Annotated in this window: 614 protein-coding genes, 5 tRNA genes and 2 riboswitches (1 of these 621 only partly in view); of the genes, 263 read left to right on the top strand and 356 right to left on the bottom strand. The window is 68.6% G+C overall.

Going from position 1 to position 721,637, the window contains the following annotated elements:
- Window positions 1–51 carry the 3' end of an MATE family efflux transporter gene (locus AC07SQ_RS03395; RefSeq protein ID WP_495270729.1) on the top strand. Its footprint begins 1,308 nt before the window's first position, so the window shows 51 of its 1,359 coding nt (coding positions 1,309–1,359); its start codon lies off the left edge, out of view; its stop codon occupies window positions 49–51.
- Between the two features lie 16 nt (window positions 52–67).
- On the opposite strand, the gene phoR is transcribed toward AC07SQ_RS03395, so the two are convergent.
- Genes phoR through pstS form a run of 7 tightly spaced genes read right to left on the bottom strand, consistent with a single transcriptional unit; the run spans window position 68 to window position 6,734 of the window.
- Window positions 68–1,405: a phosphate regulon sensor histidine kinase PhoR gene (phoR, locus tag AC07SQ_RS03400; RefSeq protein WP_174254361.1), complete on the bottom strand. Its 1,338-nt coding sequence runs from the start codon at window positions 1,403–1,405 to the stop codon at window positions 68–70.
- Between the two features lie 44 nt (window positions 1,406–1,449).
- Window positions 1,450–2,142: a phosphate regulon transcriptional regulator PhoB gene (gene phoB / locus AC07SQ_RS03405; protein ID WP_007836652.1), complete on the bottom strand. Its 693-nt coding sequence runs from the start codon at window positions 2,140–2,142 to the stop codon at window positions 1,450–1,452.
- A gap of 31 nt (window positions 2,143–2,173) precedes the next feature.
- Window positions 2,174–2,875, bottom strand: coding sequence for a phosphate signaling complex protein PhoU (gene phoU / locus AC07SQ_RS03410; RefSeq protein WP_062473142.1), 702 nt, complete (start codon window positions 2,873–2,875; stop codon window positions 2,174–2,176).
- Between the two features lie 16 nt (window positions 2,876–2,891).
- Entirely contained in the window at window positions 2,892–3,677 is a 786-nt protein-coding gene (gene pstB / locus AC07SQ_RS03415; RefSeq protein ID WP_056580144.1) for a phosphate ABC transporter ATP-binding protein PstB, read from the bottom strand.
- 17 nt (window positions 3,678–3,694) lie between these two features.
- Window positions 3,695–4,579, bottom strand: a complete 885-nt coding sequence (gene pstA / locus AC07SQ_RS03420; RefSeq protein WP_095950235.1) for a phosphate ABC transporter permease PstA — start codon at window positions 4,577–4,579, stop codon at window positions 3,695–3,697.
- Window positions 4,576–5,661, bottom strand: coding sequence for a phosphate ABC transporter permease subunit PstC (pstC, locus tag AC07SQ_RS03425; protein WP_095745556.1), 1,086 nt, complete (start codon window positions 5,659–5,661; stop codon window positions 4,576–4,578). The genes pstA and pstC overlap by 4 nt, the downstream gene beginning before the upstream one ends.
- Window positions 5,662–5,699: 38 nt before the next feature.
- Window positions 5,700–6,734, bottom strand: a complete 1,035-nt coding sequence (gene pstS, locus AC07SQ_RS03430) for a phosphate ABC transporter substrate-binding protein PstS (RefSeq protein WP_062473144.1) — start codon at window positions 6,732–6,734, stop codon at window positions 5,700–5,702.
- Between the two features lie 250 nt (window positions 6,735–6,984).
- On the opposite strand from pstS, the gene AC07SQ_RS03435 reads away from it, so the two are divergent.
- Window positions 6,985–8,505 (top strand): Ppx/GppA phosphatase family protein, encoded by a 1,521-nt coding sequence (locus AC07SQ_RS03435; RefSeq protein ID WP_095745557.1) that lies wholly within the window; start codon window positions 6,985–6,987, stop codon window positions 8,503–8,505.
- Window positions 8,506–8,511: 6 nt separating this feature from the next.
- Here AC07SQ_RS03435 and AC07SQ_RS03440 read toward each other — a convergent pair whose 3' ends face one another.
- The 4 genes from AC07SQ_RS03440 to AC07SQ_RS03455 all read right to left on the bottom strand — a co-directional run bounded on the left by AC07SQ_RS03440 (window position 8,512) and on the right by AC07SQ_RS03455 (window position 13,326).
- Entirely contained in the window at window positions 8,512–9,363 is an 852-nt protein-coding gene (locus AC07SQ_RS03440; RefSeq protein ID WP_495270728.1) for a hypothetical protein, read from the bottom strand.
- Window positions 9,364–9,591: 228 nt separating this feature from the next.
- Window positions 9,592–10,053 (bottom strand): SixA phosphatase family protein, encoded by a 462-nt coding sequence (locus AC07SQ_RS03445; protein ID WP_062473174.1) that lies wholly within the window; start codon window positions 10,051–10,053, stop codon window positions 9,592–9,594.
- Between the two features lie 31 nt (window positions 10,054–10,084).
- Entirely contained in the window at window positions 10,085–12,412 is a 2,328-nt protein-coding gene (gene ppk1, locus AC07SQ_RS03450) for a polyphosphate kinase 1 (RefSeq protein ID WP_495270727.1), read from the bottom strand.
- Entirely contained in the window at window positions 12,409–13,326 is a 918-nt protein-coding gene (locus AC07SQ_RS03455) for a GNAT family N-acetyltransferase (RefSeq protein ID WP_495270726.1), read from the bottom strand. The genes ppk1 and AC07SQ_RS03455 overlap by 4 nt, the downstream gene beginning before the upstream one ends.
- Window positions 13,327–13,484: 158 nt before the next feature.
- Between AC07SQ_RS03455 and AC07SQ_RS03460 the strand changes: the two genes are divergently transcribed.
- The 7 genes from AC07SQ_RS03460 (at window position 13,485) to AC07SQ_RS03490 (ending at window position 19,324) form a co-directional block, all read left to right on the top strand.
- Window positions 13,485–15,161, top strand: a complete 1,677-nt coding sequence (locus AC07SQ_RS03460) for an FAD-dependent oxidoreductase (RefSeq protein ID WP_495270725.1) — start codon at window positions 13,485–13,487, stop codon at window positions 15,159–15,161.
- Between the two features lie 23 nt (window positions 15,162–15,184).
- Window positions 15,185–15,448: a UBP-type zinc finger domain-containing protein gene (locus AC07SQ_RS03465; protein ID WP_495270724.1), complete on the top strand. Its 264-nt coding sequence runs from the start codon at window positions 15,185–15,187 to the stop codon at window positions 15,446–15,448.
- A 101-nt stretch (window positions 15,449–15,549) separates the two neighbouring features.
- Window positions 15,550–16,254 carry a glutathione binding-like protein gene (locus AC07SQ_RS03470; protein WP_095745562.1) on the top strand — a complete coding sequence of 235 codons (705 nt, stop codon included), beginning with the start codon at window positions 15,550–15,552 and terminating at the stop codon, window positions 16,252–16,254.
- Between the two features lie 35 nt (window positions 16,255–16,289).
- Window positions 16,290–16,366 (top strand) — tRNA-Pro (locus AC07SQ_RS03475).
- Between the two features lie 330 nt (window positions 16,367–16,696).
- The gene (locus AC07SQ_RS03480) at window positions 16,697–16,882 is read left to right on the top strand and encodes a hypothetical protein (protein ID WP_139140528.1); all 186 of its coding nucleotides are present in this window, start codon (window positions 16,697–16,699) and stop codon (window positions 16,880–16,882) included.
- Between the two features lie 559 nt (window positions 16,883–17,441).
- Window positions 17,442–17,518 (top strand) — tRNA-Arg (locus AC07SQ_RS03485).
- A gap of 195 nt (window positions 17,519–17,713) precedes the next feature.
- The gene (locus AC07SQ_RS03490) at window positions 17,714–19,324 is read left to right on the top strand and encodes an MORN repeat-containing protein (RefSeq protein WP_495270723.1); all 1,611 of its coding nucleotides are present in this window, start codon (window positions 17,714–17,716) and stop codon (window positions 19,322–19,324) included.
- 52 nt (window positions 19,325–19,376) lie between these two features.
- Here AC07SQ_RS03490 and AC07SQ_RS03495 read toward each other — a convergent pair whose 3' ends face one another.
- Complete coding sequence (locus tag AC07SQ_RS03495; RefSeq protein WP_492734803.1) at window positions 19,377–19,916, bottom strand: hypothetical protein; 540 nt, start codon at window positions 19,914–19,916, stop codon at window positions 19,377–19,379.
- A gap of 89 nt (window positions 19,917–20,005) precedes the next feature.
- On the bottom strand, window positions 20,006–20,452 hold the full coding sequence (locus tag AC07SQ_RS03500) for a hypothetical protein (protein WP_495270722.1): 447 nt from the start codon (window positions 20,450–20,452) through the stop codon (window positions 20,006–20,008).
- 225 nt (window positions 20,453–20,677) lie between these two features.
- Here AC07SQ_RS03500 and AC07SQ_RS03505 point away from each other — a divergent pair, with 225 nt between their 5' ends.
- The 3 genes from AC07SQ_RS03505 (at window position 20,678) to AC07SQ_RS03515 (ending at window position 24,615) form a co-directional block, all read left to right on the top strand.
- A complete protein-coding gene (locus AC07SQ_RS03505; protein ID WP_492734805.1) occupies window positions 20,678–21,079 on the top strand; it encodes a hypothetical protein in 402 nt (133 codons plus the stop codon).
- A gap of 180 nt (window positions 21,080–21,259) precedes the next feature.
- Window positions 21,260–23,197: a YadA family autotransporter adhesin gene (locus AC07SQ_RS03510; RefSeq protein ID WP_495270721.1), complete on the top strand. Its 1,938-nt coding sequence runs from the start codon at window positions 21,260–21,262 to the stop codon at window positions 23,195–23,197.
- A 134-nt stretch (window positions 23,198–23,331) separates the two neighbouring features.
- Window positions 23,332–24,615: an acyl-CoA dehydrogenase family protein gene (locus AC07SQ_RS03515; protein WP_495270720.1), complete on the top strand. Its 1,284-nt coding sequence runs from the start codon at window positions 23,332–23,334 to the stop codon at window positions 24,613–24,615.
- A 36-nt stretch (window positions 24,616–24,651) separates the two neighbouring features.
- Here the strand turns inward: AC07SQ_RS03515 and AC07SQ_RS03520 are convergent, their stop codons facing one another.
- A complete protein-coding gene (locus AC07SQ_RS03520) occupies window positions 24,652–24,966 on the bottom strand; it encodes a hypothetical protein (RefSeq protein WP_070060970.1) in 315 nt (104 codons plus the stop codon).
- A 315-nt stretch (window positions 24,967–25,281) separates the two neighbouring features.
- On the bottom strand, window positions 25,282–26,109 hold the full coding sequence (locus tag AC07SQ_RS03525) for a crotonase/enoyl-CoA hydratase family protein (RefSeq protein WP_495270719.1): 828 nt from the start codon (window positions 26,107–26,109) through the stop codon (window positions 25,282–25,284).
- 104 nt (window positions 26,110–26,213) lie between these two features.
- On the opposite strand from AC07SQ_RS03525, the gene AC07SQ_RS03530 reads away from it, so the two are divergent.
- Both AC07SQ_RS03530 and AC07SQ_RS03535 read left to right on the top strand, forming a co-directional pair.
- Entirely contained in the window at window positions 26,214–28,091 is a 1,878-nt protein-coding gene (locus AC07SQ_RS03530) for a PhoX family protein (RefSeq protein ID WP_495270718.1), read from the top strand.
- 42 nt (window positions 28,092–28,133) lie between these two features.
- Complete coding sequence (locus AC07SQ_RS03535) at window positions 28,134–28,523, top strand: DUF488 domain-containing protein (protein WP_095947243.1); 390 nt, start codon at window positions 28,134–28,136, stop codon at window positions 28,521–28,523.
- 10 nt (window positions 28,524–28,533) lie between these two features.
- Here the strand turns inward: AC07SQ_RS03535 and AC07SQ_RS03540 are convergent, their stop codons facing one another.
- Window positions 28,534–29,145: a glutathione S-transferase gene (locus AC07SQ_RS03540; RefSeq protein ID WP_495264833.1), complete on the bottom strand. Its 612-nt coding sequence runs from the start codon at window positions 29,143–29,145 to the stop codon at window positions 28,534–28,536.
- 125 nt (window positions 29,146–29,270) lie between these two features.
- Between AC07SQ_RS03540 and AC07SQ_RS03545 the strand changes: the two genes are divergently transcribed.
- Window positions 29,271–29,729, top strand: coding sequence for an Lrp/AsnC family transcriptional regulator (locus tag AC07SQ_RS03545; RefSeq protein ID WP_062481605.1), 459 nt, complete (start codon window positions 29,271–29,273; stop codon window positions 29,727–29,729).
- 3 nt (window positions 29,730–29,732) lie between these two features.
- Here AC07SQ_RS03545 and AC07SQ_RS03550 read toward each other — a convergent pair whose 3' ends face one another.
- The gene (locus AC07SQ_RS03550) at window positions 29,733–30,635 is read right to left on the bottom strand and encodes an SDR family oxidoreductase (protein ID WP_495270717.1); all 903 of its coding nucleotides are present in this window, start codon (window positions 30,633–30,635) and stop codon (window positions 29,733–29,735) included.
- Between the two features lie 163 nt (window positions 30,636–30,798).
- Here AC07SQ_RS03550 and AC07SQ_RS03555 point away from each other — a divergent pair, with 163 nt between their 5' ends.
- Window positions 30,799–31,671 carry a CoA transferase gene (locus tag AC07SQ_RS03555; protein ID WP_495270716.1) on the top strand — a complete coding sequence of 291 codons (873 nt, stop codon included), beginning with the start codon at window positions 30,799–30,801 and terminating at the stop codon, window positions 31,669–31,671.
- 6 nt (window positions 31,672–31,677) lie between these two features.
- On the opposite strand, the gene AC07SQ_RS03560 is transcribed toward AC07SQ_RS03555, so the two are convergent.
- From AC07SQ_RS03560 to AC07SQ_RS03570, 3 genes are all read right to left on the bottom strand, one after another.
- Window positions 31,678–33,759 carry an esterase-like activity of phytase family protein gene (locus AC07SQ_RS03560; protein WP_495270715.1) on the bottom strand — a complete coding sequence of 694 codons (2,082 nt, stop codon included), beginning with the start codon at window positions 33,757–33,759 and terminating at the stop codon, window positions 31,678–31,680.
- A gap of 131 nt (window positions 33,760–33,890) precedes the next feature.
- A complete protein-coding gene (locus tag AC07SQ_RS03565; RefSeq protein WP_495270714.1) occupies window positions 33,891–34,802 on the bottom strand; it encodes a hypothetical protein in 912 nt (303 codons plus the stop codon).
- A gap of 7 nt (window positions 34,803–34,809) precedes the next feature.
- A complete protein-coding gene (locus tag AC07SQ_RS03570; RefSeq protein ID WP_307586851.1) occupies window positions 34,810–35,730 on the bottom strand; it encodes a DMT family transporter in 921 nt (306 codons plus the stop codon).
- A 291-nt stretch (window positions 35,731–36,021) separates the two neighbouring features.
- Between AC07SQ_RS03570 and AC07SQ_RS03575 the strand changes: the two genes are divergently transcribed.
- Window positions 36,022–36,663 carry a DUF1294 domain-containing protein gene (locus tag AC07SQ_RS03575; RefSeq protein ID WP_495270713.1) on the top strand — a complete coding sequence of 214 codons (642 nt, stop codon included), beginning with the start codon at window positions 36,022–36,024 and terminating at the stop codon, window positions 36,661–36,663.
- Window positions 36,664–36,682: 19 nt separating this feature from the next.
- Here the strand turns inward: AC07SQ_RS03575 and AC07SQ_RS03580 are convergent, their stop codons facing one another.
- Window positions 36,683–39,070, bottom strand: a complete 2,388-nt coding sequence (locus AC07SQ_RS03580) for a YgiQ family radical SAM protein (RefSeq protein ID WP_495259792.1) — start codon at window positions 39,068–39,070, stop codon at window positions 36,683–36,685.
- 156 nt (window positions 39,071–39,226) lie between these two features.
- Here AC07SQ_RS03580 and AC07SQ_RS03585 point away from each other — a divergent pair, with 156 nt between their 5' ends.
- The gene (locus AC07SQ_RS03585) at window positions 39,227–40,168 is read left to right on the top strand and encodes a bifunctional helix-turn-helix transcriptional regulator/GNAT family N-acetyltransferase (RefSeq protein WP_495270712.1); all 942 of its coding nucleotides are present in this window, start codon (window positions 39,227–39,229) and stop codon (window positions 40,166–40,168) included.
- 3 nt (window positions 40,169–40,171) lie between these two features.
- Here the strand turns inward: AC07SQ_RS03585 and AC07SQ_RS03590 are convergent, their stop codons facing one another.
- The 3 genes from AC07SQ_RS03590 to AC07SQ_RS03600 form a co-directional block, all read right to left on the bottom strand.
- Window positions 40,172–40,954 (bottom strand): 3-hydroxybutyrate dehydrogenase, encoded by a 783-nt coding sequence (locus AC07SQ_RS03590; protein WP_495270711.1) that lies wholly within the window; start codon window positions 40,952–40,954, stop codon window positions 40,172–40,174.
- A 73-nt stretch (window positions 40,955–41,027) separates the two neighbouring features.
- A complete protein-coding gene (locus tag AC07SQ_RS03595; protein WP_447744858.1) occupies window positions 41,028–42,254 on the bottom strand; it encodes a patatin-like phospholipase family protein in 1,227 nt (408 codons plus the stop codon).
- 73 nt (window positions 42,255–42,327) lie between these two features.
- Complete coding sequence (locus tag AC07SQ_RS03600) at window positions 42,328–42,777, bottom strand: CHRD domain-containing protein (RefSeq protein WP_495270710.1); 450 nt, start codon at window positions 42,775–42,777, stop codon at window positions 42,328–42,330.
- 105 nt (window positions 42,778–42,882) lie between these two features.
- Here AC07SQ_RS03600 and AC07SQ_RS03605 point away from each other — a divergent pair, with 105 nt between their 5' ends.
- Entirely contained in the window at window positions 42,883–43,437 is a 555-nt protein-coding gene (locus AC07SQ_RS03605) for a DUF924 family protein (RefSeq protein ID WP_495270709.1), read from the top strand.
- A 5-nt stretch (window positions 43,438–43,442) separates the two neighbouring features.
- Here the strand turns inward: AC07SQ_RS03605 and AC07SQ_RS03610 are convergent, their stop codons facing one another.
- Window positions 43,443–44,372, bottom strand: a complete 930-nt coding sequence (locus AC07SQ_RS03610) for a YihY/virulence factor BrkB family protein (protein WP_495270708.1) — start codon at window positions 44,370–44,372, stop codon at window positions 43,443–43,445.
- Between the two features lie 46 nt (window positions 44,373–44,418).
- On the opposite strand from AC07SQ_RS03610, the gene AC07SQ_RS03615 reads away from it, so the two are divergent.
- From AC07SQ_RS03615 to AC07SQ_RS03625, 3 genes are read left to right on the top strand one after another with little or no spacing between them, the layout of a single operon-like run.
- A complete protein-coding gene (locus AC07SQ_RS03615) occupies window positions 44,419–45,009 on the top strand; it encodes a chromate transporter (protein ID WP_062481071.1) in 591 nt (196 codons plus the stop codon).
- Window positions 45,006–45,605 carry a chromate transporter gene (locus AC07SQ_RS03620; protein WP_139704537.1) on the top strand — a complete coding sequence of 200 codons (600 nt, stop codon included), beginning with the start codon at window positions 45,006–45,008 and terminating at the stop codon, window positions 45,603–45,605. Before AC07SQ_RS03615 ends, AC07SQ_RS03620 begins: the two co-directional genes overlap by 4 nt.
- 45 nt (window positions 45,606–45,650) lie before the next feature.
- The gene (locus AC07SQ_RS03625) at window positions 45,651–46,616 is read left to right on the top strand and encodes an aldo/keto reductase (protein WP_139704534.1); all 966 of its coding nucleotides are present in this window, start codon (window positions 45,651–45,653) and stop codon (window positions 46,614–46,616) included.
- 10 nt (window positions 46,617–46,626) lie between these two features.
- Here the strand turns inward: AC07SQ_RS03625 and AC07SQ_RS03630 are convergent, their stop codons facing one another.
- Entirely contained in the window at window positions 46,627–47,148 is a 522-nt protein-coding gene (locus AC07SQ_RS03630; protein ID WP_495270707.1) for a GNAT family N-acetyltransferase, read from the bottom strand.
- A 42-nt stretch (window positions 47,149–47,190) separates the two neighbouring features.
- Between AC07SQ_RS03630 and AC07SQ_RS03635 the strand changes: the two genes are divergently transcribed.
- The 3 genes from AC07SQ_RS03635 to AC07SQ_RS03645 all read left to right on the top strand — a co-directional run bounded on the left by AC07SQ_RS03635 (window position 47,191) and on the right by AC07SQ_RS03645 (window position 49,402).
- On the top strand, window positions 47,191–47,790 hold the full coding sequence (locus tag AC07SQ_RS03635; RefSeq protein ID WP_495270706.1) for a helix-turn-helix domain-containing protein: 600 nt from the start codon (window positions 47,191–47,193) through the stop codon (window positions 47,788–47,790).
- Between the two features lie 120 nt (window positions 47,791–47,910).
- Window positions 47,911–48,081 (top strand): hypothetical protein, encoded by a 171-nt coding sequence (locus tag AC07SQ_RS03640; RefSeq protein ID WP_167395039.1) that lies wholly within the window; start codon window positions 47,911–47,913, stop codon window positions 48,079–48,081.
- 115 nt (window positions 48,082–48,196) lie between these two features.
- Complete coding sequence (locus AC07SQ_RS03645; RefSeq protein ID WP_495270705.1) at window positions 48,197–49,402, top strand: NAD(P)/FAD-dependent oxidoreductase; 1,206 nt, start codon at window positions 48,197–48,199, stop codon at window positions 49,400–49,402.
- Between the two features lie 7 nt (window positions 49,403–49,409).
- On the opposite strand, the gene rlmB is transcribed toward AC07SQ_RS03645, so the two are convergent.
- From rlmB to AC07SQ_RS03665, 4 genes are all read right to left on the bottom strand, one after another.
- Window positions 49,410–50,156: a 23S rRNA (guanosine(2251)-2'-O)-methyltransferase RlmB gene (gene rlmB / locus AC07SQ_RS03650; protein ID WP_062481059.1), complete on the bottom strand. Its 747-nt coding sequence runs from the start codon at window positions 50,154–50,156 to the stop codon at window positions 49,410–49,412.
- A 33-nt stretch (window positions 50,157–50,189) separates the two neighbouring features.
- The gene (locus tag AC07SQ_RS03655) at window positions 50,190–51,179 is read right to left on the bottom strand and encodes a hypothetical protein (protein ID WP_495270704.1); all 990 of its coding nucleotides are present in this window, start codon (window positions 51,177–51,179) and stop codon (window positions 50,190–50,192) included.
- Between the two features lie 4 nt (window positions 51,180–51,183).
- A complete protein-coding gene (locus AC07SQ_RS03660; protein WP_492734824.1) occupies window positions 51,184–51,702 on the bottom strand; it encodes a ribosomal protein L7/L12 in 519 nt (172 codons plus the stop codon).
- A 62-nt stretch (window positions 51,703–51,764) separates the two neighbouring features.
- Window positions 51,765–52,487, bottom strand: a complete 723-nt coding sequence (locus tag AC07SQ_RS03665; protein WP_390343429.1) for an ABC transporter ATP-binding protein — start codon at window positions 52,485–52,487, stop codon at window positions 51,765–51,767.
- A gap of 36 nt (window positions 52,488–52,523) precedes the next feature.
- Between AC07SQ_RS03665 and AC07SQ_RS03670 the strand changes: the two genes are divergently transcribed.
- Window positions 52,524–53,159, top strand: coding sequence for an arylesterase (locus AC07SQ_RS03670; RefSeq protein ID WP_495270703.1), 636 nt, complete (start codon window positions 52,524–52,526; stop codon window positions 53,157–53,159).
- Between the two features lie 93 nt (window positions 53,160–53,252).
- Here the strand turns inward: AC07SQ_RS03670 and AC07SQ_RS03675 are convergent, their stop codons facing one another.
- From AC07SQ_RS03675 to AC07SQ_RS03685, 3 genes are all read right to left on the bottom strand, one after another.
- Window positions 53,253–53,456 (bottom strand): hypothetical protein, encoded by a 204-nt coding sequence (locus AC07SQ_RS03675; protein ID WP_062480739.1) that lies wholly within the window; start codon window positions 53,454–53,456, stop codon window positions 53,253–53,255.
- Between the two features lie 70 nt (window positions 53,457–53,526).
- Entirely contained in the window at window positions 53,527–54,492 is a 966-nt protein-coding gene (locus tag AC07SQ_RS03680; RefSeq protein ID WP_495270702.1) for a hypothetical protein, read from the bottom strand.
- A gap of 6 nt (window positions 54,493–54,498) precedes the next feature.
- Window positions 54,499–55,692, bottom strand: coding sequence for a PLP-dependent transferase (locus AC07SQ_RS03685; protein WP_070060997.1), 1,194 nt, complete (start codon window positions 55,690–55,692; stop codon window positions 54,499–54,501).
- A 134-nt stretch (window positions 55,693–55,826) separates the two neighbouring features.
- Between AC07SQ_RS03685 and AC07SQ_RS03690 the strand changes: the two genes are divergently transcribed.
- The 3 genes from AC07SQ_RS03690 (at window position 55,827) to AC07SQ_RS03700 (ending at window position 58,089) form a co-directional block, all read left to right on the top strand.
- A complete protein-coding gene (locus AC07SQ_RS03690; RefSeq protein ID WP_495270701.1) occupies window positions 55,827–56,582 on the top strand; it encodes a M48 family metallopeptidase in 756 nt (251 codons plus the stop codon).
- Window positions 56,583–56,661: 79 nt separating this feature from the next.
- A complete protein-coding gene (locus AC07SQ_RS03695) occupies window positions 56,662–57,543 on the top strand; it encodes a helix-turn-helix domain-containing protein (RefSeq protein WP_495270700.1) in 882 nt (293 codons plus the stop codon).
- 75 nt (window positions 57,544–57,618) lie between these two features.
- Complete coding sequence (locus AC07SQ_RS03700; RefSeq protein ID WP_062480749.1) at window positions 57,619–58,089, top strand: VOC family protein; 471 nt, start codon at window positions 57,619–57,621, stop codon at window positions 58,087–58,089.
- Between the two features lie 31 nt (window positions 58,090–58,120).
- On the opposite strand, the gene AC07SQ_RS03705 is transcribed toward AC07SQ_RS03700, so the two are convergent.
- The 20 genes from AC07SQ_RS03705 to AC07SQ_RS03800 all read right to left on the bottom strand — a co-directional run bounded on the left by AC07SQ_RS03705 (window position 58,121) and on the right by AC07SQ_RS03800 (window position 78,795).
- Window positions 58,121–58,645: a phosphoribosyltransferase gene (locus tag AC07SQ_RS03705; RefSeq protein ID WP_062480750.1), complete on the bottom strand. Its 525-nt coding sequence runs from the start codon at window positions 58,643–58,645 to the stop codon at window positions 58,121–58,123.
- 18 nt (window positions 58,646–58,663) lie between these two features.
- Window positions 58,664–59,995 (bottom strand): adenylosuccinate synthase, encoded by a 1,332-nt coding sequence (locus AC07SQ_RS03710; RefSeq protein ID WP_062480752.1) that lies wholly within the window; start codon window positions 59,993–59,995, stop codon window positions 58,664–58,666.
- A gap of 23 nt (window positions 59,996–60,018) precedes the next feature.
- Window positions 60,019–61,179: an ATP phosphoribosyltransferase regulatory subunit gene (locus tag AC07SQ_RS03715; RefSeq protein ID WP_159271540.1), complete on the bottom strand. Its 1,161-nt coding sequence runs from the start codon at window positions 61,177–61,179 to the stop codon at window positions 60,019–60,021.
- Between the two features lie 44 nt (window positions 61,180–61,223).
- A complete protein-coding gene (locus AC07SQ_RS03720; protein WP_062480756.1) occupies window positions 61,224–61,412 on the bottom strand; it encodes a DUF2065 domain-containing protein in 189 nt (62 codons plus the stop codon).
- Between the two features lie 37 nt (window positions 61,413–61,449).
- A complete protein-coding gene (hflC, locus tag AC07SQ_RS03725) occupies window positions 61,450–62,337 on the bottom strand; it encodes a protease modulator HflC (RefSeq protein ID WP_062480758.1) in 888 nt (295 codons plus the stop codon).
- Between the two features lie 17 nt (window positions 62,338–62,354).
- A complete protein-coding gene (gene hflK, locus AC07SQ_RS03730) occupies window positions 62,355–63,731 on the bottom strand; it encodes an FtsH protease activity modulator HflK (protein WP_070061003.1) in 1,377 nt (458 codons plus the stop codon).
- 74 nt (window positions 63,732–63,805) lie between these two features.
- Complete coding sequence (gene hflX / locus AC07SQ_RS03735) at window positions 63,806–64,975, bottom strand: GTPase HflX (RefSeq protein WP_495270699.1); 1,170 nt, start codon at window positions 64,973–64,975, stop codon at window positions 63,806–63,808.
- Between the two features lie 53 nt (window positions 64,976–65,028).
- A complete protein-coding gene (gene hfq, locus AC07SQ_RS03740; RefSeq protein WP_056582504.1) occupies window positions 65,029–65,274 on the bottom strand; it encodes an RNA chaperone Hfq in 246 nt (81 codons plus the stop codon).
- Window positions 65,275–65,438: 164 nt separating this feature from the next.
- Window positions 65,439–66,782 (bottom strand): ribosome biogenesis GTPase Der, encoded by a 1,344-nt coding sequence (gene der / locus AC07SQ_RS03745; RefSeq protein WP_062480763.1) that lies wholly within the window; start codon window positions 66,780–66,782, stop codon window positions 65,439–65,441.
- Window positions 66,783–66,848: 66 nt separating this feature from the next.
- Complete coding sequence (gene bamB / locus AC07SQ_RS03750) at window positions 66,849–67,991, bottom strand: outer membrane protein assembly factor BamB (RefSeq protein ID WP_062480765.1); 1,143 nt, start codon at window positions 67,989–67,991, stop codon at window positions 66,849–66,851.
- A gap of 12 nt (window positions 67,992–68,003) precedes the next feature.
- The gene (locus tag AC07SQ_RS03755; RefSeq protein ID WP_062480767.1) at window positions 68,004–68,696 is read right to left on the bottom strand and encodes a YfgM family protein; all 693 of its coding nucleotides are present in this window, start codon (window positions 68,694–68,696) and stop codon (window positions 68,004–68,006) included.
- A 6-nt stretch (window positions 68,697–68,702) separates the two neighbouring features.
- Window positions 68,703–70,013, bottom strand: coding sequence for a histidine--tRNA ligase (gene hisS, locus AC07SQ_RS03760; RefSeq protein ID WP_495270698.1), 1,311 nt, complete (start codon window positions 70,011–70,013; stop codon window positions 68,703–68,705).
- Between the two features lie 15 nt (window positions 70,014–70,028).
- The gene (ispG, locus tag AC07SQ_RS03765; protein ID WP_070061008.1) at window positions 70,029–71,309 is read right to left on the bottom strand and encodes a flavodoxin-dependent (E)-4-hydroxy-3-methylbut-2-enyl-diphosphate synthase; all 1,281 of its coding nucleotides are present in this window, start codon (window positions 71,307–71,309) and stop codon (window positions 70,029–70,031) included.
- A complete protein-coding gene (locus tag AC07SQ_RS03770; RefSeq protein ID WP_495270697.1) occupies window positions 71,306–72,241 on the bottom strand; it encodes a RodZ domain-containing protein in 936 nt (311 codons plus the stop codon). The genes ispG and AC07SQ_RS03770 overlap by 4 nt, the downstream gene beginning before the upstream one ends.
- Window positions 72,234–73,085 (bottom strand): type IV pilus biogenesis/stability protein PilW, encoded by an 852-nt coding sequence (gene pilW / locus AC07SQ_RS03775; RefSeq protein WP_307586902.1) that lies wholly within the window; start codon window positions 73,083–73,085, stop codon window positions 72,234–72,236. Before pilW ends, AC07SQ_RS03770 begins: the two co-directional genes overlap by 8 nt.
- Before the next feature lie 4 nt (window positions 73,086–73,089).
- On the bottom strand, window positions 73,090–74,259 hold the full coding sequence (gene rlmN / locus AC07SQ_RS03780) for a dual-specificity RNA methyltransferase RlmN (protein ID WP_492727346.1): 1,170 nt from the start codon (window positions 74,257–74,259) through the stop codon (window positions 73,090–73,092).
- A 21-nt stretch (window positions 74,260–74,280) separates the two neighbouring features.
- Entirely contained in the window at window positions 74,281–74,706 is a 426-nt protein-coding gene (ndk, locus tag AC07SQ_RS03785) for a nucleoside-diphosphate kinase (RefSeq protein ID WP_013542117.1), read from the bottom strand.
- Between the two features lie 152 nt (window positions 74,707–74,858).
- Entirely contained in the window at window positions 74,859–76,718 is a 1,860-nt protein-coding gene (locus AC07SQ_RS03790; RefSeq protein WP_495270696.1) for a pseudouridine synthase, read from the bottom strand.
- A complete protein-coding gene (gene scpB / locus AC07SQ_RS03795) occupies window positions 76,715–77,650 on the bottom strand; it encodes an SMC-Scp complex subunit ScpB (RefSeq protein WP_495270695.1) in 936 nt (311 codons plus the stop codon). Before scpB ends, AC07SQ_RS03790 begins: the two co-directional genes overlap by 4 nt.
- 128 nt (window positions 77,651–77,778) lie before the next feature.
- On the bottom strand, window positions 77,779–78,795 hold the full coding sequence (locus tag AC07SQ_RS03800) for an RluA family pseudouridine synthase (RefSeq protein ID WP_495270840.1): 1,017 nt from the start codon (window positions 78,793–78,795) through the stop codon (window positions 77,779–77,781).
- Window positions 78,796–78,818: 23 nt separating this feature from the next.
- Between AC07SQ_RS03800 and AC07SQ_RS03805 the strand changes: the two genes are divergently transcribed.
- A complete protein-coding gene (locus AC07SQ_RS03805) occupies window positions 78,819–79,628 on the top strand; it encodes an outer membrane protein assembly factor BamD (protein ID WP_070061014.1) in 810 nt (269 codons plus the stop codon).
- Between the two features lie 24 nt (window positions 79,629–79,652).
- Here AC07SQ_RS03805 and yoaA read toward each other — a convergent pair whose 3' ends face one another.
- Both yoaA and AC07SQ_RS03815 read right to left on the bottom strand, forming a co-directional pair.
- Complete coding sequence (gene yoaA / locus AC07SQ_RS03810; RefSeq protein ID WP_495270694.1) at window positions 79,653–81,734, bottom strand: DNA repair helicase YoaA; 2,082 nt, start codon at window positions 81,732–81,734, stop codon at window positions 79,653–79,655.
- The gene (locus tag AC07SQ_RS03815; protein ID WP_062481953.1) at window positions 81,731–81,937 is read right to left on the bottom strand and encodes an HP1242/YdcH family protein; all 207 of its coding nucleotides are present in this window, start codon (window positions 81,935–81,937) and stop codon (window positions 81,731–81,733) included. Before AC07SQ_RS03815 ends, yoaA begins: the two co-directional genes overlap by 4 nt.
- 107 nt (window positions 81,938–82,044) lie before the next feature.
- Between AC07SQ_RS03815 and AC07SQ_RS03820 the strand changes: the two genes are divergently transcribed.
- Window positions 82,045–82,815, top strand: a complete 771-nt coding sequence (locus AC07SQ_RS03820; protein ID WP_095745659.1) for a PP2C family protein-serine/threonine phosphatase — start codon at window positions 82,045–82,047, stop codon at window positions 82,813–82,815.
- A gap of 21 nt (window positions 82,816–82,836) precedes the next feature.
- Here the strand turns inward: AC07SQ_RS03820 and AC07SQ_RS03825 are convergent, their stop codons facing one another.
- From AC07SQ_RS03825 to AC07SQ_RS03860, 8 genes are all read right to left on the bottom strand, one after another.
- Window positions 82,837–83,496 (bottom strand): hypothetical protein, encoded by a 660-nt coding sequence (locus tag AC07SQ_RS03825; RefSeq protein WP_495270693.1) that lies wholly within the window; start codon window positions 83,494–83,496, stop codon window positions 82,837–82,839.
- A complete protein-coding gene (gene zapE / locus AC07SQ_RS03830) occupies window positions 83,493–84,590 on the bottom strand; it encodes a cell division protein ZapE (protein WP_062480826.1) in 1,098 nt (365 codons plus the stop codon). Before zapE ends, AC07SQ_RS03825 begins: the two co-directional genes overlap by 4 nt.
- An 82-nt stretch (window positions 84,591–84,672) precedes the next feature.
- Window positions 84,673–86,103 (bottom strand): dihydrolipoyl dehydrogenase, encoded by a 1,431-nt coding sequence (gene lpdA / locus AC07SQ_RS03835; protein WP_056580084.1) that lies wholly within the window; start codon window positions 86,101–86,103, stop codon window positions 84,673–84,675.
- Window positions 86,104–86,122: 19 nt separating this feature from the next.
- A complete protein-coding gene (odhB, locus tag AC07SQ_RS03840) occupies window positions 86,123–87,379 on the bottom strand; it encodes a 2-oxoglutarate dehydrogenase complex dihydrolipoyllysine-residue succinyltransferase (protein WP_070061019.1) in 1,257 nt (418 codons plus the stop codon).
- A 54-nt stretch (window positions 87,380–87,433) separates the two neighbouring features.
- Window positions 87,434–90,310, bottom strand: coding sequence for a 2-oxoglutarate dehydrogenase E1 component (locus AC07SQ_RS03845; RefSeq protein ID WP_062480820.1), 2,877 nt, complete (start codon window positions 90,308–90,310; stop codon window positions 87,434–87,436).
- A 195-nt stretch (window positions 90,311–90,505) separates the two neighbouring features.
- Window positions 90,506–92,419, bottom strand: a complete 1,914-nt coding sequence (locus AC07SQ_RS03850) for a propionate--CoA ligase (RefSeq protein ID WP_495270692.1) — start codon at window positions 92,417–92,419, stop codon at window positions 90,506–90,508.
- A 150-nt stretch (window positions 92,420–92,569) separates the two neighbouring features.
- Window positions 92,570–93,175, bottom strand: a complete 606-nt coding sequence (locus AC07SQ_RS03855; protein WP_495270691.1) for an isochorismatase family protein — start codon at window positions 93,173–93,175, stop codon at window positions 92,570–92,572.
- 12 nt (window positions 93,176–93,187) lie between these two features.
- A complete protein-coding gene (locus AC07SQ_RS03860) occupies window positions 93,188–93,874 on the bottom strand; it encodes a TetR/AcrR family transcriptional regulator (protein ID WP_495270690.1) in 687 nt (228 codons plus the stop codon).
- 127 nt (window positions 93,875–94,001) lie between these two features.
- Between AC07SQ_RS03860 and AC07SQ_RS03865 the strand changes: the two genes are divergently transcribed.
- On the top strand, window positions 94,002–95,627 hold the full coding sequence (locus AC07SQ_RS03865; protein WP_495270689.1) for a 4-hydroxyphenylacetate 3-hydroxylase family protein: 1,626 nt from the start codon (window positions 94,002–94,004) through the stop codon (window positions 95,625–95,627).
- A 10-nt stretch (window positions 95,628–95,637) separates the two neighbouring features.
- On the top strand, window positions 95,638–96,438 hold the full coding sequence (locus AC07SQ_RS03870; protein WP_495270688.1) for an alpha/beta hydrolase: 801 nt from the start codon (window positions 95,638–95,640) through the stop codon (window positions 96,436–96,438).
- 4 nt (window positions 96,439–96,442) lie between these two features.
- On the opposite strand, the gene AC07SQ_RS03875 is transcribed toward AC07SQ_RS03870, so the two are convergent.
- Complete coding sequence (locus AC07SQ_RS03875) at window positions 96,443–97,495, bottom strand: PQQ-dependent sugar dehydrogenase (RefSeq protein WP_495270839.1); 1,053 nt, start codon at window positions 97,493–97,495, stop codon at window positions 96,443–96,445.
- A gap of 322 nt (window positions 97,496–97,817) precedes the next feature.
- Here AC07SQ_RS03875 and AC07SQ_RS03880 point away from each other — a divergent pair, with 322 nt between their 5' ends.
- Window positions 97,818–98,393 (top strand): C40 family peptidase, encoded by a 576-nt coding sequence (locus AC07SQ_RS03880; protein ID WP_489058409.1) that lies wholly within the window; start codon window positions 97,818–97,820, stop codon window positions 98,391–98,393.
- A gap of 88 nt (window positions 98,394–98,481) precedes the next feature.
- Here AC07SQ_RS03880 and lpdA (AC07SQ_RS03885) read toward each other — a convergent pair whose 3' ends face one another.
- From lpdA (AC07SQ_RS03885) to aceE, 4 genes are read right to left on the bottom strand one after another with little or no spacing between them, the layout of a single operon-like run.
- Window positions 98,482–100,305: a dihydrolipoyl dehydrogenase gene (gene lpdA / locus AC07SQ_RS03885; RefSeq protein ID WP_495270687.1), complete on the bottom strand. Its 1,824-nt coding sequence runs from the start codon at window positions 100,303–100,305 to the stop codon at window positions 98,482–98,484.
- Entirely contained in the window at window positions 100,302–100,895 is a 594-nt protein-coding gene (locus AC07SQ_RS03890; protein ID WP_369629139.1) for an Ntn hydrolase family protein, read from the bottom strand. Before AC07SQ_RS03890 ends, lpdA (AC07SQ_RS03885) begins: the two co-directional genes overlap by 4 nt.
- Window positions 100,892–102,553, bottom strand: a complete 1,662-nt coding sequence (gene aceF, locus AC07SQ_RS03895; RefSeq protein WP_495270686.1) for a dihydrolipoyllysine-residue acetyltransferase — start codon at window positions 102,551–102,553, stop codon at window positions 100,892–100,894. Before aceF ends, AC07SQ_RS03890 begins: the two co-directional genes overlap by 4 nt.
- A 49-nt stretch (window positions 102,554–102,602) precedes the next feature.
- Complete coding sequence (gene aceE / locus AC07SQ_RS03900) at window positions 102,603–105,332, bottom strand: pyruvate dehydrogenase (acetyl-transferring), homodimeric type (protein ID WP_062479935.1); 2,730 nt, start codon at window positions 105,330–105,332, stop codon at window positions 102,603–102,605.
- Between the two features lie 183 nt (window positions 105,333–105,515).
- Here aceE and AC07SQ_RS03905 point away from each other — a divergent pair, with 183 nt between their 5' ends.
- From AC07SQ_RS03905 to AC07SQ_RS03925, 5 genes are all read left to right on the top strand, one after another.
- Entirely contained in the window at window positions 105,516–108,056 is a 2,541-nt protein-coding gene (locus tag AC07SQ_RS03905; RefSeq protein WP_062479933.1) for a PAS domain-containing sensor histidine kinase, read from the top strand.
- Window positions 108,053–108,688 carry a response regulator transcription factor gene (locus AC07SQ_RS03910; protein WP_056580071.1) on the top strand — a complete coding sequence of 212 codons (636 nt, stop codon included), beginning with the start codon at window positions 108,053–108,055 and terminating at the stop codon, window positions 108,686–108,688. Before AC07SQ_RS03905 ends, AC07SQ_RS03910 begins: the two co-directional genes overlap by 4 nt.
- 80 nt (window positions 108,689–108,768) lie before the next feature.
- On the top strand, window positions 108,769–109,620 hold the full coding sequence (folD, locus tag AC07SQ_RS03915; RefSeq protein WP_159276479.1) for a bifunctional methylenetetrahydrofolate dehydrogenase/methenyltetrahydrofolate cyclohydrolase FolD: 852 nt from the start codon (window positions 108,769–108,771) through the stop codon (window positions 109,618–109,620).
- Between the two features lie 129 nt (window positions 109,621–109,749).
- Entirely contained in the window at window positions 109,750–111,798 is a 2,049-nt protein-coding gene (locus AC07SQ_RS03920) for a M3 family metallopeptidase (RefSeq protein ID WP_495270685.1), read from the top strand.
- Window positions 111,799–111,857: 59 nt separating this feature from the next.
- Window positions 111,858–112,487, top strand: a complete 630-nt coding sequence (locus AC07SQ_RS03925; protein WP_492727377.1) for a glutaredoxin family protein — start codon at window positions 111,858–111,860, stop codon at window positions 112,485–112,487.
- Between the two features lie 40 nt (window positions 112,488–112,527).
- On the opposite strand, the gene rpiA is transcribed toward AC07SQ_RS03925, so the two are convergent.
- Entirely contained in the window at window positions 112,528–113,232 is a 705-nt protein-coding gene (gene rpiA / locus AC07SQ_RS03930; RefSeq protein WP_095745673.1) for a ribose-5-phosphate isomerase RpiA, read from the bottom strand.
- Window positions 113,233–113,272: 40 nt separating this feature from the next.
- Between rpiA and AC07SQ_RS03935 the strand changes: the two genes are divergently transcribed.
- A complete protein-coding gene (locus AC07SQ_RS03935) occupies window positions 113,273–114,352 on the top strand; it encodes a quinone-dependent dihydroorotate dehydrogenase (protein ID WP_492684050.1) in 1,080 nt (359 codons plus the stop codon).
- A gap of 29 nt (window positions 114,353–114,381) precedes the next feature.
- Here the strand turns inward: AC07SQ_RS03935 and AC07SQ_RS03940 are convergent, their stop codons facing one another.
- The 4 genes from AC07SQ_RS03940 to AC07SQ_RS03955 all read right to left on the bottom strand — a co-directional run bounded on the left by AC07SQ_RS03940 (window position 114,382) and on the right by AC07SQ_RS03955 (window position 116,859).
- Entirely contained in the window at window positions 114,382–115,083 is a 702-nt protein-coding gene (locus AC07SQ_RS03940) for a phage holin family protein (RefSeq protein ID WP_062479920.1), read from the bottom strand.
- Window positions 115,084–115,167: 84 nt separating this feature from the next.
- Window positions 115,168–115,464 (bottom strand): glycine zipper domain-containing protein, encoded by a 297-nt coding sequence (locus tag AC07SQ_RS03945; RefSeq protein ID WP_056580064.1) that lies wholly within the window; start codon window positions 115,462–115,464, stop codon window positions 115,168–115,170.
- Window positions 115,465–115,597: 133 nt separating this feature from the next.
- Window positions 115,598–116,701 (bottom strand): NAD(P)/FAD-dependent oxidoreductase, encoded by a 1,104-nt coding sequence (locus tag AC07SQ_RS03950; RefSeq protein ID WP_495270684.1) that lies wholly within the window; start codon window positions 116,699–116,701, stop codon window positions 115,598–115,600.
- Window positions 116,702–116,736: 35 nt separating this feature from the next.
- Window positions 116,737–116,859: a hypothetical protein gene (locus AC07SQ_RS03955; protein ID WP_062479916.1), complete on the bottom strand. Its 123-nt coding sequence runs from the start codon at window positions 116,857–116,859 to the stop codon at window positions 116,737–116,739.
- A 1,249-nt stretch (window positions 116,860–118,108) separates the two neighbouring features.
- Here AC07SQ_RS03955 and AC07SQ_RS03960 point away from each other — a divergent pair.
- Genes AC07SQ_RS03960 through gmd form a run of 19 tightly spaced genes read left to right on the top strand, consistent with a single transcriptional unit; the run spans window position 118,109 to window position 149,471 of the window.
- Window positions 118,109–125,317, top strand: a complete 7,209-nt coding sequence (locus tag AC07SQ_RS03960) for an amino acid adenylation domain-containing protein (protein ID WP_495270683.1) — start codon at window positions 118,109–118,111, stop codon at window positions 125,315–125,317.
- On the top strand, window positions 125,314–130,311 hold the full coding sequence (locus AC07SQ_RS03965) for an amino acid adenylation domain-containing protein (RefSeq protein ID WP_495270682.1): 4,998 nt from the start codon (window positions 125,314–125,316) through the stop codon (window positions 130,309–130,311). Before AC07SQ_RS03960 ends, AC07SQ_RS03965 begins: the two co-directional genes overlap by 4 nt.
- A gap of 2 nt (window positions 130,312–130,313) precedes the next feature.
- Window positions 130,314–131,087, top strand: coding sequence for a 4'-phosphopantetheinyl transferase family protein (locus tag AC07SQ_RS03970; RefSeq protein WP_062473277.1), 774 nt, complete (start codon window positions 130,314–130,316; stop codon window positions 131,085–131,087).
- Window positions 131,084–131,905: a serine aminopeptidase domain-containing protein gene (locus AC07SQ_RS03975; RefSeq protein ID WP_070061036.1), complete on the top strand. Its 822-nt coding sequence runs from the start codon at window positions 131,084–131,086 to the stop codon at window positions 131,903–131,905. Before AC07SQ_RS03970 ends, AC07SQ_RS03975 begins: the two co-directional genes overlap by 4 nt.
- Window positions 131,898–132,821 (top strand): hypothetical protein, encoded by a 924-nt coding sequence (locus tag AC07SQ_RS03980; RefSeq protein ID WP_495270681.1) that lies wholly within the window; start codon window positions 131,898–131,900, stop codon window positions 132,819–132,821. Before AC07SQ_RS03975 ends, AC07SQ_RS03980 begins: the two co-directional genes overlap by 8 nt.
- Window positions 132,822–132,849: 28 nt before the next feature.
- Complete coding sequence (locus tag AC07SQ_RS03985) at window positions 132,850–134,028, top strand: polysaccharide biosynthesis/export family protein (protein ID WP_062473261.1); 1,179 nt, start codon at window positions 132,850–132,852, stop codon at window positions 134,026–134,028.
- A 43-nt stretch (window positions 134,029–134,071) separates the two neighbouring features.
- Entirely contained in the window at window positions 134,072–136,351 is a 2,280-nt protein-coding gene (locus AC07SQ_RS03990; RefSeq protein ID WP_495270680.1) for a polysaccharide biosynthesis tyrosine autokinase, read from the top strand.
- Window positions 136,348–137,028: a sugar transferase gene (locus AC07SQ_RS03995; RefSeq protein WP_159276456.1), complete on the top strand. Its 681-nt coding sequence runs from the start codon at window positions 136,348–136,350 to the stop codon at window positions 137,026–137,028. The genes AC07SQ_RS03990 and AC07SQ_RS03995 overlap by 4 nt, the downstream gene beginning before the upstream one ends.
- A 37-nt stretch (window positions 137,029–137,065) precedes the next feature.
- The gene (locus AC07SQ_RS04000) at window positions 137,066–138,043 is read left to right on the top strand and encodes a GDP-L-fucose synthase family protein (protein ID WP_495270679.1); all 978 of its coding nucleotides are present in this window, start codon (window positions 137,066–137,068) and stop codon (window positions 138,041–138,043) included.
- 19 nt (window positions 138,044–138,062) lie between these two features.
- Window positions 138,063–139,376: a hypothetical protein gene (locus AC07SQ_RS04005; RefSeq protein WP_495270678.1), complete on the top strand. Its 1,314-nt coding sequence runs from the start codon at window positions 138,063–138,065 to the stop codon at window positions 139,374–139,376.
- A 24-nt stretch (window positions 139,377–139,400) separates the two neighbouring features.
- A complete protein-coding gene (locus AC07SQ_RS04010) occupies window positions 139,401–140,492 on the top strand; it encodes a glycosyltransferase (protein ID WP_495270677.1) in 1,092 nt (363 codons plus the stop codon).
- Window positions 140,489–141,442: a hypothetical protein gene (locus AC07SQ_RS04015; protein WP_495270676.1), complete on the top strand. Its 954-nt coding sequence runs from the start codon at window positions 140,489–140,491 to the stop codon at window positions 141,440–141,442. The genes AC07SQ_RS04010 and AC07SQ_RS04015 overlap by 4 nt, the downstream gene beginning before the upstream one ends.
- 25 nt (window positions 141,443–141,467) lie before the next feature.
- Window positions 141,468–142,424 (top strand): hypothetical protein, encoded by a 957-nt coding sequence (locus tag AC07SQ_RS04020; protein ID WP_495270675.1) that lies wholly within the window; start codon window positions 141,468–141,470, stop codon window positions 142,422–142,424.
- On the top strand, window positions 142,421–143,689 hold the full coding sequence (locus tag AC07SQ_RS04025; protein WP_495270674.1) for a polysaccharide biosynthesis protein: 1,269 nt from the start codon (window positions 142,421–142,423) through the stop codon (window positions 143,687–143,689). The genes AC07SQ_RS04020 and AC07SQ_RS04025 overlap by 4 nt, the downstream gene beginning before the upstream one ends.
- On the top strand, window positions 143,686–144,957 hold the full coding sequence (locus AC07SQ_RS04030; RefSeq protein ID WP_495270673.1) for a glycosyltransferase WbuB: 1,272 nt from the start codon (window positions 143,686–143,688) through the stop codon (window positions 144,955–144,957). Before AC07SQ_RS04025 ends, AC07SQ_RS04030 begins: the two co-directional genes overlap by 4 nt.
- The gene (gene galE, locus AC07SQ_RS04035) at window positions 144,954–146,063 is read left to right on the top strand and encodes a UDP-glucose 4-epimerase GalE (RefSeq protein ID WP_492727403.1); all 1,110 of its coding nucleotides are present in this window, start codon (window positions 144,954–144,956) and stop codon (window positions 146,061–146,063) included. The genes AC07SQ_RS04030 and galE overlap by 4 nt, the downstream gene beginning before the upstream one ends.
- A 40-nt stretch (window positions 146,064–146,103) precedes the next feature.
- Window positions 146,104–146,850 (top strand): LuxR C-terminal-related transcriptional regulator, encoded by a 747-nt coding sequence (locus tag AC07SQ_RS04040; protein WP_495270838.1) that lies wholly within the window; start codon window positions 146,104–146,106, stop codon window positions 146,848–146,850.
- Between the two features lie 60 nt (window positions 146,851–146,910).
- Window positions 146,911–148,398: a mannose-1-phosphate guanylyltransferase/mannose-6-phosphate isomerase gene (locus AC07SQ_RS04045; protein ID WP_495270672.1), complete on the top strand. Its 1,488-nt coding sequence runs from the start codon at window positions 146,911–146,913 to the stop codon at window positions 148,396–148,398.
- A 35-nt stretch (window positions 148,399–148,433) separates the two neighbouring features.
- Window positions 148,434–149,471, top strand: coding sequence for a GDP-mannose 4,6-dehydratase (gene gmd / locus AC07SQ_RS04050; protein WP_495270671.1), 1,038 nt, complete (start codon window positions 148,434–148,436; stop codon window positions 149,469–149,471).
- Between the two features lie 120 nt (window positions 149,472–149,591).
- On the opposite strand, the gene AC07SQ_RS04055 is transcribed toward gmd, so the two are convergent.
- From AC07SQ_RS04055 to uvrB, 10 genes are all read right to left on the bottom strand, one after another.
- Window positions 149,592–149,666: transfer RNA gene (locus AC07SQ_RS04055), tRNA-Val, on the bottom strand.
- Window positions 149,667–149,741: 75 nt separating this feature from the next.
- Window positions 149,742–150,449 carry a DNA polymerase III subunit epsilon gene (gene dnaQ / locus AC07SQ_RS04060; protein WP_070061050.1) on the bottom strand — a complete coding sequence of 236 codons (708 nt, stop codon included), beginning with the start codon at window positions 150,447–150,449 and terminating at the stop codon, window positions 149,742–149,744.
- Window positions 150,449–150,787, bottom strand: coding sequence for an ISC system 2Fe-2S type ferredoxin (fdx, locus tag AC07SQ_RS04065; protein ID WP_070061051.1), 339 nt, complete (start codon window positions 150,785–150,787; stop codon window positions 150,449–150,451). Before fdx ends, dnaQ begins: the two co-directional genes overlap by 1 nt.
- A gap of 13 nt (window positions 150,788–150,800) precedes the next feature.
- A complete protein-coding gene (gene hscA / locus AC07SQ_RS04070; RefSeq protein WP_495270670.1) occupies window positions 150,801–152,663 on the bottom strand; it encodes a Fe-S protein assembly chaperone HscA in 1,863 nt (620 codons plus the stop codon).
- A gap of 6 nt (window positions 152,664–152,669) precedes the next feature.
- Complete coding sequence (hscB, locus tag AC07SQ_RS04075; RefSeq protein WP_095947180.1) at window positions 152,670–153,188, bottom strand: Fe-S protein assembly co-chaperone HscB; 519 nt, start codon at window positions 153,186–153,188, stop codon at window positions 152,670–152,672.
- A gap of 63 nt (window positions 153,189–153,251) precedes the next feature.
- The gene (iscA, locus tag AC07SQ_RS04080; RefSeq protein WP_007828190.1) at window positions 153,252–153,575 is read right to left on the bottom strand and encodes an iron-sulfur cluster assembly protein IscA; all 324 of its coding nucleotides are present in this window, start codon (window positions 153,573–153,575) and stop codon (window positions 153,252–153,254) included.
- A gap of 1 nt (window position 153,576) precedes the next feature.
- A complete protein-coding gene (iscU, locus tag AC07SQ_RS04085) occupies window positions 153,577–153,999 on the bottom strand; it encodes a Fe-S cluster assembly scaffold IscU (RefSeq protein WP_062473231.1) in 423 nt (140 codons plus the stop codon).
- A 50-nt stretch (window positions 154,000–154,049) separates the two neighbouring features.
- Complete coding sequence (locus AC07SQ_RS04090; RefSeq protein WP_062473230.1) at window positions 154,050–155,270, bottom strand: IscS subfamily cysteine desulfurase; 1,221 nt, start codon at window positions 155,268–155,270, stop codon at window positions 154,050–154,052.
- Window positions 155,271–155,359: 89 nt separating this feature from the next.
- Window positions 155,360–155,896 carry a Fe-S cluster assembly transcriptional regulator IscR gene (gene iscR / locus AC07SQ_RS04095; protein ID WP_056580055.1) on the bottom strand — a complete coding sequence of 179 codons (537 nt, stop codon included), beginning with the start codon at window positions 155,894–155,896 and terminating at the stop codon, window positions 155,360–155,362.
- A gap of 238 nt (window positions 155,897–156,134) precedes the next feature.
- A complete protein-coding gene (uvrB, locus tag AC07SQ_RS04100) occupies window positions 156,135–158,252 on the bottom strand; it encodes an excinuclease ABC subunit UvrB (protein WP_307693153.1) in 2,118 nt (705 codons plus the stop codon).
- A gap of 105 nt (window positions 158,253–158,357) precedes the next feature.
- On the opposite strand from uvrB, the gene AC07SQ_RS04105 reads away from it, so the two are divergent.
- The 4 genes from AC07SQ_RS04105 (at window position 158,358) to AC07SQ_RS04120 (ending at window position 162,457) form a co-directional block, all read left to right on the top strand.
- Window positions 158,358–159,554, top strand: coding sequence for an amino acid aminotransferase (locus tag AC07SQ_RS04105; protein WP_495270669.1), 1,197 nt, complete (start codon window positions 158,358–158,360; stop codon window positions 159,552–159,554).
- Window positions 159,555–159,709: 155 nt separating this feature from the next.
- Window positions 159,710–161,170, top strand: coding sequence for a polyhydroxyalkanoate depolymerase (locus tag AC07SQ_RS04110; RefSeq protein ID WP_492727417.1), 1,461 nt, complete (start codon window positions 159,710–159,712; stop codon window positions 161,168–161,170).
- Window positions 161,171–161,189: 19 nt separating this feature from the next.
- Complete coding sequence (locus AC07SQ_RS04115; RefSeq protein WP_495270668.1) at window positions 161,190–161,825, top strand: RnfABCDGE type electron transport complex subunit B; 636 nt, start codon at window positions 161,190–161,192, stop codon at window positions 161,823–161,825.
- Window positions 161,822–162,457, top strand: a complete 636-nt coding sequence (locus AC07SQ_RS04120; RefSeq protein ID WP_495270667.1) for a LysE family translocator — start codon at window positions 161,822–161,824, stop codon at window positions 162,455–162,457. The genes AC07SQ_RS04115 and AC07SQ_RS04120 overlap by 4 nt, the downstream gene beginning before the upstream one ends.
- 9 nt (window positions 162,458–162,466) lie before the next feature.
- On the opposite strand, the gene yedA is transcribed toward AC07SQ_RS04120, so the two are convergent.
- Entirely contained in the window at window positions 162,467–163,384 is a 918-nt protein-coding gene (yedA, locus tag AC07SQ_RS04125; protein ID WP_495270666.1) for a drug/metabolite exporter YedA, read from the bottom strand.
- A gap of 116 nt (window positions 163,385–163,500) precedes the next feature.
- Between yedA and AC07SQ_RS04130 the strand changes: the two genes are divergently transcribed.
- Window positions 163,501–163,998, top strand: coding sequence for an Lrp/AsnC family transcriptional regulator (locus tag AC07SQ_RS04130; protein WP_062473217.1), 498 nt, complete (start codon window positions 163,501–163,503; stop codon window positions 163,996–163,998).
- Here the strand turns inward: AC07SQ_RS04130 and AC07SQ_RS04135 are convergent.
- Genes AC07SQ_RS04135 through scpA form a run of 7 tightly spaced genes read right to left on the bottom strand, consistent with a single transcriptional unit; the run spans window position 163,988 to window position 172,873 of the window.
- Window positions 163,988–164,473 carry a VOC family protein gene (locus AC07SQ_RS04135; RefSeq protein WP_056580047.1) on the bottom strand — a complete coding sequence of 162 codons (486 nt, stop codon included), beginning with the start codon at window positions 164,471–164,473 and terminating at the stop codon, window positions 163,988–163,990. The genes AC07SQ_RS04130 and AC07SQ_RS04135 overlap by 11 nt on opposite strands.
- The gene (gene bioB / locus AC07SQ_RS04140) at window positions 164,470–165,507 is read right to left on the bottom strand and encodes a biotin synthase BioB (protein WP_062473215.1); all 1,038 of its coding nucleotides are present in this window, start codon (window positions 165,505–165,507) and stop codon (window positions 164,470–164,472) included. Before bioB ends, AC07SQ_RS04135 begins: the two co-directional genes overlap by 4 nt.
- Window positions 165,507–167,555: an acetyl-CoA carboxylase biotin carboxylase subunit gene (accC, locus tag AC07SQ_RS04145; RefSeq protein ID WP_095745698.1), complete on the bottom strand. Its 2,049-nt coding sequence runs from the start codon at window positions 167,553–167,555 to the stop codon at window positions 165,507–165,509. Before accC ends, bioB begins: the two co-directional genes overlap by 1 nt.
- A gap of 21 nt (window positions 167,556–167,576) precedes the next feature.
- Entirely contained in the window at window positions 167,577–169,121 is a 1,545-nt protein-coding gene (locus AC07SQ_RS04150) for an acyl-CoA carboxylase subunit beta (protein WP_062473211.1), read from the bottom strand.
- Window positions 169,122–169,179: 58 nt separating this feature from the next.
- Window positions 169,180–170,229 carry a methylmalonyl Co-A mutase-associated GTPase MeaB gene (gene meaB / locus AC07SQ_RS04155; protein ID WP_495270665.1) on the bottom strand — a complete coding sequence of 350 codons (1,050 nt, stop codon included), beginning with the start codon at window positions 170,227–170,229 and terminating at the stop codon, window positions 169,180–169,182.
- Complete coding sequence (locus AC07SQ_RS04160) at window positions 170,223–170,696, bottom strand: GNAT family N-acetyltransferase (RefSeq protein WP_062473207.1); 474 nt, start codon at window positions 170,694–170,696, stop codon at window positions 170,223–170,225. Before AC07SQ_RS04160 ends, meaB begins: the two co-directional genes overlap by 7 nt.
- Before the next feature lie 11 nt (window positions 170,697–170,707).
- Window positions 170,708–172,873, bottom strand: coding sequence for a methylmalonyl-CoA mutase (gene scpA, locus AC07SQ_RS04165; RefSeq protein ID WP_495270664.1), 2,166 nt, complete (start codon window positions 172,871–172,873; stop codon window positions 170,708–170,710).
- 130 nt (window positions 172,874–173,003) lie between these two features.
- Between scpA and AC07SQ_RS04170 the strand changes: the two genes are divergently transcribed.
- On the top strand, window positions 173,004–173,651 hold the full coding sequence (locus AC07SQ_RS04170) for a GntR family transcriptional regulator (protein WP_062473203.1): 648 nt from the start codon (window positions 173,004–173,006) through the stop codon (window positions 173,649–173,651).
- A gap of 139 nt (window positions 173,652–173,790) precedes the next feature.
- On the opposite strand, the gene AC07SQ_RS04175 is transcribed toward AC07SQ_RS04170, so the two are convergent.
- The 4 genes from AC07SQ_RS04175 to AC07SQ_RS04190 all read right to left on the bottom strand — a co-directional run bounded on the left by AC07SQ_RS04175 (window position 173,791) and on the right by AC07SQ_RS04190 (window position 177,427).
- Complete coding sequence (locus AC07SQ_RS04175; protein ID WP_062473201.1) at window positions 173,791–174,576, bottom strand: IclR family transcriptional regulator; 786 nt, start codon at window positions 174,574–174,576, stop codon at window positions 173,791–173,793.
- 164 nt (window positions 174,577–174,740) lie between these two features.
- Window positions 174,741–175,736 (bottom strand): tRNA dihydrouridine(20/20a) synthase DusA, encoded by a 996-nt coding sequence (gene dusA / locus AC07SQ_RS04180; RefSeq protein ID WP_447745016.1) that lies wholly within the window; start codon window positions 175,734–175,736, stop codon window positions 174,741–174,743.
- Between the two features lie 31 nt (window positions 175,737–175,767).
- A complete protein-coding gene (locus AC07SQ_RS04185) occupies window positions 175,768–176,583 on the bottom strand; it encodes a helix-turn-helix transcriptional regulator (protein ID WP_495270663.1) in 816 nt (271 codons plus the stop codon).
- Between the two features lie 46 nt (window positions 176,584–176,629).
- The gene (locus AC07SQ_RS04190) at window positions 176,630–177,427 is read right to left on the bottom strand and encodes an acetoacetate decarboxylase family protein (RefSeq protein WP_495270662.1); all 798 of its coding nucleotides are present in this window, start codon (window positions 177,425–177,427) and stop codon (window positions 176,630–176,632) included.
- A 236-nt stretch (window positions 177,428–177,663) separates the two neighbouring features.
- On the opposite strand from AC07SQ_RS04190, the gene AC07SQ_RS04195 reads away from it, so the two are divergent.
- Entirely contained in the window at window positions 177,664–178,047 is a 384-nt protein-coding gene (locus AC07SQ_RS04195; protein ID WP_062473196.1) for a response regulator, read from the top strand.
- A 4-nt stretch (window positions 178,048–178,051) separates the two neighbouring features.
- On the opposite strand, the gene gabT is transcribed toward AC07SQ_RS04195, so the two are convergent.
- Genes gabT through AC07SQ_RS04210 form a run of 3 tightly spaced genes read right to left on the bottom strand, consistent with a single transcriptional unit; the run spans window position 178,052 to window position 181,583 of the window.
- Window positions 178,052–179,341, bottom strand: a complete 1,290-nt coding sequence (gene gabT, locus AC07SQ_RS04200) for a 4-aminobutyrate--2-oxoglutarate transaminase (protein ID WP_495270661.1) — start codon at window positions 179,339–179,341, stop codon at window positions 178,052–178,054.
- A gap of 35 nt (window positions 179,342–179,376) precedes the next feature.
- Complete coding sequence (locus AC07SQ_RS04205) at window positions 179,377–180,615, bottom strand: serine hydrolase domain-containing protein (RefSeq protein ID WP_495270660.1); 1,239 nt, start codon at window positions 180,613–180,615, stop codon at window positions 179,377–179,379.
- Window positions 180,616–180,629: 14 nt separating this feature from the next.
- Complete coding sequence (locus AC07SQ_RS04210) at window positions 180,630–181,583, bottom strand: GntR family transcriptional regulator (RefSeq protein ID WP_495270659.1); 954 nt, start codon at window positions 181,581–181,583, stop codon at window positions 180,630–180,632.
- A 164-nt stretch (window positions 181,584–181,747) separates the two neighbouring features.
- On the opposite strand from AC07SQ_RS04210, the gene aptA reads away from it, so the two are divergent.
- From aptA to AC07SQ_RS04260, 10 genes are all read left to right on the top strand, one after another.
- Complete coding sequence (gene aptA, locus AC07SQ_RS04215; protein WP_495270658.1) at window positions 181,748–183,106, top strand: omega-aminotransferase AptA; 1,359 nt, start codon at window positions 181,748–181,750, stop codon at window positions 183,104–183,106.
- A 48-nt stretch (window positions 183,107–183,154) separates the two neighbouring features.
- Window positions 183,155–184,252 (top strand): C45 family autoproteolytic acyltransferase/hydrolase, encoded by a 1,098-nt coding sequence (locus AC07SQ_RS04220; protein ID WP_062473189.1) that lies wholly within the window; start codon window positions 183,155–183,157, stop codon window positions 184,250–184,252.
- 38 nt (window positions 184,253–184,290) lie between these two features.
- Window positions 184,291–185,889: an ABC transporter substrate-binding protein gene (locus tag AC07SQ_RS04225; protein ID WP_495270657.1), complete on the top strand. Its 1,599-nt coding sequence runs from the start codon at window positions 184,291–184,293 to the stop codon at window positions 185,887–185,889.
- A 15-nt stretch (window positions 185,890–185,904) separates the two neighbouring features.
- Window positions 185,905–186,849 (top strand): ABC transporter permease, encoded by a 945-nt coding sequence (locus tag AC07SQ_RS04230; protein ID WP_495270656.1) that lies wholly within the window; start codon window positions 185,905–185,907, stop codon window positions 186,847–186,849.
- Window positions 186,846–187,661, top strand: coding sequence for an ABC transporter permease (locus tag AC07SQ_RS04235; protein WP_062473185.1), 816 nt, complete (start codon window positions 186,846–186,848; stop codon window positions 187,659–187,661). The genes AC07SQ_RS04230 and AC07SQ_RS04235 overlap by 4 nt, the downstream gene beginning before the upstream one ends.
- The gene (locus tag AC07SQ_RS04240) at window positions 187,658–189,319 is read left to right on the top strand and encodes an ABC transporter ATP-binding protein (RefSeq protein ID WP_495270655.1); all 1,662 of its coding nucleotides are present in this window, start codon (window positions 187,658–187,660) and stop codon (window positions 189,317–189,319) included. The genes AC07SQ_RS04235 and AC07SQ_RS04240 overlap by 4 nt, the downstream gene beginning before the upstream one ends.
- Window positions 189,316–190,305: an alpha/beta hydrolase fold domain-containing protein gene (locus AC07SQ_RS04245; RefSeq protein ID WP_495270654.1), complete on the top strand. Its 990-nt coding sequence runs from the start codon at window positions 189,316–189,318 to the stop codon at window positions 190,303–190,305. The genes AC07SQ_RS04240 and AC07SQ_RS04245 overlap by 4 nt, the downstream gene beginning before the upstream one ends.
- A gap of 10 nt (window positions 190,306–190,315) precedes the next feature.
- Window positions 190,316–190,954: an FMN-binding negative transcriptional regulator gene (locus tag AC07SQ_RS04250; protein ID WP_495270653.1), complete on the top strand. Its 639-nt coding sequence runs from the start codon at window positions 190,316–190,318 to the stop codon at window positions 190,952–190,954.
- 23 nt (window positions 190,955–190,977) lie between these two features.
- Entirely contained in the window at window positions 190,978–192,699 is a 1,722-nt protein-coding gene (locus tag AC07SQ_RS04255; RefSeq protein ID WP_495270652.1) for a hypothetical protein, read from the top strand.
- 441 nt (window positions 192,700–193,140) lie between these two features.
- Complete coding sequence (locus AC07SQ_RS04260; RefSeq protein ID WP_495270651.1) at window positions 193,141–194,346, top strand: NHL domain-containing protein; 1,206 nt, start codon at window positions 193,141–193,143, stop codon at window positions 194,344–194,346.
- Window positions 194,347–194,447: 101 nt separating this feature from the next.
- Here AC07SQ_RS04260 and ilvB read toward each other — a convergent pair whose 3' ends face one another.
- On the bottom strand, window positions 194,448–196,235 hold the full coding sequence (gene ilvB, locus AC07SQ_RS04265; protein WP_495270650.1) for a biosynthetic-type acetolactate synthase large subunit: 1,788 nt from the start codon (window positions 196,233–196,235) through the stop codon (window positions 194,448–194,450).
- Window positions 196,236–196,300: 65 nt separating this feature from the next.
- Here ilvB and AC07SQ_RS04270 point away from each other — a divergent pair, with 65 nt between their 5' ends.
- From AC07SQ_RS04270 to AC07SQ_RS04350, 17 genes are all read left to right on the top strand, one after another.
- Window positions 196,301–196,795, top strand: coding sequence for an Lrp/AsnC family transcriptional regulator (locus AC07SQ_RS04270; RefSeq protein WP_495263571.1), 495 nt, complete (start codon window positions 196,301–196,303; stop codon window positions 196,793–196,795).
- A 77-nt stretch (window positions 196,796–196,872) separates the two neighbouring features.
- Window positions 196,873–197,400 carry a P-loop nucleotide/nucleoside kinase family protein gene (locus AC07SQ_RS04275; RefSeq protein ID WP_495270649.1) on the top strand — a complete coding sequence of 176 codons (528 nt, stop codon included), beginning with the start codon at window positions 196,873–196,875 and terminating at the stop codon, window positions 197,398–197,400.
- Window positions 197,401–197,404: 4 nt separating this feature from the next.
- Window positions 197,405–197,728 carry a hypothetical protein gene (locus AC07SQ_RS04280; protein WP_495270648.1) on the top strand — a complete coding sequence of 108 codons (324 nt, stop codon included), beginning with the start codon at window positions 197,405–197,407 and terminating at the stop codon, window positions 197,726–197,728.
- Window positions 197,729–197,750: 22 nt separating this feature from the next.
- Entirely contained in the window at window positions 197,751–198,284 is a 534-nt protein-coding gene (locus tag AC07SQ_RS04285) for a GNAT family N-acetyltransferase (protein ID WP_495270647.1), read from the top strand.
- A gap of 66 nt (window positions 198,285–198,350) precedes the next feature.
- Window positions 198,351–198,599, top strand: coding sequence for a DUF1272 domain-containing protein (locus AC07SQ_RS04290; RefSeq protein ID WP_495270646.1), 249 nt, complete (start codon window positions 198,351–198,353; stop codon window positions 198,597–198,599).
- A gap of 150 nt (window positions 198,600–198,749) precedes the next feature.
- Window positions 198,750–199,052 carry a hypothetical protein gene (locus tag AC07SQ_RS04295; RefSeq protein WP_495270645.1) on the top strand — a complete coding sequence of 101 codons (303 nt, stop codon included), beginning with the start codon at window positions 198,750–198,752 and terminating at the stop codon, window positions 199,050–199,052.
- Window positions 199,053–199,122: 70 nt separating this feature from the next.
- Window positions 199,123–199,824: a DUF2711 family protein gene (locus tag AC07SQ_RS04300; RefSeq protein WP_307693179.1), complete on the top strand. Its 702-nt coding sequence runs from the start codon at window positions 199,123–199,125 to the stop codon at window positions 199,822–199,824.
- Between the two features lie 78 nt (window positions 199,825–199,902).
- Window positions 199,903–200,250: a hypothetical protein gene (locus AC07SQ_RS04305; RefSeq protein WP_495270644.1), complete on the top strand. Its 348-nt coding sequence runs from the start codon at window positions 199,903–199,905 to the stop codon at window positions 200,248–200,250.
- A 92-nt stretch (window positions 200,251–200,342) separates the two neighbouring features.
- Complete coding sequence (locus AC07SQ_RS04310; protein WP_495270643.1) at window positions 200,343–201,095, top strand: class I SAM-dependent methyltransferase; 753 nt, start codon at window positions 200,343–200,345, stop codon at window positions 201,093–201,095.
- Between the two features lie 653 nt (window positions 201,096–201,748).
- On the top strand, window positions 201,749–202,165 hold the full coding sequence (locus AC07SQ_RS04315) for a VOC family protein (protein ID WP_070061082.1): 417 nt from the start codon (window positions 201,749–201,751) through the stop codon (window positions 202,163–202,165).
- A gap of 55 nt (window positions 202,166–202,220) precedes the next feature.
- Window positions 202,221–202,430 (top strand): DUF4287 domain-containing protein, encoded by a 210-nt coding sequence (locus tag AC07SQ_RS04320; RefSeq protein ID WP_139703055.1) that lies wholly within the window; start codon window positions 202,221–202,223, stop codon window positions 202,428–202,430.
- 101 nt (window positions 202,431–202,531) lie between these two features.
- Window positions 202,532–202,903 carry a VOC family protein gene (locus AC07SQ_RS04325; protein ID WP_495270642.1) on the top strand — a complete coding sequence of 124 codons (372 nt, stop codon included), beginning with the start codon at window positions 202,532–202,534 and terminating at the stop codon, window positions 202,901–202,903.
- Between the two features lie 73 nt (window positions 202,904–202,976).
- Complete coding sequence (locus AC07SQ_RS04330) at window positions 202,977–203,501, top strand: sigma-70 family RNA polymerase sigma factor (RefSeq protein ID WP_070061085.1); 525 nt, start codon at window positions 202,977–202,979, stop codon at window positions 203,499–203,501.
- On the top strand, window positions 203,498–204,493 hold the full coding sequence (locus AC07SQ_RS04335; RefSeq protein ID WP_495270641.1) for a FecR domain-containing protein: 996 nt from the start codon (window positions 203,498–203,500) through the stop codon (window positions 204,491–204,493). Before AC07SQ_RS04330 ends, AC07SQ_RS04335 begins: the two co-directional genes overlap by 4 nt.
- A gap of 129 nt (window positions 204,494–204,622) precedes the next feature.
- Window positions 204,623–207,136, top strand: a complete 2,514-nt coding sequence (locus AC07SQ_RS04340) for a TonB-dependent siderophore receptor (protein WP_495270640.1) — start codon at window positions 204,623–204,625, stop codon at window positions 207,134–207,136.
- A gap of 77 nt (window positions 207,137–207,213) precedes the next feature.
- Window positions 207,214–207,636: a GNAT family N-acetyltransferase gene (locus AC07SQ_RS04345; protein WP_495270639.1), complete on the top strand. Its 423-nt coding sequence runs from the start codon at window positions 207,214–207,216 to the stop codon at window positions 207,634–207,636.
- A 102-nt stretch (window positions 207,637–207,738) separates the two neighbouring features.
- Window positions 207,739–207,930, top strand: a complete 192-nt coding sequence (locus AC07SQ_RS04350; RefSeq protein ID WP_495270638.1) for a hypothetical protein — start codon at window positions 207,739–207,741, stop codon at window positions 207,928–207,930.
- 37 nt (window positions 207,931–207,967) lie between these two features.
- On the opposite strand, the gene AC07SQ_RS04355 is transcribed toward AC07SQ_RS04350, so the two are convergent.
- The 3 genes from AC07SQ_RS04355 to AC07SQ_RS04365 form a co-directional block, all read right to left on the bottom strand.
- Window positions 207,968–208,399, bottom strand: coding sequence for a VOC family protein (locus AC07SQ_RS04355; protein WP_139703062.1), 432 nt, complete (start codon window positions 208,397–208,399; stop codon window positions 207,968–207,970).
- A gap of 80 nt (window positions 208,400–208,479) precedes the next feature.
- Window positions 208,480–209,961, bottom strand: a complete 1,482-nt coding sequence (locus AC07SQ_RS04360; RefSeq protein ID WP_495270637.1) for an ankyrin repeat domain-containing protein — start codon at window positions 209,959–209,961, stop codon at window positions 208,480–208,482.
- Window positions 209,962–210,020: 59 nt separating this feature from the next.
- A complete protein-coding gene (locus tag AC07SQ_RS04365) occupies window positions 210,021–210,530 on the bottom strand; it encodes a hypothetical protein (protein ID WP_495270636.1) in 510 nt (169 codons plus the stop codon).
- 123 nt (window positions 210,531–210,653) lie between these two features.
- Between AC07SQ_RS04365 and AC07SQ_RS04370 the strand changes: the two genes are divergently transcribed.
- Both AC07SQ_RS04370 and AC07SQ_RS04375 read left to right on the top strand, forming a co-directional pair.
- Window positions 210,654–211,355 carry a phytanoyl-CoA dioxygenase family protein gene (locus AC07SQ_RS04370; protein WP_495270635.1) on the top strand — a complete coding sequence of 234 codons (702 nt, stop codon included), beginning with the start codon at window positions 210,654–210,656 and terminating at the stop codon, window positions 211,353–211,355.
- Window positions 211,356–211,507: 152 nt separating this feature from the next.
- Window positions 211,508–211,894 carry a VOC family protein gene (locus AC07SQ_RS04375; RefSeq protein ID WP_495270634.1) on the top strand — a complete coding sequence of 129 codons (387 nt, stop codon included), beginning with the start codon at window positions 211,508–211,510 and terminating at the stop codon, window positions 211,892–211,894.
- A gap of 18 nt (window positions 211,895–211,912) precedes the next feature.
- Here AC07SQ_RS04375 and AC07SQ_RS04380 read toward each other — a convergent pair whose 3' ends face one another.
- Window positions 211,913–212,629, bottom strand: coding sequence for a winged helix-turn-helix transcriptional regulator (locus AC07SQ_RS04380; protein ID WP_492740838.1), 717 nt, complete (start codon window positions 212,627–212,629; stop codon window positions 211,913–211,915).
- A 103-nt stretch (window positions 212,630–212,732) separates the two neighbouring features.
- Here AC07SQ_RS04380 and AC07SQ_RS04385 point away from each other — a divergent pair, with 103 nt between their 5' ends.
- Window positions 212,733–214,154: an FAD-binding oxidoreductase gene (locus tag AC07SQ_RS04385; RefSeq protein ID WP_495270633.1), complete on the top strand. Its 1,422-nt coding sequence runs from the start codon at window positions 212,733–212,735 to the stop codon at window positions 214,152–214,154.
- Window positions 214,155–214,217: 63 nt separating this feature from the next.
- On the opposite strand, the gene AC07SQ_RS04390 is transcribed toward AC07SQ_RS04385, so the two are convergent.
- Together AC07SQ_RS04390 and AC07SQ_RS04395 are read right to left on the bottom strand one after the other, a co-directional pair.
- Window positions 214,218–214,529, bottom strand: a complete 312-nt coding sequence (locus tag AC07SQ_RS04390) for a hypothetical protein (RefSeq protein WP_095747647.1) — start codon at window positions 214,527–214,529, stop codon at window positions 214,218–214,220.
- 121 nt (window positions 214,530–214,650) lie between these two features.
- Window positions 214,651–215,544: a LysR family transcriptional regulator gene (locus AC07SQ_RS04395; RefSeq protein ID WP_495270632.1), complete on the bottom strand. Its 894-nt coding sequence runs from the start codon at window positions 215,542–215,544 to the stop codon at window positions 214,651–214,653.
- Between the two features lie 88 nt (window positions 215,545–215,632).
- On the opposite strand from AC07SQ_RS04395, the gene AC07SQ_RS04400 reads away from it, so the two are divergent.
- Entirely contained in the window at window positions 215,633–216,451 is an 819-nt protein-coding gene (locus AC07SQ_RS04400) for an NAD(P)H-dependent oxidoreductase (protein WP_495270631.1), read from the top strand.
- Window positions 216,452–216,546: 95 nt separating this feature from the next.
- Window positions 216,547–216,936, top strand: a complete 390-nt coding sequence (locus AC07SQ_RS04405) for a DUF427 domain-containing protein (RefSeq protein WP_062481469.1) — start codon at window positions 216,547–216,549, stop codon at window positions 216,934–216,936.
- Window positions 216,937–217,062: 126 nt separating this feature from the next.
- On the opposite strand, the gene AC07SQ_RS04410 is transcribed toward AC07SQ_RS04405, so the two are convergent.
- The 5 genes from AC07SQ_RS04410 to AC07SQ_RS04430 form a co-directional block, all read right to left on the bottom strand.
- Window positions 217,063–217,443, bottom strand: a complete 381-nt coding sequence (locus tag AC07SQ_RS04410) for a helicase SNF2 (RefSeq protein WP_095947133.1) — start codon at window positions 217,441–217,443, stop codon at window positions 217,063–217,065.
- Between the two features lie 246 nt (window positions 217,444–217,689).
- Window positions 217,690–218,499 carry an APH(3'') family aminoglycoside O-phosphotransferase gene (locus AC07SQ_RS04415; RefSeq protein WP_495270630.1) on the bottom strand — a complete coding sequence of 270 codons (810 nt, stop codon included), beginning with the start codon at window positions 218,497–218,499 and terminating at the stop codon, window positions 217,690–217,692.
- 3 nt (window positions 218,500–218,502) lie between these two features.
- Window positions 218,503–218,838: an SMR family transporter gene (locus AC07SQ_RS04420; protein WP_062481473.1), complete on the bottom strand. Its 336-nt coding sequence runs from the start codon at window positions 218,836–218,838 to the stop codon at window positions 218,503–218,505.
- Between the two features lie 114 nt (window positions 218,839–218,952).
- Complete coding sequence (locus tag AC07SQ_RS04425) at window positions 218,953–219,486, bottom strand: cupin domain-containing protein (RefSeq protein ID WP_495270629.1); 534 nt, start codon at window positions 219,484–219,486, stop codon at window positions 218,953–218,955.
- Window positions 219,483–220,226: an NAD-dependent epimerase/dehydratase family protein gene (locus tag AC07SQ_RS04430; RefSeq protein ID WP_495270628.1), complete on the bottom strand. Its 744-nt coding sequence runs from the start codon at window positions 220,224–220,226 to the stop codon at window positions 219,483–219,485. Before AC07SQ_RS04430 ends, AC07SQ_RS04425 begins: the two co-directional genes overlap by 4 nt.
- A 96-nt stretch (window positions 220,227–220,322) precedes the next feature.
- Here AC07SQ_RS04430 and pdxR point away from each other — a divergent pair, with 96 nt between their 5' ends.
- Window positions 220,323–221,744, top strand: coding sequence for a MocR-like pyridoxine biosynthesis transcription factor PdxR (gene pdxR / locus AC07SQ_RS04435; RefSeq protein WP_495270627.1), 1,422 nt, complete (start codon window positions 220,323–220,325; stop codon window positions 221,742–221,744).
- Between the two features lie 3 nt (window positions 221,745–221,747).
- Here the strand turns inward: pdxR and AC07SQ_RS04440 are convergent, their stop codons facing one another.
- The gene (locus tag AC07SQ_RS04440; protein ID WP_495270626.1) at window positions 221,748–222,560 is read right to left on the bottom strand and encodes an ankyrin repeat domain-containing protein; all 813 of its coding nucleotides are present in this window, start codon (window positions 222,558–222,560) and stop codon (window positions 221,748–221,750) included.
- A 338-nt stretch (window positions 222,561–222,898) separates the two neighbouring features.
- On the opposite strand from AC07SQ_RS04440, the gene AC07SQ_RS04445 reads away from it, so the two are divergent.
- The 5 genes from AC07SQ_RS04445 to AC07SQ_RS04465 are packed head-to-tail and all read left to right on the top strand — an operon-like array spanning window position 222,899 to window position 227,227.
- Entirely contained in the window at window positions 222,899–223,999 is a 1,101-nt protein-coding gene (locus tag AC07SQ_RS04445; RefSeq protein ID WP_495270625.1) for a GNAT family N-acetyltransferase, read from the top strand.
- Complete coding sequence (locus tag AC07SQ_RS04450) at window positions 223,996–224,847, top strand: PA4780 family RIO1-like protein kinase (RefSeq protein ID WP_062481482.1); 852 nt, start codon at window positions 223,996–223,998, stop codon at window positions 224,845–224,847. The genes AC07SQ_RS04445 and AC07SQ_RS04450 overlap by 4 nt, the downstream gene beginning before the upstream one ends.
- A gap of 22 nt (window positions 224,848–224,869) precedes the next feature.
- Entirely contained in the window at window positions 224,870–225,796 is a 927-nt protein-coding gene (locus tag AC07SQ_RS04455; RefSeq protein ID WP_495270624.1) for an ABC transporter substrate-binding protein, read from the top strand.
- Between the two features lie 13 nt (window positions 225,797–225,809).
- Window positions 225,810–226,676 (top strand): GNAT family N-acetyltransferase, encoded by an 867-nt coding sequence (locus AC07SQ_RS04460; RefSeq protein WP_495270623.1) that lies wholly within the window; start codon window positions 225,810–225,812, stop codon window positions 226,674–226,676.
- The gene (locus tag AC07SQ_RS04465) at window positions 226,673–227,227 is read left to right on the top strand and encodes an SET domain-containing protein (RefSeq protein WP_495270622.1); all 555 of its coding nucleotides are present in this window, start codon (window positions 226,673–226,675) and stop codon (window positions 227,225–227,227) included. Before AC07SQ_RS04460 ends, AC07SQ_RS04465 begins: the two co-directional genes overlap by 4 nt.
- Window positions 227,228–227,249: 22 nt before the next feature.
- Here AC07SQ_RS04465 and AC07SQ_RS04470 read toward each other — a convergent pair whose 3' ends face one another.
- The 10 genes from AC07SQ_RS04470 to AC07SQ_RS04515 all read right to left on the bottom strand — a co-directional run bounded on the left by AC07SQ_RS04470 (window position 227,250) and on the right by AC07SQ_RS04515 (window position 240,066).
- On the bottom strand, window positions 227,250–227,546 hold the full coding sequence (locus tag AC07SQ_RS04470) for a DUF1090 family protein (protein ID WP_487863337.1): 297 nt from the start codon (window positions 227,544–227,546) through the stop codon (window positions 227,250–227,252).
- A 90-nt stretch (window positions 227,547–227,636) separates the two neighbouring features.
- Window positions 227,637–228,044, bottom strand: a complete 408-nt coding sequence (locus tag AC07SQ_RS04475; protein WP_492727503.1) for a RidA family protein — start codon at window positions 228,042–228,044, stop codon at window positions 227,637–227,639.
- A 129-nt stretch (window positions 228,045–228,173) separates the two neighbouring features.
- Window positions 228,174–228,620, bottom strand: a complete 447-nt coding sequence (locus AC07SQ_RS04480) for a vWA domain-containing protein (protein ID WP_492727504.1) — start codon at window positions 228,618–228,620, stop codon at window positions 228,174–228,176.
- 191 nt (window positions 228,621–228,811) lie between these two features.
- Window positions 228,812–229,870, bottom strand: a complete 1,059-nt coding sequence (locus AC07SQ_RS04485) for a magnesium chelatase ATPase subunit I (RefSeq protein WP_495270621.1) — start codon at window positions 229,868–229,870, stop codon at window positions 228,812–228,814.
- Window positions 229,867–233,679, bottom strand: coding sequence for a cobaltochelatase subunit CobN (gene cobN / locus AC07SQ_RS04490; RefSeq protein WP_495270620.1), 3,813 nt, complete (start codon window positions 233,677–233,679; stop codon window positions 229,867–229,869). Before cobN ends, AC07SQ_RS04485 begins: the two co-directional genes overlap by 4 nt.
- Window positions 233,680–233,683: 4 nt before the next feature.
- Window positions 233,684–234,748: a cobalamin biosynthesis protein CobW gene (cobW, locus tag AC07SQ_RS04495; RefSeq protein WP_070061111.1), complete on the bottom strand. Its 1,065-nt coding sequence runs from the start codon at window positions 234,746–234,748 to the stop codon at window positions 233,684–233,686.
- A 114-nt stretch (window positions 234,749–234,862) separates the two neighbouring features.
- Window positions 234,863–235,540 (bottom strand): energy-coupling factor ABC transporter permease, encoded by a 678-nt coding sequence (locus tag AC07SQ_RS04500; RefSeq protein WP_062480892.1) that lies wholly within the window; start codon window positions 235,538–235,540, stop codon window positions 234,863–234,865.
- A 73-nt stretch (window positions 235,541–235,613) separates the two neighbouring features.
- The gene (locus AC07SQ_RS04505) at window positions 235,614–237,152 is read right to left on the bottom strand and encodes a PepSY domain-containing protein (RefSeq protein ID WP_495270619.1); all 1,539 of its coding nucleotides are present in this window, start codon (window positions 237,150–237,152) and stop codon (window positions 235,614–235,616) included.
- Between the two features lie 14 nt (window positions 237,153–237,166).
- A complete protein-coding gene (locus AC07SQ_RS04510) occupies window positions 237,167–239,350 on the bottom strand; it encodes a TonB-dependent receptor (protein ID WP_495270618.1) in 2,184 nt (727 codons plus the stop codon).
- A gap of 131 nt (window positions 239,351–239,481) precedes the next feature.
- A riboswitch (cobalamin riboswitch) is annotated at window positions 239,482–239,763 on the bottom strand.
- 81 nt (window positions 239,764–239,844) lie between these two features.
- A complete protein-coding gene (locus AC07SQ_RS04515; RefSeq protein ID WP_062480886.1) occupies window positions 239,845–240,066 on the bottom strand; it encodes a hypothetical protein in 222 nt (73 codons plus the stop codon).
- A gap of 149 nt (window positions 240,067–240,215) precedes the next feature.
- Between AC07SQ_RS04515 and AC07SQ_RS04520 the strand changes: the two genes are divergently transcribed.
- A complete protein-coding gene (locus AC07SQ_RS04520; protein WP_070061115.1) occupies window positions 240,216–240,623 on the top strand; it encodes a hypothetical protein in 408 nt (135 codons plus the stop codon).
- Between the two features lie 4 nt (window positions 240,624–240,627).
- On the opposite strand, the gene AC07SQ_RS04525 is transcribed toward AC07SQ_RS04520, so the two are convergent.
- Window positions 240,628–242,331: a cation:proton antiporter domain-containing protein gene (locus AC07SQ_RS04525; protein ID WP_495270617.1), complete on the bottom strand. Its 1,704-nt coding sequence runs from the start codon at window positions 242,329–242,331 to the stop codon at window positions 240,628–240,630.
- Between the two features lie 183 nt (window positions 242,332–242,514).
- Here AC07SQ_RS04525 and katG point away from each other — a divergent pair, with 183 nt between their 5' ends.
- Together katG and AC07SQ_RS04535 are read left to right on the top strand one after the other, a co-directional pair.
- Window positions 242,515–244,773 carry a catalase/peroxidase HPI gene (gene katG / locus AC07SQ_RS04530; protein ID WP_495270616.1) on the top strand — a complete coding sequence of 753 codons (2,259 nt, stop codon included), beginning with the start codon at window positions 242,515–242,517 and terminating at the stop codon, window positions 244,771–244,773.
- 104 nt (window positions 244,774–244,877) lie between these two features.
- The gene (locus AC07SQ_RS04535) at window positions 244,878–245,477 is read left to right on the top strand and encodes a tetratricopeptide repeat protein (RefSeq protein WP_495270615.1); all 600 of its coding nucleotides are present in this window, start codon (window positions 244,878–244,880) and stop codon (window positions 245,475–245,477) included.
- A 57-nt stretch (window positions 245,478–245,534) separates the two neighbouring features.
- On the opposite strand, the gene AC07SQ_RS04540 is transcribed toward AC07SQ_RS04535, so the two are convergent.
- The gene (locus tag AC07SQ_RS04540; protein WP_062480874.1) at window positions 245,535–246,878 is read right to left on the bottom strand and encodes a dicarboxylate/amino acid:cation symporter; all 1,344 of its coding nucleotides are present in this window, start codon (window positions 246,876–246,878) and stop codon (window positions 245,535–245,537) included.
- Window positions 246,879–247,034: 156 nt separating this feature from the next.
- Window positions 247,035–247,772, bottom strand: a complete 738-nt coding sequence (gene phbB / locus AC07SQ_RS04545; protein WP_062480872.1) for an acetoacetyl-CoA reductase — start codon at window positions 247,770–247,772, stop codon at window positions 247,035–247,037.
- A gap of 204 nt (window positions 247,773–247,976) precedes the next feature.
- Between phbB and AC07SQ_RS04550 the strand changes: the two genes are divergently transcribed.
- The 3 genes from AC07SQ_RS04550 (at window position 247,977) to AC07SQ_RS04560 (ending at window position 249,640) form a co-directional block, all read left to right on the top strand.
- Window positions 247,977–248,624 carry a DJ-1/PfpI family protein gene (locus AC07SQ_RS04550; protein WP_159276321.1) on the top strand — a complete coding sequence of 216 codons (648 nt, stop codon included), beginning with the start codon at window positions 247,977–247,979 and terminating at the stop codon, window positions 248,622–248,624.
- A gap of 72 nt (window positions 248,625–248,696) precedes the next feature.
- Window positions 248,697–249,221, top strand: a complete 525-nt coding sequence (locus AC07SQ_RS04555; RefSeq protein WP_062480868.1) for a CinA family protein — start codon at window positions 248,697–248,699, stop codon at window positions 249,219–249,221.
- Window positions 249,218–249,640, top strand: coding sequence for a GNAT family N-acetyltransferase (locus AC07SQ_RS04560; RefSeq protein WP_095947110.1), 423 nt, complete (start codon window positions 249,218–249,220; stop codon window positions 249,638–249,640). The genes AC07SQ_RS04555 and AC07SQ_RS04560 overlap by 4 nt, the downstream gene beginning before the upstream one ends.
- Before the next feature lie 48 nt (window positions 249,641–249,688).
- Here the strand turns inward: AC07SQ_RS04560 and AC07SQ_RS04565 are convergent, their stop codons facing one another.
- From AC07SQ_RS04565 to AC07SQ_RS04585, 5 genes are read right to left on the bottom strand one after another with little or no spacing between them, the layout of a single operon-like run.
- On the bottom strand, window positions 249,689–250,693 hold the full coding sequence (locus AC07SQ_RS04565) for a tripartite tricarboxylate transporter substrate binding protein BugD (protein WP_139703091.1): 1,005 nt from the start codon (window positions 250,691–250,693) through the stop codon (window positions 249,689–249,691).
- A 30-nt stretch (window positions 250,694–250,723) separates the two neighbouring features.
- Window positions 250,724–251,614, bottom strand: coding sequence for an HpcH/HpaI aldolase/citrate lyase family protein (locus AC07SQ_RS04570; RefSeq protein WP_495270614.1), 891 nt, complete (start codon window positions 251,612–251,614; stop codon window positions 250,724–250,726).
- Window positions 251,611–252,792 (bottom strand): CaiB/BaiF CoA transferase family protein, encoded by a 1,182-nt coding sequence (locus tag AC07SQ_RS04575; protein ID WP_070061123.1) that lies wholly within the window; start codon window positions 252,790–252,792, stop codon window positions 251,611–251,613. The genes AC07SQ_RS04570 and AC07SQ_RS04575 overlap by 4 nt, the downstream gene beginning before the upstream one ends.
- 24 nt (window positions 252,793–252,816) lie before the next feature.
- Window positions 252,817–253,707: an HTD2 family dehydratase gene (locus tag AC07SQ_RS04580; protein WP_495270613.1), complete on the bottom strand. Its 891-nt coding sequence runs from the start codon at window positions 253,705–253,707 to the stop codon at window positions 252,817–252,819.
- A 35-nt stretch (window positions 253,708–253,742) separates the two neighbouring features.
- A complete protein-coding gene (locus AC07SQ_RS04585; protein WP_495270612.1) occupies window positions 253,743–254,753 on the bottom strand; it encodes a Bug family tripartite tricarboxylate transporter substrate binding protein in 1,011 nt (336 codons plus the stop codon).
- Between the two features lie 92 nt (window positions 254,754–254,845).
- Here AC07SQ_RS04585 and AC07SQ_RS04590 point away from each other — a divergent pair, with 92 nt between their 5' ends.
- Window positions 254,846–255,757, top strand: a complete 912-nt coding sequence (locus AC07SQ_RS04590; RefSeq protein WP_495270611.1) for a LysR family transcriptional regulator — start codon at window positions 254,846–254,848, stop codon at window positions 255,755–255,757.
- A 532-nt stretch (window positions 255,758–256,289) separates the two neighbouring features.
- Window positions 256,290–256,475 (top strand): hypothetical protein, encoded by a 186-nt coding sequence (locus AC07SQ_RS04595; RefSeq protein ID WP_495270610.1) that lies wholly within the window; start codon window positions 256,290–256,292, stop codon window positions 256,473–256,475.
- A 107-nt stretch (window positions 256,476–256,582) separates the two neighbouring features.
- On the opposite strand, the gene AC07SQ_RS04600 is transcribed toward AC07SQ_RS04595, so the two are convergent.
- Together AC07SQ_RS04600 and phaC are read right to left on the bottom strand one after the other, a co-directional pair.
- Window positions 256,583–257,761, bottom strand: a complete 1,179-nt coding sequence (locus tag AC07SQ_RS04600; protein ID WP_095745805.1) for an acetyl-CoA C-acetyltransferase — start codon at window positions 257,759–257,761, stop codon at window positions 256,583–256,585.
- 61 nt (window positions 257,762–257,822) lie between these two features.
- A complete protein-coding gene (gene phaC / locus AC07SQ_RS04605; RefSeq protein ID WP_495270609.1) occupies window positions 257,823–259,595 on the bottom strand; it encodes a class I poly(R)-hydroxyalkanoic acid synthase in 1,773 nt (590 codons plus the stop codon).
- A 126-nt stretch (window positions 259,596–259,721) separates the two neighbouring features.
- On the opposite strand from phaC, the gene AC07SQ_RS04610 reads away from it, so the two are divergent.
- On the top strand, window positions 259,722–260,030 hold the full coding sequence (locus tag AC07SQ_RS04610; RefSeq protein WP_307693228.1) for a hypothetical protein: 309 nt from the start codon (window positions 259,722–259,724) through the stop codon (window positions 260,028–260,030).
- Here the strand turns inward: AC07SQ_RS04610 and pgeF are convergent.
- Genes pgeF through AC07SQ_RS04625 form a run of 3 tightly spaced genes read right to left on the bottom strand, consistent with a single transcriptional unit; the run spans window position 259,962 to window position 262,310 of the window.
- A complete protein-coding gene (gene pgeF, locus AC07SQ_RS04615) occupies window positions 259,962–260,714 on the bottom strand; it encodes a peptidoglycan editing factor PgeF (RefSeq protein WP_495270608.1) in 753 nt (250 codons plus the stop codon). The two genes, AC07SQ_RS04610 and pgeF, sit on opposite strands and share 69 nt — an antisense overlap.
- Before the next feature lie 14 nt (window positions 260,715–260,728).
- The gene (maiA, locus tag AC07SQ_RS04620; RefSeq protein WP_062480269.1) at window positions 260,729–261,367 is read right to left on the bottom strand and encodes a maleylacetoacetate isomerase; all 639 of its coding nucleotides are present in this window, start codon (window positions 261,365–261,367) and stop codon (window positions 260,729–260,731) included.
- A 34-nt stretch (window positions 261,368–261,401) separates the two neighbouring features.
- Complete coding sequence (locus AC07SQ_RS04625) at window positions 261,402–262,310, bottom strand: tetratricopeptide repeat protein (RefSeq protein WP_495270607.1); 909 nt, start codon at window positions 262,308–262,310, stop codon at window positions 261,402–261,404.
- 154 nt (window positions 262,311–262,464) lie between these two features.
- Between AC07SQ_RS04625 and AC07SQ_RS04630 the strand changes: the two genes are divergently transcribed.
- From AC07SQ_RS04630 to AC07SQ_RS04645, 4 genes are all read left to right on the top strand, one after another.
- Window positions 262,465–263,166: a fumarylacetoacetate hydrolase family protein gene (locus AC07SQ_RS04630; RefSeq protein WP_159271432.1), complete on the top strand. Its 702-nt coding sequence runs from the start codon at window positions 262,465–262,467 to the stop codon at window positions 263,164–263,166.
- Between the two features lie 20 nt (window positions 263,167–263,186).
- Entirely contained in the window at window positions 263,187–263,738 is a 552-nt protein-coding gene (locus tag AC07SQ_RS04635) for an NUDIX hydrolase (RefSeq protein ID WP_062480276.1), read from the top strand.
- 11 nt (window positions 263,739–263,749) lie between these two features.
- Window positions 263,750–264,238: a CreA family protein gene (locus AC07SQ_RS04640; protein WP_062480278.1), complete on the top strand. Its 489-nt coding sequence runs from the start codon at window positions 263,750–263,752 to the stop codon at window positions 264,236–264,238.
- Between the two features lie 113 nt (window positions 264,239–264,351).
- Complete coding sequence (locus tag AC07SQ_RS04645) at window positions 264,352–264,858, top strand: murein hydrolase activator EnvC family protein (RefSeq protein WP_062480281.1); 507 nt, start codon at window positions 264,352–264,354, stop codon at window positions 264,856–264,858.
- Window positions 264,859–264,870: 12 nt separating this feature from the next.
- On the opposite strand, the gene AC07SQ_RS04650 is transcribed toward AC07SQ_RS04645, so the two are convergent.
- The 14 genes from AC07SQ_RS04650 to AC07SQ_RS04715 form a co-directional block, all read right to left on the bottom strand.
- Window positions 264,871–266,496, bottom strand: a complete 1,626-nt coding sequence (locus tag AC07SQ_RS04650; RefSeq protein WP_495270606.1) for a phospholipase D family protein — start codon at window positions 266,494–266,496, stop codon at window positions 264,871–264,873.
- Window positions 266,497–266,634: 138 nt separating this feature from the next.
- Complete coding sequence (locus AC07SQ_RS04655) at window positions 266,635–266,862, bottom strand: hypothetical protein (protein WP_070061133.1); 228 nt, start codon at window positions 266,860–266,862, stop codon at window positions 266,635–266,637.
- A 60-nt stretch (window positions 266,863–266,922) separates the two neighbouring features.
- Complete coding sequence (locus tag AC07SQ_RS04660; protein ID WP_495270605.1) at window positions 266,923–267,480, bottom strand: RNA polymerase sigma factor; 558 nt, start codon at window positions 267,478–267,480, stop codon at window positions 266,923–266,925.
- Between the two features lie 13 nt (window positions 267,481–267,493).
- The gene (locus AC07SQ_RS04665) at window positions 267,494–280,105 is read right to left on the bottom strand and encodes a filamentous hemagglutinin family protein (protein WP_495270604.1); all 12,612 of its coding nucleotides are present in this window, start codon (window positions 280,103–280,105) and stop codon (window positions 267,494–267,496) included.
- Between the two features lie 139 nt (window positions 280,106–280,244).
- Window positions 280,245–281,210, bottom strand: a complete 966-nt coding sequence (locus tag AC07SQ_RS04670) for a FecR family protein (protein WP_495270603.1) — start codon at window positions 281,208–281,210, stop codon at window positions 280,245–280,247.
- A gap of 73 nt (window positions 281,211–281,283) precedes the next feature.
- The gene (locus AC07SQ_RS04675; protein WP_492684144.1) at window positions 281,284–281,820 is read right to left on the bottom strand and encodes an RNA polymerase sigma factor; all 537 of its coding nucleotides are present in this window, start codon (window positions 281,818–281,820) and stop codon (window positions 281,284–281,286) included.
- 10 nt (window positions 281,821–281,830) lie between these two features.
- Entirely contained in the window at window positions 281,831–282,475 is a 645-nt protein-coding gene (locus AC07SQ_RS04680) for a TonB C-terminal domain-containing protein (protein ID WP_495270602.1), read from the bottom strand.
- Between the two features lie 186 nt (window positions 282,476–282,661).
- Window positions 282,662–284,035 carry a trypsin-like peptidase domain-containing protein gene (locus AC07SQ_RS04685; protein WP_495276194.1) on the bottom strand — a complete coding sequence of 458 codons (1,374 nt, stop codon included), beginning with the start codon at window positions 284,033–284,035 and terminating at the stop codon, window positions 282,662–282,664.
- Window positions 284,019–284,483, bottom strand: coding sequence for a hypothetical protein (locus tag AC07SQ_RS04690; protein ID WP_185993525.1), 465 nt, complete (start codon window positions 284,481–284,483; stop codon window positions 284,019–284,021). Before AC07SQ_RS04690 ends, AC07SQ_RS04685 begins: the two co-directional genes overlap by 17 nt.
- A gap of 32 nt (window positions 284,484–284,515) precedes the next feature.
- On the bottom strand, window positions 284,516–285,268 hold the full coding sequence (locus tag AC07SQ_RS04695) for a S1 family peptidase (RefSeq protein ID WP_495270600.1): 753 nt from the start codon (window positions 285,266–285,268) through the stop codon (window positions 284,516–284,518).
- Window positions 285,269–285,358: 90 nt separating this feature from the next.
- Window positions 285,359–297,868: a filamentous hemagglutinin family protein gene (locus tag AC07SQ_RS04700; protein ID WP_495270599.1), complete on the bottom strand. Its 12,510-nt coding sequence runs from the start codon at window positions 297,866–297,868 to the stop codon at window positions 285,359–285,361.
- A gap of 140 nt (window positions 297,869–298,008) precedes the next feature.
- On the bottom strand, window positions 298,009–299,019 hold the full coding sequence (locus tag AC07SQ_RS04705) for a FecR family protein (RefSeq protein ID WP_495270598.1): 1,011 nt from the start codon (window positions 299,017–299,019) through the stop codon (window positions 298,009–298,011).
- Window positions 299,019–299,573 (bottom strand): RNA polymerase sigma factor, encoded by a 555-nt coding sequence (locus tag AC07SQ_RS04710; protein WP_070061142.1) that lies wholly within the window; start codon window positions 299,571–299,573, stop codon window positions 299,019–299,021. The genes AC07SQ_RS04705 and AC07SQ_RS04710 overlap by 1 nt, the downstream gene beginning before the upstream one ends.
- Before the next feature lie 7 nt (window positions 299,574–299,580).
- Complete coding sequence (locus AC07SQ_RS04715) at window positions 299,581–300,249, bottom strand: STN domain-containing protein (RefSeq protein WP_495270597.1); 669 nt, start codon at window positions 300,247–300,249, stop codon at window positions 299,581–299,583.
- Between the two features lie 191 nt (window positions 300,250–300,440).
- Between AC07SQ_RS04715 and alkB the strand changes: the two genes are divergently transcribed.
- The 6 genes from alkB (at window position 300,441) to AC07SQ_RS04745 (ending at window position 305,964) form a co-directional block, all read left to right on the top strand.
- Window positions 300,441–301,097, top strand: a complete 657-nt coding sequence (gene alkB / locus AC07SQ_RS04720) for a DNA oxidative demethylase AlkB (RefSeq protein WP_495270596.1) — start codon at window positions 300,441–300,443, stop codon at window positions 301,095–301,097.
- Between the two features lie 7 nt (window positions 301,098–301,104).
- The gene (locus AC07SQ_RS04725; protein WP_495270595.1) at window positions 301,105–302,922 is read left to right on the top strand and encodes an ABC transporter ATP-binding protein; all 1,818 of its coding nucleotides are present in this window, start codon (window positions 301,105–301,107) and stop codon (window positions 302,920–302,922) included.
- Window positions 302,923–303,087: 165 nt separating this feature from the next.
- On the top strand, window positions 303,088–304,770 hold the full coding sequence (locus AC07SQ_RS04730; protein WP_495270594.1) for an alpha/beta fold hydrolase: 1,683 nt from the start codon (window positions 303,088–303,090) through the stop codon (window positions 304,768–304,770).
- A gap of 28 nt (window positions 304,771–304,798) precedes the next feature.
- Entirely contained in the window at window positions 304,799–305,134 is a 336-nt protein-coding gene (locus AC07SQ_RS04735; protein WP_062474197.1) for a YnfA family protein, read from the top strand.
- 14 nt (window positions 305,135–305,148) lie between these two features.
- Window positions 305,149–305,526 (top strand): YkvA family protein, encoded by a 378-nt coding sequence (locus tag AC07SQ_RS04740; RefSeq protein ID WP_307635819.1) that lies wholly within the window; start codon window positions 305,149–305,151, stop codon window positions 305,524–305,526.
- Window positions 305,527–305,568: 42 nt separating this feature from the next.
- Window positions 305,569–305,964, top strand: a complete 396-nt coding sequence (locus tag AC07SQ_RS04745; protein ID WP_307585192.1) for a VOC family protein — start codon at window positions 305,569–305,571, stop codon at window positions 305,962–305,964.
- Window positions 305,965–305,968: 4 nt separating this feature from the next.
- Here AC07SQ_RS04745 and AC07SQ_RS04750 read toward each other — a convergent pair whose 3' ends face one another.
- Genes AC07SQ_RS04750 through AC07SQ_RS04765 form a run of 4 tightly spaced genes read right to left on the bottom strand, consistent with a single transcriptional unit; the run spans window position 305,969 to window position 310,833 of the window.
- Window positions 305,969–306,625 (bottom strand): DUF2894 domain-containing protein, encoded by a 657-nt coding sequence (locus AC07SQ_RS04750; RefSeq protein ID WP_495270593.1) that lies wholly within the window; start codon window positions 306,623–306,625, stop codon window positions 305,969–305,971.
- Window positions 306,618–307,280 (bottom strand): OmpA family protein, encoded by a 663-nt coding sequence (locus AC07SQ_RS04755; RefSeq protein WP_139706701.1) that lies wholly within the window; start codon window positions 307,278–307,280, stop codon window positions 306,618–306,620. Before AC07SQ_RS04755 ends, AC07SQ_RS04750 begins: the two co-directional genes overlap by 8 nt.
- Before the next feature lies 1 nt (window position 307,281).
- A complete protein-coding gene (locus tag AC07SQ_RS04760; RefSeq protein WP_495270592.1) occupies window positions 307,282–310,104 on the bottom strand; it encodes a DUF802 domain-containing protein in 2,823 nt (940 codons plus the stop codon).
- Between the two features lie 24 nt (window positions 310,105–310,128).
- The gene (locus AC07SQ_RS04765) at window positions 310,129–310,833 is read right to left on the bottom strand and encodes a DUF3348 domain-containing protein (protein WP_095745831.1); all 705 of its coding nucleotides are present in this window, start codon (window positions 310,831–310,833) and stop codon (window positions 310,129–310,131) included.
- Between the two features lie 596 nt (window positions 310,834–311,429).
- Between AC07SQ_RS04765 and AC07SQ_RS04770 the strand changes: the two genes are divergently transcribed.
- From AC07SQ_RS04770 to AC07SQ_RS04790, 5 genes are all read left to right on the top strand, one after another.
- Entirely contained in the window at window positions 311,430–311,633 is a 204-nt protein-coding gene (locus AC07SQ_RS04770) for a hypothetical protein (RefSeq protein WP_495270591.1), read from the top strand.
- Window positions 311,630–311,812: a hypothetical protein gene (locus tag AC07SQ_RS04775; RefSeq protein WP_495270590.1), complete on the top strand. Its 183-nt coding sequence runs from the start codon at window positions 311,630–311,632 to the stop codon at window positions 311,810–311,812. Before AC07SQ_RS04770 ends, AC07SQ_RS04775 begins: the two co-directional genes overlap by 4 nt.
- An 8-nt stretch (window positions 311,813–311,820) precedes the next feature.
- The gene (locus AC07SQ_RS04780) at window positions 311,821–312,972 is read left to right on the top strand and encodes a calcium:cation antiporter (RefSeq protein WP_495270589.1); all 1,152 of its coding nucleotides are present in this window, start codon (window positions 311,821–311,823) and stop codon (window positions 312,970–312,972) included.
- Window positions 312,973–313,320: 348 nt separating this feature from the next.
- A complete protein-coding gene (locus tag AC07SQ_RS04785) occupies window positions 313,321–315,009 on the top strand; it encodes a sensor histidine kinase (protein WP_495270588.1) in 1,689 nt (562 codons plus the stop codon).
- 32 nt (window positions 315,010–315,041) lie between these two features.
- On the top strand, window positions 315,042–315,737 hold the full coding sequence (locus tag AC07SQ_RS04790) for a response regulator (RefSeq protein ID WP_495270587.1): 696 nt from the start codon (window positions 315,042–315,044) through the stop codon (window positions 315,735–315,737).
- A gap of 45 nt (window positions 315,738–315,782) precedes the next feature.
- Here AC07SQ_RS04790 and AC07SQ_RS04795 read toward each other — a convergent pair whose 3' ends face one another.
- The 18 genes from AC07SQ_RS04795 to AC07SQ_RS04880 all read right to left on the bottom strand — a co-directional run bounded on the left by AC07SQ_RS04795 (window position 315,783) and on the right by AC07SQ_RS04880 (window position 331,334).
- Window positions 315,783–316,697 carry a type II secretion system F family protein gene (locus tag AC07SQ_RS04795; protein WP_495270586.1) on the bottom strand — a complete coding sequence of 305 codons (915 nt, stop codon included), beginning with the start codon at window positions 316,695–316,697 and terminating at the stop codon, window positions 315,783–315,785.
- A gap of 12 nt (window positions 316,698–316,709) precedes the next feature.
- Window positions 316,710–317,699, bottom strand: a complete 990-nt coding sequence (locus tag AC07SQ_RS04800) for a type II secretion system F family protein (protein ID WP_495270585.1) — start codon at window positions 317,697–317,699, stop codon at window positions 316,710–316,712.
- Between the two features lie 9 nt (window positions 317,700–317,708).
- On the bottom strand, window positions 317,709–319,088 hold the full coding sequence (locus tag AC07SQ_RS04805) for a TadA family conjugal transfer-associated ATPase (protein WP_495270584.1): 1,380 nt from the start codon (window positions 319,086–319,088) through the stop codon (window positions 317,709–317,711).
- Window positions 319,089–319,130: 42 nt separating this feature from the next.
- Complete coding sequence (locus AC07SQ_RS04810) at window positions 319,131–320,288, bottom strand: CpaE/TadZ family protein (RefSeq protein ID WP_495270583.1); 1,158 nt, start codon at window positions 320,286–320,288, stop codon at window positions 319,131–319,133.
- A gap of 19 nt (window positions 320,289–320,307) precedes the next feature.
- Window positions 320,308–320,757 carry a TadE/TadG family type IV pilus assembly protein gene (locus AC07SQ_RS04815; protein ID WP_062474161.1) on the bottom strand — a complete coding sequence of 150 codons (450 nt, stop codon included), beginning with the start codon at window positions 320,755–320,757 and terminating at the stop codon, window positions 320,308–320,310.
- Entirely contained in the window at window positions 320,754–321,212 is a 459-nt protein-coding gene (locus AC07SQ_RS04820; protein ID WP_495270582.1) for a TadE/TadG family type IV pilus assembly protein, read from the bottom strand. The genes AC07SQ_RS04815 and AC07SQ_RS04820 overlap by 4 nt, the downstream gene beginning before the upstream one ends.
- A gap of 8 nt (window positions 321,213–321,220) precedes the next feature.
- Window positions 321,221–322,450 carry a pilus assembly protein TadG-related protein gene (locus AC07SQ_RS04825; RefSeq protein ID WP_495270581.1) on the bottom strand — a complete coding sequence of 410 codons (1,230 nt, stop codon included), beginning with the start codon at window positions 322,448–322,450 and terminating at the stop codon, window positions 321,221–321,223.
- A 46-nt stretch (window positions 322,451–322,496) separates the two neighbouring features.
- Complete coding sequence (locus AC07SQ_RS04830; protein WP_495270580.1) at window positions 322,497–322,673, bottom strand: Flp family type IVb pilin; 177 nt, start codon at window positions 322,671–322,673, stop codon at window positions 322,497–322,499.
- A gap of 109 nt (window positions 322,674–322,782) precedes the next feature.
- The gene (locus AC07SQ_RS04835; protein ID WP_139702492.1) at window positions 322,783–322,998 is read right to left on the bottom strand and encodes a Flp family type IVb pilin; all 216 of its coding nucleotides are present in this window, start codon (window positions 322,996–322,998) and stop codon (window positions 322,783–322,785) included.
- 124 nt (window positions 322,999–323,122) lie between these two features.
- Window positions 323,123–323,419, bottom strand: a complete 297-nt coding sequence (locus AC07SQ_RS04840) for a hypothetical protein (RefSeq protein ID WP_062474152.1) — start codon at window positions 323,417–323,419, stop codon at window positions 323,123–323,125.
- 11 nt (window positions 323,420–323,430) lie between these two features.
- Window positions 323,431–324,900 carry a type II and III secretion system protein family protein gene (locus AC07SQ_RS04845; protein ID WP_495270837.1) on the bottom strand — a complete coding sequence of 490 codons (1,470 nt, stop codon included), beginning with the start codon at window positions 324,898–324,900 and terminating at the stop codon, window positions 323,431–323,433.
- Window positions 324,901–324,989: 89 nt separating this feature from the next.
- Window positions 324,990–325,829: a Flp pilus assembly protein CpaB gene (cpaB, locus tag AC07SQ_RS04850; protein ID WP_139702494.1), complete on the bottom strand. Its 840-nt coding sequence runs from the start codon at window positions 325,827–325,829 to the stop codon at window positions 324,990–324,992.
- A 33-nt stretch (window positions 325,830–325,862) separates the two neighbouring features.
- Window positions 325,863–326,447: an A24 family peptidase gene (locus AC07SQ_RS04855; protein WP_495270579.1), complete on the bottom strand. Its 585-nt coding sequence runs from the start codon at window positions 326,445–326,447 to the stop codon at window positions 325,863–325,865.
- A 16-nt stretch (window positions 326,448–326,463) separates the two neighbouring features.
- The gene (locus tag AC07SQ_RS04860; RefSeq protein WP_167395048.1) at window positions 326,464–326,610 is read right to left on the bottom strand and encodes a hypothetical protein; all 147 of its coding nucleotides are present in this window, start codon (window positions 326,608–326,610) and stop codon (window positions 326,464–326,466) included.
- Window positions 326,611–326,820: 210 nt separating this feature from the next.
- Window positions 326,821–328,038, bottom strand: coding sequence for a CaiB/BaiF CoA transferase family protein (locus AC07SQ_RS04865; RefSeq protein WP_495270578.1), 1,218 nt, complete (start codon window positions 328,036–328,038; stop codon window positions 326,821–326,823).
- Window positions 328,038–329,006: a Bug family tripartite tricarboxylate transporter substrate binding protein gene (locus tag AC07SQ_RS04870; protein ID WP_495270577.1), complete on the bottom strand. Its 969-nt coding sequence runs from the start codon at window positions 329,004–329,006 to the stop codon at window positions 328,038–328,040. Before AC07SQ_RS04870 ends, AC07SQ_RS04865 begins: the two co-directional genes overlap by 1 nt.
- Before the next feature lie 34 nt (window positions 329,007–329,040).
- Window positions 329,041–330,180, bottom strand: a complete 1,140-nt coding sequence (locus AC07SQ_RS04875) for an acyl-CoA dehydrogenase family protein (RefSeq protein WP_495270576.1) — start codon at window positions 330,178–330,180, stop codon at window positions 329,041–329,043.
- Window positions 330,177–331,334, bottom strand: coding sequence for an acyl-CoA dehydrogenase family protein (locus tag AC07SQ_RS04880; protein ID WP_495270575.1), 1,158 nt, complete (start codon window positions 331,332–331,334; stop codon window positions 330,177–330,179). Before AC07SQ_RS04880 ends, AC07SQ_RS04875 begins: the two co-directional genes overlap by 4 nt.
- A gap of 109 nt (window positions 331,335–331,443) precedes the next feature.
- Here AC07SQ_RS04880 and AC07SQ_RS04885 point away from each other — a divergent pair, with 109 nt between their 5' ends.
- The 3 genes from AC07SQ_RS04885 to AC07SQ_RS04895 are packed head-to-tail and all read left to right on the top strand — an operon-like array spanning window position 331,444 to window position 332,881.
- Window positions 331,444–332,241, top strand: coding sequence for an IclR family transcriptional regulator (locus AC07SQ_RS04885; protein ID WP_240531139.1), 798 nt, complete (start codon window positions 331,444–331,446; stop codon window positions 332,239–332,241).
- 58 nt (window positions 332,242–332,299) lie between these two features.
- Complete coding sequence (locus AC07SQ_RS04890) at window positions 332,300–332,575, top strand: hypothetical protein (protein WP_495270574.1); 276 nt, start codon at window positions 332,300–332,302, stop codon at window positions 332,573–332,575.
- Window positions 332,576–332,599: 24 nt separating this feature from the next.
- Window positions 332,600–332,881 (top strand): hypothetical protein, encoded by a 282-nt coding sequence (locus AC07SQ_RS04895; protein ID WP_495270573.1) that lies wholly within the window; start codon window positions 332,600–332,602, stop codon window positions 332,879–332,881.
- Between the two features lie 123 nt (window positions 332,882–333,004).
- Here the strand turns inward: AC07SQ_RS04895 and AC07SQ_RS04900 are convergent, their stop codons facing one another.
- From AC07SQ_RS04900 to AC07SQ_RS04920, 5 genes are all read right to left on the bottom strand, one after another.
- The gene (locus AC07SQ_RS04900) at window positions 333,005–334,471 is read right to left on the bottom strand and encodes a hypothetical protein (protein WP_495270572.1); all 1,467 of its coding nucleotides are present in this window, start codon (window positions 334,469–334,471) and stop codon (window positions 333,005–333,007) included.
- Between the two features lie 315 nt (window positions 334,472–334,786).
- Window positions 334,787–335,182, bottom strand: coding sequence for a hypothetical protein (locus AC07SQ_RS04905; RefSeq protein ID WP_495270571.1), 396 nt, complete (start codon window positions 335,180–335,182; stop codon window positions 334,787–334,789).
- Window positions 335,183–335,214: 32 nt separating this feature from the next.
- Entirely contained in the window at window positions 335,215–336,267 is a 1,053-nt protein-coding gene (locus tag AC07SQ_RS04910) for an Lcl C-terminal domain-containing protein (protein WP_495270570.1), read from the bottom strand.
- A gap of 374 nt (window positions 336,268–336,641) precedes the next feature.
- Window positions 336,642–336,998: a hypothetical protein gene (locus AC07SQ_RS04915; protein ID WP_495270569.1), complete on the bottom strand. Its 357-nt coding sequence runs from the start codon at window positions 336,996–336,998 to the stop codon at window positions 336,642–336,644.
- Window positions 336,999–337,084: 86 nt separating this feature from the next.
- Entirely contained in the window at window positions 337,085–340,693 is a 3,609-nt protein-coding gene (locus AC07SQ_RS04920) for an indolepyruvate ferredoxin oxidoreductase family protein (protein ID WP_495270568.1), read from the bottom strand.
- 92 nt (window positions 340,694–340,785) lie between these two features.
- Here AC07SQ_RS04920 and AC07SQ_RS04925 point away from each other — a divergent pair, with 92 nt between their 5' ends.
- The gene (locus AC07SQ_RS04925) at window positions 340,786–341,310 is read left to right on the top strand and encodes an Lrp/AsnC family transcriptional regulator (RefSeq protein ID WP_495270567.1); all 525 of its coding nucleotides are present in this window, start codon (window positions 340,786–340,788) and stop codon (window positions 341,308–341,310) included.
- A gap of 19 nt (window positions 341,311–341,329) precedes the next feature.
- Here AC07SQ_RS04925 and AC07SQ_RS04930 read toward each other — a convergent pair whose 3' ends face one another.
- Together AC07SQ_RS04930 and AC07SQ_RS04935 are read right to left on the bottom strand one after the other, a co-directional pair.
- Window positions 341,330–341,737 carry a GNAT family N-acetyltransferase gene (locus AC07SQ_RS04930; RefSeq protein WP_492740922.1) on the bottom strand — a complete coding sequence of 136 codons (408 nt, stop codon included), beginning with the start codon at window positions 341,735–341,737 and terminating at the stop codon, window positions 341,330–341,332.
- Between the two features lie 29 nt (window positions 341,738–341,766).
- Complete coding sequence (locus AC07SQ_RS04935) at window positions 341,767–343,176, bottom strand: DUF2130 domain-containing protein (protein ID WP_495270566.1); 1,410 nt, start codon at window positions 343,174–343,176, stop codon at window positions 341,767–341,769.
- Window positions 343,177–343,589: 413 nt separating this feature from the next.
- Between AC07SQ_RS04935 and AC07SQ_RS04940 the strand changes: the two genes are divergently transcribed.
- Window positions 343,590–344,789, top strand: a complete 1,200-nt coding sequence (locus AC07SQ_RS04940) for an MFS transporter (RefSeq protein ID WP_495270565.1) — start codon at window positions 343,590–343,592, stop codon at window positions 344,787–344,789.
- A gap of 49 nt (window positions 344,790–344,838) precedes the next feature.
- Here AC07SQ_RS04940 and AC07SQ_RS04945 read toward each other — a convergent pair whose 3' ends face one another.
- Window positions 344,839–345,375 carry a shikimate kinase gene (locus AC07SQ_RS04945; protein WP_495270564.1) on the bottom strand — a complete coding sequence of 179 codons (537 nt, stop codon included), beginning with the start codon at window positions 345,373–345,375 and terminating at the stop codon, window positions 344,839–344,841.
- A 19-nt stretch (window positions 345,376–345,394) separates the two neighbouring features.
- Window positions 345,395–345,850, bottom strand: a complete 456-nt coding sequence (locus AC07SQ_RS04950) for a GNAT family N-acetyltransferase (protein WP_495270563.1) — start codon at window positions 345,848–345,850, stop codon at window positions 345,395–345,397.
- 110 nt (window positions 345,851–345,960) lie between these two features.
- On the opposite strand from AC07SQ_RS04950, the gene AC07SQ_RS04955 reads away from it, so the two are divergent.
- Window positions 345,961–346,644 (top strand): class I SAM-dependent methyltransferase, encoded by a 684-nt coding sequence (locus tag AC07SQ_RS04955; protein WP_495270562.1) that lies wholly within the window; start codon window positions 345,961–345,963, stop codon window positions 346,642–346,644.
- Window positions 346,645–346,653: 9 nt separating this feature from the next.
- Here AC07SQ_RS04955 and AC07SQ_RS04960 read toward each other — a convergent pair whose 3' ends face one another.
- The 14 genes from AC07SQ_RS04960 to AC07SQ_RS05025 form a co-directional block, all read right to left on the bottom strand.
- The gene (locus AC07SQ_RS04960; protein WP_495270561.1) at window positions 346,654–347,670 is read right to left on the bottom strand and encodes a phosphotransferase enzyme family protein; all 1,017 of its coding nucleotides are present in this window, start codon (window positions 347,668–347,670) and stop codon (window positions 346,654–346,656) included.
- 68 nt (window positions 347,671–347,738) lie between these two features.
- A complete protein-coding gene (locus AC07SQ_RS04965) occupies window positions 347,739–348,023 on the bottom strand; it encodes a hypothetical protein (protein WP_495270560.1) in 285 nt (94 codons plus the stop codon).
- A gap of 11 nt (window positions 348,024–348,034) precedes the next feature.
- A complete protein-coding gene (locus tag AC07SQ_RS04970; protein WP_495270559.1) occupies window positions 348,035–348,586 on the bottom strand; it encodes a YbjN domain-containing protein in 552 nt (183 codons plus the stop codon).
- 37 nt (window positions 348,587–348,623) lie between these two features.
- The gene (locus tag AC07SQ_RS04975) at window positions 348,624–349,571 is read right to left on the bottom strand and encodes a peptidylprolyl isomerase (protein ID WP_447745378.1); all 948 of its coding nucleotides are present in this window, start codon (window positions 349,569–349,571) and stop codon (window positions 348,624–348,626) included.
- A complete protein-coding gene (locus AC07SQ_RS04980; protein WP_495270558.1) occupies window positions 349,568–350,293 on the bottom strand; it encodes a hypothetical protein in 726 nt (241 codons plus the stop codon). Before AC07SQ_RS04980 ends, AC07SQ_RS04975 begins: the two co-directional genes overlap by 4 nt.
- Window positions 350,294–350,306: 13 nt before the next feature.
- Entirely contained in the window at window positions 350,307–352,166 is a 1,860-nt protein-coding gene (locus AC07SQ_RS04985) for a putative porin (protein WP_495270557.1), read from the bottom strand.
- Window positions 352,163–352,906 (bottom strand): energy transducer TonB, encoded by a 744-nt coding sequence (locus tag AC07SQ_RS04990; protein ID WP_260684867.1) that lies wholly within the window; start codon window positions 352,904–352,906, stop codon window positions 352,163–352,165. The genes AC07SQ_RS04985 and AC07SQ_RS04990 overlap by 4 nt, the downstream gene beginning before the upstream one ends.
- 10 nt (window positions 352,907–352,916) lie before the next feature.
- Window positions 352,917–353,330: an ExbD/TolR family protein gene (locus AC07SQ_RS04995; RefSeq protein WP_062474100.1), complete on the bottom strand. Its 414-nt coding sequence runs from the start codon at window positions 353,328–353,330 to the stop codon at window positions 352,917–352,919.
- Between the two features lie 12 nt (window positions 353,331–353,342).
- A complete protein-coding gene (locus AC07SQ_RS05000) occupies window positions 353,343–355,151 on the bottom strand; it encodes a DUF2341 domain-containing protein (protein ID WP_495270556.1) in 1,809 nt (602 codons plus the stop codon).
- An 80-nt stretch (window positions 355,152–355,231) separates the two neighbouring features.
- Window positions 355,232–356,884: a ShlB/FhaC/HecB family hemolysin secretion/activation protein gene (locus AC07SQ_RS05005; protein WP_495263469.1), complete on the bottom strand. Its 1,653-nt coding sequence runs from the start codon at window positions 356,882–356,884 to the stop codon at window positions 355,232–355,234.
- Window positions 356,885–357,142: 258 nt separating this feature from the next.
- On the bottom strand, window positions 357,143–370,798 hold the full coding sequence (locus AC07SQ_RS05010) for a filamentous hemagglutinin family protein (protein WP_495270555.1): 13,656 nt from the start codon (window positions 370,796–370,798) through the stop codon (window positions 357,143–357,145).
- A 153-nt stretch (window positions 370,799–370,951) separates the two neighbouring features.
- Window positions 370,952–371,953, bottom strand: coding sequence for a FecR family protein (locus tag AC07SQ_RS05015; protein ID WP_495270554.1), 1,002 nt, complete (start codon window positions 371,951–371,953; stop codon window positions 370,952–370,954).
- Window positions 371,940–372,500, bottom strand: coding sequence for an RNA polymerase sigma factor (locus AC07SQ_RS05020; RefSeq protein ID WP_095745876.1), 561 nt, complete (start codon window positions 372,498–372,500; stop codon window positions 371,940–371,942). The genes AC07SQ_RS05015 and AC07SQ_RS05020 overlap by 14 nt, the downstream gene beginning before the upstream one ends.
- 5 nt (window positions 372,501–372,505) lie before the next feature.
- Complete coding sequence (locus AC07SQ_RS05025; protein WP_495270553.1) at window positions 372,506–373,228, bottom strand: secretin and TonB N-terminal domain-containing protein; 723 nt, start codon at window positions 373,226–373,228, stop codon at window positions 372,506–372,508.
- A 234-nt stretch (window positions 373,229–373,462) separates the two neighbouring features.
- On the opposite strand from AC07SQ_RS05025, the gene AC07SQ_RS05030 reads away from it, so the two are divergent.
- The gene (locus AC07SQ_RS05030; protein WP_307635531.1) at window positions 373,463–373,834 is read left to right on the top strand and encodes a hypothetical protein; all 372 of its coding nucleotides are present in this window, start codon (window positions 373,463–373,465) and stop codon (window positions 373,832–373,834) included.
- Between the two features lie 235 nt (window positions 373,835–374,069).
- Here the strand turns inward: AC07SQ_RS05030 and AC07SQ_RS05035 are convergent, their stop codons facing one another.
- Window positions 374,070–374,327 (bottom strand): hypothetical protein, encoded by a 258-nt coding sequence (locus tag AC07SQ_RS05035; RefSeq protein WP_062482654.1) that lies wholly within the window; start codon window positions 374,325–374,327, stop codon window positions 374,070–374,072.
- Window positions 374,328–374,593: 266 nt separating this feature from the next.
- Here AC07SQ_RS05035 and AC07SQ_RS05040 point away from each other — a divergent pair, with 266 nt between their 5' ends.
- Window positions 374,594–374,914: a hypothetical protein gene (locus tag AC07SQ_RS05040; RefSeq protein ID WP_062482657.1), complete on the top strand. Its 321-nt coding sequence runs from the start codon at window positions 374,594–374,596 to the stop codon at window positions 374,912–374,914.
- 6 nt (window positions 374,915–374,920) lie between these two features.
- On the opposite strand, the gene AC07SQ_RS05045 is transcribed toward AC07SQ_RS05040, so the two are convergent.
- The gene (locus tag AC07SQ_RS05045; protein ID WP_354348103.1) at window positions 374,921–375,418 is read right to left on the bottom strand and encodes an arsenate reductase/protein-tyrosine-phosphatase family protein; all 498 of its coding nucleotides are present in this window, start codon (window positions 375,416–375,418) and stop codon (window positions 374,921–374,923) included.
- Between the two features lie 149 nt (window positions 375,419–375,567).
- Between AC07SQ_RS05045 and AC07SQ_RS05050 the strand changes: the two genes are divergently transcribed.
- A complete protein-coding gene (locus AC07SQ_RS05050) occupies window positions 375,568–375,702 on the top strand; it encodes a hypothetical protein (RefSeq protein ID WP_260684871.1) in 135 nt (44 codons plus the stop codon).
- A 60-nt stretch (window positions 375,703–375,762) separates the two neighbouring features.
- On the opposite strand, the gene AC07SQ_RS05055 is transcribed toward AC07SQ_RS05050, so the two are convergent.
- Genes AC07SQ_RS05055 through AC07SQ_RS05075 form a run of 5 tightly spaced genes read right to left on the bottom strand, consistent with a single transcriptional unit; the run spans window position 375,763 to window position 394,290 of the window.
- Window positions 375,763–377,886, bottom strand: a complete 2,124-nt coding sequence (locus AC07SQ_RS05055; protein WP_495270552.1) for a site-2 protease family protein — start codon at window positions 377,884–377,886, stop codon at window positions 375,763–375,765.
- A complete protein-coding gene (locus tag AC07SQ_RS05060; protein WP_495270551.1) occupies window positions 377,880–379,232 on the bottom strand; it encodes an efflux RND transporter periplasmic adaptor subunit in 1,353 nt (450 codons plus the stop codon). The genes AC07SQ_RS05055 and AC07SQ_RS05060 overlap by 7 nt, the downstream gene beginning before the upstream one ends.
- Window positions 379,233–379,260: 28 nt before the next feature.
- Window positions 379,261–380,058 carry an efflux RND transporter periplasmic adaptor subunit gene (locus AC07SQ_RS05065; protein ID WP_369646535.1) on the bottom strand — a complete coding sequence of 266 codons (798 nt, stop codon included), beginning with the start codon at window positions 380,056–380,058 and terminating at the stop codon, window positions 379,261–379,263.
- A 14-nt stretch (window positions 380,059–380,072) separates the two neighbouring features.
- Complete coding sequence (locus AC07SQ_RS05070; protein ID WP_495276197.1) at window positions 380,073–381,998, bottom strand: TolC family protein; 1,926 nt, start codon at window positions 381,996–381,998, stop codon at window positions 380,073–380,075.
- Between the two features lie 34 nt (window positions 381,999–382,032).
- Window positions 382,033–394,290 (bottom strand): cadherin-like domain-containing protein, encoded by a 12,258-nt coding sequence (locus AC07SQ_RS05075; RefSeq protein ID WP_495270549.1) that lies wholly within the window; start codon window positions 394,288–394,290, stop codon window positions 382,033–382,035.
- Between the two features lie 1,071 nt (window positions 394,291–395,361).
- Here AC07SQ_RS05075 and AC07SQ_RS05080 point away from each other — a divergent pair.
- Entirely contained in the window at window positions 395,362–395,760 is a 399-nt protein-coding gene (locus tag AC07SQ_RS05080; RefSeq protein ID WP_062472018.1) for a hypothetical protein, read from the top strand.
- A 139-nt stretch (window positions 395,761–395,899) separates the two neighbouring features.
- Complete coding sequence (locus AC07SQ_RS05085; RefSeq protein WP_495270548.1) at window positions 395,900–396,580, top strand: GNAT family N-acetyltransferase; 681 nt, start codon at window positions 395,900–395,902, stop codon at window positions 396,578–396,580.
- Window positions 396,581–396,589: 9 nt separating this feature from the next.
- On the opposite strand, the gene ltaE is transcribed toward AC07SQ_RS05085, so the two are convergent.
- The 4 genes from ltaE to AC07SQ_RS05105 form a co-directional block, all read right to left on the bottom strand.
- Complete coding sequence (ltaE, locus tag AC07SQ_RS05090) at window positions 396,590–397,630, bottom strand: low-specificity L-threonine aldolase (RefSeq protein WP_495270547.1); 1,041 nt, start codon at window positions 397,628–397,630, stop codon at window positions 396,590–396,592.
- Window positions 397,627–398,826: an amidohydrolase gene (locus AC07SQ_RS05095; protein WP_495270546.1), complete on the bottom strand. Its 1,200-nt coding sequence runs from the start codon at window positions 398,824–398,826 to the stop codon at window positions 397,627–397,629. The genes ltaE and AC07SQ_RS05095 overlap by 4 nt, the downstream gene beginning before the upstream one ends.
- Window positions 398,823–399,815 (bottom strand): tripartite tricarboxylate transporter substrate binding protein, encoded by a 993-nt coding sequence (locus AC07SQ_RS05100; RefSeq protein ID WP_492727573.1) that lies wholly within the window; start codon window positions 399,813–399,815, stop codon window positions 398,823–398,825. The genes AC07SQ_RS05095 and AC07SQ_RS05100 overlap by 4 nt, the downstream gene beginning before the upstream one ends.
- A 106-nt stretch (window positions 399,816–399,921) precedes the next feature.
- The gene (locus AC07SQ_RS05105) at window positions 399,922–400,863 is read right to left on the bottom strand and encodes a LysR family transcriptional regulator (protein ID WP_095947022.1); all 942 of its coding nucleotides are present in this window, start codon (window positions 400,861–400,863) and stop codon (window positions 399,922–399,924) included.
- Window positions 400,864–401,077: 214 nt separating this feature from the next.
- On the opposite strand from AC07SQ_RS05105, the gene AC07SQ_RS05110 reads away from it, so the two are divergent.
- Window positions 401,078–402,238, top strand: a complete 1,161-nt coding sequence (locus AC07SQ_RS05110; RefSeq protein WP_487848510.1) for a porin — start codon at window positions 401,078–401,080, stop codon at window positions 402,236–402,238.
- A gap of 8 nt (window positions 402,239–402,246) precedes the next feature.
- Here the strand turns inward: AC07SQ_RS05110 and AC07SQ_RS05115 are convergent, their stop codons facing one another.
- Window positions 402,247–402,651 carry an OsmC family protein gene (locus AC07SQ_RS05115; RefSeq protein WP_495270545.1) on the bottom strand — a complete coding sequence of 135 codons (405 nt, stop codon included), beginning with the start codon at window positions 402,649–402,651 and terminating at the stop codon, window positions 402,247–402,249.
- A gap of 178 nt (window positions 402,652–402,829) precedes the next feature.
- Between AC07SQ_RS05115 and AC07SQ_RS05120 the strand changes: the two genes are divergently transcribed.
- The 4 genes from AC07SQ_RS05120 (at window position 402,830) to AC07SQ_RS05135 (ending at window position 406,629) form a co-directional block, all read left to right on the top strand.
- Window positions 402,830–403,039: a hypothetical protein gene (locus AC07SQ_RS05120; protein WP_495270544.1), complete on the top strand. Its 210-nt coding sequence runs from the start codon at window positions 402,830–402,832 to the stop codon at window positions 403,037–403,039.
- Window positions 403,040–403,332: 293 nt separating this feature from the next.
- Window positions 403,333–403,797 carry a hypothetical protein gene (locus tag AC07SQ_RS05125; RefSeq protein ID WP_062471967.1) on the top strand — a complete coding sequence of 155 codons (465 nt, stop codon included), beginning with the start codon at window positions 403,333–403,335 and terminating at the stop codon, window positions 403,795–403,797.
- 134 nt (window positions 403,798–403,931) lie between these two features.
- Complete coding sequence (fusA, locus tag AC07SQ_RS05130) at window positions 403,932–405,992, top strand: elongation factor G (protein ID WP_495270543.1); 2,061 nt, start codon at window positions 403,932–403,934, stop codon at window positions 405,990–405,992.
- Window positions 405,993–406,065: 73 nt separating this feature from the next.
- Entirely contained in the window at window positions 406,066–406,629 is a 564-nt protein-coding gene (locus tag AC07SQ_RS05135) for a hypothetical protein (RefSeq protein ID WP_495270542.1), read from the top strand.
- Window positions 406,630–406,642: 13 nt separating this feature from the next.
- On the opposite strand, the gene AC07SQ_RS05140 is transcribed toward AC07SQ_RS05135, so the two are convergent.
- From AC07SQ_RS05140 to AC07SQ_RS05175, 8 genes are all read right to left on the bottom strand, one after another.
- Entirely contained in the window at window positions 406,643–409,030 is a 2,388-nt protein-coding gene (locus AC07SQ_RS05140; protein ID WP_495270541.1) for a DNA polymerase II, read from the bottom strand.
- 233 nt (window positions 409,031–409,263) lie between these two features.
- Window positions 409,264–410,439, bottom strand: a complete 1,176-nt coding sequence (locus AC07SQ_RS05145) for a class I SAM-dependent methyltransferase (RefSeq protein WP_495270540.1) — start codon at window positions 410,437–410,439, stop codon at window positions 409,264–409,266.
- Between the two features lie 137 nt (window positions 410,440–410,576).
- On the bottom strand, window positions 410,577–412,553 hold the full coding sequence (gene mrdA / locus AC07SQ_RS05150; RefSeq protein WP_495270539.1) for a penicillin-binding protein 2: 1,977 nt from the start codon (window positions 412,551–412,553) through the stop codon (window positions 410,577–410,579).
- Between the two features lie 96 nt (window positions 412,554–412,649).
- The gene (locus tag AC07SQ_RS05155) at window positions 412,650–413,759 is read right to left on the bottom strand and encodes a DUF3800 domain-containing protein (RefSeq protein ID WP_495270538.1); all 1,110 of its coding nucleotides are present in this window, start codon (window positions 413,757–413,759) and stop codon (window positions 412,650–412,652) included.
- 34 nt (window positions 413,760–413,793) lie between these two features.
- Window positions 413,794–415,002 (bottom strand): branched-chain amino acid ABC transporter substrate-binding protein, encoded by a 1,209-nt coding sequence (locus tag AC07SQ_RS05160; protein WP_495270836.1) that lies wholly within the window; start codon window positions 415,000–415,002, stop codon window positions 413,794–413,796.
- Window positions 415,003–415,069: 67 nt separating this feature from the next.
- Window positions 415,070–415,831 carry an SDR family NAD(P)-dependent oxidoreductase gene (locus AC07SQ_RS05165; protein WP_495270537.1) on the bottom strand — a complete coding sequence of 254 codons (762 nt, stop codon included), beginning with the start codon at window positions 415,829–415,831 and terminating at the stop codon, window positions 415,070–415,072.
- On the bottom strand, window positions 415,828–417,393 hold the full coding sequence (locus AC07SQ_RS05170) for a class I adenylate-forming enzyme family protein (RefSeq protein WP_495270536.1): 1,566 nt from the start codon (window positions 417,391–417,393) through the stop codon (window positions 415,828–415,830). Before AC07SQ_RS05170 ends, AC07SQ_RS05165 begins: the two co-directional genes overlap by 4 nt.
- Window positions 417,394–417,492: 99 nt before the next feature.
- Window positions 417,493–419,256: an acyl-CoA dehydrogenase family protein gene (locus AC07SQ_RS05175; RefSeq protein WP_495270535.1), complete on the bottom strand. Its 1,764-nt coding sequence runs from the start codon at window positions 419,254–419,256 to the stop codon at window positions 417,493–417,495.
- Between the two features lie 236 nt (window positions 419,257–419,492).
- Here AC07SQ_RS05175 and AC07SQ_RS05180 point away from each other — a divergent pair, with 236 nt between their 5' ends.
- Window positions 419,493–420,143: a TetR/AcrR family transcriptional regulator gene (locus AC07SQ_RS05180; RefSeq protein ID WP_493224331.1), complete on the top strand. Its 651-nt coding sequence runs from the start codon at window positions 419,493–419,495 to the stop codon at window positions 420,141–420,143.
- 134 nt (window positions 420,144–420,277) lie between these two features.
- Here AC07SQ_RS05180 and AC07SQ_RS05185 read toward each other — a convergent pair whose 3' ends face one another.
- Both AC07SQ_RS05185 and AC07SQ_RS05190 read right to left on the bottom strand, forming a co-directional pair.
- Window positions 420,278–421,300 (bottom strand): hypothetical protein, encoded by a 1,023-nt coding sequence (locus AC07SQ_RS05185; RefSeq protein ID WP_495270534.1) that lies wholly within the window; start codon window positions 421,298–421,300, stop codon window positions 420,278–420,280.
- Between the two features lie 61 nt (window positions 421,301–421,361).
- A complete protein-coding gene (locus tag AC07SQ_RS05190; RefSeq protein ID WP_495270533.1) occupies window positions 421,362–422,702 on the bottom strand; it encodes a UDP-glucose dehydrogenase family protein in 1,341 nt (446 codons plus the stop codon).
- 96 nt (window positions 422,703–422,798) lie between these two features.
- On the opposite strand from AC07SQ_RS05190, the gene AC07SQ_RS05195 reads away from it, so the two are divergent.
- Genes AC07SQ_RS05195 through AC07SQ_RS05210 form a run of 4 tightly spaced genes read left to right on the top strand, consistent with a single transcriptional unit; the run spans window position 422,799 to window position 426,718 of the window.
- Entirely contained in the window at window positions 422,799–423,830 is a 1,032-nt protein-coding gene (locus AC07SQ_RS05195) for a glycosyltransferase family 2 protein (RefSeq protein ID WP_495270532.1), read from the top strand.
- The gene (locus tag AC07SQ_RS05200; protein ID WP_495270531.1) at window positions 423,827–424,825 is read left to right on the top strand and encodes a hypothetical protein; all 999 of its coding nucleotides are present in this window, start codon (window positions 423,827–423,829) and stop codon (window positions 424,823–424,825) included. The genes AC07SQ_RS05195 and AC07SQ_RS05200 overlap by 4 nt, the downstream gene beginning before the upstream one ends.
- Entirely contained in the window at window positions 424,815–425,576 is a 762-nt protein-coding gene (locus AC07SQ_RS05205; protein ID WP_495270530.1) for a hypothetical protein, read from the top strand. Before AC07SQ_RS05200 ends, AC07SQ_RS05205 begins: the two co-directional genes overlap by 11 nt.
- Window positions 425,577–425,584: 8 nt before the next feature.
- Window positions 425,585–426,718 (top strand): glycosyltransferase family protein, encoded by a 1,134-nt coding sequence (locus AC07SQ_RS05210; protein ID WP_495270529.1) that lies wholly within the window; start codon window positions 425,585–425,587, stop codon window positions 426,716–426,718.
- Window positions 426,719–426,787: 69 nt separating this feature from the next.
- Here the strand turns inward: AC07SQ_RS05210 and AC07SQ_RS05215 are convergent, their stop codons facing one another.
- A complete protein-coding gene (locus tag AC07SQ_RS05215; protein WP_495270528.1) occupies window positions 426,788–427,729 on the bottom strand; it encodes a DMT family transporter in 942 nt (313 codons plus the stop codon).
- A gap of 136 nt (window positions 427,730–427,865) precedes the next feature.
- Here AC07SQ_RS05215 and AC07SQ_RS05220 point away from each other — a divergent pair, with 136 nt between their 5' ends.
- The 7 genes from AC07SQ_RS05220 (at window position 427,866) to AC07SQ_RS05250 (ending at window position 433,125) form a co-directional block, all read left to right on the top strand.
- A complete protein-coding gene (locus tag AC07SQ_RS05220; RefSeq protein ID WP_492696694.1) occupies window positions 427,866–428,462 on the top strand; it encodes a TetR/AcrR family transcriptional regulator in 597 nt (198 codons plus the stop codon).
- A gap of 137 nt (window positions 428,463–428,599) precedes the next feature.
- The gene (locus AC07SQ_RS05225; protein ID WP_495270527.1) at window positions 428,600–428,719 is read left to right on the top strand and encodes a LuxR C-terminal-related transcriptional regulator; all 120 of its coding nucleotides are present in this window, start codon (window positions 428,600–428,602) and stop codon (window positions 428,717–428,719) included.
- A 192-nt stretch (window positions 428,720–428,911) separates the two neighbouring features.
- Window positions 428,912–429,874 carry a homocysteine S-methyltransferase family protein gene (locus AC07SQ_RS05230; protein WP_495270526.1) on the top strand — a complete coding sequence of 321 codons (963 nt, stop codon included), beginning with the start codon at window positions 428,912–428,914 and terminating at the stop codon, window positions 429,872–429,874.
- Between the two features lie 365 nt (window positions 429,875–430,239).
- Entirely contained in the window at window positions 430,240–431,289 is a 1,050-nt protein-coding gene (locus AC07SQ_RS05235; RefSeq protein ID WP_495270525.1) for an SAM-dependent methyltransferase, read from the top strand.
- Window positions 431,256–432,080: a DUF1295 domain-containing protein gene (locus tag AC07SQ_RS05240; RefSeq protein ID WP_495270524.1), complete on the top strand. Its 825-nt coding sequence runs from the start codon at window positions 431,256–431,258 to the stop codon at window positions 432,078–432,080. The genes AC07SQ_RS05235 and AC07SQ_RS05240 overlap by 34 nt, the downstream gene beginning before the upstream one ends.
- The gene (locus tag AC07SQ_RS05245; RefSeq protein ID WP_495270523.1) at window positions 432,077–432,697 is read left to right on the top strand and encodes a DUF6134 family protein; all 621 of its coding nucleotides are present in this window, start codon (window positions 432,077–432,079) and stop codon (window positions 432,695–432,697) included. The genes AC07SQ_RS05240 and AC07SQ_RS05245 overlap by 4 nt, the downstream gene beginning before the upstream one ends.
- On the top strand, window positions 432,694–433,125 hold the full coding sequence (locus AC07SQ_RS05250) for a DUF2177 family protein (RefSeq protein ID WP_369646504.1): 432 nt from the start codon (window positions 432,694–432,696) through the stop codon (window positions 433,123–433,125). The genes AC07SQ_RS05245 and AC07SQ_RS05250 overlap by 4 nt, the downstream gene beginning before the upstream one ends.
- Here AC07SQ_RS05250 and AC07SQ_RS05255 read toward each other — a convergent pair.
- Both AC07SQ_RS05255 and AC07SQ_RS05260 read right to left on the bottom strand, forming a co-directional pair.
- A complete protein-coding gene (locus tag AC07SQ_RS05255; RefSeq protein WP_495270522.1) occupies window positions 433,088–433,744 on the bottom strand; it encodes a ChrR family anti-sigma-E factor in 657 nt (218 codons plus the stop codon). The two genes, AC07SQ_RS05250 and AC07SQ_RS05255, sit on opposite strands and share 38 nt — an antisense overlap.
- 2 nt (window positions 433,745–433,746) lie before the next feature.
- Window positions 433,747–434,325: a sigma-70 family RNA polymerase sigma factor gene (locus AC07SQ_RS05260; protein ID WP_495270835.1), complete on the bottom strand. Its 579-nt coding sequence runs from the start codon at window positions 434,323–434,325 to the stop codon at window positions 433,747–433,749.
- 186 nt (window positions 434,326–434,511) lie between these two features.
- Here AC07SQ_RS05260 and AC07SQ_RS05265 point away from each other — a divergent pair, with 186 nt between their 5' ends.
- Genes AC07SQ_RS05265 through AC07SQ_RS05275 form a run of 3 tightly spaced genes read left to right on the top strand, consistent with a single transcriptional unit; the run spans window position 434,512 to window position 437,905 of the window.
- Window positions 434,512–435,897 (top strand): NAD(P)/FAD-dependent oxidoreductase, encoded by a 1,386-nt coding sequence (locus tag AC07SQ_RS05265; protein WP_495270521.1) that lies wholly within the window; start codon window positions 434,512–434,514, stop codon window positions 435,895–435,897.
- Window positions 435,894–436,682 (top strand): DUF1365 domain-containing protein, encoded by a 789-nt coding sequence (locus tag AC07SQ_RS05270; RefSeq protein WP_495270520.1) that lies wholly within the window; start codon window positions 435,894–435,896, stop codon window positions 436,680–436,682. The genes AC07SQ_RS05265 and AC07SQ_RS05270 overlap by 4 nt, the downstream gene beginning before the upstream one ends.
- A complete protein-coding gene (locus AC07SQ_RS05275) occupies window positions 436,679–437,905 on the top strand; it encodes a class I SAM-dependent methyltransferase (protein ID WP_495270519.1) in 1,227 nt (408 codons plus the stop codon). Before AC07SQ_RS05270 ends, AC07SQ_RS05275 begins: the two co-directional genes overlap by 4 nt.
- Window positions 437,906–438,336: 431 nt before the next feature.
- Here the strand turns inward: AC07SQ_RS05275 and AC07SQ_RS05280 are convergent, their stop codons facing one another.
- A complete protein-coding gene (locus AC07SQ_RS05280) occupies window positions 438,337–439,278 on the bottom strand; it encodes a LysR family transcriptional regulator (protein ID WP_495270518.1) in 942 nt (313 codons plus the stop codon).
- Between the two features lie 136 nt (window positions 439,279–439,414).
- On the opposite strand from AC07SQ_RS05280, the gene AC07SQ_RS05285 reads away from it, so the two are divergent.
- Genes AC07SQ_RS05285 through lhpI form a run of 3 tightly spaced genes read left to right on the top strand, consistent with a single transcriptional unit; the run spans window position 439,415 to window position 445,362 of the window.
- Entirely contained in the window at window positions 439,415–440,893 is a 1,479-nt protein-coding gene (locus tag AC07SQ_RS05285; RefSeq protein WP_495270517.1) for a short-chain fatty acid transporter, read from the top strand.
- 16 nt (window positions 440,894–440,909) lie between these two features.
- A complete protein-coding gene (locus AC07SQ_RS05290) occupies window positions 440,910–444,377 on the top strand; it encodes a molybdopterin-dependent oxidoreductase (protein ID WP_495270516.1) in 3,468 nt (1,155 codons plus the stop codon).
- A gap of 40 nt (window positions 444,378–444,417) precedes the next feature.
- The gene (gene lhpI / locus AC07SQ_RS05295) at window positions 444,418–445,362 is read left to right on the top strand and encodes a bifunctional Delta(1)-pyrroline-2-carboxylate/Delta(1)-piperideine-2-carboxylate reductase (protein WP_495270515.1); all 945 of its coding nucleotides are present in this window, start codon (window positions 444,418–444,420) and stop codon (window positions 445,360–445,362) included.
- 21 nt (window positions 445,363–445,383) lie between these two features.
- On the opposite strand, the gene AC07SQ_RS05300 is transcribed toward lhpI, so the two are convergent.
- Entirely contained in the window at window positions 445,384–446,352 is a 969-nt protein-coding gene (locus tag AC07SQ_RS05300; protein WP_070059860.1) for a LysR family transcriptional regulator, read from the bottom strand.
- A gap of 104 nt (window positions 446,353–446,456) precedes the next feature.
- Between AC07SQ_RS05300 and AC07SQ_RS05305 the strand changes: the two genes are divergently transcribed.
- The 3 genes from AC07SQ_RS05305 (at window position 446,457) to AC07SQ_RS05315 (ending at window position 450,621) form a co-directional block, all read left to right on the top strand.
- Entirely contained in the window at window positions 446,457–447,443 is a 987-nt protein-coding gene (locus AC07SQ_RS05305) for a Bug family tripartite tricarboxylate transporter substrate binding protein (protein ID WP_492684993.1), read from the top strand.
- Between the two features lie 89 nt (window positions 447,444–447,532).
- Window positions 447,533–449,164, top strand: coding sequence for a gamma-glutamyltransferase (gene ggt / locus AC07SQ_RS05310; RefSeq protein WP_495270514.1), 1,632 nt, complete (start codon window positions 447,533–447,535; stop codon window positions 449,162–449,164).
- 338 nt (window positions 449,165–449,502) lie between these two features.
- Complete coding sequence (locus AC07SQ_RS05315; protein ID WP_495313000.1) at window positions 449,503–450,621, top strand: hypothetical protein; 1,119 nt, start codon at window positions 449,503–449,505, stop codon at window positions 450,619–450,621.
- Window positions 450,622–450,829: 208 nt separating this feature from the next.
- Here the strand turns inward: AC07SQ_RS05315 and AC07SQ_RS05320 are convergent, their stop codons facing one another.
- On the bottom strand, window positions 450,830–451,516 hold the full coding sequence (locus tag AC07SQ_RS05320; RefSeq protein WP_495270512.1) for a TetR/AcrR family transcriptional regulator: 687 nt from the start codon (window positions 451,514–451,516) through the stop codon (window positions 450,830–450,832).
- 95 nt (window positions 451,517–451,611) lie between these two features.
- Here AC07SQ_RS05320 and AC07SQ_RS05325 point away from each other — a divergent pair, with 95 nt between their 5' ends.
- From AC07SQ_RS05325 to AC07SQ_RS05350, 6 genes are all read left to right on the top strand, one after another.
- Window positions 451,612–452,412 (top strand): cyclase family protein, encoded by an 801-nt coding sequence (locus AC07SQ_RS05325; RefSeq protein WP_070061241.1) that lies wholly within the window; start codon window positions 451,612–451,614, stop codon window positions 452,410–452,412.
- Window positions 452,413–452,424: 12 nt separating this feature from the next.
- Window positions 452,425–453,411, top strand: a complete 987-nt coding sequence (locus AC07SQ_RS05330; RefSeq protein WP_495270511.1) for a fumarylacetoacetate hydrolase family protein — start codon at window positions 452,425–452,427, stop codon at window positions 453,409–453,411.
- Between the two features lies 1 nt (window position 453,412).
- Complete coding sequence (locus AC07SQ_RS05335) at window positions 453,413–454,654, top strand: thiolase family protein (RefSeq protein ID WP_495270510.1); 1,242 nt, start codon at window positions 453,413–453,415, stop codon at window positions 454,652–454,654.
- The gene (locus AC07SQ_RS05340; protein WP_495270509.1) at window positions 454,651–455,649 is read left to right on the top strand and encodes a Bug family tripartite tricarboxylate transporter substrate binding protein; all 999 of its coding nucleotides are present in this window, start codon (window positions 454,651–454,653) and stop codon (window positions 455,647–455,649) included. The genes AC07SQ_RS05335 and AC07SQ_RS05340 overlap by 4 nt, the downstream gene beginning before the upstream one ends.
- Window position 455,650: 1 nt before the next feature.
- A complete protein-coding gene (locus tag AC07SQ_RS05345) occupies window positions 455,651–457,264 on the top strand; it encodes an AMP-binding protein (RefSeq protein ID WP_495270508.1) in 1,614 nt (537 codons plus the stop codon).
- A 73-nt stretch (window positions 457,265–457,337) separates the two neighbouring features.
- Window positions 457,338–458,633 (top strand): porin, encoded by a 1,296-nt coding sequence (locus AC07SQ_RS05350; protein WP_495270507.1) that lies wholly within the window; start codon window positions 457,338–457,340, stop codon window positions 458,631–458,633.
- Between the two features lie 195 nt (window positions 458,634–458,828).
- On the opposite strand, the gene AC07SQ_RS05355 is transcribed toward AC07SQ_RS05350, so the two are convergent.
- Window positions 458,829–460,079, bottom strand: a complete 1,251-nt coding sequence (locus tag AC07SQ_RS05355; RefSeq protein WP_495270506.1) for an MFS transporter — start codon at window positions 460,077–460,079, stop codon at window positions 458,829–458,831.
- Between the two features lie 403 nt (window positions 460,080–460,482).
- On the opposite strand from AC07SQ_RS05355, the gene AC07SQ_RS05360 reads away from it, so the two are divergent.
- Window positions 460,483–461,421, top strand: a complete 939-nt coding sequence (locus tag AC07SQ_RS05360; RefSeq protein WP_495270505.1) for a cyclase family protein — start codon at window positions 460,483–460,485, stop codon at window positions 461,419–461,421.
- 49 nt (window positions 461,422–461,470) lie between these two features.
- Window positions 461,471–462,391 carry a LysR family transcriptional regulator gene (locus AC07SQ_RS05365; protein ID WP_492696679.1) on the top strand — a complete coding sequence of 307 codons (921 nt, stop codon included), beginning with the start codon at window positions 461,471–461,473 and terminating at the stop codon, window positions 462,389–462,391.
- Here AC07SQ_RS05365 and AC07SQ_RS05370 read toward each other — a convergent pair.
- Window positions 462,357–463,016: a GntR family transcriptional regulator gene (locus tag AC07SQ_RS05370; protein ID WP_062469590.1), complete on the bottom strand. Its 660-nt coding sequence runs from the start codon at window positions 463,014–463,016 to the stop codon at window positions 462,357–462,359. The genes AC07SQ_RS05365 and AC07SQ_RS05370 overlap by 35 nt on opposite strands.
- Before the next feature lie 126 nt (window positions 463,017–463,142).
- On the opposite strand from AC07SQ_RS05370, the gene AC07SQ_RS05375 reads away from it, so the two are divergent.
- The 7 genes from AC07SQ_RS05375 (at window position 463,143) to AC07SQ_RS05405 (ending at window position 470,350) form a co-directional block, all read left to right on the top strand.
- Window positions 463,143–463,337 carry a hypothetical protein gene (locus AC07SQ_RS05375; RefSeq protein ID WP_070061249.1) on the top strand — a complete coding sequence of 65 codons (195 nt, stop codon included), beginning with the start codon at window positions 463,143–463,145 and terminating at the stop codon, window positions 463,335–463,337.
- Window positions 463,330–464,724, top strand: coding sequence for an amidase (locus AC07SQ_RS05380; RefSeq protein WP_495270504.1), 1,395 nt, complete (start codon window positions 463,330–463,332; stop codon window positions 464,722–464,724). The genes AC07SQ_RS05375 and AC07SQ_RS05380 overlap by 8 nt, the downstream gene beginning before the upstream one ends.
- 17 nt (window positions 464,725–464,741) lie before the next feature.
- Window positions 464,742–465,938 carry a CaiB/BaiF CoA transferase family protein gene (locus tag AC07SQ_RS05385; protein WP_095745974.1) on the top strand — a complete coding sequence of 399 codons (1,197 nt, stop codon included), beginning with the start codon at window positions 464,742–464,744 and terminating at the stop codon, window positions 465,936–465,938.
- Window positions 465,935–466,723, top strand: a complete 789-nt coding sequence (locus AC07SQ_RS05390) for an enoyl-CoA hydratase (protein WP_495268443.1) — start codon at window positions 465,935–465,937, stop codon at window positions 466,721–466,723. The genes AC07SQ_RS05385 and AC07SQ_RS05390 overlap by 4 nt, the downstream gene beginning before the upstream one ends.
- Window positions 466,724–466,756: 33 nt before the next feature.
- Window positions 466,757–467,692 (top strand): polysaccharide deacetylase family protein, encoded by a 936-nt coding sequence (locus AC07SQ_RS05395; RefSeq protein ID WP_070061253.1) that lies wholly within the window; start codon window positions 466,757–466,759, stop codon window positions 467,690–467,692.
- Entirely contained in the window at window positions 467,689–469,056 is a 1,368-nt protein-coding gene (locus tag AC07SQ_RS05400) for an MmgE/PrpD family protein (protein WP_495270503.1), read from the top strand. Before AC07SQ_RS05395 ends, AC07SQ_RS05400 begins: the two co-directional genes overlap by 4 nt.
- A 133-nt stretch (window positions 469,057–469,189) precedes the next feature.
- On the top strand, window positions 469,190–470,350 hold the full coding sequence (locus AC07SQ_RS05405; protein WP_495270502.1) for an acyl-CoA dehydrogenase family protein: 1,161 nt from the start codon (window positions 469,190–469,192) through the stop codon (window positions 470,348–470,350).
- Window positions 470,351–470,532: 182 nt separating this feature from the next.
- Here AC07SQ_RS05405 and AC07SQ_RS05410 read toward each other — a convergent pair whose 3' ends face one another.
- Window positions 470,533–471,510 (bottom strand): AraC family transcriptional regulator, encoded by a 978-nt coding sequence (locus AC07SQ_RS05410; RefSeq protein WP_255221086.1) that lies wholly within the window; start codon window positions 471,508–471,510, stop codon window positions 470,533–470,535.
- A 122-nt stretch (window positions 471,511–471,632) separates the two neighbouring features.
- Here AC07SQ_RS05410 and AC07SQ_RS05415 point away from each other — a divergent pair, with 122 nt between their 5' ends.
- The 5 genes from AC07SQ_RS05415 (at window position 471,633) to AC07SQ_RS05435 (ending at window position 476,885) form a co-directional block, all read left to right on the top strand.
- On the top strand, window positions 471,633–472,364 hold the full coding sequence (locus AC07SQ_RS05415; RefSeq protein ID WP_495270501.1) for a fumarylacetoacetate hydrolase family protein: 732 nt from the start codon (window positions 471,633–471,635) through the stop codon (window positions 472,362–472,364).
- Window positions 472,365–472,389: 25 nt separating this feature from the next.
- Window positions 472,390–473,268 carry a polysaccharide deacetylase family protein gene (locus AC07SQ_RS05420; protein WP_495270500.1) on the top strand — a complete coding sequence of 293 codons (879 nt, stop codon included), beginning with the start codon at window positions 472,390–472,392 and terminating at the stop codon, window positions 473,266–473,268.
- An 83-nt stretch (window positions 473,269–473,351) separates the two neighbouring features.
- Window positions 473,352–474,602 (top strand): MFS transporter, encoded by a 1,251-nt coding sequence (locus AC07SQ_RS05425; RefSeq protein ID WP_495270499.1) that lies wholly within the window; start codon window positions 473,352–473,354, stop codon window positions 474,600–474,602.
- A gap of 2 nt (window positions 474,603–474,604) precedes the next feature.
- Complete coding sequence (locus tag AC07SQ_RS05430) at window positions 474,605–475,366, top strand: sulfite exporter TauE/SafE family protein (protein WP_495270834.1); 762 nt, start codon at window positions 474,605–474,607, stop codon at window positions 475,364–475,366.
- A gap of 52 nt (window positions 475,367–475,418) precedes the next feature.
- On the top strand, window positions 475,419–476,885 hold the full coding sequence (locus AC07SQ_RS05435; protein ID WP_495270498.1) for an amidohydrolase family protein: 1,467 nt from the start codon (window positions 475,419–475,421) through the stop codon (window positions 476,883–476,885).
- 34 nt (window positions 476,886–476,919) lie between these two features.
- On the opposite strand, the gene AC07SQ_RS05440 is transcribed toward AC07SQ_RS05435, so the two are convergent.
- From AC07SQ_RS05440 to AC07SQ_RS05485, 10 genes are read right to left on the bottom strand one after another with little or no spacing between them, the layout of a single operon-like run.
- Complete coding sequence (locus AC07SQ_RS05440) at window positions 476,920–478,149, bottom strand: SDR family NAD(P)-dependent oxidoreductase (RefSeq protein ID WP_495270497.1); 1,230 nt, start codon at window positions 478,147–478,149, stop codon at window positions 476,920–476,922.
- Entirely contained in the window at window positions 478,149–478,694 is a 546-nt protein-coding gene (locus tag AC07SQ_RS05445) for a nuclear transport factor 2 family protein (RefSeq protein WP_495270496.1), read from the bottom strand. Before AC07SQ_RS05445 ends, AC07SQ_RS05440 begins: the two co-directional genes overlap by 1 nt.
- Entirely contained in the window at window positions 478,691–479,071 is a 381-nt protein-coding gene (locus AC07SQ_RS05450; RefSeq protein WP_062473411.1) for a VOC family protein, read from the bottom strand. The genes AC07SQ_RS05445 and AC07SQ_RS05450 overlap by 4 nt, the downstream gene beginning before the upstream one ends.
- Entirely contained in the window at window positions 479,068–479,826 is a 759-nt protein-coding gene (locus AC07SQ_RS05455; RefSeq protein ID WP_495270495.1) for an SDR family NAD(P)-dependent oxidoreductase, read from the bottom strand. Before AC07SQ_RS05455 ends, AC07SQ_RS05450 begins: the two co-directional genes overlap by 4 nt.
- A complete protein-coding gene (locus tag AC07SQ_RS05460) occupies window positions 479,823–481,955 on the bottom strand; it encodes an acetate--CoA ligase family protein (protein WP_495270494.1) in 2,133 nt (710 codons plus the stop codon). Before AC07SQ_RS05460 ends, AC07SQ_RS05455 begins: the two co-directional genes overlap by 4 nt.
- Window position 481,956: 1 nt before the next feature.
- The gene (locus AC07SQ_RS05465) at window positions 481,957–482,718 is read right to left on the bottom strand and encodes an enoyl-CoA hydratase/isomerase family protein (protein WP_495270493.1); all 762 of its coding nucleotides are present in this window, start codon (window positions 482,716–482,718) and stop codon (window positions 481,957–481,959) included.
- Entirely contained in the window at window positions 482,715–483,824 is a 1,110-nt protein-coding gene (locus tag AC07SQ_RS05470; protein ID WP_495270492.1) for an acyl-CoA dehydrogenase family protein, read from the bottom strand. The genes AC07SQ_RS05465 and AC07SQ_RS05470 overlap by 4 nt, the downstream gene beginning before the upstream one ends.
- 3 nt (window positions 483,825–483,827) lie before the next feature.
- Window positions 483,828–484,988 carry an acyl-CoA dehydrogenase family protein gene (locus AC07SQ_RS05475; protein ID WP_495270491.1) on the bottom strand — a complete coding sequence of 387 codons (1,161 nt, stop codon included), beginning with the start codon at window positions 484,986–484,988 and terminating at the stop codon, window positions 483,828–483,830.
- Between the two features lie 28 nt (window positions 484,989–485,016).
- Window positions 485,017–485,958 carry a flavin reductase gene (locus AC07SQ_RS05480; protein ID WP_495270490.1) on the bottom strand — a complete coding sequence of 314 codons (942 nt, stop codon included), beginning with the start codon at window positions 485,956–485,958 and terminating at the stop codon, window positions 485,017–485,019.
- A 21-nt stretch (window positions 485,959–485,979) separates the two neighbouring features.
- Window positions 485,980–487,071, bottom strand: coding sequence for an LLM class flavin-dependent oxidoreductase (locus tag AC07SQ_RS05485; RefSeq protein WP_095745991.1), 1,092 nt, complete (start codon window positions 487,069–487,071; stop codon window positions 485,980–485,982).
- A 102-nt stretch (window positions 487,072–487,173) separates the two neighbouring features.
- On the opposite strand from AC07SQ_RS05485, the gene AC07SQ_RS05490 reads away from it, so the two are divergent.
- Window positions 487,174–488,082: a LysR family transcriptional regulator gene (locus AC07SQ_RS05490; RefSeq protein ID WP_062473426.1), complete on the top strand. Its 909-nt coding sequence runs from the start codon at window positions 487,174–487,176 to the stop codon at window positions 488,080–488,082.
- On the opposite strand, the gene AC07SQ_RS05495 is transcribed toward AC07SQ_RS05490, so the two are convergent.
- Window positions 488,079–488,960 (bottom strand): SMP-30/gluconolactonase/LRE family protein, encoded by an 882-nt coding sequence (locus AC07SQ_RS05495; protein ID WP_495270489.1) that lies wholly within the window; start codon window positions 488,958–488,960, stop codon window positions 488,079–488,081. The two genes, AC07SQ_RS05490 and AC07SQ_RS05495, sit on opposite strands and share 4 nt — an antisense overlap.
- A gap of 137 nt (window positions 488,961–489,097) precedes the next feature.
- On the opposite strand from AC07SQ_RS05495, the gene AC07SQ_RS05500 reads away from it, so the two are divergent.
- Entirely contained in the window at window positions 489,098–490,060 is a 963-nt protein-coding gene (locus AC07SQ_RS05500) for a Bug family tripartite tricarboxylate transporter substrate binding protein (protein ID WP_369646485.1), read from the top strand.
- A 105-nt stretch (window positions 490,061–490,165) separates the two neighbouring features.
- Here the strand turns inward: AC07SQ_RS05500 and AC07SQ_RS05505 are convergent, their stop codons facing one another.
- From AC07SQ_RS05505 to AC07SQ_RS05520, 4 genes are all read right to left on the bottom strand, one after another.
- Complete coding sequence (locus tag AC07SQ_RS05505; RefSeq protein WP_495270488.1) at window positions 490,166–491,185, bottom strand: Bug family tripartite tricarboxylate transporter substrate binding protein; 1,020 nt, start codon at window positions 491,183–491,185, stop codon at window positions 490,166–490,168.
- A complete protein-coding gene (locus AC07SQ_RS05510; protein ID WP_495270487.1) occupies window positions 491,182–492,375 on the bottom strand; it encodes a CaiB/BaiF CoA transferase family protein in 1,194 nt (397 codons plus the stop codon). Before AC07SQ_RS05510 ends, AC07SQ_RS05505 begins: the two co-directional genes overlap by 4 nt.
- A gap of 108 nt (window positions 492,376–492,483) precedes the next feature.
- Window positions 492,484–493,242 carry an SDR family NAD(P)-dependent oxidoreductase gene (locus AC07SQ_RS05515; RefSeq protein ID WP_495270486.1) on the bottom strand — a complete coding sequence of 253 codons (759 nt, stop codon included), beginning with the start codon at window positions 493,240–493,242 and terminating at the stop codon, window positions 492,484–492,486.
- Entirely contained in the window at window positions 493,243–494,202 is a 960-nt protein-coding gene (locus AC07SQ_RS05520) for a Bug family tripartite tricarboxylate transporter substrate binding protein (protein WP_495270485.1), read from the bottom strand.
- 237 nt (window positions 494,203–494,439) lie between these two features.
- Between AC07SQ_RS05520 and AC07SQ_RS05525 the strand changes: the two genes are divergently transcribed.
- The gene (locus AC07SQ_RS05525) at window positions 494,440–495,780 is read left to right on the top strand and encodes a M20 metallopeptidase family protein (RefSeq protein WP_495270484.1); all 1,341 of its coding nucleotides are present in this window, start codon (window positions 494,440–494,442) and stop codon (window positions 495,778–495,780) included.
- A gap of 361 nt (window positions 495,781–496,141) precedes the next feature.
- Here AC07SQ_RS05525 and AC07SQ_RS05530 read toward each other — a convergent pair.
- The 11 genes from AC07SQ_RS05530 to AC07SQ_RS05580 all read right to left on the bottom strand — a co-directional run bounded on the left by AC07SQ_RS05530 (window position 496,142) and on the right by AC07SQ_RS05580 (window position 505,540).
- Window positions 496,142–496,218, bottom strand: a tRNA-Pro gene (locus AC07SQ_RS05530).
- 26 nt (window positions 496,219–496,244) lie between these two features.
- Window positions 496,245–496,703: a MerR family transcriptional regulator gene (locus AC07SQ_RS05535; RefSeq protein ID WP_495270483.1), complete on the bottom strand. Its 459-nt coding sequence runs from the start codon at window positions 496,701–496,703 to the stop codon at window positions 496,245–496,247.
- 64 nt (window positions 496,704–496,767) lie between these two features.
- Entirely contained in the window at window positions 496,768–497,142 is a 375-nt protein-coding gene (locus AC07SQ_RS05540; RefSeq protein WP_095747662.1) for an integration host factor subunit alpha, read from the bottom strand.
- 2 nt (window positions 497,143–497,144) lie between these two features.
- Window positions 497,145–499,586 carry a phenylalanine--tRNA ligase subunit beta gene (gene pheT, locus AC07SQ_RS05545; RefSeq protein WP_495270482.1) on the bottom strand — a complete coding sequence of 814 codons (2,442 nt, stop codon included), beginning with the start codon at window positions 499,584–499,586 and terminating at the stop codon, window positions 497,145–497,147.
- 45 nt (window positions 499,587–499,631) lie between these two features.
- Complete coding sequence (gene pheS, locus AC07SQ_RS05550; RefSeq protein WP_056579739.1) at window positions 499,632–500,708, bottom strand: phenylalanine--tRNA ligase subunit alpha; 1,077 nt, start codon at window positions 500,706–500,708, stop codon at window positions 499,632–499,634.
- 112 nt (window positions 500,709–500,820) lie between these two features.
- Entirely contained in the window at window positions 500,821–501,180 is a 360-nt protein-coding gene (rplT, locus tag AC07SQ_RS05555) for a 50S ribosomal protein L20 (RefSeq protein WP_007832499.1), read from the bottom strand.
- A 24-nt stretch (window positions 501,181–501,204) separates the two neighbouring features.
- Window positions 501,205–501,408: a 50S ribosomal protein L35 gene (gene rpmI, locus AC07SQ_RS05560; RefSeq protein WP_007832497.1), complete on the bottom strand. Its 204-nt coding sequence runs from the start codon at window positions 501,406–501,408 to the stop codon at window positions 501,205–501,207.
- Window positions 501,409–501,561: 153 nt separating this feature from the next.
- Window positions 501,562–502,185 carry a translation initiation factor IF-3 gene (gene infC, locus AC07SQ_RS05565; protein WP_082818065.1) on the bottom strand — a complete coding sequence of 208 codons (624 nt, stop codon included), beginning with the start codon at window positions 502,183–502,185 and terminating at the stop codon, window positions 501,562–501,564.
- Window positions 502,186–502,286: 101 nt separating this feature from the next.
- Entirely contained in the window at window positions 502,287–504,194 is a 1,908-nt protein-coding gene (gene thrS / locus AC07SQ_RS05570) for a threonine--tRNA ligase (RefSeq protein WP_062473452.1), read from the bottom strand.
- 216 nt (window positions 504,195–504,410) lie between these two features.
- A complete protein-coding gene (locus AC07SQ_RS05575; RefSeq protein WP_495270481.1) occupies window positions 504,411–505,208 on the bottom strand; it encodes a thioesterase family protein in 798 nt (265 codons plus the stop codon).
- Between the two features lie 17 nt (window positions 505,209–505,225).
- Window positions 505,226–505,540, bottom strand: a complete 315-nt coding sequence (locus AC07SQ_RS05580) for a putative quinol monooxygenase (protein WP_070061263.1) — start codon at window positions 505,538–505,540, stop codon at window positions 505,226–505,228.
- 121 nt (window positions 505,541–505,661) lie between these two features.
- Here AC07SQ_RS05580 and AC07SQ_RS05585 point away from each other — a divergent pair, with 121 nt between their 5' ends.
- Complete coding sequence (locus AC07SQ_RS05585; protein ID WP_495270480.1) at window positions 505,662–506,630, top strand: GlxA family transcriptional regulator; 969 nt, start codon at window positions 505,662–505,664, stop codon at window positions 506,628–506,630.
- Window positions 506,631–506,728: 98 nt separating this feature from the next.
- Here AC07SQ_RS05585 and aceA read toward each other — a convergent pair whose 3' ends face one another.
- Both aceA and AC07SQ_RS05595 read right to left on the bottom strand, forming a co-directional pair.
- Window positions 506,729–508,060 carry an isocitrate lyase gene (gene aceA, locus AC07SQ_RS05590; protein ID WP_159271177.1) on the bottom strand — a complete coding sequence of 444 codons (1,332 nt, stop codon included), beginning with the start codon at window positions 508,058–508,060 and terminating at the stop codon, window positions 506,729–506,731.
- A 232-nt stretch (window positions 508,061–508,292) separates the two neighbouring features.
- Complete coding sequence (locus AC07SQ_RS05595; protein ID WP_495270479.1) at window positions 508,293–508,685, bottom strand: gamma-glutamylcyclotransferase family protein; 393 nt, start codon at window positions 508,683–508,685, stop codon at window positions 508,293–508,295.
- A gap of 95 nt (window positions 508,686–508,780) precedes the next feature.
- On the opposite strand from AC07SQ_RS05595, the gene AC07SQ_RS05600 reads away from it, so the two are divergent.
- Both AC07SQ_RS05600 and AC07SQ_RS05605 read left to right on the top strand, forming a co-directional pair.
- Window positions 508,781–509,650, top strand: a complete 870-nt coding sequence (locus AC07SQ_RS05600) for a DMT family transporter (RefSeq protein WP_495313002.1) — start codon at window positions 508,781–508,783, stop codon at window positions 509,648–509,650.
- 155 nt (window positions 509,651–509,805) lie between these two features.
- Window positions 509,806–510,249 carry an SWIB/MDM2 domain-containing protein gene (locus AC07SQ_RS05605; RefSeq protein WP_495270477.1) on the top strand — a complete coding sequence of 148 codons (444 nt, stop codon included), beginning with the start codon at window positions 509,806–509,808 and terminating at the stop codon, window positions 510,247–510,249.
- Window positions 510,250–510,289: 40 nt separating this feature from the next.
- Here the strand turns inward: AC07SQ_RS05605 and AC07SQ_RS05610 are convergent, their stop codons facing one another.
- Window positions 510,290–511,069: a helix-turn-helix domain-containing protein gene (locus tag AC07SQ_RS05610; RefSeq protein WP_495270476.1), complete on the bottom strand. Its 780-nt coding sequence runs from the start codon at window positions 511,067–511,069 to the stop codon at window positions 510,290–510,292.
- A gap of 94 nt (window positions 511,070–511,163) precedes the next feature.
- Here AC07SQ_RS05610 and AC07SQ_RS05615 point away from each other — a divergent pair, with 94 nt between their 5' ends.
- Window positions 511,164–511,457 carry a hypothetical protein gene (locus AC07SQ_RS05615; RefSeq protein ID WP_487848437.1) on the top strand — a complete coding sequence of 98 codons (294 nt, stop codon included), beginning with the start codon at window positions 511,164–511,166 and terminating at the stop codon, window positions 511,455–511,457.
- On the opposite strand, the gene AC07SQ_RS05620 is transcribed toward AC07SQ_RS05615, so the two are convergent.
- The gene (locus AC07SQ_RS05620) at window positions 511,423–513,147 is read right to left on the bottom strand and encodes a thiamine pyrophosphate-binding protein (protein WP_495270475.1); all 1,725 of its coding nucleotides are present in this window, start codon (window positions 513,145–513,147) and stop codon (window positions 511,423–511,425) included. The genes AC07SQ_RS05615 and AC07SQ_RS05620 overlap by 35 nt on opposite strands.
- A 95-nt stretch (window positions 513,148–513,242) precedes the next feature.
- On the opposite strand from AC07SQ_RS05620, the gene AC07SQ_RS05625 reads away from it, so the two are divergent.
- The 14 genes from AC07SQ_RS05625 to arsC all read left to right on the top strand — a co-directional run bounded on the left by AC07SQ_RS05625 (window position 513,243) and on the right by arsC (window position 528,130).
- Window positions 513,243–513,899, top strand: a complete 657-nt coding sequence (locus AC07SQ_RS05625) for a TetR/AcrR family transcriptional regulator (protein WP_095946946.1) — start codon at window positions 513,243–513,245, stop codon at window positions 513,897–513,899.
- A 155-nt stretch (window positions 513,900–514,054) separates the two neighbouring features.
- Complete coding sequence (locus AC07SQ_RS05630; protein ID WP_495270474.1) at window positions 514,055–515,038, top strand: tripartite tricarboxylate transporter substrate binding protein; 984 nt, start codon at window positions 514,055–514,057, stop codon at window positions 515,036–515,038.
- 32 nt (window positions 515,039–515,070) lie between these two features.
- A complete protein-coding gene (locus tag AC07SQ_RS05635) occupies window positions 515,071–515,844 on the top strand; it encodes an ABC transporter permease (protein ID WP_495270473.1) in 774 nt (257 codons plus the stop codon).
- A gap of 40 nt (window positions 515,845–515,884) precedes the next feature.
- The gene (locus AC07SQ_RS05640) at window positions 515,885–516,889 is read left to right on the top strand and encodes an ABC transporter substrate-binding protein (protein ID WP_492683738.1); all 1,005 of its coding nucleotides are present in this window, start codon (window positions 515,885–515,887) and stop codon (window positions 516,887–516,889) included.
- Window positions 516,890–516,933: 44 nt separating this feature from the next.
- Window positions 516,934–517,713 (top strand): ABC transporter ATP-binding protein, encoded by a 780-nt coding sequence (locus tag AC07SQ_RS05645; protein WP_495270472.1) that lies wholly within the window; start codon window positions 516,934–516,936, stop codon window positions 517,711–517,713.
- Window positions 517,714–517,720: 7 nt separating this feature from the next.
- Window positions 517,721–519,154 carry an enolase C-terminal domain-like protein gene (locus AC07SQ_RS05650; RefSeq protein WP_495270471.1) on the top strand — a complete coding sequence of 478 codons (1,434 nt, stop codon included), beginning with the start codon at window positions 517,721–517,723 and terminating at the stop codon, window positions 519,152–519,154.
- A gap of 31 nt (window positions 519,155–519,185) precedes the next feature.
- A complete protein-coding gene (locus AC07SQ_RS05655; RefSeq protein ID WP_489058688.1) occupies window positions 519,186–520,361 on the top strand; it encodes a Gfo/Idh/MocA family protein in 1,176 nt (391 codons plus the stop codon).
- Window positions 520,362–520,380: 19 nt separating this feature from the next.
- On the top strand, window positions 520,381–521,568 hold the full coding sequence (locus AC07SQ_RS05660) for a dihydrodipicolinate synthase family protein (RefSeq protein WP_495270470.1): 1,188 nt from the start codon (window positions 520,381–520,383) through the stop codon (window positions 521,566–521,568).
- A gap of 8 nt (window positions 521,569–521,576) precedes the next feature.
- The gene (locus AC07SQ_RS05665) at window positions 521,577–522,455 is read left to right on the top strand and encodes a sugar phosphate isomerase/epimerase family protein (protein WP_495270469.1); all 879 of its coding nucleotides are present in this window, start codon (window positions 521,577–521,579) and stop codon (window positions 522,453–522,455) included.
- A 48-nt stretch (window positions 522,456–522,503) separates the two neighbouring features.
- The gene (locus tag AC07SQ_RS05670) at window positions 522,504–523,598 is read left to right on the top strand and encodes a DNA glycosylase AlkZ-like family protein (RefSeq protein WP_495270468.1); all 1,095 of its coding nucleotides are present in this window, start codon (window positions 522,504–522,506) and stop codon (window positions 523,596–523,598) included.
- 314 nt (window positions 523,599–523,912) lie between these two features.
- A complete protein-coding gene (locus AC07SQ_RS05675) occupies window positions 523,913–526,093 on the top strand; it encodes a TonB-dependent siderophore receptor (RefSeq protein WP_495270467.1) in 2,181 nt (726 codons plus the stop codon).
- Window positions 526,094–526,190: 97 nt separating this feature from the next.
- A riboswitch (FMN riboswitch) is annotated at window positions 526,191–526,349 on the top strand.
- A gap of 113 nt (window positions 526,350–526,462) precedes the next feature.
- Window positions 526,463–526,975: a 6,7-dimethyl-8-ribityllumazine synthase gene (locus AC07SQ_RS05680; protein WP_062473480.1), complete on the top strand. Its 513-nt coding sequence runs from the start codon at window positions 526,463–526,465 to the stop codon at window positions 526,973–526,975.
- Between the two features lie 41 nt (window positions 526,976–527,016).
- Window positions 527,017–527,718 carry a glutathione S-transferase family protein gene (locus AC07SQ_RS05685; protein ID WP_495270466.1) on the top strand — a complete coding sequence of 234 codons (702 nt, stop codon included), beginning with the start codon at window positions 527,017–527,019 and terminating at the stop codon, window positions 527,716–527,718.
- Between the two features lie 31 nt (window positions 527,719–527,749).
- Window positions 527,750–528,130: an arsenate reductase (glutaredoxin) gene (arsC, locus tag AC07SQ_RS05690; protein WP_062473487.1), complete on the top strand. Its 381-nt coding sequence runs from the start codon at window positions 527,750–527,752 to the stop codon at window positions 528,128–528,130.
- Here the strand turns inward: arsC and queG are convergent.
- A complete protein-coding gene (queG, locus tag AC07SQ_RS05695) occupies window positions 528,127–529,209 on the bottom strand; it encodes a tRNA epoxyqueuosine(34) reductase QueG (RefSeq protein WP_495270465.1) in 1,083 nt (360 codons plus the stop codon). The genes arsC and queG overlap by 4 nt on opposite strands.
- On the opposite strand from queG, the gene tsaE reads away from it, so the two are divergent.
- Both tsaE and AC07SQ_RS05705 read left to right on the top strand, forming a co-directional pair.
- Complete coding sequence (tsaE, locus tag AC07SQ_RS05700) at window positions 529,195–529,689, top strand: tRNA (adenosine(37)-N6)-threonylcarbamoyltransferase complex ATPase subunit type 1 TsaE (RefSeq protein WP_056579690.1); 495 nt, start codon at window positions 529,195–529,197, stop codon at window positions 529,687–529,689. The two genes, queG and tsaE, sit on opposite strands and share 15 nt — an antisense overlap.
- The gene (locus tag AC07SQ_RS05705; protein ID WP_495270464.1) at window positions 529,686–531,191 is read left to right on the top strand and encodes an N-acetylmuramoyl-L-alanine amidase; all 1,506 of its coding nucleotides are present in this window, start codon (window positions 529,686–529,688) and stop codon (window positions 531,189–531,191) included. Before tsaE ends, AC07SQ_RS05705 begins: the two co-directional genes overlap by 4 nt.
- Window position 531,192: 1 nt before the next feature.
- On the opposite strand, the gene AC07SQ_RS05710 is transcribed toward AC07SQ_RS05705, so the two are convergent.
- Both AC07SQ_RS05710 and AC07SQ_RS05715 read right to left on the bottom strand, forming a co-directional pair.
- Window positions 531,193–531,693 carry a DUF2938 domain-containing protein gene (locus AC07SQ_RS05710; RefSeq protein ID WP_495270463.1) on the bottom strand — a complete coding sequence of 167 codons (501 nt, stop codon included), beginning with the start codon at window positions 531,691–531,693 and terminating at the stop codon, window positions 531,193–531,195.
- Window positions 531,686–532,555: a class I SAM-dependent methyltransferase gene (locus tag AC07SQ_RS05715; protein WP_495270462.1), complete on the bottom strand. Its 870-nt coding sequence runs from the start codon at window positions 532,553–532,555 to the stop codon at window positions 531,686–531,688. The genes AC07SQ_RS05710 and AC07SQ_RS05715 overlap by 8 nt, the downstream gene beginning before the upstream one ends.
- An 85-nt stretch (window positions 532,556–532,640) precedes the next feature.
- On the opposite strand from AC07SQ_RS05715, the gene AC07SQ_RS05720 reads away from it, so the two are divergent.
- Together AC07SQ_RS05720 and AC07SQ_RS05725 are read left to right on the top strand one after the other, a co-directional pair.
- Window positions 532,641–533,069 (top strand): helix-turn-helix domain-containing protein, encoded by a 429-nt coding sequence (locus AC07SQ_RS05720; RefSeq protein ID WP_159276157.1) that lies wholly within the window; start codon window positions 532,641–532,643, stop codon window positions 533,067–533,069.
- 139 nt (window positions 533,070–533,208) lie between these two features.
- Window positions 533,209–533,499, top strand: a complete 291-nt coding sequence (locus AC07SQ_RS05725) for a YMGG-like glycine zipper-containing protein (RefSeq protein WP_223301444.1) — start codon at window positions 533,209–533,211, stop codon at window positions 533,497–533,499.
- Window positions 533,500–533,572: 73 nt separating this feature from the next.
- Here AC07SQ_RS05725 and AC07SQ_RS05730 read toward each other — a convergent pair whose 3' ends face one another.
- The gene (locus AC07SQ_RS05730) at window positions 533,573–534,238 is read right to left on the bottom strand and encodes a DedA family protein (protein WP_062478522.1); all 666 of its coding nucleotides are present in this window, start codon (window positions 534,236–534,238) and stop codon (window positions 533,573–533,575) included.
- A 49-nt stretch (window positions 534,239–534,287) separates the two neighbouring features.
- Here AC07SQ_RS05730 and AC07SQ_RS05735 point away from each other — a divergent pair, with 49 nt between their 5' ends.
- Both AC07SQ_RS05735 and AC07SQ_RS05740 read left to right on the top strand, forming a co-directional pair.
- A complete protein-coding gene (locus tag AC07SQ_RS05735) occupies window positions 534,288–534,797 on the top strand; it encodes a GNAT family N-acetyltransferase (protein ID WP_495270461.1) in 510 nt (169 codons plus the stop codon).
- Complete coding sequence (locus AC07SQ_RS05740; RefSeq protein WP_062478516.1) at window positions 534,794–535,732, top strand: LysR family transcriptional regulator; 939 nt, start codon at window positions 534,794–534,796, stop codon at window positions 535,730–535,732. Before AC07SQ_RS05735 ends, AC07SQ_RS05740 begins: the two co-directional genes overlap by 4 nt.
- Window positions 535,733–535,736: 4 nt before the next feature.
- On the opposite strand, the gene AC07SQ_RS05745 is transcribed toward AC07SQ_RS05740, so the two are convergent.
- The 3 genes from AC07SQ_RS05745 to AC07SQ_RS05755 all read right to left on the bottom strand — a co-directional run bounded on the left by AC07SQ_RS05745 (window position 535,737) and on the right by AC07SQ_RS05755 (window position 540,065).
- On the bottom strand, window positions 535,737–537,089 hold the full coding sequence (locus AC07SQ_RS05745) for an MFS transporter (RefSeq protein ID WP_492736243.1): 1,353 nt from the start codon (window positions 537,087–537,089) through the stop codon (window positions 535,737–535,739).
- A 46-nt stretch (window positions 537,090–537,135) separates the two neighbouring features.
- On the bottom strand, window positions 537,136–537,957 hold the full coding sequence (locus AC07SQ_RS05750; protein ID WP_495270460.1) for a fumarylacetoacetate hydrolase family protein: 822 nt from the start codon (window positions 537,955–537,957) through the stop codon (window positions 537,136–537,138).
- Window positions 537,958–538,274: 317 nt separating this feature from the next.
- Window positions 538,275–540,065 carry an IlvD/Edd family dehydratase gene (locus AC07SQ_RS05755; protein ID WP_495270459.1) on the bottom strand — a complete coding sequence of 597 codons (1,791 nt, stop codon included), beginning with the start codon at window positions 540,063–540,065 and terminating at the stop codon, window positions 538,275–538,277.
- A gap of 238 nt (window positions 540,066–540,303) precedes the next feature.
- Here AC07SQ_RS05755 and mutL point away from each other — a divergent pair, with 238 nt between their 5' ends.
- Window positions 540,304–542,199 carry a DNA mismatch repair endonuclease MutL gene (gene mutL, locus AC07SQ_RS05760; protein ID WP_495270458.1) on the top strand — a complete coding sequence of 632 codons (1,896 nt, stop codon included), beginning with the start codon at window positions 540,304–540,306 and terminating at the stop codon, window positions 542,197–542,199.
- On the opposite strand, the gene AC07SQ_RS05765 is transcribed toward mutL, so the two are convergent.
- Window positions 542,183–543,757, bottom strand: coding sequence for an MFS transporter (locus AC07SQ_RS05765; protein ID WP_495270457.1), 1,575 nt, complete (start codon window positions 543,755–543,757; stop codon window positions 542,183–542,185). The genes mutL and AC07SQ_RS05765 overlap by 17 nt on opposite strands.
- A 103-nt stretch (window positions 543,758–543,860) precedes the next feature.
- Between AC07SQ_RS05765 and AC07SQ_RS05770 the strand changes: the two genes are divergently transcribed.
- On the top strand, window positions 543,861–544,664 hold the full coding sequence (locus tag AC07SQ_RS05770; RefSeq protein WP_495270456.1) for a helix-turn-helix transcriptional regulator: 804 nt from the start codon (window positions 543,861–543,863) through the stop codon (window positions 544,662–544,664).
- Window positions 544,665–544,879: 215 nt separating this feature from the next.
- A complete protein-coding gene (locus tag AC07SQ_RS05775) occupies window positions 544,880–545,872 on the top strand; it encodes an alpha/beta hydrolase (protein ID WP_447745695.1) in 993 nt (330 codons plus the stop codon).
- A gap of 31 nt (window positions 545,873–545,903) precedes the next feature.
- Here AC07SQ_RS05775 and AC07SQ_RS05780 read toward each other — a convergent pair whose 3' ends face one another.
- From AC07SQ_RS05780 to AC07SQ_RS05790, 3 genes are read right to left on the bottom strand one after another with little or no spacing between them, the layout of a single operon-like run.
- A complete protein-coding gene (locus AC07SQ_RS05780) occupies window positions 545,904–548,168 on the bottom strand; it encodes a xanthine dehydrogenase family protein molybdopterin-binding subunit (protein ID WP_495270455.1) in 2,265 nt (754 codons plus the stop codon).
- A 9-nt stretch (window positions 548,169–548,177) separates the two neighbouring features.
- A complete protein-coding gene (locus AC07SQ_RS05785; RefSeq protein ID WP_062478499.1) occupies window positions 548,178–548,651 on the bottom strand; it encodes a (2Fe-2S)-binding protein in 474 nt (157 codons plus the stop codon).
- A gap of 37 nt (window positions 548,652–548,688) precedes the next feature.
- Window positions 548,689–549,036 carry a c-type cytochrome gene (locus AC07SQ_RS05790; RefSeq protein WP_390342786.1) on the bottom strand — a complete coding sequence of 116 codons (348 nt, stop codon included), beginning with the start codon at window positions 549,034–549,036 and terminating at the stop codon, window positions 548,689–548,691.
- 204 nt (window positions 549,037–549,240) lie between these two features.
- Between AC07SQ_RS05790 and AC07SQ_RS05795 the strand changes: the two genes are divergently transcribed.
- The 3 genes from AC07SQ_RS05795 to AC07SQ_RS05805 all read left to right on the top strand — a co-directional run bounded on the left by AC07SQ_RS05795 (window position 549,241) and on the right by AC07SQ_RS05805 (window position 551,877).
- Window positions 549,241–550,170 carry an AraC family transcriptional regulator gene (locus AC07SQ_RS05795; RefSeq protein ID WP_070063076.1) on the top strand — a complete coding sequence of 310 codons (930 nt, stop codon included), beginning with the start codon at window positions 549,241–549,243 and terminating at the stop codon, window positions 550,168–550,170.
- Between the two features lie 64 nt (window positions 550,171–550,234).
- The gene (miaA, locus tag AC07SQ_RS05800; protein ID WP_495270454.1) at window positions 550,235–551,230 is read left to right on the top strand and encodes a tRNA (adenosine(37)-N6)-dimethylallyltransferase MiaA; all 996 of its coding nucleotides are present in this window, start codon (window positions 550,235–550,237) and stop codon (window positions 551,228–551,230) included.
- Window positions 551,227–551,877, top strand: coding sequence for an ABC transporter ATP-binding protein (locus tag AC07SQ_RS05805; protein WP_095746026.1), 651 nt, complete (start codon window positions 551,227–551,229; stop codon window positions 551,875–551,877). Before miaA ends, AC07SQ_RS05805 begins: the two co-directional genes overlap by 4 nt.
- Window positions 551,878–551,883: 6 nt before the next feature.
- Here the strand turns inward: AC07SQ_RS05805 and AC07SQ_RS05810 are convergent, their stop codons facing one another.
- A complete protein-coding gene (locus tag AC07SQ_RS05810; protein ID WP_495270453.1) occupies window positions 551,884–552,840 on the bottom strand; it encodes a threo-3-hydroxy-L-aspartate ammonia-lyase in 957 nt (318 codons plus the stop codon).
- Between the two features lie 115 nt (window positions 552,841–552,955).
- On the opposite strand from AC07SQ_RS05810, the gene AC07SQ_RS05815 reads away from it, so the two are divergent.
- From AC07SQ_RS05815 to AC07SQ_RS05835, 5 genes are all read left to right on the top strand, one after another.
- On the top strand, window positions 552,956–553,666 hold the full coding sequence (locus tag AC07SQ_RS05815) for a GntR family transcriptional regulator (protein WP_159276143.1): 711 nt from the start codon (window positions 552,956–552,958) through the stop codon (window positions 553,664–553,666).
- A complete protein-coding gene (locus AC07SQ_RS05820) occupies window positions 553,663–554,538 on the top strand; it encodes a phytanoyl-CoA dioxygenase family protein (RefSeq protein ID WP_495270452.1) in 876 nt (291 codons plus the stop codon). Before AC07SQ_RS05815 ends, AC07SQ_RS05820 begins: the two co-directional genes overlap by 4 nt.
- A 5-nt stretch (window positions 554,539–554,543) precedes the next feature.
- Window positions 554,544–555,905 carry an NAD(P)H-dependent oxidoreductase gene (locus AC07SQ_RS05825; protein ID WP_307635470.1) on the top strand — a complete coding sequence of 454 codons (1,362 nt, stop codon included), beginning with the start codon at window positions 554,544–554,546 and terminating at the stop codon, window positions 555,903–555,905.
- A 149-nt stretch (window positions 555,906–556,054) separates the two neighbouring features.
- Window positions 556,055–556,429 (top strand): YciI family protein, encoded by a 375-nt coding sequence (locus AC07SQ_RS05830; protein ID WP_062478473.1) that lies wholly within the window; start codon window positions 556,055–556,057, stop codon window positions 556,427–556,429.
- Window positions 556,426–557,658 carry an RNA polymerase sigma factor gene (locus AC07SQ_RS05835; protein ID WP_095949052.1) on the top strand — a complete coding sequence of 411 codons (1,233 nt, stop codon included), beginning with the start codon at window positions 556,426–556,428 and terminating at the stop codon, window positions 557,656–557,658. Before AC07SQ_RS05830 ends, AC07SQ_RS05835 begins: the two co-directional genes overlap by 4 nt.
- A gap of 12 nt (window positions 557,659–557,670) precedes the next feature.
- Here AC07SQ_RS05835 and AC07SQ_RS05840 read toward each other — a convergent pair whose 3' ends face one another.
- On the bottom strand, window positions 557,671–558,387 hold the full coding sequence (locus AC07SQ_RS05840; protein WP_492697088.1) for an NUDIX hydrolase: 717 nt from the start codon (window positions 558,385–558,387) through the stop codon (window positions 557,671–557,673).
- 115 nt (window positions 558,388–558,502) lie between these two features.
- On the opposite strand from AC07SQ_RS05840, the gene AC07SQ_RS05845 reads away from it, so the two are divergent.
- The 3 genes from AC07SQ_RS05845 to AC07SQ_RS05855 are packed head-to-tail and all read left to right on the top strand — an operon-like array spanning window position 558,503 to window position 560,607.
- Window positions 558,503–559,123: a DUF4291 domain-containing protein gene (locus tag AC07SQ_RS05845; RefSeq protein ID WP_062478465.1), complete on the top strand. Its 621-nt coding sequence runs from the start codon at window positions 558,503–558,505 to the stop codon at window positions 559,121–559,123.
- Between the two features lie 12 nt (window positions 559,124–559,135).
- Window positions 559,136–559,711 (top strand): riboflavin biosynthesis intermediates N-glycosidase, encoded by a 576-nt coding sequence (ybiA, locus tag AC07SQ_RS05850; protein WP_495270451.1) that lies wholly within the window; start codon window positions 559,136–559,138, stop codon window positions 559,709–559,711.
- Complete coding sequence (locus tag AC07SQ_RS05855) at window positions 559,708–560,607, top strand: ADP-ribosylglycohydrolase family protein (protein WP_495270450.1); 900 nt, start codon at window positions 559,708–559,710, stop codon at window positions 560,605–560,607. Before ybiA ends, AC07SQ_RS05855 begins: the two co-directional genes overlap by 4 nt.
- Before the next feature lie 12 nt (window positions 560,608–560,619).
- Here the strand turns inward: AC07SQ_RS05855 and AC07SQ_RS05860 are convergent, their stop codons facing one another.
- Window positions 560,620–562,059 carry a serine hydrolase domain-containing protein gene (locus AC07SQ_RS05860; RefSeq protein ID WP_495270449.1) on the bottom strand — a complete coding sequence of 480 codons (1,440 nt, stop codon included), beginning with the start codon at window positions 562,057–562,059 and terminating at the stop codon, window positions 560,620–560,622.
- A gap of 74 nt (window positions 562,060–562,133) precedes the next feature.
- Here AC07SQ_RS05860 and AC07SQ_RS05865 point away from each other — a divergent pair, with 74 nt between their 5' ends.
- The 4 genes from AC07SQ_RS05865 (at window position 562,134) to AC07SQ_RS05880 (ending at window position 567,061) form a co-directional block, all read left to right on the top strand.
- A complete protein-coding gene (locus tag AC07SQ_RS05865; RefSeq protein WP_495270448.1) occupies window positions 562,134–564,719 on the top strand; it encodes an FtsX-like permease family protein in 2,586 nt (861 codons plus the stop codon).
- A 293-nt stretch (window positions 564,720–565,012) separates the two neighbouring features.
- Complete coding sequence (locus AC07SQ_RS05870) at window positions 565,013–566,152, top strand: acyl-CoA dehydrogenase family protein (RefSeq protein WP_495270447.1); 1,140 nt, start codon at window positions 565,013–565,015, stop codon at window positions 566,150–566,152.
- Window positions 566,153–566,188: 36 nt separating this feature from the next.
- On the top strand, window positions 566,189–566,629 hold the full coding sequence (locus tag AC07SQ_RS05875; protein ID WP_354345040.1) for a MaoC family dehydratase N-terminal domain-containing protein: 441 nt from the start codon (window positions 566,189–566,191) through the stop codon (window positions 566,627–566,629).
- A 15-nt stretch (window positions 566,630–566,644) separates the two neighbouring features.
- Window positions 566,645–567,061, top strand: a complete 417-nt coding sequence (locus tag AC07SQ_RS05880; protein ID WP_495270446.1) for a MaoC family dehydratase — start codon at window positions 566,645–566,647, stop codon at window positions 567,059–567,061.
- 52 nt (window positions 567,062–567,113) lie between these two features.
- Here the strand turns inward: AC07SQ_RS05880 and AC07SQ_RS05885 are convergent, their stop codons facing one another.
- From AC07SQ_RS05885 to AC07SQ_RS05965, 17 genes are all read right to left on the bottom strand, one after another.
- Window positions 567,114–568,088: a tripartite tricarboxylate transporter substrate binding protein gene (locus tag AC07SQ_RS05885; protein ID WP_159276136.1), complete on the bottom strand. Its 975-nt coding sequence runs from the start codon at window positions 568,086–568,088 to the stop codon at window positions 567,114–567,116.
- A 22-nt stretch (window positions 568,089–568,110) separates the two neighbouring features.
- On the bottom strand, window positions 568,111–569,820 hold the full coding sequence (locus AC07SQ_RS05890) for an AMP-binding protein (RefSeq protein ID WP_495270445.1): 1,710 nt from the start codon (window positions 569,818–569,820) through the stop codon (window positions 568,111–568,113).
- A gap of 25 nt (window positions 569,821–569,845) precedes the next feature.
- Window positions 569,846–570,676, bottom strand: coding sequence for an SDR family NAD(P)-dependent oxidoreductase (locus AC07SQ_RS05895; RefSeq protein WP_492727698.1), 831 nt, complete (start codon window positions 570,674–570,676; stop codon window positions 569,846–569,848).
- A gap of 25 nt (window positions 570,677–570,701) precedes the next feature.
- Complete coding sequence (locus AC07SQ_RS05900) at window positions 570,702–571,121, bottom strand: MaoC family dehydratase (protein WP_062474016.1); 420 nt, start codon at window positions 571,119–571,121, stop codon at window positions 570,702–570,704.
- A 4-nt stretch (window positions 571,122–571,125) separates the two neighbouring features.
- Complete coding sequence (locus AC07SQ_RS05905) at window positions 571,126–571,578, bottom strand: MaoC family dehydratase N-terminal domain-containing protein (RefSeq protein WP_495270444.1); 453 nt, start codon at window positions 571,576–571,578, stop codon at window positions 571,126–571,128.
- Between the two features lie 13 nt (window positions 571,579–571,591).
- A complete protein-coding gene (locus AC07SQ_RS05910; RefSeq protein WP_495270443.1) occupies window positions 571,592–572,779 on the bottom strand; it encodes a lipid-transfer protein in 1,188 nt (395 codons plus the stop codon).
- A 57-nt stretch (window positions 572,780–572,836) separates the two neighbouring features.
- The gene (locus AC07SQ_RS05915) at window positions 572,837–573,976 is read right to left on the bottom strand and encodes an acyl-CoA dehydrogenase family protein (protein WP_492736280.1); all 1,140 of its coding nucleotides are present in this window, start codon (window positions 573,974–573,976) and stop codon (window positions 572,837–572,839) included.
- A 126-nt stretch (window positions 573,977–574,102) separates the two neighbouring features.
- The gene (locus AC07SQ_RS05920; RefSeq protein ID WP_492727702.1) at window positions 574,103–575,074 is read right to left on the bottom strand and encodes a Bug family tripartite tricarboxylate transporter substrate binding protein; all 972 of its coding nucleotides are present in this window, start codon (window positions 575,072–575,074) and stop codon (window positions 574,103–574,105) included.
- Window positions 575,075–575,151: 77 nt separating this feature from the next.
- Window positions 575,152–576,153, bottom strand: a complete 1,002-nt coding sequence (locus AC07SQ_RS05925; protein WP_495270442.1) for a Bug family tripartite tricarboxylate transporter substrate binding protein — start codon at window positions 576,151–576,153, stop codon at window positions 575,152–575,154.
- A 57-nt stretch (window positions 576,154–576,210) separates the two neighbouring features.
- Entirely contained in the window at window positions 576,211–577,398 is a 1,188-nt protein-coding gene (locus AC07SQ_RS05930; RefSeq protein ID WP_495270441.1) for a lipid-transfer protein, read from the bottom strand.
- 19 nt (window positions 577,399–577,417) lie between these two features.
- Entirely contained in the window at window positions 577,418–578,260 is an 843-nt protein-coding gene (locus AC07SQ_RS05935) for an enoyl-CoA hydratase/isomerase family protein (protein WP_495270440.1), read from the bottom strand.
- Window positions 578,257–579,828 (bottom strand): acyl-CoA synthetase, encoded by a 1,572-nt coding sequence (locus AC07SQ_RS05940; protein WP_495270439.1) that lies wholly within the window; start codon window positions 579,826–579,828, stop codon window positions 578,257–578,259. Before AC07SQ_RS05940 ends, AC07SQ_RS05935 begins: the two co-directional genes overlap by 4 nt.
- A gap of 45 nt (window positions 579,829–579,873) precedes the next feature.
- Window positions 579,874–580,812: an SDR family oxidoreductase gene (locus tag AC07SQ_RS05945; RefSeq protein ID WP_062474091.1), complete on the bottom strand. Its 939-nt coding sequence runs from the start codon at window positions 580,810–580,812 to the stop codon at window positions 579,874–579,876.
- A gap of 140 nt (window positions 580,813–580,952) precedes the next feature.
- A complete protein-coding gene (locus tag AC07SQ_RS05950; RefSeq protein WP_495270438.1) occupies window positions 580,953–583,715 on the bottom strand; it encodes a winged helix-turn-helix domain-containing protein in 2,763 nt (920 codons plus the stop codon).
- 60 nt (window positions 583,716–583,775) lie between these two features.
- Window positions 583,776–584,885: a CaiB/BaiF CoA transferase family protein gene (locus AC07SQ_RS05955; protein ID WP_495270437.1), complete on the bottom strand. Its 1,110-nt coding sequence runs from the start codon at window positions 584,883–584,885 to the stop codon at window positions 583,776–583,778.
- Between the two features lie 54 nt (window positions 584,886–584,939).
- Complete coding sequence (locus AC07SQ_RS05960) at window positions 584,940–585,956, bottom strand: acyl-CoA dehydrogenase family protein (RefSeq protein ID WP_495270436.1); 1,017 nt, start codon at window positions 585,954–585,956, stop codon at window positions 584,940–584,942.
- A gap of 24 nt (window positions 585,957–585,980) precedes the next feature.
- A complete protein-coding gene (locus AC07SQ_RS05965; protein ID WP_495270435.1) occupies window positions 585,981–587,138 on the bottom strand; it encodes an acyl-CoA dehydrogenase family protein in 1,158 nt (385 codons plus the stop codon).
- A gap of 144 nt (window positions 587,139–587,282) precedes the next feature.
- On the opposite strand from AC07SQ_RS05965, the gene AC07SQ_RS05970 reads away from it, so the two are divergent.
- Window positions 587,283–588,206, top strand: a complete 924-nt coding sequence (locus AC07SQ_RS05970) for a LysR family transcriptional regulator (RefSeq protein ID WP_062474040.1) — start codon at window positions 587,283–587,285, stop codon at window positions 588,204–588,206.
- Here the strand turns inward: AC07SQ_RS05970 and AC07SQ_RS05975 are convergent.
- The 11 genes from AC07SQ_RS05975 to AC07SQ_RS06025 all read right to left on the bottom strand — a co-directional run bounded on the left by AC07SQ_RS05975 (window position 588,194) and on the right by AC07SQ_RS06025 (window position 610,816).
- Window positions 588,194–589,165 carry a Bug family tripartite tricarboxylate transporter substrate binding protein gene (locus AC07SQ_RS05975; RefSeq protein ID WP_159276120.1) on the bottom strand — a complete coding sequence of 324 codons (972 nt, stop codon included), beginning with the start codon at window positions 589,163–589,165 and terminating at the stop codon, window positions 588,194–588,196. The genes AC07SQ_RS05970 and AC07SQ_RS05975 overlap by 13 nt on opposite strands.
- Before the next feature lie 60 nt (window positions 589,166–589,225).
- A complete protein-coding gene (locus AC07SQ_RS05980; RefSeq protein WP_495270434.1) occupies window positions 589,226–590,206 on the bottom strand; it encodes a tripartite tricarboxylate transporter substrate binding protein in 981 nt (326 codons plus the stop codon).
- A gap of 15 nt (window positions 590,207–590,221) precedes the next feature.
- Entirely contained in the window at window positions 590,222–591,025 is an 804-nt protein-coding gene (locus tag AC07SQ_RS05985) for a crotonase/enoyl-CoA hydratase family protein (RefSeq protein ID WP_062474043.1), read from the bottom strand.
- A gap of 1 nt (window position 591,026) precedes the next feature.
- Window positions 591,027–591,449, bottom strand: coding sequence for a hotdog family protein (locus tag AC07SQ_RS05990; protein WP_354345135.1), 423 nt, complete (start codon window positions 591,447–591,449; stop codon window positions 591,027–591,029).
- A gap of 82 nt (window positions 591,450–591,531) precedes the next feature.
- Window positions 591,532–592,755, bottom strand: a complete 1,224-nt coding sequence (locus AC07SQ_RS05995; protein ID WP_495270433.1) for a CaiB/BaiF CoA transferase family protein — start codon at window positions 592,753–592,755, stop codon at window positions 591,532–591,534.
- Window positions 592,756–593,031: 276 nt separating this feature from the next.
- Window positions 593,032–593,712, bottom strand: coding sequence for an RNA polymerase sigma factor (locus AC07SQ_RS06000; RefSeq protein ID WP_495270432.1), 681 nt, complete (start codon window positions 593,710–593,712; stop codon window positions 593,032–593,034).
- Complete coding sequence (locus AC07SQ_RS06005) at window positions 593,699–605,377, bottom strand: filamentous hemagglutinin family protein (protein ID WP_495270431.1); 11,679 nt, start codon at window positions 605,375–605,377, stop codon at window positions 593,699–593,701. Before AC07SQ_RS06005 ends, AC07SQ_RS06000 begins: the two co-directional genes overlap by 14 nt.
- 404 nt (window positions 605,378–605,781) lie before the next feature.
- Window positions 605,782–606,774 (bottom strand): FecR family protein, encoded by a 993-nt coding sequence (locus AC07SQ_RS06010; RefSeq protein ID WP_495270430.1) that lies wholly within the window; start codon window positions 606,772–606,774, stop codon window positions 605,782–605,784.
- A gap of 72 nt (window positions 606,775–606,846) precedes the next feature.
- Window positions 606,847–607,374, bottom strand: a complete 528-nt coding sequence (locus tag AC07SQ_RS06015) for an RNA polymerase sigma factor (protein ID WP_495270429.1) — start codon at window positions 607,372–607,374, stop codon at window positions 606,847–606,849.
- 3 nt (window positions 607,375–607,377) lie between these two features.
- Window positions 607,378–608,085, bottom strand: a complete 708-nt coding sequence (locus AC07SQ_RS06020; RefSeq protein ID WP_495270428.1) for an STN domain-containing protein — start codon at window positions 608,083–608,085, stop codon at window positions 607,378–607,380.
- A gap of 223 nt (window positions 608,086–608,308) precedes the next feature.
- Entirely contained in the window at window positions 608,309–610,816 is a 2,508-nt protein-coding gene (locus AC07SQ_RS06025) for a penicillin acylase family protein (RefSeq protein ID WP_495270427.1), read from the bottom strand.
- 96 nt (window positions 610,817–610,912) lie between these two features.
- On the opposite strand from AC07SQ_RS06025, the gene AC07SQ_RS06030 reads away from it, so the two are divergent.
- Entirely contained in the window at window positions 610,913–611,992 is a 1,080-nt protein-coding gene (locus AC07SQ_RS06030) for a PLP-dependent cysteine synthase family protein (protein ID WP_070063094.1), read from the top strand.
- Window positions 611,993–612,000: 8 nt separating this feature from the next.
- Window positions 612,001–613,092: a lipocalin-like domain-containing protein gene (locus tag AC07SQ_RS06035; protein WP_495270833.1), complete on the top strand. Its 1,092-nt coding sequence runs from the start codon at window positions 612,001–612,003 to the stop codon at window positions 613,090–613,092.
- Between the two features lie 21 nt (window positions 613,093–613,113).
- On the opposite strand, the gene AC07SQ_RS06040 is transcribed toward AC07SQ_RS06035, so the two are convergent.
- From AC07SQ_RS06040 to AC07SQ_RS06075, 8 genes are all read right to left on the bottom strand, one after another.
- On the bottom strand, window positions 613,114–613,872 hold the full coding sequence (locus AC07SQ_RS06040; protein WP_495270426.1) for a hypothetical protein: 759 nt from the start codon (window positions 613,870–613,872) through the stop codon (window positions 613,114–613,116).
- Window positions 613,873–614,013: 141 nt separating this feature from the next.
- Window positions 614,014–614,463, bottom strand: coding sequence for a cupin domain-containing protein (locus AC07SQ_RS06045; protein ID WP_495270425.1), 450 nt, complete (start codon window positions 614,461–614,463; stop codon window positions 614,014–614,016).
- 107 nt (window positions 614,464–614,570) lie between these two features.
- Window positions 614,571–615,557: a branched-chain amino acid ABC transporter permease gene (locus AC07SQ_RS06050; RefSeq protein ID WP_172438368.1), complete on the bottom strand. Its 987-nt coding sequence runs from the start codon at window positions 615,555–615,557 to the stop codon at window positions 614,571–614,573.
- A gap of 10 nt (window positions 615,558–615,567) precedes the next feature.
- Complete coding sequence (locus AC07SQ_RS06055; protein WP_062474069.1) at window positions 615,568–616,443, bottom strand: branched-chain amino acid ABC transporter permease; 876 nt, start codon at window positions 616,441–616,443, stop codon at window positions 615,568–615,570.
- 45 nt (window positions 616,444–616,488) lie between these two features.
- Complete coding sequence (locus AC07SQ_RS06060) at window positions 616,489–617,685, bottom strand: ABC transporter substrate-binding protein (RefSeq protein ID WP_495270424.1); 1,197 nt, start codon at window positions 617,683–617,685, stop codon at window positions 616,489–616,491.
- A 31-nt stretch (window positions 617,686–617,716) separates the two neighbouring features.
- A complete protein-coding gene (locus tag AC07SQ_RS06065) occupies window positions 617,717–618,916 on the bottom strand; it encodes an ABC transporter substrate-binding protein (RefSeq protein WP_062474073.1) in 1,200 nt (399 codons plus the stop codon).
- Window positions 618,917–618,953: 37 nt separating this feature from the next.
- The gene (locus AC07SQ_RS06070; RefSeq protein ID WP_062474075.1) at window positions 618,954–619,661 is read right to left on the bottom strand and encodes an ABC transporter ATP-binding protein; all 708 of its coding nucleotides are present in this window, start codon (window positions 619,659–619,661) and stop codon (window positions 618,954–618,956) included.
- Window positions 619,661–620,431, bottom strand: a complete 771-nt coding sequence (locus AC07SQ_RS06075) for an ABC transporter ATP-binding protein (RefSeq protein ID WP_062474077.1) — start codon at window positions 620,429–620,431, stop codon at window positions 619,661–619,663. Before AC07SQ_RS06075 ends, AC07SQ_RS06070 begins: the two co-directional genes overlap by 1 nt.
- Before the next feature lie 340 nt (window positions 620,432–620,771).
- Here AC07SQ_RS06075 and AC07SQ_RS06080 point away from each other — a divergent pair, with 340 nt between their 5' ends.
- The 3 genes from AC07SQ_RS06080 (at window position 620,772) to AC07SQ_RS06090 (ending at window position 623,200) form a co-directional block, all read left to right on the top strand.
- A complete protein-coding gene (locus AC07SQ_RS06080; RefSeq protein ID WP_495270423.1) occupies window positions 620,772–621,980 on the top strand; it encodes an AGE family epimerase/isomerase in 1,209 nt (402 codons plus the stop codon).
- 107 nt (window positions 621,981–622,087) lie between these two features.
- Entirely contained in the window at window positions 622,088–622,705 is a 618-nt protein-coding gene (locus AC07SQ_RS06085; RefSeq protein ID WP_495270422.1) for a cysteine hydrolase family protein, read from the top strand.
- Window positions 622,706–622,756: 51 nt separating this feature from the next.
- Entirely contained in the window at window positions 622,757–623,200 is a 444-nt protein-coding gene (locus AC07SQ_RS06090) for a cupin domain-containing protein (RefSeq protein ID WP_495270421.1), read from the top strand.
- Between the two features lie 16 nt (window positions 623,201–623,216).
- Here the strand turns inward: AC07SQ_RS06090 and AC07SQ_RS06095 are convergent, their stop codons facing one another.
- From AC07SQ_RS06095 to AC07SQ_RS06115, 5 genes are read right to left on the bottom strand one after another with little or no spacing between them, the layout of a single operon-like run.
- Complete coding sequence (locus AC07SQ_RS06095; protein WP_495270420.1) at window positions 623,217–624,125, bottom strand: LysR family transcriptional regulator; 909 nt, start codon at window positions 624,123–624,125, stop codon at window positions 623,217–623,219.
- A gap of 19 nt (window positions 624,126–624,144) precedes the next feature.
- The gene (locus AC07SQ_RS06100; protein WP_062474087.1) at window positions 624,145–625,707 is read right to left on the bottom strand and encodes a DHA2 family efflux MFS transporter permease subunit; all 1,563 of its coding nucleotides are present in this window, start codon (window positions 625,705–625,707) and stop codon (window positions 624,145–624,147) included.
- A gap of 35 nt (window positions 625,708–625,742) precedes the next feature.
- The gene (locus AC07SQ_RS06105) at window positions 625,743–627,068 is read right to left on the bottom strand and encodes an HlyD family secretion protein (protein WP_495270419.1); all 1,326 of its coding nucleotides are present in this window, start codon (window positions 627,066–627,068) and stop codon (window positions 625,743–625,745) included.
- A 35-nt stretch (window positions 627,069–627,103) separates the two neighbouring features.
- Window positions 627,104–628,582, bottom strand: coding sequence for an efflux transporter outer membrane subunit (locus AC07SQ_RS06110; protein WP_495270418.1), 1,479 nt, complete (start codon window positions 628,580–628,582; stop codon window positions 627,104–627,106).
- The gene (locus tag AC07SQ_RS06115; RefSeq protein WP_159271080.1) at window positions 628,575–629,111 is read right to left on the bottom strand and encodes a MarR family winged helix-turn-helix transcriptional regulator; all 537 of its coding nucleotides are present in this window, start codon (window positions 629,109–629,111) and stop codon (window positions 628,575–628,577) included. Before AC07SQ_RS06115 ends, AC07SQ_RS06110 begins: the two co-directional genes overlap by 8 nt.
- A gap of 78 nt (window positions 629,112–629,189) precedes the next feature.
- Here AC07SQ_RS06115 and AC07SQ_RS06120 point away from each other — a divergent pair, with 78 nt between their 5' ends.
- On the top strand, window positions 629,190–630,977 hold the full coding sequence (locus AC07SQ_RS06120) for an ABC transporter transmembrane domain-containing protein (protein WP_495270417.1): 1,788 nt from the start codon (window positions 629,190–629,192) through the stop codon (window positions 630,975–630,977).
- 39 nt (window positions 630,978–631,016) lie between these two features.
- Here AC07SQ_RS06120 and AC07SQ_RS06125 read toward each other — a convergent pair whose 3' ends face one another.
- The 27 genes from AC07SQ_RS06125 to AC07SQ_RS06255 all read right to left on the bottom strand — a co-directional run bounded on the left by AC07SQ_RS06125 (window position 631,017) and on the right by AC07SQ_RS06255 (window position 656,745).
- Entirely contained in the window at window positions 631,017–631,499 is a 483-nt protein-coding gene (locus tag AC07SQ_RS06125) for a DUF1178 family protein (protein WP_495270416.1), read from the bottom strand.
- 7 nt (window positions 631,500–631,506) lie between these two features.
- Window positions 631,507–632,112: an NUDIX domain-containing protein gene (locus tag AC07SQ_RS06130; RefSeq protein ID WP_495270415.1), complete on the bottom strand. Its 606-nt coding sequence runs from the start codon at window positions 632,110–632,112 to the stop codon at window positions 631,507–631,509.
- Window positions 632,113–632,117: 5 nt separating this feature from the next.
- Window positions 632,118–632,423, bottom strand: a complete 306-nt coding sequence (locus AC07SQ_RS06135; RefSeq protein ID WP_495270414.1) for a DUF2818 family protein — start codon at window positions 632,421–632,423, stop codon at window positions 632,118–632,120.
- A 16-nt stretch (window positions 632,424–632,439) separates the two neighbouring features.
- The gene (gene nuoN / locus AC07SQ_RS06140) at window positions 632,440–633,927 is read right to left on the bottom strand and encodes an NADH-quinone oxidoreductase subunit NuoN (RefSeq protein ID WP_062475383.1); all 1,488 of its coding nucleotides are present in this window, start codon (window positions 633,925–633,927) and stop codon (window positions 632,440–632,442) included.
- A 24-nt stretch (window positions 633,928–633,951) separates the two neighbouring features.
- Window positions 633,952–635,430 carry an NADH-quinone oxidoreductase subunit M gene (locus AC07SQ_RS06145; RefSeq protein WP_495270413.1) on the bottom strand — a complete coding sequence of 493 codons (1,479 nt, stop codon included), beginning with the start codon at window positions 635,428–635,430 and terminating at the stop codon, window positions 633,952–633,954.
- A gap of 25 nt (window positions 635,431–635,455) precedes the next feature.
- Window positions 635,456–637,507, bottom strand: a complete 2,052-nt coding sequence (gene nuoL / locus AC07SQ_RS06150; protein ID WP_495270412.1) for an NADH-quinone oxidoreductase subunit L — start codon at window positions 637,505–637,507, stop codon at window positions 635,456–635,458.
- 7 nt (window positions 637,508–637,514) lie between these two features.
- Window positions 637,515–637,823: an NADH-quinone oxidoreductase subunit NuoK gene (nuoK, locus tag AC07SQ_RS06155; RefSeq protein ID WP_007837741.1), complete on the bottom strand. Its 309-nt coding sequence runs from the start codon at window positions 637,821–637,823 to the stop codon at window positions 637,515–637,517.
- Window positions 637,820–638,479 (bottom strand): NADH-quinone oxidoreductase subunit J, encoded by a 660-nt coding sequence (locus AC07SQ_RS06160; protein ID WP_062475392.1) that lies wholly within the window; start codon window positions 638,477–638,479, stop codon window positions 637,820–637,822. Before AC07SQ_RS06160 ends, nuoK begins: the two co-directional genes overlap by 4 nt.
- Window positions 638,480–638,516: 37 nt before the next feature.
- Window positions 638,517–639,062, bottom strand: a complete 546-nt coding sequence (nuoI, locus tag AC07SQ_RS06165) for an NADH-quinone oxidoreductase subunit NuoI (protein ID WP_062475395.1) — start codon at window positions 639,060–639,062, stop codon at window positions 638,517–638,519.
- 18 nt (window positions 639,063–639,080) lie between these two features.
- On the bottom strand, window positions 639,081–640,157 hold the full coding sequence (gene nuoH / locus AC07SQ_RS06170; RefSeq protein WP_095949076.1) for an NADH-quinone oxidoreductase subunit NuoH: 1,077 nt from the start codon (window positions 640,155–640,157) through the stop codon (window positions 639,081–639,083).
- Entirely contained in the window at window positions 640,154–642,319 is a 2,166-nt protein-coding gene (nuoG, locus tag AC07SQ_RS06175; RefSeq protein ID WP_495270411.1) for an NADH-quinone oxidoreductase subunit NuoG, read from the bottom strand. Before nuoG ends, nuoH begins: the two co-directional genes overlap by 4 nt.
- Before the next feature lie 20 nt (window positions 642,320–642,339).
- On the bottom strand, window positions 642,340–643,680 hold the full coding sequence (gene nuoF / locus AC07SQ_RS06180; RefSeq protein ID WP_495270410.1) for an NADH-quinone oxidoreductase subunit NuoF: 1,341 nt from the start codon (window positions 643,678–643,680) through the stop codon (window positions 642,340–642,342).
- Window positions 643,680–644,222 carry an NADH-quinone oxidoreductase subunit NuoE family protein gene (locus AC07SQ_RS06185; protein WP_062475406.1) on the bottom strand — a complete coding sequence of 181 codons (543 nt, stop codon included), beginning with the start codon at window positions 644,220–644,222 and terminating at the stop codon, window positions 643,680–643,682. The genes nuoF and AC07SQ_RS06185 overlap by 1 nt, the downstream gene beginning before the upstream one ends.
- A gap of 10 nt (window positions 644,223–644,232) precedes the next feature.
- Window positions 644,233–645,486 carry an NADH-quinone oxidoreductase subunit D gene (locus AC07SQ_RS06190; RefSeq protein ID WP_070063113.1) on the bottom strand — a complete coding sequence of 418 codons (1,254 nt, stop codon included), beginning with the start codon at window positions 645,484–645,486 and terminating at the stop codon, window positions 644,233–644,235.
- A gap of 5 nt (window positions 645,487–645,491) precedes the next feature.
- Window positions 645,492–646,103 (bottom strand): NADH-quinone oxidoreductase subunit C, encoded by a 612-nt coding sequence (locus AC07SQ_RS06195; protein ID WP_495270409.1) that lies wholly within the window; start codon window positions 646,101–646,103, stop codon window positions 645,492–645,494.
- A gap of 13 nt (window positions 646,104–646,116) precedes the next feature.
- Window positions 646,117–646,596, bottom strand: coding sequence for a NuoB/complex I 20 kDa subunit family protein (locus AC07SQ_RS06200; RefSeq protein WP_007837763.1), 480 nt, complete (start codon window positions 646,594–646,596; stop codon window positions 646,117–646,119).
- Between the two features lie 15 nt (window positions 646,597–646,611).
- Window positions 646,612–646,971, bottom strand: a complete 360-nt coding sequence (locus AC07SQ_RS06205) for an NADH-quinone oxidoreductase subunit A (RefSeq protein ID WP_055805154.1) — start codon at window positions 646,969–646,971, stop codon at window positions 646,612–646,614.
- Between the two features lie 67 nt (window positions 646,972–647,038).
- Window positions 647,039–647,123: transfer RNA gene (locus AC07SQ_RS06210), tRNA-Leu, on the bottom strand.
- A gap of 119 nt (window positions 647,124–647,242) precedes the next feature.
- Window positions 647,243–647,653, bottom strand: a complete 411-nt coding sequence (gene secG / locus AC07SQ_RS06215) for a preprotein translocase subunit SecG (protein ID WP_159271069.1) — start codon at window positions 647,651–647,653, stop codon at window positions 647,243–647,245.
- 38 nt (window positions 647,654–647,691) lie between these two features.
- A complete protein-coding gene (gene tpiA, locus AC07SQ_RS06220) occupies window positions 647,692–648,456 on the bottom strand; it encodes a triose-phosphate isomerase (protein WP_495270408.1) in 765 nt (254 codons plus the stop codon).
- Between the two features lie 13 nt (window positions 648,457–648,469).
- Window positions 648,470–649,468, bottom strand: coding sequence for an NAD(P)H-quinone oxidoreductase (locus tag AC07SQ_RS06225; protein ID WP_159276094.1), 999 nt, complete (start codon window positions 649,466–649,468; stop codon window positions 648,470–648,472).
- 90 nt (window positions 649,469–649,558) lie between these two features.
- Entirely contained in the window at window positions 649,559–651,895 is a 2,337-nt protein-coding gene (gene pnp / locus AC07SQ_RS06230; protein ID WP_307635449.1) for a polyribonucleotide nucleotidyltransferase, read from the bottom strand.
- 204 nt (window positions 651,896–652,099) lie between these two features.
- On the bottom strand, window positions 652,100–652,366 hold the full coding sequence (gene rpsO, locus AC07SQ_RS06235; RefSeq protein WP_056579564.1) for a 30S ribosomal protein S15: 267 nt from the start codon (window positions 652,364–652,366) through the stop codon (window positions 652,100–652,102).
- Window positions 652,363–653,373, bottom strand: a complete 1,011-nt coding sequence (locus AC07SQ_RS06240; protein ID WP_495270407.1) for a DMT family transporter — start codon at window positions 653,371–653,373, stop codon at window positions 652,363–652,365. The genes rpsO and AC07SQ_RS06240 overlap by 4 nt, the downstream gene beginning before the upstream one ends.
- Before the next feature lie 83 nt (window positions 653,374–653,456).
- Complete coding sequence (locus tag AC07SQ_RS06245) at window positions 653,457–654,251, bottom strand: AraC family transcriptional regulator (RefSeq protein WP_495270406.1); 795 nt, start codon at window positions 654,249–654,251, stop codon at window positions 653,457–653,459.
- An 11-nt stretch (window positions 654,252–654,262) separates the two neighbouring features.
- Complete coding sequence (locus AC07SQ_RS06250) at window positions 654,263–655,456, bottom strand: pyridoxal phosphate-dependent aminotransferase (RefSeq protein WP_495270405.1); 1,194 nt, start codon at window positions 655,454–655,456, stop codon at window positions 654,263–654,265.
- A gap of 5 nt (window positions 655,457–655,461) precedes the next feature.
- A complete protein-coding gene (locus AC07SQ_RS06255) occupies window positions 655,462–656,745 on the bottom strand; it encodes a branched-chain amino acid ABC transporter substrate-binding protein (protein WP_095949085.1) in 1,284 nt (427 codons plus the stop codon).
- Window positions 656,746–656,872: 127 nt separating this feature from the next.
- Between AC07SQ_RS06255 and AC07SQ_RS06260 the strand changes: the two genes are divergently transcribed.
- Window positions 656,873–657,241 carry an Hsp20/alpha crystallin family protein gene (locus AC07SQ_RS06260; RefSeq protein ID WP_159276089.1) on the top strand — a complete coding sequence of 123 codons (369 nt, stop codon included), beginning with the start codon at window positions 656,873–656,875 and terminating at the stop codon, window positions 657,239–657,241.
- A 190-nt stretch (window positions 657,242–657,431) separates the two neighbouring features.
- On the top strand, window positions 657,432–658,190 hold the full coding sequence (locus AC07SQ_RS06265) for an alpha/beta hydrolase (protein WP_495270404.1): 759 nt from the start codon (window positions 657,432–657,434) through the stop codon (window positions 658,188–658,190).
- On the opposite strand, the gene tsaD is transcribed toward AC07SQ_RS06265, so the two are convergent.
- Window positions 658,126–659,187 (bottom strand): tRNA (adenosine(37)-N6)-threonylcarbamoyltransferase complex transferase subunit TsaD, encoded by a 1,062-nt coding sequence (tsaD, locus tag AC07SQ_RS06270; protein ID WP_095949088.1) that lies wholly within the window; start codon window positions 659,185–659,187, stop codon window positions 658,126–658,128. The two genes, AC07SQ_RS06265 and tsaD, sit on opposite strands and share 65 nt — an antisense overlap.
- A gap of 100 nt (window positions 659,188–659,287) precedes the next feature.
- Here tsaD and AC07SQ_RS06275 point away from each other — a divergent pair, with 100 nt between their 5' ends.
- The 4 genes from AC07SQ_RS06275 to AC07SQ_RS06290 all read left to right on the top strand — a co-directional run bounded on the left by AC07SQ_RS06275 (window position 659,288) and on the right by AC07SQ_RS06290 (window position 663,864).
- Window positions 659,288–660,553, top strand: coding sequence for a nitrate- and nitrite sensing domain-containing protein (locus AC07SQ_RS06275; protein ID WP_495270403.1), 1,266 nt, complete (start codon window positions 659,288–659,290; stop codon window positions 660,551–660,553).
- 320 nt (window positions 660,554–660,873) lie between these two features.
- Window positions 660,874–662,121 (top strand): CmpA/NrtA family ABC transporter substrate-binding protein, encoded by a 1,248-nt coding sequence (locus AC07SQ_RS06280; RefSeq protein WP_062475451.1) that lies wholly within the window; start codon window positions 660,874–660,876, stop codon window positions 662,119–662,121.
- A gap of 13 nt (window positions 662,122–662,134) precedes the next feature.
- Window positions 662,135–663,058 (top strand): nitrate ABC transporter permease, encoded by a 924-nt coding sequence (ntrB, locus tag AC07SQ_RS06285; protein WP_492742444.1) that lies wholly within the window; start codon window positions 662,135–662,137, stop codon window positions 663,056–663,058.
- Window positions 663,055–663,864, top strand: a complete 810-nt coding sequence (locus AC07SQ_RS06290) for an ABC transporter ATP-binding protein (protein ID WP_070063125.1) — start codon at window positions 663,055–663,057, stop codon at window positions 663,862–663,864. Before ntrB ends, AC07SQ_RS06290 begins: the two co-directional genes overlap by 4 nt.
- Before the next feature lie 25 nt (window positions 663,865–663,889).
- On the opposite strand, the gene AC07SQ_RS06295 is transcribed toward AC07SQ_RS06290, so the two are convergent.
- A complete protein-coding gene (locus AC07SQ_RS06295) occupies window positions 663,890–665,173 on the bottom strand; it encodes an ANTAR domain-containing protein (protein WP_495270402.1) in 1,284 nt (427 codons plus the stop codon).
- 260 nt (window positions 665,174–665,433) lie between these two features.
- On the opposite strand from AC07SQ_RS06295, the gene AC07SQ_RS06300 reads away from it, so the two are divergent.
- Window positions 665,434–666,699 carry an MFS transporter gene (locus AC07SQ_RS06300; RefSeq protein ID WP_062475477.1) on the top strand — a complete coding sequence of 422 codons (1,266 nt, stop codon included), beginning with the start codon at window positions 665,434–665,436 and terminating at the stop codon, window positions 666,697–666,699.
- Window positions 666,700–666,719: 20 nt separating this feature from the next.
- Here the strand turns inward: AC07SQ_RS06300 and AC07SQ_RS06305 are convergent, their stop codons facing one another.
- Entirely contained in the window at window positions 666,720–668,438 is a 1,719-nt protein-coding gene (locus AC07SQ_RS06305) for a bifunctional protein-serine/threonine kinase/phosphatase (RefSeq protein ID WP_307638594.1), read from the bottom strand.
- A gap of 64 nt (window positions 668,439–668,502) precedes the next feature.
- Here AC07SQ_RS06305 and nirB point away from each other — a divergent pair, with 64 nt between their 5' ends.
- The 6 genes from nirB to cobA are packed head-to-tail and all read left to right on the top strand — an operon-like array spanning window position 668,503 to window position 676,741.
- Window positions 668,503–670,935, top strand: a complete 2,433-nt coding sequence (gene nirB / locus AC07SQ_RS06310) for a nitrite reductase large subunit NirB (RefSeq protein WP_495270401.1) — start codon at window positions 668,503–668,505, stop codon at window positions 670,933–670,935.
- A 13-nt stretch (window positions 670,936–670,948) separates the two neighbouring features.
- Window positions 670,949–671,737 (top strand): type IV pili methyl-accepting chemotaxis transducer N-terminal domain-containing protein, encoded by a 789-nt coding sequence (locus tag AC07SQ_RS06315; RefSeq protein WP_495270400.1) that lies wholly within the window; start codon window positions 670,949–670,951, stop codon window positions 671,735–671,737.
- A gap of 34 nt (window positions 671,738–671,771) precedes the next feature.
- Window positions 671,772–672,176: a nitrite reductase small subunit NirD gene (gene nirD / locus AC07SQ_RS06320; protein WP_495270399.1), complete on the top strand. Its 405-nt coding sequence runs from the start codon at window positions 671,772–671,774 to the stop codon at window positions 672,174–672,176.
- A gap of 7 nt (window positions 672,177–672,183) precedes the next feature.
- Window positions 672,184–674,985 (top strand): nitrate reductase, encoded by a 2,802-nt coding sequence (locus AC07SQ_RS06325; RefSeq protein WP_495270398.1) that lies wholly within the window; start codon window positions 672,184–672,186, stop codon window positions 674,983–674,985.
- A gap of 47 nt (window positions 674,986–675,032) precedes the next feature.
- Window positions 675,033–675,938: a DNA-binding protein YbiB gene (gene ybiB / locus AC07SQ_RS06330; RefSeq protein ID WP_062476543.1), complete on the top strand. Its 906-nt coding sequence runs from the start codon at window positions 675,033–675,035 to the stop codon at window positions 675,936–675,938.
- A complete protein-coding gene (gene cobA / locus AC07SQ_RS06335) occupies window positions 675,935–676,741 on the top strand; it encodes a uroporphyrinogen-III C-methyltransferase (protein ID WP_495270397.1) in 807 nt (268 codons plus the stop codon). Before ybiB ends, cobA begins: the two co-directional genes overlap by 4 nt.
- On the opposite strand, the gene AC07SQ_RS06340 is transcribed toward cobA, so the two are convergent.
- From AC07SQ_RS06340 to AC07SQ_RS06360, 5 genes are all read right to left on the bottom strand, one after another.
- Complete coding sequence (locus AC07SQ_RS06340) at window positions 676,738–677,070, bottom strand: copper-binding protein (protein WP_062476537.1); 333 nt, start codon at window positions 677,068–677,070, stop codon at window positions 676,738–676,740. The two genes, cobA and AC07SQ_RS06340, sit on opposite strands and share 4 nt — an antisense overlap.
- Window positions 677,067–680,234 (bottom strand): efflux RND transporter permease subunit, encoded by a 3,168-nt coding sequence (locus AC07SQ_RS06345; protein ID WP_495270396.1) that lies wholly within the window; start codon window positions 680,232–680,234, stop codon window positions 677,067–677,069. Before AC07SQ_RS06345 ends, AC07SQ_RS06340 begins: the two co-directional genes overlap by 4 nt.
- Complete coding sequence (locus tag AC07SQ_RS06350; RefSeq protein WP_495270395.1) at window positions 680,231–681,724, bottom strand: efflux RND transporter periplasmic adaptor subunit; 1,494 nt, start codon at window positions 681,722–681,724, stop codon at window positions 680,231–680,233. The genes AC07SQ_RS06345 and AC07SQ_RS06350 overlap by 4 nt, the downstream gene beginning before the upstream one ends.
- Window positions 681,721–682,953, bottom strand: a complete 1,233-nt coding sequence (locus tag AC07SQ_RS06355; RefSeq protein WP_495270394.1) for a TolC family protein — start codon at window positions 682,951–682,953, stop codon at window positions 681,721–681,723. Before AC07SQ_RS06355 ends, AC07SQ_RS06350 begins: the two co-directional genes overlap by 4 nt.
- 76 nt (window positions 682,954–683,029) lie before the next feature.
- Window positions 683,030–683,416, bottom strand: coding sequence for a hypothetical protein (locus tag AC07SQ_RS06360; protein WP_495270393.1), 387 nt, complete (start codon window positions 683,414–683,416; stop codon window positions 683,030–683,032).
- An 81-nt stretch (window positions 683,417–683,497) separates the two neighbouring features.
- Between AC07SQ_RS06360 and AC07SQ_RS06365 the strand changes: the two genes are divergently transcribed.
- The 6 genes from AC07SQ_RS06365 to AC07SQ_RS06390 all read left to right on the top strand — a co-directional run bounded on the left by AC07SQ_RS06365 (window position 683,498) and on the right by AC07SQ_RS06390 (window position 688,141).
- The gene (locus AC07SQ_RS06365; protein ID WP_070063138.1) at window positions 683,498–684,622 is read left to right on the top strand and encodes a sterol desaturase family protein; all 1,125 of its coding nucleotides are present in this window, start codon (window positions 683,498–683,500) and stop codon (window positions 684,620–684,622) included.
- A gap of 2 nt (window positions 684,623–684,624) precedes the next feature.
- Window positions 684,625–685,410 carry a YaeF family permuted papain-like enzyme gene (locus AC07SQ_RS06370; RefSeq protein ID WP_495267586.1) on the top strand — a complete coding sequence of 262 codons (786 nt, stop codon included), beginning with the start codon at window positions 684,625–684,627 and terminating at the stop codon, window positions 685,408–685,410.
- Window positions 685,407–686,627, top strand: coding sequence for a BaiN/RdsA family NAD(P)/FAD-dependent oxidoreductase (locus tag AC07SQ_RS06375; protein ID WP_495270392.1), 1,221 nt, complete (start codon window positions 685,407–685,409; stop codon window positions 686,625–686,627). The genes AC07SQ_RS06370 and AC07SQ_RS06375 overlap by 4 nt, the downstream gene beginning before the upstream one ends.
- A 235-nt stretch (window positions 686,628–686,862) precedes the next feature.
- Window positions 686,863–687,075 (top strand): 30S ribosomal protein S21, encoded by a 213-nt coding sequence (gene rpsU / locus AC07SQ_RS06380; RefSeq protein ID WP_007833691.1) that lies wholly within the window; start codon window positions 686,863–686,865, stop codon window positions 687,073–687,075.
- A gap of 111 nt (window positions 687,076–687,186) precedes the next feature.
- Window positions 687,187–687,636 carry a GatB/YqeY domain-containing protein gene (locus tag AC07SQ_RS06385; protein ID WP_062476513.1) on the top strand — a complete coding sequence of 150 codons (450 nt, stop codon included), beginning with the start codon at window positions 687,187–687,189 and terminating at the stop codon, window positions 687,634–687,636.
- A gap of 13 nt (window positions 687,637–687,649) precedes the next feature.
- A complete protein-coding gene (locus AC07SQ_RS06390) occupies window positions 687,650–688,141 on the top strand; it encodes an NUDIX domain-containing protein (RefSeq protein ID WP_095949101.1) in 492 nt (163 codons plus the stop codon).
- Between the two features lie 12 nt (window positions 688,142–688,153).
- On the opposite strand, the gene AC07SQ_RS06395 is transcribed toward AC07SQ_RS06390, so the two are convergent.
- Entirely contained in the window at window positions 688,154–688,915 is a 762-nt protein-coding gene (locus tag AC07SQ_RS06395; RefSeq protein ID WP_495270391.1) for a sulfite exporter TauE/SafE family protein, read from the bottom strand.
- 101 nt (window positions 688,916–689,016) lie between these two features.
- On the opposite strand from AC07SQ_RS06395, the gene AC07SQ_RS06400 reads away from it, so the two are divergent.
- A complete protein-coding gene (locus tag AC07SQ_RS06400; protein ID WP_495270390.1) occupies window positions 689,017–689,928 on the top strand; it encodes a LysR family transcriptional regulator in 912 nt (303 codons plus the stop codon).
- Here the strand turns inward: AC07SQ_RS06400 and AC07SQ_RS06405 are convergent.
- The 11 genes from AC07SQ_RS06405 to pmbA form a co-directional block, all read right to left on the bottom strand.
- Window positions 689,915–690,913 (bottom strand): SDR family oxidoreductase, encoded by a 999-nt coding sequence (locus AC07SQ_RS06405; RefSeq protein ID WP_495270389.1) that lies wholly within the window; start codon window positions 690,911–690,913, stop codon window positions 689,915–689,917. The genes AC07SQ_RS06400 and AC07SQ_RS06405 overlap by 14 nt on opposite strands.
- Window positions 690,910–691,812, bottom strand: a complete 903-nt coding sequence (locus tag AC07SQ_RS06410) for a bile acid:sodium symporter family protein (protein WP_492684319.1) — start codon at window positions 691,810–691,812, stop codon at window positions 690,910–690,912. Before AC07SQ_RS06410 ends, AC07SQ_RS06405 begins: the two co-directional genes overlap by 4 nt.
- Before the next feature lie 26 nt (window positions 691,813–691,838).
- Window positions 691,839–693,173 (bottom strand): flavin-containing monooxygenase, encoded by a 1,335-nt coding sequence (locus AC07SQ_RS06415; protein WP_495270388.1) that lies wholly within the window; start codon window positions 693,171–693,173, stop codon window positions 691,839–691,841.
- Entirely contained in the window at window positions 693,170–693,997 is an 828-nt protein-coding gene (locus AC07SQ_RS06420) for an SDR family oxidoreductase (RefSeq protein WP_495270387.1), read from the bottom strand. Before AC07SQ_RS06420 ends, AC07SQ_RS06415 begins: the two co-directional genes overlap by 4 nt.
- A 108-nt stretch (window positions 693,998–694,105) precedes the next feature.
- Window positions 694,106–695,155, bottom strand: a complete 1,050-nt coding sequence (locus AC07SQ_RS06425) for an NAD(P)-dependent alcohol dehydrogenase (RefSeq protein ID WP_495270386.1) — start codon at window positions 695,153–695,155, stop codon at window positions 694,106–694,108.
- A gap of 36 nt (window positions 695,156–695,191) precedes the next feature.
- Complete coding sequence (locus tag AC07SQ_RS06430; RefSeq protein WP_495270385.1) at window positions 695,192–696,298, bottom strand: ABC transporter ATP-binding protein; 1,107 nt, start codon at window positions 696,296–696,298, stop codon at window positions 695,192–695,194.
- A gap of 32 nt (window positions 696,299–696,330) precedes the next feature.
- A complete protein-coding gene (locus AC07SQ_RS06435; protein ID WP_492697087.1) occupies window positions 696,331–697,143 on the bottom strand; it encodes a carbohydrate ABC transporter permease in 813 nt (270 codons plus the stop codon).
- Between the two features lie 11 nt (window positions 697,144–697,154).
- A complete protein-coding gene (locus AC07SQ_RS06440; protein ID WP_095949108.1) occupies window positions 697,155–698,024 on the bottom strand; it encodes a carbohydrate ABC transporter permease in 870 nt (289 codons plus the stop codon).
- 2 nt (window positions 698,025–698,026) lie between these two features.
- Window positions 698,027–699,298, bottom strand: coding sequence for an ABC transporter substrate-binding protein (locus AC07SQ_RS06445; RefSeq protein ID WP_495270384.1), 1,272 nt, complete (start codon window positions 699,296–699,298; stop codon window positions 698,027–698,029).
- A gap of 174 nt (window positions 699,299–699,472) precedes the next feature.
- Complete coding sequence (locus AC07SQ_RS06450) at window positions 699,473–700,417, bottom strand: cupin domain-containing protein (protein ID WP_495270383.1); 945 nt, start codon at window positions 700,415–700,417, stop codon at window positions 699,473–699,475.
- 66 nt (window positions 700,418–700,483) lie between these two features.
- A complete protein-coding gene (gene pmbA, locus AC07SQ_RS06455) occupies window positions 700,484–701,854 on the bottom strand; it encodes a metalloprotease PmbA (RefSeq protein WP_070063150.1) in 1,371 nt (456 codons plus the stop codon).
- A 98-nt stretch (window positions 701,855–701,952) separates the two neighbouring features.
- Here pmbA and yjgA point away from each other — a divergent pair, with 98 nt between their 5' ends.
- The 6 genes from yjgA to AC07SQ_RS06485 form a co-directional block, all read left to right on the top strand.
- Window positions 701,953–702,612 (top strand): ribosome biogenesis factor YjgA, encoded by a 660-nt coding sequence (yjgA, locus tag AC07SQ_RS06460; RefSeq protein WP_062476481.1) that lies wholly within the window; start codon window positions 701,953–701,955, stop codon window positions 702,610–702,612.
- Window positions 702,609–703,205, top strand: coding sequence for a molybdopterin adenylyltransferase (mog, locus tag AC07SQ_RS06465; RefSeq protein ID WP_495270382.1), 597 nt, complete (start codon window positions 702,609–702,611; stop codon window positions 703,203–703,205). Before yjgA ends, mog begins: the two co-directional genes overlap by 4 nt.
- A gap of 345 nt (window positions 703,206–703,550) precedes the next feature.
- Window positions 703,551–706,478 (top strand): Ig-like domain-containing protein, encoded by a 2,928-nt coding sequence (locus tag AC07SQ_RS06470; protein WP_495270381.1) that lies wholly within the window; start codon window positions 703,551–703,553, stop codon window positions 706,476–706,478.
- 299 nt (window positions 706,479–706,777) lie between these two features.
- Window positions 706,778–712,267, top strand: coding sequence for an Ig-like domain-containing protein (locus AC07SQ_RS06475; protein ID WP_495270380.1), 5,490 nt, complete (start codon window positions 706,778–706,780; stop codon window positions 712,265–712,267).
- A gap of 293 nt (window positions 712,268–712,560) precedes the next feature.
- A complete protein-coding gene (locus AC07SQ_RS06480; protein WP_495270379.1) occupies window positions 712,561–717,714 on the top strand; it encodes an Ig-like domain-containing protein in 5,154 nt (1,717 codons plus the stop codon).
- A 319-nt stretch (window positions 717,715–718,033) separates the two neighbouring features.
- Window positions 718,034–721,637 (top strand): Ig-like domain-containing protein (locus tag AC07SQ_RS06485; RefSeq protein WP_495313001.1); only part of this gene is annotated, 3,604 nt, incomplete at its 3' end.

The following is a 721,637-nucleotide window of genomic DNA, read 5'->3' on the forward strand; positions in this document are numbered from 1 at the left end:
CTGTTGTTCGTGGCGCTGCTGCGCTGGACGATGAAGGCGCGGGCCCGCTGAGGGCCACGCGGCTTGCTTACTTGCTCATCACGCGTGCTTCGCGCACGCGCGTCGCCGGGAACAGCAGCGCGAAGCGGCTGCCCTTGCCCACCGTGCTTTCGATGCGCAGCTCGGTGCCGTGGCGCTGCGCGATGTGCTTCACGATCGCCAGCCCCAGCCCCGTGCCGCCGGTCTCGCGTGAGCGGCTGCGGTCGATGCGATAGAAGCGCTCGGTGAGCCGCGGAATGTGTTCGGCGGCAATGCCCGGGCCCGTGTCGCGCACAGCGTATTCACCGCGCCCGTCAGGCAGCACCCGCCAGGTCACCACCACCTCGCCGCCACCGGGCGTGTAACGGATGGCGTTGCTCACGAGGTTCGACATCGCGCTCTGCAACTCAGTCGGCGCGCCCGACAGCTCGGACTCGGCCTCCGACGTGAACGTGAGCCGGTGCCCCTGCGGCGTGAGCCGGCCCGACAGGCCGCGTCCTTCGTCTTCGCACTGCGCCAGCAGCGCGCGCATACGCACCCACTGGTTGCCCGACGGCGCCGCGCTGCCTTCCAGCCGCGACAGCGTGAGCAGGTCGTTCACCAGCGTTTCCATGCGGTGCGACTGCTGCCCCATCAGCGACAGATAGCGCGTGCGCTCGTCGGCATCCAGCGGCAGGTTCTGCAGCGTCTCAACGAAGCCCGCCAGCACCGTGAGCGGCGTGCGGATCTCGTGCGACACGTTGGCCACGAAGTCGCGCCGCATCGCCTCGGCCTGCTCGAGCGCCGTGATGTCGCGCGTGAGCAGCATGCGCCGATTGCCGGCGTAGGGATGCACCTGCACCGACAGCCGCACCGGATGGCCGCGATGCTGTGCATGCACGAGGCCGGGTGCATCGATGACGACGTCGCGGCTGTAGTTCCACGAGGCCAGGTAGGCCACGAACGCCGGGTCGCGCACGAGGTTCGCCAGGTGCTGCAGCAGGTCGCGCTCGGCATCGATGCCGAACTGGCCCGCCGCCGTCTGGTTGCACCACTCGATGCGGCCCTGCTCGTCGAGCAGCACCACGCCGTTGGGCGACGCCTGGATGGCGGCCAGGAACTCCTGCAGCCGGTCTTCGGCCTGCCGGGTCTGTTGTTCGCGCTCGCGCAGCAGCTTGCGGATGCGCTCCGAGAGCTCACCCCACACGCCCGGTCCGCGCGACGGCAGCCCGGCCGCGTCGTTGCGCAGCACGCGCAGCAGGCGTTCGGCGCGCCAGGCATCGAAGCCCAGCCAGAGCACCGCGCCCAGCCAGGCACCCAGCCAGCCGTACTTCCAGCCAAAAAGGCCGACAGCGCCCGCCGCAATTACGAGGGACGCTATCAAAAAAGTAGCAATACGGAAAGGCATGGCGGGCGATTATCCGCGCCCGCCGCCGAGGCTCACGGCGCTGCTCACACCGTGACTTGGGCCGTCAGCCGGTAACCCGCTCCGCGAACGGTTTCCACCATCGGCGCAGCCGCACCCAGCGACTCGCGCAGGCGCTTGACGTGCACGTCGACCGTGCGTTCCTCGATGTAGACGTGGTCGCCCCACACCTTGTCCAGCAGCTGCGCACGGCTGTGCACGCGCTCGGCATGCTGCATCAGGTAGGCCAGCAGCTTGAACTCCGTCGGGCCGACCTTCAGCGCCCCGCCCTGCCAAGTGACGCGGTGGGTGGAGGTGTCGAGGGCCAGTTCACCGATCTCGACGCGCTCGGTCACCACCTCGGGCGCGCGGCGGCGCAGCACGGCGCGGATGCGCGCCAGCATTTCCTGGGTGGAGAACGGCTTGGTGATGTAGTCGTCGGCACCGGCATCGAGGCCGGCCACCTTGTCGGGCTCGTCGCCGCGCGCCGTGAGCATCAGGATCGGGATGGCCTTGGTGCGCGGGTCTTTGCGCCACTGGCGCGCGAGCTGCAGGCCGCTCTGGCCCGGCAGCATCCAGTCGAGCAGGATCAGGTCCGGCAGGAAGGCGTCGATTTCACGCTGGGCGGCGGCACCGTCTTCGGACCAGATCGGCTCGAAGCCGTTGTGGCGCAGGTTGACGGCGATCAGCTCGGCGATCGAGGATTCGTCTTCGACGATCAGGACTCTTGGTTTCTTCATGCGTTATGGGGAGTCTTTGCGGCGACGGTCGTCACTGCAATGCCGACTCGATTTCCTCCATCGAAGTGTGCCGCACATCGGCGCCCTTGACGATGTAGATGATGAACTCGGCGATGTTCTTGGCGTGGTCGCCGATGCGTTCGATGGCCTTGGCCAGGAACAGCAGGTCCAGGCTGGCGGAGATGGTGCGCGGGTCTTCCATCATGTAGGTGACCAGCTTGCGCACGAAGCCGTCGAACTCCTTGTCGATGAGGTCGTCGTCCTTGAGGATCGACAGCGCGGCGGCCGTGTCCAGGCGCGCGAAGGCGTCCAGCGCGGTGCGTAGCAGGTTCGAGGCCAGGTCGGCGGCAATGCGCAGCTCGGTGGTGGGCAGCTGGCGGGCCGATCCGCTTTCGATGATCGACTTGACCATGCGCGCGATCTTGTTGGCCTCGTCGCCCACGCGCTCCAGGTTGGCGGTGGTCTTGCTGATGGCGATCAAGAGGCGCAGGTCGCGTGCCGTGGGCTGGCGACGGGCGATGATCGACGACAGCTCGCGGTCGATCTCGATCTCCATCGCGTTGACGCGATGCTCGGTCTCCATCACGCGGTCGGCGGCTTCGGCGTCGAACTGCAGCAGGGCGTACACGGCCTGGTGGATCTGCGACTCGACCATGCCGCCGAGCTCCATCACGCGCGACGAGACGCCGTTGAGTTCGCTGTCGAACTGGCTGGAAAGGTGTTTCTCGGTCATGGTGTTTCCTTTGACTTCAACCGAAGCGGCCGGTGATGTAGTCCTCGGTCTCCTTGCGCTGCGGCTTGAAGAACATCTGTTCGGTGGCACCGAACTCGATCAGGTCGCCGAGGTACATGTAGGCGGTGTAGTCGCTGCAGCGGGCGGCCTGCTGCATGTTGTGGGTCACGATGACCACGGTGTACTCGTTTTTCAGCTCGGCGATCAACTCTTCGATCTTCGCGGTCGAGATCGGGTCGAGTGCCGAACACGGTTCGTCGAGCAGCAGTACTTCGGGCTTGATCGCGATGCCGCGTGCGATGCACAGGCGCTGCTGCTGGCCGCCGGAGAGACCCGAGCCGCTTTGCTGCAGCTTGTCGCGCACTTCGGTCCACAGCGCGGCCTTCTTCAGGGCCCACTCGACGCGGTCGTCCATTTCGCTGGCCGAGAGATTTTCGAACAGCTTCACGCCGAAGGCGATGTTGTCGTAGATCGACATCGGGAACGGCGTGGGTTTCTGGAACACCATGCCGACCTTGGCGCGGATCAGCGCCACGTCCTGCTTGGACGTGAGCAGGTTCTCGCCGTCCAGCGCGATGGTGCCTTCGGCGCGCTGCTCGGGGTACAGCTCGAACATGCGGTTGAAGGTGCGCAGCAGGGTCGACTTGCCGCAGCCCGACGGGCCGATGAAGGCCGTGACCTTGTTCTCGGGGATCTCGAGGTTGATGCCCTTGAGCGCGTGGAACTTGCCGTAGTAGAAGTTCAGGTCCTTGACCGAGATCTTCGAGCGCGACGGTTGTTGTTGTGCGACGGTGTTTGGCATGTTGGCGCCTTCTTGATTTAGTGTTTGTTGCGCGTCAGCACGCGCGCCAGGATGTTGAGGGCAAGCACGGCGACGGTGATCAGGAACACACCGGCCCAGGCCAGTTGTTGCCAGTTCTCGTACGGGCTCATGGCGAACTTGAAGATCGTGACCGGCAGGCTGGCCATCGGCTGGCTCACGTCGGCGGTCCAGAACTGGTTGTTCAGCGCGGTGAAGAGCAGCGGCGCGGTTTCGCCGGCGATGCGGGCCACGGCCAGCAGCACGCCCGTGACCACACCCGCGCGCGCGGCGCGCAGCGTGATGCTGAGAATGACCTTCCACTTCGGCGTGCCCAGTGCGTAGGCCGCTTCGCGCAGGCCCGGCGGCACCAGCTGCAGCATGTTCTCGGTGGTGCGGATCACCACCGGAATCACGATGAGCGCCAGCGACAGCGCGCCGGCCAGACCCGAGAAGGTCTTGAAGTAGGCCACCACCACGGCGTAGACGAACAGGCCGATCACGATCGAGGGCGCCGACAGCAGGATGTCGTTGACGAAGCGTGTGATCGAGGCCAGCAGGCCCTTGGGGTTGTACTCGGCCAGGTAGATGCCGGCCATGATGCCGATGGGCGTGCCCACGAAGGTCGCCAGCATCACCATCACGAACGAACCGAAGATGGCGTTGGCGATGCCGCCCGCCTCGTTCGGCGGCGGCGTCATCTCGGTGAAGGTGGCGAGCGCCAGGCCGCCCACGCCCTGGCGCAGCGTTTCCCAGAGGATCCACACGAGCCAGAACACGCCGAACGCCATCGCGGCGAGCGACAGCGTGAGCGCGATCTTGTTGACGCGATTGCGCGCGGCGAACTTCGCCTGGCGCGTCTCTGCCAGGGTCTTGGCGTTGATCAGGTTTTGCGCGGTGCTCACGACTTGGTTCCTTCGCTCTTCTTCATCTGGGCCAGCAGCATCTTCGAGAGCGACAGCACGACGAAGGTGATGAAGAACAGCACGAGGCCGAGGTACATCAGCGCGGCCTGGTGCAGGCCCGCGCCGGCTTCGGCGAATTCATTGGCGAGGGCCGAGGTGATGCTGTTGGCAGCCTCGAACACCGACAGGGAGTTGAGCTGGTTCATGTTGCCGATCACGAACGTGACGGCCATGGTCTCGCCCAGTGCGCGGCCGAGGCCGAGCATGATGCCGCCGATCACGCCGGCCTTGGTGTAGGGCAGCACGACCTTGGAGACGACTTCCCAGGTGGTGGAGCCCAGGCCGTAGGCCGACTCCTTGAGCAGCGCGGGCGTCACTTCGAACACATCGCGCATCACCGAGGCGATGAACGGAATGATCATGATCGCCAGGATGATGCCGGCCGACAGAATGCCGATGCCCACGGGCGGGCCGGACACCAGGGCACCGAGGTACGGCACGCCGGCCAGCAGCTTCTGCAGCGGCTGCTGCACCCAGGTGGAAAGAATGGGGCCGAAGACCAGCAGGCCCCACATGCCGTACACGATGGACGGCACGGCAGCCAGCAGTTCAATGGCGGTGCCCAGCGGGCGTTTGAGCCAGTTGGGCGAGAGTTCGGTCAGGAACAGCGCGATGCCGAAGCTCACCGGCACGGCGATCACCAGTGCGATGAACGAGGTGGCCAGCGTGCCGTAGATCATCACGAGGCCGCCGTACTCGTCCTTCACCGGGTCCCACACGCTGCTCGTGAGGAAGCCGAGGCCGTACTTCGAAATGGCGGGCCAGGCGCCGGCAACGAGCGACAGCAGGATACCGATCAGCATCGCGAGCGTCAGCAGCGCGGCGCCTTTGGCGGCCCAGCCGAAGAGGCGGTCGGCCATGGGGCCGGAACGGGCCGCCTTGACGGGCGGCGGAGGAGCGGCGGAGGTGCGCGCGCGCTCGGCCGCGAGGTCGAGGGAGGCGGCAGCAGCGGGGAAGGTGGATGACACGGGTCGCTCCGGCAAAGACGAAAGCGGCGCGTCCTGGAGCGAAGAGTTGCTCATGGGCGCGCCGTCCTGGAGGGTGGATGAAGGGTTGCTTCTTACTTGAACGCGACCGGCTTGCCCGATGCGTCCTTCACTTCACCCCATGCCTTGGCAATGGTGGCCTTCACGGCGTCGGGCATCGGCACGTAGTCCAGCTCGTCGGCCGTCTTGTCGCCGCCCTTGTAGGCCCAGTCGAAGAACTTCAGCACGGTGGTGGCGCTGGCGGGCTTGTCCTGCACCTTGTGCATCAGGATGAAGGTGGCGCCGGTGATGGGCCACGAATCCTTGCCGGCCTGGTTGGTCAGCACCTGGTAGAAGCTCTTGTTCCAGTCGGCACCGGCGGCGGCGGCCTTGAAGGCGCTGTCGTCAGGCGACACGAACGTGCCCGCTGCGTTCTGCAGTTGAGCGTAGGTCATCTTGTTCTGCTTGACGTAGGCGTACTCGACGTAGCCGATCGAATTGGGCAGGCGGTTCACGAAAGCGGCGACGCCTTCGTTGCCCTTGCCGCCCGCGCCGGTGGGCCAGTTCACGGCCGTGCCTTCGCCGACCTTCGACTTCCACTCGGCGTTGACCTTGCTCAGGTAGTTGGTGAACAGGAAGCTGGTGCCCGAACCGTCGGCGCGGCGAACCGGGGCGATGGCGGCGTCAGGCAGGGCCAGCGACGCGTTCAGTGCCTTGATGGCGGGGTCGTTCCACTTGGTGATCTTGCCCAGGTAGATGTCGCCCAGCACCTGGCCGTTGAGCTTCAGCTCGCCCGGCTTGATGCCGGGGATGTTGACCACGGGGATCACGCCGCCGATGACGGTGGGGAACTGCATCAGGCCCTTGGCTTGCAGCTCGTCGTCCTTCAGGGGAGCATCCGAAGCGCCGAAGTCGACGGTCTTGGCTTCGATCTGCTTGAGGCCGGCACCCGAGCCGACCGACTGGTAGTTGATCTTGACGCCGGTGGCCTTGTTGAAGTCGGAAGCCCACTTGGCGTACAGCGGTGCGGGGAAGCTGGCGCCGGCGCCGGTCACGTCTTGTGCGAAGGCGGAAATGGAGAACAGCGCGGTCACGAGGCCGGCGGTTGCAAATTTGAACGTCGTTTTCATAAAGCTTCCTTGAGAAGTAAGAAGTAGTCCCTTTGGGGGCTCGAACGGACTCTAAAAAGCTTTTGTGACATCGATGTGACACCCCTTCTGTCGAGGGAAAATGCCGCTGCGCCACCCCTGCGGTGTGTGACGCTGTCACACAACCGTCATTCACCCCGCCTAACCTCCAGCCCTCGCCGTGACGCGATCCAGGGAGGCGGCGCCTGCTGTCACGGCGCTACGATCAGAGAACCGCCCTCTTCACTACAACATGCAAAACGGCACCCGCCTCGCAGCGGTCGATCTCGGCTCGAACAGCTTCAGGCTGGAAATCGGCCAGGTCGACCACGGACAGATCCACCGCACCGAGTACCTCAAGGAAACCGTGCGCCAAGGCAACGGCCTGGACAGCGCCCGCAACCTCACGACCGAGGCCATGCAGCGCGGCTGGGACGCCCTCGCCCGCTTCGGCGAGCGGCTGGCCGGCTTCAAGCGCTCGCAGGTGCGCGCCGTGGCCACCCAGACCCTGCGCGAAGCGCGCAACCGCGAAGAGTTCCTGTTGCGCGCGCGCACCATCCTGGGCTTCGGCATCGACGTGATCCCGGGCCGGGAAGAAGCCCGACTGATCTACCAGGGCGTGGCGCACCACCTGCCGCACACCGACGCCTCCGACCAGGAACGCCGGCTCGTCATCGACATCGGCGGGCGCTCCACCGAAATGATCATCGGCCACGCGCTCGAGGCCGAGCGCATGGAGTCGTACCGCGTGGGCAGCGTCGCCTGGTCGATGAAGCATTTTGGCGAAGGCCAGTTCACCGCCCCCGCCTTCCGCGCCGCCGAAGTGGCGGCCAAGGCCGTGTTGGACGACGCGCTCTCCAGCTACACCCGCGACCAGTGGGACGTGGCCTACGGCGCCTCCGGCACCATCGGCGCGGTGGGCGACGTGCTCGCTGCCGCCGGCGGCGAGGCTGGCCTCGTCACGCGCGAGGGCCTCGACTGGCTGCTCGACCGCCTGCTCAAGGCCGGCAGCATCGACAAGCTGCGCATCGACGGCATGCGCGAAGACCGCAAGGCCGTGATCGGCGGCGGCCTTAGCGTGCTGCGCGCGGTGTTCGACCTGCTCGACATCCAGGAAATGAAAGTCGCCCAGGGCGCCCTGCGCCACGGCGTGCTCTACGAGTTGCTCGAACGCGACGAGAGCGTGGCCGACATGCGCAGCGCCACCGTGGCGCGGCTCGCCACCCGCTTCGCGGTCGACCCGGCGCAGGCCAAGCGCGTGAGCGACACCGCCGCCGCACTGTTCGTGCAGCTCGCCCCCGCCGCGCGCGGCGGCAGCACCTCGAGCCGCGCCGGGCGCGCACTGCGCAAGCTCGGCTGGGCCGCGCAGTTGCACGAGATCGGCGCGCTGGTGTCGCACAGCGACTATCACAAGCACGGCGCCTACATCCTCGACAACACCGACGCGCCCGGCTTTGCAGTGAACGAACTGCACGCCCTCGGCCAGCTGGTGCTGGGCCAGCGCGGCAAGCTGCGCAAGCTCGAAGCCTCGCTGGACGACGAGACCTTCGTGATGCAGCTGCTGGCGCTGCGCCTGGCCGTGATCCTGTGCCACGCGCGCCGCGACCCCGAGCCGCAGGCGCTGAACCTCGCGGCACTCGGCGCCAGGGCCTTCACGATCGCCTGCGCGCCCGACTGGGCCGAGATGTACCCGCAGTCGGCGCACCTCCTGCGCGAGGAAGTGCTGGCCTGGCAAAAGACCGGCAACTGGCGCGTGGAACTCAGCGGCGCTTGAGCCGTTTCACTTCGTGTCGATGCCGGCCGTCTGCGTGACTGCCGCAGCGCTGGCCTTGCGCGGCTCGTCTTCCCCGAACAGGCTGACATAGGCCGGCTGCACGATCTGGTCAAGCCCGCGCTTCAACCCTTCGCGAGCGCCTGCGGTGTCCTTGAGCAGGCCGTCGTACAGCAGATAGGTCGGCTCGCTCACGTCGGCGACCTGCAACGTCTGGCCCACGACGGATTGCTTCTCGTCCCTCAGCAACTGTTCCACCCAGACGTACGGCTTGAAGCTCGATGTCGCATCGGCCGCGCCATAGGACGTCGTGATCCGCAAGATCAAGGTGCTGTAGCCGGGCGTCGGCTGGAGTTCCTGCACCTGCATCTGCGCGTGCTCTCCGGTCGCGCGGAAGAAAGGCGTCAGCTTCACCTCGCGGCCACTGTCCCGCAGGCGCGCCGCCAGTCGCTCTGCGAACTGCCTGTTGAGCCCCATGGTCACTCCGCTGTTCTTCACTGCGGCCGTGAACTCCTTGCTGCGCTGGTCGGTCCGGGCGGCCATCGTCAGTCGGCTGTTGGTATCGACGGAGATGGCCACCAGCGCAGCGAGGGGTCCCAGAAACCCTGCGAAGCCCGTCAGCCCCGACCCGCCGCCATCCGTGACGATCAGTTGGTCTTCCTGGTTGTAGATGAGCTCGACCTTCTCGATCGACCGGGCGACATCGTGACGGGTCGGCGGCACAGGCGCGGCGGTGTTCATCGCGCACCCCGACAGCAGGGCTGCGGCAACAAGCAGAAAAATCAGCGCCTTCAACCGCACGTCCGCGTCTGCACGCAGCATGTTCATGAAGCTTCCTGGCAGTGTGTTGAGCGGTTTCATGCGTCTTCCCCAGTGATGTGGTCGACCGGCACCGCTTCTTTCCCGCATCGGCGTCAAAAGCACGCTGCCGTGGAGTCACACTGTAGAAATTACGCCGCGCTCGCGCATGAGTGCTTCGCCCCTTTTTCCGGGAGACAAGCGCCCTGCCAGCTCTGCCCTCGACCGTGACAAAGCGCCTGTCCGCAAGCGCCAGGCAGGGGTATTCGCAGCGGAGGACCGCTGTAGCAGCTAGAGAAGCTCGGGCGCCTGCACCGTCACCACGACGGTCTGCACGTCGCCGTCGCGCTCGCGGGTGCGGATCCACCACAGCGAGCCCTTGCGCACCGGGCAGCTGTCCTGCTTCAGGCCGAGCAGCATCGAGATGGCCTGGCCCAACGAGGGCTGGTGGCCGATCACCAGCACCACCGACTTGCCGTTGGGCCAGCCCGTGGCGGCCAGCAGTGCGTCGGGGGTGGTGTCGGGCGACAGCTCGGAGCGCAGCTTGTACTTGCGGCCCAGTGCCAGCGCGGTCTGCTCGCAGCGGCGCGCCGGGCTGCACACGATGCGCGTGCCATCGGGCAGCTGCCGGTCGAGCCAGGTGGCCATGCGCTTGGCCTGCTTTTCGCCGCGCGGGGTGAGCGAGCGCTGCATGTCGTCACACCCTTCGGTCCAGTCCTCGGCTTCGGCGTGACGCCAGAAGATCAAGTCCATGCTCATCGTCTTTCGAACTTCTTCTTCAATTTCAATTGCCGGACGCATCACGGTGGTTTCCTCGTGATGCATAGCGGCCCATCAAGGCGGCCTGGGCGCCATGCGCTTCGATCGCGGGGGACGCACCCGCCTCGCCGGGGTGCGTGTCATGGTCGACACGCCGGTAGATGCCGTCGCCGCCCAGGTCCCAGGCGTCGCGCCCATCGTGCAGGTAAGCCACCAGGCACTCGTCGATGAGGCGCTGGCGCAGGTTCGGGTCGGTCACGGGCCAGGCCAGCTCGATGCGCCGCATCATGTTGCGGTTCATCCAGTCGGCGCTCGACAGGTAGAGCGACTCGTCCTCGCCATGGCGGAAATAGAACACCCGCGAATGCTCGAGGAAGCGACCGATCACCGAGCGCACGCGCACGTTGTCGGTCAGCCCCGGCACCTGCGCCGGCAGCGTGCAGGCGCCGCGCACGATGAGGTCGATCTTCACGCCCTTCTGCCCCGCGCGGATGAGCGCGCCGATGATCTCTTCGTCGGTCAGCGCGTTCATCTTGGCGACGATGCGCGTGGGCTCGCCGCTGGCGGCGGCCTGCCCGAGCGCATCGATGCGCGCGACCAGGTTCTTGTGCAGGTCGAAGGGCGCGAGCCACATGCGGTTGAGCTTGGGCAGGCGGCTCTGGCTGGCCATGTGGACGAACACGGCCTCCATGTCGGCCGTGAGCGCCGGGTCGGCCGTGAGGTGGCTGATGTCGGTGTACAGCCGCGCCGTGCGCGGGTTGTAGTTGCCGGTCGACAGATGGCCGTAGCGGCGCAGCTGCTTGCCCTCGCGACGCGTGACCAGCAGCATCTTGGCGTGGGTCTTCAGGCCCACCACGCCGTACACCACCTGCGCGCCGATCGACTCGAGCATCTCGGCCCAGTTGATGTTGGCCTCTTCGTCGAAACGCGCCTTCAGTTCGACCACCACCGTGACCTCTTTGCCGCGGCGCACGGCTTCACGCAACAGGTCCATCAGCTCCGAATCGGCGCCGGTGCGGTAGATGGTCTGCTTGATGGCAAGCACCTGCGGGTCGAGCACGGCGTCGCGCAAGAAGGCCAGCACGCCGTCGAAGCTCTCGAAGGGCTGGTGGATCAGCACGTCGCCGCGCTGCAGCCGGTCGAAGAACGACTGCGCAGGCGACAGCGTGACGGGGAACGACGCCGCATACGGCGGAAAGCGCAGCTGCGGCTCGCCGATCAGGTCGATGAACTGCGTGAGCCGCGCCAGGTTCACCGGGCCGTGCACGCGGTACAGCGCCTGCGGCGGCAGGTTGAACTGCGCCAGCAGGAAGCTCGCGAGCGATTCGGCGCAGCTGGCCGACACCTCGAGCCGCACAGCCTGGCCGTAGTGGCGGTGCTGCAGGCCCTGGCGCAGCGCGGTGCGCAGGTTCTTGACGTCTTCCTCGTCGACCGCGAGATCGGAATGGCGCGTCACGCGGAACTGCGAGAAGTCGCCCACCTCGCGCCCCGGGAACATGCTCGACAGGTGCGCACGCACCACGCTCGACAGCGCCACGAACAGCGTCTTGCCGTCCGACACCTTGGCCGGCATCTTGATGAGGCGCGGCAGCACGCGCGGCAGCTTGACGATCTGGATCGGGTTCTCGCGGCCGAAGGCGTCCTTGCCGCCCAGGCGCACGATGAAGTTCAGCGACTTGTTCGCCACCTGCGGGAACGGGTGCGCCGGGTCGAGCCCCACGGGGATCAGCAGCGGGCGCACTTCGCGCTCGAAATACTCGCTGACCCACTTGCGCTGGGCCGGGTTGCGTTCGCCGTGCGACACGATGTGGATGCCGTGCGTGGCAAACGCCGGCATCAGCTCGTCGTTGTACAGCGCGTACTGGCGCGCCACCAGCGCATGGGCGGCCTCGGCCAGCCGCTCGAAGGATTCGACGGTGTAGGTGCCCTTGTTGTCACCGGCGCTGCCGGCAATCAGGTGTGGCGCGGCGCGGACTTCGAAGAACTCGTCGAGGTTCGACGACACGATGCACAGATAGCGCAGCCGCTCGATCAGCGGCACCTCGGGGCGGCGCGCCCAGTCGAGCACGCGTTCGTTGAACGAGAGGATGCTGTGGTCGCGGTCCAGCAACGCGAACGGAGGCGCCTCGCCAGCGCGCGACGGGTCAGCGGAGAGGGAAGGCATGGGCACTGATTCTGGAGCAAGCGGCACGGGAGAACACGTCGGCTGAAATATGACAGTGTCAACGTCGTCCGTGACAGTTCCATGACATTCGCGTGACGCACCATCCCCCGCAGAGAGCGAACCTGACACATTCGACGACAGCGAAGCAGCGTGCGGCCCGGCGTCGGGCCGGATGGCCGCCGGCTTCATGCGCCGAGGAAGTGCTTGCGGTAGCGCGCCGGCAGGTCGTCGATGCGCATCAGCATCGGCAGGTCGGCGGTGTTGAAGTCCGGGTCCCAGGCCGGTGCGCCGAGCACCTTGGCGCCCAGGCGCAGGTAACCCTTGATGAGCGCGGGCGGTTCCACGTCGAGCGCGCTGTCGAGCCGCTCGACCGGCAGCGGCAGGCGCGGCTGCACCTGGTACTGGATCGGCGCGAGGTGGCTGGCCGAGAGCTGGCGCCAGATGCTGGCCGCCGCGTCGCCGCTGGTCACGCCGTTGTGCGACATCGGGATGCTTGCGCAGCCGATCATGGTGTCGAGCTTGTTGCGGTGCATGAAGCCGGCCAGCGCGCCCCACAGCGCGAGGATCACGCCGCCCTGGCGGTGCTCAGCGTGCACGCAGCTGCGGCCCAGCTCGACCATGCGCTCGCGCAGGTCGCGCAGGCGGGTCAGGTCGAATTCGGTGTCGCTGTAGGTGCTGCCGACGCGGCGCGCTTGCGCGGGGGTCAGCACGCGGTAGGTGCCGATGACCTGGCCGGTGAGCTCGTCGCGCACCAGCAGGTGTTCGCAAAAGTCGTCGAACAGGTCTATGTCGTGGCCGGCCAGCGGCGTGCTCAGGCGCGCACCCATCTCGCCGACGAACACATCGTGACGCAGGCGTTGCGCGGCGCGCACGTCATCCAGATGACGCGCCCAGCTCACTGTGATGCCCGGCTTGGCTTCGGTGGCCGGCGGCACGATGACGGCCAGGGGCGCCTCGGGGATCGACGTGCGGGTGGCCAGTGCGGCGACGGTGGCGGCGGCAGCAGCAGCAACGGCGGGGGTTCCGGCAGCGGGTGCGGGCCACAAGGCTGCGCGCAGTCCGAGCTGCGAGAGCGGAAACGTCGGGTTCGGCAGTTCTTTCATGGGAAATCCCTTTCTGCTGACCGAGTCTGGACACGCGCAATGAAACCGGCATGTCAGCGGCGTGGCAGACACATGACGTTGTTACATCGCGCGTCAGCGTCGCTTTGGCGCCGCTTCGGCGTCTAATGCGGGGCATTCGCGACACGGAGTTCAACCCCATGGCCACCGACGCACCAGGCGCCAACAGCCGCCTGCACCAGACTTTCCCCGTCCTCAGTGACGCCGAGATGGCACGCATCGCCAGCTTCGGCAGCGTGCAGCGCTTTGCGCGCGGCGAGCGCCTGTTCACCGCCGGCGAGACCGGCGCCGGCATGTTCGTGCTGCTCAAGGGCGTGGTCGCCGTCACGCAGCGCGACGGCCTGGGCCACGTGGTGCCGATCGCGCGCCAGGGGCCGGGCGAATTCCTCGCCGAGGTCGGCCAGCTGAGCGGGCGCCCTGCCCTGGTCGACGGGCATGCCGACGAAGAGGTCGAGGCGCTGGTCGTGCCGCCGGACCGCTTGCGCGCGCTGCTGGTGGCCGAGGCCGATCTAGGCGAACGCATCACCCGCGCGCTGATCCTGCGGCGTGTGGCGCTGATCGAATCGGGCGCGGCCGGGCCGGTGCTGATCGGGCGGCCCGATTCGCCCGAGATGGCCCGGCTGGAAAACTTCCTGCGCCGCAACGGTCATCCCTATCACCTGGTCGATGCAGCCGCCGACGCCGATGCCGCCGCGCTGCTCGCCCAATATGGCTCCGACCAGTTGCTGGCCGTGTGCCCCGACGGCTCGGTGCTCGTCAACCCGAGCGACGAGGGCCTGGCGCGCTGCCTCGGCATGGTCGACACCGCGGCGCGCGACGAGCTCTACGACGTGGCCGTGGTCGGCGCCGGGCCGGCGGGCCTCGCGACCGCGGTGTATGCGGCCTCCGAAGGACTGCGCGTGATCGTGCTCGACTGCCGTGCCTTTGGCGGCCAGGCCGGCGCCAGCGCGCGCATCGAGAACTACCTGGGCTTTCCGACCGGCATCTCGGGGCAGGCCCTGGCGGGCCGCGCGTTCGTGCAGGCGCAGAAGTTCGGCGTCGAGATGCTGATCCCGGCGCAGGTCGCGGCGCTCGACTGCTCGCGCGAGAACGCGCTGGGCAGTCTCGCGCTGAAACTCACCGATGGCCGCACGATCAGCGCGCGCACGGTGGTCATCGCGAGCGGCGCGCGCTACCGCCGCCCCGGCGTGCCGCGCCTGGCCGAGTTCGAAGGCCGCGGCATCTGGTACTGGGCCTCGGCCATCGAAGCCAAGATCTGCGCGCAGCAGGAAGTGGCGCTGGTGGGCGGCGGCAACTCGGCGGGCCAGGCGGCGGTGTTCCTGTCGCGCCATGCGGCCAAGGTCAACGTGCTGGTGCGCGGGCCGTCGCTGGCGGCCAGCATGTCGCGCTACCTCATCGACCGCATCGAGGCCACACCCAACATCTCGCTGCAACCGCACACCGAACTCGTGCGGCTGCACGGCGCGCCCGAAGAGGGCCTGACCGGCGCCACCTGGCGCTGCCACACCTCGGGCCAGGAGCACGACTGCCCGGCGCGCAACATCTTCCTGTTCGTCGGCGCGGAGCCCGAGACGTCGTGGCTCGACGGCTGCGGCGTGTCGGTCGACAAGCACGGCTTCGTGCTGACCGGAGCGGCCGCCAGCAGCGGCTTTCCGGCGCGCCCGGCCACGGCGCTCGAATCGAGCGTGTCGGGCGTGTTCGCGGTGGGCGATGTGCGCTCGGGCTCGGTCAAACGCGTGGGCGGCGCGATCGGCGAAGGCGCCGCGGTGGTGGCGCTCATTCACCAGCATTTGTCGTCGGCCTCGGCCGTGGCCTGAACCCTTCCTGTCCTGAAACACCCATGCCCATCCAAGCCTGCGAACACGTTCCCGCCGACCTCGCCCAACCACACGCGTCCCATGGCTGCGAAGACTGCCTGAAGACCGGCGACACCTGGGTGCACCTGCGCCTGTGCGTGCACTGCGGCCACGTGGGCTGCTGCGACTCGTCGAAGAACCGCCATGCCACGAAGCATGCGCGGGCCGAAGGGCATCCGGTGATCCAGTCGATCGAGCCCGGCGAGCATTGGATGTGGTGCAACGCGCACGAGCGGCAGGTGGGGTGACCAGCGGCTGAACGGCCAATGCCCGCACCCGCACGCGTCCGGATGCGCGTGTATATGCTGCCGTTCTCCCGTCACAACCCTCTCACTCCGGAGCCCGCGACATGCCCGCATCGCCCATCGAGGTCTATTCCTGGCCCACGCCGAACGGCCACAAGATTCACATCATGCTCGAGGAGTGCGGCCTGCCGTACCACGCGCACCCGGTGAACATCGGCACCGGCGACCAGTTCGCGCCCGAGTTCCTGAAGATCAGCCCGAACAACAAGATCCCCGCCATCACCGATCCCGACGGACCGGACGGCCAGCCGATCTCGCTGTTCGAATCGGGCGCCATCCTCGTGTACCTCGCGGGCAAGACCGGCAAGTTCCTGCCCACGGGCGACCGCGAACGCTACGACGTGCTGCAGTGGCTCATGTTCCAGATGGGCGGCGTCGGCCCGATGCTCGGCCAAGCGCACCACTTCCGCATCTACGCGCCCGAGAAGATCGCCTATGCCGTCGACCGCTACACCAACGAGGCCCGGCGCCTGTACGGCGTGATCGACCGGCAGCTGTCCAAGCACAAGTTCATCGCCGGCACGAGCTATTCGATTGCCGACATCGCCATCTTCCCGTGGCTGCGCAGCTGGGAAAACCAGGGCATCACCCTCACCGACTACCCGCACCTGAAGGCCTGGTTCGACGGCATCGCCGCGCGCCCCGCCGTGCAGCGCGGCGTGAAAGTGCTGGCCGACCTGCGCCGCCCGATCACCGATGACAAGGCGCGCGAGATCCTTTTTGGCAAGACACAGTACGAGAAGCGCTGAGCGGCTTCATATTCGGGCTAGAATGGAAGGCTTGGCGGGGTGTAGCGCAGCCTGGTAGCGCATCTGGTTTGGGACCAGAGGGTCGAAGGTTCGAATCCTTTCGCCCCGACCAAAAGAAAAGTGAAAGCCTGCAACGATGAAAGTCGTTGCAGGCTTTTTTCTTTTCCGGGCCGCTCGCGATCACCGCGAATCTCACCGCCCTTTAGACGTTTCGTAGCACGACCCACGGCTTTCCGTACATCGGGCAACGCCGCTGCCTTGTTGTTACACCGTCAAGACAACCTTTTTCTTAAGGAACTACCCGCGAGGCCCTCGGCGCTCACGCAGAATCAAGCCAATCGTGATCGTGTTTACAAAGTAAGCGGAATCGCGTTTACAAAGCCGAAGAGCTGAGTCAGGGATGGACGTCGCAACAGAACCCTCACCCCTGGACCCTTTTCCGATGCTGAATTACTTTTCCCGCTGTTCTTGCGGCCTCAGGCATCTCGCACGCATCGAGCGCCGGCCATGGATGCGACTCTTCTCGAGCCTGCGCTTCTACCAATGCAGCGCCTGCGGAAAGAAGCAACTGGCGTCCGAACGCGCGGTGAACGACGCGGTCTGGAAGTACCGTTCGGAAAACGTCTGACGCCCCTTCGGCCCAAGCGGTCCACAGAGGCATCAGACGGTCGAAACGCCGTCCTTAGCAATCTGTTGCGCGTGCAGCCCTTTCGCTGCATGCCCTGCGCCCCCACAGAATCGAACGCGGGTGCTTCACGGTTGCGCAAACCGCGAAGCAGCGTCGGGGAAAGAGTGTCGACACCTTCCCGGTTTGAACTCTTCTGTGATGCTGCTGAATCTGTTTCTCCGATGTTCCTGCGGCCTGGCCGGCCTTCGCCGCATCGAGCGGCGAACCTGGATGAGGATGCTGCCGGCCCTCAGGTTCTACCGGTGCAGCACCTGCGGCAAGAAGCAGCTCGCGTCGAAGCAGGCCGCCGAGACCGCCAGGGTGTCGTCCCGCGCCAGCCCCGCCCTTTCGCCCTCTCAACGACCGCCGCCGAAGGCATCGTGCATGGAGGGATGTAGGTAGAATCCGCGCTTCCCCGGTCAGAGGCAGAAGCGTCCAGACCGTTGATTTTTCGGGTCTGTTGCCGCCTCGCCGGCGGCCCGAGGACCGAAGGCTCCGGCCCTCGCTTCTCGACCGGAATCTGCCCGTAGCTCAGTTGGATAGAGCACCTGCCTTCTAAGCAGGTTGTCGGGGGTTCGATCCCCTCCGGGCAGGCCACCATTTCTCACCTGTCGTCTGCGTCCTGATCGCATGTCGGGAAGCCCTGCCTCGCATCTGCAAGACCGGCACGCGCCTCTCGCATAACCCCCATACGACACGACCCACCGGTTCCCGTGGCCTCCCACAAAAGCGGTATTTGGTTTGCAGATCGCTCCGCTAGATTCCGCTGATCACAAGACCGAGGAGAACGTCATGACGATGGCGACCACCGCACGAGAACCAGCGCCCGTTTCCAATTCCATGCACAGAGGGCACCAGCGCCCCAGGCAGGCGATCCGGCTTCCGCACCCTTTCCTGTCGGCACTCATCCTCAGCGCCTGTGTGCTCGCCGCCCCGATGGCAGCGCGGGCCCAGGTCAATCCCGAGATCGCGAATTGCCTCGAGCTCAAGGACGAAGCCACGGTCACCCAGGCCGACCTTTGCTCGGCCCACATCGGTTGCCGTTTCGTGCTGAGCGCACAGAAGACCTGCGCGCGCGCCAAGGGCTACCTCGAGCGGCTACAGACGGCCATCGGCGAAGGCACGCGCAACTTCTTCGGCTTCTACCGCAAGGAGGTCACGCCCGATGCGATGTTCACTGCGGTGCTCGGCGGCGATGACCGCGAGAACGAGCGCAAGCTCGGCGGCCTGGCGCAGCCACAGCGCCTGTCGCAGGAGATCGGGGCGCGCGTGCGCGAGGTGGGCACTGGCGACATGCTGTCGGGCAAGAGCAACGGTGACACGACCTGGGTCTACTACGGGCAAGTCAAGGACGGCAAGGCAGACGGCGCCGGCACACGCATCTTTTCCGATGGCGAGATCCAGCGCGGACAGTTCAACGCAAATCGCGTGCATGGCTCCGCCGACATGCTGTACGCCCCCAATGGCAATCGCTACGTGGGAGAGGTGGCCAGCGACAACCGCGAAGGACAAGGCGTGCAGGCGCTCAGGGACGGATCGACGCGGTCAGGCACCTGGAGCAAGAACGCGTCCTTCCAGGGTACTTTCTCGCGCGCCGACGGCACACGTTTCGAAGGAAGCATGAGCACCAACTGGCGCACACAAGGGCGTGAGTACCGCGCCGATGGCACGCTGGCCGAAGAAGGCCGCTACGAGAACGGCAAGCTGTCGGTGGGCACGCAGTACGACGTGGCCGGTGTCCGCACCGAGGTCAATCTGCCGGCCGCACGCGAGGCCGCCACCCGCGAGGCCGCCGAGAAGACCAGGCTCGCAGCAGAGGCCGAGAAGCAACGCAAGCGCGAAGAGGCCGCACGCGCCGAGCAGCAGTTCCAGGCCAGCCTGCAGACCATGAACCCCGGCCAGCTGTTCGCTCGCGCCGACGAGTTGAACGCACAGGGCGACCGCGCCCGCGCGCGCGAAGTGCAGCGCACCTTGATGAGCCGCTTCCCAGACCATCCGCTGGCGGCCACGACGGCGCGGCAGATGACGGGTGAGTCGGGTGGCAACACGAACGCGGGTGGCGGTTCGTCGCCAGGGGGCACCACCAACGCGGCCAGCCGCCCTGCCGGAACGCGCCTTTCCAGCCAGAGCTGCGAGGCCATGAAGCAGTCGGTCATCGCGACGAAGGTCGCACCCAATGCCTCGATCACCGCCAGCCAGGAAACGGTGATGTTCATGACGAAGACGGTGCTGGACATGATCGCCGCCAACTGCCCCACCGAGCCCGGCGTGACACCCGCCCAGATCGCCGCGGAACGCCAGACGCGCCAGCAGCAATACGCTGCCGCCGAGAACGCCTGCAATGCCGTGCAATCCGGGGGGCGCCGGTGCGTTGCGCAGAATCATTTCGGCCCCGGCCGTTGACGCCTGCGAGCGCAGGCCTCACGGCCTCACGCGCAGCCGCTTTTCGCGGGCCTCAGCACCTTGCCCTGAACTGCTGATCCCGGGCCTCCTTGCGTTGCTCCGCAATCCAGGATTGCGTCGCGCCACTCTGCGGTTGCCGCGCCAAACGGTCGTAGTGGGCCACCCGCTCGTTGAAGTGCGCACAGCGCGACGTGTCGCCACTGGTGCCCGTCACGCCCGGTGACGTCGCACCGCGTTGTTGCGCGGCCTGTTGCTGGACCGCATAGCCCTGCCGGGTTTGCCGGTCGGCCATCTCCACCTGCTGCTCCCACGGCAATCCTGCCGGGACCGGCTCAATGCGCTCGACCAGCGCGCCCCGCTCGCGGCAGTGATTCGGCGACCAGAAACGCCCTCCGCTGTTGCTGACGCAGAGAAACACCTGGGACGCACCTGCGGCCTCGAGATTGCGCACCGGCGGCGACACGTCGACCACGCGGCCGCCGCTGCCGCCACACGGCTCACCGCTGTACTGGTTGCCGCATCGATAGACCTGCTGGGCATGGGCCATGCCGCTGGCGATCAGGAGAAGGCTGGCGAGGAAGGTGAGGCGCATGGACGCGATGGTAGTAGCGATGCCTCGCAGTGCACAGGTCATCGACGCCAGCCGCGCCGATGCCCCGCACGAACCCGTCACGCCCCGGCCTAGGCGCCCGCTGGCCGCAACGCCTCCCGCGCACGGGCGGAGAGCGGCACGCTCTCGGGCAGCAGCGCCAGCGCCTGTGCCCCGCGCGCCGCAGTGCCCACATTGGCCACGAAGGTCCGCCGCGCGTCGTGGAACTCGAAGATCAGGTTGAAGGTGCCATAGGCCTCGCGCACGTCGACCTGGCGGATGTCCGCAAAGGGCCGCTCGCGCTGGCGCAGCACGCGGTACACGAGTTGCTCGCTGTCGATGCGCAAGACAGGGTTCAGGCTGTTGGTCGCCAGCGCCACCCACGGCAGTCCGCGCAGGCCGGTGAAGGTGGCCACGACGGGCACCGCGCCGCCCTTGATTGCAAGGGGCGCAGCGCCCGCCCGGGGCGCCTTGGGCGTACGGAGCTTCTTCCAGAGCCAGTAGAGGAACCAGAACGACAGCCCTTGAAGGACGATCACTCCGACGGTCCCCAGGACGGTCATCCAATCCATCTGCACGTCGCCTTCCTCTGTGACACAAGCCTGGGCCCTCCCCGGCAAGGCGCCATTAAAGCAGAGGGTTCCATGCGCCAGATGCACGCCGCCTGTCATTTGAATTTTGGATTCAATACTGTACATTTAAACAGTATTCTCAAGGAATCCACATGCCGAAGAACGCATCCCAGTCCAACGCGTGGGTGAACCATGACCCAAGCTGAACTCTTCTTCCCCCGGCCGGCAACGCCGCCCTCGCCCCTCTTCAACTTCCACGAGCCCTCTGCCGTTGCGGCCGCGCTCGAAGACACCGAGGACGAACCGCGTGACGCCTTTTCCGCCAAGCTGATCGACTACCCCCACTCGTCGGCCGACGCGGTCAGGGTCGCGGAGCAACGCTTTCGGCGCGAACTCGAAAAGCAACTGGGCGCCGACGTGCTGCCGGCGATGCGCGCCTTTCAGAACGCCAGCGAATCGAGCGACACCGACCTCACCAAGCGTGAGATCGCGCTGGCCGCGCGCTGGGTCAAGGCCTACGACGCTGCGCGCACGGCGGGCTTTCGCGACCTGGGCGACACCGACGAGGCGTACTTCGAAGTCAAGGCGATCTAGCCCCCTGGCGAGGGCTCGTACCAGTTTTCGGTGATGGCTCCCTCGAGGGCAAAAAGACACACTTCGACGCGTTTGTCTTGTTTGCTTTCACGGGGGGAAGAGTCCATGCCGATCCACGTCCACATCCATGGTGTCCATGGACAACCGCCGCGCGTCCGCGCCCTTCGGCACTTGGCCGCCGTGGCCTTGCTGGTTGCCGGCAGTGTCCATGCGGCCGGCCTGGTCCACGGCAACGTGGGCAATGCGGGCGCGTGGGATTCGGGTGCATCCGGCGGTGTCGGCGGAAGTGCCGCCTCGGCCTCTGGCGACGGTGCCACAGCGCTGGGTGCGGGCGGCGATGGCGGTGTGGGAACGTCCGGCGGAGCCGGCGGCACGGGAGGGTCCGGCGCCAGCACCACCGCAAGCGGCACGACGGCCATCGGAGGCGGAGGCACCGGTGGACAGGGCGACGCAGGCGGCACAGGCGGCACCGGAGGACGTGGCGCCCAGGCATCGGCCAGCGGGGCGATCGCGCTCGGCGCGGGAGGCACCGGCGGTAACGGTTGCTGCGGCTTTGGCGGCCAGCCGGGCGGCAGCGGCGCACAGGCATCGGGCGACGCCGCCGTCGCCATCGGCAGCGCCTTGGGCACCCGACAGGGCGCCCAGGCCTCCGGCAACGGCAGCACGGCCATCGGCGGCGCGAGCGACACAGCCTCGGGTGCGGCAGCGCAGGCCACTGGCAGCGTGGCGATCGGCTCGGGCAGCCGGGTCGCGAACGGTGCGAACGGCGGCGTGGCCATCGGCGCGAACTCGGTCGCCACATCGGCCAACACCGTGTCTTTCGGCAGCGCGGGACAGACGCGCGGCCTGGTCAACGTGAGCGCCGGCGCGGTGAACGCCACCAGCACCGATGCCGTCAACGGCGGCCAGCTGTACACCGTGCGGCAGGCCGCGGACACCGCACAGGCCGCGGCCTCCGCGGCCAATGGCACGGCCGTCCTCGCCAGGGACGCCGCGCAAACCGCGCAGGCGGGCGTCGCCACCGCGCAGGCCGCAGCGGCGGCCGCCCAGGGCACGGCCAACACCGCGACCACAGCCGCAGCCACGGCCCAGGGCACCGCCAACACGGCCCTCGGTGCGGCGCAGGGCGCGCAAGCCAGCGCCACGGATGCCAAGGCCACCGCCGTCGCCGCGCAAGGCACTGCCAACACGGCGCTGGGCGTGGCGAACAACTCCGTGCAATACGGCGCGGGCGGTGCCCAGGTCGCGCTGAACGCCAACGGCGGCGCCGGCACCACGTTGAGCAACGTGCGCGCGGGCGTCGCCGCCACCGATGCCGCCAACGTCGGCCAGCTGCAGCAGGTGCAGCAAGGCGCGCTGACCACCGCCAACACCTTCACGATGCAGCAGATCGCCGCCTTGCAGGGCGTCATGAACCAGGCGCTGTCCAATGGCCTGTGCAGCTTCAGCGGCGGCAACGTGACCTGCGGCACCGGCACCCAGGCCACCGGCACGGGCGCCACGGCGCTGGGCACCAATGCCACCGCCAACGGTGACAACACCACGGCGATCGGCAACGGGGCGCAGGCGCGCTTCGTGGGCTCGGTGGCGATCGGTGCGGGCGCGAAGGCGCTGGCCGATCCGACGACCGCCGTCGGCAACGACGCCATCGCCACCGGCAACAACGCGGTGGCACTGGGCGCCAACACGCTGGCCGCGGGATCGAACTCGGTCGCCCTCGGCCAGGGCTCGGTGGCCACGCGCGACAACTCGGTGTCGGTGGGCAATGCCGCCACCGGCCAGACGCGCAGCATCGCCAACGTGGCGCCCGGCGTGCTGCCCACCGACGCGGTCAACCTGCAGCAGGCACAGCAGCTGACGGCGGCCGCCGTGTCCGAGGCGCGCAGCTTCGCGGCCAAGGGCGTGGCCGCGGCGATGGCGATGGGCGACGCGCCGATGCCGTCCGCACCGGGCAAGACCAGCTGGGCCGCGCAGCTGGCGAACTACAAGGGCCACTCCGCGATGGGTGCCAGCGTCGTGCACCGCCTCGCGACGGACATGCCGCTAGCGCTCTCCGCCGGGGTCAGCGGGTCGAACGGATCGGTGGGCGTGCGCGTGGGGCTCAAGGGCGAGTTCTGACGCGACGGCGCAGCCCGCCCGCCGCGCATAAGAAAACACGAAAAGCGTATTTCCCAGCGACGGCATGGCGCGGGCACAGTCCCACGCCTGTATCGCTCTTTTTCCGGCGCGCCCTCGGGGCCGCCCGGCTCTCCATGGCATCCATCCACGACACGCCGACGCGCCCCGCCGCGCCCACGGCCCCCGCCCGCCCTTCCACGCTCGCCCCCTCTTCCCAGCAACTCGCCGAGCGCTTCCGCCCCGTCTTCGCGCGCATCGCCGAGCACGCGGCGCAGCGCGAGAACGACCGCGAACTGGCCTACGCGCCGGTGGCCTGGCTCAAGGCCGCCCGCTTCGGCGCACTGCGCGTGCCGCTCGCGCACGGCGGGCTGGGCGCATCGGTCGAGCAGCTGTACGACCTGCTGATCGAACTCGGCGAAGCCGACTCCAACCTGCCACAGATCCTTCGCGCGCACTTCGGCTTCATCGAACGCCTGTTCGCCGAGATCGATCCTGCGCTGCACGGCCCCTGGATGCGCCTGGCGGCCGACGGCGTGATCTTCGGCAACGCCACCACCGAGCTCGGCGAAGGCGCGCTCGGCGCGCTGCAGACCACGCTCACGCGCGACGCGCAGAGCGCCGACACGTGGCGCCTCGACGGCGACAAGTTCTACAGCACCGGCACGCTCTACGCCGACTGGATCTCGGTCGCGGCCCAGCGCCTGAACGACGACGGCAGCAGCGACCGCGTGATCGCGCTCGTGCCGGCGGAAGCGGCGGGCGTCGAGCGTGTCGACGACTGGCGCGGCTTCGGCCAGCGCCTGAGTGCCTCGGGCTCGACGCGCTTTCGCCAGGTGCGCGTGAAGCCCGAGCACGTGCTGCTGTACGTGCGCGACCAGCCCACGCCGCTCACCGCGCATTTCCAGCTCACGCACCTGGCGACGCTGGCGGGCATCGCACGCGCCATCGTGCGCGATGCCGTGGCCTTCGTGCAGCCGCGCAAGCGCGTCTACAGCCACGGCAGCGGCGCCACGCCGCGCGAAGACCCGTTGGTGCAGCAGGTGATCGGCCAGCTCGCGAGCACGGCCTTCGTGGCCGCGTCGACCGTGCAGGCGGTGGCGCGCGGGCTGGGCGAGGTCGATCGGCACCTGCAGCGCGGCGAAGCCGTGCCCGAACAGTTGCTGTTCGAGGTGGAACTGAACACCGCCAAGGCACAGGCCGGCATCGTCGATGCGGTGCTGCAGGCGGGCACGCGGCTGTTCGACATCGGCGGCGCCTCGGCGCTGCAGGAAGACCGGCGGCTCGACCGGCATTGGCGCAATGCGCGCACGCTGGCGTCGCACAACCCGACGATCTACAAGGGGCGCCTGGTGGGCGACCACCTGCTCAACGGTGCGCGGCCGACCTTCTACTGGGCGGTCGGCGCCATCGCGAGCTGAGACGGGAAGAAAAAGGAAGACGCCGCGAGGCGGTGTTCAGACCCGCGGCAGCGCCGCGAGAAAGGTCGACACCACGATGGCAGCAGCGCGATCGAGCTGCAGGATGTCGGCGACATCGAAGGCGTTCGGCGCCGTGTGCCCGCTGGTGCCGAGCGGCTTGCGGATTTCGACCAGCACTTCGGCGGCGAGTTCGCGATCGCTGCGCGGACGGCCGTCGGGGTGCATCACCCACTCGTCGACCTGCTCGATGGGGATGCTGCGAAACACCCCCACGATCGGGACGTACTTGTAGCGGTCCTCGCCCACGAGGATGGGCACGCTGAGATTGCAAAAAAACGTATTCGTCGACATGCGGAACGCCGTCGCTAGCCAAAGCAAAAGTTGATTAATTGTTTTCGAGTGTGACTCCGATAGTCATTTTCCCGACCGAGGGCATACGGCAAGACGTGACCTTCTGCACACAAAGTGCGGTCAATTCCGCCGAATTACTCGGGAAAACAACTACTTAATTCTTACACAAAGACACGGATGGCGCGCTTTGTGTACGATTTTTGGCATACGAAATGTTGCGACCACCGCTTCGGCCGGCCGAAACGGGCGCGCAAACAGCTGCGCCTCGCGGTGACTGCACCGCGAGGAACGCAGGAAAAAACGAGAAGAAGAAACTCAGGCCGGCGCGCTGAACTGCGGCGCCCGCCGCTCGATGTTGGCCTTCACGGCCTCGAGCTGGTTGGGGCTGCCGATCAGCGCCTGCTGCTCCACCGACTCGGCGATCAGCAACTCGGCCGCGCTGTGCGCGAGCGACGCGTTCAGCAGCCGCTTGCCGGCGCGGATCGCGTCGGGGCTCTTGGCGGCGATCTCGTGCGCCATCTGCAGCGCCTCGGCCAGCGGGTCGGCGGCCACGCGCGTGGCCAGGCCCAGGCGCACGGCCTCTTCGCCCGAGAAGATGCGGCCGGTGAAGGTGAGTTCGCGCACGACGTCGGTGCGCGCCAGTTCGCGCATCAGCACCATGCCGGCCATGTCGGGCACGAGGCCCCATTTGATCTCCATCACCGACAGCTTCGTGTCGGCGGCCACGAGCCGGATGTCGGCGCCCAGCGCCACCTGCAGCCCGCCGCCGAAAGCCACGCCGTGCACGGCCGCGATGACCGGCACCGGCACTTCGCGCCACACCATCGCCACCTGCTGCGCGGCGTTCGAGAGGCCATGCGTGCGCGCGACCAGGTCGGTGCCGCCGGCCGCGGCGCCCAGCACGTCGCTGGCGGCGCCCTGCCCCATGCGTTCGAACGACGCCATGTCGAGCCCCGCGCAGAAGGCCTTGCCGCGGCCCGCGATGACGACGGCGCGCACGCTCTTGTCGTCGCGCAGCGCCTCGCCCGCCTGGACCAGCGCGTCGAACATCGCGGGGTCGAGCGCGTTCATCTTGTCGGCGCGCGCCAACTGCAGTTCCGCCACGCCGTCGGCGTGGCGGGTCCATTCGATACGGTCGCTCATTGCATGTCTCCTGTCGGTGTCTGGGTATCGGCTCAGTATCGCGCGACCGGGCCGCTGGGCGATGATGCGCACTGTCGCCGACCCAACACCTCCGCCGCCTCGCCATGCCCCTGGACCGCCGTCACTTTCTCCTGCAATCGGGCGCCACCGCCGCCGTCGTCGCGCTGTTCGGCCAGGGCTGCGCGCGCTCGCAACTGCCGCCTTCCACGGGCGCGACGAGCCCGGCGGGCTTCTTCACCAGCGTGCCCATTTCGCAACGCGACGCGGTGGTGGTGCCGCCGGAGTACGAGTGGCAGATGCTCTACCCCTGGGGCGCGCCCACGGGCGTTGCGGGCCGCATGCCGGCCTTCGCGCCCGACGCCGGCAACAGCGCCGACGAACAGGCCCTGCAGGCGGGCATGCACCACGACGGCATGCACTTCTTCGCGCTCGATGCGCGCGGCGAACGCGGCCTGCTCGTGATGAACCACGAGTACACCGACGAGCAACTGCTGCACCCCGACGGCGTGAAGGCCTGGAACGCCGACAAGGTCCGCAAGTCGCTGCATGCGATGGGCGTGTCGGTGATCGAGGTCCGCCGCACACAAGAAGGCTGGCGCCAGGTGCTGCCCTCGCCCTACGCGCGCCGCGTGCATGGCCGCACGCCGATGCGCATCGCCGGCCCCGCCGCGGGCACGCCGCTGATGCGCACCGCCGCCGACCCGACGGGCACCGGCGTCTTCGGCACCTTCGCCAACTGTGCGATGGGCGTCACGCCCTGGGGCACCTACCTGACCTGCGAGGAGAACTTTCATGGCTACTTCGGCGGCCCGAAGGAGGCAGCCAAGAACGCGACACCCGCGCAGCGCCGCTATGGCACGGTGCCGGGCGCGCAGTGGGTGGAGTACTGGCGCTTCGACGAACGCTTCGACCTGAGCCGCCATCCGAACGAGCCGCACCGCTTCGGCTGGGTGGTCGAGATCGATCCCTTCGACCCCGAGTCGGTGCCCGTCAAGCGCACCGCGCTCGGCCGCAAGCGCCAGGAAAGCGCAACCTGCACCGTGGCCAAGGACGGCCGCGTGGTGGTCTACATGGGCGACGACGCGCGCTTCGAATACATCTACAAGTTCGTGAGCCGCGACCCCGTGCGCCCCGGCACCGATGCCGCCGCGCGCGCCGCCAACCGGCACCTGCTCGACGAAGGCACGCTGCACGTCGCGCGCTTCGACGCCGACGGCCGCGGGCGTTGGCTCGAGCTGGTGCACGGCCGCCACGGCATCGACGCGGCCAGCGGCTTCGCCAACCAAGCCGAAGTGCTGATCCACGCGCGGCTGGCGGGCGACATCGTCGGCGGCACGAAGATGGACCGCCCCGAATGGATCGCCGTGCATCCGCACAGCGGCGAGGTGTACGTCACGCTCACCAACAACACGCAGCGCGGCGACCTCGGCAAGCCCGGCGCCGACGCCGCCAACCCGCGCGCGCCCAACTTCTTCGGCGGCATCCTGCGCTGGCGCGAGGACGGCGGCGACGCGGCCAGCACCGCCTTCGCCTGGGACCACTACGCGCTCGCGGGCGACCCCGCGCAGCCCGGCGCCGGCACGCGCTACCCCGGCGACCACGCCGATGTCTTCGGCTGCCCCGATGGCCTGCACTTCGACAGCGGCGGGCTGCTGTGGATCCAGACCGACATGAGCGGGCAGTCCATGGGCAAGCCGCCCTATGCCGCGCTCGGCAACAACCAGATGCTGTGCGCCGACCCGGCCACGGGCCGCATCCAGCGCTTCCTCACGGGGCCCAACGGCTGCGAGATCACGGGCTGCGTGGTCACGCCCGACCGGCGCACGCTGTTCGTCAACATCCAGCACCCGGGCGAGTCGCGCGACGACGGCGACGCGAAGCACAACAGCGCCTGGCCCGACGGCACGCAGCCCGGCAGCGCGCGACCGCGCTCGGCCACGCTGGCGATCCGCCGGCGCGACGGCGGTATCGTCGGCACCTGACAGTCGAACACATCACAACAACAGCCCCAGGAGATCCCCGTCATGAGCATCCGCATCGTCCGCCTCGGCACCCCGCGCGCACCCGGCGAGGGCCTGCGCATCGGCACCGTGCGCCGCCCGCCGCGCGGCGTGCCGAAGACCGAGTTCGCCTCGCAGAACTGGTACGACGTGTGGTACCCCAACCTCGCGCCGTCGGCCGAGACGATGAAGCTGGGCCAGGAAGCCGAGACCCCGGCGCAATGGAACGCCTTCATGCGCAAGTACAAGGCCGAGATGGCCGAGGCCGACGCGAGCCGCAGCCTCGACCTGCTCGCGGCGCTCTCGCACACCGCCGCGCTCGCGGTCGGCTGCTACTGCGAGGATGAATCGCGCTGCCACCGCTCGCTGCTGCGCGGCCTGCTGGCCGAGCGCGGAGCGGACATCGCAGCCTGAGCGAAGTCGTTCAGACCAGCGGCGCGCCGACGAACACCGGCAGCTGCTCGGCCTGCGCCGTGTAGGCGGCGAGCAGTGGAAAGTCCGACGGGCGCACCGCGTCGGGCAGGATGAATTGGGTGAAGGTCCAGGCCACCGCCGCCGAAATGCCGCCCTGCGTGATCGTGTTTTCTGCGGGTGCCGCCAGCGGCGCAGCCGCCAGTTCGCGCTCCACCTCGGCATAGGCCGTATTCAGCTGGCCCTGCACGCGATCGACCCACGGCTGGTGCTGCTTCTCACTGGGCCGCAGGTTGCGCTCGTAGACGATCTGCACCGTCTTCTCGCAGGCCGCGAGCGCGAGCCCCGTGAGGCGCAGGTCGCGCAGCCGACCGGCCGGGTCGGCAGGCCACAGGCTGCGGCCGGTGACCGCTTGCGCATGGTCGATGATGAGCGCCGAATCCATCAGCACCGTGCCGTCGTCGCACACCAAGGTCGGGGCCTTGACCACCGGGTTGATCGCGCGGAACTGCTCGAAGGTGCTGAAGACCGAGATCGAGCGGTGCTCGAAACCAAGGCCGAGCAGGCGCAGCGAGATCGCGGCGCGGCGAACGAAGGGCGAGTCGAGCATGCCGACGAGTTGCATGGGGTCTCCTGGAAAAAGATGACTGCCACCATAGCGGCTGCGCCGCGCGCGCAGAAGGGCAACCCATCGAAAATCGGCGCCGCCTACCGATCGATCATCGGTCCCCTCTTCTTTCGCCGCACGCCATGACCCTCGACAAGAAAGACCGCCTCATCCTCGAAGCCCTGCAGACTGACGCGCGCCAGAGCCTGGCCGCGATCGGCAAGCGCATCGGCCTGTCGCAGCCGGCGATGAGCGAGCGCGTGCGCAAGCTGGAGCATGCGGGCGTGATCGAAGGCTACGGTGCGCGCGTGAACCTGCGCGCGCTGGGCGTGGGGCTGGAAGCCATCATCCGCATCGACACCACGCACGCGGCCATTGCGCGCTACCTCGCGCTCTTCGAGGCCATGCCCGAGGTGCTCGCGGTGGACCGCGTGACTGGCGCCGACTGTTTCTTCGTGCGCTGCGCCATCGCCGAGCCGACCGACCTGGAGCGCGTGGTGGATGCACTCGCGGTCGATGGTTCGGTGACCACCTCGCTCGTGCTGTCGAGCCCCGTGCGCAAGCAGGTCACCGTGGGTGCGGCAAAGGCGCCGCGCAAGTAAGCGTCAGCGCTGCGCCTTGTCCTTCTGGTTCTGCGCCTCGATGCGTTCGCGCGCGGCCAGCCAGTCGGCGTCGCTCCACTCGCGCAGCTCGTAGAAGTTGCCGCCGGTGGCCAACGCATTGCCGCCGTCCATCATGATGCTCTGGCCCGTGAGCCAGTCGCACTGGCCCGGCGCCATCAGGAAGGAGGCGAGGTTCTGCAGCTCGCTCATGCGGCCCACGCGCGCCATCGGATTGGTCTTGATGCTGCGCGCGCCGGGTTCCTCGCCGGGGTTCAGGCGCTTGCTCATGCCTTCGGTCGGGATCTCGCCGGGGCCCACGGCGTTCAGGCGGATGCCGTGGCGCGCCCACTCCACCGCGAGCGACTTGGTCATGACCTCGATGCCCGCCTTGCTCATGGCCGAAGGCACGACGTACGGGCTGCCGTTGTCGACCCAGGTGACGATGATGCTCATCACGCTGCGAAAGGCATCGCCCGGCTTCCACGCGCCCGACTTGGCCTGCGCCACCCAGCGCTTGCCCACCGCCTGCGTCACGTAGAAGCTGCCGTGGAACACGATGTTGGCCACGGCGTCGAAGGCGCGCGGCGAGAGGTTCTCGGTCGGCGAGACGAAGTTGCCCGCCGCGTTGTTCACGAGGCCGGTGAGCCCGCCGCTCTGGAACAGGCTCTCGACCATCTCGTCGACCTGCTGCGCGATGCGAATGTCGACGCCGAAGGCATCGATGCGCCGATCGGGAAACTGCTGGCGCCAGGCGGTGGCGGTTTCTTCACAGACCGCCTGGCGCCGGCCGCAGATGGCGACGTCGGCGCCCAAGCTCAGAAAGCGCTCGGCCATGGCACGGCCGAGGCCGGTGCCGCCACCGGTGACGAGGATGCGCTGGCCGCGCATCAGGGATGCTTCGAACATGAGGGGTCTCCTTGGCGTTGCGGCAGCGGCAGGAGCGCGTGCTGCCATCGGCCGCATGCTACGACTGCCAGGGCGCCATGGCTTGCGGAATCTGGCTCTGCCGGCGGGTGAAAATGGCCGCGCCCCTTCCCTTTCACCCCTGGACCTTCCGGACACACGACCCATGCCCCGTTCCTCCGATGCTTCCTTCCTGCCGCTCGACGGCGTGCGCGTGCTGAGCCTGGCGCTCAACCTGCCGGGCCCCGCCGCGCTGCTGCGCTGCCGCACGATGGGCGCGGCCTGCCTCAAGCTGGAGCCGCCCGGCGGCGATCCGATGGGGGTGTACAACCGGCCCGCGTACACGGCGCTGCACGAGGGCGTGGAGGTCCGCACGGTCGACCTGAAGACCGAGGCCGGCCAGGCGCAGCTGCACGCCGAGCTGGCCCGCACCGACGTGCTGCTGACCTCGTTCCGCCCGTCGGCGCTGCAGAAGCTGAAGCTCGACTGGGCCTCGCTGCAGGCGCGGCACCCCGCGCTGTCGCAGGTCGCCATCGTCGGCGCCCCGGGCGAACGCGCCGAGGAGCCGGGCCACGACCTGACCTACCTGGCCGAGAGCGGCCTCGTCACCGGCACCGCGCTGCCGCCCACGCTGTACGCCGACATGGGCGGCGCACTGCTCGCGAGCGAGGCGGTGCTGAAGGCCGTGCTGCAGCAGACCCGCCAGCGCGGCGGCGTGTACCTCGAGGTGGCGCTGAACGCCTCGGCCGACTGGCTCGCCATGCCCCGCACCTGGGGCCTGACGAAGCCTGACGGCGCGGTGGGCGGCGCGCACGCCGGCTACCGCGTCTACCCCTGCGCCGACGGCCGCGTGGCGGTGGCGGCGCTGGAGCCGCATTTCGCGGCGCGCCTGTGCGACGTGGCCGGCGTGGCGCCGCCGGACATGATGGCGCCGGCCACGCACGCGGCGCTGGCCGCCTGGCTCGCGACGCGCACGCGCGCCGAGCTGGAGGCCATGGGCCGTGAGCGCGACGTGCCGCTGCTCACGCTGGCCGACTGACGGCGCTCAGGACGCCGGCAGGCGCAGTTCGCTCAGCTTGCGGTCCAGCTTGATGAGCCAGATGCGCGTCGGCCGCTCCAGGTCGGAGCCGCGCGTGATGCGCGCGCTGGTGGCGCCCGCGGGGCAGCCGCTGAAGAGCTTGCCGGTGGCATCGACCGTGCAGTCTTCGACGCTGCCGGCCACGGTCTTTCCATCGGCGCCGAGCAGCACGGTGCCCAGGCCGAAGTCGTTGTCGTTCACCAGCGCCAGGGTCTGGTCGTCGACGATGGTCAGGCCCTCGGCCTTCTCGGCCAGCCAGCCCAGCACGTTGAGGTCGAGCAGCTCGGTCTTGCGCATCGTCACCACGGTCGAATAGTCGGCACCGTTCGACGCAGCCTGCGTGATGCTGCTGATTTCCAGGTTGTGGTCGAAGGCCTTGATGTCGGTCGCGTTGGCCGGCAGCTCCACCAGCATCAGCTTGTTGAACACCTTGCCGTCGCCCTTGCGCGCGCCCTGCTCGATGACGATGAAGCGGCCGTTGCCCAGGCTCACCATGTCGCCGAGCTTGGCGTTGCCGGTGCGGTCCTTGTCGTACTGGCTGCCGTCGATCGGGTAGGCGTAGAGCTTCGAGGTCTCGGTGGCCGGATCGAACGCGAGCCAGCGCGTGAACTTCGCGATGTGGCGCACGTCGGTGTTGCTGCCGCCCGGCGGCTTGGCCTTGATCGACTTGCCGTTGGCGTCGCGCGGGTCGATGGGGCTTTGCAGGAAGCCGTGCAGCACGCCGCTGGCCGCGTCGAGCGTCAGGCCTTCCATGCCGCGGTTGGGGCGGCGCTGGGCCAGCACGGCCGGCAGGTCGGTGGCGCCGGGGCCGGGCGCGTACTTCTTCTCGACCACACCGCTGGCGATGTTCAGGCGCGCGATGAAGGGACCGTACTCGTCGCTGGTCCACAGCACGTTGCGCGCCTTGTCGAGCACCAGCGTCTCGGGGTCGAGGCCGTTGGCGTCGTAGCCGGCCTTGGCTTCGTCGAACTTGTACTGGTCGGTCAGCGGGGTCTCGCCGGTCGAGCCCACGCCCGAGCGCGGCGGCAGGCCGGTGATCTTGGTGTTGGCGTCGCGCGTGAGCGGCACGCTGGTGCTGAGCACCGCGCCGGTCTTGCCCACGCGCACGACGCCGAAGCTCGGCGCGAACGATGGCGCCGGGAACACCTTGCTGATGCTGGTGACACCGTCGCCGCCGCCGGGCACGGGCGCGGTCGGGCCGTCGCCGTTGGGGCCGCGGTCGGTGATGGCGTAGAACTCGAGCGCGCCGTCGTCGGCCTTGCCCTTGAACGCCAGGCCCGAGCCGTAGGCCGGCAGGAAGCCCTGCGGAAAGTCGGCCTTGATGTCCGGGTTGTCGCCCTCGTAGGGCACGTGGAAGCGGGTGTCGGCCTGCAGCTGGTAACGCGTGACGGCGATGCCGATGGCGCCGAGCTGGTTCGTCTGCGTCGACGCCTCGGTGACCGGTGCGGCCAGGCGCGAGGCCAGCGTGTCCTCGAAGTGTTCGCGGGCCAGCATGCGGCGGTTCGAGTCGACCATGCGGGCATTGTAGGGAGCGGGCAACGCGGCCAGCACCGCGTTGAGCGCGGTGTGGAAGGCCTCGGGCGAGGCGTTGAAATCGAGCGCGCCGGCCGTCAACGCAGCCTTGAGCGCGGGCGTCAGGCGGATGCCGTTGGCGGGGTCGCGGTCCTCGTCGAAGCTCTGCAGCGCGAGCAGGCGATTGACCACGGCATCGGCCTTCACGTCGCTGCCGCCAGCCAGGGTGAGCGGCGTGATCGCTTCGCCGCACGCGGCGCTGCCCAGGGCCAGCGCGCCGGCGCTGAAGGTGACGGTCTCGCCGTCCTTGCAGATGAACTCGCCCTTGGCGTTGGTGGCGGCCTTGGCGGCGCTGCCGGCCACGTAGTCGAGGCCTTCGACTGCGGCATCCAGGAAGGTGCCCGTCTTCGACTGTGCCGCCGGTGGGTTGGTGGTGCCGCCACCGCCCACCGGGAACGACCAGCCGCCCCCGCCGCCGTTGCCGCCGCCGCAGGCGGTCAGCACCGCGCCAGCGCCCACCAGCGCCAGCCATCCCATCCTCGATCCTCTTGTTGTCTTGCGCATTGCCTGTTGTCCTTGTGATGCGCCCGCGCAAAGGCGCAAGCCCCGGCGATTAATGCCGAGGCAGATGACAAGCCCGTGAAACTGCAACCGAAAGGTTGCGGTGCTTAGCGACCGCTGCCGTCGCGCTGGCGGTCTTCGCGCTTCACCGCGAGGTAGGTATCCAGGTCAACCTCGTGCAGCTGGCGCGGGTAGCGCTCGGCCGCCGCGAACCAGTAGCGCTGCCGGCGCTCGGCCGGGTCGTTGGCGCTGGTGGCCAGGTAGGCGTCGAGCGTGAGGAAGTAGCGCATCGCATTGCGCTCCACCAGCCCGCGCAGGCCGCGGATGTACTCGGGCTGGCCGTCGGCGCCCTTGCCCACCACGGTGAAGCCCACCTTGGAACTGCCGAAGGTGGCGAGGTAGGCCTGCGTGGCCAACCGCACCATCGTGTTGTGGTTGTAGCCGTAGCTGAAGTGCAGGAAGGTCTTGCGCTCGTCGAGCGCCACCGCCTCCAGGCGCACGCGGTAGTTGCTGGTGCCGAACGGGCCGGTGTCGGCCGACATCTCGACCTGCAGGTGCTCGGGCGTGGCGCTGGCAACGCGGTAGGCAAAAGGCAGCTCGAAGGCCTGGTCGACCGGCTTGTCGTAGCGGCGCACCACGAACAGCGTGAGCGTCTCCTTGCCCTGCGGCGAGGTGCTGATGCGGCAGCGCCGGTTGTTGATGTGCAGCGTGAGCAGTTCGCACCAGTGGTCCGAGCCCTTGAGCGCCGCGCTGACCTTCGACAGCGGGTGTTCGACCACGGCATAGATGTCGCCCTCGAGGCCGCCGGGCGTCTCGGTGGAATCGAGCTGCACGGGACGCCCGAAGCGGCTCTGGTCGAGCTTGTCGCTGAGCTTCTGGTGCTCGGCGCGCAGGGCCTGGGCCCCCGCGGGCGCGGAGGCCTCGGGGGCCGCCGCCTGCGCCAGCAGCGACACGCCGCAGCAGGCGGCCACCGCCAGGATGCGCTTCCACGAAACCGGCACGGGGGGCGAACTGCTCATCATGGGGCTACACGATACCCCGGTTCCGCCGCACCAGCAGCAGCATCGCCCCCGCCAGCAGCGCCGCCCCCAGCCATTGGCGCGGCGCCATCGGCTGGGCCAGCCACAGCGCCGCCAGCCAGGCCGCCACCAGCGGTTCGATCAGCGTACCGACCACCGCCGCCGTCGGCGAGAGCCGACGCGCGCCCCAGGCGAAGGCCAGGTAGGCGACCGAGGTGGTCGCGACGCCGGTGTAGGCCGCGCCCGTCCATTGCGCCGTGCCCTCGGGCCAGGTGATGCCGTTCGCCACGGCGACGCCGAGCATGCACAGCGCCGCGGCGCTCATGCCCCAGGCGGACGCGGTCACGGCCGGCACCCGCGCCGGCATGCGCGCGTTGCCCAGCACCACCAGCGCATAGCAGACGGCCGAGCCGAAGGACCACGCCAACCCTGCGCCGTAGCCCGTCGGCAAGGCGCCCCAGCCAGCGGCCGGCATCACCAGCAGCAGCACGCCCGCCAGCGCCAGCACGAGGCCGCCGAGCAGGCGCGCGCCGAAGGGTTCGTAGCCGCGCAGCACCGACACGCAGGCCACGATCAGCGGCGCGCAGCAGATCGAGATCACCGTCGGCAGCGCGGCACCCAGGTGCGCGATGCCGGCGAACCAGCAGCTCACGTTCAGCGCCATCGCGGCGCCGGTGCCGACGACGTGGCCCTGCTCGCGCCGCGTCAGATGGCGCCAGCCGGCATCGGCGACCGATGAACGCCGCGTCGCCTGCCAGTGCAGCCACCACAGCAGCGGCATGCCCAGCGCGAAGCGCGCCAGCGACAGGCTGTGCGGCGCGATGCCGCCGTCGATCAGGAATTGCGCCACCAGGGCGCCGCCGCCCCAGAGCACGCCGGCCAGCAGCACGCCGCCCCAGGCCAGGGCGGCCGTTGTTCTTGCATTCATGTTGAATCTCTCCGTGAGGCCCGTCGCCTCGGCGTCGCGTCGACGCATTGCCGGGGGCGGGCATGACCATCCGGCCGCCGCCCGGCCTGTCTTCGCTCAGAGGAAGAAGGCGGACGGCAGCGACCACTTGCGGGCATGACGGGCGCGGCGCGAGGCGCGCGCGAACGTCAGCGGCAGGTCGACGAAGGGGGAGAGTGATGCAGGTGCATGAGCGGCCGATGATAGGAGCGGCGCCCCGTGCCCACAAGAGAGAATCGCCCGCATGTGCCCTGCCCTCTTTCACCGCAATCCATGAAGCGCCAAGGTCGACTCGTTCGTTGGGAGGCCGAGCGCGGCTTCGGTTTCATCCGCAGCCCGGAGGTGTCGGCCGACGTGTTCGTGCACCTGCGCGACTTTCGCGACCGCCAGCTGAAGCCGCAGGTCGGCATGGCGGTGCACTTCGAAGAGATCCATGTCGGCGGCAAGGGGCCGCGTGCGGTGGCCGTGGAAGCGGCTGCGGCCTCGGCGGCTGCCGTGCCTCGTGCAGCGTCACGCGCGCAGCCGTGCCGGCCTTCGGGGCGCAGCACAGCCGGCACGCCGTGGGGCGCTTGGCTGATCGTGGTCTACGCCGTCGGCCTGGGCGCCGCCGTCTGGCTCGGCCACCTGCCGCTGCTCGCGCTGGCGGTCGTCGCGGGGCTGAGCCTGCTCACCTTCGGGGCCTACGCCTTCGACAAGCGCGCGGCGCAGGCCGGGCGCTGGCGCACGCAGGAAAGCACGCTGCACCTGCTCGCGCTCGCGGGTGGCTGGCCGGGCGCGTGGTGCGCGCAGCAGCTGCTGCGGCACAAGTCGAGCAAGGCGAGTTTCCTGTGGAGGTTCTACGTCACGGTCGCGCTGCATTGCGCGGCGCTGGGGGCGTGGGTGTTCTGGCTGTCAAAGCACGCGGCCGTCGGCTGACCGCGTCTTCGACCAGGCCTCAACGCACCTTGCGTGAAGGCTTGTTGAGCGGCTTGCCGCCGCTGCCGTTGTCGCGTGGCGGCAGGCCCGTGTGCTGCGTGAGGATGCGGCCCTTGGAGGGCTTCACCGGCGCGAGCCTGACCGGCGCCGCGGCCTTGGCGGCCACCGGCGCAGAGGTCGAGTTCTTGCGACGCGCGCTCGTGTAGCCGCCATCGGTCAGCGGCTGCCACGTCGGGATCAGGTGGTGCTTGCCGTTGCCGATGAGGTCGGCGCGGCCCATGCTCTTGAGGGCCTCGCGCAGCAGCGGCCAGTTGTTGGCATCGTGGTAGCGCAGGAAGGCCTTGTGCAGGCGGCGGCGCTTGTCGCCGCGCACGATGTCCACCGTCTCGCTCTCGCGCGTGATCTTGCGCAGCGGGTTCTTGTTGGTGTGGTACATCGTCGTCGCCGTGGCCATCGGGCTCGGGTAGAACGTTTGCACCTGGTCGGCGCGGAAGCCGTTCTTCTTGAGCCAGATCGCGAGGTTCATCATGTCCTCGTCGCTGGTGCCCGGGTGCGCGGCGATGAAGTACGGAATGAGGTACTGCTTCTTGCCCGCCTCGGCCGAGTACTTCTCGAACATCTGCTTGAACTTGTCGTAGCTGCCGATGCCGGGCTTCATCATCTTCGTGAGCGGGCCCTGCTCGGTGTGCTCGGGCGCGATCTTCAGGTAGCCGCCGACGTGGTGCTGCACCAGCTCCTTCACGTACTCGGGCGACTGCACGGCCAGGTCGTAGCGCAGGCCGGAACCGATGAGGATCTTCTTGATGCCCTTGAGCGCCCGCGCGCGGCGGTAGATCTTGATGAGCGGGTCGTGGTTGGTGCCCAGGTTCGGGCAGATGCCCGGATACACGCAGCTGGGCTTGCGGCACGCCGCCTCGATCGCGGGGCTCTTGCAGCCCAGGCGGTACATGTTGGCCGTGGGGCCGCCCAGGTCGGAGATGGTGCCGGTGAAGCCGCTGACCGAATCGCGGATGGCCTCGACCTCCTTGATGATCGAGTCTTCCGAGCGGCTCTGGATGATGCGGCCCTCGTGCTCGGTGATCGAGCAGAAGGTGCAGCCGCCGAAGCAGCCGCGCATGATGTTCACGCTGAAGCGGATCATCTCCCACGCGGGGATCTTGGTCGCCCCGTCGTGGCTGCCGTTCTCGTCGGCGTAGCGCGGGTGCGGGCTGCGCGCGTACGGCAGGTCGAACACGTGGTCCATCTCGGCCGTGGTGAGCGGAATGGGCGGCGGGTTGATCCACACGTCGCGCGCGGTGGCGCCCTCGCCGTGCGCCTGCACGAGTGCGCGGGCGTTGCCGGGGTTGGTTTCCAGGTGCAGCACGCGGTTGGCGTGGGCATAGAGCACCGGGTCGCTGCGCACCTGCTCGTACGAAGGCAGGCGGATCACCGAGCGGTCGCGCGGCGGCACGGCGATCTTGCCGCGGCCTTGCAGCGCCGGGTTGGGCACGAAGTTCAGCGGCTTGATGGCGGGGTTGACGACCGAACCGGCGGCAGAGCCCGCGGCTTCGGCGGCCTTGGCGACAGCTTGCGCCTCGTCTTCCTTCGCGCAGGTGGCGCCGTTGGCCTTGGCCTGGTCGGACACCATCAGGTACGGGTTGACGTGCGCCTCGACGCGACCGGGTTCGTCGACGCTGGTGGAGTTGATCTCGAACCAGGCGTCGGGCGTTTCGCGCCGCACATAGGCGGTGCCGCGCACGTCGGTGATCTGCTGCACCGGCTCCTTGGCGGCCAGGCGGTGCGCGATCTCGACGATGGCGCGCTCGGCGTTGCCGTACAGCAGCAGGTCGCACTTGGCGTCGACCACGATGGAGCGGCGCACCTTGTCCGACCAGTAGTCGTAGTGCGCGATGCGGCGCAGGCTGCCTTCGATGCCGCCCAGGATGATCGGCACGTCGTTCCAGGCTTCCTTGCAGCGCTGCGAATACACGATGGCCGCGCGATCGGGGCGCGAGCCGCCGACGTCGCCGGGGGTGTAGGCGTCGTCGCTGCGGATCTTCCGGTCGGCCGTGTAGCGGTTGATCATCGAATCCATGTTGCCGGCCGTAACGCCGAAGAACAGGTTCGGCTTGCCCAGCACCTTGAAGGGCTCAGCGCTTTGCCAGTCGGGCTGCGCGATGATGCCCACGCGAAAGCCCTGCGCCTCGAGCATGCGGCCGATGACCGACATGCCGAAGCTGGGGTGGTCGACGTAGGCGTCGCCCGTGACCACGATGATGTCGCAGCTGTCCCAGCCGAGCGCGTCCATCTCCTTGCGCGAGGTCGGCAGGAACTTGGCCGTGCCGAAACGGGCCGCCCAGTACTTGCGGTAGCTGGTCAGCGGCTTGGCGGCACGCGCAAAAAAGGAGACGTCGACGGGGGCGTTCATCGGTGGGAGCGGACAGCGCCGGGGCGCCGCCTGTGTGGGCAACCCTCGATTTTAGGGTTTTCCAGCATTTCTGTCGCCCTGAAGATCCCTTGCCCCGGAACGAGAGGGCTCTTATTTGATTGCCAAAGTCAATCAATTTGAATGACAATGGCAACCATGCCCACGCCAACGCCCCCCGTCGACCCGTCCGCCGTCAAGGCCATCCGCCGGTTCAACCGCTTCTACACGCGCCGCATCGGTGCCCTCGACCCCTACCTGGGCAGCGACCTGTCGCTGACCGACGTGCGCGTGCTCTACGAGCTGGCGCACCGCGAAACCCCCGTCGCCAGCGAGATCGGGCGCGACCTGGGCTTCGACGCCGGCTACCTCAGCCGCATCCTGCGCCGCTTCGAAACCCACGGCTGGCTCACGCGCGAGCCGCACCCGCGCGACGCCCGCCAGAGCGTGCTGCGCCTGACCGAGTCCGGCCATGCCGCGTTTGCGCCGCTGCAACAGAAATCGCGCGACGAGGCCGCCGCCCTGCTCGCCGCGCTGCCGCCGGCGCAGCAGAACCAGCTGGTGCAGGCCATGGACACGGTGCAGGCGCTGCTCGAACCGGCCGCATCGCCGGCCCGGCCCCAGGCGGCCGTGCTGCGCGACCCGGCGCCCGGCGACATCGGCTGGGTGGTGCAGCAGCACGGCGAGCTGTATGCGCGCGAATACGGATGGGACCACCGCTTCGAAGCGCTCGTGGCGGGCATTGCGGGCGAGTTCCTGCTCAAGTTCCAGCCCGAATGGGAGCGCTGCTGGATCGCCGAGCTCAACGGCGAGCGCGTCGGCGCGATCTTCGTAGTGCGCAAGTCGGCCACCGTGGCGCAGCTGCGCATGCTGATCCTCACGCCGGCCGCGCGCGGGCTGGGCCTGGGCGGGCGCCTCGTGGACGAGTGCATCGCCTTCGCGCGCCGCAAGGGCTACAAGAAGATGACGCTGTGGACCAACAGCTGCCTCACGACCGCGCGCAGCATCTACGCCAAGCGCGGCTTCCAGCTCGTGCACTCGGAGCCGCACGAGGGCTACGGCCAGCCGCAGGTGGGCGAGACGTGGGAGTTGAAGCTGTAGCGCCTACTGCATGTACCAGCCGTGGCTCACGACGAGCGACTGGCCGGTGAGTGCATTCGTTGGGAACGCCGCAAACAGCAGCGCCACGCGCGCCACATCGTCGGTGGTGGTGAACTCGCCATCCACCGTTTCCTTGAGCATCACGTTCTTGACAACCTGCTCCTCGGTGATGCCCAGCGTCTTCGCCTGTTCGGGAATCTGCTTCTCGACCAGTGGCGTGCGCACGAAGCCCGGGCAGATCACATTGGCGCGCACGCCATGCTTGGCACCTTCCTTGGCGACCGTCTTGGCCAGGCCGATGAGGCCATGCTTGGCCGTGACGTACGGCGCCTTCAGCAGCGACGCTTCCTTGGAGTGCACCGAGCCCATGTAGATCACGCTGCCGCCGCGGCCTTGCGCGTACATGTGCTTCAGGCAGGCCTTGGTGGTGAGGAACGCACCGTCCAGGTGAATGGCGAGCATCTTCTTCCAGTCGGCGAAGCTGAACTCTTCGACCGGATGCACGATCTGGATGCCGGCGTTGCTGATGAGGATGTCGATGCCGCCGAAGGCCTTCGCGCCCTCTTCCACCGAGGCGTTGACCTGGTCTTCGTTCGTCACGTCGACCGCCACGCCGATGGCCTGCGCGCCCGTGGCCTTCAGTTCGGCGGCGGTGGCGTCGGCCGCTTCCTTGTTCAGGTCGGCAATGATGATCTTCGCGCCTTCCTGCGCGAACAGGATGGCGATTTCCTTGCCGATGCCGCTGGCCGAGCCGGTGATGTAGGCGACCTTGTCCTTGAGTTGCATGGTGAAGCGTCCTTGGAAGTGGTGGATAGGAAAAAAACGAGCAAGAACCGGGCACGCGCCCGGCTGACGTCCCTCAGCGCGACAGTCCCGGCCGCTTGATGCGCCCGGTGCCCGGCTCGCCGAGGTCGAAGGTGGTCACGCCATTCACCGTGGCGTCGGCGCGCAGCGTCTCGGGATGCGCGAGCGTCTTGCCCATGTCGCGCACGCCCGATTCCCAATGCTCCTCGACCGCGGCGCGCGAGAACTCGTAGTCCTTCGACTCGAGCTCGTACGTCTTGTCGCGGTAGATCAGGTGAAAGATGTCGATCGGCTCGTGCGTGAGCTGCGCCTGCACCTCGACCACGCTCGGGTCGTTGCGCAGGCCGGGCGGCAGCTTGGCGATCAGGTCGGCAATGGCCTGCTGCAGGTTCATGTTGGCCGCCAGCGCGTCGGTGTTCAGGCGCGTGCGGCTCGAATAGGTGATGTCCTTCTGGCGCTCCATCACGCCCGACAGCGTGTGCGGCATCTCGCCGCGCGCATTGAACAGGTCGACCTGCAGCACCACCAGTGCCTCGGAACGCGGGTGCGTGTCGAGCACGTACTGCAGCGGCGTGTTCGAGACGATGCCGCCGTCCCAGTAGTCGTCGCCGTCGATGTGCACCGGCGCAAAGCCCGGCGGCAGCGCGCCGCTGGCCATGATGTGCTCGGGGCCGATGCGCTGGCGCGTGTTGTCGAAGTACACCGAGTTGCCGGTGCGCACATTGACGGCGCCCACGCTGAAGCGCGCCTCGCAGGCGTTGATGCGGTCGAAGTCGATGAGCCGCTCCAGCGTGGCCTTCAGCGGCGAGGTGTCGTAGTAGCTCAGGAGCGGCGCGGCACCGCCCAGCAGCAGGGCCGGCGAGTAGCGCGGCTCGAAGAAACCGGGGATGCCGACCAGCGAGGCCATGGTGGCGCTCCACTGGTTCTGCGTGGCGCGGTCGCCGAGCCACGACGGCAGGCGCTGCGCCGGCCCCGAAGACACCAGGTGCCAGAACTCGCGCAGCCGGTCGACCCGCTGCGCGGGCGCATTGCCGGCGATGAGCGCGGCGTTGATGGCGCCGATCGACACGCCCGCGATCCAGTGCGGCTGCAGGTCGGTCTCGCTGAGCGCGGCGTACACGCCCGCCTGGTAGGCGCCGAGCGCACCGCCGCCCTGCAGCACCAGCGCCTTGCGGGCGGTGCGCATGCCTTCGCGGCGGGCGATGAAGGGATGGGGTGGTGCGTGCGAAGAAGAGGAAGCAGCGGTGGCGGCGCGAGGCTTTTTCTTGGGTGTCGTCGTCATGCGGTCATTGGACACCAGCCCCGCGACAGCCACCTGACCAGGGGCCTTTTCGCGGCTTCAGCCCGGACGAATCTCACATCTTCGGCAGCATCTGCCCGCGGATCTCGCCGCCCGGGTTGGCGGCTGTGTGGATGTTGGCGTACCACTTGCCGGCCACGAGGTCGGCCGCCTGCGCCGGCGTGAGCATGGCCTGGCCCTCGATCGGGCTGGCCGGACTCGCGAAGGGCAACACCACGCCGGCATTCGCGCCCGCGGCGGCGGGCCCGTGGAAGTGGGCCGCCGTGGCCGGGCCGCTCAGGCCTTCGTAAGTGATCTTGTACTTGAGCACGTTGGTGTCGCGGTTGAGCCAGGCCTCGGCCATTCCGCTGCCGCGCGTCATGTTGGGCGGCACCTGGCTGGCCGCGTTCATCGCGCCGCTGAAGCTCGCGACGTTCGACTTGGACATCATTCCGCAGCCGGCCAGTGCGACGGCGGCCAGGCCCGCGACGAGGGTGCTGCGCCAGAGTGTGCGAGTGTTGTTCATGGTCGGGGTCTCCTGTGGATGAAAGCATTCAGCATAGGCAGACGCCGCCTGCGGCCTTGTCGGCCAGCACCCCTTCTTCGCACGCCTGTGCAAGAGAATGCAACGATGATTTCCGACGACACACTCCCCTCCGCACACGACGTGGTCGCCTTCTGGCGCGATGCCGGCCCCGAGCGCTGGTTCGCGAAAAGCGATGCCTTCGATGCCGCCTGCATCGACCAGTTGGCCGCCGCCCACCAGGCCGCGGCCAGCGGCCGGCTCGACCACTGGGCCGACACCGGCGAAGGCGCCCTGGCCCTGCTCGTGCTGCTCGACCAGTTCCCGCGCAACGCCTGGCGCCAGAACCCGCACATGCTCGCCACCGACGGCCTCGCGCTGGCCGTGGCGCGCCGCGCCGTCGAGGCCGGCTTCGACCGGCAGGCCGAGGCGCTGATGCAGCGCTTCTTCTACCTGCCCTTCATGCACGCGGAAGTACTGGCCGAGCAGGAGCGTTCGGTGGAACTCAACGCCACGCAGGACGCCAGCACGCAGCACTTTGCCGTGCTGCACCGCGACATCGTGGCGCGCTTCGGGCGCTTTCCGCACCGCAACCGGATGCTCGGGCGCACGTCCACGCCCGAGGAGCAGAAGTTTCTCGACGAAGGCGGCTTCGCCGGTTAGGGCGGTTAGGCCGTGTCGGCGTGCGCGGGCAGCGGCACGTCGCGCGTCGGCGACGCCTGCCCCGTCGGTTCGCCGATGGCGTCCTTCATCGAGCCGTAGGTGCGCGCATAGACCCAGGTGAACTCGGCGCCCAGCAGGAAGATCTGCGCCGAGTAGTACACCCACACCAGCACCACCACCAGCGAGCCGGCCGCGCCGTAGCCCGAGGCCACGCTGCTCTTGCCGATGTACAGGCCGATGAGGTGCTTGCCCACGGTGAACAGCAGCGCCGTCACCGCCGCGCCCACCCACACGTCGCGCCACTGCACCTTGGCGCGCGGCATGATCTTGTAGATCATCGCGAAGATCACCGTGACCATCGCGAAGCTGAAGACGAAGTTCACCACCTGCGCCAGCGTGGCCCAGGCACCGAACACCGGCGACCACCACTTGCCCAGCGCGGCCAGCGCCGCGCTCGCCACCAGCGACACCATCAGCAGGAAGCCGATGCCCATGATCATGCTGAACGACAGCAGCCGCACGCGCAGCATGTTGAAGATGCCCTTGTTGCGGGTGCGCGCGGGGGCACGCCAGATGCGGTCGAGCGCGTCCTGCAGCTCACCGAAGACGGTGGTCGCGCCCACGATCAGCAACGCGATGCCGACCACCGTGGCCACGATGCCCTCGGTCGGCTTGTTGACCGCCTGCAGCATGCCCTGCACCGCCGCCGCGCCCTGCTCGCCCATCAGGCCCGAGAGCTGCGCGAAGATCTCGCCGCGCGCGGCCTCCTGCCCGAAGACCAGGCCCGCCACCGCGATCACGATCAGCAGCAGCGGCGCAATGGAGAACACCGTGTAGTAGGCCAGCGCCGCGCCCATGCTCGGGGCGTAGTCGTTGGACCAGGAAGCGAAAGCGCGCCGGCAGAGATCGAAGAGTGCGCGAAGTCGAATGAGCATGGCGTCGGGTCCCGGTGAAGCAGTGCGCCTACGATAATCGTTCCACATGCATCCGTCCGCCCCCGCCGCGGCATCGCCGCCCGACCACCCGCAGCCCGCGTCGCCACGCGACCTTTTCGTTTCGTTCACCTGGCTCGCGCTGCAGGGCTTCGGCGGCGTCCTCGCCATCGTCCAGCGCGAGATGGTCGAGAAGAAGAAATGGCTCACGCCCGACCAGTTCCTCGAGGACTGGGCCGTGGCGCAGGTGATGCCGGGGCCGAACGTGATCAACCTCGCGCTGATGATCGGCGACCGCTACTTCGGCCTGCGCGGCGCCGTGGCCGCGGTGGCGGGCATGCTCACCGTGCCGCTGTTCGTGATCCTCGCGCTGGCCGTGCTCTACGCGCACTACGCCGCCAACCCGCAGGTGGCCGCCGCATTGCGCGGCATGGGCGCGGTGTCGGGCGGACTCATCGCGGCCACGGGCATCAAGCTGATCCCGCAACTGCGCAAGCACCCGCTGGGCTTCGCGACCTGCCTCGCGTTCGTGGCACTGGTGTTCGCGGCCATCGCGCTGCTGAAGATTCCGCTGGGATGGGTGCTGCTCGCGGTGGGCGGCGTGGCCTGCGTGTGGACCTGGAAGAAGATCGCGCCATGAATATCGTCATGCAATGGCACGACTGGCTGGCCCTCTTCGGGCAGTACCTGCTGCTGTCGCTGCTGTCGATCAGCGGCGCGATCACCACGGTGCCCGACATGCACCGCTACCTCGTGGCGCAGCACGGCTGGCTCACCGAGGCGCAGTTCACCTCCTCGGTCGCCATCGCCCAGGCCGCGCCCGGGCCCAACGTGCTGTTCGTGGCGCTGATGGGCTGGAACGTCGGGCTCAACGCGGGCGGCGGCATCGGCGCCGGGCCCATGGCCTGGCTGCTGGGCTTCTTCGGCCTGATGGTCACCATGGTCGGCATCATGCTGCCGAGCACCACCCTCACCTACGTCGCCACGCGCTGGGGCCACCGCAACCGCACGCGCCGCGAAGTGCGCGCCTTCAAGCAGGGCATGGCGCCGGTGGTGGTCGGGCTGCTCATCGCCACCGGCTGGGTGCTGGCCGGCGGCAACCAGTCGAGCGGCGTGCCGGCCTGGCACCTGTGGCTGCTCAGCGGCGTGGCCGCGCTGGTGGTCTGGCGCACGCGCATCCACCTGCTGTGGCTGCTGGGCTGCGGCGCGGCGCTGGGCGCGGTAGGCTTCGTTTGAGCCTTTTTCCTTTCTGCATACTTTTTCTTTCAGGAGCCCTCTGCCATGTCGCAACTTCGTCCGCTCGGCCGTTCCAGCCTTCGGGTGTCTCCCCTCGCCTTCGGTGGCAACGTGTTCGGCTGGACCGTCGACGAGGCGGCCTCGTTCAAGCTGCTCGACGCCTGGCTCGACGCCGGCTTCAACTTCGTCGACACCGCCGACGTCTACTCGGCCTGGGTGCCGGGCCATGTGGGCGGCGAGTCGGAAACGATCATCGGCAAGTGGCTCAAGCACAGCGGCAAGCGCAACCGCTTGGTGCTCGCCACCAAGGTCGGCAAGCCGATGGGCGAAGGCAAGGTGGGCCTGTCGCCCAAGTACATTCGCGAAGCCGTCGAGGCCTCGCTCAAGCGCCTGCAGACCGACTACATCGACCTGTACCAGTCGCACGACGACGATGCCAACACGCCGCTCGAAGACACGCTGGGCACCTTCGACGCGCTCATCAAGGAGGGCAAGGTGCGCGCCATCGGCGCCTCGAACTACACGGCGCCGCGGCTGGCCGAGGCGCTCGATGTGTCGGAGCGCCTGGGCATCGCGCGCTACGAGAGCCTGCAGCCGCTGTACAACCTGTACGACCGCGCGGTGTTCGAAGACGCCCTGGAGCCGCTGTGCCTCAAGCGCGAAGTGGGCGTGATCAACTTCTACGCGCTGGCGGCGGGCTTTCTCACCGGCAAGTACCGCACCGAGGCCGATGCGGCCAAGAGCGCACGCGGTGCCAACACCACCAAGAAGTACCTGAACCCGCGCGGCCTGCGCATCCTCGATGCGCTGGACAAGGTGGCCCAGCAGTACAACGCCAAGCCCGGCCAGGTCGCCATTGCCTGGCAGATCGCACGGCCCGGCGTGACCGCGCCGATCGCCAGCGCCACCTCGCTGGCGCAACTCGAAGAGCTGGTGGTGGCCACGCAACTCAAGCTGGACGCGGGCACCATCGACATGCTCGACCGGGCCAGCGCCGAGACGCCGGCCTGACGAGCCCCGGCTAGCCGTCGACCGGGTTCAGCGGCGTCGCCAGGATGCGCTGGTAGAACGCCACGTCGAGCCAGCGCCCGAACTTGAAGCCGGCCTGCCGCACGGTGCCTGAATGCGTGAAGCCCAGGCGCTCGTGCAGCGCGATGCTGCCGGCGTTCGAGGCGTCGATGGCGCCGACCATCACATGCACCTCGCGCGCGATCGCCTCGGCCACGATCGCCTCCATCAGCGTGCGGCCCAGGCCCTCGCCGCGGTGCGCGGCATCGACGTACACCGAGTGCTCGACCGTGTACTTGTAGGCCGGAAAGGCGCGGAACGTGCCGTAGCTGGCGAAGCCCAGCAGCTTGCCGTTGTCGTTCACCGCACCGATCACGGGAAAGCCGCCGGCGCGCTTGGTGGCGAACCACGTCACCATGTTCTCGGGCGTGCGCGGCTTGTAGTCGTACAGCGCGGTGGAGTTGACGATGGCCTCGTTCAGGATCGCCAGGATGGCGCCTGAATGGGCTTCTTCGGTGCAGGCGATGAGACGCATGGTGTTTCTCTGTCGTTCAATATAAGAGAATAATAATCTCATATGGGAAACACTTCACCTTCCACCCCCTCGCCAGCGCCGGCCGATGGCCACATCGACGCGCTCATCGCCACCCGGCTGCTGGCGCTGCGCCAGACGCAGGGGCTCAGCCTCGCGGACCTGGCCGGGTTGTCGGGCGTGAGCAAGGCGATGATCTCCAAGGTCGAGCGCGCGCAGAGCAGCCCCACCGCCGTGCTGCTGGGCAAGCTGGCCGCCGGCCTCGGGGTTTCGCTGGCGCAGCTTCTCACCGAGGACAAGGCCCAACCGCAACGCCTGCGCAAACGGGCCGCGCAGGAGGTCTGGCGCGACCCCGAAGCCGGCTATGTGCGCCGCCAGGTTGCCGAGCGCGGCGCGGGCAGCGGCGTGGAGCTGGTCGAGGTCGAACTGCCGCGCGCCGCGCAGGTCGGCTATCCGCGATGGAGCGGCACGCCGTACCGGCAGAGCCTGTGGATGCTCGAAGGCGCGCTGCAGGTCGACTACGGCGACGAGCGCTTCGAGCTCGCCCCGGGCGACTGCCTCGACTTCGGCGTGGACCGGCCGCTGGTCTTCAAGGCGCTGGGGCCCACCGCCTGCCGCTACCTGCTGGTCGCCGTTCCCGATTGATTGAACGATTGCCTGACCGATGCGGTAGGCAAGCTCCCACACGCAGAAACGACTCAGGCCGGTCCGGGCCACGGGGTGCGTCGGGATACTGCAAGGCATCTCAGCTACCGGAGCCGCACGATGTCCTTTGCGCTTTACATGATCGGCTTTCTGATCTTCCTGGCCGGGGTCGCCTGGGGCGCCTCGGTGGCCGGCGTGCCCACGCTCTACATCGGCATCGGCGCGCTGATCCTGCTGGGCATCGGCGTCTTCAGCGCCGTGGCCCGCACGCGCAGCAAAGACCCGTCCTGAGCGAGCCTGATCGCTTCACAGTTCAGTTCACACAGGCTTCACGCCCGGCGCACATGGCGTCGCTAACTTCGCAGGCGCACCACACCCCGTGGTGCGCTTTGCAAGTCAGCCTCCCATGCACGCCTCTTCTTCCTGTCTCTTTTCTCCCCACGCGCCTTCCTCGTCGGTCGCGCCCTGCCCCGCGCCGGCCTTCGTGAGCGACCCGGGTACGGCCTGCATCCAGGTCGACCTGCTCGTCATCGGCGCGAGCTTTGCCGGACTGGCCTGCGCCCGCGCCGCCGCCAAGGCCGGCCTGCGCGTGATGGTGCTCGAGAAGAAAGCCGCCGCCGGCGCCAAGCTGCACACCACCGGGATCATCGTCAAGGACGCGGTCGACAGCGTGCCGTGGCTGGCTGAAGTGCCGCCCGCGCTGGTGCGCCGCATCGAGGGCGTGCGGCTGTACGCGCCCGACATGCACCACGTCGACCTGCACGCACCCGGCTACTGGTTCTGGGCCACCGACGCGCCCGCGCTGCTGGACTGGATGGTGGAGTCCACCCGGGCCTGCGGCGTCGAGGTGCGCCTGGGCACGCTGTTCGAGCAGGCGCTGTGGGCGAACGGCCGCTGGGAGGTGCCGGTGGCGCAGGGCCCCTGCATCCGCGCGACCTACCTCGTGGGCGCCGACGGCCCGCATTCGCGCGTGGCCAAGGCGCTGGGCCTGTCGCGCAACACGCGCTTTCTCTACGGCGTGGAGCACGAGTACCAGGGCGCGCGCATGGCGCCCGACCTGCTGCATTGCTTCATCGATCGCCGGCTCGCGCCGGGCTACATCGGCTGGGCGCTCGACGGCGTCGGCGTGAGCCAGATCGGCCTGGCGCGCCGCATGGGCCGCCACGACACGGGCGCGCTGCGCCTGGACCCGCTGCTGCGCAAGATCGCCTCGGTGGTGTCGCCCGGCGAGGCGCCGCCGGTCGCCGTGCGCGCCGGGATGATCCCCTGCGGCGGCGTGCTGCCGGTGGTGGCCCGCGAACGGGCCTTGCTGGTGGGCGATGCGGCGGGCATGGTGTCGCCCGTGACGGCCGGCGGCATCCACACGGCGCTGCAGCACGGCGAGCGCGCCGGTGAGGCCGTGGCGCGCTTCGTGCGCGGCGAGGCGGACAACCCCGCGACGTGGTTCGTGCGCGGCTACCCGCGTTTTCTGATGAAGCGCACGCTGCGCTGGGCCTTCGACCACTTCCAGAGCGACTGGATGTTCAACCGCCTGCTCGGCACGGCGCCGATGCGGCGTGCGGCGGAGCTGGTGTACTTCCACCGCAAGGGCAGCGGGCCGGTGGCCCGCTAGGCCCCGCTCAGGCGCTGCGCTGGCGCATCGCCTCGTAGAGGCACACGCCGCTGGCCACCGAGACGTTCAGGCTCTCGACCGCGCCGGCCATGGGAATGCTCACCAGCTCGTCGCAGGTCTTGCGCGTGAGCTGGCGCATGCCCTCGCCCTCGGCGCCCAGCACCAGCGCCAGCGGGCGCTTGAAGTCGCTCTGGTAGATGGTGCCCGGCGCGTCGTCGCTGGTGCCCACGCACCAGATGCTGCGCTCCTTGAGCTCGTTGAGCGTGCGCGCGAGGTTGGTCACCATGAAGTACGGCACGGTCTCGGCCGCGCCGCTCGCCACCTTGGCGACGGTGGCGTTGATGCCGGCCGCATGGTCCTTGGGCGCGATCACCGCATGGGCGCCGGCGCCGTCGGCCACGCGCAGGCAGGCGCCGAGGTTGTGCGGATCGGTCACGCCGTCGAGCACCAGCAGCAGCGGCACGGTGCCGGCCTCCTCGAGGCCTTCGAGCAGCTCGTCGAGCGAGCGGACCTGGGCCACGGGCTCGACCCGCGCGACCACGCCCTGGTGGCCGTGGCTGCCGCTGAGCTTGGACAGCCGCAGGCCGTCGGCCTCGACCAGCCGCACGCCGGCTTCTTGCGCACGCGCAATGAACTGTTTCATGCGCGCATCGCGCCGGCTGGCGTCGAACATCACTTCGAGCACCGATTTCGGCGCGGTCTTGATGCGCACGCCCACGGCATGGAAGCCGAAGATCACTTTAGGGGAAGACATCCCCTGATTATCGAGGGCGCGGCGCCCTCGCCCTCAGGCCAGCGGCAAACCGCTGTTCGCGCGGGTGCGGTCGTCGTGCAGTTCCTGCACCACCAGGGCGTTCATGTGCACCTTCAGCGTGTTGCCCACGCTGCCCAGGTACTGGCAGGCGGCATACCCCTCGGCCGCCTTTTCGTAGCGCGCCACCCAGGCGTCGCGCGCAGGCAGCCGGTCGGGCGACACGGGCCAGACGCCCGGGCGCGGCCGCAGGTGTTCGGCGATGCCCACGCGCCAGGGCTTGGCGCTCAGGCGGGCGCGAAAGCAGTTCTGGTTGCGGCACATGCGCGCGTAGACCTTGTCGGCGCCCAACGTCTGGAACACGTCGGTCACGGCGGCGTCGGACGGTGCGAAGACATCGTGCATGGCCAGCACGCGCAGCCCGGCCGGCGTGCGGTACAGCCGCAGGTGCCAGTCGGGATGCTGGTGAATGAAGCGCTCGACACGCGCCCGTGCGCCCTCCAGCGGATCGCTCTTGTCCTCGGTGAGGCGCAGCCCCTCGTAGCGGGCGCGCCAGAAGCCGAAGGCTGCCACCAGCATGAAGGCAGCCACGCCCGCCATCGCCGAACGCGTGCCGTAACCCGCAACCAGCGCCCCAATGAACGCCATGCCGATCACCGTCAATCCGCGCGTGCTGTCGCGCAAATCCTGGACCTCGAAGTCGACGTCGACGAACAGCACGTCGGGCGTGTTGAGGCAGCGCGCGCCGTAGCCGTTGCGGGTGACGATGCTGTCGCCCTGGCGTTCGACGATCTCCTCACGGATCGGCACGCCGTTGGCGCCGTTGTAGGCCAGCTTGCGTTCGCGGCGCTCCAGCTTTTCGCCGTCGACCACGATGCGGTCATAGGCCTCGCGCGTGCGCTGGTCGGCATGGGCCTGCGCGGCGAGCGGGCTGTCGTCGGACCAGCCGAAGCGGCGCACCGTGACCTGCCGGCCGGCCACCCGCTCCTGGATGCGGCCTTCGGCCCAGAACTGGGGAACGATCACGGCCTCAGGCGCCCTTGAAATACGACCACGCCGCGGCCGCGATCAGCAGCACGACGATCACCGGCAGCCACTTGAAGCCGCCGCCCGTCACGCGGCCCGGCTCGGCCATCGGGTTCGCTGCCGGGCTCGACGGCAGGTGCCCGAAGTCGCCGGCGGCGGGGTTCTGGTGCGCCTCGACCAGCTGCTTGGCCTCGGCCAGGCCCAGGCCGGTGGCCTCGCGCGTGAGGCGCACGGCCTCGACCTTCTGGCCCCGCGCCAGGGCTGCGAGCGCGGCGGCCGGCACCGCGGCGGGGCCGTTGCCCTGCATGCCGCCCGTCTCGGCCCCGGCGTCGCCCCGGCCCCAGTCGCCTTCCTGCCAGTCGGCCGGCGCGCCCGAAGCGACCGCGCCGCTGTTGGCATAGCGCTCGACGGCCTCCTTGGACGACTTGAGGTCCATGCCGGTGCGCTCGCGCACGATCTTGATGGCCTCGATCAGGTTGCCGCGCTCGAGGGCGGCGATGGCCTCGGGGGGAAGCTGGGTCATGAACTCTCCTCTGTGTTCGGGGAGCGCCGCGGAAGCCGGGCGCTGTCTGTCTTCTTGCGGGCTCAGGCCGCCTGCGCGACCGTCGATACGGGTGTTGTCTCGTTGAGCGCCACGCGCCCGGCCTCGATGGTGATGCGCCGCTCGCACTGCGAGGCGATGCTGCGGTCGTGCGTGACCAGCACCAGCGTGGTTCCCAGCTCGCGGTTCAGGTCGAACATGAGCTTCATGACCTGCTCACCGGTGGCGAAGTCGAGGCTGCCGGTGGGCTCGTCGGCCAGCAGCAGGGCCGGCTGCACCACGAAGGCCCGCGCCAGCGCCACGCGCTGCTGCTCGCCGCCCGACAGCACCTTGGGGTAGTGGCCCAGGCGCTGGCCCAGGCCGACGCGGCCCAGCATCTCGGTGGCGGCCTTGCGCGCGTCCTTGCGGTTGGCCAGCTCCAGCGGCAGCATCACGTTCTCGAGCGCGCTCAGGTTGCCCAGCAGCTGGAAGCTCTGGAACACGAAGCCCACGCGCTGGGCGCGCAGCGCGGCGCGCTCGTCCTCGTCGATGGCGAAGATGTCGTCGCCCGCCAGCTTCACAGTGCCGCGCGTGGGCGTGTCCAGCCCGGCAATGATCGACAGCAAGGTGCTCTTGCCGGAGCCCGAGGCGCCGACGATGGCGGCGGTTTCCCGCGCGCCCAGGGTGAAATGGATGTCCTGCAGAATGTCCAGCGTGCCGGCCGAGTCGGTGACGGACTTGAAGACATGCTCGACGGCGACAATGGCATCAGACGGGGGTTGGGACATGAAAGGCTTTTCGTTTTGAATCGACGTGACTTTATCTTGACCACCGCCGCGCTCGGCAGCGCGGGGGCATGGACGGCTGCTGTGGCCCAGGCCCCGGCAGCACCGGCCGGCAAGCCGGTGATCCTCGTGCTCGGTGATTCGCTGAGCGCAGAGTACGGCCTCAAGCGCGGCGAAGGCTGGGTACCCTTGCTGGAAAAAAGGCTTGCGCAGCAGAAGATCGCAGCCTCGGTGGTCAACGCCAGCATCAGCGGCGACACCAGCTCCGGCGGTCGCGCCCGCTTCCCCGCCCTGCTCGCGCAGCACAAGCCCAGCCACGTGGTGCTGGAGCTGGGCGCCAACGACGCCCTGCGCGGCCTGCCGCTGTCGAACACCGAAGACAACCTGCTGCAGATCACCAAGGCCGCACAGGCCGCGGGCGCGCGGGTGCTGATCGTCGGCATCCAGGTGCCGCCGAACTACGGCGGCGACTACACGCGGCGCTTCGAGGCCGTGTTCGCGAAGGTGGCGGGCGCGACGAAGTCGGCGCTGGTGCCGTTCCTGCTCAAGGGCGTGGCCGATGCGCCCGACGCCATGACGCTGTTCCAGTCCGACCGCATCCACCCGACCGCCGCGGCGCAGCCGCAGATCCTGGACAACGTCTGGCCGGAGCTGCGCAAGCTGCTGCCCAAGTAGCCTCGCCTCCTTGCGCGCGCCCCAAAGAAAAAGCCGCCGCAGGCCTGCGCCTGCAGCGGCTTTTCTGTTTTCAGGGGTGCCAGGAACGAGGGGTCATCCGTTCTTGGTCGGCAACTCGGGCGCCGTGGGGGGATCGCGTTCGAGCGATGCCACGTCGGTCTCCGGGTCTCCGGGGGCCAGCCCGTCGCTGCTCGGATTGAGCTTGCGGTTCGCCTTCTCCCGGAGCTTTTCTTCCTTCTTTTTCTTCTTGGCCAGCTCTTTCTGGCGCTTCTCGTAGCCGTAATTGGGTGTTGCCACTGCTTCTCCTTCAGGCGAGGCAGTCAGGGTGACTGCGCTTCAGCCTACTGTAAGCGATAACGGTGCAGTCTCAAGACGCGGCGCCGGCGGCCGTTTCGAACTCGAACACACCTTGCAAACCCGGGTAACGCTGGTGCATGAACCAGCCCATGGCCCCCGCACCGGCCACCAGGGCCAGGACCGACGTGGCCACCATCCATCCCAAATGTTCGCCCATCGGCCAGAGGACGATCACGGCCAGCACCGGCAACAGCCCGGCGAGCGATGACAGCCACATCCAGCGCCTCGGGGCGGGCATGGGCGCCCAGGTCTGCGGGTCGATGCCGGCGTCGATGAACACCTCGGCGTCGAAGCGCAGGCGTGGCTTCGGCTGGGTGGCCAGGTGCAGCAACAGCGCACGCAGCAGCACGGCCCGGTTGCGAAAGCGAAGGACACGGCCGGTGTCGACGGTCAGCGCCAGGGGCAGCCGGATTTCCCTGGGTTCGCCACCCCGTGCCGCCTGCTGGAACACCAGCCGCTTGACGATGGCTTCGCTCGATACGAACTCGGTCTTCACGTCAGGGAAACCCGCGCGCGCACGGCACACCTCGCGCCAATGCACCACCTGGGGCGATGCCGGATCGCCCCAGCACATGCCGTTCGAATCGATCCGCAGCATCCCCTCGCCCACGCGCGGAAACTGGCGCAGCAAGTACCAGATGCCGCCGCCCAGCGCCCCGAAGAGCAACAGTCCGAGCAGCAGCAGGATCGCTTCGTTGCCGCGCGCGTTGGACCAGTCCTCCTCGAGCATCACGGCGGCGGCGAGTCCTGCCGCGATCAACGCGAAAAACGCCACGAAGCCACCGATGAAGAGTCGCGTGCCGCGCAGGTCGGGCACGCCTTCCAGCGGGCCGGACTGTGCGAGCGCCTCCAGCACCTGCGCGGGCACGGCCAGCACCCGCGACGCGACGGCCCGTGACGCGGGTGGCACCGCATCGCGCGCAGCCGGCGGCCCGACGCGCTGGCTCTTGCGGTGTTTCCTGCCCACTGCGCGCAACAGCGCCTACATCTGCAGCAGCGCCTGCTGCAGGTCGGCACGCAGGTCGTCCACGTCCTCCAGGCCGACCGAGAAACGCACCAGCGTGCCCTTGTAGGGCCAGCGGGCGACGCTGGCGTCGCGCATCAGGCCGATGTCGTAGGGCACGACGAGGCTGATCGGGCCACCCCACGAATAGCCGAGGCGGAAGAGCTTCAGGCTGTCGCAGAAGCGATCGACCTGCTCGGTGCTGAAGCGCTCGTCGAACACCACCGAGAACAGGCCCGCGGCCAGGTCGGTGGCGCCGCACAGCGCGCGCCAGTTGGCGTGGCCCGGCGAATCCTCGAGCGCGGGGTGCAGCACCTGCGCGATCTCTTCGCAGCCGTTGAGCCAGCCGGCCAGCTCGCGCGCGGCGCGGTCGTGCGCGGCGTAGCGCAGCGCCATGCTCGGCAGCGAGCGCAGCAGGGTTTCGACGTCGCCCACGCCGATGCCGAAGCCGGTGCGCATGTGGGTGAGCTTGAGCGCGCGATGCAAGCGCTCGTCGCGCGTGACCACGCTGCCCATGAGCACGTCGCCGCCGCCGCTGGGGTACTTGGTGAGCGCGTGCACCGACACGTCGACGCCCTGCCCCGTGCCGTTGAAATCGAAGGGCGCGAAGGCCAGGCCCGCGCCCCAGGTGTTGTCGAGCGCGGTCATCACGCCGCGTTCGCGGCAGACCTCGGCCAGCGCCGGCAGGTTGGGGAATTCCATCGTCACCGAGCCGGCCGCTTCGAGCCACACCAGCCGCGTGCGGTGCGAGAGCTTGGCTTCCAGGTCGGACGGATTCATCGCGTCGTACAGGCGGTGCGTGATGCCGAAGTTGGCGAGCTCGCCGGTGGCCAGCGCCTTGGTGGGGCCGTAGGCGTTGTCGGGAATCAGCACCTCGTCGCCGGTCTTGAGGAACGCGAACGAGACCAGCGAGATCGCGGCCAGCCCGCTGGGCACGAGCAGGCACTCGGTGCCGCCTTCGAGCGTGGCCAGGCGTTCTTCGAGCGTGAAGGTGGTGGGCGTGCCGTGCAGGCCGTAGGTGTAGCCGGCCTTGGTCTTCCAGTCGCGCGCGCGCATGGCGGCGACGTCGGCGAAGAACACGGTCGAGGCCTTGAACACGCCGGGCTGCGGCGCAGCGAAGGTGGCCGGCGGCGTGTAGGGATGGTGGATCAGGGTCGTGGAAGGCTTGCTCATGTGCCGATGCTAGCGCCCCGCGAGGAACCCTCGACGGCCGTGACATTCTCCGTTCGATGTCGACGGCCTTGGCCGGATCGCACGCGCATTGCGGATAGAGTTGCCCCTCCGAAAATAAAGGGAGGATTTTCTCGATGCGTCATCTGCTCATCACCATCACGGCCGCTGCGGCCCTGTCCGCCTGCGGCGGCATGAAGAACCTGGATTCGAACGCGCTCGCGGGCGCCGGCGGCAGCGCCTTCAAGGCCATGTCGCTCACCGACGGCGACGTGCAGGCCCTGGCCAACCAGTCCTGCGCCGAACTCGACAAGAGCTCCAAGGTCGCGGCCCCCGCCGATGCCTACAGCAAGCGCCTGGAGCGCGTGCGCCAGGGCCTGCCGACCACCATCGGTGGCCAGCCCGCCAGCTACAAGGTCTACCTCACGAAGGACGTGAACGCCTGGGCCATGGGCAACGGCTGCATCCGCGTCTACAGCGGCCTCATGGACCTCATGAACGACGACGAGCTGCGCGGCATCATCGGCCACGAGATCGGCCACGTCGCCCTGGGTCACAGCAAGAAGGCCATGCAGACCGCCTACGCCGTGTCGGCCGCGCGCGGCCTGGCCGGCGCCACCGGCAATGCGGCGATCACGCAGCTGTCGTCCTCGCAGATCGGTGACTTCGCCGAGAAGCTGGTCAACGCGCAGTTCTCGCAGTCGCAGGAAACCGACTCGGACAACTACGCCTTCGACCTGCTGACCGCGCAGAAGCTCAAGCGCGAAGGCCTCGTCACCGCGTTCCAGAAGCTGGCCAAGCTCGACGGCGGCAAGAGCTCGATGCTCAGCTCGCACCCGGCTTCCGGCGACCGCGCCGCCAACATCCAGAAGCGCCTCGCAACGAGCAAGTAAGCAGCCTGGGCCCGGGCGGCTGCTCGGCGCACAATGCGCCGATGCTCACCCGCTCGCCCTTGCCGGGGCCCGTCGCGCCATGCAGCTGACGCGGCCCCCGTCCCCTCATTTGCGGCCCTTCCTGCGGCTGCTGTGGGCCTCGGCGCCCGAGGGCACACCCGACACACGCACCGGCGCCCGCGAGCACGTGCTGCCCACGGGCGGCATGCACCTGGTGTTCCGGCTGTCGGGGCCGCCGCTGCGGCTCTTCGACGACACACGCGACCTGCGCGGCCACACGGTCGGCCATGCCATCGTCGGCGGTGCGCGGGCCGCTTTCTACCTGCGCGATGTGTCGGTGGCGACGCGCTCGGTCGGTGCGCAATTGCACCCCGGTGCCGCCCGGCTGCTGCTCGGCGCACCTGAAGACGCCTTGGGCGGGCGCCACACGCCGCTCGACGCGCTGTGGGGCGAACGGCAGACCGCCGACGCACTCGAACAGCTGCATGCATCGTCCGACGACCCGGCCCGGCAACTGGACGTGTTCGAGGCCCTGCTGACCCGACGCCTGGCCGCCGCCGCCCTGCCCCGCACCAGCCCGCGCGGCCTGCACCCTGCCGTGGCCGCCTCGCTGGGGCAGATGACGCGCGACACGCCCGCGTCGATCGCCGCGCTGGTGGCGCGCAGCGGCTACAGCCACCGACGCTTCATCGCGCTGTTCCGCGCGGCGGTTGGGCTCGCGCCCAAGGAATACGCCCGCGTGATGCGCTTCGACCGCGTGCTGGCACTGGCCGCGGACGATCCCGCGCGCGCCTGGGCCGACATCGCGCTCGCCGCGGGCTACAGCGACCAGGCGCACCTGAGCCGCGAGTTCTCGGCGCTGGCCGGCCTGTCGCCGCAGGCCTGGCGGCAGACGGGTGCGACGTCGCCGCGTCATGTGCCGGCTGTCAGTGCGGCAGGTCAAATTCCTTCAAGACGCTAGCGCCGGGGCTGCGCAGAATCGGCGCCACGGTCCCCGTTTCAACACGCTATTCCAGAAAGAAAGGCAGGTCCCGCCATGGCCATCCACGAGCTGTTTCCGTACCTCTGCGTCGACAACGCCGCCGCCGCCGTCGACTTCTATTGCCACGTGTTCGAGGTGAAGGAAATCTTTCGCCTGACCGAGCCCAGCGGCCGCATCGGGCACGTCGAGCTGGACTTTCACAACGGCGCGATCCTGATGATCTCGGACGAGTTCGCCGAGTTCAACATCCGCTCGCCCAAGGCGCTCGGCGGCAGCGCGGTCTCGCTGCACCTGCATGTGGACGATGCCGACGCGCTGGTCGCGCGCGCGGTCGCCGCGGGGGCCACGCTGGACATGGCACCGCAGGATCAGTTCTATGGGGAGCGTTCCGGCGTGTTCCGCGACCCCTTCGGTCACCGGTGGAACGTGGGGCACAGCATCGAGAAGCTGACGCCGGAGGAAATGCAGCGGCGCTACACCGCGATGTTCGACACCCCCGGCGGCGGCAGCTGCAGCAGCAGTTGAGTGCGCCGGCCGGCGGTGCCAGGGCCGGTCGTCAGACCGACCACTTCTCGATCAGCTTCTCGGCGCCGAGCGAGTCGTAGCCCTCGAAGGGCTGGTGGATCCACGGGTTGGTGGCCAGGAACTCGACCGAGTAGTCGGGCGTGAAGGTCGACAGTGCCTTGGTCCAGATGACCGCGCTGCGCAGCTCGGTGATCGGCTGGTAGTTGTTGCGCAGCATGTCCATCACGGCGTGCAGCGTGTGGCCCGAATCGGCCAGGTCGTCCACCAGCAGCACCTTGCCGGCGATCTCGCCCTTGGGGGTCGTGATGTAGCGGGCGATGTCGAGATGGCCCTGGATCGTGCCGGCGTCGGCGCGGTAGGAGCTGGTCGACATGATCGCCAGCGGCTTGTCGAAGATGCGCGAGAGCACATCGCCCGGGCGCATGCCGCCACGCGCCAGGCACAGGATGGTGTCGAACTCCCAGCCCGACTGGTGCACCTTGATCGCGAGCTTCTCGATCAGGTTGTGGTACTCGTCGTAGCTGACGTAGAGATGTTTGCCGTCTTCGGTCAACATGGTCTGGTTCGTTCCTGTTCAGTCTGCGAGGTAGGGGTGGCGCATCATGATCGTGTGGTCGCGATCAGGGCTCGTGGACACCATGTGGATCGGCACGCCGGTGACCTGCTCGATGCGCTGCAGGTACAGCCGCGCATTGACCGGCAGCTTGTCGTACTGCGTGACGCCCACGGTGCTTTCGGTCCAGCCTTCGAGCGTTTCGTAGATCGGCGTGCAGCGCTCGATCTCGTCCGCGCCCATCGGCAGGATGTCGGTGGTTTCGCCGTCGAGTTCGTAGCCCGTGCACAGCTCGAGCTTCTCGAGGCCGTCGAGCACGTCCAGCTTGGTGATGCACAGGCCCGACAGACCGTTGACCTGCGCCGAGCGCTTGAGCAGCGCGGCGTCGAACCAGCCGCAACGGCGGCTGCGGCCGGTGGTCACGCCCTTTTCGGCGCCCACGGTGCTCATGTGGTAACCGGGGGTGCCCGGCGTGGCCCAGTCGAGCTCGGTGGGGAACGGACCGCCGCCCACGCGGGTGCAGTAGGCCTTGGTGATGCCCAGCACGTAGTGCAGCATGCCCGGGCCCACGCCCGAGCCGGCGGCGGCATTGCCGGCGACGCAGTTGCTCGAGGTGACGTACGGGTAGGTGCCGTGGTCGACGTCGAGCAGCGTGCCTTGCGCGCCTTCGAACAGCAGGTTGGCGCCGGCCTTGTGGGCGTCATTCAGCTCGCGCGACACGTCGGCCATCATGGGCTTGAGCAGCGCAGCGTGGCGCATCGCCTCGTCGAACACGGTGTCGTAGTCGATGGCGGGCGCGCCCAGCACCTGGGTCAGCACGTGGTTGTGCAGCTCGAGCAGCACGCGCAGCTTGGCGGCGAAACGCTCGGGGTGCTTCAAATCTTGCACGCGCAGCGCACGGCGGGCGATCTTGTCTTCGTACGCCGGGCCGATGCCGCGGCCGGTGGTACCGATCTTCTCGATGCCGCCCTTTTCGCGGTAGGCCTCGCGCGCAATGTCCAGCGCGGCGTGGAACGGCAGGATCAGCGGGCAGGCCTCGCTGATGCGCAGGCGCGAACGCACTTCGACGCCGGCTTTCTCCAGGCCTTCGATTTCCTCGAAGAGCTTGGCGGCCGACAGCACCACGCCGTTGCCGATGTAGCACTTGACGCCGGGGCGCATGATGCCGCTCGGGATCAGGTGCAGCGCGGTCTTCACGCCGTTGATGACCAGCGTGTGGCCCGCGTTGTGGCCGCCCTGGAAACGGACCACGCCCTGGGCGCTTTCCGTCAGCCAGTCAACCAGCTTGCCCTTGCCTTCGTCGCCCCACTGGGTACCGACGACGACCACGTTTCTTCCGGTGGTTACGCTCATGCTCGTTCCATTACTTCAAAAATTCAGATCGCTCGGACATTCCATTGGCCGGCCTGCTCGACGAGCTCGCGGTCGCAATGGAATTCATCGATTTCGCTGCCGTGGCCGGGCAGCACGCAGACTACCGTTTCGCCGGCCTTGCGCAATTGGGCAATCGCCTGACGCAGGCCGGCCGCATCGCTCCAGGGCGCACGGATGGCGGCGCGCAGCGGACGGGCCGGCAACACGCCGACGAGTTCGCGCACATCGAGGCTGAAGCCGACGGCCGGACGGTTGCGGCCGAACACGGCGCCCACCTCGTCGTAGCGACCACCGCGCACCAGCGAGTCGGCCGCGCCCGGCACGTAGATGCCGAAACGCATGCCGCTGTAGTAGGCGTAGCCACGCAGGTCGGCCAGGTCGAAGCTGATCTGGCGCCCTGCCGTGCCGTTCAGGCCGGCGGCGAGTTGCTTCAGGTCGGCCAGCGCCGCGGCCACGGTGGGCGTGCCCTTCAGGGCCTTGGCGGCCTCGTCGAGCACGGCCACATCGCCGTACAGGCCCACGAGGGCCCGCAGGCCGTCGCGTGATGCGGCTGGGAAATCCTTGGTGAGCGCCTGCAGCTCGCTCGCGTCCTTGGCGGCCAGCGCGGCGTGCACGCGGGCGATCGCGGCGGCATCGACCGGCACGCCGGCGAACAGCGCGCGCACGATGCGGGCGTCGGCCAGGTCGACGATCACGCCGTCGCGCAGGCCGGCGGCGTCGAGGCAGTCGAGCGCCAGCAGCAGGGTTTCGGTGTCGGCTTCCAGGCCGGCGTGGCCGTAGATCTCGGCGCCGAACTGCAGCGGCTCGCGGGTGGCGTGCGGGCGGTCGGGCCGGGTGTGGACCACCGGGCCGCAGTAGCACAGGCGCGCCACACCGTCGCGGTTCAGCAGGTGGGCATCGATGCGCGCCACCTGGGGAGTGGTGTCGGCACGCAGGCCCATGCTGCGACCGGAGAGCTGGTCGACGAGCTTGAAGGTTTGGAGGTCGAGCGCCTCGCCGGTGCCCGAAAGCAGCGACTCCAGGTGCTCGAGCAGCGGCGGCATCACCAGCTCGTAGCCATAGCCACGGGCGGTATCGAGCAGCTGGCGTCGAAGTTCTTCGATGTGGCGCGCCTCGGAGGGCAGCACATCGGCAATGTGATCCGGGAGGACCCAGGCGGACATGGGGATCGGGGGCGTGGTTAAACCGGGATTCTACCGGGCCCGAGCTACCCCAGAACCCAGAGCAGTACCAAACCCAGCAGGATGCTGCAAAGACCGAAGAAACGCAGCTGGCCGTCGCGCAGCTGCAGCAGTTGGCTGAAGCCGCGCCGCCACCCGCCCGGCGAGACGAAAGGCAGGATGCCTTCGATCACCAGGACCAGCGCCAACGCGCTCCAGAAGGTGTCGGCGCTCACGGCTCCAGGCAGGACAGCGGAAACGGACGGCCTGTTGTTACTTGCGCGCCGAGCCGGAGCTCTGCATGGCGCGGAAGAAGTCCGAGGACGGGTCGAGCACCATCACGTCGCTCTTCTTGTTGAAGCTCTGCTTGTAGGCCTCGAGGCTGCGATAGAACTGGGCGAACTGCGGATCGCGGCCGAAGGCCTCGCTGTAGGTCGCGGCAGCCTGGGCATCGCCCTCGCCCTTGATCTTCTGGGCGTCGCGATAGGCGTTGGCCACGATCACTTCGCGCTGACGGTCGGCGTCGGCGCGGATCTTCTCGCCTTCGGCCGTGCCGGTGGAACGCAGCTCGTTGGCCACGCGCTTGCGTTCGGCTTCCATGCGGCGGTAGACCGATTCGGTGATGGCTTCCACGTAGTCGACGCGGGTGATGCGCACGTCGACCACGTCGACGCCCCAGGGCTTGGCGCCCTTCACCACGGCCAGCACTTCGCGCTGCACGTCGGCCATCAGGGCCTCGCGGCGCACCGAGATCAGGTCGCGCACGGTGCGCTTGTTGATGTTTTCCTGGAAGGCGTTGCGCACCACGCGGTTGAGCTGCATGGCGCCCGCGTTCTCGTCGAGGCCGACGTTGCGGATGTAGGCCTGCGGGTCGGAGATGCGCCAGCGCACGTACCAGTCGATCACCACGCGCTGCTTTTCAGCGGTGAGCATGGGCTCGGTGTCCAGGCTCGAGAGCGTCAGCAGGCGCTTGTCGATGTACGACACGTTCTGGAACGGCGGCGGCAGCTTGAAGTTGAGGCCGGGCTCGGTGATGACCTGCTTGATCTGGCCGAGGGCATAGACCACGCCGAACTGGCGCTGGTCGACCACGAAGAGGGTCGAGCTCAGCAGCACGAGCAGGACGAGGACCGAGGTGGCGATGAAACCGATTCTGTTCATGTTGTTCCGGGCCTTTCTCAGCGCACGTCGCGGTCACGCGAGCGGCCGTCACGGGCGCGCACGTCGGTGGTGGCGGGCGCCACCGGGATCACCGACGACTGGGTCGGTGCGGTGCCGGCCACGCTGGGGCTGGCGGCATCCACGGGCGTGGCTGTGTTGCCACCGCCTTGCTGCATCAGCTTGTCGAGCGGCAGGTACAGCAGGTTGGAGCCCTGCTTGCTGTCGACCAGCACCTTGGTCGTGCTGGCGTAGATCTGCTGCATGGCGTCGGTGTACATGCGGTCGCGCGTCACCTGCGGCGCCTTCTGGTATTCGGTCAGCACCGAGCTGAAGCGACCGGCGTCACCCTGTGCCTGCGCCACGATGCGGGCCTTGTAGGCCTCGGATTCTTCCTTCAGGCGCGACGAGGTACCGGTGGCCAGTGGCACGACGTTGTTGGCATAGGCCTCGGCGTCGTTCTTGGCGCGTTCGCGTTCCTGGCCGGCCTTGAGCACGTCGTCGAAGGCGGCCTGCACCTGCTCGGGCGGACGCACGCCGCCCTGCTGCAGGTTGATGCCGACGACTTCGACACCGACCTTGTAGCGGTCGAGGATGGTCTGCATCAGCGCGCGCACGCGGGGCGCGATCTGGTCGCGCTCTTCGGCGAGCGCCGCGTCCATCTTCATCTTGCCGACCACTTCGCGCACGGAGCTTTCGGCCACCTGCACGATGGTTTCAGCGGGCGACTTGCTCTCGTAGAGCCAGGCGCGCGCATCGCTCAGGCGGTACTGCACGGCGAACTTGATTTCGACGATGTTCTCGTCTTCGGTCAACATGGCCGATTCGCGCAGGCCGGTGGAACGCACGATGGCGTCGCGGCCCACGTCGGTGGAGCGGATCTGCGTGGTCACCACCACTTCGTGGCGTTGAATGGGGTACGGCAGGCGCCAGTTGAAGCCGGCGTTCACCGTCGACTTGTAGCGACCGAACTGCGTGACCACGGCCTGCTGGCCTTCGTTCACGATGAAGAAGCCGGTGCCGAGCCAGATCAGGACCGCCACGGCGGCCACGAGGCCGATGCCGAAGCCGGCGTTCTTCATGTCGGGCTTGTAGCCGTTGCCGCCACCGCCGCCGGTGCCGTTGGGGCGATTGCCGCCACCCTTGCCGCCGCCGAAGAAACCGCCGAGCTTGCGATTGAGGTCACGCCAGAGTTCGTCGAGGTCGGGCGGGCCCTGGTTCGGGCCCTGGCCGCGCGGGCGATTGCCGTTGCCGTTGTTGTTCTGGTTGCCGCTCGAAGGCGGCGGGATCGGGGCGCCGGGGGGATCGGCATCGGGCGGCCGGTTGCCGGCCGGGCGGTCGCCGTTGGAGGACGGCTCGTCGCCGCGACCCCATCGGCCATCGTTCAGGTTGAACATGCCCAGAAACCCTCTCCGCGCTGGCTTTGCATTCATTCGCTTCGTTCTCGTGTCAGTGGCGGGATTGTGCCCAATCAAGGGGCCGCATCGTGCAATTCAGCGTCCGCCTCAGGGGTCATCGTATCGGCGACGGAACCCGACTGCCGGGCCAGCTCGGCCCGCAGCAACGGCAGGCCTTCACCGGTCCTGGCGCTGAGGAAGATCCGGGGAACCTGCACGCCGTCGATTTCCATCTCGTCCTGCAGATGCAGCGGATGTTGCGCACTTTCAAGGGCGTCGAGCTTGTTGAACACCAGCAGCTGCGGCACGTCGCCCGCGCCGATGTCCTGCAGCACCGACTGGACCTCGGCCATCTGCTCCGGATAGTGCGGGTTGGAGGCATCGATCACGTGCAGCAGCAGGTCGGCGTCGACCGCTTCCTGCAAGGTGGCCTTGAACGCGTCGACCAGGCCGTGCGGCAGGTCGCGGATGAAACCCACCGTGTCGGAGATCGACACCTGCCGGCGCGCATCGCCCAGGTAGAGGTTGCGCGTGGTGGTGTCGAGCGTGGCGAACAGCTGGTCGGCCGCATAGGCGCGGGCCTTGACCATCGCATTGAAGATCGACGATTTGCCCGCGTTGGTGTAGCCGACGAGCGAGATGTTGAAGGTCTCGCGGCGCTCGCGCTGGCGGCGCTGCGTGCTGCGCTGCTTCTGCACCTTGGCCAGGCGCTCGCGCGTGCGCTTGATCGACTCGTTGATCATGCGGCGGTCGAGCTCGATCTGCTTCTCACCCGGGCCGCCGCGCACACCTGCACCGCCGGTCTGGCGCTCCAGGTGGGACCAGCGGCGGACCAGCCGCGTGCTCAGGTACTGCAGCCGAGCCAGCTCGACCTGCAGCTTGCCTTCGTGCGAACGGGCGCGCTGGGCAAAGATCTCGAGGATGAGGAAGGTGCGGTCGTAGACCGCGACATCGAGCTGGCGTTCGAGGTTGCGCTGCTGCGCAGGGCTCAAGGACTGGTCGAAGATGACCTCGCTCGCCCGGTGCATGGCGGCGAGCTCCTTGATCTCTTCGGCCTTGCCGCTGCCGACGAACAGCGCCGCATCGGGCGCCCTGCGCTTGCAGGCCAGGCGGGCAACGGGCGTCAGGCCCGCGGTTTGTGCGAGCAGGCCGAGTTCTTCGAGCTCGCTGTCGAAATGGGGCAGCCCGAAATCGACACCGACGAGAACGGCGGCGCCTTCCTGGCGGGGGATCGAATCAGACAAGCGGAATCAGATATGGAAAAAGCGCGGCGGGGTTGCCGCCGCGCTCCGCGCGATCAGGCGGCGGCGTCGTCGTTCTCGTTGGCCGAGAAGTTGACGGCACGACCCGGCACGATGGTGGAAATGGCGTGCTTGTAGACCATTTGCGTCACTGTATTGCGAAGCAACACGACGTATTGATCGAAGGACTCGATCTGGCCTTGCAGCTTGATGCCGTTCACCAAATAAATGGAAACCGGCACATGCTCGCGACGCAAGGTGTTCAGAAACGGGTCTTGCAGAAGTTGCCCTTTATTGCTCACGATATTCTCCGTGTTCAAGAGTAGTTGTTGGAGAGATGACCTTAACACAGGGTTTCTGCGCCGCAGCAATCGGGGTCAAAAGCCTTGAGAAAATAACGGTTCTCAAAAGACGGAACTTCCGCTCCTGCTGCGGCTCAACGGCTGCCATCGGCAGCCAAGCGCCCTCAGTTGTCCTTGTCCACGAACGGATTCTGCGAGCTTTTGAACTGGATCCGCAAGGGCGTGCCCACGAGGTCGAATTCCTTGCGGAAACGCCCTTCCAGGAAACGCTTGTAGGCGTCGGTCACATGCTCCAGCGAATTGCCGTGAATGATGATCACAGGCGGATTCATGCCGCCCTGGTGCGCATAGCGCAGCTTGGGCCGGAACATGCCGCCGCGCTGGGGTGCCTGGAATTGCACCGCCTCGAGCAGCAGGCGCGTCAGCACCGGCGTCGACATCTTGCGCGTGGCCGACTTGTGGGCCTGCGCAATGGCCTGCCACACCGGGCCCAGGCCCTGGCGCTTGATGGCCGAGATGAAATGCAATGACGCGAACTTGAGGAACGGCAGGCGGGTTTCGATCTGCCGCTGGATCTGCTCGCGCTGGTAGCTGTCGACCGCGTCCCATTTGTTGATGGCGATCACCACGGCACGTCCGCTTTCGAGGATGTAGCCGGCGATGTGCGCGTCCTGGTCGGTCACGCCCTGCGTGGCGTCGAGCAGCAGCAGCACGACGTTGGCCGACTCGATGGCCTGCAGCGTCTTGACCACCGAGAACTTCTCGATCGCCTCGAAGACCCTGCCCTTGCGGCGCAGGCCGGCGGTGTCGATCAGCTCGAAGCGCTGGCCGTTGCGCTCGAACGGCACCGAGATGGCGTCGCGCGTCGTGCCGGGCATGTCGAAGGCCACCAGGCGCTCTTCGCCCAGCCAGGTGTTGATCAGCGTCGACTTGCCGACGTTGGGCCGGCCGGCCACGGCCAGCTTGATCGGCTTGTTGACGTCGTCTTCGTCTTCCTCGTCGTCCGGGTCGGCCAGGTTCAGCGGCGCAAGCGCCAGCTCGACCAGGTCGCGCATGCCCTGCCCGTGCGCCGCGGACACGCCGTGCACGTCGCCGAAACCCAGCTCGTAGAAGTCGACCAGCTTGGTGCCGTCGTGCATGCCTTCGGCCTTGTTGGCCGCCAGCACGCAGGGCTTGCCCAGCCGGCGCAGCTCGTTGGCGATGTCGTGGTCTTGCGCCGACAGGCCTTCGCGGGCATCGACCACGAAGATGACGACGTCGGCCTCGGCCACGGCCTGCCGCGTCTGCTTGGCCATTTCCTTGTAGATGCCGCTGCCGGCATCGGGCTCGAAGCCGCCGGTGTCGATCACGATGAACTCGTGCTTGCCCAGGCGGCCGTTGCCATAGTGGCGGTCGCGCGTGAGGCCGGCGAAGTCGGCGACGATGGCGTCGCGCGTCTGGGTCAGGCGGTTGAAGAGCGTCGACTTGCCGACGTTGGGACGGCCGACCAGGGCCACGACCGGCTTCATGGCCGGCCTTTCGATGGCGCGGTTTTCATGGTCGGGCCTTGGAAGTAAGAGAAAGACAAAAAATGATTATTCAGGACGGTAGCCGAACACGCCACCCTTGGCGGTCACGACGACCACCGTGTTGCCGGCCAGCACCGGCGTCACGGTGATGGCCGAGCCATCGGGCGTGACGCGGTTCAGCAGCGCACCATCTTCGCGCGACACGAAGTGCAACGTGCCGGTGCTCTCGCCGATGATCAGCGAGCGGCCCACGGCCAGCGGCGCGGTCAGTTCGCGGTTCTTCAGGCGGCTCATCTGCCAGGCGCGCTCGCCGTCGGCGCGACGCCAGGCGGTGACGCTGCCATCCGATTCGGTGCCGTAGAGAAAGCGCTCGTCGCCGCTCACGCCGTCGGCACCCGAGGCCGGCTTGCTCCACAGCAGCTGGCCGCGCAGCGTGTCGACGCAGCCGACGCTGGCGTAGTAGGCGCGTGCGCAGACCGTGTCGCCGTAGCGGCTCACGCTGCCGGTCAGGTCGACCAGGCGTTCCACGTCGTTGGTGCCGCGCGGGGCGGCGATGGGGGCTTCCCAGCGCGAGCTGCCGTTGCCGGGGTTCATGCCGACGAGTCGGCCGCCCAGACCGGCGACCAGCGTGTCGCCGACCGCGATCAGCACGCCCGACTTGCGCAGCACCAGGTTTTCGCCCGGGCGCTGCTGCTGCCACAGGCGACGGCCGCTCTGGCCGTCCCAGGCGCTGACGCTGCGGTCGGCGGTCTGCACGAAGACGCGGCGGCCGGCCACCAGCGGTGCGGTGAAGGCCTGGGCCGACAGGCGCTGCTTCCACAGCACCTTGCCGTTCTCGATGGCGACCACTTCGTTGTTGGTGGTGACCACGGCCGTCAGCGAACCGTCGCTGCCGACGCCGGCCGCCAGCGGCGCACCGGCGCTGGCGCGCCAGGTCTCGCGACCGGCGCGGGCATCGATGGCGACGACCGTGCCGTCGCTGCCGGCCACGGTCACGATGTCACCGCTGACATCGGCGGTGAGTGGGAATTCGACGCCCGGAATCCGCACGTTCCAGGCCTGGCGCACACCCATCAGGGACGGGTTGGCCGGCAGTTCGGCGGGCTTGGGCTTGCCGGAGCCCGAACAGGCGGCCAGGAGCGCTACCAGAACAAGAGCAGAACCCGCGCGCAGGGCGGTCGATTCAGGCATGAAACGCTTGAAATTCATGAGGGTGTGCGATCAGGAGTTCTTGGGGACGGCGGGCGTCACGGTGACGGTCGGCGCCAGGGTCTTCGGGTCGACACCGACCGCGTTGAGCTTGATCTCGACCAGCCGGCGGTAGTCCGAGCCGGCGCCCAGGCCGGTCCAGGCCTTGCGGTACTCGGCCTGCGCCTCGTCGCGCTTGCCTTGCGCCATGTAGATGTCGCCCTTGCGGTCGGCCACCAGCGGTTCGAATTCGGTCGGCACCTTGCCGTCGAGTTGCTTGAGCGCGTCGTCGTAAGACTTGGCATCGAGCAGTTCGGCTGCGAGACGCAGCTTGGCGATGGCCTGGTAGCCCGGGTCGACGGCGTTCTGCGCCACCCAGCCCAGCGCCGCGCGCGAGCCATCGGCATTGCCCTTGTCGAACAGCGTCTTGGCGACCAGCAGGCCGGCTTGCTGCGCGTAGGCGGTGCCTGCGAAGCGGTCCTTCATGTCGGTCATCACGCGCTGGATGCGCTCGACGTCGCCCGACTGCGTGCTGCGCTCGACCTCGTCATAAAGGGCCGCGGCCTGGGCAGCCTTGGTGCGCTGGTAGTACTGCCAGCCGTTCCAGGCCACGAAGGCGCCGGCGACGAGCAGCACGGCCCAGGTGATCAGGGTGCCGTAGGTGTTCCAGAAATGCTTGAGCTGGTCGAGCTGTTCCTGTTCTTCGAGGTCGAGATGGGTGGCCATGCGCTGTCAGAGGTTGGGAGCCGGCGATTGTAGGGTGGCGGCCCAGGTGGTCACTTCAGCAAGTGAACGGGCGGACTGCGCAACGCTGGCGTCGCGCAAGGCCTTGAGAGTCACTTCACCGCGTGCAAGTTCATCGGCGCCGAAGATCAGGGCGTAGGCGGCGCCGCTGGCGTCCGCCTTGCGCATCTGCGCCTTGAAGCTCGCAAGGCCTTCGGCGGTGCTGGCGTGCATCTGCACGCGCACGCCGGTTTCGCGCAACTGCTGCAAGGCGCGCAGCACGACGGGCATCGAAGCGGCATCAGGCACGATGGCATAGACATCGGGCACCGGTGCCGGCACTTCGGCGCCCTGCTCTTTCAGCAGGTCGAGCACGCGCTCGACGCCGATGGCCCAGCCTACGGCGGGCGCCGGCTTGCCGCCGATCTGCGCGATCAGGTCGTCGTAACGGCCGCCGGCGCACACCGTGCCCTGCGCGCCAAGGCGGTCGGTCACGAACTCGAACACCGTGAGGTTGTAGTAGTCGAGCCCGCGCACGAGGCGCGGGTTGATCGTGAAGGGGATGTCGTTGGCCTTGAGGATGGCCTGCAGCCCCTCGAAGTGCGCCAGCGATTCGGCGCCGAGAAAGTCGATCAGCTTCGGCGCCGACTCGACCACCTCTTTCATCGCCGGATTCTTCGTGTCGAGGATGCGCAGCGGGTTGCTGTGCAGGCGGCGCTTGCCGTCCTCGTCGAGCTTGTCGGCGTGCTGCTCGAAGTGGGCGATGAGCTGGGCGCGATGCAGCGCGCGCTCGGCCGGCTGGCCCAGGCTATTGAGTTCCAGGCGCACGTCGGTCAGGCCGATGGCCTTCCACAGCGCGGTGGCCAGCAGGATCAGTTCGGCGTCGACATCGGGTCCGGCAAAACCGAGCGCCTCGGCGCCGATCTGGTGGAACTGGCGGAAGCGCCCGCGCTGCGGCTTTTCGCGGCGAAACATCGGGCCCGTGTACCAGAGGCGCTTGGGGCCTTCGTAGAGCATGTTGTGCTCGATCACGGCGCGCACGAGGCCGGCCGTGTTCTCCGGGCGCATCGCCAGGTGCTCCGACTGCCCATGCTTGTCCGAACGGTCTTCGAAGGCGTACATCTCCTTCTCGACGATGTCCGTCACCTCGCCGATGCCGCGCACGAACAGCGCCGTGTGCTCCAGGATCGGGGTGCGGACGTTGCGGTACGCATAGCGCCCCATCAGGTCGCGCACGGTGGCTTCGAGCCACTCCCAGCGCGCCGATTCGGGCGGCAATATGTCGTTCATGCCTTTGACGGCATTCAGTTTTTCAGCCATGAGTCTGCGGAGGTGTCAGGCCAGGACAGCGTGTTCGCTGCCGAAGCGCTTTTCGATGTAGGTTTCGACGAGCTGGTGGAACTCGTTGGCGATATTGTCGCCGCGCAGCGTGAGGGCCTTTTCGCCGTCGATGAAGACCGGCGCAGCCGGTGCTTCGCCCGTGCCGGGCAGGCTGATGCCGATGTCGGCGTGCTTGCTCTCGCCAGGGCCGTTGACGATGCAGCCCATGACGGCCACCTTCAGCGTCTCGACACCGGGGTACTTCTTGCGCCAGACCGGCATCTGCAGGCGCAGGTAGTCGTCGATCTGCTTGGCGAGTTCCTGGAACGTGGTGCTGGTGGTGCGGCCACAGCCCGGGCAGGCCGTGACGCTCGGCACGAACACGCGCAGGCCCAGGGCCTGGAGGATTTCATTGGCGATCAGCACTTCCTGCGTGCGCGACTCGCCCGGCTGCGGCGTGAGCGACACGCGGATCGTGTCGCCGATGCCCTCTTGCAGCAGGATCGACAGCGCCGTGGCCGAGGCCACCGTGCCCTTGGTGCCCATGCCGGCTTCGGTCAGGCCCAGGTGCAGCGGGTTGTCGCAGCGCTTCGCGAGCTCGCGGTAGACCGAGATCAGGTCCTGCACGCCGCTCACCTTGCACGACAGGATGACCTGGTTGCCGGCCATGCCCATCGATTCGGCCAGCTTGGCGGACTCGATGGCCGAGGTGATCAGCGCCTCGTACATCACCTGCTTGGCATCCCAGGGCTCGGCGCGCTGGCTGTTGGTGTCCATCAGGCTGGCGAGCAGTTCCTGGTCGAGGCTACCCCAGTTCACACCGATGCGCACCGGCTTGTTCCAACGCATGGCCGCGTCGATCATCTGGCCGAACTGCTTGTCCTTCTTGTCGCCCTTGCCCACGTTTCCGGGGTTGATGCGGTACTTGCTCAGCGCCTCGGCGCAGGCCGGATAGTCGGTGAGCAGGCGGTGGCCGTTGTAGTGGAAGTCGCCGATCAGCGGCACGTCGATGCCCATGCGGTCGAGCTGCTCGCGGATGTAGGGCACCTGAGCGGCGGCTTCGGGCGTGTTGACGGTGATGCGGACCATCTCGGAGCCCGCAATGGCGAGTTCCTTGACCTGGATCGCGGTGCCGATGGCATCGACCGTGTCGGTGTTGGTCATCGACTGCACGCGCGTGGGCGCGTCGCCCCCCACCGTGACGATGCGCGGGCCCCAGACCACGCTGGCCTGGCGCGAGCGGCGCGCCTTGGGCGCCGCCGATTCGATGGGTTGGGGAGTGCAGTCGGTTGTCACGATTTCACCTCGAAACGCGCCACGCCGCCGCCGCGGGTGACAGGCTTCAGATCGTAGGGCTTTCCGTTCACCTGCACATCGACGGCCGATGCACGCCCCACCACCACGGACAACGGCAGCGTGCCCGACAGCCCGACGGTCTCGCCGACCTGCAGGCTGCGACGCAGCAACTGCTTGCCGCCGGCTTCGGTGACGGTGATCCAGCATTCCTCGCGCGCCACGAAGACGAGCTGCTGGCTGCTGGCGGTGCTGGCGCTGGTGTTGGCGACGGCCGCGATGGGCGCGGAGGCCGGGGCGGCTGGCGCGGCAGCCGCCACGCCGGCGGCCGGGGCGGCGCCCACCGGGCCGGTCGGCGCCACGGCCTGCGTCGGCACGGGCTCCGAGACATCGGCCGGATCGGCGGGCGGCGGCATGGTCTCGCCCTCATTCTTTGCGGTCAGCCGCGCGACGGAGGCGCCGATCTGGTCGAACGCCGATTGCGGCATCCAGAACAGCACGCCGGCGCCGATCAAGAGCAGCACCACGACCGTCAGCAGTGCGCGCGACGGCAGGCCGCCGGAGCGTCCACCGTTCCAGCGCGGCGTATCGGAGACCACGCGGGCATTCAACGTGCGGTTGGTTTCGGCCAGCGGTGCACGTTGCGCGCCCGGCAGCTTGGCAAGCACAGGCGCCGGATCGATGCGCAGTGCGCGACACACGCTGCTGGCCAGGGCCCGGGCGAACACCGGGTCGGGCAGCGAGGCGATGTCGTCGGCCTCGAGTGCGATCAGCTTTTGCGGCGGCACCTTGAGCGCCGCGGCCACCATCTCGATGTGCAGGCCATGCGCTTCGCGCGCCTCGCGCAGCATGTCGCCGGCCGTCTTGTGCGTGACGTCGCCTTCTGCCAACGGCAGCGCCGCGGACGTCCCGAACTCCGAAACCCGTTCAGTCATTGAAATTCCCGCGCTCGTACGCCATTGCCTCCCGCGATTGAGGGAAACGTCGTTGCAATTGACCGCCCAGCTGCGCGACAGCCTCGCGGTTGTTGAGCTTCCGTTCGATCTTGATGCCGAGCCAGAGCGTCTCGGCATTGGCCGAGGGGCTGTTGTTGACACGGCGGACGTAGAACTGCGCGCGCGACCATTCTTCGCGCTGCGCCAGCACCGAGGCTAGGTTGAAGCCGACCACCGGATTGCCGGCGTCGAGCTCGTAGGCCTGCAGGAGGCTGCGCTCGGCCTGCGGCCGCTGACCGGCCTTGAGCTCGCAGACCCCCTGGGTCATGAGCGTCTTGGCACGGTCGGCATAGCTGGGCACGGCCAGTGCCGCGGCGAACTGCTGCGCGGCGTCGCCATAGCGGTTCTGCTGGCACAGCAGCCAGCCGTAGTTGTGGCGCGTGTTGGCGTCGCGCGGATTGATCGCGACCGCGCGGCGGAAGCTGTCTTCGGCCTGGCCGGCGTCGTCCAGTCGCATGTAGACCAGGCCCCGCAGGTTGTAGGCGTCGGCGTAGTTCGGGTCGATGGCCAGCACCTGCTTGAGCTCTTCGAGGGCGACCGAGGGCTGGCCGTGTTCGAAGTAGCCGGCCGCCAGCTCCATCCGCAGGCGGGCACGGCGACGGTTGTTTTCGTCGACGTCGGTCACGACACTGGTGCCGCTGTCAGCCCCACTGCCGACAAGCCCGGTGGTGGTGGTTCGCGTGTTGACGCAGCCCGCGAGAAGAAGCGCCACGGCGACGCTCGCGATTCCTGCGCTCAGCACTCGCTGCACGCTCGCGGTCGTCGTCGGAAAGGCCATGCTCATTGCGTCAATGCTCCTGGGGAACGGTGGTCTTGGGGGTCTTGGCGCGGGGCGGGTGCAGAACGACGGGGCGCTCGGCCACCGCCGCACGGCGCTGGGCCATGCGTTCGGCCGCGCGGGTGCGGTCTTTCACGTCGCCGGCGAGCTGTCCGCAGGCGGCGTCGATGTCGTCACCGCGCGTCTTGCGCACGGTGGTCACGAGGCCCGCTTCGCTCAGCGTGCGGGCAAAGGCCAGCACACGCGGTTGCGGCGAGCGCAGCAGGCCCGACGCCGGGAACGGGTTGAACGGAATCAGGTTGAACTTGCACGAAACGTCGTGCTTGCGCACGAGCTCGATCAGCTGGCGCGCATGTTCGGGCTGGTCGTTGACGCCGTCGAGCATGCAGTATTCGAAGGTGATGAAATCGCGCGGCGCATGCACGAGGTAGCGCTTGCAGGCCTCGAGCAGTTCGGCGATCGGGTATTTGCGATTGAGCGGCACGAGGTCGTCGCGCAGCGCATCGTTGGGCGCATGCAGCGAGACAGCCATGGCCACGGCGCAATCGGTGCCCAGGCGGTCGATCATCGGCACCACGCCGGAGGTCGACACCGTGACACGGCGGCGCGACAGCCCGTAGGCGTTGTCGTCGAGCATGGTGCGCAAGGCGGGCACCAGCGCAGAGTAGTTCTGCAGCGGCTCGCCCATGCCCATCATCACCACGTTGGAGATGACGCGCTCGCTGCGATTCAGGTGCTTGCGCAGGAAATGCTCGGCGAACCAGAGCTGGGCGACGATTTCGCCCGTGGTGAGATTGCGGCTGAAGCCCTGATGCCCGGTCGAGCAAAAGCGGCAGCCCACGGCGCAACCGGCCTGCGACGACACGCACAGCGTGCCGCGATCGTCTTCGGGGATGAACACGGCCTCGACCGCATCGCCGCCGCCGACGTCGAACAGCCACTTGATCGTGCCGTCCTTGGATTCATGCTGCGTGAGGACCGACAGGGCCTCCACGCGCGCGGTGGTCGCGAGTTTCTCGCGCAGCGACTTCGCCAGATCGGTCATCTGGGTGAAGTCGCTGGCGCCACGCTGGTGGATCCAGCGGAACAGCTGCGTGGCGCGGAATTTTTTCTCGCCGAGTTTTTCGCAGAACGCAGCCAGCCCGTCGAGATCGAATTCGAGCAGATTGGCTGTGGTCATGAATTCAGGCGAGCAACGGCTTCAGCGTGCGTAGACGTTGAGGCCGGCGAAGAAGAACGACACTTCGTTGGCAGCCGTTTCGGGCGCGTCCGAGCCGTGAACGGCGTTGGCGTCGATGCTGTCGGCGAAGTCGGCGCGGATGGTGCCGGCGGCTGCCTTCTTGGGGTCCGTGGCGCCCATCAGGTCACGGTTCTTGGCGATGGCGTTCTCGCCTTCGAGCACTTGCACGAACACGGGGCCCGAGATCATGAACTCGACGAGGTCCTTGAAGAAGGGACGCTCCTTGTGCACCGAGTAGAACTGCTCGGCTTCGTTGCGCGACAGGTGAACCAGCTTGGCGGCGACGATCTTGAGGCCGGCAGCCTCGAAGCGGGAAACGATCTTGCCGATGACGTTCTTGGCGACGGCGTCGGGCTTGATGATGGAAAGGGTACGTTCGATAGCCATTGAAATGCTTCCTGAGCTTTGATTTTGAAGTGTTTTGTCACAACTGCAACGAGTTTGTTTCGTGGCACGTCGACAAAGCCTCTGATTTTAACCGGCGCGACCTGCGGGATTGGTGAAAACCCCGCGAAAGGCCGCGCTCCGACGGCTGGCTTTCAGCGTCCGCGGCGGCGTCCGCCGCCACCACCGCCAAAGCCACCACCGCCGCCTTGCGAGCCGCCACCACCGCCGCGACGTCCCGGGCCGCCGCGCTGTTCCTTGCGCTGGCGCGAGAAGCTGTCGGCACCGATGTAGCCGAGCGAGGTCTTCATCGGATCGGGCTGGTTCGCACCGCCGCCACCGCCAGCACCCGCCGACCGGTTGCCACCGCCGCCCTGCCCTTGCCCCTGGCCGCCCTGACGGTTGCCCGGACCGGCGTTGCCGCGGCGTCCCTGCTGTGGCGGACCGCCGTTGCCGCCGCCCCGGTTGGGACCACCGCGTCCGCCGCGCTCGCCGCGCGGCGGACGACCGTCGCCCAGCGGGCTCGGGATCGGCGCCTCGCGGCCTTCGCCGCGCGCTTCACGCGGCTGGCCGCCGCCCATGCCGCCGTTGCGGTTGTTGTTGTTGTTGCCGCGGCGCTTCTTGTTCCGGCCATTGCGACCGCCGCCCTCCGGCCCGCCGGGACCGCGTTGCGACGGACCCGCCGGTCGCGCCTGCGCACCGCCCGAAGCCTGGAACAGCGCCTGGATGTCGCGCTCGTCGAGCTCCATCCAGGCACCGCGCTTGAGACCGCGCGGCAGCACCATCGCGCCGTAGCGGATGCGGATCAGCCGGCTGACCGCATGGCCCACCGACTCGAACAGGCGGCGCACCTCGCGATTGCGGCCTTCGGAAATGGTCACGCGGTACCAGCAGTTGGAGCCTTCGCCGCCACCGTCTTCGATGGTGCCGAACTGCGCCATGCCGTCGTCCAGGCGCACGCCCTCGAGCAGCTTCTTCTTTTCTTCGCTGGTGAGCGCGCCCAGCACGCGCACCGCGTACTCGCGCTCCAGGCCGAAGCGCGGGTGCATGAGCTGGTTGGCCAGGTCGCCGGAGCTGCTGAACAGCAGCAGGCCTTCGGTGTTCAGGTCGAGCCGGCCGACCGACTGCCACTTGCCCTGCTGCAGACGCGGCAGCTTGCGGAACACCGTCGGGCGGTTCTGCGGGTCGTCGTGCGTGACGACCTCGCCCACGGGCTTGTGGTACGCGATCACGCGTGGCGGCGGCGGTGCGATGCGGTAGCGGATCGGCTTGCCGTTGATCTTGACCTGGTCGCCGTACTGGATGCGCTGGCCGATGTGGGCCGGCTCGTTGTTGACCGAGATGCGGCCCTGCAAGATGAGTTGCTCCATCTCGAGGCGCGAACCGAGACCGGCCTGCGCCAGCACCTTGTGCAGCTTGGGCGAATCGGCCTCGGGCAGCAGCACGCGCTTGAGCGGCGGCACCTCGGGGCTTTCCTCGTCGGCGTCGAACTGGCCGGAAATGACGTCGGCAAAACGGATCGGCTCGGTCGGCGGCGCATTGCGCTGCTCGCGCTCGGCGGCGCGACGGGCGCGGTCGAGGTCGTCTTCCTCTTCGTCGGGCTCGTCTTCCTCGTCGTCTTCGTCGTCCCCGCGGTCGTCGTCCTGGTCTTCGTCGGACGCCTGGAGACGCTGTGCTTCGACCGGCGCCGGCTCGTCTGCCTCGGCTGCCACCACTTCCGCGGCCACGGGCGCCACATCGGGCTGGACCGTCGCGGGAGCTTCCGCAGCAGGAGCGACTTCCGCCGCGCTCACCAATTGCTCATCGGCAGCCGGCGCCTCGACCACCTTCTTCTTGCGGGGTGCACGCGGCTTCTTCGGCGCTTCCCCGGCCTCGGCCCCTGCCGGCTCTGCGGGCGCAGTGACGGATTCGACAGCAACTTCCGTCACCTTCTTGGGCGTGGCGGCCCGCTTCCGCTTCTTGACTTCGGGTTCGACCGGCAGCATCGCTGCGTCGTCGGTGTCGGATGAGCTCATGGGGTTTTTCCGGGAGAAACAGCGTGGGGGTCGTCGGGGTCGGTCTCGTCCGCTGCGGGGGACGGGACCTCAGATTCGGGTTCTTCGGGCGCGGCGGCCACTTCGGGTTCGGCGGGCGGCTCGCCGGTTTCTGGCTCGGACACAGGCAACGCCTCATCGACGGGCTCGGCGGCCTCGGCGATCGCCACCACCTCTTCGGCAAACTCCGCCGCATCGGTCGAGACGACCTCTGCCAGCTCAGCCGACTCAGGCGGCGCATCGATCATGGCGAGTTCGGGCTGCACACCTTCTTCTCCATCCACCAGCGCTGCGGGCTCTGCAGATTCCGCAACGGCCTCTTCCGCCGCATCGCCGTCGATCGGCAGCCCCGGCTGGTCGCCCGCGGCCTGCTGCAGTGCGTCAACCAGCGCCGCCTGCTGCGCGGGCGTTTCCACCAGCGGCAGCTGGTCCAGCGAGGCCAGCCCCAGGTCGTCGAGGAACTGGCGGGTGGTCGCGTAGAGCGCGGGCCGGCCAACGGTTTCGCGGTGGCCGATCACCTCGACCCAGCCGCGGTCTTCGAGCTGCTTCAGGATCAGGGAGTTGATCGTGACGCCGCGGATGTCTTCCATGTCGCCGCGCGTGGCCGGCTGCCGGTAGGCAATGATGGCCAGCGTCTCGAGCGCGGCGCGCGTGTAGCGCGGCGGCTTCTCGGGATGCAGGCGATCGAGGGCATCGCGCATCTCGGGCCGGCTCTGGAAACGCCAGCCGCTGCCGACGCTCACCAGCTCCAGGCCGCGTTGCGCCCAGTCTTCCTGCAGTTCGAGCAACAGCACCTTGATCGTGTCCACGCCCAGCTCGTCGTCGAACAGCACGCGCATGTCGCGCACCGGCAGCGGCTGGCTCGAACAGATCAAGGCGGTTTCGAGAATGCGCTTGGCATCCGCCGTATTCATGGTTCGCGTTATCCGGAAAAAGGCGCCTGGCGACGCTTGTTCAGATGGATGGAAGGGGTAGGCGTTGCCGGCACGCGGCGAGTGCAACGCAAGGCCGGCATCGGGTGGCCGGCGCGGCCCTCGGGCCGTCAGGCGCGATTGTAATCCAGCCCCCAGGTCTGCAAAGCCTGGGCCAGATCGGGCGGCGGCGGCGAGCGGAACTCCATCGCCTGCTGTGTGACGGGATGCACGAACGCCAGCCGGAACGCATGCAGCGCCTGCCGCGACAGCCCCGCCGCGGGCGCGCCGCCATACAGCGCGTCGCCGACCAGCGGATGGCCGATCGACGCCATGTGCACGCGGATCTGGTGGGTGCGACCGGTTTCGAGCGTGCAGCGCACCGCGCAGCCGTCGGTGTGGCTGTCGAGCCGCTCGATCAGCGTGCGCGCGGTCTTGCCCGCGTGGCGCTCCAGGTCGACCACGGCCATGCGCAGGCGGTTGCGCGGATCGCGGCCGATCGGCGCATCGACCTGCCGGGCCGCCGCACCTTCCCAGGCCTTGTGCCCCATCGCCAGGTACTGGCGCTTCACATCGCGCGCGGCGATCAGCGCCACCATGGCGTCCATTGCAGCCCGCGTGCGCGCCACCACCATCAGGCCGCTGGTGTCGCGGTCGAGGCGGTGCACGATGCCCGCGCGCGGCAGCAGCACGGCCTTCGGGTCGAGCGCCAGCAGCCCGTTCAGCAGCGTGCCGCTCCAGTGGCCCGGCGCCGGATGCACCACCAGGCCGGCCGGCTTGTCGATGATCCGCAGGTGCTCGTCCTCGTGGACCGTGACCAGGTCCATCGCCTCGGGCCGGAAGGCCTGGCTCTGGGGCGTGGGCCGCAGTTCGATGCGCCCCGACTGGCCGACGCGCACCGTGGCAGAAACCTTGGTGAGCGTGCGCCCTTGCAGCTCGACGGCGCCGGCCTCAATGAGTTGCTGAAGGTAACTGCGCGAAAACTCGGGCACCAGCGCCGCCAGGGCGCGGTCGAGCCGCTGCCCGTGCTGCGCGGCGTCGATGGCGAAGGGCCGCAGCTCGCTGGGCTCCGCGAGATCGGCACCCTCTTCAGGTTCAGGCCCTTCCGGGGGATCGGTCAGGGGGGCGGTCGATATAATTGAGGGCAACTGTTTCACGAAAGCCGTATGTGATGTTTCGCGCCAAATTATCGGTCCCTGCCTGGATCGCGCTCAGCGCGGCGGCCCTTCTCGTCGCCGGTTGCGGTTCCACCACCAAGGAAGACAAGACCGCGAACTGGAGCCCCAACCGCATCTACTCGGAAGCCAAGGACGAAGTCGGCTCCGGCGCCTACGACAAGGCAGTGCCGCTGTACGAGAAGCTCGAAGGCCGTGCCGCCGGCACGCCGCTGGCCCAGCAGGCCCAGCTCGAAAAGGCCTACGCCCAGCACAAGGCCGGCGAAAAGGCCAACGCCATCGCCACGCTCGACCGCTTCATGAAGCTGCACCCGGCCAGCCCGGCGTTCGATTACGCGCTCTACCTGAAGGGCGTGATCAACTTCAACGACGACCTGGGCATGTTCGCGTTCCTGACGCGCCAGGACCTGTCCGAGCGCGACCAGAAGGCCGCCAAGGAATCGTTCGAATCCTTCCGCGACCTCGTGACGCGCTTCCCCGAGTCGCGCTACGCGCCCGACGCGCGCCAGCGCATGAACTACATCGTGAACTCGCTCGCGCAGTATGAAGTTCACGTGGCCCGCTATTACTACTCGCGTGGCGCCTACCTGGCGGCCATCAACCGGGCACAGATCGCACTGTCCGACTACCGCGAAGTGCCGGCGCTCGAAGAAGCCCTGTACATCATGGTCAAGTCGTACGACGCGCTCGGCATGAAGGACCTGCGCGACGATGCACAACGCGTGCTGACCACCAACTATCCGCAGAGCACCTACCTGGCGAACGGCTTCAAGGGCAGCACCGACCCCTGGTGGAAGCTCTGGTAATCCAGCGCCCCCCCCCGATAGATATCAGTAAGGTTTCCTGAGCGCATCGATCGCGCTCTCGAAATCCGCTTCGGTTTCCAGCCGACGCATCGGCGGCAACGCCGCCAGCAGCCGCCGGCCATAGCCCATCGCCACGAGGCGCGTGTCGCAGATCGCGAGCACGCCGCTGTCGGTTTCACGGCGAATGAGGCGCCCTGCCCCTTGTTTCAATGCCACGGCCGCCTCGGGCAGCGAGTAGTCGCTGAACGAGCTGCGCCCCTGCGCTTCGAGCCGCTGCGAGCGGGCCTCCACCAGCGGATCGTTGGGCGGCGGAAACGGCAGCTTGTCGATCACCACGAACTGCAGCGCGTCGCCCGGCGCATCGAAGCCTTCCCAGAACGACGCCGACGCGACCAGCACGCAGCCCGCGCGCCCGTTGCTCGCGCCTTCGCGGAAGCGGTCCATGAGCACGCGCTTGGGCAGCTCGCCCTGCACCAGCACCTCGGGCCGCGCCTCCGTCTGAAGCAGTTCGAACTGCTGGCGCATCGCGTCGCCGATGGTGCGCAGCGCGCGCAGCGTGGTGGTCAGCACGAGCGTGCGCCCGCCGAGTTCGGCGGCTCCGTGCGCGGCCAGCTTGGCCACCTGCTGGCTGTGCGTGGGATCGTTGGGCTTCGGAAAGGACCGCGGCACATAGATCGCCGCCTGCGAGGCGTAGTCGAAGGGGCTTTGCACACGCAGCACTTCGGCATCGCGCAGGCCGCAGGGTTCGGTGAACCAGCGCAGCGTCGGGTCGTCGCCCAGCGTGGCGGAGGTGAAGACCCAGGCGCGGCGGCTGTCTTCCTGCGGTGGTGGCGGGACAGCGCCGTGCTCGGGGTCTTCCTCGTCGTCTCCGTAGGGCAAATCGGACTCCACGGGCTCGTCGGCCAGCTTGAGCACCCGCTTGCGCATCGCATCGGCGATGTCGAGCGGCGACTCGATCAGCCGCAGCTGCGTGCCCACGTCGACCCAGCGCACAGAGTCGAGCTCGCACGGCTGCGCGAAGCGTGCCGTGCGCTTGGCGAGCTGACGCGCGCGCTCGTGCAGGCGCACGAAGTCGGGCGAGATCTCGCTCACCGTGTCCAGCCCATCAGCGGCCAGCACGAAGGCGCCCTGCAGGTCGTCGAGCGCGCCCTGCCAGGCTTCGGCATTCACGCCCTCGGGGGCAGGGCCGATCCAGCGCAGCTTGGCGCCCGGCCATTGCTTGCCGACCACCAGGCGCAGTTCGCGCGCCGCACGTTCGACGCCCGCCACCAGCTGCTGCCAGTCGACCAGCCCGCGCGCATGCTGCAGGCCCGCGCCGAGCATGTCGCGCGCGAAGTCGAGCGCCTGCCCGCTGCCGAGCTGCGCGCCCAGGAACTGCACGCCGGTCTCGTTGAGCTGGTGCGCCTCGTCGAACACCACGACGCTCACGGTCGGCAGCAGCTCGGCCATGCCGGTCTCGCGCACCGCGAGGTCGGCAAAGAACAGGTGGTGGTTGATGACCACGATGTCGGCCGCCAGCGCCTCGCGCCGCGCCAGGTTGACGTGGCAGGCCTTGAACTGCGGGCATTGCGCGCCCAGGCAGTTCTCGCGCGTGGAGGTGATCAGCGGAATCAGCGGCGAGCGTTCGTCGAGCCCCGGCAGTTCGGCGAGGTCGCCGGTGCGCGTGGCTTTCGACCACTGCTCGATCTTCGCCAGCGTGCGCAGGCTGCCGCGCTCAGGCAGCGAGGCGTCGTGGCGCGCCATGTCGAGGCGGTGCAGGCACAGGTAACTGCCCCGCCCTTTCAGCAGCGCCGTGCGTATCGGCAGTGCGAAGGCTTCAACGAGCCGCGGCAGGTCGCGGCCGAACAGCTGGTCCTGCAGGGTCTTGGTGGCGGTCGAGAGCAGCACGCGCTCGCCGCTCAGCAATGCCGGCACGAGGTACGAGAAGGTCTTGCCCACGCCGGTGCCGGCCTCGACCACGAGCATGCCGCCGTCGGAGATGGTGCGGGCCACGGCCATCGCCATCTCGGTCTGGCCGCCGCGTTCGCGGAACTGCTCGGCGGCCTGCGACAGCACCCCGTCCTGCGCGAACGCGTCGCGCACCTGGTTTTCGAGCGGCGACGTCACGCCGGCTCTTTCGGGTCGAGCGCGTTCTCGAGCTGGGCGATCTGGTCGCGCAGGGCGAGACGGCGCTTTTTCAGGCGGCGCATCAGCAGTTCGTCCTGCGGCGTGCCGTCTTCCGAGAGCCGGTCGATGGTGGCGTCGAGGTCGGCATGCGCAATGCGCAGCTCGATCAGCTGACGGGAAAGGGAATGAAGATTGGAGTCCAACGGTGGGGGTGCGCGTGCCGCATGGGGCCGCGCGTGTTCATTCGATAATACGTCCTGACACGAACCCCAGAGAAGACAGAAAGCGCGCCTCTGGCGCCCCAGCGCTCATGACCCAAGGCTTTCGACTCGCCGCCGCCACCGGCCTCCACAAGGGGGATCGCCCCTACCAGCAGGACCAGGTGCTGTTGATGAGCCACCCCCGCACGCCGGGCTGCGTGCTCGGCGTCATCGCCGACGGCATGGGCGGGCGCAGCGGCGGGCGCAAGGCGTCCGACCAGGTGCTCATGACCGCGCGCCAGCTCTTCACCCGCTACAGCCCCGAACGCGACGACCCCGCCGTCGTGCTGCGCCAGTTGCTCGAAGACGCCCACACCGTGATCAAGCTCACGGCGCTGTCGAGCGAGCAGGAACCGCACAGCACGCTGGCCGCCTTCCTGATGAACCCCAAGGGCGACTGCGCCTGGATTCATGCGGGCGACTCGCGCATCTATCACTTCAACGACGGCGCGCTGGTCAAGCGCACGCGCGACCATTCGTACGTGCAGGCGCTGGTCGATCGCGGCCAGATCAGCGAGGCCGAGGCCAACATCCACCCGCAGGGCAACATCCTGTTGGGCTGCCTGGGCATGACGACCACGCCGCCGCCCGTCGATCCGCACCACATCGCCAAGCTGCAGCCGGGCGACCTGCTGATGGCCTGCAGCGACGGCCTGTGGCACTACTTCTCACCCGAGGAACTGGCCAGCGTGCTGTACGCGCAGCCGCCGCGCGACGCAGTGGAAATCCTGGTGGGAGAAGCGCGGCGCCGTGCGCGCGGCACGGGCGACAACATCTCGATCGCGGTGCTCAAGCTCGACCGGCTGCCCGCGGCGGCCTGAGCGCCCGCCCTCTTTCAAGGATCAGGGCGAGGAAGCCGCCGGTGCCGGTGGCAACGGTGCGCCGCGCGGCTTGGTGCGCTCGGCGTTCTGGCGTTCGCGGTTGGCGCGGTGTTCCGCCGCCCGCTTCTGCTTGTCCTCGAAGCGCGTGGTCGCGGCCGGCGCTTCGGCGCGGCGCTGCGCCGCCTTGGCCTGCTCGTCGGCATGGGCCTTCTGCTTGTTCTCGAACTGGCGCTGGCGCTCGGCCGCGTCGGCCGCGGTCGCGGCCCGGCTCGCGGCGTGGTCGGCGGCGCGCTGCTCGCGCGCCTTCTGGTCTTCCTGCGCCTTCTCGCGCTGTTCGCGCGAATCCTGCGGGCGCTGGGTGGTGGCCTTCTGGTCGAGCTTCTGCAGCTCGGCCGCGCCGCTGCGCTGGCGCTGGATGTCGTTGATCGCGGTTTCCTGCCGCTTGATGTGGTCGGTTTCCTTGCGACGGCGGCTGCGGCTTTCTCGCAGGCAGTCTTCGACCGCGAACTTCTTGTAGCAGGCCGCGCGCTCCTTCGCGTAGCGCGACTCGATGACCTCGCGCTCGGCCGCCAGGCGGCTACGTTCGGCTTCGAGGTCGGCGTTGCCCGCCGCCGCATTGGACTGGGCCCACAGCGGCAGGCTGGCCAGGGCCAGGAACAGGGCAAGAGCGGTTTTTTTCATGTGAGTCGGGTGTCGACGATGCGGCGTTCCAGGGCGAGGAATTCGCTCGACTGCATTTCGGTGAGCCGGGACACCGTGCGCGGAAACTCGTGCGCCAGCGGCCCCTCGGTGTACAACGCCTCGGGCGGAACCTCGGCCGACATGATGAGCTTGCAGCGCCGGTCGTACAAGACGTCGACCAGCCAGGTGAAACGGCGTGCTTCCGAGGCCATGCGCACCGGCATGTGCGGCACGTCGGACAGCAGCACGGTGTGGAACTGGCTCGCGATCTCGAGGTAGTCGTTCTGCGAACGCGGGCCGCCGCACAGCGTCTTGAAGTCGAACCACACCACGCCGCCGGCCTTGCGCAGCGCGCGGATCTCGCGCTGCTCGATGTGCAGAATCGGGTTTTCGTCGGCCGTCTCGGCCAGCTTGTCGAAGGCGTGGCGCATTTCCTTCTCGGCCGCCGCATCGTTCGGCGTGAGGTACATGCGCAACTGTTCCAGCGTGCGGCGCCGGTAGTCGGTGCCGTTGTCCACGCTCAGCACCTCGAGCTTCTGGTTGAGCAGTGCAATGGCGGGCAGGATGCGGTCGCGGTGCAGGCCGCCGGGGTACAGGTCGTCGGGCTTGAAGTTCGAGGTGGTGACAAAGCCCACGCCGTTGTCGAACAGCGCCACGAGCAGGCGGTGCAGGATCATCGCGTCGGTGATGTCCGCGACATGGAACTCGTCGAAGCAGATCAGCTTGTAGCGCTTGGAGATGCGCAGTCCCAGCTCGTCGAGCGGGTTCACGGTGCCCTGCAGGTCGCGCAGCTCGCGGTGCACTTCGCGCATGAACTCGTGGAAGTGCAGGCGTGTCTTGCGCCGCAGCGGCACGGCGTTGAAGAACAGGTCCATCAGGAAGCTCTTGCCGCGCCCCACGCCGCCGTACATGTAGACGCCACGCGGCAGCTCCGGACGGTTGATGAGCTTCTTCAGCGCATTGGAGCGCCGGGCCTTGTACTCGCCCCACTCGGTGGCGCAGCGGTCGAGCGCCTCGACGGCCGCCAGTTGTGCGGGATCGCTCTTGAACCCGCGTGCCGCGAGTTCCGCTTCGTAAGCCTGTTTGACGCTCAAGGGATCGGATCGCTTCAAAAATGGAGAGCCCCGACCGCCCCGCGAGGGTCGATCGGGGCCGGGTTCGCTCAAGAACCGGAGATCAGAAGTTGAGCGTGCGCTTGTCCACGGCCAGGGCCGCTTCCTTGGTGGCTTCCGACAGCGACGGGTGCGCATGGCAGATGCGCGCGATGTCTTCGGCACTGGCCTTGAACTCCATCGCCACCACGGCTTCGGAGATCAGCTCGCTGGCCTGCGGGCCCACGATGTGCACGCCCAGGATCTCGTCGGTGGCGGCGTCGGCCAGGAACTTGACCATGCCGGTCGTGTCGCCCAACGCGCGTGCGCGGCCGTTCGCCAGGAACGGGAAGGTGCCGGCCTTGTAGGCGCGGCCCGCGGCTTTGAGCTGCTGCTCGGTCTGGCCGACCCATGCGATCTCGGGGCTGGTGTAGATCACCCACGGCACGGTGTTGAAGTTCACGTGGCCATGCTGGCCCGCGATGCGCTCCGCCACCGCCACGCCTTCTTCCTCGGCCTTGTGCGCCAGCATCGGGCCGCGCACCACGTCGCCGATGGCCCACACGTTGGGCAGGCTGGTCTTGCAGTCGTCGTCCACGGCGATGGCGCCGCGCTCGTCGAGCTTCAGGCCCACGGCTTCGGCGTTCAGGCCGATGGTGTTGGGCACGCGGCCGATCGAGACGATCAGCTTGTCGACTTCCAGCGTCTGGGCTTCGCCCTTGGCGTTGGTCCAGGCGACGCTCACGCCCTTCTTCGACGACTTGATCTCACCGACCTTCACGCCGAGTTCGATCTTGAGCTTCTGCTTGTCGAAGGCCTTCTTGGCTTCCTTGGCGATCTGCTCGTCCACGGCGCCCAGGAAGGTCGGCAGTGCTTCGAGCACCGTGACCTCGGCACCGAGGCGGCGCCACACCGAACCCATTTCGAGGCCGATGACGCCCGAGCCGATCAGGCCCAGCTTCTTGGGCACCGCGCCGATGCGCAGCGCGCCGTCGTTCGAGAGGATGTTTTCCTCGTCGAACGGCGTGCCCGGCAGCGCGCGGGCGTTGGAGCCCGTGGCGACGATGATGTGCTTGCCGCTGATCGATTCTTCAGCGGCGCCCGCCACCTTGATCTCGTAGCCGGCATCGTCCGCCTTCACGAACGAACCGCGGCCGTGGAAGAAGCTGATCTTGTTCTTCTTGAACAGGTACAGGATGCCGTCGTTGTTCTGCTTCACGACCTGGTCCTTGCGGGCCAGCATCTTGTCGATGTCCAGGCCGAGACCTTCGACCTTGATGCCGTGGTCCGCGAAGTGGTGACCGGCCTGCTCGAAGTGCTCCGACGATTGCAGCAGCGCCTTCGAGGGAATGCAGCCGACGTTGGTGCAGGTGCCGCCCGGTGCGGGGCCGCCCTTGCCGTTCTTCCACTCGTCGATGCAGGCCACGTTGAAGCCGAGCTGCGCAGCGCGGATCGCCGCGATGTAGCCGCCAGGACCGCCGCCGATGACGACGACGTCGAATTGCTTGTTTGCCATCTGTGTCTTGCTCCCCGGATCAGATGTCGAACAGCAGGCGCGACGGATCTTCCAGCGCTTCCTTCATGGCGACCAGGCCCAGCACGGCTTCGCGGCCGTCGATGATGCGGTGGTCGTAGCTCATGGCGAGGTAGTTCATCGGGCGAACGACGATCTGGCCGTTTTCGACCACGGCGCGGTCCTTGGTGGCGTGCACGCCCAGGATGGCCGACTGGGGCGGGTTGATGATCGGGGTCGAGAGCATCGAGCCGAAGGTGCCGCCGTTGGAGATCGAGAACGTGCCGCCGGTCATTTCTTCAATGCCCAGCTTGCCGTCCTGTGCCTTCTTGCCGTACTCGGCGATCTTCTTCTCGATGTCGGCGAAGCTCATCTGGTCTGCATTGCGCAGGATGGGCACCACCAGGCCGCGCGGCGAACCGACGGCGATGCCGATGTCGAAGTAGCCGTGGTACAGGATGTCGTTGCCGTCGACCGAGGCGTTGAGCACCGGGTACTTCTTCAGGGCGTGCACGGCGGCCTTCACGAAGAAGCTCATGAAGCCGAGCTTCACGCCGTGTTCCTTGGTGAACGCGTCCTGGAACTTCTTGCGCAGGTCCATGACCGGGGCCATGTTCACTTCGTTGAAGGTGGTCAGGATGGCGTTGGTCGATTGCGACTGGATCAGGCGCTCGGCGATGCGCGCGCGCAGGCGGCTCATCGGCACGCGCTGTTCCGGACGCTCACCCAGGTCGGGTGCGGCAGGCGCTGCGACCTGTTGCAGCGCGGGCTTGGCAGCCGGTGCGGCGATGGTGGCGGCAGGCTTGGCGCCGGCAGCCACGGCGCCGAGCACGTCGCCCTTGGTCACGCGGCCGTCCTTGCCCGTGCCGGCCACGTCGCTGGTCTTCAGGTTGTTGTCGGCCAGCAGCTTGGCGGCGGCGGGCATGGCCACGTCGGCCTTCGAACCGCCGGTGGCGGCGGCTGCCGCTGCGGGGGCAGCAGCGGCCGGTGCGGCGGCGGGGGCAGCTGCAGCAGCAGGCGCTGCCGCGGCGGCCTTGCCGTCGGTGTCGATCTTGGCGATCAGCTGCTCGGCCACCACGGTGGCGCCATCGGGCTGAACGATCTCGACCAGCACGCCGGCCGAGGGGGCCGGCACTTCGAGCACGACCTTGTCGGTTTCGATCTCGATCAGGATTTCATCGACGGCGACGGCTTCGCCGGCTTTCTTCTTCCACGTGAGCATGGTGGCCTCGGCCACGGATTCGGAAAGCTGGGGGACTTTGACTTCTACGATAGACATTTGGAGTGAGCTCCGTTTTGTTCTTGAGGGTGTTCGTGTGAAAAGGGTCGGTTCTTACTTGGTCAGCACGAAGCCCTTGAGCTTGCCAAATGCGCCATCGACCAGCGCCTTCTGCTGTTCCTGGTGCAGGTGCGAGTAGCCAACTGCAGGCGATGCCGAGGCGGCACGGCCGGAGTAGCCGAGCTTCTGGCCTTCCTGCATGTTTTCGTGGATGTAGTGCTGCACGAAGAACCAGGCGCCCTGGTTCTGCGGCTCGTCCTGGCACCACACGATGTCCACGAGGTTGGGGTACTTCTTGACCTCGGCGGCGAAGGCCTTGTGCGGGAACGGATAGAGCTGCTCGACGCGGATGATCGCCACGTCGTCGCTGCCCTGCTCTTCGCGCTTCTTGGCCAGGTCGTAGTAGACCTTGCCCGAGCAGGCGATCAGGCGCTTGACCTTCTCGGCCTTCAGGCCCTTGCTGTCGGGAATGACGGTCTGGAAGCTGCCCTTGGTGAACTCGGACAGCGGCGAGGTCGCGTCCTTGTTGCGCAGCAGCGACTTGGGCGTGAGGATGATCAGCGGCTTGCGCAGGTTGCGCACCATCTGGCGGCGCAGGATGTGGAAGATCTGGCTGGCCGTGGTGGGCTGCACCACCTGCATGTTGGTGTCGGCGCTCAGCTGCATGAAGCGCTCCAGGCGGGCCGAGCTGTGCTCGGGGCCCTGGCCTTCGTAGCCGTGCGGCAGCATCATCGTGATGCCGTTGACACGACCCCACTTCACTTCGCCCGAAGCGATGAACTGGTCGATCACCACTTGCGCGCCGTTCACGAAGTCGCCGAACTGGGCTTCCCAGATGACGAGCGTGTTGGGGTCGTTCGAGGCGTAGCCGTACTCGAAGGCCAGCACGGCTTCTTCGGACAGGATCGAGTCGATGACGACGAACGGGGCCTGGTTCTCGGCCACGTTCTGCAGCGGCGTGTAGGTGCCGGTGTCGAACTTCTCGCGGTTCTGGTCGTGCAGCACGGCGTGGCGGTGCGTGAACGTGCCGCGGCCCGAGTCTTCACCCGACAGGCGCACCGGGTAGCCGCTGGCCACCAGCGAGGCGAAGGCCATGTGCTCGCCCATGCCCCAGTCGACGTTGACGTCGCCACGGCCCATGGCTGCGCGGTCGTCCAGCACCTTCTTCACGAGCGGGTGCACGGTGAAGTTCTCGGGTGCCTTGGTGATGCGTTCGGCCAGGCGCTTCCACTCGGCGGAGGGAATGGCGGTGTCGCCGGCGTCGGTCCACTTCTTGTTGAGGTACGGGCTCCAGTCGACGGCGTACTTGCTCTTGAAGTTGGTGAGCACGGGGTCGACGGTGTTCTTGCCTTCGTCGAAGGCGGCGCGCTGCGCCTTGACCATGTCGTCGCCGAGCGTGTCGCCCAGGCCTTGCGCGGCCAGCTTGTCGGCGTACAGCTTGCGCGTGCCGGGGTGGGCCGCGATCTTCTTGTACATGAGCGGCTGGGTGAGCGAAGGCGTGTCCTGCTCGTTGTGGCCCAGCTTGCGGAAGCAGATGATGTCGACGACCACGTCCTTCTGGAATTCCATGCGGAAATCAAGAGCGAACTGGGTGGCGAGCACCACGGCTTCGGGATCGTCGCCGTTCACGTGCAGCACCGGCGCCTCGATCATCTTGACGATGTCCGAGCAGTACAGCGTCGAGCGGCTGTCGCGCGGGTCGCTGGTGGTGAAGCCGATCTGGTTGTTGATGACGATGTGCACCGTGCCGCCGGTGGAGTAACCACGGGTCTCGGCCAGTGCCAGCGTTTCCATCACGACGCCCTGGCCTGCGAAGGCGGCGTCGCCGTGCACGATCACGGGCAGCACCTGCTTGCCCAACGGGTCGCCGCGGCGGTCCATGCGGGCGCGCACCGAGCCTTCGACCACGGGGTTCACGATTTCCAGGTGCGAGGGGTTGAACGCCAGGCTCAGGTGGACCGGGCCGCCGGGGGTGGTCACGTCCGAGCTGAAGCCCTGGTGGTACTTGACGTCGCCGGAGGGCAGGTCTTCGGGGGCGGTGTGGTCGAACTCGGCGAACAGGTCGGCGGGCATCTTGCCCAGCGAGTTCACCAGCACGTTCAGGCGGCCGCGGTGGGCCATGCCGATCACGATTTCCTGCACGCCCTTGACGCCGGCCTGGTTGATCAATTCGTCCATCGCGACGATGAAGCTTTCGCCGCCTTCGAGCGAGAAGCGCTTCTGGCCGACGTACTTGGTGTGCAGAAAACGCTCGAGGCCTTCGGCGGCCGTCAGGCGGTTGAGCACGTGCTTCTTCTGCTCGGCGCTGAGCTTGGGATTGGTGCGGGCGCTTTCGAGCTTCTGCTGCCACCAGCGCTTGTGGTTCTGGTCGGTGGTGTACATGTACTCGGCACCCATCGTGCCGCAGTACGTTTCACGCAGGGCATTGAGCAGGTCGCGCAGCGACATGGTCTCTTTGCCGAAGAAGGTGTTGCTGGTGTTGAACACCGTCTCGAGGTCGGCGTCGGCAAAACCGTAGAACGAGGGCTCGAGTTCCGGAATGGCGGGACGCTCGGCGCGCTTGAGCGGGTCGAGGTCGGCCCAGCGGGCGCCGACGTTGCGGTAGGCGGCGATCAGCTGCTGGACTGCCGTGCGCTTGCGGCCGAGTTCGGAGTCGGCGCCGCTGGCCTGCACGACACGGGTCGTGCCCTGCTTGGCCAGTTCGGCAAAGGCGTTGATGACCGGCAGGTGGGGGACGTCGCGGGCGCTGGTGCCGTCGGCGGCGGGAACGTTCTGCAGGGCGTCGAAATACGTGCGCCAGTTGTCGGGAACGCTGCCGGGGTTGGCGAGGTAGTTTTCGTACATCTCCTCGACATAGGGCGCATTGCCGCCGAAGAGGTAGGTGTTGCCTTGATAGGCGGTGTACGCCGTGGGCGTAGAGGAATCGCTCATGATCCGCTGACCTTCGCTTCCCTGGAGGAAGCACGAGTTGGTTAAGAAACCTTCCGCGACACGGCTGGACCGATTGGCGGATGCGACTGTGGCTGGGGAAGGGCCTGAGTACCTTGGCATTGTGCCACGTCAACCATATGACGGCTGAACGCGGCTGCGCAAGGCCCGCAACCCTACCCCGATTCGCGCCTGCGGTCAGGTGGCGGACAGTAACTGTTTGATCTGCTGCAGCGTGGCCGGATCGTCGATGGTGGTCAGGTCGCCCGGGTCGCGCTGCTCGCAGACGGCCTGGATCGCCCGGCGCAGCAGCTTGCCGCTGCGGGTCTTGGGCAGGCCGCTCACGAAGCGCACGCGCGCGGGCCGCGCCAGGGCGCCGAGCTGGTCGGCCACTACCTTCATGATCTCGCCCTCGAGCTTGAGGGCCGCGTCGGCATCGGTCACGGCCAGGCCGTCCTTCGGCACGACGAAGGCCATCGCCACCTGCCCCTTGAGCGTGTCGGCCACGCCGACCACCGCCACCTCGGCCACGTTGGCATGGCCCGAGATGCTCTCCTCGATCTCGCGCGTGCCCAACCGGTGGCCGGCGACGTTGATCACGTCATCGGTGCGGCCCAGGATATAAAAGTAGCCGTCGGCGTCGCGGATGCCCCAGTCGAAGGTCGAATAGACCATCTTGCCCGGCACGCTCTTCCAGTAGGTGTTGACGAAGCGGGCGTCGTCCTTCCACACGGTCTGCATGAAGCCGGGCGGCGTCGGGCCCTCGACCACGACCACGCCCTTCTCGTTCGCGCCGGTGAGCTCCTCGCCGGTCGACTCGTGCAGGATCTTGATGCGGTAGCCATACATCGGCACGCCGGGGCTGCCGAACTTGCTGGGCTTGGCTTCCACGCCGTTGGCGATGGTGATCATCGGCCAGCCCGATTCGGTCTGCCAGTAGTTGTCGATGATCGGCACGCCCAGGCCGTCGCTGATCCAGCGCGCGGTCGGCTCGTCGAGCGGTTCACCGGCCAGGAACAGCGCGCGCAAGGTCGACAGGTCGTACTTCTTGAGCAGCGCCGGGTCTTGTTTCTTGAGCACGCGCACCGCGGTGGGCGCGCTGAACATCACCGTCACCTTGTACTTCTCGACCAGGCGCCACCAGATGCCGCCGTCGGGCTGCTGGTCGAGGCCCTGCGTGGGCAGGCCCTCGTACATGATGGTGGCCATGCCCGCGATCAGCGGGCCGTAGACGATGTAGCTGTGGCCCACGACCCAGCCGATGTCACTGGTCGAGAAGTAGGTTTCGCCGGGCCGGCCGTCGAAGATGTGCTTCATGCTCGCGGCCAGCGCCACGGCGTAGCCGCCCACATCGCGCTGCACGCCCTTGGGCTTGCCGGTGGTGCCGCTCGTGTAGATGGTGTAGCTGATGTCGGTCGAGGCCAGCCAGGTGCAGGGCACCTGCGCATTCAGGTGCTTGTGTCTCAGCTCGCTCGCCAGATGGTCGCGGCCGGCCACCCGCGTCATCGGCGCCAGGCCGCGGTCGGTCAGCAGCACGGCCTCGGGCTTGTGCTTCGACAGGCGGATGGCTTCGTCGAGCAGCGGCTTGTACGCGATGACCTTGCCGCCGCGCGAACCCGCGTCGGCGCTCACGACCACCTTGGGTTCGGCGTCCTCGATGCGCGTGGCCAGCGAGCCGCTGGCGAAACCCCCGAACACCACGCAATGGATGGCGCCGATGCGCGCGCAGGCCAGCATCGCGAAGGCGGCCTCGGGAATCATCGGCATGTAGATGAGCACGCGATCGCCCTTGCCCACGCCCAGCTCGACGAGGCTGGCGGCGGTGCGCTGCACCTCGGCATGCAGTTCGGCGAAGCTGTAGCTTTTCTCGGTGCCCGTCTCGGTCGACACGAAGATCAGCGCCGGCTGGTCGCCCCGATCGGCCAGGTGCCGGTCGACGGCGTTGTGGCACAGGTTGGTGGTGCCGCCGACGAACCAGCGCGCGAACGGCGGCTGGCTGGCGTCGAGGATCTGCTGCGCGGGCGTGTGCCAGTCGATCAGCTTGGCCTGCTCGGCCCAGAAGGCCTCGGGCGCATCGACGGACTGGCGGTAGAACTCTTCATAGCGGCTCATCGGGATCTGTCTCCTGTTTTATGGATGCCGTTCCGGACTCGCGCCGAAACTGAATTCATAATTATGGGGACCGATCTTGCGGGAAGCTGACAGCCGCGGCAATCCGGGCGACCCCCTTGCCGGGCCGCCCCTCAACAGCAACTCAGTAGATCAGCGGATCAGCGCCTGCAGGTCGCGGAACGCCGGATGCTCGGCGGTGCGCAGCCACTCGAAGCCGACCATCTCGGTGGTCACGAGCTCCGCGCCGGCGCCGGCCAGGCGGTCGAAGGCCGCATCGCGGTTGCGCTCGGTGCGCGAGCTGCAGGCGTCGGTGACGACCCACACGTCGAACTCGTCCTCGAGCAGGTCGAGCGCGGTCTGCAGCAGGCAGACATGGGCTTCGCAACCGGCGATGACGATGGTGTTGCGCTCTTCGGCCGCGGCCGGGGGCTTCTGCAGGTGCTTGGGCAGGCTGCGGGCGTTGCCCTGCGGTGCCGCCTTGGCGGGCGGACGCAGCCATTCGCCGAGCCCCTCTTCCACGCCGCTGAAATGCATCTTGGCCAGCGTCTTGCGGCAGAAGGCGCGGATCTCGGGCAGGTTCTCGCCCAGCTTGGACGGGTTCTGCTCGGTGCCCCAGGCCGGCACGTCGACCCACTGCGCCATCTGGCCCAGGCGCGCCGCGTTGCGCGCCGCCGCCTCGCCTTCGAAGATCGCCGGCATCAGCCGCGCCTGGTAATCGACCAGGACGAGTTGGGATTGCGTGGCGTCGAGCAGCATGGACTTCTTCTTTCAGGTATCGGTTGAACTGGGCTGAACCGTACCACCGAAAAGCGCGGGTTTTGCACCGTCTTCCGCCGTTGCGGCAGGGGTCGATCGCTGCACCAGCTGCGCGAGGTAGGCCCTGAACAGCGCATCGGCCGACTGCCTGAACATGCGGATGCGTCCCGTGTGCTGCATCAGCAGCAGCCCGACGCCGTGCGCGAACAGCGCCGTGTTCTCCTGCTGAGCGAGGTCGGCATCGAGGCCCAGGGCGAGCAGTGCTTCTTCGCAGGGGCGCAGGGCGTCGTAGAGGCGGTCGTTCAGTTCGTGGTCGAGCGCATGCGTGAGCCCTCGAGGCCGCATGCCGTGCACCAGGTAGAAGCCGAGGTCGAGGTCGCGCGGGTTCGCCGCGTAGAAGTCGAACCAGGCCTGGGCCTTGGCGGCCAGGGTCTGGTCGGGCCGGACCTCGGACACCGCCACCTCGGCCACCGCGGCCTGCAGGCGCAGCAGCGACTCGTCGAGCAAGGCCGCGTAGATCGCCTCCTTGCTCTCGAAGTACGAATAGATGGCGCCCGGCGTGTAGCCGGCTTTCTTCGCGATTTCACGGATGCTCGCGCCCTCGATGCCCGCCTCGGCGAACACCGTTCGGGCGGCGTCGAGCACCAGGGCGCGGCGGGCGTCGGTGAGGGTCTGGCGGCGTTGGAGCTTGGCGTGCATGGGCGGGACTATAGCCCTCGACCTGGTCGCCGATCAATTTTTCGAACGTTGATCTAAAAATTGAACAGTGTTTAAATCTTTGTGCCAACGATCCCAAAATCCCCACGAGCCCCTGGAGACAACACGCATGAATGCCCCGCCTTCCGACGCCCTCCTCATGTCCGGCGCCGACTACCGTGAATCGCTGCGCCGCTACACGCCCACCGTGTTCGTCGACGGCCGCCGCGTCGCCAGCGTGGCCGACGAGCCGGCCTTCCAGCCCGGCATCAATGCCATCGCCCTCACCTACGACCACGCGCTCAAGTCCGAGTACGCGCCGCTCATGACCGCCCTGCAGCACACCAGCGGCAAGCGCGTGAACCGGCTCTCGCACATCAACACGAGTTCGGGCGACCTGCTCAACAAGCTCGAGGCCGTGCGGCTGGTGTGCCAGGAAACCGGCTGCGCCCAGCGCTACCTGACGCACGACGCGCTCAACGCCATCGCCCAAGTGTCGGCGCGCATCGACGACGCGCGCGGCAGCACCGAGCACACCGCGCGCTTCCACCATTACCTGCACCGCATCCAGGACCAGGACCTGACCCTGGGCGTCGCCATGACCGACGCCAAGGGCGACCGCAGCCGCCGGCCGCACGAGCAGGCGAACGTCGACAGCTACCTGCACGTGGTCGAGCGCAACGCGCGCGGCATCGTCATCTCGGGTACCAAGGCCATCGTGACCGGCGCGCCGTACGTGCACGAACTGCTGGTCATGCCCTGCCGGAACATGGCCAAGGAAGACGCCGACTTCGCCGTCTGCTGCGCCGTGCCGCTCGATGCGCCCGGGCTCACCATCGTCGCGCGGCCGGCCGGTCGGCCCGGCGAGAAGCTCGAGCACGGGGACGCCCTGTTCAGCCGCAAGTACGGCCAGAGCACCGGCGTGTGCATGTTCGACCGCGTGTTCGTGCCGTGGGAGCGCGTGTTCTACGCCGGCGAATGGGAGCACTCGGGCCACCTCACCTACAGCTACGCCACGCACCACCGCCACAGCTGCATCGCGGCCCGCGCCGGCTTCGGCGACCTGCTGATCGGCGCCGGTGCGCTGATGTGCGAGGCCAACGGCTTCGACCCCGGCAAGGAGAGCCACCTGCGCGAGCAGATGGTCGAGCTCATCACCATCACCGAGAGCTTCTTCGCCTGCGGCGTGGCGGCCAGCGTCTACGGCAAGGCCGACGACCACTGCGAGGTCTTCATGCCCGACCCGGTGTTCAGCAACATCGGCAAGCTGCTGCTGGCCACGAAGATCTACGACATGCACCGCATCGCGCACTACGTGAGCGGCGGCCTCATCGTCACCCTGCCCGGCCCGGACGAAGACCACAACCCCGAGACGGCGGCGCGGCTGTCCGACGTGCTGCGCGCCAACCCCGCCATTCCCTACGAACAGCGCATCGAGACGGCGCGCTTCATCGAAGACCTCACGGCCGGCTACCAGGGCGGCTGGTACAGCGTGATCAGCTTGCATGGCGGCGGCTCGCCGGCGGCGATGAAGCAGGAGATCTGGCGCAACTACCCGGTCGGCTCGAAGGTCGAGCTGGTCGAGCGGTTGCTCGAGCGCGGCATCGCGGCCGACGGCACGCCGGCCGCCGCGCCGCACGACCCGCGCCGCGCCATCACGAAGAACCGCCAGCCCGGCAAGTGCTGCGACACCGGCTGCACCGTGCCGGGACAGCCTGTGATGGTCGACCTGCCAATTCCGGTGTCGCGCACCTAGACTCCGGCGGATGCAGACCCTGTCGCTCCTGCGCCACCGCCTCGCCCTACTCCTCGGCGCCGCCTCGCTGCTGCTGCTCGCCGGCTGCGGCGGGTTGCGCACCGCCGAGGCACCGCTGGCCAGCACACTGGAAAAGAGCAGCTGCACCCGCAGCGCCGACACGCTGGTCGTGCTGCTGCCCGGCGCCTACTCGGCACCCGAGGAGTTCGTGCGCGAAGGCTTCATCGACGCACTGAACGAGAACCGGCTCGCGGTCGACACCCTGCGCGTCGATGCCCACATGGGCTACTACCGGAACAAGACCATCCTCGAGCGTCTGGAGCGGGAGGTGATCGCACCGGCGCGCCGCCAGGGCTACAAATCCATCTGGATCGCAGGCATCTCGGTCGGTGGTTTCGGCGGGCTGCTCTACGCCCAGACGCACCCCGGCGACCTTGCCGGCTTGGTCGTGCTGGCGCCCTACCTGGGCGAACGCGTGCTGAGCCAGGACATCGCCAACGCGGGCGGCCTGGCGCGCTGGCGCGGCCCGCTCGAAGCACCACCCGGCAGCGACCCACGCACGCCCAGCGACACGCAGCTGTGGCAATGGCTGCGCGGCTATGTCGGCCACACCCGCACCTTCGGCGACCGACCGCCGCTGTACCTGGGCTACGCGCTCGACGACCGCTTTGCGTTCAGCCACCGGTTGCTGGCTGGCGCATTGCCAGCGGAACGCGTCGTCACGACCGAGGGCGGGCACGACTGGCCCGAGTGGCGGCGGCTCTGGCGCCGCCTGCTGCCGACGCTGCCGCTGCCGGGCTGCCCCGGCTGATCCTTTAATTCGGCCGCAGGCGCAGCAGCTTGCCGTCGGACTCGTCGGTGAGCGCGTAGAGCAGACCGTCCGGCCCCTGCTTCACGTCCCGGATGCGGGCCCGGCCGTCGGCCAGCAGCTTGTGCTCGGCGACGACCTTGTCGTCCTTGAGCTCGATTCGGTCGAGATAGCCGAACTTCAGCGAGCCCACGAACAGGTTGCCCTTCCAGCCCGCGCCGTAGCGGTCGCTGGTGAGGAAGGCCATGCCCGAGGGCGCGATCGACGGCACCCAGTAATGCAGCGGCTGTTCCATGCCGTCCTTGCGGGTGATGCCCTCGCCGATCTTGCCGCCACCGTAGTTCTCGCCGTAGGTGATCACCGGCCAGCCGTGGTTGACGCCGGCGCGCGGGATGTTGACTTCGTCGCCGCCCTGCGGGCCGTGCTCGGTCATCCAGAAGCGACCATCGGGCGCAAGCGTCGCGCCCTGGCTGTTGCGATGGCCGTAGCTCCAGATCTCGGGCAGCGCACCCGGCTTGCCGACGAAGGGGTTGTCTTTCGGCACGCTGCCGTCCTTGGCGATGCGCACCACCTTGCCGTGGTGGTTGTCGAGCGTCTGCGCATCGTCCTTGCGGCTGAAGCGGTCGCCGAGCGTGAGGAACAGGTTGCCGTCACGGGCTTCGACGATGCGGCAGCCGAAGTGCGCGCGGCTCGCGACCTTCGGCTTCTGGCTGAAGATGACTTTCAGCGCCTCCAGCTTCGTGCCGTCGGCCGACAGGCGGGCGCGTGCGAGCGCGGTGCTGTTGGCCGATCCGCCGGAAGCCTCGGGTTCCGAATAGCAGAAGTACAGGGTGCGGTTCTGCGCGAAGCCGCTGTCGGCCAGCACGTCGAGCAGCCCGCCCTGCCCGCCCGCCGCGATGGGCGGCAGGCCCTGGATCGGCGCGCCCAGCTTGCCATCGGCCGCCACCAGCCGCAGGCGGCCGGGCTTCTCGGTGACCACGAAACGGCCCTCCGGCAGGAAGGCGACGCCCCAGGGGTTTTCAAGACCGGAAGCGACGGTTTCGGTACGCACCTGCGCCATGGCCGCGCCAGCCAGGCCACACCCCGCGAGCACCAAGAGGCTTCCCAGGGAGCGAAGAAAGGAGTGATTTCGCAAGTTCATGAAGATTTCCTGAATTTGAGGACACCTTGGCAACAAATGGAATGCACATGTCGACTTTTAAGACTTCGAAGTCATATCAGCCGAGGTGTTTACATTCGAATCCTTATGCCGCATAAACGTTCACCGTTACATTTTTTCTTCCGCCGGATCGAAAAAACACATGTAAATCAATGGTTTACGCACGCATTCAACAATTCAGATTAAATTGACATAACTGCGCGTCATCAATATCCTACGCGCCATGCGTTTTTTCGTCCTACCCGTATCCCTCCTGTTCGCCGTGGCCGTCCACGCCGCCCCCCCTCAACAGGATCGATCGGATGAGATGGACCGAATCCTTGCCGAACGCGGCCTGGTCGGCCAGTTCCATCAGGTTCGCCAGACCGTCGCAGAGCGCACGTCCGACCTCGTCGTGACCGCCATCGGTTTCCTCGGTGTCCCCTACCGCCGCGGCGGCAACACCGCCGAATCCGGTTTCGACTGCAGCGGCTTCGTCCGCGCCATGTACAACCAGACGGTGGGCCACGTGCTCCCGCGCCGCGCCGAAGAGCAAGCCGCTGCCACCGAGAAGATCGACCGCAGCCAGCTCAAGCCCGGCGACCTCGTGTTCTTCAACACCATGCGCCGCACCTTCAGCCATGTAGGCATCTACGTCGGCGAAGGCAAGTTCATCCACTCCCCCCGCTCCGGCGCCCAGGTCCGTGTCGAAGACATGAACGGCAGCTACTGGCAGCGTCGCTTCGACGGCGCCCGCCGCGTGCTCAGCGGCCAGGGCGACGAGGTCAAGGCTGCAGCCATGGCCAACGCCAGCGACTGATTCGACTCCCCCGAATCCAGGACGAAAAAAAATCCCGCCGCGGCGGGATTTTTTGTGGGCGCTCGACAGGCGCCGTAGCGCCTCCAGATCAGGCCGCCTTCTTCGCCGGCGGCAGGTCGGTACACGTCCCGTGCGCCACTTCCGCTGCCATGCCGATGCTTTCGCCCAGCGTCGGGTGCGGGTGGATGGTCTTGCCGATGTCGATCTCGTCCGCGCCCATCTCGATGGCCAGCGCGATCTCGCCGATCATGTCGCCGGCATGCGTGCCGACGATGCCGCCACCCAGGATGCGGTGGGTCTCGGCGTCGAACAGCAGCTTGGTGAAGCCTTCGTCGCGGCCGTTGGCGATGGCGCGGCCCGACGCAGTCCACGGGAAGTGGCCCTTCTTGACCTTGATGCCTTCGGCCTTGGCCTGGTCTTCCGTGAGGCCAACCCATGCCACCTCGGGGTCGGTGTAGGCCACGCTGGGGATCACGCGGGCGTTGAAGGCGGCGCTGGACAGCTCCTTGTCGCCCTTCTGCTCGCCGGCAATGACTTCAGCCGCCACGTGCGCCTCGTGCACCGCCTTGTGCGCCAGCATGGGCTGGCCCACGATGTCGCCGATCGCGAAGATGTGCGGCACGTTGGTGCGCATCTGGATGTCGACCGGAATGAAGCCGCGGTCGCTCACCGCGATGCCGGCCTTCTCGGCGCCGATCTTCTTGCCGTTCGGGCTGCGGCCCACGGCCTGCAGCACGAGGTCGTACACCTGCGGTTCCTTCGGCGCGTTCTCGCCCTCGAAGGTGACCTTGATGCCTTCTTTCGTGGCTTCGGCGCCGACCGTCTTGGTCTTGAGCATGATGTTGTCGAAGCGCGGCGCGTTCATCTTCTGCCAGACCTTCACGAGGTCGCGGTCGGCGCCCTGCATGAGGCCGTCGAGCATCTCGACCACATCGAGGCGCGCGCCCAGCGTCGAATACACGGTGCCCATCTCGAGGCCGATGATGCCGCCGCCCAGCACCAGCATGCGCTTGGGGTCGGTGCCCATTTCGAGCGCACCGGTCGAGTCGACCACGCGCGGGTCCTTCGGCATGAAGGGCAGGCTCACCGACTGCGAGCCGGCCGCGATGATCGCGTTGCGGAACTTGACGGTCTGCTTCTTGCCGGTGGTGTCCCAGCTCGTGCCCGACGTCTCTTCGACTTCCAGGTGGTACGGGTCGATGAAGTTGCCCACGCCGCGCAGCACGGTCACCTTACGCATCTTGGCCATGGCCGTGAGGCCGCCGGTGAGCTTGCCCACCACCTTGTTCTTGTGGCCGAGCAGCTTGGCGCGGTCGACCGTGGGCGCGGCGAAGCTCACGCCCAGGTCGGCGAAATGCTTCACCTCGTCCATGACGGAAGCCACGTGCAGCAGCGCCTTCGAAGGAATGCAGCCGACGTTCAGGCACACGCCGCCGAGGGTGGCGTAGCGTTCGATCAGCACGACCTTCAGGCCGAGGTCGGCCGCACGGAAGGCGGCCGAGTAGCCGCCGGGGCCGGCGCCCAGCACGACCACGTCGCACTCGACATCGACCTTGCCGCCGTAGCTGGACACCACCACGGACGCTGCCACGGCAGGGGCCGGTGCGGCCGCCTTGGGCGCAGGCGCAGCTGCCGCCGGTGCGGGTGCAGCAGCCGGCGCGGGCGCAGCGGCCCCGTCGACTTCGAGCGTCAGCACGACCGAGCCTTCCTTGACCTTGTCGCCCACCTTCACGGCCAGCGACTTCACCACGCCGGCGGCCGACGAGGGAATCTCCATCGAGGCCTTGTCCGATTCGACCGTGATGAGCGACTGCTCGGCCTTGACCGTGTCGCCGACGTTGACCAGCACCTCGATCACCGCGACTTCGTCGAAGTCGCCGATGTCCGGCACCTTGATGTGTTGTTCGCTCATTTGGACACTTTCAGTTTGAGTGTGAGAACGTCGGCCGGCAGGGCCGAATTGCGATCGAATTCGCAGGCGGCGGCGATGCCCGCCTCCGCCACGTCGCGCGCTGTGCGCGACTTGTTGTCATAGGCCGCGTGCATGGCGCCGAGCGCAAAGCTGCGTCCCGAGCCGATGGCCCAGTACTGCTTGAACTCGAACACCTCGCGGTAGCTGTAGATGCCGTAGATGCCGCTCGGGTTGGCCAGCAGCATGGTGAACTGGCTCGACTCGTAGGGCTCGTGCTCGTCTTCCTTGGTCTGCATGAAGAACGAGTCCTTCAGCACCGGATGCAGCAGCGTGAAGGTGTGGAACACCTCGTGCTTGCTGCCGAACTGCAGCGCCTCGCGCGGCTGGGCCGCCAGCGCATGCTGGAGCACCAGCTGGTGCGCGGCGGCGCCCGCCACCGCGAACAGACTCTGGCCCGCGGCATCCTCGACGGTGAAGATCTTCTGGTTCGCTTCGGCGTTGTGCGACATGCGCGTGTCACCGAAGGTCACCAGCGAATCGGCCGCCATCGTGACCTGGCCACCCTTTCGGACGGCCACAACCGTGGTCATAGCAGGATGCGACGGTAGTCCGCGAGCACCTGGCCCAGGTAGGCGTTGAAACGCGCAGCCAGAGCGCCATCGATCACGCGGTGGTCATACGACAGCGACAGCGGCAGCGTGAGACGCGGCACGAACTGCTTGCCGTCCCACACCGGCTTCATCTGGCCCTTGGAGAGGCCCAGGATGGCCACTTCGGGGGCGTTGATGATGGGCGTGAAGTGCGTGCCGCCGATGCCGCCGAGCGAGCTGATCGAGAAGCAGCCGCCCTGCATGTCGGCCGAGCCGAGCTTGCCGTCGCGCGCCTTCTTGGCGAGTTCGCCCATCTCGGCGCTGATCTGCAGGATGCCCTTCTTGTCGGCATCCTTCAGCACCGGCACCACGAGCCCGTTGGGCGTGTCGGCCGCGAAGCCGATGTTGTAGTACTGCTTGTAGACGAGCTGGTCGCCGTCCAGGCTGGTGTTGAAGTCGGGGAATTTCTTCAGCGCCGCGACCACCGCCTTGATCACGAAGGCGAGCATCGTGACCTTGATGCCCGACTTCTCGTTCTCCTTGTTGGTGGAGACGCGGAAGGCCTCGAGCTCGGTAATGTCGGCTTCGTCGTTGTTGGTGACGTGCGGGATCATCACCCAGTTGCGGTGCAGGTTCGCGCCGCTGAGCTTCTTGATGCGCGACAGGTCCTTGCGCTCGACAGTGCCGAACTTCGTGAAGTCGACCTTGGGCCACGGGATGAGGCCCAGCGCCGCGCCGTCGCCACCACCGCCGGCCGGCGCCTTGGCCGCCGAGGCCTTGGTGCTGGCCTGGCCGCTCATCACGGCCTTGGTGAAGTTCTGGACGTCTTCCTGCGTGATGCGGCCCTTGAGGCCGGAACCCTTGACCTCTTCGAGCGGCACGCCGAGTTCGCGTGCGAACTTGCGCACCGAGGGCGAGGCGTGCGGCAGGCTGCCGGTGGGAGCCGACGTCGGCTGGTGGGCCGGCGCGGCGGCTGCCGGTGCGGCGGCGGCCGGCGCAGGAGCGCTGGCGGTTGCGGCGGCGGGCGCGGCAGCTGCGGCCTGTGCCGGCGCGGGCGCCGATGCAGGTGCGGCAGCCCCTGCGGCGCCTTCGAGCACCGCGATCAGGTCGCCGATGTTGACGGTGTCGCCGACCTTGACCTTGAGTTCCTTCAACACGCCGGCGGCCGACGACGGGATTTCCATCGAGGCCTTGTCCGACTCCACCGTGATCAGCGACTGCTCGGCGGCGATGGTGTCACCCACCTTCACCAGCAGCTCGATGACCGCGACGTCCTTGAAGTCGCCGATGTCCGGCACCTTGACGTCGACCGGGCCCGAAGCAACCGGTGCGGCTGCGGCGGGCGCAGGCGCTGCAGCAACCGGAGCGGGTGCCGCGGCAGCAGGCGCAGCGGCCGGCGCCGGGGCGGCGGCAGCCGCGCCCTCGGCCTCGACCACCAGCACCACCGAGCCTTCCTTGACCTTGTCGCCCACGGCGACCTTGATTTCCTTGACCACACCGGCCGTGGACGACGGGATTTCCATCGACGCCTTGTCCGATTCGACCGTGATGAGCGACTGTTCGGCCTTGACCGTGTCGCCCACCTTCACGAGCACCTCGATCACCGCGACTTCATCGAAATCGCCGATGTCCGGCACCTTCACTTCCACTGCTGCCATATCGTTGTCTCCCGCCGTCAGGCGCCGTTCGTTCGTTGGTTGTTGATGTTCAAGCGTAAAGCGGGTTGACCTTGTCGACATTGATGCCGTACTTCTTGATCGCTTCCACCACCTTGGCCACCGGCACGGTGCCATCTTCGCTCAGCGCCTTGAGCGCGGCCACGACGATGTAGTGACGATTGATCTCAAAGTGTTCGCGCAGCTTGGCGCGGAAGTCGCTGCGACCGAAACCGTCGGTGCCCAGCACCTTGTAGTTGCGGCCCTTGGGCACGAAGGGGCGGATCTGCTCGGCGTAGGCCTTCATGTAGTCGGTCGACGCGATCACCGGGCCGGTCGATGCACCGAGCTGCTCGGCCACGAAGGGCACGCGCGGTGTCTGGTCGGGGTGCAGCAGGTTCCAGCGGTCGGCGTCCTGGCCGTCGCGGGTCAGCTCGTTGAAGCTCGGGCAGCTCCACACCGAAGCCGACACGCCCCACTCCTTCTCGAGCAGTTCTTGCGCGGCGAAGCTCTCGCGCAGGATGGTGCCGCTGCCCAGCAGTTGCACGGTCGGTGCTTCCTTGGCGCCCTTGGCGGCCTTGACCACCGGGCCCTGCTTGGACAGGTACATGCCCTTGATGATCTGCTCTTCGGTGCCGGGCTGCAGGCCGGGCATCGCGTAGTTTTCGTTCAGCAGCGTCAAGTAGTAGTAGACGTTGTCCTGCTTCTCGACCATGCGCTTCAAGCCGTGGTGCAGGATCACGCCGACTTCGTGCGCGAAGGTCGGGTCGTAGCTCACGCAGTTCGGGATGGTGTTGGCCAGGATGTGGCTGTGACCGTCTTCGTGCTGCAGGCCTTCGCCGTTCAGCGTGGTGCGTCCCGAGGTGCCGCCCAGCAGGAATCCGCGGGCCTGCATGTCGCCAGCCGCCCAGGCCAGGTCGCCGATGCGCTGGAAGCCGAACATCGAGTAGTACACGTAGAACGGCACCATGATGCGGTTGTTCGTGCTGTACGACGTGGCCGCCGCGATCCAGCTGGACATGCCGCCGGCTTCGTTGATGCCCTCTTGCAGGATCTGGCCGGCCTTGTCTTCCTTGTAGTACATGACCTGGTCCTTGTCGACCGGGGTGTACTGCTGACCGTGCGGGTTGTAGATGCCGATCTGGCGGAACAGGCCTTCCATGCCGAAGGTGCGGGCCTCGTCCACCAGGATGGGCACGACGCGCGGGCCCAGGGCCTTGTCGCGCAGCAGCTGCGTGAGGAAGCGCACGTAGGCTTGCGTGGTCGAGATCTCGCGGCCTTCGGCCGTGGGCTCCATCACCGCCTTGAAGGTGTCGAGCGAGGGCACCGTGAAGCTCTCGTCGGCCTTGACGCGGCGGTGCGGCAGGTAGCCGCCCAGGGCCTTGCGGCGCTCGTGCAGGTAGCGCATTTCCGGCGTGTCGTCGGCCGGCTTGTAGAACGGCAGCTCGGCGATCTGGCTGTCGGGAATCGGGATGTTGAAGCGGTCGCGGAAGGCCTTGATGTCCTCGTCGCCGAGCTTCTTGGTCTGGTGGACCGTGTTCTTGCCTTCGCCGATCTTGCCCATGCCGAAGCCCTTGACGGTCTTGACGAGCAGCACCGAGGGCTGGCCCTTGTGGTTCTGGGCGGCGTGGAAGGCGGCGTAGACCTTCTGCGAGTCGTGACCGCCGCGCTGCAGGTTCCAGACCTCGTCGTCGGTCAGGTGCTCGACCATCTTCAGCGTGCGCGGGTCGCGACCGAAGAAGTTCTTGCGCACATAGGCGCCGTCGTTGGCCTTGAACGACTGGTAGTCGCCGTCGTTGCACTCCATCATGATCTTGCGCAGCGCGCCGTCATGGTCCTTCTCGAGCAGGGCGTCCCAGCCCTTGCCCCAGATCAGCTTGATGACGTTCCAGTTGGCGCCGCGGAACTCGCCTTCGAGCTCCTGGATGATCTTGCCGTTGCCGCGCACCGGGCCGTCCAGGCGCTGCAGGTTGCAGTTGATGACGAAGATCAGGTTGTCGAGGTTCTCGCGCGCGGCCAGGCCGATGGCGCCCAGCGATTCGACTTCGTCCATTTCGCCGTCGCCGCAGAACACCCAGACCTTGCGGTTCTCTGTGTTGGCGATGCCGCGGGCGTGCAGGTACTTCAGGAAGCGCGCCTGGTAGATCGCCATCAGCGGGCCCAGGCCCATCGACACCGTGGGGAACTGCCAGAACTCGGGCATCAGCTTGGGGTGCGGGTAGCTCGACAGGCCCTTGCCGTCCACTTCCTGGCGGAAGTTGAGCAGCTGGTCTTCGGAGAGGCGGCCTTCGAGGTAGGCGCGGGCATAGATGCCGGGCGACACGTGGCCCTGGATGTACAGCAGGTCGCCGCCGTGGTTTTCGCTCTCGGCGTGCCAGAAGTGGTTGAAGCCGGCGCCGAACATGCTGGCCAGCGAGGCGAAGGAGCCGATGTGGCCGCCCAGGTCACCGCCTTCGGGCGGGTGGATGCGGTTGGCCTTGACCACCATGGCCATGGCGTTCCAGCGCATGTAGGCGCGCAGGCGCTGTTCGATCTCGAGGTTGCCGGGGCTGCGGGCTTCCACGCCCGGCTCGATGGTGTTCACGTAGCCGGTGTTGGCCGAGAACGGCATGTCGACGCTGTTCTGGCGCGCATGTTCGAGCAGTTGTTCGAGCAGGAAGTGCGCCCGCTCGGGCCCTTCGCTCTGGATGACGGAAGACAGTGCATCCATCCATTCACGCGTCTCCTGGGCGTCCGCATCGTTTGCGGCCGAGCCGAACAGGTTCTCGGGATTTGCCGACATGCTTGTCTCTCCTTTTAGGGCTGTGGCTGTAATTTAGTGCGCTGGGCACCGAGCGCGCCGGAGTTTCGCATAGAAGTTTCCCTATTTCAAATAGTGCTTGTTGATTTCTTATTATGAAATACCAAGGAGGCACGTCCTCGGCAGGGCCTCTTGCCCGGGAGGGCCATCACCTAAACTCCGCCCATGCCCCTTTCCTCCCCGCTCGCGGTCGCCCGCAGTGCCGTCAAAGCCTCGCCGCTGTCCTGGTGGCGCACGTGGTGGCGCAAGCAGACACCCGTGCTGCAGGACGCCGTCGCAATGCTCGCGCCGATGGCGGCCGTGCTGCTGTTTCTCGCGGCCATCGTGTCGGCGTTCTGGTACCTGCGCTCCGAAGAAGTCGAGCGTGAGCAGGAGTCGGTGCGGCGCGATGTCGAGTACGCGCAACAGCGCATGCGCCTGCGTTTGCTGGAGCGGCAGGAACAGCTGATGCGCATCGCGCGCGACGCCTCCAACCGCGAGATCGATCCGGTCGAGTTCACGAGCCGCGCCGAGTCGCTGGTGAGCCAGTTCCCCGAGCTGCAGACCATCAGCTGGATCGACGACCGCCGCCGCTTCAAGGCCGGCTATGCCGCGCCCAGCGTGCATCCGGCGCAACAGCACCTGATCGGCGACGTGCTGCGTCCCGGCGACATCGAAAGCAACTACGCATTGGCGCGCGAGCTGCGCCAGCCGGTGTACTCGCAGCCCGTGGCCGGCGGCGAACCAGCCGCGATGCTGCAGCTTCACATCCCGCTGTTCGACCAGGGCCTGTTCGCGGGCGTCGTGCTCGGCGAGTTCTCCATCGACGGCCTGCTGCGCTACGGCATGCCTTCCGAGGTGCAGGCGCGCTATGCCGTCTCGCTGCTCGACGCCAAGGGCAACGTCATCGCCGGCAACACCACGCCGCTGAAGAACAGCGGCACCCGCCTGCTGCCCTGGACCGAAGCCACCAACGAATACGAAGTGCCGGTGTCGCCCGTAGGCAATGCGCTGATGCTGCGCGCGCAGGCCTACCGCACCTCGCAGGGCGTGGTGGGCAACGGCCTCTTCTGGCTCGTGTGCGCGCTCAGCGTGATGACCAGCTGGATGCTGATCGGCACCTGGCGCCACACGCGGCGACGCCTGCAGGCGCAGCAGCGGCTGGTCGCCGAGACCAACTTCCGCCGCGCGATGGAAAACTCCATGCTGACCGGCATGCGCGTACTCGACCTGCAAGGCCGCATCACCTACGTGAACGCCGCGTTCTGCGCCATGACGGGCTGGAGTGAAGACGAACTGGTCGGCCAGACGCCGCCCTTCCCCTACTGGCTCGAATCCGACCGCGAGGTGATGAACGAGCGCCTCGAAGAAGAACTGCACGGTCGCGCCCTGCCCGGCGGCTTCCAGGTGCGCGTGAAGCGCAAGAACGGCAGCGTGTTCAACGCCCGCCTGTACGTGTCGCCGCTGATCGATGCGCGCGGCCACCAGACCGGCTGGATGACGTCGATGACCGACATCACCGAGCCGACGCGCATCCGCGAGCAGCTGTCCGCCTCGTACGAACGCTTCACCACCGTGCTCGAAGCACTCGACGCCGCCGTGTCGGTGGCGCCCATCGGCAGCGAAGAACTGCTGTTCGCCAACAAGCTGTACCGCCTGTGGTTCGGCTCCGATACCGTGGGCCACCTGGGCATGGTGGCGCAGGCCGGCGTGCCGCCGTCGAACGCGCACGACGAAGGCCTGGACGACGTCGACCCCTACGCCGGCCTGCCGATTGACACGCTCACCGCCGCCCAGACCGCGAACAACGAGATCTTCGTGCCGCACCTGGGCAAGTGGCTCGAGGTGCGCTCGCGCTACCTGACCTGGGTCGACGGCCGCCTGGCGCAGCTGGTGATCGCCACCGACATCACGCCGCGCCGCGACGCCGAAGAGCAGGCCGCCGCGCAGGCCGACAAGGCCCAGGCCGCGAGCCGCCTGATCACCATGGGCGAAATGGCCTCCAGCGTGGCGCACGAACTCAACCAGCCGCTCACAGCCATCGCCAACTACTGCAACGGGATGATGTCGCGCATCAAGGGCCAGACGATCGACAACGACGCCCTGCTCGCCGCGCTCGAGAAAACCTCGAAGCAGGCGCAGCGCGCGGGCCAGATCATCCAGCGCATCCGCTCCTTCGTGAAGCGCAGCGAGCCCAACCGCACTCCGGCCGACGTCGCCACCATGGTGAGCGAGGCGGTCGAACTCGCGGGCATCGAGCTGCGCCGGCGCAACGTGCGCCTGAACCACTACGTGGCCGCGCGGCTGCCGGTGGTGCGCGTCGACCCGATCCTCATCGAGCAGGTGATGGTCAATCTGCTGAAGAACGCGGCCGAATCCATCGACATCGCCGACCGCCCGCTGGCGCGCCGCAGCGTCGAGTTGCGCGTACTGCCCAAGGTGATCGAGGGGCACAATGCCATCGAGTTCTCGGTGCAGGACACGGGCAAGGGCCTCTCGCCCGAGGTCATGGACCGGCTCTACGAGGCCTTCTTCTCCACCAAGCCCGAGGGCATGGGCATCGGGCTCAACCTGTGCCGCACCATCGTCGAGTCGCACCGCGGCCGGATGCAGGCGGAGAACATCTACAATGGCCCGGATGTGATCGGATGCCGTTTTTCCTTCTGGATTCCGGTGTTGGACGCTATCAGTTCCGTAGCAAGCGACGAGGCAAAGGTACCTGCATGAGTTTGATTCCGAAGAAGGGCACGGTCTATGTCGTCGATGACGACGAAGCCGTACGCGATTCGCTGCAATGGCTGCTCGAAGGCAAGGACTACAGAGTCCGCTGTTTCGAGTCCGCCGAATCCTTTCTCTCCCGATACGACCCGCGCGAAGTCGCCTGTCTGATCGTCGATATCCGCATGGCCGGCATGACCGGCCTCGAATTGCAGGATCGGCTGATCGAACGGCGTTCTCCGTTGCCGATCGTGGTCATCACCGGCCACGGCGACGTGCCGATGGCGGTCGACAGCATGAAGAAGGGCGCGATGGATTTCATCCAGAAGCCCTTCAACGACGAAGAGCTGGTGTCGCTGGTCGAGCGCATGCTCGAACACGCACGCGGCGCCTTCACGCAGCACCAGCAGTCGGCCAGCCGCGACGCGCTGCTGTCCAAGCTCACCGGCCGCGAGGCGCAGGTGCTCGAGCGCATCGTCGCCGGCCGCCTGAACAAGCAGATCGCCGACGACCTGGGCATCAGCATCAAGACGGTGGAGGCGCACCGCGCCAACATCATGGAAAAGCTCAACGCCAACACCGTGGCCGATCTGCTCAAGATCGCGCTCGGGCAAGCGGCCCCAGCCGCCAAGGCCTCCTGAGCTGCAGCTATCCCTGCGATAGCCACGCACCTTCCCCACGCCTGCGCAAGCGGGCGTTTTTACTTGGAAAATCAAAACCGATGACCGCCCAACTGATCGACGGCAACGCCCTCGCCAAAACCATCCGCGCCGAGGTGTCCGGCCGCACCGCTGCGCTGAAGGCCCGCGGCGTGAACCCGGCCCTGTCCATCATCCTGGTGGGCAGCGATCCGGCGAGCCAGGTCTATACCAAGCACAAGGTCAACGACAGCACCGAGACCGGCCTCTCGGCCACCCTCGAGACCTATCCCGCCGACCTGAGCGAGGCCGACCTGCTGGCGCGCATCCGCGCCCTCAACGACGACCCGAAGGTGCACGGCATCCTCGTTCAGTTGCCGTTGCCCAAGCACATGGACAGCCAGAAGGTCATCGAGACCATCTCGCCCGCCAAGGACGTCGACGGCTTCCACGTGGCCAGCGCCGGCGCGCTGATGACCGGTGCCCCGGGCTTCTGGCCCTGCACGCCGCACGGTTGCATGAAGATGCTCGAATCGATCGGCTACGACCTGCGCGGCAAGCACGCCGTGGTCATCGGCCGCAGCAACATCGTCGGCAAGCCGATGGCCATGATGCTGCTCGCCAAGAGCGCCACCGTGACCATCTGCCACAGCGCCACCCAGGACCTGGGTGCGATCACGCGCCAGGCCGACGTGATCGTCGCCGCCGTCGGCAAGCTGGACCTGCTGACCGCCGACATGGTGAAGCCCGGCGCCGTCGTCATCGACGTGGGCATGAACCGCAAGGCGGACGGCAAGCTGGCCGGCGACGTCGATTTCGACGGCGTGAAGGAAGTGGCCGGCTGGATCACCCCCGTGCCCGGCGGCGTCGGCCCCATGACGCGCGCCATGCTTCTGGTCAACACCCTTGAAGCGGCCGAACGCGCCGCAAGATAAGAACCACCCCGTTGTTGGCTCACTGCGTGTAGCCGCCTCCCCCTCAAGGGGCACCACCGGCGGCCCGGCAAAGCCGGTTCCGCGGTGGTTCCCGAAATGGCTTCGCTACGCTCGCCCAGGATCTTTCACATGACCAATCCGCTCCTCGACTTCACCGACCTCCCCCTGTTCGACCGCATCAAGCCCGAACACGTGTCGCCCGCGGTCGACGCGCTGCTGGCCGATGCCGAGGCCGCGCTGCAGACGGTGACGGCGCCCGAATTCCCGGCCGACTGGATCGCGATCTCCAAGGTGCTCGACGTGGCCTCCGAACGCTTCAGCCGCGCCTGGGGCGCTGTCGGCCACCTCAACGCCGTGGCCGACACGCCCGAGCTGCGCGCCGCCTACAACGAGGCCATGCCGCGCGTCACCGCCTTCTGGACCCGCCTGGGTTCCGACGAACGCCTGTACGCCAAGTACAAGGCCATCGACCCGGCCACGCTCAACCCCGAACAGCGCCAGGCGCACAAGAACGCCGTGCGCAACTTCGTGCTCGGCGGCGCCGAGCTGCAGGGCGAGGCCAAGCAGCGCTTTGCCGACATCCAGGAACGCCAGGCCGAACTGAGCCAGAAGTTCAGCGAAAACGCCCTCGACGCCACCGACGCCTTCGCGCACTACGCGCAGCTCGGTGAACTCGACGGTGTGCCCGAAGACGTGGTGAGCGCCGCGCGCGCGGCCGCCGAGGCCGAAGGCAAGAAAGGCTACAAGCTCACGCTCAAGATGCCGTGCTACCTGCCGGTGATGCAGTTCGCCAAGAGCAGCGCGCTGCGCGAAACCCTGTACCGCGCCTACGTCACGCGCGCCAGCGAACTCGGCGATCCGAAGTTCGACAACACCGCGCTCATCACCGAGATCCTCGCGCTGCGCGAGGAAGAATCGAAGCTGCTGGGCTACAAGAATTTCGGCGAACTCTCGGTCGTGCCCAAGATGGCCGAATCGCCCGAGCAGGTCGTCAAGTTCCTGCGCGACCTCGCCGCCAAGGCCAAGCCCTACGGCGAGCGCGACCTGGCCGACCTGCGCGCCTTCGCGGCCGAACAGCTGAACCTCGTCGATCCGCAGGCCTGGGACTGGACCTACGTCGGCGAAAAGCTCAAGGAAGCGCGCTACGCCTTCAGCGAGCAGGAGGTGAAGCAGTACTTCCCGGCGCCGAAGGTGATGGCGGGCCTGTTCAAGATCGTCGAGACGCTGTTCGAGGTGTCGATTCGCCGCGACAGCGCGCCCACCTGGCACCCGAGCGTCGAGTTCTACCGCATCGAGCGCGCCGGCCAGAAGGTCGGCCAGTTCTACCTCGACCCCTCCGCCCGCGCCGCCAAGCGCGGCGGTGCCTGGATGGACGACGTGCGCGCCCGCTGGCTGCGCCCCGACGACGGCGTGCTGCAGACGCCGGTCGCGCAGCTGGTGTGCAACTTCGCCAGCGGTGTCGACGGCAAACCGCCGCTGCTCACGCACGACGACGTGACCACCCTCTTCCACGAGTTCGGCCACGGCCTGCACCACATGCTCACGCAGGTGAACGAGCGCGACGTGTCGGGCATCAGCGGCGTCGAGTGGGACGCGGTCGAGCTGCCGAGCCAGTTCATGGAGAACTTCTGCTGGGAGTGGGACGTGCTCGCCCACATGACGGCCCACGTCGACACCGGCGAGCCGCTGCCGCGCGCGCTGTTCGACAAGATGACCGCCGCCAAGAACTTCCAGAGCGGGCTGCAGACGCTGCGCCAGATCGAGTTCTCGCTGTTCGACATGCTGCTGCACACCGAGCACCAGGCCGCCGCCGCCCAGCCGGGCGCCGTGATGGCGCTGCTCGGCCAGGTGCGCGCCGAAGTGGCCGTGATGCCCTCGCCGCCCTTCAGCCGCACGCCGAACACCTTCAGCCACATCTTCTCGGGCGGCTACGCGGCCGGCTACTACAGCTACAAGTGGGCCGAGGTGCTGAGCGCCGACGCCTACGCGGCCTTCGAGGAAACCGTGGGCGCTGACGGCGAACCCAACATCGAGACCGGCCGCCGATACCGCCAGGCCATCCTGGAGGCCGGCGGCAGCCGCAGCGCCATGGATTCGTTCAAGGCCTTCCGGGGCCGCGAGCCGCAGCTTGATGCGCTGCTGCGACATCAGGGCATGGCTCAGGCCCAGCCCGCTTGATACGGCGCTGAAGCTTGCGATACTCGGGAGATATGTATCCGACTTTTTACAAACTCCCGATGCGCGGCCTGATCGGCCTGGTCCTCGTGCTGTCGACCGCCAGCGTGCTGGCACAGGCGGTCTACCGCCAGGTCGACAAGAACGGCAAGGTCACGTTCTCGGACCAGCCCCCCGTCGTCACCAACGCGCCGACGGGCGGGCCCCAGCCGGCCGGCGTCAACGCGCCGACGAACAGCGGGCTTCCCTACGAACTTCGCCAAGTGGCACAGCGCTACCCCGTCACGCTGTACAGCGGCGAGGGCTGCAGCCCCTGCAACGAGGCGCGCACGCTGCTCACCACGCGCGGCATTCCCTTCGAAGAACGCACCATCAAGAGCAACGAGGACGTCGACGCCCTGCAGCGCCTGAGCGGACAGAACGCGCTGCCGCTGCTGACCGTCGGGTCGCAGCAGCTCAAAGGCTTCTCGGACGTGGAATGGTCGCGCTACCTCGACGCGGCCGGCTATCCCAAGAGCAACAGCCTGCCCGCAGGCTACCGCCCGCCCGCCGCGCGCCCGCTCGTCGCGCAGCAGGCACCGGCAGCGGCAGCGCCCCGTGCGACCGACACGCCCCTGCAGCCGCCGAACCCCGCGCCGGCACCGCCCTCGAACGCACCGGGCCCGAACAACCCGGCCGGCATCAAGTTCTAGAGGCGGACGGGGCCTCGCCCCCGCCCCGCGTCGCCGCCGTTCAGCCGGCGAACTGCAACGTCTTCACGCCCGACGCCGTGCCCAGCAGGCACACGTCGGCCTTCTGGTGGGCGAAGACCCCCACCGTCACTACGCCGGGCCACTGGCTCACTTCGGATTCAAAGGCGCGCGGGTCGGTGATCCGCAGGCCGGTCACGTCGACGATGTGCTGGCCGTTGTCGGTCACCAGCGGCAGGCCGTCTTTCTCGCGCACCTGGGCGATGCCGCCCAGGCCGGCGAACTGGCGCATCACGCGGCGCACGGCCATCGGGATCACCTCCACCGGCAGCGGAAAGGCGCCGAGCGTCTCGACCAGCTTGGAGGCGTCGGCGATGCAGACGAAGCGCTTGGACTGCGCCGCGACGATCTTCTCGCGCGTGAGCGCCGCGCCGCCACCCTTCACCATGAAGCCCCGGTGGTCGATCTCGTCGGCGCCGTCGATGTAGACGGCCAGTTCTTCCACCTCGTTGCTGTCGAACACCGGAATGCCCAGTGCGCGCAGGCGCTCGGTGGACGCGACCGAACTGGAGACGGCGCCCTTGATCTCGTCCTTGATCGTGGCCAGCGCGTCGATGAACTTGTTGACCGTGGAGCCGGTGCCCACGCCGACGATCTCGCCCTTGACCACGTAGGCCAGCGCGGCAAGGCCGACCTGGGCCTTGAGTTCATCCTGGGAAAGAGGGGTTGGGGAGGCGGGTGCGGTCATCGCGGAGAATCCTTGGCTCATTGAAGTCGAGAATTATCTGATGCCCTTGCTGCTGCCCTCTTCGCTCTATGGCCTGGCCCGCCCTTTTCTGTTCGGTTTCGACCCCGAGCACGCCCATGAAATCACCCTCGACGGGCTGGCCCGCACCCAGAACACGCCATTGGCCTGCGCCTACGCGGCGACGCGCGTCGAAGACCCGATCCAGCTGGCGGGCCTGAATTTCCCCAACCGCGTCGGCCTGGCCGCCGGGCTGGACAAGAACGCACGCTGCATCGACGCCTTCGCGGCCATGGGCTTCGGTTTCGTCGAAGTCGGCACGGTCACGCCCAAGGGCCAGCCCGGCAACCCGAAGCCGCGCATGTTCCGCCTGCCGCAGCGCGACGCACTGATCAACCGCCTGGGCTTCAACAACGAAGGGCTCGACGCCTTCCTGGCCAACGTGCAGAAGGCCCGTTTCCGCAAGCAGGCCGGTGGCAGCAAGTCGCCCATGCTGCTGGGCCTGAACATCGGCAAGAACGCAGCCACGCCGATCGAGCGCGCGGTGGACGACTACCTGGCCTGCCTGGACGGCGTCTACCCGCACGCGGACTACGTGACGATCAACATCTCCAGCCCCAACACGGCCAACCTGCGCTCGCTGCAGAGCGACGAAGCGCTCGATGCGCTGCTGGGCGCCGTGGCCGAGCGGCGCGAAGCGCTGGCCACGCGCCACGGCAAGCGCGCGCCGCTGTTCGTGAAGATTGCACCCGACCTCGACGACGCGCAGGTCGCGGTGATCGCCGCCACGCTGCAGCGCCACGGCATGGACGGCGTGATCGCCACCAACACCACGCTCGCACGCGACGCAGTGGCCGGCCTGCCCCATGCCCAGGAAGCCGGTGGCCTCTCGGGCGCACCGGTGCGCGAAGCCAGCAACCGCGTGATCGCGCAACTGCGCGCGGCACTGGGCAAGGACTTTCCGATCATCGGGGTGGGCGGCATCCTGAGTGCGGCCGATGCCAAGGCCAAGATCGCCGCAGGCGCGGACGTGGTGCAGATCTACACCGGCCTGATTTATCGCGGCCCCGGGCTGGTCCGCGAAACGGCCCAGGCGCTGCAGCAGGATCGCCGCAAGGCCTGAGCCGGTTCTTCTTTTTTGCTGCCGGTGGCTCAGCGCATGCGCCAGAGCACCGGCGCAATGACCGTGGCCCAGCGCAGCAGCCGCTTCGGGCGGATCACCGCCACAGCAGCGGCAGCGACCACCCCGGCGGCCACCGGGTGTTCGCGCGCAATGCGCAACGCGGTTGCCGCGGCCGATTCATTGACGGGCTCGCCCGAGGCCGGCTGCGTCTCGCGACCGCCCTGCAAGGTGGCGATGCGTTCACGCTGGCGGTCCATGCGGGCCAGCAGCTCCTCGCGCGTGGCGGGGCGCGGCGGGCGCGGCGCTTCGTCGTCCAGCTCCGGGTCCTTGCCGAGGTTGAAGCGGTCCTGGACCCAGGCCCAGTCGCGCTCGAACTCCTGAAAGGTCGGAACGAAGCTGTTGGAGGCATTGCTCAGGCTGCGCATCAGGCCGATGACGGCCGCCAGCCACAGCACCGCCCAGACACCGGCCACCACCCAGGCGGCGGTGACGCGGTACGGCGTGTCCCAGTAATGCACGACCACCGCCATCGAGAGCAGCGCCACCGCGACGGTGGTCAGCCCCAGCACGGCGACGACCAGGACGAGGGTCAGCTTCAGGCGCTGCTTCTCGTCCTCCCAGGCCATGCGCAGCAACTGCACCCGGTCCTCGGCCGCCAGCGCACCTTCGGCGGCGGCGATGCGCAACCGGCGGATGCGGGCATCGAGCCCGAACAGGGACAGCAGTCTCATGCGCCGCCTCCGCCCTCACCGGCCACAGCGTGGCGACGGCGAACGAAGGGACGGCGGTGTGCGCTCAGGCCGGTGCAGTGACGCTCAGCGGCGGCCAAGCAACAGACCCACCAGCACGCCGACGGCCAGTGCGGCACCGGCAACCTGCCAAGGTTCGTCGTGGGCGTAGGTGTTGGTGGCGGTGGCCGCCTGGCGCGCCTTCTTGGCGGCCAGCTTGCTCTTTTCGGAAGCCAGCTCGCGCGCGATGGCGAGCTTGGTGTCGATGCGTTGGCGCAGCGCCTTGATGTGGGGAACCGAATCCAGGTCCTTGCTGGCCAGCACGCCGCGCACGTCGCTTGCGATGTCTTCGGCTGCTGCTTCAAGATTGTTGGATGCACTCATTGGAATCTTTCCTCCGTGATGACACCGGCACCGCGCCGGCGGCTTCACGCCAGCATATGGCGTGCTGTCATGTTACAGGCTCGAAAGCCCCTCATGCGCGACAGATGTGCTCAGTTGTGCCCGAGTGCATGCATCAGGCCTCGGCGAGCAGGTCCGCAACGTGCCGTCCGATGGCCAGGCAACTGGTGAGTCCGGGCGACTCGATGCCGAAGAGATGGACCAGCCCCGGCACCCCATGCGACGCGGGCCCCGCGATCACGAAATCGGCCGCGGGCTCCTCCGGCCCCGAGATCTTCGGACGCATGCCGGCATAGCCCGGGATCAACGCGCCGTCGGGCAACGCCGGCCAGTACCTGCGCACCTCGTCGTAGAAACGCTCGCCGCGCGCGGGATCGACCACGAGATCGTCGGCCGCCTCGACCCACTGCACGTCGGGCCCGAACTTGGCCTGTCCGCCGAGGTCGAGCGTCAGGTGCACGCCGAGCCCGCCCGGCTCCGGCACGGGATAGATGAGCCGGCCGAACGGCGCGCGGCCCGCGAGCGTGAAGTAGCTGCCCTTGGCGAAGTACTCGCGCGGCACCATCGACGCCGGCATGCCTTCGAACCGACGCGCCAACGCCGGTGCGCCCAGCCCCGCGGCATTGACCACGGTGCGGCAACGCAGCGCCGTGCCATCGGCGGCGATCAGCACGACGGCCCCATCCACGCATTCGGCGCGTTCGATGGGCGACTTGAGCGCCAGCATGCCGCCTGCGTTCTCGAGATCGCCGAGCAGGCCCAGCATCAGCGCGTGGCTGTCGACGATGCCCGTGCTCGGCGAATGCAGCGCCGCCACGCAATGCAGCTGCGGCTCCATCGCGTTGGCTTGCTGTGCGGTGAGCAGCACCAGGTCGTCCACGCCGTTGGCCGCGGCCTTGGCGCGGATCGCGTCGAGCGGCCCCACCTGTTCGGCCGAGGTCGCCACGATGAGCTTGCCGCAGCGGCTGTGCGGCACGCCGCGTGCCTGCGCGTAGCTGTAGAGCGCGTCGCGTCCTTCCACGCACAGCGTCGCCTTCAGCGAGCCCTGCGGGTAATAGATGCCCGCGTGGATCACCTCGCTGTTGCGCGAACTCGTTCCCGTGCCGATGGCCCCTTCGGACTCCAGCACCAGCACCTCCCGGCCCGCGAGCGCCAATGCGCGCGCCACGGCCAGACCCACCACGCCGGCACCGATGACGGCGCAATCAATTTCATCCATCGCGCGAGCTTAGCGCGGCGCGACGGGCGTTCTGCCTACCTCGCGCTCGGTGGCGGCTCGGGGTCGGTGGGCTCGTCGGGCGCGTGCTCCGGCCCTTCGTCGGGCTCGACCGGCAGGTCGGGCGTGATCGGAGACGGAAGATCGGGTTGGGTGGCCATGGCTGCACTCCTTCGTTCCATCTCGTCGTTCTAGCGCGTTCTCACGCGCCTGCAAGCGGCCCGTGGCGGAAGGCGTCGTCGGTGCGCACCGACAACAGGCCTTCGCCCAGGCGTTCCAGCAACAGGGCCACGCACGCTGCTGTGTCCTCGCCCCTCCCACACCACACAGGGAGGATCACAGTGGACGATGCATGGCAGGGCCAGTCTAGGCATCGCCGTGCCTTCGCACATGAGCGAAGCGCCCTTTGGTGAGGGAGCCATGCGCCCTGCCCGGCGTGCATGCGAGCGTGACAAAGCGCCTGCCTGGGACCGCGTGCCCGGCGCGGCCCCCACGACCCGCTGGTCGCGTCGAAAAAAACGCCGTCCGTCCGGCCTGAAAAAACCCGTGCCCGCAAAGCATTCGCGCCGCGGTCCGACGGTGAATTGCGGACGAAATGACGGGCCCGCTGCGTCGATGCCCCGACCCGGCTCAGGCCTTCCCGCCGGCGCGACGGAAATCAACCGGGATCAATGCCGGTACCCATGGCGCGACCGCCTTTCCGAAATTCGCCGGCGATTGTCGCAATGCATCCCCGCGCTCCGTGCGCTGACAGAGGGGAAAGTACCTCGATCCCCATTGCTCTCTATTTCATTAAAACAATGGACATCATTTGAATTTCAATGATCGCCAAGAATCACGAAAAAATTGCATCTCCGGCACCAAAAATCAGATGATAAGTAACATTTTTCATTAGATCTTTTAGGCCTTTTGAGGATTTCCAAATTCACCCTCGAATTAACCAAGAGACGAAAAAACCATTCCACAGAAGAAAAATATCTACCCCATTTTGAGTGCTCAACGCTCGAATGCCGATTCCTTCCAACTGTCTCAATTCGCGAAAAGTTTCTTGTCAACCGTCAAAACTTGTCTGATTTTAGAAACCTTCATCTAAGTGATACCGAAATTCAGACCCTCAGGTCTGCAGACATGGCGAAGAAGAATGGCCATTTTTTTGAATCGACGTTCCATCATGGCTTCCTACAGGGGTGACAAAACGCCCACCACAAATGGCCTTGGTACCTCAAATGTCATGGCTTAGGTAGTTCGATTCGGAAATATTTATATCCAAATGTAAACATGGAGAAAAGAGCCAAACAGAAGGCTCACCAAGTTCATAGGATCGCGACAAACCAAGAACCAAATCCAATTGAAATCAATTCGATTCCTTCAATTGAATTTTCCATTCACAGTCTGCAGCCGGGTAATTGCATGGAAACCCACATTGCTTCGTCGCCGGAGGCCGCCGTGGCCTCGCTGGCCGCGCTGGGCGATCTGTTCGTGTCGCCGCCCGCGCGCACGGCGGCAGGCGAACGGCTCGGCGTCTCGCTGGTCCTCGAAGCCGGGTTCGCGCAGCGCTGGCTCGCCTCGCTGGGCACCACGGGGTACCTGCCGGACACGCTCTTCGTGGGTGCCTGGCTGCTGCTGCAATCGCGCTGGCTGGGCGCGGCCCTGCCGGGGTCTCACGGCATGCCGACGTCGCTGCCCGGCACCGCGAGCGCGTGGCTGACCCAGCTCGACCTCGACCGACGGACCACGCCGCACACCGCCGACGCCCTGCCGCCCCTGCGGCTCGAAGCCCGGACAGAACTCCCCGCCAGCCTGCACCTGGACGTCGACGCGAGCCTGATGGACGCGCCCTGCGCCAGCCGCCTGCTCGCAGCCATCGCCGACACCGCCGCCGATCTGCTGGTGCATCCCGGTGCGGCGCTCCACAACATCCGCGCCCTGCCCGACACCGACCGCCGCGACCAGCTCGCAGCCTGGGCCACGCCGCCCGCCGCGCCCGACCTGTCGCTCACCGTGCCCGCCGTGTTCGGCCGCCGGGCCGCGGCCACGCCCGACGCCGTGGCGCTTGTGGAAGGCGACGAAACGATGACCTACGCCGAGCTCGACGCGCGCAGCGACCGGCTCGCACAGCGCCTGCAACAGTCGGGCGTGCGGGCAGGCGACCCCGTCGGGATGGTGTTCGAGCGGTCGATGGCCGCCGTCGTCGCCATGCTCGGCATCCTCAAGGCGGGCGCGGCCTACGTACCGGTACCGACCGACTTTCCGCCCGAACGGGTCGCTTCCATGTTCGACCAGGCCGGCGTGACCCGGGTCGTGACGACCGAGGCACTGGCCTCTCTCGTGCCGGCCCACTGCACCGCCGTGCGGATCGACGCGCCTGAAGACGGCGCGGACCCCGCGCCGTGGACGCCGCCGGCCTTCGACGGCGAATCGCTGGCGTACCTCATGTACACCTCGGGCTCGACCGGCGTACCCAAGGGCATCGAGATCGGCCATCGCGCCATCCTGCGGCTGGTCGTCGATGTCGACTACATCGAGCTCGCACCCGGGCGCGCGATGCTGCATGCGGCGCCGCTCGCCTTCGACGCCTCGACGCTCGAGGTCTGGGGGCCGTTGCTCAACGGCGGGCGCTGCGTGATCCACGACGAACGGGTACCCACCGGCGCCGGCCTCGCACGCACCATCGCCCGCCACGAGGTCCACACCGCCTGGCTCACGGCCTCGCTCTTCAACGCCGTGGTCGACGGCGATCCGCAGCACCTCGCGGGCCTGGCACACCTGTTCACCGGCGGCGAGGCGCTGTCGGTACCCCATGTGCGGCGCGCGCTCGACGCGCTCCCCGGGCTCACGCTCAGCAACGGCTACGGGCCGACCGAGTGCACGACCTTCGCGACCACCCACCGCATCGAACGCGCCGCGATCGCAGCGGGCCCGCGCTCGGTGCCGCTCGGGCGCCCGATCAAGGACACCGTGCTGCGCGTGCTGAGCCCGACGCTCGAGCTGCTGCCCAGCGGACTCGTGGGCGAGCTGTGCATCGGCGGACACGGCCTGGCGCGCGGCTATTTGGGCCAGCCCGAACTCACGGCCGCGCGCTTCGTGCCCGACCCCTTTAGCGCGTCCGGCGACCGGCTCTACCGCACCGGCGACCTCGCCCGCTGGCTGCCCGACGGCACCCTCGAATTCATCGGCCGCATCGACGGCCAGGTCAAGATCCACGGCCACCGCATCGAGACCGGCGAGGTCGAGGCGGCGATCCTCGCGCACCCCGCGGTGCAGTCCTGCGCGGTGGTCGCGCGGCCCGGTCGCGACGGCCAGCTGCGCCTGGTCGCCTACCTGGTCGCCCGCACGCAGAAGCTGGCGTGGGACACGCTGCGCGCGCACCTGGCGGCCCGCCTGCCCGCGGTGATGCTTCCGTCGGCGCAGGTGTGGCTCGCGCAACTCCCCGTCACGCCCAACGGCAAGCTCGACCGCAACGCCCTGCCCGAGCCAGCCGCCGAGCGCCCCGAACTCGCGCAGCCTTTCGAGGCCGCGCGCGACGCGCTCGAGCAGCAGGTGTGCGACGCCTTCGCGCGCGCCCTGGGCATCGACAAGGCCGGTCGCCACGACAACTTCTTCGACCTGGGCGGCAGCTCGCTGCTGGTGCTGCAGGTGCTGGCGGACCTGCAGCGCGAGGGCGCACCGCCGCTGTCGACCAACCTCTTCTTCCGCCACCCGACGCCAGGCGCCATCGCGGCGCAGTTGCAGTCGGCTGGCGAGGCGCCGCAGGCGCCGCAACCCGTGCCCGTGCGCGAGGACGCCGCCAGCGTCCCCGAGCCCATCGCTCTCATCGCCACCGCCGGTCGCTTCCCCGGCGCGGGCGATGTGGAGCAGTTCTGGGACAACCTCGTCGCCGGGCGCGACACCATCAGCTTCTTCGACGACGCCAGCCTGGACGCCGGCGTCAGCGAGTCGCTGCGCCGCGACCCGGCCTACGTGCGGGCGCGCGGCGTGATCGACGGCATCGAGGGCTTCGATGCCGCCTTCTTCGGTATCGGCCCGAAGGAAGCCGCGCTGATGGACCCGCAGCACCGCGTGTTCCTCGAGATCTGCTGGGAGTGCCTGGAGCGCGCGGGCTACGTGCCCGACGAAGCGCCGGGCCCGGTGGGCGTGTACGCGGGCACGTACAACGCGACCTACTTCCAGCGCCACGTCGCCTCGCGCCCCGACCTCGTGGAGGCCGTCGGCGAGTTCCAGGTGATGCTGGCCAACGAGAAGGACTACATCACCACCCGCGTGGCCAACCGGCTCAACCTGCGCGGGCCGGCGGTGAGCGTCAACACCGCGTGCTCGACCTCGCTGGTCGCGGTGGCCCAGGCCTTCCATGCGCTGCGCACGGGCCAGTGCTACATGGCGCTGGCGGGCGGCGCTTCGGTCACCTGCCCGCCGCGCAGCGGCTACCTCTACAACGAGGGCTCGATGCTCTCGCCCGACGGCCACACGCGCAGCTTCGACGCGCAGGCCAAGGGCACCGTGTTCAGCGACGGCGCCGCCGTGGTGCTGCTCAAGCGGCTGTCCGATGCGCAGGCCGACGGCGACACCGTCTATGCCGTGCTGCGCAGCGCCTGCGTCAACAACGACGGCGGCGCCAAGGCCAGCTTCACCGCGCCCAGCGTGGACGGCCAGGCGGCGGTGATCCGCGCCGCGCTGGCCGCGGCGGACGTGGACGCGCGCAGCATTTCCTACGTGGAAGCGCACGGCACCGCCACGCCGATGGGCGACCCGGTCGAGGTCGAGGCGCTGGCCGTCGCGTACGCCGAGCACACCGACGCGCGGGGCTACTGCACGCTGGGCTCGCTCAAGAGCAACGTGGGCCACATGGTCACGGCCGCGGGCGCCGCCGGCCTCATCAAGACGGCGCTGTCGCTGCACCACGAACTGATTCCGCCCACCGCGCACTTCACGGCGCCGAACCCGGCGATCGACTTCGCGCGCACGCCGTTCCACGTCAGCAACCAGCTGCAGCCGTGGCCGCGGGCCGCGCTGCCGCGCCGCGCGGGCGTCAGCTCCTTCGGTGTCGGGGGCACCAACGCGCACGTCGTGCTCGAGGAAGCGCCGGCGCGGCAGGCACGCACCACGCAGCCGGGCGTCCATGTGCTGGCGCTGTCGGCCCGCTCGGAGGCCGCGCTGGCGGTCGCGACGCAGCAACTGGCAACGCACCTGGAGGAACAGCCCGGGCTCTGTCTGGGCGACGCGGCGTTCACCCTGTGCGTCGGCCGCAAGGCCCATGCCTTCCGCCGCGCCGTGGTGGCCGGCGATGCGGCGCAGGCCATCGAGGCCTTGCGCTCGGAGAACACGGCGTGGCGCGTGAGCGACCGGATCGCCGAGCGCGCGCCGCAGCCCGTGCTGATGTTCCCGGGCCAGGGCGCGCAGTACCCGGGCATGGGCCGCGCGCTGCATGCGGGCGACCCGGTGTTCGCGGCCGCGTTCGACAACTGCCTGCGTGCCTTCGAGGGCTCACTGGACTTCGACCTGCGCGAACGCATGTTCGCAGACGACCCGCAGGCGCTCGCGCCGACGGCCGTCACGCAGCCCGCGCTCTTCACGCTCGAGTACGCGCTTGCGCGGCGGCTGCTGTCGCTGGGCCTGCGCCCGCACGCGCTGATCGGCCACAGCGTCGGCGAATTCGTCGCGGCCGTGATCGCCGGCGTGATGCGACTGGAAGACGCGGCCCGGCTCATTGCCCGCCGCGGCGCGCTCATGCAGGCACAGCCCGCGGGGACGATGCTGTCGGTGCGCCTGGGCGCGGACGCATTGGCCTCGCGGCTCGCGTCCTCGCCCCAGGTCTCACTCGCCGCGGAGAACGCACCCGGCGCCTGCGTGGCCGCCGGCCCCAGCGAGGCCATCGCCGAACTCCAGGCCGCGCTCGAAGCCGAGGGCGTCGCCTGCCGGCTGCTGCAGACCTCGCACGCCTTTCACTCCGCCATGATGGACGCCGCGGTGGCGCCCTTCGAGGCGCTCGTGAGCCAGGTCACGCTGCACGCACCGCAGATCCCCCTCTACTCCACGTTCACCGGTCGCCTGCTCGAAGACGCGCAGGCCACGAGCCCGGCCTACTGGGCGCAGCACCTGCGCGGCACCGTGCGCTTCTCACCCGCGTTGCAGAGCGCGGCGGACGACGCCACCCATCCGGTGTTCGTGGAAGTCGGCCCCCGCAACACGCTGGCCGCGCTGGTGCGACAGCACCGCCTGCCAGGCCTGGCCCCGGCGTCGAAGGCCGGCGCGGTGGCGGTGTCGCTGCTGCACGGCGAGCCGGCCGACGAGACCCGGACCTTGCGCCTGGCCGCCGCGCGCCTGTGGACCTGCGGCGCCGAGGTCGATCTCGCCCTGCTGGCACCGCGCGCCGGCGCCCGGCGCGTGTGCCTGCCCACCTACCCGTTCGAACGCAAGCGTCTCTGGGTCGACATCGCGCCCACCGCGCCGGTGTCGCCCGCCCTTGCGCCCGTCCTGCCTGTTTCATTGGAGCCGATCGTGACCGCTGCAGCGCCCTCGCCTGACCTTCCTCCGCCTTCTTCCCCGCCGCCCGAGGCGTCGCGCGCGGCGTCGGTCGACAGCCGATTGCGGGCCCTGTTCGAAGACATCTCGGGCATCGACATGGCCCAGGCCGAGGGCCAGGCCCCGTTCGGCGAGATCGGGATGGACTCGCTCACGCTGACCCAGGCCGCCACGCAGATCAAGAAGCGCTTCAAGGTCGAGCTGAGCTTTCGCCAGCTGATGGAGAACTACCGCAGCTTCGACGCACTGGCCGCGTACCTGCTGCAGAGCCTGCCGCCCGAGGCCGAGCCGGTGGCTGTGCCCGTCACGCCCACCATGCCTGCGACATCCGTTGTGCAGGTGTCGATGCCAACGCCGCCGCAAGGGCTTGCGCAGCCCACCGGCCTGCTGAACCAGGTGATCGCGCAGCAGATGGAGCTGATGCGCCAGCAGCTTGCACTCCTGTCCGGCGCCGCCGCGCCGGTGGCGGTCGCAGCGATGCCCGTGTCGGCCGAGGCCGCACCCGCCGCGCAGCCGCAGCCGCCCGCCGAAGCCCCGCTTCGCTACGACGTCAACAAGGCCTTCGGCGCCATTGCCCGCATCCACACCCAGCGCACCGCCGAACCCAGCGCGCGGCAGAAGGCACGGCTCGCCACCTTCGTGCGGCGCTATGTCGAACGCACGCCAAAGAGCAAGCGCTTCACCGAGGACAACCGCGCGCACATGGCGGACCCGCGCGTGGTCAACGGTTTCCGTCCGCTGACCAAGGAGATCACCTACCAGATCGTGATCGAACGTTCGAAGGGTTCCAGGCTGTGGGACCTCGACGGCAACGAGTACGTCGACGCGCTCAACGGCTTCGGGCTGAACCTGTTCGGCTGGCAACCCGACTTCGTGCAGGACGCCGTGCGGGCCCAGCTCGACGCGGGCTACGAGATCGGGCCGCAGCATCCGCTCGCGGCCGACGTGACGCGCCTCATCTGCGAACTCACGGGCAGCGAGCGCGCCGGCCTGTGCAACACCGGCTCCGAGGCCGTGATGGCGGCGCTGCGCATCGCGCGCACCGTCACCGGCCGCAGCACGGTGGTCGCCTTCACCGGCTCCTATCACGGCACCTTCGACGAAGTGCTGGTGCGCGCCGGCAAGGGCGGCAAGGGCCTGTCGGCCGCACCGGGCGTGATGAGCGGCATGTTCGGCGACATCCGCGTGCTCGACTACGGCACGCCCGAGGCGCTGGCCTTCATCCGCGACAACGCCGCAGACCTGGCGGCCGTACTGGTCGAGCCGGTGCAAAGCCGCCGCCCCGACTTCCAGCCGCGCGAGTTCCTGCACGACGTGCGCGACGTCACCGCGAAGAACGGCTGCTGCCTCATCTTCGACGAGGTCATCACCGGCTTTCGCAGCGCGCTGGGCGGCGCGCAGGAACTGTTCGGCGTGCGCGCCGACCTCGCCACCTACGGCAAGGTGATCGGCGGCGGCTTTCCGGTCGGCGTGATCGCCGGCAAGCGCGAGTTCATGGACGCGCTCGACGGCGGCGCCTGGCAGTACGGCGACGACTCGATCCCGGGCGTGGGCGTGACCTACTTCGCCGGCACCTTCGTGCGCCATCCGCTGGCGCTCGCCGCGGCCAAGGCCTCGCTCACGCACCTGAAGGAGGCCGGGCCCGCGCTGCAGGCCGGGCTCACCGCGAGCACGACCGCCATGGCCACGGAGCTCTCGGGCTGGTGCCAGGAGGTCGGCGCGCCGATCGAGATCCGCCATTTCGCCTCGCTGTGGCGCGTGAGCTGGCTCGAAGACCAGCCGCTGCAGGACCTGCTGTTCGCCATGATGCGCAGCCGCGGCGTGCACATCCTGGACAACTTCCCGTGCTTCCTCACGAGCGCGCACAGCGCCGAGGACATCGCCTTCCTGCAGCGCGCCTTCAAGGAGTCGGTCGCCGAGATGCAGGAATCCGGCTTCCTTCCGCGCCGCGCTCCCGCCCCCACCCGCTTCGACGCGCGCAAGCCCGTCGAGGACGGCAGCGTGCTGGCCCGCGACAGCGACGGCCAGCCGTACTGGTACGTACCCGAAGACGCCGCCTTGCACGAGCGCCTCCTCATCAACGGAAAGGCCGCAGCATGAACGCCGCACTCAAGCCCACCGCGAGCGGTGGCCTCGTCGAATGCATCATTGCGACCACCGAGTCGCAGCGCGAAATCTGGCTCGGCGCCACGCTGAGCCCCGAGGCCTCGATGGCCTACAACGAGTCGGTCGTGCTGCGCCTGCGCGGCGCGCTGGACGGCGACGCCTTGGCGCGCGCCACCGACCGGCTGCTCGAACGCCACCAGGCGCTGCGCGCCACCATCTCGCCGGACGGCACCTTCATGCTGGTCAGCCCGCCGGCCGGGAACCAGCTGGTGCGCCACGACCTGGGCGGGCTCGCGCCCGAAGCCCTCGCGCAGGCGCTGCACGCGGCCCATGACGAGGCGGTGTGCACGCCGTTCTCGCTCGAGCACGGGCCGCTGTTCCGGGCGGTGCTGTACCGCCTGGGCGATGACGAGCACGAGCTCGTGATGTCGGCGCACCACGTGGTCTGCGACGGCTGGTCGTGGGCGGTCATCACCGAGCAGCTGGGCCACCTCTATGCCGAGGAAACCGGCATCGGGCTGAAGCTCAAGGCCGCGCCGCTCTTCGCGGACTTCGCCGCCGAGGAAGCCGTCGCGGCCGCGAGCCCCAACATGCAGGCGCACATCGACTACTGGCTGGAGCGCTTTGCCGGCAACACGCAGCCCGTGCTCGACCTGCCGCTGGACCGCCCCCGCCCGGCCGCCCGCACCTTCAATTCGCGCCGCGCCGAGCGCCTGCTCGACCGGCGCGTGGTCGGCGCCGTGCGCATCGCGAGCACCAAGGCCGGCGTCAGCCTGTTCACGGGCCTGCTCAGCGGCTTCGTCGCGACGCTGCACCGCCTCACGGGACAGGAAGACATCGTCGTCGGCATCCCGACCTCGGGCCAGCTCGCGCACGACGTGCCCGGCCTGGTCGGCCATTGCGTGAACCTGCTGCCGCTGCGCATCGCCGCGCATCCGGCCATGCGCTTCGACGCGCTGATGGACGAATGCAGCACCGCCGTACTCGACGCCTTCGATCACCAGGCACTGACCTACGGCGCGCTGCTGGGCCAGCTGTCGCTCGAGCGCGACCCGAGCCGGCTGCCGCTGGTGAGCGTGACCTTCAACGTCGACCCCGACGTGGCGAGCAGCGCGCAGGCCTTCACCACGCTCGACGTGGTGCAGGACACCATCGCCCGCCGCTACGAGAACTTCGAACTCTTCGTGAACCTGCGCCCGCACGCCGGCAGCCTGCAGGTCGAGGCGCAATACAACACCGACCTGTTCGACGACGTGAGCGTGCAGCGCTGGCTCGACATGTTCGAGTGCGTGCTGCAGTCGGCCGCGCACAAGCCCGACGACACCATCGGCGGGCTCGACGTGCTGTCCGCCGGCGCCGCGCGTGCGCTGCTGGCGCTGCAGCCGGCGCGCGTGCCGCTGCGCGGCGCGCCGCTGGCGCACGCCGGCTTCGTGGCGCGCGTGCCGCAGCAGCCGCACCGCCCGGCGGTGCGCGACGGCGCGCGCAGCTGCAGCTACGGCGAACTCGATGCGCTGTCCAACCGCCTGGCGCGTGCGTTGCGCGCGCGCGGCGTGGGCCGCGGCCAGCGCGTGGGGCTGTGCCTGGAACGCAGCCTGGAAATGGTCGTCGCCATGCTGGGCATCCTCAAGGCGGGGGCGTCCTACGTGCCGATGGACACCTCATTTCCGCAGGCGCGGCTGGACCACTACGCCAGCGACGCCACCCTCAGCCTGATGCTGACCTCGTCCGACATCGCGGTGGCGCCGCGCGACTGGCGCGCCGACGCCGACCAGCGCGTCTTCGAGATCGATCGCGACACCGCCTGGCGCCAGCTCTCGGGCGAAGCACTGCCGCCGAGCAGCGACGACCCGGGCTCCGAAGACGCCGCCTACGTGATCTACACCTCCGGCTCGACCGGCCTGCCCAAGGGCGTCATCGCGCACCATCGGGGCGTGGCACACCTGCTGCAATGGATGCAGCGCGAATCGGGCATCGGCCCGTCCGACCGCATCGCCGCCGTCACCACGCTGTCGTTCGACATGGCCGTGCCCGACCTGCTGCTGCCGCTGGCGGCGGGCGCCGAACTCGTGATGGTGCAGCGCGAGGTCGCCATGGACGGCAACCGCCTGTCGCAGGCGCTCGACGACGAACAGATCACGCTGCTGCAGGCCACGCCCGGCATGTGGCAGCTGCTGCTCGATGCCCAGTGGGCCGGCGGCACGCCCGGCTTTCGCGGCTGGACCGGCGGCGAGGCGCTGCGCCCGAGCATGGCGCTGGCGCTGTGCGAGCGCATGGAAGGCCTGTGGAACGGCTACGGCCCGACCGAGACGACGGTGTATTCCACGGCCTGGCATGTGCGTCCCGAAGAGATCGCCTCGCGCGGCATCTCGATCGGCAGGCCCGTCGACAACACCGAGATCTGGATCCTCGATGCCGACCTGCAGCCCTGCCCGATCGGCGTGCCTGGCGAAATCTGCATCGCGGGCGAAGGCGTCTCGCTGGGCTACCTCGACCGCCCCGCGCTGACCGCCGAGCGCTTCGTCACGGTGCGCATCTTCGGCGCCACGAAGAAGGTCTACCGCTCCGGCGACCGCGGCCGCTGGCGCAACGACGGGCTGCTCGACCACCTCGGCCGGCTCGACTTCCAGGTCAAGGTGCGCGGCTACCGCATCGAGCCCGGCGAGATCGAGGTGCGCTGCTGCGAAGTGGCCGGTGTCTCGCGCAGCGTGGTCGTGGCCCGCGAGGACAACCCCGGCGACGTGCGCCTGGTGGCCTACCTGGCGCTGGCGCCCGAGGGCGGTTTCGACCTCGATGCGCTGATGGTGCACCTGCGCAAGCACCTGCCGGCCTTCATGCTGCCGCAGCACGTGGTGACGCTCGATGCCCTGCCCACGCTGGCCAACGGCAAGGTCGACCGCGTCTCGCTGCCGCCGCCGCAGGCGGTGGCGCGCGACGAAGTGCGGCGCGGCGCCGGTCCGCGCAATGCGCACGAGCGCAAGGTGCTCGCGGTCATGGAGAAGGTGCTGAGCCTGCCGGGCCTGGACATGCACGACAACTTCTTCACCATGGGCGGCCACTCGCTGCTGGCCGCGCGGCTCACCACGCTGCTGAGCCGCGAGTTCCAGGTCACGCTGCCGCTGCGCGCGCTGTTCGAGGCGCCCACGGCCGAGAAGCTGACCGCGGTCATCGAGGCGCTGCAGGGCGCGGGCGTCGGCCTGCAGGCGCCGATTGCCTGCCACCCCGATCGCCGCAGCGCGCCGCTCACGCCTTCGCAGGAACGCATCCGCTTCATGGAGCAGCTGTACACGGGCCGTTCGGTCTACAACGCGCCCTCGGCCCAGCGGCTCACCGGCAAGCTCGACGCCGCGCGCTTCGAAGGCGCGCTGCGCGAAATGATCCGCCGCCAGCCGTCGCTGCGCACAAGCATCGGCTTCGACGAGGACACAGGACGGCCGATCCAGTCGATCGCAGCGTCGGTGGAGTTCGCCCTGCCGCTGGTCGACCTGCGCGGCCTGCCCGCTGACCAGCGCGAGGCCGAGCTGGTCGAGCAGATGCAGGAGCTGGCAGACCGGCCGATCGACATCCACAGCGCGCCGATGATGCGCGCGACCCTGTTCCAGCTCGACGACAACGAGCACGTCTTCCTGTTCGTGCCGCATCACCTGATCTGGGACGGCTGGTCCTTCGACCTGATGCAGCGCGAGCTGGGCGCGTTCTACGACGCCGCCGAACGCGGCCGCCCGCACAACCTGCCCGCGCTCGCCACCACCCACGGCGACTACGCCGAGTGGCTGGAGACCTGGCTGACCGAGCCTGCCTGCGAGGAGCAGCTCGCGTTCTGGCGCGGCCGGCTCGCCAGCGCCAGGGCCGTGCGCCCGCCCCGCACCGACATGCCGCGCCGCGCGGGCAAGAGCGGCCAGGGCGGCGCGCACTGGATCCACATCGATCTGCAGAGCACGCAGCGGCTGCGCGAGGTGGCGCGCGACATGGACGTGACGCTCAGCATGCTGACCTTCGGCATCTACGCGCTGACCATGGCCCAGGCGACCGGCAACGACGCCATCGTCATCGCGAACCCGGTGCGTGGGCGCCAGCAGGCCGAGACGGAAGACGTCATGGGCTTCTTCAACAACGTGCTGCCGGTCTCGCTCGCGGTCGACATGGCGCTGCCGCTGCCCGACTTCATGCGCTACGTGAAGCAGGAGCTGCTGTCGATGATGAACCACCAGCAGGTGCCCTTCGAGCGCCTGATGGCCGAGCCCGGCTATGCGGGACAGATCAAGGCCTCGGGGCCCTACCAGGCGATGTTCTCGTTCCAGGACGCCCGCGAGCGCGCGCGCACCGTCGGCAGCCTGCAGACCCGCCAGGTGCACGTGATGCAGCACGGCGCCACCGACGACGTCGGCGTGTGGCTGATGGACAAGCCGCACGGCCTGGAAGGCGCGCTGCTCTACAACGCCGACGTCTACCTGCGCGAGACCGGCGCCCAGCTGCGCGAGCGCTACCTCGAGGTGCTGGGCCGCGTCGCCGACCACCCCAATGCCACGCTCGCCGAGATCGCCAGCGCCGAAGGCTCGGCCAGCGCGCGCTATCTGCGCAAGCTGGTGGCCGACGAGGCGGATAAGAGTGCGCCGGCCGAGCCCCTCAACGGCGACGCGCGCGAGGCGAAGCGGGGCCTGCTCAGCCCCGAGCACGCCCAGCTGGCCCAGATCTGGGCCGACGTGATCGGCATCGACGTCGACGAGATCCGCGCCAGCGACAACTTCTTCGACCTCGGCGGCGACTCGCTGCTGGTGCTGCGCGCCGTGCAGCAGGCGGCGCAGACGCTCGGGCACCGCGTGGAGCCGCGCCGCTACCTGTTCGAGAACCTCGGGCAGATCGCGTCCTCGGCGCACGGCACGCCGCACGGCGTGCCTTCGGACCTCGCCGACCTGGCCGCCGGCACGGCCGCGCATGCACAGCGCGGCGGGCTGCTCGGCGCACTCGGCAGCTGGCTGCGCAAGGGGTGACCATGACCGGCGCCGCCAACGCACTGTCCATCGACGCACCGGTCTGCCGGTACGTCGAGCTGGACAGCTTCACCGACACCCTGCCCGCCCAGGTGCTGTCGGAAGAAGAGCGCGCACGCGCCGAGAACCTGCGCTTTCCCGTCGACCGGCAGCGCTTCGTGGCGGCCCATGTCGCGCTGCGCCAGGCGCTGTGCGCGTACACGGGCCTGGCCCCCGACGCACTGACGCTGGCCATCGGCGCCTTCGGCAAGCCGTCGCTGGCGGGGCATCCGCGCACCCAGTTCTCGCTGAGCCACAGCCAGGGCCTGGCACTGATCGCCATCGGTGGGCGCGGCCCGCTGGGCGCCGACGTCGAGCTGCTGCGCCCGATGCCAGACGCGGCCGACCTGGCGGCGGCGCATTTCACGCGGCGCGAACAGGAGGCGCTGGCCGCCCTGCCCGCCGACGAACGCGACCGCGCCTTCCTGACCTGCTGGACCCGCAAGGAAGCCTGCCTGAAGGCCATCGGCGTGGGCCTGCTGGTGTCGCCGCAGAGTTTCGACGTGGGCCTGGCACCGGACAGCCGCAGCGTCGAGCTGCCGGTGGCCGGACGCATCCTGGTGCTGGCACTGGGGCCGGCGCCCGCGCGGGCGGACAGCGTGGGCTCGCTCGCCGAATGGCGCCATACCGAAGCCCGCGCGCGGCCCTCGCAGGCCGACCCCGAAGGCCGCCGCATGCGCCCCCTGAATCCGCGCAAGGGCATGAGCGAGGCGCGATGCGCAGGGGGTGTCGCATGACCCTCTTCACGCCCCTCATGTTCGGGCCGGCCTCGCGCCAGGTCTTCGGCGCGTTCCACGCCGCCGACGAGGACCGGGGCGAGCCCACCGCGGTGCTGCTATGCCCGCCTTTCGGGCAGGAGGGCCTGCGCACCCACCGCTTCTTCAAGGTGCTGGCCGAACGCCTCGCGCGCGCCGGCATCGCCACGCTGCGCTTCGACTTCTACGGCTCCGGCGACTCGCCGGGCGACGAGAGCGAGGGCGAGCTCGACGGCTGGCGCCGCGACCTGTGCGCGGCGCACGAGGAGCTGCGGCGGCACGCACCCCATGCCGCCATCGTGTGGATCGGCGCGCGGCTGGGCGCCACCCTGGCCGTGCTGGCCGCGCGCAACGGGCGCTGCGACCCGGCGCGGCTGGTGCTCTGGGAGCCGGTGATCGACGGGCCGGGCTACGCGCGCCTGCTGCGCGAGCGCCACGTCGAGGCGATCGACACGACCTTCTGCATTCCCGACCTGTCCTGGCGCCGCAACCTCGCGCGGGAACCGGACGCGCTGCCCGAGGAGGCGCTGGGCGTGCGTCTCTCGCCGGCGCTGCAGGCGCAGCTGCGCGCCCTCACGCCGCAGTCGCTGCCGCTCACGGCCCTGCACGACACCCTGGTGCTGGCCCCGCCCGACGACACGTCCACCGCGCAATGGGCGGCCGAGCAGCAGTCGCGCCACATGCCGGTGCGCCTGGCCTACCTGAGCCACCCGCTGGACTGGACGTCCGACCCCTTTCCCCACAGCGCGATGGTGCCGGCCGATGCGCTCAACCGCCTGCAGGGAGCCATCCATGAATGACCTGACGCAGACCCCGGTGTGCTTCGGCCCCGGCAACGCACTGATGGGCATGCTCACCGTGCCCGCGCAGCGCGCGGCGGCGCCGGTTGCCTGCCTGATGTTCAACATGGGCGCGAACCACCGCGTCGGGCCGCGCCGCATCAACGTGAAGCTGGCGCACCTCCTGGCCGCGCGCGGCGTGGGCAGCCTGCGTTTCGACCTGGGCGGCATCGGCGACAGCGAAGCGCTGGACACCGGGCCCGACCTGCAGACGCGCGCGGTGCACAGCCTGCAGGCCGCCATGGACCTCGTGCAACGCATGCAGGGCATCGGCCAGTTCGCGACCGTGGCCATGTGCTCGGGCGTGGAGCACGCCATGTCGGCGGCCGCGGTGGACACGCGCATGGTGGCGCTCTCGCTGTTCGATGGCTTTGCCTTCCCCCAGCGGCGCACGCGCTGGGAGCTCACGGTGCGCCGCGCGCTCGCGGCGCCGCTGCACCCGTCGTTCCCCGGCAAGGCGCGGCGCTGGGTGCTGCGCCATCTGCCGGGCAGCACGGTGGGCAAGCCGCTGCCGGGCTACTTCGTGGACCGGCGGCCGCCCAACGTCAACGCGATCTGGTTCGAAGCCACGATGAAGCGGCTGGTCGAACGCGAGGTGGCAGTGCAGCTGCTGTATTCGGGATCGCTGCATGTCTGCGACCGCGACCGCGACCAGCTCGGCGCCCTGCGCCGCGAACCGTTCATGCAGGGCCTGCAGTACGAGTTCATGCGGGACGTGGACCACACCGTCTGCACGGTGAAGGGCCAGCAGCTCTTCCTGCAGTCCGTCGGCGACTGGGTCGTCGAGCACTGTCTGGCCACCGGCAGCCCGCAGCGGCAGGACCGCCCGGCGACAGGCACCCCGCGCGCGATCCCGGCCACGCTCGCCGCGCCCTGAAACAACAACCGAAGCCAAGGAGATTGCCATGACATCCGCAACCCCAGCGAACCCGCGCGGCGAGCGCCTCCTCGCCACCGAGGGCGCCCGCGCCCTTCCCGGTGGCCGCTTCCGGTCGCGCGCCATGGCGCTGCTGCTGTCGCTCGGCTTGTGCGGCTGCGCACCCGGCTTCGGCACACCGGGCCCGCTGCAATCGGCCGACGGCACGGCCGGCGGCAGGATCGCGGCCATCACGCCGGAGCTGGTCCGCGCGCAGCTCGCCGGGAACACGGGCATCCCGCCCGACGTGAAGGCGCTGTTCGGCCGGCCCGCGCCCTACACCATCGGGCCGGGGGACGTGGTGGGCATCACCGTCTACAACAACCCCGAGCTGCAGCCCAACCTGGGCGCGGTGATCGCGCAGCAAAGCGACCCGACCGGTGTCACCGTGGCGCCGGGCTTCATCGTCGACGCCGCGGGCGAGATCAGCTTTCCCTACATCGGCCGCACCCGGCTGCAGGGCCTGACGGAAAGCGGTGCGTCCGAGCTGATCGCCAAGCGCATCGGCAGCATCATCAAGGCACCGCTGGTGAGCGTGCGCATCCAGTCGTTCCGCAGTCAGCGCGCCTATGTCGAGGGCGAGGTCCGCACGCCGGGGCTGCAGATCTTCACGGACATCCCGATGACGCTGTCCGAGGCGCTCAACCGCGCGGGCAGCATCACCGCCGGGGGCGACCGTTCGCATGTGACGCTCACGCGCGGCGACCGCACGGTGGTCATCGACCTGATGCAGCTCAAGCGCTTCGGCGCCGACGCCAACAACATTCCGCTGCGCAACGGCGACATCGTGTACGTCGGCAGCCGGGACGACAGCCGCATCTACGTGATGGGCGAGATCCTGCGGCCCTCGGCGCTGCTGATGCGCAACGGCCGCATGAGCCTGAACGAGGCCCTGGGCGATGCGGGCGGGCCCGACCTGCTCACGGCCGACCCCGGGCAGATCTACGTGATCCGCAACTCGCCGCAGACGCCCGACACGCCGCAGATCTTCAGCCTGAACGCGAAGAACCCGGCCGCGCTCGCGCTGGCCGACCGCTTCGAGCTGCGGCCGCGCGATGTGGTCTATGTCGACCGCGTGCCGCTGGTCTCGTGGAACCGGGTCGCCAACCTGATCCTTCCCGCCGCCCAGGTGATCAACCTCGCGCGCGACACCGCCCGCAGCAGGTAGGCCGCGCAGCCCCGGCCCGAACACGACAAAGAAGGTGAAGCCCATGAATGCGCGTTGGTACCCCCCGCTTCCCGCACCGTACAACCCGGAACCCGAGCGCCCGCACTCGAGGTTCAAGGAATACGTCGACCTGATGCTGGACAACCGATGGCTGATCGCCTCGGTCACCGCCGCGGTGTTGGTGCTGGGCGCGGGCTACGCGCTCTTCGGGCCGCGCGTGTACGAAGCGAACGTGCTGATCCAGCTCGAGGATGCCGAACGCTCGCCCGGCGGCGCGGGCGATGCCGCGGTCAACGGCGTGGGCGTGAAGACGCCGACCTCGGGCGAGGCCGAGATCCTGAAGTCGCGCATGGTGCTCGGCCAGGCGATCGAGAACACCAAGCTGTTCATCAAGACCCGCCCGCACTACATCCCGGTCGTGGGCGCCTTCATGGCGCGGCATTCGAAGACGCTGTCCAGGCCGGGCTTTCTCGGCATGCGCGGCTATGTGTCGGGCACCGAGCGGATCGCGGTCGCGCAGATGGACGTGCCCCCGGCCCTCGAGGGCAAGAAGTTCCTGCTGACCGCGGGCAAGGACGGCACCTACACCCTGACGCACCCCGACCTCGACACCCCGCTGCACGGCCGGGTCGGCGAGCCGCAGGACAGCTCGGTGCCGGGCGGCACGGTCCACCTGCTCGTGGCCTCGATCGACGCCCGGCCCGGCGGCGCCTTCGAGCTGACGCGGCATTCCACGCAGCTCACCATGCTCGAGCTGCAGCGCGAGCTGCGCGTGATCGAGAAGGGCAAGCAGTCCAGCGTGATCGACGTGAGCTGGCAGACCGACGATCGCGAGCACCTGGCGAACCTGCTCAACGAAGTGGCGCGCCTGTACATGCGCCAGAACATCGACCAGAAGACCGCGCAGGCCGAGCGCACGCTGAACTTCCTGGGCACCGAGCTGCCCAAGTTCAAGCAGCAGCTGGAACAGTCGGAAGAGGCCTACAACCAGTACCGCAACCAGAACGGAACCATCAGCCTGGACGACGAGGCGCGCAACGCGCTGTCGCAGAACGTCGACCTGCAGGCCAAGCTGCTCGACGCGCGCCAGAAGCGCCTGGACCTGGCGAGCCGCTTCACCAGCCAGCACCCGATGCTGATCACGCTCGACGCGCAGATCGCCTCGTTGCGCAAGGAGCTGGGCGGCGTGGACAACCGCATCCGCCGCATGCCGATGCTGCAGCAGAACTCGCTGCGCATGCAGCGCGACATCAAGGTCAACACCGAGCTCTATTCGTCGCTCCTGAACAGCTCGCTGCAGATGCGCCTGGCCCGCGAAGGCCGCATCGGCAACGTGCGCGTGCTCGACCAGGCGCTGTCGCCCGAGAAGCCGGTGCGGCCCAAGGCGGTGATCGTGATGGCGCTGGCGCTGGTCGTGGGGCTGTTCCTGGGCGCGGTCACATCGGTGCTTCGCAAGGTGCTCAAGAACACGGTCGCCACCCCCGACGAGATCGAGATGCGCACCGGCCTGAACGTCTACAGCACGATCGCACTCAGCACGCGGCAGGGCACGCTCGACCGCGCCATCCGCCAGGGCAAGCCCGGCGTGAAGCTGCTGGCGGCCTCGCACCCGGACGACCCGGCGCTCGAAGGCGTGCGCAGGCTGCGCACCGCGCTGGGCTTCCTGATGGCGGGCGCGCAGAACAACCGCATCCTGCTGACCAGCGCCACGCCGGGCGCGGGCAAGACCTTCCTGTCGGCGAACTTCTCGGCCGTGCTGGCGGCCTCCGGCAGGCGCGTGCTGCTGATCGACGCCGACATGCGCCGCGGCAAGCTGGCGAGCCAGTTCGGGCTCAAGGCGACCACCGGCCTGTCGGAGCTGATCGCCGGCACCGCCACGCTCGCGCAAGCGGTGCATGCGCAGGTGCTGCCGCACCTGGACGTGATCACCACCGGCAAGCTGCCGCTCGATCCGGCCACGATGATGGGTTCCAGTGCGTTCACGCGGTTGCTGGAGACCCTCTCGGCGCTGTACGACGCCGTGGTCATCGATGCCCCGCCGATCCTGCTGGCGACCGAGACCGTGGCGATGTCACCGGACGTGGGCACCCTGATGCTCGTGGCCCGCGCCGGCGACAGCGAACTGGGCGACCTGGTGGAGAGTGCCAAGCGGCTGGCGCACGTGGGCGCGGCGTTCCACGGCGTGGTGCTCAACGCGCAGGACGCGCGGCAACGCCACAACGCCTACGGCTACGACTACGGGCCCTACGGCCTGCCGCCGAACATCTATCCGCCCGCGCTGGGGCACACCCCCCGCGCCGAACCGGAGCGCGCGACATCATGAGCACGCACCTTTCACGCACGCCGCACCGCACCGCCGCGCGCCCCGTGCCGGTGGGCGGCTCGCGGCTCCTGCAGGCCGCCAAGCGCGCCATGGACATCCTCCTGGCGGGCGCCTTCTTCCTGTTCCTGGGCTGGGCCTACGCGCTGATCGCCCTCGGCGTGCTGCTGACCTCGGGCGGCCCGGCCATCTACGTGCAGCCGCGCTACGGCCGGGACGGGCGGATCTTCCGCTTCTACAAGTTCCGCACCATGGCGCCCGACGCCGATGCCCTGCTGGCCCGGCACCTGCGCGAGAACGACGCAGCGCGGCGCGAATGGGAGAAGTTCCAGAAGCTCGAGCACGACCCGCGGATCACCCGCTTCGGCGCCTTCCTGCGTCGCTACAGCATCGACGAGTTCCCGCAGTTCTGGAACGTGCTCAAGGGCGACATGAGCATGGTCGGCCCGCGCCCCTGCATGTTTGCGCAGAAGGAGCTCTACGGCCCGTACTGGGCGTACTACTGCGCGGTGCGCCCGGGCATCACGGGCCTGTGGCAGATCAGCGGACGCAACGAGGTGAGCTACCGCCGCCGCGCGGCCATGGACGCCGAGTACGTCGCCACGCTGTCCCTGCTGCGGGATGTCGTGATCCTGCTGAAGACCTTCCGCGTCGTGCTCGGGGCGCGCGGTTCGCGCTGAGACCCGAAGCCCCCTCTTCCTTCACTGAAAGAACGCCATGCGAATCTATGTTGCAGGTCATCGCGGAATGGTCGGCCAGGCGCTCACGAGGCGCCTGGGCGAACTCGGCCACGAGGTCGTGACGCGCAGCCACGCCGAGCTCGACCTGCTCGACCAGGCGGCGGTCGCGCGCTTCTTCGCGACCGAGCGCGTCGACCAGGTCTACGTGGCGGCGGCCAAGGTCGGCGGCATCCACGCCAACATGACCTACCCCGCGCAGTTCATCTACGAGAACCTGCTGATCGCGGCCAACCTCACGCACCAGGCCTTTCTCGCCGGCGTCAAGCGGCTGCTGTTCCTCGGCTCGAGCTGCATCTACCCGCGGCTGGCCGAGCAACCGATCCGCGAAGAGGCCCTGCTCACCGGCAAGCTCGAGCCCACCAACGAGCCCTACGCGATCGCCAAGATCGCGGGCATCAAGCTGTGCGAAAGCTACAACCGGCAGTACGGCGCCACGCACGGCGTCGACTTCCGCAGCGTGATGCCGAGCAACCTCTACGGGCCCGGCGACAACTACCACCTGGAGAACAGCCACGTGGTGCCCGCGCTGATCCAGCGCTTTCACCTGGCCAAGATCAGCCGCACGCCGAGCGTGCTGATCTGGGGCAGCGGCCGGGCACGGCGCGAATTCCTCTACGTGGACGACATGGTCGAAGGCTGCCTGGACGTGATGAACCTGTCGCGCGCCGCCTACGACCAGCACACCGATCCGATGCGCGGCCACATCAACCTCGGCACGGGCGAGGACGTCTCGATCGCCGAGCTGGTGGAGCACATCCGCGAGGTCGTGGGCTACGAAGGCAGCATCCACTACGACCTGGCCCAGCCCGACGGCGCACCGCGAAAGCTGCTGGACGTGTCGCGCGCGGCCAGCTTCGGGTGGCACGCCACCGTGCCGCTGGCCGAAGGGCTGCGCCGCACCTATGCGGACTACCAGACGGCGCGCCGGACCGCCGCAGAGGCCGAGCACGCCTGAAGCAGAAACGGACCTCGCCATGAGAACCCTCGTCTTCTGGTCCGGCATCGTCTGCGCCGCACTGTGCGGGCTGATCGATCCTGTCTGGGGCTACGGGGTGGTGTTCGTGCTGACGGTGGTGCAGCTGTCGATGCTGGGCACCGCCAGCGACAGCGTGTTCCTGCTGATCCACTACACGGCGGTTCTCATCTACTTCTCACTGGCGCCGGCGATGCAGATCGCGACCGACACCGACTTCTGGGAGGTCGGCATCGTCGGCCAGGCCGCGCACACGCAGGCGCTGATGCTCGTGCTGTTGTACATGGCCGGCGTGGAAGCCGCACGGCTGGGGCTGCCCGAGCCGCCCGCCGCGCCCCGGCCGGCGCAGCGCGCGCTCAGTGCCGGCGTCGCCCACCCCTTCCTGCTGCTGGCCTGCCTGGAGGTGGCGTTCGCCATGCTCTTCCTGCGCCCCGACATGAACTTCACGGCGCGCGGCGTGATTTCCGAAGAGGAGGCCGCGCCGGTCCAGTACATCGTCTATTCCACGCTGCCCAAGCTCATGGTGCTGCTGTGCTGCGTGGCGCTCGCGATCCACGCCACGCGCCAGCGCACGCTGTGGGCCTGGTGCGTCGCGGGCCTCGCCTTCGCACTGGCCGCCATCGCCGCGAACCCGGTCAACACGGCGCGCCAGGTCATCCTGATCGGGCTGCTTCCGCTGCTCATCCATGCCCTGGGGCGGCGCCACCGGTGGACGCTCGCCGCCGTGATCTTCGGCGCCATCGCGGGCCTGGGGCCGGTGCTGAACCTGATCTCGCGGGACGCCATGTGGGGCGCGGAGCTGGCGTCGTACCCCTTCAGCCAGGACTTCGACGCGATGTTCGTCGTCGCGGGCATCCTGGAGCGCGCGCCCTCGCCCGACCTCGGCTACGGGCGCTACCTGCTCTCGGCCTTCTCCTTCATCCTGCCGCGCGAACTGAAGATGTTCCCTGGCTACGACCCGCTCGGCTGGCCGGCCGTGCTGGGCAACTTCTCGCAGAGCAACCTGTCGCTGCCGCCCTTCACCACCGCCTACTTCGACTTCGGTCTGGCGGGCCCGGCCCTGCTGGGCTTCGCGGTCTCGGCGCTCTTTCGCCTCGTCGACAAGGCCATCGATCCGCAACGCACGCTGACGGCCGGCTACCTGTGCGCGCTGGTGCTGCTGGCGGCCTACGTGCCGTTCCTGCGCGGGCCGATCCTGGGCTGGGGACCGTTCGCCGTCTCGGGGCTGGTCGCGGCCGTCGTCGCCGGCAGCCTCGCGGCGTGGTTCCGCAGGCCGGCCCCCCGCCCGGCGCGCGCCAGCCTGCCGACCGCATGAGAACGCACGCACGCAGGAGCGACCATGGCCACCTACCTCTTCTACGACACGATCCGGCTCAACGCGTCGGCGGGCGGGGTGCTGAACGTGTCCGAGGTGTTGCTCGAGAGCATGCGCGACGCGCCGGGCCACGAGGTGCAGCCGGTCAGCGAGCGCCATCCGCACCTGTACGCGGCCGCACGGCGGCTGAAGATCAGCCGCTTCATCCTCGACACGCTGCTCTACAACGTCCACCTGGTGCGCGGGTGGCTGCGCGGGGAGCGCGTGTACTCGCTGTTCCCGAACTACTTCCTGCCGTTCTCGCTGCTGGCGCCCTTCGGCCGCCACCGGGATTCGATCGTGGTGGTGCACGACGTGCAGTACAAGTCGTACCCGCAGTACTTCAGCGCGCGCAAGCGCCTCTGGCTCGACTGGAACCTGCACCGCGTCGCACGCAGCGCCGCCGACGTGGTCTTCATCAGCCGCAGCAGCCAGGAAGATTTCGAGCGGCACTTCAGGCGCTGCGAGCACCCGGCGGTGATCTTCAATCCCGTGGATGCGGGCGCCGTCGCCGCTCACGCCGACAGCACGGCAGCGCCTGACGGGCGCTACCTGATCGCGGCCTACCACTACTACCCGCACAAGAACTTCGAAGGCATCCTGAAGCTCTTCGTGCGCATGAAGCGCCAGGGCCTGGTCGACTACCTCGACATCACCGGCAACGGCGCCAAGGAGGTCGAACGCATGATCTCGGCCATGGCGCCCGCGTTCCGCGGCTGCGTGCGACACCGCGGGCTGGTGTCGCGGGACGAACTCCTGCGGCTGTACCGAGGGGCGACGGCCTTCATCTCGCTGTCCACCTTCGAGGGCTTCAACCTGTCGGCCGCCGAGGCGGCCACGCTGGGCGTGCCGCTGCTGCTCTCGGACCTTCCGGTGCACCGGGAGCTCTTCGCGGGCTACGCGTTCTTCATCGGCAATGAATTCGTCGGCCTCGGCAGCATCGAGCGCTACCTGGCCGCGCACCAGCGCACGCGCCCCGCATGGTCGCTCTCGCGGGTCTGCACGCCGGGCGCGGTGGCCGCAAGTTACCTCAGGCTGAAGCGCGGCGACGCGTCGCTGGCGAGGGCCACGCCATGACGAACCGCGCACGCTCCCTGCTTCGCGCGCTCGCGGTGCTGGCGCTCGGGCTGACCGGCTGGGCACAGCCCGCCGCCGCCGCACTGCCGGAAACGCAGAGCGCCCCGGGCTTCGGCGTGATGGTGCATTACCTGCCCGACAAGCAGTCCATCGCCGGCATCGGGCGCTTCGACGTCGAGGCCTTCGCCGCCGAACTCGCCGGGATGCGCGCCAGCCATCTCATCCTCACGCTCGGGCAGAACAACGGCCAGTTCATCGCGCCGAACGCCGCCCTCGAAGCGCTGTGCCCACGCAGCGCCGCGCACCGCTCACCACGCGACCTGCCGATGGAGATCGGCCGCGCGCTGCGGCGCCACGGCATCGCGCTGATCCTCTACCTGCCGTTCCGCGCGCCGCAAGGGGACCCCTACCTGATGGAGTGCCTGGGCGATGTCTCCGAACAGCAGCCGCCGCCGCAGCGCTTCATCGCCGCCTGGTCGGCCGTGATCGACAGCTGGTCGCAGCACTACGGCCCACTCGCCACGGGCTGGTGGTTCGACGGTGTCTACAACACGACGGGCATGACGACGCGCGACTGGGACCGGTTCTGCGCGGCCGCGCGCAGCGGCGCACCCACCCGGTGGCTGGCCTTCAATGCCGGCGAGGGGGCGGCACGCTTCAGCCTCAAGAGCGCGCCGTGCCAGAACCTCATGGCGGGCGAGTACCTGCAGCCCACCGCACGCCTGGCCTCTCCGCCCTCCGAACTCCGGCTGCATGTGCTGACGCCGCTGGGCGCCTCCTGGGCCCAACCGAGCGCGCCGCGCTTCTCGGCCGCGCAGCTGCGCAGCTGGATCGGCGACGCGAGCGCCCGGGGCGGAATGCTCACGCTCGACATGCCGCTGGACGCCGACTTCCACTTTCTTCCCGCCCACGTCGCGCTGGTACGCAGCGCCACCGCGGCGCGGCCCTGACCCGTACCAACCCGCTTGCCCGACCATGGACCACGCCCTCCCCTTCATCGTTGTGGAAGACCGCCAGAACACGGCCCTGCGCCTGTGCTGCGAATCCGCGGCCATGGCGCAGGAGCAGCTGGTCGTCCTGTCGGACACCGACGCCGGGCCGGCATACGAACGCTTCTGCCAGGCCTACGTGCACCTGTCGAGCAACACGCCAGCGTTCGAGAAGATCTGCTTCCGGCGCTACTTCCTCCTGGCGAACCATCTCGCAGCGCACCCCGATTGCCGTGCCTTCGTGCTGATCGACAGCGACGTGCTGCTGTTCAACGGCGTCGGCGCCCACATTGCGCGCCTGGTGGGCAGCGCCGACTTCTCCGGCTCCAGCATCCTGCCCACCGACGGCTGGAACCCCTGCCAGATCTCGCCGCACGTGAGCTACTGGACGGCGGCTGGCCTGCAGGACTTCGTCGCCTGTCTCCTGCGCATGTACAGCACGCCCGCGGGCCTGCACCAGCTGCGCGAGATCGCCGAGCGCTTCGCGGCCCGCAGCGTGCGCGGCGGGGTGTCCGACATGACGCTGCTGTACCTGTGGGCGCAGGCCAGCGGCAACACCGTGCCGATCAACCGGGTGTTCGACGGCCAGGTGATCGACCACAACGTCAACGGTGGCACCAACCACTTCGTGCGCGAGTTCCGCGTGCGCGGCGGCGCCAAGCGCCTGGCCTTCGTCGACGGACAGCCCTGCCTGCAGACGCCGGCGGGCGACACGGTGCGCGTGCTCGCGCTGCACTTCCAGGGCGCCGCCAAGCTGGCGATGCAGCCCGCGCTGCATCGCCGCGTGTACACGGTCGCAGCGCTGACCTGGGCACTGCAGATGGCGCGCCGGGCCAAGAACAACGCGCACCGGATCGCCTCGCGCGCGCGCCGCATGGCCGACACCCTGGGCTTTGCAGACGCGCCAACGCCGAAGCACCCCGCGGACGGGAGCACGCCATGAAGCCAGCCGCCGGCACCTCGTTCGCCCTGCCCGGCATCCGCCTGGCACAGCGCCTGGGCCTGGGGGCGCTCGCGTCGCGGCTGTATGTGTACCTGTCGGGCTTCCTGGCGATCTTCCTGATCGCGGCGCAGGTGGCGCCCGCGCGCTTCGGCGAGTACTCCGTCTACCAGTCGGTGCTCGAAGTGGCGCTGGTCGTGGGCACGCTGGGCAGTTCGCTGCTGTTCTCGCGCAATGCCGCGAGCGTGCCGCCCCGGGTGACGCGCGGCGACCTGATGCGCACGCTGGCGATCGGGCTGCCGCTGGCCGCGCTGCTCGCGGCCGGCGTCGTGGGCGCGCAGCGCCTGCCGGTGGCCGGCGCGCCCTTCGTGCTGATCGTGCTGTCGCTCGCGGTCTTCGCCTTCAACAGCCTGCGCCTGTCGTACAGCCGGGGCCTGGGCCATGCGGGCCTGCTCAACCTGGAGTCGGGCGTGCGCGCGACCGTGCTGGTGCTGGGCGTGGCGACGCTCGCTGCGCTCGGCCTGGAGATCGGCGTGGCGCACCTGCTCGCCATCAATCTGCTGGCCTTGGTGCTCGTGGGCGCGGCCATCTTCCTGCCGGCGAACGGCGCAGCGCCGCCGGCCGGGCCGCCCGTGCTGGCGCTCGCGTCGCAGGCCAGCGCCACGGTGTATGCGCTGCTGACCTTCCTGCTGCGCAAGTCGGACCTGCTGCTGGTGGCGCTCTTCATGCCGCTGGGCTACGTGGGCGCGTTCAAGCTGGCCTTTCTTCTCGCGGAGGCGCCCTCGCAGTTCGTGCAGGCCTTTCTCGTCACGAAGACGCCGGCGATGCTGGACGCCAACGCGGCCAACCTGACGATCGAGAAGCTGCGGCTGGCGCGGCATTCGTTCCTGCTCGGCTGCGTGCTCTTCGTGGGGCTGGCCGGGCTGATGGCGGTGGCCGCGCCGCTGCTGAAGCTCGGGCCCGAGGCGCGCGACATCTTCGTGTGCATCGCGCCGTACTTCCTGCTGAGGACCTACACGGTCCACCACGAAACGATGCTCTCGCTCAACGCCACGATGGGCTCGCTCGGATGGTGGACGCTGCTGGAGTTCGCGCTGCGGCTGGCCTCGTACGGCGTCGTGATCTCGCTCTTTCCGGACAAGCCGCACTACGTCTTCTTCATCGCCTTCGTCACCGACTTCGTGCTGTACGAGCTGCGCATGCGCGCGCTGTTCGGCTTCTTTCCGATCGTGCGCCTGCTGCGCCCGGCCCTGGGGAGATCGCCGTGAAGATCCTGCTGTACTCGATGAACTTCGCGCCCGAGCTGGCCGGCATCGGCAAGTACTCGGGCGAGATGGCCGACTGGCTCCAGGCCCGGGGCCACGACGTGCGCGTGATCGCGGCACCGCCCTTCTTCCCGCATTGGGCGGTGTTCGAAGGGCATTCGGCCTGGGCCTATCGCAAGACCACCGGGCGCAACGGCCTCACGGTCTGGCGCGCGCCCACCTGGGTGCCTTCGCAGCCGCGTGCGCTGGCGCGCGTGGCCCACCTGTGCTCGTTCATGCTGTCGAGCATGCCGCTGCTGCTGGCGCAGGCGCGCTGGAAGCCCGACCTCGTGTTCGTCGTGGAGCCGCCGCTTTTCTGCGCGCCCGCGGTGCTCTGCTTCTCGAAGCTGTTCGGCATCAGGTCGTGGCTGCACATCCAGGACTTCGAAGTCGATGCGGCGTTCGGCCTGGGCCTCGTGCGCGGCGCGGGCGTGCGGCGCGTCGCGCTGTCGCTCGAGCGATGGCTGCTGACGAGGTTCGACCGCGTGTCGACCATTTCGGCGGCCATGGTCGACAAAGCCAGGAGCAAGGGCATCGGTGAAGGTCGCTTGGTGCTCTTCCCGAACTGGGTAGACGTCTCGGCGATTCGCCCCGCCCCCCATGCGGACGGCGGCTACCGGGCCGAGCTGGGCATTGCGCCCGATGCCGTGGTCGTGCTCTATGCGGGGAGCCTGGGCGCCAAGCAGGGCATCGAACTGCTGGCCGAGGCGGCGGGCCTGCTGGCCGACCAGCGGAACATTCACTTCGTCATCTGCGGCAACGGCCCGAGCCGCGCCTCGCTGAAGTCGGCCTGCGCCGGCCTGGACCGCGTGCACTTTCTCGACCTGCAGCCCGCCGAGCGGCTCAACGAATTGCTGGGCATGGCCGACATCCACGTGCTGCCGCAGCGTGCCGATGCCGCCGACCTCGTGATGCCCTCGAAGCTGGCCGGCATGTTCGCGAGCGGCAAGGCCGTGATCGCCACGGCGCACCCCGGCACCGAACTCGCACGCGTGGTCGCAGACCGTGGCTTCGTGGTGCCCCCGGGCGATGCGGCCGTGCTGGCCGACGCGATCGCGCAGCTCGCGTGCTCGCCGGGCCTGCGCCAGGCGCTCGGTGCGGCGGGCCGCACGTTCGCGCTGGCGGAGCTCGACCAGGACGCCATCCTGTCGCGCTTCGAGCAGGCGCTGCTTCGCTGCGTGGCAGACCAAGGCACGGCCACGCCAACCCCACTGCGCGAGTCCCAACCATGACCCACTCAAAGATTCTGGTGACGGGTGGTGCCGGCTTCGTCGGAAGCCACGCCTGCGTGGCGTTGATCGCGGCCGGCTACCTGCCGGTGGTGCTGGACACGCTGGTCAACAGCGACCCGCGTTCGCTGGAGCGCGTGGCACGCATCTGCGGCGTGCAGCCGCAGCTGGTGCGCGGCGACGTGCGCGACGCGGCGGTGCTCGACCGCGTGTTCGCCGAGCATGGGGTCGACGCGGTGCTGCATCTGGCGGGGCTGAAGGCGGTCAGCCGCTCGGTGAGCGACCCGCTCGGCTACTACGACGTCAACGTGGCGGGCAGCCTCGCGCTGGCGCGTGCCATGGAGCGCGCCGGCGTGCGCACGCTGATCTTCTCGTCCTCGGCCACGGTCTACGGCGACATCCCGCGCTCGCCGATACGGGAAAGCGCGTCGTACGCGGCCGTCAACCCCTACGGGCGCTCCAAGGTGATGGTGGAGCGCATGCTCGCGGACCTCGCCCGCTCCGATCCGCGCTGGGGCATCGCGTGCCTGCGTTTCTTCAACCCCATCGGCGCGCACGAGAGCGGCCTGCTGGGCGAACACCCGCAGGGACCGCCCGACAACCTGGTGCCGTATGTCTCGCAGGTCGCGGTGGGCGAGCGCGGGCACGTCGTCGTGCACGGCAACGACTACGAGACGCACGACGGCACCGGTGTGCGCGACTACGTGCACGTGATGGACGTGGCCGAAGGCCATGTGGCGGCCCTGCGGTACGCGACGCTCCATCGGGGCCTGCTCACGGTGAACCTGGGCACGGGGCACGGCGCGTCGGTGCTCGACGTGATCGCGGCCTTCGAACGCGCGTGCGGGCACCGCATCGCGGTGCACATCGGTCCGCGCCGTCCCGGCGATGCCCCGGCCTACTGGGCGGACGTGCAGCACGCCCAGGACCGGCTCGGCTGGCGCGCGCAGCGCAGCCTGGACCAGATGTGCGCCGACAGCTGGCGCTGGCAGCTGGCGAACCCGCGCGGCTTCGACGAACCGATGCCGGGCTTCCCGGTCCGCGCCGCCGACGGCGCCGCACCGACCGCCGTTCCTCACTCACTTCAACCGGGGCAAGAACATGGCTGAAAACACGCTCACACCCTCTGGCGACCCCACCCCCGCCGTGATGGCGCCGCGCCGCCCGGGCCCGTCCGCCCCCGTGTGCGCGCCCGCCGCGAGGCTGTGGCCGGACTTCATGACAGGCCAGGAAAAATCGCCGGTGCGCGTGCTGCTCATCGACGACGACGAGTACATGCGCCGGGTGATCGCGCAGGAGTTGCTGTCGGACCTGCGCATCCAGCTCGAAGGCCAGGCCGACAGCATCCGCGAGGGGCGCAAGCTCTTGGCCACGCATGCGTTCGACGTGCTGATGGTCGACCTGCGCCTCAGCGACGGCATGGGCTTCGAGCTGATCGCCGAGGCGCGCCGTCACCATGGCAACGGCGAGATCATCGTGATCTCCGCGCTCGAGGACGATGCCCACGTGCTGCGCGCCTTCGAGCTGGGCGCCACGGGCTATCTGCTGAAGAACGCCTGGCTGCAGAGCTTTGCCGATGCCGTGCTGCACGTGGTGAACGGCGGCGCCGTCATCACGCCGCGGCTCGCGCGGCGCCTGCTGCACCGCCTGAACCACCAGCCCCGCGAGCCGCAGCCCACCGACGACACGTCGCCGCCGCGCGACACGACGCTGACACCGCGCGAGAGCCAGGTCCTTCGCCACGTGGCGTCGGGCTACGTCTCGGCGGAGATCGGCGCCAAGCTCGGCATCACGGGCCAGACGGTCAACGTGCACATCAAGAGCATCTACAAGAAGCTGCATGTGCATTCGCGCGCCCAGGCGGTGAACCTCGCTGTTCACACGGGCCTGATCTGAGCGGCACGCCCTCGAAGCGATCCGGTTCATCACCCACTGCACACACAAAGGCTGGTCACCATGAACACCCCCACCATTCATCCCGTGGTCCTGTGCGGCGGCAGCGGCACGCGGTTGTGGCCGCTGTCGCGCAAGGCCTTTCCCAAGCAGTTCGCACCGATCGTGGGCAACAAGAGCCTGCTGCACCTCACGCTCGAACGGCTCGCCACGCTGAACCGGACGATCACCTGCGTCGCGTCGGAGGAGCATCGCTTCCTGGTGCGCGAGGCGATCGAGAACGCGCACGCGCAGGGCCGCCAGATCCTCGAGCCCGTGCCCCGCAACACGGCCGCCGCGATGGCCGCGGCAGCGCTGCTGGCCGAGCCCGACGACCTGCTGCTCTTTGCGCCCGCGGATCACCACATTCCCGACGTGGCGCTGTTCGAAGCCACGATGCGCAGCGGCGTCGACGCAGCCCTGGCGGGCAAGATCGTCACCTTCGGCATCGCGCCCAGCTTTCCGAGCACGGCCTACGGGTACATCGAGGCGGCCGGGGCCACAGGCCATGGCCCCAGCCACGCGGTGGCGCGCTTCGTCGAGAAGCCGACGGCGGCGGTGGCCGCCGCGCTGATCCTGCAAGGCAACTACTGCTGGAACGCGGGCATCTTCCTGGTCCAGGCGCGCACGCTGGTCGCGGCACTGCGCACGCATGCGCCCGACATCCTCGCCACCTGCGAACGCGCGACCGCCGCGGTGTCGGTCGACGGCAGCTTCGTGCGGCTGGACCGCGAGGCCTTCGAAGGCTGCCGCAGCGACAGCATCGATTACGCGGTGCTCGAAAAGCACGCCGACGTCGCGGTGGTGCGCTTCGAGGGCGCCTGGAGCGACGTGGGCAGCTGGAACGCGGTGGCCCAGCTGCACCCGGCCGACGAGGCGGGCAACCGCGTGAGCGGCGCGGGCAGCGTGCTGAACTCGCGCAACACCTTCGTGCATGCGCCGCACCGGCCCGTGGTAGCGCTCGGCACCGAGGACCTGATCATCGTGGACACGCCGGACGCGGTGCTGGTCGCGGGCGCGGACTGCGCCGAACAGGTGGCCGAGGTGGTGCGCATGCTGGCGCGCGAGGGGACGGTCGAAGCCACCGAGCATCGCCGCGTGGTGCGGCCCTGGGGCGCCTACGACAGCATCGACACCGGCGAGCGCTTCCAGGTGAAGCACCTGACCGTCAAGCCCGGCGGCAAGCTGTCGCTGCAGATGCACCACCACCGCGCCGAGCACTGGATCGTCGTCAAGGGCACGGCCAAGGCCACGCGTGGCGGCGAAGTGCTGCTGGTACGGGAGAACGAGTCGATCTACCTGCCCTCGGGCACCATCCACCGGCTGGAGAACCCCGGTAAGACGATGCTGGAAGTGATCGAGGTGCAGACCGGCAGCTACCTCGGCGAAGACGACATCGTGCGCTTCGACGACACCTACGGCCGCTGCCCCGCGGCCGAGAAGCGCGAGGCACTCGCGTTGCAAGCGGCCCTGCAGCCCGCGGCTGAACGCGGCGTCGATGCGCCGGCCTGACCCGCCCCTTCCCTTCCTCTCACCTCATTGAAGCCATGAAAAAACGTGCTGTCGTCACTGGCATTACCGGACAGGACGGGGCGTACCTGGCCGAGCTGCTGCTGGGCAAGGGCTACACCGTCTACGGAACCTTCCGCCGAACCAGTTCGGTGAACTTCTGGCGCATCGAGTCGCTCGGCATCCAGGGCCATCCGGAGCTTCATCTGGTGGAGTACGACCTGACGGACCTGGGCAGTTCGATCACGCTCATTCGCGATGCGCAGCCCGACGAGGTCTACAACCTGGCGGCGCAGAGCTACGTGGGCGCGAGTTTCAACCAGCCCGAAGCCACCACGAACATCAACGGACTGGGCACCCTCCACCTGCTCGACGCGATCCGCCTGACGGACCGCGGCATCAGGTACTACCAGGCCTCGACGTCGGAGATGTTCGGCAACGTCCAGGCCATTCCGCAGAAGGAAGACACGCCCTTCTATCCCCGCAGCCCGTACGGCGTCTCCAAGCTCTTCGCCCACTGGATGACGATGAACTACCGCGAGAGCTACGGGCTCTTCGCTTGCTGCGGCATCCTCTTCAACCACGAGAGCCCGTTGCGCGGCCGCGAATTCGTGACGCGCAAGGTCACCGACGCGGCGGCCAAAATCAGGCTCGGCAAGCTCGATGTGCTCACGCTGGGCAACATGGACGCCAAGCGCGACTGGGGCTATGCGAAGGAATACGTCGATGGCATGTGGCGCATGCTGCAGGCCGACAAACCGGACAACTACGTGCTCGCCACCAACCGCACGGAAACCGTGCGGGATTTCGTCGACATGGCGTTCAGGGCCGCGGGCTACGAGCTCCGGTTCGAAGGGTCGGCGCAGGAAGAGGTCGCCATCGACCGCGAGACCGGCAAGGTCCTCGTGAGGATCGATCCGAAGTTCTATCGCCCGGCGGAGGTGGAACTGCTCATCGGCGATGCGTCGCATGCCAGGAAGACGCTGGGCTGGGAGCCCCGGACGACGCTGGAGGAGCTGTGCGCGATGATGGTGGAGGCCGACCTGCGGCGCAACCGCGAAGGCCGCTCCTTCTGAGCGCGGCAGACCCGTCCTGAATGGCATCGGGATTTGCGCGGGACCAACAAAAACGGCACCCGAAGGTGCCGCCTGAAACGAAAACGGCACCTGATGGTGCCGTCTGTCGTAGGTCTGAAATGGTGGGCGGTGGAGGCTTCGAACCTCCGACCCCAGCAGTGTGAATGCTGTGCTCTACCCCTGAGCTAACCGCCCTGAGACACTGCTTTTGAGTTCAGTGTCTTGAACACGTATCGCGTTGTGCGAAGCCTCAGATTATGCCATAGCTTTTCAGCCGTTTTGGCGAAATAAAGTTTTTCCGCCGCTGGATTTGTCGAGTTGCGACAACACGGCCTCGTGCGCGCTGAGTTCATGCTCGGCCGCCGCGATCACCGGCAGCTCGAACTGGCTCAGGTCGATGGCCACGACCGTCGTGCCCTGCGCGGGTTCGTTCGAGGCCACGTCGATCAGCAGTGCATCCTGCCCGCGCGTGAGGTTGATGTAGACGTCGGCCAGCAGCTGCGCGTCGAGCTTGGCGCCGTGGAAGGTGCGGTTCGAGCGGTCGACACCGAAGCGGTCGCACAGCGCGTCGAGCGAATTGCGCTTGCCCGGATAGACCAGCTTGGCCATGGCCAGCGTGTCGGTCACTTCGCTCACGAAGGTCTTGAGCGGCGGCAGGCCGGCGCGCTCGAATTCCTTGTTGAGGAAGCCGACGTCGAAGGCCGCGTTGTGGATGATGAGCTCGGCGTCGCGCAGGTACTCGATGATGTCCTTGCCCAGCGTGGCGAACTTCGGCTTGTCGCGCAGGAAGTCGGTGGTCAGGCCGTGGACCTTGAGCGCGTCCTCGTGGCTCTCGCGCTCCGGGTTGAAGTAGATGTGCAGGTCGTTGCCCGTGAGCTTGCGCGCGAACAGCTCCACGCAGCCCAGCTCGATGATGCGGTCGCCGTTCTCCGCAGAGAGCCCGGTGGTTTCGGTATCGAGAACGATCTGGCGCGACATCAGTGGTTTTCCTTGGCGTGGTTGATCGAGTACTTCGGAATCTCGATCGTCACATTCTCCTGCGCCAGGATCGACTGGCAACTCAGGCGCGATTGCGGCTCCAGGCCCCAGGCGCGGTCGAGCAAATCTTCTTCGCCCTCTTCCGCTTCGTTCAGCGAGTCGAAGCCCGCGCGCACGATCACGTGGCAGGTGGTGCAGGCGCAGCTCATCTCGCAGGCATGCTCGATGTTGATGTCGTGGTCGAGCAGGGCCTCGCAGATCGAGGTGCCGGCCGGCGCGGTGATCTCGGCGCCTTGCGGGCAGTACTCGGGATGCGGGTAGATCTTGATCGTGGGCATGAAATGGTTCTGTCTACAGGGATTCGACCTTGCGGCCCGCGAGCGCGCGTGCAATGCCCGCGTTCATGCGCTGGGCGGCGAAGGCTTCGGTGTCGTTGGCCAACGCCTTCGTGGCGGCTTCGATCGCGGCGGCTTCGTTGCTGCTCTTGGCGGTTTCGCGCAGCCGCGCCATCGAGGCGTCGATGGCGGCGCGTTCTTCGGCGCTCAGCAGGTCACCGTCGGCATCGAGCGCGCTCTGCGTGGCCAGCAGCATGCGGTCAGCATCGACGCGCGATTCCACCAGCGCACGGGCCTGCATGTCCTGCTGGGCGGTGGAGAAGCTTTCCTGCAGCATGGTCGCGATCTGGTCGTCCGACAGGCCGTACGAGGGCTTGACCGCCACGCTGGCCTCGACGCCGCTGCCCTGCTCCTTGGCGCTCACGCTCAGCAGGCCGTCGGCGTCGACGGTGAAGGTCACGCGGATGCGCGCCGCGCCGGCCGCCATCGGCGGGATGCCGCGCAGCGTGAAGCGCGCGAGGCTGCGGCAGTCGGACACGAGGTCGCGCTCGCCCTGCACCACGTGCAGCGCCAGCGCCGTCTGGCCGTCCTGGTAGGTCGTGAAGTCCTGCGCCATCGCGGTGGGGATGGTCTGGTTGCGCGGCACGATGCGCTCGACCAGGCCGCCCATGGTCTCGATGCCGAGGGACAGCGGGATCACGTCGAGCAGCAGCAGTTCGCCCGCGCCGTTGTTGCCGGCCAGCTGGTTGGCCTGGATCGCGGCGCCGAGCGCCACGACCTCGTCGGGGTTCAGGTTGATCAGCGGCTCGCGGCCGAAATAGGCGGCCACCGCGCTGCGGATCTGCGGCATGCGCGTGGAGCCGCCGACGAGCACGATGCCCTGCAATTCCTCGGGCTTGAGCTTCGCGTCGCGCAGCGCCTTGCGCACGGCCGCGAGGGTGCAGTCGGTGAGCGCCTGCGTGGCGGCAAAGAACTGCGCGCGCGTCAGCGTGAACTCGGCATGGCCGCCCGCCAGCGCGGCGCTGAAGAGGGTCGAGTCGGCATCGGTCAATGCTTCCTTGGCGGCGCGTGCGGCCACGAGCAGCGCGGCGCGGTCGTTGTCGCTGCCGGCCTCGCGGCCGGTCTGCGCGAGCACGAAGTCGGCAATGGCGTGGTCGTAGTCGTCGCCGCCCAGGGCCGAATCACCACCCGTGGCGATCACTTCGAACACGCCCTGCGTGAGCCGCAGGATCGAGATGTCGAAGGTGCCGCCGCCCAGGTCGTAGACCGCGTAGACGCCTTCGCTGGCATTGTCCAGGCCGTAGGCAATGGCGGCCGCCGTCGGCTCGCTGATGAGGCGCAGCACGTTCAGGCCCGCGAGCTGCGCCGCGTCCTTGGTTGCCTGGCGCTGGCCTTCGTCGAAGTAGGCCGGCACGGTGATGACGGCGCCGTAGAGCTCGTCGTCGAAGGTGTCTTCGGCGCGGTAGCGCAGCGTGGCCAGGATCTCGGCGCTGATCTCGACGGGCGACTTCTCGCCGGCCGAGGTCTGCACCTTGACCATGCCGCCGTCGTCACCGCCGATGCGGTACGACATGGCATCGCGGTTCGCGATGTCGGCCAGGCCGCGGCCCATGAGCCGCTTGACCGAGGTGATGGTGTTGGCGGGGTCCTGCGCGCGCGCGGCCACGGCGTCGAAGCCGATCTGGCGGCGGTCGCCGTCGAGGTAGCGCACGGCCGAGGGCAGCAGCACGCGGCCCTGATCGTCGGGCAGGCATTCGGCCACGCCGTTGCGCACCGAGGCCACCAGCGAATGCGTGGTGCCCAGGTCGATGCCCACGGCGATGCGGCGCTGGTGCGGGTCAGGCGCCTGGCCGGGTTCGGAAATCTGAAGAAGAGCCATAAGGGCTTATTGTCCCAACTGATCGAGTTTTGTTTCGACGTCCTGGCTGAAGCGCTCAATGAACATGAGGGCTCTCACCTGCTGCACGGCGCCGGGGTAGTCGCCTTTCTCGTCGATCAGCCAGTCGAGCGACGAGAGTGCGCGGGCGCGCGTGGTTTCGACATCCTCCTGCAGCACCTCGACGGCGGCGATGTCGCGGGCGTCGTCGAGCGCTTCGCGCCATTCCATCTGCTGCATGAGAAAGGCGCCGGGCATCGCCGTGTTGTTCTCCGCATTCAGCGGCGCGCCGTTGAGTTCGCAGATGTAGCTCGCGCGACGGATCGGGTCCTTGAGCCGCTGATAGGCCTCGTTGATGCGCACCGACCACTGCATGGCCACGCGCTGCGCCGCGGCGCCCTGCGCGGCGAAGCGGTCCGGGTGCGCCTCGCGCTGCAGTTCCTTCCAGCGCGCGTCGAGCACGGCGCGGTCCTGCGCGAAGGTCGCCGGGACGGCGAACAGTTGGAAGTCGGTGTCGTTCAGATTCATGGCAAGAAAAAACCGCCAGCACATGACATGGTGGCGGCTGTGGTCGCGGTCAGCGACGACGCATCAGATGCGAAAACTTTCGCCGCAGCCGCAGCGGTCGCGTTCGTTCGGGTTGATGAACTTGAAGCCCTCGTTCAGGCCTTCGCGCACGAAGTCGAGCTGCGTGCCGTCGATGTAGGCCAGGCTCTTCGGGTCGACCAGCACCTTCACGCCGTGGTCTTCGAACACCACGTCTTCAGGCGTGAACTCGTCGACGTACTCGAGCTTGTAGGCCAGGCCTGAGCAGCCGGTGGTCTTCACGCCCAGCCGCACGCCCACGCCCTTGCCCCGTTTGCCGAGGTAGCGGGTAACGTGGCGCGCAGCGGCTTCGGTCAGCGTGACGGCCATCTCAGTGAACAGCAGCTTCGGCGGTCGACTCGGGGGTCTTGGCGCCGTGCTTGGCCTTGTAGTCGCTCACGGCCGCCTTGATGGCGTCTTCCGCGAGGATCGAGCAGTGGATCTTGACCGGCGGCAGTGCCAGTTCTTCGGCAATTTGCGCGTTCTTGAGGGCCGCCGCTTCGTCGAGCGTCTTGCCCTTGACCCATTCGGTCACGAGCGACGACGAGGCGATGGCCGAGCCGCAGCCGTAGGTCTTGAAGCGCGCGTCTTCGATCACGCCGGTTTCGGGGTTGACCTTGATCTGCAGCTTCATCACGTCGCCGCAAGCCGGTGCGCCGACCATGCCGGTGCCCACCGAGTCGTCGCCCTTTTCGAAGGAGCCGACGTTGCGGGGATTTTCGTAGTGGTCGATGACCTTGGAAGAATATGCCATGGTGTACCTCTCAAACTTTGTTCAATCGTGGAGCCTTGGGCTGGCCTGGGTCAGTGGGCCGACCACTGGATCGTGCTGATGTCGACGCCGTCCTGGAACATCTCCCACAGGGGGCTCAGCTCGCGCAGCTTGGCGACGTTGTGCTTGATGGTCGAGATGGCGTAGTCGATTTCTTCTTCGGTCGTGAAACGGCCGATGGTCATGCGCAGGCTGCTGTGGGCCAGCTCGTCGCTGCGGCCCAGGGCGCGCAGCACATAGCTGGGCTCCAGGCTGGCCGAGGTGCAGGCCGAACCCGACGACACCGCCAGGCCCTTGATGCCCATGATCAGCGACTCGCCTTCGACGTAGTTGAAGCTCATGTTCAGGTTGTGCGGCACGCGGCGCTCGAGGTCGCCGTTGATGAAGACCTGTTCGACATCCTTCAGGCCGTCGAGCAGGCGCTTCTGCAGACGCGCCGCATGGGCGATGTCGTCCTTCATCTCGAGCTTGGCGATGCGGTAGGCCTCGCCCATGCCGACGATCTGGTGCGTGGGCAGCGTGCCCGAGCGCATGCCGCGCTCATGGCCACCACCGTGCATCTGCGCTTCGAGGCGGATGCGCGGCTTGCGGCGCACGTACAGCGCGCCGATGCCCTTGGGGCCGTAGGTCTTGTGCGAGGCCAGGCTCATCAGGTCGATGGGCAGCTTCGTGATGTCGATGTCGATCTTGCCGGTGGCCTGGGCCGAGTCGACGTGGAAGATCACGCCCTTTTCGCGGCAGGCATTGCCCAGCGCGACCACGTCCTGGATCACGCCGATTTCGTTGTTCACGAACAGCACGCTGGCCAGGATGGTGTCGGGGCGGATGGCCGCCTTGAACTTCTCGAGATCGACGAGGCCGTTTTCCTCGACGTCGAGGTAGGTCACTTCGAAGCCCTGGCGCTCGAGTTCGCGCATGGTGTCGAGCACGGCCTTGTGCTCGGTCTTCAGGGTGATCAGGTGCTTGCCCTTGCCCTTGTAGAAGTGGGCCGCGCCCTTGAGCGCCAGGTTGATCGACTCGGTGGCGCCCGACGACCAGACGATCTCACGCGGGTCGGCGTTGATCAGGTCGGCCACCTGGCCGCGCGCCTTTTCGACCGCTTCTTCGGCTTCCCAGCCCCAGGCGTGGCTGCGCGATGCCGGGTTGCCGAAATGTTCGCGCAACCAGGGAATCATGGCGTCGACCACACGCGGGTCGACCGGCGTGGTGGCGCCGTAATCGAGATAGATCGGGAAATGAGGAGTGACGTCCATGGCTGGCTCGGGCTGGCGTGGGGGGTTGTGTTCTGGGATCAGGGCAAACTCAGGGCGATGCCCGCAGGCATCGCCGGACTCATCGGGGGTCAGGACTTCGCGAAGACGTTGCCGAGGGCGAAGACCGAATTCGGTGCGTTCACGCGGATGGGCTTGACCACCGGCTGGGCCGAGATGGCGCGCTTGACGACCGGCTTGTTCTCGATCTGCACGCCCTTGGCGATCTGGTCGTCGACCAGCTTCTGCAGCGTGACGGAGTCGAGGAACTCGACCATGCGCTGGTTCAGCGAGGCCCAGAGTTCGTGGGTCATGCAGCGACCCTGCTCACCGAGGCAGTTTTCCTTGCCGCCGCACTGGGTGGCATCGATCGGCTCGTCGACGGACACGATGATGTCGGCGACCGTGATGTCCGCCGCCTTGCGTCCGAGGCTGTAGCCGCCGCCTGGGCCGCGGGTCGACTCGACCAGCTCGTGGCGGCGCAGTTTGCCGAACAGCTGTTCGAGGTACGACAACGAAATCTGCTGCCGCTGGCTGATCGCAGCCAGCGTGACCGGACCGGTGTTCTGACGCAACGCCAGATCGATCATTGCTGTGACCGCAAAACGGCCTTTGGTAGTGAGACGCATCGCAAGCTCCTTCAAGTGCTTACCGTTGAAATGACACCACAGCCTTGGGCCGCGGTGACTTCGTCTCCGCCCTGCCCGACCCCGACGCTGGTGAACCAGCCGGTAGGAGTCGGTCCTTCATCGCGAAGTTCTTTGTTGTTGAGTATTTCGGTCAAGTATAGCAGAAGCCCCTGAGATCTGCTCGGGTAAACCCCAGCGCGGCTCGCTTGAAGAAAGCGAACTTATGGCCTAGCCAAAATCAGGACGCCAAACCGGGGATGTTGTCGCCACCCGACGCCCCGAATGCCTGCTCGCGCAGCAGCGCCAGCTGGTCGCGCACCCGGGCCGCCTTCTCGAACTCGAGGTTGCGGGCGTGCTCCAGCATCTGCTTCTCGAGCCGCTTGATTTCCCGGGCGATGTCTTTCTCGCTCATGTCCTCGACCTTGGCGCGTTCCAGGTCGAGCTTGGCCATTTCCTTGCCGGTCTTCTCGCTGTAGACGCCGTCGATCAGGTCGCGCACCTGCTTCACGATGCTGCGCGGCGTGATGCCGTTCGCCTCGTTGTGGGCAATCTGCCGGGTGCGGCGGCGCTCAGTTTCACCGATGGCCTTCTTCATCGACTCGGTCATCCGGTCGGCATAAAGAATGGCCTTGCCGTTCAGGTTGCGCGCCGCACGGCCGATGGTCTGGATCAGCGAGCGCTCGGCGCGCAGAAAGCCTTCCTTGTCGGCATCGAGGATCGCCACCAGCGACACCTCGGGAATGTCCAGCCCTTCGCGCAGCAGGTTGATGCCCACCAGCACATCGAACGAACCCAGGCGCAGGTCGCGCAAAATTTCCACCCGCTCGACCGTGTCGACGTCGCTGTGCAGGTAGCGCACCTTCACGCCGTTGTCGCTCAGGTAGTCGGTGAGCTGCTCGGCCATGCGCTTGGTCAGCGTGGTGATCAGCACGCGTTCGTTCTTCTCGACGCGGATGCGGATCTCGCCCAGCACGTCGTCCACCTGGTGCGTGGCGGGACGCACCTCGACCTCGGGGTCGATCAGTCCGGTCGGCCGCACCAGCTGCTCGACGACGTTGCCGGCGTGGTCCTTCTCGTACTGCGCCGGCGTGGCCGACACGAAGATGCACTGGCGCACCCGCTTTTCGAACTCCTCGAGCTTGAGCGGCCGGTTGTCCAGTGCGCTCGGCAGGCGAAAGCCGTACTCGACCAGCGTGACCTTGCGCGCCCGGTCGCCGTTGTACATGGCGCTGAGCTGGCCCATCATCTGGTGGCTCTCGTCGAGGAACATCAACGAGTCCTTCGGCATGTAGTCGGTGAGCGTCGCCGGCGGGTCGCCAGGCTCCGCGCCCGAAAGGTGCCGCGTGTAGTTCTCGATGCCCTTGCAGTGGCCGATCTCGGCCAGCATTTCGAGGTCGAAGCGCGTGCGCTGCTCCAGCCGCTGCGCCTCGACCAGCTTGCCCGAGCCGGTCAGTTCCTTGAGCCGGCCGGCCAGCTCGATCTTGATGGTTTCGACCGCCGCCAGCACCTTGTCGCGCGGCGTCACGTAGTGGCTCGACGGGTACACAGTGAAGCGCGGCACCTTCTGTCGGATGCGTCCGGTGAGCGGGTCGAACAGCTGCAGCGACTCGATCTCGTCGTCGAACAGCTCGAAACGGATCGCCAGCTCGCTGTGCTCGGCCGGGAACACGTCGATGGTGTCGCCGCGCACCCGGAACGTGCCGCGCGCGAAGTCCTGCTCGTTGCGCGTGTACTGCATGCGGATGAGCCGCGAGATCAGGTCGCGCTGGCCGACCTTGTCGCCCACGCGGGCGATCAGCCGCATCTCCATGTAGTCCTCGGGCGTGCCGATGCCGTAGATGGCGCTCACCGTGGCCACGATGACCGTGTCGCGCCGCTCCAGCACGCTCTTGGTGGCCGACAGGCGCATCTGCTCGATGTGCTCGTTGATCGAGGAGTCTTTCTCGATGAACAGGTCGCGCTGCGGCACGTAGGCCTCGGGCTGGTAGTAGTCGTAGTAGCTCACGAAGTACTCGACGGCGTTCTTCGGGAAGAACTCGCGGAACTCGCTGTAGAGCTGCGCCGCCAGCGTCTTGTTGGGTGCGAACACGATGGCCGGACGGCCCAGCCGGGCGATCACGTTGGCCATGGTGAAAGTCTTGCCCGAGCCCGTAACGCCCAACAGCGTCTGGTACACCTCGCCGTCGAGCACCCCGGCCACCAGGCCGTCGATGGCCGTGGGCTGGTCGCCTGCCGGCGGATAAGGCTGGAACAGCTCGAACGGCGAGTCGGGATAGCGGATGAATTCGCCCTGTTTCGCCGGCCCGATCGGGTCGACTTTCTTCAGGTCTGCTATGGCTTCGGTGTTCTCTGGCATGGCTGTTCCCGACAGGTGGCGTGGCGCCGGTAAAATTCAAGGCAACCGGAAAGGATAAAGCCTCCTCCGGTTGCCAGCGAAGCTTTCATCCCAAAGGACCTTTCCATGTCTATGTTCACCGCGGTCGAAATGGCGCCGCGCGACCCGATCCTCGGCCTCAACGAGCAATTTGCAGCCGACACCAACCCCAACAAGGTCAATCTCGGCGTCGGCGTGTATTACGACGACAACGGCAAGCTGCCCCTGCTGCAGTGCGTGCAGGCCGCAGAGCAGAACATGATGAAGGCCCCCTCGGCCCGCGGCTACCTGCCGATCGACGGCATCGTGGCCTACGACAACGCCGTCAAGGGCCTGGTCTTCGGCCCCGAGAGCGAGCCCGTCACCTCGGGCCGCGTGGCCACCATCCAGGCCATCGGCGGCACCGGCGGCCTGAAGGTCGGCGCCGACTTCCTCAAGAAGCTCAACCCCAACGCCACCGTGCTGATCAGCGACCCGAGCTGGGAAAACCACCGCGCGCTGTTCACCAACGCCGGCTTCACGGTCGAAAGCTACCCCTACTACGACGCCGCCCAGCGCGGCATCAACTTCGACGGCATGCTGGCCGCCCTGAACGCGGCACCGGCCGGCACCATCGTCGTGCTGCACGCCTGCTGCCACAACCCGACCGGCTACGACATCACGCCCGCGCAGTGGGACCAGGTGGTCGCCGCCGTCAGGGCCAAGGGCCTCGTGCCCTTCCTCGACATGGCCTACCAGGGCTTCGGCTACGGCCTGAAGGAAGACGGCGCGGCCGTCGCCAAGTTCGTCGACGCCGGCCTGACCTTCTTCGTGTCGACCTCGTTCTCCAAGAGCTTCAGCCTGTACGGCGAGCGCGTCGGCGCCCTGTCGGTGCTGTGCGAGAACAAGGAAGAAGCCGGCCGCGTGCTGTCGCAACTCAAGATCGCCATCCGCACCAACTACAGCAACCCGCCGATCCACGGCGGCGCCGTGGTGGCCGCGGTGCTCGGCACCCCCGAGTTGCGCGCCCTGTGGGAAAAGGAACTGGGCGAGATGCGCGTGCGCATCAAGGCCATGCGCCAGAAGCTGGTCGACGGCCTGAAGGCCGCCGGCGTGAAGGAAGACATGAGCTTCATCACCACCCAGATCGGCATGTTCAGCTACTCGGGCCTGACCAAGGACCAGATGGTGCGCCTGCGCAACGAGTTCGGCGTGTACGGCACCGACACCGGCCGCATGTGCGTCGCCGCGCTCAACAGCAAGAACATCGACTACGTCTGCGCGTCGATTGCGAAGGTCATCTAGGTGACAACCGGGTGTGAGTGAATCGACTTTTTGACGATTCGTTCACATTCGGCCACAGAAGCCGAATCCAGCCCGCTGCGGGCTAGGGTTCGGCCCCCTGCGCCGCGGCAAATGCACTGATATATTGCACTGCAACATCCACTCAAAGACCCGCGATGCTCTATCAACTCTACGAAGCCCAGCGTTCCCTGATGGAGCCCTTCTCGGACTTCGCCCAGGCCGCCTCCAAACTCTACGGTCCCGGCGCCGTCTGGAGCCAACTGCCGATGGCACAGCGCATGGCCGCCGGCTATGACCTGCTGTACCGGCTGGGCAAGGACTACGAGAAGCCCGAGTTCAACATCAAGTCCGTCAAGGTCGACGGCGAAGAGGTCGTGATCCAGGAGGCCGTCGAGCTCGACAAGCCCTTCTGCGAACTGCGCCGCTTCAAGCGCTTCACCGACGAACCGCACATCCTCAAGACGCTCAAGAGCCAGCCCGTGGTGCTGATCGTGGCGCCGCTGTCGGGCCACTACGCCACGCTCTTGCGCGACACCGTGCGCACCATGCTGCAGGACCACAAGGTCTACATCACCGACTGGAAGAACGCGCGCCTGGTGCCGCTGTCGGACGGCGAGTTCCACCTGGACGACTACATCAACTACGTGCAGGAATTCATCCGCCGCCTGCAGGCCGAGTACGGCAACTGCCACGTGGTGAGCGTGTGCCAGCCCACCGTGCCGGTGCTGGCAGCCGTGTCGCTCATGGCCAGCCGCGGCGAGCCGCTGCCCCTCACGATGACCATGATGGGCGGCCCGATCGACGCGCGCAAATCGCCCACGGCCGTGAACAACCTCGCGACCAACAAGAGCTTCGAGTGGTTCGAGAACAACGTGATCTACCGCGTGCCGCAAGGCTTCCCGGGCGCGGGCCGCAAGGTCTACCCGGGCTTCCTGCAGCACACGGGCTTCGTGGCCATGAACCCCGACCGCCACGCCAGCAGCCACTACGACTACTTCAAGGACCTGATCAAGGGTGACGACGCCAGCGCCGAAGCCCATCGCAAGTTCTACGACGAGTACAACGCCGTGCTCGACATGGACGCGGACTACTACCTCGAGACCATCCGCACCGTGTTCCAGGACTTCGACCTGGTCAACGGCACCTGGGACGTGAAGAGCCCCGCCGGCCAGGTGGAGCGCGTGCGTCCGCAGGACATCCACGCCACCGCCCTGCTCACCGTCGAAGGCGAGCTCGACGACATCTCCGGCTCGGGCCAGACCCAGGCCGCGCACAGCCTGTGCACCGGCATCGCCGACGCCAAGCGCGAGCACTACGAGGTCAAGGGCGCGGGCCATTACGGCATCTTCAGCGGCCGCCGCTGGCGCGATCTGGTCTACCCGAAGGTGCGCAACTTCATCGCGGCCAGCGACGAGCCCCAGCGCCGCGCCGGTGCGCGCGAAGAGCTGCCGGCCGAAGACCGCATCAAGCCGGGCCAGAAGCTGAAGGCCGTGGCCACCGCCGCGGCCCGCAAGACGCCGGTCGCCGCCAAGAAGGCCGTCGCCGTGAAGGCCGCGCCGGCTGCCAAGAAGCCGGCCGCAGCGGCAAAGAAGCCCCGCGCCAGCGCCGCGCGCTGAGCCGCGCGCATCACCCACCGTGAACGGGCTGGCCGCACGCATCAACGACGCACTGCCTCAAACGCAGTGCACACGGTGCGGCTACCCCGATTGCGCGGGCTACGCGCAGGCCATCGCCGACGGCGAGGCCGGCATCAACCAGTGCCCGCCGGGCGGCGTCGAAGGCATCGAGCGCCTCGCGCTGCTCACCGGCCGCCCCGCGCTGCCGCTCGATCCGCAGTTCGGCACCGAAGGCCCGCGCGCCATGGCGGTCATCGACGAGGCCTGGTGCATCGGCTGCACGCTGTGCCTCGACGCTTGCCCGACCGACGCGATCATCGGCATCCACAAGCGCATGCACACGGTGATCGAGGCGCACTGCACGGGGTGCGAGCTGTGCATTCCGGTCTGCCCGGTCGATTGCATCTCGCTCGAGGCTGAAACACCCGGCCGCAGCGGCTGGCAGGCGTGGTCGCAGGCACAGGCCGAGGCCGCATTGCAGCGCTACAAGCTGCACGCCCAACATCGTGACACCGCGAAGCGCGAGGCTGAGCCGCCCCCCGCCGCCGCCGCCGAACCGCAGGCCGCCGACACGCGCAAGCGCTCCATCGTCGAAGCCGCCCTGGCGCGCGCCCGCGCTGCCGCGGAACAACGCCAGGCCGCCACCAAACCATGACCCTCGACACCCTGCTGATCTATGCCGTCGCCTCACTCGCCCTGGCGGTGATCCCCGGCCCGACCATGCTGTTGGCGCTGTCCAACGGCATCGACGGCGGCATGCGCCGCGCCAGTTGGGGCATCGCGGGCGCGTCGCTGGGCAGCGTCTCGCTGATCGCGGTCGTGGCGCTCGGGCTGGGCTCGCTGCTCGCGGCCTCGGAATGGCTCTTCAACGCGATCCGCGTCGCGGGCGTGGCCTACCTGGTGTGGCTCGGCATCAAGCTGTGGCGCAGCGAGGCGACCGACCTGGGCACCGCGCTGGCCAAGTCGGCCATCGAGGTCCGTCCGCACGGTCGCATCGCGCTCGTGCGCAGCCTGATGGTGGCGCTGTCCAACCCGAAGACGGTGCTGTTCTTCGCCGCCTTCCTGCCCCAGTTCGTCGACACCGCCAAGCCCCAGGGCATGCAGTACCTGGTGCTGGGCGCAATCTTCGTGGTGCTCGACACCTGCGTGATGCTGGCCTATGCCGGCGCCGGCACGCAGGCCGTGCGCTGGCTCTCGCGCCGCGGCCTCACGGTGCTCAACCGCAGCTGTGCGGTCGGCATGTGGCTGCTGGCCGCCACCCTTGCCTTCTGGCGCCGCCCGGCCTGAACTGCCCGATCAGCCCTTCTGCGGGCGCTTGAAGAGCAACAGCAGCACGCCCGCCAGCACCACGCCCACGGCGTACCACTCGAAGCGCGTGACCGTCTCGTGGGCGATCCACACGCCCAGCAGCATCGCGATCACCGGATTGACGAAGGTGTAGCTCGCCGCCAGCCCGGCCGGCGCCTGCGCGAGCAGCACCATGTAGGCGTTGAACGCGATCAGCGAGCCGAACACCACGAGATAGACCCACGCCCCCAGCGCCACCGGCTGCGGCGGCCAACTCATCGTTTCGCCCGACACCGCGGCCAGCACCATCAGCACCACGCCGCCGCACAGCATCTCGCTCGCGAAGCCCATCGCGCCGGGCGCCAGCGGCAGCTTGCGCTGGCTCAGCACGCTGCCGAGCGACCAGCAGATGCAGGCCACGCAGATCGCCACCAGCCCCTCGGGCGAGGCCTTGAAGCCGCTGCCCTGCGTGAGCATCAGCACGCCGACGAGCCCGAGCGCAATGCCCGCCGCTTCGAGCCGTGCCGGCTTCACGCCCCAGATCAGGTTCAAGAGCGCAATCAGCAACGGAATGACGGCAATGAACGCCACCACCAGCCCCGAGCCGATCGACACCTCCGCCAGCGCCGTGCCGCCCATGCCGCCGCCGAGCATCAGCGCGCCGACGACCAGCGCATTGCGCCACTGCAGGCGCGTGGGCCAGGGCGTGCCGCGCCAGCGCATCCACGCCGCCAGCAGCACGCCCGCGACCAGGAAGCGCGAGCCCATCTGCAGGAACGGCGGAAAGCTGATCAGCGCGTACTTGATCGCCAGGTAGGTCGAGCCCCAGACCACCCAGGTGGCGGCCAGGCACAGCCACAGCAGCGGCGTCAGCCGGGAGCGCGAAGAAGCAGGCGCGGCCTGCGCAGTTGGTGCGAGTGTCGACATGGCGAGGGTGTCTCTTATTGGTATCAGGTGTCCGTCATGGTATGAAAGCCACCCGCCGGCAGCCATGCGAATTTCATGGTTCTGCTCGCACCGCACCGTCGAATTAAAGGACTTCCATGGACTTCACCTTGACCCCCACGCTGGACGCCCACGACACCCGCATCCTGGCCGAACTGCAGGCCGACGCCCGCCTGAGCATGGCCGAGCTGGGCCGCCGCGTGCACCTGAGCCAGCCGGCCGTGACCGAGCGCGTGAAAAAGCTGGAAGCCGCCGGCGTCATCACCGGCTACCGCGCCACCGTGAACCTCACGCGGCTGGGCTATGGCATCCGCGGGATCATCCGCGTCGGGCGCGCCGACTACGACCTCGTGGTGAAGCTGGTGCAGGAGACGCCCGAGTGCGTCAATGCCTACAACGTGACCGGCGAGGACAGCTGGATCCTCGAGATCGCGGTGATCGACGTGCCGCACCTCGATGCGGTGCTCGCCAAGTTCTGCATCCTGACCGAGACCGCGACCTCGATCATCCTGAACCCGGCGCGCGAGCACCAGCCGATGCTGCCGCCGCAGCGCGCCGACGTGAAGCCGCCGGTGCGCAAGGCGCTCAGCGCGTAGCGGCGAGCGCGTTGAAGGCCGTCACCACCTCGGGCGGCGCCTGCACCATCTCGACCAGCACGCCCTCACCCGAAATCGGGAACTCGTCGTTGGCCTTCGGGTGCAGGAAGCAGATGTCGAAGCCCGCCGCGCCCTTGCGGATGCCGCCCGGCGCAAAGCGCACGCCCTGCGCCGTGAGCCATTCGACGGCCTTGGGCAGGTCGTCGATCCACAGGCCGACGTGGTTCAGCGGCGTGGTGTGCACGGCAGGCTTCTTCTCGGGGTCCAGCGGCTGCATCAGGTCGACCTCGACCTTGAACGGGCCGCTGCCCATCGAACAGATGTCTTCGTCGACGTTCTCGCGCTCGCTGCGGAAGGTGCCCGTCACCTCGAGCCCCAGCATGTCGACCCACAGCTTCTGCAGGCGCAGCTTGTCGGGGCCGCCGATGGCGATCTGCTGGATGCCCAGCACCTTGAAGGGACGCGGCGTGGTCATGCGCAGCCGCCTTCTTCCGCCTGCTCCTGCGTGCGGTGCGAGCGCAGGCCGAGCTTGCGCAGCAGCTGCACGTCGGCGTCGACGTCGGGGTTGCCGGTGACCAGCAGCTTGTCGCCGTAGAAGATCGAGTTGGCGCCGGCCATGAAACACAGGGCCTGCACCGCCTCGCCCATCTGCTGGCGGCCGGCCGACAGGCGCACGCGCGCGGTCGGCATCGTGATGCGCGCCACGGCGATCATGCGCACGAAGTCGAAGGGATCGACCGGCTCCGAGTCGGCCAGTGGCGTGCCGGGCACGCGCACCAGGCTGTTGATCGGCACCGACTCGGGGTACGGGTCCATGTTGGCGAGCTGCGCGATCAGCCCGGCGCGGTGCACCGGCTGCTCGCCCATGCCCACGATGCCGCCGCAGCACACGCTGATGCCGGCGCTGCGCACAGCCGCCAGCGTGTCCAGGCGGTCCTGGTAGGTGCGCGTGTCGACCACGTCGGTGTAGTACTCGGGCGCGGTGTCCAGGTTGTGGTTGTAGTAATCGAGGCCCGCGGCCTTGAGCTGCTGCGCGTGGTGCGGCTCCAGCATGCCCAGCGTGGCGCAGGTCTGCAGGCCCAGGCCCTTCACGGCCTCGACCAGCACCGCCACCTTCTCGACGTCGCGGTCCTTGGGCGCGCGCCAGGCGGCGCCCATGCAAAAGCGCGTGGCGCCGGCATCCTTGGCGGCCTGTGCGGCGCGCACCACCTCGTCGACCTCCATGAGCTTCTGCGCCTTCACGCCGGTGTCGAACTCGGCCGACTGCGGGCAATAGCCGCAGTTCTCGGGGCAGCCGCCGGTCTTCACCGACAGCAGCGTGGCCAGCTCGATGTCGCCCTCGGGGAAATGCCGGCGGTGCACGGTCTGCGCCTCGAACAGCAGTTCCATGAAAGGCTTGTCGAGCAGCGCCTGGATGGCCTCCACGGACCAGGGGCCCTGGGGCGTCGCCACGGCCTTGGCCGGGCGGTGCAGCGTGATTGCCGCTTGTTGCAGGTCGTTGGCACCCATCAGTTGAACTCCAGAATGATTTGGTCGACGGCGAGCGATTCGCCCTTGGCCGCCGAGATCTTGCCCACCACGCCGTCCTGCGTGGCGAACAGCACGTTTTCCATCTTCATGGCCTCGATCACGGCCAGCTTCTCGCCGGCCTGGACCTGCTGCCCCGGCTGCACCGACACCTCGACCAGCAGGCCCGGCATCGGCGACATCAGGAACTTGCTCAGGTCGGGCGGTGCCTTGTAGGGCATCAGCTCGAGCAGGCGCGCGCCCAGCGGCGACAGCACCATGGTCTCGATCTGCGTGCCGTCGTGCGACACGCGCAGCGCCAGCGGGTTCTTGCCCGCGCCGCGCTCCACCTGCGCCGTGAAGGGCTTGCCGTTGGCCGTGCCCTGCACGCGCACCGCGCCGAGCGCGAAGTCGCTCTCGATCTGGTAGCGCTTGTCGCCCACGGTGACGGCGCTGGCGCCGGTCTTGCCCTGGAAGTCGCTCACCGACACCGCGTGGTGCACGTGCTTGCCCTCGGGGCCCAGCTCGACCACCACGAACTGCTCGCCCACCTTCACGCCGTGGCCCGCCAGCTGCCCGCTGATGCCCGAGGCGCGCGCGCGGTAGCGGCGGTTGACGAAGGCGGCCAGCGCCACCAGGAACGCCGGATCGGCATGCGGCACGTCTTCCGCGTGGAAGCCCTTGCCGTAGTGCTCGGCGATGAAGCCGGTGTTGAAATCGCCGGCCACGAACTTCGGGTGCGCCAGCAGCGCGGCCTGGAACGGGATGTTGCTGCTGATGCCGCGGATCACGAAGCCGTTGAGCGCCTCGCGCATCAAGGCGATCGCCTCGTTGCGGTCCTTGCCGTGCACGATGAGCTTGGCGATCATCGAGTCGTAGTACATCGGGATCTCGCCGCCGTCGTACACGCCGGTGTCCACGCGCACGCCGTGCAGGTGGCCGGTGTCGCTCGCGAACATGCTCTCGGCCGGCGGCTGGAACTTCACCAGGCGGCCCGTCGAGGGCAGGAAGTTGCGGAACGGGTCTTCGGCATTGATGCGGCACTCGATGGCCCAGCCGTCGCGCTTCACGTCGGCCTGCGCCAGCGGCAGCTTCTCGCCGGCCGCCACGCGGATCATCAGCTCGACGAGGTCGAGGCCGGTGATGCACTCCGTCACCGGGTGCTCCACTTGCAGGCGCGTGTTCATCTCCAGGAAGTAGAAGCTCTGGTCCTTGCCGACCACGAACTCCACCGTGCCCGCGCTCTGGTACTTCACGGCCTTGGCCAGTGCCACGGCCTGCTCGCCCATCGCCTTGCGCGTGGCGTCGGTGATGAAGGGCGACGGCGCCTCCTCGATCACCTTCTGGTGGCGGCGCTGAATGGAGCACTCGCGCTCGTTCAGGTAGATGACATTGCCGTGCGAATCGCCCAGCACCTGGATCTCGATGTGGCGCGGCTCCTCGACGAACTTCTCGATGAACACGCGGTCGTCGCCGAAGGAATTGCGCGCTTCGTTGCGGCAAGAAGTGAATCCCTCGAAGGCTTCCTTGTCGTTGAAGGCCACGCGCAGGCCCTTGCCGCCGCCGCCGGCCGAGGCCTTGATCATCACCGGGTAGCCGATGTCCTTGGCGATCTCGACGGCGCGCTCGGCCGTCTCGATGGCGTCGTTCCAGCCGGGGATGGTGTTGACCTGGGCTTCGTTCGCCAGCTTCTTCGAGGCGATCTTGTCGCCCATGGCCGCGATCGAATAGTGCTTCGGGCCGATGAAGGCAATGCCTTCTTCCTCGACCTTGCGCGCAAAGGCTTCGTTCTCCGACAGGAAGCCGTAGCCCGGGTGTACGGCCTCGGCGCCGGTCTTCTTGCAGGCCGCGATGATGCGGTCGGCCTGCAGGTAGCTCTCACGGCTGGGCGCAGCACCGATGTGCACGGCCTCGTCGGCCAGCTCGACGTGGCGGGCTTCCTTGTCGGCGTCGGAGTAGACGGCCACCGTCAGGATGCCCATCTTCTTGGCCGTTTGAATCACGCGGCAGGCGATTTCGCCGCGGTTCGCAATCAGGATCTTCTTGAACATGTTCTTCTTTCTCCGTGCGGCTCAGAGCGGAATGTTTCCGTGCTTGCGCCACGGGTTCTCGAGCTTCTTCTCGCGCAGCATCACGAGCGAGCGGCAGATGCGCTTGCGCGTTTCGTGCGGCAGGATCACGTCGTCGATGTAGCCGCGCGCGCCGGCCACGTACGGGTTGGCGAAGCGGGCCTTGTACTCGGCTTCGCGGGCGGCGAGCTTCTCGGGGTCGTTCTTGTCTTCGCGGAAGATGATCTCCACCGCGCCCTTGGCGCCCATCACCGCGATCTCGGCGCGCGGCCAGGCCAGGTTGACGTCGCCGCGCAGGTGCTTGGAGGCCATCACGTCGTACGCGCCGCCGTAGGCCTTGCGCGTGATGACGGTGATCTTGGGCACCGTGCACTCCGCGTACGCGTACAGCAGCTTGGCGCCGTGCTTGATGATGCCGCCGTACTCCTGGCCGGTGCCGGGCATGAAGCCGGGCACGTCGACGAAGGTGATGACGGGGATGTTGAACGCATCGCAAAAGCGCACGAAGCGCGCCGCCTTGATGCTGCTCTTGATGTCCAGGCAACCCGCCAGCACCAGCGGCTGGTTGGCCACGATGCCGACCGTCTGGCCTTCCATGCGCGCGAAGCCGATCACGATGTTCTTCGCGTAGTCGGGCTGCAGCTCGAAGAAGTCGCCGTCGTCCACCACCTTCAGGATCAGTTCCTTGATGTCGTAGGGCTTGTTCGGGTTGTCGGGCACCAGCGTGTCCAGCGAGTAGTCGGGCCGGTCGGCCGGGTCGCCCTGGCCGTCGTTGCCCAGGCGCACCGGCGGCTTCTCGCGGTTGTTCAGCGGCAGGTAGTTGTACAGGCGGCGCAGCATCATCAGCGCCTCGACGTCGTTCTCGAACGCCATGTCGGCCACGCCGCTGCGCGTGGTGTGGGTGATGGCGCCGCCCAGTTCCTCGGCCGTCACGCTCTCGTGCGTCACGGTCTTCACCACTTCGGGGCCGGTGACGAACATGTAGCTGCTGTCCTTCACCATGAAGATGAAGTCGGTCATGGCGGGCGAGTACACCGCGCCGCCCGCGCACGGGCCCATGATCATGCTGATCTGCGGCACCACGCCCGAGGCCATCACGTTGCGCTGGAACACGTCGGCATAGCCGCCCAGCGAGGCCACGCCTTCCTGGATGCGCGCGCCGCCCGAGTCGTTCAGGCCGATGACCGGCGCGCCGACCTTCATGGCCTGGTCCATCACCTTGCAGATCTTTTCGGCGTGGGCTTCGCTGAGCGCGCCGCCGAAGACCGTGAAGTCCTGGCTGAACACGAACACGAGGCGGCCGTTGATCATGCCGTAGCCCGTGACCACGCCGTCGCCGGGGATCTTCTGCTCGGCCATGCCGAAGTCGACCGAGCGGTGCTCGACGAACATGTCCCACTCTTCAAACGTGCCGTCGTCGAGCAGCAGCTCGATGCGCTCGCGCGCCGTGAGCTTGCCCTTGGCGTGCTGCGCGTCGATGCGCTTCTGCCCGCCGCCGAGTCGCGCCTGGGCGCGCTTCTTTTCGAGTTGTTCGATCAGTTCTTGCATGGTGTGCTTCCGAAGCTGTGGTTCTGGATTGCTGGGAGAGTCTTGTGGGGGCCGGGTGTCACACCCGGGCGGTGATGGCTGCCGCGGCGAGCAGCTGGCGCGCCGCCGTCGAGGCCGGCAGGCTGCCCTGGGCCACCTGCTGCGTGAGTTGCGGCAGCAGCTCGCGCACCTGCGCGTGCTGGCGGAATGCCTGCTTGAGCCCGGCGTCGATGCGTTCCCACATCCACGCGGTGGCCTGTTTTTCGCGGCGCTTGGCGAGCTTGCCGTTGGCGGTCTGCAGCGCCTTGAATTCGAGCACGGCGTCCCAGAAGGCGTCGACGCCGGTGCCCGCGAGCGCGCTGAGCTGCAGCACCTTGGGCAGCCAGAAGCGGCGCTCCACGCCGCTGTGCGCGTCGTGCACAGCGTGCGCATGGTCGGGGTTGCCCTGGTGGCCGAACAGGCGCAGCGCCGAGGTGATCTGGGCCTGCGCGCGCGTGGCGGCGTCGCGGTCGATGTCGGCCTTGTTGATTGCGACCAGGTCGGCCAGCTCCATCACGCCCTTCTTGATCGCCTGCAGGTCGTCGCCCGCGTTGGGCAGTTGCAGCAGCACGAACATGTCGGTCATGCCGGCCACCGCCGTTTCGCTCTGGCCCACGCCCACTGTCTCGACGATGACGATGTCGTAGCCCGCCGCCTCGCAGACCAGCATGGCCTCGCGCGTCTTCTCGGCCACGCCGCCGAGCGTGCCGCTCGAAGGGCTGGGCCGGATGTAGGCGCGCTCGTGCACCGACAGGCGCTCCATGCGCGTCTTGTCGCCCAGGATGGAGCCGCCCGACACGGTGGACGACGGGTCGATGGTGAGCACCGCCACGCGGTGGCCCTTGCCGATCAGCAGCAGGCCCAGCGTTTCGATGAAGGTCGACTTGCCCACGCCGGGCACGCCCGAGATGCCCAGGCGGAACGACTGGCCGGTGCGCGGCAACAGCGCCGTGAGCAGTTCGTCGGCCTGCGCGCGGTGGTCGGCGCGCGTCGATTCGAGCAGCGTGATCGCCTTGGCGATGGCACGCCGCTGCGCCATGCCCGGCGCATCGGCGAGCGCGCGTTCGAGCGCGCCGACGGTGTTCAGCACGCGGCCTCCGACGCCACGCGCCAGCGGTAGTGCAGGTCGACGCCCTCTTCGCCTTCGAGCACGAAGCCGTGCCGCTGGTAGAAGCGGTTGGCGTCGCTCTGCACGAGCGCGGTGAGCTTGATGTCCAGCTTCTGTTCGCGCGCCTGCGCCTTGGCCCAGCGCAGCGCCCATTCGCCGATGCCGCGCCCCTGGAAGCCGGTGCGCAGGTACAGGTGATCGAGGCGCAGCGCATCCGCGTCCTCGGGCTTGAGCGTGATGAAGCCCAGGCGCTGCTCACCGTCGAGCACGATGTGGTGCATGTACGGCACCACGAAACCGGCCGACAGGCGCTCGCGCGAGCGCGTGAGGTCGAAACGGCCGACGCGCTCCAGGCTCGGACGCATCGCATCGATGCGCACGGCCAGCATGTCTTCGAAATCGCTGGAATCCACGGGCTGCAGCGACAGCCGCGACAAGAGATCGCCCACGTCGACTCGTCTCAGACTGCGACGGCCGCGCGGATCTGCTCCAGCACGTCCTTGGCGCTGGCCGGGATGGGCGTGCCCGGGCCGTAGATGCCCTTGACGCCGGCTTCGTACAGGAAGTCGTAGTCCTGGCGCGGAATCACGCCGCCGACGAAGACGATGATGTCGTCCGCGCCCTGCTTGCGCAGCTCTTCGATGATGGCCGGCACGAGCGTCTTATGGCCGGCGGCGAGCGTGCTCACGCCCACGGCATGCACGTCGTTCTCGATGGCCTGGCGCGCGCACTCTTCGGGCGTCTGGAACAGCGGGCCCATGTCGACGTCGAAGCCCAGGTCGGCGAACGCCGTGGCGACGACCTTCGCGCCGCGGTCGTGCCCGTCCTGGCCGAGCTTGGAAATCATCACGCGCGGGCGGCGGCCTTGCGCTTCGGCGAAGTCGTTGATCTCGGTCTTGAGCGCTTCCCAGCCTTCGGCCGAGTCATAAGCGGCAGCGTACACACCGGTCACCTTTTGCGTGTCGGCGCGATGGCGGCCGAAGGATTTTTCGAGGGCGTCGGAAATCTCGCCGACGGTGGCGCGCGCACGCACCGCGTCGATGCTCAGCGCCAGCAGGTTGCCGGTATTGCTTTCGGCGGCGTCGGTGAGCGCGTCGAGCGCGGCCTGCACCTTGGCGTTGTCGCGCGAAGCGCGGATGCTCTGCAGGCGCGCCACCTGCTGCTCGCGCACCTTGACGTTGTCGATCGACAGGCTGTCGATCGCGTCCTCGTTCTTGAGCTTGTACTTGTTGACGCCGACGATCACGTCCTTGCCCGAGTCGATGCGCGCCTGCTTCTCGGCGGCGGCGGCCTCGATCTTGAGCTTGGCCCAGCCGCTGTCCACGGCCTTGGTCATGCCGCCCATTGCCTCGACCTCTTCGATGATGGTCCAGGCGGCGTCGGCCATGTCCTGCGTGAGCTTCTCCATCATGTAGCTGCCGGCCCAGGGGTCGATCACGTTCGTGATGTGCGTCTCTTCCTGGATGATGAGCTGCGTGTTGCGCGCGATGCGGGCGCTGAACTCGGTGGGCAGCGCAATGGCTTCGTCGAGCGCGTTGGTGTGCAGCGACTGCGTGCCGCCGAACACCGCGGCCATCGCCTCGATGGTGGTGCGCACCACGTTGTTGTACGGGTCCTGCTCGGTGAGCGACCAGCCAGACGTTTGGCAGTGCGTGCGCAGCATCAGGCTCTTGGGGTTCTTGGGGTTGAACTCCTTCATGATGCGGCACCACAGGAGGCGCGCCGCGCGCATCTTGGCCACTTCCAGATAGAAGTTCATGCCGATGGCCCAGAAGAAGCTCAGGCGGCCGGCAAAGCCGTCCACGTCGAGGCCCTTGGCCAGCGCGGTCTTCACGTACTCCTTGCCGTCGGCCAGCGTGAAGGCGAGCTCCAGCGCCTGGTTGGCGCCGGCTTCCTGCATGTGATAGCCGCTGATCGAGATCGAGTTGAACTTCGGCATCTTCTGCGCCGTGTACTCGATGATGTCGCCAATGATCCGCATGCTCGGCGCCGGCGGAAAGATGTACGTGTTGCGGACCATGAACTCCTTGAGGATGTCGTTCTGGATGGTTCCGCTCAGCTGGTCTTGCGCCACGCCCTGCTCTTCGGCCGCGACCACGTAGCCCGCGAGCACCGGCAGCACGGCGCCGTTCATCGTCATCGAGACACTCACCTTGTCCAGCGGGATCTGGTCGAACAGGATCTTCATGTCCTCGACCGAGTCGATCGCCACGCCGGCCTTGCCGACGTCGCCGGTCACGCGCGGATGGTCGCTGTCGTAGCCGCGGTGAGTGGCCAGGTCGAAGGCCACGCTCACGCCCTGGCCGCCGGCGGCCAGCGCCTTGCGGTAGAACGCATTCGACTCTTCGGCGGTGGAGAAGCCGGCGTACTGGCGGATGGTCCAGGGGCGCACCGCGTACATGGTGGCTTGCGGGCCGCGCAGGTAGGGCTCGAAACCGGGCAGCGTGTCGGTGTACTTCAGGCCCTGCAGGTCGGCCGCGGTGTACAGCGGCTTCACGCTGATGCCGTCGGGCGTGATCCAGTTCAGCGCATTCACGTCGCCGCCGGGCGCCGACTTGGCGGCGGACTTGGCCCAGGCGTCGAGATCGGCCGGCTTGTAGGTGGGTTCGGGTGTGCTGCTGCTCATGGAAGGCGCCGCTCCAGGCGGTGGTCTGACGGGATTCGCAAGGTCGCTTGCACGGATTTGCAAGCCGTTCACAAGTCTAACCCATCTGTAATTATTAATTCAAACGCGATTTTGAAGTACAGTTCAGCCCATGTCCGCCGTCACCCTGACCCCCCGCGCCCTCTATGAAGAGGTGGCCGAGCTCCTGCGCCAGCGGATCTTCCGCCGCGAGTTGGAGCCGGGCAGCTGGATCGACGAGCTCAAGCTGGCCGAGGAATACGGCATCAGCCGCACGCCCCTGCGCGAGGCGCTGAAGGTGCTGGCCGCCGAAGGGCTGGTGACGATGAAGGTGCGGCGCGGCGCGTACGTCACCGAGGTGTCGGAACAGGATCTGGCCGATGTGTACCACCTGCTCTCGCTGCTGGAGAGCGACGCCGCCGGCGTGGTGGCCGAGCGCGCCACCGATGCCCAGCGCGCCGAGCTGAAGGCGCTGCACGCCGAGCTGGAAGCCGCCGCCGCCCCCGGCAAGGAAGACCGCGAGCACTTCTTTGCGGTGAACGAGCGCTTCCACATGAGCCTGCTGGCCATTGCCAACAACAAGTGGCGCGACCAGATGGTGGCCGACCTGCGCAAGGTGATGAAGTTGAATCGCCACAACTCGCTGCTGAAGGCGGGGCGCATTGGCGAGTCGCTCGCGGAGCACCGCGCGGTGATGGCGGCCATCGAGGCGCGCGACGCGGCCACGGCCATGGCGCGCATGCGCGAGCACTTCCTCAACGGCCTGGAAGCCGCTGTATAGGGCTCTCCCCCAGGCTTCGCGCACTTCGTGTCGCTTCGCCAACCCCCTTCCGGGGGCGACGCCTGCGGCCCGGCAGAGCCGGTTCCGCGGCGTCCCACGAAGGTGACCGGCGCCCTTCGGGCGCGGTCTATTTCCTTTTTCAGCCCAGCGTGAGGGTGCCGGCCTCTGTCGCGATGCGCTGGGCGATTTCCAGCATGCGCGGGGCGACACGGCTGAGCATGGCTTCCCTCGGCAGCAGGTAGGCGGGGCCGCCGCAGCTCACGCCGTAGCGTTCGCCGCGCGGGCCTTCGAGCGCGAAGCCCAGGGCGTGGATCTGGGGGTTCCATTCGCCGAAGGAGGTGCAGTAGCCCAGGCGGGCGTGCTCTTCGAGGCTGGCGATGAGGCGCGGCTCGATGGCGTGCCAGTTCTCACCGGTTTCGAGGCGGATCTGCTCCAGCAGTGCCGACTGCTCGGGCCCGGGCAAGGCGCCGATGTAGGCGCGGCCGGAGGCCGAGGTGGCGATGGACATGCGCGAGCCGACGTCGATGCGGGAGCTGATGAGCGCCGAGCGCGGGCGCAGCGAATCGATGACCAGCATGTCCAGGTCGTCGCGCACCGCCATGTGGATGCTGGCGCCCGACAGTTCGGCCAGGTTGCTCAGGTGGGGACGCGCCAGCGCCCTCAGGTCGAAATTGCGCAGGTAGCGGCTGCTCATGTCGAGCAACACCGGCCCCAGGCTGAAACGCTCGCTGTCTTGCGACTGCCGCAGATACCCCGCCCCCACCAACGTCGCCGTGAGGCGCGACACCGTGGCCTTCGGAATGCCGGTCGTGTCGGCCAGCTCCCGGTTTCCGACGGGCGCTGCCGCCATCCCGATGACCTTCAGCAGCGACAACCCCCTGGCAAGCGCACTGACTTCTTCCTTGCTGCCTGCAGCTTCACTCATAAGACAGAACCTTTTTCTTGTTTCCCTGACCGCCTTATTCTTGAGCAAAAACAGGTGCTTCGCTCACACTTGTTGTTGCATTGTCATGAAACTGTGTTCCATCGAGCGTCAACTTCGCTCAATTGTGTTGACTGTCTACAAAGTCGGGGCGGCGAGGCCGGAATTCAGGCGGCCTGGGCGGCAGGTTCGTGCGCCAGCGCCATCACTTCGTGCGGCGGACGGGTCTTCAGGCGATGGTCGCTCCAGACCTGGCGCCAGCGGCGCGCGCCGGGCAGGCCGTTGCGCAGGCCCAGCATGTGGCGCGCGATCGACCACCAGTTGGTGCCGTGTTCGGCCGCCTCGCGGACCATGTAGTCGCACATCTGCGCCTCGATGTCCTCGCGCGTGAGCGTCTGGGGGGCGTCGCCGTAGAACTCGGCGTCCCATTCGGCCAGCCACCAGGGGTTGTGGTACGCCTCGCGGCCGATCATGGCGCCGTCGAGCAGCCGCAGGTGCTCGTGCACCTGCGCGTTGGTGGCGATGCCGCCGTTGATCGAAAACTGCAGCGCCGGAAAGTCGTGCTTCAGGCGGTGCACCAGCGCATAGCGCAGCGGCGGAATCTCGCGGTTCTGCTTCGGGCTCAGGCCCTGCAGCCAGGCGTTGCGCGCATGCACGATGAACGTGCCGCAACCGGCCTCGCTCACCGCGCCGACGAAGTCGCGCACGAACTCGTAGCTCTCGATCTTGTCGATGCCGATGCGGTGCTTCACCGTGACCGGCACATCGACCACGTCGACCATCGCCTTCACGCAATCGGCCACCAGCTGCGGCTCGTTCATGAGGCAGGCCCCGAACGCGCCGCGCTGCACGCGCTCGCTCGGGCAGCCGCAGTTCAGGTTGATCTCGTCGTAGCCCCACTCTTCGCCGAGCTTCGCGCAATGGGCCAGGTCGTGCGGCTCGCTGCCGCCGAGCTGCAGCGCCACGGGGTGTTCTTCTTCATGAAAGCGCAGGTGGCGCGGCACGTCGCCGTGGATCAGCGCGCCGGTGGTCACCATCTCCGTGTAGAGCAGCGCGTGGCGTGTCATGAGGCGGTGGAAGACGCGGCAATGCCTGTCGGTCCAGTCCATCATGGGCGCGACGGAGATGATTTTTTCTTTCAGATTCAAGGACTTGTCGTTCATACGCGGGGCGCTCGCTCGGGGGCGTAGTTTCTCACGCGACGGTTTTTGGCGAGCCGCCCGCCCGGTAGTTCCCCGGCGTCACACCAAAGCAACGACGGAACCAGCGCGAGAAATGCGCCTGGTCGGCAAAGCCGCATTGCGCGGCAACCTCGGCGGGCGCATGGCCCTCGCGCAGCAGCACCTTGGCGCGGGCGATGCGCGCCAGCCGCGCGTACTGCGCCGGCGCCATGCCGACCGCCGCGCGGAACAGGCGATGGAAGTGCTCGCGCGACACGCCGAGCCGCTCGGCGAGCGACGTGGGTTCGATGCGGCAGGCGTCCTCGGTCGCGAGCAGGTCGCACACGGCCTCGACGCGCGCATCGCCCGCGGCCCGCGCGACCGCCACAAGCGGGTCGGTCGTCTGCGTGCGGAAGATGCCGTCGAGCAGCGCGCCGATGCGCGCACCGTCCTTCGCCGATGCCGCCTGCGCGAGCGCATCGACGCTCGCCTCGTCGCGCCAGACGTCCTGCCGCAACGACCCTCGCCGACCATTCGGCCACTCCATTCGCGCCGCCACCCAAGCGTGCGGCACATACAGCATCACCATGCGAAAGCCTTGGGCGCTCACGCCGGCCGTGTGCAGCGCGAACGGCGGCATCAGCACCAGCTCGCCCGCCTGCGCCGAGCGGGGCGCGCCGGCGCAGACGAACTCGCAGCGGCCTTCGACGATCGCGCCCACGCTCCACTCCGCATGCCAGTGCAGCGCGAAGTGCGCCTTGGGATCGCCCGCGAACATCACCTCGACCGGTGTGCCGTCGGCCAGCGGCAGGCCGATCACGTGCGAGGTCGTCGGGGCGGGAAGCATCATGACCCGCCGAGGGTAGCGCAGCTACCTGTCGGAGGCAGCGCCCGCCTCACACCGCGATCGCGCCGCGCACCGTGAGGCCCATCCAGCCCGCGCTGGCCTGCGTCGTCTGCACGGGGCCGAGCAGCGCGAGTTCCTCCACGGGATGCTCGTGAAAGCGCAGCGTGGCCTCGCCCTGCACCCAGCCCGTTTCGACGCGGTCGATGATGTCGGCGCGCAGGTAGCGCGGCACCGTCACGCTGCCTGCTTGCGTCAGGTCGGGCCAGCCGATGGCGCCGATGGTGGGTGCAGCGAGAAAGCCGAGCGGCCCGCTCGCCTCGCCCGACAGCGTGACCGTGGCGTCCATCAGCCGCCGCTCCTTCACGCTGAGGCTCGCGCCGAGCCGGCTGCCGGCCGCCATCGGCGCGGCGGCCGGATGGATCAACGGCAGGCTGCGCGTGAGCCAGGTCTGGCCGATCTTCTTGGGCCAGCCCTGCAGCCAGCCGCGCAGCATCGAGATGTCCTGGTCGACGTAGATGAGCGGGCAGTAGAAGCAGCGACGCGACGTGTCGCCGCGCGCCGGCTCGATCTCGAGCACCACGATGGTCTCGCGGTACTGCGCGTACACCGGGTCGAGCATCTCGCGCCCGTCGTCGCCGCACGATTGCCAGTCGGCGAAATGCACGCAGCCGTTGCCCGTGGCCACGCCGACCTCCGGCGGCACCAGCGCCGCGCCGCGTGCGGCATCGAACGAGAAACCCACGTTGACCAGCCACCCGGCGTAGTGCCACGGCGGCGCCTGCACGAGCGCGCTGCGGCCCGAAGCGGTGAAGGGTGGCGCGAAGGAAGACGAAGAAGAAGGCGACATCAAACAACCTGTCGTGACGGAGTCAAAGAAGCCCCGCACGATAGGCACGCCCCGCGCCCGCGTCTTGTACGCCAGTGATGCAATGCACAAACAGCGCTTTCGCGTGCGCGGGGGACGCCATGTGGCGGCGTTGTCCGACTCCGCCCCGCGCTCGCCTCGTGACAATGGACCGGCCCGGCAGACCCGCGCCACAAGCGCAGACGAGCCGACGCATTTCATTTCCAGGCTACGCACCGATGACCCGCATCTACCTCATAGAAGACAACCCCCTGATCGCCACCACCCTGACCGATGGACTGAGGGAATTCTCCGGATGCGAAGTCGTCGCCACCGCTAGCAGCAGCGACGAAGCCATCGACTGGCTCGACGCGAACCCCGACGCCTGGGACGCCGCCGTGATCGACGTGTTCCTCGCGCAAGGCAACGGCCTGACCGTGGCCAACCACCTGAGGGAACGCAAGTCGCCCGCGCAGCGCACCGTGGTGTTCATGAACCACGCGACCTCCGAGGTGCGTGAAGGCGCGCTGTCGGCGGGCGTCGATGCGGTGTTCGACAAGTCGCTGCAGCTCGAAGACTTCTACGACTTCTGCCGCACGCTCGGCATTGCGCCGCGCCGTTAGTCGTTCAGACGTTAGCCGCCCGAATCGATTCGACCAGCAACCCCAGCCCTTCTTCAAAAACCGCCTCAGGAATGGTGAGCGGGAACAGGAAGCGCACCACGTTGCCGTGCACGCCGCAGGTCAGCAGCAGCAGACCGCGCTCGAGCCCCGCCGCATGCACGCGCTTCGTGAACTCGGCATCGGGCTCGCCGCTGTGCGGATCGCGAAACTCCACCGCCACCATCGCACCCAGGCCGCGCACGTCGCAGATGCGCGGCACCTCGGTGCGCAGGGCCGCGAGGCACGCCGTCAGCCGCTCGCCGAGCATGCGGGCGCGCGCGACCAGCCCTTCGTCCTCGATCACGCGCATCGTCTCCAGCGCCGCAGCCACTGCCAGCGGATTGCCCGCGTAGGTGCCGCCCAGGCTGCCGACGCGCGTGGCGTCCATGAGTTCGGCGCGCCCCGTGAGCGCCGACAGCGGAAAGCCGCCGGCCAGGCTCTTGGCGGTCGTCACCAGGTCGGCCTCGATGCCGTAGTGCTCCAGCGCGAACAGCTTGCCGGTGCGCCCGAAACCGGTCTGGATTTCGTCGACGACCAGCAGGATGCCGTGGCGGTCGCACTCTGCACGCAGGTGCTCCATGAGTGCGGGCGGCGCCACGTAGAAGCCGCCCTCGCCCTGCACCAGTTCGATGACGATCGCGGCCACGCGCTGCGGATCGACGTCAGTCTTGAACAGCCGGTCGAGCGCCGCGATGCTGTCGTCCACCGTCACGCCCAGCGGCGCAGCGGGGAACGGCACATGCCACACGTCACCCGGCATCGGACCAAAGCCCGCCTTGTACGGCGCGACCTTGCCGGTGAGCGCCATGCCCATGAAGGTGCGGCCGTGGAACGCGCCCGAGAACGCCACCACGCCGCTGCGGCCGGTGGCGGCGCGCGCCACCTTCATCGCGTTCTCGATGGCCTCGGCGCCGGTCGTGAAGAGCGCGCTCTTCTTGGCACTCGGGCCGGGCACGACGCGGTTCAGCTGCTCGCACAACGCCACGTATTCCTCGTAGGGCGTGACGTGGAAGCAGGTGTGGTGAAAGTCGTCGAGCTGCGCGCGCACGGCCGCCACGATGCGCGGATGGCGGTGGCCGGTGGCGAGCGTGGCGATGCCGCTGGCAAAGTCGACAAAGCGCCGGCCTTCCACATCCCACAGTTCGGCGTTGTCGGCGCGGGCGGTGAAGTGCGGCGTGAGCGTGCCGATGCCCTGCGCGCAGGCGCCGTTCTTGCGGGCCTGCAGGCTCGCGTTGGTCGTGACTTGGGTAAGCATGAAGAAGAAAAAATAGAAAGGAGAAGAGCAGGAAATCAGCCGCGCATCAGGTGCTCGGCCATCGCGCGAAAGGCGTGCATCGAGGTCGGCAGGTGGGCGTTAGCGGCCAGCGGGTGGGAGGCAAAGCGCGCCACCACCATCTCGGCCTCGGGGTCGATGTGCAGCGCTTGGCCGTGAATGCCTTGCGCGGTGAAGGTGCGGCGCGCGTCGTGCGCCACCCACCACATGTTTCTGTAGCTCCAGCCGGCCAGCCGCGTGTAGCCCGCGAGCGCGAAGCGCGCCGGATCGGCGCCGCGGCGGATGTCGGCCACCACGGCCTCGGGCACGATCTGCGTGCCGTTGAAGGCGCCGCCGAGCCGCATCATTTCGCCCAGCCGCGCGAGGTCGCGCAGGCCGGTGCACAGCCCGCCACCCGCGAACTCGGCGCCCTGCCCGTCCACGGCAAAGGCCGCGTCCTGCTCGGCGCCCAGGCGCGACCAGATGCGCTCGCCCAGCACCCGCGCCAGCGGCTGGCCCGTCACGCGGCTGATGAGCCAGCCCAGCACGTCGGTGTTGACGGTGCGGTAGGCAAAGGCCTCGCCGTGCGTGCCCTGCCCCTGCACGGTCTGCAGGAACTGGCGGTAGCCCTCGGCGCCCGCGTAGCCCGCGGGGCGCGGCAGCAACTGACCGGCGCGCGCGTGCTTCCACACGCCGGCATCGGAGTCGGTGTAGTCCTCCGAGTAGTCGATGCCCGTCGTCATGTCCATCACCTGGCGCACGGTGGCGCGGCCGAAGGCGCTCGTCGCCAGTTCGGGGATGTAGTGCCGCACCTGCGCATGCTCATCGAGCGCGCCCTCAGCCGCGAGCATCGCGCCGACCGTGCCGACGACCGACTTGGTGACCGACATCGCCATGTGCTGCCCGTGTTCGTCGAGCGCGCCGAAGTAGCGCTCGTACACGATGCGCCCGCGGTGCAGCACCACCGCGCCGTCGGCGCAGATCGTTGTGAGCGCGCTGCGCCAGTCGGTGCGCGACCCATCGGCGGGCAAGGTGAAGGCCAGCGTGTCGAGCTCGGGCCGGTCGGCGCGCGGCAGCACCGACACCGGGCCGGTGCCGCGCGACACGTTGCGCGTCGGTTGCAGCTCGCGCAGGTGCGAGAAGGCCCAGCGGTTCTCGGGCGCCTGGAAGATCGGGCGTTCGCGCGGGCGCTGCACGGCGGTGCCGGCCGTGGGAAAACCATCGCGCCAGCCGTCGGCCAGCGCGGCATCGGGAGCCGACGTTTCTTGGGTGGTCATAAGGGTGCGGTGGCTCATTCGCCGAGCGCATCGAGGTCGCCCATCACGCGGCGCTCCAGGATGTCGCTGGCACGGCTCAGGTGGGCGTGCATGTGCTTCGCGGCGACTTCGAGCTTGTTCTCCTCGACCGCGTCGAGGATCTGCAGGTGCTCGCGGCACGACTTGCGCAGCAGGTCGATGTTCACGAGCGGGTAGTCCGACAAGTCGGAGATGCGGCGCAGCCGGTTCTGCTGCTTCACCGCATCGAGGATGAAGCGGTTGCCCGAGGCGCTGGCCAGCAGCTCGTGGAACTGCGCGTTGGCCTCGAAGAACTCCATCCACGAATGGCGCGAGGCATGCGTGAGCAAAGTCTGCTGCTGTTCGCGGCAGGCCAGCAGCCGCTCGTGCTCGACCTTGAAGCCCGGCTCGCGCAGCGCCGCGCATTCCACCACCAGGCGAAAGCGGTAGCTCTCGCGTTCGCTCGCGACCGAGTCAAGGGTTTCGGTGAATTCCCAGCGCTGGTAGTGGCGACCGCGCAGCACGCCGTCCTGCAGCAGCGTGGTCATCACGTTGCGCAGCAGCGGGCGCGGCACGCCGTAGGTCTGGGCCAGCTCGAGTTCGTTGACGCGCGTCGGCAGCTTGCCCGCGAGGCGGTCGCGCAGCACGCGGTAATAGAGCGTCTTCTCCTCGTCCTCCGGCATCTCGCGGCGTGCGCGGTCGAGCGCCTCGCGGTCGGCCACCAGCGTGTAGCCGCGGTTGGGCACGTGCGCCAACAGCGCACGCTCGTGCAAGAGGCGCAGCGCGGCGCGCACCGGCGTGCGCGAAATGCCGAGCCGGCCCGCGAGGTCGGTCTCGGTCATGTGGCGGCCGTTCTCGTAGCCGCCGGCCAGGGCCTGGTCGAGGATGTAGCGGCTCACGCGCTGGGTGAGCGGCGGGACCGACTTGTTGTCCATCTGCGTCTGCATCTGCATCTGCTGCTGCGGGGCCATCCATGGGTCTCCGGAAACACGGGCTGGGTGCCGATCATCGCGGGTCTTTTGTATTTTTGGCCCTAAAAAACCATGTACATCTCACACCAAAAATACAATTTGGATTTCAAGATCGGCCCCACGCCGACCCGGACGACGGGTCGTTTCCCAAGGAGAAAAACACCGTGGCTTCCGCCGATACCCTGACAACGCCACCCGGTTCGCTCGACGCGTTCTGGATGCCCTTCACGCCCAACCGCAAGTTCAAGCAGGCGCCGCGCCTCATCGTCGGCAGCGAGGGCCTGTACTACGACCTGGCCGACGGCCGCCGCGTGCTCGACGCCATCGCCGGCCTGTGGTGCGTGAACGCCGGGCACCGCAACCCGCGGGTCAGCGCGGCGATGAAAGCGCAGATCGACGTGCTCGACTACGCCTCCAACTTCCAGATCGGCCACCCCGCCGCCTTCACGCTGGCGCAGCGCCTCACGCAGATGGCGCCGGCCGGCATGGACCACGTGTTCTTCACCAACTCGGGCTCCGAGTCGGTCGACACCGCGCTGAAGATCGCGGTGGCCTACCACCGGGCGCGCGGCGACGCGGGCCGCTACCGGCTCATCGGGCGCGAGCGCTCGTACCACGGCGTGGGCTTCGGCGGCATCTCGGTGGGCGGCATCGGGCGCCAGCGCAGCACCTTCGGGCCGCTGCTCAACGGCGTGGACCACCTGCCGCACACGCTCGACCTGGCGCGCAACGCCTTCTCGCGCGGCGAGCCGCCGCACGGCATCGACAAGGCCGACGCGCTCGAGGCGCTGGTTTCATTGCACGACGCCTCGACCATCGCCGCCGTGATCGTCGAGCCCGTGGCCGGCTCCACCGGCGTGCTGCCGCCGCCGCGCGGCTACCTGAAGCGCCTGCGCGAGATCTGCGACAAGCACGGCATCCTGCTGATCTTCGACGAGGTCATCACCGGTTTCGGGCGCGTGGGCCGCAACTTCGCGTCCGACCTGTTCGGCGTGACGCCCGACCTCATCACCACCGCCAAGGGCCTGACCAACGGCGCCGTGCCGATGGGCGCGGTGCTCATGCGCGGCGCGGTGCACGACGCCTTCATGCAGGGCAGCGTGAGCGCGGTCGAGCTGTCGCATGGCTACACCTACTCGGGCCATCCGCTGGCCTGCGCCGCCGCCATGGCCACGCTCGACGCCTACACCGAAGACGGCCTGATCGCCCGCGCCGCCGAGCTGTCGCCCTACTTCGAAGACGGCCTGCACAGCCTGCGCGGCCTGCCGGGCGTGATCGACGTGCGCAACGTCGGCCTGCTGGCCGGCATCGAGCTGCAGGGCTGGGCCTCGGGCCCCGGCACGCATGCGCAGGCCGTGGCGCAACATTGCCTGGACGAAAGCGGCGTGCTGGTGCGCTCGGTGGGCGACACCATTGCGCTGTCGCCGCCGTTCACGCTGGAGCGCCGGCACATCGACCAGATCATCGACAGCCTGCGCGCCGCCATCGCGCAGACCGCACAAGCCACCGACACGGCAGCCTGAGCCCCTCACGCCGCACCGACAAGACAAGCCCCGGAGACAAGACACACCATGGACATCGAATCGTTCCCCCTGTACGACATCGAAGGCGACGCGCAGCAGCGCGGGCGCCAGTACGGCCGCGCCGCCGGCGACCGCATCGACCTGAGCCTGCGCACCTACCGCGCCGCCTTCGAGCGCGTGGGCCTGAGCTGGGAGCGCACGCGCGCGCTGGCGCGCCGCTTCATGCCGATGGTCGAGGCCTTCGACGCCGGCATGCTGCGCGAGATCGAGGGCGTGGGCGAAGGCGCGGGCGTGCCGGCCGAGGACATCGTGGCGCTCAACGCGCGCAGCGAAATGCTCTACGCCTTCCAGCAGCTCGAAGCCACCGAGCCGCCCGACGGCTGCACCGGCGTGGTCGTCATGCCCTCGGCCGCGCGCGACGGCAAGCTCATCCATGCGCAGAACTGGGACTGGCGCGTCGAGAGCCTCGAACTCGGCGTGGTGCTGCGCATCCAGCCGGACGAAGGCCCGGCCATGCTCACCTTCGCCGAGGCCGGCACGCTGGCGCGCGCGGGGCTCAACAGCGCGGGCATCGCCGTCACCGGCAACTTCATCAAGGCCGACAACGACGGCAAGCAGCAAGGCGTGCCGCTGGCGCTGATCCGCCGCGGCATCCTGCAGTCGACGCTGTACGCCAACGCACTGGGCGTGGTGTGCCGCAGCGCGCGCTCGATCTCCAACAACATGATCATCACGCACGCCGAGGGCGAGGCCGTGAGCCTGGAGACCTGCCCCGAGCAGGTGTTCTGGCAGCAACCCGAAGGCGGCATCCTGGTGCACGCCAACCACTTCAAGACCCCGGCCGCGCTGGCGCGCGTGGTCGACCGCAGCCTGGAGACCACGCCCGATTCGCTCTACCGCGACCGCCGCGTGACCGAGGCGCTGCACAACAGGCGCGCTGCAGGTTTGCTCACCGAGCAGGACGTGCTCGACGCGCTGCAGGACCGCTTCGGCGCGCCGCGCGCCGTGTGCCGCAGCCCGAGCGCAGGCCCCGGCGGTGCCTCGTCGGCCACCGTGGCGACCATCGTCATGGACCCGGCGGCACGAAAGATGCGCATCGCGCCAGCGCCCTTCAAGGCGCACCGCTTCACCGAGTATTCCCTCTGATCCGCCCGCCCCGCCCAGCCATCGCCAGGAGTGTTGCCATGAACCTGCCCACGCCCCCGTCCCTCCCTCCCGCTGCGCGCACCGCCGCCGCACTGGCCCTCGGCCTCGGCCTGGCCGCCAGCGCGGCCTTCGCCCAGGCCCCGGCCGGCCAGACGATGCGGATCCAGATCAACTCCGACATCCGCTCCACCGACCCCGGCGGCAACCGCGACGACAACACCGACAACGTGCTCATCCATGTCGTCGAAGGCCTGGTCGCGCTGCGCGAAGACACCTCGGTCGGCCCGATGCTCGCGAGCAAGGTCGACACCTCGGCCGATGGCCTGACCTACACCTTCACGCTGCGCGACGGCGTGAAGTTCCAGAACGGCGCGGTGCTCACCGCCGACGACGTGGTGTGGAGCTGGCAGCGCTACCTCAAGCCCACCAGCGGCTGGCGCTGCCTGCCCGAGTTCGACGGCAAGGGCATGACCAAGGTGCTCGCGGTGGAAGCGCCCACGCCCAAGACGGTGGTGTTCAAGATCGAGCGCCCGAGCGCGCTGTTCCTCACCATGATGGCGCGCCCCGACTGCGGCGGCGCCGCCATCCTGCACCGCAGTTCGCTGGGCGCCGACGGCCAGTGGAAGGAGCCCGTGGGCACCGGGCCCTACAAGATCAAGGAGTGGAAGCGCGGCCAGTACATCGAGCTCACGCGCTTCGACGGCTACACCTCGCGCCCCGAGGCGCGCGACGGCCTCACGGGCGGCAAGAAGGCCGAGATCGAGAACCTGCGCTTCGTCGTCATTCCCGACTCGGCCGCGGCCAAGGCGGCGCTGTACAGCGGCGGCATCGATGCCTTCATCAGCCCCAGCCCGGCCGACGTGGTCGAGATGCGCGGGCGCAGCGACGTGCGCGTCGACACCACGCCGGTGATGACCATGGTGGCGCTGCTGTTGCAGACCACCGACCCGCTGCTGAAGGACGTGCGCATCCGCCGCGCGCTGGCACTGGCACTCGACACGCCCGAGATCGCCAAGTCGGTCACCGAGGGCCTGTCGGCCGTCAACAACTCGGTCGTGCCTTCGTCCAGCCCGTTCTACAGCCCCGTGCAGGCCGGCGGCTACAAGCGCGACATCGCCGGTGCCAAGAAGCTGCTGGCCGAAGCCGGCTACCGCGGCCAGCCGATCAAGCTCGTCGCCAACAAGCGCTACGAGGCGCTGTACTCGGCCGCCGTGCTGGTGCAGGCCATGGCCTCCGAGGCCGGCATCAACATCGAACTCGAAGTGCTCGACTGGGCCACGCAGCTCGACCGCTACACCAAGGGCCAGTACCAGAGCATGGCCTTCATCTATTCGGCGCGCATCGACCCCTCGCTCAACTACGAGATGGTGTCGGGCGACAAGGCCACGCAGCCGCGCAAGGTGTGGGACAGCGCCGCCGCGCAGACGCGGCTCACCGAAAGCATGGTCTCGCGCGACAAGGCGCGCCGCCAGGTGCTGTTCGACGAGCTGCACAAGCAGATGCTGCAGGACGTGCCGATGGTCGTGCTCTTCAACGCCAGCGACGCCACCGCCATGCGCAAGAGCGTGACGGGCTTCAAGGGCTGGGCGCCGGCCAAGCCCCGGTTCTGGAACGTCCGGCTCGACGCGCGCGGCTGACGGGGCGCCGCCGCCATGCTTGCCTACCTCTTGCGCCGGATCGCCATGACGGTCCCGACGCTGCTGCTGGTGTCGATTGCCGTCTTCACGCTCATGCGGCTGATTCCGGGCGACCCGGTGCAGCTCATGCTCGGCGAAGGCGCCGACCCCGCGCAGCTCGAACTCGCACGCCAGCAGATGGGGCTGGACCAGCCCCTGGTCACCCAGTACTTCGTGTGGCTGCGCCACGCGCTCACCGGCGACCTGGGCGTGTCGACCACCAACGGCCTGGCCGTGCTGCCGCTGATCTGGGAGCGCTTTCACGTGAGCGCCGTGATCGTGCTCACCGCCGTGGCGCTGGCCTCGCTGATCGCCGTGCCCGCCGGCCTCGTCGCCGCCTGGCGCAAGGACCGGCCGACCGACCTCGCCATCATCGGCGCGGCCACGCTGATGCTGTCGGTGCCGAGCTTCTGGCTCGGCCTGCTGCTGTTGATGTTCTTCGGCCAGTACCTGCACTGGCTGCCGGTGGTGGGCTACGTGCCCATGTCGGAAGACTTCTCGCAGGGCCTGCTGTACGTCATCTTGCCGATCGTCACGCTGGTGCTGGTCGAGACCGGCGTGCTCACGCGCATGTCGCGCGCCAGCACCATCGAGGTGCTGCGGCTCGAATACGTGACGCACGCACGCGCCAAGGGCGTTCCCGAGTCGCAGGTGCTGCGCCGCCACGTGCTGCCCAACGCCTTCAACCCCACGCTCACCATGATCGGCCTCATCCTGGGCCATCTGCTGAGCGGCATCGCGGTGCTCGAAACGGTGTTCACCCTGCCCGGCCTGGGCCGCCTGATGATCGATTCGATCTTCGCGCGCGACTACCCGGTGCTGCAGGGCTGCCTGCTGTTCACGGCCTGCATCTACGTGGTCATCAACCTGATCGTGGACATGTGCTATCCCCTCTTCGATCCCCGGGTGTCGGTGCAGTGAAAAAGATCAAGACCCATACCCTCGTGGGCGGCGTGCTCATCGGCGTGCTGCTGGTCCTGGCGCTGGTGGCCGCGCTGTGGACACCCTACAACCCGCTGGGCATCGACCTGCGCGGCAAGCTGCAGCCGCCCTCGGCCGCGCACTGGCTGGGCACCGACGAGTTCGGGCGCGACGTGGCCAGCCGCGCCATGCGCGCGGCCTCCACCAGCTGCCTCATCGCGCTGCTCACGGTGGCGTTGGCCACCGCCGTCGGCCTCGTGGTGGGCGTGCTCGCCGGCTTCGTGCGCGGCTGGACCGACCGCGTGCTCATGGCCTTCAACGACACGCTGCTGGCCTTTCCGGGCCTGCTGCTGGCGCTGGGCGTGATGGTGATCGTGGGCGCCAACCAGTGGGGCATCGTGCTCGCGCTGAGCATGGCCTACGCGCCCTCGGTGGTGCGCGTGGTGCGCGGCACCGTGCTGTCGCTGCGCGAGCGCGAGTACGTCGAGGCCTCGCGCATGATCGGCAACGGCGAGATCTACACCATGTGGCGCCACATCCTGCCCAACTGCGTGGCGCCCGTCGCCGTGCTGGCCACCAGCATGTTCGGCTGGGTGCTGCTGTCGGAAAGCGCCCTGAGCTTCCTCGGCCTGGGCGTGCCGCCGCCCGCGCCCACCTGGGGCAACATGCTCTCCAGCGCCCGCCCCTACATGGCCTCGGCCGTGTGGCTGTGCCTGGTGCCGGGCCTGTGCATCGCGCTCACACTGCTGGGCATCAACCTCCTGGGCGAATCGCTGCGCGACCGGCTCGACCCGCGCACGGAGAAGTCATGACCCATCCCAACTCCTCCGCAGCGCCCGTGCTTTCCGTGCGGCACCTGAAGATCGACCTGCACGGCGGCGCCCAGACGCTGGTGCACGACCTCTCGTTCGACGTGCGCCCCGGCGAGTTCCTTGCCGTGGTGGGCGAATCGGGCAGCGGCAAGACCATGGCCGCGCGCGCCATCCTGCAGCTGCTGCCGCCCGGCATCGCGCAAAGCGGCGGGCAGATCGTGTTCGACGGCGAAGACCTGAGCACGCGGGACGTGAAGGCCATGCGCCCCATCCGCGGGCCCGGCATCGGCATGGTGTTCCAGGAGCCGATGGTCTCGCTCAACCCGGTGCACCGCATCGGCGAGCAGATGGCCGAGGGCCTGCGCATGCACACGAAGCTGTCGGCCTCGGAGATTCGCGCACGCTGTCTCGACATGCTGCGCCGCGTGCAGATCGCCGACCCCGAGCGCTGCCTGCACGCCTACCCGCACGAGTTCTCGGGCGGCATGCGCCAGCGCATCATGCTGGCCAGCGTGATGCTGCTCCAGCCGCGCCTGCTGATCGCCGACGAGCCGACCACCGCGCTCGACACGCTGAGCCAGCGCGAAGTGCTCGACCTCATGGTCGGACTCGCGAAAGACCAGGGCACGGCCGTGCTGCTCATCACGCACAACCTCGGGCTGGTCGGGCGCTATGCGCAGCGCGCCATCGTGCTGGAAAAAGGCAAGCTCGTGGAGACCGGCGACGTGCCCGCCATCCTCGTCGACCCGAAGCAGCCCTACACCCGCAAGCTGGTCGACGCCCTGCCGCGCCGCCAGGCCGCGAAGCCGGCCCCGGCCGCGCTGCAGCAGCCGCTGGTGCAGGTGCGCGGCCTGTGCGTGAGCTACCCCGGCGCGCGCGCGGGCTTCTTCAAGCGCCATGCGCCGGTGCAGGTCATCGACCGGCTCGACCTGGACATCCACCCCGGCGAAATGGTCGCGCTGGTGGGCGGCAGCGGCTCGGGCAAGACCACGCTGGGCCGCGCCATCCTGCGGCTCGCGCCGTCGCACGCGGGGCAGATCCTGTTTCGCGGCGACGACGTGCGCAACGCCGACCGCGCCGCGCTGCACCGCTTCCGGCTCGCCTGCCAGCTGGTGTTCCAGGACCCGTTCTCGTCGCTCGACCCGCGCATGCGCGTGCAGGAGATCGTGGCCGAGCCGCTGCGCCACCTGCCCGCGCTCGATGCCGCCGCGCGCGTGAAGCGCGTGCACGAAACGCTCGATGAAGTCGGCCTGGACGGCCTGGGCGCGCGCTACCCGCACGAGCTCTCGGGCGGGCAGCGCCAGCGCGTGGCGATTGCGCGCGCGCTGGTGCGCCGGCCCGCCTTCGTGGTGGCCGACGAGCCCGTGTCCGCGCTCGACATGACCATCCAGGCGCAGGTGCTGCGGCTCTTTCAAAGCCTGCAGGCGCACCACGGCTTTGCGTGCCTCTTCATCAGCCACGACCTCGCGGCCGTCGAGCAGATCGCCGACCGCGTCGTCGTGATGGAGCGCGGCCGCATCGTCGAGCAAGGCCCGCGCGACGCCGTGTTCGACCAGCCGAGCCATGCCTACACGCAGGCGCTGCTGGCGGCCACGCCCCGGCCGCTAGCGTCGCAAGCTGAACCCGTCCATCGCCCTCCCGAGAAAGTATTTGCGTGACCGCCGCACCCTTGCCCGCCACCTGGCTGAACCCCACCGCCCCGCCCCCGCTCGATCCGCAGATCGTCGAGTTCATGCGCCTCATGGCGGCCGAGGGCAGCCGCTATCCGAAGCGCCACACCATCCCGATCGCCGAAGGCCGCGCCAACGCCGAGAAGGTGCGCGCGCCGTGGACCGAAGGCGGCCCCGCGATGGCGCGCACGGTCGAACAGCAGGTGCCCACGCGCCACGGCAACGTGCGCATCCGCGTGCACTACCCGCAGCACCGCAGGCTGCAGGGCGCGTTGGTCTACATCCACGGCGGCGGCTTCGTGCTGTTCAGCCTCGACACCCACGACCGCGTGATGCGCGAGTACGCGGGCCGCGCGGGCATCGCCGTCATCGGCATCGACTACACGCGGGCACCCGAGGCGCAGTTTCCGCAGCCGCACGACGAATGCGTCGACGTGATGCGCTGGCTCGCGGCGAACGCAGGCTCGCTCGACATCGACCCCGCGCAGCTCTTCATCGGCGGCGACTCGGCGGGCGCCAACCTGTCGGTGGGCGCCTGCCTCGTGCTGCGCGACGCGGGCGAGGCGCTGCCGCTGGGCATGCTGCTGAACTACGGCGCCTACAGCACCGAGCTGTACCGCGAGTCGGTGGTGCGCTACGGCGCGGGCGAGTACGGCCTGTCGCTGCACATGATGGTGTGGTTCTACGGCCTGTACCTGCGCCGGCCCGAAGACTTTCGCGACCCGCGCCTGGCCAGCCTCACGGCGCGGCTCGAGGGCCTGCCGCCCGCGTGCCTGGCGATCACCGAGTGCGACCCGCTGCACGACGACAGCGTGCTCATGGCCGCGCGACTGCGCGAAGCCGGCGTGGCCGTGACCGATGTGCTCTACCCCGGCACCATCCACGGCTTCCTGGAAGCGGTGTCGATCGCCGACGTGGCGGGCCGCGCCTTCGACGACGCCGCCCGCTGGATGCACGCGCTGGCCGCACGCTGAAGCCCTCGCCATGTACACGCCCACCCCGTACATCGAGAACGACCTCGCGACGCTGCACGCCGGCATCCGCGCGTGGAGCTTCGGCACGCTCATCACCGTAGGGCCCTCCAGCGCCAGCGCCACGCACCTGCCCTTCCTGCTCGACGCGCAGGACGACGGCCCCGGCCTGCTCACCACGCACCTGTCGAAGAAGAACCCGCAGTTCGACGAACTGCGCGCGGGCGCCGAGGTGCTCGCCATCTTCCAGGGGCCGCATGCCTTCGTCACGCCCAGCTGGTACGTGAAGCAGAGCACCTTCCCGACCTGGAACTACACCGCGATCCACGCGCGCGGCACACCCCGCGTGATAGAGGAACGCACGGCCATCCATGCCGTGCTGCGCCGCACCGTCGCGCTGTACGACACGCCGCTGGGCGGCAACTGGGACTTCGACGCCATGCCTTTCGACTTCGTGGCGCCGCGCCTGGACATGATCGCCGCGGTCGAGATTCCCGTGCGCGTGCTCGAAGGCAAGTTCAAGCTCAACCAGGACCGGTCGGAAGACGACCGCAAGGGCGTGATTGACGCGCTGGAGCGGCTGGGCGAACCGCAGGGCGTGGCCGTGGCCGGGCTCATGCGGCAGCAGATGGCGTTGACGGTGGCGGGCTGACTCGCGGCGGCACAATCGTCCGCGTGCCACGCCTCCTTCACCTTCTGACCGCCGGCCTCGCGCTCGCATCCTCCTTCGCCCACGCAGCCGACCCGGTACTGCTCGTCACCTCGCCCGTCGCGCTGCAGGCCGCCGAGAAAGCCGGCGCCGGTTTCGGCCGCTGGTTCGACGTGCCCTCTGCCGCCAGCGGCATCGCCACCAACCAGGCGCTCGCACGCTCGCCCGCCTGGCAATCGATCGCCGACCCGCTGAAGACCAGCCTCGCCGCCCTGCAACGCCGCGACCCGCAGGCCGGCGTCGGCATTGCGCGCTACCCGCACCGGATCTTCGACGCACGCTGGCTCGCCAGCCCCGACGCTTTCTTCGAACTGGTCGGCGTGGCCAACCGCATGGACCGCCGCCCCTTCCAGCCCGGCGCCTGCGGCGAGACGCGGCTCGTGTACCGCCTGGCCTACCGGTCGGCCGCGATGCAGTCGCGCCTGCCGATGACCGTCGCCGTCGAGCTGCGCGGCGATGCGCCCGATGCCGACGGCAGCTGCGCCGGCGCCGCACGCCGCTGGCAACCACCGCAAGCGTCGATGAAAGACGAAGCGCTCGGCCGCTGGCTCGTGTCGGCCGACGGCCCGCTCGCGCCGCCACGGCTCGCGCAGGCCCGCATCGCGCAGGTGACGACCAACCTTCAGAGCGTGCGCTGGCCCTCGGCCGTGCGGCCCGACCTGGGCGGCCACGCCGAGTACCTGCTGCGTGCCTTCCGCTGGAACGCGGGCACGCAGCGCTTCGACGCAGGCCCGCTCGAGAACACGCCCGACGTCGCGAAGCTCAAGGCCGACGCCCCGCTGCGCAAGGCGCTGCTGCAATGGCTGCAGCAACCCGACACGCTGCGCGCGCTCGACAGCGCCACCGTGCGCATCCCCGATCGCTTCCTGGCGACCGAGTCGGTCTCGGTTGCGCCGCGCGGCCTCGAGCGCCTGGCGAACCGCCCCTTCGAACAACTGTTCGCGCCCCGCGACTGGCAGCCCGTGCCCGGCAGCCGCACGCTGCGGTCACCGCAGGCCGTGCTGCGCCGTCTCGACGACCTGAGCTGCGCGGGCTGTCACCAGAGCCGCGCGGTTGCGGGCTTTCATCTGCTGGGCGTGGACCGGCGCGGCGCCTCGCGCACCTTCACGACCGGCAACGCGCTCGCGCTGCCGCATTCGCCGCACCTGCAGGATGAACTGGCGCGGCGCGAACGCTATGTGAAGGCCGCGTTGACGACACCCGTGCCCGACCCGTTCCGCCCGCTGGCCTCGCCGGACGACGCGAACGCCGCGCCCGACAAAGCCACCGTCGGCGCCAGCTGCGAGCCCACGCGCATCACCGCCTCGGCCGACCCTTGGCGCGACCGCGCGCAGAAGCTGCCGCGCACCGCCACCACGACCTGCGAAGGCGCGGATTCGGTCTGCGAGAAAACCTCGGTCGGATTCCCCGGCGGCATGTGCTCAGGCCGCTGCGATCCGAAAGACCCGAACGGCACTTGCGGTGGCATCGCCATCCTCAGCGACTTCAACCAGTGCCTGGCAGCCAAGCAACCCTTCGGGGATTGCCTGAGCAAGCACACACGGCCCGGCAACCTGCGCAGCTGCTCGGCGCAACAGCCTTGCCGCGAGGACTACATCTGCGCGCAAGCCGAAGGCCAGCCCGAAGGACGCGGGGCGTGCATTCCGCCCTACTTCCTGTTCCAGATGCGGGTGGACGGGCATTCGTGAAGGGGGCTCCCGTACGGCTCCCGAATGAATGACTCCTTCTCCCGCTTGCGGGAGAGCGTTGGGGTGAAGGTGAGCGGCGATGGAGGCCGCGCGATGTTGTCAGGTCCCCCTGGCTGGCGGACCAGGGAGCCATTGCTGGCGCCAGATGAGAGGGCCGACCGGAAAAAATACCCAGTTCCAGGGATGTCATCAGACACTCTTTTTAACAATGATTGACATTTAGAAACCCCCCTGCGCGCCCGTCGGCAGGGGGCTTCTTTTTGTTGAGTCATACAACCATAAAGAGGAGTCAAGATGCTTTTCAGTCAAGCAAGTTCGGTCGCGCGAATCGGCGCCGTGGCCGGTGCGGTCATGTTGGTGGCATCGTGCGGCGGGGGTGGAGGTGGCGGTACTTTTCTGCCAATGGTCGCACCGACCCCTCCGGCGACAGTGCCGCCCGTCGTGAAGCATTCCATCGGCGGCACGGTCACCGGCCTTGAAGGCCGCCTGGTGCTGCAAAACAATGCCGGCGACGACCTCCAGCTGTCGGCCGATGGCAAGTTCACCTTTGCAACGCCCCTGGTCGAGGGCTCAGACTACAAGGTCAGCATCCGTACGCAACCCTTGTGGCAGTTCTGCACCGTCACCAAGGACACCGGCAAGGCCTCGGCCGACGTGAGCGACGTGACGGTGGCCTGCTCGGCCGCCGCCGCCAAGGTCGAGACGTTCGCCGGCGGCACCCCGGGCGCCGCCGACGGCAAGGGTACGGCCGCATCGTTCTTGCTGCCTTACGGCATCGCCCTCACCAAGGATGGTGGTCTGCTCATCGGTGACTGGGGAAACAATTTCGTGCGCAAGATTTCGCCCGAGGCCGACGTCATTACGATTGCCGGCGACGGCCCCAACCCACCGTTCGTAGACCTCGCCAGCCTCACCGTGGATGCGACCGACACTGCCTTCGTCGCGGACGCCCAAGGCCATCGAATCTTCAGGGTCACGCCGACGGGCAATGTGAGCCTGGTGGCGGGCAATGGCACGAAGACCACGACCGATGGCAACGGAGCCGGCGCCACCTTCAACGCGCCCACGTCGGTGGCCGTGGATGCTGCCGGCAATCTGTACGTTCTGGAGTATGGCAGCGGCGTCGTTCGCAAGATCAACCCGGCCGGCGATGTCATCACGCTGGCCGGCAGCAGCCCGCCGGGCTTTGCCAACGGTACGGGAACCGCCGCGAAATTCGGGCGCGGCTACAACATTGCCATCGATGCGTCAGGCAACCTCTACGTCGCCGACTCCGAGAACCATCGAATTCGCATGATCACCCCCGCCGGGGTGGTCACGACCCTTGCAGGGACGGGGACACCCGGCGCCGCCGATGGCCCCAGGGACTCCGCGACCCTCTCCGATCCCCGCGGCGTGGCTGTCGATGCGGACGGCAATGTCTACGTGGCCGATTTCGGGAGCAGCCTGTTGCGCAGGATCACACCGGCAGGGGTGGTCTCCACGCTCGCCGGCCAAGAGGGTACGCCGGGTAGCCAAGACGGCATCGGCAAGGCTGCCATGTTCAATAAGCCGCAAGGGCTCACGATCAATGCAGCGGGCACGCTGTATGTCGCCGACACCTACGGCAATGTGATCCGCAAGGTCACGCCGGTTCGGGCGCCCTGAAGCGTGCTGCGGCGACGTGCGCCGAGCGCGTCGCCGCGTCAGCCGCCGTCTGCGGCGGTGAGCGGCGATGGAGGCCGCGCGATGTTGTCAGGCCCCTGCCCTCACTCCCCCTCGTACCAACGGTCCTTCGCCAGCATCACCCGGTGGTGCCCGCACCCCGACGGCATCATCGGAAAGCAGTTCTCCTGCGCCGCCACCTGCACGTCGAGAAAGAACGGCCCTTCGCTCTCCAGGCATTCGGCCAGCGCCTCTTCCAGCTCCGCCGGATCGGACACGCGCCGCGCCCCCCAGCCGAAGGCCTTCGCCAGCGCCACGAAATCCGGCAGCGCCTCGTTCCAGCTGTGGCTCAGGCGGTTGCCGTGGTTCAGCTCCTGCCACTGGCGCACCATGCCCATGTAGCCGTTGTTGCTCAGCACCAGCTTCACCGGGGTGCGGTGCTGCATGGCAGTCGACAGCTCCTGGATGTTCATCAGCACCGAGGCGTCGCCGCTCACGCACACCGTGAGCGCGTCGGGGTGGCCGATCTGCGCGCCGATGGCCGCGGGCAACCCGTAGCCCATGGTGCCGGCGCCGCCCGAGGTGAGCCAGTGGCGCGGGCTGTCGAAGCGCAGGTACTGCGCGGCCCACATCTGGTGCTGGCCCACGTCGGTCGAGACGATCGCATCGCGGCCCGCGATGGCCCGTTGCAGCGACGACATGAGGTGCTGCGGCAAGATTTCTTCGGTCGACGGCGTGAAGGCCAGGCAGTCTTCGGCGCGCCAGCGCTCGATGCGCGCCCACCACGGCGCCAGCCGCTCGGGCGCAAACGCTTCGGGCAGCAGCCCCAGCAGCGCTTCGACGATGGCTCCGCAGTCGCCCACCATCGGCACGTCGACGTGCACCACCTTGTTGATGCTGCCGGGGTCGATGTCGATGTGGATCTTGCGGGCGTGCGGACAGAACTCGTCGAGCTTGCCCGTCACGCGGTCGTCGAAACGCGCTCCCACGCACACCACCAGGTCGGCCTCGTGCATCGCGAGGTTGGCTTCGAGCATGCCGTGCATGCCCAGCATGCCGACGAACTTCGGGTCGGACGCGGGGAACGCGCCCATCCCCATCAGCGTGAGCGTGCACGGCGCGTGCAGCCGGTGCACGAGCTGCGTGAACGCCTCGCAGGCCGCCGGCCCCGAGTTGATGAGCCCGCCGCCGCCGTAGAGCACCGGCCGGCGCGCGGTCGAGATCAGGTCGGCGGCGCGCTGCAGCATCGCCCGCGGCGGCAGCGGCGCGCGACCCGTGCGCAGCGCGCGCAGCGGGGCCGGCGCGGCGCCGTGCGAGAGGCGCATCAGCTGGATGTCCTTCGGCACGTCGAGCAGCACCGGACCGGGGCGGCCGGTGGTGGCGATGTCGAGTGCGCGGCGCACCAGCGCAGGCACGTCGTCGGCCGCGCGAACCTGCCGGTTCCACTTGGTCACCGGGCGTGACATGCCCAGCGCGTCGCTCTCCTGGAAAGCCTGCGTGCCGATCACCGCCGTCGACACCTGCCCGCTGATGCACAGCACCGGCACCGAATCGCTCATCGCGTCGAGCAGCCCCGTGATCGTGTTGCCCACGCCCGGCCCCGAGGTGACCAGCACCACGCCGACGCGGCCCGTGCTGCGCGCGTAGCCCTCGGCCGCATGCACCGCCGCCTGTTCGTGGCGCACCAGCACATGGCGCAGCCGGGGTTCGCCGTGCAGCGCGTCGTACAGCGGCAGCGCCGCGCCGCCGGGGTAGCCAAAGATCGTGTCGACGCCGCACTCGACCAGCGTGTCGAGCAGCGCTTCGGCGCCGTTGCGCACGCGGGGTGGGGTCTCGGGCATGGCCGGCGAGAGGGAGGACGAGGATGTGGGGGGAAGGTCGAGCAGTCGCATGCCGTCAATTCTTCCGCTCTTGAGGCAGAATTTGCTTCTTTCTTTTGGCTGTTTAAGCTCGAAACATGAAAACCAATCGCCAAACATCGTCAGACAACGAAGGATCTTTCGACAAGACCGATCTGGCGATCCTGCGGGTGCTGCTGCTCGACTCGCGCAAGACCCTGCAGGAGATCGGCAACGAGGTCGGCCTGTCGCCCACCAGTTGCTGGACGCGCATCAAGAAACTCGAGGCCTCGGGCGTCATCAAGCGCTACACCGTCGACGTCGACCCGGCCAAGCTCGGGTACCACGACTCGGTGATCGTGCAGGTCACCCTCGAAAGCCACACCGACGAAACCCTGTACGACTTCGGCCGCACCCTCGCGACCATTCCCGAGATCCAGGAGGCCTACCTGGTCTCGGGCGATTACGACTACTACATCCGCATCGCCGTGCGTGACACGCGCGACTACGAGCGGCTGCTGCGCGAGAAGCTCTACAAGATTCCCGGCATTCGCCACAGCAAGTCGCACTTCGTGCTGCGGGTGCTGAAGGAAGCGACCGTGCCGCTGATCTGACGGGTCGACGGGCCCGCATGAACGAATGGTGGGTACGATCGCCGACGAACGGCCCTTCGCAGACGCCATCCCCTTCCATGAGATCGACTTCGGAACATCGAACGCTGATTGTCCTGAGCGGACTGCCAGGCACAGGCAAGACCACCATCGCGCGCGAACTCGTGGCGCGTACCCCGTCGGTGTACCTGCGCATCGACGCCATCGAGCATGCGTTGAAGACTGCGAGCGGACGCGCTGACGACGTGGGCCCGGCGGGCTATGTCGTCGCGTACGCGCTGGCTCGGTCCAACCTTGCGCTCGGCATGTCCGTGATTGCTGATTGCGTCAATCCGCTGTCAGTCACGCGAGAGGCGTGGCGGGCCGTGGCGGCCGAGATGTCGGCGTATCTGGTGGAGGTTGAGGTCGTGTGCTCTGACGTCGTTGAACATCGCAGACGCGTGGAAAACCGGAAGGCTGACATTGCGGGCTTTGCGCTGCCGAGCTGGGAGGCTGTGCTTCGGCATGACTACGAGGCCTGGGGCACGAGCCGCCTGGTCATCGACTCGGCGCTGGTGAGTGCGAGCGAGGCGGCGGACCTGATCTGGCGGCGCATGCGTGAACGGTAAATCGATGCGCTCCCGTTTCATCGACGCCTTCCTGGGCGCCATCGTGCTCGGCCCCTGGGCCGCGATGTTTGCCTATCTCGGCCTTGCACCGCTGGCTGCGTACTGGCTCGACGGCACCAAGCATCGCACGGGCGCCAGCCGCGGCGCTTCCTATTGGTGGAGCTTCCCGGACGCCATGGCCGCGCAGTACCCGATGCTCACCTGGCTGCTCGAACTCAAAAGCCATGTCGTTGTGTGGAGCTGCCTGGCTGGGATGGTGCTCGGGCCGGTGGTTGCGTGGATCATGAGCAGCCGCTTGAACCGCGTGCGTCGCGGCATCCGCCAATGAATTTAGGAATGAACGATCGTCCATGAACCCGACCGCAGAGATCTCGGTGCAGCCAGCGAAACCCGATGAATGGAAGACCTATCGAGACCTGCGCCTGCGGGCGTTGCTCGATTCCCCGGACGCCTTCGGAAGCACGTACGAGGCGGAGGCCACGAGAACCGATGCGATGTGGTCCGCCCGCGTTGCCGCGGCGACTTCGTCCGGGAAAGACCGTGTGCTTTTCGCGTTCAACCGCAACGACGCCTGCGGCCTGATCTGGTGCAAGGTGTCCGGCGATGAACCGGCTGTCGCTCATCTGTTTCAGATGTGGGTCGACCCCGCCTCACGAGGACTGGGGGCCGGTCGCACTTTGCTCGAAGCGGCGGTTTCCTGGGCCGCACACGCAGGGATGAAGCGCGTGGGCCTGGGTGCCACTGCCGCAGACACGCCCGCGATGCGCCTGTACATGGCGTGCGGCTTCCGACCCGATGGTGCGTTGGAGCCGCTGCGGGAACACTCGCATCTGATGGTGCAGCCGATGAGCCTTGCACTCGGTCCCGTTGGCTCGACGGACTGAATTCCGCCATCGGCCGCCTTGCCTTCGTTTAAGCTCAACTGACAAAACGCTCTCTGAGGTTTCGCCATGCTCCAAATGCGCCCCGGGTGTGAATGCTGCGACCGAGACTTGCCGCCGGATTCGGCCGATGCCCGTATCTGTTCTTTCGAGTGCACGTTCTGCAGCGAGTGCGCAAGCGGACGCCTTGCAGGAACATGCCCGAACTGTGGTGGCGAGTTGCTTCCGCGTCCGTCGCGGCCGGCGGCCAAGCTTGAGAAGTTTCCGGGTTCGACGACGCGGGTTTTCAAGCCTGAAGGTTGTGCGGCGACAGCGTGAAGCGCCATCTTCAGGCATGTTCATCGAACTGGATGCTCGCGCAGGAGGCTCGGCGATACTTCCGGGCAACTTCGATACTTCGCTCCGACCAAACAAATGCGGTTACTTGCAACTGTCAGTGCCTCGGTAAAAAGCGATGCCTACGATGGAATGGCATACATCTACTGCCACGACCCGAAGCAGGACTATTGTTTCTCGCTAACTCGTAGAGTCGACTCCGGCGACATCGAGGTGATGGTTGTCGACCAAGTAGTGCATCGTGTCGACCGGTTGGAGGTTGCCCTTCATGCGTCGGGCCTTATCGCAACGCTGAGCACGCAGGCGGCTTCGTTGCTCGACGGCCACTCCAAATATGAGATCGAGTTTCTGCCAGGAAACTGGAGCCGACAGAATGTTGAGGAAGCACTGGCCGCAATCTTCCATGGGAAAGATGGCTTGACTGCAAATGGCTGAGCAATCCGCCGCGCCATCTCGCGGACCTGAGCACCCAACCGGGCAGGTTCGACCGCTCTAAACTGGGCCCATGAATCAACGCGTGCTTCCCGACCCGGACCGATACGCCATCTGCCCACTGGAAGGCCCTGTCTTGCCCTTCTACGACGGTGCATTTGAAGCCGCCTATGTGCTTCTTAATCCGTTCATGCGTCCCAATTCGGACACGTTTGACTTGACCGATGCCGCGCCGGAAAAACAAAGCGCGGACGAGATTTGCCGAGCATTTGAATCAGTCCGGTGGTCCCAGGTGCGTGACCTCTGTGGATTTCCTTCGATCGCGTCAATCGACGTGGCACTGAGGACAATGATCGGAGGTTTGAGAAAGGACCGTGCCGACAAGGAGCTTGCCGATGTACTAGCGAATTCGCTGAGCCAGCACAGATTGCTCCCTCCTGTTGAAGGTCTGTTTCCAGAGTTGATTCAGGAGCCAGTCCTGTCATTCATACAGTCACTCGCGCAGGAATGGCTTTGGGTGGGTGACGAGTTCTGTACTGAACGTAAGCTCTGCTGGATCGACGATCTAAAACCCGCAAGCGCCAAGGTCGCGCTCTTGAGCGGAAGTGTGTTCACCCCAGACAAGGCCAACCTCTGGACTGTCCATTGGGATAGCCACTTCACGATTTTTTGCTCGTCCAGACTGAACGTCGAACGCCTTGCTCGACACCCCACCCTGGAAGGTTTCGTGTGCGCTCCTGAAACCGAAATCTATTGGAGCTTGCAAAGCGTTTAGCGGCGACGAACGTCCGCCAGCGAAGATGAGCGCGACAGCGTAGGCCATCGCGTATCACCTGGAAGGGATCAACAAAGAGTGGCCACCACCATGTATTGCTGGCGATGCAAGATCGATCTGCCGATTCTCACGGAGGAGGAATATCGACAGGTCTTCCCTACGAGTTTCATGGAGCAGGTCCGGGAATATCGCGAAAAAACCGGGGCTGATTTACGTCAGGCACAGGCGGACGTTGGCGAGCGAGCGCTAGCGACTTATGAGCGCATCAGTGGTTTCAAAGAAACCAATCCCCTTGCTCTCTACCACCATCGCCTGAGCCTCTATGGGCCACCTTGCGCTGAATGCGGGAAACCGCTTCGGACGCCCGCCGCAAACTATTGCGCGGCTTGCAGCGCGCCACGCGGCCGTTCCAACGCTACGCGTTGACTACCACCGACCAGCCCAATTCGGCCAAGACCAGCCGCTCACTAAGCCGCTCATTTCTAAACTGGTTTCCCTTCACAGCCTGACGTCAAACGATGGACTTCTACGACGACCTCGCCCCGCTGTATCACCTGATCTTCCCCGACTGGAGCAACAGCATCCGGCGGCAGGGCGAGCAGCTCGACAGCGTCATCCAATCAGAATGGCCCGGACATCGCACGGTGCTCGACGTCTCCTGCGGCATCGGCACCCAGACTCTTGCGCTTGCCGGGCGGGGCTACTCCGTCGTCGGGTCAGACCTGTCGGCCAAAGAAATCGAACGTGCACGGCGTGAAGCGGCTCTTCGAGGTTTGGCCGTCGACTTCAAGGTCGCAGACATGCGTACGGCCCACGAGGACCACGGTACTGGATATGACCTCGTCATTTCGTGCGACAACTCGGTCCCTCACCTGCTGACCGACGAAGACCTGCTGCTTGCGTTGCGCCAGTTCCTCGCATGCTTGCGCCCCGGCGGCGGGTGCGTCATCACGGTCAGGGACTACGACAAGGAAGAGCGCGGGACGAACCTGGTCAAGCACTATGGCGCGCGGGTTGAGGACGGCAAGCGGTACGTGCTTTTCCAGGTCTGGGATTTCGACGGCGACCACTGCGACTTTTCCTTCTTCGTCGTCGAAGACGAACTGGCCACCGGACTGGTGAAGACCCATGTCATGCGCTCCAGGTACTACGCAATCTCAGTCGAACGTCTTTGCGAGCTGATGAGAGAGGCTGGCTTCGAGGACGTGAAGCGACTCGACGCCGCGTTCTATCAGCCCGTCTTGCTCGGAACAAAGCCTGTGACTGGGTAGCTTGCTTCCGCGGGCAGAATGTGGGCACTAGCAGACACCAGCCAACCATGAAGCTGCCCCGTATCTCCTGGAGATTTTTCGCACTTGCTGCGCTCGTAGGCGGTGCCCTTTTCAACGAGAAGGTTCTTTCAAGAAATCCAGATCTGGAGAGAAGGCTCGTTGGCTGTTGGGTCGGAACTTCAGGCAGTGACTCAGCTTTTCCCGGGTCGGTCGTGTTCAAGTTCGAGGCGGATGGGACATTCAAGGGGCGTGGCGTAGAGAGCCTGATCACCAACAGGAAGCTGTCTAAGGTCGTGAAGGCATCTGGCACCTGGAAAGTCCAAAGAAACAAGTGGACACTTAGGTACACCGAGTCGAACGGGACTCTGCTATTTCCTCGGCCCGGAGCGGAGTGGAACTTCAAAGTTTTCGATGTGACCGATGACGCGTTGGACGCCAGAGGCTGGGGCGCGAATGGGCGAAGTTTTGGCCTGGGTCGAATCAATCCCAACTCCAATGAATGTGTTGGCGAAGCGGGGGTGTCAGCCTAGGCTAGCTCGCACTGCCTGAGCTTCTGCTTCAGGCCCTTTGCGCCGATACCGATCGCAAGCGGGCCAGGTTCGCACATGAGCGATGCACCGCCTTACCATCCCTGATTTTTCCAATCGCGACCCATGCACCAATCACTCGGCCTCGTCTCCTTGGTGGTCCCCGACTACGACAAGGCACTCGAATTCTTCGTCGGCACACTCGGCTTCGAACTCGTCGAAGACACGCCTGTGCCTGCGCAAGGAAAGCGCTGGGTCGTGGTCAAACCTCAGGGCGGACAAGGGGCCTGCCTTCTCCTGGCGCAAGCATCGGCGCCAGAACAGCAACGCGCCATCGGCGACCAGGCCGGCGGCCGTGTGTTCCTGTTCCTGTACACGGACGACTTCTGGCGAGACTACGAAAAGTACAAGGCCGCAGGCGTCGAGTTCGTCCGCCCGCCGGAGGAGCAGCCGCACGGGGTCGTGGCTGTCTTCAAGGACCTGTGCGGAAACATGTGGGACCTGATCCAGCCCAATGCCAGCAACAGGAGCTGGCAGCTGTAAGAATGGCCTCGCTCCCTTTCACGAACCTCACTCTTCACCCGCGAAAGAACCGCCCATGACCGAGACCACCAAGGTAAAAGGACCCGCCTCGTACTTCCCCTCCATCGAGAAGACCTACGGCCAGCCGATCGCGCATTGGATGGACATTCTTCAGGCTGCGGGCCCGCTGAAGCACATGGAGCTCGTGAGCCAGCTCAAGACCCAGCACCAGATGGGTCATGGGCATGCGAATGCGTTGGTTGCAGCGTTTCTTGCGAAGAAGTAGCACGCGCCATCGGCGCCAAGAATGCAGACCTTTGGCGCACGGAGGTGCAAACGGAGAACGACGCGCTCCCTTTTCGTCGAACAGCTCACCCAGGAGACACCATGCAGCTTCACACCGCCCGCATCTTCGTCCAGGACCTCGCCCTCGCCGCCCGCTTCTATGAAGAGATCCTTGGCCTGTCCCTGAAGGCCGACGGACGCGATCAGGGCTTTTGCGTGTTCGACGCAGGACCCATGAGCCTGGTGGTCGAAAGTGTCGAAGCAGATGCCCCGCCAGAAGACCTGGCCTTGGTGGGCCGCTTCACAGGCCTGTCTTTCGACGTGGACAACATCCAGTCGAAGTACACCGAACTCTCGTCACGCGGCGTGGCCTTCAGCGGCCTCCCCGAGGCGCAGTCATGGGGCGGCATCCTCGCCACATTGCGCGACCCCGCCGGCAACGAGCTTCAACTGGTGCAGCAGCCCCGAACGTAGCCATTGGTGCACAGTCGTCATACAATGAGAATAATTCTTATTTGGATGGCCTGGCCACCGCACTACGTCCGCCATGGCCGCCGATCCCGCTCTGCACCCGCACATCCACACCCTCTATAGCGAGCACCACGGGTGGTTGCAGGGCTGGTTGCGCAGGAAGCTCGGCAATGCCTTCGATGCGGCAGACCTCGCGCAAGACACCTTCCTGCGCATCCTCACCGCGCCAGACCACACGCCCGAGAAGCAGTGCGACTGGCAATTGCGGGAGCCGCGCGCCTACCTGACGGTCGTTGCCAAGCGGCTGCTGGCCAACCTGTACCGCCGGCGTTCGCTGGAACAGGCCTACCTCGAGGCCTTGAGCGCGTTGCCCGAACCGCTGGCGCCCTCGCCCGAGCAGCAGGCGATCATTCTCGAAACCCTGCAGGAGATCGACGCGATGCTCGACGGCCTGGCGCCGCCGGTGCGCCAGGCCTTCCTGATGGCGCAACTCGAAGGGCTGGGCTATGCGGAGATCGCCGCGAAGCTGGGCGTGAGCGAGCGCACGGTCAAGCGCTACATGGCCGAGGCCATGGCCCGCTGCATCCTGCTGGTCGCGTGAAGGTGCAACGCACGATGGCGGTCGAGGTCGACAAGGCCGTCGCCCTGCAGGCGGCGCAATGGTTCGTCCTGCTGCAGTCGGGCGAGGCCACGGCGGCCGAGCGCACGCAATGGACGCGCTGGCGGGCGGCCAACCCCGCGCACGAAGCGGCCTGGCAGCGCGCCGAGCAAGTCAGCGGCAAGTTCGGCAGGCTGCCGGGCGCACTGTCGATGCCGGTGCTGGGCCGAGCGGTGCGAAGCGACCGCCGTACCGCCGTCAAGGCCCTCGCCGTGCTGCTGACCGCGGCGCCCGCCGGTTGGCTGGCGTGGCGTGCGTCGCCGGCGCGCGAATGGCTGGCCGACCACCGCACCGCCACGGGCGAACGCCGCGAACTGCGCCTGGCCGACGGCACGCGCCTGCAGCTCAACACCGCGACGGCCATCGACGTGGCCTACGGCGCGACGCAGCGCCTGGTGCGGCTGCATGCGGGCGAAATACTCATCGAGACGGCACCCGATGCCGTGCCCTCTTCCGACCCCGGCTATCGCCCCTTCATCGTCGAGACCGCGCAGGGGCGCCTGCGTGCGCTGGGCACGCGCTTCGTGGTCCGGCAGCACGAAGGCGATCGCAGCCATCTGACGGTGCTTGACGGTGCGGTCGAGGTCCGCCCCGACCACGCGCGCAGCCTGGCGACGGTGGTGCGTGCCGGCGAGCAGGCCATGTTTTCTTCGGCGGCCGTCGGCGAGATCACGGCAGCAGCGCCCGATGCCGACGATTGGTCGCGCGGTGTCCTGCGCGCCAGGAACATGCGGCTGCACGACTTCCTCGCCGAGCTGGGCCGCTACCGGCCCGGCGTGCTGCGCTGCGATCCGGCGGTGGCCGACCTGCGCGTGTCGGGCGTGTTCCAGCTGCGCGACACGGGCCCGGTGCTCGACAGCCTGCCGCAGGCCTTGCCGGTGGACGTGCTCTTTCGCACGCGCTACTGGGTCACGGTGGTGGCGCCGGGCGGTTGAGGCATCGGGTGCCGGCGGCGATTTCGGCCGTTGCGATTTTTTCCGTCGCGGCCTGTCCCCTTTTCTTTCCTCGCGTGTGAAGCCTTGAGGAACAGCAACTTCACACCCTTGCAGGAGAGAGAGAAACCCATGGCCCGTCGCCGACCGTCCCCCCTTGATTCCGACGCCGTTTCGTTGCCGTTGCGTGCACTGTCGCTCGCCGTGCATGGCGCGCTGTTCGCCATGGCGTGCGCCGCCGCCGGGACGGTCGCCGCGCAGACGCAGGGCGTACCCAACGCACCAGCCGCACAGGCCGAAGCACGCAAGGCCTACAACATCGCGCCCGGCCCGCTCGACGAGGCTCTGTCGAGCTTCGCCGCCTCTGCCGGCGTGAGCATCACGATTCCGCCTGCCCTCGCGCAGGGCAAGCGGTCGCCCGGCCTGCAGGGCCAGCACGCCGTGGGCGAAGGCTTCGCGCGGCTGCTGGCCGGCTCGGGCCTCGAGGCGGCGGGTGGCGCGGGCGGCTCGTATGCGCTGCGTCGCTCGAGCATCGGCGGCCCTGCAGACACCGGCGCCGACGGCAGCACCACGCTGGCACCGGTCACCGTCATGGCCGAAGCCGAACGCAGCGCCACCACCGAAGGCACGCGCTCGTACACGGCGCGCGCGTTGACGCTCGGCAAGGGCGAGCAGGCGCTCAAGGACATTCCCCAATCGGTGAGCGTGATCACGCGCCAGCGCATGGACCACCAGGGCCTCGTCGACCTGCGCGATGCGGTCAACAACGTCACAGGCGTGGTGGGCGTCAAGGGCGTGGGGCCGGGCATGGTCCTCACGTCGCGCGGCTTCCAGATCGACGCCTGGCAGTACGACGGCGTGCCCGTGCCGCGCAACATGTACTCGCTGGGCAACTGGGCCACCGAAGACACGGTGTTCTTCGACCGCGTGGAGGTGCTGCGCGGCGCCTCGGGCCTGTTGCAAGGCACGGGCAGCCCGGGCGGCGCGATCAACCTCGTGCGCAAGCGCGGCCAGCCCGAGAAGACGCTCACGCTCACCGGCAAGGCGGGCTCGTGGGACCACTACGGCGCGCAGCTCGACGCCGGCGGCCCGCTCAATGCCGAAGGCACGCTGCGCGGCCGCGTGGTGGTCGACGAAGACCGCAGCCACTCGTTCACCGACTACGTGTGGCGCAAGACGCGCTCGCTCTACGGCGCCATCGACTACGACATTTCGCCCGACACCACCGTCGGCTTCGGCGTGAGCCACTCGCACGCCAAGGGGCGTCCGATGCTGCGCGGTTTTCCGCGCTACCCGGACGGCACCGACATCGGCCTGCCGCGCTCCGTGTTCACGGGCGCCCTGTGGAACCACAGCGACATCGAGCAGACCACGGTGTATGTCGACGCCGAGCACCGCTTCAACGACAAGTGGAAGCTGAAGTTCTCCGCGCTCGGCATGAACGAGAAGAACAGCGCGCAGCACCAGCGCATGCACGGCGACGTGCAAGCCGACGGCAGCGGGCTGAACTTCGCCGACTGGGACACCCGCTTCGATTCGCGCAAGCTCGGCTTCGACGTCTACCTGCGCGGACGCTTCGACGCACTGTCGATGCAGCACGACCTGACCATCGGCGCCAACTACTCGAAGTTCGAGTCGACCGACCGGTACGCGCGCCGGTTCAGCGGCGGCGGCAACATCTTCGCCATCGACCACAACCGCCCGGCGCAGAACTACGACACCATCATGGCGGCGGGCGGCGGGAAGAGCCACACGCACTACGACGTGCGGCAAAAGGGCATCTACGGCAGCTGGCGGGCCCAGCTGGCCGAGCCACTCACGGCCATCGTCGGCGCGCGCCTGAGCTGGTACGACTACCTCTACTCGAGCCAGTCCGCGGGCTTCACGAGCACCGTCAGCACGTCGGGCGAAGTGACGCCCTATGTTGGCCTCGTGTTCGCGCTCAACAAGCAATGGTCGGCCTACGCGAGCTACACCGACGTGTTCGAGCCGCAGACCGAGCGCACCGTCTCGGGCGACGGACTCAAGCCCATCATCGGCAGCAACTACGAGGTGGGCCTGAAGGGCGAGCTGATGGACGGCCGCCTGAACACCTCGCTGGCCGTGTTCCGCTACAACCACACCAACCGCGCCGTGACCGACCGCGACGGCGGCTTTGCCTGCGACGGCTGGTACTGCTCCAAGTCGTCGGGCAAGGTGCGCAGCCAGGGCTTCGAGGCCGAGGTCAGCGGCGAGGTCGCGCCGCGGCTGCAGCTCACGGCGGGCTACACCTACAACACCACCCGGTTCCTCGAAGACCCGGACAACAAGGGCAAGATCTTCAGCCAGTGGACGCCCAAGCACATGCTGCGCGTGTGGACCAACTACCAGTTGCCCGGCGACTGGAGCCGGCTCAGCGTGGGCGGCGGCTTCAGCATCCAGAGCCACACGCTGGGCTACGACCGCACGTACAAGGTGCCCGGCTTCGCCGTGTGGAGCGCACGCCTGGCCTACCAGCTGACGCCGGAGGTGGCGCTGGCCGTCAACATCAACAACATCTTCGACAAGCGCTACTACATCCCGGCCTACAGCGAGGCCAACGGGAACAACAACTACGGTGATCCGCGCAATGTGCTGTTCACTGTGAAGTACACGCCGAAGCTGTGAGTTGTGGGGAAGGGGCACGTGGGTGGCGTGGCCCTTTTTCGTTCTCTCGCAGCCAAAGCGCGGAAAATCGCCTCGGCATGAACTACACGATTTCGAACGAACGAACCGTCACCTGGCAGGAGTTTGGCCATCTGATGGCGTTGGTCGGTTGGGGCAGCGGGTACGACGAAGCATCGTTCGAACGCTCCCACCGGGCCTACCCGCTCGTCGTCCACGCACGTGCAGACAGCGGTGCGCTTCTCGGCTATGCCTCAGCCTTCAGCGACGGGGCATTCACGACGATGCTCGGTGAACTGGTTGTCCACCCGGACGCCCAGGGCTCGGGCATCGGCCGGGCGCTACTGAGCGCCGTTGAAGCGGAGTTTCCTGGTGTCCCTGTCTACGTCAAGGCGCTGGGCAATGCGAAGCGATTCTTCGAGGCATGCGGCTATCGCAGCCCGAGCGAAGAAATGACAGTGCTGTTCAAAAAGGCTCGTCCTCGCTCCGGGCAGGCTCTTTGATCAGTGCATGGCCCCGATGCGAGAGACACAACGAACGCCTCCTGATGATGAGTAAACCCGAAGCGACTGCGTGGGTACGGGCGAACGCTGGACGCGTCATGCATGAGTGAAAAGCTGAACTTCGTATGGGGTGCCATCGGCCTCCTGGTCCTGCTGGGCGGCACGGTTTTCTGGCTCCAACACGACCTGAAGCGCCTGCGCAGCCTCAAGCGAAAGCTGCGACTCGGCGCCCTGCTTACGCAGGCAGAACAGGACGAGCTGGCGTCGCTGCAGGGAAAGTACCCCTGGGCCTGACGGTCGCCCTCGCCTTCACGACCGCACGTCGAACGGATCAGAACCTGATCCGCACCGAAGCCGCACTGCGGTCGGCCTCGCCATGAAATACGGCCTCGATGTTGTTGCCGTCCGGGTCCAGCACGAACGCCGCGTAGTAGCCCGGGTGGTAGGCGCGTTCACCTGGCGGGCCGTTGTCCCGGCCTCCGTGGGCCAATGCGGCCTGGTAGAAGGCGTCGACCATGGCCCGGTCCTGCGCCTGGAATGCGATGTGGTGGCGCCCGGTGAGTTCGCCCTGCACTTCGTCGCTGTCGCGCGTCGACACGAACAGTTCGTCGGCCCAGAAGTTGCGCGCGTCGGAGCCGCCCATCGGGATCTTCAGCGCTTCGAAGACGGCGCTGTAGAAGGCCTTGCTGGCCGCCAGATCGCGAACGACCAGTCCGATGTGGTCGATCAGGCGGCCGCGATGCAGTTCTTTTTGTGTACTCATGAAGCGCTCCTGTCGGTGGAGATCGGAGTGGCGGAATCTACCAAAGCCAACCTCGGATATCGAGCGACAGGGTTTGCATCTCAGGGCCGACTCAGCTTCAGCAATTTCTTCCATGCGGCCAGCGACACGCCATGCGACGGCGGGTTCGCCTGCAGCCATGCCTGCGCCGATGCATGCGGCGGGTAGTGGCTTCGCAGCGCCGGATCTGCACCGGCGGCCACCAGCAGCCGCGCGATCTCGAGGTGGTCGCGCTCCACGGCGCGCATCAGGGCGTTGTCCGTCCAGAACCCCGCTGGCGGCAAGGCGCTTTCAGCGCCGGGCGCGGATGCGAACGGCAACCGGCCGACAGGTAGCGCGGCCTGCGGCAACGTCGATGCACCTGCCTGCGGTGCGAGCGAAGCGTTGTCGCAAGGAGGCGGCAGCACATGGACCAGGCGGGGCAGCCCCGACGAGGTCTGCGGCTGCGGCACCAGTTCGCTGCGCAGCGGCGCGGGGGTCTGGTGGTTCACGTCGACGCCCAAAGCCAGCAAGGCGCGCACGGCCTCCACGTTGCCGGCATCGACCGCCGACGCCAACGGCGTCATGCGTCCGCACGCGACAGTTTCGAAGGCGCGATAGGCGGCCAGGGCCTCCTTTGGCTTCTGCTGCAGGATCAGCAGGTAGACCCGTGCCTCGGCCGGCGCATTCGCTTCGAAGGACGGCCACTGCGGCGGGTCCATGGCCCGATGCAGCAGGCGGGCGGCCTGCAGATGCCCCTGCGTCGCCGCTGCGCGCACGGCGCGCTCGGTCGCCGGCAGGCCTTGCGCCAGCAGCAGACGAACGATCCTCGCATCGCCACCCTTGGCCGCTGCATCGAGCGCGTTGTGCCCATCGGCATCGGCGCCCCTCACCGCGTCCGGCGACATGACCGCCAGGAGCTGCCGGACGCTTGCCAGGCTGCTCTTCTCCGCCGCCACCGCCAGTGCCGACACGCCCTGCGCATCGCGCACATCCGGCCGCGCGCCGGCGGCCAGCAGCAGCCGCACGCGCGCCGGGTCGTGCGCATGCTCGATCAACGGCGGGTTCGAGCTCGCGGCGTTGGGGTCGGCGCCCGCTGCCAGCAGCGCCTGGATGGCCCAGGTCGTGGGCGCGAAGAACAACGGAAGGCCGCCGTTGCGATCGGGCGTGTCGGGGTTCGCGCCCTCTTTCAACAGCAGCGCCAGGGTCTGGCGGAAGTCGATGGCGTGCGTGTCGCTGATGCCGCCGGAGCCCGCGAACTTGGCTGCGCGCAGCAGCGCCGTCTCGCCATCGTTGGCGTTGCGGTAGTTCACATCGGCATGGCGACGCAGCAGGAACTTCACCATCTGCGCGTTGCCTTGCTGCGCGGCCTTCATCAGCGGCGAGTCGCCCACATTGAAACCGTAGCCCTGCACATCGTTGGCACCGAAGCCCTGCGCAAGAAACGCCTCGACCTCGCGCAGGCGACCGCGCTCCACGGCATCGAAGAACGGAATCTGCGCTTGCGCGGACGTCGTGTCGCGAGCGGGTTCGGCCTCGGCCGGGTGCGCCGGCATGTGGAGCATGAGAGCTGATGCGAGGGCGATGCACCAAAGAAAGGATGGGTTTCGTGTGAACACTGCGGTCAGGCCTCGCTGGCCTGTCGATCGATGTCCGCCACGAGGCCTTGCAGCCACAGGCGGTGATCGCTGAAGGTACTCAATCGCTCCTCGGCCTCTTCCCTCGCAGCCAGGTGCTGATCCAGATACCGGAACCCGACCCGCCGTGCGGCCTCGTGCAGGACGCTCTCGGGCACATCGTTTTCATACAGCGCGTCGAAGCGGGTCACCCAGAAGCCTTGCTCGGTCAACGCGATCCGCTCGAACGCGCGAGGGTCTTCCACGCTGAACTCGACGAACTCCAGGCCATCCGGATGTGCGCGCAGGCCCGTGACCCGGCTGCCGCGATCCCACAGCGGAACCCATGGCGGCCCGTCGGGTGCGCGGGCGCCGTGGTACGCAAGGAACGGCGGCCCCAGGCAGACCGTGCGGAACACTTCATGGAGGCACTCGCCCATCGCCAATTGCACCAAGGGCGCGGACGCGCCGAGCTGCTGCAGCGTCGCCATCCGCAAAGTCTCTGCCACCACCGTCATCCTGCGTCCTCCTTGATCTGCTTTGGGCCGATGTTAGCCATGCCCGCCCTGTGCAGCCGCTCTTGTATTCTTGCTTCCACGCCGCGCGACGTTCATTAGCGGACTGCGCGGCCGCTTCAAGCCATGACCCCCTCTCACGCCGACTTCTTCATCGACAAGGGCTATGTGCGGTTGGAAGGCTTCCATCCGCACAAGCAGATCGCGGGCCTGCGGCAGAAGCTGCTCGATGAGATCAAGCGCCTGAAAGCCTTGTCCGGTGGAAAGAGCCTGCCCGGCGCGCTGCACAAACTCCCCGTCTTCCAGCAGATCGGCAAGCTGTCGGCGCTCGTCAAGGTGCCCGGCGTGCATGAAGCGCTGGTGACGCCGGCGCTGATCGACTGCGTCACCCGACTCGGTGGGCGCACCCCGACCGCCATCCAGGACACGCAGCTGCTGCTGTCCCCGCCCCTTCAAGGCGCCTCGACCCTCACCGGGCTGAACTGGCACGTCGACGTCTCGACCCGACCGCAAGATCCGCTGCCGGGAATCCAGGCCTTCTTCCTGATCGACGACGTGGCACCCGGCGGCGGCGCGACCTTGGCGTTGGCCGGATCGCATCGCGTCGGCACGCCGGGGCGGGTTGCGGCCTCCGAGCTGAGGCAGCTTCTGAAGACGACCGGCGACCTGGCGCAAAGCCTTCACCCACTGGGCCTCGGCCTCGTCGAGATGTCAGGACGCGCCGGTGACGTCTTCCTGATGGACCTGCGCCTCTTGCACACGCCCTCCGTCAACTCGACGAAGAACGTGCGGATGATGGCGACGACGCGCTGCTTCCTGAACACCTGAGGCGAGTTCACGAAGGGCCTCGCATCACCAAACAGGTTACCCACCGCACTGGCATCGCACCCGCCTCAGGCGTAAGCTGACCACCACCCGGCCAGCCAAGGCCATGCCGCCAAGCGGCACCCGCTGCGCCGAACTGTGCGAAAGGACCCACCATGCTGTCCGACTCGTCTGTCACGACCATGCTCCCCGTGAAGGACATGGACCGCGCGCGTGCTTTCTACGAAGGCTGCCTGGGCCTGAAGGCGGGTGGCTTGCGGCCCGACGGCAAGTTTGTCTACACGGTGGGCGGCAGCACGCTCGCGCTGTTCCCCAAACCCGAAGGCACCAAGGCCGACCACACAGCGATCAGCTTCCAGGTGCCGGACATCGCCGCCAGCATCGAGAAGCTGAAGCGCGCCGGCGTGGTGTTCGAGGACTACGACTTTCCCGACCTGAAGACGGTCGACCATGTCTGCGTACTCGGTTCGGAAAAGGCGGCGTGGTTCAAGGACACGGAAGGCAACTTCCTGTGCATCCACGAGGACCTTGCGCCGGCGTAGCTGGCTCGCCGTGAGCAGCTACGGCGCCAAAGATTGGCCGTCCGGCAACTTCCGTCCCGCAGCGCGACGTGTCGAGGCGAACACGCTGGTGCCCAGCCACCGCCACAGGTCTTGCGCGTCGCACCTCGCCCCATCGACACGGATCTCGCGCGACTGAAGCGCCTGTTCAGGCGTGCGATCGCCCGTCCACACTTCGGTCAAGGCGCGCACGGAGGCATCCACCACGAGCGTCAGCTCGCGCCCCGGGTCGTCGCGGCACAGATCGGCCACGCCGTCCTCCACCACGAGCCACCACGTGCGCTCGCGCGTCCGTGCGTCGCGCAGCTGGAAGTGGATGATCACGGGCCGGGGCGGGAACTCCTGAATGCACGCGAACCGGCGCATGTCCCACATGAGCAGGCCCGCATCCAGTTCGTCGTCGCGCAGGCGGCTGCCGATCCATTGCGCACCCCAATGGCCCAGCGCCATGACGATGGGTCGAAGTTCCTCGCCGGCCTCGGTGAGGCTGTATTCCCACACCTTGCCGACGGTGTTGCGGCGCACGACACCGAATTCCTCGAGGCGATGAAGCCGCTGCGCCAGCAGGCTGGTGGACATTCGCGGTACGCCGCGATGCAGGTCGTTGAAGCGCTTGCTGCCGCACAGCAACTCGCGCACGACCAGCGGCGTCCATCGCTCGCACAACACCTCGGCCCCCCTGGCGACGGTGCAGAACTGACCGTAGGTGTTTTCCATCGCCTCGTCTCCAGAGCGGCAACGCTTCAGATTCTGGACTTGTTCGCTCGCCGGGTCACGCGCAAGCTGCCCCCGACTTCCTCACTCTTTTCGGAGACGACTCATGACGATCCAACTCACACGCATGGACGGCGGGACCGTGGACCTTTCACCGGAGATCCTGCAGGCGTTCAAGGCCACGTTCAAAGGCCAGGTGCTGACCGCGGAGGACCCGGCCTACGAGGAGTCGCGCAAGGTCTGGAACGCGATGATCGATCGTCGCCCTGGCCTGGTGGCGCGCTGCACCGGCACGGTCGATGTCGTGCAGGCCGTCCGGTTCGCGCGCCAGCACGGGCTTCTGAGTTCCGTGCGCGGCGGCGGCCACAACATCGCAGGGCTCGCGGTCTGCGAGGGCGGCCTCATGATCGACATGTCGCTGCTCAGAGGTGTCTGGGTCGATCCAGCGCGCCGCACGGCGCGCGCACAAGCGGGCTGCACGCTGGGCGACGTCGACCGCGAGACACAGCTGCACGGGCTCGCCGCCGTGCTCGGTTTTGTGTCTGCCACCGGGATTGCAGGCCTCACCGTCGGCGGCGGATTCGGCTACCTCACGCGTCGCCACGGCTGGACCTGCGACAACGTGGTCTCGATGGAGGTCGTGACGGCCGGCGGCGAGGTCCTGCGTGCGTCTGCGGACGAGAACGAGGACCTGTTCTGGGCGCTGCGCGGTGGCAGCGGCAACTTCGGCATCGTCACCTCCTTCGAGTACCGGCTCTTTCCCGTCGGCCCCGAAATCCTGGGCGGTGCGATCGCATGGAGCGGCGACGACGCCCGGCAGGTTCTCGACGCCTACCGTGCGTTCAGCGCAGAGGCCCCGCGCGAACTGACCAGCGTGGCGGTTCTGCGGATCGCGCCGCCGGCCCCCTGGCTCCCGAAGGAGGTGCACGGCAAGCCGATCGTGGCCATCTTCGTCTGCTACACCGGCAAGGTCGAAGAGGGAGAAGCATTGATCGCACCGCTGCGCAGGCTCGGTCAGCCGGTGGCCGACATCGTGACGCGCCGGCCCTACACGCAGATGCAGAGCCTGCTCGACGCCACGCAGCCCAAGGGACGGCGCTACTACTGGAAGTCGCACTACCTGCCAGGCATCGATCAGCGGACCATCGACCTCGCCGTGACGCATGCGGGCCGGATTCAATCGCCCCATTCGGCCATCCTCCTGTTCCAGATACAGGGTGCGCTGGGCGAGCTGCCTGCCGGGCATTCGCCGGCGGGCAACCGGGACGCGGCCTATGTGCTGAACATCGCGGGCTCCTGGGAGAAGCCGGGCGACGACGACATCCACATCCAGTGGGCGCGGGACTGCTTCGAAGCGACGCGCGCCTGCTCGACAGGCGGGGCCTACATCAACTTCCTGACGGAGGAAGAGGGCCAGGACCGCATCGAAGCCGCATACGGCCGGGCCAACCTGGACAAACTCGCGGCGCTCAAGCGCAGGTACGACCCCGAGAACTTCTTCCGTCACACAAAGAGCGTCTCCGGCTGAACCGATCGTCGGCGACTTGTTGACGGCCCTTCACAGCTGCATCCAGCGCGGGCGCCCGGTGACCTAGTCCCACGCAGGAAGCTGCAGCAAGGCATCGGTGGGACGGTCCAGGATGTCGACGCCGGCGAAAGCGGTCCCGCCCGGCAAGAGCCGGGCGTCGCAAATGACTTCCCAGCCGTGGTTTTCAGTGCGCCGGGCCAGGCACACCTCCTCGCCGGCCGCAAGGAGCTTGACGCATTCGCCGACGCTGACGCGCTGTGCGGTGCCAAGGGAAAATTCCGTCGAACCGAACTCCTTCTCCACGACCGGGTGAATGGCGACGAGGTCCACCTTTCCGTCCTTGAAGTGAACCGCGGTAATTGCGTGCTGGGCCATCTTCGACCTCCATTCGTGCAGAGAGAGCCCCGACAGGCCCACGCTTCGACTGTACGCCCGCAGCGGCAAGCTCTGCGTCGTCATGGCGAAAAGCCGATGCCGGCGAAGGGGGCGGCAGACGCTACAAGCTGCGGGCGATCTGCTCGCGCAGCCACCGATGTCCCGGGTCGCGATGCCGCCGCTCGTGCCACAGCATCGCCATCTCGTAGCCCGGCACCTCCAGCGGCGCCTCCACCACGCGCAGCCCCGGTGCGCCGCGCGCCAGGCGCTCGGGCAGCATGGCGACCATGTCGGTGCTGGCGAGCACGGACATCATGAAAAGAAAGTGCGGCACCGACAGCGCCACGCGCCTTATGAGGCCCTGCGCCGCCAGCGCCTCGTCGGTCGGCCCGGCAAAGCCGCCGCCGCTGAGCGACACCACCACATGCTCCAGCGCGCAGAACTGCGCGAGCGTGGGACGGCGCTTCAGGCGCGGGTGCCCTGCCCGACCGGCCAGCACGTAGCGCTCGTGGAACAGCACGCGCCGGTGCAGGCCGGGTGGCGCACCGACGCTGGTGTGGAAGAACAGGTCGATCTCCGCCTGCTCGAGCTGGCGCGCCATGCGCGTCGGCACGGCCTCGACCACGGCCAGCCGGGTGTTGGGCGCGGCCACGCGCAGGCCGGCCAGCGCGGGCAGCAGGATGGCCGACTCGGCGTAGTCGGCCGCGGCCACGCGCCAGGTGGTGGTCGCCTTGGCCGGGTCGAAGGGCTGGCTGGGCGCCACCGCGCGGCCCAGCGATGCGAGGGCTTCGCGCAGCGGCTCGCGCAGTTCATCGGCGCGTGCGGTGGGTCGCATGCCGCGCTGCGCGGGCACGAGCAGCGGGTCGTCGAAGAGCTCGCGCAGCTTGGCCAGCTGCACGCTCACCGAGGGCTGCGAAAGGTTCAGGCGCTCGGCCGCGCGGGTCACGTTGCGCTCGGCCAGCAAGGTGTCGAGCGTGACCAGCAGGTTGAGGTCGATGCGGCTGAAATTGTTCATGGCGATACCTGGCATTCAAACTATTCATTTCCAATATAGCTTGGCAATCCCTAACCTGAGGGCATCTTCACTCGAACCCTTTGACACCGTGAACATCCTGCTGGTCCTTGCCCATCCCGAAGCCGCCTCGCTGAACGGATCGCTCCATCGCTTCATGGTCGAACGCCTCACCAGCGCCGGCCATTCCGTGCGCGTGTCCGACCTGTACGCGATGCGCTGGAAGCCGGCGCTCGACGCCGACGACTTCCCCGCGCGCGACACCGCCGCGCCCTTCGACCCCGTGCTCGACTCACTGCGCGCCTTCGAGGGTGGCACGCAGACTGCCGACATCGCCGCCGAGCAGGAGAAGCTGCTTTGGGCCGACACGGTGATCCTGCAGTTCCCGCTGTGGTGGTACTCGATGCCCGCCATCCTCAAGGGCTGGATCGAGCGCATCTACGCCTACGGCTTTGCCTACGGCGTGGGCGAACATTCCGATACACACTGGGGCGATCGCTTCGGCGAAGGCACGCTGGCCGGCAAGCGCGCGATGCTGGTGGTGACGACCGGCGGCTGGGCCTCGCACTACGCCCCGCGCGGCATCAACGGGCCGATGGACGACCTGCTGTTTCCCATCCACCACGGCATCCTCTACTACCCGGGCTTCGACGTGCTGCCGCCCTTCGTGGTGCACCGCACGGGCAAGGTCGATGCCGCAGCCTATGCGCGCATCACCGGCGAGCTGGGCGAGCGGCTAGACACGCTGTGGACCACCGACCCGATCGCGTTCCGCCGGCAGAACGGCGGCGACTACGAAATTCCGGCGCTCACGCTGCGCGAACACATCGAGCCGGGCCGCGCGGGCTTCGGTGTGCACCGCAAAAACAGCGAATCTGAAACTTTGGTTTTCGAGCCCGGCCGCCTTTAACCACGCCGGGAGCAGGTGGATTCGCGGGAGACTTCAAATCGTCGCGACAACGCAGCAAGATGCGCATCCGCCGATTCGTCCGAAGGAGCTTGTCCATGTTCGCCACGCCAGAACGCACCGTCAAGATTCCGGGCCCCGACCATGCGATCACCATCACGCCGAATCCGTTGCGCGTGGTGGTGTCGGTGGGAGGCCATGTCATTGCCAGCTCGCGCGAGGCGCTGACCTTGCGAGAGTCGCATTTCGGCACGGTGCATTACCTTCCGCGCAAGGACGTGCGCATGTCGCTGCTGGAGCGCACCACGCACGCGACCTACTGCCCGTACAAGGGCGAGTGCGCCTACTACAGCATTCCAGCCGGCGGCGAGCGCTCGGTGAATGCCGTGTGGACCTACGAGTCACCCTACGAGTCGGTCGCGCCGATCAAGGACTACGTGGCTTTCTATCCGGACCGCGTGGGCACGATCGAAGAACGCTGCTTCTGACGACCGCCCCACTCCGTTCGTGAAAAAACCGGCCCTTGCTTTCGCAAGGCCGGTTTTTCTTTCCCTGGCCCGCCGACACCCGCCCCGTAGGGCCGAGTGCGCGCGCCTGCCTGTCAGACCGATCGATTACAGCGGCAGTGCTTCGCCGCGTGCGGCGGCACGGGCCTCGGCGCGCACGCTGGCGCGGTCCAGGCCGCTGGCCAGCACCGGGGCCACGCGGGACGTCACGGCTTCGCTGTAGGGGTTCTCGCTGCGAGCGGCCACCACGGCCTGGGCGCGCACGGCGTCACGGCTCACGGTCGACACGAACACCTGGGCGGGGCCTGCCTCGGCACCGGTGGCATAGGGGTCGGCGCTGTGCGCGGCCACGACGGCTTGTGCGGCGACGTCGGCGCGGCTGGCGGCCGAGGTCAGGCGATGCACGCCTTCGTAGGTTTCAGCGTGGGCGGCACCGGCGACGGCCATCAGGGCAACAGCAACGGCGGAGAGGATCTTCGAGGCGTTCATGGCGGTTTCCTTCTTCAATTCAGTTCAGTAGTACAAGTGTTGGCTTGGATGGTTTGAACCGGTCTGGGGTGGGTCACCGTCCCTCTTCTTGAAGGGCGGCCAACTCGCTCGGAGCCTGTTCATCCGGACCGGCTTTGGAGGCCGGTCCGTGAGATGAATTGTGCGGCGGGATCTAGGTAAAAACCCGCAGCAAAAAGAACCACGGCGTTCCCGAAAAGGAAACAATGCGGCGCCCCTGCGCAGCCATCAGCCCCAGGTCAACGGGTCGAGCCGAAGATAGAAATCGAGCCGACCGTCGTCGGGCGTGTCGATGCCCAACTGCGTGAAGAGCGAGGCATGCGCGGCGCGCGCGTCGGCCGCATCGCGCCAGCTCTCGCGCGCATTGCCCAGCAGCAGCGACAGGTCGACATACCGGTCCGCCGTGCCGAGCCGCCCCACGTCGATGAGGCCCGTGCATTGCAGCGTCTGCGGGTCAACGAGGAAGTTCGGCAGGCAGGCATCGCCGTGGCACACCACGAGGTCTTGCGCTTCCTGTGCCAGCCGGTGCGGCAGGTCGGCGTGCAATCGCGCCAACAGGTGCGGCGGCGGTACCTGCTGCTGGTCGGGGTCGAGGAACTCCGGGTTCACCGCGCCGCGTGCGACCACATCGGCGGCGCGGTCGAACATCGCCGCCAGCGGGCGCGCGAAGGGGCACTCGCCCGCCGGAATCTCGTGCAGCGCGCGCAGGCACCGCGCCATCGACGGCCAGGCACGCAGCAGCTCGGCCGCCGGCAGGTCGCTGGCCGGCACGCCCGGCACCGCGGCCGTGACCAGGCAGGCGCCCTCGGGTGTCACGCGCCAGTCGAGCACGCGCGCGGAGCCGACGTTGTACGGCGCGAGCCACTCGGTGCGCCGGCGCTCCTCGTCGAGCTGCGTGGCGCCCACACCTAGCGACACCTTCGCGAAGGCCGCGCCATCGCTGCGGCGGAACACCGCATCGCCCGACTCGCCCTCGCTGGCCGGGGTCCATGTCGTGCCGGCGGGCAAGCGGGGCAGCAGCTGTTCGATCGTGCCCATGCCTCAGTGCCCCACCGACTTCGAGAACACGTTGACCACCACCACGCCGGCGATGATCAGCCCGAGCCCGACGATGGCCGGCGCATCGAGCGTCTGGCCGAACCAGAGCCAGCTCACCACCGAGATCAGCACGATGCCCACGCCCGACCAGATCGCATAGGCGATGCCGGTGGGCAGCACGCGCAGCGCGAGCGAGAGAAAGTAGAACGACACGGCGTAGCCCACCACCGTGGCCACGCTGGGCCAGAGCTGGGTGAAGCTGTCCGAGGCCTTGAGGAAGCTGGTCGCGAGCACTTCGACGACGATCGCGACAGCGAGGTATGCATAGGTCAGGGTCATCGCCGGACTCTAATCGCGCGCAGTCCGTGCGGCCTCGGTGGCCTTGCGCGATCCGGGGCCGAAGGCGCGTGCGTTTGACGCTCCCTCGAAGCTGTGCGCACAGCACCAGAAGCTTCAGGGCGGCAGCAACAACGGTCCGCAGTGGGTATCGGTGACGAACACCGCCATCAGCTTCGCGGGCTTCACGGGGTCGGGGTTCTCCGCGAACATGTGCAGCGTGTTCGGCGGCTCGAAGAAGGTCTCGCCGCTCTTGAAAGTGCCCACCGGGCCGCCGCCCAGCTGCGAGCGGATGGTGCCTTCGACAATGATCGCGGTCACCGAGCCCGGGTGCCGGTGTGCGGGCGAATAGGCCAGCGGTGGAAAGTCGACCAGCACCGTCGTCACTGACTTGCCGGGCACGTGCGGCAGCGCCTCGCACGACAGCACCTTGACCTGCGTCGCCGGCCGCGCCGTGGCCTCCGACCCCGCAGGCACGGGCGCGGACGCGAACATCGGCCGCGCCACCGCGCTGCACACATCAGCGAACCACTGCACGGCCTCCTGCTGGCCGGTGCGCGGCATCAGCGCCCAGCCGGCGGCGAGCACCAGCGACAGCCCTGCAAGGCCTGCACCGACGGAAGGCATGCGATGCCAGCGTGCGGCCTTCATGACGCGACCTCCTGCGACGACCGCAGTGCCGCATGCCACCCCAGTTCGCGCTTTGCCTTCTCGCTGCTGACCTCGGCGCCGTCTTCCGCGATGTTGAAGATGCCGCCGCGCGCATGCCGCATGGCGAGCAGCGCCGCCCAGGCCGCGGCCTCGACATGCACCGGGCTCGCGCCCTTCGGTGCCGCGTTCGCAGTGCCCGGCCCATGCAGCTGTCCATAGCGCAGCACCGTGCCCGTGAGGCCGACGGCACCCAGCACGCTGCGCTCCAGCGCCGCCACGCCGTCGATGCTGATGCGGCGACCGCCTTCGGCCCCGCGGTCGAGCGGGTCGTCCTCGGTGTGCGGCGTCGGCCCCGGCGCATAGGCCCAGGCGATGCTTTGCGCAATCAGCTGCTTCGCACCGGCCGCCAGCGTCGCCGCCACGAGGTTCCGCGTGCCCTCGATGCGCACGCGCGCATTGCGTACCACCGCCTCGGCCATGAGCGCCGGGTCCAGGTCCCGGGGCAGATCGGTGAGCTGATGGATGACGACCGTGGGCGCGATGCGCACCAGCGCGTCGCGCAAGGCCTGCGCGTCGAACACATCGACGACGACCGGCGTGGCGCCGCGTGCCTCCAGCGCCGCCGCACGATCGGCCCGGCGAGTGCCGCCATGCACCGTGTGGCCGGCCTCGATCAGCAGCGGGATCAGCGCCGAGCCCACGGCCCCGGTCGCGCCCGCCACGAATACCTTCTCGCCCATTGCGTGTCCTTCTTTCCTGCTGGCTGTTCGAAGCCACGAGCTTAGGATCGGGATGCACCAGATGAAAGAACCAAGAATCGTCAAAATGACTGGGCCATGATCGATCCAAAAGACAACGCCCTCCCCGGCATCGACCGCTCGACCGCGACCCCGCTGCATCGCCAGGTCTACGAGCGCTTTCGCACGGCGATCGAACACGGCGTGCTTCGCCCCGGCGACCGCGTGGCCTCGGCGCGCAGCCTGGCCAGCGAGCTGGGCGTGGCGCGCGGCACGGTGGAAGCGGCCTACAGCCAGCTCACGGGCGAGGGTTATTTCTGCGCGCAAGGACAGGCGGGCACGGTGGTGTCGCCGTCGCTGCCGGTGCTGCGGCCGGTGCGCGCCGGCTCACGCCCCGTCGCGGATGCGCCGGCCTTGGCCGGCCCCATCGCCCCACCGCCGCTGCAACTCGGCATCCCGGCACTCGACGCCTTTCCCCGCAAGCTCTGGGCGCGACTGATGGCCCGCCGTGCACGCGCCATGAGTGCGGCCGACCTGTTCTACGGCGACCCCGCAGGCCATGCGCCGCTGCGCGAGGCCATCGCGGCCTACCTGCGGGTGTCGCGCGGCGTGGACTGCCAGCCGGCGCAGGTCTTCGTCACCGGAGGCTACCGCGCGTCGCTGGCGCTGGTGGCGCGCACCTTGCTCGTCAGGGACGACCGCGTGTGGATCGAAGACCCTGGCTACGCCCCCACGCGCGACGTGCTGCACAGCGCCGGCCACCGCGTGGTGCCCGTGCCGGTGGACGACGAAGGCCTGGTCGTCGCGCGGGGCGTGCGCCGCTCGCCGAAGGCGCGCATGGCGGTCGTCACGCCCTCGCACCAGGCGCCGCTGGGCGTGTCGATGTCGCTGGCGCGCCGGCTGCAGCTGCTCGACTGGGCCTCGCGTGCGAAGGCCTGGATCGTCGAGGACGACTACGACGGCGAGTACCGCTACGCCGGTGCGCCGCTGCCCGCGCTCAAGAGCCTCGACGGGCACGACCGCGTGCTGTACGCGGGCAGCTTCTCGAAGGTGCTCTACCCGGGCCTCGCGCTGGGCTACCTGGTGGTGCCCGAATCGCTGCGCGAACGCTTCGAGGACGCGGCGCGCATCGCGTCCAACGGCTGCCCGCAGATCACGCAGGCCACGGTGGCCGACTTCATGCGCGACGGCCATTTCTCGCGCCACCTGAAGAAGATGCGCCTGCTCTACGCGCGCCGCCGCGCCCTGCTGGTCGAGGCCTTGCACAAGGCCTTCGGTGACCGCGTGCGCATCGACCTGCAAGCCGGCGGCATGCACCTGATCGCGCGCTTCGAAGGACACCGCGACAGCGACGTGGTGCTGGCGCGCCGCGCGCAATCGGCCGGACTGAACTGCCAGCCGCTGTCGGCCCGGGGCACCACGACCGTCGAAAGCCAGGGGCTGCTGATGGGCTTCACCAACGTCGCTTCGCCCACTCAGGCGCGACAGCTCGCGACCCGGCTGCGCGCGGCGTTGGGCTGAGGCTCAGGCGCGCAGATCGACTTCAGGCCGCATCGACGACGCGCCGTTCCAGCGCACCTCGAAGCCCGCGCCGCGGAACTGGCCGACCACCAGTTCGCCGACGCGCTGCATGTCGGCATCGCCGCCTTCGGGTGCGCCCCAGAACGCGAGCGAGAGCTGGCTGGTGCGCTTGGCGCGGTTCTGGTCCTGCCGCGTGTAGAAGCAGAAGCCGTGCACGCCGGCCTTCTTGCCGCCGCGCTCGCGAAACGCTTCGGAGCAATCGGAGAAGCCGTCGGACTGCGTGTCGCCCGCATCCTGCAGCGCGACCAGGCCTGCCTGCGTCAGCGCGGCGAACACCTCGGCAATGCGAGCCTCGGCGGCGCGCCACTGCGCGGCGCTCATCTTCACCGGGTCGGGCTCGGGCGGCGGCGGTTCGGGCAGCGCGTGGCCGGTGATGCGCGAGAGCAACTCGGCAACCTCCTCCTCCATCGCGTTCTCCGTGATGTGGTTGCCGTGGCTGTCGCGCACGTCGGGGTTGGCGCCTGCGTCGATGAGCAGTTGCACCGGCTCTGTGGTCGGCGAGAACTCGGCCGCGAGGTACAGCGCGGTGCGGCCGCCGGTGCCGGTGTATTCGAGCGGACTGCCGGCGTCGAGCAGCAGTTGCAGCACGGCGAGGATCGGTTCGAGCTTGGCTTCGTTCGTACCCGCCGCGGCACATTGCAGCGCGGTGAAGCCCTGCTTGTTCACGGCGGCCATGTCGGCACCGGCCGAGATGCAGGCACGCACCGTGTCGACATCGGCTTCGCCCGCCGCGTCGAAGATCTTCTTCGGATTCATGGCATCTCCCTGTTGGTTTTTGGATTCTGCCGCACGCGCCTTGCACTTCACAGACCGCGCGAACCTCGCTACATTCGACGCCTCGATCAACAAACCGGACTGGAGGTGCGCGATGGAAGACACTGCTATTCACTCTCCCTCCCACGTACGGTTCGTCGGGTCGCATCCGAACTGCTGCTGAAGCGCTCTTCGCGCACCCGGTGCCGCTGAAGGCACCACCAGCCAGCCCGTTCGACCCTCGCGGTGTCCTGCCGCGACACGCCGTCCGATTCAGACAACGCCACGCCGGCACACGAGTGCCGCGCGCGGTCCGTTCCCTTTTCGAATCAAGGCTCACCATGCTTGAAACCCGTGCCGCCGATGCGCGGCAGTTCACGACTTCTTCTTTCGATCCGCAGCGGGCGTCCGCTGAAGAATGGGCGCAGGCCCTGGCCTACTGGCGCCAGCGCCACGACGAAGACTTTCCGGGCGAGCCGCAGCCCGACGACGCCCACACCCAGCAGGACGTGCGCCAGCACACGCCGCTGCACGTGGTGCACCGCGCCTTCGCGCGGGACGCACAGGGGCGCATCGTCGGCAGCCTCAACATGGGCGTGCGCCGCGAAGGCTCGCCCGACTATGCGACCTTCGCGCCTTTCATCGACGTGTGGGGCGGCGTGCTGCGATCGCACCAACGCCAGGGCGTGGCCAGCACCTTGCTGCACCGGCTTCTGGCGCTGATGGAGACGCGCGCCCCCACCACCGCGACCTTCAAGGCCCACTTGCCGGAAGGCCGGGCGTTCCTCGCGGCCATCGGTGCGACCGAAAAGCACCGCAGCATCGAGAACCGCATGGCCTTCGCCGGCCTCGACTGGGCGGCGCTCGCACGCTGGCGCGCCGACGCCCTCGCGCCCACGCACGGGCTGCGCCTGGAGATCCACGCGGGCCGCGTGCCCTTCGATCGGCTGGCCACGCTGATGGCGCCGCTGTCCGCGCTGCTCGAAGACGCGCCCACCAGCGCGCTGGAGCGCGCGCCCCTGCGCTTCGAGCTCGAAGGCTTCCACGCCTGGTACGCCGAAATCGACCGGCGCGGCGGCGAGCACTTTCTCGTGCTGCTGCGCGATGCCAATGACGAGGTGGTCGCCGTGTGCGACGCCAGCTGGAACCAGCTGTACCCCGACCGGATGTTCCAGCGCCTCACAGGCGTGGCCCGCCATTGGCGCGGCAAGGGACTGGCCAAGGGCGTGAAGGCGATCATGTTGCAGCTCGTGCGCGAACGGCATCCCGAGGTGGTGATGGCCGTCACGCAGAACGCGGAAGTCAATGCGCCCATGCTCGCCATCAACCGCCAGCTGGGCTTTGCCGCGCACAGGCATGATGGCGCCTACCAGATCGGCACGGAAAGCCTGAGGGCCTTCCTCTCGACCCGCCCCCTGGCTGTGCCGGAGGCGCGCGCATGAAGACACCCCCCAGACTGCAATCCCTCGTCGACGAGGGCCTGATCGACAGCGTCGTGCGCCAGCTCATGAGCGGCAAGGAAGCCATGGTCTACGTCGTGCGCTGCGGCGACGAAACGCGCTGCGCCAAGATCTACAAGGAAGCCGACAAGCGCAGTTTTCGCCAGGCCGTCGACTACACCGAGAACCGCCGCGTCAAGAACACGCGCGAAGCGCGCGCCATGGCCAAGGGCACGAAATTCGGCCGCCAGGTGACCGAGGCCATCTGGCAGAGCGCCGAGGTCGATGCGCTCTACCGCCTGGCCGCGGCCGGCGTGCGCGTGCCCACGCCGCACAACTTCCTCGAAGGCGTGCTGCTCATGGACCTGGTGACCGACGCCAACGGCGACGCCGCCCCGCGCCTGAACGACGTGGCCTTCTCGCCCGAAGACGCGCTGCTGCACCACGCGAGCCTGCTCAAGGAAGTGATGCGCATGCTCTGCGCAGGCATCGTGCACGGCGACCTGTCGGAGTTCAACGTGCTGCTGGCCGAGGACGGTCCGGTGATCATCGACCTGCCGCAAGCGGTCGATGCGGCGGGCAACAACCACGCCAAGCGCATGCTGCTGCGCGACGTGGAGAACCTGCGCAACTTCTTCGGGCAGTACGCGCCCGCGCTGCTGCAGACGCACTACGGCGACGAGATCTGGCAGCTCTACGAGCGCGGCCTGCTGCGGCCCGAGACCGAGCTCACGGGCACCTTCGTGCGCGAGACCGGCCCGGTCGATCTCAGCAACGTGCTGCGCGAAGTGGACGACGCGCGGGCGGAAGAAGCGGCGCGCCAGCTGCGGATGCAAGCGCCGCGACAATAGCGGGCTGACTCCGCCCGCCCCGATGACTTCCAACGCCCTGCCCCAGCGCCCACCCTTTTCGACCGCCTTCCGCCACATCGCCCGGGCTGCGGCCTTCGTGGCACTGGGAATCGGCCCGGCCGCACACGCGGGTGCCATCCGGCTGGAAGACGACCGTGGCCGGGTGCTCGAACTGCAGGCGCCCGCCAAACGCATCGTGTCGCTGATGCCCTCGCTCACCGAGACGGTCTGCGCGCTCGACGCCTGCGACCGGCTCGTGGGCATCGACCGACACGCCAACTGGCCGGCGGCGGTGAAGGGCCTGCCGCAGGTGGGCGGCATGGACGACGCGAACATCGAGCGCATCGTGGCGCTCAAGCCCGACCTCGTGCTGCTGCGCCCGCGCAGCCGCGCCGCCGAAGCGCTGGAGCGCCTGGGCATCAAGGTGCTGGCGCTCGACGCCAAGACCCACGCCGACATGCGCCGCGTGATGGAAACCGTGGCCCGCGCCACCGGCAAGCCGGGCGCGGGCGAGGCCTTCTGGCGCAGCCTCGACGCCCGGCTGAACGCGGCGCGCGCCCGCGTGCCGCTGAACTGGCAGGGGCGGCGCGTGTACTTCGAGGTGCACGGCGGCGTGGCGGCGGCGAGCGAAAGCTCCTTCATCGGCGAGACCCTGGCGCGCCTGGGCCTGGCCAACGCGGTGCCGGGCTCGCTCGGCCCCTTCCCCAGGATGAACCCCGAGTTCGTGGTGCGCGCCAACCCCGACGTGCTGATGGTCTCGGCCCTCGGCGAAATCTCGGCCATGGCGGGGCGCCCCGGCTGGTCGGCCATGTCGGCCATCCAGCGCGGGCGCGTCTGCAGCTTTGCCTCGGCACGCTTCGACCTGATGATGCGGCCCGGCCCCCGGCTCGACGAGGCGGCCGACGCCATCGTGAACTGCCTCGCGTCGCTGGACGCGCCGCGCAACTGATCTTCGGCACGCCATGAACTTCGACATCGTTCCCGCCGCGAACTTCGGCACCGACGAACTCACCGCCCTGTGGAACCGCTCGTACGAAGACTACTTCGTGCCGATCGCGTTCGACCGCGCGATGTTCGAGCGGCACGTGCGGCGCGCCCAGGCCGACCTGGGCCTCTCGCGCGTGATCGTCGTCAATGGCGAGGCCTGCGGCCTCTCGCTCGTCGGCCGGCGCGGGCCGCGCGCCTACCTCGCAGGCTTCGGCATCGCGAGCGCGCAGCGCCGCCGGGGGCTGGCGAAACAGCTCATCGAGGCGCAGCTGCGCGACCTGTCGGCGGCCGGCATCGCGCAGGTGCAGCTCGAAGTCATCGAGCAGAACCCCGCGCGGCAGCTGTACCAGCAGGCGGGTTTCGTCGAAACCCGCACGCTCGAGGTGCTCGAAGGCAGCTTCGAGCCTCGTGCCGATGCTGCCTCGACGACGCCCGACACCGACACGCTCGCCACCATGCATGCGGCCTGCACCGCCCTCTCGCGCCCGACCTGGCGCCGCGAGTGGTCGACCGTGCAAGGTGCGCTGGCGCACGACGGTGCCGTGGCCCTCGGCGCGCCAACCGGCGGCTACGCCATCCTCCTGCCGCCGGCCCTGCCGCTGCACATGCTGCTCGACGCCGCCGCGCCCGACGAAGCCTCGGCCCACGCCTTGCTCGACGCGCTCGCGCAGGCACGCCCCGGCGCGCGCTGGCGGCTGGTCGACGAGCCCGAGGGCAGCCCGCTGCACCGCGCCCTGGCCGCACGCGGCGCCACCGTTGTCATACGCCAGATCGAGATGACCGCGACACTCCAGCCCCAGCCCACCTTTTCTTCCGATTCCTCGCGCCCCGTCCGTTCATGAAGTCCCCCAAGCGAACCTCGTCCACTCCCTTCATCCGCGTGGGCCCCAGCGGCGTGCATGGCCTGGGCGCCTTCGCCACGCGCGACCTGCCGGCCGAAGCCTTCCTCGGCCTGTACGAAGGACGCCGCTACACCAAGCAGGAAGTCGCCTCCAAGCTCTGGGACGACCAGCTCACCTACCTGTTCACGCTGACGACCGGCGAGACCATCGACGGCGCCAAGGGCGGCAATGCCACGCGCCACCTGAACCATTCGTGCGAGCCGAACTGCGAGGCGGTCGAGGAGTACGACGAGGCGGGCGAGATGGTGCTGCGCTTCCAGACGATGGAGGCGGTGGAGGCCGGCGACGAGCTCTTCATCGACTATTCGCTCACGGCCGACGACGGCTCGCCACCCTCGAAGTACCCCTGCCATTGCGGCTCGCCGAACTGCCGCGGGACGATGCTGGCGCCGGTGGAGGCCGTGGCGGAGAAAGACGGGCCGGCCACAGCGGTCGACGCGGCGCCGGCTGTGTCGGACCCGCGCAGGCAACTCAGCGACCTGCCCTGGTGAGGTAGCGGCGAGCCGCCAGGGCTCAGGGCGACTCGCTCTTCACGCTGCGCAGCTGCGCCTCCGCGCGTTCGAGCTCGGTGCGCAGCGCGCGGATCTCGCGTTCCAGTTTCTCGATGCGCGCTTCGCGGCTCATCGGCGCCAGCGCCTGGCAGCGCAGCTGCAGCGCGCTCAGGGTGTCGGCCAGCTCGCGCCGGCGCAGCATCTGGCCGCGCGAACGGGCCAGGGCCATGTCGCGCTCCAGCACGGCTTCCTGCGCCTTGCACTCTTCGGCACTCAAGGGCTGCGCGGCCGGCTCGGTTTGGGCAAAGGCGGCAGGCATGGCCAGGGTCAACGCAAGGGCCAGGAGACGGGGTTTCGGACGCATGCCATACGGTACCCGAACTGCCTGGCTGAACAGGCCTTCAGCCCTTCAGGCTGCAGCTGTTCTGGCGATGCACTTGATCTCGATCAGCCAGTCCGGGCTGCCCAGCCGCGCCACCTGCACCAGCGTCTGCGAGACCTGCGGCTCGCCGCCGAATATCTCGGCGCGCAAGGCGAAGAGCGCCTCGGCCTGGCCGAGGAAGCCGTCGATGTCGGTGACGAACAGGGTTTCGTCCACCACGTCGGCCATCGAGGCGCCGAAGGATGCGAGCACGCTGCGCACGTTGGCGTAGGCCTGCCGCACCTGCGCCGCGATGTCGCCGGCGCCGAGGGTGCGGCCCTCGCCGTCCACGCTCACCTGACCCGAGAGATAGATCGTGTCGCCGACCTGCACACCGTCGGCAATGATGTGCTTGAACGCGCCTTCGCGCACCACGCGGCGGGGAGTGACGGACATGGGGTTTCCTTTCGTTGAGAGCGCGGCAGTATCGAAGGCGCCGCGTGCACAGGCATGCCGTGCAGCGGATGTCCCTGCGCGCTCCAAGTCGATCGGTGGATGCCGAGGCGCGCCCCGCAATCCTGTGATTCAGGCGCTGAGGTAGCGCGCGTCCCACTGCGCGGCCAGCTGCCGCGCCCGGTGCAGCGGCGTGCGGGCGCGCTCGAAGTCCATCACGCAGGCGACGTCCGCCGCGACGGGACGCGCGGGGCTTTCGTTGCTGCGGCCGTCGGTCAGCAGCCAGAGCCAGCGCTGGCGGCTCTCGTGCTTCGCCAGCAGCTGCTGCGCGCGCTGCACGCCGAGTGCCAACGGCGTGCCGCCACCGGCCGCGATGGGCGCAACCCAGTCGTCGTTCCAGGCGCTGGCGCGGCGCGGCGGCAGGCGCAGCTCGACCACGTCGCCGGCAAAGCACAGCAGCGCCACATGGTCGCGCCGCTGGTAGGCCTCCTGCATCAGCGCGAGCAGCTGGCCCTTGGCGCGCGCGAGCTGGCCGTCGTGGCGCATCGAGGCCGAGCAGTCGAGCAGGAAGCAATGCAACGCGCCGCTGCGCGCCTCCTGTGGGCGATGGCGCAGGTGCGCGGCCTGCAGGCGGTCCGCACCGCGGGCGACGAGCGTGCGCGGCCAGTCGAATGCGGTGCCGCGCGCGGCGGCACCGTGCCAGGCGTCCCGTTGCGTGCCCTGCCTCCGGTCACCCTGGCGTGCGCCAGCGGGTGCGGCGTCCCGGAGGCTCAGGCTTTTTTTGGGGCGGCCTGGGACGCGGAGATCAGCGGGCGCAGCGGTTTCACGCGCTCGATGCCGACGGGCTCGGGCGGCATCGCGCCCCAATCGCTGTCGCCAGCATTGCGCGCGGGCGCGTCGCCTGGGTTGCGACGGGGTGCGGGTGACGCCAGCGGGGGCGCCACGGCCGCTTCGGCCTCGGGATGGCGCCGGTGCAGCAGCACCGCCTCGGCCACGCGCTGCACGTGGTCGTCGATGATCGATGCCGCGCCTTCCCACGCCGCGAGTGCACGCGCCGAGCGCAGCATCACGAGGTCGGCGCGCAGGCCGTCCACGCCGGCCGCGATGCACAGCGCACCGACGGCGTCGTGCACCGCATCGCCATACGGCAAGGCCGCCGCGTCCGCCACGCGCGCGCGCGCACGCACCAGTGCCGCCGCGAGTTCGGTCTCTTCCTTCGCATGCGCCGCACGAAAGCCCTGCGGGTCCGCATCGAAAGCCAACCGCGCACGCACGATGGCCTGGCGCTCGGCCGCGTCCTGCAGGTTGCGCAGCCGCACGCACAGGCCGAAGCGATCAAGCAACTGCGGGCGCAGCGTGCCCTCTTCCGGGTTCATGGTGCCCACGAGCACGAAGCGCGCGGCATGCCGGTGCGAGATGCCGTCGCGCTCCACCACGTTGACACCGCTGGCCGCCGCGTCGAGCAGCGAGTCGATGAGCGCATCGGGCAGCAGGTTGATCTCGTCGACGTACAGCACGCCGCCGTGCGCGCGCGCCAGCAGGCCCGGCGCGAACTTGAGTTCGTGGCCGGCGAGCGCCTGCCCGAGGTCGAGCGTGCCCACGAGGCTTTCGAGGCTCGCGCCCAGCGGCAGCGTGACGAAAGGTGCACCGGGCAGCAGCTCGGCAAGTGCGCGCGCGGCCGTGGTCTTGGCGGTGCCGCGCGGGCCTTCGATGAGCACGCCGCCCAGCGCGGGATCGACCGCGGCCAGCAAGAGCGCCTGGCGCAGCTGCGGCTGGCCGGCAATCGCGGCAAAGGGGAACGGCACCGGCATCGGGGCGGCTGTGGTCATCGGGGGCTTCCTTCCATCTGCTGCTCGTGGTCGAGCAGCAGGTTTTCCAATTGGTCCTTGTAGTCGCCGGGCGACTGCCAGAGGCCGCGCTGCATGGCTTCGAGCAGGCGGTTGAGCATGTCCTGCAGCGCGCGCGGATTGTGCGCGTTCACGAAGTCGCGGGTGGCCTCGTCGAGCACGTAGGCGTCGGCCACCATCGCGTACTGGTGGTCGCCCACCACGCGCGCGGTGGCGTCGAAGCCGAAGAGGTAATCGACCGTGGCGGCCATCTCGAAGGCGCCCTTGTAGCCGTGGCGCTTCACGCCGTCGATCCACTTGGGGTTGACCACGCGCGCACGGATCACGCGGCTGATTTCTTCCTTCAGCGTGCGCACGCGCGGCGCCTGCGGGTTGCCGTGGTCGCCGTGGTACATCGCCGGCTGCTGCCCGCTCAGGTGGCGCACGGCGGCGGCCATGCCGCCCTGGAACTGGTAGTAGTCGTTGGAGTCGAGCAGGTCGTGCTCGCGGCTGTCCTGGTTCTGGAGCACGACATTCATGGCGCGCAGCCGGCGCACCAGCGCATCGCCCGCGGGCACGCCGTCGCTGCCCTGGCCGTAGGCATGGGCGCTGCCGCCGACGTAGGCCTTCGACAGGTCGTCGTCGCTCTGCCAGTCGCCATGGTCGAACAGCGGCTGCAGGCCCGAGCCGTAGCTGCCGGGCGCGGAACCGAACACGCGCCAGCCGGCCTGCGTGCGTGCCTCGCCGGGTGCCACGCCTTGCGCTTCGAGCGCCGCAGCCTCGCGCAGGATGCGCGCGCGGATCGGGTTGCGCTCGGCGTCTTCGTCGTCCTGCGCGGCCACGGCCTGCACGGCGGCGTCGAACATCTGCACGGCATTCGGAAAGGCGTCGCGGAAGAAGCCCGAGATGCGCAGCGTGACGTCGATGCGCGGACGCCCGAGGCCCACGGTGGGCAGCACCTCGAAGTCGACCACGCGCTGGCTGCCCGGCGCCCACTTGGGCCGCACGCCGATGAGCGCGAAGGCCTGCGCCAGGTCGTCGCCGCCGGTGCGCATGGTGGCCGTGCCCCAGACCGACAGGCCCAGCGCCACCGGGTAGTCGCCGTGTTCCTGCAGGTGGCGCTCGACCAGCTGCGCGGCCGACTTGAGCCCGAGCATCCAGGCCGTGGGCGTGGGGATGGCGCGCGTGTCGACCGCGTAGAAGTTGCGCCCGGTCGGCAGCACGTCGGGCCGGCCGCGCGAGGGCGAACCGCTCGGGCCCGGTGGCACGAAGCGGCCCTGCAGTGCGCGCGACAGCTGACGCAGTTCTTCCCCGCCGCACGCATCGAGCGCGGGCGCGAGACGGTGCGCGATGCGGCCCATCACGGCAGCGGTGCGCGGCAGTCCGGCCGGGCAGGCGTCCGCTTCGAGCAATTGCTGCGCCAGCAGCTCCAGCCGCTCGCGCGTGTCGCCCTGGTGGCGCCAGGCCTCGTCGCTCACGGCCGCCAGCAGCGCGGGCCGCGCGCCCTGCCAGGGTTTCGCCGCGTCGATGTCGAGCGGGTCGAAGGCCTCGCCGGGCAGCAGGTCGGCTGCGAGCGCGCCGAGCAGCCCGGCGTTCTCGCCGGCGCCGTCGCCGGCCGGAAAGCGCGCGAGCGCGAGCAGCGTGTCGCGCCGCAGCCGATCGCGCGGCGAATCGCCGAACACATGCAGGCCGTCGCGGATCTGGGTTTCTTTCAGCTCGCACAGGTACGCATCGACGCGCGCCAGCACGGCATCGTCTTCCGCACCCGGCATGCCCAGCTCTTCGACGAGGTGCTGCGCGCGCACGGTCGCGAGGATCTGCGCGCGCAGCACCTTGGCGCGGCGCGCATCGACCAGCAGCGCGTCGTAGTACTCGTCGACCTGCCGCTCCAGGTCCTGCAGCGGGCCGTGGTTCTCCGCGCGCGTGAGCGGCGGCATCAGGTGGTCGACGATCACGGCCTGCGTGCGGCGCTTGGCCTGCGCGCCCTCGCCGGGGTCGTTGACGATGAAAGGATAGACGTTGGGCAGCGGCCCGAGGATGGCGTCAGGCCAGCAGGTGGCCGCGAGCGCGAGGCTCTTGCCCGGCAGCCATTCGAGGTTGCCGTGCTTGCCGACGTGCACGACCGCGTCGATGGCGAACACGTCGCGCAGCCAGAAATAGAACGCGAGGTAGCTGTGCGGCGGCACCAGCTCGGCGTCGTGGTAGCTCGCGTAGTCGGCCAATCCGAGCGGGCCGAGGGCGCGCGCGGGCTGGATGCCGACGAACACGCGGCCCAGCCGCAGCCCGGCGATCATGAAGCGGCCCTGGCGCAGCATCGGGTCGTGCTCGGGCGGGCCCCATTGCGCGTCGATGGCGGCGGCCATGCCCTCGGGCAGCGCCGCGAGGCGGGCGCGGTAGTCGGTGAGCGCGTAGCTCTGCCACGCGGGCCGCGCGGCCCACTGCGCGGGGTCGTTGGCGATGCCCTCCTGCAGCGTGCGCATCAGCGCGTCGCCGTCCGCGGGCAGCGTGTCGAGCGTGTAGCCATCGGCCTGCATCGTGCGCAGGATGGCCATCACCGAGGCCGGCGTGTCCAGCCCCACGCCGCTGCCGATGCGGCCTTCGCTGCCGGGGTAGTTCGCCAGGATGAGCGCCACGCGCTTCTCGTCGGCGCGCAGGCGGCGCAGGCTGCACCAGCGGCGCGCGAGCTCGGCCACGAAGGCGATGCGGTCGGGCTCGGGGCGGTAGCCGACCACCTCGGTCTGCGTGAGTTCGCAGCGGTGCGACAGGCCCTTGAAGCTCACGGCACGCGTGACGATGCGGCCGTCCATCTCGGGCAGCGCGATCTGCATCGCGATGTCGCGTGGGCGCAGGCCCTGGCTGTCGGCGAGCCAGTCTTCGCGGTTGCCGCCGCTCACGATCACCTGCAGCACGGGGGCATCGCCCGCGAGTGCCAGAGGCTCACCGCTTTCATCCGAAACGCCCTGCCCCAACGCAGCAAAGGCGGTGGTGTTGAGCACCAGCTGCACATCGTGTTCGGTGCACAGCGCGCGCAGCGCGGAGAGGCACAACGGGTCTTTGAGCGAATCGAGCGCCACGGGCAGCGGGTTCAGTCCCTCGGCATGCAGCGCGGCGGCCAGCGCATCGAAGGCCTCGGTGTTGCCCGACAGCAGGTGCGAGCGATAGAACACCAGCGCCACCACGGGCGCGTCCGCATGCCAGCCGGCGCGCAGGTCGTCGATGCCCGCGACCGTGTGTGTCGCGTCCATGCCGCCCGGCACATGCAGCGCCACCTGCGGCAGGCTGCGCGGCGGCAACGGGGCCTCGCCATGGCCCAGTCCGTGGAAGGCCACCGCGCATAGGAACTGCGCCGCGTTGCCCGCGCCGCCCGAGCGCAGGTACTGCCACAGCTGCCGGCTCACGCCGCGCGCCGCGGTGCCGCGCGCGAGCAGGTCTTCGTCTTCCTGCAGGTCGCCCGAGAACATCGCGAGCTGCTGGCCCTGGCGCTTCGCGAGCTTCTCGAGCTGCTGCAGTCCGTAGGCCCAGGCCGATTCGGCCCCCAGGTGATCGACCACCACCACGCGCGCGTGCCGCAGCACCTCGTCGACGTACAGGTCGAGCGACGCGGGCTGGCGCAGGTGCATGAGGTTGGCCAACCGCAGCGAGGGGTAGCCGGGGTCGGTGGCCGCCAGCGCCGTACGCGCGGCGGCGAGCAGCGCGAGCGTGGTGTCGGCCGAGCTGAGCACCACGATGTCGCCCGGCGTCTGGTCGAGCCGGGTGACGACGCTCGGATCGTCCTCGACGAAGCGTCCGGGCTGGGTGCTCAGCAGGTGCATGCGGTCAGGCGGGAACGGCCGCCACGCCTTCCAGTGCCTTGCGCAGCGCGCCTTCATCGAGGTCTTCGCCGATGAACACGAGCCGCGTGCGCTGCGCCTCGCCGTCGCGCCAGCGGCGGTCGAAGTGGTGGTCGAAGCGGCGGCCCACGCCCTGTACGAGCAGGCGCATCGGCTTGTGCGGCACGGCGACGAAGCCCTTCACGCGGTAGATGGTGTGCTGTTCCACCAGCGCGGTCAGCACGGCGATGAGACCGTCGCGGTCCACGGGCGGCAGCTCGATCACGAGCGAATCGAACTCGTCATGGTCGTGGTCTTCCTCGTGGTCGTGGTGGCTCTCGCGCAGGTGGATGGTGCTCTCGGCGGCGCGGCCCTGGCCCAGCAGCAGCGCGAGCGGCAGCTTGCCTTCGGTGGCGCCGACGATCTTCACCTCGGGCGGCAGCTCCTCGCGCACCAGCGCCTCGACCTGCGCGCGCGCGGCGGCGTCCATGAGGTCGGTCTTGTTGAGCACCACGAGGTCGGCGGCCGAGAGCTGGTCTTCGAACAGCTCGTGCAGCGGCGATTCGTGGTCCAGGTTGGGGTCGGCGCGGCGCTGCACGTCGACCTGCGCGGGGTTCGCGGCGAACTGGCCCGATGCGGCGGCGGGGCCGTCGACCACGGTGACCACAGAGTCGACGGTGAAGATGTTCGCGATGTCGGGCCACTGGAAGGCCTGCACCAGCGGCTTGGGCAACGCCAGGCCCGAGGTCTCGATGAGCACGGCATCGATCTGGTCACGCCGCTCGGCCAGCTGCAGCATCACGGGCAGGAACTCTTCCTGCACCGTGCAGCAGACGCAGCCGTTGGCGAGTTCGTACAGCGCGCCTTCGCGCTCGTTGCCTTCGTCGTCGCAGCCGATGCCGCAACCGCGCAGGATGTCGCCGTCGATGCCGAGTTCGCCGAACTCGTTGACCACCACCGCGATGCGGCGGCCTTCGGCATTGCCGAGGATGTGGCGCAGCAGCGTGGTCTTGCCGCTGCCGAGGAAGCCCGTGACGATGGTGACGGGGATCTTGGCGTTGCTTTGTGTCATGGAATGGGTGCTTTCAGGCGCGCAGGGCGCGCGGGGAATCGGGCGCGCGGCGCGTGCGTGGCGCACGCGCCGGCGAACGGCACGCCCTCTTCAACGAGGGGCAGCCGGCGCGAATCAGACGGCGCTGTACAGGCGGCGCTCAACGAGGGCCGTGCCCTGCAGGCGGCGCCAGGCCTTGGCCGCGGCCAGCACGCCCAGGTCGACCAGCGGCTCGACCAGCACGACCGTCATGTAGGCCGCGCCGAAGCTGGCGATCTGGCCCAGGTTCTCCAGGCCCGTGCCACGGCCGTAGAGGGCCCAGAAGCCCACCCACACCACGATGCCGCCCTGATAGGCCACCGACAGCTTGAAGGCCTGCTGGTAGCTGATGTCCACGTACGCCATGTTCGCGGGAATGATGCGGCGGGCCAGCGCGGCGGTGGCGAACAGCGGCACGAGCAAGGTCGTGACGTTCATGCCGTACTGCGGCAGGTCGGGCGGTGCGAAGAACAGGCTCTGGATGAGCAACCCGCCCGCCAGGCCGATGGCCGCGGGCGCAAGCCCGAAGAGCAGCATCAGCGTGGTGCCCAGAATCAGGTGCACCTCGGACACGCCCACGGGATGGTGCGGGAACACCTCGAAGAAGCAGAACACGAGCATCACGGTGAAGACCGAGCGCAGCAGCAGGCCGATGGGGCCGTCCTTGCGCAAGGTGTCGAAGGCGACCTTGCCTGTGTAAGCCAGTGCAGCCGCCCCCGTGGCATAGCTGAGGAAGATCTTGGATCCGTCGACGAGTCCGGGTTCGATGTGCATCGCGCACCTCCTGAAATGCACCGAAGTGCGAAAGTTGATTGTTGGGGGATGGACTGGCTTGCGCAAGTCCCCGTCATGAAACCCGGGAGCCTTGCAGCCCCCGTTGAACAGGCGAAGGCTGTGGCTTGCGCCGCAGCCGCCGCCAGCCGATCACCACGCCGCTCGCCGAAGCGACGACGCCGATGACCGACAGGAACCACACCACCAGGTCCCAGGCGGGCCGGTGCTGGATGAGCCAGGGAAAGTCGAGGCTGTGCGCGGCGTTGAAGAGCCAGCGGCGCAGCCGCGCGTTGCGGTCGTTGCTGCCGGCCACCTGGCCGCTCGTCGGGTCGATGTAGAGCCAGCTGCGCGCGGCGTCGTCGAACTCGAGCCGCCACACGGGCAGCACGCGCGTGCGGTGGTGGCCGTACCAGTGGAAGTCTTCGTGCGTCTGCAGCGTAGCCTGTGTGATGGTGGCGCCGGGGCGCAGGCGTGCGGCGGCGCGTTCGATGTCGTCGCGGGCGATGGAAGCCGGTGCGCCACTGGCCGCATCCACCACGCGCACGCGGGCCTGCGCGTCGCGCAGCTGCAGCAGCGGCTTGCCGTCGAACCCCATCAGCAGCGCCTCACGCGGTGCGGCAGCGCCCTCGCCTGCCGGCACCACGGCCGGTGGCCAGGGGAACGGCGAGGCACCGGCGCCCGTGTAGCGCGCCATCGCGGCCGCATCGGCGGGCCCGCGCTGGAACCAGCCATTGGGGTTCATCGAGAGCCAGCCGCTCACGATCCAGGTCAGCACGAAGAAGCCGCCGATCAGCCCGGCGATGTGGTGCCAGGCCATCCAGCCGGTGTACGGCGTGACCGCGCCGCTGCGAAAACGCCGCCGCAGCCGGATGCGCAGGATGCCGATGACGATGCCCGTCACGGCCGAGACGATGCAGGCGGCCGACAGCCACACGACCACGTCGTGCCACAGCGGCGGGTCGGCGCGCAGCGGCGTGAAGTAGATCCAATGCGGCACGGCGCCCAGCCAGTTCCAGAAGCGCTCGGCGCGCGTGGTGTCGCGCACCACCTCGCCGGTACGCGAGGACACGTACAGCTCGGTGCCCGCCGCGTCGCCGACTTCGATGCGGTGCAGCGGGCGCAGCGGGTTCAGGCCTTGCGGCACCGTCCACTGGTCGCGTTCCAGCGTTTCGGCCCAGCGTGCGCCAGGCTGCGCGGAGAAGTCGCGGGCGATGGCCTCGGCCTGCGCCGCATCGACCGGGCCGAGCACGCGACCGTCGCGCGCGGACACGGCATGCCGACCGCCGCGCGCATCGACGATGCGCCACACGGGCTGCGCGTCGGCGCCGGCCTGCATTTCGAGCGCCATGCGCCTGGGCGGCTGCGTGCGCACCGCTTGCGGCAGCGTCTCGAGCGCGGCAGTCGGCGTGACCACCGCCTGTTCGAAGCGCACCGGGGCGAGCCCCGCGAGCCGCTCTTCGTCCGTGAGGTTCGGGTACCCCACGTACATCATGACCACGCCCGAGACGAACCACATGACGAACAGCAGGCAGCCGCCGATGCCCAGCCATCGGTGCGTCCAGTACAGCGCCCGCCGCAGCGGGGGCCATGTGCGTTGCCATGTGGTGCTCATGGGGCCGTGCGTGTTCAGAAGGTCACGAACGCCGACAGCTCGAACGAGCGCGGACGGCCCAGCAGCCACTGGTTGCCGCCATTCGAGAACGAGACCGGGTACCTGCGGTCGGCCAGGTTGAAGGCGCGCAGCGCGAGCTTGAGCGACGGGTTCGCCTGCCAGCTCACGCCCGCGTCGGCCACGGTGTAGGAGCCGATGCGGCGCGTGTTGGCCGCGTCGACCTGCCGCGCGCCAACGTGGCGCACGCCGAACTCGGCCTCCCATTGCGGCAGGAAGCGCCAGTGCAGCCACAGGTTGGCCGCCACCTCGGGCACGCCGGCGGGCGTGTTGCCCGCGCGCGAGACCAGCGACTTGCCGACCGCCTCGTTGAAGTCGTCGTAGCGCGCACGCAGCCGCGCGGCGTTGGCTTCGAGGCGCAGCGTGGAGGTGAGCGCCAGGTCGAGCGTGGCCTCGATGCCTTCGGACGACTGCTTGCCGATCTGCTGCACGACGGTCGGGTCGTTCGCGTCGCGCGACAGCAGCTTGGTCTTCTCGATGCGGTAGGCGGCCACGCTCCACGCGCCGCGGCCCTCGGCCAGCTGGCGCTTGTAGCCCACCTCGACCTGCTTGCCGACGCTGAGCTCGAACGGCACCTGTGTGGCCGAGGTGCTGATGAGCCCGGTGAGCGGATCGGCCGCGCGCGCCACCTGCGCATAGAACGACTGCGCGGCGTCGGGCGCGTAGACCACGCCCAGGCGGCCGGTGGCGTACTCGAAGGTCTTGTCCAGGCGCGGGGCGCGGTTCTGCGGATCGGTGCGCACGATCTTCGCGTGGTCCCAGCGCAGGCTGCCGACCACCGACCAGTGTTCGTTGAAGGCCAGCTTGTCTTCGGCGAAGAAGGCGTAGGTGCTGGTCTTCGTCTTGTAGCGCGGCAGGTAGGGCGTGGGCGAGACGTAGGTGCCGGGGTTGAACACGAAGGCATCGACCACCGAGCGCCCGCCGTAGGGCGTGTCGCTCGAATTCCGGAAGTCGATGCGATTGGCGTCGAAGCCCACCAGCACCTGGTTCTTCAGGCCGAACAGCGCGTGCTTGAAGGTGGCGTCGGTGCGGTTGCCGATCTGCTCCTGGTCGTGGCCGATCTCCAGGTAGTCGCCGCGCGTCACGCGGTTCGTCGTGGCGCTGTAGGTGTAGGTTTCGCTGTCGCGCCAGTGGCGCTTGCTGTCCAGGCGGTACAGCTGGTTGCGCACGGTGACGGCGTCGTTGGGCGTCCACTGCGCATCGAGGCGGGTCCAGCGGTCGCGGTACTTGACCTCTGCGTCGTCCAGGTTGTAGTTCTGTTCGCGGTTCAGGCTGCTCAGGCGGCCGTTGACGAGCGGCACGCCGAAATAGCGCTGCGGCGTCTGGCGGCCCTCGTCGTGCGAGAGCGTGAACTGCAGCCGCGGCGACACATCGAGCCGCACCGCGCCGCCCACCGCCAGGCTCTCGGCCTCGCCGCGCCGCATGAAGCCGTCGGTTTTCCGGTGGCTGATGTCGAGGCGGTACGAGAGCATGTCGTTGATCGCCCCGCCGCTGCCGAAGGCGACCTGGCGCGTGGCGTCGGAGCCCACGGTCACGAGCGCTTCGTTGCGAATCGGGCCGCGCGTGGGCTTCTTGGGCACCACGTTGATCGCGCCGCCGATGGCGCCTTCACCGAACATCACCGAGGCGGCGCCGCGCAGCACCTCGATGCGGTCGGTCGACCAGGTGTCGAACGGGAAGGTGACGGTGCCCGCGCCCACGTACAGGCGCGTGCCGTCGTAAAGCTGCATCACCGAGCCGTGGCCGTTGAAGCCGCGTGCCGACAGCGACGAGCCACCATTGCCCGGCGCGGGCGAGCCCGTGATGCCGGTGGCGCGGCTCGCGGCCTCGACCACCGACACGTCGCCGCGCGCGCGGATCGCGTCGCCGGTGAGCACCTCGATGCTGGCCGGCGTTTCGAGCGGCGTGAGGCCCAGGCGGCTGCCGGTCTGCGTGGGCTCGTCCAGGGCCAGCGGCGTGTGGCGGCTGGCTTCGACCTGCACGGGCGTGAGGCTGGGACGGCCGGCCGTGTCGCCCGACTGGGCGAGAACGGGCCCGCAAGCGAGGCCGAGCCCCAGCGAAAGACCTGAAAGACCCGAAAGGCGCGCCCGCTGCAGGGGTGGGCTCGAGCGATCGCGCGATGGCGATGCAATGCGATTCATCCGACTTTTCCTCCGGCCCGCGTCCCCGCAGGCTCCTGACCGATCGCGGACGCCGAGGGAGAAGAGACGAGGGGCGGTGCCGTTTCGCGCGAGGGAAAAGCGGCAGGCCCGGACACGCACTCCCGCAGCATCCGAAGGCGGTTGCGAAGGCCGGTATCCGGGCTCGCGGAGTGCGTCGGGTGCAATGCATGCACCTCGGCGCCGAAGCCCTCGCCTTCCCACGCCGAAGCGCAGTGGCTGCCCGGGCGAAGAATCGCCGGGGCCTGAGGGTGTCGATGTCCGCTGACCGTTGCGGGGGCAGCGCAGGAATGGAAGGGTCGTTCGAAAAAACGACGCCTCGCACCTGCTTCCCGTTTAACCCCGCCGCCAATCCTGTGACTGGTCGTGCAGGGCACCTTCGAACCGTGGGGTGTTGGACGACACCGGTGTGAACCAATGTTTCCAACCGCCGGGATTATAGGGAGCGCCCTGCGGCGGCGCCCTTGCGGGCCCTGTCAGACGGGCTTGCCGTCGGGCCCGAACAGCCGCCGCAGCACCGCCACGCCGGCCACCAGCGCATTCGAATACGTGGCGTAGGGCTCGTGGGCGGCTTCGAGCGGCACGTACACATGGGTGGAGTCGCCGGGCGAGCCGTCCACGGCCTCCATCAGCACCCAGTAGAACTCCCCTTCTTCCAGTTCGTGGACGGTGAGTGCGATGTCTCTCGGCGAAGGCATGACGGTCAGAAATGAAACAGGGAATGAACCCGCCTTTGAACGGGCAAGGGGCTGGCGCGGTTGTCAGTACTAGGGCTTCTCCTACAGTGCATGGACGCCGCGCGGCCTAATGTTAGGGGTGGGGAGTTGCATCAGAACAAGGAGTCAGCATGAAACATTTCACGCTTGAACCCAACATGCGCGCCGCCTTCGGTGGCGCGTTCTACCCGACCGGTTACTCCCTGGTGATGTTTCCGAGCGTCGAAGACGCCAGCCGCATCGGCCACGGGCTGATCGCGAAAGGCATCGTGAGCGGCGACGAGGTCTACCTGATACCGGCCGAAACCGTCCTGGCGGAAATCGCGCCGACCGTGCATGCCTCGCACAGTCCCCTGCCCTCCGCCGGCACCGACGGCGACACGGTGCGCGCCTTCATCCAGCTGGCCCACGAAGGCCACACGGGCCTGCTGATCCGCACCAAGGACGGCGCCATCGCCGAGCGCGTGATGGAACTGGTGCGTACCGTGCCCTACTCGATCGCCGAGCGCTATCGCACGCTGGTGATCGAGGACCTTTGAATCGTCAAGCTGGCACCGCCATCGCGGCGGCGCGCTGCACCACATCGCGGGCCATGGCCTGGGCGAGTTCCTGTTCGCCCAGGAACACCTTCGCGTCGGTTTCGGCGGCCAGCAGGCGGGCTTCCTGCTCGTTGTGGCTGCGCACCACGGTCTGGATGGTGGGGTTCAGCGTGCGCGCGGTTTCGATCATCTGGCGCACGTTCATGGCGTCGGGCGTGGCCACCACGAGCACGCGGGCGCGCGCCACGTGCGCCTGGATCAGCACCGCCGGGTCGGCCGCATCGCCCCACACGGCGGGGATGCCGGCCTCGCGCAGCTTCTCGACCAGCTCACGGTTCTGCTCGGCCACCACGTAGGGGATGTCGTTCGTCTCGAGCTCGGCGGCGATGCGCCGGCCTACCCGGCCGTAGCCGACCAGCACCACCTGGCGCGACAGGTACTTGGCCTCGGTGGTCATGGGCAGCTCGGCCAGCGGGTCGCTGCGCGCGTCGAGTTCGCGTGCGAACTTCGAATGCGCGTGCAGCCATTTCTGCAGCGGCGCGATGAGGCTGAACCACAGCGGGTTGGTGGCGATGGAGATCAGCGCGCCCGCCAGCACCAGGCTCTGCCCCTCCACCGGCAGCAGGCCGAGCGACACGCCCAGCCCGGCCAGGATGAACGAGAACTCGCCGATCTGCGCCAGGCTCGCGCTCACGGTGAGCGCGGTGGCCAGCGGGTAGCGGAACACCAGCACCAGCGCACAGGCCGCGAGCGACTTGCCCAGCACGATCACCAGCACCACGGCCAGCACCTGCAGCGGGCGCTCCAGCAGCACCGAGGGGTCGAACAGCATGCCGACCGACACGAAGAACAGCACGGCGAACGCATCGCGCAGCGGCAGCGACTCCTGCGCCGCGCGGTGGCTGAACTGCGACTCGCGCATCACCATGCCGGCGAAGAACGCGCCCAGCGCGAACGACACGCCGAACAGCGCCGCCGAGGCAAAGGCGATGCTCACGGCCGCCGCCACCACGCACAGCGTGAACAGCTCGCGCGAACCGGTGCGCGTGACCTGCCAGAGGATCCACGGGAACACGCGCCGCCCCACCACCAGCATCAGCACCACGAAGCCGCCGACCTGCAGCAAGGTGAGGCCCAGCGTCTGCCAGACGGGGTCGCCGCTGGTGTCGACCTTGGTGCTGCCCAACGCGCCCGCCAGCGGCGGCAGCAGCACGAGCACCAGCACCATCGCGAGGTCTTCGACCACCAGCCAGCCGACGGCGATGCGGCCGGTGAAGGAATCGAGGATGCCCAGGCTCTCGAGCGCACGCAGCAGCACCACCGTGCTCGCCACCGACAGCGCCAGCCCGAACACCAGCGCCGCGCCCCAGCTCCAGCCCCACCACACCGCCAGGCCGCCGCCGAGCAGCGTGGCGACGACGATCTGCGCGATGGCGCCGGGCAGCGCGATCTTGCGCACCGCGAGCAGGTCGGCCAGCGAAAAATGCAGGCCCACGCCGAACATCAGCAGCATCACACCGATCTCGGCCAGCTGCGCGGCAATGCCCGCGTCGGCCACGAAGCCGGGCGTGAACGGGCCGATGATCACGCCCGCCAGGAGGTACCCCACCAGCGCCGGTAATCGCAGCCGCGCCGCGAGAAAGCCGAACACCAGCGCCAACCCCAGGCCGGCGGCAATCGTATTGATGAGGGAGACGCTATGGGGCATCGGTCCATTTTGCAGGAACGGCCCCCGACCTTTGAAGCCCGCAGGCTTCTACGGGCCTGCGTCTACACCCCTACGGAAGCGACGCGAACTATCGTAGGCATAAAGCACTTCTATTCGCATCGACACCTTTCTCATCCAGAATTTGAGCGGTCCCCCCGTCCCCCCAACAACAGGAGCCTCCCCATGAGCAACGAGAAAACCGAAGCGAAGTGCCCGTTCAGCCAGGCCACCGGCGCCGGCACCACGAACCGCGACTGGTGGCCCGAGCAGCTGCGCCTGGACCTGCTGCACCAGCACTCCTCCAAATCCGATCCCCTGGGCGCCGGTTTCGACTACGCCAAGGCCTTCCAGAGCCTGGACCTCGCCGCGGTGAAGAAAGACCTCGCCGCGCTGATGACCGACTCGCAAGACTGGTGGCCGGCCGACTTCGGCCACTACGGCCCGCTCTTCATCCGCATGGCCTGGCACAGCGCCGGCACCTACCGCATCGGCGACGGCCGCGGCGGCGCAGGCCGCGGGCAACAGCGCTTCGCGCCGCTCAACAGCTGGCCCGACAACGTGAGCCTGGACAAGGCGCGCCGCCTGCTGTGGCCGATCAAGCAGAAGTACGGCCAGAAGATTTCCTGGGCCGACCTGCTGATCCTCACCGGCAACGTCGCGCTCGAGACCATGGGCTTCAAGACCTTCGGCTTCGGCGGCGGCCGCCCCGACGTGTGGGAGCCCGACCAGGACGTGTACTGGGGCCGCGAGAAGACCTGGCTGGGTGGCGACGTGCGCTACGCACAGGGCTCGCCCGGCGTCGAGAAAGACCGCGGCGTGCTCGTGAAGGACGACGACAGCAAGGTGCCGCACAGCCGCAACCTCGAGAACCCGCTGGGCGCCGTGCAGATGGGCCTGATCTACGTGAACCCCGAAGGCCCGGACGGCAACCCCGACCCGATCGCCGCGGCCCACGACATCCGCGACACCTTCGCCCGCATGGCCATGAACGACGAGGAAACCGTGGCGCTCATCGCCGGCGGCCACACCTTCGGCAAGACCCACGGCGCGGGGCCGGCCTCGAACGTCGGCAAGGAACCCGAAGCCGCCGGCCTCGAAGACCAGGGCTTCGGCTGGAAGAACAGCTTCGGCACCGGCAAGGGCGGCGACGCCATCACCAGCGGCCTCGAAGTGACGTGGACCACCACGCCCACGAAGTGGAGCAACAACTTCTTCGAGAACCTGTTCGGCTACGAATGGGAGCTGACCAAGAGCCCCGCAGGCGCGCACCAGTGGGTGGCCAAGGGCGGCGCCGGTGCCGGCACCATCCCCGACGCGCACGACGGTTCCAAGCGCCACGCGCCGACCATGCTCACCACCGACCTGTCGCTGCGCCTGGACCCGGCCTACGAAAAGATCTCGCGCCGCTTCCTGGCCAACCCCGACCAGCTCGCCGACGCCTTCGCGCGCGCCTGGTTCAAGCTCACGCACCGCGACATGGGCCCGCGCGCCCGCTACCTCGGGCCCGAGGTGCCGGCCGAAGAGCTGATCTGGCAAGACCCGATCCCGGCCGTCGACCATCCGCTGGTCGACGCCAACGACGTCGCGGCGCTGACGAAGAAGGTGCTGGCCTCGGGCCTCACGCCTGCGCAGCTGGTGTCGACGGCGTGGGCCTCGGCCTCCACCTTCCGCGGCTCCGACATGCGCGGCGGTGCCAACGGCGCCCGCGTGCGGCTGGCGCCCCAGAAGGACTGGGCCGTCAACCAGCCCGCGCAGCTGGCCCAGGTATTGAAGGTGCTCGAAGGCATCCAGAGCGAGTTCAACGCGGCGCAGACCGGCGGCAAGAAGATCTCGCTGGCCGACCTGATCGTGCTGGCCGGCGGTGCGGGCGTGGAACAGGCCGCGCGCAATGGCGGCCGTGAAGTGAAGGTGCCCTTCTCGCCGGGCCGCGCCGACGCCTCGCAGGAACAGACCGACGTGCCCTCGTTCGAGCCGCTGGAGCCCGCAGCCGACGGCTTCCGCAACTACCTGAAGGGCCGCTACAGCGTGCCCGGCGAAGCGCTGCTGATCGACAAGGCGCAGCTGCTCACGCTCACGGCGCCCGAGATGACGGTGCTGGTCGGCGGCCTGCGCGTGCTCGACACCAACGTCGGCCAGACGCGCCACGGCGTCTTCACGAAGATGCCCGGCACGCTGAGCAACGACTACTTCGTCAACCTGCTCGACATGGGCACGGAGTGGAAGGCCGTGTCGGACGCCAAGGAAGAGTACGAAGGCCGCGACCGCAAGACCGGCACCCTCAAGTGGACCGGCACGCGCGTCGACCTGGTGTTCGGCTCCAACGCGCAGCTGCGCGCCATCGCCGAGGTCTACGGCGCTTCCGACAGCCAGCAGAAGTTCATCGACGACTTCGTGGCCGCCTGGACCAAGGTGATGAACCTGGACCGCTTCGATCTCGCCTGAGGCGGGGCGCCAGCGCCGTCCGCGCCCCGGGGCCCTGCCCCGCGGGCGCGGACTCCCATGAACGAGGTATTCGGTTTCCGGGCCGGGGCACTAGATTCGGCCCCATGAAATTCGCGAAGGCATGGCTTGCCGCCGGCGTCGTCCTGGCGGCCTCGCAGTTCTGCGCGCTGTACGCGCAGGACGGCAACCCCGAATGGCGCGCGCTGCGCCAGGAACTCGTGCAACGCATCAACGCCAACTGCTACGACGTCGGCACGCTCGAGCTGGCGCAGCAGGTGCTGCAGACGGCGCAACGCACGGGCGGGCCCGAGTCCGCCGACACGGCCCTCAGCCTCGTGCTGCTGGCCCATGTCCACCAGCGGCAGGGGCAGCTGACCCGGGCCGCGCAGTCGTACACGGCCGCGCTCGCCATCCAGGAAAAGACCGCCGGGCCGGACAGCCCGATGGTGGCGTTCACGCTGAGCGCGCTGGCCGGCCTGCACTACCGCCGCGAGGCCTTCGACCAGGCCATTGCGCTGTACGAACGCGCCCTGGCGATCCACGAGAAGCAGCGGCGCCCCGACGCACACGCGGTGCTGTACAGCCGGCAGAACCTGGCCGCGGCCCATCGCGCCCAGGGCGCCTACGCCAAGGCCGCCCCGCTGTACGAACGCGAACTCGATGCCAGGGCGCAGCCGCTGCTCGCGGTGGCCCTGGTGCACTGAAGCGCACCGAAACGCGCCGCACCGCACCGAAACGCGCGGGCCGGCGCCCTGCGCCCGCTACTGCGCCATCTTCGATTCGCGCGCGTTCACCAGCTCCTCCGGCTCCTGCGACTCGACCCAGCTCTCGTTGTTGAGCCCGGCCTGCAGCCGCTCGGTGTCCAGTTCGTTGGTCCACTTGGCGACCACGATGGTGGCCACGCCGTTGCCGATCAGGTTGGTGAGCGCACGCGCTTCCGACATGAAGCGGTCGATGCCCAGGATGAGCGCCAGCCCCGCCACCGGCACATGCCCCACCGCCGACAGCGTGGCCGCCAGCACGATGAAGCCGCTGCCCGTGACACCGGCCGCCCCCTTCGAGGTGAGCAGCAGCACGGCCAGCAGCGTGATCTCCTGCGTGAGCGTCATGGGCGTGTTGGTGGCCTGCGCGATGAACACCGCCGCCATCGTCAGGTAGATCGAGGTGCCGTCGAGGTTGAACGAGTAGCCCGTGGGAATCACCAGCCCCACGCAGGTCTTGTGGGCGCCCAGGTTCTCCATCTTCTCCATCATGCGCGGCAGCACCGACTCGCTGGACGAGGTGCCCAGCACGATCAGCAGCTCTTCCTTGATGTACTTGATGAACTTCCAGATGCTGAAGCCGTGAAAGCGCGCAATGAGCCCCAGCACCACGAAGATGAACAGCAGGCAGGTCAGGTAGAAGGTGCCCATGAGCTTGCCCAGCGACAGCAGGCTGCCCAGCCCGTACTTGCCGATGGTGAAGGCCATGGCGCCGAAGGCGCCGATGGGCGCGAGCTTCATGATGTAGTTGACGATCACGAACAGCACGTGCGAGCCCTTCTCGATCACGTCGAACACCAGCGTGCCGCGCCCGCCGAAACGGTGCAGCGCAAAGCCGAACAGCACCGCGATGAGCAGCACCTGCAGGATCTCGCCCTTGGCGAAGGCATCGACCACGGTGGAGGGAATCACGTTGAGCAGGAAGTCGACCGTGCCGGTCATCTTGCCGGGGCCGGTGTAGGCCGCGATGGCCTTGGTGTCGAGCGTGGACGCGTCGATGTTCATCCCGGCGCCGGGCTTGAGCAGGTTCACCAGCACGAGGCCGACCACCAGCGCGATGCTGCTCACGATCTCGAAGTACAAGAGCGCCAGGCCGCCGGTCTTGCCGACCTTCTTCATGTCTTCCATGCCGGCGATGCCGACCACCACCGTGCAGAAGATGATCGGCGCGATGATCATCTTGATGAGCTTGATGAAGCCGTCGCCCAAGGGCTTCATCGACTCGCCGAGCGAGGGGTAGAAGTACCCCAGGAGCACGCCGACGATCACCGCGGTGATCACCTGCACGTACAGGGAACGGTAAAGGGGGAGCTTCCTGGGTACTGTGCTTGTTGTATGTGCCATGACTGCCTCCTGAAAAGATGAGGGAAAACGCAGAAGAAAGGGTTCGTGTCGGGTTGCTTTCGATGGTTGAAGTCGTGTGTCCTGTGGGTGTGGTTCCGGCCCAAATGAAAAAACCCGCCGAAGCGGGTTTTTGTTTTCAGGGCGTGGCGCGCATGCTCAGTGCATGTGGAGGCCGCCGTTGACCGAGAAGTCGGCCCCGGTGCTGTAGCCGCCTTCGTCGGTGGCGAGCCACGCGATGATGGAAGCGATTTCGCTCGGCTCGCCCAGGCGCTTGACCGGGATCGTGGCCACGATCTTGTCGAGCACTTCCTGGCGGATGGCCTTGACCATGTCGGTGCCGATGTAGCCCGGGCTCACCGTGTTCACGGTGACGCCCTTGTTGGCCAGCTCCTGCGCCAGCGCCATCGTGAAGCCGTGCATGCCGGCCTTGGCCGCCGAGTAGTTGGTCTGGCCGGCCTGGCCCTTGGCGCCGTTGACCGAGCTGATGTTGATGATGCGGCCCCAGCCCTTTTCGACCATGTCGCCCACCACCTGCTTGGTGACGTTGAACATGCTGTTGAGGTTGGTTTCGATCACCGCGCTCCAGTCCTCGGGCGTCATCTTGAGGAACATGCGGTCCCGCGTGATGCCGGCGTTGTTGACGAGCACGTCAATCGCCCCGTGGGCCGCCTTGGCGGCGGAGAAGGCCTCGACGGTGGATTGCCAGTCGCCGACATTGCCGACCGACGCGTGGAACTCGAAGCCTTCGGCTTTCTGTTCGGCCAGCCACTTGGCGTAGTCCCGCGTGGGGCCGCAACCTGCGACCACGGTGAACCCGTCCTTGTACAGACGCTGGCAGATGGCTGTTCCGATGCCACCCATGCCTCCGGTGACATATGCAACTTTCTTGCTCATGAGATTTCCTTGATTGAAGCTAGCAAAAAGCCTGAACGGCCGCCTTCACTCTAGCCATTTTCAGGCCACACAACTCTGAGGGAGAACACTGAGCCAAGCTTGCAACCAGCTGTCACGGACATCACCTCGGCGGCACTCTATATGCTTGCGGCTTCGCGCCCGTGACAGGGCCCCTGCCGGCCACCCCACCAGGAGTTCGCACGCATGAATTTCGCAATCGTCGTCTTCCCCGAGGTCGAGGAGCTCGATTTCGTCGGTCCCTGGGAAATGCTCACCATGTGGAGCAAGCTGGCCGGCGGCCCCGCCAACTGCCTCGTGGTGGCGCAAACGCATGGCCCGGTCGTCTGCGCCAAGGGGCTGTCGATCAACCCGCATGTCTCGTTTGCCGACTGCCCGCCGCTCGATTTCGTGCTCGTGCCCGGCGGCATGGGCACGCGGCGCGAGGTCGACAACCCCGCCATGGTGCAGTTCCTGGCCGCGCAGGCGCCGGGCTGCAAGGCGCTGCTGTCGGTGTGCACCGGCGCCTTCGTGCTGCATGCGGCCGGCCTGCTCTCGGGCCGCACCGCGACCACGCACTGGGGATCGCTCGACCGCCTGCGCGCGCTCGGGGACGTGAAGGTGGTCGAGCAGCGCTTCGTGCAGGACGGTCATGTCTGGACCTCGGCCGGCGTCTCGGCCGGCACCGACCTGATGCTGGCCTTCATCGCCCATGTGGCGGGCGAGGAAGCCGCGGCCAAGGTGCAGCTGCAGGCCGAGTACTACCCGGCCGACACGGTGTACGGCCACACCTCGAGCCACGAGCGCGCGCCGTCGTATGTGCGGCGGCCGGGCTCGCGCATGGGCTCGGCCTGATCGTTCTTTCGCTTGTTTGTTTGATCGATCGAACGGTCGGTCATTTCTTCTTTCTTACTTCTTTCGACCTCCATGTCCACGCCCGACCTCACCGACCTCGAACCGCTTTCCGTGCTCGCCGCCCGCGTGGGGGCGACGCTGCGCGAGCGGCGCCAGACGGTGGCGGTCGCCGAATCGTCGGCCGGCGGCCTGGTCTCGGCCGCCCTGCTCGCCCTGCCAGGCGCCTCGGCCTACTTCCTGGGCGGCGCGGTCATCTATTCGCGGCGCGCCGGCAAGGCCCTGCTCGGCCTCACGCCCGAGGACATGGGCGACATGCGCGGCGAGACCGAGCCCTACGCGCGCTTCATCTCGGGCCGCATCCGCGATGCCCACCGCTCGAAATGGGGCATCTGCGAGAGCGGCGCGGCGGGGCCGTCGGGCAGCCCGTACGGCGATGCGCCGGGCCACGTCTGCATCGCCGTGACCGGCGCGGACGGCCTCGTGGTCAGCCGCACGATCGAGACCGGGGCAACCGACCGGCCATGGAACATGGATGTGTTCGCGCGGCTGTTGCTGAAGTTGTTCGAAGAGACCTTGCTGGCGAACGGCGACGCATGACCGAAACAGTGATTTCGACCGCTTCCGAAGAAGAGGTCCGCTCCGGCGTCCTGGGCCGCCGGTTGCGCGAGTTCAACTACGGCTTCGTCGGCGAGTACCCCGATACGCAACCCGTGTGGCTGAACGCGAAAGATGCGCAGGGCCGCCTGATGGGCGGGCTGCGTGGCTTCGTTTTCCTCGAATGGCTGCGCATCGACGTGCTGTTCGTCGAGGAGGAAGCCCGGGGCACCGGCCTGGGCCGTCGCCTGCTCGCGGAGGCGGAAGCGCGCGGCAAGGCGCTGGGCGCCGGGAATGCCGCGCTCGAAACCTTCGAGTGGCAGGCGCGAGGCTTCTACCTGAAGCAGGGCTACGAAGAGTTCGCGCGCATCGACAACTACGCGCGCGGCAACTACCTCGCCTACATGAAGAAAAAGCTCTGAGCCCGGGGCATTGCGGCCCCCGACCCCGAACCTCTCAAGCTGTCGCGCTCAATCCGCCTGCACCCCCGCAGCCCGGATCACCTTCCCCCACTTCTCGATCTCCGCCGCCAGGTGGCTGCGCAGCGCCTCGGGCGTGACCTTGTCCATCGGCACGGCCTCGGTGCTCAGCTCGGCAAAGCGCTTCTTCACGTTGTCGTCCTGCAGCGCGGCGCGCAGGGCCACGTTGAGCTTCTCGATCACGGCCGGCGGCGTGCCCTTGGGCGCGTACACGCCGTGCCACACCTTCACGTCGAAGCCCTTGAGGCCCTGCTCGTCGAGCGTGGGAATGTCCGGCATGCTCGACAGGCGCTTGGGCGTGGTCACGCCGAACACCTTCACGCGCTGGCCGTCCTTGATGACGGGCGCGGTCTGCGTGGTCTGGTCGCACAGCAGGTCGACCTGCCCGCCCATGAGGTCGTTGAGCGCCGGGCCTGCGCCCTTGTAGGGCACGGTCGTGAGTTGCACGCCGATCTGGTGCGCGAAGAGCATGCCGCACAGCTGCGAGACGGCCCCGATGCCGGCATTGGCGAGCGAGACCTTCTCCTTGTTGGCCTTCACGTAGGCCAGCAGCTCCTTGAAGTTGTTGGCCGGGAAGTCCTTGCGCGACAGCAGGGTCATCGGCACGTCCATGACCTGGCCGACGTACTCGAAGTCTTTCAGCGGGTCGTAGTTGAGCTTCTTGTACAGCGCGGGCGCGGTGGCCATGCCCATGTGGTGGATGAGGATGGTGTAGCCGTTGGGCGCGGCCTTGGCCACGCGGGTCGGCGCGATGGTGCCGCCCGCGCCCACGGTGTTCTCGACCACCACGGTCTGCCCCAGCGACTTGCCCATGGGCACGGCGAGCATGCGCGCCACCACGTCGGTGGGACCGCCGGCCGAGTACGGCACGACCATCACGATGGGCTTGTCGGGCCACGCGGCCTGCGCGGCGGCGGGCGATGCGGCGGCGAGCAGGCAGGCGCCCGCCGAGGCCGCGATGAGGGCTTTCAGTTTCCAGGTCTTCGTTGCGTTCACTTCTTTGTCTCCTTTTGGTTTGTCTGTGGATCAGTGCGTCACGGATGAATCGCCGGGGCCGTGCGAGGCGGCCAGCGCGAGCCAGCGCTCGGCCAGCCGCACCACGGGCCCGTCGACCATGCGGCCGTCGAGGCTCACGACGCCGCCGCCGGCCGCGCGCACGGCCTCGGTGACGCGGTGCGCCCAGGCCACCTCGTCGGCCGTGGGCCCGAGCGCGGCCTGCACGGGCGCGACCTGCTCGGGGTGGATGCACAGCTTGGCGCCGAAGCCGCCGCGCCGCGCGCGCGCGGTGTCGGCGGCGAGCCGCTGCGCGTCGCGCCAGTCGGGCGAGACGCCGTCGATGGGCGTGGCCAGCCCGGCGCGTCGCGAGGCCAGCACGAGCGCGAGGCGCACGGGCACCAACTCGGCCTCGTCGGCATCACAGGCCATGCCGAGGTCGGCCTGGAAATCGAGGTGGCCGAAGGCCAGCCGCAGCACCTGCGGCGCACCCGCGATGGCATCGAGCGCCGCGAGCCCCGCGGCCGATTCGATGAGCGGCACCAGCACGGCCTTCGGTCCGACGGTCGCGGCCAGCCGATGCAATTCGTCGGCGTGCTCGGCCTTGGGCAGCACGATGCCGGCGATCAGGCCCTCGGCGATCCAGCCCGCCGCGCGCGCGCAGTCGTCGTCATGCCACGGCGTGCCGCTGGCGTTCACGCGCACCAGAAGTCGCTCTCGCCCTTCGGCGGGCAGCGCCGCCAGCGAGGCGCCGAGCGCATCGCGCGACTCGGCCTTGCGCGCGGGGGCCACGGCGTCTTCGAGGTCGATGATCACGCCGCCCGCGCCCGTCGCCAGTGCGCGCGCATGGCGCTCGGGCCGGTCGGCCGGCACGAAGAGAAAGGCGCGCGCCAAGGCGAGCGCGGCGTTCGCGGGCCCGCTCATACCGCGCCGGCCGCGCGCAGCGCCGCAATCGCGTCGTCGCCACGGCCCAGGCTGCGCAGGATGGCGTCGGTGTGCTGGCCGACCGCGGGCACCGGGTCCATGCGGTAGTCGAACGCGCTCTGGCGACCGGCGGGCAGCAGCGCCGGGATGTCGCCGGCCGGCGAGCCCACCTGGCGCCAGCGCTCGCGTGCCTGCAGCTGCGGATGCGCCCACAGCCCGGCCATGTCGTTCATGCGCGCGTTGGCGATCTGCGCGGTGTCGAGCCGTTCGAGCACCTGCGCCGCACTGAGCGCGCCGAAGGTGTCGACGATGAGCGTGCGCAGCGCCTCGCGGTGTTCGTTGCGCCGGGCATTGCTGTCGAAGCGCGGGTCGCTCGCGAGCTCGGGGCGCAGCAGCACCTTGTCGCAGAAGGCGCGCCACTCGCGCTCGTTCTGCAGGCCGAGCATCACGGTGCCGCCGTCGCCGGCGGGGAACGGGCCGTAGGGATAGATGGTGGCGTGCGAGGCGGCGCTGCGCGGCGGCGGCGGTGCGCCGTCGTAGGCGTAGTACATCGGGTAGCCCATCCACTCGGCGAGCGATTCGAGCATCGACACGTCGATGTGCGAGCCCTTGCCCGTCTTGCCGCGCTGCATCAGCGCCGCGAGGATGCCGGTGTAGGCGTACATGCCCGCCGCGATGTCGGCGATGGAGTTGCCCGACTTGCACGGGTCGTCGGGCGTGCCCGTCACCGAGAGGAAACCGGCCTCGCTCTGGATCAGCAGGTCGTAGGCCTTCTTGTCGCGGTACGGGCCGTCTTCGCCGTAGCCCGAGATGTCGCAGACGATGAGCGCGGGGTGCTTCTCCTGCAGCACCTGCGCGCCCAGGCCCATGCGCGCGGCGGCGCCGGGCGCGAGGTTCTGCACCAGCACGTCGGCACCGGCCACCAGCTCCTGCAGCACGGCGAGCGCGGCGGGCTGCTTCAGGTCGAGCGTGAGGCTTTCCTTCGAGCGGTTGACCCACACGAAGTGCGAGGCCTCGCCGTTCACGCGCTCGTCGTAGGCGCGCGCAAAGTCGCCGCCGCCGGGGCGCTCGACCTTGATGACGCGCGCGCCGAGGTCGGCAAGCTGGCGGGTGCAGAACGGCGCCGCGATGGCGTGTTCGAGCGAGATGACGGTGATGCCGTCCAGGGGTCTGGTCATGGGCTTCTTCTTTCTTTCCTTGCGTCAGGCGAGCACGGCCGTGGCCTGCATCGTGAGCCAGCCGTCGGCGTCTTCGCCCCACAGGCTGAAGGTCTTGCCGTCGGTGCTGCCTTCGGCGGGCTTGCCGTGCACGCGGAACGGCGCGATGTCGAAGGTCGGTCGCACGGCGCGGAACTCGAAGCGCGCGAGCTGCGCATCGGCCGGCGCGTTGCGGCGCAGCAGGTCGACCAGCAGCGTCGCGATCAGCGGCCCGTGCACGATGAGGCCCGGGTAGCCCTCGACCTGCGTCACGTAGCGGCGGTCGTAGTGGATGCGGTGGCCGTTGAAGGTCAGCGCCGAGTAGCGGAACAGCAGCACGTCGTCGGGCACGAGGTCGCGGCTGAAGGCGGCGTCCTTCGGTGCGGGCGTAGGCGGCGGCGTGGCCTCGCCCGGTGCGGCGGCGGCGCGGTAGACGATGTCGTGCTCTTCGGTCAGCGCGAGCCCGCGCGCGTTGCGCACTTCATGGCGCACCAGCACGAACACCAGCTCGCCCGTGCGGCCGGCCTTGTGCGTGACCGAGGCGATGGTCGACGTGCGCTCGACCGCATCGCCCACCTGCAGCGGATTGCCCGGCTCCCACGTCAGCCGGCCGCCGGCCCACATGCGGCGCGGCAGCGGCACGGGCGGCAGGAAGCCGCCGCGCTTCGCGTGGCCGTCTTCGCCGATCTCCGACTGGCGGTGGTGCGGCAGGAAGTAGAGCCAGTGCCACAGCGCGGGCAGGTGCGTGCCCGCCTCGGGCAGCGGGTCGTCGCGGTCGAGCGTGGCGGACAAGCCGCGCACGGGCGCAGCCGTGAGGTCGTCGCGCAGTGTTTCGCTGCGGCCCTGCCAGGCCTGCAGGTGCGCGAGGGCTTCGGCGTCGATCAGGGGAGAAGTCATGTCGTGTTTGTCGGGAAGAAGGATGAGTGGCGGGGTCAGTCGACCGCGGCGCCCGAGGCCTTGACGATGCGCGCCCACTTGGCGAGGTCGGCATGCAGCAGCGCCGAGAACTGCTCGGGCGAGGTGGGCGCGGCGATCTCCACGCCCTGCTGGTCGAGCTTGTCGCGCAGGTCCTTGGCCGCGAGCGCCTTGCGCGTGGCGTCCTGCAGGGTCGCGAGCACGTCGGCCGGCACGCCCGCGGGCGCGAACAGGCCGATCCACAGCGTGCCGTTGTAGCCCGGCACCTGCTCGGCGATGGCGGGCACGTCGGGCAGCACGGGCGAGCGCTTCTCACCACTCACGGCCAGCGCGCGCAGCTTGCCGGCCTTGATGTGCGCCAGCGCCGAAGGCAGGCTCGCGAACACGATCGGCAGTTGCCCGCCGAGCACGTCGTTGAGCGCGGGCGCCACGCCCTTGTACGGCACGTGCTGCATCGAGATGCCGCCCATGCTGTTGAGCATTTCGCCCAGCAGGTGGTTGAGCGTGCCGTTGCCGGCCGAGGCGTACTGGTAGCTGGCGCCCTTCGCGCGCGCCAGCTTCAAAAATTCGGCGAAGTTCTTCGCGGGGAACGACGGGTTCACCAGCAGCACGTTGGGCACGGCGCCGACCAGGCCGACGGGCTTGAAGTCTTTCTCGGGGTCGAAGCCCGGGTTCTTGTACAGCGCGGGGTTGATGGCCTGGCTGCTGCTGATCGTCATGAGCAGCGTGTAGCCGTCCTTCGGACCCTTGGCGACCAGCTGCGTGCCGATGTTGCCGCCCGCGCCGGGGCGGTTGTCGACCACCACGCTGGCGTTGTTCAACACCTCGCCGAGCTTCTGGCCCACGAGACGGCCGACGATGTCGTTGGTGCCGCCGGCGGCCTGGGGCACGACGAGCGTGATGGGGCGCGAGGGGTAGGTCTGGGCAGTGGCGGCGCTGGTGGCCAGCAAGGTGGTGGCGGCGAGGCCGAAGGCGATCAGCGCCTTGGCGCGAAGCCGCAAGGCGGGGGTGGTGTCGTGTGTCTCCATGGCCGCATGGTCTTCTGCCCGCCCCGCCGGCGCAATCTGCGATTTCGGAAGCCAGGCTTCTGAAATTCCGAAGGCTTGACTACCATCGCCCCATGCTCTTCGACCTCACCGACCTGCGCCTGTTCGTGGCCACGGCCGAACTCGGCAACCTCACGCGGGCGGCCGAGCGCCAGCACCTGTCGCTGGCGGCGGCCAGCGCGCGCATCAAGGCGCTCGAGACCCAGGCCGGCCTGCAGCTGCTGCAGCGCGAGGCCCGCGGCGTGCGCCTGCTGCCGCCGGGCGAAGCCTTCCTGCACCACGCCCGCTTGGTGCTGCACCAGGCCGACCAGCTGCGCGCCGACCTGCTCGAGTACGGCGGCGGCCTGCGCGGCCACCTGCGCGTGTTCGCCAACACCACGGCGGTGACCGACTTCCTGCCCGAGATCCTGCCCGGCTTCCTGGCCGCCAACCCGCGCATCAACGTCGACCTTCAGGAAAAACCGAATGCTCAGATCCCGCGCGGCGTGCGCGACGGGCGCGCCGACATCGGCATCGTCGCGGGCCAGATGGACACGCTGGGCCTGGACACCATCCACTTCAGCACCGACCGGCTGGTGCTCGTCACCTCGCGCCAGCACCGCTTTGCGCGACGCCGCCGCATCTCGTTCGCCGAAACGCTCGACGAAGACGCCATCGGCATGCAGCAGGGCAGCACGCTGCAGGCCTTCCTGGGGCAGATCACCGACCACCTGGGCAAGCGCCAGAAGCTGCGCATCCAGCTCGGCAGCTTCGACGCCATGTGCCGGATGATCGGCAGCGGCGTGGGCATCGGCGTGGTGCCGGAGTCGGCCGCGCGGCGCAACCAGGACAGCATGCGGCTCGCGCTGGTCGAGCTCAGCGACCCGTGGTGCGTGCGCGAGCGCTACCTGCTCGTGCGCGACCGCGCCGCCCTGCCCGTGTACGCCCAGGCGCTGGTCGAGACCTTGTGCAAGCACTACGCCGACGCGCAGGCCGAAACCGGCTGACGGCTCGTTTTCCGGCCAAAAACAGGCACTTGCAGGCGGCTTGTGAGAAACCCGATGTCTTCCCCATTTTCTGTGCACAACTTTGGGGGTAAGTCAGGGGCAGCGTTGTAAAGCGAACGCAAGTTGTTGTTTTATAAAGAGAATAGTTAGTCTGCTTAAAAATTTTGCAGTGCACAAGTCAGGCCGCCGAGGGGCCTGAAAATCGCTTGAAAACAGGAAAGTCAAGCGAAAAAACAGGGGGTGGCCTGTGCTAGGCCGCCCTTTGAAACCAACGACTTGCGGCGGGTTGTGAAGAAGTCCACTGCAATCCCCACTTTCTGTGGGCAACTTTGGGGGTAACTCGGGTGGAGCTTTGTAAAACGGATGCAAGTTGTTGTTTTACAAAGGGATTCCACACTTTGCTCAATTTTTGAGCGGTGAACAAGAGCGTCAGCCAGTCGGGTGACCGTCGCCCAAATGAATCCAAAGGTTCTCAGCACGCCGAATCGGGTCGATGCGAGGCGCGAAAGAGGGTCGCTACAGTCGCCCTGACATGCTCGAAGCCCTCAGCTCCCCCTGGTCCTGCCTCGGCGCCGTTGCCGGGCTGCTGATCGCCCTGGGGGTTCATTGGCTGGCACCGACGGACATCGACACGGTGCACGCCGGCGCGTGGCTGGTGGGCATCGGCTGGCTCGCGGGCCTGGCCTGGGACCTCGTGGCTTCGGACCGGTCGAAGTAAGCCGCAGGCGAAACCCGCAAACAGCGCGCACAAAAAAGGGAGGGGAGGCAGCGGCCCTTGCGAGCCCCTGTCTCCCCTCCCCGTACCGGTTCACCCGGTGATCAGGCTCAGCGCTCGATCGTCAGCGCCACGCCCATGCCGCCGCCGATGCACAGCGAAGCGATGCCCTTCTTGGCGTTCTGGCGCTGCATTTCGTGCAGCAGCGTCACCAGGATGCGGCAGCCCGACGCGCCGATGGGGTGGCCGATGGCGATGGCGCCGCCGTTCACGTTCACCTTGTTCACGTCCCAGCCCATTTCGCGGTTCACGGCGCAGGCCTGTGCGGCGAAGGCTTCGTTGATCTCGAGCAGGTCGAGGTCGGCGGCCTTCCAGCCGGCGCGCTGCAGCGCCTTCTGCGATGCGGGCACGGGGCCCATGCCCATGATGGTCGGGTCCAGGCCGGCGGTGGCGTAGCTGGCGATGCGGCCCAGCGGCTTCAGGCCCAGGGCGGCGGCCTTCTTGGCCGTCATGACCATCACGGCAGCGGCGCCGTCGTTCAGGCCCGAGGCATTGCCCGCGGTCACGCCGCCGGCCTTGTCGAAGGCGGGACGCAGGCCGGCCAGCACTTCGGCGTTGGTCTTGCGGTTGATGAACTCGTCCTGGTTGAAGACGAGCGGGTCGCCCTTCTTCTGCGGAATGCTCACGCCGACGATTTCGTCCTTGAACTTGCCGGCGTCCTGCGCGGCGGCGGCCTTGGTCTGGCTGGCCAGGGCCAGTTCGTCCTGCGAGGCGCGGTCGATGTTGTACTTCTTGGCCACGTTCTCGGCCGTGATGCCCATGTGGTACTGGTTGTACACGTCCCACAGGCCGTCGACGATCATGGTGTCGACCAGCTTCCAGTCGCCCATGCGCTGGCCGTTGCGCGAGTTGGGCAGCACGTGGGGCGCCATGCTCATGTTTTCCTGGCCGCCGGCGATGACGATTTCGGAGTCGCCCGTGGCCACGGCCTGCGCCGCCAGCATCACGGCCTTCAGGCCCGAGCCGCACACGGCGTTGATGGTGAGCGCCGGCGTTTCCTTGGTGCCGCCGCCCTTGAGCCAGGCCTGGCGCGCGGGGTTCTGGCCGGCACCGGCCGCGAGCACCTGGCCCATGATGGCCTCGCCCACCTGGTCGGCCGTGAGGTTGGCGCGCGCGATCACTTCCTTGATCACGAGGGCGCCCAGCTCGGTGGCGGGAATGCCGGCGAGCGAGCCGCCGAATTTGCCGACCGCCGTACGCGCAGCCGAAACGATGACGATGTCTTCCATGAGGTTCTCTCCGTTGAGGTGATTTGAAATCGGTTGCGATCTTGCGGGAGCTGGCGCCCGTTCAGGCCTTGGCCTTCACGTAGCGTCCCGGCGCCGGTTCGATGGCCTTGTAGGCCTTGCCGTTGCCGTAGCCCTTGGGCGCTGGGATCTGCTTGCCCGCGTGGCCCTTGAGCCATTGTGCCCAGTCGGTCCACCAGCTGCCCGGCTGCTCCTGCGCGCCGGCCAGCCATTCGGGCTGGGTCTTGGGAAACTTGCCGTCCTCGCGCAGCCAGTGGCTGCGCTTGTTCTTGGCGGGCGGATTGATCACGCCGGCGATGTGGCCCGAGGCGCCCATCACGAAGCGCTTCTTGCCCGTGAGCAATTGCGTGGAGGTGTAGGCGCCGCCGATGGGCACGATGTGGTCTTCGCGCGAGCCGTAGATGTAGGCCGGGATGTCGATCTTGCCCAGGTCGACCTTCTCGCCGCACACCGTGAGCGCGCCGGGCTTGGCCAGCTTGTTCTCGTGGTAAGTGTTGCGCAGGTACCAGGCGTAGAACGGGCCCGGCAGGTTGGTCGCGTCGCTGTTCCAGTACAGCAGGTCGAAGGCCGGCGGCGTCTCGCCCTTGAGGTAGTTGCCGACCACGTAGTTCCACACCAGGTCGTTCGGGCGCAGGAAGCTGAAGGTCGAGGCCAGGTCGCCGCCGGGCAGCAGGCCGCCCTTGCCCAGCTGCATCTCGCGGTACTGCACCATCGGCTCGTCCACGAAGATGTCCAGGATGCCGGTGTCGCTGAAGTCGAGGAAGGTGGTCAGCAGCGTGACCGACGCGGCCGGCTTCTCGCCGCGCGCCGCGAGCACGGCCAGCGCGGTGCTCAGGATGGTGCCGCCCACGCAGAAACCCAGCGTGTTGATCTGCTTGCTGCCGCTGATCTCCTGCACGGTATGGATGGCCTTGATGGCGGCGTTCTCGATGTAGTCGTCCCAGGTGGCCTGGGCCAGCGACTCGTCGGGGTTGCGCCAACTCACCACGAACACGCGGTGGCCCTGCTCGTTCGCATAGCGGATGAGCGAGTTGTCGGGCTGCAGGTCGAGGATGTAGAACTTGTTGATGCACGGCGGCACCAGCAGGAACGGCCGCTCGTACACCTTGGCGGTGAGCGGCTTGTATTCGAGCAGCTGGAAATAGTCGTTCTCGAACACCACGGCGCCTTCGGTGGTGGCCACGTTGCGCCCCACGTCGAAGGCGCTCTCGTCGGTCATGCTGACGTGGCCCTGCTTCATGTCGTGCAGCAGGTTCTGGATGCCCTTGGCGATGCTCTCGCCCTGCGTGTCGATGGCTTTCTTCTGCGCCTCGGCATTGAAGGCCAGCGAGTTGCTGGGCGAGGCCGCGGCCATCCACTGCTCGACCGCGAAGCGCAGGCGCGCCTTGGTCTTGTCGTCGGCGTCGATGGCCTCGGCCATGCGCATCATGGTGCGGCCGTTGAGCAGGTACACCGCGGCCGAGAAGGCCGCCAGCGGGTTGCTGCCCCAGGCCTCGGCGGCAAAGCGCTTGTCGCCCTCGGGCCGGGCACCGAAGCCGCGGCGCCACAGGTCGGTGGCGTCGCTCAGGTACTGCTGCTGGATGGACTGGAGCTGCTCGGGATCGATGGAGAACTTGGGCAGCTCGGGCATGGCGGCTGCGCCCGGGAATTGCGCCATTTGTGGCAATTGCCATAGCGGCGTGCCGCCGACGTCGAAAGCGGCGGAACCTCCTGGACCTGCAGCTTTCTGGAAAGCCTCCATGGCCTGGGTCCAGCCCTGCGTGAGGGCTTTTTGAAAGGGCGCGAACGCATCGGCCCCCGTGTCTTGTTGCTTCATCATGTCTCCTGGCCGTGGCCTGGGTCGATACGAACGGATGGCTTGCGTGTTTTGAGTATGCTGCATTCGCAAGGCACTCACAACGCCGCGCTTTCACTAATCCCTTGAAACAAAACGTCTGCGCCTGTGTTCATCCATTTGATCGTGATCGGCTGGCTCTATGTGGCCGTGATGATGGCGGTGGCCGAGGCCACCAACACCACGGGCACGGTGCTGGGCGCCATCTTCACATTTCTTCTTTACGGCCTCGCGCCGGTGGCGCTGGTGATCTACCTGATGGCCACGCCGGCGCGCCGGCGGGCGATCAAGGAACGCGAGGCGCAGGCCCAGGAGGCCGCGCGCCGCGCCGCCGCAGAGGCTGCGGCTTCAGACCTTCCAGACCAGCGCAGCGAACCGCCCGCTGACGCCGTCGCGCCGGTGCGAAAAGAACCGTGACGGCTGCGCGACGGTGCACCACGCATCGCCGCTGTCGTTGCCATAGAGCGATTCGACACCCGTCGCACGCAGCCGCTGCCGCGCGAGCGCAGGCAAATCGGCCAGCCACTTGCCTTCGCCTGCCGCGGGCGTGAAGCACGACGCCGCCTCGGGCGACTGCGCCTCGAAGGCGGCCTTGACCTCGGCCCCGACCTCGAAGGCCTTCGGGCCGATGCAGGGGCCGAGCCAGGCCATCAGGCGCGGCGCGCCTTCATCCTGCGCGAAGGCGCGCACGGTCTGCTCGAGCACGCCGCCGGCCAGCCCGCGCCAGCCCGCATGCGCGGCGGCCACGCGGTGGCCGCGTTCGTCGGTGAAGAGCACGGGCAGGCAGTCGGCCACCATGACCGTGCAGGCGCGTGCGGTGGTCGTGGCCGTGCAGGCATCGGCGACGGTGCCGTCGTGCACCGCATCGTCGAGCGACACGAGCCCCGTGCCATGCACCTGCTGCAGGAACACCGGCCGCGTGCCGATCGCCTGCTGCAGCCGCCGGCGGTTCTCGGCGACGTGCGCGGCATCGTCGGCCACGTGGTCGCCGAGGTTCAGGCTCTCATAGCGCCCGGTCGACACGCCGCCGTCGCGCGTGGTGCACAGCGCGCGGACGTTCGGCGGCGCGGGCCACTCGGGCACCAGCCATTGCGGATTCATCGCGACGCGCCGGCTCAGGGTTCCGCGTCGGGCGACTGCGAGGGCTGCGCGCGCTGGAAGGCGTCGAGCTTCATGCAGGCATCGAAGGCGGCCATGGTGCGCGGCAGGCCGCTGAAGTCGCAGTCGAAGCGGCGGCCGTTGAAGATCTGCGGCACGAGGCAGCAGTCGGCGATGGTGGGCGTGTCGCCCCAGCAGTAGGTGCCGCCCGGGTGCTGCGCGAGCTGGCGCTCGAACGACAGCAGGCCGTCGCGCACCCAGTGGCGGTACCAGGTGTTCTTGGCTTCGTCGTCGACCTTCAGTTCCTTCACGAGGTACTTGAGCACGCGCAGGTTGTTCAGCGGATGGATCTCGCAGGCGATCGACTGCGCCAGCGCGCGCACGTGGGCGCGGCCCACCGGGTCGCTGGGCAGCAGCGCCGGCTCGGGGTGCGTTTCGTCCAGGTACTCGATGATGGCCATCGACTGCGAGAAGCGCTCGCCCTCGTCCTCGAGCAGCGGCACGAGCATGTCGGCCGAGATCGCCGAGTACGGGCCGGTGCGGTGTTCGCCGCGCGCGATGTGCACGGGCACGTAGTCGTAGTCCAGGCCCTTGAGGTTCAGGGCGATGCGGACACGGAACGAGGCGGAGGAGCGGAAATAGTTATGCAGCTTCATGATTTCTCGAGGATAGCGCCCTTGGATTTCACCTTCAGGAGCGTGGTGTGGCCGGCAATGCGCAGCGGAAATCGCGCAGCCGGGCTTCGGGGTTGTCTTGCTGCCACGCATCGAGCAGGCCGCGCGCCGCAGCTTCTTCGCGCGCGGCGATGCCCAGGTGCCACGGCCCCTCGGCCGCGGGCGGTTCGCCGGGCGCGTGGTTGTGCTGGTCGTCGGGGCGGCCTTCGGAGCAGGCCTTGCACAGCACCTGCATGCTGCTGGTCCAGTTCTCGGCGCTGAGGCCCGCTTCCTCGAAGCGGCGCACCAGCGCATCGATCGCTTCGGCCTGCACCTCTTCGACGAACACTTCGTAGGTCGCGTGGTCCGACGGCGCGATCAGCGCGAGCGCGTCGAACACCGGCACCTCGCGCTCGCCGCGGCGGCGGTAGCCGTTGGCGGCGCCGTCGTGCAGCACCAGGTCGCCGTAGCGGTGGCCGCTGGCGGGCGTGGGCACGTTGCGCAGGATGGCGCGCGCCGGGTCGATGCGGTCGGCCCAGACCACCTCGCTGGCCTCATCGCCGTGCACGCGAATGGGCGTGAGGCCGACGAAATAATCGACCGGCCCTTCGCCGTCCGGGATGCCGATGCCGTACTGGCGCCACGCGCGCCGCGCCGTGGGCCAGTCGCCCAGCGCGGTGGCCGCGATGCCCAGGTTCCACAGCGCGCCTTCGTTGCCCGGCTCGCACTGCACGGCGCGGGCGTTGGCCTGCAACGACGCGGCCCAGTCGCCGCGGTACTTGTGGATGAGCCCGGCGTTGTACCAGGGCGCCGACCAGTACGGATGGATCGCGCTGGCCTGCGCGTAGGCGGCCAGCGCGCCGTCCTGGTCGCCGGCCTCGTCGCGTTCGCGGCCGAGTTCGTTGAGGGCGGTGGCCTTGCCGGCTTTGCCGAGTCGGATGGGCATGGTGGAGCGAGGGAGAAAAGAGATCGGGGAAACGCGCAGAAGCGCCTATTGTGGGCCGCCGCAAAATCCCGAGTCCGGCGTGCCGGCAAGCCCGTGCCGCCTCTGGCACACTGCCGGTCTCCCCTCCCGCTTCGCTGAAAAAGGACACCTTCCCATGGCTTCCGAGTTTGTTTTCGCCCCGCCGGCCACCGTTTCGGTGCCGGTGGCCGGTCAGCCCGCACGCTTCCCGGTGCACCGCATCTACTGCGTGGGCCGCAACTACGAAGATCACGCCAAGGAAATGGGTTTCACCGGCCGCGAGCCGCCCTTCTTCTTCATGAAGCCGGCCGATGCGCTGGTGACGGTCGATGCGGGCCAGACCGGCACCATGGCCTACCCCACGCTCACGAAAAACCTGCACCACGAGATCGAGCTCGTGGTGGCCATCGGCACCGGCGGCAAGAACATCCAGGCGGCCGACGCCCACAAGCACATCTACGGCTACGCCGTGGGCCTGGACATGACGCGCCGCGACCTGCAGAACGACATGAAGAAGCAGGGCCGCCCCTGGGACATCGGCAAGAGCTTCGAGCAGAGCGCGCCCATCGGCCCGATCGTGCCCGTGGCGCAGGCCGGCAACGCCGAGCAGGCCGAAATCTCGCTGCAGGTGAACGGCGAAGACCGCCAGCGCAGCACCGTGAGCAAGCTGATCTGGAACGTGGCCGAGACCATCGAGCACCTGTCGGCGGCCTGGGAGCTGCAGCCCGGCGACCTGATCTTCACGGGCACGCCCGAAGGCGTCGCGGCCGTGGTGGCCGGCGACACGCTGGTGGGCCAGGTCGCAGGCCTGCCCGCGCTGACCGTCAAGATCGTCTGACGCCCGCGCGGTCCCGCTTCATGCTCCTTCGCGTACCCATCAAGCATTGCAAGAACTGCGGCACGGCGGTGGTCTACCGCGTGCCGGACGACGGCGACACCAAGCAGCGCGCGGTGTGCCCGGCCTGCCACACGATCCATTACGAGAACCCGCTGAACGTGGTGGGCACCATCCCCGTGCTGGGCGACAAGGTGCTGCTGTGCAAGCGCAACATCGAGCCGCGCTGGGGCAAGTGGACGCTGCCCGCGGGCTTCATGGAGCTCGAGGAAACCACCGCCGAGGGCGCGGCCCGCGAGACCGACGAGGAGGCCGGCGCGAACTTCGAGATCGAGGGCCTGTTCGCCGTGATCAGCGTGGTGCGCGTGGGCCAGGTCCACATGTTCTACCGCGCCCGCCTGCTCGACGACCGCTTCGACCCGGGCCACGAGACGATCGAGGCGCGCCTGTTCACCGAGGACGAGATTCCCTGGGACGAGATTGCCTTTCGCACCGTGCGCCAGGCGCTCGAACATTACTTCGAAGACCGCAAGCGCGGCAGCTTCGACCGCGTCCACGAACTCAGCATCGTTTGAAAAATTTCCCCATGCTCAAGACCCTGCGCGCCACCCTCCTCTGTGGCGCCAGCCTCGGCTTCGCCCTGGCGGCTTCGGCGGCCAAGGCCGACACGGTCGGCGAGGTCGACACCGCCTTCAAGCTCATCGGCCCGGACCACAAGATCGTGGTCGAGGCCTACGACGACCCCAAGGTGAGCGGTGTCACCTGCTATGTCTCGCGCGCGCGAACCGGCGGTATCGCCGGCGCCTTCGGCGTGGCCGAGGACAAGGCCGAAGCCTCCATCGCCTGCCGCCAGGTCGGCCCGGTGAGCATCACGCAGCCGCTGCCCAAGCGCGAAGAGGTCTACAGCGAACGCCTGTCGGTGCTCTTCAAGCGCCTGCGCGTGGTGCGCATGGTCGACCCCAAGCGCAACACGCTGGTCTACCTGACCTACTCCGACCTGCTGATCGACGGCTCGCCCAAGAACAGCGTGACGGCCGTGCCGGTCGATCGCGGCACGCCGATTCCGCTCAAGTGAAGGGGCTGCTGAAGGGCTCGGCGATGCGAGTTTGCTAGCATCGTCCGAGCGGCCGACACCGAGATGTCGGCCTTCGACGGAACCCTCCGCAACGAATCCGTTCCAACAGCGTCATGCACCTTCAGACTTTTGTTTTCCGAACCGCCGCCACGCTGCTCGTGGCTGGGGGCATCGCCGCCTGCACCACGCCCGGCCCCACGCCGCCGCAGCAGCCTGTTCCAGGCGCCACGCCGCCGCCACCGCGCCAGGCGCTCTTCATCCGCCCCGCCGCCGGCACCACCGTGGGCCGCTTCGACGGCGTGCGCAACAAGGGCCTGGACATCGCGGGCAACCTGGGCGACCCCATCGTGGCCTCGGCCGATGGCCGCGTGGTGTACGTGGGCGGCGAACTGCGCTCCTACGGCAACATGGTCATCGTGAAACACAACGAAACCTTCCTCACGGCCTACGCTCACGCGAAGACCATCCTCGTGAAGGAAGGCGCCGTGGTGCGCCAGGGCCAGAAGATCGCCGAAATGGGCAACAGCGAATCCGACCGCGTGAAGCTGCATTTCGAGATCCGCAAGAACGGCACCGCCGTCGATCCCGAGCCGTACCTCAACGGCCGTTTGCAGCAGTAAACGTAAAAGCCGTTACAGCAGGCTTTCGGGCACCAGGGGCGCCAGCAGCTCCAGCCGCCAGCGGGCCCAGAAATGGGTCTCGGGCTCGGTGTGCAGGATGGTGTCCGCCCCGTCGCCCGACGCCGGGTTCACCCACTCGATGCCGCCGCGCGGCCCCAGCTGCAGCTGGTAGGCGCCGTCCAGCCGCATGAAACCGATCAGGCTCGTCAGCTGCTGAGCGATCTGCGGGCTGAAGATGAACAGGCCGATCTCGGTGTTGTGCAGCGCCGAGCGCGGGTCGAAGTTCATCGAGCCGACGAACACCACCTGCCCGTCGATCACGGCCGACTTGCCGTGCAGCCGCCCGCTGGCCGAGCCGTAGATGCCGAAGCGCTTGGTCTGCTCCACGCGCTTGGGGCTCAGCTCGTACAGCTCCACGCCCAGCCGCAGCATCTGCGCGCGATAGCGCCGGTAGCCGATGTGCACCAGCGACTCGTCGGTGGCCGCCAGCGAGTTGGTGACGATGGTGTAGCCCACGCCGTTGCCGCGCACGATCTGCATCGTCTCCATGCCGCCCCGCCCGGGGATCAGGTACGGCGTGGTCAACAGCACCCCGTGCTGCGCGCCGCGCAGGTAGCGCTGCACGTTGTAGAGCACGCTGTCGGCGGCCTGGTCGGCCGGCAGCCCGCGCCCTTCGTCGGTGGGCGCCAGCGCCTTGGCGGGCGCGTCGGCGTACGCCTCGGCGCGGGCCCAGCTCAGCGCGAGCTTGCCGGCGTTGAGGTCCTTGGCCAGCGGGTTGTGGCCCAGCAGGTCGGTCGATTCGGGCTCTTCGGGGTGCAGCGTCTCGGGCCCCGTGGTGAGCCGGTCGAAGCGCTCGCGCAGCGCCTGCGCCGACTCGTTGCCACGTGGCACCAGCGACTCGATCGGGTACACGTACAGGCTGTTCCAGTACATGTCGAACAGCGACGACAGCCGGGGCACCACGGCGCCGGCCACCAGCGTGTCGATGTCGATGAAGTTGGAGCCGCCGTCGCGCAGGAAGTACTCGTTGGCGATGTTGCGCCCGCCCATGACCGCCATCGTGTTGTCGACCACGAACAGCTTGTTGTGCATGCGGCGGTGCACGCGGTCGAAGTCCAGGATCGACCAGGCCCAGCGCGTGCCGAAGCGCGAACGCCCGGCCGGGAACGGGTTGAACAGGCGCACCTCGACGTTCGGGTGCGAGGCAAAGCTGGTGAACAGCGGGTCGGCGCCCGCCGTGTACAGGTCGTCCACCAGGAGGCGCACGCGCACGCCGCGGTCGGCCGCGTCGCGCAGTGTGCGCAGCAGGTAGCGGCCGGTCTCGTCGTTCTGCACGAGGTAGTACTGCACGTCGATGGAGCGCTGCGCGCGGCGCGCCAGCTCGATGCGCGCGTGCAGCGAGAACTGCGGCATCGGCAGCAGGCGGAAGCCGCTGAGCGGCTCGCCCGGCGGCGCGGCGGCCCGCACGAGCCGGCCCAGCGCAGTGTCCGCACCGTCGGTGATGGCACTCGAGGGCTTGCGCACCACCTCGGTCGGCAGGCCGGCACAACCGGCGAGCACGAGCATCGCCAGGCTGCACAGCAGCCAGGCGAACCACCGGGCGCGCGGCACGTCAGCCCGGGGGGACAGGTTGCGCATGAACGACAGAAAAGAGGGAGGGCAAGGGCACGGGAGCGAAGGAGAAAAAACGCCGCTGCCGCGCGGCGCGGTGCACGACCGCGCCCACGGGTGGCGGTTTCTACCACGCGCGGCGCGAGCGCGCAGCCAATGCCTTCGTCAGTGCGCGCGCTCGGACCACTGCCGCACGAAGTGCTCCGCGCGCACGTTCGCGCGCGCCACGGCCGAGTCCCACGACAGCTGCTGGGTGATGACCAGCGCGCAGCGCGGAATGCCGTCCAGGCTCAGCGCCGCGATGCCGGCGTAGGTGCCCTTCGGGGTGCGCGTGAGTTCGAACCATCCCGTCCAGCCACCTGGCACGTGAAGGTCGAGTCGGGCGGAGTCCATGATGAATTCATCATAGGCCTTTAGTTTTCATTTGCAAACATTGCATACAAAAGCAACGACTCAGGCATGCATGTCCGAGCGGCGACCGGTCGGCAGCCGCTGCAGCGCCTGGCGCAGCGTGGAATCCACCCGCCGCAGCGACAGCCCGTGCCGCACCGCCACCTCGTGCCGCGTCAGCTCGTGCACGCGCAAGGCCACGAAGATGTCCTGATGGCGGTGCGGCAGCCCCTGCATCGCGCGCTCGACCGCCTTCAGGTCGGAGCGCGCCTCGGCGATCAGCTCGGGCCCCGGCGCGTGGTCGGCCAGCTGGGCGAGCGTGTCGTCCGCCTCGCCGGCGTACTGCCAGGGACGCTCGGCGCGCAGGCGGTCCATGGCGGCATTGCAGGCCACGCGGAAGATGTAGGCCACGGGGTTGTGCAAGGCATCCGTGAAGGCGGCCTCGGCCAGGCGCAGCCAGGCATCGTGCAGGCTTTCTGTGGCGGCGTCGGCACACCCCAGGTGCAGCGACAGCCGCCGGTGCAACTGCGCGTAGTGCGCCACCAGCAGTTGCTGGACGTCCGGTGGCGCAGGGGCGGTCCCCACGGCGTCGCCGCGGGGCAGCAGGCAGGCGTGCGACATGGTGCGTCGCCGCCTAGCGGCCGCGCGGCAGGCCGCGCCGTTCGGGCTCGTTCAGCCGCGTCAGTTGCGCGTCGGTGAGCGCACCGTGCCCCACCATCTGGACGAAACCCGACGGGTCGTAGCTCGCCTGCTCCGCCGGCCTGCGCCGCACCTCGGGGGCCTCGGGCGCGCCGGACGCGGGCTCGTTGCCGAAGCCCAGCACGCGCACCGAGAACACCGACGGCAGGCTCTGGCGCGCCGCCGCGCGTTCGCGCTGCATCACGTCCTGCGCCGCCGCCGTGGCCTGCGAGGCCGCGGCGCTGGCGTTGGTCAGGGCACCGACATTCACCGACGCCACCACCGGCAGCCCCGTGCTCTTTCCCTGCACCGCCATGTTGTCGGCGTTCACGATCTGCAGCGCCGCCAGGTTCACGTTGCCCGACACGCGGATGCCCGCCTCGCCCGCGTCGATGGTGCCCAGCGGCGCGATCAGGTCGATGTCGCCGGCCGGCACCTCCGGAATCGGGTTCAGCGTGGCGATGCCCGCGCCCGTGCTCGGCACGTCCGACGACAGCACCACGTTGCCCCAGCGGTCGTACACGCGCTTGGGCGGCGTGTAGACCACCGTCGTCTTCGAGCCGCGACCGGCGTTGATGTCGCCTTCGGCCGACCAGCCCAGCACGCTGCCGCCGAAGGTGGTCATGATCCGGCTCTGGCCCAGCAGGATGCTGCCCAGCGCGTACAGAGAAATGTCGCCCGCTCCCTGCGTGATGACGCCCGGAATCAGCGTGCCCACGGCCTGGGGCGCTGCGCCCTCGATGCCGAACACCTGGCGTCCGCCCGGCGTGAGCAGCGCGATGTCGCCGCCGAACAGCGTGTTGATGCCGGCCGCGCCGAACATCGTGATGTCGCCCCTGTAGCTCGTTCCCGGAAACAGCGACGCGATGGCGTTGCGCCCGCGCAGGTAGCTGCCGTAGCGCACGCCGGCCTCGTCGTTGTATTCGCGGCCGCCCTCCTTCAGTTCCGCGAAGTACACGCCGCGCAGGTAGCTGCGCTGCTGTTCCGGCGGCAGTGCGTTGAAGAAGGCGAGCGCCTCCTGTGCGCCGCCCTTGCCGCTGTAGCCCTGCGAGGCTTCCAGCCAGTTCACCAGGTACAGCTGGCTCGCCTGCCGGTAGTCGTTGGCGAGCACGCGGCGCGGCGTGCCGGTGTCCGCGTCGAGGCGGGCTTGCCGCTGCGCCATCCAGGCCGCCGCGCCGTTGTCGTCGCCGCTGTAGCCATGCTCGGCGCGCAGCCAGTCGCCCAGCGTGAGCTGGCGGTTGTAGTTCTTCACCACCTTGCCGGCCTGGTCGGCCAGCGGCTGGCCGCTCTGCATCAGGTGGGCCGGATCGAGGTAACGCTGCGCAAAGCCCGCGTAGTCGGGCCCGTGGGCGCCCACGCCGGCCAGCATGGCGATGCCGGCACCGGGCCGGCTGTCGCCCGGCACCACCGCGCCGAGGCTGCTGACCGAGGCCTTGTTCTCCATGCGGATGTCGCGCCCGGCCGTGATCTCCAGCGTGCCGGGCCCGGCCACATTGAAGGTGCTGAACAGGATGTCGCGGCCCGCCGAAACCACCGAGATGTCGCCCGGCCGTGCGTGCGCGAACAGGTTGCCGCTGCTCTCGAAGTAGGCCTGTGCCAGGCCATTCGAGGGCTCGGTCTGGCCGACGGGCGTGCCGCTCGCCACGATGTCGCGCCCGGCCCGCATCCACACCGGTTGCGCGCCCTCGTACCAGGTCTGGCCGGCACGCGTCGCGTCGTCCGGCCCGAAGCGCAGGATGCGCCCGCTGCTCACGCCGACCAGGTCGCCATGCACAGCGTAGAAGCGCGCCGGCTGCGTGCCCACCGCTTCACCCGACACCGTGTTGGGGCCGAAGGCGAACAGCGGACGCACGCCGCCGCCGGCCAGGTTGTTGCCACCCGACAGGTTGCCTAGCACCGTGCCGTCGCTGGCGGTGCCCTGGAACGCCGGACGCAACGGCGTCGCCAGCGCAGAGGCCGCCGCGCCCGACTGGCTCACGGTGTTGCCTCCCGCATAGATCGAGTCGCTGGCCAGGAACTCCAGCATGCCGTGGGCCGAGGGCGCCAGCACCAGCGGCGTGCCCGTGCCGGTGTTGTCGAAGGTCGCCGCATCGCCATAGAACAGGCTGCCGCTGGCGGCCACCGCACTCAGGATCGAGGGGTACACGAAGGCCGAGTCGGTCACGGGCACGCCCGCGCCACCCGTCACCGGCACCAGGTTGCCGCCTGCGCCGAAGAGGCGGATGGCCGTGTGCGGCGTCCACAGGGTGAACCAGCTCTGGCCCCGTCCTTCCAGGCCGTTGGCGCTGAACGGCGTGGCATTGGGGAGGTCGACGCGCGTCGGATCGATCACCCCCTTGACCACCAGGTCGCCACGCGTGGCGAGCGTGTAGTTCGCATCGCCCGGGGCCAACACGATGCCGCCTTGCGCCATGCCGCGGGTTGCCGTGTAGAGGTCGTAGGCGCGGGTCTCGCGCGGCGACTGCGTCCGTTCGGTGAGGCCGTAGACCAGGGGCAGGCTGCCGAGGGTGCCGGCCTGCAGCTGCACGTCGCCCCGGAGGTTGACGATCGCCCCGTTGAGCCCGGCGTCGGTGTCGCCACCGGCACCCTCGACGTAGGGCCTGTGGAGCGGATTGAAGGCACCGCCCACGCGCACGAGCACGTCGCCGCCGCCCGTCAGGCTCAGGCTGCCGTCGGCCAGCACACGGCCGGTGCCGCCCACCGCCAGCACCAGGCCCTGGCTGCGCCGGCTGTCGGCGTACGAATCTGTCTTGGCGCCGCGCCGTCCCTGCAGGCCCGCGTTGCCGCCCACGTCCACGCGCAGGTCGCCGCCGCCCAGCGTGCCGAAGCCGGTGAAGCCGAGCAACTTGTCGGCCGCCCCGGTCGTGCCGACATACGAGCCGAAGTTGATCCACCACGCCGTGGGCTGGTCCTGCGCGCCGCCGAAGCTGTCGCCCGTGCCCTGGCGCCACAGCCAGTTGCCGATGGCGCCGCTGCTGAAGCCCTTGTCCGCGGGATTCGGCCGCCCCGCACCGCTGCCCCCGGCGACCAGCATCGTGTCGCCGGTCAGGTCGCCGCCGGCCTTCAGCGTCAGGTTGCCGCCGGAGGCGGGGTACCAGGCGCGTGCCAGGTTCTGCGTGGCGCCATCGACGAACTTCTCGTAGCCACCGCTCGCGTCGTTGAGCACCGTGCCCTTGGCGCCCACCGCGCGCGGCAGGTTGTAGGGGTCGCCGGCACGCGTGGCCTGCGACGAGGCCCCGGCGGTGTACACGCCGAACAGTGAATCCATGCGCAGGTTGCCGGCGGCCAGCAGGTCGAGATCGGCCGCGCCGGTGCGCACCACGCTGAAACGCGTGCTGCCCGGCAGGTAGCTGTACTCCGGGGCGGCGATGACGCAATAGCTGGGAAGGTCCACGCAAAGCTCCGGGTACTGGATGTCCGCGAAATCGATGGGCTTGCCAGCCATGCTCTCGTCGCCCACGAAGTTGATGGACCCTTCCACGCTCCACAACGCGCCGCCGGGCTTCAGCTTGCCGAACATCCCGTAGTGGCTGTCCGCCAGCCGCAGGTCGCCCCGGCCCGCCGCCGGATGCACCTGCACGATGCGATTGTCCGCCGCGTTCAGGTCCGCACCCGCGGCCAGCCGCACCGACCACGACTGCGAACCCTCGGGCAGCATCGCCGCCGCGGCCCACAGCCTGCCGGCGCCGTCCGGGCGCAGGTTCACCGAAGTCACCCCGCTGGGCAGCTTGATGTTGGTCGCGGCCGGGAGCAGCGCACCCAGCGGCAGCGTGAGGGCGCCGTTGAGCACGAACTTCTTGCCGTTGCCGGGCAGCGGCACGCCCTTGGGCCACACCACGCCCGACAGCGTGGCCGCCGACGGCAGGCGCATGCCGGCCCCCAGGCGCGTGCCCACCGGCAGCGTCACGTTGGCGCCGCCCACGATGCTGCCCGCTGCGAACAGCAGCGTGCCCGAGGCGTTGCGCACGTCGGCGCTCAGCACCGTGCCCACCTTCAGTTCGAGCGCCTTGGCCAGCACGCTGGCCACCGGCATCACCTGCCCGGCCCCGAAGGCTGTCGACTTGATCGGCAGGTCGTAGTTGAGCGTGCCGGCGCCCCCCTCGAAGGTCGTGCCGTCGGCCAGCACCACGCCGCCCCGCGGCACCACGGTGTCGCCGCGCAGCAGGTTGACGCCCGGCAGCAGCAGCCAGCCGCCGTCGTCCGGCGTGGCGGGCGGCGGCGCGAAGCCGTCGTTGACGCTGCCGAAGATGTCGAGGTTGCCGCCCGCGCGCAGGGCCAGCGCGCCCACCTCGCCCGAGCCGTACACGCCGGTCTTTTGCGTGTGCGGATTGGCGCTGGCGTAGCGGTAGCCCGACAGGTCGATGTCGCCCTGCACCACCATGTCGCCGTCGGGCGTCTTGCTGACGATCTGCACGCCGGGGCGCAGATGAAAGGCGTCGGCATAGCGCGCGTTGTTCAGGCCCGCGAGCTTGCCGTTCATCAGCGCGCCGTTGGCCAGCGCGTGGTCGATGAAGGCCGTGCTCTGCAGGTGCTTGGCGTCGAGGTACGCCTGGTCGATGACTTGGTAAGGCCGGCCGGTGGCCGCGGCATCGGTGCCGAAGCGTGCATCGTCGTAGCGCCACATGCCGTTCACGGCGATGGAGCGCGCGCCCTCGATGGCGATGTTGCCGCTGGCGTCGATGCGGATGTCGCCTGCCGTCTCGCCGGTGCGGCCCGCGTTGAGCTCCAGCGTGCCGCGCGCCCTGCCATCGTTCTGGCCCGGTTCACCGCCCACCTTGGCGTCGGTGCCGTGGCGCAGGTCGATGCGCGAACCCGAGGCCAGCGTGAGCTGCCCGTCGTTCGACGTGAGCTCCACCATCGCGCGGTTCGGCGAATCGATGATCTGGCCGTGGCTGTCCACGCGCAGCGTGCGGCCGTGCGCATCGAGCACCGCGCTGCCGGCCAGCGTGAGGTTGTGCTTCGCGGCCAGGCTGATGCGGCCCACGCGTTCGCCGCTGGCGTCGATGGTGCCGTTCACGGTGAGGCTGCCGTTGTCGAGCGACACGTTCACCTCGCCGGCCTTCAAACCGTCGCCGATGACAAGGTCGCCCTGGCGCAACTGGAAGCTGCGCGCGCCGAACACGCCGCCGTCGTTCAGGCGCTGGTTGAGCGCCGCGAACTCGGCATCGCCGAGCTGCCGCGCGCGCACGTCCACGCTGCCCGCCGCGAACGGCACCCGCGTGCCGCCCGCGTCGTAGTGGCCGCTGCTCGCGCCGAGGATGCGGCCCTGCAGATCGACCTGGCCGGCGGCATCGTCGAGCGCCATCGCCTTCAGCGTGCCCGCACGGTTGTTCTGCGCCGAGATGTCGATCACCGACCCCGCCGCCTGCCGCAGATTGCCGTGCAGGCTTTCGAGCACCACGTCGCCACCGGCGCTGTACCTGCTCACGTCGTTGAACACCACCTGGCGGCCCGACAGGTCGAGCAGCGCGCGGTCGGTCAGCGTGAGGTCGCGTTCGGCGCTCAGCGTGAGCTTGCCGCTGGGCAGCGCCACGGCGGTGTCGAGCGTCACGTCGCGTCCGCGCAGGCTCAGCTCGGCGCCCAGCGCCGCATCGCCGGTGGCCGCCGCCGGCGCACCGGCCGGTGCGGCCACGCGCAGCGTGCCACCCGCCGTGATGCGGTTCACCGAGCCCGCCTCGCCCGTCAGCAGCGGCGCCACGATGTTCAGGTTGCCGCCGCTGTACGCGTAGCCCTTGCCTGCTTCGTACGTGCCCTGCGACTGGTAGACCGACAGGCTGCCCTTGTGGTTGGCGCTCACGCGCTCGGACGCCTTGAGGTTCACGTCGGCAAAGCCCAGCACCAGGCGACCCGCGTCTTCCAGGCCGCTCGGCTGGCTGTGGGGGCCGTAGCCGAACTCGATGTGCTCGGCCTCGATGTTCAGCGTGCCGCTGCCGGTGCCCGCGCCTTCGCGCACCACGGCGGAAGGCGCCGTGGTCGCGCCCTGCCACACCAGGCGGCCGGTGCGGATGGTGGCCACGTCGTCCGCGCCGCCCTGCCCATAGATGGCAGGCGTGGCCAGCACCAGCTGCGCCATCGTCGCCTTGCCGGTGGCGGGGTCGATGGTGTCCAGCGCCGCGGTGCCGAAGAAGTTGACGCCGCCGCTGGCGCTCAACTCCAGTGTTTCGAGCGCGGGCGCGCCGTACTGCCGGTCGCCGCGCAGCAGGCGGTCGAGCAAGGCCTGGCTCATGGCCAGTCCCGGCGGCAGCGTGTGGTTCTGCGCGGCGGCGGCCAGCGCGGCGCTGTCGCCCACGTTGATGCCGCGCACCGCCAGCGTGAGGTGGCGCGTGCCGTAGCGCACCGCCTCGTTCATCTCGAAGCGGTCGGGCGTCACCATGGCGATGGTGCCCTCGGAATACAGCTCGGTCTGCCCGCTGCACGACGCGCTGGCACACACGCCGATCTGCAGGCTGCGGTTGTCCGAGGTGGCCTGGGTCTGCGGCACCGGCAGCGTGCTCACCCGGCCGTTGGAGACCATCAGCATCTGGCCGGTCGCGGCGTAGACGAAGCCGTCGCCGGCATCGTAGGCGGCCTTGCCACGGCCCAGGGTGTGGATGCGCGCGCCCTGCTCGACCACCACGCTGAGCGGCGTGCCCTCGGTCGCGCCCACCGCGGCCAGGAACACCTCGGGTGCGGACAGCACCGCCCCCTGGCGCAGCACCACGCTCTGCCCGCCGTCGCCGGTCTGGATGACGTTGCCGCTCTGCCCATAGTCGGCGCCCTGCAACCCGCCGATGACCAGGCGCGACGCGCCCATGCCACTGAGCGCGCCCGCATCGAGCGTGACGCCCTGGAAGCCCGCCGTCGCCGGCGCGCCGGCCGCGACGATCTCGAGACCGAGCTGCTCCTCGCTGCTCGTGGCCACCACGGAACCGCCCCGCCCGCCCGCGCCCACCCGGAAGCGCGCCGTGCCGTCGAAGCGCAAGGCCTCGGCGCCCGCGCCGGGCGCGAGCTTCAGGTGCAGGTTGCGCGCGTCCGCCGGTAGCATGGCGCGCGGCACGCCCACGCGCAGCGCGTCGGCGCGCACGAAGTCGCCGTAGCCCATCTCGTTGTATTGCGAATGGCTGCGCAGCACCTCGCCCGAAGTCACGATGGCCTGACGGAACAGCGTGTCGCCGATGCCGGTGCGGCCCACGCCCAGCTGCGCGGCCGCGAGCCACGAGCCGTTGCGCATCGCCAGCGTGCCGGTGGACGCGCCCAGGCCGGCCGCGCCGTTCAGCTCCACGCGGAAGGCGCCTTGCTGCAGCGCATAGGTCGAGGGCATCAGCGTGTAGGTGCCCGCGGGCAGGCCCGGCACGCCGGCGCCGATGGTGATGTGCTGGCCGACCAGCGGATCGACCGCGCCCTTCTCCGCGCCGGTGGGCGCCACCGCCGGCTGCACGCCGGGCACGATGGCATACACCGGGTTGGTCGCGAGCCCCGGCAGCGTGAAGCCGCCGCGGGCGCCGACCTGCATCAGCGGGCTGAAGCGCGCGTCGGTCGAGCCGCCGCGTCCGCTCACGAAGCCCGCGCCCCGGAGGTTGCCGCCGCCCGACAGGTCGAGCGTGGCGCCTTCCTGGCCTTGCACGCTGGCCCCCATGAACGTGAGGCCGATCGTCTGGTTGCGCTTGTAGGTGTCGCCCGCGCCCACGCCGGTGAGCTTGACCTGCTTGCCGTCGTACAGGTAGTTGATGCCGTCGACCGTGCCGCCATAGGGCATGTCCAGCCCCTCGCCGCTCACCGACGTGAGGCTGCCGGGCATCAGCCTGACCTGCGTGGTGAGCGCATCGCCGAGCGTCAGCTGCCCGAGCGGCACCCGCACCACGCCGCCCTGCTCGATGACGCCGGCGCGCAGCGACAGGTCACCGAAGGCCGAGTACGGCACCTGCGGGCTCGCGCCGGTGCCCTCGATGCGCAGCGCCGTGTCGGGCCGGTAGGTGCCGTCCGGCGCCAGGCCCGCGGACACCAGCGCCACCACGCCCGTGGCCGGGTAGATCTGCGCGGCGCGCAGGGTCAGGCTGCCGGGCACGACCAGGCTCGTGGAGACGCCGACGTCCTGCCGGCCTTGCAGAAAGCGCATGTCGCCCGTGCTGGCCAGCGTGACATGGCCGAAGGCGGCCAGGTCGACCGTGGGCGACTCGCTCGCGCTGTCGAGCACGGGGACCTTGCCATTGACGCCGAAGCCCATGCCGTCGCGGATGTCGATCAGGTCGCCGGCCACATCGAGGCGGGCGCCGGACGGCACGCGCACCACACCGCCTTCGGCGAGGGGCGCCCTCAGGACTTCACGCGTGAACGACGGCATCGCGCCGGCCAGCCGCACGTGCGCGGCCGACAGCGCCACGTGCGCGTCATCGGGTGCGTCCTTGCCGAGCGCGAGGCCGCCGGCGTAGACCTGCAGGCCCTGCCGCAGGCGCAGGTCGACGCCGTCTTCGAAGGCGAGCGTGGAGCCTGCAAACAGCGAGAGGTTGTCGAAGCCGCCGCGCCGGACCGTGTCGGTGCCCAGTCGACCCTCACCGTATGCGAGCGCACCGTCGTCGACGCCGGCCTGCAGGGTGTCGGGCGCGAGCGGTGCGCCTTGTTCCACACCCAGCACCAGCACGCGGTGCCGGCGCACGCGGTCTTCCGCCTGCTGCAGCGGGTCCAGGTGCAGGCGCAGGCCCGGCGTGCCGAGCACCACGGCCAGCGTACCGCCGGCCGCGCGCTCGCCGCCCGCGACGGCGCGCAAGCTGCCGTCCAGCTGCAGCCCGTTGTACGACGCGAGCGAGATGCTGCCGCCATTGCTGCCCACATCGGTGGCGCCCATGCCGGGCACGTCGAGCACCGCATGCGTGCCGGAGGCATCGAGCAGCGCGCCCGGGCGCACGACGACGAAGTTCTGCGACGCGGTGGCCTTGCTCCCCACCGGATCGATCTCGCCGCCGACCACGATGCTGCCGCCGTCGCGCACCAGGCCGTAGCGCTTGCCGGTGGTGTCGGTGGCGGTGGCCGCATGTGCCGACGCATCGAGCACCGCCTGCCCGCCGATCCAGATCGAGCGGGCATGGGCCTTTGCATTGGCAATGTCCGATTCGAGGTCGGTGATGTCCACCGTCTTCAGCACGATGCGCCCGCTGTTCGCGCGCAGCGTGCCGTCCACCGTGAGCTGACCGGCGCTGCGCACCTCGATGGCCTGGCCCGGGTCGACGTGGATGGCCGCGCCCTTGCCCACCGCGGCCTGCACCGTCGGCAATTCCTGGGCGAGCGTGGTCGTCGTGCCGGCCTGCAGCGACAGGCTCGCGCCCTTGCGCTGCGTGAGCACGGCCTGGGTCGCGTCTTCCTGGTAGAGCGGCGGCGTCCACACCTCGAGCGCGTCGGCCGGACGGCTGCCGGTGACGATGTCCTGCGCGTGGGCGCCGAAGCGGTACACCGGCATCGTCACGTCGATCTGCGCACCGTCGGCCACCGTGAGGCCATGGTTGCCGATGAGCGCATAGCGGCTGAAGCCCTTGTCGAAGAAGCCGGCGTCGAGCATCAGCGTGTCGGCCTGCGCCGCGCCCGAGGTGTCGCCGATGGCGACGCGCATCGTCTGCACGCTCAGCGTGCCGCCGCCGTCCACGCCGTGGCCGCGCAGCACCGCGCCGTCGAGCGCGACATGGCCGCTGCCCGTGTTGAAGCCATCCGCCTCGAGCGTGACGCTGCCGCCCTTGCCGCCTTGCTGTTTGGCCTTCGACAACAGCGCCGCGCCCGACGACACGTCGATGACGCTGCCGGTACCCAGCACCACGTCGCCGGTGCTGCGCACGGACACGCTGCCGCCGTTGCGGTAGGCCACGCCGCCCGCGTCTGCGGGGTTCTTCGGCAGATTGGTCCACAGGCCGCGGGTATCGAGCGTCGCGCCGCCTGCGAGCACCACCGAGCTCGTGCCGCCGTCGGGCGCGGTGAGCGTGCTGGTGTCCTTCAGGTAGTTGAGGCTGACCTGTTCGAGCACGTTGCCCAACTGGATGCCGCCGCCGCGCGCGACGAGGTCGGCGTTGACCTTCACGTTCGGGCTGTACAGCACGAGGTGGCCGCCGTCGCCGACCTGCAGCGCCTTGTCGACCGCGATGCTGTCGGTGGCCGCGATGCGCACCGCGCCCAGGCCAAAGCCGCTGAGCTGCGCCGCATCGAGCACCAGCGTGTCGCGGCGTTCCGCGGGCAACACGGTCGCGAGGTCGAGCCCCGCGGCAATGCCGTCGGCCGCATTGCCCAGCACCACGCTTTTAATGCCGGCGCTGTCGAGCCGCCGGTGGATCGCACCGGCCGTCTTGTCGTAGTAGGCGTCGTAGCGGCCCACGACGAGCTGCCCGCGCTGCGCCACCGCGCCGGTCGACTGCTGGTAGCCGTCGAGCCCGGCCTGCCGCGCCTGCGTCTGGCGCTCGCCCTGGAAGGTCTCGCCGACGATCTCGCCCTCGAGCACCGCGGCCTGGGTGCCGACGATGAGCAGGCCGGCATCGCGGCCCACGGTGTAGCCGCTTTCCAGCCGCGTCTGCGGGCCGATCAGCGGGTTGTAGAAGAAGCCCGTCGTCTTCTTGCCCCAGCGCGCGTGTTCGTCTTCGAAGCCCTTGTAGACGCCCGTGTAGCGCAGGTCGCCCGGCGCCTTCGACACTTCGTACAGCCGCCCGTCCGCGCCCTTGAGCCAGCTCTGGTTGAGCCTGCCCGTGAGCACGTCGAGCGTGCCGCCCGAGATGTTGATGCTCGCGCCGCGCTGCGTGACGAGTTCGCCGCCGCTGAAGCCCACCACGCCGCCCTGCGCCATCCACTCGCCCACGCCGTGCGCCTGCGTGCCGAGGTAGCCGCCCACCTCGAGCAGGCCGCCGCCGGTGTACCAGCGTTCGCCCTGGTAGCCGCCGGTGCCGCCGGGCACGAAGACCAGCGAGCGCCGGTCGATCCACAGGTCGTTGTTGTTGAGGTTCTTGCTGTCGCGGTTGAGCGGCGCATCGCGCTGCTCGTTGCCCTGCACGTTGATCTTGATGTTGTTGGATTCCATCGCGAGCTTCACGCCCACCGCGCCCGACACGTCGATGCGCGCACCCTCGCGCACGAGGCTGCGCAGCTTCGCGTCGACCACCACCTGGCCGCCGGTGGCCAGCGTGAGCGAGCCGGCCTGGAACTCGACCGTGCCGCCGCTGGCGACTTCGACGCGCGACAGGTCGCGGCGGTCGTTGCCCGCCAGCACGATGCTGCCGGTGCCCAGCTGGACCGCCGGCGCCATGAGCCCGGCGCGCTGGCTGTCGAGCGCGGTCGCGCCGCCGGTGTCGAGCACGATGGCCGTGGTGCTGCCTTCGCCGAACCTGACCTGGCCCGTGGCGCCCGTCGCATTCAGGTGCACCGTGCCGCGTGTGTTGACCGAGGTGCTGGACAGGATGACGCCGCCCTGCACCACTTCGCGCCCGGCCAGCGTGACGTCGCCGGTGGTCGCCTGGATCAGCCCGGTGTTGCGCACCGTGCCCGCCGGGCTGTTCGTGTCCAGCGTCACCGCGACTTCGTTGCCGCGCGTGGTCGAGCCCAGGTTGCCGTCGGTGCCCACGCCCTTGCGGATGGTGAAGTGGTCGCCCGCCGCCAGCAGCGTCTGCCCGCCGGGCGTGGCGATCTCGCCGGCGTTGTGCACCTCGGCGCCCAGCAGCAGCACATAGCCGCCGCCCTGCGTGGCCGAAGCGGGTGCGGGCGTGGAAAGCCTGGCACCGGCCTGCACCTCGACGCGGCCTTGCGCGTTTTTGAAGTTGGGCGCGCTGCCGTTGGCGTACACGCCGTGGGCCTGGAACTGCGCATCGTCGATCTGCGCCGCCGCGGCCACGAGGTTGCGCGTGTCGACCTGACTGCTGCCGCTGAACACGATGCCGTTGCGGTTGGCGACCATCACCGTGCCGTCGGCCTTGATCTGCCCCTGGATCTGCGAAGGCCGCGCCTGCGGGTCGTTCACCTTGTTGAGCACCGCCCAGTCCTTGCGCTGCGCGAAGGCCACGGTGGTGTTGCGCCCGACGTTGAAAGTCTCCCAGTTCAGGATGGCCTTGTCGGCCGTCTGCTCGACGGTGACGACCGTGCGGCCGTCGACCTGCCGCTGCGAATCGCCGGTCAGCGCGCGCGCATTCGACCAACCCGCGGTCAGCGAATTCGTGTCGACCTTCAGGCCGCCTTCGGTCAGGCCGTCGGGCACCGAGGGGTCGTTCTGCGCGGCGCGCCGCGCGGCCGCCTGTGCCGCCTGCTGCGCCGCGATGCCGCGCGCCGCCAGGTTCAGGTTGCCGATCGACTGCTGCAGCTGCTCGCTGGCGCGCTGCTGCTGCGCGAGCGGGCTCGTGAGGTTCGCCGCCGGCAGCCCGTTGGGCATCAGGCCGGTGGCCGTGGCCGTGGCCTGCGCCGCGCCCTTGGCGTTGAACCAGGTCGGGCTGAAGGCGCGCTGCGCATGCGCCGGTGCGGCGGCCGCGCCGGCGGCCAGCGCCAGCGCCATGGCTTGTGCCAGCGGCGAAATCCGGAAGCTCCTCGCATGCACGGCAGCGCCCTGGCGGCGGCTGCGGTGTCCCTCGTGTGTGTTCATCTGACGACCCGTAAAGAATGAAATGCACAGGCACGGAATCCGTGCCCCTTACGGGACAGACCGACGGACGCAAACAAAACCGCTAAGTTTCTGGACCAATCCTGAGTGCACGCGAGGGCCAATCAGGCTGTCACATTCATCAGCTAAGCAGCAGCACGCCGCCCGGCAGCGCGCGCACCTCGAGGTCGTACGAGCGCTGGATCTGCACCAGCACCGTGTCGAGCGAAGCGATGGCGAAACGCCCGCTGACTTCGCGCCCGGCCAGGCGCTGCGCCAGCAGCACCACGCGGCCCGGCCGGTAGCGGTTGATCTCCTCGATCACGTGCGCCAGCGGCGTCTGCCGGAACACCAGCACGCCGCTGCGCCAGGCCGAGGCCTCGCGGGTGGCCACAGCCGCCACCGGCCCGAGCGAACCCGCGTCGTACAGCACCTGCTCGCCGGCCTGCAGTTCGCGCGTGCCCTTCGCGTGCGTGACGCGCACGCGCCCTTCGAGGCAGGTCACGCAGCCCCTGCCCGCGAGGTAGCGCACCTCGAAGCGGCCGGCCTGCGCCTCGCTGCGGGCCGCGCCCGCCACGATGCCGAAGGGTTGCAGCCCGGCCGCCAGATCGACCGCCGCCTCGCCCGCGATCAGGTCGATGCCGACGACGCGGCCCTCGACGCTGCGACGCTGCACGCTGGTCTGCGTGTTGAGCACCAGGTCGACGCCCTCGGCCACCTGCACCGCGCGCTGCTCGCCGGTGGCCGTGCGGTAGTCGGCGTTCCACTCGCCGAGCGACGGCCACAGGCCCAGCGGCGGAGAGACCACCGCCACGCCCGCGGCGCCGGCCGCGCCCACCGCCGCGCCGAGGAACGCGCGGCGTGCGGCCACCGGCCGCGCCGACAGCACGGGAGGTCGCTGGACCTCGGCCGGCATGCCGCCGATGGCCGGGTCGAGCGCTTGCCACAGGCGCCGGGCCTGCGCCAGCGCGGGCTGGTGCTGGGGGTTGCCATCGCGCCAACGGCGAAAGCCCTCGACGTCGTGCTGCGTGGCCGCGCCGGACGACAGCCGGCGCAGCCAGGCCTGCGCTTCGCGCAAGGCCTGTGCCTGTGCATCGGACGGGGTCATCGGGGCTTCAACCCGTGCGCGTTGAAAGATGTCGCATACCCATGAGACGGCTCTCGACGCGGTGAACCGCACTTTATTTTTCATGCGGCTCCTTTGCTTCGGGCGTTCGACCCATGCGGGCGGCGATGTGGTCATGCGCTTCCTTGAGTTCCTTCTCCACCGTGCGCAGCGAGATGCCGAGCCGCGCCGCCACCTCGCGCTGCGGCAGGTGCTGCCAGCGCACCATCACCAGCACCTGCCGGCGCCGTGGCGGCAGCCGCTCGATGAGCGCGCGCAGCGCGGCCAGCTCCGCGCGGTCCTGCGCGATCTGCGCGGGCCCCGGCGCGGGGTCGGGCGTTTCGTCGAGCAGCGCCTCGATCTCGTCGGACGTGGCCAGGCGCCCCTGCTTCGCGACCTGGTCGTAGGCCAGGTTGACGGCCACGCGCAGCAGGTAGGCGGCGGGATCGTGCACGCCGTCGATGTCGTCCCGGCTTTCCAGGCGCAGCCAGGTGTCCTGCAGCGCATCGCCGGCGCGCTCGGCATTGCCCAGCCGCCGCGCAAGCCGCTGCTTGAGCTCGTCGTAGCGCGCGACCAGGAAGTCGCGCAACGCGGGCAGCGCGTTCTCGGGCATGGCGGTGGCGTCAGTGGCGCACCGGGCACTCGAGCCCGGGCGTCTGCGAGCGCGGCAGGATCAGCATCGTGAGCGGCTGCGCCATGTCCGGCGGCGGCGCGCGGTCGATGCGCAGCTGTCGCAGCGTGTCGAGAATGGCCTCGTCGCGCGCGCGCTCGCCGCTCGTGTGCAGCAGGAAGGCATGGGCGATGCGGCCGGTGCCGTCGATCACGAAGCGCATCGCCGCGCGGTAGCCGCCCGGCGCTGCGCGCGGGTGGGCGCACAGGGCTTCCCAGACGCGGGTCTGCACCAGCCCGTCGTAGCCGCGGTGCGCGGTGGCGGGCGCGGCCTGCGCCGCGTCCAACGGCCGTGCCGGCGCGGGCACAGCCGGCGCGAGCCGGAGCACGAAGGCGGTCGCGCCCCCCACGCCGGCGTCGTCGGCGACCAGGCCCGTGCCCGCGAGCAGCGCATCAAGGGCGGCCTGCGCATCGAACAGGCCGTGCACGGGCGCGGCGTGACGTCCGGCCACGCGTTCGGCATCGAAGAACACGGGCAGGCCGGTGGCGCGGCCGTACTGCTCCAGCGCCGCGGCCAGCGGCTGGGCCGCGATGTCGAAGGCGATGCGCGCGGCCTGCGGCCGAGGCGGCGCCGCGTCGGACTGCGCGCGAGCGCTCATCCACGGCCCGGTCATGCAGGCGACCAGCGCGATGCCGACCAGGGAGACGAGAGGAAAGGAAGGAGGTGCATGCCGCATGAGTTCGATACGCCCGGCGAAAGCCGCCGCCCGGGGGGCATGTCGAAGCGGATGCTAGGTTCGCTTCGTGACGCTCGAATGACGCGGCCGGTCAGCGCGACGCCCGGTTCAGCACTTCGGCGACCCGGCCTGCGCGCAGATCGGCACGAAGATCCGCGCCCCCGCGCGCTGCACCAGCAACGCCGCCGTGCCGTCGGCCCCCTCCAGCGCCTGGGCCAGGGCTTCGGCGCTGTCGATCGGCTGGCCGTTGAGCGCCAGGATGACGTCGCCCGGCTGCACGCCCGCGCGCGACGCCGCGACGTTCACGCGCTGCACCAGCAGCCCGCCCTCGACACGCAGGAACTGCCGCTCGGCCGGCGCCAGCGGGCGCACCGCGAAGCCCAGGCGCGAAGGCACCGAGGCCGCCGTCGCCGCATCACCCTGCAGGCGCGGCGTGTCGTAGCCCTCCACCTTCACCTCGACCACGTGCTCGGCGCGGTCGCGCCACACCATGAGGCGCGCGCGCTGCCCCGGCACCTGCTCGGCGATGAAGCCCAGCGCGTCGGCCGCCTGCACCACCTCGCGGCCCTGCACCGACAGGATCACGTCGCCGGTCTTCAGCCCGCCGCGCGCCGCCGCGCCGCGCGGCTCCACGTCGGTCACCAGCGCGCCGGCCGGGCGCGGCAGGCGGAAGGTGTCGGCCAGCGCCTGCCCCACCTCCTGCACGGCCACGCCGATGCGCCCGCGCGTGACGGTGCCGGTGGCCAGCAATTGGTCCTTGATGCGCATGGCGGCGTCGATGGGAATGGCGAACGACAGCCCCTGGTAGCCGCCGCTGCGGCTGTAGATGCGCGAGTTGATGCCGATCACCTCGCCGCGCAGGTTGAACAGCGGCCCGCCCGAATTGCCGGGGTTGATCGGCACGTCGGTCTGCAAGAACTGCATCGACTCCGCCCCCGGCAGCAGCCGCCCCTTGGCGCTGACGATGCCGGCCGTCACCGAGTTGCCGAAGCCGTAGGGCGAGCCGATGGCGGCCACGCCGTCGCCGGGCTCCACGTCCGCCGGGTCGCCGATGCGCACGGTGGGCAAGCCGGTCGCGTCGATCTTCAGCAAGGCCACGTCGGCCAGTGCGTCGAGGCCGATGAGCCGCGCCCGGAACTCGCGCCGGTCGGGCAGCTTCACGCGGATCTGCGTGCCGTGCGCGACGACGTGCGCGTTGGTCAAGATGAGCCCGTCGGCGCTCACGAGGAAGCCGCTGCCCAGGCTGCTTTCATCGGCCTCGGCCGGTGGCGCGCGCAGCAGCCAGCGGTCGCTGAAGCGGCGCGCCGGCACCGACGGCCGTTCCACGCCGATGTGGACCACGGCCGGCCCGTAGGCCTTCACCAGCGCCGCGAGCCCCGGCACGGGCCACGGCATGGCGGCGTGCAGCGGCACCGCCGCAAGGCCCAGCAGCGCCACACAGATCAGGCGGCGGCGCCGCGATCGGTCAGGTGCGCGCGACAAAGCTCAGCGTGAGTTGCAGCACCATCGGCTGGCGCATGTCGCGCGGCGGCGGCTCGGCCAGCGGCTGCGCGGTGAGCAGCGCGCGCAGGTCGGTGTCGGCCTGCGCATCGCCCAGCGAGTCGAAGGCCACGCGCTCGACCTTGCCGCTGCCCGCGACCCACACGCGCACCACCACCGGCGCGGGCGGCACGGGCTGGCCTTCTTTCAGCATGCGCTCCTGCATCCACGTGTGCAGCCGCACCACGGTGTCGCTGGCCGGGTCGCTGAGCGACGACTGCAGCTGGTTGCTCGCGAGGTTGGCGTAGCTGATCCAGTGCTGCGGCACCTGCGGCTGGGCCTGCGCCGATGCGGCCAGGGGCGCGGCGGCGGCGGACAGCCCGAGGCCGAGCCCGCCGAGCGCCAGGCGCAGGCGGCGCCAGCCGCGGGTCTTGCCGGAAGAAGAGGTCATGGGAGTTCCAATGAAAAGTCGAAGAAGGACGCTCACCCGCACAGCACGCCGACCGACAGGGTCGAGGCCCGTGCGGCGGGCGACTGCTGCGGGCCGAGCTGCGGTTCGCGGCTTTGCGTGTAGGCGATGCCGTGGGCGTCCAGGAAGTCGCGCAGGCGCGCCGCCGGCACCGCGCGCACCCGCGTCACGCCGCCCGCCACGCCCGCGGCCGAGGCCGCGCGGCTGAGCACCATGCCCGACGCATGCGGCGCGGCGGCGACACGCTCGACCACCACGCCGAGCAGCAGGCCGTCGGCGCCCAGCACCGCGCTGCCGCTGGCGCCGGGTTGCACGCCCGACAGCAGCTGCAGGCCTTCCACGCCAGGCACGGTCATGGCATTGCTGAGCAACGCCGCGCGATCGGGCATGCGCTGCAGCACCGTGTAGGCCTCGGTGAACACGCCCACGCTGCCCGAAGCCGGCGTGCGCGCGTCCGCCGCGAGCGTGGCGTGCAGGTACGGCGTGAGGGTGGTGCGCAGCACCGCGACGTCGAGCTCGGTGCTCTCGGCGATCACCCGGGCCTGCGCCACCTGCGCGTCCTTGAGGGCGAACAGCGAACGGCAGTCCGCCACCGCATGGCGCGCGGTCAGCACGTCGCCGGCGGCGTTGAGGAACACGCCGCTGGCGTTGGCCTCGGGCGGCGCGCCATGCGCCGCACCGGCCAGGACGGCGAACGCCAGGGCGAACAGGAACGACGCCCACGGGCGCGGGCGGGGGCCGGCAGAAGACAACAGCAGAGGGGGCATCGGACAGTCACGAAAGCTCTGAGACAAAGACGGAACTGCGCGCCCCGGAATGTCGTTTGTCACAAAAATTTCATCTGCCGCCCTTCCCTCTCACTGCCCCAGCAAACGCCGCTCCTGCGCCGTGAGCTTGGTCTTCTGCGCATCGCCCAGCGGCCCGCGCCCCAGCACCTGCACCGGGCTGTGCGCGTCGTAGCCCACCGGACGCGCCGTGGAACGGCCCGCATCGGCCGGCGCGGCGGCGCCGTCGGGGGCCTCGTTGCCGAAGCCCAGCACGCGCACCGAAAACACCGACGGCAGCGCCTGGCGCGCCGCCGCGCGTTCGCGCTGCATCGCCTCCTGCGCCGCGCCCACGGCCTGCGAGGCCGCCGCGCTGGCGTTGGTGAGCGCGCCTACGTTCACCGAAGCCACCACCGGCAGGCCGGCCGACTCGCCCTTGACCTGGATGTTGGCCGCGTTCACCACCTGCAGGGCCGCGAGGTTCACATTGCCCGACACGCGGATGCCCGCCTCGCCCGCGTCGATGGTGCCCAGCGGCGCGATCAGGTCCATGTCGCCCGCCGGCACTTCGGCGATGGGCGCCAAGGTGGCCAGGCCGGCGCCCGAGCTGGGCACCTGCGACGACAGCTTCACGTTGCCGATGTTGTCGTACACGCGCTTGGGCGGCGTGTAGACCAGCGTGGTCTTGGAACCCCGGCCGGCGTTGATGTCGCCCTGCTCCGACCAGGCCAGCACGTCGCCGCCGAAGGTGGTCATCACGCGCGACAGGCCCAGCAGCAGGCTGCCTTCGCTGAACAACTGGATGTGGCCCATGCCCTGCGTGATCACGCCCGCGCTGCCTGGCGGCACCGCGCCCTGCACGCCCACCACGATCTGCCCGCCCGGCGCCATCATCTGGATGTCGCCGCCGAAGTCGGTGTGCACGCCCGACGGGCCGTACAGGATGATGTCGCCGGTGCGCACGATCTCCTGGCCCGCCGCGTCGAGGTCGGGGAACAGCGTGGCGATCATGCCGCGCCCGCGCAGGTAGCTGCCGTAGCGCGGGCCGTCCACGTCGTTGTACTCACGCCCGCCCGCACGCAGCTCGGCGAAGTACACGCCGCGCAGGAACACGCGCTGCTGCTCGGGTGCCAGCGCCTTGAAGTACGCGAGCGCGCTGCCCGGGTCCTTCGCGTCGGCGCTGGTGGCGACGAAGCCGTAGCGTTCCTTGAGCCATGCGGCCAGCTCGGCGTCGTAGGTCTTCACCACGCGGCCCGGCTGGCTCGCCAGCGACTGGCCGGGGCCCGACTCGGCGCGCTTCGCGGGGTCGAGGTAGCGGTCGGCGATGGCCGAGAAGTCCGGCCCGCCCACGCCCATCGGGCCCATGCCGGCCATCATCGCGATGCTCGCGCCGGGGCGCGTGTCGCCCTCGGCCAGTGCGCCGCGACTCACCACGCTGGCGCGGTCGTCCTGCGTGATGTGGCGGCCGGCCGACACCTCCAGCGTGCCGGGGCCCGCCACCTGCAGGTTCGCGTACAGGATGTCGCGCCCGGCCTGCACCAGCGACACGTCGCGCGGGTCGTTGTTCACGATCAGCGCCTCGGTGCCGACGATGTCGCGCCCGGCGCGGATGCGTGCCGGCGCGGCCGAGCGGTACCAGGTCTCGGGCGCGGGTTCGCCGCTGGCCTGCACCTTGCGCGCCGTGCCGCTGGCCAGGCCCAGGATGTCGCCGCGCACGGCATAGAACAGCGAGGGCGGCGCATCGGCTGCGTGCAGCGCGCGGGGGCCCAGCGTGTCCGGTCCGAAGGCGAACAGAGGGTGGTTGTCGACCACCCCGTAGTTCGGCACGCCGGGCGATCCGACCATCGAGCCCTCCGGGCTGGTGTTGTAGACCACCGGCTGCTGGCGCGAGTTGTAGCCCACGAAGGCGGGCGCCCAGGGCGTGGGCAGCGGCGTGACCGCGCCCGACATCCCCACCGGATAGCCGCCGCCGAACAACGAATTGCCCGCCAGGAACTCGAGCGCGCCCGAGGGCGACGGCGCGAGCACCAGCGCACGGCCGGGCGCCTCCTTGGCCGGCGTGGCCGAGAAGCCGTAGTACAGGCTGCCCGAGGCCGCCGTCGCGCGCAGGATCGACGGATAGACCGTGACGTTGTCGCTCATGTTGATGCTGCCCAGGTACCGGCCGGCGGCCTCCCGGTTCGCCAGGTCGGTGCCGGGCGTGAGGTTGCCGCCCGCGCTGAACAGGTTGATCGCGGTGCGGTCGGTCCACAGCGTGAACCAGCCCTGGCCGATGCCGTACTCGGTGCCGCCGAACTTGAATGCCGAGCTGTTCGGCACCCGCGCGCGGCCCGCGTCGGCCACGCTGGTGAGCACCAGGTCGCCCGGCGTGTCCAGGTACATCGCCGAATCGCCCGGCACGAGCACGATGCCGGCATTGCCGACGCCGATGGTCGGGGTGAAGGGGTCGATGGGGCGCGTGTCTTTCACATCGCCCTCCTGGCCCGGCAGCGAGAACGCGTACTTGCGGTAGCGCACCTCGACGCCGCCGATGGCGGAGGCCGACACGGTGGCCGCGCCGCGCAGGTTGACCAGGGCGCCGTTGAGGTCCTGGTACTGCGTATTGGTGCCAGAGCTGCCGTACTGCGCCGCGGCCAGGTTCGGATTGACCACGCCGCCGATGCGCAGCTGCAGGTCGCCGCCGCCGGTGAGCGTCAGTTGCCCGTTCGCATCGACGCGGCCCGTGCTGCCGACCGCCGCCACGATGGCCTCGCTGCGCTGCCAGACCTGGCCGTTGCCCAGTCGCGTGGTGAGGCCCGCGTCGCCGCCCGCGCGCAGCGTGAGGTTGCCGCCGCCCAGCGTGCCCATGCCGGTGAAGCCCACCAGGAAGGGCTCGGGGCTGCTGTCGGTGCTGACCTGCGCACCGGCCGGCAGCGCGTAGGTGCCGAAGTTGATCCACCACGACGTCGCGATGCGGTCGCTGCCGGGCAGGGCCGTGCCCGAGCCCTGGCGCCACAGCCAGCTGCCCACCGCGGCGCTCGGCGCCTGTCCGCGCTCGCCCCCGAAATGACCCCAGACGTCGCCGACGACGTTGCCGCCCACCGTGATGTCGAGGTTGCCGCCCTGCTCGGGGTACCAGGCCTGGTAGGCCGCGAGCGCGGCGCTGTAGTCCGCCGTCTGCGGGCCGATCACCGAGCCGCCGACGGCCTTGCCGCGTGCGAGGTTGAAGGGGTCGAGCCCGTTGGCGTCGAGCAGCGGCGCCGAGCGCGTGCCGGCCGTGTAGACGCCGAACGGCGACTCCATGACGAAGTTGCCGGCCGCCGCCAGGCCCAGGTCGCCCGTGCCGGTGCGCAGCACGCTGAACATCGGCGACAGCGGCGTGTACTTGGTGACGTCCTTGACGGGGTTGATGACCGTCGTGCAGATGCCCGGCCCCCACTCGCAGATCGTGACGTATTCGGGCAGCACCGGCGTGCCCTCGACGAAGCTCGGGTCCCAGTCGTCGCCGTTGGGGCCCCAGAAGTAGGAAAGGCGCGCCGGGTCGACCACGCAGGTGCCCTCACCACCCCAGTCGCAGTAGCCTGCCTCGAAATCCAGCGGGTCCATCGGCGTTCCCTCGTCGTGGCCCCACATGGGCCCGTTCGGACCCCACAGGAAGCCGCTGCCGCCCGGCGTGAGCTTGACGTTGTACATCGCGTGGCTGTCGGCCAGGATGAGCGCGCCGTGCTTGGCCGGATCGACCGCGCGGCGGTCGGCCGAATCCAGGTCGGCGCCGGCCGTGAGCTGCAGGCTCCAGCTCGTCGCGCCCTGCCCCAGCATCGGCGCCACGGCCCAGTTGCGGCCCTGCACGCCGTCGACTTCGGGCCGCAGGTTGACGGCCGCGTCGTTCGGCAGCTGCACATCGGTCAGCGACGGAATCACCGCGCCGCGCGCCAGCGCGATGGTGCCGTCGGCCTTCATCGCGACCGGCAGCCGCACGCCCTTGGGCCACACCATCGCCTGCACGCTGGCCTCGGCACGCAGCGCGGTGCCCGCGCCCAGCTTCATGCCGCTGTCCAGCACCACGGCCTCGCCCAGCACCGTGCCGGCCTTCAGGCGCACGCTGCCGTCGGCGTTGTAGACGTTGGCGCGCAGCACCGTGCCGGCGGGCAGCGTGTAGGCCGCGCCCAAGGTCACGGTCACGGGCAGCACCGTGCCGGCCGGCAGCGCCATGGCTTCGGCGGGCACGTCGTAGTTCAGCAGCGCGTCCTTCGGGAACACGGTGCCCTTGTCGAGCACCACGCCGTCGATCGGCACGACGATGTCGCCGCCGTCGGGCGTGAACGGCGTGCCGAACTTCGTGCGCTGCTCGGTGAGGTACCAGCCCTTGTCGTCGGGCGTGGCCGGCGGCGGCGCGAAGCCGTCGTTGATGCTGCCGTACACGTTGAGGTTGCCGCCCGCGCGGATCACCAGCACGCCGGGCTCGCCGAAGCCGCGCCGCGCCGGGTCGGTGCGGTTCGCGCCCGGACCGTAGCGGTAGCCCGAGAGGTCGATGTCGCCGACCACGCTGAGGTCGCCCTCGCCGGTGCTGCTGACGATCTCCACGCCGGGGCGCAGGTGGTAGCTGCCCAGGCCCGCCAGGCGCGCCGAGAGCGAGGTGTTGGCCAGCGCCTTGTCGATGAAGGCACTGCTGTGGCCGTCGATCTCGTCGAGGTACTTCTGCGTGATGAGCTGCGGCACATGGCCCGTGACGTCGGGCGCGCTCGCCAGCGGTGCGTCGCTGTAGGTGCGGAAGGCGTTGACCGCGATGGTCTTCGCGCCCTGGATCGCGGGCGTGCCGGCGACGTTCACCGCCACGTCGTTGTCGCCGCGCCGCGGCGCGTTCAGCGCGAGCGTGCCGCGCGCGATGCCGTCGTTGCCTTGTGCCGCGCTCACGGCCGTGCCGGCGCGCAGGTCGATGGCCGCGCCGCCGCCCAGTGTCAGCGTGCCGTGCGTGCTCGTGAGGTCGACGATGGCGCGGTTCGGGCTGTCGATGATCTTGCCGTAGCTGTCCACGCGCAGGCCGGTGGCGTGCGCGTCGAGCGTGCCGTTCACCGTGAGGTCGCCCTTGGCCGCGAGGCGGATCGCGCCCACCTGGAAGCCGCTGGCGTCGATGCGGCCGTTCACCGTGAGGCTGCCGCCATCGAGCGTGACCTCGACCACGCGCGCCTTCACTTCGTCGCCGATGGCGAGGTCGCCCTGCTTGATCTGGAAGCGCCGCGCGCCGGTCACGCCGCCTTCGTTCAGGCGCGTGTTCAGGCCTGCAAAGTCGGCCACGGTCTGGCCGCGCAGGCTGATCTCGGCCGCGTCGTAGGGCACGATGGTGCCGCCCGCGTCATACGTGCCGCTCGCGGTGCCGAGGATGCGTCCGCCCAGGTCGATGCGGCCCGCGCCGGTGCCCAGCGCCGTCGCCTGCAGCGTGCCGCCGCGGTTGTGCGTGGCCGACAGGTCGATCACCGCGCCCGCCGCCTGCGCGATGTTGCCGGCCGTGCTCGTCACCTCCAGGTCGCCGCCGCGGCTGTAGCGCGTCTGCTCGAAGAACTTCACGGCGCGGCCCGCGAGGTCGATGCGCGAATTGGCGCCCAGCGTCACGTCGCCGCTGGCCGTGAGCTGCAGCTTGCCCGAGGGCAGGCCGACCGTGCCGTCGATGGTGATGTTGCGGCCCGTGAGCGCCAGTTGCGCGCCCAGCGCCGCATCGCCGGCCGGCTGCGCGCCTGCCGGTGCGCTCACCACGATGTCGCCGCCCGCCGTGATGCGGTTGTTCGAGCCGGCCTCGCCGGTGAGCAGCGGGGTGCGCAGGTTCAGCTGGCCGCCCGTGTGGTCGTAGCCCTTGCCCGTCACGTACGCACCCTGCTGGTGGTACACGCCTAGCGTGCCCTTGCCGTTGGCGGTGATGCGCTCGCTCGCGTTCAGGTTGACCGTGCCGAAGCCCAGCGCGAGCCGGTCCGCCGAGTAGCCCGCGTCGGGTTGCGTGTTGGGCGCGTGGCCCAGCACGATGCGCGCGGCCGACACGTCGAGCGTGCCGTGGCCCAGCAGGCTGCCGATGGCGCCGCCCGGTGCGTTCCCACCGGGAAAGATCTCGTCGTTGCCGGGCGGGCGCGGCGTGAGGCCGGTCCAGATGAATTCGCCGGTCGTGATCTTCGCGGTGTCGCCCGCGCCGCCGTAGCCGTAGATGGCGGGCGTGCCCAGCACCAGCCGTTCGATGGACGACACGCCGGTGGCGGGGTCGAGCGTGTCCAGCGACACCGCGCCGTAGATGTTCACCGACTCGCGCGCGTTCAGCACCAGCGTCTCGACCGCGGGCACGCCTTCGCCCTTGTTGCCGGCCAGCAGGTTCGCCAGGATGCCCTGGTTCATCGACAGGCCCGACGGCAGCTGGCCGTTGGCGGCCGCCTGCTGCAGCGCCGCGTCGCTGCCCAGGTTGACCGCGGACACCGCCAGCAGCAGGTTCTTTGCGCCGTAGCGCACGTTGTCGGCCATCGTGAACGCGCGGTTGGTGGCCACGGCCAGCGTGCCCTCGCCGTACAGCGTGGTGTGGCCGGTGCAGGCGCCGCTGGGGCACCCGCCGATCTGGACCGTGGCGGGTATCCCCCCGGCGACGGGCGGCAGCAGGTTGATCCAGCCGTTCGACAGGCCCAGCACCCCGCCCAGGCCCGCCGAGAACACCACGCCGTCGGTGGAATCGTAGGCCGGCGCACCGGCGCCCAGCGTGTTCAGCGACGCGCCCTGCTCCACCTGGATGCCGTCGCCGTAGCCGCCGGCCACGAGGAAGATCTCGGCGCCGCGCAAGGTCGCGCCGCTGCGCACGACGACATGGCCAGTGTTCGACTTGAAGGTCGCGTAGTTGTCGGCATACGGCAGATCGATCTGGCCACCCAGGATCATCCGTGGCGCGCCGAAGGCGTTGAGCTGGTCGGCCTGCAGCGACGCGCCCGTGAACCCGGCCGTGCGCTGCGCGCCCGGCGCCGTCACCTCGATGGCGATGCCCTTCGCCGACAGCGTGCCGCCGAAGCCCGCGCTGCCGGCCGCCGGATTGAACAGCGCCGTGCCGTCGAACTGCAGCATCGACACGCCGTCCTTCGGCTTGGAATAGAAGTAGTCCAGCAGCAGGTTGCGGGCGTCGGCCGCGATCTCGCCGCGCACGCCGCCGCGGCGTGCCGCGTCGGCCACCACGAAGGTGTCGTAGCCCATTTCGTTGTAGCTGGCGTGCTGCTTCACCAGCGCCGCCGGCGTGACGACCAGCTGGCTGGCCAGCGACGACTTCACCGCCGTGTTGGCCACGCCGAGGTAGCCGCTCGCCACGTACGAGCCATAGCCGGCCGCCAGCGGCGTCGCGGGCAGCGCGCTTTGCGCCCCCACTTCCACGCGGAAGGCACCGGGCAGCAGCGCGTAGGTCGAAGGCAGCAGCGTGTAGGTGCCGGCCTTGAGCCCGCCCACGTCGTGATCGAGCGTGACCTGCCGGCCGATGGCCGGCTCGCCGGCGCCGGCATCGGGCGACACCGGCGCGTAGCCGCCCTGGAAGCCCGGCACGATGGCGTACACGCCGTTGCCCGCCTTGCTGAAGGTGTTGGCCGGATTGGCATTGGCCAGCGGCGTGCGCAGCACGTCCACCGAACCGCCGCGACCGCTCACGAAGCCCGCGCCCGTGAGCTCGCCGCCGCCCGACAGGTCGAGCAGCGCGCCCTGGTGCCCGACCACGCTGTCGCCCGTGAGCAGGATGCCGCTGCTGCCGATGGCCCGCTTGTCGATGGGCGCGCCCGCGACGCTGTAGCCGATGCCGTCGGTCGTGCCGCCATAAGGCATGAGCAGGCCGGCGCCGCTGACCGAGGTGATGCTGCCCGGCAGCAGGTCGACCACGGTGGCGCGCGCCTCGAAGGTGCTGCGCCCGTCCTGCCCCACGATCAGGTTGCCCAGCGGCGCGCGCACGATGCCGCCCTGGCGCACCGTGCCGCCGCCGAGCGCGAGCGTGCCGAATGCCGACTGCGGCATCGCCACGTCGCCCTCGACCTGGCGACGGATGTCGAGCACGCGGCCCTCGTCGTAGCCCGCACGGATCTGCGCGTTGGCGCCGGTGGCGGGGTAGATCTGCGCGGCGGTGAGCGTGAGGTCGCCCAGCGTCGCCAGCTCGGTCGTGGTCGCGCCGAGCAGGCCGAGCGTGGGCGTGCCGCCCAGCAGGCGCAGGTCACCGCGGCTGGTCATGTGCACGGCGTCGAAGCCGCGGCGGTCCACCACCTGCGCGGGGCCGGTCTTCATGGCGATCTCGCCGTGCGCGCCGAAGCCCACGCGGTCGCGGATGTCGATCAGGTCGGCCTCGGCCGTGAAGGTGGCCTCGCTCGCGCGGGTCGATGCGCCGTGGCGCCAGGTGGTGGTGTAGATCACCTCGTTGTCCTGCTTGGGCGCACCGGTCACGCCGGCCAGCCGCAGGTAGGACGAGGCGAGCCGCACGCTCGAATCGGTGGCCGCGCTGTCGGCCAGCGCGAAGCTGCCGGCGTACAGGCGCAGGCTCTGCGCGGTCGTGAGGTCGACGTGGCCGTCGAAGCTCAGCAGGCCGTTGACCAGCAGCGAGAGGTTGCCGAAGCCGCCGTCCCGCACCTGGTCCGCGCTCAGGCGCCCCTTGCCGTAGGCCAGTGCCGCATCGGCATGGCCCGGCTTGAGGGTGGCCGGCAATCCGCTGGGCTGCTGCGCCTGCGAGATCACCAGCTCGCGCGCCTGCCGCACGGCGTCGTCGACGGTGTAGATCTTCGAGAACACCGGCGCTTCGAGCGCCATCGCGAGCGTGCCGCCCGCCGCATTCGCGCCGCCCGCGTGGGCGCGCAGCGTGCCGTCCAGGTACAGGCTGTGCGCCGACTTGAGCACGATGCTGCCGCCGTCGCTGGCCACGTCGAGTTCGCGCCACAGGCCGCCCACGGCCGGCACGTCGATGCGCGCGTGGCTGCCCGAGGCATCGAGCAGCGCACCGGGGCGGATGACGATCGCCACGTCGGGTGCGTTGGCCGCGCCCTTGGCTTCCCAGTCGAGCGCGCCGCCGATGGAGATGGTGCCGCCGTTGCGCACCGTGCCGTAGCGGCGGCCGTCGTCGTCGATGCCGGTCTGCGCGCGCGCCGCCACGTCGAGCACCGCGCCCTCACCGATCCACATCGAGCGGTTGTGCGGCTGCAGCGACGTGCTCAGCGGCGAGTTGAAAGACGGTGCCTCGATGTCGATGGCGATGCGCCCGCCCCAGGCGTTGAGCCGGCCATCGACCACGAAGCTGCTCAGGCCGCCGCCGAGCAGCTGGATCGAGCGGCCCGGATCGACGGTCACCACCGCGCCCGCGCCGATGGCGATGTTGCCGCCTTCGGTGATGCGGCGCTGCGAACGCAGCACGAGGTCGGCGCCCTGGCGCTGCACGGCCTGGCGGTTCACCGTGTCCTGCTGCAGCAGCGGCGGCGTCCATAGTTGCAGCGCGATGCCGCCTTCATGGTCGGCACCGGCCCCGGGCGCGATGCGGTAGACCGGCATGAGCACGTCGAGCTGCGCGCCCGGCGCGACCGTGAGGCCCGCGTGGCCGTTGAAGTCGTAGGTGGAAAAGCCCGACTGCAGGCGCGACGCGTCGAGCACGAGCTGCGTCGCGTCCGACAGCGCCGGGTCGGGGCCGATGAGCAGCGCGTGGCCCGTTTCGATCTTCAGCGTGCCGCCGCCGGTCACGCCATGGCCGCGGATCTCGCCGCCGAGCGACAGGCGCCCCTTCGCATCGGTGGGCGACGCGGCCGAGTCGGCCACCAGCGTCACGTTGCCGCCCTTGCCGCCCTTCTGCTTGCCCTTGGCCAGCAGCGCCGCGCCCGACGACACGTCGATCAGGCTGCCCTGCCCGACCGTCACGCCGTGCGTCGATTCGAGGCGCACCGTGCCGCCGTCGATGACCGCGAGCGTGGCCGAGTCTTCAGGCGCCGTGCCGATGTCGACGCGGCGTCCGCGCAGGTCGAGCGTGACGCCGTCGCGCACGGTGAGCGACGAATCGGCGTCCTTCGCCAGCACGCGCGGCTGGGCCCCCGCCACCGGCGACATGAAGACATTGCCGGCTTCCAGCGCGCCGCCGCGCACCGTGACGTCGGCGCCGATGTCGATGAACGCGCCGAGCAGGGCCATGCGCCCGCCGTCGGCCAGCGTGAGCGCCTTCTCGACGTTGATGCTGCCGCGCGTGCCGATGTCGAGCACCGACAGGCGCTGCGCATTCAGGTGCGCCGCGTCGAGCCACAGCGTGCCGATGCGCTCGTCGGCCAGCGCGTCGGCCGCGGCCATCTGCTGCGTGACCGGTGCCACGTCGCCGAAGCGCACGTCGGTGTCGAACAGGTCGATGCGGCCGAGCGCGCCGTAGCGCCCCAACGCCAGCACGCCGCCGCGCGCCACCGCGCTCTGCGACTGGCGGTAGCCGTCGTCCAGCGCGGCGTCGCGGGCGCGCGTCTGCTGCGCGCCGTTGAACACCTCGGCCACGATGTCGCCTTCGAGCACCGCCGTGGGCGCGCTCACCACCAGCCGGCCGGCGTCGCGCCCGACCGTGTAGCCGTTCTCCAGCTTGCGCTGCGGCCCGATCAGCGGGTTGTAGAAATAGTCGGTGTTCGCCTTGCCCCAGCGCACGTGCTCGGCCTCGAAGCCCTTGTAGACACCGTCGAAGAGCATGTCCGACGGGGCCTTGTCCAGGCTGTACAGGCGCCCGTCGCTGCCCTTGAGCCAGGTCTGGTTCAGGAAGCCGGTCTGCACGTTCAGCGAGCCGCCCGACAGGTTGACGCTGGAGCCCGCCTGCGTCAGCACCTCAGCGCCGCCCAGCACCACGGTGCCGCCCTGCGCGGCCCATTCGCCGATGCCGTGGCCCTGGTTGCCCAGGTAGCCGCCGACCTCCAGCAGGCCGCCCGCCGCGTACCAACGCTCGCCCTCGTAGCCGCCCACGCCGGGCGCCACGCGCACGAGCTTGCGCCGGTCGATCCACACGTCGTTGTTGAACAGCTTGCCGCTCTCGCGGTTGCGCGGGGCGTCGCGCATCTCGTTGCCCTGCACGTTGACCTTGACGTTGTTCGATTCCATCGTCACGTTCACGCCCACCGCGCCCGACACATCGAGGCGCGCCTTGTCGGCCACGAAGCTGCGGCGCGTGGCGCTGGCCGCGATCTGCCCGCCGGTGGCCAGCGTGAGCGACTCGCCCTCGAAGCGGATGTCGCCGCCCGAGACGATCTCGATGCGCGACTGGTCGCGGCGGTCCGACAGCCGCGAGAGGTTGTCGAAGAGCGCAGGCGGCACGAGTGCGCGTGCGGCGTCCTGCGCGGCCGACTCCTTGATGAGCGCGTCGCGCTGGCTGTCGAGTGCGCTGGCCTTGCCGTCGTCCTCGATCAGCACGGCCGTGACCGCGCCCTTGCCCAGCGCCACGTTGCCGCGCGTGTCGGCGGCCGAGTTCAGCAGGTGCACCGTGCCGCGCACGGCGACGGTGGAGCTGGCCAGCGCCACGCCGTCCTGGCGCACGTCGCGGCCGACCAGCGTGATGTCGCCTTCGCGCGCCACGATGAGGCCGGTGTTGCGCACCGTGCCCGCCGTGCTGTCGGCCGCGAACTGCGGCGCGATCTCGTTGCCGCGCGTGGTCGAGAAGGCATTGGCCTCGGTGCCCATGCCCTTGCGGATCACGAAGCTGTCGCCCGCCGCGAGCTGCGCCTGGCCCTTGCGCGCGGCGATCTCGCCGGCGTTGGCCACCTCCTTGCCCAGCAGCAGCACATAACCGCCGCCCTGCGTGACGGAGCCGGGCTCCTTGGTGGTCAGCCGTGCGCCGGCTTGCACCTCGACCTTGCCCTGGTCGTCCTTCGCCGTGGTGAAGCTCGGTGCGGTGTCGTTCGAGTAGATGCCGCGCGCCTTGAACTGGTCGTCGCCGATGTGGGCAGCGGCCGCCACGAGGTTGCGCGTGTCGGTCTGGCTGGTGCCGCTGAACACGATGCCGTTGCGGTTGGCGATGAGCACCGTGCCGTCGGCCTTGATCTGGCCCTGGATCTGCGACGGCCGCGCCTTCGGGTCGTTCACGCGGTTGAGCACGGCCCAGTCGGCCTGCTGCTTGAAATCGACCGTGGTGTTGCGCCCGACGTTGAAGGTCTCCCAGTTCAGGATGGCCTTGTCTGCCGTCTGTTCCACGGTGACGACGGTGCGGCCATCGACCTGCTTCTGCGAATCGCGGTTCAGCGCGCGGGCGTTGAGCCAGCCGGCGCTGAGCGAATTCGTGTCGACCTTCAGACCGCCGTCGGCCAGGCCGTCGGGCACCGAGGGATCGTTCAGCGCGGCGGCGCGTGCGGCGGCCTGCGCGGCCTGCTGCGCGGCGATCGCCTGCGCCGCGAGGCCCAGGTTGCCGAGCGACTGGCGCAGCTGCTCGTTGGCCTTCTGCTGCTGCGCCAGCGGGTTCGTCAGCATCGAGGCCGGCGTGCCGTTGGGCAGGTAGCCCGTGACCACGGCGGTGCCCTGCGCCACGTTCTTCTGCGCCATCCACGCGGCGCTGAAGGCGCGCTGCGCCTGTGCATTGCCCGCCAGGCCGGCCATGGCCAGCGCGAGGGCGGCGGCGTGCGCGACCGGCGCGCGGCGGAATGTCTTGTTGCTCATGTCATACCCCAGAGAAAAACCGTTCTGGAGAAGAGACCGGGCTCACCGGATGCGACCGACACGCGCGCTGCAAAAGTTCGGGAGAATTTGCGAACGAAGACGACGCGCCGCTTTTTTCACAGCCGCGTCACACAGCGCGGCTACCCGAGCAGCACGATGCCGGCGGGCAGGCTCGTGAGCTTCGCGCCGTAGCTCACGGCAATCAGCGTCTCGACATGCGGCAGCTCGTCCAGCCGCAGCCGCGCCTGCACCTTGCGGCGGCCGAGTTCGGCGCGCGTGACGATGAGGCGGCCCGGCCGGTAGCGGTTGATCTCGTCGACCACGGCCGCCAGCGGCGTGTCGTCGAACACCAGCACGCGCTCGCGCCAGGCGGCCACCGCCGCGAGGTCGGGCGCGCGCGCCACCTCGGCCTCGCGCCGGCCGCCGTAGCGGATCTGCTGCGCCTCGCCCGCCACCAGCACGCGCTCGCCGTCGCGCAGCTCGACCGAGCCCGCGAAGCAGGTCACGCACACCTCGCCGCCGGTGGCGCGCACATTGAAGCGGCTGGCCGCCGCGGCCACGAGGCGCGCGCCGCCCACCGTCATGGTGAAGGGCGCGCGGCGCGCCGCGTCGAGCTGCACCTGCGCTTCGCCGCCGAGCATGTCGAGCACGGGCGGCTCGCCCTCGGCGCCGCGCGCGAGGTTGAGGCTGGTCTGCGTGTTCATTTCGACCACCGCCGCCGCATCGGCGAGCACCACGCGGCGCTGCTCACCGGTGCCGGTGCGGTAGTCGGCCGTCATGTCGGACAGCGCGGGCCACAGGCCGGCCGGCGGGCGCACCACCACGAAGGCGGCGGCACCGGCCGCGAGCGCGGCGCCGAGGAACTGGCGGCGGCCGAACATCGGCGGGCGCGACATGGCGATGGCCGCGCGCGGCGGCGTGTCCATCGCGGGCATGCGCTTCGCCACCGCCTCGGCGGCGGGCCGGGTCAGGTCCCACAGGCGCGTCGCCTCGGCCATGGCCTGCGCGTGCTGCGGGCTGCGGGCGCACCAGCGGCGGAAATCCTGCGCGTCGCCGGTGGTGGCGCGGCCGGAGGTCAGGCGCACGAGCCAGTCGTGCGCCTGCGTTTCCAGCGCGGCGCGATCGCGGTCGGTCGGGGTGGGTGCGGCCATCATGTCTTCTCAGACTGTTTTCCGGCCCCGGGACCGAACCTCTGGATCACATCGCGTCCCAAACGACCCGCGCAATGCACCAGCGCGGCCTTCACTTCACGCTCGACGATGCGCACCGACACGCCGTAGCGCCGCGCCAGGTCGGCATGCGGCGTCTCGTCCACGCGCGAGGCGATGAAGATGTCGCGGCGGCGGCGCGGCAGCTCCTCGAGCGCGCGCTCCAGCGCCTGCACCTCGCTGCGCGCCTCCGAGACGCGGGCCGGGTCGTGGCTGTCGTCCGAAAAATGCAGCAGCTCCTCGACCTCCACGAAGTCGAGCAGCCGCCCGTGGGAGATGCGCCGGTCTTCCGCCACGTTCGACGCGATGCGCAGCAGGTAGGCCATGGGGCTTTGCACCGGGCCGGGGTCGCTCATGCGCTGCACGCGCAGCCAGGTTTCGTGCAGCACGTCGTCGGCCTGCTCTTCCGAGCCCAGGCGGCGGCGCAGGCGGTTGCGGAAGTCGATGTAGCGGCTGGTCAGCAGACTGCGCAGGAAGCCGGGGGTGTCCTGTTCCACGGCGTGCTCAGGGAGAAACCGCTGCGTCGCAGACGTCGGGGCGGTCGCCGGTGCGCGGCAGCAGCAGCACCGTGAGCGGCTGGTCGGCCTCGCCTTCGGGCGGACGGTCGAGCACCAAGGTGTTCATTGCCGCTTCGAGCGCGGCGTCGCGCTGCGCCAGGCCGGTGGAACTGAGCAGCCGCGTGCGCCGCACATGGCCGCTTGGGCCCACCCACAGCTGCACGAGCGCGCGGTAGGTGCCGGGGCGCGCATGCGGCCAGCGGCACAGCGTGCGTTCCAGCGCCTGCTGCACCACGCGCGCGTCGCGCGAAGACATGGCGGGGGCGGCGGGCGCGGCCGGTGTCGTCGCAACCGCGGGCGGCGGCGCCTCGGCCTCGACCAGCGTGAAGGTGCGCGCGTCGGTGTGGCGCGCGGCCAGCCGCGTGCCGGCCAGCAGGCGCTGCAGCGCCTCGCGCGGGGTGAACAGGCCGTGCAACGCGGCGGATTCGAGGCCGGCGGTGAGCTGCCCGTCGAAGAACACGGACTGCCCCGTCGCCTGAGCGTAGACCTGCACGGCGGTGGCCAGCGGCTGGGCCGGCAGGTCGAAGGCGATGCGCCCCGCCGCATCGGGCGAAGGCGCGGGTTCGCCGGCATGCGACACGGCCGCGAGGGACAGAATTCCGAGGATCAGGGTCAAGACACACACCCACCGTGACCGAGCAACGCGAGACATGCCGGGTCCTGTGACGAAGGAGGAATCGCAGGCGCCGGGTCGGTGCCGGGTACTGCTTTGGTGCTCGGAATGCTAGTGACGCTTTGTGACAGCTTGAATGCATCGCAGCCACGGTCACGGTCCGAAGCGCCCCTGTCGCTGGCGACAATGCCCCCATGACGTTCGACCTCTTCGACGCGCCGCCGCGCGCCGCGCGCGAGCCGATCGGCCCGGCCGCCTTCGTGCTGCCGGGCTTTGCGCTGCCGCGCGCCGAGGCGCTGCTCGACGCCATCGACGACGTGGCGGCGCGCGCGCCGTTCCGCCACCTGGTCACGCCGGGCGGCTTCACCATGTCGGTCGCGCTCACCAACTGCGGTGCGCTCGGCTGGACCAGCGACCGGCGCGGCTACCGCTACAGCGCGGTCGACCCCGACAGCGGCGCGCCCTGGCCCGCGATGCCCGAAGCGTTTACGCAGCTCGCGCGCGACGCGGCGGCGCTGGCCGGTTTCGACGGCTTTGCGCCCGACGCCTGCCTGGTCAACCGCTACCAGCCGGGCAGCCGGCTCTCGCTGCACCAGGACCGCGACGAGCGCGACCACGGCGCGCCGATCGTGTCGGTGTCGCTGGGCATGCCGGCGGTGTTCCAGTTCGGCGGGCTCGCGCGCACCGACAAGACCACCCGCATTCCGCTGGTGCACGGCGACGTGGTGGTGTGGGGCGGCGTGGACCGGCTGCGCTTTCATGGCGTGCTGCCGCTCAAGGACGCACCGCATCCGCTGCAGGCACGGCTCGGCGCGCAGCGCATCAACCTCACCTTCCGCAAGGCGGGGTGAAGCGCGCATGACGGGCTCGACGACCTCCTCCACCGAATCCCCCGGCCGCGCCATCCGCGCGCTCTACGCCGCGCTGTGGCACTTTGCGGCCGGTGCGCGTGCGCAGCTGCTGGCCGCCACCGCGCTGCTCGCCAGCTCGCAGCTGATCCGCCTCACGCTGCCCTACCTCGCCGGCCAGGCCATCAACGCGCTGCAACGCGGCGACCTGCCCGCGGCGGGCCGCTGGATCGCCACGCTCGCGGCCGTGTATGTCGGCGCCTGGGCGCTGCACGGACCGGGCCGCATCCTCGAGCGCAACGTGGGCCTGAAGGTGCGCGAGACGCTGGCCGACCAGCTCTATGCGCGCATCGCCGCCGCGCCGCTCGCCTGGCACGACAGCCACCACTCGGGCGAGCTGCAGCACCGCGTGCACCAGGCCAGCCGCGCGCTCGCCGACTTCGCGCAGAACCAGTTCATCTGGCTCACCAACGCCGTCAACTTCGTCGGGCCGCTGGTGGCGCTGGCGCTGCTGTCGCGCACCAGCGGCGTGACGGCGCTCGCGGGCTATGCGCTGATCGGCGTGGTGATCGTGCGCATCGACCGCGCCCTGATGAAGCTCGCGCGCGCCGAGAACGACGCCGACCGGCGCTACGTGGCCGCGCTGCTCGACTTCCTGGGCAATGCCTCCACGGTGATCGGCCTGCGGCTGCAGGGCGCGTCGCGCCTGTTGCTGCGCCGTCGCATGGCGGCCGTGTCGCTGCCGCTGAAGCGCACCGTGGTGCTCAACGAGGGCAAGTGGTTCGCGGTCGACCTGATGGGGCTGGCGCTGACGTGGGGCCTGGTCGTCATCTATGTGTGGCAGGCACGCGCACCGGGCCAGGCCGTGATGCTGGGCGCGGTGTTCATGATCTACCAGTACGCGCAGCAGGCGGCGGGCGTGGTCACCTCGGTGGCGGCCAACTTCAGTTTCTTTGCGCGCATGCACACCGACTACAGCAGCGCCGAACCGATCTGGCATGCGCCGACGAGCCCCACGCTCGAGGCCCCGCCCGAGGAAGTGCCGGCGCATGAACGCATCGACGCGCAGGCGCCGTGGACGCAGTTGCAGGTCGCCCAGCTGCAATGGCGCTACGCCCCTCGCGGTGCCGTCGCCGACGACCCGGCCGCGCCCACGCGCAGCGGCCTGCACGACGTGGCGCTCACGCTGCGCCGGGGCCAGCGCGTGGCGCTCGTGGGCCCGAGCGGCGGCGGCAAGAGCACGCTGCTGCGCGTGCTGGCCGGCCTGTATGCACCGCATGGCGGCACACTCTCGCTCGACGGCGAGCGGACCGACTGGGCCCGGCTGCGCCAGCTCGCCACGCTGATCCCGCAGGAGACCGAGCTGTTCGAGGCCAGCGTGCGCGAGAACCTGGCCTTCGGTCGTCCCTGCGACGACGCGCGCCTGCGCGCCGCGCTGCACACGAGCACCTTCGACGAGGTGCTGCAGGCCACGCACGGCGACCTCGACAGCGCGATCTCGGAACGCGGCTTCAACCTGTCGGGCGGCCAGCGCCAGCGGCTGTGCCTGGCGCGCGGCGTGCTCGCCGCCGAAGGCAGTTCGCTGCTGCTGCTCGACGAGCCGACCAGCGCGCTCGACGCTGCCACCGAGGCGCGCGTGCTCGGGCGCATCGCGGCGGCGTTCCCGCAGGCCTGCGTGATCGCGTCGGTGCACCGGCTGAGCCTGCTCGAGCGCTTCGACACCGTGATCCTCATGGAAGCCGGCCATGTGCGCGACCACGGCCCGCGCGACGAGGTGATGGCGCGCCAGCCCCTGCTTCAGGAAGCAGCGTCCGGTCACAAGCAGTAGGAACCCTCCTGCGCCAGAACGCGGCGTTCACACCCGCCGCGCTGGCATGCCTTCTGCAACAGTATCGGCATCCATTTGTTCACGCTTGGTCCTGTGCGGTCCCTTTTTGCGCCTCGGCTGCGTTCCAATCACATGGTTCTTCATTCCGCGAGCGTTTCCCGCCCCATGCGTTCCTCCCGCGCCACCCTTCCGCTCGCCCTGCTCGGTGCCCTGCTGGGCCTGTCCGCCTGCACCACCGGCACCACCGCCGAACAGCGCCAGGCCGCCGCCAGCAAGCCGCCGCCCACCGACTGCATGGCCTGGGTCGGCGCCGACCGCAACGCGCGGGTGGGCGGCTACCTGCTGCCGCAGGCCGGTACCGCGGTGAACGCCGGCGGCCCGCGCGTGTGCGTGCCGGTGCTCATGAGCGCCTACCCCGTGCCCACCGGCTACGCGGGCGGCGACTACCACGTCGGCGCGTTCACCGACGACCAGCTCAAGGCGCGCTGGCGCACCTGCAAGGCCGAGCCGGCCTGCTTCGAACGCGTGAACGCGCAGATGCAACGCTGGCTGCCGCCCAACAAGGCCCGGGCCACGCGCGTGACGGGCGCGGTCGATCCGGCCGGACGCATCGATGCCGACAGCCCGACAGTCGATCTGAAGCAGATCCGCCGCCCCGCCTTCTTCGCCAAGGCACCCTACCGCGAAGGCATTGCCGAGGCCGACGCGCGCACCCACATCGTCGAGTTCACCGTACCGCGCGACACCTTCGAACGGCTCGACCTGAAGCTCACCGACCCGATCAAGCTGCGCGGCTGGTACCTCGAAGGCGCGGGCGTGGACGACGGGCGCGGCCGCAAGGTGCGCGCCCTCGCCGTCATGGCGGCGGGCGGTGGCGGGCAGCTCACGGCCCTCCAGCACCCGGACGAAGTGGCCTACCGCATCGAGGGCGCCAGCGGCAAGGCCGTGCCGGTGTCTTTCCCCAACGGCACCACCGAGGCCATGGGCCAGCGCTGGTGGCGCGAGAACCTGCACGCGCTGAACCAGGCCGGCTTCGACGTGCTGGCCTACGACCGGCGCGGCGAAGGCCTGTCGGGCGGCGTGAGCGACACCAACACGCTGGAGCAAGGCGAGGACGTGTTCCGCGTGCTCGCCCAGCTCGAGCACGGCCAGGGCCTGCGGCTGCTCACGCCGGCGGGCCAATTGCTCGAAGGCAACGCCGCGCGCGGCCGGCTGCTGGCGGGGCAGAAGGCCAGCGAGATTCCGCTGGTGCTGGGCGGCTACTCGCGCGGCTCGATGTCGACCGCCTGGGCCATGACGCGCAACTACGTGGCCGCCTGCAGCTTCGACATGCCGGTGCCCAACTGCACGCCGGCGCGCGGCTGGCGCAACATCCGCGGGGCCATCCTGCTGTCGTCGTTCGCCAGCGGCGCGGGCTACCTGCCCGACGCGCCCGACCTGGCCGACCGCAACCTGTTCCTGGGCGGCATGGCGGCGGAGCACCACATCCTGTTCTATCCGAACTCCGCCACACTCGCGGGCATGGACCGCTGGCCCGCCGCCTTCTTCGGCAAGGGCCTGTGGGACCGCGCCGAATCGCTCGAAGGCACCGTGGCCGCCTACAACCGCATCCGCGGCGTGAAGGAGATCGTGCTGTCGCGCGGCCCGCACGCCATCGAGACCTGGCCCGAGTCCGAGCGCCGCTACCTGCGCGAGCGCATGGTGGCCTACGCCAAGGTCGTGATCGTCGGCGGGCGCACGGTGCCGGGCGCGCGGCCATGGAAGGACTTCAAGTCGCTGGTCGCCACCACGCCCGATGTGTGGGAGCCGTCGTCGCGCCCAGGCACCGGGCCCGGACGACAGCCTTAGTCGCCAGGCGGCCGCCACAATGGCGGGCATGGACCTGCTCAAGACCCTCGGCCTCTTCATCGCGACCGCGCTCGCGGAAATCGTCGGCTGCTACCTGCCCTACCTGTGGCTCAAGCAGGGCCAGTCGGCCTGGCTGCTGCTGCCCGCCGCGCTGAGCCTGGCGCTCTTCGCGTGGCTGCTCTCGCTGCACCCGACCGCCGCGGGCCGCGTGTATGCGGCCTACGGCGGGGTCTACATCGGCGTCGCCATCCTGTGGCTCTGGGCGGTGGACAAGGTGACGCCTTCGGCCAGCGACTGGGTCGGCGTGGCCGTGTGCTTCGTCGGCATGGGCATCATCATGTTCGGTCCGCGCAGCGCGGCCTGAGGCGCGTGACCACCATGAACCTGCGCGACTGGGCGCGCCGCATCAAGCGCGATGCCCTCACCCTCTGGTTCGCCTGCCGCGACCCGGCCACGCCGTGGGGGCCGAAGGCGCTGTGCTGGTTCACCGTGGCCTATGCGCTCAGCCCCATCGATCTGATTCCCGACTTCATTCCCGTGCTCGGCTACCTCGACGACGTGCTGCTGCTGCCCGCACTGATCTGGCTCGCGGTGCGCCTGCTGCCGCCCGAGGTCGTCACGCGCAGCCGCGTGCGGGCCGAGGAATGGGTGGCGCGCACGGGCAGCAAGCCGACGAGCAAGACTGGCATGGCCCTGGTCATCGGCATCTGGGTGCTGGTGGCGGCCGGGTTGGCCTGGTGGCTCTGGCCGCGCTGACGATTTCACGCCGACCGTTCCCCCGCTTCACTAGGAGCCGAAATGTTCTCTCATGTCTTCTTCAGCGTCTCCGACTTCGACCGCGCGCTGGCCTTCTACGACGCGGTGATGGACGGCCTCGGCCTGGAGCGCCGCTTCTGCGAGCCCGAAAAGCCCTGGGCGGGCTGGCACAGCGCGGGGCGCGCGCGGCCCTTCTTCGTGATCTGCCAGCCCCACGACGGCCGGCCGCACGACGCGGGCAACGGCCAGATGGCGGCGTTCACCGCCGGCACGCGGGCGATGGTCGACGCGGTGCACCGCATCGCGCTCGCGCACGGCGGCAGCTGCGAAGGCCCGCCGGGGCTGCGCACGCACTACCACCCCGATTACTACGGCGCGTACTTCCGCGACCCGGACGGCAACAAGCTGTGCGTCGTGTGCCACGACGCGGCGGGCTGAGCTTCTAGCTCGCGCGGCTGCGCGAACTCTTGCGCGGGCTCTCGGTGCGCGCCACGCGCGCGGCCTCGGCGGCGGCGTTCACCTGCTCGATCCACAACAGCGCGTCGACGTGCGCCATGAAGCGCTGCAGGTACTGCGGCGACAGGTCGCGCATCAGCGTGAGCGCGCGCTGCACCAGGTGGTGCGTGTTGAGCGGGCCGGCGTTCTTCGGCACCTTGGCGAGCGACTGCGTCACGCGCTGGTCGGCGGCGAGCTTGGACCAGGTGCCGCGGAAGTAGCTCAGCGTCTTGAGCTCGGGCGCCGTGGACAGGCTGGGCACGGTGTCACCGTCGGTCGCCTCCGCGTCGGGCGGGGGCGGCAGCGGCGCGAGCTGGGCGATGTGGTTCATCAGCTCCGCGAGTGCGGTGTGCAGCGGCGCATCGGCCGGCGCTTCAGCCTCGGGCGCGACCTTCTCCAGATCGGCGCGATAGGTCGCCATGAGGCTGGCCAGCCGCGCATCGAGCAAGCGCCGCGCCTCGCCCTCGTGCGCCGCCGCGCGCTGCGCCATCGCCTCGATGAAGCGGAAGCGCACCGGGTCGAAGCGGTCGTCGCCGCGCGTGCGCCAGGCGTCGAGCGCCGCGATCGCGTCGACCTGATCGTCCGGTGCGCCGTCGTTACTCACGGGACTTCGCAGCGTCGGGGGCGTTCTTGGGCCGGGGCGTCGGCGCCATCTCCACGCGGCGGTTCTTTGCGCGCCCTTCGGCGTCGCTGTTCGAGGCCACGGCCTGTTCGGCACCGAAGGCGGCGGCGAACACCGACGACGAGGGCACGCCCTCTTCGATCAGCGCGCGCGTCACGGTGAGCGCGCGCTGGGCCGACAGCTCCCAGTTGTCTGCGAACAGGCGCGCGCCGTCGCGCATCTGCCGGTCGTCGGTGAAGCCGCTCACCATCAGGATCTCGTCGCGCGCCTTCAGGTAGGCGCCCAGCGGGCCGGCCAGGCTCTTGAGCAGTTGCCGGCCGCCGGGCTGCAGGTCGGCGGAATTGAAGGCGAACAGCACGCTGCCGCTGATGCCGATGCGGCCGTTGTTGAGCGTGACGCGGCCCGCCGCAAGCGGGCCGGCCAGCGCCTGCTCGAGCGCCTCGCGGCGCTGCGATTCGGCGCGGCGCTGCTGCACCTCGGTTTCGAGGCGGCTCGCCAGGTCCAGCTGCATGCCGAGCACGCACACCAGGATCAGCACGAACGCGCCCAGCATGCCCGCCATCAGGTCGCCGAACACCGCCCACACGGGGACGGTCGGCTCCAGGCCGGCGTCGAGGTCGATCTCGTCGCGCACCATCTCAGGCCTCGCTGGTCACGGCGGTCTGGCGGCTGGCGAACTGCTGCAGGTCTTCGACGATCTGCTTTTGCGACATGATGCTCAGGTCGATCACCTCGCGCGCCTGCGCCACGTAGTAGGCCAGCTGCTCGTCGCTGCGCGCGAGCGACTTGCCCAGCGCGCCTTCGATGCGCTGCAGGTGCGCCACCAGCTTGTCGTTCGATTCGCCAAAGCGCTGCACGGCAAAGCCGAAGGCCTCGCCCAGGCTCGCCACCTCGACCGCGCCGCCGGTGATCTGCGCGGCGATGCCGGCCATCTTCTCGGTCTCGCTCTCGACCTTCTCGGTGAAGCGGCTGCCCACGCGCTCCATCATGTCGGCCGAGGCCGTGACGAGCGCGTCGATGGCGCTGCGCTGTTCGGTCGAGGCATGGTTCACCGCGCCGAGCAGGGTTTCGAGCGTGCCGAGGATGCGGCCGCGTTCTTCGAGCATGTCGTTGTCGCGCGCCATGCCGTCCGACAGTTTCTGGCGCAGCTCGGCGATCACGTCGGCCGCGGCCTTCGGTGCCTCGGCCGCCACCTGCAGCAGCTGCGCGACTTCGGCCACGGTCTGCTTGGCGTTGGCCTCGGCCTGCGCCGACATGTCGCGCACGGTCTGCGCCAGCGTCTCGCTCATCTGCTGCTGCTGGCTCAGGCTGTGCGCGCCGGCCTGCTGCCATTCCTTCTGCAGCGAGGCGGCCATGGTTTCGAGCGAGCCGCTCCAGGCCGCGAGGCGCTGCGCGTCGCGCGTGGCGAGTTCGGTCTGCAGGTTGACGTGCGCCTCGCGCACGGTGTCGAGCAGCGAGGCGGCGGCGCGGGGTGCGTCCGACGCGGCCTGCAGCAGCTGCGCGACTTCGGCGACGGTCTGCTTGGCATGCGCTTCGGCCTGCGCCGACACGTCGCGCGCGGCCTGCGCCAGCGTGTCGCTCAGTTGCTGTTGCTGGCTCAGCGTGTGCGCGCCGGCCTGTTGCCATTCCTTCTGCAGCGACGCGGCCATGGCTTCGAGCGACTGGCTCCAGGCCGACAGGCGCTGCGCATCGCGCGCCGCCAGTTCGGTCTGCAGGCTGGTGTGCGCCTCGCCTACGGTGCGCAGCAGCGCGACCGAATGCTGTTCGAAAGTGGCGGCAGCGGCGGCGAGCGCCTGGTGCGAATCACCGGACAGTTTTTCGCTGACGCGCTGGTGCTGCGCGAGCGCGCTGCCCCAGGTGTCGGACACGCTGCCCACGGTGCTTTCGAGGCGGGCCGACACGCCCTCGACCAGCGCGGCCGAGCGCTGCTCGAAGGTCTCGGCAAAGCGTTCGAGCGTGCCGCGCAGGTCGCTCGACAGCGCCCCGCTCGCGCGCTCGTGTTCGGCCAGTGCGGCCTTCCAGGTGTCGGCCACGCCGGCGGTCGAGGCCTCGAAGCGGCCCGTGAGGCCTTCGAGCTGCCGTTCGACGGCCTGCGCCATGCCGCCTTGCAGCGACGCGGCTTCGCGCGCGATGCCGAGCATGGCTGCTTCGACCACGGGCTGGATCGTCGCGCCGGCGATGCGGGCGGTGTCGGTGAGGCTGTCCTTCAGCGAGCGATCGACCGAGGCGGCCAAGCCGCTGTAGGCGGCTTCAGCCTTCTGGTGGAAGCTGTTCTGGCTGGCGACGAGGCGCTCGTTCTGTGCCTGGCCCTGGCGTTCCAGCGCGGCCATCATCGTCTGCAACTGGCCGACCAGCTCGGGCATGACCTTCGCCACCGGCTGGATGGTTTCGCCGGCGATGCGGGCGCTGTCGGCCAGGCTCTCCTTCAGCGAGCGGTCGACCGAGGCGGCGAGCCCCGTGTACGCGGCTTCCGCCTTCTGGTGGAAGCTGTCCTGGCTGGCCACGAAGCGGTCGTTCTGCGTCTGGGTCTGGCGCTCCATCGCGGCCATCATGGTCTGCAGCTGGCCGACCAGCTCGGGCATCACCTTCGCCACGGGCTGGATGGTTTCACCGGCGATGCGGGCGCTGTCGGCCAGGCTGTCTTTCAGCGAGCGGTCGACCGAGGCGGCGAGCCCCGTGTAGGCGGCTTCGGTCTTCTGGTGGAAGGTGTCCTGGCTGGCGACGAGGCGTTCGTTGATCGACTGGCTCTGGCGGTCCATCGCGGCCACCATGGCCTGCAGCTGGTCGACCAGCGCGGGCATCGCGTGGGCCTGTTGCTGCATCAGCTTGAACGACTCTTCGCGGCGGTGCGCCAGCGAATGGCCGCGCAACGACGTGGCAATGAGCGTGTCGAGCGACTGCCCGGCCAGCAGGCGTTCGCGCCGGCACAGCGCCGAAGCCAGGCCCAGCATGGCCGATGCGGCCACGCCCGCCACCGAGGTGCCGAAGGCCAGGCCCAGGCCGCGCACGGGCGCCGACAGCGAGTTGCGGATGGCCTGCACGTCGGTCGCGCTTTCGAGCGCCAGCCCCGTGCCGTTGAGCGTGACCACCATGCCCAGGAAGGTGCCCAGCATGCCCAGCAGCACCAGCAGGCCCGCGAGGTACGGCGTGAGCGCCGGGCCCGGCAGACCGACGCGCTCGCCTTCGATGCGCAGGCGCACCGCGTTGCGCAGCGAGGGATGCAGGCCCGCAAGCCAGTCGCCGAGGCTGGCCGGCGGCGCCGACAGGTCGTTCACCGCATGCGACAGCGTGCCGGTGGCCTGGTGGAAGCGGTGCAGCTCCAGCGCGCCCATCAGGTAGAACGCGCCGATCAGCGCCGTGATCACCAGGGCCAGCGGGTTGTGGCCGACATAGCTGGCACCGACCCAGCACACGACGGCCAGGCCCACGAGGAAGACGGCGTAATGGAAAAATCTGTTCATGGAAGCTTGTTGTCTCTTATGGGGCTAGCGATCGCGAAGGGCTTCTAGCAGGCCTTCGACCGGTTGCATGCGAATGTCCAGCTCGGCCCGCAGCACGCTTTGCATGTCACGGCCGAACACGTCCAGCCAGCCGGCGGCGGCGGTCGCTGGCGGCTGGGGGTTGTCGGGGTTGGCGTCCTGCGCGGCCTGATGGGCCTCACGCAAACGCTTGAAGTGTTTCTCCAGCAGCGTGGGCACGCTCGCCAGCAGGCTGCGTTCGCGCGCGCCCACCACCTGTTCCAGGATGGCGTCCACCGCGGCCAGCCGGGCCAGCTCGGGCGAGCGGGTGGCGAGCCGGGCCCGCAGACGCGCGCGCAGCGGTTCGATGGCCGTTTCCATGGCCTGCTGCCGCGCGAAGTAGCGGCGGCGGTACGGCGGAAAGTCGTCGTTCGCGCCCGGCAGCACCGAGGCCACGCCGCCGTCGGCATTGCCCTTGGCCAGCGCAGCCTTCAGGCGCGCGCACTCCTGCGCCTCCTCGGCGCCCTCGGACGCCCGGACGCCGGACACGGCGACGCCCAGATCGGAATCCAAAGCTGCAGACAAGGAGATGGCGTCGGTCCAACTGAACCACTGACTCAAACGATCCGCGAGGGCTTGCCTGGATTCGGGAACGTCGATGTCGCTCAATTGAGCGAGCAAGCGAGTGAGCGCCGAGCCGGTGAAGCCTGTGCGCCGTGACACTTGCACCATACCGCGAGAGAGGGAGAAAACCGGGCAGTTTACACCGGTCAACTGGCGGCTTTCCCTCTGTGAACTGGTGCACAGGAAGCGCGGGAGAAGTGAAACGGGGTGTGACCGAAACCGAGGAAAACGGGGCGCGAATACCTAAATCAGGTGAGTGTGCTTGTTTACATTTGTCGCAAGAATGAATACTTTCAATTCCCAGTAGCCGAAGAGCCGCAGAGCTTGGTCAGGGTGGGATCTGGACAGCTTGGTCACTCTGACAAATGTCGTCGACTCATTCGGTTTCCGCCTGCCCCTGCCACCTTCAGGACATGGACCGCCAGCCGCGCAGAGGGTGGATGCGCCTGTTGCCCTGGCTGCGCCTGTACCGTTGCTCGAGCTGCAGCAGGATGCGGCTCCTGTCCAAGCAGAAGGTGGACAGCGCCCGCCTCCTGCATGCTGCCCAGGTGCGCGCACGCGGGGGCTGAGGGCGCCAGTTCCGATTTCCCTGCTATCATTTTTTCGTTCGCGCGCCCTGCGCGAACCGGGCCGAGGACGACCTCGGCCTTGCACCCTCACCTTGCAAGGGACGGCCCTTTCCTGACTTCTCGCGAAGTTTCGACATGGCCGCACTGCTCCCTTCCTGGCGCCTCGCCGCGCAACGCTTCTTCTTCCGTTTCCGCCTTCCTCGCGCTCGCGCCACCGTGCCGGATGCCTTCCGGTTGACGCTCGGCGCCGTACGCCTGCACGTGCGCACGGGCGCAACCCGGCTGTGCTACCGCGCCGAATGCCCGCGCGCGCGCACCGCATCGGGGGCCGCGCGATGAACGGTCTTGATCTGCACTGGCCCGCGCTGACCATGGCGGTGGCCCTGGCCTACGCTGCCTGGCATGCGCGCCGCGAAGGCTGCGAACCGCGCGACGTGAAGGCCCTGTGGACCGCGAGCGGGCTGAGCCTCGCCGGCAGCGGCCTCTTGGCCCTGGCTCCCCTCTTGATGTCGGAGTGACAACGCCCATGACAACAACACCCTCCCCCGCCCGCCTCGTCCCGCCCGCCACCTGGGCCCTGATCGCCGCCGCCTGGCTCGTGGTCGGGCTCTTCGTGGCCTTCGGCGACCGCTGGCTGGCTGCGCCGATCAGCCCCGTGGTGGCCGGCTGCGTCTTCCTGGCGCTGTTCGTCACCATCCTGGCCGCCTCGTTCGGCGTGGTGCGCGAGGCGGACCACCTGGCGCACCAGCTGGGCGAGCCGTATGGCACGCTGATCCTGACGCTCTCGATCGTGTCGATCGAGGTGATCCTCATCGCCTCGGTGCTGCTGGGCCCGGGCGAGTTTCCGACCATCGGGCGCGACTCGATCTTCGCCGTGATGATGATCATCCTGAACCTCGTCATCGGCATCTGCCTGATCGCGGGCGCAGCCCGCCACGGCGACCAGGAATACAACGCGCAGGGCGCCGGCGCCTACCTGTCGATGATCGTGCTGCTGACCGGCACGGCGCTGGTGCTGCCCAACCACAGCTCGGGCGCGGGCGAGTTCACGCCGGTGCAGGCGATCGGCATGTCGGTGCTCACGGCCGTGCTGTACGGCGCGTTTCTCTGGATGCAGATGCGCAGCCACCAGCGCTTCTTCATCCAGCCGGCGCCGGGGCAGATGTCGGTGCGGGCGGTCGCGCCCTCGCCTGCGGTGCAGGCCGATCACGCCCGCCTGGACAAACGCGCCGTGGTCGTTCGCTCGCTGCTGTTGCTCGCGATGATCCTGCCCATCGTGCTGCTCGCGCACTACCTCGCGGTGGTCACCGACTACGGCATTGCCGCGGCCGGCGTGCCCGCGGCCGTGGGCGGCGTGCTCATCGCCATCATCGTGTTCACGCCCGAGTCGATCACCGCCGTGCGCGCCGCGATGAACAACGAGATGCAGCGTGCCATCAACCTGTGCCTGGGCGCCTTCGTCTCCACCGTCGGGCTCACGGTGCCGGCCGTGCTGGTCATCGGGCTGGTCACGGGCAAGCAGGTGCTCATGGGCATCTCGGGCGCGGAAACCCTGCTGTTTGCGGTGACGGCGGTGCTGAGCCTGCTGAGCTTCAACGGGCAGCGCACCTCGCCGATCCAGGGGCTCATGCACCTGATGCTGTTTGCGGTGTACGGGATGTTGTTGTTCCTGCCCTGAGGCCGCGCAACGGGGTTACCCCGCGGCCTGCGCCTTCGCCAAGGCAGGCGGGACGCCCCGTTGAGGTACCTCGCCCTCTCCGGGGCCTCCCCAACCGGCACCACGCCCTCTCGCCGCCCTGTGCAGCGGCCTCATTTATCCGCATGCAATCCAATGCAAATATAGTTACCAAACGTTAATGGAACGAGATTTCAATTGCATCTGAACACCAAAGTAGTAATGTGAACTCGTCACACGTTGTGGTCTCTGGCAAGAAAAATGTATTCCAAACTGTCACTGCCGAGCGCTCCCGTCCGTACCGCGATCTCCCGCGGTGCCTGACATGGTCCATGCACCGGATGCATCCCCATGCGAGCGCACGGCTCCGCCCCCAGCATCGACGCCAGCCTGGCGGCGGATGCGCTCATGGTGGGACGCATGCGGCTCGTGCTGTCGATCTCGGCCCTGCTGGCGATCACGGTCGACGCCGCCGATAGCCGGCAGCAGGTCCCCGCAGCGGTCTGGCTGGCCTTCTTCGGTTACATCCTTCACAGCCTGCTGATCCACGTCTGCACGGCGATGGGGCGGCCCTACTTCCAGGGCCGAACCATCCACTGGTCCGACGTGCTGTGGTTCACGCTGATCATGGCGGTGACCGACGGCACCCACAGCCTGTTCTTCCTTTTCTACTTCTTCGCCATCCTCACCTCGTCGTTCCGCTGGGGCTTCGAGGAAGGCGCCCGCGTGACGATCGCTTCGGTCGCCTCCTTCGCCGCCTGCGGACTGGCCACGGGCACGGACGACACGCCGCAGCTGCTGATGCGCACCGCCTTCCTGCTGGCGCTCGGGCACATGATCGTGTACTGGGGCGGCTCCAAGCTGGCGCTGCAGCGGCGCCTGGCGCTCCTGGGCGAAGTGAGCCAGCTGTCGAACCCGCGCTTCGGTGCCGGACGCACCATCGCCCGCACGATGGAGCGCACGCTGGCCTTCTTCCGGGCCAGCCACTGCATCCTGCTGACGCGCGACCGCGCCACCGGCACCTGGCTGCTGCGCACGCTGCGCGAGGACGACACCTGCGAGCAGGTGAGCATCGAGACCATCGGCCGCCTCGCGGAATCGCCGCTCATGGCCCTGGCGCCCGACAGCGTCGTGCTGAGCAACCGCCTGCCCTGGCCGCTGAACCACCTGCGCGCGCAGCACCGTGTCTTCGAAGCGGGCGCCACCGCCTGGCGCAGCGCCGACGAAGCCGGCGCACAGCGCTGCACCACCATCGCCGCCCTGCTGGAGGCGCGGGCCTTCATCAGCGCGCCGCTGCCGATGCGCCTGGGCGAAGGCCGGGTGTTCATCTCGTCGCGCGACGGGCGGCTGGGCAAGTCCGACGCGCTGTTCCTCGCCCACCTCATGGAACAGATCTTCCCGGTCATCGAGACCATCGAGGTGCTCGACCGCATGGCCTCCGAAGCCGCGTCGACGGAGCGCCTGAAGATCGCGCTCAACCTGCACGACACCGCCATCCAACCCTACATCGGCCTGCGCATGGGCCTGTGCGCGCTGCGCAAGCGGGCCGCCGCCGACAACCCGCTGCGCGAAGACCTGGACAAGCTCGCGGACGTGGCCGACGGCGTGATCGCCGACCTGCGCCGCTACGCCGGCGAAGTCAGGCACGGTGCGAACGACGATCCCGGCGGGCTCGTGCGGCCCCACCTGGAACGCCAAGCCGCGCGGATCAAGGGCCTGTACGGCATCGACATCGACATCGTGATGGCCGTCGACGGCCCGCTGCACCTGGACGACCGCGTGACCGCGGAGCTGCTGCAGATGGTCAGCGAAGGGCTGAACAACATCTGCAAGCACACCCATGCGCGCCACGGCAGCGTGCGCATCGACTGCAAGAACGGCCAGTTGGCGTTGTGCATCGAGAACGACGCCTGCCAGGAAAGCTTCACCGCCTTCCACCCCCGCTCCCTCACCGAGCGCGCCGCGGCCCTGGGCGGCCAGGCGCATGTCGACCGATGCGCGAATGGCGGCACGGCGGTGCGGATCGAAATCCCGATCTGACCGCCCGCCGCAGACACAGGAAGGAGTCCGTCATGCAAACCCTCGACCATCCCGACCATCCCATTGCCGTGCTGCTCGTGGACGACCACAAGACCATGCTGTGGGGCCTGTCGAAGCTGATCGACGGCGAACAGCCGCGCATGAAGGTGGTCGGCACGGCCAGCTGTTGCGACGAAGCAGTGGCCACGGCGCACAGCCTCGCACCCGACGTCATCGTGCTCGACCTCGACCTGGACGGCCACAGCGCGCTGGACATCCTGCCCCGGCTGCTGACCAACGAGGTGTCGCGCGTGATGGTGCTGACGGCCGAGAAAGAACAGCGCACGCTCGACCTGGCCATACTGCGCGGCGCGCGCGGCGTGGTGGGCAAGGACGCCTCGGCGCAGCAGCTGCTCGACGCCATCGAGCGCGTGTTCCGCGGCGAGCTCTGCGTCGACGCGCAGACCATGGGCCGCGTCTTCTCCGAACTCACGTCGGCCAGGAAGCCGCCGAAGGCCGACCCCGACACGGCGCGCCAAGCCACGCTGACGCACAAGGAGCGCGAGATCATCCGCATCGTCGCGACGGGCTGCGGCGCGTCCAACAAGGCGCTTGCCGAGCGCGCCTTTGTCACCGAGCACACGCTGCGCAACCACCTGTGCGCGATCTATCAGAAGCTGGGCGTCACGAACCGGCTTGAGCTGTACATCTACGCGATCAAGCACCAGCTCGACACGCTGGCGGCCTGATCCGCTGCGGCGGCGCCTGGCCGGCCTTCCGGCCCGGTCGCCTCCTCATTGATGCCCGGTCAGCATCGGCCCGATCATCCGGATCACGCGGATCGCCGCCGGCGTGAGGATCACGAGCGAGATGCACGGGAAGATGCACAGCACCAGCGGCAGCAGCATCTTGGTCGGCACCTTCGCCGCCAGCTCCTCGGCGCGCACCTGGCGCTTGTGGCGCAGGTCGTCCGAAAACACGCGCAGCGACTCCCCGATGCTGGTGCCGAAGCGGTCCGCCTGGGTCAGCATGGTGGCGAAGGTGCCTATTTCTTCCACACCGGTGCGCAGCGCCAGGTTGCGCAGCGACTTCTCGCGCGTGCCGCCGGCGCGCATTTCCAGGTTGGTCCAGTGCAGTTCCTGCGCGAGCGCCCGGCTCTTGATCTGGATTTCCTCGGTGACCTTGGCCAGCCCGGCGTCCAGTCCGAGCCCCGCCTCCACGCACACCAGCATGAGGTCGGCGGCGTCGGGAAAGTTCTCGAAGATCTCGCGGCGCCGCGCGCGGATGCGAAGGTACAGCAGCGCGTTGGGCAAGTAACAGCCGGCCAGCGCCGCCAGCGCGAGCCACAGCAGCATCGTCATGCCGCCCGCCGACCCCGCCGCGCGCAGCATGAGGAACACGACGGCCGCGAAGCCCAGCGGCAGCAGCGTCTTCAGGCCGAAGTAGATGAGGTACGCATCCGGATGGCGGATGCCGGCATTGAGAAAGCGCACGCGCATCGGCGACAGTTCGGCGTCGCCGGTCGGCGACGACAGCTGCGCGAACGGCCCGACGAGCTTGACGGCGGTCTCGGTCCAGGCCGACTTGTCGGACGGCAGCGCCACCGCCTGCAGCCGCTGCGCGGTGCGCGATGGGGAGAACCACACCGCCAGGCCGATGACCGTCAGCGACACGGACAGAAAAACCAGGATGGGAAACAACATGGCCATGACGCTTCTCCTTCAGACGCGAATCTTCACGATCTTGCGCAGGAGCACGATGCCCACCAGCATCAGCACCAGCATGTAGCGCAGCACCGTCTGGCCGATCGGGTCGGTCCACAGCGGCGACATGAACTCGGGATTGAAGATGTTCATGAGCCCCGCCAGGGCGAACGGCATGATGCCCAGGATCCAGGCCGACAGCCGCCCTTCGGACGACAGCACCCGCACCCGCGCGAGCAACTTGAAGCGCGCGCGGATGAGCCGGCTCAGGTTGCCCAGCACCTCGGTCAGGTTGCCGCCCGAGTCACGCTGGATCAGCACCGACACCACGAAGTAGCGCAGATCGGTGAGCGGCACGCGCTCGCTGAGGTTGGTCAGCGCCTGCTGCAGCGAGACGCCGAAATTCACCTCGTCGGCCACCAGGCGGAACTCGGTCGCGATCGGGTCGGGCATTTCCTCGCCGATCATCTGCACGCCGCTGGCAAAGGAATGGCCCGCGCGCAGGGCGCGTGTCACGAGGTCCAGCGCGTCCGGCAGCTGCTTTTCGAGGCGATCCAGCCGGCGGCTGCGCTGATGCTGCAGGTACAGCACGGGAAGCACCGCCGCCACGGCCCCGGCCAGAAGCGCCAGCCACGCGGGCTGGTGCGCCAACCACACGGCGCAGAACGCGAACACGCCGAGCGCACCGCAGGCCAGCAGAAAGCTGGACACCGTCCAGTCCAGCCCTGCCTGCAGGATGAAGCGGTCCAGCCGGTGCGCCCGCGGCAGCGCCAGCAACTGGCGCTGCATCCAGGGCACGTCGCTGAGCATGCGCTCCTTCGCGAGATGGGCCTGCGGCGTGCGGTCGACCGCGGCGGACATCGCCTGCAACCGCTTCTCGATCTTGCGCGCGTCGGGCCCCTTGTAGGACCGCCACAGCAGATAGACCCCTTCGATCATGAGCAGCGCGGTCACGAAGACCAGCACCGCGACCGTGATCAGCGTGTCACCCCCCAGGTTGTCGAACATGGCGCGCTCCTATTCGTAGTGCTTTTCGGGATCGAAGATGCTGTCGGGCAGTTCCACGCCGTACGCATGCAGCCGCTCCATGAACTTCGGCCGGACACCGGTCGCGTGGAAATGGCCGCGCACCTGGCCGTCGGGACCCATGCCCGTCTGGTGGAAGGTGAAGATCTCCTGCATGGTGACGATCTCACCCTCCATGCCGGTGATCTCCTGGATGCTGGTGACCTTGCGCCGCCCGTCGATCAGCCGCAACACCTGGACCACCACCGTGATCGCCGAGGCGATCTGCTGGCGCACCGTGCGGTGGGGCAGGTTCAGGTTCGCCATGCCGATCATGTTTTCTAGCCGGGCCAGCGCATCGCGCGGCGAGTTGGCGTGGATGGTGGTGAGCGAGCCCTCGTGGCCGGTGTTCATCGCCTGCAGCATGTCGACCGCCTCGGCGCCGCGCACCTCGCCGATCACGATGCGGTCGGGCCGCATGCGCAGCGCGTTGCGCACCAGCGCACGCTGCGTGATCTCGCCCTTGCCTTCGATGTTCGTCGGCCGCGTCTCCATGCGCGCGACGTGCGGCTGCTGCAGCTGGAGTTCGGCCGCATCCTCGATGGTGATGATGCGTTCGGACTCCGGGATGAAGCCCGAGAGAATGTTCAGCAGCGTGGTCTTCCCTGCCCCGGTGCCGCCCGAGATCAGCATGTTGACCTTGGCCTGGGCCAGGCCTTCGAGCATCTGCGCCATCGGCGGCGTGAGCGACTTGAGATCGTTCACGAGGTTGTTCATGCGCAGCGGGATCTTCGCGAAACGGCGGATCGACATCATCGGCCCGTCCAGCGCCACCGGCGCAATGACGGCGTTGACCCGTGAACCGTCGGGCAGCCGCGCATCGACCATCGGGCTGGACTCGTCGATGCGGCGCCCGACCAGCGAGACGATCTTGTCGATGATGCGCAGCAGGTGCTTCTCGTCGGTGAAGCTCACGTTGGTCAACTCCAGCCGGCCCCGCCGCTCCACGTAGATGCTAGTGGGCGAGTTGACCAAGATGTCCGAGACGGTCGGGTCGGCCATCAGCAGCTCGATCGGGCCGAAGCCCAGCATCTCGTGCTGGATGTCGCGGATCAGCGTGCGCCGCTCGATGTCGTTGAGCGCCTCGGGCTCTTCCTGCAGCAGCCGCCCGACCATGGTCGAGATTTCCTGCCGCAGGGCGTCGGGCTGGAGGGTTTCGAGCGCCGCCAGGTCGAAGCGATCCAGCAGCTTCAGGTGCATGCGCTCCTTCAGCAGCTTGTAGGTGTCCGAGGCGAAAGGCGACGTGGTCAGCTCGAGGACCGGCCCTGCTGGCCCCGCCGGCCGCGCGCCCGCATCGCTGTCGATCGCATTGAGTTGGTCCCTGAATGACATGTTGGCACCTCCGCCTGGGTATTGATGGGAATCCGCCCTGTCTCAGGCACGGCGGAACAGCCGCCCCATGAAGCCGGGCGTCGCCTCCGGCCGCGGGCTGAGCGTGTGGGCGATCTCGTCGAGGCGCTTGGCGAGTGCGCTGCCGCGCGACATCTCCGCCAGCGGCACGCCGCGGTTGATGGAGGCGTCGACGTCCTTGCCGCCGTCCGGCACCGTTGTGAACGTCGCGCCGGGCAACGACCGGCGCATGTCCGACAGCCCGATCTCGCCGCCGCCGGTGCTGCGGTTCACCAGCAGCTCGACCTTGCCGGTGGCGTAGCCGAGCGACTTGAACACCTGCATCAGGCGCGTCACGTTGCGGATGTGCGGCAGGCTGGTCTGCATCACGGGAAAGATGCGCTCCGCGCGGTCGAGCACGCGCAGCGTGAGCGTGTCGATGCGCGTGCCGAGGTCGAAGATCACGAAGTCGTACTGCGCGAGCGCCACCTGCAGGATGGCGTCGATGTGCTCGGCCTTGACGTCCATTGCGCGCGCCAGGTCCTCGGGCGCGGGCAGGATGCTGTAGCTGGGCGACACGCGCACCACGCTCGCTGCGAGCAGCGAGGCATCGAGGCGCCCGATGTCGCGCGCCACGTCGGCCATCGTCGCGGTCGGGCGCAGGTCGCTCACGTACGACAACGCATCGCCGAACTGCAGGTTCAGGTCGATCAGCAGCACCGAGCGCTCGCGCGACAGCTGGTGCGCGACGTTGGTCGCGAGAAAGGTCGCGCCGCTGCCGCCCTTGCAGGGCATGAACGCCACCACCCGCCCGGGGCTGCGCGCCTGCGAACCGGCCATCTTGAGCGCGATGCGATCGACGGTGGCCTCGAGCGCGGCAGTGTCGGCGGGCGACGGCAGCACCTCGCGCACGCCTGCGCGCATCGCGTGAATCAGGAACTCGGGCGTCTGCATCGCGCACAGCAGCACCACCGCCACCGCCGGATGCCGAAGCGTCAGGGCCTCCACCAGCGAGAGCTCCTGCGGGTCGCAGCACATGCCGTCGACCAGCAGCAGGTCGGGTGCGACCTTGTCGACGACCGCCTGCATCCGGCTCTTGCCGCCTTCGAAGAGCGACACGGCATGGCCGCGCGGCTCCAGCACCTTGCGCATGTCCTGCAGGTGGTTCGGATTGGGGGAAACGATGGCGATCTTCATGGTCATGGTCGTGTCCGGTGTGTTGCTAGGAGCAGACGGCGTTGCTGTTCGGGTCCTGCCCCATGATTTCGCGCGGCAGATAGGTGGAAAAACCCGGCATCGGGATCGGAGAACGAGTTCCGAATCCGATGGGCGAAATCCATTGGTAGTCGAGATCGACGATACGGACGTTCACGCCGCTGCAATTGGCGGAAGTACAGGTCGCGCTGATGCTGCCTGCCGCGTCGTACCAGTCGACACTGACATTGGCTGCCGTCAATTGGGGCAGGAATTTCTGCATGTTGGAAAGCACGACCGTGGCGTTTCGGTCGCACACGACGGCCGCACGCGCACCCCAGCGCGTCGCTTCGGCGGCTGCATTCCACGTCCACAACATGCGCACGAAATCCATGATGCCCAGCAGGAAGGTCAGGAAGAACATCAGGACCAGCGCGAACTCCACCGCGGTCGCCCCCATCTGCCTTGTTCGATTCATGATTGACCTCGCATGGTGGCGCTGATATCCCCGAAGGGAATTTCTCCGTTCGCATCACCAAAACCAAGCCCGAACGCGCCGGTGAGCAGCGGGCGGAACTTGTATCCCGTGACCTTGATGGTCACGGTATTGATGGCCGGGCCGCTGCCCTTGAATTGCCAGGTCGGGGCGGGGACGTGAGAAGTGCTCAGGCCCAGGACCAATGGCGAGCCGTTCCCGGCCGGGTTGCCATAGACCACCAGGTTCCTGGCAGTCGTGATCTTGGAGGGATCCGTGGTTGCGATCGACGGGTCCTGGGTGGACAGATAGCGAGAGGCGTCGCGCAGCGATTTCGCGATGGTGTTGTACTGGTACAGCGCCCGCCCGAATTCGGTCGTGATGAACGTCAGAATGAGCAGCAATGGAAGAATCAGGGCGAACTCGACCAGTGCCACGCCGTTCTGTTTCTTTTTCATGCCAGCTCCTACTGAACGAGCGTCGGGACCCTGGGCCCGTTTGTGCCGCCGGCCAAACCCGCGGTGGCGCATGGACTGTCGGCGCGCGTCGCATCGCCAATGAACTCGAGCCACATCTTCGACTTCTTTCCGCTCGCATTCTTTTCCAGCGGATGCAGCATCAGCATGCATCCGAAACCCTTGAGCGTGATCGACGGGCAGTCGACCACCGCGGTCGTGACCACACGTCGATTGGCACCCTTGGTGTAGTCGGTGGCATTGAAATTTCCCTGAGTCTTGAGGTTCTTGGTGTCGGGGTTCTTGTTGTCCCCTTCGTAAGGCGCGAATGAATTGCGCTTGGCAGTAAATCCGTTCGAGCCGAGGTCGTCATACCTGCCTGGCTTCACGTCGGCAGAGCTGTCGGCATACCAGGCGTACCCGGTCTGATCGGGAATGGCAGTCGCGGGGTTGAGGCTGCCCTGATAGATGCCGAAGCGGGTATTCCACGCTGCAACCGCTCCATTGGTCTTGCCCGCCTTGCCGATGTTCGTATCCATACCGGGAAGACCGCATTGCCCACTGCTGGTCAGGAGATCCTTGATCTCACGCGCCCCGCCGCCGCTGCCGGTGAAATCCACCCAGTGGAACTGACCGGACTCCACATCGTCGTTGTCATTGGTCACGCCCTCGACCCAATCCCCCCGCGCGAACCCCCAGCCGGGGGCGGTGGATTTTTGGCAGATGCCGACGGGAATGAGGCAATTGGACTGGGACGGAGCCCTGGTGGCAACGGCGACTGCGGCCACGCTGTGCGATGCCCCATAAGTAGCACTTCCGCTGAACGCGCCCAGGGCATTGAGGATCCAAGGCGCGATGCCCGACTTCGTATGCAGGCACTTGGCGTACTTGGCCTTCTCAACGGGCGTAAAGGTATGGCTGTAGGTGCCGATAAGCGAGTCGCTGAACACGATATCGGTCTGGGCGATGCCGGTCGCCCCACCTTGAAAATTGATCTTGTTGAGATCGGCCGCAGTCTTTCCTGCGCTGGTGGCACGCGTCAACGCATCGGTGGCGCCGTCGAGCTCCTGCGCGGCAGACAGGGCACAGCTGTCCATGGCGGTCTGCAACTCCGTTTTCACGATGAAGAGGCGACCGAAGTCCAGTGCGATGCCCATGAACCCGAGGAGGAACAGCAGGACCAGAGCGACGGTGACGATTACCGCGCCGCCTTGGCTGTGGCCGGAAGTGTGGACTTTCATGATCGGCTTCCTGTGTGTGGGTGGCGGTTCGAAAAAGCCCTGTGCTTCAGCCACATGTCACGCCGCCAAGGCAGGTGCGGACGAGATCGACAACATTGCTGAGGTCGGTGTCCGTCACCACTGGCCGCAACGCGATGGCCAGCAGGATCGAGATCACGGCAATGACCAGCGCGTACTCCATCACTTGGGCGCCGCTCTCATCCCGCAAGAATGACTTGAACATGATGAGTACCTCGCTTTGTACTGGGCGGCGGCGGGCAACGGACAAGCCGGCCCCGCCACCGCCACCGCCACCGCCATAGCCATCGTTCCAATAGATGCGATTGCCGGGCTTAAGGGTTGCAGACGGCCATGTTGCCCTGGAGGCAAGCGGCCACGCGGTTAATGAAGGTTGTGAAATAACCTCCGGTGGTCAGGCCCTGCAGTGCAATGACCAGGGCGATCGACACGACTGCGATGATGAGCGCGTACTCGATCACTTGAGCACCATCCTCTTCCTTGACGAACGAGGACATGAAGTTGCCGGCACGGACAAAAAGTTGGTTCATTTTTTTCACCTTTGAATTGCAGTAAGAAAACAGAAAAATCTTGCGTTGGTTCTTGGGTTGATTGACTTCTATCTTTGCGTGGCAACTCCTTTCTGATCGAATTCAAGAATCGTTCGAGGGCCGCCTAACGACCCCCGCCGCCGTTGTCTCCACCACCAATCCCGCCACCGATGTTGATGACGTTCACCGCCGGCGGCGGCGCCTTGTAGGACTTCTGGTACTGCACCATCGACTCCCGCGCCGCCCGGCCGTCCATGCCCGCCACCGGATTGCCGTCCTTGCCGGCATCGGGATTGATCGTCATCTTCCTTTTCGCGTCGCGCACCGCGTCGCCAAAGCGCGCGTCGTAGTTGGGAGTGACGTGGGAGCATCCGGTGCCCAGGAGCAGCGTCAATGCGAGAGTCGTCGACTTGATGAACATGGTGATGCTCCTCACTGGGTATTGGTGGCCGGTGCGGCCGGTGCCGGGGTGGCGCTTTCGAGGCTGCCGTTCAGATAAACCTCCGCACGGCTGGGAACGACGTGGTTGTCGGTCGGCAGGCGAGGCGACTCGGCCAGCGGCCGGACCAGGCGGGGCGTGATCACGAACATCAGCTCGGTCTGGTCGTTCTGGAACTCCGTGCTGCGGAACAACGCACCCATCACCGGCACTTCGCCCAATCCGGGATAGCGCTTGATGGACTCCGTGACGTTGCTCTTGATGAGCCCCGCGATGACGAAGCTCTGCCCGTCGTTGAGTTGCACGGTGGTGTCGGCACGGCGCACCGTGAGCGATGGCAGCACGGCGGTCACGCCGCCGATGGTGGTGAAAGGCGAGCCGGTTTGCGACAGGTCCGACACCTCCGAGACCATCTTGAGGTTGACGCGGCCGCCGTTGAGCACGGTCGGGGTGAACTTGACTCCGATGCCGAACTCCTTTTCTTCCAGCGTGATGTTCGTGCCACTGCCGCTGGAGGAGCTCTGCGCCACCGGAATGAAGATCTTGCCGCCCGACAGGAAGCTCGCCTGCTGGCCGCTGATGGCCATGATGTTGGGCTCCGCCAGGATGCGCACCAGGCCGTCGTCCTTCTGACCGTCGATGGCGATCGACGTGCGACCGATCCTCAACGCCTCGATCAGGCCGCCACCGCCGCTCAGGAAATTGGAGATCAGCGAATAGCTGTTGAGACCACCGTTGCCGGAGCGGGCCAGCCCGACGCGTGCGCCAAGGCGGTCCAGCAAGTTCTTGCTGATCTCGGCGATCTTCACTTCGAGCATGACCTGCTGTGGCGCAGTGACACGCAGCAGGTTCACCACCTTCTTGCCGTCGGCGCCGTAGGCCGAGGCCAGACTCATCACGTCATCGAGCTTGAGCGCGTCGCTGATCTCGCCGGTGAGCACAATGGATTTTTCCGCGCTGCGCACTCGGATGCGGCTCTCTTCCGGCATCAGTTCCGCCAGCTTGGACTGCAGCGCCCCGGGGTCGACGGTAACGACCACATCCTTGATGTAGCAGGTGCCGTCGGCACTTTGCAGCACCACGTTCATCGAGCCGGCCTGGCGGCCGCGGAAGAACAGGTCGGTCGGACTCAGCAGCGTGACCTCGATGTCAGCTACGCCGTCGCCCACGTTCGCATTGGGCGCCGGCATCGCTGCTCCGGGCTGCGCCGGTGCTGCTGGCGCGGTCGCCCGGCCCTGCGGCTGTCCGCCGAACACGATGCGCACCACGCGCGCCTTCAACGGAATGACCACCGACTTGCCGAGCACGGCATAGGTCGGCTCGGAGTCCGGGATGATGGCGGTGCAGCGCCGGCTGGCCGGGGCTGCGGGTGCTGCCGCAGCAGTTGCTGCTGCAGCGGTTGCAGCAGGCGCAGGCATGGCGACGGCCGTGGCCGGGGCGGCTGCCACGACCTCCGCGGCCATGGCGGGGGTCGCCACTGTCGCGAGGGTCGCCAGCAGACGGGCGATGGTTGTTGTGAGTGGGCGCACTTGGTGTTCCTCCTGATGGACGATCAGAAACAGGTGACCGAACGGGCGGCGCTCTGGATCACCTCCACGCATTCGGTGGCTCGCGGCGTGGCGGGACCTGCCAGCCGCACCCGCGGGCGATCCGGAGCCGCCGCGGTGGAGACCGGCACGATGTCCTTCTTCTCGCCGAACAGCTGCCCCTTGGTGATGCCCAGGGTGGCGACCGTGGTCTTGTCCATCTGGTTGCGCAGCACGAGCGACAGGGTGCCCACGCTGCGCGCCAGGTCGAGCTTCTCGGAGTCTTCGAGCGAGAGCTCGAGCGTCACCGCGCTCACGACCTTCGGCTTGGTGTCGTCGCGGTTGGCCTCCTGGGCCACCGCCAGCACCAGCACCTTCTCGAGCACGGTCTTGCTGATCTGCAGCGCGTCTTCGCCGCGCCCTTTGTCCTGTTGGGCGTTGACCATCACGTCGACGTAGTTGCCCGGCAGCGCGAAGCCCGCCACGCCGACGACGTCATTGACGCGCACCGTCATGGCCCGCTTGCCGCTGGCGATCACTGCCGACAGCCCGCCCTGCGTGCCCACCGGCGCCAGCTTGCCCTCCATGAGCGCCTCGCCGCGCAGCACGCCGACCTTCACCACGCGGTCGTTCAGCGCCTTGATGTCGCTGAAGGAGCCGTTCGGCACCGAGCCGCTGGGCCAGTCGACCGTGGACAGCATCTGCGCGTTGACGCGGCTGCCCAGGTCGATGTCGACGGCGGCCACCACGACCTTGTTGGACGCGATGCCGCTTTGTCGGGAGATCCAGCCGGTCGCGTAGACCGCGGCCGCCAGCCCGAACAGCAGGGCCAGAAAGATCAGCCCGATCGCCTTGATGTTCTTCATACGAACCTCCGCCAGGGGTGAAACATGTAGGAGCTAGACAAAGCCCAGCTGGTGCGCCAGCACTTGGACCACCGTGCCCGCCGCGATGCAGACGCCGTAGGGCAACTTGCCCACGGACTGGCCCGCCTGCAGGCGCCCGTCGGGCCGCATGCCTGCGATGGTGGAAATGACCATGCCCTGCGCTGTGGCCTTGACGTTGCCAAGCATGTGGACCAGGCGGCGGCGATGGATCGCGAAGGCCAGCGCCGCGACGCCGCCCGCGATGAAAGTGAAGAGCAAGGCCATCAGCGTCTGCTGGGGCCCGAGGAAGGCCCCGGTCATGGCCATCAGCTTGACGTCGCCGGCGCCCATGATCCCGAGCGCATAGAACGGCAGCATCGCGGCGAAGCCCACGGCCAGGCCACCGAATGCACTCGCCGCGCCCGACGCCGGCGTGCGTGCCGCCATCGTTCCGTAGATAAGGGCGAAGCACGCGCCGCCGAAGGTCAGCCAGTTGGGAATGCGATAGAAGCGCCAGTCGCTCACAGCCGCCACGCCGAGCAGCGCGAAGAGCGCCAGCATGCGGATGTCGGTGGCCAGCATCGCGAGCAGTTCGAGAACAGCGTTGAATTCCTGCATGGCGGGCTCCCCGTGTTCAGGCACTGCGCCGCAGGGCGAGCACCAGCAAAATGGCCACGACCATCACCAGCGCACCGATCAGCGCAACCTCCATGAACGACATGCCGGCGTCTTCGCGCAGCAGGCTCAGGGCGGTTCTCGGCAGAACTTCGAGCGGTTCCATGCGGTGTCCCCGGTGGTCGTGGCCGGCCGAAACCGCTGGCCTTCCCGGCGTGGGAAGAAGCGTTCGGCATGGGGATGACTGTAGGAATCGCACCGCTTTCGCACATGAGCGGAGCGCCCTTTTCTGGGGGAGTCAGGTGTCCCGCGACGGCACGGGGACGGGCATGACAAAACGCCTACCCGGCCGGGCAGGCGAGAACGCGGGCGCGCTTCAGATCACCTGCGCGTCGCGCAGCGCCGCGAGCTGTGCCTCGTCCAGGCCCAGCCCGCCATACACCTCGGCGTTGTGCTGCCCCGTGCGCGGCCCCGTGGCGGCCGGGCGCACGCCTTCGCGCCCCACGAAGCGCGGCACGGCCGCCGGTGCGGGCACGGAGCCGAACTGTTCGTCGGGCACGTCGATGAAGGCGCCGCGTGCCTGCATGTGCGGGTCGGCCCGCAGGTCGGCGATCGAATACACCTTGCTGTAGGGCACGTCTTCGCGGTCCAGCCGCACGGCCAGTTCCGCGAATGGAAGGCTGCTGCACCAGTCGGCAATGATGCGGTCCAGCGCCTCGAGGTGGCGGATGCGCGCGGCGTTGTCGGCAAAGCGTGCGTCGGTGAGCAGGTCGTCGCGGTCGATGGCACGGCAGATGCGCGCAAAGATCGGCCCGCCCGTGCCCACCAGCGTGAACCACACGCCGTCGAGCGCGCGGAACACGTTGGACGGCGCGGTGTAGGTGGCGCGCGAGCCGGTTCGTTCGCGCACCACGCCGCCGATGCGATGCTCGGCCGCCAGCGGATCGAGCAGGCGCGACATCGCCTCCGTGGCCGACAGGTCGATCTCGGCGCCCCGCTGTTGATCGCGCGGCAACGCGTTGCGCTCGGCCAGCGCGGTGCTGATGGCGAAAGCGCCGAACAGGCCCGCCACCACATCGCCCAGCGGGTAGTTCATGTGCTGCGGCGGACCATCGGGCTCGCCGGTCAGGTGCGTGAACCCGCTCATCGCTTCGAAGATGCGGGCAAAGCCTGGCCGGCGCGCATACGGCCCGGTCTGGCCGAAGCCCGTGAGGCGCAGCACGATGAGGCGCGGGTTGGCCGCGTGCAGCGTGGCGATGTCCAGGCCCCAGCCGTCCAGCGTGCCGGTGCGGAAGTTTTCCACCAGCACGTCGAAGCCGGCGATGAGCCGCAGGAACAGCGCGCGGCCCTCGGGCTTGCGCACGTCGAGCGAGATGCCCTTCTTGCCACGGTTGGCCGTCTTCCAGAACAGCGGATGGCCCTCGTGCACCGGCGTGAGCCCGCGCAGCGGATCGCCGCCGCCCGGCAGCTCGAGCTTGACGACGTCGGCGCCCATGTCGCCGCACAGCGTGGCCGAGAACGGCGCCGCGAGCACGGTCGCCATGTCGAGAATGCGCACCCCGTGCAGGGGCGCGTGGTCGGCAGGCTGGCCCATCAGTTGCCCTTCAGGTCGACGCGCTTGAGCACCGGGTCCCACAGCTTGCGGTCGGCGGCAATGCGCTGGCCGTAGGCGGGCAGCGACGGGTCGAGCGCGGCCGCGCCCAGCTTGGCCAGCTTGTCCTTCACCGCGGGCAAGGCCTTGGCCAATGCCGCCCGCAGCGGACGCATGACGGCATCGGGCGTGCCCTTGGGCGCGACGATGCCCACCCACAGGCCGCTGTCGAAGCCCTGCAGGCCCAGCTCGGCGAAGGTGGGCACGTCGGGCGCCGAGGGCGAGCGCGTGCGGCCGGTCTGCGCCAGGATGCGGATCTGCCCGCTGCTCATGTAGGGCAGCGTGCCGCCGAGGTTGTTGCACATCACCGGGATGTGGCCGGCGATCAGGTCGTTCACCGCCGGCGCGTTCCCCTTGTAGGGCACGTGCTGCATCTTGATGCCGGCCTGGTGGTTGATCATTTCGCACACCAGGTGCGACGGCGTGCTCGGGCCGGCGGAGCCGAAGGCGAGTTGCCCCGGCTTGGCCTTGTCGGCGGCGATGAGCTCGGGCAGCTTCTGGTACGGCGTCTTCGCGTTGACCGCGATCACGTTGGGCAGGTCGGCCACCAGGCCCACGGGCACGAAATCGTCCACCGGGTTCCAGGCGAGGCCCTTGTGCACGTAGGGCAGGAAGATGTTGGTCAGGCCCGCCATGAGCAGTGTGTAGCCGTCCGGCGCCGACTTGGCCACGAGTTCGGAACCGATGAGGCTGCCGGCGCCGGGCTTGTTCTCCACGATGACAGGTTGGCCCAGCGCGTGCCCCAGTTCCAGCGCCACCTCGCGCGCCACCAGGTCGGTGCTGCCGCCGGCGGGGAAAGGCACGACCAGCTTCACGGGGCGGTCGGGGAAGGCGGCCATCGCCAGCGAGCCGGCCAGGCCTAGGGCAAGGCCCGCGGTCAGGTGCGAAATTTTCTTGATCAAGGACGTCATCGTCAGTCTCCAGTTTCTCGGTGTGTTCAGCGTGTCAGTGCGTGAGGAAGCGGCGCCCGAGCGTGGCGCGGTGCAGCTCGGAGGCGCCGTCGTAGATGCGAAACGGCCGCAGCTCGCGCACGATGAGGGCGACGGGCGCGTCTTCCGACATGCCCAGCGCACCGCACATCTGCGCCGCGCGGTCGGCCACGCGGTTCAGGGCCTCGGACACGAAGACCTTCGTCATCGCCGACTCGGTCTTCACCGACAGCCCCTCGTCCATGCGGCGCGCGCAGTCCAGGCTCATGAGCCGACTGGCATGCAGGTCGATGTGGCAGTCGGCCACCATCGCCTGGATCTGCTGCAGGTCGGCCAGCCGATCGCCGAAGGACGTGCGCTCGCCCACGTAGGCCTGCGCGATCTCGAGCGCGCGCTGCGCGCGGCCCATGAGCCGCAGGCAGTGCGACAGCCGCGCGGGCTCCAGCCGCTGCTGCGCCGCCACGAAGCCCGAGCCCACCTCGCCCAGCACCGCGTCGGCGCCCACGCGGCAGGCGGTGAAGCGCAGCTCGCCGTGCCCGCCGACTGCGAACGGGTCGATGGCCTTGATGGCGCGCACCAGCGAAAGGCCCGGGTGGTCCATGTCCACGATGAACTGCGTGGGCCCCTCTTCCGTCTGTGCCAGCACGATGCAGAAGGCCGCGCCCACCGCACCGGTGATGAACCACTTGTGGCCATCGATGACCCAGCCGTCACCCTCGCGCCGCGCGGTGGTCCGCAGCATCGACGGGTCGGAGCCCGCGCCGGGCGCCGGCTCGGTCATCGCGAAGCACGAGCGGATGCGACCCTCGGCCAGCGGCCGCAGGTAGCGCTGCTGTTGCGCGGGCGTGCCCTGGCGCAGCAGGCTGATCATGCTGGGCTGGTCGGGCGCCGCGCAGTTGAGCGCGGCCGGGCCCAGGTAGCTGCGGCCGGCCTCCTCGAACACCGCCGCGCGCTCGACCCACGACAGGCCCAGCCCGCCCTCCTCCACCGGCATCTGCGGCAGGTACAGGCCCCGCTCGCGCGCAACCGGGCGCAGCTGCGACAGCGCCGCGTCCATCGCCCGCGGGTCGTGCACGTGGACCGTCGATTCGAGCGGGATGCAATGCCGCTCGACGAAGTCGCGCACCCGTGCGACGAGGTCGGTGCGCACGCTCATCGCGCACCCGCCTCGCGCAGCGCCAGCTTGGCGATGTTCAGTTGGTGGATCTGGCTCGTGCCCTCGTACAGGCGGAACAGGCGCACGTCGCGGTAGTAGCGCTCGATGGGGCTGAAGTCGGCCACGTAGCCCGAGCCGCCGAACATCTGCACCGCGCGGTCGGCCACGCGGCCGCACATCTCCGATGCGAAGTACTTGCACATCGAGGCCGACATGGCCACGTCTTCGCCGCGATCGCGTGCACGCGCCGCCTCGAGGATCATCGAACGCGCCGCGTAGATCTCGGTGCGGCTGTCGGCGATCATGGCCTGCACCAGCTGGAAGTCGGCCACCGCCTGGCCGAACTGATGGCGGCTGCTGGTGTGCGCCATGGCCAGGTCCAGCATGCGGATGGCCGGGCCCGTGCACAGCGCCGCCAGGTGCAGGCGCTGCTTGTTGAGCACCTTCATCACCGTCTGGAAGCCCATGCCCTCGCGCCCGCCGATGAGCTGGTCGGCGTGCACGCGGCATTCGTCGAAATGCACGTCCGACACGAAGGAGCCGGCCTGGCCCATCATGCGGTAGGGCGCGCCTGTGGTCAGGCCCGGCCCACGCTCGACCAGGAACGCGGACACCCCCTTGCTGCCCTTCGAGCCGTCTTCGGTGCGGGCGATGACGGTGAACACATCGGCCACCGGCGCGTTGGTGATGAAGCGCTTGCTGCCGTTGAGCACGTAGTGCTCGCCCTCGCGGCGCGCGATGGTCTGCACGTTGCTGGCCTCTGATCCCGCCTCGGGCTCCGTCAGCGCCAGGCAGCCGGTGAGTTCGCCCGTGGCCATGCGCGGCAGCCAGCGCTGCTTCTGCGCCTCGGTGCCGTCGGCCACCAGCGCTTCGGAGCCGATGCCCGTGTTGGTGCCCACGCGGGCGCGCAGCGCCACCGACGACTGCGACAGCTCCATCGCGCACAGCACCAGCTCCTCGGTCGTCAGGCCCAGGCCGCCGTACGCCTCGGGAATGCTCCAGCCGAAGTAGCCCTTGCGCCGCAGTTCGTCGACCACGTCGGGCGGGATGTCGTTGTCGCGGCTGACCTGGTCTTCCAGCGGATGCCAGCGTTCGCGAACGAAGGCGCGGATGTCGGCCCGCAGGGCCTCGAAGTGGGGGGTGTCTCGGATCATGGTGGCCGCGACTGTAGGAAGCAGGTCCACAATTGCCGGCACTGAATTTCAATCATTGAAACTGCGATTCACTCCCATGCCCCGCTCTGCCCAGAATCGCCGCCAGCCCATGAAGCATTCCGACGACCTGCGCCGCGTGCGGGACGAAGACCCGTACATCGCCGGCACCCTGGCCAAGGGCCTGCTCATCCTGCAGACCTTCGTGGGGGACCCGCGCGCGCACGCCAACAGCGAGTTCGCGGCCAAGCTCGGCCTGTCGCGCCCCACCGTCTCGCGCCTGTGCCGCACCCTGCTGACCATGGGTTTCCTGGACCACGACGAACGCCTGGACCGCTACTTCATCGGCCCCGCCGCCGTGGCGCTGTGCTACCCCTACGTCATCAACACGCCCATGCTGGCCCTGCTGCGCCCGGCCATGCAGCAGCTGGCCGACCGCGTCGAGGGCGCGGTGTCGGTCGGCGTGACCAGCGACCTCGACGTGGTCTACCTGGAGACCTGTGCCCACGAGGGCGGCACCCTCAAGCGCCCCGGCGTGGGCGCCGTGCGCGGCATCGTCGAAACCGCCATGGGGCGTGCGTGGCTCGCGCAGCTGCCCGCGGGCGAACGCCAGGAGTTCCTGGCCCGCGTGAAGCACGAGCGGCCCGACGAGCACGCGCGCTGCCTCGAAGGCGTGCGCGAGAGCGTGGCGCACTACGGCAAGCGCGGCTTCGCGATCAATCTTGGGGATTCAGGCTTCGGCGTGCTTGCCGCGGGCGCCGCGGCGCGCATCCGCTACGGGCCGCGCCGGCTGCTGTTCAACTGCGCGGTGCCGGGATTCCGCTGGAAGAAGGCGCAGCTGCTGGACACCATCGGGCCGGGGTTGATGCAGCTGGTGGAGGCGGCGGATCGGCAATCGGGGTTGCGGTGAGGGCATGCGGATTGCGGGATCGTGCGAAAGTACCCGAGAACTTCTTCCCCGGCCCTTGATGTCCACCAAGCAGCTGTTGAGTGCGGTTGCGACGATCCTGACCTTCGTCACGTACGTTCCCTACGTGCGCGCGATCAAGCGCGGAACCGTCAGGCCGCACTTCTTCTCTTGGATCATCTGGGGCTTCGGCACCGTGGTGGTGTTCTGGGCGCAGCTCGCAGGAGGCGCTGGCACAGGCACCTGGTCCATCGGGCTGTCCGGCGCGATCGCGTTCTATATCTGCGTGCTGTCTTATTCGAGGCGAACCGATCTGGCGATCACGCGAGCGGACTGAATCTTTCTGCTGACCTCGCTCTCGGTGCTGCCCACCTGGTTCCTGACCGGCGATGCGATATGGGCGGTGGTGATCCTGACCGCTGTCGACCTCGCCGGCTTCGCCCCGACCTTTCGCGCGGCCTACACCCAGCCATTTCGCGAACAGACCACCTTCTTTGCGCTGGGCGCAGCCTGGAATGTGTTGGTGATCCTCACGCTGGAGCACTACTCGGTGACGACGGTGCTGTTTCCGTTGGCTGGGGGCGTGGCCTGCATCGCGTTGGTTGCGCTGATCAGTTGTCGGCGGTGGCGGCTGCGTGGGTGATGGGTGATTGGGGCCCAAATCGGTCAAAGAGCAGGGCCAAAATCAGAGCGCCGAAGTGACTCTCGACGTTTTCCATGAGGGGCCTATCGTGAGCAGATGTGCTCAATAGAAGGGTTAGCCGCCTTAGTCTGCTGTCCACTTGAGTTGGCGTGCGTAGCTCTGAAGCTTGTTGAGGACGTATTGCGCGACCGTTGAGCGATTGCCTGAAGCCAGAAAATCTCCTTTTCGCCATGTGTACTCAATGCATTGAACTCTGTCTTCGAAATAGATGCCGTTGTCCGGGATCAATCCGCAGAAGGGGAGCTTCTGCTCCGCCGTGGCCTTTTCAAAGGGAACGTCAGAGTCCTTCAAGATTCCCTCGATTGCTGCCTTCATAAAGCGGTTAAGGTTTTTGTCTTTGCCGAGATTGAATCCCGTCTCCGCAAGAAGTTGGAAAGCTGCTGCAGCATCCTCACCAGGCGTGCCGCGAGCTTCAAACCTGGAAAGCTCCCCCCCACAAATGATCTTGCCAAGGTCGGAGCGCCCTAGATCGCGCACCCCGCGAGCTGGACCGTATCGCTTATAGCCAGCAGTATCGAACAGTTCCATTGAGTCGGAAAAGTTCCTGATGCAGGAGGCGGCGGCAGTTGGCGCTAAACAAAGTGCATGCGCATCAAGTTGAACAATAGTTCTTGTGAGCAGCCCCCTGCGCGCGGACCACCACTTCCCGATTTCGCTTTGCGAGGTCACAGATATCAACGCGTGGGCATCGAGAAGCCCATACCGTGAAGGTGACGTCAATTGCGTGAGAACGCCAGGGTCGGCACTTTCGCTGGCAAACACGATAAGCATGGAAACCGGCTTTTCTAGTTCAGCCTCAAGGGACCGAACCCTCGCATTGAAGTCGTGAGAGATGCGGCGAAGAAAGCTTCCAAGAGTGAAGAAATGACTCGGCACGTAGTTCGCAGGGTCAACCCCAAGCTCTTCGAGGTTGTTCATGTGATTCGCCAACGTGAGCGTGTGCTTCGCGGTGTCTTGCCAAGTGCTTTGATGAGGTCCTTCGCAGACAAGAGGAAGCTTTATCGACGTTTCGCCGGCGATATCTACATAGCGTTTCGAGAGCGCTTCTGCAATTTCGGAGTTCGTCTCTGGCCAAAAGACGATCGACGGAACGCTGCCTGCGTTGGTTCGAAGAAATCGCTTGATCGCGGCAAGCTCAGTATCCGTGGGCGGAGCATTCTCACGGTGGTCAATGTTGATCGGAATGATCCTTCGATTGTTCGCTGGGAGCGACTTCACGAATTCTTTGACAGCGTGAACCAGCCCGTCAAACGAAAGCTCGCCGTCATACGCGCAGGTTGGCCCATAAAGCGCCGGCAACCATTGTGAGGCGTTCATTACGAATGTTGTCTTGCCTACGCCAGTTTGTCCCGCCAATGGAACAAGTACACCTTCATCGCGGGTCAAGACCTCGTTTGCGAGCGCGCGAAGGCTATCCACGTTCTGCCCGGCGGGCGAAATCAAGAGGTTGGCAACCTCGGACCCAAGGTGTTTCTCCAATCGCTCATAGCGATCAGGTAGCGTGAGTTGCGAGAGCAGATGACTGGCCATGCTTGTGAACCTCTGAAGTTATGTGTGAGACCGCGAGCGTGTTGTAGGTCGATTGTTAAGGATTCATGTCGAACATTGAGCATGCGCACATCTCGGCTGAAGCGCCGAGGCATCCGTGCGACACGGGCAATCGCAGGCCATCGAAAAATGTCAGCCGCTGGCCGACTGTAGCTGCACGAGCTTCCAGAGCAAAGCGCACCAAAGCTTCCCTACGCCTCTATGCAGGGAAGCGCGGCAGCTTGGCCTCGACGACTGCCGCTCTGAACGCTCTATCTCTCGCAGCCCACTGCTCCAGTGGCGCCTGGCCGTCGACGGCTATGCCTGACGGCTCAGACGACGCTTCAAAACATGGATCGCCAGAGGGCTCGTCAAAGAACCCCATTGAAACTGTGCGACGTAGCCATGCACATCCTCGCGCCCCTGCTCCATGATGAAGCGCACCGTACTTTGAAACGCACTGCCTTCGAGGATGCACAAGCCGTCGAAGGATGGCGCCCGCTGTGCGAATGCCCGCCAGTTCTGCACGCACCTCGATACGAATCCCGGCTGCTCCCGGGATGTCGTCAAGGACACGGGGTGAACCGGGTGGTTCCTGTCCTCCTCCCGGTGCCACACCGCCTGCTGTCCGGCAGAGACCGCCAAGGCACAGAGGCGCTCGGCCCATGTGGTCTTGCCTGTTCCCAGCAGCCCTTCCACCAGGACCAGCTTCATGGCATGGCGTCGAGACAGATGCGCATCGCACGTCACTCGCGCACGAGCCGGACCCCGAGGGGCATGGGCTGCGCCTCGCAAGAGATATCGCCCCCACCCCCCAGCACCCATCCGCCGATCCATGCACGGGCCTCCCGCGTCGCGGGGCCCGCGGTGCAGACGGTGGAGGACCGATACCCTTCGCGCAGCGGCTGTGTGCCGGACGCCGGGAAATCGGCGGCGGGGATGTCGAGCTTCTTGAACCAGCGCTCTGCGAGGCTGTTCACCTCCTTGATGGTGGGCAGGCGCCAACCCGGTTGTGTGCTGGCGTGCTGCAGGGCTTGCACATAGCGGTAGCGTCCGGCCGTCCCGGTGCAGCGCTGGCCGTTCCATACCTGCGGCTCGTCGCAGCGGCGCCACGCCAGGCCGGTGTGGCGGTCTTCGACCACGCCGCCGGGCACGCCGCGCTCGTCGGGCACTTCGCGCCAGCGGCCGGTCTCGGGCACTTCGGGGCCGCGCACCAGGCGAATGAACAACGGCTGCGGCTTTCTCTCCATCCTGCGGTTGCAGCTGTAGACGAACCCGAGCTTGAAGCTCACGCACCAGATGCGGGTCTGGTCGTCCGGCTCGGAGCTCATGTAGTTGCCCGGCACGGTGTTGGGCAGCCATCGCGCATCGACGGCGGCCTGCTCGGCGGGCCATCGCCCCGTCCGTTCGTTGATCAGCTCCCCCAGATCGATCAGGCCGTACAGCTCGGCCACCGTGGGCAGGCGCCAATCGGTGAAGCCGCACAGGCGCATCGCGTTCACCTGCGCCACATAGGCCATGGCATCGCCCGGCCGCCCGTCGCCGTAGTAGGAATAGGCGTCGGTGTTGGCCCGGCTGCCGGGCGCTGGCTCATTGTGCGGACCGTAGCTGTCGATCAGCTTGCCGGTGCCTGGCGGACCGGCCTGTGTCCTCATCCACGCCAGCTTGCCGCTGTCGGGCTTGCCCTCCCAGACCAGTCCGGACACCCGGTCGCGCACGCAGGAGGTCAAGGGTTGGCCGGCCACCGCCTCGTAGTGGGGTGGGCCCGCGCGCAACATGCCGTCTTGCTTGGGGATCAAGGCCAGCGGTCCCGCGTCCGTGCAGGACTGAGGGGCGGATCTGCCGTCTTGCTGCAAGCCCAGGCACGTGCGCGCGCCGGTGGGCGGCACCTTCACTGTGGTCGGTCCGGCCGTGGCCGGTGGCGACTGCGCAGCGGCGGGCGCGGCGGCCAGCCCCAGCAGGACGACCGCTGCGACTGCCGCGCGAACCACCGCTGCGGACGTGCGGATCGTGGTGGTGTGGAAAGGGATTCGCGTGCTACCCAAGCAAACGCCCTTCAGCTGCTGCGAGCATCTTCAACATCGTCGGCTCAACCCTCCCCGGCGAACGGCCGGTCGTGGCCGATGGTACCCAGTCAGATGATGGCGCGGGAGCCGACTGTGCGCACCGTGCGCTAAGCCCGGAACCAGATCCTGAGCGTCACATGCATCGCATAGGCCAATCCCAGCACGCACCACGCCAGGAAGAACATGTTGGCCCAGTAGTCGCCCGCATGCGCCGCCAGCGTGTAGACCTGCCCCACGCAGCCCTTTCCGACGCACGGCACCTCGCCCCGCACCAGGGCGCGCAGCATGGCGAAGAAGAGGTAGCACGCCACACCAGCGGTCAACAGGAATCCGACGGGCCCGACGAGCCCCTGGGTGAGTTCGCCCTTCTCATCGCGATAGCCCTTGCGCAGCAGGTTCTGTCCGTACCTGTACCAGGCATATCCGAGCAGGAGCATCAGGGCGTAGTAGAGGAAAGCGCGCATGGGTCCTGTGATCGTCGGGGTGTGGCGGGCGTGAGTGCTTCGGCAAGGATCGTAGCCGAGCAACTCACGCTCGCCACCCGCGCCCGCTACCGCGCGCTGGCCACGATGGCGATGCCGCGAATCTGCCCGGCGCCGGGCGCCTCCACGGGCTTCGCGTAGCGCGATGGCGCAAAGCGGTGCAGCAGTTCGGCCTCGCGAACGCGCGCCGAGTCCAGGTTCGCCAGCTTCACATGGCCGAAGCCGCGCACCGACAGCGGCAGCGCCGCGATGCGTGCGGCGGTCGACTGGTTGTCGGGGGTCAGCGCGGTGGCCATCTCCTTCAGCAGGCGGTCGAAGTGGTCGATCAACGCGCGCTCGGTGCGGCGCTCCGCCGTGTGGCCGAACAGGTCAAAGGGCGTGCCGCGCAGGCGCTTGCCGTGGGCCAGCCATTTCATCGCTGGCAGCATCCATCCACCGAGGCGCACCTTGGCGGGCGCCTGCCCGTGCGCGGGGCGCGAGAGCAGTGGCGGCGCCATATGGAACTCGAGCTTCAGGTCGCCTTCGAACTGGTCCTTCAGCTTCTGCAGGAACGCGCCGTCGGTGTACAGGCGCGCGACCTCGTACTCGTCCTTGTAGCTCATGAGCTTCAAGAGGCTGCGCGCCGCGTTGCGCGTGAAGGGCAGGCTCGCATCGCCACCCGGCATTGCGGATTCGACCGCCTGCACTGCGCGGATACGCTGCTCGAAGCGCGCGGCCCACGCGGCGTTCTGGTAGCCGGTGAGATGGCGGCGCGCATCGGCGATCAGCGTTTCCAGTGGGCGGTCGTCGACCTGGTGCGCCGCAGCCTCGACCGGTGCCGCGCGCAGCTGGTCGAGCGCCGCGGGGTCGCCGGCCGCGAGCCGCCCCAGCGAGAACGCCGACTGGTTGGCCGCCACGGCCACGCCGTTGAGTTCGATCGCGTGCATGAGCGCTTCGAGGCTCAGCGGCACGAGGCCGCGCTGCCACGCATAGCCGGTCGCGACGATGTTCGCGGCCAGCGTGTCGCCCAGGAACTCTTCGGCCAGGCTCTGCGCATCGAAGGTCTCGACCTGCTCTTCGCCCGCGACGAAGCGCATCTTCTCCAGCAGCAGGTCGACATGCAGGTCCGCATCGGGGTTGCGAAGCGACTCGGCCACGGGAATCTCATGGATGTTCGCGAGCACGCGCGTGCGTCCGTGCCGCACGGTCTGCAGCGCGTCGGCCGAGGCGCCCACCACCACGTCGCAGGCGAGGATGGCGTCGGCCTGCTGCGTGTCGATGCGCACCTGGTTCAACCGCTCGGGCGTGTCGGCCAGCCGCACGAAGCTCAGCACCGAACCGCCCTTCTGCGCGAAACCCATGAAGTCGAGCACGCTGGCCGACTTGGCCTCGAGGTGCGCGGCCATCGCGATGACCGCGCCCACCGTCACCACGCCCGTGCCGCCCACGCCGGTCACGAGAAGGTCGTACGGACCGGTCCATGCATGCGGCGCGGGATGCGCGAGCGCGCCCACGCGGTGCAGGAAGGCATCCCGCCCGGCCGCCAGCGCCCCGCTCTTGCGGCGCAGCTTGCCGCCGGTGACGCCCACGAAGCTGGGGCAGAAGCCCTTGGCGCAGGAGTAGTCCTTGTTGCAGCTGGTCTGGTCGATCTTGCGCTTGCGGCCCATCGGCGTCTCGTGCGGCAGCACGGCCACGCAGTTGCTCTGCACAGTGCAGTCGCCGCAGCCTTCGCACACGGCCTCGTTGATGAACAGGCGCTTGGGGGGATCGGCCAGTTCGCCCTTCTTGCGGCGACGGCGCTTCTCGGCCGCGCAGGTCTGCTCGTAGATGAGCACGGTCACGCCGGGCATCTCTCGCAGGCGGCGCTGCACCTCGTCGAGCGCGGCGCGGTCGTGAAACTCGGTGCCCGCCGGAAACTTGTTCTTGATCGCGTCGTAGTGATGGATGGCATCGCTCACCACCACCACCTTGGTGACGCCCTCCGACTCCACCTGCCGCGCAATGGCGTCCACGCTGATGACGCCGTCGACCGGCTGGCCGCCCGTCATCGCGACCGCGTCGTTGAACAAAATCTTGTAGGTGAGCGTGGCCTTGGCCGCCACGGCCTGGCGGATCGCGAGGTAGCCCGAGTGGTAGTAGGTGCCGTCGCCCAGGTTCTGGAACACGTGCGGCGTCCTGGTGAACATGGCGTGCGAGATCCAGTCGACGCCCTCGCCGCCCATCTGGATCAAGCCCGCGGTGCTGCGGTCCATCCAGTTGGCCATGAAGTGGCAGCCGATCCCCGCGCGCGCCGTCGAGCCTTCGGGCACCTTGGTGCTGGTGTTGTGCGGGCAGCCGGCGCAGAAGTACGGCAGGCGCTTGACGGCATCGCTCGCGTTGCCCAGCAGCTCGGGCGGCGTGAAGTCGCGCACATGCTGCAGGTGGTCGCCGAGGTCGTGGTTGTCGGGAAAGTGCACCGCCAGCCAGTGCGCGACCAGTTCGATGAGGCGCGACGGACGCAGCTCGCCGAGCGCGGACACCAGCGGCTGGCCCTCGCGGTCGTGCTTGCCCACGAGCACGGGGCGCGCCTCGGGCGGCGCGTTGTAGAAGATGTCGCGCAGCTGCGTCTCGACCACCGCGCCCTTCTCTTCCACGATGAGGATCTCGCCGAGCCCGCGCGCGAATTCCTTGAGGCGCGTCTGCTCGACCGGAAAGCTCAGGCCCACCTTGTACAGCCGCACACCGGCGCGCGCGAGCTGATCGGGCGAGAGTTCGAGCCGGCGCAGCACCTCCATCAGGTCGTGGTGCGCCTTGCCGCAGGTGACGATGCCCACCTTGGCATGCGGGCTCACGATGACGTGGCGGTCGATGCTGTTGCGTTGTGTGAAGGCGGCCACGGCGGCGAGCTTGTCTTCCAGCCGCGACTCGATGCGCAGCGACGGCAGGTCGGGCCAGCGGTAGTGCAGGCCGTCGGGCGGCGCAGCATGGCCGGTGGCGGCGCGCACGGCATCGGCATCTTCCCAGGCGGCCACGCGCGCGTTCACCGCATCGAGGTCCACGGTGCCCGCGCTCTCGACGATCTCGGACAGCGCCGCCATGCCCACCCACGCGCCCGAGTAGCGCGACAGCTCGTAGCCGTACAGGCCGAACTCCAGGTACTCGGCCACGCTCGCGGGCTGCATCACGGGCATGCGCCAGGCCATGAAGGCGTGGTCGCTCTGGTGCGGCATCGACGACGACACGCAGCCGTGGTCGTCGCCCGCCACCACCAGCACGCCGCCGCGCGGCGACGAGCCATACGCATTGCCGTGCTTGAGCGCGTCGCCCGCGCGGTCCACGCCCGGGCCCTTGCCGTACCACATGGCATACACGCCATCGACGGTGCGCTCGGGGTCCGATTCGACACGCTGCGTGCCCAGCACCTGCGTGGCCGCGAGTTCCTCGTTCACGGCAGGAACGAAGCGGATGCCGGTCTTCTTGAAGCGCTCGCCGGCCTTCCAGATGGCCTGGTCGACCATGCCCAGCGGCGAGCCGCGGTAGCCGCTGACGAAGCCCTGCGTGTGCAGGCCGCGCGCCGCGTCGCGCTGGCCCTGCATCGCCAGGATGCGGATCAGCGCCTGCGTGCCGGTGAGGAAGACCGAGCCGGCATCGGCCCAGAGGTTGTCGGAAAGTTGGTAGTCGGGCCGTCGGAGTGCGGTCGCTTCAAGTGGGGCGTTCATGCCCGGAATTGTTCTGCGCCCCCCCAAGTAAGTGTTTCTTCAATACACTGGCGCAGACCCTTGTTTGAAGAAGAATTCACTCAAAAACCAAGATGAACGTCGGTTCTGTTTCTCTTGACGAGCATTGCCTCAAGATTCTTTCTGCACTGCAGCATGACGGCCGACAGACCGTGCAGCAGATTTCCGAGGCCGTGGGCCTGTCGCCCACGCCCTGCTGGAAGCGCATCAAGGACATGGAGGCGGCCGGCGTCATCCGCGGCTACACCGCGCTCGTCGACCCCGAGCACGTGGGCCTGCACGTGTCGGCCGTGGCCGAGGTGAACCTCGACCGCCACAGCGAGGCGATGGTGCAACGCTTCGAAGAAGTCGTGGCCGCAAGCCCGCAGATCATCCGCTGCGTGTCGGCGACCGGGCCCGCGGACTACATCCTCAACGTGACCGTGCCCGACATGAAGCACTACGAGCGCTTCCTGCACGAGGTGCTGTTCAGCCTGCCCGGCGTGACGCACGTGCGCTCGAGCATCGTGCTGCGCGAGATCAAGTCGGAGACGGCGCTGCCGCTCGGGCACCTGCTGGATGCGAAGGCCGGGCTGGCGGGGTCACGGCGGACGCCGTGAGGCGTAGTGCGGCCTGCCTCTAGCGTTTGCGCCGGATGACGTACGCGTTCTGCGCCAGCTCGAAGCCGAGCGTCGGGTAGTAAGACATCGCGTCGGGCGCCGAGAGAAGGATCAGCGACACCTCGTCGCCGATGATCGCCTGCGTGCGCTGCACGAGCTCCCGGCCGATGCCATGGCCCTGGTACTTCTTGTCCACCGCCAGGTCCGACAGGTAGCAGCAGTACGCATGGTCGGTCAGCGACCGCGACAGCCCGACAAGTTCGTTGTCGACCCATGCCGACAGCAGGAGGCTGGGCGCGGCGAACATCCGCGCGATGCGGGCGAGGTCGTTCGTGGGGCGCTTGATGCCGGAGCGGTCGAAGACGCGAGCGACGTCGGCCGGGTCCAGGGGCACGTCCTGGCGGTAGTCGATGGTGATGTTGTTCATGTATTTCCTGGGCAGCGCCTGCGCCAGCGTCATTCCGTCTCGGAAGACCCGAGCTTCTTCAGTTCAGCGAACTTGGCCGCCATCGTCGGGTTGCCGCGCGTCAGCTTCTTGATCGTCACGTCCTGCGCCTTGTCGTTCGCAAGGCGCAGGTTGCGGTCGGTGCCGAGCAGCGCTTCCTTCGTCTTCTGCAGGTGATCGATCGACTTGTCGATCTCCGCGATCGCCTTCTGGAAGTGGCCGTGGGCCAGGTCGTAGTTCCTGCCGAAGGCCGCCTTGAAGGTTTCCAGCTCGGTCTCGAACTTCGTGATGTCGATGTTCTGCGCCTTGACCAGCGCCAGCTCCGACTTGTACTTGAGCGAATTCATCGCCGCATTGCGCAGCAGCGTGATGATGGGCAGGAAGAACTGCGGGCGCACGACATACATCTTCGGGTAGCGATGGAACACATCGACGATCCCGGTGTTGTAGAGCTCGTTGTCGGGCTCGAGCAGCGACACCAGCACCGCGTACTCGCAGCCCTTCTCGTTGCGGTCCTTGTCGAGTTCCTTCAGGAAGTCTTCGTTCCTGTTCTTCGTGGCCGTGCGGTCGTTCTCGTTCTTCATCTCGAACATGATCGAGACGATCTCGGTGCCGGCCTCGTCCGCGTCGCGGAAGATGTAGTCGCCCTTGCTGCCCGTGCGCGCGTCGTTGTCCTTCTCGAAGTAGGCGCGGGGAAACGCCATCGACCGGATGCGGTTGAACTCGGTCTCGCAGTGCTGCTCCAGGGTCTCGCCCACCATCTTGGTCGACAGGCGCGCCTTCATGTCCCGCAGCCGCTCGATCGCGTCGTCGCGGTCCTTGATCTGCGTTTCGTACTTGTCCTTGAGCGACTTCTCGGCGAGTTGCTTCTCGAGCTCCGCCCGCTCGAGGCCGCTCTTCCACTGGTCCCGCTCCTTCTCGACCGCGTTGACGGCCTCGCTGATCGCGAGCTTCTTCGCCACCTCGATGGCGTCGAGCCGGGCCTTCAGTTCCTGGATTTCCACGTCCTTCGCGGCGGCGCTCTTCTGCAGCTCGCCCACGTGCCGCGCCTCGGCGAGCGCGGTGGCGGCCAGCTTGTCCTGCTTGGCCTTTTCAAGCTCGTTGGCGAGCGCGTCGCGCTCCCGTTCCACGGCGCCCAGGGCTTCGCTCACGGCGAGCTTGCGCGCGACATCGCCGGCCTCGAGCTTCGCCTTGAGTTCCTGGATCTCGCCGTCCTTGGCGGCGGCGGCCTTCTGCAGTTCGCCGGCGGCCCGGGTCTGTGCGAGTTCGACGGCGGCGCGCTTGTCGCGCTCGGCCAGTTCCAGCCGCTCGTGCAGCTGCTTCTCGAAATCGCCGTCGCGCACCTGCTTCAGGATGTCCGCGTAACCGGCTTCGTCGATCTTGAATGCCTTGCTGCAATGGGGGCAGATGATTTCGTGCATGGCTATGTACGCTCCATCGTCAGGGTGGGCGTCGGCAAGAGAGGGAGTGCAGCGAAGCGCCGCGCCGTTCGGGCGGAATCGCAGGGAGTGATGCTGTTCATAGGGTCAGGGACATGGAGCCATCCGACTGTAGCCGGACAGGGAGCGCCGGCGAGCGGCAAGCGCTTGAAGACCGAGGCCGACGTCTGCGAACGAACGATCCCGTATCGAAATCACGTTGCTAGAATCGCCGCTGCAAAAATCGACTCTGACCTGTTCAGAGCTCCATCCAGCCGTAAGCGTTTACGTCAACCAACGCATCACCAGTGGCACCCGCATGCCGACTGGCGGTGTGCGTTGGTCGCTTCGGTGCTCATCGTCCCGTCCATTCGACCGGCTGGTGCCGCCTTTGAAAACTCAAGGAGCGGCGCTCGATGACGAACGTCCAAACAAACTCTTCTTCCCTGCGCACGTTGGTCTGGATGACCCTCGCGCTTTTCCTCGCCTACCTGTCTGTCGCCATGTCGATGCCGGCCGTGACGCTCCACGTGTCGCAGACATTGGGCATGGGCAATGTCGCGTCCGGCCTGGGCGTCGGCATTGCCTTTTTGTCCACCATCCTGAGTCGCGGCTGGGCGGGTCGGCTCGCTGACGAACGCGGCGGCAAGGTCGCCATGTTCTGGGGCCTTGTCCTCTATGCGGCGGCATCGCTCCTGTGCTGGGCGTCCTCGCTGCCCGTGCTGGGCCATGGCGTCGGCGCGTACCTGGTTCTTCTGGTGGGGCGTCTCGTGCTCGGCCTCGGCGAAAGCTTCGCGCTCGTCGGCATGCTGGGCTGGGCGATGGCGGCCATGGGCCCCGCGCGTTCCGGGCAGGTCATGGCACTCGTCGGCACCGGCATGTACGGCGCTTTCGCGGTGGGCGGCCCCCTGGGACTCTGGCTGCTTGAAAGGCTCGGCTTCGCCGGCCTGATGGCGGGCAGCATCGCCCTGCCGCTGGTCAGCGGCGCGATGCTGTGGTCCATCGCGCCCGCCATGTCGGCACAGGGGCGCCGCGCACCGTTCTCGGATGTGCTGGGACTCATCTGGAAGCAAGGCGCGGTCGTGGGCCTGCAAGGCGTCGGCTTTGCCGCCTTGGGCGCGTTCTTTCCCCTGTATTTCCTGGCCCATGGCTGGCAGGGTGCCGGCTACGGACTGACATGCTTCGGCCTGGGCTTCGTCCTGGTGCGACTGCTGGCAGGTCGCTTGCCCGACCGCATCGGAGGAATCAAAGTGGCGCTGGTCTCCCTCGCGATCGAGGCCGTGGGTCAAGCACTGCTGTGGCTGGCTCCCCATCCCGTCGTGGCGATGGTGGGCGCACTGCTGACCGGCATGGGGTGCTCGATGGTCTTCCCCGCCATGGGACTGGAGGCCGTCAAGCGCGTGCCCGCCCACCTGCGCGGAACGGCCATCGGCGGTTTCGCGGCGTTCCAGGATCTGGCGTACGGCGTCACAGGCCCGATGGCGGGGCTGATTGCCGACCACTACGGTCACGCCAGTGTGTTCCTGGTGGGGCTGATCGCGACGGTTGTGGGGATCGGGATGACGTGGCGGCTGGCAAGGGTGTCACAGGCGGGGCGCGCTTCGACGCTGGCCTGAGACGGCATGAGAGAGAGCCGCTTGGCTCTCTCTTCGGCAGCGGCATCCGTCACCTGCGCACGAATCGTTCAATCTGCGACGCGACGTCGTCTGGCGCAGCGTCGCTGCGGAAACGGGCACACGGCATCGCCATGAACTTTGGGAATCGCTCCCGTATCCGCCGCTCCTCGCTCGCGCTGTCACCGCGCAAATACGGCCGCGAAAGCTGGCGTTGCACGATCGCCTCCACGCATGCCTCGAGTTCGAAGGCTGGCAGCAGCAGCGAAGTCAGCGCGTCGGTCTCGATGGCGCAACGCAACGTGGGATACCCCTCCTCCACGCCTTCCGGATACGTGAGGAATCCGGACGAAAGCGCGAGAACGGTGGGACTGGTCAACGCAGATCGAACCTCCCGATAGACGGCCACGTTCCGCCTTGCATAGCCCAAGTAGCCAGACGCCTCGATGACGGCGTCAATGCTTCCTTCGCGGGACATGAAGTGCTGGTCGAGATCGACGAACGCCCAGCCCAGTCGGCGAGCCAGATACGGACCCACAGTGGTTTTCCCCGCCCCGCCGGGTCCGATGAGATGAAGGATCGTTGTCATGCGCTCCCGAGGTCGCTCTTCAAGCAAAGGACCGTCGATATTTGACGAGCCCACGCTTGATCGAGGCATCGAAGCCGCAGCGCTCGAAGAACCGATGGGCATCCGTGCGATCCACCGAACTCAGCAACATGATCTTCGAGCAATCGCTCGCCGCACAGAACGCCTCGACCTCCCGCATCAGCGCGGCCCCGACCCCTCGATTGCGAGCGGCCACGTCGACGACGACGTTCTCCACGACAGCGAACGGCTGTCGCCCGTACATCACGTCTTCGCACAGCGAGACCAGCACCGTGGCGCACACCTGGCCATCGATCTCCGCAACAAGAAGCGCCGTCCTCGGGTCTTCGGACAACGCCTGCAGGCGTTCGGGCAGCACGCAGCGCGCCGTGTCTGCGACCAGTTGGCCGTAGAGCGCATCGATGCGCGCGGCGTCATCGGACACCGCGCGACGGACGCTGAGGGACGGGATGGGCATGCAGGCGGTCTCCGCAAAATGACGTCGGGTTCGGGCGAGGCCCGCTTCTGACTGGATTCTCCCGCAGCCCTGCGCCTGCGAAGCGCGCGACGCCCACATAGACTGTGGAAATGTCCCAACCCACGCCCGCCTTCAGCACGTCGTCCACCACCAACAACTACGCCGAGAAGACCGCCCGCCTGGTGCCAGGCCTGCACGACCTGCAGACGATGGCAGTGCTGCTCATCGCCGAACGCGCGCCCGATGCAGCGAACGTGCTGGTCATCGGCGCCGGTGGTGGCATGGAGTTGAAGGTGCTCGCGCAGGCGCATCCCCGATGGCATTTCGTCGGCGTCGATCCGTCGCAGCCCATGCTCGACCTCGCCGCGGCAACGCTGGGTCCGCTCGCCGAGCGGGTCGCGCTGCACCACGGCTACACCGACACCGCACCCGAAGGCCCGTTCGATGCAGCGACCTGCCTGTTGACGATGCACTTCCTGACGCTCGATGAACGCAAGTCGACGCTGATGGAAATTCGTCGCCGACTGAAACCCGGTGCGCCGTTCGTCATGGCGCATCTCAGTTTTCCTCAGGCCGATGGAGAACGGGAGTTGTGGCTCTCGCGTTACGTCGCTTTCGCGGCGGCTTCCGGCGTCGATCCGGACAACGCACGCAAGGCGGCCTCCGCGATCGGTTCGACGCTGACGCTGCTCAGCCCGGAACAGGAAGAGGCATTGCTCGAAGAGACGGGTTTCACCAACGTCCGTTTGTTCTATGCAGGCATGGCCTTCAGAGGCTGGGTCGCGCAAGCCTGAGCCGAATCCTCACTCCGGCGTCTGCAACTCCGCCCACGCCGTCAACATCTTCACCTGCGTGCGCAGCCAGCTCGTCGGCATCGACTGCGTGCCCCACACCGCGATGCGGCCCGCGTGTTCGCCCATGAGCCAGAACTGCCGCACGGCCATGAAGGCGGCGATGGCGTCGACATCCGCCGAAGGCAACGGACGCGCGCTGCGGTAGCCCGCCAGGTAGCTGCGCCAACGCGCCAGCGACGTCGCATCGAGCGTTCCGCCCGCAGTGCGCGGGTGCATCGCCCACAGGTACACGCACAGGTCGTAGGCCAGCCAGCCGGGGCCCGCGTCGTCGAAGTCGAAGAACGAGGCGACGCGCGCGCCGTCAAGACCCTCCGTCACGAAGTTGTTCATGCCGTGGCAATCGCCGTGTCCGTGAACGCGCGTCAGGGTCGGCATCGCGGTGATGCGGGCTTCGAGCGTGCGTGCGATGGCGCTGAACTCCGGGCGCAGCGCGTCGGTCATGGTGGGCGCGGCGTGCAGGCGCTCGAGCGACGCGTGCAGCAGGTCAGGCAGTTCCAGGGTGTAGCGGCTGGCGGGGCCGTGGTAGTCCTGCGCGGCTTCGTGCAACAACGCCAGGCCGCGGCCGGTGGCTTCGACGTCGGGCAGCACGTCGCCGGGCACGTCGCCGTCGAGGTGCTCGAACAGGATCAGCGGACGCTCGCCCTCGGGCAGGTCCATCGCGACAGCATGTGCGCCATCGCGTGCCACCAATGCACCGGCCACCGGCACGCCCCTGGCCTTCAGGTGCACGAGCAGCGCCGTTTCGTAGCCGATGTTGGGGGCGCCGCGCGGGCGGTCGGCGCTCAGGCGCGCGACGGCGTGGCGGCCGTCGGCAAACTGCAGGCCGTAGACATGATTGAAGCTGCGCCGCAGCAGCTCGCACGACCGGACCTCGCCGAAGTCGTAGGCCTGCGCCACCTTCTCTGCGATGGCGGCGCCCGTGGGCGTGGTCTGGGCGATCTGGGCAGAGCGGGCGGGCGTCGTCACGGGTGCGGCCTTTCGGGAGCGTGGGGCGCGCGATTCTGCCCTACCCTGCGCCGCCTCGCCGCCTTGCGTCAACGCTCCAGATCGCGATCGAGCGAGGTGCCTCCGTCCCCCACCTGCCGCCACGCAGGCGCCAGCGCCTTGCGCGCCGCATTGAGCTCGGCCATCGAGATGTGCAGCTCCGCCATGGTCTGCACCAGCAGCTCTAGCAGCGCGGCGCGCTGGCGCAGCCGCACGGTCTCGGCGCGGCGCGCGCGTTGGGCCTGGCGCGCCGCGGCCTGGATGGCGCGGCCCGTGGGCGAGTCGTGCGAGGGATGGTGGTGGTCGTCCACGGACAGGCCGGATGCAGCGCGCATGGGCAGTGGCATCACGCGGCGGCGGGCACACCCTGGACGGCGGCGGTGGCAGCAGCAGCGGCGTCGGCATTCGCCGCATCGCCGCGCGTCTCGGCGGCGGGGCCGTAGTTGCGCAGGTGCAGGAAGAACTCGCCCATCATCTGCATCCACAGCCGCACGGCAAACGCCAGGTAGGCGGGGCTCACGCCGCCGGCCACGACCACGTCCATCTCGAGCACGACGAAGTCGCCGTGCTGCGCCACACGCGCAAAGCGCTTGCTGCGGTGCCAGGCGGCGAGCACGGCCTCGGGCAGCGTGCCGCCCTGTACGCGCAGCGGGCAGCTCAGGGTGAAGTCGGTGTACTGGGTGGTGGTGACGGCATTGCCCCACAGCACCTGGAAGCCGATGCCGTGGCTGGCGCTGTGCAGGCGCACCACACCATCCTGTTCGATGGCGGTGACGGCGCCGCCGGCGGCCTTGATGGCGTCCGACACCTGGTCGGGCGTGACGGCGTCGAGCATGTCGAAAGGCACAGGCGTGGCGGCCTGGTCGTCGGCTTGCGGGGTCGTGACGGTGGTGTTCATGGTGTGGTTGTTCTTTCAGGAAAAAGGGGGAATGTGTTCAGTTGGTTTTCTTGAGCGCGGCGTCGAGCGCGGCGCTGTCGATGCTCAGTTGCGCCGGCGGCGCCAGCTGGGCCATGTAGGCCTGCACGAGTTGCTGCTGCCGCTGCTGGCGCAGGGCGGCCTGCAGTTGCGGCTTCATTTCCTCGAGGGTAGCGGTGCGCGCGGGCTGGGTGTCGAGCAGCTTGACGATGTGGAAGCCGGCCTCGGCCTGCACCGGTTCGCTGACCTGGCCCTGCTTGAGCCTGGCCACGGTGTCGCGCAGCTCGGGCAGGATGCGCGCGAGCGGCAGCGTGTCGACCTCGCCGCCGCGCTCGGCGCTGCGGCGGTCCTGCGAGCTGGCGCGCGCCACGGCGGCGAAGTCGCCGCTGCGGGCCTGCTTGGCGAGGCGGTTGGCTTCGTCGCGCACCTTGGCGATGGCAGCCGGGTCGCGCTCGGGCGTGGCCAGGTAGATCTGCGCCACGCGGTAGGCGGCCGGCAGGTTGAAGCCGGTCTTGCCCTGGTCGTAGGCGGTCTTCACCTCGGCGTCCGACGGGAAGCCCGCGGGCACCTGGCTCACGGATTCGAGGTAGCTGGTGGCGACGATGCGCGCGGTGATCTCGCGCGTGGCGGCGTCGATCTTGGCCTTCACGTCGGGCCGGTCGGCCCAGCCCTTGGCGCGGGCGTCGCGCAGCAGCGCTTCGCTCACGAGGCGCTGGCGCAGCCAGCCGTCGAGGCTCGCGCGGTCGGCCTTGACGGCCGCGCGTTCGGTCTCGGGCAGGGTCTGCAGCAGCTTCTCGATCTCGTCCTGGCCGATGGTCACTTCGCCGATGCGTGCGACCACGGCGGGGCCGGGTGCAGCGGGCTGCTGCGCGGCGGCCACGCCGACCGACGAGACGAGCAGCACGCCGGCTGCCGCGCGCAGGCGGCGGCCGAGGCCGGCTGCGGGAGTGGCTTGTGCGGGGTTCATTGGGGCTTTCCTTCCGTGGCGGATGCAGCAGCCGCAGGCGCCGGCGCGCTCACGGCGCGCACGTCGAAGCGGCTCTCGTAGAGCTTGTCGCCGTACTGCTGCGCGATCTGTTCGTATTTGACGCGGCTTTGTGCCGCGAAGGGTTGGCGCGAGGCGAGCACGCTGCCCACGTCCATGGTTTCGTAGGCGCGCAGCACTTCCTGGCCGACGGCATACAGCTGCGTGTTCTTGGCCTCGCACTGCGTGAGCGCGGTGCGCTGCAGCACGGCCTCGCCGGCCAGGCGCTGGCGCTCCGCCTCGGAGGCGCGCGCCATCTTCAGCAGCTCGTCGTAGGCGCCGCGGAACTGCGCGATCTGCGCACCCGCCTTCTCGCTGGCGGCCTGGGCCTGCTCGCGCAGCTGCGCGTTGCCGGCGCTGGCCTGACCGCGCGCGTGGCGCTCGGACGCAAGCTGGGCCTGGCTGGCGGCCAGTTCCTTCTTCAGCGTCTCGAGCTCGGATGCGGCCGGCGCCGCACCGGGTGCCGCGGGCGCCTTGCCCGCGGGCTGCCCGGCCTTGAGCGCGGCCAGCTCGTTCTGCGCCTGCTGCAGCTGGGTGGTGGTGGTGCGCAGCTGCGCGCGCAGCCGCTCCTCCATGCTCTGGCCCTGCGGCTGCTGGGCCTGCGCGACGCCGGCCGTGGCGGCCAGCGCGGCCAGGGCCAGCGCCGGGAAGATCGTTCGGGACACGGCGGACTCCTTCTTAGAAACGCGCATTGAATTCGAGTTGCAGGGTGTCGATCGACAGCGGCGGGCCGTAGACCTCCTTGGTCGAGATCCAGCGGCCGGTGAACCACATGTTCTTGTCGATCGCGTACGAGCCGCCCAGGAAGTAGCCGCGCGCATTGGTGCCGCCGCCGTGGAAGCTCGAATCGTTGTAGCCGTCGGGCATGGCGTCGGGCTCGATGCGCTTGTAGCCCGCGAGCACGTTCCAGTCACCGCGTGCGGCCGGTGCCGGCTTGCCGTAGGTGGCCTGCAGCATGTAGGCGTTGCCGCCGCTCTTGAAGTCGGACTGGGTGGTGCCGCCGGTCGGGCCGAAGTTGTTCACGATGGCGCCGCGGATGCCGCCGCGCTTCCAGATGTCGCTGGCGTCGTAGGCGGTGTTGCGCACGAAGTTGGCGTCCAGGCGCAGGTTGTTGCCGGCCACCTGGGTGTCCCAGCGCAGGTTCAGGTCGATCAGGCGGAACTTCGAGGCCAGGCCCACGTACTGCGGCTGCGGCGTGCCGGCCGGGTTGAGCGGGTCGAGCGAGATGTCGCGCAGCAGCATGAGCGTGTTGCCCTTCTGCATGAAGGCCGGGCGCGACCAGTCGGTGCTGCAGCCGTCGGCGCCCGCATACAGCGCGCAGGGCTCGGAGACCTGTCCGCTGACGTTGCGGAAGTTGTAGTACGCCAGCGCGCCGCGCACGCGGTTGTCTTCGTTGATCTTCCAGTCGGCGCCCACCTGCGCGCCGAGCAGCCACTTGTTCTCGCTCTTCATCTTGCGCTGGCTGCGCGTGGGCGAACCGTCCGCCGAGTACTCGAGCGGAATGAGGCCCAGCGTGCCGAACAGCGACAGGTCGCGGTTCGCAGCCAGCTTCTTGTCGAACTGCGCGGCAATGCCGTCGAAGTTCAGGTCGCTGGAATACAGCAGGTCGGTCGACATGAAGGGGTTGCCGAAGCGACCGCCCGTCACGGTGAGCCAGTCGGTCGGCTTGTGCGAGATCCACATCTGGTCGAGCCACACGCTCTTCTTGCCCAGGCCGCCGCCCAGCGTGGTGGTGGTCGAGACGGGACTGTCGTCGCTGCCCGATGCCAGGCGCACGCCGGCCTTGGTGTTCTCCGACAGGTCGGCCAGCAGGCCCACGCGTGCGCGGGCGCGGAACAGGTTGCGGCGGTCCTGGCGCGTGTTCAGGATCGACGGCAGCGACAGGTTGGTGTTCGGGTTGACGTCGTAGCCGCTGCCCTGGTTGAGCGAGGGCCAGTTGATCTCGATGTCGCTGTTGTTGCCGGCGTAGCTGCGCGATTCGTTGCGCACGCGCACGTCGCCTTCGAAGCGGATGCGCTTGCTCCACTCGGGTGTCTCGTTGGGCGCGGCCCAGCCTTCGTCCTTGGCCTGGGCCATGACCTGCGCCTTGACCTCGTCGCGGATCTGGTCGCGCACGGTCTGCGAGATGTAGGGCACGCGCACGTCGCCCGCTTCGAGGCGCATGCCGCCCGCGACGGTGGCAGACGCAGCGGTGGCCGACACGGCCGCCTGGCGCTGCGCCTGCTGCGCGGCGATGGCTTCAGTCTGGGCCTGGGCCAGCAGCGCTTCGCCCACGTCCTTGGCGAGCGTGCCGCTTTGAATGAGGCCGCGGATCAGCTTGACCATGGCGGATTCGCCCGCGGGCGCGGCGGCGATCTGGGCCATGGCGGTGCCGGCCGACAGCACGAAGGCGGAGGCCACGGCTGCCGCGAGCGCGCACTGGCGCAGGGCCGGCATCGCGCCCCGGCGCGGGAGGGTGTTGTGCAGGGTGTTCATCGCTTCGTTCACTGGAGGAAAGGAGTCGGGCCGGGCGTCGGCCGTACAGGTGTGGAAAGTCATGGCCGGCGGCCTTTCATCGACACGCGCATCGGAAAGCGCATCGAGGCCGGCGGACGCTCGTCGACGCGATCGAGCCCGCGCACCAGCGCCAGCACGGCCTCGTCGATGTCCTCGGTGCCGGTGCCGCGCACCAGCTGGGCGCGCGTGGTCTTGCCGTCGGCGCCGAGCCACAGGTCGATCTGGATGTCGTCGAACACCAGCTGGCGCGTGCGCGGGTCGCGCGACAGCGCCTGCTGCAACATGCTCGACACGTAGCGCGCATACGAGCCGCTGCCCAGGCCGCCGCCGGCGCCAGTGCCACTCATGCCGCCGCCGCTGCCGGCCTGGATGCCGAAGGCGTCGTTGCCGGCCTGGCCGGCGCTGTCCATGGTCACCGGGTCGCCCAGGTCCTTCGAGGGGCTGGGCGGCGCGTCGTCCTTGGGCGCTTCCAGCGGCTCGACCGGCTTGGGCTCGGGCTCGACCACTTCGGGCTTGATCTTTTCCGGCTCGGGCTCGGGCAGCTTCTCGGGTTCGGGCGGCGGTGGCGGGGGCGGCGGCAGCATCAGCGTGGGCGCGTCGGCCACCACGCGCTTCTGGCTCGCGGTGTCGGACAGGAGCCGCCACACGAGCAGCGCCAGCGCCACGACGATCGCCAGGCCGATGACCACCCCGCCCCAGCGGCGCCACAGCGCGGCCGTTCCACCCGTGCCGCTGGAGCGCGGCGCGGGCGAGGCAGAAGAAATCGGGTCGCGAGGGTTCACGCTCCGGTCCTCACTTCTGCTTGCCGGTCACGAGGCCGATCTGGTTCAGCTCGATGCGGCGCAGCAGGTCGAGCACGTCGACCACCTTCGCGTACTGCACGCTGGCATCGCCGCGCACGATCACGGGAAAGTCGGGCGACAGCGCCTTCTCGGTGCGCAGGCGCTCCTCGAGCTCGGGCAGCGTGACCGGGTAGGCGTCCAGGAACACGTTGCCGGCGTTGTCGATCGTGATGGCCTTGGTCTTGGGTTTTTCCAGCGCCACCGAGGCGCTGGCCTTGGGCAGGTCGACCTTGATGCCCGGGATGCTGGCGTTGCTGGTGAGGATGAAGATCACCAGCACCACCAGCAGCACGTCGACGAAGGGCGTGATGTTGATGCCGCCCGTGCGCTTGCGCACGGCGAACTTCGCGGCTGTGTTTGCCATGGTGCGCGGTCCTCAGGCGCGGCGCGCCTGCACGGCCACCGGCAGCGAGCGGCCCTCGCCCTGCTCTTCGGCCAGGCGCGTGACGAACTCGTCGACGAACACGGCCATGTCGGCGCCGATGGCGTCCGAGCGCGAGGCCAGCCAGTTGTAGCCGAACAGCGCGGGGATCGCGACGCCCAGGCCGGCGGCGGTACACAGCAGCGCGGCGGCCATGCCGGGCGCCACCGAGTTGATGTCCACGGCGCCGGCCATGGCCGCCACCACGAACACCAGCATGATGCCGATCACGGTGCCAAAGAGGCCCACGTACGGCGCGCCTTCGATGGTGGTCGAGAGCCAGTTCATGCGCTTGGACATGCGCTCGGTCTCGCGCACCATCACGCCGTCCATCGCGGCGCGGATGGCGCCGATGGTGGAGGCCGACACGGCGTTCAGGTCGTAGCCGCGGTCATGGCGGCGGCGCATCTCCTCGATGGCCACTTCGTACAGGCGCCACAGCGAGGAATCGGCACGCACTTCCTGCGGCACCGTGTTGTTGGTGGCCAGGCGGTCCAGCGGCGCACCGGCGGCTTCGCGGAAGTGCTCGATGAAGGTGGCGTTGGCGCGCGAGGTGGCGCCGAAGTTGCGGCCCTTGCCGATCATGATGGCCCACGACAGCGCCATCATCAGGCCCAGCAGGCCGACCACGATCCATGCGTCCAGCGGCATCGCGGCCAGGATGAAGCCGAAGTGGCTCTTGCCGGCCTGCTGCTCGTCGGGGCCGAAAGCGGCCAGGCGCGACTCGGCGCCTTGCGACACGGCATCGGCCAGCAGCAGCGCGTCGGGGCGTGCGACCTTCGACAGGCGCACTTCGTCGATCGCGCCGGTGAACGGCGCAAAGCCGGCGACGGGCGCAGCGCCCGGTGCAGCGGGTGCGGCAGCCGGTGCATCGGCGCCGAGCGCGGCGGCGGTGTTCAGCGCGGGCAGCTTCGCGGCCAGCGACACGGCCGGACGGCCGCCCACATACAGCGCGACGCTGTCACCCTCGGCCTTCACCGCCAGGTGCGACCACTGGCCGGCCTGCACCGGCTGGCCGGGCGTGCTGCGCTGGCCGTTCACCTGCACGAAGGGCACGCCCTGGTCGATGCCGACCACGAGCTCGCCGGCGCTGTCGCGGCGCGCATAGATCGCCTGGCGCGCGCCGAGCGAATCGGGCTTGATCCAGGCCGAGAAGGTCAGCGTGCCGCCGGCCGTCACGGCCAGCGAGGGCGTGGCGGGCAGCATCAGCGCACCGTTGCCGAGCTGCGCGCCCTTGCCGATGACCGTGCCTTCGACCGGCACCGCCGCGGTCTGGCCGTTGTTGCCGTAGGCGGTGGTGTCGCGCGGCGGCACCGCGCCTTCGGCGAAGTGGTAGACCAGCGTGTAGTCGGGGTCGAAGCTGCGCTGGCCGTTGCCCGAGGCCGGGGCCTTGGGGTTGCCGTAGTACATCCAGAGCTTTTGCGGCGTGCCGGCCGAGACGTTGGGCACGTCGACCCAGATCAGCGCGATGCCCAGCAGCGGATCGAACTGCTCGATCTGGTGGTTGAGCACGGTCTTGTCGTCACCCGCGACAAAGCGCAGGTCGGCGCCAGTCTCGCTCACGCCCTCGAACTTGAAGTTGCCCGTGTGCAGGCGCACCAGCACCGGCACGCGGCCGGCATCGCTGCCGATGGCGCCGGCCTGCGGGCCGCCGTCGATGGTGACGGGTTTGCGGTAGGCCCACTCGGCCTGCCACCAGGCATGGGCCAGGCCCGGCAGGAGCGTGCTCAGCAGCGTGAGCGCGATGAAAAGAAGTCGTCGCATGACAGGGTTCTCCGGAAAGCTCGTGGAATGAGAAAAAAATCGAAAAGAGGAATGGCTGTTGCCGTCGGTCGTTCGTTCGGTCAGTAGCTCGCGGTGATGCTGAAATTCACCTGCGTGTCGTGCTTCTTGGTGCGCGGCCCGTCGACCAGCGGATAGCCGATGTCGACGCGGCCCGAGAAATACGTGCCCACCTTGAAGGTCGTGCCCACGCCCACCGAATACAGCGAGAAGCGCTCGGCCTGTTCGGGCAGCGGGCTCTTCAGGCGCAGCCGCGCGGCGTCGGCAAAGGCGTACACGCGCCAGTTCTCGACGGTGCTGCCCAGGAAGGCCAGCGGCTTGCTGCGCAGCTCGACCGAGCCGACCACGCCGTAGTCGCCGGTGGCCTCGGCCGAGAGGTAGCCGCGCACCGAGTTCATGCCGCCCGCGGCGATCTGCTCGCTCGAGACGAGCGGCGAATCGGTCATCTGCGCGTTGACGCGGAAGGCCACCTGCGTGCCGCCCTCGAAGCTGTGGGCGCCGTTGAGGTCGGTCTTGAGCACCATGAAGCTGGGCGAGGCCTTGTAGCGCTTGTAGTCGAAGGCCGCCCAGTCGCTGCCGTACTTGAACGAGCTGCTCGTGCCCGCCACCAGCGACACGCCCACGCCGTACTGGCTCTTGTCGGTCTGGCGGAAGCCCGAGTACGACAGCGTGATCGGCGCGTACTTGAGCGGCACCGTGTCGCCGCTGCCCTTGAGCGTCAGCGCTTCCTTGTTGTTCTTGAAGTCGACGCCCACGCTGAAGGCATGCCACCAGTTGCCGGTGTTGGGCACGGTGTAGGTGGCCTTCAGGCCGATCGAGTGGCCCTTGCCCAGCACGGTGGTGCCGCCCACGGTGGCCACGTTGCTGTCGGACACGAAGGCGTTGGCTTCGAGGCTCCAGTTCGTGCCCTTGAGCGGCGCGTTGTACGAGGCCGAGAACACCTGCGTCTGGTTCAGGTCCTGCGGCGCGCCGAAGAAGCTGATGGAGGCGCTGTGGCCCATCTGCCAGAGGTTGTCGTGGCCCAGCGAGGCGCTGGCGCGCAGCTTGCGCGTGTCGGCGCTGTAGTCGTTGTTCAGGCCCACGCTGGCGCGCCACGGGCTCTGGTCCTCGACCTTCAGGTCGACGTCCATCGTGCCCGGCATCGCACCCGGTCGCACCAGCGGCATCACCTGGCGCTTGGGGCTGCGGTTGAGCGCGGTGAGCTCGGCCTGGGCCTTGTTGAAGTCGGGCACGCCGCCCTCCTTCAGCGCCGGCACCTGGTCGCGCACGTCGAGCGGCGAGTTGTACTCGGCGCCCACCACGCGCACGCGGCCCACGCGGGTCTCGTTGACCTGCAGGAACACCACGCCCTGCGTGACCTGCTGTTCGGGCAGGTCGACGTACACCGACTGGTAGCCCGCCGCCTGGTAGGCCGCGAGCAGCGCGTCGCGCGCGCCCTCCACGTCCTTGAGCGTGCGCTCGGGGCCGAGGAAGGGCGTGACCGCCTTCTCGATGGCGCGGGCATCGAGCACGGTGTTGCCGCGCACGATGTATTCGGCGATGTCGACCTTGCGGGCCGGTTCGGTGGCCGCGGGCGCGGCCGGTGGGGTGGCCGAGGTCGCGGCCGGCGTGGAGACAGCGGCAGGTGCTTGTGCGAACGCTGCCGCCGGGGCACCGATCGCCATCACCGCCAGCCACACCGCTCTCCAGCAGGTCGGTGGGGCGTTCTTCTTCATGTCATGCATTTACAGCTCGGTTCTCAAGGATGAAGCTCGCGTGGCAGCGGCTCATGGTGGAGAGCCTTCATGTCGCTGCTGCGTACCGATACCTAGACGCACGGCGTGCGCGGCGACTGTCGTTTGTCACGAAAACTTCATCAAGAAATCGGCACGAGGTCCGGCGCGGCGGGTTTCGCGCACATAAGAAGAAGGGCCTCCGCATGGGAGGCCCTTCTGTTTTTTCCGCCTGCGCGGGTAGCGCAAAGGTTCAGCGCCTCAGCGTTTCAGCCCTCGCTGCTCGCCCGGCGTGAGCGACTGCATCTGCGCGGTCGTGAGCGCGCCCGCGCCGAGCACCTGCACCACGCCCCTGGGGTCGTAGGCCGCGCCGCTGCGCTCGCGGCCGGCACCGCCGCCACCGCCCTCGCCGCCCGCGGGTTCGTTGCCGAAGCCGAGCACGCGCACGGTGAACACCGAGGGCAGCGCCTGGCGCTGCGCCGCGCGGTCGCGCTGCACGGCGTCCTGCGCCGCGGTGGCGGCCTGCGAGGCGGCGGCGCTGGCGTTGGTGAGCGCGCCCACGTTCACCGCCGCCACCACCGGGACGCCGGTGGACTTGCCCTGCACCTGGATGTTCTCGGCATTGGCCACGCGCAGCGCCGCCAGGTTCACGTTGCCCGACACGCGGATGCCCGCCTCGCCGGCGTCGATGGTGCCCAGCGGCGCGATCAGGTCGATGTCGCCCGGCGGCACCTCGGGGATCGGGTTCAGCGTGGCGATGCCGGCGCCGGTGTTGGGCGTGGTCGGCGACAGGCTGACGTTGCCGGCGTCGTCGTACAGGCGCCGCTGCGGCGTGTAGACCACGGTCGACTTGGAGCCGCGCCCGGCGTTGATGTCACCCTGCGCCGACCAGGCCAGGATGCCGCCGCCGAAGGTGGTGAAGATGCGGCTCTGGCCCAGCAGGATGCTGTCCAGCGAATAGATCTGCACCTCGCCCGCGCCCTGCGTCAGCACGCCCGAGCCCTCGCCCGGCACGAAGCCGCCGTCCACCCCCACCAGCGTGCGCCCGCCCGGCACGAGGATGTTCACGTTGCCGCCGAAGTTGGTGTGGATGCCGGCATCGAGCGCGTCGTACACGCCGATGTCGCTGGGCCGGCCGGCGGCCGTCCAGGCGTCGCGCCGCAGGTAGCTCTTGCCGGCCTGCGGGCGCTTGGTGAACGGGTCCGAGCTGCTCGCGTAGTAGTTGGCGCTGCTGAACATGGTCAGGTCGCCCTGGTAGCAGCGCGCGCTGCCGTCGGCGCCCTGCGCCGGGAACAGCGTGGCGATGGCCTCGCGCCCGCGCAGGTAGCTGCCCCGGCGCGGGCCGCCCTCCTCGTTGTACTCGCGCCCGCCGGCGCGCAGTTCGGCGAAGTACACGTTGCGCAGGTACACCTGCTGCTGCTCGGGTGGCAGCGCGGCGAAGAAGGCCTGCGCGTCCATGGTGGCGGCGTCGAAGTGGCGGCCCTGGCTGTTGCGCCCGCCGAAGCGGTCGCGCAGCCAGTTCACCAGGTGCAGGCCTTCGGCCAGGCCGAACTCGCGCACCAGGTCGCGGCGCGTGCTGCCGCCGCCTTCGCTGCGCTGGCCGTCGATCTCGGCCTGCTTGCGCTTGAGGTAGGCATCGGCGCCGGCCTCGTCGCCGCCGTAGCCGAACTGCTGCGACAGCCAGCCGGCCAGCGTGAGCTCGCCGCCGTAGCTGTACAGCGCGGTGCCGGGCTGGTCGGCGAAGGGCTGGCCGCTCGCGGCGCGGCGCTTGGGGTCGAGGTAACGCGCGGCGAAGCCGGCCCAGTCCGGCCCGTCGCGGCCCACGCCCACCGCCACCGAGATGCCGGCGCCGCTGCTGCGGTCGCCCGGCTTCACGTTGACGATGGCGCCCAGGCTCTTGAGCTCGCCCTTGTCGGCCATGTACAGCTCGCGCCCGGCGCTCAGTACCAGCTCGCCGGGGCCGGCGATGTGGAAGCTGCTGTTGCGGATGTCGCGCCCGGCCTCCACCACCGACACGTCGTCGGCGTGGCGGTGCACGATCAGGTTGCCGCGCGCCGAGGCGGCGTTCAGCGTCTGCGGCTGCGACGGCAGTTCCGGCCGGCCGGGGAAGTCGCGCCCGCGCCAGCCCGCGCCCTCCGACGGCACGAGATCGACCTCGCCCAGCGCGGTGCCGGCACCGACGATGTCGCGCCCGGCGCGGATCGCCACCGGGCCGGCGCCTTCGTACCAGAGCCCGTTCGGCGTCGCCACGCCGGTGTTGGAGCCGCGGTAGACGATCGAGCCGGTGCGCAGGCCCACGATGTCGCCCTCCAGCGCATAGAAGCGCGACGGCGGCTGGCCCGCCGGCGCCACGTCGGCCACGCTGGGCGAGGTGAGCGTGAACAGCGGAAAGCGCAGCCACGAATTCTGGCCGTCCAGTGCAATGGAGGGCAGCAGCGCGTCGGCGGCCGTGTTGTGGATCAGCTCGCGGCCGTACCAGAGTTCGCCGCCCAGCGCGGCGAAGCCCGGCTGGAACGGGTCCACCAGCCGCGACGGATCGGCGCCCGAGGGCGTGATGGTGTAGCCCGCCGCGTGAATGGAGTCGCGCGCCAGCAGCTCCAGCTGCGCGGTGCGCTTCACCGCGTACTGCGGGCCGACCGGCGACGGCGCCAGCGTGAGGCTCCAGGGCGACAGCACCGGCCCGTTGCTCGACTCGTCGCGCACGCCCGAGCTCGCGCTGCCGTAGTACAGGCTGCCGCTGGCCGCCAGCGCGCGCAGCACCGCCGGGTAGACGAAGCGGCCGTCGGTCGCCTGGTGGTTGGTGCGATCGCCCAGGTCGGTCCAGCCCAGCGTGGGCGTGAGGTTGCCGCCGGCGCTGAAGAGGTCGATCGCGGTCGACGGCGTCCACAGCGAGAACCAGGTCCAGCCCTCGCCCGGGTGCTGCGTGCCGTTGGCGCTGAAGGGCGTGCCGTGCGTGAGCGTGGGCACGCGCCCCGGATCGGCCACGCCGCCCAGCACCAGGTCGCCGCGCGCGTCGAGACGCACGCCGGCATCGCCGGGAATCAGCACCGGGCCGCCCGAGGCGATCGACGAGCCGGCGACGTAGGGGCTGAGCGCGCGCGAGTCCTTCGGGCCGGGCGTGCCGAAGTCCAGCTCGATGCCGCCCACCGCGCCGCTTTCCAGCCGCAGCGCGCCACGCAGGTTGGCGAAGACCCCGTTCAGGTCCAGCCGCATGCGGTCGTAGCGCTGGAGGCTGCCGGCCTGCCAGGTGGTGCTGGCGGGCACGGCGCGCACCTCGGGCGCCGGGTTCAGCGTGCCGCCGATGCGCACGTCCAGGTCGCCGCCGCCGGTCAGCAGCAGCTCGCCCGCGCGCGTCACGCGGCCGGTGCTGCCCACGGCGAGATGCAGGCCCTGGCTGCGTGCCACGTAGGTGGCGCTGTGGTCGCCCATCTGCTCCATCATCCCGGCGTTGCCGCCGGTCTCGAACACCAGGTTGCCGCCGCCCAGCGTGCCGATGCCGGTGAAGCCGACCAGGTAGGGCCAGAGGCCGCCGAGGTCGTAGGTCGTGCCTTCGTGGCCCGCGACGTAGCTGCCGAAGTTGATCCACCACGCGGTGGGCACGCCCTCGGCGCCCGGCACCACGCTGCCGGTGCCCTGGCGCCACAGCCAGTTGCCGAGCATGGCGCTGGGCATCTGCTTGCGGAAGATGCCCAGTTCGTCGGTCGTGCGGCGCATGTTGCCGCGCACGCCGATGGTGTCGCCGCGCGCATCGCCCTGCACACGCATGCGCAGGTTGCCGCCGTGGTCGGGGTACCAGGCGCGGTACAGGCTCTGGCTGTCGACGAACTGCTCGAAGATGTCGTAGCCGCCGTTGAGCACCGTGCCTTGCGGGCCCTTGGCGCGCGGCAGGTGAAAGTCGGCGTCGTCCGCGCGCGCCGCGGCGCGGGTGCCGGCGGTGTAGATGCCGTAGGGCGAGCGCTGCGTGAAGTCGTTGCCCGCCAGCAGGTCCAGGTCGCCGGTGCCGGTGCGCACCACGCTGAACAGCGGCTGGCGCACGGGGTAGGACTTGAAGTCCCAGACCTCGGGGGTCTCGGAGACCAGGTCGCAATAGCCGATGTCGCACATGCCCCAGGACACCTCCTCCGGCGTGAGGATCACGCCCTTTCCGCCCAGGCCTTCGTCCTCCGCCTGCTGGTTCCAGGACCACACCTTGCCGCCGGAGACCAGCTCCTTGGTGAAGGCGTTGCCGTAGTGCGTGTCGGCCAGCAGCAGGTCGCGCTGCGGCCCGCGCGGCTGCAGCGCGCGGCTGTCGGCGGCCTGCGTGTCGGCGCCGGCCACCAGGCGCATCGACCACGACTGCGAGCCCTCGGCCAGCATCGGCGCGATGGCGAAGTTGCGGCCCTGGTTGCCGTCGCCGTCGGCCAGGCGCAGCCGGACCGACGCCGCGCCGCCGGGCAGCACGACCACCGTCTCAGCCGGGATGACGGCGCCGCGCTGCAGCGGCACCTCGCGCGCCAGCACCGGGCCGTTGTAGCGGTAGAACGGCGGCTGGTTGACGTCCAGCACGGCGCCGTCGGGGAACGGCAGCGGCACGCCGACCGGCCACAGCATCGGGCCGACCTTGGCCGCGCCCGCCAGCCGCACGCCGGGGTCCAGCTGCATGTTCGCGCCCAGCACGAGCGGCTGCGCCAGCACGGTGCCGGCCGCATGAAGGACCTGGCCGGACGCATCGCGCACCGCGCCGCCGAGCACGGTGCCCGCGGGCAGCGTGTAGCCCTCGGTGAGCACCGCGCGCACCGGCAGCACGGTGCCGGCCGCCAGGCTCATGGCCTTGAGCGGCGCCTGGAAGTTGAGCGCGCGCCCGGGCTGCAGGAAGGTGTTCTCGGCCAGCGTGACCACGCCGCCGCGCGGCACCACCACGTCGCCGCCGAAGGGCACGCGCCCTTTCAGCAGCACCCAGCCGTCGTCGTCGCGCGTGGCCGGCAGCGCCGAGGTGTCGAAGCCGTCGTTGATGCTGCCGTGGATCTTCAGGTTGCCGCCCGCGCGCATCACCAGTGCGCCGGCCTCGCCCGAGCCGTAGACGCCGGTGCGCTGCGTGCGCGCGTTGAGGCTGTCGTAGCGGAAGGCCGAGAGGTCGAGGTCGCCGTCGATCTGCAGGTCGCCATCGGGCGTGCGGCTCACGATCTGCACGCCGGGGCGCAGGTGGAAGGCATCGCCGTACGCGCGCAGGCCGGCCAGCCGGCCGTCGACCAGTGCGCCGTTGGCCAGCACGTTGCGCATGAAGGCCGTGCTGTCCTCGTGCTTGGCCTGCAGGTAGGCCTGGTCGATGCGCTGGTAGGGCCGCCCGCTGATGTCCGGGTCGGTGCCCGTGGGCGCGTCGTCGTAGCGGAAGAAGCCGTTGACGGTGATCGTGCGCGCGCCCTCGATGCGCTGCGTGCCGCCGGCGTCGATGTCGATGTCGTTGCCGCGCGCGCCGCCCAGGCGCGGCGCGTTGAGTTCCACCGTGCCGAAGGCGCGCGGCGTGCCGTCGGTGCCGGCGCGCAGGTCCATACGCGCGCCGCTCTCCAGCACGAGACGGCCCTTGCCGCTGTCGATCTCGATGGTGGCGCGGTTGGGCGCCTCGATGGCCTGGCCGTAGCTGTCCACGCGCAGCCGCGTGCCGTGCGCATCGAGCAGCGCGTTGCCGCCGAGGGTGACGCCGTCGCGCGCCGCCAGCCGGATGCTGCCGACCTGCACGCCGCCGGCGTCCACAGTGCCGGCCACGGTGAGGTGGCCGCCGTCGACCGAGAGGTTGATCTCGCGCGCCTTCAGCTCGTCGCCCACCACCAGGTCGCCCTGCTTGAGCTGGAAGCTGCGCTCGCCGACCACGCCGCCATCGGTCAGGCGGTGGTTCAGGCCGGCGAAGTCGGCCAGGCGCTGCGCGCGCACGTCGATGCGCCCGGCCGCGTAGGGCACCGCGGTGCCGCCCGCGTCGTACTCGCCGCTGCTGCCGCCGGCGATGCGGCCCAGCAACTCGACCTGGCCGGCGCCCGCGCCGAGCGCGGTGACGGCCAGCCGGCCCGCGCGGTTGTTCTGCGCCGACAGGTCGATCTGCGCGCCCGCGGCCTGGCGCACGTTGCCCGTGCGGCTTTCGATCTCCACGTCGCCGCCCCAGCTGTACTTGTCGACGTCGAAGAAGCGCAGGCGCCGCCCGGCCAGGTCCAGCCGCGCGCCGTCGTGCAGCTGCACGTCGCCGTCGGCGCGCAGCACCAGCTTGCCGCTGGGCAGCACCACCGCGGTGTCGAGCGTCACGCTGCGCCCGTCGATGGCGATCTCGGCGCCGAGCGCGCGCGATGCTTCGGCGTCGGTCATCGCGCCCGGCTGCATGCCTTGCGGCACGGCTACGCGCACGTCGCCGCCGGCGGTGTAGCGCATCACCGAGCCGGCCTCGCCGGTCAAAAGCGGCGTGTCGATGCGCAGCGTGCCGCCCGTGCGCACGTAGCCCTTGGCGGCCTCGTCCCACGCGCCCTGCGACTGGTAGACCGAGAGCGATCCCTTCTGCCGCGCCGTGACCTGCTCGCTGGCGTTGAGTTGCACCTCGCCGAAGCCCAGCACCAGCCGGTCCATGTCGTGCACGGTGTCCACGCGCATGTCGCGCGCGGCGCCCAGTTCGATGCGCCGCGCGTCGATCTGCAGCCGGCCGCTGCCGGTGCCCGCGCCGCCGGTGGCCACCAGGCCGGGCGGCGTGCGCGTGCCGTTCCACACCAGCACGTCGGTGTGGATGCGCGCCACGCTGTCGGCATCGCCCCAGCCGTAGATGGCGGGCGTGGTCAGCATCAGGCGCGCGATCGTCGACTGGCCGGTGGCGGGGTCGATGGTCGACAGCTGCGTGGAGCCGAAGAAGTTGACCGCGTCGCGCACGGTGAACACCAGGTTTTCCAGCGCCGGTGCGCCGGTGCTGGTGTCGCCGCGCAGCAGGCGGTCGAGCACGGACTGGTTCAGCGTCAGGCCCGGCGGCAGCGCGCCGCGCGCGGCGGCGTCGCCCAGCGCGCGTTCGCCGCCCACGTTGATGCCGCCCAGCGCCAGCACCAGGTTGCGCGTGCCGTAGCGCGTGCTCTCGCCCAGCGTGAAGGCCTGGTCGGTGGCGGCGGTGATGGTGCCTTCGGAATACAGCCGCGCGCCGGCGCTGCAGCTGCCGCTGGAGGCGCACACGCCGATGTCGATGCGGCCGGGGCCCGTTTGTCCGCCGCTGGACGCGGACGGCGGCTGGATGTCGATCCAGCCGTTGGACACCGCCAGCACGCTGCGCAAGCCCGGCTCGTAGATGTAGCCGCGGCGCGAGTCCCAGGCCGCCGGCCCGCGGCCCAGCGTGTCGATGCCGGCACCGGACTCGACGGTGATGCCCGAGTCGCGGCGGTCGGTGACCAGGAACACCTCGCCCGCGCGCAGCACCGCGCCCTCGCGCAGCACGATGCCCTCGGCCGCGCTGCTGAAGCCCAGGCGGTTGGCGTCCCTCAGCCGGTCGGCCGCGGTGGCGTCCTGCACGAAGGTGCCCGCCGGCGCGCCGCCGATGGCCAGCTGCGCGGCGCCGATGGCGTTGAGGTCGCGCGCATGCAGCGAGGTGCCCTTGAAGTCCGGCGTGGGCGCGGCGCCGTCGCCCAGCACCTCGAAGGAGCGCGCCGTTCCGCCGAGCACCAGCGCCGTGCCGCCCATGCCGTCGCCCACCGTGGCGTAGCGCGCGGTGCCGGCGAAGCGCAGCGCGGGTTCGCCGGGCATCTCGCCCGCCGAGCCCTTCAGGCCGAACTGGAAGCGCAGCGCCTTGGCGTCGCGCTCCAGCAGCGGACGCGGCACGCCGTCGCGCAGCGCCTGCGCCACGGCGAAGTCGGCATAGCCGGTCTCGTTGTACTGCGCGTAGGTGCGCAGCACGTCGCCCGGCGTGAACACCGCCTGCAGCGGCAGCGCGTCGTGGATGCCGGTGCCGGCCACGCCCAGCTGCGCGGGCGCGGTGTAGGAGCCGTTGCGCATCGCCGTCGCGCTGCCCGGGGCGCCGACCTGCGCGGCCAGCCCGTTGAGCTCGACGCGGAAGGCGCCGGGCAGCAGCGCGTAGGCAGAGGGCATCAGCGTGTAGCGGCCCGGCGGCAAGCCGGGCACGCCAGCACCGACGGTGATCTGCCGGCCTACTGCCGGATCGCTCGCGCCCTTCTCGGCGCCGAGCGGCGCCTGCAGCGGCTGCACGCCCGGCACGATGGCATAGACCGGGTTGGTGGCCAGGCCGGGCAGCACGAAGCCCTTGCGCTGCGCGCCCACCTGCACCAGCGGGTGCATGCGCGCGTCGGTGGAGCCGCCGCGCCCGGCCAGGAAGGCGGTGCCGGTGAGCGTGCCGCCGCCCGACATGTCGAGCACCGCGCCCTCGCGCACGTCCACCGCATGGCCGGACAGCGTGATGGCCGGGCCGACGCCGGGCACGCGGTAGGCCACGTCCTTGCCGTTGAAGAGGTAGGTCAGCCCGTCCTGCGTGCCGCCGTAGGGCATCAGCAGCCCGTCGGCGCTGACCGAGGTCAGGCTGCCCGCATGCAGTTGCACGGTGCTGGTGGAGGTGTCGCCGAAGACGCTGCCCAGCGCGATGCCGCCCAGCGGCGCGCGCAGCACGCCGCGCTGCTCGATGTGGGCGGCGTGGAAGGTGAGCGAACCGAAGGCCGACTGCGGCATGGCCGGCGTGTCGCCCACGCGCTCGATCACCAGCCGACGGTTCATGTCCATCTCGGCCTGGCGAGTGCCCCACTTGTCGATGACGTTGCGCTGGCCGACCTGCACCAGCCCGCTGTCGCCGGTGGCCGGGTAGATCTGCGCCGCCGCCAGCGTGAGGTCGCCCGGCACGTAGAACCTGGCGTTGTTCGACAGGCGCAGGTCGCCGCTGCTGCGCAGCAACGTGTGGTCGAAGGCGTTGCGCTCAACGACCAGGTCCTCGGGCACGTTGCGCACGATGGTGCCGCGCACGCCCTGCTGCACCATGCCCGCCAGGTCGATGAGCTGCGCGTCCAGCCGCAGCGAACTGCCGGCCGACACCAGCGGCACGCCCAGCGTGCCGGCCCCTCCGCCGGCGTTGCGCGAGCCGAGCACCGGGTTGGGCAGGATGTAGTCGTCGATCTGGGTGCGCCCGCTGGCGGCCAGGCGGATGTAAGGCGCCGCCAGGGCCACACGCGCATCGGGCGCGGACGCATCCGCCAGGGCCAGCGCGGTGGTGGTCAGGCGCAGGCTCTGGCCGAGCGAGAGATCGACGCTGCCGTCGAAGGACAGCATGCCGTGGCTGAGCAGTGACAGGTTGTCGAAGCCGCCGTCGTGGATGCGGTCGACGCCGATGCGCGCCGTGCCGTAGGCCAGGGCGCCGTGCGCCTGGCCGGGGCGCAGGCCGGCGGCATCGGCCACCGCGCTGCGGCCCTGCATCTGCGCCAGCAGCATCTCGCGCGGCACGCGCACCGCGTCGTCGACGTTCTCGCCCTTCAGGTTGTAGCGCGCCACCGTGCCGTAGATGGGCGTGTCCAGGTTCAGCGCCAGCATGCCGCCGGCCGCGCCCGCGCCGCCCGCCGCGGCGCGCAGGTCACCGTCCAGGAACAGGCCGCGGAAAGAACTCAGCGCGATGGTGCCGCCGTGGCTGGCGACCTCGGTCGCGCCACGGCCCGCCAGGTCGAGCGTCGCCGAGGTGCCCGAGGCCTCCAGCCGCGCGCCGGGGCGCAGCACCACGAAGGCATCGGCCGCGTCCAGCTGCGTGGCATCGAGCACATGGCGCGCGCCGATCTCGATGGTGCCGCCGTTGGCCACCTGGCCGTAGCGGTGGCCGCGCGCGTCGGTGGCCACCACCGGGCGCGCGGCGACGTCGATCAGCGCGTGCTCGCCGATCCAGTACGAGCGTGCGTTGGGCATGCCGTCGGCCAGGTTGCGTGCGTTGCCCGTGCCGTGATCGCCCGGCAGCAGCGAGACGCGCCCGCCCCAGGCCGACAGCGTGCCATCGACCGTGATCTGGTCGTTGCCGCGCAGCGTGAGCGTGCGGCCGGGGTCGAGCGCGATGTGGGCGCCCTCGCCCACCACCAGCGGCGCGCGCTGGTAGAGCGTGCCGGCCTCCAGCGTCAGGTCGGCGCCGGCGCGCTGGGTGAGCTTCTGCTTCACCGGATCGTCCTGGTACACCGGCGGCGTCCACAGCGGCAGCGCGGTGGACGGGTCGGCGCCGGTGGGCGCGAGCGCGCCGGCGACGGGGTCGAAGCGCTGCACAGGCATGCGCACGTCCACGCGCGCGCCGTCGGCCACGGCCACGCCGTCCTGGCCGCGCACCGTGTACTGCGCGAAGCCGCTCTGGAACAGGCCGGTGTCCAGGCGCAGCAGCGGCTGCACCGCGACCGCGCGCGGCAGCGCGTTGCCGGCGACGATCGGCGTGCCCGCGGGCATCACGGTGTCGGCGGCGGCCACCGTGCCGGCCTTGTATGACATGGTCTTGGGCGGAATCGGCAGGCCCGAGGGGAACACGTCCTTGGGCAGCACGTAGCCCTGGGCCAGCAGGGTGATGGCCGCTAGCACGCTGCCGGCCGGCACCGTCTGACCCGGCTCGTAGCCCTTGCCGTCGAGCAGGAACGCCTGCGTGCCCGGCGGCACCACCCAGTCGGCGCCGGTGATGACGGTGCGCGCGTTGCTGACGCCGGGTTGCACGCTCTCCTTGAGCGCCTCGCCCGGCAGCGCGCGCGACACCGTGACGGCGAAGTCCATCGGGATCTCGCTGCCGGCCGCGATCACGTAGTCACCGGCCAGCCGCAGGTGCACGGTGCTGCTGCGCCCCGCCGCAAGCTGCCCGTCGCCGCCCGCAGGCAATTCGCCGATGCCGATGGCCGCGCCGTTGGCCAGCGTCAGCTTGCCGCCGCCCTTCACGCCATGGCCGCGCACCTCGCCGTCCATGCGCAGCGTGCCCGGGCCCGCGCCTTCGTTGCCGGGCTGGGCCGCCATCAGCGTCACGTCGCCGCCGCGCCCGCCGCGCAGTTCGTTGCCGGCCAGCAGCGCCGCGCCGCCCGACACGTCGACCAGGCTGCGCGCGCCGAGCACGACATCGCCGGTACTGCGCAGCGTGACCTGCCCGCCGTCCACGTAAGGCAGGCCCTCGATGCGGTCGGGCGACTGCGCGATGTGGCTCCACAGGCCGCGCGCATCCAGCCGCACGCCCTCGCCCACCACCACGCGCGGCGCGTAGCCGATCGGCAGCACGTCGGCAATGGAGATGTCGACCCAGCTGCCGCCGTTGGCGCTGGCAAAGCGGCTGACCAGGTCGCCCAGCGCGATGCTGCCGCCGCGCGCGACCAGGTCGGCCTCCACCGTCACCGTGGGCGCGTGCAGTGCGATGCCGCCGCCGGGCGCGACAGCGAGGGCCGACGTCACCGCCACCGTGTCGTTCGCATAGGCGACGACGCCGCCCAGGCGCTGGCGCTGCAGCCATTGGCTGTCGATGCGCACATGGCCCGCGAGCTCCTTCGGCAGCGCCTCGCCGGCGGCCAGCGCATCGGCCAGCGCGGCGGGCGAGATCGGCGCCTCGGCGAAGGTGACGCGGTCGACCCGCGCGGAGGGGTTGTCGCGCAGCAGGCCGGTGGCGGCGTCGTAGACCGGCGCCACGCCGCCGATGACCAGGCGCCCGGCCAGCGGGGCCGCGGTCTGCAGCTGGCGGTAGCTGTCCAGGCCGGCATCGCGCTTGCGCTGCTGGCGCTCGCCCTGGAACACGGTGGCGTCAATGTCGCCCTCGAGCACCGCGGCGCGCGTGCCGACCTGCACCTGGCCGGCATCGCGGCCCACGGTGTAGCCGTTTTCCAGCCGCTCGCGCGGTGCGATCAGCGGGTTATAGAAGTAGCCGGTGGTGGTCTTGCCCCAGCGCGCGTGCTCGTCTTCGAAGCCGCGGTACAGCCCGGTGTAGACGATGTCGGCCGGCGCGGTCGACAGGTTGTACAGGCGCCCGTCGGGGCCCTTGAGCCAGCTCTGCTGCAGCCGGCCGGTCTGCACGTCGAGCGTGCCGCCGGCCACGTTGATGCGCGAGCCGCGCTGCGTGACCAGCTCGCCGCCGGCGAAGGCCACCGTGCCGCCCGACGCGGCCCATTCGCCGACGGTGTGGCCGTCGGTGTTGAGGTAGCCGCCGACCTCCAGCAGCCCGCCGCCGGTGTACCAGCGCTCGCCGGCGTAGCCGTTGACGCCGGCCGCCACGCGCACGAGGTCGCGGCGGTCGATCCACATGTCCAGGTTGTTCAGGCGCTTGCCGTCGCGGTTGAGTGGCGCGTCGCGCTGCTCGTTGCCCTGCACGTTGATCTTCACGTTGTTGGACGCCATGGCCACGCCGACGCCGACCGCGCCGGCCACGTCGATGGCGGCGCCGCTGGCCACGCGCGTTCGGCGCTCGGCGCGCGCCTGCACCTGGCCGCCGGTGGCCAGGGTGAGCGAGCCGCCGTCGAAGTCGATGTCGCCGGCCGAGTCGATCTTCACCAGCGACTGGTCGCGGCGGTTGTAGCCGCCGTCGCTCAGACGCATCGAGTCCTTCAGCAGGGTGTCGCGCTGCACGTCGAGCGCGGTCGCGCCGTCGTTCTCCAGCACGATCGCGCTGGTGCTCTGCGGCGCCAGCGTCACGCGCGCCTCGCCCGCTTCGCCCACCGCCCGCAGGTGCAGCGTGCCGCGCGTGTTGACCGAGCTGCTGGACAGCAGCACGCCCTGCTGCTCCACGGTCTTGCCGACCAGGGTCACGTCGCCGGTCGGCGCGGCGATCAGGCCGGTGTTGCGCACGCGGCCGGCGGCGCTGCCGGCCAGGCGCAGCGGATCGACCTCGTTGCCGCGCGTGCTCGAGTCGCTGTTGCCGTCGGTGCCCATGCCCTTGCGGATCACGAAGGCGTCGCCGGCGGCCAGCACGGTCTGGCCGTTGGCGGTCGTGATGCTGCCGTGGTTGTGCGCCTCGCGCCCGGCCAGCAGCACATAGCCGCCGCCCTCGGTGACGCTGGTGGGCCGGCGCGTGGCGATGCGCGCGCCGGGCTCCACCACCACGTCGGCGGTGGCCGCGCGGTGCGTGGCGCCGGTGGCGTGGAGCACCAGGTCGTTGGCCAGCACCGGCACCTGGGTGCTGCCGCGCGTTTCGCTGTACAGGCCTCGCTTGAACTGCGCGTCGCTCATGCCCACGGCCGCGGCCACGAGATTGCGCGTGTCGACCTGGCTGCTGCCGCTGAACACGATGCCGTTGCGGTTCACGACCATCACCGTGCCATCGGCCTGGATCTGCCCCTGGATCTGCGAGGGCCGCGCCTTCGGGTCGTTCACGCGGTTGAGCACCGACCAGCTGGCCTGCTGGTCGAACTTCACGGTGGTGTTGCGCCCGACGTTGAAGGTCTCCCAGTTGAGGATCGCCTTGTCGGCCGTCTGCTCGACCGTGACCACGGTGCGGCCCGCGGCCTGGCGCTGCGAATCGGTCGTGAGCGGGCGCGCGTTGTGCCAGCCGGCGGTGAGCGCGTTCGTGTCGACCTTCAGGCCGCCTTCGGCCAGGCCGTCGGGCACCGACGGATCGTGCTGCGCGGCGGCGCGCGCCGCGGCCTGCGCCGACTGCTGCGCCGCGATGGCGCGCGCCGCCAGGTTCAGGTTGCCGAGGGACTGCTGCAGCTGTTCGTTCGCACGCTGCTGCTGCGCCTGCGGCCCCGCGAGCATCGCGGCGGGCAGGCCGTTGGGCAGGCGGCCGGTGGCGAGCGCGGTGCTCTGCGCCATGTTCTTCTGTGCCATCCAGGCGCCGCTGAACGCCTGCTGCGCCTGCGCGCCGTCGAACGCGGCGCCGCCGGCCAGCAGCAGCGCGATGGCGCGCACCAGCGGCGTGAGCCGGACCTGCGCGAATGCGGCAGACGAATAAGAAGAAGAGGACGCGTTCGGCGGGTTGCGCCGGGACACCGTGCGGCGGCTGCTGCGTTGCATGCGGACTTCCATGGGTTCGTGTTTCGTTGCTCGATCGGGGCCACGAAGCGCAAGGGCCCGTGGACTACCGAGCTATGACAGCGAAGGTCCGGCGCGACTGCACCATGTCACGAAATCTTCACGAACACGCGGATCGGCACGCTGCAACGCACTTCAGGCGCTGGCGGCGCCCAGCAGCACGATGCCGCCGGGCAGCTGCGTGAGTTCGGCGCCGTACACGTCGCGCACGAGAAAGGCCACGTCGTCCAGCCGGTCGATGGAGAAGCTGGCCTGCACGCGGCTGCGGCCCAGCGCCTCGTTCGTGAGGATGAGCCGGCCGTGGCGATAGCGGTTGACCTCGGCCACCACCTCGGACAGCGGCACCTGGTCGAACACCAGCTGGCGGCGGCGCCACGCGACGACGGGGCCGGTGTCCACGCCCGTCACGACGCCGAGCCCCGCGGGGCCGTAGCGCAGCTGCCGGCCTGCATCGAGCCGCGCCTGCTGCGTGCCTTGCGCCACGTCGACCTGGCCCGCGAGGCAGGTCACGCAGACCTCGCCGTCGAGATGGCGGATGTTGAAGCGCGCGCGCACGGCCGACACCGTGCCGCCGCCCGCCGCGACCGTGACGCGCGCCGAGGCCGGGCCGCCGGCCAGCACCTCGGCCTCGCCGGACACCAGTTCGATGGCTTCGCCCGCGCTCTCCGTCGTGCCGCGCCGCAGGTTGATGCGCGTCTGCGTGTTCATCTGCAGCACCACGCCGTCGCCCATGGCGACCTCGCGCTGCTCGCCGGTGGCGGTGCGGTAGTCGTCGCCCCACTCGGCGACCGAGGGCCACAGCGCCAGCGGCGGCGACACCGCGAGGTAGGTGACCGACGCCGCGACCGCGCCACCCAGGAAGGCACGGCGTCCGGGCACCGGCAAACGGCGGTGGGCCGCCTCGCGCGCTTCCTGCTGGCGCACGCGCTGCGCGGCCGGCGCCATGGCCTGCCACACCTGGCGTGCTTGCACGAAGGCCTGCGCGTGCTCGCGGCTGCGCGCGCACCAGCACCGGAAGGCCTGGGCGTCGTCTTCGGTGGCCTGTTGCGAGCCGAGCCGCACCACCCAGGCTTGCGCTTCGCGTTGCAGGGTCTGCTTCATGGCCTCGGTCGCCTGGGATTCTTCAGCGGTCATCATGGGGAGACTGTTTTCCGGCGCCAGGACCGAAGCGCTGGATGAAATCCCGGCCGAGCCGCTCGCAGCAATGTTCCAGGCCGGCGCGCAATTCCTTCTCGACAGTGCGCGCCGACACGCCGTAGCGCGCCGCGATGTCCTTGTGCGGCATCTCGTCGACGCGCGCGGCCAGCACGATGGCGCGGCGGCGGCGCGGCAGCTCGGCCAGCGCGCGCTCGAGCGCCTCGAGTTCGTTGCGCGCCTCGGCGCCGCGCGCGGGGTCGGCGGCCTCGTCGGCCATGTCGTACAGCGCCTCGACCTCGCCCACGCTCAGCAGCCGCGAATTGCTCTTGCGCTGGTCTTCCGCCACGTTGAGCGCGATGCGGAACAGGTAGGCCGAGGGGTAGCGCACGGCGCTGCGCACGGTCGAGTTCTCCACGCGCAGGTAGGCTTCCTGCAGCGCGTCGTTGGCGAGGTCTTCCGAACCGAGGCGGTGGTGCAGGTGCTTGCGGAACTGCGCATAGCGCGCGAGGAACAGCGCGCGCAGCGAGGCCTTGATCGATTCGGACATGCGACTCAGCCTGCGCGCGCGCGCAGGTACGGCCGGCAATCGCGCGCCGGGTCGGGGCGCGGGGTCAGCAGCAGCGTGACGGGCTGCGGCAGCGCGGCCGGCGGCGCTGTGTCCAGGCCGAGCGTGCGCAGGCTGGCGAGCACCGTGGCGTCGCGCGCCGGCACGCCGCTGCCCTCGAGCAGGCGGGCCTCGGTGACGGCGCCTGCCGGGTCGATCCACAACTGGACCGCAAGCCGGTAGCGGCCGAAGGCGTCGGGCTGCGCGATGCACAGCACGCGCGTGACCGCGCCCTGCAGCACGGCCGCGTAGGCCTGCAAGGCCGGGACGTTTCCGGCCGGGGCGGCGCCCGCCGGCGCGCGTTCGTCGGGGACGGCGGTCGCCGGCTGTGCCGGCACGAGCGTGAACGCGCTGGCGCCGGTGTAGCGCGCCACCAGCCCGGTGCCCACGAGCATCCGCTGCAGCGCGTCGCGCGGCGCGAAGTCGCCCTGCACCGGCGACGCCTCGCGGCCGTCGGTGAGGCGGCTGGTGACGAGCACCGAGTGACCGGTGAGGTGGCCGAAGACGGCGAGGGAGCGCGCCAACGGCTGCGCCGGCAGGTCGAAATGCAGCGCCGGCGCGTCGCTCGCCATGTCGTCGGCTGCCGCGGCGTGGGCGGCGCACATCACCAGCGCCATGACCAGGCACCAGGACCGTGTCAGGCCACCGCCCGATGCGGAAGTACGTGTCATGTGACGGAGGATCAACAGCAGCAACGAAGGGTCTGGAAAGCGGCCGTCCGCCGTGCGGCCCGGGTGAGCGTGCGGGCGAGACTAGCGACCGTGCATGACCGACATGTGACGTTTCGTTCACACTTCCGACCTCGCGAGATTCCGTCTTCTTCCTGACTTGCACGCGGTCCAGACTGCCCGGTTGGCCGTGATCGCGGCACGGCGTTTCTTCTTCTTTTTTCCTGGGGTGCAACGATGCGCGTCGGTGTGTGGCTGTTCGGCGTGATGCTCTCGGTGATCGGCACTGGCGCGGCGGCGCAGACGACGCCTTCCGGCGGCGGCGAGGCCGACGGCAGCTGCGTCGAAGTGGTGGTGAACGGCGAGCGCACGCCCGCCTACGACTGCCTGACCCGCAAGCTCGCGCCCACGATGCCGGCACGCGGACCTGACGACGCCGCGCCCGGGCTGGCGTCGGAAGCGATCACGCAACGGCCCGGCAATCAGCTGGGCTTGTTCAACCGCGCAGCGACCGGGCATCGCATGGGCAACACCTTCGGCACCTCGGTGTATCCGCAGCGTCCGCCGCCAGCGGTGTACACCTCGCCGCTGCTGCCGGCGCGGCCCTGAGCGAGGCCATGCGGGAAAAGAGGCCGGGCGTTCAGAGTTGCTGGGTCACCAGCACCACGAACCCGGCCAGCGAAATGGCGACGCCCATGGCTTTCCTGAAGGTCTTCAACATGTCGTGTGCTCCATCGGTGAGATCCGTGAGCCTCGATGGTGCGCCGCCTGCGGGTGCAGCGGGTTTGGCAATCCCGATGGCCGGGATAGAAAAACTTCAACCGCGGGGTGCGGATGAACCCGCTCAGCTCGCCCGTGCGCCGGTCCGGGCTTCGGCGAGCGACAGGCGCTCGCGGGCGAACTGGCTGGCCCGCAGGCGCACGCGCGCGACCGCGGCGTCCAGCGAGGGTTGCTGCATGAAGACGAGCACGCCGCGCTTGAGCCCGCGCAGGCGGAGTTCGGCCACGCCGGCATAGCGGCCGCCGGTGGTCTGGCGGATGTCGATCTCGCTGGACCAACCGTCGGAAAGTTCGACGAAAAGATGTTGCTGTGTGGCGCTCATGTCAGTGAGGAGCTTAGGGCTACTGCCGGCGCCGCCCTAGGACATAGTTCCTAGGTATTAGCATTTAATTTCGTTTAATAACAATTTCACGCGCTTCGCGCAAAGGGACACCATGTGTGAACATCCGCATGACTTTCGGCACTCGCGCCGAAACAGCGTGCCATCTAGGATGGAGCGGCCGTGATCCGTCTCCCTCTTTCTGCGCATCCTCCCGACCGGCCTGCCCCGCAGGTCGACACCGTCCGCCCCGATTTCCGCGCCGCCGCATGAAGGACGAGATCCACTCCGCCGAGCACCTCTACACCATCGAAGTCGAGGGCCGCAACGTCACGGTGCGCGACGTGATGGTGGCGGCATTCACCTACCGCATCAAACTCGAGGAGCTGCTCGGCTCGCCCCGGCAGGTCGCGCACTGCTACCGGCTCTGGCGCCGGCTCGAGCGGCTCGACGAGCCCCCCATGACCCGCCTGGACATCAAGTACGCCACCGCTTGGCGCGACGCGCATGCGCAGGCTTGGCAGGTGGCGCAGGTGTTTCTCACCGACCCGCACACCAAGACCTTCGTGCTGCGGCTGGCCGCTCCCTAGATCGCCTCAGCGCATGTGCGCCATGTCGCGGATGTCGGAGCGCAGCGCGCTGCGGTCGGCGCCCACGAGCGGCAGGTTGACCAGCAATTCGAGCCGGCGGCGCAGCGAATACAGCACCTGCAGCGCGCCATGCGCGGCGTCGTCCGGGCCGGTGTTGGCGCCGGCCACGTCGGGGTAAGGCCACAGCGCCGCATCGGGCTGGCCGGGCCAGCGCGGCTGCAGCGGTTCGAGCGCGGGGTCGAGCGTGATGACGACATCGGCGTTGTGCGATCCCGCGCGCGCCAGCAGGTCCCAGCTGCGCGGCGGCGAGATCGGCAGGGCCATGCCGGCGCTGCCCAATGCCTCGACGGCCGCGGGGTGCACGTCCGCCGCCAGCCGCCCCGGCTGCCCGCACGAGCGCACCGAAAAGCGCTTCGCATCGAGGTGGGCAAGACAGGCCTCGGCCAGCACGCTGCGCAGCGAATTGCGCCGCGAGACAAAGACAACCTCGATCCGTTTCTGCATGGTCGAACGACTATAGCCACGCCGTGTGGCAGGTGGGTGCCAGCGCGCAGGGACCCTTTTGCAGACGCCTGTTTACCCCGGACCTGCAGACATGACAAATAAGTGTAAACACTCGTAAACCTTGCGGGATGGGTCGGCGTTAGAACCGCATGACAACCGACCCCTCCCTCGTTGTGCTTGCTTTCCTGGTCGGTCTTGCCGCGGGCGTGACGCTCATGAGCATGCTGGCGGTCCTGCGTTCCGACCAGGACCGCCTGCCGCGCTCCGAGCACACCCGGCTGTAAGGCAGACCGCGGGCATCGCCTGCCGGCACGTGGCCGGCCGGCGCAAGCGGGCGCGCTTGTTCAGAACCCCGACTGCTCGATCAGCACCGCGGTCGCCGCATGGACCCAACGGCGGGCCAGGCTCTCGCGGGTGCCTTCGAAATGCGCGCGCACCTCGCGCACCCCGTCGACCGGCGCGTCGTCTTCTCCCTCCACCGTCACGCGGAACCAGGCTTCGGCCGGGCGCAGGTCTTTTTTCTGCGCGGTCGGGTTGAGCGCGATCGGGCCGCCGTGGTCCTGCGCCAGCAGCAGGTGCGGCAGCCGGCGCACCGGGCTGTTGTCGATGGCACGCACCTGCCCTTCGAGCTTGCGCGTGCGGCCCTTCACGAGGATCACCGCGCGGCTGCCGGCCGCCAGGCGCTGGCGGTCGTGCTCGGGCACCAGCGCTTCCACGCGCCAGCGCCGGCCGTCGACCACCATCGCCATGAGCTGCGACGGCGCCACCCACGTGCCGGACTGCAGCAGCGGATCGACGTCGCGCAGCGTGCCGCCGTGCGCCGCCACCAGCCGCAGGCGCAGCAGCTCGGCGTCGCGCGCGCGGCGTTCGGTGTCCCAACGGCTGGCCTGCTGCTCGGCCAGCACCTGCTGCGCCGCCGGTCGTTCTTCCAGGCCCATGGCGCCGCGCGCCGCGCGCGCGTAGGCGCTGGACATCACGCGCGCCTTCTCGCGCTCCTCGGTCTGGCCGGGCGCTTCGAGCGTGACCAGCGACTGCCCCGCGGCCACGGCCGCACCGTCGTTCGCCTCCATCGCCGCCAGCCGCGCCGCGTAAGGCGAGAACACAGGCTGTTCGACGCCGGCCCGGATCACGCCCGGCGCCGAGATGCCGCCGTGCCACGGCACCAGCAGCACCGCCGCCGCGAACGCGAGCAGCAGCACCGCGCCGAGGCGCCGCCGCGGCCTGATCTCGCCGCGCCGCGCGTGCCACACGCGCAACTCGGCCATCACCGGCCGCACCACGAACACGCCCATCTCGACGATGAACAGGAACACACCCAGCGCCTTGAAAAACGCGTGGTAGACGACGACCGCGATGCCGATGAACAGCACCAGCCGGTAGACCCAGGTGGCGAACGCGAAGGCGATGAGAAAGCGCCGGAAGCCCGGCGTCAGCGTCTCGGGCGATGGATCGTCGAAGCCCAGCAGCCAGCGCCGCAGCGCGCGCTTCGCCTGCTGTCCCGCGCGTTCGTGCAGGCCCGGAAAATCCAGCGCGTCGGTCAGCATGTAGTAGCCGTCGAAGCGCATGAAGGGACTGGCATTGACGGCCAGCGTCAGCACCCAGGCCGTCGTCGCCAGAAAGAACAGCGCGTTGCGCAGGTCGCCGTCGGGCATGAAGGCCCACAACAGCGTCGACCACGCGGCCAGCACCAGCTCGGCGCAGATGCCGGCCGACGCGATGGCCAGGCGGTGTTGTGAGCGCGCCAGCTTCCAGCTCTCGCCGGTGTCGGTGTAGGCCATCGGCCACATCACGAGCAGCGCGACGCCCATGTGCCCCACGCGCACGCCGTGGCGCGTGGACATGAGCGCGTGCCCCATCTCGTGCAGCAGCTTCGACACCACGAGCGCGCCGGCAAAACCCAGCACGCCCTCCCAGCTGATGGCGCCGCGCAACTGGGCCGCCACCGTGTCCCACTGCCGCGCGGCCAGCAGCACGCCGACGCCGGCGGCCAGCGCGCTGAGCGCCACGAACCAGCGGCTGTAGAGCCACTCGACCCAGGGCAGCATCTTCTCGAGCAGCCGCGCCGGCCGCACCAGCGGAATGCGCACGAACAGGTAGTTGTTGAGCAGCCAGCGCCACGCCGGCATCGGCGGTTTACGGCGCACGGTGCGCAGCAGCTGGTGCTGTTCGAGAAAGCCCTGGAAGCGCGCCACGTCGTCGGCGTCGGGCGCCAGCGGGGTGTCGCGTTCGATCGCCTGCGCGATGCGCGCGGCGTCGGCCATCGGCCAGCGCTGAAGGATCTCGAACTCCAGCCAGCCGATGCGAAAGAACAGGTTGCGCACCGGGTCGCACACGTGCCAGGCCGGCGAGCCGTCGCCGTTGTCGCCGGCCGGATGGATCTGCAGTTCCTCGCGCAGCGCCGGCCACGGCGGCGGCGCTGCGGCCCCCGCAGGGGCGCCACGGCCTGCGAGCGCCGTGCCGCTCAGCACCCGCACCACTCCCGCGCCGCCGCGAACGGCCGGCGCAGCAGCAGGTAGCCGAGCACGGTCCACTCGCCCGACACGCGCGCCGTGCCGCGCAAGCCGATGCGCGCCACGCCCGAGGGCTCGCTCAGGTGGCCGCGCAGCTGGTAGCTGGCCACGCCATTGGGCGCCTCGACCGCCTGGTAGCCGGCGTGGTCGAGCCGGGCCGACACCGGGTCCAGCGGCGCCACGCGCAGGAACAAGGTCATGGGCGCGCCCGGCGCGAGGTTGACCGCCTCGCTCACCGGCGCCCAGGCCTGCACGCCGAGCACGGCCGGGTCGGCCAGCAGCCCGACGCGCTCGCCGGTCTGCACCGGGCGGCCGGCCCAGTCGTCGGGGTCGGAGTACACGAACACGCCCGCCGCCGGCGCCTTGATCTGCAGCTGCGCCACTTCGCGCTGCAGCGCACCCACCTCCACCTCGCGCTCACGCAGCTTGCCTTCGGCCAGGCTCAGCTCGGCCTTGGCCGACTGCGACTCGATGGCCCGCTGCGAGGCCTGGTGCAGTTCCAGCCGCGCGGTCGACAGCGCCGCGCGCGCCACGGCCAGCCGGTTGTCCAGCGTGGTGTCGTCGAGCTCGGCGATGGTCTGGTCGGCCACCACCGGCGTGTTGGGCGGCACGGTCATGCGGCGGATCACGCCGTCGCGCGGCGAGGCGATCACCTGGCTGCGCGTGGAGATCACCTCGGCCTGCAGCAGCGCGTACTCGCGCACCGGCACCAGGAGCGCGAGCGGCAGCAGGGCCAGCGCCCAGCGCAGCGGCTTGCGCGCCCACGCTTCGTGCAGCAGCGTGCCGATGGAACGACGGCGACCGGTCAGCGCCCACCACGCGTGGCCGTACATCGCGGCGGCCTGCAGCAGCAAAAACTCCGGCGCCTTGGCATCGAACTCGGTAGGCCACGGCGCCTCGCGCGCCAGGAACAGCGCGGCGCGCGCGCGGCCGTCGGGGTCGGCCATGGGCAGCACCCACACCTGGTCGGGCAGCCAGTCGGCCCACGAGGCGGCGAGCGCGGGCGGCAGCATGCCGGGCGACAGCGCCAGCACGCGCGCGGCGGCCGGCAGTTCGTCCAGCCGCGCCTTCAGGTGGTCGGCCACCGAGGCCAGCCACAACGCATAGGGCGAGTCGGACTCGACATCGGCCAGCCCCGAATGCGCCACCAGCCGCGTGCGGCGCGCGCCGAAGAAGCCGACCAGCGCGGCCTGCCGGTACGGCGCGAGCGCGTGGGTCTCGTTGCAGATCAGGAAGGCCAGGTCGGCCGGACGCTGCGCCGCGCGCACCTTCGCGGCCAGCGCATGGAACGCGAGATCGGTCACGACGCTCCGCCCTTGCCGCGCGCGGCGCTCATCCCCTGCCGACCGGCGCGCGCACCTGCCCGCTCATGCCCGGCAGCACCTGGCCGGCCGCGTCGCCCGCGAGCTCGGCCTCGATCTCGATGGTCTGGCTCACCGCGTCCACGCGGCCCGACACGCGCGTGACCTTCAACACCACCGCAGCGCCGGTCTCGTCGACCGTGGCGTCCAGGCGCTGGCCGGTCTTCAGCCACGCGAGCCATTGCGAGGGCACGTTCATGCGCGCCTTCAGCGGGCCGTTGCCGACCAGCTCGACCACCGGCGCGCCGGGGTTCACGCCCTGCCCCACCTTCACATGCACGCGCGCCACCTTGCCGGCGAAGGGCGCCACGAAATTGCACTGCGCGATCTGCGCATCGAAGATGCGGACCTGGCTCTGCGCCTTGTTCACGTTGGCCGCGGCCAGCTCGACCTCGATCTCGGCCGCCGACTGCAGGCCCTGCAGCTTCAGCTTGCCCACGTACTGCACCTTGGCGGCCTCGTGCTCGGCCCGCGCGGCGGCGCGGCGCGCCTGGATCTCGTCGCATTCGTAGGCGGCCAGCACCTGGCCCGCGCGCACCGTGTCGCCCAGGCTCACCGGCACCTTCGCGAAGCGGCCCGGGGCCGAGGCCGAGAGCACGCTTTCCTGCGCGGCCACCACGAGAAAGCGCACCGGCGCCAGGTTGCCCGGCGCGCCCGCCGGGGCGCTGCGCGGCGCGGGTGCCGGCTGGGCGCCGGCCTGCAGGGCACCGCCCAAAGCGCAGGCCAGGAGCACGCCGATGCGAAGCGCGGAGAAGGACGACGGTTTCAAGGGCGGGCTCGCTTTCACTTCTGCGTCACCGTCGCGCCCGTGCGCGCGAGGCGCCGCACGTCCGTGATCACCGACAGCGTCGCCGCCTCGGCGAAGGCGCTCACGGCGCTTTCGGTCGTCACGGCCGGCACGTAGCTCGCGTAGTTCTGCAACAGCAGCTCGCGCCCGCCCGGCTCGGCCAGCGTGAGCCGCCACTGGGCGCGCGTGGTGCCGCGCTGCTGCGGCACATTGCGCTGGAAGGCCAGCGTGAGCACGAGCGCATCGGCCGACCCCGAGGCCACCAGCTCGTTGCGCGTGACGATGCGCTCGACTGCGCCGCGCACCGCCGCTTCGCTCACGCCCGATGGCAGGTCGCGCACGCGCACGCTCACCGGCCGGTTGCGCACCGGGATCAGCGCCGCCTCGAGGAACACCGCCTTCTCGCCTTCGGCCATGCTCTGCTCGATGGCCCTGGCGACGGTCTTGATGTCGGTGCTGGCCACCGTGGCCGGCATCAGGTCGATGCCGACCGAGTTGAGCACCCGGCCGTACGAGGTCTGCGTGGCTGCATAGGCCGTGGCGAGCTGGAAGCGCGACACCAGCGCGCGCGCATCGACGCGCAGCGCCTCGAGTTCGCTCTCGAGCTGGTTGCTGGCGCCGGCGCGCGCCACGCTGGCCATGCGCTGGTCGACGCGGCTGGATTCGGCCGCCAACTCCTGGTCGACCACCGCCAGCTTGTAGCGCTCGGCCGACACGCGCACCTGCGTGACCACCGCCATGGTCAGCGCCAGGCGGCGGGCCTCGTCGGTCTTCTTGCGCGCGTCGTTGGTGCGGTTGATGGCCGGGATGGCCGCCAGCCGGAACAGGTCCATCGACAGGCTCACGCCCGCGTCGCTCCAGTTGCTGTTGTAGAGGAAGGAGTTGGAGTCGTAGCGCGCCCCGGCGTACAGGTTCAGGCTGGGGAACAGCGAGGCGATCTGCTTCTTGGTCTCGGCGATGCCGATGCGCGCCTTGTAGTCTTCTTCGCGCAGCTCGGCGCGGTTTTCCAGCGCGGCGATCTCGAGCTTGTCGATGTCCAGCGTGACCGGCGCGCGCCCGTCCTGCGGCCCTTCGACCAGCGTGAAGTCGACGCCCGGCGGCAGGCTCATGAGCGCGGCCAGCTCGCGCTTGGCGAACTGCATCTCCTGGCGCTTGGCGTTGACCAGCGACATCGCATCGAGCAGCGCGCGCTGGTAGGCCAGGCCCTGCGCGGGCGGCAGCACGCCGGCGCGCTCGGCCTCGCGCGATTTCTTCAGGGCATCTTCGATGCGCACGGCCAGCCGGTCGGCGTCGCCGATGAGCTGCTGCGCGCCGATGGCGCGCCAGTAGGCGCTGCGCACGTCCTGCGCGATGTTCTGCAGGATCTTGCGGCGGCGCTCCTCGGCGATGTTGACTTCGTCGGCCGCCTGCTTGGCGCGGAAGTAGCTGATGCCGAAGTCGAGCGCGTTCCACGACAGCGTGGCGCGGCCGTAGTAGTGCGAGCGCTGCTCCGAGGTCGAGGGCCGCAGGCTCACCACGCGGTCTTCGATGCCGATGCTGGTGCCGCCCGAGTCGTTGCTGCGGTCGTTGTAGCCGGCGTCGGCCACCAGCTTGGGCAGCATGTCGGCGGCCGACACGTCGAGCAGGCCGCGCGCCAGGGCCGATTCCATGAGCTTCAGGCGGTAGTCGGCGTTGTACTTGAGCGCGCGCGCCAGCACCTCGGAATACGTCATGGGCGTGGCGACCGTGGCCTGGTCCTTGTACAGCTGCTTCTGGTCGTGGCGCACGCGCACCACGATCTCGTCGCGCGTGAGCTGCACCGGCGTCATGCTGCAGCCGGCCAGCATCAGCGCGGCCGCTGCGGCGGTCCACGACAGGGGGAAACGGAAGGTCGACGCGGGGTGCTTGTGAATGTCGGTCATGGTGCTCGATGGGTAGGACATGGTTCGATGGCTCCGGCGTTTTTCTCTGCGTCGATCAGCTCGTGGGCACGCGCACGGTGGGCGTGGCGCGCTGCGGATGCCGCAGCAGCTCACGCACCGCGTCGCGCTCCGCGGCGGCCGCGGCCACGCGGCTGGAGAACGAGCGCGCCGTGTCGGTGGCCACCGGCGCGGCGGCACCGGCTGGCGGCGCCGCATCGGCCTGCGCCGCCTCGGCGGACGGATGCGCCGCATCGGCGCGCGGCACCACGATGCGCCCACCGTCGCGCGCGGGTGCTTCGGACACTTCGGGTGGCGGCGGCTGATGCGGCGCCGAGAAGCTGTCGAAGTCGCCGAACAGCGGGCTCGCGCCGTCGACCAGCTTGCCGGCCGTGACACCGCGCAGCGCGAGCGTCTGCTCCACGTCGCGCACCATGCGCAGCGAGAAGGCCACGCCGTCGCGGCTCACGTGCTCGGCGTAGTCCACGCCCTGCGGCTCGCCCCACAGGTCGGTGGGACGGTCTTCGCCGAAGAGACGGTCGCCGCCCAGCGCGCGCGCGGCGATCGCGCCCGACAGCATCTGGCTCAGGCGCTGCGATTCCTGCACCGCGATCTGCACGAACAGCGCCGGCGTCATCGACTGGTCGATGCGGCGGCTGGGGTCGCCGAAGTCCGCCGGGAACACCTGGTCGCCCGTGAGCGGCCGGTGCTGCGAGGTGCCGTTGATCGTGACGACCAGCTTCGCCGTGCTGGTGCTGCCGTCGGCGTCGGTGATGACGTAGTCGAACACCTCGGTCAGCGTCTGGCCGTCGCCCAGCGAGGCCACGCGCACGTTGCTGGCGTTCACCGAATAGCTGTAGCTGCCGTCGGCGTTCAGCCGCAGGTTGCCGTAGCGGCCCGCCGTCGATCCGCCGATGGTGCCGGCCACGCCCTCGAAAGAGACGCCCGTGACCGGCGTCGGCGTGCCGTCCGCACCCAGGCGGTCGGCCATGTCGTTCGCGCCCATGCCGCTGCCGCCGAACACGTTGCCGGTCGCCGTGGCGCCGGGGCGCGCGGTGCCGATGGCGGTGGCGTCGTTGCGTGCCGTGGGCACGTCGTCGATCACCAGCACGCGCAACGTGCCCTGCGTGGTGTCGCCGTCGCGGTCGGTCACCTGCAGCGCGATGTCGTCGGTGACCTGCCCGCCCGCATGGTTCTGCGCGGCGCCCAGCACGTAGGTGTAGCGCACGGTGCCCGTGGCCGCATCGAAGCCGGTGAGCGTGATGCGCCCGCGGTCGGTGGCGATGGTGACCGGGCTCGTGCCGAGCGCGGCCAGCTGCGCCGGCGTGAGCGTGGTGCCGTGCACCGCGATGCTGCCCAGGCCGTCGGGCGCCGTGACGAAGAAGCTGCCCGAGACCGTCTCGCTCGCGTCGCCCGGCTCGACCAGGCCGCGCTCGTACACGGTGGCCTGCCCGGCCGTGTCGGGGCCGTTGTTGTCGCCGATCACCAGCGTCACGCCGTCGTTCGCACCGTGGATGGTGAGGGTCAGCGTGGCGGTGCTGGTGTCGCCGTCGTTGTCGGTGAGCGTGTAGCTCACCACCTCGGTCAGCGTGTCGCCCACGACCAGCGCCTGCACGCGCGGGTCGGCGTTGTTCAGCGTGTAGGTGTAGCTGCCGTCGGCGTTCAGCACGATGCGGCCGTAGGTGGTGGTGATCGGCACGCCCACCGTGCCGGCCACGCCGCCGAAGCTCACGCCCGTCACCGGCACGCCGTTGGCGTCGTCGGCGCCGAGGGTGTCGTTGGCCTTCACGTCGCCGCCCACCGTGTTCGGCACGCCGTCCTCGGTGATGGCGTGGGTGTCGTTCACGGCCTCGGGCACGTCGTCCACGATGCGCACGGTGAGCGTGCCCGTGGCCGTGTCGCCGCCGGCGTCGGTCACGAGCAGCGCAATGTCTTCCGTGCTCTCGGTGGCGTTCGGCTGCGGCACCTGCCCGTCCAGCGTGTAGGTGTAGGCCAGCTCGCCCGTCGTCGGCACGCCGCCCACCGAACGGGTGGGCGTGAAGCCGGTGAGCACCAGCGTGCCGCGCGGCGTGTCGATGGTGACCGGTGTCGTGCCCAGGTTCGCCAGCTCGGCCAGCGTCAGCGTGCGGTTGCCCACCGTGATGCTGCGCATGCCGTCGCTCGCCGAGACCACGATGGTGCCGGTGGTGTGCTCGCGGGTGTCGGGGCCGGCCGGGCCGTCGACCAGCCCGCGCTCGTGCACCTCGGCCTGCCCCGTGGCTGCGCCGTTGCCGTCCACCGCGCCGATGGCCGGGTCGCCGTCCAGGCGGCCGTGGATGGTGATCGTCAGCGTGGCGGTGCTGGTGTCGCCGTCGGCATCGGTGATCGTGTAGCGCACCGTCTCGGTCAGCTGCTCGTTGGTCTTGAGCGCATTGACGGCGGCGTTGTCGTTGTCCAGCGTGTAGGTGTAGCTGCCGTCGGCGTTCAGCACGATGGCGCCATACGTGGTCGTGAGCGACACGCCCACCGTGCCGGCCGCGCCGCCGAAGCTCACGCCCGTCACCGGCACGCCGTTGCCGTTGTCCGCGCCGTCGCGGTCGTTGGCCTTCACGTTGCCGCTCACCGTGTCGGGCACCGCGTCCTCGGTGATGGCGGCCGTGTCGTCGGTGGCCTGCGGCGTGTCGTTGACGATGAGCACGGTGAGCGTGCCGCTGGCCACGTCGCCGTCGCGGTCGGTCACCGACAGCGCGATCTGCTCGGTCACTTCGGTCAGCACGCCGCCGGATCGGTGGCTCTGCGGCGCGCCCAGCACGTAGGTGTAGCTGACCGCGCCGCCGGTCACGATGCCGTTGGGCAGCGTGGTGCCGCTGAAGCCCGTCAACTGGATCTGGCCGTCGGGCGTGTTGATCGTGATCGGCGCGCCCGGCGTGAGCGCCTGCAGCTGCGCCAGCGTCACCACCGTGCCGCCGACGTTGATGCTGGCCACGCCGTCCGCCGCCGTGATGTTGAAGCTGCTGGCGGCGCGCTCGCCCGTGTCGGTGATGCTCACCAGGCCCGACTCGAACACCGTGACCTGCCCGGTCGCCGCGCCGTTGGCGTCGGTGACGGCGATGCCCGGCAGGTCGTTGGCGCCGCGGATGGTGATCGTGAGCGTGGCGGTGCTGGTGTCGCCGTCGGCATCGGTGATCGTGTAGCGCACCCGCTCGGTCAGCGTCTCGCCCACCGACAGCGCCTGCACGCGCGCGTCGGCGTTGTTCAGCGTGTAGGTGTAGCTGCCGTCGGCGTTCAGCACGATGGCGCCGTAGGTCGTGGTGATCGACGCGCCCACGGTGCCGGCCGCGCCGCCGAAGCTCACGCCCGTGACCGGCGCGACGTTGAAATCGTCCGCGCCGATGGTGTCGTTGGTCGCCAAGTTGCCCGACACCGTGTTCGGCGCGGCGTCTTCGGTGATGGCGGCCGTGTCGTCGGTGGCCTGCGGCACGTCGTCCACGATGCGCACGGTGAGCGTGCCCGTGGCCGTGGCGCCGCCGGCGTCGGTCACCTGCAGGTCGATGGCTTCGGTGCTCTCGGTCGCGCCCGGCTGCGGCACCTGCGCGCGCAGCGTGTAGGTGTAGGCCAGGTTGCCCGCCGTGGGCACGCCGCCCACCGAGGTGGTGGCCGTGAAGCCCGTCAGCGTGAGCGTGCCCAGCGGCGTCGTGATGACGACCGGCGTGGTGCCCAGGTTGGCCAGCTCGGCCAGCGTCAGCGTGCGGTTGCCCACGGTGACGGTCTGCAGGCCGTCGGCCGCCGACACCGTGACGACGCCACTGCCGTTCTCGCGCGCATCGGGACCGGCCGGGCCGTCGACCAGCCCGCGCTCGTGGACCTCGGTCTGGCCCGTGGCCGCGCCGTTGCCGTCCACCGGCACGATCTCAGGGCTGGCGTCGGAGCGGCCGTGGATGGTGATCGTCAACGTGGTGGTCGAGGTGTCGCCGTCGGCGTCGGTGAGGGTGTAGCTCACCGTGTCCGTGAGCGTCTCGCCGTCTTTCAGCGCGTTGACGCGCGGGTCGGTGTTGTCCAGCGTGTAGCTGTAGCTGCCGTCGGCGTTCAGCACGATGGAACCGTATTCCGTGTCCAGCGCGCTGCCCACGGTGCCGGCCGTGCCGCCGAAGCTCACGCCCGTCACCGGCACGGCCGTGTCCGCGCCCTCGCGGTCGTTGGTCTTCACGTTGCCGCTCACGGGGTTCGGCGCGGTGTCTTCGGTGACGCTGTTCGTGTCGGGGTTCGCGGTGGGCACGTCGTTCACGATCAGCACCGTGAGCGTGCCGCTGGCCACGTCGCCGTCGCGGTCGGTCACGCTCAGCGCCACCGCCTCGGTCACTTCGCCCGCGCTGTGGTTCTGCGCCGAGGTCAGCGTGTAGGTGTAGCTGACCGTGCCGCCGGTCACGACGCCGTTGGGCAGCGTGGTGCCGCTGAAGCCCGTGAGGCGGATCTGGCCGTCGGGCGTGGTGATCGTGATCGGTGCGCCCGGCGTGAGGGCCTGCAGCTGCGCCAGCGTCACCATCGTGCCGCCCACGTTGATGCTGGCCACGCCGTCGGCCGCCGTGATGTTGAAGCCCGCGCCCGCCGTCTCGCTGGTGTCGCCCACGCTCGTCAGGCCCGACTCGTGCACCGTCACCTGGCCGGTCGCGTTGCCGTTGGCGTCGGTCACCGTGATGCCCGGCACGTCGTTGCTGGCGCCGCGGATGGTGATGGTGATCTGCGCGGTGTCGGTGCCGCCCGCGCCGTCGGAGATGGTGTACGTGAACAGGTCGGTGAGCGTCTCGCCGGCGATCAGCGCCTGCACGCGCGGGTCGCTGTTGTCCAGCGTGTAGGTGTAGCTGCCGTCGGCGTTCAGCACGATGCTGCCGTGGGTGCCGGTCAGCGGGCTGCCCAGCGTGCCGGCCGTGCCGGCGCCGGCCTCGGGGCCGGTGCGGATGCTGGTGACCGTGAGCGTGGTGCTGTCGGGGTCGTGGTCGGCCTCGCCGGGAATGCGCCCGCTGATGACGTTGCTGCCCACCGAGGGCGTGTCTTCGTCGATGCTGTGCGTGTCGTCGACCGCGGTCGGCGGGTCGTTCACGGCGGTGATCGTGAGCGTGCCGGTGAGCACGTTGCTGTTCAGCGGCTGCGGGCCGCCCGCGTTGCCGCCGGGCTGCACGTTGTTGCCGTCGTTGAGCACGATGGTGTAGACGCGCTCGTTGTCGGTGCCGAACGCCGTCGGGTTGTCGCTGCTGCTGCGGTAGGACAGCTGGTCGAGCACCGCCCGCACCTCGGCCACGGTGGTGTCGGCGTCGAACTGCACCACCAGCGGCGCGCCGTTGCCGCCCGAGACGCTGACGCCCGGGGGCAGCACGCCGTTGACGAACAGCTGGTCGCCCGGCTGGTAGCCGTCCAGGCTCACGGTGAGCGAGCCCGCGCCGAACACGCCCGCGGCCAGCCCGGGCGTGGTCGCCAGGTCGAGGTCGCCGACCGTGCCGCCGCTGACCAGCGCCACCGGCGGAATGCTGACGCCGGTGCCGGTCTGGTTGTTCTCCACCGCGGTCGCGCCGGTGGTGCCGCCGATCACCGGCGCGTCGTTGCGCGGCGCGATGGTGGTCGACACGTTGCGCAGCACCGACCACTGGCTGGTGGCGTCGTTGACGGTGGCGCTGATGTCGCCGCTGCCCGCCGCCACCGGCGCATCGGACACGCGCACGACCAGCCCGCCGGGCGTGCCGTTGAAGTCGGCCGCCGGCACAAAGCGCAGCTGCGCGCTGGTGGGCAGCAGCAAGGCGCTGGTGTCGGACGCGCCCGTCGGCACGGCGAGCCAGTCGGTGCCGTTCAGGCTGTACTCCCACGCGCCCTGCGCGGCGTTGGCGTTGTTGCCCACGATGGCGATGCCGCCGAACGAGGTCGATGCATCGCCGCCGCCGCTGATGGCCGTCTGGTTGTCGGTCGCGTCGCCGTAACCGCCGCCCAGGAGCGTGTCGACGCGCACACCAGCACCCGTCACGTCCTCGACGCCGGCGGGCACGGTCGCATCGGTCGCCGTCGGCCGGTCGTTCACGTTGATCACCGTGGTGCTGAGCACGATGGTGCCGGCGCTGTAGACGGTGGTGCCGCCGTTGTTGGCACCCGCCACGTTGACCGTCGAGCCCGAGATGGGATCGGCCGTGGCGCTGTCGTTGTTGGTGTCGGTCTCGACCAGCCGCACGGTCAGCGTGGTGGGCGTGCCGTGGAAGTTGGCGGCCGGCACGAAGCGCAGCTGCGCGTCGGCGGCCAGCACCAGGGCCGTGCTGTCGGTGCGTGCGCCGACGGGAATCCAGGTGCTGCCGTTGTCCAGCGAGTACTGCCAGGCCCCCTGCGCGGGGTCCGGGACGTGGCCCGTGATCGCGACGCCGAAGAAGGTGTCGGACGAACTGCCGCCGGTGCCACCGTTGCCGCTGTTGTCGATCAGGTCGGCGCCGTCGTCGAAGTGCGAGCCGAACAGGGTGCCCACGGGGGTGCCGGCCGCGTTGTTGCCCACGTCTTCGGTGACGTTCGGCAGCGTCTGGGTGGTGCCGCCCACCACCACCGGCGCGTCGTTGACCGGCGCCACCGTGAAGACGAAGGTGCGCGTGGTGACCAGGTGGTTGCTGACGCCGTCCTCGTAGGCGAAGGTGCCGGTCGTGCTGTTGTCGCCGGGCGCCAGGACGCCCGGACGCCCGCCGGTGTGGCCCTCGTCGTTGACCACCACGGTCACGGTGAAGGCGCCGTTCCAGTCGGCCGGCAGCGCGGCGCCGGGGGCGTCGGGCAGCGCGATCGAGATGGCGTTGATGCGGCTGTTGATCTGCGCCAGCGTGCCGGTGATGGTGATGCTGGCGCCGCCCAACGGGCCGACCGAGCCGCCGCTGCCGCCCACGCCGTTGATGACGAAGCCGGGGGGCACCGACACCGTGGCCGTCAGCACGTCGGTGGCGGCCGCGTCCTGGTCGGTGACCGTGAGGCCGGACAGCGTGACGCTGCCGTTGCCGTTGCCCTCGTCCACCGTCGGGTTGCCGGCCGCGATGTGGGCCGGGTCGTTGATCGACGACGGGAACAGCGTGCGGTAGGCCGAGGCCACGTTGGCCGTCAGCCCCGCGGGGATCAGCGCGTAGGGGTTGACGTTGGTGGTGGGCACCGCCACCGTGCCGCCGTTCGCGTTGTTGTTCTCGCCGCCGTTGGCGCCGCCCGCCAGCGCGCCGCTGCTGTTCTCGCGCAGGCGGTCGTCCACGATGACCTGCACGCGGTAGGTCTGGTCGGTGTTGGCCAGGCTGCCGCCCAGCGCCACCTGCAGGCCATCGAGGTAGGCCTGCACCTGCGCGCGCGTGCCGCGGATGACGAGCGCGCTGCCGGTGCCGTCGTAGGTGCTGTCGATGGTCACGCCCGAGCCGGCTGCATTGCTCGAGGTGATGGTGATGGCGTCGCTGCCGCCGTCCGTGTACTGCGCCGCGCCCAGCGGCGCGCCCGTGCCGTTGGTGATGCGCACGGTGACCTGCAGGAAATCGGCTTCGCCGGGCGCGATGCCGCCGCCGTCGCCGTCGATGTCCAGGTCGCGCACGACGAAGCCCGGCACGGCCGCCGGCGTGCTGCCGCCCGTCAGGTACAGCGGCGTGTTCGGGTTGGTGCCCGGCGTGAGCCCGGCCGTCGGCGCGTCGTTGACCGCCACGATGGTCAGCGCCATCGTCATGTCGGGCGGGTTGTTCGACACGCTGCCGCCGCCGGTGTCGCCGCCGATCTGCGAGCCGGTGTCGTCGAAGGACACGGTGAGCGTCACGTCGCCGGCGTCGGCGCCGTTGAGGTCGTGGTTGACGTGGGTGGCGCTGCGGTAGGTCAGGCCCGTGGCGGCGCCGCTGGTGATCAGCTCCTGGATGTCGCTGGCGCGCCCGGTGAGCGTGAGTGCGCCTGTGTTGTCGCCGGCGATGGTCACGACGCGCCCGCTGGGCAGCGTGAAGCTCGTCTGCCCGCCGGTGCCGCCGATGCCCAGCGTGCCGTTGGGCACGGTCAGCCGCAGCGTGATGGGCGTGCCGAAGGCGGCCGACTCGGGGTCGGACACCACGAAGCCCGTGCCGATGTAGGTCGGCTGGTCTTCATAGACCGTGTGCACGGGCGGCACGACCAGCACGCCCGGGTCGTTCTCGCTCGACGCGCGCACCAGCACCGAGGCGGCCGCGAGGTTGCCTGTGATGTCGCCGGTGGTGGGCACCGTGTCGGCGTACCAGTCGTACTCGGTGGTCGGGATCGCGATGTTCGGCCCGCCCGGCACGCTCGGCTCGTTCTGCGGGCCGCCGTTGGCGCCGGGCTGCAGCACGCCGGTGGCGGTGTCGCGCAGGCGGTCGTCGACGATCACCTGCAGCCGGTAGGCCTGGTCGCGGTCGGTGTCGAAGGTGAGCGTCAGGCCCGCCAGCGCGGCGTTCACCTGGGCGCGCGTGCCGCGCAGCGTGAGGAAGTCGCCGCTGCCGTTCTTGTCGGCGTCGACGGTCACGCCGCCCATCGAGGTCGAGCCGATGGTGGCACCCGTGTAGGCCGCGGCATTCAACGGGTTGCCGTTGGCGTCCAGCAGCCGCACCGTCACCTGGACGAAGTCGGTCTCGCCCTGGATCACCGCGTCCAGGTCGGTGTCGCCCACGTGGAAGCCGGGCACGGGGTTGTGCGCCGGGTTGCTGCTGTCGATGTCGATCGGGCCGGCCGGCGCGGTCACCGTGGGCGCGTCGTTCAGCGGCGTGACGTAGATCCAGAACTGGCCGCCGGTCTGTTCCTTGTCGCCGTCGCTCAGCGTGAAGGTGAAGCGGTCGCTCGGCGGATCGCCGTTGGCTTCGGTGTGGCCGTCGGATTCGTCGCCCGAATTGAAGTAGTAGATGCGCCCGGCGTTCACGTCGGCCTGCGTGAACGAGGAGCCCACGCCCAGCGCCACGAAGTTGACGCCGTCGGTCGAGTACATGATGCGCCCGTGCGTGGTGACGGAGGTGATCGTGTACTGCAGCTGCGTGAGCGTGCTGTCGGGGTCGAAGGCCCTGAGCATGCCCGGCGTGATCTGGCCGCGCCCGCCCTCGGCCACGGTCAGCGGCTGGTTGGCGGTGCCGGGCGGGTCGGGCTGCGTCGGGTCGGGCGCGATCACCGGCGCGTCGTTGACGTTGGTGATCTGGATGCCGACGGTGACGGGGTTCGACGCGGCGCCCCAGCGGTCCACGGCATGCACGTTGAACTGGGTGGTGCGCACCTCGGAACCGTCGCTCACGAAGCGCAGGCCCGTGGTGCCGGCGCTGCCGGTGATGAGCGACGCATCGATGCGCTGCCCCACGGCCACGGCCACCCAGGCGGCGCCGTTCCAGTACTCCAGCTGGCCGCCCGTGGGCAGGCTGTCGAACTCGAACTGCATCGCGCCCGGCCCGCTGCCGGCGTTGTTGAAGGCGTAGTTCGGGTCGCCGTTCAGCAGCGTGGCCGAGCCTTCGAGGTAGCTTTCGCTCGCGGCGTCGTCCGCATCGACCACGCGGATCTGGCCGGTCGTGAGGTAGGCGGTCTCGCCTTCGCGGATGACCGTGTTCGACGAGCCGGTGGCCACGGGCACGTCGTTGACCGGTGTGATGAAGAACGAGAAGCTGGTGTTCCAGACGTTGCGCACGCCGCCGACGGCGACGCCGGCCGTCACCGAGAGCGACACGGCCGACTCGAAGTCTTCCACGTCGCCGTCATGCTGGAAGCGGATACGCCCGGCGTTCAGGTCTTCCTGCGTGAAGGTCTCGTAGGTGTCGATGTCGACCCAGGCCGCGCCGTCGAAGCGCTGCAGCACGCCGTTGCGCACCGGCCCCGTGGTGCCGGTGTAGTCGGTGACCGTGTAGATCACCTGCGACGGCGGCACGCCCTCGACCACGTAGCTCAGGCCCGGCACGGTGTTGAAGTCGGAGCCGGTGCCGCCCAGCACCACCGAGCCGCCTTCGCTGAGCGTGCCGCGCGTGGCGCCGTTCTGGTCGGTGCCCGCGTGGTTGGAGCCCGAGGTGGTGACGGTGCCGTCGATGGTCTGCAGCGGATCGCCGTTGCCCGCCGGGGTCTCGACGAGGTTGATCGTGAACTCGTAGGTCTTCAGCGTGCCGTCGGGGTTGCGGTCGGCGCCCTCGCGGATCACGGTGTTGCCGTTGGCGTCCCAGGTCGGGCCGAGCGTGTTGTCGACCACCTGGAAGCTGAAGGTGTCGGTATCGCCCGCCGCCGCGCCCTGCGTCTGCACGTACTGCACGCGGCCCGAACGCACGTCTTCCATCGTGAAGGTGCCGCCCGGCGGCAGGATCTTTCCGTCGAGCAGCAGGTAGCCCTGGTTCAGGCCGTTCATCGAGGTGACGGCGAAGGTCAGGTTGTCGTCGCTCGAATCGACGTCGGTCGCGCCGAGCATGCCGGGCGTGAGCGTGACGGTGTAGCCGCCGCCCGCCGGGTCCACGGTCGCCTCGAGCGTGCTGCCGGGATCGAGCACCGGGTCGTCGTTGGCCGGGCGCACGTTGATGGCGATGGTGCCCGAGGTGGACGACGGCGTGCCCGTGCCGCCGCCGGCGTCGCTCACCGTGACGCCGAAGCCGTCGGTGAACGGGTAGCTCTGCCCGTTGTTGTCGCGCTGGCCGTTGTTGCCGTAGGTGAGGCCGCCGCGGTCGTCGTAGCCGAACACGAAGCCGGCGTCGATGTCGGCCTGCGTGATGGCGCGGTTGGTGACGTTCTGGGGCACGCCGCCGATCAGCACCGTGCCCGTGAAGTACAGCGTGCCGTCGGTGGGCAGGCTGGTCAGCCGCACCGTGAGGTCGCCGCTGGCGTCGTCGCCGCCGCCGTCGGCGACGATGAAGTTGCCCACGACCGAGCTCGGGTTGCCGCTGCCGTCCACCGCGTTGGGCGGCTGCCCTTCGAACACGCTGCCCCCGCCCGAGACCACCGGCGGCTGGTTCAGCGGCGTGACGTTCAGCGTGATGGTGGCGTGGTCGGAGCCGGCCAGCGGCGTGGCGCCGTCGTTGACGACGATGACGAAGCTGTCGTCCAGGTTCTGGTCCGCGCCGGTGGCCGTGTGCACGTAGGCGACGCGGCCCGCGAGCACGTCGGCCTGCGTGAAGACCGAGCCCACGCCGATGCGTTCGCCGTTGAGCGTGAGGTAGCCGTGCGTGGTGTTGGTCGCGATGCCGTAGACGATCTGGCCGGTGTTCTGCGAGCCGATCGTCACCTCGGGGTCGATGGCGTTGAGCGTGGTGCCGGTCAGCAGCGTGGTGCCGCCCTCGGAGACCGTCTGCGCCGCGTCGGCCACCGTGGTCGGGTCGTTCGACGGCGTGATCGTCACGTCGAGCGCGCGGTTGGCGGTGAGCGCCGGCGTTTCCGAATCGGTGATCGACACCAGGATGCGCGTGGTGGCCGTGGCGTTGCCCAGCTCGGTGTCGGCGGCGGTGAACACCAGCTGGTTGATCCAGGCGTTGGCGTCGGCCACGCTGCCGACGAAGCGGTAGCCGCCGGGCACGGTGGTGACGCCGGTCATGCTGGCGCTGGACAGCGCGCCCAGCGCGGGGTTCTCGACGGTCACGTCGATCGTGACGTTGCCCGCGCCGTCGTCGGTGAGCGTCCAGCCGCTGAGCGTGGCGCGGTCGGCGCCCGGCGCGTTGAGCGCGCTGGGTTCGCTGACCGTGATGCGCGGCGTGGTCGTCGACACGGTGGGCGCAGCCAGCAGGCCGTCGTAGTCGGCGGCGGCGAAGGCGCGCGACTCGATGAGGCCGGTCGCGACCTCGAGCGACCAGTCGCCCTGGCGCGACGCCGCGCCGGTGGAGTCGCTCGACGCCGCCACGTCGGCGCCCGTGGCGCGGCCCAGGGCCTGCACGAAGCGTTGCCCGTCGGCGCCCACGTCGCACCCGTAGAGCAGGATGTCGCCGTCCGCGCCCAGGCTCGCGCCGATCGCCTGCCAGGCGCCGGCCGAGCGCGCCAGGCCGGCGACGTCGAGGGTCTCGTTGCCCAGCGTGATCTCGCCCGCGCTGCCGTGGCTGAGGATGTGCAGCGCCGTGAGGCCGCTGCGCCCTTCGAGCGCCTGGCGCAGCTGTTCGACGCCGGACGAGCCGGTGTCCAGCAGGATCAGGCCGGCGCCCTGCGGCACCGAAGCCGCGAGCTGCTGCCAATTGGCAACATTCTTGTCGACCACGTAGACCTCGCTGGCCGGGGTCGGGGCCGGGCCAGGCGCGGATCGCGCGTCCGCTTCGGGCGTGCTTTCGCGCCCATGCGGCACGGCAACGGGCGCCGCCGCGTCGGCGGCATGCGGCGCATCCCCGTGCGGGCCCTGCGGCGCGTCCGCCGGTGCCGCCGCGGCGGCCTCCACAAAAGCGGCGCCATCAAATAGCTGCCGGCTTTCCAGCGCAAATCGATGAGCGCGTGGGCGAAGGAATTGGGGCGATTGAGACCTTGGCATGGCTCAAAGTGTGACGACAAATATGCAAATGTGTCCACTATTAACGTTCTATCTTTTCGAGCCAATACCGTCAAAAAATCGCAAAAACAACGGCTTCCTTTGCTTTTCTCCTCAATTTGAAATTAATTGTTACTCGCGCGTCGCGATCCATTCACTTGCTCATATGGAAGGCATATCCATCGCCGTATTCCTCTCCGTGCAAGGCAATCTTCCCTCGACAACCAGACGATCGAAGCCTTTGCGAATTTCGCTCATTCGAATTACCCGATCTATTTCAAATTTTCAACTACGGGATTCCGTAGAAAATCGGGGTGGGAATTCCCTATTCCTTGATGGCAAAGAACTCGCTCGTCATGAATGGCGTGCCAGCGCCTCAATTCATCGCAACCGATTCACAACTGAAAGAGGATGTGCATGCCATCCTGCAATGAGAACCTTTGCCATAAGAATTAATTGATGCAATGCACAAGCCAAGGGTTCGGCGGCAATTCGATCGACCGGGAACCGGGCCATGTCCTGCCGGCTGCCGCGCGCTGCGAGGAGCGGGTCTGCAGCACGGGGTTGTAACCATGTGCGTGACGCCGAAGAGGCACGGCAGGCTGCTCGGCCGACTCCGGAAATGGACCGCAGCGCGCCTTCAGGAAACTTCGCGCGGCCTCGTCGCCTCGATGTAATTCGAAAGAATCAACAACATCCGCTTGCAGATGCGAGACCGGTCAAGCACCCGGTTCGACGGGCCATCGCGCCCCCTGCGTACGCCTGCGCACCTTCGAATGCTTAACCCGGCAATATTTAACGATTCAAGATGATTGTTACGTTTTTGGAGCATCTGCAGGCCCACGATTCCGGCCTTCGCGGGGGTCTGTTGCACAGGGCGCGGTGATACTGTTCCGGCCCCGAATCTTGCGTTCCTGGTGTGCTCACTGCGCGCCGGAGGACACGAGGCGTGGCACATCATCCAACTCGCTCATGTAAGAAAAAATGAACAAACTGCTCGCACTCATCTTCGTGGCTGCCGCCATCACCGCTTGCTCGAAGCAAGAGTCCACGCCCGCAGCGCCGGCCGCTCCCGCAGCACCTGCTGCCACCGCACCGGCCACGCCGGCACCCGCACCGGCCGCCAGCGCACCGGCTGCTGCCGCGCCCGCTGCCACCACGACGGCATCGGCCGACGTGCCCAAGGAATGCCAGGAGTACCTGGACAAGGTGAGCGCCTGCGTGGGCAAGCAAAGCGGCGCCGCCGCCGACGCGCTCAAGGGCAGCCTCGAGCAGACCAAGGCCACCTGGGCCAGCTACGGCGCCAACGCCGCCCAACTCGGCGCTGCCTGCAAGGCCGCTTCCGACGCCTTCGCCGCACAAGCCACGGCCATGAAGTGCTGATGCACTGAGTCGCTGACGCCGGCGAGGTTGCCCTCGCCGTGCGATGCGACACACCTCCTCGTCACCGACGAGGAGGCGCCGCTCCCACTACAGCGGACGGCGCACCAACGGTTCCTGTCAGACCGAAAGAATCCTTCCCATGACAGACCTCCTCACCAACCTCACATGGCACGCCCTCTCGGGCCCGCATGCGTCTTTTGCCGCCGGCACATCGACCGCACGCCGCTACGCCACAGGCTTCTCCCCCATCGTCGGCTTTGCCGACGCACTGCATCCCGACCTCGACGCGCTTCTGCCCTACTGCACGCCGGACGAGCACTTCTATGCCATCGGCTGGTCGGGCCCCGCGCCGTCCACATGGCAGGTCGACATGGAATCGGTCATCGTGAAGATGATCTGGGACGCGCCTGCGCCCGTGGCCGATACGCTTCCTGATGTGGTCCGGCTCGGCGCAGCAGATGTAGAACAAGTGCTGACCCTGGCCGACCTGACGCGCCCCGGCCCCTTCTCTACGCGGACCATCGAACTCGGCGAGTACTTCGGCTGCTTCGACGCGGACGGCCGCCTCGTGGCGATGGCCGGCGAACGCATGGCCGCCGGCACGCTGCGCGAGATCAGCGGTGTCTGCACGCATCCCGATGCGCAGGGCAAGGGCTACGCGAAGCGCCTCGTCACGCGCCTGGTGGCGCAGCAGATGCAGCGCGGCGAAGTGCCGGTGCTGCATGTGATGCAGGGCAACGCGGGCGCGCGGCGCATCTATGAACGCATGGGTTTTCGCGTGCACAGCGAACCCGTCGTTCGCGTGATCTCTCGGCGCTGAGCGGCGCCTCTACCGCCTCAGGAATTCGCGCAGCGCATCGAGCGCGCGCAGCGCACCGGCTTCGTCCACGTCCCGGTGCGTGACCAGGCGCAGCCGGCCGTACAGCATCGAGACACGGATGCCCTTCTCTTGCAGGTGCTTTTGAAGTGCGTGTGCCGTGTCCTGCCCGCGATCGGCCAGATCGAGGAACACGATGTTGGTCTGCGGCGCCTCTGCCCGCACGCCGGGGCTGTCGCACACGCCTTCGTACAGCAGCTTCGCCAGCCGATGGTCTTCGGCCAGTCGCTCGACGTGATGGTCCAGCGCATGCAGCGCCGCGGCCGCCAGCACACCGGCCTGGCGCATTGCGCCGCCCGCCGCCTTTCTCACGCGCCGCGCCCGTGCAATGAAGGCCGCGCTGCCGCACAGCGCACTGCCGACCGGCGCGCCCAACCCCTTGCTGAAGCACACCGACACGGAGTCGAAGTGCCCCGCGATGCGCCGTGCGCCGGCCTCGGGCGACGTCGCATCGCTGGCCGTGGCCGCGTTGAACAAACGCGCGCCATCCAGGTGCGTCGACAGGCCGCGCTGCCTCGCCAGATCGGTCGCCGCGCTCAGGTAGGCATCAGGCAGGCAGCGCCCGCCCAGCGTGTTCTCCAGTGCAAGCAGCCGCGTGACGGCGAAGTGCTCGTTGTCCGGCTTGATCGCCTCGGCGATCGCCGCCAGCGGCAAGGTGCCGTCTTCCGCGTGGTCCAGGGGCTGCGGCTGCACGCCGCCGAACATCGCGGCGCCGCCGGCCTCCCAGCGGTAGCAGTGCGCCATCTGGCCGACGATGTATTCGTCGCCGCGCCCGCAATGCGCCAGCACCGCGCACAGGTTGGCCTGCGTGCCAGACGACACGAACATCGCTGCCTCGAAGCCCAGCATGCCGGCGATGCGCGCCTGCAGTGCGTTGACGGTCGGGTCTTCGCCGTAGGTGTCGTCGCCCACGGGCGCGCGCTGCATCGCCTCGTACATGGCGGACGTGGGCTGCGTGACCGTGTCGCTGCGCAGATCGACGCACGCGTTCATGCCGCACCCAGCGTGCCGCCGAGTTCCTTGTTGACGACCGAGAGCCAATAGGCGATGCCCAGCGGCAAGGCCTTGTCGTTGAAGTCGTAGTACGGCGTGTGCACGTCGCCCTGGCCGTCGCCCTTGCCCAGGCCGTTGCCGATCAGCATGTAGGCGCCGGGGCGCTTGCGCGCGAAGAACGCGAAGTCGTCGCCACCGGTCAGCGGGGCCTGCTCGGGGTTCACGGCCTGCAGGCCCACCACGTCGTGCGCGGCGCGGATCGCGTTGCGCGTGGCGTCGGGGTCGTTCACGAGCGGCACGGAGTTCCACCAGCACTTCACGTGCACCGACGCTCCCTCGGTGGCGGCCGCGTGCTGCGCATGCTCGCGCAGGCGCTTTTCGAGCAGCGCCTGCACCTCGTCCGAGAATGCACGCATGGTGCCGGAGATGCGCAGCTCGGCGGGGATCACGTTCATGGCCTCGGGATCGCCCGCGCCGATGTGGCCCACGCTGATGGTGGCCGGGTCGGTCGGCGCCACGTTGCGGCTGACGATCGACTGCAGGCCGAGGATGAAGTGCGCCAGCACCACGCTCAGGTCGGTCGACAGGTGCGGGTAGGCGCCGCCATGGCCGCCAGTGCCGTTGAACCGCACCTGCCATCGCCCCGACGCCGCCATCATCGCCTGGCTGCGGATGCCGAACTGGCCCAGCGGCAACGCGGGCATGGTGTGCATGCCGAAGATGCGGTCGCAGGGAAAGCGCTCGAACAGCTGCGCCTCGAGCATCGCCAGCGCGCCGCCGCGCCCTTCTTCCGCGGGCTGGAAGATCAGGTGCACGGTGCCCTCGAAGTCGGGGTTCTCGGCCAGGGCCTGGGCCGCGCCGAGCAGCATCGCCGTGTGGCCGTCGTGGCCGCAGGCGTGCATGCGGCCACGGACCGTCGAGGCATGGCCCAGCGTGTTCTGCTCGCACAGGGCCAGGGCGTCCATGTCGGCGCGCAAGCCGATGGCGCCCGCCCCCGCGCGCCGGCCGCGCACGACACCGACCACGCCGGTGTTGCCGACCTTCTCGTGGGTCTCGATGCCCCAGTCGCGCAGCTTGCCGGCGATCAGCGCGGAGGTGCGAACCTCTTCGAATCCCAGCTCGGGGTTGGCGTGGATGTCGCGGCGGATGGCCGCGATCTCGTCGATGTGCCGGTTGGCGAGGTCGAGGAGGCTCATCGCGCCACCTCGCTCTTCTCGGGCGGCATGCGCGAGACGATGCCCTGCATCTTGCCTTGCGTGTCGGCCACGACCTCGGCGAAGCCGGGGCGCGCGCCTGCGGCGGCCGGCATGAAGCCGATGCGACGCAGGTTCGCCGCCACCTTGTCGTCGGCCAGCACGGCATCGACGGCGGCCGACAGGCGCTGCGTGACGTCCGGCGGCGTGCTGCGCGGCACGAAGAAGCCCAGCCAGGTGTTCAGGTCGATGCCCTTGAGGTACTTGCTCTCGTTGAGCGTGGGCACGTGCTTGAGCAGCTCGTCGCGCTGCAGGCCGGTGGTGCCGAAACCGCGCACACGGCCACTCTCGATGGCTTCGGGAAAGGTGGCCGGCGCCACCAGCGTCAGGTCGACCTGGCCGCCCAGCAGGTCGGTCACCTGCGTGGAGCCGCCCTTGTACGGCACGTGCAGCATCGAGGTGCCGCTGCGCTCCTGGATGTCGCGCATGACCACGTGCTGCAAGGTGCCGATGCCCGAGGTCGCGTAGCTCAGTGCGCCGGGGTTCTTGCGCGCGAACTCGATCAGCTCGTCGGTGGTGCGCGCCGCAATGCCGGGGCGCCCCACCAGCACGAACGCGGAGTCGCCGACGCGCGCCACCGGCACCAGGTCGTCGGTCTTGTAGCTGACGGCGCGATTGACCAGCGGTGCCAGCACCACTTCATTCACCGAGCCGAGCAGCAGCGTGTAGCCGTCGGCGCGGGCACGCACCACCTTGGCGGCACCGATGGCGCCGGCACCGCCGCCGAGGTTTTCGATCAGCACCGGCTGGCCCAGCTGCTTGCCGAGCGCCACATGCAGCGCCCGCGCCATGGCATCGACGGAGCCGCCCGCCGGGTACGCCACCACGACCGTCACCGGCTTGTTCGGATAGGCCTCGGGCGGTGCCGCATGGCCGTGAAAGGCCGCGGCGCACAGCAGCGCGGCAGCGAGGAGTCGGGTTCTTCTTGGCATGGTCGGATGGATGTCGCTGGAATGAACTGGAAAGGCCATTCTTCAATGACTGCCCCACGGGGAACCAATGCCTTGTGGCCCCCAGCCATGCATCCTGCTTATAGCTTCAGGGGTGCTTCCTCGCGTAGCGGAACAGGTGCTCCTTCAGCGTGTTCGCCGCCTCGCCGCGCTCGTCGCGCACGCTCAGGATGCCCAGCGGCGGCAACGCGGGCAGGTCGGTCACGTCGATCAGTGCGATCTGCCCCATGTCGATGAACTGGCGCATCGCGCTGTAGGGCGTGAAGCTGAGCAGCGTCTCGCTCTGCAACTGGGCCAGCACCATCGCGCTGGAGCGGACCTCGAGCTTGCGGTAGCGCGCCGCCGTGCCGTGCGCGGCCATGAGGGCGTCGAAGGTCTTTCGCGCATGGGTCGCGGGGTGCAGCATGAGCCACATCTCGTCCAGCAGGTCCGACAGGCGCAGCCCGCGCTTGCGCACCAGCGGATGGTTCGGGCCGGCAACGACCACGAGCCGGTCGGGCAGAAGGTCGGCAAACTCCCAGCCCTCGGGCCACACGGGCGGTTCGCGGCACAGCATGAGATCGACCTCACGGTTCGAGATCAACGCGCTCGACTCCGCAGCATTGGCCTCCTGCAGCTGCACGAGGATGTCGGGCTTCGATTGTCCGAAAGCCGGCAGCGCCCGCACCAGCAGGCCGTTGATGGCGCCATGGATCGCGCCCACGCGCACGATGCTGTGCCCACTCGATTGACGAAAGGCCACGAACTGCGTGCCCGCCTCGAGCGTGGCCAGCGAGCGCTGCACGAACGGCAGCAGCTCGCGCGCCATGTCCGTCATGCGCATGCCGCGCGCATGGCGATGGAACAGCGGGCACTGAAGAAACTCCTCCAGGTCGGCCACCAGGTGCGTCACCGCGGGCTGCGTGAGGCCGATCGCGTCGGCCGCGCGCTGCGCGCTGCCGAACTCGGCGATGGCGGCAAACGCCTGCAGATGGCGAAAGCGCGCCCCCGTCATGAGACGCGCATAAAGAACAGCAGACGACGGAGTCATGGCACAGGAGCAGGCCGCAACGGCCTCGGCGGGAAAGCCCGGATGCTAAGCGCCCCTTGCACGCGCGGCCATGGGTTGTGTCCCTGAGGCCGGGGCACCCAGCCATAAGCAAAGCAGACCTCTCGGTCTCAATTTTCATTTGTTGTGTCCCCGCCCCAAAAGAAGAATCGCGGCCGGCAACGCAGCCCTCAGCACAACAACGGAGACAGAACGCATGAAGAAGAGATCGATCGCCCAGGCCGCCCTGGTCCTGGCCCTTGCCGCATCGGATGCAGTGCACGCCCAGTCCACCCTCACGATCTTCGGCGTGCTCGATGCCTCGATCACCTCGACCACCAACCGGGCGCAGAACCTGTCGCCGCTCGGCGGCAGCGTCTCGCTTTCGCGCACCGAGCTGGCCAACAGCCGCAGCGCCAGCAGCCGGCTGGGCTTCATGGGCCAGGAAGACCTGGGCGGCGGCATGGCGGCGGCGTTCTGGCTCGAAGCCCCCGTGACCAACGACGACGGCGCCACCGGCATCGCCACCTTCTCGCGCCGCTCGACCTTGAGCCTGGTGGGCACCTTCGGCGAACTGCGGCTGGGCCGCGACTACATGCCGGTGTTCGTCAACGACGTGCTGGTCGACCCCTTCAGCTTCAACGGCGCCGGAGCCGCCCTCACCTTCATCGCCAACACCGGTTCGCGGCTCGACCGTGTCTCGCGCGCGAACAACTCGATCGCCTACTTCCTGCCACCGAACCTGGGTGGCTTCTACGGCCAGGCGATGTATGCGCTGCACGAAGGCACCAAGCAGACGCTGTGGACCACGCCGCCACCGCCCAACAGCACGCGCACCGGCCGCCACATCGGCGCGCGCTTCGGCTACGCCAAGGGACCGCTGGACATCGGCGTTGCCTTCGGACGCAGCACGACCGGCGACGACTACAACGCAGGCACCACCGACGAAGTGCAACTCGCAAGCCTGGGGCTGACCTACGACTTCAACTTCGCCAAGTTCCATGCCGGCGTCAACCGCAGCAAGGCCGGCCGCGACTACGCGAGGCCGCCTGTCTCGCCGCTGCCCGACGCCACGCTGAACAGCGCCCTGATCGGCGTCACCGTGCCGGTGGGTGTGGGCGTGATCCGCGCGACCTATTCACGGGCCGTCTACGACGAGCACCTGAACGACAACCGCCCCGACCCGCAGGCCAGCAAGATCGCGCTGGGCTACCTGCACAACCTGTCCAAGCGCACCGCGCTGTACGCCACCGTGGCCCGGCTGCGCAACAAGAATGGCGCGGCGATCACCATCGGCGGCCCGGCCTACCTGCGCAGCGCGTCGCTCGTGCCGACGACGTCGACGGGCTACGACGTCGGCATCCGGCATGCGTTCTGATCCAGCGGTCAGGCCGCCGCCACCCCACGCTCGCTCGTGATCTCGGCGCCTTCGCGCATCGTCTTCGTGACGGGCGTGTTGGCCACCACCTCGAGCAGCCGGCTCCACTGCGCATCGGTCAGCGGAGCGCTGGCGTGCAGCACGCGGTGGATGTGCGCCTTGCCGTCGGCGTCTTTCGTGAAGCTCAGCTCGGCCTTGAACTCGCCGAGTTCCCAGCCCTTGCGCTGGGCGTACATCCGCAGCGTGATCGCGGTGCAGGCGGAGAGCGCGGCCAGGTAGTAGTCATAGGGCGCCGGCCCTGCGCCCCGCCCGCCCAGCGATGCCGGCTCGTCCGCCACGAGCTGGAACTTGCCGACCTGGATGCGGTGGTTGAAATTGACGTCGGTGGAGACGATCGTTGCGGTGTGGCCCATGGGTGTGCTCCTGTTGACAAGCAAGCATTCTGGCGCGGCCGAACGCCCGAAAACATCAGCGCCAACGGGGTTGATCCAGACGCTCATAATGCTCGCCGGGCGGCCATGCCAGGGGTCGCCAGCCACCCGGCACAAGCGGGTGCGCCGCCTTCCTGCCTGGCATCGACGGAACGACACCATGAGCGCTTTGCACATGTTTCTACCGGTCTCCGAGCCCGCGCGCAGCGAGGCGCTGGCGCTTTTCATCAAGACACACCACGTGCCCCGCCACCTCGTGAGAGGCACCTCGCGCAAGATGCCGGACGACTGCGCCCCCCCCGCGCCGGTTCGCACCTCGCAGGAACAACCGCAGGCCGCATCCGCCCAGCCATCGGCCGCATCGGCCTAGGGCAGGCAGACCGCAAGGAAGACGACCCTCGTCGCGCCGGCCGCGCGCGGCGCGTGTTCGTGCGCCCTTCTTGGCTCGCCTCCGGCGGCCGCCGGGCCTCGCGTGCCACATCGTCGCGAGTCGGCCCGTCTTTCCATTCACCTACACCGAAAACCCGGGATAAAACCCACCTTCATCGGTCACACTGGCGACATCGACAAAAAAATGCGCGAGTTGTCGCGACATACTGCACGAATGCAAAAAAATCACATGGAAACGAGCCGCCCCACGATGCGCTCGTTCCGCAGCCAGCCATGACGGAGTTGAGGGTCAGCTGGGAGCACACGTTCCCCGACGACGGGACGAAGCTGGTCATCCATTCGAACTGGGTTTCCAACACCCCCGCCACGCAGGCCTACCTCGAGGCGCTGGTCGCGCGGGTCGGGCAGATGGACCCGGCGCCTCACTGCGTTTTCGAGAAACGCCAGGCCGTCCCTTCGCGCTCGTTGCCGCCGGACCTCGGCACCTTCACCTCGGCCGAGTTCTGGCAGGTGGCCGAGCTGCTGCACCTGCAGGCCACCCCGTCCCTCGCCGCCGCGCGGCTGGTGCTGGTCGAGGGCATGCGCCCGGCCAAGGCGGCGAGGCAGCTCAACACGAGCCCGCAGGCGTTGACGAACACGCTGCGCAAGATCCGCACGGAGCGCGCAACCTCGTCGCGGCTGGGCAGGTTGCCCGCCGACCGGCCGCCATCCGAAGGCACCGCGCCGCAGGAGCCCTGAGCGGCCGACCGGCGCGCCCTCCCCGGCTTGCATCGGCACGGTCAATCCCGTACGCTGGCCCGGCGTCGATGCGCAGCACCCGAGCCCTTGCGGGCCGCCGGGCCGGCCTTGCGGACGCGCAAAGGAGTCCCGCCATGCCAAGCCGATCGAACGGCCTCGCGGCCGAAATGGAAGCAGTGCGAACGCTGGCGCTGGTGGGCGCGGCGGCCGCCGGCAAGACCTCCCTGGCCGAGGCCCTGTTGTTCAAGGCGGGCGCCGTCGGCGCGTGCGGCAGCGTCGAGCGCGGCAGCACCGTCAGCGACCACGATCCGCTCGAGCGCCGCATGCTGCATTCGCTCAACGCCTCGGTGATGCACCTCACGCACGCCGGCACGCGCATCCACCTCATCGACACGCCCGGCGGCCCCGACTTTCTCGGCCAGAGCCTGCCGGCGCTGGAGGCGGTCGAGACGGTGGCGGTGGTCATCAATGCCGCCACCGGCATCGAGCCGATGGCGGTGCGCATGATGGAGTACGCGGCCTCGCGCCACCTCGCCCGCATGATCATCGTCAACAAGATCGACTCGCAGGGCGTCTCGCTGTCGGGCCTGCTGGCCGACATCCAGGCCACCTTCGGCCGCGAATGCCTGCCGCTGAACGTGCCCGACGGGCTCAACCGGCAGGTGATCGACTGCTTCTTCAACCGCTTCGGACGCTCCGACTTCGGCCCCGTCGAAGCGGCGCACCGCGCGCTGGTGGAGCAGGTGGTCGAGGTCGACGCGGCCTTCGTCGACCTCTACCTCGAGGAAGGCGGCGTCGACCCGTCCGAGCTGCACGCGCCGCTCGAGCAGGCGCTGCGCGAAGGCCACCTGATCCCGGTGTGCTTCACCTCGTCGCGCAGCGGCGCCGGCGTGGCCGAGCTGCTGGACGTGATCGTCAAGCTCCTGCCCGACCCGACCGAGGCCAACCCGCCGGAGTTCCTCGTCGGCGAAGGCGCACAGGCCGAGCCCATGCAGGCCCGGCCCGACCCGTCGCTGCACGTGCTGGCGCACGTGTTCAAGGTCACGATCGACCCCTATGTCGGCAAGATGGGCATCTTCCGCGTGCACCAGGGTACGGTCACGCGCGACAGCCAGCTCTACATCGGCGATGGCCGCAAGCCCTTCAAGGTGGGGCACCTGTTCATGCTCCAGGGCAAGGACCATGTCGAGGTGTCGCACGCGGTGCCGGGCGACATCGTGGCGGTGGCCAAGGTCGACGAGATCCATTTCGATGCCGTGCTGCACGATGCGGCCGAAGACAGCCATGTGCACCTCGCGCCGCTGCCGTTCCCGGTGCCGGTGTACGGCCTGGCCGTGGAGCCCAAGCGCCATGGCGACGAGCAGCGCGCCTGGGAAATCCTCGGCAAGCTCGCGGCCGAAGACCCGTGCCTGCGCATCGAACATGTGGCCGCGACCAACGAGACGGTGCTCTACGGCCTCGGCGAGCTGCACCTGCGCCTCGTGCTCGAGCGCCTGCGCGAGGTGTACCGCTTCGAGGTCCTGACGCGGCCGCCGCGCATCGCCTACCGCGAGACCGTGACCGCGCCGGCCGAGGGCCACCATCGCCACAAGAAGCAGACCGGCGGCGCCGGCCAGTTCGCCGAAGTCTTCCTGCGCATCGAACCGCTGGCGCGCGGCGCGGGTTTCGAGTTCGCGGACGAAGTCCGGGGCGGCGCCATTCCGAACCAGTTCATCCCCGCGGTCGAGAAAGGCGTGCGCGAGGTGCTGGCCTACGGCGCGATCGCCGGCTACCCCGTGGTCGACGTGCGCGTGGTGGTGTACGACGGCAAGCACCACAGCGTGGACAGCAAGGACATCGCCTTCGCGACCGCCGGCCGCAAGGCCTTCATGGCCGCGATCCGCGAGGCGCAACCGGCCGTGCTCGAGCCGATCGTCCAGATCGAGATCGCCGTGCCCGAGCATGCCGTGGGCGACGTCACGAGCGACCTGTCGTCGCGGCGCGGCCTGGTCACCGGCACGTCGGGCCTGGGGGCCGGCACGGTGGCCATCGGCGGACAGGTGCCCGAGGTCGAGCTGGCCAACTACCAGTCGCGCCTCAATGCGATGACCAGCGGCCAGGGGCGCTACACCATCGCGCTGTCGCACTACGAGGCCGTGCCGCCGACCGTGCAGCGCACGCTGATGGGGCAGTACCGGGTGCGCGACGACGACTAGGAGCCCACCGGGAGCATGACGCTGCCATGGCCTAATGGCCGGCATCCGCCATTCATCCCGCACGGGCTCCCCGATGAAGAAACTGCTGCCGCTGGTCCTGTCCACCCTGTTCGCCCTGCCCGCCTCCCAGGCCCACGCTGCACCGAGCCAGCCGTACACCGCCGACCAGGCGCGGGCGCTGCTCACGCAACTCGGTGCGCACGTGATGGTCATCAATTCCGACCAGACGCTGATCAAGAAGAAGCCGGCGAACGCGTTCGACGTGCTGACCTACTACCCGCTGCCCAAGGCCAAGGTCGACGAATACAAGCGCAACGGCCACATCGTCAACACGAACGACGACATCGCCGACGCTGCCACCTACCGGATCAAGGACTACGCGCTGACGAACGAGAAGAACGAGAAGCTGCGCCTGAAGGACGACGGCAGTGCGCCGTCGCTGCAGGACTTTTCTCTCTGGACCTACGACAACGCCCTGAGCAGCCAGCGGGGCTTCTACGTGAAGCTGGACAAGCCCTTCGAGCGCGTCAAGGGGCACCTCACGGTGGTGTTCGAGATGCCCGGGAACCTCCGGCACGAGACGCGGGTGCCGGTCGACCTGTCTATCACGGACAAGGACCCGCGGCCCGGCACCTGATCCTGCGGTCGCTTCACGGCGATCCTGGCTCGAAGAGCTCGCGCTGCGACGTCGTCAAGGCCGCGAAGCTGTCCCCCATGGGCTGAAGAATGGCATCGGCGATCGGCTGCAATTGCCGGGTGAGGTAGTGCTCGTAGTCGATGCGCGAATGGCGGGTTTCCAGCGGCTCCGGCCCGTTGCGGGTCATGACGTACTGGATCCAGCCGCCCTTCTGATACTGCTGGGTCCGGCCGACCCGGGCGTTGTGCTCGTCGGCGATGCGCGCGGCCCGCACCTGCGGCGGCACGTTGACCAGGTAGTCGTCGAGCCGGTGGCGCAGACGCTTGCGGTAGATGAGCAGGTCGTCCTTGGCGCCCGCCAGCGTCGCCTTCGCATAGTCGGTCACGAAGGCCTTGTAGGGCTCGCCCTGAAAGATGCGTGACAGCAGGCCCTCCTGGAACTGGCGCGCCAGCGGGGTCCAGTCGCTGCGCGCCATCTCCAGGCCGCGGTACACCATCTCCTCCTTGCCCGCGGCATCCACGCTGAGTCCGGCGTAGCGCTTCTTGCTTCCCACCTCCGAGCCGCGGATGGTGGGCATGAAGAACTTCTTGTAGTGCGTGTCGACCTCGATCTCGAGAAAGCTCTCCAGGCCCTGCTCCTCGCGCAGCGTGCGCGCCCACCATTCGTTGATGTCGGCCGCCAGGCGGGCCGCGACGGCGTGCGCCTCGTCGTTGGTATGGGTGCGCCTGAGCCAGATGAAGATCGAGTCGGTGTCGCCATAGATGGCCTCGTAGCCCCGCTGCTCCACGAACTCGCGCGTGAGCTTCATCATCTCGTGCCCGCGCAGGGTCACGGCGGACACCAGCTTGGGGTTGAAGAACCGGCACTCGGACGCGCCCAGCACGCCGGCGAAGGAATTCATGAGCAGCTTCAGCGCCTGCGACAGCGGCTCGTTCTTCGCGCGCTTGGCCTCGTCCCGCGCGTGCCAGAGCGTGGTCACGATCTGCGGCAGGCAGTGCCTGTCGCGCGAGAAGACGGTCTCCTGCGGTCCGTGGATGAGCCCGGTCGGATCGCTCGCATTCGAGCCCTCGACGAGGCCCACCGGATCGACCAGGAAGGTGCGGATGATCGAGGGATAGAGGCTCTTGTAGTCCAGCACCACGACGGAGTCGTAGAAGCCCGGCTTCGAGTCCATCACGTAGCCGCCCGGGTAGGCCTTGCTCGCAATCTCGCCCACGTTCGGCGCCACGTAGCCCAGGCGATGCATCCGCGGCAGGTAGTGGTGGCTGAACGCGGCGATGGAGCCGCCGAAGTGGTCGGCCTGCAGGCCGGTGACCTGGGCGCGCTCCATCATGAACTGCAGCAGCTTCGCCTTGTCGAAGATGCGCAGGACCAGCTCGCAGTCGCGGATGTTGTACAGCGCGAGCGCGGGCTTGTCGTGCTGATACCGCCGCTCGATCTCCGCCATCTTGTCGTACTCGTCGCCGATGGCCTTGCCTTCGCCCAGCAGCGTCTGCGAGACGTTCTCGAGGCTGAACGACGGAAAGCTCCACACCGCGGCCCTGAGCGCCTCGATGCCATCGAGGACGATCCGCCCCGGCGTGGGCGCGAACAGGTAGCCCTGCTTGCCCGGGTGCGTGCGCCATTCGATGGGCCGGCGCTCGCGCCCCAGCAGCAGCGGCACGCCGCAGTCGTTGGCGGTCTTCTGCAGCACGCGCAGGTCGAACTGGACCACGTTCCAGCCGATGAGGACGTCGGGGTCGTTGCGCTCGAACCAGTCGTTGAGCTGCTCGATCATCGCCTTGCGGGTCGGGCAGTAGACGAGCGAGAAGTCCATGGGCTCGCCCGGCTCGGGCGGCGGTTCGCCGAGCATGAAGACGACGCGCTCCGGCGTGCCGTCCAGCGCAATGGAGTAGAGCCCTTCATGCTGGCTCGTCTCGATGTCCAGCGACACGACCTTCAGCACCGGCCGGAATTCAGGCGCGGGGCTGAGCTTGCAGTCGACGAGCATGCTGTGCTCCGCCTGCCCGCCTTCCACCCGCACGCCGGCGGTGATGAAGCGCTCCATCAGGTAGCGGTCGTGCGGGCGCACATCGGCTTCGAGCAAGGGAATGCCCTGCGCCTGCAGGGCGCGCGCCAACCGGCCGATCTGGCGGAAGTGCGTCGCATAGATGCCGAGGACGGCGTCCTGCTGGAAATTCCGGAGCTCCAGCTCACGCAGCTGCACGCCCGGCATGGCCGCGAGGTGGACTTCCACCGCCGCCCTGTGCCGGGCGGCAACGAACGCGACGCTGCTGCGGGAAGTCAGCACCACTTTCCTCGGCCCCGCCTCGGTGGCCAGCCAGTACTCGATCTCGGTGCCGGTCGGTGCATCACGCCAGTGGCGCGTGAGGATGAAGCCCTGGAGGTCGGTGGAGGTCACGGGCGCTGGGAGATCGGGGCGAGGGGAAGGCGGACGAGGGGCCAAGGATTTTCACCCGGCTGCGTTCAAGTTGCTGTCAGGGCTGATGACCCGAAAACCCGCCCCATTCGTCAAAGCCAAAGCAAGACGGGTCAGAGCTTGTGGCTCTGACCCGTTGATCTATCTACTGAGTTGGTCGATGTGAAAGGGCCGGCCCGCGTTCGCTTGTCGAGGGTGACACGCCCACCGATTCGTCATCGGGTCCGTCCGGCTCCGAACTGAGCGCTGAGCTTTCGAAGAGGACGAGTCACGGCCCACGACCGCGAGGCATGGATGCCTCTCAGCTCGTCGCTCAAATGCTCAATCAACTTGTCGTCAGCGCTCTTCTGGGATTTCAACGCCTCGATCTGCTTGTCTCGAGCTTCGACCTCGGCTTGCAAATTCTCTTTCAGCGTTTCAATCTCGGCCTGCAAGCTCTCGCTTTTCGACTTGATGCCGGCGACAACCGACTTCTCGGGAGTCTGGTCCACAAACACCTCACTCCTGTCCAGATCAACCTGCCCCTTCCGAAGCACCGCCGTAAACTCTTGCGTTGCAAATCTCGTGTGATAGACGCGTTCGACGGAAAAATCGATGAACCCGGCCTCATGCAGGAAGTTGATAATTTCGAAAAATGAAGTGGGCGTAAATTGCCATGCGTGCGCATCGTGATACGCCTCATCGCCCGGAAGATCAACGAAGAGTTCTTCTTTCAAATCTCGATAGTTCTGACCATCCGGCGCACCATGGTCCCCCGCCCAATGTCGGGCCGCATCGTTGTGGGATCGGTGCAGTCTTTGCGCAAGGAAACTCCTTGCGGAATGCACTCTGCGTTGGGCATGGTACGCCGCAAGAATATCCACCACGGCTGTTTCGGGCAGATAGTGATCGAAGCAATAGCGCCGGTCCGGACAGGCGATGTAGTAGCGGCCACCGTCTTCCAGGACACCGGAGACACCCTGAAAATGCCTGATCAGATCAGGTTGATGTTCAATGCAATGGCCGCTGAAGACGGCAGCAAATTTCCGGTCAACCATGTCGAATCCGCCTTTCGGCGCGACATAGTGAATCTCTGGAACCCTTGACGTCTCATGCCCGGCTTTTTTGACTGCTGCGAAGAGTTCCTCAGTGGATAGAACGTCCATGTAACGAACGTTCTCACCAGTGATGGAAGGCGAATGAAATGGGCCAATCTCCAAGATTGAGCCTTCTTTCTTCGCGAAATCGAGAAGATGGCCTCGCAACGCCCCGTGGCTGCACAAGTGTCCCTTGGAAATTCCCTCTGCTCGGTAGTTTTCCAGCGCATCTTCGTAAGCGAGATGAGACAACTCGGGTTGTTGTTGCCGATAAAAATCCAATTCGAAGATAGAAGGAAGTTCGACTTTTTCCACGTTTGTACCTCTGCGCTGGTTGCTGGGCTCTCGCTGCCGTTCAATTTGAACACCAACTCATCAGCCACAAGCGAAAAAAGCCCAGCCAAAGCCAGGGTGGAAGCAGGCCATCCACAAATGGGCGGCCGCCCCGCCCTTCAAAGCACCCCAGCCTCATCCCCCTGCGCACCGTCGTCCAGCACCGGCACCTCGCTGGCCACCAGCGGTTGGCCGATGGGCGCGCCGGCCTTCCCCACCTGGACCGCCGCCATGTCGGCGTCGTTGGGGTACTGCCCCGCAATCCAGTAGTCGAACACCCGCCGCACGATCGGCGCCGCGTGCGCCGCGCCGAAGCCCGCGTTCTCGACGATCGCGGCCACCGCGATGGTCGGGTCTTCGGCCGGGGCGAATGCCATGTACAGCGCGTGGTCGCGCTGGCGTGCCTCCAGGGCCTTGCCGCTCGCGCGCGCCTTCGGGCTCAGGCCCACGGCCTGCGAAGTGCCGGTCTTGCCGGCCGAGGTGTACGCCGCACCCGCAAACACGCGCGTGCCGGTGCCCCCCTTGGTGACCGCCACCATCGCGTCGCGCACCACCTCGACGTGCTTGCGCGCATAGCCCAGGTCCTGCGCCGGCGGCTGGATCTGCCGCACCACCTCGCCGGTCGACGTGTCGCGAATGGCCCGCACCAGGTGCGGCTGGTAACGCACGCCGCCGTTGGCCACCGTGGCATTGGCCGAGGCCAGCTGCAGCATCGTGAAGCTGTTGTAGCCCTGGCCGATGCCCAGCGAAATCGTCTCGCCCGGGTGCCAGGTCTTCATGTCGGCGCGCCGGTAGGCCGCGCGCTTCCACGCCCTGCTGGGCAGCACGCCGCGCGACTCGCCTTGCAGGTCGATGCCGGTGAACTGCCCGAAGCCCAGGGGCGCCATGAAGTCGTGGATCAGGTCCACGCCCATCTCGGCGGCCAGCGAATAGAAATACGTGTTGCTTGAGAACTGGATGGCGCGGTGCATGTCGACACCGCCCAGCCCGCCCCGGTGGCTGCGGAAGGTGCGCCCACCGAAGTTGTAGAAGCCCGGGTCGTTCTCCACCTTGTCGGCGCTGCGCTTGCCGGTCTGCAGCGCCGCCATCGCCATGAAGGGCTTGTAGGTGGAACCCGGCGGGTAGGTGCCGCGCAGCGCGCGGTTCAGCAGCGGGTTGTCGGGCGACTCGGTCAGCGCCTTCCAGTTCTCCGTGTCGATGCCCTCGACGAACAGGTTGGGATCGAAGGTGGGCTTGCTCACGAAGGCCAGCACCTCCCCGGTCTTCGGATCGATGGCCACGAGCGCGCCCCGGCGCTCGCCGAACATGTCTTCCACGAGCTTCTGCAGCTTGATGTCGAGCGACAGCATCACGGTCTGACCCGGCCTGGCGGGGTGGCGCGACAGGCGGCGCACCGCGTGCCCGCCGGCCGAGGTTTCCATCTGCTCCACGCCGGTCTGGCCGTGCAGCGCCTTTTCGTAGCTCTGCTCGATGCCGACTTTGCCGATGTAGTCGGTGCCGCGGTAGTTGGCGCGCTCGTCTTCCTCCCAGTCGTCCATCGCGGTCTTCTCGCGCTGGTTGATGCGGCCGATGTAGCCGATCACGTGCGCGCCCACCTCGCCGTGCGGGTAGGTGCGAAACAGCCGCGCCCTGATTTCCACGCCGGGAAATCGATAGCGCTGCGCTGCGAAGCGCGCCACCTCTTCGTCGCTCAGGCGGGTGCGGATGGGCAGGGAGTCGAAGCTGCGCGAATCCTCGCGCAAGCGCTGAAAGCGACGGCGGTCCCTGGGCGTCACTTCGAGCAGCTCACCCAGCTCGTCGATGACGGTGGCGATGTCGCTCACCTTCGACGGCGTGATCTCCAGCGTGTAGGCGGCATAGTTGGACGCCAGCACCACGCCGTTGCGGTCCAGGATCTGCCCGCGGTTGGGAACCACGGGGACGATCGCGGTGCGATTGCTCTCGGCCCGGTCCGCCAGCGTTTCATGGCGCACCACCTGCAGGTAGACCAGCCGCGCGCCGATCAGTCCGAATCCGAACAGCACCGCACAGCCGACCACCACCACACGGCGGCGAAAAAGAGCGAGCTCGGCGGCGGCATTGCGGATTTCATTCATCGGGCGAAACGGGGGGAAAGAAGCGGAGAAGCCAGATAGGAGGCCCTGCCCGCCCGAAGGTTCCGCGTCGGCGGTCGACGAAACGCGATCGTCCGCTCAGGCCCACGCTTCTTCGGCACCGATGCGAGCCTTGCGGGTCGGCCCCACCTGCTTGAGGCCGTACCCCGTGCGCTCGTCCCCTTCGGAGATCAGCCGCATCATGGCCTCGCGCAGCGCGGGGCACACGCCGGTGCCTGCGTGCAGGTCACGAAAGAACCGCATCGTGGCGCCCGCCACCACCTCGGCCATCTGCACGCCCGCCGCTTCGTGCGACTGCCTGAAATCGAGGGCGGCCACTTCTTCGAAACGGTGATCGGACGGGGGCGTGCACAGCAGCGCCATCGCACGGTCCGGTCCTTCGGCAGCGGCCTTCCCCGGACCCAGGATGCGCTGCACCTCGAAATTCTGGTCGTGCACCAGCCGGACATCGGCCAGGCTGTGCCGGTAGTAGAGGTCGATCCGCGCGTAGATGCGCATGAACGACGTCAGGTTCGGCAGCGTCCAGGCCTGCGTCGACGACGTGTTGAGCTCGGGAGGCGGAAGAAACTCCAGCCAGGGCTGGTGCTGGGCCCCACTCAGCGCGCGGTACTCGGTGTTCGCCGCTTCGACGATGCGGCCGAACCCTTTGGCGACCTGCGCCGCGGCCTCTTCCTCCTCGGCGGTGTGCGTGGCCAGGTCGCGCAGGCTGGCAAACGATGCGTGAAGTGTTTCAGCTTCGGGCGTCAGGCAGGACGCGACGAAGCTGTCCAGCACATGCGCATCGGCATGGACGTGCAGGAAATCCGCGACGGCATTCCTGAGGAAGTCGAGCCGCATCGACTCGGGGTAGCCCAGGCAGGACGGCAGCAACTGGAACGATGTGATGCAGCTGCAGATGAAGTAGCGCTTGTCGACCAGCTCGACGAAAAGCGGGGCCCGCCGGTCGAGCAAGGCGTGGATCACGGCAGCGGAGAACTCCGGCCTGGATGCCAGCGATCGGGCACCGGGTTCGCCCGAGGGAACGCGATGGCGATCGCGCAACGCCTGGAGGTGCGCATCCCACTCCTCTTCGTCCTGCAGCCCGACGCCCGCCAAGGCGAAGTAGGGTTGCCGCTTGAAGTCGTAGCCCGTGCCGCTGTCGACCATGTCGCCGCTGTGGCCGCTTTCGTCGATGTAGATGGTGGTCATGGTGCCGGGGCGAACGCCTCGCGCCGTCGTGCGGTCACAGGGGGCTCTTCATGCGGCAGGTCGTGGGCTGCTCGGCCGCCTTGGCGTCCACGCTCGCGATCTGCTTCCAGCCGAATCCGGTGCCTTCCTGGTCGTAGCGGACGGCCGAGCCGTCGACCTTCTCCCAGCTCTGGACGAACATCGCCTGCTGGGCCTGGTGGTCGGACTTGCGCAGCACCACGGGACCGTTGATGCCCTCGAAGCGCAGGCCCTCGAGCTGGGCGGCCACCTTCGCCGGTTCGGCGGACTTCGCGCTGCGGATGGCGCCGGACAGCGCGACGACGGCGTTGTAGCCCATGCCGTTGATGAAGTCCTCGCCGAACTGCTTCTTGAAGCTGCCCAACACGGCCGAGCTCTTCGCACCGGGGTCGTTGGGGTTGAAGGTCGAGACCAGCTTGACGCGGCCCTCGCCCGCCGCGCCGATGGTGCCGGGCACGCCGTAGTTGCTGCCGTTGAAGGTGTAGAAGTCGACCTTCAGCCCGAAGTCGTTGGCCGCGCGCACGATGAGCGCCAGGTCGGAGCCCGAGCTGGCCGTGATCACCGCGTCGGCGCCGGACTGGCGGATCTTGGCCATGTAGGGCGCGAAGTCCTTCACCTGCGCGGTCGGGTGCAGGTCGTCGCCCACGATCTCGATGTCCGCGCGCTTGCGCGCAAGCGACTCGCGCGACGCGCGCGCCGTGTCCTGCCCGTAGGCGTAGTTGGGATTGAGCAGGTGAATCTTGCGGATGTCCTTGCGGCCGGCCAGGTAGGTGGTGAGCGCATCGACCTTCATGTCCGAGTGCGCGTCGGTGCGGAAATGCCAGTAGCTGCATTTCTCGTTCGTGAGCACCGGCGCCTGCGACGCGTAGTTCAGGAAAACGATCTCCTTGCCCGGATTGCGGGCGTTGTGCTTGTCGATGGCCTCGCCCAGCGCGATGCCCACGCTGGACGAACTCGCGCCCTGCACCACATAGCGGATGTCCTTGGCCACGACCGTGCCGAGCAGCGCCACGGCCTCCTGCGGCGACAGCTTGTTGTCGAAGGGAACGATCTCGAACTGGTAGGGCCCCGCCCATTTCTCCTCGTTCGCGACCCGCGCCGCGTACTGGAAGCTCTTCAACACGTTCTGTCCCAGCCCGGCCATCGGGCCCGACAGCATGTCGAGCGTGGCGATCTTCACGGTCTGCACGGGTTGGGCGCCGGCGGCCAGGGCGATGCACAGCATCGGCGCGGCGATGGTCTTTGTCAGGCTCACGGTAAGTCTCCTCGTGTGGATGTCGATCGATGGGTGTTCAGACGATGACGGCGCCGCCGTCGGCGACCAGCGTCTGGCCGGTCACGAATGCGGCCGCGGGCGATGCCAGGAAGGCGATGGCGCCGGCGATCTCCTGCGGCTGCCCGACGCGCCGCAACGGCAATTTCTTCTGCGTGAACGACTGGATCTCGGGGTCCGCGAGCAGCATGCCGGCCATCTTGGTGTCGATCAGGCCCGGCGCGATGCAATTGACGCGAATGCCCTGCGGGCCCCACTCGACCGCCAGGTCGCGGGCCAGTTGCATGTCGCCGGCCTTGGACAACCCGTAGGCGCCGATCGTCGAAGAGCCCTGCAGGCCCGCGATGGACGAGACGATCACGATGGCGCCGCTGCCCCTGGCCTGCATGTCGGGCCGAACGAGATTGGCCAGCCAGAGATTGCTCAGCACGTTGTTGCGCACGATCTTCATGAACATCTCGTCCGCGATCTCGGCCAGCGGCCCGTAGTGCGGGTTGGTGGCCGCATTGCAGACCAGGATGTCGATGGGGCCGAAGCGCTCGCGCACCTGCGCCACCATCGCGCGCAGCTCCTCGGGCTGCGAGATGCTGGCCTGGCAGGCAAAGGCCTGCCCACCTTGCGCGCGGATGCCCTCGGCCACTTCCTCGCAGGCATCGAGCCGCCGGCTGGAGACACAGACTTTGGCCCCGAGCAGCGCCAGGTGCTCGGCGGTGGCGCGGCCGATGCCGCGGCTGGCACCGGTCACGACGGCGACTTTTCCGTTCAGGTCGAACAGGTTCATGCGTGGATACCCTTGGAAGTGGAAAGAAGAGAGGAAGCCGGTGCGCTGATGTCTTGTCGCAGCAGGTGCTTTTGCAACTTGCCCGACGGCGTGCGCGGCAGCGTGTCGACGAAGGCGTAGTCGCGCGGAATCTTGTAGCGGGCCAGCTTGTCGGCCAGAAAGGCCTTGAGCGCCTCGCTGTCCGGTTGCCGACCGGGCCGGGGCACGATGACCGCCACCACGGTTTCGCCCCAGTCCGGGTGCGGGCGGCCGATGACGGCCACATCGGCGAGATCGGGATGCGGCGACAGCGCGTCTTCCACTTCCTTGGAGTACACGTTCTCGCCGCCGGTGGTGATCAGGTCCTTGAGCCGGTCCACCACGTAGTAGTAGCCGTCCTCGTCGACCCGGGCCAGGTCGCCGCTTCGGTACCAGCCGTCGGGCGTGTAGGCGGCGCGCGTGGCCTCGGCATCGTTCAGGTAGCCGCGCATGGCGGCTTCGCTGCGCAGCTGGATCTCGCCGACCTGGCCCGCGGGCGTCGCGCCGCCGTCTTCGGCGACCACGCGCACCTGCACGCCCGGCAGGCTGGAGCGGCCGATCGACCCGGCCTTGCGCAGCGCGTCCTCGGGGAACAGCGCGGTGCCCAGCGGGCCCATCTCGGTCATGCCGTAGACCTGCATGAACTGCGTCGTGCGATAGCGCTGCATGAGCCGCTTCGCCATGTCCTCGCCCAGCGGGCCACCGCCGTAGATCCACAGCCGCATCGAGCCCAGGTCATGGTGGTCGAAATCGGCGAGCTCGAGCGGCGCGAGCAAGGCGATGGGCGCGCCGAAGGTCAGCGTGACGCGGTGCCGCGCAATCGCTTCCAGGAATCCGCGCGGCGCGTACTCGCGCAGGAAGACCAGCGTCCCGCCCATCAGCAGCGTCCCGAAGGTCCAGTTGTTGAGCGGCGCCGCATGCCAGATCGGCATCGCGATGAGCATCCGGTCGTTGTGCGTCATCGACAGGGCCGCCGCGCAGACCAGCGCCGTGGTGAAGACCGCGCGATGGCTGTGCAGGCATCCCTTGGGCTGGCCGGTGGTGCCCGAGGTGTAGAGCACCTGCGCCAGTGCCTCGTCGCCCACGGGCGCAGGCAACTCGCCCGCCTCCGTGCGCTGCACCAGCGTGTCGAAATGATCGAAGCTGACATCCGCCGCGCCGGCCACATCGCCGGTGCCCAGCAGGCAGGCCTCGGTCTCGATGCGTTGCGCCAACGGGCCCAGGGTGACGTCGATGATGCAGAGCCTGGCGTCGCTGTGGCGCAGGATGAATTCGACCTCGGGCTTCTGCAGCTTGTGATTGACCGGCACGATGACCGCGCCCAGCCGCAGGGCACCCAGCACGCCGATGAGGAAGTACGGCGTGTTGAAGCACATGAGCGCCACGCGGTCGCCCTGCCCCACGCCCCGGTCACGCAGCACCTGCGCGGCGCGGCGGCTGAGCGCCTGGATCTGCGCGTAGCTGAAGGCTTCGTCGCCGTAGTGCAGCAGCGTCTTCGTGGGCCAGCGCGACGCGCTCTCGTCGAACATCGAGATCAGGTTCATGGATTTCTCCAATGGGATGCAGGGCCGGGCAGCGCGGTGCCGCCGGGCTTCGCATCCCGTGTTTTTGTGGGCGCAGCCGGGATCGGCTGCGCGGCGGGATCAGAAGAAGTCGGCGTCCAGCGCCATCACGGCGTCGTCTTCCTGCGCGGCCACCAGCAGGTGCTGCTCGACCTCGGGGAACAGGTGCGCGAAATAGAAGCGGGCCGTGGCCACCTTGGCGGCGTCGAAGCCATCGGACTGCCGCGCGTCGATCCTGCGCTGCGCCATCGAGGCCATGCCGATCCACTGCCACGCGAGGGCCAGCACGCCGACGATGCGCAGGCAGCTGTGGCCGGACGCGCCGACCTGGTCGGGGTGCGACGGCGCCCGCGCGATCAGCTGCCGGGTCAGCGCATCGAGGCGCGCGCACAGCGAGCGCGTCTGCGCCACCCAGGGCTGCAGCACCGGGTGCGCCTCGTTCTTCTCGAGCACCTGATGCACCACGTCCAGGAACCTGCGTAGCCTCGCGCCCCCGTCGCCGAGGATCTTGCGTCCGAGCAGGTCCTGGCCCTGGATGCCGTTGGCCCCTTCGTAGATCTGCCCCACGCGCACGTCGCGGAGGTACTGGTGAACGCCGCTGTCGTCCAGGTAGCCCCAGCCGCCCATGACCTGCTGTGCCAGGGTCGTGCTGGCGTAGCCGTTGTCCGTCGCGAAGGCCTTGAGCACCGGCGTGAGCAGCGAGACGAGCTCGTCGGCCTCGCGGCGCACCGAAGGCTCGGGGTGGAGCTTCGAGCGATCGACCTGCAACGCGAGCCAGTAAGCCAGCGCGCGCGAACCTTCCGTCCAGGCCTTCTGCGCCAGCAGCATGCGGCGCACATCGGCATGCACGATCAACGGATCGGCGGCAGGCTGCGCCTCGGTCCTGCGCGCGCCGCCGAAGCCGCGTCCCTGCAGCCGCGTGCGGGCGTGATCGCGCGCCAGCTGGTAGGCAGCCTCGGCCTGGTTCACGCCCTGCATGCCCGTGGCCAGGCGGGCGATGTTCATCATCACGAACATGGCCGCCAGGCCGTTGCCGGCGGTGTTCAGCAGTTCGCCGCGCGCACCGTCGAGCCGCAACCAGCAGGTCGGGGTGCCGCGGATGCCCATCTTGTCCTCGAGCCCCTCGCAGCGCACGCCGTTGCGCTCGGCCGCGCCGGGCAGGTGCCGGGGCACGATGAACAGCGAAAGCCCCCGCGCGCCCTCGGGCGCGCCCGCGATCCGGGCCAGCACGAGGTGGACGATGTTGTCCGCCAGGTCGTGCTCGGCGGCCGTGACCATGCGCTTGAGGCCGGTGAGGCGGTAGCTGCCGTCCGGCTGCGGAACGGCCTCCGTGCGCAGCAAGCCCACGTCGGTGCCGGCCTCGCGCTCGGTGATGCACATGCTGCTGGTCCAAGCGCCGCTGGCCAGGTGCGGGAGGTACGCCGCCTGCTGCGCGGGCGTGCCGTTGGCCCGGATGCATTCGTAGCCGCCGCGCGAGATGCTGTGGTACATCAGCCAGGAATGGTTCGCCGAGCCGATCAGCTCCGTCACCAGATGGGTCAGCACCGTCGGCCACGCGCGGCCGCCGTGTTCGAGCGCGGCGCCCAAGCCGGCCCAGCCCTTGCCCCGGAACACGTCGTACGCGGCCTTGAAGCCGCCGGGGGTGGCGACTTCGCCATCGCGCCAGGTGCAGCCTTCGCGGTCCGCGTTCTGATTGAGCGGTGCGAGCACCTCTTCGGCGAAGGCCGCCATGTCCTCCATCAGCGCGTCGATGTCTTCGCGGGCGATGGCGCCGGGCAGGCGAAGCGCCTTCAGTTCATCATCGATGCCGAGCAGATCGTTCAGGACGAAGCGCAGTTCGCGCAAGGGTGCTTTGTAGGTCGCAGGAGGTGACATGCAAGAATGACGAGTGCGCGCGCGTTGGCCTTGGGTTGAAGTGAGGTTCGGGGCTCGCGGCCGCCGGCTGCCTTGGGTTGGAAGAAGTCTAGGAAATCGACCGGGCAGGCATGTTCAGTTTTCGGGACGCGCCCCGAGGCGTTGATTTCCCTGGGCAACGAGGCCCTCCTCCTTGCGTGCGCCGTCCCGGTGTTCGCTTTTCAGCCATGACGACCGCCCTCAAACCCCGACGCAAGCCCTCCCAGTCACGCGCATGGATGACCTCCATCGCCATCCAGGACGCCTTCGTGCTCCTGCTGCTGGAAAAGGGCTACGAAAAGACGTCGATGCGCGACATCGCCAACGTCGCCGGCGTCAGCGTCGGGAGCGTCTACCAGTACTTCCCCGGCAAGGAAGCGGTCGCGGCCATGACCGTGCGCACCTGGGTGCGCAAGCTCTCGACCGCGCTGTCGAGCGCGGTGGACGAGGTCGTCCAGGCGGAAGGCCAACGCACGCTGCGCGAGATCACGCGTCTGCTGGCGCAGACCCAGGTGCACACGATGCTCGAGGGCGGCGGGCGTTGGCGGGTGCTGAGCTCCATCGAGCGCCGCGTCTCGCCGCAGCTCGTCTACAACCGCCTGTACCAGCACAACGTCAACCTCTTCGGCAAGGCACTGACGTGCGCGGTGGACTGGCCCGAAGGGCTGCACGATGCGCGCGTGGCCTTCGGCGCCTACACCGTCGTCGATGCGCTGGTGAAGCAGACGCTGCTGGTGAGCGCCGTGTTGCCGAGCGCAGACGTCATGGTTCAGGAGGTCCTGCTTGCATTGGACGGGTATCTGCAAGCCGTGCGCCAAAGCCACGCGCGCCAGGAATGAGCGCTGGCCCGAATATGCGGGTGGGGGTGCCCAAGCCGGTCAGTGCGGCCATGCTCATGCTGGCCGTCTCCGAATTGATGAGTACAGACGTCACCTCGCAGTTCAATGCGACGACCACGCCAAGGGTCGTGATGTCACCGCCACCATCCGCCATCGTCCCACAGGCCTGAATCCTCGATCGCCTGTCGCGCGAGCTTGTGCTCGCGGGCGCTTTTCAATCCCACCATCAGGCGCCTCAGGGGGCCGGGCTGACGCAGGAGACTCTGGATGTCACCGTGCACCAGCGTTGGCATCTGAAACATGGCCAGGCTTTCGAGCGCCGGTGCAGAGGCCGCCCACCTCAGGTCCTTCAGCCCCACGTTGTTGAGGACGATCAGCGCCAGACCCTCGAGCGCAGCCAACGAGGGCAAGCTGGCAAGGTGTGGCTGATCTTGCGCGGTCAACCTTTGCAACGTCTCCAGTTGGCTGACGACGGACAGGTCCGACAAATCCTTGATCCGCAGCAGTGCCAGGTATCTCAGGGCGTCCAGGCCCGCAAGCGTGTCCAGGTTCTGCGCGCTTCCGAATCCCAGTTGAAGCGTATGCAGGTGGGGAAGATGCCGTAGAAAGACCAGGTTCGACAGAGGCATCCCCATGAGGGACACCTCATTCAATGTCGACAGCTTTCCAATCACCTCAAGGCCACGCGGGTGGCCGGCAACGACGAGTTGCCTCAGATGGGGAAAGCGCTCCAGCCCGAAAAGATCGGTCTTCTTCGTTTTCGTCTTGCCGATTCTGAGTCTTTGCAGGTCTGTGGGCAATGCGTTCAACACATCCAGTGAATCTGCTTCGTACACATCAAAGACGAACTCCTTCAGCTTCGGCAAGGCCTCTACGGCATGCGCATTGCTGACGCGAGTGAGGCAGTCAAGGCTCAACCTTTCGACATGGGGCATGAGCCTCAGGCAAGAAAGATCGCACACACGCGCGTAGCTTCCATACATCCGCCATGTGATGTCCGGCCGATCCCTGAAGAGATCTTCGTTCAGGATTTCCAGCAGCGAAGGCGGTACCTCCTGTGTGGCGGCAAATTGCAGGATGGACACCTCGCCGTTTGCGGCCAGTTGCCGGACCTGTTCTCTTGTCCAATCAAGCTTCAGTTCGATTCGTTCCGACATGGGGTTGACGTTTTCAATGGATCAAAAGCCGGCGAATGACCGGCATGCTGCTGACGACGATTCAGCGCCGCACTGACCGCCCGCGCCCGATGCCGTAGTACGCGATGCCGGCGGCTTCGACTTCGGCGGCGTCGTAGAGGTTGCGGCCGTCGAAGATCGCGGGCACCTTCAAGGTGCTGGCGATGCGCGCCAGATCGGGGCGGCGGAACACGGGCCATTCGGTCACGAGCGCCAGCACGTCGGCACCCTGCAAGGCGTCTTCGGGCGTGTCGCACCAGCGCACATCGGCGCGCTCGCCGACGATGGCGCGCGCATTCGGCATCGCCGCCGGGTCGTGCACCTGCACGTGCGCGCCCGCCGCCCACAGGCGCTCCAGCAGCACGAGGCTCGGCGCATCGCGCATGTCGTCGGTGTCGGGCTTGAAGGCCAGGCCCCAGAGCGCGATGGTCTTGTTCGCGATGCGGCCGTCGAAGTGATGCGTCATCAGGTCGAAGAGGCGCCCCTTCTGCTCATGGTTCGCCGCCTCGACGGCCGCGAGGAGACGCAGCGGCTGCCCCTCGCGATCGGCCGCATGCCGCAGCGCCCGCACGTCCTTCGCCAGGCACGAGCCGCCATAGCCCGCACCCGCTTGCAGAAAGTCGGGGCCGATGCGCCGGTCCGAGCCGATGCCGCGGCGCACCATCTCGATGTCGGCGCCCGCATGCTCGGCCACGCGCGCCATCTCGTTCATGAAGCTGATGCGGGTCGCGAGCATCGCGTTGGCGGCGTACTTGGTGAGCTCGGCGGAGCGCCGGTCCATCACCAGCAGCTGCTTCGCCGGGTCGCGCACGAAGGGTTCGTAGAGCCGTGTCAGCAGGTCGATGGCCGCGGGGTCGGTCGCACCGATCACCACACGGTCGGGCTGGCGGCAATCGCGCACGGCCGAGCCCTCGCGCAGGAACTCGGGGTTCACGGCCACCGCGACGCGGTGGGCCGCACCGCGCTGCGAAAGCGCTGCGCGCAGCACGGCCTCGACCTGCTCCGCGGTACCGACCGGCGCGGTGGACTTGCAGACGACCACGGCATCGCGGTCCCTGTGCTGCCCGATGCTGCGGGCCACGGCCATCACATGCCGCAAGTCGACATCGCCTTGCGCATCGGCCGGCGTGTTGACCACGATGAAGAGCGCGTCGCCATGCAGGCTCGCCGCGCGCTCGTCGGCCGTGAAGCGCAGCTTCCCCGTCGAGAGGCCTGCGGACACCAGCGCCTCCAGCCCCGGCTCGTGCAGCGGCATCCGGCCCTGCTGCAGCCCTTCGATGCGGCCGGCATCGGCATCCGCACACAGCACCTCGTGCCCCGCTTCGGCCATGCAGGCGGCGAAGCTGAGGCCCACGTAACCGGCACCGAAGATGGCGAGCCTCATGCGCAGCGCCCTCCCCCAAGGCACTGGCCGCGGCGGCGGTTGTGAGATAAAAGCAGGATGCAAGCCTTCAAAACAATGTCCCGACAGGAAAATTCGATGATGCCCGATCACGTTGCCGCGCGTTGCGCGCTGGTCCTGGAGACCAACAACCTGCGCGGCGGAGCGGATGCCGAAGCCGCCGCAAGCACCAGCCTGCAGCGCCTGATCGCCCTGTTGGCCAAGCAGAAGCTGCCGCTCACGGCCCTGGCCCAGATGGTCATCACGCACGACGGGCTGAGCGCCACATCGTGCGAGGCCGTCATGGCGCTGGCGGGCCGTCCCATCGATTTCGTGCGCATCGACGCCGCCACCGGCTACTACGACGCCAAGAACGTCGGCTTCGCGGCCACCGATGCGGCGCGCTGCGATCACGTGGTGTTCGCCGATGCCGATTGCCTGCCCGACGACGACTGGCTGCTGCAGATGCTCACGCCCTTCACGCGCGGCGCCGACGCGCCCGCGGTGGTGGCCGGCCGCACGAGCTACGCGGCCAACATCGTGGGCACCGCGCTCACGACCATCGACTTCATGTACTTCCCCAACGCCGACCATGCGGGTGCGACGAGCAACTTCTACGCGAACAACGTGGCCTTTCGCCGCGACGTGTTCGAGCAGCACAGCTACCAGGCGCTCGATGGCGTCTACCGCGCGCACTGCCAGGTGCTGGGCATGCGGCTGAAGGCGGCGAACGTTCCCATCCACTACGCGGCCGCGGCCCACACCGAGCACCGACTGCCCGACACGCGCGCCGAAGCGCTCAAGCTGCGCTGGATGCGCGGGCAGGACACGTACTCGCTCACGCCGCACCTCTTGCGCAGCTATGTGTCGGCGCGCTGGCAGTGGCTCGCGAAGAGCGGACCGATCGGCCCGCTGTGCGTGCTGTTCACGCGGCTGGGCTTCAGCGTGCGCGCGCTCAACCACCAGGATCTGCCGCCCCTGCGCGGCCTGCGCTGGCTCGCGGGCGTGGCGCTGATCGTGGGCTTCTCGGCCATCGACATGCTGGGCGCCTTCGCGCGCGGCATCGGCCTGCACACGACGGGCCGCACGAACGCGGATGCGCAGGCGCTTTCGTACCATCGCCCGACATGAACAAGAAAAACATCCTCGGCCTTCTCGTGCTGGCCGGTGCATGCACCGCGGCGGGCGCCGCCGACTTCACCGGCCGCGGTGTCTTCAACTTCAAGTCCGACAGCGGCTGCCCCTTCTCCGCGCTCGCAGGCCCCGCCAACGAGTGCAACCGCCTCGCCCTCGACGATGCCGACACGCGCGTCGCACTCGACAGCGCGGCGCACACCCTGCGCTTTGCGAACCCGCGCAGCTACGGCCAGAAGACCATCGTGGGCGACGTGCTGCTGCAAGGCTCCGGCCAGTCGCGCCACAGTGGCCAGCGCGTGCCGCTGACCTTCCATGCGCTGCTGAGCCGCTCGGGCAACGACTGGTTGGTGAGCAGCCACGCGCACTCGCCCGTCGGCGGCGAGTTCAGCGACATCCGCATCGACCCGTACCAGGTCGTGGTGATCGAAGGCGGTGCCGAGCGCGTGGTGCTCACGCCGGCGCAGATCGCCGAGACGCTCTCCAGGCCCTCGATCGCCGCGCGGCTCGCCGACGAATTCGTACAGGTGCGGGACAACCGCAAAGGCCGCGCCACCGATGCGGACATCACTGTCGGGCTGGGGTTGAGCCGTGCCTCCAAGTCGGTGGCGCGCGCGCATTTCCACGCGCCGGGGGCCAAGGGCAGCGAGCTGTCCGAGGCGATGCGTCAGGGCGACTGGTCGCTCGAACTGCAGGCGTTGAGCGGGCAGATTCCGCGCGAGGTGGTGCAGCGCGACCTGTTTCTCTATGGCCTCGAGTCGCAGTCGCTGCTGCTGCCGCTGATGCAGCGCGGCTTCCACAAGAACGAGAAGCTGGTGCTCGGTGCCGCGGGCGGCAAGGGCTACGTGCGCTACGACGGCCAGCAGCGCGAGTTCGCCGGTGCCGATGCATCGGCGCGCGCCTTCCTTCAAGGCAGTTTCATCGGCCTCGTGCTCGGTTGGCAGCAACAGCAGCCGCAGACCCCGGTGACCAAAAAAACCGATGGACGCTGACACCGCCCCGGCGAACGCGGCATTCGACTGCCTCTCACCGCCGCGACTGCGTGGCTGGCCGGCGCTGCAGGCCCGGCTGGTGCACCACATCAAGCGCGCCGCGCTGCGCCAGATGCATGCGAGCCGCGCCGGTGAAGTGATGTTGCTGCGCCTGTATCTGATCGGCGAGGAATCGTCCGAGCAGGCGCTGCAGCGCGAGCTGCGCACCAACGCGCCCGAGTGGCTCACACGTCAGCTCGACCAGCACCTGGCCGACGAGCAACTGCATGCGCGGCTCTTCGCCGACGCCATCGTCGCGCGCGGCAGCACCGCGCAGGCGGCCGCATCACCGGAAGAGGCACCGCAGCCCGACTGGCTGAGCCAGCGCAAGCTCGCGCGCTGGCAGCGCCTCATCCAGCGCCATGCGCCGCACTTCGCGCACGGTGGCCTCGTGCCAGCGTATGCGATCGGCCTCGCCGCCGAGCAGATGGCCTCGCGCATCCTGCAGCGCCACTGCGCGCTGATCGGCGCACGGCACGCGCTGCACCCACTGCTCACGCGCGTGCTGGCCGACGAAGACCGCCACATCCGCCTGTGCAGCCACACGCTGCAGCGCTGCGTGGCGCCGCATGAGGAAGCGAGGCTCGCACAGCTGATGCGCGAGGTGCGCGACACCGAGCGCGGCTTCGGCATCACCGGCGCGCTGGGCATGTACCTCGCGGGCGTGGCCTTGCGCCTGCGCCCCGGCCGTGCGCGGCCGGTGGCGGCCTGAGTCCGTCGATGCCGCCGCGCATCGTCTACCTCGCGACTGCGGACGCGCGCGGCCACCTGATGCGCGCGCAGCTGCTCACGCATTCGCTGCGCGCCGCGGGCGCCAGCGTGCAGGTGCTCACCACCTCCGACGAAGGCGCGCGTTTTCTCGCCGGCTTCGGCATCGAGGCGCCGGTGCTCTCGTGCCACTACGCGGTGCAGTTCGACCGCGAGCAGAACATGCTGCGCCGCGAAACCGACCGCAACGTGGCGCACTACGTGTTCCGTCCGGAGCGCATGCTGCGCGACATCCTTCGGCTGCGCGCGTGGTTCCGCGATGCGGACCTGGTGGTGAACGACTCCTTCCACCCCGCGCTGCTGTTCATGGGCTGGATGCCGGTCTGGCGGCGCAAGGTGGTGCATGTGTACGGCGCGAGCCTGCGGCACGCGCTGCAGACCAACTTCAGCGGGCGCATGCCGGCGTGGATGGCGAACATCTTCGGCCGCATCGTCGCGTGGCAGATCGACCGCAGCCGCGCGCGCATCGCGCACGATTTCGCCTACGGCGAGCCGCAGGCCGACGGACGCGGCGGCCACCGGCTCGCCACGCCGGTGGCCGTAGTGGGCGTCGACACGGAAGCGCACGACGACCTCGCACCGCAGGCCGCCGTGTACCTCAACCCGCATTTCAAGGAAGCCGCACTGGCCGACGGCCTGGAGCGCGGGCTGGCCGAGGCGCGCACGCCGGCGCATCTCGTCGGCGAAGGCTATGCACAGCGCGCGGGCTGGCACGCGCAGGACGAGCACTGGATCGAGCGGGCCGCGCGCAGCGCCTTCATCGTCTCCGCGCCCGGCATGGCGGCGCTGTCGGTCGCGGCGGTGTACCGCAAGCCGATCCTGCTGCTGCTGACCGACCAGCCCGAGCAGGCGATCAATGCGCAGCGCGCCGCGCAAATGGGCCTGCACCATCGCATCGTGGTGTGGCAGGGCCGCACCGAGGATTTCGCGCGGGCCGTGACGACGGCTGCCCACGAACTGATCGCGCTGGCCGACGACGGTAGCGGTCCACCAGCGGCGCAGAAAGGCCGCGAGGCCGCCATGGCCCGACTGCAGCACTGGACGGTGCTGCTCCACGGCCTCGCGGCTGCGCCGCCTGTTCGATGAATGAAGCACGGAGGCAGCTGCGCCCTTCGATGCAGAAACTCCTCGACGGAAATTGCCGGGTTCAGGGACTCAATGTCCTCTGGACTCAACGGGGGATGAGGATCGACGTTGCTGCATCAGCATCGCCGTCATGCCGCCTGTGACGATGACAAGCCCGGCAATGGCTGTGGCGCTGGGCCGCTCATCAAGGATCAGCAGGGCGAGCAGCGTCGCTGCGCCGGGAACGAGTGCAGCGAACGTGGCACCGACGGCTGCGCCCAGAATCTGTACCGACTTGCTGAAAAAGAACAACGCCACCGTGGAGACCATGACCCCCTGATAGAACGCCTGCACGCCGATGTCGCCCAGCGGCGCTTGCAACAGGTGCAGCCCGCGCGTCGCAAGGTAGGCGGGCAGGTAGATGATCATCGAGAACACCGAAACGATGGCGGTGGCGTGCAGCGCCGATGCAGAGAACTGCTTGGACGAGACGGTGTAGATGGCCCACAGCAGCCCGCCCAGAAGGAAGATCAGGTAGGCCCACGGCGAGGAGCGGACGGCGCTGAAATTGTGGAAGCCGACCAACGCGACCCCGAGGATGATCAGCGCAATGCCCGCCGTCTCCCTGCGCGAGAGCCTGGCGCCGAGTCCCCAGGCGCTGATGAGCGCGGAGAACAGGATCATGCTGCCAGGCGTGACCACGGCGAACTGCTCCACCGGCGCCATGCCGAGGCCGAAGGCGACCACCAGCATGTAGGGCGCGCCAATGCCGGCGGTCATGAGCGCGATGGCGGTCCAGCTCAGCCCCATGAGACCTCGTCGTACGAGAAACGGCAGCAGCATCACGCCCGAGACCGTGTACCGGATGCAGGTGATGTCGTAGACGTCCAATGCCGTGTGAGTCAGCCCGAAGCGAGTCACGACCGGAAAGGCGCCCCAGATCAGGGCCGAAGCGAGTCCGAACAGCACACCCACCCATCGACGATCGATGCCGAGTTGGGAAATTTGCGGTGAGGCAGAAAGCCGAGTCATCGATTGGGGTTCCTTCAGAACGATGCCAGTGTCTTGCCTGGCGCCGCGGGCATCGCCTGCGTGGCGGACGGACTATCATTGACAGTATTGTCAAGTTTGACGTAGTTGTCAAAGATAGAAAGCGCGAGGATTTCTCATGGCAGGAGTCAGGCAGTTCGATGAGGCCAAGGTGTTGGACGCCGTGCTGGACGTGTTCTGGCAAAAAGGCTGGCGGGCCACGTCCATGGCCGATCTGGCAGAGGCCGCCGACGTGCAGCGCGGTTCGCTCTATCACGCCTATGGCGGCAAGGAGGAGCTGTTCTTGCTGGCCTTCGAGGCGTACGCCACCAGGTTTCTGGACAACGCGCGCACAGCCCTCGACAAACCCCGTGCAGAGACGGCGTTGCGCGCCTTCTTCAAGGTCGCGATCGCCAACATGACGCAAGGCGTACCGCCTCGGGGCTGTCTCACCACGAAGACGGCAACGGAGGTCGATGGTGCAGGCCCGCGCATCCAGGAGCGGCTGCGTCAGTTGCTCGACGAGCTCCAGGGCGTCGTCTCAGCCGCCATGTCGAAGGGGGATATGTCGACACAGCTGTCGCTGTCCCCCAAGGAAACCGCGCAGGTTGTCATCACATTCACCCGAGGCCTGGCAGTGATGGAGCGGGTTTATCAGAACGCGCCGTCTCTTCATCGGATGGCCGACGCGGTGATCAAGGCCTTGGTTCCGAATGTGAAGCGCCGAACGAGCTGACGCCGTTGCACGGAGCCGCCGGGTGCAGGCGTCGACCGGAAAGGCTCAGCGGTTCGAGCATCGCCTGACTCCGCGCGAACAAACGGTCATGCGCTGGATGGCTGCCGGAAAGCGGCCGGCGGAAGCCTGCATCCAGCATGGGCCTTTCCGAACGCACCATCGAGAATCACCTGCGGCGTGTCCGCCGACGCTTGGGGGCCACGACGACAGCCGACGCTGTTCGCATGACCATCCGATCCGGAGAGATCACTCCGTGAACTCCAGCCCCTCCGTCAGGCTTCGAGTGACCGCCACCGGCAGTTGATCGACAGCCGAAGCCTGAAGGGGGAAAAAGGCGCGCCGCCGGCCAAGCACTTGGCCCGCGAGGCGCTCACTGTCATCATCCGCTTCGCGGGCCCGGCGCCTTGGCGGCCGCGGCCATTCGGACACCCGAATGAGAGGAGTCAGCGATGGCAACCTACAGGAGCGCATTGCCGCAGCTCGGCGATGATTTCTTCATGACCGACGGCGGCATCGAGACCACCCTGATCTTTCTGGAGGGGCAGGAACTTCCCGACTTTGCCGCCTTTCACCTGCTCCGGACGCCGGAAGGCGAAAGAGTGCTGCGGAAGTATTTCCGGACCTACGCGGCGCTGGCCAGAAGCTTCGACGTCGGGCTGATTCTGGAAACGGCAACCTGGCGGTCCAATCCAGACTGGGGGAGCAGGCTGGGCTACAGCCTCGAGGAGCTCGCGGCGGTCAACCGGCAACTGGTGGGTCTGCTGGAGGACATCCGCGATGCCTACCAGACCCGCCGGACGCCGATCGTCATCAGCGGATGCCTTGGACCTCGCGGCGACGGCTATGTTCCGGACCGTGCCATGTCGGTGCGCGAAGCGCAGGACTACCATCGTGCGCAGGTCGAGACCTTCGCCGGCACCGCAGCCGACCTGGTGACCGCCATCACCATGAACTATGTCGAAGAGGCGTCGGGGATCGCGCTGGCGGCGAAGCAGGCGAACATGCCCGTCGTCATTTCCTTCACGGTGGAGACCGATGGCAGGTTGCCGACGGGGCAGTCCCTGGCGGACGCCATCCAGCAGGTGGACGGTGCCACCGCGGGCTATCCGGCCTACTTCATGATCAACTGCGCCCACCCCAGCCACTTCCAGCAGGTGGTGCATGGCGACGCGCCGTGGGCTGGGCGGATTCGCGGTCTGCGCGCGAACGCCTCCAGGATGAGCCATGCCGAGTTGAACGAGGCGCCCGAACTGGATGCGGGCGACCCGGTGGAGTTGGGGCAGGCCTATGCCGCGCTCAAGATGCACCGGTTGAAGCGCCTCAATGTCATGGGCGGTTGCTGCGGCACCGACGACCGCCACGTCAAACAGCTTGCAATGGCCTGCCTGCCCTTGTTCCGGGGCGTGGTCTAGCCGTTCACCCAGGGTTTGCACCCGCCCGTCCATCCGGCGATTCAGACGGCCCCTGCGTCTGCGATCCGGATCGTCGGCCAGTCGCGCCACACGCCGATGCATCAAGCCTCGTGAAATCAACGTAGGCGCGGGCTCAGCCCTCTTGACGCCGGGAGCCGTGTGCACAGCTACGTCCGCTTCGCAGCTCTCGCGGTGCATGTCCAGTTTGTCCAGAGATGGTGGGCCTGGCCTGCGACGCCGCCAAGTGTCCGACCGCCGTACTTCGCACCGTCGCCTCAGTCCCCATGCGCTGAAGCCGACGAACAGTGATCCATTGCGGCCGGCCTGGCGTAGGAAGAAGAGACTCTCCTCCCGCAACCACCGCCATGCCCCAAGCCTCGAGCACCTCCACTGCCATCCATTGGGTTGAACAAGGCCTGGTGCCCGACGGCGCCGTTCGGCTGGGCGTGCGGCGGCTGCTGCGCCAGCGCCTGGTCGAGCTGGACAGCGGCGCCCCGGAAGCCGTCGCCCTGCGTTCGGAGGCATTTTTCGACGGACTGCAGGAGGCACCGTTGGCCCTGCTGCCCGAAAAAGCCAACGAGCAGCACTACGAGTTGCCCGCTGAGTTCTTCACAGGCGTGCTGGGCCCCCACCGGAAGTACAGCTGCTGCTGGTGGCCTGAAGGAGTGCAGACGCTCGAGCAGGCCGAGGCGGCGGCCCTGGCCGAGACCTGCGCCCGCGCCGGCCTGGAAGACGGGCTGCGCATTCTGGAGCTGGGCTGCGGCTGGGGCTCGCTGAGCCTGTGGATGGCCGAACACTTTCCGCGCGCCCACATCACGGCGGTTTCCAATTCGCACTCGCAGCGGCTGTTCATCACGGCCGAGGCCGCCGCGCGTGGCCTGGGCAACCTCGAGGTGATCACCTGCGACTTCAATGATTTCGAGACCGGCGAGCGCTTCGACCGGGTGGTGTCGGTGGAGATGTTCGAGCACCTGCGCAACTGGCCGCGCGCCTTTTCGCACGTGGCCCGCTGGTTGAAACCGCAGGGGCGGTTCTTCATGCACGTCTTCGTTCACCGCGAAGCGCCCTACCCGTTCGAGGAGCGCGATGCCAGCGACTGGATGAGCCGCCACTTCTTCTCCGGCGGCATGATGCCGAGCGACGATCTCGCCCTGCGCTGCCAAGACGACTTGCGCCTGCTGCACCGCTGGCGCTGGGATGGCCGCCACTACGCGCGGACCTCGGCCGCCTGGCTGGCGCGCATGGACGCCCGGCGGGTCACCCTCATGCCCTTGCTGGCCGCCGTCTACGGAGCGCGCGACGCGCCGGTGTGGTGGACCCGCTGGCGGCTCTTCTTCATTTCGGTGGAAGAGCTGTTCGGCTACGCCGAGGGCGGCCAGTGGTGGGTCAGTCACTACCTGTTCGAGAAACGGTGATGCTGTCGCTCGCATGCCTGGGTCTGGCGATCGCCCTCGGCCTGGCGTTGCCGGTCTGGGTGTTCAGCGTCGTGGTGCGCGACGCCAGCCTGGCGGACCGGATCTGGCCCCTGATGATCGCGGCGCCGGCCCTGGCCTACGCCGGCGCCCATGCCCGCGCGCTCGACGCCCGCAGCGTCTGGATGCTCGGGCTGCTGCTGATATGGGCTTGCCGGCTGGCGCTGCACATCGGGCGTCGCAACTGGGGCCACGGCGAAGACCGCCGCTACCAGGCCATGCGTGCGCGCAATGAACCGCACTTCGGCCTGAAGAGCCTTTACCTCGTGTTCGGGCTCCAGGCGGTGCTGGCATGGATCGTCGGCTGGCCGCTGCTGGCCGCGTTCGCGCACCCGTCACCCCTGTCCTGGCTGGATGTGCTGGCCCTGCTGCTGGCCGGCGGCGGTGTGGTCTTCGAGGCCGTGGCCGACGCCCAGCTCGCCCGCTTCCTGCGCGGCCCGCGCCGCGAGGATGCGGTGATGGACCGCGGCCTCTGGGCCTGGTCGCGCCACCCCAACTACTTCGGCGAGGCCTGCGTCTGGTGGGGCCTTGGGTTGGCAGCGCTGTCGGCGGGCGGATGGGCGGTGGCGTGGTGCCTGGCGTCTGCGCTGCTGATGACCGTCCTGCTGCTCAAGGTGTCGGGCGTGGCGCTGCTGGAGCACGACATTGCCGAGCGCCGGCCCGCCTACCGCAGCTACGTGGCACGCACCAGCGCCTTCATCCCCTGGCCGCCGCGGCGCGGCGCCCGGCCATGAAGCACAGCGCCCTGGGGCTGATGCTGGCACTGGCGACCTGCCTGGCCGTGGCACAGGAAGGTGACGAGGAAGCGGGCGAATGGCACTTCACCGCCATGCTCGATGGCAAGCCGATCGGGACCCATCGCTTTGTCGTCGGCGGCACGGCGGCGGCGCGCAGCGTCGACAGTCGCGCCCTGTTCACCGTGCGCATGCTCGGCATCCCGGTCTACCGCTACCGGCACCAGGCCGAGGAGCGCTGGGCCGGAGACTGCCTGCGTGAGCTGCGCGCCGAGACCGACGACGACGGCACCCGCCAGCAGATCGCGCAGCGCTTCGACGGCAACTGCCCGATGAGCTTTGCCTACTGGAATCCCCGGCTGGTGAAACAACAGCGCCTGATCGATCCCCAGACGGGCAAGGTCGAGCCGGTCCGCTTCGAGCCGCTGCCCGATGCGACCCTCGAGGTCCGCGGTCAGCCCGTGCGGGCGCGCGGCTGGCGACTGCAGGCGGCGCAGCAGCGCATCCGCATCTGGTATGCCGCCGACAGCGGACGCTGGATCGGGCTCGACGCTGACGCCAAGGGCGATCGCCAACTGAGCTACCGACTGACCTCTCCTGCACGGAGCACCCCATGAAGCCATCCCCGCGTACCTTGCTCGCTGCCTACCTGTGGGCGCTCGTGTGTTTTCTGGTGCTGGACGCCGTCTGGCTGTCGGTCATGGGACCGCGCCTGTACCAGCCCGCGCTCGGTGCGCTGATGGCGCCGCAGGTCGACTGGACGGCGGCGGCGCTGTTCTATGCGCTCTACCTGGTCGGCCTGGTCGTCTTGGCGATCGCGCCGGCACTGGAGGCTGGCGAGCCCGCCGTGGCGTTGCGTCGCGGCGCGCTGCTCGGGCTCGTGGCCTACGCGACCTATGACCTGACGAACCAGGCCACGCTGCGCGACTGGCCCTGGGCCGTCACGGCCGCCGACCTGGCATGGGGCACGGCCGTGAGCGGCGTGTCGGCGTGGGTCGCGGCGCGCATCACATCCCGACCAGCGCGCCGAAGAAACGCGCAATAGCCCCGTCGAAGCGCAGCCGGCCGTCCAGCGAGGCCAGGCAGATGCACTCGCTGCCGTCCTGGACCACCGGCTGGTGGTTGATCTCGGCATCGGCCGCATCGAAATCGCCGGCACCGAACAAGGCCCGGCCATCGTGGAAGCAGCCATGTAGCACCTGGGTGAACTCCTGCCCCTGATGCGTGTGCTGCGGCAGGTACTTGCCGGCCGCGATGCGCAGCAGAAAGACATTGGCCTCCGGGGCCTCGGGCACGGTCACACGGCTCCAGCGCATGCCGGGACCGATCCAGCGCCAGGGCGTGGCACTGCAATGAGCGAGCGCGCGCGGCCAGCGCGCACCGGGCGGCAGCGGTGGGGGCGCGCTGACCCGCACGGGGGCGGGTTCAGCGCCTTCGTGCGCATCGATCCGGGCCCAGGTGCGCGACAGCGCGTCATCGGCAAGCGGGACCGCTTCCAGGTCATCGAGCAGGATGCCGCCCACGGCATCGAGTGCGCGCGCGCGCTCGCGGCACAGCGGGCACAGTTCCAGGTGGCTGGCCAGGACCAGTCGCATGCCGGCCGGCAAGTGGCCGGAGGACCCGGCCAGCAGCAGGTCGTCGTCGGGGTGGTGTCGGATGTCCATCGTCAATGTTCCAGCAGGCGGCGCAGTTGGGCGACCGCCAGGCGCACGCGCGACTTCACCGTGCCCAGCGGAATGCGCAGCTGGGCCGCGATGCGGGCATGCGGCGCGTCTTCAAAATAGGAAAGGTGCAGCACCTGCTGCTGCTCGGGCGGAAGCTGGCGCAGCGCGCCGCGCAGGCGTTCATTCAGGCGCGCGTCGTGCAGCTGGTCTTCGACGGCCGGGTCGTCCGACTGGAGCAGGTCGAAGTCGAACACGTCTTCCGACGACTGCACACCCTGGCGCCGCCGCAGCGCGTCCACACGCAGGTTCCGCGCGATGGCGAAGATCCAGGTCGTGGCGGCCGCCCGGGCCGGATCGAACAGCGCGGCCTTGCGCCAGACGGTGACCAGGGCATCCTGGGCCAGTTCTTCGGCCTGGATGGCCGGGCTGCCGCTGTGCATCAGGTAGTGCTTGATGCGCGGCGCGAAATGCGAGAACAGCTGCGCGAACGCGTCCCGGTCCTGCCGCTGCGCCACGGCCACCATCGCCTGGGCCCAGAGATCGTCGGCGCGAGGAGATGGCTGGGAATCGGGGGAGACCACGGTCAAGATGGACGCTCGGCGACTGCGGGGCACCGGAGTGCCCGCACTGGGGTTGGACGGATCGGGAGCAACGGCCATGTCCTGTCATACGCAAGGGAGCGGCATTCGGATCATCGCAGCGACACGCGGGTAATCCAAATGACCGTTTTCTGCGTACAGGGCAGCAAGACTCGCCAAAGGCTCCCCATGCTGCCTCTTCTCGCCCCGCCTGCCGCCTTGCCGATGCCTGCCTCGGTGCCCTCGGGCCAGCGCATCGCCGTCGTCGGCACCGGCATCGCGGGCCTGTCGTGCGCCTGGCTGCTGTCCCAGCGCCACGAGGTCACGGTGTTCGAGAGCGAGCCCCGGCTGGGCGGCCACAGCCATACCGTGGACGCACCGGGCCGGCGCGGCAGCGTGCCGGTGGACACCGGCTTCATCGTCTACAACGAGCCCGCATACCCGAACCTCACCGCGTTGTTCCAGCACCTGGCCGTGCCGACCGCGGCCTCGGACATGTCGTTCGCAGTGAGCCTGGACGCCGGCGGGCTCGAATACGCCGGCACCGACCTGCGCGGCTTGTTCGCGCAAAAGCGCAACCTGGCGCGCCCCCGCTTCTGGGCCATGCTGCGCGACCTGCTGCGGTTCTACCGCGAGGCTCCGCACGATGCGCAGGTCGCAGGCGACCAGGCGCTCGACGACTACCTGGATGCCCACGGCTATGGCCGCGCGTTTCGCGACGACCACCTCTACCCCATGGCTGCGGCCATCTGGTCCACGCCAGCGGCGCAGGTGGGTCGCCATCCGGTTGCAGCCTTTGTGCGGTTCTGCGAGAACCATGGGCTTTTGCAGATCAGCGGCCGCCCCATCTGGCGCACGGTGGTGGGCGGCAGCCGCGAATACGTGCGGCGCCTCAGCCAGCCTTTCGCCGACCGCATCCAGCTGGACCGGGCCGTGCTCGAACTGCATCGCGAGCCGGCGGGTGTGCGGCTTCGCACGAGCGCCGGCTGGTGGCCCGAGCGCTTCGACCAGGTGGTCCTGGCCACCCATGCGGACCGCTCGCTGGCGCTGCTTGACGCGCCCACCGGTGCCGAGCGTGCCCTGCTCGGTGCCCTGCCCTACAGCCGCAACCTGGCCGTGCTGCACCGCGACCCGGCCCTGATGCCGGCGCGGCGCGCCGTGTGGTCGAGCTGGAACTACCTCGGCACGCGCGGCAGCGGCGCGGCCCCGACGGTGACCTACTGGATGAACCGCCTGCAGCCCCACCTGCCGCAGGGCGCGGCGGCCGAGCCGCTGTTCCTGACCCTGAACCCGGCGATCGACCCACGGCCCGAGCACCTGATCCGCACCGAGGTCTACGACCACCCGCTGTTCGATGCCACGGCCATGGCCGCGCAGCGCCAGCTGTGGCAGCTGCAGGGCCAGCGCCGCACCTGGTTCTGCGGCGCCTACTTCGGCGCCGGCTTCCACGAGGACGGATTGCAGGCCGGCCTGGCCGTCGCCGAAGCGCTCGGCGGCGTGCGCCGGCCCTGGCGCGTGGCGCAGGAGTCCGGGCGCATCCACCTGCCGCACCACGCGCAGACCGTCGCCTCATGAATGCGCACGAAGGCTCGGCGCTCTACATCGGACGCGTCATGCACCAGCGGCTGCGTCCGAAGCGGCACCGGCTGAGCTACCGGGTCTACAACCTGCTGATCGACATCGACGAACTGCCGCAACTGCACGCCCGGTTGCGCTGCTTCTCGGTGGACCGGTTCAACCTGTTCAGCTTCCATGCCGCCGACCATGGCGACGGTTCGGGCCGCGACCTGCGGGCCCAGGTGGAGGAGCGGCTGCGCGAGGCCGGCCTTCCGACCGGCGGCGCGATCCGGCTGCTGGCCATGCCGCGACTGCTCGGCCATGTGTTCAACCCGCTCAGCGTCTGGTTCTGCCATGCACCCGGCGGTGCGCTGCAGGCGCTGCTGTACGAGGTCAACAACACCTTCGGGCAGCGGCACAGCTACCTGATCCCGGTCGCTGATGACGGCGCGTCCATCGTCGAGCAGCACTGCGACAAGCAGATGTACGTCTCCCCCTTCAACGGCATGGACCTGCACTACCGCTTTCGCATCGCACCGCCGGGCGAGGCGGTCTCGGTCGGCATCAGCGTGCACGACGCGGCCGGCGCCGTGCTCAACGCGCGGCTCGACGGCCAACGCGCCCCCCTGAGCGACCTGGCGCTGCTGCGCGTGTTCATCACGCATCCGTTGCTGACCCTCAAGGTGGTGGCCGCCATCCACTGGCAGGCCCTGCGTCTGTGGATCAAGCGCGTGCCGCTGCATCCGCGACCGGCGGCCCCCGAGCGCGACCTCACCATCGTTTCTTCGAGCAAGACCCCATGAGCCTGACCACGCCTTCCGCCCCCGCCCTCAGTGCCGCGCCGTTCTTCTCGCCGCTGCGCCGGCTGCTGGCCCGCACGCGTTTCGGCCGGCTGAGCTTGAGCCTTCCGGGCGGCCGGTGCATCGAGGTGGCCGGCCGCGAACCCGGGCCGCACGCGAGCCTGCGCCTGCTGAGCTGGCGCCCTCTGCTGCGCCTGGCGCTGCAAGGCGATCTGGGCCTGGCCCTGTCGTTCCGCAATGGCGAGTGGGAAAGTCCGGACCTGCTGGCCTTGTTCGAATTCGGCCTGGCCAACGAGTCGGCCTGGGGATCGCTGCTCAAGGGGCGCGGGCTGGCGCGCTGGGCGGCGCGGCTGCGGCACCTGACCCACGGCAACAGCCGGCGCGGAAGCCGGCACAACATCGCGTTCCACTACGACCTGGGCAACGCGTTCTACCGGCACTGGCTGGACGACAGCATGCTGTATTCGAGCGCGATGTTCAGCGACGCCGACGACGACACGCTGGAAGCCGCCCAGGCGCGTCGCCTCACTGCCATCGCCGACATGCTCGACACCCCGCAAGGGGGCGACGTGCTCGAGATCGGCTGCGGCTGGGGAACGCTGGCCGCGAGCCTGGCCCTCCGGCACGAAGCGCGCGTCACCGGCGTCACGCTGTCGAGCGAGCAACTGGCCTTCGCCCGCGAACGCGCGCAGGACTGGGGCGTGGCCGACCGGGTCGACCTGCGGTTGCAGGACTACCGCGACGTGCAGGGCCGGTTCGATCGCATCGTATCCATCGAGATGATCGAGGCCGTCGGCGAAGCCTACTGGCCCACCTACTTCGCCACCTTGCGCGAGCGCCTCAAGCCCGGTGGCGTTGTGGTGCTGCAGGCGATCACGATCGCCGATGCGCAGTTCGACAGCTACCGCCAGGAGGCCGATTTCATCCAGCACTGCATCTTTCCCGGCGGCATGCTGCCCAGTCCGCGCGTGCTGCGGGAACAGGCGCAACGCGCAGGGTTGGTGATCGAGGCTTCCCGCTGCTTCGGCAAGGACTACGCGCGAACCCTGGCAGAGTGGCGTCGCCGGTTCCTCGCCGCCTGGCCGCAGATCGAGCCACTCGGCTTCGACGCCGCGTTCAAGCGCTTGTGGACCTACTACCTCTCCTACTGCGAGGCCGGCTTCCACGCGGGGCTCGTCGACGTCGGTCTCTACCGGTTGCGCGTGGCTGAAGCCGGAACTGCCTGATCGGTCGGCGCAGTGCGGCCGCCCCCTTCCTTCTTCTTAACAGGGTGACGCACCGCAATTCCGGCTGTTCTGAAATATCCTGTGCGAACGCAGCAACTGCTGCCCGTATTGCGCGGCCTGCCGGGACAATGCCGATGAGGCCGCCAGAGACGCGGTCCTGGACGCGATTCTTCTGGCTTGCGATAAGCCCGCCTTCGATGACTGGGCGACAACTGCCGGTAGCTGTCGCTCACCCCACGCCTGCCATGCGTGTCGCCGCCTATGAGCGGCAGTGGAGCTGATCACGTCGGATGGCCACCGAGTGACCGCGACGCACCGGGCTCGGCGGCCGTGAAGCGGTGCCGAAGCTTCCGCCCGACCGGCTACAGTCGGCCAACCTTCAAGTGCATCAGCGAGCACTGGACCTGCAACTGAAGCGGCCCACTCGAAAGCTACTGCGGCTCGTCATCCATCCGCGGCTGTGACTCTCTCGTCAGCGTCTTGGCCAGCAACCGCAAGGTGCTTGCAGAGGCTGCCGTGGCTTCGGAAAGAACGGCCCCGCGCCGGTAGGCCAGCCCCAGGTCCATCGAGGGCACCGCGCTCGACACCACTGTCCTGCGGATGCGCCCACCATCGTGTGACCAGGGGCGAAACACCAGGTCCGACAGGATGGTCACACCCACGTTCTGTGCGACGAGGCTGCGCACGGCCTCGATCGATTTGGTGCGGAACACGACCTTGGGCTTGAGCTTCATCGCGCTCCAGTAGCGGCCCACGGTGTCCACGTGCTCGTCCATGTCCAGCAGCACGAAGGGCATCTGCGCGATCTCGCGCAGCGACACCGACTTCTGCGCCACCAGCGGATGGTCGAACGACGTCCACAGACGGCGCTCCGACTTCAGCAGGTTCTCGCGACGTATGTCCGGGGCACGAGACAGGTTCGACACCAGGACCACGGCCAGGTCGAACTCGCCCCTGCGCAGGCCGTTCTCGATCTCCAGCCGGTTGCGCTCCACGGGCTCGAATTCGACCAGCGGCAGTTGCCTGCGCATCGCGCCGATGATCTTGGGCAGCATGTATTCGGACACGGTGTCGGTGATGGCGATCTGCACCCGCCCCTCGACCGAGGACACCGAGTTGCGCGTCTCCTCTACCGCCGCATCGAGCGTATGCAGCATGTGCTCCGCATGCCGAAGGAAGCCCTCGCCCTGCACGGTCAGCCTTAGCCCGTCGGAGTGTCGCGTAAAGAGCTGCACCTTCAGCGTCGACTCCAGGTTCTTGAGCGAAGTGGTCAGCGATGGCTGGCTCACATAGCAGCGCTGGGCTGCGCGGGACACCTGCCCCGTGTGCGCGGCAGCCACGAAGTGCTGCAGCTGCTTGATCGTTATCGACATAGATACATCCTATATCGCTCTATTGAAAATAGAGATTATGAATTGTCGATGGCAATTCCTAACATCCGGGCAGCACGCCATGTCAGGCGTGTGACGAGGACGCCCACCGTTCCAGCAGCAGTAGCAGGAGACCCCCATGCCATCGACATCACACACTTCCGCCGGACACGGCGCCCACCCTTCTGTACCCCAGGAGGCTTCGACCGATGCCGGGCTGTTGAGCCGCCTGGGCCTGCGCTTCACGGCCTGGGCCGAGCGCTGGTTTCCCGACGCCTTTGTGTTCGCGGCCATCGCCGTGGTGGTGGTCGCGGGCGCCGCGCTGCTGAACGGGTCGAGCCCACAAGCGGTGGCCAAGTCTTTCGGCGACGGCTTCTGGAGCCTCATTGTTTTCACGATGCAGATGGCGTTGGTGGCCGTCGGCGGCTACGTGGTGGCGACCTCGCCGCCGGCGGCCCGACTCATCCGCAAGCTGGCCGCTCTGCCCGTGTCGGGGCGCCAGGCCATCGCATACGTGGCGGCGATCAGCATGATCCTGTCGCTCTTCAACTGGGGCATCTCGCTGATCTTCAGTGCGCTCTATGTGCGCGCGCTGGCCGGCCGCCTCGACCTGCGCATGGACTACCGCGCCGGCGGCGCGGCGGCCTACCTCGGCATGGGCGCGACCTGGGCGTTGGGGCTCAGTTCGTCGGCGGCGCAGTTGCAGGCCAACGCCAGCAGCCTGCCCAAGAGCATTCTTGACATCACCGGCGTGATCCCGTTCAGCCAGACCATCTTCCTGTGGCAGTCGGTCGCCATGGCGCTGGTGCTGATGGTCGTGTCGGTGGCCATCGCACTGTGGTCGGCGCCCGACGCGAAGCACGCGGTCACGGCGCAGGACCTGGGCGTGGACCTCACGGAAGCCAAGCCCGCTTCCGCCGAGTCCGCCGAGCGCCGCCCCGGCGAGTGGTTCGAGCGCAGCCCGCTGCTCACGCTGCTCCTGTGCGCGCTGGGCTTCGGCTGGCTGGCGCAGGAGTTCATGGCCAAGAGCCCGCTGATCGCGATCTCGGGCCTCAACACCTACAACCTGCTGTTCCTCATGATCGGGCTGCTGCTGCACTGGCGCCCGCGCAGCTTTCTCGACGCGGTGTCGCGTTCAGTGCCGTCGACGGCGGGCGTGATCATCCAGTTCCCGCTGTACGGTGCCATCGCGGCCATGCTGACCGGCGCCAAGGGCGACGCAGGCATCACGCTGTCGGACCGCATCGCGCATCTGTTCGTGAGCATCTCCAGCGTCGACAGTTTCGCCGTGGTGATGGGCGCGTATTCCGCCGTGCTGGGCTTCTTCATTCCCTCGGGCGGCGGCAAGTGGATCATCGAGGCGCCCTACGTCATGCAAGCAGCCAACGACCTGAAGGTCCACCTGGGCTGGGCCGTGCAGGTCTACAACGCGGCCGAGGCGCTGCCCAACCTGATCAACCCGTTCTGGATGCTGCCGCTGCTGGGCGTGCTGTCGCTGAAGGCACGCGACATCGTGGGCTTTACCTTCCTGCAATTGCTGGTGCATGCGCCGCTGGTGCTCTTCATGCTCTGGGCCTTCGGGCGCACGCTGAGCTATGTCGCGCCGGTGATGCCCTGAGCCGCGCAGCTTCCGGATGCAAGTGATGACGACGACGGCGCCCACGCAAACCAGGCAGGGCTACTGCACGCTCTGCCGTTCGCGCTGCGGCACACTCAACGAGGTGCGTGACGACATGCTGGTGTCGGTACGGCCCGACGCCTCGCACCCCACCGGCCAGGCGATGTGCATGAAGGGCAAGGCCGCGCCCGAGCTGGTGCACAGCCCGCACCGCCTGCGCTACCCGATGCGCCGCACCCGGCCCAAGACCGAAGCGGATCCGGGCTGGGTGCGCATCGGCTGGGACGAGGCACTGGCCGAGACCGCCAAGCGCCTGGGCGCCATCAAGGCCGAGAGCGGTGCCGAGTCGGTGGTGTTCGCCGTGACCACCCCCAGCGGCACGCCATTGACGGACAGCATCGACTGGATCGAGCGCTTCGTGCGCCTCTTCGGCAGCCCCAACATCTGCTACGCGACCGAGGTCTGCAACTGGCACAAGGACTTCGCGCACGCCTTCACCTTCGGCTGCGGCATGCCCGCGGCCGACTACGCGCAGGCTGAACTGATCGTGCTGTGGGGTCACAACCCCGCGAACACCTGGCTGGCGCAGGCCAACGCGATCGGCCGAGGCCGCGCGAACGGGGCGAAGATGGTGGTGATCGATCCGCGCCCCACGGCGCTCGCGCGGCAGGCTGACACCTGGCTGCCCGTGCGGCCCGGCACCGATGCGGCACTGGCGCTGGGGCTGATCCACCTGCTGATCGCGGACGCGCGCTTCGACGAAGGTTTCGTGCGCGCGTGGACCAATGCCCCGTTGCTGGTGCGCAGCGACAACGGACACTTCCTGCGCGAGCAGGACTTGTGGCCCGATGCCCAGGGCAACCGCTTCGTGGCATGGAACGACGCGCGAGGCTGCGCCGTGCCTTACGACACCGAGCAGGCGGCGCAAACCCAGGACGCCGCCCACTTCCGCCTGCGCGGCGCGGTCGAGATCGACGTGGGCGCACATCGCTTGTCGTGTGCGCCAGCGTTCGAACTGCTGGCCCAGGGCTGCGCGGCCTACACGCCGCCGAATGTCGAACGCATCACCGGCGTTGCTGAAGCGTCTTTGCGCGCGGTCGCAGAGCTTTTCGGCACCTGCCGTCGCGTGGCCTATCACGCCTGGACCGGCATCGGCCAGCACACCAACGCGACGCAAGCCGAGCGCGCTGTCGCCACGCTGTATGCGTTGTGCGGCAGCTTCGACCGCATCGGCGCGAACCGCGTTCGCGTCGGTCCGCGCGTCAACGCCGTCAACTCGCTCTCACTGCTGCCCGACGCGCAGCGCGCCAAGGCCCTCGGTCTGGCGCAGCGCCCGATCGGCCCTCCCGCGCACGGCTGGGTGACGGCGCGCGACACCTACCGCGCGATTCTCGAAGGCGAGCCTTACAGGGTGCGCGCGATGATGGCCTTCGGAACCAACCTGCCCGTGTCGCAGGCCGACACCGCACTCGCGCACCAGGCACTGTCGCAGCTCGAATTCCACGTGCACTGCGACTTGTTCGAAACACCCGCCGCCCGGTACGCCGACATCCTGCTGCCGGTCAACACACCCTGGGAGCGCGAAGGCCTGCGCATCGGCTTCGAGATCGACGACCGTGCGGCCGGCTGGGTGCAGTTGCGCCAGCGCATGGTGACGCCACGCGGTGAATCGCGCGCCGACAACGACGTGCTGTTCGACCTGGCCGTTCGCCTGGGCATGGGTGACGGCTTCTTTGGCGGCAGTCTCGACGCGGGCTGGAACCACATGCTCGAGCCGCTCGGCCTCACGGTCGACCAGTTGCGTGCCCGGCCCGAAGGCATGGCCTGCGCCATCGACGCGAGCGAGCAGAAGTACGCCCGCGCCACGCCCACCGGCGTGCGCGGCTTCGACACCCCGACGCGACGCGTCGAGCTCTATTCGGAAACCCTGCTGCGCCACGGCCAGCCGCCGGTCGCCACCTTCGTCGAACCGGCAGACACGCCGCGCGATGCGAAGGCCACGCGCCAGGGCCGCTTTCCCTATGTGCTGAGTTCGGCCAAGAACGGCTTCTATTGCCACAGCCAGCACCGCAGTCTGGCCTCGCTGCGCAAGCGCGCGCCCGATCCGGTGGCCGAATTGAGCCCCGCGCTCGCGGCCGCCAAGGGCATCGTCGACGGCGACTGGATGCGCATCCGCACGCGCGTGGGCGAGGCCCGCTTCGTCGCCCGCGTCACGCCCCAGTTGGGGGACGACGTCATCGTGGCCGAGTTCGGCTGGTGGCAGAGCTGCCCCGAGCTCGACCGCGACGGCCTGCCGATTGAAGGCGCGTTGGGCAGCAACTTCAACGCGCTGATATCCGCCGACAGTTGCGACCCCGTGAGCGGCTCGGTGCCGCATCGCTCGTTTCTCTGCGACATCGAACGCGACCCGGCCACAGAGATGCGGCAGCGCAAGTGGTCCGGCTACCGCCCCTTCCGCATCAGCGCGCTGCGGCCCGAGGCCGACGGCGTGCTGGGCATCCACTTCGAGCCAGTCGACGGCGGCGAACTGCCCGACTACCGCCCCGGTCAGCACATCGAGATGCAATTGCATCTGGACGATGGCACGCAGGTCACGCGCGCCTACTCGCTCACGGGCGCGGCCGAGGTGCCGGGTCGGCGCAGCTACAGCGTGGCCGTGCGCCACCAGCGCGGCCGCTCGGCCGACGGCACGCCGCACGAGGGGCGCGTGTCGAGCCACCTGCACCGCGCGTTGAAAGTCGGCGACACCCTCGCGCTGCGGGCGCCGTCCGGCGGCTTCGTGCTGCCGCGCCACTCGCCGCAGCCGCTGGTCTTTTTCGCGGGCGGCATCGGCATCACGCCCTTCATCAGCTTGCTCGAATCGCTGCCCGACGGCGCGCAGGGGCCGGCCATCTGGCTCTACTACGCCAACCAGAACGGCACGACCCACGCGTTTCGCGAGCGCATTGCGCAGCACCGCGCGCGGCTGCCGCAGTTGCAGGTTGTCGACCACTACAACGCACCACAGCCGCAGGAGCGTCAGGGCATCGACTACCAGTCGGATCGCTTCATCGACGCGAGCGTGGTGGACGACGCGTTGATCGCGCAGCGCGCCCGCTTCTACCTGTGCGGACCGCCGGCCATGATGGACGCGGTGACCGCCGGCCTCGTGGCGCGGGGCGTTCCGCGCTTCGACATCTTCAGCGAGGTCTTCCGTTCGCCCACCACGCCGCCCACCGACGGCGACCAGCGCTTCACCGTCAGCTTTGCGCGCTCAGGCCGCGCCCCCGCAACGTGGACGCCCCGGCAGGGCACGTTACTGACCTTTGGCGAATCGCTCGGCGTGCAGATGGCCAGCGGCTGCCGTGTGGGCCAGTGCGAGAGCTGTGCGGTGCGTGTGCTGAGCGGCAAGGTGCGCCATCTGCACGGCAGCGAACCGGAAGACCCGGCCGTGTGCCTGGCCTGCCAGGCCATCCCGCTCGAAGACGTGGTGCTCGAGGCATGACGGCCGGCACTTTCATTCACCTGATTCCATTCGCGACCTCATGAAAATCATCGATACCGAGAGCACCCGCCGTGCATTGCCCTTCGACCGCCTGATCCCGGCCCTTCGGGAGATGTTCATCGCTGGCTGCGAGGTGCCCTTGCGACACACGCATTCGCTGCAGGCCGGGACGCACACCTCGCCCCGCACCGTGCTGGTCATGCCGGCCTGGCAGCACGACCGCTACCTGGGCATCAAGACCGTGACCATCTTCCCGGGCAACGCGCAGCGCGGCCTGCCCGGACTGTTCTCGACCTATGTGCTGTACGACGCACGCACGGGCGAGCCGCTGGCGCAGATCGACGGCAACGAGATCACGTCGCGCCGCACCGCTGCCGCCTCGGCCCTGGCCGCGTCCTATCTCGCGCCTGCCGATGCGCGCAGCCTGCTGGTCGTCGGCTGCGGGCGTGTCGGCAGTCTGATTCCCGAGGCCTACCGCGCCGTGCGTCCGATCGAACGCGTGGTGGTGTGGGACCGCGACGAATCTGCGGCGAAGGCACTCGCTGCGCGGCTGTGCGCGCAGAACATCGAGGCGGCCGTTGCGCCGGATCTCGCCAAGGCGGTGAACGACGTCGACATCGTGAGCTGTGCCACGCTCGCCACGCAGCCGGTGGTGCAGGGAGCGTGGCTGCGGCCTCGCAGCCACCTCGACCTGATCGGCAGTTTCACGCCGCAGATGCGCGAAGCCGACGATGCCTGCTTTGCGGGTGCGCGTCTGTTTGTCGATACGCAAGAGGCGCTGCAAAAGAGTGGCGAATTGCTCGGGCCCCTGTCGCGCGGCGTGTTCGCCGCCGACGATGTGGCAGGGGAGTTGGCCGACCTGGCCGCGGGCCGGATCCAGGGACGCGCCGAGAGTAACGGGCGGACCGTCTTCAAGGCCGTGGGCACCGCCTTGGAGGACCTGGCCGCGGCAGTGGTGGTCTACGAAGCTTCCGGTTCGACCTGAGACACGTGCCTTGGCCGGCCGCTAAGCGCTGGGCGCCTCCTGCACGTGTGCGGCAGGCAAGCCCCGCGCGTGCGCCTTCAGGCAGGCAATGAAGTCCATGAGCGTGGCCGAGACGTGCTCGCGGTTCCACACCACGGTGATGGGGCCGAAGCGGATGTTCGAATCGATGGCGACCTTGCGGAACAGCCCCAGCGAGGCCATGTAGTCCGCCATGGATTCCGCACACACGCCGACATAGTCACCCTTTTGCAGCAGCGCCTGCATCATGGCCAACGAGGCGGTTTCTGCCTTGGGCACCAGCCACGATGCCTGTTGCTCGATGAGATAGGCATCCATCTGGATGCGAGTGAGCGTGCCAAGGGGTGGCATCACCCAATGCTCGCGCAGCACGTCGGCAAAGCCCAGCGGCTGGTTGCTGTCCCAGTGCTTGCTGCCCTGGCCGATGACGATGCTCACCCGGTCGTCAAAGAGCACGTGGTGCGCCAGTTGCGGCTGGTGCGCCCGCGCATCCAGAACGCCGATCACGGCATCCATGGCACGCGTGTCCAAGCCTTTGAGCAGGTCGTCGAACAGGCCGTCGTGGATGGACACGGCCACGTCGGCATGGCGCTGCTGGAACGCGGTCACGGCTTCGGGCAGGCCGCCGGCGATGCCTGCCCAGACGCTGCCCACGTTCAGTCGCGGCACGCGTCCCGCAGCCACCGCATGCATTTCGAGGCCGGTGCGGGCGATATCGCCCAGCACGGTGATGGCCAGGCGTTTGAGCAGATGCCCGGCAGGCGTCAGCTGCACCTTGCGCCCGCGCACCACCAGCGGCGTGCCCGCCACGCGTTCGAGCTCTGCCAGCCAGTGCGACATGGCAGATTGCGTCATGTGCAGTCGCGCCGCCGCTTCGGTCAGCGTGCCCGCCTCGTCCAGCACCAGAAAGGACTCCAGATGCCGGACCTTGATGCCTCGTGCCCAGGACAGGCCTTCCGAACGCTCGATCATGAGTAAACCTTCATGCATCCATTTTGCATTTTCACTAGGCGGATGGCAGAGGTTGTCATGAAAATTACTTCATCTTTTCATGATGGACCCTCTGAGGAATCCCTGTGCCCAAAGCAATCACGAACGTCTACAAGATCCTGATGGGTGCCGCGGTCGCGGCCGCCACGGCCACCACCGTGTTCGCGCAAGCCTCCTACCCCAGTCGTCCCGTGCGCCTGATCGTGTCTCAGGCCCCGGGCGGCAGCAGCGACACCATCGCACGCATGTGGGCCGAACACGCAGGCAAGGCCATTGGCGCCACCATCGTGGTGGAGAACAAGCCCGGTGCGGGCGGCCTCATTGCCGCACAGAACGCGCTGAATGCGCCCGCCGATGGCTACACCCTGCTGCTGGGCAGCGTGTCGCTGATGGTGCTCAATCAGTTCACCTACAAGCCACTGCCCTACAACCCCGAGAAGGATTTCGTTGGCGTGACCATGCTGACGACGGTGCCGTTCGTGCTGTCGGCCAACCCGGCCACGGGCATCAAGACGCTCAAGGATCTGACGGAAAAAGCCAAGGCGGCGCCCGGCAAGCTGAACTTCGCGTCCGCCGGCCTGGGCAACTCCACCCATCTGGCGGTCGAGCTGGTGTCCAATGCCCTGGGCATTTCGATGACCCACATCCCTTACAAGGGCGAGGCCGACGGCATCCTGGCCACCATTGGCGGGCAAACCGAGGTGATGGCACCTGTGTATGGCACCGCCCTGCCCCACATCAAGAACCACAAGCTCAATCCACTGGCCGTGTTGTCGCCGCAACGCACCCCTGAGCTGCCCGATGTGCCCACCCTGGGCGAGCTTGGCGTGAAGGGCTTTGACAACATGGGCTGGAGTGCCGTGGTGGCGCGCGCCGGCACGCCGGCTGACATTGTGGAAAAGCTCAACAAGGCGACGACGGCCTTCCACCAGAGTCCCGACGTGCAGGCCAAGCTCAAAAGCATGGGCGTGATCCCCATGTCCGGCCCTTCCGCGCTGGTCATGGAAACGGCGGCGCGTGACGCCAAGGCCTGGGGGCCCACGCTCGGGGCGCTGAACCTCAGCGCCAAGTAAGTCGGCGGCCGCGCAAGCGCCGCCCCCTTTTCTTCCATCTTCACCCTTGCCGTATCGCCGATGCAGCAAGGGGTTCGTCATCACACCTCATGAAAAAAGAAGCAATGGTGGTCTGCCCGCAACCGGAGGCCGCCGAGTCCGGCATCGACATCCTGCGCGCAGGCGGTAACGCGGTGGATGCCGCCGTGGCCACCGCGCTGGCCCAGACCGTGGTCGATCCGCTGATGTGCGGTATCGCAGGTTTCGGCACCGCCGCCGTCTACCTGCCGGGCGCCCAGGTGCATGAATATTTCGACTTCCATTCGCCCGCGCCGCTGGCGGCCAGGGAAAACATGTGGGAGCACCTGCTCGAGGGCGAGACCAAGGACGGCTTCGGTTTCATCCTCAAGGGCCGCGTCAACGACATCGGCCCCCAGTCCATCGGTACGCCGGCCACGCTCAAGGGCCTGGAGGCCATGCACCAGACGCACGGCCGCCTGCCGTGGCGGCAGGTGGTGGAGCCCGCCATCCGCTGGGCAGCGGACGGCTACTTTGTGCGCCCCGGCATGCACGCCTTCTGGATCGACGAGCCCACCATGGGCCGCGTCGGCAACCTGGAGCGGCTGCAGTACTGCGAGGAAAGCCGCCAGCTGTACTGCCGCCCTGACGGGCGCCCCAAGCCCATCGGTGCGCCGCTGCGCAACGAAGGCATGGCTGCCGTGCTGCGCCAGATTGCTGAAGAAGGTGCGCGCCCGTTCTACCAGGGCGACCTGGCGCAAAAAATGGTGACGCACCTGCAGTCGCTGGGGGCGCTGATCACGCTCGACGACCTGGCCCGGTATCAGGTGCAGCGCAACCCGCCGCTGGTGGGCCGCTACCGCGACCGCACCATCACGACCAACCAGCCCCCGGGCGGCGGCGCCATGCTGCTGGAGATGCTCAACATCCTCGAGCACTTCGATCTGGCGAGCCTGGAGCACAACAGCCCCGCCTACCTGCAGCGGGTGTGCGAGGCCATGAAGAAGGCGACGATCGACAAGGACCGCTGCATCGGCGACCCGAAGTTCTTCGATGTGCCGCTGGATCAGCTCCTGTCCAAGGACATGGCCCGAGAAGTGGCCGAGCAGATCCGCACGGGCCATCGCTTCAACGTGGAGCGCGTGAACCCTGGCGCGCCCGTGCCGCGCGACACCACCCACCTGAGCGTGGTGGACGCCGACGGCAACGCCGTGTCCCTGACCCACTCGCTGGCCATGCCCTCGGGCATCATCACCCCGGGCATGGGTTTTCTGTACAACGGCTGCATGGGCGTGTTCGACCCGCGTCCGGGCCGCGCCGGCAGCATCCAGCCGGGCAAGAGCCGCTTCACCTCGTCCTGCCCCACCATGACCTTCAAGGACGGCGAGCTCGACGTGGTGCTCGGCGCCCCGGGGGGCACGCAGATCGCCATGGGCGTGCTGCAGGTGCTTCTCAACGTGATCGATCACGGCATGGAGATGCAGGCAGCCGTGTCGGCACCTCGCTTCTCGTCCACCAGCAACTCCATCGACGTGTGCAACCGCATTCCGCGTTCCACCACACGCGCGCTGGAAGCACAGGGCTACGCCATTGGCCGCAACCCGTACAACTACACCATCGGCTGGGTGCACGGCGTGCAGATCCAGGCCGACGGCCTGCATGGCGGCGCCGACCCCGGACGCGATGGCGTGGCGTACCGGCTGCGCATGGATCCTGCGCACTGATCGGCCACCGTTTTCAGCTATCGACTGTGTGGCTTATGAGGAACTCATTCCCATCCCGCCTTCTTTGCATGTAGCCAGCCGCGCTTGTCTGCTTTGCAGCGATTTCCGCCGCCGGACTCGAGGGCCGCCGATGTCTGCTTGAAGGACGATCCCGACAGGCAAGTCCGTAGAACGACCTGTCGTAGACCGCATTGGAACTCCCTTTGACCTGAAGTTCCCTGTGCGATTGCAACAACTGCTGCCTGCTCGCTCGGCAATGCACAACTCGATGCACTGAGCGCTCGCGGCGACGCGCCGATGATCCGGCCATCGGCCCCGACAGCGATCTGCGTTTCGACGTGGCGATGCGCGCCTATGACTACACGCCGTCGGTGCGCGCGGACGGTCCGACCTGGGACGATGAGGAACCTGGCCGACCAGGCGGCGGCGCCGATCATTTTCTCGACTTCATCGCCTCCCAAGCGGTGCAGGCCCTGGCGGCGCGCGCACCGCTGGATCCGCGACGCCGCACGCTGTGCGGGACACTCGTACGGTGGTTTGTTCGCGCTGCACGCGTTGTTGCGCCGGCCGCACTTCTTCTCGCGCTACGCGGCGGCGGACCCCTCGTTGTGGTGGCAGGACGGCTTCATCCTGCGCGAGGCCGAACACCCCGCCCCCTGCCGGCGGGGCGCGAGACCATGCTGTTGTTCATGCAAGGCGCCTCGACCGAAGGCGAGAGTCCTGCCGCGCCACCTCCTGCAGGTGTCAGCGCGGCGCGCGCCGAACGCCTGCGACACCAGCATGCCGCCGTGCCACCGCAGGCTGGCCGGGACCTGGCGGGGCGACTCGACCGCGCAGGCGTGCGTGCGCAGTACCTCGCCTTTCCCGGCATGCCTCATGGCCCGATGCTGGCGGCATCCCTGCCGCCCCATTGGCACTGGCTGCGCGCTCGTCGCCGGCTTGAGCCGAAAGCTGGAGAAAAGTCGTTTCGCCCCCCCACAGGTCGCGAGGATCCTTGCGGGGCCCATGGCCGCATATCCGACCCGGGCGGCCGGAATTCGGATGCATCAACCATTGCGCATGAGAAGCTCGGTGAGCTTCATCACTTTGAGAGTGCAATGGTCAAAAAGACAACTGAACAGAAAGCTGCAGAGGTGCTTCGTTACACCACTGCCAGTGGTGCGGCCAATGCGGTTGAGCTCGAGCCCTTCTTGGCGGATCCCAATCAGGCCATACGCGCCGTGGCGGCCATGAACCCGGATGCAGACGAAGAGATCCTGGATCGTTTTGCGAATGACAAGTTCTGGGGCGTCCGCATGGAAGTGGTGCGCAATGCCAATGTCGGCCAGGCCACGTTGCGCAGGCTGCTGGAGTCCGACACGCGCAAACGCGGCGTGGTGCACCACGCCGCGCGCGAGAAGCTGGAAGAGCGCGGTGTCGCATTTGGTGCTGGTGGCATGCCGGAAGACGCGGCGTAGAGAACGAAGTCGCATTTCCTGAGCGTCATTTGATCGCGTCGCTTTCGATCTCGATCACTGCGGCCGGTGTTCGTGCGAGGTCCTGTTATTGGCGCTCCGGCCTCTTGTTTCGGACGAGCAGTGCCATGGCCGCCAGCGCGACCGGAACATTCGAATCACGTATCTCAGTGCTGCCCCCCAACCAGACGCTTGTCTGTCAGGTGGCCCGTCAACCCGCGGACCTGGGCGCCGGCTTTGCCTTGAGGCCCGCCTCGATGAAGTTCACCAGGTAGTCGACACCGGCCTCGATGCTGGTCTGCTGCAACTTCTCGGGCCACAGTGCCTGCACCCGCGTGTGCGTGCTGTGCGCATAGAAGAAGGCTCCGTAGACGAAGATGACGCGCCAGTAGAACTCTTCGCTGCTCAAGTGAGGAAGCTCGTGGCTTACGACATCCACGAAGCGTCGCGCGAAGTCGTCCACGATGGAGGCTGTCAGCGCATGCACTTCATCGGCAGGGTCCATCAGCATGCGGCCGTAGAACGCACGGAACGACTCGCGCTCCTGGACACTGGCTCCCGCGACAAGCAGTGAGGGCGCCATGGACGCCCGCAGGATGTCTCGCAACGGGACCTTCCGACCCTCGAATGCATCCAGGCGCTCCTTGCGCTCCTTCATCACCGGCCCCAGGCGGCGCTCCAGCACCGCCTTGCACAGCGCTTGTTTCGATCCCCAGTAGTAGTGGAAGGCTCCCAGGTTGGCGTTGGCCCGCTCCGCGATCGCTCGCATGCTGGTGCCCCCGTAGCCATGTGCAGCAAACAGGGCCTCGGCGGCGTCGAGGATCTGGTTTGCGGTGGTGTCGGAAAGCGCCTGCCGCTTCGAAGAGACGGCGGTTTTCGCTGCGCTGGGCTTGGGCATGAGGGAAGTGGCGAGGTATTGAAGTTCGTTGACAGCCAATCCTTGAAATCATACAGTTGTATATTTATACGCACGTATGACTTAAAGGAGACTTCATGAGATTGATCGATCTGTCCTCGACGCTGGACCCGCACGACCGCGATCTGCTTCCTCCCGCCATGGCCGCCGCTGCGGGCGTGGTGGCGCCCCGGGTGGACTATTCCCACCCGGCGACGCCGGACGGCCGAGATCGCTTCTGCCACTTCTTCGGCTGCAGCCACGACGACTTGCCCGACGGCGAGGGTTGGGGCTCGGAGGTGCTCAACGACATGTCGTCGCATTGCGGCACGCACGTGGACGCACCGCTGCACAGCGGATCGACCTGCGAGGGGCGAACCTCACGCACCATCGACCAGGTCGAACTGAACGAGCTCTTCTGCCCCGGCAAGGTGCTCGATGTGCGCCCTTGGGCGCAGCCTGGGCAGGCCATCCCCGTCGATGCGCTTCGCCAGGCGTTGTCCGCAGTGGGCGAGCCCATCCGTCCCGGCGACGCCGTGCTGATCCGGACCGGACAGGAGCGATATCGCCTGGGTGAGCCGGCCTTCTTTCAGTACCCGGGGATGAGCCGCGAAGGCACGCTGTTCCTGTCGGAGCAAGGCGCCACCGTGCTCGGCACCGATGCGGTCGGCTGGGACCGGCCCTTCGCCGTGATGGCCCAGGCCTTCAAGGAAACGGGCGACAAGCAGCAGCTGTGGGACGGCCACAAGGCGATCCGCGAGAAGGAGGCCTTCATCGTCCAGCAACTGTGCAACCTCGGCGCCTTGCCGCTGCGCGGCTTCCACGTGGGCTTCTTCCCGTTGAAGCTGGCACGCGCCAGCGCCGCTCCCGCCCGCGCCGTGGCCTTTCTTTCCAACTGAGGAGCGACTTCAATGCGTATCGTGACTTTTGTGCGCGAGGGCTTTGACGCACCTCGCCTCGGTGCCCTCATCGGCGTCGACGGTGTGCTGGACCTCACGGCTCGCCACCCTGGCGAAGAGGCCTTCGGCTCTGCGTTGGCTTTCCTGCGCGCAGGCCCTGCATCCTGGGACCTTGCGCGTGCGCAGGTCGTCAAGCACGGCGGCGCTGCAGAGTCCCTGGCCGGCGCCGCATTGCTTCCCCCGCTGCCCAATCCGCCGCTGATCCGGGACTGGGGAACCATGATCGAGCACCCCAGGTTCTTCCTGCGGCGACGCGCCGAGCAACTGGCCGCCCGGTCGGCCGACCCGGAGGCCGCCATGGCCGCCGCACAAGCCGATGGCTCGCTCGAGTTGCCCCCGAACTGGTTCACCGTGCCTCGCTTCTACACCGGCAATCCGCTCAACATGACCGGGCCGGATGCCGAGATCGCCTGGCCGGGTTTCGCCGAATCGCTGGACTACGAACTCGAACTGGCCGTCGTCATCGGCGTGGGTGGCAAGGACATCCCCGTGTCGCGAGCACACGACCACATCTTCGGGGTCACGCTGTTCAACGACTTCACCGCGCGGGATACGCAAGTGGCTGAAGGCAGCCCGGCCGGCAAGAGCAAGGACTTCGACGGCGCCTACGCCATCGGCCCCTGCATCGCCACGCTGGACGAGATCCCCGACCTCTACCAGCTGCAGGTGCAGTCGAGGCTCAATGGCCTCGTCCAGACCACCCGCAGCACCGCCGACATGCAGCTGACCTTCGAGGACATCGTGAGCTATGCCAGCCGCTCGTGCACGCTGCACCCTGGCGAACTCTTCGCCTCGGGCACCTTCGAAGGTGGCTGCGGCGTAGAGACCGGCCGGCTGCTGCGCGATGGCGATGTCATCGAACTCGAGGCGCAGGGCATCGGCACGCTGCGCAACCGGATCCGCCGCACGGCAGCGCCCGCCGCGGCAGCGAAGGCCTGAGATGACGGTTCCGCTGTACATCGTGGGCGTGGGCAGCACGCCCACGGGCCGCTTCGCGGACGTTGCGCTGCGCACGATGGCCTGCCAGGCCATCGATCTCGCCCTGGCCGACGCTGGTGCGACGGCCGACCAGGTGGGTGCGGCGTTCTTTGCAAACGTCGGCCAGTCGCTCCTGCAGGGGCAGCACATGATCGGTGGTCAGGTGGCGCTGCGCGAGGCAGGATTGGATGGCATTCCGATCATCAACGTCGAGAACGCATGTGCCAGTGCGTCGACCGCCTTCTACCTCGCCTGCGCCCATCTGCGCGCCGGACTGTGTGACGTCGCATTGGCGGTGGGAGCGGAGAAGCTGTCGCACCCGGACAAGGCCCGCACCTTTTCCATCTTCGATGGTGCCCATGACGCCGAAAGGCCTGAGGCACTGCTGCGCTTTCTCGCACAACAAGCTGGTGAGGACCCCACACAAGCCCCCGTCGCACAGCAACGCAGCGTCTTCATGGACATCTATGCGGCCCTGGCCCGCGCGCACATGGCACGCCACGGCACCACGCAGCGGCAGCTGGCCCATGTGGCCGCCAAGAACCACAGCCACTCCGTGCACAACCCGTTGGCCCAGCATCGCGTCGCGATGTCGGTCGACGAGGTGCTCGCGGCGCGCGCCATCACCTGGCCCCTGACTCTGCCGATGTGCGCGCCGATCGGCGATGGCGCGGCTGCGGCGTTGATCGTGCGCGAGGACGCCCTGGAGCGCTTCGATGCGAAGCGTGCGGTGCGCGTGCGGGCCAGCGTTCTGGCCAGCGGGTCGGCACGCGCCGGCGGAAGCGAGACGCCCATCAGCCGCCGCGCGGCACTGCGCGCCTACGCAGAGGCCGGCGTCGGGCCCGAAGACATCGACGTGAGCGAAGTCCATGACGCCACGGCCTTCGGAGAAATCGTCCAGTGCGAACACCTGGGCTTGTGCGAGCCCGGCCAGGGTGGATGGCTTGCGGAACAAGGCCACACCACCTTGGGCGGTCGTCGACCCGTCAACCCCTCGGGGGGACTGGAGTCGAAGGGCCACCCCATCGGCGCCACCGGACTGATGCAGATCCATGAGCTCGTCCTGCAACTGCGCGGCGAGGCCGGCGGGCGACAGGTGGCCAACGCGCGCCTAGCCCTCGCCGAGAACGGCGGCGGCTTCCTGGGCCACGAGGAAGCGGCCGCAACCATCACCATTCTTGAACGGGCTGCACAACGCACATGAAGCACGCCACCATGTATTCCAGACGCACTCTCCTCGGGCAATCGCTCGCCCTGGGCTTGTCCAGCCTCGTCGGCAACGCTGCCAGAGCCGCCACGGCGGCCTGGCCGTCCAAGCCGATCCAGGTCATCGTGCCCGCAACCACCGGCAGCGCACCCGAGATCGTGGCTCGTCTGATCGCCGACGCGTTGTCGGCGCGCCTGTCGAACCCGGTCTATGTGGAAGGCATGCCAGGGGCCTCGGGGATCATCGGCACCGACAAGGCGCTCAAGGCACCCGCCGACGGGCACACGCTGCTCTACGCCATGAATCAGGTGGCGACGATGAACCCGCACCTCTACCCACGGCTGCCCTACAACCCGGCCAGGGACATGGCGCCGATCAGCCTGGTCGCGCGCGGCGGGTATGTGCTGCTCGCCCACAGCGGCTTGCCGGCCTCCGATCTCCCGTCGCTGATCGCCCTGGCCAAGCGCGAGCCCGGCAAGCTGGCCTATGCCTCCACGGGCAACGGCAGCGCCTTCCACCTGGGCATGGAACTGATCAAGGCGCAGTGCGGCATCGACCTGCTGCATGTGCCCTACCGCAGCGGTGCCAATGCCAACACCGAGCTGATGGCGGGGCGCGTGCAGGTCCGACTCGAGCCCCAGGCCTCGGCGCTGGCGCTGGTTCGCGGTGGCCGCGTCAAGGCCTTGGCGGTGACCACACCCACGCGACTCTCCGTCCTGCCGCAAGTGCCGACGGTCCGGGAGACCTTGCCCGGATTCGAGTTGAGCGGCTGGAACGCCTTGTGGGCACCGGCGGGCACGCCCGCGCCGGTCATCGTGCGACTCAACGCCGAGGTGCAGGAGATCCTGAAGAGCGACGCATTCCGAAGCCATCTGCTGCAACTCGGCCTGACACCCGAGGGCTCGACGCCGGCCGAACTGGCTGCGCTGACGGCGCAAGAGACGGCGCAATGGAAGGCCCTGATCGACAAGACGGGCATCAAGGCGGACTGACATGACGGATTTCAAGACCCTGGCCGATCTCGTCGGCCACCATGCGCGCACGCGTCCCCATGCGATCGCCCTCACGTTCGAGGCGGGCCCGGCCTTGCCCGAGCAGCACCGCAGCTTCCTGCAACTGCACGAGAACGGCCTGGCGCTGGCCCGGGCCCTGCAAGGCCTGGGCATCCGACGTGGCGACGCCATCGCGCTGGTGATGGCGAACCACCCCGAGTTCGTCGAAGCCATGGTGGCGGCCGCGCACGTCGGGGCGGTGCTGGTACCGATCGATGCGCGGGCGCAAGGCGACAGGCTCGCCGCACTGATCGATCGCACGCACTGCGTGGGTGTGATCGCGGCGGACTATGCCGCCGCTGCGGTCGCGCAGATTCGATCGCGCGCCACCCACCTGCGCTGGGTCGTGCGTGTGGTCTCGGGCGAACTTGCGGCAGATGCGCCGCGCGCCTGCGAAGCGCTGGACTACGCGCAACTGCTGGCCCGCCACACACAGGCAGGCCTCCCCTCGGCACACTTCACGCCCGTCGATCCCGATGACCCCATGCAGATTCTCTTCACCTCCGGCACGACCGGAGAGCCCAAGGGGATCGTGGTCACCCACCGCCGCTTCGTCGACACGGCGGCACTGGCGGCCTCCGCCTTCGGCTACACCGACGACGATCGCCTCTACTCCGGCCTGTCGCTGACGCACGCCAATGCCCAGTTGGTCACGCTGGGTGCAGCCCTGAGGCTCGGGATCGCCTGCGTCATGTCGCGCCGCTTCACCAAGTCGCGGTTGTGGGAGATCGTGCGTCGGCACCGGTGCACCGCCTTCACCCTGCTGGGCGGCATGACCACCGCCGTCTATTGCGAGCCGCCGTCGCCCGGCGACCGGGACCACGTCGTGCGCTTCGTCGTCGCCGCAGGCATGCCGCAGGCCATCTGGGGTGACTTCGAGCAGCGCTTCGGCGTCCACGTCCTGGAGTTCTACGGCACCGCCGAAGGCGGGCTGACGGTCAACCCTTTCGGGAAAGGTCCGATCGGCAGCATCGGCCGCCCGCACCCTGCGTTCTCCATCCGCATCGTCGCCGAAGACGGCAGCGATGCGCCTGTGGGCACGCCGGGCGAACTGGCGTTCCGACCGGCCAGCGGCGCGCCCTTCGACATCGCGTACTTCGAAGACCCGCAGGCCTCGCAGACCAAAGGCAAGGATGGTTGGCTCTGGACCGGCGACATCGTGCGCGCCGATGCGCACGGCTGGCTCTACTTCGAGCACCGCCGCGGCCATGGCATTCGCCGCAACGGCGAATTCATCGACCCGGCGCAGATCGAGAAGGCCATCGCGGACACCGGACTGGTCCGCGATGCGTTTGTGTTCGGCACGGCAGCGGCCTCGGGGGCGCCTGGCGAACGCGATGTCGTCGCAGCCGTCGTCCCCCATCACACCGACCTGGACCTTTCGGTGCTCCATGCGCGTTTGCGCGAGACGCTGTCGAAGAACGCCCTTCCCGGGCGGCTGATGGCCATCGAAGCGATCCCCAAGACCGCATCGGAAAAGCCGTTGACGCGGGTTCTGGAGGAATGGTTGCGCGACGGGACGGTCGCGACCGTGTTCGAGGCGCCCTCAGCCTAGACACAAGACCTGGGCGCAGGCGGCGGCAGGCCGTTTTTCCCCTGCGCAATCAACAACAACGAAGGAGACATTCATGCACAACCGCGGGCGTAAGCTTTTTCTTCCCATCTCACTTGCATCGCTGTTCATCGGACCCTCGAGCTGGGCGCAGTCTTCTGTGACGCTCTTCGGTGTCGTCGACATCTCGGTGAGCCACTACCAGACCAAGAGCGTGCTTCCCGCAGGCCTGCCTTGGTGGTCGCTGGCAGCGCCGGCATCCATCTCGCAAGGCGCCACGAAGCTCGCGTCGGGCGCGCACACCCCTTCTCTCTTGGGCATTCGCGGACAGGAGGATCTGGGCGGCGGGCTTGCTGCAGGCTTCTGGCTGGAATCCACACTCACACCGGACGACGGAGCCCAGGGGCTTGGCGTTTTCGACCGCCGCTCGACGGTCAGCCTGTCGGGGCCGTTTGGCGAAGTGCGCCTGGGCCGCGACTACGTGCCGACCTATTGGAATCTGACGGTCTTCGATCCCTTCGGTACGGTCGGGGTTGGCGCGAACCTATGGAATCCGATCGGCACGGGGCTCACCACCAGCCACGGAAAGTCGCCCGCGAACCTGATGCCCTTTGACAACTACGTTCGCGCCTCCAACAGCGTCGGCTATTTCCTGCCGGGCCATCTTGGCGGGTTCTACGGCCAGGCCATGTACTCGCTGCATGAGAACCCGAAGCAGAGTGGCGTGAGCCACAGTCCGAGCAAGGGCGGGCGAAACGTCGGGGGGCGGTTCGGCTATCAACGTGGCCCGCTCAACCTGGCCATCGCCTACCAGGAAGACACCAAGGACGATCTCAGCGGATTCGACAAGGACCGTTTGAAGATCCTCAACGCTGGGGTCTCCTACGATTTCGATGTCGTCAAATTGTTCGGCCAGTTGTCGCAGATCAGGGATGAGCGCAGCAAGATGCACGTAGCCAACATCGGCGGCATTCCGTATCCCTTCAGGAACGAGAGCAATGGGAAGTACACCGGCGGCTTGATCGGCATCACGGCCCCGGTCGGGCCTGGATTGATCCGTGCGTCCTATTCGCGCGTGAACTATGCATCTCCTCATGCGGTGAATGCCTTGAATCCCGCGACATGGCTGCAAGACAACGATGCCAGGATCGAGAAGTTCGCCGTCGGCTATGTGTACAACCTGTCAAAGCGCACCGCGCTCTATGCCACTGTCGCGCGAACCAAGATGAAGTGGAACGGGTCCGTGAATGCGGCGATGGCCATCAGCCCCGGAGGCGGGGTGAGGTTTGCGAACGGCATCGCCGGGATCAGCGCACCTTATGTCCCCTCGAGCACCACCGGCTACGACATGGGCATTCGGCACGCCTTCTGAGGGCACTGACTCGCGCTGCGGACCTTCCAGGTGGTCGGCCCTGAACTCCCGCGTGCTGCAGCGCTGCGCGCTTGCCGGGCAAAGGGAAGGCCCGCACAGGGGCCGTCTCTTCCGCCCCGGAAGGGCAACGCTCTTTGACTCACAAGGCGCATGCGGTGCAACGGCAAGGATTCAGGAGGAGCGATGCACCACTGTCTAGCGTGCTCGATTGCGCATCGCATACAACAGCACGAGCGTCGCGATGATTTCCAGTCCCGCGACCGCATAGAGGCCCGCGGCCACGCTTCCCGTCGACGTCTTCAGCCACCCCATCGTGAAGGGCGCAGCGAACCCCGCCAGGTTGCCGACCGAGTTGATGAAAGCAATGCCACCCGCCGCAGCGGTGCCTGTGAGAAAGGAAGCGGGGATCGACCAGAACACGGGAAAGGCGGCGAGGATGCCGATGGTCGCGAAGCTCAACGCGACCATGGCGAACACAGGTTGGTCGATCAACACGCCGGTGGCCACGAGCCCGACGCCAGCAATCAGCGTCGCATAGGCGCAGTGCCGCCGCCGCTCGCCGGTGGCATCCGAATGCATGCCGTTGAGCACCATCGCGACCGTTCCCAAAATGAACGGAATGGCCGACAGCAGGCCGATGTTCAGCGTGCCCTTCACGCCCAGCTCCTTGACGATCGAGGGCGTCCAGAACGCAATGGTGGCGTTGCCGCTCACGATGCAGAAATAGGCGGCGGTGCACAGCCACAGCATGGGGTTGCGCAACGCCCGGCCGAAGCTCGATTGCTTGGGGGCGTCGGCGTTCTCCTTCTGCAGTTCGGCGGCCAGCGCGTGCTTCTCGGCCTCGGTCAGCCATCGTGCGGATTGGGGCCGGTCCGGCAGCCAGGCCAGCACCGCGAAGCCGGCAAGCACCGAAGGAATGCCTTCGAGCAAAAAGAGCCACTGCCAGTTTCGAAACGGCGCGACGCCTTCCATGCCGCTCATGATCAGCCCTGCGAGCGGCCCGCCGACGACGCCCGCGATGGCAAACGAGGTCATGAAGAGCCCGTTGATCTTGCCGCGACGATGCGCCGGCACCCAGTACGTCAGGTACAGCATCACGCCCGGGAAAAATCCGGCCTCGAATGCACCGAGCAGGAAGCGCAGAACATAGAAGGACGTGGGCGTTTCCACGTAGATCATCGCCATCGACGTGAGGCCCCAGAGGATCGTGATGCGCGCGAGCGTCTTGCGCGCGCCGATCTTCTGCAGCAGCAGGTTGCTCGGCACCTCGAACAGGAAGTAGCCGATGAAGAAGATGCCGGCGCCCAGCCCGTAGACCGCCTCGCTGAATTGCAGGTCCTGCAGCATCTGCAGCTTGGCGAAGCCCACGTTGACGCGGTCGATCCACGCCAGCAGGAACAGGAACACCAGGAACGGCACCAACCGCCATGCGATCTTGCGATGCATGCGGTCGTGGTCCGAGAGGGAATGGGCGCCGGCCGAAGGCCGCGCGAGGGATGAGACAGAGGTAGCGTCCACAGCAGTTTCCTTTTTCTTCAATGACAGAACTCCAGGAATGCGCCAGCCCTTCATGGTGTACGCATAATGTTTATAAATATATTTATAGGCATTCCATCGCACATTGGTAGTTACCCTCCGTGGGATCTGTCTCCGCCGGTTTCATCGTTCGCGAATCGAGAAAGGTCCTTTGCCGCCGGCGCGGTTTCCGCGCGACTTCGTTCCTCCTAAGGTCAGCACCTGGCACCGCGCAGTGCGTGCCAAGCCAACCAAGCAACCGAACGAAATGGAGCAGTTTTCAATGTCGCAATGGATACGCAGGATCGGCGCCGCGGCGTCTCTATGGGGCGCAATGGGCGTCACCCTCGCCTTCGCAGCCCCCGTCGTGGGCAAGAGCCCGTGGGGCCCGAACGACGAACTCGGCCGACTGAACCTCATGACCGCGAGCACCAAGGCCCAGGTGCTTTCCCGCGCGGACGGTGCGCGTGTGTACGACCTGTCGGTCGAGTACTTCGTCGGCATGCCGAGCTGGCACGGCATCGGCGACCCGCGCTACCAGATCTGGATGACGCACACGCCGCACGGCACCGTGGTCGATGACCCGATGGGCGTCGGCCACACGCAGAACAAGCACGTGAGCTACACCGGCGCGGCCATCTCGATGTACACCCACATGGGCACGCACATCGACGCGCTCAACCATTTCGGCCTCGACGGCAAGATCTGGAACGGCTTCGAGGCGCGCGAACACCTGGGCGACCGCGGCTGGAAGAAGACCGGCGCCGAGACCATCCCGCCGATCGTGGCCCGCGGCGTCCTGATCGACGTTGCCGCCGCCAAGGGCGTCGAGATGCTGGCGCCCGGCTACCGCGTCACCCGGGCCGATCTGCAGGAGACGCTCGACAAGCAGCGCGTGAAGCTGGAGACAGGCGACGTGGTCCTGATCCGCACCGGCCGCATGAAGCTCTACGACAAGGCCGACGCCTACATGGATTCGCCACCGGGCATGAGCGTGGATGCCGCGCGCTTTCTCGTGGAGTCGGGTGGCGCGATGGTCGTGGGTGCCGACAACCTGAGCTTCGAGACCTTCCCGCCCGACGCCGACGACAACTACGTGCCGGTGCACACCTACCTGCTCGCGCAGCAGGGCGCGCCGATCATCGAGCTGGTCAACCTGGAAGCGCTCGCCAAGGACCGCGTCTACGAGTTCGCGTTCATCGGTGCGTCGCTCAAGCTGCGTGGCGGCGACGCCGCACCGATGCGCCCCATCGCCATCCCGCTGCGGCGCTGAGACGCTCGCGCGTACTGAGTTTGCCTCGTCGGCTGGTACGCTCGGCGCCATGGATCGCTACGCTGCCATGCAGTACTTTTGCCGCGTCGTCGAGCAGGGCAGCCTGGCCGCTGGCGCCCGCGCGCTGAACCTCTCGAACTCGGTCGTCACGAAGGCCATCCAGTCGCTGGAAGCCTGGACCGATTGCCGCCTGCTCGCGCGAACCACGCGCAGCATGCAGCTCACCGAAGCCGGCGAGCGCTTCTACAGCTTCTGCCAGCGAACGCTGGCAGACACCGAGCGCACGCTGACCGATGTCCGTTCGGTGAGCCGCGGGTTGACCGGGCGGCTGGTCGTGGCCGCGCCGGTGTCGCTCACGCTGTCGCATCTGCACGTGCATCTGCATGCGTTCCAGGCGCAACACCCGGGCATCGAGCTCGAGATGCGGCTGAACGACAGGCCGGTCGATCTGGTGCGCGAAGGCATCGACGTCGCGCTGCGCGGCCAGGCGCGGCTGGAAGATTCGAGCCTGGTGGCCATGCCGCTGATGGACCTGGCCCGCGTGGTGTGCGCCGCGCCCGCCTATTGGGAGCGCCACGGCCGGCCCGCAACACCCGCCGACCTGTCGGGCCACAACTGCCTGCAGTACCTGTTGGGCGACGACCGCGATGAATGGGTGTTCGACGGACCGGACGGGCGCGCGCGTGTGCGGGTGAGCGGCACGTTCCGCGCCGACAACAGCCTGCTGCTGATCGACGCGATGCGCCGGGGCGTCGGGCTGGGCCTGGTGCCGTCGGTGATGGTGAAGGATGCACTGGCCGACGGCTCGTTGCAGACCGCGCTCGACGCCTACGTCGCGCCGCCTCGGCGCCTCTTTGCGGTCTACCCGACGCGCGACCACCTGATGCTGAAGGTGCACGCGCTGGTCACCTTCCTGAAGCAGCAGTTGCCGCCGCTCACCCCATCAGTTCCTTCGGCAGCGCCGCCATGAACGACGCGAAGTTGGTCGAGCCCTGGCCGGGGCTCATGTGCTCGACCATCAGTTCGGCCGCTGCCCTGGCATCGCGCCGCTGAATCGCGTCGAGCAGCTTGGAATGCTGCTCCCATGACGACTTGAGGCGACCGAACGCGGCAAAGGCGTGGCGCCTGTAGGCGCCGGTCTGCGAACGCATCCGCAGGATTTCCTGGCGCAGGTAGGGGTTGCGTGCCCCCTGGTAGAGCGCCTCGTGGAAGCGCCGGTTGTGCTCCTGCCAGGCCTTGACGTCTTCTTTCTTGACCGCGGCGGCGGCGCGCTCGTGCGACTTGGCGAGGTCGAGCCGCTCTTCGGGCGTCATGCGCTCGCAGGCCAGCCGCACGCACAGGCCCTCGAGCTCCGCCAGCAGCTCCCACATGGCCAGCAGCTGGGTCATGTCCATCTTCGCGACGACCATGCCACCACGCGGCAGGCTTTCCACCAGCCCCTGGGCCTGCAACTGAAGCAGCGCCTCGCGCACCGGCGTGCGCGAGACCTCGTAGGCCGTCATCAGCGCCTGTTCGTCCACCGTGTCTCCGGGCAAGAGCGTGCCGTCGCGGATGGACTCCTCGACCGCAAGGCGGATGCGTTCAGCGGTTTTCATGGGGCGAGCTCCCGTAAAACAACGATTGAATAAAACATTTTTGTGAGTTATAAATATATTTATAGACCTCATCCATCTTTTAATTTTACCTGCTCCAGAGAGAGCGCACGGTGCCAGGAGACCGCTTTGACCGACCCCACCCTCGAGCCATGGAAGACATGGGTCACGCTGAGCCTGCAGTTGCATGGCATCGATGCCGCACCCGGACTTCAGGTCCGCGCGGCGCGCACGTTGGCACGGCTGGCGCCCATGGCGAGCCGTCTGGCCGCCGGCACCACACCGCCGTTCGATATCCGCCCCGTGGAGCACGCGCATGAGTGATACGGGCACGCCCTCCATTGCCGCGCTGCGCCGGTCGATTGCCACGGGCGCCAGCTCGGCCGACGAAGCGCTGGCCTTGCAGCGCGACGCCTTCGAGCGCGGCGCTGCCGTCCATCGCTGCGTGGTCCAGCGCGCGACACACAGCCGGCCGGTCGCACATGCGCCGCTCTCCGGCATCGCGATGGCGCACAAGGATGTGTTCGGCACAGGGCTGCGCGCCGCAGGGCAAGGACGACCGGAAGGCGCTGCGGCCGATGCGGTGACCAGCCCTCCTTCCGCCCCGTTGCGACGCCTCTCCGAGCGTGGCGCGACCTACCTCGGCGCCCTTGTGATGGCGGAGTACGCTTGCGGCGCCACCGCGGAGAACCCGCACTTTCCCGCACCGCTGAATCCGCTGGACCCGGCGGCGGCGGTCGGCGGGTCGTCCAGCGGCTCGGCCGTGGCGGTGGCTGCCGGCTTGTGCCGGGCCTCGCTGGGGACGGACACCGCGGGGTCGGTGCGCATTCCCGCATCCACCTGCGGCGTGGTCGGATTCAAGCCCGGCGCCGGCGTGATCGACGCGGGTGGCGTCTCGCAGCTGGCGCCGTCGCTGGACACCGTCGGCGTGGTGGCGCGCTCGGTGTCGGATGCGGCCCATGTGTTCGCGGCGCTGCTGCCCGACGAGGCGCCGATGGCGCAGCGTCTGCTCAGCCTGGAAGGCATCGAGGAAGACCTGTCGCGCCACCGCCGCTGGCGCGTGGCGTCGGCACTGGACCAGCCCGACCTGCGCGACGACGTTGCAAGCCGGCTCGGGGCCTTCGAATCTCGCGCCACCTCGCACGCGGTGGCATGGCACCGCGCGTCCTTGCGTGGACTCGACGAACTGTCGTGTCTTGCCCAGATCGTGCTGCACGTCGAGGCCGCGGCCACGCATGCGCACAGCGTGCGCCACGCACTCGGCTCGCTGGCGCCGATCACGCAGGCAATCCTCCTGCCGGGCTGGGCCGTCCCGGCCGCCTGGTACCGACACGCCTGCGAAGCCCGCGCGGGCTGGCGAGACGCCTTCGTCACCAGGCACCTTGCGCAAGCCGACGTGCTGCTGTTGCCTTCGCTGCCGTGCGGCGTGCCCGACGCGCAAGCGGTGACCACCACCTCCGACCGCTTCGACCCGCGCGAACTGGTCGCGCTTCACCACTACCACGCCTTCGTGAACTACCTCGGGCTCCCTTCGTTGTCGTTCCCGATCGGCACCGACGCGCGCGGCCGGCCGGTTTGCATCCAGGCCATCGGTGCGCCGGGCGCCGAGGCCGAGCTGCTGGCCTTCGGGCACCAGTTCGCCGCGCCGACGGGCGCGCCTTCCGTTCCCGCGGCGCGCACCGCCCATCGCGCCCGCACCCCACTTCATTGACTTCCCACGGAGAAACCATGCCCAAGATCAACGCCTCCCCTGCCCTCGCGCGCTTTCGCGTGCTCGACCTGTCCCGCGTTCGCGCCGGCCCCACATGCGTGCGCATCCTTGCGGATTTCGGCGCCGACGTGATCCGCATCGAGCCCCCGGCGGGTGTCGACCCGAACGAGGCGATGTTCGCAGCCGACCGCTGGGGCGGCGACTTCCAGAACCTCAACCGCAACAAGCGATCGATGACGCTGAACCTCAAGAAGCCGGAAGGGCTCGAGGCCTTCATGCGGCTGGTGGAAACAGCCGACGTGGTGGTGGAAAACTGGCGCCCCGACGTCAAGGCGCGACTGGGCATCGACTACGAGGCGCTGCGCGCGGTCAATCCGCGGATCATCCTTGCGAGCATCTCGGGCTTCGGCCAGGACGGTCCCTATGCCTGGCGCCCGGGCTTCGACCAGATCATCCAGGGCATGGGCGGGTTGATGTCGGTCACGGGCTTCCCGGCACAGGGCCCCGTGCGCGCCGGCCTCGCGGTGGCCGATTCGGGCACCGGCGTCTATGCGGCAGCGGGCATCCTGATCGCGCTGCTCGAGCGCGAGCGTTCCGGGCAGGGGCAATGGGTGCACGGCTCGCTGCTGCACACGCAGGTGGCGCTGATGGACTTCCAGGCCGCGCGCTACCTCAACGACGGCGACGTGCCCGCCCAGGCAGGCAACGACCACCCGACGAGCAGCCCGATGGGCCTCTTCCAGGCGAGCGACGGCGTGTTCAATCTCGGCGCGTCGGGCGAAGGCAACTGGGTGCGGCTGTGCGAATGCCTGCAGGCTCCGCAGCTGAGGGCGGTGCCCGAATTCGCCACCGAGAAGCTGCGTGTCGAACACCGGCTGGCACTCAACGAGGCCCTGGCCGAGGTCTTCAAGAGCCAGACGGTTGCGCACTGGGTCGAACTGCTGAACCGCGCCGGCGTGCCCGCGGGCCCCGTCTATTCAATTCCGCAGGTCTTCGAGGACGCCCAGGTGAACCACCTGGGCATCGCGCAGGATGTGGAGGCGGGCAATGGCCGGCGCTACCGGCTGGTGTCGCAGCCGATCACGCTGGCGCGCACGCCAGCGCGCATCGCGCACGCCGCCCCGGCCTGGGGCGAGCACACGACCGAGATGCTGACCGAAATCGGCTACACGCCCTCCGACATCGAACAGCTGCAAGCAAAGGCCGCGGTATGAGCGAAGGACACATCCGGACCGAGACCGCAGCGGGGGTCGGAACGCTGGTGATCAGCCATGCACGCAAACACAACGCGATGACGCTGGCCATGTGGCAGCAGCTCGCCGAAGCCGTACAGGCGCTGGCCGACGACCGCGCCGTGCGCGTGATTGTCGTCACCGGTGAAGGCGACGCCGCTTTCGTCTCGGGCGCCGACATCAGCGAGTTTGCGCAACAGCGCAGCGGCACCGACGCCGTGGCCGCCTACGACCACGCGGTGGCGACCGCCCAGCGCGTGCTGGCCGAATGCGCCAAGCCGACAGTGGCGCGCATCCAGGGCATCTGCATGGGCGGCGGCATGGGCATCGCCCTCGCCTGCGACCTTCGCTTCGCCGCGTCGAACGCGCGCTTTCGCATGCCGGCCGCGCGCATCGGCCTGGGCTACGCGTTCGAGGGCATGCAGCGGCTGGTGAGATTGCTGGGCGCACCGGCCACCTTCGACTTGTTCTACACGGCGCGCAGCCTCCACGCTCCCGAGGCGATGCGCCTGGGCCTGGTCAACGACTGCATCGACGCCGAGATCTTCGACGCCGAGGTGGCGTCACGCGCGGCACTGATCGCCCAGAACGCGCCGCTGGCCTTGCGGGCCGCAAAGGCCGCGATTCTCGCTACGCTGGAGCCCCCGACAGCGCAGGCCCGGGAAGCGATCGACGCGATGGTGCGCCAGTGCTTCGCCAGCCGGGACTACGCCGAGGGCCAGGCTGCATTTGCCGAGCGGCGCGCGCCGCATTTCGAAGGGAGCTGAACCGATGACCGCCACCCTGCAAGAGAACCCGTCATGAGCAATCCACGCGTCCCCTTTCAACTCTCGTCCGAGCGCCCGCCGTTGATGCCGCTGGACGGCGGCCACATCCTCGCGCACATCGTCGTGAACGTGGAGCACTGGCCTTTCGACCGCCCCATGCCGCGCACGCTGCTGACGCCGCCGCACGGCAAGGAGACGGTGCCCGACGTGCCGAACTTCAGCTGGGCCGAGTACGGCCTGCGCTGCGGGCTGCCACGCATGATCGAGGCGCTGCGCAGTCGCGGATTGCGCGCGTCCGCCAGCCTCAACGCCTCGGTGATCGATTCGCACCCGAGCGCCGCGCAGGCCATCCTGGAGGCCGGCTGGGAATTCATCGGCCACGGGGTGCAGCAGCAGTCGCTGGCGCAACTCGACGGGCACGCCCAGGCGGAAGCCATCGTGAAGTCGCTCGACCGCATCGCCGCCTTCACCGGCGTTCGTCCGCGCGGCTGGCTCTCGCCCGGGCTGCGCGAAGCGGCGGACACACCCGACATCCTCGCCGCCGCCGGCATCGACCATGTGTTCGACTGGTGCCTGGACGACTTGCCGTGCTGGATGCAAACCGAGCACCGTTCGCTGATGGCCCTGCCCTACATGCTGGAGGTCAACGATTCGGTGATCTATGCGGTCGAGAAGCACTCCTCGCCCGAAATGAAGCTGCGGCTCGAACGCACCCTGGAGGTCTTTGCGCGCGAGGTCGCCCGCCTCGGCCAGCCCCGGGTGCTGGCCATCGGGCTGCATCCGCACCTGATGGGCGTGCCCCACCGCTTCGGCGATTTCGAAGCCATGCTGGACCTGCTGCTCGCGCACCCGATGGTGCGGGTGGTCACGGGTTCGTCCCTCCATGACTGGTACGCCGCGCAGGTCCCCGCGCCGGCGCCGCTCGTTGCCCGGTCCGGCGACGTCCCCTTTGTCCCGATGCCTCAATGAACGCCATCGACACCCTCATCGCCCACGTCCGCTCGCGCGATTTCGACTCCCTGCCACCCGAAGCGGTGGACGCGGCGCGGATGTTCATCTACGACACCATCGGCGTCGGCATCTCCGGCTCGCGCCATCCGCGCATGCCGGCGCTCAAGCGGGCCGCGCAGTCCCTGGGCGACGGCGACGCCGTCACGGTCTGGGGCAGCGGCGAGAAGCTGCCCTTTCCGTCGGCCGTGATGCTCAACGCCTACCAGGTGTTCAACCAGGAGTTCGATGCGGTGCACGACGTCGCCGTGGTCCACGCCTTCGCCTGCATCGTGCCGGCTGCACTCGGCTATGCCCAACGCGAAGGCGGCGTCTCGGGCAAGGCGTTGATCACGGCGGTGACGTTGGGACTCGACGTGGCCATCTACGTCGCGCTGGCGCAGCGCGCGCCGATGCGCTTCTTCCGCCCTGCCATGTGCGGCGGCCTCGGCGCCACGGCCGCACTGTGCAAGCTCGCCGGCATGGACGCCGACACGATGCACAACGCGCTCGGCCTCATGTACAGCCACCTCTCCGGCACCATGCAGGCCCATGCCGAGGGCTCGCCCGCGGTCGGCCTGCAGGTGGGCCTGAACGCACGCGCAGCCGTCACTGCCTTCGAACTGGCGCGTGCCGGCTTCCCGGGACCGCGAGACATCCTGGAGGGCCCGTTCGGCTACTTCGCGCTCTATGACTTCGGCCAGTCGCGCTGGGCCGACGTGGCGAACGACGTCGGCCAGGTCTTCCAGATCGCGCACATGAGCCACAAGCCCTACCCCACCGGCCGCGCAACCCACGCGGGCGTCGATGCGGTCGTCGATCTCATGGCCGCGCACGGCTTCGGTGCGGACGACGTGGAAACCGTGCGCGTGCATGCCTCGGCGCTGATCGCGCGACTCGTGGGGCGGCCGGCGCAGCCTGGCATGGACTCGGCCAGCGCCAAGCTCAGCATGGGCTACGTGGTGGCCACGGCACTGCGCAAGGGCCGGGTGGGCATCGAGGCCTTCGACCCGCCCGCGTTGAACGACGCGCGCACCTTCGAACTGGCACGCCGGGTCGAGGTGCTGGACGACGGCAACCCCAACCCGAACGCCCTGGGTCCGCAAGTGGTCGAAGTGGTGCTCAAACGGGGCGACACGCTGCGGCTGGCCGTGCCGCACTTTCTCGGCAGCCCCGGCCGGCCGCTGCCCGCGCCGGATCAGCAGGCCAAGTTCATGGCCTGCTGCGCCTCGACCAAGCCGCGGCTGCCGCCGTCCCAGGCCGAAACACTGGATTCGGCACTGCGCCGGCTCGAAGAATTGCCTGACGTGCGCGAACTCATCCCATTGATGACGGCGCCCGCCTGACACCCCGGGGCCGCCCGGCCCCCTTCGCTTCTTTCCGTTCCCTGCATCGGTCGTTCATTGCGCCCCCGTGGCCGCAAGGGATGCGCGCGCTCGCACGGCCGATGCCCCACTCACCCTGCCATCGAGATACACCATGAACCATTCTTCCGACAACTACCAGGACATCCGCGACGCCGTGCGTGCGCTGTGCGCCGAGTTTCCCGACGAATACCACCGCAAGATCGACGAGCAACGCGCTTACCCCGAAGCCTTTGTCGATGCACTGACTGCCGCGGGCTGGCTGGCAGCGCTGATCCCGCAGTCCTACGGCGGTTCCGGCCTCGGGCTCGCGGAAGCCTCGGTGATCATGGAGGAGATCAACCGCTGCGGCGGCAACTCCGGCGCCTGCCACGGCCAGATGTACAACATGGGCACGCTGTTGCGCCACGGCAGCGAGGCGCAGAAAAGCCGCTACCTGCCAAGGATCGCCAGTGGTGAACTGCGGCTTCAGTCGATGGGCGTGACCGAGCCCACCACCGGCACCGACACCACGAAGATCAAGACCACCGCCGTGCGCAAGGGCGACACCTATGTCGTCAACGGGCAGAAGGTGTGGATCTCGCGCGTGCAGCACTCCGACCTGATGATCCTCTTGGCGCGCACCACGCCGCTGGCCGAGGTGAAGAAGAAATCCGAAGGCATGTCGATCTTTCTGGTCGACCTGCACCAGGCCATCGGCAACGGCCTGACCGTGCAGCCGATCGCGAACATGGTGAACCACGAGACCAATGAGCTGTTCATCGAAAACCTGGAGATTCCGGCGGACCACCTGATCGGCGAGGAAGGCCAGGGCTTTCGCTACATCCTCGACGGGCTTAACGCAGAGCGCACGCTGATTGCCGCGGAATGCATCGGCGACGGCAAGTGGTTCATCGACCGCGTGACCGGGTATGTGAAGGACCGTGTCGTGTTCGGCCGCCCCATCGGTCAGAACCAGGGCGTGCAATTCCCGATTGCCGAGAGCCACATCGAAGTGGAAGCCGCCGATCTCATGCGCTGGCGTGCCTGCGCGCTTTTCGACGCCCGACAGCCTTGCGGCGCGGAAGCGAACATGGCGAAGTACCTGGCCGCCAAGGCCAGCTGGGAAGCCGCCAATGCGTGCCTGCAGTTCCATGGCGGCTTCGGCTTTGCCAACGAGTACGACGTCGAACGCAAATTCCGGGAGACCCGGCTCTACCAGGTGGCGCCGATCTCGACCAACCTGATCCTCGCGTATGTCGCGGAACATTTGCTCGGTCTGCCGCGCTCGTTTTGAAGAAGCCAGGCTGGGGCTGCAACACAAGTGGAAGCGGAGACTCGGGTGGGCCAGGTTGAGTGTCAGCAACCCGTCTGGAGCCGCCGTACGCGAAGGACTGCCATGCAACGAATGCCAACGTCGGACTCGCAGCCACCGACGTCAAGCTCGAGAGCCTGATTGCTACTGGGAGCATCGCGCCGTCAGTCCCACGTCCGATTCCCTCCTCGCTGAAATTGCCGCCGGTACGCAGAAGGCGTCGCCCCCACGATCTGCCCGAACCGGCGCGCGAACTGCGTCGGCTCTCCGAAACCGGTGCTTTCACCGATCTCCGCCGCAGAGGCGCCGGTAAAGACCAGCAGCGTCTTGGCGCGCTCGATCCGGCGTTCGGTCACCAGCTCCAGGAAGGTCTTGCCCGTTTCGCTCTTCAGCAGGTGGGCCAGATGCGTGGGCGACACATGGCTCGCATGCGCCGCATCGCCCAACGTCAGCTCCTGCGCGAGGTTGCGGCTGATGTAGCGGATGCAGCGCAGCACCGCCGGCCGGTACGACTGCAGGGCCATCCCCTGCGCCTCGCAGTTGCGAAACTCCTCGCCGTAGCGCCGCCACACCATGCCGATCAGGTGAAGCAGATGGCTGCGAATCAGCAGGTGGCTGGCGGTGTCTTCGCCCGGCGGCCGCTGCGCTTCCTGCGCCATGTGTTCGCACAGCGCTTGGAGCTGGTGGGTCTCGGTTTCATCGAAGCGGAAATCCAGGCAATGCTGGAACCGGAACGGCGCAAGCTCGGGCGCGCGTGACAACGGCACCTCCGACAGCTCGAACACGTCGAGGTCCAGCGACGGCAGCAGGTAGTCCTTGCTGATGTTGATCACATGAAACACGCCGTCGGCCGCGTTCGGAATGTAATGAACCAGAAAGGGCAGCACGAAGCTCACCGTGCCGGCACCGATGGCGCGCTGATTCCCGCCGATGTAGTGCGTGGTCTCGCCCCGCGTGTTGACGTAGATCTGGAAGTACTCGTGCCGGTGCGGCACCGGATTCGGCAGGCAGTTGCTCTGGTCATGAATGCCGAAATAGGCGCGCTGTGCCCGCGCCGCCATCGTGTAGTTGCTGATGGCGGCACGCGCGGCGCCGGCGCGGGGCGGCGGCACGAATTCGTCGGGGGAAGGCGTGGGTGGCATGAAGAGCTGATCTCAAGATCGCAAGGATTGCATATCTTTGCGCAAGCCTGCGCGTTGAGGTGAGAAGGCCTCGTTCCTAGACTCTAGCCACTCCTTTCCAAACCTTCCAGAGAGACAAACCCATGTCCCCCCAACCGACGGCCGAGCTCGCGCAAGCGACCAATGTCCCCGCAAATACCGACGCCCTGCAAGTCCTGCCCGTTTCCATCGACATCGTGGACAGCGACCAGCGTTTTCCCGTGCGCCGCGTCTACTGCGTGGGCCGCAACTACCTGGCCCACATCCGGGAGATGAAGGAAGGCGACGAACGCGATCCGCCGTTCTTCTTCCAGAAGCCGTCCGACTCGGTGGTGACCGACGGGCGCGTGCCCTACCCCACGCTGACGGACGACTTCCAGTTCGAGTTCGAACTCGTCGTGGCCATCGGCAGCGATGCATCGAACGTGTCGCCCGACACCGCGCTGGACCACGTCTTTGGCTACGCTGCGGGCCTGGACATGACCCGGCGTGACCGCCAGCGCGAATGCAACAAGCGCGGCCTGCCGTGGGAACAGGGCAAGTCGTTCGACCACTCGGCGCCCTGCGGCCCGATCCATCCGGTGGCGAAGGTCGGGCACATCCGCTCGGGAACACTCAACCTCTCGGTCAACGGCGCGGTGCGGCAAGACTCGGTGCTCGAAAAGATGATCTGGAATGTCCACGAGATCGTCAGCGAGCTGTCCAAGCAATACCGCCTGCTGCCCGGCGACCTGATCTTCACTGGCACGCCGGAAGGGGTCGGCCCGGTGCAGCGCGGCGACAAGCTCACCGGCCGCATCGACGGGCTCGCGCCCCTGCAGGTCGAGATCGTCTGAGCCCGCAACAGCACACGGAGACACCATGAAACCACTCGAACGCATCTCGTACTCGTCCATCGCGGATCGCCCCGCACTGAAGTTGCCCGGCGGCAAACGACTGGCTGTCTGGGTGATCGTCAACGTCGAGGAATGGAACATCGACGAGACCATGCCCCGCACCGTGCTCACACCACCGGCCGGCGGTTCGCCGATGCCCGACATCCCGAACTGGGCCTGGCACGAGTACGGCAACCGCGTCGGCTTCTGGCGCATGCTCGAAGTGATCGACGCGCTCGGCATCAACGCCACGCTCGCCATCAACGGGTCGGCCATCGGCGCCTACGAGCCCATCGCCAAGGCGGCAAAGGAACGTCAGTGGGAGTTCATCGGCCACGGCTTCGGGCAGCGCAACATGCAAAAGGTCCCCGACGAGGTCGAGGACATCGCCAAGACCACCGAGGCCATTCGCGCCTACACCGGCAAGCGCCCGCGCGGCTGGCTCGGCCCGGGGCTCACCGAGACCTGGCACACGCCCGACATCCTGGCCGAGCAGGGCTACGAGTACGTGTGCGACTGGGTGCTCGACGACCAGCCGGTGCGGCTGAAGACACGCGACGGCGGCACGATCGTGAACGTGCCCTACACGCAGGAATGCAACGACGTGGCGATGATGCTGATCCAGCACCACAAGGCCAGCGAGTACCGCGACCGCGCCATCGACCAGTTCGAACAGCTCTACGCAGACGCGAAAGACTCGGCCCGCGTCATGGCGCTGGTGGTGCACCCCTACATCATGGGCGCGCCGCACCGCCTGCGCTACTTCCGCGAAGCGCTGACGCACATCCAGCGGCATGAGGACGTGGCCTTCATGACCGGCGAGCAGATCCTCGACTGGTACGGCGCGGCAAGCCCCGCTGCATGAACCTTCGCCGGCACAGCGCCGGCGACCCCGTGCAACGAACGAAAAACAAACAGATTTCTCGCTCGACGAGAAGGAGACAACACGTGCATTCCTCAACCTCGGTCATTTCCCCGGCCGGTGGCGCGCGCCGCGAGGCGCCCATCACCGCACTGGAGATCGGCATGTTCCTGGTGCTGCTCGCCTCGTACGCGCTCAACGCGATGGACCGGCAGATCTTTCCGCTCATCGCCGCGGACGTGCGCAAGGAGTTCGGCTTCAGCCTGGCAGACACCGGTTTGCTGTCCACCATCTTCACGCTGGGCATGGCCGTGGCCGGCATTCCGACCGGCTATCTGCTGGCGCGACTGTCGCGCAAGACGGTGTTGCAGATCGGCATTGCAATCTTCTCGCTGGGTACGCTGCTGGCGGCCTACTCGTACGGCTTCGCCGACATGATCGTCTACCGGGCCGTCACCGGCATCGGCGAAGCGATGCAACTGACGGTGGTGATCGCCATTGCCGCGAGCTACTTCGCGCGCTACCGGGCCACCGCCGTGGGCGCCATCAACTTCTCTTTCGGCATCGGCGCGATCCTGGGGCCGCTGCTCGGCGGCCACCTGATCGGCGTCGAGCGCGATTGGCGCCTGCCGCTCATCGTGTTCGGCGTCGCGGGCTTCGCGGCCATGGCGGTGATCGCACTCACCGTGAGCAAGCGCATGACCGAGAACGTGGCGGCCACCGGCGGGCGCACCGACCAGCGCGGCGCCACCACCCTATGGAACCGCAACACGGCCCTGCTGACCGGCATGAGCGTCATCGGCGGGCTCTGCATCTACGGCTACCTGGGCATGTACCCGACCTTCCTGCGCGAGCACCTGCACTACACGCCGTCGGACACCGGCCGCGTGATGAGCATCTTCGGTTTCGGTGTTTTCGCATCGATCTTCGGCGGCTGGCTCGGCGACCGCTTCCATCCCAAGCTCGTGCTCTCGGCGAGCTTCATGGGCACCGGCCTGCTGGGCTTCCTGATGTTCTCGGGCCCCACCGACATCGTGGTGCAGTCGGCGCTGTCCTTCGCGTGGGGTTTCGTGGTGAGCGGCGTGCTGTACGTGAATCTGGCGGGGTATCACATCAAGGCGGTGCATGCCTCGCTCACGAGCCGCGCCACGGGCGTGTTCGTCACCACGCTGTACGGCGCGGGTGCAGTCGCGGGCTTCGTCATCGGCGGCATCGCCTCGCGCTTCGGCTGGAGCACGGCCGGGCTGGTGCAGATCACGCTGCTGGCGGCTGTCGGCGTGCTGCTCACGCTGCTGCTGCACACCGACCGCATGTCGCTGCCGGCACGCAAGCCGTGATGCTGCTCGACGGGGCACTGCTCGGCGGCGCCGCGGCCCTGGCCGGCGCACTCAATGCCGTGGCGGGCGGCGGCAGTTTTCTGACCCTGCCGGCACTGGCGATGGTCGGCGTGCCGCTGGTGTCGGCCAACGCCACCGGAACCGCCGCGCTGCTGCCGGGCTACCTGGCCGGCGCCTGGGCATTGCGCAAGGAACTGTCTGGGCCAATGTCGCCTTCGCTCCTGCGGTTGGGCGTGCTGTCGGTGCTCGGCGGCGCGGGCGGTGCGGCGTTGCTGCTGTCGACGTCGAACCATGCCTTTGCCCGCATCGTGCCGTGGCTTCTGCTGGCCGCGACGCTGCTCTTCGCGATCGGGCCCGGCCTGGTGCGCCGAAGGCTCGCCGCCGCCGACAACAACCACAAGCCACGAGGCCGGTGGCTCGCCGACCTGGGCATCGCCGCAGTCGCCGTCTATGGCGGCTACTTCAACGGTGGCCTCGGCATCCTGCTGCTCGCTGTGCTCGGTGCGCTGGGGCACACGGACATGGGGCGCATGAACGGCATCAAGAACTTCGTGTCCGCGATCCTGACGCTGATCGCCGTCGCCATCTACGCGGCCAGCGGCGCGATCGTCTGGACGCACGCGCTGTGGATGGCCCTCGGTGCCACGGTCGGTGGCTATGCCGGCGGCATGCTCGCACGGCGACTGAAGCCCGAGGTGGTGCGCGGCTTCGTCGTGCTGACGGGGCTGGCGATGACGGCGGCCTTTCTTCTCAAGGCGTATTGAACGGGCTTTCGTTTCTTTCTTCTTTCCGTCACTTCAATCACTCGGTCGACCCATGAAAACAACCAAGAGAGACTTCACCCGTTTTGTCGGCGCCTTGATGGTCGCCGCCACCGGTGCGCCGGCGCTCGTCGGCTCGGCGTCGGTGTCGGCCCGCACAGCACGTGCGCCCGCATCGCCCGGCCTTCGACGCGGCAATTACCTGATCCGCAACGGCGCGGTCATCACGGTCGACCGCGCCAAAGGCGTGCTGCCGCGCGCCGACGTGTGGGTCCGCAACGGCGTGATCGAGAAGATCGGGCGCGGCCTGAGCGCACCGGCTGGCGCGGAGATCATCGATGCGACCGACATGATCGTCATGCCGGGCTTCGTCAATTCGCACTATCACATGTGGAGCGCCATCGGGCGCAGCTTCACCGCGCGCGACGGCGGCTTCTCGTATTACCCCGCCAAGAACGCGACCTCGACCCTGTACACGCCTGACGACTTCTACAACAGCGTGATGCTGGGCTGCGCCGAGCTGGCGAACGGCGGCACGACCACCGTGCACAACTGGTCGCACAACACACGCTCCCCCGCCCATGCCGATGCCGAGCTGCGTGCGCACCAGCACGCGCTGCTGCGCGCCCGCTACGCCTACGGCCACGTCGACAAGATGCCCGCCGACGAACTCAACCGCTACGACGACCTGGCGCGCGTGCGGCGCGAGTGGTTCGGCGAGCGTTCGCCTTTCGACGGACTGGTGCACCTGGGGCTGAACCTGCGCGGCCCGCAGCAAAGCACCGACGCCGTGTTCCACGAAGAGATGAAGTCCGCCAAGGCCAGCGGATTGCCCGTCGCGATCCACGCACCGCAGGAGGCCCCCAACAACGTCGATGCCGTCGACTACGAACGGCGCGGCTACCTGGGCCCGGATTTCATGCTCGCGCACTACGTGCCCGCCAGCACGGCCGACCTGGCGGCCATGGCGCGCACGAAAACGCCGTTGTCCTTTGCCACGCATTCCGAACTGCGGCTCAGCGGTACCGGCGATGCACGTGCCGCGCTCTTCGCGATGCGCAACGCAGGCCTGACCATTTCGTTGTCGAGCGATGCGACCTCCATCGCGCCGCCCGACATGTTCGAGGCGATGCGCTTCACCTGGAACCTGGGCGTGCCATGGGCCGGCACGCCCAGCGCGCAGTCGAAGGCGGTCGGCGTGTCCGAGGCGATCGAGATGGCGACCCTCAACGGCGCCATCGCGATGGGGCTGGGCGACGTCACCGGCTCGATCACCGAAGGCAAGCGCGCCGACCTCATCCTGGTGCGCACACAGGACCTGAACATGGGCCCGGTCGGCAACGTCGAGACCGCCATCGTGCAAAGCGGCAGCGCCGCCAACGTCGACACCGTCATGGTCGACGGGCGCATCGTGAAGCGCAACGGCCGGCTGCTGGCCTACGACACACGCAGCATCATGCGGCGCGCGCGGCAATCGGCGGACCGGATTCGCGCTGCGGCGAGCGAGGCCCTGAAGGCCTGAAGCTCCTGCGGCCATTCGCACGCGGCGCAGGAACTCAATGCCCGGTGCCGAGCCTCAGCACCTGCCCGGTCAGAAACTGCGCGCGCGGGCCGGCCACGTAGTCGAGCAGCGGCAGGCAGGCCTGTGGCACCAGGCCGTGCGACAGCTCCAGCGCATTGATGCGCAGCCCGTGCGCGCCCCATTCGGCGGCCAGCGTGGCCACCAGCATGCGGGCCGCATCGGCGTCGCCGGCCAGTGGCCAATCGAGCCCCGGTTCGGGCACCGGCAGCAGCAGCGTGAGGCTGGCCAACGCAGCGTGGCTCGACCGAAAGCAGCGCGCCGCATCGAGCACGGCATCGAGCCGCGTGCCGGGCTGTGCCTCCAGCGCGCGCGCGTCGATGACTGCCGGACAGCCCGCGCGGTCGGAGTGGCCTGCATGCGCACGCACCCACACGGCCAGCGCGGCATGCCAGGCCGGCTCGCGCACGGACTCGACATGCGGGCGCAAGGGCGCATCGAACGGAAGAGGCAGATGCGCGCAAGCCGGCAGCGGCTGGCTGCCTCCGCACACCGACGAGCCACCGTCGAGCACCAGCAGTTGTCCGGTGAGCACGCACGCGCCGGGGCTGGCCAGGAAGCACAACGCGTGCGCCATGTCCTCGGGCTCGGCCATCCGGCCCATGGGGATCTTCGACACCGCCTGCGCCGGATTCAGCCGGCCGCCGTCGATCAGGCGCTGCACGAGTTCGGTTCGCACGAAGCCCGGTGCCAGCGTGGTCACCGTCCAGTCGGGCCGGGCTTGCGCCAACGCGCGGCTCTGCGCGATCAATCCAGCCTTGCTGGGGCTGTAGAGACCGCGCCACGGAATGGCGCGCAGGCCTGCACCGGACGCCACGTTGACGATGCGCGCCCCGGGCCGCAGGTGCGGCGCACAGGCCTGCACCATGCGCGCCGGCGCGGCCAGGTTGAGCGCGAGAAGGCGAGCCGCCGAGCCGTCGTCATGGCCCGACGTGGCCTCTGCGCCACCGGCCGACAGGCCCGCGTTGTTGATCAATGCATCGAGCGGCGGAATCTCGTGCCCCAGGCGCTCGATCCGGGCCGCGTCCGTCAGGTCGGCCACGAGGCGCATCGGTGGCGCGGCGTCGGCCGGCCAGGCGGCTTCGAGGCGCTGCAGCGCCGCCGCTTCGGCGTCGACCAGAACGCAGCGCCATCCTGCGCGCGCCAGGGCCAACGCCGTGGCGCGGCCGATGCCTGCAGCGGCGCCGGTGAGCAGAACGGTGGGCATCAGGTGCCGCGCACGTCCCGCAACAACGCATACACGGCGTCGTGCGGCGCTGCCCTGCCGACCGGCTGGCGCACGCCGAACAGCGTGGCGTCGTCCTGCGTCAGCTCGGGCCGTGTGCGCTCCTCGATCCAGTCGTAGACCACGGTCCGCGCGGCCACGCGCCACTCGACACCGCGACGCTCGAAACGGTCCACGTAGCGACCGCAAAGAAAGGTCTCGCGCTCGGGCTGCGTGGCCGTGGCCTGCAGCGCGAAGAAGCTGCTTTCCACCACAGCCACCTCACCATGCAGCTCGATCAGCACGTTGGTGATCTGGTGGACGCGGCGTCCGCCTTGCCGCAACCTGGGCAGCGCCTGCGCGATGAAGCCGTCAGCACTGCCGTTCCACGCGCCGTGGCAATCCGTGGCGTCCTCCCAGTAGGCCGAACGCAAGGCGGCCTCGTCGCAGCGGTCGATCCCTCGGCAGTAGCGCAGCAGACAGTCGCGAATCGCCTCGCGGTCCAGCAGCGACTGCAAGGCCGCCGGCATCGGCTCGGGTGTACTCATGCAGCAGTGGGCGCGGCGCGCCGAAAGAGCTGCACCAGGTTGCCCTCGGGATCGCGCAGCGACAGCACGGCCCCGTGGTCGCCCATGTCGCGCAGGCCCAGGACCTGCCCGCCGGCGGCAACGATGCGTTCCTGCGCGCCCTCGAAGTCGTCCACCTCCAGCACCATCACCAGCCCGCTGGTCGCGGGTGCGGCCTCTTCAAGACAGGCCAGGGCCACGTTGGTGTTGCCCACGCCGTACTGGATCCAGCGGTCGCCATCGCGAAACTTCATCGGCAGGCCGAGCGCACCTTCGTAGAAGGCATGCAGGCGGGCCGGCTCCTTCGCCACGACGAACACGTTCTGCACGCGCTTGGGCGATGCAACGGCGCCGCTCACAGCGAGGTCTCCGAAGCGCCGCCGTCCAGGCGCAGCACATCCGCATTGAAGAAACGCGAGCCGTCGCCGGCCAGGAAGCAAATGGCGTCGGCGATGTCCTCCACCGTGCCCAGGCGGCCCAGCGGTGTGCGCCCGATGCGCCGGGCATCGAGTTCGGCGTTGCGATGCTTGGCCGTGCCCTCGGTGGGCACGGCACCGGGCGCGACCGCGTTCACGCGGATGTTGCGCGCGCCCAGGTCGGCCGCCGATGCCCGGGTGATGCCCAGCACGCCGGCCTTGATGCCGCTGTAGACCACCGAGCGCATCGGCGACTTGAAGGCCGCGATGGACGCCACGTTGATGATCGAGCCGCCGCGCTGCGGGTCCATGACCTCCGCGGCGGCCTGGATGCCCCAGATCACCGACTTGAAGCCGATCTCCACCATGCGGTCCATGACCTCGGGCGTGATCTCGGCGAGCGGCTGGTAGCGCACCCAGGCGGCGTTGTTGACCATGATGTCGAGCCGTCCCGCGTCGCGCGTGAACTGCGCCACGGCCTCACGCATGCCTTCGCGCGTCGACACATCGCAGGGCAGTCCGATGGCCTGGCCGCCCAGCGCGCGGATCTCGGCCACGGCCTCTTCCACGAACTCGGGCTTGAGGTCGTTGATGCCGACCGTGGCGCCCAGGCGGGCCATGGCGCGGGCGGTGGCGCGACCGATGCCGTGGCCGGCGCCGCTGATGAAGGCCGCTCGGCCTGAAAGAGACATCGTCATGGTTGGGCTTTCGTGAGGGGTGGCTCGGGCACCAGCAAGGCGTCCAGCGCATGCGCGCCGCGCCCCTGGTCCAGCACCACCAAGGGATTGATATCGATCTCGGACACGCTGTCGACATGGCGCACGGCAAACCGCGACAGCGCCGCGATGGCCTTCGCCGCCGCCGGCACATCGGCCTTGGGCCGGCCGCGCGCGCCGTCGAGCAGCGGGAAGGCCTTGAGCGACTGCAGCATGGCGGTGGCTTGCGCCTCGTCCACGGGCGCCGGCTGCAGCGCCACGTCCTTGAAGATCTCGGCAAAGATGCCGCCCAGGCCGACCATCACCATCGGGCCGAACATGGGGTCCTTCTTGGTACCCAGAATCAGCTCGACGCCGCCCTGCACCATCTGCGCGACGAGCACGCCGGCGATGCGGGCCCCGGGCGCCTTCTGCGCCACGCGCGCGAGCAGCTGGTCGTACTCCTCGAGCAGTTGCGCTTCGGACCGCACGCCGACGAACACGCCGCCGACCTCGGTCTTGTGGGCGATGTCTGGCGAGACGATCTTGAGCACCAGCGGAAAGCCCATTGCGCGCGCCGCGGCGAGCGCCTCGTCGCGGTTGGCGGCAATCGCCTCCCGCGGCACGGGCAGGCCGGCTTCGGCCAGCACGGCCTTGGCGCTCGCTTCGGTGGCGAAGGCCTGCGCGGCCAACGGCACGCGCTCGATGGCCGGCGCTGCCGCCCGTGCGGTGTCGCGCGCGCCGAAGCGCAGCAGTGCCGCCACCGTCGCGCAGGCCGCGTCGATGCCTTCGACCACAGGGAAACCCATCGCGTTGAGCGTGGCCCGCACCTCCTGCGGCGCGCGGGCGCACAGGAGGATCAGGCGCGAAGGATGGTCCTTGCGCACCTGTTCCAGCGCGGCAAGAAACACATCACGCAGCCGGGGCACATGGAAGGCATTGGCCGACTGCAGGATCAGCGCATCGCAACTGGCGTCGCGCGCCACGGCATCGAGCATCTGGGCCAGGACTTCGGGCCGGCTCGACACCTGTGCCGTCATGTCCACCGGATTGGAGGGCGCGGCGAAGGGCACGACCGACAGGATGCGTTCCTGCGTCTGCGCGGCGAGCTTGGGCAGCGCCAGGCCTTGCGCGCTGGCCGCATCGGCCAGCAGCACGCCGAAGCCGCCGGAGGCCGTGAGCACGGCCACGCGATGGCCACCGGGCACATGCGCAGGACCGACGACCGACAGCGCATGGCCGACTTCGAGCAACTGCTCGATGCTGGGCACACGGATGGCGCCGCCGTTGCGCAGCACGGCATCGAACACGGCGTCGGAACAGGCCAGCGCGCCGGTGTGCGAGGCCGCCGCCTCGCTGCCGGCCTCCGAGGCGCCCACCTTCAACACCACCAGCGGCTTGCCCGCCTCGCGGGCCATGGCCATGGCCTGCGTCAGCTTGGCGCCGTCGCGGCAGGTTTCCATGCAGCAAAGGATCACCCGCGTGCCGGGGTCGGCCGCCAGTGAGGCGATGGCATCGGCGATGTCCACGTCGCATTCGTTGCCCGTGGTCAGCATGCGGCTGATGCCCAGGCCGCGCTCGCCGGCCAGGCGCAGGGTGAAGCTGCCCAGGTTGCCGCTTTGCGAGACGATGCCCACCGGGCCGGCGACGGGAAAGGACGACTCCAGCGCCACCGAGAAGGTGGCGATGCTCTTGTCGGGCACGCCGATCGCGCCCAGGCAATTGGGGCCGACCACGCGCAGGCCGGTGGCGCGGGCGACATCGCCGATCTGCGCCTGCAGGCGGCTGCCCTCTTCGCCCATCTCGGAAAATCCCGCCGACAGGATGACCGCGGCTTTCACGCCGCGCCGGGCGCAGTCCTTCACCGCGTCGAGCACGCCCGCTGGCGGCACGGCGACCACGGCCAGCTCGGGCACTTCGGGCACGTCGTCCAGGTTTGCATAGGCCGGCAGCGACTGCACGAGGCCCGCCTTGCGGTTGATCGGATAGATGCCGCCCGCGTAGCCGTACTTCTGCAGGAACTGCAGGGGCCGGCCGCCGATCTTGGTGACGTCGTCCGACGCTCCGAAGATGGCGATCGAGCGCGGCTTGAACAGCGCGTCCATGCCGCGCCCCACTTCCACGACCGGCATCTCAGCGCCCCTTGTAGACAGGTTTGCGCTTCTCGAGGAAGGCCGTGCGGGCTTCCTGCGCGTCTTCGGTGCGGGCCAGCGCCATGGTGAAGTTCTGCTCGAAGCGGTAGCCGTCGCGCTGCGGCATCAGGTCCATCATGTTGGCGGCCTGCTTGGCATAGGCGATGGCCAGCGGCGCCTTGGAGGCGATCTCCTGCGCGATCTCCAGCGCGAGCGGCATCAGCTGTTCTGCGGGCACCACCTCGTCGATCACGCCGCGGCGGTACAGCTCGGCGGCAGGCACCTTCATGCCGGTGAAGAACATGCGGCGCGTGAACGAGCGCCCGACCATGGTGCGCAGCATCGAGACACCGCCCGCGAGCCCGACGTTGATCTCGGGCATGGCGAAGGTGGCGTCCTCGCTCGCCAGGAAGATGTCGCAGGAGGCCATGAGACCGAAGCCCGCGCCCAGTGCGGGGCCGTTGACGGCCGCGATCACGGGCTTGGCGCATTCGCGGATGGCATTGCCCGTCTCGCGCGTCCAGCGGTTGTGGTCGAGGAAGTCGCCGGCCTTCTCGGCATTGGGGCGGTCCTTCAGGTCGGCGCCGGAGCAGAAGAACTTGCCGGTGCCCGTGAGGATCGCCACGCGCACGTCGGAGCGCTCGGAGACCTCGTCGAAGATCTCGATCAGGCGGCGGCGCGTGGCGCGGTCCAGCGCATTGACCGGCGGTTTATCGAGCCGGACGACGGCGATGTGGTCGGAAACTTCCAAATTGATGCTCATCGCACACTCCCGGTTTGGTTGGAAAAAGAAACTTGCGGTGCACACGCCTGTGGCGCCAGCAGCTGGGCGACATGCAGGAGCCGGTCGCCGTAGCGGAACTCGGAGGCGATGAGGCGCTGCGCGGTGCGCGTGGCCAGCACCTCTTCGCTCACGCCCATGCCCCCGTGCATCTGGATGGCCGCTTCCGCACAGGCGCGCGCCGACTCGGCCAGCGACACCTTGGCCAGGCGCAGGGTGCGGCGCAGATCGGGCGCGTCCTGCTCGTATTCGTTGAAGCAATGGATCACCAGGCCCTTGGCGCCCAGGTACTTCACGTACATGTCGGCCACGCGATGGCGCAGCACCTGGAAGCTCGACAACGCCACGCCGAACTGGCGCCGCTCCTTCAGGTGGGTGACGGTTTGGCGGATGAGGGTGGCCAGCGCGGCCACCGTGTCGGCGGCCGTGAGCAGCAAGGCGGCATCGGTGGCCTTGGCGCACGCATCGCGTGCAGCGGCACCGCGCGCGATGCACGCGCTCTCGGGCACGGCCAGTTGCGCCAGCGTGAAGTCCGCGCCCGCGCGGCCCTCCATCGTCCGGTAGCGGGCCTTCGGTGCGCCGATGCGTTCGGCATCGACCAGGAAGATGGCGTCCTCGCCATCGACTTGCGCAGGCACGAGGTAATGCGTGGCAGGCAGCGTCGCATCGACGCCCTGCACGGCGCCGCTCAGCTCATAGCCGATGTCGAGGTGCCTCGCCTTTACCGCATGGACGTCGGGCGTGGAAGACAAGGCGGTCAAGGGTGCCATCTGCACGCTGCCCTCGGCCACGGCTTCCAGCCAGCGCCGGGCCGTTTCAGCACCTGCGGCCTGCAGCAACAGCGGCACCACGGCGCAGGTCTCGACCACCGGCAGTTGCAGGCCGTGCGTGGCGAGCCCCTCCACGATGGACGCCAGATCGCTCAGGCAGCCGCCGACACCGCCGGCCTCCTCGGGCACGAGGGTGGCCGTCCAGCCCAGTTCGCGCACGGGGTCGCCCTGGACCTCGAGGGCGATGTGGTCCTCGGCATAGCGGCTCGCCGCGTCCAGCAGCATGCCGGGAAAGAGCGACGGGAAAGATGTGGACATGGCTCAGGCTCCCAGGAGTTCGTTGGCGACCACGTTGCGCTGCACCTCGGAGGTGCCGCCGGCGATGGTGCGGGCGCGCGTGAACATGTAGTTCTGGATCCAGGTGGCGTCGGGCACGTCGTCCCCGGCTTCGGCGAGAAAACGATGGGCGGCATCGGGACCGACCGCATCGAGGGCGATGGTCGTCAGGCGTTGTGCGACGTCGGCGCAGGTCATCTTGATGACCGAGGGCTGCACGCCCAGCGGGCGCTGGTGGATCAGATCATCGGTGGCCTGCGCCATCATCACGCGCGCACCCTTCACGTCGGCCTCGCACAGCAGCAGCTTGTGGTGCAGGCCGCTGAAGTCGCGCAGCCCCGCAGTGGCACGGCTCGCCTCTTCCACCAGCTGCGTGACCTGGCGGCGCATGAGTTCCAGCCGCGCCACGTTGGCCGGCGGGAGGCGTTCACGCTCGAGCAGGAATTTGGCGCAGGTCCAGCCCTTGCCGACCTCGCCGACGAGGTTGTCGGCGCGCACACGCACCTCGTCGAAGAACACCTCGTTCAGGTGGTGCCAACCATCGATGGTCTTGATGGGACGCACGGTGACGCCCGGGGTGTCCATGGGCACCAGCAGCAGCGAGATGCCTTCCTGCTTCTTCGCTTCCTTCGACGTGCGCACGAGCATGTAGATCATGCTGGCCTCGTGGGCATGCGAGGTCCAGATCTTCTGGCCATTGACGACCCACTCGTCGCCCTCCCGCCGTGCACTGGTGGACAGCGAGGCCAGGTCGGAACCCGAGCCGGGCTCCGAATAGCCCTGGCACCACCAGTCCGAACCGTCGAGGATGCGCGGCAGGAACCGCGCCTTCTGCTCGGGCGTGCCGAAGCGGATGATCACCGGCCCGATATGGCCCAGCCCATGGTGGTACAGGGGCGGACAGTCGTTCTCGGCCATCACTTCCTCGAAGATGAGGCGCTGGCGGATGTCCCAGCCCGTGCCGCCGGCTTCGCGCGGCCAGCTCGGTGCACCCCAGCCCTGGGCGTTGAGGATCTTCTGCCAGGCCTGGTATTCGCGCTTGGTGATCTTCTGGCCGGCCGCGACGACGGCGCGGATCTCTGGCGGGCAGGCACTGCGCACGAACGATTCGAGTTCGCGCCGGAAGCCGGCGTAGTCGATGGACATCTTGTCTCCTGTGGAATTTCGGAAAGGCTCAACCCTTGCGCAGCTGCGTGATCAGCTCGTCCAGGGCGGCAGTGGCACCGGCGGCGTCGCGCCGGCGCAGGTTGTGCGCCACCTTGCGACGCAGCGGAAACAGGTCGGGACGCGGGCGCACCGAGAGCACGTGCGTCATGCGCTCGCGCAGCACGCTGGTCATGGTCTGCGCCATCAGCGTGAGCGCTTCGTTGTGGCCGGCCGCGGCGATCGAGGAGAAGAACGCACTGGCGGAGGCGATGCGCTCTTTGAGCGGCGCGTCGTCGGGGTGGGCCTCAATGGCACCGGCGGCTTCATGCACGGCGTCGAGCTCGGCCTCGGTGGCGCGTTCGCTGGCCAGGCGCAGCAACGTGCCATAGAGCGTGCGATAGGCCTCGTCGATGTCGGCGTCTCCCAGCCGCCCTTCCACGACCAGCTTGCGCAGCGACTCGGCCAGCTTCATGTAAGCGCCCTTGTAGAACACCAGCGCCTGGTCGGCCGCTCCGGCGCTCAGGTGCCGAACCTCGCCGATGAAGATGGTGTGGTCGCCGGCTTCGTGGGCCGCATGCACGCGGCACTCGAAGCTCGCCAGGCAATCGTCGATCAGCGGCATGCCCAGCGCGCCGGTGCGCCACGGCACGCCCTCGAACTTGTCTTCGACCTTGCTCGAAGCAAACCGGCCCGACAGCGCGTCCTGCTGCTCCGAGAGGATGTTGATGACGAAACCGTCCGCCGCCTGGAACGTGCCCAGCAATCGGCTCGCATTGCGCAGGCTGAACAGCACCAGCGGCGGGTCCAGCGAGACCGAACTGAAGGAGTTGCAGGTCAGGCCGGCTGGCTGGCCGTCCGGCGTGCAGGTGGTGATGACCGCCACGCCGGTCGGAAAGCACCCGAGCAGCTGACGGAACTGGGCAGGCTCGATGGCGCCGCGGGTGCTTTCTTCTTCAGCGACTTCGGACATGGCGTCTCCTGGCGCTCGGCCTCAGGCCGCAGCGAGTTCGCTCTGGACCGCGGGCCGATGCGGCGGATCGTTGGCGATCTCCTGCTGCACCGTCGGAATGATGACCTTGCCCCAGACCTCGAGCTGGCGCAGCATCGTGGCGTGGTCGAAATCGCCCATCTGCGTCTGGAAGCAGTAGTGCACCGGCTTGAGCGTGCGGATTTCGTTGACCACGCGCTCGATCACGGTGTCGATGTCGCCCACGGGCAGCAGCGCGCGCATCTCGTCCAGCGTGGGCTCGCCCTCGACGATGCCCTCTTCGACCTGGTAGTCGTCGGCGATCTGCGCGGTGCGGCGCTTCAGGCTCACGGCGATGCGGCGCTGGTAGCGGGCGCACTCGAGGTAGCTTTCCACCTCGTCCTTGTTGTTGCTCGCATAGGCCGCGCGCAGCAGGCCGACCTGCACGCCGGCCGGGTCCTTGCCCTCCGCCGTGGCCACCTTGTCGATGAGCGCGCGGGTGCCCGCCAGCTTCTCCAGGCCGCCGTCGCCGCCGGAGACGAACACGTGGTGGTCGGACTTCACGGCGCGCGACAGGAAGGCCGGGTCGACGCTGGTGATCCACATCGGCGGCATGGGTCGCTGCACCGCGCGCTGGCTGATGGCGCTCATCGGCTGCTGGTAGTACGCGCCGTCGTAGCTGAACTTGGGCTCCTTCAGGCCCGCCTCGAGCATGTCGAGCATCTCGAAGGTGCGGCCCTTGGCGGATTCGAGCGACACGCCGAAGCGCTCGAACTCGAACTGCTGGTAGCCCGAGCCGATGCCCAGGTTCAGGCGGCCGTTCGACAACTGGTCGACCATCGCCACATCGGCGATCAGGCGGGCCGGCGTGTACAGCGGAGCGACGACAATGCCGGTTCCCAGCCGGATGTTGCGGGTGACCGCGGCGCAGTGCGCGATCATGGTCAGCGGCGACGAGCACATGCCGTAGTTGCTGAAGTGGTGCTCGGCGTACCACGCAGCACCGAAACCCAGTTCGTCCGCCAGACGCGTCTGCTCGATGGCGTCGCGCAGGATCTGGTGGGAGGTCTTATGCTTGTTCCGCTGCTGCATCAAAATGAAGATTCCGAAATCCATCGCTGTTGCTCCTGGTTGGCTGGTGTTGATCGAGGTCCATCGTAGGAACTCAACGCCTGCGTGGATCACCAGCGAACGCACAGCTTCTTTGCGTCTTTCGAAATGAAGGCCCTCGACTCGCTGCGCATCTTTGTGGCCACCCAGCGCAAAGGCAGCCTCTCGGCCGCGGCCCGCAGCCTCAGCCTTTCGCCCGCAACCATCTCGCGGCGCATCAGCGCACTGGAAGAAGAACTGGGCGTGCAACTGGTGGACCGCACCAGCCGCAACCTCAAGGTGACGGAAGCAGGCCAGGCCTTCCTGGAGCGGGCCGAGGCGATGCTGGAGCTCATGAGCGAGGCCGAGCAGGCCGTGCACAACGCGCGCCAGCGGCCCGAAGGCCGCCTGCGCGTGCATTCGCGCACGCACATCGGCCTGCGCGTGCTGGCACCGCTGCTGCCGCGCTTCGCGGAGCTCTACCCCGACATCCGTGTCGAGCTCGAACTCTCCGAGCATCCGATCAACCTGGTGGAGCACGACTTCGACGTCGACATTCGCACCGGAGAGTCCAACGATTCAGGCTTCGTCATCAAGCGGCTGCAGTCCAGCGACGAGGTGCTGGTGGCCAGCCCGGCCTTCGTGAAAACCTACTCGCGCATCCGGCATCCCAGCGACCTGCCGCACGTGCGCTGCCTCACCTACCGGCGCGAGCGCGAAGTCATCACCTGGAAGTACATCGACCCGGCGGGTGAACAGCAGGAGTTGGCCATCCAGGGCGTGCTCAGCGCCAACAACGGCGAGCTGCTGCGGCTGGCTGCCATCGGCGGCATGGGCGTGGCGCTGCTGTCCGAGGCCACCGTGCGCGACGACCTGCGCGACGGCACGCTGGTGCGGCTGCTGCCCGAATACCGCTTTGCCGTGCGGGCGTTCTCCAACGGCGTCTTCGCCGTCTTCCGGCAGAGCCGCGTGCTGCCGCTGAAGGTGCGCGCCTTCGTGGACTACGTGGCGGACGCACTCAGAAGCGAGACCCGCTAGACGTCGGCGAAGTGATGGGGCAGACGCCCCGTGGCGGGCAGGCCGGTGATCACGAACAGCCCGCCATCCTGCGCCTGGTTGCCCTCCAGCCGCGCGCTGCGTGAAATGCTGGTCAGGTACATGTGCTCCAGGCGGGGCCCGCCGAAGCAGATGCTCGTGGGGTAGCTCACCGGCAACTCGACAAGGCGCTCCAGCGTGCCGTCCGGGGCATAGCGCGCCAGCTTGGCGGCGCGGGTCAGCACTGTCCAGAGGAACCCTTGTGAATCCACCGTCGCCCCGTCGGGCCCGGAGTCGAAGGCGTGCGTCTTTGCAAACAGGCGCTTGTTTCGCAAGGGGCCATCCGGGTCGTAGTCATAAACCCAAATGGTTCGCTCCAGGCTGTCGGCCAGGTACAGCACGCGGCCGTCGGGGCTGAAGCAAGGCCCGTTGGCAAAACCGATGTCGTCGGCCAGGTGCTCCACGCGAAGGTCGGGGCGCAGCCGGTAGAGCCCGCCCTTCACCGCCTCGCCGGCCTGGCGATCGACGTGCATGGTGCCCGCCAGGAAGTTGCCCGCCGGATCGCACTTGCCATCGTTGAAGCGGACCTTCGGATCGTCCACGGGAATGCGGGCCAGGTGCTCCAGCGTCCGCGTGGCGAAGTCATAACGCGCAAAGGTGTTGCGCAGCGCCACCACGACGGCCTGACTGCGGCACGGCGCGATCGAGCCCACGGGCGCGGACAACGGGTGCCGCTCGGGCAACCCGGCCTCGGGCTTCAAGCGCCACAGCGTGCCGGCCAGCGCGTCGATCCAGTTCAGCGCCTGTGCATCGGCATCCCAGCAGGGGCTCTCGCCCAGTTGATCTTTGGTCGTCCCGACCCGGGTGATCTTCACGGTCATCGGGCAAGTGTGCGGGCGCGCTGGCGTCCCTGTCGGCGCATCCCGCAAAGCTGCTTTTCATTCCTTGCAGATCACTGCTGGGAGCTGCGCCCTAGACTGAATCCAGCGTTCGATTCGAACCAGAACAGGAGACAAGAATGAGCTATCGAAAACTCGTCATGGGGTTGGCGCTGGGTGCCTGCGCGCTCGCCCCGGCCCTCGCCCTTGCCCAACAGGTGACCCGCCTCGTCGTGCCCTTTGCGGCCGGCGGCGGCACCGACCAGTACTGCCGCATCCTGGCCCAGGAACTCGGCAAGCAAGGGCTGAACGTCATCATCGAGAACAAGCCCGGCGCCAGCGGCATCCTTGCCGCCGACTACGTGGCCCGCGCCAAACCGGATGGGCAGACCGTGCTCGTGTCGTCGCTGGGCACGCTCGCGAACAACAGCGTGCTCTACGAGAAGCTGCCCTACGACCCCGTGAAGGACTTCGCACCGGTCACGCAGATCGCCTACCAGCCCGCCATCGTCGTGGGCCGCACCGACCTGCCCTACAAGAACATCAAGGAAATGGTGGCCTACGCCAAGCAGAACCCCGGCAAGATCAACCGCGGTTCGCCCGGCGCGGCCATCCTGACCAACCTGGCACCCATCGCTTTCGAAAAGGAACAAGGCTTCAGCACCTTGCACATTCCTTTCAACGGCGATGCCCCCGCGCTGCAGGCGCTGCTGGGCAACCAGATCGACATCCACGGCACGTCCATCACGGGATCGCTGCCCTACGTGAAATCGGGCAAGTTGCGCGTGCTCGGCGTGATGGATGCACAGCGTCTGCCGCAGGTGCCCGACGCCCCCACGTTCAAGGAACAGGGCTTCGACATGGAAGCCACGCTGTGGTACTCCCTCTCGGTGCCTACCGGCACGCCCAAGCCGGCGATCGACCGGCTGAACAAGGCCGTGAACCAGGTGATCGCCGACCCCGACTTCGTGGCCCGCGCCCGCGCCATCGGCATGGAACCCCGCGGCGGCACGCCCGAAGAGCTGGCCCGGTTCATCAAGGTCGAGGCGGACCGCTGGCTTCCGATCCTGCGCAGTTTGAATCTGCCGAAGCAATCGCACTGATCCTCAGGGCCCCATGCACAACGCCCCGGAACTCAAGCCTCGAAGGGCTTCGGGTTCCGGGGCGTTGCTGCGAGGGCGTCGGCACCCGAGGGTGCCAACCCCAAATCAGATCGAGATGTCCTTCTCCGACGCCACCTTGTTCCACCGCTCGAACTCGCTGGCCATTCGCCGCTTCATGACTTCCGGCGGCTGGTAGGCGCTGAGCGCGCCGATGTTTTCGAGCCCGCGCTTCGTGTCCGCTTCGGCCAGGATGCGGCGCAGCTCCGAGTCGAGCCGGGTCACCACGCCGGCCGGCGTGCCGTTCGGCACGATCAGGCCGCTCCAGCTGCTCACGTTGAAACCGGCGAAGCCTTGCTGCGCGATGGACGGCACCTCGGGCAGGAAGGCCCGGGCATCGGCAGAGCCAAGCGCCAGCGCCTTGAGGCGTCCGCTGCGGATGTGCGGCATGGCCGCGACCAGGTCCACGAACATGGCGCCGATCTGCCCACCCAGCAGATCGGTGATGGCCGGCGCACTGCCCTTGTAGCCCACGTGCTGCATGGGAAAGCCGCCCATGTCCTTGAGCTGCTCCATCGCCAGGTGGCCGATGCTGCCCGACCCCGCGGTGGAGTAGTTGACCGGCTGCGCCTTGGCGGCCGCGATGAAGCCCTTGAGATCGTTCACGCCCGGCAGCACCAGCGGGTTGATCATCAAGACCAGCGGCAGGTCGTAGACCGACGCCACGCAGGTGAAGTCCTTGCGCACGTCGTACTGGTTGTTCCTGTAGACGATCGGCGCCACCAGCGCGGGCATGCCGAACATCGACACCGTGTACCCATCGGGCGCCGACTTGATCAGCGACGTGGTGCCGATGGACCCCGAGGCGCCGGGACGGTTGTCCACGATGACGGGCTGGCCGAGCGCGCCGGCCAGCTTCTGCGCGACCAGGCGCGCGGTCGCATCGGTCGGGCCTCCGGCCGGAAAGGCCACGACCATGCGAACGGTTTTTTCGGGCCAGCGACTCGCCGCGTTGGCGCCGGCGGACAGCGACGCCAGCCAGGGCGCTGCGCCGGCCGCGAGGCACGACTTCAGCAGGAGCCGGCGCGGGGCGGCGGGTTCGGTTTCTCGGATGCGATGCAATTTCATTTGATGACGCTTCTTTGGCTCAGGGATTCAAGTTGGCCGTCGCCCATGTCGAGCAGCTCACGCAGCACTTCGGCCGTGTGCTCCCCCAGGTGCGGCGGGTGGTGGCGCACGCCCGCGCGTGCGCCGTCGATGATGTAGGGCGGCGCGTGCACGGCCTGCGGCCCCGCCTGCGTGTCTTCGAAGCGGTGCCAGACCTGTGTCTGCGCCGTGCGGTCGGACTGCAGCGCGTCGTAGAGACCGAGCACCTCCCCGCAGGGAATGCCCGCCGTGTTCATGCGTGCGATGAGATCGGCGCGCGAGAACTGCCCGATCTTCGCGAGCAGCAGCGGCAGCAACTCGTGCCGGTGCTTCGAGCGTTCGGTGTTGGTGGCGAACTTCGGATCGACCGGCAGCTCGGGGCAAAAAATCACTTCGTCGCAGAACTTCCTGAACTGGCCGTTGTTGCCGACCGCGATCACCACCGGACCGTCCGCGGCCTCGAACACGCCGTAGGGCACGATCGACGGGTGCGAGTTGCCGAACTTGGCGGGGTCGCCCTTGTTGAGCCAGGCGGTGAGCCCGTAGTACGAGGTGATCATCATCCCGCTGTCGTACAGCGACATCTGGATGTGGCGGCCCTCGCCGGTGCGCGTGCGCTCGTAGAGCACGGCCAGGATGGCCTGCGCCGAGTACATGCCGGTGAACATGTCGACCGCGGCAATGCCGAACTTCAGCGGGCCCTGGCCTTCTTCGCCGTTCATGGCCATCAAGCCGGTCTCGCCCTGGATCACGAGGTCATAGCCCGGCCGCGCTTTTTCCTGGCTGAGCACCGAGTAGCCGGAGATCGAGCAGTAGATGAGCTTCGGGTTGAGCTTGCGCAGGTCTTCGTAACCCAGGCCCATCTTCTGCGCCCCGCCGTACTTGAAGTTCTGGATGACCACGTCGCTCTGCGCGGCAAGTTTGCGCACGATGTCCTGGCCCTCCTCGTCCTGCAGGTCCACGCAGATGGAGCGCTTGTTGCGGTTGCAGCTGTTGAAGTAGGACGTGTTGTGGTTGCCGATGCGCACGCCCCAGTCGCGCGTGTCGTCGCCGCGCTCAGGGTGTTCGACCTTGATCACGTCGGCGCCCAGGTCGGCCAGCGCCATGCCGCACAGCGGGCCGGCCATGACGCGGGACAGGTCCAGCACGCGCACGCCGGCAAGGGGTTGCATGAAAGTTGGGTTCATTCGATGGTTCTCGGGTCTTGTCTTCGATGCGGTTCGCCTGTTCGCCCAGGCGATCGCCGGACGACCGCGCACGGCGCAGCCGCGCGGCCTCCATCAGTTGGCGGTGTAGCCGCCGTCGACCGGCAGGATGGTCCCGGTGACGTAGCGCGCCTGCTCCGAGGCCAGGAACACCACGGGGCCCGCGATGTCCTGCGGGTCGCCCACGCGGCGCAGGAACGTGCGGCGCACCATCCGCTCGCGACGCTCCGCGTCGTCCGCGATGTGGGCGGTCATCGGCGTCATGACCAGCCCGGGTGCGACGGCATTGACGCGCACGCCATGCGGACCGAAGTCGCGCGCCAGGAATTTCGTGAGCTGACCGACCGCCCCTTTCGACGCGCCATAGGCCATGTGGGCCGAGGTCGCCACGAGCGAAGTGATGGACGCCACATTGACGATGGCACCGCGCGACTTGCGCAGGCCTTCGGTGCATGCCAGCGTCAGGTTGAGCACGCCCTTGACGTTCACCGCCATCACGTGGTCGATGTCATCCGAGAGCGACTGCGCCTCGAACGCCGCGCTGCGGCCACCGACACCTGCGTTGTTCACGAGCACGCCCACGGGGCCCCAGGCTTGCTGCAGGTCGGCGACGACGGCCTCGCACTGCGCGGCGTCGCGCACGTCCAGCGCGTACGGGCGCACGCGGTCCGCCGCATGGCCCGTGCGCGCGGCGGCCTCGCGCGTTTTGTCGGCGTCGATGTCGGTCAACGCGACGCGACAGCCGGCCTCCAGCAGGCGGGTCGCAATGGCGAAGCCGATGCCCTGGCTCGCCCCGCTGACCAGGGCCACCGTGTCATCGAACGACGGACGCATTCAATGCCCCTGCTTGGGCAGATCCAGGCGCTGGAGCAATGGAACCCAGCGCTCGGTCTCGGCCTTCACATAGGCGGCCAGCGCCTGCGGCGTGCCGCCTCGCGGCTCCATGCCGATCGCCTGGGAACGCGCGATGAAGTCCGGATCGACCAGCACCTGGTTGACGGCGCGATTGAGCTTGTCGATGGTGTCCGTGGGCGTGGCGGCTGGCGCGGACAGCGCGTACCACAGCAGTGCCTCGATGTCGTAGCCCTGCTCCTTGAACGTGGGCGCATCGGGCACCTGAGGCAGGCGCTTGGCGTCCATGACGCCCAGCACACGCATCTTGCCCGCCTTGATGTGCTGCAACGGGCCGGTGATGGAGGTCCCCTGAATGTCGATCTGGCTGCCCAGCAGCGCCTGCAAGCCGGGCGAATCGCCATTGAACGGAATGTGCGTCGTGCGAATGCCGGCCATGCCCTCGAAGGCCAGCGGCGCCAGGTTGGTCAGGATGGAGGCGCCCGGCGACCCGCGGTTGATCTTGTCCGGATGGGCCTTGGCATAGGCCACCATTTCCTTGATGTTCTTGTAGGGCAGGTCCGAGCGCCCCACGATGATGGTCGGCTGGTAGGCGATCTGCGTGACGGGCGCGAAGCTCTTTACCGGGTCGTAGGGCAGCTTGTCGTACATCACGGTGTTGCTGGCCAGAATGCTCAGCGAGCTCATGAGCACGGTGGTGCCATCGGGCTTGGAGCGCGCGACGTTGTCGGCTGCCAAGATGCCACTGGCGCCTGGCTTGTTGTCGACGATGGTCTGGGTGCCGCGCCTGGTGAGTTCAGCGGCCAGGAGCCGCGCGTACTGGTCGGTGCCGCCGCCAGCCGCAAAGGGCACGACGATGCGAAGAGGTTGCTGGGCCTGCGCCGTGCCGACGGCGAGGACGAGGCCGAGCAGAAAGCCGCCGAGGCGCTTCCGGTTGTGCATGGCGATGTCTCCTGAATGGGGTGCCGAGATGGCTTTCCTCAGTTTAGGAGCGCGGGCTCGGCGGCATGCATCAAGGGATGAAAAGGTGCTTTGTAGTTTCGGGAGAAACGTCCGGGAGGTGTCCACCTACAGTGAACCGCCCTCGGAGGAAGCCACCGGCGCTGCACAGAGACGAAACGCAGCTTCATCTTCGCAAGATTTCACAACCTCACATCCATCAGAAGGAAAAGCGACATCGTGAACGTCCTGAAACCACTCCTGTGTGCAGCGGCAATCGCCATGCAAATGGCCACCGCTTCCGCGGCGACACCGCAGCACCTGCTCGAGCGCGCGCTCGCCTTGTCCGATGCAGCCGAGCCCGACGTCATCGCATGGCGTCGCCATCTCCATCAGCATCCAGAACTTGCGTACGCCGAAGTCGAGACGGCCAAGTACATTGCTGCCGCATTGGGCAAGATCCCAGGTGTCGAAGTCCAGACCGGCATCGCCAAGACCGGCATCAAGGCCGTATTGCGTGGCGGCAAGCCCGGCCCGGTGGTTGCGTTGCGCGCCGACATGGACGCCCTGCCTGTCGAGGAGCGCAACGACCTGCCGTTCCGTTCAACGGCCAAGGCCCTGTGGCGTGGCCAGGAAGTTTCGGTGTCGCATGTCTGCGGCCACGACACACACGTAGCCATGTTGCTAGGCGCGGCTCAAGCCCTTTCGGCCATGCGAGAGGATCTGCCCGGCACGGTGGTCTTCCTGTTCCAACCGGCCGAAGAGATCGGCCCCGGCGCCGAAAACCCCAGCGGCGCGCTGGCAATGGTCAAGACCGGCGTTCTGGACAATCCCAAGGTCGATGTCGTGTTGGGCCAGCACATCGGCGCACAAGCGCCCAAGGGCTCCATCTCCTATCGACCTGGTGCCATGCTGGCCAGCATCGACGTGTTCAACATCAAGCTCAACGGCGCTGGTGGGCACGGCGCCGCGCCATGGGCGGCCAACTCTCCCATGTTGGCGGCGGCGGAAATTGCCCTGGGCTTGCAGAACATCGTCAGCCACCGCACCAACCCGACGATCGATGGAGGCGCCACCGTAGTGACGGTGGGCATGCTGCAAAGTGGCAACCGCTTCAACATCCTGCCCGAGACCGCAGAACTCTCGGGCACGGTACGCGCACTGTCGGCGCAGAACCAGAAGGTCGCCCACGAGCAGATTCGCATGAAAGCCGAGCACATCGCGGCCAGCTACGGCGTCAAGGCCAATGTGCGCATCGATACCGGCGAGGGCTACGGCGTGCTTGTCAACGATGCGCCGACCACGATGGCGCTCGTCGATGCATTGAAGGCTGCAGCAGGAAAAGACAAGGTCACGGAGATCTTGCCGTCAATGGGATCGGAAGACTTTGGCGCCTTCGGCGGCACGGGCGTGCCGGTGGTGTTCTGGATTTTGAACGCCTCGCCGTACCCCGATCGCGCTGGCCCGACCAATCATTCGCCGCTGTTCACCGTCGATGAGTCCGCGATGCGCATCGGGGTGAGAGCCTTGACCAGTGCGACCCTGGCGCAAATGACACGTGCAAGGACAGGCACGCCCTGATGAATCGGATGGTCCAAGCCGCGCGGCACATGCCCTTGAGACTTCGCCCACAACTCGCGGAAGGATTTGCGCATCCAGAAACGCGCCTCCACTGGACGCATAAAGAAAAAGCCCCGCTCAACTGAGCAGCGGCTTGATGTGTGTTTCTGTTGGCGCCACTCCGATTCCCCGAGCGAGCGCCGGGCCCTTAGCCTAGCCCCAGTGGCTGGTCCATTTCCTTGGGAAATGTCTTCGCGCTCTGGCGGTCGTGCTGACATCTCGGCGAGGTCGAAGCGTCACGATTGAGGGGACCTCTAGCTGCATGGGCAGCAGAAATGACGAAGGGGTTAGCAACTACTACGCTGCTAACCCCTGTCAATTTTGGTCGGTGTGAAAGGATTCGAACCTTCGACCCCTTGCACCCCATGCAAGTGCGCTACCAGGCTGCGCCACACACCGAAGCTCTCGATTATAGCGGGCTAAATTCAGTGTCCGACAGTCAGAAGCTCACGAATTTCAAAGAGTTCGCGGCGAAGGTGCAACAACTGCGACAGATCGACGGTCTGCTCGGCCGCCGAGGGCCTCGGTTCCTCGTGCACGGCGGCGTCGAATTCCTCCTGGCCGATCTCGATGGCCTCCAGGCCTTCGAGCGGCACTTCGCCCGCCTTGCGACGGTCGCGCTCGCCCTGCGTGAGTTCCTGCAGCTTGTTGCGCGCACCGCTGATGGTGAAGCCCTGGTCGTAGAGCAGGTCGCGGATGCGGCGGATCATCAGCACTTCGTGGTGCTGGTAATAGCGGCGATTGCCACGCCGCTTCATCGGTCGCAGTTGGGTGAACTCCTGCTCCCAATAGCGCAGCACGTGCGGCTTCACGCCGCAGAGCTCGCCGACCTCACCGATGGTGAAGTAGCGTTTGACGGGAATCGGCGGGAGCGTTTTCTCCATTGAAATCAAGACTGTGCGCGGGAAACCTCATAGATTACTCTACGCGGCCGCACAGCACCAAGCACTATTCCGCGCCCAGGCTCCACTCGACTTCGGAAGTGCCGCCCTGCGGCTCGACGCTGCCCTGGATCTGCTCCTTGAGCTTGGCGCTCGCATGGAAGGTGGCCACGCGGCGCTCGCCGATCGGAATGGCTTCGCCGGTGCGCGGGTTGCGTCCGGGACGCGGCGCCTTCACGCGGATCTGGAAGTTGCCGAAGCCCGAGATCTTCACGTCCGTGCCTTCGATCAGGCTGCTGGCCACGAGCTCGAAGAACGCCTCCACCATGTCCTTCGACTCACGCTTGTTCAGGCCGATCTGCTCGAACAGCAGGTCGGCCAGGTGCGCCTTGGTGAGCGCCGGCGTTTCGAGGGCTTCGAGCGTGAATTCGGCGGCGTTCATCTTCATCCTCTCAAGCGGCCGCCCAGGGTGGCGCCCAGTTGTTCGACGATTGCACGGACAGCGGGTTCGACCTGCTCGTCCGTCAGCGTGGCGGCATCGCTCTGGAAGGTCAGGCGCACGGCCATGCTCTTCTCGCCCGGTGCCAGCGCACCCGGCGCTGCCACGGCGCCTTCGCGCAACGGCTGCGGACGGTAGATGTCGAACAGCGTCGCATCGCGCAGCAGGCCCGAGGCGGACGCGCCCGCGCGGATGGCCTGCATCAGCGCGTCGTGCGACACCGCTTCGGCCACGACCACCGCGATGTCGCGCTCGACGGCCTGGAGCTTGGGCACCGGCTGCGCCACGGGCACGGGCCGCGCCGTGACGGCGTCGAGGTCGAGTTCGAACAGCACGGGCGCCTGGGTGAAGTCCCACTTCTGGCGCCAGCGCGGATGCAGTTCGCCGATGAAGCCGATGGCCTGGCCGTCGAGCAGCACGCGGGCCGAACGGCCGGGGTGCAGCGCGGGGTGCTCGGCCGCTTCGAAGGTCGGCACGCGCGGTGCGAGCAGCGCTTCGACGTCACCCTTGACGTCGTAGAAGTCGACACGCTGCGGCTTGCCGTCCCAGCGCGACGCCTCGGCATCGCCCCAGGCCAGGCCGGCCACGCGCATGGGCTGGTTCACGCCGCGCACGGTGCTGTCGGTGGTGACGACGCTGTCGTCGCGCAGGAACACGCGGCCCAGCTCGAACACGCGCACGCGCGGTGCCTTGCGGTCGAGGTTGAACTTGAGCACCTGCAGCAGCGAGCCAAGCAGCGACGAGCGCATCACGCTCATCTGGCTGGCGATGGGGTTCAGCAGCTTGACCGGGTTGGCGTTGCCCGCCAGGTCCTGCTCCCAGTGCGCTTCGACAAAGCTGAAGTTGATGGTTTCCTGGTAACCCAGCGCTGCAACGCTGCGACGCACCGCGAAGCGGCTGCGCTGCGCCTCGGGCCGCACGCGGGCGGTGATGGGCGCGAGTGGCGCGGTGGTCGGCAGGTTGTTGAAGCCGATCAGGCGCGCCACTTCTTCGATGAGATCTTCCTCGATCAGCAAGTCGAAGCGGTGCGGCGGCGGCGTGACGGTCAGCGTGCCTTCGCCTTCGGTGATTTCGAAACCGAGGCGGTGGAGCGCGTCGGCACATTGCGCCTGCGTCAGCGGCATGCCGATGACGCGCGCGGCACGGGCCACGCGCAGCGTGACGGGCGCGGCCTCGGGCAGGCGCAAAGTCTGGTCGTCCATCTTGCCGGCTTCGCCGCCGCAGATCTCGACGACCAGTTGCGTGATGCGCTCGATGATCTGCACGGTGCGGCTCGGGTCGACGCCGCGCTCGTAGCGGTGGCCGGCGTCGGTCGAGAAGTTGAAGCGACGCGAACGGCCCTGCACGGCCTCGGGCCACCAGAACGCGGCCTCGACGTAGATGTTGCGCGTGTCGTCGGTCACCGAGGTGGCGTCGCCGCCCATGATGCCGGCGAGCGATTCGACCTCGCGGTCGTCGGCGATGACGCCGACCTTTTCGTCGACGGTGATCGTCGTGCCGTTGAGCAGCTTGAGCTGTTCGCCCGCCTTGCCCCAGCGCACTGTGAGGCCGCCGTGGATCTTGTCGAGGTCGAAAATGTGGCTGGGCTGGCCATACTCGAACATCACGTAGTTCGAGATGTCGACCAGCGGCGTCACGCTGCGCTGGCCGCAACGCGCGAGGCGCTCGACCATCCACGCGGGCGTGGTGACCTTGGTGTTCACGCCGCGCACGATGCGGCCCGAGAAGCGGCCGCACAGGTCGGGCGCCTCGACCTTGACGGGCAGCACATCGGAGAACGACGTGGCCACGGCCGCGATGGCCGGCGTCTTCAGCGGTGCGCCGGTGAGTGCGGCAAGTTCGCGCGCCACGCCGTACACGCTGAGGCCGTGCGCCAGGTTCGGCGTGAGCTTGAGCGTGAGCAGCGCGTCGTCGAGCTTGAGCACGTCGCGCACGTCGGCGCCGATGGGGGCGTCGGCGTCGAGTTCGAGCAGGCCGCCGTGGTCTTCGCTCAGCTTCAGTTCGCGCGCCGAGCACAGCATGCCCTGGCTCTCGACGCCGCGCAGCTTGCCGAGCTTGATGAGGAAAGGCTTGCCGTCTTCACCCGGCGGCAGCTCGGCGCCGACGAGGGCACACGGCACCTTGATGCCGACGCGCGCATTGGGCGCGCCGCACACGATGTTGAGCAAGGCGCCCTGCCCCGCATCGACCTGGCACACACGCAGGCGATCGGCATTCGGGTGCTGCACGGCTTCCTTGATTTCGCCGACCACGATGCGCGTGAAAGGCGGCGCCACCGGACGGCGCTCTTCGACCTCGAAGCCGCCCATGGTGAGCGTTTCGGCCAGTGCGGCGCTGTCGAGGGGCGGGTTGCAGAACTCGCGCAGCCAGGATTCCGGGAATTGCATCTCTTCGATCTCGATCTGGTTTTTCTATCTGTGGAAAGGACGTGCTTACTGGAACTGCGAGAGAAAACGCAGGTCGCCGTCGAAGAACAGGCGCAGGTCGTTCACGCCGTAGCGCAGCATGGTGAGCCGATCGGGGCCCATGCCGAAGGCAAAGCCGATGTAGCGCTCGGGGTCCAGGCCCATGTTGCGCACCACGTTCGGGTGCACCTGGCCGGAGCCGGCGACTTCGAGCCAGCGGCCGGCCAGCGGGCCGCTCGCGAACTGGATGTCGATCTCGGCGCTCGGCTCGGTGAACGGGAAGAAGCTCGGGCGGAAGCGCAGCACGAGGTCGTCGCGCTCGAAGAAGGTGCGGCAGAAGTCGGTGAAGACGACCTTCAGGTCCTTGAAGCTGACGTTCTCGCCGAGCCACAGGCCTTCGCACTGGTGGAACATGGGCGAGTGGGTGGCGTCGCTGTCGACACGGTAGGTACGGCCGGGCGCGATCACGCGGATCTCGGGCGCCTTCACGGTGCCGGTGGTGTCGGCGGCAGCAGCAGCGAACTCGGCCGCGTACTTCTTGGTGTGCTGGTGGGCGTAGCGCACCTGCATCGGGCTGGTGTGCGGACGCAGGTTGTAGGGAATGCCGTCGTCGCCCTTGAGGTCGACGTAGAAGGTGTCCTGCATCGAACGCGCCGGGTGGTTCGGCGGGTTGTTGAGCGAGGTGAAGCTGTGCCAGTCGCTCTCGATCTCGGGGCCGTCGGCCACGTCGAAGCCCATGCTCGAGAAGATCTCCTCGATGCGCTCCAGGGTGCGGCTCACGGGGTGCAGTCCGCCGCCGGCGCGGTGGCGGCCGGGCAGGCTCACGTCGAGCGCTTCGGCGCGCAGCTGCAGCGAGAGTTCTTCGTCGGCGAGTTGCTGGCGGCGGTCGGTCAGTGCGGCCTCGATGGCCTGCTTGCCGACGTTGATCGCGGCGCCGCGGGACTTCTTCTCTTCGACACTCAGCGCGGCCATGCCCTTCATCAGCTCGGTGATGCGGCCCGACTTGCCAAGGAACTGGGCCTTGGCGTTTTCGAGCTCTGCGGGCGTTTTCGCTTCGGCGAAAGCGGCGCGTGCGGTGTCGACCAGGGAGTCCAACTCGTTCATAGCAACAAAAATCTTCGAGGGGAAATAAAAAAGAGCTGGAGCCTTTTCAAGCGCCAGCCCTTGAGCCGTGGGCGCAAGAAGCCGTCCGGAGACGGCAACCTGCTGTGCAAAATCAAGCAGCCAGCTTGGCCTTGACCTGCTCCACGATGCCGGCAAAAGCGGCCTTGTCGTGCACGGCGATGTCCGCAAGCATCTTGCGGTCGATCTCGATACCGGCCTTGCGGATGCCGTTGGCGAACTGGCTGTAGGTCAGGCCCAGTTCACGCGAGGCGGCGTTGATACGCGCGATCCACAGCTGACGGAACACGCGCTTCTTGGTACGGCGGTCACGGTAGGCATATTGCCCAGCCTTCATCACCGCCTGTTTGGCGACGCGGAAGACATTACCGCGGCGACCGCGGAAACCCTTGGCGAGTGCGAGAACTTTCTTGTGGCGGGCGCGAGCCGTTACACCACGTTTGACGCGAGGCATGTGTGTACTCCTTGTTCGTCTGAGTTAAATGCCACGACCGGGCAGCATGGCGGCGACAGAAACCATGTTGGTCTCATGCACTGCGACTGCACCACGCAGGTGACGCTTGTTCTTGGTGGTCTTCTTCGTCAAGATGTGACGCTTGAAGGCTTGACCGCGCTTGACGGTGCCACCGGGACGAACGCGGAAACGTTTTTTCGCGCTGCTCTTGGTCTTCATTTTGGGCATGTGAATGCTCCTTTAGTTTGTGCTCGTGAGGCGCCGCGGATACTCCACGGACTTGTTGGCCCCGAGACACTTCTTTATCTCGCCCCCGCCTGCACTTCTTGCGAAATGCGGGCCAGGGCGAAATCCCTTCAAAACCCGTCTACTGCAAATGCCTCAGGCGGTTGCCGTGGGCGCTGCTGCCGGCGCAGCATCTGCTGCCGGCTTCGGCGCCGCGCCGCCAACCTTCTTGCGGCCCGGAGCGATCATCATGATCATCTGACGGCCTTCCAGCTTCGGGAACTGCTCGACCATGATCGTGTCGCCCAGCTCGTCGCGAATGCGCTGCAAGAGTGCCAGACCGAGCTCCTGGTGCGTGATCTCGCGGCCGCGGAAGCGCAGCGTGATCTTGCATTTGTCGCCCTCTTCAAGAAAGCGCCTGATGTTGCGCATCTTGATGTTGTAGTCGCCATCGTCGGTACCGGGCCGGAACTTGATTTCCTTGACCTCGATGACCTTCTGCTTCGACTTCGCCTCGGCTGCCTTCTTCTGCTCGTGGTACTTGAACTTCCCGTACTCGATCAGGCGGCACACGGGCGGATTGGCCGCAGCAACGACCTCCACCAGATCCACGTCAGCCTCGCCCGCAAGGCGCAAGGCTTCGGAAAGGCTCATGACACCCAATGGCTCGTTTTCCGGGCCGACCAGGCGGACTTCCGGGGCCATGATTTCCCGGTTCAGGCGGTGTTGGCGTTCCTCGCGGTGGCGGCGGTCGCGAAATGCAGTAGCGATGGTCAGAATCCTTCAAAGTTTGCTACAAAATCTGTAGCGATCGCCGCTCAGTCTTCGCGGACAGGCGGCACGAGATGGCAGAGAAACATATGGGGTGTTTCAGAGACAAATCAACGCTTGTCAGCAACGTCCTGAACGAGCCGTTGCGTGAACGATTCGAGGGACATTGCACCGAGGTCTTGATTGCCCCGGGCGCGCACTGCGACGGCACCTGCTTCCTTTTCCTTGTCACCCACGACGAGGATGTAAGGGAGCTTTTGCAACGAATGCTTCCGTATTTTATACGTAATCTTTTCGTTGTGCAGATCCAGCTGAACTCTAAGCCCTTGATTTTGCAGCGTTTTCGCAACTTGCGCCGCGTAGTCGGCCTGTCCTTCGCTGATATTGAGCACCGCCACCTGCACCGGAGCGAGCCATGCGGGCATGGCGCCGGAGTGGTGTTCGATCAGCATGCCGATGAAACGCTCGAGGCTGCCGACGATGGCGCGATGCAGCATCACCGGGTGGGCGCGACCGCTCGATTCCGTGACGTACTCCCCGCCCAGGCGCTCGGCCGTGTTGAAGTCGACCTGCATCGTGCCGCACTGCCAGTGACGGCCGATGGCGTCGCGCAGCGTGTACTCGATCTTCGGGCCGTAGAAGGCACCGTCGCCGGGCGAAATGACGAAGTCCACACCCGAACGGCGCAGCGATTCCATCACCGCGTGCTCGGCCTTGTCCCACAGCTCGTCGGAGCCGACGCGGTTCTCGGGCCGCGTCGCGACCTTGTAGAGGATGTCCGTGAAGCCGAAGTCGGCATAGACCTTCTGCAGCTGCGCCGTGTAGGCGATGCACTCGTCGAGGATCTGGTCTTCCGTGCAGAAGATGTGGCCGTCGTCCTGCGTGAAGCCGCGCACGCGCATGATGCCGTGCAGCGCGCCGCTGGGTTCGTTGCGGTGGCACTGGCCGAACTCGCCGTAGCGCAGTGGCAGGTCGCGGTAGCTGCGCAGGTCGCTCTTGAAGATCAGCACGTGGCCCGGGCAGTTCATCGGTTTGAGCGCGTATTCGCGCTTCTCCGACTCCGTCGTGAACATGTTGTCGCGGTAGTTCTGCCAGTGGCCCGTCTTCTCCCACAGGCTCTTGTCCAGGATCTGCGGGCCCTTCACTTCCCAATAGCCCGTGTCGCGGTAGATGCCGCGCATGTACTGCTCGACCTGCTGCCAGACCGCCCAGCCCTTGGGGTGCCAGAACACCACGCCCGGCGCCACTTCGTCGATGTGAAACAGGTCGAGTTCCTTGCCCAGCTTGCGGTGGTCGCGCTTCTCGGCTTCCTCGATGCGCTGGATGTACTGGTCCAGCTGCTTCTTGTCGGCCCAGGCCGTGCCGTAAATGCGCTGCAGTTGCTCGTTCTTGGCGTCGCCGCGCCAGTAGGCGCCGGCCAGCTTCGTGAGCTTGAACACCTTCAGGAAGCGCGTGTTCGGCACGTGCGGGCCGCGGCACATGTCGACGTATTCCTGGTGGTAGTACAGGCCCATGGCCTGCTCGTCGGGCATGTCTTCGACGAGGCGCAGCTTGTAGTCCTCGCCACGCGACTTGAAGACCTCGATGACTTCCGCACGCGGCGTCATCTTCTTGATCACGTCGTAGTCCTGCGCGATCAGCTCGCGCATGCGCGCCTCGATGGCGGCCATGTCCTCGGGCGTGAACGGGCGCTCGAACGAGATGTCGTAGTAGAAGCCTTCGTCGATCACCGGCCCGATCACCATCTTGGCCGTCGGGTACAGCTGTTTCACCGCATGGCCGACCAGGTGGGCCGTCGAGTGGCGGATGATCTCCAGGCCCTCGTCGTCCTTGGGCGTGATGATCTGCAGCCTGGCGTCACGGTCGATGACGTCGCTGGCATCGACGAGCTTGCCGTCGATCTTGCCGGCCACCGTCATCTTGGCGAGGCCGGGGCCGATGGACTGGGCCACTTCGGCCACCGAAACCGGGCCGGGGAACTCGCGGCGCGAGTTGTCGGGGAGCGTGATCTGGATCATGTGAAAACCTCGGGGAGAAAAACAAAAAAGCGCGGTGGATGCCGCGCTTTGCTTGGTTGGTGCGCTGGAAAAACCAGCGAGCGCGGGGCTACCGGCCCTTTCCTTCGAAGAAGAAAAAGCCGCTGAATCCTTGCGGGGTAGTTCGCGGTGTCATAACCAAGGTGCCTTTCTCGCTCTTGTTGAGTGCAGAGTGGGCGATTCTAGCCGCTGCCCGCTTCAGCCGCGCGCCTCGAACAGGAGGCTGGAAACGCACTGCCCGACCGGCCCGTCTCGGTCGTGCAGCTGCCCGACGGCATAGCCCGTGCCCATCGGGCCCGCAAGCGTGAGGGCGTCGACCAGCACCCAGTCGCCGCGCGGCGCCCGCCGCAGGTTGATCGTCAGGTCGGCATTGACGAAACCCAGCCGCGCCGGATGCGCCCACTGCGAGATGCCCGCCACGAGATCGGCCGCCGAGGCCACCTGGGCCAGCGGCGACGCGGCCTCGTCGTCGACCAGCGGCCGGCCCAGGCGCAACCACGCGGCCGCCGGGCCGGGCTCGAGGATCTGCCCGCGTGCCATGCGCACGTCCACGCCGGCAAAGAACGGGCTCATGCGGGACGCCACCGCGGGAATGGGCGCGCCCTCTTCCGGCGGCGCGAATGTCACAGCGGCGAAGGCGTCGGCGGCCGGCAGCGCGGGCGTCTGCCCGCTGCGCAGCAGCAAGGCGGTGCAACGCAGCACGGACTTGCCGTCCTGGACCATGTCGAACGCCACCGTGCGCGCCTTGGCGCCGTCTCGCAGCAGGGTGAATTCGAGCGTGATCGGCGCCCGGCTCGCCGAGCGCCAGAAATCGAAGCTCAATCGCGCCGCCTCGCGCCCTTGGTTCGCCTCGTGCGCCTGGAGCGCCCGCACGAGCAAGGCGGCGGTCGCGCTGCCCTGCAGCGCATCAGCGGACCACGGACCGATGGCCGCCTCGGTGGGCACGAAGCGTTCACCGTCGCTGACGAACACCGGGTCGCCGACGAGTGTCGTCATGGGCTGCGCCAGCACGCTCACGACGCCGCGGCCGCCACGTTCTTGAGGCCCAGCACTTCGATCGGCTCGATCGAGGGCGGTCCGGCGAACAGCTCGGGCGCCTGCGCCATCAGAGCCTGGGCAATCGGGCCGGTCAGGTGCGCTTGGCGGCCGGCTTCGTCCTCGAACGCATCGAACACGCCGAAGGTGCTGGGCGACAGCCGCAGCGCAAACCAGATCGGCGTGGTCTTTTCCTCGCGCGCCATGGCCAGGCCGGCCTCGAGGAATTGCTGGACGGCGGCTTCCTTGCCGGGCTTGGCTTCAAGGCGGGCAAACAGTGCGAACTTGATCATGGAACATCTCCTGGGGTGGACAACAACAGCGCACGGGATTGCGCGGCGCTGGCATGGACTCTAGGCAAGCCCCTCCCTCTGGACCATTGGCTTTTTTGACATCTTTGGTATCGTTATTGCCATGAAACTCGATGTCCTCGCCCTCGACGGCGTGTTCGACTCCGGCCTGGCCACGGTGCTCGACGTCTTCACCACCGCGAACGAACTCACCGCCATGCTGCAGCTCGACGTGGCGCCTTTCGACGTCACCATCGTGGGCACCCGCAAGCGCGTGCGCACCGCCCAGGGTTTCACCGTGCCGGTGACGCACACGCTGGCCGACACCGGCGCCGCCACCGACTGGCTGGTCGTCCCGGCGCTCGGCTGCAAGATGCCCGAGACGTTGGAGCCCGCCCTGCAACGCGCCGACGTCCGCGATGCCTGCGCGGCACTGCGCGCGCGTGCCGAAGACGGCGGCTGCATCGCCGCCGCGTGCATCGGCACCTTCGTGCTGGCGGAAGCCGGCGTGCTCGCGGGCCACAAGGCGACCACCACCTGGTGGCTGGCCACGCTCTTCCGGCAGCGCTACCCGGCGGTGCTGCTCGACGATTCGCGCATGCTGGTCAGCTCGGGGCCGCTCGTCACGGCGGGCGCGGCGCTGAGCCACGTCGACATGGCACTGTGGCTGGTGCGCCAGGCCAGCCCCGAGCTCGCCGCACTGGTCGCGCGCTACCTCATCGTGGACTCGCGCCCCTCGCAATCGGCCTACGTGATCTCCGACCACCTCTCGCACGCCGACCCGCTGGTGGAGCGCTTCGAGCGCTGGGCGCGCGGCCGGCTGGCCGAGGGCTTCTCGCTCGACGAGGCGGCGCAGGCCGCGGGCACCAGCAAGCGCACGCTGGCCCGGCGCATGCAGCAGGTGCTCGGCAAGAGCCCGCTGTCGTACGTGCAGGACCTGCGCGTCGAACGCGCCGTGCACCTGCTGAAGACCAGCAACAAGAGCCTCGAGCAGATCGCGGGCATGGTCGGCTACGCGGACGGCGTCACCTTGCGCACGCTGCTGCGCCAGCGGCTGGGGCGCGGCGTGCGCGAAGTGCGGCTCGAAGCCTGAGCCCCCGCTCGTCGAGCGCCCACGAAAAAGCCCGGCACGAGGCCGGGCTTGGAGGCGACAGCGCAACGCGCCGTCACTCAGCGATCAACGAAGGCAGCTCAGTGGAACTGTTCTTCTTCGGTCGAACCGGTCAGCGCCTTCACGCTGGACGAGCCGCCCTGGATCACGGTGGTCACGTCGTCGAAGTAGCCGGCGCCGACTTCCTGCTGGTGCGACACGAAGGTGTAGCCCTTGTCGCGTGCGGCGAACTCAGGTTCCTGCACCATGTTCACGTAGTGCTTCATGCCTTCGCCGCGGGCGTAGGCGTGGGCGAACTGGAAGGTGTTGAACCAGTTGATGTGGATGCCGGCCAGCGTGATGAACTGGTACTTGTAGCCCAGCGCCGACAGGTCTTCCTGGAACGAAGCGATCTGCTTGTCGTCCAGGTTCTTCTTCCAGTTGAACGACGGCGAGCAGTTGTACGACAGGAGCTTGCCAGGGCAGGCGGCGTGCACGGCTTGCGCGAATTCACGGGCGAAGCCGATGTCAGGCACGCCGGTTTCGCACCACACCAGGTCGGCATACGGTGCGTAGGCGACGCCGCGGCTGATGGCTTGTTCCAGGCCGTTCTTGACGCGGTAGAAGCCTTCTTGCGTGCGCTCGCCGGTCAGGAAAGGCTTGTCGTTGGCGTCGTGGTCGGACGTGATCAGGTTCGCGGCTTCCGCGTCGGTGCGGGCCAGAACGATGGTCGACACGCCCATGACGTCGGCGGCGAAGCGCGCCGAGATCAGCTTCTCGCAGGCTTCCTGCGTCGGCACGAGCACCTTGCCGCCCATGTGACCGCACTTCTTGACGGCCGCCAGCTGGTCTTCGAAGTGCACGCCGGCGGCGCCCGACGCGATCATGTTCTTCATCAGTTCGAAGGCGTTCAGCACGCCGCCGAAGCCGGCTTCAGCGTCCGCGACGATCGGCAGGAAGTAGTCGATGAACTCCTTGTCGCCCGGGTTGATGCCACGGCCCCACTGGATTTCGTCAGCGCGCTTGAAGGTGTTGTTGATGCGACGGACCATCGTCGGCACCGAGTCGTAGGCGTACAGCGACTGGTCGGGGTACATCGTTTCCGAGGTGTTGCCGTCGGCGGCGACTTGCCAGCCCGACAGGTACACGGCTTCCAGGCCGGCCTTGGCTTGCTGCATCGCCTGGCCAGCGGAGATCGCGCCGAAGGCGTTCACGTAGCCCTTCTTGGCGCCGCCGTTGATCTTGTCCCAGAGCTTTTCAGCGCCGCGCTTGGCCAGCGTGTGCTCGATGGGGAGCGAACCGCGCAGGCGAACCACGTCGGCTGCGCTGTAGCCGCGCTTCACGCCCTTCCAGCGAGGGTTGGTGGCCCAGTCCTTTTCGAGGGCGGCAATTTGCTGTTCGCGGCTCAGTTGTTCGTTCAGGGTCTGGGGCATGGTCACTCCGTGAGGTTGATTGAAGGTTGGCGTTGCGGCCGTGGGGTTACTGTAATCCGATTGCAGACTCTTATGTCTTATAGAAGACATATTTTTGAACCAACAAAATCAACAACTTACGGAGATATTTCTCAATGAGAAATTATTTTTCTCATATCGAGAAAAAATATTGCGGCGCAGCAGTTTGAATTTTCGCGATACGGAATCGCTCTTTCGGTTGTGAAAACGGCGCCTATCCCGCGGCGCCCGCCGCATGCGCGATCCAGTCGCCGCTGTCGATCACATGGCGGCCCGCGATGCGCGTCGGATGGATCTCGTAGACCAGGCAGTCGATCGATTGCGCGCCCACCGCCACGCGCACGCGGCGCCGGATGTACTCGCCCGAATCGTCGTCGGCCACTTCCTCGAGCCGGTCGAGTTCGCGCTCGACCTTCGGTGCGACGCGATAGACCTCGCCCTTCACGCGCCCTTCTCCGCCGAGCACCACACCCGGGTACGCGCCCAGGTCGTACAGCGTGCCCGCGATGACGGCCTCGCCGACGAACACCGGCGCCGGCCGGTAGCGCGCGATGTCGTTGCGCCCGCCGCGCCGCAGCGTGCCGTAGACAAGAACGTGGGGCATCATCGAATCCATCCGATCAACAACCAGCGCCCAGTCTATTGAACCCCGCCGCTTCCACCTCCGGCCGCCTCGTGGCCTACGGCTGCCTGGCCTTGAGCATGTCGCTCGTCGGCATCTACGTCGCCCTCTCCAAGCCGCTGGTGGCAGCCTTCCCGGTGCTGCTTCTGGCCTGGTTGCGCTTCGGCATCGCGGCACTCGCCATGCCGCATTGGCTCCAACCCACGCCCGACGAGCCGCCCATGAGCGCACGCACGCGCGGGCTCGTGTTCCTCGAATCCTTCCTCGGCAACTTCCTGTTCTCGATCTGCATGCTGTTCGGCGTGAGCCTCACCAGCGCGGTGTCGGCGGGCGTGATCATGGCGTCGATCCCCGCGGTGGTCGCGGTCGCCAGCTGGCTCTTCCTGCGCGAGCGCATCACGGTGCGCACCGGCCTGGCCATTGCCTGCGCGGCACTGGGCATCGGCCTGCTCGCGTTCACGCCGACGCATGCACCGCCCGCCACCGGCAGCGCGGCCGGTGCGCCGTCGATGCCCTGGCTGGGCAACCTGCTCGTGTTCTGCGCGGTGCTCTGCGAAGCCGCCTATGCGGTGATCGGCAAGTCGCTCACCGGCAAGCTGGGGCCCAAGCGCATCGCGTCGCTCATCAACCTGTGGGGCTTCGTGCTGTCGATGCCCTTCGGCATCTGGTTCGCGCTGCAGTTCGACTTCACCGCCGTGCGCTTCGGCACCTGGGCGCTGCTGGTCGCCTACGCACTGGCCGCCAGCATCTGGACCGTGTGGCTGTGGATGACCGGACTTCGCCACGTACCAGCGGCACAAGCGGGTGTCTTCACTGTGCTGCTGCCCGTCAGCGCGGCGCTCGTGGGCGTGCTCGTGCTCGGGGAAAACCTCACTTCGCCGCAACTGCTTGCGTTCGCGATCGCCCTCGTGGGCGTGGTGCTGGCGACGTGGCCGGGGCGACGAACGTGAACAACGTCCCTTCTCCCCTCTGAAAAAACAACAGCTCCCAATGAAAAAAGCGCTTTTTCCCTTGGAAACGCGTTTTTTCTCATTTAGCATCCGCATTGCCACTGGAGACGCAAGTTTTTCATTGGTGAACGTTCAACCAAAAAAGGAAATCAACCATGGCAACTGCAAAGAAGGCTCCGGCCAAGAAAGCTCCGGCAAAGAAGGCCGCTCCCGCAAAGAAGGCTGCGGCTCCTGCAAAGAAGGCCGCACCGGCCAAGAAGGCAGCGGCGCCCGCCAAGAAGGCTGCTCCTGCAAAGAAGGCTGCACCGGCGAAGAAGGCTCCTGCAAAGAAGGCCGCTCCCGCCAAGAAGCGCACCCCCAACGCTGCGTTCATGAAGGCCCTGACCCCCAGCCCGGCACTGGCCGCTGTGGTCGGTTCGACGCCTCTGCCGCGCACCGCTGTGGTGAGCAAGCTGTGGGACTACATCAAGAAGAACAACCTGCAAGACAAGACCAACAAGCGCAACATCAACGCCGACGCCAAGCTGAAGGAAATCTTCGGCAAGGCTCAGGTTTCGATGTTCGAACTGGCTGCGCTGATTGGCAAGCACGTCAAGTAAGCGTTCGGGGGCCTCGTGCTCCTGAGTCAAAAAGCCCGCGTCATGCGGGCTTTTTTTTCGCTTGCAGAAAGCCCTCGCCAGCCTGGAAGAAGCGCGCGGGCGTGCAGCCGAAGTGCTTGCGGAAGGCCTCGATGAAGGCACTCACCGAGCTGTAGCCCACCGTCAGCGCCACCGCCGTCACCGGCTCATGCAGGCTCAGCAGCTCGACGCCCTTGAGCAGGCGCGCCTGCTGGCGCCATTGCGTGAAGCTCAGTCCGGTCTCGGCGGCGAAGCGGCGCGTGAGCGTGCGCCGGGCCATGCCGATGCGATCGGCCCAGTCGTCGATGCCGTCGGCCAGTGACGGATCGTCTGCCAGCGCACGCGCCATCGCCACCAGCCGCCGGTCCTGCGGCATGGGCAGGTGCAGCGACTCGCGCCCGCCGGCCGCCAGCTCGTCGATCAGCACGCCCACCAGTCGCGTGCGACGGGGCTCCAACAGTGCGTCGGATGGCTCCATCGACATCAGCCGCGCCACCAGCTCCCGCACCAGCGGCGTGGCGGCAAAGACATGCGGCCCCTCCGGCAAGGCCTGCGCCACCGACGCATCGATGTGCAGATGCCATCCCGCCGTGGCCCCGAAGCTCTGCGCGGCATGGGCGCAGCGCGGCGCGATCCAGCCGATCCATCCCGGCGGCTGCACCCAGCGCCCCGCGGGCGTCTCGATGACCTGCAGGCCTTCGCGCAGTGCGAACAGCTGGCCGGTCGCGTGCGCGTGGTAGCCCGTGACGCGCGGCGCCTCGTGCGCGTAGCGCCAGAGCGTGGCAGGCGATTCAGCCGCCATGGCTGGCCCGCACGCGGTATCGATTGGCCCCGCGCCGCAAGCCGGGCACGGCCCCGCTGCCTAGCATCGAAGGCATCTCCACCAAGGAATCCCCATGAAAGCGCAAGACATCATTCCCGACGGACAGGACTTCACCGTCATCGACGGCCACACCGTGCGCAAGGGCTCGGTCGGCGCCTTCCTCGCCAATGCGCGCGTGCTCGAAGACCCGAACGCCACGGCCGACGAACGCCGCGTCGCCCGCGACGACCTCGCATCGCTGATTCCCACGCTCGACGCGCTCGGCCTGTTCGACGTCTTCGAACTGCGCTCGCCCGCGCTGCGCGACGAGGTGGCCCGCCATCGCGTGACGCTCAGCCCTGCGCCTGCTGCTTCGCCGCGCGCGTGATCGACGCCAGCGTGCCGCGCGTGGTGATCACTTCGGGGTCGAGCGGGATCTCGATCAGCGTGCCCGTGTCGGCCGCCAGCGCACGCAGCAGCGCGGCCTCGAACTGCGCCGTCTCGGTGACGCGCTCGGCCGCGTAGCCGTAGGCGCGCGCCAGGGCGCAGAAGTCGGGGTTGCGCAGCGCGGTGCCGCTGGTGCGCTCGGGGTATTCGCGCTCCTGGTGCATGCGGATCGTGCCGAACATGCCGTTGTTGAGCAGCACGACGATGCTCTTGCCGCCGTGCTGCGAGGCCGTGGCCAGCTCCTGCCCGTTCATCAGGAAGTCGCCGTCGCCCGCGATGGTGAAGGCCACGCGCCCGGTGGCGATGCTCGCGGCAATGCCCGCCGGCACGCCGTAGCCCATCGCGCCGCTGGTGGGCGCCAGCTGCGTCTTGGCGCCCTTGGCGAGCCCGTGGTAGCGGAAGTAGTGGTGCACCCAGCTCGCGAAGTTGCCGGCGCCGTTGGTGATGGCCGCATCCGCTGGCAGGTGCTTCTGCAGCAGCGCCACCACGGCGGCCATGTCGACCGCCCCGCGCGGCGTCTCGGCCGGCATGCCGGCAAGCGCCTGCGGCTGCAGCCAGGCTTCGTAGTCCGCGTGCAGCTGCTGCGTCCAGGCTTCCCACGGCAGCGAAGGTGGCGCGCTCAACACCTCGAGGCTGCGCGCCGCGGCGCTCATGCCGGCGTTGATCGCCAGGTCGGCCTGGTAGACGCGGTTCAGCTCCTCGGCGCTCGCATGGATGTGCACCAGCGTCTGCTTGGCCTTCGGCGCTTCGAGCAGCGTGTAGCCGCCCGTCGTCATCTCGCCCAGGCGCGGGCCGATGGCCAGCACCAGGTCGGCATCCTTCACGTGCTGCGCGAGCTTCGGGTTGATCGCGATGCCCACGTCGCCCGCGTACTGCGGGTGGTGGTTGTCGAAGGTGTCCTGGAAGCGGAAGGCGTTCGCGACCGGCAGGCGCCAGTTCTCGGCGAAGCGCTGCAGCGCCTGCGCAGCCTGCGGCGTCCAGCCGCCACCGCCGGCGATCAGCAGCGGGCGCTGCGACTTCAGCAGCAGCTCGCGCAGCGTGCGCAGCGCGCCCGGGTCGCTCCACGGCTGGACCGCCTCCACGCGCGCCAGCGGCCGTGCCGCCGTCTCGGTGCGCAGCATGTCCTCGGGCAGCACCAGCACCACCGGGCCCGGCCGGCCGTTCATCGCGGTGGCGAAGGCGCGCGCGATGTACTCGGGAATGCGGTCGGCGTCGTCGATGCGCTCCACGCGCTTGGCGAAACCCTTGGTGCTCGGCCCGAAGAAGCTGGCGTAGTCCACTTCCTGGAAGGCCTCGCGGTCGCGGAAGTCGCTGCCGACGTCGCCCACGAACAGCACCATCGGCGTCGAGTCCTGGAACGCGTTGTGCACGCCGATCGAGGCGTTGGTCGCGCCCGGCCCGCGCGTCACGAAGCACACGCCCGGGCGCCCGGTGAGCTTGCCGTGCGCCTCGGCCATGAAGGCTGCGCCGCCCTCCTGCCGGTTCACCACGAAGCGTGCGCGGTCGCGGTAGGCATGGAAGCCATCGAGCACCGCCAGGAAGCTCTCGCCCGGCACGCCGAAGGCGAGTTGCATGCCCTGTTCGACCAGGCACTCGACGATCAGGTGGCCCGCGGGTTGTGATGTACTCATGGAAAGTTCGAACCTCAGTTGCAAATGTCTCCGGCGATTATGTGTGCCTGCCTTCCACGCCTTGTCTTAATTCCCCAATTGGTTAAATTCGCGTCATGAAGGCCCCCAAGGACTCTTTGCCCGAAACGCTCGAGCCGCGCTCGCGCGACGCCGACCGCTCGCAACTGGCCATCCTCGCCTCGGCGCGCGACGAGTTCGCCGCACGCGGGCTGGCCGGTGCGCGCATGGACAGCATCGCCGAGCGCGCGGGCCTGAACAAGCGCCTCATCTACTACTACTTCGGCAGCAAGGACGACCTGTTCCTGGCCGTGCTGGAGCGCGTGTACGCCGACATCCGCGCCGCCGAGCAGCGCCTGCACCTGGACGAGATCGAGCCCGTCGAGGCGATCCGCCAACTGGTGTCGTTCACCTGGCACTACTACCTGGAGCATCCCGAGTTCATCACGCTGCTCAACAGCGAGAACCTGCACGGCGCGGCGCACCTGAAGCGCTCCGACCGCATCCAGGAAATGAACTCGCCGCTGGTGCAGCTGCTCGACACCGTGCTGGAGCGCGGCAAGAAGGACAACCTCTTTCGCGCCGGCGTCGACCCCGTGCAGCTGTACATCTCGATCGCCTCGCTGTGCTACTTCTACCTCTCGAACAACCACACGCTGTCGGCCATCTTCGGGCGTGACCTGCGTGCCCCCAAGGCGATGGCGCAACGCCTCTCGCACATGACCGATCTCGTGCTGGGCTACGTCCTGCACTGAGCCTTCGGGCGCTGCAGACGCCCTTTTCCACGCCCCCGGGTTTTCACCAAGCAGCGTCGGTTGACGCTGCGGCGCAGCCGTTCCTACAATTCACTAATTCACTCAATGGTGAATTGATGACTCAAGAACTGCGGCCCGACCGCGCGGAGACACCCTTGAAGCAACTTGCACGCACCACCCTCCTGGCCTCGCTGACCTGCCTGGCCGCCCTGCTGCCGGGTCTGGCGGCCGCGCAGAACGGCTACCCCACCAAGCCGATCCGCGTGATCGTTCCGTTCGCCGCCGGCAGCACGACGGACATCATTGCCCGCGCCATCGCCGACAAGATGGGTACCAGCATGGGCCAGGCGCTGATCATCGAGAACCGCGGCGGCGCCAGCGGCACCATCGGCCAGCAGGCGGTGGCCACGGCCGCGCCCGACGGGTACACGGTGATGATCCATTCGTCGTCGCACACGGTCAGCCCGTCGACTTTCGCCAAGCTGCCCTTCGACACGGTGCACGACTTCGCGGGCGTCACGCCGATCTCGTCGCTGCCCAACGCGCTGGTCATCTCGCCCAGCAAGAACATCAAGACCCTGCCGCAGCTGCTGGCCGCCGCGCGCGCCAAGCCCGGCAGCATGAACTTCGCCTCGGCCGGCCAGGGCAGCGCCACGCACCTGAACGCCGAGAAGTTCAAGATGGCAGCGAAGATCGACGCCACCAACATCCCGTTCAAGGGATCGGGCGAAGCCGTCACCGAGGTGCTCTCGGGCCGCGTGGACTACTACTTCTCGCCCATCGCGCCCGTCATCGGCCAGATCAAGGACGGCCAGCTGCTCGCACTGGCCGTGGGCTCGCCCAAGCGCGCCGCCGCCCTGCCCGACGTGCCCACCACCACCGAGGCCGGCGTGCCCGGCTCCGAGTTCAACTTCTGGATCGGCATGATGGCGCCCGCCAAGACGCCGCGCGACGTCGTCAACCGCCTGCACGACGAAGTGGTCAAGGCGCTGGCCACGCCCGAGGTGAAGGAGCGCTTCCTCAAGCTGGGCGCCGACGCCTGGACGCTCAAGCCCGAGCAGTTCGACGCCTACATCAAGGACGAGATCGCGAGCAACGCGCAGCTCGTGAAGGCCGCGGGACTGTCGGTCCAGCCGTAGTCCGAACCCAGAGGCTCCCCGTCGTCGCCACCATGTTCCGCAAGCTCCTGCTCTCTCCGGCCCTGCGCCCGTTCTTCCTGATCCTGTTGCTGCTGGTGCTGTGGGACCTGGTGATCCGCCTCTTCAAGATTCCGGCCTACCTCATTCCTCCGCCGTGGGAGGTGGTGAAGCAGCTCGTGGCCGAATGGCCGCGCCTGCTGGCCGAAAGCTGGAAGACCACGCTCGCCACGCTGGGCGGCTTCGGCCTCACGATCGTCATCGGCATTCCGATCGCGATGGTCATCGCCTACTCGCGGCTGGTCGAGTCGTACGTGTACCCGCTGCTGGTGTTCTCGCAGAGCATTCCCAAGGTGGCGATCGCGCCGCTGTTCGTGGTGTGGTTCGGCTTCGGCATCTTTCCGAAGGTGATCAGCGCCTTCCTGCTGGGCTTCTTCCCGGTGGTGGTGTCCACGGTGATGGGCTTCAAGTCGGTCGAGCCCGACATGCTCGACCTGGCCCGCTCGATGGGTGCGAGCCGCCTGCAGACCTTCTTCAAGATCAGCCTGCCGCAGGCCCTGCCCGCGATCTTCAGCGGCCTGAAGGTGTCGGTCACGCTGGCGGTGGTGGGCGCGGTGGTCGGCGAGTTCGTCGGATCGAACTCGGGCATCGGCTACGTGCTGCAGGTGGCCAACGGCAACTTCGACCTGCCCTTGATGTTCGCTGCGCTGGTGGTGCTGTCGAGCATCGGCGTGATCCTTTTCGTCGCCGTCGACCTCGTCGAGCGCGTGATGATTCCGTGGCATGCCTCCCAGCGCCACGCGCACTGAGTTCCTTCGCCATACCCAGAAAACTCCCGGAGACAACGCCATGAAGAAACTGCTTCCTTCGCTGCTTGCCGCAGCCGCACTCGCCACCTTCGCCATCGCCCCCGCCCACGCGCAGGGCGACAAGCCGAAGGACAAGGTCACGCTGATGCTCAACTGGTACCTGTACAGCGAGCACGCGACCTTCTTCCTCGGCAAGGACAAGGGCTTCTACGCCGAAGAGGGCATCGACCTCGACATCCAGGAAGGCCGGGGCTCCGCCGTCACTGCGCAGGCAGTGGCCGCCAAGTCGGCGACCTTCGGTTACATCGACGTCACCACGATGATCAAGGCGGCTGCCAAGGGCGCGCCGCTCAAGTCGACCGGCGTGCTGTTCCAGGTGAGCCCGATGTCGGTCATGGGCTTCACCGAGAAGAACATCAAGACGCCCAAGGACATCGTCGGCAAGACCGTGGCCGTGACCCCGGGCGATTCGATGTCACAGATGTGGCCGCTGTTCCTCAAGGTCAACAACATCAAGCCCGAACAGGTGAAGATCGTCTCGGGCGACGCGCAGACCAAGCTCAATGCCGTGACCAACGGCCAGGCCGACCTGCTGCTGGGCTACGTGATGGACCAGGCCATCAAGCTGCAGGACGCCACCGGCAAGCCCGTGACGCCGATCCGCTTTGCCGACTCGGGCGTGAACCAGATCAGCTCCGGGATCATCACCAACAAGAACCTTCTGACCGAGAACCCCGACCTGGTGAAGCGCTTCATGCGCGCCTCCACCAAGGCCGCCGAAGCCGCCGAGAAGAGCCCCGAGGCGGCCGTGGACGCGATGCTCAAGGCCAACCCGAAGGCCGGCGTGCGCGACACGCTCATCGTCGGCATGAAGCAGAGCGTGGCGCTGTACCACACGAAGGACACGGCCAACCAGCGGCCGTTCCGCGTGGCGATGAAGAACGTCAACGACTCGCTGGACCTGCTGGTGCAGTACGGCGGCATGGATGCGTCCACGCGCGGCAAGCCCGAGGACTACGTCACGCTCGACTTCCTGCCGAACTGATTCCCTGCCCCGCGCGCTCGCTGTTGCCCTCTCTCACGCATTCCATGTCCCAAGTCAAACTGATCGAAGCGCGCGGCGTCTCGAAGACCTACCAGAGCAAGGACGGCCCGGTCGAATCGCTCAAGCCCCTGGACTTCGCCATCCGGGAAGGCGAGTTCGTCTCCGTCGTCGGCCCCTCGGGCTGCGGCAAGAGCACGCTGCTCAAGATGGTCGCGGGCCTGCTGCCGATCAGCGGCGGCGAGCTCACGCTGGCCGGCAAGCCGATCAAGGGCCCGCAGAAGGACGTGGGCATCGTGTTCCAGAGCGCCGTGCTGCTGCCCTGGCGCAGCGTGGAAGACAACATCCTGCTGCAGGCCGAGATGCGCCACCTGCCCAAGGCCGCTTCGCAGGCCCGGGCGCGCGAGCTCATGGACATGGCGGGTCTCAAGGGCTTCGAGGGCAAGTACCCCTGGCAGCTCTCGGGCGGCATGCAGCAACGCGCGTCGATCTGCCGCGCGCTGCTGCACGACCCGTCGGTGCTTCTGATGGACGAGCCCTTCGGCGCGCTCGACGCAATGACGCGCGAGAAGATGAACCTGGAGCTGCAGCGCATCTGGATGGCCTCGAAAAAGACCGTGATGCTGATCACCCACAGCATTCCCGAAGCCATCTTTTTGTCAGACCGCGTGATCGTGATGAGCGAGCGCCCCGGCTCGATCGCCGCCGTGTACGACATCGAACTGCCGCGCCCGCGCACGCTGGACCTGATGGCCTCGGCCGAGTTCGGCGCCTACACGAAGCAGGTGCGCGCGCATTTCTTCTCGCAGGGCATCCTGGACCACTGAAGCGGCCATGACCGACGCGCCCCGTTTCCACATCGAGGAGATCCGCTTCGCCGAGCGCGACGTGGCCCTGCGCCTGCCGTTCCGCTTCGGCGCGGCCACGGTCACGGCCTGCCCGCAGGTGTTCGTGCGGGCACGCCTCCGCTTCGCCGACGGCCGCACGGCCGAGGGCTGCGCGGCCGAGATGATGATTCCCAAGTGGTTCGACAAGAACCCCGCGCTGAACAACGAGCAGAACTTCGAGCAGCTGCGCTTTGCGCTGCGCGACGCGCGCGACGCCTACCTCGGCGAAGACGATGCGCAGACCGCCTGGACGCACTTCGCCTCGAACTACGCCGCGCTGCAGGCCTGCGCGAAGGCCAAGGGCCTGCAAGCACTGGTGGCGAGCTACGGCCCCGCGTTGATCGACCGCGCGGTGATGGACGCGCTGTGCCTGCACGCGGGCACCAGCTTCGCCACCGCCATGAGCGGCAACCTGTGCGGCATCGACATCGCCGGCAGCGGCCTCGCCGACGATCTCGCGGGCTTCGACATGCCGGCCTTCCTTGCCAGCCGGTCGCCGCGCGCCAGCATCGCCGCGCGCCACACCGTCGGCCTGGCCGATGCCATCGACGACGGCGATGCGCGGCCCGACGCCCCCGCCGACGGCCTGCCCACCAGGCTCGCGGCCGCCGTGCAGCGCTACGGCCTCACGCACTTCAAACTCAAGCTCTGCGGCCACACCGCGCAGGACATCGACCGCCTCCAGCGCATCGCCCGCGTGATCGACGGCTGCGCGCAGCTCGTCACGCTCGACGGCAACGAGCAGTACGCCGATGCCGACGAGTTCGCCGTCTTTCTCGACCGCATGCTCTCCACGCCCGTGCTGTGGAAGCTCGCGCAGAAGACCGCCTTCGTCGAGCAGCCGATCCGCCGCGATGCCGCCTTGCAGCGCGACGTGTCGGCGCTCGGCAAACGCATTGCGCTGCTCGTCGACGAATCCGACGGCACGCTCGACGCCTTCGTGCAGGCGCGCGCGCTCGGCTACACCGGCGTGTCGAGCAAGAGCTGCAAGGGCTTCTACAAGTCGGTGGTCAATGCTGCGCGCTGCGCGCACTGGAATGCGGCACAAGACAAGCCGCGCCATTTCCTTTCCGGCGAAGACCTCACCATGCAGGCCGGCGTCGGCGTGCAGCAGGACCTGGCGCTCGTCGGCTGGCTCGGCCTGTCGCACGTCGAGCGCAACGGCCACCATTACGTCAACGGCCTTGCGGCCGTGCCCCAGGCCGAGCAGCAGGCGCTGTCGCAGCTGCACCCCGGCCTTTACGAAACCAGCGATGGCGCCACGCGCCTCGCCCTGCGCGACGGACAGCTCGATCTGTCCTCGCTCGCCACCGCGCCCGGCTTTGCCACCGGCAAACCCGGCGCCGGCATCTCGTGGGACGCCATGCGTTCCGTCTACTGAAGCCCCCTCTCGCACCCCAAGGAAGAAAACGATGGCCACCCAACGTCTCGGAATCATCATGCACGGCGTCACCGGCCGCATGGGCATGAACCAGCACCTGATCCGCTCCATCTGCGCCATCCGCGCCCAGGGCGGCGTGACGCTGTCGAACGGCGACAAGGTCATGCCCGACCCGATCCTCATCGGCCGTAACGCCGAGAAGATGGAAGCGCTCGCCAAGGCCCACAACATCGCGCGCTGGGGCACCGACCTCGACCAGGCGCTCGCGAACAAGGACGACACCGTCTTCTTCGACGCCGGCACCACGCAGATGCGCCCCACGCTGCTGGCCAAGGCCATCCGCGCCGGCAAGCACGTGTACTGCGAGAAGCCGATCGCCACCAACCTCAACGAAGCCGTCGAAATCGCCCGCCTGGCCGACGAAGCCGGCAAGGCCACGGGCTTGAAGCACGGCGCCGTGCAGGACAAGCTCTTCCTGCCGGGCTTGCGCAAGCTCGACATGCTGCGCCGCGCGGGCTTCTTCGGTCGCATGCTCAGCGTGCGCCTGGAGTTCGGCTACTGGGTGTTCGAGGGCGACTTGCAGCCCATCCAGCGCCCGAGCTGGAACTACCGCAAGGAAGACGGCGGCGGCATGATCCTGGACATGATGTGCCACTGGCGCTACGTGCTGGACAACCTGTTCGGCGAGGTGAAGTCGGTGTCGTGCATCGGCGCCACGCACATTCCCACGCGCTGGGACGAAGCCGGCAAGCCCTACGAAGCCACCGCCGACGACGCGGCCTACGCCACCTGCGAACTCACGGGCCACAACGGCGAGCCGGTGATCGCGCAGCTCAACATGAGCTGGGCCACGCGCGTGCGCCGCGACGACCTCGTGACCTTCCACGTCGACGGCACCGACGGCTCGGCCGTGGCGGGCCTGTCGAGCTGCCGCGCCCAGTCGCGCGTGGCCACGCCGCGCCCGGTGTGGAACCCCGACGAGAAGCAGACGATGAACTTCTTCGACCAGTGGCAGGAAATTCCGGACTCGCAGGTCTACGACAACGGCTTCAAGATCCAGTGGGAACACTTCATTCGCCACGTGGTGGAAGACGCGCCCTACAAGTGGACGCTGCCCGAAGGCGCCAAGGGCGTGCAGCTGGTCGAGGCCGCGCTCGCGTCGTGGCAGGAGCGCCGCTGGATCGACGTGCCCACGCTGAAGGTTTGAGGAAGAAGAAGACAAAGCCATGGCCCTGTCGCTGACCCTTCCCACCGCGAGCGGCGCGCTCGCGGCCTACGCCCTGCGCGGCACCGCGCCGGTCAAGCCCGAAGCGGGCGTCAAGTTCAACCGCATCGCCTACTCGGCCGCCCACGTCGTGGCCGACCCGCTCGCCGCCATCGATCCGTGGCTGCAATGCGCCGTCGACTGGGACACCACCATCGCCTACCGCCGCCACCTGTTCTCGCTGGGCCTGGGCGTGGCCGAGGCCATGGACACCGCGCAGCGCGGCATGGGCCTGGATTGGCCGACCTCGCTCGAACTGATCCGCCGCTCGCTCGACGCGGCGAAGGACGTGCCCGGCGCGCTCGTCGCCTCCGGCTGCGGCACCGACCACCTGAACATCGACGACGTGAAGAGCGTCGACGACGTGATCCGCGGCTACGAAGAGCAGATGGCCGCCATCGAGGCGCTCGGCGGCAAGCTGATCGTGATGGCCAGCCGCGCGCTGGCCCGCGTGGCCAAGAGCCCTGCCGACTACGAGCGCGTGTACGACCGCATCCTGAGCCAGGCCAAGCAGCCCGTGGTGCTGCACTGGCTGGGCGACATGTTCGACCCGGCGCTGGCGGGCTACTGGGGCACCAAGGATGTCGATGCGGCGATGGACACCGCCGTGGGCATCATCGCGGCGCATCCAGACAAGGTCGATGGCATCAAGATTTCGCTGCTCGACAAGAACAAGGAAATCGCCATGCGCCGCCGCCTGCCGAAGGGTGTGCGCATGTACACGGGTGACGACTTCAACTACGCCGAGCTGATCGCCGGCGATGGCTTCGGCAGCGAGCCGACGCACGGCAAGAGCGATGCGCTGCTGGGCATCTTCGACGCCATCGCGCCCGCCGCGAGTGCCGCGCTCGGCGCACTGGCGCAAGGCAACAGCGAGAAGTTCCACGCGATCCTCGGCCCCACGGTGCCGCTGTCGCGCCACATCTTCGCGGCGCCCACGCGCTTCTACAAGACGGGCGTGGTGTTCATGGCCTGGCTCAACGGCCACCAGAAGCACTTCACGATGGTGGGCGGGCAGCAGAGCACGCGCTCGCTGCAGCACTTCGCAGAGTTGTTCCGGCTGGCCGATGCGGCCAACCTGCTGGAGCAGCCCGAGCTCGCGGTACGACGCATGAAGACGCTGCTGGCGCTGCACGGCGTGGAAGGCTGAGCGATCCCATGCGTGATTTCTCGCAGAACCACGACTGGCTGTCGATCAACACGGCGACCATCCGCAAGCAGTCGGGCGCCGAGGTGCCGCTGGACCGCCTCATCGACCAGTGCGCCGAACGCGGCATCCGCGCCATCAGCCCGTGGCGTGACCAGGTCGCGGCCGTCGGGCTCGACAAGGTGGCCAGGCAGTTGAAGGCGCACGGCATCGGCCTCTCGGGCTACTGCCGGGGCGGCTTCTTTCCCGCGCCCGATGCGGCCGGCCTGAAGGCCGCACTCGACGACAACCGCCGCGCCATCGACGAGGCGAAGACGCTCGATGCGCCCTGCCTCGTGCTCGTGGTCGGCGCCCTGCCCGGCGCGCTCGACGGCAAGGCGGCGTACAAGGACATCGGCCGCGCGCGCAATGAAGTGCGCGACGGCATCGCCGCCTCGCTCGACTACGCGCGCGAGGTCGGCATGCCGCTGGCCATCGAGCCCCTGCACCCGATGCAGGCGGCCGACCGCGCGTGCATCAACACGCTCGAACACGCACTCGACCTGTGCGACGAACTCGATGCGGGCAAGACCGGCATGCTCGGCGTGGCGCTCGACATTTATCACGTGTGGTGGGACCCGAAGCTGCAGCAGCAGATCGCCCGCGCCGGCCGCGAACGGCTGCTGGCGTACCACGTCTGCGACTGGCTCACGCCGACACGCGACCTGCTCTCCGATCGCGGAATGATGGGCGACGGCGTGGTCGAGCTGAAGAAGATCCGCGGATGGGTCGAGGACGCGGGCTTCGCGGGGTTCAGCGAGGTCGAGATCTTCTCGAACCTCGACTGGTGGCAGCGCCCCGGCGCCGAGACGCTCGACGTCTGCATCGAGCGACACCGCAGCGCGGTCTGATCGATCCGGCCGAAGCGAACGGCAGCCGCTTGTGCTGCAATTCGCCCCATGGCTGACCCGACCCTCGACGACCTGCGCCGCTACGCCGTCGCGCGCACCCTCTTCACGCCCACGACGCTGCCCGCCGCCATCCGCAAGCTCGGCTTCGTGCAGGCCGATCCGATCCGTGCGCCGGCGCGGGCGCAAGACCTCACGCTGCGCCACCGCGTGAAGGACTACCGTGCGGGCGATCTCGAAAGCCGCTACGCGCGACTTGCGATCGAGGAAGACTGCCTCGTCAACTACGGATTCCTGCCGCGCGAACACCTGGCGCTGATGCATCCGCGCGAGGCCAAGAAAGCCTGGGACGCTGACACGCGGCGCAAGGCCGCCGACGTGCTGGCCTATGTGCGCGAGCACGGGCCGGTGCATCCGCGCCAGGTCGAGCAGCACTTCGCGCATGGCCGCATCCAGAACTACTGGGGCGGCTCCAGCAATGCCACCACGCACCTGCTCGACGGCATGCACTACCGCGGCCTGCTGCGCGTGGTGCGGCGCGACAGCGGCACGCGGGTCTATGAAGCGGTGAGCCATCCGCCCGCCGACGACAGCCCCACCGGACGCGCGCAGCGTGCGGCGGCGCTCATCGAACTGGTGGTGCGCAAGTACGCGCCGCTGCCGGCCACGAGCCTGACCTACCTCGTGCGCCTGCTCGGCTACGGCGCGCCGCACCTGGCCGCGCAGACGCAGGCGGCGCTGCGGCTGGCGCGCGAGGAGCTGGCCAGTTGCCGCATCGACGGCACGACGTGGTACTGGCCCGCCGACGAGAACCCCGTCTCGCGCCGTCATGCGCCCGACGACGCGGTGCGGCTGCTCGCGCCCTTCGACCCCGTGGTGTGGGACCGCCGCCGCTTCGAGCTGCTGTGGGGCTGGACATACAAGTTCGAGGCCTACACGCCCGCGCCGAAACGGCAGTTCGGCTACTACGCGCTGCCGATGCTGTGGCACGACCGCGTGATCGGGTGGGCCAACGTGAGTGCGTCGGAAGGTCGGTTGCAGCCGGCCTTCGGCTACGCCGACGCGAAGAAGCCGCACGGCGCGGCCTTCCGCGCGGGCCTCGATGAGGAACTGCATCGCATGACGCAGTTCCTCGCAGGCCGCTGACGCTGCCTTTTATAATCGCCCGCCTCAGCCAGCCGCCCGCGCCCGCCGCGAGCCCGCCAGCCGTCTTCGAAGGAACGAAGACGCAGCAGCCCGAGCGACGACACATCCCGTCGTCGCCCCCGGCCACTGCCCCCACGACGCCGTAGACACACAACACCAGCCGGATGCGCTTTCCTTTCGGAATGCGCCACGGCACGCGCTCGTTCGTTTCCGTTTTTTTCGATCGCACCCGAGAAGCCATGGCGCGCCTGACCGCGCCGCAGCCACTCCCCCGCCCTAGACACACCTGACGCAGGACACAGGAGAAGCTGCACATGACATCCAAGAATCGTCGCCCCGGAACGCCGCGCACGCGGCGGGGCTATGCCACGCTCGCGGTCACCGCCGTGGCGCTTGCCGCCAGCGCACATGCCCACGCGCAAGAAACTGCCGCTGCCGAAACGCGGCAGGCGCTGCCCACGGTCACCGTCTCGGGCGATGCCGGCGAGACCGCCACCGGCCCCGTGACGGGCTTCGTCGCCAGGCGCGGCAGCACCGCCACCAAGACCGACACGCCGCTGATCGAGACGCCGCAGGCCATCTCGGTCGTCACGCGCGACCAGATCGAAGCCCAGGGCGCGCTCACCCTGCGCGAGACCACCAACTACACGGCCGGCGTGGTGTCGAGCTACTTCGACAGCCGCGTGGATTCGTTCAAGGCCCGCGGCGGCGACGCCGTGCAGTACCTTGACGGCCTGCAACGCACCTACGGCACCTACAACGCCAGCCGGCCCGACCCGTACATGCTGGAGCGCGTGGAGCTGCTGCGCGGCCCTTCGTCGGTGCTGTACGGCCAGGGCGGCATCGGCGGCGTGCTCAACCTCGTGTCGAAGCGCCCGCAGGCCGAGACGCAGCGCGAGGTGCAGCTGCAGCTGGGCAACAACGCGCGCAAGCAGATCGCCGCCGATTTCACCGGCTCGCTCGATCCCGAGAGCAAGTGGATGTACCGCCTCGTGGCCGTGAACCGCGACAGCGGCACGCAGGTCGATCATGTGCCGGACGACCGCATCGCGATCGCGCCCTCGCTCACCTGGCGCCCGAACGCCGACACCTCGCTCACGCTGCAGGCGTCCTACCAGAAGGACAAGAGCGGCTCGCTGATCGGCTTCTTCCCGTGGCAGGGCACGCTGCTGCCCTCGCTGTACGGCCGCATCCCGACCTCGACCTTCACCGGCGAGCCGGGCTTCGACCGCTTCGACACGCGCAGCACCTCGCTGGGCTACCTGTTCAGCCACCGCCTCAACGACACCTGGACGGTGCGCCAGAACCTGCGCTCGACCGAGAGCAAGGTCTGGTACAACACCTCGTACACCAGCTTCACGGCCAACCGCCTCACGGGTCGTCCGGCGCGCCCGGTGTTCAACGCCGACCAGCGCACCATCGAGCGCGACCTGAGCAGCGACATCAACGGCGGCAAGATGCTGCTGCTCGACAACCAGGCCGAGGCGCACTTCAGGACCGGCGAGGTCGAGCACACGCTGCTGCTGGGCGCCGACTTCCAGCGCAACACCACCTCCAAGCTCTCGGGCCGCGGCCGCGCGGGCGCGCTCGACGTGTACGCGCCGGTGTACGGCAATTACACGGCGCCGACCAGCTTCACGCGCGCACCCGAGGTGGTGCAGAAGCAGGCCGGCCTGTACGTGCAGGACCAGGTCAAGTACGGCCGCTGGATCGGCCTGCTGGGCCTGCGCCACGACAAGGCCACCACCGACACCGAAGGCCGCCCCGCCGCGGCCGCCGACGACAAGGCCACCACCAAGCGCGCCGGCCTGGTCTACCTGGCCGACGGCGGCTGGGCGCCGTACCTGAGCTATGCCGAATCGTTCCTGCCGCTCGGCGGCGTCGACACGTCGAACAACCCCTTCAAGCCGCAGCGCGGCAAGCAGTGGGAGGCCGGCGTGAAGTGGGAGCCCGCGGGCCAGCGCACCTCGTTCATGGCGGCGGTGTACGACCTGCGCGACACCAACCGCAAGACCACCGACCCGACCAACCCGCTCAACAGCGTGCAGCTCGGCGAAGTGCACGTGAAGGGCCTGGAGCTCGAGTACAAGGGCAGCATCGCGCGTGACTGGGACTGGATCGCCTCGTACGCTTACACCGACGCGCGCGTGTCGAAGAGCAACGGCTCCGACCTGGGCAAGCGCATCTCGGGCGTGCCCAAGCACACGGCCTCGGCCTGGGTGACCAAGCGCTTCTCGATCGGTGGCCTGCACGGCTTCTCGGCCGGCGGCGGCGTGCGCTACCTGGGCAAGTCGTACGACGGCATGGACAACAACCCCGTGCCCGCGGTCACGCTGTTCGACGCGATGTTCGCGTGGGACAACGGCCCGCTGCGCCTGGCGCTCAACGTGGCCAACCTGACCGACAAGGTGCAGATCACCACCTGCCTGGCGCGCGGCGACTGCTTCTACGGCCAGCGCCGTACCCTGACCGCGAGCGCGACGTACCGCTTCTGAAGCAAATCCCCGCGCGCTCGAAGGTCTGGCGCGCGGGCGACAACCGGCCCGGCGGTGTGCTTCTAGAATCGCGCCGTCGTCCGGTTCGCCGGACGGCAAGCGTTCTCAGGGCGGGGTGCAATTCCCCACCGGCGGTGATGGCAACGAAAGTTGCACAAGCCCGCGAGCGCCTCGGACCTGCCACAGGTTCGAGGGTCAGCAGATTTCGGTGCGATTCCGAAGCCGACGGTCACAGTCCGGATGAAAGAGAGCGCGAAATGCGGGCATGCCCGCGCGCCTTGCTTTGCTCTTTTTTGGCAAACCGGCGCGCGAGCGGGCCTGTGGTTTCGTGCGCCCTGATTCAGGAAACCTGCTTTCAAGAGGCACACCATGAGTCAGATCAACGACCTTCCCCTTTCTGCCGTCACCGCGTCGGGTTCGCCGCGCGGCCAGCGCATCGCATTCGTCGAGGCGCAATGGCATTCCGACATCGTCCACCAGGCACGCGACGCCTTTCTCGAAGAGATGGCGCGGCTCGGCGTGGCGCGCGAGCTCATCGACATCTTCGATGTGCCCGGCGCCTTCGAGATCCCGCTGCACGCCAAGCGCCTGGCCAACTCGGGCAAGTACGCGGCCATCATCGGCTGCGCGCTGGTGGTGGACGGCGGCATCTACCGCCACGAGTTCGTCGCCAACACCGTCGTCAGCACGCTGATGTCGCTGCAACTGGAGACCGACGTGCCGATCTTCTCGGCCGTGCTCACGCCGCACCACTTCCACGAGCACGTGGAGCACCGCAAGTACTTCCACCGCCACTTCGCGGTCAAGGGCACGGAAGTGGCCGAGGCCTGCTTCAAGACGCTCGAGGCGCTGGACAAGGTCGACGCCCTGCTGGCCGCCTGAGCGGGTTGGCAAGAGGCGCAAGCCTGCAGTAACCTGCGCGGATGGCCTCTCCATCCGCCCCGGCGGTCGCAGCAGCAGCCGCCGACCGCTACACCCTCTATGGGGCGCCCGGCTCGGGCGCCACGCCCATCCACGCCGCGCTGACGCTGATCGGCGCGCAGGTCGACACGGTCGACATCGCCCCCTGGGAGGGCGAGTCCGAGCGCGAGCGACTGACCGGCGTCAACCCGATGCAGCAGGTGCCCGCGCTCGTGCTGCCTTCGGGCGAAGTCATGACCGAGAGCGCGGCCATCCTCATCTGGCTGGGCGACCGCTACCCCGAGGCCGGGCTCTGCCCCGCGCCCGGCGACCCGCGCCGCGCGCAGTACCTGCGCTGGATGGTCTACCTGCCGGCCTCGATCTATTCGATGTTCTGGGTGCGCGACGAGCCTTCGCGCCTCGCGGCCGATGCCGCCGCGCAGGCCGTGGTGCTCGAACGCACGGCCGCGCGCATCGCGCACTGCTGGCACCTCATGGACACGCAGATCGACGAACCCGCGCCCTACCTGCTCGGCGACAAGCTCAGCATGCTCGACCTGTACGTGACTGTGGTGTCGCGCTGGACGCCGACCCGCCGGCGCTTCTACCGCGTGGCGCCGCGCATGGCGCGCGTGGTGCGGCGCGTGGACGCCGACCCACGGCTGGCGGCGTTCTGGGCGGCGCGCTTTCCGTTCTCGATGGATGCGGACGAAGAGACAAGCTGAGGCCCGTTCGTCTCTTCTCATAATCGACGCCATGACCGCACGCACACCGACCACCGCCTACCCGATGACGATCTACCACAAGCCCAACTGCAGCACGTCGCGCAACGTGCTGGGCTTGATCCGCGAAAGCGGCGTGGAGCCCGAGATCGTCCTGTACCTGGAAACGCCGCCCTCGAAGAAGAAGCTGCGCGAGCTGGCGAAGGCCATGGGCCTGACGGCGCGCGACCTGCTGCGCACCAAGGAAGCACCCTACGAAGAACTGAAGCTGGCGGACGAGAAACTGACGGACGACCAGCTGTTCGACGCGATCGTGGAGCACCCGATCCTGCTGCAGCGCCCGATCGTGGTGTCGCCGCGCGGCACGCTCATGTGCCGCCCTTGGGAACGCGTGCGCGAGATTCTTCCCGCTTAAATCGGTTGATCTTCGGGCTGCTGCGCCAGCCCCCACGCGACATGCTCGCGCACCAGCTCGCTCGGATGCTCGGCGCGCGTGGCCAGCGCGTCCTTCGCGCCGCCCTCGCCTGATCGCACCGCATTGCCCAGCGCCACCGCGATGTTGCGCAGCCAGCGCTCGTGGCCGATGCGGCGGATCGGGCTGCCTTCGGTGCGGCGCAGGAAGTCTTCCTCGCTCCACGCGAACAGCTCGGCCAGCGTGCGGCCCGTGAGCCCCTCGCGCGCGTCGAAGTCGGGCAGCGTGCTCTTCTTCGCGAACTTGTTCCAGGGGCAGATCAGCTGGCAGTCGTCGCAGCCGTAGATGCGGTTGGCCATGAGCGGGCGCAGTTCCACCGGAATGGCGCCGGCGTGCTCGATGGTGAGGTACGAGATGCAGCGGCGCGCATCGAGCCGCTGCGGCGCGACGATGGCGCGCGTCGGGCACACGTCGATGCAGGCGCTGCAGCTGCCGCAGTGCGCGCTGACGGGCTCGCTCGGCGGCAGCGCCATGTCGACGTAGATTTCGCCCAGGAAGAACATCGAGCCCGCGTCGCGGTCGAGCACCAGCGTGTGCTTGCCGCGCCAGCCCTGGCCGCTGCGCGAGGCGAGTTCGGCCTCGAGTACCGGTGCCGAATCGGTGAAGGCGCGGTGGCCGAAGGGGCCGACCTCTTCGGCGATCTTCTCGGCCAGTTTGGCCAGGCGGTTGCGCAGCACCTTGTGATAGTCGCGGCCCCGCGCGTACAGCGACACGATGGCCTCGCCGGGCCGGCGCAGCCGGTCGAACTCGATGGCCTGCCACTCGGCGTCGGTGTCGCGCGGCAGGTAGTCCATGCGCGCGGTGATCACGCTCACCGTGCCCGGCACCAGCTCCGCGGGCCGGGCGCGGCGCGTGCCGTGCGTTGCCATGTATTGCATTTCTCCATGGAACCCATGGGCCAGCCATTGCATCAGACCGTCTTCGGCGCTCGACAGATCGACGCCCGCGATTCCGATTTGGGAGAATCCGAGTTCCCGGGCCAAGGCCTGAATACGAGCAACGAGTGGATGGCTGACGATCACTTGCCGATTGTAGAAACGCGCACCCTGCGCTGGCAGGGCGAAGACGACACCGACGCGCTGGCGCGCGCGCTCGCCGCATCGCCCGCGTTGCGCGACGCTTTCATCGCGCTACAGGGCGACCTGGGCGCCGGCAAGACCACCTTCGTGCGTCACCTGCTGCGCGCGCTCGGCATCACCGGGCGCATCAAGAGCCCCACCTACGCGGTGGTCGAGCCGCACGAGGCGCCCGACGGGCTGGCCATCTACCACTTCGACTTCTACCGTTTCGCCGACCCGCGCGAATGGGACGACGCGGGCTTCCGCGACATCTTCGCGGGCCCGGGCCTCAAGCTGGCCGAGTGGCCGGAAAACGCCGCGGGGCGCACCCCACCTGCCGACCTAGCTATTAAAATAGAAGCAATGACCGACGACACCCGCAGCGTGACCCTCCTGGCGAACACCCCTCGCGGCAGCGATCTGCTGGCGTGCCTGGCCGCATGAAGGCGACCGGCCTGAAACGGCGCGTGCTGCTGCAAGGCGGCAGCATCGCGCTGATGCTGGGCGTGCACCAGATCGCGCGCGGCGCCAGCATCCTCGCCGTGCGCGTGTGGCCCGCCGCCGACTACACCCGCGTGACCATCGAGTCCGACGCCCGCCTCAACTCGCAGCAGCTGGTGGTCGGCAGCCCGCCCCGGCTGGCCGTGGACATCGAGGGCATCGACCTGAACACCGAGCTGCGCGACCTGGTCGGCAAGATCAAGCCCGGCGACCCGTACATCAACGGCCTGCGCATCGGGCAGAACGCACCGAAGGTCGTGCGCATCGTGTTCGACCTGAAGCAGACCGTGCGCCCGCAGGTGTTCTCGCTGGCGCCCGTGGCCGCCTACAAGCACCGGCTGGTGCTCGACCTGTACCCCGAGCAGGCCATCGACCCGATGGAAGCGCTGATCGCCGAGCGGCTGCGCGATGCGCCCAAGAACGGCAGCGGCACCACCACCGCCCCGAGCAACGGCCCCATCGTCGCCACCGCCCCGCCCGCGCCCGCCGCGCCGTCGACAGCCCCCGCGCCCGTGCGCCCCGCCATGCCGCCCGGCGACCCGCTGGGCGACCTGATGGCGCAGCAGGCCGCGCGCCCCGCGCCGTCGGGGCCCGCACCGGCCTTGCCGCCCGGCGGCATGCCGCTGCCGCCGGCACCGCCGCCCGTGGTGGCCGCGGCGCCCCCGGCCCGGCCCGTGACGCCGCCCGGCCCGCCGCCGCGCGCCACGGCCAGCCGCACCGACCGCATCATCATCGTGGCGCTCGACCCCGGCCACGGCGGTGAAGACCCCGGCGCCATCGGCCCGAACGGCACGCGCGAGAAAGACATCGTGCTGCAGGTGGCGCACCGCCTGCGCGAACGCATCAACGCGGCCAGCGTCAATGGCAGCCCGATGCGCGCCTTTCTCACGCGCGACGCCGACTTCTTCGTGCCGCTGGGCGTGCGCGTGCAGAAGGCGCGGCGCGTGCAGGCCGACCTGTTCGTGAGCATCCATGCCGACGCCTTCACCACGCCCGCCGCGCGCGGCGCCAGCGTGTTCGCGCTGAGCCAGAGCGGCGCCTCCAGCAGCGCCGCGCGCTGGCTGGCCAACAAGGAAAACGACGCCGACAAGGTCGGCGGCGTGAACGTGGGCAACCACGAGGCGCAGGTGCAGCGCGCGCTGCTCGACATGAGCACCACCGCGCAGATCAACGACAGCCTGAAGCTCGGCGGCGCGATGCTCGGCGAAATCAAGGGCATCGGTGCGCGGCTGCACAAGGCGCAGGTCGAGCAGGCCGGCTTCGCGGTGCTGAAGGCGCCCGACATCCCGAGCGTGCTGGTCGAAACGGCCTTCATCAGCAACCCCGAAGAAGAAGCCAACCTGCGCCGCGCCGACTACCAGGAAAACCTGGCCGACGCGCTGATGCGCGGCATCCAGCGCTACTTCGCGCAGAACCCGCCGCTCGCGCGCAGCCGGCAGCTCTAGGCTAGAAGCCCGCCACGCGGGCGACCCACGCGGCCGCATAGAGGCCGACGCCGAAGACCGCGTGCGTCACCACGCTCTGGAACCGCGCCATCGCCGGGCGCGGCGTGCGGCGCGCCGCAAAGCCCGCGCCCATCGCCGGCTGCATCACGCAGAACGGCACGAGCACGGTGCCGACGCCGACGATCAACGCAGGCACCAGCGTCGGCTGGCGCGCCCATTCCAATCCCCAGCCCGCGAGCAGCACGGCCGCGAACGCGATGCCGAGCAGGTAGTGCGCAGTCCAGCCGATGACGCCCTCGCCCGCCACGCGCGGCGACTTGCCGATGGGGTCGTGAAAGAAGCGCCCGCGCGTCAGGTGCACGAGCCAGCGGCCCACGAGCGCGTAGTCCAGCGAGGGAATGCCGAACAGGCGCTGGCGCAGCACGGCCCACAGGTCCATCACCACCGTCGCGCCGGCGCCGATCCACAGCGTGCGCAGCGCGCATTCGACGGCCTCAGACATGGCCACGCTCCCGCACCGGCGCGCGCGCCGCGATCATCCAGCAGGCCGCGACAAAGCGCACGTCGTCGCCCTGCACATAGGGCGCGAAGGCGGCATGCAGCGTCTCGACGACCTGCGCGCGCGTCGCGGCATCCACCTCCTGCAGGACCAGGCCGACCGGCCCGAGCCGCGTGAAGTAGTCGGCCAGCGCCGTCGCGGGGAACGCGCATTCGACCTCGAAGGGCTGGATGTCGACCTCGCCCCATCCGCTCGCCGCGAGGATGCCCGCCACCCGCGCGCGGTCGGCGAACGCGAACTGGCCCGGTGCGTTCGGCTGGCGCGGCGGCAGGCCGGGCAGCAGCGGCGCGGCGGCACGTTCGGCCGTGGTCATGAACGGGTTGTCGGCCCCGCCGCGCCAGGCGATGCAGCGCAGGGCCGCGCCCTCCGTCGCGGCATGCCGCAGGTTCGCGAAAGCCCGCACGGGGTCGTCGAAGAACATCACGCCCAGGCGCGAGATGACCGTGTCGAACGTGGCCGGCTCGAAGGCATGGCCCTGCACGTCGGCACAGACGAAGCGGGCCGACGGGAGCACCTCGCGCGCGGCGCGGGCCTTCGCCGACTCGATCATTGGTGCCGAGATGTCGACGCCGAGGCATTGGCCCGTCGGGCCGAGTTGCCGTGCCACGGCGAGCGTCGTGCGGCCGGTGCCGCAACCCACGTCGAGCACGCGGCGGGCGCCCACGGCGCGCACCGCGTCGCTCAGCCGCGCTTCGAGCGGCTGGAACATCGCGTCGAGCACGGCCTGCGTCCGGACCCAGGCGCTGCCGGCGTGGCCGTTCCACAAGGCGGCCTGTTCGGCATTGGCGGGAGATGTGTCGTCCATGATCGTTTTCCTTCAGGTGCCTTCAAGCGGCGAAGGCTAGACTGTGCCAATTCAAGTCGACTTGAAGTCAAGAGGGGGCCAGCACATGGACATTTCGGAAGTCGCGCAACGCGCCGGCGTTCCCGCCTCGACGCTGCGCTTCTATGAAGAAAAAGGGCTGATCGCCTCGACCGGCCGGCACGGCCTGCGCCGCGTGTTCGCGCCCGAGGTGCTGGAGCGGCTGGCGCTCATCGCGCTGGGGCGCGCCGCCGGTTTCTCGCTGGAGGAAATCGGCCACATGTTCTCGCCCGAGGGCAAGCCGCGCATCGACCGGCAGGTGCTCGCGGACAAGGCGCAGGACCTGGACCGCACGATCCGCCAGCTCACGGCGATGCGCGACGGCCTGCGGCACGCGGCGGTCTGCCCCGCGCCCAGCCACATGGAATGCCCCACCTTCCGCCGCATCCTGCGGGCGGCGTCGTCGGGTGCGCTGGAAGCCCCGAAGAAGAAGGCGCCGAAGCCGCGCACCCCCTAGCACCACCTGGCCACACCCGCTTTCAGGCGTTGCGTTCCGCAACACGCGCCCCTGCGCACAGGCAAGCGCGGCAGGCTCCTACACCGCGAAATGCATACTTTTGACCATGATGAGCCATCACTCTCGAAAGGTGGACCTCATGTTGAAGACACGTCTCTGGATCGCCGCTGCAGCTGCCACTTCGGTCATGACGCTGGCAGGTTGTGCGAGCGGTCCGAACCAGAACCTCGGCACCGGCATTGGCGCACTCGGCGGCGCGGCGGTGGGCCATGCGATCGGCGGCAACACGGGCAGCACGCTCGGCGGCGCGGCCATCGGCGGCATCATCGGCAACCAGGTGGGCCGCAACGTCGACGAGCGCAACTACTACAACCAGCAACGCTACCCGCGCGGCAGTGGCTACTACCCGGACAACGGGCCGCGCTACTGATTGATCATTCCAACCCTCAACGAAAAAACGCGCCCTCGGGCGCGTTTTTTCTTGGGGGCGAGCCGGGAGCCGCTCAGGCCTGCGAGGCCGCCGCCCGCGCCTTCTCGGCCTTCGAGGCGCGCCACGCGCCGAAGATCGCCAGCAGGCCGGGCACGAAGATCAGCGCCCAGATGATCTTGTCCAGATGCTGGCGCACGAACGGCAGGTTGCCGAAGAAGTAGCCTGCGGTGGCAATGCCCAGCACCCAGATGAGCGCACCGCCCACGTTGTAGGCCGTGAACTTCGCGCGGTTCATCTCGGCCACGCCGGCCACGAAGGGCGCGAAGGTGCGAATGAAGGGCATGAAGCGCGCGAGCACGATGGTGATGCCGCCGTAGCGTTCGTAGAAGCTGTGGGCCTGGTCGAAGGCCTTGCGGTTGAAGAAGCGCGAGTTCTCCCACTGGAACACCTTGGGCCCGAAGTAGCGCCCGATCGAGTAGTTGCACTGGTCGCCCAGGATGGCCGCCGCGATCAGGATGCCACAGGCCAGCGGAAAACTCATGAGCCCCACGCCGCACAGCGCGCCGACGATGAAGAGCAGCGAGTCGCCCGGCAGGAACGGCATGACCACCGCGCCGGTTTCGACGAACACGATCAGGAACAGCAGCGCATAGACCCAGGGGCCGTAGGCGACCACGAAGGCCTCGAGGTGTTTGTCGACGTGAAGGATGAAGTCGACGAGAAAGCTGATGATTTCCATGGGCGCGGATTATCCTTGTTGGCATGTCGCACCTTTTCCGAATCACCCCATGATCCAGATCCGCGAAGCCCTCGATACCGACTGGCCCGCCATTTGGGCCGTCCTCGAACCGACGTTCCGTCGCGGCGACACCTACACCTACCCGCCCGATGTGACGGAAGAACAGGCCCGCCACTCGTGGATGAAGGTGCCCACCCTGACCTTCGTGGCCTGCAACGACGAAGGCGCCGTGCTCGGCACCTATGTGATCCGCCCCAACCAGCCCGGCCAGGGCGCGCACGTGAGCAACTGCGGGTATGTGGTGTCCGAGGCGGCGCGCGGCCTGGGCGTGGCCTCGGCGCTGTGCGAACACTCGCAGCAGCAGGCCCTGCGCATGGGCTTCCTGGCGATGCAGTTCAACTTCGTCGTCTCCACCAACGAGCGCGCGGTGCGGCTGTGGCAGCACATGGGCTTCGCCATCGTCGGCACCTTGCCGGGCGCATTCAGGCATCCGCAGCTGGGCTTCGTGGACGCCTTCGTCATGTACAAGCAGCTGCAGCCTTTCCCCGGCGCGGCATGAAGAAGATCGAGCCCCGGCTCCTGCAGGCCTTCGTGGCCGTGGCCCGCGAGGGCTCGGTGTCGCGCGGCGCGCAGCGTCTGTTCCTCACGCAGCCCGCCGTGAGCCTGCAGCTCAAGGAGCTGGGCGCGCTGGTCGAGCTGGAGCTGTTCCAGCGCACGCCCACCGGCCTGCTGCTCACGCGCGACGGCGCGGCGCTGCTCAACCACGCGGAGCATGCGCTCGAGAGCCTGAACGATTTCGCGGTGGCCGCCGAGCGGCTCAAGGGCGGCGTGCGCGGCTCGCTGCGCATCGGCACCATCCTCGACCCCGACTTCACGCGGCTCAGCCCCTTCCTCACCGAACTGGTAGCACTGGCGCCCGAGCTCGAGACCGAGCTGCATCAGGGCACGAGCGGCGACGTGCTCGCCCAACTGCTGAACAAGGAACTGGACATCGGCTTCTACCTCGGAGACCCCGAGGCCACCGACCTGCCGCAGGCCAGCGCCGCCTCACGGCGCCACGACGGCGAGCTGTTCCATTCGCAGGTGCTGGCGCGCTTCAACTACCAGGTGATCGGCCCGAGCGGCTGGGCGCCGCAGGTGCTGGGCCGCGACTGGCCCGAGCTGGCCTACCTGCCGTGGGTGCTGGCACCGGCGACCTCGTCGCATTCGCGGCTGCTGGCGCCGGTGCTGCAGGCCCACAAGCTGGTGCTGAAGAAAGCCGCGCAGGCCGACCAGGAGATGTCGATGCTGGCGCTGGTGCGCGCCGGCGTGGGCATTTCGCTGGCGCGCGATGCGCTGGCGCTGCAGGCCAGCCAGCGCGACGGCCTGGTCATTGCCGACCGCGTGAGCATCGGCTGCGACCTGCGCTTTGTCTGCCTGGCCGGCGCGCTCAAGCGGCCGGAAGTCGACTGCGCATGGCAGGCGCTGTCGCGCGTCTGGCGACAGGCCTTCTGAACGACTAGGCGCGTGCCCGGCCGTCGCGCACGGCCGCCGGCGCTGCCGCAGCCCCGCTCTTCTTCGCCACGCGCCAGCCCTTGGGCATGAGCGCCAGCATCAGTGCGGCCAGCAGCGCCGCGCTGCCCAGCGTGTACAGCCCCGCGGCCGAGCCGCCGTGGTTCTGCTCCACGTAGGTCCGCAGGTTGGGCGCCACGAAGCCGCCCAGGTTGCCGATGGAGTTGACCAGCGCGATGCCCGTGGCAATGCCCAGCCCCGACAGCCGCTCCGACAGGAAGGCATAGAAGATCGGCGTGCCCGACAGGTAGGTCGACGCACCGATGGACAGCGCCGCGATCGCGAAGATCGGCGAGCCGTGCGCCGACAGGCACACGCACACGCCGAAGATCGTGTAAAGCGTGGCCACGGTGACGCGGCGGCGGTCGTGGTGGCGGTCGGACCAGCGCGTGACGAAGTACACGACGAACAGCGCCAGCAGCCACGGGATGCTGGTGACGAAGCCGACCAGCAGGCCGATCTTCTGGCCCAGGATCTGCCCCACCTGGGTCGGGAGATAGAAGATGAGGCCGTAGGCGGCGATCTGCACGATGAAGAAATTCAGCGCGAAGAACATGACCCGCGGATTGCACAGCGTCTGCCACACGGTCTGCGGGCTGTCGGCCGACTTCTCCGCCGCTTCCTGGTCGAGCACGGCCTGCAGCGCGTTCTGCTGCGCGGTCGTGAGCCAGGGCGCGTTGTGCGGCCGGTCGACGATGACGAAGAAGGCCACGATGCCCACCACCACGGCCATCAGGCCCTCGATGAGGAACATCCACTCCCAGCCCTTGAGGCCGCCGATGCCGTTCATGTCGAGCAGCGCACCGGAGATCGGCCCGCCGATGACGAGCGCGCCCGCAAAGCCGAACAGCAGGATGCCGTTGGCCTGCGCGCGCACCTTGGCGGGGAACCAGTAGGTCAGCGTGAGCAGCACGCCGGGATAGAAGCCCGCCTCCGCGATGCCGAGCAGGAAGCGCAGCACGTAGAAGGAGGTCTCGGTGGTCGCGAACATCATGGCCGAGGCCACGAGCCCCCAGGTGACCATGATCCGGCACAGCCAGATGCGCGGGCCGACGCGCGACAAAATCACGTTGCTCGGCACTTCGAAGATCGCGTAGCTCACGAAGAAGATGCCGGCGCCAAGCGCGAAGGCGCTGTTGCTCAGGCCGGTGTCGATCTGCAGCGCCTGCTTGGCGAAGCCGACGTTCACGCGATCAAGAATCGACATGATGTACATGACGATCAGCATGGGCAGCAGGCGCCAGCGCGCCTTGTGGATGGCGCCTGTGACCAGCTCGCCGTAGGGACTCGTGGTTGTCATTGTTGTTGTCTCCTGAATAGGTATGTCTGTCTGGAAGCCGTGGAGGCTAGCCGCGTGCGACCGCGCCGTGGACCGGGTTCGTCACCGAACCCAGCCCGTCGATCTCGACCGAGACCACGTCGCCGCGCTTGAGGAAGCGTGGCGGCTTCAGGCCCAGGCCGACACCGGCGGGCGTGCCGGTGAGGATCAGGTCGCCGGGCTCCAGCGTGATGGCGCGCGAGAGGTACGCGACGAGAAACGCGACCGAGAAGATCATTTCGCTGGTGTTGGACGACTGCACGGCCTCGCCGTTGACGAGGCAGCGGATGCCCAGCGATTGCACGTCGGCCACTTCGTCGCGCGTGACGACGGTGGGCGCGAGCGGGCAGAAGCCGTCGAGCGACTTGCCGCGCACCCATTGGGCCTCACCCAGCTGCACGTCGCGCGCGCTCACGTCGTTGGCGGCGACGTAGCCGAACACATGCGAGAGCGCGTCAGCTTCGCTCACACCCTGTGCGCGCTGGCCGATGACGACGCCGAGTTCGGCTTCCCAATCGACCTTCTCGGTGAAGCCTTCGGGCCAGATGATCGCGTCGCCGTCGGCTGCCAGCGTGTTGGTGAACTTCGCGAACACAACGGGCTTCTCTGGGATGGCCAGGCCGGTCTCGATGCAATGGTCGCGATAGTTGGCGCCGATGCAGATGATGTTTCTCGGTGCGAACGGCAAGGTGGGCTTGACGTCGGAGAGGGGGATCGGATTGCCTGCATCGTTCCAGGCTTTCCCTTCGACGATCTCCTGCATGCGGCTCACATCGACGGGCTGCAATGCGCCGTCCTTGATGTAGCCCACGCGGGGGCCCTGCGGCGTTTGAACGCTCATCCACTTCATGTCTGACTCCTTCTTCTGATTTAAAAAATTCTGGGTGCGGGGGCGGGTTCATTCAGGGCGTGTGCACAGGCCACCGGGTACTTCCCTCCGCGAATGTCCCCCGGGGCTTCGCCCCTCCTCCTTGATTTCGCTGCGGGAAGCACCCAGTGTCCTGAGCACGGGACACATTGCTGGCGCGCGCCGATCAACGACCGCTCGGCTCGACGATCACGTCGATGGGTGCCTTGCGCAGCGAAATCAAGGGGGAGGCCGCAGGCCGGAGGACATTCGCGGAGCAAGGCTCCCCGTCGGCGGGAGCGTCGCCCTGAAAAAAGTCCTCAGTGATTCCGACGAGGAATCCCCGCCGTCTGCGCCACGCGCTGGTACTTGGTCGCCGGCTTCAGCACCATGCCTTCGGACAGCGTGTCCACCATCGCGCGCTGGATCTCCTGCCATGGCGTCTGGCTCGCGGGAATCGGGTAGCCGCCCTTCGCTTCGAGGTCACGGGCGCGCGCTTGCAGCACCTCGTCGTCGACGAGCATGTTGACGGTGCGTTCCTTCAAATCCACGCGCACCTTGTCGCCGGTCTGCAGCAGCGCCAGGCCCGCGCCTGCGGCGGCTTCGGGCGAGGCGTTGAGGATCGACGGCGAGCCCGAGGTGCCCGACTGCCGGCCGTCGCCGATGCAGGGCAAGGCCGACACGCCGCTCTTGAGCAGGTGCGAAGGCGCGCGCATGTTGACCACTTCCGACGAGCCCGGGTGCCCGATGGGGCCGACGCCGCGCATGAACAGGATGCAGCTCGCGTCGATGTCCAGCGACGGGTCTTCGATGCGGGCTTCGAAATCTTCCGGGCCGTCGAACACGATGGCGCGGCCCACGAAGGCGTCGAGGTCACCGGCCTGGCTCAGGTAGCGCGCGCGGAACTCGTCGGAGATCACGCTGGTCTTCATGATCGCGCTGTCGAACAGGTTGCCCGACATCACGAGGAAGCCGGCGTTCTCGCGCAGCGGCTGGTCGAAGGGGCGGATCACGTCGGCGTCTTTCACGGGCGCGTCGGCGCAATTGACGGCGAGCGTGTGGCCGTTGACGGTGCGTGCGTCGGTGCGGATCAGGCCGTGGCGGTGCAGCTCGGCGACCACGGCGGGCACGCCGCCTGCGCGGTAGAACTCCTCGCCGAGGTACTTGCCGGCAGGCTGCATGTCGAGCAGCAACGGCACGTCGAGGCCGACCTTTTCCCAGTCCTGGATGTTGAGTTCGACGCCCGCGTGCTTGGCGATGGCGATGAGGTGGATCGGCGCGTTGGTCGAGCCGCCGATGGCCGAGTTGACGACGATCGCGTTCTCGAAGGCCGAGCGCGTGAGGATGTCCGAGGGTTTCAGGTCTTCGCGCACCATGTCGACGATGCGCCGGCCCGTTTCGTAGGCCATCTGGCCGCGCTCGCGGTACGGCGCGGGAATGGCCGCGCAGCCGGGCAGGCTCATGCCCAGCGCTTCGGCCAGGGCGTTCATGGTCGAGGCCGTGCCCATCACGTTGCAGTGGCCGGCCGAGGGCACGGTGGAACCCACGAGGTCGATGTAGCCGGGGAAGTCGATGCTGCCCTTGGCGAACAGCTCGCGCGCCTTGAACAGCGTGGTGCCGGTGCCGGTGCGCTGGCCTTCGTGCCAGCCGTTGAGCATCGGGCCGCCCGACAGCACGATGGCGGGGATGTTGGCGGTGGCAGCAGCCATCAGCGCGGCGGGCGTGGTCTTGTCGCAGCCGGTGGTCAGCACCACGCCGTCGATCGGGTAGCCGGTGAGGATCTCGACGAGCCCCAGGTAGGCCAGGTTGCGGTCGAGCGCGGCCGTGGGGCGGCGGCCGTTCTCCTGGATCGGGTGCATCGGGAATTCCATCGCGATGCCGCCCATCTCGCGGATGCCTTCGCGCACCCGCAGCGACAGCTCGCGGTGGTGGCGGTTGCAGGGCGTGAGGTCGGAGCCGCTTTGCGCGATGCCGATGATCGGCTTGCCCGATTGCAGCTCTTCGCGGGTGAGGCCGTAGTTCAAGAACCAGGCCAGGTGCAGGACCGAGAGTTCGCTGTGTTCGGGGTTGTTGAACCAGGCGGCGGAGCGCAGGGGGCGGGGTGTCGTCATGGCGTCGGCTTTCAGGGTGGTCGGCGAACGCGCGCGGCGGCCCCCTGCGCGGCATGGCGGTGGGCCATGGCGGTGTATTGGGTGTCTCCGGTGCGTTCTTGTTGTGCGAATACGTTGGCGAGAGGGAGCTTAGGTTTTCGCCTTCGCCAAAGCCAATGAGATCGGTTGAGGATCGGTATAAGCGCGCCAAATACACCGCCAACCGCCCTGCTCGGGCGCCGCTTTTAGAATGTTTCCGGTGAGTGCCCTACCCTCCTCCCTCCCCCCCGCCGAACGCCGCCCGATCCGTGAACTCCCCGACGAGCTGATCAGCCAGATCGCCGCCGGTGAAATGGTCGAGCGCCCCGCCTCGGTGGTGCGCGAACTGCTCGACAACGCGCTGGACGCCGGCGCGCGCCAGATCACCGTGCGGCTGGCCTCGGGCGGCGTGCGACTGATCTCGGTCGAAGACGACGGCCTGGGCATTCCACGCGAGGAACTCACGGTGGCGCTGCGTCGCCACGCCACCAGCAAGATCGCGAGCCTGAGCGACCTCGAAACGGTCGGCACCATGGGCTTTCGCGGCGAGGCGCTGGCGGCCATCAACGCGATCGCCGAGCTCAGCATCCTCTCGCGCTTCACCGGCGCCGACAGCGCCTTCGTGCTCGACGGCGGCACGGGCGAACTGCGGCCGGTGGCGCGTTCGGTGGGCACCACGGTCGAGGTGCGCGAGCTGTTCTTTGCCACGCCCGCGCGGCGCAAGTTCCTGAAGACCGACGCCACCGAGCTGGCCCATTGCATCGAGGCGGTGCGCCGCCATGCGCTGGCGCGGCCCGAGGTGGGCTTCTCGGTCTGGCACGACGGCAAGTTGATCGAACAATGGCGCGCCGCCGCCACGCCCGAGCAGCGGCTGGCCGATGCGCTGAGCGACGACTTCGTGTCGCAAAGCGTCTCCGTGCTGCGCGAAGGCGGCCCGGTGCGCGTGGTCGGCCGTGCCGGCATTCCCGACGCGGCGCGCTCGCGCAACGACCAGCAGTTCTTCTACGTCAACGGCCGCTTCGTGCGCGACAAGGTGCTGTCGCACGCGGTGCGCAGCGCCTACGAAGACGTGCTGCACGGCCAGCGCCAGCCGGTGTACGTGCTGTACCTGGAGATCGACCCCGCGCGCGTCGACGTCAACGTGCACCCGACCAAGATCGAGGTGCGCTTCCGCGACGGGCGCGAGGTGCACCAGGCGGTGCGCCACGCCATCGAGGACGCGCTGGCCGCGCCGCGCGCCGGCGATGCGCTGGCACCGGCCGATGTGCCGCCGCAGCCCTTCTTCAAGCAGACCCCGCTGCCGCCGAGCGCCAGTTGGTCGCAGCCCGCGATTCCGTTCCAGGCGCGCGAGCGCGGTGCCGGCGACTTCGAGGCCATGTGGCCGCGGCGTTCCGAGGAACAGGGGCATGCGCCGGTCACGGCCCCGTCGCAGTGGCAGACCGAAGCGCCGGCGATGTCGTTCCGCGCGCCGGTCGGATTGCCCGACAGCGAGGCCCTGGCCCCCATGCCAGCGCCCGTCATGAACCAGGACGCCTGGCCGCTGGGCCGTGCGCTGGCCCAGCTGCAGGGCATCTACATCCTGGCCGAGAACAGCCAGGGCCTCGTGATCGTCGACATGCACGCGGCGCACGAGCGCATCGTCTACGAGCGGCTCAAGACCCAGCTCGACGGCGCGGCCATCACGAGCCAGCCGCTCCTGATCCCGGCCACCTTCGCGGCCACGCCGCAGGAAGTGGCCACGGCCGAGGCCTGCGCCGAGGTGCTGCCCACGCTGGGGCTGGAGATCACGCCCTTCTCGGCCCGCACGCTGGCCGTGCGCGCCGTGCCCGGCACGCTGGCCGACGGCGACCCGGTGGAGCTGGCGCGCAGCGTGCTCGCCGAGCTGGGCCAGCACGACGCGAGCACCGTGGTGCAGCGCGCGCAGAACGAGCTGCTGTCGACCATGGCCTGCCACGGCGCGGTGCGCGCCAACCGCAAGCTCACCATCGACGAGATGAACGCCCTGTTGCGCCAGATGGAAGCCACCGAGCGCTCCGACCAGTGCAACCACGGCCGGCCGACCTGGCGCCAGCTGTCGATCCGCGAGCTCGATTCGCTGTTCATGCGCGGGCGCTGAGCCCGTCGTCGGCGGCGACGCCGACATGCCGCAGCGTGACGGCGGCCAGCACCGCCAGGATCGCGATGCTGACGGCGCTGGTGGCTGCAGCGGCGTTCAGTCCTGCGAGGAAGGCGGCTTGCGCTTGCTCCAGCACGCCGGCAGGCAGTTCGTGCGCGACCGCGGTAGCGCCTGCCAGGCTATCCGATATCGCGCGTTGAAGCGCCACCGCCATGCCGTCGATCGGGTCGCCCATTCGCGTGCGATACACCGCCGTCGTGAGGCTGCCCAGCGTGGCGATGCCCACGGCCAGGCCCAGTTCCTGCACCGTTTCGGACAAGGCCGAGGCCGACCCCGCCTTCTCGGGCGGCGCGGCGCCCACGACCAGGTCGGTCCCCAGCGCGGCGATGGTGCCCAGCCCGAGGTACACGAGCGAGAACGCGGCCGTCACCCACGCGATGCCATGCGGCGTGCGATCGAGCTGGCTCAGCACCAGGTAGCCCACGACCGACAACCCCAGCGCGCCCGCCATCACATGGCCCGGCCGGATGCGCCGCGCGAGCAGCGGTGCCGTGATGCCGGCCACCAGCATGGCGAGCGCCGGCGGCCCCATCCACAGCCCGGCCGCGAGCGGTGACAGGCCCGCCACCAGTTGCAGGTACTGGGTCACCAGCAGCATCGTGCCGCCGACACCGACCAGCCCCACCAGCAACACCACGAGCGCGACGCTGAAGGCCCGGCTGGCGAACAGGCCGAGGTCGATCAGCGGATGGCGCAGCCGCCGTTGCCGCCGGACGAACCCCAGCGCGAACGCCAGCCCGCCGACGAGCGCCATCACGGCACCGACACCGATCCCGTCCTTCGCGACCTGCTTGATGCCGTAGACCACCGGCAGCAATGCCAGCAGCGACAACGCGACGCTGGGCAGATCGAGCCGCCCCTGCTGCGGCGCGCGGTACTCCGGCAACAGGAACGGCGCCGCCACCAGCAGCAGCCCGACCACCGGCAGCGCGACGAGAAAAGCCGCGCCCCAGCCGTGGTGCGCGAGCAGCAGGCCGCCCACCACCGGCCCGGCCGCCATGCCGAGCGCGAACATGGTCGCCCACAGCCCGATCGCCAGCGCGCGCTGGTGCGGGTGCAGGAACATGTTGCTGATCAGCGCCAGCGTCGACGGCATCAGCGTCGCGCCCGCCACGCCGAGCACGGCGCGCGCGGCGATCAACTGGTTGGCGCTGGTCGAAGAGGCCGCGATCACCGACGCCACGCCGAACGCCGCCGCGCCCACCATGAGCAGCTTGCGCCGCCCGATGCGGTCGCCCAGCGTGCCCATCGTGACAAGAAAGCCGGCAATCATGAAACCGTAGGCATCGACGATCCACAGCGCCTGCGCGCTCGTGGGGCGCAGGTCCAGGGCCAGCGCGGGCAATGCGAGGTGCAGCAGCGTGAGGTCGAGCCCGAGCAGGAGGGTCGGCAGCGCCAGCAGCGCGAGCCCGGTCCATTCGCGGGCGCCGGCGCGGCCTTCGCGCCGCGCGGCCGGAAGGTGGTCGGAAAGGGAAAGTGAATCGCAAGGTGCGGTCAAAAGGGGCCTCCGGGTGCGCGTTCGGGTTGCGGAAGCCCCATCTTCAGGACAAGATCATCACATTACAATTTAAGCGTTTATCCTATTACTGAAGACAACAGGCTTGATCGAACGCAGCCTCAGCCGCACCAAGAACGAGCTGTCGGAGTTCCTGACCCGGCACCGCCGCAAGCTCACGCCCGCCGATGTGGGCCTGCCCTCGCAGGGGCGGCGGCGCACGCCCGGCCTGCGGCGCGAAGAAGTCGCGGTGATGGCCGGCGTGGGGCTCACCTGGTACACCTGGTTCGAACAGGGGCGCGAGATCCAGGTGTCGCAGAAATTCCTGCTCGGCGTGGCGCATGCCCTGAAGCTGGACGACGCCGAGTGCAGCCACCTGTTCCTGCTGGCCCACAAGCGCCCGCCGCCGCCGGAGGCCCATCAGCAGGCGTCGGTCACGCCCCGCATCCAGCAGCTCATGGACGATCTGCCCACCCGCCCCGCCTACGTGTTCAACCTGCGCTGGGATGTGGTGGCCTGGAACGCCGCCGCCGACGCGCTGTTCGGCTTCAGCGCGCGCGAGCGCGAGGCGCGCAACCTCCTTCGCATGGTGTTCGCCAACCCCGAACTGCGCCCGCGCCTGCCCGCCTGGCGCGACGATGCGCCCGGGCTGCTGGCGCAATTCCGATACGACTTCGCCATCGCACCCGACGATCCGGCCATGCGGGGCCTGGTCACGGACCTGAAAGCGCTCTCGCCCGACTTCGGCCGCTGGTGGGACACCCCCGACAGCGCGCCCGCCCGGCGCGGCCTCGGATGCGTACAGACGGCCGACAGCGGACCGTTGGAGTTTCACCACGAAACCTTGGTGGTCGACACGCACCGGCACCTGCGGATGGTGGTGTATTTCGTGCAGCCGGCGCCGCGCTGAACACCGGGGCCTGTGCGGCAGATAAGCGCCATCAGCGCCCATTTCGAGGGTTTTCGAGGGTTTTGTGGCGTCATCCACGGTGCGGGCACGCACGTTGCATGGTCTCGTGCCAGGCGCCGGCGAGCGCTGCACAGGGGGAGCTGACACGCGATGCCGACGCGTTTCAGAAAGCAAGCAGATGAACTTTCGGCCGACTTTCGCTGTCCCTCCACCCCATGATCAAACGCTGGCCCCTCCTCGCGTCCATCTTTTCGCTCTGTGCCCTGCTGGCCGCCGGCTGTTCGACCCTCGACGAACGCCAGCGCGAATGGATCTTCCAGCCCAGCGACCGCAGCTGGGGCAATTCGGCCCAGATGACCGAAGGCATGCAGGATGTCTGGATCGACTTCCAGTCGTCCATCACCGGTGAACCGGCGCGCCTGCACGGCCTGTGGCTCGGCGGCGCCCCCGAAACCACCGAGACCCCCGTGCTGCTGTACCTGCATGGTGCGCGCTACAACGTGGCCGGCTCGGCGCCGCGCATCCAGCGCATGCACGAGCTGGGCTTCTCGGTGCTGGCCATCGACTACCGCGGCTTCGGCAAGAGCTCCAAGGGCCTGCCCTCGGAAGCCTCGGCCCGCGAAGACGCCCGCGCCGCCTGGACCTGGCTCGCCGCGCGCCACCCGCGCCAGCACCGCTACATCTTCGGCCACTCGCTGGGCGGCGCCATCGGCATCGACCTGGCGGCCACGGTGAACGACGAAAGCGGCACCATCGTCGAAAGCACCTTCACCTCCATCGCCGACGTGGCCAGCAGCTTCAAGTGGGGCTGGCTGCCCTTCGGCCCGTTCATCACGCAGCGCTTCGAGGCGATTCGCACCGTCAAGGACATCGGCGCGCCGCTGCTCGTGGTGCACGGCACCGCCGACAGCCTGATCAACCCGACGCTCGGGCGCAAGCTGTACGACGCGGCCACGGTGCCCAAGATGTTCGTGCTGGTCGAGGGCGGCTCGCACCACAACACCAACTCGGTGGGCGCGACGCAGTACCGCGCCGCGCTGTCGCAGCTGTTTCGCATGAAGCCCGAGGACAGCAGCACCGTGGCGGACAGCCGGCCGCAGCCGCGGCTGGTGTCGCCGCGGCCTGCACCGCCTTCGTTGCCTTCCGCGGCGCTGTCGCCGCAAGAGGTGCGGGGCGAGGCGCACACGCCCGCCCCCGCTGCCATCTAGCCCGCCTTTTTCAGGCGGTTCCGTTCCCGCGTCAGGCCGAGGCCAGGTCGAACGGCAGCTGGCGCAAGGGCTTGCCCGTCAGCCGCGCCACGGCGTTGGCGAAGGCAGGCGCCAGCGGCGGCAAGCCCGGTTCCCCCATCCCCTTGGGCGCATCGGCGCTGGGCACGATGTGCACATCGAACTCGGGCACCTGCGTGATGCGTGCCACGCTGAAGTCGCCGAAATTGCCCTGCTGTACGACGCCGTCCTTCAGCGTGATGGCGCTGCCCTGCAGGCAGGTCGACAGCCCCATCACCGCCGCGCCCTGCACCTGCGCTTCCACGCTGCGCGGGTTCACCGCCAGGTTGCAGTGCACGCCCGAGGTCACGCGGTGCAGCACCGGCTGGCCGTCCTTCACCGACGCTTCGACCACATAGGCCACCACCGACTCGAAAGACTCGTGCACGGCCACGCCCCAGGCGCGGCCTTCGGCCAGCTTCTTCTTGCCGTAGCCGCTCTTGTCGACCGCCAATTGCAGCGCGGCACGGTGGCGCGGGTGCTTGTCGCCGAAGAGGCTCATGCGGTAGGCCACCGGGTCCTGCTTGGTCGTGCGGGCGATCTCGTCGATCAGCGTCTCCATCACGAAGGCCGTGTGCGTGGAGCCCACGCTGCGCCACCACAGCACCGGCACGTTGACCTGCGGATGGTGCACCGTGAGGCGCATCGGCACGGGGTACGGATCGCGCATGCCCTCGACGGCGGTGGCGTCGATGCCCTCCTTGACCATGGAGCCGGCGAACACCGTGCCCGCGGTGATCGACTGGCCGACGATCACATGGTCCCACGCGAGGATCTTGCCGCGCGCATCGAAACCGATGCGGGCGCGGTGCAGGTGCATGGGGCGGTAGTAGCCGCCCTTGATGTCGTCCTCGCGGCTCCACAGCAGGCGCACGGGGGCGTCTTTCAGGCCGGCGGCGCGCGCGGCCTTGGCGATCTCGCAGGCCTCGACGACGAAGTCGCTCGAGCCCACGAAGCGCCGGCCGAAGCCGCCGCCCGCCATCTGCACGTTCACCTTCACCTGCGCGGGGTCGAGCTTCAGCGTGCGTGCCGCGGCCTGGCCGTCGAGGTCGGCGGACTGCGTGCCGACCCACAGCTCGGCGCGGCCGTCCGACAGCTTCACGGTGCAGTTCTCCGGCTCCATGGGCGCGTGGGCCAGGTAGGGAAACACGAACTCGGCCTCGAGCTTGTGCGGCGCGCCGGCCAGTGGCGCCATGTCGGCGTCGAACTTGCGGTTGCCGGGGCGCCCGGCCAGTTCGCGGTACTGCGCCAGCTGCTTGTCGCTGTCGACCTTCTCCACCGCATCGGTGTTCCACTGCAGCTTGAGCGCGTCGCGACCCAGCTTGGCCGGCCAGTAGCCGTCGGCCACCACGGCCACGCCCTCGGCGCCGCGGTCCAGCGGAATGCGCAGCACGGCCTTCACGCCCTTGACGGCGCGCGCGGCGCTGTCGTCCACCGAGGCCAGGCGGGCGCCGAACACGGGCGGATGCGCGACCACGGCCGTGAGCTGGCCGGGCTGCTTCACGTCGATGCCGAAGTCCTGTCGCCCGCTGCTCTTGGCGCGTGCGTCCAGGCGCGTGGTCGGGCGGCCGATGATCCGGAAGTCTTTCGGGCTCTTCAGCGTGACCGTCTCGGGCACCGGCAGCGCCATGGCCGCTTCGGCCAGCTCGCCGTAGCCCGCCTTGCGCCCGCCCGGGCCGATCACCGTGCCGGCCTGCGTGCGCAGCGTGGCCACGTCGACCTTCCAGCGCTGCGCCGCCGCCGACAGCAGCATGGCCCGCGCACGCGCGCCCAGTTCGCGGTACTGCGTGTAGCTGTTCTTGATCGAGTTGGAACCGCCGGTCAGGTGCATGCCGAACAGCGGGTCGGCGTAGGCGGCATCGTTGGTGCCGTTGCGGCTGCGCACCAGGGCCCAGTCGGCGTCGAGCTCCTCGGCCAGGATCATCGGCAGGCCGGTCTGCACGCCCTGGCCGAACTCGAGGCGGTTGATGGTGACCGTGACCTCGCCGTTGGGCGCGATCTGCACGAAGGCCGAGGGCTGTTGCGTCGGCTTGAGCGCGCCGCCGGCCTTGGCCGGGCCGTCGGCCTGCGCCATGGCCAGGTGCGGGAAGGCGCCGAGCACGAGGCCGCCGGCGCCGGCCATCTTCAGGAAGCTGCGGCGGGGCAGCGTGGCGGCCTCGTCAGATGCATCTGTCGCAGGCTGGGCCATCAGGCGCTGCAGCGCGCGCGGCAGGTCGTTGTAGTCGATGTTGGGCAGCATGTCGGCTCCTTAGGCGAGGGTCTTGGCCGCATCGGCCACCGCGGCGCGGATGCGGGCGTAGGTGCCGCAGCGGCAGATGTTGCCGGCCATGGCCGAGTCGATCTCGTCGGTGCTGGGCTGCTTGCCCTTGGGCAGCGACTGCAGGAAGGCCGTCGCGCTCATGATCTGGCCGCTCTGGCAGTAGCCGCACTGCGCGACGTCGTGCTTGACCCACGCGGCATGCACGGCCGCGCCCACGCGGTCGCTGCCGCCGGTCACGGCTTCGATGGTGGTGATCTTCTTGCCCTCGGCCGCCGCGATGGGCGTGATGCACGAGCGGATGGCCTGGCCGTCCATGTGCACGGTGCAGGCGCCGCACAGCGCCGCGCCGCAGCCGAACTTGGTGCCGGTCATGCCCAGCGTGTCGCGCAGGGCCCAGAGGATGGGGGTGCCGGGGTCGGCGTCGACCGTGTGGTCACGGCCGTTGACGTGGAGCGCGCTCATGTGGGTTTTCTCCGTGGGTAGGTGGGATGGATCGGATTCACTTGGCGCCGTCGAGCACCCATTGCGCGAGCGCCTGCAGGTCCCCGTCGGGAACCTGGGCTTGCGCGGGCATGGGCATCGCGCCCCACTTGCCCGAGCTGCCGGCCTTCATGCTGGCGGCCAGCTGCGCGGCCGTGCCCTTGCCGTCGCCGTAGCGCGCGCCTATCTCTTTCCAGGAGGGGCCCACCACCTTCACGGCGGCTTGGTGGCAGGCCACGCACGCGTACTTCTGCGCCAGCGCGGTGCTGGCAAAGGCGGGCGCGGACCCGGCCATGCTCACGCCGATGGCCAGTGCGGCCACGAGCGAGGCGGTGATGCGATGCGGATGTCGTTCGTCGTGGGTCATTTCTTTTTTCATCATCGTGGAGGGGAAGCGCGGTCCTCGCGCCACGGGCGGCGGGACACCACGGCGGCCAGTGTCCGACGAAGCGCCCGCCGCCACTTGCCCAATCCGCGCGCGTTCTTGCCTGAAACAACGAGACTGCGCCAAAAACGCCAAGCGCATGAGAAGCGCCCGCTAGACTTTGCGCAAGCACCCGAAAGGATTCAGATGGAAGTGCTACAGCCGACGCAGCCAGACGATTCGGCCGTCCTCGGTGCCCTGGCCACGGCCGTCGGGCGCATTGCCCGAAACGACGGCGACCACGCCACCGCCATTCCCGAGCTCTCGCTGCACCGGCGCAGCGCCGCGACCGAGCCCGTGCATTGCATCTACGGCTTCGGCCTGGGCATCACCGTCGGCGGACAGAAGCGCGCGGCACTCGGCGACGAGATCTATGAATACGGCGCCGGCCAGTCGCTGCTGATCACGGCCGACCTGCCCGTGGTGGCGCACGTCACCCGCGCCAGCGCGGCGCAGCCCTTCCTGGGCCTCATGATCCGGCTCGATCCGCGCGCCATCGTGCAGGTCGCGACCGAGATGGCGCTGCCCCCGCCGTCCAGGGAGCCCCACAACCAGCGCGCCCTGTCGCTGGGCGCGCTCGACCCGACGCTGCTGGGCACCGTCACGCGGCTCGTCGAGCTGCTGGCCGAGCCCCGGCTCGTTCCGCAGCTCGCGCCGCTGCTGCAGAAGGAAATCGTCGTGCGCCTGCTCGCCGGGCGCCACGGCCCGCAGCTGCAGCGCCTCATGACCGTGGGCTCGCCCAGCCAGCAGGTGGCGCAGAGCCTGGCGTGGCTCAAGATGAATTTCAGGAAACCCGTGCAGGCCGACGAGTTGGCCGCGTCCGCGCACATGAGCCCGTCGACCTACCGCCAGCACTTCCGCGCCGTGACCGGCATGAGCCCGATGCAGTACCTGAAGCAGCTGCGCCTGCAGGAAGCGCGGCAGCTGATGCTGAACCAGAACATCGATGCCGGCACCGCCGGCGTGCGCGTGGGCTACGAAAGCGCCTCGCAGTTCAGCCGCGAGTACGCGCGCCTGTTCGGTGCGCCGCCGCTGCGCGACATCCGGCGGATGCGGGACGCGACCGCCGTCGCCTGACGCACGGCGTCGCGGGCAAGCCCCGCGCAGCCGTCCGGCGCGCGTCATTTGCTACCCTCGACGCATGCCCCCCGCTTCCCCTGTTCCCCCGCGCTACATCGCGCTCGCCGGCCCCACCGCGTCCGGCAAGACCGCCGTCGCCCTGGCCGTGGCCCGGCTGCAGCCGGTCGAGATCGTCAGCGTCGACTCGGCGCTGGTCTACCGCGGCATGGACATCGGCACCGCCAAGCCCACCGCCGCCGAGCAGGCCGCCGTGCCGCACCACCTGATCGACATCCTCGATGCGCGCGACAGCTACAGCGCCGCCGCCTTCGTGGCCGACGCCACGCGCCTGATCGATGACATCCGCGCGCGCGGCGCGCTGCCGCTGCTGGTGGGCGGCACCATGCTGTACTTCAAGGCGCTGTTCGACGGCATCGACGCCATGCCCGCGGCCGACCCGGCCGTGCGCGCGCGCCTGGACGCCGAAGCCGCCGCGCTCGGCTGGCCCGCCATGCATGCGCGGCTGGCGCAGGTCGACCCCGTCACCGCCGCGCGGCTCGCACCGCAGGACAGCCAGCGCATCCAGCGTGCGCTCGAGGTGTGGGAAAGCAGCGGCCAGCCGCTGTCGAGCTTCCACGCGAGCGACACCAAGACGGCCAAGGCCGTCGATGGCGGCGTGCTCGTGTCGCTCGAACCCGAAGACCGCGCCTGGCTGCACGGGCGCATCGCCGAACGCTTCGACGCCATGCTCGCGGCCGGTTTTCTCGACGAGGTGAAGGCGCTGCGCGCGCGCGGCGACCTGTCGCCCGACCTGCCCTCGATGCGCTGCGTCGGCTACCGCCAGGCTTGGGAGATGTTCGACGCCTGCGGCGAAGCACCGCCCGATGCCAAGGCGCTGGGCGAGCTGCGCGAGCGCGGCATCGCCGCCACGCGCCAGCTCGCCAAGCGGCAGATCACCTGGCTGCGCAGCATGCCGCAGCGCACCGTCATCGCTTGCGATGCGCCCGACGCGGTGCAGACCGCCGTGCAGCACATCGCACAGATCGCTCACATCGCACGCGGGGCGACGCCCGCATGACCTTGCACCTCTCCAACCTCGGCAAGCACTACGGCGACGCGCCCGTCTTCGAACACGTGAGCCTGCAGGTCGCGCCCGGCGAGTTCGTCGCCATCGTCGGCGAATCGGGCGTGGGCAAGTCGACCTTGCTCAACTGCATGGCCGGCCTCGACACTTGGGATGAAGGCAGCGTGTCGCACGACGGCACCGACATCGGCGCGCTCGACGGCGAGGCCCGCGCGCTGTGGCGCCGCCAGCACGTGGGCTTCGTGTTCCAGGCCTTCCACGTGCTGCCGCACCTCGACGTGGCGCAGAACGTGTCGCTGCCGCTGATGCTCTTGGGCCGCCCGCGCGAAGACGCGCGCGTGGCCCACATGCTCGAAGCCGTCGGCCTGCCCGGCATGGGCGCGCGGCTGCCGCAGACGCTCTCAGGCGGCCAGTTGCAACGCGTGGCCATCGCCCGCGCGCTGGTGCACCGGCCCGCGCTGCTGCTCGCCGACGAGCCCACCGGCAACCTCGACCCCTCCACCGCCGCGAAGGTGATGGACCTGCTGATCGGCCAGACGCGCGAGCACGGCGCCTCGCTGGTGCTGGTCACGCACTCGGAGAGCGCGGCGGCGCGTGCGGACCGGTTGCTGCACCTGACGGCGAGCGGTATCCGCGCCTGAAAAGAATCAGCCGATCAGTGAGGCGTAGCGCGACAGGTCCACGTTCCCGCCGCTGATCACGATGCCCACGCGCTGGCCTTCGATGGCTTTCGCAGCCGCAATGGCGCCCGCGAACGCGAGGCATCCCGTCGGCTCCACCACCATCTTCATGCGCTCGGCGAAGAAGCGCATCGCCTCGACGAGCTGCTCGTCGGTGACAGTGAAGATGTCGTCCACATCACGCTGGATGATGCCGAAGGTGTACGCGCCCAGGTGCTGCGTCTGCGCGCCGTCGGCGATGGTCTTGGGCGTGTCGATGTGCACGATCTTCCCGGCGCGCAGCGACTGCTGGCCGTCGTTGCCGGCCTCGGGCTCCACGCCGTAGACCTTGCAATCGGGCGACAGCGCACGCGCCGACAGCGCCGAACCCGACAGCAGCCCGCCGCCGCCGAGGCACACGAACAGGTGGTCGAGCGGGCCCGTCTCTTCGATGAGTTCCTTCACCGCCGTGCCCTGCCCCGTGAGCACGTCGGGGTGGTCGTAGGGCGGGATCATCGTCATGCCGCGCTCCTGCGCGAGCCGCTTGGTCAGCGCCTCGCGGTCTTCGGTGAAGCGGTCGTACATCACCACTTCGGCGCCGTAACCCTTGGTGGCCGCGACCTTGGCGGCGGGTGCGTCCTTGGGCATGACGATCACGGCCGGCATCGACAGCAGGCGCGCCGACAGCGCGATGGCCTGCGCGTGGTTGCCCGACGAGAAGGCGATGACGCCGCCCTGGCGCTGCGCGGCATCGAACTTCGACAGCGCATTGAACGCACCGCGGAACTTGAACGCGCCCATGCGCTGGAAGTTCTCGCACTTGAAGAAGAACTGCGCGCCCCAGCGTTCATTGGCGGTGGTCGATTGCAGCACCGGCGTGCGGTGGGCATGGCCTTCGAGCCGCGCGGCCGCGGCGATGACGTCGTCGTAGGTAGGGAGTTGCATGGGTCGAGCTTAGCGGCGGCGTGCCGTTCCTTGCAGCCCCGATGGGTAAAAACCCGGGGATGCGCCCCGGCGCCGAACTCCGTACTCTGTATACAGAGTTCAGAAAAGGCCCGTCATGCCCGCCCAGTTGCTCAGCATCGAAGTCGCCCCCGACCTCGTCGACCAGGTCTACCGCGCCCTGCTCGGCGCCATCAGCAGCGGCGCGCTCGCGCCGGGCGAGCGGCTCACGCAGGAGGACATCGCGGCGCGGCTCGCGGTGTCGCGCCAGCCGGTGCTGCAGGCGCTGCGGCTGCTCAAGAAAGACGGCTTCGTGCAGGACGCGCCCGGGCGCGGCGTGCTGGTGGCACCGCTGGAGGCCGAGGCGATGCGCAAGGTCTACCAGGTGCGCGGCGCGCTCGACGTGCTGGCCGCGCGGCTGGCGGCGCAGCAGCGCTTTCGCATCGACCCCAAGCTCATCGAGCGCGGCCGGCGCGCGGCGCGCGGGCGCAATGTCGAAGCCATGATCGATGCCGACGTGGCCTTTCACCAGGCCATCTACGCCGCCTCGGGCAACCCGCTGATCGGCCAGAGCGCCGACCCGCACTGGCGCCACCTGCGCCGCGCGATGGGCGCGGTGCTGCAGGCCGAGCCGCAGCGCGAGTCGCTGTGGGACGAGCACGAAGCCATTGCCGACGCCATTGCCGCCGGCGACGTCGAACGCGCCGCGCGCCTGAGCGACGAGCACGTCTCGCGCGCCAGCGATGCGCTGGCCGAGCGGCTCGCGCAGCAGCTGGCACGCACGGCATCCGCATCTGGAACCCCCACCAAAAAAGGAGACAAGGCATGAAGCTGACCCCCGAGCAACGCGCGCAGTTCGAGCGCGAGGGCTACCTGTTCTTCCCCGGCCACTTCTCACCCGAAGAGACCAAGGTGCTGACCGAGGCGGTGCCCGACCTGTACAGCAAGCGCGCGGCCTTCAACGTGCGCGAGAAGGGCTCCGACGCCGTGCGCACGAACTTCGCGGCGCACCTCATCAGCGAGCCCTTCGCGCGACTGGCGCGCCACCCGCGCATGGTCGAGCCGGTGATGGACCTGTTCGACGAGGCGGTCTACATGCACCAGTTCAAGATCAACGGCAAGATGGCCTTCGAGGGCGACGTGTGGCAGTGGCACCAGGACTACGGCACCTGGCTCAACGACGACCTGATGCCCACCGAGCGCGCGATGAACGTGGCCATCTTTCTCGATGAGGTAACCGAGCACAACGGCCCGCTGATGTTCATTCCGGGCAGCCACCGCAAGGGCGTGGTCGATGCGAAGCATGACCTCACGACCACCAGCTACCCGCTGTGGACGGTCGACAACGACCTGATCCGCCAGCTGGTCGACCGCGCCGGCGGCACGCAGGGCGGCATCGTCTCGCCCAAGGGGCCGGCCGGTTCGATGATCCTGTTCCACAGCTGCCTGGTGCACGCCTCGGGCAGCAACCTCTCGCCCTTCAACCGTGTGGCCGTGTACCTGAGCCTGTGCGCGGTCAGCAACCACATCCGCCGCCACCAGCGGCCCGAGTACATCGCGCACAGAAACTTCGCGCCCATCGAGGTGCTGCCCGACGACTGCCTGTTGACGCCCTACCCCGTCGAGGTGCCGTGGAAAGACGGCCTGCCCGAGAGCGCGCTGCGCACCTCGCCCGACGTCATCGAAACCGTGGAAGCCTGACCGCCATGAGCCTGCACACCCGCCTGCAACAACGCGCCGCCGAAGGCCGCCCCATCCGCATCGGCCTGATCGGCGCCGGCAAGTTCGGCGCCATGTACCTGGCGCAGATCCCGCGCACGCCCGGCGTGCAACTGGTCGCCATTGCCGACCTCTCGCCCGCCGCCGCGCGCGTCAACCTGGAACGCGTGGGCTGGCAGGCCGAGCGCAGCAACGCCGGCTCGGTGCAGGAGGCGCTGAAGACCGGCGCCACCTGGATCACCGACGACTGGCAGGCCGTGACGCGCGAGCCCAGCATCGACATCGTGGTGGAGTGCACCGGCAACCCGATTGCCGCGGTCGACCACTGCCTGGATGCCTTTGCGCACGGCAAGCACGTGGTCAACGTGACGGTCGAGGCCGACGCCTTCTGCGGCCCGCTGCTCGCGCACAAGGCGCAGCAGGCCGGCGTGGTGTATTCGCTGGCCTTCGGCGACCAGCCCGCGCTGATCTGCGACCTGGTCGACTGGGCCCGCACCTGCGGCTTTCCGGTGGTGGCGGCCGGGCGCGGCCACAAGTGGCTGCCGCACTTCACCGAATCGACGCCCGAGACCGTGTGGGGCAACTACGGCCTCACGCCCGAGCAGGCGAAGCGCGGCGGGCTGAACCCGAAGATGTTCAACAGTTTTCTCGACGGCTCCAAGCCATCGATCGAAAGCTCGGCCGTGGCCAACGCCACCGGCCTGGGCGTGCCCTCCGACGGCCTGCTCTACCCGCCCGCGAGCGTGGAAGACATTCCCTTCGTCACGCGTCCGCGCAGCGAAGGCGGCGTGCTGGAGCGCAAGGGCATGGTCGAGGTGATCTCGTCGCTCGAGGCCGACGGCCGCAAGATTCCCTACGACATCCGCATGGGCGTGTGGGTCACGGTCGAGGCCGAGACCGACTACATCAAGAACTGCTTCGAGGAATACAACGCCCACACCGACCCGAGCGGGCGCTACTTCACGCTGTACAAGCGCTGGCACCTGATCGGGCTCGAGGTGGGCATGTCGGTCGCCAGCGTCGCGCTGCGCGGCGAGCCCACGGGCGTGGCCACCGGCTGGAATGCCGACGTGGTCGCCACCGCCAAGCGCGACCTCGCGGCGGGCGAGATGCTCGACGGCGAAGGCGGCTACACCGTCTGGGGCAAGCTGCTGCCGGCCGAGCGCTCGCTGCGCCTGGGCGGCCTGCCGTTGGGGCTGGCGCACAACGTCAGGCTCGTGCGCCCCGTCAAGAAGGGCCAGAGCCTGAGCTGGGCCGACGTGGCGATGGACACCACCACCGCCGCCTACCGGCTGCGCCAGGAAATGGAAACGCTGTTCACGCCCGCGGTACGCGCCCACGCGGCCTGAGCGCGGGGCCTGGCGCCCACGTTGCGCCAAAGAGCGAACAGGACAAGAATCTTCTGCTCGGCACCGGACCGGTGTCGAAATGACCGGCTGCGGGCCGTCATTGTGGTGAGCGATCTTGCTCGTCAAGCTTTTCCTCACGGAGAAACACCATGCAGTACATGTTGATGTTCTACCAACCCGCGGCCGAATTCGAACAACGCAACGACGCCTCGTCGCAGGCCTACCGCGCCAGCTGGGTCGCGTACGCCGACGCGGTGCGCCAGTCGGGCATTTCGCTCGGCGGCCACGGCCTGCTGCCGCCCATGACCGGCACCACGCTGCGCGTGCGCGGCGACAAGCGCCAGGTGCAGGACGGCCCCTTCGCCGACACCAAGGAACAGCTCGGCGGCTACTTCGTCGTCGACGTGCCCGACCTCGACGCGGCGCTCGAATGGGCCGCGCGTGCGCCCTGCGCCGCCAGCGGCGGCGTGGAAGTGCGGCCGGTCTTCACCGCCACCGCAGCGGCGGGCGCGAGCCAGACGTGACCACTCCGGCGGCACACCACGCCGCCGAACGCGCGGCACGCGAGTCGTACGGGCGGCTGCTGGCCATCCTGTCCGCCCGCACGCACGACATCGCGGCCTCCGAAGACGCCCTGGCCGACGCCTTCGCCCGCGCGCTCGAGCGCTGGCCCGCCGACGGCGTGCCGGTGCAGCCCGACGCCTGGCTGCTGAGCGTCGCGCGGCACCGCAAGCTCGACGCCTGGCGCCACAGCCGCGTGCAGGACGACGCCACGCAGACCCTGCTGCTGCTCGCCGGCGAGATGGACGAGGCCGACCCCGATGCCGCCACCGTGCCCGACGAGCGCCTGCGCCTGCTGTTCGTCTGCGCGCACCCCGCCATCGACGCCGCCGCGCGCGCGCCGCTCATGCTGCAGACCGTGCTCGGGCTCGATGCTGCGCGCATGGCCGGCGCCTTCCTCACCTCGCCTTCCGCGCTGGGCCAGCGGCTGGTGCGCGCCAAGGCCCGCATCCGCGCCGCCGGCATTCCCTTCGAGTACCCGCAGGCGCGCGACCTGCCGCACCGGCTGCGCGACGTGCTCGACGGCATCTACGCCGCCTACGGCACCGGCTGGGACGACGTCGACGGCGCCGACGCCCTGCCGCGCGGCCTGACGACCGAGGCCATCGACCTGGGCCGCATCCTGTGCCGCCTGCTGCCCGCCGAGCCCGAGCCGCTGGGCCTGCTGGCGCTGATGCTGTTCTGCGAGGCGCGCACCGCCGCGCGCCGCACCGAGGCCGGCGCCTACGTGCCGCTCGACCAGCAGGACATCACGCGCTGGGACCACGCGCTGCTGGCCGAGGCCGAGCACCACCTGCGCATCGCGTCGGCCATGCAATCGCTCGGGCCCTACCAGCTCGAGGCCGCGATCCAGTCGGCCCACTGCGAGCGCCGCGCGGGCGCACCGGTGCCGCCCGAAGTGCTGGTGTCGCTGTACGAAGGCCTGCTCGCGCTGCGGCCCAGCATCGGCGCGCAGGTCAGCCTGGCGTGCGCGCTGGCGAATGCGCGCGGGCCCGAGACCGGGCTGCGCGCGCTTGATGCGATTCCGTCGGACGAGGTGGCGAGCTACCAGCCGTTCTGGGCGGCACGCGCGCACCTGCTCGCGGCCGGCGGTGCGCGCGTGGCGGCGCGGCAGGCGTACGACCGGGCGATCGGGTTGAGCAGCAATGGCGCGGTGCGGGCGTACCTGCACGCGATGTCGGAACGGGCCTGAGGCGACCTGCGCCTACCGCGCATTGAACGTGCGCGGAAACAACGCGGCCTGCGAACGGTCTCGCAATCGGTAGCCCATGGCGGGCCGGCCGAGGCTGCCCGCCACCATGCCCGCCTCTTCCATGAACCCACCATCCAGCATCCGCTTGCGGAAGGCACTCTTGTCGATGTCACGGCCCAGCACGACCTCATAGGCGTGCTGCAGCGACGGCAAGGTGAAAGGCTCTTCCAGAAGAAAGGCCGGCAGCGAGGTGTATTCCACCTTGCTGCGCAGACGCGCAACGGCCGCCTCGAGCAGTTCTCCGTGGTCGAACGCCAGACGTTTGCGCAAGGCCGCATCGACCTCGAACCACGCCACCTCGGCGGCGTTGGCGCCGCTGCGCAACTGCATGGCCTGCACCGGGATGAGTGCATAGAAGCAGTGCGTGGCCGACCAGCCGCGCGGATCGCGCTGCGCCCCACCCCAACTCCCAAGCTGCTCGAGATAGGGCGTGACCACGCCGGTCTTCTCGCGCAGCTTGCGCAATGCGCAGTCGAGCAACGAGGCATCTTCATCGGTGTTGATGAAGCCGCCTGGCAATGCCCATTTGCCAGGAAACGGCTCGTTGCTGTCGGCCGCCCGTTTCACCAACAAGACCTGCAGTGCGTCGTCGAGCACAGTGAACATCGCCACATCGACAGTGACCAACGGGCGGGGAAAGGTCAAGGCAGGGAACGTTGAAGCGGGCATGGTCACGATCAGCTTGACTCCGGATTTATTAGTTGTACTATACAACCCATCATTAGTTGCACAGAGCAACTCAATGAGATCGCAAGAAAAACAACAACGAGAGGAACCCAGAACAATGAACAAGCAGACCACGCCGCTTCCCACCGAGCCCCATCTCGCCCAACGCGAGCGCTGGCCGCAGGACGGAAAGCACATCCTGGCGCATCACGATGCCCAGTCCGTCATCGTCTACCAGGCCTACCGCCCCGCCATCGGCGAATACGCGGTCCGGCACGGCCGTCTCGACGGACCGGACTTCAGCCTTTCACGGATGAGCTGGATCAAACCCAACTTCCTCTGGATGATGTATCGCTCCGGCTGGGGCACCAAGGAAGGCCAGGAGGTCACGCTCGGGCTGCGGCTGCGCCGTGCGTTCTTCGAACGGGTCGTGCGCGAGGCCGTGCCTTCGACCTTCGATGCCGAGCGCTATCCTGATCGCGATGCGTGGCAGGAGGCGGTCAACCGTTCCGAAGTTCGCCTGCAATGGGACCCGGACCACGCACCGGCAGGCAACAAGCTGGAACGTCGCGCGATTCAGTTGGGCCTGCGGGGCCGAACGCTCGCTGCGTTTGCAAATGAAGAACTGCTCGAGGTGATCGACATGCGCGCCTTCGTGGACGCTCAACGCCCGATGGCGCAGAACGACAACCCCGGGCTGCAATTGCCGGTCGAGCATGTGCTCGGCTTCGAATCCTGAGGACCACACGAAATGACGACGAACAGACCCCACGCGCTGCGCAGCAACGAAGACTTGCTCGCGCACATCGCCCAAGGCCACAAGATCGACTGCCTGTTCTTCTGGGGCCACCAGGTTCCGAAGGACGGCAGCATCGGCAAGAGCTGCTTCAGCCAGTGGTACGAGGCGCCCTTCACTGTCGAAGGCGTCACCTACCGTACCGCCGAGCATTTCATGATGGCCGGCAAGGCGCGGCTCTTCGGTGACGCGGCCACCTGCGAAAAGATCATCGCCGCGCGCACGCCCGGCGAAGCAAAGAAGCTGGGGCGCCAGATCGGCAACTTCGATGAAGCGGCGTGGCTCAAAGCGCGCTTCGACCTCGTGACGCGCGGAAACGTTGCGAAGTTCTCGCAGAACGCGGCGCTCGGCGCGTACCTGCTCGGCACCGGCCGGCAGGTGCTGGTCGAGGCGAGCCCCGTCGATGCGATCTGGGGCATCGGCCTCGCTGCGACGGACGCGGCGGCGCAAGACCCGCGCACCTGGAAAGGCCTGAACCTGCTGGGTTATGCGCTGATGGCGGCCCGCGACGAACTGGGGACGGCCTCATGAGCGCGGCGCGCTACCAGGGGTGCCTGCTCGGGCTGGCCTGCGGCGATGCGGTGGGCACCACCGTCGAATTCAGCCCCCGCGGCAGCTTCGTGGCTGTGACCGGCATGCACGGCGGCGGTCCGTTCGACCTGGAGCCCGGCGAATGGACCGACGACACCTCGATGGCGCTGTGCCTTGCGGCAAGCCTGATCTATCGCAAGGGCTTCGACGCCACTGACCAGATGAACCGCTACTGCAATTGGCGCAGCGTAGGCTACATGAGCAGCAACGGCCGTTGCTTCGACATTGGTGGCACCGTGTCGGCAGCGCTCAGTCGCTACGTCGGCTCCGGTGATCCGTTCGCGGGCGACCCGAGTCCTCGCACGGCAGGCAACGGCGCGCTGATGCGGCTCGCGCCGGTGCCGATGTTCTACGCGCCGAGCGCCGAGGCCACCTGGCGACAGGCCGGCGAAAGCACACGCACCACGCACGGCGCGCAGGAGGCCATCGAGTGCTCTCAGCTTTTCGCGTTGCAACTGCGCGCAGCGCTGCAAGGCGAAAGCAAGGCGGCGACCCTTGCCACCGTACCGTTGGCGCCCTTGAGCGAAAAAGTCGCGGCGCTGGCACGCGGCGACTACGCCTCGAAGCCGATCGAACACATCAAGGGTTCGGGCTATTGCGTCGAATCGCTCGAAGCAGCGCTCTGGTGCTTCGCGCACACCGACTCGTTCGAGCAGGCGGTCCTCGCGGCCGCCAACCTGGGTGACGATGCGGACACCACCGCTGCGATCTGCGGCCAGATCGCAGGTGCCTTCTACGGCGTGGACGGCATTCCCTCCGACTGGCTGCGCCAGCTCGTGATGCGCGACGAGATCACGCAGATGGCCAACGACCTGCTCGCGCTGGCGCAACGCTGAACGCGTCCGCGCTCAATCCGACGTCACGGCAGCGGCGGCCCCGACCCGCCGCCCTTCAAGCCGGCTGCCACCCTGCGTCAGCGTGACGCCGATCACCTCGCCCCCATCGCCGCGCCGGAACACAAACTGCGCTCCGATCGCCGTCACCGCAAAACGATCAGGCCCCGTGGGCGTGAGAAGGTTGTAGCCCTTGCCCGATTCACGCGCCAGCAAACGCCCGTCGCGCACGGTGAAGCCCAGCACCTGCGCCTTGCCGACGCGGAACTCGCCCGCGTAGTCGGCCAGGCGCTTCGGATCGATGGGCACTTCCGTCGTCGGCACCGGGTAGCGGCTCTTGCCGATGGCGAGCATCACGGGCTGCAGCGGCGCGCGCTGGTTGCTGGCGAGCACGATGAGCGCTTCGCCGGTGTCGGGCGCCAGCAGCCAGAGCGTGCGGTAGCCCTCGGTGACGCCCGCGTGGTAGTAGGTGCGTCGGCCGGTCTCGGGGCCGCGCACCATCACGGCGTAGCCGATCTCGGCGCCCTCGTAGCGTGCGAGCGGCGTGAGCAGGCGCGCGGCGGCCGGGCCCAGCGGGCCGTGGGCGCCGGCGAGGATGGCGCGGCTGAAGGCCAGCATGTCGGCGGCGGTCGAGCGCAGCGCGCTGGCGGGCGCGTAGGCATGCATGTCGAAGCGGCGCTGGCGCTGGTCACCCGCGAACGGCGGTGCCATGCGCGAGGCCTTGTCGCCGAGCGGGATCACGGTGTCGTTCATGCCCAGCGGCTCGGTGATGCGCGCGCGCACCAGCTCGCCCCACGAGGTGCCGTAGCGCAGCGCCAGCAGCTGTCCGAGCAGCGCCATGCCGAAGTTGCTGTAGCGCGCCTCGCACGGCGCCGCGACGCCCGTGAGGTGGATGCGCGCGAGCGCAGCCCAGAACATCGGCAGGTCGAAGCTGCGGAACTGCTCGGCCAGTGCGGCACCACCGGTGACGCCGTCGGCCATCACGGGCAGGCAGCCGGTGTGGGTGACGAGCTGCCGCAGCGTGATCGCGGCCACGGCGGGCGGCACGCCCTCGGCATGGCCGGCCAGCAGCTTGCCCACGCTGTCGTCGAGCGCCACGTCGCCGCGCTCCACGGCCTGCGCCAGCAGCAGGCCGGTGAAGACCTTGGTGACCGAGCCGATCTCGAACATCGGCTGCTCCGCGCTGGCCGCCGCAATGGCGCGCGCCACCAGCGGCTCGGGGTTGTGGGCGATGCCGTAGGCGGCCTTGTCGCCGCGCAGCACGCCGACCACCAGCGTGCCGCGCTCGGTGCCGAGCGCGGTGCGGGCCAGCACGGCGGGGTCGCTGGCGAGCGAGAGCGGTGCGGAGGGTGCGGCCGGCGGTGCGAGTTGCGCACTCGCCGCGCCCACCAGCCAGGGCACGAGAAGCCAGGGCGCCAGCCAGCGGCGGCACCAGGCGGAGGGCAGAAGCCGCATCGTCGGAATCCTCGGGCGTGAAGTCGTCATCGTCGAAAGAGCCGCCATCCTGCCACGGCGGCCACAATGACCCCATGCGTGCATTGCTTTCGACCTTCTCCTGGCAGGAACTGCGCCACCACCCCTGGCGCAACGCGGCGGCCGTGCTGGCCGTGATGCTGGGCGTGGCGCTGGCGTTTTCGGTGCAGCTCATCAACGCCTCGGCGCTCGACGAGTTCTCCAGCGCGGTGCGCTCGGTGAACGGCCAGCCCGACCTCGAGGTGCGCGCCGCGCAGGGCAGCTTCGACGAGGCTGTGTTCGGCCGGCTCGCGCGCCGGCCCGAGGTGGCGCTGGCGAGCCCCGTGCTCGAGTTCCAGGGCCTGGCCCTGGGCCACGACGGGCGCCAGGTGCCGCTGCGCGTGATCGGCGTCGATGCGCTCGCGCTGCCCACCATCGCGCCCGCGCTGATGCCGCAGTCGGCCACCGGTGCGGACCGCTTCGCGCTGTTCGCGCCCGGCCATGTGTTCCTCAACGCGGCGGCGCGCCAGGCACTGCAGCTGCCGCTGCAACCCGCGCCCGGCGAAAGCCTGCAGCTGCGCAGCGGCGCCGCGTGGCAGCGCCTTGCGGTGTCGGGCCATGTGACGGCCGGCGGCGCGGCGCTGGCGGTGATGGACATCGCGGCCGCGCAGGAGCTGTTCGGCCCGCTCGGCCAGTTGAGCCGCATCGACCTGCGGCTGGCGCCGGGCACCGACCGCGCGGCCTTCGTGGCCACGCTCGAGAAGTCGCCCGATTGGCCCGCGGGCCTGAAGTTCGCCGAGCCGGGCGATGCGGCCGAGCGCGTGAGCAACCTGTCGCGCGCCTACCGCGTCAACCTCACGGTGCTGGCGCTGGTGGCGCTGTTCACGGGCGCGTTCCTGGTGTTCTCGGTGCTCGCGCTCAGCGTGGCCAAGCGCGCGCAGCAGTTCGCGCTGCTCGGCGTGCTGGGCCTCACGCCGCGTGGACGGCTGCGGCTGGTGCTGGCCGAATCGCTGGTGCTCGGGATCATCGGCAGCGCCGCCGGCCTGGCGCTCGGCACCGCGCTCGCGGCCTTCGCGCTGCGCGTGCTGGGCGGCGACCTGGGCGGCGGCTACTTCGAAGGCGTGGCGCCCCGGCTGCACTGGAGCAGTGGCGCCGCGCTGCTGTACGGCGGGCTCGGCGTGGTGGCCGCGCTGGTGGGCGGCTGGTGGCCCGCGCGCGCCGCGCAGGCGCTGCCCGAAGCGCAGACGCTCAAGGGCCTGGGCGCGGCGCCCGCGCAGGGCCGCCACCACTGGCTCGCGCTCGGGCTCATCGGCGCGGGCGCGGCGCTGGCCAACCTGCCGGCCATCGGCGGCATTCCGGTGGCGGCGTATCTGTCGGTGGCCTGCCTGCTGGTGGGCGGCATCACCGCCCTGCCCTGGCTGATCGCGCTGCTGTACGACCGCGTGGCGCCGGCGTTTGCACGGCGCGTGCTGCCGATGCTTGCCGTCGAGCGCGCGCGGCGCATGCGCGGCACGGCGGCCGTGGCGGTGAGCGGCGTGGTCGCAAGCCTGAGCCTGGCGGTGGCGCTCACGGTGATGGTCGCGAGCTTTCGCGAGTCGGTCACGCACTGGCTCGACGTCGTGCTGCCGGCCGACCTGTACGTGCGCGCCACCTCGGGCGGGCGCGGCAGCGGCAACAGCGGCGGCACCAGCAGCACCGACACCGCGACCTTCGCGCCGGCCTTCGTGCAGGCGCTGGCGCAACTGCCCGGCGTGGCGCGCACCGGCACGCTGCGCACGCAGTCGCTGCAGCTCGACCCCGCGCAGCCCGCCGTGACGCTGATCGCGCGCAGCCTCGAAGGCGGCGTGGTGCGCGGCCTGCCGCTGGTGGGCGAGGCGCTGCCGGTGCCGCCCGGGCAGACCGGCATCTACGTGAGCGAGCCGATGGTCGAGCTGTACGGCGCGAAGCCGGGCAGCGTGTTCGCGCCGCTGGCCGATGCGATGCGCACGGCCACGCCGCAGGTGTTCTTCGTGGCCGGCGTGTGGCGTGACTACGCGCGGCAGTTCGGCGCGATCGCGATGGACGCGCGCGACTTCGAGCGCATCACCGGCGAGTACGACGTGAGCGACGTCGCACTGTGGCTCGCGCCCGGTGCGTCCGAGGCCGAGGTGCAGGCGGCCGTTCGCGCCCTCGCCTCGCGCGCATCACGCGAAGGCGCCGTGGAGCTCGCCTCGGTCGGCCAGATCCGTGCGACCTCGCTGCGCATCTTCGACCGCAGCTTTGCCGTCACCTACTGGCTGCAGGCCGTGGCCATCGCCATCGGCCTGTTCGGCATCGCGGCCAGCTTCAGCGCGCAGGTGCTGGCGCGGCGCAAGGAGTTCGGGCTGCTCGCGCACCTGGGCTTCACGCGGCGGCAGGTGCTGGCCGTGGTGGCCGGCGAAGGCGCGGCCTGGACCGCCATCGGCGCGGTGGCCGGGCTGCTGCTCGGGCTGGCCGTGTCGGTGGTGCTGGTGAAGGTGGTGAACCCGCAGAGCTTCCACTGGAGCATGGACCTGCTGGTGCCCTGGGTGCGGCTGCTGGCGCTGTGCGCGGCCGTGGTGGCGGCCGGCACGTTCACGGCGTGGATGGCCGGGCGCGCCGCCGCGGGGCGCGATGTGGTGCTGGCGGTGAAGGAGGACTGGTAGCGCCCGGCATCCGCTGGACCCGTTCCACGGCCTCCTTCTCGCCAGCCGGGCGGCAGGTCTTCGGTGGCCAGGTGATCGGTGTCGCCAAAGGCCTGCCACTGGCCGTTGGCTACCTTGCGGGCCGGTCCGTCGGTCGTAACGCGCCCGGCCACGGCCCTTGATCGCGCGAACACGCCCTAGCCATCGCGGCTAGTGCGTCCGGCCCTGCGTCGCACGACGATCACCAAGGGAACGGATTGCGCCGTGACGCCTTCGGCGGATCGCTCCGTTCCGTCACCCAAGGAGATCGCGACATGCAGGTCGAACGCAGCGTCTATCGTGAGGACCACGAGACATTCCGCACCACGGTGCGCCGCTTTCTCGAACGCGAGTGCGTGCCCCACCAGGCCGATTGGGACCGCGACGGCCAGGTCAGCCGCGAGGTCTGGCTAAAGGCCGGCCGCGAGGGCCTGCTGTGCACCACGCTGCCCACCGAATACGGCGGCGGTGGCGGCGACTTCGGCCACGCGGCCATCATTGCCGAGGAGATCGCGCACGCCGGTGTCGGCGGCCTGTCGATCGGGCTGCATTCGGACATCGTGGCGCCCTACATCCACCGCCTGGGCACCGAGGCGCAAAAGCAGAAGTGGCTGCCGGGCATCTGCCGCGGCGAGCAGATCCTGGCGGTGGCCATCACCGAACCGGGCGGAGGCTCGGACGTGAAATCGCTGCGCACCACCGCCGTGCGCGACGGCGACGACTACCTCATCAACGGCAGCAAGACCTTCATCAGCAACGGCTTCCTCAGCGACCTGGTGGTCGTGGTGTGCAAGACCGACCCAGCCGCCGGCGCCAAGGGCGTGAGCCTGGTCGTGGTCGAGACGGACCGCCCCGGCTTTCGCCGCGGCCGCAAGCTCGACAAGGTCGGCATGCGCGCCCAGGACACGGCCGAGCTGTTCTTCGACAACATCCGCGTGCCGGTAGCCAACCGGCTGGGCGACGAAGGCAAGGGCTTCGCCTACCTGATGCAGGAGCTGCCGCAGGAGCGTTTCATGATCGCCGTCAGCGCCGCGACCAAGCTCGAGCGCCTTCTCCAGCAGACCCTCGATTACGTGAAGGACCGCCGCGCCTTCGACCAGACGGTGTGGGACTTCCAGAACACGAAGTTCAAGCTGGCCGACATCAAGGCCCAGTCGGTGGCGCTGCGCACGATGGTCGATCACTACCTCGCGGCGCACATGAGCCGGCGCCTCACGGTGGAAGAAGCCGCGATCGCCAAGCTGTTCGCCACCGAAACGCTGTGGAAGTGCATCGACGACATGGTGCAGCTGCACGGCGGCTACGGCTACATGCTGGAGTACCCCATCGCACGCGCCTTCGTCGACATGCGCGTGAGCCGCATCTACGGCGGCACCAGCGAAGTGATGCGCGACCTGATCTCGCGCAAGCTGTAGGCCGGGCAAGCCGGCATTCAAACAAGGAGCATCTTCATGATCGACAGGAACATCATCGGCATGGCTTTCCCGCCCTTTGCCATCACCGCCGAAGCCGGGCAGCTGCGCTTCTTCGCCAAGGCCATCGGCGAGACCGATCCGGTCTACTTCGACGAGTCCGCCGCGCGCGATGCCGGCCACCCCACCTTGCCGCTGCCGCCCACCTTCCTGTTCTCGCTGGAGCTCGCGCGTCCGCCGAGCAACTGGCGCGAGGAAGCCGGCATCGAGCTGGCGCGCGTGCTGCACGGCGAGCAGTCCTTCACCTACCGGCGCATGGCCCATGCGGGCGACACGCTGCACTTCGACAGCCGGGTCACCGACGTCTACGAGAAGAAAGGCGGCGCGCTCGAGTTCGTCGTCATGGAAACCCGCGTCACCAACCAGCGCTCGGAGCACGTGGCCGACATCCGCAAGGTGCTGGTGCACCGCAATGGCTGAACACAAGGAACACCGATGAAGACCCTGAATTTCGACGCCCTCGAACCCGGCGACACCCTGCCCCCACTGGCACTCGCCCCGATCAACCGCACGACCCTGGCGCTTTTTGCCGGCGCATCGAACGACCACAACCCGATGCATATCGACCTCGACTTCGCGCAACGCGGCGGCATGCCCGACGTGTTCGCGCACGGCATGCTGTCGATGGCCTACCTGGGCCGCCTGCTGACGCAGTGGGTCGACCAGCGCAAGGTGCGCCAGTTCAACGCGCGCTTCGCCGGCATCACGCACCTGGGCCATGCCATCACCTGCACGGGCGAGGTCATCGACAAGTTCGAGGCCGGCGGCGAAGAGCGGGTGAAGGTGGAAATCCGCACCACCAACCAGGACGGCGAGGTGAAGATCCTGGGCGACGCAGTCATCGCGCGCTGACCCGGCCCGAGCGTGGTCCCCGGTGCCACGGCGCCGGGGACCGCGCGATCGCTCACTGCATGAAATTCGGCCCCGCCAGCTTGACCAGTTCGCGCGTGCGCACCGACTCGCTGGCGATCATGGCGCTGAACGGCTCCCGCCCCGTGCCGGCGAACTCCCCACCGCTGATGCGCACCACCTGCTCGCGGAACGCGGGGTCTGCGGCCGCGCGCACCATCAGTGCCTCGAACTTGCCGGCAATCGGCGCCGGCGTCTTGGCGCGGATCGCAAAGCCGATGAAGGTAAAGAGCGTGTAGTCGGCCACGCCGCCCTCCTGCACGGTAGGCACTCCCGGCATCAACGCATGGCGCTTGCCCGAGGACACGCCCAGCCCGCGCACCTTGCCCGAGGCGATCAGCGGCGCCGCACCGCCGACATCAGTCAGCGCCGCATCGGCCACGCCGCCGATCACGTCGGCGATCGCCTGCGAGGCGCCCTTGTAGGGAATGGCATTGAACTTCACGCCCGCCCGGCGCGCGAGGTCCAGCGCACCCAGCCGGTACGAGTTGCCGTAGACACCGATGCTGACCGACCCCGGCGCCTTGCGGGCCGCATCGAGCAGGTCGCCCAGCGTCTTGAACCGCGAGTCGGGCGATGTCACCAGCACGGCCGGAATGCGCACCAGGTCGAGCATCGGCGTCAGGTCTTCCACCTTGTAGGGCAGGTCCTTGATGACCAGCGGATTGATCACCATGGTGCTGTTGCTGACGAGCACCACCGAATGGCCGTCCGCCGGCGCACCCAGCAGGTTCTGCGTGCCGACGACAAGATCGGCGCCGGGCCGGTTCTCGACGAAGGTCGCCTGCCCCGAGACGGCCCTGAACTGCTCCGCCATCAGCCGCGTGAGCGTGTCGCCGCTGCTGCCGGGCCCGATGGGCACGATGAAGCGCACCGCGCGAGAGGGATACCCCTCGTCGGCCTGGGCCTGCGAGAGCGTGGGGACGGCCACGGCCAGGGCCAGCCACACGGCACCGATCTTCTTGTTCATGTCTTGTCTCCTTGGAGGGTCTTCACGTGAGCGCGAGTGCGGCAGCGCGCGCGGCCTGGTCGTGCGCGTCCTGCTGCGCCTGCATCTCGCGCCACAGGATCTTTCCGGTCGCGGTCTTGGGCAGGGCCTCGACGAACTCGACCAGGCGCGGCACCTTGTAGGCCGACAGGCGCGTGCGCGCCCATTCCGTGACCGCCTCCGGCGCCAGCGTGCCGCGCGCCGCCGGGCGCAGCACGACGAAGGCCTTGACGGTCTCGCCGCGGCGCGCATCGAAGGCCGAGATCACGCAGGCCTCCTGCACCGCCGGATGGCCGTACAGCGAGGTCTCGATCTCGGCGGGCCAGATCTTCAGCCCCGCCGCGTTGATCATCCGCTTGAGCCGGTCGGTGACATAGAAATAGCCGTCCTCGTCGTGATGGCCGATGTCGCCGCTGCGCAGGAAGCGCTTGCCGTCGATCTCGATGGTCGCCGCCGCCGTGGCCTCCGGCTGGTTCCAGTAGCCCTCGAACAGGGTGGGCGCGTGGATCACGATTTCCCCGGGGTGCGCGGGCCCCAGTTCCGCGCCCGAGTCCGGATCGATCACGCGGGCATCGCAGTTGATGTGCGGCACGCCCGCGCACTGGCGCCGCGCCGCCTGGGGCGGGTTGATGTGCGAGGCGCCGCAGGCCTCCGTGAGGCCGTAGCTTTCGATGAAGGACAGCCCCAGCCGTTCCTCGATCTTGCGGATCAGCGCCTCGGGCATGGCCGTGGCGCCGCCATAGAGCCGCCGCAGCGACGACAGGTCGCGCTGCGCGATGTCGGGCCGCGAGAACACCTCGGCCAGCATCGGCGTGACGGCGCACCAGGCGTACAGGCGCAGCCGCTCGATCAGCTCGACCACCGCGTCGCCATCCCAGCGCGACAGCAGCACGACGGTGCGCCCGACGTAGATCGCCAGGTTCATCACGTTCATGCCGGCCAGATGGCTGGCCGGCAGCACCAGCAGCTCGGACTGGTCGGCCTGCTCCGACAGCCACTGCACGCGCTGCAGCGACGCATGGGCGAAGTTGCGGTGGGTCAGCATGGCGCCCTTGGGCTTGCCGGTGGTGCCCGAGGTGTAGGCCACCACGGCAAGGTCGCCGCCCCCGCCCTGCATCGGGGTCGGCGCGATGCCTGCCGCGAGCGCGCCGGAGAACGTGTGCAGCCCGGGGCCGGCCAACGGCCGCCGCGCTTCGCGCACGAACTCGGGAATCTCGAGGAAGGGCACATCCTGCGGCCTTCCGGCCAGCTCGCAGACCGCGCCGACCACGCAGCCGTCCAGGCGGTTGTCGTCGAGCAGGGACTGCGCCCGGTCCATCATGTCCTGCGTTGCGATCAGCACCCGCGCGCCGGAATCGCTGGCGTAGTAGGCGACCTCCTCGGCGGTGCTCATGGCGTTCATCGCCACCACCACGGCATCGCACCGCAGCACAGCGTAGTAGGCGATGACGAACTGCGGGCAGTTCTGCATCAGCAGCATCACGCGGTCGCCGCGCCGCACGCCCAGCCGCTGCTGCAGGTAGCCGGCCAGCGCCAGTGCATCCGCATGCAGGCTGCGGTAGCTGGTCGAGCGTCCGTAGTAGGAGATCGCGACCTTGTCCGGCGCGGCCTCGGCGCTTCTGGCGAGGTGGCTGAACAGGTTGCGATCGGCCACTTCCAGCGTCTGCGGAACGCCGGCGGGCCAGTGTGCGTAGTGGCGGGTCAACCGTGCCATGAAAGCTGCCTTGAGGCGTGCCTGGCTAGAAACCGCCGCGCCCGCCGCCGCAGATCAGCGTCTGGCCGGTGACGTAGTTCGACTCCGGAATGCAGAACATGTAGACCGAGCCCGCCGCTTCCTCGGGCGTGCCGGGGCGGCCCAGCGGAATCTCGCTGCTAGCGCGCTCGATGGTCTCGGGGCGCACGCCGATGCGGATTTCCTTGCCCTCGATCTGGATCGTCTTGGCTTCCTTCACGGGCTGCGTGAGCCGGGTCGCGATGAAGCCGAAGGCCACGCAGTTCACATTGACCTTCATGCGGCCCCATTCCTTGGCCAGCGTCTTGGTCATGCCGACCAGGCCCGCCTTGGCCGCCGAGTAGTTGACCTGTCCCGTGCTGCCCTGCGTGCCCGAGATCGAGGAGATGTTCACCACCTTGCGAAACACCTCCTTGCCGTTCTCGGCCTCGGCCTTGCTCACTTCGCGAAAGTACGGCTGCGCGGCGCGCAGCACCTGGAACGGCGCCTTCAGGTGGCAGTCCAGGATCGCGTCCCACTGCTCATCGCTCATCTTCTGGATCACGTTGTCCCAGGTGTAGCCGGCGTTGTTGACGATGATGTCGATGGCGCCGAAGGCGTCGAGCGTCGCCTTGACGAAGCTGGTGCCGAAGTCCGGCGCGGTCACGCTGCTGGCGAACGCGACGGCCTGGCCGCCGGCGGCGCGGATCTCGGCCACCACCTCTTCGGCCGGTGCGGCGTCGAGGTCGTTGACCACCACCTTGGCGCCTTCATGGGCGAGCTTCAGCGCGATGCACCGGCCGATGCCGCGTCCTGCGCCGGTGACCATGGCCACTTTGCCTTCGAGATTTCTGTTCATGCTTGCTTTCTCCTGTGGATGAATTTCAAAGGGCGGCCACCACGGCTTCGCCGAGGATCTTCACGTCGCCGTTCTGGTTGGCGCACTGCACTTCGACACGCAGGCGCGGCTCGCCTTCGTGCTCGAAGCGCTCGGTCACGCGGCCGGTGCACAGCGGCACGTCGTGCACCTGCGTGATGCCGGTGAAGCGCACATGCAGGCGCCGCAGCCGCTCCTGCCCCGCCCAGTTCGTGACCAGCCGTCCCACGTAGGCGGCCGACAACATGCCGTGCGCGAACACGTCGTCCAGGCCGGCATTGCGGGCGAAGTCGATGTCGATGTGAATCGGGTTGTGGTCGCCCGAGGCGCCGGCATACAGCGCCAGCGTGGTGCGGGAGATCGCGGGCAGCTGCAGCGCGGGAATGCTGTCGCCCACCTGCAGGTCTTTCAGTGCCGGGGTCGTCATGTGGTCATGCCTCCGCAAGCTGGCGTTGCACGAGGGCCGTGCGCAGGTCGGCGATGTGCACGCCGTCCTGGTTGGTCACGCGGGTCTGCTTCACCAGGAACTCCAGCGCGCCGCCCTTCTTTTCGTAGACGTCGACGATCTTCGGCTCGTAGCTGAGGACATCGCCGGCATAGGCCTGTGCGTGGTACTCGTAGCTTTGCTCCGCATGCAGCAGGCGCTTGAGGTCGATGCGGGCCAGCTCCAGCAGCGCGCGCGTCTGGAACAGCCGGCCTTCCAGGCACGACAGGAAGGTGGGCGGCACGCGCAGCGCGCGGTGGCCGGCGTCGCGTGCGGCCGACGCATCGAGGTAGGTGGCATCGGTCTCGCCGATGGCCTGCGCGTACGAGCGCACGGCGCCCTCTTCGACGGTGAGGCTGCGCTTGCCGAGGGCGTGGCCGATCAGGTTGCGGTCGAGCATGTCGCGTCCCTGCTCAGTTGCGGCCGTACAGCGTCACCACGCAGGCGCCGCCCAGACCCAGGTTGTGCTGCAGCGCGAGCGTCACGCCGTCCACCTGCCGCTGGTCGGCCGTGCCGCGCAGCTGGTGCGTCAGTTCGTAGCACTGCGCGAGACCGGTGGCACCGAGCGGATGGCCCTTGGACAACAGGCCGCCCGACGGATTGGTCACCACCCGCCCGCCGTAGGTGTTGTCGCCGTCCTCGACGAACTTCTCGCCCTCGCCCACCGGGCACAGGCTCAGCGCCTCGTAGGTCAGCAGTTCGTTCTGGGCAAAGCAGTCGTGCAGCTCGCAGACGCGGATGTCCGCGGGATCGACGCCAGCCTTCTCGTAGACCTTGTTCGCCGCCGCCTGCGCCATGTGGAAACCGGCGTAGCTGATCATCGAGGGCGGATCGAAGGACGCGACCGGGTCGGTGGTCATCGCCTGCGCCAGGATCTGCACGTCGCTGCGCAGGCCGTGCTTCTTCGCGAACTTCTCGGACACGATCAGCGCGGCGGCCGCGCCGCAGGTCGGCGGGCAGGCCATCAGGCGCGTCATCACGCCGGGCCACATCACCTTGTCGTTCATCACGTCCTCGGTGCTGAGCACGTTCCTGAAGATGGCCAGCGGATTGGCGGCGGCATGCCGGCTGGCCTTGGCGCGGATGGCGGCGAAGGTCTGCATCTTCGTGCCGTACTTCTGCATGTGCTCGCGGCCCGCGCCGCCGAAGGTGCGCAGGGCCTGCGGCAGCTCGGGCACGTCGGCCGTGAGGTCGCTCACGATGTGCGAGACGCGGGCCCGCGTGCGCGGCCGGTCGTCCCAGTGCGACTTGAGCGCGCCGGCCTGCATCTGCTCGAAGCCCAGCGCCAACACGCAGTCGGCATCGCCCAGCGCCACGGCCTGGCGTGCCAGGTACAGCGCGGTCGAGCCGGTCGAGCAGTTGTTGTTGACATTGACGACCGGAATGCCAGTGAGCCCGACCTCATACAGCGCCGTCTGCCCGCAGGTCGAGTCGCCGTACACGTAGCCCACGTACGCCTGCTGCACCAGCTCGTAGCCGATGCCGGCATCGGCCAGCGCGCGGCGCACCGCGTCGGCGCCCATGTCGGTGTAGCTCGGACTCGCGCCGGGCTTGGCAAACGGGATCATGCCGACACCGCCGACCAGGACTTTTTCACTCATGGTTTCTCCAGTTCAGTAAGGGGGAAGAAGGAAGGAAAGCCGTAGGCAGCGCGGCGCCTACAGCTTGCGTGCGATGAGGTCGCGCATGACCTCGTTGGCGCCGCCCACCACGCGCGAGACGCGGTAGTCGGTGAAGGCGCGTGCGATGGGGTACTCCAGCATGTAGCCGTAGCCGCCGTGCAGCTGCACCATGTCGTCCAGGCACTTCCACAGCGCCTCGGTGGCGTACATCTTGGCGATGGCTGCCTCCTGCACGCTGAGCTTGCGGCGCAGGTGTTCGCCCAGGTAGTAGTCGACCAAGGTGCGCACGGCCACCGACTGGGCCTTGACGTCGGCCAGCTTGAACTTCGTGTTCTGAAAGTCCCACACGGTCTGGTTGAAGGCGCGGCGGTCCTTCACGTACTCGAGCGTGAGGCCGAGCAGGCGCTCCAGCGCAACAGCGGCATACAGGGCGATGATCAGGCGCTCCTGCGCCAACTCCTGCATGAGGTAGGCGAAGCCCTGGTTCTCTTCGCCCAGGCGATTGGCCACGGGAACGCGCACGTTGTCGAAGAACAATTCGGCGGTGTCGGCCGCGGGCTGACCCACCTTGTCGAGCTTGCGGCCGCGGCGAAAGCCCGCGCGGTCGGCCTCGACCATGATCAGGCTCACGCCCTTGGCGCCGGCGGCCGGATCGGTCTTGCACACCAGCAGCACCATGTCGCAGCTCAGGCCGTTGCTGATGAAGATCTTGCTGCCGTTGATGACGTAGTCGTCGCCGTCGCGCACGGCGGTGGTACGGATCGCCTTCACGTCGGAGCCGCCGCCCGGCTCGGTGATGCCCACCGCCAGGATCTGCTCGCCGCGGCAGATGCCGGGCAGCCACTTCTGCTTCTGCGCTTCGGTGCCCAGCCGCACGATGTACGGCGCAATGATGTCGGAGTGCAGCGAGAACCCCGCGCCCGACACACCCGCACGGTGCACCTCTTCGAGCACGACCGCCGCATGGCCGAAGTCGCCACCACCGCCGCCGTATTCGGCCGGCACCGTCACGCACAGCAGGCCTTCTCGGCCGGCCTTGAGCCAAGTCTCGCGGTCGATCCGGCCGGCCTGGTCCCACGCCGCCTGGCGAGGCACGCACTCGCGTTCAAAGAAGCGCTGTGCGCTGGGCCTGAGCATTTCGTGGTCTTCGCGAAAGACCGTGCGATTCACATCCACTGGGAGCTCCTCTCGATGCGTCTGTTGATGGAACTTCGGCGTTGGGGAAACCGGTCGCCTTGGGGTTCATGATCGCCACTCGCCGCGCAAGATTCACTAGCCGTAATGGCGAGTCGGCGCACGCATTCAGTCCATCTTTGCGCCCGAGATCCGCACGAGCTTCTCGATGACCGGCCCGCTGGCTTCAAAGCCCTCGCGCGCCTCCTTGGCGCTGTTGCCAACGCCAATGAGGCCGAAGACCTGGAACCGCGCCTTGAGCTGCACGGTTTGAATGGCCGCCCTCGCCTCCTTCTCCAGGCGGGCGAGCACGGGCGCCGGGGTGCCCGCGGCCACCATCATGGTCAGCCCGCCGATGATCTTGAACTCCGGGTCGCGAAAGCCGGCCTCGATCAGCGTCGGCACGCCCGGCAGGTCGTCGAGCCGCTGCTCGCCCACCACGGCCAGCGGCCGCAACTGGCCGCTCGCGAAGTGCGGCGACAGGGAGCCGGCCGTGGCGAAGGCCCAGGGGATGTGGCCGCCGATGAGGTCCTGGATCATGGGCGCCTCGCCCTTGTAGGGCACATGCGACATGCCGAGTTGCCGTGACTCGCCGAGGTAGGAGCTCATCAGGTGCCCGGACGAGCCCACGCCATAGGAGCCGTAGCTGACCTTGCCTTTGTTGGACCTGGCCCATGCAATGAACTCCGTCATGTTCCTGGCAGGCACATCCTTGTGCACCGCCAGCACCAGGCTCGCATCGCAGATGTGCGTCACGAAGGCGAGGTCCCGACGCACGTCGTAGGGCACCTTCGAGAACGTGTGGTGCGCGTAGTAGATGGGCGTGGTGTGCGTCACCAGCAGCGTGTAGCCATCGGCGGGCGCACGCGCGACAAGCTGCGTGGCCAGCATGCCCGACGCGCCGGGCTTGTTGTCGACGACGATGACCTGCCCCAGCGCCTTGCCCATCGCGTCAGCCAGCGACCGTGCAATGGCATCCGACGCGCCGCCGGCCGGCGCGGGCACGACCATGGTGATGGAACGGGTCGGAAAGCCCTGGGCGAAGCCCGGAGCGCTGCACGCCAGGGCGGCGGCGAGCACGAAGGTCTGGATGCGGTGCATGGCGGGTTCCTCGCCGGACGCACGGTCCGGACAGATGGCAAGACGGACAGGTCGAACGCGAAAGGGCCGCCGGCGCGCTACTCCGGCTGAAGGCCCGTGGTCGTGATGTAGTGCTTCCAGCGCGCCTGGTCTTCGCGGATGGCCTTCGTGAACTCGACCGAGGCCGCCGGGTAGGCCGCCGTGCCGCGCCGTGCGAAATGCGCCTGGGCTTCAGGCGATGCGACGAACTCCACGGCCAGCAGCGAGAGCTTGTCCACGATGGGCCGCGGCGTGCCGGCCGGCGCGAACAGGCCCAGCCAGCTCGTCAGCGTGGCATCGCCCAGGCCCAGTTCGCTCAGCGTGGGCACATCGGGCAGCGCCGCAACGCGCATCGGGCTCGACACCGCCAATGCCCGGAGCTTGCCGCCTTCCACCTGCGGCACGGCCTGCGACACCTCCAGCATCGCGTAGTCGATGGTGCCGGCGAGCAGGTCGGGCAGCATGCCCGACGAACTCTTGTAGGGCACGTCCAGCGCCTGGACCTTCGCCAGGCCGTTGATCGCCGCGGTCATGACCTTGTAGCCCGATGTGCTGGTGCCATAGCTGAGCTTTCCGGGATGGGCGCGCGCAGCCGCCAGCAAGGCGTCCAGGCTGCGGTACGGCGATGTGGCCGGCACCGTCACCACGATGGGGACGACGGACATGCGCGCGATCGGCAGCAGGTCCTTGTTCGCGTCGTAGGGCAGGCTCTTGAACATGTAGGGGTTGGCGGCCACGGCGCTGGCCACCGCCAGCAGCAGCGTGTAGCCGTCGGGCGCCGCCTTGGCCACGTGGTCCGACGCCAGGATGCTGTTGGCGCCAGGCCGGTTCTCCACATAGAACGACTTGCCAGTCTTGTCGCTGAGGTACTTGGCGGCCAGCCGGGTGAAGTCATCGACCCCGGTGCCCGCGCCGCTGACCGACACGATGCGCACCGGCCGGTCGGGATAGGCCGCGGGCTGCGCCGTCGCCGATGCGGCAAGGCCCAGCAAGGCCCCCCACAGGCTGAGCCGCAGGACCCGCCGGTGCAGGGTGGTGGCATCTTGCGAGTGCGTGAACATGGTCTTGTCTCCTGGTGAAAGTCGGAAAGCCGCAACGACGGGAACCGTCTGAAAAACTCAATGCCTGCCGTACAGCGTGACCACGCAGGCGCCGCCCAGGCCCAGGTTGTGCTGCAGCGCCAGCCGCGCGCCCTCGACCTGGCGCTGGTCTGCGGTGCCGCGCAGCTGGTGCGTCAGCTCGTAGCACTGCGCCAGGCCGGTGGCGCCCAGCGGATGGCCCTTGCACAGCAGGCCGCCGGAAGGATTGGTGACGACACGGCCGCCGTAGGTGTTGTCGCCGTCCAGCACGAACTGCTCGGCACCGCCTTCGGGGCACAGGCCCAGCGATTCATAGCTCAGCAGTTCGTTGTGCGCGAAGCAGTCGTGCAGTTCGACCACCGGGATGTCCCGCGGATCGACACCAGCCTGCTCGTAGACCGCACGCGAGGCGCGCTGCGCCATGTAGCTGCCGACGAAGCCTTTCATGGTCGGCGGCTCGAAGGACTCCTGCGGGTCCGTGACCATGGCCTGCGCCAGGATCGCGACGTCGGTGCGCAGACCGTGCCGCCGCGCGAACGCGGGCGAGCAGACGACCGCGGCGGCCGCGCCGCAGGTGGGCGGGCAGGCCATCATGCGGGTCATCACGCCCTCCCACATGACCTGGTCGTTCATGACGTCTTCGGTCGTCACGACCTTCCTGAACAGCGCCAGCGGGTTGTTCGCCGCATGGCGGCTGGCCTTGGCGCGGATCGCGGCGAACGTGGACATCCGCGTGCCATAGGTGCGCATGTGCTCGCGGCCGGCGCCGCCGAAGGTCACCAGGTTGCGCGGGATCTCGCCGGCATCGCCGCACAGCGCGTCCTGGATCGGCAGCACGTCGCCGCGCGGGATCGGGCGATCCGGAAAGTTGGAGCGCGTGGCCCCCGGCTGCATCTGCTCGAAGCCCAGTGCCAGCGCGCACTCGACCTGTCCGCTCTGCACCGCGGCGCGCGCCAGGTAGAGCGCGCTGGAGCCGGTGGCACAGGCGTTGTTGACGTTGAACACCGGAATGGCCGTGCGGCCCACGCGGTACAGCACGCCCTGCCCGCAACTGGTGTCGCCATAGACATAGCCCGCGAAGGCCATCTGCAACTGGCCGTAGCCGATGCCGGCGTCAGCCAACGCCAGGCGCACGGCATCGCTGCCCATCTCCAGGTAGCTGGGGCCTGCGCCGGGCTTGGTGAAAGGCACCATGCCGACGCCGGCGACCAGAACGTTGTCAGTCATGCGGTTGTTCCCTTGCGATTCAGGAGGTGGACCGCTCGGCCGCCATGCGGTCCCAGTCGTAGCGGAAGGCGCCGTCGCGCGCGAAGTCGGCCACGGCCTGGGCGTGATAAGGCGTCTGCATGGCCACGGCCTGCGCGCTGGCCTCGGCCGTGAACATCGCGGCGCAGTCGGTCTCGAAGCTCCGGTTGACCAGGTTCTTGGTCATGCCGGCGGCTTCGCGCGGGCCTGCGCACAGGCGCTGCGCGAACGCCCTCGCCTCGGCCTGTAGCGCATCGTCCGCATGGACCGCATGCACGAGGCCCCAGGCCTGCGCCTCCTCTGCCCCCAGGCGGCGCGCCGTCAGCATCAGTTCCTTCGCGCGGGACAGGCCCACGATGCGCGGCAGCGTGTGCAGCAGGCCGAAGTCGGGCACGGCACCGAGGCGCGCGAACGAGGCGCAAAACACTGCGCGCGTCGACGCGAGCACGAAGTCGGCCTGCAGGGCCAGGCCGAAGCCCGCGCCGTAGGCCGGCCCGTCGACCGCGGCGACCACCGGCACCTCCAGCTCGCGCAGGCGGGTCAGCCACTGGTGGGCCTTGCGCAGCCGGCTGCGCATGTAGTCCGCCGTCGCCACGCTCGGGTCGGTCAGCCGCTCGCGCATGAACTTGACGTCGCCACCGGCCGAGAAGCTGCCGCCCGAGCCGGTGATCAGCAGCACGCGGATCTCGCGGTCGCTCTCGACGCGCGCGATCACGTCGACGTAGTCCATCTGCAGTTCGGTCGACAGCGCATTGCGCAGCGCCGGGCGCTGATGACTGAGTTCGGCGATGCCGCCCTCGATGCACAACTGCGACGCGCGCAGGGTTTCGGTGGTGTCGTTCATGTCTGTGGTTCCTGGTTCAGTTCAGGCCTGGCATAGCGCTCGCGCAGCGCGCGCTTGTAGAGCTTTCCGGTGGGAAGGCGCGGCATCTCGTCGATGAAGTCCACCGAGCGCGGCAGCATGTAGCTCGCGACCTTGCCGCGCAGGAAGGCGATGAGCGCTTCGGCCAAGGCCGGCGTGGGCGCCACGCCGGGCGCGGGCTCGATGACGGCCTTCACGGCCTCGCCCATCTCGGCGTCGGGCACGCCGATCACGGCGGCGTCCTGCACGCTGGGGTGCAGGGCCAACGCATCCTCGATGGCCTGCGGGTAGATGTTCACCCCGCCCGAAATGATCATGTAGAAGAGCCGGTCGGTCAGGTACAGGTAGCCGTCCGTGTCGAGGTGGCCGATGTCGCCGATCGCGGTCCAGTTCGGGTGCCGCGGATGCTGGGCCGCGCGGGTCTTGCCGGGGTCGCGGTGATAGTGAAAGGGCAGCTTGTCGCGCTCGAAATAGATCAGCCCGTCCTGGCCCGCCGCGAGCTCGTTGCCGTCGTCGTCGCAGATGCGCAGCACGCCCAGCACGGCACGGCCCACCGAGCCGGGGTGCGCGAGCGCTTCACGGCTGTCGATGGAGGTCAGGCCGTTGCCTTCGCTGCCGCCGTAGTACTCCACCACGATCGGGCCCCACCAATCGATCATGCGGCGCTTGACCTCGGCAGGGCACGGCGCCGCGGCATGGATCGCCACGCGGTGGCTGGACAGGTCGAAGGCTTCGCGGGATGCGTCCGGCAGCTTCAGCAACCGGATGAACATGGTCGGCACCCACTGGCTGTGGGTGACGCGGTAACGCTCGATCAGCGCCAGCGACTCGACCGCATCGAACTTGGGCATGAACACCACGGTGCCGCCGAAGAAGTGCGTGTTGGTCGCATAGGACAGCGGGGCCGCGTGGTACAGCGGCGCCGTGGACAGGTAGACCGAATCGGCGTCGAACTTGTACCGGTGCATCATCATCAGGCGCGGGTCGGCCACGTCGTCGTCGAAGCGCGCACGGGCCGCCGCGCGCACGATGCCCTTGGGCCGGCCGGTCGTGCCGGAGCTGTACAGCAGCGTGCCGCCCACCCACTCCTCGGCCAGCCGCTGCGCCAGCGCGCCGGCCACGGCCTGCTCGTAGGACGCCCACCCGGGAATGACGCCGTCGATCATCAGCCGCCGCGTGCAGTGCGGCGTGGTGCCGGCCAGTTCGGCCGCGACACCGGCCATCGCGACCGAGGAGATCAGCACCTTCGCACCGCTGTCCTCCACGATGTAGGCCACCTCCCCCGCCGTGAGGAACCGGTTGACCGCCGTCAGCAGCAGCCCCGAACGGAAGGCGGCCCAGGCCACCTCGAAGCAGCGCATGTGGTTCTCCAGCAGCATCGCGATGCAATCGCCGCGGCGCAGGCCCTGGGCGTACAACACCTGCGCGAGCCGGTTGGAGCGCTCGTCCAGTTCGCGGTAGCTGAGGCGCTCGCCGCTGCTGCCGTTGATGACGGCGGGCTTGTCCGGCGTCAGGGCGGCAAAGTCTCCAAGGTAGTTCGCCGTTTTCATGCGGTGCCTCCTGGGGCGGACCGGTGTCCGCAGTCCTTGTTCATGTCACGCGTTCGACGCATTCAGCTGGCCGCTCAGGTCGGCGTTCGGCGCCGCGCGTGCGACGAGGCCGGGCAGCACCTCGCCCAGCTCGGCGACGGTCCAGCGGCTGTCCTTCTGCACGTGAGGACCGGCGCGCCACCCTTCGGCCACCGTGATGCGCCCGCCCTTGGCGCCGAACACCCGGCCGGTGACGGCGCCGGAATGCACGCTACCCAGCCAGACGACCAGCGGCGCCACGTTCGCCGCGTCCAGCGGGTCGAACCCCGCGGCGCCGGCCGGTGCCTTGGGGTTGAGCTGGCCGCTCTTGAACAGGTCTTCGGTCAGGCGGCTCATCGCGGTCGGGTAGATCGCATTGACCGTCGCGCCATAGCGCTCCAGCTCGCGCGACGCGACGATGGTCATGTTGGCGATGCCGGCCTTGGCCGCGCCATAGTTGGTCTGCCCGACGATGCCGTACAGGCCCGACGACGAACTGGTGTTGACGACGCGCGCCACGCGCGGCCGGCCGGCCTTGGCCTCTTCGCGCCAGTACGCGGCGGCATGGCGCATCGGCGCGAAGGTGCCGCGCAAGTGGACGCGGATCACGGCGTCGAAATCGTCGATGTCCATGTTCACGAGCGTCTTGTCGCGCAGGATGCCGGCGTTGTTGACCAGCACGTCGAGCCCGCCGAACGCGGTGATCGCGGCCTCGATCAGCCGCCTGGCGCCCTCCCAGTCGGACACGTCGTCGGTGTTGGCCACGGCCTCGCCGCCCATCGCGCGGATCTCGGCCACCACTTCCTGGGCCGGGCCGTTCATGGCGCCTGTGCCGTCGGGCCTGGCGCCCAGGTCGTTGACGACCACCTTCGCGCCCTGGCGCGCGAATTCCAGTGCGTATTCGCGGCCGAGGCCGCGGCCGGCACCGGTGATGACGACCACGCGGTCCTTGCAGAGCTGTTGCATCTCCATTCCTTTCGTTTCGCTGGGATCGATGTGCCGGACCGGGCGGTCCGCAGCGGCAGTCGCCTGACAGGCGCTGTCGCGTGCATCGATGATGCGAAGCCGAAGGCCGCGAGCCACTAGCCGCGATGGCTAGCCGGTGTTCAGTGCAGCTTGGGGGTTTCCCGGACCAGCGAGAGATCGCGCATGCGCGCAACCGCTTCGTCGCGCTCGGCGACGCCCAGCTTGCTGTAGATCTTGCGCAGATGCCACTTCACGGTGTGGGGCGTGACGCCCAGCACGCGGGCAATCTTCTTGTTGGGCATGGCCTGCGCCACGAGGTCGAGCACCTCGCGCTCGCGCTCGTTGAGCAGGTCGACGGCCACGCCTTCGGCTGCGGCGCTCTTGGCCATGCGGACGGCCGCGCGTGCGCGTCGCGTGGCCGCGGCCGCCTCCAGCAGCCGCCGCGCATAGAACGCAAGGACCGGGTCGAGCGCCACATCCGCCAGCAGCGCATCGAGCAGCGACGGCACGTTCGCCGATACGTCCAGCAGGCTGCGCACGAGACCGAGCCGATGGCCCAGCCGCAAGGCTTCGATCGCCTGCTCACGCGCGGGCCGCTGGTTGCCGCGCCCCGACTCCGCGATGGCCAGTTGCAGCCGAAGGGCCGCCAGGATGCGCAAGCGGCCGGCCGATTCGGTGCAGGCCACGAGGGGCTTCAGGCAATCGACGGCGCCGTCGAAGTCGTTCCAGTGCAGGTACATGTCGGCACGCGCACGCTCGGTGATGCGCCAGGTTTCGGCGGCCGTGCCCTTGCCCGCATCGGCATGGCGCACGTTCAGCACCTTGATCCGATCGAACACCTGGTCGGCCTGCGCGGTCTCGCCTTGCTTGAGGTACAGGCGCAGGCGCAGGACCAGCGCATGCGCGAGCAAGCGGTCCAGGCTGTGGCGCACGGCGTAGTCCTCCAGGTGGTCCAGGTGGTCGAGCGCTTCGAGGCGCCGGCCCGCCAGCCAGTGCGCGCACGCCAGGACGACGAAGGCGCGCAGCACGGCATCGGGAATCGAGGCGCGCTCCAGCACTTCGATGCGGGGTTCGAGCAGGCTGCAGGCGGCTTCGAGCTCGTTCCACTCGTAGAGCACGTCGCTTTGCAGGCCCGCGGCCATGCTGGCCACGCCGATCCGGGCGGCGCCGTGCCCTTGCGCCTCCTGCAGTACCGCGCGGAACAGGTGTTCGGCTTCGGTCATGCGGCCTTCGAGCGCGAAGCTCATGCCGGCGAGGCAGCGCGCGATCAGGCCGCGCCCGGTCGAGGTGCCGTGCTGCTGCGCGGCCTCTTCCAGCAGCGCGCGGGCCTCGGCGTAGGCATCGCGGTACATGTGCATCCAGGCCAGCAGGTGGTTGCGCCCGGCGAAGATGGCCTGCGCGTCGTCGGGAATGGCTTCAAGTTGCGGCGCGATCGCCAGCAGGGTCTCGGTGTCGTCGCGCTGAAGCGCCAGGCCGCCGCGCAGCAGCGTGAGACCCCGGCGCTGCAGTGCGTCCAGCGTGTCGAATTCCGCCTCCAGCTGCGAGATGCTGCCCTCCAGCGCTTCGATGTCGCGCGCATACAGGCGCAGGTAGGCCGCCACGAGCCGAAGCCCGAAGCGCGCCTGCACCTGGGTCGTCGGCAGCCGCCGCATGAGGCCACCCAGCGAGGTCAGTTCGCCCCGGGCCAGCAGGTCGGACGCGCAGGCCTCCACGATGTCGGCCGCCGCGTGCGCGTCGCCCGCCAGCACCGCGTGGCGCACGGCTTCGTCGAAGTGCCCGTGCGCCTCGAACCAGCGCCAGGCCGCGCCGTGCAGCGCACCGCGTTCCTCGCCCGGCAGCCTTTCCAGGCGCGCCAGCAGGATCTCGCGCAGCAGCGGATGCACGCGATACCAGGTCTCGCGGTCGTGGCTGCTGACCTGGCTGATGAACAGGTTCTCGCTATCGAGGCGCGCCAGCCGCAACGCCATGTCCGCACCGGCGTGCGGCAGCACCAGCAACGCGGCGCACAGGGAGGCGCAGAAACGGTTGCACAGGGCCAGCCGCGTGAGCAACGCAAGCTCGTCGGGCGGCAGGTGCGCCAGCACCTCGCCTTCGAAGTAGCTGGCGAAGGCCTGTGCGTCGCGCACCTGCACCCGGGCATACGGGGCGCCCCGCTTGGCCTGCATGTCGACCACGAACAGCTGCAGGCCGGCCACCCAGCCATCGGTGAGCTCGTGCAGCACCTGCACGTCGCGCTTGTCGATGCTGGCCAGCTGCTCGCGCAGGAAGCGCTCGGTTTCCTCGGCAGTGAAGCGCAGGTCGCGCAGATCGAACTCGCTCACGAGGCCCTGGGAGCGCAGCCGCGCGAACGACAACGGCAAGGCGGTGCGCGAGGCGAAGGCCAGGTGCAGCCGCGGCGGTGCGTAGTCGAGCAGCCACTGCAGCACCTGGAAGATGCGGGCGTCCTCCAGGTGCTGAAGGTCGTCGAGCATCAGCACCAGCTCCCGCGAGCGCGACGAGATGGCCTGCACGACGGTGATCACGGCATGCTCGAGCGCCGACTCGTCGCTGTCCCGCCCCATCAGCAGCGCCGCCTCGCGCACCGCGTCGGGATCGACTTCGCCGATGCTGGCCAGCAGGCAGTCGAAGAAGCGTGTCGGCTCGCAGTCTTCGGCGGACAGTGAGAGCCAGGCGACATCGAAGTCCAGCGCCAGCAGGGCCTGCCGCCAGGCCACCAGCGTGCTGGTCTTGCCGCTGCCCGCGGGCCCCTGCACGACCACGCAGCGCTGGCGCCGGGCCTCCAGCAGCCGCGCCTGCAAGGCGTCGCGCGGCACCAGCCGGCGCGACGGACGTGGCGGAAGCAGCTTGGTGCTGGCGACCGGTTCGATCCTGCGCTCCGGCACCGTCGCAAGGCTGGGGTTCAAGGATTCATCAATGGACACGAAGGAAGAAACTCCCCGCAGTATGGAGCGCCGATGCGCAAGTCAGCGTCGCGCGGTGCGCCATTCGGCGGCGATGGCGGCGAGGTCGGCGTCCGGCCGTTCCTGGGGCGCCCTGGGCATGGCGGGCACGGTGCGGCTGAAGCGCGGCGCCGGGGCCGGCTGCACCACGCCCTCGACCTCGACGAAGGTGCCGCGCGCCTTCATGTGTGCGTGCTGCGGCGCCTCGGCAAAGGACAGCACCGGCGCAAAGCAGACATCGCTGCCTTCGAGCAGGTCGCACCACTGTTGCCGCGTGCGCGACTTGAAGCGCTGCGCGATCTGCACCTTGGCCTGTGCCCATGCGCCGCGGTCGTGCTGGTCGCCGAGCGCTGCAGCATCGAGGTCCAGCTTCTGCAGCAGTTGCGCATAGAAGCGCGCCTCGATCGGGCCGACCGAGATCCATCCGCCGTCCTGGCATTCGTAGACCTCGTAGAACGGCGCGCCGGTGTCCAGGATGTTGGTGCCGCGCCGCTCGTCCCACAAGCCCGCGGCATGCAGGCCGTAGAAGGAGGTGGCCAGCGAGGCCGCGCCGTCGACGATGGCGGCATCGACGACCTGGCCCTGGCCGGAGCTGCGCGCTTCCAGCAGCGCCGCCAGCACGCCCATCACCAGGTAGAGCGCGCCGCCGCCCATGTCGCCGGCCAAGGCCAGAGGAATCGAAGGCGCCTGATCCTTGCGGCCGATGGCGTTCAGGGCGCCGGTCAGCGCGAGGTAGTTCACGTCATGGCCGGCCGCATGGGCGAGCGGACCGGTCTGGCCCCAGCCTGTCATGCGGCCGTACACGAGGCGCGCATTGCGCGCGAGACAGATCTCAGGACCGAGCCCGAGGCGCTCCGCCACGCCGGGCCTGAACCCCTCGATCAGCACGTCGGCGTTCTCCACGAGTTCCAGCACCTGCTCGACGGCCGCGGGCTGCTTGAGGTCGAGCGTCGCGCATTGGCGGTTGCGCAGCAGCAGGTTGTATTTGGCCGGGCGCTTGACGCCCAGGTCGGCCGCCTCGGTGCGATCGATGCGCAGCACCGTGGCGCCCAGGTCGGCCAGCAGCATGCAGGCCATGGGGCCCGGGCCGATGCCGGCAAGCTCGACGATCCTGATTCCTTGCAAGGGTCCCATTCGCTTGTCTCCTTCTATGCGTGGCGGCTTCCTGCCACGCGGATTGGTCAAAACTCAGGCCAGGACCGGCGCGGACAAGCGCAGCCGGACGAAATCGAACAGCCCGTCGGGCTGCGCCAGCAGGGCCTCGCCCAACAGGCGCGCGCATTGCGTCTCCGTGCCCGGCACGGCCCGCCACTCATGCAGGCGGCGCGTGTACAGCCCGAGCACGTGTTCTTCGGTGATTCCGATGGCACCGAACACGGCGTGCGCGATGGCGCAGACGCTGCGCGCCGCCTCGCAGGACCGCAGCTTCGCGGTGGCGGCCAGCAGCGGATCGGGTTGCACGCCCGCAGCGCTGCAACCCAGGCGTGCGGCCAGCGTGGCCGAATGCGCCTGCTCGCCCAGCACGCTGAGTTCCTGCTGCACAGCCTGGAACTGCGCGATCGGCCGGCCGAACTGCTTGCGGTCGCGCGCGTAGTCGGTCACCAGTTCGAGCACGCGCGCCATGGCGCCCGCCATGCCTGCGGCGTGAAGTGCATTGCAAAGCCCCACGGCATCGGCCGCGCCCGCATCGAAGCGCACCACGGCGAGATCAGGTGTGTGCCACTGCAGGGTGGCCGAAGCCTGCGGACGCCATGCACCCGGCGTGGCCGTTGCACGATCGCGCGGCAGCAGCAGCCATTCGCCTTGCCAGCTCACGAGCACCTGCTGCGCGAGCGCGCCGCCGGGCACGTCGCGGCAAACGACGGAACCCGCGTCGCCGGGAACACCCGGTGCGATCGCGATGGGGCCGGCGCCGCGCCGCTCGCCATGCCCCGCCGCAGCCAGCAGTGCGCGCGCGACGGCGGTCTCGCCGAAGGGAAGCCCGAGCCCGGCCTTGCCGGCGGCGAACACGAGCGCGAACAGCTCGCGCAGCGACAGGCCTGCGCCGCCCTGCGCTTCCGCCACGAGTGCATCGGTGTAGCCGAGCGCATCGATGGCCTGCCACAGCGCGTCGGTGGGCGCGCCGGCTTCGACGGCGCGCAAGGTGTCGTCCGTGCACAGCGCGCGCAGCGGGCGTTCAAATTCGTCAAGGAGTGTGTCGTCCATCATGTGTCCTTGTGTGCGGCGCTGCTAGCGAACGCCCAGCCCGCGGGCGATGATGCCGCGCATGATCTGGCGCGTGCCGCCGCGCAGGGAAAAGCTCGGCGCCAGTTGCGTCACGTAGGCCAGGGTCTGCAACAGGCCAGCCGACGGCACGGGATGGCCGGGCGCGTCGAAGGCTTCCTCGATCCATCCGGGTATCGCCTGTTCGAACTCGGTGCCCAGGTCTTTCACCAGCGAGGCCTCGAACGCGGGATCGAGCCCACGGCCCAACTGCTCCGCCACGGCCAGCGACATCGCGCGCAGCACCGCCATGCGCGCGGCGATGCGCCCCGCGATGACCTGCACGCCGGCAGCCGGCGCCGGGCCCTGGCGCAGTTCGGCGAGCCAGGCTTCGGCGAGCACCAGGCTGGAGTAGATGCGCTCGGGTCCGCTGCGCTCGAAGGCCAGTTCGGCCGTCACCTGTTGCCAGCCCGCGCCCTCTTCGCCAACCAGGGCATCGGCCGGCAGCTCGACGTCCTCGAAGAGCACTTCGCAGAAATGCCCGTCGCCGCTGAGGTCGCGGATCGGCCGCACGGTGATGCCGGGCAGCGTCAGGTCGACCAGCAACTGCGACAGGCCCTTGTGCCGATCTTCCGGCGTGCCCGAGGTGCGGACCAGGGTGCACATGTAGTGCGCGCGGTGCGCATTGGTCGTCCAGATCTTGCGGCCGTTCAGGCGCCAGCCGGTGGCGGTGGGCACGGCCCGCGAGCGGACACTGGCCAGGTCGGAGCCGGTATCGGGTTCGCTCATGCCGATGCTGGTGAAGAGTTCGCCGCGCGCGATGCGCGGCACGAAGAACGCGCGCTGCGCCTCGCTGCCGTAGCGCAGGATCAGCGGCGCGGTCTGCCGGTCCGCGATCCAGTGGGCCGAGACGGGTGCGCCCGCGGCGAGCAGTTCTTCGAGCAGCACGAAGCGCGCGAAGCTGCTGCGCCCGGCGCCGCCATAGGCCTTGGGCAGCGTCAGGCCGATCCAGCCCTGGCGCCCGAGCGCGCGGCTGAAGTCGGCGTCGAACCCCATCCAGGAGCGCGCCCGCACGGCCGGCGCAACGCCGTGCAGCGCCGACTGCAGAAAGGCGCGCACCGGCGCGCGCAGGGCTTCGTCCTCCGGTGGAATCGCGACCAGCGAAAACGATTGCAGGGTGTTCAATGGTGTGTCCTCACAGATGCTTCATCGGGTTTTGCCCGCTTCATTCGGGTGGGTGCAAGCGCCATAATCCGCGTGGCTCCTGCACCGTTTGGCAGCCGCAGCGGGCCACCCGTTACTGCCGCAATCACCGAGACATTCGCCCCCATGGAGCTTCGCCAACTGCGGCAGGTCGTCGTCCTGTCGGAGACGCTCAACTTTCATCGCGCCGCAGAGCGGCTGCACATGGCGCAGCCGCCGCTGTCCACCTCGATCAAGAAGCTCGAGGAAGAACTCGGCGTGCTCCTGTTCGACCGGCTCTCCACCGGCCTGCGGCTCACGGCCGCCGGCGAAGCCGTGCTGCAGAACGCCAAGCGCGCACTGTTCTTCGTCGACGAGGTCCGCCGCGCGGCCCGCGACGGCGTGGCGGGCGAAGAAGGCCTGCTGCGTATCGGCTTCGTCGGCTCGGCCACCTATTCGCTGATGCCGCAGATCGTGCGCAGCTTTCACCGCCAGTACCCGCGCGTGGACCTGGAGATCGAGGAGTCGACCACCACCGATCTGCTGCGGCGCATCGAAGACCACTCGCTCGACCTCGCGCTGGTGCGCTACCCGGTGCTGACGCCGACGGCCGCGGAACTCACGGTGCTGCAGCTGGACCACCTGGTGCTGGCCGTGAGCGCCGATTCGGCCTTCGCGCAGCGCAGCGAGATCGCCATCGCCGAGCTGGAGGGCGAGCCCTTCATCGCGTACTCGCGCACGCTGGTGCCCACCATGCATGTGCTGACCATGCAGGTGTTCCAGGATGCCGGCGTGCAGCCGCGCATCACGCAGGAGGCGGTGCAGGTCCAGACGATCCTCGGCCTGGTGGAAAGCGGCCTGGGCATGGCGCTGGTGCCGGCGGTGGTGCAGCGCTACGCCAGCAACGGCGTTCGCCTGATCCCGCTGACCGACATGCCGTCCAAATACACCGTGGGCATCGCGATGGCCACGCTGCCCGACGCCTTGACGCCGGCCGCACGCAATTTCATCGCGGTGGCGCATGCTGCTGTCCAGCCTTCTGCAACGCAGCCACCGGCTCAGTCTTCGTAGCCGATGTTGGCGGTCTTCACGATGCGCCGGGTCTTCTCGATCTCGGCCCGCTGGAACTCGCCGAAGGCCTGCGGCGCGCCGTAGAACACCGCCCCGCCCTGCAAGGTGATGAAGGTCCTGGCCTCGTCGCTGTCCATCAGCTCCTTGATGGCCTGCGACGCCCGGGTGAGCACGGGCTCGGGCACGCCCGCGGGAAAGAACACGCCGGTCCAGGCATAGGACTCGTAGCCGGGCGTTCCGCTTTCGCTCACGGTCGGCACCTGCGGCAGTTCCTTGATGCGTTCGTTGGCGGCGACGGCCAGCGCACGCACCTTGCCGCCGCGCAGCAGCGGCATCACCGCGCTGACCTCCGCCATCGTGTAGTCGATGTTGCCGCCGGCCAGGTCGGTCATGGCCGCCGAGGTGCCCTTGTAGGGCACGGCCGTGGCCTTGATCTGGTTGCGCTCGTGCAGCAGTTCGAGCGCGACGCGGTAGGTGGCGGTGCCGCTGCCGAAGTTGAGCTTGCCCGGCGCCTGGCGCGCAGCCACCACCAGGTCTTGCAGGGTCTTGAAGGGCGAGCTGGCGGGCACGACCAGCACCATCGGAAAGCGGGCGATGCGCGCCAGCGGCTGGAAGTCTTTCACCGCGTCGTAAGGCAACTGCCGGAACACGGCCACGTTGGTCACCATCGGCGAGTTGCTGGCGACGAACATCGTGTAGCCGTCGGCCGGTGCGGTGGCCACGGCGCGCGCGGCGATGAAGCTGTCGGCGCCGGGCCGGTTGTCGACGAGGAAAGGCTGACCGAGTTTTTCGCTCAGGTGCCGGGCCAGGAAGCGCGCGGTGGTGTCGGCGCCACTGCCGGGCGGCAGCGACACGATGATCTTGACGGGCTTGTCCGGATACCCGGCCGCGGTCGCCAGTGCGGCGGCGCAACCCAATGAAAGCGCCAGCAGCCAGCGCGCGAGGAAAGGGGTCTTCATGTCTCTGGTTCCTTGTCGTTGTTGTCCGGCCCGCCGATCGCAGGTCCGATGCCTGTCTTCTTATTCGGCCTCGATGCCCGCGGCCTGCACCGCGCCGGCCCAGCGCTTGAGCTCCGCGCGCAGGTAGGTGCCGAACTGCTCGGGCGTGGAAGACTGGAGCAGCACGCCTTGCGGCTCGAACTGGCCGCGCAGGCTCGGGTCGGCCACCACCTTGTTGACGGCTTCGTTGAGCGCCTTGACGATGGCCGGCGGCGTGCCCTTGGGCACCAGCAGGCCGTGCCAGGTGGGTGCGTCAAAACCCGGGATCAGCGACTCGCCCAACGCCGGCACGCCGGGCAGCACGCCGATGCGCGCCTTGCCGGCCACGGCCAGCGCGCGCACGCGGCCATCGCGGATGAAAGGCAGCGACGAGTTCACGGCGTCGAGCAGGAACTGGGTCTGTCCGCTCATGAGGTCGGCCATGGCGGGGGCGGTGCCCTTGTAGGGCACATGCATCGCATCGAGCTTCAGGGCCTGCAGGAACAGCGCGACGCCCAGGTGCGTGACGTTGCCCTGTCCGCCCGAGCCGTAGGCGAGCTTGCCGGGCCGCGCCTTCATGTACTGCACGAACTCCTCGATGTTGGCGACGGGCAAGCTCGGGCTTGCCATGAGCACGGTCGGGATCAGCGCGGGCAGCGCCACGGGCACGAGATCGCGCAGCGTGTCATAGGGCAGGTTCTTGTGCAGCGCCGGACTGATGGCCAGGCCCGACGAGTGATACAGCACGGTGTAGCCGTCCGGTACGGAGCGCGCGACGAACTCGGTCGCGATGTTGCCGCTGGCGCCGGTGCGGTTGTCGACGACCACCGGTTGCCCCAGCAGTTGCGAGAGCCTGAACCCGATGGCGCGTGCCACGACGTCGGTGGGCCCGCCCGCAGCGTAAGGCAGCACCAGCCGGATCGGCTTCTGCGGCCAGGCTTTGGGTTCATCGGCCGCGCGGGCCAGGGGCATCGCTGCGAGCGCACCCGCAGCGGCAAGGATGTGGCGCCGTTGAAAGGACATGGTCATTCCCCGCTGTCAGGTGCGCGCCGCGGCACGGGCCTTCGCCGCATCGAGAAAGGCATCGAGCGCGGACTCGTGCGCGGCGGTGTGGTGCGCCAGTGCCTGGAAGCCTGCCGACATCTCCAGCACCGTGTCGAGCCGCGCGTGCTGTGCTTCGCGCAGCAGCCGCTTGGTCATGCGCAGGGCGTGCGACGGATTGCTGGCGATGCGCTGCGCGAGCCGCAATGCCGTGGGCATCAGCGCATCGGGCTCGACCACATCGGAGACCAGCCCCCATTGCAGGGCCTGCGCGGCATCGATGGGATCGCCGGTGAAGGCCATCTCGCAGGCGCGCGACATGCCGACCGCCCGGGGCAGCAGCCACGCGCCGCCGTCACCCGGAATCAGCCCGAGCTTGACGAAGCTTTCGGCGAACACGGCCGTGCGGGACGCGATGCGGATGTCGCACATGCAGGCCAGATCGCTGCCCGCGCCGTAGGCCGGCCCGTTGACGGCCGCGATGGTCGGCACCTCGAGGTTGCACAGCGCCAGCGGCAGGCGCTGGATGCCGTCGCGGTAGGCGTAACGGCTGTGCACCGGCTCGCCGAGCCCGCTGCCGATGGTGTCGCGCAGCGTCTTCAGGTTGCCGCCCGACGAGAACGCCGTGCCGGCACCGGTCAGCACCACGGCGCGCACGGACAGGTCGCGGTTGACGGTGTCGCACAGCGCGATCAGCGACTCGACGGCATCCGCGTCGGACAGTGCATTGCGGGTCTGCGGACGGTTCATCGTCACCACTGCGACGCCGCCGTCGCGCTCGATCTTGAGGAAGTCTTCCATGTCAGTGCGCCTTCTTTTCGTCTGCCGGCTTCATGCGCATCATGCGCAGCGGCGTGTAGGTGAGAACGGTCTTGCCATCCTGGTTGAGAACCGAATTGCGGGTGCGCACGAGGCCGCGTCCCGGCTTGGCGGTGGGGCGTCGCTCGATCACTTCGCATTCGACATGGATCGTGTCGCCCACGAAGGTCGGCGCGGCGATGTCGAGTTCCGCATTCAGGAACGCCAGGCCCGTGCCCTGCATGGACGGCGTGATCAGGCCTTCGGCGAAGGCATAGACCAGCGCACCCGGCACCACCCGGCCCGCAATCGCCATGTGCGCCCGGTCGCTGGTGTCGGTGAACAGCTCCTCGTTCAGCCAGCTCAGGTTGATGAAGCTCACGAGGTCCGCCTCGGTCACGGTGCGGGAACGGGAACGAAAGCGCATGCCTGTTGGCAGCTCGTCGAAATGGAAGCCGGTGTTCAGCTGGATCAAGGGTGCGCTCCGTTCAGGTCCATGCGGTGGCGGTTCAACTCGCTTCGGAAATCAGTTCGGCGGGCAACAAGGTGGCGCCCTGCGCAGCCAGTGCCTCGATCTGCGCCGCGCTGTAGCCGGCCTCGGCCAGCACCTCGGCGCTGTGCTCGCCGAGCCGGGGCGCCTGGCGCACCACCGTGGGGGGCGAGTCGGACCATCGCGTCGCGATCGCCATGGCGCGCAGGCGTCCTTCGCTGGGGTGTTCCACGGTTTCGAAGAACCCCACGGCCTTGAGGTGCGGGTCGTCCATCAGCGACTCGAGGGTGTGCATCGGCATGACGGGGATGTCGGCGGCTTCGAGCCGTGCGGTCCAGTCGGCTGATGTGCGGGTCTTCATCACCTGGCCCACCAGCTGGTACAGCTCGCCGATGTTCTCGGTGCGCCGGCCGATGGTGCTGAAGCGTGGATCGGCCTCCATCTCCTGCGACTTGCCGATCAGGCCGAAGAAGGTCTTCCACTGCTTGTCGTTGTAGATCAGCACGCACAGATGACCGTCCAGCGTCGCGTAGGGACGGCGATGCTCGTTGAGCAGCCGCGCATAGCCGGCAGGCCCGATCGGCGGCTCGAAGGTGCAGCCGCCCATGTGGTCGCCCAGAACGAACTGCGCCATGGTCTCGAACATGGGCACGTCGATCGATTGCCCCCTGCCCGTGCATTCGCGGTGGAAGAGCCCCGCCGACACGGCGTTGGCCGCGCTCATGCCCACGATGCGGTCGACCATGGCACTGGGCACGTAGCGCGGCACGTCGGCGCCCGCGCGCACGCCCAAGGTGGGAATCGCGGCCGCGCCCTGGATCAGGTCGTCATAGGCCGGCTTGGCCGCATAGGGCCCGTCTTGCCCATAGCCGTACACGCCGACATACAGGATGCGCGGATTGACGGCAGCAATGGCGGCGTAATCCAGCCCCAGGCGCGCCATGGCCTGCGGCCGGACGTTGTAGATGAGCACGTCGGCATCGGCAGCGAGCCGCAACAGCGCGTCGCGGCCATCGGGCTGCTTGAGGTCCAGCACCACGCTGCGCTTGCTGCGATTGGCGTGCAGGAAGATGCCACCCATGCCGGGATTGCGGCCGGGCCCGATGCCGCGCACCGTGTCGCCGCCGGGCGACTCGATCTTGATGACATCGGCGCCCAGGTCGCCGAGGATCTGGGTGGCATAGGGCCCCATCAGCACCGCGGTCATGTCGATGATGCGCACACCGTCGAGAGGTCCGCTCATGGGGCCCCCTGGCTTTTCGAAGCCGGTATCGCGGTGCGCGAAAGGAAGCGACCCGCCGCTTCTGTCCTTGTGTCCATTCGGTCTCCCGTATCGTTGGAACGATGCTAGGGGAACCGGTGTTGGCCGTGAAATACCGTCTTCATGTCGGGCGATACGCGTTGGGTATCGGGTGCTCGATCGGACAGGTCGTGCGTCCCGCAACCGCTCCCACCCGAACGCCGACGAGATCGGCAGCAGCAAGTTGCTACCGGTCCGGCGCCGCCCGCAGGCGGGATTTCATTTCTCCGCGCGCGGCGCGCTGGCGCGCATCGGGGCGACGACTTTCTCCTGCCATCGCCGCGAAAGACCCCGCCGCGGCGAAGCGCCCTCCGCCCGCACGGTGTGACCGGACGCATGCGCGCAGTAGTCCAGGGCCTGGCGAAGTGCCGTGTCCACCCTGCGCAAGGAGATGCAATGCCGGTCCGCCACGTCCTGGCGGGTCATCTCCTCGATCTGCAGTGCCACGAGCACCGAACGATGCCGGTGCGAAAGCCGCTGCATCGCCTGCTCGACGGCCTCCACGGCCGAACGCGCCTCGGCGATGGCATCGGGGCCGGGCGCGTGATCGGCCAGGAGATCGAGGGCCGTATCCCATTCGCCCACGTACTGCCAGGACCGGTCGCTGCGCAGGCGATCCATCGCCAGATTGCGCGCCGTTCGATAGACATAGGCCCCGGGACTGCGCACGGGCTCCGATGCCGTCATGTCGCCCAGGCGCAGCCAGGCGTCGTGCAGGCACTCGCTGGCCTGGTCGGAACAGCCGAGATCGCGGGCCAAGCGGCGATGCAGGTACGCGTAGTTCGCCGTCAGGAACGCCCGCAGCACGACGCCGGCGGGCTCGCCGTGACCCGCGAATGGCCCTTGAAAACAAGGACCGGGATCGAACTCAGCCGCGGACATCGTCTTACTTGCCGGCATGGCGCAACCTGCTCTTCTCGGCGTCGGTCAGCAACGACATCACCGACGCGTCGAACTGGTTGCCGTGCCCAAAGACCTGCACGGGATTGGCAGGGTCGTACCGAGGCGAAGCGCCCGCTTGCGCGCCGGGGCGTGGCGGCGACGATGCACCCGCACCGCCCGACGGCAGGCTGTCGTTGCCGAAGCCCAGCACCCGCACCGTGAAGACCGAGGGCAGGTTCTGCCGTGCTGCGGCCCGCTCCTGTCGCATGGACTCCTGCGCCGCCATGGCCGCCGCCGACGCCGCCGCGCTGGCGGTGGTCAGTGCACCGATGTTCACTGCCGCCACCACCGGCAGCCCGGTCGTCTCGCCCTTGACCTGGATGTTGTCGGCATTGCGCACCTGCAGCGCTGCAATGTTGAGGTTGCTGGCGACCCGGATGCCGGCATCGCCCGCATCAATGGTGCCCCTCGGTGCGACCAGGTCCACGTCGCCTTCGCCCACGGTGCCGATGCCGGCGCCGCTCATGTCGCGCTTTTCCTCCACGGTGATGTTGCCGTCCACGTCCGCCGTGACTTCCGGCGCCTGCGGGATGCGCACGGTCTTGGCGCCGCGGCCGGCGTCGATGTCGCCCTGGCTGGACCACAACACCTGGTCGCTGCCCAGCGGCTCGGCCTGCGAGACGAAGGACAGGATGCGCGAGCGGTTCACGGTGATGTCTCGGTCGGTGAACACATTGACCTGCCCCGGCGAGGCCAGCGTCACCAGGCCGTATCCGTCCGGCACCACGGCGCCCAGCCCCGCCACCTGCAGGCCGCCGCCGGGAGTGAAGACGTTGATGTCCCCCCCCTGGTGGGTGCGCGCCGCCATCCGGGTCGCGGCGATGCTGCCCACGCCGGACCAGCTGCTGCGCCAGTTGTCCGGCAGGTCCGCGGCGTAGCGAACGGGCTGGCCTTCGGCCGTCGCACCGCGGAACAGCGTGTCGATGGCCGCGGAGCCGCGACGGTAGCCGCCGTTAACCGGGCCGTTCTGCCCATCGCCGCCGTTCTGGTCGCGCCCTCCTTCGCGCAGTTCATAGACAAAGACCTGGCGCAGGAACTGCTCGCGCACCAGGGGCGGCAATTGCCGGTATTGCTCCCACGCCTGCTGCGGGCTCAGCTTGCCGTGCGCAGTGCCGGTGAGGCTGGCGACCTTGTCGGCACCGAGCATGCCTTCCACGAAGGACACCAGGCCCCGGCGCGCCAACTTGGCCAGGTCGCCGCGGTTTTCCACCCCGTCGCTCAGGTACAGCGGCGCCACGGTGCCGTCGGCCAGGGTGGTCTTCAGATAGTCCGGCATGGCGGCCACGTTGGCCGGGTTCAGGTAGGCCCGCTCGAAGGCGTCGTAGCTGGCTGCCTTGTTCATGCCGGCCATCAGGGTGATGCCGGCGCCCTCGGCGGGCAGGGCCTTGATGACGTTCGATTCTTCGCCGAGCGGCGTTGCCGACACGTAGTCCCAATAGCGATTGGCATTGGTGTACAGCGACAGGTTGTTGCCCTGGATGTCGCGCCCGGCCAGCAGCAGCAGGGATCCCGGCCCTTGCAGCGCGGTGCGGCTGCCCCTGTCGTAGTAGTAGGCCGCCGCGTCGCCGCTGTATCGCGCATAGCGGTGCGACAGGAGCCTGTTGGCGACAGCCAGGATGTCGTTGCCCGCCGCCAGCATGGTGGTGTCGGTGGGGCGCAGGTTGCGCGCGCTGAGCTCGAAGTTGCGGATGTCGGTGCCGGCCTGCACGTGCACCGATTCCGACGCGATCAGATTCAGGTCGCTGATGGAACCGGTCGCCGCGTACAAGCGGCTGGGCGTGAAGTCATGCACCTGCATCGGCAGCACATCGGGGTTGTCGAACAGCTCCATGCCATTGAGGCTGTTGGTCAGGAACGTGTTCGTCACCGAGAAGCCGCCATAGACCGACTTCAGCGGCGCGCCGAACGCCGATGCCCCGCCCAGCGTGATCGTGAAACCCATCCACGGCCGGAATATCGACGGCCACTTGTCCAGCGTGGTCTGGGTCATGACGATGGCACCCGTGTTCTGCAGGCTGCTGCCGCGCAGGAAGCGCAGGTCTTTCGCGGCCAGCAAAGACAGGTCGCTGCTGTTCGCCGGCGCCATCGCCAGCAGGCCCGCGACGTCGATGTTGCCGCTCAGGGCCGACACGCTGACCTTGGCCGGGTACAGGCCCACCATGTCCGTCTGGAGCTTGGTGTCCGTCATGCCGCTCACCAGCCTGGTGGTGTTCTCCGTGTCGTTTCCTGCCACGAATTCCGACTGGTTGACCAGGCGCACGTTGCCGCCGGTGGACACCAGGCTGACGGCGCTGCGCTCTGTCTGACTGCTCATGAACATCGCATGGCTGGACGCGCCGCTGGTGTCCCGGTCGGCCTGGTCGACGTAGGCACGGCGTATCTGCATCGGGTCGATCACGGTCTGCAGGACCAGGTCGCCCAGCGTCTGCAGCTTGAGCGTGGCGTCCGACAGCGCCAGCACGGGCGCGATGTCGTAGGAATAGGCGGTGTTGGGCCAGCTGCTCGAGATGCCGGTCAGGGCATAGCCGGAGGCGCTTGCGCCGGCTTCGATCTCGCCGGCGCCGCGGCCCACGTAGTACTGGCCGGCCTTCAGGGTGCCGCCCGCCGCCACCTGCAGCTGCCCGCCGTTGCGGGTCACCGTGGAGGCCGCGGCATCGCCAGCGGAACGCCCGCCCGTCACGCGCATGGTGCTGGGCAAGGCCACCACCAGGTTCACCAGGTCGCCGCCCGCCGACAGCTTCACGTTGCCGCCGCCCAGCGCGCCCAGGCCCTGCTGGAAGCTGGCGTGGTTCACCCACCAGCTCGGTTGCTGGCCCCGGGCGGACATGACCGGCGCCCAGCTCTCGCCCATGTTGTACGCGTCGTAGTAGCCGGTGGGACTGCTGAGATCTCCGCCATAGCGGCCCTGGCGGAACAGCCATTCGGTCAGGATCTGGTCCGAACGCGCGCCCTGCGCGGTGGGCGCACGCACGCTGCCCTGGACCGCGACATCCACGTGGCCACCTGCGGTGCCGTACTGGGCATCGACGCTGGCGGTGTCGAAGCCGCCGCCCAAGGTGGGATCGGCCTCGGCCCGGCCTGCGGTGTACAGCGCGGACTCCTTGTGCGCCAGCACGAGGTCGCGCCCGGCGCGTACCGTCAGGTCGCCGCTGCCGGTGCGCACCAGCTTGCCGGCGCCCGACTCGGTGCCGGCCGTGCCCACGCGGATCGTGCCGGTGTCGGCTGCAAGCGCGCCCGATGGCCGCGTGGCCAGTGCATCGACCGACCCCAGGTCCGCGCCCGCCACCAGGCGCAGGTTCCACGACGCGGCCTGCTGCAGCCGCGCCGCCCGGCCCGCGCCGTTGTCGCGGCCCGCCACGTCGAAGCCGTCGCTCAGATGGCCGTCGATGTTCAGGTTGCCGCCGGCGCGCAGCGTGAGCGTGCCTTCGCGGTGCGCCGCACCGAAGCTGTCGAACAGGTTCCAGTCGCGGCCGAGCGTCAGGTCACCGGGGCTGGTGATCTCGATGCCCGCCGCCAAGGTGTAGGCGGCGGCGTTGCCACCCAGCCTCGCCAGGATGCCGGTGTGGCCTGCAAAGGCATTGGCCTCGGCGATCGCCTGCGGGGCCACGGATTCCACTGTGCCATCCGTGCTCGCATGGCGGCGCACGCCTTCGAGCACCGCGGAGCGCGCGCCCTGCACGGCGGCGTTCAGCGCCGTGACGTTCAGGCCGTCGTTGCCTGCAGTGCGCTGCGCCCGCAGCCGCAGCTTGCCGCCTTCGCCGCCGCTCAGGTCCAGCGTGCCGCCGGCCAGGTTCAGTTGGCCGTCGACCGCTTCCAGGTCGATGCGGCTGCTGCCCAGGCCGTCGATGGCGTCGGTGGCATGGGCCGCCAGCACCGCGCCAGGCTGCATCGTCAGCCCCGCCCCGCCGACCAGGCGGATGCTGCCGCCGTACGCTGCGTTGGCCTCGACGCGCGCCGTGCCGTCGACAGAGATCACGCCGCGGTCGGTGATGACTTCGAAGTCGGCCACGCGCGTGGTGCCCGCGATCGTCAGGTCGCCCTGGCGGACGCGGAACTGCCGCGAGCGGTTGAAACCCGCATCGTTGAGCGTTCGCGCCAGCGCGCCGAAATCGTCCAGCCGATCGATGGCCAGCGCAAAGTTGCCACCGTTGCCGCCGGCACCGGCCTGCGCTTGCACAGTGCCACCGAAGTGGACCCGTCCACCGGCCGATGCGTCCACCGTCAGGCGGCCGGCGTCGCCACCGTGCGGATGGGCGGACAGGTCCAGCAGGCTGCCCGGAGCCAGGTCGATCAGGCCGCCTCGCGTCGCCAGGCTGATCTGGCCGGCATCCACGTACTGGGCCGCGTCGAAGAAGACTTTTTCCAGGCCCCCCGCGTGCAGGCGGCCGGACTCTGCAACCGTCAGGTTGCCCGTGCCGGCATCGACCGCAATGCTGCCGCCCAGCGCGAGCACCGGCAGCGCCACGGTCACGCCCTGGCCCGACAGGCTCAGGCGCGCGCCCAGGCTGGCGCGGCCCAGTGACGCCATCTCTTGCGCATCCAGCTGCGCGTCCTGCTGCAACACCAGTTGGCCCTGCGCTCGCAGGGCCTGGTCGGCGCCGGACACCCCTTGCAGCACCGGCGTGCGCAGCGTCAGCGCCGCCGCACCGGCGTCCAGGCTCCCGGTGCCTTCGCCGGCGATGCGCCGGCTGGCCGACAGCAGCACCTGGTCGAAGCCGGACATCGTCTTGTCGCCCGCGCCCAGCACCAGCTCGCCGGCCGACAGTTCCAGGCGACCACTGCCTGTGCCCGCGCTGCCGAGCGACGCGCCCGTGTTCTGCAGCGTCAGGTGGGAGGCCTGCACCTGCACGGCATCGGCGCCATGACCCCGCAGGGCCGCGGCGTCGAACACCACCTGCGCCAGGCCGCGCATGTCGAGCGAGCGATAGAAGTCCAGGCTGCCATAGCTGTGCAGCGTCAATGACTGCGCGCGCGACAGCTGCGCCAGGGCGTCGGTGTCCAGCACCAGGCCGCCGCTGCCGCCGCCGATGCCGATGCGGCTCGCGGCCACCGACAAGGCCTTGCCCGACAGCTGCGCGCCGGCGGCCATCTCGGTGTTGTTGGTGGCGTCGAGCAGCAACGCCTCGCCGCCTTGCAGCAGTGCGCCGGCGCCGATGCGCACCTGGCCGCCGACGGTGGTGTCCACGTTCTCGCGCAGCGCCCGCACGGCCTGGCCGCTGCTCACGCGCACCAGCGCACCCCAGTCCCTGGAAGGCGTGACGATGTGGTCGTCGCTGGTGTCGTTCGGCGTGTTGTTGTCGCTCCACACGGCCGCCACCTGCGGCTTGAGCACCAGGTTCGCCTCGTCGCCCGACGCGGCGCCGTGCGCGCGCAGCACGCTGCCCGACTCGATCGACACCGCATTCGCCGCGGCCAGGATCACCTCCGGGCCGCTCAACGCGGTGCCTGCCGTGTTGCGCAGCACCACGTCGCTGGCGGCCACGTCCACCTGCAGGCCGCGCACATTGCCCGTGCGCGTGCCGCCCACCAGCAGGCTGCCCGCGCCGAAGCGCGTCAGGCTGCCGGCATCCACGACCAGGTAGCCGTCGGCGCGCAGGTCGCTGCTGTCCTGCCCCGCGCCGACGATGGCGATCTTGGCGGCGGCAATGTCCACCAGGCTGCCGCGCCCGCCCGCATCGGGTTGCGCGCGCAGCTCGCCGTCCAGCGTCAGCGCGCGGTCGGCCTTGAACACCACGGCGCCGCCATCGCGCGCCAGGCGCGGGGTCACGACGTCCTGCCCTGTGAGGCGGTATTGCGTCAGCTTGAACGCATCCGACGAGAAGAAGGCGTTGCCCCGCGCCTCGTTGTATTCACTGACCTTGCGCACCAGGCTGGCGGGCAGCACGCGCCAGCCCGAGGCCGTGGCATCGCGCGCGCCGCTGATCGTGTTCTGTTCCCGCCCGGCCACGATCGTCGAGCCGTCACGCAGGCTCACCACCTCGCCACGGGATGCGGCCCACGCCGGCAAGGCCTGGCCCGTGCTCTGCACCGCGAAGGCGCCGGGCAGCAGCGCATAGCGTGCCGGCAGGAGCGTGTACCAGCCGGCCCCCAGGCCACCGCCGGCCAGCCAGACCTTCTGGCCCGCTGCACCGCCCGCCACGGGCGACAGGCCCTGGTAGCCCGGCAGCACGGCGTACATGCCGGGCAGCGTCAGCACGTCGTGCGAGCCGCCCGAGCCGGGCACGTGCTCCCACGCATGCAGGTCGCCGCCGCCCGCGATGTCCACCACCGCGCCCGCGGCCATGGCCACATCCGGCGCTTGCAGGAGCACGCGCTTTTCCGGCAGGGACGACAGATAGCGGTTTTCGTCCAGGGAATTGGCATCGCCGGCATTGGCACGATTGCGGCCCTGCGGGTTGGCCGGGTCCAGCCAGTATTCGGCGTTGCGCAGGCTGCCGTAGAGCACGTCCAGGCCCGCACCGGACACCGAGGTCAGGCTGTTGGTGCCCAGCGTCAGGCGCTCGCCGGCATTCAGCGCGATCTGCCCGAAGGGCGCGCGCAGCACGCCGTCCTGCTCGATGACGGGCGCGTTCAGCGTCAGGCTGCCGCCGGCCGACAGAGGCGCCGCGGCGCTCCCATTGCCGCGCACGGTGATGGACCGGTCCGAGTTGATTCGCGCCGTGACGGCCGTGGCCGGGTAGACCTGCGCGGCCTTGATCTCCAGCGCGCCACCCACGTCCAGCGTGGCCCGCAGCTGGGGGTCGTCGTAGTCGGCGCCGCCTTCGCTGTAGGCGCCCGCCACGAAACGCAGGTCGCCGGTGTCCAGCACGGTGCGTTCGAAGCCGCGCAGCTTGACGTCGACGGGCGATGCCGACTCGCCCTTCGCACCCCTGCCTGCAATGTCGATGGCCTGGCTGGCCGACAGGATCAGTTCGCCCGCATTGCGGGGCGTGGCGCCGACCGCACCGACCGCACCTGTCAGTGGGTTCAGTTGCAGATGGTGGGCGTGCAGGCGCACCACGCCGCCCAGCCCGTCGCTCTGGATGACCGGGGCGGTGATGCCCAGGCGACCGGCGACGCTCAGGTCGACGCCGCTGGCCAGCTGCACGCCCACTTGCGTGGAACGCAGATCGACCGCCGAGAAGCCCGTGTCCTGCAGCGCCTTCGCCGATACGTGCAGGGTGCCGTCCGAAGTGGCGATGTTGCCGATATTGATCTTGTGGCTCAGCGCCGTTCCGGTGCCGCTCCAGAAATACTTGTTGAGCAGTTCGACCACCCGCTTGTCGATGGTCGCGTCGTGCTCCCACGGCGCCCTGTCGGCGCCCGGCCCCGCGGCCAGCGCCGCGCCCGCGTCGAGGACGAGCCCCTTGCTGCTGGACACTGACGTCGGCAGCGTGGTGTTGATCGCGGTGCGCATGGCGCTGCTCATCTTGACGTCGCCGGCGTACTCGTCGCGCACGTCGAGGTTGCCGCTGGTGCCGATGATCCGTGCGTACTTTTCGCCGTTGAACGTGTACGTGCCGGTGGGGCTCTTGTAGTACAGGAAGGAGCCGATGTCCGGCGCCACCAGGTCCCCGGACGCACGCCCGGCCTCACTGGTGTCCGTGATGGACAAGGACCCGCCCGCTGCCTGGGCATTGCCGCCGTGCGCGCGCAGCCTGGCATTCATGGCGCCGCCGGCGGCGGCCTCCATCACGATCGCACCGCCGTCGCTGCCCAGTTCCTGCTCCACGCGCCGCAAGGCGCCGAGCGCGCCCGTGCCGCGGTCCCAATACGCCACCGTGCCCCGCGCGCCCGACACGTCGATCAGCGCACCCGCCTGCGCGTCCAGCGTGCCGGCGCTCAGTGTGACCGTGCCGCCCGGCAGCACCTTGCCCTGAGGCAGGCGCATGGCCGGGTCGTGGAAGATCTGCGCCACGCCGGGCAGCAGCAGCTCGGCCCCGTCGGCCAGCGTCAAGGTGTTCTTGGCGCGGATGTTCAGCGTCCCGGCCGGCGCCTGAAGGCGGCCCGCCACCCGCACGGAAGCCTGCCCGGACCCGTCCGCGTCCAGCGAGATCGCGCCGCCGGCTTCTGTCTGGATACTGGCGTTCGCGTCGATGCGGATGCCGCCGCCGGTCGCGCCGGTCGCCAGCGACAGGCCGCCGGGCGCGCGCGCGGCGCGGCGCTGTTCGCTCAACTCGTCCAACGCTTTGGGGGCCAGCACATCGCCCAGGGCGCTGCCACTGGGCAGCGTGCGCAGCGTCGACACCGCGGCGGGCATGTCCCAGCTCGTGGGCTGGATGTGCACCTGTGCGCCTTCCGCGACCACGACGTCCCCGCCGAGCGAACGGATGCCGATCGTGCCGAAGCCGCGCTCGGTGTACAGGGTCTGCGGCAGGTGCAGCGGCTTGGCTGCGCCCGATGCCTTCCCGCCCGTGGCGTCGGCCGCGGGCGCGGCGCCGCCCACCTGCACGTCGCCGATCGCCGTGAGGGTGAGCCGCGACGCATCGCCCCCCGCCCAGCCGCGCAGGTCCAGCGTCTCGAGCGCCGCGTTGTCGAACGCCGTGAGGCTGATGGCCCCGCCGTTGCCCGCCTTCACCTTGCCGGCCTTGCCGCCCGCCGTGACACCGGACAGCCAGCCGCCGCCGGACACGTCCAGTGCCGCGCCGGCGGCCACCTCCACGTTGCCGTACACCGTGCCCAGGCCCTCTTTCATCGGGGTCCCCAGTGCAATCGAACCGCCGTGGATGGCGCGGCCCAGCGTGACGCCTTGGCCGGTGTCGTTGACCCACTGGCCCGCGACGCTCAGCAGGCTGTTCGCACCCAGGCGCAGCACGCTGTCCGCCTTGCCGCCGGCGCTCAGGGCAATGGAGCCGCCCGGGGCGATGAGCTTGCCCTGGATGTCGAAGTTGCCGGGGATGCCCTGGCCGTCGTAGACCGCGGCCGTGAAGCGCGCCCCCGGCTGCAGATTCACCACCGCGATGTCTTCCAGCACGAAGCCGGTGTTGAGGTTCAACTCGATGGCGCCCAGGCCCGAATGGCTCAGCCCCGCAGCGGACAGCCAGGTGGTGCGGCCCACACCCGCGCCGGCACCGGGGGCTTGCCCTTCGGGCTCGGTCAGGAAGGCGTCCTTGCCCAGCGGGCTGTCGATGCTGAAACCCGCCGGCAGCAACGCGGGCTTGTCGCTGATGACGACCTGGCCCAGGGTCCACATGCCCTCCTGCGCCCGGTTGGAACCCACCGTGAGGCGGCCGGCCCGAGGCAGCTCGGCCACTTCCTGCACCCGGTCGCCCGGCTGCACCGAGCCCCTGAACTCGCCCTCCAGGATGAAGGCGCTGCCGGCACGGATGTCGATCGAACCGGCATTGCGGCCTTCCTCGTAGCCCGGCTCCCAGCGCCGCCCCGACAGCATCGGATTGACATAGGTCTGCGTGACGCCCCAGCGCGCATGCGCGTGCAGGTACTGGCCCGCGATGCCCGTGTAGGTCATGTCCGCCGGCGCGGACGACATGGTGTAGGTGCGCCCGTCCGCGCCGCGCAGCAGGGTTTCCGTGTTCCAGCCGTCGCTGTAGCGCACCGAGCCGCCGGACACATCCAGGATGGAGCCCGGCCGCGTGATCACCGAGCCATTGGACTGGATGGTGATGTCGCCGCCTCGCGCCGCCAGTTCCGACAAGCCCACCAGGCCGTTGCCCACCCAGCCCGTCACGTCCGCCAGCGGGGTGCCGACCCAGACGCCCTTGAGCGCCTTGCCCGACTCGTCGGTGACCCATTCGACGCCCGCCATCAGCCCCTTGAAGGTGCCCGACCGGCGTCGATCCACGATGACCTTCCGGCCGTACAGCCAGGTGTTCGCCTGCAGGTGGGAGTCGCGCAGTTCGTTGATGCGCAGTTCGGCCTCGACGAAGTTGCTGGCCATGTCCACCGGCATCTGCATCAGACCCGCGGTGCTGACGGTGGCGTGTTCACCGATGAGGATGCGGCTGCCGTCGCCCACTTGCGTGTTGCGCTGCAGGGCCGCCGGGTTGGCCTGGGCCTGGATATCGATGTGGCCCGCGGCGGCGGTGACCTGGGCACGGGTCTGCACGTCGATCGTCTTGCCGTAGAGCTCGATGCGCCCGGGCTGGTAGCGGTTGGCCAGCGAGCCGCTTTCGATCCGCGTGGTGTCCTGCCAGTCGTTGACGACCTGGGTGATGCTGTCCGGCCCCAGGGTCAGCGTGCCACCCGACCAGGCCGTCAGGCGCGGGACGTCGGCCGCCAGGTTGATGTCGATGTTGTGCACGCCCTGGCCCCAGGCGCGCAGGCGGATGGAGCCCGTGCGGTTGTTCAGCGCGGTGCTGGCCTGCAGGATGCCGCCCTGGTTGATCTCGCGCGACACCATGGTGATGTCGCCGTGATCGGCCTGGATGATGCCGGTGTTGTGCACGCTGTAGCCGACCTGGGCCGCGCGCTGTTCCATCAGCGGCAGGATGTCGGACACGATGCGCCCGATGAGGTAGGGCTGGAAGGCGGGCGCTGTCTGCGGATTGATCAGGAACTTGGCCGGAAAGAGCCAGGGCCGCACCGACGAAGTGACGGCATCGAAGCCGCGCACGGTGGGGCTGATTTCCTTGGCTTCCAGCCACACGTTTTCGCCGGCGCCCAGCAGCGTCTGGCCGCTCGGCGTGCGGATGCTGCCCGCGTTGCTGACCTTGGGCGCGAACATCAGCACGTGGCCGCCCTGCCCCGTGATCTGCGCACCGGCCGCCACCTTGACGTCGCCCGGCGGCTTGCCCGGATCGAAGGCCGGGCCCATGTCGGCGAACTGCACGTTCGAATCGACCGGCATCTGCTTGGAGTTCTCGCCGAAGGTGGGAATGCCGACGCCCACTTCGAGGCCGCTCCAGTAACCGGGGTCACCCGATTTCGCGCCCAGGCGCGTGTTGAGGCCGGCCTTGAACTGTTCGTCGCTGAGCTTCAGGCTGGAGGCGACCAGGTTGCGCACGTTGACCTGGCTGCTGCCGGTGAACAGGATGCCGTTGCGATTGATGAGGTAGACGCTGCCCTCGGCCTCGATGCGGCCGGCGATCTGGCTGGGTCGGCCGCTGGGGTCGTTGATGCGGTTGAGCGCGATCCACTCGTTGGCGCCGGTCTTGGCGTGGGTGCCTGCACGCTGGTCGAACTTCACCGTCGTGTTCTTGCCGACGTTGAAGGTCTCCCAGTTCAGGATGGCCTTGTCGGCGGTCTGCTCGATGGTGACCGTGGTCCTGCCGTTGGCTGCGGCCTGCACGGGGTCCCTGGCGTTGAGCCAGCCCGCTGTCAGCGAATTCGTGCCGACCTTCAGGCCGCCTTCGGCCAGGCCGTCCGGCGCGGATTCGCCGCTGGCCAGCGCCTCGGCCCGCTTCTGTGTCTGCTGTGCCTGCTGCGCGGCGATCGCGCGCGCGGCCAGGTTCAGGTTGGTGATGGACGTCTGCAGCTGCTGGCTCGCCGCGGACGACGGCTGCGTCGGGTGGATCAGGCTGGACGCCGGCGCGCCGTTCGGCAGCTTGCCCGTGGCGATCGCGCCCGCCTGCGCCGCGCCTTTGTCGGTGAACCACGCCGGGCTGAACGCCCGCTGGGCGTGCGCGCTGCCGAGGACCCCACCGGCGGCCAGCGCCACCGCGATGGCCCGCGCGAGGGGCGCCATCCTGAAAACCTGCTGCGCCGCGCGCGCCGGTCGCTTCTTTTCGTTGCACCCACTGATGGTCATTTCTCGTTCCCGCCGAAGTAAAGCCTGTGCCGAAGGGGCTGTGCGCGTCGCGCAGGCCAGCCCCGTTCAAGAAGCCCCTGCGATGGCGATCGAAAGCCAAGGCGCCAGGAGCCGTCAGTTTCTTGACGGGACGGAAACATCGAATTCCAGAAGAATATTTTTGGCCTCGTTGTGGGCGCGCGCGTGTCGCTGCAGCCTCGGTCCGGAAAGTCCTTGCAGATCAACGGCGGGGACGCACTGCACCTCGGCAAAGTCACGAAAGCTTCACAGTGGCTGTGCACGACCACCATGGGAAGCCGCGACATCGAAACAGGGTCGCCACCCAACCCCGAGGTCCACCTCTAGCTCAGGACCAGCACGCCGGCGGGGAGCGACCGGGCGTTCAAGCCGAAGGAACGCTGCATCTGGAGCAAGGCCAGGTCGAGGCGGTCGAGCTTGAAGGTCGCGGTGACCGTTTTCCCCCGCAGCGCATCCACCATCAGGACCACACGCCCGGGACGGTAGCGATTGATCTCGTCCAGCACCACCGACAAGGGGGCCTGCTTGAACACGAGCTCACCGCGCCGCCAGGCAGAAGCCACCTCGGGGTCTGCGGCGGCGATGCCGCTGATCGAGTGATCGCGGTAGACCGCTTGCTGGCGTGCCAGCAGCACACGGTCGCCGGCCGGGTGCTCGATGCGCACGCGGCCCGCCAGGCAGGTCACGCACACCCGCCCTTCCAGGCGGCTGATCTCGAAGCGCGCCGATTCGCCAATGCTGCGGCCAGCGCCGGCCACGACGCTGAAGGTGCGCGCACGGGGCAGCATCTCGATCGCCGCTTCGCCGTTCAGCAACTCCAGCCCCTCGGCCTGGTCGTCCGAGGCCACCCGGCGGATGCTGGTGCGGGTGTTCAAGGTCACGCCGATCTGGTCGGACCACGCGATCGCACGCTGCTCGCCGGCGGCTGTGCGCCAGTCCGCACGCCATTCATTGGCCGCGGGCCACAACCCCAGGGGCGAATAGACCGCCACCCCCGCGACACCGGCCGCGGCGGCGGCGCCGGCCACGCCCAGGAAGGCCCGGCGGCTCGCCGCGGGCTTGCGCAGGGTCTCGCGGTGAAGGCTCGCCGCTTCGGCGTCGGTGCGCACCAGCCGGTTCAGCGCGGGTTGAAGCACGCGCCACTGCTGCCGGGCCTCGATGAACGCTGCCTGATGCAAGGGACTCGCGTCACGCCAGCGGCGGAACGCCTGGGCCTCCCACTGCGTGGCGACGCCCGAATGCAGCTTGCGCACCCACGCGCGCGCGTCTTCGCGCAGCGTCTCGGGAAGCGTCGGTGGTGAAGGGTGCGTCGTCATGTCGGTTTCAGGGGCCCCGTACTTGGTAGACGGTTGCCGACACCGCAATCCGCAAACTATTTCTTCGTGCCGTCATGAAGACCTGCCAGAGCGCGGTTCCAGCCGCGAGAACAGAAGATCCTGCGCGGCCTTCAGTTCGTACTCGACGGTCCGCACAGGAATGCCAAGCCGCGTGGCCACGTCCCGCTGGGACCAGCCCTCCAGGCGAACCAGCAGCAGGATTTCGCGGCGGCGCGGCGGCAGGCGCGACAGCAGGCCGTCCAGCGCCTCCAGCTGCGAACGGGCTTCGGCGACCTCGGCAGGACCGGGCGCCGGGTCCGGCAGCTCATTCATCAGCATCTCGATGTCGTCGGACAGCAAGACCTGGCTCTGTGCGCGCCGGACGTCGATGGCCAGGTTGACCGCCATGCGCAGCAGGTACGCCTGGGGCGTGGCAATGGGGCCCGCCATGGGCTGGCTGCGCTCCAGCTTCAGCCAGGTTTCGTGCAAGGCGTCTTCCGCCAGTTCGCGATTGCCCAGCCGCACGGCCAGGCGTTGCCTGAGCTGCTCGTAGCGTTGCACCAGGAAGCTGCGCAGCAGCGGGATGACGTTCTCCGTCATGCGTCAGTGCACCGTGGCACAGCGGGGCCCGGGCAACACGTCGTGCGGAAGGATGGCCAGCGTGAGCGGCAGCGCCAGGTCCGCCGGCGGAGGATGGTCCATCTTCAAAGGGGCCAATGCCGCAAGCATGGCGGCGTCCCGCGCAGGGTCTCCCGAAGACGACACCAGGCGGGCCTGGCTGATGCGGCCCGACGCGGTCACCTGCAGTTGCAGGATCGCGCGGTAGTGGCCGGGGGCCGTGCGCAGATCGGCGCACAGCGCGTCCCAGACACGGGCCTGGACCAGGGCGTCGTACCCGCGTGGCGAAGCGGCGGTCGATGCCAGCCCGGGCGCCGCGGCGACGCGCTTCAGGATGAAGGCGCCGGAAAGCTGCGTGTCCACGTCGTCCGCGGTGAAACCCGTGCCGGCCAGCAAGGCCCGCAAGGCGGCATGCGGCGCATGGCGCCCGCGCAACGGGGCGGACGTTCGCCCCGCCACCCACTCGTCGATGAACATCACCGATCGGCCCGACACCGCGGCGTACTGCGCCAGGGCAGCCGCCAAGGGCTGCGCCGGCAGGTCGAAGTCGAGCATCTGCGATTCGGACGACGCGCGGGTGGCGGCATCTGCCGACTGCACGTCGATGCCCGCGGCCACGGCCTTCGCTGTCGATCCCCAGGCAATGCAGACGCACACCACGGTGCACGTCAGGCCGGAGACAAAGGCCCGCACGAGCCTGTCGTCCCTGCCCCGGCCCAAGCCCCGTCCAACCACTCGCCCACGACCACCATGCGCTGAAGTCAACAAGGAAGAAGTGGATCGTGTCAGCAAGCTTGTGGGCAGTATTTCAACTCCTGCAAGCATCACATCGGCGAATGACGACCGCGTGACGACCGGCATGGCCGGGCGCGCCGCGGCGGGCGCCCGGCAGCGCCCTCTTCCGTGACCGGACCTGCTAGCGCCCCGGCGTCAGCTGGATCCGTTCCACCGTTTCCTTCTCGACCGCGCCACGGCTGTAGACCAGCGGCACGTACTTGCCCTCGAGCCACAGCGGCGCCAGGTCGCGGTAGTTCGGGCTGTCGGGGTTGCCCGACTGGCCCGGCGTGTTGATGACGCGCGAGGCGTCCCAGTTGCCCACGTCGAGCACCATGCGGAACGACGCGCCCGAGGTCAGCTTGTAGTCGTTCGCGCGGTAGGTGGCCGCCATCGGCGTGAACGACGAGCCGGACATCGGCCAGTCGCCCACTTCGAGCTTCTTGCGCGTGGCCGCATCGACCACGCCGCCCAGCGGATGCCGGAACTCGGCGCGGTGCAAGGCGCCCCACTTCCACGCCGCCGGGTCGGGCCCGAGCTTGGCGGACAGCTCCTGCATGGCGGCGGGCAAGGTCGTCAGCAGCAAGGCATCGCGCTGCGCGTTGCTGACCCAGCCGGACGGGTTCTCCAGCAGCAGCACCATGCGCGTGTTGTCGCCGGGCGCGGCCAGCGCGGCGGCGGCATCGCCCGCTCCCGCCTTGAGCACAGCCTGGCGCAGGAACTTGCTGCTCCACACCTCGTACAGCGCGGCGGCCGCGCTGTCGCGGTCCATGGCGCCGTCCCAGCCCTGCAGCAGGCGCAGCGCCGCCGCGGTCTGGGCGTCGTCGCTGCGCTGGCCGGCCAGCAGCTTCAGCAGCCGCTGCGCCGGCGTCGCGACGATGTCGTTCTGCATGCGCTCCGAGTCTTCGATGGTGAAGCGCGAACCCGCCGCCACCTTGGCCGCGAACAGTTCCTTGAGCCGGCGCGCGCGGGCCGCATCGCTCCACTCGTAGCCCACGCCCTTCTTCGCGGCGGGATGGTCGGGCGGGATGTTGTTCTCGTTGGCCGTGACCACGTAGCCGCGCGCGGGGTTGAACTCCGAGGGCAGCTCGTCGCCGTTGCGGAAGCCCGACCATTCATAGCGGCCGTCGCCCGGCACGGGCAAGAGGCCGTCCCAGTTCGGGCGGATCGGCGTGAGCCCGCCCGGAATCCAGCCGACGTTGCCGCTGCTGTCGGCATACACCTGGTTCTCGCCCGGTGCGCCCCAGCGGTTCATGGCCGCGCGGAACTGGTCCCAGTTGCGCGCGCGCATGTAGTCCATCGAACCGAAGTACGGCGCCATGCCGGGCTCCAGCCAGGCGGCGCGCAAGGCGAAGGCACGGCGCTTGCCGGGCTCCGCGACCAGCACGGGGCCGTGGCGCGTGAAGGTGTTGACCACCTCGCGCGGCGCGGCCTCGCCCTTGACCGCGATGCGCTCGGTGACGCGCGTCATCGGCTCCCAGCGGCCCTGGTAGCGGTACTCCTCGGGGTTGGCCGGGTTCAGTTCGTACACGTACAGGTCTTCCTGGTCCATGTAGAAGCGCGTGAGGCCGAAGGCGATGGTGCCGTTGTGGCCGATCGACAGGCCCGGCAGGAAGGGCTCGCCCGCGCCGATGGCGTCCATGCCGGGCGCGCTCAGGTGCGTCATGTAGCGCAGGCTCGGTGCGCCGTGCGCGCGGTGCGGGTCGTTGGCCAGGATGGGCCGGCCCGTGGACGTGAGCTTCGGCGCGATGACCCAGTTGTTGCTGCCGTAGGCGGCCGTGGGATCACCTTGCGACGCCTCGTCCTGCTCGGCCTCCGCGGCGATCGCCTCCGCACTGCCCGGCAGCAGCGCGACCGGCGCGGAAGACGCGCCCGCGTTCATGCCCACGCGCGTGTTCTCCTTGGTGAAGCGCGGCGCATCGGTCGCCCGCAGGTAGGCCGCGCGCAGCTCCGCCACCGGAAGGCTGCAGGGATCGAAGCCCTCGGGCACCTTCGGCGTGACCGGCGGATCGAGCTCGCGGCGCAGCCAGTCGGCCTTGTCGCCCGGCGCGCCGGCGCAGAACGCGCGTGCGCGGTCGACCTCCGACGTGAAGTTCAGCGTGAGCCCGTGGTGACGGATGCGCACCACGTCCTCGGGCGACCACGTGGCCGGCTGGTAGCCCAGCAGCGCGAACTCGGTGGGCAGCAGCGCGGGCTGCGCGCGCACCTGCGCCACGTAGGCGTTGACGCCGGCCGTGAAGGCCTCGGCCACGCGCTTGGCGTCGGAGCCGTAGGCCAGCCATTCGCGGTACATGTCGCCGCGGTAGAGCACGGCGCGCGCGGCGCGGTCGCTCTCGACCCAGGCGGGGCCGAAGTCCTTCGCCATCTCGCCCAGGCCGCGCTTGCGCCACAGGTCCATCTGCCAGAGCCGGTCGCGCGCGGCGATGAAGCCCTGCGCCACGAAGGCGTCGTAGAGCGTGCCGGCGTACAGGTGCGGCACGCCCCAGCGGTCGACCAGCACTTCGGCGGGCTTCTCCAGACCAGGCACCGCGAAGGATGACGAGGGGCGCGTGGGCGTGTTCACGCCCGGGGCGTTGGACGCACACCCTGCGAGGGCGAGGACCGCCAGCGACACGGCGCCCAGGGAAAGCCGATGGTTCATTCTCTTCATGCAGTTCGTCTCCGGTCTTGTTGTGGATTGGCAGCGGGCAGTATCCCGATTTCTGTCACCCGCCGGGTTACAAGGCATGACTTGTAGACTGGCGCTATGCAGCCCACCACCCCTTCAACCTCCTCCTGCGACAGCTGGCTCGCCGGCGCGATCCGCCGCATCGAAGCCGACTACCAGCGCAGCGCCGACACGCACCTCATTCCGCTGCCGCTGCCCGCACTGGCCGCGCACGGCATCGACCTGTACCTGAAGGACGAATCGACGCACCCCACCGGCAGCCTCAAGCACCGGCTCGCGCGCTCGCTGTTCCTGTACGCGCTGTGCAACGGCTGGGTGCGCGAAGGCACGACCATCGTCGAAGCGTCGAGTGGCTCCACCGCCGTGAGCGAGGCCTACTTCGCGCGGCTGCTGGGCCTGCCCTTCATCGCCGTGATGCCGCGCAGCACCTCGCCCGAGAAGGTCGCGCAGATCGCCTTCTACGGCGCGAGCTGCCACTTCGTGGACCACGCCGCGCAGGTGTACGACGAGGCCCGCGCGCTGGCCGAGCGCACCGGCGGTCACTACATGGACCAGTTCACGTACGCCGAGCGCGCCACCGACTGGCGCGGCAACAACAACATCGCCGAGAGCATGTTCCAGCAGATGGCGCGCGAGCGGCATCCGGTGCCCGCGTGGATCGTGGTGGGCGCCGGCACCGGTGGCACCAGCGCCACCATCGGGCGCTACCTGCGCTTTCGCTGCCACGACACGCAGGTGTGCGTGGCCGACCCCGAGGGCTCGGTGTTCTCGGCCTACCACCGCAGCGGCGACGCCACGCTCACGGCGCCCGGCTCGCGCATCGAAGGCATCGGCCGCCCGCGCGTGGAGCCCAGCTTCGTGCGCACGCTGGTCGACCGCATGCTCGAAGTGCCCAACCTCGACTCGGTGGCCGCCATGCATGCGCTGTCGGCGCTGCTGGGGCGCAAGGTCGGCCCGTCGACCGGCACCAACTTCGTCGGCATGCTGGCCGTGGCGCACGAGATGCGCGCGGCCGGCCAGCAGGGCTCGATCCTTTCGCTGCTGTGCGACGCGGGCGAACGCTACCTGCCGAGCTACCACGACGCCGACTGGGTGCGCAACGCCTTCGGCGACATCGCGCCCGCGCAGCAACGCATCGACGCGCTGGTGGCGGGTTGACGATGGCCATGCGCGCACCCGGTGGCCTCATCGCGCGGCGGCAGCTGTTGCTGCTGGCCGCGCTGGCCGCCTCGGGCGCGCCGCATGCCGCCTGGGCCCTGCCCGCGAAGGCGCTGCAGTTTCCGCGCGACTTCGGCAGCCACCCCGAGCTGCGCACCGAGTGGTGGTACATCACCGGCCACGGCCAGACCGCCGCGGGCCGCGCGTTCGGCTTCCAGGTGACCTTCTTCCGCTCGCGCGTCGACGCCACGCAGGCCATGCGCTCGGCCTTCGCGGCCAAGCAGCTGGTGTTCGCGCACGCCGCCGTCACCGACCTCGAAGGCCGCGTGCTGCGGCACGACCAGCGCATCGCACGCGCGGGCTTCGACGTGGCCTCGGCCAGCGAGACCGACACCGACGTGCGGCTGCGCGACTGGTCGCTGGTGCGCGACGCCGGCAGCGGCGCCTATACCGCGCGCATCCCCGCCGGAGAGTTCACGCTCGACCTGCGCTTCGCGCCGTCGCAGCCGGTGCTGCTGCAGGGCCGCGAAGGCCTGTCGCGCAAGGGCCCCGACCCCGAGCAGGCGAGCTACTACTACAGCGAGCCGCAGCTGCAGGCGCAGGGCCGCCTCACCTTGCAAGGCCAGGCCCCGTTCGAGATCGCCGGCACCGCCTGGCTCGACCACGAATGGAGCGAGGCGCTGATGCACCCCGAGGCCGTGGGCTGGGACTGGATCGGCATGAACCTCGACGACGGCAGCGCGCTCACCGCCTTCCACCTGCGCCGCCGCGACGGCAGCGCGCTGTGGTCGGGCGGCTCGTTCCGCCCGCGCGGCGGCGCGGCGCGCATCTTCCAGCCCGGCGAGGTGCGCTTCGAGGCGCTGCGCAGCTGGACCAGCCCGCGCACGCGCGCGAGCTACCCGACGCACTGGCGCATCGACACGCCCGCGGGCCGCTTCGAGGTGCAGGCCCTGCTCGACGACCAGGAACTGGACAGCCGCGGCTCCACGGGCGGCGTGTACTGGGAAGGCTTGAGCGAGCTGCGCGATGCGCAGCAGCGTCTGCGCGTGGGGCGCGGTTACCTCGAGATGACGGGCTACGCGGCGCCGCTGCGGCTGTGAGCCGAAGCCCGGCGCGATGGGCTACTTCACGCCCTGGCTCAGCGCCTGCGCCGTGTTGCGCGACAGCGCGCGGACGTGGTCGTCGATCGCCGAAGCGACGGGCGCGAACTCGGCAGTGCTCAACCGCTTGAGGCCGCGCGGCTCCGGGAAATCCTTGAGCTGCCGCACCCGTTGCCGCTGCTGGGCAAGCATCGGCTCGTAGGCCGCGAGGTTCAGCGGCGGGTCCATGACGAAGACCTTGGCTTCGATCGCGGGCACCGCGTAGTACCGCGTCGACCCCAGCATGCTGCGCGTGAAGAGGCCCGAGTTCTGCATGACGCTCTCGCCACAAGGGCCCCCGGTGCACTCCAGGCGCGCCTGCGTTCGCGTCGCCTCGACGAGGACCACCGCGGCAATCTGCTCGTCCTTCAGCTTGCGTGCCGCCCACGCCTGTGCAGGATTCGCGATCCATCGATCGTGCTTGAAGACGGCCAGCGCGTTGACGGAGGTCGTGGCAAAGCTCGTGAGCCGCACCACCTGGAAGCCGGCTTTTTCGAGCTCCGACGTGAAGGCCTCGTAGACCTTGGCCGTGGGGTTCCAGGGGAACGGGTACGTGGTCGAGAAGTTGTTGAAGACGGTCGTGCCCACGTGCATGTGTTCCGCGGATGCGGTGGGGATGCGCACCAGCAGGCCGACCTTCGCGCCCTTCGCGAGCTGGCCGCCGTTCGGTGGCAGCGGCGGCGGGGTCATGCACCCTGTCAGTGCGAGCGCCACGAAAAGTGCGAGCAGCCGTCTGCGCATGGGGGTCTCCTCCATCTTCTTGTCGGTGTGGGCCTGTGCGGCCGGGTGCGGATGATTGTGCCGAGCGCTGCATGCGGCGTCGCCACGGGAACCGGTGGTTTTGGACAGCGTCGGCTTGTCAGTGCCGATGAGGGCCGCGACTCACGCGGAGACCGTCACCCCATTGCGCTCCAGCACCGCCAGCAGCTTCGGAATGTCGGGCGCCGGCCCGACCGGAATCTCGCGGTCGATGGCGGTGAACATCTGGGCGGCCATCGCGTCCTGCCCCGTGATCTCGAGCATCTGCCCGCCGCCCTTGCCGTAGTGAAAGCCGTGCACCGTGCCGCGCGGCACGTGCACCAGCGTGCCGGGCTGGCACCGATGCGCCTGGCCGTCACAGAGGAATTCGACCTCGCCGCCGAGCACGTAGAACGACTCGTCCCAGTCGTGGCTGTGCGGTGGCGGGCCCGTGCCTTCGTCGCCGCGCTGGAAGGTGACGCCGTAGCTCTGCGTCGAGGCATTCGACGCCAGCACCGTCACCTGCGTGCCGAGCACGTTCAAGGGCGTTTCGCGCCGCTCGGGTGTGAGGACAAAGTACGGAAGAAGGGCCATGGCCGGCTCCTCGAAGTGGGAGCCGGATTCTGCGCCCCGGCCACAGGGGGCACAAGCGGTGGCGCCGCAGGGAGGGTAACCTCCCCGCCGCCGCGCCACCAGCGTCGCTACTTCGCGCGGCGGCGCTCGATGAAGGCGATGATCTCGCCCATGATGCCCTTGCGGAAGGCCAGCACACAGATCACGAAGATCAGGCCCGTGACCATGGTGACCGACTCGCCCAGCGTGTTGAACCAGTCGACGGTCGTGATGCGCGCCAGGAAGTTGCCGAGTTCGCCGATCTTGTTCTCGAGCAGCACGACCACCGCCGAGCCCACGATGGGGCCCGACAGCGTGCCCAGGCCGCCCACCAGCGTCATCAGGATGACCTGGCCCGAGGCGGTCCAGTGCACGTCGGACAGCGTGGCAAAGCCCAGCACCAGCGTCTTGAGCGAGCCGGCCAGGCCCGACAGCGCGGCCGAGATCACGAAGGCCAGCAGCTTGAAGCGGCTCACGTCGTAGCCCAGCGAGAGCGCGCGCGGCTCGTTTTCCTTGATGCCCTTGAGCACCTGCCCGAACGGCGAGTGGATGGTGCGCACGATCAGCAGGAAGGCCGCGACCACGATCACCAGCGCCACGTAGTACATGGTGAGGTCGTTCGACAGGTCGACGACGCCGAAGAGCTTGCCGCGCGGCACGCCCTGCAGGCCGTCTTCGCCGCCCGTGAACTTGGCCTGCAGCGCGACGAAGAACATCATCTGCGCGAGCGCCAGCGTGATCATCGCGAAGTAGATGCCCTGGCGGCGGATGGCCAGCACGCCGAACAGCCAGCCCAGCAGCGCGCCGGTGAGCGTGCCCGCGATCAGGCCCAGCTCGGGCGTGAGGCCCCAGACCTTGATCGCATGGCCCGCCACGTACGCGGAGCCGCCCAGGAAGGCCGCGTGGCCGAAGGACAGCAGCCCGGTGTAGCCCAGCAGCAGGTTGAAGGCCGCGGCGAACAGCGCGAAGCACATGAGCTTCATCACGAACACCGGGTAGGCGCCGAAGAACGGCGCGAGCACCAGGGCGACCAGCAGCAGCGCGTAGACGACGGTGGAGATTTTTTTCATGTTCATGCCGCTCGCCTTATTTCTCTTTGCCGAACAGGCCGGCGGGGCGGATGAGCAGCACGATGACCATGATCACGAACACAACCGTCGAAGAAGCCTCGGGATAGAAAACCTTGGTGAGCCCCTCGATCACGCCCAGGCCCAGGCCCGTGAGGATGGCGCCCATGATGGAGCCCATGCCGCCGATCACGACCACCGCGAACACCACGATGATGAGGTTCTGCCCCATCAGCGGCGACACCTGCATCACCGGCGCGGCCAGCACGCCGGCGAAGGCAGCGAGCGCGCAGCCGAAGGCGTAGGTCAGCGTGATCATCAGCGGCACGTTGACGCCGAAGGCCTCCACCAGGCGCGGGTTCTCGGTGCCGGCGCGCAGGTAGGCGCCCAGGCGCGTCTTCTCGATCACGTACCAGGTCGCAAAGCAGATCACCAGCGACGCCACGACCACCCAGGCACGGTAGTTGGGCAGCACCATGAAGCCCAGGTCGGTGGCGCTGGACAGCAGCTCGGGCGCATCGTAGGGCAGCCCCGACACGCCGTAGACCGAGCGGAACACGCCTTCGATCAGCAACGTGAGGCCCAGCGTGAGCAGCAGGCCGTAGAGGTGGTCGAGCTTGTAGATCCAGCGCAGCAGCAATCGTTCGATGACCACGCCGAACAGGCCGATGAGGACCGGCGCGGCGATCAGCATCACCCAGTAGTTGACGCCCAGGTACTCCATCGCCATCCAGGTGAGGACGGCCCCGAGCATGAACAGCGCACCGTGCGCGAAGTTGATGACGTTGAGCAAACCGAAGATCACCGCCAGCCCGAGGCTCAGGATGGCGTAGAACGAGCCGTTGACCAGCCCCAGAAGGAGCTGGCTCAACAAGGCGGGAAGGGAAATGTTCATAAGCGTTTCAACGAACCCGGGCGCCGCAGGGGCGCCCGCGGGAGGTCACTTCCAGAGGGCGCAGCGGCTCTCGGCCTTCGTGGTAAAGACTTCTTCGCCCTTCAACTTCTGGACCACCTTGTAGTAGTCCCACGGCTGCTTGGATTCGGCCGGCGACTTGACCTGCACCAGGTACATGTCGTGCACGAAGCGGCCGTCGGCGCGGATGCTGCCCTTGGCGTAGAAATCGTCGATGGGCGTGGACTTGAGCGTGGCCATGACCTTGTCGGCATCGACCGTCTTGGCGGCCTGCACGGCCTTCAGGTAGGTCATGGTGGCCGAGTAGTCGGCGGCCTGGATGTCGGTGGGCATGCGCTTGGTCTTCTCGAAGAAGCGCTTGCCGAAGGCGCGCGTCTTGTCGTCCAGGTTCCAGTCCCAGCTGGTGGTCAGCAGCAGGCCTTCGGTGTTCTTCAGGCCCAGGCTGTGCACGTCGGTCACGAACACCAGCAGGCCCACCATCTTCATGCTCTTGGTGATGCCGAACTCTTTCGCGGCCTTGATGCTGTTGATGGTGTCGCCGCCGGCATTGGCCAGCGCCAGCACCTGCGCCTTGGAGTTCTGCGCCTGCAGCAGGAAGGACGAGAAGTCGGAGGTGTTGAGCGGCGCCTTCACCGAGCCCAGCACGGTGCCGCCCTTTTCCTTCACGACCTTGGTCGCGTCGGCTTCGAGGGCCTGGCCGAAGGCGTAGTCGGCGGTCAGGAAGTACCAGCTCTTGTCGCCACGGCCGATCACGGCCGCGCCGGTGCCCTTGGCGAGCGCGACGGTGTCGTAGGCGTAGTGCACGGTGTAGGGCGAGCACTGCTCGTTGGTGAGCGCCGAGCTGCCCGCGCCGTTCACGACGAAGACGCGCTTCTTCTCCTGCGCCACCTTGGCCATGGCCAAGGCCGTGCCGGAGCTGGTGCCGCCGAACAGCATGGTCAGGCCCTGCGTGTCGATCCACTCGCGCGCCTTGGAGGCGGCGATGTCGGCCTTGTTCTGGTGGTCGGCCGTGAGCAGCTCGATGGGCATGCCGTTGACCTTGCCGCCGAAGTCGTCGATGGCCATCTGGATCGCCAGCGCGCCGTTCTTGCCTTCGACGTCGGCGTACAGGCTCGACATGTCGGTGACGAAGCCGATCTTGACCTTGTCCTGTGCCTGGGCGGTGCCGGCGGCCAGCGCGGTGGCGGCGAAAACGGCGGAGAGAGCGAATGTGGTGGTCTTCATGAATGTTGTTCCTGTGGGGTGTTCGGTGGTGTCACTTCCAGAGCGTGCACTTGGACTCGGCCTTGGTGGTGAACACCGTGTCGCCGGGCAGCTTCTTCACGAGCTTGTAGTAGTCCCACGGCGTCTTCGATTCGGCGGGCGACTTGACCTGCATCAGGTACATGTCGTGCACGTAGCGGCCGTCGGGGCGGATCTGGCCGGTGCCGAAGAAGTCGTTGAGCTTCATCTTCTTGAGCTCGGCCATGACCTTGTCGGCATCGTCGGTCTTGGCGGCGTCCACGGCCTTGAGGTAGGTCATGGTGGCCGAGTAGTCGGCGGCCTGGATTTCGGTGGGCATGCGCTTGGTCTTGTCGAAGAAGCGCTTGGCGAACTTGCGGGTCTCGTCGTTCAGGTCCCAGTACCAGCTGGTGGTGAACTGCAGGCCCTCGGTGTTCTTCAGGCCCAGGCTGTGCACGTCGCTCAGGAAGATCAGCAGGCCGGCCAGCTTCATGGTCTTGCCGATGCCGAACTCCTTGGCCGCCTTGATGCTGTTGACGGTGTCGCCGCCCGCGTTGGCCAGGCCCAGGATCTGCGCCTTGGAGTTCTGCGCCTGCAGCAGGAACGACGAGAAGTCGGACGCGTTGAGCGGATGGCGCACCGCGCCGACGATCGTGCCGCCCTTGGCCTTCACGACGGTGGAGGTGTCGGCTTCGAGCGCGTGGCCGAAGGCGTAGTCGGCCGTCAGGAAGAACCAGGTCTTGCCGCCGCCGTCGACCACCGCGGCACCGGTGCCCTTGGCGAGCGCGACGGTGTCGTAGGCGTAGTGCACGGTGTAGGGCGAGCACTGTTCGTTGGTGAGCGCCGACGAGGCCGCGCCGTTGTTGAAGTACACGCGCTTCTTCTCGGCCGCGACCTTGGCCAGCGCCAGGCCCACGCCCGAGTTGGTGCCGCCGAAGACCATGCTCAGGCCTTGCGTGTCGATCCACTCGCGCGCCTTCGAGGCGGCGATGTCGGGCTTGTTCTGGTGGTCGACGGTGAGCAGCTCGACCGGCTTGCCGGCCGCCTTGCCACCGAAGTCGTCGATGGCCATCTGGATCGCCAGCGCGCCGTTCTTGCCTTCGAGGTCGGCGTACAGGCTGGACATGTCGGTGATGAAGCCGATCTTGACCTTGTCCTGGCCTTGCGCCTGGGCGGACGCTGCGAGCGCCAGTGCGCTGAAAGCCAGGGCGAAAGCGGTGAGCTGATTTTTCATGGATGTCTCCGGCAGTAGCAAGAAGGGGTGAAAGAACTCAGACGCCGAGCAGCTCGGTCAGCACGGGCATCTTGGCTTCGAGCTCGGCGGCGCCGAACTTCTCGACGATGCGGCCGTGCTCCATCACGTAGAAGCGGTCGGCCAGCGGCGCCGCGAAGCGGAAGTTCTGCTCGACCATGACGATGGTGTAGCCCTTGGCGCGCAGCGTGGTGATCATGCGGGCCAGCGCCTGCACGATGACGGGCGCCAGGCCTTCGGAGATTTCGTCGAGCAGCAGCAGCTTGGCGCCGGTGCGCAGGATGCGCGCCACGGCCAGCATCTGCTGCTCGCCGCCCGACAGGCGCGTGCCCTGGCTGTGGCGGCGCTCGGCCAGGTTGGGGAACATGGCGTAGATCTCGTCGACCGACATGCCCTGCCCCGCGCCCTTGAGCTCGGGCGGCAGCATCAGGTTTTCTTCGCACGAGAGGCTGGCGAAGATGCCGCGCTCTTCGGGACAGTAGCCGATGCCCAGATGCGCGATGCGGTGCGTCGCCATCGAGACGGTCTCGACGCCGTTGACCTTGATGCTGCCCTTGCGGGCGCCGGTGAGCCCCATCACGGCGCGCATCGTCGTCGTGCGGCCCGCACCATTGCGGCCCAGCAGCGTGACGACCTCGCCCGGCTGCACGACCATGTCGACGCCGTGCAGCACGTGCGATTCGCCGTACCAGGCCTGCAGGCCCTTGATTTCGAGTGCAGCGGTCATCAGTGAGCCCCCTGCATTTCGCCGTCGGTGGTGCCCATGTAGGCCTCCATCACCTGCGGGTTCTTCGAGACTTCGGCGTACGGGCCTTCGGCCAGCACGGCGCCGCGCTGCAGCACCGTGATGGTGTCGGCGATGGTCGAGACCACGCTCATGTTGTGTTCGACCATCAGGATGGTGCGTCCGGCCGACACGCGCTTGATGAGCTCGGCCACGCGGTGCACGTCTTCGTGGCCCATGCCTTGCGTGGGTTCGTCCAGCAGCATCAGCTCGGGCTCCATGGCCAGCGTGGTGGCGATCTCGAGCGCGCGCTTGCGGCCGTAGGGCAGGTTCACGGTCTGTTCGTCGGCCAGTTCCTCGAGGCCCACCTCGGCGAGCAGTTCGCGGGCGCGCGCATCGAGCGGCTTGAGCGACTTCTCGCTCTTCCAGAAGTGGTACGAGGTGCCGAGCTTGCGCTGCAGGCCCAGGCGCACGTTCTCGAGCAGCGTGAGGTGCGGGAACACGGCGGAGATCTGGAACGAGCGGATCACGCCGCGCCGCGCGATCTGCGCCGGGCGTTCGCCCGTGATGTCGTGGCCGTTGAACAGGATCGTGCCGGCCGTGGGCTCGAGGAATTTGGTGAGCAGGTTGAAGCAGGTCGTCTTGCCGGCACCGTTGGGGCCGATGAGCGCGTGGATCGAACCGCGCTTCACCGAGAGGTCGACCTTGCTGACCGCGGTGAATCCCTTGAATTCCTTGGTGAGCTGGCGTGTTTCAAGAATGACGTCGCTCATCTCGCGGCGTCGTCCGTGTGCGGAAAAAAGAAATCGGTCATGCGGTCCATCTCAATGCGCCACCATCGAGCGCGGACCGATTGTTGGTGGCTGCTATGCAATTGCATACTGGGGCAAATGCCTATGCTGCACTGCAACCATTCACAGAGTGCGCACCCTCTGCGCGAGCGACTGTCGTCCCAACGACATTGCGCACTGCAGCACGCACAGGTGCGAACGCGTGATGCATGCACGCGCACCGTCATGAGGATGTCGGGCACGCATGCACGCTTCGTGAAAAACTCGCGTGCCCGCTGCGCTGCCACGATGCGCTTTCACCCGGATTGAATCCAACACCGCCATGCCGAACTTCCGCTCCCCCGAATTCCTTGCCGGCCACATCGCCCACACGCTGGCGTTCTACGCGCCGCGCAGCCGCGATGCCTCGGGCGGCTTCTTCCATTTCTTCAAGGACGACGGCACGGTGTACGACCGCCGCACGCGCCACCTCGTGAGCAGCACGCGCTTCGTGTTCAACCACGCGATGGCGTGGCGCCGCTTCGGCCGGCCCGACGATCTTGCGGCGGTGCGCCACGGCCTGGCGTTCCTGCAGACCGCGCATGCGCAGCCGAATGGTGGCTATGCATGGCAGATCGACTGGGATAGCCATCAAGCCACGGTGCAGGACGGCACGCAGCACTGCTACGGCCTGGCCTTCGTGCTGCTGGCGCGCGCGCATGCGCTGATGGCCGGCGTCGAGGAAGCACGCGCCGGCCTCGCGCGCACCCGCGACCTGATGGAACAGCATTTCTGGGAACCGCAGCACCAGCTGTACGCCGACGAGGCGACGCCCGGCTGGCAGGTCGGCCCTTATCGCGGCCAGAACGCCAACATGCACGCCTGCGAGGCCATGCTCGCGGCCTACGACGCCACGCGCGAGCCCTTCTACCTTCAGCGCGCACGCACGCTGGCCGAAAGCATCACGGGCCGGCAGGCCACGCTCGCCGACGGACTGGTGTGGGAGCACTACCGCGAGGACTGGTCGGTCGACTGGGACTACAACCGCGGCGACAAGACCAACATCTTCCGGCCCTGGGGCTTCCAGACCGGCCACCTCACCGAATGGGCCAAGCTGCTGTTGCAGCTCGAGAGCCACCTCGGACCCGGCGCGCCCGGCACCGAATGGCTCGTGCCGCGCGCGCGCCACTTCTTCGACACCGCGATGCAGCGCGGCTGGGACGCCACGCACGGCGGGCTGGTCTACGGCTTCGGGCCCGACGGCGCAGTGTGCGACGGCGACAAGTACTTCTGGGTGCAGGCCGAAAGCTTCGCCGCCGCCGCCCTGCTCGCGGTGCGCACGGGCGACGCCGGCTACTGGGACTGGTACGACCGGATCTGGGCCTACAGCTGGGACCACTTCGTCGACCACGCGCACGGCGCGTGGTACCGCATCCTCACGCCGCAGAACGCGAAGATCAGCGACGAGAAGAGCCCGGCGGGCAAGACCGATTACCACACGATGGGCGCATGCCATGACGTGTTGAAGGCACTGGGCCACGGCGTGAAGTAGCCGCGTCACCCTTCACGATCCGCACAAATCTTGTGCGGCCACGCATCTACCCCGCAGCCCGCGGGCTGCCTACGCTTCAAGCCTTCTTTCACTCACGCAGAGAACGCATGAAGCACCCCAGCATTCGCAGCCTCACCGGCGCCGTGCCCACGAGCCGTCTCGATCCCACCGCCACGGCGCTGATCGCGATCGATTTCCAGAACGAGTACTTCGACGGGCGCATGCCCATTCCCGATGGCCTCGCCGCCCTGCGCCAGGCGCGGCGCCTGATCGATGCCGCCGACCGGCATGCGATGCCGGTGTTCCATGTGCAGCATGTGGCGCCCGCCGACAGCCCGATCTTCGCGGACGGCAGCCACGCCTTCGGCATCCACGACGCACTGTGCCCGGCGCCTCAACACGCCGTGCTGCGCAAGGCCACGCCGAGCGCTTTTGCGGGCACCACGCTCGAGGCCGAGCTGCAGGCGCGCGGCATCACGACGCTGATCCTCACGGGCCTCATGACGCACATGTGCGTGTCGGCCACCGCCTTCGATGCCGCCCCGCGCGGCTACCAGAGCCTCATCGTGGGCGACGCCTGCGCGACGCGCGACCTCGACCTGGAAGAAGGCAGCGTACTGGGCCACCGCGAACTGCATCGCGCGGCGCTGCGCGGCGTGTCGGATGTGGTGGCCGAGGTGCGCTCGACCGAGGAGGTGCTGCAACTACTGGAAGCGGGCCGCTGACGCCCTGCCCTTCGCATGCACCCACGATTCCAACCTCTTCGATCCATGACCATGAAGTTCTCTTCCGCCTTGTTCCTCGCCCTGTCCTGCGCCCTGTGCGCGCCGGGCCTCGCCACCGCCGCCACGCCGGCATCCCGCACGCCGATCTCGGCGCCGGCCGACACGTTGCAATGGCAGGCCCTCGCGGGTGGTATCCGCTACGCCAACGTGCGCGGCAACCTGACGGGCAATGGCCCGTACGAAGCCTTCGTCGAATTCCCGGCCGGCTTCGACAACCCGCACCATCGCCACACGCAGGCGCTCCCGTCCGTCGTGCTCTCGGGTGTGTTCTATGCGATCTTCGATGACGGCAAGAAGGTGCTGTACCCGGCCGGCTCGTACTACCTGCTGCCGGCGCGGCTGCCGCACCGCAGCGGCTGCGAGCCGGGCGCGAACTGTCTGCTGTTCCAGTACCAGAGCGATCGCTTCGACCTGGTGCCGACTACGTCGAAGTGAGGCGCGGCTGCCGCGCTCAGTCGCCCTGCCCGTCCGCGGGCAGGTAGCGCGCGGCGGCAAAGTCGACAAACGCCCGCACCTTCGGCGACAGGTGCCGGTTCTGCGGATACAGCGCGTACAGGTTCAGCGGCTGCTGGCGGAATTCGGGCAGCACGTGCACCAGCTCGCCGCGCTCCACGTGGTCGCGTACGAGGAACGCCGGCGATGCCGCCAGCCCCGTGCCCGCCAGCGCGGCGCTGCGCAGCACGAGCCCGCTGTTGGCCTGCAGCCGCCCGCCCACGTCGACCGTGCAGACGCTGCCGTCCGGCGCGGTGAAGCTGGGCTGGGCGGCCTTCGCGGCCAATGAATAGTTCAGGCAGTCGTGCCCCGCCAGGTCGGCGGGCGTGCGCGGCGTGCCGCGCCGCTGCAGGTAGGCGGGCGACGCCACCCACCACTCCTCGAAGCTCGCGAGGCGCTTGACGATCAGCGTCGAGTCCGAGAGTGCATACGCCAGTCGCAATCCCACGTCGAAGCCCTCTTCGATCAGGTCGACGAAGCGGTCGTTGCACACGAGGTCGACCTTGACCTGCGGATGCGCGTCGAGAAAAGCCGGCAGCCACTGCGCCAACTCTTCCAGTCCGAAGGACATCGGCGCGTTGATGCGCAGCAGGCCCGTGGGCTCGACCTGGTGCTGCGCCACGACCAGCGCCGCGGTCTCGACCTGGTCGAGGATCTGCCGCGCGTGCTCGTAGTAGGTCTGGCCCGCCTGCGTGAGCGCGAAGCGGCGGGTGGTGCGGTTCAGCAGCTGCACGCCCAGCGCCGTTTCCAGCTGCTTGACGTGGCGCGAGACCACCGTGTGCGACACGTCCATCGCGTCGGCCGCGGCGGTGAAGCCGCCGGCCTCCACGACGGCGCGGAACGCCTTCATGGCCGCGAACTGGTCCATGCGCGAGCGCTGCCGGTTGTCAGTGCGCGCCGGCGGCCGCGTCGCCGCCCGCGCCGCCCTTTTGCGGCCGCGCCAGCCACACCAGCGGAATCAGCAGCAGGAACAGCACCGCCGAGGCATAGAAGATGTCGTTCGTAGCGAGCATGAACGACTGCTGGTCGACCAGGCGGTTGATCTGCCCGAGCACCTGCTCGGAACTGAAGCCGCTGCCGGTCAGCCCCGAGATGGCGCTGGTGGCCGCACTGTTGCCCGGGTTCACCGACTCCACGAGCTGCGCGTGGTGCAGGGCCGCGCGGCTGTCCCATAGCGTGGTGGCGATCGAGGTGCCCATGGCGCCCGCCGTGATGCGCAGGAAGTTCGACAGCCCCGACGCGGCCGGGATGCGGTCGGGCGTGAGGCCCGACAGCGTGATGGTCACGAGCGGAATGAAGAAGAACGCCATCGCGATGCCCTGGATGATCGTCGGGATGATGATCGTCACGAAGTCGGCCTGCGTGTTGAAGTTCGAGCGCATCCACAGCACCAGCGCGAACACGAGGAACGAGAAGGTCGCGTAGCGGCGCGGGTCGATCTTGGACACCGTGAGGCCCACCACCGGCGAGAAGAAGATCGCCAGCAGCCCCACGGGCGCCATGATCATCCCCGCCTGCGTGGCGGTGTAGCCCATCCATTGCTGCAGCCACAGCGGCAGCAACACCACGTTGCCGAAGAACAGGCCGTAGGCAATGGCCGTGGCCACCGCGCCCGACCAGAAGTTGCGGCGCTTGAACAGCGACAGGTCGACCACCGGGTGCTTGTCGGTCAGCTCCCAGACCAGGAAGAAGGCGAAGCCGACCACGGCCACCACGGCCATGGTGACGATCTCGGCCGAGTGGAACCAGTCGAGCTCCTTGCCCTTGTCGAGCATGAGCTGCAGCGAGCCCACCCACAGCACCAGCAGCGCCAGGCCGATGGCGTCGATCGGCACCTTGTGCGTCTTGCTCTCGCGCTTGTGGTACAGCGTCCAGGTGATGGCCGCGGCCACGATGCCCACCGGGATGTTGATGTAGAAGATCCACGGCCACGAGATGTTGTCGGTGATCCAGCCACCGAGCAGCGGTCCCATCACGGGCGCGACCAGCGTCGTCATCGACCACATGGCCATGGCCAGGCCGGCCTTGGCCTTCGGGTAGCTCGACAGCAGCAGCGTCTGCGACAGCGGGATCATCGGCCCCGCCACGAAGCCCTGCAACGCGCGAAACAGGATGAGCGTGGTCATGTTGGGCGCCAGGCCGCACAGCAGCGAGGCGACCATGAACAGGATCACGCTGGCCATGAACAGGCGCACCTGGCCGAAGCGCTGGGTCATGAAACCCGTGAGCGGCACCGCGATGGCGTTGGCCACCGCGAAGCTGGTGATGACCCAGGTGCCTTGCGTGGTGCTCACGCCAAGGTCGCCCGAGATGGCCGGCAGCGACACGTTGGCGATCGACGAGTCGAGCACGTTCATGAAGGTGGCGGCGGACAGCGCGACCGTGCCCCAGACGCGGGCGGAGCCCTCGAGCGGGGGGTGCGCGATGTAAGCGGGAGCAGCAGTGGCCATGGCGCGAGCTGTGAGGGTTCAGCAGCCGGCGGCGATCAGCCCGGCTGGCCCTGCGTGGCGGCGTGCACGGCCGGTGCGGCGGCGGACGCTGCCGGGCGGCTCACGGCTGCCGTGGGCGCACCGCGGCCGAGGTTGGCGGCGACGATGCGGTCCACCTCGGCGTCGGCGCCGCGGTCGAGCTGGCTGTAGACCTGCGTCTGCGCGAAGGCGGTGCTGCGCGGCGCATCGGCCAGCATCTTGCCGGTCTTCTGCGTGATGTCGATCTCGGCGTCCATCGACAGGCCGATGCGCAGCGGGTTGGCCTTGAGCTGCTCGGGGTCGAGTGCGATGCGCACGGGGACGCGCTGCACCACCTTGATCCAGTTGCCGGTGGCGTTCTGCGCCGGCAGCAGCGCAAAGGCGGCGCCGGTGCCCACGCCCAGGCCGGCCACCTTGCCGGTGTACTCGACCTTCTTGCCGTACACGTCGGCCGTGAGCTTCACGGGCTGGTCGATGCGGATGTTGCGCAGCTGCACTTCCTTGAAGTTGGCGTCGACCCACAGCTGGTGCAGCGGCACGATGGACATCATCGGCGTGCCGGCGGCCACGCGCTGGCCCAGCTGCACGGTGCGCTTGGCGACGTAGCCGTCGACCGGCGCGGGCATGGCCACGCGCTGCGTGGCGAGGTAGGCCTCGCGCACCTTGGCGGCGGCGGCCAGCACGCTCGGATGCTGGGCCACGCTGGTGCCTTCGGTCAGCGACTGGTTGCTGGCCAGCGCCTCGCGCGCGGCGACCACGCCGGCCTGTGCGGCGGCCAGTGCGCTCCTGGCGTTGGCCAGTTGCGTCTCGGCGTGGTTGAGTTCTTCCTTCGACACGGCGCCGTTGCCCGACAGCGCGCGGCGGCGCTGCAGGTCGTCCTGCGCCTTGGCGATGTCGCTCTGGGCCTTGGCGATGTCGCTCTGGCGCAGCGTGACCTGCGCGGCCAGCGAGCCGTTGTTGGCGTACAGCGTGCGCACCTGGCGCACGGCCTGCGCGAGCGCGGCCTCGGCCTGCTCGAGTGCGACCTTGGCGTCGGCCGGGTCGAGCTGCACCAGCGGCTGGCCGGCCTTCACGAAGTCGGTGTCGTCGGCACCGATGGCCATGACGGTGCCGCCGATCTGCGGCGTGATCTGGATGACGTTGCCCTGCACGTAGGCGTTGTCGGTGTTCTCGTAGTGGCTGGCGACCAGCCATTCGTACAGGCCCCAGCCGCCGCCGGCGACCAGCACCACGGCGGTGAGCGCGGTGAGTGCGCGGCGGCGCTTGCCGTTGCCCGCGGGCGCCTCGGGCGCGGCGGCGGGGGATACGGGGGAAGCGGATGTCGGAGTGTTGTTATCGCTCATGATGGAGTTCTTTCCGAAGAAGGCGGATCAGCAAATCAGTTCTGGGTGGCGGCCGTCGGGGCAGCCGCCGTGGCGGTGGCCGGCGGCTGCCAGCCGCCGCCCAGGGCGCGCGCCAGGCCCACCTGCGTGTCGAGGGCGCGGGCCGCCAGGTCGACCGCGAGCCGGCGCTGAGCCAGCACGGCGGTTTCGGCGGTCAGCACGTTGAGGTAGTTGCCCAGGCCGGCGCGGTAGCGCTGCACGGCAATGTCGTAGGCGCCTTCGGCGGCCGTCTGCGCGGCGCGCTGTTCGGTCTGCTGGCGCGTGATCGACTGTGCGCTCGACACCTGGTCGGCCGCGTCGCGCACGGCGTCGAGCACGGTGGCGTTGTAGCTTTCGATGGCCACGTCGAGGTCGGCCGACTTGCCGCGCAGGTTGGCGCGCAGGCGCCCGCCTTCGAAGATCGGCAGGTGGATGGCCGGGCCCACGCCCCACTGCTCGCTGCCCGACTTGAGCAGCTTGCCGAAACCCAGGCTCTGGAAGCCGGCAAAGGCCGTGAGGTTCACGTTGGGATAGAACTGGGTCTTGGCATTGGCCACGTCGCTGGTGGCCGCTTCGACGCGCCAGCGCGCGGCGGCGATGTCGGCGCGGCGGCCCAGCAGGTCGGCCGGGATGTTCGCCTGCAGCGCCATCGGCTTCACGCCGGCGAGCACCGGCGGCTTGAGCGAGGCCGACACGTTGGGCTGGCCCACGAGCGCATCGAGCGCGTGCTGCTGCAGCGCGATCTGCTCGTTGAGCGCTTCGATCTGCTGGCGCGCCTCGGGCAGGCCGCCTTCGCTCTGGCGCAGTTCGAGACGGGTGTCGAGGCCGGCCGCCACGCGGTCGCGCACCAGCTTGAAGGTCTCGTCGCGCTGGGCCAGCGTGCGCTTGGCCACTTCGACCTGCTCGTTCAGGCGCGCCCACTGGAAGTAGCTGCGCGCCACGTTGCTCGCGAGCAGCACGCGCGCGGCATCGGCGTCGGCCGCTGCTGCGTTGGCCGTGCCGAGGGCGGTGTCGAGCGCGCTGCGGTTCTTGCCGAAGAAGTCGAGCTCCCAGCTCGCGCCCAGCTGCAGCAGGCCGATGTTCTGCGTCGAGCCGCCCAGCGGCGCCGGGTAGATGTAGTTGCTGTTGAACTTCTGGCGGTTCAGGTTCAGGTCGGCACCGACCTTGGGCAGCAGCGCCGCGCCGGCGATGTCCGCCGAGGCCTGGGCACGCACGAGCCGCGCACGCGCGACCTGCAGGTTCGGGTTGCCGGCCACGGCCTGGTCGACCAGCGCATTGAGCTGGCTGTCGCCGAAGGCCTGCCACCACTGGCTGTCGAGGCTGGGCACGGACGCGCGCGCGGGGTCGGCTGCGATGCCGAGCGTGGACGCATCGCGCAACTTCGCGTGCGAGCCGATGCCGGCCATGTCGGCGCAACCGGCGAGCGCGACCACCGCCAGCGCGGCGGCCACCACAGGCGTGCGGCGCAGCGCGCGCACGGCGAAAGACTCAGTCATTCTTCTCTCCACGGGCCGCGAGGCCCTGTGCGTTGTCGAGGATGCGGCGCAAGTAGTCCTTGAGCTGCTCCCATTCTTCGAGGCTGAAGCCGGCCAGGTACTCGTTCTGCACCCGGCTCAGCACATAAGGCACTTCCTTCGCGGCCGCACGGCCTTCGTCGGTGAGTTCGATGTTGACCACGCGGCGGTCTTCGAGCGAGCGCACGCGGCGGCACAGGCCCTTGGCCTCGAGGCGGTCGAGCAGGCGCGTCATGGCACCGGTGTCGAGTTCGCAGGCGCGGGCCAGTTCGGCCACGGTGGTGGCGGCGCCGACGTGCAGCTTGTACAGCGGCACCCACTGCGGGTACGTGGGGCTGCCCGGCTCGCACATGCGCGTGCCGACGGTCTGGCCCACGGACGTGACGATGCGGCGCATCAGGTAGCCGATGCTCTCTTCGGCGCGGTAGTCCTCGGCGCGATAAAAGTCGGCCGGCGGGCGCACGGCCTCGTCGGGCGTCGGAGGGACCGGGGAAATGGGGGCATCGCTCATGGCCGAAATATTAGTTGTCATGGCAATTACTGTCAAGGCGACCTTTGTGGGGGCAAGGGCTCGGTAGAATTCGCGCCCATGGCTTCTTCCCCTCCGTCGTCCTCCGCAGCCAAGGGTTCGCCCCGCTCGCTGTCGGGGTTGCGCCCCTTCCTTCGCCCCTACCGCGTGCAGATCGTTCTGGCGGGGGTCTTCCTGGTGATGGCGGCCGTCACGACGCTGGCTTTCCCTATCGCCCTACGCAGCCTGATTGATGGCGGTTTGGTCAGCGCCGACAAGGGCGCGCAGACCATGGCGCTGCGCGAGCACTTCGGCGCCCTCTTCGCGGTGGCCGTGGCACTGGGCCTGTTTTCGGCCGCGCGCTTCTATACGGTGAGCTGGCTCGGCGAGCGTGTCACGGCCGACCTGCGCAATGCGGTCTACGGCCATGTACTGCAGCAGAGCCCGGCCTTCTTCGAGACCACGCAGACCGGCGAGGTGCTGTCGCGCCTCACGGCCGACACCACGCTCGTGCAGACGGTCGTCGGCTCGTCGCTGAGCATGGGCCTGCGCAACGCCGTCATGGGCGTGGGCGCGCTGGCGGTGCTGGTCTGGACCAACCCCTATGTGATGGTGCAGGTGCTGGGCATCCTGGTGCTGGTGGTGCTGCCGAGCATGTGGTTCGGCCGCCGCGTGCGCAAGCTGTCGCGCGCCAGCCAGGACCGCGTGGCCGACTCGAGCGCCATCGCGGCCGAGGTGCTGAACGCGATTCCCGTGGTGCAGAGCTACACGGCCGAAGGCCGCGAGGCCGACCGCTTCAACAGCTCAACCGAGAACGCCTTCCATACCGCCGTGCGCCGCACGCGCGCGCGCTCGGTGCTGGTGGCCTTCATCATCATCGCCACCTCGGCCGCCCTGCTCTGGGGCCTGTACGAAGGCACGCAGGCCGTGCTGCGCGGCGACATCACGGCCGGCCACCTGGGCCAGACCGTGGTCTACGTGGCGATCCTGGCGAGCGCCACGGCGGTGCTCGGCGAGGTGTACGGCGACCTGCTGCGCGCCGCCGGCGCCACCGAGCGCCTGATGGAACTGCTGCACGCGCCGACGGCCATCGCCTCACCCGCACGACCGGCGGTCGCGCCCGTCCCCGCGGCGGGCAGCGCCATCCGCTTCGACGCCATCACCTTCCACTACCCCTCGCGGCCGGGCACGCCGGCGCTGCGCGACTTCAGCCTGGACATCGCGCCGGGCGAGACCGTGGCGCTGGTGGGATCGAGCGGCGCGGGCAAGAGCACGGTGTTCCAGTTGCTGCTGCGCTACTACGACCCGCAGTCGGGCCGCATCGTGCTCGACGGCGCGTCGCTGGACGCACTCGCCCTGCACGACCTGCGCACCCGCATCGGCCTCGTGCCGCAGGACGCGGTGATCTTCTCGGCCAGCGCCTTCGAGAACATCCGCTACGGCCGGCCCGACGCCAGCGCCGAGGAGGTGCACGCCGCTGCGCGCGCCGCCTTTGCGCACGACTTCCTGCAGGCCCTGCCCGAGGGCTACGACACCTTCCTGGGCGAACGCGGCGTGCGGCTGTCGGGCGGCCAGCGCCAGCGCATCGCGATCGCGCGGGCCATTTTGAAGAACCCGCCGCTGCTGCTGCTGGACGAAGCTACCAGCGCGCTCGACGCCGAGAGCGAGCGCATGGTGCAGGCCGCGCTGGAATCGGCGATGGAAAACCGCACCACGCTCGTGATCGCCCACCGCCTGGCGACCGTGCAGAAGGCCGACCGCATCATCGTGCTGGACCACGGCGGCATCGTCGAACAGGGAACGCACGCGGCGCTGGTGGCGCAAGGCGGCGTGTACGCGCGGCTGGCCGCGCTGCAGTTCACGGCCTGAGCGGGTCGGGCCGGACGGGCTCGTCGCCGAGCCGGCCGGTTACTGCAGGGTTTCTTTCAGCGCTGCCGGAATCGGCAGCGCCATCACCGGAATGCCTTCATCGAGCAGCGCCTCGGTCTGCTCTGGCGTGGCCTGGCCGCGGATGCCGCGCTCGGCGGTTTCGCCGTAGTGCATCTTGCGCGCCTCGTCGGCGAAGCGGTCGCCGACGTCTTCGGTCTTGGCCAGCACTTCGCGCACGGCGCGCATCCAACGGGCTTCAGGTGAAGTCGCGGTTGCGGATACTTGAGTGGATGGCGATGCAGGCGCCGACGGCGCTTGGGCCGCGTCGCGCCCTTCTTCCTTCGGCGCCTTGGCGTTGCTCAGGTTCAGGCGGGGCGCGCTCAGCAGCTTGACGATGGCGGTGTCGCCGCAGACCGGGCACTCGACGAGGCCGCTGGCGAGCTGGCTGTCGAACGCCTCGTTGGACGCGAACCAGCCCTCGAAGCCGTGGCCGTGCGTGCAGCGGAGATCGAGGACCTTCATGCGCGGATTATCCCGCGCCGCCTTGCGAGGCTGCGGCCTGCCAATCCAGTGCCCATGCGCCCGACAGGACGTTCTGCAGCCACAGGGCGCAGGTGAGCGTCTTCGCGTCGGTCACGGTGCCGTCGCGGCACCAGCCGATGAGCTCCTGCGGCGTGGCTGTGAACACGTCAAGAAACTCGCCGTGGTCGAGCTGACGCTCGCCCAGCGAGAGGCCGCGTGCGAAGTAGATGTGGATGATCTCGGTCGAGTACGCCACCGCCAGGTGCGTGGCGCCCGCATGCGCCCATTCGCGCGCGGAGTAGCCGGTTTCCTCGAGCAGTTCGCGCTGGCCGCACAGCAACGGATCTTCGCCGGCGTCGAGCTTGCCCGCGGGAAACTCCACGATCACCTGGTCCACCGGGTAGCGGAACTGGCGCTCCAGCACCACGCGGCCGTCGTCGAGCAGCGGAATCACCACCACCGCGCCGGGATGCACCACGTACTCGCGCGTGGCGCTGTGGCCGTCGGGCAGGCGGATGGTGTCGCGCTTGGCGTGCAGGAACTTGCCCTTGAAGAGATCTTCGCTGCTGACGAGCTCTTCCTTCAGGTGCAGATCGGTGGCGGGAGAAGTCATGTCGGTCAGTGCCTGTGCTTCATCAGGTAGCGCCAGGTGAACCCGGGAAACGCCAGCACGACGAACAGCGAGGCCGTCACCGCGTAGAACTCCCAGCCCTGCGCAGCGATCTGCCCTGCCCTGCGTTCGAACAGCAGGCCGATGCCGCCGGCAATGAAGTACAGCACCACCAGTTCGCCGAAGCGGATGGCGAGCGACTTGTGCGAAGTCGACAGCGGCACCGCCCCGAACAGGCGCTCATTCAGGAACGGCAGGTTGGCGGCCACCAGGGCCACCAGCAGCACCACCCAGACCGACGCGGTTTGCGACACCGTGTTGCGGACCGCGTCAGTGGGCCAGCGTGGCCGCGATGGCGTCGTAGCACAGCGTCATCAGACCGCCGGGCAGCACGCCAAGAATCAGGATCAGCGCGCCGTTGATCGTGAGCACGGTGCGCACGTCGAACGAGGCCGACACGGTGGTCGCCGTGACGGGTGCGTCGAAGTACATGACCTTGACCACGCGCAGGTAGTAGAACGCGCCGATCAGCGAGGTGATCACGGCGAACACCGCTAGGCCGATGTAGATGGCAGCGCCCGAGGCGATCAGCGCCTGCAGCACGGCCAGCTTGGCGTAGAAGCCAACCAGCGGCGGCAGGCCGGCCAGCGAGAACATCGCGATGGCCATCACGCCGGCGTACAGCGGGCTGCGCTGGTTCAGGCCGGCCAGGTCGGTGATCTCTTCGCTTTCGAAGCCTTCGCGCGCCAGCAGCAGGATGATGCCGAAGCTCGCCAGCGTGGTCAGCACGTAGGTCACGACATAGAACATCGCGGCGCTGTAGGCGGCCTGCGCGTTCTGCGTGCCCTGCAGGTCGGAACCCGCCACCAGGCCCAGCAGCATGAAGCCCATCTGCGCGATGGTCGAGTACGCCAGCATGCGCTTGAGGTTGCTCTGCGCGATGGCGGCAAGGTTGCCGATCACCAGCGACGCCACCGCCAGCACGGCGAGCATCTGCTGCCAGTCGATGGCCAGCGGCTGCAGGCCGTCGACCAGCAGGCGGATGATGATGCCGAAGGCAGCCAGTTCGGGCGCGGCGCCGATCAGCAGCGTGATCGCCGTCGGCGCGCCCTGGTAGACGTCGGGCACCCACATGTGGAACGGTGCGGCACCGACCTTGAACGCCAGGCCGGCCACGATGAAGACCAGGCCGAACACCAGCACCTGGTGGTTCACCTTGCCGGTCGAGATCGCCTTGAACACTTCGTTCAGGTCGAGCGAGCCGGTGGCGCCGTACATCATCGACAGGCCGTACAGCAGGAAGCCGCTGGCCATGGCGCCGAGCACGAAGTACTTCATGGCGGCTTCGCTGGCCACCGCGTTGTCGCGGCGCAGCGCCACGAGCGCGTAGCTCGACAGCGTGAGCAGTTCCAGGCCGAGGTAGATCAGCAGAAAGTTGCTGCCACCGATCATCACGAACATGCCCAGCAGGGCCAGCATGCTGATCGTGAACATCTCGCCGCCACGCAGCATCTCGCGGTCGGCCGCGTAGGGACGGCCGTAGACCAGCGTCACCATCAGGGCCAGCGAGGCGAAGCACTTGAGCCAGTTGCCCATCGTGTCGCTCACCACCATGCCGCCGAAGCCGTAGGAGGTCTTGCCGCCGACAGCGGCCAGGCCCGTGAGCACGGCCACCGCCGCCAGCGTGAGCAGCGTCAGGATGTAGGTGCGGGTGCGGCGCGGGCTCGTGTCCGACAGGTCGACCAGCGCAATGATGCAGGCCATGACCAGCAACACGATTTCGGGGTAGATCGTCACCCAGCTGAGTTTGTCAATCATCTCGTTCTCTTCTTCAGCGTGGCATCAGACGGGCAGCTTCGAAATCGCCACGTGGCGCAGAAGCTCGACGACGGAGGCATCCATCGCGTCGGTGAAAGGCTTCGGATACAGGCCCATCCACAGCACGGCGATCGCCAGCAGCGAGAGCATCAGGAATTCGCGGGCGTTGATGTCCTTCAGTTCCTTGACGTGGTCGTTACCGACCGGGCCCAGGTACACGCGTTTGTACATCCACAGGGTGTAGGCAGCGCCGAAGATCAGTGCGGTGGCAGCGCCCAGGCCGACCCAGAAGTTGGCCTTGACGGCGCCCAGGATCACCATCCATTCACCCACGAAACCGGCGGTGCCCGGCAGGCCGCAGTTGGCCATGGCGAACAGCAGCGCGAACGCGGCGAACTTGGGCATGGTGTTGACCACGCCGCCGTAGTCGGCGATCTGACGCGAGTGGACGCGGTCGTACAGCACGCCGATGCCCAGGAACATGGCGCCCGACACGAAGCCGTGGGCAATCATCTGCACGATGCCGCCGGACACGCCGAGCTCGTTGAAGATGAAGAAGCCCAGCGTCACGAAGCCCATGTGGGCGACCGACGAGTACGCCACCAGCTTCTTCATGTCCTGCTGCACCAGCGCCACCAGGCCCACGTAGATCACGGCGATGAGCGACAGCGCGATCATGAGCCAGGCCCATTCGTGCGAAGCGTCAGGCGCGATGGGCATCGAGAAGCGCAGGAAACCATAGGCACCCAGCTTCAGCATGATCGCGGCCAGCACGGCCGAGCCGCCGGTGGGGGCCTCGACGTGCACGTCGGGCAGCCATGTGTGGACCGGCCACATCGGCACCTTCACGGCGAAGGCCGCGAAGAAGGCGAAGAACAGGAAGGTCTGCGCGGTCGCACCCAGCGGCAGCTTGTGCCAGCTCAGGATGTCGAAGCTGCCGCCCGACTTGTTGTACAGGAAGATCAGCGCGACCAGCATCAGCAGCGAGCCGAGCAGCGTGTACAGGAAGAACTTGAACGCCGCGTAGATCTTGTTCGGGCCGCCCCAGATGCCGATGATCAGGTACATCGGGATCAGCGTGGCTTCGAAGAACACGTAGAACAGGATGCCGTCGAGCGCCGAGAACACGCCGATCATGAAACCCGACAGGATCAGGAACGCGCCCATGTACTGGTTCACGCGCTCGGTGATCACTTCCCAGGCCGAGATCACGACCACGACCGTGATGAACGAGGTCAGCAGCACCAGCCACAGCGACATGCCGTCGATGCCCAGGTGGTAGTTGACGTTGAAGCGCGAGATCCAGCTCGTCTTCTCGACGAACTGCATCGCGGCGGTTCCGTTCTGGAAGCGCGTGAACAGCGGCACCGTGACCAGGAAGCTCACGATGGCACCGACGAGCGCGACCCAGCGCACGCCCTTGGCGTGCTCGTCGCGGCCAAACGCCAGCAGCACGGCGCCGAATGCGATCGGCACCCAGATGGCAAGGCTCAACAAACCCATTTTTCTTTTTCTCCAGCGTTCGGGCTCAACGTTTGAACCAGACGAAGTACGTCATCAGGATGAAGATGCCCAGCAGCATCGCGAAGGCGTAGTGGTAGATGAAGCCCGACTGCAGCCAGCGCACGACGCCGGCCACGCGACCCACCACCTTCCAGGAACCGTTGACGAGCGCGCCGTCGATCAGCGCCTGGTCGCCGCCCTTCCACAGGCCCGTGCCGAGCAGGCGCGCACCGCGGGCGAGGATGTTCTCGTTGATCCAGTCGAGGTAGTACTTGTTCTCGAGCAGGTTGTAGATCGGGCTGAAGGCGCGCTTGATGGCGGCCGGCAGTGCCGGGTTCATCATGTACATGTAGTACGACAGCGCCACGCCGGCCAGCGCCAGCCAGAACGGTGCGGTCTGCAGGCCGTGGATCGCCATGGCGACCGGGCCGTGGAAGGCTTCCTTCAGCTCGCCCATCGCGTGGTGCTTGGCACCGTCGACGAAGATCGCGTCCTTGAAGAAGCTGCCGAACAGCATCGGGTCGATGGTCATGAAGCCGATCACCACCGAGGGGATCGCCAGCAGCACCAGCGGCAGCCAGACCACCATCGGCGATTCGTGCGGCTTGTGGGCGTCGTGGCCATGGCCATGGCCGTGGTCGTCGTGTCCGTGCGCGTCGTGCGCATGGTCGTCGTGGTGCGCGTCGGGGTTCTGGTCGTAGCGTTCCTTGCCGTGGAAGACCAGGAAGTACATGCGGAACGAGTAGAACGCCGTCACGAACACGCCGGCCAGCACCGCGTAGTAGGCGAACTGCGCGCCCCACAGGTGGCTTTCGTGCACGGCCTCGATGATGCTGTCCTTCGAGTAGAAGCCCGAGAACAGCGGCGTGCCGATCAGCGCGAGCGAACCCAGCAGCGAGGTGATCCAGGTGATGGGCATGTACTTGCGCACGCCGCCCATCCAGCGGATGTCCTGGTTGTGGTGCATGCCGATGATCACCGAGCCCGCGCCGAGGAACAGCAGCGCCTTGAAGAAGGCGTGCGTCATCAGGTGGAACACCGCGACCGAGTAGGCCGAGGCACCGAGCGCCACCGTCATGTAGCCCAGCTGCGACAGCGTCGAGTACGCGACCACGCGCTTGATGTCGTTCTGGATGATGCCCAGGAAGCCCATGAACAGCGCGGTGATGGCGCCGATCACGAGGATGAAGCTCAGGGCCGTGTCGCTCAGCTCGAACAGCGGCGACATGCGCGCCACCATGAAGATGCCGGCCGTCACCATGGTCGCCGCGTGGATCAGCGCCGAGATGGGGGTCGGGCCTTCCATCGAGTCGGGCAGCCACACGTGCAGCGGGAACTGGGCGCTCTTGCCCATCGCGCCGATGAACAGGCAGATGCAGATCACCGTGATGAGCATCCACTCGGTGCCCGGGAAGGTGATGCCGGCCAGCGTGTGCGCCTTGGCGAAGGCTTCGCCGTAGTTCAGCGTGCCGGCGTAGGCGGCGATCAGGCCGATGCCCAGGATGAAGCCGAAGTCACCCACGCGGTTGACCAGGAAGGCCTTCATGTTCGCGAAGATGGCCGTGGGCTTGTTGAACCAGAAGCCGATCAGCAGGTACGACACCAGGCCCACCGCCTCCCAGCCGAAGAACAGCTGGAGCATGTTGTTGCTCATGACGAGCATCAGCATCGAGAAGGTGAACAGAGAGATGTACGAGAAGAAGCGGTTGTAGCCGTCGTCTTCTTCCATGTAGCCGATGGTGTAGATGTGGACCATCAGCGACACGAAGGTCACGACGCACATCATCATGGCCGTGAGGCCGTCGACCAGGAAGCCGACTTCCATCTTCAGGCCGCCGACCATCATCCATTCGTAGATGGTCTGGTTGAAGCGGGCACCGTCGACGATGACCGACTTCAGCGTCATCGCCGAGATCACGAAGGCGACGAACACGCCCAGAATGGTCAGCGAATGCGTGACCTTGCGGCCGATGTGGTTGCCGCCGAACTTCGTGCCGAACAGGCCGGCAAGTGCGGCGCCGACCAGGGGTGCCAGCGGCACGGCCAGCAAGGTGGATGCGGAAAGGGTTGCGCTCATACTGCTGTCAACCCTTGAGCGAGTTGAGTTCGTCGACGTTGATGTTGGACTTGTTGCGGAACAACAGGACCAGCAGCGCCAGGCCGATGGCCGATTCGGCCGCCGCCACCGTCAGGATGAAGAACACGAAGATCTGGCCGTGCATGTCGCCCAGGTAGTGCGAGAAGGCCACGAAGTTCATGTTGACCGCCAGCAGCATCAGTTCGATGGCCATCAGCAGCACGATCAGGTTCTTGCGGTTCAGGAAGATGCCGATCACCGACAGCGCGAAGAGCATCGCGCCGAGCGAGAGAAAGTGTCCGAGCGTGAGCGTCATGCCTTGTTTTCCTTTGCAGCGGCATCCGCTGCCGGGGCCTCAACCACCGGCTCGGCCGCACGCGTGACGGGCATCTGCACGATGCGCACGCGGTCGCGCGCCTTCACGCGCACCTGGTCCGACGGGTTGACGTACTTGCTGTCCTTGCGGGTGCGCAGCGTCAGTGCAATGGCGGCAATGATGGCCACCAGCAGGATGACCGCGGCGATTTCCAGCGGGTAGAGGTATTCGGAATACAGCAGCTTGCCCAGCTCGAGCGTGTTCGAGCTGTTGGGCGAGGTCGTCGCCATGGCGCGCGGGCCTTCGCCCAGGCGGAAGCCGCCCATGAGCACGGCCGCCATTTCGAGCGCGATGAGCGCGCCGATGCCGGCCGCCAGCGGGAAGTGCTTCCAGAAGCCCTCTCGCAGGCCGTCGACGTCGATGTCCAGCATCATCACGACGAACAGGAACAGCACCATCACGGCACCGACGTACACCAGCACGAGCGAGATCGCCAGGAACTCGGCGCGCAGCAGCAGCCAGATGGCCGAGGCCTGGAAGAAAGCCAGCACCAGGTACAGCGCGGCGTACACGGGGTTGCGGGAGGTGATGACGCGGAAGGCTGCAAACAGCAGCACCGCGGCAAACAGATAGAACAGACCGGTCTTGACGTCCATTGGAATTCGATTGGTACGGGTTTCGAGCGGAGCCGGCTCAGCGGTACTTGGCGTCGGCCGCCTTGTTCGCCGCGATTTCTTTTTCGTAGCGGTCGCCCACGGCCAGCAGCATGTCCTTGGTGAAGTACAGGTCGCCGCGCTTTTCGCCGTGGTATTCGAAGATGTGCGTCTCGACGATCGAGTCGACCGGGCAGCTCTCTTCGCAGAAGCCGCAGAAGATGCACTTGGTCAGGTCGATGTCGTAGCGCGTGGTGCGGCGCGAGCCGTCGTCACGCACGTCGGATTCGATGGTGATGGCCAGTGCGGGGCACACGGCCTCGCACAGCTTGCAGGCGATGCAGCGCTCTTCGCCGTTCTCGTAGCGGCGCAGCGCGTGCAGGCCGCGAAAACGCGGCGACAGCGGCGTCTTCTCTTCGGGGAACTGGACGGTGATCTTGCGTGCGAAGGCGTACTTGCCCGTGATGGCCAGGCCCTTGAACAGTTCGAACAGCATGAAGCTGCCCAGGAAGTCCTTGAGCGAGAACGGTGCGGAGGCCAGCTTGGAGGTGCGTCCGAGCCCTCCGGCGGTGTGTGAAGCAGTCATGATGTCGTCGCTTCCTGCTTATTTCCAGATGTTGAACGGCGTCTGCATCCAGCCACCGACCACGACCAGCCACACCAGGGTGACGGGAATGAAGATCTTCCAGCCCAGACGCATGATCTGGTCATAGCGGAAGCGCGGGAACGTCGAGCGCACCCACAGGAACATGGTGACCACGCAGAAGGTCTTCAGGCCCAGCCAGATCCAGCCCGGAATGAAGCTCAGGAACTCGAACGGCGGCAGCCATCCGCCGAGGAACAGCACCACGGTCAGGATCGAGACGAGCCACATGTTGGCGTACTCGGCCAGGAAGAACATCGCGAAGCTCATGCCCGAGTACTCGATCATGTGGCCGGCCACGATTTCGGATTCGCCTTCCACCACGTCGAACGGGTGGCGGTTGGTTTCGGCGAGACCCGAGATGAAGTACACGACGAAGATCGGCAGCAGCGGCAGCCAGTTCCACGACAGGAAGCCAATGCCCATGTCTTGGAACATGCCCTTGCCCTGCACCGTCACGATGTCGGACATGTTCAGGCTGCCCGTGACCATCAGCACCACGACGAAGCAGAAGCCCATCGCGATTTCGTAGCTCACCATCTGTGCCGAGGCACGCAGCGCGCCCAGGAAGGCGTACTTCGAGTTCGAGGCCCAGCCGGCGATGATCACGCCGTACACCTCGAGCGAGGTGATGGCCATCACGAACAGCAGGCCGGCGTTGATGTTGGCCAGCGCCACGTCGGGACCGAAGGGAATCACGGCCCATGCGGCCAGCGCCGGCATGATGGTCATGATGGGGCCGAGCAGGAACAGGCCCTTGTTGGCGACCGTCGGAAGGATGATTTCCTTGGTCATCAGCTTGAGCGCGTCGGCGATCGGCTGCAGCAGGCCCAGCGGCCCGATACGGTTCGGGCCCACGCGGATCTGCGTGAAGCCGATGGCCTTGCGTTCCCACAGCGTGAGGTACGCCACGGCCAGCATCAGCGGGATCACGACGACGATGATCTTGATCAGCGTCCAGACCACGGGCCAGACGACGGACGTCCACCAGCCTGCGGCGACCAGCCCCTGGCCGAAGCCATGAATTGCGTCGATCATGCCAGGGCCTCCTCGGCACGAGCGGGTGCGGCCTGTGCGCTGTTGCGCGCGTCGGCGGTCAACTGCAGCGACGGTGCGCGGCGCACGATCGAGTCGAGCTGGTAGATGCTCGCGACCACGGGCGCGGCCACGGCGCCGCTGGCCGCGACGGCCTTGGCGGACGTGGCGTTGCTCAGCGCGTTCGCCGGCATGGTGCCCTTGTCACCGACGGTGGCCAGCACCTCGGCGGTCGATTCGAAGGCGAAGCCCGGCAGGCCGAGCAGGTTCGCCAGCACGCGCAGCACCTTCCACGCCGGACGCGTTTCGCCTTGCGGCTTCACGACGGCATGGAAACCCTGCAGGCGGCCTTCGGCGTTGACGAAGGTGCCCGGCGTTTCGGTGAACGGGGCGATGGGCAGCAGCACATCGCTGAATTCGAGGTTGGCCTTGAAGGGGCTCAGCGTGACCACCATCTGCGCATTGCCGATGACATCGGCGGCGGCAGCACCGGCGGCCGAGTCGAACACCGGCTCGGTGTTCAGCAGCAGCACGGCCTTGAGGCCGGAGCCGGCGGCAAGCATGCGGCCGGCATCGAGGCCGCCGTTCTGCGGGAAGGCGCCGACGAGCTGTGCGCCCACGGTGTTGCCCGCTTCGGTCAGGTAGCCGACGGTGGCGCCGGTCTGTGCGCCGATCCAGTTCGCGAGGGCCAGCAGGCTGCTGGCTTGTGCGTGGTGCGCGGCGGCATTGCCGAGCAGGATGGCCTTGCGTTCGCCGCTCAGCAGCGAGGCTGCGATGGCTTGCGCGGCGGCGTCGGGCGCGTTCTTCGGTGCCAGCGGCGCGGCGGCACCGTTGGTCTGGCCGATGGCCGCGGCCACGGCGGCCAGCGCCTCGACCCACTGGTCGGCTTCGACGATCGAGGCTTGCGCCACGTCGATGGCCCAGGCACCGCGGTCGGCCATGAGGCTGGACGAGGTGATCACCGACAGCGCGGCGCCCTTGCGCACGGCCTGGCGGATGCGCTGTGCGAACAGCGGGTGTTCCTTGCGCAGGTTCGAACCGACGACCAGCGCGCGCTGCACTTGCGTGAGCGAAGCGATCGAGGTGCCGAGCCAGCGCACGCCTTCGAAGGCCGAGAATTCGGCATTGCGCAGGCGGTAGTCGATATTGTCGCTGCCGAGTTCACGCGTGAGCATGGCGGCGAGCTGCAGCTCTTCGAGCGTGCTGTGCGGGCTGACCAGCGTGCCGATGCTTTGCGCACCATGGTCGGTCTTGATCTGCTTGAGGCCGTTGGCGACGTACTCGAGTGCCGTCTGCCAGTCGACCTGTTGCCATTGGCCGCCCTGCTTCAGCATGGGCTGCGTCAGGCGTTCCGTGCCGTTGAGCGCTTCGTACGAGAAGCGGTCGCGGTCGGCGATCCAGCATTCGTTGACGTCTTCGTTCTCGAGTGGCACCACGCGCATCACGCGGTTGTTCTTGACCTGGACGATCAGGTTGGCACCGGTGGAGTCGTGCGGGCTCACCGACTTGCGGCGCGACAGTTCCCAGGTGCGGGCGCTGTAGCGGAACGGCTTGCTCGTGAGCGCGCCGACCGGGCAGATGTCGATCATGTTGCCCGACAGCTCGGAGTCGACCGAGTCGCCGAGGAAGGTTTCGATTTCGGAGTGCTCGCCGCGGTGCGACATGCCCAGCTCCATCACGCCGGCCACTTCCTGGCCGAAACGGACGCAGCGCGTGCAGTGGATGCAGCGGCTCATCTCTTCCATGCTGATCAGCGGGCCGACGTCCTTGTGGAACACGACGCGCTTTTCTTCTTCGTAACGCGAAGAAGAACCGCCATAGCCGACGGCCAGGTCCTGCAGCTGGCATTCGCCACCCTGGTCGCAGATGGGGCAATCCAGCGGGTGGTTGATCAGCAGGAACTCCATGACGGACTGCTGGGCCTTGATGGCCTTGTCGCTCTTGGTGCGAACGATCATGCCCTGCGTGACGGGCGTGGCGCAGGCCGGCATCGGCTTGGGCGCCTTTTCCACGTCGACCAGGCACATGCGGCAGTTGGCCGCGATGCTGAGTTTCTTGTGATAGCAGAAGTGCGGAATGTAGGTGCCCGCCTTTTCGGCCGCATGCATCACCATGCTGCCTTCGGTCACTTCGACCTTCTTGCCGTCGAGTTCGATTTCGATCATGTCTGTGTTTCTTCTCGCACTCAGGCCTTGACGGGCGCCGTCGGGACGTGACCCGGGATCAGGGCCTCGAACTCATGGCGGAAGTGCTTGATCATGGCGCGCACGGGCATGGCTGCCGCATCGCCGAGCGCACAGATGGTGCGGCCCATGATGTCGCCGGCCACGGAGTCCAGCAGCTGCATGTCGCTGGGCTTGCCCTGGCCGTTGTGGATGCGGTCCACCACGCGGTAGAGCCAACCCGTGCCTTCGCGGCAGGGGGTGCACTGGCCGCAGGACTCGTGCATGTAGAAGTACGAGAGGCGCTTGAGCGACTCGACCATCGACCGCGTGTCGTCCATGACGATCACCGCGCCCGAGCCCAGCATGGAGCCGGCCTTGGCGATGGAGTCGTAGTCCATGGTGCAGGCCATCATGATGTCGGCCGGCAGCACCGGCGACGACGAGCCGCCGGGGATCACGGCCTTGAGCGTGCGGCCCTTGCGCACGCCGCCGGCCAGCTCGATCAGCTTGGAGAACGGCGTACCCATCGGCACTTCGTAGTTGCCGGGCAGCTCGACGTCACCGCTCACCGAGTAAATCTTGGTGCCGCCGTTGTTCGGCTTGCCGCACTCGAGGTAGGCCTGGCCGCCGTTGCGGATGATCCAGGGCACCGCCGCGAAGGTCTCGGTGTTATTGATGGTGGTCGGCTTGCCGTACAGGCCGAAGCTGGCCGGGAACGGCGGCTTGAAGCGCGGCTGGCCCTTCTTGCCTTCGAGCGACTCGAGCAGCGCGGTTTCTTCGCCGCAGATGTAGGCACCGAAGCCATGGGCGGCGTGCAACTGGAAGTTGTACGTGCTGCCCATGATCTTGTCGCCGAGGTAGCCGGCAGCGCGCGCCTCTTCGAGGGCGGCCTCGAAGCGGTCGTAGCTCTGGAAGATCTCGCCGTGGATGTAGTTGTAGCCCACGCTGATGCCCATCGCATACGCGGCGATGGCCATGCCTTCGATCACGATGTGCGGGTTGAACTGCAGGATGTCGCGGTCCTTGCACGTGCCGGGCTCGCCCTCGTCCGAGTTGCAGACGAGGTACTTCTGGCCCGGGAACTGGCGGGGCATGAAGCTCCACTTCAGGCCGGTCGGGAAACCCGCGCCGCCACGGCCGCGCAGGCCCGAGGCCTTCACTTCGGCGATCACCTGGTCGGGCGTGAGGCCCTCGGTGAGGATCTTGCGCAGCGCCTGGTAGCCGCCGCGCGCTTCGTAGTCGGCCAGGTGCCAGTTGGTGCCGTCCAGGCCTGCGTAGATCTGAGCGCCGATGTGGCGGTCATGGAAGCAGGTCTGGACACCGGTGGCCTGGAATTGCGAGAGAACCTGTTCGGGCGTCATCACGAAGCCTCCCCTGGCTTGGCACTGCGCAAACCGTCGATGAGCTGGTCGAGCTTGTCGTTGCTCATGAAGCTGCACATGGTGCGGTCGTTGACCAGCATCACGGGCGAATCGGCGCAGGCGCCCAGGCATTCGCTCTGCTGCAGCGTGAACAGGCCGTCGGCCGTGGTCTCGCCCATCTTGATGCCGAGCTTCTTCTCGAGGTGCACGAGCGCGGTGACGCCGTCGCGCAGCTGGCACGGCAGGTTGGTGCACACGTTGAGCTTGAACTTGCCCACCGGATGCTGGTTGTACATGTTGTAGAAGGTCGTCACTTCGTGCACGGCGATGGGCGCCATGCCGAGGTAGGCGGCGATCTCGCGCTCGCGCTGCACGCTCACGAAGCCTTCGTCCTGCTGGACGATGGCCAGGCAGGCCATCACGGCCGACTGCTTGCCGGCTTCGGGGTACTTCGCGACCTCGCGCGCAAAACGCTCGAGGATGGCAGCCTTCAACGGCGCCGAGGGCGCCGCGTCATGGTGATGGGTTGAGGAAGTCGTCATTCGCTCTTTCTCACCTGTCGATTTCGCCGAACACGATGTCCATCGTGCCGATCACCGCGACAGCGTCGGCGATCATGTGGCCGCGCGACATTTCGTCGAGGGCAGCGAGGTGCGGGAAGCCCGGGGCGCGGATCTTCAGGCGGTACGGCTTGTTGGCACCGTCGCTCACGAGGTAGATGCCGAACTCGCCCTTGGGGTGCTCGACGGCGGCATACGCTTCGCCTTCGGGCACGTGGAAGCCTTCGGTGAAGAGCTTGAAATGGTGGATCAGCTCCTCCATGTTCGCCTTCATCGATTCGCGCGCAGGCGCGGCGACCTTGTGGTTGCTGGTGATCACCGGGCCGGGGTTGGCGCGCAGCCAGGCCGAGCACTGCTGAATGATCTTGTTGGCCTGGCGCATTTCTTCCACGCGAACCAGGTAGCGGTCGTAGCAGTCACCGGTCTTGCCCACGGGCACGTCGAACTGCATCTGGTCGTAGACGTCGTAGGGCTGCTTCTTGCGCAGGTCCCATTCGACGCCCGAGCCACGCAGCATCGGGCCGGTGAAGCCCAGGTTCAGCGCGCGCTCCGGCGTGACCACGCCGATGCCCACGGTGCGCTGCTTCCAGATGCGGTTGTCGGTGAGCAGCGTCTCGTACTCGTCGACCATCTTCGGGAAGCGCTTGCAGAAGTCGTCGATGAAGTCGAGCAACGAGCCCTGGCGGTTCTCGTTGAGCTTTTCGATGGCCTTCGCATTCTTGATCTTGCTGACCTTGTACTGCGGCATCGAATCCGGCAGGTCGCGGTAGACGCCGCCCGGACGGAAGTACGCCGCGTGCATGCGCGCGCCGGACACGGCTTCGTACATGTCGAACAGGTCTTCACGCTCGCGGAAGCAGTAGATGAGCATGTTCATCGCGCCGCAGTCGAGACCGTGCGCACCGAGCCACAGCAGGTGGTTCAGCAGGCGGGTGATCTCGGCGAACATCACGCGGATGTACTGCGCGCGGATCGGCACATCGAGGCCCATCATCCGCTCGATGGCGAGGCAGTAAGCGTGCTCGTTGGACATCATCGACACGTAGTCGAGGCGGTCCATGTAGGGCAGCGACTGGATGAAGGTGCGCGATTCGGCGAGCTTCTCGGTCGCACGGTGCAGCAGGCCGATGTGGGGGTCGGCACGCTGGATCACTTCGCCGTCCAGCTCGAGCACCAGGCGCAGCACGCCGTGTGCTGCGGGGTGCTGGGGACCGAAGTTGAGTGTGTAGTTCTTGATTTCGGCCATATCTGTCAGTGCAAACCGCCGCCGTAGTTGTCTTCGCGGATCACGCGCGGCGTGATTTCGCGCGGCTCGATCGAGACCGGCTGGTAGACCACGCGCTTCTGCTCTTCGTCGTAGCGCATTTCGACGTGACCCGACACCGGGAAGTCCTTGCGGAACGGGTGGCCGATGAAGCCATAGTCGGTCAGGATGCGGCGCAGGTCGTCGTGGCCGTCGAACACGATGCCGTACAGGTCGAAGGCTTCGCGCTCGAACCACGTGGCAGCGCTCCAGACGGGCTGGAGCGAGTCGATCACGGGCAGGTCTTCGCTGGTCGCGAACACCTTCAGGCGCACGCGCTGGTTGAGACTCACGGAAAGCAGGTGCGAGACGACGCCGTAGCGTTCGCCCTGCCACTCGCCTTCGCGGTAGTCGGAATAGTCCATGCCGCACAGGTCGATCAGCTGCTCGAAACGGCAGCCGGGCGCATCGCGCAGCAGCAACGCCGCATCGATGTAGTCGGCAGCGCCGACCACGACGGTCACTTCTTCGAGCGCAACCGTCACGCTCTTGGCCTTGGCGCCGAGCGTCTCGGCGATGGTGGCGCGCAGCACCTCCGGCGAAATTGCAAAGTCAGTCATCGTCGGCAATCTCTCAGGCGCGGGCAATGGTGTTGGTGCGGCGAATCTTCTGCTGCAGCTGGATCACGCCGTACAGCAGCGCCTCAGCGGTGGGCGGGCAACCCGGCACATAGACGTCGACCGGCACGATGCGGTCGCAGCCACGCACCACGGAATAGCTGTAGTGGTAGTAACCGCCGCCGTTCGCGCAGGAGCCCATCGAGAGCACCCAGCGCGGCTCGGGCATCTGGTCGTAGACCTTGCGCAGCGCCGGCGCCATCTTGTTGCACAGCGTGCCGGCCACGATCATCAGATCGGACTGGCGCGGGCTGGGGCGGAACAGCATGCCGAAACGGTCGATGTCGTAGCGGGCAGCGCCCGCGTGCATCATTTCGACCGCGCAGCATGCGAGGCCGAACGTCATCGGCCAGAGAGATCCGGTCTTCGCCCAGTTCACGACCGAGTCGTAGGTCGTGGTGACGAAGCCTTCTTTGAGAACGCCTTCAATGGCCATCGTGTAGCTTCCTTGTCATTCCCAGTCGAGCGCGCCTTTTTTCCACTCGTAGACGAAGCCCACGACGAGGATGGCGAGAAAGATCATCATGGCCCAGAAGCCAACAGCGCCGATTTCCTTGAGCGCAATGGCCCACGGAAAGAGAAAGGCAATCTCGAGATCGAAGAGGATGAAGAGAATCGCAACGAGGTAATAGCGCACGTCGAACTTCATGCGCGCATCCTCGAAGGCTTCGAAGCCGCACTCGTAGGGCGCGTTCTTCGCAGCGTCGGGCCGATTGGGCCCAAGGATGTATCCGATGACTTGCGGGGCGACGCCTACGCCGACCCCGACCAAAATGAACAAAAGGACGGGAAGGTAGGAATCGAGGTTCATCGAGAAATTTTCACCGCTTGCCACCGACAGAAGAGCCTCTGGAAAGAGATCTTCTGCCGGTGAGATTTGGTGCGGTCGGCGAGACTCGAACTCGCACAGCTTTCGCCACTACCCCCTCAAGATAGCGTGTCTACCAATTTCACCACGACCGCGGTTTTTAACTGTCCAGATGGCATGAGGTGCCGTTGAGGCATTTGGCTTTCTGAACAGATTTAGAGTTTACCCTGAAATGAAGCCGTTTCTCACGAACGGCTGCATGAAAACAACCTGATTACTTGGCCGGAATCTGACCGGAGCCCGAAACGGGTGCAGCAGGCGCCGAAGCGGCCTTGGCAGGTGCTGCTGCAGCAGGGATTTCGCCCGCAGCGCCGGTCGCAGGCGCGGCCGGTGCAGCAGGCGCACCCACGGCAGCGCGCTCCAGCAGGCTGCCACCGCCCGCAGGACGTGCGTGGCTGAAGTAGGCCAGCAGCAGCGTGCAGGCGAAGAACACCGCGGCCAGCACAGCCGTGGTGCGCGAGAGGAAGTTGGCACTGCCGCTGGCACCGAACAGGCTGCCCGCACTGCCGCTGCCGAAGGCCGCGCCCATGTCGGCGCCCTTGCCGTGCTGGATCAGGATCAGGCCGATCATTGCCAGCGCCGCCAGCATTTGCACGCCGACCAGAAGATTGAGGACCACGTTCATTCGTTCTTACTCCTAAGTGATGGCTGCCGTTGCCGCGATCAGCGTGCAGCGGCAGAAATGATCTGCAGAAAGTCGGGCGCCTTGAGCGAGGCGCCGCCGATGAGGCCGCCGTCGATGTCGGCCTGCGCCAGCAGTTCGGCGGCATTCGCCGCGTTCATGCTGCCGCCGTACAGAATCTTGATGCCCGCGGCGTGTTCGCTCGCGGCATGGTGCAGTTGCGCACGCAGCACGGCATGCACCGCCTGCGCCTGCTCGGGCGAAGCCGTCTTGCCCGTGCCGATGGCCCAGACCGGCTCGTAGGCCACGACGATCTCGCTGATGCAGTGGCCGTTCACATGGATCACCGCAGCCAGCTGGCGCTTGACGACCTCTTCGGTCTGCCCTGCTTCGCGCTGTGCCAGCGTCTCGCCGACGCAGACGATCGGCGTGATGCCGTTCGCCAACGCCGCCGCCGTCTTGGCCGCCACGGCATCGTCGGTTTCGCCGTGGTACTGGCGACGCTCCGAATGGCCCACGATGGCATAGCGCACACCGAAATCCTTCAGCATCGCCGCCGACTGCTCGCCGGTGAACGCACCTTGCGGGTGCGCCGAAATGTCCTGCGCACCAAGGGCCAGCGACGGCGTGCCCGCCAGCAGCGATTGCAGCTGGGCGAAGTACGGCGCAGGCGCGCACAGTGCAACACCGCAGGCCGCGGGGCTGGCGGCCAGCCCTTGCTGCAGGGCCTTCACCAGCGCCTCGTTGGCGGCCAGGCCGCCATTCATCTTCCAGTTGCCGGCAATCAGTTTCTTGAAGGTTGTCATCGCGTTGTTCGTCTCACCAAGTCAGCACGATCTTGCCGATGTGCTGGTTCGATTCCATCAGGGTGTGAGCCTGGGCCGCGCCGCTGGGCTCACCTGCTGCCGCATAGGTGCTGTGGATCACGGGCTTGACCGCGCCGCTTTCGAGCAGCGGCCAGACCTTCTCGCGCAGCGCCTTGGCGATGGCGCCCTTGAACGCCACCGGCCGCGGACGCAGCGTCGAGCCAGTGATCGTGAGCCGCCGACGCAGCACGAGGCCCGCGTTGATCTCGCTCTTCACACCACCCTGCACCGCAATGATCACCAGCCGGCCGTCTTCGGCCAGGCACTCGACCTCGCGCGCCACGTAGTCGCCCGCCACCATGTCGAGCACCACGTCCACACCCTTGCCGCCCGTGAGCTGCTTCGCCACTTCGACGAAATCGCTCGTGCGGTAGTTGATGGCGTGGTCGGCACCGAGCTTCAGGCAGGCTTCGCATTTGTCGTCGCTGCCGGCCGTGACGATCACGGTCGCACCGAGCGCCTTGGCGATCTGGATCGCCGTGACGCCGATGCCGCTCGAGCCGCCCTGGATCAGCAGGGTCTCGCCCTTCTGCAGGCGGCCGCGCTCGAACACGTTGCTCCAGACGGTGAAGAAGGTCTCGGGCAGCGAAGCCGCCTCGACATCGCTCCAGCCCTTGGGCACCGGCAGGCATTGCGCCACGGGCGCCACGCACAGCTCGGCATAGCCGCCACCAGCCACCAGCGCGCACACGCGGTCGCCGACCTGGAAGCCCGCATCGGCCAGCGCCTTGGCGTCACCCGACACGATCTCGCCGGCCACCTCGAGGCCCGGCAGGTCGGAGGCGCCGGGCGGCACGGGGTAGTGCCCCATCCGCTGCAGCACGTCCGGGCGATTCACGCCGCTGGCCGCCACGCGGATCAGCAGCTCACCCTCGCCCGCCACCGGGTCGGGACGCGCAGCGACGCGCAGCACCTCGGGGGCGCCGTACGAAGTGATCTCAATGGCTTTCATGGGGGTCTCCGAGGCTCGGATGCCCGCACGGGGCGGGCATCACCACTGTCCACGCGAGAGGCGACGGCACAGGCCGTCGCGCCTCACTGCTTACTCCTGCGGTTCGCGCGGCGCTTGCTGCTGCGACTCGCCGGCGGGCTGCTGTTGCTGCTCGCCGCGGGGTTGCTGCTGCTGGTCGTTGAAGCGCGGTGCGCGCTCGCCACGATCGCCGCCGCGGTCACCGCGGTCGCCACGGTCCGAACGCTCGCGGCGGTCGCCACCACGGTCGCCGCGATCACCACGGTCTTCGCGCGGCGGGCGCTCGCTGTATTCCATGCCGGCCGGACGCTCGGTCAGGGCCTTCATGGACAGCTTGACGCGTCCCTTTTCGTCGGTCTCGAGAACCTTGACCTTCACGATCTGGCCTTCGCTCAGATAGTCGGTCACCTTCTCGACGCGCTCGTGCGCGATCTGGCTGATGTGCAGCAGGCCGTCCTTGCCGGGCAGCAGGTTGACCAGCGCGCCGAAGTCCAGGATCTTGGTGATCGGGCCTTCGTAGACCTTGCCGATTTCGACTTCGGCGGTGATCTGCTCGATGCGCTTCTTGGCGAATTCGGCCTTTTCCGGATCGGTCGAGGCGATGGTGATGGTGCCGTCTTCGTCGATGTTGATCGTCGTGCCGGTTTCTTCCTGCAGGCCACGGATGACCGCGCCGCCCTTGCCGATCACGTCGCGGATCTTCTCGGGGTTGATCTTCAGCGTGGTCAGGCGCGGCGCGAACTGCGACACGTCGGCCTTGGCTTCGCCCATCGCTTCCTGCATCTTGCCCAGGATGTGCATGCGCGCTTCCTTGGCCTGTGCCAGTGCGACCTGCATGATTTCCTTGGTGATGCCCTGGATCTTGATGTCCATCTGCAGCGCGGTGATGCCGTTGGTCGTGCCGGCCACCTTGAAGTCCATGTCGCCCAGGTGATCTTCGTCGCCCAGGATGTCGGTCAGCACCGCGAAGCGGTTGTCTTCCTTGATCAGGCCCATGGCGATACCGGCCACGTGCGCCTTCATGGGCACGCCGGCGTCCATCATCGAGAGGCAGCCGCCGCAGACCGAAGCCATCGACGAGGAGCCGTTCGACTCGGTGATTTCCGACACCACGCGGATGGTGTACGGGAATTCTTCCTTGGTCGGCAGCACGGCGACGAGCGCGCGCTTGGCCAGACGGCCGTGGCCCACTTCGCGGCGCTTGGTGGAGCCCATGCGACCCACTTCACCGGTGGCAAAGGGAGGCATGTTGTAGTGGAACAGGAAGCGGTCTTCGTACTCGCCGGCCAGCGCGTCGATGCGCTGCGCGTCGCGCTCGGTGCCGAGCGTGGTGACGACCAGGCCTTGCGTCTCACCGCGCGTGAACAGCGCCGAGCCGTGGGTGCGGGGCAGCACGGAGTTGCGGATTTCGATGGGGCGCACGGTGCGCGTGTCGCGGCCGTCGATGCGCGGCTCGCCTTGCAGGATCTGGCCGCGCACGATGCGCGATTCGATCGCGAACAGCAGGTCGCTGACCTTGCCGGCGTCGAACTCGGCGCCTTCGGCCTTCAGGGCCGTGAAGACGCTGGCATTGGCTTCGCGCAGGGCTTGCGTGCGGGCCTGCTTGCTGCGGATCTGGTAGACGGCGCGCAGCTTTTCTTCGGCCAGGCCGTTGATCTTGGCGATGAAGTCTTCATCCTTGGCTTCAGGCACCCAGGTGCCTTCCTTGAGCCATTCCGGCTTGCCGGCGTCACGCACGAGGTCGTGGATCGCGTTGATCGCGATGTTGGCTTGCTCGTGGCCGAACACCACGCCGCCCAGCATGATTTCTTCGCTGAGTTGCTGGGCTTCGGATTCGACCATCAGCACGGCGGCTTGCGTGCCGGCGACGACGAGGTCCATCTGCGAATCCTTGCGGGCCGTGGGGCCCGGATTCAGCACGTACTGGCCGTTGATGTAGCCCACGCGGGCGGCACCGATCGGGCCGCTGAAAGGGATGCCGGAGATCGACAGCGCGGCGCTCACGCCGATCATGGCGGCGATGTCGGCGTCGACTTCAGGATTCAGCGACACGGTGTGAATCACCACGTGCACTTCGTTCAGGAAACCTTCGGGGAACAGCGGGCGGATCGGACGGTCGATCAGGCGGCTGGTCAGGGTTTCGTGTTCGCTGGGCTTGGCTTCGCGCTTGAAGAAGCTGCCGGGAATCTTGCCGGCGGCGTAGGTCTTCTCGATGTAGTCGACGGTCAGCGGGAAGAAATCTTGACCGGGCTTGGCGGTCTTGGAGGCGACCACGGTCGCCAGGATCACGGTGCCGTCGATGTCGACCAGCACGGCGCCGGTCGCCTGGCGGGCGATTTCACCGGTTTCCATGACGACGGTCTTGTCGCCCCATTGGAAGGACTTGGTGATTTTGTTGAAGAGGCTCATTATTGCTCCTATTTTGATAGCGAATCACACAGGATTCGCAAGGGGCGGAGGCTGCTCAGAACACGATGCCATTCCAGCGAAGCTCGGGACGAACTTCATTGGAATGACACAGCTTCGCTCTGTTGGGCACTCCGAAAGTGGATCGCGAAGTAAAAAACGCCTGAGCTAGCGGACTAACCCAGGCGTTTTTTCATGCGATTCGAATTACTTGCGCAGACCCAGCTTGGCGATCAGCGCGGTGTAACGCTCGGCGTCCTTGGACTTGAGGTAGTCGAGCAGCTTGCGACGGCGGCTGACCATGCGCAACAGGCCGCGACGACCGTGGTGGTCCTTGGCGTGCGTCTTGAAGTGGGGGGTCAGCTCGTTGATACGGGCGGTCAGCAGTGCAACTTGCACTTCGGGGCTGCCGGTGTCGTTGGCTGCACGGGCGTTGTCCTTGACAACTTCGGCCTTGATGGAGGCTGCGATCATGTTGAATTTCCTTGTTCCGGGATGTTTGACTTGCGGTGAGCACTGGAACTGCCCTCACCGTGCGCCTTGCGGCATGCAAAGCTTTGGGAGTATACATCGGCCGGCTTGACCGCTCCTTCCCGCCGCCTTCCGTCAAGCGAAACCAGCCCCACGGCCCCCAGCACGCAGGCGGCGCCGGCGATCTGGGCCCACCCCACGGCCTCCCCCAGCCACCACGCCGCCAGGACCAGCGCCGACACCGGCATCAGTGCCGTGAACAGCGCCGCCTCGGCGCCCCGCAGCCGGGCGGCACCCGCGTACCAGAGCAGGAAGCCGGCCACCGTCGGCACCAGCGCGTAATAGGCCACCCCGGCCAACGCCTCGGCGGGCACCGGCTGAAGCCAGGCGCGCTCCAGCAGCGCGGGGATCACGGACAGCAGCAGCCCCAGCGCGACCATCGCGGTCGATTGCACGAGCGGCGCCAGCGGCACGCGCAGCCGCTTGTTGAGCAGGATGAACAGCGACTCGAGCGCCACCGCCCCCAGCACCAGCAGGTTGCCGAGCAGCGCGGTCGACGTGCGCTCGCCACCTCCGTCGCCCGGACGCAGCGTGATCGCCAGCACACCCAGGCTCGCGAGCACGATCCCGCCCACCAGGTAACGCCCCGGCCGCTCGCGCAGCGCCAGCACAGCCACCAGCGCGGCCATGGCCGGCAGCGTGCCGGTCACCACGCCCGCATCGGCGGCCGGCGCCCAGCGCACGCCCAGGATCAGCAGCACCGTGTAGCCGACGCTGCCCGCCGCCGCCTGGCACAGCAGCAGCACGGCGTCGTGACGATCAGGGCGCGGCCAGCGCCCGCGCATGAACCCCATCAGCGCCACGAACACGGGCAGCGCCAGCGCAAAGCGCAGCGCGGTCGCCGTGAACGGCGGCAGGCCGCTGGCGATGAGCTTGCTCGCGACCACCGTGCTGCCGACCGTGACCATCGCGAGCGCGCACAGCCACATTCCCTTGCTTCGTTCCGACATGCTGATCGCCTTCCGTTTTGCAGAAAGCGCGAGCGTCTCCTGCCAGGGGCGCGGCGGTCTTGAACGAAATTGCAGGAATCGAGCTAGCGCGCCGCCGCGTACGCCCCGGGCGTGAAGCCCAGGAAGCGCACGAAGGCCCGCGTCATGTGGCTCTGGTCAGAGAAGCCCGCGCCGGCCGCGGCATCGGCCAGCGCCCTGCCCTGCGCGATCAGCCGGCGGGCGCGCGACAGCCGGCATTGCTGCAGCCAGGCATGCGGCGGCAGCCCGAAGGCGGCCGCGAAGCCGCGCAGCAGCTGGTAGCGGCTCAGGCCCGCTTCGCGCGCCAGTTCGGCGAGCGTGGGCGCATGGATGCAGTCGTCGGCGATGCGCGCACGTGCGCGCTCCATCGCTGCCGGCGCCACGCGCTTCGGCGCCTCCGGAGCCCGCGCGCCGGGTGCATCGCGCAGCAGTTGCAGCACGCCCTGCTCCAGCGCCAGCGCGTCGTCGCCTTCGACGACGGCCGCGAACAACCGGTCGAAGCCCTGCCGCAGCGCCGGATCGCTCAGCACCGGCCGCGTCAGCTCGAACCCCGTCGGCACCCCGTCCGACAGCAGCGTGGGCGCCAGGTGCAGCATGCGCCAGGCCCGCGCTTCGCCGCGCATCGCGACACCGTCGTGCACCTCGCCCGGATTCACCGTGATGACATCGCCGCGCACCGCCTCGACCGCGCCGCGCCCGCTGGCCGAGCGCTGCCCGCCGCGGTCCATCACGCCGATGCCAAACACGTCGTGCATGTGGCGCGGAAAGCTGCGACTCGATTCGGCCGCGATCGCCTGCAGCCCCGGCAGCGCCGAGCCGCGGATGCGCACGGCATCGACAGGCGCGGACCTCGATGCCATGCCGGAAAACCTCAGCGCGCCTGCTTGGCCAGCCAGCCGCGCAGCCGCTCGACGCCCTGGACCAGCCGCTGCGGGTCTTTCGACGCGAAGCACCAGCGCAGCCAGCCCTGCGCCTCGGGCGCGAAGGCGTTGCCCGGCGCGAGCCCCAGGCCGGCTTCGGCAACGAGGCGCTTGGCGAGTTCGAGCGAATCGCCAAAACCTTCGAGCCGGAAGAAGGCATACATGCCGCCCTTGGCCGGCACCACCTGCACGCCCGGCACGGCCGCCAGCAGCGGCACCAGCGTGTCGCGGCACTGCTTCAGGTGCGCGACCACGCGCGGCGTGATGTCGGCCGTGTGCTCCAGCGCCGCGATGGCGGCGCGCTGCGTGAACACACTGGCGCACGAGGTGTTGAACTCGATCAGCTTGCCGATGCCGTCGACCATCGCCGGCGGCAGCACCAGCCAGCCGAGGCGCCAGCCGGTCATGAGGAAGCTCTTCGAGAAGCTGTGCGTGACGACGAGGCGGTCATCGGGCGTCGAGATGTCGAGGAAGCTCGGCGCACAACCGTTCGGCGTGGGCTCGAAGTACAGGCGCTCGTACACCTCATCGGCCAGGATCCAGGTGCCGGTTTCGCGGCAATGGTCGAGCACGGCCCGCTGCTCGTCGCGCGTCATCGTCCAGCCCGTGGGGTTGTTCGGCGCATTGACGATCAGCAGCTTCGTCTTGGGCGTGACCGCCGCGCGCAACGCGGGCAGGTCGAGCGTCCACTGGCCGTTCACCGGCACCAGCGGCACGGTGCGCACGTGCGCGCCCATGATCGCCGGCTGCGCCGTGAGGTTGGGCCACACGGGCGTGACCGCGACCACGTCGTCGCCCGCGTCGACCAGCGCCTGCACCGCGAGCATCAGCGCACTCACGCCGCCCGAGGTGACGGCGATGCGCGAGGCGTCGACCGTCGGGTGCAGGCGGCTGGTGTAGCGCGCGATGGCTTCGCGCAGCTCGGGCAGGCCGAGGTTGTGCGCGTAGAAGGTTTCGCCGCGCTGCAGCGACTCGATGGCCGCCTGGCGGATCACCTCGGGAGTGACCTCGTCGCTCTCGCCGAACCAGAAGGCGAGCACGTCGTCGCGGCCCATGCCGGCATTGGCGACTTCGCGGATCTTCGAGGCTTCGAGGTGGTGGATGGCTTCACGCATGTCTGGGGGTTCCTGTGCTGTCGGGATCATGCACCTCAGGGGCGCTTCATCTTGCAAGAGGTGGGCTGCTCGGCGCGTTCGGGCGCGATCGTCTTGATCACGCGGAAGCCGTAGCCCGAGCCCTCGACGTCGAACTGCACGCCGGGCTTGCCCTGCTTGTCCATCACGCCCACCACCAGCGGCTGCTGGAACTGGTGGTCGGCCGCGCGCATGCGCCCGCGCTGGCCGTACAGGCTCACGTCGGCCTGCTCCAGCGCGCGCGCCAGCGGCACGGCCTCGGTGCTGCCCGCGCGTTCCAGCGCCTGCGCGAGCGACTCGACCAGAAGCTGCATGCGCATGTGCACGTAGTCGTCGGCCGGGCGCGGAAAGCGCGTGCGAAAGGCCCGGTAGAAGGCCTCGGACTGTGGCGTCTGCACGTTCGGCAGCCAGTCGGCCACGGCGACCACGCGGCCGATGCCCGCGTCGCCGATGGCGGCCGGTGCGCCCAACGCATTGCCGTAGAAGGTGTAGAAGCTGCCGTTGAAGCCGGCTTCGCGCGCGGCCTTCACGAGCAGCGTGAGGTCGTTGCCCCAGTTGCCGGTGACCACCGCCTGCGCGCCGCTGGCGAGGATCTTGGTGGCGTAGGGCGCGAAGTCCTTCACCTTGCCCATCGGGTGCAGCTCGTCGCCGACGATCTCCACGTCGGGGCGCTGCACGCCCAGCTGGCGGCGCGACTCGCGCAGCACGGCCTGGCCGAAGCTGTAGTCCTGGCCGATCAGGTAGACGCGCTTGAGCGCCGCGTCGTCCTTGACCACGTCCATCAGCGCGGCCACGCGCATGTCGGCGTGGGCGTCGAAGCGGAAGTGCCAGAAGCTGCAGCGCTCGTTGGTCAGCACCGGATCGACGGCCGAATAGTTCAGGAAGATCGCGCGGCGCGAGGGGTCGCGCTCGTTGTTCTTGTCGATGGCGTCGATCAGCGCCGCGGCCGTCACCGACGAGTTGCCCTGCAGCACGATGCGGGTGCCGTCGTCCATGGCCGCGCGCAGCGCCGACAGCGCCTCTTCGTTCTGGCCCTTGCTGTCGTAGCGGTCCAGTTGCAGCGGCCGTGCGCCGCCGGGCAGCTTCACGCCGCCGCGCGCGTTCACACGCTCCACGGCCCACTGCAGGTTGCGGAACACGGCCTCGCCGGTGTTGGCAAACGGGCCGCTCATGCTCTCGATGAGCGCCAGCCGGATGGGGGCGGGTTGCGGGGCCTGGGCCAGGCCGGCGAACGGGGTCGCGCATAGCGCCGCCGCTGCGAATTTCAAGGCCTGGCGGCGCCAAATAAAGGGGGTTTTCATTGTCTTGAAACGCGTGCCGATGCGCCTAGATGAGGTGTCAAGCGGCACTCACGATGGAAAGGCCGCGCAGTGTAAGGGACACACATTCCATGTCCCCATTGTGTTCATTCACCCAGGAGTTTTCGCCATGTTCTTCACCCCCACCCACCGCGCGCATTTCGCTCCCCGTGCCCACGACCGCGCTTTCGAGCGCTTCGTGAACGAGGCTTTTGCCGGCGCCCGCCGCTCCCCTCTGGTCGAGCAGGACGACAAGAGCTGGACCCTGTCGCTGGACGTGCCCGGCCTGTCGCGTGAAGACCTGTCGGTGGCCATCGAAGGCGCCGTGGTCCGCATCGAAAGCAAGGCCGAAGCCAAGCGCCAGATCAAGCTCGCCTACGAGCTGCCGCAAGCCATCGACCTGGCCACCAGCGAAGCCAAGCTGGAGAACGGCGTGCTGACCCTGAAGCTGGGCAAGCTGGTGCCGGCAAGCCAGGTTTCGAACTTGCAGATCAACTAGTCCCGGCGATGCCCCCACGAAGAAAATGTTAGTGACAGCTTGTTTTGACTTTAAACAAGCGCCGTATTCACAATAGTGCCGGATAACGTCACATGATGTGACGATTTATTAGTACTTTCTTCTTCGTGGGCATCTCGTAAACGCATCGAGTTCCCGGGCGGTGCGGACAGCGGGTGTGCCTCAAGGCACCATGAAAACGCACCTGCAGTCAGCCAATGACAACGAACGGTCCGACACGCTCCTGATCTTCCTGCCAGGGGCCTACCTCAAGCCCGAAGAGTTCGAGCGCGAGGGTTTCATCAGCGCCGTGCGCGAGCGACACCTCGCAGCCGACGCACTGCTGGTCGATGCGGACGTCTCCTACTACTACGACCAGACCCTCAGCGAGCGGCTGCATGCCGACGTCATCGAGCCGCAGCGGGCCAAGGGCTACACCTCGATCTGGCTGGTCGGCATTTCCATCGGCGGATTCGGCGCGCTGATCCACGAACTGGCGCGCCCGGGCTCGGTGGATGGCATCGTGGCGCTGGCGCCCTACCTCGGGCGCCGCGTGCTCGGCGCCGAGATCAAGAAGGCCGGCGGCCTGCGCGCCTGGCAGGCCCCCACCGGGCCGCAGCCCGACGAGGAACCCGACCGCAAGCTCTGGCCCTTCTTCCAGCAGTACCTGGCGCCGAAGCCTTCCCAGGACCTGCCGCCGCTGTACCTGGGTTTCGGCCTGGCCGACCGCTTTGCCAGCAACCACAAGCTGCTGGCCGACGCCCTGCCGCCGGGGCGCGTGTTCACGACCGAAGGCGGCCACGACTGGCCCGAGTGGCGCCAGCTCTGGCGCAACGTGCTCGACGTGCTGCCGCTGCCCTCGCTGGGGCGCGCACGGCAGCAGCCGGCTATGCGGTTTCCGGCAGCGGCGTCTCGGGCGTCATCAGCGATGCCATCGGCCATCGCGGCTTGACGTCGAAAGCGTAGCGCTCCGAGGCCTGCGACAGGCCTGATTGCAGACGCATCGCGGCGGCCATGGCGATCATGGCGCCGTTGTCGGTGCACAGATGCAGCTCGGGGTAGTGCACGCGCACCTTGCGCTTGGCGCAGGCCGCGTTCAGTTGCTCGCGCAGGTTCTTGTTGGCCCCCACGCCGCCGGCCACCACCAGCCGCTTCAGGCCGGTCTGGTCCAGCGCCGCGAGCGACTTCTTCAGCAGCACCTCGACGATCGCCGCCTGCGTGGAGGCGGCCAGGTCGGCCTTGCGCGCCTCGAGCTGGTCGCCGAGCTTCTTGGCCTGCGTGAGCACGGCCGTCTTCAGGCCGGCAAACGAAAAATCGAGGTCACCGCTGTGCAGCAGCGGGCGCGGCAGCTTGAAGGCCGCGGCGTCGCCGTCTTCGGCCAGCTTCGCGAGCCAGGGGCCGCCGGGGTACGGCAGGCCCATGAGCTTGGCGCTCTTGTCGAAGGCCTCGCCAGCCGCGTCGTCGATGGTTTCGCCGAGCAGTTCGTAGCGGCCCACGCCGTCGACCCGCATCAGCTGCGTGTGGCCGCCCGACACCAGCAGCGCCACGAACGGAAATTCGGGCGGGTCGGCGCTCAGGAACGGCGACAGCAGATGGCCTTCAAGGTGATGCACCCCCAGCACCGGCTTGCCCAGCGCCACGCCGAGCGCGCAGGCCACGCCGGCGCCCACGAGCAGCGCGCCGGCCAGGCCGGGCCCGCGCGTGTAGGCCACCACGTCGATCTCGGCCAGCGAGCGCCCGGCCTCGGCCATGACGGCTTCGGTGAGCGGCAGCACGCGGCGGATGTGGTCGCGGCTGGCCAGCTCGGGCACCACGCCGCCGTAGGCCTGGTGCATGGCGATCTGGCTGTGCAGCGCGTGCGAACGCAGCAGCGGCAGCGCGTCGCCGTGCGACTCGACCAGCGCCACGCCGGTCTCGTCGCAGGATGATTCGATTCCCAACAAGAGCATGGCGCCGAGTGTAGGGGTCGCCCGCCGGCGGCGCCCGCGAAGGGGCAAGCGAGGCACGGAAGTTGCACGAGCGGAAGGCACCCCTTCCGCGCCCCCACGAATGACTTCCGGCCTGAGCTTCCTGATCGCCGCGCGCCGATGCGAGATCGACGCGCTGGACCAGCTCGCGCGCACCAGCGAGCTGGTCGGCGCCATCGGGCGGCTCGTGCATGCGCTGCAGCGCGAGCGCGGCATGTCGAACGTGTTCCTGGCCTCGCACGGCGGGCGCTTTGCCGACCAGCGCGCGCCGCAGATCGCCGAATGCCTGGCGCTCGAGCAGCAGGTGCGCGCCGGCTTCGACCGGCTCGAGGCCGAGCACCACCGCGCGGTGGGCGCCGGCCACGGCGCGCGCCTGTTCAGCCGCATCGCCTGGGTGCTGCCCGGCCTGGACGCCCTGCCCGCGCTGCGCCGGCGCATCGACGCGCTCGAACTCCAGCCCGCGCAGGCCGTGGCCGCCTTCGCCAAGCTGGTGGCCGGCCTGCTGGCGGTGGTGTTCGAGGCGGCCGACGGCGCCACCGACCCCGAGATCTCGCGCCTGCTGGTGGCGATGTTCAACTTCATGCAGGGCAAGGAGTTCGCCGGCCAGGAGCGTGCCTTCGGCGCCGCCGCGCTCGCGCTGGGCCGGGGCGACGACGCGCAGCGCCAGCAGTGGCGCCACCTCATCGAGTCGCAGGAGCGCTGCTTCCAGGTGTTCATCGACTTCTCGGGCGACGCGGTGCGCACGCTGTGGCACGACATCCAGTCGGACGCCGTGCTGGCCGAGCTCGAGCGCCTGCGCCGCAAGGGCGCCACCTCGGTGCCGGCCGACGCGCTGCTGAGCCAGGCCTGGTTCGACTGCTGCACGCGGCGCATCGACGCCATGCAGACGGTCGAGAACCGCCTCTCGGCCGACCTGCGCGCGCTGTGCGACCACAAGACCGCCCAGGCCCGCAGCGAGCTGGCCGCGTACCGGCAACTGCTCGGCACACTGGCCCCGCAGGCCGGCGGCGCGCTGTTCTTCGACGATGCCCAGCAGGCGCAGGACGCCACGCCGGCGCAGCTCGGGCGCCACCTCGAACGCTCGGTGCTCGACATGGTCCAGGAGCAGTCGCAGCGCCTGCAGGCCATGAGCGACGAACTCGACACCGTGCGCGCCTCGCTCAACGAACGCAAGATCGTCGAGCGCGCCAAGGGCCTGCTGATGGCGCACCGGCGCCTGAGCGAGGCCGAGGCGCACAAGATGCTGCGCCAGACCGCCATGAACCAGAAGCGCCGCCTCGTCGACGTGGCCGAGTCGATGCTGGCCATGGCCGACTACCTGCCGCTCGAACCTGCACCGCGGCGCTGACCCGGGCCGCTTGGATTGGTGCAGCGCACAACAGTTGTGCGTCGCCCGGGTTAGCGAGCCAGCAGGAACTTTTTCCTGCACCGGCGCGCCCTGCCAGCTATCTTTTCCATAGCTCCCAACGGCAGGTTCAAGCTGGCACGTCGCTTGCGTAGTCCTTGGCACGGGACCGCAAGGTCTCAAAGGCAGGTTGCACCCAACGGCGGGTGCGGCCCACCGAACCGGACAAAGGCGTCCCCATCCCGCAAGGGCTCGTTCACGAGCAGCCCCTGCGCGGTGCGGACGCCTTTTCGTTTTTGTCTTTCACTTCTGGAGCCCCGTCCATGTCCGATCTGCTGCTGAAAACCAAACTGAGCCGGCGCCGCGTGCTGCAGGCCGCCGCCCTCGGCGCCGTGGGCATCGACCCCGCGCTGCGCGCCGCCGTCTGGGCCCAGGGCTCGGACAAGCCCGAGAAGGAAGAGGTGAAGATCGGCTTCATCCCGCTGACCGACTGCGCCAGCGTGGTGATGGCCTCGGTGCTGGGCATCGACAAGAAGTACGGCGTGAAGATCGTGCCCAGCAAGGAAGCCAGCTGGGCCGGCGTGCGCGACAAGCTCGTGAACGGCGATCTCGACATGGCGCACGTGCTCTACGGCCTCGTGTACGGCATGCACCTTGGCGTGAGCGGCCCGAAGAAGGACATGGCCGTGCTCATGACCCTGAACAACAACGGCCAGGCCATCACGCTGTCGAAGAAGCTGGCCGACAAGGGCGCGGTCGACGCGGCTTCGCTCGCCAAGCTCATCGCCAAGGAAAAGGGCGAATACACCTTCGCCCACACCTTCCCCACCGGCACCCACGCCATGTGGCTCTACTACTGGCTCGCCTCGGCCGGCATCGATCCGTTCAAGGACGTGAAGAACATCACCGTGCCGCCCCCGCAGATGGTGGCCAACATGCGTGTGGGCAACATGGACGGCTACTGCGTGGGCGAGCCCTGGGGCCAGCGCGCGATCATGGACGGCATCGGCTTCACGGGCATCACGACGCAGGACATCTGGAAGGACCACCCCGAGAAGGTGCTGGGCTGCACCGCGGAGTTCACGAAGAAGTACCCGAACACCGCGCGCGCCGTCACGGCCGCGATCCTCGAGGCCGGCAAGTGGATCGACACCGGCCTGCAGAACAAGAACAAGATGGCCGAAACCATTGCTGACAAGAGCTACGTCAACACCAGCGTGGACGCCATCAACCAGCGCATCCTGGGCCGCTACACCAACGGCCTGGGCAAGAGCTGGGACGACCCCAACCACATGAAGTTCTACAACGGCGGCGCGGTGAACTTCCCGTACCTCTCGGACGGCATGTGGTTCCTCACGCAGCACAAGCGCTGGGGCCTGCTGAAGGAGCACCCCGACTACCTGAAGGTGGCCACCGAGATCAACCGCATCGACATCTACAAGCAGGCCGCCGCCGCCACGCAGACGCCCGTGCCCAAGGACGTGCTGCGCACCAGCAAGCTCTTCGACGGCACCGTCTGGGACGGCAAGGACCCGAAGAAGTACGCCGAGTCTTTCAAGCTCCATGTCTGAGGAGAAACGCACCATGGTCAGCGCTGTCTTCCATTCCCCGCTCGACGCCGTGGCCTCGCAGGTCGCCGCGCCCGTGGTGTCCAGGCCCCTGGCACCCGCCCCCGCTGCGGCCGCTGCTGCGGCGGCACCCGTGCCCCGCACCCGCACGCCCCTGGACCTGCGCGCCTTCTGGATGCGCGTGCTCCCGCCGTTCCTGGGCTTCGGCCTGCTGGTGCTGGTGTGGGAGATCGTGGCCATGAAAAGCACCACCGGCTTCCCCTCGCCGCTGGCCACCTGGCAGCAGGCGCTCACGGTGTTCAGCGACCCGTTCTACAGCAAGGGGCCGAACGACCAGGGCGTGGGCTGGAACGTGCTCTCGTCGCTGCAGCGCGTGGCGCTGGGCTTCGGACTGGCGGCAGCGGTCGGCATCCCGGCCGGCTTCGCGATCGGGCGCTTCGAGTTCCTCTCGCGCATGTTCAACCCGCTCATCAGCCTGCTGCGCCCGGTGTCGCCGCTCGCGTGGCTGCCCATCGGCCTGCTGGTGTTCAAGGGCGCCAACCCGGCCGCGATCTGGACCATCTTCATCTGCTCGATCTGGCCGATGGTCATCAACACCGCCGTGGGCGTGCAGCGCGTGCCCAGCGACTACATGAACGTGGCCAAGGTGCTCAACCTCAGCGAATGGAAGATCCTCACCAAGATCCTCTTTCCCGCCGTGCTGCCCTACATGCTCACGGGCGTGCGCTTGGCCGTGGGCACCGCGTGGCTGGTGATCGTCGCGGCCGAGATGCTCACGGGCGGCGTCGGCATCGGCTTCTGGGTGTGGGACGAGTGGAACAACCTCAACGTCGCCAACATCATCATCGCGATCTTCGTGATCGGCATCGTCGGCCTGGTGCTGGAGTTCGCGCTCATCAAGCTCGCCACCGCATTCACGTTCGAAGAGGTGAAGTCATGAACGACGATTCGAAGTACATCGAGATCCACAACGTCGAACAGGCGTTCAAGACGCCCAAGGGCCGCTTCGTCGCGCTGCGCGACGTGAACCTGAACGTGGCCAAGGGCGAGTTCGTCACGCTCATCGGCCACTCGGGCTGCGGCAAGTCGACGCTACTGAACCTGATCGCCGGGCTGACCACGCCCACGCAGGGCGTGCTGCTGTGCGCCAACAAGGAAATCAAGGGCCCGGGGCCCGAGCGCGCCGTGGTGTTCCAGAACCACTCGCTGCTGCCCTGGCTCACCTGCTTCGAGAACGTGTACCTCGCGGTCGAGCGCGTGTTCGCGGCCACCGAGAACAAGGCGCAGCTGCGCGAACGCACTGACGCGGCGCTTGCGCTGGTGGGCCTCACGCCCGCCGCGCAGAAGCGCCCCGGTGAAATCTCGGGCGGCATGAAGCAGCGCGTGGGCATCGCGCGGGCGCTGTCGATGGAGCCCAAGGTGCTGCTGATGGACGAGCCCTTCGGTGCGCTCGACGCCCTCACCCGCGCCAAGCTGCAGGACGAGCTGCTCGCCATCGTGCAGAAGACACGCAGCACGGTCGTCATGGTCACGCACGACGTCGACGAAGCCGTGCTGCTGAGCGACCGCATCGTGATGCTCACCAACGGCCCGGCCGCCACCATCGGCGACGTGCTGGCAGTGGACATCGCCCGCCCGCGCAACCGCGTGGCGCTGGCTGAAGACCCGGCCTATGTGCATGCGCGCAAGGCGGTGATCGATTTTCTCTACACGCGCCAGGCGCATGTGGAGAAGGCCGCGGCCTGACCCGGCAGGCGCAGCACGACGGGCATCAAGACATGATGACCTGCAGGCTGTGCTCGTACCACCCCGTGAGGCGCTCGAAGGTGTCCACGAGCGCCTCGCTGGAACGCACCAGCGTGGCGCGCCCCTCGGCACTGTCGAGCGCCTGCACGCCACCGACGAGGCGCAGCCACTCGTCGCGCGCGCTCGCCAGTCCGGCACGGATCTCGGGCGAGCTGAGCGGCGCGCGCTCCAGCTCCAGCAGCGCGGCTTCGAATTCGTTCATGGTCGGCAGCAGCCGCTCGCGCGAGGCACCGGCCGCGAGTGTCGAGGCCAGCAAGGCGTCCTTGGCGAGGCGCTGCGCGCGCATGCGCTGGCGTCCGCAGATGTTGACGATGCGCAGTGCGCGCCGCGCACCCGAGGCCTCCAGCGCGTCCGTCAGCGCCTCGGCCGCCGCCAGCAAGGCCTCGCCGCGCGCATCGATCGCAGCCAGCCCTTGCGACGCGGGCTTGGCAACCAGCAGCGCGGCCAGCGCGAGCCACGCGGCCTGCACCTCGCCGAGCGCCTGCACGCCGGCCGGCCCCAGCTCGAGGGCCGTCAGATGATCCAGCGTCTGCTGCACCCGCTCGGTCGACTGCGTGCGCAGCACGCGCGCACGCTGCGCGTCGATGCCGGCCGCGAGCTGCGCCGCCACGCGCACCAGCCGCTGCGAGAGCATGCGCAGCTGGCCCGCGCGGTTGATCGCCTCGGCCCACTGAGCGGCCTCGATGACCGAGCGCGACACCTCGCCCAGCCGCAGGTTGGCGTGCATCGCGGCGCCGCGCAGCAGGCCGAAGGCCTCGTCTTCGCCGATGCCGCGCGCGGACATCAGCAGGCCCTTGGCGCGATCGACCCACTTGCGCTCGTCCATGCGCGTGCGCAAGGCGTCGAGCTCGGTGCGCAGCGCGGCCTCGCGCGTCCAGCGGGCCTGCGCCTGCGCGATCAGTGCAGCGAGCGCATCGGCGCTCTCGATGGGTACCCACCCGTGCGCGCCCGCGGCCACGAGCGCCGCGTGCTGCGCGCCGTCCAGCGGCGCGCTCATCACGCCCAGGGCGCACGGCGGTGCGCCGCCCCAGGCAGCCAGTGCTTCGAGCAGCGCGTCGAGCTGCGGCTCTGTTTCATCCAGATGCACCAGGACCATCGACGGTGCGAGCGCCTGCGTGCGCTGCACCAGCGTGTGGCAGTCCGCGCGCCCGAGCACCGCGACGCCCGCGGCATCGATCGACTGCTGCAGCGACGCCGGCAAGGGCTCGCCTTCAGCGGGCTCAGGGGAAAGGACGACGAGAAGGGACATGGCGGCAAGGTGTGGCAAGGCCCGGGAAGCATAGGCCACGCCAGCCTGCATTCGCAGGCACGCCTCTTGCATCGAAGGGGGCACGGTGTAACGAAGCACCGCTTTGGTGAGGCTGCAGGTTCCTGCATCCAACCCGGCCATCCTCAGGCCGGGCTCACCCCCATGCCGACGGCATTCGCCGCCGGCCTCCCGACTCCACCCCTGTCCGTCGACACGACCGCTGCCCGGTCGCGCCGCGGCTTTTTGCACCTTTGAACACCATGTCCGGTTTCAGGAATTTCTTGCAGTCAGGCCACAGTCCGACCCTGTTCGCGGCCTTCCTGTACTTCTCGTTCTCCTGCTGCATCTGGGTGCTCAACGGCGCCATGGCGCCCTTCATCGGCGAGACCTTCAACCTCTCGCCCGCGCAGAAGGGCCTGATGCTGTCGGTGCCGATCATCGCGGGCGCGCTCATGCGCTTTCCGCTGGGCCTGCTGTCGCAGTACATCGGCCGCAAGAAGGCCACGCTGGTCGAGATGGGCCTGATCGCCGTGGCGATGCTGTTCGGCTTCTTCTTCGTGAAGAGCTTCAACGACCTGCTCGCCATGGGCGTGCTGCTGGGCATCGCCGGCGCGAGCTTCGGCGTGGCGCTGTCGCTGGGCTCGGGCTGGTTCCCGCCGCAGCACAAGGGCTTGGCGATGGGCCTGGTGGGCGCGGGCAACGTGGGCACGGCCGTGTCGGTGCTGGTGGCGCCGCCGCTGGCCAACTGGCTGGGCTGGCAGGCGGTGTACGGCGTGGCCGCCGTCGCCATCCTCATCCCGATGGTCGTGATGGTGTTCTTCGCCAAGGAGCCGCCGGACGTGGACCCGCACGGCAGCTTCCGCGCCCACATCGCCTGCCTGTTCGAGAAAGACGGCTGGGTCTTCAGCCTGATCTACGGCGTGACCTTCGGCGGCTTCATCGGCCTCACGACCTTCCTGCCCTCGTACTACTACGACCAGTTCGGCGTGAGCAAGGTGCAGGCAGGCCAGCTGACGATGCTCGCGGCCTTCATGGGCGCGGCGGTGCGCATCGTGGGCGGCTGGCTGTCCGACCGCTGGGGCGGCGTGAACACGCTCACGGTGGTGCTGCTGGTGGTGGCCGTGGGCCTCGTGCTGGTGGGCTTCTCGTCGGGCTCGCTGGCGCTCACCACGCTGCTGCTCATCGTCTGCTTCGCCGCGCTGGGCGCGGGCAACGGCGCGCTGTTCCAGCTGGTGCCGCTGCGCTGGCCCACGAGCACGGCGGTGGCCGGCTCGATGATCGGCGAGATCGGCGCCCTCGGCGGCGGCCTGGTGCCCAACGCCATGGGCCTGTCGAAGCAGTACCTGGGCAGCTATGCCTGGGGCTTCGTGTTCTTCGGTGCGCTGTCGCTGGCGATGCTGGGCGTGATGCGCGTGATGCAGATCCGCTGGACGCGCACCTGGGCCGAAAAAGGCGGACGCGCGCGCGTCACGCCGGCCCCTGCGGTTGCCAAGCCCTCGCCCGTTCGCAAGGCCGCCCGTTCATGAGCCTCTTCGCCCGCCCCCGCTCAACGTGGCAGGAAAAGCAGCCACACGATGAGCAGCACGTTGAACAGCACGGACACGCCGAGCGCGAGCTGGTACAGCGCGAGCGGATCGCGGCGGATCAGCGGCGTGGCGGCGGGCGCGTTCACGGGGCGCGAGGCGCCGCGCTCCAGCGCGAGCAGCATCTCCTCGGCGGTCTCGAAGCGTTCGCGCGGATCGCGGGCCACGGCCTTGCGCACGAGGTGGTCGAGCCACACGGGCACGTCGGGCCGCAGGCGCGAGAGTGCGACCGGATCGCGCCGGTAGCGCGCCACCTGGTAGGGCTCGATCTCGCCGTAGGGCAGGTGCCCGCCGAGCCACTGGTAGAGCGTGGCCCCGAGCGCGAACAGGTCGCTGCCCGCATCGGCCACGCCGCCTTCCTCCCACTGCTCGGGGTTGATATAGCTCGGCGTGCCCGCATGCAGCTCGCGCTGCGCCGCGCCTTCGCGGCCCGAGATCGCCACGCCCAGGTCGAGGATGCGCCAGTGCCCGTCGTCGCCCCGGTGCAGGTTGCCGGGCTTGATGTCGCGGTGGACCACGCCGTGGCGGTGCAGCCGCCCGAGTGCGCGGCTCACCTCGATGGCCGCTGCGACCACCTCGGCCACGGTGCCGCGCGTGCCGTCCTTGCGCATCTGCTCGAGCGTGCGCCCGCCGTGCCAGTCGAACACGATGTACAGCGCGCTGGCGTCCGGCGCGCGCTCGTGCACGCGCACGAAGCCACCGCCCTGCCCCACGCGCTGCCCCAGCCAGGCCTCGTGCGCCAGCATCGCGCGCTCCTGCGGGTCACCGGCGCGCGAGGGGTGCAGGGTCTTGAGCGCGACCAGTTCGCGCGTGACCGGATGGCGTGCCTGATACAGCAGGTGCACGCCGGTGTCGGCCACCAGGCCGGTGACGACGTAGCCGTCGAGCACGTCGCCCACCTTGAGCCACGGCGGCGGCGCCAGGCGTCGGCCGTCGCCCAGTTCGTCGTCGAGCTGGCGCGCGTCGAGCCCCACCACGCGGATCACCAGCGCGGTCGCGTTGTCGCGCGTGCCAGCGTCGAGCGCGGCCTGCACCAGCGCCTCGCTCGCGGCCTCGGCGTCGCCCTGCAGCGCGAGCGCGGCCACCTGCTGCGGCTTGAGCACGCCGTGCACGCCGTCGGTGCTGAGCACGAAGCAGTCGCCCACGCGCACGTCGCCCTGCAGGTAGTCGACGCGCACCTGGTCGTCCAGGCCGATGGCGCGCGTGAGCCGGCTGCGCATGTCGGGATGGTCGAAGGCGTGGTCCTGCGTGAGCAGCTGCGCGGGTTCGCCGTCGGCGCGCACGCGCCAGGCGCGCGTGTCGCCCACATGGGCCAGCGTGTAGCTCTGGCCGTGCAGCACCAGCGCGGTGAGCGTGGTGAGCGCCGTGCCGGCGCCCTCCTGCTTGCCCTGACGCCGGCGGTTGTGGTCGGCCAGCCAGCCGTTCTGCGCGCCGATCAGGCGGTCGAGCGCGGCGGTCGGCTCCCAGGTCGCGGGCGTGGCGAAGTAGTCGGCCAGCAAACCCATCACCGTGGTCTGCGCCGCTTCGCGGCCGCGTCCGCCGCTCGAGACGCCGTCGGCAATGGCCGCGATGAGCCCGCGTGCCTCGTCGCCGGCCGGCGCATGCACCGTGCCGGCGAAGTCCTCGTTCGCGTCGCGCGGCCCGCGCTGGCTGCTGTAGCCGATGTCCACTTCAAAGCTCATGGCGCGATTCTGACCGCGCGCCGCGGGCCGTCGTTCGGTTGATTTCCCTGAAAGGTCCCGCCCCATGAAGAAAATGAAACTCGTGATGGTCGGCAACGGCATGGCCGGCGTGCGCACGCTCGAAGAGCTGCTGAAGATCGCGCCCGACCTGTACGACATCACCGTCTTCGGCGCCGAGCCGCACCCGAACTACAACCGCATCCTGCTGTCGCCCGTGCTCGCGGGCGAGCAGACGGTGGACGAGATCGTGCTCAACAGCTGGGAGTGGTACTCGGACAACCACATCACGCTGCACGCCGGCAAGAAGGTGGTCGAGGTCGACCGCGTGAACCGCGTCGTGCGCGCCGAAGATGGCACCGAAGCGCCCTACGACCGCCTGCTGATGTGCACCGGCTCCAACCCCTTCATGCTACCCGTGCCCGGCAAGGACCTGAAGGGCGTGATCGCCTACCGCGACATCGCCGACACCGACTACATGATCGAGACCGCGCGCACGCACAAGAACGCCGTGGTCATCGGCGGTGGCCTGCTCGGCCTCGAAGCGGCCAACGGCCTGATGCTGCGCGGCATGACCGTGACGGTGGTGCACGTGATGCCCTGGCTCATGGAGCGCCAGCTCGACGACGTGGCGGGCAAGCTGCTGCAGAAGTCGCTCGAAGACCGCGGCCTGAAATTCCTCATGGGCGCGCAGACGCAGGACCTCGTCGGTGGCGACGATGGCCGCGTGAAGGCGATCCGCTTCAAGGACGGCACCGAGGTCGCGGCCGACCTCGTCGTGATGGCCGTGGGCATCCGCCCCAACGTCGAGCTGGCCGAGAAGATGCGCCTGCACTGCAACCGCGGCATCGTCGTCACCGACACGATGCAGACGGTGACCGATGCGCGCATCTACTCGGTGGGCGAATGCGCGGCGCACCGCGGCATCGCCTACGGGCTGGTGGCGCCGCTGTTCGAGCAGGCCAAGGTGGCGGCCAACCACCTGGCGCAGTTCGGCATCGGCCGCTACCTCGGCTCGCTCACCTCCACCAAGCTCAAGGTCACGGGCATCGACCTGTTCAGCGCCGGCGAGTTCATGGGCGGCGAAGGCACCGAAGAGATCGTCATGAGCGACCCCTTCGGCGGCGTCTACAAGAAGCTGGTGCTCAAGGACGACAAACTCATCGGCGCCTGCCTGTACGGCGACACGGTGGACGGCAGCTGGTACTTCAAGCTGCTGCGCGACGGCCGCAGCGTGCACGACATCCGCGACAAGCTGATGTTCGGCGAATCGAACATCGGCGACACCGGTCACGAGGGCCACAGCAAGGCCGCGAGCATGCCCGACGACGCCGAGGTGTGCGGCTGCAACGGCGTGAACAAGGGCACCATCTGCAAGGCCATCAAGGAGAAGGGCCTGTTCACGCTCGACGAGGTGAAGAAGCACACCAAGGCCAGCGCCAGCTGCGGCTCGTGCACCGGGCTGGTCGAGCAGATCCTGATGTTCACCGCGGGCGGCGACTACTCGGCCACGCCGAAGAAGAAGGCGATCTGCGGCTGCACCGACATGAGCCACCAGGACGTGCGCGACGCGATCCGCAAGGAGCACTGGCTCACGCACGACGCGGTCTACCGCGGCATGGGCTGGCGCACGCCCAACGGCTGCGCCACCTGCCGCCCGGCCGTCAACTACTACCTCATCAGCACCTGGCCGAAAGAAGCGAAGGACGATCCGCAGAGCCGCTTCATCAACGAGCGCAGCCACGCCAACATCCAGAAGGACGGCACCTACTCCGTCATTCCGCGCATGTGGGGCGGCCACACCACGCCCGACGAACTGCGCCGCATTGCCGACGCGGCCGACAAGTACAAGATCCCGACCGTCAAGGTCACGGGCGGCCAGCGCATCGACCTGCTGGGCGTGAAGAAGGAAGACCTGGAAGGCGTGTGGAAGGACATCGGCATGCCCTCGGGCTTTGCCTATGCGAAGTCGCTGCGCACGGTGAAGACCTGCGTGGGCAGCGAGTGGTGCCGCTTCGGCACGCAGGACTCCACGCAGATGGGCAAGGACCTGGAGCGCGCGCTGTGGGCCATGTACTCGCCGCACAAGGTCAAGCTGGCCGTGTCGGGCTGCCCGCGCAACTGCGCCGAGGCCGGCATCAAGGACGTGGGCGTGATCGGCGTCGACTCGGGCTGGGAGCTGTACGTGGGCGGCAACGGCGGCATCAAGACCGAGGTGGCGCAGTTCCTCGTGAAGGTGAAGACCGCCGAGGAAGTGATGGAACACGCCGGCGCCTTCCTGCAGCTGTACCGCGAGGAAGGCTGGTACCTGGAGCGCACGGTGCACTACATCGGCCGCGTCGGGCTGGACTACGTGAAGAAGAAGATCCTCGAAGACGCCGAGGGCCGCAAAGCGCTGTGGGAGCGGCTGCAGTTCGCGCTCGACGGCGAGCCCGACCCGTGGTTCGAGTCGGCGCAAGCGTCGGTGGACGTGCGGCAGTTTGCGCCGCTGAGCGTGTGATCGGAGCGACCGCTTGAAACGACGACTCTTCATTGCTTCTTCCGCCCTCGCCGCACTCGCCCCGGTGGGCGCCCGCGCGCAGGTGGCCGACCTCAACGACGCCATCAACAAGGCCGGCCGCCAGCGGATGCTGTCGCAGCGCGCGAGCAAGGCCTACCTGGCGCTGGTGCAGAAGGTGGAGCCGCGCAGCGCGCAGCAGGTGCTCGACCGCTCGGTGGCGCTGTTCGAACGCCAGCTCGGCGAGCTCAAGGCCTTCGCCCCGACGCCAACGCTGCGCGCCACCTACGACGGCCTGGACGGCGCCTGGCGCGCCTTCCGCACCGAACTGGCCGATGCGGCGCCCGGCCGGGAGGCCGCCGCGCGGGTGGTGGCGCTCGACGCCGCCGTGCTCGCGCTGGCCCACCAGGGCACGGCGCAGTACGAGGCGGCCTCGGGCAAGCCGGTCGGGCGGCTGGTCAACATCGCGGGACGCCAGCGCATGCTGTCGCAGCGCATGGCCAAGTGCTACCTGGCCGCGGCGATGCAGATCGACCCGGCCGGCAGCACCGCCGAAATCGCCAAGGCGCGCACCGAATTCCTGGCCGCGCTCGAGCTGCTGCGCAACGCGCCCGAGGCCACCGCACAGATCCGCCAGGAGTTGGTGCTGGCCGATGCGCAATGGATGTTCTTCAACCGCGGCCTGCAGCGCCTGGACGGTGCGGGCGCCTCGCCCGCGCTGATGTCCGACGTGTTCGTGAGCAGCGAGAACCTGCTCACGATCATGGACCGCGTGACCGGCCTGTACGCCGAGATCAAGACCTGACCCGCGCCCGCCCCCAAGACAAGAGAGCCCCACCATGAGCGATTGGAAAGCCATCTGCCGCCTCGACGACATCCCCGTGCTCGGCGCCCGCCGCGTGATGCGGCACGCCGGCCTGGACGTGGCCGTGTTCCGCAATGCCGAGGACCAGGTCTTCGCGCTGCTCGACCGCTGCCCGCACAAGGGCGGCCCGCTGAGCCAGGGCATCGTGTTCGGCACCAGCGTGGCCTGCCCGCTGCACAACTGGGCCATCGGCCTGGACGACGGCTGCGCCCGCTCACCCGACGAAGGCTGCACGCCGAAGTTCGCGGTGAAGCTGGAAGACGGCGTGGTGCACCTGGACGCCGGCGAGCTGGCCACGCATGCGCTCGACCTGGAGCGACCGGTCGCCGGGCCGCAGCGCCTCGCCGCCGTGACGGTCCTGTCCCCGGAAGAAGGTTGAGGCCCGCATGACCCAGGAGACGCGCTCCACCTGCCCGTACTGCGGCGTCGGCTGCGGCGTCATCATCGAATCGCAGGGCGACCAGATCACCGGCGTGCGCGGCGACCCCGACCACCCGGCCAACTTCGGCCGCCTCTGCACCAAGGGCTCGACCTTGCACCTCACAGCCAGCGCGACCGTCACGCGCCAGACGCGGCTGCTGCAGCCCCTGCAGCGACTCGCGCGCAAGGAGGCGCCCGCGCCCGTGGCGTGGGACCACGCGCTCGACCTCGCCGCCGGCAAGTTCGCGCAGGTGGTGCGCGACCACGGACCCGATGCGGTCGGCTTCTACGTGTCAGGCCAGCTGCTCACCGAGGACTACTACGTCTTCAACAAGCTCGCCAAGGGCCTGGTCGGCACCAACAACATCGACACCAACTCGCGCCTGTGCATGAGCAGCGCGGTGGCCGGCTACAAGCAGACGCTGGGCGCCGACGCGCCGCCGGCCTGCTACGACGACCTGAAGCACGCCGAGTGCCTGTTCATCGTGGGCAGCAACACGGCGTGGGCGCACCCCATCCTGTTCCGCCGCATCGAGGACGCGAAGGCCGCAAACCCGGCGCTGAAGATCGTCGTGGCCGACCCGCGCCGCACCGACACGGTCGAGATCGCCGACCTGTTCCTGCCGATCCAGCCCGGCACCGACGTCATGCTGTTCCACGGCATGCTGCACCTGATGCTGTGGGAAGGCTGGACCGACACCGCCTACATCGCGGCCCGCACCAACGGCTTCGACGCGCTGAAGGCCACGGTGCGCGAGTGCACGCCCGACAAGGTCGCGCAGGTGTGCGGCATTCCGAAGGACGACCTGCTCGCGGCGGCGCGCATGTTCGCCACCTCGCCCGCCACGCTGAGCCTGTATTGCCAGGGCCTGAACCAGTCGTCCAGCGGCACGGCGAAGAACGCCGCGCTCATCAACCTGCACCTGGCCACGGGCCAGATCGGCAAGCCCGGCGCCGGTCCGTTCTCGCTCACCGGCCAGCCCAATGCGATGGGCGGGCGCGAGGTGGGCGGCCTGGCCAACCTGCTGAGCGCGCACCGCGACCTGGCCAACCCCGAGCACCGCGCCGAAGTGGCCGCGCTGTGGGGCGTGCCTTCGGTGCCCGACAAGCCCGGCAAGACGGCCGTCGAGATGTTCCAGGCCGCGGCCGACGGCGAAATCCGCGCGCTGTGGATCGCCTGCACCAACCCCGCGCAATCGATGCCCGACCAGGCCACGGTGCGCCGCGCGCTCGAACGCGCCGAGTTCGTCGTGGTGCAGGAGGCCTTCGCCACCACCGCCACCTGCGCCTTTGCCGACCTGCTGCTGCCCGCCACCACCTGGGGCGAGAAGGAAGGCACCGTGACCAACAGCGAGCGCCGCATCTCGCGCGTGCGCCCGGCCGTGCCCGCACCGGGCCAGGCGCGCAACGACTGGTCGATCGGCGTGGCCTTCGCGCGCCGGCTCGAAGCGCAGCTGGGCCGCAGCTTCACGCTGTTCCCATACGAGAGCGCCGAATCGGTCTGGAACGAGCACCGCGAATCCACGCGCGGGCGCGACCTGGACATCACCGGCCTGAGCTACGCGATGCTCGAGCAAGCCGGCCCGCAGCAATGGCCGCTGAAGGAAGGCGAACGCGTCGGTCGCGTGCGCCTGTACGAAGACGGCGTGTTCCCCACGCCCGACGGCCGCGCGCGCTTCGTCGACACGCCCTACAAGCCCGTGGCCGAGGCGCGCGAGGCGCGCTACCCCTTCTCACTGAACACCGGCCGGCTGCGCGACCAGTGGCACGGCATGAGCCGCACCGGCACGGTCGGCAAGCTGTTCGGCCACGTGGCCGAGCCCGTGGTGCAGATGAACGCGCAGGACATGGCGCGCCGCCAGATCGCCGAGGGCGACCTCGTGCACCTCACATCGAAGCGCGGCTCGATCCTGCTGCCGGCGCGCGCCAGCGCCGAGATCGGCCTGAGCCAGGCCTTCGTCGCCATGCACTGGGGCGAGGAGTACCTGAGCGGCTGCTCGTCGACCGGCGTGCGGCTCGCGGGCATCAACGCGCTCACCACGCCGGCCTACTGCCCCACCTCGAAGCAGCCCGAGCTCAAGCACACGCCCGTGAAGATCCTCAAGGCCGAGCTGCCGTGGTCGCTGCTGGCCATGGCCTGGCTGCCCGCCGGCGACGCGCTCACGGCGCAGCGCGCACTGCAGCCGCTGATGGCGCTGTTCCCCTTCGCCACCTGCGTGCCGTTCGCGGGCAACGCGCCCGGCGAAGAAGAACGCAGCGGCGTGCTGTTCCGCGCCGCCGCGCACGACGCGCCCGACGCCGCGCTGGTCGGCCAGATCGAAGCCCTGCTGGGCCTGCAGACCGCCGACACCCTGCGCTACGCCGACCACCGCCGCGGCCAGCGCCGCGCCGCGCGGCTGGTGCGCCGCGCCGACGGCAGCGCCGGGCTCGAGGCCTTTTTGCTGGGCGGCGACACCAGCGCCGAAGCCTGGATCGCCACCCTGCTGCGCGAGGAACTGCCGGCCCAGAGCTACGGCCGCCTGCTGCTGTCGCCGGGCGCCCGCGCGCCGGTGGCCGTGCAGTCGCGCGGCAAGCCGGTGTGCGCCTGCTTCAACGTGACCGACCGCGCCATCGAGGCCGAGCTGGTGCGCTGCACCGGCAGCGCCGACGAGCGGCTGGCGGCGCTGCAGGGGGCGCTGAAATGCGGCACGAACTGCGGGTCGTGCGTGCCGGAGCTCAAGCGCATGGTGCGGGCCACCCCGGCCGAAGCACTGGCCGTGGGGGCATAAGCCGACTCACATTCCGGCATAAGCGTTGCGGGACAATCCGCCTACCCATGGGAATCAGCCACTACATCAAGGAAATCGGGCGCGGCGCGCGGGGCGCCCGTCCGCTCACGCGCGAGCAGGCCTGCGACCTGTTCGGCCAGGTGCTGGACGGCACGGTCACCGACCTGGAAATCGGCGGCTTCTGCCTCGCGATGCGCATCAAGGGCGAAACGCCCGAGGAGATGGCCGGCTTTCTCGACGCCACGCATGCGCGCCTGAACCCCGTGACGACCCGCGGCGGCCCGCTGATCGTGCTGCCCAGCTACAACGGCGCGCGCAAGCTGCCGGTGCTCACGCCGCTCCTGGCGCTGCTGCTGGCGCGCGAAGGCCTGGCGGTGCTGGTGCACGGCAGCGCGAGCGAAACCTCGCGCGTACTGGCATCGAACGTGCTTTCAGCCCTGGACATGCCCCCGATGACCACGCTCACCCCTCTGGCCGCCGGCCAGGTGGGCTTTGCCCCGACCGAGCTGCTGAACCCCGCGCTCAAGCGCCTGCTCGACGTGCGCCGCGTGGTGGGCCTGCGCAACCCCGGCCACAGCGTGGTCAAGCTCATGCGCCCGACCACCGGCCCCTGCGTGGTGGTGGCCAGCTACACGCACCCCGAATACGCCCGCACCATGGGCGAGACCTTCGAGCTCACGGGCATGACCGCCCTGCTCTCGCGCGGCCTCGAAGGCGAAGTGGTCTCCGACCCGCGCCGCACCGCGCAGATCGACGGCTTCGTGCGCGGCGTGCGCAGCGAACTCCAGGCCCAGGCCGCCGGCACCGCCGCCGACGTGCCCGGCCTGCCGAAAGAAATCGACGTCGCCACCACGGCCGCCTACACGCGGCGCGTGCTGGCCGGCGAGCTTCCCGTGCCCGAAGCCATCGCGACGCAAGTCAGGCACATCACCGAACTGGCCTCCCACGCATGAACACCCCTTCCACCCTCATCACCGGCCGCTGCACGCTGGTGGGCGCCGGCCCCGGCGACCCCGAGCTGCTGACCGTCAAGGCCGTCAAGGCGATCCAGGCCGCCACGGTGCTGCTGGTCGACGACCTCGTGAACGACGCCGTGCTCCAGGCCTACGCCCGGCCCGGCGCGCGCATCGTGCACGTGGGCAAGCGCGGCGGCTGCAAGAGCACGCCGCAGGCCTTCATCGAGCGGCTCATGATCACGGCCGTGCGCGAAGGCGAGACCGTGGTGCGCCTCAAGGGCGGCGACCCGTTCATCTTCGGGCGCGGCGGCGAAGAGGTGGAACACCTGCGCGAGGCCGGCATCGAATGCACGGTGGTCAACGGCATCACCGCCGGCCTGGCCGCCGTGACCTCGCTGGGCGTGCCGCTCACCCACCGCGACCATGCGCAGGGCGTGGTCTTCGTCACCGGCCACGCCAAGACCGGCGCGGGCGCGGACGAAGACCCGACCGACTGGCGCGCGCTGGCCGCCACGGCGCACAACGCGCGCCTGACGCTCGTGATCTACATGGGCGTCTCGGGCGCCGGCCACATCGAGCGCGAACTGCTGCACGGCCTGCCGGGCGACACGCCCGTGGCCGTGGTGCAGCACGCGAGCCTGCCGCACCAGCGCCACCTCGTGACCACGCTGCAGGGCCTGCAGGCCCGCATCGCCGAGGCCGGGCTGGCCAGCCCGGCGGTGATCGTGGTGGGCGACGTGCTGCAGGGGCTGGCTGCAGCCGCGCTGCAGCCGGGCGACGCCGGCCGGTTCGGGACCTAGCGCGCCGCTTCGAGGTGCGTGACGGTCGGCTTGCCCTTCACCACCTCGACATGAAACCGGACCTTGTCGCCGGGCTTGACCTGTTCGAGCATCTGCTTCTCGGCCACATCGAAACCCATCGTCATCGGCGGCATCGCCAGGTTGGGGATGTCGCCGTGCTTCAACACGATCAGGCCGCGGGCCGGGTCGATCTTCTGGACCACGGCATCGGTCAGCATGCCCGGCGCGGACGCCTTCGCGGGCGGTGGCTCGCTCTTCGGCGCCTGGGCCTGGGCGGCACCGGCCAGGCCGGCGATCAGTGCGAAGGCAAGGGGATGGAGGAAGTTCATGAAGTGGCTCCTTGATGCGATGAGGGGTTGGAAACAGCAGACGACAAAGGGGCGCGGCGGCGCAGCAGATACCAGGCCGCGGGCACGACCAGCATGCTCAGCAGCGGCGCGGTGACCATGCCGCCCACCATGGGCGCGGCAATGCGGGTCATCACCTCCGAGCCGGTGCCGCTGCCCCACAGGATGGGCAGCAGGCCGGCCATCACGACCGCCACGGTCATGGCCTTGGGCCGCACGCGCAGCACGGCACCTTCGCGGATCGCGGCCAGGAGCGTCTCGTCGTTCATCGGCTCGCCGGCGTCGAGGCGCCGTGCCAGCGCGTTCTTCAGATAGACCAGCATCACCACGCCGAACTCGGCCGCCACGCCGGCCAGCGCGATGAAGCCGACCGCCGTGGCCACCGAGATCGAATGGCCCAGCGCCCAGATGAGCCAGAAGCCGCCGACGAGCGAGAACGGCACGGCCGCCATCACGAGCGCCGCATCGGCGAACGAGCGGAACAGCAGGTACAGCAGCACGAAGATCACCGCCAGCGTGGCCGGCACGACCAGCTTCAGCCGTTCGGTCGCGCGCGCCAGGTACTCGAACTGGCCGGACCATGACACCGCGTAGCCCGCCGGCATCTTCACGGCCTGGTCGACGGCGGCCTGCATGTCGTGGACGGCGGAGCGCAGGTCGCGCCCGCGCACGTCGACGTAGACCCAGCCCGAGAGCCGCGCGTTCTCGCTGCGCAGCATCGGCGGGCCGTCTTCGATCGCGATGCGCGCGACATCGCCGAGCAGCAGTTGCGCGCCCTTGTCGGTCACGAAGGGCAGTTGCCGCAGCCGCTCCAGCGAATCGCGGATCTCGCGCGGATAACGCACGTTGATGGGATAACGCTCGCGGCCCTGGATCACTTCGCCCACGTTCTCGCCGCCGATGGCCGTGGACACCACGGCCTGCACGTCCGCCACCGAAAGGCCGTAGCGCGCGGCGGCGAGGCGGTCGACATCGACGTCGATGTAGCGCCCGCCCGTGAGCCGCTCCGCCAGCGCCGACGACACGCCGGGCACGCCCTTCACCGCCGCCTCGATCTGCGTGGTCAGCTTGTCGATGGTGGCCAGGTCCGCCCCCGCTACCTTGATGCCGACCGGGCTCTTGATGCCCGTGGCCAGCATGTCGATGCGGTTGCGGATGGGCGGCACCCACACGTTGGTCAGGCCCGGCACCTTGACGGCGCGGTCCAGTTCCTCGACCAGCCTGTCGGGTGTCATGCCGACGCGCCATTGATCCTTCGGCTTGAACTGGACGGTGGTCTCGAACATCTCGAGCGGCGCGGGGTCGGTCGCGGTGTCCGCGCGGCCGGCCTTGCCGAACACGCGCGCGACCTCGGGCACGGTCTTGATGAGGCGGTCGGTCTGCTGCAGCAGCTCGGCGGCCTTCGACACCGACAGCCCGGGCAGCGCCGACGGCATGTAGAGCAGGTCGCCCTCGTCCAGCGGCGGCATGAACTCGCCGCCCAGCCGCATCAGCGGCACCACGGTGAGCGCCAGCAGCACCGCGGCAATGGCGAGCGTCCCCTTGGGAAAGCGCAGCACCAGCTCCAGCGCGGGCCGGTAAACGGCCATCAGGCAGCGGTTCACCGGATTGGCGCCTTCGTGCGGAATGCGCCCGCGCACCAGGTAGCCCATGAGCACCGGGATCAGCGTCACCGACAGGCCCGCCGCAGCGGCCATCGCATAGGTCTTGGTGAAGGCCAGCGGCGAGAACAGCCGCCCCTCCTGCGCCTCGAGCGAGAACACGGGCACGAAGGACAGCGTGATCACCAGCAGCGAGAAGAACAGCGCCGGCCCGACCTCCACCGACGCATCGGCGACGAGCTGCCACCGCTCCACCACCGTCGGCTGCCGGCCCTGCGCCGTCTCGAAGGCCTCGATGTGCTTGTGCACGTTCTCGACCATCACGATGGCGCCGTCCACCATCGCCCCGATGGCGATCGCGATGCCGCCCAGCGACATGATGTTGGCGTTGACGCCCTGCCAGTGCATCACGATGAAGGCCGCGAGCACGCCGATCGGCAAGGCCACCACGGCCACCAGCGCCGAGCGCAGGTGGAACAGGAAGACCGCGCAGACCAGCGCCACCACGATGAACTCCTCGATCAGCTTGCCGCGCAGGTTGTCGACGGCGCGATCGATCAGCAGCGAGCGGTCGTAGGTCGGCACGATCTCGACGCCCGGCGGCAGGCCGGGCTTGAGCGTTTCCAGCTTGGCCTTGACGGCCTCGATGGTCGAGCGCGCGTTCTTGCCCGAGCGCATGACGATCACGCCGCCCGCCACTTCGCCCTCGCCGTCGAGCTCCGCGATGCCGCGGCGCATCTCGGGGCCGATCTGCACGGTGGCCACGTCGCGCAGCAGCACCGGCGTGGCGCCCGCCACGGCCAGCGGGACGGTGCGGAAGTCGTCCAGCGAACGCAGGTAGCCGCGCGAACGCACCATGTACTCGGCCTCGGCGAGTTCGACGACCGAGCCGCCCGAGGCCTGGTTGGCCTTCTGCAGCGCCGCCACGACCACCGACTGCGTGATGCCCAGCGCGCGCATGCGGTCGGGGTCGAGCACCACCTGGTACTGGCGCACCATGCCGCCGATGCTCGCGACCTCGGCCACGTCGGGCACGGTCTTCAGTTCGAACTTGAGGAACCAGTCGTTCAGCGCGCGCAGCTGGCCGATGTCGCGCGTGCCCGTGCGGTCGACCAGCGCGTACTCGTAGACCCAGCCCACGCCCGTGGCATCGGGGCCCAGCGAGGCGTTCGCGCCCGCGGGGAGCCTGCCCTGCACCTGGTTCAGGTACTCGACGACGCGCGAGCGCGCCCAGTACGGGTCGGTCTTGTCGTCGAAGAGCACGTAGACGAACGAGTCGCCGAAGAACGAGTAGCCGCGCACCGTCTTGGCGCCGGGCACGCTGAGCATGGTGGTGGTCAGCGGGTAGGTGACGAGGTCTTCGACCACCTGGGGCGCCTTGCCGGGGAAAGGCGTGCGGATGATGACCTGCGTGTCCGACAGGTCGGGCAGCGCATCGAGCGGCGTGCGCGCCACCGACCACCACCCGGCGGCCACCAGGAACAGGGTCGCGATCAGCACCAGGAAGCGGTTGCCGATCGACCAGCGGATGACGGCGGCGATCATCGCTTGGTGCCCTGTGGCATGCGCTGCACGGAGACCAGCTCGTAGCCCGTGGGGCCGCCCTCCTTGAACTCGAAGCGGACCAGGTCACCGGGCTGGATGTCCGGGAACGCCTCGGGCGACGCCTTCGCAAAGCCCATCGTCATCGATGGCCACTTGAGCGTCGCGACGGGGCCGTGCGAGATCGTGAGGCCGTCGGGCGCCACGCTCTCGACCTTGCCTTCGGCCTGGTGCAGCACGACAGCCGGCGCTGCGGCCGTGGCCGCAGGCGATGCCATGCTGCCCAGCACCGACCGCAGCCGGGCCTCCGAGTCGATGAGGAACTGGCCGCTGGCCACCACCTGCTCGCCTTCATTCAGGCCGGAGAAGACTTCGGTGTCGTCGCCGAGGTCCGCGCCAGTCGACACGTCGCGCGGCTCGAACGCGCCGTCGGCCTTGCGCACGATGACGACCGCGCGCTTGCCGGTGCGGATGACGGCTTCGGACGGCACGACCAGTCGGGTGCTAGAAGGGCCCGTCACCTGCAGGCGCAGCAGCATGCCGGGCGTGAGCGTGCCGCGCCTGTTGTCCACTTCGAAGCGGGCTTTCAGGGTGCGGGTGGCCGCGCTGACCTCGGGCAGGATCTCGTCGAGCGTGCCGTCGAACGACTGGGCCGCATCGGCCTGGAGCACCGCCCTGACCTTCTGGCCGCGCGCGAGCCGCACGGCCTGCGCTTCCGGAATCTCGGCCACCGCCCAGACCTTCTCCAGGCCCGCGATGCGGAACAGCGTCATGCCGGGCGTGACCGCGACGCCTTCGCGCACGCCCAGCTCGGCCACCACGCCGTCGGACGGTGCGGTGAGCACGTAGCGCGCCTGCGCCGTGCCGGTTTCCTCGCTGCGGCGGATGAGCTCGGCGGGGATGGACAGGGCCCGCATGCGATCACGCGCGGCCGCGACGAGGTCGGCGGAAACGCCCGAGCGCTGGAGGGCCAGCCATTCGTTCTGCGGCCCGAGCCATTCAGGCGCGAAGACCGTCGCCAACGCCTGCCCCTTGCGCACGCGCGCCATCGGCGCGCGGACCGACAGGCGCTCGACGTAGCCCGCCACGCGCGTCTGCACGACGACGTTGAGGCGCTCGTCGAACTGCACGGCGCCGACGGCATCGAAAGACGCGGAGACTTCCGCGCGCCGCACGCCGGCATACCGGATGCCGAGGTTCTGCTGGACCGTGGGGCTCACCTGCGCACCGCCTTCGTTGCCCGTGCCGGTGATGCTGTCGGCGTACATGGGCACCAGCTGCATGTCCATGAAGGGCGACTTGCCGGGCTTGTCGAAGCGCGGGCCCGGCACCATGGGGTCGTGCCAGTAGAGGACCTTGCGACCGTCCGGGGTGGACGGCGTGGTCGCCGGCGCCTCCGTGGACGGGGCGGTCGTGCGCCCCAGGTAGAAGGCGCCTGCGGCGAGCAACAGGGCGCCCAGCAGTGCTGCGCCGATCGTGCGTGTGCGGTTCATGGGGCCCCCTCGGTGGTGAGCGGCCGGAAGGCCAGTTGGACGTGGGTTCTGGCCAGGTCGCGCTGCAGCGTCAGCAGCTTGCGCTGCGCTTCGACTTCGGCATGCCGCGCCTCGAACAGCGTGACGAGGCTGCCCTGGTTCGACCGGTAGGCCGCCGTTGCGGCCGCGGTTCTCTGGCCGGCCGAAACGACCACGCCCGAGCGGTAGCGGTCGATGCGTTGCTGCAGGCGTTGCGCATCGCTGCGCAGCGCCTGGTACTCGGCGGTCGCGGCCCGGGTGGCTTCGGCCAGGTCGGCCTCGGCTTTCTCGATGAGGGCCAGCTTGGCGGCGGTGTCCCGGTCCTGCCGTTCGCCAGGCGCCACGGGCAGGGGAATGCTCAGGCCCACCGACACCATGTCGGCGTAGCCGGTGCGCTGCCCGTAGGCGAGCTCCCAGGTCCAGTTCGGCTTGCGGTTGGAGGCGGTGACGGCCGCCGTCTGCCTGGCCACGTCGACATCGCGCTGCAGGGCCGCGACCGTGGGGTGCGCGGCCACGTAGGCCGCTTCGGACGGCACGGCGATGGCGCCCGGGGGCCGCAGTTCGTCGGGCGGCACGCCGACCCAGCGCTGGAAGGCGACGCTGGCGGCTTCCTGCTGTTGCAGGAGGTCGGCCGTCTCATCTTCCGCGATGCCTCTGGCGCCGGCCAGCGCCAGCACGTCCTGGCTGTTTCCCGCGGCCGACGACAGGCGTGCGCGCGAGGCCTCCAGTTCTTCGTGCGCGTGGTGCTCCATGCGCCGCGCGAGCTTGATGCTCTCGCCGGCGTAGAAGGCGTCCACGTAGGCGAGCGCGGCCTGCCGGCGGGTGTCGGCCACGGCAGCCTGCACCCGCACCGCCTCCAGCCCGACCGACGCCTCGGCGGCGGCCTGCCGCGCGGCGCGCTTGTCGGCGGACAGCCATTCCTGGCTGATGCCGATGCGCTTCATCGTCATCGCATCGCGCGTGGTGTGGAAACGATCCGCGCCCGTCGCGGGCAGGTTGTCGATGCCGATGCGCAGCGTGGGGTCGGGAAGCTGCGGGGCCGCGGAGGCCGCCGCCGTGGCGCTGACGACGCCGGCACGGGCGGCGCGGGTGGCTTCGGAGCGCTGCGTCGCCCGCTGAAGCGCGTCCTCCAGGGACAGGGGGGCCGCCGTCGCCAGGGACGGCAGCAGCGCGGCAACCCATGCGGCCGCGCGCGAAAAGGAAATGAACATGAAAACTCCGCAAACGAACGAGCGAATCGCTGGCGGGCGCACGCGCCGCACCAGCACCGGTCAGTCGACGGAGATGTCAGACGCGCAGTCTGCGCGTGGCGAGAAAAACGGGATCGGGCGGTGGATGCTGCCGCTCCGGCACGGCCTGCGGCGGAAGCACATGGCCTTCCGCCGCCAGCACCAGGGGCATCACCACGAGCTGCACGATGGCCGGCAGCGAAGGCGTGGTCAGCTTCACCGGTTCGAAGGACAGCGACAGGTCGGCGGCGTGCTGGAAGCACAGCACCGGCTGGGCCATGTCCATGCCTTCGCAGGGCTCGCCCGACGCCATCATGTCGGCCATCGAACCCGGGTTGTCCGACGCGCCGGGGCAGACATAGCCTGCCAGCGCCAGCTGCGAGAACAGCAGCGACAGGACCACGAAAATCGCGGTCGTGCAGCGACGGAGAGAGCGGCGGGCCATGAGGAGGCGCAGTGTAGCGCCGCCGTCCGGGCGCCGCCTAAAATCCCGCCCGGCCCAACGAACAAGAAGGAAGAGGCAGGGATGCTCGACAAACTCAACGAATTCACCGAAAGCCACGGCGAGCTGCGCCGCGGGCGCGGGCTGGTCACGGGCACCATCGCCTTCAGCCTCGCCGCCCTGTGCTTCCTGGGCGTGCTGGCCTTCCACTTTCCGCAGTACCTGACGACACCCGAGCTGCGCAAGAGCTACAACGTCGACGTGATGCGCGTCATCCTGCTGACGGCGCTGGTCATTGCGGGCGGGCTCTCGCTGGTCAACATCATCTTCAACCGCTCGCGCTGGCTCTCGTCGGCCGCGTTCCTGCTGGTGGCGGTGTCGGCGCTGCTGGGCGGGCACAAGGTGCCGGTGCACGACTTCGCGGACCACACGCCGTACATCGGGCTCGACTGGTTCATCCTCGACCTCTTGGGCTCGTCGCTGATCTTCATCTTCATCGAGAAGCTCTTTGCGCTGCGCAAGGACCAGCCGGTGTTCCGCGAAGAATGGCAGACCGACTTTCATCACTTCGTGGTGAACCACATGATCGTGGGCTTCGTGCTGCTGGCCACCAACCTCATGGTGCACAAGCTCTTCGGCTGGGCCGCCAACGACGGCATCCGCGGCTGGGTGAGCAACCTGCCGTTCTGGGCCGGCATTTTGCTGATCATCCTGGTGGCCGACCTCGTGCAGTACTGGACGCACCGCGCGTACCACGAGGTGCCGGTGCTGTGGCGCCTGCACGCCGTGCACCACAGCGTGAAGAGCATGGACTGGATGGCCGGCTCGCGCCAGCACATCCTGGAGCTGCTGATCACGCGCACGCTGGTGCTCGCGCCCATCTACGTGCTGGGCTTCAGCAAGGACGTGATCGACGCCTACATCGTGGTGGTCGGCTTCCAGGCGGTGTTCAACCACTGCAACGTGAGCGTGCGCCTGGGCCCGCTGCGCTACCTCATCGTGACGCCCAACTTCCACCACTGGCACCACAGCCAGGACATCGAGGCACTCGACAAGAACTACGCGGCGCACTACGCCTTCCTCGACTACCTCTTCGGCACCGCGGTGAAGAGCACCAAGCTCTGGCCCGAGAAGTACGGCGTGCTGGGCGACTACGTGCCCAACGGCTTCTTCAAGCAGCTGAAGTTCCCGTTCGTCTGGAAGGGATGAGCATGGCTTCCCTGCTTCGCGCCGTGGCGCTCGCCGCGGCGCTGCCGCTCCTGCTCTCGGCCTGCGCCACCCGCATCGAGATGCCCTCCGAAACCTCCGGCCTGCGCCTGCGCGTGCAGAGCTCGGTGATCGCCCCCGGCAACGGCGGCGAGCTGATCGGCGCCGACGTGCTGGCGCCCGGCGACATCCTGCTGACCTCGATCGCCACGGTGAATTCGTTCGGCATCCGCCTGGGCACCTTCTCGCCGGTGAGCCATGCCGTGCTGTACCTGGGCGACGGCCAGATCGCCGAGGCCGTGGGCACCGGCGTGCGCGCACGGCCGCTGGCCGAGGTGGTCGACGAAGAGCAGATGGTCGTGGCCTTTCGCGTGCCGGGCCTCGTCGAGGCCGACGTCGAGAAGATGCGCGAGTGGGCGCACTCGCAGGTCGGCACCCGCTACAACACCGCCGGCGTGCTGCTGAACGCACCCTTCGTGCTGAACCGCCGGCTGTGCGAGCTGCCGCTGATTCCCTCGGCCGTCAGCGCGTACTGCATCAGCGGCCTGGCGACGGTGCAGTTGGGCGCCAGCCGCAACGACCAGTTCTTCTGCTCCCAGTTCGTGCTGGAGGCCTACCGCCAGGCCGGCGTGCCGATCACCGACGCCGACCCGCGCTGGGTGAGCCCCGCCGACCTGCTCCACATGCGCGAGGGCGATGTGCCCTCGATCGCCGCCACGCAGCCGCTGCGCTACGTGGGCCACCTCAAATACAACCCGCCGCCGGTGCTGGCGGCGGACGGACCCGCTTGAGCTCTTCTTCCCCTCCTTCTTCTTCCTTTGACGTCGTTGTCGTCGGTGCCGGCGCCGCCGGTCTCTTTTGCGCCGCACTGGCGGGCCAGCGCGGCCTGCGCGTGCTGCTGGTCGACCACAGCGAGAAGGTCGGCGAAAAGATCCGCATCTCGGGTGGCGGCCGCGCCAACTTCACCAACCGCGACCTCGACGTGCGCGCCCCGCAGCGCCATTTCGTCGGCGACAACCCGAATTTCTGCCGCTCGGCGCTGTCGCGCTACGCGCCGCAGCAGTTCATCGACATGGTGCAGCGCCACGGCATCGCGTACCACGAGAAGCACAAGGGCCAGCTGTTCTGCGACGGCTCCTCGCAGCAGATCGTCGACATGCTGCTGGCCGAGTGCGCCGCCGGCAACGTCGAACGCTGGCAGCCGTGCAAGCTCGGCGACATCGCCTTTGTCGACGGTCGCTACCAAATCAGTAGCACGCGCGGCCCGATCGACGCGCCCAAGCTCGTGGTGGCCACCGGCGGCCTGTCGATTCCCCAGATTGGTGCGAGCGACTTCGGCTACCGGCTCGCCGAGCAGTTCGGCCTGCGCCTGGTCACGCCCCGCCCGGCGCTGGTGCCGCTGACCTTCGGCGGCGACGCCTGGGCGCCCTACGCCGGCCTGGCCGGGCTGGCGCTGCCGGTGCGCATCGAGACCGGCGGCAAGAAGGACAAGATGGCCTTCCTGGAAGACCTGCTGTTCACCCACCGCGGCTTGTCGGGCCCGGCGGTGCTGCAGATCTCGAGCTACTGGAAGCCCGGCGCCCCGCTGACGTTGGACTTCGCGCCCGGCATGGACGTGGCCGAGTCGCTGTCCGACGCCAAGCGGCGCTCCAAGAAACGCATCGCCAACGAGCTGGCCACGCTGGTGCCCTCGCGGCTGGCCGACGCCTGGGTCGGCGAAGACCCGGCTCTGCAGCGCCCGGTCAACGAGGCTACCGACAAGGCGCTGGCGGCACTGTCCGAGCGCATCGCCCGCTGGCAGATCACCCCCAGCGGCACCGAGGGCTACAAGAAGGCCGAGGTGACGGCGGGCGGCGTCGACACCCGCGATCTGTCGTCGCAAACCATGGAATCGAAGCAGCCGGGCCTGTATTTCATCGGGGAAGTGGTCGACGTGACGGGTTGGTTGGGCGGATACAACTTCCAGTGGGCGTGGGCGAGCGCCCATGCGTGCGCACAGGCCCTCTGAAGGCGCACTCTTGAGGTTTTTTCCAGGACACCGGGGAACCGGCTTTGCCGGGCCTCAGGTGTCGCCCCCGGCGAGGGGGTTGGAGAAGCGACACGAAGTGCGCGCAGCCTGGGGGAGTGCTATACTCGCGGGCTAACTTTTGGCCTTCCCTCAACGGCCACAAAATTTTTCAGTTGAGGAACCCCGGCTTGGGGCCTCGATCTCCCCCGGCCAAATCCATTTCAACGATTCATCAATGACCACCATCCGCGTTAAAGAAAACGAGCCCTTCGACGTCGCCCTGCGCCGCTTCAAGCGCACCATCGAAAAGCTCGGCCTGCTGACCGACCTGCGCGCCCGCGAGTTCTACGAGAAGCCGACGGCCGAGCGCAAGCGCAAGAAGGCAGCTGCGGTCAAGCGCCACTACAAGCGCGTGCGCAGCATGCAGCTCCCCAAGAAGCTGTACTAAGCAACGCCCAGGGCGGCTGGCCCCGACGAGAGTCCCCGCCAGCGCCCCGTTGCACCAGCCGCGCCAGGGAAACCTGCCGCGGCTTTTGTTTTTTCCGAAAGGTTGCGAAGAATGACTCTCAAAGAACAAATCACCGAAGACATGAAGACGGCGATGCGCGCCAAGGACTCGGAGCGCCTGGCCACCATCCGCCTGCTGCTCGCCGCCATGAAGCAAAAGGAAGTCGACGAGCGCGTGGAGCTCGACGACGCCATGGTCGTGGCCATCGTCGACAAGATGGTCAAGCAGCGCAAGGACTCGATCGCCGCATTCACCACGGGTGGCCGCGCCGACCTGGCCGACAAGGAAGCCGCCGAGATCAAGGTGCTCGAGGTCTACCTGCCCCAGCGCATGAGCGCCGATGAAACGGCCGCCGCGGTGAAGGCCATCGTGGCCGAACTGGGCGCCTCCGGCCCCGGCGACATGGGCAAGGTGATGGGCGTGGTCAAGACGCGCCTGGCCGGCAAGGCCGACATGGGCCAGGTCAGCGCCGCGGTCAAGGCCGCCCTCACGGGCGCCTGAGGCGGCCACCGCCATGAAGAACGGCAGCAGCAGCCCGCTCGGCGCCGCCCCCGTCGCGACGATCCCGAAGGCCTGCGCCTGCCTGGTCGATGCGCAGGGCCGGCTGCTGGTGTTCCGTCACCCCGAAGACGGCAACATGCAGCTGCCCAAGGGCACCATCGAGCCCGGCGAGTCGCCCGAGGCGGCCGTGCGGCGCGAGCTGCTCGAAGAGTCGGGCCTGGTGTTCGCCGGCCGGCTCGAATCGCTGGGCACGCTGGAGCGCGAATGCGAAGCCGGCGTCGAAGGCAACACGCACCGCCATCCACAGCGCTGGCACATCTTCCTGATGCGCGACCACCGCGCCCTGCCCGAGACCTTCGAGCACATGGCCACGGGCAGCCCGGAAGAAGAAGGCCTGGTGTTCTCGTTCTACTGGCTCGAGGCCGACGCCCCCATCGAGGACTTCGCCCTGCCCTACCGCCAGACCATCGAGCGCGTGCGCGCCGCCCTGCTGGCCGCCAGCTGACCGGTCACGGGATCAGGCGGACATGACGGCGCGCAGCGCCATGTACGCCCCCAGCAGCGCCAGCCCGATCAGGAAGCAGCGCCGGAACACGGCCACCGGCAACCGCTGCCGCAGCCAGGTGCCCAGCACCATGCCGCCGACCGCCGGCACCAGCATTGCCAACGACCCGCCCAGCACCGCTGCCGGGTAGCTCCCGTTGGCCGCCAGCCCCAGGGCCAGCACCACGGTCGAGGTGGTGAACGAGATGCCCATGGCCTGGATCAGCCCATCGCGCTGGAAACCCAGCGCCTGCAGGTACGGCACGGCCGGCACCGCGAACACGCCGGTCACGGACGTCACCAGCCCCGTCGCCGCGCCCACCACGGGCCCCAGCCAGCGCGCCTGCGCGTCGCTCACGTGCAGCTGCCGACCCGTCAGCCCCCACAGCGCATAGATCACCAGCGCCACGCCCAGCGCCAGCGAGGCCCAGGCCCCGGCCGGTACGCCCAGCCACCACGCCCCGGCGAGCGTGCCCGCCACGACACCAGCCTGCATGCGACCGATGCGGCGGAACACGGCGCCGAAGCTCGCGCGCGGCCCGGTCTGCCAGAGGTTGGTGACCAGCGAGGGCACGATCAGCAGCGCCGCCGCCTGTGCGGGCGACATCCACAGCGCGAGCAGCGCCATCGCCACGGTCGGCAGCCCCAGGCCGATCACGCCCTTGATCAGGCCGGCCAGCAGGAAGACCGCGGCCGCCGCCGCCCACAGGCCCATTGCATCGTTGGAGATCGTCATCGCCGCGGAGTCTGCCGACCGGCGCTTGGGCTGGAAATGCGGCTTTCGCGCAGCCAGCCTCAGGCACAGACTGAGGCTGGCGTGCTACCTTGCGGCCCACCATGCGATTCGACCTGACCGACCTGCGGCTCTTTCTCCACGTCGTCGAAGCCGGCAGCCTCACGGCCGGCGCCGGCCGCTCGCACATGACGCTGGCCTCGGCCAGCCAGCGTGTGCGCGGCATGGAAGACGCGCTCGGCACCCCGCTGCTCACGCGCCACGCGCAGGGCGTGCGCCCCACCGAGGCCGGACGCACGCTGCTGCACCATGCGCGCGTCGTGCTGCAGCAGATGGAGCGGCTGCGCGGCGAACTCGGCGAGTACGGCCAGGGCCTCAAGGGCCACGTGCGCTTCATGTGCGGCACCTCGGCACTCACCGAGCACCTGCCCGAGGTGCTGAGCCGCTTCCTGGCCGAGCATCCGCGCATCTCGGTCGACCTCGAGGAGCGCGCCAGCCCCGACACCGTGGAGGCCCTGCGCAGCGGCCTGTGCGACATCGGCATCGTCTCCGACGCCATCGACAGCGACGGCCTCGAATGCCACCCCTTCCGCCGCGACGACCTCGTGCTCGTGATGCCGCGCGGCCACGCGCTGGCGAGCCGGCGGCGCGTGCACCTGGCCGAGGTGGTCGACAGCGAGTTCGTCGGCCTGCCCGCCGACAGCGCGCTGCAGCAGCTGATCACCGGGCACGTGCGCGCGCTCGCCAGGCACCTGGCCTACCGCGTGCGCGTGCGCAACTTCGAGGCCGTGTGCCGCATGGTCGAGTACGGCATCGGCGTGGGCATCGTGCCGCAGACCGCGGCCGAGCGCTGCGCCCGTTCGATGAAGATCGCGCGCGCCTCGCTGGCCGACCCGTGGGCCGAGCGCACGCTCATGGCCTGCGTGCGCTCGTCGGAAGACCTGCCGCTCAATGCGCGGCGCATGCTCGACTACCTGATCGCGCCGCCGCCGTCGGCCGACGCTACGCGGAAGTGACCGGCCGCCCCTGCTGCGCACGCGCCGCAATGAAAGCCTCGAAGGCCTCGCTGCTGGTCTTGCGCGGCACGTAGCCGAATTGGCTTTTCAGCGCGGTGTTCAGCAGCACGGGCCGGTAGCGCAGAAAGTCGAGCTGCTCGGGCCCGTAGCGGCTCACGCCCAATGCCGAGCCCGCGGCCAGCGCCGCCTGCAGCACGCCGGCCGGCCAGGCGATGGCGCGCTTGCCCAGGCGCGCGGCAATCTCGTGGATCGTGAGCGCGCCGTCGCCCGCGAGGTTGTAGCAGCCGGGCGGCGCGCCGCCGAGCGCGTGGGCGATGGCGCCGGTCACGTCCTCGTCCCACACGAACACGAAGGGGCTGTCGCTGCCGCGGATGGCGATCAGCCGCTTCTTCTCGAACAGCGCGGTGATCTGGTTGTCGACGCGCTCGCCGAGGATGGTGCCGATGCGCAGCACCGTCTGCGCCAGCGCAGGGTGCTGCCTGCGGCAGGCGGCCAGCATTTCTTCCACCTGCCGCTTGTGGTCGGCATAGGCGAACACCGGGTTGCCGCGCAGCGGCTGCGACTCGGTGATCCAGGCCGGGTTGTCCGCGTGGTAGCCGTAGGCCGCCCCACTGGACGACACCACGATGTGCCCCACGCCGCGCGCCACGCAGACGTCGAGCACGTTGCGCGTGCCGCCCACGTCGACCGAATGCTCGAAGGCGCGGTTCGAGTCCTTGCCGGGCGTGACGATGGACGCGAGGTGCACCACCGTGTCGATCGCGTGTTCGGCCAGCACGTCGGCAATGCCGTCGTCACGCACGTCCTGCTGCAGGTAGGCCACGCCGGGCAGCCGGCGCTCCGTGGGCACCTCGCGCACGTCGAGTGCCACCAGCCTTTCGAAGGAACCTTGCGCGGCCAATGCGGCGAGCACGCTGCGCCCCAGGAATCCGTCACCGCCCGTCACCAGCACGCGCCGCGCAGACGCCTTCCAGGTTTCGCTCATGGCGTCGCAGGCTTGCGCCCCCACCAGCTCGCCAGCGCCAGGCCCGCGATGATGTCCCAGAAGCCCCACACGCCAGCCACCACGGCCATGCCGCCGAGCCCGCCGAAGAAGCTGAAGATCAGCACCAGCCCGAGCCCCGCGTTGCGGATGCCCACTTCGATGGACACCGCGCGCCGGTCGTAGTCGCCCAGCCCCGAGAGCCGCGCGCACAGGTAGCCGGTGCCGAAGGCCAGCGCGTCATGGATCACCACGGCCATCAGCACCAGCCCCACGTAGTCGAGGAAGTAGCGCCAGTTGCCCGCGATGGCGCCGACGATGAAGGCGATCAGCGCCAGGAAGCTCAGGATGCGCGCCGGCTTCTTGATGCGCGCCGTGAGCCCCGGCAGCTTGTGCGCGCAGGCCACGCCCAGCACGAAGGGAATGCCGATGATCATCACGATGTGGCCCAGCATGTCGAAGGGGTCGAGCGCGATGGTCTTGAGCAGCACCGAGGCCGTGGGGTGCAGGCCGCCCCAGAACGCGAAGTTCAGCGGCATCACCACGATCGACAGCGCGTTCGAAATGGCCGTCATCGACACCGACAGCGCCACGTTGCCGCCCGCGCGGTGCGTGAGGATCTGCGAGATGTTGCCCGGCGGGCAGCAGGCCACGAGGATCATGCCCAGCGCGATGCTCGGGCCCGGCTGCAGGATCAGCGTGAGCACGAAGGTCACGGCCGGCAGCACCACGAACTGCGCACCGATGCCCACCGCCATCGCGCCAGGCATGCGCGCCACGCGCTTGAAGTCGTCGATGCGCGTGTCCAGCGCAATGCCGAACATCAGGAAGCCCAGCACCACGTTGAGCAGCACCAGCGAGGCCGGGTTGAAGTGCAGGCGGATCTCGTCGACAGGCAGCATGCGCGGAACCTCTTGTAGAAAGACGATCAGTCGGCCAGTGCGGCAGCGGCCTGGCGCACGGCCGCGCGGTAGGCGTCCTTGTGCACGTAGTAGGCCATGCGCTCCAGCTGCAGGTACTTGAAGCCGCCCGACAGGTCGGGCGGCGGCCCCTGCACTGCCGTGCGCAGCGCCGTTGCCTTGGGCGAGCCCGCAGCCTGCGCGCGGAAGTAGCGCGCCAGCAGCTCGGCCTGCTCGTAGCGCCCCTGCCAGCCGATGCCGCTGGCCTCGATCATGCCGAGCACGCCCAGCGTCTCGAAGCGCGGCGAGAAGATGTTGAGGTACAGGCGCGGCGCCATGCCCTGCCAGTTGAGCAGCTCGCGGTCGATGAACGGGTAGTGCAGCGCGTAGCCCGTGGCCGTGAGGATCAGGTCGTAGTCGCGCGCGCTGCCGTCCTTGAAATGCACCGTGCGGCCCGCGAGTCGCGCGATGTCGGCGCGCACGCCGATGTCGCCGTGGCCCACGTGGTGCAGCACCAGCGAGTTCACCACCGGGTGCGACTCGTACATCTTGTAGTCGGGCTTCGGAAAACCGAAACGCACCGGGTCGCCGGTGAACCACTGCAGCACGGTCGCGTCGACCTTCTGCTTGAGCCACGGCGGCAGCGGGCGCTTGCCGCCCAGCGTGTCGGCCGGCTTGCCGAACACGTACTTGGGCACGAAGTAGTAGCCGCGCCGCACCGAGAGGTCGACGCTCCGCGCGTAGTGCACCGCATCGACTGCGATGTCGCAGCCCGAGTTGCCCGCGCCGACGATCAGCACGCGCTTGTCCTTGAAAAGCTCGGCGTGCTTGTAGCTGCTGGTGTGCAGCAGCTCGCCGTCGAAGTGGCCTTCGAACTGCGGGTGCTTGGGCTCCGAGAGCGTGCCGTTGGCAATCACCACGCCCTTGTATTCATCGGTCTCCACCGTGCCGTCGGGCGCTTCGACGCTCACGCGCCAGCGCGTGTCGGGTGCGTCGCTCACCGGCTCCACGCGCAGCACGCGCGTGCCGAAGCGGAAGTGCGCACGCAGGCCGAAGCGGTCGGCAAAGTCGCTGAAGTAGCGGCGCAGCTCGCGGTGGCTCGGGTAGTCGGCCACGGTGTCGGCCATCGGAAACTCGGCGAACTCGGTGGTGCGCTTGCTCGAGATCAGGTGGGCCGAGTGGTAGACCGTGGAGCGCGGGTTGTCGATGTCCCAGAGGCCGCCCACGTCGCTGTGCGCCTCGAAGCCCTGGAACGGAACGCCGAGCTTCTGCAGATTGCGGGCGCCCGCCAGGCCCGAGGGCCCGGCGCCGATGAGGGCGATCTGTTCGTGCGTGGGAAAGTGGGCAGTGTCAGAAGACGTCATCGGCGGGGAGGTTCTTTCTGGGAATTCAGGCCGGGGATGGCGGTGGCGCCCGCCTCGCCCACGCGCGGCTTGCGCGGCTGGCCGCGCAGCAGGCGGTCGTGCAGCGGCGCGGGCAACAGGTCGAGCGCTTTCGACAGCCAGCCGATGCGCCGCGGCAGCACGATCTTTTCGCGCCGGGCCGCCAGGCCCGCCAGCAGCTGGCGCGCCGCCGCGTCGGCCTCGAGCAGCCCCGGCATCGCGAAGCGGTTGCCGGCCGTGAGCGCGGTGCGGATGTAGCCCGGGCTCACCGTGTGCACCGTGAGCCCCGTGCCGCGCAGCTCGGCGCGCAGGCTTTCGAGATAACGGATCAACCCGCCCTTGCTCGCGCAGTAGGCACCGTTGCCCGGCATGCCGTGCCAGCCCGCGATGCTGGCCACGCCGACGAGCGCGCCGCGGCCCGCTGCGCGCATCGGCTGCACGAAGGGCTGGAAGGTGGTGGCCGCGCCGAGCAGGTTGATCTCGAGCATGCGGCGGAACACGGCCAGGTCGTCGGCTTCGGCGGTGTCGTAGCCGCCGGCCACGCCCGCGTTGGCGATCACGAGGTCGGGCGGGCCGAAGCGCTGCATCCAGTCGGCCGCCATCGCCTGCATGGCGGGGCTGTCGGACACGTCGGGCGTGTAGGCCTTGCAGCGCCCTTCACCTTGGGCAGCGAGCGCGGCGAGGCGTTCGGTGTTGAGCCCCACCAGCGCCACGCGCGCACCGCCGTCGATCAGCGCACGCGCCAGCGCCTGCCCGAGGCCGCCGCAGGCACCGGTGAGAACGACATTGCGAAACGGCAAGAGCATGGGCAGGGACGCGCGCAAGGCTGCAAGTGGCAAAACGCAGCCACTGTAGCCGCGCCCTGCCGGCGCACTCCCCAGCGTTTCCCCTTGCCCCGCGCCCCTGCGGGGCGTTCAGGCCGCTTCGGCGGCAGGGAATTCGATCTGGATCTTCACATCCGTGACGCGCCCGGCCGCGGCCTCCTCGAAGGCGGCGATGCCGTCTTCGAACGCGAAGGTGCGCGAGATGAAGGGCTTCACATCGACCTGCCCCGACGCGATGAGCGCCAGCGCGCGCGGGAAGATGTTGGCGTAGCGGAACACCGACTCGATGCGCGCCTCCTTCGCCTGGATCGCGACGATGTCGAAAGCCACCTTCGCGGCGGGTATGCCCACCAGCACGAGGCAACCACCGGGGCACAGCAGGTCGAACACGTTGTCGAAGGCGCGTGTGCTGCCGCTGGCTTCGAAGACCACGTTCGCGCCCCAGCCGTCGGTGAGGGCCTGCACGGTGTCGGCGAGGTTGGTGCTGCGCACGTCGACCGTCGTCACCGCCGGGTTGTGGGCGAACAGCGCCAGCTTCTCGGGCACGAGGTCGGCCAGGATCACGCGCGCCGCGCCGCCCGCGAGCGCGGCCAGCGCCGTCATCGCGCCGATGGTGCCGGCGCCAATGACCACCGCCACGTCGCCCGGCTTCAGCGCCGCCTTCTTCGCGGCCTGCAGGCCGATGGCCAGCGGCTCGACGATGGCGCCCTCGCCGAAGCTCACGTTGTCGGGCAGGCGGAAGGTGAAGGCTGCCGGGTGCACCACGAACGGCGTGAGGCAGCCGTGGATCGGCGGCGTGGCCCAGAAGCGCACAGCTGGGTCGAGGTTGTAGAAGCCTTCGCGCACGGCGCGCGAGTCCATGTCGGGAATGCCGGGCTCCATGCAGACGCGGTCGCCGGGCTTCAGGTGGGTGACTTCGGCGCCCACCTCGGCCACCACGCCCGAGGCCTCGTGACCGAGGATCATGGGCGCATCGACGACGTACGGGCCGATGCCGCCGTGCTGGTAGTAATGAACATCGCTGCCGCACACGCCCACGGTGTGCATGCGGATCTTCACGTCGCGCGGGCCGACGTGCAGCGGCAGCTCGACATCGCGCAGCGTGATCTCGTGCGCCTTTTCCAGAACCAGTGCTTTCATTGCATCTTTCTCAGAGGGTTGAAACGGGGATGCCACTCAGTGCAGCACGGCGTCCGGACGCAGCAGCGAAGCGCCCGTCGCGACGTCGAACAGGTGCACCTGCTGCGCATCGGCCACGAAGCGCAGCGGCTCGCCGAGCCGGGGGCCCGCCGCGGACGGCAGGAGCACGGCGATCTCTTCGCCGCCCTGCCCCACGCTCACCAGCACTTCGTTGCCGAGGTATTCGATGAGCTGGACCTCGCCGGCAAAGCCTTCGCTGCTCGCCTTGGCGGTGTCGAGGTGCAGGTGCGCGGGGCGCACGCCCAGCGTCACGCGCTCGCGGCCTTCGAGCGCGAAGCGGCGCGCATCGACGCGCACCGAACCGCCGCCGCCGCGCAGCTCGCACTGCCCGCCGTCCAGGTGATGCACCGCCATCTCCATCAGGTTCATCGGCGGCGTGCCGATGAAACCGGCCACGAAGGCCGAGCGCGGGCGCTCGAAGATTTCCTGCGGCGTGCCGACCTGCTCGATGCGCCCGTCGCGCAGCAGCACGATGCGGTCGGCCAGCGTCATGGCCTCGTGCTGGTCGTGCGTGACGTACACGGTGGTGGTCTTCAGCGTCTGGTGCAGCTTCGCGATCTCGATGCGCATGTGGTTGCGCAGCTTGGCGTCCAGGTTCGACAGCGGCTCGTCGAACAGGAACACCTTCGGCGTCTTGATCATGGCGCGCGCAATCGCCACGCGCTGCTGCTGGCCGCCCGACAGCTCGGTGGGCTTGCGCTGCAGGTAGCGCTCCAGGCCCAGCGTGTCCGACACCTCCTTGATGCGGCTGTCGATCTCGGCCTTGGGCACCTTCAGGCGCTTGAGCCCGAACGTGATGTTGTCGCGCACCGTCATGTGCGGGTACAGCGCGTAGTTCTGGAACACCATCGCGATGCCGCGCTCCTGCGGCGGCAAGTCGTTCACGCGCTGGCCGCCAATGTGCAGGTCGCCGCCGCTGATGTCTTCCAGGCCCGCGAGCATGCGCAGGATGGTCGACTTGCCGCAGCCCGAGGGGCCGAGGAACACGACGAACTCGTTGTCGGCCACGTCGAGATCGAAGGCATGGACGACCTGCGTTTCCCCGTAGCGCTTGATGAGGTGGTGACAGCGGATGGCAGACATTTTTGGTTCTGGAGAAAGAGAGGTGATGGCGCTCATGCGGCCTCCCGCTTGCGCTTGAACGCGGCATTGAGAAAACCGCTGAGCACGCCCACCATGAGCAGCGGCGGCAGCGACAGCAGGATGACCGAGGCATTCAAGATGCCCCACGGCACATCGCGCCCGAGCTGGCTGAGCTCCGACGCCACGATGGGCAGCGTCTTGGCCTCGGAGGTGGTGAGCATCAGCGCGATGAGGAACTCGTTCCACACCAGCACAAAGCCGAAGGCGATGGCCCCCACCAGCGAGCGCGCGGCAATCGGCAGCGCGATGCGAAAGAAGATCGCGTAGGGCCCGTAGCCGTCGACGCGGCCCGCCTCTTCCACTTCCTTCGGCACCGCCTTGAAGGCCGGGATGGCGAGCCAGATCACGGTCGAGAGCGTGAGCAGCGTGTAGGTGGCGATGAGCGCCACGCGCGAGTCGTACAGCTCCAGCTGCAGCCAGATCACCATGAGCGGAATGGCCACCGCCACCGGCGGCAGGAAGCGCATCGACAGCACGAAGAACTGGATGTCGTTGCCCCAGCGCAGCGGGTAGCGCGCCAGCGCATAGGCGGCGGGCAGGCCCAGCACCGCGCCGATGATCACCGCCGCGCCCGCCACCACGATCGAGTTGACCAGCCCCGCGGCCACGGCTTCGCGGTTCAGCACATACAGGTAGTTGTCCAGCGTGGGCGTGAAGAAGAACTTCGGCACGGCCGAGACGATGTCGACCCGGTTCTTGAACGAGTTGAGAAAGGTCCACAGCACGGGCACGAGGGCCGAGAGCCCGGCCGCGATGAGCGCCAGCCGCGCCAGCAGCGTTCCGATGGCAAGCTTCTTCATGACGGTTTGGTCCATTTCCAGATGTAGGTGAACGCGACCGTCGAGGCGACCATCATCAGCACCGCCATGCTCGACGCGTACGAGATGCGGCCCGACTCGATGAAGCCCTGCGAGAAGGCGTACATGTCGAGCGTCTCGGTCGAGATGCCGGGGCCGCCGCGCGTCATCACGTAGATGAGGTCGAAGGCGCGCAGCGACTCCACCATCTTCACGAAGGCCAGGCTGATGAGCGGCGCCTTCAGCATCGGCAATGCCACGTAGGCGTACACCTCCCAGGTCTTCGCGTGATCGAGACGCGCGGCCTCGAAGGGCTGCGGCGGCAGGGTTTCGAGCAGCTTCAGCACGATGACCCCGAAGAACAGCCCCCACTGCCACACGTCGACGAAGGCCACCGTGAGCAGCGCCAGCACCGGGTCGGCGAACAGGTCCAGCGGCTCGCCGGTGATCGCCTTGTACGGCCACGTGATGAGGCCGAACAGCGGATGGAAGGCAAACTTCCAGACGAAGGCGGCCGACACGCGCGGCAGCAGCACCGGCACGATGAACAGCATCGACAGCACCTGGCGCCAGCGCGGCGTGGCGCAGCGGTGCATCAGCGTGCCCATGAGCACGGCCAGGGCCATGGTGGCGCTGACGGTCAGCACCTCCCACACCAGCGACACGCGCACCGAGTTCAGGAAGCGCCGGTCGGAGAACAGCTGCACGTAGTTGCTGAACCAGACCCAGCCGGTGTCGGCCTGGCCCAGCTCGCGGTCCTGCAGCGAGATGGCGATGGCGAACACCGTCGGCACCAGCGCCAGGACGGCCAGCACGAGCAGCCCCGGCCCGATGAACACGGCCGGCAGCCGTGGGGTGTGGGAACGCATGCTCACTTCTTGCGACGCGCGATCAGTTGCTTGGCGTAGGCGTCGAGTTCGTCGAGCCCGCCCTGGATGTCGGTGCGCGAACCGGTGATCAGCTCTTCCAGAATGATCCCCCAGCGGTCGCCCAGGTCGGGCCAGGCCGGGTCTTGCCAGAAGTTCACGGCCGTGACCTTGCCGGTGTCGGCCAGCGCCTTGCCCAGGTCGGCGCCGTAGCGCTTGGCGAACTCGGGGCTGCCGAGCACGCTGGTGCGGTTGAGTTCGCCGAACTGGCCTTGCGCGAGGCGGCGCTGCTCGTTCTCCTTGGACGTGGCCCAGGCGATGAACAGGCCCGCGCACTTCTTCGCCTCTTCGGTCTTGTTGGCGCGCGCGCCGATGGCCAGGCCGTGGCCGTAGCCGCCGCCGGTGAGCGGCGTAGGCGGCACGGCGTAGGCGATCTTGCCGACCACGGTCGACATCTTCGGGTCGAGCGCGTTGCCCGCCAGCGGCGTCGATTCGACCAGGATCGCGACCTTGCCGGCCAGGAAGGCGCCGGTCGATTCGTCCCATCCACCCGTCTTGGTGCCGGGCGCGGAGTACTTGAAGAGGTCGAGGTAAGTCTGGGTCGCCTTCACGGCGGCGGGCGAGTTGAAGACCGGCTTGTCGCCGTCGAACCACTGGCCGCCGTAGCCGCGGAAGAACGGCATCCAGCGCCACACGTTGGCGCCCGAGCCGCGCTGGCCGCGCAGCGCCACGCCGTAGACGCCGTTGGCCGGGTCGTTGAGCTTCTTCACGGCCGCCACGAACTCGTCGAGCGTGGCCGGCGACTTGATGCCCGCCTTCTCGAGCAGGTCCTTGCGGTAGACCATGAGGTCGCCGCCGCCGGTGAGGGGCGCGAACCAGGCCTGACCGGCGAAGGTCGCGACCTTCTGGCGGCCGGCGTCGAAGTCGGCGTAGTCGTAGCTGGCCGGGTAGTACGGCGTGAGCGGGACGATCCACTTGGACTGCACGAATTGGGCGACGTTGGCCTCGTCGACGTAGTACACGTGGTACTTGCCGACCGTGGACGCATCGGCGCGCGACTTGGCGCGGCGGTCGTTCTCGTTGAGGTTGTCGATGCTGAACGAGGCACCGCTCAGGCGCTTGAACTCGTCCTTGGATTTTTCGAGCAGCGTCAGGCCTTCGCGCGGCTGCGACAGGACGCGCACGTCCTCCTTGCAGACCTGCGCCAGTGCGACGGGCGCCAGCGTGGCCAGCGCGAGCGCGAGGCCGGCCAGACGGTGGGAATGCGGAATCGGCATGCTTGTCTCCTTCGTTGTTCGTGCAAATTGCCGGCGAAATGCCGACAAATGCAACGAGACGAAGGTTAGGAGGCCGAGCCGAAGGGCCTCCTACATGCCCACCGGGCACCTGATACTTTGCTGCCAAGCCGTCTCGGGGTTTAGCCCAAGAGGCAAGTGCGTATCAGTCGGCAATCAGGCAGCGAGTGGCGTGTGCTGCGCGCTGCGCAGGCCGAAACGCTCCTGCGCCTGCTGCCGGTAGGCCGAGGGCGTCATGTCCTTGAGCTGCAGGAAGCGACGGTTGAAGTTCGCGAGGTTCGAGAAGCCGACCTCGTAGCAGATGTCGCTCACCAGCCGGTCGGACACCTGCAGCATCTCGCAGGCCTTGGTGATGCGCAGCCGCGTGACGAAGTCGGTGAAGGTGCTGCCCATGTGCTTGTGGAAGTAGCGCGAGAAGCTGCTCTCGGCCATGTTGGCGACGCCGCACACGGTGGGTAGCGAGAGCTCTTCGGCCAGGTGGGCGTGCAGGTAGTCGAGCACGCGGCGCATGCGGGTGTTGGCCGTGGGGTCCTCGTCGCTCGGATCGGCGTTGCTCGATATCTGGCGCCAGTCGCTCCAGCTCGCGAGCTCGTGCAGCAGGCCGATGAACTCCGACAGCCGCGCCATGCCCTTTTGCTTCTGCACGCGCACGAAGCGCTCGCGCACGAGGTCACCGATGCCGAAGAACTCGATGCCCAGCTTGGCGCGGTCGAGCATCGGCAGCACCGTCTCCAGCTCGGGGAACAGGTCGACGCCCTGGCGCAGGGGCGCATCGCGGAAATGGATCACCATGCTGCGGTCGGCCACGCCCTCGGGCGGCACGTCGTGCGAGATCCAGGTGTGGGGCAGTCGCGCGCCCACCAGGGCGACATAGCCGGGCTCGAAGCGGCCGATGTGGTTGCCGACGAAGGCGTCGCCGCTGGTGCGGTTGATGCACTGCAGCTCGTACTCGTCGTGGTAGTGCCAGCAGTCGAAGGGCCAGGGCACGCCGTGCTGCAGGCAGCGCACCGAGCTGCTGCCCGCCGGCTCGAAGCCCAGGCGCGGGTCACGCAAGAGTTCGTGTTCGAGGGCCGGCTTGCGTACGGCGCTGTGTTTGCTCATGTCCTGTCCCCCTGTCCTTGAATGGAGGGGTCGTCGAGCCAGCGCCGTTGCGAGCGGCAGCGCCTGTCAGGCGCCCGCCACCTTCATGCGGTTGACCAGGATCGACCCCGTGGTTTTTGCGCCGAAAGTGTAAGCATCTGCGCCAATCGCTTCAATTCCCATCAACATCTGACGCAAATTGCCGGCAATCGTGATTTCCTGCACCGGATAGGCGATGCGGCCGTTTTCCACCCAGAAACCGCTGGCGCCGCGCGAATAGTCGCCTGTCACGTAGTTGACGCCCTGCCCCATCAGCTCGATCACGAACAGGCCGGTGCCGAGCTTGGCGAGCATGGCGTCGAGGTCGTCGCCGTGCTTCGTGAGGCGCGAACTCAGCGTCAGGTTGTGCGAGCCGCCGGCGTTGCCGGTGGTCTTCATGCCCAGCTTGCGCGCCGAGTAGGTCGAGAGAAAGTAGCCTTCGAGGCGGCCGGCATCGACCACCTTGCGGGCGCGGGTGATCACGCCTTCGTCGTCGAAGGGCGAGCTGCCCTTGCCGCGCAGCACGTGCGGGTCTTCGGCCACGTCGACGTGCTTGGGCAGCACCGGCTTGCCCAGCGAGTCGAGCAGGAAGGTGCTCTTGCGGTACAGCGCCCCGCCGCTCACGGCCTGCACCAGCCCGCCCAGCAGGCCCACGGCCAGCGGCGACTCGAACAGCACCGGGCATTCGGTGGTCTTGATCTTGCGCGACTTCAGGCGACTGAGCGCGCGCTCGGCGGCGTAGCGGCCCACGGCCTGCGGGCTGGCCAGTTCGTCGGCCGAGCGCATCGAGCTGTACCAGGCGTCGCGCTGCATGTCGTCGCCCTTGCCGGCGATGGGTGCCACCGAAATCGAGTGCCGCGAGCTGGCGTAGCCGCCACGAAAGCCGTGCGTGTGGGCGCTGAAGAAGTGGCTCTGCTGCGCCGAGACGCCCGCGCCTTCGCTGTTGGTGATGCGCTTGTCGGTCGACAGCGCCGCCGCCTCGCATTCGAGGGCCAGCTTGGCGGCCTGCTCGCTCGTCACGGCCCAGGGGTGGAACAGGTCGAGCTCGGGCTGCACCTTGGCGATGTCTTCCTCGTCGGGCAGGCCGCTCACCGGGTCTTCGGCCGTGAAGCGGGCGATGTCGTAGGCCGCCTGCACCGTGCGGGCGATGGCCGCCTCGGAAAAGTCGGAGGTGCTGGCGTTGCCTCGGCGGTGGCCCACGTAGACCGTGATGCCCAGCGACTTGTCGCGGTTGCGCTCGACGTTCTCGAGCTCGCCCTTGCGCACCGAGACGCTCAGGCCGCAGCCCTCGGAGGCCTCGGCGCCGGCGTCGGTGGCTCCGAGCTTTTTGGCGTGGGCCAGGGCCGAATCGACCAGGTTTTCGAAGAAGGAGCGGCTATAGGCGAAGCCGGAATCGGCGCGCGAGGAGGATGTCGTCATGTGGTGGCTATGATACTTGCGCCCCCTGTTTCACGTTTTCCCTTCCGCGCCCCCTGTGCGCGTTGCAGCGCCGCACGGCGCGGCCCAGAATCCACCCCATGTCCCGCAAACCCAAAAAAGGCTATTTCGTCCGTGGCCACTTCGTTGCCGAAGGCAGCGAACTCGACCTGGAGCTCAAACGCGAGCTCAAGGGCGGCACCGACGAAGCCAGTCGCACCGAACTCAAGCGCGAGAGCGCCGAACTGCAGAAACTGGGCGAAGAATTGCTCACTCTGCGCGCCGGCCTGTTCGACGCCCTCCCGCTGAGCGAGAAACTGGTCGACGCCATCGCCGAGGCGAAACGCATCACCAATTTCGAGGGCAAGCGCCGCCAGATGCAGTTCATCGGCAAGCTCATGCGCGCCCTCGACCCCGAGGTGCTCGAGGCCGTGAAGCAGGCGCTGACCGAGCAGAACACCGTGCCGGCCGCCGAAGCCGCCGCGCTGCACGAGGCCGAACGCTGGCGCGAACGCCTGATCGCCGACGACGACGCCCTCGGCGGCTGGATCGAAACCCACCCCGCCACCGACTCCCAGCAGCTGCGCGCCCTCGTGCGCCAGGCCCGCAAGGACCTGAAGTCCGGCCCCGCCGGCGAAGCACCGCGCCAGGGCAAGGCCTACCGCGAGATCTTCCAGCTCGTGCGCGCGCAACTCGCGGTGCACGGCGGCGACGACCACGCCGAAGCGGCTGCGGCGCAAGACCGGGAAGAAGACGCATGAGCGACGGCGGCTTCGATTCGGTGCGCATCGGCATCGTCTCCATCAGCGACCGCGCCTCCAGCGGCACCTACGAAGACAAGGGCCTGCCCGCGCTCAAGGACTGGCTGGGCCGCGCGCTGAAGAACCCCCTCGAATTCGAAGCCCGCCTGATTCCCGACGAGGCCGACCGCATCAGCGCCACGCTCATCGAGCTGGTCGATGCCGGCTGCTCGCTCGTGCTCACCACCGGCGGCACCGGCCCCGCGCTGCGCGACGTCACGCCCGAGGCCACGCTGACCGTGGCCCACAAGGAAATGCCCGGCTTCGGCGAACAGATGCGCCAGATCAGCCTGCGCTTCGTGCCGACCGCCATCCTCTCGCGGCAGGTGGCGGTCATCCGCGACCAGAGCCTCATCATCAACCTGCCGGGCCAGCCCAAGTCGATCGCCGAGACGCTCGAAGGGCTGAAGGACGCCGACGGCACGCAGCTCGTGCCCGGCATCTTCGCCGCCGTGCCCTACTGCATCGACCTGATCGGCGGGCCGTACCTCGAGACCGACGACACGGTCTGCAAGGCCTTCCGGCCCAAGTCGGCCGTTCGCGCCGCACGCTGAGGCGCAGGCCCCACGGGCCTGCCTGCCGCCGGCTCTCGCGCGGCGGCATTCACCACCGAAGACACATCTTGCTTCGCCGACGCGCGAGGGGCGCTCTCGCGTCCGCATCGCGCACCCCGGCTTTTATCGGACCCGTCCGATGGTTCCGCTCCCCTGTTCTTCCTAGAGTTCCTGACGCCCGGGCCGCCGGATCGAACAGCGTGAATTCGCTGCCCGATCCGATCTTTCTTTCCCTTTTCAGAGCATAGGAACTGCATGGCATCCAAAAAGGCAAACGTCTTCGTCGACAACCCGAGCATCGATCAGACAGCACGCGCACAGGTCTTCGCACCACAGCCTCCCACCATGGACAGCGTCATCGACGACGCAGGCGACATCATGGGCACCCTCGCCTCCGGCGGCGTCACGGACGATCGCCAACCCGAGTTCCAGGGCCAGGGCACGCCGGGCGACACCATCCTCATCAGGAACCACGGCGTCGAGATCGGCCAGACCGTCGTGGACGACGATGGACAATGGGCCTTCACGCCGTCGACCGACATGGATGAAGGCCATCACGCCATCACCATCGTGGCACGCGACCCCACCAGCAACGAGAGCGAACCTTCGGGCCCGTTCAATTTCGAGATCGACGTCACGCCACCCAACGCCAGCAAGCTGTCCATCACCGGCGTCCTCGATACCGCAGGCGGCATCACCGGCAACGTGGCCGCCGGCAAGACCACCGACGACACACGCCCGCTGCTCACCGGCACGAGCACCGGTCAGCCCGGCCACACCGTCACGGTGATGGTCAGGGACAGCACCGGCACCCATGCGCTGGGCGAAGCCGTCGTCGGCGACAACGGCCAGTGGTCGCTGCAGGTCATCTCGCCACTGGCCGCGGGCCTGAACACCTTCACGCTCGTGGAGAAGGACGCAGCGGGCAACGAGACCGCGCCGACGGGGCGCTACCAGGTGACCATCGACACCAGCAAGCCGACGCCCCCTGTGATCGAGCACGTCTACGACGACGTGGGCATGCCCCACATGCTGGCCCCCGGCGAGGTCACCAACGACGCCCGGCCGACCCTGCACGGCACGGCCCAGCCCGGCCATACCGTAACGTTCCACGACGGCACCACCTTCCTGGGCACCACCCAGACCGCTGCCGACGGCACCTGGGCGTTCACGCCCAAAGACAACCTGGGCGAGGGTGCGCACCACATCACCGCCACGGCCACCGGCCCGGTGGGCCAGACCGGCGACGCGAGCAACGGCTGGCACTTCGAGGTCGACACCCTGGCGCCCACGCAGACCAGCACGGTCTCGGGCATCGGCAAGGACAGCGGCATGAACGCCGACGACCATGCCACCAACGACGGCAGCGCGGGGCGCCTCATGACGGGCCGCCTGAGCGCATCGCTCGCGGCCGGCGAGACCCTGCAGGTGTCCACCGACGGAGGCCAGACCTGGAAGACCGCCTTCGTGAGTGGCACGCAATGGAGTGCCCAGGACGACCACAGCCATGCGGGCGACTGGACGGTGCAGACGCGCGTGGTGGACGCGGCCGGCAACGTGGGGCCGGTGGACTCGCAGGCGGTGACCCTGGACACCACCACGCCCCACGCGCCCACTGCGGTCGTGCTGGGCAACGGGCAAGTGACCGTGAGCTTCGACAAGGCCGTGGTGTCGCCGGGCGACCGGATTCACCTGCTCAACGGCAAGCAGAACGTGGACTACGTGCTGACGGCGGCAGACATTGCTGCGGGCCAGGCCACCGTTGCGGTGACCGACGTTTCGCTGAACCTGGCCGCGTCGGTGGTCAGCGCAACGGGAGTTCATTCACCCTACATGGTGATCCGATCGAACACCGAACGGGAAGACTTCGATGCCGGTGAAACCGTCGACCTTGCACCGGGACAAACAGCCGATGCCGGCATGCTGCTCCTGACAAGAAAAGACGCGGCGGCCGACGCTTCGTCGAACAACGGCGTTTTCGACAGCGCCTCACCCGACCACGGGCAGGCATGGCACATCAGCGGCACGACCAACGCTTCACTGAAGGGCAACACCTACAACGCCATCGAGTTCGACTGGCGGCACTCCCAAGCCACGCACTCGGTCACTTTCTACGACGCATCGGGCAAGGTCATCTTCGAAGGCAGCTTCGGAGCAAGCCACAGCCTTCCGGCCGATGGACACTCGAAATTCATCATGCCCGACGGGCTTTCCTTTGCCTCCTTCGACATCCGGACCGGGCTCGTCGATGGCATCGAGACCGACTGGATCGAGGTCGACAACCTGTCCCTCGCCGTGCTGTACCCGCACCCTGAACTGGTGGACATCCCCACCCTGCAGGAAATCCAGACAGGCTCCGACGTCCACTACGGCGGGGCGGGAGACGACGTGTTCCTGCTCCCCGACGTGTCGTACTTCGAGGGCAGCCATGCGAAGGTCATCGGCAACGAGGGACTGGACACCCTCACCCTGACCGGCGCCGACCAGACACTCGACCTGAGCTCGGTCATGGGCAAGCTCAGCGGCGTCGAAGTCATCGACCTCACTGGCACGGGCGACAACACCTTGAAGCTGTCGCTGGCCGACGTATTGGAGAACGGCGCGGTCGATCAGTTCGTTGCCAACGGCCGCGTGCAGATGCTGGTCAAGGGCGACGCCGGCGATGCGGTGACGCTGTCGGACGCGCTGCCCAACGGCACCGACCCCGGCGACTGGGTGAGGGGCGCCCACGTGACCATCGACGGCGTGGTCTACGAGGAGTACGCGCACTCGGGCTTCGACGCCGCACTGCTGGTGCAGCAGGGCGTGACGGTCAACCTGCAAAACACCTCCGGCACGTTCGGCGATGCCGGACCCGGGGCAACACCAACGCTCGCCGACAGCGATGAAACACACATCGCCCGGTTCGGCTATGCAGACCGGTTGGAGGACGGCGCGGGTGACGACACCGCTCGCCTCCATGGCGACGGCGACTTCGCGCGCGTCCCTGGCGGCCTGGGCGTCGGCACCCTCGTGATGGACGGCAAGGCCATGCACATCGACCTGTCGGCCCTCGACCTGAAGACGGCGCAGGGCGCGCAGAACCCGGTGTCTCCCGACGGCACGGTGCAGATGCAGCCCGCCGGCGCCCACGGCGAGGTCGACCTGCCCGGCGACGGCGGCGGGGTCCACGGCAGTGATGCCACGGTGAGCGGCACCGCCGACCACGTCTACTCCAACCTCGCCGGCACCGCGCTGCTGGTCGAGGACAAGGTCCACGTGACGATCCTGTAGGCCTCCCAGTCGCTGGCGCACCCCGCGCCGCGCGCAGCCGACAACGCGACAGCCGCCCCGTGCAGCTGTCGCGTTTTTTCATTTCTGCCTGGCAACACATCGTCTTGTGCCTTTCGGCACGACTTTGTTCGCGCTTTCAGCGCCGACTGACTTCTTCGCGTGCCGCTTTCAGATTCGTCCGATGGCCTTGCACAGGGCTTCTTTCTAGAGTGCCCTACCCCACCAGACCCCACGATCGGATTGCGTTCGCTCGCATGCCGATGCGGTCTGGTTTCTTCATTTCAGAGCACAGGAATTCCATGGCCTCCGAGCAGACGAACAGCGTCGCCCTTTCCCAGAACACCGACCTCGCATCGACCTTTGCGCCCCCGCCTCCTCATGTGGGCAGCGCCGCCGACGACGCCGGCGACATCCTGGGCAGCATCGCCCACGGCGGCGTCACCGACGACCGCCAGCCCGAATTTGGCGGCCGGGGCACGCCAGGCGACACCATCGTCATCCGCGACAACGGCACCGAGATCGGCACCACCGAGGTCGGCACCAACGGCAACTGGACCTTCACGCCCTCGACCGACCTGCTCGAAGGCCAGCACGCCATCACCATCGTCACGCGCGACGACAGCGGCAACGAGGGCACGCCTTCGCCCGCGTTCAACTTCGAGATCGACGTCACCCCGCCCGACGCCAGCCGGCTGAACGTCAGCGGCTTCACGGACAACGTGGGCGGGGTCACGGGCAACGTGATCTCGGGCGGCACCACCGACGAAACACGCCCGCTGCTCAGCGGCATCAGCAATGGCACGCCCGGCCACACCGTCACCGTGATGGTGAAAGACGCCACCGGCACCCATGAGCTGGGCCTGGCCACCATCGGCGAAAACGGCCAGTGGACCTTCCAGGTCGAGGCCCCTCTGGCTGCCGGCCGGAACACCTTCATGCTCGTGGAACGCGACGCCGCCGGCAACGAGACCGCGCCCACCGGGCGCTACCAGGTGAATGTGGAGACAGGGCGTCCGGAGGTTCCGTCGATCCAGAACGTCAAGGACGACGTGGGTGAGGTGCACATGCTGCAAAAGGGCGAAGTGACCGACGACGCCAGGCCCACCATCATCGGCACGGCACAGGCAGGCACCACGGTCAAGGTCTACGACCACGGCACCTACCTGGGCGAGACCGTGACCGACCCCACCGGCACCTGGCACTTCACGCCCGACGTCCCGCTGGCCGATGGCCCGCACGACATCACCGCCACCGCGACCAACGCGCTGGGCCAGACCAGCGATGCGACCGGCATCTGGAATTTCTCGGTGGACACGCAGCCCCCCGGCCAGGTCACGGGCCTGGAGGTGATCGACGACGTGGGCAGCAAGACCGGCCCTCTCTCGAACGGCGACACCACCGACGACAACAAGCCCACCCTCAACGGCAAGGCGGAGCCCGGCGCGACGGTGAACGTGTACGACAACGGCGTGAAGATCGGCGACGCACCGGTCGACGCCAATGGCAACTGGACGTTCACGCCCACCTCGCCGCTGGCAGACGGCCCGCACGCGCTGACCACCGAGGTGGTGGACCCTGCAGGCAACAGCAGCGGCCAGGGCGAGCCTTTGAACCTCGTCATCGACACCAAGAATGTGACGGTGTCGATCGACCGGGTCATGGACGATCAGGGCAGCGTCAAGGGCCCGATCGCGGCCGACGGCCTGACCGACGACCTGCGCCCCGAGATCCAGGGCTCGGGCAAGGCCGGCAGCACCATCAAGGTGTATGCCAGCGGGTACTTCCTGGGCAGCGCCGTCGTGCAAGCCGATGGCACATGGAGTTTCACGCCTCCGGCCGACATGGCCCAGGGCCGGCACAACATCACCGCCACCGCCACCGACCTGGCGGGCAACGTGAGCAACCCGACGCCGGTCTTCGGCTTCACGATCGACACCGTGGCACCGAACACGCCGACCATCGACACGGCGGTCGACGACGTGGGCAGCAAGCAGGGCCTGCTGCCCAACGGCGGCGTGACCGACGACCCCTCGCCCACGCTGGCGGGCAAGGCCGAGCCCGGCAGCACCGTGACGGTGTACGACGGTGCGATCAAGCTCGGCACGGTCGTGGCCGACAGCAGCGGCAACTGGAACTGCACGCCGACGTCGCCGCTGGCCGAGGGTGAACACAAGTTCACGGTCACTGCCACCGACAAGGCAGGCAACGTGAGCGCGCCTTCCAGCGAGTTTGTGCTGAGCACCGACTACACGGCGCCTTCAGCGTCGGACGCTGTACTGACTGACGACGCCGGGGCGATTCAAGGCCCCATTTCCCATGGTTCCGTCACCGATGACATCACTCCGACGTATTCGGGCAAGGCCGAGCCGAACACCACCGTCTTCATCTACGACCACGGCAAGGAAATCGGCCACACGCAGACCAACGACACAGGCGACTGGACATTCACGCCTTCCGTGCCGCTGGACCTCGGCCAGCACAGCTTCAGCCACACGGTCGTCGACGCGGCGGGCAACAGCAGCGCGCCCTCCAAGGCGATCGATTTCAGCGTGGACAACAGCGGCGACGACTACGCCAGCCTGCTCGAAAGCAAGAAGTCGATCAGCGTGACCTTCATCGCGGACGTGTCCGGCAGCATGGCGGGAGCCAAGAGCGCGAACCAGGTCCAGTCCATGCGGGCGCTGGCCGAGGCGTACGCCAAGATGAACGTGCCGGCCACGTTCAGCCTGATCGCCTTCGGGGACAGTGCGACCCACGAGGGAACCTTCACCTTCAACGGCGAGAAAGACCCGAACTACATCAAGCTGCTCGCGGCCATCGACTCGACGGTCTCGCGCGGCGAAAACACCAACTTCAATGCCGCGCTGACCCTGGCAAGCCAAGTCATCAAGGCGGAGTACGCCGCCGCGGGCAACAACCCCTACAAGACGAAGCAGGTGTTCTTCCTGTCGGATGGCTACCCCACCACGGACGCCAGCGCCGCCACGCTGAAGCAATGGCACGCCCTGATGGCGGACCCGGACGGCAAGACGGCGACGGCGAACCAGATCGAGGTCACCACGGTGGCCATCGGCTCGGGTGCCGGCTTTCCCGCCCTGAATCAGGTGTCGACCAGCGGAACGACGGTGGTCGTCGCCGATCCGGCCAAGCTGAAGGACACGGTGATCGACCAGATGTTCGTGGCCTGGGCCTACGGCAGCCTGCTGGAGAACGACACGCAGGTGGTCATGGACGCCCAGTCGAAGATCAGCCAGTTCACCATCGGCAACGAGGTGTTCCGCATCACCGCCGCAGACAAGCTGGTGGTGGACAACCCCAGCGGCAAGGTCACCGCGACCTATGACGCAGCGTCCGGGGTGCTGATCCTGAGGACCGACGTGGGACAGCTCTCGGTGTACATGAAGACCGCGAGCGGCCATGCCGCAGGCGACTACATCTTCCGCAAGTACGCCACCACCGACACGCTGCAGCTCGTGGACGACATCGAGTACGTCTATGGCTACACCGCCGTCAACAGCAAGGGCGAGAGCCAGACGTCGAAGCTGTACATCACCGACAAGGCGCCGGCGCTCGGTGCCGACGCGGTCACCGTGACCCTGGTGGGCAAGGACGAAGGGGTGGCCGGCAACCACGTCACCGCGGACGACAGCGCCGGCCGCCTCATTGCCGGCACCCTCAAGGCCCCGCTGGGCAGCGGCCTATCGCTGCAGGTTTCGACCGACGGTGGCGCCAGCTGGCACAACGCGACACTGAACGGCGGGAACTGGGCTTTCGTCGACATGCAGGCGCACTCGGGCGACTGGAAGATCCAGACCCGCATCGTCGATGACAAGGGCCACGCCAGCGGCGTGCTGACCAGCCAGGACGTGACGTGGACGGCCCCGGCGGCGGCGCCCGCCATCCTGCGCATTGCGGACGCCGAAGGCACCTACACCACGGCGAAGGCCCAGGACGGCTCGCAGGTGGCGCTGTCGCTCACCGGCACGGGTGCCAAGGCCGGTGACACCGTGCACATCCAGTGGGGCATGAGCACCTACGACCAGGTGCTGACACAGCTGGACATCAACACCGGTCTGGCCACGATCAACGTGCCCTCGACAGTCACGTACTCCTACCAGGGTGCGGCCAAGGACTTCGCGGTCACCGCGCAGATCATCGGCAAGGACGGCGCGATCGGCGCGGCGTCCAAGCCCTACGAGGTGGTGGGCACGGCCACCCTGACGGCGGTGGGCGACACGCTGCAGAAGGCACCGGTGGGCGACGTGTACGCGGGCACCGGCTTCAAGGTCACGACCACCGGCACGCTGGCCAAGACGGCCGCGACCACGACGGCACTGGCGGGCCTCACGCTGAACGACGCCACGCAGGCCAACGCCCTGTTCACCCTGGACAAGCCGGCGAACTGCTTCACGCTGCGCCTGACCGGCATCGACAACGCCATGGGCGCCCAGATCCAGGTGTTCGACGTCAAGGGCAACCTCATCCACACCGAGAACTTCATCGGCGGCACGGATGCCCGCCACACCAAGGTGTTCACCTACACCTCGGCGGAGCTGGTGGACATCGGCTCGTTCAAGGTCATCTCGCTGAGCACGAGCGTGACGCTGGACGCGTTCAGCCAGCACGTGGTGAACCACGTGGCGGAAACGCGCGACCCGAACCTGATCGAGTACGCCCCCGAGACCTTCTACGGCGGCACTGGAGATGACGTGGTGTCGCTGTCGGTCAGCGCGACGACCTACTTCAACCAGGCCACGGCGGGTATCCATGGCGGCAGCGGCATCGACACCCTGAAGCTCGAGGGCTACGCGCACGTGCTCGACCTGACCAAGGTGGGGAGCAAGCTCAGTTCCATGGAGGTCATCGACATCACGGGCAGCTACTACAACACGCTGACCCTGTCGCTGGCCGAAGTGCTGAACAACGGCGGCGTCGACCTGTTCTACAAGGGCGACAAGAGCCGCGTGCAGATGATGGTCAAGGGCAATGCCGACGACATTGTGAAGCTGAGCGACCTGCTGTCCGGCGGCATCGACCAGGGCGACTGGGTGAAGAAGGTCGGCGTCGTGACGCTGGGCGGCATTGTTTACGACGGCTACCAGCACTCGTCGCTCGGCGCCGAGCTGCTGGTGCAGCAAGGCGTGACCGTCACGGTCAACAACTCGAAGCTGGTCGGCTTGCCTGCTACTTTCCAGGTGGCGTCGGATGCCGTGGCAGGCGAGCTTGCCGATGACGAGGTGCTGATCAACTCGACCCAGGGCTACACCCAAGGCGACGACACGATCATCGCCAAGCTCGGTTTCGCCGATCGCCTCAGCGGCGGCGCCGGCAACGACACCTTCACCCACGTCGGTACCGGCGACGTGGTGCACGGCGGCGCAGGCGACGACACAATCCGCATCAACAGCGGCGACTTCGAGCGCGTTGAAGGCGGTCTTGGCATCGACACCCTGGTGATGGACGGCAAGGCCATGCACATCGACCTGACCGCCTTCGGTTTGAAGATCCAGGGCATCGAGAAGTTCGACCTGGGCGCCGGCGGCAACACGCTGGCACTGCACGCCAGCGACGTGCTCGCCGGTGGCATGCGCGACATGGTCATGGCCGACGGCAAGGTGCAGATGCTGGTCAACGGCGCCAATGGCGACGTGAACCTGCTCGGCGGCAACGACAGCTGGACCCAGGGTGGCAACACCACGGTGGGCGACGTGACGTACAGCGTCTACACCAACCTCGCCGGCACCGCCGAACTGCTGGTCGAAGACAAGGTCCACGTGACCATCCTCTAAGCCTGCAGACAGGCCACGCGGCGCCCCATCGGCGCCGCCCCCGACGCGACAGTTGCCCCGTGCGACTGTCGCGTTTTTTCTTTCCGGACAGCAGCCCCGTTCGCCCTTGTGCCTTCGCCCGCGACTTTGTTCGCGCTTCGGCGCCGGCCTATGCCTTCGTGCCTGTCTTTCAGACTCGTCCCATGGCCTTGCCCGCTGCGCCTCCCTAGAGTGCCCGCTCCCCCAGACCGTGATCAAAGCGCGCGCATGAGCACGCCGATCCGGTCGCCCCCCTTTGAGAACACAGGAACTGCATGGCCTCCCCGAGAACAAACGTCGCCCTCGACGACACCAACAAGAACATCGACCGCACGGTGAGTGCAGACGGATGGACCACGGCCTCGTCGCCGATGCCCGCTGACGAACGCGCACCATTCGAAGCCGACACCAGCCGCAGCGCGCCGACCCGTCCCGTGATCGACGGCGCCCTCGACAACGCAGGCGACATCCAGGACCCGATTGCCCACGGCGGCGTCACCGACGACCGCCAGCCCGACTTTCACGGCCAGGGCACGCCGGGCGACACCATCCTCATCCGCGACAACGGCGTGCTGATCGGCATCACCGAAGTCGCCGAGAACGGCCAGTGGGAATTCACGCCGTCGACCGACCTGCTCGAAGGCCTGCACGCCATCACGGTCGTCGCACGCAACGCGGCCGGCGAAGAGAGCGAGCCCTCCGCTGCTTTCAACTTCGAGATCGACGTGACCCCGCCCGACGCCAGCCAGCTGGCCATCACCGGTGTCATGGACGCCGTGGGCAGCGTCACCGGCAACGTGGCCTCGGGCGGCACCACCGACGACGCCCGCCCGGTGATCAGCGGCGCCAGCTCCGGCGTACCCGGCCACACCGTCATCGTGATGGTGAAGGACGCGAATGGCGAGCGCGAGCTGGGCCACGCCACCATCGGCGAAGGTGGCCGCTGGACGCTGCAGGTCGACCCGCCGCTGGCTCCGGGCCTGAACGTGATCCGTGTCTACGAGAAGGACGCGGCGGGCAACGAGACCGCGCTCACGGCACCGTACCGCGTGACGGTCAACACCGACGCGCCCTCGCCGCCCGTGATCGAGAGCGTGTACGACGACGTGGGCACGCCGCACACGCTCCAGCAGGGCGAAGTGACCGACGACGCCCGGCCGGCCCTGGCCGGCACGGCGCCGGCGAACCACACCGTCAGGCTCTACGACGGCACGACCTTCCTGGGCGAGGTGGTGGCCGACGCCAACGGCCGCTGGACGTTCACGCCCACGGCCGCGCTGCCCGACGGGCCGCGCCACATCACCGCCACGTCCACCAGCCCGCTGGGCCAGACCAGCGACGCCAGCAACGCCTGGGACTTCGTGGTCGACACCACCGCGCCGCAGGCGCCGGTCATCGTGTCGGTGGCCGACGACGTGGGCAGCATCGTCACCCCGAACATGGCCGACGGCGCGACCACCGACGACACACGCCCCGCCTTCACCGGCACGGCCGAGGCGAACAGCACCGTCGTCGTGTACGACGACGGCGTGGAGATCGGCCGCGTGCCGGCCGACGCCTCGGGCCACTGGACGTTCACGCCGACCACGGCGCTGAACGAAGGCCCGCACCGCATCACGGTGGCCGCCATCGACCGGGCGGGCAACACCAGCGCACCGTCCGACCCGTTCGGCTTCACCGTGGACACGACGGCGCCGACGCAGACCGCCACGCTCACCGCGCTCGGCAAGGACAGCGGTTCCAGCGACAGCGACTTCCTCACCAACGACGGCAGCGCGGGCCGCCTGATGCGCGGCAGCCTGACGGCGCCCCTGGGCGCGGGCGAAACCCTGCAGGTGTCGACCGACGGCGGCGCCACCTGGAAGCCGGCCATCGTCACCGGCGACAAGTGGAGCGCGCAGGACGACCACAGCCACGCCGGCGGCTGGACGGTGCAGACACGCGTCGTCGATGCGGCAGGCAATGCAGGCCCCGTGAACTCGCACACCGTGGCCCTGGACACCACCGCACCCGCAGCCCCGACCTCGATGACGATCAACGGCTCGCAGGCCACCGTGGCGTTCGACAAGGCCAACGCGGAAGTCGGTGGCCGCATCACCCTGACCCAAGGCGACAAGCGCTACGACCATGTGCTGACGGCCGCGGACGTGGCGGCCGGGCGCGTCGTCATCAACGCGCCCTTCGCGCTGGGCAGCCAGACCACCGCCGGCCTGGTGGACAAGGCCGGCAACGTGTCCGCCGAGTCGCTGCGCGAATCGGTGTACCTGGAGAACTTCAACGCCGTCACCGGCGCGATCAGCCTGCCGACGGGTGCCTCCTACAAGCTCGGAAGCCTGAGCTTCTACAGCCTGTCCTCCAGCGGCGGCTCGGTCAACGGCATGACCTACCCGCAGGGCCTGTATTCCAGCTACTACACCCCCTACATGCACCAGAAGCCGTACTCGAACGCGCTCTGGGTCGCAGGCAGCATCCGCGTGTCGCTCGACGGCGGACTGGTGGGCGACAAGCTCAGCTTCTACATCGGCGACAACAACAACTACGCCACCATCCGGCTGTACGCCAAGGACGGCAGCCTGCTGCACAGCGCCAGCATGGCGCCCCTGAACGGCACCATCAACATCGACGTCGCGTCGACCGGCAAGTCGTTCTCCAGGTTCGAGATCGTCACCTACTACAACGCGGGTCAGCGCGGCAACGACCAGCTGTGGATCGACAACATCCAGATCTCCAGCAGCGGCAAGGTCGCCACGACCGGCGTGTTCACGCTCACGGCCGACAGCGCGGCCGTGCTGAACGGCGATGCGGGCAACAACGTCTTCAAGGTGGGCGCCGTGGCCGACTTCAGCGACTCGGGCATTGCCGGCAACGGCGGACTCGACACCCTGAAGCTGACCGGCGCCAACCAGGTGCTCGACCTCGTCGCGCTCGGCGCCAAGCTCAGCTCGGTCGAGGTCGTCGACCTCACCGGCACGGGCAACAACACGCTCAACCTGTCGCTGGCGAACGTGATGGAGAACGGCACGGTCGACCAGTTCGTGGCCAACGGCCGCGTGCAGATGCTGGTCAAGGGCAATGCCGGCGACGCGGTCGCGCTGAGCGGCCTGCTGCCCGACGGCACCTTCCCGGGCGACTGGGCCGAGAACGGCACCGTCACCCTCGACGGCGTGGTCTACACCGTGTACGCGCACTCGGGCTTCGGCGCCGACCTGCTGGTGCAGCAGGGCGTGACGGTCACGCTGGGCGTGGGCACGACGCTCACCATCGACAGCCTGGGCAAGGACAGCGGCACCACCACCGACTTCGTGACCGCCGACGGCAGCGCGGGCCGCGTGGTCACGGGCAGCCTCAGCGGCGCCCTGCCTCCCGGCCTGAAGGTCCAGGTGTCGGTCGATGGCGGCCAGACCTGGCACGACGCCGCAGTCAACGGCAAGGCCTGGGCCTTCGTGGACACCCAGGCGCACGGCGGCGACTGGCGCGTGCAGGCCCGCGTGAGCGACGGCCAGGGGCACAACAGCCCGGTGGTCGAGCGCGAGGTCACGCTGCTCGACGCGCCCGGGGCTCCCGTCATCACGCGCATTGCGGAGGCCGAAGGCATCTACACCACCACGAAGGCGCAAGACGGTTCGCTGGTGAACGTGTCGCTCGCCGGCACCGGCGCCCAGGCCGGCGACAAGGTGCATGTGCAGTGGGGCATGAGCACCTACGACCAGGTGCTGACGCAGGCCGACATCACCAACGGCACCGCCACCCTCAAGGTGCCGGCGACCGTGACCTACTCGTACCAGGGTGCGGCCAAGGACTTCGCGGTCACCGTGCAGATCGTCGGCAAGGACGGCGCGCTGGGCGCAGTGTCCAAACCTTACGACGTGGTGGGCACGGCCGCGCTGACGGTGGTGGGCGACACCCTGCAGAAGGCGCCGGTGGGCGACGTGTACGCGGGCACCGGCTTCACGGTCACGACCACCGGCACGCTGGCCAAGACGGTCGTGAACACGAAGGCACTGGCCGGCCTCACGCTGAACGACACCACGCAGGCCAATGCCCTGTTCACCCTGGACAAGCCGGCGAACTACTTCACGCTGCGCCTGACCGGCATCGACAACGCCACGGGTGCGCAAATCCAGGTGTTCGACGTGAAGGGCAACCTGATCCACACCGAGAACTTCATCGGCGGCACCGATGCCCGTCACACCAAGGTGTTCGCCTACACCTCGGCGGCGCTGGTCGACATCGGCTCGTTCCAGGTCACGGCGCTCAGCCCGAGCGTGACGCTCGACGCGTTCAGCCACCGCGTGGTGAACCACGTGGCCGAAACGCGCGACCCGAACCTGATCGAGTACGCGCCCGAGACCTTCCACGGCAGCGCGGGAGACGACGTGGTGTCGCTGCAGGTCAGCGCCGCGAGCTACTTCAACCAGGCCACCGCGGCCATCCACGGCGGCAGCGGCATCGACACGCTCAAGCTCGTGGGCTACGCGCACGTGCTCGACCTGACCAAAGTGGGGAGCAAGCTCAGTTCCATCGAGGTCATCGACATCACGGGCACCAGCTACAACACGCTGACCCTGTCGCTGGCCGAAGTGCTGAACAACGGCGGCCTCGACCTGTTCCACCAGGGCGACAAGAGCCGCGTGCAGATGATGGTCAAGGGCAACGCCGGCGACACCGTGAACCTGAGCGACCTGCTGCCCAACAAGAACGACCAGGGCGACTGGATCAAGAAGGGCAGCGTCACCGTGCAGGGCGTGGCGTACGACGTGTACCAGTTCTCCACGCTCGCCGCCGAGCTGCTGGTGCAGCAGGGCGTGACCGTCAAGCTCAGCAACGTCGCGCTCAAGACGTTCAGCCTCGACCTCGTCTCGGACGATGCACTCGATCACGCGACGCAGGCCTGGACCCAAGGCGACGACACGCTCATCGCCAGGCTCGGCTTTGCCGACCGTCTCGAAGGCGGTGCCGGCAACGACACCCTCACGAAGGTCGGCACGGGTGACGTGGTGCATGGCGGCGCGGGCAACGACGTCATCCACGTGCTCAGCGGCGACTTCGAGCGCGCCGACGGCGGCCTGGGCATCGACACCCTCGTCATGGACGGCACCGCCATGCGCATCGACCTGGCGGCCTTCGGCCTGAAGCTGCAAGGCTTCGAGAAGTTCGACCTGGGTGCCGGCGGCAACACGCTGGCGCTGCACACCAGCGACGTGCTGGCCGGCGGCATGCGCGACATGGTCACGGCTCAGGGCAAGGTGCAGATGCTGGTCAACGGCGCCAACGGTGAGGTCGACCTGCTGGGCGGCAGCGCAGGCGACGATGGCTGGAGCCAGGGCGGCAACACCGCCGTCGGTGGCGTGACCTACAGCGTCTACACCAACCTCGCCGGCACCGCCGAGCTGCTGGTCGAAGACAAGGTCCACGTGACCCTCCTGTAAGCCACCCACTCACCGGCGCAACCCGCGCCGGTGCAGCCGACAACGCGACAGCCACCCCCAGCGACTGTCGCGTTTTTTTGTTTCTGCTGCGTCGCGACGCCCAGTTCTGAGCCACCACGCCGTGATGTGCCTTCCCGCACGACTTTGTGCGCGCTTTGAGCTCCGACTTATTCCTTCGCGCTTAGGTTTCGGACTCGTCCGATGGTCCCGCAGGGCCGTTCTTCCTAGAGTGCTCCATTCCCTCAGACCGTTTGATTTGCACTGCGTTCATTTGCGCGCCGATGCGGTCTTTTCTTTCCTTTTCAGAACAGAGAATTCCATGCCCTCCGAGAAAACTCAGGTCGCCATCGACCTCCCGACCACCGCCTTCGCCGCCCCTCTCGCCATCGTGGGCGGCGCCCTCGACGACGCCGGCGACATCCAGAACCCCATCGCCCCCGGCGGTGTGACCGACGACCGCCAGCCCGGCTTCCATGGCCAGGGCACGCCGGGCGACACCATCGTCATTCGCGACAACGGCAACGAGATCGGCACCACCGAAGTGGCCGACGACGGCACGTGGACCTTCACGCCGTCGACCGACCTGCTGCAGGGCCTTCATGCCATCACGGTCGCCGCGCTTGACACCAATGGCAACGAGAGCGCGCCCTCCCCCGCGTTCAACTTCGAGATCGACGTCACCCCACCCGACGCCAGCCGGCTGAACGTCAGCGGCTTCACGGACAACGTGGGCGGGGTCACCGGCAACGTGATCTCGGGCGGCACCACCGATGAAACGCGTCCGCTGCTCAGCGGCATCAGCAACGGCACGCCCGGCCACACCGTCACCGTGATGGTGAAAGACGCCACCGGTACCCATGAGCTGGGCCTGGCCATCATCGGCGAGAACGGCCAATGGACCTTCCAGGTCGACACCCCGCTGGCCGCGGGCCTGAACACCTTCATGCTCGTGGAGCGCGACGCCGCCGGCAACGAAACGATGCCGACCGGGCGCTACAAGGTGACCGTCAACACCGACAAGCCGAACGCGCCTGTGATCGACAGCGTGTTCGACGACGTGGGCGAACCGCACATGCTGCAGCAAGGTGAAGCCACCAATGACGCCAGGCCGACCCTTGCCGGCACGGCCCCGGCCAACCACACGGTCAAGTTCTACGACGGGTCGACCTACCTGGGCAAGGCCGTGGCCGACGAGAGCGGCAAATGGCGCTTCACGCCCCAGATCGATCTGCCCGATGGCGCATACAACATCACAGCCACCTCCACCAGCCCCGTGGGCCAGACCAGCGATGCCAGCAGTGCCTGGAACTTCGTGGTGGACACAACGCCCCCGACGCAGACCGGCACGGTCACCGACATTGGCAAGGACAGCGGCTTCGACGCCGACGACTACCTGACCAACGACGGCAGCGCCGGACGCCTGCTGCAGGGCAAGCTGTCGGCCACTCTGGGCGCGGGCGAGACGCTGCAGGTCTCGACCGATGGCGGCACCACCTGGACGACCGCCTTCGTGGCCGGTGACCAATGGAGCGCGCAGGACGGCAACAGCCATACGGGCGACTGGACCGTGCAGACGCGCGTGGTGGATGCCGCAGGCAACCTGGGCCCGGTGGAATCGCAGGCCATGGCGATGGACGATGCCGCGCCCGCCGTGCCGACCAAGGTCGTGGCGACCGACGGCGGCATCGAAGTCCAATTCAATCCGGCAGGCGTGGCGGTGGGCCACAAGCTCAGCCTGATCCTGCGCGGAGACCATTTCGACTACGCGTTGACGGCTGCCGATATTGCTACCGGCAAGGTGCTGGTTCCCGGATTCAAGTCTTCGGATGCAGCCGGCCTTTCCGTTGCGATCTCGGACGCCGCGGGCAATGTGTCGCCCTACATCTCGCCGCCTTTCCAGGGAAAGGAAACGCTCGACAACCTCCCGAAGATCAGTGTGGGGGAGTCGCATACGACCAGCACAGGGGTCGGCATTGAAATGGTCGCCGGCTACGTAGAGCCCTTTGATGCGACCCACCTGTATCTCTCAGCCCAGGGCATCGTCAGCCTCAAGGTCCCGCACCCAGCCAAGTTCGTCGAGATCGAATATGGCAATACACACGCAGCCCCTTACGGCAAGGTCGAGTTCTACTCGGAAGCAGGCGTCTTGCTGGGCACAAAAAACATGCTCTCCAGCCCGAGCTCGCCCAACCCCATGCTGAAGGTCGGACTCTCTTCGGAGGTGCCGATTGCCTACATCAAGGTGTACTGCCTGGACAGCGGTACCGCCCCCGGTGTGAACGATGCCATCCTTCTCGGCGATTTGATGTGGACAGGAGGCGGCCAATCGTCGAGTTCCGCTCAACACCAAACACTGACCGATGCATCCGCAGGTACTTTGCACGGTGGCTCGGACAACAACGTGTTCACCGTGACCGACGTCAAGCACATGGCCGATTCGGCCATCTCCGGCAACGGCGGCCTCGACACGCTCAAGCTGACGGGCGCCAACCAGGTGCTCGACCTCACCGCGCTCGGCCACAAGGTCAGTTCGGTCGAAGTCATCGACATCACCGGCACAGGCAACAACAAGCTCAGCCTGTCGCTGGCCGACGTGATGGAAAACGGCACCAAGGATCTGTTCTTGGCCAATGGCCGTGTGCAGATGATGGTCAAGGGCAACGCGGGCGACGCTGTGTGGCTGAGCGACCTGCTGCCCAACGGCACCGACCCGGGTGACTGGACCCAGGGCGCGAACGTGACGATCGATGGCGTGGTCTACGAGGTGTACCAGCACTCCGGCTTCAAGGCCGACCTGCTGGTGCAGCAAGGCGTGACGGTGGGGCTGCAGATTTCCATCGACCGTGTGATGGATGACGCGGGCCCAACCACTGGCGAAATCGACAAGGGCGGCCTCACCGATGACGCGACCCCGACCTTGTACGGCAAGGCATCCGCCAACGGCATCGTGAAGATCTACGACGGCAGCACCCAGCTGGGCCAGACAGTGGCCGACGCCAAGGGCAACTGGAGCTACACGCCAGACACGCCGCTGAGCGAAGGACCACACAGCCTGAGCGCCACCGTGACCACTGCAGGCAATGCAGAAAGCGCCAAGACGGCGGTTTTCGAGCTGACCGTGGACACCTTCACACCGACACAGACCGCCACGGTCACCGAGATCGGCAAGGACAGCGGCCTGAGCGCCAGCGACTTCCTGACCAACGACGGCAGCGCGGGGCGCCTGATGCAGGGCACCTTGTCGGCTGCGCTGGCCAGTGGTGAGACCCTGCGGGTGTCGACCGATGGCGGCAAGACCTGGAAGGCAGCCTTCGTCGAAGGCAACAAGTGGAGCGCGCAAGACGACAACAGCCACTCGGGCGACTGGACCGTGCAGACGCGCGTGGTGAATGAAGCCGGCAGCATCGGCACTGTGCAATCACAGGCGGTCGTGCTGGATACGGTGGCCCCCAAGGCACCGCTTTCCTTCAAGGCAGTCGGTACGAGCGTCGAAGTTTCGTTTGACAAGTCCGATGTCGTGGCCGGGGATCGCATCCTTGTGAACCAGGCGGGCAAGAGCTTCAGTTATGCATTGATGGCGGCTGACGTTGCGGCAGGCAAGGCCACTTTTGCTCCGGGCTTCACCGCTGGATCTTCCGCGTCGATCGGACTGATCGACGCCGCCGGCAATGCGAGCCTCTCTTTGAGAAACACCAGCGGAAACAAGATCGAGTTTTCATCCCCCACAGGCTCACATGCTTCTTGGGATGGAAAAGACATCGGTCCTATTTCCGTTCTTTTCGACATGCCAGGCTATTCTTATTGGAGCCCCAATAACGAGGGACGGGATACTCTTTACGTCTACGGCTCAAGAGTTATCAAGCTTGGAATGCCCTCTGGAACAAGTGATTTCTCTATCACCTTTAAGTACAGCGATGGCGGGT

The sequence above is a fragment of the Variovorax sp. GW821-FHT06D12 genome, from assembly GCF_059419205.1.

Coding starts and splice junctions, on each gene's coding strand:
- phoR (WP_174254361.1), bottom strand. CDS start 1,405: ATGCCTTTCCGTATTGCTACTTTTTTGATAGCGTCCCTCGTAATTGCG.
- phoB (WP_007836652.1), bottom strand. CDS start 2,142: ATGAAGAAACCAAGAGTCCTGATCGTCGAAGACGAATCCTCGATCGCC.
- phoU (WP_062473142.1), bottom strand. CDS start 2,875: ATGACCGAGAAACACCTTTCCAGCCAGTTCGACAGCGAACTCAACGGC.
- pstB (WP_056580144.1), bottom strand. CDS start 3,677: ATGCCAAACACCGTCGCACAACAACAACCGTCGCGCTCGAAGATCTCG.
- pstC (WP_095745556.1), bottom strand. CDS start 5,661: ATGAGCAACTCTTCGCTCCAGGACGCGCCGCTTTCGTCTTTGCCGGAG.
- pstS (WP_062473144.1), bottom strand. CDS start 6,734: ATGAAAACGACGTTCAAATTTGCAACCGCCGGCCTCGTGACCGCGCTG.
- AC07SQ_RS03435 (WP_095745557.1), top strand. CDS start 6,985: ATGCAAAACGGCACCCGCCTCGCAGCGGTCGATCTCGGCTCGAACAGC.
- AC07SQ_RS03440 (WP_495270728.1), bottom strand. CDS start 9,363: ATGAAACCGCTCAACACACTGCCAGGAAGCTTCATGAACATGCTGCGT.
- AC07SQ_RS03445 (WP_062473174.1), bottom strand. CDS start 10,053: ATGGACTTGATCTTCTGGCGTCACGCCGAAGCCGAGGACTGGACCGAA.
- ppk1 (WP_495270727.1), bottom strand. CDS start 12,412: ATGAAGCCGGCGGCCATCCGGCCCGACGCCGGGCCGCACGCTGCTTCG.
- AC07SQ_RS03455 (WP_495270726.1), bottom strand. CDS start 13,326: ATGAAAGAACTGCCGAACCCGACGTTTCCGCTCTCGCAGCTCGGACTG.
- AC07SQ_RS03460 (WP_495270725.1), top strand. CDS start 13,485: ATGGCCACCGACGCACCAGGCGCCAACAGCCGCCTGCACCAGACTTTC.
- AC07SQ_RS03465 (WP_495270724.1), top strand. CDS start 15,185: ATGCCCATCCAAGCCTGCGAACACGTTCCCGCCGACCTCGCCCAACCA.
- AC07SQ_RS03470 (WP_095745562.1), top strand. CDS start 15,550: ATGCCCGCATCGCCCATCGAGGTCTATTCCTGGCCCACGCCGAACGGC.
- AC07SQ_RS03480 (WP_139140528.1), top strand. CDS start 16,697: ATGCTGAATTACTTTTCCCGCTGTTCTTGCGGCCTCAGGCATCTCGCA.
- AC07SQ_RS03490 (WP_495270723.1), top strand. CDS start 17,714: ATGACGATGGCGACCACCGCACGAGAACCAGCGCCCGTTTCCAATTCC.
- AC07SQ_RS03495 (WP_492734803.1), bottom strand. CDS start 19,916: ATGCGCCTCACCTTCCTCGCCAGCCTTCTCCTGATCGCCAGCGGCATG.
- AC07SQ_RS03505 (WP_492734805.1), top strand. CDS start 20,678: ATGACCCAAGCTGAACTCTTCTTCCCCCGGCCGGCAACGCCGCCCTCG.
- AC07SQ_RS03515 (WP_495270720.1), top strand. CDS start 23,332: ATGGCATCCATCCACGACACGCCGACGCGCCCCGCCGCGCCCACGGCC.
- AC07SQ_RS03520 (WP_070060970.1), bottom strand. CDS start 24,966: ATGTCGACGAATACGTTTTTTTGCAATCTCAGCGTGCCCATCCTCGTG.
- AC07SQ_RS03525 (WP_495270719.1), bottom strand. CDS start 26,109: ATGAGCGACCGTATCGAATGGACCCGCCACGCCGACGGCGTGGCGGAA.
- AC07SQ_RS03530 (WP_495270718.1), top strand. CDS start 26,214: ATGCCCCTGGACCGCCGTCACTTTCTCCTGCAATCGGGCGCCACCGCC.
- AC07SQ_RS03535 (WP_095947243.1), top strand. CDS start 28,134: ATGAGCATCCGCATCGTCCGCCTCGGCACCCCGCGCGCACCCGGCGAG.
- AC07SQ_RS03540 (WP_495264833.1), bottom strand. CDS start 29,145: ATGCAACTCGTCGGCATGCTCGACTCGCCCTTCGTTCGCCGCGCCGCG.
- AC07SQ_RS03545 (WP_062481605.1), top strand. CDS start 29,271: ATGACCCTCGACAAGAAAGACCGCCTCATCCTCGAAGCCCTGCAGACT.
- AC07SQ_RS03550 (WP_495270717.1), bottom strand. CDS start 30,635: ATGTTCGAAGCATCCCTGATGCGCGGCCAGCGCATCCTCGTCACCGGT.
- AC07SQ_RS03555 (WP_495270716.1), top strand. CDS start 30,799: ATGCCCCGTTCCTCCGATGCTTCCTTCCTGCCGCTCGACGGCGTGCGC.
- AC07SQ_RS03560 (WP_495270715.1), bottom strand. CDS start 33,759: ATGGGATGGCTGGCGCTGGTGGGCGCTGGCGCGGTGCTGACCGCCTGC.
- AC07SQ_RS03565 (WP_495270714.1), bottom strand. CDS start 34,802: ATGAGCAGTTCGCCCCCCGTGCCGGTTTCGTGGAAGCGCATCCTGGCG.
- AC07SQ_RS03570 (WP_307586851.1), bottom strand. CDS start 35,730: ATGAATGCAAGAACAACGGCCGCCCTGGCCTGGGGCGGCGTGCTGCTG.
- AC07SQ_RS03575 (WP_495270713.1), top strand. CDS start 36,022: ATGAAGCGCCAAGGTCGACTCGTTCGTTGGGAGGCCGAGCGCGGCTTC.
- AC07SQ_RS03580 (WP_495259792.1), bottom strand. CDS start 39,070: ATGAACGCCCCCGTCGACGTCTCCTTTTTTGCGCGTGCCGCCAAGCCG.
- AC07SQ_RS03585 (WP_495270712.1), top strand. CDS start 39,227: ATGCCCACGCCAACGCCCCCCGTCGACCCGTCCGCCGTCAAGGCCATC.
- AC07SQ_RS03590 (WP_495270711.1), bottom strand. CDS start 40,954: ATGCAACTCAAGGACAAGGTCGCCTACATCACCGGCTCGGCCAGCGGC.
- AC07SQ_RS03595 (WP_447744858.1), bottom strand. CDS start 42,254: ATGACGACGACACCCAAGAAAAAGCCTCGCGCCGCCACCGCTGCTTCC.
- AC07SQ_RS03600 (WP_495270710.1), bottom strand. CDS start 42,777: ATGAACAACACTCGCACACTCTGGCGCAGCACCCTCGTCGCGGGCCTG.
- AC07SQ_RS03605 (WP_495270709.1), top strand. CDS start 42,883: ATGATTTCCGACGACACACTCCCCTCCGCACACGACGTGGTCGCCTTC.
- AC07SQ_RS03610 (WP_495270708.1), bottom strand. CDS start 44,372: ATGCTCATTCGACTTCGCGCACTCTTCGATCTCTGCCGGCGCGCTTTC.
- AC07SQ_RS03615 (WP_062481071.1), top strand. CDS start 44,419: ATGCATCCGTCCGCCCCCGCCGCGGCATCGCCGCCCGACCACCCGCAG.
- AC07SQ_RS03620 (WP_139704537.1), top strand. CDS start 45,006: ATGAATATCGTCATGCAATGGCACGACTGGCTGGCCCTCTTCGGGCAG.
- AC07SQ_RS03625 (WP_139704534.1), top strand. CDS start 45,651: ATGTCGCAACTTCGTCCGCTCGGCCGTTCCAGCCTTCGGGTGTCTCCC.
- AC07SQ_RS03630 (WP_495270707.1), bottom strand. CDS start 47,148: ATGCGTCTCATCGCCTGCACCGAAGAAGCCCATTCAGGCGCCATCCTG.
- AC07SQ_RS03635 (WP_495270706.1), top strand. CDS start 47,191: ATGGGAAACACTTCACCTTCCACCCCCTCGCCAGCGCCGGCCGATGGC.
- AC07SQ_RS03640 (WP_167395039.1), top strand. CDS start 47,911: ATGTCCTTTGCGCTTTACATGATCGGCTTTCTGATCTTCCTGGCCGGG.
- AC07SQ_RS03645 (WP_495270705.1), top strand. CDS start 48,197: ATGCACGCCTCTTCTTCCTGTCTCTTTTCTCCCCACGCGCCTTCCTCG.
- rlmB (WP_062481059.1), bottom strand. CDS start 50,156: ATGTCTTCCCCTAAAGTGATCTTCGGCTTCCATGCCGTGGGCGTGCGC.
- AC07SQ_RS03660 (WP_492734824.1), bottom strand. CDS start 51,702: ATGACCCAGCTTCCCCCCGAGGCCATCGCCGCCCTCGAGCGCGGCAAC.
- AC07SQ_RS03665 (WP_390343429.1), bottom strand. CDS start 52,487: ATGTCCCAACCCCCGTCTGATGCCATTGTCGCCGTCGAGCATGTCTTC.
- AC07SQ_RS03685 (WP_070060997.1), bottom strand. CDS start 55,692: ATGAGCAAGCCTTCCACGACCCTGATCCACCATCCCTACACGCCGCCG.
- AC07SQ_RS03690 (WP_495270701.1), top strand. CDS start 55,827: ATGCGTCATCTGCTCATCACCATCACGGCCGCTGCGGCCCTGTCCGCC.
- AC07SQ_RS03695 (WP_495270700.1), top strand. CDS start 56,662: ATGCAGCTGACGCGGCCCCCGTCCCCTCATTTGCGGCCCTTCCTGCGG.
- AC07SQ_RS03700 (WP_062480749.1), top strand. CDS start 57,619: ATGGCCATCCACGAGCTGTTTCCGTACCTCTGCGTCGACAACGCCGCC.
- AC07SQ_RS03705 (WP_062480750.1), bottom strand. CDS start 58,645: ATGTTGACCGAAGACGGCAAACATCTCTACGTCAGCTACGACGAGTAC.
- AC07SQ_RS03710 (WP_062480752.1), bottom strand. CDS start 59,995: ATGAGCGTAACCACCGGAAGAAACGTGGTCGTCGTCGGTACCCAGTGG.
- AC07SQ_RS03715 (WP_159271540.1), bottom strand. CDS start 61,179: ATGTCCGCCTGGGTCCTCCCGGATCACATTGCCGATGTGCTGCCCTCC.
- hflC (WP_062480758.1), bottom strand. CDS start 62,337: ATGAACAGAATCGGTTTCATCGCCACCTCGGTCCTCGTCCTGCTCGTG.
- hflK (WP_070061003.1), bottom strand. CDS start 63,731: ATGTTCAACCTGAACGATGGCCGATGGGGTCGCGGCGACGAGCCGTCC.
- der (WP_062480763.1), bottom strand. CDS start 66,782: ATGAAGCCGGTCGTGGCCCTGGTCGGCCGTCCCAACGTCGGCAAGTCG.
- bamB (WP_062480765.1), bottom strand. CDS start 67,991: ATGAATTTCAAGCGTTTCATGCCTGAATCGACCGCCCTGCGCGCGGGT.
- AC07SQ_RS03755 (WP_062480767.1), bottom strand. CDS start 68,696: ATGGCCACCCATCTCGACCTCGAAGAACAGGAACAGCTCGACCAGCTC.
- hisS (WP_495270698.1), bottom strand. CDS start 70,013: ATGGCTGAAAAACTGAATGCCGTCAAAGGCATGAACGACATATTGCCG.
- AC07SQ_RS03770 (WP_495270697.1), bottom strand. CDS start 72,241: ATGACTGAACGGGTTTCGGAGTTCGGGACGTCCGCGGCGCTGCCGTTG.
- pilW (WP_307586902.1), bottom strand. CDS start 73,085: ATGAGCATGGCCTTTCCGACGACGACCGCGAGCGTGCAGCGAGTGCTG.
- rlmN (WP_492727346.1), bottom strand. CDS start 74,259: ATGACCACAGCCAATCTGCTCGAATTCGATCTCGACGGGCTGGCTGCG.
- ndk (WP_013542117.1), bottom strand. CDS start 74,706: ATGGCTATCGAACGTACCCTTTCCATCATCAAGCCCGACGCCGTCGCC.
- AC07SQ_RS03790 (WP_495270696.1), bottom strand. CDS start 76,718: ATGAGCTCATCCGACACCGACGACGCAGCGATGCTGCCGGTCGAACCC.
- scpB (WP_495270695.1), bottom strand. CDS start 77,650: ATGAATACGGCGGATGCCAAGCGCATTCTCGAAACCGCCTTGATCTGT.
- AC07SQ_RS03805 (WP_070061014.1), top strand. CDS start 78,819: ATGTTTCGCGCCAAATTATCGGTCCCTGCCTGGATCGCGCTCAGCGCG.
- AC07SQ_RS03820 (WP_095745659.1), top strand. CDS start 82,045: ATGACCCAAGGCTTTCGACTCGCCGCCGCCACCGGCCTCCACAAGGGG.
- AC07SQ_RS03825 (WP_495270693.1), bottom strand. CDS start 83,496: ATGAAAAAAACCGCTCTTGCCCTGTTCCTGGCCCTGGCCAGCCTGCCG.
- lpdA (WP_056580084.1), bottom strand. CDS start 86,103: ATGGCAAACAAGCAATTCGACGTCGTCGTCATCGGCGGCGGTCCTGGC.
- odhB (WP_070061019.1), bottom strand. CDS start 87,379: ATGTCTATCGTAGAAGTCAAAGTCCCCCAGCTTTCCGAATCCGTGGCC.
- AC07SQ_RS03845 (WP_062480820.1), bottom strand. CDS start 90,310: ATGAGCGATTCCTCTACGCCCACGGCGTACACCGCCTATCAAGGCAAC.
- AC07SQ_RS03850 (WP_495270692.1), bottom strand. CDS start 92,419: ATGAGCCGCTATGAAGAGTTCTACCGCCAGTCCGTCGATGCGCCCGAG.
- AC07SQ_RS03855 (WP_495270691.1), bottom strand. CDS start 93,175: ATGCTGCTCGACGCCACGCAATCCCAACTCGTCCTGGTCGATTACCAG.
- AC07SQ_RS03860 (WP_495270690.1), bottom strand. CDS start 93,874: ATGCACGCCAAGCTCCAACGCCGCCAGACCCTCACCGACGCCCGCCGC.
- AC07SQ_RS03865 (WP_495270689.1), top strand. CDS start 94,002: ATGAATGCCCCGCCTTCCGACGCCCTCCTCATGTCCGGCGCCGACTAC.
- AC07SQ_RS03870 (WP_495270688.1), top strand. CDS start 95,638: ATGCAGACCCTGTCGCTCCTGCGCCACCGCCTCGCCCTACTCCTCGGC.
- AC07SQ_RS03875 (WP_495270839.1), bottom strand. CDS start 97,495: ATGGCGCAGGTGCGTACCGAAACCGTCGCTTCCGGTCTTGAAAACCCC.
- AC07SQ_RS03880 (WP_489058409.1), top strand. CDS start 97,818: ATGCGTTTTTTCGTCCTACCCGTATCCCTCCTGTTCGCCGTGGCCGTC.
- lpdA (WP_495270687.1), bottom strand. CDS start 100,305: ATGAGCGAACAACACATCAAGGTGCCGGACATCGGCGACTTCGACGAA.
- AC07SQ_RS03890 (WP_369629139.1), bottom strand. CDS start 100,895: ATGACCACGGTTGTGGCCGTCCGAAAGGGTGGCCAGGTCACGATGGCG.
- aceF (WP_495270686.1), bottom strand. CDS start 102,553: ATGGCAGCAGTGGAAGTGAAGGTGCCGGACATCGGCGATTTCGATGAA.
- aceE (WP_062479935.1), bottom strand. CDS start 105,332: ATGTCGGCAAATCCCGAGAACCTGTTCGGCTCGGCCGCAAACGATGCG.
- AC07SQ_RS03905 (WP_062479933.1), top strand. CDS start 105,516: ATGCCCCTTTCCTCCCCGCTCGCGGTCGCCCGCAGTGCCGTCAAAGCC.
- AC07SQ_RS03910 (WP_056580071.1), top strand. CDS start 108,053: ATGAGTTTGATTCCGAAGAAGGGCACGGTCTATGTCGTCGATGACGAC.
- folD (WP_159276479.1), top strand. CDS start 108,769: ATGACCGCCCAACTGATCGACGGCAACGCCCTCGCCAAAACCATCCGC.
- AC07SQ_RS03920 (WP_495270685.1), top strand. CDS start 109,750: ATGACCAATCCGCTCCTCGACTTCACCGACCTCCCCCTGTTCGACCGC.
- AC07SQ_RS03925 (WP_492727377.1), top strand. CDS start 111,858: ATGCGCGGCCTGATCGGCCTGGTCCTCGTGCTGTCGACCGCCAGCGTG.
- rpiA (WP_095745673.1), bottom strand. CDS start 113,232: ATGACCGCACCCGCCTCCCCAACCCCTCTTTCCCAGGATGAACTCAAG.
- AC07SQ_RS03935 (WP_492684050.1), top strand. CDS start 113,273: ATGCCCTTGCTGCTGCCCTCTTCGCTCTATGGCCTGGCCCGCCCTTTT.
- AC07SQ_RS03940 (WP_062479920.1), bottom strand. CDS start 115,083: ATGAGACTGCTGTCCCTGTTCGGGCTCGATGCCCGCATCCGCCGGTTG.
- AC07SQ_RS03945 (WP_056580064.1), bottom strand. CDS start 115,464: ATGAGTGCATCCAACAATCTTGAAGCAGCAGCCGAAGACATCGCAAGC.
- AC07SQ_RS03950 (WP_495270684.1), bottom strand. CDS start 116,701: ATGGATGAAATTGATTGCGCCGTCATCGGTGCCGGCGTGGTGGGTCTG.
- AC07SQ_RS03955 (WP_062479916.1), bottom strand. CDS start 116,859: ATGGCCACCCAACCCGATCTTCCGTCTCCGATCACGCCCGACCTGCCG.
- AC07SQ_RS03960 (WP_495270683.1), top strand. CDS start 118,109: ATGGAAACCCACATTGCTTCGTCGCCGGAGGCCGCCGTGGCCTCGCTG.
- AC07SQ_RS03965 (WP_495270682.1), top strand. CDS start 125,314: ATGAACGCCGCACTCAAGCCCACCGCGAGCGGTGGCCTCGTCGAATGC.
- AC07SQ_RS03970 (WP_062473277.1), top strand. CDS start 130,314: ATGACCGGCGCCGCCAACGCACTGTCCATCGACGCACCGGTCTGCCGG.
- AC07SQ_RS03975 (WP_070061036.1), top strand. CDS start 131,084: ATGACCCTCTTCACGCCCCTCATGTTCGGGCCGGCCTCGCGCCAGGTC.
- AC07SQ_RS03980 (WP_495270681.1), top strand. CDS start 131,898: ATGAATGACCTGACGCAGACCCCGGTGTGCTTCGGCCCCGGCAACGCA.
- AC07SQ_RS03985 (WP_062473261.1), top strand. CDS start 132,850: ATGACATCCGCAACCCCAGCGAACCCGCGCGGCGAGCGCCTCCTCGCC.
- AC07SQ_RS03990 (WP_495270680.1), top strand. CDS start 134,072: ATGAATGCGCGTTGGTACCCCCCGCTTCCCGCACCGTACAACCCGGAA.
- AC07SQ_RS03995 (WP_159276456.1), top strand. CDS start 136,348: ATGAGCACGCACCTTTCACGCACGCCGCACCGCACCGCCGCGCGCCCC.
- AC07SQ_RS04000 (WP_495270679.1), top strand. CDS start 137,066: ATGCGAATCTATGTTGCAGGTCATCGCGGAATGGTCGGCCAGGCGCTC.
- AC07SQ_RS04005 (WP_495270678.1), top strand. CDS start 138,063: ATGAGAACCCTCGTCTTCTGGTCCGGCATCGTCTGCGCCGCACTGTGC.
- AC07SQ_RS04010 (WP_495270677.1), top strand. CDS start 139,401: ATGGCCACCTACCTCTTCTACGACACGATCCGGCTCAACGCGTCGGCG.
- AC07SQ_RS04015 (WP_495270676.1), top strand. CDS start 140,489: ATGACGAACCGCGCACGCTCCCTGCTTCGCGCGCTCGCGGTGCTGGCG.
- AC07SQ_RS04020 (WP_495270675.1), top strand. CDS start 141,468: ATGGACCACGCCCTCCCCTTCATCGTTGTGGAAGACCGCCAGAACACG.
- AC07SQ_RS04025 (WP_495270674.1), top strand. CDS start 142,421: ATGAAGCCAGCCGCCGGCACCTCGTTCGCCCTGCCCGGCATCCGCCTG.
- galE (WP_492727403.1), top strand. CDS start 144,954: ATGACCCACTCAAAGATTCTGGTGACGGGTGGTGCCGGCTTCGTCGGA.
- AC07SQ_RS04040 (WP_495270838.1), top strand. CDS start 146,104: ATGGCGCCGCGCCGCCCGGGCCCGTCCGCCCCCGTGTGCGCGCCCGCC.
- AC07SQ_RS04045 (WP_495270672.1), top strand. CDS start 146,911: ATGAACACCCCCACCATTCATCCCGTGGTCCTGTGCGGCGGCAGCGGC.
- gmd (WP_495270671.1), top strand. CDS start 148,434: ATGAAAAAACGTGCTGTCGTCACTGGCATTACCGGACAGGACGGGGCG.
- dnaQ (WP_070061050.1), bottom strand. CDS start 150,449: ATGTCGCGCCAGATCGTTCTCGATACCGAAACCACCGGGCTCTCTGCG.
- fdx (WP_070061051.1), bottom strand. CDS start 150,787: ATGCCCACGATCAAGATCTACCCGCATCCCGAGTACTGCCCGCAAGGC.
- hscA (WP_495270670.1), bottom strand. CDS start 152,663: ATGGCTCTTCTTCAGATTTCCGAACCCGGCCAGGCGCCTGACCCGCAC.
- hscB (WP_095947180.1), bottom strand. CDS start 153,188: ATGAATCTGAACGACACCGACTTCCAACTGTTCGCCGTCCCGGCGACC.
- iscA (WP_007828190.1), bottom strand. CDS start 153,575: ATGGCCGTCACGCTGACCGAAGCCGCTGCGCGCCACGTTACCCGCTAC.
- iscU (WP_062473231.1), bottom strand. CDS start 153,999: ATGGCATATTCTTCCAAGGTCATCGACCACTACGAAAATCCCCGCAAC.
- AC07SQ_RS04090 (WP_062473230.1), bottom strand. CDS start 155,270: ATGGACGTCACTCCTCATTTCCCGATCTATCTCGATTACGGCGCCACC.
- iscR (WP_056580055.1), bottom strand. CDS start 155,896: ATGCGTCTCACTACCAAAGGCCGTTTTGCGGTCACAGCAATGATCGAT.
- uvrB (WP_307693153.1), bottom strand. CDS start 158,252: ATGCCAGAGAACACCGAAGCCATAGCAGACCTGAAGAAAGTCGACCCG.
- AC07SQ_RS04105 (WP_495270669.1), top strand. CDS start 158,358: ATGTCTATGTTCACCGCGGTCGAAATGGCGCCGCGCGACCCGATCCTC.
- AC07SQ_RS04110 (WP_492727417.1), top strand. CDS start 159,710: ATGCTCTATCAACTCTACGAAGCCCAGCGTTCCCTGATGGAGCCCTTC.
- AC07SQ_RS04120 (WP_495270667.1), top strand. CDS start 161,822: ATGACCCTCGACACCCTGCTGATCTATGCCGTCGCCTCACTCGCCCTG.
- yedA (WP_495270666.1), bottom strand. CDS start 163,384: ATGTCGACACTCGCACCAACTGCGCAGGCCGCGCCTGCTTCTTCGCGC.
- AC07SQ_RS04130 (WP_062473217.1), top strand. CDS start 163,501: ATGGACTTCACCTTGACCCCCACGCTGGACGCCCACGACACCCGCATC.
- AC07SQ_RS04135 (WP_056580047.1), bottom strand. CDS start 164,473: ATGACCACGCCGCGTCCCTTCAAGGTGCTGGGCATCCAGCAGATCGCC.
- bioB (WP_062473215.1), bottom strand. CDS start 165,507: ATGGGTGCCAACGACCTGCAACAAGCGGCAATCACGCTGCACCGCCCG.
- accC (WP_095745698.1), bottom strand. CDS start 167,555: ATGTTCAAGAAGATCCTGATTGCGAACCGCGGCGAAATCGCCTGCCGC.
- AC07SQ_RS04150 (WP_062473211.1), bottom strand. CDS start 169,121: ATGCAAGAACTGATCGAACAACTCGAAAAGAAGCGCGCCCAGGCGCGA.
- scpA (WP_495270664.1), bottom strand. CDS start 172,873: ATGAGCAGCAGCACACCCGAACCCACCTACAAGCCGGCCGATCTCGAC.
- AC07SQ_RS04170 (WP_062473203.1), top strand. CDS start 173,004: ATGTCCGCCGTCACCCTGACCCCCCGCGCCCTCTATGAAGAGGTGGCC.
- AC07SQ_RS04175 (WP_062473201.1), bottom strand. CDS start 174,576: ATGAGTGAAGCTGCAGGCAGCAAGGAAGAAGTCAGTGCGCTTGCCAGG.
- dusA (WP_447745016.1), bottom strand. CDS start 175,736: ATGAACGACAAGTCCTTGAATCTGAAAGAAAAAATCATCTCCGTCGCG.
- AC07SQ_RS04185 (WP_495270663.1), bottom strand. CDS start 176,583: ATGATGCTTCCCGCCCCGACGACCTCGCACGTGATCGGCCTGCCGCTG.
- AC07SQ_RS04190 (WP_495270662.1), bottom strand. CDS start 177,427: ATGTCGCCTTCTTCTTCGTCTTCCTTCGCGCCACCCTTCACCGCTTCG.
- AC07SQ_RS04195 (WP_062473196.1), top strand. CDS start 177,664: ATGACCCGCATCTACCTCATAGAAGACAACCCCCTGATCGCCACCACC.
- gabT (WP_495270661.1), bottom strand. CDS start 179,341: ATGCTTACCCAAGTCACGACCAACGCGAGCCTGCAGGCCCGCAAGAAC.
- AC07SQ_RS04205 (WP_495270660.1), bottom strand. CDS start 180,615: ATGACCACCCAAGAAACGTCGGCTCCCGATGCCGCGCTGGCCGACGGC.
- AC07SQ_RS04210 (WP_495270659.1), bottom strand. CDS start 181,583: ATGGCCCCGCAGCAGCAGATGCAGATGCAGACGCAGATGGACAACAAG.
- AC07SQ_RS04220 (WP_062473189.1), top strand. CDS start 183,155: ATGGACATCGAATCGTTCCCCCTGTACGACATCGAAGGCGACGCGCAG.
- AC07SQ_RS04225 (WP_495270657.1), top strand. CDS start 184,291: ATGAACCTGCCCACGCCCCCGTCCCTCCCTCCCGCTGCGCGCACCGCC.
- AC07SQ_RS04230 (WP_495270656.1), top strand. CDS start 185,905: ATGCTTGCCTACCTCTTGCGCCGGATCGCCATGACGGTCCCGACGCTG.
- AC07SQ_RS04240 (WP_495270655.1), top strand. CDS start 187,658: ATGACCCATCCCAACTCCTCCGCAGCGCCCGTGCTTTCCGTGCGGCAC.
- AC07SQ_RS04250 (WP_495270653.1), top strand. CDS start 190,316: ATGTACACGCCCACCCCGTACATCGAGAACGACCTCGCGACGCTGCAC.
- ilvB (WP_495270650.1), bottom strand. CDS start 196,235: ATGCGACTGCTCGACCTTCCCCCCACATCCTCGTCCTCCCTCTCGCCG.
- AC07SQ_RS04270 (WP_495263571.1), top strand. CDS start 196,301: ATGAAAACCAATCGCCAAACATCGTCAGACAACGAAGGATCTTTCGAC.
- AC07SQ_RS04275 (WP_495270649.1), top strand. CDS start 196,873: ATGAGATCGACTTCGGAACATCGAACGCTGATTGTCCTGAGCGGACTG.
- AC07SQ_RS04280 (WP_495270648.1), top strand. CDS start 197,405: ATGCGCTCCCGTTTCATCGACGCCTTCCTGGGCGCCATCGTGCTCGGC.
- AC07SQ_RS04285 (WP_495270647.1), top strand. CDS start 197,751: ATGAACCCGACCGCAGAGATCTCGGTGCAGCCAGCGAAACCCGATGAA.
- AC07SQ_RS04290 (WP_495270646.1), top strand. CDS start 198,351: ATGCTCCAAATGCGCCCCGGGTGTGAATGCTGCGACCGAGACTTGCCG.
- AC07SQ_RS04295 (WP_495270645.1), top strand. CDS start 198,750: ATGGCATACATCTACTGCCACGACCCGAAGCAGGACTATTGTTTCTCG.
- AC07SQ_RS04300 (WP_307693179.1), top strand. CDS start 199,123: ATGAATCAACGCGTGCTTCCCGACCCGGACCGATACGCCATCTGCCCA.
- AC07SQ_RS04310 (WP_495270643.1), top strand. CDS start 200,343: ATGGACTTCTACGACGACCTCGCCCCGCTGTATCACCTGATCTTCCCC.
- AC07SQ_RS04315 (WP_070061082.1), top strand. CDS start 201,749: ATGCACCAATCACTCGGCCTCGTCTCCTTGGTGGTCCCCGACTACGAC.
- AC07SQ_RS04320 (WP_139703055.1), top strand. CDS start 202,221: ATGACCGAGACCACCAAGGTAAAAGGACCCGCCTCGTACTTCCCCTCC.
- AC07SQ_RS04325 (WP_495270642.1), top strand. CDS start 202,532: ATGCAGCTTCACACCGCCCGCATCTTCGTCCAGGACCTCGCCCTCGCC.
- AC07SQ_RS04330 (WP_070061085.1), top strand. CDS start 202,977: ATGGCCGCCGATCCCGCTCTGCACCCGCACATCCACACCCTCTATAGC.
- AC07SQ_RS04340 (WP_495270640.1), top strand. CDS start 204,623: ATGGCCCGTCGCCGACCGTCCCCCCTTGATTCCGACGCCGTTTCGTTG.
- AC07SQ_RS04345 (WP_495270639.1), top strand. CDS start 207,214: ATGAACTACACGATTTCGAACGAACGAACCGTCACCTGGCAGGAGTTT.
- AC07SQ_RS04350 (WP_495270638.1), top strand. CDS start 207,739: ATGAGTGAAAAGCTGAACTTCGTATGGGGTGCCATCGGCCTCCTGGTC.
- AC07SQ_RS04355 (WP_139703062.1), bottom strand. CDS start 208,399: ATGAGTACACAAAAAGAACTGCATCGCGGCCGCCTGATCGACCACATC.
- AC07SQ_RS04360 (WP_495270637.1), bottom strand. CDS start 209,961: ATGCTCCACATGCCGGCGCACCCGGCCGAGGCCGAACCCGCTCGCGAC.
- AC07SQ_RS04365 (WP_495270636.1), bottom strand. CDS start 210,530: ATGACGGTGGTGGCAGAGACTTTGCGGATGGCGACGCTGCAGCAGCTC.
- AC07SQ_RS04370 (WP_495270635.1), top strand. CDS start 210,654: ATGACCCCCTCTCACGCCGACTTCTTCATCGACAAGGGCTATGTGCGG.
- AC07SQ_RS04375 (WP_495270634.1), top strand. CDS start 211,508: ATGCTGTCCGACTCGTCTGTCACGACCATGCTCCCCGTGAAGGACATG.
- AC07SQ_RS04380 (WP_492740838.1), bottom strand. CDS start 212,629: ATGGAAAACACCTACGGTCAGTTCTGCACCGTCGCCAGGGGGGCCGAG.
- AC07SQ_RS04385 (WP_495270633.1), top strand. CDS start 212,733: ATGACGATCCAACTCACACGCATGGACGGCGGGACCGTGGACCTTTCA.
- AC07SQ_RS04390 (WP_095747647.1), bottom strand. CDS start 214,529: ATGGCCCAGCACGCAATTACCGCGGTTCACTTCAAGGACGGAAAGGTG.
- AC07SQ_RS04395 (WP_495270632.1), bottom strand. CDS start 215,544: ATGAACAATTTCAGCCGCATCGACCTCAACCTGCTGGTCACGCTCGAC.
- AC07SQ_RS04405 (WP_062481469.1), top strand. CDS start 216,547: ATGTTCGCCACGCCAGAACGCACCGTCAAGATTCCGGGCCCCGACCAT.
- AC07SQ_RS04410 (WP_095947133.1), bottom strand. CDS start 217,443: ATGAACGCCTCGAAGATCCTCTCCGCCGTTGCTGTTGCCCTGATGGCC.
- AC07SQ_RS04415 (WP_495270630.1), bottom strand. CDS start 218,499: ATGGGCACGATCGAACAGCTGCTGCCCCGCTTGCCCGCCGGCACGACA.
- AC07SQ_RS04420 (WP_062481473.1), bottom strand. CDS start 218,838: ATGACCCTGACCTATGCATACCTCGCTGTCGCGATCGTCGTCGAAGTG.
- AC07SQ_RS04425 (WP_495270629.1), bottom strand. CDS start 219,486: ATGAAGGCCGCACGCTGGCATCGCATGCCTTCCGTCGGTGCAGGCCTT.
- AC07SQ_RS04430 (WP_495270628.1), bottom strand. CDS start 220,226: ATGGGCGAGAAGGTATTCGTGGCGGGCGCGACCGGGGCCGTGGGCTCG.
- pdxR (WP_495270627.1), top strand. CDS start 220,323: ATGATCGATCCAAAAGACAACGCCCTCCCCGGCATCGACCGCTCGACC.
- AC07SQ_RS04440 (WP_495270626.1), bottom strand. CDS start 222,560: ATGAATCCGAAGAAGATCTTCGACGCGGCGGGCGAAGCCGATGTCGAC.
- AC07SQ_RS04445 (WP_495270625.1), top strand. CDS start 222,899: ATGCTTGAAACCCGTGCCGCCGATGCGCGGCAGTTCACGACTTCTTCT.
- AC07SQ_RS04450 (WP_062481482.1), top strand. CDS start 223,996: ATGAAGACACCCCCCAGACTGCAATCCCTCGTCGACGAGGGCCTGATC.
- AC07SQ_RS04455 (WP_495270624.1), top strand. CDS start 224,870: ATGACTTCCAACGCCCTGCCCCAGCGCCCACCCTTTTCGACCGCCTTC.
- AC07SQ_RS04460 (WP_495270623.1), top strand. CDS start 225,810: ATGAACTTCGACATCGTTCCCGCCGCGAACTTCGGCACCGACGAACTC.
- AC07SQ_RS04465 (WP_495270622.1), top strand. CDS start 226,673: ATGAAGTCCCCCAAGCGAACCTCGTCCACTCCCTTCATCCGCGTGGGC.
- AC07SQ_RS04470 (WP_487863337.1), bottom strand. CDS start 227,546: ATGCCTGCCGCCTTTGCCCAAACCGAGCCGGCCGCGCAGCCCTTGAGT.
- AC07SQ_RS04475 (WP_492727503.1), bottom strand. CDS start 228,044: ATGTCCGTCACTCCCCGCCGCGTGGTGCGCGAAGGCGCGTTCAAGCAC.
- AC07SQ_RS04485 (WP_495270621.1), bottom strand. CDS start 229,870: ATGACCACAGCCGCCCCGATGCCGGTGCCGTTCCCCTTTGCCGCGATT.
- cobN (WP_495270620.1), bottom strand. CDS start 233,679: ATGCACCTGCTGAGCACCCAGCCCGGACGCTTCGTCGAGGACGATCCG.
- cobW (WP_070061111.1), bottom strand. CDS start 234,748: ATGACACAAAGCAACGCCAAGATCCCCGTCACCATCGTCACGGGCTTC.
- AC07SQ_RS04500 (WP_062480892.1), bottom strand. CDS start 235,540: ATGCACATCGAACCCGGACTCGTCGACGGATCCAAGATCTTCCTCAGC.
- AC07SQ_RS04505 (WP_495270619.1), bottom strand. CDS start 237,152: ATGAGCACCACATGGCAACGCACATGGCCCCCGCTGCGGCGGGCGCTG.
- AC07SQ_RS04510 (WP_495270618.1), bottom strand. CDS start 239,350: ATGAATCGCATTGCATCGCCATCGCGCGATCGCTCGAGCCCACCCCTG.
- AC07SQ_RS04515 (WP_062480886.1), bottom strand. CDS start 240,066: ATGCCTTCGCCGAGAGACATCGCACTCACCGTCCACGAACTGGAAGAA.
- AC07SQ_RS04520 (WP_070061115.1), top strand. CDS start 240,216: ATGAAACATTTCACGCTTGAACCCAACATGCGCGCCGCCTTCGGTGGC.
- AC07SQ_RS04525 (WP_495270617.1), bottom strand. CDS start 242,331: ATGCCCCATAGCGTCTCCCTCATCAATACGATTGCCGCCGGCCTGGGG.
- katG (WP_495270616.1), top strand. CDS start 242,515: ATGAGCAACGAGAAAACCGAAGCGAAGTGCCCGTTCAGCCAGGCCACC.
- AC07SQ_RS04535 (WP_495270615.1), top strand. CDS start 244,878: ATGAAATTCGCGAAGGCATGGCTTGCCGCCGGCGTCGTCCTGGCGGCC.
- AC07SQ_RS04540 (WP_062480874.1), bottom strand. CDS start 246,878: ATGGCACATACAACAAGCACAGTACCCAGGAAGCTCCCCCTTTACCGT.
- phbB (WP_062480872.1), bottom strand. CDS start 247,772: ATGAGCAAGAAAGTTGCATATGTCACCGGAGGCATGGGTGGCATCGGA.
- AC07SQ_RS04550 (WP_159276321.1), top strand. CDS start 247,977: ATGAATTTCGCAATCGTCGTCTTCCCCGAGGTCGAGGAGCTCGATTTC.
- AC07SQ_RS04555 (WP_062480868.1), top strand. CDS start 248,697: ATGTCCACGCCCGACCTCACCGACCTCGAACCGCTTTCCGTGCTCGCC.
- AC07SQ_RS04560 (WP_095947110.1), top strand. CDS start 249,218: ATGACCGAAACAGTGATTTCGACCGCTTCCGAAGAAGAGGTCCGCTCC.
- AC07SQ_RS04570 (WP_495270614.1), bottom strand. CDS start 251,614: ATGAGCGGGCCCGCGAACGCCGCGCTCGCCTTGGCGCGCGCCTTTCTC.
- AC07SQ_RS04575 (WP_070061123.1), bottom strand. CDS start 252,792: ATGACCAGACCCCTGGACGGCATCACCGTCATCTCGCTCGAACACGCC.
- AC07SQ_RS04580 (WP_495270613.1), bottom strand. CDS start 253,707: ATGACTTCTCCCCTGATCGACGCCGAAGCCCTCGCGCACCTGCAGGCC.
- AC07SQ_RS04585 (WP_495270612.1), bottom strand. CDS start 254,753: ATGGAGACACACGACACCACCCCCGCCTTGCGGCTTCGCGCCAAGGCG.
- AC07SQ_RS04590 (WP_495270611.1), top strand. CDS start 254,846: ATGCTCTTCGACCTCACCGACCTGCGCCTGTTCGTGGCCACGGCCGAA.
- AC07SQ_RS04595 (WP_495270610.1), top strand. CDS start 256,290: ATGCTCGAAGCCCTCAGCTCCCCCTGGTCCTGCCTCGGCGCCGTTGCC.
- AC07SQ_RS04600 (WP_095745805.1), bottom strand. CDS start 257,761: ATGGAAGACATCGTCATCGTTTCGGCTGCGCGTACGGCGGTCGGCAAA.
- phaC (WP_495270609.1), bottom strand. CDS start 259,595: ATGAAGCAACAAGACACGGGGGCCGATGCGTTCGCGCCCTTTCAAAAA.
- pgeF (WP_495270608.1), bottom strand. CDS start 260,714: ATGAATCCGCAATGGCTGGTGCCCGAGTGGCCCGCGCCGCCGAACGTC.
- maiA (WP_062480269.1), bottom strand. CDS start 261,367: ATGAAGCTGCATAACTATTTCCGCTCCTCCGCCTCGTTCCGTGTCCGC.
- AC07SQ_RS04625 (WP_495270607.1), bottom strand. CDS start 262,310: ATGCCCATCCGACTCGGCAAAGCCGGCAAGGCCACCGCCCTCAACGAA.
- AC07SQ_RS04630 (WP_159271432.1), top strand. CDS start 262,465: ATGGCTTCCGAGTTTGTTTTCGCCCCGCCGGCCACCGTTTCGGTGCCG.
- AC07SQ_RS04635 (WP_062480276.1), top strand. CDS start 263,187: ATGCTCCTTCGCGTACCCATCAAGCATTGCAAGAACTGCGGCACGGCG.
- AC07SQ_RS04640 (WP_062480278.1), top strand. CDS start 263,750: ATGCTCAAGACCCTGCGCGCCACCCTCCTCTGTGGCGCCAGCCTCGGC.
- AC07SQ_RS04645 (WP_062480281.1), top strand. CDS start 264,352: ATGCACCTTCAGACTTTTGTTTTCCGAACCGCCGCCACGCTGCTCGTG.
- AC07SQ_RS04650 (WP_495270606.1), bottom strand. CDS start 266,496: ATGCGCAACCTGTCCCCCCGGGCTGACGTGCCGCGCGCCCGGTGGTTC.
- AC07SQ_RS04655 (WP_070061133.1), bottom strand. CDS start 266,862: ATGGACTCCGCCCGACTCGACCTTCACGTGCCAGGTGGCTGGACGGGA.
- AC07SQ_RS04660 (WP_495270605.1), bottom strand. CDS start 267,480: ATGTCGCACGCCTGCCTGCTGCCCCGCGGCGACGCCGTGGGGACCGCC.
- AC07SQ_RS04665 (WP_495270604.1), bottom strand. CDS start 280,105: ATGAACACACACGAGGGACACCGCAGCCGCCGCCAGGGCGCTGCCGTG.
- AC07SQ_RS04670 (WP_495270603.1), bottom strand. CDS start 281,210: ATGACCCCGTCCGATGCACAGGCACAGGCCTTGCGCGAAGCGCAGGCC.
- AC07SQ_RS04675 (WP_492684144.1), bottom strand. CDS start 281,820: ATGCCCGAGAACGCGCTGCCCGCGTTGCGCGACTTCCTGGTCGCGCGC.
- AC07SQ_RS04680 (WP_495270602.1), bottom strand. CDS start 282,475: ATGAGCGCTCGCGCGCAGTCCGACGCGGCGCCGCCTCGGCCGCAGGCC.
- AC07SQ_RS04690 (WP_185993525.1), bottom strand. CDS start 284,483: ATGACCTCTTCTTCCGGCAAGACCCGCGGCTGGCGCCGCCTGCGCCTG.
- AC07SQ_RS04695 (WP_495270600.1), bottom strand. CDS start 285,268: ATGCCCCCTCTGCTGTTGTCTTCTGCCGGCCCCCGCCCGCGCCCGTGG.
- AC07SQ_RS04700 (WP_495270599.1), bottom strand. CDS start 297,868: ATGAGCAACAAGACATTCCGCCGCGCGCCGGTCGCGCACGCCGCCGCC.
- AC07SQ_RS04705 (WP_495270598.1), bottom strand. CDS start 299,019: ATGGCCGCACCCACCCCGACCGACCGCGATCGCGCCGCGCTGGAAACG.
- alkB (WP_495270596.1), top strand. CDS start 300,441: ATGACGTTCGACCTCTTCGACGCGCCGCCGCGCGCCGCGCGCGAGCCG.
- AC07SQ_RS04725 (WP_495270595.1), top strand. CDS start 301,105: ATGACGGGCTCGACGACCTCCTCCACCGAATCCCCCGGCCGCGCCATC.
- AC07SQ_RS04730 (WP_495270594.1), top strand. CDS start 303,088: ATGCGTTCCTCCCGCGCCACCCTTCCGCTCGCCCTGCTCGGTGCCCTG.
- AC07SQ_RS04735 (WP_062474197.1), top strand. CDS start 304,799: ATGGACCTGCTCAAGACCCTCGGCCTCTTCATCGCGACCGCGCTCGCG.
- AC07SQ_RS04740 (WP_307635819.1), top strand. CDS start 305,149: ATGAACCTGCGCGACTGGGCGCGCCGCATCAAGCGCGATGCCCTCACC.
- AC07SQ_RS04745 (WP_307585192.1), top strand. CDS start 305,569: ATGTTCTCTCATGTCTTCTTCAGCGTCTCCGACTTCGACCGCGCGCTG.
- AC07SQ_RS04755 (WP_139706701.1), bottom strand. CDS start 307,280: ATGGTGCGCGACGAGATCGACCTCGACGCCGGCCTGGAGCCGACCGTC.
- AC07SQ_RS04760 (WP_495270592.1), bottom strand. CDS start 310,104: ATGAACAGATTTTTCCATTACGCCGTCTTCCTCGTGGGCCTGGCCGTC.
- AC07SQ_RS04765 (WP_095745831.1), bottom strand. CDS start 310,833: ATGGTGCAAGTGTCACGGCGCACAGGCTTCACCGGCTCGGCGCTCACT.
- AC07SQ_RS04770 (WP_495270591.1), top strand. CDS start 311,430: ATGGCCGCACTGCTCCCTTCCTGGCGCCTCGCCGCGCAACGCTTCTTC.
- AC07SQ_RS04775 (WP_495270590.1), top strand. CDS start 311,630: ATGAACGGTCTTGATCTGCACTGGCCCGCGCTGACCATGGCGGTGGCC.
- AC07SQ_RS04780 (WP_495270589.1), top strand. CDS start 311,821: ATGACAACAACACCCTCCCCCGCCCGCCTCGTCCCGCCCGCCACCTGG.
- AC07SQ_RS04785 (WP_495270588.1), top strand. CDS start 313,321: ATGCGAGCGCACGGCTCCGCCCCCAGCATCGACGCCAGCCTGGCGGCG.
- AC07SQ_RS04790 (WP_495270587.1), top strand. CDS start 315,042: ATGCAAACCCTCGACCATCCCGACCATCCCATTGCCGTGCTGCTCGTG.
- AC07SQ_RS04795 (WP_495270586.1), bottom strand. CDS start 316,697: ATGGCCATGTTGTTTCCCATCCTGGTTTTTCTGTCCGTGTCGCTGACG.
- AC07SQ_RS04800 (WP_495270585.1), bottom strand. CDS start 317,699: ATGTTCGACAACCTGGGGGGTGACACGCTGATCACGGTCGCGGTGCTG.
- AC07SQ_RS04805 (WP_495270584.1), bottom strand. CDS start 319,088: ATGTCATTCAGGGACCAACTCAATGCGATCGACAGCGATGCGGGCGCG.
- AC07SQ_RS04810 (WP_495270583.1), bottom strand. CDS start 320,288: ATGACCATGAAGATCGCCATCGTTTCCCCCAATCCGAACCACCTGCAG.
- AC07SQ_RS04815 (WP_062474161.1), bottom strand. CDS start 320,757: ATGAATCGAACAAGGCAGATGGGGGCGACCGCGGTGGAGTTCGCGCTG.
- AC07SQ_RS04820 (WP_495270582.1), bottom strand. CDS start 321,212: ATGAAAAAGAAACAGAACGGCGTGGCACTGGTCGAGTTCGCCCTGATT.
- AC07SQ_RS04825 (WP_495270581.1), bottom strand. CDS start 322,450: ATGAAAGTCCACACTTCCGGCCACAGCCAAGGCGGCGCGGTAATCGTC.
- AC07SQ_RS04830 (WP_495270580.1), bottom strand. CDS start 322,673: ATGTTCAAGTCATTCTTGCGGGATGAGAGCGGCGCCCAAGTGATGGAG.
- AC07SQ_RS04835 (WP_139702492.1), bottom strand. CDS start 322,998: ATGAACCAACTTTTTGTCCGTGCCGGCAACTTCATGTCCTCGTTCGTC.
- AC07SQ_RS04840 (WP_062474152.1), bottom strand. CDS start 323,419: ATGTTCATCAAGTCGACGACTCTCGCATTGACGCTGCTCCTGGGCACC.
- AC07SQ_RS04845 (WP_495270837.1), bottom strand. CDS start 324,900: ATGGCCGCGGAGGTCGTGGCAGCCGCCCCGGCCACGGCCGTCGCCATG.
- cpaB (WP_139702494.1), bottom strand. CDS start 325,829: ATGAAGAACATCAAGGCGATCGGGCTGATCTTTCTGGCCCTGCTGTTC.
- AC07SQ_RS04855 (WP_495270579.1), bottom strand. CDS start 326,447: ATGCAGGAATTCAACGCTGTTCTCGAACTGCTCGCGATGCTGGCCACC.
- AC07SQ_RS04860 (WP_167395048.1), bottom strand. CDS start 326,610: ATGGAACCGCTCGAAGTTCTGCCGAGAACCGCCCTGAGCCTGCTGCGC.
- AC07SQ_RS04865 (WP_495270578.1), bottom strand. CDS start 328,038: ATGGGCCAGCCTGCCGACCACGCGCCCCTGCACGGGGTGCGCATTCTC.
- AC07SQ_RS04870 (WP_495270577.1), bottom strand. CDS start 329,006: ATGACGTCCTTGATCAAGAAAATTTCGCACCTGACCGCGGGCCTTGCC.
- AC07SQ_RS04875 (WP_495270576.1), bottom strand. CDS start 330,180: ATGAGCGTGCGCACCGACCTCGTCGCACGGGTGCGCGACTTCGTCGAG.
- AC07SQ_RS04880 (WP_495270575.1), bottom strand. CDS start 331,334: ATGATCCGAGACACCCCCCACTTCGAGGCCCTGCGGGCCGACATCCGC.
- AC07SQ_RS04885 (WP_240531139.1), top strand. CDS start 331,444: ATGAAGCATTCCGACGACCTGCGCCGCGTGCGGGACGAAGACCCGTAC.
- AC07SQ_RS04890 (WP_495270574.1), top strand. CDS start 332,300: ATGTCCACCAAGCAGCTGTTGAGTGCGGTTGCGACGATCCTGACCTTC.
- AC07SQ_RS04900 (WP_495270572.1), bottom strand. CDS start 334,471: ATGGCCAGTCATCTGCTCTCGCAACTCACGCTACCTGATCGCTATGAG.
- AC07SQ_RS04905 (WP_495270571.1), bottom strand. CDS start 335,182: ATGAAGCTGGTCCTGGTGGAAGGGCTGCTGGGAACAGGCAAGACCACA.
- AC07SQ_RS04915 (WP_495270569.1), bottom strand. CDS start 336,998: ATGCGCGCTTTCCTCTACTACGCCCTGATGCTCCTGCTCGGATATGCC.
- AC07SQ_RS04920 (WP_495270568.1), bottom strand. CDS start 340,693: ATGAACGCCCCACTTGAAGCGACCGCACTCCGACGGCCCGACTACCAA.
- AC07SQ_RS04925 (WP_495270567.1), top strand. CDS start 340,786: ATGAACGTCGGTTCTGTTTCTCTTGACGAGCATTGCCTCAAGATTCTT.
- AC07SQ_RS04930 (WP_492740922.1), bottom strand. CDS start 341,737: ATGAACAACATCACCATCGACTACCGCCAGGACGTGCCCCTGGACCCG.
- AC07SQ_RS04935 (WP_495270566.1), bottom strand. CDS start 343,176: ATGCACGAAATCATCTGCCCCCATTGCAGCAAGGCATTCAAGATCGAC.
- AC07SQ_RS04940 (WP_495270565.1), top strand. CDS start 343,590: ATGACGAACGTCCAAACAAACTCTTCTTCCCTGCGCACGTTGGTCTGG.
- AC07SQ_RS04945 (WP_495270564.1), bottom strand. CDS start 345,375: ATGACAACGATCCTTCATCTCATCGGACCCGGCGGGGCGGGGAAAACC.
- AC07SQ_RS04950 (WP_495270563.1), bottom strand. CDS start 345,850: ATGCCCATCCCGTCCCTCAGCGTCCGTCGCGCGGTGTCCGATGACGCC.
- AC07SQ_RS04955 (WP_495270562.1), top strand. CDS start 345,961: ATGTCCCAACCCACGCCCGCCTTCAGCACGTCGTCCACCACCAACAAC.
- AC07SQ_RS04965 (WP_495270560.1), bottom strand. CDS start 348,023: ATGCGCGCTGCATCCGGCCTGTCCGTGGACGACCACCACCATCCCTCG.
- AC07SQ_RS04970 (WP_495270559.1), bottom strand. CDS start 348,586: ATGAACACCACCGTCACGACCCCGCAAGCCGACGACCAGGCCGCCACG.
- AC07SQ_RS04975 (WP_447745378.1), bottom strand. CDS start 349,571: ATGAACCCCGCACAAGCCACTCCCGCAGCCGGCCTCGGCCGCCGCCTG.
- AC07SQ_RS04985 (WP_495270557.1), bottom strand. CDS start 352,166: ATGACTTTCCACACCTGTACGGCCGACGCCCGGCCCGACTCCTTTCCT.
- AC07SQ_RS04995 (WP_062474100.1), bottom strand. CDS start 353,330: ATGGCAAACACAGCCGCGAAGTTCGCCGTGCGCAAGCGCACGGGCGGC.
- AC07SQ_RS05000 (WP_495270556.1), bottom strand. CDS start 355,151: ATGCGACGACTTCTTTTCATCGCGCTCACGCTGCTGAGCACGCTCCTG.
- AC07SQ_RS05005 (WP_495263469.1), bottom strand. CDS start 356,884: ATGAAGAAGAACGCCCCACCGACCTGCTGGAGAGCGGTGTGGCTGGCG.
- AC07SQ_RS05010 (WP_495270555.1), bottom strand. CDS start 370,798: ATGCAACGCAGCAGCCGCCGCACGGTGTCCCGGCGCAACCCGCCGAAC.
- AC07SQ_RS05015 (WP_495270554.1), bottom strand. CDS start 371,953: ATGATGACCGCTGAAGAATCCCAGGCGACCGAGGCCATGAAGCAGACC.
- AC07SQ_RS05020 (WP_095745876.1), bottom strand. CDS start 372,500: ATGTCCGAATCGATCAAGGCCTCGCTGCGCGCGCTGTTCCTCGCGCGC.
- AC07SQ_RS05025 (WP_495270553.1), bottom strand. CDS start 373,228: ATGACACGTACTTCCGCATCGGGCGGTGGCCTGACACGGTCCTGGTGC.
- AC07SQ_RS05030 (WP_307635531.1), top strand. CDS start 373,463: ATGCGCGTCGGTGTGTGGCTGTTCGGCGTGATGCTCTCGGTGATCGGC.
- AC07SQ_RS05035 (WP_062482654.1), bottom strand. CDS start 374,327: ATGAGCGCCACACAGCAACATCTTTTCGTCGAACTTTCCGACGGTTGG.
- AC07SQ_RS05040 (WP_062482657.1), top strand. CDS start 374,594: ATGAAGGACGAGATCCACTCCGCCGAGCACCTCTACACCATCGAAGTC.
- AC07SQ_RS05045 (WP_354348103.1), bottom strand. CDS start 375,418: ATGCAGAAACGGATCGAGGTTGTCTTTGTCTCGCGGCGCAATTCGCTG.
- AC07SQ_RS05050 (WP_260684871.1), top strand. CDS start 375,568: ATGACAACCGACCCCTCCCTCGTTGTGCTTGCTTTCCTGGTCGGTCTT.
- AC07SQ_RS05070 (WP_495276197.1), bottom strand. CDS start 381,998: ATGTCCTACCCATCGAGCACCATGACCGACATTCACAAGCACCCCGCG.
- AC07SQ_RS05080 (WP_062472018.1), top strand. CDS start 395,362: ATGAACAAACTGCTCGCACTCATCTTCGTGGCTGCCGCCATCACCGCT.
- AC07SQ_RS05085 (WP_495270548.1), top strand. CDS start 395,900: ATGACAGACCTCCTCACCAACCTCACATGGCACGCCCTCTCGGGCCCG.
- ltaE (WP_495270547.1), bottom strand. CDS start 397,630: ATGAACGCGTGCGTCGATCTGCGCAGCGACACGGTCACGCAGCCCACG.
- AC07SQ_RS05095 (WP_495270546.1), bottom strand. CDS start 398,826: ATGAGCCTCCTCGACCTCGCCAACCGGCACATCGACGAGATCGCGGCC.
- AC07SQ_RS05100 (WP_492727573.1), bottom strand. CDS start 399,815: ATGCCAAGAAGAACCCGACTCCTCGCTGCCGCGCTGCTGTGCGCCGCG.
- AC07SQ_RS05105 (WP_095947022.1), bottom strand. CDS start 400,863: ATGACTCCGTCGTCTGCTGTTCTTTATGCGCGTCTCATGACGGGGGCG.
- AC07SQ_RS05110 (WP_487848510.1), top strand. CDS start 401,078: ATGAAGAAGAGATCGATCGCCCAGGCCGCCCTGGTCCTGGCCCTTGCC.
- AC07SQ_RS05115 (WP_495270545.1), bottom strand. CDS start 402,651: ATGGGCCACACCGCAACGATCGTCTCCACCGACGTCAATTTCAACCAC.
- AC07SQ_RS05120 (WP_495270544.1), top strand. CDS start 402,830: ATGAGCGCTTTGCACATGTTTCTACCGGTCTCCGAGCCCGCGCGCAGC.
- AC07SQ_RS05125 (WP_062471967.1), top strand. CDS start 403,333: ATGACGGAGTTGAGGGTCAGCTGGGAGCACACGTTCCCCGACGACGGG.
- fusA (WP_495270543.1), top strand. CDS start 403,932: ATGCCAAGCCGATCGAACGGCCTCGCGGCCGAAATGGAAGCAGTGCGA.
- AC07SQ_RS05135 (WP_495270542.1), top strand. CDS start 406,066: ATGAAGAAACTGCTGCCGCTGGTCCTGTCCACCCTGTTCGCCCTGCCC.
- mrdA (WP_495270539.1), bottom strand. CDS start 412,553: ATGAATGAAATCCGCAATGCCGCCGCCGAGCTCGCTCTTTTTCGCCGC.
- AC07SQ_RS05155 (WP_495270538.1), bottom strand. CDS start 413,759: ATGACCACCATCTACATCGACGAAAGCGGCCACAGCGGCGACATGGTC.
- AC07SQ_RS05160 (WP_495270836.1), bottom strand. CDS start 415,002: ATGCTGTGCATCGCCCTGGCCGCCGGCGCCCAACCCGTGCAGACCGTG.
- AC07SQ_RS05165 (WP_495270537.1), bottom strand. CDS start 415,831: ATGAACCTGTTCGACCTGAACGGAAAAGTCGCCGTCGTGACCGGTGCC.
- AC07SQ_RS05170 (WP_495270536.1), bottom strand. CDS start 417,393: ATGAACCTGATCTCGATGTTCGACGAGAGCGCGTCGCGCTGGCCCACG.
- AC07SQ_RS05180 (WP_493224331.1), top strand. CDS start 419,493: ATGACGACCGCCCTCAAACCCCGACGCAAGCCCTCCCAGTCACGCGCA.
- AC07SQ_RS05185 (WP_495270534.1), bottom strand. CDS start 421,300: ATGTCGGAACGAATCGAACTGAAGCTTGATTGGACAAGAGAACAGGTC.
- AC07SQ_RS05190 (WP_495270533.1), bottom strand. CDS start 422,702: ATGAGGCTCGCCATCTTCGGTGCCGGTTACGTGGGCCTCAGCTTCGCC.
- AC07SQ_RS05195 (WP_495270532.1), top strand. CDS start 422,799: ATGATGCCCGATCACGTTGCCGCGCGTTGCGCGCTGGTCCTGGAGACC.
- AC07SQ_RS05200 (WP_495270531.1), top strand. CDS start 423,827: ATGAACAAGAAAAACATCCTCGGCCTTCTCGTGCTGGCCGGTGCATGC.
- AC07SQ_RS05205 (WP_495270530.1), top strand. CDS start 424,815: ATGGACGCTGACACCGCCCCGGCGAACGCGGCATTCGACTGCCTCTCA.
- AC07SQ_RS05210 (WP_495270529.1), top strand. CDS start 425,585: ATGCCGCCGCGCATCGTCTACCTCGCGACTGCGGACGCGCGCGGCCAC.
- AC07SQ_RS05215 (WP_495270528.1), bottom strand. CDS start 427,729: ATGACTCGGCTTTCTGCCTCACCGCAAATTTCCCAACTCGGCATCGAT.
- AC07SQ_RS05220 (WP_492696694.1), top strand. CDS start 427,866: ATGGCAGGAGTCAGGCAGTTCGATGAGGCCAAGGTGTTGGACGCCGTG.
- AC07SQ_RS05225 (WP_495270527.1), top strand. CDS start 428,600: ATGGGCCTTTCCGAACGCACCATCGAGAATCACCTGCGGCGTGTCCGC.
- AC07SQ_RS05230 (WP_495270526.1), top strand. CDS start 428,912: ATGGCAACCTACAGGAGCGCATTGCCGCAGCTCGGCGATGATTTCTTC.
- AC07SQ_RS05235 (WP_495270525.1), top strand. CDS start 430,240: ATGCCCCAAGCCTCGAGCACCTCCACTGCCATCCATTGGGTTGAACAA.
- AC07SQ_RS05245 (WP_495270523.1), top strand. CDS start 432,077: ATGAAGCACAGCGCCCTGGGGCTGATGCTGGCACTGGCGACCTGCCTG.
- AC07SQ_RS05250 (WP_369646504.1), top strand. CDS start 432,694: ATGAAGCCATCCCCGCGTACCTTGCTCGCTGCCTACCTGTGGGCGCTC.
- AC07SQ_RS05255 (WP_495270522.1), bottom strand. CDS start 433,744: ATGGACATCCGACACCACCCCGACGACGACCTGCTGCTGGCCGGGTCC.
- AC07SQ_RS05265 (WP_495270521.1), top strand. CDS start 434,512: ATGCTGCCTCTTCTCGCCCCGCCTGCCGCCTTGCCGATGCCTGCCTCG.
- AC07SQ_RS05270 (WP_495270520.1), top strand. CDS start 435,894: ATGAATGCGCACGAAGGCTCGGCGCTCTACATCGGACGCGTCATGCAC.
- AC07SQ_RS05275 (WP_495270519.1), top strand. CDS start 436,679: ATGAGCCTGACCACGCCTTCCGCCCCCGCCCTCAGTGCCGCGCCGTTC.
- AC07SQ_RS05280 (WP_495270518.1), bottom strand. CDS start 439,278: ATGTCGATAACGATCAAGCAGCTGCAGCACTTCGTGGCTGCCGCGCAC.
- AC07SQ_RS05285 (WP_495270517.1), top strand. CDS start 439,415: ATGCCATCGACATCACACACTTCCGCCGGACACGGCGCCCACCCTTCT.
- AC07SQ_RS05290 (WP_495270516.1), top strand. CDS start 440,910: ATGCAAGTGATGACGACGACGGCGCCCACGCAAACCAGGCAGGGCTAC.
- lhpI (WP_495270515.1), top strand. CDS start 444,418: ATGAAAATCATCGATACCGAGAGCACCCGCCGTGCATTGCCCTTCGAC.
- AC07SQ_RS05300 (WP_070059860.1), bottom strand. CDS start 446,352: ATGATCGAGCGTTCGGAAGGCCTGTCCTGGGCACGAGGCATCAAGGTC.
- ggt (WP_495270514.1), top strand. CDS start 447,533: ATGAAAAAAGAAGCAATGGTGGTCTGCCCGCAACCGGAGGCCGCCGAG.
- AC07SQ_RS05320 (WP_495270512.1), bottom strand. CDS start 451,516: ATGCCCAAGCCCAGCGCAGCGAAAACCGCCGTCTCTTCGAAGCGGCAG.
- AC07SQ_RS05325 (WP_070061241.1), top strand. CDS start 451,612: ATGAGATTGATCGATCTGTCCTCGACGCTGGACCCGCACGACCGCGAT.
- AC07SQ_RS05330 (WP_495270511.1), top strand. CDS start 452,425: ATGCGTATCGTGACTTTTGTGCGCGAGGGCTTTGACGCACCTCGCCTC.
- AC07SQ_RS05335 (WP_495270510.1), top strand. CDS start 453,413: ATGACGGTTCCGCTGTACATCGTGGGCGTGGGCAGCACGCCCACGGGC.
- AC07SQ_RS05340 (WP_495270509.1), top strand. CDS start 454,651: ATGAAGCACGCCACCATGTATTCCAGACGCACTCTCCTCGGGCAATCG.
- AC07SQ_RS05345 (WP_495270508.1), top strand. CDS start 455,651: ATGACGGATTTCAAGACCCTGGCCGATCTCGTCGGCCACCATGCGCGC.
- AC07SQ_RS05350 (WP_495270507.1), top strand. CDS start 457,338: ATGCACAACCGCGGGCGTAAGCTTTTTCTTCCCATCTCACTTGCATCG.
- AC07SQ_RS05355 (WP_495270506.1), bottom strand. CDS start 460,079: ATGCATCGCAAGATCGCATGGCGGTTGGTGCCGTTCCTGGTGTTCCTG.
- AC07SQ_RS05360 (WP_495270505.1), top strand. CDS start 460,483: ATGGGCGTCACCCTCGCCTTCGCAGCCCCCGTCGTGGGCAAGAGCCCG.
- AC07SQ_RS05365 (WP_492696679.1), top strand. CDS start 461,471: ATGGATCGCTACGCTGCCATGCAGTACTTTTGCCGCGTCGTCGAGCAG.
- AC07SQ_RS05370 (WP_062469590.1), bottom strand. CDS start 463,016: ATGAAAACCGCTGAACGCATCCGCCTTGCGGTCGAGGAGTCCATCCGC.
- AC07SQ_RS05380 (WP_495270504.1), top strand. CDS start 463,330: ATGAGTGATACGGGCACGCCCTCCATTGCCGCGCTGCGCCGGTCGATT.
- AC07SQ_RS05385 (WP_095745974.1), top strand. CDS start 464,742: ATGCCCAAGATCAACGCCTCCCCTGCCCTCGCGCGCTTTCGCGTGCTC.
- AC07SQ_RS05390 (WP_495268443.1), top strand. CDS start 465,935: ATGAGCGAAGGACACATCCGGACCGAGACCGCAGCGGGGGTCGGAACG.
- AC07SQ_RS05395 (WP_070061253.1), top strand. CDS start 466,757: ATGAGCAATCCACGCGTCCCCTTTCAACTCTCGTCCGAGCGCCCGCCG.
- AC07SQ_RS05400 (WP_495270503.1), top strand. CDS start 467,689: ATGAACGCCATCGACACCCTCATCGCCCACGTCCGCTCGCGCGATTTC.
- AC07SQ_RS05405 (WP_495270502.1), top strand. CDS start 469,190: ATGAACCATTCTTCCGACAACTACCAGGACATCCGCGACGCCGTGCGT.
- AC07SQ_RS05410 (WP_255221086.1), bottom strand. CDS start 471,510: ATGCCACCCACGCCTTCCCCCGACGAATTCGTGCCGCCGCCCCGCGCC.
- AC07SQ_RS05415 (WP_495270501.1), top strand. CDS start 471,633: ATGTCCCCCCAACCGACGGCCGAGCTCGCGCAAGCGACCAATGTCCCC.
- AC07SQ_RS05420 (WP_495270500.1), top strand. CDS start 472,390: ATGAAACCACTCGAACGCATCTCGTACTCGTCCATCGCGGATCGCCCC.
- AC07SQ_RS05435 (WP_495270498.1), top strand. CDS start 475,419: ATGAAAACAACCAAGAGAGACTTCACCCGTTTTGTCGGCGCCTTGATG.
- AC07SQ_RS05440 (WP_495270497.1), bottom strand. CDS start 478,149: ATGCCCACCGTTCTGCTCACCGGCGCCGCTGCAGGCATCGGCCGCGCC.
- AC07SQ_RS05445 (WP_495270496.1), bottom strand. CDS start 478,694: ATGAGTACACCCGAGCCGATGCCGGCGGCCTTGCAGTCGCTGCTGGAC.
- AC07SQ_RS05455 (WP_495270495.1), bottom strand. CDS start 479,826: ATGACGATGTCTCTTTCAGGCCGAGCGGCCTTCATCAGCGGCGCCGGC.
- AC07SQ_RS05460 (WP_495270494.1), bottom strand. CDS start 481,955: ATGCCGGTCGTGGAAGTGGGGCGCGGCATGGACGCGCTGTTCAAGCCG.
- AC07SQ_RS05465 (WP_495270493.1), bottom strand. CDS start 482,718: ATGAGCATCAATTTGGAAGTTTCCGACCACATCGCCGTCGTCCGGCTC.
- AC07SQ_RS05470 (WP_495270492.1), bottom strand. CDS start 483,824: ATGTCCACATCTTTCCCGTCGCTCTTTCCCGGCATGCTGCTGGACGCG.
- AC07SQ_RS05475 (WP_495270491.1), bottom strand. CDS start 484,988: ATGTCCATCGACTACGCCGGCTTCCGGCGCGAACTCGAATCGTTCGTG.
- AC07SQ_RS05480 (WP_495270490.1), bottom strand. CDS start 485,958: ATGTCCGAAGTCGCTGAAGAAGAAAGCACCCGCGGCGCCATCGAGCCT.
- AC07SQ_RS05485 (WP_095745991.1), bottom strand. CDS start 487,071: ATGGATTTCGGAATCTTCATTTTGATGCAGCAGCGGAACAAGCATAAG.
- AC07SQ_RS05490 (WP_062473426.1), top strand. CDS start 487,174: ATGAAGGCCCTCGACTCGCTGCGCATCTTTGTGGCCACCCAGCGCAAA.
- AC07SQ_RS05495 (WP_495270489.1), bottom strand. CDS start 488,960: ATGACCGTGAAGATCACCCGGGTCGGGACGACCAAAGATCAACTGGGC.
- AC07SQ_RS05500 (WP_369646485.1), top strand. CDS start 489,098: ATGAGCTATCGAAAACTCGTCATGGGGTTGGCGCTGGGTGCCTGCGCG.
- AC07SQ_RS05505 (WP_495270488.1), bottom strand. CDS start 491,185: ATGAAATTGCATCGCATCCGAGAAACCGAACCCGCCGCCCCGCGCCGG.
- AC07SQ_RS05510 (WP_495270487.1), bottom strand. CDS start 492,375: ATGCAACCCCTTGCCGGCGTGCGCGTGCTGGACCTGTCCCGCGTCATG.
- AC07SQ_RS05515 (WP_495270486.1), bottom strand. CDS start 493,242: ATGCGTCCGTCGTTCGATGACACGGTGGCCCTGGTCAGCGGGGCGAGC.
- AC07SQ_RS05520 (WP_495270485.1), bottom strand. CDS start 494,202: ATGCACAACCGGAAGCGCCTCGGCGGCTTTCTGCTCGGCCTCGTCCTC.
- AC07SQ_RS05535 (WP_495270483.1), bottom strand. CDS start 496,703: ATGGAGAAAACGCTCCCGCCGATTCCCGTCAAACGCTACTTCACCATC.
- AC07SQ_RS05540 (WP_095747662.1), bottom strand. CDS start 497,142: ATGAACGCCGCCGAATTCACGCTCGAAGCCCTCGAAACGCCGGCGCTC.
- pheT (WP_495270482.1), bottom strand. CDS start 499,586: ATGCAATTCCCGGAATCCTGGCTGCGCGAGTTCTGCAACCCGCCCCTC.
- pheS (WP_056579739.1), bottom strand. CDS start 500,708: ATGAACGAGTTGGACTCCCTGGTCGACACCGCACGCGCCGCTTTCGCC.
- rplT (WP_007832499.1), bottom strand. CDS start 501,180: ATGCCTCGCGTCAAACGTGGTGTAACGGCTCGCGCCCGCCACAAGAAA.
- rpmI (WP_007832497.1), bottom strand. CDS start 501,408: ATGCCCAAAATGAAGACCAAGAGCAGCGCGAAAAAACGTTTCCGCGTT.
- thrS (WP_062473452.1), bottom strand. CDS start 504,194: ATGATCCAGATCACGCTCCCCGACAACTCGCGCCGCGAGTTCCCCGGC.
- AC07SQ_RS05575 (WP_495270481.1), bottom strand. CDS start 505,208: ATGACGACACTCGTCGGCGACCCGGTGTTCGTCAGCGACGGTGAACGC.
- AC07SQ_RS05580 (WP_070061263.1), bottom strand. CDS start 505,540: ATGATCAAGTTCGCACTGTTTGCCCGCCTTGAAGCCAAGCCCGGCAAG.
- AC07SQ_RS05585 (WP_495270480.1), top strand. CDS start 505,662: ATGAAACTCGATGTCCTCGCCCTCGACGGCGTGTTCGACTCCGGCCTG.
- aceA (WP_159271177.1), bottom strand. CDS start 508,060: ATGCCCCAGACCCTGAACGAACAACTGAGCCGCGAACAGCAAATTGCC.
- AC07SQ_RS05595 (WP_495270479.1), bottom strand. CDS start 508,685: ATGATGCCCCACGTTCTTGTCTACGGCACGCTGCGGCGCGGCGGGCGC.
- AC07SQ_RS05600 (WP_495313002.1), top strand. CDS start 508,781: ATGTCGCTCGTCGGCATCTACGTCGCCCTCTCCAAGCCGCTGGTGGCA.
- AC07SQ_RS05605 (WP_495270477.1), top strand. CDS start 509,806: ATGGCAACTGCAAAGAAGGCTCCGGCCAAGAAAGCTCCGGCAAAGAAG.
- AC07SQ_RS05610 (WP_495270476.1), bottom strand. CDS start 511,069: ATGGCGGCTGAATCGCCTGCCACGCTCTGGCGCTACGCGCACGAGGCG.
- AC07SQ_RS05615 (WP_487848437.1), top strand. CDS start 511,164: ATGAAAGCGCAAGACATCATTCCCGACGGACAGGACTTCACCGTCATC.
- AC07SQ_RS05620 (WP_495270475.1), bottom strand. CDS start 513,147: ATGAGTACATCACAACCCGCGGGCCACCTGATCGTCGAGTGCCTGGTC.
- AC07SQ_RS05625 (WP_095946946.1), top strand. CDS start 513,243: ATGAAGGCCCCCAAGGACTCTTTGCCCGAAACGCTCGAGCCGCGCTCG.
- AC07SQ_RS05635 (WP_495270473.1), top strand. CDS start 515,071: ATGTTCCGCAAGCTCCTGCTCTCTCCGGCCCTGCGCCCGTTCTTCCTG.
- AC07SQ_RS05640 (WP_492683738.1), top strand. CDS start 515,885: ATGAAGAAACTGCTTCCTTCGCTGCTTGCCGCAGCCGCACTCGCCACC.
- AC07SQ_RS05645 (WP_495270472.1), top strand. CDS start 516,934: ATGTCCCAAGTCAAACTGATCGAAGCGCGCGGCGTCTCGAAGACCTAC.
- AC07SQ_RS05650 (WP_495270471.1), top strand. CDS start 517,721: ATGACCGACGCGCCCCGTTTCCACATCGAGGAGATCCGCTTCGCCGAG.
- AC07SQ_RS05655 (WP_489058688.1), top strand. CDS start 519,186: ATGGCCACCCAACGTCTCGGAATCATCATGCACGGCGTCACCGGCCGC.
- AC07SQ_RS05660 (WP_495270470.1), top strand. CDS start 520,381: ATGGCCCTGTCGCTGACCCTTCCCACCGCGAGCGGCGCGCTCGCGGCC.
- AC07SQ_RS05665 (WP_495270469.1), top strand. CDS start 521,577: ATGCGTGATTTCTCGCAGAACCACGACTGGCTGTCGATCAACACGGCG.
- AC07SQ_RS05670 (WP_495270468.1), top strand. CDS start 522,504: ATGGCTGACCCGACCCTCGACGACCTGCGCCGCTACGCCGTCGCGCGC.
- AC07SQ_RS05675 (WP_495270467.1), top strand. CDS start 523,913: ATGACATCCAAGAATCGTCGCCCCGGAACGCCGCGCACGCGGCGGGGC.
- AC07SQ_RS05680 (WP_062473480.1), top strand. CDS start 526,463: ATGAGTCAGATCAACGACCTTCCCCTTTCTGCCGTCACCGCGTCGGGT.
- AC07SQ_RS05685 (WP_495270466.1), top strand. CDS start 527,017: ATGGCCTCTCCATCCGCCCCGGCGGTCGCAGCAGCAGCCGCCGACCGC.
- arsC (WP_062473487.1), top strand. CDS start 527,750: ATGACCGCACGCACACCGACCACCGCCTACCCGATGACGATCTACCAC.
- tsaE (WP_056579690.1), top strand. CDS start 529,195: ATGGCTGACGATCACTTGCCGATTGTAGAAACGCGCACCCTGCGCTGG.
- AC07SQ_RS05705 (WP_495270464.1), top strand. CDS start 529,686: ATGAAGGCGACCGGCCTGAAACGGCGCGTGCTGCTGCAAGGCGGCAGC.
- AC07SQ_RS05710 (WP_495270463.1), bottom strand. CDS start 531,693: ATGTCTGAGGCCGTCGAATGCGCGCTGCGCACGCTGTGGATCGGCGCC.
- AC07SQ_RS05715 (WP_495270462.1), bottom strand. CDS start 532,555: ATGGACGACACATCTCCCGCCAATGCCGAACAGGCCGCCTTGTGGAAC.
- AC07SQ_RS05720 (WP_159276157.1), top strand. CDS start 532,641: ATGGACATTTCGGAAGTCGCGCAACGCGCCGGCGTTCCCGCCTCGACG.
- AC07SQ_RS05725 (WP_223301444.1), top strand. CDS start 533,209: ATGTTGAAGACACGTCTCTGGATCGCCGCTGCAGCTGCCACTTCGGTC.
- AC07SQ_RS05730 (WP_062478522.1), bottom strand. CDS start 534,238: ATGGAAATCATCAGCTTTCTCGTCGACTTCATCCTTCACGTCGACAAA.
- AC07SQ_RS05735 (WP_495270461.1), top strand. CDS start 534,288: ATGATCCAGATCCGCGAAGCCCTCGATACCGACTGGCCCGCCATTTGG.
- AC07SQ_RS05740 (WP_062478516.1), top strand. CDS start 534,794: ATGAAGAAGATCGAGCCCCGGCTCCTGCAGGCCTTCGTGGCCGTGGCC.
- AC07SQ_RS05745 (WP_492736243.1), bottom strand. CDS start 537,089: ATGACAACCACGAGTCCCTACGGCGAGCTGGTCACAGGCGCCATCCAC.
- AC07SQ_RS05750 (WP_495270460.1), bottom strand. CDS start 537,957: ATGAAGTGGATGAGCGTTCAAACGCCGCAGGGCCCCCGCGTGGGCTAC.
- AC07SQ_RS05755 (WP_495270459.1), bottom strand. CDS start 540,065: ATGACGACACCCCGCCCCCTGCGCTCCGCCGCCTGGTTCAACAACCCC.
- AC07SQ_RS05775 (WP_447745695.1), top strand. CDS start 544,880: ATGATCAAACGCTGGCCCCTCCTCGCGTCCATCTTTTCGCTCTGTGCC.
- AC07SQ_RS05780 (WP_495270455.1), bottom strand. CDS start 548,168: ATGCTGCCCAACATCGACTACAACGACCTGCCGCGCGCGCTGCAGCGC.
- AC07SQ_RS05785 (WP_062478499.1), bottom strand. CDS start 548,651: ATGAGCGCGCTCCACGTCAACGGCCGTGACCACACGGTCGACGCCGAC.
- AC07SQ_RS05790 (WP_390342786.1), bottom strand. CDS start 549,036: ATGACCCACGACGAACGACATCCGCATCGCATCACCGCCTCGCTCGTG.
- AC07SQ_RS05795 (WP_070063076.1), top strand. CDS start 549,241: ATGGAAGTGCTACAGCCGACGCAGCCAGACGATTCGGCCGTCCTCGGT.
- miaA (WP_495270454.1), top strand. CDS start 550,235: ATGCCCCCCGCTTCCCCTGTTCCCCCGCGCTACATCGCGCTCGCCGGC.
- AC07SQ_RS05805 (WP_095746026.1), top strand. CDS start 551,227: ATGACCTTGCACCTCTCCAACCTCGGCAAGCACTACGGCGACGCGCCC.
- AC07SQ_RS05810 (WP_495270453.1), bottom strand. CDS start 552,840: ATGCAACTCCCTACCTACGACGACGTCATCGCCGCGGCCGCGCGGCTC.
- AC07SQ_RS05815 (WP_159276143.1), top strand. CDS start 552,956: ATGCCCGCCCAGTTGCTCAGCATCGAAGTCGCCCCCGACCTCGTCGAC.
- AC07SQ_RS05820 (WP_495270452.1), top strand. CDS start 553,663: ATGAAGCTGACCCCCGAGCAACGCGCGCAGTTCGAGCGCGAGGGCTAC.
- AC07SQ_RS05825 (WP_307635470.1), top strand. CDS start 554,544: ATGAGCCTGCACACCCGCCTGCAACAACGCGCCGCCGAAGGCCGCCCC.
- AC07SQ_RS05830 (WP_062478473.1), top strand. CDS start 556,055: ATGCAGTACATGTTGATGTTCTACCAACCCGCGGCCGAATTCGAACAA.
- AC07SQ_RS05840 (WP_492697088.1), bottom strand. CDS start 558,387: ATGCCCGCTTCAACGTTCCCTGCCTTGACCTTTCCCCGCCCGTTGGTC.
- AC07SQ_RS05845 (WP_062478465.1), top strand. CDS start 558,503: ATGAACAAGCAGACCACGCCGCTTCCCACCGAGCCCCATCTCGCCCAA.
- ybiA (WP_495270451.1), top strand. CDS start 559,136: ATGACGACGAACAGACCCCACGCGCTGCGCAGCAACGAAGACTTGCTC.
- AC07SQ_RS05855 (WP_495270450.1), top strand. CDS start 559,708: ATGAGCGCGGCGCGCTACCAGGGGTGCCTGCTCGGGCTGGCCTGCGGC.
- AC07SQ_RS05860 (WP_495270449.1), bottom strand. CDS start 562,059: ATGCGGCTTCTGCCCTCCGCCTGGTGCCGCCGCTGGCTGGCGCCCTGG.
- AC07SQ_RS05865 (WP_495270448.1), top strand. CDS start 562,134: ATGCGTGCATTGCTTTCGACCTTCTCCTGGCAGGAACTGCGCCACCAC.
- AC07SQ_RS05870 (WP_495270447.1), top strand. CDS start 565,013: ATGCAGGTCGAACGCAGCGTCTATCGTGAGGACCACGAGACATTCCGC.
- AC07SQ_RS05875 (WP_354345040.1), top strand. CDS start 566,189: ATGATCGACAGGAACATCATCGGCATGGCTTTCCCGCCCTTTGCCATC.
- AC07SQ_RS05880 (WP_495270446.1), top strand. CDS start 566,645: ATGAAGACCCTGAATTTCGACGCCCTCGAACCCGGCGACACCCTGCCC.
- AC07SQ_RS05885 (WP_159276136.1), bottom strand. CDS start 568,088: ATGAACAAGAAGATCGGTGCCGTGTGGCTGGCCCTGGCCGTGGCCGTC.
- AC07SQ_RS05890 (WP_495270445.1), bottom strand. CDS start 569,820: ATGGCACGGTTGACCCGCCACTACGCACACTGGCCCGCCGGCGTTCCG.
- AC07SQ_RS05895 (WP_492727698.1), bottom strand. CDS start 570,676: ATGAACAGAAATCTCGAAGGCAAAGTGGCCATGGTCACCGGCGCAGGA.
- AC07SQ_RS05900 (WP_062474016.1), bottom strand. CDS start 571,121: ATGACGACCCCGGCACTGAAAGACCTGCAGGTGGGCGACAGCATTCCC.
- AC07SQ_RS05905 (WP_495270444.1), bottom strand. CDS start 571,578: ATGCTCGACCGCAACCTGATCGGCCACGCCCTCGGCAAGCGCAGCCTC.
- AC07SQ_RS05910 (WP_495270443.1), bottom strand. CDS start 572,779: ATGAGTGAAAAAGTCCTGGTCGGCGGTGTCGGCATGATCCCGTTTGCC.
- AC07SQ_RS05920 (WP_492727702.1), bottom strand. CDS start 575,074: ATGCACCGCATCCAGACCTTCGTGCTCGCCGCCGCCCTGGCGTGCAGC.
- AC07SQ_RS05925 (WP_495270442.1), bottom strand. CDS start 576,153: ATGTTCACGCACTCGCAAGATGCCACCACCCTGCACCGGCGGGTCCTG.
- AC07SQ_RS05930 (WP_495270441.1), bottom strand. CDS start 577,398: ATGACTGACAACGTTCTGGTCGCCGGCGTCGGCATGGTGCCTTTCACC.
- AC07SQ_RS05935 (WP_495270440.1), bottom strand. CDS start 578,260: ATGAACGACACCACCGAAACCCTGCGCGCGTCGCAGTTGTGCATCGAG.
- AC07SQ_RS05940 (WP_495270439.1), bottom strand. CDS start 579,828: ATGAAAACGGCGAACTACCTTGGAGACTTTGCCGCCCTGACGCCGGAC.
- AC07SQ_RS05945 (WP_062474091.1), bottom strand. CDS start 580,812: ATGCAACAGCTCTGCAAGGACCGCGTGGTCGTCATCACCGGTGCCGGC.
- AC07SQ_RS05955 (WP_495270437.1), bottom strand. CDS start 584,885: ATGGGACCCTTGCAAGGAATCAGGATCGTCGAGCTTGCCGGCATCGGC.
- AC07SQ_RS05960 (WP_495270436.1), bottom strand. CDS start 585,956: ATGGACGACACACTCCTTGACGAATTTGAACGCCCGCTGCGCGCGCTG.
- AC07SQ_RS05970 (WP_062474040.1), top strand. CDS start 587,283: ATGGAGCTTCGCCAACTGCGGCAGGTCGTCGTCCTGTCGGAGACGCTC.
- AC07SQ_RS05975 (WP_159276120.1), bottom strand. CDS start 589,165: ATGAAGACCCCTTTCCTCGCGCGCTGGCTGCTGGCGCTTTCATTGGGT.
- AC07SQ_RS05980 (WP_495270434.1), bottom strand. CDS start 590,206: ATGTCCTTTCAACGGCGCCACATCCTTGCCGCTGCGGGTGCGCTCGCA.
- AC07SQ_RS05985 (WP_062474043.1), bottom strand. CDS start 591,025: ATGGAAGACTTCCTCAAGATCGAGCGCGACGGCGGCGTCGCAGTGGTG.
- AC07SQ_RS05990 (WP_354345135.1), bottom strand. CDS start 591,449: ATGCGCTTTCGTTCCCGTTCCCGCACCGTGACCGAGGCGGACCTCGTG.
- AC07SQ_RS05995 (WP_495270433.1), bottom strand. CDS start 592,755: ATGAGCGGACCTCTCGACGGTGTGCGCATCATCGACATGACCGCGGTG.
- AC07SQ_RS06000 (WP_495270432.1), bottom strand. CDS start 593,712: ATGCCGGCAAGTAAGACGATGTCCGCGGCTGAGTTCGATCCCGGTCCT.
- AC07SQ_RS06005 (WP_495270431.1), bottom strand. CDS start 605,377: ATGGCGCCCCTCGCGCGGGCCATCGCGGTGGCGCTGGCCGCCGGTGGG.
- AC07SQ_RS06010 (WP_495270430.1), bottom strand. CDS start 606,774: ATGACGACGCACCCTTCACCACCGACGCTTCCCGAGACGCTGCGCGAA.
- AC07SQ_RS06015 (WP_495270429.1), bottom strand. CDS start 607,374: ATGACGGAGAACGTCATCCCGCTGCTGCGCAGCTTCCTGGTGCAACGC.
- AC07SQ_RS06025 (WP_495270427.1), bottom strand. CDS start 610,816: ATGAAGAGAATGAACCATCGGCTTTCCCTGGGCGCCGTGTCGCTGGCG.
- AC07SQ_RS06030 (WP_070063094.1), top strand. CDS start 610,913: ATGCAGCCCACCACCCCTTCAACCTCCTCCTGCGACAGCTGGCTCGCC.
- AC07SQ_RS06035 (WP_495270833.1), top strand. CDS start 612,001: ATGCGCGCACCCGGTGGCCTCATCGCGCGGCGGCAGCTGTTGCTGCTG.
- AC07SQ_RS06040 (WP_495270426.1), bottom strand. CDS start 613,872: ATGCGCAGACGGCTGCTCGCACTTTTCGTGGCGCTCGCACTGACAGGG.
- AC07SQ_RS06045 (WP_495270425.1), bottom strand. CDS start 614,463: ATGGCCCTTCTTCCGTACTTTGTCCTCACACCCGAGCGGCGCGAAACG.
- AC07SQ_RS06050 (WP_172438368.1), bottom strand. CDS start 615,557: ATGAACATGAAAAAAATCTCCACCGTCGTCTACGCGCTGCTGCTGGTC.
- AC07SQ_RS06055 (WP_062474069.1), bottom strand. CDS start 616,443: ATGAACATTTCCCTTCCCGCCTTGTTGAGCCAGCTCCTTCTGGGGCTG.
- AC07SQ_RS06060 (WP_495270424.1), bottom strand. CDS start 617,685: ATGAAGACCACCACATTCGCTCTCTCCGCCGTTTTCGCCGCCACCGCG.
- AC07SQ_RS06065 (WP_062474073.1), bottom strand. CDS start 618,916: ATGAAAAATCAGCTCACCGCTTTCGCCCTGGCTTTCAGCGCACTGGCG.
- AC07SQ_RS06070 (WP_062474075.1), bottom strand. CDS start 619,661: ATGACCGCTGCACTCGAAATCAAGGGCCTGCAGGCCTGGTACGGCGAA.
- AC07SQ_RS06075 (WP_062474077.1), bottom strand. CDS start 620,431: ATGAGCGACGTCATTCTTGAAACACGCCAGCTCACCAAGGAATTCAAG.
- AC07SQ_RS06080 (WP_495270423.1), top strand. CDS start 620,772: ATGCCGAACTTCCGCTCCCCCGAATTCCTTGCCGGCCACATCGCCCAC.
- AC07SQ_RS06085 (WP_495270422.1), top strand. CDS start 622,088: ATGAAGCACCCCAGCATTCGCAGCCTCACCGGCGCCGTGCCCACGAGC.
- AC07SQ_RS06090 (WP_495270421.1), top strand. CDS start 622,757: ATGAAGTTCTCTTCCGCCTTGTTCCTCGCCCTGTCCTGCGCCCTGTGC.
- AC07SQ_RS06095 (WP_495270420.1), bottom strand. CDS start 624,125: ATGGACCAGTTCGCGGCCATGAAGGCGTTCCGCGCCGTCGTGGAGGCC.
- AC07SQ_RS06100 (WP_062474087.1), bottom strand. CDS start 625,707: ATGGCCACTGCTGCTCCCGCTTACATCGCGCACCCCCCGCTCGAGGGC.
- AC07SQ_RS06105 (WP_495270419.1), bottom strand. CDS start 627,068: ATGAGCGATAACAACACTCCGACATCCGCTTCCCCCGTATCCCCCGCC.
- AC07SQ_RS06110 (WP_495270418.1), bottom strand. CDS start 628,582: ATGACTGAGTCTTTCGCCGTGCGCGCGCTGCGCCGCACGCCTGTGGTG.
- AC07SQ_RS06115 (WP_159271080.1), bottom strand. CDS start 629,111: ATGAGCGATGCCCCCATTTCCCCGGTCCCTCCGACGCCCGACGAGGCC.
- AC07SQ_RS06120 (WP_495270417.1), top strand. CDS start 629,190: ATGGCTTCTTCCCCTCCGTCGTCCTCCGCAGCCAAGGGTTCGCCCCGC.
- AC07SQ_RS06125 (WP_495270416.1), bottom strand. CDS start 631,499: ATGAAGGTCCTCGATCTCCGCTGCACGCACGGCCACGGCTTCGAGGGC.
- AC07SQ_RS06130 (WP_495270415.1), bottom strand. CDS start 632,112: ATGACTTCTCCCGCCACCGATCTGCACCTGAAGGAAGAGCTCGTCAGC.
- nuoN (WP_062475383.1), bottom strand. CDS start 633,927: ATGATTGACAAACTCAGCTGGGTGACGATCTACCCCGAAATCGTGTTG.
- AC07SQ_RS06145 (WP_495270413.1), bottom strand. CDS start 635,430: ATGGGTTTGTTGAGCCTTGCCATCTGGGTGCCGATCGCATTCGGCGCC.
- nuoL (WP_495270412.1), bottom strand. CDS start 637,507: ATGAGCGCAACCCTTTCCGCATCCACCTTGCTGGCCGTGCCGCTGGCA.
- nuoK (WP_007837741.1), bottom strand. CDS start 637,823: ATGACGCTCACGCTCGGACACTTTCTCTCGCTCGGCGCGATGCTCTTC.
- AC07SQ_RS06160 (WP_062475392.1), bottom strand. CDS start 638,479: ATGGACGTCAAGACCGGTCTGTTCTATCTGTTTGCCGCGGTGCTGCTG.
- nuoI (WP_062475395.1), bottom strand. CDS start 639,062: ATGACTGCTTCACACACCGCCGGAGGGCTCGGACGCACCTCCAAGCTG.
- nuoH (WP_095949076.1), bottom strand. CDS start 640,157: ATGATCGACGCAATTCATGGCTTCGGCCAGGGGCTGGTCGCCGCAGGC.
- nuoG (WP_495270411.1), bottom strand. CDS start 642,319: ATGATCGAAATCGAACTCGACGGCAAGAAGGTCGAAGTGACCGAAGGC.
- nuoF (WP_495270410.1), bottom strand. CDS start 643,680: ATGACGCCCGAACAGGTTCTCTCGCAATTCCAGGCCACCGGTGTCCAG.
- AC07SQ_RS06185 (WP_062475406.1), bottom strand. CDS start 644,222: ATGACGACTTCCTCAACCCATCACCATGACGCGGCGCCCTCGGCGCCG.
- AC07SQ_RS06190 (WP_070063113.1), bottom strand. CDS start 645,486: ATGGCCGAAATCAAGAACTACACACTCAACTTCGGTCCCCAGCACCCC.
- AC07SQ_RS06195 (WP_495270409.1), bottom strand. CDS start 646,103: ATGACTGACTTTGCAATTTCGCCGGAGGTGCTGCGCGCCACCATCGCC.
- AC07SQ_RS06200 (WP_007837763.1), bottom strand. CDS start 646,596: ATGGCCATTGAAGGCGTTCTCAAAGAAGGCTTCGTCACCACGACCTAC.
- AC07SQ_RS06205 (WP_055805154.1), bottom strand. CDS start 646,971: ATGAACCTCGATTCCTACCTTCCCGTCCTTTTGTTCATTTTGGTCGGG.
- secG (WP_159271069.1), bottom strand. CDS start 647,653: ATGAACGTGGTCCTCAATCTTCTGGTCGGCGTGCAAATGCTGGCGGCG.
- tpiA (WP_495270408.1), bottom strand. CDS start 648,456: ATGACAACCTTCAAGAAACTGATTGCCGGCAACTGGAAGATGAATGGC.
- AC07SQ_RS06225 (WP_159276094.1), bottom strand. CDS start 649,468: ATGAAAGCCATTGAGATCACTTCGTACGGCGCCCCCGAGGTGCTGCGC.
- pnp (WP_307635449.1), bottom strand. CDS start 651,895: ATGAGCCTCTTCAACAAAATCACCAAGTCCTTCCAATGGGGCGACAAG.
- rpsO (WP_056579564.1), bottom strand. CDS start 652,366: ATGATCGCAGCCTCCATCAAGGCCGAAGTTGTCAAGGACAACGCCCGT.
- AC07SQ_RS06240 (WP_495270407.1), bottom strand. CDS start 653,373: ATGTCGGAACGAAGCAAGGGAATGTGGCTGTGCGCGCTCGCGATGGTC.
- AC07SQ_RS06245 (WP_495270406.1), bottom strand. CDS start 654,251: ATGGCATCGAGGTCCGCGCCTGTCGATGCCGTGCGCATCCGCGGCTCG.
- AC07SQ_RS06250 (WP_495270405.1), bottom strand. CDS start 655,456: ATGATCCCGACAGCACAGGAACCCCCAGACATGCGTGAAGCCATCCAC.
- AC07SQ_RS06255 (WP_095949085.1), bottom strand. CDS start 656,745: ATGAAAACCCCCTTTATTTGGCGCCGCCAGGCCTTGAAATTCGCAGCG.
- AC07SQ_RS06260 (WP_159276089.1), top strand. CDS start 656,873: ATGTTCTTCACCCCCACCCACCGCGCGCATTTCGCTCCCCGTGCCCAC.
- AC07SQ_RS06265 (WP_495270404.1), top strand. CDS start 657,432: ATGAAAACGCACCTGCAGTCAGCCAATGACAACGAACGGTCCGACACG.
- tsaD (WP_095949088.1), bottom strand. CDS start 659,187: ATGCTCTTGTTGGGAATCGAATCATCCTGCGACGAGACCGGCGTGGCG.
- AC07SQ_RS06275 (WP_495270403.1), top strand. CDS start 659,288: ATGACTTCCGGCCTGAGCTTCCTGATCGCCGCGCGCCGATGCGAGATC.
- AC07SQ_RS06280 (WP_062475451.1), top strand. CDS start 660,874: ATGTCCGATCTGCTGCTGAAAACCAAACTGAGCCGGCGCCGCGTGCTG.
- ntrB (WP_492742444.1), top strand. CDS start 662,135: ATGGTCAGCGCTGTCTTCCATTCCCCGCTCGACGCCGTGGCCTCGCAG.
- AC07SQ_RS06290 (WP_070063125.1), top strand. CDS start 663,055: ATGAACGACGATTCGAAGTACATCGAGATCCACAACGTCGAACAGGCG.
- AC07SQ_RS06295 (WP_495270402.1), bottom strand. CDS start 665,173: ATGTCCCTTCTCGTCGTCCTTTCCCCTGAGCCCGCTGAAGGCGAGCCC.
- AC07SQ_RS06300 (WP_062475477.1), top strand. CDS start 665,434: ATGTCCGGTTTCAGGAATTTCTTGCAGTCAGGCCACAGTCCGACCCTG.
- AC07SQ_RS06305 (WP_307638594.1), bottom strand. CDS start 668,438: ATGAGCTTTGAAGTGGACATCGGCTACAGCAGCCAGCGCGGGCCGCGC.
- nirB (WP_495270401.1), top strand. CDS start 668,503: ATGAAGAAAATGAAACTCGTGATGGTCGGCAACGGCATGGCCGGCGTG.
- nirD (WP_495270399.1), top strand. CDS start 671,772: ATGAGCGATTGGAAAGCCATCTGCCGCCTCGACGACATCCCCGTGCTC.
- AC07SQ_RS06325 (WP_495270398.1), top strand. CDS start 672,184: ATGACCCAGGAGACGCGCTCCACCTGCCCGTACTGCGGCGTCGGCTGC.
- ybiB (WP_062476543.1), top strand. CDS start 675,033: ATGGGAATCAGCCACTACATCAAGGAAATCGGGCGCGGCGCGCGGGGC.
- cobA (WP_495270397.1), top strand. CDS start 675,935: ATGAACACCCCTTCCACCCTCATCACCGGCCGCTGCACGCTGGTGGGC.
- AC07SQ_RS06340 (WP_062476537.1), bottom strand. CDS start 677,070: ATGAACTTCCTCCATCCCCTTGCCTTCGCACTGATCGCCGGCCTGGCC.
- AC07SQ_RS06345 (WP_495270396.1), bottom strand. CDS start 680,234: ATGATCGCCGCCGTCATCCGCTGGTCGATCGGCAACCGCTTCCTGGTG.
- AC07SQ_RS06350 (WP_495270395.1), bottom strand. CDS start 681,724: ATGAACCGCACACGCACGATCGGCGCAGCACTGCTGGGCGCCCTGTTG.
- AC07SQ_RS06355 (WP_495270394.1), bottom strand. CDS start 682,953: ATGTTCATTTCCTTTTCGCGCGCGGCCGCATGGGTTGCCGCGCTGCTG.
- AC07SQ_RS06360 (WP_495270393.1), bottom strand. CDS start 683,416: ATGGCCCGCCGCTCTCTCCGTCGCTGCACGACCGCGATTTTCGTGGTC.
- AC07SQ_RS06365 (WP_070063138.1), top strand. CDS start 683,498: ATGCTCGACAAACTCAACGAATTCACCGAAAGCCACGGCGAGCTGCGC.
- AC07SQ_RS06370 (WP_495267586.1), top strand. CDS start 684,625: ATGGCTTCCCTGCTTCGCGCCGTGGCGCTCGCCGCGGCGCTGCCGCTC.
- rpsU (WP_007833691.1), top strand. CDS start 686,863: ATGACCACCATCCGCGTTAAAGAAAACGAGCCCTTCGACGTCGCCCTG.
- AC07SQ_RS06385 (WP_062476513.1), top strand. CDS start 687,187: ATGACTCTCAAAGAACAAATCACCGAAGACATGAAGACGGCGATGCGC.
- AC07SQ_RS06390 (WP_095949101.1), top strand. CDS start 687,650: ATGAAGAACGGCAGCAGCAGCCCGCTCGGCGCCGCCCCCGTCGCGACG.
- AC07SQ_RS06395 (WP_495270391.1), bottom strand. CDS start 688,915: ATGACGATCTCCAACGATGCAATGGGCCTGTGGGCGGCGGCGGCCGCG.
- AC07SQ_RS06400 (WP_495270390.1), top strand. CDS start 689,017: ATGCGATTCGACCTGACCGACCTGCGGCTCTTTCTCCACGTCGTCGAA.
- AC07SQ_RS06405 (WP_495270389.1), bottom strand. CDS start 690,913: ATGAGCGAAACCTGGAAGGCGTCTGCGCGGCGCGTGCTGGTGACGGGC.
- AC07SQ_RS06410 (WP_492684319.1), bottom strand. CDS start 691,812: ATGCTGCCTGTCGACGAGATCCGCCTGCACTTCAACCCGGCCTCGCTG.
- AC07SQ_RS06415 (WP_495270388.1), bottom strand. CDS start 693,173: ATGACGTCTTCTGACACTGCCCACTTTCCCACGCACGAACAGATCGCC.
- AC07SQ_RS06420 (WP_495270387.1), bottom strand. CDS start 693,997: ATGCTCTTGCCGTTTCGCAATGTCGTTCTCACCGGTGCCTGCGGCGGC.
- AC07SQ_RS06425 (WP_495270386.1), bottom strand. CDS start 695,155: ATGAAAGCACTGGTTCTGGAAAAGGCGCACGAGATCACGCTGCGCGAT.
- AC07SQ_RS06430 (WP_495270385.1), bottom strand. CDS start 696,298: ATGTCTGCCATCCGCTGTCACCACCTCATCAAGCGCTACGGGGAAACG.
- AC07SQ_RS06440 (WP_095949108.1), bottom strand. CDS start 698,024: ATGCGTTCCCACACCCCACGGCTGCCGGCCGTGTTCATCGGGCCGGGG.
- AC07SQ_RS06445 (WP_495270384.1), bottom strand. CDS start 699,298: ATGCCGATTCCGCATTCCCACCGTCTGGCCGGCCTCGCGCTCGCGCTG.
- AC07SQ_RS06450 (WP_495270383.1), bottom strand. CDS start 700,417: ATGAGCAAACACAGCGCCGTACGCAAGCCGGCCCTCGAACACGAACTC.
- pmbA (WP_070063150.1), bottom strand. CDS start 701,854: ATGACGACATCCTCCTCGCGCGCCGATTCCGGCTTCGCCTATAGCCGC.
- yjgA (WP_062476481.1), top strand. CDS start 701,953: ATGTCCCGCAAACCCAAAAAAGGCTATTTCGTCCGTGGCCACTTCGTT.
- mog (WP_495270382.1), top strand. CDS start 702,609: ATGAGCGACGGCGGCTTCGATTCGGTGCGCATCGGCATCGTCTCCATC.
- AC07SQ_RS06470 (WP_495270381.1), top strand. CDS start 703,551: ATGGACAGCGTCATCGACGACGCAGGCGACATCATGGGCACCCTCGCC.
- AC07SQ_RS06475 (WP_495270380.1), top strand. CDS start 706,778: ATGGCCTCCGAGCAGACGAACAGCGTCGCCCTTTCCCAGAACACCGAC.
- AC07SQ_RS06480 (WP_495270379.1), top strand. CDS start 712,561: ATGGCCTCCCCGAGAACAAACGTCGCCCTCGACGACACCAACAAGAAC.